The organism is Niabella yanshanensis, assembly GCF_034424215.1.
GTDB lineage: Bacteria > Bacteroidota > Bacteroidia > Chitinophagales > Chitinophagaceae > Niabella > Niabella yanshanensis.
The window spans coordinates 2,825,897-3,748,642 of sequence record NZ_CP139960.1; the positions used below are offsets into that span (position 1 = coordinate 2,825,897).

The following is a 922,746-nucleotide window of genomic DNA, read 5'->3' on the forward strand; positions in this document are numbered from 1 at the left end:
ATTCTTTGCCCCTTGTATTTAAACCTGGTGAAAAGTTCCAGTATTGTAACCTCGGTTACTTTATGCTGGCAGAAATTATAACAAGGGCAAGCGGAATGCCCTGGCAGGATTACATCCACAAGGCATTATTTGTACCCGCAGGAATGCTCAATAGTTACGTTACTGATTTTTATCAAATCATTCCCCGGCGAGCTAACGGATATATGCACTATAAAGACAGCCTTATCAATGCTACAGCTATGTACGCCATACGACCTAGCGGCGGATTTCTGTCTACATCATCCGATATGATTAAATGGGAGCAGGCCATGCGTGATAAAAAAATCATTCTCAAAAAAGCCAGCTGGGAAAAACTATGGCAGCCCCATATCAAAACCTCAGATAAAGCGGACTCAAAAGAATACTATGGGTTGGGCTGGTTTGTAGAAGAATATAAAGGACACCCATTAGTGCAGCACGGTGGCGCTAATATAGGTTTCAGATCGGTCTTCGCCCATTTCGTGAACGATGGCCTCTCGATTATTATTCTTACGAACACCGATGAAGCCAATCCCCGTACCATCGCCAATAAGCTGGCTGATTATTATTTCAGCAAATAAAATATTTTAAAAGATAAGGCCTACCAACTATCGGATAGTATACCTATTGCGAAAATGTCGTCGAAGCGCTTAATAAGGCGGGTGCGGTCGAAGCCGAAAGGCCACATGCTATCCCGAATACGAGTGCTTAAACTGGTGTTGCTTACAGAGTAGAATTTAAGAAGGCATTGTACTTCCGTAAGTTCGTATGGAGCTGTAAAAATAAATCACATTTCTTTGGTGGCGCGAACCACCTCCTTTTTGACGTAAACTTACTTATTTATTCCCTGTTTAAGCAGTAGGTTTGAGTATTAAAAATACTAAATGATTATTTATGGCACTCATTAATCCACATATCAACTTCAACGGAAATGCAGAAGAAGCATTTACCTTTTACCAATCGGTATTTGGCGGCGAATTCACAAGGATCGTACGTATGAAAGATATAGCAGGCGCGGACGTTCCGGTAGCCACGGAAGACGAAAATAAGATCATGCATATTGCCTTACCCATTGGCAAGAACAATACGCTGATGGGAAATGATGTTCCCTCGTTTTTGGGAAAAGTAAACGAAAACGAAAATAGGAGTAAGATCTCCATTAGCGCCGACAGTAAAGAAGAGGCGGACCTGTTATTTAACGGGCTTTCGGCAGGCGGACAAGTGGAGTTTCCTATTGGCGACAGTCCATGGGGCTCTTATTTTGGCATGTTTAGGGATAAATATGGCATTGAGTGGATGGTAGACTTTGCTGCACAATAAAAGTAAATTGCAGTTACCGGCCGGGATGATAGTTTGATCTACATTTACTGTCGCCCGGTCGTTGTATCTTAGAGGTATATATAACCCACTTAAAAAAATGGAAGCTGGTATAAACCTAAAACTCAGGCCCACCACCGTTGCCGACTTGGAGCATTTGTTTTTGTTTCAAACAGATCCCGAGGCTATTTACTTAGCTGCCTTTACGCCTAAAGATCCAACGGATAAAGCTGCCTATATAACCAAATATAAAAAGATATTAGCCGACCCCACTACCAATAATCATACAGTTTTATTGGATAGTAACATTATAGGGAGTGTTGCTAAATTTGTGATGGAAGGCCATGCAGAAATCACTTATTGGTTAGACCAGCAATTTTGGGCGCAGGGCATTGCGACCCAGGCACTGAAAAAGTTTTTGGAAGAAGAGTTAACAAGGCCCATTTATGGACGGGTAGCGTTTGACAATTTTGGTTCTCAAAAGGTTTTAGAAAAATGTGGGTTTGTTAAAGTGGGCTCTGATAAAGGTTTTGCAAACGCCCGTCAAACAGAAATAGAAGAGTATATTTATAAGCTATCCTGATATTGGGTCGATCTTCTTTTTATTTGCTAAAAATGACTATATTAGTAAATTCTTTGGGGAACTAAAATCTCAAAACCCAATTAATATTTAGCTATGAAACTGCGATCCGAATTAGAACCTTATAAGAAGCTGCCAAAGAAATATTTCCAAGACCTTTAGAGGTAGTTTCGCGCTATGACGAGGCCTATTGATTAAATTGACAACGAAAGAGATTGCCAACTAAATACTATCACACAAATCAATTGAACCAGAGCTTTAACCAAGCATACAATGCCGTTTCCACTAGACGTCAAATATATTGTTGAAACAGAAGAGGAACTGGAGGTCTTTTTCCCCGAACATTTTAAAGCCAAAATGATCAAAGAAAACGGCGGACCATTAGCCACCCAATACGATTACTGGCACCTTTATCCATTCTTCGACCAATCCAATCATAAAAGAATCAGCAGAACCTGTAATCATATTGGTTTGGAAACCAGGCTGGCCAGAAACTGGCGCAATTTCCCGGCTGACGCAATAGCGATTGCATCCAACGGAAGCGGCGATCATTTGGTATTGTTACCCATAAGTAAACTTAATAAACAACTAAGTGATGCCATTTTTACCTGGTATCACGAGACGGGCAAAACGGAAAAAGTGGCTGAAAGAATTGATGAATTGTTGGATAAATAATCATCAAAAATGGCTGATATCGTAAAAGTATATTATTTACGACATCATGAAAGATGTCGTAAAATTGAACCATGAAAAATATCGACCTCTTCAGAAAAGATTTTTTAAACGCCAATACCTGGGCACAAAGAAAGGATGGCGTTCCCATCGATGTATTGGATAAACTAACAAAAGAAGAGCTGAAAATAGCGGAAGCAGAGCTGATAAATATCGTAAGCCTCAAAGATCACTGGCCCGTCATCGGGCTGGGATATATCAAATCCAAATCCGCACTGTCGAAATTGTATGACTTGTTAAACAGCGCCGAAGGGCCCATGAAGGTAACCATTGCGCATTCCATTTTTCAAATATGTCGGGATACAAAAATGGCCGACATTGTTTTGAACACGATGCCGACCATTACCAATCCATTTGAGCTGATTGATATCTTGTATTTTCTTCCGGATTTTAAAGACGAAAATATTACTGAACTACATCACAATTATCGTAACCATACCGACTATTTGGTGGCTTATAATGCTACACAGTCTTTGGGGTTGTCAACCGATGAAGTAGTTAAAAAGTTTCGCGACAAAGAATAATAGGAATTAGACCAGTGTCTACTGCTGTAAATACTAACTGTTGCGCTATAGTTCTGCCTTCATTATACTCAGGCATGCACGCCTTCACTAATCTCCTCCACCATCTTCTTATTAAAGGCAGGCAGGTCTTCCGGTGTGCGGCTGGTGACTAATCCTTCATCTACAATTACTTCTTCATCTACCCAATCGGCGCCGGCATTAATTAAATCGAGGCTAATGGCTTTTACCGAGGTCATGCGGCGGCCTTCTACCACGCCCGCGTTGATCAATACCTGCGGACCATGGCAAATAGCTGCTACGGGCTTACCTTGTCCGAAGAAGGCTTGTACAAAACTAACAGCCGCATCGTTTACCCTTAACTTATCGGGGTTTAGCACACCGCCGGGTATTACCAAAGCATCATAATCATCGGCTGATACCTGGTCGACAATTACATCTACAATATATTCCTGCCCCCAGTCTTTATCGGCCCAGGCTTTGATAGTACCTGGTTCCAGGCTTACAATATGAGTGATCCAGCCCTGTTGTTCCAAATGTTCTTTGGGCGATTTCAATTCACTTTCTTCAAATCCATGGGTGGCTAAAATAGCTATTTTCTTGCTCATGATTTCAGTTTTTGAGGGTTCAAGATTATAATTATCGGGGTAAGAAATCCAAAAACCACACCTGAAAAAACAAATGCACCAGCTATTCTGTTAAATAAATTCAAAAGCGGGAAACCGTAGCGGTTTTGCTATCGCAATACTTATTTTCGTAGACAGCATATATTATTCAGAATGGAAATGATTATTTACACATCGATTGGCGTTATTGCAGGATTACTGATTGGATGGCTTTTGGGTAAAAGCCGCGCTACATCTGGCATTCAGTCCGTTAAAGATGAAGCGCAAATAAAATATAACGAGCTGGATAGGGAGCTGATAGCCCTGAAGGCAACATCGGCTTCAGAACTGGCCGCGGCACAACAGCAACTAGCTGATCGTCAGCAGGAATATCATATTATTAAGGCCGATCTGCTTGCTTTGAGTACCGAACTGGATAATAGTCGTCAGCAATACGCTGCCGTTAAAGCAGCTTATGATACGAACCGGCAAACCCTTATTGAAAAAAATAATGAATACCTGAGAACCCGCTCTTTAAGCGAAAACTTGCAGGCTGAGCAGGGAGCATTGCATCAGCAATTAGCTACTTCATTGGCTACCAATAAAGCGCTAACCGAAAAGCTGCATACACAGAAAGAAGAAATGGAGGCCATGAGCAAAAAGTTCAACACCGAATTTGAGAATATTGCCAACCGGATACTGGAAACTAAAACCAGCACTTTTACCGAGCTCAATAAGAACAATATGAAAAACTTACTGGAGCCGCTGGGACAGAACATCCGCGAGTTTAAGCAGCAGGTGCAGGATGCCTATGGTAAAGAAAGCAATGAACGCTTCTCCTTGCAGAACGAAGTAAAGAACCTGCTGTTGCTGAACCAGCAGTTAAGTAAGGAAGCGCAAAATTTAACCAGGGCTTTAAAAAGCGAATCAAAAACGCAGGGCCGTTGGGGTGAGTTAATACTGGAAAAGATACTGGACAAATCGGGGCTCCGTAAGAACGAAGAGTTTTTTATGGAGTACCAGCTGTTTGGCCCCGATGGCAAAGCCTTGCTAAGTGCAGTCAGCGGCAAAAAAATGCGCCCGGATGCTTTGATTGTTTACCCCGATAGCCGGCATGTGATTGTAGATGCCAAGGTATCATTGAATGCATTTATAAGATATGCAGAGGCAGAAGATGAAGTTACACAGGAAGCTGAGCTTTTAGCGCATGCGCGTGCGGTAAAGAATCATATAGACCAGCTTCATGTGAAGGCCTATGACGATTATGATAAGTCGATGGATTTCGTAATGATGTTTGTGCCAAATGAAGCCGCGTATTTTGCAGCATTAAAGGGTGATGCCAATCTTTGGGAATATGCGTATGACCGGCGTATCCTTTTGATCAGTCCGACCAATCTTATTGCAGCCCTAAAGCTATTGGCCGATTTATGGAAGCGGGAAAGAAACGACCGAAACAGTATGGAAATCGCCAGTCGCGCCGTGAAAATGTATGATAAGCTGGTGAGCTTTGTAGAGAACCTGGATGCAGTGGGCAAACACCTGGAAAATGCACGTGGCAAATATGATGATGCGGTAAAGCAACTGCATACCGGTAAAGACAATTTCTTTTCACAGGCGGGTAAGATGAAGTCTCTGTTGAATTATAATAAGCCCAAAGATTTTCAGCAGGCCAAGCTAGACCTGGGAGAAGACAATGATTTGGGAGAAGATTGATTGTTAGTGAAAGCATAAAGGCAAAAGATCGTCATTCCGGGCAGAATCCCATGGGGATGAAGTAGAGGAATTTCCTGCTACTGAGCGGGATTCGACTTATTGCACAGATTTCTCAGCTCATTTCGCTCTGGCAAAATTTATTCACCCTGCTCCAACACAACTCTTCCCAAAACCCTTTCCATCTCCACCCCATACTCCTTAAACTCTGCCAGGTTATTATGTGCGCCCGCATTAATAGTGATCAATGCCTTGTTTGTACCGGCTGCCTGCTCAAACAATTGCCGGCCTAAGCGGTAAGGTACCACCTTATCTGCCGTACCGTGAAAGATGGTTAAAGGGCAACTGAGCTTTTCAATACATTGGCTGCTGTTAAAAGGAAATTTTAGAAAATACTTTACGGGTAGAATGGGAAAGCGGGCCTGTGCAACATCCATTATACTGGTAAAAGGCGACTCCAATATCAGCCGCTGTGGCTTGTTTTCAGATGCGACCAACGCTGCGAAATGAGTACCCAAAGAACGGCCATATACGATGATCTGATCCTCCGGAAATTGTTGCTGTAATTCCTTATAAAAAAACCGCGCATCGTTTTGCAGACTGAGTTCAGACATATCACCGGTACTTTTACCATATCCACGGTAATCCATCACCAGCACATTGTAACCATATTTAGTAAATGCGGAAGCGATGACTCCCCACCTTCTTAAACTGCCTTTATTGCCGTGAAAATAGAGGATGGCCCCCTTAGGGTCAGGTACGGTAAAGTAGAGTGCATTCAACAACGCGCCATCGGAACTTTTAAAATTAAGCTCTTTAAAAGGTTGATCAAAAGAAAAGCGATAAGCCGCATCCAGCTTCTCCGGCCTGAAAATTAACTTTTGCTGAAACATAACTAATCCCATCATGACAATTATATAAATACCCGGAAGTCCGTATATTATCTTCTTCACATTTGGTTTCATTGTTTGTGATCTTTTTGATAACTACTGCCTTCAAGGTTAATGGGCGCCTCCTTATAATGAATAATCTCCTCGAGCATTTTATGATAAGGCGGAAAATTATTGAGGTTCTTATGTCCGCCTCCAATTACTGTATACAAGCGTGTTCTGTCCGGGTTAATCTGCGAAAGCTTTACCGATGATGCCAGCGGGATCAGCCTATCGTTGGTCCCATGTATAATAAAGATGGGGCATTTCACATACCGGATCCACTTATATGTAGGAAGCGGAAAACGCAAAGCCAACGACAAAGGCATAAAAGGTACAAACTGAGCTGCTACCTTTTTAAGGCTGTAATAAGGCGACTCCAATATCAACATACGTGGATTATTGACAGAAGCCAGCTTGGTGGCAAAGCCCGAGCCCAGGGACCTCCCGTATAAAATGATATATTTCTCCTCTACCTTTTTCTTTACTTCGTTATAAATCATCTGCAAATCCTGCTGAATGCCTTTCTGAGAACGCCTGCCGGTGCTTTTGCCAAATCCCCGGTAGTCAAACATAATCACGTCATATCCATGCCGGGTAAAATCCACCGCAAACTTGCCCCAGCCCTTAATACTTTTGGAATTACCCTTTAGATACAGTACCACGCCTTTGGGTTGGCTGGTTTTAAAGTGCAGGCCGTTTACAACAGCGTCATCATGAGTTTCTAAATTGTATTCATCTACCTGCTGGTTCTCGTAAAAGAATTGAAAATCCCTGGGTAGCTTTTCGGGCTTGAACAAAAAATACTCCTGCAGGTAATAAATAGCAATGCTAATGCCGGCATAAACAGCCAATACAATCAATATGGTTATTCCCCAGGCAGGCATGTTAATATTTGTACTTACAGATACTAATGTTTATGGCAAATAGCCTCCCTTTAAAAAACCATTAAGGGGTTAAGAATATTAAGACCTAATGTGCCTGAATTTCTTAATGGCTTAAAAAATATTTCCAAAAACAATTTCCCAATTGCTAAAAATTAATACCTTAACATAACTATAAAAACTATTGCGTTTTTTTAAGCGTCAATCATTTATCATTAAATTTGACTTAAGAATCAATTTGCTATGTTAGAACATTTGATAGAAAAAGAGGAGATCAGCAGCTATACCATCCTTCCTGCGGAGGAGGACAAGTCTGCGTTCTGGAAAGAGAAATTAGAGTACGCCGTACGACTGGGAAACGAGTTTAAAAGCAAAACAAGCATCACTTTCAATACCAGCGAAGGCCCCCGCACGGTGCATACCACCGTTTGGTCGCTTACAGAAAATTACATTGCGTTAAAGGCAGGAACTTTAATTCCGCTGAAAAGCCTGATCGACGTACATTTTTAAATGCATAAAAAAAGCTGGTTAAAACCAGCTTTTTCTTTTCCTGCTTCCGCCGCTGAGCCCGATAGCCCCCAGCAGGGATCGCACAATAGTATTACCGGCAGTACGTGCTACGCTTTTTACAATAGGATTATCGAAGAAACCCTTCTCATCCTTTTGCGCTTTGGCTTCTTCTTTCTGCTGCGCAATTTCTTCTTTCTGGCTGGCCGCAGCTTCCAGCTTTTGGGTTAATATCTCGTACGCACTATTGGAGTCAATCACTTCATTATAATGCCGGGCTATTTTAGAGCTATCTGCAATGGCATTTAATTCAGCATCTGTTAATACATCCATGCGACTTTGCGGCGCCCGCAGCATACAGTGCACCAACGGCGTGGGCACCCCTTTTTCATTGAGCATGGTGATCAAAGCCTCACCAATACCCACTTGTGTGAGTAATTCATCTGTTTTGTAAAATGCGGTCTCGGGATAGTTCTCCGCTGTTTGCTTAATTACCTTCCTGTCTGCCGCTGTAAAAGCACGTAAAGCATGTTGCACTTTCAATCCCAGCTGTGACAATACCGAAGCGGGCACATCCATAGGGTTTTGGGTGCAGAAATAAATACCAATACCCTTTGAACGAATAAGCTTTACTATGGTTTCAATCTGCCTTAACAAAGCCTCGCTGGCTTCATTGAAAATCAAATGGGCTTCATCGATAAACAGTACCAGCTTGGGCTGATCCATATCTCCTTCTTCCGGACTGGACGCATATAATTCTGCCAATAGTTGTAGCATAAACGTAGAAAATAACTTGGGACGATCCTGTAAATCTGTTACCCGTACTATAGAGATCATGCCCCGTCCATCGTTACTCACGCGCATCAGGTCTTCAACATCAAAACTTCTTTCGCCAAAAAAAAGATCTGCCCCCTGTTGCTGCAGTTCAATTACCTTTCTTAATATCGTTCCGGTAGATGTGGTGGATACTTTACCATAGTCTTTTTCCAGTTCAGTCTTACCCTCATCACTTACAAACTGCAGCACTTTAATAAAGTCTTTCAGGTCGAGCAAAGGCAGCTTATTATCATCGCAATATTTAAAGATCATAGCCACTAACCCGCTTTGCGTATCATTCAGATCGAGAATTTTCGAAAGCAGTATGGGGCCAAACTCACTTACTGTGGCGCGCAGCCGGGTACCCTTTTCATTGCTCAAGGTGAGAAACTCTAAAGGGTAAGCCGCGGGTCTAAATTCCACACCCAATTGCTGGCAGCGGCTTTCTATTTTCTCATTGCTGGTGCCCGCAGCTCCAATACCGCTCAGGTCACCTTTAATATCCATTAACACCACAGGTATGCTCGCATCACTTAATCCCTCAGCCAGTACCTGCAGGGTTTTGGTTTTACCGGTTCCTGTAGCCCCCGCAATTAAACCATGCCGGTTTAAGGTCTTAAAAGGGATGAATACATCGGCACCTTCCACTACCTGGCCGTCCAGCATAGCGCGGCCTATTTTAAATTTTTCTCCTTTAAAGGCATAGCCATTATTTACTGCTTCAAGAAACGCGGATGTATTAGACATAGCTGTGTTTTGAAAATAGTTTTGTTCAAAAGTAAATATTCCACTCATATGATTGTGAGTGTTTTTTAAATGGCATGATTTTTCCATCTTTAACAAAACATTCATGCCCGTATTGTTTATGTATTAAAACCATTAACTTTATTTGTTGTTAGAAATCATTAAAAACGAATACAATGGAAGCAAATAAACCACATATTTTATTATGCGAAGATGATCCTAATCTTGGCAACGTCTTGAAAAATTATTTGGAGCTGAACGATTATGATGTAACGCTCGAAAGAGACGGAAGGCTGGGTTTGGCTGCATTCCAGAGGGAGAAATTTGATCTTTGCCTGCTGGACGTAATGATGCCACATATGGATGGCTTTACGCTGGCAGAAGAAATACGCGATATTGATGCAGATGTGCCCTTGTTCTTTTTGAGTGCAAAAACCATGAAAGAAGATATCATACAAGGTTACAAACTGGGAGCTGATGATTACATCACCAAGCCTTTTGACAGCGAAGTTTTATTATTGAAGATCAAAGCGATCTTAAAACGTAATGAAGAGCTGAACAAAGAAAGTGAGAACAAAGAATACAATCTCTCCAGCTATCATTTTAACCCGAAGCTGCGCCAGTTGATTCATGGCGATAATACGCAAACGCTTTCTCCCAAAGAAAACGAATTGCTGAAAATGCTGGCTGAGCATTTAAACGACCTGCTGCCACGCGAACAGGCATTGAAGAAAATATGGGGCAGCGATACTTATTTTAACGGTCGTAGCATGGACGTATATATCGCCAAGCTGCGTAAATACCTAAAAGAAGATGATAAGATCGAGATCGTGAATATTCATGGTAACGGTTTCAGGTTGGTGGTGCAGCCTTAAGATACATCAGGAGTCATATTAAACAATTAGGCCGCGGTTTAACCGTGGCCTAATTGTTTTGGGGATCTATTTAAAAATTCAACTCCAAACTATTCCCTCCTCTATTGGGTTTCTTTCCTAAATGTTCATAAGCTTTATGTGTAACCTCACGGCCGCGGGGTGTACGCTGCATAAAGCCCTCCTGTATCAGAAATGGCTCATATACTTCCTCGAGCGTGCCTGCTTCTTCTCCCACTGCAGTAGCAATGGTAGTAATACCTACCGGACCGCCTTTAAATTTATCAATAATTGCCACCAGTATGCGGTTGTCCATATCATCTAAACCGTACTCATCTACATTCAATGCTTTTAACGCATGTTGTGTAATACCCAGGTCAATTTCCCCGTCGTTGAGCACCTGTGCAAAATCGCGCACACGGCGCAACAGGCCATTGGCAATACGGGGTGTGGCACGGCTGCGCTTGGCTATCTCTTTGGCGGCAGCGTTAGATATCGTAGTCCCTAAAATCTTCGCGGCACGCAACACAATTTTAGTCAATGTTTCGGCAGAATAATATTCCAACCTAGATTTGATGGCAAACCTCGAAAGAAGGGGAGCAGTTAACAAGCCACTACGGGTGGTAGCCCCAATTAGAGTAAAGGGATTCAACGACAACTGTATACTACGGGCATTAGGACCACTATCAATTAATATATCCAGGCGGTAGTCTTCCATAGCGGCATAGAGATACTCTTCTACAACGGTGCTTAGCCGGTGTATCTCATCAATAAACAATACATCATTAGGCTCGAGGGAAGTGAGTAGACCTGCCAGGTCGCCCGGCTTTTCAATTACAGGGCCACTGGTTTCCTTAATGTTTACCCCCAACTCGTTAGCCACGATGCGCGACAGCGTAGTTTTACCAAGGCCGGGTGGTCCGTGAAATAACACATGATCCAACGCTTCGCCCCTGATCTTAGCAGCTCTTATGAATATGGTAAGATTCTCAATAAGCTGTGGCTGCCCGGCAAATTCTTTAATTTGCCCGGGTCTGATAGTATTTTCAAACTCACGTTCAGCGGCATTCATCCCCTGCTTTTCTCTGTTTAAATTCGGATTGCTCATTGTTCGTCAAAGATAATTATGTGTTCCGTGATTTATAGGATTAAATGATTGTGGAATGAGTATCATAGTTTGTTGGCTCTAATTTATAGAAGACCTTCTTGCCCTACAAAAAAACCGCCTCTTCGCAGAGACGGTTCCATTTATGGGTTAGTAGTATAGCCTTTTATTTCACAGCCACTTTCAGGTCTACCCTCCTGTTTTGTGCTTTACACTCAGGAGTATCGTTCGCTTCACAAACAGGGAACTCAGGACCATAGCCCTCTGCTTCCACTACCTGTTTCGCATCAGCACCCGCTTTTATCATTTCCTGCGAAACAATTTTAGCGCGCTCTGCCGATACTTTTTTATTGATGGCAGCGTCGCCTGTATTGTCAGTATAACCACCCAGTTTAATTGCTGCCTTAGGGAAATTTTTAAGAATAGAAGCAATATTCAATATCTGCGCTGCAGACTCGGCAGTTAAAACCGATTTACCCGTTTCAAAATACACACGGTCCAACACCACCCAGTTTGCCGACTTATTTACTGTATCTACTGTAAACGCAGCATCGTTAAGCATATGGTACAACCGGGCTTCTGTACTGTTTTCTCCCACTGTTAATGTGGTACCATCTGCCAGTTTGATTTCTTTATTGGCGCCTACATCATAAATATAGTTACCGGTTGCTGTATCCAGGGCGCCAGTTGTTGTAACAGGAGCTAATGTAGCAGCAGTATCCATTGGGGCTGTTACTACCGTATCAGAACCGGTAGTGCCCTCTCCCTTATTACAGCCTTTACCCATTAACCACCAGAGCAAAAACGCAAGTGCTGCCAACAACAAAAGCGGGAGCAACCATTTCATGCCGCCGCCGGCTTTTTCTGCCTGTTGCTCTGCATAGTTATACGTTGCGGTAGATGCTGCTTCGGCATTTTCAAGCGTTTCCCGGGCAGTGCTCCCTAAAGCCCCCAGGCCAAGCATAGAGGCCAGCGAACCTAAACCAGAAGGCAATGCACTTAAAATATTCGATTTCTGCGTATTTAAAAACCGGGAGAAGCCATTGGCATCCATGTTATTTTCAGTTGCCTGCTTTCCCAGTAACCCCATAATTAATGGAGTAACCATGCTTATTAACGAACCGGAGGATGATGATTTTATACCCGCAAAATTAGATATAGTATCAATAATTATATTCGACTGCCCATCAAAGATCTTATTAAACCAACCGGTACCCTGCGACTGTAAATCAGCGTTACCAAAAAAAGAGCTGAGATTGCCCAATAGACCCGAATTGTTAGCTTCTTTTGCCTCATGCAACAATTGTCCGGCATCTGCTTCCGACTGTGTTCCCTTCGCTACTACGCCTCCCAGAATGGAAGGTATCAACCCCGAAAGCGCCTTTGAAATACCATCCTCCCCTTCGCCAAGCGATGTGCTTACCCTTGTTATCAGGTCTGGAGATATATAGTTCTTCACAAGATCTACAATGTTGATTGACATAATTGTATTTTTAAATTTTGAATTTTGGTTTGATTTTATCTGGTACGAAATTATAAGCCAGTCATTTACAGAACTTAAAAGCTAGCCGTAATAACCCATTTCTCGCCCAAGGTGGCAATTATATCGCCCAATAACCCTAACTCAAGAACTGTAAACATTCAAATGGAGAAAAATCACATGGCAGTAAGGGACCTTTGAACTTAACAGCAAATCTTTCATACACAAAAAGCATTCCTAAATTACAAACTATTTTTAAAACTAAAACATCTATCTGTTTTTAGAGCTATTTTACGCTAACGCCATAATCAGGCCACTTGTAACTGCAGCAGAATATCTGTATATTCAGGTATCGTTAAATTAATGATATGAGAAAAACCATAATTGAAACGGCAAGAAGTATGGCCCTGGTTCTTACCTCCTTTTTTCTTTCGGCCTTCGTCGCAGACCCTCAGCCCAAAACAAAAAATCTGGCGGGTATCTGGGAAATGCAGATCAACAACCGGCCTACCGGCTTTTTAAAGATATTGGGCACGGGTGGTGAGGTTACCAATGTAAGACTCACACCACTCGGATTTGTAAAAACGCTTAGCGATTCCTACGAAATACAATCTGATTCTACCTATATTGAAAAAGTGACAGAGCATGAGACCAATACATTGAACCAAACAAATGTTGTATTGAGGTATCAAATGGACAATCCCAATACACTTACCATAAGCTATACCATCAAAAACTTTCATGGTAAAGAAACTTACCGGCGTGTACCGTTTACCATAGTTGTGAATTGAGGGTACACATAAAAAAATCTCCGTCTGTAACGGAGATTTGTAATAAGGCTTATCGATGATAAACACAGTTAAATAACGATATTCACCATTTTATTTTTGATGTAGATGATCTTTTTAGGCGTTTTACCTTCTACCCATTTTTGAACCACCTCGTTACCCAATACCAATTGCTCTACTTCTGCCTGTTCTGCAGTTAAGGCAATTACCATCGTAGTACGCATTTTACCATTAATGGAAACAGGATATTCTTTGCTGGTTTCTACCAGGTATTTTTCTTCCAGTTTAGGGTAGGCTGCATCGATCACCGATTTGGTATTTCCTAACGCATGCCATAACTCTTCTGCAATATGCGGCGCATAAGGCGCCAGCATGATCAGCATCGATTGTAATATTTCCTGTTTATGGCACTTTAGATCAGTTAACTCATTCACCAATATCATAAAGCCGCTCACACCGGTATTAAAGCTAAAGCGCTCAGTATCGTCTTCAATTTTCTTAATAGCGCGGTGCAATACCTTTTGCTCAGCATCTGATGCTGCATCGGCGGTTACCTGCCAGATCGATTCGCCGGTATTGGTTTCTTTATAGAATAAACGCCATAATTTTTTAAGGAAACGATGCACCCCTTCAATACCCTTGGTATCCCAGGGCTTGCTCATTTCTACAGGCCCTAAAAACATTTCATACATGCGAAATGTGTCTGCACCATATTTATTTACCAGGTCATCCGGGTTAACGGTATTAAACTTAGACTTGGACATTTTCTCTACTTCTGCGCCACAGATGTATTTGCCATTTTCCAAAATAAATTCAGCATTGGCATATTCTCCATTACGCCATTGCTTAAATTTTTCTATATCCAACTCAAAACCATCAACGAGGTTTACATCAACATGTAACTTCACAATCGGCGAGAAATGAATGATGTAGTCTTTGTCCTGTAGCTTTTCATGAACTAATTTATTCATAGCTGCGTGATGCTTGAAATCCGAATCAGCTTCCTGGAGCTCATTAGTTAGCTTTGTAGCATAATCACTGCTTAAGATCAACTGATACTCTGCTTTTTCTCCCGTATTTTCTTTGGTTGCAATTGCCTGCATCCTGTATACAAACCGGCTGCTACCCTGTATCATGCCCTGGTTGACCAGTCTTTTAAAAGGTTCGTCAAAACCAATATGGCCCAGGTCGTACAAGGCTTTTGTCCACAGGCGGCTATACAATAAATGGCCTACCGCATGCTCGGTACCACCAATGTATAAGTCCACCTGGTTCCAGTAGTCGGTAGCTTTTCGCCCTGCAAATTCCTGGTTGTTTTGCGGATCCATATAACGCAGGAAATACCAGGACGAACCAGCATAGCCCGGCATCGTATTCGTCTCCAGGTGTTGTGATGTCCATTCCGGAATATTAGCCAAAGGACCTTCTCCTTCAGGCCCCGGACTATAAGAATCTACTTCCGGCAGGGTTAAAGGCAACTCGCTTTCATCCAAAGGATACGCTACCCCGTTGATCCACTTTACCGGGAATGGTTCCCCCCAATAGCGCTGGCGGCTAAATGCAGCATCGCGCATCCTGTAATTTACCTTTCGTTTACCAATGCCGCGTTTCTCAATTTCATTGATCACCAGTTCCATCGCTTCCCGCATGGGCACCCCATCCAGGAAGCCTGAATTGCTCAGCACCGCATCTTTGGTAGCATTGGCATCTTCACCGTTAAAATGCTCACCGATAATATTCGTAACAGGTATATTAAACTGCTGTGCAAATCTATAGTCACGCTCATCTCCGCATGGTACCGCCATAATTGCGCCGGTTCCATATCCGGCTAAAACATATTCGCTGATCCAGATCGGAATATGTTTGGTTTCATCAAAAGGATTCACCGCATAAGCACCCGTAAAAGCACCTGTGATACGCTTCTCCGCCATACGCTCGCGTTCGCTTCGGCTATTCACATAATCAATATACTCATCTACTTCCTTCTGCTGTGCTTCGGTAGTAATTTGTCTTACCAGTTCATGTTCAGGAGCAATTACCATAAAGTCTACACCCATAATAGTGTCGGGACGGGTAGTGTATACCACCAGGTTGGCTTTATGATTGGCGATCTGGAATTCAATTTCAGCGCCGGAGCTCTTACCGATCCAGTTGGTTTGCATTTCTTTCATGGCTTCGCTGAAGTCCACCGTTTGCAAGCCCTGCAACAAGCGATCTGCATACTCGGTAATACGCAGGTACCATTGACGTAATTTCTTTTTCACCACAGGGTGCCCCCCGCGCTCGCTTACACCGTTCACCACTTCATCGTTAGCTAAAACAGTTCCCAATGCTTCACACCAGTTCACCTCACCATAACCACAATAAGCCAGGCGATATTCCATCAGAACATGTTGGCGGGTAGCTTCATCAAACGACTTCCAGTCCGCCGCATTAAATACATACAGCCCGAAATTGGCCACCTGGTATTTTTCGTTAGGAAAAGGGTGATATCGGTTCCCCTCTGCTTCAAATATTTTCACCAGCTCATCAATGCTTTCCGCCTTTTGTGTTTTCCGATTGAACCAGCTTTTAAATAGTTGTAAAAAGATCCACTGGGTCCATTTATAATATTGCGCATCGCTGGTGCGCACTTCACGGCTCCAATCGTAGCAAAAACCAATATTATCCAGTTGCTGGCGGAAAGTAGCTATATTTTTATCGGTTGATACCGCAGGATGTACGCCATGCTCGATCGCGTATTGCTCGGCAGGTAAGCCAAAAGCATCGTAACCCATGGGGTGCAGTACATTAAACCCTTTCAGGCGTTTGTAACGTGCGTAAATATCGCTGGCAATATAACCGAGTGGATGGCCGACGTGTAAGCCCGCACCGCTAGGATAAGGAAACATATCCAGTACATAATATTTAGGCTTTTCGCTGTCATTGCTTACCTTATAAGCCTGGCTGTCCTTCCACTGCTGTTGCCACTTTTTCTCTATCGAGTTAAAATTATAGTCCATGTAGTACTATTGTTTTGATGATGCCGCATGCACAAGCTCAGAAATACGGTTACCCCTTGTCTTTCCAGGGTAGCCATTATAGGCCCATGCATTAAAAGGCGCAAATTTAAGCATTGTAGACCGGATACACTAAATTTGCGAGGCGGGAAAATCTAAGGTTAAAAGCCCGCCTGACCGGACGGGCAGGTTTGATGTTTCTAGGTTCGCTTCACGGGCGTTCTATTAACATTTGAACATTAAACATTCGAATATTGAACTATAAATAATTTATGGCGGGCAAAACAAGGGTAGTTAAAAGAGGAAAAGCTTCTTATTTTATGAGCATACTGGGGGTTACCCTGGTGCTCTTTTTACTGGGCGTCATCGGCTGGCTGGTGATCAATACCCGCACTTTAGGACAGCATTTTAAGGAAGAAGTGGAAGTAAACGTCTACCTGCGCGATCCTTTAGCTCCCGCAGACAGTACCGCTTTGGTTCAATATATAGCCTCCAAATCTTATATTAAAGAATATGTATTTACGACCAAGGAGATGGCTAAAGCCAAGTACCTGGCGGATGGCAACGAGAGCTGGGAAGGTATTTTGACGGAAAACCCGCTGCCACAAAGCATTGATTTTAAGCTGAAATCAGAATTTTTAACCGCTGATACGCTTAAAAATATCCGGCTCGACCTGGAAAAGCAAACCTATGTAACGGAAGTAAAATATCCGGAATTACTGGTTGGAGGGCTCGACAGCAAGATTAAAATAGTAAACTGGGTACTGTTAGGTGTGTCATTATTGTTACTGCTTGCAGCTATTGTATTGATCGATAATACCATCAGGCTGGCTATGTTCAGCAACCGTTTTACCATTAAAACCATGCAAATGGTGGGCGCTACCCGCTGGTTTATTGCTAAACCGCTTGACCTGAGAGCTATATTGAATGGGGCTATCAGCGGTGGGATTGCCATTATTGCGGTGCTGCTGATTATCCGCAGCGCTAAAAGAATGTTGCCGGAGCTGGAAGCTATTCAGGACAATACTCAATTAGGCCTCCTGTTTGCCAGTATGATGCTCCTGGGCATCTTGATTACCCTGGTGAGTACGCATACCAGTGTTTTAAAGTACCTGAAGAAAAAGCTGGATGACCTTTATTAACGGTTATTTTGAAAAAACAATACTAATATTGCAGTTCTAAATTTTTTATATGGCTGAAAATACGGTTACTACATCTGCAAGCAGTCCTGCCCTTTTTGGCAAAAGCAATTATATGTGGATGTTGCTGGGTGTAGTGGTTATTGCTTTGGGTATGTTTTTAATGGCAGGCGGCAGAAGCGAAAATCCTGCTGAATTTAAACCCGAAGAAGTCTACAGTACAACACGTATCACTGTAGCGCCTATATTGATCTTTATAGGCCTGGCTATAGAATGCTATGCTATTTTCAAAAAATCAAAATAGAATCTGAATTTAAAGATACTTCAGGCGATGCAGCAGTATCGCCTTTTTTTATATAGTACGAACCCCTGATTATGAACCTTATTGAAGCTATTATTATCGCCATCGTAGAAGGAATTACTGAATATCTGCCTGTTTCATCTACCGGGCATATGATCATTGCCAGCTCATTTATGGGCATTGAAAAAGAAGAATTTACCAAACTGTTTGAGGTAGCGATTCAGCTGGGTGCGATACTGGCTGTAGTAGTGTTATACTGGAACAAGTTTATCGATCCCATTAAAACCGGGAAGCTGAAGTTTTACTTTAAACTTTTGGTAGGTGTTATACCTGCCTTGTTGCTTGGGTTTTTATTTTCTGATAAGATAGATGAGTTGCTGGAAAGTCCAACTACAGTAGCTATATCCTTATTGGTGGGGGGTGTAATATTATTATTTATTGATAAGGCTTTTCAGCGTCCCAAGATTCATTCGGAGCGGGAAATTACCTATGGAAAATCTTTTTTAACAGGTCTCTGGCAGTGTATTGCGATGATACCTGGTGTAAGCCGCAGTGCTGCTTCTATCATTGGAGGTATGCAGCAAGGCTTAAGCAGAAGTGCCGCTGCTGAGTTCTCTTTTTTCCTGGCGGTACCCACTATGGCTGCAGCAACGCTTTACTCGCTGTTTCTGAAAAAATGGGATATAGCAGGTGTTGAACATAAAGGATATGAGCTGATCACCCAGTCGTCGGATAATATGATTGCCTTTGCCGTGGGCAATATTGTAGCCTTTATAGTAGCGATCCTGGCGATTAAGTTTTTCATCAATTACCTGAAAAAATATGGATTTAAGATCTTCGGGTGGTACCGTATTATCGTAGGCATTATTTTGCTTATACTGTTATCGCAGGGAGTTATCGGGTAAACGATTCGCCTCCAAACCATTACGCAAGCCGTTATAGCACTCTATTTATGAAGATCCTATTAGCTCCTGTTTTCGTAGCTGTAATTCTTGGCTGTAACTCGCGCCCCAAAGAACCGCAAACCCTTACTACAGACAGTTTATCAGCTACTGTAAGCACGCAGGCTTCAGACACTGCCGCAATTATTCAGCATATTAAAGAAGTATATACTAATATAAATAAAGAGCAGCTTACCCAAAAATCATTTGAATGGGAAGCCGATACCACCTGCGAAGCCCCTCCTATGGGTGGTACGCTTACTTATTTTTACCGGGGTAATGAACTGGTAAAAATGTGGAATGCCGGCGGAGAAGACCACGGATCCTGGAAAGAGGAGTATTATTTTGATGAGGACCAGCTGGTATTTATTTACCAGAACAATACTTACGGCGGAGCGGCGAATCCTGATGAGGTAAGCTATCAAAACCGCTACTATTTTTACAATAATCAACTCATTAAAAAAATAGAAGGCGAATCCGGAGCACAATTAAGCACCAGTTCCGTCCACGATCTTTCAAAAACAATCTATCGTTTAAAACAAGCTGGTAACAGCGCCGCCATTTCGCGCATATTATCTTGTAACACGGAAGAATAAATTATACAGATCAACGTCCAAAACGGTGGGTCTCTTCCTTAGAATGATCGTGTACTGACCGTAAAAACAATAGACGTTCCAGTCATTTTTAAAATTAATATAAAACGGAGATTCTATCTTTGAAACAATTAAATTTTATATGACGCAACAAACTGCTTCAAAAAAAGTAATCAATGGTTGGGCCATGTACGACTGGGCCAATAGCGTATACAACCTGGTAATTACGACCACCTTCTTCCCCATCTACTTCCTGGCAGTAACCAGCAACCGATCCGACCACAAAGTAAACTTCCTGGGCAGGGAATTCGTCAACTCCTCACTATACGACTACGTACTGGCAGTAGCCTATTTGCTTATAGCTTTACTATATCCTATACTTACTTCCATTGCCGACACCAGGGGCAATAAGAAAAACTTCATGCGTTTCTTTTGTTATATGGGCGCATTGGGCTGCAGTGCCTTATTCTTTTTTAAAGCCGATACCCTTGGCCTTGGTGTATTTGCTTTTATGCTGGCAGCCATGGGCTATGTAGGCAGCCTGGTATTCTACAACGCCTATTTACCGGAGATTGCTGCGCCACAGGACCGGGACCGGGTGAGTGCCCGCGGCTACTCTTTTGGCTATATAGGAAGCGTAATTATGCAAATCGTTGGCTTTGCGCTGATATTGGTCATGTCCGATCAGGGCATGGCAACCAGGCTTACCTTTTTGCTGGTAGGTATCTGGTGGTTTTTGTTTGCACAGATCAGCTTCTCCCGCTTACCTGAGTCTGATTCAAAGCCGGAGAAAAAAGGAAATGTTATAAGGGAAGGATTTGGTGAAATACAAAAAGTGTACGCGGAAATAAAAAAAATGCCTGTTTTAAAACGGTTTTTACGCGGTTTCTTTTTTTACAGTATGGGTGTACAAACCGTTATGCTGGCCGCTACTATATTTGGCAGCAAATTGCTCAAGCTCCCCGATACCAATCTCATCATAACCGTGGTGATCATTCAGGTAGTAGCGATATTGGGCGCCTGGGGCATGTCAAAATTATCAGCACTGTTTGGCAACCTGAAAGTGTTGCTGGCTGTGATCGTCTTCTGGATTGCCATATGCATACTGGCTTATTACACGGCTGTAATGGCTGAAGGAGGCATAAATGCCGAGTACCTGTTTTACGGACTGGCAGTATTGGTAGGATTGGTAATGGGCGGGATACAGGCACTAAGCCGGAGCACTTATGCCAAACTAATGCCTCCAACAAAGGACACTGCTTCTTTTTTCAGCTATTACGATTTTACAGAAAAACTGGCTATTGTTATCGGTATTTTCACATTCGGGCGTATAGAAGAAGTTACCGGGAGCATGAAAAACTCGGTACTGTCATTGATCGTATTTTTTGCTATTGGTTTCTTTTGGCTATACTCCGCCCTGCATAAAGAAAAACAAAATCATTTAGCGTTATGAATCTTTATTCTGTCAACCACGGGCATTTCAAATTAGACGGCGGCGCTATGTTTGGTGTAGTGCCTAAAAGCATCTGGAACGGGCTTAATCCGGCTGACGAAAACAATATGTGCAGCTGGGCTTTGCGCTCTTTATTGATTGAAGATGACAACCGCCTGATATTGGTAGATACCGGTATGGGCGATAAGCAGAGTGAGAAATTTTTCGGCTATTATTACCTGCATGGCAATGACAGTCTGGATAAAAACCTGGCTGCACTGGGTTTTCACCGGGATGATATTACCGATGTATTTTTAACGCACCTTCATTTCGATCATTGTGGCGGCGCCATTATTAAGTCGGGCGAGCAGTTAGTACCCGCTTTTAAGAATGCGGTATACTGGAGCAATGCCGATCACTGGAAATGGGCAACCGAGCCTAACCCAAGGGAAAAAGCATCTTTTTTAAAAGAGAATATTGTGCCGATACAGCAAAGCGGTCAATTACAAATGATCAGTAACCGCGCCAGTAACGAGGTTGCGCTGGACACCGCGGCTTTTTCTGCGTATATGCAGATACGTTTCGCTGACGGACATACTGATGCTATGATGCTGCCACAGCTGCGCTATAAGGGAAAAACCATCGTTTATATGGCCGATCTGCTGCCTTCCCTGGGGCACCTGCCCCTGCCTTATGTAATGGCTTATGATACCCGCCCGCTAATCACCATGACAGAGAAAGAGAACTTCCTGAAGGAGGCGCTTGAAAATGAATACATCCTGTTTTTTGAGCATGATCCCGTAAACGAATGCTGCACTTTACAACATACCGAAAGAGGCATAAGAGTCAATGAAATTTTCAAATTATCAGATCTGTAATAAACAAATAGCCCACGGTTGAAACCATGGGCTATTTGTTTATTCAATATTAAATTTCTTACTTAACAGTAAAGCTCACCTTGTTGTCACCCCATAAAAGCGTAACGACACCATCTTTTCCCGCAGTAATATTTAATTGCTCAGAGAAAGCAGGAGCTTTCTCCGATTTAACAGTGATTCTTAATGCATCGTCAGCTTCTTTATATTTAAAAGCGCCAAACTGATCCCATTTCTTACTAAAGATAACGGTCCAGTAGTCTCCGTCTACCAAAGTAAATAGCGCATACTTTCCGGCTGCCAAGGGCTTACCATCAACCGTTACATCCTTACTCACTTCGAACACGGTAGCTTTGTTAGCCCCGGTACGCCACACCTGACCAGGTAATGGTTCCAGGTCTTTACCAATTGTCCTTCCTTTTACAGAAGGTTGGCTGTAATTAATGGTAACCACTGTTCCGGTGCTTAATTCGGCTTTAACCGTAGCAGGCGGACTCTTAGGAGCCGGCTTATCCTGCGCATTCACCAGCACAACAGTAATTAAACTTAATGTTAACAGTAAAAACTTCTTCATTGTATAAATTTTATAAATAACGCTTACAATTTTGCAAATAACCTGCCAATTACAAACGCAAAAAGCTGCCGTTTAGTATAAGGCTGTAATGCATTATTTATTAGCGGTAATAGAAAAGCTAATATTTACCTCGGGCCTGATGAATTTATCGCCCAAAGACTGATCGTTTCCGTAAACCAATCCCCAGTCTGTACGATTTACGTTGAAATTAGCTCTCGCCGTAACTGTAGCCGGTGTTACTGTGATAGCAGCAGGGAAAGTTACATTTTTGGTAACACCTTTCAGAGTAAGGTTTCCTTTTACCGTGTTGGTAGCTCCATCTAAAACGATTGTATTAGTGCTATCCGGTGTATAGGGTTCAACACTGGTGATTTCAAATGTAGCTGTACCATTGGTACCCGCATCAAAAAAATCAGGAGATAACAGGTGTCCTTTTAATTTATAAGCCCCGGACGTGTCCTGGTCGGTAACCTGCAGACTATTGATATCAAATACCAATTTACCACCCGTTACAAGCGCATCATTTTTTACAAAAAATTCGCCTTCTTTGATATTAAAAGTACCTTGGTGCTGACCAACAGGTTTGGTACCAATAAATTGCACGGTTTGTGTACTGTCTACTTTATAAGAGGTGCCTTCAGCAGCTGCCACTTCCTGCTGATCTTCGGTCTTTGCTTCATCAGCTTTGGGAGCAGAATTACAGGACAAAAAGGCAATAGAAGCCGCTACAAATGATAAGGACAGTATTTTCTTCATAATTTGATTTTAAGTAGTTTAAGATTTAGTTTACAACAAAGGGGTCCCTAAAAGGTTTAAAAACCGCAGCAAATTTTGCGCCGGTATTTTATTGGAACATGTTTTAGTATTTTTATAGCTATTTCTACACCAATGCAAGGAAATTCGCATTAAGTGGTTTCACAGAATATTAAAATCACTCCATAACTGTTAATCGATGAGAAAAAATATTGTCTTTAAGCCAAAGTTGGTTACGCTTTTACTTCTTACTATTCATTTCAGTGCTCACGCCCAAAACAGAATTTATACCTATTATTTAAATGAGCGAATGGAGAGCGTGGCCAAACAGAAGGCTGTGGTGATTGCGAAGGGCAGAAAACTGGATACCGTATACCTGATGCAATACTATCAATTGCCGGACAACGGCTTATTGGGTATGGAACAGTACAAAGACGCTACCTTAAGCGTGCTGCACGGCGAGCGCATATTATATTATCCTGACGGGCAGGTAAAAGAAAAAACATATTATCTAAACAATAGCCTTAGCGGCCTGATGATGAAATGGGACAGTACCGGGAACCTCACTGATTCGGGGTATTATAAAGATGATCACTTGGTTTTCGGGGTAAAAAAGAGGTATGTTAACTACCGGTGGCTCTACAATAAGGTGGAGACGGATAGCATCAATAATACATTAAGAGATATTGATTATGATTCAACCGGTCATAAATTAAGAGAAATTGCTTTTACTGGTAGTAACGGCACCTGGACGGAATACCACAAAGACGGATCGGTTGAGTCGGTAGACAGTGTTTTTACAAGGGAGGACCGGGAAGCGAAGTTCCCACCTGAAAACGGCGGCTGGCGCGCCTTCCTTCAAAGAAACCTGGATGGAATGGTTCCCATTCGCAATGGCGCCGCAGGAGGCCAGGGTACTGTTATGATACAATTCATTGTTGAAAAGGATGGAACCGTTTCTAACTTAAAACCGCTCACCAAAATTGGGTTTGGCGCCGAAGAGGAGGTATTGCGCATCCTAAAAAAATCTCCTAAATGGATCCCTGCCAACAGGTATGGCAAAGCGGTTAAAGCTTACCGCAGGCAGCCCGTTACGTTTCAAATACGCGGATAGATCTCCATTCCAAAGCGAACCCGATTTTAGACAACAATGTGGTTACAGCTCCATACAATATCGGATCATTGCATATAAAAGCCTCGCAAAACTTCTGTGAGGCTTTTATTCTGGGGTTATTATGCAGTGCGCTTACACTTTCTCCATCTCCTCTTTTACAAATTCCATCAGGCCCTTTATATGTGCAGGCGACAGATCAAATTGTAAACCGGCCGCCTCAAACAACTGGGGTAAAGTGCGGGTACCGCCCAGGCTTAATGCATGGGTGTAATTTTTCAAAGCCTGCTCTTTATTCTTTTGAAACTGCTGCCAGAGGCCGATAGCGCCTAATTGAGCAATACCATATTCGATATAATAAAAAGGTACTTCAAATAAATGCAACTGGCGTTGCCAGTTATAGTTGCGATAAGCTTCCAAACCGGTTACATCTAAAGATGCAGGAGTAAACTCGGTCAGTATCCTTTGCCAGTTTTGCAAACGCTCTTCATGCGTATGATTAGGATTTTCATATACCCAGTGCTGAAACTTATCGATAGTAGCAATCCAGGGGAAAATAGTCAACACTCTTTCCAACTGCAGCTCCTTCGCCCTTCTCAGCTCTTCTTCATTTTCAAAAAACACACCCCACTCGCTCATGCTGAACAGCTCCATACTCATACTGGCCACTTCAGCAAACTCAGTAGGATATTCTTTAAAGCCCGTCAGCTCCAAAGGATGTGACAAAAATGAATGGATTGCATGTCCTCCTTCGTGTACCATGGTAATTACATCGTTCAACGTACCTGCGGCATTCATAAAAATGAAGGGAGCTCCCGTTTCCGCCAGCGGGCAATTATAGCCCCCCGGCGCCTTGCCTTTGCGGCTCTCCAGGTCGAAGCGTTTCATCTGGCTCATTTTTTCCAGGCAGGCTGCAAAAAAAGGATCGAGTTTTTCAAAGCAACCTACCGTTTTCTGCAGTAATTCACCGCCGGTTTTAAAAGGCTTCAATGGCGATACGCCTGCAGGTTCTGCATCTGTATCCCAGGGACGCAGGCTCTCTAAGCCAAGCTTTGCCTGTTTCTTTTTATAGATCCCGTCAACAATAGGTAACACATATTGCTTAACCGCATCCTGAAACTGGAAAGCATCTTCTTTAGTATAATCAAACCGGCCCAGTTCAGTAAACCGGTAATCCCGGTAATTTTCAAACCCGGCGTTTAATGCCACCTGGTTTCTCTTCCTTAAAAGGCTATCATACAACTCATTCAAAGCATCTTTATCCTGTAAGCGTCTTTCTGCAATTTTCCGATATACTTCTTCCCTTACACTACGATCCGGATCTTCTAAAAATTTAGCGGCCTGTTGTAACGTGTATTCTTTTCCTCCTACTTCAATAGCCATTTTTCCGCTGATCACACCAAACTGCTGCGCCTCAACTGCCAGCTCCGACTGCAGGGGAATATTTTCTTCCCTGAAGAGGTCTATGTTCTTCTTTACATTTCTTAAATAGGTAAAATAGGCCGGCTCCTTTAATTCCTTTGTAAAAGGGTTCTCAACTAATTTCCTGTTCAACAAATCGGAGTAGGGTTGAATCTTTGGTTGGATCTCCATCATAAAATAGTTGAACGATTCAGCCAACTGCGGGTTCTCCGTATCACAGGTCATCTTTATTTGCCGCCAGCAGGCATCTTCGCTGATCACCGCTTCCAGCTCGCTCAGGTCTTTTAGCCACTGCTCCAGCTCCTGCAACGAGCTGATAGTACGTCCCGACAATTCTTTAAAATAGGGTTCCAGCGTTGGCCAATCCGTTACCTGGAAATCTGCAGGTAATAATTGCCTCGGGGTAGGTTGAATATCTGCGGTCATACGTTTTCGATGGTTAAGTCTGTAAGTCGGAAAGTCCGCGAGACCGGAAGATCAATGGCGTAAACGCATTAACCTGCCGACTTCCGGACTTTCCTGAAATTATTTCTTTATTAAATTACTCTTCTGCTTTTTTCTTAGCAGGTGCTTTCTTTTTTGCCGCTGCCCCGCCTGCCGGACGGGCAGGCTTTTTAGGAGCTGCTTTTGGAGCCTCTCCATCAGCACCATCTTCTGTTGTCTTTTCTGCTGCTTTCTTTTTGGCAGCTGCCTTTTTAGGCTTTTCCTCTGCTACCACTTCTTCTTTTGGCGCTTCGGGTTCAGCGGCAGCTTCGGCTGTTTCTGTTGTCGCTTCCGGCTCTGCCTCAGATAATTTCAGCTCTATTTCATTCTTCTTCAATATGTCGAACCATTTCACAATTTTCTTCATATCGCTATTGTAAACACGGTCAAAATCCATAACGGGAAACACCTCGCCGAAGTATGCCTTTACTGCTTTATCATCTTTAGCGTCGGGTAAAACTGCAGTACCTTTCTCCATTGCCTGAAATACCTCTACAAGGTTTACATTTTCTCCGGTAGTGTAAATTTCAATACTTTCCAAATGCGAAAACTGGTGAATACGTGTTGACGCAAATTTGGTTGATTTATCCTGTAAAGAACGCACAATCGCACCATCCTTTTTGCTGCTTACCAATTCATACAGGCCAGGTAATCCTGTAACTGCAACTAATTTATAATATTCCATAACAAAAATATTGAGTGGCGCAAGATAAATATTCTAAGCCATTTAATTGGTAATTTTTGATTTTTTATAATGAAAAGGGATGCGGGATACCCGATGCCGGATGATCGGTCCGTCGTCTACGATCTATCATCTAAAGTCTAATTCTTACCAATACCGAAGGATTACCCTGTTTTAAGCGTCAAAAGGGCTAATAAAATTTTTTATGAAGTTAGCCGGTTTTTTGTCATTTTTCTTAGTGTTAAGTGTTGTGGGGCAGGCCCAAACGATTAAAGGTACTCTGATGGACCCTGTGGAAGGTATTGTAGTAAAGGGAGCCACCGTACAGTTACTCAACCCAACTGACAGCAGCAATATCCGGTCTACTACCTCAGACTCTTCAGGAACTTTTCTTTTTGCCAACATAAACAAAGGCAATTACGTATTAAAAGCAACTTCTATTGGTTTTGAAACTTTTTTCCGTTTGATCGCTTTGAATGACTCTACTCCTTCCCTTGACCTGGACGATGTATATATTCCGAAAAAAACCACCACCCTTGAAGGTGTAGTCATTGTAGCCAGTGCGCCGGCGGTAAGCCAAAAAGGTGATACCACGCAGTTTAGTGCCGGCCAATACAAGGTAAACCCTGATGCTACCGTAGAAGATCTGATTAAAAAAATGCCTGGTATTACTGTTGACAGAAGTGGTAATGTAACCGCCCAGGGTGAGCAGGTAAGAAAGGTAACCGTAGATGGTAAAGACTTTTTTGGAGACGACGCTACCATGGCATTAAAAAACCTGCCTTCAGAGGTGGTTGACAAAATACAGGTATTCGACCGGTTGAGCGACCAGGCTCAACTAACGGGGTTTGATGACGGGAATGCGGTAAAAGCTATTAATATTGTTACCAAAAGCCAGGTAACCAATGGCCAGTTTGGTCGCATTTACGCCGGTTACGGAACAGACAGCCGCTATCAGGGCGGAGGTAATATTAGTTTTTTTAATGGCGACAGAAGGCTCTCTTTTGTAGGTAATTTTAACAATGTGAACCAACAAAACTTTGCTTCGCAGGATTTATTGGGTGTAACCGGCAGTGGTGGTGGAGGCGGCCGCGGCGGCGGAGGTTTCGGAGGCGGTGGCTTTGGCGGCGGCAATAACTTCACGGTTGGCATGCAGCCGGGTATCAGCAAAACCAATGCCTTGGGCATTAATTTTAGTGATAAATGGGGCAAAAAGAAAAACCTGGATATAGCTGCCAGCTATTTCTTTAATAACTCCAACAACACCAATGAATCTGAAACCTTTAGAGAAACGACGCTCCGCATGGACTCTATTTTATACTCGGGCAATAAGTACCTGAGTAATTCTAACAATAACAATCATCGTTTTAACTTAAGGCTGGAGTACAAGCTGGACTCTAACAACAGCATCTTTATCATCCCGTCGGTTAACTTCCAGAACAATAATACTTACTCCAATAACTCCAGTTATTCTTACTACAACCAGTTTGACTCTGTAAACAACGCAGCAGGTAATTCCAGTTCCCACAGGGATGGTTATAACATCAGCAACAATATTATGTATCGTCACTCTTTTGCAAAAAAAGGGCGTACACTTTCTTTAGGGCTTCAAACTTCATGGAATAAAAACGATGGTCATTCCTATAATTTTAATCAATTAAGGTATTACCAGCCCGTAGAATCAGATTCTTTATTGAACCAATACCGTTATAACAACACCAACGGCTCAAGATATTCGGGCCGTATAACCTATTCCGAACCGGTAGGCAAGCAGGGCCAGTTTGAAATAGAATACGAGCACGAAGTACAAAAAAACAAGGCCGATCAGCGTACATTTGATCATGACGGAAATGCTTACTCCATTTTCCAGCCCGAATTTTCCAATGAGTTTGACAATACGATTACTACCAATACCGCCGAGCTGGATTACCGCCTGGGACGTACCAGGGATAATCAATTATCAGTAGGTGTTGATCTGCAGAATTCAAAACTGGAGAGCGAAAGGATATTCCCCACCAATACGCAGGTGCGACAGAATTTCAATGCGATCCTACCCAATTTAAGATGGACAAAAAAGATCGGTTTGAATAGCAATTTGCGGATTTTTTACCGGGCCAGAACCGACTTCCCTTCCATATCCCAATTGCAGGATGTGGTATCTATTTCTACCAATACTTTAAATGTAAGCAGCGGCAACCCTGCCCTGAAACAGTCTTATACCAATTTCGGATCTGCCCGATACTCTTTTGTGAACCGAAAAAGCGGGAATAGCTTCTTTGCCAACATTTTTGGGCAGTTTACCAATAATTATATTACAACAGCCACTTATATACCCGGCGCTGACTCTACCATACAGGATGGCATAGTTGTAAAACGAGGCTCACAGTTCTCAAAACCTATCAACCTTAACGGGTATAAACAACTGAATTCTTACTTTGTGTATAGTTTCCCTTTAAAAGCTGTTAAGTCGAACCTTAACCTGAATGCCGGGTTTAATTTTACTGAAAGGCCGGGGCTTATCAACTACCTGGAAACCAAAACCACTTCTACAACATTATCCGGGGGTATCGTTTGGGGTAGCAACATCAGTGAATATGTTGATTTCAATCTTTCTTACAGCGCTAATTTCAATAACTCAGTTAGTACTGCCAATAATCTTAATAATAAATACATCAATCAACAGGCCGGTGTATTTGTAAACCTGCTTAGCAAGAATGGCTGGTTCCTCCAAAATGATGTGAGCAACCAGAACTATAGCGGGCTTTCACAGGGTCTTAACCAATCATATTGGTTATGGAATGCAGCCGTAGGTAAAAAATTCCTTAAGAATAAAGCCGGCGAACTTAAGTTATCTGTTTTTGACCTGCTGAAACAAAATCAAAGCATTTCAAGAACTATTGATGCCAACTATATTGAGGATTCCAGGAGCATGGTACTACAGCAATATTTTATGCTGACATTTACGTATAGCTTAAGAAATTTTGGTAAAGGAAAAACCGCGTCCTCCGATAGTAATGAGGACCGCAGGGACTGGCGTGGTGGTGCTCCCGGTGGCGGAATGCCCGGCGGTGGCGGCCGACCCGGCGGAGGACGAATGTTTTAAAGGCTTTCACAAATCGTATAGGAAAAATGTAGTAATATCGCTGCCTGAATTTTGTATCAAACTAAAACTTTTGGTTAGCGAGGAAATACTGGTAGAACAATTAAAAAAGGGAGAAGAATCCGCCTTTAAACAGGTTGTAGACAGTTATCAGAACATGGTCTACAATACCTGCCTCAGTATTGTGAAAAGTGAAGAAGATGCAGAAGACCTGGCCCAGGAGGTATTTGTGCAGGTATATCAGTCCATTGGCTCTTTTAAAGGAGAATCCAAACTCTCTACCTGGCTGTATCGTATTGCTACCACCAAATCGTTGGATCACGAGCGGAAAAAGAAAAGAAAAAAGCGTTTTGGTTTTGTAAAAAGCATCTTTGGTGACGACGCTCAGGTTGAAGTAAATCCACCTGATTTTAACCATCCGGGAGTGGTACTGGATAAAAAGGAAAATGCGGCCATTTTGATGAAGGCTGTAGACAAACTTCCTGAAAATCAGAAAATTGCATTTATTTTAAATAAAATAGAGGGATTGAGTTACCTGGAAATCAGCGAGATCATGCAAACAACCGTGTCGGCTATTGAGTCGCTGCTGCACAGGGCAAAAAATAATTTAAGGAAAATATTAGAAACATAAAAAGCGTTATTTTACAAGGAAAATGAAAAAATAGCGTCAAAAAGATATGAAACAGACATGGGAAGACCTGGCAACGGGCAGGTGACTCCCGGCGAACTATAAAAACCCGTCTGCGGTATGCAGACCAAAAACATTACGGATGAAGAGATCCAACCTGGAAATAGATGAAATTTTAAACAGCCTGGATGGTATAGGGCGCGCTGAGGCAAGGCCTTATATGCACACCCGAATCATGGCCAGAATCCGGGAAGAAAATAATTTCTGGACAAAAGCCGTTGGCTTTATTGCGAGGCCCGCTGTAGCCATCGGATGTGTGTTGGTCGTATTGGCGGCTAATGCTTACACGGTAATGAATTCAGATTATTCGGAGCCCGAAGTTTCCTCTATAACTTCCACAGTAGTATCGGATGGTTTACAGAATGAAAACTATATACTGGCCGTTAACGATGTTAATCCCTAATAAATGACGCAAAGCCGATCTAATAACAAAGTCCTAGTATTTATTGTCTTTCTTCTTTTACTGACCAATATAGCTGTATTGGCCTATTTTCTTTTTTTATGTAAGAAGCCTGCAAAAAAACCAGATAACAAAGATGGATTTGCAGCAGTATTACGAAAAGAAGTTGGTTTTAACGACGAGCAGGTGGCAAAATTTAACGAATTGAAAAAAAGCCACTGGTCTGATGCCAAAGCAAAAATGGACCAGATCATACATATAAAGAATATGTTGTTTGATCTGACCAAGACGCAGGATACGGTAGATGCTACTGTGATTAAATGGGCCGATTCCATCGCCAGTTTGCAAGAACAGGTGGAAATCAACTCCTTCAGACATGTGGTGCAAACCCGGAAAATTTGCACGGCTGAACAGCAGGTGGCGTATGATTCGCTGATGAAAAGGATCATCAATAAAGGAAAGAGCCGTAAACCCGGTGAAGCTCCCCTCCCGGCGACCGATAGAAAATAGGCTCTTTGCAACTTTTGCCGGATTTTGTCCTCTTATAGGTATGGAATCTTTCAAAATGAAACCAGGCATGACCGATTTTAAGCACAGGATCAAGCGCGTTACTGCTGTATACGCCAGCCCAGAAATGCCTGTCCGGGAATTTAAAACTTTAAAAAGTTTACGGATGAAAACCAGAACAGCGTTCGTGATGCTGCTTTCACTTCTTTTAGGTTATACGCCTTTAAGCGCTCAAAACAATTCCGCTAACGATGATATCAAGGCCAAAATAAGCCTTGCTGTGGATGCTTTGGAAGAAGCTTTCAAGTTGGAAAAATCCAAAAAACAAAATTTAGAGGAGATTTTCAGCGAGTTTTACCAGGATCAGCAAAAACTTAAGAATAATATACAGAGGCCCGTCTCAGGCCTGGCCCAGGGATTGTCCAGCCAGGATTTTCAGAGTGTAAGAAAGAAAAATGAAGCTTTGATTGCCGAACGTGATAATAAATTAAAAAAAGAATTAACAGAGGATCAGTACAAAAAATGGAAAGGCGATATTGAGCCTTCTCTTCATAAAAGAAAGAAATAAACTACTGTTCAGTTACCGGAGTGTAAATATAAGCAGCTTATCCGTTCCAGCCAGGCTTTCATGATCCTGCACCAGTCCAAGTTTATTGCCATCGGCGCTCCATACCACTGCATGCAGATCTTTTTTAGAAATGGCCATTTCAATCTGGCTCAGGTCTTTTGTATTGACCAAGAAGGCGCCCATATCCTGTGTAAGATAAAACAACCATCGCCCGTCGGGGCTTAAATATCCCCTGAAATAATCAGGGTTCAACGGCCTTTTTCCCAAGAGATGCTCCTTTTTATACTTCACTAAATAATTGGTATCCTCGGCCATAAAATGTTCATCATCCAAAAACAACAGTTCCTGGCTGGCATTTACAGCAAACTTGTAATTCAGGTTAGTGAATTTACGGATGCCAAAATCGTGTAAAGTATCTTTTTCTGATAATAATAGGTGCCGGTACTCGCTGGCCATTCCACTTCCCGAATCGGCGGGGCTATAAACGATATAAGCGAGTTGATTGCGAACCAGGTAAGGCTCCCCCATCAGTTCGTACAAGCGGTATTTAATACCCGGTTGGCGAACCAGTCTTGTTCTTTTGCTGGCTAAATCTACTTCGCTAAAAGACACTGCTCCGCCATAAGGACCATTAACCCGGTCTCCCGTTTTATACACCAATTTCAAGGAATCCACAAAAAAAGGATCCAGCAAATAATTACTGGTGGGTTTGGCTACCTCTTCAATTTTCCGGGTAGATTTGTTGAATATCTTGATGGTATTACCCTTGTATGTTTCGGCATACAGTCTATCCGGCCTTTGCAAAGGGGCCAGCTGAAATGCATAAGCCAAACGGTTGTCATTGGTTGAAAACGCAGGTCCCCAGCCATAATCAACCAGCGTAAACTGCCTGTTTTTGTAATTGAGTATGCTGATTACAGGATCCAATAGCCGCGAATCAGTGCTGTTTTTAGGTAGGTAATTTGCTGTAGCGCCCACTGCAAAGGTTTTTTGCGGATTCATACTACTATCCTTGCCACTCAGGCGCCGTGCGAACGCTATTTCGGTGGTGGTTCTGCTAAAAACCGGGTTTAAGATATAATATCCTTGTTGAAACCATTCAGCAGTTGGCTCCGCCTTGGGAGGCTGTCCATGCAAAAGTTTTCCGGCAAGCAGTAACAAAGAAAAAGTCAATACACACACATGCTTCATCATTCTGATATCTGTCAATTTGTAAGTAAAACGAATTTTTGAGAATTTTATTATATCCCTAAGACAGCAGAAAGCAGCAACAGTTTGATGACTGTGCTTTTTTTAACAAATGCTTGATAGTAATAACAGTGCCCCCGGGAATTATTTCCTTTTCAGGTAATTTTCATACTCTACTGATGCCATAATGAATGTGCCAATAGCTTTTCCCTCATTTTGGGTGATCGTAACATCTTTGCCCGCCAGGTAATAATTGATAGTGCCTGTTCTTGAAGGGTCTTTTGCAGGACCCAAGCCTGCAGAAGCGCATATCTGGATAATATCGGTTTTATTCTCTTTTTCCCTGATGAAAGTTTTTAACAATCCATCATAGGCCTTTGCAGCCACCGGCAGGTATTTTTTCGAATCAAGCAATCCCAGGCGGATCCCTTTTAAATAGGCATAGGTAAATATCGCCGAGCAGGAAGCCTCCAGGTAATTAGGCTGTGTACCCACGTTGAAGGTTTTACCAGCCACTTTATCTCCTTTCCCATCGGCCCTCGTTGCAGCATTGTAAGCCAGCAACTGGTACCAGACACCGGAAGCTTTATCCTGCCTTTTGCTTAGGCCCTCAGCAACCTGGTGATATATTTTCAAAACAGCAGCATAGTCTTTATGCGTTTTGGGTAGATACTCCAGCACATCGGCCAGGGCAGCAAAGTACCAGCCCATGCCCCTCCCCCAGAATTCTTTGCTGGCGCCTAAAAAGGGAGCATTTCGGTTCGCCCAGAAAGAGTTGGCATCGGTAGGGTTAGCCGACCATGCATGATAATTTAATTGCGCTTCTGCATTATAGGTGTACTGATGAATTGTTTTAAACTGGCAGGTAATGTCATCCCAGCTTTGCTGTTGATTGGCAGCTGATGTAGTATCGCTGAAATAGTGTTGCCATTCGGCATAAATGGGAGAGCCCATATATAAACCATCCAGCCACATCTGATCGGGATAAATGGCCTTATGAAAAAATCCGCCACTACCCGGCAAACCGGGTGCTATACGCGAATGATGATATTTGAGTGTGTTGCGTATCAACGTAGCTGCAGTTCTGTAACGGTTGGCGTCTTTGGTATTACCCTTTCTCAGCTCTTCTTTGTATAAAGTGAAATAAATTCTGCCGGCAGGGTAATCATCAATATTACTGGGCCTGAGCGCCGACTTGCCTTCCGGATCCTTGATAAAAGAACCGTCTTCATCCAGGCTAAAGTCTGCAAAATCTTTCACCGCCTGGTAATAGGCGGTCTTTTCAGGATATGCCTCCCAGGCTTTTAATACGGCATTGGCTACCAGCCCCGATACATAATCCCAGCCGGTAGTGCCCAACATGTCCTGGTGATGCGTGTTGCAATAAAAATCAACCAGTCCGTGAGACTCCACCATTTTATTAGACCATGGCGTTCTATTTTGCTGGGCCTGTATACAAACAGACAGTAACAGCGACACCAACAAACAAGCAATCTTCATGACGTGAATTATTATAAATGTTTACTAAATACTTAAGAGGCTGAAACTGCAATAAGGTTGCTTCATGCTCGCCTCTCTTTTTTAACGGCCGGCCCTGTAAACGGCAACAATAAATGTACACATTACAATTTAATTATGAACTGATAACTTATGCGCCCAACCCCCTTCGTTTAACCACCGTATGTTAAATTTTCAACAGAAAGTAAAATTTAATATTAAATAATTGTTATGTTTTGTAACTTTAGAATAGTTGCTCATGAAACATTTGCTGATCATATTATCGTTTGCTTTGCTGCCTTTTTGCCTATGGGCTGGTGAGCGGAATGTTTCTTTTGATTTTTATGGAGACAGGCTTTCGTTTGTATTTAACGACCGCCAGTTTGTAAATTTTAACGAAAAGGGGTTTACAGATGCATCTATACAGGAGTTTTACGACCAGTCATTAAGAGCAGATTATAACAATGTATTTACCATGCTGGCCAATTACCGGCAGAACCAGAAAGCTGACGATTGGTTATTTTACCAGTTAGTTAGAAAAACAGCCGAACAAATAAGTCCTAAAGCAGAAAACTATTTGCGGTACACTTTATATAAGTGGTATTTTATGGTACACTCGGGATATGGTACTATGCTGAGTCAAAACAACGGCCGGCTATTGTTTTACATTCAATGTGATGAAAACATTTACAATATTCCCTATCGCTTAAAAGGTGGCAAACAGTATGTTTGTCTTAACTATCATGACTATGGAAGTAATATAGATTTCGATAAAGAACCCTTTCATCCTGTAGCACTTAATTTGCCTGCATATACAAGAATATTTTCTTACAAAATTGCGCGTTTGCCCAACTTCAGTGAAAGCGATTATGTTGATAAAAAACTGCAGTTTACCTACAATGCCAGTGAATATAATTTCAAAATAAAAATCAATCCACAGATAAAAAACCTGTTTAATAATTATCCTGCAGTTGAGTATAAGGATTTCATCAACATCCCGGTAAGTAACGCAACTTATCAATCGTTGATTCAACTTATTAAAAAGCAATTAAGAGGCTTAAATACAAAAGCCGGCATTGACTATATAATGCATTTTACCCGCTATGCATTTGCGTTTGACGCTGACACACAGAGCTATGGCAGTGAAAAACGATTATCGCCAGAACAGACGCTATTGTCGCCTTACAGCGACTGCGAAGACCGGGTTGGACTTTTCTTTTTCCTTGTGAAGGAAATTTATAACCTGCCAATGATTGTATTGGCTTACCCAAAACATGTAACCATTGCGGTAAAGTTCGACAAACCGGTGGGTAACACCATTGAATACAACGGCGCGAAATACTCTGTTTGCGAACCTACGCCGCAGCGCATGGAATTGCGTATAGGAGAACTCCTTCCTGAATTAAAAAATGCTCACTTTAAAGTTGCCTATGCCTACTCCCCCAATTAACCCCATCAACTCGCACCTGTTTTCGAGGTTTCAGGCTATAAACAAATCCACTAAGTATTACCAGCCCTATCAAATAATCGCTAATTGCTGCAATTGATCAACGCGGGCGAAGTCCTTCCAAAAATAAGGCTCGTTCGTTTGCTATTCAGGTGATGACCCTTTTTACTATAAATTATTAAGACGCGGTAACACCTGACACAACAGTTGAATGTTGTAAATATTGAACAAACCGGCAGTACCATCAATAAATCAGGTAAATGGTCCAGCAGATAAAAAAATAGCGCCTCCGGTTGAAGGCGCTATCCCATGAAACTGTCTAAGAGTTGTTCATTAAAACTTATAGCTCACACCCAGGCCAAATGCAGTGCCAGGCGTGTAAGTTTCAAAAGGCTGATCAGCAGCTTCATAAGACTTAAACACTTTTTGCATTTTGGCATTTAAAATGTTGGAAGCCTTAACATCTATAGCAAAATGATCACCTAATGTTTTGGCAAACGTAAGGTTGAGACTATTAAACGGCTTTTGATATACATCAGGAAAAAGGCTACCACCCACAATCCAAAGTACTGGTCCTTTTACATTGTAAAACAAACCAGCATCTATGCCTTTGTCGGGGTTGTTATACCCAATACCGGCATTAATTACATAAGGCGCTTGCCCGGCCATTGGACGGTAGCTTTTTAACGCTTCGCCATCTTTTTTATAGCGCTCTCTTGCCTCATATTCCACATCTGTCATATCAATCCTCGACATCACATAAGTAAAGTTTCCATTGATACTGAAGGAGCGCAGGTTTTCGGCAATAAAGTCCAGTGTTTTGCGAAACTCCACTTCACCTCCCACCAGCAAACCATCTCCCACGTTACGTGCCTGATACTCCGCACTGGTTTGTTGCTCATAAATTCTCACCATTTCTATAGGGTTGGCAAAAGTTTTGGCAAAAGCGCTTACCGAGAATATTTGTGCAGATGGCATAAATTTCTCCCAGCGAATGTCAAAGTTGTTGATATCTGTTTCAACTAATTTACCATTCCAGGTTACTTCGCCGGTAGTAGGATCATTGTAGGGCAACATACTACCGTTAAAAAATCTGTTGGTAATTGGATCGAGTATTTGCGCAAAAGACATTTCTTTAAAAGATGGTCTTGCTATAGTGCGTGCATAAGATACACGCAGGTTCTGGTTAGACCGGATGGCATAAATCAGGTTCACCGTAGGAAAAAAGTTCAGTGTATTTAATACCTTCTCGTTATCAAGGCTAATGGTGCCTTGGTTGTTTCTACCGGTATGTCTTTGCGTGTACTGCTCGGCTCTGATCCCTACAATCGTTTTAAGCTTATCAGTAACCGACATTTCGTTAGAAATATACGCTGCAGTATTCATGGCGTTTGATTGGTACTCATTGGGATTAGGCGTTCTGTTTCCTGATATCAGATAAGCACCATTTGGACTGTTTGGATACAGGTTTTCGGGATTCATTACCTGGTTAGGATCGTAGCTGATGCCACTCCAGTCTTGCGGGCTGAAAAACTGCAGATTGTACGCCAGAATTTCATACTCCCTGTTTTTATATAAGTGACCAAGGCCAAATTTCAATTTTGCCGCCTGGTTATTGAACTCATACTTTTTGGTAAGGTCAACCCTTGAAGCAATATTTACCTCGTTCAGATAACGCCAGATACGTGAGGGGTTACCACCTGCCCCTGCCGAAAACCAGGTTCTGCCCGGGTCGTAAGTAAACGCAGTTCTCCTGATATCAGGATCATTGGAAATAGAATAAGTAGGGGATATGCGCCAGTCTAATTCCCAGTCCCGGTTTTTGAACTGATGATCGCCATGCAGCAGTACATTGGTAAGCGATCGTTGGCTATATTCCAGGTTATCTGACTTGGCAATGTATCCAGACTGGCCGACTGCCTGTCCGTCATTCTGGATATCGAATTTAGCTGCTTTACTGATTCCGTTTTGTAAATGCGTAGCAGTAAGACGTATTTTACTTAGGTTGGTTTTGTAGGCAACCCCAGCCAGCAAGCCAAGCAAACTGTTACGCTCACCCAGCTGTCCCTCCTGCAAAGTTGCGTAACGCAATTCGTTTTGAGATGGTTCGAGATATTTTTGATACTCCCCGTAAATAAGGTCTCTATAGTAGGTGTAACTGTTTTTATAAGAGACTGAAAACACGTAACCCAGTTTGGGGTTCTTTTTGCCTTTTAACGAAAACTGGTTACCGGCAGAAAGTGAGAAATCATAATCAAACAGGCTGGTTGAGCGCGTACCTGCAAGAGTAGGATCAAATTGTTTTAAGAAAGCATTTACCTGGTTAGGTGCATGGCCGCTTGTAGGAGACGGTATTCTGGCCAGGCGGGCAGCATCCGGCAAGGCACGGGTACCGTCATCAAAGCCCAGGAAATCGGTACTTCCTCCTTTGTATTTAAGATAATCTGGGTTGAAATGCATTCTAGGATTTACTGAAATACCCAAAGAAGCATTTAATGTTTTACGTTGTGGAAAATCTTTGATTTCAATATTCATCGCACCACCGGTAAAGTCGGCGGGCAACTCCGCAATAAAGTTCTTGCTGATCATCATATTATCAATCAGACCAGAAGGAAAAATATCCAGTTGCAGGCTGTTTCTATCGGGGTCGAGCCCGGGAATATCCATGCCATTTAATGTGGTTTTGGAGTAACGGTCGCCAAGGCCGCGGATATATACATATTTGCCGTCTTCAACCGATACACCGGTAACCCTTTTTACAGCAGCGCCGGCGGTAGCATCACCGGCAAGGCGAATTTTGTCGGCGGAGATACCGTCCATCATAGCAGGAGAACGGCGCTTAGCCGTGTGTATAGCCGCTTCGGAGGTACGCACCTGTCTTGCAGTAACCACCACCGCTTCAAGCTGGCTGGCAGCCCTTGAAAGGCGAAGGTTATTAAGGATTGTAACATCTTTACTGCTAACCTGAACATCTTCCACAGTAAGGTTTTGGTAGGAAACATAGGAAAGCTCCAGTGTAACTTTTCCTGTATCAGCAGTTATAGAAAAACTGCCGTCGAGATCAGTAGTTGTGGTTAGTGACGTGCCGGTTATAGCAACCGTTACGCCTCTTAAAGATTCGCCGGAAACATCGTCTATAACAGTACCGCGGATAATACCTTTTTGAGCGTTAACAAAAAAGGCAGATAAAAGTAAGCATACTAAAAAAAATTGCTTGCGCATTATTGTGAAAATTTAAGTAAAAGAGGCCCGCATATTCTGTTATACGAGCCTCTGATCTATACATAAAATGAATTGGGTACTGACTTTTGGCCGGAGGCTATTAATTTAAAGCACCTGCTTTAGAAGCCCAGGTCCAGCTTAATGGTGCCGCGTTGAAAGTGTTAGCGGTACCTTTAACAATACCAGCTACAGCTACTGCTGCGCCTGCATTATTTTTTATATAATCGGTAACTACACCAGAAGGAATATCAAGGTTGATTCCTGTGTAAGTAACCACGCCGGTACCAGGAGCATTATGTCTTACCACTTGTCCTGCTTTAATGCCTGTAATAAAGATGTTTTGCAGGTTCACATAGGTGTTAGCATCTGTATTAATTAAATCTCCTGCATTTTCAGCGTTAACATAACCATTTTTAATCGTGTGAGGGTTAGTATTTGCCGGACCTTCTGGACCGTCCAGTTCAAAACAATGACCACCAGGAGTGATTACTGCAAAGTTATCTACAGTACCAGTCCATGCCTGGTCAGTATCCAGACCGTCATCGCCTGCATTCCACACCATTATATTTTTTACATTTACTGTACCGCCAAACCACTCAATTCCGTCGTCTTGGTTACCTACCACTTCAATATTTTCTATTACAGTACCAGAACCTACACCACCCAGGGTAAGGCCGTTGATTTCGTTTCCGGCACCGATTTCAGTACCACCATGACGAATAGAAATATATTTCAGCACTCCTGAGTTATCAGCAGCAACTGTACCACCATACAAACCATTTTGATCTGAGGTAGGAATCCCCTCAATTTGTACTGCTTCAGCAGAAGCAGATATAGGCGCTTTGCCCAAAATTAAAACACCACCCCACAAACCGTTTACAGTAGGAGCCAGATTAGGGCTCGCAAAGTTTCCTGCTGCTACGTCAGCAGGCTCTATTTCGTCGGCAACTGATGTAAATATAATAGGAGCGCTAGCAGTACCTTCCGCCATAATTTTGGCGCCTCTTGCAATTAACAAAGCAGTAGAGCTGGCACCCGCACCAGCCTGGCCTTTAATAATAGTACCTGGCTCGATAGTAAGGGTTGCACCACTTAACACAGTAACGCGGCCGTCCAGTTCATATACTTTATTCTTCGTCCATGTAGTATTTGTAGAAATGTTGCCTGAAACTATCGTGTTGCCTGACTCTTCCGGCTCAGGAAGTGGATCATCATCCTTGTCACAAGCAGTTAACCATACCGATAATGGTAGCAAAAAAGCGGCAATAATGCTCTTTGAAGTTTTCATTGTTACTAATTTTTAATTTTTAAAAATTTAATTGTGTTTTGGCTGTTAACCGTATTACGAGAACTTATAATAATTTCTGCAAAGGTGAATCTGCTATGTTAACAGACGATTACCGTCATGTTAACAAATCATGAATCTAATGTTACGTCAATATTAATTATGCCTATTTTTGTGAAGAACGCTCTGTTTGAGGAGGATTTGAAACAGGAAGCCCCGGGAAATATTCAAATTCAATATTAAGGAATTATTAAATCCTCTATTTTTAAGTAATAGAAACATCTAACAAGTACTTTTGCCATCAATTTAAAACAATTTGTTATGGGTCTTAACTCAATACTTAAAATTTTCACACCTGCCAGCACTGTATTTTTTGAACTTTTTGAAAAGATTTCTGAAAATGTTGCCAAATCAGGCGCTTTATTAAAACAGGTGGTTACTGAACCAGATTATGATAAACGTAATACCCTGGTTAAAGCACTGGAAGATGTGGAGCATGACAGCGATGAACTGACTCATAATGTATTTACCGAACTCAGCCGCAACTTTATCACTCCCTTCGACCGGGAGGATATTCACGCGCTGGCTGCAGCCCTTGACGATATTGTTGACTTTACTTACTCTGCCGCTAAAAAGATCAACTTTTACCGTGTTAATCCCAATGATACGGGTATACAAAAAATGGCAGAGCTGATCGAACAAGGCTCCCAACACGTTAAAACAACCGTGGGTGAGCTGAGGGATATGAAAAAGATCAGGCTGATTACAGAAGCCCTTGTAAAAATAAACAGTATCGAAAACCAGGCTGACGATGTTTTTGATATGAGCATTGAAAAACTGTTTGACAGCGATATTGACGCTAAAGAGCTGATTAAAAGAAGAGACATTTACCAGGTAATGGAATTGGTTACAGATAAATGCGAAGACGCAGGCAATGTAATTGAGTCTATTATTATTAAATACGCTTAGTTGGTTGATGGTTCATGGCCGATAGTTCATAGCTACTACAATATGAACTCAATAGGATATTATTACCATGAACCATGATCTATTAACCATGAACTAAAAATCTATGTTTACTTATCTCGTTGTCATCATAGGCCTGGCGCTTGTTTTTGATTATATTAACGGATTTCATGATGCAGCCAACTCTATCGCTACGGTTGTATCTACCAAAGTACTAACCCCGCTGCAGGCGGTTGTCTGGGCGGCGTTTTTTAATTTCCTGGCTTATTTCATTTTCGATCATGGGGTGGCCGAAACGGTGAGCCAGATTGTTTATCCCGAATTTGTTACTCTAAATGTATTATTTGCGGGTATTTTAGCAGCCATTCTCTGGAACCTGCTCACCTGGTGGCTCGGCATTCCTTCTTCTTCTTCGCATACCCTTATCGGGGGCTTCAGTGGCGCAGCCATCGCACATGCCTATCTGTCGCATACCGGCGATGGACTGGGTATCTGGGAAATAGTTAACAAAAGCAAGATTCTGCCTACCGTGGCTTTTATTATACTGGCTCCGTTACTGGGTATGATCGTTGCCTTTTTTATCTCGATTTTCTTTCTTCATTCTTTTAAAAAGAGCATTCCCATAAAGGTATTATCGGTGGCTATTATTATAGGATCTATTTACCTGTTTACAGCAGTAACGCATAGTCCTTCACACGAAATACCCAAACTGCAGACCGAAGCACTAAAGGCGGCTACCAAATATGAAGAAACAGCCTTGGTAATCAGCCCTTCCGAAACTGATATTCTAAAGAAAAGAGAGCTGGACGCTTCGAAGGGAAAGATGATGAAGAGCAAAAAAACACTGGAAAATGCGGAGAAGCTGATCAACAGTAAAAAGCCTTATTTCCTGAAATATATTTTATTCGGCCACAATATGAAATGGTTCCTGCTTACATTTATCCTGGTAAGCATCGCCACCTTCTCATTATTCCTGAGCTCGCTGAACTTTTCGAAGGCAGAGCGTTGGTTTAAAAGAATGCAGCTGTTATCATCGGCCGCATTCAGTATCGGGCACGGTGGTAACGATAGCCAAAAGGTAATGGGTATTATTATGGCGGCTTTTGTTGCCTACGACTCTTCTACCTACAGCCTTGATATAATGGTGTACTGGGTTCCTTTGGCCTGTTACACGATGATCGCTTTGGGTACCTTAAGCGGGGGCTGGAAGATCATTAAAACCATGGGCACCCGTATCACTAAAGTAACGCCTTTTGAAGGAGTTGCAGCCGAAACGGCCGGGGCCATTACCCTGTTTGCTACAGAAATGCTTAAAATCCCCGTTAGTACCACCCATACTATTACCGGTTCTATTATTGGAGTGGGCGCTACCAAGCGTTTATCTGCTGTAAGATGGGGCGTAACGGTAAACCTGATCTGGGCGTGGGTGTTAACCATTCCTATCAGCGCTATACTGGCCGGGCTGGTTTATTTTATTGTACGGATGTTTTAGCAATTAAACTTCTCATTGATTATTCAATAAAAAACGCTCACCTTTGCGCCGGCTCAAGCGCAAAGGTGTTTTTGTTTTCAGCTGGTTGCCGCCATTAGCAGGATACCACCCCACTCAGGAAAGGTTCGGGCTAATTTCAGACTTCAGCTGCACTACATTAATACCGCGAGGCTTGCCGCTACTATTATCTACATAAAACATACATCCATATGGCAAAAATTTTAGTGACCGGAGGTTGCGGTTACATTGGCTCCCACACCGTAGTAGATCTTATTCAAAATGGCTACGAGGTTATTACAATCGACAATAACAGCCGCTCGAACCCCGAGGTCTTAAAAGGAGTGGAAACCATCACGGGTAAGGCGGTAAAAAATTACAAGGTAGATCTGTGCAGCTATGATGATACCTATGCCGTTTTCCAGGAAAACACCGATATCGCAGGCATTATACATTTTGCAGCTTACAAGGCGGTAGGTGAATCTGTAGAGCAGCCATTGATGTATTATGAAAACAATCTCAATTCCCTTCTGAATATTTTGAAATGTGTGCGGGAATTTAAAGTTCCTCACCTGGTTTTTTCTTCTTCCTGTACGGTTTATGGCAACCCGGACACGATACCCGTTACGGAGCAAACTCCCGGTAAACCGGCAGAGAGCCCTTACGGCGCCACCAAGCAAATGGGTGAGCAAATACTGGTGGATTTTGCCAAAGTGGTGGCCAATACCACCATTATCTCACTAAGATATTTCAACCCGGTAGGCGCTCATCCGTCTAATGAAATCGGCGAGCTGCCTATTGGCCGTCCGCAGAATTTATTCCCGGCCATTACGCAAACTGCCATTGGTAAATTGCCTAAAATGACGGTTCACGGGGCTGATTATGATACCCGCGATGGCAGCTGCCTGCGCGATTTTATACATGTAAGCGATATTGCTCATGCCCACACGCTGGCCATTCAGTTTGCAGAACATAAGAAGAATGCGTCTAACTACGAAATATTCAACCTGGGTACCGGAAACGGTGTAACTGTATTAGAGGCTATTAATGCTTTTGAAAGGGTGAGTGGGGAAAAGCTGAATTACGAGATAGGCCCGCGTCGTGCAGGCGATGTTATTGCGATTTACGCTAATAACGACCATGCGGTGAAAAGCCTTGGCTGGGATATACAATACGGACTGAATGATATGATGTCTACTGCATGGGCCTGGGAGAAAAAGCTCCATGCCCGGGACAGTGTTTCTCAGAATTAGCAGATAACTATAATAGCCGAAAATAAAAGCCATGTAATTAAGATGTATCTTTTACATGGCTTTTGAGTTGTGGAAAGAGCGATATTATTAATTTTCACAAAAGTTTTATTAAACTTGACCGAGTTTTAACGATTTTGTGTTCTTCCACTCCACAATATGGAGGTTCAAACAAATAGAATGGCAATTATTGCTCCACTCTATTACAAACACAACAAACTGAATGAAAGTATTATTGATAGAAGATGAGCCAAGCGTAGCCAGTGTCATTAACAAAAGCCTTAGTGAAAGTGGGTACAGCCTTTCAATTGCGCCAGACGGAAATACAGGGCTCGACTTTGCGCTAACGAACGATTTTGATGTAATTGTCCTGGATATAATGCTACCGGGGATTAACGGAATGCAGCTTTGCAAAACAATCAGAGACCATAAAATTGACACCCCTATTCTCTTTCTGACGGCATTAGGCACTACTGAAAATATTGTAGCGGGTCTTAATGCCGGCGCTGACGATTACCTGGTAAAGCCATTTAAGTTTGTGGAACTGGAAGCGCGTATAAGAACCCTGGCCAGGAGAAGAGGCGCCCCTATTGATCAGGAGGAAACCTTCAGAGCCGGTGATCTTTATGTAAACCGCTCTTCTAAAATTGTTAAGTTGAAAGATGAACCGGTTAGCCTTACGGCTACCGAGTTCAGGCTACTGGAGTTTTTGGTAAGAAACACCAATAAAGTGGTATCGCGTATTGAGATACTGGAGCACGTATGGGGTATCAACTTTAATATGGGCACTAATGTGGTTGATGTTTATATTAACTACCTGCGCAAGAAAATAGATACAGATCCGGCCAATAAACTCATTCAAACCGTAATTGGTATGGGTTATATGTTTAAAGTGTAGCAATATGACGATACAGTCAAAAACTACCATATTATTTACTTTATTAACGGCAACGGTTTTTACCATCCTGTCAATCGTTGTTTATTATTTCTCGAACAAATTTGCCTATGCCGATTTTTATAAAAGGCTGGAGCTAAGGGTACATATTGCCTCCAAATTCAGGTTCGAGCAAGACCATAACACCACCGAATCTTTTAAAGTAATACAGCGGCAGTTTTTAGAGCGGTTACCGGAAGAAAAGTCGTATATCGTTCCGTTATCCGCTGCAGGTGTTCCCCAACCTCCTTTCCCTCCTAATGTCCCGGAGTCGTATTTGTCTAATATTAAAAAAGCCAAAGGCGAAACGATATTCTATCAGCACCGTCTGGACCACTATGCCGGGATTTTTTACAAGGACGAAACCGGCGATTTCCTGGTCATTGAATCGGCAGAAAATATTTATGGTGGAGAGATCATCAGGCAGCTCGGCTATATTTTATTAATTACCCTGATTGCTTCTGTTATTATCATATACAGCGTAGGTCTTTATTTCTCCAAAAGAGCATTCCGACCTTTTCGTTATATAACAGAAAGGGTTAAATCCATTAGTGAGGGCAACCTTCATTTGCGGTTAAAGCAGCAACCAGGCAATGACGAAATTGCGGCCCTGGTAGACACTTTTAACAACATGCTGGATAGACTGTCTACGGCTTTCGAGGCCCAAAACAATTTTGTAAGCCATGCATCGCACGAGTTTCGTACGCCGCTCACTACCATTATAGCTGAAGCTGATTATGCGCTGTCGCGCGAGCGCAATCCGGAAGACTATCAGCAAAGCCTTTCGAACATTGTACAGCAATCGGAGAAGCTGCAACGACTGACCAAAGGGTTGCTGGCGCTTGCGCAATCGGGCTTTGACGGCAAAACGCAGCGATGGGAAAAGATAAGGCTGGACGAGCTTATCTTCCGCATTAAAGAAAACGTAACAGATGTAGAACCTGAAAACAAAGTGCGGATCAAGCTGCCAGACCTCCCCGAACACGAAGACGATATTAGTGTTTATGGCAACGAAGAGCTGCTCAAAGTAGCGCTGGATAATATTGTGTTGAATGGTTGCAAATACTCGGGTAATGCGCCTGTAACGGTTGAGCTACAGCTGGATAAAACGCAAGCCATCATTATTGTAACGGATAAGGGAATCGGTATCCCCACCAACGAGGTTAAATATATCTATGACCCGTTTTTTAGGGCTTCCAATACTTCCCGATTTGAAGGATATGGAATCGGCATGCCTTTAACGCGTAATATTATGCGCATGCACAGGGGTAGCATAGAAGTAATATCAGCTGAAAACCAGGGCACTACAATAAAGGTTTTTTTACCATTGGCTTCACGCAGGGGGCTTTCATTAAAACAGGATTAGAATTGTTGACCTTTTTTAATCCCACTCTAATTTAATTCTAACTGCAATCTAACTTCAATCTTAAGACCTTTTAATACCGAGACCGCAGTTTTGCTATAACAAAAAACAGCAAACTATGGTTAATATTTTAGTTCCAACCGATTTTTCCCAGGCATCTTTTCGCCTGGCAGAACAAGCCGTTAAGTCTTTAAAGAAAGAAGTAAATATTATTTTATTCCATATTTATGAAATGCCTTCCGGCATTAATGACCTCATACGCCCTGAGCCTCCTTATGCACAAATGATCAATGATACATTCAGGCAAAACTGCAAGTACCTGAAGTATAAATATCCTGATCTGATCAATAAAATCTGCTTTAAATATCTTACCGGAAACACACAATCTGTGTTCAATCATTTTACCGATGCCAACGATATAGATATGATCGTTTGTCCTGAAGATTATGTATTTACAAAGACAAACAGAGCCAGCCTGGACCCTGTCCCGTTTTTCAAAAAGAGCAAAATAGCATTACTGAAAGACTTTGCTAAAAGTAAAGTGGCAGAACCCCTGGAAGCAACAGAAGGTGTACAACTGGAAACGGCACAAGTAGCCTTGGCAAGTGCCTGATACTACCGGTTCAAATGGGGGAAGTAAATCATACAGGATAAAAATATCGCGATGTTATTGAAGAAAAATATACCGTTTAAATACGTGTTCGGGAAGATCAAGTATGAAATTATTGCGATAGCTGTTTATGCTACTATCATCGCAATACTTTACAATTACTCCCATATAACAAGAATCACTATCCCTTTAGCCATACCGGCAATACTGGGAACTGTAATTTCTTTATTACTGGGTTTCAGAAGCAACCAGGCTTATGACCGCTGGTGGGAAGCCCGCCATATATGGGGGGCTATTGTGAACGACTCCCGTAGCCTCTCGCGCCAGGTGATGAGTTTTACTTATAATAATTACCACAGTGAAGACGTAGAAACTTTCAGGCAGCGTGTAATTCGTCGCCAGATTGGATGGTGTTATGCTTTGGGACGTCATTTAAGAAAACAGGATGCGCTCAAAGGGCTCGATAAGTATATCAGCCCTGATGAATTGGACGCTCTTCAAGATATCGAAAATATACCCAGCGCTTTGCTCGATAATATGGGATCAGATCTTCACCTGGCATTGGACAAGGGTTGGATCAACAGCTACCAGCAGGTAGAGCTGGACCGTACTTTATCAAAACTCACCGATTCGATGGGAAAATGTGAGCGTATTAAAAATACCGTATTCCCACACACCTACAGCCTTTACATACATATTGCCCTGATGCTTTTTATAGCATTGCTGCCCTTTGGAGTGATAGAATATTTTGGTTATGTAGAAGTGCCATTGGTGGTAGCTATTTCAGCCAGCTTTCTGCTGATTGAAAAAATGGCGATACACCTGCAGGATCCGTTTGAGAATAAACCTACTGATACGCCGATGACCACTATTGCCGGGAGTATTGAAAAGAACCTGATGCAGCTATATGCTAAAAGTACAGCTGATAAAAAATATAAAAAGAAATTGCCTGTTGCAGATGCCGTTGTTAGCCCTCTGATTAACCCTAAACCCGCGGAAGAGCCTGAGTATGCTGAAGTAGCTTCTGCGAACAAAGCCTATTTTATATTGTAGCCGGATAGCGTTAACACAACGCAAAAAGCGGGGCGCTAGCCTCGCTTTTCTTTTAAAATATACTCCATCTCCCTGTACTATACAAAAAAAGCATCGTGTTTGTAGCTTCAGAGTCAGTTTCCCAAGTCTTTCCGCTTTAAACCCGATGCTTTAAATAGCTTTAGCACTGTCATGTAGAGTAGATATCGATTGATTTAAGTAAGCATATCGCTATGCGAAGTTAAAACACCATCAACCCACAGAACAATTGGCAAGGCTTCCGCTAAATGTTTGCTTCGGCATTTACTGAATTTCGTATTTCTTCATCGAAACACATGGTATTGCTACCTTTTGTTGTTCCACTGTTGATATACGCTCCCGGTACAGCTTTAGCATTTACAGCTTCATACATCTACTTTTGTATGCCTGACGACAACCGCATATAAAGACAAAATTTGTGTTTACATCCAAATTGAAGTTTTGCGATACATTTGTCAAAGAATCTGCTGCAATCACAATTGTAACTTAGTGTTTCTTTGAAATAGTAATTTATCAACTGTGCATTATGAAGATACGACGCGCACAATACGGTTTCAAAATTTTTGTCCCCTTATATACGCACCTGTTGTAAACAGGTTTATGCACATTTGTCAAGCACACAATGCACATTACCCGCGGCTTTATAAAGGAAAATGTCTTTGAGTGAATAGTTTTTAACATCAATAGCGTCTAAAAATCAAAATCAGTTTAAAAAAAACTCAAAATATGTATTTATACCTTGTGAAAAGAAGTCTGCTCCTGGCTGTTTTAGGGGCAGCAACTGTAGCCGCCAGCGCACAGCTGGGGCAAAAGGGTTTTATCGACAGGGCCAATATGGACCTGTCGGTACATCCCGGTGATGACTTTTCTACTTATGCCAATGGGAACTGGGTCAGGAATAATCCCATTCCGCCAAAGGAAACGCGCTGGGGAAGCTTCAATCAGCTACGTGACTTTAACATCAATGCTATTAAAACGATCCTGGAAAAAGCGGCTGCAGACAAGGATGCCGCTGCCGGCTCCATTACCAGACGGGTAGGCGATTTTTATGCAGCGGGTATGGACAGCGCCGCCATTGAAAAGCTGGGTTACGCTCCCATACAAAAAGACCTGGCACGTATTGCTGCCATTAAGGACCTGGCAGGCGTATTGAAAGAAATGAACTACCTGCGCTCCAATGGCATTGCGTCACCTTTGTACGGCTTTTTTATAGGCCAGGATCGCAAGAATGTTGAAAATATGATCCCTCAACTTTCACAGGGGGGTATTGGGCTCTCCGACAGGGATTACTACCTGAAAGAGGATACCCGCTCCCGGGACATAAGGGCGGCCTATTCGAGATTTATCGTGCAGCTATTTACCTTAACCGGTACATCGGCAACAAAAGCGGAGGAAAATGCGAAGGCGATCTTTAGTATAGAGAAACAGTTGGCAAACGCACAACTGGGCCGCGTAGAAATGCGTGACGCCTATCGTACCTATAATAAATTCAGCCTGGCCGATCTCAGCCGCAAAACACCACTGCTTCAATGGCAGCAAATATTGCCCGCACTAAAAGTTACAGGACAGGATTCTATACTGGTTAACAACCCTGCATTTTTTATTACTGCAGATTCTTTACTACAAACGGTTCCGATAGCTGACTGGAAGACCTACCTGCAGTGGTATGTGCTGCGTGGAGCCGCTCCCTATCTGAGCAGCACGTTCGTAAACGCTAATTTCGCTTTTAACCAGGTTATTACGGGACAAAAAGCGCCTACACCGAGGTGGCAACGCATATCCTCCTTAACGGACGGGAATATTGGGGAACTGCTGGGACAATTATATGTGAAAGATTATTTCAAACCTGCTGCAAAAGCAAGGATGGAGGAGCTCGTAAGCAATCTTAGAAAAGCTTATGCCCATCGAATACAACAACTGGACTGGATGAGCGCTGCGACCAAACAAAAGGCATTGGCGAAACTGGCGGCGTTCCGGCCGAAGATAGCCTATCCCGACAAATGGCAAACCTACGATGGCCTGGCTATTAACCGCACTAGCTTTTTTGAAAATATAAGAAACGCTGGCGCGTGGGGATATAATTACATGGTTAACCGGCTGGGCAAACCAGTGGATAGAGAAAGGTGGGGAATGACACCGGCCACCGTTAACGCTTATTATAGTGCTACATTAAATGAGATTGTTTTCCCGGCGGGTATTTTGCAGTTTCCATTCTTTGACCCGAATGCGGATGATGCGATTAACTACGGAGGTATCGGTGCCGTAATCGGTCACGAAATGTCGCACGGATTTGATGACAATGGTAGCAAATATGATGCAGATGGTACTCTTAGAAACTGGTGGACAGATGAGGACCGTAAGAAATTTGATAGGAAGGCAGATGCTCTTGCCAGGCAATTTGATGCCTATACGGTATTAGATACGTTGCATGTAAATGGTAAGCTGACCTTAGGAGAAAACATCGGGGACCTGGGAGGATTAAACGTGGCCTACGAAGCTTTTAAGATGACGAAGCAAGGCCAAAGCAATGAAAAGATTGGCGGGTTTACTCCTGATCAGCGCTTTTTTCTTTCCTGGGCACAGGTTTGGCGCACCAATACCCTGCCGCAAACAGCGGCTCAGTTACTTAAAACAGATACCCATTCTCCCGGGCAATACCGGGCCATTGGCCCGCTGGTGAATATGGATGCCTGGTATAAAGCTTTTAATGTGAAAGAAAATAACCAGTTATACAAAAAGCCTGAGGAACGTATCCGTATCTGGTAATGCATTATTCTTATCAGCAAAACGAAGAAAGCCGCGGAATGCGGCTTTCTATTATAAACATCTATCGATTTAATCAGCCCTGTAGGCGGTTATCACCTTCGAGGTGGATTTCTTTCCATCTTTATCTACCTGCACGATCCTTACAAACAACTTACTGTCTCCGCTTACATCAACCTGGTCGCCGCTTTTGCTACAGGAGGCAAAAGCCAGTCCGGCACCTACTATCATTACTACGGACAATAACGCTTTATTTCTCTTTTTTGCCAGCAATAGCCCAAAAGCCAGGGAAAATAAGGAGATCCCCATTGCAGCTACCGGCATATCAACCGATTTCGAGAAATGGTAATCGATGGTTCTGTCAGAATTACCGTTAACCGCCTTAGAGTTAACCGTTCCAATGCTTGTAAAACTTTCGCCATCTGCCGAAACCTCAATTTCGAAACGAGCATTGTTGGTTTCTGATAAAGTGCTCCAGTTCAACATTAAAGAGCCGTTTGCAACTTTTGCAGCAATACTGCCATACACTACAGGCAGGATCGTGGACGCAGGAAAATAGCCGGTTGCCAGGTCTGCAATATCCCTTGCATTCGCATCGCTGACAGGTATTCCGGATACTACAAACTCGTCATTTGAGCGCGTTAATAAATAAACGCCGCCCTGGCTTGGATCGGCATCATCCTGTACAGCGATATAAAAATTACCGGTTGAGCTCACTGCCAGTCCTACAACATACTCACGGAAATTCCCCCCCTCAGGACTTACTACCGCGTATTTTGTTACAAGATTAGTTTCACCATCGGATGTTGAAGATATAGCACTTTGCGGCGCAAAATAAATAACCGCATCGCTTCCCACCTCATCTTCGTTTATCAAAACGTAAAGGTTTCCGCTGCCGTCAAAAGCGATGTCGCCATTACGCAGATTGGTGCCGGCGGGAGAAGTATTATTTAAAGTAAAGGTACCACGCAATTCAAAATTTTCTACTGTACCCTGCCCTGACTCAGTATCTATACCAGGTTGAAACCTGGCTAAGGATATATTACCGCTTTCATCAGAATAAGTCAGGTATATCCAGCCGTCGGGAGCGGCTGCCATCGTTCTGCATATTGCAGTGGCAGTTGTCGTGCCATTAATATCATCATTGAACACCTCCTGTGATGAAGGCGCGGAACTTGGATTGGCCGCAATTGAATATATCTGAATCACTCCCCCGTTATTTACGTTGCTCTCCGTGTAAGGAATGTAATACAAATAACCGTTGTTGGCTAAAGCCATTGCAGCACTTAGGGTTGTGCCATCGCCCGTGGCATAAGATGTGGCGGTGCCCCCGGTACCATTGTCAGGGTCAACACCTGTAATTTGCCTGATACCGGGCGAGGTGTAGTTACTTACCGTATAGATTATATCTTGCCCACTACCTACGTAAGTACATAAGATAAAACTAAAAAAAGCTAAATATTTTTTCATAAGACGAAAATTTTAAAATGAAGGAATAGATTAGAATTTTTATTTATTTAAAAGTATAAAGAGACATGCGGCGCCAATACCGCTCCAGCGGGCCATAGCGGTTTTGGGCGAGCCAGTATTTTGAAAATAGAATTTGTACAACGGTAACGATCATGAACAGCAACACTATCGAGCTATTTGACAAATAGGCTGCCCCGTTGAGCGCAAAGGGCGCAAATATAACGCCCCCAATTATTGATTGGGAAATGTAATGGGTGAGGCTCATACGCCCATAAAGCGACAAGGGCGCAAAATAGCGGGAAGGTACCCGGTTATAAATAAATATAATTAATATAATATAAATAAACGCAAAAGACAAGCCTCTCCATTTATCAATAATCAGTACCAGTTCTTTAGGAACTTGGGCTCCTGCTGCAAATTTTTCGAATGTCCTGATGGCTATAATTACCAAAACCGGGATAAGCAGGTAGCGCAAAGGCCGTTTTGTTTTATCTATAAACTGCGCAAACCGGTTTGTTTGGGCCAGGTAATACCCCAGCAATATCAGCCCGATTGTCTGGCACACCCTACCCACTTCAAGCGCCCATAATAAATTCCCAAACTGTCCCTTGGTTAGGTTGACCCATATAATGCTCAGCAGGTTTCCATTGGCGATGGTTTCATATACCTCCCTTATAAGTGCCGGATAATTTGAACCGGTAATTTGAACCGGACCACCGATAAGATTAATGAATACCTGCATCCAGAGTAAGGGCTGCAGCAGGAAAAAAACCACCAGGTAAGGCACCCATTTCAGAGGAAGCTTCACCAGCAATAATACAAGCATGCCAACCATCACATATAGCCCAAGAATATCGCCGCAGGGGAAAAAAATCGCGTTCAGGCATGCAAACGGGATAAGTCCCAGCAGCCTTTTGTACGAGCGCAGGGGTGACTGCCCCCTACTTGACTGGCTCACCAGGAACATGGAAAAACCAAAAAGCAAGGCAAAAATAGGATATGTTTTATCGATCAGAAAATGATAGTCCACGTATTCAACGAATCTGTCAAATCCTGATAAAAAAAAGTCGTTCGAACGGGTTCCGTTGCTATAATCAAATCTTGAGATAAAATGCCTGAGGCAAATTCCCAGCAAGGCAAAACCGCGTAGTACATCTATGACTTCAATCCTATTGGCTATATTTGTTTCAGAATGTTGCATTTAAATAGAGGGGCTATAGATAAGTTGCTAACCAGACTGCTAATGTAGGTCATTTAAAAAGAGCGTTTTGGTGTTTTTTAGATGAAATAGCTGATTTTATCGATGAATACCCTCATTTTTTAGTTAAATCAAATAAAAAAAATGATTAATATTATAGCAATCGACCTGGATGGGTCTTTATTAGATGATAACAAAAATTTACCGGATGATTTTTGGGAAATAGCTGAACAGGTTTTTAAAAAGGGGATCCATATGGTTATTGCCAGCGGACGTCCTTTCCATAATATAGCTTCCGTTTTCGAGCCGATAAAAGACAAATTATATTTTGCCTGCGATAATGGAGCTTATGTGGTCCACAGTAGCGAAGAGATCCTGGTGAATCAGTTGGGCGCAGATCCTATCAAAAATTTTGTGGAAATATCGAGGCCCATCGAAAACGTTTACCCTGTTTTATGCGGTAAACATCTGGCTTATATCGAAAATACAGATAAGGCTTTTACCGATCAGGCATTAAAATACTACCAGGAGTACAAAATAGTTGACGATCTTACAAAAGTTGACGACATCATCCTTAAAATTTCCCTTTGCGACCTGGCCGGATCGGAAACCAACAGCTATCCCTTTTACAAACAATTTGAAAATAATTTCAAGGTTGCTGTTGCGGGGCAAATATGGCTGGATATTACCAATGTCGATGGCAGCAAGGGCACGGCTATTAAAACGATACAGGAAAGATTGGGTATTTCACCCGACGAAACGCTGGTTTTTGGTGATTACCTGAACGACCTGGACATGATACAGGAAGCGGGCTTTAGCTATGCAATGAAAAATGCTCACCCTCAAATTATTGAAGCAGCAAAGTATATTACCGAGTTCGATAACAATCACGGGGGTGTAACCCATACTATTAAAAAGTTGTTGAACCTTTAAGCAAACAACTTTTCCATACTTTGAGGTATACTTTTGCTGTAATCTATTTGCAGGGGTTGATAGTCGTTAACCCATTTTTCAAAATCACTGGCAAAGTCACCGTTGATCTTATCTAATGTCATCACTCCCATATCCTTAAGGGCGGCAGCGTTGCAACATTGCTCGTACTGTCCCCTGATGGGGATGGCCATTACTTTTTTCCCCAAATGAATAGCTTCTGAAGGTGTTTCAAACCCCCCACCGGTAATGATGGCGCCACAATGGATAAGGCTGTGGTTAAACAGGTTTTTGTCAACGGGCTTAAATGTTATGTTGCCGATGGTACGATCCTGCCGGCTTTGACGGCTGAAAATTTGAAATTGGTGTTCTTTAAAAGGAGCGAAGATTTTAATCAATTCCGGCTCACAATACGAAGGCAGGTAAACGGTTATATATCCGCCATTGGTAGGTATCGCTTCCCGGATCTCTTTCTTTATAACAGGTGTGATGATAAAATCATCGTAATTCTTAAAATGTAGTCCAATGTAACGATCTGCTTTTGCATATCGTTTTAACAGCCATTCTCCGGTTTTACTTCTTTGGGATGGCCGGGGTACTTTCATCGATTGGAAACTAGCCTGGTGCCCAAAATTCACGGAAGGAATTTTTTTTGCAGCACAGGCAGATGCCGTGATGTAGTCGTAATCATTTATCACGAGATCGTATTTCTCCACCGGTAGCTCCCTGATTTCTTTTTTGAGCGCAACAGGGTTGATCGCTTTGGCAATACGCCAGTAATCAAGAGCCCCGTTACAGGTATAATAAAGGCTTAATCCTTTACTGCGATAGGTGATCGGTGCGTCCAGTTTCAGGTTGCTGTTATCGCCGCTTAAAAAAATGTCTACTTCTCCATATTGCTGTAAGTAAGGAAGCAGTTCCATACTGCGGCTGATATGTCCGTTACCTGTTGCCTGCACGGCGTAGAAGATCTTCATATTTATTTTGCTAAAGAATGTAAGTAAAAAGCTATTTCACTGGTTAATACTTCAGTTTGCGGTACCTGCCTTGTTGGCTTTTCTACAATAATCTCCTTTTCGTTATAGGTATACAAATTCCACTCTCCGTCGTAGTATTCCAGGGAAGACATGTTTTCTACCCAATCGCCGGAGTTGAGGTAACAAACCGATCCCGTCTCGTTGGTAATGATCCTTTTTTTAGGTTGATGTATATGTCCACAAATAACATTATCGAAACCTTTTTCTATTGCGATTTCGGCTATTTTTTGTTCATACTCATCAATCTTAATAAATCGTTTATTGAACTGCTGCATGACCGTTTTGGCCAGAGAGAGCTTTTCTTTTCCAAAAAGCTGCATAATAAAATTAGCAACCTTATTAAAACCCAAAAGCACCGCATAGCCATTGCTACCCAATTTCCCGAGGAATTTAGCCTGCTTTGAAGTTGTGTGATCGAATACATCTCCATGAAATATCCAGGTTTTTTTACCGTTTACTTCAATAGCCACTTTGTCGGCCAGCAAAAAATTGCCTAGTTCCAGGTCAGAATATTTGCGAAAAGCATCATCGTGGTTACCCGTGATATATACGACTCTTGTGCCGTTGGAAAGCTTACTGAAAATTTCTTTTATGGCAAGTATATGGGCGGGAGGAAAATATCTTTTGCTGAATTGCCATCCATCTATGATATCGCCATTGAGTACCAACAGCCGCGGCTCGATACTTTTCAAATAGGCAGCAAACTCCTTTGCCCGGGATGCATAGGTTCCAAGGTGCAGGTCCGATATCACCACCACTTCCACCGGTCTTTTATTCATGGTTTTTAGAGTTTACCAAAACTCCGCCATTTCCATAAACTAATTGTTACGATAGTGTTACATCATTGTTATTAGTGATACGCAGGCTCCGCCATTTATCATAAAAAAACTCCCGGTTATTAAGCCCGGGAGCATCATTTCATTTACTTCAATTGACTTGTTTTAGCGAGGCATTATTTGGTTATTCTAAACCAATCTACATCTATAAAACCGGCGTCGTTGATCTTTACATCGCTGGTAATAAACAGCCCTACTTTAGAACCAATCCATTTTCCCGGAGTTGCTTTTACAGTTCCGGCTTCCACAAATTGCTGACCGTCCAGGCTATAGCTAAAAACGCAGGTAGAGTCCTGCCTGAATTGCATGCGGAAGTACACTTCGTCCTGCGATAGCTTCGCTAATTCCTTTTCTGTTTCTTTACCGCCGCGGTCTGCTTTTTCGCAGGTAGTAAATACAATACAAACGCCATCCGTTTTATGTTTAATTGCAATATTGCCATAGCTCATAGCCATAGTGGTAAGGCCGGCTTTTTCGCCCGTAAACTTTTCGCTGGCGCGAAAATTGATTTTGGTGGTAGCCGTAAATGCATCATGCGGAAATTTCTGTAATAAAACATGAGGCGTATTCCACAAAGACTGATCCTTTTCTACCGGGTGCGCAAACATTCTCAAACTTCCTTTCTGTGTATTCATAAAACTCCAGGTGGCTTGCGGGTTGGCCTGCCATTGCCATTGTAGACCCAAACTCAGATTGTTAAACTCATCGGACTCAACAGGATTTTCTTTAGCATAGGTTTTCCCCACATTCGGTTTCTTATACCGCAACACCGGGTTACCATTGCCATCATTGTCTTTATCTTCGCCAATCACCGGCCAATCATTCACCCATTTCATCGGCTGCAGGTGCACCACTCTTCCTATTGCTTCTTTATCCTGGAAATGGAGGAACCAATTTTCCCCGGTTTGTGTATCTACCCAGGCGCCCTGGTGCGGACCATTCACCGGTGTTTTACCCTGCTCCATTACTACTTTACGCTCATAAGGACCATATATATTTTTGCTGCGTAAAACCAGCTGCCAGCCTGTAGCAACACCGCCCGCCGGTGCAAATAAATAGTAATAACCATTACGCTTATATACCTTGGGCCCTTCAATAGTTGGATCCAGCTCATGTCCATCGTAAACCATTACTCCGCTGGTTATTGTTTTAGTGCCTTCCGCATTCATTTCTTTTATCACTAAAACACTTTTTATCCCGGCACGGCTTCCTGCATAAGCATGCGAAAGGTATACCTTGCCCTCCTCATCCCAGAAAGGGCATGGATCAATTAAACCAGACCCGCCTTCTACCAAAACGGGATCACTCCAGGGTCCCGTAATATTTTTTGCCTTGGTAACATAAATACCAAAATCCGGATCGGGATAGTAAATGTAAAATTCGTTTTTATGAAAGCGAATCGCAGGCGCCCAAACACCATTGCCGTGCTGCACTTTATTAAATACTTCCAGAGGCACCTGCCGCTGTAGGGCATGGCCGATCAATTTCCAGTTTACCAGATCCTTCGAGTGAAGGATGGGCAACCCAGGCACCTGGTCGAAGCTCGAAGCGATCATATAAAAATCATCCCCTACCCGTATGGCATCCGGATCAGAATAGTCTGCATTCACTACCGGGTTGCTATAAGTGCCGTCTCCATTATCAGGGCTCCAAACCGGCGATACATAAGGCTTTTGTGCCTGCAGGCTGCAACTTAAAATTATCAGCCCTACCACCAAAAATTTTCTTTTCATTTTTATCAATTTATTTCAGATCAATCTCTTTCAAATATTTATTTGGTTAACCAGACGAATTTATTTGCCGATATTCCAACCATTAAAAATATGCTTCGCAGTATATTGCTTTGCATCTTCCTTAGTTAGCTGTTTAGACCAGCCGACTCTTTTACCTGTTGCAGCACCGGCTCCCGAGTTATTGAATTCGGCGTAATGCACCGTTTGCTCGGCGGATGGCCTGCCCCAGTTATGCCAGCCTTCCGGCCTAATAAAAGCGGGTAACTTGGATTGTATAAAAACGGTTTTTGCAAAATCTCCCCATGGACGGCCTAAATAATAAGACACGCCGTTTTCACCGGTAATGGCACATTTAATGAACACCATGCCATACGCTGCGTCTTTAGGTGTATTGGCCGCGGTAATGTAGCTCCCCCCTTTTTTGCAATAAATCCTGCAATTTTCAAACAATACGGTAGCTGCGCCGAAAATAAAGTCGGTAGTTCCCTCTATATAACAGTTTTTATAATATTGCCTGCTTTTAGCGCCGGCGCCATGCACATATAAGGTATCCTGGAAACCCAGGAACCGGCAATTCTTAAACTGTATACGATCGGCTGAAACACGCACTGCTACAGCTTGTCCAACCGGACCTGCACTATTTTCGAAAGTGATATTCTCTGCAGTAAAGCCATCCCCATAAATAAAAAAAGAAGAGCTCCCTGTAGTACCGATATTCACTCCTTTTTCATTCTGCTTACTGGCATAATCGTCGTAAGTAAGTATTACTTTGTTGACGTCTTCTCCTACGAAGCTCACATTGATCTTTGTGGCAGGCAGGGTCAGTTTCTCTTTATAAGTTCCGTTTTTAATGAAGATGACTGTTCTTTTATTATTTGAGGCGGGAACTGCATCAATAGCTTCCTGAACCGTCGTAAAGTTTCCGGTTCCATCTTTTGCTACTATGAAATCAGGCTTAACAGCAAATGCAGTATTAGCTATGCATACTGCAAAAAGATACAATAAAAATATTCTGATCATGTTTCTATTTAAAGGGTATGGGTTTTAAAAAATTCATTTCTTTCAGCCAGGATTGCAACAAGGGTAACCACAGTTCCGTTGAACCCGGGTTTTCGGTAACCCGTATGCCATGGCCACCTTGCGGAAATGTGTGCAGGCTGGCGTTTACATGATGATCAATTAATGCATTGTAGTATAACAGGCTATTGTGCACATTTACGGTTTTATCATTTACCGCATGAACCAGGAATGAGGGCGGGGTAGCAGCAGTAACCTGTTTCTCCATCGAATATTGTTCTAATCGTGTGGCGCTGGTATCGCTACCCAAAAGATTGCCCCTGCTTCCTTTATGCGACCATACACCCATTGTAATTACAGGAGATAGCAATACTGAAAAATCAGGATGATGATCAGTCATATCCAATCCATCATTCACTTTAGATACATCGCTGGTTTGCGTAGCTAACATTGCGGCCAAATGCCCGCCGGCGCTAATGCCCATAACGCCCAGCCTGCCGGTGTCAATCTTCCATGCCGTAGCATTCGCTCTTATATACTTAACAGCGCGCTGCGCGTCCTGCAAAGGCGCAATAGCGGGCTCTTTGAGATTGGCCTGGTGAGGCAGACGATATACCAATACAAACACATTAATGCCAAGCGTATTGAACCATCGGGCAAAGTTAAATCCATTATATACATACGATGCACGCTGATAGCCGCCTCCCGGGCAAATTAGTATACTGGTTCCCGTATTCTCGGCTTTATTGGCAGGAAATGCATAAACACCCGGTACACCTACCTTCCAGGCACGTTCATCAGCAACGCTATCCGGTATCGTGAATTTCTGGTTGGGTATCTTTCCTTTTTCCCAGATGGGCAGGAACTCCTGTGCTGTAACCTTAATATAAAAAAAAAGCACACAAAAAATTGCAAACACCCGAACACCTACTTTTTTAGAAGCCTCTATTCTTTTTATCCCGCTCAAACACTTAGATAGCGGCGTAATGGTGGGCTTAACGAATCTTGGGCCTTCGGCAAGCTCAGGATGAGAGTTCGCTACGGTTCGGGGATATATTATTTCTTTAACGGCCATGCAAAAGGTTTTAAAGAGGTTTGTTTAAACCAGTCCTTCTCACCCGGCAGGTCGGGATTGCTGCCCGAAGCAAAAATATTTTCGATCGTATAAGCTGCCGCTTCTTTGTCAGTAAGTTGCTTCGACCATCCTACTCTTGCTGCCGGGTTAGCGCCTGCTCCCTTGCTTTTATACTCGGCGTATAAAACAGATTTTTCGATTTCTGGATTGCCCCAGTTATTCCAACCTTCTGGTACTATTTGTGCTGGCATCTCGCAACGTATAAAAACAGTTTTGGCATGAGCGCGCCAGGGGCGTCCCAGAAAAATTTTAGTTGCTTCATCGGCTGCGGTTATTGTACAATCTAAAAAGACATAGCCAAACTTTTTGCCGGGTGTGGTACTCGCTGCAGTGATATAGGAGTTGGTTTTTTCTTTGATCGTACAATTCTGGAACACTGCGGTAGATGGTCCAAAAATAAAATCGGTGGTCCCTTCTATATGGCAATCCACAAACAACTGCCGGGACGTTTCCCCCGCACTGAATATAGTATCCTGGTCGCCGATGAATTTACAATTCTTAAACACGGCTTTATCGGCATCCACATATAAAGCCACCGCCTGCCCTACACGTCCCGCATTATTAACAAAAGTGATATTCTGTGCAATGAACCGGTTACCTGAAATTTTAGCGGTATAGGAAGTAAACGTAGTTAGTTTTCCCCTTCCCGAATAGTCGTTAAAAGTGATAATCGTCTTATCCACATCTTCGCCGATAAAAGTCACATCCGTATTATTGGCAGGCAACTCTATTTTTTCATTGTATACGCCATTTTTAATATACAGCGTAATTGGAGCCAACGGGTATACGCGCATAGCGTCTATAGCTTCCTGTATATACTTATAATCGCCGCTGCCATCTTTAGCAACAGTAAAAGTATACTTATACTTATCTACATTGCCGGTTTGTGACTTAATGGTCGTTACTGCCAACAACATCATCACGCACATCAAAAAGGTCCTGCCGGTTGTCCTATACATCATCATCCATTGCAGCCTCATTGAAATAGTACCTGCATTGGCAGCTGTTGCTTCTTCACGCTTATACATAATCATAATGAAAAATTTATCTTTAAAAAATTATCGATATAACTTACCGTTGGTGTAAACCAGGGCTCAAACAGGCAAAAAGAATGAGGGCTATTGTCAAAAGTATGCACCTGGCTCAGCACTTTCCTATCTTTTAGTATCTTTATATAATCATCGCGGCCCGCATGCATACGTTCCACGGAGCTGTTTAAAAACAGTATGGGCGGACTAAACGCAGCATAGCTTAACGGCGATGCAGTTGCCCATAGCAGCGGATTTTCTCTGGGTGTATAACCCAGCCAGTAAGCTGACGCTCCTGCTGCTGAAGGATTTTTTTGCTCACTGCTTTCGGCATGTACAAATGAGGTAGTGCCATCTATATCGATGATGGCTTTTACTTTAGTGCTGATTCCGCTCTTCTGATCATAGTTTTCGAAAGTAGGCATATCGCCTGTGCAGCCCACCAATGCGGCCATTTGTCCACCAGCCGAAAAACCCGCCACTACGAGCCTGGCTGAATCAACATTAAAATCTTTAGCATGTACCTTGATCCATTTAATAGCTTCCTTAATATCAAAAATGGCAGCGGGAAAATAAGCTTCAGTAGACAAACGATACTCGGGTGTAAAACAAGCATAACCCTTACTCGCTAATGCCTTCGCAAGGTCATGATGCTGGCTTCTGTTACCGGAACGCCAGCCACCACCATGTATTATAATGACTGCTATTCTATTTGCGTTTTGCTTCGGATAAAAAGCATCCATCTTTAATTTCCGCCGACCTGTTTGATAATAAGTCAGTTCTTTCTTTTGTATAATGCCTGAGATATCCACTACCGGCATTTTAATTTCAGGATGATACTTCTTTTCTTTCAGGAAAGCAGCAGGATTGTTAAAAGAAGTGTCCCTGATACCCGTAAGGCCAGTTGTTATTTGCGCAAAGCAACAGCCAAAACTTATCATCATTGTAAAAAAAAAGAAGCAACTCCGTTTCATCATAAACAACTTATTTAACCGCAGGATTTCTAATTCTCGCAGCCAGTTCGGGCAGGAGCGTTCGAATCTCTTTCAAAGCTATTTGCGCGATCTTCCTGGCGCCTAATTCGCTGAAATGCGTATCATCTGCCTTACCTGTTGGATAGTTAGGGTGCTCACCTGGCTCCAGGTGAACAAATAAAAGCTTAGATGCTTCCACACCCATTTGCTGATATAAATGCTGTGCCTGTATATCTAAATCGATTAAAGGTGTTTTTTCCAATGATGCCACGTCCCTTACGATCTGCGCATATACATCATGCGTGCCAACCACTTTGCCGGTACTATCGAATTTTCTACGGGCGACGGGAGTGATCAAAACCGGAGTACCACCTTTTAAACGGGTTTCTTTAACATACTGCACCAGGTTGCTTTTAAATGCTGTTTCAGTTGTGGCCGATTTCTTTGTAGGTACTTCATCGTTGTGCCCGAATTGGATAAAGACATAATCACCCTTTGTACATTCCTCCATGATCCTACCCCATAAACCTTCCCTCCTGAACGAAGAAGTACTACGGCCGTTTTTTGCCAGGTTAATTACCTGCACCGTACTATCCCAGAAATACACAAAAGGCATACCCCACCCGTTTTCAGGATAAGCTTTTATATCTTTTATGGACATAGTAGAATCGCCTGCCAGGAAAATTTTTACTTTTTTAGGAGGTAAGATAAATGCAGCTGCTGAGATCAATATCAGCGGAAGGATCATTTTCAATTTCATTCGTTTATTCATTTTACTTGAGTGCTGTGCTGTTTGCAGTTAATTGCTTTTGCCATTTTGCATAGGCATCTAATGCTTTTTGCGGAGCATAGGTATACCAGGCATAGCCATCACGGCGCTCGCGATCTACTTCAGCGAGGGAGTACACCACTTTGCTATCGCGATTGCAAAATAATGGCCGGTGTGTTTTTAATTCGTAGAAGCGTGTCCAGATAGGCGCTGCGGTGCTGTCTGTTTCTACTACCCGGTCACTCTTCGACACACGAAAAGGCGTATCCATTTTTTCGGCCTTTACCGTCTTTACAACCGTATTATGGATTTTGGAAACCTCAAACCATTTCAGGGCAGCATTAACCGCTTTGATCACGCGTTCGTCCGGATGTTTGATGCTCATTAAGAAAAATACAATTCCCACGCTTTCGCCATTACAAATGCTGGGCGGTTCGAACTTCCTGGCCCATGCCGGTTGCAGCGTCACTTCATCATATTGCTGGCACCAGGCCGTTAACATACCGTTGTCAACTATCTGCGTATTCAAAATACAATCAATGCCTTTTTGATACGCTGTTTGCAATTTACTTCGAAGCGTCGCATCAATAAAATCATACAGAGGCTCCTTCTCATGGATATCTGTAAGCAGGTCAACGATACCCGTCATGCCGCCATCATTAAAGGTAATGTAGCGGCTGTAATTCTTTTCGATAGGATAATATTGCGGCCATCCTCCATTGGCATATTGTGCCTCCAGTATATAATTCAATCCTTTTAAGGCAGCATCTTTATAGCGTTCATCTTTTACAGAGGCATATGCTATCGCCAGCGCCCGTATCTGTGTATAGCAGGTACCGTTATCAAAAGTGGTGTTCAACGTATTTCTTTGCGCTTTCACCGCCTCCTTTTGCTCAGGAGTGAGCACGGCAAACATATCGTAATTTTTGGGCCAGCCTCCGTTGGCTTTTTGAAAAAGCAGGATATTATCTGCCACCTGCTTCAGATCGGCAGATGTATACCGGGGCCTGTCCGGACTGGCATTGATCATATTTTTGCTGTCGTAGATACTATACCAGTGGCCTGCGTTATCGGCAAAAGGTTTCCTATCTATTTCAACCGGTATAGATTTTTGTGCTTTTGCCATTGAAAAAAGCAAAACAAGCAATGGGAGACAAGCTATACGTTTTATCATCGGATCATTTTTTATTTACTGGGATGGACGGGCGCTTACTTCCCAAACCATTTATATATACTTCAATACTGGTATATTCTTTACTTAATTGATATTCATTGCTATCTATCCTTTCAGGATTCAATCCATTTTTTAGCTCCCATTCATCCGGCATACCATCTTTGTCTGTGTCTACAGGAGCGTTTATATATTGATATACGGGCCAGCCACCGGCATCCGAAGCATCATTGATAATGCCTTTTTCACCCCACGATGCTTTTTGTGATTTTGCCTCTGCTATTAACCGTTGATCAACCGAATCATATTTGGGTAAAGATGCGCCTACCTGACTTAACACCAATTGATAGGCTTCACGGGCAGATTGTAAGACTATGGGTATCGCAATAGGGAATGGTGCTGTAACAAGTGCCTGTTTTTTATATTGTTCCGGAAATTCTGAAAGATCAATGCCTGAACTATTATTAGCCGAAAGTTTTTTATGCCCTTCCATCACATTACCCTTCAGATACCATTGGCCAAAACCTTTAGCTTTTGCCGGGTTGTAATTAGCTTTTACAAACTTCAGTTCCTTTTCCGTAGCCGGACCAGGAATATAATAATTATTAACCAGGTTAATGGCGGACTTACCTCCGGGTATATCTACTTCACCACCATAACAGGCATTGGCGCTCTTCCAGTTAAAGATAACGTTGTTACTATAGTCAACTACAGCTAATGTGTCGTGCGCCCTGGCCCCGTTAAACCTTACCGTACGGCTGTTCTGGTTAGATATAAGATTGTGATGATAAGAAGCATTTTGCCCGCCCCATACCCCTCCATAAGCTCTCAGTCCCTTATGATGATTGGCGTTGTATAAGCCTTCACTGATAATGCTCCATTGTACCGTCACATTTTTGATATCATACATAGCGGCACACTCTTCATTGGCCCAGGTAAAGGAGCAATGGTCAATGATGATGTTCTGGCTATTTTCCATATTAAAGCCATATACACCATTAGCTATTTTTGCACCGGGCCTCGAGCGGAGATACCTTATAATAATATTCCCTCTCACGCCGGTTTTATCGCCCGCACCATTAATAATAAATGAATTCCCTTTCAGGCAAATACCGTTTCCCGGCGCTGTTTGCCCGGCTATTGTAATATTAGAGCGGCTGATCTTTAAGGGTGATTGTAATTCTATAATTCCGGCCACAGAAAAAACAACGGTAATAGGCTCACCGGGATACTCTTTGAAAGCCGCGCGAAAGCTTCCCGGGCCATCGTCATTTAAATTAGAGACGGTTACCACCTTACCCCCCCGGCCACCGGTTGCATACTTACCGAATCCCTCCGCTCCGGGGAATGCTATGGTTTGAGCACTGATCCCCTTCGTTATCAGAATTCCCAGCAGTATATATAAGATTCTTTTCATTGAACAAGGCTGTTGATATAAACTTCAATATTAGTATAAGATCGATGAAGGCTGTAAAGGGCTGCATCGCCGGGATTATTTATATTGAGTTGGTTCTTTATTTCCCAGTTGTCCGGCATACCATCCTGATCCGTATCTGTAAGCGATAGCTCCTGTTTTAAGAAAGGCCAGGCATTAATTGTTTTTTCATACGTGGTTCCATGCGGATAGCCACCCTGCACATCAATAAACCTTCCGGTTCTGCTAGCTACCTCTTTGATCACCCGCTGATCCAGCGTATCCCTTTGAGGCAATACGGCACCTGCATATTGCAGTACCGCTTTATAAGCTTCCCGGGCCGGTTGTTCGCTGACAGGCATAGCCGGAAAAGCCTGGCCCGCTATTGCCATTTGTTTCTCCCGCTCGGTTGTTGCTTTATCTGCATGTATGCCCAGGTAATTGTTAGCAGTGGTTTTATTGTCGCCATCTACATAGTTACCGGCAACATAGAAACTCCCATAAGGGCTGTATGTATTGGTGCCCTTTGTAGGATTGACAATCCGGCTTTGCACATTTTTCTTTGTTTCCGGACCGTACTTATAGTAGTTATTAACGATATTATACTTGCCATTTTCTCCACCGTATACATTGTTATGGCCCCAGTTGTAGATGACATTATTTCTGAAATCAGCCAGCTCATCCGTTTCTCCTAACCGCACCCCGTTAAACCGGGGCGTACGGCTAACACAATGTGCTATTAAATTATGATGGGCGCTGAAATGTGCTCCGCCCCAGATACCTCCATAACCATGATGCTCAAAGTCTTTATCACCTGTTTCAAAATGGTAGGAATAATTTAAAGGCTCGGTAATAAGGTTCCACTGCAGCGTAGTGCTATCGCCTTTGTATATAGAACATACTTCATCAGTGCTCCAGCTCATACTGCAATGGTCAATCATAATATTTTTCCTTCCCGATGCGCTGAAAGCATCATCAGCACCGGCCCCGTCAACCCTGCCTTTATTCTGGTACCTGTCACCCATTCGAAACCTGAGAAAACGAATGATCACATTGTCACCCGTAATGGATACCGGATAATCGGCGATACAGATGCCACCTCCCGGAGCTGTTTGGCCCGCTATCGTTATCTCTCCTTTTATATTTAATTTCGATCGTAAACGAATGGTTCCCGAAACATTAAAAACTACCACACGGGGTCCTTTGGCAGCTACTGCTTTTCGCAGGCTGCCGTCTCCGTCGTCATTTAAATTTGTCACAATCAAAACGCGGCCGCCACGGCCGCCGGTAGTGTACTTGCCAAATCCTTCAGCGCCGGGAAATGCAACAGGCCTTTCTTCAATGACAGGCCTGATGGCCAATGCGGCCTGTGGCTTACAGGAAATTAAAAATGCCGGCCCGACTAATATGCTTAATATCCACTTCAGGTTCATGTTTTAGCTTTTACTTATTCAATCAGCAAGAAGGAACACTGTATTAAATATTATAATTTTTGTTTGTCGATAATACCTTTTACCAGGCTATTGATATACACTTCTATATTGTCATAATCTTTGTTCAAATCTCTGCCGGCTGCATTTGCCTTCTCTGGATCCAGTTTATTCGCTATTTCCCAGACATCAGGCATACCATCGCCATCTGTATCTTTTGGAGCGGGTAATGATTTCAACTCCGGCCATCCACCCACATCGTTTTGTGAATCGATGATGCCGTTTTTACTCCCCGCAGAACCATTGGCAGTGAAGGATTGTTTTTCCACGTCGTTGATAATTCGTTGGTCTACTGCATCTCTTACCAGCGACGCACCGCTAAATTGTAAGACCTGGTCATAAGCTTTTTGAGCTGTGTAAGTGCGTAAGTTATCATTAAAAGGATGTGGTGTTTCTTTTTTTAAGCCTGCCTTTTCTGCCGCTGTAATGGATGCGTAGTTGTGGTGAAGCTGATTGTAAACCCCATAGGTCCAATTGTCTGCCGTGCTCTGCTTGCTATCTTTAACGAAGTTCCCATCAATATAAAACCTGCCCCATATATTGTATACCCTGGTTCCTTCTTTCCGGTTTTTATCGGGTGAATAAATCCTGTCTTTTTTTACGGTTGCCGGGCCTGGCTTGAAATAGTTGTTCACTATATTGATGTTCATCCCCTCCCCGCCATAGGCATTGTTGTTACCCCAGTTATAAAAAACATTATTACGCACATCAACCAGGTCGGTTAATGCAAACTCATGGTTGGCATGTTCGCCGTAGCGTGGAACCCGGCTATCGTGGTGGGCCATCAGGTTATGATGAAAAGTAGCGAAACGGCCGCCCCAGATGCCTCCATATCCATGGGCACCTTTCTGGTGGGCCGAATTACGCAGGCTCTCCGAAATAATGCACCATTGTAATGTAGTGTATTCGTTATTATAGATAGAAACACATTCGTCGGTGCTCCAGCTCATAGAGCAATGGTCGACTATAATATTCTTCCGCCACTTGCCTCCAATAGCGTCGCCCTCCTGCTTAGCCTCATCACCCATACGGAATCGAATAAAACGGATAATGATATTATCTGCCGCAAGGTCTACCGGGTAATTTTTCAGCGTAATGCCATCACCAGGCGCGGTTTGGCCTGCGATAGTAATATCACTGTTGTTGATGCGTAAATTAGAGCGAAGTTCAATGGTTCCCGAAACATCAAATACAATAATACGGGGCCCTTTGGTTTCTATGGCTGCGCGCAGGCTACCTATTCCATTATCATTGAGGTTGGTTACTTTTATAACCTGGCCTCCGCGTCCGCCGGTAGTGAATCGCCCAAAACCTTCTGCGCCGGGAAAGGCTATAAGAGCACTTTGAGGTACCTGCGGCAAAGCGGGCGGCTGCGCCACACCGCTCCCCGAGACTAAGACTAACGGTGTAAGAAATTTTAAAAACATTCACTAATGATTATAATTTTTGATTGGTTGTAATTGCACCAACCAGGCTATTAATATACACTTCTATATTATCATAAACAGTGCTTAAATCTTTACCATTAGCGTTCGCCGCCTGCGGGTTAAGTTTATTTGCAACCTCCCATGTATCCGGCATTCCGTCGCCATCTGTGTCTGGACGTGCCGTTAACAAATTAAGAACGGGCCATCCACCAGCATCTGCTTGTGTATCTATGATACCATTGGTGCTTCCGTTAGAACCCTGTGCTGTAGCGGTTTTGTTAGTTACATCGCTAATAATTGTAGCGTCGAGCGCGTCTCTTTTTAAACTCGCTCCCACATAGGCCAGTACCTGGGCATATGCTTTAGACGGCGTATAGGTAACCACATTATTTTGTACGGGGTGTTCGGCAGCCATGCGCATAGCAGCTTTGTCAGCATCAGAAACAGTACCGTAACTGCTATGAAACTGGTTGTAGACACCATAGGTCCAGTTATCATCGGAGGTTCGTATACTACCCTCCACAAAATTACCTGTGATATAAAATTTACCCCATTTATTATAAATAGGCGACTCTGTATTTTTCATATACTTATCGGGAGAGTAAATACGCTCGGCATTTTTTGTGGCAGGGCCAGCCTTGTAGTAGTTGTTCACAATATTGATATTCATTGCTTCGCCGCCATAAGCACTGTTACCGCCCCAATTATAAAAAACATTATTGCGTACATCAGTAAGATCGGTTAACGCATAAGCCTGGCCTTCTCTTTCGCCAAAGCGCGGGTTACGGCTGTCGTGGTGGGCCATCAGGTTATGATGGAAGCTGGCATTTTTCCCGCCCCATATACCTCCATAACCATGCGCCCCCTTTCCGTGCACCGAATTGCGCAGGCTTTGGGAAATAAGGCACCATTGCATGGTGAAATTATCGTTTTGATAAAAGGAGGCACACTCATCGGTGCTCCAGCTAATACTGCAATGGTCGATGATCATATTTTTATTTTCAAAAGAGCCTAATGCATCGCCTTCCTGTTGGGCCGCGTCGCCCATCCTGAAACGCATGAACCGGATGATAACATTTTCCCCGCTTATAGAAACGGGATAATCCCTGATGCAAATACCATCGCCGGGAGCGGTTTGACCGGCAATCGTGATATCTTTATTCCTGACGTTAAGAAGAGACTTTAACTGTATTGTTCCGGAAACCTCAAAAACAATAATTCTTGGCCCACTGGCATTTACCGCGTCTCTCAAACTTCCGGCTCCCGCATCGTTTAAATTCGTGACTTTTATTACCCTGCCGCCACGCCCCCCTGTTACCATTTTCCCAAATCCTTCGGCACCGGGAAAAGCCAACGCTTCCTCTGGCACTTCAGCTTCGGTGGTTGTAAACTGTTGCAGCAAACCTTTTGAGGTAAGGGATGGGTTGTCTTTATGAATGGCTTTTATTCTGGCCACATAGCCTGTTTTCGCTTCCAGACCAGTTATTTCAGTTTTAATAGCAAAAAGCGTATCGCTTTTATAAAAAGGATTGGTGAAACTAGCACCTTTAGCTACTTCTACCAAATAGCCATAAGCTCCTTCCACCGCCGACCAGCTTAGTTGAGCCGAAGTAGAAAGCGTTTCTATTTGTACCTGCTGAGGTGCTTGTAATTCAAGCCCATCCTTAGTTGCAGAATTTTCTTTTTTGGTGCAGGCGCACATAAAAACCAGTATTGTACCAGCAACGATCAAGTTGCGCCTGCGACTTAGTTTATACATTTTATTGTAAATATTTAATGTTATTTAACTACTATCCGAACATTTCCGGCCAGGAAACCCGGATCCCAATTGCCAAACATTTTTTCAAATGTGTACTTCGATGCTTCTGTATCTGGCAGCTGGTGTGACCAACTTACCCGACCTATAGCGTTGGCACCCGGACCGGTTGATTTATACTCGGCATAGTAAGCCGTCTTTTCATTATCGGGGTTGTTCCAGTTATGCCACCCTTCGGCCCGGATATGACTACCCAGCTGGCAAGCCATAAGCACCACCTGGGCCTCTGGGCGCCAGGGTCTTCCTAAATACACAGCCGATACCCCCGCATTTGCAGTAAAGTTGCAATTCAAGTAAACATAGCCATAGTCCTGCCCTGTTGGCGTAGACGCTGCGGTTACATATCCTCCGGTGCGATTGCTATGTATCTGACAATTATCGAACAGCGTTTTCGCTCCCCCAAACATAAAGTCGACCGATCCTTCTATGTAACAGTTCTTGATATACTGATGGGTGGCATTGTGAGCATACCAGGTGTCCTGATATCCCAAAAAGCGACAATTGATAAATGCTGAAGCGACTGCATCAATATAAATGGCAACCGCCTGGCCAGCGTTCATTCCGGCTGTATTGGCAAATGTGATATTGTCGGCTACAAAATGATTGCCTTTAACATAGAAAGACCTCGAATCAGCAGTACCAAAAGTTCCTCCCCCTGGTTTGGGTTTGCCGCTATGGTTATCGTATGTAAGTATTGTTTGTGCGCTGTCTTCCCCCACAAGATATATATAAGGCTTATCCTGGTTGATAGATATCACTTCTTTGTATTCGCCTTTCTTCACATATATATAATAATAAGAAGTTCTGTTGGTTGGCGCAGCATCAATGGCAGCCTGTACCTTGGTATAATTTCCCGAGCCGTCTTTGGCAACCACCACATCCGGAACCTTTTCAATTATAGGCGGTGCGACAGTTGTAAACTGCTGTAGCAAACCTTTTGAAGTAATAGAAGGGTTATCTTTATGAAGTGCTTTTAGTCGAATAGTATAATTGCTCAAAGCTTCCAGGCCGGTTACTTCGGTTTGGGTAACAAAAAGCGTATCGCTTTTATAAAAGGGATTGGTAAATGTAGTGCCTTTAGCTATTTCTACTAAATAGCCATAAGCTCCAGCCACCTCTAACCAGCTTAGTTTAACGGATGTAGATTGCGCCTCTGCGTGTACTTCCCCAGGTGTGGGAAATTCCAGCCCATCTTTAGTAACCGGGCTTTCTTTTTTAGAGCAGGAGCACATCAGCAGTATATAAACGGCTACTAAACCCAATAAGCCCGAACCCGCTTTGTATACCATAATAAATGTTTTAAAAACGGTTTAAATAATCATCAAAGTTTTTGTCCATCGGTTATAGCCTTTACCAGGCTATTTATATACACTTCAATATTATCATACACATTGCTTAAATTTCTACCATTAGCATTAGCTGTTTTAGGATCAAGATCGTTGGCTGTTTCCCAGGCATCGGGCATACCATCGGCATCCACATCAGCCGGTGCGGGTAATGAATTAAGCACAGGCCATCCACCCACATCTTTTTGCGTGTCAATAATACCGGAAACACCAGAGATCGAGCCCTTATAGGTAGCGGTACCATTTCTAACTTCATTCATAATCCTGGTATCAACCGCATCTCTTTTATAAGAGGCACCTCCATATTTTAACACAGCTTCGAAAGCCTGCTCGGCAGTTGGCGGAATCACTTCGCCAAAAGCAAAAGGCTCTGTCTTTTTTGCCATGGCTTCGGTTACGCCCCCGTCATACACTATGCCCGCCCAGTTATTGGCAGTTACATTGCCATTACCTGCCATATAGTTCCCAGACAAATAATAAGTTCCATAACTTACGCCAAAAACGGTTGGATCGGGGGCTCCGGTAGCATTATCCTTTGACACCTGCATAAACCTGTACCTCGAATTTGCAGGAGTAGCGGGCCCCGACTTGTAATAATTATTTACGAAATTATATTGACCATTTTCGCCCCCGTAAGTGCTGTTGCCGCTCCAGTTATAAATAACATTATTTCTGTAATCAATTTTATCGGGGCCAAACTGCCCAACCTGCGTTCCGCTGCCGCTACTGTAACGTAACCCGCCGTCGAAACGTGGATTACGGTTGGTATGATGTGCAATTAAATTATGATGAAAAGTTGCCGGTGAACCACCCCAAATGCCGCCGTAGCCGTGAGATCCTTTTGAATGACCCGAGTTGGTCAGGCTCTCGGTAATCATGCACCACTGCATCGTAAAATTTTTATTATGATAGAAAGAGGCTGTTTCGTCGATCGACCAACTCGTGCTGCAATGATCTAATATAATATCCTGCAGATCTCTTCCCCACAAAGCATCGGCCTCAATAGTGGCTACATAAGTATCACCCAGTCGGAACCGCATATAACGAATGATTACATTATTAGCGGCAATGTTTACTTCCTGGTCCTGTATGCAAATACCATCGCCCGGTGCCGTTTGTCCGGCAATAGTAACATCACCATTTTTTATTTGCAATCTTGATTTAAGTTTAATATTACCTGATACTTCAAAAACAATAATCCGTTTACCGGCTTGGTTAATGGCGTCTCTTAAGCTTCCCGCACCGGCGTCGTTTAAATTAGTAACCTTTATTACCTTACCGCCCCGGCCACCGGTCGTTAATTTCCCGGCGCCTTCTGCGCCCGGAAAAGCAAAGGCCTCTTCAGGAGCTGCAAGCGCTGCAGTTTTAAAGGTTTCATACAACCCTTTTGAAGTAGCTGACGGGTTGTCCTTATGAAGTGCCTTTAGCCGGATGGTATAGTCTGTTTTTGCTTCAAGATTGGCTACTTCGAAAGTTGTCATAAAAAGGGTATCACTTTTATAAAAAGCACCGGAAAAATTTGTTCCCTTCCCTATTTCCACGAGATAACCGTATGAGCCGGCAACCGGCGACCAGGTAAATTTAGCCGAAGTTGCGGCTGCCTGAATATGTAGTCCCCTAGGTGTCGCCAATTCCATACTATCTTTTGTCGGTTCATTTGAGTTTTTATTACAGGAGTTTGTAAAGAAAGTAAAGGCAATAAAAAGCACCTTTAAGCTGTAAATGCAACTTATTCTAACCATGGCTTGTTTTTGTATTCGGATATCAGTACTTCAATCAGAAATTTTAAGAATCAAGGGGGTATTGGCAATACCCTCTTGATCAAACACGGTACTATAATTTCGTTCTCCAAACCGGTGCGCCGGAATCATATTTCCCTGCAAAAGTGGGATCCAATATGCTAAATATCCCGTTATAAGGATCACCCCATAGCTTGCTCGCCGTATTATTATAAGTCATTCCTGGTAAACCTGGAATTTCAGAGCCCGCTGCTATTTTCAAATCGGATGTCCCCCACACATTGGTTATAGTAAATGTAGTTGAGGGCAAGCCGCTCTTCATGGTTACAGTTGTGTTTTGCGTTCCGGTTTCATCCCAGCCGTGACCGAAGATGGAATTTTTAATACTGATGCCATTAGTCACATTATTAAACCCCGCCGGGCCTCTGAAACGCGCAAACTGGGCGCCTCCTGAAGTAAATTCATTAAATGTGCAACTTTCTATTTCAAAGCTTTGAAGGTTTTGTCGTGTCTGAATTACCGAATTGATTTTATAAAAAGTTGAATTTAAAAATTTCACATTACCAAAAGCTGCTTTATCAGCTCCATCTGTATCGGCAGTAAGTACACTATATCCTCCAATATGATGTACAATAGAGTTAGAGATAATATAATTTCTTATAAAGACATTGTCCCTGATGCGTATGATACCACGCATATGGTGAATATTACAATTTTCGAATCTCAGTTCCTGTACCTGTGTAAGGGCTCCTGTTGGATTAAACACATAACTTCCGGAAATATTTTGCCCATCTATTTCAAGATCGTCAAATACAATATGTGCAATATTTGAGCCGGTAGCGATTGTCATATTACCAGAAGTATTTACCAGTGCCGCTTTTGTTTCTGAAAAACCATAAGCCCCTTTAAATGTAACCGACTTACTAATTGCAGCTGTAGGCAAATTGAACCTGAATCCCTTTTTCAACAAAATAATACCGCCCTCAGGCACAGCAGCCAGTGCCGCCGTAAGGGCCGTGGGGTCTTCCGATTCACTTAAATCAATAACATTTGGGGCGTTTACATCCACGCCGGGTACCAGCGTAGTATAATTTACCCATCCCCTTAATGTAGTGCCGCTGTATATAGCTACCTGATATTCCGTACTTGGTGTAAGGCCAGTTATAATAGTTTCTCCAGCAGCCTGGTCAGAAGCAGAAACATTAAATTCCTTAAGTGGCGTAGTAAGTCTGACGTCTGTAGGACTAAATATTTTAACACCGGTAACTGCAGCTCCTGATACGGCCCAGGTAATTTTAGCCCTGGTGTCTGTAACATCAAAACTCCGGGGCGTATTTAACACCGACGGGAAACGCATAGTACGAATGGTCCCCAAATCGGAAGACTTGCTGTTGAATTGCGGGTCAGCTGCGTTGGCGGTAGCGCGAAGCTGGTAAGACGTGTTATACAAAAGCCCTTCTCCCAGCAAAGCCTCGTCTAAAACAACATAATTGGTATCTATCGTTACCGTGTAGTCTACCAGTTTAAATGAGTCACGACTTATTTCAATCGTATATGAAGTTGCTTCTTTCATCCTCCCTAAATTGAGGGTAATGACATTATTCTCAACTGTCATACCTAGTCCATTTAAAACGGGCCTGAACAACCTGGTTTGTTCATAATTGTCGTCGTCTTTTTTACAAGCTGTAAAAAACAGCACTCCCATCACAATAGCAAAAAGCAGGTGGGGGGCTGAAAATATGGTGTGCATCTTTTTCATCTTAAAATTTTTATTGATGGCAAGATCTAAATGATATACGCTGATTCAATTTTAAACTTAGTTACCGAACATGTATCCGTCGTTCGTCATATTCCCTTTGCTCGCCGCAACGGCTTCTTCAGGAATCGGGAATATATACCTTGCCACTCCCGGCTTCGGACCATTATAATAATTTGCCCAGTCTTTGGTTACCCATTCCTTATAAGTAGCTTTGGTACCATCCCAAAGATCAAGAAGGAAATTCACACGTGTCCATGTTTCATCTGGTGCAGCCACTGCTTTTCGGTTAGGATTTAATACCATAAAATGGCCGGCATTATCACGTTTCCAATACATATAGTTGGGATAGTTCGCATATTTTCCAGCTCCGGTAACTGCTGAGTTAGCCATATCCTGCAGGGTTTCAACTGTTTCCTGCATTTTTTGAGCGTATAGATTCCATCGAATCAATTCATACTTACGAATCATTTCTCCGCCAAATTCCCAGGCACGCTCATCTACTATAGCCTTAAAAAAATCCTCTTTACTCGAAGATGCAGCGCCAACATAGTTATCCACTTTTACCGGCCACAAGGTTTCGGCAAAAGCACGTCTTCTTACCCTTGTTAAAGATTCCTGAGCAGCAGCCGTAGGCCCTTCTAATTCATTTACTGCTTCGGCATGCATTAGCAATACGTCTGCGTAGCGCATCATGGGCCAATTGATCCCTGTTCCCTTAGCTGAATTCTGGCCAGGCGGGTTAGGTAAAAAATAACGGCTCCACTTTCCTTGTGCGATATTGGTCGGACCGTTTACAAACACTTCCTGAAAGTCGGTATTAACTTTATACAGTGCGCAGGTCACATCTCTTCTTACATCAAGTGTGTCAAAGGAAAAGTAGTAGCTGGGCGGAATAGCCATATAATTACTGCCCGATCCGTACTGATGCGTTGCTGTTGCGCCACCATCTACTGTAATACCGATATTCCATGCTACGTCGCCATTACCCAGCGCAAACGGCACTTCAAACAATATCTCACTGTTTACCGTAGTAATGAATTTGTTTTGGTTCATAAATATCTGGCGGTAATCTGTTGGCAGTGGCCTGTCCTTTAACGTTATCAGCTTCTCAGTATAGGTTTTTGCAATCTGGTAATACTCCAGATAATCGCTTTCGCGCTCCATGTTCATTTCAGGTGTTAGGAAGTATCCTCCGCGCTGCAGCGCCAGCCTGGCTATCATCCCTATAGTATACTCCCGGTTTACCTGCTCTGTGGTAAAAGGGCACTGATCCGCCCACATCATTTTATCTTCGATCTTGATCAGGTCTTCTATTACCTGCGAAAGAATTACATTCCTGTCTTCCCTAGGCAGGAAGAAGTTAGCTCCGGCCTTTGGGTACTCGCGCACATTGGGAACATCTCCAAAATAGTAAATAAGCATGCTATACCAAAATGCGCGGATGGTATAAGCTTCGCCCAGCATATGGTACATCAGATTCTTTGTTGCTACATCCGGCGACTGTAAAGCGGCGCTGGCTTCAATACCCTCTATGGCAATATTTGAATTTCGGATTGAGGTATAGGCCGCGTTCCAGAACTGGCGCAGATCGCCATTAGTAGAAAGTGCATTCAAATCCCATATTTGATAACGGTCACTTTGACTGCCCCAACCGGTGGCATGCTCAATATCTGTGTTACCGGTCATGTTATTGGAAAGACGCGAACGGAAACCATCTGTTCCAAATGCTTCATAGGCAGCATTTACACCTTTACGGGCATCATCCACATTGGAGTACACGTATTCAATGTCAAAAGTGGATAAAGAGTCTGGTTCTAAAAATTTCTTACATGAACCGAGCAATACAGGCAATGCGAGAATCGCTATATATTTAAGTTTCATTGGTATCATTTTTAAGTTTTTTAATAATGGATACATTAAAAAGTAACGTTCACTCCGAAAGTAAATGAGCGGCTCCTGGGAAACCCTGAATTATCCACTCCCGGTGTAAGTCCGTTACCTCTTGTACTTACCTCAGGATCATAACCAGAGTATTTGGTCCAAAGCTTAAGATTATTCCCGGTAAAGTATACCCTGAACTGGTTCATTCCAATTTTAGAGATCCATTTTTTCGGTAATGAGTATCCCACATTCAAATTGTTAAGGCGTATAAAAGAACCGTCTTCGATAGCCCACGAATGAATTACCGCCTGAGCAACACCATGGCTGGCATGCGACCATATATTTTTATTGGCATTCATTTCCGCCAATTGAGTGAGGTCTGTAACGATACCTCCCGGTGTTCCGGTGTATGATCCGTCTACATCAAGATAAGAAAAGCGATTTTCCAGGCTCATGGCATCCAACAGATTTCCATACGTTACACGCCTGAACTGGCTATATTGTATCTTACCGGCATTATACACGTCGTTGCCATAGGTCCAGTCGAAAAATATAGAAAGATCAAAGCTTTTGTAGGTAACATCGAATCCAAAACCGCCCTGTGCTTTAGGCAACGTGTTTCCGATAACCTGCCGATCCTCACTGTTAATCACTCCGTCTCCGTTAAGGTCTTTTAATTTCAGGAAACCAGGGCGCACGTTACCATTTCCTACTGTACCGCCTGAATTAGGAACCCCTTCTTTCAAAATATACCGGCGGCTTACCTCATCGTAACTTTCAAAATCGGAAGTTTGGTAATATCCATCGGTTACATACCCATACACATTTCCAATTCTGCCGCCAACTTCAAAATAAAAATCATCCCTGTCTCTCAAATCGGTACTGGCCCAATTGGATTGCTGAAAACGCGAGTTGGTTCCGTCCAATTCTACAATTTTGCCAACGTTTCGGCCAATATTAAAATTAGCGCTCACCAGCAAATCTTTTCTCTTAATAATGTCTGCATTTAATCCTAGTTCTATGCCTTCGTTAGAATTGCTTCCTATATTAGCCCATTGAGCGCCAAAGCCTGTGTTAGTTGGAATTGCTGTTTGAAAAAGCAGATCCTTTACTGTGTTTTTATAAAAATCCAGAGAACCTGTAATAGTTGAGCGAAACAGAGTAAAATCCAAACCGATATTGCGGTTGATGGTAGTTTCCCATTTCAGGTTGGGATTGAAAAGTACGGAACCTTCCGGTGTGTAATATACATTATCTACATTCCCGAAGCCAGGGCCGCGGTTAGTGGTACCTGTAAAAAGGAATTGAGAGGCCGTGGTCGGAATTTTATCGTTTCCGGTAGCACCATAGCTGGCCCGTAACTTTAATTCCTTTATCCATGATACCCCAGAAAGGAATTTCTCGTTTGAGATTTTCCAACCCACAGCTGCAGCGGGAAAAAATGCCAATCGATTTTCTTTAGAGAAACGGCTCGAAGCATCACCGCGAAAAGTGAATGTGGCCATATATTTATTGAGCAACTGATAATCAATACGACCAAACCCAGAAACCCTATTTCCATTAGTTGCATTTCCGGTTTGCAGCCTGTCTGTTCTGCCAAAAGCCATGTTGGCGAAAAGTTCTTCGGGCGTTATAGAGAGGCGAAAATCTTCAGATCGGATAAAAGTACTTTTACCACCACTAGAACTTGTCTCATGCCCTAAAAGTACATCGAGAGTTTGATTTTTAAGATTGCGGAATCGATAGTTTAACGTGTTAAACCAACGGTAGGAAAAGTTTTCTTGATCGGTTTTTTCACCCAACGGCATATTGCCTCCGTTATTAAATGACTCGCCGGTTAACGGACCGTAAAAACGAAGATTTTCATCAAAAGTTTTTGCATAACTATAGTTAGACTTAAAGGTAAGGTTAGATAAGATTTTATATTCCAGTGTAGGGTTTAAAACATAATCCTGTGTGGTACGCTTTCTCCAGTCCTGCTTAACAAGTTCTGACGGACTTACCAGGCTTTGAATAAATTGTGCAAAATCATCATTAGGATCAATATTACCAGGAGCAATTACCATCTCATCAGCTAATCCATTCGTAGGCCTTGTCTGCACCGCGTCTTTTATAGACAACTGGGCGCTGGAAGTTCCGGCACCATCTACAACACTTTTAGTAATACGCGTAGCCAGTCCCACTGACAGCTTTTCATTGATTTTCTGATCCAGCTTAAAATTAAGCGCATTTCTTTTAAACCCGTTATTGATTAACAGACCTTCATCTTTATTATTGGTAAGACTTAAAAATACCTTGGTCATAGCGGTACCGCCCGATAAGGTAAGATTATGGTATTGAGAAGCGCGTGGCGATCCAAACAAAATATCCTGCCAATCGTTGGCGGGCTTATTCTTATACAACTCTAAATCATCGTACGCCCCGAAGAAAGTTTCAAAGCTCCTTACTGCGGCATCAGACTGTAGCCGGTTGTGTTCGTAATTTGCCAAAACAAATTCATACGGGCTTAGAACTTTTAACTTCCGGTCCTCAGGTAATTTTTTCATTTGGTAAAATCCATTGTAAGAGACAGACACTCTACCAGCTCTGGGTTGTTTTGTAGTAACTACGATAACACCATTGGCCGCTGCTGCTCCATAAATTGCCGTAGCCGATGCATCTTTTAATACATTGACGCTTTCGATATCTGTAGGAGGGATATCACGAATACTCGAAACTATTAATCCGTCCACCACAAAAAGAGGAGAGTTATCCTGAGTAATTGATCCTCCTCCCCGAACTCTGATGCTTACGTCAGCGTCTGGAGCACCATCAGTGGTAAGAACCCGTACGCCTGGCAACCGGCCGGTCAAAGCAGAAGCGGCACTGGCCATAGGAATCTTGGCTAAATCCTTGCCAGACAAAGTTGCTACGGAACCGGTGAGATCAGACTTTTTGATTTTGCCATAACCATAATCAACCACTACCACCACATCTTCTTCCGAAACAACATTTTTAACCATGGTAATGGTCATACCATCCAAACCAGCAGCTGTTTGACTTTTGTAGCCAGTAGAAGTAAAAGTTAGCAGAATGTTCTCTTCCGCAGGTATTGTAATTGTAAATTTACCCTGTGCGTTCGTTTGGGCAGTTTTTTTACTATCCTGTGTACTAATGTTCACACCCGATATAGGAGCTTCATCTTCGTCTAATACCGTACCGGTAATAATCTTGGTCTGCGCCTTTAATACATGGCAAAAAAAGACCGTCAATAACACAAGCAATAATCTGTTCATGTGGCTTTTAATTTTAGTTTATGGGTTAAAAAGGCTAATGACGCAATCGGTTTCATTTTTAACCCCGTAATATTTCAATCGTTAGACAATGCTACTTCTTTTTTTTAAAAAGCAGGCAAGTGCAGGACGGTTTATTTACGCAAACGTTTTCGATAGATCATTTTGTACCGGTTTCTGCGCTATAAAAAGAAATAATGACTTTTAAAGTGCTGACGAAAAGAGACAGTTCAGGATATTAAGCACCTGTAAATACTGGGTTACAACGCATGCGTGAAAATAAAATACCATTCAAAAGTAGTATACTCCACCAGCGCTTATACACCACAAAATAACTGTGACTTGCAAATAAAAGCTATCGATTCCCGCGGGCAAACTCGTATCACTTTATTTTATTATCAGGTAGACCTTAGATGGAAAAAGATCATTTTTTATCTAAAAATGTATTTTTTATAAAAACGGTTACAAAACTTATTATTAAGCCCTAATTTTAAACCTTACTAAAAAACGATCGCCTAAATTTGATTTACCCCCTCTTTTTTTATTATTCTTATGCATCATTCGAAATACTATCTGCTACTGCTATTATTGGTGGCGCAATTATTTTTTTCGCCGGCGCAGGCTCAGTCACCTGTTGACGGCAGATCTACACTATGGTACAACCAGCCGGCTTTTAACTGGAATGAAGCGCTGCCTATTGGTAACGGTCCCCTGGCGGCTATGATATTTGGCGATCCGCTAAATGAGAGGGTACAGTTAAATGAAGAAACGATCTGGGCAGGAGAACCGGGCAATAATTTACTACCCGATGTGGCAGCCCCTATTCAGGATATACGCAAGCTTTTGTTTAACGGAGAATATAAGGCAGCTCAAGACCTGTCGAACCAGGCTTTCCCTCGCCAGGCTCCAGCCCACGCGAATTACGGTATGCAATACCAAACGGCCGGCGACCTGCTGATGCAGTTTCCGGACAAAGGGACTGTTACTAATTTTCGCCGTACCCTCGACCTTAAAAATGCGGCTGCAACCGTTACCTATACCAGCAATGGCGTCAATTACAAAAGAGAATATATAGCTTCTTTAAAAGACCGCGTAATCATGGTACACGTAACTGCCGATCGCCCCGGCAGCATTGACTGCAACCTTCAACTAAACAGCCCTTTTAAACAATACAGGAGGTCAGTAAAGAACAGGCAGCTAAGTCTATCAGGTCTGACTTCATCGGTAGACAACAAAACGGGGAAACTCCATTACGAAGTAAGGGCATTGCCCGTTGCTGAAGGAGGTAAGATCAACGCTAATGACAGCGCGCTGTCTATTTCAAAAGCGAATTCCCTGACGGTATTTATTTCCATTAGCACCAACTTCATTAACTATCAAAAACTGGGCAATGACCCGGTATCATTGAACGATCAAAGGCTGAATGCCATTGGCGGCAAAACTTTTGCCAACCTGAAACAACGGCATATTGGTCTTTATAAAAAATACTTTGATCGCGTGCGCCTGGACCTGGGCAGCAACGAAGCAGCCAATCAACCTACGGACGAAAGAATCAAAGCATTTGCGCAAACCAACGATCCGGCACTGGTATCCTTATACTTCCAGTTCGGTCGCTATCTCCTCATCAGCAGCTCCATGCCGGGTAGCCAGCCAGCCAACCTGCAGGGGAAATGGAATCATTTGCTGAGCCCGCCATGGGATAGTAAATACACCGTGAACATCAATACCGAAATGAACTATTGGCCAGCTGAAGTAACTGCTTTGCCTGAGATGCACGAACCTCTTTTCAAAATGCTGGAGGAACTATCTATAACAGGTAAGGAGAGCGCCAGCCAGATGTATGGCGCACGTGGCTGGAACCTGCATCACAATACCGACCTGTGGCGCATTACAGGCCCCGTAGATGGCGGTTTTTATGGTATGTGGCCCATGGGGGGCGCCTGGTTGAGCCAGCATTTGTGGCAGCATTATCTGTTTACCGGCGATAAAAATTTCCTGAAAAAATACTATCCTGTTCTAAAAGGAGCTGCCCTGTTTTATGTAGATGTATTGCAGGAGGAGCCCAAAAATAAATGGCTGGTGGTAGCGCCTTCCATGTCGCCGGAAAATACCTATCAAAGTAGTGTAGGTGTGAGCGCGGGTACCACTATGGACAACCAGCTGGTATTTGATGTGTTCAACAACTTTGTACAATCAGCGAAAATACTGGCCAGCGATCTATCGCTGTCAGATACCGTGAGCAGTATGTTACAACGCCTTCCACCCATGCAGATAGGCCAGCACGGCCAGTTACAGGAGTGGCTCGAAGACTGGGACAGACCTACTGATAAACATCGTCACGTATCGCATCTGTATGGCTTGTATCCGGCTGCGCAGGTATCTCCTTACAGTAACCCCCAATTATTTGAAGCGGCCAGGAACAGCCTGGTGTATAGGGGTGATAAATCCACCGGATGGTCGATGGGATGGAAGGTGAATTTATGGGCGAGGTTGCTGGACGGCAACAGAGCTTATAAACTAATTGCGGATCAGTTATCGCCCGCACCCGTTGAAACAAAGGGGCAGAACGGTGGTACCTATCCAAATCTTTTTGATGCACATCCTCCTTTTCAGATCGATGGCAATTTTGGCTGCACCTCAGGCATCGCTGAAATGTTGTTACAATCGCATGATGGCGCTTTACATATTTTGCCCGCCATGCCTTCTAACTGGAAAGATGGTTCGATACAGGGGTTGATTGCCCGGGGAGGTTTTGTCGTAGACATTAAATGGGCCGATGGAAAAGTCACCTATCTTAAAATACAATCACGTTTAGGCGGCAATTGCAGACTGAGATTGTCCCAGCCGCTTAAAACAGTTCATGCATCCGGCGGGCTCATTCCGGCTTCCGGGAAAAATACGAATCCTTTTTATTTTGTGCCTGAGATCAGGAAGCCTTTGGTATCAGAAAAGGCACCATTAAAGGGCAACACCATTACCGAAACCAACCTGTTTGACATTAAAACGATGAAGGGAAAAACATATGAATTTGTAAGCAGGTAAACTAACATAAAGTAACCGGCCCCGATACACAAACACCGGGCTCATTTGTTAAAACCGGCTGGCATTACAGCCCGGATCACGGTATGCTGTGCATAATTCTTTATCTTCGCAGCAAAGGTGTGATGCCTGTATGAAGTTTGAAGCTGCTACTATAAAGGATATTGCCAAGGCTTTGGGACTGTCTACTTCGACTGTGTCGCGTGCATTGCGGGACAGCCACGAAATTAGCGAGGCTACCAAAAAGAAGATCAGGGATTATGCTGTTGAAATTAATTATCGCCCTAACCCTGTTGCTTTAAGTTTAAAGGAGAAAAGGACATTATCTATTGGCGTGGTAGTATCCGAAATTGCCAATACTTTTTTCAGCCAGGTGATTAACGGTATTGAATCCATTGCCTATAAAAACGGGTATAATGTGATCATCACCCAAAGCAGGGAATCGCTGGAACGGGAACAGATGATCCTGGACTATCTCACATCCCGGTCGATTGATGGTTTGATCATTTCCATTTCATCAGAAACCAATGATTTCACCAGCTTAAAGCAACTCCATGAAAAAAGATTGCCTATTGTCTTTTTTGACCGGGTAGTAGAAGAAATCAATACCCACAAGGTTATTACAGATAATTTACAGGGGGTGTACCAGGCCACGCAGCATCTTATTCAAAATAAATTCAAGCGGATTGCTATTATTGCCAGCAATCCCAACCTGGCAATTACCAGGGAACGCCTTGCGGGCTACCTCCAGGCTTTGGCAGATCATAAAATCACAGTGGACCATTCGCTGATCCGTTATTGTTCGCATGGGGGATCGGATGTGGAAGAAGTGGAAATTGCGGTGAAAGACTTATTAAAACTGAAAAAAAAGCCGGATGCCCTGGTTTTATTGGCAGATAAGATCACTACAGAGACTTTCAGCATTTTGAAAAGAGAAAAGATCAAGGTGCCGGGGGAAATGGGTGTGATCGGGTTTAATAATTCCAAGTATACCTCACTTTTCGCCCCTGCGCTTTCCGTAATCCGGCAGCCGGCATTTGAAATGGGAGAAAAAGCCGCTACTTTATTGCTGAACCTCATTGAAAGCAAGCGTGCCGTGACCGATTTCAAACTGGAAAGCCTGGCCCCGGAGATCATCATCAGGGAGAGTAGCCAAAATAGCCGTTAGATACCCAAATCTTTATTATATTTGCAGCCCTTTCTGCGCCAATGCAGAAAATGGCCCGGTAGTTCAATGGATAGAATAGGAGTTTCCTAAACTCTAGATACAAGTTCGATTCTTGTCCGGGCTACAAAAGGAGTGATCGTCAGGTCATTCCTTTTTTTTGTTTTTGGGCGCTTTCATTCCTATTGATTTGGATATCCGTCAGCGTATCTGGTCAATCACCCCATCGGCACCTGGGAAACCATTGATGACTACACGGGAAAACAGAAATCACATGTACGCATATACAAAACAAAAAGCAATAAGCTGCAGGGAGAAGTAGTGAAAATATTGGATCCCGCCGGGGAAAACGCTGCTTGCACCGCCTGCACCGGCACCAGGAAGACCAGCCGGTAAACGGTATGATCGGTTTATGGGGTTTAAAAAAGATGGAGACGATGGTCAGGCAGACAAATACCGGATCCCGAAAAAGGCAGACAACACAAATACTATATTAAACCGAAGGGAACAAATGAGCTGGAAGTAAGAGGGTATGTAGGCTTTTCGCTAATCGGCAGAACACAGACCTGGCGACGTGTTCAGTAGTTACCCTGTTTGGTTTTAACCATACTTATTAATCTAAATGCAGGATTGGCCCTGTTTATGCTATATTAATATTATTTATTCAGATAAATTTTTACTGTATGATCATTCAAATTAACGCAGACAATAACTTAACCGTAAGTACCGAATACCGGGAGAAAATAGAAGGTTTGGTATTAGCAGAAGTGGATCGTTTTATAGAACATTTAACCCGTATTGAAGTTTATCTTTCCGATCAGAATTCGCATAAAGATAACGGCGCAGATAAACGTTGTAATATCGAAGCAAGATTAAAAGGAAAACAACCTATTGCTGTTTCAGATGATGGCGAAACCTACGATCTTGCCATTAATGGCGCTGCAGGCAAGTTGTCCACTTCACTGGAGACCATCGTAGGAAAAATGAAGACTCATTAAAATCAGGAACTACTACTGAAGTTTAAATAATCAGGTTGGCGTGGGCCAACCTGATTATTTAATATTTATCTCCAACCGCCCCCTAAATCCTTGTATATATTTACCACCGCACCCAGCTGGTTTTTCTTTGTCTCTGCCAGCTCTAACCGGGCTTCCAATACATCACGCTGTGTAGTCAGCACTTCCAAATAATCAGCTCTTGCTGCTTTATACAATGCATTGGATACCTCAACCGATTTATTTAACATCTTTACCTGTTCTTGTTTTTGATCGAATGTTTGCTGCAGGTTGCTGATATTCGACAGCTGATTGGCTACCTCTATATACCCACTCAAAATGGAACGCTCGTAATTATATACCGCCTGCAGCTGTTTTGCATTGGCGGTAAGATACTGCGCTTTGATAGCATTCTTATTAATTAAAGGGCCTGCCAGGTCGCCGACCAGGGAGGTGATCAATGACTCGGGGAATTTAACCAGGTAGCTGGGATTAAAAGCGTTGAACCCGATCATTGCCGATATATCAAAGGATGGATAGAATTGTGCCCTTGCTACTTTTACGTCCAGTTTGGAAGCCGCCAGTTCCAGCTCGGCCTGCCGGATATCAGGGCGGTTCGCCAGCAACTGCGATGGCACGCCCGAACTGACAGCAGCCAATGGCAAATCCATAAAACCAGCTTCCTTCCTGGCTATAGGTTGCGGATATCTTGCCAGCAAAAAGTTGATCCGGTTCTCTGTTTCCTTAATACCCTGTCGTATCTCGAACTCCCTGCTTTGGGTACTTTTTACTTCCGCTTCAAATTTTTGTACCGCCAACTCCGTTGCCCTTGCAGCCTGCTTCTGTACTTTTACAATCTCCAGGGCATTTTTTTGCAAGGCAATATTCTGTTTTACAATATCCAGCTGATAGTCGAGCGATACTAATTCGTAATACGAATTAGCTATTTCTGCTATAAGGTTGGATAGCACAAAATTCTTCCCTTCAATAGTAGACAGGTAACGGCCTACTTCCGCATCTTTCGCATTATGTAATTTATTCCAGATATCTACCTCCCAATTGGCGTTGATACCTACGATAAAATCACCAAGGTAATCAGGCACTTTTTTACCGGGTGTCATTTCGGTAGATGCATCGCCCGCGCCCTGACTGGTATATCGCCCGGCCTTGTCTATACCAATACCCGCCCGATACCCAACACTTGGCAACAATTCTCCTTTTTTGGCCCGAACCTCATTACGCGCTATTTCTATTTCCTGCAACGTAATATTCAGCTCCTGGTTATTTTTTAAGGCGGTATCTATTAAAACCGCCAGGTTAGGATCAGTAAAAAAGTCGCGCCATTTTACTAACCCTGTATTAGATGTATCCTGGCTAACCGCATAAGTTTCCGGCACTTCTTTATTTTCCTGCTTTTGAGCCACCTGTGGAATATGGCAGCCTGCATACATTATGCAGGCGCCAATCATTCCTAATGTAGCAAATATGTTACGAATTTTCATCTTCTTGTATTTTACTAGTGAGTCAGGTCTTCCGATAAGGGATTTTCGTCTTCGATTTTGATCAGCTTTCTTTTGGCGGCAATAGTCCCGAAAATGTAATACAATCCGGGTATAACAATTACCCCGAACACAGTTCCGAAAAGCATACCTCCGGCTGCTGCTGACCCGATAGTCCGGTTACCGATCTTACCCGGACCACTTGCAAACACGAGCGGGATCAACCCGGCAATAAAGGCAAAGGAGGTCATTAAAATAGGGCGGAACCTTACTTTGGCGCCCTGCATGGCCGATTTTAAAACCGTCATACCGGTGCTATGCTGCTGGGCGGCAAATTCTACTATCAGCACCGCATTTTTACCCAACAATCCTATCAGCATTACCATGGATATTTGCGCATAAATATTATTCTCCAACCCAAATAGTTTCAGGAAAAGAAAAGCGCCAAAGATACCGGCCGGCAAAGAAAGGATCACCGAAAGCGGCAAAATGAAACTTTCGTACTGGGCAGAAAGTATGAGATACACAAAACCCAAACATATCAGGAAGATATATATAGCTTCATTGCCCCGGGAAACCTCGTCCTTGGAGATACCCGCCCAGTCAATGCCATAGCCCCTTGGCAATGTTTTTTTAGCCACTTCGTTGATAACGTTGATCGCTTCTCCACTACTATAGCCCGGTGCAGCGGAGCCACTGATCTCTGAAGCATTATACATGTTATGACGCGTGATTTCTGAAAGGCCATATACTTTTTCCATTTTCATAAAAGCCGAGAAAGGAACCATTTCATCGTGGTCATTTTTTACATAGAGCTTCAATATATCATCGGGTAATGCGCGATATTGCGGCAAGGCTTGCACAATCACTTTATACTGCCTGTCGAACTTAATAAAACTGGTTTCATAATTACTTCCTATCAGTGTAGACAAAGTGCTCATGGCATTATCGATCGTCACTCCTTTCTGTTGTGCCAGGTCATTATCTACCCGCAACATATATTGCGGGAAGCTGGCACTATAGAAAGTAAATACCGATGCCAGCTCCTTGCGCTTATTAAGCTCTTTTACAAAATCATGGCTAACCATCTCCATCTTCTTGTAATCACCGCTACCTGCCTTGTCCAGCAAGCGCAATTCAAAACCGCCTGCAGCACCGTAACCCGGCACAGCCGGTGGCTGGAAAAATTCGATAGCCGCACCCGGAATGCTTTTAGCTTTTTCTTCCAACTGCTCAATAATTTCCTGGGCAGATTCCTTCCTGTCCGTCCAGTCTTTCAAATTGATCAAACAGGTACCCGAATTAGCGCCTGTACCTTCTGTCAATATTTCGTACCCCGCGAGGGCCGAAACTGATTTCACACCTTCCACCTCTTCAGCAATGCGTTCCAGCCGCTCGGATATTTCATTAGTCCGTTCCAGTGAAGAGCCAGGTGGCGTTTGTATAATCGCATAGATCATCCCCTGGTCTTCATTGGGTATAAAGCCGGAAGGAACACTTCCACTTAATAACCAGGTACCTGCACAAAAAGCGATCAGCAAGCCAAAAGTGATCATGCGCCTGCCCACTACACGATTGAGCAATCTCATGTAGCGGTTCGATAAAAGATCGAAGCGTTTATTAAAGGCATCAATAAACTGATCTACCCGTGATTTCTTTTTGAGCTTGCCATGATGGTTTTTCAACATAATGGCACATAACGCCGGTGTTAAGGTTAAGGCTACAATACCTGACAGGATAATACCTGTAGCCATAGTAATAGAAAACTGCCGGTAGAAGATGCCTACCGGACCCGACATAAATGCCACAGGTATAAACACAGAAGCCATTAAGAAGGTGATGGCGACGATAGCGCCGCTTATCTCTTTCATCGCCTGCTGTGTAGCTTTTAATGGAGAAATATTGCTTTTCTCCACTTTGGCGTGCACCGCTTCAATTACTACAATGGCATCATCTACCACTACCCCAATAGCCAGCACCAGAGCAAACAAGGTGATGAGGTTTAAAGTGATGCCAAAGAACTGCATAAATACAAATGTTCCTACCAGCGATACCGGTACTGCAATAATCGGAATGAGAGTAGACCGCCAATCTCCCAGGAAAATAAACACCACGATGCCTACCAGGATAAAAGCCTCGACGAGAGTATGAATAACTTTTTCAATGGAAGCATCTAAAAATTTAGACACATCGTAGCTGATCTCATAATCCATGCCTTTGGGAAAATTCTCTTTCAATTCCTTCATCTTTTCCTTTACATCCGCTATTACCTGGCTTGCATTACTGCCATAAGACTGCTTTAATACAATAGCTGCCGAAGGTTTACCATTCAGGTAGGAGTAGAGGTCATACATGGAGCTTCCAAATTCAATATCCGCCACATCTTTTAACCGCAGCAATTCACCATCAGAACTTGCTCTTACGACTATGTTTTCGTAACCATCCTTTGTACTATAGCGGCCCGGGTACTTTAACACATATTCAAACGATTGAGATCTTTTACCGGAACTCTCACCCGTTTTACCCGGAGAAGCTTCCAGGCTCTGCTCGTTTAATGACTTCATAATTTCTTCGGCAGATATTTTATAGGCAAGCATCCTGTCTGGCTTCAGCCAAATACGCATTGCGTATTCACGGTTACCCAATATATCTGCATAACCTACGCCATCTACGCGTTTTAACTCCGACAGCACATTGATATCGGCATAGTTGAACAGGAAATTCTCTCCCATGGAAGTATCCTTTGTATACAGGTTGATATACATCAGCATGTTCGACTCTTCCCGGCTGATCTTTACACCTTCACGTATTACCAGTGGCGGCAGCTTGTTGGTTACAGCGGCAACCCGATTCTGAACGTTTAGGGAAGCCTGGTTAGGATCGGTACCCAGGTTAAATATCACCTGTATTACGGCCTCTCCGTCGTTACCGGCGTCCGACGCTATATATTTCATACCCGGCACACCATTAAGTGCACGCTCCAGCGGAATGACTACTGATTTAATTAAAAGTTCGTTATTAGCCCCTGGATACTCCGCCGTGATATTTACCTTGGGAGGAGATACCGAAGGAAACTGTGTTACCGGCAGATGTGTTAATGCCAGCACCCCCAGGAATACGATAATGAGGGATATGACGATCGATAAAACCGGTCGTTTTATAAATTTACCAAACATAAAATTCTCTTTAAATAATTACTCTGCTTTAAGATGAAGGCCATTCATTACCTGGCGGGGCTGCTCATAACGGTATTCTATTTTCTGGTCTTCTTTTACGGTTTGAACACCTTCCAGCAATATTTTGTCATCTGGAGCAAGACCATTGCTCACGATGTACAGATCGGGTAATTCGGCACCTACATTGATCATGCGGGCTCTTACCATGTGTTTATTATCTACCACAAAAACATATTTCCGGTCCTGCAACTCATAGGTGGCTTTTTGAGGAATGACCACTGCGTTTTTAAGCGGTACGGTCATCCTTACTTTTCCGGTCTCCCCATTTCTGAGCAGTCCGTCAGGGTTGGCAAACCGGGCCCTGAAAGCGATATTACCTGTTTCACTATCGAACTCACTTTCGATGGTTTCTACTTTTCCCGGAACGCCAAAAGCATCACCATTAGCCAGTACAAGGTCAACATTTTGTTGTGCATTTTTCTGCAGGTTCTTCCGGTAATTCAGGTACTCGGGCTCGCCTACATTGAAATAAGCAAATACCTGGCTGTTATCAGATAAGCTGGTGAGTAAGGCTCCCTCGTCGATCAAACTTCCCTGCTTCAAAGGGATACGATCTATTATACCGCTGAAGGGTGCGCGTATTTCTGTAAATGATAAATGAGCCTGGGCCAGCCTGGTTTCAGCACGGGCCTGCTCCAGCTTGGCCTGGGCCAGCGCCTGCTCGCTTTTGGAAACAATATTCTGATTGGCCAGTGTTTTAGCATTCTGCAGCTCGATGGTGGCCGCACTGGCTTCCGCCCTGGCCTTCATCAACTCAGCTTCATACACCTGTGGCATAATCTTAAATAATAGTTGTCCGGCCTTCACATATTGTCCTTCATCTACGTATATCTTTTGCAGGAAGCCCCTGCTCTGTGCTCTTACTTCAATATTGCGTACCGAACGTATCTGTGAAACATAATCTTTATTAAGAGCGGTATCTATTTGTAAAGGGTTGGTAACAATGTATTGAATATCTGCCGTCTTTTCTTCGGCATGTGATTTACAGCTTGTTTGGTATATCAATGCGCATAACGCATAAATGATTACTATCCGTTTCATTTTTTGGAAATTATGGGTAAAGCAGGATTAAAGATCTATGCCCTTTGCTTTACAACAGGAAAGAATTATTGAACGATTGAATTTTCAATTGCAGGAGGATACAGCAGTTGTTCATGTATGATTACATGAATAATCGACCCTGGCCATAGCGGCAGGTTTAATATGAGTTGCAACTACTGCTGATAAAAGAAAAAAAGGTATCAGATCCGGAAAACACAGAGTTGTGCATGGTCGAAAGCCTGCACAGGGAAGTTTTCTGCCAGATACCACCCGCCGGGAAGAGGGTCATTTCCGGGCAATAAATAGGCTGAAAGAAAATATGCAAGAATATTTTGTATTGGCCTGCGGGCAGGGCCAGACACTGGAATATCGTCTTCTTCGTCGGCAGTATAAATTAGTTTTTCGCGTAATTCCTGGTCAATAGCATTACTGAAATGAGCGACTCTTTTTTCTGCCAGCTGTGCTAATTGATAAATTTGGGACCCGCTGTTCCGGGTATTATCGGCCAGGTTGCGGCTTTTGGCAAAAGCAGATGCTCCTGTACCGAACAGAAGCATAAAAAAAGAAACATAAAAAATTGCCCACCGCATGATTCCAATAATTGCTAAACAAAAGTAGCTAAAGATGCAAAGGCCCTTCACCAACTTTATAGCAAAAAAAGGTTAAATTTTAAATATTACAAAACCGATTCTCATTATTCAGGATTTATTAATAGTTTGCATAAACACTACACCCAGCCTTTCACTACGTTTTTCGGGGCTGAATTTTATATTTCAGCCCGTTAAGAAAAAACGCTGTATCTAAACAAAAAATTCCTTTACCTTAAAAACATTCATCTTATGTCCTCTGACACTCAAAAAGTAAGTCCCGAAGAACTGGAAAAAATTGACGCCTACTGGCGCGCTGCCAACTATCTTTCGGTGGGCCAGATCTACCTGAGAGATAACCCCCTGCTGCGGGATCCACTCAAACTCGAACATGTAAAACAGGTATTATTGGGACATTGGGGAACTACTCCCGGGCAAAATTTTATCTATGCCCACCTCAACCGTATCATCAACCAGTACGACCTGGACATGATCTACATCTCCGGGCCGGGCCATGGCGGTCCAGCGCTGGTTGGAAATACTTATCTTGAGGGCACTTACAGTGAGATCTATCCCGAAATTACACTGGATGCCGAAGGACTTAAAAGACTTTTCAAACAATTCTCGTTCCCCGGTGGCATACCCAGCCACGTATCGCCCGAATGCCCGGGCTCCATGCATGAGGGAGGCGAATTGGGTTATTCGCTAAGCCACGCTTTTGGCGCTGCATTTGACAACCCCGATTTAATGGTGGCTTGCATAATAGGGGATGGTGAGGCTGAAACAGGTCCGCTTGCTACGGCATGGCATTCCAATAAATTTTTGCATCCCGCAAAAGATGGCGTGGTTTTGCCTATCCTTCATTTAAACGGCTATAAAATTGCCAATCCCACCATTTTTGCGAGGATAGGAAAAGAAGAAATGGATAACCTGATGAAAGGTTATGGCTGGAAACCATTTTGGGTGGATGGCGAAGACCCTGCATATATGCACCAGCGCATGGCAACCGTGCTGGATGAAGTGATCGCTGAAATTAAAACCATCAAAGAAGCCGCCGTTAATAATGAACAGTTCGGTCGTCCCACCTGGCCCATGATCATTCTTAAATCACCCAAAGGCTGGACGGGGCCTAAAGAAGTGGACGGGCTAAAAGTAGAAGGCAGCTTCAGGGCGCACCAGGTACCGCTTTCAGATCCTGCTCATAATCCTGAACATCTGGCACAGCTGGAGAAATGGCTGCAGAGCTATAAACCGGAAGAGCTGTTTGATGAAAAAGGGAAACTGCTTGCCGAATGGCAGGAGCTTGCTCCTAAAGGCGACAGGCGGATGGGCGCCAACCCGCATACCAATGGCGGTGCATTAATGCGGGACCTGCGTATGCCTGACTTCAGAACCTATGCCTTGGATATAAATATGCGCAGCATGCCGGGCCCGGGAGATACAAAAGTATTAGGAGGTTTTATAAGAGATATCATTAAGCTGAACATGCATAATTTCAGGGTATTCGGTCCTGATGAAACATTATCTAACCGGCTGAATAAAGTATTCGAAGCAACAGGGAGGCAATGGATAGCTGATACTTTTGAAGAGGATGAGTTTCTGAAGAAGGAAGGCCGCGTATTAGAAGTTTTAAGCGAGCACCAGTGCGAAGGATGGCTGGAAGGCTATGTACTTACGGGAAGGCATGGACTGTTTAATTGTTACGAAGCATTTATACACATTATTGACAGCATGTTTAACCAGCATGCCAAATGGTTAAAGATGACTTCTGAAATCAGCTGGAGAAAAAAGCTACCGTCACTCAACATTCTTTTAGCCTCGCATGTATGGAGGCAGGATCATAATGGTTTTACTCACCAGGATCCGGGCTTTATCGATCATGTGGTTAATAAAAAAGCTTCTGTAGTAAGAGTATACCTGCCACCCGATGCCAACTGCCTATTATCAACAATGGATCATTGCCTGAAGAGCAGGCACTATGTAAACGTGGTTATTGCGGGGAAACATACATCGCCGCAATGGCTAAATATGAACGAGGCCATTACACATTGCACCAAGGGTATTGGCATATGGCCATGGGCCAGTAATGACGAAGGCATAGAGCCGGATGTAGTCATGGCCTGTGCCGGCGATGTACCCACTTTGGAAACCCTTGCCGCGGTATCTATCCTGAGAAACAAATTACCGGATCTGAAAATACGCGTGATCAACATAGTAGACCTGATGCGCCTGCAGCCTGCATCTGAACACCCGCATGGATTAAGTGATATTGACTTCGATGTACTCTTCACTAAAAACAAGCCGGTTATCTTCGCCTTTCACGGTTATCCCTGGCTCATACACAGGCTTACTTACAGGCGCACCAATCATCATAATATACATGTAAGAGGATATAAGGAAGAAGGTACTATCACCACTCCTTTTGATATGACCGTGCTGAATCAAATGGATCGTTTCAGCCTGGTACAGGATGTGTTGAACCGGTTACCACAACTGGGAGAAAGAACCGCCTATATAAAAGAAGATATGAAAAATAAACATATCGAACATAAAAACTACATCAGAAAACATGGTATAGATATGGAGGAAGTACGCAACTGGAAATGGGAACTTTCTTAATTAAAAAGAAGCGACATCTAAATAATCAAATCCCGCCGAAAAATCAGCGGGATTTTTTGGATCCTCAACCGTGCCCTTACCAGGCTGGGATCCAGGTGAAGGTATATAACAGCCATTCTTAAAAGCTAACCTTTGTCAGCTACTGCAATGACATAAATCAATCCGGATCAACACTCCCGTCAGCCTATTCTTTTTCACTTTGTTACAGCTTTGTTAACACAAAACAGAAAAACAATGCAAATGAAAAAGATAAAATTAGCAGCACTGTTTCTATTAGGTTTAGGTATAAATGTCTTTGCACAGGACAGTTACAAACTGGTAGAAAGCAAAACCAAAAACATGGTAACCGGCACCTCTACACTGCACGACTGGCGATGCATAGCAGAAAAACAATCCGGTACTGCTGTCATCAAAACCGGTGATGTTCTTGAAATAAAATCATTAACAGCCCGTATAGCAGCCAGGTCTTTGAAGAGTATAAAAGAGAATGGCAAATACTATGACGATGCCATGGATAAGAATGCCTATAAAGCATTGGAAGCTGATAAACATCCCGAGATCGTTTATATATTAACGGGGGTATCCAATATTAAAACGACGGGCGCTACTTCTACCTTTTCTGCTACAGGCACCTTAACCATAGCCGGCAAAACGAACAAGGTAACCTTCCCGGTGAAAGCGGTAGTGAATGGTAATAATATAACATTTACAGCCACTGTCAAATTTAAATTGACTGCTTTCGGCATTACCCCTCCCAAAGCGCTGATGGGTACTATCAAGACAGGTGATGATGTAGCCGTAGTGTTGAACTCAACCTTTGCCAAATAACCTCAAACCAATTCTTCATCATTAAAAAAAAGTTTATGAAACGCTTATCATTAGCGATAGCCCTGATCGGATGCGTTACCCTGGTACATGCACAAGACGATAAATCTATCATATCCAAACTGCACCCGGACGTACAGTTTACCAGGCCCGGAGACAAAACAGGTTTAAATATGTTTGAAACAGGTAAGGAAGAAATTATTCCTTACGATGGCCTGAAAGTAAGATTTGGAGCGGGTTTTTCCCAACAATTCCAGAGCCTTACGCATAGCAACTCCGGTGCCGTTGCACTTTATCCGAGATTAGCACCCGGATTTGGGATAGCGCAGGCCAACCTTACTATGGATGTGCAGTTGTATGACGGTATTAAATTAAATCTTACCAGTTACCTGGCGGCAAGACACCATAACGAAACATGGGTAAAAGGCGGTTACATTCAATTTGACAAGCTTCCCTTTAAAGGCGCAGGCTGGGACAAACTGATGCAGTACGCAACCATTAAAGTGGGGCACATGGAAATAAACTATGGCGACCAGCACTTCCGCCGCTCAGACGGTGGTAATACCATTCACAACCCGTTTATGGAGAACTACATCATGGATGCCTTTGCTACAGAAATCGGCGGAGAATTCTATCTTCAAAAAGATGGCGTCCTGGGAATGGTTGGTATATCTAACGGCCTTATTAATGGCACCCAGCAGTCTCCGATATTGGCCGCAGGTACCGATACCACAGGTTACCACCGTAACCCCTCTTTCTATGCCAAAGGCGCAATAGATAAGAAACTGGGAGACCTGAGAGTGAGAGGAGCAGCATCTGTATACTATAACAACAGCTCCGGCCGCAGCACTTTATATGCAGGCGACCGCACGGGTAGCAACTACTTCTTTGTAATGGAAGGCGCTACCGCTACATCTAAAGACAACTTCACTTCCGGACGTTTCGACCCCGCGCTTACGAACCAGATCCTGGCCTTTCAATTAAATGGTTTTATAAAAGCCAAAGGTCTTGAGCTGTTTGGCACCTACGAAAATGCCAAAGGCCGCAGCATTAATGAGAAAGTGGCCAACTTCGATAAACGCAGTGTAAACCAGTTCGCCGCAGATATCATTTACAGGATCGGGGCCAAAGAAAAAGTATTCATCGGAGGTCGCTACAATACAGTAAGGGGACAATTATTAGCCAGCAATAAGGATAAACAAAGCATTAACAGAATGGCAATTGGAGGCGGATGGTTCCTCACCAATAACATCTTAATGAAAGGGGAATATGTAGATCAAAAATATAACGATTTCCCGGCTGCAAACCGGATGGCAGATGGAAGGTTTAAGGGTTTTGTAATGCAGGCGGTAGTTGGTTTCTAACAAAGCAGGAGGGGGGAGCTACCTGTTGTAGCTCCGCTCTCTTCACAAAACACGACATCATGTTACTGGCAAAATATATATGGTTCGGTTTCTTTTATTGGCTGATGCCCGTTCTGCCTGCTCAAACCTATCAAACCACCTTAGTGGAGGGCAGTTCCTTCACCCTGAAGGGTTCTTCCAATATCAATAAATTTGAACTGGTTTATACAGGAGACCTGGGAAAGACGAATAAAGTACAGGTAGAAAGAGAAGATAGTAAGATGAATATGAAATCCGGATCCGGGGTCAATTTAAAAGTTGGGGACTTTAAAAGTTCCAATGCCTACATCACTAAAGATTTCAGAAAAATGCTTCGGGCTGACACCTACCCTAACCTGGTGATTGAACCCGTAAGTGTGTGGAAACCGAAAGCACAGGCAACAATAGTGTGCGTATTGGTTAACTTAACAATAGCAGGCTGTACACGCCAGGAAACAATCAGCCTGGATCTCACAAAGCAGGATGCTACAGCATTACAGTGTAAAGGCAGTCATAAAATATCACTTAAAAGATATGCCCTTGCAGCGCCGAAAAAAGCCCTGGGAGCGGTACAGGTACATGATGAAGTAGCTATTGATATGTTGCTCAAACTGCAGTACCGAAAAATAAAATAACCCTAACACGGCTCATTATTATCTAACGAAAAAAAATTACGATCATGATCATTCAATTGCATGCAGACAGAAGCCTGAGTATACACGAGGGGTATGCCTCTAAATTAAGCAGTGTGATTTCGAGGGAGCTGGACCGCTTCGCTGAACTGCTGACCAGGGTAGAATTGCATCTTGCCGATGAAAACGCACAACGAAAAACAAAGGAAGATAAAAAGTGCACTATCGAAGCGAAGCTGAAAAGCAAACACCCGGTTGCTGTTACCAGTCATGGCGACACTTACGACAATGCAGTAACCGGCGCCATTCTCAAACTTAAGGCATCTTTAAATACAATAACAGGAAAAATGCACAATCATTGATAGTTCACGCTCCGGTAAAGGCGGTTCGCAAGAGCTGCCTTTTTTGTGGCCTGTTATTTTTTTGTAGCCTTGGGTTTTATCCCCATTGCATATTGTATACCACCCAGCACATGTTTCAAAAACAACGGCTCACTAAAAGATTCGTCGGTGTGCCCTAAACCGGTATAAAAAGCACGTCCGCCTTCAAAGTTGTGACACCAGGCCATGGGGTGAAAATCACCATTCTTTCCTCCTTCATAACTTTTCTCGTCGATAGTGATCAGTGTTTTTACGTCCGGGTTGATATTTTTAAAATTGTACCACTCGTCTTTACGTTCCCATATGCCGGGTAAATGTTGGGTCGAAAGGTGTTTTCTATCTTTTACTACCAGTTGGGCAACCTGTTGTTTGGGGTGACTGGCAAACCAGGCGCCTACCAGCTTGTTATACCAGGGCCAGCCATACTCTGTATCTGCAGCGGCATGAATACCAACAAAACCACCACCACCACGTATATATTTTTGTACGGCTGCTTTCTGATCGTCATTAAACAAGGTACCGGTAGTGCTCAGGAAAATGATCGCAGCATATTTTTTCAGGTTTTGATCTGTGAATAGGCTGGAGTCTTTTGTTACGTCTACATCAAAGCCGTTTTCAGCTCCCAGCTTTTGAATGGCTTCAACACCCTTTGGAATAGAAGCATGATAAAACCCGGCGGTTTTGGTCATTACCAAGACCCTGGGTTTAGCCGATGTGCAAAAGGAAAAGGCAGCAAATACAAAAATAAGAAGGGTGAATGCGGTAAGTTTTTTAGCCATGATACATATTGTTTAAATAGATATATATATCGACTAAAGTAATGTAAATTATTATTACTATCCACATTTTTTAAACCATAAATCTCACGAAACCGAATACTAGCAAGACTTTAGCTATATTTGCAGCGCAAAACGCACCTATATTATTAAATATAAAGATGAAACGCCCCACCAGAATATTTGGCGCATGAGAATTAAAAAAAGGCGTTACATCCTTTAAAAATGTAAAAATTAAAAACATACGGATGAAAAAGATCACTTTTACACTTCCCGCAGAGGCACTGGGTAATGCAACCGGAGCCGTTTTACTTGGAGACTTTAATGATTGGAACTTTGATAAAGGCATTAGCCTTAGTGTACAACCCGACGGAACTTTAGCGGCCTCTGTTGAGCTGGAGGCGGGCAAAAGCTATCAATACCGTTTTTTATTGAGTGACGGCACATGGGTAAATGACTGGGCGGCACAACAATATGTACATGATGCAGCGTTTGGTGTAGAGAACTCCCTGATTATAGTTCCTGCAGAAACAATAGTAGAAAAAGTGGCTACCATTGCTAAAAAAGTAAAAGCGGCAGTAACTCCTAAGGAAGCAACCGCTAAACCTAAAAAAGAAGCGAAGGCAGCGGCACCTAAAGTAAAAAAAGAAAAAGAGGCTACTGTTACTAAAAAAGTGAAAGCTGAAGCAGCAGCGCCCAAGGAAGAGTCGGCAAAACCACAAAAAGAAGCTAAAACAGTGGCACCTGCAACAAAAAGGAAAAAATTGAAATAACGATAAAGTAATTTTAGAAGCCGTTGGCGCTCATTTCAACTCTGTGATCCTCATGGCCGAAGCGTGCTAAGCTGGCTGTAGCTGCAAAATGGATGAATCAGCAGCATTACAGCGAAAGCGATCAGAGGAAAATAATAATGTCATTTTATTGAAGTAAAAAGTAAGCCAGATTATTTGTCGTTTACTTTTTACTTCCTCTTTATTTATCGATTTTTAGCACTGTAGAAATAAACTACCTGGAGGCTTATCAGCAAAAGTATGCCCACCAATTGGTGGGAGATGGCCAGCGCTAACTTATCCGGAGTGAGGTAATTGATTAACGTTAGTATGCCTAATGTTACCTGAACCAGGGTAATCAACAGAGGCATATTACGCAGCTTATATACAACGGTCCCCTTAGACTGCCTGTAGAGCATCAGGGTGTATATAATTATTAATAATGTAAGAATATAAGCTAAACCGCGATGTACAAACTGTATTGCTAGCAGGTTGTGCAGTAAGCCTCCTTCGCCCATTTCAGGAATAAATTGTCCATTAATGCTGGGCCAGGTGATGGATGATTTTGCTGCGTGCGTACCCGCCATAAAGGCGCCATATATCAGCTGTACTGTTAATAGTGCTAACAACAGCCAGGTAAAATTGCGGATGGATGGAATATGTGTCTTTTTAAATTCCGGCACCGATAATTTCATCGCAAACCAAATAACATATACCAATAAAACCAGGGCTGCTATAAAATGAGCGGCCAGCCTGATATGACTTACATAAACCAGGTCTGTTCCTACGCCACTGGCCACCATGATCCAGCCAATGGCCCCCTGTAATGCGCCCAGCACAAATAAAATAACCATCGGCCACAGCATGCTGCGATCTATTTTCTTTTTGTATATAAAGTACACAAAAGGAATAATAAATACCACCCCCATGAACCGGGCCCAGTTACGGTGCAACCATTCCCAGAAATAAATCATTTTAAAATCGTGGAGCGAAAAATAATTGTGGATGTATTTGTATTGAGCGATCTGCTTATACTTTTCAAAAGCCAGATTCCAGTCATGCTCATTCATTGGCGGTAATGCGCCAAGTATGGGTTTCCACTCGGTTATCGATAAGCCGCTGCCGGTCAATCTTGTTATTCCACCCAGTAATACCTGTATAACGATCATGCCCGCTCCTATGAAAAGCCATATAGCTACGGGTCTGTGCTTTTTCAAATCCATAATTGGTCGCAAAATTATAAAAACAAGTGCTATTTGTACTGTAATAAGTTAACAACTAACATCTGTTCTTGTTGGGCCTGGCTCCAAAATAGTTAACCGGTCTTTCCTGCGCAGGCATTACCCCCGAATTGAAAAATATTCCATTCGCCATAACCCTTTATCTTTGCGCCCTGAATTTAAGCGCCGCCTGCGCGTATAAAATGGCAAGTGAACAGAAATAAATAAAAACAGAAAATGAAAGCATATACTTTTTTAATCAGATACAGGCTGCCGATCTCTATTATTGTTTTACTGGCAGGCATATTCACCAATTATGCAGCGGGTTTCTGGCCGGCGTTTCCCCTGTACCTGATCGCGGCTATTTTGATCTTCAGCCATTTCTTTTTTGGTCCGTTAAGATTGATACAGGAGTATATGGAGAGCGGTGATATGGATGGCGCTGAAAAAGTGTTGAATTCAATTAAGTTTCCCAACCTTTTATATAAGCCGATCCGTTCTGTTTATTATACCCTGAAAGGTAATATTGCCATGAGCAAGCAGGATTTTGACGGCGCTGAAACGATGATGAAAAAGGGATTGGACTTAGGTATGCCCATGAAAGAAGCTGAAGGCGCAAGCATGTTGCAAATGGGTATGCTGGCTATGCAAAAAGGTAATATCAAGCAGGGCGAAAGCTATATTCGCCAGGCTATACGGAAAGGCTTGCCTGATAAGGAAAATGAAGCAGCGGCCTACCTCCAAATGTGTAGTATTATGATGAATAAGCGTGAGTTTCGCGCTGCAAAGGACTTTTACCGCAAAGCAAAAGCCTGCAACCCGACTACGCCTCAAATAGTAGATCAATTAAAAGAAATTGGCAAGTATATTACCCGGATGCCGGGCTAGTTGATGCGCAAATACATTATTGATTAAAAGAGGCCGCTCAATATAAATTCGAGCGGCCTCTTTCTTTATCTGGCCTTGCAGCTCTCCATTCATTTTAACTACCGGAAAATACCGTCGCGCCCTACTTTCAATTCAAAGTCGGTTTCCCACTGGTTGGGTTTTACATTGAGCTTTCGCTCTACATCTACAATCAATTCCGGCTGCTTTCGCTCTCCAAAAAACTGGCCGGCGTCCCATTTAACATTTTTATTCGTATCGTACAATACTTTCATGTCGTAATCGCCGGGGTTATACAGCTTCAGTTCGATAATTCTGTTAGCCGGTATGGGAAAGGAATTAATAGTAACATCGCCCTGGTTGATCAATAAAACCGGGTTACGGGATAAGTCAACATCCACAAAATTGATCTTTACCTGGCCATAATCGTCTAACGACTTTGTCCTGAACTTTACGGTATCCTTCCTGACGATCTGCCGGTCAATACTGTCTGATGCGAAGTCTTTCTCCAAAACCAGGTAATAAGTAGTGTCCGGTGTCCAGGCCATATTCATAGTAACAACACGCGCGGTACTGTCCAGGGTGAATTTATATCCCTTGGCCCGTGTTAAAGTACTATCCATACCCAGCAGCATTTTAGTGGTATCGAAAGTTTTCAACGGGTTTTCAAAGGTCATTGTAAAAGCAGAAAGCAGATCCTGCTTACCGGCATCCAGGCTGTTTTTATACTTTAGCCTTTTCTCTTTCCGGTCTATTTCATTTTCTTCGGGTTCTGTCTCTTCTTTAGGCTTTTCTGCCTGGTAAGCCCACATGATAACAGGGGTGGGAGGCTCAGGCGCAATGGTTACGATAGAATCGGCAAATGCAAAAACCTGTTCTCCACTGTATAAATAGGACCCGCTTTCATCTTTCATAGCAAATAACCGGTATTTACCAGGAGCCAGAAAGCGAAAAAAGAAAATACCGGTGCTGTCTACCGTTGTTACATACCTGGGCCGTTCTTTTACCACTGCGCTGTCATCCAGATTGCTGTACAACATTACCGATAATGTAGAGTCCGCCTTCCCTGTTCTGGCCATTTTAACCCTGCCACTTAGCTCCATGGAATCTATATAATTTCCGGTTGACACTACGTACAACAGGTCTTTGCCCTTATTTCCCTCGTTCAGGTCCTTAATCGCATTCGCAAAGTTGTATACATAAGTAGTATTGGGCTGCAAAGTATCTTTGATTTTAACCGTTACGGTTCTCAGCTTGCGGGTAACCTCCGGCATTATTTTAGGTAAGGGAGAAACGATCAGGTTTTTAAAAATATCATTTAACTCCACGTACTCGTCAAAAGCAATCCTGATCTCTTTCTGATTGAAGTTGAGCGTTTTATTTTCAGGGCTAACCCCAACAATCACCGGGGGTAAAGAGTCCCTGGGCCCTCCCGATGGCGGCACCACGCTGGCACAACCCGTTTCTGTTATTAAAAAAGCAAAGGCCGAAACCACTACTAAAACAATAGCCAATAAATTTGTAGCGCGCATATAAAGCAAACATAAAGCGTTTTTAGACAACCTGATTCCCAATTTTCAATTTTTAATTTTCCATTAGCAAGCTCATTTTATCTTTGCAGGATGCAATTTTCGTCTGCGCTGTTAGAATCCGCTGTTAATGAATTTTCACGCCTCCCCGGTATTGGTAAAAAAACGGCCCTTCGCCTGGTATTACATTTGTTAAAGCAGGAGGAAAGCCAGGTAACCCAGTTTAGTGAAACCATCGCCCGCATGCGGAGCGAAATTCGCTTTTGTAAAAGATGCTGTAATGTAGCCGACGGAGAACTGTGCACTATTTGCAGCAATAGCTATCGCCAGAAGCAGCTTATTTGCGTGGTTGAAAATATACGTGATGTAATTGCTATAGAAAGCACCCAGCAGTTTAATGGTACCTACCATGTGTTAGGAGGCGTTATCTCGCCCCTTGATGGTGTTGGCCCCGATCAGCTGAATATTGATGCCCTGGTAGAACGCATCGATCAGGAACAAACCGAGGAGCTGATATTTGCCCTGAGCCCTAATATCCAGGGAGACACTACTATTTATTATGTACAGAAAAAGTTAAGTGGTAAAAATGTGCGCATTACCACTATTGCCAGGGGAATTGCTTTTGGGGGAGAGCTGGAATATGCAGATGAGCTCACCTTAGGCCGCAGCCTGCAAAACCGGCTACCCGTTGAAAAGTATATGAACCGGTAACTTAGTTAATTTCTGCTCCATCCTTCATTTTTTGTAGCAGCGGCTCCCATTTGGAAGCAATACTCAGCTGCTTGTCCTTCGCGTTTTTTATTGCGAGGCGCTCCATTTCGATTGCCTGCTCCTTGTTTCCAGACCTATAAAGTAATAAGGCATAGGTATGCCGGTTCATGTAGTCGGGGTATAAAGCCACACTTAGGGCCGCCCAGTTAACAGCCTTTTGCAGATACCGCTTTTCCCGGTCTATCCTGTAAAAGTAGTTGGCTGCACTGTTTAGATAAATCGCCTGGGGGCTTCTTCCAGCTACTCTCACAGCCGTGGGAGTATTCAACTGCCGAAGTCTTTCAGGTATCTCCGGGTCTGCTGCATCGGTACTATCAGTGGCAGTAATAATACCAGCCTGCCTGGATGCCGCGGCGTAATCATCATTAAACATAGCAGCTATTTCCATATACCGGATCGTATCTCCCGTATGCATATAGTAGTTCATTAAAACAGTTCGTTCCGCGTATAATTTATCTTTTTCAGTGTTGCAGGTAAATCTTGCGAATTGAACAACGCTTTTAACATAATTCATGTCCCGGTTAGTAATCGCAATATTAGTAGATTTTTTGATGATTCGCTGGTTGATTTCAATCCGTTCCTGCAAGGCCATAGGCCACCATGCTTCTGAAAAATTCGCGCTATTCACCGCCCTCTGGTACGCATTACTTCCAAATGCGGGACTTTGTCTCATCAGGAAACGGACAGATCCGGTATTAAAAGAGTCCCGGGGAAGAAGGTTAATGAACTCCGTAAGTAATAATTTGGTATCCAGACCGAGATCGGTTTTTGCCTGTATTAACTTTTTCAGATCCTCAATATTTTTATTACCCTTATCAAAATAAGTTTTTTCAATTTGTTGCACTAATGCCCGGTTCTGATAGGTTTTAAGTGCATACTTTATTACAGAATCCATTGAAACCGGCATCGCCGACTTCAAAAACGGAAGCAAACTACCCTCTTCATCTAAAAAATAAAGACTAAAAGGAACCTTTTGGTTTACAAGATCCTGAACAATTATGCGGTCTTTACTCTCCAGCGAAACCTTTATGCTGATAAAGTAATCGTTAATCAACCGGGCTATATCAGGTTTTGAAAGTGCTTTAGGTATTACTTCATTCCATTTCTCATTATCATCCATCTCGTAAAACAAAAGAACAGGCTTCTTGAATGCTGCTGATTTTTTAAGCGCTTGCTTGTAGCTTAATTCCTCAAACAAGTTTTCCTGGGCTTTGGTTATTGAAGAAAAAAAGCAAACGAGTAATAGTAAAACGAGCTTAGGTGTTTTCATACAAGTCAACGTTTATGGATTTGAGCAAATGTAACAGGTTGCCTGCGATATGCTTTTACTTTTCGATTGTGCTTATCCGTTGCCGGATTCCATTTGGGGCTGTTACTGATAATGCTTAAAGCAATTTGATCAAACGCAGGATGAAAAGGCACACTGATGTTTGCCTCTTGTATATTACCTCCGGTATCCACTATAAATTCTATTACGACCGTTGCCCTGTCCGAATGCTCTATTTTATATCCTTCGGGCAACTTTAAGTTTTGCACCAGATATTTTTTCCATGCTTCTGCACCACCGGGAAAAGAAGCACCCTGCTGTGCGTTCGTTGTATCGGTAAGCGCTAACCCGTTTTCGTCAAAATACTTCCTGTTAATAAATTTTCCGTTTTTATAGCGCTCCGCAGAACTTTTGTTGCCATTGGCATGGTAGTAGATCCAGGTACCATTTTCTTTTTTTCCTTCACTATAGGCTCCCATAGCCGACAACTTTCTATCCGGATACCAGAATACTGCAGTACCCGCTCCTTTCTTATCTAATACGGTAGAATCAATCAAAACCCCGGCATCGTTCCAGGCGAGCTTTGTACCATAAATTAAATCATTTTTAAAAACAGCAGAATCTGCCAGGCGACCATTTTTATGATACCCCATCCAAAGCCCGTCTTTTTTATGGTGAATAAACCGACCGGTTTTCTGGAGTCTCCCGTTTGAATGGTAATAGGCAAAGTACCCGTTTTCTGATTTACTTCCGGTATCGGCATACAGTCCCTTTCTGTATAGCTTTTTTTCCTGTACATAATAGTCCGTCCTGCTCCAGCCAGAATCTGTTTTCACCATAGAACTATAATAGCGGGACTGTACAGGTTCACACTCTTTCCAATTTATATCATAAAACTTTTCTAATTGCTGAGCAGTTAATGATTGACTCATTAATAAGGTGAGCAGTGGTAAAATATATTTCATGTGTTAGAATTGGATTGTGTAATTCAGATACAAAGTAAACGATTTACTGCCTCACAATTACAAAAGCTGCCTTCCGGCAAAAAATTAACACCATTTCTTATACCGGCTAAATGTTTTGCCCCCTATTTTTGCTAAACCCATTTTTAACAATAATGGTTCTTTAAGCATGCGGTATCAGCTTCCGAATTTTCTTTCTGCTTTTTTCCTTTTGCTTTTTACTGCCGCATCTGCCCAAACCAGGCATCAGTTTACCATAATCACAGAAAACGACAGCTATCTGTCGGTGAACAATGATGGTTATTATACCAACGGTATCAAACTGGCTTATCAATGGCGCTCAACCACTTCAAATAAAAAACATAACGAGCGCATTAATAGTATATCTGCCGGTCAGAACATTTATACTTCCAGGTTTTCCGGCGAAGTCAGGGCCGACCGCCTCGACCGGCCTATTGCAGGTTCCCTCTATGGCAGTTATCATCAGTCGCTCTATAATGACAAAGAAAGATTATTAAAATGGGGCGTCACTGCAGGTGTTATCGGTCCTGCTTCGCTTGGAGAAGATATGCAAAAACTGGCGCATCGCATTATGCAGATCTATAAACCTACCTACTGGGAGCGCCAGCTCCCCAACTCGTTTGGTGTAAATGCAGAGCTGGCGTGGTCGCCACAATTGGGCCAGGGTGAAAAGTCATCTAAATGGGATTTTAAACCGCTGCTCTCTGCCACAGCAGGAAGTATTTTCACTAACGCCGGAGTGGGTGGAGCCTTGTTGTTCGGGAAGTATAATAAAAACAGCGCTTCAGCATTCTGGAACAATCATAAAGGCCAAACCAAAGCCGAAAGAGAATTTTTTGCCTACTTGTTCCCTATGATTTACCTGAAAGGATACGATGCTACCATACAGGGCAGCTTATTGAACGATGAACCGAACCTGATACCCGGAAAGTTAAATCCTGTTTTTCTACAGTCTAAACTAGGCCTGACCTATGCAACCAATAAAGTATCTTTCGGCATTGCCGCAGTGTACGAGAGTAAACAATCCCTCACGCAACGATCGTCCCATTTATACGGCAGTTTACAGGCAAGCCTTATGTGGTAGCTCATCAGCTTCCCTGGAAAATATTTGTAGAATTAAAAACAAATGCTATTTTTACAGTGTACCACATAATTAGTACACTAATCAAACTGAGCTGCTTGTCCCACTATAACTTTTTTTACATTGCACCTATGCTAATTCAAGATCAAACATGCTTTTTACAAATTATAACGTATTCATTACAAACCTTTAGAAATAGTTAACACTGACACTGCTTATCTTCAAACTCCAAAAACTAAAAATATTTTGAATAAAAAAGTATTGCTGCTTATTTTTCAGCTAGCCTGCGTAGCAGCCTATTGCCAACCTAAAAAAATTTATCTAAGTCCTAAGGCTGCAGGTGGAGCCAATCAGTCGGTTTTTATTGATTCTCTCCGATTCTATCCCCTGGAAAAGAGCCAATCGGCTTCATTGGGAACCTATAATAACCTGTATGTTTCAGAAGATTACTTCATCCTCGGCAATTATACGGACAAGGTTCTTAACTTTTATTCTAAACAAGGCAAATTCGTTCATCGTATTTCCTACAAAAACCTCGGGGGAGACGGTTATCCTAAATATGACAAAAACAAACAACAGATATCCTTTTTTATGCGTAACAAAAATTATGTTCTTACACAAAGAGACATGATAAAGGTTAAGGCTGATTTTGCCAATAAAAAGAATAAAAAATATTTTAAAAAGTATGTTATAGATCTGAAAGATAGCAGCCTTACCATACAAAGAACAGAAGTATCGAACTTTGACATTCTCGATGCTTATAACCTGACAGGCGATTATTACTGTACCTACCAGATACATGTAAGCAAAGACTACAAAGACACTCTCGATTATGAAGTAAAAATCTACCAGAATGAGAAACTGGTGAAAGCTTACTTTCCTTACAATAAACAAAATGAGCCCCGATATCTTCACTCCAGGGGGTCGGCAGCTATAACATTCGAGAGCGGGAAACCTGATACTTTTTATATTACGAGGCCTTTTACCGATACAGTATATGCCCTGTCCAATGATATCGTTACACCTATGTACCAGGTAGTACTACCTATGGAAAACGGGCTACCCAAATCGTTCTTTGAAACACGTTTTAAAAATACAACAGAGCGGGATAATTTTGAACGGAACAATGGCTGGATGCTGAACCAGATATATAGTATGTATGAAGCTAACCGTTATACTATCGTAACGATCGGATTTTTTAGTAACTATGGAGTTTACCTCTATGATAAAAAGACCAGCACTTCTTATAACACCAGTAAAATAAAAGCCGATAGCACTACCTATAATTTACCCCTTATCGGCGACTTCAGTGGAGAGCGGGTTGGCTCCAGATTTTATCGCATTGTTACTGCAGAACAATTAAAGAAAGTGTATGAGTTAAAGGATAAATCGGCACCGTTTCCTAAAGAATTACAAGACTGCTTTAAAGACCCTAAAAATCCCACTCCTCTCATTGTAGAATACACGATCAAAAACTAACTCATGAAAAAGTTCTTATTATTTTTCCTGCTTTTTGTATCTATGAAAAGCTTTTCACAAACAGGTGTCATTAAAGGTACTGTTAAAGACTCCTTAACCGGGGTTGCACTGGAATCAGCAACCGTAACTATTTTGAAAAAAGATTCTTCGCTGGTAAATTACCAGCTTTCAGATGAGTATGGATCTTTTCAACTTACAAAGCTGCCGGTTAAAACAGATCTTATCTTAAATATTACCTATGCAGGATTCAAAAGCTTTTATAAAAACCTCCAGCTGGATTCAGCAGAACATAATATGACCGCTCTGTTAACACCTGCTTTTGACGATTCGCTGAATGTTACGGTTACAGCCCAGGTTCCCATTCGCATGAACGGGGATACGCTGGAAATCAACCCTGCAGCCTTTAAAATGGGACCCAATGCTGTGGTCGAAGATCTTTTAACGGCAGTACCGGGTATTACAGTCTGGTCAGACGGCAGCATCACTCTTAATGGTAAAAAAATACCCAGCGTGCTTGTAGATGGTAAGCCTTTCATGGGATCAGACGATGCGAGGATCGCCACCCAAAACCTGCCCAAAGATGCTATTGATAAAATACAGGTATACCAGGAGGTGGACAGAACCTTAAAGCCTGAAGAACGGCGACAAAAGGACTCACTGCTAACCATGAATATAAAGCTGAAAGAAAATAAGCAAACCGGGTATTTTGGTAAAGCGGCAATTGGCTATGGTACTACTGACCGGTTTGAAAGTGACTTGTCCTTCCAGATGTACAATAAGAAAACTTCTTTTGGCATTGGTGGCGGTTACAATAATATCAATAAGAATATTGAGAACCTTAAAGAAATGTTTCAGAACAATACTTATAGAAACTATAACCCTAACCTGAGAAATGTGGGCAACTTCAATACGGAAGGGATTAACCGGTATCATTCGATAGGTGGTGCCTTCACGCATAATTTTATTGAAACTTCCAATAGCCGGCAAAATGACCGGATTACCGTAAACTATACCAAATCAGGTAATAACCGGTATTTAACCAACCTGTCCTTACAGAACCGGACGACTGTTGATAACCCGCAGCTTATAGAAGATCGCGTTATTACAAATGGTATTAATAACAACCACAATGTGGGTATCAATTATATTAAAACGAATAGTTACTCGGACAACTTTACCATAAATGCTTCTGCCAATAACTCTGATAACAGCAATAACACAATCAGAAACACCGATATCAGAGATACAACCAATAGTATGATCAGCAGAAATAATGTAGATAGCAGGGAAGATCGCAGATCCAATGGTCAATCTTTGTCGCTTAATTATTCGAAGTATAGTAATGATAACCCACTCGCTCAGTTTAATGTCAACCTGAATGTAAACAACAACAATAATGAATCGGAGCGATATGTAAAAAGCATTTTTCAATCCCTTATAAACAGAGATGATGATACTTCCTACAATCGCAGATACAGCAACAATTCTTCCAACCTTAGCATTGGTGGTAATGTAGGATATAATGGCCTTAAAAGGCTGTTGTTTGGAAGATTTAATTTTTTCGGTATCGACCTGGGCCTGGATCAACGTTTCGGTTATAATAAGTCAAAAAGAAATGATCGTGTATTTGACTATGATAGCATTACAGGAAACTATGTAACTAATAACCGGCTTACCAATAATAATATCAGCGAAAAAATAGAGTATACTCCTTCATTACGGTTAAGCAAATCGGCTTTTAAATGGGCCGATACCTACTACCACAACTTTAATGTGAATTTTACGCTTCAGGAAGATTTTAAACAGGACAATAACAGTTCTTCGTTTGCTATACGAAATCTATCCCGCTCCTTTGCATTCTTCAGGTATGGCGGCGGATTGTCTTATAATTATAATCGCAGAGAGCATTTTTACTATTACCTGAGTGCCGGCTATAATAAGGACTTTGAGTATGCCCAGGTAGACCAGTTATATACCATTACTGACGATGTTGATGTATTTAATGTACGGATCGGGAACCCTAATCTTAAAAACAAGGTGAATCACTCTTATAACTTTTACAGTAACTTCAACAGCCAGAATCCAAAATCTTTATACTCGTTTAACGGTGGACTGAACGGCAACTACGTGAAATCAATAAATCCGGTAACAGACAGTTTAATCAATGAGTCATCGGGCAAACGTACGTACTATTATATCAATGCACAGCAAAGTGAATCATATAATATCAGTTACAATTTCAACATCTCCAGGCGTATCAAAAAAAGCAATCTGCAGCTGATGTATAATGGTTCATATAACAGCAACCGTAATCCTAACTATATCGACAACATTTTTTCGGAAACCAATACATCAGGTTTTAATAATAACATTAATCTCCAGTTCTCTCTGCGATCAATGATCATCTTTAATCTCGGGAAAATGATAGGCTATAACAGAACAACTCAATCGGGTGCTGGGTTAACATCGTTTAGAAACCGGTCAGATATCTCCAGGATCGGGCTTACCGTAAACCTCCCCAAAAACTACACGATCAGCTCAACACTGGACCATACTAAAAACACGGGCCTGGAAAAACCAATTGTGTTATGGAATGCTTTTGCCAGCTGCCGCGTATTAAAAAACCAACAGGGAGAACTGAAGTTTTCTGCGATGGATATCTTAAAGCAGTTTCAAAATGTGAGCAATACTGCTGACCGGTTTGGTACAACAACCCGTATCACCAATGGCTTACAACAATATTTCATGCTCACGTTTGCTTATTACCCCAGAAAGTTTGGTAAAACAGAGGTAAAAAGAAGAGAAGTTAAAGAAGAGTGGTAATCAGTGATCAGTGTCTGATATCTAACATTGAATAGCCATCATTCATTACTCATCACTCACTGACCGCTGCTTAGTTATCCTGTTTAGCCAGCTTTTCAGAGTTTTCGGCAAACTGCAGGTTATCAATAAATTCCTGTATTTCGCCGTTTACCACGGCATCCAGGTTATAAGAAGTAAAATTGATCCGGTGATCCGTAACGCGCCCCTGTGGATAGTTATAAGTCCTGATCTTGGCGCTACGGTCACCCGAACTTACAAGGCTCTTTCTATGTCGGGATATTTCTTCTTCCTGTTTGCGTACTTCCTCTTCATATAATTTGGTGCGCATCATTTGCATCGCTTTTTCCCTGTTACCCAGCTGGGTACGTTCTGTTTGACAGATAACTACAGTTCCCGTCGGTATGTGGGTTAACATCACCTTGGTTTCTACCTTGTTTACGTTCTGTCCACCGGCACCACCACTTCTGGAGGTTTCCATTTTCACGTCTGCTTCGCGTAAATCAAAGTCAATTTCCTCTGCTTCGGGCATTACCGCCACCGTAGCAGCAGAGGTATGCACCCTGCCCTGGGTTTCGGTATCAGGCACACGTTGAACGCGGTGCACCCCACTTTCAAATTTTAAGGTTCCGTATACATCATCACCACGTACTTCCAGCTGCACCTCTTTATAGCCTCCAACAGTTCCTTCGCTTTCGCTTAATACCGCTGTTTTAAAGCCTCTTTTCTCACAATATTTTATATACATCCTTAACAGATCGCCTGCAAAAATGCTGGCCTCATCACCACCCGTTCCGGCCCTGATCTCCATGATAACATCCTTGCCGTCCTGCGGATCTTTTGGAATCAGCAGCTGGCGGATATGCGCTTCCAATGCTTCCTTACGCTCCTGGAGGTCAGCAGTTTCCAGCTTCGCTAACTCACGCAACTCCTCATCATCCCCGTTCAACGCCTCCTTATTAAAATCTATATCATCCAGCAATCTTAGATAATCTTTATAAGCATCTACAATTTTTTCCAGCCCCCGGTACTCCTTACTGGTGGCGGCAAATCTTTTATTGTCGCTCACAATTTCGGGGTTAGTCAATGCCACACCCAGTTGATCGTATTTTGCCTTTATCGCTTCCAGTTTATCTAACATATAAATTCTCTTACTTTTACACGGGCTACCTGCCCATACCAGCCAATCCCGTCCGGATGAGTTCCTTCGGGGGTGCAAAGTTAAATCATTTTACAAGATGCCTTTTAAGAAGTTACAAGCAGATTTATTATTTGATGGCTACCGTTTCCGGGAGCGCCAGGTTTTAGTGCTGTCGGAAGATGGGAAGGTGGAAAATATCATTGAACCCGATGCCGCCGGAGGGGACACTGAAGCAATTGCAGGCATTTTGACACCGGGATTCATCAATTGTCATTGTCACCTGGAATTAAGCCACCTGAAAGGCCATATTGAAGAACATACAGGTTTGCCGGCCTTTGTAAGACAGGTGGTACAAAAACGGAACTTTTCGGAAGCAAATATTCTTGCCGCTATTGAAACAGGCGAAGCCAACATGTTACAAAATGGTATAGTAGCAGTGGGCGATATCAGCAATACGCTGCACACACTGGCGCAAAAGCAAAAAAAGACTATTTACTACCATAATTTTATTGAGGCTATGGGCTTTAATCCCCAGGTAGCTGAATCAAATTTTAATGCCTATCAACAGGTTTATCATCAATTTGCAGCACAGTTCGGTCCTCAACAGGTTTCTATTACACCGCATGCGCCCTACTCGGTGTCGGAACCTTTATGGCAAAAACTGATTGCTCACGATAATAATGGATTATTATCTATCCACAACCAGGAAACCGAAGAAGAAACATTATGGTTTCAGCAAAAAACCGGTGGATTTGCAGATATGTTCAGGGCTATGGGATTCAATACAGACAGCTTTACCGCATCAGGAAAAACCAGCCTGCAGACCTATTTTCATCAGTTTCGGTCACAGCAACAGGTGTTGCTGGTGCATAATGTTTATACAACCGAAGCAGATCTTGCTTTTATCCGCCAAACCGGTAACGAAGTATTCTGGTGTTTATGTCCCAACGCCAATCAGTATATCAGCAGTACGTTGCCAGACGTAGCTATGTTTGTAAAAAATAAAGCCACTGTGGTACTCGGAACCGATAGCCTCGCATCTAACTACCAGTTAAGTATCTGGGAAGAAATCCAAACCCTGCGTAAAGCTCACTCAGACATCCCATTAGAACTCATGCTGCAATGGGCCACGAGCAATGGCGCCAAAGCCTTAAAGATAGAAGATCAATATGGTAGTTTTGAAAAAGGCAAACGGCCGGGAGTTGTGCAAATAACCAACAATGAGGCGCGCAGGCTCTGTTAGGTATGGTTGCCGGTAGCTACATAACTTATATCAAAAACAGATTCCAGTTGCCTTATATTCATGGTAGCAGGGATCTTTTTCATAATCCGGTTCCGGATGGCAATGCCCGCTGTATTTTTCCAGTGAGATACCTGGCCTATTGCACGGCTGCGTTTCACTACCTGATGTGCCTTTTTGATTCTTAGCCGTTCATATCCCCTGAATGCGGAAGCCATATCCTGTTCGCCCAGCAAACTGCCTAATGTGTAAGCATCTTCAATAGCCTGGCAGGCGCCCTGGCCCATATTGGGGGTGGTAGCATGGGCCGCATCTCCTATTAAACAGGCTTTGCCTGAGCACCAGCCCTTAAAAGGTTTCAGATCGGCCAGCGGACCAAAAATAATCGTCTTTTCCGGGGTCATCTTAATCATCTCCTGTATATCAGGATGAAAGTCCTGATAAAGCGTAGTGAGCTGATGTAGATGTTCGGCTGCTATTTTTTCGTCTGCCACCGCATACCAGTACAAGGTGCTGGCATTTAAATATACAAATCCGAACCGGCGACCTTTACCCCAGGCTTCTATGGCCTGGTGCGCATAGCGGTCATCCAGTTTGGACGCACACAGGCCCCGCCAGCAAACCTGACCGGCCGGCCTGACTACCGTTTTCCCAAACAACTGCTGACGTACTACCGACTTAATGCCATCGGCGCCAATTAAACCTTCGGCTTCAAAACAACTGCCATCAGTAAAACGGAGCTGATACCCGTCCTTTTCCTGTATCGCTGCCAACCTTTTGCCCAGCAATATATTTGTTTCACCCAGGTTGTGGGCGAGAATATGTTGTAAACCAGCCCGATGAATAGCTATGTTGTATACCCCGTATTTCTGTTCAAAATAACGCAGGTTAATGAGAGACAGGTTGCGGAACTTTTCGTCGGTAATGCGCATATAATTCACTTTATGACCAGCCGCTTCTATTTCCTTGCCAATGCCTAATAAGTGAAAAATCTGCATGGCATTATTGCCTAACCCGATACCGGCGCCTACCGGTTCTATACCGGGTGCAGCCTCAAACACCTGGTGTGCTATTCCTTTGCTTTTCAAAAACAAAGCGGTTGTTAATCCCCCAATGCCCGCTCCAATAATGGATATTTTATTCATATAACCAACCAGACGCAGCAAAGATATTCATTGGAGCAGCTACAACTTCCTGAATTAAAGCATTTCATTTCATTAATGGCCAATATTTGGTCAAACTGTTTTGAAACAGGAACTTTGCCACCCTGAAAATGAATAATTAAACCGATGAACGGTTCCGTAAGATGATCTGAACGAAACGTAGAAGATGAGCGGCTGATAGAACACGAATCATCGAAGAATGAATATACAGCGTGAAAGCAAAAATTAAAAGAGGATATAGAATTGCCCGTTACGTGGCGTATAAGGAAACATTAATTGACCGGAGAGAACATTTCTGGTCTTTTTTAGGGGCTTTTTTCGGAATTGGCCTCATTGCCCTGCTGCAAACCCAACTTTCGGAAAGCGATAACCTGTTCCTGATCGGCTCTTTTGGCGCCTCGTCGGTTTTAATTTATGGCAGTATTCAAAGTCCATTGGCGCAGCCCAGGAACCTGATTGGTGGCCATGTTATATCTGCTTTGGTGGGCGTAACTATTGCCAAATTATGTCCACCGGTTATTTGGCTGACAGCTCCGCTGGCCGTGGCTTTTTCGATCATAGCCATGCAAATAAGCAAAACCCTGCACCCTCCCGGCGGCGCTACTGCCTTGATTGCAGTGATCGGGTCGGAAAAAGTAAAGGCGCTAGGTTACTGGTACGTATTATCGCCGGTCTTAACAGGCGGGCTGATATTGTTATTAGTCGCACTCATTTTTAATAACCTTACCCCCAACAGGAAGTATCCTACAGACGGCCGCTTCTCCCGTACCTTTAAATGGGTAACTCAACCAACCCGGCATGTTATATCCAAAATAAACCCAAAACGCAGAAAAAGATAATACCTTACCTCATAATCTCTTTTAAAACAGGCAAGGTTCTCATATTGCCAAAGTCCTGCACATGCAGGCTGTAGTACACTTCCATCAGATCCAGTATCTTGCGCCGGGCTTCAGCATTGGCATTAATTTCTGATAACTCACCGGGTTGACGCACCTGTAAAAGCTCAGCCAGTATGGACGCATATTTTTTCTCAAGACTTAAGTGGTGAAAAAGCGGTGCATCAGTAAAAATGCCTTCCTGTACGTCAAATACCCATTCGCCCGACTGATCGATGTCCGGATGAATGCCCTGCGGTAAAAAACCTAAAAAATGGGTAAGCTGTACGGCAAAAAAAACAGGAAAATTGGCCATTACCTTATCGTTGCACCTGTCCAGGGCTATAAAACAGTCTTCAGCAAAATCAAATAATCCAGAATTATCTTCCGGCTGCTTTAAACACTTACCTAACAGTTCTACCATGTAGGAAGCAACACCGTTCTTAAGCACATCAGTAAAAATTTGTTGATACACCGTTGCAAACCTGTACTCTTTTATACGATTGAGTTGTTTGAATTCATTGTGGTATACTTCCATATCCAATATAGCTGCCGGCTGAAAAAAGCCAATCCTGGAACCTACCTTCTTTGAAGCACTGCGTATGCCGTTCAATAAATAGGATTGTAGTCCGAATAGTTGGGTGTACACCGACGCAATAATGCTGGTTTCTCCGTATTTAACCGTACGAAGCACGATGCCTTTCGTTTTATGAATTTTATCCGTCAATTATAAAAAATGTACTGCAAGGTAAATTTTAATCATTGGGTTAGCAAAGAATTACGGGTAGGCTTATCGACACATCTCTCAAAAAAACTATGTGTTGGCATTGTTTTTTCTCTTTCTTTGCCAATATCGCAACAGAAGTTGTTTACAACAACAGTTTGAAAACTAAACATCGTCTAAAAAGCACAATAAATATATTTTATGTGGGAAAAGCTGGGTAAAGCCATTATTAAATACAGATTCGTTCTTTTAATACTACTAACTGCCGTTACCGCGCTCTTTGCTTATTGGGGAAGTAAAGCAGAATTGGGATATGAATTCACCAGGGCAATTCCTACCAATCACCCGGTTAATATCACTTACCAGGAATTCAAAAAGAAATATGGGCAGGATGGGAACCTGATGGTTGTGGGCATTCAGACTGACCAGTTTTTTACAGAAAAAGTTTTCAACCCCTATGTGTCACTTCAAAACAACCTTAAAAAAATACCAGGAGTTATTGATATTATTGCAATTCCCGGTGCGGTAAACCTGGTAAAAGATTCCGCCAGCGAAAAGCTACAGGCCAGGAAGATATTTACTGCCACACCACTCAACCAGGCGCAAATTGACGAAGGCGCCGCCAGCTTCCTCAATTTACCGTTTTACAAAGGTTTGCTGTACAACCCCGAATCTAAGGCTTACCTGATGGGGTTAACCATGGACCCTGAAGTTATTAACTCGAAAAAAAGAGATGCTACCATTAATGAAGTAACGGCACAAATAGCCAGTTTCGAAAAAGCAACTCATGTGGAAGTAAAACTAAGCGGACTTCCCTATATACGAACGGTGCTGGCTACCCGTATCGCCAATGAAATGCGCTACTTCCTCACGGCGTCCATCCTGCTTTCTGCCGTTATATTATTACTCTTCTTCCGGTCAGTCAGTTCCATGTTGCTGTCTTTAGGTGTAGTGATCATTGGGGTTCTTTTCAGTTTAGGCACCATACATATCCTGGGTTACAAAATCACCTTGTTAACCGCTTTAATACCTCCATTAATTGTGGTAATCGGTATTCCTAATTGTATTTACTTTTTAAATAAATACCACACGAGCTGGAAAAAGCAGGCGCATACTGGAGCCGGGGTTCCGGTTCAGCAGAAGAAAAGAAACGCCATTGTGGATATGGTGAGCCGCATGGGTATTGTAACGTTGTTTTGCAACCTGGCCGCGGCTATCGGGTTTGCAGTTTTTGCATTGACCAAGAGCGCTATTCTAAAAGAATTTGGGGCGGTGGCAGGTATTAATATTATGCTGTTGTTCTTTATATCGCTGGTATTGATCCCTATTGTGCTTTTCTTTTTACCTCCTCCAAAAGAAAAGCATACCAGGTACCTGAATAACCAAAGGCTGAACCGCTGGCTGGATCGTTTAGAAAAATGGTCTCTCGCGCACCGAAAACTCATTTACATTGTTACGGGAGTGCTGGTGGTAATAGCAACTGCCGGTACCTTCAGGCTGCAAAGCAATGCTTATATGGTAGATGATGTACCTAAAACGGATAAAATATATACCGACCTGAAATTTTTTGAAAAGAATTTTAAAGGTGTGATGCCTTTGGAGATCGTGATAGATACCAAAAAGAAATTTGGCGTAACCCGGAACTTTAAAAACCTGGTGAAGATCGATTCGTTTACCCAATACCTGTCATCAAGACCAGAGATAGCGCGCCCGCTAAGTCTTGTGGAAGGTTTAAAATTTGCTAAACAGGCTTTTTATGAAGGTGACAGCAGCAATTATTCGATGCCATCGGAATTTGATTTACCCGGCCTGGCCCAATACCTCAATATGAAAACAAGTAGTCCTGGCGACAGTACCGGAAACGATGATTCATTTACCAAACTGGTGTCCCGGTTTATGGATAGTGCGAAACAGGAGGCCCGGTTGAGTGTAAACATGGCCGATGTAGGCACCCATGCATTGCCGGGCCTTTTAGCAGGTATTGAAAAAAGAGCCCATGAAATATTTCCGAAAGATCAATACAATGTTTCACTTACCGGTAGCAGCATTGCCTTTTTAGAAGGAGGTCGCTTTATCATTAACGGATTGAAGGAAAGTATTTTCTGGGCTTTCCTGCTGATAGCCCTTTGCATGTTGTATCTTTTCAAGTCGTTTCGTATTCTTTTATGCTCTTTGATCCCCAATATTATTCCATTGGTTATTACCGCAGGGATTATGGGTTGGGCAGGCGTACCATTGAAACCCAGTACTGTACTTATTTTTAGTGTAGCCCTGGGTATCGCGATAGATATTACTATCCGGTTTTTAGTTAATTATAAGCAGGAGTTGACCCACCACGATAATGATGTACAGGACACAGTGATACAAACCATACATAGTACTGGTATCAGTATTATTTATACCTCCATGGTATTAATTGCAGGTTTCGTGATTTTTTGCTTCAGCGGGTTTGGAGGTACGAAGGCTTTGGGCTGGCTTACGTCCGTAACATTAGTAACCGCTACTGTTACCAACCTGATCTTATTACCAGCTTTGCTAATTAGTTTTTCTAAAAAAAAGGATAAAAAGTAAGCTTATATCATGTATTAACGGTTTATAATATAAAAACCATTAAGGGGTTAGGGTTAGTTAAGCTCTGAACCTGCACAACCTTAATTCTTAATACCCCAATTCCTTACTGGTTTAAAAAAGAATTATATTGGCTGTACTACTTAGCACAAACCTAAAATGAACAGACGACCAACCGGCTGGTTGTTGAGCCCTTTAAGAAATTATGCCAGTTTCACTTCATAGTTTCTAATGGAAGATAGAATACCGCGATATTTGAGTTTGCCTTCTTTGATCAATTGCAGCAAACGCCAATTGAGAAAGGCATCACTAATACCTTCGCAAATACTTTTTTCATTCATATCCCCCAATGTTTTCCCAACAATCCTAATAGCAGTTTGATAACGTTTTGTACAATGCGTTATTATATTGCTATCATAAAAGTCAATTTCGATCCCTGAAATGGGAGTTTCCCCAATTGCGATTCTCAAACAAGCATCGTCATTACTTAACTTTTCCCAAAGCGATTGCATTTGAGAAACCTCCTGTTGTTCTATCAACCTGAAATCAGTATATAATTTTGCAACTTGATCCAGGTTTGCCTCGTTCAACGACTTCGGATATATACCTGCTCCAAGACGGCGGGTTACAGAAGTATTTAAGAAATCGATAGTAAAAAACCGGGAGTAATCTGGTATCTGTAAGAAATACAGCAATCTTGATGCAGAAAGCATTTCCCTCACATCCGACCCGGTCCATAAATAAATTCCAGGGTAACCATCAATATGACTTTTCACTGCATGGAGCTTATCAATGTCAGATTGTACCATATGGGTAATAATGTCCCCCGAAAATCCTTGCGAAATCTCCACCAGCCAATTAATTCTGCGCTGCTTTCCGTTTACAGTATCTAAATCAGAAATGGGGCCGATGGACAAATAATCCTGCAAAACAACCAGATCAATTTTACTGGCATCATAAATTTCGCTTTGCTGAATTGTTGCCCTGGCCTGCACGCTAAATACAATATGCAAATCCTTTTCGGTCATAAAACAGGTGCTCTGTGATTGATTAAAAGAAAACAGGTTGATGAGACTTTCCCATCAACCTGTACCTATTCGTCTAATATTTTATTAAAATCCTTTGCCGCCCGTTGTCTGGTATTTCTGCAAATTAGAGCATTGATCTGCGGCCTCCTGGTCTACCAAAACATAGAAAGTCGGTACTTTCTTGGTTAACCAATCATCCAGCGCTTTTTGTTTTTTAGTTTCCAAAGCCATGCTGGCGATTTTATTGTAATCGTCGTTCAGGTTCATTTTGTGTGGTTCCGTTTTCGACTTCAGGTACAAAATTCTTACACCCTGCTTGCCTTGTTCATTGGTAAAAGTCAGCGGCTGGGAATAATCACCTGCTTTTAAATTCGCTAAAGCCTGTACCATATCTTTATCGGGCAACTGATCTATATGCACATAGGTAGATCCGTCGGGGGTTAAAACAAACGGACCGTAGCTTTTGGTGGCTTCATCTTCACTGTACTTGTAGGCAGCATCTTTAAAGGATATCTTCCCGGAAACAATCTCGGTTCTTACTGAATCTAATTTAACCTTAGCAGCGTCCAATTCTGTTTTCGTTACCGGCGGTATTCTCAATATCATCCGCACTTTGGCGTTGTCACCGCGCCTGCTTTCGGATTGTATTAAAAAGTACCCGAATTTATTTGATTTAACCGGCATTGATAACTCACCTGCTTTCAGCCTGAACGCAGTAGAAAGAAAAACCGGGTCCAGCTGATCTTTATCATTTCTGTTCACTTCGTAAGCGCCACCCCTTTCGCGGCTACCCGGATCTTCTGAATATTTTTTCGCGGCTGCCTCGAAACTCAGGGTACCTGCTTCAATCTGCCGGCGATAGTTCATCATTTCGTTATAAATATACTCTTCCACCTCTTTGGCAGCTTTAGGATATACATTGATCTGACCTATTTCCAGTTCAGATTCTAAAAAAGGTATGCTGTCCGAAGGCACCCTGTCAAAGAATGCCTTTACCTCGGTGGGAGTAATATGCACATTTTCTACTATTTTCTGTTTCATTCTCTGCGAAAGCATTTGCTCTTTGATCATGTGGCGTGAGTCGTCTTTTAGCTGGAAAATAGTTTTTCCCGCAACATCCTCTACTGCCTGTTCACTACCAAACTGCATTACCCATCCACGCACACGCATATCCAGGTTCGCTTCTACCTCATCATCACTTACAGGTAAAGAGTCACGTTCTGCCTGCAAAGCCAGAATTTTTGATATCAGCGATTGCTCCAGAATAGAACAGGCAGCTCCTTCGGGAAGCTGATCACCATTACGAGATGCATCCAATATTGCATTTTGTATATCCGATTGTAAAATGATCCTGTCCCCTACCGCGCCTAAAATTTTATCAACCACCAATTTTTGTGATTTCCCCTGCGAAAAAGCAGTTAAACTAAGGGTTGCAGCAAATAAACCCGCAAGAAAATATTTGATCATAACTCAAAATTAATCAGCACTCATACAATAATGACGCTGAACAGTGCATTTAACAAAAGTTTGATTAAGAAAAAGGAAATGGGGAACAGCTAGTAGCCAGTAGGTGGTGCTATATTCTATTTTCCTACTTACTACTCACTACTCCCCACTTGTTTATTACAATGTTCTCTTTATTTCTTCCAGTTCGTAAGACTCTACGATGTCACCCACCTTAAGATCAGTGTAATTTTTGATCGTCAGACCGCACTCCATACCTGTCAGCACTTCCTTCGCATCATCTTTGAAACGTTTTAAGGATCCCAGCTCTGCCACTGCATTTTCACCAATCGGGTAAATCACAATACCATCACGTATCAATCTCACTTTATTGTCACGCTTGATCTTTCCATCTAACACAACGCAACCGGCCACTGTAGCTTTATCGAACTTAAATACCTCTCTTACTTCAACATTCGCAGTGATCTTCTCTTTCACCGTTGGCTCCATCATACCTTCCATCGCACTCTTCACCTCATCGATTGCCTGGTAAATAACCGAGTACATCTTAATCTCAATACCCGCATTATCAGCTAACCTTGAAGCCTGGGAAGAAGGTCTTACATTAAACGCAATCACAATTGCATCAGATGCCTCTGCCAACACAATATCACTTTCATTGATCTGGCCTACGCCTTTATGTATCACGTTAACCAGGATCTCTTCAGTAGAAAGTTTCTGTAATGAGTCGCTCAGGGCCTCTACCGAACCATCCACGTCACCTTTTATGATAATGTTCAGCTCTTTAAAGTTGCCCAATGCCAGACGACGTCCGATTTCATCCAGCGTAATGTGTTTTTTGGTACGCATACCCTGCTCACGTAAGATCTGCGCCCTGCGGTTGGCTATGTCTTTAGCTTCAGACTCGTCTTCGTACACTTTGAACTTCTCACCTGCCTGAGGGGCACCATTTAAGCCTAAGATCACAGCAGGCGCAGACGGTCCTGCAGCATCCTGTCTTTTGTTACGCTCGTTGAACATGGCTTTTACGCGCCCGAAGTACTGACCACTCACCACCAGGTCTCCCTGCTTTAAAGTACCGTTCTCAACCAGGAGGGTAGCTACGAATCCTCTGCCTTTATCCAATGATGCTTCGATAATCGTACCCGTTGCTTCTCTTTCCGGATTGGCTTTCAACTCCAGCAGCTCTGCCTCCAGTAATATTTTCTCCAGTAATTTATCGATGTTCAGCCCTTGTTTGGCCGAAAGCTCCTGGCTTTGGAATTTACCACCCCATTCTTCTACCAAAATATTCATTTGAGATAGCTGCTCGTAGATCTTAGTTGGGTTGGCGCCGTCTTTATCAATTTTGTTTACTGCAAAAATCATTGGTACACCTGCCGCCTGCGCGTGGCTGATAGCCTCTTTGGTCTGAGGCATCACCGCATCATCAGCTGCAACCACAATTACTGCGATATCGGTAACCTTGGCACCACGTGCACGCATGGCGGTAAATGCTTCGTGACCCGGAGTATCCAGGAAAGTGATTTCCCTTCCCTCTCCTACCTGCACACGATAAGCTCCAATGTGCTGCGTAATACCGCCGGCCTCACCCGCAACCACATTGGCATTACGGATATAGTCAAGCAATGATGTTTTACCGTGATCTACGTGACCCATAATGGTTACGATAGGACTACGGGGCCTCAGGTCTTCTGCATCATCCTCATCATCCTCATCATCCTCCATCTCCATTTGTTTTTCCATGTCGATGAACTCTACATCGTATCCAAATTCGCTCGCCACCAGCTCAATCACTTCCGCATCCAGTCTCTGATTTATAGATACCATGATGCCCAGGCCCATACATTTGCTGATCACATCTGCAAAGCTTACATCCATCAGGCTGGCTAATTCGCTTACACTAATAAACTCAGTTACCTGTAATTTATTATCGCCCGCGTCAATGTTCATCGCATCTTCCGCCTCATTTCTCTTATCTCTACGCGCTTTGGCCCGCATCGATTTCTGCTTATTGCCGCCGCCGCTCAATTTAGCCTGTGTTTCGCGTATTTTATCCTGGATCGCTTTTTCGTCAATCTGCTTCTCTTCTCTCGGGTGTTGATGATGTCTTCTGTCTCCACCTCTGAAGCCGCCGCCTCCGGAATTATTATTGTTACGTTGATCACGGTTACCACCCCCACCGCCTTGCTGGAATGGCTTTTTAGCCGCCGGATCGGGTTTCACCTCTTTCTTCTCAATAGGAATGCGCTTGCGCTTCCTTTTCTCATCACGCTTAGGTCTGGTATCGTTATCTACGGGCAGTTCAATCTTGCCTAAAATTTTAGGGCCTTCAATTCTTTCAGCCTTTATTTTAGTGATTTCGGGCTCCGGTTCAGCAACCGGTGTTGGCGTGGGCACTACCGGTGTAACAGGAGCAGGCTCTTCCTGCTTCTTTTCTGGTACAGGTGCCTGTACCGGCGCTTCTTTTTCCACCACGGGTTTTTCCTCCACTACAGGCGGTGTTGAAGGTTTTTTAGGCCTTGTTGATTTTTCAAGAGCAGAAAGATCAATTTTATCCAAAATTTTCGGGCCTTCAATTTCAGGCGCGCCAATTTTAATGACATTAGTTTCCTTTTCAGGCTCCTGCGGCACTTCAACCTCAGGAGCAGGCTCTACAACCGGATGTGTTTCTACTATTGGCTCTGGTACAGGTGCTGGCTCTGGCTGAGGTGCCGGTTCTGGCTGAGGCTCCGGTTCCGCGGGCGCCACTTCTACCTCTGGCACAGCTTCTACCACCGGTGGCGCTTCAACAACAGGCTCTGCTTTAGCCGGTTCTTTCTTTTGTACCAGTTCTTCTTCTTCCTTGCGTTTTTTTGCCTCGTTACCTACTCCCTTCGGAAGGTCAACCTGGCTACTTTTTAGCTTGGCAGCTTTATCGCTCTGAAATCCCTGTTGCAGCGACGCATACATAGCTTCGCTTAGCTTCGAAGACGGCTTTAGATCGTCTTTCGGAAAGCCTTTGCCAACAAGAAAATCAACGAGCGTATCCTGCCCAATGTTAAATTCTTTTGCTGCTTGTAATAATCTTGGAAGTTTGATTTCTGACATATAAAATTTTCTCTCCAATTGCCCTCCCGGGACAATTTTTAATTTACCATTCTCACAAAATATTGTTACCCTTCAGGGTTATTCTCTTTCTAACTCTTCCTGCAATATTTTTCTGATATCCTCTACGGTCTCTTTCTCCAGGTCGGCCCTTTTTTCCAGTTCGTACGGCGACATTCTCATTACACTGCGGGCTGTATCACAACCAATTTTTTTCAGTGCATCTATTACCCATCCGTCTATTTCATCGCTAAACTCTTCCAGGTCCACATCAAACTCTTCTTCATCATCTTCCGTATCCCTGTATACATCCAGTTCAAAACCTGTCAGCTCAGAAGCCAGTTTAATATTAGCCCCACGCTTTCCTATCGCCAGAGATACCTGGTCAGGCTTTAAATAGATGCTGGCATGTTTCCCTTCAGTGTCTAAACTCATGCTGGTTATTTTAGCCGGCGTCAATGACCTTTGAATCAATAACTGGATATTGCTGGTCCAGTTAATTACATCTATATTTTCATTTTTCAATTCTCTTACGATACCATGGATACGACTACCTTTCATACCCACACAGGCGCCTACCGGGTCAATCCTGTCATCATAAGATTCTACTGCTACTTTAGCTCTTTCTCCTGGTTCACGCACAATTTTTTTAATGATGATCAACCCGTCAAATATCTCCGGCACCTCAATTTCCAATAATTTGGCAAGAAAATCAGGGGAAGTTCTCGACAAAATGATTACGGGATTATTATTTTTGAGATCAACACGGGTTACAACTGCTCTTATATTTTCACCTTTTTTAAAATAGTCCTGCGGGATTTGCTCGCTTTTGGGAAGAATCAGCTCATTTCCCTCTTCGTCTAATAATAAGATCTCTTTCTTCCAAACCTGGTAAACTTCTGCACTTATGATCTCACCGATTCTGTCTTCATACTTTTTAGCCAGTACATTCTTTTTCAGATCGCTGATACGGCCTGCCAGGGTTTGTTTGGCAGCCAGGATCGCACGGCGGCCAAAGTCTATCAAATCAATCTCCTCGTATAAATCTTCTCCTACCTCATAATCCGGTTCCAGTTTTATCGCCTCAGAGTAAGCCACCTGTGCCAGCGGATCTTCTACTTCTCCGTCTTCAACAATAGTACGGTGACGTACAATTTCAAGGTCCCCCTTCTCTGCATTTACGATCACATCAAAATTGTCATCGCTACCATACTTTTTGCGAAGCAGTGTTTTAAAAACGTCTTCCACTACTTTCATCATCGTGGGCCTGTCAATATTTTCCGCGTCTTTAAAGTCCTGAAACGCTTCTATAAGATTAATACTTGCCATAGCAATTCATAATTTAAGTATTGCGTTTTACCTGGTTCGGTAAAACCTATTTAAAATTTAATTTGAATTTGAGTTGATTTTATATCGCTGAAAGCAATAGTATGTTTTACTACCTCCGCTTTCTTACCCTTACCAACGGTTTCTTCTACCACGATACCTGTTTCATCTACTGCGGTAAGCTGTCCCTCTGTTTTCTGGCCCTCCAGCTGGGTAACTTCTACAAACCGGTTTAAATTTTTTACATACTGCCGGTGCATTTTTAACGGCTCGCCCAGACCGGCAGATGATACTTCCAGAGAAAAGTCGCCTTCCGGAAACAATGCAGCTTCTTCAAGTTCCTTATACAAAGCACGGTTATATTTAACCAGGTCGTCTATACCAATCCCATTATCGCCATCAATAAAAACTTTGATATTATTGGTGGGTTTCACTTTTATTTCAACCAAAAAATGCTCAGGATTAGCGGCCAGAATATCCTGAATTTGCTTCTCAACTCTTTGAATTACAGCTTCCATGTTGTGTATGCAGTAAAATAAAATAAGGGAACGCCACCGTTCCCTTTTCTCAAAATCTTGCGCAAAGTTAAGAATTTTTTATTAAAAATGTTACGTTAACTTTAAATTAATTATTGACGGGCCTGCGGTAAAACATTTTAGCCAAATGACCGTTTACCATAGTAAACAAAGTTTTTATAATGAGCGCGATAGGTTTTATTTTTTTAGGAGTTTTTTTGTGGATCCTTTACAATCTGTTTGTAAGGGTTATCTGGCCCGTTTATAAAACCACCCGGCAGTTAAAAAAACAGTTCAGGCATATGGCCGAACAACGCGAGGCCCAAAACGATCCGCCCCCTCCGCAGCGTACTGAAATGCCCAAGGAAAAAGTGGGCGAATACATTGAATTTGAGGAGGTCAAATAGTTGGGCTTAGCTGGAATGATCCTGAACGATTAGCCATTTCCCGCTTATTTTCCTAATAAGAAGGGTGTAATGCCCCTGTAAATTGCCGATTGTACGCGTAAGTTGCCATTTCCCGATCACATTATAAACCTGGTTGGATAAGTACTCAATCCTGATAATGGTGAACCGTAGCTGCCCCATGGCTGTTTTATCGGGATAGCCTTTTTTATAATTATCAAGCGTGTTCTGCCAGCCATAAGTAACACCATTTTTTCCAACAAAAACCAGGGAGTCGCTTTTCCAGTAGGTTTGCATAAAAGCATTGAGATCGCCCTTGTTCCAGGACGCCGTTTGTTGGTCAAGAATCTGTTTGATCACAGATTCCTGCCCGGATTGCGCGAACCCAGCAATACTTAATGCTCCCCACAGCAATACCAGCAGTAAACGCTTCATAACTTGTTTTTATGAAAGATACGCCGTTTGGCCTAATAGTGATCATGATTACAATCTGTATCGTGTGCATGGTTGTGCACCCTGCAATACCTGTAATTAATCAGGTGCGCTGCAACGATAAAAATAACCGCGGGGATCAGCAAAATAGTGTGATAGGCCAGAAATACCTGTTTGAGCACCAGGAAGGCAATGCCAACTGAAAAAAGGAACAGGGGTGTTTTACTGTGGTGATGCCATTTATAACCATGCCATAACGCATAGCAGCCGATTACAAATGCCAAAATAATCATCCCTATTTCAAAGGCCAGGTTTTCAATAATGTTTACCCCAAACATAGGTAATGCTGCCAAAAATAAAGGAAGCACCGCACAATGGATAGCACATAATATAGAGGTTGTAATACCTAATGCGTCCCAATTAATTCTATTCTTCATTCGGCTGCAAAGATAAAAAAAAGCAACAGTGTTGCAAATATTAATTTATAGCCCTTTTCGGGGGACAAAGGCTTTTTCTGCTATTTATAAATTTTTGCAACAAGCGCTTTCAGCTCTTCTATCCTGAGCGGCTTTTTAAGGAGTTTTACCACATTCTTATCTGAATCTGCCCGAACGATATCCCGTAAATCATCGGTCGAGGAAATCATGATGACATGGCTCTTTTCTTTAAAATCACCGGGAAAAGTATCATATCGTTCTAAAAACTCGAATCCATCCATTTCGGGCATTTGGATATCAAGAAAAATGATATGCGGGAATATCTCGGGATTGCTTATGTTTTCGGCCAGAAAATCAAGGGCAGCTTCGGCCGAAGAAAAGCAGACGATCTGTTTGAAAAGTTTGGTATGGCTGGCAATACCCGAATTGATCCGTAAATCGAACGAGCTATCGTCGATAATAATGAGCAAATTGGGCGTTTGTGTTGCTGCGGCCATTATAAGATTGAGCGGTATTAGAGGTTGAATCTATAATTCGTTGGGTATGCGCAAAGTAAACTTTGTTCCTGAATTCACCACAGATTCTACAGAAATCTTTCCACCCAGCTTAGCCAGGGCCTCCCTTACAATAAAAAGTCCCAGTCCGGTTCCTTTCTGGTTATGCACCCTGAAGAATTGATTGAATATTTTGTTCAGGTGGTCGTTAAGTATACCGAGGCCATTGTCGATAATGGTAATGATGGCGTCCAGGCGGTTTACTTTTACGTCTATCTTGATCAACTTGTTCTTTTCGTCAGGGTTCTGGTATTTTATCGCGTTTGATATCAGATTACCTATGATAATTTCGACCCGGAAAACATCTCCTACAAACCTTTCCGACTGATCAATATTTACATCGAATTTTATTTTATCTTCTACATTATTAGCCAGCTTATGCACCACAATCAGCTCATTAACAAGCTTCTGAAAATCTACTTCTTCTTTTATGGTGCTATACCTGCTGTTTTTATAATATTGTAAGGTACTAGTAATATTATAGTCGAGGCGGCCGCAACAATCTTCTATCAGTCCCCAGTACTCGTGGCCCTTTTCGGATTCGCTATAAACATTATCCAGTTTAGCCAGGTTGATTACGCCAAGGGCAGAAGCCAGAGGAGCCCTGAGCTCATGAGATATACTATAAATAAAACGGTTGAGCTCATCATTCGTTTTTTCCAGCTCTACAATTTTTTCCCTGAGCTCCCGCCTGGTCCTGAAAACATCATAGGCATTTTGGATACCGTTGTTCAGCTCAATTTCGTTCCAGGGTTTGGTGATATAGCGATAAATATCGCCCTCATTGATGGCTTCGGCCAGGGCTTCAATATCTGTGTAGCCTGTAAGTAATATCCTTATCGGTTCGGGGTATAATTTTTTAACTCTCTTAAATAATTCAACGCCCGTCATTTCAGGCATTCGCTGATCAGATATCACAACATGAACTTCAGTTTGAGACAAAATGTCGAGAGCGCCAGCTCCTGAGGTAGCTGTATATATTTCATACAACCGTCTAAAATTTGCTTTAAAAGAGCTTAGATTATTCTCTTCATCGTCAACATATAAAACTTTTATAACGGTCATAAAAAGATATTGAAAGCACTCAGGCTAAATATTTTACAGGTAAAGTTATGATAAATTCGGCACCATCTCCAAAATTTGATATCACTTCTATAGTGCCGTTGTGACTATCTATAATACCCTTAACAATCGACATTCCAAGCCCCGTTCCCTGGCCCACGGGCTTGGTTGTGTAGAAAGGTTCGAAAATTTTCTCACGCACACTATCTTTTATTCCCGTGCCGTTGTCCCTGATAGACACTTTTACATGCCCGTCTTCGGAAGAGGTTCGAATAGTTAAAACTCCGGTACCCGGCACGGTAGACTGCCGTTCTATAATAGATTGGAGCCCGTTCGTGATAATGTTCATAAATACCTGGTTGATCTTACCCGGTGTACATTCGATGTCGGGAATATTACCAAACTCTTTGTTCAGTACAAAATCGGTAGGGAAGGAGTTCTTAACGAGCATCAATGTTGACTGCAGACCATCGTTTAAATTGGCATACTTAATATTAGCCTCATCAATCCGCGCAAAGTTCTTAAGATTACTTACGATCTCTGCCGTGCGGTGAGCACCATCTTTTATACCCGTCAGTAAGGTTTTTATCTCTTCATTAATATAATCAATGTCGATTTGCTTCTTGTAGGAGTCAATTTCCCTGAACTGGTCTTCCACATTCTTTGAAACGTCTATTTCCTCATACTTTTTAATCACGCTCAACAGGTCAGATACATCCAGCTCAAGCGGCTTTATGTTGGAAGTAACAAAATTAATCGGGTTATTGATCTCGTGGGCTATACCGGCCGTCAATTGTCCTAACGATACCATTTTTTCTGACTCTACAAGCTGGCTTTGTGCATTTTTTAATTGCGACAACGTATGATTCAGATTATCATTCGCGTCTTCCAGTTCCTGTGTACGCTCATGTACCTGCTGTTCCAGAATAATATTCTGGTCTTTAACCAGTCTTTCATTCTCCAGAGAAACTCTTAATGCCTCTTTTCTTGCCAGCTCCTGGTTACGGCGGTAGGTATTAATCCGGTCGGCCAGGGCTAAGGAAAGCAGCACGGCCTCTACAGCAGATCCTATTTGCAGGGCGTAAAAAGTAAGATAATTATAAGGCAGAACGCCAACATTTCTCAATACAAAAACAATCACACTGCACAGGAAAATAGACCAGGCGATCAACAAAGTTTTGGCGCCATGAATTTGTTTTACAGCTAAAAACGAACAAATGCCCAGAACGTAAAAAGCGGCACAAAATGCAGTTAATTGAACAGCAATCTGGGCGCCCCTGAACATTCCCAATAACCCCAGCACCAATGAAATACAATAAAACCCTTCGAACAGGAAAATCCCCCTGTTAAAGCGCCTGGATACACTTCTCAGGTTCAGGAAATTCCGGATAAATTCCAGCGCAGCGATACCATTAAAAAAAGGCACCAGGAAGGCTGCATAATTATTCATGGCCGGCGTATCAGGCCAGAGAAAACGGAATGTGTACCCCTGAAGCTGGGCCTGTGTGACACCTACAAATACCATGTACAATACATAGTAGAAGTAGCTGTTCTCCCTTGTCGAAAAATACAGGAACAGGTTGTATAGCACCATAACCAATATGAGGCCGATATAAAGCCCAAAGATGAGGTCATTGGTCGCGATTTTTTCAAAAGTTCTCTCCACATGTGATACTGTAATAGGTATCAGTAGTTGCTCAGAAGCTCTTACTTTAATGAAAAAGGTCTTTTGTTCTCCTTTCTTCACCTGTGCATCAAACATATAAGTTTGATAATTATACTTTCGGTTACTAAATGGCTGAGCTTCTGAAAGCATTATTGAATCAAACCTTCCGGGCGCTTCGCTCTGATAATACAAAACTGCATCATCTATCGTTGCATGTTCCAGGTTAATCACCAGGTGCGGATCTTCTGTATTGTTTTGTACAATGAATTTCACCCAAAAAGAAGAGGAAGAAACAAAAAAGCCCGGTACATCAGAAGGGCTTTTTAAAAAAGGGCTTACAGCCACTTCATTTATCGACAGTCTACCTGTTTTATCTTCGATGTATTGGATATGATCTTTAACCACGCTATACAGCGCTCCTTCGTCGTTAATTTTTACAGGAGTTTGTGCATACAAACTTATACCTGCATGCAAAAAATAAATAAGAAGAAGATAAATACGCATCGGAGCCTTATACTTTTAATAAATAATCCACCAGCAGTTCCCCCTTCGGCCCTGTTTCCGTTATGCGGCTTTGTTCGGGATTTTCGAACAATTCAAAGATTTTTTTCCGCTCTTTTTCGTCAGCGCTAACCAGTGTTTTGCTATCATTAATGACCATAGCTGTAGCTACGAAATCATCCTTCGGATAAAAGAAGTTACCCTTATCGCCCAGCGAAGTTTCAACAAGACCTCCGATCCGCTTTCCAATACGTACTGTTACCGGGGCACAAAGAAAAAATATTTTCTCTACATTCAGCTGCATGGCTACTACTACTCCTACACGGGCCATGAAGATACTTCCTATACCCAGTCCCGCCACCTCCATTGAATTCCACAGCCCGCATATTTCCGAGGTTCCGGGTGAAGCCTGCTGATGGATAGCGGGGTCATACTGCCCTATAGCCGATTCTATTGGTAGTGGGAATTGCCCATCGGCCACCTGTACGCGGGCTCCGCCGTATATTTTTTCGCGATCCAGGCTTTCTGCTACAATTACATAAGTATTTTCATGATGCATCCAGCTCGTATTGCTCGAGGTAATTTTTGCAACTCCGAAATGGGCTTCCAAAAGACGCCTGTGCCCCTCTATAAATTTGAGGCAGGTTTCGGGATCCGTTGTGGCTTTAAAGGCTCTGATAGCTACTTCCACTCAGCATTTTATTTAATTAATTCCTTAAAATCGATATAGTATCTTCCGGAACTAGTTGTTTCTGACAACAAAATCCTTCTGCAGGTGTCAGTAACCATTGCACCACCCAATACCACAGAAGAGGCTAACTGTGGCCAGGTATTAATAGTTTTTCCCATTTCACTTAGCGAGTATTTCATCCTGTCGGAGAGGGCCGACAGGTTTACCATTGCATCCAGCATTGGTAATTTTTCCTGGCTTGTGAGGTCTTTTAATTTTGTCAAATCAATCCCTTCTTCATTCAGATTTCCATGAAAAAGTGGCCTTTCGGGCTCCAGGTCAAAACGCTCTACATCTAACATTCCCCGATCATTGGTATCCATCACCACCGGAATCCCTTTTGCACGGGCCTTAACCCGGCTTAAGATTTTTACATCAATACTGTCGCACTCTTCTATCAATATATTGAGCTGCGAACTGCCGGTTCCCAAAAAGGTATCAATATTATCTGCGGTAATCCCGTCTGTAAAACAGGTTACTTTAAGAAACGGATCCAGTTCTGCAATTTTTTGAGCTGTTATAACCGCTTTAGAGGCGCCCAGGTTATATACATTACAATTGCTTAACCGGTTCATATTGCATAATTCAACCGTATCAAAATCGGCCAGGTACAATTCCCCGCAAATACGTTCGGTAGCAATCGTCATGGCAATCGATTGACCTACTGACAAACCTATAATGCCGAGTTTTTTAGTTTTCAGTGTTTCAAGCTCTTCCGGCTTGATCTTATACAGGTTTCTGCTCGTTCTCACCTGTACAAACTCTTCCTCATCAAGCAAATGAACCAGTTTTTGCGACCAGGGATAGTATACCCACACTCCATATTCATCAGGGTCTTTACCATCCAGGTAACGGGCAACCTCCACTTTATATTCTTCCGGTGTCAGTTGCCTTTGAGGATTATTTATTTTTGCTAATTCTGATAATTGACTTTCAATAGTGTCGTATATTTGTATAGAGGGAGTTTGCGACAAAAGCTCTCTGAGCCTCTCTTGCCCACCGCTCTCTGCCAATCTGTAATATACTGGTTTGTAATAACTATTGTATTGTTCAGAAGCCCGATAGCCTAAAAGCATGGTTTTGTTTTGATGATTTAGCAGGATATAAATATAGAACAGAATTTTAACAATATATAGTTTTTATATGGCCGAAAACAATATTTATAAGAATATCTTGTATGTTGATGATGAAATACATAACCTTAACTCTTTTCGTGCAGTATTCAGAAGATCATATAATGTATTTACCGCTCTTTCTGCAAAGGAAGGTAAAACAATATTGGCTGAGAATACGATTCACCTGATAATAACTGACCAAAGAATGCCGGAAACAACCGGGATTGAATTCCTCGAATCCATTATTAAAGATCATCCTGCAATTCCAAGAATTTTGCTGACGGGCTATACAGATATTAATGCCGTTATCGATGCCATTAACAAAGGGTCTGTTTACAAGTATGTTCAAAAACCCTGGTCTGAGGACGAGCTTCGCGAAACTATAGAAAATGCTTTAAAAATATATACTAATAGTAAGAATAAAGAGCAGCTTACTGAAAAATTGATCACTACCAACGAGCAGTTAGAGTTTCTGCTACGCCAGAACCTGCTCTCCTGAGTTATTTCCCAGTCATCTTTTCTTTTTTCAGAATCTTTAAAAGTACGGCTTCAAGGGGGGCCGGATCGTTGTCGCCCCTGGTTAAAGCGGGGGATTGGATATAACTTAGCAGCCGGGAGTCTTCGTACATAGCTAATACCAGGGGGTGTATGTAATGACTTTTACAAACAGATCTCGTATTACCCAGGTTAGCCGCCACACAATCTATTGCGGCTACCATATTTCTCTTCATTTCGGTCTGTGTTTCAAAACTACCTATTTTAGCAAACTGACCTATACAATCTACTGTGCCGGTCCAGGTTCTGAAATCTTTACTGGTAAATTCACCACCGGAAATTTCTTTGATGTAGTCGTTAACATCACCGCTACTGATACTATGCCGGTTGCCTGAATCATCGAGATACTGAAACAGCTCTTTACCCGGAATTTCTTTGCACTGACGTATAATTTTTGCCAGGCGTGCGCTTTTCAGGGAAATATTCTGGTAAACGCCCTTCTTACCCCGGAAACTAAACTGAACCTTATTGCCGCTTATTTTTATATGTTTATTTTTTAAAGTGGACAGGCCAAACGATCCGTAGAGTTTTTCATATATATTATTACCCACACGGATACCGGTTTTATCCATTACGCTAACAACTGCTGCCAATACCTTTTGTCTATTAAGATCGCGACCAGACAAATGACGGGAAAGTGTTTTCCGGATGCTCTTTAAGGCTTGCCCAAACTGAAGCAGGCGGTAAAATTTTGTTTCCTTTCGAAGCGCATTCCAAAGCGGGTGGTACCGGTATTGCTTCCTGCCCATCAGGTCTACGCCTGTGCATTGCAAATGCCCGTTTTCCAGGCTGCAGATCCAAACATTTTGCCAGGCCGGTGGAATCACCAGGCTCCGGATGCGGGAAAGCGTATCCTGGTCTGCCACTGTTTTGCCTCCTTTTTTATAAGTAAACGACTGGCCCCGTTTCATTCGTACAATACCGGCGTCAGCATCGCTTACATAGGTGAGCTTTACAATGCGGGCACTCTTTTTCGCATCATTAATGGCATCTACCAGTTTTTGGGGAGATATATTGACTACTATATCAGCGGCTTCTATCTGCATCAAACTAGCTATAGAAAAAAGAATGCCAATTCAATGTTTGTTGTTTGTCAGGCAACTGCCAGCTTATTGTATTTATTTTTGTATTCGATAGGAGTAAGGCCGGTGATCTTTTTAAAAGTGGTTCTAAAAGCTTTGGTGTCGGTATAACCTACATCATACATTACTTCGTTGATATTTTTGCGGCTGCTTTCAAAGCTCTTCTTGGCTGCTTCAACTTTTACCCTTTGAATGTATTCTAAAACCGAATTGTTAGTGGCCTGTTTAAAGCGGCGTTCCAGGCTTCGGCGGCCGAGCGCCACAAATGCTGCGATATCATCAATCGTTAGTCGCTCCTCTATATTTTTTTCAATATAATCCTGTGCCTTTTTCACTTCTTCGTCATTATGATTTTTTTGAGCGGTAAACATGGCAAACGCGGACTGGCTGCTCCGGTTAATATCGATCGCAAAGTACTTGGATACGAGTATAGCTGTTGGGCGGTCGGTATACTTTTCTACCAAGTGCAGTAAAAGGTTCCAGTAGGAGGTAGCGCCTCCGCTGGTGTAAAGCCGGTTCTGCTCGGTAACAATTGATCCGTCCTGCACAAGGACCTCGGGAAACATTTCCCTGAATGCATTCATGTAGCCCCAGTGGGTGCTGCATTTTTTACCATTAAGCAAACCAGTAGACGCCAGCAGAAAAGCGCCTACACATAAAGAGGCGATTTCTGCACCTTCCTGATATTGCCAGTTCAGCCATTTGATCATTTTGGTGTTAGCATTCACTGCTTGCTCCATATCGCCAAAAAGTGCCGGAGCTATAACCAGGTCGGCAACACCCGTTTCTTCCAGTAACAAATCAGGTGTTACGGAAAACTGGTTTCCGCTAAACTGCACCTGCCGTTGCGCGCCTACCAGCTGAACCTTAAAAAGTGGTCCTTTACCGCTTACCTGCAAAAATTCGTTTACGGTATTAAAACAATACTGGGGATCTGCTACAGCCTGTAAAACAGCATGTTCGGGCACTAAAATATAGATCGTTTTCATACGTGAATGGTTTGTCAATCGCCTTGTTCGTCTTGCAGATTGAAATAGAATACTGAAAATTAGCACTATTTGGCGATTCCCGAAAAGGCTATTTTAAAAACTTTCCTATGACAGGTAATTGGGCGAATTCGCGTTTTTCAACACGAAGAATAAAGAGGAAATAAAGCACAAACAAAATTGTCGCCACTCCATAGTTCACCCAAGAGGTTGGAAACTGCTCCTTTACCAAATAGTGGATCGTATAAAATATTACGGCAATAATAATATAAGCAATCAGTTTATTCTTCGCATAAGGAATACGATAGTTTTTTTGTCCCCACACATACGATACCACCATCATGATACCATAACAGGCAAACGTAGCCCAGGCACAGGCAACATAGCTATAAGCCGGGATAAATAAATAGTTGATTAATAATGTAACCCCGGCTCCAATAAGGGTAATATAGGCGCCCGCGACAGTTTTATTCCCTAACTTGTACCAGATACTTAAATTATAGTAGATACCTAAAAACATATTCGCCAGCAGTAAGATAGGAACTACTTTCAGGCCCACCCACATGGAATGGTCGGTTATGAAATATTTCCATAAATCAACATAAAGCATAACGAAAAGAAACATCAGGCACAACGTTATTACAAAAAATTTCATCACGCGTGCGTAGGTTCGCGGGGCATTTTCACTGGTAGATTGTTTGAAGAAAAACGGCTCTGCCCCCATTCGAAAAGCCTGAACAGATAAGCTTATTAGCAAAGAAAGCTTGTAGCAGGCAGCGTATATTCCCACTTCAGCTTTTGCCGCGTCTTCTGAACTAACCGGCGCCCACCAACCTAACATAATACGGTCAAAGGTTTCGTTGATCATACCGGCAAAACCTGCAACCATTATAGGAAGACCATATAATACCAATTGTCGCCAAACAATCTTATCAAACTTCAGGTTAAAGCTAAAGAACTCTCTAGAGAGCAACAGCAAAGTAACAATGCTTTGAATGAGATTAGCCACAAAAACATAACCCACTAACCACTCCTTATCAAATAAAAAAGCTATAAGGCTATCGGGTTTCTCTTTGGCAATTTGCGGACAGACACTTAAAAAGAAATAAAGAGCTCCCATATTTACTAGGATTCCGAATATCTTCACAAAAGCAAATTTCCTGGGTTTGCCATCGAGCCTGAGCTTTGCAAACGGAATGGCGCTCAAAGCATCAAAGAATATAATGCCCGACGCCAGGAGCACATATTCAGGGTGAGCTTCTACCATTAAAATTTTAGAAATAGGCACATGAAACCCTATCAGCAACATACATAGCAGCAGGGAAGAAGATATAAGAGAGATGCTGGAAGTATTAAAAACCGTTTTTTTATCCTGGATTTGTGTAAACCTGAAAAAGGCGGTCTCCATCCCATACGTAAATATTACGTTCATAAATGGAATATAGGAGTAAAGAAGGGATTGCTCTCCATACCAAACCTTGCCTAACCACAAAATGAGGAAAGGGGTCAGCAGGTAATTAATAAACCTTGCTGCTATCGAACTTGCTCCATACCAAATAGTTTGTCCTGCCAGTTTCTTAATGCCGCTCAAACGATAAAAAATTATTCATGCAAATTTAAAGTACTTAAAATAAAACAACGAGTTAATATACCTTTGCCGGGATCGTTTATCTAACTCAAACACATTTTATGTTGAAGCAACTGGCAATATTAGCAGGATTAGGTATGTGGGCTACCCATATTTCGGCTCAGGCTTTTGAAGGAAAAGTAAAAAATGGCAGAACTGAGGAACCGGCTCTTGTAATGGTGTATGATTACCCCGAGACGATTGTAGAAAATGCTTTGCTTGCAAAACTGGCAGACAAGCAATTATCAGGAACCGTTACCAAAGAGTCGTTCAGACTGTACGCTAATGCGGTGCTGGACGAAGTGAGCAAAAGCAAACTGGATTATTATTTTAAGCTGGAGGGGAATGGTAAAAAAACAGAGCCCAGGACAACCCTATACTTAGTGATGCATGGATCGGGCGATATCGAAGGAGCATCGGAACTTTCTACCCGGGGTAAAACTTTCCTGGAAAAAATGGCTGTCAATGTAAAACGCAGCAGCGATATCATGGAGATCAGAAGGCAGGAAGCCATACTGGTGGACGAAGAAAATGCGCTTTCCGACCTTCAAAAAACACAGAAAGATCTTGAAGAGCAATTACAGGCCAATAAGACCAAGCAAGAGACGCAGCAAAAAATAATTGCCTCCCAAAAAATGCTGCTGGACGACCTTAAAGCTAAAACGAATTAGTAAACCGCCTTTAATGTACCGTTGAGGTATTTCAGATAATACAATTTCTTGTTTTCGTAATGGCTTATTTTACCATTCTGGTAATCGGGTTGTATGTCCATATCAAAGAAAGTCCTGTATTCTGATCCGGACAGTTTTTTACTGATATCTTTTCCATAACGGTTCAACAGGTGGCCAAAACGGTAGGTAAGCCCATAGCCCCTGAACACCAGGTCGCTGGGAGCCGCGTACATTTTTTTAGTATAATAGGTAGTAATGGAGCGGCTGGTAGCATCTGTTTTGGGGTTGAAAAATGGTGTGCTGTAAATAATTTCCACTCCTTTGTATTCGGGCTTGGCCAGGCTGATATTTTCCCAGGTAGGCATACCAATTACAGTTACTGATGCAAAGTTTTTGGCATTGGTGGCTAACTGCTTAATAATTTTACTTCCAAACTCGGTATCCAGTGACCCTACCACATACAGACCTGCCTGTGTGGGCTGGGTAGTGGCGCCTAATGCTTTCAATGCTATATCGTCATTTATCTCCTGGAAGCGGATTTTCACTGAATCTTTATAATACTTATTTAATGTTTCCAATACCGAACGGATATATGGATCAGAACTCGTTTTACGGGTAATTACTGTTACCTGCCGCCCGGCATAATTCTTTTTCATGTAGTTATACAACCCTTCTAGTTGGGTTTGTATGGTTGGGTTCAATACCACGAAATAAGGATTATTGGTTGCGTTGGCATCATTAGGTACTGTGGCATTCAACACGGTTATTTTTTTATCAGCACCCAGCCTGGCCAATGTTGTTAACTCTGCCAGGCTACAGTTGGCTATAATCAGCTCTACGCCGTCGGCGGCACATTTGCTAAATTGCTGTTCCAGCGTTTCTCTTTTAGACTTGGAGTCATACACATACACATCCAGCGGAATATTCAATGTATTCAGTGAGTCGATAGCCAGCGCGGCACCGTGATAAAACTCCAGGCCGTTGATAGAAGCCTTTGGAAAGGTTTTGCCTGAATATTTGTAACTGCCGGCATTATCAAACGCCTCATCAATATAAAGAGGTGTAAATATCGCCAGCTTATGGCGTGCTCCGTTTGTAACCGGCTGCGCGAAAACCGAAACAACAGCAATAACAGCTAAAAAACTTAGAAGCGTTTTCTTCATGGTAAGGTTTATTTGTTTAGTTGCCTTTTACATGATCCGTTTTACGCTGCTTGCAGGTATAACGGATCATCCAACCGGTTATAGCCGGTTCGGGCTCATGTACTTTGTTTTTGGGCAGCAAATAGATGCATCCCGCAACATCAACAAGAACATCAATTGCTATTCCCACTCAATAGTAGCGGGAGGTTTGCTGCTTATATCGTACACTACGCGATTTATGCCACGTACGTTATTAATGATTTCGTTGCTTACATCAGCCAGGAAATCGTAAGGTAAATGTGCCCAATCTGCCGTCATACCATCCACACTGGTCACTGCACGCAAAGCCACCGTAAATTCATACGTACGCTCATCACCCATTACGCCTACACTTTTTACCGGTAGTAAGATCGTTCCTGCCTGCCAAACCGTTGCATATAATCCCGTTTCTTTTAAGGCATTCGTATAAATATGATCTGCTTCCTGCAATAATCGCACCTTTTCTTCGGTTACTTCTCCCAGGATCCTGATTGCTAAGCCCGGACCCGGGAAGGGATGACGATCAATCAGGTTAGCAGGGATGCCCAGTTCACGACCTACTTTTCTGACCTCATCTTTGAAAAGATAACGCAGCGGCTCTACCAGTTCCATCCTCATGGTAGCCGGCAAACCACCTACGTTATGGTGCGATTTGATGGTTACCGAAGGACCGTGTACAGAAACGCTTTCTATCACATCGGGATAAATGGTGCCCTGCCCTAATAATTCAATATTCTCCAGTTTAGCCGCTTCCTGTTGAAATACTTCGATAAATAAGCGACCAATAATTTTTCTTTTTGACTCCGGATCCGCATTGTCTTTCAACTCATTGTAAAACATCTGGCTGGCATTTACACCGGTAACGTTCAGACCCAGCTGCTTATAGGTTTCCAATACATCCTCAAATTCATTCTTACGTAATACGCCATTGTCTACAAATATACCGTGCAGGTTGTCGCCAATAGCTTTATGAATTAAAGTGGCCGCTACGGTACTATCCACACCACCGCTTAGCGCCATAATAACCTGGCGGTCACCAATTTGTTGCTTTAATGCCGCCACCGTATCTGTAATAAAGTGGGCCGGTGTCCAGTCCTGGGCACAGCCGCATATATTTACCAGGAAGTTTTTTAAGATCTGCTTTCCTTCAGTGCTGTGATATACTTCGGGATGAAACTGAAGGCCATATAAAGGATTGGTATCCTGCTTATTTCTAAAAGCCGCAACAGGGATGCTCTCGGTAGTAGCTAACACCTTGAATCCTTCAGGAAGTTCGAGGATACTGTCTCCATGACTCATCCACACCTGGCTTTTAGTGCTTACACCCTGCATCAGCACATCTGTATCGTCATTTACCGACATGGAGGCGCGGCCGTATTCGCGTTTACTACTCTTCTCTACACGTCCGCCATAGGTTTTGGCAGTCAGTTGCGCGCCATAGCAAATGCCTAATACCGGCAGCTGTTTTACGATATCTTTTATACCGATAACAGGCGCATTTAGGTCGTTTACCGAAAACGGAGAGCCTGAAAGGATAATTCCCTTTAAATTGCTATCGATTTCAAATGGTTTTGAATAGGGTATAATTTCGCAGTAAACATTGGCTTCACGTACTGCCCTTGCAATAAGCTGGGTATATTGGGAACCAAAATCGAGAATAAGTATCCTTTCCGTCATAGTGCGGCGAAGGTAATATTAATTTGAGATTCCAACCCGATCAACCAGGGCAAGTTTTTCAATTTCGATTTGATTTTATAAATAATAAATATCTTAACAATTTTAGATAACTCTTAAACAGATAATATGAAACACTTAGGCTTAATATTAATAGCTGCTTTTGCAATCAGCTCCTGCAATATTATTGACAGCGAACGCGTTAAAGGCAATGGCAAGCTTACCACCAAAACCTATGATCTTAAAAACTTTTCTAACCTCGACCTGGGCTCCAGCATGGAGGTCCATATAACCCAGTCTGATACCTACAGTGTAAAAATTGAAACCGATGAAAATCTTTTTAACTACCTCTATGTTAGGGTGAACGATGGCAATACTTTGGAAGTTGATGTAAAGGACAATATTAATTTAGATGCCAGTGGGGAGGTTAAAGTGTACATTTCTGCACCCTCATTGGATAAGATTGACCTTTCAGGGGCGGCACAATTGCAAACAGAGGGCAAATTTGTACAGGAGAAAAAAATAGAGTTTGATCTTTCGGGAGCCTCCAGCGGCAATATTTCGGTTAGAGCGCCCCAGGTGGATCTGGAAGCATCCGGCGCCAGCACGTTAACAGTAGATGGAGAATGCAGGGATGTAAAAGCCAGCGCTTCAGGCGCTTCTACGATCAACTCATTTGATTTGAAATCGGAAAATGCCGACATCGAAGCATCTGGTGCCAGTACCGTACATGTATTTAGCAGCCTGAAGTTGAATGCCAGGTCGCATGGAGCCAGCTCGGTTAAATACCGCGGAACCCCCCAGGTGACGCAGGATGTTAGCGGGGCCAGCAGCGTGGGAAAGGACTAAAGGAGATCACAGTTGATAGGTGACAGTTAACAGCTGTATTAATGTAAAATTATTTTTTATCAGAATGACCCAGGCTCATGCCTGGGTTTATTTTATCCCGCAGGAGCTGCTTCAACTCTTTAATCTCCATAAATCCTCCATTGGCTTTACGATCAAATACCGCCTGATCGTCTACATAAATAACAAATATGCCACTTGTAGTTCCTGGTTTGAGGGTCACGGCTTCAATAAAGTCCCCGAAAGTAGTTAAAAACTCCTGTGCCATATAAGCAGCCCGCAGCATCCAGCCGCATTTGGGACAATATTCTATGATAATGGTTGGTTTCATTTTATGTGTAATTTCTCAAATTCTATATAAAACTAAAGATTTCCTAATTCAATTATCGCTATTACTAAATGTTGCGCGTAACACAAGTTTCAACTGATTAGGTTTGCAGAAAGCAAATTATATGAAAGAGCTTACGTTAAGTAAGATGCTCACTTTTCTTTTTACACTGGGAGCATTAAACCTATCCTATGGTCAGAATATACAAGATTATCAGGGTGGAATTACCGGAGGAACAATTAGTTTTAGCAGTAAGACAAATACTCGCCAGTATGCTTTTGGACTAAGCGTACACCCGGTCCCCTATAGTGGCCTCAAAGGAAAGTTTTATATTAACTACCCAAAGAATGAAAACCGCAAGCAAACCAATCTCCATTATTTTCCAGGTGTAGAAAAAATCAGGATTAGCCTTCATATTGATACTGCAGTTTATAATATTGACGATATGCGTTATTTTATAATGGACGGTGACTCCACTATCCGGGTCGACTGGAGCAAACCGCCTCGAAAAGGGCGCTGGCAAGCTCAGGAAAATGGAGAAAGCACTACCACTGTTTTTTTAGATAATATAGAATGCAATAACAAAGTACTAACCATCAAATTATACAGTATTAAAAATCCTGAGAGCATTCTCACAACGATTGTGAGCACAAAAATTTTAGAGAACCCTTTATTATATAGTGTGACTGCTCTTAGCAATTTAGATGGTTTTTCTAAAAGAGAAAAAAGAGGCAAGCCCTCGCTTAGCAGGCGAACCCCACTTAATCTGAAAAATGCCTCCATTAATAACGATATTAATATAAGTGGTGTAACCTTGGTTTTGCGACCTAATAACTCTATTTATTTTTTCAGAAGCTATCTCATTCGAGAAGAAAAAGGCAACGCTGACACAATAAATCTTCATTTGAACTGGAGTTTAAAAGAGTATAAAAGCTTCGAGGGGTACCCTCCGGGAGTTTACTCCGCCAGCCTAACTGGATTTACGACAAAGCCGGGCAAATACAAAATATTGATCACCACAGCAGACTACGGAATTGAATCAGCTCAATATGGTATAAGAGAAGAAGGATCTCCAGCGAATACCTTTCCGCCTGCTTATACTGAGATGGAATTTGAAGTACTTCAGCCCTATACATTCAGTTTAGTTTCTGTTTTTCTGATCATAGGTGCACTCATGGTTTGTGTTTGCCTATGGGTTCTTTACTCAAAAAAAAGACAGCAAAAGAAAATATTAAAAGAGCAGTTAGCCAACAAAGAAGTCCAACTTAATCTGCAATCTATCCGGTCTCAGCTCAATCCCCATTTTATTTTCAATGCACTTTCGGGAATTCAAACGCTAATGAACAAAAATGAAACGGATACAGCCAACGAATACCTCGCTAAGTTCGCCAGATTAACACGGCGGGTTCTGGACGATGCCGGTAAAGAGCAGGTGAGCCTGGCTGATGAAGCAGCGCTTTTAGATGACTACCTGAAGATGGAACAATTGAGATTTGGCTTTCAATACAACATCACTATAGATGATAAGCTCAGTGAGGATATACAAATCCCGGTGATGTTGCTGCAACCCCTGGTAGAAAATGCGGTAAAACATGGTATGGTTGAAAAGAAAAAAAATGGCGTTATTGAGGTTGGCTTTTCAAAAAATGGTGATAACCTGGTTTTAAAAGTAACAGATAACGGTGAAGGATTCGACAAAGAAAGCCTCGTTAGCGGTAAGGGATTGGAACTCACGAAAAACCGGGTATCTTTATCCAATACCATTTATAAAAATACACCTTTGAGCTTTGACATTGAACCTACAACAGCCGGTACTGCAGCCACCATTATTCTTAAAAACTGGTTATCATGAACGCGATCATTGTAGACGATGAACCCCACAATATTGACAACCTGCAAATCCTGTTGCAAAGACATTGCCCCGGTATCGGGGTTATTGGCAAGGCAGATAACATTGACGAAGCATTTAACCTTATCAGTACCCAAAAGCCGGATGTGGTTTTCCTGGATATCATTTTGGGAAAGCAAACGGGGTTTGACCTGCTCGCTCAGTTACCGGTGAAGGACTTTGAAGTGATTTTTGTTACTGCGTTTGATCAATATGGGGTTCGTGCTGTAAAATCGGCCGCACTGGATTATTTGCTGAAACCCCTGGATATAACCGAGCTAAAAGCAGCCGTTGACAAAGCATCTGAAAAAATAAAACTAAGGAAGAAGAACACCCAGCTCGATTTCCTGATGGACTATATTACCCAGCGGGGAAAAGCTCCGGCCAAAGTTGCGCTGCCTTTAAGAAATGAAGTACGTTACATCGAAATCAGTCATATCGTTCGTTGTGAAGCTACCAATTCATATACCTGGTTTTACCTGACCAACAAGGAAAAGATACTGGTATCGAAATCATTGAAAGAGTATGACGACCTGTTTAATACACAGGGTTTCATCAGGTGTCATCAAAGTCACCTGGTGAATATATTTTTCGTCAGAAGCCTGCTAAGAGAGGATAGCGGGGTTTTATTGATGCAGGACGGCGAAAAAATCCCCATTTCAAAAGCAAAAAAAGAGATGGTAAAGCTGGCGCTTTTAAAAAGCAATCAATAAACAGTTCTGTACGTGCGCATACACTACATGGTTGAAATGTTGAAAAGGGGAATCCTCGTCAACATTTCAACCTGTTAACTAATCAACTATCTCCTGCTATAATTAGGCGCTTCTCTAGTTACAACCACATCGTGTGGATGACTTTCGTTCATACCTGCATTAGTAATGCGTACAAACTGTGCTTTCTTCAGATCTGCAATACTTTTGGCACCGCAATATCCCATACCCGCACGCAAACCACCTACATATTGATAGATCACTTCTTTTAGAGAGCCTTTAAAAGCCACGCGGCCTTCAATGCCTTCCGGTACAAATTTCTTTACATCATCTTCGGGATCCTGGAAATAACGGTCACTGCTACCGGTTGCCATAGCGCCCAGGGAACCCATGCCTCGGTAAGCTTTAAACTTACGGCCTTCGAAAATGATCGTCTCGCCAGGGCTTTCTTCGGTGCCCGCAAATACGCTTCCCATCATCACACAATCCGCTCCCGCTGCTAATGCCTTAACCATATCGCCGGTATATCGAATACCGCCATCAGCAATCAAAGGAATGCCTTTTTTGGAAAGCGTTTTGGCCGCTTCCATAATGGCGCTTAATTGTGGCATACCGGCACCGGCTACAATACGTGTAGTACAAATAGAACCAGGGCCAATACCAACCTTTACGGCATCGGCGCCCGCTTCTGCCAAAGCCAGCGCGCCGGCGGCTGTACCTACGTTTCCGGCTACCACGTTCAGCTTTTTAAAATTCTTTTTTACCTTCTTCAAAGCATCGATCACGCCCTTTGTATGGCCATGTGCACTGTCCAATACCACCAGGTCAACACCTACCGCCTGCAATGCACTGATCCGATCCAATACATCTGCCGTAATACCGATTCCCGCACCTACCAGCAATCTTCCAAAAGAATCTTTGATGGCATTAGGGAAACTGGTTACCTGTAAAATATCGCGATAAGTAATTAACCCTACCAGTTTGCCTTGCTTATCTACAACAGGTAATTTTTCTATTTTATGTCTGCGCAGGATGGTTTCCGCTTTTTTAAGATCGGTGCCTGCCGGCGCTGTTACCAGGTTTTCGCTGGTCATTACTTCTTTTACCTTCCTGGCCGGATCCTGTTCAAAACGCAGATCCCGGTTGGTTAGAATACCTTTTAATTTATGGTTGCCATCAATAATAGGTATACCTCCGATCTTATTTTCTTTCATCAGCCTCAAGGCATCACCAATCGTTTCATCTTCTAAAAGCGTCAACGGATCTAAGATCAAACCACTCTCACTTCTTTTTACTTTACGCACATGGGCAGCCTGCTGCTCAATGCTCATATTTTTATGCAGTATGCCCAGGCCACCTTCGCGCGCCATGGCTATTGCCAGCGCTGCTTCGGTTACGGTATCCATTGCTGCGGATAAGATGGGGGTATTTAAAGTAATGTCTTTGGTAAGACGGGTCCGTATGTCAACATCTCTTGGTAACACTTCGCTGTAAGCCGGTACCAATAGTACATCGTCAAACGTTAAACCTTCTAATGCTATTTTGGGGGAATTTGCAGTTGCTGCAGGATTATTTCTTGTTGCCATGTGCAAAATTAAGGGAATGACAATGAACTGGAAAATCGAAAATGAAGATTACGCATAATTCAGCCAGCCAACAACCTTCTGCCCGCAGTTTTTGTTATGAGTCAGTCGCTTGTAAAGCACCGGCATTTGTCAGGCATTTGTCCATCTTTTAGATAGGCTTTATATTCTCGAACATCTAACCTACATTTGCCGGATAACAACGTGTTGATACACTCTTTTAAGAGTAAAACCTTTAGCATGCAAAGAGATTTAGAAAACAGAAAGCCCCAGGCTACCATACTATTCATTTTTGGTGGCAGCGGCGACCTTAACCAACGCAAACTAACTCCTGCCCTGTTCAATTTAAGTATAGATGGACTGATGCCGGAAGAATTTGCCATTATTGGTACCGGTAGAACAGATTATAGCAATGAGAAATTCAGGAACCATTTATTCGGTGGTATTAAAGAGTTCTCCCGTCGTAAAGAAAATCCTCCCGGTAGCTGGGAAGCTTTTTCTGAACATATTTCTTATTTAAGAATGGATGTGGACCAGCCAGCATCTTATGAGCCTATCAAAGAGATTATTGAAAAATATGAAGCAGATTGGGGCACTTCTGCAGAAGTGATCTTTTACCTGGCGGTAGCACCACAGCTGGTACCTGAAATCACCACTAATCTTCATGGTCTGCAATTAGACAAATCGAAAGATTGCATGCGCATTGTGGTAGAAAAGCCATTTGGGCATGACCTGAAGAGTTCGAAGGAATTAAATAAACTCCTGACCGATATGTTTGACGAAAGCCAGATATATCGTATTGACCATTATTTAGGAAAAGATACGGTGCAGAATATCCTGGCACTTCGTTTTGCCAATGCTTTATTTGAGCCTTTATGGAACAGCAATTATATTGATCACGTACAGATCACAGCTTCAGAAACAGTAGGTGTGGAAGATCGTGGCGGTTATTACGAACGCTCGGGCGCATTGCGTGATATGGTGCAGAACCATATTTTACAGTTATTGTGCATGGTAGCCATGGAAGCTCCCGTATCGTTCAATGCCGATGAGATCCGTAATAAGAAATCGGATGTTTTGAATGCGATCCGCAAGATCAAAAAGGAAGATGTACAGAAATACGCCGTTCGCGGCCAGTACTCGCAGGGATGGATGCAGGGTAAGGAAGAAAAGGCATACCGCGATGAGAAAGGAGTCAATCCGAACTCGGGTGTTGAAACATTTGCGGCAGTAAAGTTTTATGTGGATAACTGGCGCTGGCAGGGTGTGCCTTTTTATGTACGTACCGGTAAATTCTTAAAAGAAAAAACCACGCTGATCACGATACAGTTTAAAGAAGGGCCAAAATATGCGTTTCCTCCGGAAGCATCTGAAACCTGGCGTTCCAACCGGCTTACCATCAGCATACAGCCTGAAATGGATATCCGCCTGCGGTTCCAGGCTAAACGCCCCGGACAAACCATGTCCTTGAACCCGGTAAACATGGTGTTCAGCTATAATGAAACCTTCCAGGAGCCTCAACCCGAAGCTTACGAAACCCTGCTACTGGATGCGATGATGGGTAACCCTACCCAGTTTATGCGTGGCGACCAGGTAGAAATTGCCTGGGAAGTAATTGAGCCTATACTGGATACCTGGGAAAAACGCCCGCCGGTAGACTTCCCTAATTATGCCCCGGGAAGCTGGGGGCCTGAAGACGCCGAAGCGTTGATTGCGAAAGACGGCAGAAACTGGATCACTTTGCCTCCGGGAAAAAAGGAGCACTAAATATTATTTAGCATCATCTAAATGGCGGCAACATTGCAGTTGCTGCCATTTTTGTTTTATTGCTGTCTTGTGGTTACCCCCAACCCCCTCCAGATATATTTTAACAAAATAGCATTATCAATCCTTTGTAACTTAGTTATCTAAACTACTACCAATGAGACATTTTGCTTTCCTTTTTGTAATGATATCCACATCACTATGCATTAATGCACAAACCAGCCAGCAACAAAAAAACATGATCGCTTTCGCGAAGCTGTATGGCTATGTGAAATATTTTCACCCTTCAGACGAAGCAGCAGCTTTAGACTGGGACCGGTTTGCTATTTATGGAGCGGGTAAAGTTCTTCACGCAAAATCTGATGCTGAGCTCTCCTCCACCTTACAAAACCTCTTTCGGCCATTTGCACCCTCCGTTCAAATCGGGAAAAACCCCGTATTCAAAAAAAGCCTGATTATCCCGGCTGATAAAAATTACTACAAACCGGCATTCTGGTTTCACACCGGGGTGGGTTTTTCCGACAATCCCATTTATTCCAGCGTACGGTTAAACCGGCCACAGACGGCTAAAAAAGGCAGGCCTTCAGGCTTCGCGCCCTTTACCCAGGCAATAGAAGCGCTAGCGCTACGGGGAAAAGAAATAAAAATGTCAGGACGCATGAAAGTAGATGTATCAGAAAGTGGCACGGGGCATTTCTGGCTCAGGGTAGACAGGGCGGATAATAAAATGGGATTCTTCTATAATATGGATGATAAGCCCGCCATTAAAAATGAGTGGCAATCTTACGAATTTACCGGTAAGGTAGATTCCGATGCCCAACAAATATACTTTGGCGGATTTTTGCAAGGTGAGGGTACTATATGGGCAGATGATGTAAAACTTTTTGAAAGAGACAAGGAAGGAGATGCCTGGCGCCCGGTAGACATAAAAAATGGAGGGTTTGAAACAGCCGGTCAGAGCAGCCATGCCGAAGGATGGTTTACCGGTCCGGTAGAAGGGTACAAATACGCTGTCAATCCTTCCGACAATAATAAAATTCTTGAAATCACTAATGACAACTCAGCAGCTCAGCCAGACCCTTCTTCAGTAACCATCACAACGGCTGTAGATTATAAAGCTTCCCCTAAACCCGGCGAAGTAATAACCGCAGCACTTGGCCCCAACATTGAAGCTGTTGTGCCCATCGTGCTATATTGCACCACAGAACATACTTTTCCGGCAGGTAATGCTGGCAACTTAGCAATGTTGAAAAAAGAAATGGATGCGTTCTTTAACGAAAACAGAAACGCCACCAGCCTGGCACTCAGGTTGGGCGATGTGGTCATTGCCTGGAACATATTCAAACATTTCTTTCCTTACTGGAACAATGCTTCACAAAGCTCCGATGCAATATTGGAAAAGGCTGTAGCCAAATCTTTCACCGACCCAACACCTCTTGCTTTCAAAGAAACGCTGCTTCAGATGACCGAGCCATTGAACGATGGGCATGTATGGGTAGGCTTAAATAATGACGCGTCTAACGCCTATACCTTACCTATTCAATTTGATTGGGTGGAAAACAAAGTGATTGTTGACAAGGTTTTTGATAAAAATGCAGGAGACGTTCAGCCCGGCGATATCGTAGATAAAATAGATGGCCAAAGCGCCGCTGCTGTTTATAAAGATAAAATGAGCTTGATTTCCGGCTCACCCCAATGGAAATCTTACAGGGCAATGAGCAACTTTGCGGCCGGTTCTCAAAACAGCCCGGTTAAACTAACGCTATTGCGTGGCGATAAAACTATCGAACTGCCATTAAACAGAGACTTACCAGTTGGGCAATATGGAACAGCCGTAAATAATCTCCGAAAAAAAAGCGGGAAAGTGACAGACGGTATTTATTACCTGGACCTCAATACGCTATCTAAAGACACTATCGATAGTTGGATCCATGATCTGGCCGGGGCAAAAGGTATTATTTGTGACCTTCGTGGATATCCCAACAGCAACCACAACCTCATTAATCACCTGCTGAAAACGGGTGAAGATACCAAGTGGATGTTTGTTGCCAAGACAGCTCACCCCGATCAGCAGAAAATTGAGTTTAAAGATTTTGGATGGAATATGCAACCTCAGCAACCTGCTATTAAGGGCAAAGTAATCTTCATAACAGACGGCAGGGCGATCAGCTATGCCGAAAGCTATATGGGTTTTGTTAAAGACTTCAAACTGGCTACCATCATAGGCCAACCTACGGCAGGCACCAATGGCAATGTCAATCCTTTTACGCTACCGGGCGGGTACACTATATCGTGGACCGGTATGCTGGTTAAAAACCACGATGGCAGCGCCCATCACATAAAAGGCATTATACCAGACATTCCGTTGCAGAGAACCTTAAAAGGTGTTGCGGAAGGAAGAGACGAATTTTATGAAAAAGCAGTTCAGCTTATACAGGCAGAATAGCTTGGGTTGTCCGTTTCATAACAGCCTTTTCAAAGTTTAACCCAATGGGGGATATGTATAGGTTTTGACGGTTTTGGGGTGCCAGTTTTAAAATTGATTAATAAAAAACGGGGGCTGGAACCATCCAACCCCGCTTTGAAAACACTTGTTTCTTCTGTATTAATCTCTTCTGCCTCCCAAATAGATCATAATGTACTGAACCAACGTAACCACTGCTGCCAGCGCAGCAACCACATAGGTTGTAGCAGCCCATTTTAAGGCGTCCTTGGCTTGAGGATACTCATTATTATTGGTGACATTGGTAGTTTGCAGCCACGCTAATGCCCTTTTGCTGGCATCAAATTCTACCGGCAAGGTAATTAAGCTAAAAACAACAGTAATAGCCATTAATATGATACCTATTAATAAAAGTGTAGTACTTCCTGAATATGCCATTACAACTCCTGCCAGTAACACCCAATTCACGATAGTAGAGCTGAATTGTACTGCAGGCACAAGTTTACTACGCATTTCCAGGGGGCCATATGCCGTAGCGTGCTGCACTGCATGGCCGCACTCATGAGCTGCCACTGCTGCGGCCGAAATGCTTCTGCCTTCGTAAACGTCAGGGCTTAAATTCACTGTTTTTTTAGTCGGATCGTAGTGATCAGATAAAAAACCGGGAGTAGATATCACCCGCACATCATAAATACCATTTTCCCTGAGCATTTTTTCGGCTACTTCTTTGCCACTCATTCCATTAGCTAAAGGGATCTGGGCATATTTCTTAAACTTACTTTTCAGCACCATCGACACCAGCATACTGATGCCCACAAAAATCATCGAAACTAAAAAAATGGATGAAGTCATTTATAAATATAATTTGTTTATGAAAATCAATCAAATCCGGAACCAAAGGCAAATTAGTCTAAAAAACCGACTTTTTGTCATGTAGAAAAATATTTGAGGGTTTTTTAACCATGGCATGAATTTTATTATATACTTATTATCAAGTAGTTATAAAAAAACCTCTTAATCTGCCAGCCGGATTTTATAATTTGTTAACCTGCCGCGTCAATAATTTCATTTTTTAATGTTAATCTCAATTTGTACCTTAGTACCAGAATTTAATGGGTTAGTAAGTAAAAGGGCCGAGCGTAAGCAAGGCCTTTTTGCTTTATATACCTGTTTACTCCCGCTGTACAATGAAACATTTGCAGCGGGTGGTTTATCTTATCTGATTGCTTTAAATCTATCTCAATTCAGGGCCCGTCGTTAATTGTTTTTCTTTTGTATTAAACATTGCCCCTTAACCGGTAACCCTGTAAATTTCATTACTTAACTTTACCCAATGAGTAAAGTGAAAAAGTCTTTTTTCTGCCAGAACTGTGGTTATGAAAGTGTAAAATGGATCGGACAATGTCCATCTTGCAGCCAGTGGAACAGTTTTGTAGAAGAAGTGATTGAGAAAGACAATGGCAAACAAAACTGGAATGATTATACCACCAACGACAAGAGAATATCGAAAGCGGTGGCGCTATCTCAGGTAAAAAGTGGGGAAGAGAAAAGAATAACGACCACAGACGCAGAACTCAACAGGGTTTTAGGAGGCGGTATTGTTAGTGGAAGCATCATATTAGTTGCCGGCGAGCCAGGTATTGGCAAAAGCACTTTATTTCTTCAAAGCGGCTTACAGTTGCAGGATCAGCGGGTTTTGTATATCAGTGGAGAAGAAAGCGAGCAACAAATTAAAATGCGCGCTGACAGATTATACAACAACGGTGCGTCGATCAATAATGATAATTTCTTCCTGCTAACAGAAACCTCTACTCAAACTATTTTCCAGGAAATAAAGAAACTAAAGCCGGATGTAGTGATTGTAGACTCTGTTCAGACATTACAGTCCAACCTGATAGATGCCTCCCAGGGAAGTATTTCACAGATCAAAGAATGTGCAGGGGAGTTTCAGCGTTACGCCAAAGAAACCAATACCCCCGTATTCCTCATCGGACACATTACCAAAGAAGGAGGTATTGCGGGCCCTAAGATACTGGAACACATGGTAGATGTGGTACTGCAGTTTGAGGGTGACCGGCATTATGCATATCGCATATTACGCACGCTAAAGAACCGCTTTGGCAGCACCAGCGAGCTGGGTATTTATGAAATGACCGATAAAGGCATGCGTGGTGTAGCCAATCCCAGCGAAATACTCATTACTCAAAAAGAAGAGCAGCTTAGTGGTATTGCCATTGCAGCTACACTCGAAGGTGTACGCCCCTTATTGATAGAGGTACAATCGCTGGTAACACAATCCGTGTATGGCACACCTCAAAGAACGGTAAGCGGATTCGATCTGAGACGTTTGCAGCTATTGCTCGCTGTGCTGGAAAAAAGAGGCGGATTTCATTTTGGTGTAAAAGATGTGTTCCTGAATATCGCCGGGGGTATTAAAGTAGAAGACCCTTCTATTGACCTGGCCGTTCTTTGCGCCCTGCTCTCATCGTATGAAGATGTGCCTTTGCCCCAAAGTATTTGTTTTGCCGGTGAGATTGGTTTAAGTGGTGAAATACGCGCTGTCAATAAAATTGATCAACGTATAGCCGAAGCCGAGAAACTGGGCTTTGAAAAGATAATCGTATCAAAATACAATCAATCGGTAAAGCAGAGCCGGCAAAAGTTTAATATAGAAGTGATCACCATGGCCCGGGTTGAAGAAGTATATCAATATTTATTTTAACTTTATAGGAAAGGCGGGTAAGAATTAGCACTTGCCTGTTGATCAGATCAGTATACGCCCCTGCAAATGGCCCGGGTTATTTGCCAGGTACAACCTATTATTAAACGCAAACATCTAACCATGAGCACCCTTACGTTAATTAAAGAGTCTCTTTTGCAGCTCTTTTACCCGCATTTATGCGCGGGTTGTGGCTCAGATACCCTACCCGTCAGTAGTCAGCTCTGCATAAAATGCATTCATGGTTTGCCTTTAAGCCACTTTGAAAAGCAGGCTGATAACCCAGTAGAAAAAATATTAGCAGGTAGAATTGAATTTGAAAAAGCAACTGCCCAGTTATATTTCACCAAGCATTCTGCCTTACAACATATCATGCACGCATTTAAATATAAGGACAATAAGGACCTGGGGCATCAATTGGGTTTGATCATGGGTAACCAACTGTTGGAAAGCCACCGCTTTAAAGACATAAATGCTTTGATACCTCTGCCATTGCACGAAAGTAAGCAACAAAAAAGGGGATACAACCAGGCAGAAATCTTGTGCAATGGTATCGCCGAAATCATGAAAATTCCAGTTATCACAGGAGCTGTTATAAGACCGGATGCCACTGAAACCCAAACAAAGAAAAACCGTACCGAGCGCTGGAAAAATATGGAAGGCAAGTTTGCCTTAACCAACGAAAACCTAATTGAAAACAAACACGTACTTTTAGTGGACGATGTAATTACTACGGGAGCAACACTGGAAGCCTGCGGACAAGAACTTTTACAGGCTCCGGGGGTTAAGCTAAGTATAGCAACATTGTGTTACGCGTCTAAAATTTAATTTATTAAACAGTTAATCATTCTACAATGAAAACTTTATTTCTTACCTTATTATTATCATCGACATTATTCTTCGCCGGCAATATTTACCAGTTTAAAGTAAATGGGCTAAGTGGCGGCAGCATCAACTTCAACGACTTTAAAGGTAAAAAAATACTGGTGGTGAACACGGCCAGCAAATGCGGACTGACGCCTCAATATGAAGGACTGGAAGCTCTCTACAAAAAATATAAGGGCAAACTGGTGATCGTAGGATTTCCTGCCAACAACTTTAAAGGCCAGGAACCCGGAAGTAATGAAGAAATATCCGAGTTCTGCCAAAAAAATTATGGCGTAACATTCCCAATGGCTTCAAAAGTTTCTGTATCCGGAGATGATGTGGCGCCTATTTACAAATACCTCTCTGAGGAAGCGCAAAAGAAAGGCTTAGAAAATCCATTAACCTGGAATTTTGGAAAATTCCTGATTAATGAGAAAGGAGAACTGATTGCAACTTTCTCTCCGAAGACTCAACCAATGAGCGATGATATTCTGAAGTATTTGAATTAATAGTAAGCATTTAAAATAAATGCCGTTCACCCGAGATGAACGGCATTTATTTTTTATAAGAAACTTACATATTATCTACACATCATAAGTAGTTGATGCAGTATCACCGCCGCGGCCCGTCCAGTTAGTATGGAAGAACCTGCCTCTTGGCTCATCTATCTTTTCATAAGTATGGGCACCGAAGTAATCACGTTGCGCCTGAAGCAGGTTGGCCGGTAATCTTTCGGTACGATAACCATCATAATAATTAATAGCCGCACTCAAACAAGGCGCCGGTATGCCGTTTAAAATAGCGGTTGCTGTTACCTTTCTTAAGCCTTCCTGGCAAGCCTGTATCTTTTCTGCAAAAAAAGGATCCAATAACAGATTTACCAGTTCGGGGTTGGTATCAAACGCCTCTTTGATATTACCCAGGAAGCGCGAACGGATGATACAACCACCTCTCCACATTAAAGCAATATTGCCATAGTTCAATTCCCAGCCATACTCTTTGGCAGCGGCGCGCATCATCTGGTAACCTTGTGCATAAGAGATCACTTTGGCCGCATATAATGCATCTCTTAACTGGTCTATAAACTGTTTTTTATCACCATTGAAAGAAATTGCCGGAGCTGCAGTTAATACTTTAGAGGCGGCCACGCGCTCATCCTTAACCGCGGATAGACATCTTGAGAAAACCGACTCTGTAATTAATGTAAGCGGGATACCCAACTCCAGCGCAACCGTACCAGTCCACTTGCCTGTACCTTTTTGACCAGCAGTATCCAGGATCTTGTCTATAGTAGGCACCCCATCTTCTTTATGTGCCAGTATATCCCTCGTAATTTCAATCAGGTAGCTATCCAGCTCGCCTTCATTCCACTCTTTAAATACTTCGTGCATTTCATCTGCAGACATACCTAATACATCTTTCATGATCTGGTATACTTCGCAAATCAATTGCATATCGCCATATTCAATACCGTTGTGCACCATTTTTACAAAATGACCAGCGCCACCGTCGCCTACCCAATCACAACAGGGAGACCCGTCGGCAACTTTAGCAGCAATGCCCTGGAAAATAGGTTTCACTTCAGGCCATGCAGACTTAGAACCGCCCGGCATAATAGAGGGGCCCAGTAATGCGCCTTCTTCACCACCCGACACTCCGGTACCAATATAACGGAGGCCTTTACTTTCCACGTATTTTACTCTTCTTTCCGTATCAGGAAAATGAGAGTTGCCTCCATCTATAATAATATCTCCTTCCTGCAGGTGGGGCAATAATGTTTCAATAAAATCGTCTACAGGCTTTCCTGCCTTCACCATCAACATCACTTTACGTGGCGACTTAAGTGAACCCACCAACTCTTCTATCGAATGGGCTCCTGTTATATTTTTTCCTTTAGCCCGTCCGTTGATAAAGTTGTCCACCTTATCTACCGTGCGGTTATAAGCCGTTACGCGAAAGCCTTTGCTTTCCATATTTAGAATAAGATTTTCGCCCATTACGGCCAGGCCTATAACACCTATATCTGATAATTCTGCCATTTTATTTTATTGGTTTAATCGTTAGAAAATGTTTGATTTAAAAACAGAGTGCCAAATTTAAACCGCTTCTGCTTTACAACCAATTAAATCTGTAGACTATAATAAAGCGGCAGGAACCAGGGCTATTTTTTATATTCGTTTCAAATTGATTTTATGCGTACGCCGCTGCTCTTCTTGGTCTTTGCTATTCTCACCGCCAGTTGTCAATCAAAGAAAACCGCAGACCTGCTCATTTACAATGCCACTATTTACACCGTGGATTCGCAATTCAGCAAAGCGGAGGCAATGGCTATCCAGGACGGGAAGATACTTGCTACCGGAACAAAGGCTGAACTTACCAATACCTACAGCTTTAAAGATAGCCTTAATGCCGAAGGCAAATATATTTACCCGGGCTTCATTGATGCACATGCCCATTTTGCGGGTTATGCTCAATCCCTTACGGAAATCAACCTTTTTAATACAAGCAGCTGGGATAGCATTATAGAGCGTGTTGTACAACATCAATCCCCTACTGGAGATACCAGCGGCTGGATTGTAGGCCGGGGCTGGGATCAAAATGACTGGCCTGTAAAAGCTTTTCCCACTAATGAGCGGCTTAATGCCCGTTTTCCGGATCGACCTGTGTACCTGGTTCGTATCGACGGGCACGCGGCTATTGCCAATAACAAGGCATTGGAACTGGCTGGTATTAAAGCCGGCGACACTATTAGCGGCGGCGAATTTGTAATACAAAACGGCAGGTTAACCGGAGTTTTGGTGGATAATGCGATGGACAGAGTAGCAGCCCGCATACCATTCCCCACAGACCAGGAATTTGAAAAATCGCTGCAACTGGCCCAGCAAAACTGTTTTGCAACCGGGCTCACCACCATTCATGATTGCGGGTTAAATTATGAGCTGGTTGAAAAGATACAATTCTTCCAGGAGAAAGGCTCCCTGAAAATGCGGTTGTTTGTTTTACTAAGCGATGCTAAAAAGAACTACGACTATCTAACTAAAAGAGGATCTATTAAAACGGATCGGTTGAAGGTCAGCGGCTTTAAATTATATGGTGATGGTGCATTGGGCTCCAGGGGCGCCTGCCTATTAAAAGACTACTCCGATAAGCCCGGCTGGAAAGGATTTTTACTAAGTGATGCGGCCCATTTCGACTCTATGGCAGCCCTTATTATAAAAAACAAATGGCAGATGTGTACCCATGCCATCGGGGATAGCGGCAACCGTGTAGTACTCAATATCTACGCTAAATATTTAAACGGCAAAAACGATCTTCGCTGGCGTATAGAGCATGCGCAGGTGGTAAACGAAAGCGATTTTCATTACTTCAAAGATCACAGCATCCTACCTTCGGTACAGCCTACGCATGCCACTTCTGATATGCATTGGGCGGGAGACCGGTTAGGAAATGACCGCCTGAAGGGAGCTTATGCGTACCAACAGCTGCTGCAGCAAAATGGCTGGATATCCCTGGGCACCGACTTCCCCGTTGAAGACATTTCTCCTTTTAAAACCTTTTATGCGGCGGTAATCCGTAAAGATGAAAAGGGATTTCCTGCCGGCGGCTTTCAAATGGAAAATGCATTAACCCGTGAGCAGGCTTTACGGGGCATGACGATATGGGCTGCCCGTTCGGCTTTCGAAGAGTTAGAGAAAGGAAGCCTGGAAGCAGGAAAACTGGCAGACTTTATTGTGCTGGACCAGGATATTATGACGGCACCTGAGCAAGCTCTATTGAAAACAAAGGTAATAAAGACCTTTCTCAACGGGGAAATGGTGTATAAAAATTAATACGGTACCTGTGTTACTGTGTTAACTCTTTTAATAAGGTTGTAGCCCGTACCGGTTTAAAAGGAACATACTTTTTCGTTTTCTGTTCTTCCATCCTGTCGGTAAATAAAGTACCAAACAAATGATCGGTTTCATGTTGGAAGATAATCGCTGAAAAATCTTCCAGCACTTCCAAGTGTTGGAGCCCCTGGATGTCTGTATAGGATACCATGATCGAAAAATTACGTACAACCTCTCCCCGGCCGTCGAAGGAGAGGTCCCCTTCAGGTCCCTGGCAAAGGATGGACGAACGCCATACTATTTTGGGGTTGATATAAAATTCAAAAGGCTGACCCGGCTTATCAAACCGTTGTACCCAAATGAGATTACGGTTAATTCCTACCTGCGGGGCGGCGATACCTACACCCCGGCGACTGCTATCCAGTACCGACTTCAGCATCCTGTTTTTTAATAAGGGCAGTAACGGATCATTATATGCAATGTCCTTCGACAGCGCTTTTAAAGCTTTGGCTCCTGCTGGTTCGGTAAGCGGTGTTACCCTCAGCATGGAGCTGGTATCCCCGCCGAGAATAACTTTTCTTTCCGTTTCGGTAAAATTTTGGGCACTGCTGCTTAGTAGCACCATCTGAAAAAATCCACCCAAAATAATTCGCAGCTTGTCTACCATTCTTACATTTATATTTATCACTCATTAATGCGCTTCCAGCCAGTTTTCTCCCTGGCCGCACTCTGCAATCACCGGCACGCCAAAAGGCAGTGGCAGCGCGGCTTCCATGTTCTCCAGTATTAATGGTTTTAATTCGTTTACCTCTTCGCGCAAAGTGTCAAATATTAATTCATCGTGCACCTGCAGAATCATTTTACTCTTCATACCGGCTTTTTTCATAGCTGCATGCACTTTTTGCATGGCCAGTTTGATCATGTCGGCAGCAGTACCTTGAATGGGAGAATTAATGGCGTTTCGCTCAGCAAATCCCCTTACGGTAAAGTTTCCCGAATTGATATCTTTTAACCAACGCTTGCGGCCCATCAATGTCTGCACATAGCCATGCTCGCGCGCAAAATTGATGGTATCATCCATATAGCGCTGTATACCTGAAAACTCTTTTTTATAACTATCAATGATCGCTTTGGCCTCTGTTCGTGAAATGCCCAGGTTATCGGCCAGCCCGAAAGCCCCCTGTCCATAAATGATACCGAAGTTGACGCTCTTGGCTTTATAGCGCATTTCTTTGGTTACGTCTTCCACGGCTACATTAAACACCTGCGCCGCCGTTGCTGTATGAATGTCCACGCCGCTTTTAAATGCGTTCACCATATTTTCATCGCCGCTGATACCGGCCACAATTCTTAGTTCGATCTGCGAATAATCCGCCGATAATAATATATGATTGGCATCGCGAGGTACAAAGGCCTTTCTTATTTCTTTACCCCGATCGGTTCTTACAGGTATATTCTGGAGGTTGGGATTATTACTAGCCAGCCTGCCCGTAACAGCTACCGCCTGTCCGTATGTGGTATGCACCCTGCCGGTTCTAGGGTTGATCAGCTGGGGTAATGCATCTACATAAGTAGATTTTAACTTGGTCAGTTCCCTGAAAGTAATGATCGCATCTGCAATGGCATGACCTTTGGCGGCCAGTTTCAATAAAACATCTTCCCCTGTCTGGTATTGACCCGTCTTTGTTTTGCGGGCCGAAGCATCGAGTTTTAGTTTATCAAACAAAACCTCGCCCAGCTGTTTTGGTGAAGCCAGGTTAAAACGAACGCCGGCAATCTCAAACACTTTTTTTTCCGCTTCTATTGCGTCCTTTTCCAGCTCCTGTGAATAGGCCTTCAGAAAACCCTCATCTATTCGCACGCCTTCAAACTCCATATCAGTAAGTACACGCAGTAAAGGATTTTCTACTTCATCAAAAACACGCTGCACTTCTTTCTTCGCTAAAAGAGGCGTAAAAGCTTCTTTGAGCTGCAGGGTAATATCAGCATCTTCAGCTGCATAATCGGTGATCTTTTCAAGCGCCACATCACGCATGGTTCCCTGGCTTTTTCCCTTCTTACCAATCAGCTCGTCGATAGGGATAGGCTCATAACCCAGGTATTTGGCGCTTAGCTGGTCCATGCTGCGTTTACCATCAGGCTCTATCACATAGTGCGCCAGCATTGTGTCAAACAGCTTGCCTCTAAATTCAACGCCATACCATTTCATCACCAATAAATCATACTTGAGGTTTTGCCCGATCCATGTTTTAGAGGGATCATCAAACAGCCGGCGAAAAGCCGCCAGTATGGTATCTGTTTCTGCACGCTCGGCCGGACAGGGAACCCAATAAGCTTCACCCGGTTTTACCGAAAAGCTCATGCCTACCAGCTCTGCCAGGTTGGCGTCGATATTAGTGGTTTCTGTATCAAAACAAATTTCATCAAATGAAGACAGCTGCTGCACCAGGTTGTTAACAGCATCTGCACCTGTAATGGCAGAGTACTCGTGGGGTACATCGCTTAACTTTTTCAAGGTTGAAAAAGAAGGAGCATCATCTTCCGCTTCAATCACGGGAGTGGGTTGCGCTTCTTCTTCACCTCCTATTACATTACCAAAAAGATCAATCTGCAAGGTTTTACCAGCAGCAGCCTTCTTATCAGCCGGAGACGCGGCGCCTGCAACTGCTTCCACGTCCTCGCCCAGCAACCTTTTAGCAAGGGTTCTGAATTCCAGTTCGCCGAATATCTCTTTTAATGCTTCTTTGTTCCAGTCTTTTACCTTAAAATCTTCTTCATGAAATTCCACCGGCACATCAGTGATGATGGTTGCCAGCTTTTTGGAAAGAATGGCCAGGTCTCTGCCTTCCACGACCTTTTTTCCTAATGCACCTTTAATATTTTCAGCATTAGCTACCACGTTTTCCAGGGTCTCATACTCCGCTAATAATTTGGCCGCCGTTTTTTCGCCCACTCCGGCAATGCCCGGGATATTGTCCACTGCATCACCCATGAGCCCGAGCACATCAATTACCTGTGAAACATTTTTAATATTCCACTTGTCACATACTTCTTCGGGTCCCATTATTTCTACATCGCCACCCTGGTAACCCGGTTTGTAGATCTTTATTTTCTCGGATACCAATTGGCCATAATCTTTATCCGGCGTAACCATATATACTTCATACCCTTCTGCGGCAGCTTTTTTAGCGAGTGTGCCGATCACATCATCCGCTTCATAACCATCAGTTTCTACACAGGGAATATTAAAGCCCTTGATGATGCGCTTGATATCAGGCACAGCAATTAATATATCTTCAGGCGTCTCCTGGCGATTAGCCTTATACTCAGCATAATCGGTATGGCGCTCAGTAGGTTCATGCGTATCGAAGCAAACGGCCATATGGGTTGGCTTTTGTTTGTTCAGTAAATCCACCAGGGTATTGGTAAATCCGAACTGGGCATTGGTATTTTTGTTTTTACTGGTAATACGCGGACTACGAATTAATGCATAGTACGCACGAAAAACCAGGGCATAAGCATCTAACAGAAACAACTTCTTTTCCATAAATGCTAAGGTAGGAGATTTACGATTGATGATTTCGGATTTATGATTTAAGATTTATGAATAGGCCGCTTATTTCCAACAGGCTACCATAGTCTCCCGCTACATTATGTGCTATATTTTACAAACTGGTTTTTGCTTATTTTTATGGAGGACAATTGCAAAACCGAGTGAAATATGACCTTTATCAAGAACTTCTCCGTCAACACCACAAAAACGCATCCCTTTCCTTATAATATACCTGCCGTTCGCAATGCGAGGCAATTAAGTTTAAATCAGCCGGTGACTATACTGGTAGGCGACAACGGATGCGGTAAATCGACCTTGCTGGAAACTATAGGGCTTTATATGAATCTGCCATTAATCGGAGGATATAGCAAAAATTCCAGTTCTTTTGAAGCAGCACAGATACTGCTCCCTTATATTGACATTGAATGGCGAAGAAGTACTCAAATGGGTTTCTTTTTCAGGGCTGAGGATTTCAGCGATTTTTTAAAATCTGCCGAGAGGGACCGGAACCGTATACACAACGATATATCAGACCTTGAAGGTCGTGTAAGTGAACAAACGATCAGGGAAATGAGTAACGGGAGCATGAATTATAGCCTGAACAATATGTATCGCGAATATGGTACCGATATGGAGGGGTTTTCACACGGAGAAGCTTATCTGAAAATACTGGAGACCCGTATTGGCGATAAAGGAGTATTTTTACTGGACGAGCCTGAAGCTGCTTTGTCGCCCCTTAAACAGCTATCCCTGATCTTCCTGATCATGCAAAAGCTCGAAAAACCCAATGCACAATTTATTATTTCCACGCATTCGCCTATATTAATGGGTATCCCTAATGCTGTGCTATACGAAATAGATGACCATGCAATCACGAAAACGCCTTATGATGATACGGAACATTACCGGATCACCAGGCAATTCCTACAAAATCCGCAGTATTATTTAAGATTGTATGAAGAATAGTCGGTCAACCGGCTAATAGCGTAATCGCCACCGGCAATCCATAAAAATTACCGCCGTACCGGCCCGAGTGTTTATTTTTGCGCAAAACTGATTCATAATGTTACCAATAAATGTGATTAGGCAAAATGTGCAGGAAGTGAAAGAACGCCTGGCCGTAAAAAACTTTAAAAATCCCGAGCTGGTGGATTCGGTGATCGAATTGGACGATCGGCGTAAAAAGCTACAACTGGAATTTGATACAACCCAGGCTTCAGTAAACAGCGCTTCGAAAGAAATTGGTGGCCTGATGGCAAAGGGAGAAAAGGAGGCCGCAGAAGCCAAGAAAAAAGAAGTGGCAGAACTGAAGAATAAATTACAGCCCATCCAGGAGCAGCTCTCTTCAACCGAAGAAGAACTACAGCAAACACTGGTGCAGTTGCCCAATCTTCCGTCCACTTTGGTACCGAAAGGAACGAGCCCGGAAGACAATGAAGTGGTACGTGAAGGCGGGGTAAGGCCAACCTTACATGCTGGAGCAAAGCCTCATTGGGATTTGATTAAAGAGTATGATATCGTAGATTTTGAAACGGGAGCTAAGCTTACCGGTAGCGGGTTTCCTTTGTACAAAGGACGCGGTGCCAAACTGCAGCGAGCACTGGTACAATATTTCCTGGATTACAATATTGAAGCCGGTTATACCGAATACCTGCCTCCGTTTATGGTTAATGAAGCCTCTGCCTATGGTACGGGGCAATTACCCGATAAAGAAGGTCAGATGTACCATATGCAGGCAGATAACTTTTACATGATTCCAACATCCGAAGTGCCGGTGACCAATATCTACCGTGATGAAATTGTAAAAGCGGAGCAGCTACCGGTCAAAATGACGGCTTATTCTCCTTGTTTCAGAAGAGAGGCGGGCAGCTTTGGTAAAGATGTGCGGGGTTTAAACCGGGTGCACCAATTCGAAAAAGTAGAGATCGTTCAGCTGGTGCATCCTACCAAAAGTTATGAGGCATTGGAAGAAATGGTAGCCCATGTAGAAAGGCTACTGACATCGCTGGAGCTGCCTTATCGGATTTTAAGACTTTGCGGAGGAGACATGAGCTTTACATCAGCATTAACCTACGATTTCGAAGTATACAGCGCTGCCCAGGAACGCTGGCTGGAGGTTAGCTCTGTTTCCAATTTTGAAGGTTATCAAACCAATCGTATGAAGATCCGCTTTAAGGATGAAACTGGTAAAACCCAGCTGGTGCACTCCCTCAACGGCAGCTCGCTGGCTTTACCCCGTATAGTGGCCTGCCTGCTGGAAAATAATCAGACAGATACAGGCATTCAATTACCAAAAGCGTTACATTCATATTTCGGAAAAGAAACTATTATAAAATAACTCATTTTCAATATGAAGAAAACTATTCTCGCAATGGCCATCCTGGCTTCTGTAGTAGTGGCTTGTACGCCAAAAGCATCTAAAACACCGGCACCTCCGGCAACGCCGCCCACACCTGAAGTGGCCGCGGCGATTACAGGTTCTGTAGAGGCGGGTGGTGTGATTATGGCCTCTGCCAAGTGTACCAAATGCCATGGCGATGAAACCGGGCATGTACCGAAGCATACATTTGCAGAGCAGGACAAGCTGATGCAGGCAATGGCTAAAAAAGCTAAGCTTTCGGAGCAGGAAACTGCCGACCTGATGGCTTATGTAAAAGCGAAAGCGAAGCAATAGTTACTATACAACTTCGTTATATAGGGCCTGCTATACGCGGCCCTTTTTTAATGCAGGTATTCCTATAAACCTCTGTTAATAAATAAAAGCTCCATGTTTTTTGTACGATTATTGAACCACTTGTTAAACCTTCTGTAACTGTTAAGGTCCTATAAAAAACTGTTGGTATGGAAATTTCTAACCAGTTAAAAAATCAGCATTTGCTATGGCGTGCGGGCTTCGGGCCTGCAGTTGAACAATTGAATGAGCTTTCAAAATATTCTCCCGACAGGTATTACAAGGCTTTGGTAAAGGCTTCCGCTAAAGAGCCACAATATATCAATGTGGCCAATTCGCAATTGATAGACCTTTATGAACAACAACAGGATGCCGGGAAGCGCAAAAATATGGACGAAATGCAGCGGAGGGAGATCAACCGTATGCAGCAGGCGGCCGTTCGCAACCTGAGCCTCTACTGGTTAAAAGAAATGGTTGCTACTTCGGCACAGCTGCGTGAAAAGATGGCTTTTTTCTGGCATGGCCATTTCGCCAGCAGAAATGGTAATATATTTTACAACCAGCTTTTGCTGAATGTATTCAGGAAGCATGGCCTGAGTGATTTTGGCACCTTATTGAAAGAAGTGTCCCAGTCTGCCTCTATGCTCTATTTTTTAAACAACCAGCAAAACAGAAAGGGCAGGCCTAATGAAAATTTCGCCCGCGAGGTGATGGAGCTTTTTACATTAGGCCGCGGCAATTACACTGAAAAAGATATAAAAGAAGCGGCCCGCGCTTTTACAGGCTGGACGGCTACCGGCAAAGGGGAGTTCGTATTTCGTGAGAACAATCATGATACCGGTGAAAAAACCATACTCGGTAAAACGGGTAATTTTAATGGCGATGATGTGCTGAATATTATTTTAGAGAATAAGCAGACGGCACTATTCATTACACAAAAAGTATATGCTTTTTTTGTAAACGAAAAAATCGACAAAGCAACGGTCGCTAAGCTGGCCGATCAGTTCTATAACAGCAAGTATGATATTGCAGCGCTGATGGAAACTATTTTTACCAGCGACTGGTTTTATCAACCTCAAAATATCGGGGCAAGAATTAAATCACCCATAGAATTGTTGGTAGGCATTCAGCGTATGCTACCTATGAAACTGGATAACGACTATGCACTGTTTAATATGCAAAAAATACTAGGGCAGCAGTTACTTTATCCTCCAAATGTTGCGGGCTGGGCCGGTGGTCGCGCCTGGATTGACAGCAGCACCCTGATGATGCGTCTGCGTATTCCACAGATGTTTTATGATCGTGATGAACTCAATGTAACGCCCAAGCAGGATGACGATGTGATGATGGGACGTAAAACGGATGGGACGGCTGCCGTGCCCGTTAAATCTGCTCCGCAAAAAAAGCCATACGGCGCAGTGGACGCCCGGATTGACTGGTCGCAGTACATCAACAAATATGAAAAAACGAAGCGGGAACAACTTTTAGCTACCATAAAAAACAACCTGCTACAGATCCACTCACCCAGGGTACAGGAAGTAATTAATAAGAATATCGATGAATCATCCCGGGAAGCATTTATACGATCGGCTACTGTGCAGCTGATGAGCACACCGGAGTATCAGTTGTGTTAATAAAGTGAATGGGAAATAGTAAGTAGCTAGTAGGGCAGAGAATAATTATCACTGCGAATTACCGGTGTCAACAAATAAGTATAACCATTAGCACTCCCTATTTTCTACTTGCTATTCACTACTCGCAAAAAATATTATTATGTTAATCAAGCGTAAAGAGTTTTTACAGATCGGATCATTAGCCACCGCATCTATGATGATGCCTAAATTTCTCAAGGCTTTTGAGTCGCAGGCCCTGGTGCCACCGGGCAACAAGGTGGTGGTGGTTTTACAGCTGAGTGGCGGCAACGACGGATTGAATACGGTCATTCCCGTTCGTAATGATATTTATTACAAATTAAGGCCCGGACTTGGAATAAAAATGGACAAAGCGGCAACGCTTACCGATGAAGTAAGCCTGCACCCCGCTCTTACGGCTTTTAAAGGTTTGTACGACGAAGGGAATATGGCCATTCTTAATAATGTAGGCTACCCTAATCCTGACCGCTCCCATTTCAGGAGTATGGACATCTGGCACTCGGCCAGTAAAAGCAACGAATACTGGAACACCGGTTGGATCGGCCGCTACCTGGACGCACAATGTGCAGGCTGCGATAAACCAACCCAGGCATTGGAGGTGGATGACGTATTAAGCCTGGCCCTTAAAGGAGACCAGGCCAATGCGATTGCAGTTAAAGATCCGAAAAGACTGTTTGGCACTTCCAACGAAAAGTTTTTTAAAGAGGTGATGAAGCACCATGCCAGCGATCATCACGACGAAGAGCCGGTGGAATATTTATACAAAACCATGGCACAAACCCTTTCATCGGCTGATTATATTTTTAAACAAAGCCGCCTGCATCCTACGGGGGCCACCTATCCAAACACAGACCTGGGAAACGGATTTAAAACTATTGCATCATTGATCTATTCAGAGATCAACACCAAAGTATACTATATCTCCCTGGGAAGTTTTGATACCCATGTGGGACAGGAAGCCCAGCAATCCCGTTTATTTACCCAGATGAACGATGCGGTAAAGGCATTTACCGACGACTTAAAGAGGAACGGACGCATGAACGATGTGCTGCTTTTTACTTTTTCAGAATTTGGCCGCCGGGTAGCACAAAATGCCAGTAATGGAACCGATCATGGAACCGCTAATAATATGTTTTTGATCAGTGGAGGATTAAAACAAAAAGGCATGCTTAATGCTATGCCCGATCTGGCAAACCTGAATGAAGGAGACTTAAAATACAATGTAGATTTTAAGGATGTGTATGCGACTGTTTTAAAGAACTGGTTAAGTGCCGATGCCGGTAAAATTTTGGGAGGTCAGTACAATGCCTTGGGGTTTGTATAAACCGGAATTTGAATATCCCGCACTTTATGCAATAATAAACCCACTGCTTCATCAACAGTGGGTTTTAGGTTTAAGGACTCAATGGTTGGTCTTAGGGATATTACTCCCCGTTAACACGAACAATTTTTGAGTAAGTTTTGGTTCCGTCTTTATCGATCTGTGCAATACGTATATAATAATTTTCAGCGTTAGTAATACTATCCTTGTCTTTGTTACAGCTTATTTGTACAAACGCAACAAAGCTAATAGCAACAGTGGTCCGCAATATTGTCTTTTTACGGCGCACTAAAAGGAGTAAGATCAAAACTAAGGCAAAGTAGGGTAGCACAGACAAACTAATGCCCGCTTTGCCCGTCCACTCATAGCTTAGGGCAACATCACTATTACCATTCTCTGCTTTTGATTTTAGAGTGCCAATAGTAACAAATTGTTCCCCATCGGTAGACGCTTCAATTTCGAAATGACCATTATTCACCTCTTTTTCGGTGGTCCAGTTTACATGTAAGTTATTCCCCTTTATATACGCATCAATGCTGCCGAAGATTACCCAGAGGGCTACATCACCGGTAACGCTTAAAGGAGCCGGGGAAGCGCAGGGCGCGGTCTCCTCTGTTTGCCAGGAAAATACAGTGCTGGCAGTACCGGGAGGTTGGATAGTATTTGCAGTGCTTGAAAAGAGGGTGAATCCTCCATTAAGAGTAAGAAGCCAGAGGTTCTGTTCACTATCCCAGGCTATGGCTATCGGAATATCTGGATTTCCGGCTACCGTCCCAACTCCTTCGTAATAAGGTTTGCCGTCCCCCACTTCGGGGTCGGTGCCTAGCGTTAATGTTACCGGACCGGCAATACAAGCCCCGTTTACAGTAATCGTTTGAGCGTAGATAGCTCCATAAAACAGTAGCGCTATAATGAGGGTGAAAAGACTTTTCATATTGTGGTTCTTTAGGGTTTAGTGTGTTTTATCATTTATTTACCTTAAATGCTCCTGCATTTGATCCCCAGCTGGTTTTCGGCATAAATTATTTCTTTCTGCTTTAATGCTTCATTGGGTTTGCAGAAAAAGGCTTCCAGTGTATCCGCATGTGCCTCGGTCAGGCCCTCCAGCGAGGCAATTAAATTATTGTTGACATACACTTCTTTCAAACGGGTCAGCTGTTGAAGGGGCTTTAAAGAACTGATCTTGTTGGACTGAACATATAGTTGCTCAAGCTCAGCGAGCTCTTCAATTCCCTCCAGGCTTTCTATTTCATTATTAAAAAGAAAAAGTGACTTTATATTCTTAAGCGCTCTTAATGGCGTTATATTTTTGATTTGGTGATGGGTTACCACCAGGATTTCTAAATCGTGAAAATATTGCAACCCTGAAAGATTGGTCAACTCGAAAGTCATGTTTGGGTAGGGTGCACGCGGTCCAGCCATCCTTAAAACCTTTGACGAAAAAAGTTGCCTGACTTCCGTGTCACTGGGAGGGTTTAAATGACCCAATACAGTAATACCCAACGCATCTTTCCATTGTTGCTCTAATTCGTTCCACCGGTTTATTTCTGGCATAGTTTGATGTCTTATCTTAATTCGTCGAAGGGAATATTCCATATAGCGAAATACAAAAATTGATCGCGAGTATAGGCTGAACAATTGAGAAAGGCGAAGGCGTACCACCCGCAAGAGCCACTGTTGCAGCATTCATCTGCACCGTTTCTGATGCGGTTAATGTGACCTTATATTCTTTATCCAAACCGCTGGTATGGGCCAGGTAAGTCCCTGCCGGTGCGCTGGTATCTCCTTCATCTGACACCGCTATTACAGAATGGTTATGTACAGGCAACTGTGACGTTATTAACGTAACGGCTTCAGTACCCGCCTTCTCTCCAAGAGTGCGTGGGGAAAGTCCTGGACCAGTACCCTGGTGTATAGGTACTCTCCCGCGTAAATCAGGTACCGCAAATGTTGATTGTCCATCGCCGCCATAGGTAGTGCCTATTAATGTAAAAAGCGCTTCATACTCCGCAATAGACAGCAGCTGGCCATTACATAGCGCCCATCCTACAGGTATCCTGTTAAAAGCAAACATGGCAATCATTCCTAATAAAGGGTTCATCGGTTATTTTTTAAGTTTATATATCCTTTGGTACCTCCCACGCAAGTGTATCTTCACTAATCAAATTGAGGGAAAACACCCTCCATTGCTATACAATAATTAAGGGCCAGGGAAGGTTGCATGATAGAAAAAGCCGTGTTAGAACCGGTATAGCTCACCATTGATGCATTCATTTGCACGGTAGCGGGAGCTGTTACAGTGGTTTTATACTCTTTATCAAAAACCCCGGTGTTAGCCCTAAAAGCGCCCGCAGGAACGGCTGTATCACCTGCCGCAGATGATGCATTGACCAAATGATTATGCGCCGGGAGGTTTGACAATAACAAAGTGCCGTTTGGCACTCCCTCTTGCATACCCACCGCGCCAGAGGCATTTTCCTGCGAAACCGGTGCTCTTCCCCTCAGGTCCGGAAGAGCAAATGTAGTTTGTCCGTCCCCGCCATATTGCGTTCCTATCAACGCAAACAACTGTGTATTTTGTTGCAAACTTAAGATCTGACCATTGCAATAAGCCCATCCGCGGGGAGGAAAATTAAAGCCAAATATGCAAATCATTCCTACAAAAGGCACAAGCATAATATATTGATTTAAATCTTCTTTGAAAATTAGTTTTAAACGCTGTAGTCTAGTTGCGTGAAGGAAAAGTTCCCACCAGTGCTATACAATAGTTCACAACCAAATAGGGTTGCATAAGCGAAACTGCCGAACCGCTACCCGCATTGGCTATCATTGCAGCATTCATTGCTACCTGGGCACCCGAGGTTTTATACTCTCCATCTTTTAGGCCGGTGTTGGCAAAAAATGCTCCGGCCGGACTGGCCGCATCACCTGCCTCGGATGAAGCATTAATAAGATGCCGGTGTTGCGGCATATTGGCTATGGTCAGGTTCACAGATTCTTTCCCAGCGATCTCTCCAAGAGTATAGTCAGGAAGGCCTAAACCCTGTCCAAAACCAATAGCAGTCCTTCCTCTGAGATCGGGCAGGGCAAAAGTGGTCGTCCCATTGCCCCCGTAACTGGTTCCTAACAGCGCAAACAATGCCTGATTTTGGGCGATAGACATTATCTGGCCGCTGCATGTTGCCCAGCCCTTAGGGGCAAAGCCGAACGCAAACTGTATTATAGTAGCAAGGTAGGTTTCCATAAAAATATACTTAATGATTAATTATACCAGCATACTTGCCGATTTCAAAACTTTAAATTGAGTAGTAATGTGATTGTGAGTACCGATAGTGGTTTGGGCAGAATATAACCGGGCTCCGTCATTATTTACCTGAAAAAAGGCAGCTAAGCAATTAGACAACTCTTTTGTTTCACAGAGAGCCTTCATTTCAAATTGATTCAGCGTACCCATCGCAACACCTTCTTTGTACAAGTTTATAATTACGTCTGAAGGTTTGTTTTTGTTAGCAGCCCAATAGATCCATATCGGTTCTGCAACTATATTATCTTCGGGAAAGTATACTAATTGCCCTTCACGAGGCTGATGCCCCTGACAGGCTACAATTTCCTTTTTTGCTTTTAACATACCCGGGTAGGCTTTGGCGGATCGGCGCCGGCAGAAGTCCTCCCAGTGCCTTTTTAAATCTGAGACAAAGCTATTATCGGTAAACAGACCGGCAGCATTACTCCCGAGGGCTACCCCTGCTGTTAGAATGGCCAGGTTACCTAAAAAACCTCTCCGGCTTGCTTGCAGTGCACTCACGTTTATTGTGGTTTAGTCATTATAAAGTCATCAATGGAAGTAAGAATGGTTTGGGCTTTTTCCTTTGAGGGCATTTTCGCCATGAAGGTAGAACTATTTTAACTAAAAATTAAACCTTGAGTAAACTTTTTCGAGCGAGGCTTGTTTTGCTTTTAACCATTTGTAATTATGAGCGCAGCACTAAAGGATCTTAAGATCTTCATGAAAATTGCTTTCCTGGAAGGCATTTCTTATCTGTTATTATTGTTAATAGCCATGCCTTTGAAATACCTGGCTGATATTCCGGAAGGTGTAAAATATATAGGCTGGGCGCATGGTGTTCTGTTTGTTCTTTTTTGCATCTACCTGCTGAAAGTATGGATTGGCTTAAAATGGAGCTTTGGTAAAGCTTTCTTAGCCTTCGTAGCATCGCTGCTTCCTTTCGGCACTTTTATTTTAGATGCCCGTTTAAAAAAGGAGTACCCACAGGTAAACGCGCAATAAGGCCGGTCTATACTTGATGTAGTAACCGGTTTGCCTCATTTAACAGACCCTGCCGGTCGGTATCGGTTCCTCCTCCGCTGTAAATATTCATATCTATAGTTGCCAGTAGTTGTAGCAACTCTGTTTGAAAGGTGGCAGGAAGATTATTGTTAACCATCGCCTCTTGCAAATACCCACTGCTATACCCGTTTTCCGGTAAGTTCCACCGCGCCTGCAGGTATCGTATTATACCCCGCTTCAATGATTCGCTAAAGCCACTTCCCGTTTCCCTCATTTTTTCGGTAGCTGGTTGCAGCGCTTCTTCTATTGAAATAGAGCTGTTAATAGCCGGCCTGTATTCAATGGCCGGCCCGGGCTTATCCGGGGCAGATTGAACCGGTTTTCTTTTATTCTTTGACCGACTACTCCATATAACGACAAAAACAACCAATACCAATAACGGTATACCTATCCAAAGGTATAAGGGGCGGCCATGCTCACTGGAAACGTCTACAATATTGCCTGTAGTGTTTCCCTCGCTCACCACACTCAGCTCGATTGGTATATTGGTAATCGTTTTATAACGGCCACCCTGTGCATCAAAAAATGAAAAACGGATAGAAGGGATGGTATATTTACCCGGCGCATTTATTGTAAAAGGGATAACAAATGATTTATAGCCGCTTCCATCCTGCTTCTGCGTTTTATCCTCATCCACTTTAGCCGCCAACACATCAGCCGCATCGGGCCACTTGATTTCGGGTTGTTCTATGTTGCTGAAATCTCCCCTGCCGGTAAGCATAATGGTTAATTGCGCCTGCTCTCCCGGCGCTAATAATTTTTTAGAAAGCTGTACATCCAATTTAAAGTCTCCTACCAAACCATTGGGCTGAGATGATGTACGGGGTTTCGCAGTTCCCGGCAAAGCGGTTACCAGCACTGTAATAGGCACTGACGATACGGGCAATGTAAAATAGCCATTATTCAGGGTATATCCTTCTTCTACACCATCCAGTATAGGATCTTCGTTGCCACGGCTATCTATCAGTTTCACCCGGTTTCTTACAGTCAGCGCACCCAGGGTCAATTTGCCGGCTCTTCTTGGCGTTAATTGAAGCTTCAGTAAAGTATGTACATCAAATCGTACGCCATCTACTGTTTCCCTGGACGCAATATGATCTGAGCTGCCTTTGAGATCTCTCACATCAAACCCATCAAAGTAAGGGTTCTTAATGATGTTCGATTCCGTCGCCAATGCGCTGTAGAGCTTATAGATTACAATGATCGGCTCTCCTACAAAGCAATCCGTATTGCTGGCCTCCACCTTTAAAAAGATATTACTCTTTAACCGGTCCTGTAGCGATACATATTCCTCATCCTGCGCATGGGCAACAGAAAAAAACAAGATCCATATAAAGAAAATAAGGTACTTCATCACCAAAATATTTTAATATTGAATGCGCTACAGGTCTCCCAGCTGAGGTCGTAACATAATATCTTCCACGCAGGCAGCAAACGAAAGTTTAGATGCTGCCCATATCATTTCTGCAACATCGGTGACTTCCATAATGCGCCTGGCGCTATTGTCAAATCCCTCCCAGGAGTCTGTTAATACAGCGCCGGGAAATACCGATGTTACTTTAATGCCTTCAGTCTTTAACTCTTCCCGGAGATTAGTGCTAAAACCATGCAGCGCATATTTACTAATGCTGTAAGCGCCTCCGTTAGGATAGGCTTTCAAAGATGCAATCGAACAGATATTAAAGATATGTCCTCTTTTTTCTTCTTTCATGGCTGGTAATAATGCCCGGGTTACATGGTAGGCGCTATACAGATTGGTGGCTATCTGTCTCTCCAATGCCCCATCTGCTTCATCGCCAATATTGCCGGGCTCAAAATTGCCGGTATTGTTTACTAATATTTGGGGAGTTGCATGTTGCAGGCACCAGGCTCCAAAAGCGGAGGCCTGTTCTTTTACAGATAAATCAAACGCTTTCGCCCTGATCTCGATGGTATCATATTTTGTCTGCAACTTTTCCATTGCCTTATATAAATTCATATCACTGCGCGAAGTAAGCAGGAGGTTGTATCCGTTTTGGGCAAATATTTCAGCAATGGCAAAGCCTATTCCCCTTGATGCTCCGGTAATTACTACAGTCTTCATAATATTATCTTTTCTTTATTTGCAATAAACATACCGCATAAAGTTCTGTATTTAAGTTTTAGTATTTTATTTTTACAGCTTATCGGGCCAAATACGATACACAATGAAGTATAAGCATTTATTTTTTGATCTGGATCATACACTTTGGGATTTTGACGCTAACGCTAAACTTACTTTGCTGGATCTTTATGAAACCCTTGAGCTGAAACGCAGGGGGGTAGACGATTTTGAATTGTTTTACCGCAATTACCTCGCGCACAATTTGAAGCTTTGGGCCCGGTACCGGAGCGGATTCATCAAACAGGCAGAACTGCGTGTAAAAAGAATGCGGTTAGCATTACTGGACTTCAAAATTGCCGATGAAGTACTTGCAGAGACCATGAGCGTGCGGTTTCTGGACATGCTGCCTACCCGCAACGTGTTATTTCCCTATGCAGCAGAAGTACTGGAATACCTGCATAATAAAAACTATAAGCTACACCTCATCACCAACGGTTTTGAAGAAGTGCAGCATCATAAGATCAATAACTCTAAGATCAATCATTACTTCGACCAGGTCATTACCTCAGAAGGCAGCAATAGCCTTAAACCCAATAAAGCAATATTTGATTACGCATTAAACGTATCCAAAGCCAGGCTTGAAGAAAGTATTATGCTGGGAGACGACCTGGAGGCGGATATTTTAGGTGCACATAAGGCAGGCATGGACCAGGTGTTTATCAACCATATTGATGCAGTGCATGAATTTAAGCCTACTTATATGGTGCGATCGCTAAAGGAGCTGGAGGCGATATTTTAAATTATAGTTTTAAACCAACTCTTAATCCCAGCATCATACTAATTGAAGCCATGCCTTTTGCAGGCTTTCTCCCCAGGAGATTGTCAATGCTGGCATCATGCGGAGTACTGGCTTTATATCCTTCAGGTATGAAGCTCTCCTTTTCGTATTCTTTTAAAGAAAATACACCACCGCCTAGCCCCGCCATACAGGTCGTAGAAGACCTTCCCCTTTTTAAAGCGCCCCTGGTAGCCGGCAAGCGCATTGGCACTTGCAAAGCTTCTGCGTACGCCGTAAGTATCGGTATAGCTATCACTATAATTATCGGTATGGCGGTAAAGCATCTCATCGCTGTATTGATATCGCCTGGCGTTAATACTAATCGCGGTATATAACCCTGTAAGCGGCTCTCGTTCTTCTCCCTGTTCTGTGCAGAAAATATCTTCGCAATACTATATTCGCTCTTAATCCCTTAGGCTGTATTACAGTCACAGTAGACCTTTTTAACAAATCGAAGGCCTGTATTCCTGCTTCCGCTGTGATACTGTAATGAGTTGAAATACTTCTTTCCACCGCAAATTGTAACGCAGGGAATGACGAAACTTCTATGGCCGACGTAACATTCCATTTCAATAAAGCATTGGATATATTGTTTTGAGCTTTAACCATACCGGTTAATATCACCATCGATGATATAAAAAGAGTTCTACGCATTTCTTATTCCGGTTAAATACAATACCCTACCCTGAGGTTAACAACCAAACTCGGTCTGAATCCGGAGTTTTCGGATAATCCTGATCCTGGATAAGCATCGTAAATATTGGGATGGCGGGGCCTATTCCTTTCAAACAGGTCGTTGTTAAATTCTCTATTTTCATTTACTACATTACGGTAAAAAAACCAAGTCCTAAAGAGCCATCTATAAAAACACGGGGGAAAACCTTTTTAGGCTTTGCGGAATTTAGAGGAATTTTCAGATTGAATTGTTTGCCGGCTATAAGGTGAAGTCGTGAAATAGATTTTATCACAATAAAATCGTCCCCGGCCATTTCTGCACAGCCTGTTTTGGCTTTACTCCTAAAAACGTGCAGACGGAGGCGTTCGCAACAATATGCGTGCACTGAAAGTAAACAAATAAAGTCAGAACAACTTCCCCTGTCCTTTACCCTTATCATTATCCGGCATCTGAGGAATGTGCAGGTTCAGATCCAGGATCTTATTCAGCTTTTCAATAAAATAGGCAGATAGCAGGGGAGAGGAGAGCTCTACATTCTGGTGTACGAAAAAGTATAGTTTTTTTAACCCTTCTTCCTGCCATTTTTTAATCCGCTTCAGCCAGTCGTCCAAACGCTTTTTATCAATGGCATCATCATTACAGCCTACAAAGCGAATGAAGGCCTCGGGGCTGGTTAGCCTCATATGTACCATATCTCTTCGTCCTGCTGTATCTACAATAATATTGGCCATTTTCTTTTTCTGCAGCAGATCGCAAAAGGCTGACCAGTGCAGGGGATCGGCAAACCAGTTCTCATTCCTGACTTCGACAGCCAATGGAATACCCTTTGGGAAGTGTTCAATGAAGTTAGTGAGCTTTTCAAACTCTTTAGGCGAAAATTTATCATGTAGCTGCAGGAAAGCCATCCCTAATTTTTCTTCGAAGTTGGCGATGGCATTACAAAAGGTTTCGGCAACCGGCAGGCTGTCAGGAGTGAGCCTTTTAACGTGACTGATTGAGTTGGTAAGCTTGGGGAAAAACTTAAACCCTTTAGGAGTTTTCTCCTTCCATTTGATAACCTGGTCTGCCGTAGGCATATTGTAAAAAGTAGCATTCAGCTCAATAGAGTTGAACTGTCCCGCATAATATTCCAGTTCATCCTTTACTCCTTTGGGATAAAAGCCTTTTAGATCTGTCTTGTTCCATTTGGCACACCCCACAGACACTTCAAAACCTTTGCCTTTGGCTTTAGATAATAGTTCAGTAGTAGCTGCTGGGTCTTTAGGCAGCTTGAAATTAATACCGCCGGGGTCGGCTACCTGTCCGAATTTCATACAACGTTTTATTTAATGTTTTTCACCTTCTCCCAAATTTCGGGAATACGTTTGATCCAGGCTACTTCTTTTAATTTTTCACGCGCCTCACCCACAGGGTATCCAAAGTATATTTTACCCCCGGCCAGAGATGACGGCACCCCGCTTTGGGCATTGACTACTGCACCTCGTCCAATAGTGAGTGTTTTACTAATGCCGACCTGACCCCAGAGAATTACTTCATCTTCAATCACCGCAGCGCCTGCAATACCTACCTGAGCAGCGAACAGGCAATTTTTACCGATTACCGTATCATGGCCTATATGCACCTGGTTGTCCATCTTGGTGCCTTCACCAATAATCGTATCACCGGTTACACCCCGGTCAACCGTACAACCGGCACCTATTTCAACACCATCTTTAATGACCACCCGCCCGCAACTCGTCATCTTTTTGTAGTGAATATCTCTATTGGTTTTCTTATTATAATAAAATGCATCACTACCAATAACAGTGCCGCTTTGTATTACCACATTATCTCCTATAACACAATGATCTAAAATGGTTACGTTGGGGAAGATCGTACAGTTCTTACCCACTGTTACATTGTTACCCAAATAAGCATTAGGCATTATAACCGAGCCTTCACCTACCACTGCCGATGCCGCCACTACATCCATGGAAGGCTGAAAAGGCCGGTAACGGGCTACTATTTTCAAATATGCTTCAAAAGGCTCGTCTGTAACCAATAAAGCTTTGCCTTTGGGAAAATCAGTTTCCTTATTTATAATAATAAAACTGGCGGACGAGTTAATGCATTTATCATAATACTTGGGATGGTCTACAAATACCAGGTCGCCTTCTTCTACTACATGGATTTCATTAATGCCTGTAGCACTGGCACCCTTATTACCTAAAAGTTTTGCATCAATAAGCGTGGCGATTTCCGTGAGAAGAACGGGATGATCAAACTTCATAAAAACATTTTATCAAACGTACATGAAATTATTGATCTGTAAGCATAGTTGTATCGCGACTGATTAGAACATACGAGCACAATACAACAGTAACAAGCATTCTCATCATGTATCTTCTTTATAAAACCAGATATTTTTTTGATTATAAAAGTATGTTACAGCCAACTGGACAAAGAGTATACGTATCACTCCTTACTCATGTATTGAAAGCATTCTTATCTAAAATGAATTGCCTGAAACCCTTTATTCATCATTGTTTGAGCGAATAGCTTCAGGCCGGATAAAAAAAGCAATTGCGGCTATGTCATTGATAAACGGCTTATAAATATTGTAATAGCCTATGGATATCCACAAGCAAAATTATTATTTGTTAATAAAATTTTTTGTAAATAATTTTTGTATCGTTGAAATAATATTTAATATTGTGTCAGGAAATTTATTTCCTGTACTTACTAACCCATCTATATAAAATATCCCTTCTTCATTTGAAGGGATTTTTTGTTTCAAGAACCTCAATCTCTTCCTCTTTACTTTTCTTATTTCATTAATGATAGTAACGCTTTTAAGATCAACCCTGGTTGGCTTAAAGGTTGGATGCCTGTGTTAGAGATGCCCGGGTTGCACCATTAAAAGCATGTGCCTCTTAATTTGTGATAACCCGTTGCAAACACAAAAAAATAAGCAAGTATAAAAATATACCCGGCAGCGGTTTGCAAATATTATCTTTACACAAAACAGGTATATGCTCAAATCAATGACAGGCTTTGGCAGGGCGGAAAAAATCATCGGCCGTAAAACTTTTTTGATTGATATAAAATCATTGAACGGAAAGCAGTTTGACTTATCGTTAAGACTGCCTGCTATAGTTAAGCCCTTTGAGTTTGATATACGCAAAGTGTTAGCTGAAGGACTGAACAGGGGTAGCGTAGATTGTACCATTAGCCTGAAAGATACAGGAGATGCCAAGCCTGTTGTTATCAATACCGATCTTGCCAAAGCTTATTACCATTCTTTGGTGAATCTTTCAAATGAACTGGGCATTGATACTTCCAATATCCTGAATGCTTTGATCAAACTACCGGAAGTTATTACCCCCAGCAGTGAATCATTGTCGGATGAAGACTGGGCACAGTTAAAACTGCTCATCGGAGAAGCCATTACTGATTTAAATAAGCACAGGGCCAATGAAGGCAATATCTTAAGAGAGGAATTAGAAAAACGTATTGACAATATTGCCCGCCTGCAAACAGAAATCAACCCTCTTGACACTTTAAGGCAGGAAACCATGCGTGAAGGCCTGGTTAAACTGCTGGAAGAAAAAGTAGGAAAAGATAATTATGATGTAAACCGCCTGGAGCAGGAGCTGATCTATTACATAGAGAAAATAGATATTACTGAAGAAATGGTAAGATTAGATAACCACTGCAATTACTTTAAGGAGATTCTCAACGAAGATGGAGACAGCAAAGGCAAAAAGCTTTCTTTCATTTTACAGGAAGTAGGTCGCGAGATAAACACTACCGGGTCCAAGGCTTATGATGCTGCTATACAAAAAATTGTGGTGATGATGAAAGATGAGCTGGAAAAAGCAAAGGAGCAGGTATTAAACGTATTGTAACTTACTTTTGCAGCAAAGATGTAAGAGTGCGTTACTTTGTAATTTTTATTTTCGTTATCTCGGTCGCGGTTTCCTGTAAACATATCGATGTATATGAGAAACACGTAGACCTGCCCCGGCATGAATGGAAAAAAAACCAGAATGCCGTAATCAGGTTTGATATTAAAGACAGTTCCAGCCATCAGCTATACCTTGTAGTAAGACATACGCAGGAATATCCTTTTAATAAACTTTTAGTGCGATTGCTCATACAGGACAGTGCGAAAAAAACTATTGGTTCCATGCACCTTAATGCGCCTTTAACCAATAGCAGCGGCAACTGGGCAGGCGCTTCAATGGATGATATTTACTATAGCAGGATTAAGATCAATCCCCCTGTTTTTCTGCGCCCGGGATCCTACCGATTTGTCTTGCAACATGCCATGAAAGAAGAAACGATTCCTTATATCTTAAATGTGGGTATAGCATTGAACCAATAGCTTCAAAGTATAATCGGCAGTTATGGAAGAAAAATTAAAAGCCCGTTTAAAAAGAACTACTGTAAAGTTCTGGATATTGCTGTTTTACATCGTAGCTGCATTAGTATGGTGGTTCATTTCTTTAGAAAGGCAAAGTAAAGAAATGTATAACTACCAGATCAACCACTTAAACACGACCATCGATAAAGAAAAAGACCCAGTCCAATACCAGGCCGAATTGAAAAAAACCAAGGAAGACTATCATAGCAACGCCATTAAATACGGAGGTGAGGGGATTGTGTTTTTAGGCCTGATTATTTTGGGAGCCACTTTTGTATACCGCTCTATGCGCCAGCAAAAGCAGATACAGGAGCAGCAACAGAATTTCATGATGGCGGTTACTCATGAACTGAAAACGCCCATTGCTATCGCCAAACTGAACCTTGAAACACTGATCAGGCATCAAAAGCTGGACGAGCAGAGGCAGAAGAAACTCATTCATGCTTCGCTGGAAGAAACCAAAAGACTCGATTTTTTAACCAACAATATATTAATGTCCTCTCAATTAGAGGGAAAATGGTATAAAATGAACAAGGAGGAGCTCGACTTCTCCAACCTGCTGGAAGCCCGGGTAGCTGAATTCACACAGCGATTTCCAGACCGAATGATATACAGCGACATTAAAGAAGGTATCGATATTGAAGGCGACCCGCTTTTACTGGAAATACTGGTCAATAACCTCCTGGAGAATGCGCTGAAATACTCTGAGAAAGACGAGTCCGTGAAAGTAACTTTAGTTAGAAACGAGGAGGATATTACCTTACAGGTAATTGACGAAGGACCCGGAATTGCAGCTGAAGAGCGGAAAAAGATTTTTTCGAAGTTTTACCGGATTGGCAACGAAGCCACCCGAAAAAAGAAAGGCACGGGCCTGGGTCTCTACCTCTGCCGTAAGATTGCAAAAGATCATAATGCAGACATTTTAATGACAAATAACAATGTAAAGGGAAGTATTTTTGCCGTTAGATTTTTTCTTTGATACGTTATAACTTGATGAACCTGTATTAGAATGGAAGAAAGAGCTGTAAATATACTATTGGTTGAAGATGAAGAGAGCCTTCATGAAACATTAAAGTTAAATCTTGAATTAGAGAACTACCAGGTTACATCGGCCTATGATGGCAATGAAGCAATAAAAGCCGTTAAAAACGAATATTTTGATCTGATCATACTGGATGTAATGCTACCGGAGGTAGATGGCATTGCAGTAGCCGAAACCATTCGCATCAGTAATAACGAAGTACCCATTTTAATGCTCAGCGCTAAAAATACCAGCGCCGACAAAGTATTAGGGTTAAAAAAAGGCGCTGATGATTATTTGACCAAGCCCTTTAACCTTGAAGAGCTTTTGATAAGGGTTCATAAGCTGATTGAAAAGAATTTAAAGCTACAGGATAAAAGTACCCTCGGCAACTCTTATACATTTGGGGGCAACGTGATCGATTTTAAGGCCCAGGAAGCCAGCACTAAATACGCAGGTAAAGTGCAGCTGAGTAAAAAAGAAGCGATGCTCCTGAAGCTGCTGATTGAAAATAAAAACGAAGTAGTTACCCGCGAGAAGATTCTTCAATATGTTTGGGGCTACAACGTTTACCCTACAACGAGAACCATTGACAACTTTATCCTGAACTTCAGGAAATATTTCGAAAAAGACAGCCGTAACCCTAAGTTCTTTCACTCGGTAAGAGGTGTTGGGTACAAGTATGCCGAATAAGAATCCGCTTAACTATACGACTTGCATCCCTAATTATATTTTCCTGGAGAATTCTGAAAAATGCTTCCTGTTTCGCGGTTGCATTTCGCTTTGTTTGTTCTTTTCATCGAGCATTTCAGGGTTGCTCGGGTATCCCCACGCAATCATACAAACTGGCTTTTCATCATCCGGTAAGGATAATGCCTCCTGCACTTTATCAGGGAAAAAGCCGCCCATTGGGTGTGGGTAAATATCCATAGATACCGCTTGTAAAAACATGCTGGCATTACTCATGCCCAGATCATGTTCTGCATGAACATTATCCTTACCATTTCTTGTAAACTTCTTGCGGGCAATCGCCACCATTAAGACTGCTGCATGTTTGGTCCAGCCCTGGTTGCCTTCCATCAGGCAGTTCCATAAAGTTTCAAAACCTGGTGTACCTTTCATCGCATATACATACTTCCACGGCTGTTCATTGCTTGAACTGGCAGCCCAGGATCCGGCCTCCAATATCGTATGTATGTCCGTTTCACTTACAGGCTGATCAGCGAAAGCACGGGGACTCCAACGCTGCTGTATGAGTTCCAGCACCGGGAATTCGGTTTGAGCTGTTTTTATATGATTTTTCATCTTGCTAATTTTCAACAATAATAGCAGCAAAAATTTCACCGTAATCAATTTTTTGTCATCCAACCATCATATGATCTTTTTATTGCAATTATTGATTAAATTGTATACAGTTTGCTTTGCTATCCGATCAGGATCATAACCTGAAACCGGATTTTTTTATTTAAACCAATTTATAATCACTCAAGTATCAGTTATGAAAAAACTTAACCTTGCTGTATTAACAGCGTTCGCCGTGCTATGCTTTACCGCCTGCCAGAAAAGTGACGGGATAGATTCAACACCTTTGGAAGAGCCAGAAGCTGAAGTTATGGCGATCTCACCGCGCTTCGCCAACCTGCATGTTTGCACAGAATTATATCCTGAGGGTACTGTTGCGCGAGGAGCTACCATAAAAACCAAGCAATGGCCCAATGGCACTACACTCACTGTTAGCCTTAACGGAGGTACCGCCTTTGTACGTAACAAGGTAATTGCCTTTGCCAAACAATGGGAGTCTTACGCAAATATTAAATTCAACTTTGTCACCAACGACCGGAAAGCAACGATCAGGGTTAGCTTCTCACCCGGAGGATCCTGGTCCTACATTGGCAACGATGCCAACTCCATAAAAGGAGGCAAAGCCACTATGAACTTTGGCTGGTTTGATAACACCACCCCCGACGAAGAGTTCAGCCGTACTACCATTCACGAATTTGGACATGCATTGGGAATGATTCACGAACACCAACATCCTTTGGCAGATATCCCCTGGGATAAACCTGCCGTATATGACTATTACAGGCAAACGCAGGGATGGACGACGCAACAGGTGGATGTTAATTTGTTTCAAAAATACTCCACATCTCAAACCAACTTCAGTGCTTACGACCAGGCGTCCATTATGCACTACCCGGTCGAAGAGCAATTAACTATTGGTAATTTTTCAGTGGGATGGAATACAGTACTATCGTCAACGGATAAATCTTTTATCGGTACGGTTTATCCAAAATAAAAATTAAAATAAATAGCACCTGGTCTAATTTCCCAGGTGCTATTTACTGTCCTGTATTTTTTTAATCCGGTTTTCAATATGATCTTTTTCTCCAACAGTTGCTATTTCAAGCGTTAAAGCCCTTTGATAATAAGGCAAAGCCTTTTTATACTCCTTCTTTTTGAAGTAATAGTCCCCTGCGGCTACATAGCTATTATAGTAATTAGGATTTTCAGCAACCAGGCTATCTGGTATGATCGTAGCGCCATCCATTGCCAGCTGCTTATTCGCCCTGAATTGCTCAAACCGCTTAAACGCGGGCGTATAAATAAAGCTATCTGCTTGTATGTTGAGATCCGCCTCATATACTTCGCGGTTATTCTTCATTCCTTTAAGGGCAAATACTTTATTCAGGTCGTAACATACAAACTGGCCCATTTGCCAGGGAGAAGTAGAGACCCACACCTTTAATTTCTGCGGTTCAAATACAATAGCATGATGGGCGATAAACTGGTTAACCGCTTTTTCATTGCCCAAACCTATGTCGGTATTGTTAACGCCCCTGTAATCACGTAGTATATTGACGGTCTTCTGCACTGTGTTGGGCCCATTTTGTTGAAGCAGCTGGGTTAGCCGCTGATAGCGATATACAGAAGCGCTGTTTGCTCTCTGCTCCACATTAGGTTCGCTGTTCCAGAAATCATTGCTTTGAAAATGATTGGTACAAAGGATCTCATTCTTATTAGGATCGTATACAGAAAGAGAGTCGGGTGTTTTTTCAATAACCACCGCTTTATTATCGAGTGCAGAGCCCACTAAAAAAGATTCACTTACAAACATCTTCCGTTTCTGCGCAATAGCAATCGCTTCTTTTATATTTTTTGCATACTGAACAATCTCACGGGCTACCAGGCTTACCGGGGTTGCAGAACCGCCGGGAATACTGCTTTTAGCCGCATTAATAGTAACCGTCAACCCTTTTTCGTTCATACCCGATACCACACCAACAAAGCCGCCCCAGGTAACACTCATGAATTTATACCCTGCTGAAGGGTTAACAAATTCGACTATTTTGTTCTTAGCAAAATTATCCCCCACCCAAAAGTCGAAATTGCGCCCGATGATCATAGTGCTATCCTGAGAAGCGCTACCCCAGGTACCAAAAGAAGTGCAGCCCACCAGCATCATGTTCTGCAAAGCATGGCCAATATCATGTGCTGAATGATAATTTAAAATACGCGAGTATTTAGTACCAATGTAAGTATACCCTTCTGACGCCGATTGCGAAACGCCGTAGATTTCCTGCTTATATTCGTCCGTTACATTTTTAGGCAGATCGCGGTTAAACCAACCAATAAAGTATTTTAAAAAATGCAGGTAAGATCTGGACGGTATCATTTTATTGATCTGCTCACTGAAATAATCCTCCTGCTTTTTAACCAGCTCTTCGCTTAGTTTGCCATTTACAGTACCCAGCTCATACGGGGTTCCTTCTACATACATTTCATACAAACCGGAATTGCTTTTCCGGAACCAGCTGTTTTTAATGACATATAAACCCTTGTCCGGCTCTTCCCGTTGCAGTTGAAAAGCAGATAAATCGCTGACCTTAGGCGGGTTGATCTTTGAAACCCAGGCCAGGTAGGCAAATAATAATCCAAAGAGCAATACCATCACTCCTATCACCCGTAAAAATCTTCTCCAGAATCTTTTGCTCATTTATTGCGTATAATGCTCTTTAAAATATCTAACAGTTAACATTCGCAGATCGTACATTCCATCATGCTTCCCTGATCCTGTCCACCAGTCCCTCATCTCCTGTCAACATAACACAGGTTAGTACAGCGCTTAACGAAGTACCTAAAATGCCATGCAAATTTAAATTTTGCCCTGTTAAAAACAGGTTAGGAATTTTTGTTCTCGGGCTGATCATTGTTTGTAATGGATCATGATAGTCTTTTTGAATACCATACATGCTGCCTTCTGCGTCGCCGATATAATCCCTGTTGGAGAGTGGTGTAGAAATATAAAAACTTTTAATATTATCTGTCACTAAAGGGAACCGCTTTGCTATTAACCCCAACAGCGTCCGGGCTTTATCTTCTTTAAACTGTTCATAAGCCCTCCCCCTGCTACTTTCCCTGCCCACCCTGTTATAGGTATTGGCCCACTCGCTCACTTCTTCGTATCGCATCGGCGTCAATACAGAAACCGTAGCCGAGAAACCCGGATGCAGTTTATCCTCCGTAAAATACAGGCCATAACCCAGCGGCCAGTTTTCTTTGGTGTAATGGTTTATTTGCCACACTTGTCCCTCTTTGTGGAAATAGTAATTACAATTTTCGAAGGGAACCGTCTCTTTTTCCAAAACGATGTGAAGAGAAAAAGATGAGACCGTTTGCGGAAGGCCATTTATTCTTTTTCTGTAAAGCCCCTTTAATAAAGACGATTGGGTTAACCCAATTGTTGTTGCCGGGTGAACATTGGAGATGAAATAATCGGCGGCTACCTGCTGACCATCTTCTGTAAGCACATGGGTTATTTTACCCTCGTCTTCCTTAATGGCTGTTACCGCATTATTCCTGAAAATCTCCCCACCATTTTTCCGGATAGCGGCCACCAGTATTTTCGCGATCTGCGATCCGCCACCAATACATTTCCAGCTACTTTCTATGTAGCTATTAACAATTAATGCATGAACATGAAAAGGAGTTGTATCGATATCACCTGCATATAACAGGTTATTACCTGCCAGTACCGCCTGCAACTTTTCATTTTGCGTATAAAAAGCAATTACCGATGCGGCACTCTCGTTATTACCTTTATACAATTCGTCGGTTTGAGGCTTTAAATAAAGGTTGTATAAAGGGAAAGAGCTACATATGTCTTTAATTTTCAGGCAATAGGAGATAATACCATCCTTCTCTTCTGGAAACGCTTTAATGAGGTGGTTTTGAAAAGCTTCATATCCCTGTGACTGGCAATAAACTTTATCATCATCTTCAATAAGAACTTTATCAAAGCATTCGTCCATTTTTTCGACCTTCAGGTGGCCCATCAACCCTACATATTTAAATAGCTGATAAAGTGTCTGCCCCTTTTCAAGCCCGCCGATATAATGTACCCCCGTATCAAAGATCTGTTTATCGCGGGAAAAAGTTTGCAGGTTACCACCAAATTGCCTGTTTTTTTCCAGTAAACAAACCTTCATTCCACGCATTGCCAGCAAGTTAGCACACAGCAAACCACCCAGGCCACTGCCTATTATCACTACATCATATTTTTTGCTACCTGCCATGGAACATGCAAAATTCGTAGAAAACAAATGGTTTTTTAACAAAAACAGAAAAGGAATGTTACTAACTTTGCTGTGCGGATGAAGAAAATCACATTGTTCATATTGATTTCCTGCTATATGCTGATGACCACGGGAGTGGTTGCAGTATCGCATTACTGTATGGACCGTTTGGCATCGGTTAGCCTTTTTGCTGCCAAAGAAAAACAATGCGGTAAGTGTGGAATGGAGAAAGAGCAGCATAGCTGCTGCAACGACGAGGAAACCTTGGTAAAAGGAGATACGGACCACAATAAAACCCCTTTATACGTATATAATCTCCCGGCACTGGATGAAATGCCGGTAATTATAACCGACTTTTTGCTGACCACCCTTTTAAATGGCAACAATCATTTAGACAATCAAAGACATTCACCTCCCCTGCCGGATAATGATCTTTATCTGGCTAATAATGTTTTCAGAATATAGAATAATAAGTCCCACACACTTAAAGTGTATCCGGATTATTGTGTTTGGTCATTACCAGCCAGGTAATAATGACTCTTATTATTCTACTTAAAATCAAAATTTTTATACAATGAAAACATTACAATTATTTCTTTTAGCATGTCTTTTCACCATCGTTTCCAATAACGAAGCACTGGCTCAATCTAAAAAAACTGAAACTTTTGATGTTGCGGGTAACTGCGGTATGTGCAAATCAAACATAGAGAAAGCTGCGAAATCTGCAGGTGCGTCTTATGCCGCATGGGATGTAGACTCAAAAAAGCTGACTATTAAATTTGCAAACAATACAAGCGCCGCCAAAATTCAGGAAAAAATTGCCGAAGCCGGTTACGATAATGCAGGCGCTAAGGCTTCTGATGAATCTTATAATAAATTACACGGATGTTGTCAATATGAAAGAAAGGCTGTAAGTGCCAACAAAAAAATGGACTGCTGCAGCAACCCTGCAGAACAGGCTTGTTGCAAAGAGTCTCAGGCTAAAGATTGCTGCAAAAAATCATAACGTATAACAATTCCATGTCATTAATTTAAGGGAGCCTTGTTTTGTGTACCCTGGGTTTAAGCTCAAAAAGAGAAAACGAAAGCGGCTTTCTTAAGTTAATGACATTAAAATTATTCACTATCGTTATTCAGTAAGCAGGCGAATATCCTCCGGGAGCAGTTGCTTCTTTCCCGGATTGATGCCTTTTACCGAATAACGATTACTAAAATATTGAACAATGAAAAAACTCATCTTTTTTCTGATTATTGCCGTAAGCATGATACAGGCAAATGCACAATTTTCAAAAGCTACGTTACAGGCCAACGGGCTTACCTGCGCCTTATGTAGCAACGCCATTAATAAATCGCTTCAGAAAGTAGGCTTTGTTGAATCGGTAAAGTCGGATATTAAGAATACCGCTTTTAATATTCAATTCAAACAGGGCAGCGAAGTAAACGTAGACCAGATCCGGAAGGCAGTGGAAGAAGCAGGGTTTTCGGTAGGCAGCTTAAAGCTGACCGGCGATTTTAATAACCTGAAGGTGGAAAATGACCAACATCACAAAATAGGTAACGCTAATTTCCACTTTGTGAAGGTTAAAGACCAGGTGTTGAATGGCGAGCAAACTATCACCATTGTTGATAAAAACTTTGTGAGCGACAAAACATTTAAAGCCATGAAAGCCGCTACCCAAAAAGATTGCATCAACACTGGGAAAGCGTCTCATTGCTGCAGCGATGTAGCTCAAGGCGCGCGGATTTATCATACCACCATTTAACGGAGACAGATCTTTAAATGCCGGTTTCACTACGACCCGGATAGCACTCTTATTATAACAAACAAAGTACTTTATATAATGCCTGTGGTAGTGTCTTCACTACCCAGGGGTTATTGATGTGTCTTTTTATGGCTGGTAGCCAACCAGGATCTAAAAACTTTAAATTGAACAAGTGAAATATTTTCTTTTATGCATGTTGCTACTACCTGTTATGAGGTCAGAAGCGCAGGAGTTATACATTTATACCGAACCCGCATCTAATATACCTGCGAAATCCATCAGTGCAAAGTTGAGTGCCAATTATGCAGAAGGCATGCGCGGGGAAAGTAAGGGGCTTGTGCAACGTTACCGGCCTGAAATGTATATGGGGCTCTCCAAAAACTTTATGCTAAGGGCGTCAGGAACATTTGCCAATATGCATACCAGTGCCTTTAAATTTGAATCCGCGTCTTTATACGGCAAGTACAGGTTCTTATCGAAAGATGAGGCACATCGTCATTTCAGAATGGCAGCTTTTGCTGATGCTTCTGTCAGCAAAGCGCCCTTTAGATATGATGAAATTGCCTTAATGGGCAATAAAACAGGCGCCGAAGCAGGAGTAATAGCTACGCAGCTGATCAATAAACTAGCCATAAGCGGCACCGTGAGCCATGTACAGGTTTTAGACAAATCAAGATTTGAAGATGCCCCGCTAAACCTGCCTTACCAGGCAATGAACTATTTTTTATCTGCCGGCTACCTGTTGTTTCCCCGGAAATATGAAGATTACCGGCAGACCAATTTCAATATCTATACCGAAATACTGGCGCAACAAACACTGGACACAAAAAGGTATTATGTTGATATGGCTCCGGGCGTTCAGTTTATTTTTAACAGCAATTCCAAACTCAACCTCGGCTACCGTTTCCAGTTAGGCAGCGACATGAACAGAATGGCGCGCAGCAGCGTACAGCTTAGTTTTGAACGGACATTTTTTGGAGCACTTTAAGCTATTTCCTGATAACCCAGATAACATTAGAAGTGTACTTTGTATGATCTATTCTCTGCAAAGTCACTTCTTTTTTTATGGCGAGCGCTTCAATCATTTTACCCGAAAGAAAATGAAGCTGATTAGTGGTCTTATTGAACGAGAATATTTTCGTAGACAGTAGCTCAGTGAATTTTGTGCCTTTATGCTTTTCTTTCAGGTCGGCATCTCCATCCCGGATAATGAGTATACCTCGCGGAAGCAGGCTATCGATCGCCTGCGCTATTACCTGCTCCTGGGCTATAGGTTGTAAATAATGCAGTACGTCGCTGATGATAATACCATTATATTTTTCTAAGGGGTGGGTTGCGATATCTCCCCGTACAAATTGGAGGGCTTCTGTCCTGCTAAAACAATGCTGTGCGGTGGCTATTTTATCTTCATCATAGTCCACCCCTGTAAATAATCGCCTTCCCTGGCTGGCCCAATGCAGGGTATAGCACATAAAGCCATAACCACAGCCGAGGTCTAAAAACCGGCCTTCGTTTGGTAGCAACTCATGAAAGGGCTGGTAGTAGTTTTCCAGCTTCAGCTTTATTTTTAAATACCATTCCAGTACGGGCCCTTTATAGATATAATTAAAAAACAGATGTTCTTTAAAATAAGCCGGCTGCTCCAGCTCTTTTGTTAACGCTTCATGCTGCTCTTTAAAATACCTGGAAATATTTTTCGTCCTTTCCTGGTAGGTAGTTCCCCAGCTTGCATCATCCGCTTTTATCCTCGGCAAATATTTTGCAGTAACCGGTCCGTTCTTCAGTAAGAAATCACCCTTCGTCATCGTATATCCTAACCCATGAAATAGCACCGGTACCATATCCAGCTTTAATTGTTCGGCCAAATAGAATGCGCCTTTATGAAAGCGCTTCATAGGGGGTTGAGAAGTCCGGGTACCTTCAGGGAAAACCGATATGGAATATCCCTGTTGTACCTGTGTATTCAATAAGTCCACGCTGTTTTCAACTCCATTGGCAACAGGATAAAAGTCCGCCATCTTAATGGCCCAACCAAAAACGGGGGAGTTCCAAACCCAACGATTGGTTAATAAGATCAGGCGTGGATTTAACATGGCCATTTGCAATATGTCCAGGAAGGATTGGTGATTGGCAATTACCACAGCCGGCTTGTCGAAATTTTCGCCTTGCAAATTGATCTGCCGCTTTTTAAAATTGCCCATAATGTATAATACGGACATGCAAAATTTGGACAAGAGGTAATGGTAAATAAACTTACCTTTTTTATATCCGACAACTTTAAGCTTTATCAGGAACAAACCTAAAATGGTGAGCAATACACTTACAAAGCCAAAGTAGAAGAAAGAGAATACAGACCGGCTCCAGCTCCAGAGTGTCCAGGGATGAAAGCCTTTGTCTATTCTTTTCTTAATCACCATGGAAAAGAAGAATGGGATCAGGATCTGCGACATGATCACCACACAAAGAATACCGGTAACCGATATAAATGCAATAGATCTAAGGGCCGGATGTTTAGCAAAGATCAATACTCCTAAACCGGCTACAGTAGTAATAGCGGACAGCAGAATAGAAGATTTGTAGGATGCCAGGTTCTTCTTTCCTGTTTTGTATTCGTTCAGCAATCCGTCCATTACAAACAAACTATAGTCATCTCCCAAACCAAAGATCAAAGCCGAAATAATGATATTAACGATATTGAACTGGATACCACAAACTGACATGATACCCAATATCCAGATCCAGCTGATGGCCATTGGTATAAAAGACATCAACATCAGCTCAATTCGCCCATAGGTCAACAGCAGCATCGTAGCTACTATAATGGAGATGATCCAGGCAATCCTATTGAAATCATCATTAACCATTTGGGTAAGCCGGGAGGTAAGGTATTGCCGGTCCAGCACTATTGCATCTGGTCGGCGCTCCAATTCAGCTAACACCCGGGGTTTATGTTGCTCGGGCACTTTGATCAATGTTACAACCGAAGCCTTGTTATTTTGCTCCGTGAGGTAGTCATCCAGGAAGCTACTACGTAGCGGCTGTAGCTTTTGCGTAGTAACCGGCTCGTAGGGCCGGTTCAATAATGCCCTGAAATTTTCGAGGCCATCTACGGTGAATCCCGAAGCGGGGGCTAATAGGGTAGCAAGAGAGAGTACCTGTTGCTTTTTCTCTGGTGTCCAGTAGGCATTCCACCTGTTAATTCTCAACCGCTGCAAACTATCAGACATAAAAAGATCGGACACGCCAGAACTGGTATTGATTAACCCTTTTGCTTTAAGGCCGGCTACCTGGCTTTGCAATGATTCATTTTTCTCTAAAGCATCGTCAAGGTTGTTACCCTCACTTACAATGTATACCGATTTTAAGGCCGCTCCGCTGATGCTGTTCATTGTAGCTTCTGCCTGCTTCAGCTTGGGCGACATATAATTCAACTGCATCATATCGGGCTCAAAACCTACCTTTTTTGCAAAAGGATAGAGCACGATAGTAATGACAATAATGCCGGCTACCAACCATTTATTAGACTCCAGCCTGATAGAAGAGATTTGATCCAGCCAGGATGTTTTTACGATACGGGTTTTGTCGGAACGGATAAAATGAGGTAAGAACACCAGCGAACACACCGCCGCGCCTATCAGACTGAAACCTGCAAACAGGCCCAGGTCTTTCAACATATCGGATGCTGCATATTGCAAGCTGAGAAAGCCCAATATAGTAGTGATGCTTCCAATAGTAAGCGGAAAGGAGAGGTCCCTGATCACTTCTTTAATGTCGGGATGATGACGGCTATGGTTGAATACATGTAAGGAATAATTAACCGCAATACCCAGTACAATAGATCCCGTACCCAATGCAATCACAGAAATACTTCCTTTAATAAAATAAATAGCAGCTAATGAAAAAGCAGCACCGTAAATTACAGGCATTAATATGAGTAATGGTGCGCGCTTCTTTCTAAAGTAAATGCCCAGGAATACTATTAAAAAAAGTACGGTTACACCCTGTGTTAGTAAAGTATCTTTTCGCAGCTGAGCGGCATTACTTTGCGACACCACTGCTCCTCCAAAGTACTGGGTTTGGATATCAGCAAAGCCCGCCTTATTCAAGCTATCAACAGTATGATCTATAATACGGAAGAATTGCTGGTTCTTACCCGTATTACCAGCCGCAAAAGAAGGCGCCAGGAAAAGAAGCAGTGTCTTTTTATCTTTTGTTACAAAATGATTGTTGTGTAATGTAAAATTATCCTCATATTGTAATTGCTGTAGCTTTTTTAAAGCCAGGAATGAAATGCCCGAAGGATCATTCAACACGATATTCTTAATAGGATTGGAAGCAGGAATACCCAGAATAGAGCTGCTGCGGCTCATGGATTTACTTAACTCAGCCGGCTGCAACAGCGTATCTATTTTCTTATAATCAGCTTCCGTTAAAAATACCGGTAAGTGTTGTTGTATGCTTTCAAAAAGTGAGTAGGTAAATGCTTCATCAATTTTGTACCGTATATTTTTGATAAACGGTTCTGCCCTTTGCCTGAGCGCTTCAGCAAATACATCTGCATACTTTACTAATTGATCGGGCTTTGCTGTACTGCTGTCTTTCAACGACACCATTACTACCAGTTTGTCGGCAAATTTTGAATTGCCAAATACCTCGGTGAGCTTTTCTGTTTTCGCATCTTTCGGAATGATCGCGTAAACATCTTCTTCAAACTTTACCCGCAAAGCAAAAAATGCAAACAACGCCAATGTACTAACGAATACAATATACAGGGCGGCTTTGTTCCTGCAGAAGAAGTTGTATATGGATAAAAAGATATTTTGCATGCTCAAAACAGCGGCAAAAATATTGAATGTAGTTGGTTTAAGCGCAAGGTTAACTTATTGATTACAGGTACCCAAAATACCGTTCTTAACCGGAGGGGAAAATACCGGGAATTGTTACTGCTGTATTGTAGCACCCTTTCATATTGCACCCACATACTTTTACTGCAGGTCCGGTGGCATATGGTGGTGATGCATCGCTTTCTATGAGTTTTTGGCGCTTCGGTACACCTTCAATAAAATAAAAGTAAGCAGCCAGAAAACCACTGCAACAATTATAGCAAGCAACAAACTACCATAGATATATTGCTCCAGGTTTTGGCCAATTTTAGAAAGTGTAAGCTGTTTGTTCAGCGATATATCCACCGCCCGGCTACCCATAAAAGGCTTACCCATTTTGTAGCTTAAAAAAACTATTACCGGGATCATAGGCGCAAAACTGATGTGCGCAGCCAGCACAAAAAGCGCTTTGTTCAATTTAAACAAGTGGGCTAAGAAAACTCCTACGAGCAACTGAAACCCCCAAATTGGAATAATGCCCATAAAGCCCCCGAACGCGATGGCATTCGCCTTTTTAATATCGGTTTCCCCGGGTTTTAGCAGTATTTGCCTTAGCTCCCGTTTCCAGTTCTTGTTTTTATAAAACTTCCTGATAAAATCCCGTGGCCAGATATAAAAAAAACAGATGGTCACCAACACAGTATTAACGATGCTGATCCGGGTAAAATCTTTAAACGGTCTGAAATGGCTGATTCGTTCTTCTTTGGGCGGATAATAAACCGTTATGGGAATTGAGCTCACCTTTACGCCTGCCCATGCCAGTCTTACAATTACTTCTATTTCAAACTCGTACTTACGGGTAAAAAACTTCATTTTACTGATAGGACTCAAAGGGTACAGCCGGTAGCCGGTTTGTGTATCAGGTAATTCAATACCAGTTTCAACCTTATACCAGAAATTACTGAATTGATTGCCAAAACTGCTTTTCCCCGGTACGTTATCCGCCGTATCCATGTTGCGGGCGCCCATAACCAGGGCCGGGCCCTCTGTTTTTAGTTTTTCAATAAAAAGAGGCAGGTCTTTGGCGAAGTGCTGCCCATCGGAGTCAATAGTAATAGCGTGCTCATAACCAAGTTCTACAGCTTTTTTAAACCCGGTTCTTAGCGCCATCCCCTTCCCCTGGTTAGGCAGGTAGGACACAACGGTAATAGCCTCAAACCCTTCGACAATATTTGCGGTATCGTCGGTGGAGCCATCATTTACCACAATTATATGATTCGTATACTGTAAAGTATCTGAAATAACTGTGGCAATTGTAGCCGCATTATTATAGGTTGGTATGACTACACACACCCTAAGGTCTGTAAAAGCCCGGGATACCTCATCCGTTGCTATTTTTGATTCATTGCCCACAAGGCATCAAAAATAAACTATGCCGCGAAATAAACTAAAAAGTATACCTTACAGCCAAACCCAACGTACCGATCTGGATAGGTAAAAATGCTGAAGGAGCAGAAATATAAACAGTCGGTCTCCAATCTGCCGTTACATTTATAGGAGATGTTTTAAATTTATAATCAATGCCCGCCGTACCAAATATGCCGGTTCCAAACCCATTATAACCGTTATTTTTTGAAGATATATTGAAGAAATTAAGACCGCCGCCTGCAAACCAGTGCAAATTTTCATTGGTAGCAGTTTCAATTAATTCATGGTATTGGTAAGATCCTGACACACTATAACCAGGAGAGTAACTGGTTGTTCCCCCGGTATTGGGAACTATATAGCTTTTTCCCCCGTAACCGAGGTTCAATTCCAATGCACTATGGTCAGAAACAAATGATTTGTAAGACAGGGCCACCACATCAAATGTGGTATGTGAAGTAAACCTAAGTCCAATTGCCTGTTTATAACCACTTTGCGCGTTAACTAAAAATTGGCAATACAATAAAGCAACCACCAAAACGATTTTTTTCATCTTGATCATGATAAAGTCTTTTAAAGTAGAAGAATATCTAAAGACTTCATTGCAAATGAGAGTATTTAGAGGGCATTTATGTTATTAACGGTTGGACAAAAATAGTACCGAAGTAAACATAAAATGTATTGTTTCACTTTATTCAGTATAAAAAGGGTATATTCTATAAATTTGCAGACTTCTATATGAGGGTATCAATGAAATTAATAATCGGTTGTCTTATTGCTTTTGCAATAATGTCTTTTGCAGCGCATGCTCAAACGGGATCTGGCAAGCAGGCTTTTTATCAGGCAATGGCATCTAACAGTGCTTCCGTTTGGAATAAGCAGCTGGAGGCTGTCAATACATTAGCAGGAAATGACAGGAGTGCCTTCCACGGAGCATTACTAATGCGGAAATCGGGAGCTCAGAAAACACCCGGACAAAAACTTTCGATGTTTAAGCAGGGACATAAACTGCTGGAAGGGGCTATTAACCAGGAAGTAAAGAACCCTGAATATAGGTTTCTGCGACTGATGATACAGGAGAATGCCCCAAAAATTGTTGGTTATAATAATAATATTACCGACGATGCCCGGTTAGTAAAAGCTTCCTATAAATCCTTCCCGGACGCTGTGCAGAAAGCCGTTCTATCATATAGCAAAACGTCCAAAGCGCTTAAGGGACTGCAATAGTAATATTTATGGGAAAGAAAATTTTAGCTGTATACTTTTCACAATCAGGGCAAACCAGGGCCATTGTAGAGAGCTTTTTGCGACCAGTTGTTGCAGACGGTAATGAGGTAGAATACCTGCAAATAAAAACGGTTCATGAGTTTCCCTTTCCCTGGTCGATACCTGTTTTCTTTGATACAGTTCCTGAATCGGTAAATATTATCCCTACAGCGTTGGAACCCTGGCAAACAAAGCTTGAGAGGTACGACCTGGTGATAATGGGCTGGCAGCCCTGGAATCTTTCGCCGAGCATTCCCTTTAGTTCGATTCTGCAGGATGAAAAATTCAAATCGCTAATTAAAGGCACACCGGTAATTACGATCAGCGGGTGCCGGAACATGTGGATTAATGCACAGGAAAAGAACAAAAAACTGTTGCAGGCTGCAGGAGCACGACTGGTTGGCAATATTGCCTTAGTGGACCGGCATTTAAATCATTTAAGCTATTTTACCATTTTTCATTGGCTGGGAACTGGCCGGAAGGATAGAAAATGGGGTATATTCCCCAAACCAGGCGTATCTGAAAAAGATATCTCGGGGGCATCCCGGTTCGGGAATGTGGTGAAGGATTATTTACGTTTAAATAACTGGGAAGGTCTGCAACAGGACCTAAGCCAAATAGGTGCGACTCCGGTAAAGTATTCGTTGATGTTTATTGAAAGAAAAGCGGGAAAGATATTCCAGAAATGGGTGGATCTGATTAACAAGTTCCCTCAAAAAAGGAAAAATATACTTATTGTATATAAATATTATCTTGCCGTCGCACTGCTGGTAGCCTCCCCCCTGATTTTAGCAGTAGATTTAGTATTTTTCCGCCCCTTCTCGCAGAAGAAGATCAGGAGGCAAATACAGTATTACAGGGGAGTGGAGTACAAAGAACGTATCTGATAAGTTGGTTGGAAACAGGAAACGCCAATTAGCCGGAACGATAAAAACAGGCGTGGCAAACTGGTGAGTCAAATTCATCAGCCAGGCTCATAAAAAGGATCAAAAAATTATGTCATTGAACGAAGTTTATATTAACCGTACCTCACATTATTTTCCCAATAATCCGGTGAGTAACGATGAGATGGAGGAATACCTTGGCTATATTAATGGCAAGCCATCTAAGTCGCGCAGAATTGTGTTAAGAAACAATGGTATTACCAATCGCTATTATGCATTGGAAAAAGGTGGTAAAACAACACATACCAATGCACAATTAACAGCGGAGGCCATCAAAGAATTATTTAAAAATGATCCTGAAGGGATCAGGAATGTAGATGTGCTTTCCTGCGGTACGTCTTCACCCGACCAGATTATGCCCTCGCATGGTGTAATGACGCATGGCTGGTTGCCTGAATTAGGCAAGTTAGAGGTGGTGTCTCCCAGCGGCGTTTGCTGCGCCGGTATGCACGCGTTTAAATATGCGTATATGGCTGTTAAAACCGGGGATGCAGATATTGCCGTGGCTACAGGATCTGAAAGATTTTCTGCTTCGCTGGTAGCCAACCAGTTTGAAGATGAAGTACATAAACTGGAGGAGCTGGAACAAAACCCTTATATCAGCTTTGATAAAGAATTTTTGCGCTGGATGTTATCGGATGGCGCGTCTGCTTTTTTGCTGAGTAACCAACCCAATACTGAAGGGTTGAGCCTCAAAGTAGAATGGGTGGAAGGCATTTCTTATGCTGATGATATGGAAAGCTGCATGTACTGCGGTGCGGAAAAACTGGAAGATGGTACATTGAAGAGCTACCTGGAATTTAGCCATGAAGAGCTAAATGAAAAATCCATCATGAGCATCAAGCAGGATGTTAAGCTGTTAAGTCCCAATATTGTTCCGTTAGGGGGTAAACCACTGCCTGAGCTTTTTGAAAGAAGAGGCTTAAACCCTGATGATATTACCTGGTACTGCCCGCATATGAGCAGCAACTTCTTTAAAGATAAAATCTATGAAGAGCATATAAAGCTGGGGCACACCATTCCTTATGAAAAATGGTTTGTAAACCTCAGCTATGTAGGTAATGTAGGGGCGGCTTCGGTTTACTTTATGGTAGATGAGTTACTGAACAGCGGAAAGCTGAAAAAAGGCGACAAGGTATTTTTGTTGGTGCCTGAAAGCTCCCGGTTTAGCTATATGTACGCTTTATTGACAGCTGTATAGGATTATCGGGTAAAAAATCATATTGAAAGGCGGAGGAAGTAATTCCTTCGCCTTTTTGTTTGCTTTATGGTGCTGACATAAAGAAAAATCCTCCTTGCCCAAATGGTAAGGAGGATTTTTGAATCAATAACAATTGATATTAATACCCGAACAGCTCTTCCAGATTCAGTACTTTTAACGCACCGTATTTGGAGAGATCTTCCTGTTTGATATTTTTTTCGTTCCCGATAATAGTATAGCTATACTTTTTTCCTGAAAGCTCCTGGTTGTGTAAAGCCTGGATATCTTTAAAGCTCATCGCCTTTACCTGGTCATATTTTGCTTTCCGCGGATCGCCGGTTAAGCCCTTTTTCTGATTCGCAATATAGCTGTATATAATGCCCATTTTTTCAACCCGGTCTGTTTCCAGGTCTTTCAACAAGCTGCCCCTGGCCTGCTCAAACGCATTGGCCCTGTCAGGCAATATATTGATCAACTCGTTCATTGCTGTTACAGCTTCGGGCAATTTATCTGCCTGGCTGCCTACATAGCCAATAAAGGAGAAGGGGTCTGTCTTTTTGGCTGGTGTACCTACAAATGCGTAAGTGGAGTAAGCCAGTGCTTTTGATTCCCGTATGGTTTGAAAAACCAGGGAGCCCATGCCGCCGCCAAAGTAATTATTAAACACATCTACCACTGCCTCTTTTTTAAAGTCATAGGGCGCCAGGTTCCTGGCCCAGCTCATTTCTGCCTGCACCATATCATAATGGCTAAAGAATACTTTGTTCTCATCCTGCACGACTCTTGTAAACTTCTGTGCGGCCGATATTGCCGCCCAGCTTGCCGGTGTTTTGTGTACTTTTTTAACAGCTGCACTCAAAGCTGCAGGACTCAAAGGACCATAGTAAAGAACCTGGTGCTTAAACGAAGGCATGGCGTGAATGATCGCTACCAACTCCTCTGCACTTATTGCATTTAATTCTGCATCACTCAGATTATAGTTAAATGGATTTTGGGGGCCATAAGTAGCCTGGTTAACCAGCCCCTGCATAATTGCACCTTTATTGGCTTTGGCATTAGCACGCGCTTTCTGCATCCGGTTCTTCAATCCTTCCAGCGCGGCGGCATCGGGTTTGCAGTTGCGTAATAAATGCTCTAACAATTCCAACGCCTGCGAAAAATTCTCGTTCAATCCGTTTAATGAAATACTGCTCTCCTCGTTACCTGCACTGGCAGAAAAGCTGGCCGCCAGTTGATAAAATGCTTTACTGATCTCTTCTGAAGTATACTTATCAGTTCCCAGGTATTGCAGGTATTCAAGCGCAAATGGCAGCTTTTTATCATTCCATTTGCCCATTTCATACCTGAAATTCAAATTGAACAGGCCATTTTGTTTGTTGGCTACCTGCATCACTTCAGCATTATCTATTTTGCCCTTCTGAATAGCCGTATTGTAATCCAGCCAAACCGGCTTAATAGCCGCCAATGGCATTGCATTAATGTTTTTTACAAAAGGCGACTCCTTGCCCGCGTTGGTTTCAACCGGTGTGATAGCCGGCTTTTCAACTTTTGTAATGCTTTTATCTTCTCCCTTTCTTTTATAAACAACCGTGTAGTTATTGTCTTTAAAGAACTGGTTGGCGAACGCCAATACTTCGGCCTTCGTTACATTACCCATAGCATCCAGGAAAGCTACGTCCTCCTGCCAGGTTGCCGCCTTTGTTTTTATGAAATTGTCTACCATGGTATTTACACGCACGGTATTATTATCCTGGGAGCTCAGCTTGGATAATTTATAATTAGCGGCAATGGCCTTGATGAGCTTATCATCAAAATTGCCTTTCTTTAATTCTTCAATCTGGCCTAATAAGAGCGCTTTTACGTCATCAAGGGTTTGCCCCTGCTTGGGAGAAGCTTTTAACTCAAAAATACCATAGTCCTTATATTGAGAAAGCGTTGAACCCGCCGAAAGCACTTTTTGCTGTTTATTCAGGTTCAGGTCTAATAAACCGGCTTTCCCATTGGCAAAAATACCATCTATTACATTGAGCATCAGCTTGTCTTTCGATGTCTCGGCACCGCTTCTGAATGCAATGGTAATATTTTCTGCACTGGGCCCGTATACCTCGGATATAACCGGGCTGGTGATGGGCTGTTCCGGAGCCGGATTATATTCTGCTACGGTTTTCGGCTGCATATAACTGAAGGCTGCATCAATTTTTTTCACCAGTACATCCGGATCAAAATCACCCGCCATGATCACAGCCATATTATTAGGCACATAATACTTGTGGTAGTAATCCCTGATTGCCGTAAGAGATGGATTTTTTAAATGCTCGATAGTACCGATTGTTGTTTGCTGACCATAATTATGCGTAGGAAACAGGTTGCGGTAGGTGGTTTCCAACACTTTCCAGCCGTCGTTATCCATAGAACGGTTCTTCTCCTCATAAACGGCTTCCAGCTCGGTATGAAAAATACGCAAAATAGGGTTGCGGAATCTTTCTGCCTGCACGGCCAGGAATTTGTCAACGGCATTGGAAGGAATATCTTCTTCATACACCGTTTCTTCCACCCAAGTATGGGCGTTGGTTGATTGTGCTCCCATTGCCGTCATCATTTTATCGTATTCATTGGCAATAGAATATTGAGAGGCACGCCCCGAAACGGCATCGATCTGCTTATAGATTTCTTTTCTTTTTTCAGGGTCGGTAGTTTTACCATACACTTCATAAAGTGCATCGATGGAATCAAGCTTGGGTTTTTCTTTTTCCCAGTCAAGACTGCCATACTTATCAGTTCCTTTAAAAAGCAGGTGCTCCAGGTAATGGGCTAAACCGGTGTGATCTTTAGGATCGGTATTGCTGCCCGCCCTTACGGCCAGGCGATAAGCAATGCGCGGTTCTTTCTTGTTGGGACTTAACATAACGGTAAGCCCGTTTGAAAGCGTATAAATACGAACCCCCATCGGGTCGTTGGACACATATTTATAAGTGTAGCCGTTCGCTGATTGGGTTTCTTCCCACTGGTAGTTGTTTTGGAGCTTTGCTGTCTGGCATAATACACCTCCCAGCAAAAGCGTTAAAAATAGTTTCTTCATTAAAATGAATATTGATTAGAATAAATATGATGTTAAATTTAATGATTATAGTTTTCTGTGAGCCTATTAATAGGATGAAAAGACAAAACAATAGATGGATGGCATTTTAAACAGGTTTTTTTACTTTCGTGGCAGCATGGATGCAGTACTTATAGAAAATCTTTCTTTCAAATACAAAGACCAGTCATCGTTGATTGAGGCGTTGAACCTGCAAATTGAGCCTGGTGAGCGGTTTGGCATTTTTGGTCCCAACGGCGCAGGGAAAACTACATTAATGAGCCTCATCACTGGCTTGCTTCCCTACAAAGAAGGAAGCATTAAAATATGGGGAAAGGAAATAGGTTCCCAAAAAGAAGAAGTAAAAAAAATGATCGGCCTGGTACCCCAGGATTTTTCTTTTTATGAAGACCTGAGCCCGGAAGAAAATATGGAATTTTTTGGCGCCTGGTATGGTCTGGATAAAGCCACTACCCGCCGGAAAAGTAAAGAGCTGTTGCAGGTGATGGGCTTAACTTCGGTAGCCCATAAACCGGTTAAAACTTTTTCGGGGGGAATGAAAAGAAGGGTGAACCTGGCTATAGGCGTCATGCACAGCCCCAAAATATTGTTTTTAGACGAACCAACAGTTGGGGTAGACGTACAATCAAGAAATGCTATTATCGATTTTTTGAAGGGAATCAATAAAGACGGCACTACCTTAGTGTACACTTCGCACCAGCTAAATGAGGCCGAAGATCTGTGTAATACGGTGGCCCTCTATGACCAGGGCGCTATTATTGTAAAAGACAGCTTGACGAACTTACTGCAAACACATCGCCAGGATGGGCTTGAGGGACTATTCCTGGAGCTGACGGGCCGTTCTTACCGGGATTAATTTTTTAAATAAATTTTAATAATAGGGGTTTTGGCAAAAAATTTGTTGTAACTATATTTGAATTTTAATCACTGAAAAATAACATTTTATGAATAAACTACTTACAGGTTTTGCCCTTGGATTGATAGTGGGCGTTTTATATGCTCCGGATAAAGGAACTTACACACGCAGAAGAATTAGCGATAAAGGCAACGACCTGAAAAACCAATTTGCAGATTTTATTGATAGTGTGGCGGGCAAATTTGAGCATACTGCAGATGAAATTGAAGACTACGCAAATATGAAAGCCGAGAATATTCGCTCTGAAGCTATTTAAGCAAGAACTTAACTATTAAACCTTATATAAGTTAATGATAGCCGCCCCTTCAGGGCGGCTATTCTTTTAGTACAACCTGTACATCTTACCCGGCATACTTTGAATTACATTTTTCATTTCCAGGTTTAAGATGCTTACTGCAACCATACTGCTATTTAGGCCACATAGCAAGTTAATATCATCGATGCTAACCATTCCTTTTTCATTGAGTAATCCAACAATTACTTTTTCTTCCGGCGTAAGACTTATAAATAACTCCTTTGCAGCAGGCGGGTTTGGCTTCCTGGTACTGACCCAGCCCATCGTTTCTAATAATTGTGAGGCATCGGTCAATAATATTGCTTTGTTGTTTTTGATAAGATGATTAGAACCGCTGCTTTTTTTGTCTGTTAGCTTACCAGGTATCGCAAATACATCTTTATTATAGCCATTGGCCAGCTCAGCGGTGATCATACTACCGCCCTTGATATCTGTTTCTATTACGATAGTCGCATCAGCCATGCCAGCTACAATACGGTTACGACTGGGAAAATTATGCCGGTCTGGCAATGACGTATGCCTGAACTCTGTAAGCAATCCTCCTTTCTGTATCATCTCCTTTGCCATCTCCTTATGGCTGTTGGGATAGATTTTGTTTAACCCATGTGCCAGCACACCTACTGTTGCCATATCATTTTTCAAACATGCTTTATGAGCAATCGAATCGATGCCATAGGCCAGGCCACTCACCACCAGCACATTTTCGTTGGAAAGGGATGTTACCAGCGTTTCAGTAATAGATTTCCCATAATCGGTATGTGTGCGGCTGCCCACAATAGAAATGATTTTTGATTGATTCAGGTTGGCATTGCCCCGGTAATACAGCAATATGGGTGCGTCGTAGCAATTCAATAATCTTTTGGGATAAGCTTCATCCTCTATAAAAAGCGGCTGTATTTTATATTTTTCAACAAAGGCCAGTTCAGCTTCTGCGTCGGTAAAATTATTGAAGCTCTTAATACTCCTGACCCTTATTTCTCCCAGGCCGTCTATTTTTTCAAGTAATCGCTTAGGTGCCCTGAAGATTTCTTCAGCTTCAAAATGCTCGAGGAGGGCCCGGCTTTGCACGCAGCCAATATTGGGAACAAGCGTAAGTGCTATTTGGTATAATAGTGCGTTGTTCATAGTGATTTAGCATACTAAACTTACGTAAAATATTTCATATATCAGCGCTAAACCAGGTTGCCGGCCCGTTTCGCTAACCGTAAAACGCTTTGATAAACAACCAAACAGCGGGAGCTGCAAATAATACAGAATCAAATCTGTCCAGGAAACCGCCATGTCCCGGCATAATGCGACCGCTGTCTTTTACACCTGCCATCCGCTTTAATTTTGATTCAAACAGGTCTCCAAATGTCCCGGAAATAGCAGTAATAGTGCTTATGATAATGCCAGGCACTGCCAGTTCCCATTCGATGTATTTTAAAAAAATAAGTGAAAACAGCAGCCATGTCAAACCAGCGCTTAATATAATACCGCTGACAGTTCCTTCCCAGGTTTTTTTGGGTGATATTTTACTCAGGGGTGTTTTGCCAATAGCAGAACCTGCGAGGTAGGCCATAGTGTCGTTGATCCACACACTGCCGATAATAAACACCACCATATAATTGCCGAGGTGTACGTGTTGGGCTGCCTGTTGCGGTGCCGACAAATTGAGTAAAAGGCCCAGGGGTAAAGCGGTATACAGCAAGCCCCCCGATAGCCATCCCATCACCTTCTTTGAAATGATCTTTGTTTTAAAAATACCCCAGACCAGCAAAATAAAACCGGCAATTAGAACAGGTAAACTAAAATTTTGCCTTATTTCATAGATGCCTAATTGAAGCGAGCCTGAGCCCAACAGCAGAATGATGTGATAACCTATCAGGCTGATCCCTGACTTCAGATGAGCATGGATAGACTTCCCCGTTATTTTTTCGACCAGGCAACTATATTCCAGGGAACAACCAAAGTAGATCAGGGAAATCAGCAGGAACAGGCTCCATTGGTTAAACAATAGCCCAAACATCATTACCGCTACAAATATCAATGCGGTAAAAGCACGTGTCCAAAAGGTTGACCAGTTAAACGCCATCAGTCGCAGTTAGTGAGTTTTTGGTATTCTTCCTGTATTGTATAAAAAGAAAAATAATAACGGGAATAGATAGAAAACCCAGGTAACTCCCTTCTTTATCGCTTAGTACCGCCTGCATTGATTTTCCGTCCAACCTGGCTACATACATTACCAACACCGCCGTTGCATTATTAATAAAATGGGCTAAAATACTGAGCCACAATCTACCACTATACTGGTACAGTAAACCCAGGATAATACCCAATGCCAGCCTCGACAAAAAGCCATACGCTGAAAAATGTACAGCGCTGAAAATCACGCTTACCACAATTACACTTACCCAAAGTCTTCCTGTATTGCGGTATAAATAATTCTGTAAACCACCTCTGAAGAAAGCCTCTTCGCAAACGGCAGGTACCAGCGCCAGCACAACAATAGAAATAAGCAATTCGGGGACAGAATCCAGGTTAATAATACCCGCTGCAGTTTCAGCATACCCCTTTTCCATTTTGTCAAAAGCGATACGCCAATCCACCGGGAAAGGAAGTTTATACGTAAAATAGCCCAAGGCACCACTTAAGGCAAGGGCTGCTACAGTAATAAAAACGGTTAGAAGCAGGTCCCTTCCGGCTATAACACCTTTAAATCCAGTCAGTTTCATCGGGCTCCAGCTCAGGCGGGACGCCGTGAACCAAGTAGGCAGCAAAAAGCCAAAAACCGCCGAAAAGGTCTGAATTACCTGCATTTCTCTCAAATAAGTCCTGTCACCCGCCAGCGTCGAGATGTTTTCGGTAATAAATGCTATGCTTTTGCCACTTATGGCTGCAGCAACCGGAATGCCCAGCAATCCTCCGATAAACATACCTCCTACACCAAAGGCAATCAGCATAAAAAAGCCCGCTAAATAAGATATTCCTTTTTCGCCCATTCCCCTTCCTTGTGTATCATTCAACAAGGCGTTCCTGTTTTCGTCTGTCATTTTTAAAAAAGTGTGTATTTTTGCCCGCCCGAACGTTTCCGACATACTACCGGCAGGCGCAAAAATAAGATTAAAAGTTTTCACGGGTTTTGATTAATTATTGTATGAGTGTAGGTTACAATTCCGGATGTCACAGGTCAAATTGGTCTTGGCACTCTCGCACGCAATATATGTGTCAACATATTGAAGCAAGTAAATTTAAAATATGGTAACTATAGGCGATAAAATTTCTCTTCCTGATTTTCCACTACTGCTGGCCCCAATGGAAGATGTAAGCGATCCTCCTTTTCGCGCTGTGTGTAAAGACAATGGTGCAGACCTGATGTATACAGAGTTTATCAGTAGTGAAGGCCTGATTCGTGATGCCATTAAGAGCCGCCGTAAGCTGGACATTTTCGACTACGAACGTCCTATTGGTATACAAATATTTGGAGGAGATGAGGAAAGCCTGGCGCTTGCTGCTAAAATTGTAGATGTTACCCAGCCCGATCTCCTGGATATCAATTTTGGTTGCCCGGTAAAAAAAGTGGCGCTGAAAGGTGCTGGAGCCGGCGTATTGAAAGACGTGGACCTGATGGTAAAGTTGACTGAAGCGGTGGTGAAAAGCACATCGTTACCGGTTACCGTAAAAACTCGGCTGGGCTGGGATGAAGGCCTGTTGAATATCGAAGAAGTAGCTGAACGCCTGCAGGATGTAGGCATCAAAGCCCTGGCCATTCATGGACGCACCCGCGCCCAGATGTACAAAGGAGAAGCTGACTGGACGCTGATTGGCAAAGTGAAAAATAATCCGCGTATTCATATCCCTATTTTTGGAAACGGCGACATCGACAGTCCTCAAAAAGCCGTTGAATATAAAAATCGTTATGGTGTAGATGGCATTATGATTGGCCGCGCTGCTATTGGCTACCCATGGATCTTCAGGGAAATAAAACATTTTGTTCAAACCGGCGAACTGCTGGCTCCGCCTACTGTAGAGGAGCGGGTGAACGTGGTGCGCAAGCATTTACGCAAAAGCCTGGAATGGAAAGGACCTGTTGTTGGCATTAATGAAATGCGCCGCCATTATGCTAATTACCTCAAAGGGCTACCGAATATCAAGGAATATCGCAGTAAACTGGTGACCTTAAATAACGGCGATGACATTGAGGCCATACTGGATGAGATTATTGTTCGTTACTCCAATTATGAAATTGAAGCCTCACCCATTGAGCTGATCAATTACCACGAAAAATGCCCGGTGAACTAAGGTCTGCCCACTTTTTTGAACAACTTTTCATCTTTTGTCTTATGAGTGTAACCTGAGGTCCCTGCATCTAAAGCCGGTAATCACTCAGGAGCCAGTGCGAAATACCGGTTATTGCCGCCTTAACCGTATTACCCTTAGTTTGTGCAGTACTAATACAATAGGATAAGTAGGATCAAATTCAAACCATTTTTTGGCAAAATTTACACTATTGGGGCTCTTGTGGTGATTATTTTGAAAAAGCTCGCCCATCAGTAAAAAGTCGAGGGGCAATGAGTTTTTACTATGGTCATGGTTATCATAATTCGAATAACCATACTTATGCCCGCACCAGTTCACAATAGCCCCGTGTATAGGGCCCATAAAAAAATGAATCGGCAATAATAAAAACATCCACCATTGGGTCGCGAAAAAAATGTAGAATAACAAATACCCGATTCCGAACAAGATTCTTACACTCCACATATTGCTGATTCTATCCATCAAAGGCCACTCAGGATAGTTTCCCTGGAATGGCTTTTCCGGTTCGACCTTATACTTTGCATAATTCAAATAAATGTCCTTTGTACGCATGGTCATCTGCCAAACATCTTTGAAAAAATGAGGGGAATGGGGATCTCTTTCGGTATCACTGTAGGCATGATGCATCCGGTGCATAATAGCATAAGCCCTGGGATTTAAAAAAGAAGAACCCTGCAATAAAATGGTAAATCCATAAAAAAAGCGTTCCCAAAAATGACTCATGGTAAACATTTTATGAGAAGCATACCGGTGTAGAAAAAACGTCTGGCAGAAAAGAGATAAGAACCAGTGAGCCAAAAAGAAAATTAAAACAGCCATTAAATTTGTTTAAACCTCCAGTAATCACGCGTTGATTTTAAACCGTCGGCTGGCCCTGATATATTCAAAGGCCGGTTATTGCACCTTTTACCGGATCTTAAGAAAACGAACACGCTACTTTAAGCAAATTAAAAAAGTAAATAAAAAAACATACGCAGGGCTTTTAACGCCCGGTCTTATACGCGGGGCCGAATATACAAACATTCTTACCTTTATTCCTTTTATATCCGCGATTATTCACCGATAATGGGTGCATAATATTTAAAACCGCATACACAACATTTAACAGGCATAAAAGGTTTGATTGAGTAGCAGAAAAAGACGTTGAGTAAGCCTCCACTTCAGTAGGAATGGTGTTACTGAAAACCGGAGTTGCCCCTATCAATCAAAACACCGACAATCTTTCATTACTTTTACTAAAAAAGATGGAGCACAGTTCAAAAGACCCTTTGCACGGGAAAAGGCTGGACACTATTCTTGAAGAGTTGATAGCTTATTACCAGGGTTTTGAAAAGTTAGGAGAACAAATACGTATCAAATGCTTTACTGATAATCCGAGCATCAGCTCTTCTTTAAAATTCCTGCGAAAAACGCCCTGGGCAAGAACCAAAGTTGAAAGCCTGTACCTCTATGTATTAAGACAACAAAAGAAAGCGGAGAAGGGGCTTCGATAAGCATTTTTACAACGCTTGTCCGTATTCACCCCCGTCCTGAGTCAGCTCCAAATCTGGTAAATGACTGGTTCTTATACTTGCCCTGTTTATTCTTACGTGCATTCTTTATTTTTACGGTATATGAGTCCGACTATTTACCAGGAGAAAGCTGCCCTATTTCACAAAAAGTTTAATGATCTCAAACAAAAGCTGGGTTGGTTAAGCTTTGTCCGATTGTTGAGTTTTCTATTATTTGTATACCTGATCTACTTGTTTGCTCAAACAGGTTCGGGTTTTACAGTAATAGGTGCCTTATTATTTTTCGCTGCTTTTTTATTGCTGGTAAGGCAATATGGGCGCGTGGAGCAGGAGAAGCAATTTTACCTGGCATTGGCTCAATGGAACGAACGGGAAGATGCATTTTTAAAAACCAATAGCCCGGGCTATGATACAGGTAATGAGTATGAAGACCCACATCATCCTTACTCTTACGACCTGGATCTTTTTAGTGAAGGAGGGTTGTTCTCTTACCTGAACCGTTGCAGCACTTCGTTTGGCAAGGAAGCCCTGGCCAGTGATTTGCTGGATCCGGATACTAAAGCTATTGGAGAAAAACAGGAAGCGATCAAAGAGCTGTCGGGGAAAATAGATTTCAGGCAGCAGCTGTATGCACACGGAAGCTTGCACGAGACTAAAAAGAAAGAACTGGAGCGGCTGATGCAATGGATCGACTCCGATACCCGGCTGATCAGTACGCCCTGGTATTACGGATTAATGATCTTTCCACTGGCCACCATGGGTAGCCTGTTTTATTATATAGCCACAGAAAATGAATCCGCCTTCTCTCTTTTTTCGAAGCTTTTTGTAGTTAACCTGATCATTGCTTTCTCCTTTTCAAGGAAAATAACGGCTCAATTATCTGTTTCAACCTCGGTGACCAAAATATTACAGAACTATAGTAACCAGCTAAAGCTAATTGAAAAGGAACATTTTCAATCTGCTCTGTTGCAACAATATCAGCAGCAATTAGCTAAAAACGGGTTAACGGCGTCAAAGCTTATTGGTCAGCTGGCTTCCTTATTCAATTACCTTGAAACGGTAGTAAACCTGGTCGTTAGCCTGCTGCTGAATGGACTTTTTCTTTTCCATGTGCATATTTTATACCGGCTGGGCATCTGGAAAAAACAGCACGCACACCATATTAAAGGCTGGCTACAGTTAATAGGAAAATTTGAAGCCCTGGGCAGTTTTGGCAACCTGTCCTATAATAATCCTGGATTTTGTACACCTCAATTGAGTGATACAACAGCGTTCAGTGCGTCTGCCCTGGGTCATATTCTCGTTAAACCGCACAAAAGAGTTTGTAATGATGTGTTGTTTAACGATCAGAAGTTTGTTATTCTCACGGGGTCTAATATGAGTGGTAAAAGTACCTTTTTAAGAACCCTGGGTACCAACCTCGTCCTGGCCAAAGCGGGATCTGCTGTTTGTGCCACCCGGTTTGAATTTTATCCTTTCGACGTTTTTGTAAGCATGCGTATCACCGACTCTTTGCAGGATAGTGAATCTTTATTTTATGCTGAATTGAAGCGGCTGCAATCCATTATTAAGAGCCTGGAGAGCGGGCGGCGCCATTTTATAATACTTGACGAAATTTTAAGGGGCACCAATAGCAATGACAAACGCAACGGCACCATCGGGCTTATTCGCAAAATGGCCGGCTTTGATACTTTCGGCATTATAGCCACTCATGATATTGTGGTAGCCGACCTGATAAAAGAATATCCCGGTTTCATTGCCAATAAAGCTTTTGAATCGGCCATCATTAACGATGAATTATTATTTGATTATCAACTGAAAGATGGCGTTTGTAATACTTTAAGTGCCAGTTACCTGATGAAGAAGATGGAAATAATTTAGAGGTCCCATTACAATTGGATATCTTAGCATATATAATTATTGTACTATGAGGCCCCTGCTGCTCATCTGTTTTCTTGTATCAGGTATGTTACCGTCTGCTGCGCAGGAGGGAAATGCCTATTCAGGAAAAAACAGCCTGGTTAAACTAAATCTCACATCCCCGTTTCTAAAGAACTATTCCATACAGTATGAAAGGATCCTTAACAAGCGGGTATCTGTTGCCCTTTCGGGAAGGCTGATGCCGGCTTCTACGTTACCGTTTAAAAATGCCATCCGGAAAGAAGTCATCAAAGAAGAAGATGCCCTTATTACCGACGCTTTCAACCAGGCCAAATTCAGTAACTATGCGATTACGCCTGAAGTAAGGTTTTATTTAGGTAAGAAAGGGTACGGGCAAGGGTTTTATATAGCGCCTTACTATCGGTTTGCAAAGTATAATGTAGAAGAACTACATTACACTTATGAAGACTTTGATCAGGATATTTCGATTAAGCTTACCGGAAATTTGAAATCGCATACCGGTGGTTTTTTAATTGGTGCGCAATGGATGTTGAGTAATGCCATTGGCCTGGACTGGTGGATACTCGGTCCTAATATTGGCGGCGGCAGAGGCCATATAACCGGGATTTCCAATCAACCTATCGATCCCGATGTTCAACAGGATATACGGGAGTCTCTGGAGAATGACCTGGATATACCTTTTACCAAAACAACCGTTGATGTAAATGCCAACGGGGCTAATTTAAAACTGAGCGGGCCATGGGCAGGGGTAAGAGCCGGGCTTTTATTAACGTTTAGATTTTAAAATTAATCGGCACTTGCTTTTGCCCCGGGCAGTCTGCTTTTTAGCCAGGCAATTTGCCCCCGGTGATTGGATTCGTGTTCGCATACATGAAACCATTTCCAATAAGTATTAATGGATCTTTTTTCATTGGACCATTTTTTATCTATTTCCATTAACCATTTATCGTCTTTGTTCTTCAGCTCGCGCAATGTTTTCTCTCTCACTTCTGTTATCCGGTCGATATAATATTTCAGCTCATGCCCTTTAATATTTTTACGGCCGGCATCACCCAGGTTCATGGCGTCATCCCATAATTTTTTTTCAGCCTCATTAAAATCATCCCTACCCTCAAAAGTATTGGCCTGGTAAAAAACTTCTGTTGCCCCCAGGTGCATAATCAGCGAGCCAATAGTATTTGCTTTGGCATCATGTAAGTAATCGAGCTGCCCTATATCAAGTCCTTTTGTGATACCGACAATAGTGGAACGATTATAATTAAGCATGGAGACCAGCGTGCCCACCTGGGGAGAATAGCCTTCTTTGGGCCCTATCATCATGATTTCATCGGGAACGGTGAGTGAAGATGCCGTATGAGCAAAGAAAGGGAACGCGCTCAAACCACCAGCTGCCAGAGCCGTTTTTACCAGGAAGTTTCTGCGATGCATAAAAAGGTGCTTTAATACTACTAATATACTAAAAATACAACCATTCAGAGCTGTTAGTTTTCCCGGCACACACCCTTTTAATCCAGTACGGAGGGCTTAACCCCCAGGACACTATGACGCATAGAAAAACGAACATTACCCGAAAAAACATCGCGCCCTTGCGCCGTGGCGGTTAAATAAAAATTTTCTGTATTCTTAGTTCTCCTTTATTGCCTTTAAAATATATTCATTAAAGTTCTCTTTGCTAAGGCCGATCAACTCGTGGGTAACTTTTAGAAAACCATCAACTGAATGCCCTGAACAAAGCAATTTTTTTATGCCCTCCATTCCAAATTTGTCTTTTACTTTTTTACAAATGAGCGCCCCGATAAAATATTTCATAGACAGTTTGCCATCTATTTGTGTATCATTCAATAAAGCCTCCAGGATATTTATACCGGGCTTTTCGGACAGATATTTCGCTATCATTTTTACACCGCTGGCATAAGAGATATTTCCACTTCCGCCAAACAACGTAGCGATCCCCTCGTTAGCAAATGAATTAACATTATTGCAAATCTTATCAGTGTATAAATGCACTATTTCATGGGTATACACTTCCGAATCATTACCACAATAAACAGCCTCCGTCGCATTGCTTCTCATACCTCCTGTGGTGTCTAAATACATGTTATAAATGTAATCGAAACCCAAACCGTTAAACAACTCTTTTGCATTTTTAAATTTGTAGTAAACAAATTTTACAGGTTCCATTTTGAACCGGGCCGCCAGCTGGTTATTAATGGCATTCATTTCCTTACACCGGGCAATATTGAGGTTGCCTTTGTACCTGTACCTGATATTTCCTTCTGTATGCGTTTTCATTTGTAAGGTATTATAGTACAATCCCGGATAAAAAAAGAACAACCCGTTTTCTTTTTTAGCATATAGGTTGTAGATGAATTGCATTTTCATTCCTGCGGAGTCATTCCTTATATAGGCCAGCTTTATTAAATAGTTTCCTGTTCCCGCCTTCTCCGCTATAAGCAGCAATGGCTTATAGTAATCATTGCGACCAGCACCATAAAAAAAACTAAAGTCGTAGCCATCATGCGCCGGATCGTACCTGATTACAGCCGAACGTGAAATGTCCCGCTTCATATCCAGCACAAAAGTGTCAAGCCGCTCTAAAAGCATTTTTCCGGTGGTTTGTTCAATACCGTACAATGCCATAGGATTAATCTCAAAACTATACTTTTTAACGGGTTGAGAACAACCAATTTTGTACAGAAGTAATAGGAGAACAAAGACAGGTGTTTTCATGTATTCACTTCTATTTAAAGATCTTTTTGAGTAAGCCTAACCGTCCTTTAAAAGAAGGGTAGGCCATTGGCAGATCGGGCCAGGTAGCAGCTTTTAAAACAGCTTTGGGATGGCTAAAAGTTTCCATTGAAAATTTGCCATGATAACGACCAATTCCACTATTACCCCGTCCGCCAAACGGCAGGCTTTTATTCAGGTAATGCATGGCCACCGCATTAATACAGGCGCCGCCGCCGGGTACTTTTCGCAGCCACCAATCCGCTTCTTTACTATCGTCTGTAAAAACATAAAAAGCCAAGGGATTAGGATTATGATGGATCACATCCAACGCAAAAGCATCGTCTGTGTAGGTAAGAACAGGTAATAAGGGGCCAAAAATCTCTTCCTGCATAATAGGGTCATCCATCTTTGGTGAGTCGATCAACGTAGGAGCTATATAAAGCAGTTCTTCGTTATGGGTACCGCCTGCCAGTACAATATTGCTTTGCAGGTAACCCATCAGCCGATCAAACTGCTTTTTGTTGATGATGCGCCCGTAATCATAGCTTTCAACGGGATGATCACCATAAAATTGGGTAATAGTTTGTTTTAATATTTCAACAAACGCTTCTTTAACCGATTGATGCACTAACAAATAGTCCGGTGTAATACACATCTGGCCTGCGTTAGAGAACTTTGCCATAGCAATCCTTTTGGCGGCCAGTTTAAGGTTGGCTTTTGCAGAGACAATACAGGGGCTTTTCCCTCCCAGTTCTAATGTTACGGGTACCAGCTGTTCTGCAGCCAGTTTATAAACCGCCCTGCCTACCGCAGTACTACCGGTATAAAAAATATGATCGAACCGGAAACGCTGCACCATATCCGGCACCACTACCGCTCCATCGCCCGAGGCGAAGCTGATATACTGGGGGGCAAATGTTTCAGCGAGTATTTTTCGAATAATGGCTTCGGTGGCCATCGCTGCTTCGCTGGGTTTTAGCACTGCGCAGTTGCCGGCGGCTATGGCGCCTATCAGAGGAATTAGCGACAATTGGAAGGGATAATTCCAGGGTGCTATGATCAATACCACACCCAATGGTTCATACATGATATAACTTTTGCCTGGCAGGTTTAATAAATTGGTGGCTGTTCTTTGTGGTTCGGCCAGCTCATCAATATTTTTTAAAAAATAACTGATCTCCGAAAGCACTAATCCTGTTTCAGTAATCCACACTTCCTCTTTATTTTTCCTCAGATCTTTATATAGCGCTTCATTCAGCTCCTGTTCATATTTGATAATCGTTTCCTTAAGCTTTTTTAACTGTTCTTTTCTAAAACTCAATTCCTGCGTAGCGCCGCTGTTAAAGAAATGGCGTAAAGAATCCAGTTTGGGTATATAGCTCATGGCAATGAATTAAGATGATAAAATTAAAGCGAATAGGTACGCTTTAATCTATTTTTGTTTGAAGATAAAAAACAAGCGATAAATGACGGACGAATACTTTATGCAGCTGGCATTAAATGAAGCAGCCCTGGCTTTTGAGGAAGACGAAATACCCATTGGAGCAGTAGTAGTTCAAAATAACAGCATATTGGCAAGAGGCCGCAATATGACGGAAAAGCTGACCGATACAACAGCACATGCGGAAATCATTGCGCTCACATCGGCTTTTAGTGAGATCGGCGCCAAATATTTGCCGGAGGCTACCTTATATGTAACAGTTGAGCCCTGCGTAATGTGCTCCGGCGCTTTATACTGGAGCAAAATAAAAAGAGTGGTGTGGGGTGCTTCCGACCCTAAAAACGGTTACACCCGCATTCAACCAGCGATATCTCCTTTTCATCCAAAAACCGAAATTACCACGGGTATTATGGCCGATGAGTGCGCTGCCTTGATGAAGGCGTTTTTTAAGGGTAAAAGATAAAGGCAGCCTTTTCGACTGCCTTTGAATATTAGTATCCCGGATTTTGTTGCTTTTCTATCCCGGGGTTGGCATTTATTTCGCCTATAGGGATGGGTAATATCGCTTTTTCAAAACTCCTGTCTATTGTTTTAGGACGAGTGGGAATGGTCAATCCTAAAATCTCATCATTAAAAGTAATGGGCCTGTTTAAGCGAAGCATATCAAAATAGCGCTGTCCTTCTGAAAATAGTTCTTTACTCCTTTCATCCAGTATCATATCAAGTGTAACAGTAGCCGCAGTAGCAGGGGCAAGTGCGGGAGCACGGCTACGAATGGCATTTAAATAAGTAGCCGCTTTGGTTTTATCCGTTGGAAAAGCGGCTTCGGCTGCGATCAGGTACATTTCAGAAGACCGGATTACTTTGATGTTTACTGCCGTGGTAGATGCCGATTTGCCATCTCCGGATAGTGTAGTGGTACCACTGTATTTATAAGATGCTCCTAACCTCGGATTAGCAGTGGTAGATATTTCATCGGCCAGCATAATGCCCCATCTTACATCTGTAGCATCTTGTTTTAGGCGGTTTAAAAAATAATCGCTGGCCCCAAAAAAGCCCAATGCCGCCGAATTTCCATGTGCCCTTCTTCTTAAATAAAAGCTTAAAGAAGCAGTAGTCAAATCGCCTTCATTGGGAAAAATTCCTAATTCAAAAATGGATTCTGATCCAAATTGTGTAGCCCAGGAGCTAACCCAATTGGTACGGTTATACAACGTGTAACCCCCATTATTGATTACATCTTCTGCTGCTGTAAGAGCGGCAGGCAAGTCGCCCATGGTTAAATACACTCTTGCCTGAATCGCTCTGTTACCGTAGTAGTTTAGGTAACCATTGGATTTTGTTTTAGGCAGTAGCGGTGCTGCATCTGTTAGATCTTTTAAAATTTGCATATAGTTATCATTCACCGTAGATCGAAGCGGCTGAGCCGATTCCGGCAATGGCTCCAGGGGTTGGGGTACTCCCCAGGCAGACTTATCATCGGTGTAGGATTTTCCATAAATACGCACCAAATCAAAATACATGAGCGCGCGGGCAGTTAATGCCTGCCCTAAAAAGCTGTCGAAATTTTCGATAGAGCCTTCGGCTTTTAATTTATTAATATTAAAAATAAGGTTATTGGCCTGTAGAATATTATTGTAAATAGTGGACCAAAAACCACTAAAATTGTTGGCGCTCACCGTATGGTTGAAAGTGTACAAAGCATCCAAACCCCTACCCTGCGAGTAAAGAGTCATATCGCCACCTCTTACATCTCCATACAAAATAAAATTACGGCCATAGTAATTGGAATTAGTCATATTCCGCATGATTCCGTTGACAGCTACCCGTGCATCGGCCACTGTTTTTATGGCAGTTGCAGCAGGAACTGAATTCGTTGGCTTTACATCTAAAAAACCTTTTCCACAGGCGGAAAGCAAGAGCATGGCGACTATAATGGATAATATTTTTATATTACTGTAGTTCATATTAATTCAATTTTAGGGGATCAGAAACTTACTTCAATACCAAAAGTGTAGGTTTTTGCAAATGGAATTTCCCATCCACGTGTAGCAAACTGGTTTACCTCAGGGTCGGCCAATTTGTATTTGGCTGCGGTGAATAAATTAGTTCCATTCACAAAAACTCTTGCATTGCGAACACCTATGCCGCCCAGCAAGTTACCAGGTAGTCGATAAGCAAGAGTTGCGTTTTTCAATCTTAGGAAGGAGGCGTCATGAAGCTGGCGTGTGCTATATTGCATGGGGTCTGTGAGATCATTGCCACTTAGCTTGGGTAAGGTTCCTGAAGTATTATTGTCCGTCCACATGTTATCATAATAGTCCTGCGAGCGTATTCTTTCCCAATAATATCCATCATCGGCCACATCTTTGTAAGCGCCATCGTATAAGTCCCCTCCCAGTTTGTAAATAAAGTTTAAATTCAGCGATATGCCTTTATACTCCAGGTCTGATGTAAAACCACCAAACATTTTTGGAGTACCATTTCCGATGATAATGCGATTGGCCTTGCTATAAGTATAGGTTGCTCCCCGTCCATTAAATTCAAAATCTCCGGTTGTGGGGCTATTGGGATCGTTGATGTACCAAACATTTTTACCGTTTGTTGGATCAACACCCGCCCACTCAAATCCATAAAAAGCCAACATAGACTGCCCCTCGCGGTAAATAAACTGCGCTCTGGCGTCATTGCCCGTGGGGTCGTTCCAAATAATGTCCTGACCAACCGACGCACCTTCTTGCCTGTTTAATTTTGTAACCTTCGAATTCATGATGGTTCCATTTAGTCCCACACTCCATTTAAGATGTTCTTTTCTTACAATATCCACACCCAGGTTCCACTCTATACCTCTGTTATTGATCTCGCCAACATTTTTTAATGTACTGGGAAGACCCGTTACCATGGAAATAGGTACATCCATTAAGAGGTTTCTGGAATCTCTGTTAAAATACTCAATGGATCCTGTTACCCTTCTTTCCAGTAAACCAAACTCAATAGCAAGGTTTGTATTATAGTTGGTTTCCCACGCAAGACCTGAATCGGCTATGGAAACGATACTGCCACCGGGCTGTTCCATATACTTGTCTGTAAAAGAAAGTAAAGTTCTCCAGCCGTAGTTCGCAGATGGTGTTGTAGCGTTGGTACCGTAAGAGCCTCTGATTCTAAGCTCATTCAATAGCTCGTTTTCCTTTAAAAAATCTTCTTTAAAAATATTCCATGCGCCACCTACAGACCAAAAGTTCGCCCATCTGTTTACCGGGCCGAAGCGCGAGTTTCCATCACGGCGATAGGACGCAGAGAAGAAGTATTTTTCTGAAAAATTATATTCGGCACGTGACAGAAATGACTGCATATTATAACCCCAGTTATAAGCACTGGCATTGGTAGTACCCGCTGTTACTACGGTTGGCAAAGAACTGGATGGTAAATTATTACCACTGGAACGCATAAAATCGGTTAGATTTTTCTCGGCCTCGTAACCTGCCAGCACACCAATACTATGTTGATGAATTGCTTTGTTGTAGTTTAATGTGGTAGAGCTCACCATCTTGTTAATGTTGGTACTTAACTCATGTACCTGGCCGTTAACAGGAGCAACACCGCTAAAATGCAACGCGCTGTAGTAGAGATGTTCTTTAATCTGCGAATTATTGTAGGAGAAAATAGATTTGGCGGTAAGTCCGGAAAGTATATTTACGGTTAAAGCCTCAACCGCGGAAATATTTAAGGTTCCTGCCGTATTATCCCACTCGTTGTCGTAGTAAACATTGTTTTGAGCAAGGCTGCCAAAGCGGGCAGTAAAAGGTAAGCCTGTTTTATAATCAGTGGGCCAATAAACAGGCCATAACAGATTGCGCGATTGTAGCATGTAGTTAGAACCGGTACTTCTACTGTCGTTAAAGCCCGATTTATCATTTTTTGAAATACCTATATTGCTTTCCAGTTCTAACCGGCTTCCTATTTTTTGAGTTAAATTCAGCCGGCCTGCAATACGCTGAAATTCATTAACTGCCACCCTGCTTTTATCCTGTGTATATGACAATGAGGAGTAATACTTTGTTTTATCTGTTCCTCCACTAACAGAAAGATCATTGGTAGTAAAAAAGCCTGTTCTGAACAATACGTCATCCCAGTTAAAATAACGGCCTTCCCGATTTTCTATACCATCAGTCATTCCCAAAATCGCCACGTTCTGATATCTGTCTGTACCAGATGTTTCAAACCGGTAGCCATGTCGGTTAAATCGGCTATTCAGCCTTGACAAAGCATCGGTATTGGCTGCTTCAGGTGTTTTGCCGCCCGTGATATTCAGATCATAAAACACCTGGTACAGCATATTTATTTGTTCCTGAACACCGGCAGCTTCATAATTGTCCGTAGCCCAGGTGGGAGTAATACCTAAAGAAGTTTTAAAGCTGATAACAGGAGCGCCTATTTTTCCTTTTTTAGTGTTGATAATAACCACTCCATTTGCCGCCCTGGATCCATACAAAGAGGAGGCTGCAGCGTCTTTCAAAACAGTGATTGATTCGATATCATCAGGGTTGATATTGGCCATTATATTATTGGTAGTATTCAAATAGCTACCCATTTGGCCTACCGACTCCGAAACGATCGGCACGCCATCTAACACGTACAGCGGATCGTTCGACGCATTCATGGACCCAATACCCCGGATACGCAACGCGGGTGCCGAGCCCGCCTGCCCCGAGGTTTGGGTAATTTGTAGCCCAGCTACCCGACCGTTGAGCGCGTTTTCAAAAGAAGTAGTCGGCACATCCTTTATTTTGGATGCATTTATTACCGTAGCCGCCCCTGTGTAAGTACTCTTTTTAGCCGTACCATAAGCCACTACAAATACTTCGTCCATTTTGGTTCCTGTACTTTCCAAAAGCGTTACCTCAAAAGCAGACTGAGTGCCGGCATTAATTTCTGTATTCTGATAATTAACTGCAGATAGGGTAAGTATAACATTTACACCAGTGACTGTAAGTGTGAACCGCCCGTCTTCACCGGCGACAGTAGAATTATTGGATCCTTTTTGACTCACCGTTGCATTAACAACCGGTTCCCCGGCGCTGTTTCTTACAGTTCCCGTTACCTGCCGTGTTTGCGCCGGCAGAACAAGAGGATAACAACAAAACACCACGAAAAAAAAAGACAGAATTTTTCCCTTCATAGACGCAGATTTTTAGGTTTAAGGATATGTTAAATATAACTTATTAAAATGATAAAACCTGTCGATCCATTTTGGAATAGTATTTGCGCCTTTTCACACAATAAATTTCAACTATCTCGTTCTAAATTTGTTATATTGCCAGGCAATCATTTATTTTTTTAATCATAATATAAAATTGAACAATCATGGCTTTTACCTTACCAGCCCTTCCGTATGCAAAAGAAGCATTGGAACCACATATCGACGCGCAAACAATGGAAATACATCACGATAAGCATCACCAGGCTTATGTAGATAATTTAAATAAAGCAATTGACGGGACAGAACATGCTGACAAGTCGTTGGAAGACTTGGTTAAAAGTGCAGGCAGCATTTCCCCGGCCGTAAGAAATAATGGTGGCGGACATTGGAACCATACTTTTTTCTGGGAGATATTAACTCCGGGAGGTGCTACAGAACCAACAGGTGCATTAGCTGATGCTATTAACGAGGCGTTTGGTTCGCTGGATGCTTTAAAAGAAAAAGTAAGCACAGCAGGCGCTACACGTTTTGGTAGTGGCTGGGCCTGGATTATTGTAAAAGATGGCAAACTGGAAGTAACTTCTACGCCTAACCAGGATAACCCTTTGATGGACGTTGCCGAGGTAAAAGGCACGCCAATTTTGGGTATTGACGTATGGGAACATGCTTACTACCTGAAATACCAGAACAAACGCCCGGCCTATCTTCAGGCAATCTGGAGCGTTGTAAACTGGGATAAAGTGGCTGAAAAGTTTGAAGCCGCTAAATAAGTTCCTGCTTAATATATTAAAAGAGCCCGTAATTTAAAACTACGGGCTCTTTTCATGTAAAACAACGGATCTACAAAATCTCAAAACGGCACATTACGGTAGCTTCCACTTTCAGGTTTTCGAAATTCAGATCGGCCGCTCCGCCCACAGCGTCTGCCTGTTTCATCATCACGTTTGCCATGGCATAAGGACGTTCAAAAATTTGCTGCTCCTGTATGTATAAGGCCTTACCGGCTTTCTGACCAATGCTTTCGCAAAGCAGGGCCGCCTTGTCTTTCGCCGCTTTAATCGCTTTTATTTTTACCTGCTGGCGGTACTCTTCTATTTTACTGCTTTCCAGTTTTTCAATGCTGGCATTGGAAATGCCTATTTCTTCCAGCGCCAAAAATACCTGGCCGGCCGTTTTCCCGTCGTGCACAATAACCTGGTATTGCTTGCTTAATAATACGTCTTTCGACAGGAACCCGGTTTTCAGGTTACTGGCCAGATCTTTAATCATAACATCTTTTTTGATATCAATACCTAAGGACTGCAGCTTTTGCAACATTTGTTTCTCCTGCTCAAGTATTGCATTTTTATTTTTACTGTCCTTTTCAGTAAGCAGCACCTGGATAAATATTTTATCAGGTGTAAACTCCATTTCTGCCTTACCGGTTACCTCAATATAGTTTTTGTCAATAAAGTTTTTTTCGCCCATTTGTGCAAAAGCGGTTAATGAGAAGAAAAACGCCAGTGCGGTTAAAATTTGTTTCATGTGATAAGATTTTAAAATGATCAATAATTTGCTATTAAGATGAAAAGAAAGACCTGGTTACACAGCTCTTTGCAAAACTTTAGGCTTTAAGGCTTTAATTCATAATTCTTTATAAAATCGAAAACAGCATGCAACCTTTTTGGTATGATCTACAATGTTCGATGTATGTATATCATACTCGTAAATCGTACACCATATATCGCATACCGTACATTGTACACCGTGTATCGCACATCATACGTCGAATATCGTACATCATACATTACTTTTGTATTTATGAACAGAGTGGTAATCACAGGTATGGGTATTTATTCCTGCATTGGCAAAAACCTGCAGGAAGTAACGGAATCGCTGAAAACCGGCCGATCGGGTATTATTTTCGACCCGGTACGAAAAGAGTTTGGGTATCGTTCGGCCCTGACAGGCTGGGTGGACCGGCCTTCGTTAAAAGGTTTGCTCGACCGGCGTTCGCGTATTATGTTGCCGGAAGAGGGAGAATATGCCTATATGGCCACTATAGAAGCTTTGAAGAATGCCGGCATCGGTGAATCGTACATCGCTGAAGTACAACCCGGTATTTTATATGGCAACGATAGCTCAGCTAAGGCTGTAATAGAATCAACCGACCTCATCCGGGAGAAGAAAGATACCATGCTGGTAGGTTCGGCAGCGGTATTCCAGACCCTGAACTCTACCGTAACCATGAACCTTTCTACTATTTTTAAATTGAAAGGGATCAATTTAACAGTAAGCGCTGCCTGTGCCAGCGGCTCGCACGCTATAGGATTAGCGTATGTGTTGATAAAAATGGGTTTACAAAATTGCATTATTGCCGGTGGCGCACAGGAAATTAACCATCTTTCTATGGGTACTTTTGACGCGTTGGGTGCATTTTCTGTAAAAGAGGCGGATCCGGAACGTGCCAGCCGGCCCTTTGATAAAAATCGTGATGGATTGATTCCCAGTGGTGGTGCAGCTACGGTGGTAATCGAAAGCCTGGAAAGTGCTCAAAAACGCGGGGCTCCTATTATCGGTGAAATCATAGGTTACGGTTTCTCATCTAACGGAGAACATATCAGCAATCCCACCGTGGCGGGTCCGGCGAAATCATTGAAAATGGCGCTGAATGATGCAGGGTTGGAGCCGGAAGCAATAGACTACATCAATGCGCATGCTACCAGTACTCCAGCCGGTGATGCCAGCGAAGCCCAGGCCATACACCAGGTGTTTGGGACTGCTCACACCCCCGTAAGTTCCACTAAATCAATGACTGGCCACGAATGCTGGATGGCAGGCGCCAGCGAGATCATTTACTCCTCTCTGATGATGCAAAATAATTTCATTGCCCCTAATATCAATTTTGAGAATCCTGACGAGGACACGCAGCACCTCAATATCATAAAAAATACCACAGACAAAAATATAAATGTATTTTTGTCGAATTCTTTTGGGTTTGGGGGAACTAACTCTACCCTAATCGTCAAAAAGTGGTAAATATGGAAATGCAGGAAATAATTGAGAGAACTAACGCGTTTTTGGTTGAAGAATTTGAGGCGGACGCTTCATTAATAACCCCCGAAGCCAGCCTTAAAGAGGTATTGGACCTGGACAGCCTGGATTATATCGACCTGGTGGTAGCCCTTGAAAACAATTTTCACTTCAAAGTACAGCCCGGAGACTTTTTACCCCTGGTTACCTTCGAGGATTTTTACAACTATATACAAGCCCAGATAAAGAAGAAAGAAACCGTTTCTTAATTTTTTCTTTACGTTTTAAACATTCTACCTTACCGGATCACGCCTTGCAAGCGCAGGAACCGTGCTGCGTTTTATAATCCCGTCCATTTTTGTCTTCTTATTAAATTTCTCAATAGGTTAAAACTATAGAAAAATAGATTTAATCGATTTTAATTATACTTGTGTTGTCATAAGTTTGTCTGGCTGAAAATCAGCATGCTGCTTACCAATTTATTCAATCGCGAAAACTTATAAAATGGAACATTCTAACGACATCAGCAAATGCCCGTTTCACAACGGCACTTTAAAACAAAACACAGGCGGTGGAGGAACCAAAAACAGGGATTGGTGGCCCAACCAGTTAAAACTGAACATACTCAGGCAGCATTCTTCCTTGTCGAACCCAATGGACGGTGAATTTAATTATGCCGAAGCTTTTAAAAGCCTGGACCTTGAGGCGGTAAAAAAAGATCTTCACGCCTTAATGACCGACTCGCAGGATTGGTGGCCGGCAGATTTCGGCCACTACGGCCCCTTATTTATACGTATGGCCTGGCATAGCGCCGGTACCTACCGGGTTTTCGACGGACGTGGTGGCGCAGGCTCCGGTCAGCAACGTTTTGCACCGTTAAATAGCTGGCCCGACAATGTGAGCCTGGATAAAGCACGCCGGCTGCTCTGGCCTGTTAAACAGAAATATGGCAATAAAATATCATGGGCCGATCTGCTGATACTTACGGGTAATGTGGCACTTGAGTCGATGGGCTTTAAAACCTTTGGCTTTGCCGGTGGCCGGGCTGATGTTTGGGAGCCCGATGAAGATGTATACTGGGGAGCGGAAAGCACCTGGCTGGGCAATGAAGAGCGGTATGCATCAGGCGTTGAAGGGCCAGAGAAAGACCACGGCGTCGTATCTTCTGATGAAAATCCCTCGGGAGCTGTTCATTCCCGTCACCTGGAAGAACCGCTTGCAGCAGCCCACATGGGTTTGATTTATGTAAATCCTGAAGGCCCGGATGGCAATCCCGACCCTATTGCTGCAGCAAAAGATATACGTGATACTTTTGGTCGCATGGCTATGAATGATGAAGAAACCGTAGCCCTGATTGCCGGAGGTCATAGTTTTGGAAAAACACATGGAGCAGCTCCTTCCTCCAACGTAGGCAAAGAACCCGAAGCCGCGGGACTGGAGCAACAGGGCCTGGGCTGGAGCAATAGCTTCGGCAGCGGTAAAGGTGCTGATACTATTACCAGCGGACTGGAAGTAACCTGGACCACCACCCCTACACAATGGAGCAACAACTTTTTTGAGAACCTGTTTGGCTTTGAATGGGAATTAACCAAAAGCCCGGGTGGCGCCCACCAATGGGTAGCAAAAGATGCAGACGATATCATTCCGCATGCGTTTGATTCAGGTAAAAAGCAAAAGCCAACCATGCTGACTACAGATCTGTCTTTAAGATTTGACCCGGTTTACGAAAAAATATCCAGGAAGTTTTTGGCTGATCCAGACGCTTTCTCAGATGCCTTTGCAAGAGCCTGGTTTAAGTTAACCCATCGTGATATGGGGCCGCGTGCCCGCTACCTGGGTGCAGATGTACCTGCGGAAGTATTGCTTTGGCAGGATCCTATACCGGAAGTTGACCATGCTTTGGTTGATGACAACGACATCGCTTCGTTGAAAACTAAAATACTGGAGTCGGGATTAACCGTATCTGAGCTGGTTGCCACGGCATGGGCATCGGCTTCTACATTCCGCGGGTCTGATAAAAGAGGGGGCGCTAACGGGGCGCGTATTCGCCTGGCGCCGCAACGGTACTGGCAGGCCAATAATCCTGCTCAATTGCAAAAAGTATTAGGGGTACTGGAAGGCATTCAAAAAGAGTTCAACAGCCTGGCCGCAGCCGGCAAAAAAGTATCCATTGCCGATCTTATCGTTTTAGCAGGAGCTGCTGCAATAGAAAAAGCAGCTAAAGATGCAGGACATGATATACAGGTTCCGTTTACAGGGGGTCGAGCAGACGCCACCCAGGAACAAACGGACGTAGAATCAGTAGCTTACCTGGAGCCTTTGGCAGACGGATTCCGCAATTACCGCAAATACAAATCAGGGGCAACCACCGAATCTTTACTGATAGACAAGGCACAGCTCCTGACATTAACAGCGCCCGAGCTTACTGTATTAATAGGAGGCCTGCGCGTATTAAATACCAACTTCGACGGATCAGCGCATGGTGTATTTACCGATAAGCCAGGGCAACTCTCCAATGATTTCTTTGTGAACCTGCTGGATATGAACACAGCATGGAAAGCAGCATCACAGGATCGTGAGTTATATGAAGGAACAGACCGGGTAACCGGCGCTGCTAAATGGACTGCCACACGTGCCGACCTGGTATTAGGTTCTAACGCCGAATTGCGAGCTATTGCAGAAGTATATGGAAGTTCCGACGGAAAAGATAAATTTGTAAAGGATTTTGTGGCCGCCTGGAACAAGGTGATGAACCTTGACAGGTTTGACCTCAAATAAAAATTACTCTCGATGTTTATGATAGGCCGTAGCAGGTTACTGCTGCGGCTTTTTTGGGCTATAAGTCCGATTAACACGCAATCCACTTCTTACCACTATTCTCCTATCAACACAAAGGCAATTAAAAATCAAATAAATCACCAAAAAAAGAATCTTTTTTCTTTTTTTGCGGGTAGCTATTCCTGTTTTGATCGTATTTTTTGTCGTGGTAATAATTACCCGACTGTCCGCCTGAGCTACTTTGAGATGAGCGATCGATGATCTTATCAAGCTCTCCGCGATCCAGCCATACACCACGACATTCAGGGCAATAATCAATTTCAACGCCGCTTCTATCGGCCATCACAAGATTTATGTTACAATTCGGACATCTCATATCTGGCTATTTATCTGTAATTCAACTAAATTAAAAAGTAATATTGCTGTATTGTAATAATACAGTGCTTATTAAAATAATTCCAACCACCTGCTACTAAGGTATACCGTAAGTATGCAACAACCTCCGGTCATTATTGTTTGCTGCAGCGTCTTAAAGTTTTGATGAATTCGTTTATACAACTTAAAACAAGCTCCTGTAGTTACGTCAACACCCGATTACTCATTGCTTTCGGTCGAATCATTTTGCTTCTTTCAAAGCGTATATGAACGAACAGCTAACGCATATACCGCAAAAGAAGCCAGCCAATGCTCACCGCCATAACCACCGCTGAATATTTTAGGCAGGGATTCATTTAAGAAATGCTGCGCTGTGTTTTTAAACAGATTCTTATAACGATGTTGAGCAGGTAATTTTTGCGCAATGCCCTTCATGCACCAGGCACGGCTAAAGCTAAGTCCATCCAGGTGCACGATCTGGTAATCGTTACGGTCGCTGATGGTGGGCGCTTTACAAATCCGTTGAATGCCGGCTGTAGTGAAGTAAGCATCCAACCATTTTACAAATGCAGTTTGTGATAAAATCCGTTGCATCAGATCTGCAGCCATCAGGCTGGGGGAGAAAAAATCAGCCCCATCCGGCTCCAGGTGTGCGGGTATGGCTTTATTGGTTAAATAAAAGTCTTTTGAACGTTGAATGATCAGCCGCTCAAAAGCCGTGTCTTTTTTAGCCCGGGCCCAATCCAACGCAAAACAAAGCCCGAATGCGGTGTTACCATGTACACCGGTTCTGTTAGGATAGGTTTGCTTGGGTAAAAATTCCTTCCACAACGATTCTATTTTTTGCGTAAGGGGCTGCATCGCTTCATGCCATTTTCTACCCAGCGGATCACTCCAGGTGAATAACTCTTCATCGAGCTTCAATAACCAGGCCCAGCCATAGGTTCTTTCATAACCTTTAGACGCAGTGTATTTACCGAAATAAGCCGCTTCCTGCTCCATTTTATCTTTTTGAAACGATTGCTCCAATACCTGTATAATGCTGTCTCTGCCTGTCAATTGCGGAAACTGCTTCAGCAACCTGATGAGCATCCAGTGGCCGTGCACACTACTGTGCCAGTCCAGGCAGCCATAAAATACCGGGTGCAGCTCATGGGGTAGTAGCCCGGCATCTTCAGGACCATCGCTTAAGTGGGAAGTTTTATTAGGAAATTCCGTAGGAATACAATGTAACGGCAATTGGCTTAACCGGGCAGCCACTGCTTCCGTAAGCTTATTTTGAGAAAAGCCATTTATGGTAGTTAAGAGGAGGATCAGTGTTAAAATCTTTTTCATTGATCAATGATTCAATTATTATTGTACTGTATGGGATCGGTTCAATCCACTAAAAATAATAAATTGTGCCCTCTTTGAGCAGTCAATACCATTATGATTAAACATAAGCTTCTCGCTACCCTCTTCCTGTTGATTACCATCAGCGGTTTTAGTCAATATACTATTGAAACCATTCCCGATCCTAAAAAGCAAGGACAGCACTCATTTGTAAGTGACCCCAACGGCATTCTGGGACTAACCACCGTAGATACCCTTAACCAGATTTGTACAGACATTGAGCGTCAGAGCTCGGCTGAAGTAGCTATTGTTGCCATTGATGATTTTGAAGGAGACAGTGATTTTGATTTTGCTTACGACCTGTTTAACCACTGGGGCATCGGCAAAGCGGGTAATAATAACGGCTTGTTGGTATTTATAGCCAGGGACCGGCGCAAGTACCAGTTTATTACAGGCTATGGCATGGAAGGATCGCTGCCCGACGTGACATTAGGTATTATTGGTGACCGCTACCTGGTACCAAAATTTAAGGAAGGTGATTATGGCGGTGGGATTATTGACGCTATGAACGCTATCAAAAACGTTTTAGAAAATCCTGAAATCATAAAGGAGTTAAAAGCGGAAGCACAAAAAAATTCATTCTTATATAAGAATGGAGATCATCTCCTGTCTGCCGCCATTATCATACTGGTATTTGTGGCCATATTTTACTGGCTATCTTCTTTCAAACATATTCCCCCATTAGCCGGGAAGAATAATTACAGGGATTTCGTTGGCGGGTGCGCCGTAGTATTTATTATTGTTTTTTTTGGCATTTTCATAGTAGCTTTTTTCGGTGTTAACATGAAAAAGCTATTTAGCTTTCAGGCTTTACCCTGGATTGCGTTTCTGTTAGGCACGATCTTCCTGCTTTCAAAATACATCAGCCAGCGGCAGCATATTCTCAATTCCTATAAAGATGAAGCAAATATTGTTGCCGCTTTAGGACGTTACGAAAAACGGTATTGGCTGCTGATGCTGATCTGCCCTTTATTGCTTGTCTTTTTGATCGGGTATCTCAGAAGAAAAAGCCGGTTACAACTCAGGCTACAGCCACCCGATGATTCAGGCAAATGGGTACGACTTAACCGGGATGAAATCAAGGGCATAACGGCCTATCTCAGCGAGGGACAAATACAGGAAGAAAAAATAAAATCGGTTAGCTATGAAATATGGCAACAACCGGACGATGCATCCATACAGCTGGTAAAATGGAATGGCAGAAAATACAGAAGATATGAAGACTGCCCGCGGTGTGAAAACCGCACGCTCAATAAGGTGCATACTAAAACGATCAGGGCCGCAACTTACAGCTCAACCGGACTGGGAGAAAAAATACAGGATTGTACCTTTTGCAATTATAAACAGTCATTCGGCACCGTTGTACTTCCGAAGTTGCAAAAAAGCTCTTCATCAGGTTCGGGCGGCTCCCGCAGCGGCTCTTCCGGAAGCAGTGGTAGCTGGGGTGGCGGTCGCAGCGGCGGGGGTGGGGCTGGAGGAAGCTGGTAACAGCACACATTATTAAGCATATAAGCGCCCACACCTGAATCAGTTGCGGGCGCTTTATATAGTGATACACTCCATTTTTATTTCGCTTTTTTAATGGCTTCCTTTAAACTTTTGAAGGCCATTTTTTCTAACTCAGATATCTCAATCAACCGGTCGCCCATATTATCATAATCTGCCTGAGTGCCCAGCCTGCCTTTGTATATACCGGAGGCCTGGATCGCCGCATCGCGCCACTTGTCTCCGGTAGCCGTAATCTGTTGGGATATTTGCAGCAGTTCATCAATGGGCAGATAAGCATGTGCCTGTTGTAGAAAAGCCCCGTAAATAAAGCGGAAGCCGCCGCCACCGGTGCCAATCTCTTCCTGCATACGCACCAGCTGCGCCAGGTAACCGCGGGCTTTTTCATCACCCAGCTTGTTCTTCCACCCTTTAATTTGCCTTCCGGTGTAAGCAATTCCCTTGGCTCCTCCAAAAGAACCAGGAATCATCAACATATCCCGGCAATTGCGTTTAATACCTGAAATGATACCCCTGCGTATTTGCTCATCCGTAGCCTCTTTAAGATCATCGCCGGGATAATACATTTGCCCCCTCGGCGCAAATGCACCTTTTGCAAAACGCACCCTTTGCAATTCATAGCTGTTCATAGAAACCAGGGTTTCCATAATAGGGTCACTGATAATATACTCATCGCCTTGTTTGTCTACCACAATTAAATTGTGTGCGTTAAAATGAAAGCGATATTCTTTGGGAAAATAGGTGAGGTAAAAAACCCCTACCTGGCAGGCAGTGGGTTTACCAGCTATAAGTCGTTCGTCCAGTTCCTGCATCGCTTTTTGAGGAGATACATATTTCCTGCGCGTTACTGGTATGTCCAACGCCTTACAGGTACGTTTAAAAATGAGACCCGGCATAGTTCTGAAAGAAATAGCCGGTCCTCCATTTACTTTCATAAAAGGTAGCTGGATATAAAAAAGGCCGGAGCCGATACCAAATGCCATGGGCTCGGTGAGTTTATGAACACCGTAATGTTTTAATAAAGCAGTAGTTACCCCGTTTTCGCAGTGAGCTGCCTGCAAATGATGAAAACCATTTGCTACGGTTGATTGATTAATGGAGTCCAAAATATTTTGATTTCTTGTTTTTAATTTAAAGGCCGGCTGATGAATAATAAATGATCAACCAAATGGTTTCTTCAACTCTTCCACGCTTACTTCAAAAAGCGCTGCATATTTTTTCAGTTTTTCCTCCGGAAGTTTATTAAACACAGAAGGTTTCAAATGTTTTTTGATGGTCCATTTCCAAAAACCGGTATAGGCCGATAATATGGAAAGGTCCATGATCTTTTTTTCCATGAAGTACAATACAGGACTGGCTTCACCACGCAGCACTTTTTGACGGGCAGCCTCAATCTTACTGTTTACCTCATCCCAGGCCACATTTAAAGCATCCGTCTTTACATCCCAGCCTGAACTTTGGGCGGTTTCATATTTTCCATCTGCACCCACCACGTAAGTCACTTCTTTCGCTATGCGGCCCAAAGCGCCGTCATCCTGAGGAATTTCGTCTTTTTTCATGGAGAGATTTTTACCGGGGCAAGCTAATAAAATTTGGTGAAATGAAGATAGCTGAAATAGGGGATGCCCGTTGTGGTTGTACAAGACCTACGTATAACTAAATATGCCGCCACTATGCGGCTTACTGATATTCTTACCTAAAGATCTATCATATGTGTTGTTATTCAGCAGCTTTGGGGCTGATAGCCAGCCTATTCGTAAGAAACCGGCCTACACCGGAACCTAAAGTTCTGTTCGAAATTTTGGACGGAAGAGGCAATTGATCTTTCTTTGAACTATATACCTTATGACTAAAAAAAATCATATATATCCTATCAGGAATAACTGCTTTGTTACTCATTGCGTTGGGGCTGCAGCACTTAAAAGAGGCAGGGGCTGATACTAAAACAATATATCAGTTAGACAAAAACTGGATAACGGCCGCCTCCTTAAGAGCTGGGTGGCAATCTGTTTATAATGCCTCATGGCCTGACGGTAGACCATGATAACAATATCTGGATGACAGATGTGAGCTTACATCAGGTATTTAAGTTTAACAATGCAGGCCGGCTTTTGCTACAGCTGGGTGAAACCGGCGTTGCAGGTACTGACAGTAATCATTTTAATATGCCTACGGGTGTTGCAATTGCCGATGATGGAACGTTTTATGTAAGTGATGGTTACGGAAACCGCGGGATAATGAGGTTTACTGCTAATGGTAAGTATTTACTGGAATGGGGCAAAAAAGGGTACAAAGCCGGTGAGTTTAACATTCCTCATGGGATTGCCCCTGATCGTAATGGATTGATTTATATGGCAGACCGGGAAAATAGCAGGATACAGGTATTTAGCGCTACCGGAAGATTTATAAAGCAATTATCAGGCAACCGGGGAGCGGTCAATTCGGTTGATTTTGATCCGCAGCGATCGCAGCTACTGGCATCTGATGATATTGCTTTTTTAAACTTTAAACACCAGGGATCTGATCTTTTAATTTTAGATACGACACAGGCAAGGTACAAACAAGGATTGGCCGGAGTGGGCTTTATAATGGTAGTACCACCTGGTATCATGATCTGACATCAGATAGGGAAGGCAATATTTATGTTGGCGACATGCTGGGCAATAGCACCAAAAATTTTAAAAGATAGAAGAATAAATAAAATTGTATCATGGCGAAAAAAGTTATACTGGACCTGGCTGTAAGCCTGGATGGGTTTATTGAAGGACCTAACGGAGAAATTGATTGGTGTATTATGGATGATGACATGGATTTTGATGGGTTTTTAGCAGGCATAGATACCATCTTTTATGGCAGGGTGAGTTATGATGCCTGGGGAAATTACCAACCTGCTGCCGATGCATCGGAGGCAGAACAAAGTCTGTGGAAGGCGGTGCATGAAAAGAAAAAATATGTATTCTCCGGTCAAAACAGGGAAGATGAGAAAGCCACATTTATTCAGTCAGACATAGCGGCTGCGGTATCATCCGTTAAAAATGGAGAAGGAAAAGACATCTGGCTATACGGCGGCGCCAGCCTTATAAAAACTTTTATCCGGGAAGGGTTGATCGACAGGTACCGCATATCCGTTCACCCCGTTGTGCTGGGAGCCGGCAAACCTTTGTTTGAAGATTTAAAAGACAGGATTGCCTTAAAACTGATCCAAACCAATGTGTTTAAATCGGGTGTGGTACAATTGATCTATGAACCGCAGTAGTTGTGTATTAAACCGGCCGGTAACATTTCTTGGTGCGTTCTCTCATCACCGCTATTGCCTGCTCCCGGGTATCAAACATCCCGTTGATATTTACCAGGTTGTCTGCCAGCTTATGATACTGCTTGGTCATCAGGTATATAAAAATGTGCAGGTAATGAATGCCATCGAATACGATCGCTTTTTTACTGGCAAACTCATCTTTTCGTTTTAAAAACTCTGCAGGCATTTCGGTATAATGCAAGCCCGGCCTGATGTGGTGGATAATATGGTATCCATCGTTCCAGCAGGTATGGTTATATACCGTATTAATGCAATTGATAGAATTAGTATATAAGTTGTCCGGATCCTGGGCGTCTATAAACGAATGCTGGGTCCAATTACCCAACATCATGACGAGCCTTGCAAACAATAAAGGAACAATAAATACAACCATTGTAGCTTTTAAATTTACAAAGCACATAGCAATGCAAAAAACCATATACACATATTCTCCTAATGTAAGGCGGGTATATAATTTTTTTCTTTTGCGATTGAACAAATACTGGATAGTATTAATAACACCTAGGAAAATAAAGTTGAGAAAATATTTAATGAAATCAACTACACTATCCCGCTGATAATGCATCGTGCTGCTGGTATCTTCTTCATTATTATTTTCTACGTGGTGCATACCCATATGATGACTAAAATAACCTTCAGGTGCATGGCCAAAAAGCGGGCATACAATCCAGGTGATATAGGAATGAAATTTACTTTGATAAGCCGGTTTAAAGGTTTTGCGATGACAAAGGCAATGAAACATCAGGCCGAAACGCCCTTTAAAATAAAACTGGGCAACATAAAAATAAACTACTGCAACCAACCACCAAACCCATCCGTTGAACAGGTTGGTAAACAACAAAATAGCAGTAGGTACTACCGTAACATGAATAAGGGTCAATAAGTGTATAAAAGGCAGATCCCGTTTATCATTCATTAACCTTAACCAGAACCGGTCATAAGCTGTGGGCTGATAATCAGCATTATAAACAGGATCCGTAAGATTTTGCAAAGACTTCATTCTATTCATTTAAAAGTAAAACAGGAGCAATACGCCCTTTTGAAGAAAAGTTTTGGCGGCGGTGTAATGTACGGTTAAATATCCGTACGTGTACTCCCTATATGTTAAAAATACGTCATTAAACAAACCCGGTTAGTAAAAAAAGAGGGTATCTGGCTTTAAAATCGTATCTTTACAGGGTTAATTTGAGTTACTGCACGTTGTAAACACCTGTGTTCCCTCCCTTTGTTTTACAAGTTTGTCATTTCCTCGAATCTTTTACAATTATATTAAATTATTACAAATGAACATTTTCGTGTCCAATCTTGGGTACAGTTTCAGCACTGAAGACCTTAATGAATTATTCTCTTCTTATGGAGCCGTAGATTCCGCAAGAGTTATAACAGACAAATTCACTCAACAGAGCCGTGGCTTTGGTTTTGTAGAAATGTCTGATGAAGACTCAGCCTTAAAAGCCATTAAAGACTTAAATGGTACTATGCAGGACGGCCGCTCTATTAAAGTAGCAGAAGCACGTCCGAAAGAAGAAAAAACCGGTTATTCTAACCGTTGGTAAAAAATTGCCGGTTATGGCAGAAAATAAATAAATTGCATGGATAGCGTATCAATCGAAAAATTCCTGGAAACAAAATCAAGTGCCCGGGTGGTAAATGTACATTTTAAAGACAGGTCTACCGTAACCGGCCTTTTTGTTAACCTCAGGGATTACGATGAATTAAAAGCCAAGAACTTTTGGCGTGTTGTAAATGTTAAACATATTGAGCAATGGGAACAAACGGGAAATATGGAACTGTCCCGCCTGTTCAACGGAGCTTCATTTACAAAACTTACCGCATCGGGTAAGCAATAACTGGTTATATTTTTTAATCATTTTTAAACAATAAAACATTTTAATGGGAGAAACCTGGAATAAAAGGGAAAGAGAACAAAAAAAGAGGAATGCTAAAAAGCAGAAGGACGAAAGAAAACAGGAGCGCAAAGAAAATACATCCAAAGGCAAAAGCCTGGACGAAATGATGGCTTATGTTGATGAATTCGGGAATTTATCGGATACGCCTCCACCTAAAGATAAACGCCCGTCATCGCTGCCCATACCACCTACGGTTGCCAACAGCAGGGAACTTAACGAAGAGGTAATTACTCAAAGGAATGGTGTTGTAACATTTTTCGACGGTAGCAAGGGGTACGGTTTTATAAAAGACACCCGTACACAGGAAAGTATTTTTGTACATATCAATTCTTCGCAGGTTGAGCTGCAGCAAAATCTGAAAGTAGTATTTGAAGTGCAGCAGGGACCCAAAGGGTTGGTTGCTGTTAATGTTTCTGCTGCTTAGAGACGCGCACCTACCACATTATATTAAAATAAAAGGCTGCAACTGTTGTTGCAACCTTTGTTTGCTATGGAGTAGTAGTTCGAATTATTCCATAGCATCCATGTTAATTCCACCCTTAGCTAACTCTGTAAGTAAGGCATCACAATTCTTTTCCTGCTCCAATATGGTGAGCAAATGGTCCAAAGCGGTGTTTTCACCCAATGCCTTGGCATAAGTAGCCAAAGTGCCATAAGTAGCAATTTCATAATGCTCTACTTTTTGTGCTGCACCAATGATACCCGCGTCACGTACCGGTCCCGGAGAGGTTTCTTTAATAATGCTGTCCGCTTCTTCCACCAGCCCCTGCATAGCATCACATTTTTCAGTCTGGGCTTTTTTGCCAATTGATTCAAAAACGGCCTCTACAAGAGACACGTGCTCCCTGGTTTCTTCCAGGTGGGTAGCTATCGCATTCTGTAAATCGGGAGATGTTGCATTCTTATGCATTTTGGGAAGCGCTTTTGTCAGCGCCTTTTCGGCCCAGTAAATATCTTTCAGGCCATGTTCAAACAGCTCTCTTAATTCTGTAGCCGCATCTTTTTTAGGCGCTGCCTTTTTCGCTGCTGTTTTTTTTGCGGGAGATTTTTTTGCAGCGGCCCTGCCTGCCGGACGGGCGGACTTTTTAGGTGCTGCCTGCTTTGCCTTTGCCATAATGATAAGGTTTTAAAGATTAATGGATTAGGATAATTGGTAGTTTTAAAAAGAGTAGTTCCTGAAGGACTGTTCTTAAAAAGTACCTAGAGGATATATTTCAAAATCATCATGCAATTTATCGGTAACAATACGGGTGCGTCGCCCGTCAATTACTTCTTCATGCCATTGCCATTCGGAAAGGTTGATAGAAGTATTGATATTGGTTAAATAGGCAATAGAACTCCCTGTAAACAAAACCGGGATGATGGGAGTATTTTCGGAGTCGTTATTAGTGTTATTATGAAAAATACGCATGGATAAAAAATTGAAATTGTTAAAAGAGATAAGGGTGGCGGGGATCCGCCCCGTTTATATGGAGTTTGCCTAGTGTACTGCTGCATCACGCAAGCTCCTGATTTGATCATGAGAAGCCTTTAGCGCTGATTTTTGCTGACGGATCAACTCCTTGGTGCGGGGCATTACCGCTTCATCATCCAGAGCCATCTGGTAGGCCTTTTGTGCCGCATCTTCACCGGCCTCACAATTATTCAAAACTGTTTCCCTGTCTCCACCTGTAAAAACCGCTTTTACATCCATCCAGGCACGATATAATTTACCAGAAACCGTTGTACCGTCTGTAGGAGATCCGCCATATTCTACTACCAGGTCTTCAAGGTCTTTCTTATAGGATGTACTTTCGCTGATCATACTGCCAAATAGGGATTTCAGATCTGCATCCTGGCCGTCTTTCAACTCATCTATTCCTTTTTGATATCCGACAATGCGGTCATTATTGATTTGTATAAGATCATTTAATGCATCGATACAAGCTTTGTGTTCCATTTTTTATTCGTTTTTAGAGGTTATATATTTTTGATAGGTACCTATTTGTCTAAACGATCTAATCCAATTAGCGTACCAAATTCTTACAAAACCATCCTGGTTCATTCGGCTGAAATACAGTATGGCAAAGGGTTTCACAAAAAAAATTTGTAGAAATTATTCTACAAATTTTAAAACACCACCGGCCCATAGTTGGTAACAGCGGGCTGTGCTGAATTCTATTATCAAAGTTTTATCAGGTAGTGTGTAAAATATACCTCATCAATATTTTCTGTTGTAAGCGTTACCGCAGAAAATGGTACAAATTTTTCTTTATTTTTTTGCCCGTTTTCAATAATGGATGATTTATTAGATGATATTATAGCTTTCACTGACAGGGCTCACGGAACACAGACAAGAAAGTATACACCTGACCGGTATATAGTCCATCCCGTTAGAGTGATGCAACTATGCAGCGTTTATACCAATGATCTGACTGTTCTGGCGGCGGCAATACTTCATGATGTTCTGGAAGATACTGCTACAGGTGAAACAGAAATACGGGCGTTCCTTCTCACACGGATGCGCGTAAACAGCGTGGATAAAACCCTGCTACTGGTAAAAGAACTTACAGATATATACACAAAGGAGCGTTATCCACTCTGGAACCGTCGTAAGCGGCGAACGATGGAAGCTGAACGGCTGGCTGAGATAAGTGGTGACGCTCAAACTATTAAGTACGCTGATATAATAGATAACAGCAAAGAGATCATTCCTAACGACCCTGGTTTCGCCCATAGTTTTTTAACAGAATGTAAGGCGATATTACTCTTAGCAACAAAAGGAAATGCGGTATTAAGGCAAATGGCTTTGGAGCATGTAAACGATGGATTGGATGAGCTGGCTAAAAATAAAAGAATTAGATCAGGGCATACTTAACTTATATATTTCCAGTCCCTCTTTCCCCAGCGCATACAATTTCCCCTCTTTTAGCAAAAGCTGCCTGTAATTAAGCATTGTTTCGGGAATAGGCCATTCGTCATACTTTAAAGAGGATACATTGTACCGGTATAATTTACCATTGGCAACGCCAGTGATTAATTGATCGGCTACCCGCAAATGGTTCCAGTGGGTAATATCTATTTTATTCTTGTAGGCCCCATAATAATCAAAAACAAAAATGCCCTGTAGCGAATCGTAGAGATAAACCAACCGGTTTTGATCAAAAACCTTTACCGGTGCAAGAGCTTTATCAAACACCTGCCTGAAATCAGCCGTTTTGAATATAACTTTCCCCTCATCGTCCAGTTTCTTCAACACATTGTCCATATCATCGTACATCCAAACCTTTCCATCGTATGAAAGACCTACAGCTGTTGCATTAAAAATATTTTGCCTGCGCAGATCGATCGTATTTTTCAGGTTGAGCATGCCGTCCAATATAGCAATGGTTGAAAATCCTTTATAATACAGTAGGATCTTTACCGGGTTGGAGACATCAACCAGGCTCGCTTCACCAAATTTTTTAATATCATTGAAAACAGAAACCGAATCGCCATTGGCGTTCAGTTTTTTAAGTTGATTGGAAGCCCCCAGCAGGTAAATATTGTCGAGATTATCTACCGAAAAATAAATGTAATTACCAGGGACAGTTTTCAATTTGGAGCCCGGAGTCACAGGCTGACCTGCCAGGCTCAAACCAGTCACCAGAATAGCAAATACTGTAATTAGACGCCTCAATGATTTCGTATTATTTTATGATCGTTGTGCTGGTACGATAACAGCTGCATATCATTCCCGTCAAATACCGCGTAAGTATAAAAACTGATCCAGTCCCCCAGGTTGATATAGCGGCTGTTTGAAGTTAGACGAAAATCGATCGGCAAATGTCTATGTCCGAAAATAAAAAAGTCGAAATGTTTTTCCTGTAACCTTTCTTTACAGTATTGCACCAGCCATTCATTGTCTTCTCCTAAAAAAATTTCTTCCGAACTACCGGTTTTAGCGCGGCTTCTGCGGCTCATATAGTTAGCTACACCCATACCCAGCTGCGGCGGTAAAATCCCAAATGCCCACTGGCATAGGGGATTCCTGAATATCTTTTTCAATCTTTTATAGCCTTTATCTCCGGGTCCTAGCCCGTCACCATGACCAATTAAAAACTGTTTGCTATTCCAGCTAAATTCTTTCGGCTCAAAATACACAGGCATATTTAGCTCCTGCTGCAGGTAGTCAGTCATCCACATATCGTGATTGCCTACAAAAAAGTGAAGCTGTATTCCTTTATCAGAAAGTTGTGCCAGCTTACCCAGCAATCGTACGTATCCCTTGGGCACCACATATTTATATTCATACCAGAAATCGAACATATCGCCTACGATAAATATCTCCGCTGCCTTGTCTTCAATTTCATTTAAAAACTGAACGATCAGTTTTTCCCGCACCAGGCTCTCCGCATGCGAAGGCGTACCCAGGTGAAAGTCGGATAAAAAGTATATGTTTTTCTGCTGTTCCAAATTAACCGGATGTAGTTGGTAAAATTAGGGAGATGTTTTCATTTTAGCTTGGCACCTTATTCCATAGGTGTACTTAGTTTTTTATCATAGTGGCTGATAGCCAATCCGGCCAATACCATCGCTAAGCCGCCAACAGTAAAAAGGCTGATAGGGTCGTCCATTAAAACAGCCGCTATAATGATCCCGAATATAGGACATAAGAACAACCACAGACCTGCCTTTACCGCATCCTGTTTAATTAGTTTTAACCATAATAAAACTGCCGCAATAGAAACGGGCAGTGCCAGCCAAAGCGTGCCCGCCCAGAAACCAGCCGAAAAAAGGTTAGCGTCTGACTTATACGTCAATAGCGTAAATGGAAGCAGAAAAATGCCTCCCAACAGGGTTTGCCAGCCATTAATGGTAAGCAAATGCAGGCTCTCCCATTGGCGTGAGGTAAAATAAATGGTACCTAATGCATAAGAAAACATGCTTACCAGCAATAAAGCCAAACCACGTGCGGTAACCGATGCATCGGCGAATAAAGGCCAGGCCACTACTACAAAACCGCTGATACAAACCAATAAAGCCAGCAAAATGCGTGGGCTCATAGGTTTCTTTAAAAAGATTAATGATAAAAAGCTAATAAAAACCGGGCTGGCTGCTACAGTCAGCGCACCTACACTGGCCGTTACTTCTTTCATGGCAACAACATACATGCCGAGGTAAACGGAAATATTGAGTAAGCCGTAAATAGCCAGCTGCCGCCACTCTTTACGTTGAGGCAACTTGTTTTCCAAAATAACATGCGAAACAAAAAGCATGATGGTGGCTGCGATTCCAAATCTGAATACGGCTACAACCAGGGGTTGCGCATCTTTCAGCGCCACTTTAGTTGCCGTGGCTGCTGAAGGCCAAAGAATGGCGAAAATAAAACCGGTGATCAGCCAGGACTGCCTGCTCTGTATGTTTTGATTAGTCATACTTCTTTACACATTGCCCGGTTGCTATACTCCAGATACTATATTTTTTTCGCGCAAAGCCGCGGAGTTTCGCAAAGAACGCAGAACTAAGTATCACTCATAAGAACTGCTGGAGAATTTAATACAACCTTTTATAAGTGTGCAAAGGTACCATTTATCTATGCAAATTTGTTGCACCCAATGACAGCAATACCCGGGTTATCGCACCACGCCTTCTATCTTTACATTATCGATGCTGAATGTTCCACCCCTGGCTTCTGCATTAAACCCGTACCACCTGATGCTGATAGCAGCGCTAATATTGGTAAAACCGGCTCCCGGCAGCACTACACATCCATCCTGCGCAGCGGTGGTAGCATCGCTTACCTGGAATACATTGTTCCCTATGACCGATAAATGATCATTCAGGGGCGAGATAGAGGCTGCCAGGTTTGCATCATAGTCATCTATACCTGAGCGCAGTACAACCTGCCTGATACCGGTTCCCGAGCGTTGAAGCGTGAATGATATTTTACTGATATCAAATTTTTTACCATTATCCGGGGTTACCGTTATCTCATAATACTTGTTTGGATCAGGTACGCCTTTTAAAATGTCAGATCCTGTAGCAGTGTCCAGTGGCCAGTTAGTAAAAGAAAACCTGCCGCCCGCTGAAGGATTGGCTCCTACACCTACCGCGGAAAATGAGCTAAAGCTCACCCCCTCAACAGCCGGTGGGTCTCCGGGGTCGGTTGTACCCGATTTCTCAGTAACATGGCGGAAATCGTATAGGGCCGTAAAGAAGCCGCCGGTACCCCCTGTAAAATCACTTTGAGCCCGGAGCGTGATTTGAGTTTCAAGCGGAGCGACCGCGCTGCCAGACTGGAATAGGGAAACATAGCCGGTGATACTGGTTGCAGCGGATGGCATCGTAATGCCTGCAGTGTTGCGAACAAAAGTAGAAAGCTGTCCCGTTGCATCCGATATAGTGAAATTGGCACCGATATCGTTGGAGATGCCAGCCGTTATACTAATATCATTAATCGTTACCAATGTAGATTCCCATGCCCTTTGATTAGCCTTTATATCCGCAATAGTTACCGGCCTTGGTGTAACAATACCTGTTCCTGATTTTATGACTACATTTACCTCGTTGACCTGCAAGCCTCCGCTATAGGTAGATAGGGAGAGACCGCCAACAGTTACCGTTAATGAATCTCCTGCTATAGCAGCAGGATTGGCATCCTGAGTAAAACGCAGTTGAATGCCGCCACTGGCATCCTGCAGGCGATAATTTCCGGCTGCTTCGTTTTTCGTATTAGATATAACAACCCCTTTAATAGAAACGCCTAAAGGAATAGATGAATCTCCCGTAGCATACATCTTCAGATCGGCAATGCTTTTTATAACGGGTATGGGCACTTGTCCATTGCAACGGATGCCTGTAAACTGTACATCTGTTGTGTCGCGAATTGTCAACTGCATGGTACCGTTAAAAATACCGGGGATACCGGTTATCATACCATTCCCATCGGGAACAGTAAAGGCTGCAAAACGTGCATAACTGCTGTTTCTCAATATGATACTTTGCTTCTCGCAGGTAGTAAGGGTGAAGTTCACCGCACTTACATTGATAGATGGATCGGCATAGGTTTTACTGACATCAGCACTTCTGAATTCAGTATTGCCGATTTGTACCAATGTGCTTAATAAAGGGTCGTTAATCGTTCGGGTAAAATCTGAAGGCGTTACCATTTTGGGCGTTACAATATTATTAAACGAGCCTTTTACAATATACTGATCAAATAAGGTTTGGGGTATCCCCTCCAGGTTCAGAAAGCGACCGTCGTCCGACCGGGAAGAATCTATTCCGATCTGTATAGTACCTCCATAGTCTCCCAACATCATTCCTTTGAGTAAAATAAACACCCTGCGACCAACCGGATATTGGGTATAGACATTGTTCGCATCCAGTAACACCGGTATACCCCCTGTTTCGTCCTGTATAATGATTTGCTTATAAAAATTACCGGAGCGATCGTCGGCAATAACGATGCCCGAAATAATATGTTCCTCTTCTATGCGTTGAAAATCCCCGATGGCAGTATACCGGGTTTTAAGTTCCATGATGGATAGATTAGCGTCAATCTCGGGATCTGCATTGGCGGGAGGTATATCAAAATTTCGGTTACAAGAAGCTGCCAATACGATTATGATCAAAGCAGCTGTCCACTTGTTCAATAATTTTTTTTTCATAGCAGAGCATTTATTTTAAAACCTTAAGCCAATGCTGGCGAAAAAATTGAGACCAAAAGCATAATAGTATTTCGGAGGAAACTTACCGGGCTCTTTTCCTTCAAAGTCAAAGCGCAGTTGCTCAAAGCCTCCCGAACGCATGTTTTTATTATTTAGCAGGTTACCTACCCCGAGGTTTAAGAGGAAGTAAGTTCTCCTGTTGTTAATATAGCAGCTTCTGGGTAGCAGCTTGCTCCATCCTCCAAAAAAATCAAGGGTAAACTGGTTATCGAATTTTTCCTGCCGGAGGATGGCCTCCTTAGTCTCCGCAACTGACGGGTTTTCCGGATCTGCATCCGCAATAGCATCAGCTGTTCTTCTCAACGGATTGGGGCTTAGCCACATATTGCTGAAATAATTGCCGGTGATGCTGGCATACCAGAATTTGGGGGAACGATAGAACCAGCCTGCACTACATGCATTTTGAGGTGTTGAAGGAATGCGGTAATTTTTCAGGTAGATCGTTTGTTTCGCCAGCGTTTTAGCGCTATTATCAACAGTAACTATAGCTCGTTGCCGGCTATCAAAATAATATCGCCCTGCAGAAGCAGCTCCATTAAAACTTAAAGTTGAATTGAGCCTGAGCTCCAGGCCAAATTCTGCACCAAAGAAGACTTTGTTGATGCCGCTTAACGCGTAGTTAACGAAGTTTTGATATTGGTCATGGTAAAAGGTCAGCACATCGACACTATTGGTGAATTTTGTATAATATCCGGTGATACCCAATCTTACTTCGGGAGCATTCAATTTATAACCCATTTCACCAGACATAATGGTTTCGCTTTTAAGATTTTCCTGTACGGTATTGCGGGTACGCTGAGAGATATAGGCATTTTCAAAGAAAGGAGCAGCCGTTTTGTAAGTTCCATTCACAAAAAAGTAATTTCTCCCATTCATTTTATAGGTAACACCGGCCTTAATAGCAGGATTATTAAAACGTTGCCGGGGAGACGCGCCATAAGAAAGTTCGGGGAATAAGCCGTTGCGATTCAGTCCTGTACGATAAAAAGAAGTGGCGGAGATTTCGGCGGCGGCAAAGAAATCAAAGGATCGAAGCTGAAATAGCAGCTGCGCCCAGGCAGCCACCTGCAGCATGGTGATTTTATAGTTATACCCATATGGTTCTCCTGCTGTGATGATCCGGTTGGGTTGACTTAAATCGTGCTGTACCGCATCGGGGTCAGTTGGAAAATCCCTTTCAGCGAATTGGTTAATATTGACCCAAAAATCGCCACCCAGCAAGTCCTTCGCTTCCTGGTAATAATGGTTCACCTGTTGCCGGTAATTGGCTCCTGCAGTTACAGTAAGTGCATCAGTCAGTTTACCATTATAAGCAGTATTGCCCATTAGTCTTCTAACATCATTGACCCGGTTGGATAAAATGTACACAGATCGCCGACCCGTAATATTGTTTCCTGCTATTCCATCGGCATTATTAATAGTTCTTGTATTGGCGCTGTTGGCTTCATATAGTTTTTCCCATTTTATTTGCAAATCTTCAGGATGTTGCTGGTAATGCGTTATCAGGGATTGGTAGGTAGCCCGATTCGTAGCTTCATAATAGCTGGGTAAATACCGGTAATAGTCGGGTCTTGGGTCTGGCGCATTGTACCAGTCCAGTCCCGAGTTTTTTCTCTTTCCAGACGTATACGCAACAGTCGTGAAAAGGCGGCTTTTTTCATTGGGCCTGTAATCATGGGCAATCATCCCTACCGGCTGAAAAGTTTGCAGCACATTGGCATTACGTTTATTCCCATTTTGATATCCCCAGGATGGGTTATAATAATGAGTACCCGCCAGGTTCATGGCCTCCTGTACAGATGGCCCTTGCCTCCCGCTTTCAGTCGGTGCGCCAAAAGTGATAAAAGAAAAAGTATGGCGTTCTCCTATTTTCTTATCAATCGCCGCATAATAGCTTGCTCCCTGGTAATAAGTGCCCGGCACATATCCCTCTTTAGCGTATCGCCCGGTAAGCGCCATACTATAAGCCCAACCGTTTTTATTAAAACCCGAACTATGCTGGAGTACGATCCTGTGATTATAATTCCTGTTGGAAAAAGCATACCCGACCTGCGTTTGAACTCTTTGCGCGCTGGCACGCATATCTACATAAGTATTCAAAGCAAGCGATCCAATAGAAAAGTCATTAGGCTGCAAGCCATAGCTGTTTTGCTGGGACCGCATTGCATTGTTTAACCCGCTCCATAAACCGAAAGGGGTGAAGCCGTTATCGAGGCCGCTAAAATCAATGCCATTAATAAAGACTGCGTTGCCCCGGGTTTCATATCCCCGCAACCGGAAACGCACCGGGCTGAAATTAAACTCCGCTGCCGAAAGAAAGGGATCACGCCCGGCTGTTAATATTGAAGACACCACAGTGGTCCCCCCATCATCCGGGTCTTCCTCGTTAATGACTATAGTCGGCAGGTTGTCCCGAACCTCGCTTTTGATGTCTACAATAGTAGACTCGTTTTTAGGTACACTGTCTTTGATAGGCCACGCTTGTGCATAGGTATCACAGGCTGCCAGCAAAGCAGATGCGGTGATAATGTGCTTTATCATATGGTTATTATGCGTTATAAAATTACATAATTTGTGCGATAAAAAATACAATCATGCCTATTAAATCTTAATTTTATTTTCAGTTTTTAACTAACCGGGCAACCATATGAAACACTTCTATTTACTATTGCTCCTGCTGGTTGCGGGGGCGATCACCCACGCGCAAACCACTTACCGTTCTGCTATCATCGGCTTTTACAACCTGGAGAATTGGTATGACACCATTTTTCATGGCAGTCATGATGATGTAGCCTTTACACCGAATGGGTCCAAAGCATATACCCGTAAAGTCTTTAATGATAAGCTGGCCAAACTGGCGAGGGTATTATCGCAGATCGGCACCCCTGTCAATCCTGATGGCCCTGCGATTTTAGGCGTAGCGGAAATTGAAAACAAAGCGGTGCTGGACACATTACTGCGGCACCCGCTTATTGTGGCGCGTGGCTACCGGTATATACATTACGATTCGAGAGATTTCAGGGGGTTAGACGTGGCTTTGATCTATAACCCCAGATATTTTAAAGTAGAAAAGAGCCGCCCGGTTTTTGTAAAAATTCCGGCCGGGACAAAAGATGCTGTTTACACAAGAGATATATTATGGGTAAAGGGATCGCTGGACGGTGAGCCCGTCCAGTTATTCGTCAATCACTGGCCCAGCCGGTCGGGCGGACAAAAGCGTTCGGAGCCAGCAAGAATGGCGGCAGCCAGAACTGTAAGAAACTGGATCGATTCACTGGATATTATTGATCCGGGTGTGAAGACCATAGTGATGGGGGACCTGAATGATGGCCCTGTGGACAATAGCGTCACCAAAGGTTTAAGGGCCCGGGGAGATGTGAAAAATCTGAAGCCCGATGAGCTCTATAATCCCTGGATCGCAATGTACAAAAATGGTATGGGTACACTGGCCTACCAGGATGCCTGGAGTTTATTTGACCAGGTATTATTATCTGCTTCGTTCCTGGACACTTCTCAGCCTGGCTTCTTCTATTATAAGCGCTATATTTTCAGAGCTGACTATATGATTGAAAATACAGGGCGCTACAAAGGGTATCCCATGCGAAGCTATACTGGCGATATATACCGCGGTGGTTACAGCGATCATTTCCCGGTATATGTGGTATTGCTGAAAAAGTGAGCTACTGGTACACTCTTACATAGTCGATCTCCATCTTTAGCGGAAATATTGAATCGTCCACGCCTTTTTGCCCGCCCCAGTTGCCGCCTACGGCAATATTCAGGATTAAAGACATTTTATTATCAAAGGGCCAGTATTCATATCCCTTTTGCTCGTTGGTAAAGCTAAAAAAAGGCCTGCCATCGATCAATACAGTGAGGTGTTTTTGATCCCACTCTACCGAGTAAACATGAAAAGTTTTGGAGAAGTCGGCCACAAATGTTTTCGCTGTTTTCTGCGTACTGATAACATGATTATATCTTTTACTATGTATTGATCCGTGCACCCAACCCGGGTCGTAGCCCACATGCTCCATAATATCTATTTCGCCATCATCAGGCCATTGTTTCATATTTTCTGCCAGCATCCATATAGCAGGCCAGGAGCCACGGCCAGCGGGCAGTTTGGCCCTCACTTCTATTCGCCCCTGCGACCAGGAGGCTTTTCCTTTCGTAACCAGTCTTGCTGAAGTGTAGTTTAAATTTTCAATTTTCTCTTTACGGGCTTCAATAATCAGGTGCCCTTTTTCAACACGCGCATTCTTTTTATCCTTTGTATAATATTGGAGTTCGTTATTACCCCAGCCATTTTTGCTGCCCAGGTCATAGTCCCATTTAGTACTATCCGGTAAGCCTTTATAATTAAATTCATCACTCCAAACCAGTTTTCGTGGAGCTTGTTGTGCTATCGAAGTAATAGCCAGTAGTGATAAGGCGCTTAGTGTGAGCAATCGTTTCATGGATGTAATTTTTGATGGCATTGTGGCAAAAAAGAAAAGGTCGATCATATGGTAACCTCCTGCTAATTTACTAAAGTGTTACCATACATCAGGCGAGGATCATACACGACCAGAAGTTCATAGCCTTTGAGAAAATACCCGCATACAGCAATTGACGCCACTTTATATTTATAATAATAATCTTAAAACTGCATTGCTTTTATCATTTCATTCTACCTTCGCTCCTCATGATAAAAAACATACTTTTCGACTTTGGCGGGGTTTTTTACGATCTTGATTTCAGTAAAACTTCGGATGCATTCAAAGCTTTGGGCTTTAGCGATTTTGACAGCATGTTCACTCAATACCAGGCAGATGCATTGTTTCAACAATTAGAAACCGGCGCTATCAGCCCGGAACTGTTTTTTGCTAAAGTTCAAACTTTATTGCCTGGGCCGGTAACTAATGAACAAATACGCGATGCCTGGAATGCGCTATTACTGGGTTACCGGCAAAATAGCCTGGCCTACCTGGCTGAACTGAAAAAGGATTATCAGCTATTCCTGTTGAGCAATACCAACCAGATCCATTATGACTATTTCAGTGCTCAGCTTTTAGAGCAAACCACCTACCCTTCACTGGAATCTTTTTTTACCAAAGCCTACTACTCGCAGCAGGTGGGCCTTCGGAAACCGGACATTGAAGTGTTTGAATTTATTTTAAAAGATGCCGGAATAAAGGCCGACGAAACTTTGTTTATCGACGATTCTTACACTAATTTTCCCAATGCCGAAAAATTGGGCATGAAAATTTATTTGCTGAAACCAGGAATGCTGATAGAAGACATCGATTATAAAAGCTTCCATTAAAAAACTATATCATAAAACCTTATCGCCATGGCAGATGTGCTGATCCCGCTCCTAACCCTTATTGCGCTGGAAGTAATTTTGGGTATTGATAATATCATCTTTATTTCTATCCTGGCTGATAAGCTGCCCGAAAACCAACGGGCGAAATTGAGGTTATGGGGTATTGGCCTGGCTATGGTGATGCGGCTTATACTGCTGGCAGTTATTTCATGGATCCTTAAGCTGGATCAAAACCTGTTCACCATCTTTGGCATGTCCTTTACAGGTAAAGAGCTGATCCTTATTGCCGGCGGTTTATTCCTTTTGTATAAAAGCACTAAAGAAATTTATCATAAAACCGAAGAGCCGAATCCAAACGACCCGGTTAATGTAAAAACAAGCAGCTTTCGCAAACTGCTTTCTGAGATCATCGTGCTTGACCTGGTATTCTCTATTGACTCCATTATTACCGCTGTAGGTATGGTGCAGGAATTATGGATCATGTACACTGCCGTAGTGGTTACCGTAATTATTATGCTCATTGCCGCCAAACCGATCAGCGAATTTATCAGCCGCCACCCATCCTTTAAAGTGCTGGCGCTCTGCTTCCTGATGCTGATTGGCGTTGCTTTACTGGCCGAAGGATTTGAAGTGAAGATTCCTAAAGGCTATATTTATTTCGCTATGGGATTCTCCTTCCTGGTTGATCTGATACAAATGAAAACCGTTGGAAAATCTAAACCCCAGGATCCGTAAATAATCTTACTATTAATCCACCAAGCATAAGAACCGAACATATCGCTGATATAAGAAGACAGGCGGAAGCCTGCCTGGTTGATATCATATAGGCGAGGGAATAGCCCAAAATAAACAATGGCATCATTAAAGCAGGTATCGTAACCATCTCTGCAACGGCCCGCCCCAAAATGCCCAATGGGAATGTTATATTTCTCCGCCAGTTGCATTGCTATAAAATAAGCCGGAGAAAAAACGGCTGCTGCCAATATTAGTTTCTCGTTGATCAGGGGTTTTGATTTCATACACTGTGCTTTACAGCACTAAATTATACCGGCTGCGTCTTTCAAATTTTGATAATAATCAAAAAAAGCAGGCTATTTACCCCGATAAACTGAAGTTCATATAACAGGAGCTGCGTTGAAACTAAAAATCCCGGAGCATGCATGCTCCGGGATTCCAAAATATATTCTTTGCGGAAAACTAATGACCTTCACCCTTAGCAGGTTCAGCTGTTGCAGCACCTGAGTGAGACTTAGGCATCGTAGTTTCTTCAAAATGTTTATCATATTTGTTACGCAGGTTCTTATAAGACTGGCCATCAGCAAGAAAAGCGATAATGAACCAGATAAATAAAGCTAATGGAACAACGATCGTCATAATAAAATTACGGATCTCATCACCCAGGTGCATAAACACCGAAACAATATAATATGCTTTCGCCAGGGTTAAGATACAAACGATTCCTTTCAATAATAATATAAAGAAATAAGGTGGCTCCCCTTTATGCAGGAAATAAATCAGAAAGCCAATAGCCAGCTCAATGATCGTAATAACAGACAATATCATTGTTGTCTTCCACACCTTCTTTTTAAACGTTGCATCGTCAGAATGATGATGAGACACGGTTACCTCGGGATAAGCCGCTGAAGGAGAAATATCTTTTGTAGGATCGTAATGATTACTCATAACTTATTTTATTCTAAAACTCTTAATACTCTTAATACTATAAACTACTGTCTAAACCCTTATATCAGATAGAAACACAGGAACACGAATACCCAAACCAGGTCTACAAAGTGCCAGTACAAACCAGCCTTCTCGATCATCAGGTAATGCCCTTTGTTTTCAAACACGTTTCCTCTGGTCATTAACAACATTACAATATTAATTATCACACCACTAAATACGTGGAAACCGTGGAAACCAGTAATGCCATAAAAGAAACCACCGAATGCTACAGGACCTTTTTCACGGATATGAACCGCGTCACTGTTACTGATCAATTGTACCAGCTGATCTTTAGGCGTGGTCAATAATTCTGCATGGGATGCCGGGGATAAATGATGCTCACCTACCAAAGTGGCTAAAGTTTCAATAGAAGAATTTTGTAACGCTGCCGTAACTTCAGGGCCATGCACCAGGTTTCCCCATGGATTGTGACGGGTAGTCTGGCTGATCAATTCAATTTTACCATCAACTAATGTAGCGTGCTCGGCAGTCAACAGGTGATGCCACTCTAAAGCCTGGCAACCTAAAAACGCCAAACCACCTACAATGGTCCACAACAACCACTTTTGTACATCAGCTTTGTTGCGGTTATGTCCCGCGTGCACCGCTAACACCATGGTAACGGAGCTGATAATCAGGATAAAGGTCATGATACTTACGAACACCAATGGCAGGTTGGCATGGCCGGCACCTGGCAGGGCGTTAAATACCACATTCGGATCGGGCCAGAAGTTCTGGCTAAACCGGGTGGTACCATAAGAAATAAGGAACGCGCCGAACGTAAAGGCATCGCTCATTAAAAAATACCACATCATCACTTTTCCGTACTCGATATTAAAAGGGCTTTTTCCCCCGCTCCACCATTTGGTACGATGTGTGTTTACTGTTGCTTCGTGTGCCATTCCTTAGAAAAAATTTTATCCAACAATTATAAAAAATATTAATAAATACAACCACAAAAGGTCTACAAAGTGCCAGTACATGCCCATTACTTCTGCAGGAACAGCACTATACAATTTGGTTTTTCCTATTAAAGACCTTACCACCATCACAATCAATGCTACAACCCCTCCCAATACGTGCAAACCGTGTAAACCTGCAATCGCATAAAAGAACTGGCCGGCACCCGATGATCCTTTAAACCGGATATTCTGATCCCATAGTTCACCAAATCCAATAACCTGGCAAACTACAAAAGCCAGCCCCAAAATTACGGTCACTCCCATCAGGGACCGATAACGCTGCATTTCCCTGGCTTTAAATGCTTTAATCGCCATTTGCATGGTTACGCTACTGGCCAGGATAACAACCGTAGAAATCCAAAAAATATTGGGTAGTTCAATCGTTCTCCAACCAGTAAGATTGCTTTTTACAATGAAAGCACTTGTAAGACCCGCAAACATCATAATGATACTTGCTATGGCTACCCATAAAGTAAATTTATGAGGATGCACTCGCTTATGTTGCTCGTTGCTCACTATATCCACATTCATTTTTTTAATACAATTTATATATACTAAACCTTTGCCAATAATAAGGCCAGTAACACCACCGGTAAATACATATAGCTTCCAAACATTACGTTTCTGGCGCTCTTCACATCCATCTTGCTATACAAAGTCACGCATCTCATAATCATAAAAAGATTGGCAATAATAATCAGCGCCAATGCTATTATTCCTTTCACACCTGCCGTGCTGCTGATACCTGTAAAGAAAGGAGCCACTGTGATGGGTACCAATAACAGGGAATAAACCAATGTTTGCAACGCTGTAAACTTGGTAGGTCCTTTATCACTGGGTAGTAATTTAAACCCAGCCTCACTGTAATCTTTGTGGGCAACCCAGGCAATAGCCCAGAAATGAGGAAACTGCCACAAAAACTGGATACCAAACATCACCGCGCCACCAACCCAATCTATATCCTGGCCCGGTACAAACCCGGCTACCCATCCTATTAGGCAGGGAAGCGCCCCCGGCACGGCACCAACCAATACTGCAATGGAATTTACCTTTTTTAAAGGCGTATAAACAAAGGCGTATAAAAACAAACTGAATGCCGCCAATGCTGCCGCCGTCCAGTTAAAATAATAACCTAAGATAAATACTCCTAAAGCTCCGGTCAGTACAGCAAATCCCCAACCCTGTTCGGGCGTTATACGTCCGCTGGCAATGGGTCTTTTAGCCGTACGTTTCATTAACGCGTCGGTATCCCTCTCAACCACCATATTGATGGTGTTGGCACTACCCGTAACCAACATCCCACCTGCAAAGAGCAAAACGATCCGCCACCAGTCTATCAACACACCGGGTACGAGCAGGTAACTGATTACACTGCTAAATACCACCATTATACTTAAAGAGGGCTTTACAAGCTGTATATAATCTTTAAAGCCGGCTCCTTCCTGTTTCAAATTGTTCATGGTTCATTGTTAATGGCCATTAGGCTAAAGTCCATCGACCATTGACTATTGACCATTGACTAGCTCTATTCTAATGCGAACTCTCTTTTTCTCCTATAGGCTCAGTCTGAGGAATGAAATCTCTTCCATCTTTACCGTAGTCATACGCCCAACGGTGAACTTCAGGAATCTCACCATCCCAGTTACCGTGCCCCGGACGGATAGGTGTAGTCCACTCTAATGTAGTTGCACCCCATGGATTCAGAGATCTTACTCTTCTTCCTTTATAGATAGAATAAAAATAGTTGAATACGAACATCAGCTGAACGGCGAATACTAAAACGGTAACAACAGTGATCATCGCATCCAAACCGTGAAACTGACTAAAGCTAACCCAGCTGCTTTTATCCAGATACCTTCTTGGCATACCGGCAAAACCCTGGTAGTGCATAGGCCAGAAGATCAGGTAGGCGCCTATCAGCGTTACCCAGAAGTGAATATAACCTAAAGTATTGTTCATGTAGCGGCCAAACATCTTTGGAAACCAGTGATAAATACCACAGAACATACCAAAGAATGCAGACACACCCATTACAATGTGGAAGTGGGCAATTACAAACATGGTATCATGCAAGTGAATATCGATGGTAGAGTTACCCAGGAAAATACCGGTTAAACCACCTGAAATAAACAAGCTAACAAAACCAATTGCGAAAAGCATCGCAGGTGTAAACCTGATATTACCGCGCCACAAAGTAGTTAACCAGTTAAATACTTTGATAGCTGAAGGAACAGCAATTAAAAGCGTCAGTAATACGAATACCGACCCCAGGAAAGGATTCAGACCCGTGACGAACATGTGGTGCGCCCATACGAGGAAGGCCAGTACGCAAATTGCAAACATAGAGAACACCATCGCCATATAACCAAAGATAGGTTTGCGGGCATTTACTGACATTACCTCCGATACGATACCCATGGTAGGCAAGATGATGATATATACCTCGGGGTGTCCTAAGAACCAGAATAAGTGCTGGAACAGAATGGCACTACCACCTTCGTTAGCCAAAGCTTGTCCGGCAATATAAATATCGCTGAGGTAGAAGCTGGTACCCAGGTGACGATCAAAGATCAATAATACCACACCCGATAATAATACAGGGAATGACAGTACGCCCAGAACAGCAGTAAACAGAAGCGCCCATATTGTTAGAGGCACCCTTGTCATACTCATACCTTTGGTGCGCATGTTCAATATAGTTGCGATATAGTTCAAACCACCCAAAAGCTGGGAGATAATAAACAATGCCATACCAATAATCCAGTAGTCCATACCGGCTTTAGAACCTTCTGAAGCCTGGCCTAGTGCGCTCAACGGAGGATAGATTGTCCAGCCACCTGAAGCAGGTCCTGTTTGAATGAACAAAGAAGCGAGCATTACAATACTACCACCGAAGAAGAACCAGTAAGACAGCATGTTCATCATTGGAGATGCCATATCTCTTGCACCTACCTGCAATGGAATCAGCAGGTTGGCAAAGGTTCCACTCAAACCAGCCGTTAATACGAAGAATACGAGTACGGTACCATGCATCGTAGTTAACGCATAATAAAACTCAGGTCTTAATCTTCCACCCTCAGCCCACTTTCCAAAAAAAGTTTCCAGGATAGGGAAGCTTTCTTCAGGAAAACCTAATTGTAACCTGAACAATACCGAAAACAAACCACCGATGATCGCCCAAACAATACCTGTAATAAGGAACTGTTTAGCAATCATTTTATGATCCATGCTAAAAATATACTTTGAAATAAAAGTCTCTTTGTGATGCGCATGCACATGATGATGATCATCTGCATGGTGACCGTGGCTTGCTGTTTCCTGGTGGGTATGTAAAATATCGCTCATAAAAAATTTCGTCTTTAATATCGATCTAAAGGTATATCAAATTATTTTGTAGTCGCTGAATCTGGTTTTGCAGCTGCGGCGGTACTATCTGCCGGTTTCGCTGCGGAAGAATCTTTGGGAGCAGCAGCTGGAGCGGCAGGAGCTTCTTTTTCTACCACTGCAGTCTGGTATTGTGCTTTCTGGCTTGCCATCCACTGATCGTATTCTTCCTGGGTTTCTACAATAATTTCTCCACGCATACCTGTATGTCCGGCACCACACATCTGGTCGCAGGCAATTTCAAATACAAAATTTTCCTGGCCTGTTTCTTTGATCATCTCTTTGGTGGTTTTAATGGGAGTAAACCACAAGGTAGTAGGCGTTCCTGGTACCGCATCCATCTTCAGGCGGAAATGTGGCAAACCTACGCTGTGAATCACATCCTTAGCGCCAATTACCAATCTTACAGGCTTGTTTACTACCAGGTGTAAAGGACCACCCGACACAATATCATCGTGGGTAGCTGCGTCATCCCAGATCAAACCTAAAGAGTTGTCATTGCTCTCGTCAATAAATTTATAGTTCTTTTTACCTAAAACACCATCTTTACCGGGGTAACGGAACTCCCATTTAAACTGGCTGCCGGTAATTTCTACTGTAGCTGCATTTTCAGGAGCGGCACCGGTAATCTGGAACCAATACACTAAACCAAATGAGATTAATACTGTTAAAACAATAGCAGGAACCACCGTCCAGATCATCTCCAACTTATTGTTATGCGGGAAATAGTATGCTTTCTGATTTTCTCTCTCCTGGTATTTAAAAGAATACCAGAACAATAATACCTGCGTTAATACAAATACAATACCTGTAGCAATAAGGGTGTATTTCAACATCCTGTCTACCTTGATACCGTGGTCAGAAGCAGAGCTGTCAAACCCTAAGGTTTTATCAGCCAGGGTATGATGCGCCCAATACACACCAAAAAGACCCACGATCAGAAACACTAACAACAAAAATGCATTGATCCTGTTAGACTGCTTTCTGGTTCTCTCCTCCCCTTGTACTATTGATACAAATTCAGTCGCCCTTGCAATCTGAAAGGTGATAATGAATCCCAATAATAAAATCGTTATTAGTAAAAAAGTATGCATACGATGTATTGTTCTGTTATGTTATATCTTATTTTTTGTGATCAGCTTTAGTGCTTCTTTCAACCTGGTTGCGTCTCCGAAAGAGTCCTTAGGACGCACTACTGATGAATATATCTCAACTATTCTTTTAACCGCTCTACGTTTATTAAGTATGGTGAATAACACTCTCTTTCGCAAAAGGGTGATTTTTTACTGTCAACGGATATTTACTCAATGTACGTGCCACCAGCAACATAATCAATCCTACAAAGAACATGGCAATACCCATATCGAAAATAATAGACGGAACCTTATCGGGCGATACTGCCGGGAATACCATTTGGTAAAAATCCAGCCAGTGGCCAAAGATGATAATGATTGCCACAAATGTTACAATAGTATAGTTACGCTTGGAGTCGCGGCTCATGAAAATAAGTATCGGAGCAACAAAGTTGATAATCAGCATAAACCAGAAGATACCGGAATAAGGACTTTGTCTGGCGCTGTTACCAATCCTGTTTACAAAATAAATAGTTTCCTCAGGCTGGTTACTATACCAGATCAACATGAACTGTGAAAACCACAGGTAAGTCCAGAAGATAGAAAACGCGAACATAAACTTACCCAAGTCGTGTAAATGCTCTTGGTTTACGGCGGGCAATAAGCCGTTATTTTTAAGAAATACTACATAAAGAGCGATCAGGGCGATACCGGCAACAAAAGTGCTTGCAAAAGTATACCAGCTATACATGGTACTGAACCAATGCGCATCGATGCTCATTAACCATAACCATGGTAAGGATGACATAATAGTTAAGGCAAATACAACTAAGTATAAAGCGGCCATCACGGTATTGTCCCAGATGAATTTCTTTTTTGATTCTACTGTTGCGGGTGGGTTAGTATCTAAACTGCGGGAACGTTGTCTCATTTTCCAACCCAGGAAAGACCAGAACACAATGGTTAAAACAGTTACTGTCACATAAAAACCCTTGTTCAGGAATCCCTTTTTAAAGTTCAGGATCTTGTCGTGCTTCACATGCTCTGTATCCGTCCAGTGATAAATGGTATGGTTATCACCAAAAACAATAGATAGCAAAATAATGCCGGCGATAACACCAATTACAGGTACTGCTGAAGAAACAGCTTCTGTAACCCTTGAAAAGCCAATTTGCCATCCACCCCATGCTAATGTAGTGGCGCACATAAAGAACATGGCAGCATTCACCACCAGCAAAAAGTAAACGCTATTCTGTAACAGGCTTGCCCAGAAGCGAGCGTGGCTTCTGTGTACTTCTTCCTCACTGCCGGTTGCGCCATGCGTTGAAATATACAGCGCAATAGTCGCTACCAAACCTACGGCCATTAACACATAAGCGATAGTGTTATACTTTTTTGTAGGTAAAAATTTTTCTACTGTTGACATTCCTGATCTTTATTAAATAAGTTCAAATAAATTATTTCTTTGCCGTTGCTGTGCTATCTACAGGTGCAGCTGCAGCAGGGGCCGCTGCCGGCGCCGCTTTCTTCTGCTTCGATTTGATATAGGCTACCACTTCCCAGCGCTCCTTAGGCGTAAGCTGAGACGCATAGCTACCCATTTGCCCCTTGCCATAAGTAATAGAGTAAAACATAGTACCGGGTGCCATTGCCTCGTAAACCGCATCGCCTACTAAAGTGGCTGGCTTTGCAGAGTAAGGACCTTCGCCTCCTTTGAAAAGAGGACCATTACCATCCAATGCAGCACCATGACAAATACCGCAATTTACCAGATACAATCTTTCCGCTTCTTTCAGGTTTACGGTAGCGCCACTATCCAGGGGATTCTTCAGGCTGGCAGATTGTGCATACCCTGTAGAATCATGCTTCAGATTAAAATGAAACGCCAGGTCTTCATCTGTCGAAACGGTTCCTGCAACAGGAAGCCTGTTGTAGTATATACCAGAATCTTTCAGCTCCTTGGTGGAAGCATACGTTTCGTAAGCCTTACTGTAATACATATCCGGCATATAAGCAATACCAGGCTCTTTACCTGCACCACAACCGGCGGCTACTGCACTAAGCACCACAACTGCTATATAAAAATATTTGTTCATCTGTTTCTTTTCCTTGAGTTGATATTAATTAAACCTGGGGTACTTTCTTTCCAAATCTCACCGTTTCCCTGTCGTAGCGGCCAATCCACCAATCTGCTTCACGGTGTTGAATCTCAACACCCTGCGCGCCAACACTTTGTAGAAAAGCGATCGCTTCTTCTTCGTTAGTTTTATCGGTGCATTCGATAGCCATGGTAAAGGTATCGTCTGTACTACGCAGGTTAAAGTGATCCTTTTTTACGAACGGCGCCAGTTGGCACAACCAGCAAAAAGTAAGCACCATGCCCACTGCCGCAAATAATACCGTAAGCTCAAACATAATAGGTATCCACGCCGGCAGGGAAAAGAACGGCTTTCCACCAAAGTTGATCTTCCAGTCGAACGCCAGCATAAAGGTGATAAAACCTATGGCAGTAGAAGTACCTGTAATACCGTAAATGAAACCGGCAATATGAAGATCAGTATCCTTTAAACCCATCACTTTATCCAAACCATGAATAGGAAAAGGCGTATACACATCGTGTATTTTGTACCCGGCACGGCGAACCTTGGTTACCGCCGGAAACAAAACCGTTTCTTCGTAAAAATTACCTACAACAAATTTTTTAACGTTCATATATTTTTTGTTACTGGATTCTGGTTACCGGATTCTGGTAAATACCGACCCAAAAACCTTGTCAACTTATAAACCCTGTCTGCCGCCAGGCAGGTTTTCAACTTACCTATTAATGATGATGGTTTTGCTCGTGCTCAAACGCATCATAGCTTTCCTGCTCTTCTTTATTATAACCAGCTTTGTAGCTGTCACCGTTTTTCTTCAGGATATGTTTGATCTCAGCGATCGCAATTACCGGGAAGAACTTAGAGAACAGGAAGTAGCAGGTAAAGAACAAACCAAACGTACCCATATAAAAACCAATCTCCCAAATGGTTGGAGTATAGTAAGTACTCCATGAACTTGGTAAATAGTCGCGATAGATAGAAGTAACGATGATCACAAAACGCTCAAACCACATACCGATATTTACAAGGATACTCATAAAGAAAGTAACCAGGATATTGCGCCTCATTTTACGGAACCAGAAGATCTGCGGAGATATTACGTTACAACCCATCATCAGCCAGTAGCTCCATCCATAAGGGCTGTTCAGGTTCAAACGGTTTTCTTTAAAAGCAAACCACTCATAAGGAGAAGCACTATACCAGGACATGAATAACTCCGTCAGGTATGCTATACCCACGATAGAACCGGTAAGAACAATAACCTTGTTCATTACATCAATATGCTCCATGGTGATATATTGCTCTAAGCCCAATACTTTACGGGTGATCAATAACAGGGTTTGTACCATGGCAAAACCACTAAATACCGCACCCGCTACGAAGTAAGGAGGGAAGATGGTAGTGTGCCAGCCGGGAATAACCGAAGTGGCAAAGTCAAAAGATACGATCGTGTGTACCGAAAGTACAAGGGGAGTAGAAAGACCGGCTAATACCAGCGATAAAGCCTCGTGTCTTTGCCAGTGCTTGGTACTACCAGTCCAGCCAAATGCCGCCAAACCGTAGAAAAACTTGCTCCATTTTAATTTAGCACGATCACGTAAGGTTGCCAGGTCAGGTAATAAACCTGAATACCAGAACAAAAGAGATACTGTAAAGTAAGTAGAGATGGCAAATACGTCCCAAAGAAGTGGTGAGTTAAAATTCACCCACAACGGACCGCGGGTATTAGGGTAAGGCATTACAAAGAAACCGTTCCATACACGACCCATGTGCCAGATCGGGAACTGGCCCGCACACATTACCGCGAAGATGGTCATCGCTTCAGCCGCACGGTTTACGCCGGTACGCCAGCCCTGACGGAAGAGTAACAGGATCGCAGAGATCAGCGTACCCGCGTGACCAATACCTACCCACCATACGAAGTTGGTAATATCCCAACCCCAACCAATCGTTTTATTCAGGTTCCACTGGCCCGTACCATACACAATATCCATATATATGGACACTACACCAAAACCTAATAAGCCCAGCGATATAATGAAACCTACCCACCATAATTTGCTGGGTTTAGCCTCCACCGGACGACAAATGTCTTCCGTTACATCGTGGTAGGTTTTATTTCCCTCTACCAATGGCGCCCTGGCCTGCGATTCGTATCTGATTAATGACATAATTATCTATAAAAATTCTAATAATCTAAATTGTTCATTGTTAATAGTTGATAGTTCTTTGCCTACGCTCCTTGTCAACTTATCAACCCCGTCTGCCGCCGGGCAGGCTGTTAACTTTTTAACTAGTCCTAATGATGCGCCCCCTCGGCTGCAGGTTTTGCTTCATGCCCTGCCGCCTCGTGTCCTTCTGCTTCATGATGCTCATCCCCCGCAAGAATCTCATCGGTATTTCTAACCTTAGCCAGGTAGCTAACGCTGGGCAATACGTGCAGCTGCTCTAATGAGTAGAACAAACGCTGCGGGTTATTTTGCCTGTCCTGGCTTACGCGGCTGGCTTTGTCGTTAACATTACCAAACACAATCGCATCAGCATTACATGCCTGCATACAAGCTGTTTTTGCTTCTCCGTCACGTAAAGGCCTGTTTTCTTTTTTGGCCTCGAGTTTAGCATGCTGTGTGCGCTGGATACAGAAAGAGCATTTCTCCATTACACCACGTGAACGTACCGTAACATCCGGGTTTAACACCATGCGTGTCAACGGGTCATTCATCTGGAATACCACCGGATCTAATTTACCAACGATGGTCTGATCCTGGTTATTAGGGAAGCTATCTGCTCCTGTATAATCTAACCAGTTAAAGCGACGAACTTTAAACGGACAGTTATTAGCGCAATACCTGGTACCGATACAACGGTTATAAGCCATTTGGTTAATACCTTCTTCACTGTGGTTGGTAGCCGCTACCGGACAAACGTTCTCACAAGGAGCGTTATCGCAATGCTGACACATCATAGGCTGGAATACCACACCTTTCAGTTCATCTGCATTGTTCTCATCGCTGATGAAATAGCGGTCAATACGAAGCCAGTGCATATCGTGGTAACGCAATACTTCACTTTTACCAACAATAGGCACGTTGTTCTCAATATGACAGGCCACTACGCAGGCACCACAACCAAAGCACGCATTCATGTCCACGTTCATACCCCATTTCAGTCCCGGAGTTTCATGCACACCGTATAAAGTAGCTTCTTTTCTGAAATCGCCGGTTGTTGCAGCAAAAGTTTCTACAAGGTGATCTCTCCACTCTTTGATTTCGTTAGGTCTCTTCTTGAAAGTACCGAAAGTGGTCTCTCTCAATACTTCAACACGACCTTCATAAGAGTTATGTATCTGGGTTTGTGCTACTTTTTCTTTTCTTCCTGCATCAGTTACGGTAACATTCGGGTTAACATAGCTTACAGTGGTTCCGTTAAATGAAGTAAAAGGGAAAGCATTGGCACCTACGCCAGCCGCTGTACGACCTGTGAATTCTGCACGACCGTATCCCATTGGAATAGCAATCGTATTGGCATTCATGCCAGGCATTACCAGTATCGGTAATTCAATGCTGGCTTTACCGCTTTGTATTTTAATTACCGGCTTTTCAGGGTAATATTCATAATCATTGTCTAACTCGATGCCCAATTCTTTTGCCTTGGCAACAGAAATAAGCGCGTAGTTACCCCATGTAACGCGGGTTACAGGATCTGGTAACTCTTGTAACCAGGGGTTTGTTGCTCCAACACCGGTACCCACACCCACATTTCTGTATACCACTAACTCATCCTTACCACCGGCAGGGGTAGCAGATACTGCAGCAGAAGCCGCGGCTACAGCAGCACCAGAGTAAGAACCACCTGTAGCAGCTGCATTTTCAATAACGCCTGCTTTTAAGGCATTCAGGAACGCTATTTCACCACCCAGTTTTGCAGTCCAGAATTCTTTATGATAATCATGGTATTCTGTAGCATTACCACTCAACTTCAACAAGGTATCCTGGTAAGCCCTGGTTTTGAATAACGGGTTAATGGTTGGTTGAATAAAGCTAACGATGCCGCCTTTAGGCTCTGCATCTCCCCAGCTCTCCAGGTAATGGTGAGTAGGTAATATATATTTAACCAGCTGTGTGGTTTCGTCCATTCTTTCGCTGAACGACACAGAAGTTTTTACTTTTTTAAGTGCGTTGGCAAAACGGGCGCCATCGAAATAATCGTAAACAGGATTAGCTCCGTGAATCAGGATTGCCGTTACCTGGCCGCCTTCCATTTGAGTCAGCAGGTCAGCGAAATCTTTATCAATTGCTTTTGAAGTATTCGATGGTCTGGAGAAATCAATGGTAGAACCATAAGCACCAATAGCGCCGTTGATAGCATTCACGAGTGTTTGTACATTCACATCATTGCTGCCCGATACTACCAGCCCACGTGCACCCGCCGCTTTCAGATCCGCTGCTGCTTTAGCAATGCCCGCGCTTAATTTGGCATCCAGGGCAGGGGCTGTAGCGCTGCCGCCTACTGCCGCTAATAAAGCTAAAGCAACCGCACCGGTTTGTGAAGGACGATGCGCAAAACGCTCATCTGCATTAGAACCGGTCATACTTAAGAAGCCCTCAAAATGATAATGCTTGTTCATTTTAGGATTCTTCTCATCTATTTTACGGCCTTTGGAATATCCTGAAGCCTGCTCAATAGGGTTTAACCAGGTTCCCAGGAAGTCTGCGCCCAGGCTCACAATTACATCCGCATTTTCAAACCGGTAAGTAGGTAAATTTCTTCCAAATCCTGATGCTTCGTTAGCCAGCAACATACCACTGTAGTTAGCTGGGTCGTATTGTACCAAACGGATCTTTGGATTTTTCGCAATAATATCTAAAGTAGAGGGAGACGTGATCGTGTTGGAAAGTAAAACAATCTGGCCGGCGCTGGCTAACTCGGCAGCAATTGTTTTATCTAAATGTTCGTAAGTACTTTCTTCAAATTTATCGCCCACTTTTCTCTGGGGAAAACGAAGACGGTGGGTATCGTACAGATCTAAAACCGATGCCTGAACCGCTGCAGATGTACCTCCGTTGGTAAAAGAGGCTTTATCATTTCCTTCGATCTTAATAGGACGACCATCTCTCACTTTCGCCAGTACCGGAACTACTTCTCCACCCTGCACATATGTAGTAGCATAAAATTTTGCTTCGCCAGGTACAATGCTCTCTGGTTTGAAGGCGTAAGGTATGGCTTCGCGAACCTTTGTTTTACAGCTGGCTGCTAAGGTTGCAGCCGCAGTGCTAAAACCAAGGTATTTCAAAAAGTCCCTGCGCGGGGCTTTTGCGTCTAATAAGCCCTTGCTGTCAAAATCTTCAAAAGGCAGCTCTTCGCGAAACTCGTCGCTCACCTTCTTCTGAAAATTTTCAGGATCATTTATTTCTCCGAAACCTTGCCAGTACTTTTTACTCATATCTTTATCTATTCTGATAACCTGCCAGCCGGCAGGCGGGTTTGCTAATGTGATAATTGCTCTTCGCTTCAGCGCTGGTACTGATGGAGTACACCGGCACCATTACTGACTATTATTAATAGTGACATTTTTGACATTCCAGGCCTCCGATATCTTTCACCGTCACACTGTCCATTTTGCCCGATTTGATGTCATTATGAAACTTCTCGTAAATGCTGTAAAACTGATTTCCGTTAGTAGAATCTACATTGAAATTCACTTTGGTCTGCCTGTGACAGTTCACGCACCATCCCATGCTCAACTCAGAAAACTGGTATACTTCGTCCATGCCGGTGATTTCACCGTGGCAGGTCTGGCATTGAACATTCCCCACTCTGATATGCTGGCTGTGGTTGAAATAAACGTGGTCAGGCAGGTTATGAATTTTAACCCACTCGATGGGCTTGGCTTTTGAAGGATCCCATGCATCAGGTTGAGCCGGGTCGAAGCCTGCATATTCATATAATTTCTGGATCTCACGGGTTCCGTCAACCAGGTTACCATTTCTGTCTTTCAATTCAGGACCACCGTATTTCTGGATGGTTTTATGACAGTTCATACACACATTCACCGAAGGAATGGCGGCTGTTTTGCTTTCCCATGCGTTACCATGACAGTATAAACAGTTGATCTGATTTACACCGGCGTGTACTTTGTGAGAGTAAAAGATAGGTTGTGTAGGCTCGTAATTGATCTGCCTGTTTACGTTAACCAGTCCTTTGGTAGTGAAATAACCGCCTATTATAAAAAACACGATCGCGAAAATGGCGATATAGGTTTTATTACGGTAAATAGGTAAAGAAGGAGCCGATTTTACGTTTTCCGCATCACGGGCAGCTTTTTGTAAGTTGAAGTTTACATAAATTAACACCAGGGCAACCAGGGCAAGGATTAACGAAACCACACCATACATCAGGTTGTTTTGGCTGGAGCCTCCGCCGGCAGCTGCGGCGCCCGCTGCTCCGTCTTTAGGAGTATCTAATTTACCTGAAGCCTTTGCATCTATATAAGAAAGAATTGCATCTATCTGAGGATCAGTCAAATCGGGGAAGGTTGTCATCGCCGAAGCAGATATTTTTGATACTTCCACCGCTTTAGGATATCCTGAAGCAATCAGCTTTTGGTTATTACGTATCCACTCATGCAGTTTTCCCGCATCTTCCCAACGCCCCTGAACACCGCCTAGTGCAGGTCCTGTGCTGTTCGACTTCATGTCGCCGGCATGACAGCTCTGACACTTACCGATAAATAAAGTCTTTCCCTCCTGAACGGCGGCACCATCCTGCGCAAAAACGGGGGCAACGGAAACAAGCAGCGCTATTATAAGTAAGGTTAGTTGGTTAAATAAATACTTATGATTGTTCATAAAACGCATAAAATCTAAAATGTGGATAAAAACCTCTGAACGACTGCAAAAATAAGGCGCGGCGTTAACATAACAGCAACAATTTACAAATTTTTTAAACCCGCGCCCGGCTTGAGTTTCAGCCGATTTTTTGGCTTTTTTTTGAGGAAGCAAAATTTGTTTGTCATTAAAAAGTCATCCGGACTTACCCCGTTTTGATGTGCATATCTGGGGTTTCAGGGGGTATTATCCTTCATTCTAGCTTATTTGGAAATTGTGGATTATTTTGCAGGATCAATCATGCTCAACAGGCTCAAACAAAAATGGAAGGTTGGTCCGCTACAGCTATTTTTAATACTGTGCACATTTGCCATAGGTGGCAGCCTCAGCGGTTATTTGGGTAGGCAGCTGATGTCGACACTCCGGATCGGCAATACCCTGTTATATACTATTATATATATTGTACTGGTAACTTTAATCTGGCCATTAATGGTTTTAGGAGTAAGCATTATTTTTGGCCAGTATGCTTTTTTTAAAAAGTATTTAAGCGAATTACTCAGGAAACTAACAAAGAAACGGACCAATAATCAATAAAAAGGTCGGTTACGGATTAATAATAAATGATGAAACAAAAAATAGCTGTTTTTGCCAGTGGCGCCGGCAGTAATGCCCAGAAAATTATCGATCATTTTAAGGCAAGTGAAATCGCCGAAGTAAGCCTGGTTGCCTGTAACAAGGCCGGGGCAGGAGTGCTGGCAATTGCCGGACGTGAGCAAATTGAACAGGTGCTTATTGAAAAAGAACAGTATAAAAAAGACGGATATGCGGCTTTTTTACAGGAAAAAGGGATTGATTTTGTTGTTTTAGCCGGTTTTTTATTGAAAATCCCGCAACCGCTAATCGATGCCTATCCCCGGAAAATCGTAAATATTCACCCCGCCCTATTGCCCAACTATGGAGGAAAAGGCATGTATGGCGCATTTGTTCACCAGGCAGTAATCGCCAACCAGGAAAAACAAAGTGGCATTACTATTCATTATGTGGATGAGCATTACGATCACGGCGATATTATCTTCCAGGCTACCTGCAATATTGAACCCGGCGATACCCCCGAACAGTTGGCCGAAAAAATACACCTGCTGGAACACGCACACTTCCCTGCTGTGATAGAGGAGGTGATACGGAAACAGTAAAAGATCACAGGCGCAACTACTATTTATTCAGTTGCGGTTTTCTTTATAAATAAATATATTTGTCATTTATACTATTATAAATTGCCACTGCCATGAAACAATTGACTGCCCTGTTCCTGCTATGTTTTTTTACGATAACAGGTAAAAGCCAGCGGGCTGCCAACCGTCCCGATTCGGCCTATCTTTTTGCCTACTCCCCCGAACGGGGAAATGCCCGCACCGGCCTGGCGTTTGCATGGAGCAACGATGGCATTAGCTGGAATGCGATCGGACCGGAACATTATTTTGTATACAGTGATTACGGTACCTGGGGGGCTCAAAAGAAAATGCTAAAACCATTTCTTTTCGCCGGTGACGACGGAACCTGGCACCTGGTATGGAGCCTGAATGCTAATGAAAATGTATTGGCTCATGCAGCTTCACCCGATTTGGTGTACTGGGGACGCCAGAGTTATCCTCAAACTTCAATGGGCAGTAATGTAGCTGATCCTGTTATTTCATCTTCTTCAATTGGCAAATATGTAGTAAGCTGGCGGAGCAATGCTAATAATGCCAACCAGGCATTTTCCCTGGCAACAGACTTTAAAACATTTGCTTCGCCCCAAAAAATCAATGCAGGAGAGTATATCAATAAACGTGTTGAAGCAATGGTTTCAGGCCACAAACAAACCGGCACAGTGCACAAAGTAGCGTTTAACCGGGTAGAAGGGCTTTTAAACGCACAAAAAAATGCACAATATCAATCGACCCTTTTAGCTGAGTCGGCCGCTACAGACCACCAGCGGTTTGCTGGTCTGAAGCCTGTAGACATTACGCTCACTCCCATTCGGGCAAAAAGCAAAAAGATCAGCGACCTGCTGGTGGGCGCTTTTTTTGAAGATATTAATTATGCTGCCGACGGAGGCTTATATGCTGAGCTGGTACAAAACCGCGATTTTGAATACCATCCTGCTGACAAAAAATACCGCGATAAAAACTGGAACCACCAAACAGCCTGGCGCCCGGGTCTTGGAACTCTGGCAATTGATTCTGTCTCGCCCGTACATCCCAATAACCCGCATTATGCCGTTTTAAGTTACGATCTTGGAAAACCTGTACTAGTCAATGAAGGTTTTGGTGGTATTGCAGTTAAGGCCGGAGAAAAATACGACTGCAGCGCTTTTGTCAGGATCCCTTCTGCAAAAGCCGGCCAGCTTACCTGGAGATTATCAGACAAAAACGGAAATATACTGGGAACTGCCTCCATGAAAATTCCGGCAGGAACCAACTGGAAAAAATTGTCGGCAGTTATAACGGCAAATGCAACGGTTGCTGATGCTTCGCTTGAGTTAATTTTCGAACAACAGGGCAGTATCCATTTAGATATGGTGTCGCTCTTCCCCCAAAAAACATTTAAAAATCGTAAAAACGGGCTAAGGGCGGACCTCGCACAGGCATTAGCAGATATGAAACCCAAATTCTTACGTTTCCCGGGCGGGTGTGTGGCGCACGGAGACGGCATTGCCAATATTTACCGGTGGAAGACGACGATTGGTCCGCTCGAAGCCCGTAAACCCATGCGCAATATGTGGAACTACCACCAGACAACCGGTTTGGGTTATTATGAATATTTCCAGTTTTGTGAGGATATGGGAGCAGAGCCTTTGCCCGTTTTAGCAGCCGGTGTGCCCTGCCAGAACTCTTCCGATGGCGGTGCCGGCCAGCAATGTGGTATCCCTATGGCCGATATGGATGAATATGTACAGGATATCCTCGACCTGATCGAATGGGCGAACGGTGATGCCAAAACCACGCATTGGGGCAGACTTCGTGCCGCATCGGGCCATCCTAAATCCTTTAATTTAAAATACATAGGTATTGGTAACGAGGACCTGATCACCGATATTTTTGAAGAACGGTTCACCATGATCTTTAATGCCATCAAAAAGAAATACCCTGAAATAAAGGTAGTAGGAACCTCCGGGCCGTTTTACGAGGGTACTGATTACGTAGAAGGCTGGGGCATCGCGCGCAAACTGGGTGTGGACATGATTGACGAACATTATTATGTACCCCCGGGTTGGTTTATTCACAACCAGGATTATTATGATAAATACGACCGGAATGGCAGCAAAGTGTACCTGGGCGAATATGCCAGTCATTTACCCGGCAGGCCTAACAACCTGGAAACGGCTCTTTCCGAGGCGCTGCATTTGAACAATCTTGAGCGCAACGGAGATGTAGTTGCCATGTCTTCTTACGCACCTCTTTTTGCAAAAGAAGGTTTCACCCAATGGAATCCGGATCTTATTTATTTTACTAACACCGAAGTAAAACTTACGCCCGGCTACTATGTGCAGCATTTATACGGCAATACACCGGGTGATGAATACATACCCGCTGACCTGCAATATTCCGGTAACGACGCAGGCGTGATCAAACGGATATCCACTTCAATCGTAAAAAATACAAAAACCAATGAGTTAATAATACGCGCAGTTAACCTGTTACCGGTTACTACCCATATCAGGCTCAATTTGGATGATTTTTCAGGCAATAGCAAGGTCCAAAAAACTATATTAACCGGCAACCCGGCAGATCGAAAAGCGAAACCATTAACGAGTGAAATACAATTGCAGGCAAACACGCCCGAAATTTTACCCCCGTATTCACTCACTGTATGGCGTATTAGACTTTGATTACCCAATATCTACTATTTTTATCAAAGCATTTGCAAATAGTTTGCTTGTTTTGCCGTCCTATTAACTGATTTGAAGCGTTTCTTTTTCATACTACTTATTTTAACAGCTGCGGGGCTGGCAGGCGTGCAGGCGCAGATTACTGTAAAAGGTACTGTGTTTGATAGTTCAGGCACTTACCCTGTTCAGGGAGTTTCGGTTTTATCTACTAACGGAGCAGGTACATTTACTGATGCTATGGGTGACTACAGTATCAGGGTAAGCGAAACAGACTCCATCTGGTTTAGCTATCTTAATAAGCCTACCCGTAAATTCCTGGTACGCAGTATTAAAACTCCCTATGCTTTTAATATTTCGCTGCAAACATTTATTACCTTGTTGCCCGGGGTAAAAGCACGGGTAAAAGATTACAAGCGCGACTCTATTCAAAACCGGCAGGATTATGCCAAATATTTCGATTATCAAAAGCCTGGTTTAAAAGTAAGCTCGTTAAGTGACGGCTCTGTCGGTTTCGATCTGAATGAGATCATTAATTCCTTTCGGTTTGGCCGCAATAAACGTTTATCGATGTTTCAAAACAGGCTGATCAGCCAGGAACAGGAGGCATTTATTAAGCATCGCTTCAGCAAGGCATTGATCAGGCGCATTACCGGGGCCGATAACGACAGTACCATCAGCGAATTTATTATTTATTATCAACCTTCCTTTCTTTTTACTTCTACAGCTACTGACTATACCTTTCATAAATATATTAAAGACTCTTATGAGCGCTTTACAGCTGGTTTGATGCCCACCCCACTCTGGTTGGAAGGGGCTACCGAAGACGATGATGCCGTTATTTACCGGAGGTTTAACAGCAGGCCCTGAAAGCAGGATTATGCTTAAATTGCAGTATGCACCATATCAAACTTCTTCTTTTCATACTGCTTTCATCTTCGCTTCTTTGCCGGGCACAATCCCATTGTGATATCCTTATCAAAAACGGGAAGATTATTGACGGTACGGGTAACAACTGGTATTACGGGGATATTGCTATAAAAGATGGCAAAATAGAGCGTATAGGTAAATCACTGCCCTATACAGCCAGCCAAACCATGGATGCAAAAGGATTGATTGTCGCTCCCGGCTTTATAGATGTGCATACTCATATTGAAGGAGATGAGGCTAAAAATCCGACCGCTGATAATTTTATTTATGATGGTGTAACCAGCGTTGTTGCCGGTAACTGTGGCGCTTCTAATATAGATATAGGAAAATACCTGAAGTGGATTGACTCTCTCAAACTGTCTGTAAATGTAGCTTCGCTGATCGGGCATAATGATGTACGCAAAGCGGTAATGGGAAGAGCGAACCGCGATGCTTCCCCCGAAGAGCTGATGCAAATGAAGGCGCTGGTGGAAAAAGCGATGAAAGATGGCGCTGTAGGCATTTCTACCGGACTTATTTATATTCCCGGCACTTACTCCAAAACACCCGAAATTGTAGCGCTCGCCAAAATAGCCTCCCGTTACAATGGCGTTTATGCCTCACACATGAGAGACGAGGGAGATAAGGTAACCGATGCCATCAATGAAGCCATTACCGTTGGCAGGGAGGCTGATATACCGGTAGAAATATCTCATTTCAAATTGAGCGGACAGCAGAACTGGGGACGAAGTAAAGAAACCATTGCTATGGTAGCTGATGCCAGGGAACAGGGGCTGGATGTAACCATTGATCAATACCCTTATACTGCCAGCAGCACTTCCATCAGTACTTTATTACCCGATGATATATTAGCGGACGGGCAGGACAGTATTGTGGCCAGGCTTAAAAACCCCGCTATTAAAAAACGGGTGATTGATGAAATGCTGGCCAGATTAAAAAAGAGAAAGCTTAAGCACTTTAGCTATGCGGTGGTGGCCAGCTACCGGCCGGATAGTAATTATAATGGTAAAAGTATAGAAGAGATCAACCTGATGATGGGCCGTAAGCACAAGGTGAAAGAAGAAGCAGAAACGATTATTGATATCATGATCAACGGAGGAGCCAGCGCTGTATTTCACGGGATGGGAGAGGAGGATGTAAAACGCATTATGCAGTACCCTTTTAACATGTTTGCCAGCGACGCCTCTATACGCGTTTTCAACCAGGGCGTACCGCATCCCCGCGGCTATGGCACCAATGCGCGGGTATTAGGTAAATATGTAAGAGAAGAAAAAGTGCTCCCCCTCGAAGAGGCCATCCGGAAAATGACTTCTCTGCCGGCCCAAAAATTCCAGCTAAGAGACCGGGGGCTTTTAAAAGAAGGCATGGCTGCCGATATTGTGATCTTTGATGAAAAACAGGTAGCAGATCAATCCACCTATAAAAACCCGCATGCCTACTCGAAAGGTTTTCATTATGTTTTGGTAAACGGCCAACTAACTGTTAACCGGGAGAAGCATATGGGAACCAGGGCAGGTAAAGCATTGTATCATTAATAAATACGGCGGAGGACGTTCAATCATTCTATTCAATCGAAATGAGCTCTTGTGTGCCCCATTTGGAACTACTTTTTACCACACCAAAATCAGGTACAAACCATTCGGTCATTTGCATTTTCACAGGAATAGCAATGCCCATATTCATGATCATTTTAGAGTCGTAGGTAATTTTATAAGCATCCCAGCTTCCTGCGGGCGTTGTGATCTTTTCCTTTGCCTCCACTTTACGGTTAGTAATATCAATGCTAATATTAGCCATCAAACCCGACTCGGCTTTCATATCCATATTAAAACTGGCATCGCTTAAAGTCTCGCCTACATGTAACGAGGAGGGATACTCCATAAAGGCACCCTTTCCATCCACTTCGGCATTTTTAAACTGCTGCGTTTGCTGCGGGTTCATCATCATCTTCATATCAATCAGCAGCTGGCCACTTTTGCACTGCATCGTGCCGGCGCCGCCTCCCAACAATTTTCCTTTTTTATCAAATACTTCAGATTTTACATTAGCGCTGGTCGTTCCTCCTGTTTTGGCTACACCCGATACTTTATAAACATATTTCCCATCCTGGTTACCCTTTCTGTCGTACATAGCCATGGTAACCGTTTTATTATTTTGTAAATAATAGTAATTACACTGCGCATAAATACCCGAACTGACCGCTAACAGCAATATAAAAATAAGGACCCGCATAATGAATAGTTTTATACTGCAAATTACTTTGCTTCACATCGCCCGGCAATCACTTAAATAGGTGAGTTTCCCGGCGAACTGTTGGCTTGCCGAATCTTTAAAACAAGAACGGCCGCCCGGGGCGACCGTTGTCTTGTAACCATAAACCCAAAACAAAAAACACTAATTCAACACACCATACTTTCCATTTTGAAATTCTTCCATCGCTTCATAAATTTCTGCCTGCGTATTCATTACAAAGGGACCATAACTGGCAATCGGCTCCTGGATAGGTTCCCCGCTTAATATTAATATAGTGCTATCTTTTGTTGCAGATATTTCCACCTCTTCTCCATCATTTTTAAACAATACAAAGCTATGCTCCTCAATTTCTTTACCGTTTACCGTAATACCTCCTTCTACTACCAGCAGTGCTGAATTATGACTGGCAGGAATACCCGTTGTTAAGCTGGCGCCGCTATTCAGCTTTACATTAAAAAGATTGACATCCGTGTAGGTTTCAGCAGCACCTGCATTACCATTAAAATTACCGGCAATAACATTTACTTCCCCGCCATTGCCGGGCAACACCACTTTACCTATATTTTCTTTGGTCAGGGATTGATAATGGGGCTGAGCAGATTTATCCTTTTTAGGCAAATTCACCCACAATTGTACCATTTCAAAAACACCTCCTTCGGCAGCGAAAGTCTCTTCATGATATTCTTTGTGCAAAATACCGGCCCCGGCTGTCATCCATTGTACATCGCCGGGATGAATAACACCACTGTTACCGGCACTATCATGATGGGCCACACTGCCTTTGTAGGCAACTGTAACTGTTTCAAAACCTTTGTGTGGGTGTACGTCAACACCACGGGGTTTATCAGTGGGTGAAAAATTAAAGGCTGCCGCAAAATCAAGCATTAAAAAAGGACTTAACCTTTGCTGGGTAACACCGCGGGGTATGAAATTAAAAACCCTGAATCCATCGCCAACCATACCGGCTTGTGTGGGACGGGTAATCACTCTTTCAATTGACTTTTTCATTTTTTTGATCTCCTTTAAAGGCAAAGCTAGATCAAAGAAAGGCAGTGTAAAATAACAAGGATTAAGTAAAAGAGTTAATCCAGGTTAAGTGCCAAGAACAGAAAATAGTATAACTTCCGGATTGCCATGTTTCGCGCAGAGAAGCAAAGGCCCAGAGGTTAATGTATATTGGTTATTGAACATTGAATCTTGAATATTCCCTCCATTCGCCCGTACTCGCTACTGCCATCCCTCCACTGGCTTACAATGTTTCTCGCAGAGTACGCAGAGGAGCAAAGGCACAAAGGTCAATGTATATTGGTTGCGAATATTTCTCTGTTGACCCCCACTTGCCACTTGCCGATCTCCACTAGCTGATAGTTTCACACAGAGCACGCAGAGGAGCAAAGGCACAAAGGTCAATGTATATTGGTTGCGAATACTTCTCTGTTGACCCCCACTTGCCACTTGCCGATCTCCACTAGCTGATAGTTTCACACAGAGCACGCAGAGGAGCAAAGGCACAAAGGTCAATGTATATTGGGTGCGAATATTTCTCTGTTGAACCCCCACTTGCCACTTGCTGATCTCCACTAGCTGATAGTTTCATACAGAGCACGCAGAGGAGCAAAGGCTCAGAGGTTAATGTATATTGGGTGTTGAACATTGAATCTTGAATATTTATTTCCGTTCATTCCTAATCCCATTTGCTACTCCCTACTAGCCTGTTTCACGCAGAGGGCGCAGAGACTAACGCATATTGTACGACATAAGATGTAAGATATACGGGCTACATTGAATATTTACCTATGGCAATCCCCAATCCCCTCTAGTTATCACCCATTAGCTTGCATATTTCTCGGAGGCGCAGAGCTTATTGGATCGTTGTATGTTACATATTCCTTCGATGCTGACCCTACCAGCTACTCACCATTCCCCTGCTCACTGTTTCCTAACCCTTCTTCATCGGCTGACTCAGCATCTTACTCATGAACTCCGGCGTGATACCAATATAAGAGGCAACATACTTCTGGGGAATACTTTGTATAAGAGACGGATATCTTTGGCAAAAGTTATTGTAGCGCTCCACAGCGGTGAGGCTTAAAGCATCTATCAATCTTTGCTGGGAGGTAGCGAGGGACCGCTCTGCCAGTATCCTGAAATAGCGTTCCAGTTGTGGCAGGGCCTGGTACATATCTTCTATATCCGATTGCTTTATCAAAAACACTTCGCTGTCTTCTATGGCATCAATACTCAGGTTCGACGGCGCATTATTGAGGAGGCTTTGCATATCCGCAATCCACCAACCGGCAGGAGCAAACTGCAAAATATGCTCCGTTCCGTTTTTATCAATAGAATAACTTCGTAAACAACCGGAATTAATAAACGCAATATGTTGCTGTATATCTCCTTCCTGGTATAAAAAGGTTTTTTTCTTCAGTTTCCGGGGCCTGAAGAAGGAAGTGAATACTTTTTGCTCTTCTTCATTCAGTGTTACCCGTTTTGAAATGCTCTGTAATAATAATTCGAAAGACATTGTTTAGCTGATGGTTTATAGTTGAGCCGGCAAATACCGTATTTAAAAATTCAGTAAATTACGAATACATGTTTCCAACCTGGCATGGGCCATAAAATTCGCTTCCAGGTCTTTATTAAAAGGTACCGGTGTATCCAGGGATGCACACCTCGTTACCGGGGCATCCAGCCGGTTAAAGCAATGCTCACCAATCCAGGCCGCTATTTCTGCACCAATGCCACCCGTCAACGTGTCTTCATGCAATACCAGCACTTTGCCGGTGCTTTCTGCGGCTTCTTTGATTGCCTCATAATCCAGCGGCAAAAGGGTTCTCAGGTCCAGGATTGCGATGGATACCTCGGGATGCGATGCTGCATATTCCTCGGCCCAAATAACACCCATTCCATAAGTGATAATAGCGATATCATCCCCTTGCTGTACCCACCTGGCTTTACCAATGGACACTTCAAAACTTTTATCGGGCACAGGAGCGGAGAGACTGCGGTATAAAGCTTTATGCTCAAAAAATAATACCGGGTTGGGATCATTGATAGCCGCGATCAACAGGCCTTTTGCATCGGCAGGGGTAGCCGGATACACAACCTTCAAACCAGGCACATGTGTAAACCAGGCCTCATTGCTTTGGCTATGAAAAGGCCCTGCACCAACACCACCACCCGTAGGCATGCGTATGACCACATCGGCCTGCTGTCCCCAACGGTAATATAATTTCGCCAGGTTATTAACGATCTGGTTAAAAGCCATGGTGGCAAAATCTGCAAACTGCATTTCTACTACTGATTTATAACCTTCCAAACTCAGTCCCAATGCAGCCCCCACCACTACGCTCTCACAAATCGGAGTATTGCGGATCCTGTCTTTTCCAAATTCCTCCAATAAGCCTTCGGTCACCTTAAAGGCGCCGCCATATTCCGCAATGTCCTGTCCCATTATCAACAGGTTATCATGTAACCTCAACGATTGCTGAAGACCTTCTTTAACGGCTTCTATAAAACGCTTCTCCGAAACATTACTATCAGCTGTGTAGAACAAGTCAACCTGCTCATGAGGAGCATATACATCGCTCACCTCAACCGCTGTGTCGACAACAAGAGGAAGCGCCTTTGCATCTGCCAGCTTCAGCTCTTCTTCAATTGCGGCTTTAAAACTATCCCTGACTGAGCCTATTTCCTCTTCCGTTAACACGCTCTCCCCGATAAGATATTGTTCAAAGTTGGCGACAGGATCTTTCTTTTCCCAAAGCTCAAATAGCGCTGAGGGTACATATTTGGTGCCGCTCGCTTCTTCATGTCCACGCATACGGAAAGTGGCGCACTCAATTAAATAAGGTTTTTGATTTTTGAGGCAATAATCCCGTACCCCTCTAACCGTATCGTAAACAGTTAAAAGATTATTGCCGTCGATTGTGATACCTTCTATACCATAGCCTTTGGCTTTCTCTGCCAGGTTAATGCACCGATACTGTTCATTAGTGGGTGTGCTCAGCGCATACCCATTATTTTCTATTAAAAAAATCACAGGCAAATCCCAAACGGCTGCCAAATTTAAAGCTTCATGAAAATCGCCCTCACTGGTACCTCCTTCGCCTGTAAAAGCCAGGGATACTTTTTCTTTTTGACCCAGCTTATTAGCCAATGCAATACCATCGGCAATAGCCAGCTGTGGACCCAAATGTGAGATCATACCGCAAATATGGTGCGCCCTGCTTCCGAAATGAAAGCTTCTTTCGCGGCCCTTACTATAGCCGTTCTGGTTACCCTGCCACTGGTTGAATAACTGGTGTAAGGGCATTTGCCGGGTGGTAAACACACCCAGGTTTCTATGCAGGGGCATGATCCACTCGTTCTGTTGAAGCGCCAGCGTTGCCCCTACTGCTATCGCCTCCTGGCCAATCCCGCTAAACCACTTGCTCACTTTTCCCTGGCGCAGTAATACCAGCATTTTTTCCTCGATAAGCCGCGGATATACCAGGCTCCGGTACATTTGGATGAGCTGCGCATTAGAAAGATTTTTCCTGTCGAAAAGCATACTACAAACGTAGGCTTTTTTGGTGTACGAAATATGAAGTGCCGGTTAATGCAGGTATCCGGAGACCTCTTATGTTAATAGTTAAAAGCCACAGCCGTAAAATATTTGGCATATAGCTTGTTTAATTATTGTATTTTGTAATACCATCATATGCGAAAAGCCATACTGTTTAGTTTTTTTATTGTAGCAGCTCTAAGCCTGCATGCCCAGTACAGATCTGAACGGTATGATACCAGTTACTATATTTCGTATCGCCATAAATTAACGTTAGGCGCCATTGCTGCCAAAAAGAACACGGTTTTTAAAACGGATGCTTCCAGTGCCGAAAACTCTTTAAAGTATTTATCCAACAGTCCCGGCCGGCTGGGTATTTCGGGCTCTCACGACTTTGTGGGCCTGGCCGCTACTTTTGGTGTTGGCCGCCTGGATCCGTCTTATAAACCCGAAAGAGGTAAAACCAAGCAAACCAACCTGCAGCTGAGTATTACGGGCCGGAAAGTGTTGGCCGATATTTATTTTCAAAATTATAAAGGTCTTTATGTAAACAGCGGGTACAATATTGCACCGGTGGGTTTGCCTAATTATACCCGGCCCGATATTGAAACCCGTCTTTACGGAACTACGGTGAACCTGATCCAAAACAGCCGGAAATTTAGTGCACAGGCGGCCTTTTTACTCGATGCCTGGCAAAGACGATCTGCCGGTTCTTTATTGTATGGCGGCGAGTTCTTTTATGGTTCGGCTAAAGGAGACAGTGCTTTTATTCCTTTTCAGCTTAAAGATGAGTTTCCTCATGCAAATGTTTCGAAGCTGGATTTTATTACGTTCGGTCCCGGGGTGGGATACGGTTATACGCTGGTAGTTAAAAAGCACTTTTTCGCTACCGCTATTGCTTCCTTCAATGCGGATGTCAGCTATATTAAAGAGCAGGATGACAACCATACGCAGCATTCGTTCTGGAAATTCAACCCAAACCTGAAGGCAAAGGGGGCCATTGGCTATAATAGCGAAAACTGGGGTATTGCTTTTTCTTATGTCTCCAACCGGTTGTTTTTTAAGGGCCTGGAGGGCGACTCCCGCTACCTGAACTATAATGACAACTACAAATTAATGTACGCCCGGCGTATCAATGCCGGTAAATCCATTCCGAAACTCACCAGGTTTGCAGGTAAGATTATTAATAAGGTGGGATTGGGATTCCTGATTAATTAAAACTACACCACCACCAGCTCATAAAAATCTTCAGGCAACAAATATTTGTTAGCGGTTTCCTGTAATTCCCCCGCGGTAATATTTTTAATATTAGAAATATAGCGGTTGAAAAACTCATTGTCCAGATCGTTTAGAATAACGTTCTTCCAGCGGGCAATCATCTGGAAGGGTCCATCCAGGTCGCCCAATATAGAGCCCATCATAAAGTTTTTCACCAGCATTAATTCCTCTTCATCCACCGCTTCATCCCGAAGAATTTCCATTTCCCTATACACTTCGCTAATGGTGGCTTCACTTACATCACGTCCGGCTTCGGTAGTAATCATCCATCCATTCTCCCGTTTATTACCCATCAGGTAACTATGTATACCATAGGTATAACCTTTCTCTTCACGGATATTGGCCATCAGTCGACTACCAAAGAATCCACCCAATACCACGTTCAATACCTGCGCCTTCAAAAAGTCGGGATGATGACGGTTTTCAAAATGCCTCGCCAACCGGATGGAACCCTGTGCACTTTTCTCATCATTGATCACCCGGTGCTTTTTTTGAAGATCGGGCGCAACAATATGTTGTTTGTCGGCAGGAGCCAGGTTATCAAAATCGCCAAAATAGTGATCCAGCAGTGTTTTGATGTTGGCAGGCAGTTTACCCGCCACGAACAACTTAAACTGTCCTTTTTTATAGTACTGTTGATAAAAATGGAGCAGACCTTCCCTCGTCAGTGCATCAAAATCTTCGTGCCTGCTGAATTGACCATAGGGATGGTGTTCTCCAAACAGATAAGTATCTATCAATCTCCCCGCCACAAAGCTGCTTTTCTTCAGGTTTACATCCAGTTTTTGTTTCATGTTCTGGATGGCTATATCCATTTCGCTCTGCAGCAGGGTAGACTCCGAGAAAATATCTCTCACTACCGGCAGCAATTTTTCAATATGTTTTGACAGGCAGTGAAGGGTTACAGACGAGTATTCCGACCCGCTGTTGCGGTTTAAGTATGCGCCATAATATTCAAAGTGCTCATTGATTTCGAATGCGGTTTTAGAAGTAGTGCCATTCTTCAACAAAAAATTGGTAACCCCCGCTTCCAGGTTTTTCTCTTCAAACCAGTTGCCGGCACTAAATACCCATTCTATTTGTAATACTTCCTCCGAGCCTGCATCTATGGCATAGACCTCTACGCCGTTTCGTAAAACATATTTTTGATAGGGTTGTAACTGTAGATTAAAATTTACCGCGTCAACAATAGCCGGCGCTATAGTTCTGTTAAGCATGAAATGAAAATTAAGGCGACAAACGTACATTAAATTTTTCTCCGGAAAAGTTCTTTTTTCAATAGGCCTAACTATCTGACGGAAATAATTCATCACATTTTTATGCTGTTTCGTCACATCTATCCTCTAATTCAGAAGGTAGCGGTGTAATCTTGCATAACAAATCAATAAAAATGAAAGCAAAAGAAATATATAACAAAGTCGAATTCTGGCTGGTAAGCATTTTGGCCGCAATATTCGTTTTCACCTTATTGGTTATGAGTAAAGATGCCAATGATGGCAGCCATAGCTATTGGAGATTTCATGAATATAATATCCGTTTCAATTTTTATAAACATCTTTTTGTCCCCTACCTGGCGCAGATCATTATTTATTACTCAGCTTTTGTTTTTCTAACAAGGTATGCCAGCGAAATAAAGGACGAATGGACCAAAACCGGTTCGGTATTCGGGTCCTTCTTAATTGCTGCCACGCTGATATCCATTACCAATACTTATATAGATGGATGGAAGTTTGCTCAATTTGACACCAAAGACGAAGTGTATAACGACGTATTCACCGACGGCTTTACAACTGTTGCTATTATTTACATTTTATTTATTGCCTACTATTCGCTTAAAGAGGTACTGTTTACGGTTCTAAAAGGCAGAAAACTAAACGCACAGGGGAAAAAGGGATTTTTGTTTACATTTTTAGCCCTGGCTTGCTGGCTTTCCATTTTCGCAATACTAATGGCCAATAGTGCTCACGAGGTAGCTGCCTTCTGGATGGTGGGCGTTCCTTATGCAGCACTGCTTATATTTTTGCATTCCCGCTTTTTAATCCCCCTGGCTGGTGAAAGAAAATATAAAAGCCGCTCCTACTGGCTGCGTATCATTCCTATTATTTTCCTGCTAAACCTGCTGGCTGCGGGAATCGCTTATGGCATCGCCGGTCATGGTGAATATGGCGCTTACCTTGCAGTTTTCCTGGTTCTCGGATTTTTCTTTGTCATTCCATTAAGCTGGTACATTGCCAGAAACCAGGTTGAAAAAGAAGTGTTGCAAACAGCGCTGGGCTCATCGCAGGCCAACCTGAGTTTTTTACGCTCGCAGATCAATCCTCATTTCTTGTTTAATGCATTAAATACGCTGTACGGTACCGCCTTACAGGAAAATGCAGACCGCACCGGAGAAGGCATTCAAAAACTGGGCGATATGATGCGGTTTATGTTACATGAAAACATGCAGGAAAAAATATCACTGGCGCGTGAGATAGACTACCTGAATAATTATATCGATCTGCAAAAGCTTCGTACTGTTACAAGCCCCAATATTATGATACAAACCAATATTGAAGAACAGCTCAACCGGTTGGATATTTCTCCCATGCTGCTGATACCTTTTGTGGAAAATGCATTTAAACACGGAATCAGTTTGCAACAACCATCGTTTATCAATATTTCATTGCATACCAAAGATCATATGTTGTATTTCGATGTAAACAACAGTGTGCATGTAAAGAACGAGTATGATCCTGAAAGAATGAAAAGCGGCATCGGATTGCAAAATGTAAAACAAAGACTGGCACTGCTGTATCCTAAAAGACATGAGTTGATTATCAGGGAAAGCGCAAAAGAGTTTTTTATACACTTAACGATTAATCTATAACTCACTCTTAAAAATCTCTTTATGAAATATCTTCCTTTTATACTGTTGTTATTGATTGCATTTAGTTGTTCTATCAACAGCGACTATGTAACACAAACTGAAACAAAAACGGTGAATAACAATGGAGTCAAATCTAGTGTACGCATCACTAAAAAATTGCGAAAAACAGATAAACTACCCGTGTCCATTCTGGTTGAATCAAAAAGCAGGGATGTGTCTTTTGAAGGTTTGGACAGCATTTATTATGATGCCAGCGGCAATACTATACGTACCCGGTCATTTGAGAAGAAGAACGGGCAATGGGTATTGATAAGAAGCCAGGGCCGGGATGCAGTAAAGGCTCTTTAAATAACTTACCTTTAATATAAAAAGTTTTGATCGCCATAGCTATAGATGATGAGCCGATTGCCCTGGAAGTAATTAAAAGTCATGCCGCTAAAGTTCCTTTTGTTGATTTAAAGGCTACTTTCACCAATGCTTTTGAAGCCATCGGCTTCCTACAAAAAAATAAAACGGATCTGTTATTCCTGGATATTAAAATGCCGGACATCAGCGGCATCGAGTTTTTCAAATCACTAACCAACCCGCCGATGGTTATTTTTACTACGGCTTACAGTGAGCATGCGGTGGAAGGATTTGAGGTAAGTGCTATAGATTATTTATTAAAACCCTTCTCGCTGTCAAGATTCCTGAAAGCCTGTACCAAGGCCAATGAGCTACTGTCCTTCAAGTCAGGAGTCAGCCGGCACACAGATCATATTTTTTTGAAAGATGGTTACGAGCAGGTAAAAATTATGTTTGATGATATTTTATACATCGAAGCATCCGGCAACTACCTGAATATCTTTTTAAAAGATCAGCCAAAGATAATGACGCGGTCTACTATTAACGACCTGGCTATGCAATTACCTGAAAATGACTTTACCCGGGTACACAGAAGCTATATAGTAAACAACAGGCATATAGAAAAGTACAACAAGCAGGCTGTTTTTATCGGCTTTACAGAAATTCCTATAGGCAACACTTACCAGTTTCCTGCAAAATAACAACCGGTTTTAAAAGTCGCCCGGTTTTTTACAGCCTTTTATTTCGTTTTGGATAAATAATATAAGGTACTGCTGTTTTCCTCTGTCAGGATTTGTTTTGCAGCTTTGTTAATGGCGGCCACACTTACTGCTGCATATTTCTGTAACTCGGTATTCATCAAATTTGCGTCGCCCAGTAACTCGTAGAAAGCCAGGCTGGTGGCGCGGTTAAGCACGCTCATGTCTTCAAAAGCCATTATGCTTTCGGTTTTGTTCTTCACTTTTTCCAGCTCTTCATTCGTTATTAAATTATCTTTAATCTCCTGTAAAATAGCTTCAACAGCGGCTTCTGCTGCTTTGATATCTACCCCTTTTACCAGCTTACCTTCAATAGTTAATAACCCCGGGTCGATGCTGCCAAAATGATAACATTGAATGCTGACAAATAACTGCAGCTCTTTCACCAGCTTCTGGTATAACCTGGAAGATTCTCCGCCGCCTAAAATGTCTGTCAACAGATCCATAGCATGGTACTGATCGCTCAAACGTCCTTCAATATGCCAGGCTTTATAAAACCCATCCAGGGGAACATCGGCTTTCACTTCTTCTGTTCTTGCTTCATTTTGAGTAGCCTCAACTGGCAGGTTGCGATCTCTTTTCTCTCCCGCCTCTATATCACCAAACCATTTTTCAGCCAATGCTTTTACCTGGCTGGTTTCTACATTTCCGGCTACCACCATTACCGCATTATTAGGGCGGTAATGCTTAAAGAAGAAATCTTTTACATCCTGAAGCCGGGCCTCTTCAATATGAGAAAGCTGCTTGCCAATGGTCATCCATTTATAGGGATGATTTTTATATGCGAGCTCCCGCATTTTAAACCAGGCATCCCCGTATGGTTTATCGATATAATGTTCTTTAAACTCTTCGCAAACCACTTTACGTTGTACTTCGAGGCTTTTTTCGCTAAACGCCAATGATAACATGCGATCGCTTTCCAGCCAAAAAGCGGTTTCCAGGTTTTCGGAAGGCAGCTGGATATAGTAATTAGTCAGATCGTTGGTAGTGTAAGCATTGTTCTCTCCCCCGGCCATTTGTAAAGGCTCATCATACTCTGGTATGTTTACCGAGCCGCCAAACATCAGGTGTTCGAATAAATGCGCAAAGCCGGTTTGAGACGGATCTTCGTCGCGGGCTCCCACATCGTATAAAATATTCATTACCGCCAGTGGTGTCGATTGATCCTGGTGCACAATCACCTTTAACCCATTCTCTAATACAAACTTTTCAAACTGAACCATGCAGCGAAAGTAAGGGGATTTACAATTTTTACAATGCAGACCAGAAAACGAATTGCCGGCACTCAGTAAAAAAACCTAAGTGCCGGTATTTATCAACCAAATGTACTTTAGAATTTAAAGGTCATACCTGCTGCGAACCGGCGCGGCATCTGTTTTTCGATAGTGGTCCAGCCACCAAAGTATTCTTTGTTGGCAATATTATCGGCTTTTATAGTCAGGCGGTATTTTTTGGTGTCGTAAAAAACACTGGCATTCAGCACTGTATACTCCGGCAAATAAAAATCACCGGTGGGAAGTGAGCTGGTAATCAGGTTTTTACCCGAATAGTTGCCTCCAAAGCCAGCACCCAGTCCCTGTAGCTTACCAGTAGCTGTCGTATAGCTGATCCATAAATTAGCCAAGTTGGCTGGCCCAGCGCTGGTGGGTCTTCTACCATCGGTGGCGGGAGCTGCCTTTTGTATACGACTATCATTATAACTGTAACCCGCAATAACATTAAGACCTAATGCCGGGTTGGCTACCAGGTCAAACTCAAGGCCTTTACTTCTTTGCTGGCCGTCCTGAATGGTTACATTGATCGGTGTTCCGCTTCCATTATCCACCGTAATACTGCGTGTAATATTCTTCACAAGGATGTCATAATAGCTGGCAGCGAATAATAATTTATGATTAAACAGGTCCAGCTTAACTCCTCCTTCTTTTTGGTCCGCCTGTTGGGGCTCCAGGTTTACCGGGTAGCCTGCCTGTTCGTTAGAAGGAATCGGCGCAACATTGCGGAAACCATTCATATAGTTGGCAAAAAGACTCACTTTATCTTCAACCACCTGGTAGACCAATCCAAATTTAGGTGACACGGCGTTTTGGTTATACTTTCCAGATCTGACACCCGTATTAAAATTGATGGTGGGCTTATTATCAAAATGATCGAAGCGAAGACTCAGCATCGCCATCAATTGAGGTGTAATATTAAATACATCGGAAACGTAAGCACTGTACGTATAATTATCTGCTCTGTTGTGTATCGGCGCTCCGCCTGCAGCAGATTTTGCATCTACTGCTGCGCGGTTTAACTGGCCATAACGGGGATCATTTTCCCTGGTCACATTTACAAAATCAAATAAAGTGGTGGCCGGACTTTGATTGACTGCCTGTATATGCATTACATCTATACCAGCGATAACCCTGTTCCTGAATTTTCCAATATTGAAATCGCCGATAAAATTTTGCTGGAAATCTGTTGTGTAATTAGTTGTATTCTGGTAATATACATATCTTGAAATCAGTGTATCATTAGCGGCAATAGTACCCGCAGCACTACCATCCAAAAACATAATATAAGAATAATAACCATCACTCTTACGAACACTACGGGCTATATTAGTTTGGGAAGTCCATTTGTCGGACAGCTTGTAACTTACCTGTCCAAATACATTAAAAGTGGGTGTTTTATAAGTGATATCATTGCTGGTATAGGATTTATCAAAATCCATATTCAGCTCCTGCACCGTTTTCGCAATTAATGGTCGCGATCTGTTTAAAAAGATCATGGTAGCATTGGTGGCTTCCGCATTCAGTATCTCTGCATTAATCAGGAAGGAAAGCCTGTTGTTAACTTTGTAAGAAAAAGAAGGCGCAATAAACAAAGACTTTTTAAAGCCCGCATCCTGGAAGCTCCCTTCACTATGATAAGCTGCGTTTAGCCTGAACAGCGCAGACTTGTCTTCATTTACAGGAGTATTAATATCAGCGGTGATACGGCTCAGACCAAACCCGCCAACAGTATAATTAAGCTCACCTCCAAAGCTATGGTAAGGTTTTTTAGTTACAATATTCAGCAATCCGCCAAATGAAATAAGACTGCTCCCAAATAAGGTACCCGAAGGACCTTTAATTGCTTCTATTCTTTCGATGTTAGCGGGGTCTACACCACCATTGGTAAGTCCCGGAACACCATTGATCATGGTAGGCTGCACACTAAAGCCGCGCATTGAAAAGTAACCCGCACCATCTCCCGGACGGCCTGTAGAACTCCAAAGCCGGCTAACACCAGGTGCATTTTTAAGCGCATCGTCAAGACTAACCACCACCTGCTCTTTCATCAGATCCTTGGATATTACATTGTATACCTGGGGGTTCTCCAGGTTCAGCAGCGGCATTTTAGAAACATGTGTACTGGTACGATTAGCAAAACGGTTTTTAGCGCTGGTTACCACAATTTCGGTAAGCTCCTCATATGATAATTCCAGCCGGATCTGAACACGGGCTGTTTTTCCATTTTCTACTGTAACATTTTCCTGCCTGGTTTCATAACCCACCAGACTAATTTCCAACTGGTAATCGCCGGGTTGAATGCCATTAATCAAAAAACTTCCTTCTTCGTCAGTAAATGTGCTCCTTTTGGTATTCTTTAAAGTAACATTTACGCCAACGGCCGGCTGCCCGTCACTGGTAGTTACTTTTCCTCTTATAGCTCCTCCGGCCTCTTCATTAATATTGCCGGCAAAAGTTGTGGATGCTGCTAAAATTAATATAATGGTTGCCAGCCAGTTAAGAACTGCTTTTGTTTTTTGTTGATCAATCATTGCGTGCTACTCTTTGTTTAAGATGCGTAAAATTGTTGCGGGTAGCACGAAAGAGGCTTACGAATTACGGAAAAATATTCACTAAATGACAGTTCAATTACAATTACCTGCTATGGCCGCGCTCTGAAAGTATCATCCCCCATTCCTCCTACGCGTATCTTAAATCCTTCCCGAAACTCATTAGATATGGTTTGATTAGGTATTGCCTTGCCATTAAGGATATTAATTACATTCATCTTCTTCACCAATAGTGAGTCATTTCTTTTAATAATCACTTCCACACGGCCATAAACCGACTGGAGGGCATGCTTTAATTCATTCAGTGTCATGCCAAATTTTTTATTAACAGCCAACACTGCATCACCAGGCAGCAAGCCGGCGTTATCTGCAGGCGAACCTTTGGGAATATCGCCTATAACTACGCTTCCTTCCAGCAGGTAAAGCTCAAGTCCCGAATAAGCGTAATCAAAAGGATCTCTGAAAAACTTATTAGGTACAATATGTATCTGGCGGTTTCTATAGTTCAGGATACAGTTAAACCGCCTGAAAACGTCATTACCGATCAAACCTCCATAGGTGGGGTAGGAGGTAATATTATAAATATCGTCGAAAATATTGATGGGCACATTTCTGAATTTATACGGCCCTATTTTCAGTTCTTTCATGACACTTAAGTCAAACGATACTTTTCCCCCTAAACCCTCACCTTGTTTTAAATATCTTTTTCGCTTGCTTTTCAAAAATCCTTTTTCTTCCATATAATCTTCCGAAAAAAGAACAGTCAGGCCGGCGCCTATATCGAATAAATAATTAAAGTCCTGTTTAGATGCATCTTTTACTTCCGACTGTAAATAAGGGATGGTCGATATCCGGGGCCGCATGGTATACCCCCCTCTGGGATATTTCATAGTACCATTGCTCCAAAACGACAGCTCCTGGTTTTCATAATCAATTTTTACTATATATCGGCTTAATAATGAATATCCGACAATCCCATCTATTTTTTCCCCATATAACGCAGATAAAACCTCGTAGTCTACGACATGAAAATTGAGGCTATCCACCACCAGGTTGTTGAGTTTTAACTGCCGGTCTTTTAAAAAACCAACTTTCCGTGTACCGCCAATACCCCTGATCATGCGTTCAGGCTCGGAGGGTTGTAATCCCAGTGATATCACCGTAGCTGAGTCGAGCGAAATGCCTCCGCTTCCCGTGTCCAGCACAAATGCCAGAGAGTCTTTAAAATGATCCAGTAAAGCCTTAAAAACAATAACGCCGCCCGTAAATTGTGTAAAATTAATTTTGGTAAGCTCCCGGCTGGGGGGATCAACAAACTCTTCCTGCCCACATATAACATGTGTTGTAAATAAGGTAATGAGCAGCAAAAGCAGTATCTTTTTCATTATAGAAGCCAGTTCTCCTAAAGTTACAATATTTTAAAGCTGTTTTTGCTGCTTTTAGTACAAACGGCATCGGGCAGGTCATTCTTTCGGGTTTTTCAGAGCAGGGAGTTCGCAAATGCACCTTACCTTATTCTTAAACCAGCTTTTCGTACCTTTGTATATAATTTCGTTCCAACTATGGATTTAAGTGATCTCTATAAAAAAGCAGCCGCTTTTGAATTTTTAAGTGTAGAAGAAGGCGTTTTCCTGTATCATCATGCTCCCCTCAGCGAACTGATGTTTATTGCTGATGAATTGCGTAAGCAGCAGGTGCCACATGGTAAGGTTACCTGGCAGATAGACCGTAACGTCAATACAACCAATGTATGTATAGCTAATTGCAAGTTTTGTAACTTCTTCCGGATTCCGGGGCATGCCGATGCCTATATAACTGATATGCCGACCTATCGCAAGAAAATTGAAGAAACGATTCAATATGGTGGCGATCAGCTTTTATTACAAGGGGGTCATCATCCTCAGTTAGGCTTGCAGTTTTATGTAGATACTTTTAAAGCAATTAAAGCCGAGTTTCCTGATATCAGGCTTCATGCACTGGGACCACCGGAAGTGGCGCATATCACCAAGCTGGAAAAGAGTACCCATCATGAAGTGTTAAAGGCTTTGAAAGAAGCGGGGCTGGACTCCTTACCAGGCGCCGGCGCAGAAATACTCATCGACCGGGTTCGCCGCCTGATCAGTAAAGGAAAATGCGGCGCACAGGAATGGCTGGATGTGATGCATGAAGCGCATAAGCTGGATATTACCACTTCTGCCACCATGATGTTCGGGCATGTGGAAACCATCGAAGAAAGATTTGAACACCTGGTAAAAATCAGGGAAGTTCAAAGCCGTAAACCGGAAGGAACCAACGGGTTCCTGGCATTTATTGCATGGACTTTCCAGGACGTTGATACATTATTAACCCGTATCCGCGGCGTTCATAACCTTACTACGGCTGATGAATACGTGCGCATGGTGGCTTTAAGCCGGATTATGTTGCCCAACATCCTTAACATACAGGCCAGCTGGTTAACGGTTGGCCGGCCAACGGCGCAGCTCTGCCTTCACGCCGGAGCCAATGATTTTGGAAGTATTATGATTGAAGAAAATGTGGTAAGCGCCGCGGGCGCTCCACACCGTTTTACTTACCGTTCGATGCAGGATGCTATCAAAGAAGCAGGTTTTGAACCTCAGTTACGAAACCAGCTATACCAATGGCGGGAAATACCCAAAGCTATTGTAGAGCAGGTAGTAGATTATTAAATAATGCCCATGAGTTGTAACCGGAACTTCTTTTTTCTTTTGCCCACTGTATTTCTATCTGTGGTCCTGGTTTTTACCTCATGCCAATCATCGCCCAAAACCGGCGACAGACAACAGGCTGACCCGGATAATTCCAATACGGTGCAGTTAGATCCCACAGATGCGGCCTACCAGCGTCAATTAAAAAATGTAAAAGATAGCATTGGCTATTTCATTACACTTTTAAAGGCGAAAAATGAAAATCATTTTGACTTTTTCGCCAAAGCAGAATTTGTTGATGGTGATAAAGCTGAACACATGTGGTTTTCGGCGGACAGCCTGGTTGGCAATAAAATTGCAGGTCTTTTAGATAATGAACCTGTAGAATTAAAAAATGTTATTTATAAAGACCGGGTGACAATAGATCTGAAGGAGATTGAGGATTGGGCGATCTATGATAAAGATTCCCTCGTTGCGGGAAATTTTATTGCCTACGAATAATAATAATACGGTAAATCGTATACATAGTGACAATTAACGACGGCAGGCCTTACAGTATTTAATTAAAACCAATGATATGAATGCATCGGCTGTAAAAAAAGTGGTGGTAGTTGGAGGTGGATTTGCCGGAGTTAATTTTGTAAAAAGGTTAGCTCAACACAAAGAGTTTGAAATTACCCTGGTAGATCTTAATAATTACAATTTCTTTCCTCCTTTGTTATACCAGGTGGCTACGGGCTTTCTGGAACCTTCCAGCATCAGTTATCCCTTCCGGAAGTTTTTAAGGAACAAGCCTAATGTGCGCTTTCGAATGGCAGCCCTTAAGCAAGTGGTGCCCGCTGAAAATAAGGTGATTCTTTCCAATGGAGAACTGGAATACGATTTACTGGTAATGGCTACAGGCGCCACCACCAATTACTTTGGAATGGAAAATGTAAAGCAACATTCCATTCCCATGAAAACACTGAGCGATGCCCTGGCGATGCGTAACCTGCTTTTGAACCGCTTAGAGGAAGCGTCACGAACCACTGACAGGGAGGCGAAACGAAAGTTGCTGACCATTGTAGTAGCAGGAGCCGGACCCACCGGTGTGGAGGTTTCGGGGATGTTCGCTGAAATGAGGCAAAGCATCATACGTAAGGACTATCCCGAATTGGGCAAAGGACTCAGCGAAATTATACTGGTAGACGGGGGAGATGCTGTCTTAGGGCCCATGTCTGTTGCGTCACAAAAATATTCAAAGGAGTCGCTGGAGAAACTTGGTGTAAAAGTGATGCTGAATAACCGCGTAAAGGATTTCGACGGGGAAACGGTGGAGCTGATCGACGGTAATTCCATCACCACTAAAAACCTGATCTGGGCGGCCGGTGTATCGGCAATAGCATTTGAAGGTTTTCCCATCGAAAGTTTCGGGCCGGGCAAACGTATGCTGGTAGATGCATTTAATAAAGTACAGGGCACTGAAAATATTTATGCCCTGGGTGATACCTGCCTGCAAACCACTGATGAGAAGTTTCCTAAAGGACACCCGCAAGTAGCACAGGTGGCCATACAGCAGGGTCAGTTATTAGCTAAAAACCTGCCCAAAGATTTTTCGTTGTGGAAGCCTTTTTTGTATAATGATAAAGGCTCCATGGCTATCATTGGTCGTAACAAAGCAGTTGCAGATATTCCCAAACCTAAATTTCATTTTAACGGCTTTCTGGCCTGGGCGGTTTGGTTATTTATACACGTGATGTCCTTGCTTACTGTTAAAAACCGTATCCGCACATTGGTGAACTGGATTATTGCTTATTTCAGCAGGGACCAATCATTCCGTATGATTATCCGCCCGCAGGATAAGGATAAGAATGTGACTGCATAGCGGGTAGGGCCGGGACGGCGGTTTACCAACATTTTCTTAAATTAGAACATGCTTGAGAAAAACCTGCTATTGGTTATTTCCCTCTTGTTTATTATCACCCTGCTTACTATGCTGGGTAATAAACTGAAAGTGGCGTACCCTATCTTCCTGGTTATAGGCGGTTTGCTCATTAGCTTTGTTCCCGGTGTTCCCGATCTGCGCATCAGCCCGGATATTGTTTTTTTCATTTTTTTACCACCGGTACTGTTTGCAGCTGCCTGGCAAATACCCTGGGCAGATTTCTGGAAGTTCAGGCGACCTATTGCCAGATTTGGCTTCGGCCTGGTGTTCTTCACTTCTACCATTATTGCTTTTTTGACGCATGCATTGATCCCCGGCTTCACGCTCGCATTGGGTTTTGTTTTAGGTGGCATTATTTCCCCGCCCGATGCGGTTGCTGCTACCTCTGTTTTAAGAAAATTAAATGTTCCCCGCAATATTGTTACCCTGCTCGAAGGCGAAAGCCTGGTTAACGATGCGTCAAGTCTTATCGTGTTCCGCTTTGCACTACTGGCGGTTACCACCGGACAATTCAGTTTTTTAGATGCCTCGCAAAGCTTTGTATTAATGGCCCTGGGAGGAACCGGGGTAGGCCTGGGTATCGGCGGAATCCTCTACCTCATTCACCGTTTCTTTCCTACCACCACTGCCATTGATACCGCCCTTACATTGATCTCGCCTTTTGTGATGTACCTCGTTGCAGAGCACCTGGGCTTTTCGGGTGTATTAGCGGTTGTTTCAGGCGGATTGTTCATTAGTTATCATTCGCACCGGATATTAACTTACAGCTCGCGATTGAATATTAATGGCGTTTGGGATACATTAACCTTTTTACTGAATGGATTTATATTTATATTGATCGGACTGCAGCTGCCTTATCTATCCCGGCACTTTACAAATAACACTATCAAGGACGCGCTATTTTACGGAGTGATCATTAGCCTGGCCGTTATTGCCATTCGCGTGGTATGGGTGTATAGCATTAATTATTTCAGAATAATGCTGCACAGGAGAAAGCCGCTTAAAGATGAGCTGCTCACCAACAAGGAAGCTTTCCTTATTTCCTGGTGCGGCATGCGTGGGGTAGTATCGTTGGCTGCAGCATTATCCATTCCCTTTTTTGTTCAGGAAGAAGAAATGTTTCCCTACCGGTTCCTGATTCTCTTTATCACCTTTGTGGTCATACTCATTACATTAGTTATTCCTGGTCTCACTATAGGTCCATTGCTAAAGTGGCTTAAAATAGAGGATAAGCAGGCCGGCGAAAAAAAGCGAAGCGAACAAATGATAAAATTAAGCCTGGCGCAGGCTACACTCACCTATTTAGACAATCATTTTACCGAGGACCTGGCAAACGATGAGCATTTTAAAGCCGTGCATCACCGGTACGAGCGTATGATTCAGCTAAGTAAGCAAAAGCTGGAAACTATTGAAACCGGCGGCGCAAAGAGTAGTCAAAAATCTACACCCCGGCTAAAAAAAATGTTGCTGGAGCTAATTCAATTAAAGAGAACAGAACTGGCTAAGTACCTGGCTAACCGTACTTTTGATGAAGAGCTCATACGCGAAAAAGAACGGGAATTAGACCTGGAAGAAGCCCGCCTTAGAAGCAAAGAGGGCTGATTTTTTTGCTTTTATTTCCCGACTTTTGCGCCCTTAATCCCCGTTTAAATGGAAAAGTATTTTATAGACGCCACTTATGAAAATGTTGATTATACCGAATTACTGCTGCCGTTAGGGGAATATGAAGGCTGCACTTTTCATAACTGTAATTTCTCTGCCAGTAACCTCAGCAAGTTGTCTTTTATTGATTGTACATTCGACCAATGTAATATCAGCAATGCACAGTTAGCAGAAGCCATTATCAGAGATGTGCAGTTCAATCATTGTAAAATGATGGGCTTACATTTTGAAACCTGCAGCGATTTTCTTTTTTCTGCATCATTTACCCAATGTACCCTCAATCTGTCTTCTTTTTATAAATTGAAAATTAAAAATACGGTATTTAACGATTGCGTTTTACACGAAGTTGATTTTACCGATACCGATCTGACCGGAGCTTCTTTTACCAACTGCGACCTGAAAGGAGCCACATTTGATAACACTTTATTGGAAAAGGCAGACCTGAGTACAGCTTACAATTATCTAATAGACCCGGATAGAAACAAGATCAAAAAGGCCAGATTTTCTAAGGATGGGCTATTAGGGCTATTAATGAAATATAATATTGTAGTCCGCTAGCCTACTTTTTCCCTTCTTAGTAAGAAAGTTTTCCGCATTTAGTAAATACCCAAGATCGCTCCCGCAATATTTTCGCGAAAATTTATTCTGATGAGAAAAGTATTATTGTCTTTAGTAACACTACTATTATGCCAGCTAACATGGGCGCATGCTATCTGGATTGAAACATTCCCAACCGGCAGTAAAAACAAAACCCAGGAAATAAAAGTATTCTTTGGCGAATATGCTGATAACGATATTACAGCCGCAGAAAAATGGTTTTCTGATTTAAAAGACTTCAAGATCATTGCCATTGCACCCGATGGATCAATAGAAACACTCTCAACTGTAATTGGTACCGACCACTATAAGAGTAGCTTTACGCCTAAACAGGAAGGTGTTTATACTATAAGCCTGCACCACCCCGTAAAAGACCTTTATCATGGTACCAAGATCAATTATTTCAGCAGTGCAACTGTTAAAGTAGGCAAGGCTGATACAGGAAATGAGCCCAACATTAACAAGAATTTTATCAGCCTGCTGGCAAAGGATGCGGCCATCGCTACAGCCAACAAAGAAGTTAAAGTAGTGGCCTTGTTTGAGGGCAAACCGGCAGCCAAAAAAGAAGTGCAGGTTTTTGCACCCAATGGATGGAGCAAAACTTTCTATACCAATGAAGCAGGTGAGATCAGTTTTACGCCGTTATGGGCTGGCAAATACCAGGTTGAATTTTCTCATACCGATAATACCGAGCGCGAAGAAAACGGTAATAAAATCACCAAAACTTTTAACGGGGCTACTTATATGCTATTTATAAAATAAATTTACAGGTTGCAAGACTGTGAAAAATAACAGAAATCCCACTTATAGTCTTCGGCAATGCCCTTAAAGTAAATCTCTGTTATGGCCGTCTTCGTTTAAAATAAGCATATTTACAAAATAGCTTAGCGCGAATCAACCATAATGAAGATTTCTTTAAAAAAAAAATTGCGTAAAATAATGTGGGTGCTGCTATCGGCCATTGTCATCATCATTGCTGCGGTAATGATCTTTATTAACCAGAAAAGTTTCGGAAAAGCGCCCTCTGGTGAACGGCTCGAACGGATCAAAAAGTCTCCAAATTACCGGGACGGGACCTTTCAAAATCAAAATCCTACCCCTAATTTTTCTTCAGACAAAGGGTTTACCGGAGTTTTGTATGATTTCTTTTTTAAAAAGGTAAAAGACCTGCGGCCTTCTAAAGATATTCCCACTATAAAGACCAACTTAAATGGTTTAGGTACTGAAGATGCCCTGGTGTGGATGGGACATTCTTCTTTGTATATGCAGGTAGCCGGTAAAAAATTCCTGGTTGACCCCGTATTGGTTTCGGCCTCGCCCTTGTCCGCTTTTAATAAGGCCTTTAATGGCGCTGCTGCCTACCAACCCCGAGATCTTCCTGATGCAGACATATTGATTCTGACGCATGACCACTGGGATCATCTGGACTATGAAACCATGATCAGCTTGAAGGACAGGGTAGGCCAAGTAATTTGTCCGTTGGGCGTGGGAGAGCACCTGGAATATTGGGGCTTTGACAAAAAGAAAATAGTAGAACTGGACTGGGATGAACAAACTTCGGTAGATGGGTTTACCATTACCGCTCTACCTGCCCGGCATTTTTCCGGTCGCGGCCTTACCCGCAACAAATCTTTATGGGCTTCCTTTATGATACAATCTCCCACAGGCGGTAATATTTATCTGGGTGGCGACTCTGGTTACGACAGCCACTACACGGCCATTAAACAACGCTTCGGAGCCATCGACCTAGCCATTTTGGAAAACGGTCAGTATAACGATGCCTGGAAATATATTCACCTGGTGCCTGAAGACCTGGTAAAAGCTGTGAAAGAACTGAACCCGAAAAGACTTTTTACCGTTCACAACTCTAAATACGCTTTGGCAATGCACGCCTGGAGCGAGCCACTTGAAAATATTTCCAAAGCGGCCGAAAAAGATAGCATCCACCTTATGACGCCCATGATAGGGGAAGTAGTACATTTAAAAGATACTTTACAAACCTTTAAAAAATGGTGGCAGTAACGGAACTCCTCTTTTAAAATTCACACCAAAAGAAAATACCAATTAAATTTTTGCAACGTCGTAGCTTTTATTTGTAAGATTACCGTCAACTTTGTTAGCACCCACTTGTTAGTTAAATTTATTATTTATAGCCAATTGCTATTAACTATTAACAACAAACCGATATCCACATGAGTACGAATGTAAAAGCTTTCGGCACCGAAGCTGCTGATGCCCATCTTCAGCCAATGAATATTGATCGCCGCGATGTTACCCCACAAGACGTGGAAATTGAAATATTATACTGCGGCGTTTGTCACTCTGACCTGCACACCGCCCGTAACGACTGGGGGGCTCCAAATACCCCTCTGTGCCCGGACATGAAATTGTGGGAAGAGTAACCAAAGTAGGCAGCGAGGTTACCAAATTTAAAGCCGGAGACCTGGCAGCAGTAGGCTGCATGGTGGATAGCTGTAAAACCTGCGACAATTGTAAGCAAGACCTGGAACAATTTTGCCTGAATGGTTTTACCGGAACTTATAACGGAAAAGACAGGCATTCCGGCGGACATACTTTTGGCGGATACTCTGAAAAAGTAGTGGTAGACGAGCATTTCGTTTTAAAAGTACCTGAAAACCTTGACCTGGCAGCTGTAGCGCCAATCCTTTGCGCAGGTATTACTACCTGGTCGCCGTTAAGGCACTGGAAAGTAAAAGAAGGCAGCAAGGTGGCGGTGGTGGGTTTGGGTGGACTAGGTCATATGGCTTTGAAGCTGGCGCATGCCCTGGGGGCTGAGGTTACCTTGTTTTCAAGAAGTGCGGGGAAAACAGAAGAAGCAAAATCTCTGGGTGCAGATGCCGTAATTATATCTACAGATCCTGTGCAAATGGACTCTGTAAAAAGCAAGTTTGACCTGATCATCGATACCGTGCCCTATGTACATGATCTGAATCCTTACGTACAGACGCTGCATACCAGCGGCACTTTAGTTCTAGTTGGCTTCCTGGGCAACCTTGAACCGATGCTGAATACAGCGCCATTGGTATTAGGTAGAAAATCCATTGCAGGATCTCTGATCGGCGGTATTGCAGAAACACAGGAATTACTTGATTTCTGTGGGCAGCACAATATCGTGTCAGAAATAGAACTCATCAAAATGCAGGATATCAACCTGGCTTACGAAAGAATGCTGAAAAGTGATGTGCGTTACCGGTTTGTAATTGATATGCAAAGCCTGAAAAATTAATAATATAACATTTAGTAAAGAGGTGATCCCATTCGTGATCATCTCTTTTCGTTTGTAGCAACCTGGCTGCGGTTTCGAATTATTCAGGCAGGCTTCTTATCTATGCTGGTCAATCAAAATAGGATTACCATCCGGATCGGTAAGCGTAATGTAAGCGGAACCTGTTGTTGTTTCATCAGCCTCGGCAGTCAATTCAACACCCTGCTTTTTCAGGTGTTGCTGAACTGCACGCACATCGTCAAATGCTGCCAGGTGTTTGGCTTCCTGGTCCCAACCGGGATTAAATGTGAGCATGTTTTTATCAAACATACCCTGGAAAAGCCCGATAACAGATGTTCCGTTCTTCAGCACAATCCAGTTTTGATTAATATCTCCTCCTTTGTAAGTGAACCCCAGCTTTTCATAAAATGCTTTTGAAGCATGAATGTCTTTAACTGTAAGGCTTACCGAAAATGCACCCAGTTTAATATTATCCATCTGAACTGATTTTATATATAATAAATGTATCGAAAATTTATTTCCGTGAAAAAAATCGCCGCAGGTACCCGGAATTTCAGCGTGCCTTGTAAGATTGATTTGCTGGTACAACTAAATATTATTTAACCCCGCCTGAATCGGGCAGGCGCCAGGACGGGACAACGCTAAGAAAAATTTCCATAAAACATTCACAGCAGAGAAGCGGAGATAACGCAGAGTGGTGCATTACATATTCCAGGTTTACTTTAGCTGGATAGTACTATAACCTGTGGGTATCCTTTGCGTCCCCGTTTCTTCGCGCCTGTCCGACTGCAGCAGGCGGGTTAAGAGATATAAGCAGCTTTTTAGTTATATTTATTGTATCGAAAACTTTAAGGGCTCTCAGGGCCTTTATGTAATATCTGCGCAAATGAAAAGTTCACGCCGTTCGTTCATCAAAATTTCGGGAGCGCTGACAGCGCTGGCTACCTTGCCAGGCTCCGTCAAAGCATTCTACCAGGATGTAAAAAAATTTTTTGTTCCTCCCAAACAAACCATACCGCTCACTATCAACATTAATAAAAAACCGTATAAGGTAACTGCCGATACCCGCACTACTTTACTGGACCTTTTAAGGGAGGAGTTGCAACTAACCGGCACTAAAAAAGGTTGCGACCATGGTCAATGCGGCGCCTGTACCGTACATATCAATGGCGAACGGGTACTTAGTTGTCTTACCCTATCGGCACAAACTGTTGGAAAGGAGGTTACCACCATTGAAGGCTTAGCCGATGGCGACCAGTTACACCCCATGCAACAGGCATTTATAGAATGCGATGGCTTCCAGTGCGGATATTGCACGCCCGGCCAGATCATGTCTGCCGTTGCCTGCGTAAAAGAGGGACATACAAAGTCCGTTGCAGAGATAAAAGAATTTATGAGTGGTAACCTCTGCCGTTGCGGGGCTTACAACGGTATTGTTGAATCTATACAAAAAGTGGCAGCTATATGAGACCCTTTAGTTTTAGTAAAACGGAAAATACGGCGAAGGCTGTAGCATCCAAAAATGACCAGGCCCGGTTTATCGCGGGTGGCACTAACCTGGTAGACCTGATGAAAAAGCATATTGCCCAACCTGAGGCTGTGATCGATATAACCAGCTCACTTTCGGCTAAAATAGAAAACACTACCAAGGGCCTGCGTATCGGTGCGATGGTTCGGAACAGTGCTTTGACTACTGATAGTAAAATACTTTCGCAGCACCCGCTAATAGCAAAAGCTGTGTTGGCCGGCGCTTCTCCCCAGATCCGGAATATGGCCAGTACCGGCGGCAACCTGTTGCAACGCACCCGTTGCCCTTATTTTTACGATACAACAAGTCCTTGTAATAAAAGAAAACCGGGATCGGGTTGTAGTGCCCTTAAAGGCGAAAACCGGATGAGCGCCGTAGTAGGTTATAGTGATCAATGTGTAGCGGTTCATCCTTCAGATCTATGTGTAGCACTTGCTGCTTTGGATGCATCGGTAAATATTATAAACAAACAGCAGCAAAAAACAACCATTGCCTTTAAAGACTTTCACCGGCTGCCTGGCGATCAACCTCAAACAGATAACCAGTTGCCTGCGAATGCTTTGATCACTTCTATCGATATCGCATCCCATCCGTTTCATAAAAATAGCGCTTATGTGAAGTTGCGCGACCGCGACTCCTATGCATTTGCTTTGGTGTCTGTTGCTGCCGCGCTTCATTTGCTGGGTAATAAAATTAAAGATGCCCGTTTAGCCTCCGGAGGAGTAGCTCATAAGCCATGGCGCTGGTACGCTGCCGAAGCTTATTTAAAAGGAAAAGAAGCGAACGTTGAAAACTTTAAAAAAGCGGCCGATATCGCCATAAGTGGGCTGAAACCCTTGTCCGGCAATGCTTTTAAAATACCCATGTTGAGAGGGGCTATAGAAACAGCATTGCAGAATTGCCTGGCAGGTTAAATGCTTCATTTTATAAAGATCAATCACGATAAATATTATTCAACAAAAGCACCGGCTGATAGATAAACTTTGATTATGGCATTTTTTGATGAATCTTTTGATAGCGTGGCTCCTGCCGAAGGACGCGTAGAGGGTGTAGCAAAAGTTACGGGAAAAGGAAAGTATGCGGCGGAATACGAAGTGCGGGGTGTATGCTATGCGGTACTGGTAGACAGCTCCATTGCCTCGGGTACGATCAAAAATATTAACCTGCAAAACGCGAAGCAGGTTGCAGGTGTGATCGATATTGTAACCCATCAACATAAACCGCAGGTTCCGGGCCTGGCCGATGAAGCTAAAATAAAGGAATCCAGGTTTGGGCTTCCTGTCTTTCATACCGATAAAATATACTTCAAAGGCCAACCCATTGCCATCGTCATTGCCGACACCCTCGAAAACGCTACTTATGCCGCCTCACTGGTTACGGCAGATTACGATACCACTCCCTTTAAAGTTGATTTTGAAAAAGAACATCCCTTAAATCCACTGGCCCATGCGGGTAAGGAAAGAGGCTCTTTAGACAGCTGGAATAACCTGCCACATATAGTAGAAGCTTCTTACAACATAAAAGCGGAAGTGCATAATCCCATGGAGATGCATGCCACTATTGCGCACTGGATTAGTAACGATCGGTTAAAACTATTCGATAAAAACCAGGGAGTAAACAACGTACAACGCAGCTTTGCCAGGCTTTTCAATATTCCCGAAAAGAACATTGAAGTGTTCAGCGAATTCGTTGGCGGCGGGTTTGGTTCGGGCTTAAGAGTATGGCCCGGCGCTCTGGCAGCTGTAATGGCGGCGAAGCAGGTGAACCGCCCCGTGAAATTGATGTTGACGCGCCCGCAGATGTTTCATTCGGTAGGTTATCGTCCGGCATCCTGGCAAAAAGTAAAAATGGGTGCAGATAACGAAGGCAATATTGCCGGTGTATGGCACCAGGCTAAAAATGGCACTTCTGTTTATGAAAGTTTTGGAGAAGGTATTACACGTGTAACCCGTCTTATTTACAAATTTCCCAACCTCAAAGCCGAATCGGCCATTGTACCTCTGAATCTCTCCACACCTACCTGGATGCGGGGACCGGGCGATTGCACCGGCGATTTTGCCATCGAAAGCGCCATTGACGAATTAAGCTACCAAATAGGAATGGACCCTGTACAGCTACGGCTTAAAAACCTGGCCTTGGATAAAAACCCCGACTCAGGCTTACCCTGGTCCACCAACTTTATCGACGAATGTATCAAAAAAGGGGCGGCGATGATCGACTGGACACAGCGCAAAAATAAACCGGGGCAAACCCGGGATGGAGACTGGAGCACCGGTTACGGCATGGCAGTGGGCATGTGGAACGCGGGTCGCGGCAATGCCAGTGCCGGCATCGAAATGCGCAAGGACGGCAGCATTACGGTACAAACAGCCATGACCGATATTGGTACCGGGACAGGAACGGGTATGTACAATATAGCACACGAGGTTACCGGTATTCCTAAAAGTAAAATAAAAATAGAGCTCGGCAATTCCACTTTGCCACCGGCGCCCAGCCAGGGCGGCAGTACCGGCTTATCTTCTGTAAGTGGCGCGGTAGTGGCTGTTTGCAGCGCCCTGAAGTTGAAGCTGGCCGAATATGCAGCGACTATTAACGAAAAATATAAAGGGGTTACCGCCGCAGATGTACTACTCTCAGAAAATGGGATTTCTTTAAAATCAGCTAATACCGAGTTGGTTTCTTATAGCCAGATCTGGTCAAAAAACAACCTGACCGTTATTGACCTGGAAGCCAGCTCAGGCCCCGGCGAAGAACGTAAACAATATGCTTTCTGCTCTTCTGCAGCTCATTTTTGCAAAGTGCGGGTCAATACCAAAACAGGTAAATTGAAAGTAGAAAAGCTGGTTTGCGTGGCAGACGGCGGTAAGATAGTGAACGAAAAAGCTGCCGCCAACCAGATGTCGGGTGCAGCCGTAGGGGGTATCGGTATGGCTTTGATGGAAGAGCAGGTGGCAGATGGTCACCTGGGTGGACTGGTTGGCAACGACCTGGCCGGCTATCATTTTGCGGTTAATGCCGATGCACCCATTATTGACGTGGCTTTTATCGGCAAGCCGGATGTTAACATCAATCCCACAGGAGCAAAAGGTTTGGGAGAAGTGGGTATCATTGGCGTTGCGGCTGCTATTTCTAACGCCATTTATAATGCAACCGGCAAACGTTTGAGAGATTTGCCGATTACACCTGACAAAATATTAGATAAGTCTTAAAAGAAGTTAAATGCTTACAGCTATTCATCCTAAATTACCCATGCGCAATAAGTTGGCTACAAAAGCTTATTATATAGACCGGCTGGGTTTTAAAGATTGCGGCGCTGTTGACTACGATGGCTACCTCATGGTTGAAAAAGAAGGCATAGAAATTCATTTTTTTGAGTTCAAAGAGTTGAATCCCGCTGAGAATTATGGGCAGGTCTATATCCGTACCAACAATATCGAAGAGCTGTATCAATCTTTAATAAACAGCAATGTTGCTATTCATCCTAATGGGCATTTGGAAACCAAGCCCTGGGGACAGAAAGAGTTTTCTTTACTGGACCCTGATAATAACCTGCTGACATTTGGGCAACACTCTTCCTAGTGCGGAGATTAAAACCATTTAGGTATTAAGGTTATTAAGCCAGCAGCAATCTGATATTCTTCTACTTGATTCATTTTATTTTTTCCAAATGATATCGGGCAGATGTTATATTATCCTTATATCATTCATATAGTATTAAATGAATTAAAACAATTCGGGCATTTCGTTTTATCCTGTCGATTGCCCTGTTTCTGTCTTCCTTTTGCCAATATAAAGTTCACTACATTTGGTTCTCAAAACCAACCAACCATGGCGATCAGGATTTTTATTACAGGCGGCACTTTTGATAAGGAATATAATATGTTAAATGGTCAGCTCTATTTCAAAGACACCCACCTGCATGAACTGTTAGAAAAAGGGCGTAACCTGGTACCCGTTGAAATAAGAACACTGATGATGATTGACAGCCTGGAAATGACCGAGGAAGACCGCGAGTTAATTGCTTACCAATGCGAACAGTGCGAGGAAGAGCAGATCGTAATTACGCATGGCACGGACACCATGGATAAAACCGCTCAGGTTCTGGCGGAAAAAGTAAAGAATAAAACGATCGTTATTACCGGCGCTATGATTCCTATTAAATTTGGCAGCTCCGATGGCTTATTCAACCTGGGTAGTGCTTTGGCATTTGCCCAAACGCTTCCCCCCGGCGTTTATGTAGCGATGAATGGCCGTTATTTCAACTGGAACAATGTTCGCAAGAACAGGCAATCAGGCATTTTTGAAGAAATTAAATAAAAGCAACACCGGCAATCGCTTTTCTACTTATAGTTTCCCCATCTTTGCAGGCTCAATAAACGAAATGGAGAAGTCGCTCCCCGAATTCCGGTAACCGGATAATCGGATGGTGGTTTTTCCGATTCAAAATAAAAACCAATCGGATGAAAACTTCGAAAAGCGCTGCCATCGGCTTTATTTTTATAACCCTTACTATCGATGTTATCGGCTGGGGATTGATCATCCCGGTGATGCCCAAGCTCCTTTCTGAATTAAAGCATATTCCGATCAATGAAACGAGTACCTGGGGAGGCATACTGGTATCTGTTTTTGCGGCCATGCAATTTATTTTTGCGCCATTGATGGGAAATCTTAGCGATCGCTTTGGACGAAGACCCATCATTTTGCTATCCCTTCTCGGATTCTGTGTAGATTATATCATCCTCGCCCTGGCTCATAATTATGCTTTGCTTTTTGTTGGCCGCGTGCTCGCAGGTATCACCGGGGCAAGTTTTACAGCAGCAAGTGCTTATATAGCAGACATTAGTACGAACGAAAACCGAGCTAAAAATTTTGGATTGATCGGTGCAGCCTTCGGATTGGGATTTGTACTGGGCCCTGCACTGGGTGGTTTGCTGGCCGGCTGGGGCTTAAGGGCTCCTTTTTATGCAGCCGCGATTCTTTGCTTTATTAATTTCTTATATGGTTATTTTGTACTCCCCGAATCGCTAAAGCCGGAAAACCGCAGACCTTTTAGCTGGCTAAAGGCTAATCCTGTCGGGTCTCTTTTGTTCTTCATAAAACATAAGGAAATAACCGGCCTCGTTGCAGGTTTTATTTTTATATACCTGGCAGCTCACGCGGTGCAAAGCAACTGGAGTTATTTTACCATGTTTGTGTTTGACTGGACTGAAAAGCAGGTCGGTATTTCTCTGGCAATTGTGGGCGTATTGGTTGGGCTGGTACAAGGCGGTCTGATACGCATTATTAACCCAAGGCTCGGGGATGAAAAAAGTACTTACCTGGGACTTTTGCTATATGCAGTAGGTTTAACGCTGTTTGCTTTTGCTTCTCAAAGCTGGATGATGTATGTATTCCTGATCCCTTATTGTTTGGGTGGCATTGCTGGTCCCGCGCTACAGTCTATTATAACCAAACATATTCCTAATAACGAGCAGGGAGAGCTGCAAGGCGGTTTAACCAGCCTGATGAGCCTTACTTCTATATTTGGTCCGCTAATTATGACGGGGTTATTTAACTATACCACACATAAAGAGTCTGCCATTCACTTCCCGGGGGCACCGTTCTTACTAGGTGCTGTTTTTATGCTGATCAGCATCTGGATATCCCGCATAGTGTTACAGAAAGAGCGCAAAGAAAATCCTGAATTGGCTAAACGCCTGGATGAGCCCGCAACAGAGCCAACGATTACGCAAGCCTAAACATAAAATACTAAAACATCCGTTTAGTACCATTTTTGGTCCGAAAAACGACATAAGGATACGGCGATTGCGGTGTAATTTTGTATAGTATTAAACGTGCTATGACAAAGTTCCCGGTATACAATATTTGCAATATCAGTGCTTCATCCACACCGCCGGATGAGGATATTCTTGTGGAAGACTTTGCTCAATACATTAGCCGTCATTATGCAAAACTGAATTATCCACACCGGCACGCTTTTTATCATGTTGTATTGTTTACCGCGGGCAAAGGAACACATACTATCGATTTTAAAACCTTTCCCGTAGTGGCTGGTCAGGCGTATTTTATGATTCCCGGGCAGGTGCATGGGTGGCAATTTGAAGGAAAAGTAGAGGGTTATATTATTAACTTTTCCGAGACTTTTTTCAAGTCGTTTTTATTGAATTCTTCCTACCTGGACCAGTTTTCTTTTTTCAGCGGCAATTGTGATGAAGGCGTCATTCAATTAAAAGGTCCTTTGCATAAGGAAGGAGAACTATTAATGAATGAAATGTTGAAAGCTGCTGAAGGCAGACCCGTTCATGAAGACCTGATCAGGGTATTGTTACTGCGTTTCCTGATACTCGCCGATGAAGCTTCCGGAAAAAAAGTGGCCAATTCCATACCCAATCAAAAAGTATTGACGTTAAAAACATTCCGGAACCTGATCGAAAAAAATTACCGGCTGTTAAAGTTGCCAAACGAGTATGCAGCGCTCATGTACATTACGCCGCATCATTTGAACGCCTTATGCCAGGACCTAACCGGTCAAACAGCCGGCGAGCTGATACGCGACCGGGTAATACTGGAAGCCAAACGGCTTTTAGTGAATGAAGAAATGACGGCTGCAGAAATAGCCTGGAACCTCAATTTTAAAGACGCTTCTTATTTTAACCGCTTCTTTAAAAAGGCAACCGGACTTACGCCTTTCGAATTTAGAAAACAGATTAAATAAATAATGGATCATGCATACACAAACAATTCCCTCCGTTCAAACATCAGACGAAAGCAAACCTGGTTTTTTAAAAGTGCTGCAATGCAAATGTCCCCGTTGCCGCAAGGGCAATCTGTTTGTTGAACGGAATCCATATAAGTTATCCAGCATTATGAAAATGAATGAGCCCTGCCCGGTTTGCGGACAACCTTTTGAGCTGGAAGTAGGCTTTTATTATGGCAGCGGCTATATCAGCTATGCTTTATCCATTGCGTTAAGTGTTGCTTCTCTTATTGCCTGGTGGGTGTTTGTTGGCCTGAGCGTTAATGATAACAGGATTTTTTACTGGTTGATTTTTAATGCTGTTTTACTGCTTGCCTTACAGCCGTTAATCATGCGGTTAGCACGGGCAATATGGCTCTCCTTTTTTGTGAGATATGATAAAAACTGGCGAACCAATCCGCCTAAACAATCAGAAAGACTGAACAAAGACCAGGGAAATAACTGGTAGTAATTATTTCAAAGCATCTTTTAAAGCGGCTACATTTTTCTTTTCACTGCCAATAAATATCTTGTCACCCAGGATAACTACCGGGCGCTTGAGAAAAGTATCGTGCTCTAATATATAGTTTTTATAATCTTGCTCTGTCAGGGCCTTATCTTTTAAACCCAGCTCTTTATACTTAAGCGCCCGGCGACTAAACAGCGATTCAAAAGATCCTGCCAGTTTTTTCATCTCATCCAATTGGGTCGATGTTATGGGCTGGGTTCTGATATCCTGCAGCTTAAATCCCGTTTGTTCGCTGATATTCGCCTCTTTCATTATTTCGGTACAGGTGCTGCAGGTGGACAGGTAGTAAATCTTCTTCATCAACCAAAGATAGTAGTTGAGCGCATAACATTCACAAGTCAGTCATATAGTGTTTTACCGCAATACGCAATGACGCGGGGGTGATTACAATAATGGTTTCTATAAAAAAAGACCATTTCAAAGCTTGAAATGGTCTAAGGAGAAGGGCAGAAGGAATATTTAATCTTTACTTTTTGTTGGGGAGTTATTTTCGTTACAAATATTTTGTATCTGGCTAATGATATCACGGGATATATTATTAAAAGTAGGTGCTACAACCGAAGAGCCTCCTGTATTATTAGCAATAAGTTGTATTTGATAATTAGCAGGATATAATGTATTGCCGCTGAAAGTAGTCAGCAATACACACTGCACCCCCATACTATTAGCCGCTGTTGCCAGGCCTTGTAAAAAGCTATCGTCTGTTGCATTGGCATTATCATCATCACCGCTGGCCGGGGCATCGGTGATAATAATAGCAAGTTTCGTAATGTTACCCCCGCGCCATGCGCCTGCAAAGCTGTTGTTCAAAATTTCGTGCAATAGCAAATCTCCAGGCTCTGGTCCTCCAATACCCCAACCCATGGGCATGTTAGGGTTATTATTCAGGAAAGAAAGCTGTGTGCTGAAGCTGGCGGCATTAGCGGGAGCAAACATTTGCATCATAGTAAGATGCTGATCAGTACCGCTGCCGGTTGTTATTATTTTCTTTTGTGCAGCAGGCAGAGCCGTATAGGCCGGGCTGGTAATATAGGAAGGCCCGCTTCTTTTCGGATATTCGTCGAAAATACCCAGCGCGAGCCTGTAATCACCACCAGATTCAGCTAGAATAGTATTAACAATCGTATTGACTTCGCTTTTTATGGAGTCAATTGCGCTACCCATACTCCCCGTATAATCTATTAAAAAGGCAACATCCATCCCGGCAGCACAACCAGTGGGTACTTCGTCGTAGTCGCACAAGGCAGCATTCTTGTCGCAGGAGGTAGCAATAAAAGTGATAATTCCTATTATTAAAATGGCAATTGACTTTGTATAAAACTTTTTCATAACAAACTTTTTAAAGGGTTGAAAATGGGAGGCCAACGGAACAACCTCCCTGGTTGGTTAGGGTTAGCGGCTATCAGGACAGATTACCTTGATTTCGGTACGGCGATTGAGTTGATGATCAGCTTCGCTGCAATCCACTCCGTCTTTACAGCGGTTCAGTAACTTTCTTTCTCCATAACCCATCGGGATCAACCTTTCTTTTTGTATGCCCTGCAGCACCAGGTATTCTACTGCTGCGTCTGCACGTTTTTGTGAAAGATTCATATTATAGGTATCCGAGGCCCTGGAGTCTGTATGTGACGACAGCTCTACTTTTACGCCGGGATTATCTTTCATAAACTGGGCAAGCTTACGTAGCTCAGGTTTTGCATCTTCCCTTATAAAATATTTGTCGAGATCGTAATAGATATTTTTAAGAATAATTGCTTTGCCACAGTCGGTTTTTTCCATACATACTTCCAGCTTGATAAACAGTGTTTTATTCCGGTCGAAATTTTGAGTGGAGATCATTTCTGTCTGTGAGAAATAATCATTCTTTTTAGCATATACTGAATAAGCAGCATTTTGTAAAGCCTGGAAAATAAAAGCGCCCTTATCGTTAGTATTGGTTGTTTTTTGTTCTGCTTTTACAGTATTCGTCAGCACCACAGAAGCTCCGCTCAATGGATTGGCCACATTACATTCTACTACCTGTCCGCGAAGTATAAAACGATCGTCGGCATATAATATTTCTTTTTGGAGCGTTTGGTTAGGTTCGAATTCATTTTTATTGGCTAGAGCACCCTTAAGATCAATATCAAATAGTTTTCCGGCTATTGAATAATTATCAGGACGGATATTATTAAATACGATCACGCCATAATTATTGGTAGCACCGCTTTGAATAATTTCGCCGTATACATTTTTGATCACAACATCTGTATTCGGCAATATTTCGCCGGTGTACTGGTCTTTGGCTGTAATTGCCAAAGCATAATTATCGCAGGTGTTACACTCTTCTTTGGGTGCCGGCTGCTTTTTCTTTTTGGGTAGTTGAATGCTCACCCCTGCGAAAGCGCCTAAAGAGCTGATATCACAATTGCAGGCATTGTTACGCTGCACCAGGGATGGTTGTGATCCGGTATTCTCACCCGTAAACGGCAAATAGGCTGCAGAAAATCCTAGTTTGGCATTCGTAAGTTCAGGCGTTTGAAAATGCCTCAGGTAATACACGCCGGCATGCAGACCAACCGAACGGGTAAAATAATAGCTGAACTGCGCCTGGACCTTTGCGGATAATACATTTTTGGCATCATATCCTGCATGATGGTTCAATAACTGAGCGGGCGCAACAACAGACAGGTTGGTGTACCCGCCTTTTATATGGGTCAGTCCTCCGCGTAAAAATAGTTCAGCGGCAAATTTTTCGTCCCGCTGGTATTTAAAAGAGGGTCCGATGCCGTAGAACATACGGGTGACCTTGTCTTCCTTCAGATCCAGTACTGAGCTATTGTAAGCGCTGGTGGGATAATTGCTTTTCGGGCTATTTTGGATATAATCAAAATCTCCGCCCAGGCCTAACCAACTCCAATAGTAATTGAAGCTGGCTCCCGCTGCGAAACCACCTTTGTAATTAATATACGGTGTATTGTTATTGTAAAATGGCAGCAGATCGTAACCGCCCCTGAAGGAAGCTCCCAGACCGTTCCGGGCTGGGCCGTAAGGGTTGGTTTGCGCGGTTACAGCAAACATTAGTGTTTGTAAAACACACAGTAAAATAAATATCTTTTTCATAATATACCTGTTTAAGTGAAGCCTACTCTGGCAGTTTTCGGCATCCCTGGTTGAGTTATTTGCAGGTATATCAGGTATCAGGAGCAATTGTTACCCCTTAATGGGATTTCTTTTGTTGAAGACGTGAACGCTGACCCTTACCGGTACTTTATTGTCAAATATGCGTTCATTTTGTACCATGAGCGCCACTGCCAGCTATCATCCGCCAGCTGTCAACATCCTATTCAAAATCCCAACCTTTCCTCAAAAGATTTGTTATCTTTGCATACTAATTTTCAGAATTATGATTAAAACAGGAAGTCCCGTTATCAGCATATATACAGAAATGACACCGAACCCGGAAACCATGAAGTTTGTTGCCAACAAGCTTTTGTATCCTGGTAAGAGTATCGATTTCCCGGATGCGGAAAGTGCCAAACCTTCACCGTTAGCTACAGAATTATTTGGTTTTCCATTTATTAAAGCTGTTTTTATTGCCAGCAATTTTGTCACCCTCACCAAAACACCGGATGCGGAGTGGATGGACGTGACACCTTCTATCCGCCAGTTTTTAAAAGATTACCTCGAAGAAGGAAAAGAAGTGATTAACGAAGATGAGATTGTTGAAGTAAAAAAGGAAAGCAGCAACGAAGTATTGGCTGACGACGATGATGTAGTAAAACGTATTAAAGAATTACTGGAGAACTATGTAAAGCCTGCTGTTGAAATGGACGGTGGAGCTATCCAGTTTAAAAGCTATAACGATGGGGTGGTTAACCTGATGATGCAGGGTAGCTGCAGCGGATGCCCCTCATCAATGATCACTTTGAAATCGGGTATTGAAGGCATGATGAAGCGTATGATCCCTGAAGTAAAAGAGGTTGTAGCAGAAGCAGAATAATTTTTTCAATTTTTGTTTTTTTTGAAAAGCTGTGCATTCAACCGCACAGCTTTTTGTTTAAGCTTACTTTTGAAAAAATCTACGTTTGCAGGAATTTTTTAACCAGTTGATCAGCGGTCTCAAAGCCACCACCATTCCAGAGTACATAGCCGTGCTGGCTGGTATTGCCAGTGTTTGGTATAGCCGTAAAGAAAATATCCTGGTTTATCCTACCGGATTACTTAATACCATTATTTACATCTGGTTGAGCTTTAAATATCATTTGCTGGGTGAAGCTTCGGTAAATTTTTACTACACCCTTATGAATATGTATGGCTGGTACTTATGGACCCGCAAAGATAAACAGCAGCAAGCCATTATTCAGGTTCGTTTTTCGTCGGCAAAAGAATGGCTGGGGCAATTATCCTTTTTTGCCTTTTTCTACCTCAGCATTTTTTTTGCATTGAGCTATTTGAAGAAGGCCTTTGCACCGGGTGCTATTCCCTGGGCCGATGCGCTGGCTTCAGCAAGTGCCTTTACCGGTATGTGGCTGATGGCTAAGAAAAAAGTAGAAAGCTGGTACTGGTGGGTTATTACTAATATTTGCGGTATGCCTTTATATTTTGTAAAAGGGTTGGTATTTACATCCGTTTATTATTTTGTTTTGCTGATTTTAGCAATAGGAGGGCTGATGGAGTGGCGAAGAAGAGCTTATCTAAATAGGAGTAATGATTAAAAAAATTGTAATTATAGGACCGGAGAGCACGGGGAAAAGCACACTTTGCGAACAGCTGGCGGCTCATTATAACTCCGTTTGGTGCCCCGAATATGCCCGGGAGTACCTGTTGCAAAACGGCACCAATTATACATTTGATGATCTGGCTACCATAGCAAAGGGACAGGTGGCTTTGGAAGATGAGTATGTGGAACGGGTAAGAAGTCAAAAGCTATCTAACATCCGGCATCCGGCATCGAAGTTCCAGCCTCTTTTTATCGACACCGATATGTATGTAATGAAAGTATGGTGTGAATTTGTTTTTGGACAATGTCACCGGTTTATACTAGATGAAATTGTGGCACGTAAATATGATCTGTACCTGCTTTGTAACACCGATCTGCCCTGGACCAGGGACGAACTACGGGAATACCCCGACCTGGAAACCCGTGAAACCTTGTTTAAGATGTATAAAGACCTGCTCGTTAACCAGTCAACACCCTGGGTGGAGATTAAGGGCAGTAATGATGATCGCCTCAAAGCAGCCATTGACGCCACTGAAAAATTGCTATATGAAAATCAGCATTAAAAAATATTCGGGTATCTACGTTTTACAGGCGACACAGCAACTGAACACAACCCTGGCTGACGCCTGGAGTTATTTTGCCACACCTGCCAATCTTCAAAGCATAACGCCTGAAAATATTGGTTTTGAGATCACTTCGGGCAACAATGGCGATATGTATCCTGGTAAATTAATTACTTACCAGATCTCTATTTTCCCCCTGATAAAAAATAAATGGGTTACTGAAATTACGCATATCGCTCATCAAAAATATTTTATCGACGAACAGCGAAAGGGACCTTATGCTATGTGGCACCATGAGCACCATTTCGAAGAAAATGTGAAGGGTGTATTGATGACAGACCTGGTTAGTTACAAGCTACCGATGGGGTTTGCTGGTCGTATGGTTGCGGGCAGGCTGGTAGCTAAAAAGCTACACGATATTTTTTCTTTCCGCTATAAAACCCTGCAACAATATTTTGGCTAATGTGCCGCGTTAGATGTAAGCACACTTTCTAATTCTGCCAGGGGACGTACACCCGACTGCCGCCAAACCGGTTTCCCGTTTTTAAAAACAATCAATGTGGGCACTCCCTGTACCTGGTAAGCGCTGGCTGCCTGCGGACTTTTATCTACATCAATTTTAATGATCGTAGCAGCATCGCCCATACGCTCTTTTAACTGCTCCAGCACGGGCGCCATCATTTTACAGGGACCACACCACTCTGCAAAAAAGTCTACCAATACCGGCTTATCCTGGTTGATGATTTCTTTAAAAGTCATATTTGTTCTTTTTGTCTATAATAATAACACAAAAAGCAGACCACCAGTTCAATTAAATAAGTGTGGCGTTCAATGGAGTAAAATTTTGCCTATTTGCCACCGATAATTGCCTGTATATCTCTGTCAGGTCTTAAAAAATTCATCTGCTGCACAATCTTCTTGCTACGTGCGGATACGTAGGCGCTCATGGGCTTTACCGAGTACTTTTTAGGATTGGGCAACGCTGCGGCTATGGCTGCTGCCTGGCTTTGCGAAAGATCTTTTGCTGATTTTCCAAAATAGGTTTGAGCTGCTTTTTCTATCCCAAAAATACCTTTCCCGGTTTCTGCTACGTTCAGGTACACTTCTAAAATCCGCTTTTTCCCCCATATTTTTTCGATCATAAAAGTAAAGTAAGTCTCCAGGCCTTTTCGGATCCAGCTACGTCCCTGCCATAGAAAAACATTCTTTGCTGTTTGCTGGCTGATAGTGCTGCCGCCGCGAACACGCCCTGGCTTTCTTTGGTTGTAATCCAATGCCTTTTGAATACTCTTCCAGTCAAAACCGTTATGATCGGGAAAGAGCTGGTCTTCAGCAGCAATAACAGCCAGTCCTGCATTTACCGACATCTGGCCCAGGGAAACATACTCCTTTTCTAAACCATGCTCCTCTATCAAACTAACGAGTTGCGTGATGGTTATGGGCGGATTTATCCATTTTAAAGCAACGATATAAAGTAGTTGAGCAATGAAAAGAACAATGAATGTCCTCTTAATCCGTCTCCATATTCTTTTAATCCGCTTCATGCCCTTGCAATATATAGAAAAGTTTAATCGTTTATATGTCGAACCCGATGAACCTTGTCATAAAAGATAGTGAAATAGTCCCCGGCCGGGGTGGGTACTTAATCATCTGTTAACCAATAAATGCTCCGGGTTGTATTTTGCCGAGGGGTTAGTGCGGTTTATAAAGCAGCAGACCCACCACCAGGGCAATGGAAAAGCCAATTAATATGATACCATTGATACGATTAATGAGCTGAATATTGTGCGGGGTAAGCCGATTACGAATTTTACCGGCCAGCATTACTTTGGTGATATCTGCTGCCAGCACGATTAACAAACAGGTAGCAAAAATAACTACCCGCTCCTGTATGGTGTGGTTGATGACAGATGATGAGGCCATTAGCCAATATAAAAATACAGAAGGATTCAGGGTGTTCATTAAGAACCCGGAAAGAAACATTTTAGCATAATCTCTTTTACGGAAATTGATCTGAATGGCCTTACCCTGCTCATTAATCCTTACTTTTTTAAAGAAAAGAAAATAAATGCCCAACGCGAATAAAAATAAACTCCCCGTAATGCCAATGCCTTGTTTGTATTCGCTGATCTCCAGAAATAAAGCAGAGAATACATTGCTGACAAAAGCAAAAGTAAAGTCGCTTGCAGAGACTCCGGCAACAAATGCGATCCCGCCTTTATGGCCCACATTGATGCTATGCTTTATGATAGAAAAAAGTACGGGACCAACCGCTATGCTTAACAATAATCCTAAGGTTAATCCTTTAATTAAGCCTTCAATCATAGTGCCGGCAAGATTAATGAAGTTTTTTTAAGGAGCGAAGTTAAATTTTACCTGTGGCCAGGAACTTATCCCAGTTTTCGAGCATATTGCCTTTCATTACCCGGGGAAACTTATTTTGGCTACCCAGCTTACCTCTTAGTTCCATGAATTTAAGAAATTTTTCTTCGGGTAAAATTTCGATAAAAATATCACTCAGGGCGCTGGTTCTTTCTGTTGCATAGTCATCATTGATGGCTTTCAGCGTATCATCAATGAATTTCAGCAATTCAGCTGAATCTACATTGTCATCGGTAGCTATATACCATTTGTGAGCAAAGTAATTCTTGTAAGGGAAACCGGTTACAGTATACTCGGGAATACTGATATTGAAGTGATTGTTGGCCTTTTCTATGGCACAATTCATATTATCCACACTTAAATGCTCTCCTACCAGGCTTAAAAAATGCTTGGTGCGACCCGTTATTACCACTTCACATTTTTCTACATTCAAAAACCGGATAGTGTCTCCTATAAGGTATCTCCATGAGCCGGCGTTGGTATTGAGCAGAATCGCGTAATCTTTACCATATTCTACCTCATCAATAAGTAGCGCCTCTGCATCTGGTTTTACATTTCCATCGGCGTCAAAATTGTTACTGTCGAAAGGAACAAATTCAAAAAAGATATTATTATTGGTAATGAGTTGCATACCCAGCGCATGCTCCTTCATTTTGTAGCCGATAAACCCTTCGCTTGATAAATAATTTTCGATGTACACTATTGGCTTACCCAATAGCTTTTCAAACGACTTCTTGTAGGGTTGAAAAGAAACACCGCCATGTACGAAGACTCCGAAATTGGGCCAAATCTCATGGATATTATTGACTTTGTACTTCTCAATGATCATTTCCATACACATCTGGCACCAGGCAGGAACGCCAACTATATAGCCGATATCCCATTCCCTTGCATGCTCTACTATTTCTTTGAGTTTTTCATTCCAGTCTTTTAGCGCGGCGATACGTCCGCCCGGCTTATAAAAGGTTTGGAACCAGAAGGGTCGCTTTTTAGCCAGGATACCGCTTAGGTCGCCCGCGTACCAGCCGATATCGCTTTTTTGAAGATCAGTTGTGCCTCCAATCATTAGGAAACTTTTCCTCAGTGCTTTTTTATTGGCTTCCTGGTAAGAAAATACGCTAATCAGTTGCCTGATATAATTAATGGTATTACTGCGTAACAGATCTTTGGTAACCGGTATATATTTGCTGGCCGCCTCGGACGTTCCTGAGCTTAGCGCAAAGTATTCAATTTTTCCCGGCCAGGTTATATCCGGAACACCATCCAACGTTCTCGCCCACCAGTCGTTGTAAATCTTATTGTAGTCGTGAATAGGAACTGATTGTTGAAAGGACTTTTCAACATTTTTGCTTAACAAAACCTGGTCAAAATTATATTTTTGGCCAAATTCTGTAAATCTTGCCTTTTTCAGCAGCTTTTTAAGCACTTTACGCTGTTGCTTCCGGGCGTCGGAGGTAGGAAGCCCCAGGGCCCTGGCAATCGCTTTCGGTATTTTAAAATCAATTATTGAAGCCATAAAACTACTACCTTGTGGGTGCAGCAAAGTTGCAAGATACGATTTTGTGAAAAATGGGTTTTTCTGGTCGTTTTTATGCGATCCGGAACTCCCCTGAAGGAGATGGCAGCTTAGGTTTATACAAACAACCTTACAATCTCCTCCTTTCAACATTGCGTTGCAAACAAATATAATGATTGCACCCTAAAAGCGGGGATATACTTTGCTTAGGGCTAGGTTCTGTTGGCTGTATAATGGTTTTTAAGCAGGGTAGATAAAATGAAGCTGGGGAATTGACAAGGTCTGTTAGCGGAGACAGGCGCATTTAAATAAATATATGCTTTCTGGCTAACTGCCTCCCTTTTCAATAAAGAATCAACATAGAGAGCACCAGTAACACAAAGAGAACAAATATACCGGTTAAAAAAGAGACACCCAGAACAACCAAAAGCCTATCCTTTTTAGCTTCGGTTGCTTTTCCTTTGTTCTGCTTCAGGCTTTTTAATGCCTCCTGCAATTTCTTAGGTGTTTGCTCATTGGTAAGAAAACTGATCATTGTGCGGTTCATTGCTTTGGATTTAGACGAAAGCTGATATTAATCCCAAAGAAAGCAAAAAACCAAAGGCAGGGAAAGGGGATTTTTCCCGTATTTTAATAACCCTCCCGTAGCGCTTTCCTATCTTTGCTGTATGTTAAAAACCGTTTTACACGAAGCCATTATGGCCGGAGGCGAGCAGGTATCCAGGTATTTTAATCAGACCTTCGAAATAAAGTACAAGGAAGGACGCAATAATCTGGTTACAGCCGCGGACCACGCATCAGAAAAAGCCATCCTTGAAGTGATACAAAAGGCTTACCCCGACCACTATATCCTTACAGAGGAAACAGGAGAACTTCCGCAAAACTCAGACTACAAGTGGATCATCGACCCTATTGATGGCACGATCAATTTTGCGCATGGCATTCCGCTTAACTGCATATCGATTGGGGTAGAGTTTAAAGGCGAAATGATCCTGGGCATGGTTTACAATCCCCATATGAACGAATTATTTTTTGCGGAAAAGGGCGAGGGCGCTACCCTGAACGGGCAGGCCATTAAAGTTAGCGCCGAAACGGATGTAATGAAAAGCTGTTTGGTTACAGGCTTTCCTTATACATATATACAGCAAAACAATGGGCCAATTGAAGTGTTTGAACGATTTGTGAGAGAAGGAGTTCCGGTTCGCCGGCTGGGTGCTGCCGCTATTGACCTCTGTTGGGTGGCTGCCGGGCGCCTGGATGGTTTTTATGAGCATAAATTACAACCCTGGGATAGCGCCGCCGGCTTTTTGATTGTTGAAGAAGCGGGAGGAAAAGTTACTGATTTTGAGGGCAACCGATATAGCCCTTATGAGCAGCGTATTGTATCTACCAATGGACTGATACATGAGCAATTGCTGGACGTGATTCATGGAGTGAAGTAAGTGTACGATGTACGGGGTGTACGGTGTACAAAATGTCCTGTGCGACGATAGGTGATATACACAAGATCATACATGTCTACTTTTTGCTAATGAAAAACACAGTATATGGATGCTGAAGAGCTGAAGCTGAGAACCAAACAGTTTGCAATAGATGTTGCAAGGTTAAACCAATCCCTGACGGAAAACAGGGTAAACAATGCCTATTGTAATCAAATAGTTCGGTCAGCAAGCTCCACAGGAGCCAACTACAGAGCAGCCCGAAGGGCTAAAATCAAAGGCAGATCATATCAATAAATTAAAAATTGTAGAAGAGGAGCCGGATGAAAGCTTGTTTTTTCTCGAATTGCTTTTATCATTTAATCCGGGATTTTGAAGAAAAAATAAATAATCTATATAAAGAGAGAGAAACTTTATTAAGAATCATTGTGGCAACACTCATTACATTAAGAAACAATTAAAAAATAAACGGACCGCGTCTATCGTACTCCGTACATTAAACATTAAAATGTCAGAACGCACAGAAATATCCGATTTGGGAGAGTTTGGTTTGATAGAACATCTTACCAGGAATGTTGAACTTCAAAATGCATCATCTCTCCTGGGTGTGGGCGATGATGCGGCCGTAATAGATCATTTTGGCAAGCAAACCGTGGTTACCACCGATCTGCTGCTGGAAGGAGTGCATTTTGATTTAATGTATACGCCCCTGAAACACCTGGGCTATAAAAGCGTCATTGTAAATCTTAGCGATGTATACGCCATGAATGCTACGCCTACTCAAATAACCATAAGCCTGGGATTAAGCAACCGCATCAGCCTCGAAGCGCTGGATGAGTTTTATGAAGGCGTTTATGCCGCCTGTAGTCATTATGGGGTAGACCTGGTAGGAGGCGATACCACCACCTCCCAGAAAGGTTTTGTTATTTCAGTAACAGCCATCGGAGAAGTAATCCCCGATCGATTTGTAAAACGTAGTACTGCTCAAAAAGGCGACCTGCTTTGCGTAAGCGGAGACCTGGGTGCGGCCTACATCGGTTTACTTTTCCTGGAAAGAGAAAAGAAGATCTTCTTGGAAAGCCCGGGCGTACAGCCCGACCTGGAGGGAGAGACCTATGTTGTGGGCCGTTTACTGAAGCCGGAAGCAAGGAAAGATATTATTGATTTTTTTGCAGAGCAGGAAATACAACCTACATCCATGATGGACGTCAGCGATGGACTGAGTTCTGAAATCCTGCACATCTGTAAGCAAAGCAACCTTGGCTGTGTATTATATGAAGACAAAATACCGGTAGCTGAAGAGTCGCGGCTGGCCGCATTTAAATTTGAGATTGATCCCACCACCTGTGCATTAAGCGGCGGTGAAGATTATGAGCTGCTGTTTACGGTATCTCAAAATGATTATGAAAAAATTTCGGCCAATGCCAATATCAGCGTCATTGGTTACATGACAGAAGTGGGAGAGGGAAGCACCATCATCACCAAAGGAGGCGGCAGGCATGCTATTACTGCGCAGGGATGGAACCCATTGAAGTAAGCTATAATGATGTTTCCGGCAGTAGTGCATAACCCATCAGTTTTGCGTCGCACACTTGTGCTACGGAATATACCTCTTCTTTGCTTTTCAGTAACCATCCTGTTAATAATATCATCCTGCAGCGGTACGCGCAAAGCATTTAATCCCAATAAAAAGTTCCCTGCACAGCAGTTGCAAGAGGACTATCAGCTATTTCAAACAATACTGGAGCAAAAACATCCCAGCCTGTACTGGTACAGCACGCAACATCAAATGGACAGCGCTTTTAATGCAGGTGGCCTTTTATTAAAAGATAGCATGACGGAATACGAATTCAGAAGGGTGCTCGCTTTGGTTGTCAGCAATATTCAGTGCGGTCATACATCTGTCAGAGCCTCCAGAAGCTACCAGAAATATTTTGATACGTTATCCATCAAACGCAGCTTCCCACTTCATATTAAAACCTGGAGCGACAGTATTGTGTTAACGGCTCCTGTTAAAAATACACCATTGGTACGTGGTGATATTATTGATGCTATCAACGGCGTATCAACCAAACAGGTTCTTGATACTTTGCTCCGCTTTATTCCCGCAGACGGTAATAATATGGTTGCAAAGAGCCAGCTGCTGAGTGGTACCAGCTATTTCGCCTCATTATATACCGGTGTTTTTGGCTGGCCCAAAACATTTCATATTGCCTACAAGGACAGCCTGAACAGGGAACAGAGCACGGTTATACAGCCGGTTGTTGTCCCCAAAGACAGCACCTCTAAAGGAAGGAAGAAGCCTGCAGCCAAAGACAAGAAGTCAAAAACCAACAAGCTGAAAGAGCAGCGCCATCTGTGGCTTTCTGCTAGGGAGGGGTATGCAGTTATGGAGTTAAATACCTTTTCAGGCAGCCCTGGCTTAAAGCGGTTTTTCAGGAACTCATTCAGAATGCTGGCGGATTCGGGGATCAACAACCTGGTCATAGACCTGAGATTAAATGGTGGCGGAAGGATTACGAACTCAACTTCATTAACACGCTACCTGGCAAACCAGCCCTTCAAAACCGGCGACTCCATTTATGCCAAAAAGCCCTCCTTTAAGTATGGCCGGTTTATCAAAAACAATTTCATTGAAACCGTTTTTACGCTGGTCTCTACGAGAAAAAAAAACGACCAATATCATTTTAACCATTTTGAAAAAAGGTACTACAACCCCAATAGAAGAAATCATTACAATGGTCATATTTATATTTTAACCGGCGGCTATACTTACTCAGCCAGTGTTTTGGTTGTAAATGCCCTTCGCCAACAGCCCAATGTAACCATTGTTGGTGAGCCATCGGGGGGAGCGGCCTACGGTAATACGGCAATGGTCATTCCGGACGTTACATTACCCCATACTAAAGTTCGCTTCAGGTTACCTTTATTCAGGCTGGTAATTGATAAAGAGCTACCCAAAAACGGGAAGGGAGTTAAGCCGGATGTATATGTAAGCGCAACACCCGAAAGCATACGAAAAGGTGTTGATACGAAGATGGCCAAAGTATTAGAGTTGATACGATAATCATTCAATCAGCCTTCTACACTTAATATCAGAAAATTTTAAACTCGTCCGCATCTTCCCAGAAGGGAAAACGGTTGCGAACTTCATTGAGGTGATTTTTATCAAGTGTAATGGTAAAGACGTCCTCCTCATCTTTTTTATGATACAATACTTCGCCCAACGGATCAACCACCATGCTGTCTCCGCTATGATAAATATCATTGCCATCGGTTCCTACGCGATTAACCCCTACCACGTAGCATTGGTTCTCGATAGCGCGGGCCTGTAATAATGTCTTCCAGGCATTACTTCTCCTCTCAGGCCAGTTGGCTACATAAATCAATACATCATATAAGCCACGCCAGTTTTCGCCGGCAGTGGGCGGTACCTGCCTGGCCCATACAGGAAAACGCAGGTCATAACATACCTGTAAATTGATCTTCCAGTCTTTCACCGAAGCAATAAGGCGCTTTTCTCCCGCGGTATAATGATCATGCTCATGGGCATAGGCAAATAAATGGCGTTTATTATAAACACCAAACTGGCCATTAGGCAGCATCCACACCAAACGGTTAAAATAGGTCTCGTCCCCATTATTGCCAACCTCTTTGATAATAAGGCTACCTGTAATTATTTTACGTTGTTCAGCAGATACACGCTTCATCCATTCTATTGAAGGTCCTTCCATGGTCTCAGCGAGCAGTTCCGGCTTCATGCTAAAACCTGTGGAGAACATTTCAGGCAACACCACGATCTCTGTTTTACCAGGAATACTTTTTATTTTTTCTTCCAGTAATTGAAGATTAACGGCTTTATCTTCCCAAACCAACTGCGTTTGTACCAGTGTGATCGTTAGGGCGTCTTTCATCTTAATCGTTTGAAGCTTTAAATAATGGTTGGATCAAATGAGATTCGAACCCTTTCTGCAAAAGGTAGTCCGTTGCTTTTTTCATTTTAGCAAAACGGTTGGAAGTGCCTTTCAGGCTCTCCCATTTCCGGCTAAACAGCTTTTGGAGCGTCTGTTCATAATCATCTTCATCAATTTCCTTCAAACCAGCTTTGATACAATACGGGCTTACACCTTTCTGTTTCAGGGCTTGTATAATTTTGTTCTTACCCCACTGTTTGGTTCTGAAATGCCCGCCGGCAAATGATTTGGCAAAGCGCTCTTCGTTTAAATAGTTCTCTTCAATAAGTGTAGCAATAATTTCATCATGCTCTTTTCTCCAAACACCCAAGTCATACAATTTATTGACCACATCGCTATGGCAACGTTCGGCATAAGCACAATAATGCCTCAGCTTTTGTAAAGCCTGGTCTTTCGTCAAATGCTGCTTTGATATTGGTGGCTTTTCGTCCATCACCCCATCTTAAACCTCTTCCAGCCTGGCGATACAGCCAAACTCATCTTTTAAATAGTCATCATAATGGTCTGCCTGTTCAAACAGATTTTTGAACTCAGCTACGCCTGTTTCCTTAGTCATATCCAGGTCGTAAATCAACCGGCTCAATACGATATTATTTTTAACACAACTCAAAACAAGACCACTTGGCTTGTTATTTTCCTGCAGCAAAAACTGGTACAGGGGTTTTATCTTCTGTGCATCCAAGGGCATCTGGCACAGGTAGGCGTCGCCCGCCACAAAATAGTTTTCGGGGTTATAGCTGATTTTAACCTTGGCTGATCCTGCTTTCACACTCCACATATTAGCTCCGTCCCTGGCCAGCCGCACATCTTTTCCTAACTCTTTCAAAATATCTTCAATCAGTTTGGCCACGCCCATTAACTCTACCTCTTTTTCAGGAAGCTGCGGCAATTTTACCTCCGATCCGCAACTCGGGCAGTATTTATTATTGTCGATCGTTTCGGCCGTTACCAGGTAATCGCAGTTAGAGCATCTTGTTGCTGCGTTACCCACATGCGGCAGGTACAGATCCAGCGCCTCTTTTAACGTGCTCACCGGTAATGCAAAGCCCAGGTTATCACCACCTTTAATAATAAAGGAGTTCACGCCAATTACTTCGCCGGCATAGTTCACCAAAGGTCCACCGCTGTTGCCCGGGTTGATAGCCGCATCGATTTGTATGTATTTCTCTCCATCACGAATGCGGTCTACCTTTGATATGACCCCCTGTGTAGCAGAATAATTCAAACCATAGGGATGGCCTATAGCGATGACATGATCCCCATCCTTCATTGCCTCGTAATCACCTAAAACAATTTCGGGTAAATCGGCTGCCGAAGGCGGCTCCAGGAAGGCCAGATCATGCTGGCTGTCGGTATACCATACTCTCGACAAAGCCTTCTCAAAGGTTTTACCGGCAATGGTTACTTCGGGATTGTTCGCTACCACATGGTTGTTAGTAACAATCAGTCCATAATTCTTTAAATAAAAACCGGTACCGGTACCCGATTGGGTGGCTATTTGTATAATAGCGTTTTGATAGGTGTTTATAATTTCTTTTGAATTCATTGTCCATTCCAGGTTTAATATTCGGCCTTTGCCCTCATTCGACATTCACTATTTCACTACTCCTATTCATTATTTATCACTCATTATTCAGGTTTAACAGCTCTATCTGGTTGGTAAAGCTTTGATTGAACCTAAGCAAACTGTTATAAGCAATTTGATCGGTATTAAAATTCATCAATGGGTATTTCTGTCTCCACTGATTTTGAATCTGCCTGATCCTGCCCGCGATCACATCCTGTTCAAATTTATTGGCCACCGGCATATAAAGCGGTTGCGTGTATCCCAGGGCCTTAAAGTACTCGGGATAATTCACCTGCATCAATATTTCGATCAACTGGCTAATTGGCTTGGGTAGGCTATAAGAATACTGGCAATAAGTCAGTCCGTATTCTATGATCTTATTGGCAAAGTACTCGTGACTATTATCCCTGTACCATAGCATGTTTTGATTTGCCTCGTTGATAGCATCGGCTATCGTTTTATGAGGCTGAGGGGTTACAATTGAAAAAGTATACCTTGAACGGAACAGGTTTTTGAAAACTTCTTCCTTTGGTTTATCCCGCAACTTTTTAAACTCTTCGATCATATCCCGGTTCTTTTCCACCATTTGCCGGTCATCTTTTTTAAAGTAGATGCCTGATATTTTTTCCAGATCGTTCAATAACTGGCCTTCGGGGGCAATCAAAAAATCGATGCGATATACCAACGCCAGCAGCAAATAGCAGATACCGCCTGAAAATTTGTCGGCGTCAACCGTTGCGATCTTATCCAGCGTTTCGGTGATCCATGTTTGCATGGCTTCATGCTTAACCTGCTTTTCGGAATCCGGAATTTCATAAATATGCTCCTGGTCTAGTCTTTCCAAAAACGAAAAATCCTGTACCAGCAAATCGTCCTGTTTATCACTTTTGATAGCGAGCTCTTTCAGCCCGTAATACAGTTTACTCGGATTAGCCGTTTCCATATTTGTATCGAACCGCATACACAGCTCATTTTCACGGAGTGCATAGCGACTATAATAGAGCGCGAAATTCATTTCCAGCAGGCGGCGCATTACCGGTACCGAGGGCTGGGCCATTTTAGCCAGTTTTACTTCAGCAGATAACAATCCATTTTCAATACGCCCTCTTACCACCTTCGATCCCTGGTAAAACTCGAAGCTAAACCGCTCATTATCACCTGAAAAGTTTACATTTTTTTGCTCATCGTCTTTTAAATAATCAAAAAAAGCATTAATGGACTCCATATATTTCTTGTCCTTAAACAGGTTATCGGCTTCCGTCCACCGGCTTCCTTTTGCTACGGTTTTGTTATTATCAGAATAGCGCCCAAAAGGAATACGCACCGCTTCAGCGGCCGGATCACTTTTTCCTTTTATAAGGCTGATTAGCTTGTTAAACATGCTGTCCTTTTTTAATAGAGTGGGGGAAGATACAAAACCTTTTGAGAACGGATTCATATACAAAAATCTTAAATCCGGGTTGGGGTAAACCCATCTTTACCGGCGATAAGCTGTTGAGGCCTCCCACCCTGTGCAACAATATGAGTGGGATCTAAAGTCAAAAAAAAGTCTCAAATCCGGGTAGCGGCAGGAGGCAAACAGCTTCCTTCCTAAATAATAAGAGGTAAAATGTGGTATTATTATAAATAAATTATATTGCGTTCATTCATTTTTATAGTAGCTTCGCTGCACCCAAAAAACGGATAGAACAATAAAATTTTTAAACGGATGAAATGAGCTGTAAAAATTCCTCTTTTTTAGAGGGATGATTATTGGCGAATTCGATCTGGCCACTAAAAAAGATATAAAAACAGACAGATGAAATTTATAGCATCATCGAACGCTTTGCTTAAACAACTGCAGAACCTTTCGGGCGTTATTAACGCCAATACCGTATTGCCTATATTGGAGGACTTTCTTTTTGAAATTGAAGCGAACAAGCTGACTATTGTAGCAACGGATCTGGAAACGGTGATGAGAACGGAGATGGAGATTGAAGCAAAGGATAACGGTCGTGTTTGTATCCCGGGTAAAATCCTGATCGATTCATTAAAAAATATACCAGATCAGCCACTTACTTTTAATATCGATAAAAATTTCAGTGTTGAAATTACCAGCGATAGCGGTAAGTATAAAGTAATGGGCGAAAACCCTGATAATTTCCCCAAAGAGCCGGCAGCAGATGACACTACATCATTTACGATGACCTCTTCGGCCCTGGTAACCGCTATTAATAAAACCCTGTTTGCAACCAGTACAGATGACCTGCGCCCGGCTATGACAGGTGTTTTCTTTGAATTGGATAAGAATGGTATTCAGTTTGTTGCTACTGACGCACACCGATTGGTACGTTACAAGCGTAAGGATGCCCAGGCAACGGGGGGTGATAATTTTATTGTTCCCCGTAAACCGCTGAACCTGTTAAAGTCTGCATTGCCTGATAATGATGATATTATCACTTTAAATTATAATACCAACCACTTTTTCGTAACGCATGGCACCACGCGCTTAAGCTGTCGTTTAATTGATGCCCGCTTCCCCGATTATAAAGTGGTGATTCCTACTGAAAACCCATATCGGCTTACTGTAATCCGCACAGAATTTTTAGGAGCGCTCCGTCGTGTAAGTGTATTTAGTAATAAGAGCACTTACCAGGTGGCATTAACCATCAGCGGCAGCGAATTACAATTAGCGGCGCAGGATGTGGATTTCAGCTTTGAGGGTAATGAGCGTATGAAATGCCAGTATAATGGCGAAGACCTGCAAATTGCCTTTAATGCTAAGTTTTTAATTGAAATGCTGAACAGCACGCATAGCGAAGAAGTATACCTCGAACTGAGCACACCAACCAAGGCAGGACTGATTAAACCAGTTGAGCAGGATGAAAGTGAAGAGCTGTTGATGTTGGTAATGCCTTTGATGCTGAATCAATAGATTTTATCTATAATGGCATCGATTTTGCCTATAAGGGGTTTCCGGGTATAAAACGGCGTAATCGTTCCATTATTATGACAGCAACTTTTCAAAAATTCCGTGCAAGTAAACTCCTTTCTTTAAAAGGTAAGGAATGTTATATATTATATAACAAATGGTATTTGTTAGCGGGCCTTGTTATATGTTTATCAGCATGTAATTCTTCGGGCAAAGTCAATAGTACCGCTGCAAAACCTAAAACGGAAGCTAAAGTGATCCTTCCAACGCAGCAGGTTGCAACGCCGGCTGATATTAATCATGTGTACGATTACGAGAACATATTCGCACCCGGCGAAGAGAAAAAGCTGGACTCTCTGGCCAGGGTATTCGAGAAAAGCAACCTGATCCCAATCAGGATTACCACCGTAAACGATCCGGGAATAACAACCGATAACTTTGACCAACGTAATAAGCTGCTGCTGGATGAGTGGTCGGGCATGCATGGCAAAAGCGACCGGTGTATGTCTGTAAGCATCAGCAGGCAATTACGACGTATCAGGATTGATTACGGTCCATTTGTATTGCGGCTGCTTAGTGACGATGAAACCAAAACTATAGTGGAAAATCAGTTTAAACCTTCTTTTAAGCAGGACCAGTTTTACCTGGGCACATGGAACGGCTTAAATGCCCTTATGGATACCATCCGCAAGAACATTAAGTTTTAGAATATCTTGGGTTTAAGTAATTAAGAGCTGTGGAACGGCTCAATATTTGCATTGGAGCATTGCTGATAGTTTTTAACCCTCTAAACTATTTTATGACCCAACGCGCCCTCAACACCCGCTTGTCCTTTTGGGCATACTTCCTTTTTACGCTTCAGGCTTTTTCACAAACTCCCGACATTGGCTACCAGGCAGTAATTTCAGGCAATGGCCTGGCAGCACCCATTGACATTGTAAATGCCGGTGATGGTACCAACCGGCTATTTGTTGTACAGCGCAGCGGTACGATCCGCGTATATGATGATAATCTCGCTTATATCCAGGACTTCCTTACGGTTAGTGATGTTGGTACCGCAGGGGAGGGTGGCTTGCTCAGCCTGGCATTCCATCCTGATTATGCAACCAATGGCTTCCTGTTTGTTTACTATACCCGTCCCGACTTCAGCCTGGAAGTGGCCCGTTACACCGTAAATAGCGGCAATGGTAACGGCGCTAACCCCGCTTCAAAGCAAATTGTTATCAATATCCCTCATCCCGGTGAGGATAATCATAACGGAGGAAAGATACTTTTTGGTCCTGATGGATACCTGTACCTGGCTACCGGAGATGGTGGTGGCGGCGGCGACCCGTCCAATAATGCCCAGAATGGAAATAGCCTGCTCGGTAAAATGCTTCGCATCAATGTCAATACGCTTCCCTATACCCTTCCCCCTGATAATCCTTATGTAGCAGACGCCAATGTAAGAGATGAGATCTGGGCCCTAGGCCTTAGAAACCCTTTCAGATGGAGTTTTGACCGGGCTAACGGAGATATGTGGATTGCCGATGTAGGGCAGGGCGCCCAGGAAGAGATCAATTACGTGCCTGGCCCTAATACAGGAAGTGTTAATTACGGGTGGAGATGCTATGAAGGTTCATTACCTTATAATACTTCAGGGTGTTTGCCGCAGTCAAGTTATGTAAGCCCCATTTACACTTACGGCCGCGATAATACCACAGGGGGTCAATCCGTAACCGGAGGTTTTGTATACCGGGGCTCGGAATTCTCCTCCCTAACGGGGTATTATATTTTTGCTGATTTCCTGTCTGGTAACCAGTGGGTGATCACGCCCGACAGAACGCAGATGCTTCAATTACCGGATGCCGGCTTTCCAACGGGTATTGTAGCTTTCGGCGAAGCCGAGAACGGAACGCTTTATGCCGCCTCATTGTCTGGTAATGCGATTTATAAGGTGTTGGATAATGCTGCATTGCCGGTGACATTTGGAACGATTAAAGCCACCCGAAGAAAAGCCAACTTATATATCAACTGGACAACTGAAGCGGAAAACAATAATAGCCATTTTGATATTGAAGGATCGGTTGATGGTAAAACCTTTGCAGCAATTAAAACGGTGGAGACCAAAGCCATCGACGGGTATAGCAGCAGCACTATAAATTATGAACTAACGATCGGTAGAGACAACCTGGGTATGATGCTGGGTATTTCCTTATTAGCGGTATTGACTTTTGGCGGGTTCAGGTCTGCTAAAAAGCGGGAACAGGCATCGCTGATAGTATTAGCCATTCTGATTATTGTCAGCGCCTGCAATAAAAGTGATGTAGCAAAAGATCCTGAAGATGAGACCTTATTTATACGCATCGCCCAGGTTGATAAGGATGGGGCCAAACGGTATTCGCAAACCGTGCAGGTTGTAAATGAAAAGTAATGTTCTAAGTCTGATAAACCTATACGCATTTTTTTCAAAAGCTGTAATCCCTTAGGGCATTGCAGCTTTTTCCTTTTTCCTTTTCCTTTATAATTCATACCCCTTCTTTAAAAAATACACCTACCTTCGCGCCGCATTGGTTTAATACGCCTTCCGGGCGCTATTGATTAAAAGGGAATCAGGTGCAAATCCTGAACAGTCCCGCTACTGTAAGTTCTAAAAAGACATTTTGACAAATCTTAGCCACTGTTCTGAAAACCGTTCGGAACGGGAAGGCTGCTCAAAATGAGAACAAGTCAGGAGACCTGCCAAAGCAGACAGATGTTAAGCTTTCGTGGACTGAAGCTTGAACGCAAATGCTTTTATAGCAACATATTTGTTTTCAGTTGTTCGCAAAGCTGTTTGATTCATTTAATCAAATAGTTAATGCAGTATGTTTTAAAAGCCCTGGCAGGCTTATGTTTATTGCTGTTTATGATACTAAGCCCTCACCCCGTTGGCGCACAATGGCGTGATACCATTATTACCCGGGAGTTAGAGGAAGTGCAGGTGAGCGGCAGCAAAAAGAGGTCTTTGGTCGCATCGGTCTCGCCAGTTCAGGTACTATCAGGCAATGCATTGCAGCGGTTAAACAGTTTTTCTATCGCAGATGCGATCCGCTACTTTTCGGGTGTGCAATTAAAGGACTATGGCGGCATTGGCGGATTAAAGACCGTAAATGTGCGAGGCATGGGAACACAACATGTGGGTGTATTTTATGATGGAATGCAACTGGGCAACGCGCAAAACGGCATCGTCGATCTTGGGAAGTTTTCCCTTGACAATATTGAGGAAGTATCGTTACACAATAGTCAAAACCCGGACATCTTTCAATCTGCCAAAAGCTTTGGCGCTGCATCATCCATTTATATAAAAGCCCTGCCACCCACCTTTAAGGACAGCCAATCATACCAGGTAAAGGCTGCGTTTAAAACGGGTTCATTCGGGCTTATCAATCCTTCTATACACTGGCAACAAAAACTGGCCGACAATATAGCAACGACAATCAGTGCAGAGCTTATCAATGCACATGGCCGGTATAAAACCCGCTATAAAAAATGGGCTTACGACACCACCATTGTTCGGCAAAATGCCGGCGTTGCCTCTCAAAGAGTAGAGTTGGCGGTTCAGGATATTAATAAAGACAGCGCCACTCACTGGAAAATACAAGGGTACTTTTATAACTCAGAGCGAGGCTTACCCGGAGCCATTGTGGCAGAACGTTTTTACAATTCGCAACGGCTATGGGATCGAAACTTCTTCACACAGGGCTCTTTGCAGCACCGGTTTTCGCCGCGCTACAGGCTGCTGCTTCAATTTAAATATGCAAATGATCTTACCCGCTATTTAGATACTACCATCAAAAAGATAGGCGGCGCCCCATTACATAATACTTACAAACAACAGGAATATTACACTTCTTTGGTAAATGAATTTGAACTCAAAAAATGGTGGACGTTTTCATTGGCGGCAGACTGGACCCTACACCAGATGCAATCCAATTTAGATGATTTCGCTTATCCTACGCGTCAAACAAAATTAGTGGCTGTTGCAACAGAACTATCCTGGGAACCTGTGACTATATCCGGAAATTTACTAGGCAGCTTTATCAATGAAAAAGTAAAGCAAGGCAAAGCCGCTGACGACAAACAGGAATTGACGCCGGCAATCAACCTTTCCTGGATGCCCTGGGAAGCCATTCCCCTTAATTTTCGCTCCTTTTATAAACGCATTTTCAGAATGCCCACATTCAATGATTTATACTACACCATTGTTGGCTCCGCTACGTTAAAACCCGAGTACTCAAACCAGTATAATATTGGCGCCCAGTACAACAAATACTTCTCACCAATAAAGCTGGACTTCAACGTGCAGGCAGATGTTTACATCAATAAAGTCCAGGATAAAATTATTGCTATCCCTGCTAATAATTTATTCCGGTGGAGCATGATCAACCTGGGTGCTGTCGAAATAAAAGGGTTAGATGTTCATGCATCCTATTTCCTTACACTAAAGGAAAAAATTGTATTAAATGGCACGCTCAATTATTCCTACCAGGAGGCGGTTAATAAAACCACAGGGCAGCGATCTTACGGCAACCTGATCCCTTATGCTCCTAGACATAGTGGCTCGGCAACCTTGCAAGTGTTTTACCGGAACTGGGGTGTCAATTATAGTTTTATTTATACAGGCGAGCGATATATGCTACCCGAAAATGATCCGCAAAACTATCTGATGCCCTGGTACACACATGACCTGTCACTTACAAAAAAACTGGTTCTAGGAAAAACAGCTCTTGTTGTAGCTGCAGAGGTTAACAATCTTTTTAATCAATACTATGATGTGGTTATCAACTATCCCATGCCGGGCCGCAATTACTTAATAAAGCTTTCTTTCAATTTATAAACATCCCTGATGAATCAAAAACAAATCTATGTTCTGTTTTTCTTTTCTGCTGTACTGATCCTGCTTGGATCATGCAGGAAAGATCATGAGTATACGCCACCGCCACAGTCGACCGAAGCCGACTCCACCAGTACCGGTTTCTATCTTTTGAACGAGGGAGGTTGGGGTTACAACAATTCAACACTCGATTATTTCGATGTACATAACGGCGTTTATACACGCGATGTTTTTACCAAGGACAATCCTGATGCGGTACTGGGCCTGGGCGACACCGGTAACGATATTGCCGTGTATGGAAGCAAGCTATATGTGGTTATGAACTGGTCGAAAAAGGTAGAGATCCTGGATGCCTCAACCGGCAAACGGGTTAAGATCCTGACCGATAATACCCATAAGGCCATTGAGAACGCACGCTACATAACCTTTGCGAACGGCTTTGCTTACCTGAGCTCTTACACCACATCCGAAAAAGGAATGGTACTGGAAATAGATACCGCAACCCTGAGTATCAAAAGAGCGGTTGAAGTGGGCCGCCAGCCGGATGAGCTGGAGGTAGTAGGTAATAAGCTATACGTAGCTAACAGCGGGGGGTACAGCCAATCAAACCTCGAGAATTATGTTTCAGTTGTAGACCTCAATTCCTTTACGGTTACAAAAGCAATAACCGTAGCACCCAATTTAAGAAGGATAAAAAAAGACAGTAAAGGCAATTTGTATATATGCCCCTGGGGCACTACCAATAAACTGTATGTAGTAGATACGAAAACGGATCAGCTGTCAGATTCCATAAATGTGAAAGTGGATGACTTTGCCATCAAGAACGATACGGCTTATGTATATGGAGCTGATTATGGAACAAAGAACCACTCATATTCTAAAATTGATCTTAAAACAAAAACGGTGTTACCCGGCTCCTTCATTACTGATGGAACTAAAATAGAAATCCCCTATGGCATTGCTGTTGATCCCAACAATGGTAACATTTATATAGCTGATGCAAGAGACTATGTAGAAGCCGGCGACCTGTTTTGCTTTGATGCGAAGGGGCGATTAAAAAACACGATTAAGAAGACCGGTATTATACCAGGACATATGGGCTTCTTTAACAGGCTGAAATAATTACAATATTTAAACACAAAAAAATACACGAATGAAACATTTGAAACTATTGTCGGGCCTTTCATTTTTTGTACTGCTTTTAAACAGTTGTGCTAAAGATGATGAGATTCCGGCACCCATTATTGAGCTGTCTGTAACAGAAAAAACCATACAAACAAAAATAAAAGAGGCCGTTACCATTACATCCCGGATTGCTGTTGGTACAGCAGTAAAAGAAGAGTGGCATGTAGGCACGCAGTTGATATCTACCAGCAATACATTCAATCATGTTTTCGAAGTGGCCGGCAACTATAGGATCTATTACCAGGCCAGTAATAAATATGGTACCTATAAAGACAGTTTTGATGTAAAGGTGGAAGCGTTGGTTAGAGAAGGTGGGGCCAACCAGTATGTTACATCATTGTTTGAGTTTATGCCCGCGCCGGGACAGTTCATCAACAAAGCACCCGGCAACCAGGTAAGTGCGGAAGGTCTTATTGGAAAAACAGGAATGGTAAGCCTGGGTGCCTGGGGAGGCTATGTAGTTTATGGTTTCGACCATAGTGTGCCCAATAAAGAAGGTAATGATATTGATGTGACCGGCAATGCGCTGGCCGAATGGAGTGAGCCCGGCATTATTTACGTAATGGTGGATGATAATGGTAATGGAAAACCGGATGATACCTGGTATGAGCTGGCTGGCAGCGAATTCGGCAAAACGGATGGTACGTATCTGCGCGACTATGAAGTAACTTATTTCCGCCCCGAATCTATAGATAAAGATATTGCATGGACAGACAATAAAGGCAATACCGGCTTTGTAAAGAAAAATACATTTCACCGCCAGGCTTATTACCCTGAATGGATCACGGCCAACAGCTACACATTAAAAGGATCCTGGCTGAAAACAAAAGTAGACCCGTCAAGGCCTACTTACGTAGTGTCTCTTCCCTACGACTGGGGCTACTCTGATAACAAAACAGAAACTGCAGGTGGTGGTAAAGTAGATATCAGCAATGCGGTAGATGCCAGTGGGAATAAAGTACATCTGAATACGATCGACTTTATTAAAATACAAACCGGTGTACTGGGTGATGGTGGCTGGTTAGGCGAAGCATCTACCGAAATAACCGGAATCAAAGACATGCATTTCTCTGCAGGCAGCACCACTAAATAAAACAAAATTTAAATGATGACTCTTCTACAAAACAAATACCTGTACCATTTATCTTTAATAGCCGTAACAGCGTTTCTTTTAACGGCCTGTTCCAAAAATGACGACCTGCTGATCGGCGGTCCTGATCCGGTTGAAACAGCACCCTATGCCAATGGTTTCTTTATTATAACGGAGGGATCCTATGGACAAACCGCCGGAACCGTACACTTTTATAACTATGACGCAGACACCGTTACTACCAGGGTTTATGAAAAAGAAAATCCGGGTAAACTAACATCGAACGCCGCTAAAACCAGCACGCTGCAATTTGCTACGGTGTACAGTGGTAAGCTTTTCCTGATGAGTAAAATAAATGGTCCGCTTATACGGCTGGATGCGGCAACGCTAAAAGAAGAAGTAAGATTTAACCAGGAAACCAGTAACTGGAGAAGCCTGGTGGGCATAAAGGGCGCTGAAGGATTAGTCAGCGCCAACGATGGGGTTTATGTCATCAATTTGAACACCTTGATGCCACAGTATAAGCTAACATCAGTATCGGCGGTTAATAGCGGCGATATGCTGGTTTCGGATAACTATGTTTTTTTGCTTCAGAGCAATGGCGCTAAAATTATCTCTGGCAGTAACTATTCTTTTGTAAAAGGGTTCAGCAATATCAACCGGGGTTTTGCCAAAACGCCTAATGGGAAAGTTTGGGCGGCTACAGGTAGCAGGCTGATCGCTATTGATAAAAACCTGGATACTGCAGGTATAGCGCTACCTGTTACAATTGGCTCTTTTGGCTTGGATGCGCCCACCAGGCTTACAGCATCCACCAAAGAAAATGCTGTGTTTTATCACTCCGGAGCCAACATCTATAAATATGTTGATGGCAATGCAGCGTCTTTAAGTCAACCCTTTATTACAATTGATATAGCACCTTTCATGGTTTATGGTTCTATTCGCTACGACCGTAATAAAGATTATATCGTAGTAAATGGTATACAAGGCTACGGAGGTTCCTCTGGTGTCAACTACCTGTTGATCTATAATGCGAGTACCGGCACTTTGGTAAAAAATATTAAGTATGGTAATGATGGCTCGGTGGTAGATTTCAATCATATTTACTTTCCCGGCCTTGCTGTATTTCGTTAATTATCTTTTTAAAGTTTTTTAAAAATGTCGCATTACGCGGCATTTTTTTATGTCTGTAATTACGCTAACTTTAATAGATGAATTTTGTAATTGCCGCCGTGTTTGATAATTATATTAATGCGCATGTAACGTTGGGTCGCCTGCAGGAAGAACATATCAACTGCTGGCTGAAAGACGAAAACACCGTTACGATCGATCCCATACTGACCAACGCCGTGGGAGGTATCAAACTCATGGTGGCTGAACCCCAGATCGAACGGGCGCTGGCATTGATAGCCACCGACAGGCAGGAGTACCAGCAACAGCATCCCTGTCCGCAATGTGGTTCCGAAAACATAGATCTGGTGAGCACTCCGCGTAAACCCAGTAACTGGCTAGGCACGATTACCAGCGCCGTACTGGGTGTGGGCTCTGCAACTCCTATCGATAAAGTATATCATTGCTTTGATTGCGGCAATGAGTACGAAATGGAATAACCAATAGCAAGCAATTTATTTATTGCCATTTGGCAAGTGGGGTTGCTGTTTAGCTAACTAATTTTGAGTATTAGTTTTCTTAATAAACCAAATTTGCTTAAAATGAAAATCTTAAAACGCATCCTTTTTGTTATACTCGGATTAATCGCCCTGTTATTGATTGTGGCCATTTTTGTCCCTAAAGATTATGCTATTACTAAAGAAGTGGTGATCAATAAACCGGTAGCAGCCGTTTTTAACTATGTGAAATACCTTAAAAACCAGGATAACTATAGTAAGTGGAATCAAATTGATCCGGGAATGAAAAAAAGTTACACGGGTACTGATGGAACCGTAGGTTTTATTTATGCCTGGGATAGTGAGAATGATAAGGCGGGAAAAGGCGCCCAGGAAATTAAGGCTATTGACGAAAACAAAAGGGTAGATGTGGAGATCAGGTTTGAAAAGCCGATGGAGGGAACTAATACTGCATCGGTAATTACCTCGCCGCTGGATAGCACAAAAACAAAAGTGGAGTGGGGCTTTTATGGTACCAGCTCTTACCCTTTTAACCTGATGAACTTATGCATGAATGCCCTGGTGGGCGGTGACTTACAAACCAACCTGGACAATCTTAAAAAGGTATTAGAAAAGTAAGCGTCTGAAAGCTATTGTTAAACCCGGTCCGTCGTTGATGGGCCGGGTTTCTTTTTGGTGTAACTTTAAGAAAGATTCTGCAGCGCCGCGCTGCTGCCTATAAACGATCGCCGATGGAAAAAGTTATTGCCTATTTTTCTACACTGGAACAGCGTCCTTTGGAACGCATGGCCCTGTTGGTGGGCGGCCTCCTTTTTTTCTGGATCATAGAAGGCGCCATTCCTTTAGTAAAACTACAATACCGGCGCAATAAGATCAGGCATGCCCTGGTGAATTTTGGCTTTACAGTAATGCATCTTATTATACATACTGGTTTGGCGGTATTTATAGTGTTGTTAAGCGACTGGTGCCGGAGTGCCGGTTTCGGCATGGTTTACTGGTTCAATGCCAATATAGGCGGGGCTATTTTAATTGGCGTGCTGGCGTTGGATTTCAGCAGCTGGCTGGTACATTGGATCATGCATAAAAATCCTTATTTATGGCGTTATCATCTTATTCATCATAGCGATAACAAAGTAGATGTGACCACCGGCCTGCGGCATCACCCCGGGGATAGCCTGCTAAGAGGTATTTTCTTTTTGTTGTTAATATTTTTTAGCGGAGCCCCCATGTACAGTGTAATGATCTATCAAACCCTGGTAGTGATTACCACCGCTTTTACACATGCGAATATTAGTTTACCTCCATTGCTGGATAAAACCCTGAGTTATGTGCTGGTTTCTCCCAATATGCATAAAGTGCATCACCATTGGATGCAACCTTACACTGATAGCAACTACGGGGCGGTATTTTCCATATGGGACCGGCTGTTTCAAACATTCTCAACCCTGCATCCTTCCAAAATAAAATATGGCCTGGACCGGTATTATCCCAATGAAAAAGACGAGGATTTCCTGGATCTGTTGAAGGATCCGTTTCTACATAAAAAGAAATTGTGAATTGTCAGTGGCGAATATTGAATCGATTAGCCATCGCCGCATGGACTAACTATTCCCTATTATCTATTCACCATTCACTATTTTTGGTGCATGAGTAAAGTAATTGCCATGATACCGGCCCGCTATGCGGCTACACGCTTCCCCGCTAAATTGATGAAAATATTAGGAGATAAGCCGGTTATTGCGCACACTTATGATGCAGCCATGCAAAGTGGCTTATTTGCTGATGTATATGTAATTACTGACAGTAACGTGATTTATGAAGAGATCACCAGCCGCGGTGGTAAATGTATTATGAGCCTTACCGAACATGAAAGTGGTACCGATCGTATTGCGGAAGCAGCGCGCAGCCTGGATGCAGATGTAATTGTAAATGTACAGGGCGATGAACCTTTCATACAGAAAGAACCTTTAGAGAAACTTGTTCGGTTATTTGATAACGAACAGGTACAAGTGGCTTCTTTAATGCGAAAAATGGAAACCGCTGCCGACGCGGCTAACCCAAACATGGTTAAAGTAGTCACCAATAAAAATAATAAAGCGCTTTATTTCAGCCGCAGTATAATTCCTTTTCAGCGTGATGCTGATATTGCGGCCGACTACTTTTTGCACATCGGCGTATATGCTTTTCGAAAAAACGCTTTGCTCTATTTTACGTCGTTACCGCAGGCTCCATTAGAACAAATCGAAAAGCTGGAACAGCTACGCTTCCTTTATAATGATATTGATATTTACATGGCAGAAACCAATTATAAAAATATTGCTATTGATACACCCGAAGACCTGGAAAAAGCTATAGAGCAGATTAGTAAGCAATAACGCGGTGGTCAAAAGACCCAAACAATGCGATTCATTAAATTCAGGCCGTTCTGTTATCATCCACATCAAAATCCTTTATCTGCTGATTCAGCTTTTTAATCCACCGCGACCAGAGCTTAGAAGACAGGATGATCAGTTGACAAACAATAACGGTACTAAACAGGAGCACCAGCCACTTTTCTTTTGTAAAAACTATAGTAGATGTAAAGAATATAACGATTGAACTGCTGTATAATAACGTTACCAACAAGGAAAAAAAGGAGAGCCGCTTTACCCGCATTAGGTAATCCAAAACAGACTGCCTGAGATTTGATTCCCCTACTGGTTTCATCAGAGATAGATAGCCTACAACATCATTCAGTACATATAATACCAATCCGGTAACAAGGGCCAGGTTTGCGTACAGGGGTTTTTGGTCTCCATCGAACCAATCGTAATAAACCAATAAAAATAATAGCAATACCACTATTTGGATGGCCAGCCTTGTTTTTATGCGTTTTATCACCGGGTGATTTACCAGTTTTGTCATTTTTTCCAGGTCTTCTTGACTCTTTATGCGGTTGCCTGCATTTCTCCAGCCCGATTTGAATTCGTCCAGTTCCATAGTTTTATTTTATTATTTCTTTCAATTTGTTTTTGATCCGGTTGAGCCTGACTCCGATATTCGTTTCACTAAATCCTGTTATTGCGGCCATTTCTTTGTAACTAAATTCATCTAAATAAAGAGCAACAATCGCCTTCTCTGCATCACTCAATTTTCCAAGCGCCTCAAACAACCGGTCTTCATTTTCAGAAATGGATTCTTCTCTTAAAGAATGGAGCTTAGGTGGCAACTCCGGGTAATGATCAATTTTCAACCGGGGCTTACGATAAATGGCAAGTGCTGTGTTTAAAGCAATACGGTACATCCATGTGCTCACTTTTGATGCACCCCTGAAACCGGGATATGATTTCCAAAGCTGGTATACAATCTCCTGGAACAGGTCTTCCCGGTCCTCCTTACTATCCCGATACAACGCGCTTATTTTATAAATAATTTCCTGATGGTCGTGAATGAGTTGTAGAAATTGTTTTTCCATGCTCCTTCAGTTTTTATATCCGCCTGGTTTGTTTTGCATGATACATAAGTAGCACAATTAGTATAAAATCTTACAACTTCTAAAAAATAATTATCTTTCTTGCATGAAGATGCGTCCTGAAAAATATTTACGCTACCTGTTTTTGCCTAACCTGTTGGAACTCTTCGGTACAGAGCGTACTAAAGAGATTCTCACAGTAAACCCTACCATTATTCCTATAAGGGAGGAGGCTGCTACCGTGATCATTAATGCCTATGTTTATAATAAAGCCGAAGTAAAAGAATATAAAAATATTTCAATAGAAGAGGCGCTATCCCTGAAATGCAACGACCATATTATCTGGATCAATATAGACGGGTTGCGAAAAGACGATGTTGACCAACTGGGAGATCAATACGGTATACATCCTTTATTACGGGAAGATATTCTCAGTATTAACCAGCGGCCCAAGGTCGATGAAATCGATGAGATCCTTTTCTCGCTTATGAATATTCTTTATTATAATGAAGAAAAAAACGCTATCGGGCAGGAGCAGATCAGTCTCGTATTGGGTAAAAACTTTGTTATTACTTTCCAGGATGATCCCTCAAGGGATTTGTTTAATGCATTGAGAGAACGGCTAAAGCTTACTACCAGCAAAACAAGAGGTAAAGAAGCCGACTATCTTTATTATACACTTATAGACACAATAGTAGACCATTATTTTATAGTAATGGATAAATTACGCGATCGTATTGAAGACGTAGAAGAGGAGATCGTTCGCGGCACCAATAAAAGATCCCTGGCATTGATAAATGTACTGCGTAAAGAACTGATCGTTTTAAAACGCAGTATTTACCCGGTACGTGATGTGCTTAGTGGTCTTATTAAAAGTGACAGCGAACTGCTTACCGAGTTTAATGAACGTTTTTATAAGGATGTATACGACCACGTGGTACAGGCCATCGACCTCGTAGAGAACTATCGCGATATGATCATGGGCATGCAGGATCTTTATATCAGCAATGTCAACCTCAAAATGAATGAAGTCATGAAGGTAATGGCCATTGTAACCTGTGTGCTGGCCCCGGCTACGGTTATTGGCGGTATTTTCGGCATGAACTTCCAGGTTATTCCTTTAAGCGGTCAACATTGGGGATTCTGGATTGCAGTGGGAGCCATGTTGATCATCCCGGCCTGGATGTTGATCTTATTTAGAAAAAGAGGTTGGTTTTAACTGGTCAGCTACGTTAACCATCAGATAAAATATAAGTACATTCTGGTAAAAAGCAGCCAGCCTCTGATTGGGTTGTTTACTATTTTAGAGCCCCTGTTCTGAATAATAAACTACTCATAATGAAGAAATTTGCAGCCCTGCTTTTCAGCATTTTTATTTCTACCGTTTCTTTTGCCCAATCCATTACTATAGAAGATTACAACAGGGCAGTCAGCTATTTTAGAAATAACCTGGCTAAGCATACGATATGGAATATCAGCACTACACCAACCTGGTTAAGAGATAATAGCGGATTCACTTACTATGTTCAGGATACCGGCGGCACCCACCGCAAAAAATACGATTTTAAAACAGGTACTATATCCGATGCTCCCGCTGAACCAACAAACCAGCGCCCATGGGAGGGTGGCAACCGGCGCCGCAACCAGGAGGCTGCCTCGCCCGATAAAAGCATGGTAGCTTTTGTAAAAGATTATAACCTCCACCTTAAAAATGCGAAAAGCAATAGCGAAAAACAGCTAAGCAAAGACGGGGTAAAAAATTATGAATACGCTAGCTATTATGGCTGGGGCGAGCTCATAGAAGGAGAGAACGGCGAAAGGCCTTCCCACTTTTCGGTAAACTGGTCTCCCGATTCGAAATGGCTGCAGGCCTATATATGTGACCTGCGTAATGGCAAAAAAATGTACCTGCTGGACTGGAGTATCGACAGTCTCTATAAGCCCAAATTACTGTCTTATTACCGGGGCTCGCCGGGTGATACCGATATGGTGTATATGACGCCGGTTGTGTTTAATGCGGCAACGGGGGCAGCGCACCGGCTGGATGAGTTCAGGAATGTAAATACGGTCGGGTTTGAATGGATCGCCGGATCTTCCCAGGCTATTATCTATGAAAGAGAGCGCGGCTATCAGAAAATCAACCTTTACTTATATGATCCTTCCACCCAAACAAAAGACCTGCTGTACACCGAAAGTAGTGCAACCAATATCGACAACTTCAGCTACCGGCTGGTAAATGAATGGAACCAGGTTATTTTTACTTCAGAAAAGGACGGCTGGAAGCAGCTATATGCTTTGAACCTGAAGGATAAAAAAGCTAGCAGGTTAACGCAGGGAGATTATTATATCAATGATATCAACCTGATCAACGATAAGAGCGGTGATATCTATTTTACTGCCAAAGGAAAGGAAGCAACCAACCCTTACCATGATTTCGCTTATAAGGTGAATATTAAAACCAGGAAAACCATACTGCTTACCCCCGGGAAAGAAAATCATGAAGTCAGCTTTTCGCCCGATGGCAAATACCTGGTAGATAATATTTCGACCATGTCTACGCCCAATCGTGCAGTACTGCGCGATGGCGCTACCGGCACCATCCTGAAAGAACTGTCACGCACCCAAATAAACCTTCCTGAAGGTAAGACGCATCCGCTACCCGAGGAGTTTACCACGCTGGGGCGGGATGGCAAAACAACTATTTATGCAGCCATCTGGAAACCCTCCCATTTTGATCCTGCTAAAAAATACCCGGTTATTGACCAAACTTATACAGGTCCGCATACTTATATGTTCCCTAACGGCTTTGCCAAAGCCCTCGGCCGGGGTAACCAGGCTTTAGCCGAATTAGGATTTGTTGTTGTAGCTATCGACGGGTTGGGAACAGCCGGGCGGTCTAAAGCCTTTCATAATGTGTCGTATAAAAATATGGGGCAAAACCTGCTGGACCATGTCATTGCGATCAAAGCAATGGGAAAACAGTTTTCCTGGGTAGATACGACCAGGGTTGGCATTTTTGGCCATTCTGCGGGAGGTTATGATGCCGGCCATGCGGTTTTAGAATTTTCCGATTTTTACAAAGTAGCGGTAGCCAGCTCTGCCGATCATGATTTCAGGATGGAGAAAGACTGGTGGCCCGAAATGTATATGGGTTGGCCGGTGGACAGCAGCTATCATAAAGTTTCCAATATTACTATGGCGGGCAACCTGAAAGGAAAACTGCTGATTGTACATGGCGGTATTGATGAAAATGTAAATCCTTCTGCCACTTTCAAGCTGGCTGAGGCGCTGGTAAATGCAGACAAACAGTTTGATATGTTGATCCTGCCCAGTCAACATCACGGCTATGTGGGAAAGGCTTCAGACTATTTCCAGAAAAAACTCTGGAACTATTTTGTTGAACACCTGAAGGGAGCAACGCCTATCTGGGATTTTAAATTGCGATAACTATAAAAAAAGAGGCGGAAACAGTTGATGCCGTTTCCGCCTTCATTGTTATGAAGTATTGTTCCTTATTCTGAAACCACCGAAACCACGCGGCTGAATTTAACAGAGCCGTCTTTATCTACCTGCACAATTCTTACATTTTTAATATTATTGTCGTCGCTGTTCACTCCCGCCGGATCCCCTTTCTGGCAGGCGATGAAAATACCGGTAGCTATCAGCATTGTAAGCACCCATTTTCTGTTGCTCCTAAAGCTAAACAGTGAGAAAATCGCCACCAGTGTTGCGCCCAAAGAAACAACCGCGCCTGTATTGTCAACGGAAATAGTGTAGTTGAGTGAAGAAAAGGAAGTACCGTTCGTCGCTTTGCTATCTAGTTTTGCGATTCGGGCAAAGTTTTCGCCATCCAAAGAGGCTTCAACAAAGAAGTGATCGTTATTAGTTTCTGTTTTCCAGTCTACAAAATATTATCATTTTTTATTTTAGCTACAACTCTGTCAAACACCACCGGTGTTCCCAAGTTGCAGGAGTTTTCTCGTAATATGGCAAATTATCATTACCGTAGCCGTAAGATTGGTAGGTTAGGTTGCTGAGCGTAACATTCCAGGGACCGATATCAGTCAGAATGTTAAATGTATTGGTTACCGGTATTTGAGTTGTATTGATTTTAACCGCTGTTACAGGGAGTGGCGTACAAGCCACAGAGGTCATTAGCCTCCGCGTGCTATATTTAACGCGGCCATCATTCTTGTGCTTTGCCTGCCGTAAACCGGTCCAGACAGCCGCTATAACCCATAATATTCTCTGGTATACCATTGTAGGGTTGTTATTGTAGCAGGGATTAGGATCAGTGTTGAGTATAGGGCAGGCCCTCCATGCAAGAGGTTCTTTACCGGATCGGTATCGCAAACCTTATCGCCAATTGTTGTGCAGTTCGTCCCATCTGTCATAGGCGGGCAATTGGTTTGATCACCACCTTCAAAAGTGTGATAAAGCCCAAAAGCATGTTCCAGCTCATGTGTAAGAGTTGTGGAGGTAGAAGATACCATCTGAGAAGCAATGATCATCATTCCCTCCATCCGGTGTGCAGGCATATTTTGAAAGCCGGGATTCTCTAAGGGTAAATTAGCATCCCACACTACGGTTACTGGTTGCCGCAAATCGGCACTCAGGCGATCGATGGCATCTATGGTCTGCTGATCGGTAGGTTTTACCCAACCTGTCGGGCTGTTGGATGGAGCAATTGCATGCACTACAACCGGTATTTCATAAGCTGGTCCCCGTAACACATTCAGGTTTTGAAACTGCGCACGGGTCCTCATGATCCGGCCCCACATCCTGCTGGATTTTATACTCGGTCGCTGTTAATTTTCGAACATATTTCGGATTTTTCCGCAAGTGTTGGTTTACAAAATTTAACCCGCAAACAGCTTGTTGAGAATAGGATATAATACTGATGCATACGCTGCTGATAAGCAGTAAGAAGCGGAGAGCTCTCATGGCCTATACTGATTTGGTTTATGGACTAGAATTGATTTAGATAGCCAATGCTAAGCTAGTTCTTTCCATTCTTACTCCATACAGCAGGCGGATTTTTATGCCACTACTCCAAGCCATTCGATTCTAACAGGTAATACACACCCATAATGCCGTAATTAAATGATAAGGGGGCTTTCGGGTCAGTATCTACCTCCTTTTAAATACTGGAACCGTGCTGCAGGGTTCTCCATACATCAGACTTTTTACAACAGGTAAAAGAACGCGGGTAATGTCCGCATAGGCTTCTTCTCCAATACCCATATCTCCACAGCCTTTAATAACTACCCGTTTATCCTGGTAGTCAGCTGTATTAATTGCGTTGATATTGTTCAGTAATATCCTCTTCCTAAGCTCTTCAGCATTACCGGCTGCTACAAAACGTACTACCGGCTGCAGGTAGGTTACAATGAGCATATAAGCCCAAAGGGGAACAATAGCATCGGCGGTGCAGGTAATGCCCACCGTTTTACCGGCATATTGCTGCCAATCGTGCTGCTTCAATGCTTCGCGGAAGTCTTTTTCCTTTAAGATCATTTCCATAAATAAATAATCTTTAATATCAAAAATGACTACCTCCTCCCGTGGGTAAAAATCCTCGAGATTCAGTGTAATAATTCCGCTTTCAGCTACTTTGTTCCTTATAATTTCTTCCATACTTTAAAATAACACATTAATTTCTCGCGTTGTTCAATTATCTAAAAAACAAAAATCCCGGCCTGGGCCGGGATTTGATATATCTTATAAATAAACTATTAATAAAACTTACTGCGGAAGTCTTTAATGGTAGCGTCTTCTCTTAATGCCTGCAGCGACTGGAACTGGGCCTGTTGTTTAGCCTGCATAAAACGCATTTTTCTTGCTTCATCCACATTAGCCGCCTGAACAGGAGTGTTGCTCAGGTTATCAACTCTTACTACATACACACCCTGCGTACCTGCTATTGGTTCGCTGATCACTTTACCTACATTCGCTTTGTTGAAAGAAGCACCGATTACTTTTGGCTCGAACCCTAAAGTCATCGAAGGCTGTCCGGCAAAACGAAGGCTGTCTGCTACTTCAACAGTTTTTTTCAAAGCAGTTGCTGCAGCTTCCAAAGTGGTTACTTTTCCTATTTTATTAGTAATGATCTCGGCTTTCTTTTGGTTCACCAATAATGGCTCTACCATCATTCTTGCTTTTGCAGGGCTCATCGTGCCTTCTTTATTGATCTCGGTTACCAAAGCTACCGCGTAAAAATCACCCACACGCTCAGAAACCACATCGCCCAGGTCAGCATTATAAATAGCTTTTACCAAAGCGCGGGAAGCTCCCAGGCCCTGGATACTGGAACCGGTTGGTGGTAAATCCTGCGCTACTGATTTAAAGATGCCTTTTTCTTTTTGCAGTTTAGCTGCTGCCGCGTCGAAAGATTTTTGATTGGTGGCTTCAGCTGCAAATTTTGTTGCCGCTTCATTTGCTACGCGATCTGTTTCTTCGCTGGCTTCAATGGGTTTGTTGATGTACGCTATTTTGTACCCTGTTGCGCTACCTTTTTGAGAAAGAATTTCTATATAATGGTATCCAAAGTCTGTTTTAACTACCCCTTTTGAACCTACAGGGTTTCCAAAAATGAAATCGTTGAATGCCGGTACCATTTCGCCCGAAGGAACATTTTCATACACGCCGCCGGTATTTACACTTCCCGGGTCGTTAGAAAACTTAACTACCAAAGAATCAAAATTAGCTCCATTGCGAATAGCCAGGGCTACACTGTCCACCAGCTTCCTGGCAGTAGCAGTATCCCTGATTGGAATTTGCTGACCACTCTGAGGATCCTGTTGAGAAGTGCCGATCAATATATGCCTGATCTTTACCGTGTCAGGAATAGACCTGGTAGCTACAATTTTAGCCAGTGTATAGTTTCCGCCATCCAGGTAAGGGCCGTAAATGTTACCAACACCTACTTTAAAGATGGAATCCTTCATGGGTACCTGGATACGGTTACCGCTGATGAAACCATCATAATAATTATTAACGCCCTGAGTCATCAGGTAGTCTTTCATGTTTTTGGCACTGTCAAAAGCAGGCTTTAAGGCCAGGATATTTTCTCTTGCCTGTAAGCTGTCTGCACCATTAGGCTGCGCATTAAAGGCAACATAAGAAATGCTGCGACTCTCCAACTGCTTAAAGTCTTTTTTATGTTTGTCGATATAGCTTTGAATATCGCCATCGGAAACTTTTACGGCAGAGTCAGAAATGCTGGTATAAGGCTCTCTTACAAAAGAAACCTTGGAGATCAGGCTGCTTTGCGCATTTTCTTTTTCAATCATCCATTTAGGATAGTTGATGCTGTTGGTTAACAGGCCATCATATTTTTGCGCCAGGCGTTGAAATATCATCTGGTCTAAAAAGGCGTTCAACTGGGCTTTTTGCTCTGCAGTACCTTTTGTTTTAACCTGGTTAATCTGTTGCTGGGCCATAGCAGGATTATATACGCCGGTCTGAGGGTCTGTAAACGCCTGTTTTAACTCCTGTGGAGGATTAGCACCAAATAACAGATCGTTCAGTTCTTTTTTACCAATTTCGATACCCGCTTTTGCCGCTTCCTGGGATAATAACACCCTGGCAATTTCCGTGTTCCACGCGCTCTCGTTAGCCTGTTGAGAAAGCATTTCGCCGCTGGCGCCCATACCTCTCTGTTGCATCATTTGGGACTGCTGTTCCACTTGTGCGTTAAACCGGGCAAAATCTATTGTTTCGCCATTTATTGTACCGATGGTAGTTGAGTCACCTCTAAAAAGGCTGCCTCCGTTCTCAAAAGCAAGCATTATTACAAACACCACCAATGCCAAAGCAATAATTACGGCCATAACTTTGCCGTATTTGTCCTGGATTTTTTGAATAACCGACATAATATATTAATACATTAAATAAAAGGACGGCAAAAATAGGGTATTTGAAAGTATCAACAAATTGTGGAAAAATCAGAGCGCTGATACCCGAACTTTTTTGTTTAGCCGAAATGATGCAGAAGCCCCATACTTCCTGGCCGTTTTTCCCCGGGTACAGCTTCCTGAAAATCAGTTGGCCTCATATAATTAAAAACAGTATGTCTGCCATACGCAAATTGCAACCCAGACCGCCTTTGATGCATAATACAAAGTAAAGCAGGCGATCTGCACCCTATTTCAGGAGACCGTCAATTTTTTTAGACAGTTGATGGTCTTTTTCGGTTACTATATCACCTGCATCATGCGTGCTCAGCCACACTTCTACGGTGTTATATACGTTTTTCCATTCGGGATGATGATCCATTTTTTCTGCTGCGAGCGCCACCCGGGTCATGAAGGCAAAAGCCTCGCTAAAGTTTTTGAATTCAAACTTCCGGTACAGCTTATTTTGTTCTTCCTGCCACATAGTGTTGATTTTAAAAGATAAGGTACTCCTTGTTTTTAATTTTTTCATTAGTAAGCTCTGTTACCAATTGTACCCCGGGAATGTTCCGCAACATCGCCTTGATCTGGTTAAGATATTCTTCGGTAACGGTATCGTTTTTCATCAGCCATAGAAAATCGAGGTTTTTAAACTCCGGTAAAAGATACTCTCCGTCGTATAAATTATTATACAAGTAATGGCAGAGCGCACTGTTTGGCTCATGATATTCATATACACTGAAAAAATAATGCCTTTTTTTACGCTTCAGGTTAATTTCAATATCATGGTTGATCCTGAAATTTAGTCCCAGCAAATTATTAAGGTTCCAGCAAAAACGGTAGTCTTTCACTGTTGTTACAATACCCAATAGTTTGGTATCGTCAAAAAAATTATCAATAATTTCCTGGGTATCCAGTTCTAATTTCAGAACGGCCATTATTTTTCCTTTACTGTTCGCAAATGGGGTATGTTTGGGGGTAAAGGTAGATAAAAGATAACAGGGGGAATATTTAAAGTTGCCATAAATCTCCGCATTTCGTAAACATATTTAGGCCATTGGCGGTTAAATTTGCGGTTTTACATATTGAAAAATTCAATGTTACATATTGCATTAGCAGGAAATCCTAATAGCGGAAAGACCTCTTTATTTAATACGCTTACCGGATTAAATCAAAAAGTTGGAAACTTCCCCGGGGTTACTGTTGATAAAAAAACAGGCACTACTTCATTAAGCCATGGTACCGCAGAGGTGATTGATTTGCCGGGAACTTATAGCTTATATCCCCGCCGGTTGGATGAAGAAGTAGCTTACAAAGTTTTATTAAACCAGGATGCGCATGTGGTGGCTGATGTTATTGTAGCCGTAGCTGATGCAAGCAGCCTGAAGCGTAACCTGCTTTTTTGCACACAGATCATAGACCTGAAACGTCCTGTAGTAGTTGCCCTTACCATGATGGATATTGCACGGAAAAAGGGCATTCAGATAGACGTTCACGAAATGGAGCGGGAGCTTGGTGTACCAGTGGTAGCGGTAAACCCGAGGAAGAACAAAGGCATAGCAGAATTAAAAAAGGCTATAGAGCTGGTATCCGGTAACTTGTATAAACCCGCCGCCCGGAACTTTATTGATGTAACGGCTTTAGCACCGGGGGCAATAAAACAGACGCAACAGGCCGTTCCTCATGTAGGAGACTATGAAGCCGTTCATTACCTGATTAATCACGAAACTTTTGCCCTGCCAGATGATGTACAGGAGAAAATAGAGCAGGCTGAAGTTGACAACCAGTTTAACCCGGCCCGTACGCAAGCCGAAGAAATTTTACAGCGCTATACACGCATCAATCATATTCTCAGCCAGGCTGTAACTTTTCCTGATCCCCAGAAAAGATCCAGAATAACAGAAAGACTTGACAATGTTTTCCTGCACCCTTTTTGGGGCTACGCCATTTTGCTAACGGTACTGTTCCTGTTGTTTCAATGTGTTTTCCTGCTGGCTTCTTACCCAATGGATTGGATAGATGGGGGAACCGCAGCATTCAGCGGCTGGCTGGGCGATATACTACCTGAAAATCATTTTACAGACCTCCTTATTAACGGGCTGGTTGCCGGACTGGGCGGTATCGTTATTTTCATTCCGCAGATCATGATCCTGTTTGGATTGATTACCCTTTTGGAAGATACCGGCTACATGGCACGCATTAGTTTTTTAACCGACCGGGTAATGCGTACCGTTGGGCTGAACGGTAAAAGCGTTATGCCGATGATCAGTGGGTTTGCCTGTGCCGTACCAGCAATTATGAGCGCCAGGAATATTGAAAACCGGAAAGAACGCCTCCTTACCATACTTGTAACGCCGCTAATGAGTTGCTCAGCGCGCCTACCTGTTTATATTATATTAACCGCTATCGTGATTCCCAAAACCTATGTAGCTGGTTTTATCAGTGTACAAGGTTTAGTAATGATGGGACTTTATTTGATTGGAGTTGTTTTTGCTATGGCTGTATCATGGGTAGCGAAATGGTTTATTAAGATAAAAGAAAAAAGCTTCTTCATTCTGGAACTACCTGTTTACCGGGCACCGCGCTGGAAAAACGCAGTACAAACAATGATCGAAAAGGCAAAGATATTTGTGTTACAGGCCGGTAAGATCATTTTGATCATTAGCCTGGTGCTTTGGTTTTTAAGCTCTTTTGGCCCCTCTGGCCGCATGGAGCAGGCACAGGCACAATACGAACAGCAGTTGGCACAGCCTAATGCAGATACTGCTCTTATAGAAGAACAATACGGTACCGCCAAACTGGAAAATTCTTACGCGGGCATTATGGGTAAAGCCATTGAGCCTGCCATAAGGCCGCTAGGATATGATTGGAAGATTGGCATTGCATTGATTACCTCATTTGCCGCCAGGGAAGTATTTGTAGGCACGATGGCTACCTTATACAGTGTTGAAGACGACGGGGAAGAGAACCTGGCATTACAGGAAAAAATGCAGCGCGCCACCTTCTCCGATGGCTCGAAGGTATTCACCCTGGCTACAGGCGTTTCATTAATGTTATTTTATGTTTTTGCCATGCAGTGTATGAGCACCCTGGCTATTGTAAAAAGGGAAACACGCAGCTGGAAATGGCCCATGATACAACTAGGCTACATGACTTTTTTGGCCTATATAGTAAGCCTGGTTGCCTACCAGCTTTTAAAATAACCTATTGGTTCTTTGTTTATCCTTCGGGTAATGCTTTCCATCTTTTTACAACAGATGTATACAAAAGCATAAACAAAAAACCGGCAACTAAAAGGTAGGTACTTAAATCCATACCCAACTGTTCAATCAGCACGGGCGGTGATGTTTGCGCATAATAGAGTGAGCCCAGCTTTGTCCTGTAATAATTTTTCTGGTGCATGGAAATGATGCCAATGATCAACAAAACATAAGGTACAAAGCCCACTATTGAAATATTGATAAATACGGCCAGGATATTCTTTCTTATTCTTTTGAGCAATAGTAATGGTATTAACAGGATCGTAGTTCCTATTATTAGTGCCAGGTAAGAAATAACCAGTTCGTCATGTATATTCAATCCCACTACCGCAAGGCTCAAAGCTATGGCCACTACAATGCCCGCTATTATAGAAAATAAAAGCGAAGAGAGCCCCGAGGTTCTGAAAATAAAAAGCACCAGCGACAACCCGAAGGCCAGCCAGCATTGCATTTGAAAAAGTATTTCCCAATGATTGTACTTTTTAATCGCGTCTATATTTCCAAATACATTTTTGAGCGCATTGGCGTCCAAATAGAGTTGGGTTCTCCCTTTTTCATAATACTCCTGCTTCTGGCTTCTAACTGCTTCATCCGTGGAGTCGGTAGAAGCTGTTGCAGCAGCCACAGCTTCTACAGCAGTGGACACCTGTTCATCATATTCCCAATCATTCGGCCTATAATCCCCGTTGTACACGAACTTTTTAACGATAAAACTGTCCCGGTCGATTAACGGTAGCCAGCTTTCAACCGTTAGGTTGGTTCTTATCCGGAATTCTTTTGCAGTTGCCAGGAAGGAAGAAAATAATTGACGGATCTCCTGTTCCTTATTGCGTTTCAGGAGCTGGTAAAGCTGCTGACTCAGCGCCTGTGATTTTTGCTGGTTTTCATCAAAACGGGGAGTACCCTTTACATATATAGCAGGCCCCTCATCATAGTAGCCCTCTGTAAACAGCACCCGCGAATAATTGAAATAACTAAGATCCGGGGTTGCAAGGGCCGATACATCAACCACTTTATCTTTGTCCCAAACCGTCCATGTAGTATCATCGAGCGCTTCAGAATACAAATGCCCCGGCAGCTCGCCTCCTGCCGCGGCATCTCTGGTTACTTTTTTAATTGACTTCTTTAAAGTATAGAACTGGTATTCGTCGGTAAAACGGCTGATATAGGGTTTTGAAAAATCAATAAAGGCTTCGTTTACTTCACAATACAATGCATTAAAGGGAGCGGGATATCTTCTCCTGTCAATCGTATAGTCTTCCTGGTTGAAGGATAAAAATGCCGCAGCGAGATTGGCCTGATCCAGCTTTTTATTATAAACAGCATCAGTATATTTTCCACCAATATATCCTTTGTATCCCATCTGATAAGAAGAATAAAAGGTGGTTGAAAAAAATAAGATAATGAAATAGATAACAAAGGAAGAAAAAAGTTGCCACCGGCTGGTAGGGTAGTAGTTCTTAAACGCGTTATGTCTGAACAGTACAATTAGCCATACTACTATAATAAGCACCGAACAAATAATACTAAACAATAATACCCCGTTTCGCACATAAATATCATCGGCATTATAATCCTGTAACAGCAAGGAGTTCTTAAATACATTCCATCCTAAGGCAAAGAAAACCAGGTGCAAAAGCAATGTAACCAATAATACCCAGGGGGCCCTGGTTATCCATAACAAGGGAAAACGCCCGAGCAGTTGTTTATCTATTTTATTGATCCAATTTTTCATTTCGGTTTTTTAAGAGTATTATGCTACAAAGAACTGGCGCGTTGAATGCGAAATATTGCGGATATAAGTTATTTCCGTTTTTTGCCGGCCCAAAGCCGAAAGCACTTCGTCAAACTTTACGGAAGCATCGAAATGAACAATATACACACCGCCGTTATAAGCAATTTTTTGAGGAGAAAGGCCTTCAAATGCCTGGTTCAATTGTTCGCGGCTGGCGGTTGTTTCTATTTCTGCAATAAGATGATTCGACTGTTTTTCGGCCAGCATTTCATTGTCGGAGTATTGCCCGTTTTTAAGATAGATCACTTTGTCTGATATTTTTTCAACTTCATAGAGCTGCTGAGAACTTAGGATCAATGCAATGGGATTATTAACTGAGTTTGCGATCGACTTCAGGTCTTCGAGAATGATCTGCTGTGCCAGCACATCCAGGTTGGCTAGCGGCTCATCCAGCAAAAGTAATTCCGGCTTTCTGAGTAAGGTACGGGCCAGTTCAAACCGCATTTTATAACCCGAAGAAAGCTGGTGCCACTTCAAATGTTTATAGTTCCACAAACCCAGGCGTGCAATCATTAGCAATACCCGCGGTTCATTCTCCTGGGGTGGATAATGATAGCTGGACAACACCAGCTTTAAATTATCTTTTAAGCTGCCATACCATTTTTTAGTGCGTTGTGGAATATATACCAGTTTGGCTCTAAGTTCAAACTCGTCTTCAACAGTGGTTCCAAAATCATATTGGAGGGTACCGCCATCGGGATGAAGTTCTTTAGCCAACAGCCTTAATAAAGTGGTTTTACCATTTCCATTTTCCCCCACCAGCCCATACACCTGTCCCTTCTTTATGCTTACTGATATCGGACCTAACGAGAATCCACCGGCTCTGTATTGTTTGCGAATATCATCGGCCACAACCACCGGCCTGTCCACATCCCACTCCTGTAAACTTATTGCACCCGTTTGGTGTAACAGCTCTTTTGCTTTTTCAATAAATGCTGCCTGTTCTTGTGGGTGCTGTTCTTTCCAATCGGTTAATGCAATGGCCTGTTGGTACAATTCCATATCCTGGGTATCTGCCACACAGTCCAGCAAGCGCCTGAAGCCCAGGTTAATGTCATTACTCTCCAAAAAACCCAGCGTTTCGGCAACACGAAGCTCCTGTTTCCTCATAGCTTATCTGTTTTACCAAATATACACTCGTCATTTATTATCTTACCATACATAGCTAACATTTAACAATTAAAATAACCGGGAACTTAAACCCTGCATAAATCTTCGATTGCCCCACAAATTATACTGTCCGGATTCAAAACACATTTTTACATCAAATGTAATGGCTTCGTGCAGCCGGAAAGCTACTAGCTCATTGATAAGGTTGTTAAATACTATTACGAAAAGAATATGGCCAAACTATATATATTACTTTTGCTAAAAATTTGATTATGCGTTTTTATAGTATTGCTTTTATTGCTCTTTTAGCTACGTCCTGTAATAGTGGTGGCTCTGCCGATGCGGAACCACAAAAATCTTTATCGGACAGCTTGCTACAACAGGTGTTGGATGGCCATGACGTAGCAATGCCTAAAATGATGAAGTTGCAACGCCTGCAAAAAGATGCTCAGGCGGAAATAGATTCACTAAAGAAAACCCCAGGCAATACCAGCCGCATCGCATTGCTGGATAGTACTATCAAAAATTTAAGCTACGCAGATGTGGCCATGCACGAGTGGATGGAAGGGTTTAAATATGACTCTTTAAAGGATAACGAGCCGGCAAGGGTAGATTATTTGAAAATACAATTGGCGTCGGTAAACGAAATGAAAGAAGTGGTGCTTTCGAGCATTGCAAAAGCTGATTCGGTATTGGCTAAATAGTATAAATGGAAAGAGCCTGGTAATTACCGGGCTCTTTTTAAAAATATATCAATAAGAAGTTATGCTTCTTTATTGTACTCGTCTATAGCGTTGCTAAGGTTTGCAAAAATCTCGTCTACCGAACCCTCACCTGAAATGGCTTTAAACTTCTCGCCTTCTTTATAATGTTGTGCTACCGGCTCAGTTTCGTTAGTATAAACCTGGAATCTTTTACGGATCACTTCTTCGCTCGTATCATCAGAACGGCCTGAAGTTTTACCACGCTCTAAAAGTCTTCTTACCAACTCTTCTTCATTCACCTGTAAAGCCAGTACTAAATTGATCTGGTTCTTTTTCAGCTCCAGTAATTTGTCGAGCGCTTTTGCCTGGGTGATTGTTCTTGGAAAACCGTCAAATAAAAAGCCGTTAGCTCCGGCATTTTTGTCGAGGCAATTATCAATGATACCGATCACCACTTCATCAGGCACCAGTTGTCCCGCATCCATTATTTTTTTGGCTTCAACACCCAGCGGTGTTTTATTGGCTATTTCGCTTCTTAATAAATCTCCTGTGGAAAGATGAACCAGTTTATATTTTTCAATAAGATTGGTAGCTTGGGTACCCTTGCCGCTACCGGGAGGGCCAAATAAAACTAAATTAAACATTTATGTATTTGTTTTGATGTAACTCAACAAATATACGTATCAAAACTAATTTACTGTTATTGGAGGGGTTTTTATTGAAAATGTGAAAATTGCCTTCCCGCGCAATTCCTGGGCAACTTTTTATACGTATTATTTGTTTAAATTACCAGTTATGAAGTATTTTTTACTAATATTAGTAAGCGTTTGCTGTATATTTCAGCAGTGCCAATCGCAAACCAAATCATCCAACCCTAAAGACACAATAAAAATGAATAAAGAAAACAACCCTGTTTACTCCCGTACTGACACTTCAAAAGTGAGCATTAGTAATGAAGAATGGCAAAAAGTACTGCCTGAAGATATTTACTATATCGCGCGCCAAAAAGGAACCGAAAGACCCTGGACCAGCAAGTATGAAAAGTCGAAAGAAATAGGTACTTATTATTGCGCGGCCTGCGGTAATGCGCTTTTTAAAAGCGATACCAAATTTGACAGTGGCTGCGGCTGGCCCAGCTTTTATGAGCCGATCAGCAAAACCAGTGTGATCTATTTAGAAGATAAAAGCCATGGTATGGTACGTACCGAAGTAGAGTGCGGCCGCTGCGAAGCGCACTTGGGTCACGTTTTTGACGATGGACCTCCACCTACAGGTTTGCGCTACTGCATCAACGGTGTGGTGCTTGATTTTGAGAAAGCCAAAGAAGCTGAGAAAAAGTATAATGAAGAAAATAAAAAGTAAATAGTACTCATAAAGTAAAATGCCCGGAGATCCCGGGCATTTTACTTTTATACCTGTTTTCTAAAACTCGATATCATCTGCCACGTTACCGCCTTGCTCTTTTGCAAATTTCTGCGCATATTCTTTTCTTTTTTGCTCTTGATAGTCTGAGTAGTGCATCACTTGGGATGACTCGAAACTTTTATTTTGTTGTGTCATCCAATCCATTGCTACCGCCTGGAAATCGCCCAGGTTAATACCATAATTATCTACGATCCACTGCGCTCCATCTAATCCATATTCGTAAGCAGCCGTTCTGGCACCACAGAGTTCCTCGTAAAAATATCGGTCGGTTTTGAGTTTCTCTAAGTTGCTGTTGGTTGAGCCGGAACCAATGCCAGGTGTAAGACCCGCCAGTTTAGGGTGCTGTCCTGCGGTAGCAAAATACTCTCCATACTTCGACATAATGCCATAGGTAGGGTCTTCTTTCATACGTTCCGGCCAAAGCACATTTACTTCACCCCAAACAGCGCCATCAATACCAAAGGCTTTCAACAGGTCTGTCTCAGCAATTCCTTGCGTCATGCCATGTGCAATAGCGGCATAATCATATAAAGAAATGCCATGGATCGGCTCATACAAAGCATTACCCTCTTCTTTAACCTGGTCAAAGCCAGATGTAACATATCCGGTCAACTCCAGGGAGTTGGCCATTTCAAATTTAGCCAACTGGTCAAAGTCATGCCCGTTCCAGTCCATATATACTTTGCGGTAGGCTTCCCGTTTTAAATTGTTTTTGTCCTGCTGGCTCAACGGCTCGTCTTCCCCGTCCAGGTATTGCTGGTAAAGGTTATTGGCGGCGGCATCAAAGTCCTCCTTGCTATAGTGCGTTCCGTGATGGGTAACGGGATCAAACTGGTATTGTACTTCGTCATCCCCATCTTCGTCGTCATCAATTTCGTCACCTGCGTTTTGGTTTACTGGTGTACCGGCACTGTAAGGCGCCGACTCCTTCTTTTTATTTTCTTCTTCGTTGCCTAACAAATTGTTCAAAAATTTTTTAAACATAGGATCTTGTTTTTATTGATTAAAAATTTATGCGATGGTATTATTAAAATCGCCCAATAACCGCTGATAAAATTTTTCGTTGGAGCTGGTCATGTCCGGCACAATCCGGTTCCATTCATCAAACATAGCGCGCAGGTATTGGCGATAGATTTCAGGACGGGGGTTAATATTATACTCCTCCAGCAAGTGCATCGTTCGTTCTTCTGCCAGGCTCCGGGCAAGATGCGGCAGCGTTTGTGCGAGCGAGCTGGGTTGAAAAGTATTTTGCGTACTGCAGGCAGGACATTGCAGGTAAGCAGGTGTAAAGTATATTTTATCTACACTGATTGCCGCCCCGCACTGCTGGCACCTGAATTTATTTTTTACCTGCTCATGTTCTTCCAATATACGCCTGTAAGCTGCTTCATTATCTGGTTTTACGCTTTCGTCTAACTGTTTTCGCCATTTATCACGTGTGGCCTCAAACTGGTCTTGTCTTCCCCCACAGGCGTCCCTGAAATCATAAGCCAAAGCGCTCGGCAACCCAGCATCATCCAGTTGATCTAATAGGTGCTTATAAAACGGGTACAACTGCTGCTCATACACATCCCTCACTTTGTTATCCATTTGAGATAACTGGCCAGCAATACCACTTTGCACCTGGCAGATATCGCGATCAAACAAATCGCCCGATCGATCTCTCATCGCCTTCAGCTCCGTTACTGCGACGGAGCACAACTCTTCCATCCGGTCTTCCAGTTTTTGAAGAAAGAAGAACCAGCGTTCCTGCATTTGCGTAGTTTGCTGTACCCATTCGGCTGGTATTGTATTGTCTGAGTTCTTCTTTCCAAAAAGGTTTAACATGTTATCGTTGCTCAAAAATGTTTATAGGTTCTCTCTTGAATTATCTTCCTTTTTAATGTTCAGCCCATCGGTCAGCTTTACCTGCATAAAAGCATGACCGCAATAGGCGCAATGGGTTACCCCATCCTCTTTAGCCCTGCCGGCACCGCAGTTAGGGCAGGTATTGGCACCCATATTGGCCGCCTGCGTCTTTAGTTCGCCTCCATACTTCTCCTGGGCCCGGGCTTTTGCCTTTAGCTTTTCTAAAAAAGAAAGTCCTTTTTTTTCGTCCATCACAATTGGCTTATTAGTTCGGCTTTTTTGTTCTTATACTCCTGCTCATCAATCAGCGCGTTATCAAACAATGTTTTTAGTTTTTGCAGTTTGGTAGTGAGCTCATCTACCGGAGCTGCCTGGGCGGGTCGAGAATTGTTGGCCTGTTGCATCTGGGTCATCATAGCACCCATGGCTAATGCTGTTTGGGTAGCATCGTTCAACGCTGTTCCCGGCTGACCAATAGCATTCGCCGTATTAAAGCGGGTAAACTTGTCCATATCCGTTACCATATTCATGTTGGTCACCTTGTCGTAAAAAGCCGTTACTTCATCGGGCAGCGTAACAGATGTAACAATGAACTGTGTTAACTCTAAACCGAATTGTTCAAAATAGGGTCTCAGCAGAGGCTCTATCTTTTTACCCAGCTCCGATATATTACCCGCAACATCGGTGATCGTAATGTTTTCATTCGATAATACTTCGCCAAACTTAGGCGCGATATAATCTCTAAGCTCATGCTGCAATTCAAAAATGGTAAACTGCTGAAACGAGCCCGCATATTTGCGAAAGAAGGTTGCCACATCATTAATGCGTATATCAAAGCTTCCGAATGCCCGAACGCGCACCTGTCCGAACTTTGGATCGCTCATTAAAATAGGCGCAGGCGTTCCCCATTTATTATTCACAAAATGCCGGGTATTAAAGAAATAAACATCTGCCTTAAGCGGACTCTCAAATCCATATTTCCATCCTTTTAGTCTTGACAATACAGGAATATTTCCAGTACTGAGCTGATACCGCCCGGCGGTAAACACATCTGCTAGCTGCCCCTCATTCAGGAACATGGCTGCCTGGCTTTCCCTAACGGTAAGCTGTGCGCCGTTTTTTATTTCCTTATCTGCATCGGCAAATTTCCACATCAGCAAATTCGGATCCGGTGTAACCTCTTCTATGATCTCAATAAATGGTAAACCCATCGCTTTATTTTTTTATAGGAATCAACCTGCGATGCATGCATGTTCACAGGTTTAGTTTTAAATGACAACAGGAATGAAAATACAATCTTTTGATAACGGATTCGCTTATTTCACTTTTTGTTGACAAAAATTTTACATCGAATTTGCGTACCGTTTTCGGAAATACATATATACATCGTCTTATCACTGCAATAAGGAACATAGCTTTACAATAGGTTCCTGTTTTGTCGACCTCGTCCGAACATATCCCTCTCCCAATTATTTCCCGGCAGCATTAATAATTGTTGTTTTTACATTTTTTCTTGCTAACTTTCCTTCTCATAAATTATTGAATAAAACAGATTGCTCATGTCATCCAGAAGAAAGTTTCTTGCCAATAGTTCGATGCTGGCCCTAGGTGGGCTGGCACTACAGTCTTTCAATACACAAAATTTTTCCGGCATTATCACCGGTGCGGCTGATCAGATCAACATTGGTGTGATTGGCATCAAGGGGATGGGTTGGGCTAATACGATGTCGATACTCAAAATTGCCGGTGTTAACCTGATAGCGCTTTGTGATGTTGACCAGTCGGTGTTGGATGACCGCCTCAAAGAATTGAAAGGGAAAAATATCGATACCGGTAAAATCAAAACCTATAAAGATTACCGCGGCCTGCTGGATAATAAAGATGTAGATGCCGTTATTATTGGTACGCCCGATCACTGGCATGCTTTGATCATGATAGATGCGGTACGGGCCGGTAAAGATGTATATGTTGAAAAGCCGGTAGGTAATTCGATAGAAGAATGTCGCGCGATGGTAGCGGCCCAGGAAAAATATAATAAAGTGGTGCAGGCCGGGCAATGGCAGCGCAGCCAGCAGCATTTCAGGGATGCGATTGCTTTGGTGCATAGCGGGCAGTTAGGTAACATCAGAACGGTAAAAGTAAATTGCTACCAGGGCTGGATGAAACCCGCGCCGGTTGTGGCAGACAGCGCACCGCCTCCCGGTGTAGATTATAAAATGTGGCTGGGGCCTGCTAAAACAAGGCCTTTTAACAGCAGCCGCTTTCATTTTAATTTCCGCTGGTTTTGGGACTATGCCGGTGGCTTGATGACGGACTGGGGTGTGCACCTGATGGACTATGCCATTTTCGGTATGAACGCACCAGTACCTAAAACGGTTTCCGCTTTGGGTGGCCGGTTTGCCTACCCCGATCTGTACCAGGAAACACCCGACACCTTAACAGCGCTTTACGAGTTTGACGGCTTTAATATAGTTTGGGACCATGCCATGGGTATTGATAATGGCAATTATGGAAAAGATCATAGCATTGCCTTTATTGGTAACAACGGTACGCTGGAGCTGGATCGTGGCGGCTGGCAGGTAATTGAGGAAAAGCGCAGCGAAAAAAAAGTGTCTGTACCGCGTAAAACGCCCACTGATAACGGGCTGGATAAGCATATGGAAAATTTTGTGCAGGTGATCCGTTCGCGTAAAATGGCCGACCTGAATTGCTCTATACAAACCGGCGCTCATATTGCCACGGTTTGCCAAATGGGTAATATTGCTTTCCGCAGCCAGGAAAAAGTAACCTGGGATAAAGCAGGAGGCAAGTTCACCAATAGCCAACTCAATAAACAGTATATGATGGCGCCTTACCATAACGGGTATAAGCTGCCTAAGCTGTAGGTTTAAATTGATCCCTGTTTAATCTTTCTTAATATGTCGCCCCTACAGGGCTAACTTCTTGGAGTGTGTATTTTTACCAATTCTAAGTCCCGTACGGGACGATGAACATAGGGAGGAAAAACGTATCGGCGCATGAGTTCCCCAGCGTCCATTTCAATTCCCGCAATCGTCATTTCGACCATAGGTAGAAATCTTCTTGTTAAAGAACGAGGTTTCTCGCTTCGCTTTTAAATGCCGACTAGAAAAGCGCTTACCAAGCGAAAATTTGAAATAGACCCGTTCCTACGAGGCAGTATATAGTTATTGGTTAAGAAAATCAAACAAATTCGTTCGAATGATCACAGAAAAAGAAGCGGTAAGGATCAGCAGGTTTTTAAGCCTGGTTCTGCGACACCAGCCGGAAACGATTGGCCTGATGCTGGATGAAAATGGCTGGGCAGATGTAAACCTGTTAATTGAAAAATGCAATCAACAAGGAGTCGCCTTAAACCGGGAGTTGATCGAACATGTTGTGGCTACCAATACCAAAAAGCGATTTAGCTTTAATGAGCAAAAAGATCTGATCCGCGCCAACCAGGGACATTCTATTGAGGTAGACCTGGCCTTATCGTCACAAGTACCGCCGGAAATTCTTTTTCATGGTACGGCTGAACGATTTGTTTCACCCATAAAAGAGCACGGCTTAATCAAACAGCAACGCCAGCATGTGCACCTGAGTGCTGAAGAGTCTACTGCAGTACAGGTAGGGCAGAGACATGGAAAACCGTTTGTGTTTTCGGTATTAACAGGACAAATGCATCAAGATGGTTTTGTTTTTTATTTATCCGATAATGGCGTATGGTTAACAGATCATGTGCCCGCAAAATATTTGTCTTTTTAACCTCCTTCAGTTCGTCATTTCGAATTAGTCCTGCAAAGCGGGACGAAGAGAAATCTCGATGGAACTCGTTTTTAGGACAAAGCCTTCCCACGTTTTTATCTGAATACGAACTCACGGGTTTTTTCTGCCAGGCTGATATTAACCAACATTGATGATGGGCGCAGATTTACAGTAAAACGTATGGAGCGTACCGTAAAATTGATGTTTTTAAAGTAAATAACCCGTGCGTCTTATTCCGTTATCAACTGGTAAACCGTTGCCGACTCAAACTTTTCGCCCGGTTTTAAAACCGTTGTGGGGAAATTGGGATGATTGGGCGAATCGGGAAAATGCTGGGTTTCGAAACAAAAGGCTTCACGGGCATTAATGGGTTGCCCGTTGCGATCTTTATCTGCGCCCTTTAATGTATTGGCAGTAAAGAACTGTATACCCGGTTCGGTAGTAAACACTTTCATGGTGATACCCGACTTTGGACTCACTGCCATAGCAGCGAATTCAGGACGCTTAGAACCTTTCTTTTTATTCAATGCAAAATTATGATCGAAGCCGCCACCGTATTGTAATTGCTGGTTGGGTTGGTCTACTACCGCGCTGACAACGATAGGCCTTCTTAAGTCAAACGGCGTATTGGCAACAGGAGCTATTTCTCCGGTGGGCAGCATCATTTCATTAACAGGTGTATACCGGTCGGCATTTACAGACACGTTGTATCCCGTTACATTGCCACCACCTTCGAGGTTAAAATAACTATGGTTGGTAAGGTTGAGCACGGTCTTTTTATCGGTTGTGGCGGTATAGGCTATCTTCAACTCGTTTTTGTTACTTAAAGAAAACGTGATCGTTACTTTTAAATTACCGGGGAAGCCATTTTCTCCATCCTTAGACAAATAGGCGAGGGTTACCGATTGATCAGCAACTTTTACCCAATCCCAAACCTGCTCGTTAAAACCCATGGGCCCGCCATGCAGGTTATTGCCATTATTATTGAGTGGTAACTGATAGGTGGTTCCATCCAAAGTAAATTGTCCCTTAGCCATACGATTGGCATAGCGGCCTACTGTTGCACCGTAATTACGGCCGGTTGCCTTAATATATTCATCAATAGAGTTAAAGCCTACCACAATATCTACCGGTTTGCCCTTTTTATCGGGTATCACCGCACTTACCAGCCTGGCGCCATAATTGGTGATGGCTACCTGCATGCCTTTTTTATTACTTAAAAAAGCAATACCGGTTTTTTTACCATTCAGCTCCTTTTCAAATTTTGCAGGATCAAGGTAGGCGGGTCGCAGTTTTTGAGCGGCTATTACCAGCGTCAATAACACTCCAACAAGGAGACCAGCTAAACGCATGATAGCTTTTGTATAGTTTACAGGGGGCAAAGCAATTTTCATCAGTAAATTTTTATTATATCTTTGACAGATGGAATTCGCACAAAAAATTATCATCGCTTTGGTTATAATATAGCACGATAATTTTTGTTCTCATTTCATCCTGCCAATATACATCATCAGGCGCATAACTAATTTTTACAACGTTTGAATAGATTTATTGCCGCCCCTCCAAAGCCGCTACCGGATTGATTCGTCGGTTAACACAATAAAATATGCCGTTTACCGACCTTGTATTTACTTCCGCTTGTTTGCTGGCTAGGTTTGCAGCATGGCAAAAAACCTTACTATACACAGCGCCCCGTTGCTGATACTGCTTACTTGTTTTTCTACTGCTTTTGCACAAGATGGCCAGCCCGTTACGGTAAAAGGTAAAGTAGTTGATTCCTTACAGCAGCCCGTAGCATGGGCTACTATTAAGCTGATGAAAAAAGATTCTGTTATTGCCACAAGTGCGGCCAATGAGCAGGGTGTTTTTCAGCTAACTGCTAAAAAGGCCATCACCGATGTTCAAATTACCAGCACGGCCTATGCGCCTTTTACTAAAGCTATCAACATGGATAAAGAGCCAGGTGCAGTAATGGACCTGGGAACGCTTACCCTTTCAAAAAACAGCGGTGAGCTAAAGGGCGTAACAGTTACGGCCTCAAGACCACTCATTACGCGGGAAATAGATAAGCTGGTATATAGCACCGAAGCAGACCCTGAAAGTAAGTTCAGCAGCGTGCTGGAGATTATGCGTAAAGTGCCTTTCCTGGCAGTTGATGGCCAGGAAAATCTTACCATGAAAGGCAGCAGCAGCTATCGTATATTGATCAATGGTAAGCCATCAGGTATGGTAGATAATGATCCTAAAAGCTTTTTAAGATCCCTGCCTGCATCGAGCATACAAAGTATTGAAGTGTATACTACACCGCCGGCTAAGTATGATGCAGAAGGCCTGGGCGGTGTGATCAATATTGTTACCACTAAAAGAGTGGGGGAGGGCTATAAAGGCAATATCAATTTGAATGGCGCTTACCCCAATGGCGGACCAGGAGCAGGTTTGTCTTTTACTGCCACTCATAAAAAATTGGGAGTGGAGCTTTTTGGCGGGAGTAATCTTTACTATACCCCCTCGTTTGAAGGTACGACTTACAGAGCTACTACCGGTACCAACCCATCTACATTGAACGTTACTGAAAATACCAAAAGAAATGGTCATGGCCGGTATGTTGGCACCCAGTTTAGCTATGATATCGACTCGCTGCAGTTATTAACCGCACAGCTCAATTTCAATGGGTCGGATAATAAAAGCAACTACGGGCGCTTCTCTCAATTACTATCGGATGATGGCACCCAACGGTTTAGCCAGCTCACCCATAGCAAGGGAAGTGGCAATGGTTTTGATGGCGGATTAAATTACCAATTGGGATTTAAGAAAGATAAAGCAAGACTACTAACGGTGTCTTACCGCTACATGCAATATAAAAGCGGCAGCGATGTGGAGAATATGTTTTACGATACCCTGAATTATACAGAACCCGACTTCAATCAAAAAAACAATACCGATTTTATAGAGCAAACCGGCCAGGTGGACTATGTACAGAATATTAAGAAGGTGAAAATGGAAGCGGGCATTAAAGCGATCTTCAGGGAGAATAACAGCCATTTTAATACGTTTGAGCTGGATCCCGTATTACAACAGGATGTTGCCGACGGCGACCGCCAGAACGAATTTGAAAACAAGCAGTCTATTCTCTCTGCTTACAATACTTATTCGTTTGCTTTAAAAAGCTGGGGCTTTAAATTCGGCGCGAGGCTGGAGCAAACCTATACCGATGTTGATTTCAGCTCTACCCAAACCAAAATAAAAAACAATTACTTTAACCTGGTACCGTCTATCGTTATTAATAAAAACAACAAGAACGGTAGTTATTTCAACATCGGGTACAATCAACGCTTAAAACGCCCGGGCATTAACCGTTTAAATCCTTTTGTAGATCGCTCTGATCCCAACTTTATAGAATCGGGTAACCCCAACCTGCAGCCCTCGCTCATGCATAGCTTTGACCTGGGTTATGGCATCAATAAAAAACAATCGGTAAATATCGGGCTGATGTATGCCTTTGCTGACAACCTGGATCTTAAAACATCGCGGTATGATTCTATATCCCAAATTACCTATACCACTTTTGAGAACTCGGGTAAGATAGATGCGCTGATGCTGAATGCCAATTTCAACCTTGCTATCACCAAACAATTGAGAACGGTGATCAACGGAAGCATTTCGCATTTCTGGATTGAAAGCGCAGTGGATGTACGCGATATTAAAACGAAAAGAACCTTGTACAATGCGGCTGTATCTAACACTTACACTTTTCAAAAAGACTGGTTAGCTACTGTCTCAGTTAATCTCTACAGCAATAACCTGGCACCCGCCCAAATACAGGGAATGGTGAATGGCTATGTGGCTACTAATTTTAGTGTAAGCAAAAACCTGTTGAATAAGAAGCTTTCGCTATCTGCCTATGTCAACAACCCTTTTACGCAATACCGGAACAACCGTACGGAAGTGACTTCCTATAATTTTATAGAAATAAATACCAACCGCGACTATTTCAGGAGGTTTGGCATGAGTGTTAATTACAAATTCGGGAAACTAAAGGACGATGTTAAAAAGAGCAGGAGAGGTATTAATAATAATGATGTGTCGAATTAAAACCTGGAACAGCTGCTTTTTTATTTGCAAATATTTCTTTTTTGCAAACGATAAATGATACTGATAAAAAGGAAACATTATCAGAAACAAAACCTTGTTATTTTGACAATAACAACGAAATTGAAAAGTGACTGAAAGACAATCATGTGCCGACATTGGGTCTTGGGATTATTGAAAATGGTGGATATTGAGATGAAATAAACACTAAGCATTCTTTAGAAAGGGCTGGTAGTAAAGCGCGCGCTCGAGGCTTAGTCAAGCAACTAATAACACTCACTGAATTATTGAAAACTAATGTCGCCCTGAGCCTGACGAAGGGTTTTACGCGTAACGCCCCGCACAGTGGTTCGTCAAGCTCACCACGACAACGCACTTACTTCCGTCATGCCCTTCAAACAACTTATCTATTATTTTATGGCCACTTTCTTCATACCCTCTCTGCCATAAAATACGGGAAAGTACATCATCTCTGCCTTAGCCGGGTTAAGGTTATATATACCTGAATAGCGGGGCATTAATTCTATATCAAATGTATATTTACCCTGGCCAAGCTTTGTACAGAAAATAGCAGTTTTGTTTTTAAAATACTCTCGATGGGTTTCTACACCCCAGAAGCTTTGTCGCTTGTTTTCATAGCTACAACCTGCAGGTATCGGCACCTCTATCATCACATACTCCGCATCGGCGCGGGCTATTACTTCTACACGTAGTATCGTTGTTTTACCGCCTTTCAATTCTTTTACTTCAAAATCATTTTGCATGAAGTACGACTTTACTTCGAAATCTTTGGAAAACTTTTCGGGCTGCCTGTTTTGAAATTGCTGGTAGGTAGTCAAATATAGCGGCATATTGCCTTGCTTGCTGATCACCACTTTTTCCCCGGCGGGGTATTGTTGCTCAAAAGGGAATTGATGGATCAATGCTCCGTTTACCTGTGCCGATGCTGATTTGGGCTTTTCACCTTCTTTTAATAGATCGGGTAATATGGTCTCCAATATTAAAGAAGATTCATAAGTATTACGCCACTGGCCATTTCTCCGTTGCTCTAAAAAGTACTGTCTTATCCCGGCTAATTCTTTTTCATGACCACCTCCTGCCTTGAAGATCCTGTAGGCCATTAATGTGTTTTGTATACTGTTATTCCAGAAATGGTATCGCTCTTCACCCCAGTATAGCCCGCCAAACAAGGTGGCTTTTTTATACTTTATTAAAGAATCCATTGTTACGGGTATACCTGCCATTTGTTTGATCTGTGCTATCTGCATCCATTCGTATAAACTCTTCTGCCGTTTTTTATAGAGCGAATCTGCCTCTTTCAGTATTATCCAATCTTTAATGCTATGATTGCGATCCACCACCTGCAATAACCGGATCATATTGATATCTGCCCTGGCTCCGGCATCTGCTATTTTACCCAGCAGGTATCTATACAAAATATCTTTATTCAACTGTATTTTGTAGCCTTGCTCCTGGGCCATTAACAGCGATTCTACTACATGCAGACTGATCCAGGATTCTTCAGCGGTTCCCTGCCACCAACCCCACAGGTTTTGTATGCTCTTATTTGCATTCAGTCTTTTTATAACATCCAGGATATGCTTTTCATATTTGAACGGCTCCTTTAGGTAGTTCCGTAGTTTCTTTTCCAGCAGTAAAGATTTTAGCTTGGATGCCAGCTGCTCATTACAGAGGTATTCATAGTCGCGCAAATGACGCATTTCATCCAACAGTACAGGGAAGACGGATGCCTCCGCCCTCACAATACCCGGACCTTTGGTTTTATCAAATGTGTACTGTACCGTCGTATCCCTTTCCAGGTAGAAAAAGCGCCCTTCTGTTTCTTTTACCCCCGTTGCATAAACAGGCACTTTTCTCTGCTCTCCGTCGAAATATCCATTCGATTGTTGTAAAGTATATTCAAAATTGAGACTATCGGTTCCATTCACCTTCACCATCAACGTATCAATATGGGCATTAGTGACATTGATGCTATCATTACGTAATTCCGTGCCACTAAATCTAAATACCCGGTTTACGCGCTCCGGTATCGGTGTATAATTCATCAGTTTACCGATCACGTTCATGCTATCACCGTCTATGGCAAACAAGGGCGATGTAAAATTAGCGCTTAAGGTTTTAAAGGATTTAATGGTCGTTTCCAGGTAGCCGCTTTGCTGGTTGCCATTAATGGCAATAACTCTTGTTTTCCAGCTGGTAATATCATCAGGAAAAGTAACTGCAAAAGAAGCTTCTCCCTTTTCGTCAGTTACCAACCTGGGCTGCCAGAATCCTTCATCAGAGAAGCGGGTACGCATTCTTTGTGCTCCGGGTTCCGGCGCGCCTGCCTCGTTTACGATGGTGCTTCCTTTTTTTGTTTTGATGATCACTACCCCATTAGCCGCACGGGCGCCGTAAATAGCCGTAGCATCTGCCGATTTTATCACATTCATTGTTTCGATATCATTGGGTTTTAAACTATTAATATCACCATCAAAAGGGATTCCGTCTACAATCAATAAAGGCTTTTGGTTTCCATTGATACTGCCGGAGCCCCGTATCATAACACCGGCTACTTTTCCCTGCATCAAGTCTGCAACATCGGCTATGGGTGTGTCTGAAAGTTCGTTGCTGCTAACAGAAGCAACCGAGCCTGTCAGCATTTTCTTTTTTGTTGTACCATAACCTATCACAACCACTTCTTCCAGTTGGCTTTGGTCTACGGAAAGTTCTATGTCTCCCATATTACCATTAATGGTCTTAATAGTTATACGGGAATACCCTACCATCGAGATTTCAAGCCTTCCTTTTTGTGGAACATTTATTTTAAACAATCCTTTTTCATTGGTGAATGCTCCGGCTGCGAAGCCGTCAATAATAACACTGGCGTTCGCAATTGGCAATTTTGTCGATGCATCTATCACACGGCCTGTCATGGTGTTTCTAAACTGTGAAAAATCAAAATCCTTACTGTTAAATAAGCTGATGGTTTCTTTAGGCACTTGCACTGCATAGTTCCTGAGATGTTTTTCCGACTTGATATTTGCATCCAGTTGCATACTGAATTTATCAGCGCTATTAATGGTAAGAGACTTCCAGCTATAGTAATTAATCCCTCCGGGTCGTACTTCTATCGCTGTTGCTTTCATATAACGATTATCCTGTAAAAGAAACATTATATCATATTTTCCTGCAGGCAGGTTTTGAATTGCATTATTGTTACCATTTAATATCAAAAGCTGGTGCGGTTTTGCCGGGTTGCTGATCAGTATATTTTTTACATATGGGAATCGATTGGTGAATGCGGTGTCGATAGCGTATTGCAGGCGCCCGGCGATGGTATCAAAGTCGATCTTTCCTTGATATAATTGCGTGGTGCGGCTTCGCAGATTCAAAAACTCATTCCAGATGCTATCATAGTCTTTATTTCGCAACACCTGCTGTTGATAGTTTTCTGCTAAAGCATGTTTGCTGCTTAATGAAGTATCAAAAGCATACAGGTCTCTATATGATTTTTGCTTGATAAGTCCCGGCAAAAATGTGTATGTGTAACCAGCCTCTTTGAAAAAAGCCATGTTAACAACAGGTGATTCAAAATAAAGCAGGCTGCTTCTTAACGGCCCAACAAGCCTGTCATGTCCTCCCGATCCTAATAGGGGAGGTGGATTCAACCATAGCTTAACACTATCGTCGTGCACAAAGGACTTGGCGCCTTCGAAATTATCCATCACTTTAATCATATACCGGTTTAACCTGGCCGCCTCCAAATCATCTAAAACAGGCTTTCTTTTTACCACATGCACTTGCCGGTTAGCTATATCAGCCTCTACGCTAAATGTAGTCTTTACACCCTCTCTAAAGAACATTTCTTTTATCCATACTTCGTAATCAGGGGTTCGCAAACGAATACTATGCACACCCGGCTTAATAGCAAATGCATAATGCTGCAGCTGTTGCGCATTGTAGTAAAAAACCGGCACCTCGTCTACATAGATAATATTAACGGCTTCAAAATTTCCATCCCTCATTACGAAGGGAGCAAACTGTGTAATGCTGTCCCTGGCGGACTCCATTGTAATGTATAATTGATTGGGATGGGTAAACCTGTAATAAGCTATAGTGTCCAAAGCCAGCTGCCTTGCCCATTTTTGCCAGTTTAGCGCGATGCTGCTATTGGCATACAATTCATCGCTTTTAAACCCGAAAGGCTTTGTCTTTCTCTGGTAAAATAATTTTCCAAACCGCGGGATATGTGGTGCGGCGCTGTTGAATTTGGAAGTATGCGCGTAAGCCGTTACGTCTACATCGGGAAGGGGGCTTTCCTTTGCATCAAGCACCCTTACTTTCATGTTTACCTTTTGCCCGGGATATACCATGTCTGGCGCCAGTAACTTTATGTCCAGCTTATTGGCGTTATAAAATGCGCTTACTTCTTCGCTCTGTTCTTCATCATCCCAGAAATAGTTAATGCGAAAATGAGCCGCCTGTTCGCCTGATTGTTTTACAATAGTGTCCAGGCGGCTTGTATATCCCTTCAATAACACTTTATCACCAGAAAATGCCGTGTACCAGAAAGAAAGTTTATGCGGGTTAACAACGGCCAAATGCAGTTGATTTTCCTTTTGTACAGCAACGGGGTGTATATCGGGTGTAAAGTTGCCAAGCGCTATAGTGGTATCCATTCCATTATTCAGCAGCAGGTGATAATCATAAGCCCTGTAATCAACAGGTATAACCAATGGGAGCTGCACCTGCTGAGAGTCGATGATGGCGCCACTGGCTGCATTTTTATACAGCCACCCTGTTTGCTTTTGCGCTTCATCTAAATCCATAAAGCTAAAACTCAGGCTGTCTTTGACAAGTTTCGCAGTAATTTCTTTTGTCACTTTAATCTTCCGGGCATCAAAGTCGAGGTATTGATTATTGACCCTGGTATCGTTATTGCTGTTGAGCATTCGCAGGTTTAACGAAAAGGATAATGCCGCATCGGCGAAAATACTGTCAGGCAAAACCAGCTTGGTTTCTCCAACGGGATCGAGTATCATATTGTGTGTCCATAAGCTGTCTTTTACAAAAACAGTGTCTCCATAAAATGCTTTAACATACTGCAACCGGGCTACGATCGCCACACGGGCATCGGGTACTGCCAGTTCATTTTCATCTGTTGCTTTCATAAAGAGCGTTATGGGTTCGCCCGGATAGTGAGTGTTTTTATCGGTGCGCACATTAAAGCTCAGGGACTTCAGCTCATAATCTTCGTACCTGAACGATCCTGACGTCAACAACTCTTCCCGGTTACCGATCGAGTCGGTAAGGCGGATAAAATAATCAGCATCCAATCTTAAACCCAGGCTGTCCGATAAAATGAACTGGTGTTCGTAACCACCGGGCCGGTAGGAGTCAAGTAACGCAATGCGCCTGGGTCCCCGGGGACCATCCAATACAATATTTACTTTTGGGGTTGATATATTCTCTCCGTTGGCATCTAAAATATAGGCTTTAAATTTTACCGTGTCATACGGTTTATAAAGCGGCTTGCTGAATACCATGAAGCTGCGATAGCTATTAATGGACGGTTTTGATAGAGGGCTCTTCTTCGACAACCTCTTTTTTATCTGTTTAATAGAAAATATATGTGTTATCCGTTTTGTAATGGCAGGCCTGAAACGTTTATCATCATTATCATCCACGTCATAAGTAAAATAATTACTGATGCCGTTGTAAGCGACCTTTATGTAGCTCCCGCTTTCCGGGTAATGACCTTTATACAGCCCATTATGTGAATCGAATTTTATCTTTTTTCCCCTTGCATCAGTAACTGTCGCCTGGGTTATGGGGTTTCCTAAGTCGTCAGTTAATGTAAACTGGAAATTCCTGAGGTCGTTTACAAATTTCAGGCTCACATTATTTCTTATAATCAGCTGATACTCCAGCTTGTTTTTAATGGCCCGAACCTGCAGGTAATTACCGAAGGGGAGCTTCCTGCTTTGCTCAATATGGGTGTAGCTATCTGCCAGCTCATGAAAAAAGGCGTCAGTTACAGCTTGGGGATCCTTTATCAGCATCTCCGTTTCTTTATCGGTAATACGGTATACCTGGTTGACTGATCCGGAAGTAGCACTATTGCTCAATACTGTTTGCGAGCGGGCACAACAAACAACTAAAAGCAAAAAAATAAGGCAGCATGTTATTCTCATATCAACAATTGTATTAACAGGATGCCTCTTTTGAAGCTATTACACAACAATGTTTCTTTTTTTTGTGAATTGGCTGATTATTTACGTTTTTCAAAATCTCAAATCTTCAAATCAGGTTATCTTTGCACCTCCCGAAGGGGTCCTTCGGACATTTTTGAAATATTGATCAATGAGTGTACAACAATTATCAGAGCAGGAACAGATCAGAAGAGAAAAACTGCAAAAACTTAGAGAAGCCGGTGTAAACCCTTACCCGCCGGAGCTATTTCCCGTATCGCACTATTCGGCTGATATAAAGAATAGCTTTACCGAAGAAACCAAGGAACAGTTTGCGCAGGTGCATGTAGCTGGCCGTATCATGAGTATCAATGATAAGGGTAAGGTTTTCTTTATAAAAATACAGGACAACCAGGGCATCTTTCAATTATATGTAAAACGTGATGAGTTATACCCCGGGGAAGATAAAAGCCTTTGGGATGTGTTGGTAAAACATGGACTGGACCTGGGAGATTTCATTGGCGCCACCGGTTATGTGTTTATTACTAAAACAGGCGAAACCTCACTGCATACCCAGTCCCTGACCCTTTTAGCTAAATCATTAAAGCCTTTACCGGTTGTAAAGCGTGATGAGGAAGGGAATGTATTTGACGAAGTAACCGACCCGGAATTTAAATACCGACAGCGCTATGCGGACCTGGTGATCAACCCGTCGGTAAGAGATACTTTTGTAAAGCGTACCAAACTGATGAACTCCATCCGTGAGTTTTTAAACCAGCAGGGAGCATTAGAGGTAGATACACCCGTATTGCAAGCGATCCCTGGCGGTGCAGCAGCAAGGCCATTTGTAACCCATCATAATGCTTTAGATGTTCCTTTTTACCTGCGTATTGCTAATGAGCTCTACCTGAAAAGGCTGGTTGTCGGTGGATTTGACTGGGTATATGAGTTCAGCCGCAATTTCCGTAATGAAGGAATGGACCGTACGCATAACCCGGAATTTACCGTGCTTGAGTTCTACGTGGCTTATAAAGATTATTTCTGGATGATGGAAACAACGGAGCAGTTGCTGGAAAAAGCAGCACTGGACGTAAACGGCACTACTGATGCCACAATAGGGGATGAAACGATCTCATTCAAAGCGCCTTTTGCAAGGGTATCCATCTATGATGCCATAAAAGAGCATACCGGTTTTGATGTAAGCGAAATGGATGAGGATGGGTTGAAAGAAGTTTGTGGTAAACTGGGCATTCATGTAGATAAAACGATGGGTAAGGGCAAACTTATTGATGAGATCTTTGGAGAGAAATGTGAGCATCATTATGTACAGCCGACCTTTATTATCGATTATCCTATCGAGATGAGCCCGCTTACTAAAAAGCATCGCAGCAAAGAAGGGTTGGTAGAGCGTTTTGAGCTGATGGTGAACGGTAAAGAAGTTGCCAACGCTTACAGTGAGCTAAATGATCCTATTGAGCAGCGCGAACGTTTTGAGGAACAGGCTAAGCTGATGGAGCGTGGTGATGAAGAAGCCATGTATATCGATTATGACTTTTTACGTGCTCTGGAATATGGTATGCCTCCTACATCAGGTATCGGTTTTGGTATCGATCGCCTGGTGATGATGTTGACCAATTCTCCATCCATACAGGATGTGTTATTCTTCCCGCAAATGCGACCTGAGAAATTCGATTAATAAAACAAATCCATTTTGTATACGGCACTCCACAATGGAGTGCCTTTTTATTTCTTATTTTTCCCGTAAACTATGGATAAAAACTGCTTTTTATAAGCGTCTCCTATTGGAAGCTCCCTTTGGGCAATAACAATACTCGTTGGCTCCACTTTCTCTACCCGTTTCATATTAACAATAAAAGAACGATGCGTTCTTATAAATTCCCCTTCAGGCAATTGCTTCAAAAAAGCTCCAAGACTGTTTAAAACCATAAAGGTTCTGTCCGCTGTATAAATTTTTATATAATCTCTCAAGCCTTCTACATATTGAATGTTTTCTATCAATAATTTATAACTGATGCCGCTTTCTCTAATGAATATATAGCGCTGGTTAAAACGGGGGTACGATTTTATGGCCTTAAACTTTTGAATTGCCTGTAAAAACCTTTTGTAGGATATCGGCTTTAATAGAAAGTCAACCACGTTATACTCATATCCTTCCAACGCGTAGTCAGAATAGGCTGTTGTAAGTATAAATGAATTATTGTAATTGAATCTTTTAATAATATCCATTCCATTTTCCTCGGGCATTTGAATATCTAAAAAAATAAGATCCGATTTATTTTCTTTTATAGCCATTTCAATATCTGCAAAAGAAGTTGACGCCTTTAATAAAATCAAATCCTCCGTTTGCTTTACATAACTTTCTAATAACTGCACCGCCCGGGGTTCATCGTCCAGTATAGTACATTTTATTTTTATCATGCAAACAATTTTACGTTTAACAATATCTTATGGCTGCCATTCCCCTGCTCTACAACTAATTTATGTCTGCCGGGATAATAAATAGCCAGGCGTTTACGAACATTCTCCAGGCCAAACCCGCCTAAGCTGTCCTTTTTCCCGGTGCTTATTTTATTTTCGACTGAAAACAATATTTCCTCACTGGTGGTATTAAGATTAATAGTCACGGGGTTCTTTATATCGTCTACCACACCATGTTTAAACGCGTTTTCGATAAAGGGGGACAATATAAAAGGCGACATCCGTTGATCGTTATTCAAAATGTGAACATTAAAAACAACAGCCAATTCCTTTCCATACCGCAGTTTCTCCAATAACATAAAATCCTTTATATATTCTACTTCTACACGCAAGGGAATACATTCTTTTTCCGACTCATATGTGGTAAACCGCATCATACCGGCCAGGGACTCTATCGCCTGTAAAGATTCCTGTTGCTTCTGATGATATACCAAGGAATAAATGTTATTCAAAGAGTTAAATATAAAATGGGGATTTACCCGTGCCTTCAAAAATTTTAATTCTGCCTCTGACCGTTGAATTTTTATCGCGGCATTTTCCTTCAACAATCGCATATTGTTGGTAATGGACCAGATTGTTGTGCTAAAGACGATTGAAGGTGCACTAAAATATAGATTGTCCTTCAAATAAAACAATAACGATGGTGTTCCATAATAATTCTTAAATCCCCAGATTGCCAGAACTATCTTTTCCTCGAATAAAAAGCGTATCAGAACAAATAACAAATAGCTTAGCATAATAGAAAGGACATATCCGGTCAATGAGCTCTTGTTAGTAAATCTGGGCAGTAGCACCAAGTAGTTGATATAAAAAACTACTGCGGATACAGAAAGGTATGAAATATCCCAAAAGGAGAGGCTCCCCCATTGAATCCGTATCGCTCCGCCATAAGAAACGATCAAAATTTTAGTAACCACAAATAAAGACCAGAATACTAAATGTAGGATCCCCTCCAATCTGTTTGGCCGCATGTTTTTGAGGTGAAGTACGTATGATTTTTCTATTTACACAACCGGTTTGCAGAAAAAAAAAGCCGGTTTGCAGATTCTTTTTTTTACAGAAGCCCCGGTTACCCAATTTTGGAAAAAAACTATGCTCAAACTTACTTTTTCCTGCGTGCTCTGCCTCTTTATTTATCTTAATGCTTCATCCCAAATTCAGAAGTTTGATGATAAGTTTGACGATGCTATTGCCGTATTAAATTTTGGCACCTTTCATTTCGGTTACACTCCCGATGCTACAAAAGTTGAATTTGACGAACATAATAAGAAAAACCAAAGCGATGCCCGCGCCATTGCCAAATTGATTGCCGCTTTCAACCCTACCGTAATTATCGTGGAACGGGTGCCCGAACTAAATGAACAACTGATGACAGACTATATGGCGTACATAGCAAACCCCGAAATGGAGTTTAAAAATCCGAATGAAATACAATTGCTTGCTTATGAAGTGGGGCGGTTAAGCAAAGCCAGGAGAATTTATGGCATCGATTTCCACGAGGGATATAATTATAATGTTTATAATAGCATAAAGCCTCTTGTAGATTCTTTGACCTATTTAAAGTATTCTCGCCTTATTGCAAACCATATAAGAAAATCAAGAGAGGACACTTTGTCCCTGAAAGAACGACTAAAACTCACCAATCATCCACAGGTTTTAGATTACCTGATAAACGTAAATGCGGACATGCTTACATATGTTTCTACAAAAGGAAATGCAGAAGGAGCCAATGAGGCTGCAAAATTTTATCACCGCAATCTTGTGATGTATTCCAACCTAAACCAAATACCGCTAACAAAAAACGACCGGGTTTTCATTTTAATGGGCGCTGCACATACGGCGTTCTTCAGAGATTTGATGAAAAGAAGCCCAAAGTATCGGCTGGTAGATGTGTTTCATTATCTCAAATAGTTTTACCACTTCGCCCTGAATGTTTTTTAGTATAAAAAGATGCGAAAAAAAATAAGCGAAAAACTAATGTCCTTTATACGGCACTCCACAATGGAGTGCCTTTTATTTTAAGAAGTTAGTACAACTATTGATTTTTTAGATTGTTTTAAATTGATACATTCGTCATATAAATGTTTTATATATGAGGCGCATCTTTATTATTGTAGCCCTGCTATCGCTTGTCGTTACTTTTCTATTGGGCTATTATTTCAGCATTAACTGGTATGTGCTGTTTGCTGCTGTATTAGTAGTTTCCTTCATGGGATTCTATGATATGGTACAGACCAAACATAGCATCCGTCGTATTTACCCGGTGTTTGGCCGCTTACGCTATGTAATGGAAGAGCTGCGTCCCAAGATCTACCAGTACTTTGTGGAGTCGGATATTGACGGGCGCCCTTTAAACCGTATAGACCGCTCTACAATATACCAACGCGCCAAGCAGGATAATGATACCATGCCCTTCGGTACGCAACTGGATGTGTATGCGCCCGGCTATGAATGGATCTGTCACTCCATTGCACCCAAAGGTTTTAATACGCTGGAGCATAATCCTCGTGTGTTGTTTGGCAATAAAGATTGTAAGCAACCCTACGATGGGAGTATCCTCAATATATCTGCAATGAGCTACGGTTCCTTAAGTTCGAATGCAGTAGAAGCCATGAACGGCGGTGCTAAAATTGGCGGATTTGCTCATAATACAGGAGAAGGCGGATTAAGCGATTTTCATTTGAAACAAGGAGGCGACCTGATATGGCAAATTGGTACCGGTTATTTCGGTTGCCGCGATGAACAGGGCAATTTCTCCCCCGGGCTCTTTGCAAAAAAGGCGCAGATACCGAATGTCAAAATGATCGAAATAAAAATTTCACAGGGGGCAAAACCTGGTCATGGAGGTATTTTACCTGCTGCAAAGAATACACCGGAAGTCGCCAAGATCCGGCATATTACACCGGGTATAACAGTAGAGTCGCCTCCTTATCATACAGCTTTCAGTTCGCCACGGGAGCTGGTTCAATTCATTAAACATCTGAGAGATCTGTCCGGAGGTAAGCCAATTGGGTTTAAATTATGTATCGGACATAAAAGTGAATTTATTGCCATTTGCAAGGCCATGATCAGCCAGGATACTTATCCCGACTTTATTACCGTTGATGGTGGAGAAGGTGGTACCGGGGCGGCACCACAGGAGTTCTCTAACTATGTGGGGGCTCCATTGTTAGACGGTCTGGCTTTTGTTGAAGATGTGCTCTGTGGTTTAAATATCCGTCATCATATCAAGATCATTGCTTCGGGAAAGATTATGACCGGCTTCCATATTGCAAGAGCGGCCGCATTGGGCGCAGACGCCTGCAACTGTGCCCGGGCTATGATGCTGGCAGTGGGTTGTATACAGGCCTTGATCTGCAATACCAATCGCTGCCCAACCGGCGTAGCTACACAGGATCCAAAACTTACCAAAGGATTAGTGGTGGAAGACAAACGCGAAAGGGTAGCCAACTTTCATAAAAATACGGTGAAGACTTTTGTGGAGTTGATGGGTGCTGCGGGGCTTAGCGGTATGCAGGACATTACCCGCTCTCATGTGTACAGGCGCGTTTCATTAACAGCGATGTTTACTTTTGAAGAAATATTCCCCTCCGTAAAACGTGGCGCTTTCTTAGATGGCAAAGTGCCACAAAAATATAATGCTGATTTTTCATTTGCCAGCGAGGACCGGTGGGGTATACATACAGTGGGCAGCTGGAGCGATGACAATACCAAAGAAAAAGTAGAAATAGCACAAACAGCATCCGATGGTATCATTTAACCAATCATCTTGCTATCATATCCAAATAAACCAATACCATGTTTAAAAAGCTTTCAATTGCAGCCATATGCTCTTTGTTCTCTTTAGTAACTATCAGCCAGGTTAAGGATATCCGTATGCCGCTGAAAAATACTTATGAAATTTTAAGTACCGATACTAAAGAGGATATTATCAGTAAGGCTGTGCATGTGGTACCCACCGCGAATCAATACGCCGCTCTGCGAAACGAATACATAGCCTTTATACATTTTGGTCCCAACACTTTTACCCGTATGGAGTGGGGTAGTGGCAAAGAAGATCCTAAAGTTTTCGACCTGAAAACCCTGGATACGGACCAATGGTGCCGGGTAATGAAAGAGGCCGGGATGAAGATGGTTATTATTACTGCCAAACATCATGACGGTTTCGTTTTATGGCAAAGCCGGTATACGAAACATGGTATCATGTCAACTGGCTTTCAAAACGGTAAGGGCGATATTGTAAAAGAGTTGTCGACCTCATGTAAAAAATACGGTTTGAGGCTGGGTATTTATTTATCGCCCGCAGACCTGTTCCAGATAGAAAATGCTGAAGGTTTATACGGCAACCTGAGTACATACACCGAAAGGATTATCCCCCGCAATATACCGGGGCGGCCTTTTGCCAATAAAACCACTTTTACATTTAAGGTAGATGATTATAATGAATACTTCCTTAACCAACTTTTTGAACTGCTGACAGAATACGGACCTATTAGTGAAGTGTGGTTTGATGGCGCCCACCCTAAAACAAAAGGTGGACAGACCTATAACTACCTGGCCTGGAAAAAGCTCATACAAACATTAGCTCCTAATGCCGTTATTTTTGGCAAGCAGGACATTCGCTGGTGTGGCAATGAGGCGGGTGGCACCAGGGCTACCGAGTGGAATACGATTGCTTATCCATTTAACCCCGACACAGCCAATTACTTTCCTGATTTGACGAAAGCTTCGCTGGGTCAACGGGATGATTTGTACAAGGCTAAATATATTCACTACCAGCAGGCAGAAACCAATACCTCTATAAGAGAGGGCTGGTTTTATCGCGATAATACGGAACAGAAAGTAAGAAGCGCTGATGATGTATTCGATATATATGAACGTTCTGTTGGAGGAAATTCTACCTTTCTTTTGAATATCCCACCCAACAGGGAAGGCCGTTTCTCTGATAGAGATGTAAAAGCGCTGCTGGATGCGGGCCGTCGTATTAAGGATACTTACGGAATTAACCTGTTTAAAAATGCGATGGGCGACGCAAAAATTTTAGATAACAACCCGGCGACGTTTTCTCTACTAAAAGATAATGCGGCAGAATTAATTATTACGATGCCGTCAGCTATTACTATCAATCGCATTTTATTACAGGAGTCGGTTACTACACATGGCGAAAGAGTAGAAGCACATGCAGTGGATGCCTGGACGGGCAATGAATGGAAAAAGATTGCAGTAGCTACCAATATCGGTTACAAGCGCATCCTTCGTTTTCCCGAAGTAACTGCATCTAAATTCAGGATACGCTTTACACAATTGAGAGCTGCTCCTGCTATCAACAGGGTAGCTGCTTTCTATTATAAAACAAGACCACCCCAGTTACAAATTTCTTCGGATGTCAATGGCCGTATAACCATCGCCCCTCAACAACACAATTTCAACTGGAATCATAACGGCGAAAATGCAGCAGCCAATATTAATTCGGGTATTGAGATCCGCTACACAACCGATGGCAGCGTTCCCACTAAGAATTCACGACTTTATACTCAGCCTTTTGAAATGAGCAAAGGCGAAGTGAAAGCTGTGGCATTCAGTAAAACCGAAACAGGTAGCGTAGCAGTCGAAGCAATAAGCATTGCTAAAAAAGACTGGAAGGTTATTGACTTAAGCAGCGAATCGGTACGCCATAAAGCAGCCGTTGCATTGGATGCTAACAGCAAAACCTACTGGCTTTCTGAAGCGACAGGTCCAGCACAATACATTACAATCGACCTGGGTAAAACCTACGTATTAAAAGGGTTTGCTTACACCCCGCAAAGCGTCAATGATAAAGGCATGATGGAAAAAGGAGCTGTGCATGCAAGCGCTGATGGTAAAACCTGGACGACCATCAGCAATTTTGAATTCGGAAATCTAATTAACGACCCTACCAAACGCAGGCATAATTTTTCTACACCGGTCTCCGCTAAGTATATAAAGATCGAATCAAAAGAAATTGCCGGTAAAGGCAATGTACTGGCAATAGCGGAGCTGGATCTTTTTGAGTAATAATTTTTTTTAAAAATGGAAAGGGTCCGCTCCAAAAAGAACGAACCCTTATATTTACTCTAAACCCTCATGAAAAAAAACTACTTAGTCAACAAAACGGGTGCAGCCAAGGTTCCCACATCGGTAACCTGGCCATAAACAACGTTTACGTTATTAATAGTAGAATCTCTATAGCCTGATGCGGTACTGGCGTCGAAAGACAATGAATAACCGCCCGCAGGAAGACCTACAAACTGGTAAAAACCATCCAAAGCAGGTATAGCACTTCCCAGGGTGTCGGCACCATTTAAAGCATAAACCAGCGCTTCCGATGCTGCAGGTTTTACGTAACCACGTATTTGTCCGTTGGCTTGATCTACAAATGCCTTAATAACGGGCCTTAATATATATTTACCGCTTCCTGTGCCATGTACTTTTACCGAACGGGCTGCATCAAAATCAACCCAGATCTTATAAACACCATTGGGCAAAAGCTCCTGGTGAAGGTTTACTTTTACTACTCCCGATGGGACCGTGAGCTTTTCAGTTTGCCCGTGTACCACGATCGTATTATTATCTCCCAAAACCAACCGGATCTGTTCAATTTTACCTGCAGGCAAAGAAATCGGATCGCCCACAGCAATAGTTTTCCCGTTCCGGTAATCTAAAATATTAATGGGCTGTGCAAACACAGATCCCACAGGATATGGAACCCAGCCTTCGTCGGTAGTACTGTTGTTAATGCTTACTTCCTTTATGTCGAGATAAAGGGCTTCATAATTAAGGCCAGGCGCATCGGTCAACACCATTTGTACCTTAGCCTGGCCTTCAGTATTACTGTTGTTATCATTTTTTGAGCAGGCCGCCGTCAGCAATACTGTAAAGATAGATACGGAATAAAAAATTCGTTTCATGGATATTTTGTTTAATGGTGATACAAACATATCCCGGCAACATGAAAAATTCATGAAGACTTTTACAAATGCTTTTCCTGGAAAGTGACAGTGAAGCAACTGCCTTTATTCTTTTGTGATTGTACATCGAGGAGTAAGCCCTCATGCCTGGCAATAGCGTCAACAATAGACAATCCCAGCCCGTATCCTTCGGCCCGGGTAGCTCCCTTTTTGAACCGGTAAAAAACCTCCTTAAGCAGCTGTTCATCAATGCCTGTTCCTGAATCTTCTATTAAAACCGCATAGGCCGAGCCACTTAGCTGCCGGTCTGTTATATTTATTGAGCCCCCTGTTTTGTTAAATTTAATGGCGTTATTGATTATATTGTAAAATAGCTGGAACAACAGGTCCCTGTTTATATTTTTCAGGGTAATACGGGAAAGCCGTATATCTAAGACAATATCTTTTTGTGCTATACGGTGCTGCAGCTCTTCTACCACCTGCTCAACCATTTCGTTGATAACCAGCACATCCTGGTTGTCAAACTGGTTGTTATCCACCCTTGATATTAGTAAAAGCGCATTTACTATTTTTTTCAGCCGCCGGATAATATGAGTAATAGATTCCAGTTTTTTATACTGATCGTCGCTTAAACTTTCATCTTCCGCCAGGTTCTCTATCTTGCTTTGCAAAATGCTGATCGGCGTCATTAATTCATGAGAGGCGTTGGAGGTAAATTCTCTTTCTTTTTCAAATGCATAATTGATTTGCTGCATCAACTGTGAAATGCTTTCGTCCAGATACAGGAAGTCGTAGGTTGAACTTTTTAGCTTATCTGCCTGCCGGTTAAACGGAAAGCTGGCCTTCAACAGCCTTGACCGGATGATATATCCCAGCGGCTTTAGCAGGTACCGGTTGTAAACGATCTGTATTAATAATATAACCAGCGCCAGGGGTAGTAAAATATAAAGGGCGGTTTGCTGCAAAGCCCTTGCATCAGCACTTATGGATGCCGTTTTTTTACCAATTTCTAAAAGATACGCCTGATCTCCCGATCTGAAACTGTGCATGAGTATACGATAGTTGATCGTATCCCTGTCTACCAGTCGCTGCTCTGTTATTAACGTGTCGGTTAAGGCAGTTGCATCCACATGCTCCAGCGATATATACTCATCTTTTAGCATAGAATAACTACCATAAGTAGAATCTCCCTCAAGATAATAATCAATACCGGTAACGTTGATCTGTTGCAGCACTTTTTGCTTTTGCTGTAAAAGTGCCTGGTTGGTATTAGAGAACGCAACCTCTTGCATTATTTGCGGTAGTAACACTACAAATACTATTAATACGGTCAGCGTGCTGATCGTTGTAAATAAGGCAAGCTTGGTATGCAGTCGCATTATTCCATTTTTATTTTGTAACCGATGCCCCTTATAGTTTCCAGCCAGTCTACCGGAGCATAAGCGCCTAATTTCTTCCTGATATTTTTGATATGCACATCTATATAGTTAGAGTCGTTGCCTTCGTCGGAAAAATCACCCCACAAATGTTCGCTTAACTGCAGGCGGCTTAAAGGCCGGTTTTTATGCAACACCAGGTAACTGAACAGATCAAACTCTTTTTTTGAAAGATCCACTTCCTGGTCTTCATACCTGATCAACCGGTTGCGGATATCCAGTTCAAATGCGCCTACAGCAGTAAGGGTATCGTTAAGATTATATTTCCTCCTGGTTATTGCCATTATACGAGATTGAAGTTCGAGTAACGAAAAGGGTTTGGACAAATAATCGTCGGCCCCCATATCCAGCCCCTTAATCCGGTCTTCTACCCGCCCTCTGGCCGTAAGTATAATAATGGCTGTTTCCGGATGATCTTTCCTGATCTCTTTTAATAAATAGAAGCCGTCTTTGTCAGGTAAACCAATATCTAATAATATAAACTCATAATGGCCCAAATCGGTTTTATTAAGCGCTTCAGCAGCCGATGAAGCCCAATCACATTGAAATTGCCTGCCCCCCAGAGATACAGCTATCTCCTCTGCCAGCAGCGCTTCATCTTCTACAATTAAAACTTTCATAGCACATTATTAAAATTGGTAATAAACTCCAAGTGTAAAAAAAGAATTGGTCTTACCTGTTCTCTCCGCTGCATTGTTTCCTAATAGTGATAACTGATAAGCCGCCTCCACCAGGTAAGAAGCCCTGTTGTAAGATAATGGTAGTTTGAAGTTGTATGACAATATACCAAACTGATCATAACTGCGGCTTTCTTCCCGGGGAGGCGGATTGCCTTTACCCTTACCGTTGTTTTTTCGTTCTACAAGATAAGTTTCATAAAACTGCTGCGTTCCTGCAACAATAGTCACCTGGGGGGTCGTAGCGAAAATATGCCGGTCGCGATCCGTATTCAGCACAAACTCTTTTGCGTTAGCGAGACTTACAAAAAAATCCTGTTGCCGGCCGAAAGAATAGTCGGCACTGATACCGGTATTGAATAGGTGCCCGTAGTTAAATGCTATACTGGCCATGTGAGGACTTGATGCCTGTAAAAAAGGCGATTGCTTTGGGAAAACCGTATAGACATAACTGAGATCGCCGGTAAGTTGGGGAGCAATTGTAAACTGGTAACCTGCAGTCAATCCCGTAGCAGACACCACCGCGCTATCTGAAAAAAGATGAAAACCCGTAACGGATGCATAAATACCCGATTTAAGACGGAGGGTTCCATTGAGTGCGATATAAGGAAGCTTCCGCTCAGTGGTCTGACCAAAATAGTCGATACCGCTGCTAAAAAGCGAGGCCAGGGTAAATGTCGCAGGGGAAGAGGCTGTCTCCGATGAATCAACAGGTGCGATATCCTTGTTTTGCTGTGCAGCTACAGGCATGGCAGCCGAAGAAAACAGGAAGAAGAAAAAAACATTGAATGCTTGCTTTATCGGCCTCATAATATAGTCTACTTTCCAAATCCCTTTCCGTTTATCTTTGGCCTTATTACTTTCACCGGCTTCACTTTAACCGGTTTTACTCCAATTACCTTTGGCCTGGCCTGATTTTTTGCCTTGGGTACCGCTTTAACGGTTTTCGCCGGAGCCGTTCCTTTTTCTCTTGGAGTTTTTTGATCTGCCTGTTTTTTCGCCGGAAGGGTATCTGTTACCATTACAGGTAGGATAATACCAGAAGCATTGCAAATTCCGGACCATCCGGCAGCCAATAATAAAAGCATCAAGAATTTTATCATACCAGCTTAAAGTTGGGAAATAGGTGAGGCCAAAAAGAGATCCTGCAGTTATGCACTTTCTTACAACAAAAATAAAACGCTAAGATGAAATTTCGATGAAAACGGTAGCGGGTTACCAGGCTATACCCCAATTTTTAAACAAGCGCCCCACTATTGAGGAGGAAGAAGAGAACTAAAGCACTTTGTGCAGGAATCATATAAAGATATCGGGCGCCTCGTGTTAAAGCGCCCGATCATCGTAAACCTATTTGATATCTGTTGTCTGTTAGATCTTATAATACTGTTCCCAGCCTTTCCTTGGCGGCGGACCCACCAAAAGCTCGTTGGCTTTTTTATTGTTGGTGATGATCTTTTTTTCGCGGTCGAATTTGATCTTATCGCCCGTCCACTGCGCAATAACACCCAGGCAAAACACCTGGCTGAGCGGGCCCGCTACAGCAAATGGGGAACGTGTTTTTTCCTGTCCTTTACATGAAAGCAAAAAGTTTTTAAAATGGTTGGACGGGCTTTTGGGAACCTGCGGTAGTTGAGCTGCCATAGCTTTTGCTTTTTCTTCAGGAATAATAGAAAGCGTGCTGCCATGAGAGCCTCCTTTAAATATAAGATCTTTGGAGTAAATGATCTTACCGGGGTTTAGCTTGGGTCCTTTAATATCGCCAGTACTGGGCGGGGGGATATTGGGGTCCAGCCCCTGCACACCATACCCTTTAGGAATAGGAGGTAAGTTATCTACCCCATCATACCACAGTACTTCTACCTTTGGCTTTTTGCCTCTTTTGGGGAATTTATAGGAAAGAGTAGTAGAGGTAGGATAGAAGAAATCATTATGACCAGTCAATTTCAGCGGCTTTACCTCCGTGGGCAAACCCAGGTCTAAAAACTCGTGCGCGGTATCCAGTATGTGCGCGCCCCAATCTCCTAAGGCTCCCATACCGAAATCGTACCAGCAACGCCACTGCCCGTTTACAAAATCCTTATTGTAATCATGTCCAAAAGTCTGCATCTGCCATATGTCCCAGTCGAGGGTAGACGGTGTTGACTCCGCGGCAGGAAATGCTTTTATATTTGTATCCCAGCCATGCCAGCGGCGGGCTGAATTCATATGCGCTACGATCTTATTGACATCTTTGATGATGCCGGCTTCAGTCCAGGCCTTAAACTGGAAGTAGTTGCCTTCGGAGTGACCCTGGTTACCCATTTGTGTAACCACCTTATTATATTTTTCTGCGGCCTTTATCATCAGCTCCACTTCGTTGAAAGTGCGGGCCATTGGTTTTTCTACATACACATGTTTACCAAGGGCCATTGCCATCATGGTAATAGGGAAATGTGAAAAATCGGGGGTGCCGATGCAAACGGCTTCTATTTCATTACCCATTTTATCAAACATCTGCCTGAAATCCTGGAAGCGTTTGGCCTGCGGAAACTGCCCCATTATTTTTTGTGTCTGGGGCGCCCCCATATCCACATCACATAAGGCAACAATATTAGCCAGCCCGGTCTTTGCAAACTCTTCAATAATTTGCTGGCCCCGGTTACCAATACCAATGCAGGCAAGGTTTACTTTTTCGGAGGGCGCTGTTGCAGCTGATTGTAAAAAACTATTTTTGGCAAAAAGCAAATCTGGCAGCAATGCTGTAGCAGCAGTAGCTATCGTTGTATTTTTCAAGAACTTTCTTCTTGATGTGTTTTTTGAACTCATGATGATTCGAAGATATTAGTTAAATGTTCATTACGTCTTATTTTGCTATTCAATCTTTTTCATTGCCGTGCCGATTGATATCTGCCGGTGCCTGAAAAGCCCCGAAATCTGTAAAAGTGTAACCGGTTCTTTGAATAGGGGCTTGATAAATCAGGACAGGCAAAGAATCCATCGCATCTCCAAATATATTCTAAAATGTGCATCAGGCCATACGACCTAATTAGAAGAAAACAATATTTCTTCTTTTTGTAATTGATGATATCGCAACAAAGCCTCGATATAATAATAGTCAGCATATACTAACGGCACGTCTATTTCAGAGTTATGCGGAATGCTGCCCACACAATGTTTAATAATAAAGCTACCGTTAGTACCTGCCTGGGCTGTATAGTTATCGCTACTCAGGGACTTCAGCATTTTTACAGCCGCTTCTCTATATTTTTTCGATTGTCCCTCGTTTACATACGTACTCAGTTCCAACAAGGCAGAAGCCGTTATAGCAGCAGCAGAAGCATCGCGATATAATGTATTTGTTTTATTGGCATTGGACTTTATACCTGGCGTATAGCCGGTTTCATTGGCATTAAAATCCCAGTAAGGAACACAGTCCTCCGGCAATCTTTTATTATTGATAAAATAATCAGACAAACCGATAGCCATGTTTAAAAAGCGTGGATCTTTAGTTTCCCTGTATGTCATGGTGTAACCATAAATAGCCCATGCCTGTCCGCGACTCCAGGTAGAATTATTGGCGTACCCCTGAGCAGTTTCCCGGGCAAGTACCTTTCCATTTGCAGAGTCATAACAAACCACATGATAGGAACTATAATCTGGCCGGAAATGGTTTTTCATGGTGGTTAATGCGTGCGTAGTTGCGATATGCCTGAAGCTGGTATCTCCTGACATTTTTGATGCAAAGAATAACAGCTCCAGGTTCATCATATTATCGATGATCACGGGAAAATGGTAGGTAGTATTGTCCTGCCATGACTTAAAGCTATTCCACGATTTAATAACACCGGCTGTTGGATTGAAGCGCGTACTTAAAGCCCTTGCTGCATTGATAAGTATTTTTTTGTAAGACTCGTTACCCGTAAGCCGGTATGCATTTCCATAGCTGCAATACATCATAAATCCCAGGTCATGATGCTCCGTAAAGGTTTGCAGCGGCTCCAGCTTCTCCGTCCACTTGATAGCTTCTGCCTTCAGGTCTGCCTTCTTCGAATACTCATATGCATACCACAGGCTGCCCGGAAAAAATCCCGGAGTCCAGTCATACATGGATGTGGTTACCAGCTTCTCATTTTTTATCGTGCGTGGATAGGCCCCTGTAACCGATGAAAATTTTTCGTTTGCTGCCGGCAACATATGTTGAAGCATTTCTTCTGAGTGGGTTAAACCGCTCTTTGCCAAACTATCTTCCTGCCAACCTGCCGTCTTTTTCGCCGAACCGCATGAAAATAAAACCGGGATCATCATAGGCCCTAAAAGCGTTTTTGTCCAATGCATCTTTTCAATAGTGTTATATGTTTATAGCAATGCTGTTACTCTATAGCTTAGTTCGCAATCAATCGTTGTTGCAGTATTGTCAAAGTTACCAATTTGCATGTTGTATCCGCATATTTTTAATCCCCCTGTTATACTGAAGATCGTCTGTTAAATATTCTTACCGCACCGGGATCCTTCATCCTATCCAATAATAGCTATACGTCCTTGTTTATGGTTCAGAATACCTTTGCTATAGTATAATTATATTTTCCTTTTAGTTGTGGCTTTTCCGCAATCAGTCTAATACGATATATTTCGCTTCCCCAAACATCAGAAAGCCTTTTGTCATTTAGCGATAGCGTGTCCACTTCAACATTAAAAAGACGCTTTGTATACCGGAACTCGACTTTGCGGCTATTCTTTTCTAACAGTACCACACCCGCCTTATTGATAACCGGCTTTGCGGATACCAGGAAATGAATAGAAGTGGGCTCCTTTAGCGATGTAAGATCAAATGCCTCTTCTATTACTAAGCCTTTATCTGATAAATCATAACTGCGTTGCCAGTTTTTCACTGAAGCTTCGTTGTTATAGGCCTTGCTTATATCCAGGCTGAACTTTTTTGAAGCAACATTAAAACTAACATCGCTCGACTTATATGCTGCTCCAAATTGTTGTGCGGCACCGTTGATCAGGGGCAGGTTATGGTAATTACTTTGCATGGTCCATATGGTGTAACGTTCGCGGCCAAAAGTTTGCCTCGTATAAGTGCCTACTCCCGCATCGATGAAAAAAGGAATGGTGTCTACATATAAAGCGAACGTTCCTACATCGTTGTGGTTATGGCTCTCATTATTAAAACCTCCCTTTGCAGCAAAGAAGTAAGTTCTATTCTTTATATAACAGAATTCTGTTTGCGGATACCAGGTATAAGGCGCTGATGGCAGTGCTGGAGTTACAGTACCCATCTCTTTATTATAAGTGGCGCTTTGTAAGGTCCTGAATATATCACGATTACCCCTGATCTTCAGGTGACCGTTTTGTTGCCGGATAAGATATGCTGCGAAAGATTTCATTTCTTCGCTTTTCACGGCTTTTCCAAAACGGTAAATTAAGGCTGGGTCACCTCCACCTATCGCTGATGCATCCGAAAAATTCACCACCCAGCCATTGCCCACGTAGCTCCGCGAAATATACTCGCCCATATTTTTAATGATAGGCTCATCGAAAATGGAGATTTTACCTCCGGTAATATCAGATAGAATTTGCAGATAGTCATACAGTTTGCCCGCCGCATGCCCCCAGTAAGAGGGTCCTTCTTCACAAGCACCGTCTCCTTTATTATAGTTGATAAAAAGATCAACCGACTGCATCGTTTTATACACCGCCTTAGCCAGCTTATCCGGATCTTCCTCTATTAAAGCAAAAGACTGCAAAACATTGCTGTTACACCATACGTTCCAGTTATTCACCACCCGCGTTGGCCGAATTTCGAAGCCCATCCACCAAAAATGGTTCACATTCATGTAAGGCTCGAATATCCTTCTTTTTATTTCGTACTTCATGCGTTGAGCAATCAACGGGTCAGCCTTGTCAAATTCTTTATTAAGAAAAAAATAGATCCAGGAAAACAGTGCCCCCACATCTCCTCCAAGCAGATCAATCACCTGTTGGTTGTGATCGGGAAAACGTTTATTTTTTAATTGCAGAGACAAGTGAGCCGATAAGGACCAGGAAGTCATTTCGCATGCAGCAAATACCCCATTGATCAACTGATCTATAAACCGTCCTTTTCCTTCTGCCATTTCAGCCAGGAATAAAGATGAAATGGCATTTAAATTTTGATTGTAAGGCTCCTCCATGATCACACGGGAACCGCTACGCGAAAACTCCAGGTAATCAGTTGCCTTTATAACCTGCCATTCATATTTCAGGTAGCTTTCGCCACTTGTTACAATTCCGTCTTTGCTGGTTCCTAAAAATTGATCCCAACCAGACCGGTCAGCATAGAGTGGATAGTTAATCCATTTTTCCCTGGGTACCAGCGCTTCCTTCACAGCCTGTTCATTGGCTCTCTTTTGTAACAGGTTGCGGGGTGTAGATCCCTGCACACTATCATTAAAAAATATAAAACCACTTAGAACAAAAAATAGTTTAAGGCTAAAGGCAATTGTATTCACCGCGTAAATTTTACGGGTAAGTTATTAAAAATAATAAGACAGATTTGGACAAACGTTTGCTCATTATACCTCAGCCTTATAGTTCACTAACGAAAATCAAATAGCGCCGGCCTGAATAAATCTCCGGCATTTTAACTAAATACGATAAATTTATAGTCCCTAAAACTCATCCTATGTCTATAAAAAAAGAAGATGTTCAACAAGCCGTTTTTGACCTTTATGACGACTATGCCCACAACCGAATTAACCGCCGCGACTTTGTACAGAAGCTTTCCATTTATGCTGTAGGAGGGTTAACGGTTTCCTCACTCATGAGCTTTTTAATGCCCGATTATAAAGGGCAGGTACAGATTGCCCCGGAAGATCCGCGTGTGAAGGCTGAGTATATTGAATATAAGTCGCCTAAAGGAGGAGGCACCATAAAAGGTTTGCTGTGCATGCCTGCCGATAACAAAAGAAAACTAGGTGGGGTGGTGGTGGTCCATGAAAACAGGGGTCTTAATCCACATATTGAAGATGTAGCCAGGCGCGCCGCACTGGCTGGTTTCATTGCATTAGCACCCGATGCGCTTACTCCCCTGGGTGGCTACCCCGGTACAGATGATGCAGGACGTGAGCTGCAAGCCAAACGCGACAGAAATGAAATGCTGGAAGATTTTATAGCTGCCTATGACTACCTGAAAAACTACAAGTATTGTAACGGAAAAGTAGGTGTGGTAGGCTTTTGCTTTGGTGGTTGGATCGCCAATATGATGGCGGTAAAAATTAATACACTAAATGCGGCCGTTCCTTTCTACGGAGGACAACCACCGGCAGAAGATGTTTCAAAGATTAAAGCCCCCTTATTAATTCAGTATGCCGAATTGGATACCCGCGTTAACGAGGGCTGGCCGGCGTATGAAGCTGCATTAAAAGAAAATAATAAAACGTATACCATGTATATGTACCCCAGGGTAAATCATGGCTTTCATAACGATACTACGCCGCGGTACGACAAAGCTGCTGCAGAGCTGGCCTGGAAAAGAACTGTTGATTTTTTTAAGGAAAAATTGAAATAGTCCATGGTCAGTTCGCCATGGACTATCAACCTATTTAAAATTCAGCACTCTTTGGTGTTCTGGGAAATGCAATGACGTCGCGGATATTGCTCATACCGGTTACAAACTGAATCATCCTTTCAAAACCTAACCCAAACCCTGCATGAGGTACCGTACCAAAGCGACGGGTATCCACATACCACCACATTTCTTCCATGGGTATGTGCATGGCTTTCATTTTTTCCAGCAACACATCCAGCCTTTCTTCCCTTTGCGACCCACCTACGATCTCGCCAATTCCGGGCGCCAGTATATCCATTGCCGCCACGGTTTTGCCATCCTCGTTTAATCTCATATAAAAGGACTTGATCCCGGCGGGATAGTCCGTCAGTATCACCGGCTTTTTAAAGTGCTTTTCTACCAGGTACCGCTCATGCTCACTTTGCAGGTCCATTCCCCATCCCGTAATGGGATATTGGAATTTCTTCTTTTTATTGTGGTTGCTGTTAGCCAATATATCTATCGCCTCCGTATAGGTCAATCGTTGAAACTCGTTATTGATCACAAATTCGAGTTTCTCGATCAGGCCCATCTCGCTACGCTTATCCTGGGGTAATTGTTTTTCCTCCTCAGCCAGTCTCGACGCTAAAAAGTCAAGATCTTCACGGTTGTTCTCTAATACATAACGGATGATGTACTTAATAAACTCTTCAGCCAGGTTGGCATTGTCTTCCAGGTCGTAAAAAGCCATTTCCGGTTCGATCATCCAGAATTCGGCCAGGTGGCGCGCTGTATTACTGTTTTCTGCCCTGAAAGTAGGACCAAAGGTATAGATCTCGCCAAAAGCCGTTGCGCCTAATTCACCTTCTAACTGACCACTTACTGTTAAATTAGTCGATCTGCCAAAGAAATCTTCCTTAAAATTGATAGACCCGTCTTCATTTTTGGGCGTGTCTTCGAAGGGAAGGGTGGTTACCCTGAACATTTCGCCGGCGCCTTCGGCATCGCTTGCGGTAATGATCGGTGTATGCAGGTACACGAATCCTTTATCGTTAAAAAATTTATGAACCGCAAATGCCAGCGCGTGCCGGATGCGGAAAACAGAAGCAAAAGTGTTGGTTCTGAAACGCAGATGCGCTTTTTCTCTTAAGAACTCAAGAGAGTGTTTTTTAGGCTGCAGCGGGTAAACTTCCGCATCACTATCTCCCAGTATCTCTATCGAAGCCGCTTTCAGCTCCATCGTTTGGCCCTTCCCCAAGGATGGAACAATAGCTCCTGTAACTTTTAAAGAAGCAGACGTAGTGATCCTTTTCAAAAGAGATTCATCAAACTTTCCGAGCTCGGCCACAACCTGCAAATTGGTATTCGTGCTTCCGTCATTTAAAGCTATAAACTGGTTGTTACGAAAAGTACGTACCCAACCCATTACCGTTACCTCCTGCTCCCGATAGCTTTCGGGATCTTGCGCCAAAAGCGTTTTAATTTTGATCCTTTTGTTAAACATCTCACTTTATTTAGGGTTGCAAAGATAAGATGAGCAAGCCGTATCCCTGTTTCCGGGATAAAATGCCAAAAAATTTTCAATTTCTTTAAGTAGAAAATATAGGGAGATACACTTCTGTTGTAATTTTGCACTGCTGTTATGAGAAACGCTGCTTTTTTAATATCCTTGTTTTTGTGGTGCTCCTGCTCGCAGTACCCAAAAGCTCCCATTGCGGGCGCCGCAAAACCCAGCCAGGATAAAGATTCCCTGATTAGTATTATTGCTGTAGGAGATATGATGTTAGGCAGCAACTATCCCGATTCCAACAGGTTACCTGGACGCAATATTCTCGAGAAGCTGAAAGATACTCTCCGTGATGCTGATATTACCATCGGTAACCTGGAAGGTGTTATTGCCGATGCTACTACGGTTTCCAAAAAGTGTAAAACCGGTAACAACTGCCATGCCTTCAGGATGCCTCCTCATTTTGCCGCCTATTTTAACGATGCCGGTTTTGATTTTTTGAGCATTGCTAACAATCATAGCGGTGATTTTGGAGACGAAGGCATTGTGCAAACCAAAAAAGCGCTGGAAGAACAGGGTATTGCATTTTCAGGCCTTAAAAATGATTGTGAAATAGCCTTGTTGCGAAAAGGCAGTTTAACCCTGGCTTTTATTGGTGTGGGACACGGCGGGCGGCATGTTTATATAAACGACTACAGGAAAATAAGTTCCGTTATTAAAGAAGCCAAAGAATTGGCAGACATCATAGTTATATTTTTTCACGGCGGTGCAGAAGGCGTTCATGCGGAAGCTGTGCTAAGAAAGCAGGAAACCAGCTTCAATGAAAACCGGGGCAATGTGTACGAAATGGCACACCATTGTATTGACGAGGGAGCCGACCTGGTGATAGGTAGTGGTCCGCATGTAACCCGTGGAATGGAAATTTATAAGGAGAAACTGATTGCTTATAGTCTCGGAAATTTTGCAACCTATGGTAATATGTCTTTACACGGGCCAATGGGATATGCGCCTTTGCTAAAGGTTTACCTTAATAAAAAGGGACATTTTGTAAAAGGGTCTGTGCTTCCTGTTATTCAAAAACCGGGAAAGACATCTCATCCGGCCGCCGATTCGGGCAGGCAGGCAATAACCAAACTACAGTTTCTAAGTAAGCGGGACTTTCCTTCCAGTGTGTTAAACATCAATAACGACGGATTTTTAACAATTAAAAATTTTTGAAGGTTGTCGATTTCTCCCTAATTTCGCAGAAGAAATGACCCGAAGGCTTGTGATCATCTCTGCTAATTATTGATTTTCATTTCAATAAGAGTTCACCAAAAAACAATTTCAATTATTTTTTTTGTTAATCAGCATGCTAAAGCCGGTATTTGATTAATTAAGATTACCCTTATGTATGATATTTTACAATTGAACGACATGCTCGTTCCGGAACTGTTGGATATTGCCGAGCAGTTAAATATTCCTGATGCGAAGAAATTAGATAAGCAAACCCTTATTTACCAGATTTTAGATAACCAGGCTATAGCGGGCTCTAAAACCACCTCTACGGAAGCTAAACCTAAAAGAAAACGTATTGTAAAAGCCACCACCTCTATCGGAACGGAAGAAGCTTTTGTTGAAGATGATGGAACGGAAGAGAAAGAGGAGAAAGCTAAAGCAACTTCTTCTGAGAAAGCCAAGGCTCCGGCTAAGAAAGCCAAAGCTCCGGCAAAAAAGAAAAAACCTGTCCGCCAGGCAGGCGGGGCTGCAGCTAAAAAAGAAGAATCAGCTGAAACCGGCGATCTTTTTGACGTCGACAAAGGTGTTGAAGAATTCACTGAAGAACCTGCGGGCGATAAAGACGAATTCAGCCTTGACCCGGCTACTGCTTCTTTCATTGAGCAGGCATTCAAAGCCACGGAAAAATTTGCCAACCCGGCACCTGTGGTAATAGAAGAACCTGTGGTTAAAAGCTTTAGCCCAAGAAAAGAAAAAGAAGCCACTTTTAATGTAGAGTTTGATGGCGTTATTTTAAGCGAAGGTGTATTGGAAATGATGCCCGATGGTTATGGCTTTTTAAGGTCGTCAGACTACAATTATCTTTCCAGCCCGGATGATGTTTATGTATCTCCATCGCAGATTAAACTATTTGGTTTAAAAACCGGCGATACCGTACATGGGGCTGTACGTCCGCCCCGCGAAGGTGAAAAATATTTTGCGCTGTTAAAAGTAGATACGATCAATGGTAAGAGCCCAGAAGAAGTGCGTGATCGCGTACCTTTTGACTACTTAACCCCTTTATTCCCATACGAAAAACTGAACCTGTTTACTCGTCCGTCAGACCTGTCAACACGTATTATCGACTTATTTACGCCGATCGGTAAAGGCCAGCGTGGTTTAATTGTAGCGCAGCCTAAAACAGGTAAAACGATGTTGTTGAAAGCAGTAGCCAATGCCATTGCAGAAAATCATCCTGAGTGTTACCTGATGGTAGTGCTGGTAGACGAACGTCCGGAAGAGGTTACCGATATGGAAAGAAGCGTAAAAGCAGAAGTAATTGCTTCTACTTTTGATGAGCCTGCAGAAAAGCACGTTAAAGTATCTACAGTGGCCCTGCAGAAGGCAAAAAGGCTGGTAGAGTGCGGACATGATGTAATTATTCTTTTAGACTCTATTACACGTTTGGCCCGTGCGCACAATACGGTATCGCCAGCTTCCGGTAAAGTATTAAGCGGCGGTGTGGAAGCCAATGCGATGCAGAAGCCTAAACAGTTTTTCGGTGCCGCCCGTAAAATTGAAAATGGCGGTTCATTAACCATACTGGCTACTGCTTTGATTGATACCGGAAGTAAAATGGACGAGGTGATCTTTGAAGAATTTAAAGGTACCGGTAACATGGAGCTTCAGTTAGACAGGAGATTAGCTAATAAGCGTATCTATCCTGCAATTGATCTGACCGCTTCGTCTACACGCCGTGATGACCTGTTATTAGACAGAGAGGTACTGCAAAGAATGAATTTACTGCGCGTTTACCTGGCTGAGATGAAAACAGAAGAGGCGATGTCGGAATTATTGAAGCGTATGAAAGGAACCAAGAGCAACGAAGAATTTTTGGCGAGTATGAACTCTTAATTATAAAAACATTATAGTTAAAGCCCGGTACCGTCAACGTACCGGGCTTTTTTAATGCTATAAAAAGAACCGCAATGAAACCGACATGATTAAAATTTTCATTTTTATCACACTCCGAAGGAGTCTCCAACGGAGTTATTTGAACCTTTGGACAGGGTAATTAAAATTTAATCATCAAAGGCACCCCGTCCGAACGGGTCATCCGGGCGGATATTCGACTAAAATCAATAACCATGTACGAATGAAAACAAGGAAATTTTTTAACTTATATGTAGACTCTTACCGGGGTTTATCAACACCTGCCTGGATGCTGGCACTGGTAATGCTGATCAACAGAACAGGCGCCATGGTGCTTCCCTTTATGGCTATTTATATGCGTGATCACCTGCATTTTTCTTTGGAAGAAGCAGGTATCGTTTTGAGCTTTTTTGGACTAGGCTCACTGCTAGGCAATATTGCCGGCGGATGGCTCACCGATAAATTCGGTAGTTTCAAAGTACAATGCCTGAGTCTCTTCCTGGCAGCGCCACTGTATATTTTAATCGGAAAATTTCATACAGTAGAGGCGCTCTCCGCTGGTATTTTTACCCTGTCGTTTATTGCCGATCTCTTCAGGCCGGCTAACTCTGCCGCAATTACCAGCTATGCCAAACCTGAGAATTTAACGCGCGCTTTTTCATTAAACAGGATGGCCATTAACCTGGGGTTTTCTTTCGGCCCTTTTTTGGGTGGCTTGCTGGCTGCTATCTCTTACGATTTATTATTCTGGGGTAATGCTATTGGTTGCTTTATAGCAGCCATACTTTTCTATAGCTATTTTAATAATCGAAAAGCACAAAAGGCTAAAGCCGCTGTTCGTATAGTAACTGCTGAAAATAGCAAACAACAAGCTTCGGCCTACCGGGACAGGCCTTACCTGTTGTTTGCATTTATATGTATGTTGTACTTTATTCCTTTTTGCCAGCTTCTTAATGCCATGCCTTTATTTTTTGATGAAAAAGCAGGTATGAGTAAAGAGGCTATTGGTACATTGATGGGCTACAGCGGGTTTATCATTGTACTTACAGAAATGGTTATAGTGAGTATCGTTCAAAACCGTTTTTCTATTTATAACAGTATTATACTGGGAACCCTGTTTATTATTCCGGGTTTTGTTATTTATCTTCTTACTACAGAATTGTGGGCTTTGTATCTCGCCATTTCATTGATCAGTTTATCTGAAATATTGGTACTTCCCTTTACTTCTACGGTAGGCGCTTTGCGTGCGGGCGCCAATAATAAAGGTTCTTATATGGCGCTGAATTCACTGGGTTTTTCAATGGCTTTTATTATCACACCATTCCTGTCAACTAAAATAATTGAGTCGTATGGATATTACTATTTGTGGCTGACTGATGTATTATTTATCGCAGCCGCGCTCGCCGGCTTTATCATGATCAAAAAGATGATGCCTTTAAAAGAATATCGTATCAGTAAAGAATCTAATAAAGAACCGGTACTTGAAGAAGCTTGTTAGACGCTAAAACCCGCTTTTAAAGCGGGTTTTAGCTTTTTTTGAGGATTACTTACTTATTAAGAGTATTTTATCCGGATCACATTAAAAGAATATCCCTTTACTGCTATCGGCTGTTTTTTACCCGATACTTTAATGTTTTTAGTTTTTGGAGCAACTGCATCCGGCTCGGCAATAGTATTGATTTTGTCTAAATTATCATTTTGTAAAACGGTATGAACTGCTGTACCGCCCAGCTTTTTTATCCCTTCAAAATTCAAGCAGATCTTTTGTTCATGAGGTTGTGCATTCACAATTTTTACAATGATCTCTTTTGATTCGGCATCAATAGCTGCTGTGGCATATAAGCTGTCTTTACCATCTATTATTTTATTGTCCCTCTGAATGGGTATTACCGTTGTGCCCTTGTTTACAGAATACAATTTTTGCACATGATAGCTGGGTGAACCCACTATTTTAAGATTATTCATCCATATCAGATCGGGCGCCCATTGCCAGCCATCGTAGTGTGCAAACAATGGTGCATAAGAGGCCATTTGCACCACTTCGGCATTACGTTCGAGGCCGGTTAAAAAAGCGGCTTCGGAAAGCGCCGCCAGCCAATTGCTTTTTACTGCGCCATTGGTGTTGGGTACATGCGAGGCATACTCACCGGCAAAAACCTTCGAACCGTTTCTTGGATAATTATCATAGCGATTGATATTGCTGAAAAAGAATTGGGGAGGTCGATAGTAATGCTCATCTATAAAATCAGTATCCAGCGCTCGCAGTTCTGTATTCAGTAAATTAAACCGTTCGCCTACAGGGTCCGTACCCGAACTGGCGATCAATTTAATTTCAGGATGCTTTTCCTTCAACGCTTTTTGAAAAACTTTGAAACGTTCCAGATATTGTGGTCCCCAGTTTTCATTACCTACACCCAGCATTTTTAAATGAAACGGTTCGGGATGTCCCATTTGGGCACGCAGTTTTCCCCATTTAGTAGTTATAGCGCCGTTTGCAAATTCTATCAAATCCAATGCATCATCTATATAAGGCTGTATCTGATCCAATGGTACCACTTCACCTGAATTGAACTGGCAGGCCATACCGCAATTTAAAATAGGTAGAGGCTCTGCCCCTATATCAGCGCATAGCTGGAAATATTCAAAAAAGCCTAAACCAAAGGTCTGGAAATAATCAGGCGCCGGGCGGTGCGCAAATTCCGTATTCCAGCGGTTGATAATTAACTGCCTTTCCTCCAGCGGACCTACCGTTTTTTTCCATTGGTATCTTTGTGCCAAATCATATCCTTCTACTATACAACCTCCCGGAAACCGTATAAAACCAGGCTTCATATCTGCAAGCATCTGCACCATATCTGCTCTCATACCACCCGGACGGTTTTTCCAGGTGTCTCCGGGGAAAAGAGAAATCATATCCAAATCGATAATACCATTGCCCTCGAATACCAGGCGCATGGAGCCCTTCTCTTCTGTGGCGCTGGATGTAAAATCCGCCTTTAGCTTTAACCAGGTTTTAGTTTCAGAAGGCCTTAGCTCTGTTGTGCCAATAACTTCTTTGTTCGCATTCAGCAATTCTACATACAATTTCACTTTTCCGGATACAGATCTATACAATGTAGAAAAGTCGTAGCGCAAGCCCTTCTTGATGCCCATGCCGCGAAATCCTTCATTTGTGATAGATAAACTACCACGTTTCCGGTTATTAACAGTAACTCTTGCAAATCGTGGGTTGGCTGTATGAGCCACACCCCTGTTCTGAATTAATACAGATCCTTCTTCAACCGGCTGCTGATCTACTTTCCAGCCCATCAATGGTTTAGTGAACTCAAAAGAGCGGTTTTTAACCAGCTCGGCATAAATACCTCCGTCGGCTCCAAAATTGATGTCTTCGAAAAAAACACCCCACATCGTGGGCTGAATAGGAGCTATAGGCTTATTCACCGAAACCACAAATGTCTTATCCTGGGCCGGCACGTAGATTCCAATCGCTAATGCCAGTAACAGAAAAATATTTCTCCGCATAGTGTCGTTTTGTTTATGTAAATAATGCAAATCTTTATTTTAGCATGACGCAATTCGTTAAAACAAGTGAATCAAATTTAATTGTTTTTTTGACAAATAAAATCTTTTATTTTTGTGTTTTCTTTTTACTTTCATAATTCTTTATAACCTTTAATCCATTCGAGCTTTGACTAAGGACAAAAGATATCAGCACATTACTAAGTTTACCGTGGCAGTAGACTGTATTGTTTTTGGCTTTGATGGAACAAGACTGAAAATATTGTTGGTAAAGCGCGGGCTGGAACCCGAAAAAGGCAAGTGGAGTTTAATGGGCGGTTTTGTAAACGACAACGAAAGCGCTGAAACCGCTGCTAACCGTATCCTAAAAAGTCTTACGGGTTTGGAAGGGATTTACCTGGAGCAATATCAAACCTTCTCTTCCCCCGACAGAGACCCGGTACAAAGAACCATCTCTGTTGCTTATTTTGCATTGATAGATATCAATAAATATCAAGAATCGATTAACACTGATTTTGAAGCGCAATGGTTTAACATCAAAGAATTCCCTCAGCTGATATTTGACCATGGCGATATGGTACACCTGGCGCAGAAAAAATTACAATACAAAGCAGCTTCGCATACTATCTTATTTGAATTGTTGCCGGAGAAGTTTACGCTTCCCTTATTGCAAAGCCTTTTCGAAGATGTTTTCGATACTAGTTTTGATAAAGGAAATTTCAGTCGTAAAATGTTATCTACAAAACTACTGATCAAACAAAAAGAAAAAGATAAAAGTAATTCTAAAAAAGGAGCTTTTTACTATAAGCTCGATAAAAAGCATTACCAGGAAAACCTGCACAAAATTTTAAAGCTGATCCCGAATCCGAACCAGCTTTTGTAAGTTGTTAAATAAAAAAGGAAGCTGATTAGCTTCCTTTTTTATATAGTTGTTCTACGATCAACTCTTCGGTTGTTCTGTTTCAGTATCAGTTGCCGCTGTTGTAGATTCTTTATTACCAAAAATATCATTCATCCATTTTTCAGCTCCTGGAAAATGCTCTTTTATAGCATCGGTTCCTTTGGTAGTCAGTTCCGAAAAATAGTCTTTTGCCTGGCCCGCAGTTTTTACTGCATCCTCTTTTAAGTTATTGGCTTTCTCTTTAAGATTAGCCATTAATTTTTCCTTTTCTTCATCGCTCATGCTGGCATATTTACCAGCAGCTAAACCGGCCAGGGCACCCAGGATAAAAGTGGCAATGTGTTTATTGTTTACCATAGTTGTACTTTTTATTTCTTTAAAGTTAACTAAAATTCGTTGGTTTATTTTTTGAACGATTTAATAAGCTCAGAAGTCCTGCGGACTGGTCATTAACGCCTTTCAGGCGGTTTTAAGTTATTAATACGTTTTTTTTGGATACACCAACTTCATTTCATTAACCAAATGACCGGCTCCGGCAAACTTATCTACGATAAACAATATATACCTGATATCTACCATAATATTCCGGCAAATAGAAGGATCGTAATTCACATCACTCATAGTGCCTTCCCAAACCCGGTCAAAATTTAAACCTACCAGGTTTCCATGGGCATCCAGTGCCGGGCTGCCACTGTTACCTCCTGTAGTATGATTGGATGCAATAAAACAAACCGGCATCTTACCATTCGACCCATATTTTCCATAATCCTTTTTCTTGTATAATTCCCGCAGTTTTTCCGGCACATCAAATTCATAGTCTCCCGGTTTATATTTTTCCATGAGCCCATCCATGTAAGTATAGTATTCATATTTTTTTCCGGTAGGAGAGGAGTAGCCACTAACATTTCCAAAAGCGACCCGCAATGTGCTGTTAGCATCCGGGTAAAATATCTTGTCGGTAAACACGTCCATCTGTGCTTTCATATAGAGCCGTTGTAACTGGTTAATCGAGGTCTGGATTTTATTGAGCTCTGGTGCCACCTCATTATCATATAAATTAGAAATCGATAGAACCAATTGAGCGCCCTGATCAGTAGTCAGTGCTTCAAATAATTTCCCGGGATCCTTACTTAGTAAATCCTTTAGTTTTTGCTGATCAGCGAAGATGGTTTTACTATATAAATCATTGGCCCAGGTTTTATAATCTTTAAATTTTGCATACTCCTCCTTTGCGCGGGAAGCTATATAACCCGACGGCTGCTCCAGGTACAATTGCATCATGGCAGCGAATATGTCCTTATCCACTGTTAAATTCATTTCCTTTAAATAATTATCCATCCATTTTATTTCTGCTATCAATGCTTCAGCATATTCGGGTTTATTCTTTTTAGAACCTAAAGCCCGAATCCTTTGTACCACCTGGAACAATTCTATTTTGCTGGTCGTTTCCAGATAATAATCGCGCGTTAGCGCGAAATTTTTTATTTTTTTATAGGCCTCGTTGAGCTGCCCAAGCACAGTACCATAATTAGCTTTCAGGGCAGGATTATTATTTAATAACCGGCTATACTCGGCTTCATATTTTTGTTTTTTACCCACTGCATTGGTATTCGTTAATCCTAAAACCTCTCCCTGCCATTTTTTCCATGCATTGCTGATACCGGCGTACTTGGAAGCATATTGAATTTTAATAGCTTCATCCGAACGCATGTATTTATCAATAGCGGCAAGCGCCTTATCTCTTATCGCAATTTTTGCCGGATCATTTACCGTCATGATCTGGTTTACGGCTTCACTGGGTAAATATTCTGTAGTTCGCCCGGGAAAACCAAAAATCATCGTAAAGTCTCCTTCCTTCATACCATTCATGGCAATAGATAATGACTTCTTTGGTCGATAAGGCACATTATCCGGTGAATAGGAGGCGGGCTTATTGTCTTTTCCTGCATAAATCCTGAACATACTAAAATCACCGGTATGCCGGGGCCACATCCAGTTGTCCGTATCTTTTCCAAAATTTCCTATTGATGATGGCGGCGCCCCTACCAGGCGTACATCATTATATGTTTCAGTTATAAACAGGTAATATTTATTACCCTCAAAAAAAGGACGGATAAATGCTCCCTGGTAAGTTTCTTTTGTTACTTCATTCAATCTTTGTTTGGCATTTCTGTCTACCAGCGACTGGCGCATATTTTCCGCCAGGGAATTGTTCACATTTTTTAACACCGCATCCGTTACATCTTCTATTCTTACAATAAAAGTTACAAACAAACCAGCGTTGGGTAATTCTTCAGCATTAGACTTTGCCCAGAATCCATCTCTTATAAAATTATGATCGAGCGTAGAGTGATTTTGAATGGCGTCGAATCCGCAATGATGATTGGTTAAAACCAAACCCTGATCAGAAATGACTTCGCCGGTACAAAAACCACCAAAACTTACGATAGCATCTTTAAGGCTTTCTTTATTCACATTATATATATCACTGGCATCCATTTTCATACCCAGCGATTTCATTCGCTTTTCATTTAACGCTTCCAGCAGCTGGGGTAACCACATTCCTTCATCAGCCCTTACAGCAATTGAAAACAATAGAACCAAAAAAATAATGGATAACTTCTTCATACTAACTTTTTTGAAACATTTACCCTGTTTATTAACAGGAAGGCTGTTTATACAACCAGGTTATGGATTAAAATAAAAGATGCGTTCATACAAGCAACATATACAAACCAGCACTTTTTTGAAACAATCAACATTGCAAAGTCGCATTTGTAAGACTATTTCTCCCCAAAGATATGTGAATAGGCTTTCAAAAATGTGGATATCCCCCTGTGAAACGTTTATATGAAATGTGATTATTAGGTCGTAAAAAGTGATCCGGCTAATGAGGTTGATGAAAAAGTTAGTTTCCTTAAAATTATACCTCAGATATTAACACAATGTAAAATTAAAATGAACTATAATTTTGTTAAGAATGCATAATCCACAGTTTTGTGTATAACAAGCCTGAAATGAAGGCAGGTAACAAATGCTGATGTGAATTACTATTGATTTCCTGTGGAAAACAATAAACTTCTAATTTTGTAATAAATGTGAATTATGAGTTATCCACTAATTCACAATGCTAATAATAATAAGTTTTCTTTTTAAAATAATATATATAATTATTATTAGAACAAAAGAGGGGACAACAAAAATTCTTTCAAAAAATTTCAAGTTGCAACGTATCATTGCACCGGATTTAAAACTTTTACACCATGGAAGCAGGAGTATTGGAAAGCGCAAAACTGGAATTGGAAGCCAAAGGTTTTTTGGATGTTGATGTGGATCCTACTTTGGATCTTTTCGAAGAGATCAACAAGTTGAAGAAAGAAAAGAATGCGGTGATCCTGGCGCACTATTACCAGGAGCCGGATATCCAGGATATAGCAGATTATATCGGGGATAGTTTGGGTTTGGCGCAGGAAGCTGAGAAGACCGACGCGGACATGATCGTTTTTGCCGGTGTTCATTTCATGGCAGAAACCGCTAAGATTTTGAATCCAACCAAAAAAGTGGTGATCCCCGATTTTAAAGCGGGATGTTCATTAAGCGACAGCTGTCCGCCACCCTTATTCCAAAAGTTCAAAGAGCAGCATCCGGATCATGTGGTGGTGAGCTATATTAACTGCAGCGCGGGTATTAAAGCATTGAGCGATGTGATTGTAACCAGCAGCAATGCGCGCATTATTGTGGATAGCTTTCCAAAAGATCAGAAGATCATTTTTGCACCAGACAAAAACCTGGGCGCCTATATCAACAAGGTAACCGGACGTGATATGTTATTGTGGAACGGCGCCTGTATGGTACACGAAATTTTTAGCCTGGAGCATATCACCAAGCTGAAACAACAGCACCCCAATGCGAAGTTCATAGCGCATCCCGAGTGCGAAGAACATATATTGAAAATGGCAGACTTTGTAGGTTCTACTACCGGATTGCTGAAGTATACTATTGAGAATGAAGCTACCGAATTTATCGTAGCTACTGAAACAGGTATTTTGCACCAGATGGAGAAATCGAGCCCCGATAAGAAATTTATACCGGCTCCTCCAGATAATGGTTGTGCCTGTAACGATTGTCCGCATATGAAGCGTAATACACTGGAGAAGATCTACCTGTGTATGAAGTATGAGACACCTGATATAATTATGGATGAAACATTGAGGCTGGCGGCTAAAAAGCCTATTGATCGTATGCTGGAGATCAGCAAGCAGGCTGGGTTATAAACTTACAGTTATATAATATATAAAGAAGAGGGTGTATAGCTATTATACATCCTCTTTTTTTGGCGGTGGGGGAGGTAGCGGCTCAAATGGATCATTTGCCACCTCAATTGAACTAATGGTTTCTTCTACCAGTTCGGCCTCTGTGATGTAAATATTATCTTTCGGCTCATACAGGTTTACTGCTACTTCCAGGCATTTTTTTCTTTTTGAATTTATTTTTTCCTGTAGAAAGTATATGGTCCAGATGAGTATTTTTTTATCATGACTATATTTTAAAAGACTGGTTTCTATATCTATATTATAGCCATTTTTGACAACGTAATCTAAAGCTATTTTAATGGCTTCCTGTTCACCATAAAGTGCTTTAAATGGACGGTCTGAATTTACCGGCAAATTATAATGGAGTATTTGAAAGTGTTCATCTATACCTATATAAATTTGATAGTCCTTTATGTTGGTATCGGAAAAAGTGAATAATACTTCGTACTTGTAAACAGGAGGTAGTATAGGCAGATCTGGCAGATGCCTGAGATGTTGTTTATACTGCAGGATACGTTTGGGCACATCGTTTATATAAGCAAAATTCAATTTTACTTTATTAATTTTTTCGCCCAATGATTTTTGCAGTAAGGTTTGCACCTGTGCGGATACTTCGTAGGGAAGATCAGTTAATTGATGCACCCGCTCAAGGTGTTTTAGCTGCATTCAATTTGATTTATAAATTTACTACTCTTTTTTCTTTACTACTCAGCAATGCGGCATCAATAACACGCATGGTTAGTACAGCATCAGCAGCCGGTACCGGGTTAGGTTTACCATTGGCCACTGCCTGGTATACATCTTCATAATACTGCATATAGTTGCCCATTTCAGATCGGGTTTCTTTACGTACGGTTTCCCCGTTAATAGTAGTATGCAACAAACCGTCAAATCCTTCTGGTGTAGGTATCCAGGGTTCAAGAGAAGGTATGGTATCTTCTAGTAGTTTTACCTCTTGCAGGTCTGAGCGTTGCTGCATATATGTTCCGTTTGCTCCGTTGATGATATAAGCATAAACAGATTCTCTCGCGAAAACAGTACCTTTTATTCTTACGCGGAAGGGGCGTGGATAGTATAATAATACTTCAAAGTAGTCATTGGCGATCATATTGTCGCGCATGGCAAATACATCGGCAAATACCGCTTCAGGAAATCCAAATAATTGGATAGCCTGGTCGATGATGTGCGCACCCAGGTCGTGCAGGTTACCGGCACCTGGTTTGTCACCTTCTTTATGATCCTTACCGCTATGGCCCGTACGGTAGCGGTCAAATCTCATTTCTGCTTCCTTTAATTCTCCCAACAGGTTTTGCTGCACAACATTTTTTATGGCACGGTAATCACCATCGTAGCGCCGGTTCTGGTAAACGATCAGTAACAAATTTTTTGCCTTAGCCAATTCATCCAGTTCTTTGGCTTCTGCTGCGTTTACAGTAAAGGGCTTTTCCACTACAATATGCTTCCCCGCATTTAAAGCAGCTTTTGCATATTCGAAATGAGTTTGTACGGGCGTATTTACAACAATCAACTCTAAGGTTTCGTCCGCTATCAATTCTTCAAAAGATCTGTATAGCTTAGAATCAGGATATTTGATTCTGGATTCTTCTTTATGTCTTTCTACAATGGCGGTGAGTTCCAGGTAGGGATGTGCCTGTATAAACGGGGCATGGAACAATTTTCCACTCATGCCATAAGATGCAATACCTGTTTTAATAATACGTGACATAATTAATTGAGTTGATTTAAGGGATGAAGTTGTATGTTATCGTTGTTGCGCCCTGAACCATCTTTCAGGTATTTCGTTGCTGCCGGCTGCCAGGTAATCTTTGTAGCTGCAGGGTATATACGTTTTATCGGGCAATTGCATCCACCAGCGCCGTGTCTTTTTACTTTGAAGGAAGGTAGATTCAATTTCTGCGAAAGCCATTTGATATTCATTAAAATGTTCCAGCTGATCAAAAGAAGCTTCTTTTAGCCTTCGGTAACGGCCATCAATAGTATACCAGATCATATGGCTGATTTGTTTGGCAGTCAACTCATCACGGTCTTGCTGTGGATTATAGCCATAGATACCTATAGACTGCATATTGGTGCTCATACCGGCATATTGCATTAGTATACATGCTTCTTCTCCGTTAAAGCCATTAGGTGTAAGTTGATTCGAAGGAGCGTAGGCGTTGGCAATGGCATTAATGTCAAATGTAAAAAGATGACTGTTGCGAATGGCGGGCTCTACTTCTTCTATATCTTCTTTTACATGGCCTACTCTGAAGAAATCAAATTTTAATTTGTCTAAAGTCTGTAGCATGCCCGGGTGCACCAGATAGCTTTGAAAACCCAGGTGGTTGTAATGTTTAACATAGTTTGGTTCGCCCGTAAATATTTCCATCAGGAAATTATCGTTTCTGAACGGCGATTCCATATCCAGGTCTATAATAGAATCAACACCGGTTATTTCAACCAGTTGCTTGTTATTTCTGGAAGCGTTGTATTGCGCCAGCGTTAGATCATGTGAGCCGCCGATAATAATAACCGTTTTATGAAGTAATTGTAATTCTTCGAGCACCGTTTGTAAAGCCGCCTGTGTGTCATTATAAGTAGCACCCTGTTTGATATTACCAATGTCGGCTATTTTTATATTTTCATGCCAGTAAAAAAGATTGTATAAATTTTTCCTTACCAGTTCAGGAGCATTGCTGGCTGGCCCCAGGTATCCACGGCCTCTTTGTTCACCACATCCCACCAGAATAATATCAGCGTTATCTATATCAGGAAAGGTTTCTGTATAAATGTCAATTGCATTCCCTAATTGACCGGGTTTGTAAGAATCATCACCAATGATATCGGTGATATTTATTTCGTTTAAAAAATCAATTATAGACATGGGCGCAATATAGTTTATTTTGATAGTGTTCATGATGCAGGTAATTAAAAGGAAATGCAAAAGAATAATTACTTTACTTTGCAGGCATACTAAACATTGTACATGATGAAACTTCTTGAGAATAAAGTTGCGATTGTAACCGGGGCAGCCAGAGGAATTGGCGAAGCTATAGCTATTAAGTTTGCAGAGCAGGGTGCGCATGTAGCTTTTACTTATGTAAGCGATAGCAGTGCAGAAAAAGCAAAGCTGCTCGAAGAGAAGTTAATTGCGTTAGGGGTAAAAGCTAAAGCTTATAAAAGTAACGCCGGCGATTTTGAACAATGCGAAGTGTTTGTAAACGATGTGTTGAAAGAATTTGGCGCCATTGATATTTGCGTGAATAACGCGGGTATTTCAAAGGACAATCTGTTGCTTCGTATGACACAGGATCAGTGGAATGATGTTCTAAATATCAACCTGAACAGTGTTTTTTATATGACCAAACAGGTGATCAAACCCATGATGAAAGCAAAGAGCGGCAGCATTATTAATATGACTTCTGTAATAGGCATGATGGGTAATGCAGGCCAGGCCAGCTATGCTGCCAGTAAGGCGGGCATTATAGGTTTTACTAAAAGTGTAGCTAAGGAATTGGGCAGCCGTAATATCCGTTGTAATGCTATAGCCCCGGGTTTTGTGGAAACCGATATGACCAGCTACCTGAATGATAATGCAGGTGCAGAAAAATATTTAGCTGATATTCCTCTGAATCGTTTTGCTAAAGCTGAAGACATTGCCAACGTTACGCTGTTTCTTGCGTCTGATATGAGTAATTACATCACAGGACAAACGATCAGTGCCTGTGGAGGTCTCAACATTTAAAACAGAAGTCGTTTCCGGATTTCAATAACCCTGCCCGATTTGAACAGGTTGTTTAAATATTTTATTTTTTTATTATATGTTATTGCTGGTTCATCTGGGGCCTTCGCTCAAACTCAATATGATTATCATCTTGAGGCAGCAAGGGCAACCGGTATTCCACCGATAAAGAATCAGACCCATGTAAGCTCTTTGGTCAGTAAAAAAAAGCTGGTGCTTATTTTTGCGGGCAGGGGATATACAATTGCGAAGCTTACGCATAGCCGTCCTTATTTAAATCCCCGGTCTTATAAAGCGTTAAAGGAAATTGGTGCTGCTTTCTATATCAGGAGCAAAAAGAAAACTTTCACAGTCACTTCAGTTACCAGAACCTTATATGACCAAAAGCGCCTGGCTCGGGTGAACAGTAATGCGGTTACCAGCAAGTTGAGTTCTCATAATTACGGCTGCTCTTTCGATATTTCCTACATCCGGTTCAACCGAAAAAAGGCGCCTAACGCAAGATTAGAAAAAGCTTTGCAGGATATACTTACTCAAATGCAACGTCAGGGTAAGATCTATTTCATTAAAGAATACCGGGAGAAATGCTTCCATGTAACGGTACGGTAAGTCGTTGAATTAATTGCTACCTTTTTACTGATAATCTTTACCTTTAAGAAGATTTTTTATTTATCATTTCAGCTTCATGCTGCTCCGACATCTTCATTTTTTAAAGCTGGTTTTTCTGCATAGCCTTACTGCCTTCGGTGGTCCGCAGGCGCATTTAGCTATGATGATGAAAACTTTTGTAAAGAAGACACCCTATGTCACCGAGCAGGAGTTGATGGAATATAATGCCTTTTGCCAGCTTCTTCCGGGTGCATCTTCCACGCAAACATTAACGCTGATTGGCTACAAGAGAGGCGGGCCTGTTTTAGCGGCGCTCACTTTACTGGTTTGGATTTTTCCAGCCTGCGCTATTATGTGTGGCTTGTCTTTTTTTGTTGAATACGTAGAAGGCACAGCCAGGCATTTCGATATTTTTAAGTACATAGTACCGATGGCAACGGGTTTTTTGATATTTGCCTGCATTAGTTCTCTGCCCTACTCGGTAAAGAACCTGGTTACTTCGCTGATAGCAATCGGCTGTGGAGCGGCTACCTTTTTCTTCTTCGGAAAGCCTTTTTTTGTACCTATCCTTATTTTATTGGGTGGGTTTATTACTAATCTTAGCAACAAAAGAATACCACAGGTAGAGATAAAACCTGGTAAAATAAGGTGGTGGAATATCTGGTTGTTCGCTATTATTTTTATTGTTGCAGGGGTAGTCAGCGAGATAGCGAGGAAGAATGACTGGGCGAATAGAAAGCCTGTGAACTTATTTGAGAATTCTTACCGTATGGGAAGCCTGGTTTTTGGAGGCGGAAACGTATTAATGCCCATTATGTATGAGCAATACAGTGTTCGCCCGGATGCGGTAAAGACGAGAAATCCGAATGCTATTCATATCGACAAGAAGGATATGCTAACGGGAATCGGGATTGTTAGAGCTGTGCCGGGACCTGTGTTTTCCATTGCATCTTATAGCGGGGGGTTAGCTTTGAAGGATATGGGACCTGCTATGCAGCTTTTAGGAGGCTTAATTGGTATGGTGGGCATATTCCTGCCCAGTGCTTTACTGGTGCTTTTCTTCTTTCCTATATGGAACAGACTGAAGAAGTATTCTGTTATTTATCGGTCTTTAGAAGGTATTAATGCTTCCGTATTGGGAATAATGGTGGGTTCTACCTTTTATATATTGAAGGACATCACCCTTTTTGATGGCACCAGCCGGGGTTTTGTTAATATAGGAGTAGTAGCAGGTACTGCTGTAATACTGATATTTACGAGAATACCGGCACCTTTTATAGTGGCGATTTGCGTGGCATTAGGTTATTTTCTATAATAACCGCCCTTCTCAATCTCTGTGATTACCTTTTCCGGCAGCAGATATTTCAAGCTTTTTTTCTCTTTAATGAGCTTCCGGATAGCGGTGGCAGACAATTCAAGTAAGGGAGCATTGAGTACAGTAACATGGTCAGATAAGCTATTATCTATTTCAAATCCTGGACGGTTGTATACAAGAATAGGGTAATGCTGCAGGATAAACTCGTAATTCTTCCATTTTCTTATATTTTGAAAGCTATCTCCTCCCATGATGACCTTAAATTGGTATTGAGGATATCGTTCTGTAAGGTGTGTAAGTGTTACAACGGTATAAGAGGGGCGGGGAAGTGTAAATTCAATGTCACTGGCTTTCATCCTGGAATCGTCTTCTATAGCTGTTCTAACCAGGTGTAGCCGGTGATTTTCTTCTAAAAGCGAGCTGGTTTCCTTCAGGGGATTATGGGGGGATACTACAAACCATACTTTATCAGCCAGTTTTTCGTTTAGAATATGGTTAGCTATGATTAAATGAGCGTGATGAATGGGATTAAAAGAACCAAAATACAGGCCAATGGTCATCTTGTATATTATATATTAACCACTATTTGTTTAGCTTCATCAGTTCTCAGGCTTAATAAATAGCCTGCAACTGATATAGACATAGGATCATTGAACAAAGCTTTCTGTATAACTTCTATTTTCTCGCCGGGAAGACAACCCATTTCCATTAATTTAAGGAAGATTTCTTCGGTTGTGAACTTAACAATGGTAGCTATTTGTCCAGGCTGCAGATCGGATAATAATAATTCGTTTACCATGGGGCAAAGCTAAGCATTGTTATTTGTGTTTTGTTTGCGAATTTTGGAATATGAATATAAATGAGTTTATTGTACAATTCCACTTTCAGAAAGCTATTGTGCTAAGAGAACGTAGGAAGCTAAAGCAGTTTATAGCTGACAGGCTTTCCAAAGAGGGGGGAAAAGAAGGTTCTGAGATCAATTTTATCTTTTGTTCTGATGATGAACTGCTGGAAATCAATCGTAACCACCTTGATCATGACTATTACACTGATATTATTACGTTTGATTTATCGGAAAAGGGTTCAAAAATACTGGTTTCTGACATTTATATTAGTGTAGATAGGGTAAGAGATAACGCTACAACAGAGGGTGTAGCAACTGCTACGGAATTGCAGCGGGTTATTTTTCACGGATTGTTGCATTTGATAGGCTATAAAGATAAGTCTGCCGCACAGGAAAAAGAAATGAGATCGATGGAGGAGAAATGGATGGCGGATTTTACGGCGTTTCACAGCTAGAGTTGTTTCACGTGAAACGACAAGAGTTATGTAAAAACATCGTTTGTTTGTTGATATTTCCACATTAATCTGAATGTTCCACGTGAAACGAGTGAATATTTGTTGATTGTGACAGATAGAAAAACACATCCTTCCAATAATTCGTACCTTTGCAAACTTATGTTTCCTGAATATGATGTAATAGTAGTTGGTGCAGGTCATGCTGGTTGCGAAGCAGCTGCTGCAGCGGCCAACATGGGTTCAAAAACTCTTTTAGTAACCATGAATATGCAGACAATTGCTCAAATGAGCTGCAATCCTGCTATGGGTGGCATTGCTAAGGGTCAGATCGTACGTGAGATTGATGCCATGGGCGGCTACTCAGGCATTGTAACTGATCTTTCTATGATCCAGTTCAGGATGCTGAACCGTTCTAAAGGCCCGGCCATGTGGAGCCCAAGGGCGCAGAGCGATCGAATGGTGTTTGCTGCCAAATGGAGGGAAATGCTGGAACACACACTTAACCTGGATTTTTATCAGGATATGGTGAAAGGACTATTAGTGAAAGACAAGCGTGTTTCGGGCGTTATTACCGGTCTTGGACATGAAATAAAAGCAAAAGCGGTTGTATTAACCAATGGCACTTTCCTTAATGGTATCATTCATATAGGAGAAAAACAATTTGGTGGTGGAAGGGTTGCTGAGAAAGCAGCCAGTGGTATTACAGAGCAATTGGTATCACTGGGTTTTGAAAGCGACCGTTTAAAAACAGGAACGCCACCCAGAGTAGATGGAAGAAGTCTGGATTACACCAAAATGGAAGTTCAGGAAGGGGATGAAGATATTGTAGGTTTTTCTTTTACAGATACAGAAAAGATCAGCGCAAAAAATCAACGCTGTTGCTGGATTACCTACACCAGCCCCGAAGTTCATGAAATATTAAAAACCGGTTTCGATAGAAGCCCCATGTTCGCTGGCCGGATAGATGGGGTTGGACCCAGGTATTGCCCCAGCATTGAAGATAAGATCAACCGTTTTGCAGACAGAGACCGTCACCAGCTTTTTGTTGAACCCGAGGGCTGGAACACCGTGGAAATTTATGTGAACGGGTTTTCTACTTCATTACCTGAAGACGTTCAATACAAAGCATTGAGAACGGTACCCGGATTTGAAAACGCACGCTTGTTCAGGCCCGGGTATGCCATTGAATACGATTATTTTCCACCTACACAGTTAACCAATACATTAGAGACCAAGTTAATTGGCGGTTTATTTTTTGCCGGACAAATTAATGGTACTACTGGTTATGAAGAAGCAGCCTGCCAGGGATTGATGGCCGGAATTAATGCCCACCTGAATGTGCACGAACAGGATGCGTTGATATTAAAACGAAGCGAAGCTTATATCGGTGTGTTAATTGATGATCTGATCAATAAAGGAACAGAAGAGCCTTACCGCATGTTTACTTCCCGCGCCGAGTATCGGACACTGCTGAGGCAGGATAACGCTGATGCCCGTTTAACGCCATTAAGCTATCAATTGGGTCTGGCTAAAGAAGAAAGAATGGAAAAGATCCGGCAAAAAAATGAAAATGTAGCCGGGATTAAAAATATACTTAAAAACACCGTTGTAACTCCCGATCAGATCAATGGATTCCTTGAATCCGTCAACTCTTCTAAAATAACAGAAAAACAAAGAGCAGAGAAAATATTGCTAAGACCAAATATAGAACTATCAGACCTTTCGGGAGCCTTGCCTTTTCTTGATGAATCGTTGAAGAACTATTCAAAAGAAGAGATGGAACAGGCCGCTATACAGGTGAAATATGATACTTATATTGAGAAAGAAAGGGAGATCGTTACCCGGATGAGTGAAATGGAAAGCCTGACTATTCCGGACAGTTTTGATTATGGAAAACTTTCGTCGCTGGGAAACGAAGCCAAAGAAAAGTTGAATAGGATTCGCCCGAAAACATTGGGACAGGCCAGCAGGATCTCTGGAATTAATCCAAGTGATGTTCAAATACTAATGGTTTATATGGGCAGATAAATTAAATATTTATTTAATGTGTTTAATTGTCCTGAAAATTCCGTCTATCGTTAATCCCATTTTAGCCAGGTTAAGTGTGAACAACTGATCAGTGACCCGGTGATAATTACCATTACGGAAGAATGCGGTATTAGTTACCATAAGAGCGCTGTATCCAAATTTCCAGTAATTCCTGTGATCTGAAAGATCGACCCCGCCTATAAACCCCGGAACCTTGAAAGATTTGGCACTAATAGAATTATTTTCAAAGTATAACCGTTTAAACTGATTGGCAAAACTTCCGCTAAAGGAGTTCAGCGCCAAAGTAATGTAGTCGCCCCGATCCCCGTAAATCCATTTCATCAATCCAACAGGATAAGATTGAGAGGCTGGTGCATCAGAATAGTATCCAATCATTTCCAGGGAAACCATTCCTTTAACCGCATGGTTTTTGTCAAACAATGATCGGGCGTGCACATAGCTGCCCATATGCTCTGTTCTAAAATAGGGTGGCTCTTCCAGGGTATAAGCCACGAGATCAATCCTGTATGGCAACATTTGATTTTTTAGAAGCCTGGCCAGCTCCAGGAGGCCTACCACACCGCTGGCATTATCATCGGCGCCATCCTGTTCACCACACACATCATAGTGAGCGCCTATTATCAGTATTTCAGCGTCTTCAGGCCCAAAAGAGGCAATAACGTTTTTGTAAGTATTGCCTTCTACGTTATACGCCTGCATTCCAGTTCGGATTGTATATTTTGAAAATTCATTGCGGATTCTCTCGGATACGGTATCTAATACAGCTACATTTTTATAATGGCGTGGCTTTTCAGTATTCAGTATCAGATCAAAATTCCTTTTCAAATTAAGGGTATCCGCCAAACGGGGTAAATCTTTTGGTGCAGATGCAACCGGATAACTTTGAATAATAAAAAAGGCAATCAAAATCATGACGATCGCGACAAAGTATTTAAGAATCGTCTTCACAGGACTGTGTTTGGTTATCATATGGTTAAATGTTACCCGCTAAAATATTGAAAGATCAAATGATTCAAACAAGATAACCGTATTTATTTATTGAACAGAATCGCTCAATCGTAATACGGATCCCGGAGAATATCTGTCACCTGATTTGGGTATTATTTTGACAGCTTCAATTTTATAATTTAGTAGCAGACGAGCGAAAGTTTCATCCGCCGAAAAAATACTGGTGGAGGAAATCATAATCCCGGTGATTGTCTTTGCTTATTTAAACAAAGGAAGCATGACCAGATATAAAACGCCTGGTATATATATAGAAGAAGGGCCTGTCTTACTGCCTTCTGTTACGCAGGTTGCAACGGCTATTCCGGCTTTTATAGGATATACGCAAAAGGCCCTTGACAGCAATAATGTGAGTCTTCTTAACCAACCAACACGTATCACATCTCTAAAAGAGTATGAAACTTTTTTTGGTAAAGCAGCTAATGAGGATAACCTGGAGGTGATATGGGTACAACAGCAGGCCGCAGGTGTAAGTACAAAGGAAACCATATCTGTAAAGTTTAACGGACCATCGTCAAAACATGTTATGTACTATGCGCTTCAATCTTACTTTGCTAACGGGGGAGGCCATTGCTTAATCGTTTCAGTTGGGCCTTTTAAGGAAATATCGGGACAAAGATTATCATTGGAGGAAATGAGTGCCGGGCTATATGCCTTGGCCAGAGAGGAAGATCCGACATTAATTGTTTTTCCTGAAGGACAAAATATGGTTGAATCGGATTACTATCGTTTGCAAAATGATGCGTTGACTCAATGCAATCTTTCAGGTGATCGGTTTAGTATCCTGGATCTGCATACGGGAAATAACTTACTCACGTCTGGCGATGTTTCTGCATCAGTAGCTTCATTCCGAAAGAGTATTACGCATCATTTAAAATATGGCGCTGCTTATTTCCCTAATATCAAAACTATTTTTCCCTATCAATATCATGACGCTGCTGTTGACATTGTGCATATGGTAAACAAAAAGCCAGGAAGTTTTAATGGTGCTGCTTTGGCGAATCTCAAAAACAGGGAAAATGCGGCTTACAATAGATCAGCTTATACAAAGATAAAACAGGCCATTGAGGCATTTGGAGTAGTAATTCCGCCATCTGCTGCTATAGCAGGTGTATATGTAGCAGTGGATACGGCCAGAGGGGTATGGAAAGTTCCGGCCAATATAGAATTGAAAGGGGTTCTCGGCCTGACTTATCATGTAACTCCTACCGAGCAATCCTCGCTTAATGTAGATGCTGTAAGCGGCAAATCTATTAATTGTATAAGATCATTCAATAGTAAGGGAACCCGGGTTTGGGGTGCGCGTACCCTGGCTGGCAACGACAATGAATGGCGTTATATACCGGTTCGCCGGCTCTTCAACATGGTGGAGGAAAGTTGCAGGAAAGCTTCTGGTCAGTTTGTTTTTGAACCCAATGATGCCCACACCTGGGTAAAGGCAAAAGCTATGATTGAAAATTACCTGACGATTCTATGGAAGCGAGGCGCATTAACCGGGACCAAACCCGCCGATGCTTTCTATGTGGCCTGTGGATTGAACCAGACAATGACGGCACAAGATGTTTTGAATGGCAATTTAATCGTGGAAATAGGTATGGCGGCCATTCGTCCGGCAGAATTTATCATACTGCGCTTTTCTGTAAAAATGCGACAGTAACCGGCAAGCGAAATTCTGAAACCTAGATAGTTCAGCAATTATAAACCGGTTACGCTAAAGACAAACGACACCCGGTTTTTTACCTTGGGCATAAAACAAATAATATAGACAAATAATTGATTATAAACATAATACAAGTTAAAAAACACATTGAATATCCGTAAAACCAATTATAGTTGCTTTTATATTTGTCGATTTAGCAATTAATTTTGTGTAACAATAACACGATGGGGTTATTACAGAGGGAAGGAAAAGTGAGATAAAATAGATTATTCGAAGATTTTTCATATGGCAAGCAATCGTTAGAGGTCAGTCCGTTTCTACGGAAGGACCTTTTTTTATTTTTACAACTTTGCGAAGCCGCTGCACTATGTAATCGCTTCAAGTCCATTTTCTGGGATCATTAAAAGAGTCGTACTGAATAAAGACTAATTCTTTGCGTTGGCTCCGGAGTTTCCGAAGAGCCGGGCCGGGTAGAGGAGGAGCAATAATTAATATAAAAGCAAAAATCCACTCCTCAAAGAGTGGATTTTCGTGGTGTGGGCCGGCTCCGAAACTTCGGAGGAACCGGCGATGGTTCTAACCACTAATTTCAATATCGAATCGTTGCTTTACAATGATTTTAAAATTTGCAAAGAAAACCGGATCGTTGATGAGTTGTTCTATAAACTTTCTGGATTTCATGGATTTGATATACCGCTCTATCTTGAGTGCATCAGCTCTGCTTTTGCATTGAATTAGTTTTCTTATAACCCAATCACCGGCAACCCTGGTACTGGCTGCAGCATATTTTGCGGTATTGTGTTCAGCTAACCTGTTTTCGGGAAATGCAGATTCGCCAACATAATATCGTTGTGTAACCTGTGAAAATAGGATGTATACGTAGTGCATCATAAGGGTATAAAAGCAAAAATCCACTCTCAAAGAGTGGATTTTCGTGGTGTGGGCCGGGATCGAACCGGCGACACAAGGATTTTCAGTCCTTTGCTCTACCGACTGAGCTACCGCACCATCCGTAATCGGGTTGCAAAAATAGTGGTTTTTTTATAACAACGCATATTATTGTCAAAAAAATGTTAGTTACATCCCATATTCAGCCAGAAACTTAATTCGCATGATCTTAAGTTGCTCCCAGTTAAAATCAAACTCAGACAGCTCCTGCTGTGCAACATCCAGCGATGAAGTTTCGCAGGTTTTGAAATACTCGATGATCTCTTCCTGATCCGCTTCATCAAGCATTTCGTCAATGGCGTAACCCAGGTTGAGTTTGGTTCCGCTGGCGGCAATAGTTTCCATTTCTTCCAAAAGCTCCGATATCTTCCATCCCTTATTTTTCGCAATAGTTTCTAGCGGTATCTTTTTATCCGTTTGCTGGATAATATAAACTTTATTGCCGCTTTTGTTAACCACGCTTTTCATTACGAAATCATCCGGCTTCACAATATTGTTTTCCTCTACGTAACGGGCAATCAGCTCAATAAAGGGCTTTCCGTAACGCCTTGCCTTTGCGCCGCTTACACCCTGGCATTTTTCAAGCTCCTGCAATGTAGTTGGGTAGAGCGTAGCCATATCCTGAAGCGAAGTTTCCAGGAAAATTACCCAGGGAACCAGGTTTACTTTCTTAGCCTGCTTGTGGCGCAGCTCTTTCAGCATTTCAAATAACTTGTCATCTGTAGTGGCGGCCTCTCCGTTTCCATCTCCGCCCTCTTCATCGTCACCCACCGCATCTTCAAACTTATTATTCAATACAATAGTGAAGCTTTTAGGCTTCTTCGTAAAATCGTTGCCTTTGTCGGTGACCTTCAAAACGCCATATTCTTCAATATCTTTCCTGATGAGTCCTTCCAGGATCATTTGACGAATCAAGGAGTTCCAGAAATGAGCATCATGTTCCTTACCTGCACCAAAACTACTCAAACCCTCATGCCGGAACATTTTTACCTGCGGTGTGAGCTTACCGCTAACAATATTAACCAGGTAATCCGTAGCAAATCTCTCATCCAGTTCTTTAAGTGCTTTTAAAGTCACCAGAACTTCGGCTTTAGCTTCAATTTTTTCTTTAGGATTTTTACAGTTATCACAATTGCCGCAATTGTCTTCCAGGTAATGTTCGCCAAAATAACTCAGGATCACTTTCCTACGACATACACCACTTTCGGCGTAGGCCACCGTTTCATTGATCAGCTGTGCGCCTACTTCGCGTTCGCTAAGTGGCTTATCACGCATTAAATGCTCCAGTTTGCTCACATCTTTATGAGAATAATACAGCACGCATTTACCTTCCAGGCCATCCCGCCCGGCACGGCCTGTTTCCTGGTAATAATTCTCAATCGATTTGGGTATATTATAATGAATAACAAACCGGATATCGGGTTTGTCAATCCCCATTCCAAAAGCGATAGTGGCTACAATAACCTGCACATCTTCGTTCAGAAAGTCATCCTGGCGTTTGGCACGCAGTTTTGCATCAAGACCGGCGTGGTAGGCAACCGCCTTAATACCATTCGCTTCTAAAATGCTTGCCAGCTCCTCGGTGGTTTTACGGTTGAGCGTATAAATGATCCCGCTCTTATTCTTCATTCCCTTGATAAAACGCACGATGCTCTCATCCGTTTGATTCTTTTTTATCTTGGGAAGAATTTCATAATAAAGATTTTCCCGGTTGAAAGAAGAAATAAAAATGTTGGGATTACGCAGGTCCAGGTTTTTTACAATATCGCTCTGAACTTTTGGCGTAGCCGTAGCTGTCAAAGCAATAACCGGAACCTGGTCATTGATCTGGTCCATCATCTCCCGAAGTCTCCTGTATTCAGGCCGGAAGTCATGACCCCATTCACTGATACAGTGTGCTTCATCCACCGCGAAGAAAGAAATATCCAGATCGCTGAAGAAAGCCAGATTTTCCTGTTTGGTCAGGGTCTCCGGTGCCACATAAAGCAATTTTGTTTTGCCGGACAACAGGTCGTCATGAACCTCTTTTATTTCTTTTTTATTGAGTGTTGAATTTAGAAAATGGGCTACTTCGTCGTTACTGTTATACCCTCTTACCAGGTCCACCTGGTTTTTCATCAGGGCAATAAGTGGAGAAACAATAATTGCAACCCCTTTTAGCATCACTGCCGGCAGCTGGTAGCATAAACTCTTTCCGCCGCCGGTTGGCATTATTACAAATGTATCATTGCCGGCAAGTAAAGACTCGATAATAGCTTCCTGCTTGCCTTTAAATTGTTTGAATCCGAAATGCTTCTGCAACTCTTTTTGCAGGTCTATTTTAGCCTTAGGCTTTTGCTCAGGTTCTTTTTTGGCTTTTTTTGGAGCCGCTTTTGCTGATTTAACTCCCATTATAACAAATCCATAATATTTAAAAAAATCAAGTGTAAAAAGATACACCAGTTATCCTTAATAAAAAAATATTCTTTAGAAAGGCGTGCTAAGTTAGTCTAACTAATGAAACGATTAAAAGCAAAAAAGGTTAAAAGTTTCTTTGTGAGATGGAACCCTCTGTCTGCATAGTTATCGTCATACCCATAAAAAATGTGCTTACTTGTTGATCATCAAAGCGCCATGTTTTCTTTTTCTTTGTTTGAAGTGATTACCGAAAGCTTTTTCTTTTTTAAAAGTATAAACCAATATTTTTGCCTTTTGCTGTAAATCATGCCACAATCACCCAAAAATATCGCCCTTCGTGTTATAGCAATGGAAGCTGCAGCTATAAGGGACCTGGGGGGCCTGATTAACGATCATTTCGACGAGGCCATTGAATTGTTACAAAATTGCAAAGGACGTGTGGTTCTGAGTGGCATTGGCAAAAGTTCGCTGATTGCGCAGAAAATAGTAGCAACATTTAACTCTACAGGGACGCCCTCTATTTTTATGCATGCGGCAGACGCATTACATGGCGATCTGGGAATTGTGCAGGAAAATGATGTGGTTATTATGGTAAGTAAAAGCGGCAACAGCCCGGAAATAAAAGCGTTGATCCCACTTATTAAGAACTTTGGCAACAGGCTGATTGCTATCTCAGGCAACAACCAGTCTTTATTGGCCTTGCAGGCTGATGTATTTTTAGACACCACCGTACAGCAGGAAGCGTGTCCGAACAACCTGGCGCCCACTACCAGTACCACTGCACAATTGGTAATGGGCGACGCTTTGGCTGTTTGCTTAATGGAGCTAAAGGGTTTCAGAGACGGGGACTTCGCAAAATTTCATCCGGGCGGAACATTGGGTAAAAAATTGTACCTGCGTGTAGCAGATGTTTGTGCGCATAATGAGAAGCCCTCCGTTTTTGCAGATCAGACATTAAAAGAAGTTATTGTGGAAATAACAAAAAGGCGACTGGGCGTTACGGCAGTGGTTGATGAACAGCACAACCTGACCGGGATCATTACAGATGGAGACCTGAGACGGATGCTGGAGAAGAATACGGACATCGACCATATTGCAGCAAAAGATATCATGACACGTGCGCCCAAAAGTATTGTAGCGGAAGAGCTGGCTGTAACAGCTCTGGATATGATGCGTAAACATTCCATAACCCAATTAGCGGTTACCAATGGAACAAAATATTCCGGCATCATACATATTCACGATTTATTAAAAGAAGGGTTAATTTAATTTATGAATAAGAACCATTATGTAGCAATTATGGCTGGTGGCATTGGAAGCCGTTTCTGGCCAAAGAGCCGGACCAGTTTTCCGAAGCAGTTTTTAGATATATTAGGCACCGGTAAAACGCTGATACAGGCTACATTTGCACGTTATAGTAAAATTGTGCCCGTAGAGAATATTTTTGTAGTCACGTCAGAAGATTACGCCAATATTGTACACGAACAGTTACCCGACCTGCCCCAGGGTAATATTGTTGCCGAACCGTTCAGAAAAAATACGGCGCCCTGCATTGCTTATATTGCTTTCAAAATTCATGAGCTGAATCCGGATGCTGTGATGATTGCCGCACCTGCCGACAATCATATTCTGGACGAAGAGAATTTTGGAGGAGTAATGCATAAAGCCCTGGATTTTGTTTCACATGTAAGCGCTTTAACCACTGTTGGCATCATGCCTACTCATCCTAACACAGGCTATGGATATATACAGCATGAGGGACCCGAAGCAGCCCCGGGAATTTATAAAGTCAAAACCTTTACCGAAAAGCCCAACCTGGAGCTGGCTAAAACCTTTATCGAAAGCGGGGATTTTCTGTGGAACAGCGGTATTTTTACCTGGAAATGTAAAACAATTATCAGTGCTTTTGAGCAGCATCTGCCCGAGGTGTTTGAGCTATTTGACGGAGAAAAAGAGCAGCTCAACACGCCTGCTGAAAAAAAGACCATTGAGTCTGTTTACTCTCAATGTCCCAGTATCTCTATCGATTTCGGGATTATGGAGAAGGCAAACAATGTATACATCATTCCCGCCTCTTTTTCATGGAGTGACCTGGGCACCTGGAACAGCGCTCATGCCAATATGGAAAAAGATTACTTTGATAATGCTGTTGTTGGCGATAATGTAATGGTTTTTGATACCCATCATTGCATGATCCACACTTCCAATAAGAAAATGATTCTTGTGCAGGGTTTGGAAGATTATATAGTGGTGGACACAGATGATGTTTTGATGATCTGTAAAAAGGAAAAAGAACAGGATATCAAAGACTATGTTTCGGAGATTAAAAGAACAAAGGGAGATAAATATTTATAATTACCGCATAATAGGCGTAATTTTAAGTAACTATGTTAAGCAGCTACCCGGTACAAAACATCCTGTTTTTAGATATTGAAACAGTGCCGCAGGAGTCGGACTACAGCCAGTTAGCCGATGATTGGAAAGTGCTCTGGAACGGTAAAGCCAATATACTTTTACGAAACAAGGAGGAGGAAACTCCTGAAACCATTTATGAGCGGGCGGGTATTTACGCGGAGTTTGGCAAAATCATCTGCATTAGCTGCGGTGTGATACAGGGGCCGGAAGGTAACCGCAAGCTGGTTATCAAGTCTTTTGCAGGAAGCGACGAAAAAGAGCTGCTTCGCAATTTTAGCGAAATGCTGGCTAAATGGAGCCCGTCTGCCGGGCGGCCAGGCAGCAATGAGCCCAAATACCTATGTGCCCATAATGGTAAAGAATTCGATTTTCCTTATATCTGCCGACGCCTTATAATCAACTATTTGCCCATTCCTATATTGCTTAACATCGCAGGCAAAAAGCCCTGGGAAGTACATCACCTTGATACAATGGAGCTGTGGAAGTTTGGAGATTATAAAAGTTATACGACCCTCAACCTCCTGGCCCATAGCCTTGGCATACCAACACCTAAAGACGATATCGATGGCAGCATGGTAGCTAAAGTATATTACGAAGAGAAAAATATCGACCGAATTGTAACCTACTGTCAGAAAGACGTGATAACGCTGGCACACATATTCCTTCGATTCATGGGAGAAAGACCGCTACCTGCTGAAGCGGTTGAGATAAAGTAGCGATCAGTTTTTTCAGCCGAAATCTACTTATTCCGGCCCTGAACAGGCGCCAAACTTCTGAGGCCTGTAAAAATGTTATAGGCCGTAAGCCTGCATTAACCTATTTTTAACCGAAATAAAAATATATTTGCGCCAATCTAAAATATTTATGAAGAAAATTCTATTTGCTGCTTGCGCTTTATTATTTGCAGGAAGTGTTTTTGCTCAGGTTGATACCACAACAAGACCTGAACTGGTGGTAAGCGAGCCAGCTAAAAAACCAAAGAAAAAATATAATCTGACCAACCGTGCTAATGACCATTTCTTAGTACAGCTGGGTTATACCAATTGGATGGATGCACCGGACAGCATTTCAACCAAAGGCTTATCAAGAAGTATTAATGCCTATTTCATGTTCGATTTTCCATTTAAGAGCTCTCCCAAACTAAGTGCAGCAATTGGCGCCGGTGTAGGTTCTGATCACGTGTTTCTTGATGGAAGCTTCGCTGATGTTAAGGGAAGAACGAATACTATGCGCTTTTACGGGGGAGATACAGCGAATGTAGACGTGAAAAAAACAAAAGTAGTTACAACTTACCTTGAAGCTCCTATTGAGTTGCGCTTTACGGCAAACCCTGAACAAAGCGATAAAAGCTTCAAAGTGGCCATAGGAGTAAAAGTGGGAACGATGTTAAAAGGAGGTACACGTAGCCGGATTACAGAACCTAATTCGACACCAAACTACCTGCTGAAAGAGTCGAGCAAAACATATTTTAATACAACGCGCATTGTAGGTACCGCCCGCATAGGTCTTGGGCATTTTACACTGTTTGGAACTTACCAGTTTACCAGTTTGCTAAAAGCCGGTGCAGGTCCGCAGCTAAAGCCGTATACAATCGGTCTGAGCTTTGGCGGTCTTTAAAAATAAGCACAACAATATTCAGGAGGCGACGGATACGTCGCTTTTTTTGTAGACAATATTAACCCTGAATCATTTTGGATTGGAAACATTCCCGCAGGATAGGGCTGATTTTGCACGTAGCAGCTTTAATGGCGGATGGAATGAACTGATCGGGAAACTTTTACCCGGGCATTTGTCTGGCAATTAAGAAAGCGCTTTAATAGTTTATATAGGGTGGAAGAGCCGCCCGTTTATTTTGATCAAATATTTAATACTACATTCGGCACTGTATATAAAACGCAGACCCAATCATATGCTGTTTCAGGATATCAGCTATTTACAAAACGGAACGATCCGGCAGCAGGAAGCTTTTACTGTTCTGCACCAGAATATGATGCTGGAAAAATTAAGCGCATTCGATCCGGTTTTGGTTGGAACTATACCCATTAATATAGACATCGAAACCAGTGACCTGGATATTATTTGCTGCTTCGAAAATAAAAACATTTACAGGGATACAATCGTGAAGCTGTTTAAAGACTTCGAACTTTTTTCGATCCGGGAAAGGGAAGATAAAGAGGAGACCGTTATCGCCGGCTTTTTCACAGGTGGTTTTAGGGTTGAGATATTTGGACAGAATATTCCCTGCAGGCAGCAATTCGGCTACCGGCACCTGTTGATAGAGCAAGAGCTCCTGAAAAAATACGGGGAAATTTTCCGTCAACAGATTATAGCGCTGAAAAAAAAGGGTTATAAAACAGAACCGGCTTTTGCTCAGGTTCTTAAGCTTGAAGGCGACCCGTACCAGGCGCTTCTTCAGTTAGAAATAGGATAGATGAATAATCAAAACATAATTTGAATGGAAGTTGATTGGATACTCGACACTATTTATCCGCTCCCTGCAATATCAAAAGCGGCGCTTGTTGCAACCCTGCAAGAAGTGAGTTATCCGAAAGGGCATATATTGCTCAGGGCTCAAAAAGTGGAAACATCTGTCTATTTTATTAAAACCGGAATGGTGAGAGCATATCATAGTACTGCAGAAACCGAAGTCACTTTCTGGTTCGGGCAGGAGGGAGATCCGGTGATTTCTATGAAAAGTTATATAGAAAACAAAAAGGGATATGAAGATGTAGAGCTGCTGGAAAACACAGTACTGTACCAGATTTCATCCCAAAAATTGCACGCACTTTTCAACGAAGACCTGCATATAGCAAACTGGGGAAGAAAACTGGCAGAACAGGAATTAATCAAAACCGAAGAGCGGCTGATTGCAATGCAATTTAAGACGGCAACGCAGCGATATAAAGACCTCCTGGAGCAGCAACCCAGGTTACTCAACCGTGTTTCACTGGGCCATATTGCATCTTACCTGGGCATAACCCAGGTAAGCCTCAGCCGGATCAGAGCAGAAATACGATAGGCGGTTTTTATCATTTGTAAAAAGAATCCCGCAGTTAATAACGGAACTTTGCGGCAAATTAAAAATATGAACTGGATTATTTTGATTATCGCCGGCTTATTTGAAGTAGCCTTTGCCTCCTGCCTGGGAAAGGCCAAAGAAACATCGGGAACGGAAATGTATGCCTGGTATGTCGGGTTTTTAGTTGCACTGACTATCAGTATGCTGTTGTTAATGAAAGCAACGCAAACATTGCCTATTGGTACAGCTTATGCAGTTTGGACAGGAATAGGTGCTGTAGGCACGGCATTAATGGGAATGATCTTTTTTAAAGATCCGGCCAGTTTTTGGAGGGTATTTTTTATTATCACGCTGATCGGGTCTATTATAGGGTTAAAAGCCGTATCTCATTAATCAGGCTTTGCCACATTTGCTGCATACTTACTGCAGGCTTTTTGAATCGTCTCTTCCAGCGGCGTATAAGAAAAATCAGGCAAAGCTTTCAGTAATTTGGCGTTGTCAAACCTGGTAAAACTGTTGGCAACCTTAGCGCTTTCCTTTGTGAGGAGCGGCTTTTTTCCTGAGAATACTGATTTTAATTTTTCTAATCTCCAGGCCACACCGGAAAGAAAAGGTGTGGCTTCCTTATAGGGGCGTTTTTTACCAAAGTGATCAGCCATGGTGTTAAACAATTTACGGAAAGACCAGTTGTCGTTGCAAACAATATAGCGCTCTTCGGTAACAGGGCTTTTAAGTAGCAAAACAGCTGCCCGCGCCACATCCTCTACATCTGCAAAACCATTAACACCGTTGGTATACCATTTAAACTGGTTATAAGCGCTTTTAAAGATGCCGCTGCTGCTTTGGTTCCAGTTGCCGTAACCTAAAACGGTGGCCGGGTTTAATATCACGCCTTCCAATCCTTCGGCAAATCCCCTCCATACCTCCAGCTCGGCTTTAAACTTACTAATCGCATAGTGGGTATTGGCATTGGAATCTTCCCACTGGGCTTTCTCATTCACGGTTCCACCAGCTAGCTTTCTGCCAATTGCGGCAACAGAGCTGATATAAACGATACGGGGAACACTATTTTCAAGCGCTGTATTGACCACATTTTTGGTGCCCTCAATATTTACATGGTACATCTTGCTTCTTTCCTTCTTGCTAAAAGAAACAATTGCCGCGCTGTGAATAACAGCATCTATGCCCTGCATGGCATCTTCGAGTGCAATAACATCTAATATATCTCCTTCCACCCATTCTACTTTATCAAAAACAGCCGGCTCAATAAACTCAGGAAATTTTGCAGAACTGCGTTTAATAGCTCTTACATTAAGCCCTTGCTGTACCAGTTCTTTAATGATATAGGCGCCAACAAAGCCGGTGCCGCCGGTTATAAGAATATTTGAGATTTGAGGTTTGATATTAAATATTTTGCGCAAAAGTAACACAATTCCAACCGATAGAGGGGTGTTCATGCCATAAAGCGAAACAAAAAAATGGCGCCGGAGCGCCATTGAAAATGTATTTATTTTTTACCGATCCGGTAGAGCTTTCCATGAGCCCCATCGCATACGGCATATAGCGCGCCGTCCTTGCCCTGCTGCACATCTCTGAAACGGTCCTGCCGGTCGGTTAACAAGCGCTCTTCACCTATCACTTTGTTATTCTTTATTTCAAGCCTCAAAATATGTGATCCGCTCAAACAACCAATGAAAAGGTTATTCTTCCATTCAGGAATAAGGTCGCCGGAATAAAAGGTCATACCACTGGGCGATACAACCGGGTCCCAGTAATAAGCCGGCTGCTCCATGCCTTCTTTTTGTGTAAGGCCGTCTCCAATTTTTCCGCCGCTGTATTCTAAACCGTAACTGATGGCAGGCCAGCCATAATTTTTGCCGGCTTCAATACGGTTTACTTCGTCACCACCACGGGGTCCAAATTCATTTTCCCACAAATCGCCCGTTTCCGGGTGAATAGCCAAACCTTGTACATTTCTGTGACCATAGGTATAGTTTTCCGGCATGGCGCCCGCTGTATTTATAAACGGATTGCCTGCGGCAGGCTTGCCCTCTTTTGTAATGCGGACGATTTTACCCAAACCAGTAGCTAGGTCCTGCGATTTAGGCCTGGTTTCAAGGTCGGAACGCTCGCCGGTACTTACAAAAAGATTTCCGTTTTTGTCGAAAAGGATACGGCCTCCGTAGTGCAGCGTGCCCGCAAAAGCAGGAGTAGCACGGTAAATAACCACCGGGCCTTCAATCTTTTTTTCATCATCTGCCAGGCGGCCTTTGGCAACCGCAGTTAGGTTTCCGCCTCCTGTTTTCTCCGAGAATACCCAATATACCATACGGTTATTGCCAAAATCCGGATCCAGTGTTAAACCAAGCAATCCACCCTGGCCTTCGGAGCTGACAGCAGGCAATCCTAAAATCGGTGTGGACAATTCCCCGCCGGTAGTAGCAATACGCAGGGTGCCGCCCTTTTCTGTTATTAATAACCGGCCATCAGGTAACACTGCTATTCCCCAGGGATTTACAAGGCCTTCCGAAATCACTTTGATATCCAGTTCTGTAGCCGTTTTCATACCAGCTATCCGGGTTTGTCCCTCAAACGCAGGCTTGTATTTAGTGTTGGCCTCTTTGGTTTCAACCGGGGGTAAATTATGGAGGGTAGAGTCTTTATCTGCTGCTGCGTCGGGCTTGGATTCGTGGCTGTTACCACTGCAACTGATCAGTACAGCGGAACTAATTACCGCGAAAATTTTAGGGATCATTGGCGTCATTTTTAATCTAAAAATAAGTGTAAAGAGGTATTATTAATGCAACCTGCGTAAATAAAAAGAAGAAATCCTGCCGGGCTATCGCTTTATTTTACGAATTTCGCGAAAATTTTTTTACCGGAGCTTTTACCGGTTTCCCGAATAAAGATCCGTTCACTAAATACATCATTTACCTTGAGTAAAAAAGGTTTATATGCTGTTTTGATGGCATTACTACTGCCACTGGCCTGTTATTTAATTATTCGCCATTACAGCAATGAAGCAACTTCGATGCCGAGGCGTTATATGCCCGACAGTGTGAGCACACGCCTGGAAAATGGCAAGCAGGTAACAGATACCATATGGCATAAAGTGCCCGATTTTTCGCTGATCAATCAACTGGGAGATTCTGTTCGGTTAAGTGACTATGAAGGAAAGATCATTATTGCCGATTTCTTCTTTACGCATTGCCCCACTATCTGTCCCGCGTTAACGACCAACATGCGCACGCTTGAAAAAGCAATTACCAATGCGCAACGGGTTGGAGATAAAACCAATACTAATATACACTACCTGTCTTTTTCGGTTGACCCTGAAAGAGACTCTGTAGCACAGCTGAAAAAATGGGCAGACCGTTTCCAGATCAATCCCGAACAATGGGACCTGCTCACCGGGGACAAAAAAACCATCTATGATCTGGCTATCAACGACCTGAAGCTGGGTTTGGTTGACGGAAAGGGAATAGATACGTCATTTATACATACCGATCATTTTGTATTGATCGACGGCAAGCGCCATATCAGGGGTTATTATCACGGGCTCGATTCTGCCGATCTGAAAAAACTTTCAAGAGACGCCGTTTTACTAACGTTGGAAAAAGACCGCAGTAGGAAAAGTGGTTTGCCTGTAAAGGTGCTGGCTATTGCTTTTTTAGTAGCAGCGGTGGCGGTGGGCTTGTTTATGATATTATTTAAAAAGAAAAAGAATGCTGAAGACTAGTTGGAAAAAGAACGATAAAAGGGCAAACTGGCTGATTATATCGTTTTCAGTGGTGGTGTTTTTAATTATAGCTGCGTTAGGGCGTGTGCACCTGCAGGTAGATCTTGGTTTTGATGTGCACGTATTTGCGTTGACTAACGCAGTGATTAATTCAATAGTAGCTGTTTTGCTGGTAGCTGCATTAGTGGTGGTGAAAAAGGGACACTATGAACTTCATAAAAAGATCATGCTTTTTGCAATGGTTTTATCCATTCTTTTCCTGGTAAGCTATATCTGTCACCACTTGTTTGCCGGCGACACCAAATTTGGGGGTACCGGCGGATTAAAAACTTTTTACTACATCATTCTTCTAACGCATATTCCTTTGGCTGGTATTATTCTTCCTTTTATATTGTTTACAGCCTACCGCGGTTTAGTGGGAGAGTATCCACGGCACAAAAAAATTGCAAGAATAACCTGGCCGCTCTGGTTATATGTTGCTGTTACCGGCCCGGTTATCTATATACTTATCAGCCCGTATTATTAAAAACAAATTTTTAAATAGATTTAAAATGGCCATCCTTACCCGATGGCCATTTTTGTGTCAACACATAAACTATGGAAATAAGTTTCCACCTATCTTCGTTTTAATATAAATAAGAAATCAATGAACGTATTTGAAGTACGCGGAGGAAAGAAGCTACAGGGAGAAATTGTACCACAGGGTGCCAAAAATGAGGCATTACAAATAATAAGTGCAGTCTTGCTAACGCCTGAAGAGGTCACTATTAACAATATTCCGGATATACTGGATGTAAACCTTTTGATAGAACTGCTTTCAGAAATGAATGTAAAGGTGAACAGAACCAGTCGCAGTACCTGCATTTTTAAAGCCGATGATGTAAACATTGATTATTTACACAGCCCTGAGTTCAAAAAGAAAAGTGGCAGGCTTCGTGGAAGTGTGATGCTGGCCGGAGCGATGCTGGCACGCTATAAAAAAGCATTTATTCCCAAACCGGGAGGAGACAAGATTGGAAGACGGAGGCTGGATACACATGTGATCGGCTTCCAGAAGTTGGGAACGCAATTGGACTACAACCAGGAAGATGGGTTTTTTCATCTTACGGCTGAAGAATTGAAGGGTACCTATATGTTGTTAGATGAACCTTCGGTAACAGGAACCGCAAATATCGTAATGGCCGCTACAATGGCTACGGGAACCACAACCATTTACAATGCTGCCTGCGAACCTTATTTACAGCAATTATGTAAAATGCTTAACCGTATGGGAGCAAAGATCAGCGGCATTGGCAGTAACTTATTGGTAATTGAAGGGGTGGATTACCTGGGAGGTACTACACATGCTATGTTACCCGATATGATAGAAGTAGGCTCTTTTATTGGGTTAGCCGCTATGACAAAAGGCGATATTACCATTAAAAATGCCGGAATTAATGACCTCGGGATTATACCTGAGAAATTCAGGCAACTGGGCATTGCCATGGACTTTAAAGGCGATGACATACATATTCCCTCACAGGATAGCTATACCATACAAAAATACCTCGATGGGGGGGTATTGACTATTTACGATCATCCCTGGCCCGGCTTTACACCCGACTTGTTGAGCATTGTACTTGTAACGGCAATACAGGCGCACGGAAGTGTTTTGATACACCAGAAAATGTTTGAAAGCCGCCTGTTTTTTGTAGATAAACTGATCGAAATGGGTGCGCAGATCATCCTTTGTGATCCGCACCGGGCGGTAGTTATTGGTCTCGAAAGAGAACATCAATTAAGAGGAATTACTATGAGTAGCCCCGATATACGGGCAGGAGTAGCTTTGCTGATCGCTGCGCTGAGTGCTGAGGGAAAAAGCACCATACAGAATATAGAGCAAATAGATCGCGGCTATCAAAACATAGACACACGTTTGCAGGCCCTGGGCGCAGATATTAAACGCGTGGCAATTTAACCCCCGTGAGAGAGGATAGATGACGGTTGACAGATTAAAAGCTGAATGCCTCTAAAATTGCTGTTCCCTGCCAGCAGTCATCTATCAACAGTCAACTAAAAACATGAAATACTACAATACAAAAGACTGGCTGGGCATTCTTTTTAAAGTTACCAAAGCCGATGTATTAAGAAAGCTTTGGTGGATCTTATTGATTATTGCCGCCTACTCGGGTTTTATCGCCTACCTGGAGCTGGGTTACTGGAAACTCTCGGACAAAAGCGTTATTAAAAATCTGCCGATACTTCATTCGCTTTTAGGTTTTGCCATTTCGCTGGTGCTGGTATTCAGAACCAATACAGCTTATGACAGATGGTGGGAGGGGCGTAAGCTTTGGGGCGCATTGATGAACAATTCGCGTAACCTGGCCTTAAAGCTATCTGTGGTATTAAGAGAAGATCAAAAAGAGGAGCGGGAGTTTTTCAGAAACATCATACCCGGTTATGCACAGGCCCTGCATCAGCACTTGTTGAAAGAGCGTACCCGGATCATGTTATTTGATGAAAACGACCAGACCCAAAAAATCATTTCAACAATAGACACGGAGAAACATGTTCCCAACCAGGTAGCAGGCCTCATTTATGAGCATGTAAAAAAGTTATATAGAGATGGATCCATTAGCGGCGAGGTGTTGCTTTTTTTAAATGGCGAGCTGCAGTCTTTTACAGATATATGTGGCGCTTGCGAGCGTATTAAAAACACACCGATCCCCTCGTCCTATGGTATTTTTATAAAAAGATTCGTGCTCATTTACCTCCTAACTTTACCCTGGGGCTATGTATTTCAACTGGGTTACTGGGTGGTGCCGGTTGTTGTTTTTATTGCTTACGTACTTGCCAGCCTGGAGTTAATTGCAGAAGAAATAGAAGATCCATTTGGCGGAGATGAAAATGACCTGCCTACGTATAAAATGGCGGATAATATCAGGAGAAGTGTAGAGGAGATATTGTAGAAAACAGTTGCGCTAAAACGATCCCTGGTTTAAACTACGGCCTGTTTTAATAATAGTCAATATCAACCCTTAACAGCGGCCATAGCTTGTATAATTCAACTAGGTCTCATAAACTTAATCGTTCAAAATTTTTACTCCCGGCACAAATACCGTAATTTCCCTTGTATATTAAATTATTCTTTCTGGTTAAGGGGAACACCATTAAATTTTTCATCCACTCCCTCGCGTAATTTGCGGATGAAAAAATTTAATGTACGTTTGTGTATGGCTTCCCACAACAAAAAAATAATCATCATTACAGCTCCTTCAGGCGCCGGTAAAACATCCATCACCCATTTTTTACTGGAGAAATATCCGCAGCTGGCATTCTCTATTTCTGCAGCTACCCGTTCTCCGCGCGGCAATGAGGTTGATGGAAAGGATTATTATTTTATGAAAGTGGAAGACTTTCAGCAAAAAATACAAAAAGGAGAATTTGTTGAATGGGAAATGGTGTATGAAGGGAAGTATTATGGAACACTTAAGAAAGAACTGGACAGGCTCTGGAAAGAAAATAAGTGTCCCTTGCTGGATATCGATGTAAAAGGCGCCATACATGTACAAACACAATATCCTCAAAGTGTGTTATCTATCTTCATCGAGCCGCCATCAGTCAGAGAACTGGCCAGAAGACTGGCCAGCCGCGGTACCGAAACAGAAGAGTCGTTACAAACAAGGGTTAATAAGGCAGAATATGAAATGTCCTTCAGCCATCACTTTCACCACGTTATTGTAAACGATGATCTGGGGGAAGCTTGTGAAGAGGCTGAAAAACTGATCACTGCATTCTTGGCGAAATAGCCGGGTTTGATTATAAATAAGTTGTTTATGGAAGGCCTGTACCCCGAAAATTTTACCATTAATATTTAGTTTTTTACATTCATTATTCAAACGGGCCTTTGTATCTTTAGAATATGGACGTAACTCTTATTTCCTGGTGCGCCGCATTGTTGTTTATGATGTTTTTTGCGGGCATAGAAATGGCTTTTTATAGCGCTAGCCGGCTAAACATAGAACTAAAAAGAAAACAGGACACCGCCACGGGCAACCGGCTGGGTCGCTTTATTGATGCACCCGCTGTTTTTCTGGGGGTAGCCATCACAGGCTATATCATTGCATTAACCATTTTTGTATTGCTTACTGCGGAAGTTGCACAGCCGCTTTGGCAAAAGCTACCCGTAAATGCCCGTTGGGTTCAAATTATACTGGAAGTTCTTTTTAACGTTTTGGTAGCGTTGATTTTTGCCGAGTTCATTCCGAGAGCGCTGTTCAGGGCCAAAAGCAATGCTTTGCTGAGTGGATTCTCTCTTTTTTTCAGTTTCTTTTTCTGGTTGTTTGCTCCCTTTGTTCGGGGTATGTTCCTGCTTACCAACTGGATCCTTAAATACGTTTTTAATGTTCGCTTAGATAAAAGCAAGTCTCCGCTAAGCAAAAATGAATTACGTTTTGTTTTTTCAGACGGCATTAAAGAAAGTTCCAAGGCCGAAACCAGCACCCAGCTACTCGAAAATGCCCAGGAGCTGCCACATATCAAGATCAGGCAGTCCATGGTGCCCCGTAAAGAAGTGATTGGTGTGGATGTGAAAACCTCCATAGAAGAGTTGCATCAACGGTTTATCGACACCAAAAGAACACGGATCATTGTTTATGAAGACTCTATCGATAATATCCTGGGTTATGTACACCAGTTAGATTTGTTTAAAAAGCCATCAGACATCAGGAGCATTCTTATTAATATACTGGCGGTGCCTCAGAGTATGAACGCGGTAGATCTTATTTATAAATTCAGCCATGAGGCCAAAAGCATCGCCTGGGTGGTAGATGAATTTGGCGGTACCGCAGGTATTATCACTATGGAAGATGTACTGGAAGAACTGTTTGGCGAGATCTGGGATGAGTACGATACCGAAAAATTTGTAGAAAAGCAAATTGCAGAAGGGGAGTATATATTTTCGGGCCGGCTGGAGCTTGATTATATCGAAAAAAAGTATGAGCTGAACTTTGAGGGCCATGATACCGAAACCCTCTCAGGCTATATCATTAACCATCATGAAACCATACCGGCACAAAAAGAGCGCATTATCATTGGCGACTATGAGTTTGACGTGCTGGGTGTCACCCATACCCGTATTGAAATGGTAAAGCTCAAAAAGCTGAAATAGTTCATTGTCAATAGTTCGTGGAAGACGGCAGATTGGTGGTGCCAGTTCTTTCTAAAAGAAACGGAGATGGAATCTATGAACAATCAACCATAAACTATTAACTATAAAGTCGCATCTTTGCGTACTTATTTTACGTACATGGCTATAATGGATTTTTTTAAGAAGAGAAATCAGGGTAATGAAGATGAAATGTCATTCATTGACCACCTCGAGGTGCTCCGGTGGCATTTAATACGTTCGATTTTAGCTGTTGCCATCGGTGCGATCATCGTTTTTATTTTTACCGACTTTTTTGTAGATGATATCGTTTTTGGTCCTACCAGAACCGATTTTATTTCCGCTCAGTGGATGTGTAGAATGGGCGAGGCCGTTGGGGTAGGAGAATCGCTTTGTTTTAAAGGTGGCGATACCCCCCAGTTTATTGAAACAACCATGACGGGTCAGTTTATAGCCAACTTTACAGTAGCGTTTATTGGCGGGTTTGTTTTAGCCTTTCCTTACATTTTCTGGGAAATATGGAAATTTGTAAAGCCGGCTCTTTCTGAAAAAGAAAACCGCCAGGCTTCGGGAATTATCTTCTGGGTCTCCATATTGTTCTTCATCGGCGTTGCTTTCGGCTACTTTATATTGATGCCGCTGATGGTGCAATTTTACTTTAACTATAAGCTGAGTGACAAGATCACGATTATGCCCACATTTTCTGACTACCTGGAAAACATGACCTATACAACTGTTGGAGTAGGATTACTCTTCCAGCTTCCATTGCTGATATTGTTACTGGCAAAGGCGGGGATCGTAACCGCCAAAATTCTTCGCAGATTCAGACGTCATGCTTTTGTTGTAATTTTGATAGCAGCGGCGATTATCACTCCTACAACGGACCCGTTCAGCCTGGCGGTAGTAGCAGCACCATTATACCTGTTATTTGAAATAAGCGTTGCGCTGGCGGCCAGGGGTGAAAAAAAGAATGCCGAAAATGCCACAGAAGAGTGGAGCTAAATAAAAACGATCATTATGGAAACAACATTTGATCTTAGCAAGCCGATAGCCATAGCCTCCGACCATGCCGGTTTTGAAATGAAAGAATTTGTTATCTCATTTATCGAAGGAAAAGACCTTCTCTTTAAAGATTTTGGTCCCGCCACCGATGATGCCGTAGACTACCCTGATTTTGCACATCCTGTTGCGCAGGCTGTTGAGTCGGGCTATTACGCTTTCGGTATCCTGCTTTGCGGTAGTGGAAACGGTGTTGCTATCACAGCAAATAAACACCCGGGTATTCGTGCTGCACTTTGCTGGGACGACGAGATAGCGGCCCTGGCACGTAAGCATAACAACGCCAATATTCTTTGCATTCCCGCACGCTTTGTTTCAGAAAGCACCGCCGAAGAAATGGTAGCGGTATTTTTAAACACAGCCTTTGAAGGAGGCCGCCATGCCAGCCGGGTCGATAAGATCTCCGGAAGCTGATAGAAAAAATACGCTTTGCATAAGTGCTTCTCAATGCGCCTTAATGTCTTAATGGTTTATACACGATCGTTAACTATCCTCTAGAGACCGTGTTTATATTTTGATAAACGGTAGGTATTTATTTACCGTTGTGGGTTACATTTACAACTCAACAAGCAATTTTATATGGGAAAGAATTTACTATTAGCGGTATGCACGCTGGCTAGTGTTAGTGTTCATGCACAGAAAACGGCAGATCCTCAACCCTTTGCCAAAACAATTACCACAACCGATCTGAAGAAACATCTCAGCATCATAGCCAGTGCAGAAATGGAAGGTAGAGACACCCCTTCGCCAGGCCTGGAAAAAGCTGCAGCATATATCGAAACACAGTTCAAAGCCTTTGGTGTACAGCCTGGGAATAAGGACAGCTATCGCCAGTTTTTTGACCTGGAAAAAGATAGTGCATCCACACTTTCCCTAAATATGGGAGGAATGGCATTTACTGCATGGTCTGACTTTGCACCCTGGATACAAATGCCACAAACAGCAGACCTTAAGTTTAACGAGTACGTTTTTGTAGGATATGGAATTGTGGATGAAAAAAGAGATGATTATAAAAACGCAGATGTAAAAGGTAAGCTGGTGATCTTCTTAGCAGGTCAGCCAGATGGTTTCAAAACGGATAAGCCCCGCAGGCAATCGCCCGTTTTTACGGCCAACAAAATAGCCAATGCAAAAAATAAAGGAGCTGCAGCGGTATTAATCATTTCAGACCAGCTGCCTTCACAACAAATGCTGAACAATTCTTACAGGCCTAAGCCCGCGGTTGCTGCACAGGAAGAAAATAATTCCATACCAGCTTTTTTTATTAATGATAATGTTATTAAAAAGGATGGCCATAGCATCAGTGAAATCAAATCCTCAATAGGAAGGGAAACGATCGATCCGGTTACCCGCCAGTTGCCCGTAGCTATACAGTATGTCTCTGGCAAAAAAACAGCTACGGTTAGCAACGTTGTAGGACTGGTAGAGGGTTCTGATAAAAAAAATGAATACCTGTTTGTTACAGCGCATTATGATCATGTAGGAATGGATGAAAAGGGAAATATTTATTACGGTGCTGACGATGATGGATCGGGTACTGTTAGTGTGATGAAGATGGCAGAGGCTTTTGCCAAAGCAAAAAAAGAAGGAAAGGGTCCTCGCCGTACGGTAGTGTTTATGCTGGTAGCGGGAGAGGAGAAAGGCTTATGGGGTTCTGAATATTATTCAGAAAACCCGATCTTTCCACTGGATAAAACCACCGCAGATCTGAATATTGATATGATCGGGCGTATCGATACAGAAAGAATGACCGCCGATACACAGAACTATGTGTACGTAGTAGGGCATAACAAGCTGAGCACAGACCTGCCTAGAATAAACGAGGGCGCCAACAATAAATACACAAAGCTGGTGCTTGATTATAAGTTTGATGATCCTAATGATCCTAACAGGATTTATTATAGAAGCGACCACTACAACTTCGCAAGAAAAGGGGTGCCGGTCTTGTTTTTTTATGATGGCATGTTGAAGGCCGACTACCATCAGCCAACAGATACTGTTGATAAGATTAATTTTTCTTTGATGGCTAAAAGAGCTCAAATGATATTCTATACGGCCTGGGAAATGGCCAATAGAAACGATATGTTGAAGCGCGATTTAAAATTGACACAATAAGAAATAAAACGTAACTTACGGTTGGTCTTCTAACAGAGATCAAAGAAACCGAAACCCATCATAACAACAAAGGGACGCGATAAGCGTCCCTTTTTGGTAACCGGTTCAGCATTAAGCCCCGGTTTAAACTTACCTCTTATATACCTGTAGCCAATGTGTTGATTCGTGTCTGTAGGCTTTAGCGTTAACAGGGTTCCTGCATTTCCATTTACACTGAAATTTTCCTGTGGCCTGGAGCAATTGGCGAGGTCACTAAAATTAAGCACCACTGTATAATATCCTGATTCTGTATTGGTATATGATATCTCAACAGATTTGTCTGCCTTAAGTTCTGAGTTCATTTCCAGTTTTCTTTACTGTGCATAGCGGGTATAAGGAAGCAGCATAGTCCTAAAAGAATAGTTAGCTTTTTCATAGCAGTACTCTGAAATTGGTGATGGTAAAAAAAGTATATAATAGGCGAAATATATAGTGAAAAGTATGATGGGGTCTTATAAAATTGATAAAGGCCTTACCAATATCCGGGAGATATTGGCAAGGCCTTCTACATTATAATTTAGAGGTAATTAAAATTACCAGCCCAGTATCCAGGCAAACATTAATGGAGCTACGATGGTAGCATCGCTTTCCACAATGAACTTCGGCGTATGAATATCCAATTTACCCCAGGTGATTTTTTCATTAGGTACGGCGCCGCTATACGAGCCATAAGAAGTAGTGCTGTCGCTGATCTGGCAGAAATAGCTCCAGAAAGGAACATCATGCCATTCCAGATCCTGGTACATCATCGGAACTACGCAAATAGGGAAGTCGCCGGCGATACCGCCACCAATCTGGAAGAAGCCAACACCTTTGCCTGATGAATTACTACGGTACCATTCGGTCAGCCAAACCATATATTCAATACCACTTTTTACAGTAGATGCCTGCAGCTCACCTTTAACCACATAGCTGGCAAAAATATTACCGGTAGTACTGTCTTCCCAGCCCGGGCAAACGATTGGCAGGTTTTTTTCTGCAGCAGCAACAATCCAGCTGTCTTTCGGATCAATTTCATAATATTGCTCCAGCTCTCCGCTTAAAACGGTTTTATATAAAAATTCATGCGGGAAATAACGTTCACCTTTTGCTTCGGCATCCTTCCATTGTTTCACCAGGTGCTTCTGTAAACGGCGGAAAGCCTCCTCTTCAGGAATACAGGTATCTGTAACGCGGTTATAGTGATTTTCCAATAAGTCCCACTCTTCCTGCGGCGTCAGGTCGCGGTAGTTAGGAACTCTTTTATAATGGCTATGCGCCACCAGGTTCATTACATCTTCTTCCAGGTTGGCTCCGGTACAGCTTATGATATGTACTTTATCCTGGCGGATCATTTCTGCAAGCGAAATACCCAACTCTGCAGTACTCATGGCGCCGGCCAATGTCACCATCATTTTACCTCCTTCCAACAAATGGGTTTCATAACCTTTTGCGGCATCCATTAATGCAGCAGCGTTAAAATGGCGGTAATGATGCTGGATAAAATTAGAAACGGGTCCTTTGTTCATGATTCAAAACTTTTGATTCGCCTTCAGATCACAAAAGCGTGAGACATTGCGGACCGCAAAAATATCTAATTTTAATATTGAAGAAAGGTTATTCTTTTCTTAACTTACCTCCATAATAAAATCCTATGTATAGACTGTTGGTGCTTTTGTCTTTTGTTTTTTTTAATCAGGGATTACCGGCACAAAATGAAGAACCGGTAATACTGCACACCGCAACCGGAGATCTTTATGGAAGTTTAATCTTGCCTGCAAATCGAAACAAGTTCGATCTGGTTATATTGCAGGCAGGGTCTGGTCCTACTGACAGAAAGGGCAATAACCCCTTGGGTGTTAACGCAGACAGCTACTGGATGCTGGCCCATGAACTGGTTAAAAATAATATAGCTACCCTGCTTTTTGACAAACGGGGGATTGCAGCGAGCAAAGAAGCAGGAAGGGATGAATCCAAATTAGTTTTTGATGATTACATAAAAGACCTGGAAGACTGGGTAGCACTATTTAAAAAGGATAAGAGAATTGAGAATATAATTTTAGCCGGACATAGTGAAGGCTCACTGATAGCAATGGTGGCAGCGCAAAAAATCAAAGTAGCCAGGTATATATCTATTGCAGGTCCAGCAAAACCGATTGATGAGATCATTTCCTGGCAGCTAAAACAACAGGCGCCCGTTTTAGCTGCTCCCGCAGATTCACTTTTTAATCGGCTCAGGAAGGGAGAAAAAATAGATTCTATTCCGCCGTTATTATTTTCACTTTTTCGTCCAAGCATCCAGCCTTATATGATTTCCTGGATGAAGTATAGCCCCTGCGCAGAGATAAAGAAATTGACTGTGCCGGTGCTTATTATACAGGGCTCGCAGGACTACCAGGTGCAGCAAAGCGAGGGAGAAGCGCTACGGGCGTGCGATCCACAGGCCCGCTTTTCACTTATTCCTGAAATGAACCATGTATTGAAACGATCTCCCGGAAATTTTGCGGAAGACAGGGCTACTTATACACAACCGGCCTTACCCATTGTGCAACAACTGGTAACAGAAATAGTGTCATTCATTAAGAAGTAATATGAATTATTTAGCTCATGCATATTTATCATTTGGCAACCAAGAGATTTTGCTGGGTAACATGATCAGTGATTTTGTAAAAGGAAAAAGGCAATACCTGTACCCGCCGGTTGTTCACAAAGGCATTTTGTTGCACAGGGCTATAGACGATTTTACGGATACACATCCCATAACACAAAAAGCTAAATCGGTTTTTAAAGCAGAATACAGGCTATATAGCGGTGCATTTATTGATGTTGTATATGATCACTTCCTGGCTAAAGAACAAACAGCTTTTCCTGATGAAAAGGATTTGTACGATTTTTCCCAGGCAACCTATCGGGCATTAGAAAAACAAAAACAGGTAATGCCTTCGGGATTTGATCGCATGTTTGTATATATGCAATCGCAAAACTGGTTATATGGGTATAGAACATTACCCGGTATTTATCAAAGTTTTGGCGGTTTGGTACGAAGGGCCGCATATTTGCAGGATAGCATCCCGGCCATAAAGATATTCGATGAGCATTATCATTTTCTGCAAGGTTGCTTTGATGAGTTTTGGAAGGATATCCGGTTTTTTGCTGTCAATAAAATGAACCTGCTATTGTCAGATAACCGAACTTTGCCGTAGTAAATCGCAAAGCCGGGCGCTTAGTGGTATATTGAACTTAAAATCGCCAAATAAAAAAGAAGATGAAAAAATGGATGTTTCTGGTAGCCGGCATCATCGCTGGTTCGCAGTTTGCGGCGGCCCAACAATGGGCTCCCGTAGATAAATCTCCTTTGGATCAGATTTATTTTCCGATTGATTATCCATCGCAGAAAGTAAAAGGGACAAAAGAACCACTGAGGCTGCGGGTTATTTACAGCCGGCCCAATAGAGGTAACCGCCAGATTTTTGGTTCTGAAATTGTACCTTACGGAAAAGTATGGCGGTTAGGCGCTAATGAAGCCACAGAGCTAGATCTTTTTACCGAAGCCAGGGTCGGGGGTAAAAAAATACCTCCCGGACGTTATACTTTATACGCTTTAGTTGACGAAAAGAACTGGACATTTATTATCAATAAAGAAACCGACACCTGGGGCGCATTTAAATACGATCCTGCCAAAGATGTGTGCCGGGTAACCGCCCTCGTTGAAAAAGTAGACAAACCTATTGAGTCGTTAACCATCGACCTGGAAAAATCGGGTACCGGTGTAAACCTGGTTGCCGGTTGGGATACTGTTTCTGCGACCTTACCTATTTCATTTTAATTTATTATTTAATTACATGTCTCTATTTTGTAAGTGTTTAGTCGCCTCCTCATTTGTATTAAGCGTATTCGTTGGCTGCAAGGAAAAATCGCCTGCTTCCGCTACAACAGCCTCAACCCAACATGCCGGCGACACCAGCGATATCTTAGCTCAGGCAACCCCGGTTATTGAGGATAACAATATTTATGCAGATGTAGATATTTCTCCAATGGATATGAGTTATTTCCCTTCGAAATATCCGCAACAAAAAATTGCAGATCCAACGGCGCCTCCGCCTGTAATGAGAGTTATTTACAGTCGCCCCCATTTGCAGGGGCGTAAACTATTTGAAGAGATCCTGAAGTATGGTCAGACCTGGAGGCTGGGAGCAAACGAAGCAACTGAATTAGATTTATTCCAGCCGGTTACTATAGGGGATAAAAAATTACCGGTGGGCAGATATACTTTGTATGCTATTCCTAAGGCCGGCTATTGGACGATTGCTATCAACAACGATCTGGACCTGTGGGGCTTAAAGCAGGACACATCAAAAGATCTGGTAAGAGTTGAAGTTCCGGTTAGCTATTACAATCCAATAATGGAATATTTTACTATGGTTTTTGAAAAATCTGACACAGGGGCCAATCTTATTATCGCCTGGGACGATGCTTTAGTAAAAGTTCCGGTTAAAATATAATACCCATTTAAAATAAAAAGGGAGAAGATAAGAATACCCCCTCCGTTGTTTTACATGAGAAAAATTTAAATCAGCTTATTGTCAGGCTGTCCAAAGGAGTTCTTCAAACCTGCGGAGAGCCTGTCGAAGCCTACTTATCGCCTCTTTTATATTTTGATACTACTTCTGTTTCACCAATGCTATTGGCATTCACATGTGTGTAGTTTTTGTCGTCTCTTAAAACGATCCTGTAGTTTACGCCGTTTTTGTTGGATACCTCTGTTACTCCCCAGATGTCTTTATCCCTGAATTCTCTTTTAATGGCATATAGTACATTTGAAGGCAGGTCTTCTTCCTTATAGTAGCGGATCGTTTGTACTAAATTTCCTTTTGCATCCAGTAAGGCGCGGGTTTTTACGTTGTTGTCACCTACAAAATAGGCTTCAAAATGATTTCCCGTATTCGTCCAGCTAACATTAATAGCTTCTTTAAAGATCTGGTTAAATGTTTTGAGCACATATTCATTGGCGGGCTCTGCAGAACCTGCAAAAGCACTTCCTGTTATGGCCAGGATAAAAGCGGTGGAAAGAATTAAGTTTTTCATTTTATTAATTTTTAATTGTTTAGAGTTATTGCCTACCCGACGCAGGCGGGTTTTTGTAACTGTTTCACAAACATACGCCTGGTTACTGCCTCGTATCTAGCGGTGATGGGTAAACGGCGCCTAAAACTCCGGTGAATGACAGATTTTCTACCGTGAACCGCACCACTATCATGCAACCCCTCCTCTCTCATAATCCGCGCCTCAACAAGGTAAAGGTATCTGCAGGTGCTGCGTTTTAGCAAGTGAATATTGATCAACGGTGAGGCATTTTGTGTTAAATAATTTTAACGAATCGGCTCAATGATTGAAAATTATCAATGAAAGGCTTAAAATTCGTTTAAACGGTAAGCTGATTGTCAATAGCTTGGCGACTATAGGGTTTCGTTTTAGGACGAGCGGCAAACAACTACGAAGATTTTCATACATTGATTGCAATCAAGCCTGTGTTTTTGCTGGTCATCAGTGACCATAATTATTCCGGCCTCTGGCAAAAGCGATTTAATTGCTGCAAACAGTTCATCATTTTATTTTTACCTTGCAATAATTGGTTCTCCCGTTCCATTCTAATTAAAAAGAAATAAATGAAGCTAAATACCAAGATCATCCACGCAGGTGTAGATCCGGATCCGTCGACCGGCGCTATTATGACACCGATTTTCCAGACCTCGACCTATGTACAAACAGGGCCCAATGAACATAAAGGTTACGATTATTCCCGTGCCGGTAATCCTACGCGCACAGCGCTGGAAACTGCTTTTGCAGCACTCGAAAACGCAAAGCACGGTTTAGCGTTCAGCAGTGGGGTGGCTGCCACAGATGCGGTAATCCGTTTATTAAAGCCGGGAGATGAAGTAATCGCAGCAAATGATATGTATGGAGGCACATACCGACTATTTTCAAAATTATGGGCCGATTTTGGTATAAAATTTATCTATATCGACACCACAAAAACGGAGCATATCAGCGCAGCCATCACAGGGCAAACAAAAATGATATGGCTAGAAACTCCAACAAATCCGTTGATGAATATTACCGATATTGAAGCCACCGCTGCCATTGCCAAAAAGGCAAAGGCGCTATTAGTGGTCGACAATACATTTGCTTCGCCCTATCTCCAGAATCCTTTAGACCTGGGCGCTGATATTGTAATGCATTCGGCAACCAAGTACCTGGGTGGGCACAGCGATGTGATTATGGGCGCTTTAATGATGAATGATGACAGCCTGAGGGAGAAGCTGTTCTTTATTCAAAAGAGCAGTGGTGCGGTGCCTGGTCCCATGGACTGTTTTTTGGTATTGAGAGGCGTTAAAACCCTGCACATTCGCATGCAGCGCCATTGTGAAAATGGCAGAAAAGTGGCCGAATTCCTGGCCGGGCACCCTAAAGTGAAAAAAGTGTACTGGTGTGGATTTGAAAATAGCAATGGCTATGCTGTTGCACGAAAACAAATGCGTGACTTTGGAGGTATGATGAGCTTTGAACTGGCCGATGAGTCCGTCGATGCCGCGATAAAAGTTTTAAAAGGTACCCGGATCATAGCGCTGGCGGAAAGTCTGGGAGGCGTGGAGTCGCTGATTAATCACCCCGCAACCATGACCCACGCATCGGTACCGCGCGAAGAAAGAATAAAAAACGGACTTAGCGACTCGCTGATCCGGCTGAGTATCGGGATTGAAGATGCCGATGACCTGATAGACGACCTGAAGCTGGCAATAGGATAGCCATTTAAATATCTAAAAAGACGTAAAACCTGGCAGAATCAAAATTTGTCAGGTTTTATTGTAAAATGTCCAGATTTTAACGAAATTAGCCGATTATTTCCAATAAGAGAGATATGATGCAACCACTAAACGACGATCCTGCAAGAAAACTGGTTTCCAATCTTAATAACAATTATGTTCATTGGGATAAGTTTAAAGACATGCAGATTCCTGAGCCGGATTACCGGATGGCCATCTGGGCAAAAGCGCTTGCTGAAAGAGATCAGGGCTTTTACCGTCGCTTATCTTTTCCTGATCTTGAAATTAAATGGTGGATAAGCAACGGCTTGGAAGCCCAGTTACATCAACTGGATATTGGATTGGCCGGCGGGCGCGATTTACAGGTATTGCTGGAACCGAAGCATGTCCACCGGCATAAAACAAATGCGCTCCTCGACGAAAGCATCACCTCGGCCCAACTGGCCGGCGTAACGGTCTCTAAAAAAGCAGCTAAAGAAATGTTGCTTAAAAAACGTACGCCCCAGGACGTAAATGAGCAGGTTTGTGTAAATATTTACAAGGCGTTGCAATTAGCCTACGCCAGGAAAGAGGAAAACCTGTCTGTGAACCTTCTGCTTCAGTTACATCAAACACTTACCAGGGAAACCATAAAACTGAAAGGGGTTGGTCAGTATCGGACCAATAATAAAGTAGATCTTTCTGCGGTGGATGTATCGGCTGGATATAAGCCGGCTGATACCCTCAATATTCCTTCCATAGTTGAACATTTAATGGAGCTTTACAATAATGACACGGAACCCTGTTTTATACATCCGCTGGTAAAAGCCGGCCTCCTGCATTATGTTATTACAACCGCCCGGCCCTTCAAAGATGGCAACGGCCGTATCGCAAGGTTGCTTGCACAAATGTATTTATGGAGAAAAGGATATTGGGTTGCAGAATTTATATCGGTATCTAATATTATTTCGAAGTTCAGACCGCAATATCACAAAACTTTTTCTCAGGCACAGACAGATGAGAACAACTCAGGATATTTTATCCAGTTTTATATACAGTCTGTACAAATGGCCTTTAAATCGCTGCGGGACTTTGCTTCGCGTATTTCCAGAGAAAAGATAGAAAAGCCGGGACAAAAAATTCCCGGGTACAATGAAAGGCAAACGACCGTGTTACAATGGCTGAAAGAAGACGGTGGAAAAGTGATAACCATACGCGAACTGCGCTCGGTTTATGGGGTATCAAAAGAAACCGCCCGTACCGATCTTACAGCGCTGGTTGAGAACGGATGGCTTAAATACTATAACATTAATAAAAAAACCTATGCCTTTGTAAAGGCCGAAGGGTTTGATGAGCTCATGCGACAATGCTAACCATTTATGTTAAAAGTAAAACAGCTATGAAAAGCCTTTTCGTTTTTACGTTGGTTCTTTTGAGTTTAGCTGCAAATGCGCAGCAAGCCGGAGAACCGATAGACTGCTTTATAAAAAAGACCGCAGACAGTTTGATGACAGCGGCCCGGTTGCCGGGAATAGCAATTGGTATATTTAAAAATGGCAAAGAACATTATTACGAGGTTGGTTTTGCCGATACTGCCAGGAAAACTCATTTTGACAAAACAACTATTTTTGAAGCAGGAAGCATCACCAAAACGCTGACCGCATATATTGTGGAGGCTGTTTTAAAAGAACAGGGAATTGCAGATACGTCACTGATCTACGCATATTTACCGGATAGTATTCAGGCTAACAAAGCGCTGAAAACAATAACGTTCAAAAGCCTGCTTAATCATACGTCGGGGCTGAGCCGGTTGGCTTCAAATGTACCGTCAAATAGTACTCAACCCTATGATAATTACACCATTGATAGTCTTTATAAGTATTTAAAAACAGCTGAAGTTAAAGCAGATAGCAAAAGCAACTACTCCAATACGGGTGTCTGCCTCGCCGGAGTACTGGCGCAAAGGATAAGCGGCAAAGCCTTTCAACACCTATTGGAGCATTACATTTGGGGGTCTTTTAAAATATCTGATGCAGAAAAAGAACAAGGATATAAAAAAAGCCAGGGCTACTTTACCACTGGTGAAGTGCCTTACTGGAACATGGATATTTACTACCCTGCAGGAGGATTAAAAACCAATTGTGAGCAAATGCTGGGCTACCTGGCGGCCATGGCAACACCGAGCACCACCATGCAGAAAGATGTGGTAGAAAAGGTGCTCACGCCTACTTTGGATGTCAGCGAAAACTTAAGCATTGCCTTAGGGTGGCATGTGCTAAAGCTTCAGGGGGTTCCTGCAATTTACCTGCACAATGGCGGTACCTACGGGTTTTCTACATTTGCAGCGTTTACTAAAGAAAAACCAGCGGGTGTTATAATAGCTATTAATAAGTTTAATGAAAATCAATATGCCGATTGGTTGGGTATTGAAATAATGAAAAGATTAGCAACAGATAATAATGACCAACGCAGGATTAAAGCAATTCCTTGATAAAAAGGTGGCGCAATACGAAAAGCCGGATTTTATAGAAGATGATCCCATTTGTATACCGCATCGTTTTTCTAAAAAACAGGATATTGAGATAGCCGCCTTTTTCGCAGCCATCCTGGCCTGGGGCAACCGTAAAAGCATTATCAGCTCCTGCAACCGGCTTTTAGCGGGTATGGATAATGCGCCCTATGATTTTGTTTTAAACTTTGAAGAGCAGGACCTGAAGCCTTTTATGGGCTTTGCTCACCGCACTTTTAACGCAACCGACCTGTTTCATTTTCTCGACTTCCTCCGATATCATTACAAAACCATGGGTTCATCATCGCTTGAAACAGCTTTTTCAAAATACCTAAAAAAAAACGACTTAGATACAGAGCCTGCCCTGGTCAGCTTCTACAATTCTTTTTTTGATGAAGATATTTTTCCGGACTATCCCCGCAGAACAAGAAAACACATTGCGACCCCCTTTAAAAAATCGGCTTGTAAACGGCTTAACATGTTTTTGCGGTGGATGGTAAGAAGCAATACCAAAGGAGTAGATTTTGGTATTTGGAAGGTAGTAAAGTCCTCACAACTGGTATGTCCTTTAGATGTTCATGTAGCCAGGGTGGCAAAGCATTTTAATTTATTACAGCGTACGGGCAACGACTGGCTGGCGGCAAAAGAGCTTACCCAAAATCTGAAGCTGCTGGATGCTAAAGACCCGGTTAAATATGATTTTGCGTTATTCGGGCTGGGAGTGGTGGAGCGGTTTTAGGAAATACACAAAAAATCCCGGCCAAAAACCGGGATTAAATACTTTGCTAAGATGAATCTATTTCTTTCCAAACATCAGCTCCTGTACTTTTTCTTTATCGTCTTTTTCTTTTTTAAGATCGAACATAGTACCAAATACATGATCCCAAATGGTACTGCTTACGCCAAAGCCTTTATGCTCGTCTTTATAATGATGTAAATGGTGATTGCGCCAAAGCCCTTTCATCCATTTAAACGGCGGGTTCCAGGCATGAATAGCGTAATGCATGGTACCATACATCAGGTAGCCTAACATAAATCCGGGGAAAAACATAAATCCGTGACGGCCCAGGATCAGATAAAAAAGGCTGAACAAAACGGAGGCAATAATAATACTGGGAACGGGAGGCATAAATAAGCGCTGCCTGTCTCGCGGGTAATGATGGTGATTGCCATGCATTACATAGGCTATTTTCTTTGCCGTGGGGTTATCGCTCACCCAATGAAAAATAAAACGGTGCGCTATATATTCGAAAAAGGACCAAAAGAAAATACCACAGAAGAAGATAAGAAATACATACCCCACCGAGAAATTAAGAGTGGTTGCACTATAGTACAATAAATAAGAAATGACGGGAATATAAATGCCCCAAATCACCAGGGGATGTGTTTTAGTCAGCATCTCCAGGTAATCGTTCTTAAAAAGTCTTGCCTGTCCTTTATTATGGATCTTTTCAAACTTCATGCGGTAAAAATAAACTAAAATTGAAAAATGCTCAAAACGCCCCGCGTTTCAGATCATGATATACACCGCTATTGCTAACAAAAATGATGCAAATCAATGAAGTTCAGAACAAATGATCGATTAAAAAGGTTTAAAAAACATCATTGAAAACTAATTAATCATACATTAGTTTCCATTTGTTAAGATCGGGCACTACTTTTCTTTTTCTATTTAATTCATATTCGTAAATTTTTTTTCCCACCTCCCTGAAAAAGGGATAACCCGTTTCTATATACTCATACTTATTATCGTTGAGCACCTGGTCTTCGTTTACGTAAATGCAGGCGCTTAGCATAAATTCCAGGTTGTTTTTAAAATCGACGATATAGCAAACATCTGTCAGGAAGCCGTGACTCCAGCCCGTCTTATTGAAGCTTCGTATGTGATCCGGTATCTTTTGCTTTCCATCCCTAAAGAAAAAAAACTTGGTGTAGCTGTCAAAAAATGCTGTTGTGTCGTATGATGGAAACCGGCTTTCAGAAGGCTTTTCCGACATGTACTGGTATAAGTTCTTATAATCATCTGCAGTAAGATTAAACTGCCGGCTTTCGGGAACCGAACCTGGAAATAAAACCGACTGCATCATTTGCTGTAAGTCGGTTAAGGTGGCTTTGTTATGGGTTGTAAAATCATAAGGTGCATTGACCAGTTGATCATCCTGGTCCAGGTGCGCTTTACCGATCAATATTTCCCTGCTAAAATCAAAAGTTGCGTTACTGGTAGCGGGCTCTTGCGTATAAACGGTCTTACCTTCCTTTTGGAAACGTATCGCATTGGTATGACGGTTTTCTTCTGCGGTCATTTTCACAAACCGCCGGGTAATGCGCATGTTCTTATAACCTTTTTTCCAAAGCGTTTCATTTAAATATTGCTGGCCGCAAAACTCGTACAAGCGGTTATAGGCGTCATTATCGCTCACCACAAATATTTTCTTTATATAGTGGTCGATAGAGGGTAGCCTCGTAGCAGATGTTGCATCGGCGTTAACCGCGGTTTGAACAGTGTAACTGCTATCGGTAAGCATTGCCGTGTATTTGTCAATCCCTTTATCTTTTAATGCGCTTATCTTTTCCAAAGCGGCTAACGCTGTGGGTAGCTTTACCATGGATGCAGGGTAGAAATAGGAATCCTCATTAACGTTTAGATAAAAATTAGCGAATTTGGGCGAATTTTTTCTATCCCGGTCAATTTTGGTGTAAATGATTTGGTATCTAAATGTATCAGGTTGATTCAAAACCTTAGTTAATAACGGAGAAGCATTAGATCTGAGTTGGTGCTTCAGCCATGAGCTATTTTTTGTTTGTGCCTGCACCATTGTAAAAAAGATGAAGAATAAACCAGTGAGTTCAAGCTTTTTCATCAGCAAAAGTTAAATCAGAATTTTTAAACGAACAGGAAATGTTTGTATAATTATGTAAAGCGGATTCAGTTGAGCGCAAATAAAAAGTTACAGGAGAAATTTCAAATCGCAAATAGCCATTACCTTTGGCGCGCAAAAGTTATATGAAGGGTACATTAAACTATTAGGTTGGTTTAATGCGGGCTCCTTTACCGTTCGTCCGGTGTCAGACGTATTAAAATAAACAAATGAAACAGACTCCGTTTACACAGAAACACATTGACCTGGGTGCAAAAATGGCCGAATTTGCCGGCTACAATATGCCGATCAGCTATAGCAGTATTAATGAAGAGCATCACACCGTAAGAAAAAATGCAGGTGTTTTTGATGTGAGTCATATGGGCGAGTTTATTTTAAAAGGAGAAAATGCCTTAGACCTGATACAAAAAGTAACAACCAACGATGCGGCTAAACTAAAGAACGGCCAGGCTCAATATAGTACGCTCACCAATGAGCAGGGAGGAATTGTTGATGATCTGATCGTCTATTGTATTGAAGAAAATAACCCGCCTGCCGGACGGGCAGGAGTTTATATGCTGGTGGTGAATGCTGCCAACATCGATAAAGACTGGAACTGGGTGTCTCAGCATAATACAGATGATGTGGAAATGCACAATATTTCTGAAAAAACAGCATTACTGGCCATCCAGGGTCCGCAGGCAACCGCTATTTTGCAACCGCTTACAGACATAGACATCCTAAACCTTAAATATTACACTTTTGCAAAAGGAAATTTTGCCGGCGTACCCAATGTATTGATAAGTGCTACCGGGTATACCGGGGCAGGAGGTGTAGAGATCTATTTTGAGGATAAAGACGGCGCCGCTGAAAAGATCTGGAACGCTATTTTTGAAGCAGGTACTCCCAAAGGTTTAAAACCCATTGGTTTGGCTGCACGTGATACTTTAAGATTGGAAATGGGCTACAGCTTATATGGGAACGATCTGGATGATACCACGAGTCCTTTAGAAGCCGGCCTGGGCTGGGTGACCAAATTCACCAAAAACTTTACAGCAAAAGAATTATTACAGCAGCAAAAAGCAGAAGGCGTTAAACGTCGACTGGTGGGGTTTGAGCTGGCAGATAAAGGCATTCCCCGTCAGGGTTACGAGATTGTAGATGGGGCCGGCAACACCATTGGTGTGGTTACATCAGGCACCCAATCGCCCACTTTAGGAAAAGCAATTGGCCTGGGATATGTACAAACGGGCAATACTGCCATTGGTTCCGGTATTTTCATAAAAGTTCGCGACAAACAGCTGGCAGCTACAATAGTTAAAATGCCATTTGTTTAAAACCTTTGCCAATAGTACGGGATAAGATACTATAGTATCTAAACTCGTGTATTCGTGGCAAAACAATTTCTGACTAATGTCTCAAAAACCTACACTTTATACGTCCCTGTCTCCTGCGCTTTTACATTTATACGATGTGAAAGATACGGTGGTGGTGGTGATCGATGTTTTTCGTGCTACGTCTACCATTGCGGCCGCCTTATATAATGGGGCACAATATATCATACCGGTAGATGCTGTACCCAGGGCAGTAGAGATCAGCAGGGAAGTGGGCGGTATTGCAGCGGGAGAGCGTGATGGAAAACTGGCTGAAGGCTTAAGCCATGGTAACTCCCCGTTAGAGTACACCAAAGATTTTATTGAGAACAAAATTCTCGTGCTCACTACCACCAATGGCACCAGGCTATTGCATATGGCGCTGGCCAACGGTGCTGATGATATTGTTACCGGTTCGTTTCCTAACCTAAGCTCTATTTGTAATTACCTGGTAAAACAAGGCAAGAACGTTATCCTGGCCTGTGCCGGATGGAAAGACCGTTTTAATATAGAAGATACGCTGTTTGCCGGGGCGGTTATTGATAAGGTAAAAGAGCACTTTACCATTCACTGCGACAGTTCGTTAATGGCCCACAACCTTTATACACAAAACCAATCTGATCTTTTAAAGTTTGCTGAAAATCTTACGCATTACCATCGCCTGGTAAACCGTTTCGGCTATATTGATGATATTGAGTTTTGTCTGACGGCTGATGTGGCGGATGTATTGCCCCTGTATAAAGAAGAAAAGCTAATAAGAGGATAAAAATGGTGATCAACCCGGCCTGTAAATACAATGCTGGTAAATGATACCGGATCAAAAAAGCATAGGCAAACCTACAAAGATACGGCTTTCTTTTCACCTCTTTTCGGGAAATAAAATATTCATCAAAACCTATGGAAAAGCGGAAATCTTTCTTTTATTTTTGCCGATTGTCCCATTTGCACGGCGTTGCCGGATGGATCGTTTTTAGATGATCCGGGCTATTCAAAGTACAGATAAGAACTGGTACAATACAATTAAAGACGACCCTATAAATTAAAAGAACAAGTTTTGGCATTACCCCATATTTTAAAGCACGTTTATACCAACGGAACGGATGAAGTGATCAGGCGCGGAAAGAAAACCCATGCATTGGGTTTTGTGGAGCTGGTGGAATTTGACAAACTAACCGGAAATATTGTTTTTCGTGTAAAAGATGACACTTACAGTAGTTTCTATAAAGTGTATATTCAAAAGTACAGCGACCCCAAACAGATATCCTTACGCTGCACCTGCCCGTACAACCTGGGAGATATTTGCAAACACGAAGTAGCGTCTCTCTTCCAACTGCAGGAGCTTTTAGATAAAGGTCAGTTAGGCGATGAGGAAGTGTATTACGATCAGCGTCACACGGTAGTAAAGCTACGTAATTTCGATCTTCGCTCTTTAAGAGCCCTTTGCAGCAGCGAAAGCTTTAATGATGCAGAGAAGTTTTTGCAGAAAAAGAAAGTAAAAATTATTTCGGCCAAGGACGAAACCGTAAAGGCCAACGTGGTATTGCCCGATAAGGACTATACAGTGGTTATCCGCAAGAACGACGAGAGAAATTTTGATACCAGTTGCGAATATGAAGATACGGAGTTCCCGCTTTGTTTACCCAAGGTGATGGTCTTTATGCAATTGATCAAGCAGCATGGCGCCGACTATTTCGATACTATTCGCAATCGTGATGTTGAAAAGAACAAACTGCTCGAAGCCTATGGTTACTCATTGGCCGACGACCTGAAAGGTAAATTCGAGTTTGTATTTAAAGATGGCAAACCCTTTTTGCGGGTTTTGGATGTGAAGATCAAAAGAGTGAATACTCCGGGAGCCCTGGTTCCAAAACCAGTGGTGGCTCAGCAAACAGCCGAAAAAACACCGGAAGCAGATATCGTCGTAGAATCTGTTCAACAGCCGGCAACCAGGCTTGGGTTTGTATTGAATTTTAATAAAAAAACCTACCCCTATTTTTTGATTGATACCGTGATCGGGGAACCTAACGAAGAGCAAAATGGTTTTGCAGGAAAAGTAGAGTTGCTTGACATTGCCAAGTATATTGATACCGCCAATTACGACCCTGCAGACGTAGCGCTTTTAAACAACGTACGAAAACTTCAGGATGCCGAGCTTAAAAAATATATTATTCGCAATACACCGTTTACTGATTCGTTGGAAGAGCCTGCTCTTAACGGAGAACTGGACGAAGAGCAGCAAAAATTAGCTGCGGAGTATTTATTACCGCGTATCAAAAAGTTACTGGCAGATGGTGGTGAGAATCCATTGGCTTTTATATTACCTGCCGGTAAAAAGTTCATCACGCAAAATCTTCAAAGCGTTGATGCAATGGACACACCCGCCTCCATTGAGTTTTTTATAGATAAGAATGGCGATGAGTTCACCTGCGAATGCCTGGTGCGCACCCGTGGTATGGTGCATGGTATTGAAGAGAATGAAGCGCCAACATCTTTAGTGTATGTATACAACCACCAGTTGTTTGCTATGCCTGATGCGGATACCGTTGCACTGGTGCAGCCGTTTACACGGGATGGAAAAATTACCATGTCATTGGAAGAATGGCCGTTCAGATTGCATGAGTTTATTCTGCCATTATCAAAAGATTATAAGACCGATTTCGATCCTTCGCTTTTACAAACCATCAAAGGCGCAGAGCCGGAAGTAAAGCTGTTTTTAACCGAAAGAGGCGACTACCTTGTTTTCAAGCCGGTCTTTTCCTATAAAGGCCATGAAACCAGCGCTGCAGGCAAACAGGTGATGTTAATTCCTGAAGGAGGAAAAGTGCTGGCCATCCATCGTAATAAAGAGAAGGAAGAGGCATTTGTACAAAGACTGCAAAACCTGCACTCCAATTTTGTCGTTAACGAAGACGATGGCACCCTGGCACTAAAAGGTGTAGAAATATTAAAAGAGAACTGGTTCTTTTTGTTTGTAGATGCGATGAAGGAAATGCAGGTGCCTGTATTTGGACACGAAGCACTGCGTAACTTCCGCTTTAACACTGCTAAACCCCAAACCAAGATCTTCATCAGCAGCAATACCGATTGGTTTGATGCCAAAGTGGATATCATGTTTGGCGAGCAAAAAGTATCTATTGCTGAAGTAAAAAGGGCCCTTGCCGCCAAACAGCAATACGTGCAGTTAAACGATGGAACCCTGGGTATTTTACCCGACGAGTGGCTGAAAAAATATGCCTTGCTGTTCAGGGTAGGAGAGGGCTCCAATAATAAATTAAAACTTTCGCAGTATCATAAAAATGTAATAGACGAGCTTTTTGAATTAAAAAATGAAGAAGAGCTGCAGTTTGAGCTGGAAGAAAAATATAACCGTCTTAAAGATTTTGAAAAGATCTACGAGGTAGATGCGCCTGAGCACCTGCAACCCATTTTAAGACCTTACCAGTTAGCGGGCTTTCAATGGCTGAACTACCTGCAACATATTAATTGGGGCGGTATCCTGGCCGATGATATGGGTTTGGGTAAAACCATCCAGGCTTTGTCCTTCCTGCAACATTACAAGAACAATCACCCGGATATGAAAGCGCTGGTGGTTTGTCCTACTACGCTTATTTATAACTGGGAGAATGAGATCAAGAAATTTGCGCCATCTATAACTTATTGTATCCATCATGGCAGCACCAGAACCCGGAGCTCTGATGAGATCATGAAGCATGATATTACCATCACTACCTACGGTACCTTAAGAAGTGATATCAAGCTGTTCCTCAATGTTAAGTTCGATTACCTGGTATTGGATGAAAGCCAGGCGATAAAGAACCCATCGAGTAAGGTAACCCGGGCGGCATCCCTGCTCAATTCCAAGCACCGCTTATGCATGAGTGGTACGCCGTTACAAAATAATACATTCGATATTTATGCCCAGATGAATTTCTTAAACCCGGGAATGCTGGGTAGCATGGAGTTCTTCAGACAGGAATTTGCCATCCCGATCGATAAATTAGGAGAGCAGGAAAGAAAGGAGCACCTGAGAAAGATTTTGTATCCGTTTATCCTACGCCGTACCAAAGAGCAGGTGGCTAAAGATCTGCCGGAAAAGCAGGAGATGATCCTCTGGTGCGAAATGGGAGATGAGCAGCGCCGTATTTACGATGCCTACCGCAACGATTACCGCGATAAGATCTTAGGCACCATCGATAACCAGGGGCTGGGTAAATCACAGTTAACTATTTTGCAGGGCTTAATGAAGCTGCGCCAGATATGCGATTCTCCGGCAATCTTAAATGAGGAAGATGTTTTTGAGAATCATTCTATAAAGATCGAAGAGCTGGCGAGAGAGATCACCGAAGATATGAGCGATCATAAAGCGCTGGTGTTTTCACAGTTCCTGGGCATGCTCGGACTGATTCGTCAGAAGCTGGATGAGCTGGGCGTAAAATATGAATACTTTGACGGTAGCACTTCAGCGCCTGACCGGGAAAAGGCGATACAGAATTTCCAGAAGAATGATGAAGTGCGGGTATTCCTGATTTCATTGAAAGCAGGGGGTGTCGGCTTGAATCTTACAGCCGCAGACTATGTATATATCGTAGATCCGTGGTGGAACCCGGCGGTAGAGCAACAGGCCATTGACCGAACGCACCGTATCGGGCAAACCAAGAATATTTTCGCTTACCGGATGATCTGTAAAGACACGATCGAGGATAAGATACTGAAGCTGCAGGAGAAGAAGAAAGCATTAGCAAAAGACCTGATCTCTGATGAATCAGGATTTGTGAAGTCATTGACCAAAGAAGATGTAGAGTATTTGTTTAGTTAGATCGTTAACGATAGTGGAAATGCTACAAAGTGAGAATGAAGGAATAAGCGACCTGTTTAACGATAGGCATAAACCTTCAAAGAAACTTTCGACAAAGCGAAATATTATTACGCTGCTTTTAGTATGCATGGGTGCCGGGATATTGCTTTATTGGATTATGTCTAAACGAGGAGGTGCCAGAGATATCTTCGGAGAAATATTAAGCGAAGACGAATTTCGACAGAACCTTATAATTGGAATTGCTTTTTCTTATCCTGTTATTGCATGTCTCATTGGACTCTTAAAAAGTCTTTTGCCCTATAAGAAAACAGCTTATAAAGACAAGTATATTCCGTTTTCTCTGGTAGCGCTTTTTGTTTTGTATTTATCAGTAATTATTTGGTTGTTAGTGTCTTTATTAATTTATAAAATATAGTATGAAGTTTCGCCGTCTTATCTCTTTGCTCATCATAGCCGCTATTTTGATTGCTTTCTTTACGAATCCCAGGGAGGCCGATTTCAGTAAATTCATCCAGCCCACTGCCGGTAGGGTAAGTTCGCCTCCACTAATTGAGTATGAAAGTAAACTGATTTACGCTAACGCTTCAGTAACCTATTTCAGCCCGGTATCCGAACAGGGAAAATTGATGGCAGCGGCGAGTAAAGAAAAATATATAGGTGTATTCGGACGGTTTTGGCGCATCAATAACTAACGGCACTTTTTAATGATCTTTTGAGAAGGCCGGTAATAAACGCTGCGCTCCGTTACTTTTTCAGCAAATGCTAATGCGTCGGATTTCCGGTTGAGTTGATAAGCAGATAAAGCGGCAAAAAATGCAGCATCTTCTTTATAAGCCGATTCTCCTTTCGAAAGCGGCTTTAATACAACCAGAGCATCCTCAAATTTTTTGACCTTCACCAGGCTAACGGCATAAAAGAAATGCGTTGTAGCATCCTGAGGGTCGGATGAAGCCTGTGCTTTCAGCAATGGTAATGCTTCTTCATATTTTCCTTCATTAAATAACAGAGCGCCTTTATTAGATAACTCTTCTGAGCCTCTTACTACTGCCTGCGGCATATTGGGGACCGTGTAATTGTCTAGTCCGCCTGGTAAAGAAAGATAAAGAATAAATATTGCTGCGGCAGCAATAGCAGCCATCACATATTTTTTGATAGAAACTACTTTTGATTTAGGTGCGTTCCCTGTTTTAAAATGTTGTTGTGTAAGCGGATTTAGAATTTGTTTTAGACCCGCAATATTTGACTCGTTACCGATATGGCGTTTTAAAATATCATCCGCCTCTAACCAGTCGTCATAGTCCCGCTTCAATTGAGCATCGGTTTGCAACTCCAATTCAAAAGCAGCACGCTCCGGTTCACTCATCCACCCTTCTGTGTAGGCTTCTATTTTTTCAAAATTGGTCATGCTGCATGATTTTTATTATTTCGTACCAATGATATCAATTCTGCCATGCATAAAGATTTCTTCTTCCGCAGGTAGGCGTAACTTACACCCAGCTCATCGGCCAGTTGCTGCTGAGACTTATCTGCATAACTGGCAATGATAATTTCACGGCACCGGTCACTTATTTGCTGAAGCATTGCAACTACTATTTCTTCCTTTTCTAAGGTGGCTGCGTGAAAGGCAGCCACCTCATCATCTTTGCTGGCCACCCAGGTATATCCATCATCCACCGGTTTTGTTACCCCCTGTCTTTTATTTTTTTCTACCTGGTTGATCCATTTTCTTTTACAGATCAGCAACAGGAACGCTTCCAGCGGACAGGTGAGGATAAAATTTTTATTTTGAGCCAGCCTGTACACATCAATAATAGCTTCCTGGAAGATATCACCCGCTTCCTCCGGGCTGGCTCCTTTTGACACTAAAAAGCTTTTAATACCAGGCGCAAAATTCCTGTAGATCTCCTCTATTTGTTGGGAGCTATGTAGCCTGAGGGCGTTGATATATTGCTGATCGGCGTGCAAGCGGCTGGTTTATAACCAGCTAATGTAGTAAAATTCTTTTCTCTGGTAATAATTAAATAAATTTAGGCAGCCATTAAAACCGGGGTAACAAAATCTACTCCTCATTGATATACTGGAAAAACTGCCGCGTGAAATATTTTTATACTTTTTTATTACTGATTCATTCTTTTACAACGATAGCCCAACAGGCTGACAGTACCATTATTGCCACCACCGACAGCAGTAACCGGGTCTCTTTTTCTATAAAGCTCCCCGCGCTTACCCAGATACCCGGCGCGCCGGCACCTTTTTATACCTACCTCTGGGATTTTGGCGATGGTCATTTCAGCACTGCCGAAAACCCTCAGCATATATATGCAAAAGCAGATACTTATAATGTATTATTATATGCGGTTAACAACTATGATGATGGACGGAAGCCTCAGCGAAAAACGCAAAAAATAAAGGTCAACAGATCATCACCCATAAAAGATAATATGGCATCCGTTGCAGAAAAGGATTTTTTTAAGGCTAATGGTATGTTTGAGTTAAAATATAATTGCATGGCCAGGCCTAACGATACGATGGTGCTGATTGTTGGATGGAGAAATACTGAAGTTCAACAACAAAAGGGCCGCCTCTACCTGATGCTCAATGAAAAGCAGTTCGACCAGACCTGCTTCGATACTTCTGATTTTAGATCCTATAATAGTGCGGCGCCCTTAATGACTTTTACCAAAACCACCGGGATCCCTATGCTGCAATCTGATCTGCTGGTTACCGAAAGTGGCAGCCCCGCTTCTAATTTTCCTGTAACAGTGAAAGCTGCGGCTACAGGCGCTTTATTCGCCAATACTACGGCATTGTACAAAAATGTATACAGTGCGGATATTGAGAATACGCCCGCGGGTGACGCCCGGTTTTCTTTTTTGCAATTGCGTGTTACTCCCGAAATGATTAAGGACACAAATGCAACGCTTACTATAACGGGTGTATACGTTCCGGAAAAAGGCAAGCCCGTTATGCATAAACTTAGCGTTCCGGTGGTCAACTCACACGATCCTAATAAAATGAATATTAAAGGCGGGCGAATCAGCTATCGTTTTTTGAAAAAGTACAAACCCTTAAATTATAAAGTCCGTTTTCAAAACAACGGGAAGGGCCCGGCGAGAAAAATCGCATTGGACATGACAATGGCCGGTGTTTTAAATCCGGAAACGATACAGGTTACGGACATGTCGCCTTTTTGTCAGCCCTGCGATAGTTTGACAAAAGAAAAGCGGGGATGCTGGGAAATCGTGAAAAATGAAAAAGGGGCGATCTTCACATTTCATGGCATATACCTGGCGGGTACCAATCAGAAAGGAGTGGAGGACAAAGACAGTACTAAGGGATTCCTGGAGTTCAGTATCGTTACACACAAAAAACTGGAGAACAAACCTTTTAGATCCCGCACTGCTATTTACTTTGATAAGAACGAGCCGGTAATCACTAATTATGCAACAGGCCGGTTTAAAAAAAGTCCTTCTCCCGTTTTTATGGCTGGGTACGAGCAGGCATTCGGCTCGGGCGCTGCAACCAGCAATGGTATTGTCACTGGCGTGGGTGTGGCGCCATTGGCGCCTTATCTTCCTTACCTGCAATTGGAGCTGTATTATAAGCAGGGATTAAAAACTATGGGAGCCCATATTACCGGCATAGAGCGCCCTGGAGTTATTAGAATAAACGACCGGCAGGAATATGGGTATAAAACCTTCGATTCTTCCCGTACACATACCATAAGCCAGCTTAGGCTGGTGCCGTTGCAGCTGCGACACAATATCGGCGATTATTTTTCCATCGGTGCCGGTGCTGCGGTAACTGCAGATATGGGCGGAAAGATAGAATCGGAAAATGCCTACCATATTACGGGAGCTAACGGGGTGGCTGTGGAGCCGTATAAAATAGCACAGACGGGAAATATTAAACCCTTTAGCAACTGGCGTTTCCAGCCCTTTGTTGATTTGCAGGCAGGAAAGGTGAAGCTGGGACCTCACCTCGGGATACGGTATTATTATAATGGTAACAATAATAGTTTCGGATATATATATGCAGGATGGCGTTTTTAATTCAATTCACTCCATATTGTAAGACCGCCCCGTTGATTCTCTTAGCGGCGCTAACCATACTATTGTCGGGTAATACCGGTGTGCAGCATTCCCCGCCGGCCGCTTTTTACACTGAGCTGAAAGCAAAAGACTCTTTACTGGGTTATATCAATTACGCTTTTGATGCACTCGATGAAAGTCCGGCTTTGGTTAATAAAGCAGATTCCATATTCAGTAATATCTGGCGAAAACCGGCTTCCTACGATGAAAAGCTGGGATATTACCACCTGCTTATTAATATGGGTTATCATTTGCTGCAAAGCAGGCAGGTAAGAGCATCAACCAGCTGGTATGAAAAAGCACTGTTGTTTTATGAGAAAAGTAAAACGGATAGCCGGCTCGCTGCCGAAATGGAACCTGAAGAATACATTGGCAAGCCGCTGGGAAATAACTATACCAGAATAGGAGATTTTAGCAAGGCAATTGCGGTACAGCATCAGGTCATAAAATCAGCAATTGAAAAGAACAGGCAGGAGATGCTTCCCGGTTTATATGCCAATCTTGCGACTACCTATTTTTATATGAGAGATTATCCCGAAGTTCATAACATTATTAATCTTGGCATTGGTAGCCTGCAAAACAACCCACAAGGCATTGCAGCTTTGTTATACAATTTAAAAACGGAAGTATATCTCGAAACAGGTCGAATAGATAGTGCGGCCTATTGGAACCGGAAGGCCTTATCAGCACCACCATCTGATAATACCGCATGGCGCCAGGCCGCATTAACCAATAACGCCCGTATTCTAAATAAGCAGCATAAATATTCAGAAGCATTGGTGGCGTTACAATCAGCCTGGGATATTGCAGGAGCGTCCTCAGTAACAGATAAAGCAGGACTGTCTAACGAAATAGCAGTTAACCTTTTCAAATTGAACCAGCCCATTTTAAGCAAAGCCTGGTTTGAACAAACCCTGGCATTTTTTAAAACCGATTCGCTGAATCTATATCCCGACTATAATGTAACGACGGCTATGTTTGGCCTGGCATTGTGTTATGAGGTACAGCAGCAAACAGATAGCAGCTCGTATTGGAGCACACAAGCGGTTCTAAACGACTATTATACCCAGCAATTAATTGATCCGTGGCTATATAGTAAAAGCAACATATACTTGAACGAACAACAGACCAACGATGCGATTGCCCTGCACCATTACTGGTTCGAAACAACGCATAACGATGATTTCCTATGGAAAGCGTTATGGATGACGGAGCTATCCAAGGGTCGTAAGTTGATGTATGAACAACAACGTGCCAGCAACTGGAAGGCTGATGCTACTTTAAATAATGAAGATCTCAGCGAGCTGCGCAACGACTATCTGTTACTGGCACAAGCCATATCTCCCCGGGAAAAAGAAATAATAAAAGAACGAATTACAAGGCAGGAGTATCAGCTTAGCCTGAAAGGAAACCGCTTTTCACAATCATTGTCTGCGCCATCATTCGCTAATTTTCAAAACCAGGTAAATGAAAGCCGTAGTACTAACCATATAATCAGCTATCATTATACGAATAAAGGTTTGTACATCATTAAAGCAAACAGAAGCGGTCTTTCCAGCTTTGTTGATTCATCGACCGGGAATTTACAGGACATTACAGACTTTACTAAAAAGTATTTTTATTCCGGGCCCCAGGCTTTTGGTAATAACCCCGGAACTTATTTTAAAACAGCTTATGCGATTTTTAGAAAATACCTGCCTGGTGAAACAGGCAAAGATGGCGACTATATTATTTCTCCGTCGGGTCGTTTACACGAACTCCCCTTTGAGGCGCTTTCTACAGACGAGAAGGGGAGCGCATATTTCGGCGTAGCGCATGCGGTTAGTTACCAGTTCTCCCTGATACAACTTACAGATCCGGTTAAAGCGCAGCCGGCAGCTATTCATGTGTTTAGTTTTGAGAACGGGCACCTGGGCTTTCCGGCCCTGCCATCTACAAAAAAGGAGGCCAACTATTTGCAGGGTCGGTTTAACTGTACTTACAGCAGTGCTGCAACTACAACTGATAGCGCATTTTATGGAGAATTAGCAAAGCGTAACATTATCCACCTGGCTTCTCATGCGGTGGCGGGTGATAGCTCACAGCAGCCTTTCATCGTGCTTCAAAAAAAGCTTTACCTCGGGCAACTTCAATATAATATTGCTAACAGCCCATTGGTCGTGCTATCTGCCTGCGAAACCGGGAAGGGAGCCAGCCAGCACAATGAGGGCATTATCAGCCTGGGGCGAGCTTTTATTAGCGGTGGGGTAGACGGTGCTTTGTCTACCCGCTGGGAAGTGGATGATGCTGCTACCGGCGAATTAACCCGGCTTTTTTACGAGGAGCTCAACGCCGTTAGTCTACCTGCAAAAGCATTGCAAAGGGCCCGGGCAGCCTACCTCGAGAAAAACACGGCAATAGCTGCACAGAATCCCTGGTTTTGGGCGGCCTTATTATACCAGGGAAAAAATCATCCGGTGCTGCTTCAAAACAAAGGGTGGGGAGTCACTAAATATTGGGTTGTCGGAGCAGTGATGGCCGCCGGCGCATTCATCTTCTTTCTATTGAGGAAAAAATAAAAATATTTCCAGCTATGGGGTAACAATTGTTGGGGGTGGTTGATATACCCTAAACAAGATTATAAACATAAAACCCCATAGTTATGAAAAAGACATTTTTACCCCTGGCATTGGTTACTATAATCCTTTTAGTTTTGGGCTCCTGTAAAAAAAATGAAAGTCCCGTCTTTCCGGGACCAGACGATCAGGCTTCAGCCGGTATGATGCAGGCTTTTTTTGACAAGTATGCACCTAAAACAGAGACCTTCAGCTTGGACGCTTCTGCTGGCGGCACCATTACTTTGAAAAGCGGCACCAAAATTACATTCCCGGCTAATGCCTTTGTAAAGCCCGATGGATCGCCGGTTGCCGGATCTGTAAGGGTTAGTGCAAAAGATATTTTGAAGGCCAGCGATATGATATTGGCGAACAAACCAACTGTTACCTCTTCAGGTGAAATGCTGGAGTCCTTCGGAGAAATAATAGTAAATGCCAGCCGGAATGATACAGCATTGCGTATCAATCCGGCAGTGTTGCAGCGACCGCCAACCGTAATGGTGCCGGTTGGTACCGCGATGGGAGCAAAAAGAGAAGCGCCCATGTGGGAAGGCGACACAACCGTTTCTTATACCAATAATGGCTTTGACCACGAAAATCAGCCTACATCTGTTACGGTTCAATATTCCGTATCCAAAGGAATAGATTGGAACCAGATCCCTGGTTGGGGGGCCGTAAGCGGGGGTACCACTGTCTTTCCTCTGGATGCTTTAGGACAATGGAGAAATTGCGACGCACTGTATAACGATCCCAATCCCAAAACAACTGTGCTGGGGTATTTTGGAGATAAGTTCAATGGACAAACAGGTACGGGGGGACAAACGCCCAGTATGTTGTTCTTTAAAAAAGCAGGAACCAATACTTTAATCAATTATTCTGTGATGATCCTAAACCCTGCCGCCGGTAAAGAAGGCTTTTTGAGCTATCAAAATTCAATGCCAATCGGCACTTCAGGAACTTTTTTAGCCATGAGCGCCAAGAACGGTAAGTTTTATGCCGAATTGAAAGATGTGACATTTGGGGCTCCTGTATCCGGCAAGGATTTTATCTCGTATAGCTTCTCACTCAGCGAAGTTTCCGAAACACAGCTTTTAAACCTGATTAACCTGGTTAATACCAAATAGAACCTAATCTTAAAGACTCCGGAAAAAGAAGGGTTGCTTAAACGGCAGCCCTTTGTTGTAAAAGCGGGCTAAAATAAAAAAAGGTCCTTCCGTAGAAACGGACTGACCTCTAACGATTGCTTGCCATATGAAAAATCTTCGAATAATCTATTTTATGTCACGCTGCACTTTTCTTTCTCTCAGTAATAACCCTTTGCGTTATTGTTATACAAAATTAATTGCTAAACCGACAAATACAAACGCAAATAAAGTGCCATTTACTCTTCTTCAAAGGGCGTATTTTTTAGTAAATCCGCTATAGTAAAGGATTTCATGTGTTTATTATAAATATGCCCAAGGCTAAAAAGCGTTCCAAAAGCCCTAAAAAAGTAGGATCATGTTGAATGCCCGGGGGATGAAACACATAGGTACCGTTAATGCGGCAGTTTTAAAAGGCTATAAAAAGAAAAAAGGTCCTTCCGTAGAAACGGACTGACCTCTAACGATTGCTTGCCATATGAAAAAAACTTAAAATCTAATTTCTTTGAAGCTTTCGCTTCTAATTACAAAGATATATTACAAACAGAATGCCGAATAATAAGTTAATGTTAATATTTTCACCCCAAAACGCTCTAAATTAGTAGAAAATGCGGTCTGGCACTGAATTACAGCCTGTTTGTGTTATTACCCCCAAACACCTGTAAATCATCAGCATAATTGATTTAAAACAAGTATTTTTCGACTTTTTATCAACATCTTTTAAAAAAAGTTTAAAAAAAAGTTAATCGGTACATAAATTAATTATACCTTAGCGAACCTTATATCGGGAAAACGAGCCGGATATAAAGATAAACTCCTCCTAAGCGTAGCAGGTGTTTTTAAAGAAGACCTCTAATTGATTGCCTCTAACGATTGCCGGCCATGTGCTGATTTAAAATGTTGATCCGGGTTTTTTTTCCCGGATTTTTTATTGCCTTTATTGACAAGAACCTTAATTAAAAAAGGTCCTTCCGTAGAAACGGACTGACCTCTAACGATTGCTTGCCATATGAAAAATCTTCGAATAATCTTTTTGAAGTCCTTCTGCACTGAATCTTTCCGCACTTTCTGAATAACCCGTTTGTGTTATTGTTACACAAAGCTAAGCAATGCAGGAGCCTTTATAAAACCAAGTTGCAACATCTTTTTTCTTTTTCAAACACATATATTTTCCTATATCCCGCATCTGTACTGAGTTTCAGAGCGTATGGCCTATTATATCCAAGCTATAAAAAAGTATTGAAAAGTATAAGCCTGAACACTTTTATTTGGTTCTGACAGCAATAAAAGAGGGATTTTAAAATATTGGTATAGAAGATGGGTTTTTTGGATGGTTACCCTTGCAGGAGCCGGAATAAGTAAGGTTACTTAACATTTTCTTGTAAATTCAAATTCTTCTAATATCAGTAGATTTGTAATTATGGCGAAGACTACTTCACAATCTCAGGGTTCGTTTTCTTTTTTTGATGACTTAGATAAGGCCAATCCGGCTCCTGAGCCAAAAAAGCATGTGCTGAAACCTCCGGCGCAAATTGAAGCTGTTGACGAAGAGCTTATACAGACTGAAAAAGCGGAAGAGACACCTGTTGTGGCAGCGCCCGAAGCGGACTTTGTGGAGGATGTTGTATCGGCTGACGATAATGATGATGCAACAGGTGTAGAAGCTGAAAAGGATTTGGAAGAAGGGCCTGCTGATGATTTTCACGAAACCACTGTGGAAGAAGAGGAAATTGTGGAAGAAATGCCTGCGAATGGGTATGCCGGTGAAATTATGCAGGAGAAAAGAAGCTCCCGCGGACGAAAGTCTGTGAAGGAGCATAGCCTGGCGGCTGAAATGATCGAAATGCCGGGAGATGAGGTGCTCTACGCTAAACAGTACTATAGCATGGGAGAAGTGACCTCTATGTTTAAAGAAAATCATTCGTTAATCCGCTATTGGGAAAGTGAATTTGATATTCTCAGACCCAAAAAAAACGGTAAAGGAGATCGCTTCTTCAGGCCGGTAGATGTAAAGAATCTTTATTTGATCTATGATCTGCTGCGTAGAAGAAAATTTACTATTGAGGGTGCCCGTGATTACCTGAAAAACAATAAGAAGGCAGATGAAAAATTTGCAGCCGTGCAGTCGCTTGAAAAGATAAAGGCATTTTTCCTGGAGTTGAAGGCGTCCCTCTGACTTACCGTTGGCCATTAATTATTGGGTTTTGTACCTTGAGCAGATACTTGCTATTATATATAATACCGGATTAACTAAACCATTCTTTTTTAATACTGTTACATAATGCTGCGGAAGCATGGTGCTGTTCGGCGATTTTTTTAATGTAATCTGATGAAGAAATTAATAATATTATGCTCTTTTCTTATGGTATTGAATCAAACTGAAGCTCAAACTTATGAAACAGTAAAAGATCGTACCGGTAAAAAACTGCTTAAGGGGTTTGTCACTGACAGTCTGCTGAAAGCTGATCCTGCCGAGTTTAAATGGTTTGCAGAAAATGAAAGTGTATACAACCCCGCCGAAACAGTGCTCAATAGTTTTGTAGCGCAAAAAGACAGTGTGAGTTTTATGGTTTTCTTTGGAACCTGGTGCCCCGATTCTCATTATGTCGTTCCCAGGTTTTATAAAATTCTGGAACAGGCAGGTATCGATAAAAAAAAGGTAACACTTTTTGGGCTGGACAGAACCAAGAAAGATGCTGCCCACCTTGCTACAAATTTTAATATACAACACGTACCTACTATCATTATTTTGAAAGCGGGCAAAGAGATAGGCCGCGTGGTAGAATATGGAGTTACCGGCAAATTTGATGAAGAGCTCGCCAAAGTGCTGACGTCTAATTAAATTATTCAGCCCGTTTTGTAATAGTGATACTGGTCGATTTGCCTGCAGCATCTACACCTATGGTCTCCATTAACTGCAGCACAGCCAGGTTTACCTCCTGCTTTACCTGGTTGTATTTAGCAATATTTTTAGGCTCAGTATAATAGTCTCCCACAATTACCAGGGCGTTGGTCGTTATATCCGTCAGGAACAGGTTGAAGTTCTGGATTTCCGGCCTGGCGAGAATTTTTCTGATGCCATCCAGCAGCTCATCCACTTTTGCGGGAAGGGTGTCAACGCCTATTTCTAATCTTAGATCTGCGCGACGCTGGGTACGATTACTCAGGTTATCCAGCACGCTGTCAACCATTTGTTTATTGGGAACAGTAATATAGGTTTTGGCATCGGTGCGGATGCGGGTACTTCGCAATCCTATTTTTTCAACAACCCCACTAAAGTTGTTAACCTTTACGGCATCTCCCATTTGAAAAGGCTTATCGAAAAATATTATGAACGAAGCGATGAGGTTTTCGAGGCTTTCCTTTAGCGCCAGTGCTATGGCGGCTCCTACAATGCTCAATCCCGTAACGAGGCCCTTTACATCATAATTAAATGTATATTTTAAAACAAGCAATCCACCAATAAGTCCAATCACCACCTTGATAAAATCTTTAAAGAAGAATACCAGCTGGTGATTGCCCTGGTCCCCGTTTTGCATGTAACGGTTTTTGATGAGCAATACCACAAAGTCCATTGACTTAATTAAAAAACGGAAAAAGGTGACGATTAGCAGGGTAGTGCCAATCATACGCAGCAGCTCCTTGATCCCGATCTTGTAAACCTTGAAGTCAAGAACCGACGGAAATGTAAGGCGGTCAAGCGCCACCAATGTGATCAGCACCGCAATAAATAAGCCTAATGGTTTAGCGATAAGGCTTTTAAATATAGAGGGGTCGATACTTTTGTAACGGCTTTTGATAAGAAACGCAAAGAAAGAAGCGATATAGTGGGCTATAAACCGCTTGAATAAGAATCCCAGAAAAATGATAACAGCAACTACCAGGTAGCTCTGCAGCGTGTTGTCCAGGTATACCTGTTGTAAAAAATCCTTCATTCAATTAATATAAAAGTTCATTCAAAAGTAAAAAGGTATTGCCTCAGGTAATCTTAAATATCTGCTTACAGGCATACCTTTGCGTTCAAAATTAAAGACATTAATGGCAGAATGGGAAGGGAAATCCAGGGGGAATAAAACCGGCTATGGGATTTTCATAGCGGTTTTGAAAAAAATGGGCGTACTTCCTGCTTATATTTTGCTGCTGTTTGTGGCGGCCTATTACTTCCTGTTTAGCTGGAAATCTTCCCGTTCTATCTGGTATTATCTTCGAAAACGTCTTGGTTTTCCCGTTCTTAAATCCTTGCTTAGTCTCTATCAAAACTACTACTGGTTTGGTCAGGCGCTGATCGACCGTATTGTAATGATGGCAGGCATTCCTAACCGCTTCACTTTTAATTTCGATGGAGAGCAGCATCTCCACGAAATGGTGGCGGCGGGCAAAGGCGGTTTACTTTTAAGCGCACATATTGGTAACTGGGAAATTGCAGGTCATTTGCTCAGGAGACTGAATACCCGGATCAATATTGTCATGTTTGACGGTGAGCATCAGCAGTTGAAACAATACCTGGAAAATACCACGGGTAAGCGCAATGCTAATATTATCGTTATTAAGGATAACATCTCTCATATTTATGAAATAATGGAAGCGCTTAATAACAATGAGCTGGTATGTATGCATTCTGATCGTTTTTTACCAGGCAACAAAACTCTAAAGGCTGATTTCCTGGGAAAGCGGGCTTATTTTCCACAAGGTCCTTTTGCCCTGGCTACCAAACTAAACGTTCCGGTCACCTTTGTATTTGCAATGAAGGAATCTTTTTTTCATTATCATTTTTTTGCTGCTCCGCCTGTTGTTTATCGAACCCAACCCGGTATTTCTTCAGAAAAGGTATTGGAAGCTTTTGTGGATGCGATGACGGAGAAAGTAAAGTCCTACCCTGCACAATGGTACAACTACTATGATTTCTGGAAATAGTATACCCGTGCATAGTCGGTAAGTTTCCTTACTTTTAACGCCGTTAAAAAAGCGCTGTGAGCATTTCAAAAAGCATATTACCCTATATCCCGCAAAGAGCGCCCTTTGTGATGATCGATACCCTGGAGTCTTGCGGAGAAACTGAAGCCTCTACAACATTTGAAGTAAAAGCTGATAATCTCTTCATAGAAAACGGGCGGCTGAGAGAACCGGCATTGATCGAAAACATAGCGCAGACAGCTGCGGCACGCATGGGTTATATCTGCCAGCAGGAGCAGCAACCAGTGCCCGTAGGTTTTATTGGTGCGGTACAAAACCTAAAAATAAGCAACCTCCCTAAAATTGGGGATGTACTCACCACCGCAATTACCATAAAGAACCAGATATTTAACGCCACAATTATAGAGGGGGCAATATCTGTTAAAGGTGAGTATATTGTTTCCTGTGAAATGAAAATATTTATATCCTGAATACCTTAAAAAACAAAAAATGAAATCGCAATTATTATTGTTATTGATGGTTGTAACCTTTGGCATTACCGTGAAAGCTCAAACCTTGTCGGAGGTATTGAATAACACCGAAACACCTATTTTTTATTATGGAATTGACTTTACCAAAGCAAGGCTGATGGGAGATCCCAATGCCAACCCAAGGGATATTGTGGAGCGGCAGTTTGCTGGAATTAATGCGTTGATCATTAACGAGTATAAAAAGTACGACGTAGCAAAAGCATTCAGAAGAGCCGAATTGGCCAATGATTTAAGTTACACTGATAAAAGAAATGAAAAAGCCGATCCGAATCAATTGTTATCAACCAATTCTGACGATTTCAACAGGCTCAGTGAAAAAGATATCCAAACCCTGATCAGCAGCTTTAACGGAGGCTCTAAAACAGGAACAGGCCTCGTGTTTGTAGTGGAAGGAATGAGTAAAACAAAAAAAGCATTATCTCTTTGGGTAACGCTGTTTGATATCAAAACGCGCAAGGTATTAATGACCAAACGCATGGAAGGTGCTTTAGGATCAGGTTTTAGCTTTAGAAACTATTGGGCTACCGGTTTCAAGAAAATAATTGATCAGATCGAAAAATCTGAGTACAAGAAATGGAAGTCTAATTAATGAAAACACTCAGTCATACCGTTGAGGTTTTAATTCGTTTTAACGAAGCCGACCCTTTGGGTATTGTGTGGCACGGCCACTATGTTCGCTATTTTGAAGATGGACGTGAAGCCTTTGGCGAGCGATACGGCATTGGATATATGCATTTTTTCAAAGAAAATGTAGTAGTACCGATCGTTCATGCAGAATGCAATTATAAGAAATCGCTCAAATTCGGCGATTCAGTAATTGTAGAGTCTACCTATCATCCCTGTGAGGCTGCAAAAATAATCTTCAGCTATAAATTATATAAGAAGTCGGATGGCAGCCTGGTGGCTACCGGAACCACAACGCAGGTTTTTTTAGACAAAGACACACAAACCCTATTATTAAATAACCCGCCATTTTTCCTCGAGTGGAAAAAACAACAATTGTTGTAGTGCAGAAATAAGGAATTATGAAGCCGGTTTTCCTGATTGCAGATAGTATCGTGTCGCCATTTGGATGGTCTTCAGCGGGTAATTTCTCAGAAATAACAAAAGGACATACCAATGTGAGGCTGCATGAGGCGGGAACCAGAAGTCCGAAAGCGTTTTATAGCGCCTTGTTTACAGATGAATTTTGGCAGCAAAACACCATCCCGTCTTTTACCAGATTCGAAACCCTGCTTGCCTTATCCATAAAAGACGCGTTGAGCCATACGGGTATTCGTCCGGCAGATAGGAAAACGGGTTTGATCATTTCTTCTACAAAAGGAAATATCAGTTTACTTGAGGACAATGCGATCAGCCCTTCTTTGAAAAAGGAGATCAGTCTCGGCTCTTCAGCACAAAAAGTTGCCCGGCATTTTGGCTTTATCGCAAAGCCGTTAATCGTTTCTCATGCCTGCATTTCCGGCTTGGTTGCGCTGATCACTGCTAAACGGATGCTGCAGGCAGGACTTTATGAAAATATTATAGTGGCCGGTGCCGATTTAATTACCCGGTTTGTATTATCTGGATTTCAATCGTTCCAGGCGGTAAGCGATGAGCCTTGCCGTCCATTTGATGCAGCGAGGAAGGGGATCAACCTGGGCGAGGCCGCGGCTACGATGATTCTTTCAACAAATCAGCCATCTCAGAACGCTGTTGAACTAAAAGGCGGGGGTATTAGTAACGACGCCAATCATATATCAGGTCCGTCAAGAACCGGCCAGGAATTGTTTATGGCCATAGACCAGGCGATGAAAGAGGCCAAAAGCGAACCGGGACAAATAGACTTTGTATCGTTACACGGTACTGCAACACTGTACAATGACGATATGGAGAGTAAGGCAATTAACCTGGCAGGACTTCAATCGGTTCCTGTAAACAGTTTGAAGGGATACTATGGTCATACCCTGGGCGCCGCCGGGCTTGTAGAAAGCGTGATCAGTGTACATGCATTAAGAGAAAATGTAATTGTTCCTACTAAAGGTTTTGAAACCCCGGGTACTGCTGAAAATATAAACGTTTGTAGTACTTTGCAATACAGTGAGTTGAAGACCTGTCTGAAAACAGCATCTGGTTTCGGCGGGTGTAATGCAGCGGTAGTGTGGGAGAAGAATTGAGAGCTATATTAACCGATATCTTGAAGAACAATTATGGAAATATCATTGATACAAAATAAAATTCATGAAATACGGGGCTTACGGATAATGCTCGATTTTGATCTGGCGGAGTTGTATCAAATAGAGAACAAGCGTCTTAAGGAATCTGTTCGAAGAAATATTAAACGGTTTCCTCCCGACTTTATGTTTGTACTTTCGAAAGAAGAATATGATTCTTTAAGGTCGCAATTTGCGGCCTTAAAGACTGGAAGGGGACAACATTCTAAATATACGCCATTTGCTTTTACGGAACATGGAGTGGCAATGCTGGCCGCTGTGTTAAACTCAGACAAAGCTATTGATATGAATATAAATATCATTAGAGCTTTTATAGCATTAAAACAACTGGTGTTAGAGCAAAAGGATCTAATGGAGCAGTTAAAAGAATGGAGAACAGAATTACATCAGCGAATTGATGTACATGACGCGCAATTGAGTCAGATATACGAAGCCATTGAAAATATGCTGGACGATCAGGTAGAGAAAAAGGAAAAAGAAGAAGCATGGAAGCACCGAAACAGGATTGGATTTAAAAACGAAAAGAAATAACAAACCAATAAATGACGAATTTTTACGCCAAAGACAAGAGATCTGCTATAGACGCTAAACACCATGCACAGGTTATTGCACATGGTCCGATCGTATTCCAGGTGGCCAGGTTATTAAGAGATAAAGGCATTTTAAAAGTAATAGAAAACCATAAAACAGGTATTAATCTTGCCGGAATCGTAGAACAAACAAAAGTGCCTGAATACGGAACCCGGGTATTATTGGAAGCAGGACTTGGAATGGAAATGGTAACGGTAGATGAAGATGGAAAATACTACCTGGCGAAAACCGGATATTTTATTTTACACGACCCGCTTACCAACGTAAATATGAATTTTGTGCAGGACATCTGTTATAAAGGTTTATTTCACCTTGAGGAGGCCATTGATACCGGTAAGCCGGCAGGATTGAAAGAGCTGGGTAGCTGGAACACTGTGTACGAAGGACTTTCTCAGTTACAGCCACAACAGCAAAAAAGCTGGTTCGAGTATGATCATTTCTTTTCAGATATTGCTTTTCCCCTAGTGCTGAAACATATTTACAAGCCGGAGAACCATATTAAAAAATTACTTGAAATTGGCGGAAATACAGGAAAATGGGCGTTAGCTTCCACAAAATTTGATCAGGATGTGCGCATTACCATTGTTGACCTGCCGGGGCAGGCTGCAATGGCCAGGAAGAATATTGAAAACCTGGGGCTTACTGAACGTGTAGATTTTTACCCGGCAAACGTATTGGATGAGTCGGTACAGTTTCCTCCCGGCTATGATGCAGTTTGGATGAGCCAGTTCCTGGATTGTTTCTCAGAAGATGAAATTATTTCTATCATGGAACGTTGCGGACAGGCATTAAACGGGGAAGGCGCTATTTATATTTTAGAAGCGTTCTGGGATAATCAGCGTTTTGAAACAGCCGCTTTTTGTATTCAGCAGTTATCCATCTATTTTACTGCTATAGCAAATGGTAATAGCCAGATGTACGACAGCCGTGTTTTCAAAAAAGCAATCGACCGGGCAGGCTTTGACATTGTTGAGGAGATAAGTGGTATCGGGTTAAGCCACACTTTACTGAAATGTAAAAAACGTAAATAACCAATTGACGACAGAAATGCAGATGTTGATAATAATTTTAAAAGCCGCTTAAATCCATCTGCTTCGAATGCTAAAAATATCGAACTTTAAATTTTAATACCAAACGCATTTTATGCAACCCGAAAAAGTAGATGTCCTTGTAATTGGTGCCGGTCCTGCAGGTACCGTGGCCGCTTCCATTGTAAACCAGGCCGGTTATAAAGTTAAGATCGTGGAGAAACAGGAGTTTCCGCGATTCGTGATTGGAGAAAGCCTGTTACCGCGATGTATGGAAGCGCTGGAGGAAGCAAAATTCCTGGATGCCGTGAAGGCAAGGGGCTACCAGCAAAAGAACGGCGCCAAGTTCGAAAAACAGGGAAAAATATGCAACTACTTTTTTAACGACCAGTTTACTGACGGATGGGGCTGGACCTGGCAGGTGCCTCGCGCAGACTTCGACCATACGCTGGCGAAAACAGTGGAGAGCCAGGGTGTTCCTGTTGAATACCAAACAGGTGTTACAGCCATACAATTCCATCCGGATGGCACTTCAACCACAACGGTTGAAGATAAGGACGGCAACACAAGGGAAATATTTGCCCGTTTTATAATTGACGGAAGTGGTTACGGTCGCGTCATACCCAAATTATTTGGAATGGAACGTCCTTCTAACCTGCCGCCGCGTAAAGCGGTGTTTACACACCTGGTTGATACCAAACGTTCTATGGATGACGAGCCCGATCGTATTACGATTATCGTGCACGACAAAGCCGTATGGATATGGGTGATCCCGTTCTCTACCGGCATTACGTCTGTCGGTTATGTGGCCGATCCCGGATTCTTTGAACAATTCACAGGGACTCAGGAAGAGATTATGCGTGGGCTCATTGCGTCGCAGCCTTATATCGCAGAGCGGATGAAAGACGCCGAATTGGTGTTTGAACCAAGGGTATTGCAATCATGGTCTTCAACTACCGATAAGTTTTATGGCGACGGATTTGTATTAACCGGTAATGTAACCGAGTTCCTCGACCCTGTATTTTCATCCGGCGTAACATTAGCAACGGTATCCAGCCAGATTGCCGGCAAACTGGTAGTGAAAAAGTTAAAAGGCGAAGCTGTAGATTGGAATAAGGAATACATGGATATTATGATGCAGGGCGTAAATACCTTCCGTAGCTATGTAATGGCCTGGTATGAGGGAACATTGGATACCATCTTTTTCGCAGATGACCAGGATCCTGAAATCAAACGTAAAATATGTTCAGTACTGGCGGGTTATGTTTGGGACCTGGAGAATGATTATGTAAAGAATCACGATACGGCTTTAAAGAAACTGGCAAAAACCATTCATTTAAGAGACAGCATCACTTACATTAATAATGGGTTTAAAGATCCGGAGTAGTATTGAGTTTGAAGCATCAGGAGACATATATTTCAGGCGGTGTTTGCATTCGCAATAGAACCATTCAATCGGGTGATCATGTAGTCTTTATGTCTGACGGTTCCTCCGATCTCTTTTCATCCCTTTACGAAAAGCTGGAGATCGATTACCCCAGGTTTTTTAAAATGGATGCGCTTTGTAAGCTGGGTATTGCCGCTACACATATTTTATTAAAGGATTTTGATACAACAGCTTATCAGCCGGGTGAACTGGGTATTGTTTTATCCAACCGAAGTGGCAGCATCGAAGCAGATATCAACTATTTTGAATCTTCTAAATCCTTTCCCAGTCCTTCCCTTTTTGTTTACACCCTGCCGAATATTGTTATCGGAGAAATAAGTATCCGGTATGGATTTAAGGGCGAGAACGCCTTTTTTATCAGTGAACAGTTTGATGCAGATTGGATGGTGTTTTATGTGAATAACCTGATGCAATACCAGGGCATTAAAGCCTGTATCTGCGGATGGGTGGATGTAGAAAACGACGAATACGATGCCCGGTTCTTTTTAATAGAGCGGGGAAAAGAGAATGGTCTTAACTTTACAGCCGATAATTTACATGTAGGATGTCAGGCGTAATGAGGTGTATAGGTCGGAATTGTGTAAATAAAAATTATATTAAAGAAGAATTTCTGATGGATAAGAAAGAACTGATTTACCAGTTAAAGCAACAAATTATAAAGCAGCTCAACCTGGGTGGCAAAACACCGGAAGATATCGGAGACGATGACCCGCTTTTTGTAGAAGGTTTAGGCCTGGACTCAATTGATGCATTGGAGTTGATTGTATTGCTGCAACAGGAATATAATATCAAGCTAAAAAATGCAGAAGAAGGACAAACGATCTTTCGTTCTGTAACTACGATGGCTGATTATATACTGGAACAACAAGCCGGCGCTGCGAATTAATGCCAGCTCCTGTTTACATATCTGGCGCAGGTGTTATCTCTGCTATTGGAAACAATGTTGCGGAGAATATAGAGTCCCTCACTTCCGGCAAAGCCGGGATGCAGGCGATGCAGCGTTTGCAATCCATTCACAAAGACAGTTTACCGGTAGCAGAAGTAAAGCTCGGCAATGAGGATCTGGCTGCCCTTGCCGGGTTGCCTGCGCATACCAGCCGGACGGCGCTGTTGAGTACTGTAGCGGCAAGGGAGGCGTTGACAAGTTCTGGTATTGATATTGCCAACTGGCGTACCGGTTTTATTTCTGCCAACTCGGTGGGTGGAATGGATAAAACCGAAGATTTTTTTGAGCGCTTTCTAAAAGATAATGGCAGCGGGCACTTGCGGGAAGTGGTCAGCCATGAATGTGGTGCCGTAACAGAGATCACGGCTGACGCGCTGGGTATAAAAGATTTTGTTACCACTATCAGCACGGCTTGCTCGTCATCTGCTAACAGCATTTTTTTGGGAGCCAGGTTAATCAGACAAAATAAGCTGGACGTGGTGGTCGCAGGGGGTACTGATGCACTGACCCGTTTTACCTTGAATGGGTTTAATACACTAATGATACTGGATGGTGAGTATTGCCAGCCGTTCGATGACAACCGCCGGGGACTTAACCTGGGGGAGGGTGCGGGCTACGTAGTATTGGTATCTGAGAAGGTGGCACAAGCCCTGCAAACGCGCCCAACTGTAACTATTACAGGCTGGGCAAATGCCAACGATGCACATCATCAAACAGCATCATCACCTGATGGAAAGGGCAATTTATTGGCCATGAGCGGTGCGCTGCAAAAGGCGGGTCTCAGCCCGGGCGATATTGATTATATCAACCTGCATGGCACGGGAACCAATAATAACGATATTGCTGAAGGAACGGCCATTAAAACCTTATTTGAAAGTGCTTACCCGGACATGAGCTCTACGAAATCCTTTACAGGTCATACATTAGGCGCCAGCGGCGGAATAGAGGCGGTATACGCTACTATAGCCATCCAACGGGGTATTGTATTTCCCAATCTACGCTTTGAAACCCAAATGAAGGAACTTCCGTTTGCGCCGGTAGTGAAATTGAAAAAAAAGACAATTAAGCATGTGATGTCTAATTCCTTTGGCTTCGGGGGAAACTGTTCCTCCCTTGTATTCAGCAAAACTTAAACCTCCAATTTCCAGATTCAGAAGTGTTCTTTGCTGCTGTGTGTTACAGCAGCTGTTTCTTTTTTAAGAATGCCGATTGCTCCTGCTCAACCGGAACCTCAAAATATTATTTAAAAACTTTTGGTTGAGACTTAGAAAAATCGTTTTTTTGCTTAAACGAATAAGCAGCCATACCGCCCCTAACGATTTTGCAACTTCTTATTTCACGGTATTGGAATTAAAAATACAACACTATTTTTTTGCTTGTTTTGCTTAAACGATTAAGTATTGCAATAAAGTAAAAACCATGGTCAACCAAACATTGTATTGTCTTAGAAAGAGATGGCTTTTAGTTCTGATTTTAGCCATTATTTGGTTACCGGCATCATTACGGGCGCAGGTTACTGATTCTTCATTTGTTCAGAAACAACCCCAGAAAATAACAGGACGTATATCCAGTCAAAAAGGAGAATTACTGGCCCGGGTTACGGTACAGGAAATGGGTACCGATAATGCTACCTTCAGCGATGAACAGGGCACCTATACCATCACCGTCTCCGGAGAAAATTCCCAGCTGCAATTTAGCTCGGTGGGATACCTGCCTAAAACCTTACCGGTACCTAAAACGGGTGTATTGGACGTTGCTTTGGAAGAAGTCATTGCAGCGGGTGATGAGGTTGTAGTGGTGGGTTTTGGAACGCAAAAGAAAGCCTCTGTTGTAGGCGCTATCAGTACCGTTACTCCCCGTCAACTGCAGCTAACACCCAGCAGATCCATCAGTAACAACCTGGCTGGTATGGTTTCGGGCGTATTAGCAGTTCAACGCAGCGGCGACCCTTGGGCTAACAATTCCGATTTCTGGATAAGAGGTATCAGCACTTTCGGAAATGCCAGCAACCGCCCTCTGGTGTTGATAGACGGCGTAGAGCGCAATCTGAATAATATTGACCCCGAAGAGATTGAGTCGTTTTCTGTTTTGAAAGATGCCGCTGCCAGTGCGGTGTATGGGGTAAGAGGCGCCAACGGCGTTATCATCATTAACACCAAAAGGGGAAAAATAGGAGCGCCTAAAGTTACTGCTCGTTTTGAGCGTGCACAAACTTCTCCTACAAAGCTGCCCGAATATGTAGGCTCAGTCAAATACCTCGAGATTATGAACGAGTACAAAAAAAACTCGGGCGACCCGGTATTTCGCAGCGAAGAGATCATTAATAACTATCGCAATAAGATCGACCCCGAGTTATATCCGGATATCAACTGGTAGGATCTGATAGCTAAGAGTCATGCCAGCAATATGCGTGCAAATGCGAACGTAAGCGGGGGTAATAATTTCCTGAGGTATGCGCTGGAAATGGCCTATTTTGATGAAGAGGGCATCATTAAAAGAGATCCTGAGCAGGAATGGAATTCGGCATTACAGGTAAAGCGGTATAATGTGCGTAGCAATGTAGATGTGAACCTGAGTCCCACCACTTTGCTGACATTCAGGCTGGGCGGATATTTGCAAACTAAAAATGGTCCCGCCTCGCCACCGCCACCCTCGCTTGCCGATGCGCCACGTTCGGCAACAGATGTAGATATTTTCTACCAGGCCAGTATGACGCCTCCCTATGTGCACCCCGCTATTTATGAGGGTGGCCAAATTCCACGGATACCATTCAGGGAAAACCCCTGGGCTTTTGCAACACAAAGGGGCTATGAAAACTGGTATCACCAGGGGATAGAATCAAGCACCACATTAGAGCAGGACCTTAAATTTATTCTGAAAGGTTTAAAAGCCCGCTTATTGTTTGCTTTTGATAAATTTTCCGCAAACTCTGTGATCCGGTTTAAAAATCCCGACTATTATGCGCCTGCATCCGGTAGAGATGCGAATGGTAACCTGATACTGAATCTTACCACCAATGGAGAACAATTTCTCGGCTCCTGGCGAGGTGCTGAATGGGGAACCCAAAGCGTTTATACGGAAGGGCAGATCTCTTACGGGCGTGTTTTTGGAAGCGTGCATGATGTAAACGCAATGGTATTATATAACCAGCGCAACTTTAATAACGGACAACCCTTGCCATTTCGTTACCAGGGTATGTCGGGCCGCTTCTCGTATGCGTATGACCGCCGCTATGTAGCCGAGTTCAACTTTGGTTACAACGGTTCAGAAAACTTTGCAAAAGGAAATCGTTTTGGCTTCTTTCCCTCGGTGGCGGCTGGCTGGGTTATCTCTGAAGAAAAATTTATGCAGGAATGGAGCAATGCGATCTCCAAGCTGAAAATACGGGGTTCCTGGGGTAAAGCAGGCAATAGTGAAATTGGCGGAAACCGGCGATTTGCCTATCTCTCCACCATAGAAAATACCGGCAGCTACTGGTATGGGCCGGATGGTACCTTGTTCCGCCTGGGAAGAACGGAAGGCGAAGTAGGGGTGAACAATCTGACCTGGGAGACAGTCACGAAGTCTAATCTGGGCTTTGAGCTGGGTCTCTGGAAAGGGGCTATCGACTTCCAGATCGACATCTTTAAAGACAAGCGGGAAGACATCTTTATGCAAAGGTTGAATATACCCGGCTCATCGGGTTTTGCCAAGCCTATCTGGGCAAATTTTGGAAAGGTAAACAACCAGGGGGTTGATCTTTCATTGAATGGGAACAAAGCCGTTACAAAGGACTTCTCCTTTTCGGTGCTTGTAAACTATACTTACGCTAAAAATAAAATTATAGAAAGAGACGAGCCCGCCGGCATCATTGGAACTACAAGATCTCTTACAGGAAAGCCTGTAAACCAGTTAGTGGGTTATGTAGCGGAGGGACTATTCACCCAGGATGACTTTAATCCTGACGGATCTTTAAAAACAGGTATTCCTGCACAGAAATTTGTGCATAAGATAGTGCCGGGCGATATACGTTACAAAGACCTTGATGGCGACGGAGAGATCACTCCGTTGGATCAAACGTCCATAGGCGGAACAGTTGATCCGCAACAGGTGTATGGCTTTGGGGTGAACCTGAGATTCAGGGCCATCGATTTTGGGGTTTTCTTCCAGGGTGCGGGTAATACTTACCGCATACTGGGCGGCGATAACTGGCTGCCGGGTTCTTCAGGCGGAGCAGCTGGAAATATACTAACCAATGTAGACAGCCGGTGGACCACAGAAAACCCCGCTCAGGATGTATTCTGGCCAAGATTGTCATCGAGCGTAGCTAACAACGCCTTGCCTTCTACCTGGTGGTTGAGAGATATGAGCTACCTGCGATTAAGGAATATAGAATTGGGCTACAGCCTATCCAAAACCTGGATTAACAAAATCGGGATGACCAATTTCAGGCTTTTCGCACGGGGCTCTAACGTACTTACCTTTTCCAAATTTGATCTGTGGGACCCGGAAGTCGGATCGATTGACGGGCTGCGTTACCCGATCATGAAGAGCTGGTCGGCGGGGTTCAATATCAACTTTAAATAATTGCTGTATAAAACTTCCGAAATGAAAACAAGAAAATATATCATCATAATAATAGTAGTCACTTCGATATTTTTCCCCGGCTGTTCTAAATACCTCGACCGGATGCCGGATGACCAGTTGACGCTGGACATGATTTTTTCAGATAAGATACGGATGGAGGATTGGCTGGCCGGTGTATATCAAGGCATACCCAGCCCCATGTGGGGTTACATGAAAGACCAGGGTTTTAGCATTATGGGTGATGACATGTGCATCCCCGAAGAGTGGAGGCCATTCGGATGGCAGAACGTGCATGAGTTTACTATCGGCAACTGGCATCGCGAGTCTCCCTGGAATCCCAATTACTGGGTAGAGTTACCCAAGCGCATACGCTCGGGCCTGATTTTTATTGAGAACGCTAAGCCACAGCCGGAGAAAGGCTTAACGCAGGAAATTGTAGATCGGATGAAAAATGAAGCCCGCTTTTTGAATGCGTATTATTACTGGTTAATGGTAGAGGTATATGGACCTATTCCATTTAAACCAGGCGTGATTACGCCCAATGATGCACCGTCGGCTGAGCTAATGATTGCTCAAAGTCCCGTTGATTCGGTTGTTAACTGGATTGATACTGAGCTAAAGGATGTATCCACAAAATTGCCTGCCACTTACAGTGGTCCTCTTCTGGGAGAAAACTATGGGCGGGCTACCTCTATAATGGCATTAGCAGTACGGGCCAGGATGCTATTACATGCGGCCAGTCCTTTGTTAAATGGTAACCCCGATTATACTGGCGTGGTAAATAAGAACGGAACAGCATTGTTTGGCGGCTCTTATGATGCCGGTAAATGGACCCGGGCGGCCCAGGCCCATAAAGAGCTGATAGATGCAGCTACGGCTGCGGGTCATCATCTCTATATAGAAAGAAATAATGACGGAAGTGTAGATCCTTTTATGTCTTACTATAATATGTCTTTAAAACGCTACTCGGAAGGTAATACCGAAATCTTATTTGACCGGCCTAATAACTGGGATTTGAATATCTGGCAGTACCATCATTTACCTATTGGAATAGGAGGAAATGGAGCATTAGGGGTTACGCAGGAGCTGGTAGATGCATTTTTTACGAAAAATGGACTGCCGATATCCGATCCTGCATCCGGCTATTCTGAGTCCGGCTTTTCCACAGCAGGAGAAGTTAGAAATACCAAATGGAGAGGAGCAGAAGGACCCAACAGAATTGCGGGACAGGTAACGATGCCCGGCACTTATAATATGTATTGTAATCGCGAACCACGCTTCTATGTTTCAGTACTTTACAACGAAGCCTGGTTGGGTGTTGACAACAGAAGAGCTGAATTCTTCTACGGAAGCAGAGATAATAACAAGACATTCGACTCGCCTCAAAATGGTTACGAGGTGAGGAAACGGGTCGGCCTGGAAATTTTCCCACGTAACAATGTGAGCACCTACCAGCCAGGCATTTTATATCGCCTGGCGGAAGCCTATCTTGGTTATGCTGAAGCTTTGAACGAGTCAAATCCTGGGAACCCGGATATTTTAAAGTATATTAACCTGGTAAGGGAACGCGCAGGCATTCCGGGTTTAACCGGAGGTTCGCAACAGGAAATCAGAGAAGCTATTCAGCGCGAAAGAAGGGTGGAGTTCAATTGTGAGGGAGTTAGAATACACGATCTGCGTCGCTGGAAATTAGCTGAAAGAGATCTGAACAAAGATATGATGGGTATGAATTTCTTTGGTACCAAAAAAAGCAGCGATGCAGCTAATCCCAATGCATTTTATAAAAGAACATTCAATATGCGTCGTAGCTTCAGTAAAAAAATGTACCTGTGGCCGGTGCCGCAAACTGAAATAGACAAAAACCCCAATCTGACGCAAATGCCGGGATATTAAAAAGTTATTATGAAGTTTATTATTACAGTTTTTCTTTTTATCGGAAGCCTGATTGTAAATGCACAAAAGGTGGTGAATTTTCAAAGTGAACTCAGGCGTTTATCTGATATCAGCCTGCTACCCCAATATCTTGACGGAACCGTAGTGAAACAAGTATCATCTTACGATCGTACCGGTGGCAACGACGATGGCTTTAGCGGTAAATATTCGTTTATCAGGAAAGAGAAAGAAGGGCTGGTTATATTGGATGCACAGGGAAGTGGTGTCATTGAACGTATATGGACTCCAACGCCCACGAACGACACCCTGGACTTTTATTTCGATGGTAGCAGTAAGCCTGGGTTAAGTATAAGGTTCAATGATCTTTTTTCAGGAAAAGTAGCGCCATTCCTGAAGCCTTTGGTAGATGCTTATAGGGTGGGTGGATACTACTGCTATGTTCCTATTCCCTATGCCAAAAGTTGTAAAATAATTTTCAGGGGTGAAAAGATCATGTTTCACCAGGTGCAGTACCGCGAGTATAACCCATCCTACAAGGTAGAAACATTTAACCTTGCAGGAGTGTTAGCTCAAAAAAACTTGTTGCGGAAAGTAGCCAACCTGTGGAGCGATGAAAACAGAACTATCAGCAATTTTAAATACCCGGGAATTAAAACAATAGCAAAAGAAATGGAATTGATGCCGGGCGAATCAACTACAATTGCACGTATATCCTCCGGTGGCCGGATCACGGGTATAGAGCTGGATCCTCCGGCTATTTTCAATGGCCTCTATAAGCAGGCTGATATAAAAATAACATGGGATGATGAAACCGCTCCGGCAGTTTATGTTCCGGTAGCAGATTTTTTCGGCTACGCTTTTGGCCAACGGGCCATGGAGAGTTTATTAGTAGGTGCAACTAAGGGTAAGCTGTATTCCTATATTCCCATGCCTTTTGAAAAAAGTGCAACCATAGCATTGGAGTACAGGAAACTGAGTGAGATACAGCAGGAGCCATTGCGGCTAAGAACGCTGGTTCATTACACAGCGCAGAAGAAAACCGCCAGCGAAGGCCGGTTTTATGCCAAATGGGCCCACGACGAACCGGCTAACGGGCAGTCTTATGTTTTCCTGGAGGGCAAGGGTAAAGGCCATTACATAGGTACCATCCTGCAGGCACAGGGAAGAGATTATAATAATTTCACTGAATTTTTTGAGGGTGATGATCAAACCTATATCGACGGCGAGCTGAGGCTGCATGGAACGGGAAGCGAAGACTACTTCAACGGGGGCTGGTATGCTCAGCCGGGAGGATGGACGGAAAGGGCTGGTGCCGCATTAAGTGGCTGCACCGACTATTCGATTCCTCTGAGCCGCACAGGCGGGTACCGGTTTTTCCTTAGCGATAAAATGCCGTTCAGCAAGGAAATTAAGCATACGATTGAGCATGGTCCGGTCAACAACCGGCCCGTAACTTATTCTTCGGTGGCTATGTACTATGCCAATAAAGCCATTGCGGTTAGCGAAGCACCTTCCAACACCTTTACAAAGGTATCGGTGCCGGATACATTGACTTTTTATACCAATTTTTTAAAGCACATTACCTACAATGGAGGCATCGATTTTAAAGATGGCCATGCCATTGTGAAAGATAAAGACAACAACAGCATAACCATCAATGTTAATGAGGTTCCTGATGGCAGGTATGCCTTGTACCTGAATAAGGTGGATGCAGGTATTAATAAAATAAGCGTTCGGATCGCGGATGTAACAAAAATATACGACTGGCGCACTGTTGATTTACAGGCAGGCAAAAAAGACACCGAAATTTATCTCGGGGATGTGGATATTAAACACAATACAGTACCGGTAGTTCCGGTAAACATTATGTTTCGTTCGGATGCAGCGCCGGAACTTATTTTTAACCGGATGGTACTGCGAAAAAAATGAGCGGTTTTCTTAAAACAGGTGCCGGCAGGAGTATGTATCAGGAAGTACATTTAAAGCTTACGATCAGTCAGGAGGTCTCAATCTTGTACGATGCCAGGTTATTAACCCGTATTTTTGACAGGATAATCAGAGTTCAGAGATAATAGCAGCGAAACAGGATAAGAGATATGAAAAAAAGAGTTTCCATAAAAGATATTGCCGAAAAAGTGGGTGTTTCAACCGCATTGGTTTCCTACGTGCTGAATGGTAAGGAAAGAGAGGCCAGGGTAGGGGAAGAAATAGCCGGCAAAGTGAGAAAAGTTGCTGCTGAAATGAATTATCAGCCCAACCTGATTGCCAGGGGGTTAAAGTTTGGACGAACCAATACCATCGGGCTGATTGTGGCCGATATTTCCAATCCTTTTTTTGCTACACTGGCGCGCAGTATCGAACTGGAAGCGCAAAAAAATGGCTATACCGTTCTTTTCGGTAGCAGCGATGAGCAGCTGGACAAATCTCAAAACCTGATCAATACCTTTTTAAACCGCCAGGTAGACGGCTTGATTATTACACCGGTAGCGGGCTCCCAATCACAAATTGAAGAACTGAAAAAGAAGGGCGTAAAGTTTGTGTTGATGGACCGTGGATTTAAAGACGTGGAAACGAATGTGGTGGTAACCGATAACCATGAAGCCATGTACAGCGCCGTTAAATTATTAACTGAAAAAGGGTACCGGAAAATCGGAATGATTGCTTACGATACGCCGCTAACCCATATGCAGGACCGGATCCAGGGGTATAAGGATGCTTTAAGAAATGCCGGTACCCGGTTCAAATCAGAGTGGCTAAAAAAAGTACCCTACCTTGATTACAAAGAGCATGTGGCGGATGCCATTGCACAAATGCTGAAAAAGGGAGATGAACTGGATGCGCTTGTATTTGCTACCAACAGCATCTCGGTGCAGGCATTGAAAGTCATTCATGCCAGGGGTATTAAAGTACCCGATGACCTTAGAATTATCAGCTTTGATGAGAGCGATACTTTTGAATTCTTTTACGCTACGATTACCTATATCAAGCAAAACCTGAATGAAATCAGTGAGAAGGCGGTTCAACTGCTGATAAAAAATATAAATGCCACAGCACCCAAAACGGCGAAGGTAATAGTACCCTCGTCTATTGTTTTAGGCCAAAGCAGCAAATAAAAAATGCAACAAAAATTGGTGAATTAATATTAATCATGTACGTTTGCTTAAACGTATAAGCAAGCCAAAAATCCATTTTCAAAAACAAGCCACATGAAGAAGATTTTATTATTATTAGCGATTGTAATGACTGCAGGTACTGTAAGTGCGCAGCAGGGAAAATTTAATGGTCTGGATATGAGCCTGGGAAACCTTTCCCGCTTATCTGATGCCCAAACCCGTTCTATAAGCCCAGAGAATTTTACAGGTGAAAAAGGGAAAGGGGCAATGGCCGACCCCGTTAAAGACAAAGGCAAACGTAATGTAGCCAATGCCGCCAGCGAAGCAAGAGACCTGGGTAAGGGATGGAAGGTGAATCCTTTCATTATTATTGAACCGGGAGAAACTTTTACCATGGCTGATATTGCAGGCCCTGGTGCTGTGCAGCATATCTGGATGACGCCTACCGGTAATTTCAACCTTTCTATTTTCAGGGTTTACTATGATGGAGAATCTGAAGCATCTATCGAAAGCCCGGTGGGCCCGTTTTTTGGAATTGGGTGGAATGAGTTTTCTCCGCTTAATTCGCTGGCGATGACGGTAAACCCGGGTAGCGCTTTTAACAGCTACTGGAAGATGCCATTCCGTAAAAATATTAAGATCACCATGCAAAATACGGATAGTCAACCCATGCGTTTGTATTACCAGGTAGATTATGCACTTACCGAAGTAGGTAGCGACGAGGCTTATCTGCATGCGCAATACAGGAGGAGCAAGCCTAATTTAACTTCGCTGCATACCATAGTAGACGGCATCAAAGGAAAGGGTCATTATGTGGGTACTTATATGGGCGTGGGCGTAACCAATAACGGCTGGTGGGGAGAAGGAGAAATCAAATTCTTTATGGACGGGGATAAAGAAAATGCAACCATTGTAGGCACCGGTACGGAAGATTATTTCTGCGGCTCCTATAATTTTGAAAACAAACGTACCCGTCAGTACCAGGAGTATTCCACTGCCTACGCCGGTTTACACCAGGTGTTAAAGCCCGATGGGCTGTATGGTTCGCAAATGCGCTTTGGTATGTATCGTTGGCATATTATGGACCCGATTCGCTTTGATAAAGATCTTAAGGTAACCATACAAGACCTGGGCTGGAAATCCGGGGGGCGTTACCTGCCGCAGCACTCCGATATCATAACCGTGGCATATTGGTACCAAACCGAGCCACACCAGAAGTTCCCTAAACTTCCTGATGCGGGTGTACTGGAAGTGAACTAGTAATAAGGAGCCAATGGCGGCTGCTATTTTACAATAATGAAAAAAAAGTAAAGAATGATACAACGTGTCTTTATCTCCCTGTTAGCCGGAGCCTGTCTATTATCCTGCAACAGCGAAACAAAACCGAAGGACGCTTCAACAGACAGCATTACAGAAAATAATACCATGAAGGAAATGGCTAAAGGCAGCTTTGGATACGATGTTAATTTTCTGCAACAAAAGGACAGTTCCCTGATCGTTCTCAAAAGCGAAGACGGACAAAGCCAGGTCATTATTTCACCTAAGTACCAGGCCAAAGTATTCACCTCCTCTTCTGACGGAGTGAACGGGAAAAGCTTTGGATGGGTAAACTACAAAGCATTTGATGGTCCGGTTGATGCGCACATGAATGCATACGGAGGAGAAGATCGCTTATGGCTGGGCCCTGAAGGCGGTGTGTTCTCCCTCTACTTCAAACCTGCCGCCAAAATGGAGTTTGCAAACTGGAAAACGCCGGCAGCAATTGACACCGAGACCTGGTCGCTGAAGTCTGCTGATGCCGCTACAGTTGTGTTGAACAAAAACATGACCCTTACCAATTATGCAGGAACCTCGTTGGAGATACAGGCGGATCGTGCCATATCACTTATTACCCCCAAAGATATCAATACAGACCTGGGTATCAATTTGCCACAGGATATTAAGTCAGTTGCGTTTCGCACCAGTAACAGTCTTACCAATAAGGGACAAAATGTATGGGATGAAAAAACGGGAGCGCCCTGCATGTGGAGCCTGGATATGTTTACCCCTTCAGAAGCCTGTACCATTGTGATTCCCTACAATAATACAGCAAGCGGAAAAGTAGCAACGACCGATTATTTTGGAGAGATTGCTAAAGACCGGATCAATTATAACAACGGTGTTTTATATTTTAAAGCCGATGGCAAATCAAGAGGCAAATTGGGCATTCCTCCGGCAAGAGTAAAAAACATTGCGGGAAGCTATGACGGGATCGACAATGTGCTTACTATTGTAAAATATGATATCAACCCTTCAGGCAAATACCTGAACCAGGAGTGGCGCACCGACAGAGCGCCTTTCAGCGGAGACGCTATGAATGCTTACAATGATGGCCCCCTGGAAGACGGAACGCAAATGGGTCCGTTTTATGAGATCGAAAGTGTGTCTCCCGCTGCCTTTTTGAAACCAGGAGAGAAATTAACACACAACCATAATGTATATCACTTTACCGGGAATAAGCAAGCCTTGAGTGAAATAGCAAAACAGGTATTAGGGGTATCAGTTGAAGAAATTGAAAAAGTATTTAAAAAATAGTCATGGCAGTAAAAACGAAAAAGAAGAGCAATAACTATCCTAAAATTGGCATTCGTCCGATCATCGACGGAAGGTTAGGTGGTATAAGAGAGTCATTGGAAGAAACCACTATGAATATGGCCAGGGCCGTGGCCGCCTTATATACGAAGGAATTGAAATACCCTGATGGTTCACCGGTGCAATGTGTGATCGCAGATACAACCATTGGCGGTGTTAAAGAAGCTGCGGCCTGTGCTGAAAAGTTCGCGGCCAGCAATGTGGGCGTTTCCTTATCTGTAACACCCTGCTGGTGCTACGGATCGGAGACAATGGATATGAACCCGCTCGTGCCAAAAGCAATCTGGGGATTTAATGGAACCGAGCGCCCCGGCGCGGTATACCTGGCGGCTACTTTAGCGGCGCATAACCAGAAGGGCTTGCCCTGCTTCGGCATTTATGGGAAAGATGTGCAGGATATGGGTGATACAACGATCCCTGGTGATGTAAGAGATAAACTGCTCAATTTTGCCCGCGCGGGTATGGCAGTGGCCATTATGAAGGGCCACTCTTATCTTGCTATCGGATCAGTATCGATGGGTATTGCAGGCTCTATCGTCGACCCGCAGTTCTTCCAGGAATACCTGGGCATGCGTAATGAGTATGTAGATTCTTCTGAAATACTAAGAAGAATACAGCTGAATATTTTCGACCCTGAAGAATACAAAAAAGCTATAGCCTGGGTTAAGCAAAATTGTAAAGAAGGCAAGGATTATAACCGCAAGGAAAAAATAAAATCCAGAAAAGAAAAAGACAGGGACTGGGAGTTTGTGACCAAGATGACCATGATCATCCGCGACCTGATGGAAGGTAATCCGAAGCTGGCTGAGATGGGTTATGCAGAAGAAGGGCAGGGGCATAACGCAATTGTATCCGGTTTCCAGGGGCAGCGTCAATGGACGGACTTCTTACCGGACGGCGATTTTTCAGAAGCCATGCTGAACTCTTCTTTTGATTGGAACGGTATCCGGAACCCTTACATGGTAGCAACAGAAAATGATTGTTATAATGGTGTGTCCATGTTATTCAACTACCTGCTCACCAATACGGCACAGATCTTTGCCGATGTGCGCACCTATTGGAGCCCGGATGCAACCGAGCGCGTATCGGGATGGAAGCCTGACGGAAGAGCAGCAGACGGTTTTATCCACCTCATCAATTCAGGCTCCGCTACATTAGACGGAACCGGGCAGCAAACGAAAGATGGGAAACCTGCGATGAAGCCCTTCTGGGAGATTAAGCAAAAAGAAGCGGATGCCTGCCTGGCAGCTACCACCTGGAGCCCCTCCAACAGGGACTATATGCGTGGCGGGGGATATTCTTCTACCTTCCTCACAAAGGGTGAAATGCCGGTTACCATGTGCCGTTTGAATTTAGTAAAAGGCCAGGGACCCGTTCTGCAGATAGCAGAAGGTTATACGATCGACTTACCGGATGAAGTACATAATACGCTGAATGAGCGCACCGACCGCATCTGGCCCACTACCTGGTTTGTTCCTAACCTGACAGGTCTGGGTCCGTTTAAAGATGTATATTCTGTGATGGCAAACTGGGGGGCCAACCATGGTGCCATCAGTTACGGGCATATAGGCGACCAACTGATTACATTGGCGTCTATGTTACGTATACCGGTGGCTATGCATAATGTAAACCCTGATGTCATATTCCGTCCGTCCGCATGGGGCGCTTTTGGCATGGATGGAGAAGGCGCTGATTACAGGGCTTGCCAGGTTTACGGTCCTTTGTATAAATAGAGGCTGTTATAGAAACAACTATTTCGTTGTAACTAAACTTAGGTATTAAAGCAGAATACTGGCTAAACGACCAGGAAGGAAATATCGGGCTGGAGCTGTAAACGGTGGCAAAAGCTGCCTTTACAGCTCCTCCAATAAAGCGTTTTGCTCTTTCGATGCATAAGATAAGGCACAGACTTTACAAACTGGTCTTCAAATGGCGTAACATATTGTCAATGCGCCTATCTTTGAGAGGCCTAAAAATATAAATAGATTCTTGTCATGAAAAAATGTAGCCATCTTTATGCCATACCTGGTTTTTGTTCTATTCAATCAAAACAACAATAGGTATCATTTATCTTGTCAGCCAATAAAACGTTCATACAATCTTACGTAATTCAATATGAGTACTAAAAAATCGCTTTTTGTCAAAGACGGTGTTAACTATGCTGCTCCCTTTGCGGCTATCAGTGCGTTGTTTTTTCTTTGGGGTATAGCGCACGGGTTGCTTGATGCATTGGATAAGAACTTCCAGGATATGCTGCATTTAAAAAAATGGCAATCAAGCTTAATACAGTTTCATTTATATGGCGCTTATGCAGCTATGGCCATACCGGCTGGCTTATTCATGAAAAAGTATGGGTATAAGAAGGGCGTTATATTTGGGCTGCTTCTTTTTGCCTGCGGAGCTTTGATAGCGGCGGCTACCGCTCCGGCGCAGTCTTTCGTATTGTTTTTGCTTTGCCTGCTCATCATCGGCTGTGGTCTCGCTACGCTTGAAACAGCAGCTAATCCTTATACAACAAAACTGGGACCACCCGAAACCGCTGAACGTAGGATCAATTTTTCCCAGTCTTTTAATGGTCTTGCCTGGACGATTGGACCATTGATTGCTATCTATATTTACGGCAACCGAAGCCATGTAGAAGGCGAAAAAATGATGTCTATTGTGTTGCCTTTTGCGCTGATTGGCCTGGCGGTATTGTTGGTGGCATTTATCTTTAAACGTCTGAAGCTTCCTGAAATTACCGAAGAAGATGAAAATGCTGCCCACGGTGTTCATGATGCTTCAACAGCTCCGGGGGAGGCAATAGAGGTGTCAGACCCTTCCGATTCGAGATATATCACCAAGAAACCGTTATGGCAAAATCGTCATTTTAAATTAGGAGTTATGGCGCAGGCCTGCTATGTTGGAGCACAAACAGGTGTTTTCAGCTACCTTATTAATTTTCTCACAGATGATAAGGATATGCATATGGAGCCTCGTTTTGACGTAGCAGACGGTCCTTATTTCTTATCAATTGGCTTTGCATTGTTTATGATCGGGAGGATATCGGGCAGTGCCATGATGAAATATTTTAAACCCGCCAAACTGTTGGCATTTTATTCCCTGGCTGTATGTCTCTTATTGCCCGTAATAGGAGCTGAAATTGGATGGCCGTCCGTTATAGCCCTTTATGGCGTATTCTTTTTTATGTCCATCATGTTTCCCACGATCTTTGCCTTGGCCATTAGGGGCCTTGGTCCGCAAACCAAGCGGGGAGCAGCTTTTCTTGTTATGTCGGTTGCAGGCGGTGCAGTATTCCCACTGCTGATGGGCGCGATAGCCGATACTTACGGAATGGCTACAGGCTTTTTGGTACCCATTCCTCTGTTTATCTTTATTTTACACTACGCCGTTAACGGGCATAAAGTAAGAGCGTAATTCCCGCAAGATCGGGAAGCTCTGTGACGAAATAATAAAAGTGTTGCTTCAGGGTTAGCATAAATGATTGGTCCACCCAATCGTTTATATGAACGAGCAAAGGCCACTAAAAACGCATTGCTTAATCGATTAAGCTTTGTTGAGCAAATGTGTATCCGATGGGTTCAACGATTCTGTTGTGCTGCAGGTGCTACCGGTGTAATAAAACGATCAGATCACTTGCCCGGTATTATTTGAACACAGGTATTTAAAAATCTTGCTGATGATTAACCGGCTTCTCCTTGTATGGATAGTATCGCTGTTCACTCAAACAGTGCGCGCCAACAATGTAAATAACGTACCCAAAGAGCTGCAATCCTTTATAAAAAACATAGATGTCAGCACAGTTCATGGCGCTAAACCAAAAATTTCGTTTAAAACCGTCTCAAAAAACCTGGTATATGTTTCTGTAATATGGCAATTGAAGGGTGTGGTGGCGCAGGATAGCGTAGCCATAAAGATCAGGCCGGCATTTGTTCCGGGCTTTCACTGGGCACCCCATCTTACCCCAAAAGAAAACAGCATCATAGCCCAACATGTTTTCAGGGCGCCAGCCATGCTGGTATCGAATGCTAATAAGGTTCTCGTTGTTGTTCCGGACCTGGATTTATTGAAAAAAACAAATGCTGTTCCGTGGTACATGGATATGAACGCTCCGAAAAATTACCTGGAACTGGGCATGTCGAAAAGCAGGGTAGAAGAACATGTTTTGTATGTACGGGATAAAGGGGCTGTTTTTCCGGCGGGCGAGGCAAAGCTTGGGTTTTATTTAATGGTTTCGGATAAAAGTGAAGATATTCAAAATCCCTGGCGGCGTCCGTTGCAGCTGATGTGGAGTAAATGGGGCGCACCGCTCTACCAAACCGGGGAGCCGCTGCATAGAGCCGATCTCGAGCCTTACGTGAAACAGACCTATAACTGGGCCTTTAACAGTTGGAAGCCGGCTGTCTGGCAGGAATTTGAGCTAAACGGAAAACAGGTGGGCGCACCCGTATTTATCGTAAACGTTACGCAAAGTCCCAATTATAAGGCGCCGGTTGATGAACGGGAGTTCCGCTCTGTCTGGAACCAGGCCTGGTTCAACTCTTTACGATCGGCACAGGGCTTATACCGGTATGCGAAGCGAACCCATAATGACACGTTGCAAAACCTTGCTTTAAAAACAAAGGAGCTGGCTCTTTCTTTTCCGCAGCACAGGGGACTTTTTAAAAGTGTGATTGCAACAGAAATGGAAGAGGTAATTATAAGCGGGAAAAAGTATCGCCGTTCCAAAGGATGGGACACAAAATATTTTGGAAACTCTAACCGTAACCCTTTTACCTGGGACGCAAAGCAATCGCCTTACCATATTGCTGATATGAGCTATACGGCTTACTGGATGATGGTCTGGTATGAAGAGTTGGAAAAGGATGAACGGCTAATAAAATATGCGCGGGACTATGCAGATGCGTTGGTAGCGCTGCAGGACAATAAAGGATTCTTTCCTGCCTGGCTGAGCCTGGATACCTACCAGCCCATGGGCTATTTGGACCAGTCGCCCGAAACCAGTCTCTCGGTTACCTTTTTGCTAAAGATGTTTAAGCATACCGGTAAAAAAGAATACCTGGCGAGCGCGGGGAAGGCGTTGGACGCAGTTGTTAAACAGATTGTTCCGGTAGGTCAGTGGGAAGATTTTGAAACTTATTGGTCCTGTAGCAGGGTAGGAAGCCAGGACTGGGTGGGTAAGAAGATACCACGCAACAATATGTTTAAGCAAAATAATTTTTGCATTTACTGGACTGCTGAAGCGCTATTAGAAATGTACAAGACAACCGGCAACAGATCGTATCTGCAAAAAGGCCGGCGTACACTCGATGAATTGCTGATGTACCAGGCCACCTGGCAACCGCCTTATATGGCCATACGTACGCTGGGTGGCTTTGGGGTAATGAATGCCGATGGTGAGTGGAACGATTCGCGTCAGTGTCTTTTTGCAGGATTGATAATCGATTACGGAAAATTGTTGAAGAGCGCTGAATATGTACAAAGAGGACTTTCGGCATTGCGCGCTTCTTTTACCATGATGTATACGCCACTCAACCTTCAAACCATGAAACAGTGGCAGGCAAAATGGCCTTTCTTTGGTCCGCAGGACTATGGTTTCATGATGGAAAATTATGGTCATGGGGGAGAAACCAACGACTCAGGGTTAGGTATCGGGGAGTTCACTATTTATGATTGGGGTAACGGAGCCGCAGCAGAAGCTTACAACAGATTACTTGATAAATATGGACCTGGTATTTTCATCGATAAGTAGCGGGGCGGGAGCAGGCAGGATCTGATTATTCACCAACGCCAAAAATCAACAACATGGCAAACAGGAGATCTTTTTTAAAAAAAATGGGCGCCGGTAGTATTGCGGCATTGGCAACCCCGGTATTGCAACCACTGCCGGAAAATCCGGGGTCATCCGGTAAAAAAAAGCAGAACCTTGTAACGGGTACGGGCGACAGGGTTTACCACGGAGATCGATTGAGTAGAATAGCATTTCCGTTGGGAGGAACAGGCGCAGGTATGTTCTGTATAGAAGGAACAGGTGCTATATCGCATATGTCCGTAAGAAACAACCCCGAGATGTTTTTTGAGCCCGCCATGTTTGCGGCATTGAATATAAAAAATATAGCTAACGGCACCAGGGTTTTGGAAGGTCCGGTTCCTTCCTGGAAGAAGTTTGGCCAGAGAGATGCGGGTTTGGGTGGTACAGGCGGCGCTACCTGGGGCCTGGCGAGGTTTAAGGATGTTGCGTTCGAAGCCCAGTTTCCCTTTGCTACCGTTTCGCTGCGTGATGACAGCCTGCCTGTAAAAGCCGCTATTAAAGCCTGGAGCCCGTTTATTCCTGGTGACGAGGATCAATCGGGTATGCCAATAGCGGGGTTGGAATATAGTTTTGAAAATACAAGCAAAATGGCAGTTGAGGGAACCTTCTCCTATAACAGCAGGAACTTTATGCACCAGGGAGAAGTAATCAATTCGATAAAGCCAATAAAGAACGGGTTCATACTTTCATCATCTGGTTCTGAAAAATTTCCGGAAAGGCAGGGCGACTTCGCCATATTTACGGATGCCGCTGATACAACAGTAGATCATTGCTGGTTCAGGGGTGGCTGGTTTGACGGACTTACCATGATATGGAATCAACTGGAAAGCGGCGCTGTTGCAGGCAACCCTGCCGCAGAAAGGGATGCGCCGGGCGCATCCCTGTTTGTGCCGTTTAGTTTAAAGCCGGGTGAAAAGAAAGTTATTAAGCTGCTGATGTGCTGGTATGTACCCAATACGAAACTTCAATTCGGAGAGATGGATCCTCAGTTTAAAGAGAAAATCGGAAAAGACCCCCTTCTGCAGTTTCATAAACCCTGGTATAGCAGCCGGTTTTCCAATATTAATGAAGTAGCTGATTTTTGGAAATCGAATTATGAAAAACTGTATAAAAAGACTCAATTATTTACAAAAGCTTTTTACAATAGCACGCTTCCCGCAGAAGTAATAGAAGCGGTGGCCGCCAATCTTACCATTCTGAAATCTCCAACGGTACTCAGGCAATACGATGGCAGATTCTGGACCTGGGAAGGATGCGGCGATAACTGGGGGAGCTGTCACGGATCGTGTACCCATGTGTGGAATTATGCGCAGGCCGTTCCGCATTTGTTTCCGGCATTGGAACGGTCGCTGCGGGAAACAGAGTTTAATGAGAACCAGAATGCCGATGGGCACCAGGTGTTCCGCTCCAATTTGCCCATCTCTCCAACCACCCATCATTTCCATTCGGCGGTAGACGGCCAGTTAGGAGGTATTATGAAAATATACCGGGACTGGAGAATTTCAGGAGACGATCAGTGGATGCGCAATCTGTATCCTAAAGTAAAAAAGAGCTTAGATTATTGTATCAAAACATGGGATCCGGATAGAAAAGGCGTTATTGAAGAGCCGCATCATAATACCTATGATATAGAATTTTGGGGACCTACCGGCTTTGCTACTACCTTTTACCTGGGCGCATTAAATGCCATAATAACTACTGGTAAATACCTGAAGGAAGAGGTAGCGACCTACGAAAAATTATTACAGAAAGGGAAAAGCTATCTCGAAACCAAACTGTTCAACGGGGAATACTTTATCCAGGATATCCAATATGAACATTTAAAAGCGGCTAACCCCGCCACTGCTCAGTCTTTCGGAGGGGAATATTCACAGGAGGCCGTAGCCTTACTAAAGAAAGAAGGTCCTAAATACCAATATGGAAAGGGGTGCTTGTCTGACGGTGTGCTGGGCTCCTGGCTGGCGGTGATGTGTGGATTGGAGGATGTGGTAGATGCTTCGATGATAGTAAGCCACCTGCGCTCTGTTCATCGATATAACCTGAAAAAAAGTTTGACAGATCATAGTAACCCACAACGGCCCAGCTTTGCCCTTGGTAACGACGGCGGCTTATTGCTTTGCACCTGGCCAAAGGAAGGAAAACTCTCTTTGCCCTTTGTTTACAGTAACGAAGTGTGGACGGGGATCGAGTACCAGGCGGCGTCACATTTAATGAGAATGGGAGAAGTACAAAAAGGATTGGATATCGTGAGGGCCTGCAGAGCACGCTACAACGGCTCCGTTCGTAATCCCTTTAATGAATACGAATGCGGGCATTGGTATGCCAGGGCGTTATCCAGTTATGGGCTGCTACAAGGGTTGACCGGAGTACGATATGATGCGGTTACCAAAACACTCACTATTGATTCGAAAGTTGGCGACTTTGTTTCCTTTATTGCCACAGCCACCGGATTTGGTAATGTGGTATATAAAAATAAAAAGGCAGTTGTAAATGTAGCGCAGGGCCGGATTGTTGTTGATAATTTGGTGGTGAAGAACAGTTGATGATAATTGGCTGGTTACGCAGGATGGCGATTAAAACAGAACATGAAATGATTGGGAATTACAGTATCGGGCTATTATTGTTGCTAACAGCAAACGAAGCTTTTACACAGCCGCTACTATTTGACACGGCTACCTGTATTGCCAGGGTAACAGGCGCTTCACCTTCCCATGAGACATTTAAAAATCCTAATTCCACGCATACAGCCTATAATGTAGGAGGCACCGATCTGGGTATTATCTGGGAGATTGATAAAAGCAGGTATGGAATTTTTTTTGGAGACACGTATGGGCGACATCACTTTGAACCGCCTATAGTAAAAGAAAGCGATTGGAGATGTAATGTGCTGGCTTTTTCAAAAGATCTGTATCTGGAGGACGGGCTTACCATTGACGGTATGGCCGTGGATTCAATAGGAAATGCAAAAGAGATAGTGCCTGGCCGCAAAGATAAATCGGGCAATGGAGACTGGACCTCTATACCCACAGGAGCAATACAGGCCAAGGGAGCGGCCTATGTGCATTATATGAACGTGCGGCATTGGAACAGCTCTAACTGGGGTACCAATTATTCTGCACTCTACCGCTCCAAAGACAAGGGTATGAGCTGGAAGCCTGTGTCGGGCGTGAAGTTTGATGCGAACAGCAATTTTGGCCAGGTGGGATATTTTAAAAAAGACGGGTACGTATATATGATCGGCACCGAATCCGGCAGACAATCGGCTCCAAGACTGGCACGGTTTAAGGAAAAGGATATCGAAAACCAGCAGGCTTATGAGTTCTGGAATGGTGCAGCGCATATATGGGTCAAAGGCCGGGAGACCAGTGCTACCAATTTATTTGATGATGCTACAGGAGAGCTTTCTTTTATTTATCATAAAAAAAGCCGAAAATGGATACTACTCTATTTTAATGAAAAAAGATATGAGATCTGTGCCCGCTATACAAGCGATCTTACCGGTGAGTGGAGCGCTCCCCGGCGCATCGCCCATGGAAGAAAATACCCCAAACTATATGGGTCCTATATTCATCCGCTGTCAGCGGATCAGGATGCCATTTATTTTTTAATGTCGGTATGGGACCCTTATAATGTTTTCCTGATGCGGTCACCCATCAAATACTAAAGACGCCTGACCATTAAACGAAGCCTTCTGAATCTTGTCAGAAGGCTTTTTAATCAATTGTAACAGGCCGTAATTATGCGATAACAGGCGTATCCAGCTCTTTCAATGAATTCTGGATATCAGCATCTGTCAGTTCATGCCGTACAATTTTTCCTTCGAAATAATCCTGGTAGGCCTTCATGTCGAAGTTGCCGTGACCACATAGATTAAACAGGATGGTTTCGCTTTTGCCTTCACGTTTGCAACGCTCCGCTTCTTTTATAGCAGTGGCAATACCGTGAGTCGCTTCCGGAGCGGGTATAATACCTTCGGCTTTTGCGAATTTGATACCGGCTTCAAATACTTCCAGATTGTCATGGGCGCAGGCTTCTATCAGTCCGTCTTTCAAAAGCTGGCTAACAATAGCGCCTGCACCATGATAGCGAAGTCCGCCTGCATGAATAGGAGCCGGCACAAAGTTGTGACCCAGCGTGTACATCGGCAGAAGGGGTGTCATACCCACGGTGTCACCGAAATCATAGCGAAATACGCCCCGGGTTAATTTAGGACAGGACGTAGGTTCGCTGGCAATGCAGCGGATCTTTTTACCTTCTTCCAGGTTGAGTCTTAAAAAAGGGAATGATAAGCCTGCAAAGTTTGACCCGCCACCAAAAGGAGCGATCACTACGTCAGGCAGGTCCCCGGCTTTTTCCAGTTGTTTGTGTGCTTCCAGGCCAATAATTGTTTGATGTAATAGCACATGATTCAGCACACTGCCTAAAGCATACTTGGTATCTTCGCGCTGAGCCGCCATTTCCACTGCTTCAGAAATAGCAATACCCAGCGAGCCCGGGCTATTAGGATCCTGGGCCAATATCTTACGCCCGGCTTCTGTAAGGTTGCTGGGCGAGGGAATCACATTCGCACCCCAGGTATTCATCATAATTTTTCGGTAGGGCTTATGCTCAAAAGAGAGCTTTACCATGTACACTTCACATTCGATATTAAAAATATTACAGGCGAAGCTCAGGGCGCTTCCCCACTGGCCGGCGCCGGTTTCAGTAGTGATACGCTTTACGCCTTCTTTCATATTATAATAAGCCTGGGGAATAGCTGTATTGGGTTTGTGAGAACCTGCCGGACTTACTCCCTCATACTTATAGTAGATCTTTGCCGGGGTATCCAATGCTTTTTCCAGTTCGTAAGCCCTGTACAAGGGTGTTGGACGCCACAGGCTGTAAATATTTCTAACCTCATCAGGAATGGTGATCCATTTTTCAGTGGAGACTTCCTGTTTTATTAACTCCTGGGGAAAGAGGGGCGCCAGCGCTTCTGGTCCGATTGGTTCCTTTGTTCCCGGATGTAAAGGCGGCAGCGGTTTGTTGGGCATGTCAGCAACGATATTATACCATTGCTCGGGGATTTCCTGTTCTGAAAGCGTAAATTTTCTTGTTTTCATTTGAGAAGTCGTTTTATTTGGTATGTCTCTCAAAGTACATGAAATTTTTCATTCATAATAGAATACAAAGCATTCAAAACTTATATAAGATCGTTAAATACGGCATTACATGCTTCCCGTTTTTTGAAAGCAGGAAAAACGGGAAAAAGTTATTGACTTTGAACGCTCCCGGGAGCTATTGGCCAATGGTCCGGTGAGAGAGTTGATACCATTTTTTGATATACATTCGCAGATATCAATATTTCATGGCCAATAGTACTATCATACAACAAGTAACCGACCCTGTATATATACTTTCAGCAGAAGTAGTATCGCCCCAGGTCTCTTTTGAGCAGATGTCAGAGGCTCCGCTAAATTACACAGGCGATCAGTTAAGTTGTGTTGAGCCCGATTATATGCAATATGTAGATGCGAAGTTGATCCGACGCATGAGCCGGATCATTAAAATGGGTGTTGCTGCGGCTTCTGAGGCTTTGGCTCATGCTGGTGTACAATCGCCCGATGCTATAATAACCGGTACCGCATATGGATGCCTGGCTGATACTGACCAGTTTTTAACAAGGCTGGTAGAATTTAAAGAAACCCTGCTTTCACCAACAGCTTTTATACAATCTACCCATAATACCGTTGCTGCGCAAATAGCGCTGATGTTGAAGTGCCATAATTATAATAACACCTACGTGCATAAAGGCGCTTCTTTTGAAGCGGCTTTAACCGATGCTATCTCCTTATTGGAAGAAGGCGATGCTCAGAACGTATTGGTGGGCGCTGCGGATGAAATTACTGAAAAGAGTCATGCTATTTTAAAGCGCTTTGGACTATACAAGCGGGCTGGAGAAAGCTTACAATTACCCCAAGGTAATAGCAAAGGTACGATGGCGGGAGACGGCGCTTCTTTTTTCGTGGTGAGTAAAGATCCCCAAAACGCGCAGGCTCAGCTAACAGGATTTACCAATCATTATAAATCGGTTGAGCCGCCCGTTACCATTATCGATACTTTTTTGAGAGAGAAGGGTATTGCCCTGGCCGACATTGACCTGGTGATCACCGGGAATAACGGGGACCTTACAGAAGGGAAACATTACAGGGAGTTAGAGCAACTTTTCGAGAAGGACAAGTTAACCACTTTTAAACAGTATTGTGGCGAGTATCCAACCGCATCGGCATTTGCTTTATGGATGGCAACACACATTATAGGTCAAGGTCATTTTAACAACAAGCGGGTAAAGCAACTTTTAGTATATAACAACTACCTGTTGAGTTACCCAACGCTTTATTTGTTGAAGGCATGCTAACTTTCAGAAATACGAATATCGTTTTTGGAGTATTACTTTCGGCGTTTGTTGTGTCGGACCTGCTGCAACATAATGTTCCGGTTATAATGTATTCCCTACTCGCTATTTCCTACTCACTACTACTTTTTTATGGCAGCTACTTTGTGCATTCGCAATTTTATATGAAAACCATTTGCAGTGCCGATACTTCAGAAAAAAAAATAGCATTAACCTTCGACGACGGACCTTTAAACAATCACACGCCTCAGATCCTGTCCATACTGGAAACCTGTAAAGTAAAGGCCACTTTCTTTTGTATTGGTAAAAATGCAGCAACGCATGCTGATTTATTAAAGCAGGCGCATCAGCAGGGACATATTATCGGGTCGCACAGTTATAACCACAGTTTTTGGTTTGATCTGCTCTCATCAAAAAAAATGGAAGCAGACCTGCAGCAGGCGCATAACCTGTTTGAAAAAGAATTAGGATTGAACGTAAAATGGTTCCGGCCGCCTTATGGCGTTACCAACCCCAATCTTAAAAAAGCCGTTGAGCGCATGGGCTATACGGCAATAGGCTGGAATGTACGATCGATGGATACCGTAGCAAAAGATCACCAGGGCTTACTTAACAAACTAAAACAGTCACTGAAGCCGGGCGCTATCTATTTATTTCATGACACCATGTTCATAACCGTAAAGGTTTTGCCGGATTTTATCATTTACGCACAGCAACAAGGTTATGAGATTACCCCACTCGATAAACTACTAAATTTGCAACCTTATGCTGATTGAAAATCTTTATAAACTGGATTCTTTTGATAATGATGCACAAAAAGCCGTAGCGTCGGTGACCTTAAATGCACAGCACAAAATATTCGAAGGACATTTTCCGGGGCAACCCGTATTGCCGGGGGTATGCCAGTTGCAAATGGTAAAAGAACTGCTCGAAAGGGCTACGGGGCAAAACCTCTTTCTTTCAGAAGCGGGGAATTGCAAGTTTTTACAAATGATCGATCCTACCCAAACCAATGTATTGGTAATTACGATTGATTATAAAGCAGAAGGAGAAACGGTCGCCTGTAATGCGGTTATTAAAAGCGGGGATGCTGTTTACTTGAAGATGAATGGCAAATTTATAAATGCCGGATAGAAGACTCAACTATTTTTTGATCCCGCCAATCAGGTGGATCACCATATTGTCTTCCATTTCCTGTGCGGTATGCGTTTTAGCGCTTCTTTGCCAGAACTCTAATCCGCGAACAGAAGAAAGAATATTTAATACTACCACATAGGGCATTAAAGACTTCAGCTCTCCTTTCTGAATTCCGGCTTCCACAATGGCTTCCATTCTTTTTACATAATCGCGGCGGTTGGTAGCAAAATGTACCAATTTATCGCCATCAAGATGCATCCACTGGCTTACCATTACCGAGTATTCTTCAAAACGATTCATCATCATCTTGGTATGAAAGCGAATCAGCGATTCGATCTTCTCGAGTGAAGTGCTGTTTGATTTTTCCAGGTTATCGAGATGAATCTTACATTCTTCAGACACACCATCTACAATCTCTTCCAGTATCTGTGCCTTTGACTGAATATGATTATACAAACTGGCGGCCTCTATGCCAATCTTCTCCGCCAAATCACGCATGGAACTGGCAGCAAAGCCTCTTTCGCGGAACATTGCGGCTGCCGTCGTTAGAATAAGCTCCTTCTTTGCAGATTTTTTTCTTGCCATCATACCCATGATCCAAAGCTAGGTTATTTTATTGTAATCTTCTTCAACTACTCCACCGGGGAGCCTGTCTCCACGCCTCTCTGGGGGACAATAGTGTGTCGCCTTTTACAGGTGAACCATTGCTTTAATAACGCCTGTTTTAGGATCAAGCCATGATTCGAAGTTGTCCTTTACTTCGTCAAAAGACACAGTATGTGTTATATAAGTCTTTGGATTCACTAAGCCGGCCTTCATACTTTTGATCACATGTTCAAAGTCCTCACGTGTTGCATTACGGCTACTCATCAATGTGGTTTCTCTTTTATGAAACTCAGGGTGACTAAAAGAAAAAGGCTCCTTTTGTAATCCGATCAATACATAATTGCCGCCATGTGCCAGGTAATTAATACCATTATTAATAGCACGGAGGTTACCGGTGGCATCGATTACCGCTGTGGGCATATCACCTCCGGTAATTTCTTTTAGCTGGTCGGCTACATTACTGTCCATCGCATTCACCGTAGCATGTACATTGAGGTGCTTCCGGCAGAAATCCAGGCGAACTTCATTTACATCCAGGGCAATTACTTTAGCGCCAGCTATGCGTGCAAACTCCATCGTTCCCAAACCAATCGGACCGGCGCCTATAACCAATACATAATCGCCGGATTGAACATCGGCACGTCTTACCCCATGTGCTCCAATGGCTAAGGGTTCTACCAGGGCCAGTTCATCAAAGCTGAGGCCTTCTCCATGTAAGAGATACCGGGAGGGTACAGAAATATATTCTTTCATACCACCGTCAATATGCACGCCAAATACTTTTATATCAGTACAGCAGTTGGGTTTGCCGCGGCGGCAGGCGATGCAGGTACCGCAGCTGAAATAAGGAACTATTGAAACCGCTTCTCCCTTTTCAAAGCCGGGAGCGTTATCAAAATCAACCAATTCGCCGGAAAGCTCATGACCCAGGATGCGCGGATAGTTAAAAAAGGGCTGCGTGCCTTCGTAAGCATGAAGGTCGGTGCCGCAGATACCAATTCTTTTTATTTTGATCAATGCATGATTGGCCTGTAATTCCGGTTGGGGGATATCTCCATACTCAAATTGTCCGGGTGATATGCATACTAATGTTTTCATCTTCTATAAATGCGGGTAATTATTGTCTATTAGGTTCTCTTCTTTCATTTGCTGCCAGAAAGCAGCCGGGATTTCGGCGTTCGCCATCTGTATGTTATGTTGAACTCTCTTAGGATTACTGCTGTTTAAGGCAATACTTTTTACACCCGGAACATGCAATCCAAAATAAATGGCTGCCGCGGGAGGCTCAATATTGTATTCAGCACATAAGTGGTTGAACCGGTCACGCCAGAGGTAGTAATGCTGATGCTCAGGGTTGTTACGATCTAGCTGTATATAATTAAAATAGTCGCTGCCCATTAAAAAGCCGCCATGAAAAACGGCAGAGTTGATCACCGATATATTTTGCTGGTGCAGGCTGGCCACAAAATCAACCAGCTCTTTGGGATGATGGTAGATCGTGTAACTGTTAGCAATCATCACCCAATCTAACTGCACGTCTTTGGCTATTTTTTCAATCGACCGCCAGTCTTTGGCGCCAATACCCACTCCGGCAACAACACCTTTATTTTTCAAATCGGTTAAAGCCCTGTAGGCTTCCAGTATATCGTCATATCTTTTTTGGTAATCACGCTCGTCGGCAGCAGCAGCCAGGTACTCATCCGGATCGTGAACAGATACCAGTTGAGCGCCATAATTCCCCAGTAACTCATTTCCTTCTTCAAAGCATCTTAGTATGCCATTGTAGCTGATCTGCTGTTCCGCATCATGCTTTAAATTATGCCATATCCCTTTTTCAAAAGTAGGCTCAGGGGTAACAAGCGGCTTTCTTACCCAGGCCAGTTTATTACTGATCAATACCTTATTCTGAGGCACCCCCAACTCCTTCAAACATTGTCCCAGAGATTCCAGGGCCAACCCCGCACCGTATTTACCCGCGCTATCGAAAAGGGGGGTCCCGGTAGAAGCCTGTATATAAGCATTTACAATTTCCCGCTTGTCCTCATGCGCCATTTCTTTGTAAAGATTTCCCAATAAGCTGGTTCCGGAAATTACTTTGGGTAGTTGTAGTTGCATATTATTAATGAAATAAGAATTTTATTAGGCGAGTAGTGTATTAATAAAGGGGCATAAAGATAAATGCATTCGGGTATTGAACATAACATTCACTAAATAAAAGCGTTTTTATAACAAATCCCGCTTAATTTGCCATAGGGTTATTATTCAAAAATCATCAGTTCAGTCAGGCGATGAGTCAAAAATAAAACATATGAAAACAAGTTTATCGTTGATGCTGGTAATTGGTTTATCATTCCTGCATATAAAAGAGTTGCGCGCTCAGCGTTTTGAGTCTTACGAAAAACACCGGTACATCCAAAATAAGGATACTTTGCCTTACAGGCTCTTATTACCGGAAGGATACGAAAAGGATAAAAAATACCCGCTGGTAATTTTTTTACATGGAGCGGGAGAAAGAGGTAATGACAATGAGAAACAGCTGGCGCATGGGGGAGCGTTATTTATAAAAGAAGAAAACAGGCTGAAGTATCCGGCAATCGTGGTCTTTCCGCAATGCAGCCAGCAATCATTTTGGAGCAATGTAAAGATAGCCGGCAATGGAACTAACCGGGTATTTGAGTTCACCAATGGCGGCACACCTACTGTTCCGATGCAATTGGTAATGGAGTTGGTAAAAGAGCTTAACTCAAAGTATGGCATCAAACAGCGGCAGGTTTATGTAATGGGATTAAGCATGGGTGGCATGGGTACTTTTGAATTGGTAAATCGTATGCCCAAAACCTTTGCGGCTGCTATTCCCATTTGTGGCGGAGCCGACACAGCCACTGCGGCCAATCTTAAAAAAACAAAATGGTGGGTCTTTCATGGAAGCAAAGATGATATAGTATTACCCAGGTACTCGGAAGAAATGGTAGCCGCTATGAAAAAGAATAAAGTGAGTGTTAAGTTTACATTATTTCCTGAAGCTAATCATAACAGCTGGGACCCTGCGTTTGCCCAGCCAGGGTTAATGAACTGGTTGTTTAGCCAAAAGGGAAGCAGGTAAGAGGGACCATCCCGTTTATTAATTTTAAGAAATGGTCAACACAAAAGCATTAAAAACATGTTATTTTAGTTAGGAGGTAAAAACTTTTTTAAGTAAATTTGTTATAATGCTAAGCCGGTATATAATTTGCTATAAATCAATACCCGTTGCCTATAAAAACGAATTGCGTTACGGCCCGTTTTGAAATATTTATATTGGAAAAATTTTATTGGAATGAAGAAGTCTACATATAGCTTGATTGGATTAGTGATATTAGGTGTTGCTGCAACTACTGTAACCGGAGTAATGTGTAAAGTGCGCAATAAGCGGCTGCAGCGTCGCCTGATGGATGCGGCTAATGAGGGTTACGAGACGGCTCATGATATTATCTATCCTGATAATTATTCCCGTAATGAGAAAAAGCTGCGTTACGGCCCGGTATTTTAGTAGCGTGTTCAAAGGCTTTCGTTTCCTTAGTAAATTCGTTTCTGCTAACATCACCGTTTCCTCCGTAAAAATATAGTGGCCTGTTATTACATTTGCTTTCATGCGCAAATTCTTCCAATACTTATTAAGAAAACCCATATTGTGGCTATCCGATAAGTTTTCGTCGCGACCCGATAAGGAAAGAATTTACAATGCACTGAGCAAATTGTACGAGGATATTATCAGCGAGCCGGGTAAAAAAGGACCTGTTATTCCATTGGCCGATTTTGACGGTCGCTTCATTATATTCTCCGATCAGCATAAAGGCAACCGTAATGGTGCCGATGATTTTGCGGTGGCCGAGGCCAGCTACCTTTCTGCCCTTGAATACTATGAAAAGAATAATTTTTGCCTCGTCAACCTGGGCGACTGCGAAGAGCTTTGGGAGAATCTTTTCTGGCAGGTGAAGAAAGCGTATAAAAAATCTTTTGAGCTCGAAGGAAAGTTTCTTTCAAAAAAAGCGTTTGTCAAAATTTTTGGCAACCATGATCTTTATTGGGCTAACGATCCTTTGGCGTCTTTTGAGTTGGAAAATATCTATAATCAAAAGGTAAAGGTTTACGAAGGTGTTATTCTAACAACGGAGGTAAATGGTAGCCCGGTACATATCTTATGCACCCATGGTCATCAGGGCGATGCCAATAGCGATGGTAACTGGTTTACAAAGTTTTTTATTGCCAGGATCTGGGCGCCCTTGCAGGCTTACCTGCGCATCAATCCTAATGAACCCTCCAATAATGTGTATAAGAAAACGCTGCATAATGAAATAATGTACGAGTGGAGCGCCACTCAAAAAAATATGATGCTGATAACCGGCCATACCCATCAGCCGGTTTTTGAATCGCTCACTCATATTGAGCGGTTACACAGACAAATGCGGTTTGCAGAGGCGCATAAAGATGAAGCCCTGGTAGCCAAGATCAATGAAGAAGTAAAAACCTATCAAAAAAGGTTTGATACTTTGGAAGCAGACTATACTGCCATAAAGCCCACCTATTTCAACACAGGCTGCTGCTGTTTTTCGGACGGTGATATCACGGGCATAGAAATAGAAAACGGTTTTATTCGCCTCATTAAATGGCAGAATAAAACCGCTGGCCCATCAAGAATTATATTGGAAGAAAAAGCTTTGACTGAATTGGTTTCCAATACAACTGACGAAAAGCTTTCTGTTAAAAGATGAAATTGGCTAAAGATTTACCCGCTTTGGCGTAAGCTTCAGAAATACGCCAGGCAGTATCAAAATCAACGCCCATTGCATCGCGGCCGGGTGCGTTTTCCACATTGATTACGGCAACAACATTGTCACGGTTGGCGGTTTCAACAATAGTAACGGTACCGTTAATATATGCATTCTTTCTCCAGGCGCCTACGTTAAACCCTGGTTCGATAAAAGTCGTTTGAAAGATCAGTGTATACTTGGCATTTTTTTCATTTTTTAAACCGCTTTTTTCTCCAAACTGTTCCAGGAACTGGGGCTCGTAAGCTCTTGAGCGGTCTCCTTTCCAGTCTGTAGCCCACTTATCGCCTTTGCCGGCTTCTTTTTTATTGTACTCTTCTGTTTTTTTGGCTACGTAGTCCTCCTCATTCTTAAACTTGCCAACAGCAAGACCATCGTATTTAAATTCGATGTTGATGCTTTTTTCTGATTGTAGGGGTGTAAAGTCCCCTTTTGTCTTTTTGATTTTTTGGGCAGAGCCAGCCATGCTAATGAGTAGCGCGGCCGCCAGCAACAGTTGTTTTGCTTGCATTGAATTTTTTGTTTAGGTGTTAAAAAAGATAACAAGCAAAATTAAATCAAGAGGGGTATCTAAAATGCAAAGCAAATATTAAAATATAGTTACCTGGAAACCAATATAAAACTATGCTGTTTTCCCTGGTATTGATTGTAAAGGATCGCCCGGTCAATTTGTGTTAGGTTATGTTCATTTTTATAAAAATGAGCGGGCAGCCCTTGCTCATGGAATGCATGGCAGGCCAGCCATAAAGCAAAAGAGGAAGAGGTAGGATACTCTCCTGTAAGATGTTTGAAACGGGCTACCGGAATAGAAGATCCAATTGCAAACTCGCAGGTAGCATAAGCAGGCAAAAACCGGCTGTCTCCATTCTCTCCACTAATCAACAATGTATGATTGGTATCGGGGATATAACTGTCTAAAAAATTTTTAAACCGGGCTTCCACCTGCTCTTTATCCGTGCTTTGGAAAGCGTCGATGGCTTCTATCTTTCCAAAGGCGTTATCAGCAATATCATTAATTATAAACATTGCTGCACCTTCTCCAGCAATGGTACCCGGCGTATGCGTGCTGTAAAGGTCGTCGTTGGATTTAGTTTTATCGTACCAGCCGGCCAGGTAATCTATATTATAGTTATAGGAAGATATTTCATCTACACCCCCTACCAGGTATTGAGTACCCGGTTTTTCCAAAAGGCTCATTCGGGCATCTGTTAATGCATTTTCAAAGGCCAGGCCGTTATGAACATGCGTAGCATTGTAGGTCCGGTTCTTTGTAATCAGGCTAAGCTGCCCCGCAATGGCATTGGGCGTGCTTTGAACAAAATTAGCGGGAGTTAACAGTCCTTCATCATAATCAATGATCTGGTTTAAAAACCGGATACAATCTTCCATACCGCCATTAGCGGTGCCAATAATAATTCCATCAATGTTTTTTTCATTTATTAAGGGTAAACCTGCGCCCATGCCCATACGCACGGCCTTGCTCATGCGACGTAGCATAGATGGAGGAACGCCCTGCAGCTGGGGCTCAATAGCCAGCAGCTTTCCATCCTGAGAAGAGTTTATTATTTCCAAATCAACAACACCGTTGGTTTGCTGTGGCGAAATACAAATGTGTTGATGGATGTACATGATTCAGTTATTTGAGTTAACAGGTTTTAATTTGACAGAAGTGACGATGAACCGGCAATAGGTGATCACCTGCAGCATTACATTTTTGAAAAAATAAGCGAAGTGCAGTTGCCTCCGAAACCGAATGAGTTAGACATTACATGGTTTAAGTCCCGCTTTTCATATTGAGTTACGGGCTTAAGGCCGGTACTGTCGATAGCATCTTTAAAATGCAGGGACGAATACACTTCCTGATGTTGCAGGCTTAAAATACTGTACACCGCTTCAACCGCACCTGCCGCACCCAGGGTATGACCTGTATAGGATTTGGTACTGGCAAAGGCCGGGGCCTGATCAAATAAGCGAAGCATGGCAGCGCTCTCTGTTTCGTCATTATTTTCCGTAGCAGTGCCATGTGCGTTGATAAAATCAATAGCTGCCGGCGATAAACCTGCGATGTCGAGGGCTCTCTTCATACTTAAGTAGGGGCCTTCTCCTTCGGCAGAAGTGGAGGATGGGTGAAAAGCATCATTGCTGTTGCCATAACCCTTTACTTCTGCATAAATTTTTTTGCCGGAAGCATCTTCTTCTCTTTCCAGTATGAGAAAAGCGGCTCCCTCGCCCAGGTTCAGCCCCTTTCGTTCCCTATCAAAGGGTTTGCAGGGCTCACCGGATAAAATCATCAAAGCGTTAAAGCCGTTTACAGTGTACTTGGACAAGCTGTCTACGCCCCCGGCGATCACCCTTTTTGCCACCCCGTTTTTTAACAACCGGGCGCCATACATAATAGCATTGGCCGATGACGAGCAGGCCGTATTGAATGTATTAATAAGGCCCCCTATATTAAAATAAAGTTGTAAAAAACTGGTATTAGCGCTATTGGAGTAGGAGGTGAGATAAGGGGAATTGCTGATACCGGTAGCATTGGCATCTGCATACATTTCATCCGTAAGGCACATGCCACCAACGGTACTGCCTCCAATAAGAGCGGTATCACTACCAGACAAATCTTCTTTTGACAGGTTCGCATCAGTGATAGCCTGCTTTGCAGCGTGCAATGCCAAAAGATCTGTCCTGGTGGCTGTATTATTTTCAATACCTAACCTTTCGGCCAGCTGTTCTGTTGCCTGGTTGATCTCTCCAAACGGTAAATGTGCTGTGTACCTGCTATTAAAAAACCGGGCTTTTCCAATACCGGTTTTTGCATGTACAAGAGAATCACGATTTTCATCAGCTGTTGTGCCAATGGCAGTAATAATACCAATTCCGGTTACTACTATTCGGCTCACGAGGGAATTTTTTTATTTAGTACGATGCTGTTCTATGTAATCCACCATCGTATTTACACTGGTCAATATTTTTCTGCCTTCTTTAGGATCCTGGATATTGATGCCATATTCGCGGGAAAGCATAACAATCAGTTCAATCGAATCGATAGAGTCTAGCCCTAGTCCTTCTCCAAACAATGCCTCATCGTCCTTAATATCTGCCGGGTTCACGGTGTTAAGGTTCAAAAACTTAACAATTTGCTCCTTCACCTGTTGTTTCAACGCTTCTTTTTCCATATTACTTTTTTAAAAGTATTAAGCTTCAAAAATAACGACTTCAGTACAAATTTGTCAATTTATTAATGGCCGAGCGAATCCGGGCAGCAGCACTAAATATCGCTTTCCACATGCAAACAAGGCAGTCTGGGTTGATCCCGCTCTGCGTTTTACATTTGTTTGCCATGCTTCAACAACTATGAAGTAATTTTGTTTCTTTTTAAAAGAAGTCGCCGTGCGTAAAAAGACCATTTATTATATCGTTTTCTTTGTAGCCCTGTCTGTGGTGTTTTATGGTATTGTTTCCTGGTTTATACCGGGTTATAACGACAGGAAGCTGGAACCCATCAGCAAGGTTGCCCGGTTCCAGTTCACCAACCAGGATGGCAGGGCGGTTACCAATAAGGATGTGGATGGAAAGGTGTATGTGGCTGAATTTTTCTTCACCACCTGTCCCGGAATTTGCCCGATGATGAACGATAATATGAAACAGGTGTATGAAAAGTTTAAAAATGAACCTGATTTTCGTATTTTATCTTATACCTGCGACCCTCAAACAGACTCGGCAGCACGGTTGAAAGTGTATGCCGACTCTTTGAAAGTAGATACCCGGAAATGGATATTTCTTACGGGTAGAAAAGATAGCCTGTACAAAATGGCTCGTTTCAGCTATTCTATCGACGATCCTAAAAATAACCTGGCTAATATTGAGGATGATTTTTTACATAGCCAGTTTTGGGCACTGGTAAACCGTAAAGGGGAGGTAATGGCTGTTTATGACGGATTGGAAAAGAGGGAAATAAATGGTTTGATGAAAGACATTGAAAAAGAGCTCAAAAACTTGTAAGCGGAATGAGGTCAATAGAAAATATACTGAAGGCAAACAAACTAAGTGTGACCGCTGGCCGGCAAAAGATTTTGCAACTTTTCTTAAATAGTGGCGGAGCCCTGGCCCATGCCGATATTGAGAAGAACGCGGGCGAGCATTTTGACCGGGTAACCATTTACAGAACCCTGCAGGCTTTTGTAGAAAAGGGTCTGATCCACACCATCCCCACCTCTGATAATTCGATCAAATATGCGCTTTGCAAAGACGATTGCGGCGAAGGCCACCACCACGATCACCACGTGCATTTTGTTTGTAATGTTTGTAACAATACCTTTTGCCTGGACAGCGTAGTAACACCAAAAGTAGATCTGCCTGAAGGGTATCAATCGGCTGAGCTGGAAGTAGTGGCAAAGGGAGTTTGTAAAAACTGCGGAAAGAATACCAAAAAAAAGCCCTGATGTAGAAACATCAGGACTTTTGATTAATGTTTTGATTAGGGATCTAAATTAGAAGCTTTTTACAAAAAATCCAAAAAAAATCCTTTTTTATTGACACGAAGCAATAACTATTCTTTCTTACCGCCTACCAGCGAATAGAGTATAGATGATCCGAGTGATAATAAGATACTGAAAGCCAAAGCCCACCAAAATCCGTCCACTCTTGCACCTTGAAAAAAACTTTCTGCAAGTAAAACCATAAATGCATTGATGACTAATAAAAATAGTCCCAAAGTAAAAACTGTAACGGGTATGGTTAAAATTACAAGAATGGGTTTAACAATGGCATTCAGCAATGCTAATACTAAAGCGAAGAGTGCTGCGGTTTTCATGTCTGCGAAATGTACGCCGCTTAGAATATTCTGTAAAAGGTAAGCAATGAGACCCGTAATCAGCACTTTTAATATAAAATTCATTTGAGCTCCCGATTTTTGTAGAATATAAAGATAAACACTAAAACGCTATTAATTAAACCCTTTGTTAAATACTCAGGGCTTTTTGTCAAAAACGGAGCAAGCATTTCAACATAAGACCTATTACAAATACATTTGCATATGCGGCGTAAAATCATCTACATCGTCAACCCAGTTTCGGGAACCAGCTCAAAAGATGGCGTTCAAAATACAATTGCTGCAGAAACCCTGAAATCGGGTATACCCTTCCAGTTTTTTCCATCGGTGGCCAATGGAGATTACGCCTTCCTCGAAGAAACGATCCTGACAGAAAAGATAACGGACATTGTAATTGCAGGCGGGGATGGTACGGTAAGCCAGGTGGTTGACAGTCTGATGCAGATGCCGGTGCAATTCGGAATCGTGCCCTGTGGTTCGGGAAACGGGCTGGCTTTTGGGGCCGGTATTCCTAAAACCATAAAGAAAGCGCTTGAGGTAATATTTAACAATCATTCCCAGTGGGTGGATGGTTTCAGGGTCAATAACCGGTTTGCCTGTATGCTTTGTGGCATTGGTTTCGATGGCCAGGTGGCACACGATTTTGCCAAAGCGAACCAGCGGGGATTGGCAACTTATGTAAAAAAAGTGTTCAGCAATTTTTTTACAGCCACACCTTATTCTTTCAAGATAAAGCTGAATAATAGAACTTTTACTACCGATGCCTATTTTATCAGCATTGCCAACAGCAACCAGTTTGGCAACAACTTTACGATAGCTCCTAAAGCCAGCCTTGCCGATGGGAAGGTAGATGTAGTGATTGTTACGGACCAATCGAAGCTCACACTGTTATATAATACCTTTATGCAGGTGGGAGGCTTGAACGGCTTGCAGAAAAAAGAGAACATTAACGAAAATAAAAGCGTTATCTATTTTCAGACAAGTGAGATACGCATCAGTAATTATGGTGAAGCGCCCATGCATATTGATGGAGAACCGGTTGAGGCAGAGAAAAAAATTCATGTGGAAGTACAGCCCAACTGTTTTAAATTGCTGACCAGTAAAGGTGGTTTATAATGGAAGAATTAGTAAGACTGGAAAACTGTTTAAGACCCGAATTGGCGGACGCAGGCTGCGATGAGGCGGGGCGGGGTTGTTATGCCGGGCCTGTTTTTGCTGCTGCGGTTATTTTGCCTGCGGGCTTTTATCATCCATTGCTCAATGATAGCAAGCAGGTAAAAGCCGTTGACCGGGAGGTTTTAAGAGACTACATTGAAAAACAGGCTTTGGCATTTAGTGTGGCCAGTGTGGATGTGGAAGAGATCGATACTATTAATATTCTGAAAGCGTCCCAAAAAGCGATGCACCTGGCCCTGGACAATCTGTCTGTTACGCCCGAATTTGTATCGGTAGACGGTAATTACTTTATACCTTACAGAAAGCTGCCACACCAGTGTATTATCAAAGGCGATGGCAAGTATGCACATATTGCCGCTGCCAGTATTTTAGCTAAAACTTACAGGGACCAGTATATGCGCAATTTGCACGAAAGCTTTCCGCATTACAATTGGTTCTCCAATAAGGGATATGGCACCCTGGAACACCGGCTTGCCATTGACTGTCACGGGTTAACCATTCATCATCGTAAGAGTTTTAAGATCAATTCTCCACAGCTGGAGATTTTTGAACAAGAGGGTAATCCCTAATTCTTGGGATAGCGTGGTAAAAAGCGAAATAATTTTTAATTTTAGAGTTGATTTTATCCTATCAAAACCTAAAAACTATTCGGATGAAAAAATTTTTTTTATTAATTGGAGTAGTTCTGGCACTGGGGCTGCAACCCTATGCGCAAAGCAGCACTACCAAGTCTGCAAAAAAAACAGAGAGCGACGACAAATCAGAAAAGTCGAAAACGTCTTCAGATAAAAAAGAAACTGCTGAAGAGCGCGATGAAAGGAGAAAAGAGGACATGCGCAGGTTTGGCCGCTCCCAGGCAGATTTCTGGAAGAAAGAGCATGAAAAGCAGGTAGCAAAAAAAGAAGCCAGAGAGGGTAGTAGCACTGGAAAAGCTAAAGCGAAAGAAGACAGTGGCGATAAATCGGAAGCAAGATCTGAGGGTCCGAGAAAACCACCCCCACCCCCCAATCCCTTCAAAAAGAAAAAGAATACAGAAGACGAAGGTGAAAAATCAACCAATGTGAAAGAAGAAAAAAAAGATGAGGATGGTCCCCGAAAACCTCCTAATCCTTTCAAAAAGAAAAAGAAAGAATCAGCAGAAGAGGAGTAAATAAAATTTAGAAGCCCTTGCATTGCAGGGGTTTTTTGTTGCATGAAACTTTTTAAATTACTATAAAAAAGTAAAATCGGGAGCTTGATGCAACTACTTGTTGCTGTACAAAGTCAAATAATTAACAAATGGACCATGCGCATGGCACAGCATTTGAAAATTAGAAGATTGTTGAATCAAAAATCAATTTTATGAAGAAGATCCTTGTAATCTTATCCGTGGTTTTGTTTACATTAATTAATAGCGATGCCTTTTCACAGCGGCTACCCCCAAGGCCACCGCATCCGCACAAGCCACCTCACTACCGGGGACATGTGGTTAAAAAGAAGTATGTTAAACATCCCCGGAAGTCAAAGCATTATTATGCAAAGCACAGCCGGTATCGTAAAGCGCCTGCAAGAAGGCATTACAGTGTAGCAAAGCATCGTCCTCCATTGCCTCCACGTCCGCCACTGCCACCGCGCCCACCGTTACCACCGCGCCCGTAAGCACGAAAAATATATTGATGACACCGGCAAGCAATGCCGGTGTTTTGCTTTTATTGAGGAAAAATCTTTTAAGAATTAATCTCCAGTTTATATCCTTTGCCACGTATAACAGCAATTTTAATACGGGCGTCGGATTCCAGTTTTTTTCTAAGCTTAGATATAAACATATCCAGGCTACGCCCCACGATGACTCCTTCGTCTTCCCATATTTCCTTCTGCAGCCGGCTTCTTTCAATGATTTCATTAGGAGATAAGGCGAAAATGGACATTAGCCGGGTTTCTGTTCCGGTCAGATCAATGGTGCTTTCATTAATGATAAGGCTCCGGTTCTTCGCATCGAATAACACCGAACCTAATGATATGGTATCCGCATCCTTACTGCCGGGTAATACTTTTCTCCGCTTCACAGATCTCAGAAAAATAAAGCCAACAAAGGCTAAAACCGGCAGTCCGCCTAAAATGGATACTTTCTTAACGGTATCTATGTTGGTTGGTTTATATTGGATGTCCATCATATAACGCGCAGTTGGTTGCTTTCTTCCTGCACATGCTATCACCTCGTCTTTTTTATCGGAGGATATAGCAAATCCATAAGCTACGCTAGCATTGCCAGCGTTCAGAATGGTAACAATATAGTCGCCGGCAAGCGGATCTTTGGCCAGCAATTGCCGGGTAGTATTTACGAGGGACTCTGGTTGGAAAGTAAAAGCATTCTCAAAACTGATCCGGTATTTGTTCGCTCCGATCTTTTGCACCGGGAGCACTCTCGACACACTATCGCCCGACTGTAAAAGTATTTCATGTCCGACCCGGCGCAACAGAACTTCTCTTCTGGCTATATCAAAATTGTTGCTGCCGGCCATTGTAAAAGCCAGACAGATTACAGCGATCAATGAAACGAATATCGATCCAAACAGGTACTTGCGTTTCCGGGGAAGGAGGTTTCGGCTATATAACATAGCATTTACAATTTATTTACAAAGGTTACATTTTTATTTACAATCCTGATTCAGAAGCAGAAAAACAGGAAGTTAATTTCGTCGAAATCAATTTTATAAGACATGAAAAATAAAAAAAGAGCCTTAAGCAGATCTGGTAATTGTACACTATTATTCATCAATATAATTTCTGTTATATGAACAAGATGCGATCAATAGCCGGCCTGGTTTTAATGATTACTCCCTGGGTTTTGGGTTGCAGGGGACCTGTAAAAGAGGAGAATAAACATACTATACTGAACCCTGTATTTACGGGGCAGGAATACACTATAGATACAAGCGAGAGCGTGGTGACATGGAAGGGGTCAATGCTGGGTGGCGCAAATAGCCACACAGGATTTATCTATATATCAAAAGGAGCGCTGATGATCCGGGATGGTCAACTGAATGGAGGACGCGCTGAAGTTGATATGAATACAATCGAAGATGAAAACCATGGACGTAATAACGGATTGGTTGACCACCTGAAGCATCCTGATTTTTTTGATGTTAAGCGGTTCCCTGTTTCTTCAATCGAAATTACCAGGGCAGCGCCTGGAATGGGCAGGGATGTAAAAATTACAGGAAACCTGACTATTAAAGGAGTCACCAATACAGTTACTTTCCCGGCCAGGGTGGAAGTGAAGGACGGTATTGTTAAAGCCAATAGCAAGCTGGTTATTGATCGGACCCGGTGGAATGTGTTGTACAAATCAGGAAAGTTCTATGATCTTTTGGCAGATCAAATCATGGCTGATTCCATCGAATTCCACATTAAGATAGTAGCAAAAGGTAAATAGTGAATCCTCTTTATAATTGGTACAGGATACGCCGTCAGTGATTTCAAAAAATCCCGTTTTAATTATTCCTCCTGTCCAGTCCCCAGATCAATTTGGTTTGAATGGTATGGAGGAAGTTATTTTCGCTTAATCGCAAGAGGTTAATAGAGAATTTTTCCTTGCGTACCGCCAGGGATACGTTTTTGGAAATGATCTCTTTTCGGGAGTCGAGGGCGCAAATGATCTCATCGGAGCGGCTTTCTATTTCAAATGAAATGATGCTGTTATCATTCACTACCAGAGATCTTACATTGAGGTGATGTGGCGCCACCGGCGTAATGGTAAAGTTTTCTGAATCGGGGAAAACAATCGGACCGCCACAGCTTAAGGAGTAGCCGGTTGATCCTGTAGGGGTGGAAACAATCAGCCCGTCGGCCCAGTAAGTATTTAAAAGTTCGCCGTTAATGAAAGTATGGATCTTTAGCATCGAAGCGGTATCCCTTTTATGGATCGCAAATTCGTTGAGACCAAAGGGCATGTCGCCAAATAAAGGCATATCTGCATCTACATGAACCAGCGAGCGTTTTTCGCTGATATACGTTCTTAATGCCAATGCCTTGATAGCAAGGGTTAGATTCTCACGGCCAATACTCGATAAAAATCCCAGCCTGCCAAAGTTGATGCCCATAATGGAAATGGGCTTGTCTTTGATCAGCGTTATAGTATCTAATAAAGTACCATCTCCCCCCAATCCAATTATGAATTCCACATCCTTATCTAATTCCTCGGCGCTGTTAAATACGGGTGTATGATCAGAGAGGTTTAAATGAGGCCTCAGGCTGTTAAAAAGCGGTCCGTAAACCACGTATTTGAGCCGGTAGTTTTTTAACTCCTCAAAAAAGGTTTTTACGTCTGCATAAGATTCTGCATCAATTCCACGGCTGTATACGGCTACCTTCATGTTGCTTAGTATAATGTCTTCTTGTGTAAATATAGACCGTTTTCTCCTAACTGGTTAAAGGAGAACTCCAGCTTCAGCGTAAAATCGTAGTCTGTAAAAATATCAAGGCCAAAACCTCCGCCGTAAAGCATGCGGTTGGGCAGGCTATTGCCCCAACGTTGCGGATTATGTACATAGCCGGTATTGCCGTATACTTTACCATAAATCTTCAGGGGGATCAATGTAGATGTATACTTCTTAAGTATGGGCAGATTGATACTGAAATTGGCTAATTGTTTGGAAAGGGTTGCGTTTAAAATAACGCCTGCAACACCATCGATCACATAATTTTCATACCCCCGTAAGGTCATGTCTCCGTATCCCAGCAACTGCGAATTGATATAGGGTTGCTTAAATGGTAGTTTTACCGAGCCCAGTGCAGAAACGCTGTAAAACATTTTATCATTAATGTGCCAGCTGCCCTGTCCCTTGGCGCTCAGCTGCCAAACATTCATTTTGCTGTTAAAGCCATCTTTGGAGATCATTACCTCACCTGCATAGCCCTGTGTAGGATAGGGAATATAATCCAGGTTCTGGTAAACCATTTTATAGTAGATCCGCGGATATTTAACACTGGACGCGCCATGGTTCATGAAGTTGGGATTCTTGATAATGACTGAATCTGATACCCTTAGCGTATTGTACCCTAAACCAAAATAATGGCGTGTAAAGAAGGCAGGCCTGTAGGAAAACTCAGCGGTTCCTTCGAAAAAGTTTTTAGGATAATCATCACGTTCGTTATGAAATTCCTGCCGGTTATTGAGGGTGATGTGGTTTATTTCATGAGTTTTACCCAGCGCAAGGCTCATGTTGAGACCCCATTTCATGCTTTTGTCAATATAGGGGCGGTTGTAACTTAATAGAAGTTGTTTGGTATAGCCGGTAACAAAGTAAAATCTCAACTTGTCATTATTGCCACTTGCATTATCATACATAAGCTTAACGCCATAATCAACGCGCGAAACACTGGCTCCTCTTTTAAACAACCACTCATTCAGATTGCGGTCTACCGGTTTTAAATGGGGTAATGGCAATAAATACCATCTTTCCTTTACTTTTATTTTAACATCCAGATAAGGCCCCTCCACAGTAACAACCCCGATACTGAAATCTTTGATAAGAAAAAGCGAGAGATTGAGTAGTTGTGTTTTCCCGCGCGAAAAAAGATCTGGTAAATCTTTTATTTTAACAATATCTTCTTCTTTAAAGGGCAATTCCCTTAGCATAATCGCCCTGCGGGTTATTTTATTGCCTTCAATATATATATGCCGTATTATGAATGTGCTTTCTTCCGGCGGAACAGGAATTGAATCGGGCCAGTAATCACCAGGTGCAACAGGCGAGGGAGATTTTTTCGTGGAGTCTACCTTTAAAGTGGCGCTGTCTATCTGTGCGATTGCAGCCAGGCTATTGCCTAGCAGAAGAAGTAGCCACAATACATATTTTTTTAACCAAGGCATGCTTGCATCACAAAGGGTTCGGGTTGTATTTAGGCGGCGTACTAGACATTAAGGTAGCTCATCAGGTTTTCATAGTTGCTCTTAAGCTCATTGGTGTATAATTCTTCACCAAAGTAATGCTTAACATGATACTCATACCGTTGAAAAGTGGCAACAATATCTGAAATTTCCAGCTTGTTTATTTTCAGGGTAATGAGCATCTTACCTGTCTCCGGATCTCTTGAGGTATTCAACTGCGTGATTTGAGCGTCGTTGCTTTCAACCAGCCTGCAAATTTCAGAGAAGGAGTATTGCTGAGGATCTACTTCCAGCACCACCAACGCGCCGGGTTCATTTATTTGCAGAAAATCTGCTATATCCTGCAGCAAATGGCTGGTTTCTATCGTTCCGGTCAGTTTGCCGGTATTGTCTACAACCGGTAAAATACTTAAATGAGATGCTACAGCCAGAGAAACGGCTTTTAGCAAATGGTCGCCTGTATTAACCGACACTTTCAACAGGTAGTGTTGTATTTCTTTTATTGCCAGGCTCTCATCAGTGTTCAACAAAGTTTCTTCTTTAATGATGCCAATGAACTCATCCCCTTCGGTCACAGCCAGTTCCTGCACCTGGTATTGGTACATGAGCCGTAACACAGAATAAACCTTGTCAGATAATTTGATCTGAGGAAGGTTTTCAAAGGGTAAATTGGTAACTAACATTTTGCCTCGTTTATACTAAGACTCCCATTTTCAGGCTTCTGTTGCAATGGAGGAATGTTTTTTTAAGAAATTAAATAAAATTTCGTTGAACTCTTCGGGAACTTCCATCATAGGAGCATGACCACATTTATCAATAAAGTACAATTCACTATTGGGCAGCAGTTTGTGAAATTCTTCTGCTACAAATGGTGGCGTAATATTGTCATTCTTTCCCCAAATCAGCAATGCGGGAATTTTAATTTGCTGTAATTCTTTTTCCAGGTTATTCCGGATAGCGCTTTTTGCCAGGGCTATAATCTTGATGACTTTCAAACGGTTGTTGGTGATCGAAAATACTTCTTCTACCAATTCGTCGGTTGCCATAGCCGGATCATAAAAAGTATATTCCGTTTTTTTACGGATATACTCCCTGTCGCCGCGTTTAGGATAACTATCGCCCATAGCGCTTTCAAAAAGCCCTGAGCTACCGGTTAAGGTAACTGTTTTAACGCGGTCACTTTCATTTTTCAACAGATATACCAATCCAACATGGCCACCCAGTGAGTTACCTAAAAGGTGAATATGATTATAATCTCTTGCTTCAATAAAACGATGTACATATTTGGCCAGGCCGCTTACGCTGGTATGTAAGATGTCCATATCCAGTAAAGGCAACATGGGGACCACCACTTTATTATATTGTTTAAAGTGGTCGATCAGCGGTTTAAAGTTACTCAGCGCTCCAAACAGGCCATGCAACAACACGAGCGGTTCTCCTTCGCCCTCTTCTATGTAGCTGAATTTATCGTGTTGCTTTATCTCGTACTGCATTATTAATTCTTATGTTATCGCCGCTAATATATTGATTTTACCAAATCGATATCATTATTAGCAGTTATATTTTAATATAATTAGGAAAACCTGCAATTAAAACCTGTTTTTGAATTAAATAGAATACAAAATCAGCGATTGCATTGAATATTTCCCGGCTAATAAATATAGAGCATTCAGAAGATATTTACAAATCACTTTCCAAACATCCGCTCAATCTGCTCTTGTTTAAACTCCAGGTAGGTTGGATTGCCATCCGGTGCAATGTTAAAAGGTGTGCATTCAAACAGGTCTGTTAGCAGCTGCCTCATTTCTCTTTCCGTCAACCGCGTACCGGTTTTGATGGCTCTTTGCCTGGCCAGTGATCGAACCAGTTTTTCGCGGTTAGATATCTTAATTTCTGTATTAAAGTGTTTGTATTGCTCAATAGTGAAGTCTACAATCTGCTTTTCATTACCTGTTTCCAGGTCGGCAGGCGTACCCTGTATCACAAATGTATTATTTCCGAAGGGCTCAATCAAAAAGCCCAGGATCTTAAAATAGGGCAACAGTTCGTTTAATATAACTGCGTCGGAAGGCGACATTTCCAATGTAGGCGGAAACATACTGCTTTGAGTAGCAATCGGACTCCCTTCTACAGCTCCCGACATTTGCTGGTAGAGTACTCTTTCGTGGGCCGCCTGCTGGTTGATCAGCAAAAAGCTGTTTTCTGTGGGATACAGGATATAGGTGTTTAGCACCTGTGCCAGGTCGGTATGTTCATCTACTATAAAGCCAGATTTGCTTTTCGGTGATGAAAATATCTGTGGCGTCGTTTTTTCATACTCGAATAAAGCTTCCTCTTTTTTTACCGGTTCGTAAAACTCTTTCCAATGTTTGAGTTCTGAAGAAGAGGGGCGCTCTATAAAATGTGCCTGGTGCTGTTGGGTAAATCCTTTATAAATGGGAGAAGCAGCAGCTGTTTCCTGCTGGTCCGACGTGAAGGGTTTGGATACTGAAGACAGGTTCTGGATCGATGCGTCCAGGTTGAAATCCAGTGTAGGCGTAATGCTGAACTGCGCCAGGGCGTGTTTTACTGCTGCCTGTACAAAGGCATAAACGATCTTTTCGTCCTCAAACTTTATTTCCTGCTTGGTAGGGTGCACATTCACATCCACCTGTTCAGGGTCTATTTCGATAAACAGCACATACATCGGGAAACTATCCGAAGGGATCATTTCCTGGTAGGCATTCATTACCGCATGATTGAGGTAAGCGCTTTTGATGAACCGGTTATTTACAAAAAAGTACTGATCACCCCGCGTTTTTTTGGCAGTTTCGGGTTTACCGGTGAAACCATAAATATTCAGGTAGTCGGTGTCATCCTTTACGGTTACCATTTTGGCGTTGTAATGGTTACCTAAAAGCTGTACAACCCTTTGCTTCAAAGTGCCTATTTCAAGATGAAACAGCTGTTGCCCGTTAGAGGTGAGTGTAAATAAAATATGCGGGAAAGACATGGCAACCCGCGTAAATTCATCCACTATATGGCGCATTTCTGCAGCATTGCTTTTTAAAAAATTGCGCCGGGCGGGAATATTGAAAAACAGGTTTTTCATGGCAATGCTGGTGCCATTGGGCACTGCTACCGGTTCCTGTCGCATCACGGTACTGTTCTCGATTTCCAGCAAAGTACCGGCATCATCTTCTGCCCGCTTCGATTTTAGCTCTACCTGGGCCACCGCAGCAATGGAGGCCAGGGCCTCACCTCTGAACCCCATGGTTTTAATATGGAACAGGTCTTCAATACTTTTTATTTTGGAGGTTGCGTGGCGCTCAAAACACATACGGGCATCCGTTTCGCTCATGCCGCTGCCATTATCCACCACCTGCAGAAGCGTTTTCCCGGCATCAACAATAATCAATTTGATTTCGGTAGCACCCGCATCCACCGCGTTTTCTAACAGCTCTTTTACCGCACTGGCAGGGCGCTGAATCACCTCGCCGGCAGCGATCTGGTTAGCAATATTGTCGGGTAATAAAACTATTTTATCAGGCACGCTTCACAAAATTTTTAAGCGTGTAAAGGTACAATAATCGATGGTTAATGGCCTCCTAAATCTGCAATGGTTAAAGAGCGGTGGTTCATGGACGATATAAAACCTGCATCGTTACATTTTTATTTCCTGAATCACTAATTCAGCTGCATAATGGTTCCCGGCATCATTAAATGACAGCCGGTAGTTATTGCCATATTCATTTTGTAAGCGTGAAATGGTATTTTCAAGGCCAATTCCATGGCCTCTCTCTTTGGGTCCTGATGTTTTTTTGTTTTTTACGTAGAATTTTAAACATTGTTCCGCACGGTTAAGTTCTAAGGCTATTTTTACCGGATGTTCGGGCTCATGCAACTCGCCATGTTTGAAGGCATTTTCAACTAAAGTGATCAAAACCAGAGGTACCACTTTGATAGTTCCCACTTTATCGTCTGCGGGAGCCACATACTCAATGGATAATTTATTTTCGAACCGCATCTGGTTGAGTTCAATATACGCCTGGATAAAGCGCATCTCATCTCTAAGCAAAACCAGTTTGTCGCTGCTTTCTGTTAAAGCAAAGCGCATAATATCTGAAAGCTTCAATATGCCCGCAGCAAGTTCCCTGCTTTTGCCCAAAGCAGCGCTGGCATAAAAAAAGTTAAGTGTATTGAGCAGGAAATGTGGGTTGATCTGCGCTCTTAAAAAGGCTGTTTCTGCTGCGTGTATTTTGTTTTCGGCCAGCTTAGCCTCTTCCCGTTTTTGAACCAGGTCTTCAAAAAAGTAAAACATCAGGCCAAACAGAAAAAAGTATAGATAGTTGGCAGCGAAAGAGGCAACCAACATTTTCACTGTAAGGTTGATTTGTGACATTTCCGGCGTACCGGATGCCAGTTCCGTGAAATAGAGCCAATGGGCTCCAAAGCTTAAAGCCATACCCGACAACAACAATACAATGCGAAGCCAGTAATTTACCCTATCTCCTTGTTTCGACAATTTTAACGCCACATAAACGCTGTAAAACGGGCAGATGTTCACCAGAAGATTTCTCAATACAAATAAGCCGGGAGTAAAATATTCCTTGACGCTAAAATTCAATACTGCTGAAAATGCCAGCCAAAATACCCAAAAAGCAATATGTACTTTTCTAAAATCTTTTGTGCTTTCTACTTTTAATACAGATCTCATAGCGGGCTTTGATTAGGCTGCAAAGTAGTAATATTAAAAAAAATAAAAGAAGTTTAATATAATAGCCGGGAGCAATGATCATCTGGCATGCATTTTCGAAATAAGCCGTTTTATTTCTCTTAACATTTATTATTATCTTTTGTCAGGAGGAACGCTCATAAAATTTTTCATTCATCCTTTGTGTAACCCGCCTGCCGGACGCCCGCCCGTTCCGGTACGGACGGGGGCAGGTTTATGAATAAAAAAATTTCGTGTACGTTTGTAAGAACCGTATTTATTCTGAAAATAACTCATCAATGAAAAATCGAAGGTTAATCGTTGCCGCTATAGCTATAATGTCGTCTTTGTCAGCAAAAGCGCAATCTACCCCGGCTCAGCAGTGGGTGGATCAAACTTATAAAACGCTGAGTGATGATGAAAAGATTGCACAGCTGGTGATTATACGAGCCTATTCTAATAAGGGCATAGAAGCCAATGTGGTAAATGATATCAAAAGATTTAATGTTGGGTCTATTTGCTTTTTCCAGGGCGGGCCTGTAAGACAGGCTCAGCTGACCAATTATTACCAGGGAATTGCTAAAACGCCTATATTAATTACGATTGATGGTGAATATGGTTTGGGTATGCGCCTGGATAGCGTTACCAAATACCCATATGCCATGACATTGGGAGCGGTTACTGATGCCTCTCTGGTTTACCAGACAGGTAAAGCTATTGGCGCACAGCACAAGCGCCTGGGTGTTCATGTAGACTATGCACCGGTGGTAGATATTAATAATAACCCCAATAACCCCGTAATCGGGTTCCGTTCTTTCGGGGAAGATAAATACCGTGTAGCCCGAAATGGCATCGCTTTTATGAAAGGAATGCAGGACGCAGGCATTATGGCCACTGCCAAACATTTTCCGGGTCATGGTGATGTGGATGTAGACTCTCACCTCGATCTGCCGGTAATTAATAAAACCCGGGCACAGCTCGAAGAGCTTGAGTTATATCCTTTCCGCGAGATGATCAAAGCTGGTGTGCAGAGCGTTATGGTGGGTCATCTTTCGGTGCCTTCTATTGATAACGGGAAAAACAGGGCTACTTCTATTTCCAAAAATGCAGTGAATGGCTTATTGAGAAAAGAGCTGGGTTTTGGCGGACTTACGTTTACCGATGCCCTGGAAATGAAGGGCGTAGCGAAGTACTTTCCTGGTGGTACCATTGCTGCGGAGGCATTGATAGCCGGCAATGATATGCTTTGTTTACCCGAAAGTGTTGAGGGAACAATTAAGGCCGTAAAGGATGCCATCAAACAAAAAAGACTGACCTGGCAGGACCTGGAACAAAAAGTAAAAAAAGTATTGCTGGCCAAATATAACCTCGGTGTAACCAATGAGCCGGTAGCACTGGGTAATTTGCTGAACGACCTTAATGCTGAAACAGATGCCATCAGGAAAAAAGTGGCAGAAAAAGCGATAACATTGCTGAGCCTGGCTAACCCTAATACTTTTAGGAATGAATTTTTTAGCTGGCCTTTAAAAAAGAATCGTAAGGTCGCTTATGTTGCTTTTGGTAATGGAAGCAGAAAAGCATTGGGTGATCGTTTAAAAGCAGATTATAATGCAGATGTGTTTTATATCAATTACGCGGATGCTGTTGGTAAGGGCGGAACTGTGGTTAAAAAAATAGTAGAAGGGAAGTACGACGATGTGGTGATCGGATTTCATGATATTGCTACCCGTAAGGGCAAGACTAATTACGGGATATCGCAAAGCGCCATACAAAACTGGTATGCACTCAATAAAACCAATGCCATAACGCTGGTGTTTGGTAACCCACTGGCTGCTGCAAGCTTTTGCACTGCAAAATCGCTGGCTGTGTGTTATGAAGATGATGTTGTTTTTCAAAATACAGCGGCTGACTGGCTGCGTGGCGATTTTGTAGCGGCTGGTACTTTGCCGGTAGGTGTTTGTACTTTTAAACAAGGCGATGGCAAGCTGGTATCACCCGGCGATCTTACCTACCTGGAGCCCATCAGTGATGAGCGCTTTGCTGCCGTAGACTCGATTGCTATTGATGGTATTAAAAAAAAAGCCTACCCCGGTTGTGTTATTCTGGCCGCTAAAGACGGAAAAATTGTTTACCACAAAGCCTTTGGCAGCTTCGACTATGATAGCCTGGACGCAACCCGGCTGAACAGTATTTTCGACCTGGCTTCTGTTACCAAAACTTCGGCGGTTACGGTTTCCATCATGAAGATGGCAGAACAAGGAAAGATCGATCTAAAAAAAAAATTAAGTGATTACCTGCCGTTTACCAAAAAGACCACAAAAGCTAATCTTACGTTAGAAAATATATTGTTGCACCAGGCCGGGATGGTGCCGTTTATTGGCTTTTACAGAGAAACGATCGATGCGGATGGAAACCCCCGTCCTGAATTATACAAATCATCGCCTGAGGAGGGCTTCACTACCCAGGTTGCCCGGAATCTTTACCTGAGAAACGACTGGAAGGATACCATCTGGAAAAGAATACTTGAAAGCCCGGTTGTACCCCAGGGCAGAAAGTATGAGTACAGCGATAATGATTTCTGGTTTTTGGGTAAGATCGTGGAAACCGTATCCGGGAAGCCCCTGGAGCAATATGTACAGGACAGTTTTTATATCCCTCTTTACATGAAAACCACCGGTTACCGGCCTTTGGAGCGTTTTCCATTATACGAGATTGTTCCGTCAGAAAAAGAAACCGGTTTTCGCAACCAGCTGATACAGGGTACCGTGCACGATGAGGGCGCGGCTTTGGGCGGTGGCGTAGCCGGGCATGCCGGTTTATTTTCTACTGCCTACGACCTGGGAAAATTATACCAGATGTTAATGAATGGCGGAGAATTGAACGGGCACCGTTATTTTAAATGGGAAACGGTACAGGAATTTACTGCATACAAAAGTTCGATCAGTCGCAGGGCTTATGGTTTTGATAAACCCGAAAAGAGTCCGCGAGGAAGTGCACAAACCTATCCCAGTAGTTTAGCATCTTCCCAAACCTTTGGGCACACCGGTTTTACGGGTACCTGCGTATGGGTAGATCCTAAATACAATATCGTTTATGTGTTCCTGTCAAATCGCGTTACGCCTACACGCAACAATCCACGCCTGGGCTCCTACAATGTTCGTGGCAGTATCCAGGACGCCATTTACAGAGGGTTGGGGGTAGCCAATTAAGGTGTAGCGTATATTCGCCCCATGAAGTGGTGTTTGTTTTTAATAGTATTTGCGTTATTGCTGTCCTGCAAACAAAACAGCCGTCAGATAGAACCGGCCGTTTATTACTGGAAAAGCCAGTTTAATCCCGGGAGCTTTGAAAAGAGTAAGTTAGACAGTCTTCAGATACAAACACTCTATATCAAATTTTTCGATATAGCCTGGAACGGGGCTACCAGCCAGGCGCTTCCGGTAGCTAAACTATATGCCAGGGATACGGCTTATCTGCGCAGCAAAAAAATTATTCCCACCGTTTTTATAACTAATGAAGTATTTTATAAACTGGATAGTGCTGGTGTAAAAACACTGGCAAAAAACACCGGCACATTGATACAAAAGTATATTGCATTGTACCGGTTAAACAAAGTGCCAGAAGTTCAAATGGATTGTGACTGGACGGCTTCAACCCGCCATAAATATTTCTATTTTTTAAAGGAAATCAAAGCTCAGTTAAAGGCTCCTGTTTTATCTGCCACCATCAGGCTGCACCAGGTAAAATATACGACTTCATCGGGTGTGCCTCCGGTGGACCGGGGGCTGCTGATGTGCTATAATATGGGTAACCTGCAAAAGGAACAAACGGCTAATTCTATCATTGATCCCGAAGAGTTTGGTAAATATCAATCCTCTATACAAAGCTACCCGCTATCGTTGGATGTGGGTTTACCACTTTTCGACTGGTATGTATTGTTTCGCGATCATCATTACGCGGGATTATTGTCTGCTGTACCGGCAGAAGTGCTCCAAACCTTTCGAAAAGAAGGAGCGCAGGTGTATAAACTGCTTCGGGACACGCTGGTTAGCGACCGGGCTTTAAAAGCCGGGGATATTTTGCGATATGAAAACAGCGACGTTGAATCCCTCAACAAAATGGTAATGCAGCTAAACAAAAAGCTCACAACAAAAAATCTGCGCGTAGCTTTGTATCATTGCGATTCAACAATTTTAAGTAAATACAATTTACATGACCTGGAAAACTTTTACAGCGGTTTGCGGCGTTATTAGCGCAGGGCTCGTGTCCTTCCCTCAAAACATTATTGGCTGTGGGGGAGGCATTGACCCTTATGATTATTATCTCAGTTTTTTTAATCAATATGCGGCCTCTCAAATACAGTATAAGCCCTTCTTTTATACCAATGAGCAGTTTTTGTTTGATTACGAAGAACCGGTAAGCGCTGCTGAAGTATTGGCAAAAGAATGGGTAGACTTTACGGGCAAGGCGGTTTCGGAGAAAGATGCTGATGCCTTTGTAATGAAATTCCCGGCAAAGGACATTAATACCCTGTATTATCATATAGAAAAAAAGACGCCCGCCACCTTACCCGATTCTATTAGCCGGAATGGCATGTCTCAATATTTCCTGAAAAACAAAAACCTGGAGGCGTTAGGCTATATCCTCTACGCTAAAAAAGTAGAGCCGCATGTAACAGAGATCAGCCAATGGGAGCCGGAGAAGCGTGATAGCCTGGTGATGGACCGGTTGCTGAAGAATGGTTTGCAATTGTATGCGGCCGCAAAATCAGACCTGTTTAAACTAAAATATGCCTACCAGGTAGTAAGGCTGGCGCATTATAATAACCGGGGCAACGATGCCATTAAGTATTATGATGAAATGGTAAGTGGTAATACTACGCCCAGTGTATTGCAGTCCATGAGCCTGGCGCTCAAGGCGGGTGCGTTGTTTCGCACCGGAAAGAACAAGGAGGCAGCCTATCTTTTTTCTAAAGCATTTCATCAGAGCCAGGCCAAAAAAATCTCTAATTATTATGGGTTCGATTGGTCGGTAGTTAAAACGGATAACCCCAAAAGCTATTTGGCTCTTTGTAAGAACAATGATGAAAAGGCGGATATGCTTTCGCTATTTGCATTAAAGAACCCGGATAACGGGTTGGCTTTTTTGAAGCAGATATATCAGTTAAAGCCCTCTTCAGATTTAATACCCACACTGGTGGTAAGGGAAATCAACAAGTATGAAGAACGTTATTTAACACCGCTTATTGGTAAAGAATATAACACCGGTATATTGGGTATCAGCTATTATTATCAATACAGCGGCAAAGAAACCGACAGCCTGTTAAGAAAGGAAAAGCCCGAACTTAATGCTTTTATTGAATTTGTTAGCAATTTGAGCAAGGAATCCAAAGTAAAAGACCCTGCATTGATGCAGTTGTCAGCAGCGTATGGAGCTTATATTTTGAGGGATTATAATAAGGCCGACAGCTTTCTCGCTCCTTTAAAGACAGCGAAGTTGAACGATCGTTTGCGGGATCAATTAATGTTGACCAACCTGTTGGTACAAATAAGCGCCCGGGAAAAGATTGACGCAGCTTTTGAAGAAAAGATTTTACCCTCCTTAAAATGGTTATATAGCAAGGCGGTTAAAAACGAAAAGGAAAAAGGAGAGGAAAATGTTTACTATTACGGCAATGGCGAGCAGAGCCAGTGGTATAAATTTTACAGGAACGTTTTAGTGGATATTTTGTCCAAGCGTTATAAAGCGCAGGGCCAGTTAGATAAAGCGGTATTGGCTATCGGGTCACCGGAGTCTTTAATGCCTGATTATTATGATCAGTCGACCGAATTTTTAAGAGACCAGTTAAACGGCAGGCAGGCCGAAGGATTATATCATTTCTTAGCGGCGAAAAAATTCACTCCTTTCGAGCAGTTTTTAGTAACGAATAACCGGCTGAAAATAAAAATAGTGGCCGATTTTGCGGGCACTGCTTACCTGCGGGATTATAATTATGATAAAGCCATTGAATGGTTGCAAAAAGTGCCGGGCCAGAATAAAGTTATCGAGAAAGATCCTTTTAAAGAGCTGCTGTATGACCAGGAAGAACGGTTGCCCGGCGATAATGTAACCACCAATAAACTGGCATATGCTAAAGAAATGAAGCGTTTGCAAGGGCTGGCAAAAACAGATGCAAAGAATGCGGCCCAACACCTGTATAAACTGGCCTTGGGTTATTATAATGTAACTTACTACGGCTATGCCTGGAACCTGGTGGAATACTGGCGCAGCGGGGCAGATGGGTATTATATACCCAAAAATGCTACAGCTTTTCAAAAGGATTATTATACGGCTTCAACCGCGGAATCTTATTTTAGAAAGGCTATGGACGCCAGCAGTAATGCCGAATTTAAAGCCAAATGCCTGTTTATGATGGCTAAATGCAGCCAAAAGCAGTTACAAAAACCGCAATACGGCGACTTCGGCAGCTATGATGAGTACAGTCGTAAAACCGACATGTATTTGCTAAAGTTTGCTGAAAACAAATACTATGCGCAGTTAAAGGCTCAGTATGGTAATACACAGTTTTATGAAGATGCATTAACGAGGTGTTCTTACCTGGCGGATTTTGCCGGGAAATAATGAGTGGAGAAATTCAGGATTTCTGGCAATAGTTTTGTTTTTTTTCTATACTTTTGCTCTCCCTTAAAAACAATAGTTCTTTTTTCAAATATTTTGTCGTTTTACGACGCCGGTCCTATAGCTCAGTCGGTTAGAGCATCTGACTCATAATCAGAGGGTCCCTGGTTCGAGCCCAGGTGGGACCACGTTTTTAAACTCCTGTATATTTACAGGAGTTTTTTTATGCTAAAACACCTCACCATGCCGGCATACTATATTTTGTATTATCTCTTTGTCTATCATAAAAGTACCTCCATGTTAAATTATGGCGCCTGATATTTTAAAATCTGAGATGTCCTTTTCATTGCCAAGCAATTATATAAGTCTGAAATTTTCTACGATGATGGAAGGTATGCGTCAATGAAAGGCTTGCTATAAATGTAATGCTATTACATTGTTTAATATACTGGGGTAGCCATTTTTTCATCTCCCTTACAATCTCAATTTTCATCGTGTTTTATCCTCCTCTCGTCAAAAAATAGACTGTTCAATACCCAGAAGGTTCTTAACCTATCCTCGTGTATATTTATAATAAATGTAATGAAGGTGAAATTTTGAAATAAAATTTAGTTCTGGTGCTTTGGACTCTTCGATTAATTTGTTCCTTTTGTCTTTCTTAAATTTTTATGATTTCTATTTACCCGGGCGGTCAATTTATCAAAAACAAAAGAATCCTTTTGGATGATATTAATAATTAGGTTGGGATCAATATCAATGATATATGAAAGTCTGAGAATTTCAGAGACAGAGAATGTTTCCGGGCGGGATAGCTTAAGCGCATAGCGACTTTTATTTATTCCGAGTATATCAGCAATCCTTGATGGCTGAATCTCCTTAATATCATATAATTTCTCTACTGCCCCGGCCTCAAACATTCGTTTCAATGTTTTAAATACTGCTACATCGCTTTCAAATTTTTCTTTCCAGTCAGACATCTCGTAACCTTTATTCTGAAATTCAAGAATTAATGTATAATTGGTCTCAAAAAGTTACGTTTCGTATAAAATAATTACTAATTGTATCTATATAGTTGTATATTTGTACCGCAGAGCTAGCTGCCCCATAGCACCGGGGACGTGTAAAAGGAAAATAAGGCAAACAAGTCTCTCGTTCTGTATCGCCAAATATGATCACGAGTTGATAAATAAGTGTTATACCCATTCTTGACAGCATTATATGTCTTTGGATATATTTGCTTTGGGATGGGCTTCGCTTAAGTATTTTGTGATCACCTGACTTTAAAAAGTTAGGCCAGTTCCTGGCGGTACCGAGCAAAAGCTGTGGAGCTCATCCCATTTTCTTGTCAGGCACATTGAGTACACCGCTTTACTGAGGCTTACATTTTTAAAATGTAAGTTCGATTGTATAAACATCATTCGATATGGTCCTCATCATGTAGTGCGCTGGCAAATGCGCCGGGACAGTCTTACGTACAAGAAAGCCATAGAAATAAATTCGATTATTTACAAGGTTGTCCCCGTGCTTTAAGCAACTTCCGGTACGCCTGCAAGCCCAAACAGCCTGTTTAGCAACGGCGGCCGTGGTTTAAAACGGCAGCGGTTTTTCTCATGGTTGCTGCCGTCCCGGCTGCCGGGGCGCTAAAAAGAAATATCTTACCGTGCCATCATTGTATCGCTCCCCTATTGCATCCGGGTTAATATTCATGAGGGTTATTTAGTAACTCTTAAGTACAATGCAATGCAAAAAACAACGCTGCTATGCGTAATGGCTGTGCTATGTATATGCGTGAAAGCTCAGCAGCCAACTATAAAACCCTTAACTATCGGAGATGCCGTACCTAATATTACCTTTAATAAGGTAATAAACTATCCTAAAACTACAGCCAGGCTTTCAGATTTTAAAGGTAAGCTGGTGATACTGGATTTTTGGGCAACTACTTGCCCTAGCTGTATTGCAGGGTTTAAAAAGGTAAATCAATTACAACGCCAATATTCTGACAAAGTAGCCTTTATATTCCCCAACCCCTTCAATGCCGGTGATAGTTTGAAAAAAATAAAGGAGGTAATTGATAAAAAGGTGTGGCAAAATATCCTTGACAAAGACAAAATCCCTGTGGTGGCGGAAGATAAGATAGTAAGCCGCTTATTTCCCTATAGCAGTTTGCCACATGTTGTATGGATTAAAGATCAAAAAGTGCTGGCTATAACGTCTGCCGATGAACTTACCGCTGAAAATGTTGCCAAAGTTTTGAAAAATCCTTCGGCTGCATACGCACTTACGCCCAAAGAAGACAAAGTATCGTTTGATCCATCTAAAACTCTGTTTTCGGAAAACTACATACCTGCAACCGACCAGCCCGTGTTGCGCTCGACCGTTATGGGTAGGGTATATGGTTTAAATTCCTCCGCTAGTATAGAATACGGCAAGGATAAAAAACAAATTCTCGGGATTGCGCTGATCAACAATAATCCACTGGATGCTCTTGGCCGGGCTTATCCTGAGATAAAAAAAATGGTTCCTGCTCAAATAATAATAGACAAATCCGCACCAGGTCTGATCAAACGATCGTATGCTGATACTTCAGATAAAATCAATAATGAAGTCATTAGCTATGAGTTGATCCTGGCACCAACAGAGGCTGGAGCTGTTTTGAAGATGATGCAGCATGACCTTTGCCGATACTTTAATATAAAGGTTCTATTTGAAAAAAGAAAAGTGACTTCTTATATATTGACGCGCCGCAATGCAAATGATCTTTCTACATCTGAAGGCGTAAAACCTGATGACAATCTTTACGATGATGATGATAAACCTAAATACCTACATAATAAACCGCTGATCGGCCTTATAAGAAAATTAAACGCCACGCTAAGTGCCATAGTTATCGATGAAACTGGCATTTCCAGAACACCAGTTACCATTACAGGCATGCCCAACGATCTAAGAGATGTTGGCGAACTGGCAAAGGTGCTGAGCAAACAGGGTTTTGATTTGAGGCTTGAAGAAAAGGAGATGATTTGTGCCGTTATCAAAGGCAACCAATAATGGCTTAACTATTTACAACTTACAACATGCTTAAATTTTTGAAAAAAAATAGGCGGCTCATCCGTTACTGTATATCTGCAATGTTTTTGCTCATCAGTAAATGGAACTGGGGACAGCAACCAACCGAAATGATTATTAAAGGGCAGGTGACAAACGAACAGCATATACCCCTTGCTGGGGTGTCGGTCGTTACACCAAATGGAACCGGCGGCATTACCAATGCTAAAGGAGCATTTGAGCTGTATCATTCTTTTGAAGACTCCCTAATGCTCACACTTACTGCGATCGGTTACGAAAAAACGATCGTGTATATTAAAAGGCAGGAAACCCATATCAGAGTTATACTGCCGCTGGCAGCCAAGGGCCTCGACCAGGTTATTGTAACAGGGTATGGTAAATCTAGTCAACGCCTGTCGACGGGCTCCATCACTAAAATTTCAAGTGATGTTATAAGCCTGCAACCTGTAGCCAATCCGCTGGCAGCACTGCAAGGCAGAGTACCCGGCTTAATCATTAATGCCTCCAGTGGCCTTCCCGGAGCGTCTATGTCTGTACAAATCAGGGGGCAAAATACAATAACGCCTAATCCCAATGTTACTGGCATGCCTATGGATAATCCATACTTCATTATAGACGGAGTTCCCTTTGCATCTCAAAACAGCAATATCAATCAAATAAATTCTATGGTGTCCCCTGGCAACTCAAATACCTGGGGTAATGCCACTGGGGGCTTAAGTCCCTTCTCTATGATCAATCCTTCGGATATCGAAAGTATTGAAGTGCTCCGGGATGCGGATGCTACCTCCATTTATGGTTCCAGGGGAGCCAATGGTGTAATACTCATTACCACCAAAAAAGGAATCTCAGGAAAAACCAACGTGCAATTAAATATACAAAGAGGTTACAGTAGTATTACACGGATGATGCCCATGCTAAATACATCTCAATATCTTCAATTGCGGAGGGAAGCGATTCTCAATGATGGCTACACCCTCACCAATGTAGTCGGCCGCAATGGCTATGCACCGGAGATCCTTATCTTTGACACAACAAAATATACGAACTGGACACAATATTTTTTCGGAGGTACGGCGAAATCGACCAACGCTAACTTAAGTATTTCTGGCGGATCGATCAATACCAACTTTTCTGTAAATGTGGGCTATAGAAAGGATGGCAATGTGTTTCCAGGCGATTTTAGTGCTGAGCGAGGATCTGCGGCTGTAAACCTGCATCACAACTCCAATAATAGAAGATTTTTTGTAGATTTTTCCTCTTTACAATCTATCGCGTCCAATAATACACCAGGTACACCCAGTTTACTACAAGCATTTACATTACCACCTAACTATCCTGACTTATTGGATCCTGAGGGCAACCTGGTATGGCAGTATAAAGGAGTGAATCTAACCAACCCGTTGTCGTACCTGGAAAGAATATATCAATCCAAAAATTTCAGTATAAACGGGCAATTGCAACTCGGATATGAAATCGCCAGAGGATTACATATTAAAAGTTCCATGGGTTACAGCAGGATGCAAGGTAGTGAACGTTCGCTTACGCCGCGTGCATCTTATGCGCCTAACTCTACTACATTGGGCGCTGCCTCATTTACCAATAACCTTTCTGAGTCAGTTATATGGGAGCCACAATTGGATTATAACCGCTTAATAGGTAAGGGGCGTCTCAATGTTTTGCTTGGGGGCTCCTATCAGGATGCTCGCAATACCGGCGCTCTATTGTCTGGCAGCAACTATGCCAACGATAATTTGTTAGGTACTATAGCCGGGGCAGGTAATATTACTGCTACTGACAAGTTTAACCAATATAAGTATGCAGCCATTTTTAGTCGCCTTAACTACCAATACGCGGGAAAATATATTGTCAACCTTACGGCCAGGCGTGATGGGTCCAGCAAATTCGGTCCGGGTAAAAGGTTTGGCAACTTCGGCGCCATAGGTGCTAGCTGGATTTTTACGGAAGAATCGGTTTTGAAAAACAATAAAATCTTAAGTTTTGAAAAATTGAGGGGCAGTTTAGGTACCACTGGAAGCGACAATATCGATAGTTATCTTTATCTCAGCTTATGGTCACCAACGGTGCCTTACCTTGGAACAATTGGATACATCCCGCAGAATCTATTTAATGAGACGCTGCATTGGTCTGTGAATAAAAAAGCTGAAGCCTCTATTGAGCTCGGATTTGTTCAGAACTCATTGATGTTGAATGCCACCTGGTACAAAAACAGAAGCGGTAATCAGTTGGTTACTTACGTATTGCCCGCTATAACTGGTTTCAGAGGTATAACATCAAATTTTCCGGCCTTGGTAGAGAATAATGGTTGGGAGCTAATGCTTACTTATACAACGCCTAAAACAAGCCGCGTTGTCTGGAACTCTTCTGTCAATTTCACTATTCCCAAAAATAAGCTTGTAGCGTTCCCTGACCTTCACAGCTCGTCCTATAATAATGTTTACTTTATTGGAGAGCCGGTCAGTTCAATAATGGCCTATCAAAGTCTGGGAGTAGATCCCGCTACAGGGCTGTATACCTTTACGACTGCCGACGGGCCTAGCAGCACTCCGGCTTTTAGCCAAAGATCGATGTATAACCAACTGGATCCTTACTTCTATGGTGGTTGGAGCAATACGGTCAGCTATAAGGGCATACAGCTGGATATCTTCCTGGAATTTAAAAAGCAAAATGGGTTTAATTACCTAAGATATATTACTGCCCCCGGGTCAGTCAATATTAATCTACCGGCCGTGTATATGAACCGATGGCACCAGGAGGGCGAGCAAGCAGAGATTCAAAAGTTAAGTAGTGCAGTACGTAGTCCTGCAGTAACCGCTCTAAATAATTTCAAGAACAGTAATGGCATATATAGCGATGCTTCTTTCATACGAGGCAGAAACCTTTCACTTTCCTACACCATTAACAACAAGATTCTAAAACAGCTTTCACTCACTCATGCAAAGCTATTCCTATTAACACAGAACTTATTTACCAATACCAGCTATAAGGGTAATGACCCCGAAACCCGCAGTTTGTATTCTATTCCACCGATGAAAAATATCACCTTCGGATTTCAAGTAGCTTTATAATATAATAAACTCATGAAACTACAACTACTTCTGTCACGCATTCTGGCAAAGATTACAATAACTTTGATGCCCTTTGTAATATCCTGTATTGCTTTAGCAGCAATCATGCTTCCTGCGTCCTGCTCCAAGTTAATTGAAATTGACTTGCCACAAGACCGGCTCGAAAGCAAAGCGGTTTTTGAGGATAGCATTGATGCGACCTCCGCCGTAACCGGGCTCTATTCAAGAATAATGACTTATTCTACTGGCGTCAATTTTGGCAGCGGTCTATTAACCGTGTACACCGGGCTGCTATGTGATGAATTAGAACCTTTAACCACAGCGGCAGTTGATTTACAATTTTTTCAAAATGCTGTTACTCCAGATAATATTACTAAAAGCGATTGGTGGGATATTCCTTTTGAATACATCTATCATGCCAATGCCTGCATCGAAGGGCTCAACAATAGCCGGACGCTGAGTACACCGCTCAAAAATAGACTATCGGGCGAAATGTACTATATGCGTGCCTGGCTATTTTTTAATCTCACCAACTTATACGGTTCTATACCACTGCCGCTGTCAACGGATTACAGAATGAACAGCCAGTTAGCAAGAAGCAGCCAACAGATTGTTTACGAACAAGTCCTTTCTGATTTAACTATAGCCGAATCACTTTTAGATAACATGCCGGTAGAAAGCAACCGGTCGAGACCCAATAAATACGCAGTAATGGGCCTGATGTCAAGAGTATATCTTTATACAAAACAATGGCAGCAAGCTGCCGATAAAGCGCTCCAGGTAATCAACTCAGGTATTTTCAAATTAGAGGATAACCTTGATAGCGTTTTTTTGAGCGCCGGTAAAGAAGCTCTTTTTCAAATGCCTGTTTTGCAAGCCGGTTTTGGAGTACCGGAAGCTTATTTATTTGTACCGGGGCAAGCCAATAGCCAACCGAAATATAAAATTTCGTCACTGTTGATGTCCAGTTTAGAGCCGGGCGACAAAAGAGAACAATCATGGATAAAAAGTACAAATATTAACGGAATCAATTATCGAAGTCCATTTAAATACAAAGCGGCATCCCTTTCCACCGGTTTACCTTTGGAATACTACGCGGTAATGAGGCTGGGAGAACTGTATTTGAATTTGAGTGAAGCCAAAGCACATCTAAGTGAGTTCCCATTAAGCCTGCAATATCTCAATGCGATTAGACAAAGAGCAGGCCTAATGGAATTGTCCTTTACAACCTCAGGGGGATTACTTCAAAGTATTTACGAGGAGAGACGAAGGGAATTTTTTTGCGAATGGGGCCATCGATGGTTCGATCTGAAAAGAACCGGGTTCGTTCAACAGGTACTACAACCTATTAAGCCTTCCTGGTCCGCTTACCAGCAGCTACTTCCTATTCCACGTAGGGAACTGGAAACAAATACTCATATGGATCAGAACCAAGGATATTAAATTCAAGAAGCCGTCTCAAAAATAATTGAGTCGGCTTTCATTTTTCGGCAGAGAGTCGAGGAGGTACCCAAGACTTATTAAAACTAACACAACATCAAATAGTACACTAACAACCTTCATTTAGGTATGAATAACTACAAAAAAAGAGGATGTCTTTTTTGTGAGACACCCTCTTCTTAAAAAAATGACTGGTTTTAGGGATTGGTACGTTCGTCACCCACTTGTGCCAACTCCTGAGTTGGATTCTCTGAATCAATTTTTAATTGATAATCAGAGCCACTTGCCGACTCTACCTGGTCCTGTGTAAAACCAACAATACAATTGTTGCCAGCTCCATCACAGCTACCAGCTGGTGCTGTAGGACCATACCCCAGATAATCTGAAAGTTCGGAATTAATATAGTCATCATGATTACCTTCACCAGGTGCCACCTCGAACCAGTGATAATCTACAAGCTTTTTATTTGAGCTAATATGATCTGCCGGTGTAAAAGCTATGAGTGTTCCGAGTACAAAGATCACAGCTATTACTGGCATGATAAACTTTACAGTCCGCAGACTTTTATTTGTGTTCATCTTAGTAAATTTGAAATGAATAATTATATGGGCATTTTAAACGATGCCTTAGGTTTAGAAAGGGCATGCGATAGTTTGATACCGTATGCCCTTGCTTCGTTTAAAGCCAGCCCTGCCGGTATGAGCCATATATTGCTGGCAGACCTGGTAAAGTTGTTTATAACGTACATACGGCTTCATATAGAGATTTCTTTTTTTGTTCATCAATATATTTTTTTGTTCCCAAAGGCCACCAGTTCCAACTGGTGAGATGGTAGCCTTCACAATACTCACAATAATAGGAACGCAACGATTTAGGTTTCTTTACGCCCCGTTTTATATGTATGCCGCGCTCGCTTTTTATCTTTAGTCTGGCACGAAAACCCAGCACAATATCCAGTGCCTCGCTTCTGGATCTATAAATCACTTTATTAGTATGGTTACAAATCATTTTCATTGATTCCGTGATTGAATAAGCTGGTTATTACAGACCTATATTTGACGTGATCCGCTATGGGCAAAGGTTTCCTGCTATCTGTCAAAATTTTTTTTTTGAAGATTTCTCTAAATAAAATTACAACGGCCGTTAGAATGGCGTAACTTAGGATTATCTCATTTCCCCGTCTTAAGAAAGCCCTCTACATAGGATATCGTAGCAAAACCGAAAAAGGACTACAAATAGGATAGATTTTTTTTCGATTCTCAAAAAGCAGTATGCAGGGTTATATAAATTCTTAAGAGCGCATGTTTAAGCTTTTACTAACGGCAGATCAAAGGGCACTGACCAGCATCATTGAGCTATATGGTGCCAGGCTAAGGCGATACATTAGGAAATGGATCCCTGACGCTTCCTGGACCGATGAGATCATGCAGGATGTTTTTTGCAGCTTTGGCGGGACAGGGAAGCTGTGGCCAGGTTAGCTTATCCTGAAAAATGGCTATTTAAAGTTGCCTATTACAAATCCATTGATTGTTTGCGGAGGGAGAAAAAGCACAAGCTTTCATCGCTGTCCGATGACATACAGGCATCTGAAAATGAAAGCGAAGCCGGGATCCAAAATGCTAATCTAAGACATTTGTTGGTTCAGGCATTAGAAGGTTTATCCGAACACCAACGGCAGGCACTATTGCATGTCGCCGCTGGAAATGCCTCACTGGAGCAGGTAGCCCGTCATATGAATATTTCTGTTTATACGCTTAAAACGCACCTGGCCAGGGCCAGGCAAAAAGTGCGGGAATACTTAAAGCAACATTGGGCTGCATTAGCTTTCATAATTCTCTTACATCTTTAAAATAACAAAAAATGAACCCGGATGTAAAACTTAAAGAATTAGTTGACAAATGGAGAAAGGGCTGTATCACTCCAGAAGAGCAAGTGGAGTTGATGTTATTATGTGATCTATATAGCGATGATGAGTTGTATGAGCTATCAATGCCTGATTCCACAGACCTGGACAGTTCCGTTTTTGAAGTAGATACATTAGCTTATACTGAAGCACAGGCTATGGCAGCAGGAGTTATAAAGCAATACAATAAAGAGCGGGCTACCCGGATGATGCGGCAGGCCAGGAATAGGAAAAAATGGTTGGGCGTTGCTGCATCCCTTATACTAATTGCTATCTCAGGCGTAATACTGTCAGAATACTTCAAAGAAAAAAGATACAATGCCTATTGCGGCATTATTAATGAAAATACAGAAATACCAACGGATAATTTTTCAGCAACACTGCAAGCCGGTGGCCAGTCCTTTAAGCTAAGTGCTAAAGACACCGGGGTATTAAAACGGTATCGCAATATGCAATTGTATAATCAACCCGGAAAAATCACCTACAGACCAATCGCCAAGGCAGGAAGAAACGATCGATCGCAGGAAACACAAGAAATAAGTACCGGAGCACAGCAACAGTACCTTGTACAGTTACCTAACTTAGTTTTATTGCGCATGAACGCTCAAACCAAAATACAGTTGCAGCCTGATACAATCCCGGGAGCCTTTCGGGCTAAGTTATTACAAGGTTCGCTGTATGTGAAAGTTCCTGCTCAGGAAAAGGAGTTTATTATTGAAACGGTTTTAAATAGTACAAAAACAAAGAATAGTGACTTTGTTCTGCATCATAGTGGCAATAGCGTTCAAATAGCTGTTGTTCGAGGAGCCGTACAAACCCAATACTCTTCACAAAAAGGTATCAATCTTGTGGCGGAGGATATTTCAGCTCTTTATAAAGTAAAGAGTGTTTTTTCGACAAAAGATACCATTATGACCCAACATAATATGGACATTAACCTCTTGCTAGCCTGGACGAAAATAAGCAGAGAATACAAAGAAGTTCCCTTGCGTTATTTTATTGAAGAAATAGGTATTTGGTATGGCTTAAAGTTCGAAAAAACAGAATGTTTGCCTAACAAAAACATTGATGCCAAGATTTGTTATAAAGCTCCACTGGCGGAGTTTTTATCCATACTTGAGCGCAATGACATAAAAGTATATCACACACCTCAAGGCAGTTACGCATTCTGCGAACCTGAGCCATTGAAACTAAAAGCAGAAACAAGACTTCCGGTGATTGCTATGAACAATATTAAAAAAAGATGAGAAGGATGACTGCTGAAATTTGGATGTCGTGAAGCTGGGAACAGCTGGACAACAAACAAATGTACTAAAGCTGAAAATGACATCATTACAATTACATCAGCAAGTGAAACTCCAGCCACTGATGGGCCATGTGACAGAAAAAAGAATTGTCCTTAAATTCTACTGGCCAAAGCAGTGAATATTAAGTATCGATTATTAAAATAATAAAAACAAATGTGATGAAACAAAATTCTAAAAAGAGCTTTTTACTACCTACATGACGTATAAATTCTACAGTTACTCCATTTATTAGAAGTATAGTAGAGAACGAATGACGTGGAACATAGGTAATGGCGGGAGTGTTTATTCTAAGAGTTGATGCGATTTTTTTCATCCATTTATTGGTAATCTTAATAAGTTGTGTGGCTTTAGCCTTTGCACAGAAAGTATTGCCGATAGCTATCGGAACTGGTTTGATCTCACCTGGGACCACAATTTTTAAACTCCGGTATTGCAGGCGTTTTCTTTGCTAAATGAGTCCTGGTAATGCCTCCTGTTATTGGTGAATCCGCCATTATATTTAACCACTTCAACTTTAGTTGTAGTTTTGCTCCTGCATGTATAACTAATTAATAAAGCAGGCAGCAGGCAATATGAATACAATCTTTATTAAAAATATGGTTTGCAACCGTTGTATTATGGTGGTGCAAAGCGAACTCGAAAAGCTGGGTTTGGAAGTTGTTGACATTAAACTTGGAGAAGCCAGCGTTCAAAAGGAGCTCACCGCTGAAGAAAAGAGCCAATTGGAAAAAGCGTTGTTTTCGTTTGGCTTTGAGATGATTGACGATAAAAAAGCGCGGACTATTGAAAAGATCAAGAATGTGATCATTAACCTGGTTCACTACCAGGATAATGATATTAAAACCAATCTTTCGGAAGTGCTGAGTAAGGAACTGCACCAGGACTATAACTATTTGTCGCACCTTTTTTCGGAGGTAGAAGGGACAACTATTGAGAAATACTTTATTGCACAAAAAATAGAAAAAGTAAAGGAACTGCTGGTGTACGATGAACTGTCTTTAAGTGAAATAGCTTTCCGCCTCAATTATTCAAGCGTAGCTTATTTAAGCAACCAGTTCAAAAAAATAACAGGACTAACCCCCAGCTATTTTAAGCAAATCAGGGAAAAAAAGAGAAAACCCTTAGACCAGGTATAAATCTTACAAATCAAACACATAATTACACAATAGCTATGAGGGCTTCTCTCGCGACCTTTATTTTATCAAATAAAGCAAGAGATATGACTGCAAATACTATTCAGGAGCCTGTTTACATCCCGTTGGAAGATGTTGAAAGCGAGCACTGTGCGCTTATTGTAGAAAAGGGGTTGGCCCAGGTAAAAGGCGTGGAAAGCCATAAGGTAGAGCTCAATAACCGGAGAGCTGTTATTACAGTGAAGGATAACGAAGTGGTAGGGGATGCTGTTAGAGCCATTAAGGACCTCGGTTACGGGGTTTCTACGGTTAAGAAAACATTCCCCGTGCTGGGTATGACCTGCGCCTCCTGCGCGGGCAGCGCCGAAAGTATCGTAAAATACCAGGAGGGTGTGGTTAGCGCCTCTGTAAACTTTGCTACCGGCAATCTTGCAGTTGAATATTTACCCAATATAACCGATGCTTCCACATTGCAGAAAGCGGTTCAATCTATTGGCTACGATTTGTTGGTAGAAGACGAAGCCCGGCAACAGGAAACACTGGAAGCCATCCACGCCCAAAAATTCAGCAAGCTAAAAAACAAAACGATCTGGGCGATATTGTTGTCGCTGCCGGTAGTAGTAATTGGGATGTTTTTTATGAACCCGCCTGCCGGACGGGCAGGTATACCTTATGCTAACGAAATAATGTGGCTATTTGCCACCCCGGTAGTATTATGGCTGGGCAAAGATTTTTTTGTTAATGCATGGAAACAGGCTAAACACCGGTCGGCTAATATGGATACACTGGTGGCGTTGAGCACAGGTATTGCTTACCTGTTTAGTGTATTTAATGTATTGTTCCCCGGCTTCTGGCATCAGAGGGGCCTGCACGCGCATGTATATTTTGAAGCGGCAGCTGTGGTAATAGCGTTCATTCTTTTAGGAAAACTGCTCGAAGAAAAAGCCAAGGGTAACACTTCTTCAGCTATTAAAAAATTAATGGGCCTGCAACCCAAAACAGTACTGGTAATACAGGCCGATGGTACGGAACAACAGGTAGCTATTGAGGACGTGCAGGTGGGTGATATGATACTGGTTAAACCAGGGGAGAAAATTGCGGTGGACGGAACGGTAATTTCCGGCAATTCTTATGTAGATGAAAGCATGCTGAGCGGTGAACCTGTTGCCGTGTTAAAAAAGGAAAACGAAAAAGTTTTTGCAGGAACCATTAACCAAAAAGGAAGCTTTAAGTTTAAGGCGGTAAGCGTGGGTAAAGAAACCATGTTGGCCCATATTATTAAAATGGTGCAGGAAGCCCAGGGTAGTAAAGCGCCTGTACAAAAACTGGTAGATAAAATTGCCGGTATTTTCGTTCCGGTTGTAATCGGAATTGCGATCCTGACATTTGTACTGTGGCTGATTTTGGGTGGAGAAAACGGAGTCGTACAAGGATTGCTGGCAGCGGTTACGGTACTGGTTATAGCCTGCCCCTGTGCATTAGGACTGGCTACTCCCACAGCTATTATGGTTGGTGTAGGTAAGGGCGCCGAAAAGGGCATCCTGATAAAAGATGCGGAAAGCCTGGAGTTAGCCAAAAAAATAAATGCCATTGTTTTGGATAAAACCGGTACGATAACAGAAGGTCGCCCCGTGGTTACCGATATCCAATGGAGCAATAATAATGATACAACCCGGAGTATTCTGCTAAGCCTTGAAAAGCAGTCGGAGCATCCGTTGGCAGAAGCGGTAGTGAAACAGCTGGAAGGGGTTGAAGGCGTATCGCTCTCTTCCTTCGATAGTATTACCGGAAAAGGGGTTAGGGCTGTTTATAATAATGAAACCTATGTGGTAGGTAATAAAAAACTGTTGGTCGAAAGTAGTATAGCTATTGGTAATGAGCTTTTGAACTATGCAGAGGAGTGGGGTAAGCAATCTAAAACGATTATCTGGTTTGCCGATAGCAGACAGGCTTTGGCGGTTATTGCTATTGCTGATACCATCAAAGAAACATCGGTGGAAGCGGTTCGCCAACTGAAGGATATGGGCATAGAGCTATACATGCTTACCGGTGATAATGAGACCACCGCAAAAGCCATTGCACAACAAACAGGAATCCAGCATTACAAAGCAGAGGTTTTACCGCAACATAAGGCCGACTTTATAAAAGAGCTGCAACAGCAGGGCAAGACAGTTGCAATGGTGGGGGACGGGATCAATGACAGCACCGCACTTGCTACGGCAGATGTAAGCATTGCCATGGGCAAGGGCAGCGACATTGCAATGGATGTAGCTAAAATGACGATTATTTCGTCCGATCTTACCAAAATCCCGCAGGCCATTCGCTTATCCAAACAAACGGTAAGCACTATTAAGCAAAACCTTTTCTGGGCGTTTATTTATAATTTAATAGGTATACCGGTAGCGGCAGGCGTTCTTTATCCCATCAATGGGTTTCTGTTAAATCCCATGATCGCAGGTGCGGCAATGGCGCTGAGTAGCGTAAGCGTAGTAGGTAACAGCCTTCGGTTGAAATGGAAAAAGTAACAGGCAGGAATAGGCCATCCCTAAATCTTATAAATCAAACAGGAAATAATATAATAGCGGTTACTGAAAAGCCCGCCAATTTTGTAATACTAAAATAATAGAGATGAAAGACATAACTATTCAGGTACCCGACATGCAGAGCGCACATTGCCAGGCAAGAGTGAATGATGCGGTGAAAGAAGTCGCAGGCGTAAAGGTGCAAAACCTGCAGGCAGGGCAAATAACGGTTTCCCTGTCTTCTGACAGCAATAAAGAAGCAGTAGTAGCGGCAATTGAAGAAGCGGGCTATAGCGTTCCCTTAAAACATGAGTTATAACCAACTAAAAAATATACAATGGAAAATAAAGAGTTTCAGTTTAAAACAAATATCAATTGCGGAGGTTGTGTAGCATCCGTAAAACCTCATTTGGATAATGCGGAAGGTGTTTGCCACTGGACGGTAGATACGACTGATAAAGACAAGGTATTAACGGTGAAATCTACAGGTATTAACGAGCAGGAAGTAATAGAAACCGTACAGAAAGCCGGATTTAAAATAGAGCCGGTGGCACAATAGAATTAATAAAAATGTTCTTATTGCAATTAAACCTATTAGAGCTGCGTTTATAGTAATGAGGACATTTTTTAGTTTTAGCTTAATATTAATTATTATTATAAATACTTTTGCGGAGTTGAACAATTTGAAAAAACATATAGGCTTGTTGCTTTTATTAGCCCTGGGGTTATTTTTAGCGCCCAACCCGTCTTATGCCTGTTCAAAAACATCAACTAAAACCGAAAAAGCCACCTGCTCCAAAAAGAAAGCAAAAAAAGATAGCTCCAAAACGGAGGCCTGCAAAAAGAACAAGCATCATAATGATTGCGGGGGTAAATGTAAAAATGCCTCCTGCTATTGCAGCACATCAGCATCCTTGTTTAGTTGGCTCCCGTTGACTAAGGAGAAGGAGAAAGATTGTTTTGTTACAGTTAAAAAGCAAAAATGCTCCTTTGAGGAAGCCTGCTATTCTTCAGGCTATTTTTCTATCTGGCTACCGCCTAAAATAAGCTGAAACCAGGGCGTGGCAGCCATAAGTGTGTCCATACCTGATGTTTTCCAACTGTAAACAGCGTTCAGGCTTTGTTCTTTAAGCATAATAATTGGTCGGAGTATGTTGCCGGTAAGTTTTCTAAAGCATGAAGATTTTCCGCTCTGCCCCAATTAAAATATCGGGGTAGAGCGAAAAGTGGAACTACGCCGCATTTATTTACAATTTTTTTCAACTAAACTTTCAAGATAAGCCGGGGCTTCTTACTCCGTCTTTTTAAAATAATATAATTATGAGCAATCCAGTATTAAAAATATGGATGATCGTTTGCGTATTGCTATTATCAGTAAGCAGCTTTGCGCAGATCTCAAATTTGCAAACAGAAACTGTAAAAATTTACGGTAACTGCGATATGTGCAAATCAACTATCGAAAAGGCCGGCAATATTAAAAAAGTGGCCGCAGTAGCGTGGACTGAAAACACAAAAATGGCCGAAATTGCTTACGATAGTAAGAAAACAAACCCCGACGAAATATTGAAACGCATTGCGTTGGCGGGTTACGATAACGAAAAATTTCTGGCCCCCGACGACGTTTATGCGAAATTACCGGAATGCTGCCGGTACAAAAGGGCATTAAAACCTGTTGTAAAATCTCACGGCAGTAATACCCCTGCTCAAAATGATCATAGTGCGCATAACCATGCAGAAATGGGGCGCACCAAAGAAATGGCTAAGCAGAACGTTACAGAGCTGAAAGCGGTTTTTGATAATTACTTTTTGCTAAAAGATGCTTTGGTAAAAACGGACGCAGGGGCTGCATCATCCAATGCTGCGCAACTTGCCAAAGCAATAAAAGCAGTAGAGATGACAAAACTGTCTACCGGTGAGCATACGGTGTGGATGAGCGTAATGAAAGATTTGATCTCGAATGCGGAAAAAGTAGCTACTGCCAAAGGTATCTCTACGCAGAGAGGGCTGTTTGCTTTGCTCTCAAAAAACATGTATGAGCTGGCCAGGGTGTCAAAACAGGATGCCTCTGTTTATTACCAGTATTGTCCCATGTATAATAATGGTAAAGGGGCTAATTGGTTAAGCAAAGAAAACGCTGTAAAAAATCCTTATTATGGTGCTCAAATGATGACTTGTGGCAGTACCGTTGAAACCATATCCAATTAAATAAATGGTTTGTTATGAAAATACTCCAGGTATGCAACTGGGCCCGGCACAAGCGGGATGATACTCTGGCAATCATGGCCAAAGAAATAGAATCTAAATAACCTCCAATAAAAAATTACATGGAGACTAAAGAAATGCCCCTGCCTTCCTACACACTGATGCACAGAAATGCGAGGCTGAGTGAGGCGCAGGCTAAAATATGGATCGATTGGATAGAACGCCAGGATTAGTTTCTGATAAATAATTCTCAAGCAATGAATAAATATAAAAATACGGGTAACCGGGTGTTGATGGCTGTTTTGCTGTTGTTAGCCGGCCAATTGCTGTTTGCGCAGAAAGTAGTACGTTACGAACTGTATGTGAAAGACTCGCTTGTAACTTATGCAGGTAAAGAAAAAAGAGCTATTGCGGTAAACGGACAGATACCTATGCCAGCACTTACATTTACCGAAGGTGATACCGCGGAAATTGTGGTGCATAACCAGCTCAAAGAAAGTACTTCATTACACTGGCATGGCGTGTTTTTACCCAATAAGGAAGACGGTGTGCCCTGGCTTACACAAAGACCTATTGAACCGGGTGCTACCTATACCTATCGCTTTCCAATTATCCAGCATGGTACCCATTGGTATCATTCTCATTCAGGCTTACAGGAGCAGATAGGAATGTACGGGAGCTTTATAATGAATAAAAGGGAAGATGATAAAACCGTCAGGAAAGGAATAGACGATTTACCCACGGTGCCACTTATTTTAAGTGAGTGGACCAACCTGAACCCGGATAATATTAACCGCATGCTGCATAATGCCAACGATTGGGCTGCCATCAAAAAAAATGCAACCCAGTCCTATGCCGAAGCCATTCGCGCCGGGCATTTTAAAACCAAGCTCACCAATGAGTGGAAAAGAATGCTGGCTATGGATGTAAGCGATGTGTATTATGATAAGATACTGATCAACGGCAGCAACGCTTCCGACTTGAAATCGGTGAATGGAAAGGCGTTGAAGGCAGGCGATAAAGTAAGATTACGGGTTTCCAACGGGGGCGCCTCCTCTTATTTTTGGCTTCGTTATGCCGGGGGCAAGATTACAGTAGTGGCCAACGACGGTAATGATGTAGAACCGGTAGAAGTAGATCGTTTGATTATAGCCGTATCAGAAACTTATGATGTAGTAGTTACTATTCCTGAAGATGGGGTGGCTTATGAGTTTCTGGCAACTACCGAGGACAGAACGCAGTCTGCCAGCTATTTTGTTGGTAATGGTATCAAACAATTAATTTCCCCGTTGCCTCGCCTTAAATATTTTGAAGGAATGAAGATGATGAATGACATGATGAAGATGAATGGCGACCTGGATGATATGGGTATGAAAATGAGCCTGAACCAAATGGATATGAATGTGGTAATGTACCCAGAGATAACCGGTGCCGAAAAGAAAAAAGGGAAAGAACCGGAACAACCTCATCATATGGATCATATGAAGCAGGATAAAGATGCTGGCGGACATCAAATGCATGGCGATGCAAGCACTAACCGGTATAATGCAAACGCTTTGGGTGACATTGTTACCTTAAACTACGCCATGCTGCAATCACCCCATAATACTACGCTCCCATCCAACGCCCCGGTAAAAGAATTAAGGTTCACCCTTACGGGGAATATGAACCGTTATGTGTGGAGTATGGATAATAAAATCCTGTCAGAAACAGACAAGATACCCGTAAAAAAAGGAGAGATCTTACGTATCACTATTTACAATAACTCTATGATGCGGCACCCCATGCATTTGCATGGCTTCGACTTCAGGGTGATCAATGGGAAGGGCGAAAAGTCGCCATTAAAGAATGTATTGGATATTATGCCGATGGAAACAGATACTATAGAGTTCCTGGCCAATGAAGAGGGCGACTGGTTTTTTCATTGTCATATACTGTATCATATGATGGCAGGCATGAACCGCGTGTTTGCGGTGGATGATTACAAAAATCCATATCTCCCGGATAAGGCCAAAGCCTATAAGATGCTGCAGCGCGAAAGCAATATGCCTCACTTTATGATACAGAACGATTTTGCCACCAATGGTAACGACGGTGAATTGATGTTCCAGAATGCAAGATGGTCGCTGGGTACAGAATGGCGTTTAGGATATAGTAATATGCATGGTTACGAAGTGGAAACCCACCTGGGACGCTACCTTGGAAAAATGCAATGGCTGATGCCGTTTATAGGCTTTGACTGGCGTTACCGCAAAATGGGTAAGGATGAGCATGAGAAAAACATATTTGGGCAGGTAAATAAAAAAGACAACCGGGCGGCGGTGAGCCTGGGTGTAATGTATACCCTGCCTATGCTGGTAAACGTGCAGGCAGAAGTATATCACGACGGTATATTCCGGCTATCGCTGATGCGGGAAGACATACCTATTTCAAAAAGATTAAGAGCCGGGTTTATGGTGAATTCTGACCTGGAGTATATGGCCGATCTGCGCTATATCATTACAAAAAATATCGGCATCCGCACGCATTACGATAGCGACATGGGTTTTGGAGCCGGTGTTTCGGTCAATTATTAACTACAACATACAAACCAACTTTAAAGCCGGGTATCTAGGGGTACCCCGCTTTTCCATTTGGTATATTTTATTGCAGCTATTAGCATTTGTATTCACGTGTCTCTATAGATACAACATTCAACAGAAGTGCCCCATTATTTGCCAAACCTTTTCGATCCCGCCACACAAGTTATTACGCCAATAGTAACCAGCAGCATCCCCCAGCTTACCCGTTCGTGCAATATAAAAGCAGCGAGTGCCAGTCCAAAGAAAGGTTGCAATAATTGTAATTGACCTACCGCTGCCACGCCGCCCTGTGCCAGCCCTTTATACCAGAATACAAAGCCTATAAACATGCTGAATAAAGATACATAAGCCAGGCTGATCCACGCACCAGCGTTTACATTCTCAAAACCAGGTGGCATATAAATGAAAGACAAGGGCAACATAACAGGCAACGAAATTAATAGTGCCCAGGATATTACCTGCCAGCCACCCAGGGTTTTTGAAAGGCGGGCGCCTTCAGCATATCCTAATCCACATACAATAATAGCCGCCAGCATTAACAGGTCCCCGTTAAGTGAAGCAGTAAGTCCCTGTGCAACCGCATATCCAACAACGAGCAGACTACCCAGAATGGAAAATAGCCAGAACAAAGGCTTTGGCCGTTCGCCACCTCTCCATACGCCAAACAGGGCAGTAGCAAGCGGCAGCAGTCCAACAAATACAATGGAATGAGCAGAGGTAATATGCTGTAAGGCCAACGCACTCAACAAAGGATACCCCAACACCACACCCAACGCAACAATGATCAATGGAACGATCTGGTTCCTGTTGGGCCGCTTTTGCTTAAAAATGGTTAAGGCCGCCAGGGCCAGTAGTCCGGCAATAGTGGCACGTGCAGACGTAAGAAACAAAGGGCTAAAACCCAGTATAGCAAGTTTAGTAGCGGGCAACGATCCGCTAAACAATAAAACGCCGATAAAACCATTTAGCCAACCATTGGCATTTAATTGTTTTGCCGGGACAATGCTTATTTCATTCATGGTATAGATTTAAAAACAAAGCTCGGTAAAGGACATAAATGAACACAGTCACAGTTTTTGATATATAGATGGACACAGTTAGCTTTGCAATGTGAAGAAGGAATTTTTATACAACGAAATAGCGGGTAATATTGCACACCAGATCAGGAACGGCGTTTTAAAAACGGGAGACCGCCTGCCTTCGGTGAGGATGTTAAGCGCACAGCATGGCATTGGCATTAATACCGCTAAAAGAATATTTCTGGAGTTAGAATCCCAATCGCTGATAGAGCCCAGGTCTAAGTCGGGGTATTTTGTAAGCATGCCCCGTTATATGAGGCTGCCGCTGCCTGAAGCCAGCAAACCTTTGGCTGTGGCCAGAAATACAGAGCCGAACGAGCTGATCGATAGCGTGTATTCCAATATGGCCCGTAAGGACCTTACGCTTTTTTCTATTGGCGTGCCCTCCGGCGATCTGTTGCCCCTGGCCAAATTAAAAAAGGAAATTGTTTTAGCTACACGCGGGTTGAAAGATGGCGGAACTGAATACGAACCATTACAGGGCAATGAAAAACTGAGAAGAATGATCGCTGCCCGGTCGCTCAACTGGGGCGGCCGTTTAAAGGACGGCGATATTATTACTACGAATGGCTGTATGAATGCATTGGTCTTATGCCTGATGGCGGTAACCAAACCCGGCCATACTATTGCTATAGAAAGTCCCTGTTATCCGGGCATACTGCAACTGGCGGTTAGCTTCGGCTTAAAGGTTTTAGAGTTGCCCACTCATCCTGTTACCGGTATTGTGATGGATGCATTTAAAAAACTGCTGCCGAAAATAGATGCCTGCCTTTTAGTGCCCAATTTTAATACGCCGCTGGGTTATTGTATGCCTGATGGGCATAAGAAAGAAGTAGTAACTCTTTTGGCGCAAAAGGGTATACCGCTGATTGAGGATGATACTTATGGCGACCTCCATTTTGGAGCAGAGCGGCCTAAATGTTGTAAATCTTTTGATAAAGAAGGCAATGTACTATGGTGTGGCGCGGTATCAAAAACACTGGCACCCGGTTACCGGGTGGGCTGGGTGGCGCCCGGGAAATATAAGGACCAGATATTAAGGATGAAGCTCATTCAATCCTTGTCATCTACTACCATCATCCACGAGGCGGTAGGCAATTTCCTGTTAACCGGCAGGTATGATAACCATCTTCGGCAGCTACGTAAAACCCTGCAGGAGAATTACAATCGATATGCACAGGTGATTGCTAACCATTTTCCGCAGGGCACTAAGATCAGCCAGCCGCAGGGTGGCCTGGCCTTATGGATGGAATTCCCGGAAAATATAGATACAGCAGAGTTATATAACGATGCATTAAAAAAACAGATCAGTATTGCCCCTGGAAGAATGTTTACCCTGCAGGACCAGTTTCAAAATTGTATGCGGCTATGCATTGGTTTGCCGTGGACGGATAGCCTGGGTCTAAAGCTGCAACAGCTGGGTAAGCTGGCCTGTAACTTATAAGGTGTTGTGGGTGCATTGTTTTTGTCTTCGTGAATAGGGTTGTATTAAACAATTCGTCAGAAATTTATGGCAATGGTTTTTAGAGAAGCCTGCTTAACTTTGATGCAACAAGCTGTTTCATATGAATCACTCACAAAGGATATACAAATTGATTTTTGCCGGGGTGTATCCCATGTACATTCAAAAGGCAGAGAAGAAAGGACGAACTAAGGAAGAAGTAGATGCAATCATCTACTGGCTCACGGGCTATAATGCTAAAACCCTGCAGCAACAAATCGATAAAAAGTCCACCTTCGAGGCATTCTTCAATGAAGCGCCACAGATCAATCCCAATGCATCTAAAATAACCGGGGTTATTTGTGGTTACCGGGTAGAAGAGCTGGAAGACCCCATTGTTCAAAAAGCCCGTTACCTGGATAAGTTAATCGACGAGCTGGCCAAGGGAAAGAAGATGGAAAAGATATTGAGAGCCTGACAATTTCCGTTGGCTATCAATGCTATGGATAAGTCCGTCCGGATATTTTTTCAGGATGGGGACCAATACCTATGTTACTATCATTAATCAAACACCGATCACATAAACAGCATAATACAGCATTATTGATGCAGTCTTTTGACAAGCGGCATTAATAAAACAAGAGAGGTAAGCTAACCAAATTACTCAAAATCTTATGGGTTTGTAGAAGAAACTGCGCAATCGATAGCACAGAAATTAGGCTGGTTTAAGGGGCAGTTGTGTTAGGAATTAATATAACTTCAAAGTAAATCAGTGCCTGAATATGGATAAAGCCCAGCTTTTATACTTGCAGAATCGTGTCGCATATGCCCGTGACCAGGCTGCCTATAAAAAGCTGTACCTGTATTTTCATCCCTCCATTTATAAGATTGCGGCCATTATCGTTCGTCAAAAATCTCTGATCGAAGAAATTGTTTCAGATGTGATGATTCGCATTTGGACAATGGAAAACAAGCTGGCGTATATTGATCACTTGAAATCCTACTTGCTGGTAGCCACAAGAAATACAGCCCTTACCTATCTTAAAAAGTATAAGGAAGATAATCATCTTGACATAGAAGAAACATGTGATGCACCTGTTTTGTATGAAATGCCCGATCAGCAGGTGATGGCCACAGAGCTTTCGCAGATTATCGAAGGTACGGTGGCTGCCCTGCCTCCAAAAAGCCAGATGGTGTACCGGCTTATTAAAGAAGAAGGGCTTTCGTATAAAGAAGCATGCGGCATCCTTGAGATATCGCAAAAAACCTTAGAGGCACATATGTCCACGGCTTTAAAAAAGCTCCGGCGCGTACTGGATGGGTATCTGCTGAAAAAAAATTGCTGACCGGCTAAGGGTAAATGGTATTTCTGTAGTCTTATAGAAATATACAGGGGAAAGACAAATGCAGGAGGATCGCTTTTTTATATTATTTACCAGGAAATTGTCGGGCAGTGCGTCGCCGGCGGAGCTGGAAGAATTGGAAGGCATTCTCTGTAAGCGTTCTGACTTGCGGTTCTTTTTTGATGAACTGATTAAGCCTGCATCTCGAAATGATAAAGACCTGGAACAGGCCGAGATTTCTTACACATCTGACGTAATGAACATGCAGTTACGGGGATTATGGGATACAAATGTGTACCAACCTGATAAGGCTATAATTAATAAAAGGGCAAGGAAGAAATATCTCATTCCCCTGGCTGCCGTTCTCCTTATAGCTGCCGGAATTGGTTTTACCCTGCTACTAAAACAAAAAGATGCTGTTTTACCTGTCAGCAACGAAACGGCTACAACCAGAGGCTCTAAATCAACAGTAAAGCTTCCTGATGGTACTATTGTAATGCTCAATGCCAACAGCAGTTTGAAGTACGATGAGAATTTTAAAACAGATAAACGGGAGGTAACCCTGCAGGGAGAAGCCTATTTCGATGTAGCCCATGATTCCAGGCGTCCTTTTATTATTCATACCCCAGCTGCCGATATAAAAGTGCTGGGTACTGTTTTCAATGTACGATCATTTAAAAACGGAGATTTTGAAACGGCGCTTATTAAAGGAAAGGTATGTGTTTTTTTAAAGAACCAGGCGGAGGGAAACTTTGTGCTTAGCCCCGGGCAAAAATTAATGGTTCAGGCCGGCACTGATAAACCTGGCACGCGCGCCAACGCAAGCTTGGTAAAAATTGATTCTATTACGGTAGTAGATAGCCTGGTGGCCGAAACCTCCTGGACCCGCGATCAGTTGGTTTTTGCAGATAAACCGTTGGTTGAAATTGCCGCCGAACTGGAAAATATTTTTGATGTGAAGATTATTTTCAAATCCAATAAGAACAAGCAAATACGCTATAATGGCTCTTATAATGATACGAACCTGGACGAAATACTGGAAATCATTAACATGTCTAAACCCATAAAGTATTACAGGGAAAAGGATACCATTTTCATAGAGTAGTTTATTAAACCAAAAAAATAAAAAGGAATATTATGAGTAAAAAACAAGGGTAGAAAAAAAATATTTTAAAAAGGAGAATGCGAGCACATTCTCCCTAAGTAATTGTCCACTAAAGCGCCAACTTCAGTGGCATTGATTCATTAACTCAAAACAAATATATGCAAAATTGCACTTGCTATGAAGCGAGGGCTGTACGCCTGTGCTTTAGGAAAATCCTCTTTTTCATGAAATTATCTCTTCTGTTTCTTGGCCTGGCATTGCAGGTCTCTGCTACAAACTACGGGCAGTCCATTAGCCTCAGGGAAGAGCATGTGTCATTAAACGAGATATTTAAAAAGATTGAAAAAAAATCTCCTTACCGCTTTTATTTCTCCAGCGATGTATTGCCTCAAAAACATTTTACTTCGGTTTATGCCGACAAGGCCAGCCTGGAAGATGTAATGAACAAAATCTTAACGGGTGTAAATCTTTCGTGGAAACAGCTTTCGGGCAATAGGGTGGTTATTACTGAAAACTTGCCTTTATCAGCGGCAGCAACCACGGCTAAAACAATAACCGGACTGGTAACCGATAATACCGGTGCAGCACTTGAAGGTGTTTCGGTTGTTATTAAAGGAACAAGTACCGGCGTTGTTACGTCTGCAACGGGCAGGTTTTCTATTAATGCGAACGAAGGTGATGTGCTGGTGTTTTCACGTGTTGGATACCAGGAGCAGGAAATAGCGGTAGGCGCGCAGGACATTATAGATCTTATACTACAGGCCACCCAGGGAAGTTTGTCGGAAGTAATAGTAGTAGGCTATGGTGTACAGAAAAAAGGGAGTTTAACTGGTGCCTTGCAAACAGTTACCGGAAATCAGCTGCGGGATATTACCACGCCTTCGGTTGAGAATATGTTGAATGGTAAAGTTTCGGGCGCATTTGTAGCACCTGGCTCCGGCAGGCCCGGGTCAAGAGGGGCAGTGGTGATAAGAGGCCAGGCAACTTTAAGCGGCACTACAAGTCCTTTATGGGTGATTGACGGGGTGATTGTGGGTTCGGGTGCGGGTGATTTAAACCCCGATGATATTGAAACGATGACCATCCTTAAAGATGCCGCGTCTACAGCCATTTATGGTTCGCAGGGAGCGAACGGCGTGGTGGTGGTAACTACAAAAAAAGCAAGGGCTGGCAAAACAAGCTTAAACTATTCTACCCGCATGGGTGTAAGCACACTTACTAATGGTAACCTGAAGATGATGAACGGAGCGGAGCTGTACGATTATTACGCATCGTTCGCAAATGCAGGTACCATCTCCTTCCCGCGCTGGAATGCTAATTTGCGCAACAGCAATTTCGACTGGTGGGACCTGGCGGTACAAAATGGGTTCACCCAAAATCACAATGTTTCCATCGCAAGCGGAACCGAGAAGCTGCAGTCGTACCTTTCTGTTGGTTATTACGATGAAAAAGGAGCAGTAAAAGGTTACGACTACACAAGGTATAATGCCCGGCTTACACAGGTATACAAGCCGCTGAAATGGTTACAGGTGAAGCCAGCGATTGTAGGTTCTTACCGGCATGTGAAAAACCGCGAGTATTCTACAACAGCCATGTACTCTAACTTCCCATGGGATAGTCCTTACGATTCTGCGGGCAACCTGGTGGGACATCGTTCCAGCCTTTGGGTAAATAGCGCTGGAACCAATTACCTCTACGATTTGCAGTGGGATCATTCCGAAAACAAAAACTACGAATTAATGGGTAACCTCGACTTTGAGGTAAAGCTTACCAACTGGCTTACGTTTTCCTCGGTAAACAGCTACAGGTATAACACTTATTCAGCAAGTGGTTACAGCGATCCGCGCTCCAACTCAGGGTTAAATGTAAAAGGACGCTTAACAGATTATAGAGATGAATATGCCAGACGGTATACCAACCAGATGTTCACGGTAAACAAAACATGGGACCGTCATGTTTTATATGCCGTTGCCGGTTATGAATTTAACGACTATTATGCCAAAACGCTTGACGTATATGGTACCGGCTTTATTCCTGGTTTTGAGGTGCTGGATGTGGTGGCAAAGCCTGAGCGTACAAAAGGAAATATTAATGAATGGGCTGTTCAATCTTACTTATCCAAAGCAAACTATACCTATGATAACAGGTACCTGTTGGAAGCGTCTTTACGCAGGGATGGCGCTTCTAACTTTGGAGACAATGCCAAGTATGGCAACTTCTTTTCAGTTAGTGCAGGCTGGAACATTAATAAGGAGCGCTGGTTTAATGCCGACTGGGTAAATGTTTTAAAACTCCGTGCTTCTTACGGCTCCGCAGGCAATCGCCCCAATACCCTATATCCGCAGTATAGTCTTTATTCTGTATCAACAGCCGCCAGCTATAACGAAGATCCGGGTGCGCTTATCAGCCAGATCGGCAATAAAGATCTTACCTGGGAGCGAACCTACACAACAGGTGTAGGCGTAGATGGGGCCTTTTTCAGCAACCGGTTAAGATTGACACTGGATTATTACAATAAGAATACCGATAACATATTATACATGGTGCCCATAAGCGGGTTAACCGGCGTAACCAGCATTTGGCGAAACATAGGCGAGATGAATAACAAAGGGATAGAAGTTTCCCTGGGGGGAGATATCATTCGCAATGAAGACTGGTTATGGAGTCTCGATGTAAACCTGGGCCACAATACCAATCAGCTTACCAAATTGTATCCTACAAAAAATGCAGATGGTACTTATTCGGTAAAACCTGTAATCATTGGAGACGGTTTAGGCATAGCAGGCTCTGCACAACGTGTATTAGAACCCGGTCGCCCGGTTGACACTTATTACCTGAAGGAGTGGGCTGGGGTAAACCCGGAGAATGGTTCGCCTCTTTGGTATAAGGTACAGCGGGATGCCAACGGCAACGAAACGGCACGCGACACTACCTCAAGATATGCACAGGCTACTTTTGAAAAGCTCTACAGGGCTTCTCCCAGTTTCTTCGGCGGATTTTCTACCGCGCTGCAATACAAACAATTTGATCTGAACGCAGTATTTGGTTACGCGGTAGGCGGTAAAATTTATAACTATTCAAGACAGGAGTATGATGCCGACGGAACTTATACCGACCGTAACCAGATGAAGCTGATGCCCGAATGGAGCCGTTGGCAGAAACCAGGCGATATAGCGACTCATCCTGTAGCCCGGTATAACAATAACAGCCAGGCCAATCAAATGTCGTCTCGCTATCTTGAAGACAGGGATTTCCTGCGGTTACGCTCACTTACCGTTGGTTACAACGTTAAACTCAGCCGGTTTCACGTTAATAACCTGCGTGTGTTCTTTGCTGGTGAAAACCTGTTTGTTATTACTAATTATTCAGGGGTGGATCCTGAGATCCCGGCCAACGACGGTGCTGTTTTAAGCTCTACCGGTCCATCGGTATATCCTGCAACCCGCAGGTATATGTTTGGGTTAAATGTGTCATTCTAAACTGATCCGGCATCCATCTTTACCAATGACATAGCTAAAAAGATAGCAGTCGAAAACAATCAATATAAACAGATATACGAATGAAAAAGATATTTATCATATTACTTATATCGGCGCTGTTCACCTCTTGTGATATAGACCGGTATCCTTACGGGTCGATGGATACAGACAGAATCGTTACCGATCCCGAGGCCTCCCTGAAGTCTTTATTAAATGGTACTTATGCACAATTAAAGGCTTGGTCCGATCCCATGCATCGATGTGGTGAGTACGCGGGAGACAATATTATGATCAGGGGTTCCTCTACTGATGCATTTTATGAGTTTATATCATTCTCCCGCTCCCCCAATAACGGCCGCTTAAACCAGTTTTGGAACTCGGGTTATAAAGCCATCGCGCAGGCCTCCAATGTTATTAGTATGATCCAGGAAGGGAAAAGTGCAGATATCGATAATAACCTGGGAGAATGCTATTATATACGGGGCATGTTATATTTTTATTTTGTACGCGCTTACGGGCGACCCTACTATCAAAATCCTGAAACCAATTTGGGAGTGCCTATTGTTAACGGAACGCCTCCCGATGTAATCAATTTGGAGCTGCCCGACCGAGCCACCGTAAAAGCTACTTATGAGCAGGTGATCAGCGACCTGAAGAAAGCTGAAACATTACTGACCAAAAAGAGCGGCCCCGTGTATGCTTCAAAGGGTGCAGCCCAGGCCATGTTATCACGCGTTTACCTGTATATGAGCGGCACCTACCAGGCGCCCAACAGAGAGTATGCTCAATTGGCTGTTGATTATGCGAATAAAGTAATCAGCTCAGGCGACTATTCTTTACTGCCGCGCGAGCAGTTTATGAAATATAATACGCTGAAGCCAGAGAATAATGCCGAAACCATATTCGCGGTAAAACGGGTGGCTTCAGAATTTTCTGGGTTCGACCACTACTATGGAGTAGGTGGCATGTATGCCAACATTGGCGGAATGGGTTGGGGTGAGATGTATGCCAGTGCAAAGCATATTGCTTTACTGAATGAAACCGGGCGTAACGACTGGCGTTCCACCAAATACAAAATTGTAGATGCCCGGGCAGCTTTTATTGAGCCTACCTATGCGGCTGGTGGCGCTGAAGTGTTCAGGTTTATTAAAGAAGACGGTCCTACCGTGCTCAATTATGTACAGGCAACTATTACACGCAATGGAGGCAATATAACCTGTAAAGAAGGCGATGTTACCTACACGCTCACCCCGGTTGATGCGGCGCAGGAAATTTATTCCATATTGTATAAAGACGGGAAAACGTATACCGGTGTTATTGATAATTTCATTTCTCTTAATCGTGTTTACCCGCAGTTTTATATTGTAAAATGTTCGCGCGAAGGCGAGGATTCGCATCTTCACTCCCCGCTGATCAGCAGGTTGGGAGAAGTATATCTAAACAGGGCCGAAGCTTATGCCAAACTGGGTAATTATGCTATGGCATTAACCGATTTGAATACCATTCGTACACGATCCATTGTTGGTGGCGGCTATGCCTCGCTTGATGCTTCTAACGCAAGCGAGCGGATAGATAAGGAACGCCAGCTGGAGCTTGCGTTCCAGGCAGAGCGCAGCTATGATGTGTTTCGCAATGGCGGCTCTCTAACCCGGCGCTACCCTGGCCCTCATCAGCAGTTTGAAGCTATAGCGCCTACAGATTACCGGGTGGTTTATTATATCCCGCAAGATGCCATTAATTCTTATCCGGGAACATTAACACAGAATCCTACCCAGTAACGGGTTAGCGCATTTAGTCTTAAAATGTAAAAAAGCTTTGCAAATGCGCAAAGCTTTTTTTATGCATTGATTCGTTTCCAGGTATGGAGCATCTGCAGCCTGTGCTGCTAAGGGGTATTGTATTTTTTGATTAAGAAGGCAAAATAATATCCTGAAGGCTATCCTATTATAATATGCATATCATAGCTGGCCGACTGCCGCGCCAGGTTGCCCAATAGCTGGGGTGCTACCGATTTTTCAAATGCATTCTCTTCTTTTGCATCAATGCCAAATTTTTCAAAAAGAGACATAAAGCCTTTGGGGCTATGCACATTCATAAAGCGGCAGTTTTCAGTGCCCGAATTTTTAAAGGTATGGAGTGTATTAGCTGGTATATCGATGCTTGAACCTGCCTTAACGGTGACAGCCTTGTCGCCAATCAGGAATTCCATTTCACCTTCGATTACCATAAAAAGTTCATGATAACCCTGATGATAATGTGGAGGAGGACCAGGTACGCCCGGTGCACTGATGCCTTCCATTAAATCATAATCACCTGAGGTTTCGTGTAGAATAATTTGGTGCCCCATGCAAACCAGCTCTTTGTTCGGTTTCATTTTTTTGTTTATTTTATTAGACGTTTGTCTCACGAAAGTATAACTTAGTTTTCGTAATCAAAAATTTTTATAAGATATTTGTCTCATGAGTAATGATAACATATCGAGTGGCCGCATCAACCAGAAATTGAAAACGCAGCAACGTATATTGGAAACAGCAAAAAAAATGCTTCTTTCGAAGAAGGACTTTTCTTTGGAAGATGTTGCGGTGAAAATGCAGATCTCCAGGGCCACCATTTACAGGTATTATCCCAATATCGATATTCTTTGCCTGGATGTAGCGATTGCCATGACTAATAAGGACCCGGAAGATTTTTCTTTTTATGTAAAAGATATGGACCTGAAACAGTCTCTCTTGTATGTACAGGATTACTTCAATACTCTTATACAAAAGCACGAAACGCCGTTTAGAAAATACCTGAGCCTGGTGCTCGATAAATCGGTTAAAGGCGAAAAGGCCAGCGCGCACCGGGGCGGCCGGCGTCCTAAAACGCTTGAGGTAGTCATGCGGCCTTTTCATGATGAGATTGGAGGCAAGAACTATGAGAACTTAAAAAATATTGTGACTGTGCTTTGCGGTGTTGAGCCGTTGATTGTTAATAAAGATGTGAACCAGCTTAATAACAAGCAATCTAATGACCTATTAAAATGGGCACTTGAAATGATTTTAAAAGGGATGGCTGCCGATAAGAAAAGTAAATGATATCGGTTACCGGATCATTCCTTGTTATAACGCTGTATTTGCTTAAGCTAACTCATGCTTAGCCATAAGTGATGTATCTTTAGAAGATAATGGATGTGGCAGTACTACTTTTTGATGATTTTGAAACCCTGGATGTTTTTGGGCCGGTAGAAGTATTCGGCAGGCTTACTGACTTATATACCGTACAATTTTATTCGTTGCAGGGAGGACAAATAAGCAACAGGCATGGCGTATCTCTTTCAACGGTAATGCTTGAATCCATTACCTACCCGGTAGATATCTTTTTAGTTCCCGGCGGGTTAGGCACGCGCAAAGAAGTCGGTTATTCTTCGTTGATAGAAAAAATAAAGGTAGTATGCGATCAAAGTAAATATGTGTTAACGGTGTGTACAGGCAGTGCACTACTAGCCCGAACAGGCTTGCTTGATCATAAAAAAGCTACTTCCAATAAAAGGGCTTTCGATTGGGTAGCCAGTAACGGACCACATGTGCGATGGGATAAGACCGCCCGCTGGGTAGTGGATGGTAAATTCTACACCTCATCCGGTGTAAGCGCCGGAATCGACATGTCTTTAGGTTTTTTGAGTGACCGGTATGGAATTGAATTTGCCAGAAAAGTAGCCAACGAAATTGAATACAACTGGATGGAAGATAGCGCCAACGATAGCTTTAAGGCGGTTTGATCTATACTTCAAGCTTGCTGGTGAAAAACACCAGCAAGGGCTAAAAAATGAACTACCAGACTATTAGAAACTTTGATTTATGAAGACAGCCGATGAGCGAAAACTGGAAACAGAAGCATTATTGGGAGAGTTGAATATTCCCTATATAGACCATTTGCCTCTCATTGAAGAGGAAACGGAAGCCCGGCTGAGAACAGCACCGGAGATCGCAGAACGGATTCTGATTTTAACCTATTTGAATTATGTATCAGAAGTTCCTGCAGATGGTTCTAAGGTGATCGCATTTTTGAAAGCGAATGCTCTTTGGAACAAAGTGTCGCCTGCTGAAAAAGAACTGTTCCAAAAAGAGAGGCTAACGAGGCAGGAAGAGGTTAATATTTCCTGGCGTACAGAAGCCATTTGGTTATTGCTTTGGGCTATCCATAAAGTTGAAGATCTGGCACTTCCTACTGAGGAAATTGAGCCTAACGATATTTTCGAAAGACTTCCTGAGTTTTTAGCTGATCCGACAGATTTCATTAATGAAGTAACGTTGCGACCCACTTCAGCAATTCTTGATATGTCTGATCTCGTGTACCGACTACATTGGGCAACAAGAAATGCTGGCCTGAAAGATGAACCTATACCAGCTTCATTAAATTTAAGTGTGATCATGGAGCGTCACTATGCCATTAACTGGCTTACTTATTATGCTGATGAATGGGATGATGTAACATTAGACACATAGACGTATTTTCGAATAAGAATGGGCAATGAAAACCGAACTAAAATATATTGAGCTTAAAACAGGTTTTTCCGATGATGGCCCGGCATGGATAGGCTATGTATCTTTTTCAAAAACCGGGAAGATGCTGTATTTTAATGGAAAGGCTTTTCATGGAAACGGGCATGGTAACTGTTATGACGTTGAAAATGGGGAACTGTATTGGATAACAGGTATAAAGAACAATGGTGATAACCGGCATCCAGTGGGTAAAGGTGTGATTCATATTGATGAAGCTGCTATTGAAGAATATGAATTAATTACCGGGGTAAAAATTGAGAATAATAAAAGCTATAAAATCATAACAGTTCAGCCTACCGATAAAGAATGTTTTCATCAGTTGCTAAATGAGAAGCTATAATTTTGTTTTAATTTCTAATTGCGATTGGGTATGATGTCAACATACAATATCAACTGGCTAACTGATAAATTTGAGAACGGTGAGGATTTAACCTATCTCTATTTCTGGGGACATAACAATAAAGACCAGCAACCGGCTGGAAAATTTTGCCTGAGCCAGTGGTACGAGTTTCCCTTTACTGTAGGCGGCATCATTTATAAAACAGCCGAGCATTGAATGATGGCACAAAAGACTGTATTGTTTGCCAATGGCGATCTGTTTAATAAGATCATCGATAGCCATACGCCAGCGGAAGCTAAAGCGTTAGGTCGCCAGATCATCGGGTTTGATGAGCTAATCTGGAACGACCATAAATATAATATTGTGACGACGGGTAACATCCATAAGTTTAACCAGCATCCTCAACTGGCGGCGTATCTTGCAAATACGGGAGATAGTATATTGGTAGAAGCCAGCCCGGTAGATCGTATCTGGGGAATTGGCCTGGCACAGGATGATCCCTATATTGATAATATTTATGCCTGGCAGGGCCAGAACCTACTAGGTTTTGCCTTAATGGAAGTAAGAGATTTCCTGAAAGATTTCGGAACTTTTCAACCACTCGAAAATGCATCAGAACCACCTTGAGTAAAATATCCCGGTATAGAAGCAGCCGATATGTTCTGGCGCATGGGCGCTGGCGAAGATTGTATTACTAATTGGACCAACTATTTTCAAAATCTATCTTCCAGGGACCAGACGATTTACCAGCTCACCTATCCGCAACCGCAACAATGGAAGGATTTTTATGATTGAATACAAGTGGCGTAGATGATATTCATCATAAGTATACAGTTGATAACTGTAACATTTTATGTTATTTCACGTATTATTATCAGATGAAATGCGTCACGGTTCTTCTGGTAAACGTTCTGGCTCTATATGGTATTGCTATGGCACAAAGCCATAGTGTTACTATTATGGGCAATGTGCATTATCCATCAAAGCAGTTTAACGCAGATACCCTGGAGACTGCTCTAGAAAGAATCAAGCCTGATATTATATTGCTGGAGTTAGATAGCAGCTTGTTTAACAAAACCTTTGATGACCAATACCGGCTTAAGTATGCATCTAGGGAAAATGAACCGGTTGCTGTGGCCAGGTATATACAAACGCATCCCGCAACTACAGCGGTACCTTTTGATTTTGAAAACAGGGATGCATATAGAAAAGAGAAAGGAATAAAACAGGGCCAAAATAAAATTGAAAAACTGCTAGACAGCCTGTATAACAATAAATTGTTAAGTAAAGATCAGTCTGAAACTGTTGAAAACTATTATGCACTTACGAAAACATTAAATGCTTATGCAGAAAAACCGATTGCAGAATTTAATAGTTTATATACCGATAGTATTGCAAAACTCAGGCAATATTATCAGCATCACGAAATAAAAAAATTAATCGATCAGCGTAAGGAGTTTATACAGCGATTTGTAACCACCAGTTCCGGTGTTACCATTAGTTGGAGAGATGCGTATAAAAATTTATCGGACTTCTGGGATTTACGCAACAAAACAATGGCTCAAAATATCATTAGGGTAGCTGATAAATATCCGGCGAAAAGGATAGTGGTACTGACGGGCTTTTTTCACCGTTATTACCTGTTAGCTGAAATAAAACGACAAGCTCCACATATTCAACTAGAAGATTTTTTTAATCTACCGGATAGTTGCTTGACTGGCAAAACGGAAATGCTGGTGAGGCATAGTAATGTTGTCCATATTGAAAGGTCAAAGCCAAAATACAGCAAAAAATTTTTCGACGGGGTTGGTGTTTTTCATCAACCTGCCAACTCATTTCATTGCATTGTCAACCACCCTGCTTTTATTGGTTAAAACACCATCAGGCATTTATTCTTCGATCTCTTTTTAATCTATCTTTGCCCTCTTTTTAAGCTACCGGTCCCAAAGGCATAAACCTTTTACAGGCAATGCCCGCAAGCTGCGGCAAAAGATCCATACCCTTACGAACAACTAAACATACATGAGCAACTGTAAAAACTGCAACGAGCCGCTCAGCGGTAAGTATTGTGCCGCCTGTGGTCAGCCCGCCCAACTCAAACGCGTCGATTCTCATTATATCATCCACGAAATAGAGCATATCCTGCATTTCGAAAAAGGCATTTTATACACTATCCGTGAACTCATCCTGCGGCCCGGGCAAAACGTGCGGCATTTCCTTTCAGAAAACCGCAGCCGGCTGGTAAAGCCCATTATTTTTTTAATTGTTGCTTCGCTCATCTATTCGCTCATCAATCATTTCTTTCATATCGAAGAAGAGTACATGAGCTTCGACGGAAACGAGGCTTCCGCCACCGCCGCTATATTCGCCTGGGTGCAGGCGCATTATGGCTATGCCAATATCATCATGGGGGTATTTATTGCCTGGTGGACAAAGATCTTCTTCCGTAAATACGGCTATAATATTTTCGAAATACTCATACTGCTTTGTTTTGTAATGGCCATTGGTATGTTGCTTTTTGCGGTATTTGCGCTGCTACAGGGTGTTACCCGTTTCAACCTTATGCAGTATGGGGGTATTGCCGCTCTTATTTATTCTGCCTGGGCCATAGGCCAGTTTTTCAATCCCAAAAAAGCCGCCAGCTACATCAAGGCTTTAATTGCCTACCTGTTGGGCAGCCTTAGCTTTGTTATAGTAGCGGTGGCTATTGGAATTATTATAGATTTGATATTTAAAAAGTAACGGGAACATAGGTCTCCTGATCGGGTAATAAGAACAGTTAATTCCTTGACTCAGACTGTTTAAAAGAAATAAAAAACACAATAGAAGGGGTACTTCCCGGCTAGGCCTAAACACCTCAAGGCCAGGTCCGTCTGGTTCACAACACCGTTCGGCCATCAAAAAGCTGAGTTCGCCATGCTTATGGATTTGCCATCGCAGTCCGGGGCTTTGCTGTTGCGGTAGTAAGATAGCCCCACCTGTGTTCGAGCTAAGTTAACCCGGTAAATACCTGAGCTGATGCATTGTAAAGCAGAGTGCCAGGGGTGTTTACCCAAGTTCGCCCGATGGTTTTATGATTTGGCGAAGCTCCTGTACGCACGCGCGAAGCTTTCTGGTTGGATCTACTAATTTTGGAGCTTCGAACGCGAAGCCTTTCATTGCGCCAGCGAAGGTCTGCATCAGGAAGCCAAAGGTTTTATTCCCGCCGGCGAAGGTCGGCGTCCCGCAGCCGAAGCAAAAAACTTCATTGGTGAAGGAAAAATGTTTGTGAACTCGCGGTAGGGGTGGGTAAGGTATGAGAAATACAGTTTACTGTCGGTATACGCTAAAAATCAATCAATTACTATTACATAGTGCTCAACACGGGGAAATTAGTTGAGAAGACATCAACTCAAAGAAGCGAAGTGTATGCAAAACCCACTAGGTTGCTAATACTGAAGCAGCCGCGGAATCATTGCCGTTTCGTTTATTTCGTTTAATTTTGTGTTGTAAACAAAATGACAAATCATGGAGACAATAGAAAAAGTAAGTAAGGCCGAACAGAAAGTAGCTATTGAATCCTACGATGCTTTAGCCGCTGTTATCGAACAATTAAAATCAAGCACCCCCGAAATAGAAATAGAAGAAACAGGCGAGAAAATTAAGATTCCTCTTAAAGCCCTGAAGTTTTTAGGACAAATGCTGAAAGCAATGAGTACAGGAAAAATGATTTCCCTCGTGCCTGTCGCTACTGAAGTAACTACACAACGGGCGGCAGAACTGTTAGGATGTTCCCGGCCACATATCGTTAAGCTTTTAGAAAAAGGAGATCTAGATTTTACTAAGGTTGGGAAGCATCGGCGCATTAAATTTGAAGATGTTGTTCAGTATAAACAGAAAATGAAAGAAGAGCAAAAGAAACACATTACAGACATCATGAGCTTTGACGAAGAAAGCGGTTTGTATGATTCATAGCGTACGATTTATAGCAGTACTTGATACCAATGTAATTTATCCTGTTGAGATAAGAGACCTGCTATTTTGGTTTGCACACTATGATCTCTATACTCCTAAATGGAGTACCCATGTATTTGATGAGTGGAAAGAAGTGATGATACGTAAAGGCGTTAGCCTGGAAGAAACAGAGCGACGCGTATCCAGGGCTAACCTAGCTTTTCCGGATGCGCTGGTAACTAAATATAACGGTTTGATACAAGGCCTTAAATTACCCGATCCCAAAGACTGTCATGTTTTGGCCGCTGCAATAAAATGCAATGCCAATGTGATAGTAACCAATAATCTCAAAGATTTCCCGGTTGGATACCTGGCATCATTTGGTGTTGATGTAAAATCGGCCGATGACTTTCTTACCGATATTATAGATTTAAACCAGGCGCTGGCTATTGAGGCTTTCAGAGAATTGGTTTTAAACAGGAAAAACCCAGACCTGGATGAATACGAAGTATTAGACCGACTTAGAAAAGCGGGTTTAATTGATACGGCCAATTATATACATGCACTCATATAATGGTCGCCTTTTTCATAGCAATAAGAATATAAATAATGTAATAGTAATGCCTGACGAAACACCGCTCACAACCAATTGCTCAATGAAAAGCTAAGGAAGAAAATATGAACTTTCAGCTCAACCATAACTTAGGTAACTGGCTGGCTGGCTTGAACGGCAAAACCGTGAGCAATATATACCAGGTAAATTATAACGAAAACCGGAAAGAAGACCATTGTTTACCCTGGCTTTGCATGATCACTTTTACCGACCATGACCAATTTTTACAGATTGAAGGAGACTTTGATGGGGACCATATTAAAATAGACCTGTTTGAAATGGGCGTATTAGAAAACAGGCTGCGTGAATATAACCTGACAAATGTTTAATAGCGCATTGAAATTTTAATGCAACAGTTGATAGGGAGAGAATAGTTTCGCATATTTTTGAATTAACCGTGTACAAATAAACCATAATGCAAACAGACTTTTACGGAACGGCAGCCGACAAAAAACTAATACTTGACTTTATATTTGATGAAACAAATTACCAGGTTTTTGATCATTATTCTGAACCAGGACAAGAGCTGAAACAGTATTTTTCAACTAATGAAATTATCGAAAAATTTGATTTGGAAAATGGAAGACAGTACGCCGTTTGCCTTAGCTTATGGAATTCATTAGACGGGTCAAAGAATATCATTAGAAAAGTCGACCTAAATCCCGAAAAATGTGAGGGACAAACTTTTAGGTTTTCCAGCAATGGTTGGGGAGTACAACAGCTGTACTTTGGTGGAATACAAAACGGATATCTTAACCAGTCAACATTTACGGGGTTTAACGAAAAGGGGGCATTGGCTAAAGATTTGTTTAATCCTGAAATTGAAAGAGAGGCTCATAAATTAGACTGGACACTCATCCGTTTCGATCAAAGAAAACTCAAAAGCTTTATTGACAAAGAAATTGCAACGACCAATAAAATTCGAAGAGGCATAATACTGATGAATGCAAACCAGGAAATTGAAAATGGAAAATTAAAAATTAGGTAGTCAAGTAACCAGCTACAACTAAGTATTAAATGCCCCAAAGATTGCTATAACCTGCAACTGGAAATACCAAAAATGGTGAAAGTAGTATAATAAGAAACTGTTCTTTTTTACAACCAGACTTACAGTTGGACTGTGAGGGATAGAAAGCCTTATGCTGCCGGCGACCCGTCGAGCCTTCTCAAAATCAGCTCCCGCAACCGTGCTTCATTTTCATCGCCCCAGGTTCCCAGCATGGCAATTACAGGAACCAGTGTTTTACCAAACTCCGTTAAACTGTATTCTACTTTTGGCGGTACTACGGCGTAAATTTTCTTCTGAATCAATTCATGATCTTCCAGTTCCTTCAGCTGCATATTGAGCACACGCCGGGTGGCATCAGGAATTTTTCGCTGCAGCTCACTCGGGCGTTGATGTCCCTGGTGGATAAACCACAGCAAACGGATCTTCCATTTACCATACAGCACTTCACCTATTAAATCCAAACCGCAATTCAGGTTCGGTAAGATCTTTCTTTCATACATACAACAAATGTAAACCTATGTTCCAAATGGCGCAATAGAGGATAAATTTATCCCTATGTGAATCGTATTTCCGTACTTGTAAGAACTAGGCATAAGTCTCATTTTTGCCCTAAATACATAAACAATGACACAGGATTTTAATTTCAACAATGAGCTTTCCGGCAAAATAGCTTTAGTAACAGGCGGAACCAAAGGCGCGGGGAAAGCCATAGCAGAACGGCTGCTGCAAGCCGGAGCCAAGGTGATCATCACTGCCAGAAATGCACCGGAACAGGAAAACAGCAACATGCACTTTATAGCCGCCGATTTAAGTAAAGCAGAGGGAAGCGCCAAGGTAGTTAGCGAAGTGCTGTCCACTTACGGCAGGCTCGACATTCTTGTTAACAACCTTGGTGGATCATCAACCCCTGCGGGTGGCTTTGCCGCGCTGTCGGACGAAGATTGGGAAAACACCCTGCAGGCTAATTTGCTCGCGCCGGTTCGGCTGGACAGGGGCTTTCTGCCGCAAATGATCGCGCGTAAAGCCGGTGTTATCATTCACATCGCTTCCATCCAGGGCATATTGCCGTTGTATGATTCCACGTTACCTTATGCCGCATCCAAAGCCGCATTAATTAATTACAGTAAAAGTTTATCCAACGAAGTAACGCCCAAAGGTGTTCGTGTGCTTACGGTTTCACCGGGGTGGATTAATACGACAGCATCGAAAGCCTGGCTGGGCGAGATTGCCAGAAATGCCAACAGCACGGTAGCAGAAGCGCAACAAAGTGTTATGAATGCTTTGGGCGGCATACCCTTTGGCAGACCAGCCGAGCCAGGGGAAGTAGCAGAGTTGGTTGGCTTTTTGGTATCGTCAAGAGCGCAATATTTAACAGGGACCAATTTTGTAATCGACGGTGGCACGGTGCCCACTATTTAATAAACCTTAAAATTTGAAATCATGAATTTACCAAACCCAATAGCCCGGTTAGTAGCCACACAAAACAGCTTCGACAGCGTTGCCTATGCCCAATGTTTTTCTGAAACCGCCGTGGTTTTTGATGAAGGGAAAACGCATCAGGGAAGAGCAGCCGTACAAGATTGGATTGCAGAAGCCAACGAAAAGTACAAGGCCACCATGAAACCTGTTGGCTTTGAAGAAAAAGGGGCGGAAAGTGTTTTAAAAGCAGAGGTTTCGGGTGATTTTCCCGGCAGCCCTCTTGTGCTGTCGTATCATTTAGTGATTGCAGACGATCTGATACAATCATTGAAAATTACCGGCTAATATCAATGGCAGTAACCGTCTTTGTTATAAACAAAAGCAGGGCTGAAGTGCATACTTCAGCTTTGTGCTGCTGTTAAGTTTTGGAGATTATTACCCTGGAATTCTATATCTAAAATTTTAGGGCAATACGTAACAGGATTGTTTCGCTTATATTTGAGGTAACCTTTTGAAAATAAGGAGATCTAGATTATTTCCATTCTGCTTTAGCTAATATATAAGAGTAAATGCTCAACAAAACACCACTTACAACAATCCATCAATTAGAAGCTCTGATTGCCATTGACCCTGCAACGCATCCGATAAAGCAAATGGCATCTTTATTCGTTAGTTGCTATGAACGACTGGGATACTGAGGGTCAGATAAACATTGCTGAATTCATCAAGGAAACAAAAGATTTTTTTGGTACGCCACTCACACCAAATAAAATCAACAGCAAGCCCGTTAACCTTTCTGACGGTAGCGCCTGGAAATATGAGGCAGGGAGCTCCCTCGTTGAAATGATCAGGCTTTCTCAACAAGTGTATCAGCAATCGGATTTTGATCAGATCATCGAAAACATTATTGGCTATTATCAAGTGCAATTAGAAAAAATAGACTTCCTGGCAGATCTTAAATATTTAGATACATCAGAAGGCGGACGCAAAACTCCCGCATTTTCAAAATACCGGCCACAAATTAAGTTCGGCTTCGACGATATGCAAACCTCCGGCGAGCAGACTTTTATTAATAAAACTGTTGTAAATCCGGGAGAAGAAGTGGAGGCATCTATTCGTATTATTGCAGTAGATCATTTTAAAAACCGGTTACAGGAAGGAATGGCCTTTGAGTTTCGGGAAGGTCCAAGAATAATTGGAACAGGCGCAATTGTACAATTGCTAAATGAAAAGTTAAGGAAGCCTGCAGATGATTGATGAAAGAAGCCCGCAGCTCAACGTTAGTAGTAAGCTTTCTGCCTAATTTCGTCGAATGTGTTGACTATTTTTGAATACATTAAACTAAACATATGGGACTAGACATGCTGCCAATGGGAAAACCCCAACCCGGATTTGAAAAACGTTTTGTGGAGATTTTTGAAATGCTGAAACAGAACAAAATACCGCAGCCTTCATTTTGGGACAAATTAAAAGGCAAAAAAGTTCCAACCCGGGAGGAGCTATTAGATGAATGGCAGGCCAACCAAATTCCCTCTTACGAAACTATTAAAGCGCCAAGAGTAGGGAGAGATGAAGAAGCAAATTTGTGGATCATGGCTAAATACAATCAGGCAGAACAGGAGATGACGCAGGAACAGTTCATCAAACAATACGATGGATACTATGTAATTGAACTGGCAAAGGAAAAAGATGGTGTGCCCATGTACATTGCTGTAGAGCAGGATGAAAATGTATTCCGAGGTCAGTTTCTTCAGGATTGTGTTGACATTATTGGCGACGACCTTGTAAACGAAGCCTGGGAAACTAAGTTTGCGAACGATGCATTAGACTATGGCAACCGGCTGATGGCAGTGGCTGATAAACTGGCGTTAACGCATAACCTCGCATACCTAAAAACGCAAAGACTACCGCCTGATGTGGATGAAGACACTATAGAAAGCAAGTTGCATATTGTATTTTCTTTAGCCAAGTGGCTCATATTTTACGGTAAGAACGGGCATGGATATGAGGCTGACTTTTAGAATAGAGGCAGACCTAAATAATTTCGACCTGATTAATACTCCTTCACTAGCCAGCTACAGAGAAGTATTAAACACTTTAAAGATGGCTATATCTTACTACCGAAAAATGGCAATGGCAAAACCTTCGATCGCCAGTTTGTATCAGAATTGCTTCGGTCATCTTTGAGTTATAAGCCATTTTAATCCACCCCACCCCCCAACCGAAACCGTAAATTTGACCCATGAACGACAATGATACCAAGTGACTTTCACGACTAACAGCCATCCGGACACAGTTGCAAACAAAGCGACTTTTCTCCTTCGCTAAAACCTCCTTTGCCCTGGTTGGTGTTTTTCACCAAACAGGGGACGCTTCATCAATCTATTGATATCCCTGCCGCCCCTCCTGATAGTATTGATTCCTTGCCCCGTTTGGTGTTTTTCACCAAACGGTTTATCCTTCGTAATGCTTCGTTAAGAAGTCAATAGCACTGATTCCTTGCCCTGTTTTGTGTTTTTCACCAAACAGTTTCACCTCACGGGGACGCTTCATCAATCTACTTATAACTCTAACCGCCCCCTTAATAGTGTTGATTTACAATCAATTTACATTCTTTACAAATCATTTTACAATCTTTTGCGGGCAATTCGTATGCACCGTATTTATGTTTGTGGAGGTATTGATTTAAAAAATAACCAACAAACAAAAATCATGAAAAAAGTTACTTATGCACTGATGGTATCGCTGGTGGTAATAAGCGGGCTGGTATTTGCCAATCGCGAAAAGAATAATGAAACACCTAAAAAGATGGCGCCGCAACCACTTACTGATGCCGAAAGGAGGGCGGCAGTGAAGCAATGGGAGGCTACGCCCGAAGGGATAAAGTACAAAGCATGGGAAGCGTCTCCTGCCGGTAAAAAGGTATATGCCGCTGAAGCCAAAATACGCAAACACATTAAAGGTTATACCAATATGGAGGCCGTGGTAACGGCTCTTTCTCTTCCGCCCGGGTCAAGGCTGGGTTTCGGGGTGATGGTCAGGATTGACGGTGCCGACTATATTCTCAGGTTTGACGATAAGCCCCAGCAGCTAACCACGCTGAAGGTGAACGACAAAATAATAATAAAGAGCCATGCCGTATCACACGCACCCAAATATGCCTACCCGATCATATCGGGAGAGTATGCAGAACGGGATGGTAAAGTACTTTATCAACATCTTCCCCGAGGAGGTGGTTGCTAAGAGTATACAACCAGGTGCTTTGTTTCCAATTCCTGTTTTAGCGCTCTTCCGGGGCGCTTTTTTGATTCGTTTAAATTGTCATTTCTTGGTAGACGCATGGCTTTGAAACGATGAAGTAGCAATCCTAAAAATTTGTCTAACCGCCCTAAGTATAATATATTTTTTGTATATTTAAAGTGGCGAAAATAATTGGAAACACCACCATGCCAGGAGTGCACCTACGAAAGGTAGTGACAACGGAAAATTAATTGCAACCAGCGGAATATTCCGAAATAGCGCTTAATCTGAAAGTAGGGCTAACTTGAAAATTTAAGCCATGAAAAATTTAAACCATTTTTTACAACCTGTAAAAAAGTTTGCGAAAGGATTGTTCGTGCTTTTTACACTAAATCTGTTTCTTGTTTTTTGCATGTTTATTTTTGATTCCTGCCAAAAAGCTAACTATGAAAGTAGCCGAAGTGGGCAGGCAAAGGATAAATTTATATATGCATTGAAGTCGAATAAAGATGTCATTGGTGCTGTAACCTTTAAAAATGCACATACGACAGCAGCTCGTGGTGCTGCGCCTGCGAACGAACAGCCTACAGAATACGAATCTGTTTATTTAGATTTTCCTACCAATGTTTCACCAGAAACAAACGTAATGTATCAGAATACAAATTCTATTCAATCGCTGTCAGATTTGATAAATTTATCTGAAGCTGACTTAGCGTACGAACCTAGCGAAACAAATACCTCGTATCAAATAGACATCCCGGTAGAATCGGTTATGAATAGTCTTAACCCGTTAATAATGGAGGCGAAACAGTATCTGTATGCCAAAGGCTTCACTGATTCAGAAATTCAGAATATGATTATTACAGAAGGCGGCACGGAGCAGGACCTGATCCCCTTTGTAATGACTTTATCGCAAATTGAAAACGGTCAGCAAGTTGCTTACATTTATCCAAATATATTTGTTAGCTCTGCAAATGCTATGAATACCTATGTAAAATGCGCAATGGTTGCTATAGGAGCAGATGCCTTGTGGGCTTTAGGAGGATCTGCTGCTGCATCCTGGTCGAAAGCAGCGATGGCCAGAGCTTTTGGTGCTGTTGCAAAAAGGTTTCTAGGTCCCATTGGTGTGGCTATTGCAGTTGTAAGTTTTGGAGTTTGTCTTGCAGAATCTTAACTTTAAAAAAAAGAATCATGAGTTTACTATACTTATTATTAGCTCCGTTAGTATTCTTTGTTTTACATAAAAGAATTTCATGGGTTGTGCTCGACGTTAAAACACGAAACCAATCCAGGCTGAAGGCAGACATCCTGTTTCTGGCACTTTGCCTGGTGGTAATCGCTCTCCTGGTTTATGTAATTGAGCTTGGCTAAGTATCACACAGTAAAATTTGGAATATTACCTTTTCAATACGGTTGGTTTTTTGCCAACCGTTTATATTTATACACGCGGGAACCATTTTATGACCCCAATCCTTTCGACTATACTTGAGCAATAAGCCATTTTTAATCCTACCCATGCGACAACCGAAGCCGTAAATTTGGCGAATGAACGACAATGATACCAAACGACTTTCACGACTAACGGCCATCCTCACACAGTTGCAAACAAAACGACTGTTAACAGCCACAAAACTGGCAGATAAATTTTCGGTTAGTATCAGAACCATTTACAGAGACATCAGGGCGCTGGAGCAGGCAGGTGTTCCCATCATTACCGATGAGGGAAAAGGCTATTCGCTAATGGAAGGTTACCGGGTTCCGCCCGTAATGTTTACAGAAGCGCAAGCCAATGCATTAATTACTGCAGAACAATTAGTGCTTAAAAATAAGGATGCTTCATTCGTTAAAGATTATACGGGAGCCATTGAAAAAATAAAATCGGTTTTGAAATACAATATACAAGACAAAGCCAACTTACTTGCTGAAAGAACACGGTTTGACCAAAATAACTACCTCGAAAGAAACAGCAGTAATTTATCTGACTTACAATTTTCCCTTACAAACTTTCGTATCGCAAAAATTGAATACACTAACGAGCAAAACAAAACCACCATCCGGCACATTGAACCATTTGCGTTATTAAGCACCGAAAATTGGTTGCTGGTTGCCTATTGTAGGTTAAGAAAAGAATTCCGTTTTTTCCGTTTGGACCGGATCAATAAATTAGAAATATTGACCGACAAATTTGAACCTCACCAAATGACCTTGCAAGAGTATTTTGAGAGGTATCATTAATTTAGTGTTGACCCCTGACATAAGGCTGTCATTGGGCAGGTATAAGTTTGCCTCATTAATAAATCTTTTAAAGAATAAAAATGACAAACGAAACCAACTCAATGTTTAACTCAGCCAATTTTCCCCAACCTATTCTTATTTCAGTAAACGGTGTAACACTTGAAGTGTTTGAAGCAGGTAAGCAGAATGCTGGTAAACCTGTGGTACTCTGTCATGGATTTCCGGAGCATGCTTTTTCCTGGCGCCACCAGGTGCCGGCATTGGTTGCGGCCGGTTATCATGTCATCATTCCCAACCAGAGAGGGTATGGCAATTCATCGCGCCCGGCCGAAGTAACGGAGTATGACATTGAACACCTGACAGGCGACCTCGTTGCGCTGCTCGATCACTACGGATATAAAGATGCCACTTTTGTAGGTCACGACTGGGGTGCAAATGTGGTTTGGAACCTGGCGCTATTGCATCCTGAGAGGGTAAATAAAATAATCAACCTGGCTTTGCCTTACCAGGAGCGTGGAGAACAACCATGGATTGAATTGATGGAAGCGATCTTTGGAGGTGACTTTTATTTTGTTCACTTCAACCGGCAACCGGGAATAGCAGATGCAATCATGAATGAAAATGCATCCCGGTTCCTCCGCAACATATTCCGTAAAAACCTGCCTCCTGCGCCACCAGAGCCCGGAATGTTAATGATCAATCTGGCAAGAGCAGAAAAGCCATTGGGGGAGCCCCTAATGGAAGACAACGAGCTGTCTGTGTTTATTACTGCCTTCGAATCATCAGGGTTTACAGGAAGTATCAACTGGTACAGAAACCTGGATCAAAACTGGCACTTAATGGCGAGCATAACCCCCATCATCCACAAGCCCACCCTTATGATATATGGAGAACAAGACACGATTCCAAAATCTGACAACCTGAAAAATATTGTTCCTAATCTGGATATTGCCAGTTTGGATTGTGGTCACTGGATTCAGCAGGAAAAGCCGGAGGAAACTACCCGGTTAATTTTAAAATGGTTAGAACAATAAAATGCTTGATAAGGAAGCAGAAAGATATTGTTAGTAAGGCCGAGTAGTTGCTGGTAAGAAGCGAATGCAATGGCAAAATGAGAAGAGCATTGTTTCGTATATATTTGAGTTAGCGACAAGGGTAACAGACAATACAAAGGCAAATGAGCATTGACTTTGACAACATATTTCAACATGTAATTCCGATGGAGAACTTTCGGTTGAAATGGCGTTTTACAAACGAGCGCTACGATAAGCTGCCAGATGAGCATCTCGATCAATTAAAACCGCTGGATGATGAAGCCGCGAAATTTTTGTGGGATTATATTGCAAAGTCAAATTTACACAACGACACACCATTCAAAAAAGACTTCTTTCAGACAATTGACAAGGCCAAAATTTTAAACGGAAATGAGAAAGAAATAAAAAAATGGCTTTACCATCGCGGACTTACATTAGATAAGCTCGTTTTCCTTTCGTGGGATGATACAGATGCAATGATTGTTCCCTGGAAACTTTTGATAAAATACTTCGACAGCTTTTATTACGGCTCTTCCGACGACTTAACCGTGATTGACCAAAGCTTAAATTGGGTATTACTATTTCATCACGAAGACGAAATTTATTTTGGAACTAATCATAAGACAGAACCAATATGACTAAAGAAGCATTTCAACAATTATGGGCTTTACACTATCGGGATACGGTACCAATTTCGCATTTGTTTAAACATAGCTATGCGGACAGATGGTTTAGAATTCATAGCCTGCCAGAGTCAAAACGCTATGCGGAGAATGAAGAAGAATGGGAGATACTTCTTTCGAGACAGAATGAAATTATAACAGACCTATTCGGGCCCGATACGCCCATTTTAATTGTAACCGGAGAATATTGTTGGGATGAAAGCAAATCCATTCACATAACGGAAGAGGAAGAAATATTTAAACCTTTCTCATTTATACTACTTGACAATATCGAGTTAAATAAAGTTGGCAAGGAACAATACAACGAACACAACTTTTACAGGCCTGCTTTTGCTTCAGCAATTTGGAAACGCAATTATCATGACGGACTTTTAAGAGAAATTGCAAATGACAATACACGAGCATTTTTCGTTTCGTTTGACAAAAACGTAATTGTTGCGCCTTATGATGGTGGCATTGACTTTATACTTAAAGACATTTTGACAAAAGAAAAATATAAAAACAAATTTGTGAAGTGGTTGTCAGAACATGAAAGCGGACTTTAAAAGTGAAATGAGCCAGCTACAGCCCAATATTAAATACTTCAAAGATTGCTATATCTTGCTGCTGCAACACCGGCAATGGTGAAAGTGAACGCATTTCCATATGTACCAACAATTAGAAACCGACCGGCTTTTCATAAGGCCCATAACAACGGCAGACAGCCCATTTATCCTTAAGTTGGTAAACACGCCCGGCTGGTTACAATTTATTGGCGACCGGCATATCCATAATAGCCATGATGCTGAAAAATATATTCAGAAGATCCTCGACAACCCAAATTTCTTTTACAGCGTTTTTGAAACCAAAGCAACCCAACAGCCCATTGGCATCGTTACTTTTTTATACCGGGATAACCAGGAGTTTCCCGACATTGGCTTTGCCCTCTTACCTCAATTTGAAAAACAAGGCTATGCGTTAGAGGCCAGCCAAAAATACCTGGATGAATTGGTACAACAGAAAGTAAGTCCTACCATTATTGGTATTACCCTCCCGGAAAATAAAAGCTCTATTCAACTACTGGAGCGGTTGGGGTTGAAATTTCAGCGCTATGTTGATAAAGACAATGAGCGGCTGGCTGTGTATGCTATCAACATTCAGTAATTCGGACGGGAGTAAATCAACATTTTTATGGCTATGTTAATCCGCTCATGATTTATTCTGGTGGTGAGCTTTAAAGTCGGCTATAGTTAGTATTAATTATTTTATTGATGGCTCTGTGTTTGCTGGTGAGAAACAATAGTTTCTCATTTTTTTTACATTAAGAATAGGTATTACGGTTTTCCGTAAAAAATTCATATTACTGCTTAATAGGTTTGTTAAATGGAAAATGGTAGCAAAACGAGTAGCCCGAGAAATTTTTCTAAGCTTGCTCATCTTTTTGTCCTTTTATTGATTGTCATGGCTTCGTGTGAAAACAAGAAGTCTTACAGTTATGTAGAAATTGTCGATGAAGAGAGCCTATTTGGAGGATATAACAGGAAAGAGAAGGATGCCGAAATTATCAAAGCATCAAGCGATACTTCTGCTTATTTAGAGGCTTATCAGAAGTTTTGTATTTCTCTAAAGGTTAATAAAGACATGCAAACATCTTTAGGGAAAACCTATTCAATACCTAAAAGCTTTAAACTGTACGATGGAAATAACAATGAGATATCAGGTATCATTTTCCTGAACAAAGAGGTGAGAGAGAATGAAATACAGGAAAGGATTTTTGCGCTTAAAAATTCTGTGCAAGAGTCAGTAGACAGAAATAAAAAAGAGCAACAGGAATCATTTGTAAAGACTGCTACTGTAGACTCCGCAAAGGTTACACAATTGGAAAAATCGTTTCGAATAAAAAAAGATGAGTTTTCCAATAATAATAAAAAATGGTACAGACATAAATCTGCGCCTATTTATTCCAACGCTAATGGATTGTACTGTTATTTCATGACGGAAAATGGGGTGCCGGATAATTTTAGATTAAGACTTCAATATTATAGTGACGACTGGTTATTTTTTAGCAGAGTACAATTTTCAATTGATGGTAAAGCCTATGAATACATTCCTACGAATGTAGAAACGGACTCAGGCGACGGAGGCTACATTTGGGAGTGGTTCGACGAAGCCGTTTCAGCATCTGACAAGGAGTTAATAAATGCCCTTGCAAATGCAAAATCCGCCAAAATGAAGTTAATCGGAAGGCAGTATTACGACACTAAAACAATCAGCGAGGGACAAATAAATGGTGTTAAGCAAACATTGGAATTATATAAGGCAATGGGAGGGCAATTTTAAACTTGCTAGGGATTAAAACAAATACGGGAAAAATACCCTCTTTTACGTTTGCCGATGTTTATTTATTTTTATAGCGGGACCAAAACGGACTAAACATGAACGATTCTTAGCGAGCAACAAAAGCGCATTTCTAAATTGTTTATAAGTGTTTTGAATACTTATAGGCGATTAACATTAAGAAGTAAATTAAGATTTTGAAAGTCAATAAATGACAAAACTATTTCGCATATATTAGAGTTAGTGGTAATTTTAGAACAATAAGTATGACAACGAACATTTGGATAGAAAAAGGTTGGAGTGACTCCGTTGAGAACGCCACATTTGACGACATTATAACCGCCATAGAAGAAACAATCCGAATGGACGAAGAACATGGGGCTTTTTGGGTTGGACATATGGAAAATGACTATGTTCTTGAAGTTCACAAAATCTTAACTTGTTTTTTGTTTATGGAGCAAATCAAGACGAACAAATACAAACTAAACTTGACAATTGGGAAGACGTAAAACACTTCTTTAAACTGTATTTTGACTGTGAGTTTGGAAAACTAAAAATCGAAATTGAATTGCGTCCATTTACTTATAAAAAATTGACAAATGGATAGCGAGTATTTACCAAAGACAGAATTTGAACTCGAAAACTGGATGACAGAAAATTGTTTCAATTTCAATAGCTACTCAATAAACGGAAACAGTATCTATGAAGGTTTTGGAATTGACAAATCAGGCGGACTTTATATTTGGTATTATACCGAACGTGGACAAAAAGACAATTTGAAATATTTCAAGACGGAAAATGAAATTGTCGAATATGCTTTTAATCAAATTAAATCTGACGAATGGGCAAAGACACATTGCATTGGTTTTTCGACAGACATAAATAAAATCAATGACTTGAAAAACAAATTACAGAGGATGGAAACAGAGTTTTTCGAAGACAAAGTACCATATTACGGAATAAACAGACCTGTTTACAGAGTATTTGTATTAGGTTGCGACATTAAAAAGACTGAATATTTAAAAGAAAAATATTGGACAGAAAATATAAACTGCCACTAACAAGGTATTGCCAAAAGCGGGGCTGAACGGCTTCGATTGAGCATTTGTGCAAGGTTCAACGATAGTAATTCTATTGAAATTTTGTGCTAAAAATCCCCGCCTACTATTATGGGTATTACGCTTCCTGAAAATAAAAACTCCATTCAACTACTGGAGCGGTTGGGGTTGAAGTTTCAGCGCTACGTTGATAAAGACAATGAACAGCTTGCTGTGTACGCTATCAATATTCAGTAATTGTTGAGGGAAGCAGATCTGTATTTGTGCGCCTTTACGGTTTCCCGTAGGAGCAACTCCATAAATACGGGAAAAACACCCTCTTTTGTTTTTTCGGCGCCTACTATCTTTATTCTGATAAGTCCCTTATTACCACCAAAAACAAACTGAGTATGAAATTTATTTTGCTGATGATAGCTGCAATTTGCAGTGTTAAATCATTAAAAAGCCAGGAGACGAATGCGATAATTGTAAATGGAAATTACTATTTTAATTATGCTTCTGTGGAAGCTGTCAATGCGATTGATGGGTCATCATATAAAAATAAGAACTTTAGGATAGATGCTATTAGAAGTGAAATTGAAGGTTCAAAATACAAATTAACAGTTAGTAGAATTGAAGGCGATTTAGTTTATTTCACCTTCTCGAAATTTAGCACTGCCGCTATAAATAAATTGATAAATAATTCGGAGTCGGATAAAAAAGTGGAGTATAGTATACCCAAGGATGTTTTCTTACGTAATATTAAACCTTTGTACAACCGTATAGATTGGAGAGTAGGAGCATTTACTGTTCCTTTTAAACTTCGATTTGATGATTTTAATTTCGACGCTAACGTAAACATAGGTACCAATGTTGGAGCAAGAATAAGATTCAATAGGGAAATTGAAGATGGTTTCGCATTAGAGCCGATTTTTGGTGTGGGTTTAGCCAGTATTAAACTGGATGATGCAAACAGTATTGTGGCGGCAGCAACTAATGTAAGTGCATTTAGTGTAAACACTGGAGTATTAATACATATTTCTAATGGCATAAATATCGGGATAACATACGGGCTTGATCAATTAATTACTTACGATCAAAAAAAATATGGCTGGAAACACAATGGTAATGCGTGGCTAGGTGTAGGAATAAACGTAAATTTTTCCAGCAGCGCTAAAAACACAGGAAACGCTTCTTCTAACTAAAAGCACAGAACGTAATGGAAGGTGTTGAACCTTATTATTTGAGCACTACGGTTTCCCGTAAAAAAGGCATGTAGCCCCACCATAAATTTGAAGCCGTATAAACTATAATATGGCACAGCGCAAACAATACAACCTCAATACGAAATACGGCCGGCGCAAAGCCCGCGAGCAGGCTCAGTATAATTACGATAACGGCACCCGGGAGTACCGCGATGATATTGACCGTATGAAAACCATTGCCTGGCTGGTGATCATAGTGATTGCGATTATAGTAGGAGCGATCATTTACTCTGTTTCGGGTACAGCTGGATTAGTGAAATGGCTGAAATAGGAAATACGGGAAAAATACCCCCTTTATCATTTGATGATGTTTGTTTATTTTTATGGCTGTGCCAAAACGGACTGAACATGAATGATTCTTAGCGAGCAACAAACGCACATTTTTTCTAAATTGTTTGTAAGTGCTTAAAATACTAACAAACGGGTAATAGTAAAAAAAGATTTTGACAATCAATAGACAACAAAACAATTTGGCACATATTCGAGTTGCCTACAAGCCTATTGACACCTTCAATTTTAAAAGCATCATTCATAATGCAAGACCTTATACATGGAGCAAAATGGTGGAAGTTCGATTTTCACAATCACACTCCAAAGTCAAACGACTTTGGAAAAGGTGACGCTGGTCACATGGCAATCACACCAGAGAACTGGTTGCTTATGTATATGAACGCAGGCATTGACTGTGTTGCAATTACAGACCATAATTCAGGAGAATGGATTGACACTTTGAAATCAGCCTTGGCAGAAATGGAAAATGCAGACCCTAAACCAACAGGTTACAGAAAATTATTTCTATTCCCTGGAGTTGAAATTTCTGCATCGGGAAACATTCACATTTTAACATTGTTTGATCCAAGTGCAGGAACGGCAAATGTGCAAGCCCTTTTAGGTGCCGTAAGATTTCCAGCAGCACACATCGGAACAACAGATGCAGTTTCTCCAGACAGCGTTGAGGATGTAATCAATGCAATTCATGCCGCAGGTGCAATCGCAATACCTGCCCATGTGGATAAAGCAAGTGGAGTATTCACACTGACAGGTCATACATTCACACAGGCAATAAAGACTGAAGGACTACTTGCTATCGAAGTTATTGATAAAACGATAGACAAACCCGAACTCTACATACAAGCCAAGTTACACTTAGCGGAAATAATTGGAACAGACAGCCACATTGCAGCACAAGTTGGAACAAATTACACTTGGGTCAAAATGGGAGAACCTTCTTTAGATGCTCTCAAACTTGCATTGCATGACAAAGAGGACGGAATAATTCGTAAGGATGAAATTGCCATTGACCCGAACACAATTTCAAATCGTTACTTCATAAAATCAATTACCGTTTCAAGTGGGTTCAAAGCAGGAAATGGCACACCACTTAAAACAGAGTTGAGCCCTTGGCTGACTTCCATAATTGGTGGAAGGGGATCAGGTAAATCAACCGTTATTAATTATTTGCGAATTGCATTAGCAAGGATTGAAGAAATGCCTGTTGAAGTTCAAGCGGAGTTTGATAAGTTCAATCAAATCGGCAGAAAGAATGGAACTGGAATGCTAAGAAATGAAACATCAATTGAAGTAGAAGTTTTTAAAGATGGGAAACTCCACCTGATAAAATGGAACAGTTCAATTCACACACTACAAGAGTGGAATACTACATCAGGAAATTGGGATGCAGCAACAACAGTTTCAAACATTCAAGAGCTTTTTCCGATTCAGATTTTCAGTCAGAAAGAACTTTATGCTTTAACGGGCAATCCATCTAAACTAATTGAGTTGATTGATTCGCAGTTTGACAAACCCACTTGGACTGAGGTAAAAGATAATTTAGTAAACAGGTGGATAGCAGAAAGAGCAACAAGACGACAACTTCGCTTTGCCATTTCAGAAGAATCAAATATAAGAGCACAACTTGGTTCCGTAAATAATAAAATTTCATTGTATGAAAGTTCTGCTTACAGAGACACTTTAAATAACTTCAATAAACTAACTGCAACCAATAAATTTTTTACAGACACCAGTGAGACTGTTTCGCAGTTCATTTCTCAATTAGAAGAACTGGAACGAGCAGTTCCAAACATTGAAGCCCCTGAAGGCATAAATGATGTTGTGGTTGATAATTCATTGCAATTTATTGAAGCGATGAATATTGCTTTGGCAGCAGTAAAAGCAAAACTTGCAGAAGCAATTTTACTTATTACACCGTACAAAGAAAATCTATCTGAACAGTTCAACACCCTTCCTTGGTTTGGACAATTTGAAGCAGCCAAACAAGCGTATGCTAGCATAGCAGGCAGCATTCAGGAGTTAGGAACGGAATCGTATGAAACGTTAATTCAAAGAAGAGCAACACTGAATGATAAACTTTCTTTAATTGAAAATCAGAAATTGGAGCTTGCTACTTTGAATGCAAGCCTTGAATTTCTTTACACTTCAATCATTGAAAAGGAAAAAGAATTAAGAATAAAACGAAAAGAAGTAATTGACCGATGGAAAGCAATTGACGATACAAACAATCCTTTTCTTATTATTGAACTGCAGCCAATGGCTGATACAGAAAATGCAGACGAAACATTCAGAGAACTGCTAAGAAAATCCGGCGGAGAATTTTCAAATGACATTTACGGGTATAGTGAAGATGACGGAAACAGTTGGGGAGTAATTTCAAGAATTATTAGCGAAGAAGAAACAACAAGATGGGAAAAAAGGAAAAGGGAATTGGAAGAATTTCTTTCGGCGACTGAATCGGATAAGAAAACTCTTGATTTGCGTTTAGCAAGGCATCTTGATTATCTCAAACAAAATACTCCTGAGGATATCGACCGACTGCTTGTGTGGGTTCCAGAGGACAAACTTGTTCTAAAATTCAGGAAACAAGGTAGGGAAGAAGATATTCAAGCAGGTTCAGCGGGGGAGAGAACAGCAGGAATGTTAGGGCTACTATTGGCCCTAAATGACATTCCGTTAATTATTGACCAGCCAGAAGATGATTTAGACACAAAGCTCATTTCAAATTTTGTTGTTGAAGGGTTCAAAAAATTGAAACAAAAAAGACAGTTAGTTATTGTAACGCACAATCCTAACCTTGCTGTCAATGCAAATTCCGACAATGTTGTTCATATGGATTTTGTTTCGGGTCAGGTAGTCAAAGCAGGTAACAATGCTTTACAAGACAAGCAAATTAGAAATGCAGTGTGTGAAGTTATGGAAGGTGGTAGAGATGCGTTAGATAAAAGATATTATAGAATTTCAAAAGCGCTAAAGTAGTAAATGCTGGACGACACGGCAGCAAGCTATGCAGGCAACATGGTGTTTGCTGCTATACTGGCTAACTAGTAGATCCTCGTATTTTTGTTCGCTATCAGCGGTTCGTTATACTGTACTGTTAACGGAGAACGGCTAAACGAATCTCTCTGGATGAGAGAACTAAATCCCCGCCTGATCGATAACCCTCAACCTGAAGTAGTGGCTAAAAGACTTCATGCGTATTTGTTGACGGACAGCGTACCCAGAACAAAGAATGCCGTTAATCATATTATTCATAATTTGTTTGAAGTGTGATAGTGGTTTTTCTGTAAGTAATTCCACTTTGAAATTTCCAAAATTGCAGAAGATTCCATGGCCTCGTTACGGCTTTCCGTAAAAACTTTTCCTGTAAGTATAAGATGTTTGCGATCTAAAATTTTTTTTATGCAAAGCTTATCCGGACAAGTATCAAGAGAAGAGGTAATTAAAGACGTCAAATTATACCTGGCAAACGACTGGAATTTAAAGGAAGAAACACCAGAGTATTTTTTATTAGCAAGAAACGAAGCATCAACTGCAGTACATATTTTGCTGGCTTTATTTTTTTGGTGGTTGGCCTTTGTGCCTAACATCGTTTACCACTTTGCAAAAAAGAAGACAAAGAAAATCTTGAAGTAAACTCAACCAAGTTAGCTGGTTATTTCCTCTTCCTTTTTAACCTCTGAACTTCCAGTTCTACCTTCTTCATAAACTCAGAGAGTGAAATATTATAATAGTCGCACAAGAGGCTAAGGCTGCCGATAGAAATATTGGTCTTGATTTTTATCTCGGTCATTACCTCTTCCTGACTTGGAGCGGGGCTACGCGCTTCTCTCAGTTGCTTGGCAACAACAGCTATTCCGGTTAATAAATCGCTATTTCTATATTGTGACATTCGTAGGCTAGCTAATGCTTCTATTATTCAGTAGTCAATATCTTAAACCCCAAAATACTTTTCGAAGACAACTTATAGGTTTTAGCAATTTCAATTAAAGTACTGAATTGAATATCCACTTCGCCCTTTTCAATTTTACCCAGCTTGCTGTTATCCAATTCCGAGTTGTAGGAAAAGGCCAAAAGGTTTTTTTCCTTCAATACTTCTTCACGGTGCTTTTTTAAGTAAGCACCAAACTCTTTTCTGATCTTTAGTATTTCATCATCCGCCATTATAAATTAAAGGTGGCAACAAGTCAAAAAAATATTTGGTCGAATTAGACCAATGTTGTAATTAGTAGTTATAAAAATAATAGCTAAGCTATTCACTGAGTCTTACTAGCGAAACGTAGGAAATTTCAAATTATTACAGGACGGTAAGTGATAGGCTCGTACATTTATGGTGCGGGCCCTCTTATCTGTACTATGGTCTCCTACGACCTCGCTAGTTGGTAAGTTGGGTTCGCACTTTTTTATGCATCCATCTCACCAGCGAGACTCATCCACCACAAACCAGGATGAGTATGAAAACACCCAATAATACCGTTGCTAATACAAGCACTCACAGCCGGGCGCCTCCTGTAAAGTATTGATAGCATTAGTTCTTTGACAGGATTGTTTTTTGGGGCGATAGCGGCATGGCATTGCGAATGAATGCCCTTCGTCAAGCTCTCCAAAGGAGTCCCTCGGACAGGGTGACATTTGGGGAATGTACGGCAGCGTTGTCAGGCTGAGCTTGACGAAGCCTTGCGCGTTGACGGACAGACATGATAAAGGAATAAGGAAGTTAAGCATCTCGACCTTTAATGGGAGATCTCTCCGCGCGCTCCTCCGTCGCTTGGTCTCCAAAGGAGTCCTTTGGACGAAATAACGATTGGGAGAGGGATGCAGGACCGGCCTTGATGCACGAGCGTTAAGAAAATGGATGGAGCGAAACGGCAAAAATGCCCACTGTTCGAGCCCGCGGTATCACTGTAAATATTACGGTCTACGTAGCGAGTTTGGGCATTTTAGTGAAGTGTAGTCCATCTTTAGCAAGGGCATCACAGCCTTGACTTTTTGCTCCACTTTTGTGTTAAGACAAAAGTGGAAAAAGCAGTTTGCGAAGCAGATGACGAAATGAAAAGTTAGGCTGAACGAGCATACGACTTCTAACAGGAGATTTCTCCACGCGCTCCACTACGTTGCGCTTGGTCGAAACGACGATAGGGAAGGGGCTACGGTCTCCGAAAAGGCCTCAAGGCGGACTAGTACGAAACTTCGGGATTGGTTCTTTTGCCTGCCCGGACGATACGGACGGGTGGCAATGGCAAAAGAACGGAAAAAGAAACGGGGAGAGGGTTTGTCTTCGTAACAGGGGATTTCTCCACGCGCTCCACTACGTTGCGCTTGGTCGAAACGACGATAGAAACAGGCAATGGCCTCCGTAAAAAATTTCCTTGAAGTGTATTTGAACCTTTGGACGAGACGCTCCGTGCTGTCAGGCTGAGCTCGACGAAGTTTGGATGCCCTTCGTCAAGCTCTCCAAAGGAGTCCCTTGGACAGGGCGACATTTCGTTTAATGAAGCTTAGTTTCCTCCAAAAATAAATGGAATAAAATAGCGAAGCAGCAAACACTATTTACGTTTCTTCTTTTTCTTTTCTGTTTCGTAAGGCGTTTCCTCATCCGCAGCAAGGGATAACTGCTCGGCAGGGTTCAGGTCGGCACAAACATACTCCAGCAAATTGCCGGGATCAACACCAATAGCCAATGCTATCAAATACAATTCCTCCGCCCGTAAATGACTGCGATCATTCAGCGTTAGTTCGTTCATGCGGGCCTTGGATAACCCGGCTTTGCGTGCTGCTTCCGACTTGTTTACAGAACGCTGCGACAAAAACAATCCTAATTTAGTCATTGACCTTAAGCGTTTTAGATGTCAAAATTCACACTATAAAGTTAATTTAAAAAAATACCCACTTCATAGGTTGAAAATAAAAAATAATTCTATACCTTAGTGTAGAATTTCTATACGAATATTCGTTTAACCTATGCTAAAAACACAGTTATGTTAACACCATTACATCAACAGGCCGTGGCACCGCCACCCCTATGCCCTGTTTTCGATGAGGCCAAATGGCTTCGCGTGCTATTTACCATTAGTGATACCGAGCAATGGCTGCAGGAGCAGCAGGTACAGCATCTCTACCACCTGCCGCTTAAACATCATAAAAAGCTGCTGCGCAAAAGCTGGTACCTGGGCGCTTCCACCCTGGCCCATATTGTAGAAAGGCATTACTACAAAATCTCCCGGCACCCGGCCACGGGTAAGTTTACCATCGATATCCCGTATATCATTGCCCATATCCGCGATGCATTTCAACAACAGCCGGAGCCAATACCACAAAGCAGCAACCTGCAAAGGGTTTGGGATACCGGCGAGCCTATCGGTTATGATGATAAAGGCAATACCGTGTCTGTACTCACCGTAGTGTCTGATGCCGCAGGTAGCATTATTACGGCGTTTCCGGGCTATATCCATCAATCTTTAACCTAAATCTATGAAGTGCGTATAAAAATCAGCTAGCTACAATATAAACCAGGCAATGATGATTTTTATGCGACTTCCCTGTCTGCTGACAGGCAGACATCTGACCATTTTAAAATAAAAAAATAACAGATGAAAAAGCACCATTTATACCCCGGTTATCTGCTAAACCGCATTGCGGCCAACCATAGCGGCAACCCGGCCAAGGCCGATCCCATACAAGTGCTGAAAGTATTTTTTGATTATGCCGGACGCGCCGAACAAATAAAGGCTTTCGATGATTTTGCCGCGCTGCATTAAAAGACAGCTATAGCTGGCAACACGGTAGCCCGGCCAATGCCCTGCACTATGGCGAGCAGCTGGAGCTGTTGGTAGAAGCCTGTTACCTGTTGCATCAACAGGCGGGGCAGTATGCATCAAAGCCTCACAACCTGGTTGCAGTGCCGGTAACCGAATTCCCCATGTTGCTTACTTCAAAGGAGTTTGGCAACCCTATGGCTTTCCTGGCTGATTTTTTTGAAAAGCGGTCTTTACGCCGCTGGAAGCAATGGCTGCACCTGTTTACTACAGCCGCCTTATCAAACGGGTCGGTGGCCGAGGAAATGGATGCCACACATATTTTTATATTCATCCAGTACCTGAAGAAGCTGGTGTATGCCGCATCGCGGCTGCTGGCGCTGCAGGAAGGGTAGTAACAACATTATTGCCGGATCGATTACCGAAAGGCGGCCTGTGTTGGGTGTTGTATCAACCCCTTGTAAACAGGTCGCTCATGGTAACCTCGGCCTGCACACGCCCGGTAAAATGTTCGTTTTTCTTTACGCCAAACGTAGTGATCAGCGTAGGGAAAATGGTTTTGCGGGTTTGGGTTTGTCCGGTAAATACGGCCACTTTTTGCTGCACTTGTGGATGGTTTTTACATTATTTATATTTGTCCATAAAGGCATAAAAAACTTAGTTGCGGACAGATATAAAAACTTATAATTGTCCATAACTCCCTTTTTGCAATGGCATTTCCTGGTGTTTTTGATCGTATGGCTATTGCTGTAACCATTTGAATTGTAGTATATTTATTGCTTTCATCACCCTCTAGTTTATGAAAATAATAGATATGCGATTGATAAAACCAGCCCTGCTATTGGCGTTTACCGTTTGCTACAGTATGGTGCTGGCTCAAAAAAGGCCGGCTGTGCTTCGTCATGATATTCCGCTGGATTCTATTCGCTTAAGCGATCCCTTCATACTGGCCGATAAAAAAACCGCCACTTATTATATGACCGGTACCGGCGGCGGTTTATGGAAAAGTAAAGATCTGAAAACCTGGACCGGCCCGTACCGGGTAGTGCAGGTGGATACCAATTCATGGATGGGTCCGAGACCGATGATATGGGCTGCTGAATTGCATGAGTATAAAGGGAGGTATTATAATTTCGCTACGTTTACCAACCAAAAGGTAATGATTGATACCGTAAAGGGAAACCCGATTGAACGCAGGGCCAGCCATGTGCTGGTGAGCGACCAGCCCGATGGTCCGTATGTGCCCATGAAGGATAGCACTTATTTACCTGCTAATATGCCGACCCTGGACGGGACGTTTTGGGTAGATAAAGATCAGAAGCCTTATATGGTATATTGTTACGAGTGGCTGCAGAACTGGGATGGCACTATTGAAAAAATAGAGCTGAAGCCCGACCTGAGCGGTAGCGTGGGCAAGGGGCATTTGTTGTTTAAAGCCAGTGCATCGCCGTGGAGTAAGGAGCGTGATGAAAAAGGCAATATTATTTTTAATAAAGTAACGGATGGTCCTTTTTTATTTAATACACAAACTGGCCGCCTCGGCATGCTATGGACCAGCTGGATCTTTAATGTATACACACAAGGTGTAGCTTACTCTGAAAGCGGTACCCTCGATGGCCCCTGGGTGCACGAAAAAGAACCCATAACGCCACCCAATTTCGGCCATGGCATGTTGTTTAAAACTTTCGAAGGCAAACTGCTGATGTCCGTACATAGCCATAGGGAAGACAAGCCCGGCCAAACCATTCGCATTCCCCATTTATTTGAAGTAGACGACTCCGGCGACCGGTTGGTAGTAGGTAAAGAATATCGCCCCGGCCGGTGATTTCAATAGCAGGTTTAAATGTGGTTAAAAGAGGTTAATTACCATACAGAGAAATTTAATGCAGTAAGGTACTTTAGTAGCGAATAAAGAAATGGGTGAATGATGAATGACGGTTATTGAAGTGATATGAAGCGTTGTCAGGCTGTCCGAGGGACTCCTTTGGAGAGCATGTCGAAGCCATCGGGTCTTAAGCGATGTCTGTCAGTACCCTTCGTCTTCCGATAGCTATCGGAACAGGGTGACATTATGGTTAATTGGCCCATTCAACTACTAAAGCCCTTTCTCCTAAATACCATATATGCGAATAACTCTTCTTGTTATATCTCTCTTATTTGTTGGTGTATTATCATTTGCCCAATCCCACTGGGAGCGATTAGCCAAAGCCCCATCCACACTACAGATAGAGCAAGGCATCGACACCTATCGTACCCCGGAGTTTATTATAAAGCTGGTGCGCGCTTCGCAAACTGTAGCAGCCCTGCATCCCAATAGCCACCCGGCTTTCGACTTTACTCCCGGCGATAGCCTGAAAGTGCGCAGCAGCAATGGCCTGTACCACCTGGGTGATCTGAACCTCAGACTAAAACAACCCGGCGATACTGCCTGGAAAAGCTTTTCAACAGCGACTGCACGTAAACCGGTAGCTGCTATTAAGGCTACTAATAGTGTTCTTGCCGGAGCTGATCTTACTCCAACTTTTGCTGCAGATATGCCTTTACAGGTGCAACGTTTTTGGGAGCTAAAGAATAATAAACTGGTGTTGCGTTTTGTATTGCATAATGCCACAAAGCAGCCTGTCGAAATAGGCGCATTAGGTATGCCCATGATCTTTAATAACCTTATTGAAAGAAGAACATTGGAGCAGGCACATGTACAGAATGTTTTTTACGATCCGTATATAGGGGGTAAGGCCGGTTATTTACAGGTAACCCGCTTGAACGGACATGCTCCATCGCTGTTGGTGTTGCCAGAAGCCAATACTTCTTTTGAGGCCTATAATCCTTTGCTGGACGATCCTACGCCGCGCGGCATTGTGTTTGAAGGTTTTTACGAATGGATGGCTTTGAGTAAGGCTTATGCCGAAAAGGAATGGAAACAGGCGGATCCCTGGAATAAACCTACGTCAATCATTTTACAACCAGGCGAAACAACAACTTATGGTGTGCAACTCATATTGTCCGGCACGCCCCGTGATATTGAAACAACGTTGAGGAAAAACAATCGCCCGGTAGCCATTGGTATCCCCGGTTATGTAGTACCCACCAATGTAAAAGCTAAACTCTTCCTGGAATATAAAAGCCCGGTACAGCAAATTGAAGTGGCACCTAAAGAAGCCTTAGCGCTTACTAAGATAACTGCTACTGATAAAAGCATACAGGCTTATGCTGTAGCTGCAAAGCTATTTGGCCGGGCCAGGGTAACCATTACTTATAAAGATGGTATGCAACAAGTAGTTCATTACAAAGTGATCAATCCCGAACGTAAAACCATTGAGGCATTCGGAAATTTTTCGACCACTCAACAATGGTATGATAATAAAAACGATCCCTTTCACCGGTCGCCGGGTATTATTACTTACGATTATGAAAAACAACAGCAGGTAGACCAGGACAACCGTGCCTGGATAGCAGGCCTGAGCGATGAAGGTGGTGCCGGTGGCTGGTTGGGCGCCATGATGAAACAACTGGTATTGCCCAATAAAACAGAGATCGAAAAACTGGAACGCTTTGTAGATGAAACCTTATTAGGCCGGATACAGGTAAAAGAAGGGCCACAACAATACGGGGTAAGAAAAAGCCTTTTTTATTACGAGCCGGATTCGATGCCGAAAGGCACTTACAGCAGTGCGATCAATTTTAAAACCTGGTCGGCATGGCCTTTAAAAGAAGCTAATAATTTAGGGCGTGCGTACAATTACCCGCATGTGGCAGCAGCTTATTGGGTGTTGTACCGGATGGCCAGGAATCATAAAGGCTTAACCACGCACCATAACTGGGACTGGTACCTGGAGCATGCTTATCATACCATTACCGGCATGATGGAACATGCGCCTTACTATACCCAGTTTGGTTTAATGGAAGGCTCTGTTTTTTATTTTATACTCAAAGACCTGAGAGCTGAAGGCAAAAAGGAATTTGCTGACAAGCTGGAAGCCATTATGAAGAAAAGGGCGATTCATTGGAATAAACTGGAGTTTCCATTTGGCAGCGAAATGCCCTGGGATTCTACCGGCCAGGAAGAAGTATATATCTGGTGCCTGTTCTTTGGATATGAAGATAAAGCCACCGTTACGCTGAATGCCATATTAGGTTATATGCCTACATTGCCGTCCTGGGCTTATAATGGCAATGCGCGCCGCTACTGGGACTTTTTATATGGCGGCAAAACACAACGCATCGAACGAATGATCCATCATTACGGATCTGAGCTGAATGCCATACCGGTGCTTACCGAATACAGGAGAAAGCCTGAAGACCTGTATTTGCTGCGCGTAGGTTATGGCGGTGTATTGGGTGGTATTGCTAATATTACGGAAGATGGTTTTGCGCCCTGCGCCTTTCATGCATTTCCCGCGACTTTAAAAAATGATGGTATCAACGGCGATTATGGATCGGGCTTTTATGGCTATGCTATTAACACAGCAACGTATATTATGCAGGATAAAAAATTAGGCTGGCTGGCTTTTGGAGGTAACTTAAGCGAAAAGGCCGCTTGGGTAAATGTGGACATCACCACTGCAGCACAAAGAAATATTTTTATCGCTCCGGCTGGTTTATGGATCACGTTGGATGCAGGCCAGGTAAATGCTGTAGCCTATAATAAGCTCACCAAAGAGATCAGGTTGACATTGGCCCCGGCTGATGCGCATACGCCAACTGCCTATTTTAGGTTAGAAGGAACAACAGCAGCAGCTTTAACCTATAAACCTGAAGGGAGTCTTTCATTAGAGCAGGGGCGCTTTTCGCTGCCATTGGCTGATGCAATAACAACCGTAGTATTGAAGCCACAATAAACATGGCGTTAGTAAGTGCCACCGATGCTATTTGTTATGCAACTAAACATTTAACCGCCAAGACACGAAGGCGCAAGGAAAAAACTAGAACCAGTTGGTGTTCCGAAATGCAACTATTCATTTGAATATTTGACCATCACAAATATTGAAATTCTTTTGTGATAAGTGCTGCGTCTAAAAAATATTCGTGCATTCTGTACAACAGATTTACTCAAGCGGCAACTTCCCTGCATCTTCGACCTCGCAGTTAAGAGATTCACCGGGGAGAAAATGAGAAACAGAGTTAACGCGGAGGAGTTTGAATTATGTACTGCAGGTTTTACTTTATCAGAACTGGACACATCCTCTGCGCATCCTTTGTGTACTCCTTTCTTCGCGGTTAAGAGATTCCCCAATGTGCGGATATATTTTATTCATTTGTATTCTGTACAACAGATTTACCCAAGCGGCAACTTCCTGGCGTCTTCGCGCCATCGCGGTTAAGTGTAATTAATTACCAACAAATCAATCCTAAAAGGAACGTAGGAATTCGTGGCATTTTTATATCTGCTACTTTTATTTGCGGATGGTCCTTACGCCAAATACACGCCCGGCAGTTCTGCCATTGGTAGATTGTACCTTCACCCTGATGGAGCTTTTATCTTTGATCAACTCAGCGGGGATTGTATACTCTTCATCAAAGAACTTACCCGGCTTTCCGCCTTTTAGTTCTACCGATGCTACTTTCACCTCATCTACCAGTATGTCGAAGCTACGACCTTTGTCGTCGCCGATATAGCTGAACAACAAGGCCGTTGGTTTGCCAGCTTCTACTTTCATGTTAAAAGAAAAGAAGCCGTCTCTTCTTACTTCACGTCCGCTGCGACCATAAGCCGCATCAACATAAGATTGTTCGCTGGCTTTCAGATCATGATCACGCTCCGGCTGCATTTCGCCGATACGGAAATTATCGATGGTTTGTGTTTCTATCAGCTGCTGGCGCTTTTTCTCTGCTTCGTATTCCGCTTGTTTAGCCAGCCAGTCCGCATTGGTAAAATAGTCCCAGTAAACGCTGTAATGATTATCTATGTTTTTATAGAAAGGTGTCAGCTTCACATCAAAAGGTTTACCCGTATTTTTAGTTTGAAAGGTTAAGGGTGCTGAAGCGTCTTTAACGATCCAGTCGGTCACATTGCGGTTATCCGTCAACAGTACCGGTATGCCATACACCGGGTCGGGTGTTTTTTCACCCAGGTCCCCCGCCAACACCAGCGGCCCGTACATCAGGGCTACACGATTGGCATTGTCGGGCATGGCTTCGGCATATAAATTCATTTCGAAAGACACCTGCACTTTGTCGTTATTGCGCCATTTATTGGGAACAACAATATAACCCTCATCGTTAACGGTTGTGTTAACCGTTTTGCCATTGATGGTTACAACGGGTATACCCTTGTTCCACCAGGGCTGACGAATTTTAAAAGAGAAACTTGAGGGCTTTTGAGTGGTAACCGTAAAGCTGGTAGTATTGGCTTCGGGATAAGTAGTGTTTTGTGTAATACTTACTCCTTTGCTTCTCCAGTTGAGCTGTGAAGAAATAAAGAGATTGACGTAGAGGCTGCCATCAGCCCCTTCAAAATAAATGCTTTCGGTGTATTTGGTATGATTTTCCATGCCACTGCCTACACAACAGGTAAAACTATGCAGCGAGTCACTGAAATGCTTTTTAGCGCCCATGCGCAGCGGCTCAAAATACAGCATCATGGCAGTGTTGGGGTTTTGTGAGGCCAGTATATCGTTGTACAGCGCTCTTTCAAAATAGTTCATCAAAGTAGCCGATGGTTTCCAGGCAAAAAGCTGACCGGTAAGCTTGAGCATATTATAAATACAGCAGCTTTCGGCGGTATTATCGCTGAGCGCATCGCTGAGCTTACCGGGTTGGCCCAGGTATTCGTAGTTGCCGTTACCGCCCGTTACATAGCTATGATGGTTCACCAGTATGTCCCAGGTTCTTTCAGCAATGGTGGCATCGCTTTTATTGGAAGTAAGGGTGTACTGCCTGGCGGAGCCAATAGCTTTGGGAATATTGGTATTAGAGTGTTTGCCTGCAAGCGGGTCGGGCTTTCCTTCTGCCAACGGCTTCATAACAAAGTCGTCATAAAACTTATAAGAAAGGTCCAGGTATTTTTTATTACCTGTAATGGCATAAATATTCGCCAGTATGTCATTCATACCACCAAACTCACAACGCAACATTTTGAGTCTTTGCTCCTCGTTTAAAGGATTAACAATAGTGCCCACCCAATCGGCCATTTTAACGGCTACGCCTAAAGCCTTGCTGCTATTGCAATACAGGTAAGCGTCCACCAGTCCGGCCATTACTTTATGCACGGTGTACCAGGGCGCCCATCCGCCATTCAGGTCAAAACCGCCGCTTTTGATCTCGCCGCGTTGTACCCCGTAAAAAATAGAATCTTCTTTAGGTATAGCGCCTACATAACCCGTCTTCCGCGCATCCTGGCATTTGATCAGCTCGTCTACGATATACTCAATCTTCTGCTTAAAGCGCGGATCTTTTTCAGATGCGTACATCATAGAGCAGGCCGACAAGTAATGTCCCAGGGTATGGCCGGATAAACCTTCGCTTTCCCATCCGCCATAGGCGCTGTCTTTAGGTGGCAGGCCGGAGTTCTTATAAAACCGGTTCAGCAACCGGTCTGCTTTCAGCGAAAGCATATAGTCGCCATTGATCTTCATAGCATGCCTGAAGGGGCTTTGGCCGGTCAGCCGCACATCTTTTAAACTAAAAGCATAGGCCCCGGCTTTTATAGCAGGCTGTACTTTAAACAGCTTGTTGTTTTTTTCGGGGATATAGGATTGTCCCGAAACATTGGCCGAGAAAAGCAGGGTAGTAAACGCGGTGATATATATGGATCGCATAGAAAGAACATTAATGAACAGATGAGCTGTAAAATAAAAACTGTTTTAAAAAGAGGATACGCGCATTTTAACAAAGAGTGGGCAGATGTTAACAGCTGCAAAACTCCTGCCTTAGTTTTGCACAAATCATGTAATTTGGGCGCTAACTAAGTGCTTTTTATTACCTTGTGAGAGCCGATATGTTTCGCAATACCATTCTTTCAGCCATTTGTCTATCTCTTCTTGTGGTGTCTCTGCAAGCACAGGATGCCTATAAGGTAAAATACCTGGGCAGTAACCAGGGCTTATCCAACAACTCCGTAAAATGCATTTTCCAGGATAGCAAGGGCTTTGTATGGTTTGGTACTTATGATGGGCTGGATCGCTATGATGGGTACGAGTTTAAGATATTGCGCAACCGTATTAACGACAGCACTTCACTGCCTCATAATTATATTTCTGCGTTGAATGAGGATAATGACCATAATTTATGGATCGGCATGGGACAGGGTGCTGTAACCTACAATAGTTTTACCAATGTAGTGTCACCTGTTTATTATTATCCGCATCAATCTTCGCAAAAACATAAGGTAGGTATTTACATTAATAGCATAGAGAAAGATAGCGAAGGAAATATTTTTTTAGGCACCAGCGGTTTGAGTGTATTAGTGCGGTTTAAGGATCAAAAAGAAGCGGTGCAGATACCACTTTATAATGCGGATGGCAGCTCCAATATTTACGCGTTCGTTCAGGCTATGTATGTTGACCCGCAAAAGCGTACCTGGATCTTTATAGCGGGGTCCGGCTTATACCGCTTTAATTATAAAACCCGGAAGCTGGATTTGGTCAATGCCGATATCCGTAATTTTTACGTAAACAAAATCGTAGCGGATAACGCCGGTAATTTATGGCTGGGTACTTCAACAGGCTTGCTGAAATACATAACGGCTGCCAACCAGGTTGGCGCTCATTATAATACAACCAACGGCAGGTTAAGCGCCAATTATATAACAGCACTTAGTATGGAAGGCAATGACCGGCTCTGGATTGGTACAGACGGGGGAGGGGTGGATATATTGAATACAAAATCCGGACAGATTAACGTGGCCAATAGTGCCAATAAGCCGGGCGGTTTGACGAGTGAGTCGGTGCTAACGATATTTATTGATAAAGAGTCGCGCAAATGGGTAGGGACGAATAAGGGTGGTGTGAATGTATTTGATGTGATAGGGAACGAGTTTCGTACCGTACAACGCAATGCTACTTACCCGGGACTTAGCAGCAACTTTGTCACTTCTTTTTTTGAAGATCAGCAAAATAATCTTTGGGTAGGCACTGAAGGCGGTGGCGTAAGCGTTTGGAACGCCGAACGCACCCGGTTTTCAACTTACAAAGAGCCACAACTCTCCAGCAATACGGTAAGCAGTATGACGCAGGATGAGGAGGGCAGTATCTGGATGGCTACCTTTGGCGGGGGTGTTACCCGTTTGGGCCCTGGAGGGAAGGCCGACCATTTCAGACTGATTAACCAGGGGGATGGGTTTGAAAATAAGATTGCCATTCGTATTTACTACGATTCAAAAAAGAACTTATGGGTGACCACCTATGAAACCGGGCACCTGTATTTATATAATAAGCAGCTGAACCGCTTTGAAACTTTTGATGAATCGCTGGGAGACCTGATGTCGATCAAGGAGGATCAGGCAGGTGTGTTATGGGCCGGTAATGCGCAATCACTGATCCGCATTGATCAGGTAAATAAGCAACACCAATATTATGAAATAGGGAAAACCGTAAGGGCTATTTATGAAGACCAGCACGGCCGCTTCTGGGTGGGCTCTGAAGGCGGGGGCCTGGTATTATTCGACCGGAAGGCGGGTAAGATTGCCAAAAGATATACCGAAGATGAAGGCCTTTCGAGCAATACGGTAATGAATATACTGGAAGACGGCACCGGCAACTTATGGATCAGCACTGCAAATGGGCTCAACAAATTCAACCCTCAATCTGGTAAGTTTAACCGGTTTTATGAATCGGATGGATTGCAAAGCAGCCAGTTTTCTTACCGTGCAGCCATTCAATTAAGATCAGGGGAGCTGGCTTTTGGCGGTAACGACGGGTTTAATATCTTTTACCCGCAACGAATAAAGCCCCGTACCTTTTTCCCGGGGTTGGTTATTACCTCGTTGCGGGTGAACAATAAAGACCTTTCTCCCGACCTGGACTATGAAATGAACGGGAGCGGGGATATTACCCGGCTGACGGTTCCTTACAATGAGGCCCTATTATCGCTGCAATTTGCGGCACTGGAATATTCGGCGCCCAATAAAATTCAATACGCCTATTACCTGGAAGGCTGGGATAAGGATTGGAACATGACCGGTAATACCCGTACGGTTACTTATAATAATATACGGGAGGGAACTTATACTTTACGGATCAAATCAACCAATGCCGAAGGCACCTGGAATACAGTAGAAAAAGTGATGACCATAAAAGTATTGCCACCCTGGTTTCGTACCTGGTGGGCTTACCTGCTTTATTTATCAGCAACAGCAGCCCTGGCTATTCTGTATATCAGGTATAAAACCAGGCAGGCTAAGATGAAGTACGAGCTGCAGCTCTCACGGGTGAATGCTGAAATGCGGAAGGCAGAACTGGAGAGTGAGCGAATGGAAAAAGAAGTGCAGAAAGCAGAACTGCAAAAAGCACATGCGGAGTATGAAAAGGAAAAGGCGGAAAGGGAAACAGAGCGGGTGATCAACGCGCAGGAAAAAGAAATAAACCAAAAACGGCTATCGTTCTTTACCAATATCTCGCATGAGTTTAGAACGCCGCTTACGCTGATCCTCAACCCGGTTAAAGATTTGATTAAACAGTACCAGGGACAGGATAAGGAGGAACTGCGGATCATTGGTTTGAATGCTACGAGACTACTAAGCCTCACCGATCAGTTATTACTATTCAGAAAAATAGAAGAAGGTGCAGAAGGCCTGCAGGTGAGCCGGTTCGACTTTAGCAAATTAGGTAATACCATCTTTTACTATTTTAAGCATGAGGCTAAAACAAAGGATATAGCCTACACGATTACTGGCATTGAAGAACCCATCGAAATGTATGGCGATAAAAATAAGATCGAGATCATTTTATACAACCTGATCTCCAATGCCTTTAAATATACACCCAAAGAGGGACAGATCAATATTGATGTTGTTGGGTATGAAGATCATTTGCAAATCGCCATCAGGGACACCGGGGCCGGTATACCGGAAGGAGCAGGCAATGCCATATTTGACCGGTTTTACCAGGCCGAAGGACATGTAAAGCTGGGCTTTGGTATTGGCCTTTACATGGTGAAGCAGTTTACTGAAATGCACCAGGGTACTATTGCCTTCCAGAGTGAGGTGGGCACGGGTACGGTGTTCAATCTTCGGCTGCCATTAGGGCGTGATCATTTTGGTGAAACTCCGGTAACAGAGATAGCAGATGATGAAGAAGAATCAGCTATTATCGCCACTGATAATTTTGAGGTTTCGGACGAGGAAACGCCCATGCTGGTGCCTGAAATTCCTTTATTGACTGCCAAAAAGGCCATCATTGTGGTAGACGACGATGAGGAAATGCGTAATTATGTGGCTTCCGTATTCGATGAGGCGTTTGTGGTATATAAAGCGTCAAATGGTAAAGAAGCACTGAAATGGGTGGCATCAAAAAAACCCGACCTGGTTATTTCAGATATTTCGATGCCTGAGATGGACGGTATTTCCCTTTGTAGCACAATAAAAGCAAATATCAGCACCAGTCATATACCAGTAATATTGCTAACCGCTCACACTTCGCAGGAGATAGAGTTAAAAGGAACCGAGGAAGGTGCTGACCAGTATGTTACCAAGCCTTTTAATAAGGAACTGCTCCTGGCTAAAGTAAATGGTCTTTTTAAAAGCCGTGCCAGCCTGCAACAGTATTTTTATAACCAGGTCACCCTTAAAAAAGATGTAGCCGAGCAGCCCAATGTTCCGGCTGAATACCAGGAGCTGTTGGATAAATGTATTGCCATTGTAGAAAAGCATCTCGACGATAATGACTTTAATATTGAAACCCTGGCCCGTGAAATGGGTATGAGCCATTCCTATTTATACAAAAGGATCAAGTTGATATCAGGGCAATCGGTAAACGGTTTCATCCGCTTTTTGAGGTTGAGGAAGGCCGCTGAATTCCTGATCACCACCAATGATACCGTGAGCGAAGTGGCTTATTCGGTGGGTTTCAGCGATGTAAAATACTTCCGCGAACAGTTCACCAAACTGTTTAAAATGAAGCCGACCGATTACATCAAGCAATACCGGGGTAAAATAAGCGGCAATTTAAGAATTGGCAATTCTGATGAAAACTAGCCGGTTTGTGATTGGGAATATTCATTTTACTTATAAATAAACTGATTTACCCCGTTTTTTATACGAATTTCTCCACGATTAAGGCCACCGATTTTTAGCAACTTTACAGGACTTGCCGATAGCTTGTTATAAAGCGGCCTGATAGTGCATTCTTAATTTAACGACAGTGTAACAGCATATGATCAAAAAAAATTACTGGTGGGTTGGGTTCCTTTTATTGTTTCCGGCTTTGGTGAAAGCCCAGGCAAAAACAGCGGCTTCAAAATATACCGGCTACCTTTTTACCTATTTTACAGGCAACAGTAAAGAGGAAGAAGCCATCCGTTTTGCGATCAGTACCGATGGCTACCATTTCCAGGCCTTAAATAATAACCAGCCGGTAATAGCATCTTCAGCTATCAGCGCTACGGGAGGCGTACGTGATCCGCATATTTTGAGAGGTGCCGATGGTAAGACCTTTTACATGGTGGCAACGGATATGGTGTCGGCCAACGGTTGGGATTCGAACCGGGCAATGGTATTGCTTAAATCAACCGACCTGGTAAACTGGACCTCAGCAATAATTAATATTCCGCAGACCTTCAAGGCTTTTGAAAAAGTAAACAGGGTCTGGGCGCCTCAAACTATTTACGATGCTAAAAAGGGTAAATACATGGTTTATTGGTCGATGCGGGCTGGTAATGATCCTGATGTGATTTACTACGCGTATACTAATAAAGAATTTACAGCATTAGAAACAGAACCTAAACAGTTATTTTTTAGTCCGAACAACGGCGCCTGCATTGACGGAGATATTGTAGAGAAAAACGGCAGGTTCCACCTGTTCTTTAAAACTGAAGGCCAGGGCGCTGGTATAAAAGTGGCCGTTTCGGACAAACTAACGGAAGGATATACGCTGCGCGACTCCTATGTACAGCAAACCAAAGACCCGGTTGAAGGGGCTGGTGTGTTTAAGCTCAATGATGGCAGCGGGTATATTTTAATGTATGATGTGTATACCAAAGGGCGTTACCAGTTTACCAAAACTACCGACCTTGAACATTTTAAAGTGGTGGATGAACAGGTATCGATGAACTTTCATCCGCGGCACGGAACAGTGTTGCCCATTACCCGGCAGGAAATGGAGCGTTTAACGGCGAAATGGCTGAGTGTTGCAGATGTATTGGGTACGGCACAATCCAAACAAATTAAAAAGAACAACATCGTGCTGGATACGGCGGCTAAGAAATTATGGTTGCCTGTTTTAGACAATACGGCACTCAACAAATTCGATCCGCAATTTAAAAGCTTCCCGGGTGTAAAGATCTCGGCATCCGGTGCTGATTTTTCCAAAAAGCCGGTGGCTTACACTGTTTCAATAACAGGCCGTAAGCCCGAGACCTGGCAGGTACAGGTATTACAAAACGGGAATCCTGTCTTAGCCGGTTACTATGCGGACCCCGAGATCCTGTATTCCGAAAAAACAAAGCGATATTATATCTATCCAACCAGTGATGGTTTTACCGGCTGGGCGGGTAACTACTTCAAAGTGTTTTCATCAGCCGATCTTACCAACTGGAAGGACGAGGGTGTAATGCTCGATCTGCCCAAACAGGTAGGCTGGGCCAACCGCAATGCCTGGGCGCCCTGTATTATTGAAAAAAAGATCAACGGCCAGTACAAATACTTCTATTATTTCACAGCAGCCCAGAAAATAGGTGTTGCCGTGGCAGATGAGCCAACGGGACCATTTGTTGATTCAGGCAAGCCACTGGTGGCAGCCAAGCCCGCCGGAATAAAAGGGGGGCAGGAAATTGACCCGGATGTTTTTACAGACCCTCAAACCGGCAAAAGCTACCTCTACTGGGGGAATGGCTATATGGCGGTAGCGGAGCTGAATGAGGATATGACCTCATTTAAAACGGACGCCCCTCAAATTATTAAGGTAGATAAAACCTACCGCGAAGGAACTTATGTTTTCTACAGGAAGGGAACTTATTACTTCATGTGGAGCGAAGATGATACCCGTAGCCCTAATTACCGGGTACGATACGGCACGGCTACCTCACCAACCGGCCCGCTGACGATACCTGCTGATAATATCGTGATACAAAAAAATGAAGCGGAGGGTATTTATGGAGCCGGTCATAACTCGGTAATACAAATTCCAGGAACGGACGACTGGTATATCGTCTATCATCGCTTTACTTATCCTAACGGTATAAAAATGGGCAGTGCTGCCGGTTATAACCGCGAGGTATGCATCGACAAGCTGGTATTTAATGCAGATGGCTCTATACGGCAAACGATTCCTACACATAAAGGAGTGCCTGCCATAAAATAAAAAATCAACAATTAGATCATTTATTCAATCAAAACCTTACAATGGCCCGCTTTCTTTTTCTCTTTACGCTCATCATTGCAACAAACTGCTTCGCTCAACCCGGATTTGGCGATGCTCATAAGATCAACAACGGTTGGCAATTTACTTTGAATAGCACCGACTCTGTAGCTGAAAAGCCCGCTCAGTCTGCGTCCTGGCAAACAGTAGACCTGCCTCATGACTGGAGCGTACGGCAGAAGCTGGACCCAAAAAATGCCAGCAGCATGGGCTACCTGCCCGGAGGCATCGGCTGGTATAAAAAAGACGTAGTAATACCCACATCGGATAAAAAGGTATACCTCTATTTCGAAGGAGTGTATAATCGCAGCGAGGTTTTGGTGAACGGGCAATCGGTAGGTAAACGGCCTAATGGCTATATCTCTTTTATGTATGATATTACTCCGTTTATAAAAGCAGGCAAGACTAATGAAATATTGGTGAAAGCCGATCATCATCGCGATGCGGATTCGCGCTGGTATACGGGATCCGGTATTTACCGGGATGTGTGGCTGGTATATGCCAACCCGGTACATATAGCGCAGTGGGGCGTTTACGCTTACCCGCAGGTAGCAGATGCGTCCGCTGTGTTGAATATTGAAACGGCTATTGAAAATAAAGATGCTAAAGAACAACAACTAACAGTAGTGCAGGAACTGGTAGGGCCTGATAAAAAAGTGGTTGGCCAAAGCAGTACTTCTGTTACAGTGGCGGCTAATAGTTTGGGCAAAGCTGTTGCGGCAATAAAAGTGACAAATCCCCAACTTTGGAGTTTAAACAACCCCACATTATATACACTGCGCACCAAAGTGCTGCAAGCCGGTAAACAAATAGATGCATCGGTAACTACTACAGGTTTCAGAAAGCTCAGCTTTGATGCCAATAAAGGGTTTGCCTTGAACGATAAATGGATGAAAGTAAAGGGTGTTTGCCTGCATCACGATGCCGGTGTTTTGGGCGCGGCTATGTACAAAGAGGTTTGGCGCCGCCGGTTATTAAATTTAAAAGAAGTAGGGGTGAATGCCATCAGAACCAGCCATAACCCACAGGCAACTGCCTTATACGAGCTTTGCGACGAGCTGGGCTTATTGGTAATGGACGAAGCATTTGACGAATGGGAGTTTCCGAAACGTAAATGGCTGGAGGGCTGGAACGCGGGTACACCGGGCTACCAGGGTAATTATGATTTTTTCCCGGAGTGGGGCGAAAAAGACCTGGCGGATATGGTGCGCAGGGACAGGAACCATATTTCCATATTTGCCTGGAGCATTGGTAATGAGGTAGACTATCCCAACGATCCTTATTCTCACCCCGTTTTGGATGGCGGTGCGCAAACGGGGTTCACACAAAAAATATTCGGCGGCTATAAGAAAGATGCACCGGACGCGATGCGCCTGGGTGTGATTGCCAAAAAGCTGGCAGCTGTGGTAAAACAGTACGACCGGTCCCGCCCGGTAACTGCAGGCCTGGCCGGTGTTGCTATGTCCAACGAAACGGAATACCCGTCGGCATTGGATATAGCGGGTTATAACTATACGGAAAACCGTTATACCAGCGATCATAAAAAATACCCCAACCGCGTCATATTTGGTAGCGAAAACCGGCACGACCTGAGCGCCTGGAAAGCCGTTACAGATAACGAACACATATTCGGACAATTTTTATGGACAGGCATCGACTACCTTGGTGAATCGGGTAGATGGCCCTCGCGCGGCTTTTATTCAGGTCTGTTAGACTTTGGCGGATTTATTAAGCCAAGAGGCTTTTTCAGACAATCGCTCTGGGCCGAAAACCCGATGGCTTATATAGGTACTTACCTGGTAAAGGGTGGCAACAGTTCGCAGGATGTGCTCTCACAATCGGAGGGAAAGAAAGATGAGTATTTGTCGATGGACGCCTGGGCATCATGGAACTATAAAGAAGGACAAACTGTAAGAGTAGTATGCTATACGAATACAGCGAAAGCAAGATTGCTGCTGGATAATAAAGAGGTAGGAGCTATAAAAGAGTACGATGGTAAAACCGGTATTATTTATTGGGATATCCCGTTCAAGCCGGGAAACCTTAAAGTAGAAGGTTTGAATGCTGCGGGTAAGGAAGTGACTGCTTATGCCGTTGCAACTGCCGGTGAGCCAGCTGCTTTACAAATCATAAATGAGAGTAAGAAAGATGACCAGATAAAGCAGGTAGCTGTGCAGATGGTGGATGCCAAAGGAAACCCGGTTTACACAACTAATGTCGATGTTACCTGCTCCGTATCCGGCGGCACCTTACTCGGCCTTGAAGCGGGCGATAACAGCGATATGGGCGACTATACTGATAATGTGCAAAAGACATTCAGGGGCAGATTATTGGCTTACGTGAAGAAAAATCAAAAACCGGGTCCGGTTAAAATAGTATTCACCGCACCCGGATTAAAGAGTGTAACCGTAACGCTTTAGCGAGTTCAGAACAGTTATTAAAAAAGATATTACAATGATTTCCATACTTATTGGTTCGCTGCTAACTATCGGCAACCCGGGTGATTCCGGCCACGTAAAGAAAACGGGTGATGATTACAAGCTCGTATGGTCAGAAGAATTTAATAAAAATGGTGCCGTAGATACAACGGTTTGGCAATTCGAAAAAGGCTTTGTGCGCAATAACGAGCTGCAATGGTACCAGCCACAAAATGCCTGGTGCGAAAACGGTAAGCTCATTATTGAGGCGCGCAGGGAAACCAAAACCAATCCCAGGTACAAAGAAGGAAGTAGCGATTGGCGGGAAAAAAGAAAGGAGATTGAATACACTTCTGCCAGCATCAATACACGTCATTCTAAAACATGGCAGTATGGCCGTTTTGAGATTCGTGCTAAAATTATTGCACAACCAGGTCTCTGGCCCGCGATATGGACATTGGGCGTAAACGGGGAGTGGCCCTGGAATGGTGAGATCGATATCATGGAATATTATAAGGGTGATATCCTGGCTAACGTGGCAACAGGCACCAATAAACGGTGGAATGCCAAATGGTTCAGCACCCATAAAGCGGTAAGCTCGTTCAAACCCAACTGGGACCAGGACTTTCACGTATGGCGCATGGATTGGGATGAGCATTCCATCAAATTTTTTGTAGATGACCTGTTGCTGAACGAGGTAAAGCTAACCGATGCGAATAATCCTGATGGAAGCAATCCCTTTAAACAACCCCATTATTTATTGCTCAACCTGGCAATAGGCGGAGATAACGGGGGCGATCCTTCTAAAACTAAATTTCCAAGTCGCTACGAAGTGGATTATGTAAGGGTGTACCAGAAATAAATGGCAATTTAGTTATTGATAACTAATTGGTTGTCGATCGGGGTGTTTTTTGATCATATTAAAATGTCCCTCCTTTTATATGAATTTAACCCTTCAATTCCCTTACCTCTCCAATAATTTTAACATAGTTATCAGAGCATAAAGCCTATTACTGCTTATGTAATAATAAGCCATTAGTAAACATTTAAACGATTGATTTTATGAGTGCCACAAACAAGTCGCAGCGAATTTTGCTGCGGGCGAACCTCTTTTTGGTTATTTTGATGATGCTGTCTACGGTCGTGCTGGCCCAGGACGCAGTTGTTATAAAAGGAACTGTTACCGACGCTGGTGGAGCAGCTATTCCGGGTATTTCTGTTACCGTCACGGCAACGGGAACAGGAACCACAACCAACAATAAAGGCTTTTATTCCATTAGTGCACGTAAGGGAGATAAGCTGCAATTCTCTGGCGTTGGATTTACCTCCAAAGAAGTAGAAGTAGGAGATAATTCGCAAATTAATATTGTATTGGAAGCGGCCACCACGCAGGCGATGGATGAGGTAGTAGTAATTGGATATGGTACTCAAAAACGTACCGATGTTACCGGATCTGTTGCGTCAGTGCCTAAGGAACGGCTTTCCAAATTGCCGGTAAACAACGTAATGCAGGCCATACAGGGGGCTGTAGCCAATGTTACGGTCTCGCAGGCTTCATCAATACCTGGCGATGCACCTTCTGCGCAGATACGGGGAAGAAATTCTATTAATGCGTCATCGGAGCCCTATGTAGTAGTGGACGGTATTCCGTTATCAAGAACCGACGGATCTATCAACGATATCAATCCTAACGATATTGAGTCAGTAGAAATACTAAAAGACCCTTCGGCCGTAGCCATCTATGGTGTAAACGGATCGAACGGCGTTATTCTTATCACAACGAAAAGGGGTGTATCGGGAAAGCCTTCTATTAAATACAGTGGATATGCAGGACCGGAAAAAGCGGCTCATATATTAGAGCCTGCGACACCTGAGCAGATGCTGGAACGCTACGCCGAATACGCACGTATCACAAAAACGTCACTTTACAATGGTGGACCTATAAGAAATCAATACGAATCGGACAATTATCAAAATGGGATAACTACTGATTGGCTGGATGCCGTAATGCAGCCTGGCCGTGTTCAGAATCACAATGTAAGCGTATCTGGTGGGAGCGAATCTGCAAAATACTTTGTTTCAGGCGATTACATGGATCAAAAAGGGATCTTGTTGGGCTACAACTACAAACGCTATTCGTTTCGTGTAAATACCGATGTGAAAGCCACAAAATATCTTACTGTAGGTACTTCAATATTTATTGTAGGGCATAACAGGGATGGCGGAAGAGCCAGTCTCATGCAGGCCGCAGCCATGACGCCATGGGCAAGAATGTACAATGATGACGGAACACTTACGCAGTTTCCCATGTATTCGGAACAACTTTGGGCTAACCCTTTGCTGCCTACTACGGTAAACCCCGAACGGCGTCAATTTAATTTATCGCTGAATGGGTATGCTGAAGTAAATTTTGGAGACTTATGGAGTCCGCTAAAGGGCTTAAAATACCGTTTTAATGGCGGATTTTCTTATGTGCCTACGCGCACCAATGAATATGAAGGCAAATCCATGTACAATCAAACGGGCTGGGGTCAAATTACCAACAGCGAATCCCAGGCAAAAACATTTGAAAATATTCTTACGTACACAAAAGACATCGGTGTACATCATTTTGATCTGACCGGCTTATACGCATCTAAAGAAAAATACTGGCAACAGGCAATAGCTACCGGAAGAGTATTTCCCAATGATGATTTGGAGTGGGGCAACCTGGAGTCTGCTTCTACACAGTCCGTATCTTCTCAGGCAGACCTGTACCGGTCAATTTCACAAATGGGGCGTCTGAACTATGGTTACGATAGACGCTATTTATTCACTTTTACAGTGCGTCGCGATGGAGCATCTGTATTTGGTAAAAACAATAAATACGGAACTTTCCCTTCAGCCGCTTTAGCATGGAATATACATAACGAATCATTTATGGCTTCTGCCAGAGACCTGTTCTCCAATCTTAAATTACGTGCATCTTATGGTATTTCAGGAAATGAAGCCATAGGTATTTATCAAACTTTGGCTTTAATGAGTTCAAGCTCTTTAGCTATGGGCGGCAAATCTCTAACGGCTTTAAAAGTACAAACCCGCATGGGTAACGATGATCTGAAATGGGAACGAACTTCAGGGTTTAACACGGGTCTTGACTTTGGCCTGTTCAACAGCAGGATCAGTGGTTCTGTTGATTTTTATAAGACCAATACTTTTGATATGCTGCTGCTGCAGCGTATACCAAGGATTACAGGGTACGCAGACGTTTGGACTAATATAGGGAAGGTAGCTAACACCGGAATAGAGTTCACTATTAATTCAAAAAACATCGCTTCCAAAAACTTTACATGGAACACAACAGTAGTATTTGCAAGTAATAAAAACAAGATTGTGGATGTTTACGGAGATGGGAAAGATGATATAGGCAATCGCTGGTTTGTTGGTCAACCTGTGGGAGTTATTTATGATTATACCAAAGTAGGAATATGGCAGGAGGAAGAGATAGCATCGGGCGCTCATAAGGGTTGGGATGATGTTGCGCTTGCCGGAGATTTAAAACTGGCTGATATTAGCGGACCAGATGGTGTTCCGGACGGTAAGGTAGATGATAACGACCGCAGTATTTTAGGGCAAACATCGCCTAAGTGGACCGGCGGCCTTACCAATACATTTACTTACAAAGATTTTTCTTTAAGCGTATTCATTAACACCGTCCAGGGCGCTTTACGTAACAACCCGCAAATTGGCGGAGCTTCCGATGAGATGGGACGGCGCAGTACTCCTGCTGATCTTGGCTTTTGGACACCTGAAAACAAAAGTAACGAATGGAGGTCTTTGGGTAACCACTCCAATTCGCATGGTTATGGATTCCCTTCAAATGCAAGCTTTACGCGATTAAAAGATATAACATTAAGCTACAATTTGCCCAAAACGCTGACAAGCAGGATAGGTATTGGCGGACTATTGCTTTATGCCAGTGGTCGTAATTTATATACCTGGACGAAGTGGTTTGGTTGGGATCCGGAGGCCAGGGATATTACACGTGGGTCGACTAATGATATGATCAACTACCCGGTGGTAAGAACCTATGTCTTTGGAGTAAATGTAACTTTCTAATGTATTAAATATTATAAAAGAATAATCATGAAATACTATAATAATATTTTTTTTATACTGCTTCTTGTTGTATTCACGGGAGCTTCCTGTAGCAAAAATTTCCTGGATGAAGACCCCTATTCGAGCTATAGAACCGGTGCCACCGATGCCCAGAGTATTGAAGCGCAGGTAATAGGCCTTCACCTTACTTATGCAGAGCTTTGGGGTATGAGTGGTCAACAGGGCTTCTTATCCTGCTGGCAAATTGGTACTGATGTGACCAGCGCGGGTGCTACACAGGGAGTAGAAAACCCGTTTTACCAATATGCTAATTTGAATTCAGAGAACGCAGGGGTAAGTTATCTCTGGCAGAAGTGTTATGATTTTATCAATCATGCTAATGTCATAATAGCTGCTGTGGGTGAAACAAATGCAAAAGCAGCTGCCGAAGCCAGGTTTTTCCGGGCGTATGCCTATAATATCTTAGTCACTTTATGGGGAGATGTTCCTTTATTGAAAGATCCGGTAGCTTCTCCGGCGTTTAATTATACCAGGCAACCCGTGACAGCAATCGATCTGCTTATTGAAGAAGATCTCACTTTTGCAATTGCCAATCTTCCCGATTTAGGCCAGGCCGCCAGCGAAAGCCGGATTAATAAAGATATAGCGCGACAATTGGCCGCGGAGACCTATCTGAGAATAGGAATACGTGATAATAGCTACTTCGCAAAGGCTGAACAGGCCGCAACCGATATTATTAACAATACCAGTTATAAATTGATAGAGGGTCGTTACGGCAAGTTTTTAAGTGAAAGCGGTGATTTTTATCGCGATATGTTCCGCTATGGTAATCAACGCAGGTCTCAGGGAAACACTGAAGCTATATGGACTTTTGAAATGGAATACAACCGTACCGTAAACGGCGGAACTATCGACAATCCTCAGCATCGTCGAGTATGGCAGCCTGCGTATCACAAATGGGATGGAATGGTAAATGCAGACTCGCTAGGAGGGCGTGGAAACGGGAGGATGCGATTGAGCAACTTTATGAAATATACAGTTTGGAGCGGGTTAAATGGAGACATACGCAACAGTAATTTTAACATCAGGCGTACAACTAATTATAACCGCCCGGGATTCAGCGCTACAATAGGTCTTACTGCTGCCGGCTATCGTGTTGCCAGTAACAGCTCTTCTGCAGTAACTACAAAAACGATCAAAACCGGGGATAAAGTGATACCATTTGAAGCAGACAGCTTAGAGGTTTGGTATCCTTATCCTACAAAATGGGGAGGATATGATGCTACAGACGACTTTGGATATGCGGTAGTGAAAGATTGGCCGGTGATGCGCCTGGGAGAAACTTATTTATTGAGGGCTGAAGCTCGTTTGCGTCAGAATAATGCAGCAGGAGCCGCTGCCGATATTAATGTTCTTAGAAACAGGGCGTTTAAAAATGCAAGAACAGAAACCGGTGACCCGGATCTTGGAAAAGTAAGTGCTGCAGATATGACAATCGACTTTATTTTAGATGAACGTGCCCGTGAACTTATCGCAGAGGAAAATCGTCGAATGACACTCGTGCGCATGGGGAAACTTAAAGAGCGCATAGCCAGAAACGGAGATGTATCGCCGACAGATAAGGTTACTACCGGTTTTCAGGATTTCAATGCACTGCTTCCGGTTCCATTAAGCGAAATTCAACTTAACAAAGGATCGGAGTTAAAACAAAATCCCGGATATAATTAGTTCCTTCAGGCGTCCACGTATAGTTCCATTTAAAGTCAGCGTATTATACCAGGGGTCTTATTTGTATTGTAAGAAACAACACACGAAGGAAGTATTGAAAGTGATAAAAGATAAACGAGTATAATGAATTTAAAACTATCATTAATGGTCATGCTTTTGCTGCTCACCTATTGTGGAACAACACAAAACAGCACATCCTATAAACAGTATGACGGGGTAACGCAAAAACAAGTATTATCATTAGTTCAAAAAGTAAATGATTATTGGCAAAGAACGCACGCTAAACCCGGCTGGGCTTTCTGGGATGTGGCCGCTTATCATACCGGGAACATGGCGGCGTATAAACTTACAAATAATCAAAGCTATAAATCGTATTCCCAAAAATGGGCGGAAAAAAATAAGTGGATGGGCGCCACTTCCAACAACAAAGCCGAATGGAAGTATAACTATGGTGAAACTAATAGGCATGTATTGTTCGGCGACTGGCAGGTGTGTTTTCAAACCTATATAGACCTGTACAACCTGGATAAAGTAAAGAATCCAAAGAAAATTGCCAGGGCGCGGGAAGTAATGGAATACCAGATGAGCACACCGCAAAATGATTACTGGTGGTGGGCAGATGGCTTATACATGGTCATGCCGGTGATGACCAAAATGTACCATATTACGGGTAACTCCTTATATCTTGATAAAATGGGCCAATACTTTGAGTATGCTAACAGCATTATGTACGACTCTGTGGAAAAAATATACTACCGGGATGCGAAGTATATTTATCCCAAACATAAAAGTATAAACGGTAATAAAGATTTCTGGGCGAGGGGTAATGGTTGGGTCATTGCAGCACTGGCAAAAGTGTTGGAAGATCTGCCAGCGACGGATAAGAACCGGAAAGAATATGAAGAGAAATTTTTAGGCCTTGCCGCAACTGTCAAAAAATTGCAGCAGCAGGAGGGGTACTGGACCCGCAGCATGATGGATCCGCAACATGCCCCCGGACCGGAAACCAGTGGTACCGCATTTTTTACTTATGGCTTGTTATGGGGAATCAACAATGGATACCTGGATAAAGAAGAATACTGGTCGTGTGTACAAAAAGCATGGAATTTTCTTACAAAAACGGCGCTGCAGCCCGATGGAAAAATAGGTTATGTGCAACCGATAGGAGAACGGGCTATACCCGGCCAGGTGGTTAATAAAGACTCTACTGCAGGTTTCGGCGTAGGAGCTTTTTTATTGGCCGCAACAGAGATGTACAAATTTGTTAAGTGAGCATTATGAATAAGTTTGAACTGAAATACAGGCTGTCTTTTTTTATAGGTTGTGTTCTTATCCTTCTAAGCGCGGGAGTACAGGCACAGCAAAAGTTACAGCAATTTAAACCGGGCGCATTGTGGATGGATGATAAAGGCAATCATATTAATGCGCATGGTGGTGGTATCTTATTTTACAACGGCATGTATTATTGGTTTGGCGAGCACAAGGGCGAAGGATCTAACAATGCTTATGTAGGAGTAACGGTGTATGCTTCTAAGGATCTGTATAACTGGAAAAATGAAGGCGTTGCATTTAATGTTAATGATGATAAAGCAAGTCTCACACAGCGGGGATCGATAATAGAAAGGCCGAAGGTTATTCATAATAAGCATACAAAACAGTTCGTAATGTATTTCCACCTGGAGCTGGCGGGGCAGGGTTATGGCGCAGCCTACGCCGCTGTGGCTGTCAGCGATAAAGTAACAGGTCCATACAAGTTTTTGCGTGCTTCAAGAGTAAACCCTGGTCACTGGCCATTGAATATACCGGGTGGTGACCGTAGACAAAGAATCAATCCTGATGATTACAAAACCTGGTGGACCGACAAATGGAGAGAAGGTGTGGAGAAAGGCTTGTTTGTGCAGGAACATTTATATAGCGGCCAGATGTCGAGAGACATGACCTTATTTGTAGATGATGATAGCAAAGCCTATCATATTTACTCTTCAGAAGAAAACCTTACGTTGCATATTGCCGAGCTTTCTGATGATTACACACAGCACACAGGCAAATACATTCGCATTGCACCTGCAGGTCATAACGAGGCGCCGGCCATCTTTAAAAGAAACGGAAAATACTATATGATCACTTCTGGCTGTACGGGTTGGGACCCCAATGCCGCTAGATTGTTGGTAGCAGATCAAATTATGGGTGAATGGAAATTACTCCCTAATCCTTGCGTGGGGGATGGGGCCGACAAAACATTTCAGTCACAGGGAACTTATATCTTACCTGTAGCCGGAAAGAAAGATGCTTTCATTTTTATGGCTGATCGCTGGCGACCTAAAAATCCCATAGACGGACGCTACGTTTGGCTGCCTGTACAATTTAAAAATGAGTTGCCGGTTTTGAGCTGGCTGGACGAATGGGACTTAAAAGTATTTGATTAAATAGAAAGTGCTTGTATATGAAAAGTTTTTTTATTTTAATTGCGGTAAGTGTCTGTTATAGCCAGTTGTTATATGGGCAGGGTGGCTCCCTGAGTTGGGACACGGTATTGCAGCAGAAGAGAGTTGCAAATCAACCTGCTTTTAAGATAACCAATCCCGACTATAAGACAAGCCCGAAAACCGGTATGACCCGGGAACACTGGAAACAAATGGCTTTGTATTTATTAAGGGGGGCGTTTAGTTATGTTGACAATATCGACGATCCGATGCAGTTTCCCAGGGAGCCAGGCAAGAGCTATCCCAGGCAGGCTTCGCAGGTTCCTACTGAAAAACTCGAAGGATTAAGCCGCACTTTATTTATTGCTGCACCTTTGTTAAAAGAAGATTCCAACCTCGTATTGAATAAGGTTCGCGTGGCTGATTATTATCGCCACCAGATATTGAACCTTTTAAACCCGCAGAGCGAATCCTATATTAAGCCACAGGAAAAAAATGGTGGTCCCAGCCAGATACTGGTTGAGTTTGGCGCTTTAGCGGTATCCTTATTTTATGCGCCCGAAGTATTGTTTGATCCTTTAACCAAAGAGCAACGGGACCTGTTAGCGCATACCATGCTCAGTTATGGTGATGGTACAACCGTTCCTTCCAATTGGAAATTCTTCAACATATTTGTATTGAGCTTTTTCAAAAGCAAAGGCTATGCGGTTAATGAAAAACTATTAGTAGACTACCTGGATAAATCCCTGGATCACTACCGTGGCAATGGCTGGTATAATGATAACCCGGCTTACGACTATTACAGTATGTGGGCCTTCCAGATGTATGGACCATTATGGGCTGAATATTTTGGAAAGAAATACTATCCCGAATACGCGCAGAAATTTCTAAAAAACTTTGATGACCTCAAGCAGGAGTACCCTTATATGTTTGGAAGAGATGGGAAGATGATCGTTTGGGGCCGGAGCATGACTTACAGGATCGGCGCCATTGTACCGTTTGCGCTGATGGGTTTGCAAAACGATCCTGCTGTTAATTATGGCTGGATGCGCCGGATTGCTTCGGGTGTAATGAAGCAGTTTTTAACACATCCTGATTTTATGAAGAACAATGTGCCCACACTAGGTGTGTATGGTTCCTTTGAACCTGCGGTTCAGCCCTACAGCTGTCGCGGAAGTGTGTATTGGATGGGCAAGGCCTTTTTTGCATTGATGTTACCAAAGGATAGTCCGTTCTGGACTGCTACAGAAAATGATGGCGCCTGGGAAACAAAGATGAAAAAAGACGAAGTGTATCACCACTTTGCGGATAGTTCAAATATATTGATAACTGACTATCCTAATATCGGCGCTTCGGAGATCAGGGCCTGGTGCAAGGTAAAGTTGATAGGTGCCTGGGAAACATTCCGTGCCAGTGAAAATTATAACCGGCTTTCTTATAACAGCGCATTCCCCTGGCAGGCCGATAGTGTAGACGGCGTGGTATCTATGAACTACCTCGTCAAAAATCAACAGAAGGAATGGGAACCGCTAAGGCTTTATGATTTTAAGAAGTTTGAGGATGGCATTTACTATCGCGATGCGGCACTGGAAACCCATCCGGGTATTAAGCTGCAATTAGCAGATATACCACTTGCCAATGGTATCCTTAGGGTTGATAAAGTCAGTTCACCCGTTGCAACGGAGATAAGACTCGGGCATTACGCGTTGCCAAGGTTAGGCAAAGACATTATTACTACACGCAAAAACGTAAAAGGCAGAGAAGTGGTAATTATTGATAACGGTGTTTACCAGTTAGCAATGGTTAACTGGCTGGGATGGGAAAAGATCTATGATGTAAATACTGAACTGGTGCATCCTGAGAGCAGGTATAGCCGGGTTATCAATACTGCCGTCAACGTGGATGCAGACAAGGAGCAAACTTTTATCACATTGATGCTTTGGAAGAGATCGGGGGAGCGTTGGACGGACGAAGAATTACTGCCCATAAAAAAGACGGAGGTGCGTGGTTCCGCAATAGAAATTCAATTGTATAACAAACCAACCCAACTGATTAAATAAAAACGGTAGCGATTGTTCATATAAAAGACAAAAATAAAAGTAACTGCCGCTTTTAGAGGCGGGCAATGGTTAGTGCACAACCGTTCCGTCGCCTTGCCGGATTACGGCCAAAGCGCCGTGAGTTCTGCATTTCGGTAAAATGAGATGAAATTGATACATCAGTTAAATTTTGGTTAACAACGGTTAAAATCTAACAATGATCAGTAAAAAAATAAAGATACTTTTATAAAAGTAAAACTGACAAATATTGTACTGAAGCTTGCGACATATATCACTAAAAAATTGACGAATAATTATATTAATAGACCAAACTTTTCGATGATGCAGGGAACGTTGGAGTTGAATTACCAATAAATACTAACCTTTTCCCTCTGCTGTAGCAGATAAGAGAACGTGTTTTTTCCATGCCATAAAAACCGGCCCTAAAGGCTGGCAGGGAGAGGTATGCGCTTCAATGATCATCCCGGAGCTAAACTTTATTTTTCACTAAAACCTTACAATCAGGTATGCTTATTCGATTTTACTTTAGATGCCTGCTTGCAGTTAGCCTTGCCTTTATCATACAAGGTGATACAATTGCACAGCAGCAAAACATTGTAGTAAAGGGTACTGTTACTACAGATGCAGGGGCGGCGCTTGCCAATTCTACCGTATTCCTGAAAAGCGATTCCACGCGTGCTAGCCTTACTGGGGTGGATGGAGAATACCAGATCTCTGTACCGGCAAATGGAACGCTGGTGTTTTCCGCCGTAGGCTATGCACGTGTAGAGCGGAATGTACAGGGCGAGCCTGTTGTTAATGTTGTACTTACTGCTCAAACTACGACTATTGACGAAGTGGTTGTAACAGCTTTTGGTAACAAGCAGAAGCGTTCCAGCATGGTAAGTGCTATTTCAACTATTAACCCGGAGGAGTTAAAAGGACCGACCAGTAACCTTACCACCATGATGGCGGGTAGGGTTGGTGGTATGATCGCCTACCAGCGGAGCGGTGAGCCAGGTGCCGACAATGCCCAGTTCTTTATACGGGGTCTGGGAACATTTGGTACCGGTAAACAAGACCCGTTAATATTAATTGATGGGGTAGAGTCCAGCAATACGGATATGGCTCGTTTGCAGCCTGATGATATCGCTTCATTCAGTGTGCTTAGGGATGCAACAGCGTCGGCCGTATATGGGGCCCGTGGTGCGAATGGTGTGGTATTGATCACTACCAAAGGGGGTAAGGCGGGTAAAACCAATTTTACATTACGCTCAGAAGTTACGGCATCTTCCAATACAAAGAACTTCGAGTTTGCCGATAATATTACTTACATGACATTGGCTAACGAGGCGGCATTAACCCGTAATCCTCTGGCGCCGTTACCCTATCTGCAAACAAAAATTGACGCTACCGCAAAACCTGATGCCGATCCGCTTCTTTACCCCAGTAATAACTGGATAGAGCAACTGATCAAACCCTACACTATTAATACACGTAATAACCTAAGCGTGTCTGGTGGGGCAGAAAAGGCGCGTTACTATATTGCCGGTACCTTCAACGTTGACAATGGGGTCCTAAAAACAGAGCAGCTTAACAACTTTAACAGCAATGTAAAGCTGATCAATTATAGTGTTCGCTCTAACGTAGATATTAAGCTTACTTCAACAACGGATGCTGCAGTAAGAGTGTATGCTCAGTTTGATGATTATAAAGGCCCGCTGCTGGGAAGTAATGGCGAAAGCGGTGGTGCGCGTATCTTCCGGCAAGCTATCTGGTCCAATCCGGTAATGTTCCCTGCTATCTACCCCCAGTCCATGTCTGAATTTGCAACACACCCTTTATTTGGTAATGCTATTGCACCTAATGAAGGGTTATATGTCAATCCTTATGCAGAAATGGTGAGGGGCTACTCAGAGTACAATCGTTCTAACCTGCAGGCGCAGATCGAGCTAAAGCAAAACCTGAATGCCATAACCAAGGGCCTGAATGCAAGGTTAATGTCTTTCGTAAGAAGAGAATCTTATACCAGTGTATCAAGGGCTTACAATCCTTATTATTACACAACGCAGGTTACGCCCGAGGGGGAAGTGAGTTTGCTGCGTTTAAATGGCGGGGGGCAGGGCTCTATAGGCACTACCGGGACCGAGTATCTTAACTTCGTGCCGGGCGGCAGGGATGTTACAGCAACCTTTTATACCGAGGGAGCCTTAAATTACGATCGCAGTTTTGGTAAACATGCCTTAACGGGAATGTTGATCACTACTCTGCGTAATTACGTGTCGGGCAATATGGGAAGTTTGCAATTGTCCTTGCCTGCCAGGAACCAGGGGCTTTCGGGACGATTTTCATATGGATATGATACGCGTTACCTGGCAGAATTTAATTTTGGTTATAATGGGTCTGAACGTTTTGCTGACAACAGCCGCTTTGGTTTCTTCCCCTCTTTTGGTTTAGGATATGTAGTGTCAAACGAAAAGTTCTTCGAGCCTTTAACCGGTGTTATTAACAGTTTAAAATTCAGGGCTACCTATGGTTTTGTGGGTAACGATCAGATCGGGAACCCGGCAGATCGTTTCTTTTACCTCTCTGAAGTGCAGATGGATAATGGCAACTATGGCGCCACTTTTGGAGAATTATATGGCTACACCCGCCCAGGTGTATTGGTAAGCCGCTATGCCAACCCTAACATTACCTGGGAAAAATCAGAACAGATCAACCTGGGTATGGATCTCCGTTTATTTAAATCGTGGGATTTAAACATTGACGTGTACCGTAACACCCGTACGAATATCCTCAGCGGTCGTACCTATATCCCCACCACGATGGGATTACAGGCGGCCATCATTGCTAATACGAACGAAGGGATGAGCCAGGGCTTGGATGTAATGACTACCTATAATAAAGACTTTGGCGGCGGATGGAGTGCGCAAATGCGCGGCAACTTTACCTATGCTACCAGTAAGATGTTGAAATATGATGAGCCGTCTTACCCGGGTAATGAATGGTACCGTACAAGGGTTGGTAATTCAATGGCACAGAGTTACGGTTATATTGCAGAGCGCTTGTTTGTAGATGACAATGAAGCGATCAACTCGCCTGTTCAGTTTGGCGGCACACCCGGTATCGCCAATGGCGGAACCTATGGTGGCGGTGATATTAAATACCGCGATGTAAATGGCGATGGCGTTATCAATAGCCAGGACATGGTTCCGATCGGCTTGCCTACATCTCCCGAGATCATTTATGGATTTGGAGGTACTATTGCTTATAAAAGCTTTGACTTTAGCTTTTTCTTCCAGGGGTCAGCCCGCTCCTCTTTCTTTATCAACTCAGAAAATATAGCTCCGTTTGTATTTAACAGTGGTAGCCAGAATGCCTTATTGAAAGTAGTGGCAGATAGTTACTGGAGCGAAGAAAACCGCAACCTGTATGCCATGTGGCCAAGGTTGAGTCAAAACTTCGTAGCGAATAATAGCCGCGAAACCGTTGCCGGAGAAACCTCTACCTGGTGGATGCGTAATGGTAGCTTCCTGCGATTTAAAAATGTTGAACTAGGTTTTAACCCTCAACAACATCTTATTAAAAAGTTTGGACTTAGCACCATGAGAGTGTATGTAAATGCAACCAACCTGGCTGTATGGAGCAATTTTAAAATGTGGGATCCTGAAATGGGCGGATCGGGCTTAGGATATCCCATTCAAAGTGTGTACAATTTTGGTTTGCAAATTGGTTTTTAATCTTCCCCTATTTTAATAGTATATCAACATGAAAATAGAACAGCTCATTAAAAGTACCTGGAACAGCTGCAAAAAGCAGCTAACCTTATTAGGAGGTATACTGCTGATCGCAGGAACTTCCTGTAACAAATACCTCGATATTGTTCCTGATAACATTGCTGTAATAGACAATGCTTTTACCATGCGTACTGAAGCAGAAAAGTACCTGTTTACCTGCTACTCATTTTTACCACGTAATGGCGATCCGGCATATAATATCGGCTTATTAGGCGGCGATGAAATTTGGCTGCCCCGTAATCCCCGTGATCTTACCGCGTATGCCTGGGGTACATTAAATACTTCCGGTATTGCTACCGGTGGCCAAAACGCAGCCGAACCTAAGCTTGATGCCTGGAGGGGTTGGTGGCAGGGCGGAGGCCCTGATGACCGGTATGGCCTTTGGAAGGCGATCCGGAATTGCAATATCTTCCTTGAAAATGTAAGCAATACCTCCAAAGTACGCGACCTGCGGCTGGATGAGCGTACCCGCTGGCTTGCCGAGGTAAAATTTTTAAAAGCTTACTATCATTATTACCTGCTAAGAATGTACGGGCCAATACCGCTGGTAGATCAGAACATAGATATCAGTGCGCCTGAGAGCGAAGTGCGTATCAAACGTAAGCCTTTTGACGAGTGTGTAGCCTACATCACAGGATTATTGGATGAAGCCGCACCTAATTTACCTTTATTGATATCTGACAGAACAACAGAATTAGGCAGGATAACCCGGCCTATTGCGCTGGCAATAAAAGCTAAACTCTGGTTGCTGGCAGCAAGCCCCTTATTTAATGGTAATCCGGATTATGCCAGCTTTAAAGATCATGATGGTGTTGCATTATTTCCGGCTACGTATGACGCAACCAAATGGGATAAAGCAGCCCAATATACCAAGACAGCGATTGATGTGGCTGAAGAAGCCGGGCATAAGTTGCATCAGTTCCTGGGAACATCCTTTCAATTGTCCGAAACTACCTTGCAGCAATTGCGTATAAGAACTGCTATGACAGAACGCTGGAGCCTGGAGCATGTATGGGCTAACCCTAACAGCCGCGCCGGATTTGATATGCAAGCCCGGGCTATGCCCAGGCTGGCCGGATCCGAATCGAGCGGGCAGGCAAGGATGCAGTTTGCAGCACCTCTTAAAATTGTTGAAATGTTTTATTCCAAAAACGGGGTGCCTATTAATGAAGATAAATTGATTGACTTTAGTAACCGTTATACTACCCGGCTTGCGGTTAGTTCAGAACGGTTTAACATTAAGCCGGGTTATGAAACTGCCCGTATGAACTTTGACCGTGAACCCCGGTTTTATGCGTTCCTGAGTTTTGATGGTGGCATATATTATAAGTATGATAGTCCCGGCAATTCGGATGAAAATTCATGGGTTGTGGAAGGCAAGTATACGCAGGCTTCCGGTGCAACGGATGCCCTCGGCTTCTTAAATGAAACAGGCTACTTTGTAAAGAAACTGGTAGACTGGAATGCTACTCATACCAACAGCAACCAGGGTATCAATTACCGCGATTATCCATGGCCGGAGATCCGCCTGCCCGATCTGTACCTGATGTACGCAGAAGCTTTAAACGAAAGTCAGGGGCCCATCGGTGACGTTTTAATTTATGTGGATAAAGTCAGAAGCCGTGCAGGCCTGGAAGGTGTTGTGGCATCATGGTCTAAGTACTCGAGCAATCCCTCTAAGTACACCACTAAAGACGGTATGCGCGAGATCATTCACCAGGAAAGAGGTATTGAATTATCTTTTGAAGGACAGCGTTTCTGGGATCTGCGCCGCTGGAAAAAAGCTGCTGAATCGCTCAATCAGGCCATCACAGGCTGGAGCGTTTACCAGGACAAAACCGCCGACTACTATCGCGTACGGACCATTTTCACACAAAATTTTGTAGCGCCTCGTGATTACTTGTGGCCCATACGAACCGACGATATCAGAATCAACCCTAATTTGGTACAAAACCCGGGTTGGTAGATAAACGATCACCATTAAAAATGTTATGATGAAACTAAAAATATTTTTATTCAGCCTGTTAGTGTTAGCAGGATTAGGCTGTGCGAAGGAAACCACCTTGTCTCCTTTGGAGAGTAACGGCACGCCCCCGGGCAAGGTAACCAATGTGCAATGGGCCGCGGGCCCCGGCAGTGCTACCATTACTTATGCCTTACCTTCTGATAAAGATTTGCTTTATGTTAAAGCAGTATATAACCTGGCCTCTGGCAGAGAGATGGAAGTAAAGGCTTCCTACTATGGACGGTCGCTGATGGTAGAAGGTTTTGGTGATACCGAAGAGCACGAGGTGAAGCTATATGCTGTAAATCGTAGTGAGGTAGCATCTGATCCGGTAACGATCAAAGTAAAGCCGCTGGAGAACCCGATATGGGGTGTTTTCAGAAGCCTGTCTATGGCTCCCGATTTCAGTGGTATCCGGATCACTGCTAAAAATACATCCAAGGCAGATCTGGCTTTCGAGGTTTTTGCCGAAGATAGCACCGGTAAGCTTAAGCCCGCTACTAATAATATCTATTCCTCTGCCGAAGATGTTGCGCGTACGATCAGGGGGTACGACTCTATACCCAGAAGATTTGCCGTTACAGTCAGAGATCGCTGGCTGAACTATAGCGATACGCTTTTTGCCCATTTAACACCTTACTACGAAACCGAGATTCCGCGATCCGGATTTCGTGCGGTTACATTGCCAGGTGACGTTGGATTACATAAAGACACACCGATGCCGGGTATGTGGGATGGTATTGCAGACTGGTGGCCGGCTGTAACTATGACCAGTTCGGCTGTGCTTACCCCCCAATGGATCACATTTGATATTGGTAAATTGGCAACACTTAGTCGAGTACTGATATATGATTATGGTGAGTACATCAATGGACGTACTTATTTCTATGCGGGTAATTTATTTGACTTTGAAATATGGGGAAGTAACAATCCTCCTGCCGATGGAAGCTTTGACAACTGGATAAAACTGGGCACTTTTAAATCAGTAAAACCTTCAGGTACACCCTATGGTGTAAATACCGCCGAAGACCTGGAAGTGGCAAGGGCAGGGTTGAGCTATACGTTTGATCCGGGTATGCCCAAAGTAAAATACCTGCGTATTAAAAGCATCAAGAACTGGCAGGGCACTACCTATTTTGCGATAGCAGAAATACGGGTATTTGGTGATCCTCGCTAATCCATAGTACTATCAATATAAAAACTCATGCAGATGAACAGAATAAAAATACCTTACATAAGCATCTTTTTAGCATCCATGGTTTGCGCACTGACAGTGCTGTTTCCCTCGTGTATTAAGGAGGATGATTATAAAAAATTTACTGAGGGAGGTGAAATTTCTTACACCGGAAAATTGGATTCCATTAAAATATTTTCTGGAAGAAACAGGGTTGTTATACAAGGCTTGCTTATTGCAGATCCGAAGGTGACCAGGTGTGTAATATACTGGAATAACAGGGCAGACTCCGTGACAATACCCGTAACCCGTACCGAAAATATAGATACTTTAAAAGTTGAGCTGAAGAATATGATAGAGGGGGTGCACAACTTTACTATTTATACTTATGATAACCTGGGCAATCAGTCTGTTCCTACCTATAAATCGGGCCGGGCATACGGCGACAGATACGTGAGCTCATTATCCAACAGGCCTATTAATAATGCGTATACCGATGAGGCAGGCCTTACCAGTATAGAATGGGGCGTAATGGACCGGTTGAGCGGTATATTCGCTACCGATGTAACGTACACTAACGCATCTGACCAACAACAGGTCCTGAGAATTCCTGTCGACTCTTCGTTAACATATCTGGATAACTTTAAAGAAAAAACAGATATCCGGTTCAGGACGATGTTTATTCCTGACTCGATGTCAATCGATACTTTTTATACCACTGTTACCACAAAGTATATACCCAAGTTTAGCCAGGCAGATATAACCGGCACTTATCTTAAGAATGCGGGTCCTAATGTTAACTATAGTTCAATCGCGGGCAACAACAGGTGGGGTATATTAAGTGACTGGACGTCTAATGCAGCCATAAAAAATGCCAGCGGTTTCGGAGGATATGAAAGAAGAAGCACCATAGGCTTTATTTCTCTTGAAGCAGGCTGGGGACTTCCCAACGTAACAGATGGAAAAATATTCCAGACAGTAACACTACCTGCAGGTAGCTATAGGTTTTCGGTTGTAATGAATGAATTTAATAGCGGAGGTTCCAGGTACTTAAGTGTTGCTGTGGGTAACGACCTGCCCAATGCTTCTGATGTAACAGGAAGCAGCATCGCTTTTTCAAACCTCGAAAGTAAGGTGTTGAATTTCACGCTGACAGCGCCAACGACAGTATCCATTGGATTTGTCTGTAGCCTAACCGGCACTTCGGGCACCGGTATGTATTCGAAAATAGCATCGGTTAAACTATACTCTATACAATATCTTTAAGGGCATGCCAGGCAATGCAAAAGAAGGCGCGGCGGTGGTTTTATAACCCTTAGGATCTACCATTCAGGAATTTGGATGTATTATAATATTGAATAAAATAAAGAGTCTTTTGAATGAACACGTTCTTCAAAAGGCTCTTTTTAATTAGACCTGTATCAGCATTATTCATCAAAAAAATAACCATGAAATGAGAAGATATCTCTTATTCATAGTAACGCTCTATTCATCGCTATATCTTTATTCCTGTTCCAAAGGTGATGGAGGAGCTACAACTCCCGAAGAACCCGTAGCCCTGGCAGTAAGCCTGGCCACTATTACAACTGCCGACATACACACTATCACTACTGTTGAAGCGCAAGCGGGTGGTCGTGTAATCAATAGTGGCGGGTCAACGGTTACAGAGAGAGGCATGGTACTGAGCACGGTGCCACTGCCCACTATCAACCACACGAAATTTGCGACAGCAACTGTCTCCGGCGACGGCTCTTTCACCAGCAGGTTAACGGGGCTTTCTGCATCCACCAAATACTATGTACGGGCATTTGCCATTAATGCTGCCGGCATCGCCTACGGAAATGAATTATCATTTACCACGGCTTCTATCGGATCAGCCACCTTTAACCTGGCGCCGCTTTTCATCATTGGTAGTTCTTTGGCGCATTGGGAAGTGGAGTTGACAGCTGATGGCGGTGACCCAGTAACCGAGCGCGGCCTTTGCTGGTCGCTTACAGAGAATCCTACAATAGCAGATAATAAAAGCATTGACGCCGGTAAAGGAATCGGCAGATATGCTGGGGCGATGACCGGTTTGCAACCTCAAACAGAGTATTATGTACGGGCTTACGCGAAGAACGCAGGCGGCGTCAGTTATAGTACGAACAGGAAGTTTAAAACGATTCGTAAAGGCAACCTTACTTACACATTCAATAAATCGGCTACCCCTTCAGCTACAGAGCAGGCTGCCTATAGCCGTTTGCAAATAGCCATTGACAGCGCCGTATGGTACGTTAACAACTATACATCGGCAGTAAAGCATGTATGGGTCAACTATGTTCCCGGAGTGGCTACAGCAGATGCGAACAATGAAGGCTGGATGCGCTTTGGAAGCGGAGAAGGGTATCAAAACCTGCGTACCATGCTCCATGAACTAAACCATACTTTTGGCACCGGGACCACCAGCTGGTGGACGGGTAAAATTGTGGGAGGCAAGTACCAGGGCAATTTTGCCAACGAGCTGTTGAATAAAATACAAAAATCCACCGGCGTTCAGATCAGCGGCGATACCCAGCACTGGTGGCCATACGGACTGAATCAAAATTCGGAAGTTACCTCCAGCTGGGACTATGTGTTTAATTGTCTCCTCATCGAGCAAATGAGAAAGGACGGTTTGTCTGCAGCAGGTACATGGACGGAATAAAGTGGCGTGTTTAAATATGCGTTAACAACGGTTTGCCGATAATGAAAAGACCTTTATATCATAAAAATAATTGAAGATGAAAAAAGCAATGTCATTACTGTTAGCTTGCTTAAGTATAGCAGGAGTGTACGCACAAACAAAGCCTGATTGGGAGAACCCCGAAGTATTTGCAATTAACAAAGAAAATACAAGGGCCACATCGCTGCCCTATGCAACAGAAGCGCAGGCGCTGCAGAATGAATATACAACTTCGCCCTACTATAAATCTTTAAACGGCAACTGGGAGTTTTACTGGGTAGCAAAAGTAGCGGATGTACCGGTGAACTTTTTTGAAGAAAATAATTATAGTCCCGTTACTACAGTGCCCTGGAAAAAAGGACAACCGAATCTCATCGATGGAAAGTCAGGCTGGACGCTGATGCCCGTTCCCGGTAACTGGGAATTTAACGGATTTGGTATACCAATGTATGTTAATACGGGCTTCGGCTTCCCTAAAAACCCGCCCCTTATCAATAAAGAAGATTCCCCTACCGGGGCTTATCGGTACCAGTTTGATATACCTCAAAACTGGGATGGTCGCAAAGTATTCCTGCATTTTGAAGGAGGTACCAACTCCATGTATGTATGGATCAATGGTAAGAAGGTAGGGTATACTGAAAATGCAAAAAGCCCCGCTGAATTTGATATTACGCCTTACATACGCGCAGGAAAGAACCTGCTGGCTTGCGAAGTGCATAAGTTTAGCGACGGCACTTACCTGGAAGACCAGGATATGTGGAGACTGGGAGGTATTAACCGCAACGTGTATTTGTATAGCACAGCGCAAACCCGTATACAGGACTTTTTTTCGCATGCCGACCTGGATGCGGCTTACAAAAACGGCTTATTTAGTACGGACGTGAAAATTAAGAATTATGGTAATAACGCTGCTGCTCAAACAGTGGAAATATCCATCTATGATAAAGCCGGCAAGAAAGTGTTTGTTCAAAATAAAAAAATAACCGTACCTGCCGGCGCGCTTGACTCTTTATGGTTTGAAGGCACCATTAAAACGCCATTGCAGTGGACGGCCGAGACGCCTAACCTGTATAACATGCTCATCACGTTAAAAGATGAACGCAATGCCATAATAGAAGCCACGTCTCATAAAATTGGTTTTAGAAAAATAGAATTAAAAGATGGACAGGTGTTGGTGAACGGCAAAAAGGTATTGTTTAAAGGCGTAAACCTGCATGAGTTCAATACCCATACCGGCCAGGTGGTGGACTCTGCTGTGATGCTGCGTAACATACAGTTGTTTAAAGAGCTTAATATTAATGCAGTTCGTACTTCGCATTATCCTCAGCAGCCTTTATGGTACAAGCTTTGCGATGAGTACGGCATTTACCTGGTTGATGAAACCAATCTCGAATCGCATGGACTGGGTTATGGCCCGGATAATGTTTCTAATTTCCCCGAGTGGCAGGAAGCGCATCTTGACAGGGTGAAACGTTTGATAGAAAGAGATAAGAACCATGCATCTGTGATCTTCTGGTCTCTGGGTAATGAAGCCAGTAACGGTAAAGCATTTTTTACCATGTATGATTGGGCTAAAGCCCGCGATAAAAGCCGCCCGGTACAATATGAGCAAGCCTACCAAAGGGACCGCAATACCGATATCATCTGTCACATGTACCCTTCCTGGGAAAGTATGAAACGCGATGCTGCAAAAGACCTCAAGCGTCCTTACATCATGTGTGAGTATGCACATGCCATGGGGAATAGCATGGGTAATTTCCAGGATTACTGGGACCTGATGCGCACCAGCAAAAACATGCAGGGTGGTTTTATCTGGGAATGGTATAATCATGGTTATAAAACAACCGACGAACAGGGCCGTGAGTACTGGGCCTATGGAGGGGACCTCAGGGGATACAACAAACTGAATGAAGGGAACTTTTGTATGGATGGTATCATCACACCTGACCAGCAATACCTGCCGCACACCCATATCGTAAAAAAGGTATACCAGAATATACTTTTCGAAGCAAAGGACCTGAACAAAGGCCTGGTTACCGTGATCAACGATTTTAAATTTATTTCCATCACCCCCAAAGATTATACTTACAAATGGGTGCTGTTGAAAAATGGAGATACGGCAACTACCGGAAGCTTTGACGTAACAATAGCGGCCGATTCGAAGAAGGAGGTGAAACTGAACCTCTCTGAAATAAATACAGAGCCAGGCCAGGAGTACTACCTGCATGTATATGCCTTAACCCGCACTGCTTCCCGGTTTTTACCTGCAGGTTTTGAAGCGGCTAAGGGAGAGTTGGCGCTAACCGGCAATAATTACTTTACAGGCAAACAGGCCAAAAAAAATAAGGCATGGGAGAAGAAGGAAGAAGGGGAAAAGGTTATCATAACAGCCCAAGATGTTAGTTACGAATTTCAGAAGAACTGGCGGGGATTAAGCTCTTTCAATCCATCCTCTTTAGGATGGTTGTTTGGCAAGCATCCCAAACTGAATTTCTGGAGAGCGCCAACTGACAATGATTTTGGAGAGCAGGCCCAGTATAATCTTCGCTTATGGGAGGCAGCTTCACAGAATCAAAAAACCAGTTTTAAAGGTATAGAGGAAACTGATGGTGCTATAAGTTTTATCTATGAGGTTAAGCCTGTAGGTATTGAAGCGGTAACTACTATAACTTACACAGTTAACGCCAACGGGTCTTTAACCATAACTGCAAAGTATAAAGCGCTATCCGCTGACTTACCCGAGTTAATGCGCTTCGGAATGAACATGGAGTTATCGGACAGGTTCAATGAATTTACCTGGTATGGTCGTGGCCCCTGGGAAAATTATGTTGATAGAAAAGACGATGCCTTCATGAGTATTTGGAAAGGAAATGTAGCAGATCAGGCATTTTCTTATTACCGCCCCCAGGAAGCGGGTAATAAAACAGATGTACGGTGGTTGATGCTTACCGATAAAAATGGCAAGGGTATACGTATCGATGGCGCGCAGCCGCTTTCGGTTAGTGCTACCAATTACCGGACGGAAGATTGGGACCCGGGCACTACCAAGAAACAGCAGCATGCATCTGACGTACTGCCTGTTGATCGCGTGATATTGAATGTAGACCTGTTTCAGAGAGGAGTGGGTGGTTTAAACTCATGGGGAGCAAAGCCGCTGGATCCCTATCGTTTCAGGGAAAAAGAGTATAGCTATCAATATACGATTAGCGTTATCCAGTAGTATCGCAAACTTATAAAAAGAATATCCGGCAGGCTTACCGTTTAAACGGTAAGCCTGTCTTTATTAAAGAATGGATAAGGATACATTGAAGCAATAGGCTTTATTCAAATAGTCTATTCTTCAAGAATTGGCTGATAAACAGCATGATTTTCCTCATCAAAGCAAACAAAAATGACCCTTTGAATGATGGCTTGTTTAGTGATAAACTCTCGAACGGTTTGAATGGCAATAGAAGCTGCCTGGCCCTTAGGAAATCCATAAATGCCGGTGCTGATATTGGGAAATGAAATACTCAACACATTATTCTTTGCCGCCAGTTTCAGGCTATTGTAATACGCCTGACGCAATAATTCTTTTTCTCCCTGTTGTCCGTTTTGCCAAACGGGACCCACCGTATGTATTACATATTGCGCAGGCAAATTGCCTGCAGTGGTGATCACAGCTTCTCCGGTTTTACACCCACCCTGCCGGGCTCTTATTTTCCGGCAGTCTTCGAGTATAGCAGGGCCGCCATCCCTGTGAATCGCGCCATCCACACCTCCGCCTCCCAGCAGCGAAGAGTTGGCTGCGTTTACAATAGCGTCTACTGCTATTTTAGTGATATCTCCCTTTATCAGTTCGATCATGTTGGCTATTTGCAAGCTGAAGTTAACGCATTTGTGTGGAGTGAAGCGTCGATAAAAAAGTATTAAGTACATTTAAGTTTCCTAAACCCTGTTATATGTTTACACGGTATTTATCTTTTTTTGCTTTGATAGCGGTCGTTTCAATGAGTTCCTGCTCATCGCATAAGCCTTTGACACATCATGCTTCTCAAGCAGGTATACAACCAACAACCGTTCCGGATGCCGTAAGAGAGTTCAGGGCTGCATGGGGAGCCACCGTTGCCAATATTAACTGGCCCAGTAAACCCGGCCTGCCTGCGGGTGAGCAACAAAAGGAAGCTATTGCATTACTCGATTTTTTAAAGGAGCACCATTTTAATGCCGTGATTTTCCAGGTGAGGCCACAGGCAGATGCGCTTTACAAAAGTGCTTTAGAACCCTGGTCTTATTATCTTACCGGGCAGCAGGGAAAAGCCCCCGAACCCTTTTATGATCCGCTTGAATTTTGGGTTAAAGCTGCACATGAGCGGGGCCTGGAGCTTCATGTATGGCTAAATCCTTATCGCGCCCACCATGTAGCCGGAGGTCCGGTTAGTGATCAGTCATTGGTTAAAACGCAACCTGGCCTGGTCGTTTCTTTGAAGGAAGGTTATTGGTGGTTTGATCCTTCGCTGAAGGAAACACAGGATCATGGTGTGAACGTAGTAATGGATATTGTAAAGAGATATGATATAGACGGTGTGCATTTCGATGATTATTTTTATCCCTATCCTTCTTATAATAAAAATGAAGACTTCCCCGATACAGTCAGCTGGAAAAAATACCAACTGGCGGGTGGAACCTTATCGCGTGGCGATTGGCGCAGGAAAAGCGTCAACGATTTTATTGAGCGTTTATATAGCGAGATAAAGAAGGAGAAGAAACATGTAAAATTCGGACTGAGTCCGTTTGGCATATGGCGTCCCGGCTATCCGGCTTCAGTAGAAGGATTTGATCAGTACGAAGAATTGTATGCGGATGCTAAATTGTGGTTGAACAAGGGTTGGATAGATTATTTCTCTCCCCAATTATACTGGCCTGCCAGCAGGCTGGCACAAAGCTATCCGGTTTTGCTAGGCTGGTGGTCAGGAGAAAATACCATGAACCGCCATTTATGGCCGGGAATAAGCGTAGGCCGCGATACCAGTTCTATCAATACTACGGAGGTTATAAACGAAATCATGATCAGCAGGGGCGTTACGCCCCAAAGCAGTGGGGTGGTGCATTGGAGCATGTCATCACTTACAAAAAACACCAAACTTGCTCAGGCATTGCTGGACGGACCTTATAAAAAACAGGCTTTGGTGCCGCCCAGTAGCTGGTTAGATCCTATAGCGCCTGTGGCGCCAATAGTTAGACTCAAAAAAGAACAGGATATTGTTACTGTTAATTGGTCGCACCTGGGCAAAAATGATGTATCACAATGGGTAATTTATTACCAGTATGGTAAAAGTTGGAATTATCAAATATTGAACAGCGAAGCGGAGTCGCTCACTTTAAAAAATGGCGAAGGAAAAAATACTTTGAACAGTATTGCAGTAAGCGCCGTCGACCGCTCGGGAAATGAAAGCGTAAAAACAACGGTCTTCCCCGATATTGTACACATCGAATCACGCAAAGCCTGGAATGCCAGCGAACCGCGCCCGTACAAGCAACAGGTACCTGTACGCATTACCGTGCATCATGAGGGCGGTAAAGTATTACCGGATACGGCAAGCGCTGCTACCCGCCTGAAAAATATCCAGACCTGGTGCATGGGACCCGACCGGAAATGGACGGACATTCCTTATCACTACCTTATTGCGCCGGACGGAACCGTATATGAAGGGCGTAATCCGCTTACGGTTGGCGAAACCAATACAGAATATGATCCTTCCGGTCATTTGCTGATCTGTTTTTTAGGAAATTACGGTCAGCAAAAAATGAATCAGCACCTGTTGGACGTTCTTTCCAGGCTAATCGCTCATTTTTGTATTCAATACAATATTTCACCTGAAGCCATCTCAACCCACCGCGATCACAGTAAAATGACCACCTGCCCTGGAGAAAACATCTATCCTTATTTTAAAAATAATTACGTAAAACAGCGGGTGAAAGAGCTGTTGCAACAAACCGGCGGTACTAAAGGGTGATATTTTAAACCGGGTTACTTAATCAATATGGGAATCTAAAGCTGCTTTCCTATAATTTTGGCATTGCAAAATTTCAGGTATGGCAATGAACTGGGTCAATTGTTTTTCTTCAAAGAGGTACGGTATTGAATATACAACGGAAGATGAAAGAAGCGATTTTGAAAGAGATTGGGACCGCATTATATTTTCAAGTCCCTTCAGGCGCTTGCAAAATAAAACCCAGGTATTCCCATTGCCCGAGGAAATTTTTGTTCACAACCGTTTAACGCATTCGCTCGAGGTGGCCAGTGTCGGACGCTCTTTAGGAGGTTTAATAGGCGAGCGGCTGGCGCAGTTGCCCCAAGTGGCAGCCGATAGCCGGGCTGCAGACTTTTATACCAATAACCTTAAATACGTAATTGCCGCTGCCTGCCTGGCGCACGATATGGGTAACCCCGCTTTTGGTCATTCGGGAGAAGATGCTATTTCCAAATATTTCAGAAAGAGAGATACTGAAAAACCCGATGATATGGCGTTTAAGCAGTTATTTACGCCTGCACAGTGGAAAGATCTCACCACCTTCGAGGGAAACGCGAATGCCCTGCGTATTTTAACCATGTACCAGAATGGAAGGGCCAAGGGCGGTTTCCGCCTTACTTACAGCACATTGGGCTCCATCATCAAATATCCGTGCGAGTCACTGGCATCAGGCAATAAGAAGAGGGTGCATCAAAAAAAATACGGCTATTTTAACATTGATGAGCCTGTTTTCCTGGCCATAGCAAAGGAGCTGAATATGGTGATTGATGAAGGGAAGGAACTGATGGTGTACAAGCGTCATCCCTTTGTTTTTATTGTAGAAGCGGCAGATGACATCTGTTATAATATCATTGATTTTGAAGATGCACATCGTTTGGGACTGTTGGATTATGAAGAAGTGCGCGATAGCTTTATCAACATTATACAACATCACACCAGCAATATTGAGCGGGTGAAACAAATAGCAGAAGACCTGCGCGCTGATCCAAATGAATCGATTGCCTACCTGCGTGCAAAAGCAATTAATGTGCTGATCAATAAATGTACTGAGGTGTTCTGGCAGCACAAAGACGAAATTCTGGAAGGCAGCTTTAACCAAAGTCTGTTGGATGCCATACCTGGGATGCAGGATGCGCTGTCCCACATCAATCAAGTTTCAGTAGCAAGGATTTATAATGCTAAAAAAGTAATAGAACTGGAGATCGCCGGTTTCCGTATTATGTCAGGCCTGGTTGAAGATTTCGTTACCGCTGCACTAACTCCAAAAGAAGTAAGAGACAAAGAGCACAAAAAAATTTTGGAGTTATTGCCTCAGCAGTTCCGGTTTGATGAAGCGGGCTCACCTTATGAAAAGGTGATGCGGATGCTCGATTTTATCTCTGGTATGACCGATGTATACGCCTTAAAGCTATATAGAAAGCTAAGGGGTATTGAGATATAGTATTCAAAAATTGGGTAACCGGCTTACTTTATATTAGTAAGGTGCGCAACCGATTGATCGTTTCCGATCATCATTCTGCACGTATCTTTGATACGCATTTGAGGGCCATTTCATGAAAATTATAGACAACTGGTATTGCAATCACAGGGGGCGACTTTTGGCAATTGCTTGTCAAAAGGGCTACAGTTATGAGGAAGCGAAGGACATTGTGCAACAATTTTTTTTAGACATCTTACAAAAAGAACTGGGCGACATCAAAAACCCCGGGGCTTTTCTGCTAACTGCATTTAAAAACCGGTTGATAGACCTGTACCGCGCTGACAGAGCTAAACCTGCATTTGAGGTAACCCCCGATGTGCCGTCTACACAGGATATTATCGAAGATTTGGAGTCAGACGCAGCATTGGTAGAAAAAATTGCCAATGCTTATAAAAACCTGCCCGCACGTTACAGACGTGTCATTTATATGAAATACTACCAGGGTTTGACCACAGAGCAAATTGTGGACGAAACCGGTTTTACCTACCAGACCGTTTATAATAATCTTTCCAAAGGAATTCAGCTGTTACGGCGGAACCTGGCGGATCATTCCGGCAAGACAGCCAACCTGAAATTAGCGGCATTACTGGGAATTTTATTTTCTCAGAATTTTTTTGAATAAAACCGGTTAGATTTTTACCGGCTATCCGTCTATTTAATTAAACGGAGCGCTGCTATTATGCTTTATTCTGTAGAAGACCTGGTTATCAACGACTCATTTATTGCTTACTGCATGCAACAGGATGCGGATGACAGGTCATTCTGGGATGAATACCTGGAACAGCATCCGGATGCGCTCCCGGTTGTAGAAGAAGCGCGGCTGCTGGTGCTGGGGCTGAAATATATGCTGCAGAAAAAGCAAAATGAGCTGTCTGCCGGCGATGAAAAAAGCGGGCATGCACTTTATGTGCCGGAAGCTACAGTTCAACAATTAAACCCGGTTCCTGATACAGAGCGCAACAATTCTTTTAAAAGAAAACGGGCCTGGGCTGTAGCGATGATTGTCTTAGGGGTAATGGCCTTGGGTATTTTTTACCAGACCAGCCGGTCTGTTAATAGCAATGAAAAACCGATAGAAAAAATTGTTTCAACAAAAATACCTGTTGAGTCGAAACCGGGTGAGCTCAAAACATTGGTATTGCCGGACAACTCCGCCGTTACCCTGAATATGGGCTCAACTTTAAAAATTGATGAAGGGTTCGGTACTGGTAACCGGGACGTTTACCTGGATGGAGAAGCCTTTTTTGAAGTAACACATAATAAAAACCTGCCTTTTGTAGTACATGTAAAAGACTATAAAGTAAAAGTGCTTGGAACAAGGTTTAATGTAAAAGCATATAAAAATGACAGACTAAGCGAAACCTCTTTGATAGAGGGAAGTGTGCAAATCATCGTGAATAAAAACGGGAAAGATGAAGTGTATAAAACATTAGAAGTAAATCAAAAATTTACAACCGAAGCCGATTCTTCTACTTTGACTGCAATTGCCAAAGATATGGGGGGAGAGGTAGTTCCTTTGTCTTACTATAATGAGAAACAGGCTGTGGAAACAGCATGGACAAAAGAATTGCTCATTTTTGAGGGGCAATCTTTGGATGAGATTAAAAATATACTGGAGCGAAAATTCGGTGTTACAATCACTATCCCAGACCAAAAGGTTCAGCAGTATATGTATTCTGCTAATTTTACTAACGAGTCCATTGACGAAATATTAAAAGCTTTGCAGTTGTCCTACCCCTTTTCCTACAAAAAAGAAGGAAACACAATCATTATAAATAAATAAGCCATGTAAAAAAAAGATCGCCAACAGAAAGGGAGAAACGGATTGCGGCCATTCCTCCCCGGTAATGAAAAATGGAAGGGAAAAGCCTTCCACCTTTTAATTAAAACCAAAATAAAAGTATGAAAAAAAATGCTTACTTGAATAGGCGGCTCCCTGGGCTGCTTAAAAAACTGTTGTTTATGAAATTATGTATTGCCTTGCTATGCCTGACGGCTACGCAGGTTGCAGCAACAACACTTCGATCGCAGGAAACAGTTTCTCTCAATTTGAACAAGGCCAAACTGTCCTCCGTTCTTAAAACGATAGAGAAGGAGTCGGATTACCGTTTTGCTTTTAGCAACAAAGTTGTTGACAGAATTGCCATTACACTGAAAATAGAGAATGTACCGGTACTCAACCTGCTTCCTACATTACTGGATGGCACTGGGCTTGAATTTCAAAAGCTGAATGACAAACTTATTGTGGTGCGGGAAAAAACCATAGCAACTATTATTGTAAAAGGAATGGTGGCAAATGATAAAGGAGAACCTGTAGCCGGAGTAACGATTACCTCTGATAAAGGGATAACTACAGTCACCAATATAAAGGGAGAATACAGTATAGAAGTGAACGAAGATGCGACGCTGACTTTTACACATGTCAGCTATAAATCGCAAACGGTGAAAGTGAACGGTCAGACCTCAGTTAATGTGGTACTGCAGGATGCGGAAAGATCGCTGGACGAGGTTGTTGTTACGGCGCTGGGTATTAAGCGCCAGGAAAAAGCCCTGGGCTATGCAACACAGAAAGTAGGAGGCCAAAGCCTGCAAACCGTAAAAGGAGTGGATCTGGGTACTTCACTTACCGGAAAAGTAGCAGGGTTGGTAGTAAAAAACTCAACAGAGTTTAATGGCAAACCCAACCTTGAAATGCGTGGAGAAACGCCATTGATTATTATCGACGGTGTTCAATACTCCAATGTTACATTACGGGATATACCAACAGATGATATTGAAAGCATCGACTTTTTGAAAGGCCCGACAGCCGCGGCATTGTATGGTGCCGATGGTAAAAATGGTGCGGTGATGATCAGTACCAAAAAAGGAAAAGGCAAGGGATTGTCGGTTGATTTTAACAGCAATAATATGTTTACACTGGGCTACCTTACTATTCCCAAAGTGCAAACCTCTTATGGACATGGAGAAAATGGTAAAATAACGGACGATTATGTTTGGGGACCTAAACTGAATATTGGCGACAGTGCTCTTCAGTGGAATCCTGTTACCAAAAAAGAAGAAATGATGCCCCTGATTACCCGGGGGAAAGATAACCTGAAGAACTTTATGCAAACGGGATTTGTTACCAATAACAATGTCAGCGTTACGCAAACAGGCGATAATGGCTATTTCCGCGCGGGCATCAACCACATTTATAATAAAGGGCAGTTCCCCAATCAAACATTAAAGATCACGAACTTTACGATGAGCGGAGAAATGCGTGCCGGCAACAAGTTTAGCCTGGAAACGCATATGGGCTATACCCGTAAGGAAGCGCCAAACGTATGGGGATCAGGCTATGGTGATCAGGGGTACCTGTACCAAATATTGATGTGGACCGGGCCCGAATACGATCTTTCTCAATACAAGGATTATTGGGCCGTTAAAGATCAAAAACAAAACTGGTTGTACAAGAACTGGTATGATAATCCTTACTACATGGCTTACGAAAAGTTATGGGGCCTGAACCAGAATTTATTCAATGCCAGCCTAACGGCTAATTACAAATTTACACCAGACCTGAAATTGATGCTTCGTAGCGGGTATGATTATTTTAAAGATGAAGATATTGTCAGGAACGCCATAGGTGCTATTTCTACGAGAGGGCAGAATATTAACTTTCGCCTGGACCCTGATCGTCGGGGTGCTATGAGCTGGAGCTGGAATGCAAAAGGTCTTTACGGACAGCATCAAAGCTGGGGCTTTACCTCTACCACTGATGCGATATTAAGTTATCAAAAAACTCTTGGCAAATTTGGTATAGATGTATTGGGTGGTGGATCTATGCGCTACCTGGAGTTCCGTCAGCAGGGCTCGCGTACCCGTAACGGTTTAAATGTACCGGGCTGGTATTCCTTAGCGAATGCTATTCCTTCTACGGTATTAGGCGAGGATGCAATTGTAACCAACTTTGGCTTTGAGCGCTCACAGGTAAACAGCGTTTACGGGAAAGCAACCCTCTCCTGGAATAATGCAATTTTTGTTGACGTAACGGGCAGGAACGATTGGTTCTCTACACAGCCTAAAACAGAACGTTCTTACTTCTATCCTTCAGTTGCCGGTAGCTTTATTCTTTCAGAATACTTAAACCTGCCGCAATGGGTGAATATGTGGAAATTGAGAGGTTCATGGACCGTTTCCAAATATCCCGCAAATATCTATGAGATCAACAGGGCATATACGCCGGGATCTGTATTAGGCAATGTTGCAGCTTCTTATCCCAATAACTTATACCCACTTGATCTGCTGCCAACTACCGAAAGAACCTGGGAGATAGGAACAGCGGCTTATATGTTTAAACAGCGGCTTCGTTTGGATGTTGCTTATTTCAATAAACTATATTTCGACAGGAAGATAACACCGGCTATCTCTTCTGCATCCGGTTTTGGTACCACACTAATCAATACTGCCGAGCAACTGGTTCGCCGCGGTATGGAGATCACCCTGGATGGAACCGTTATAAAAAACCAAAACCTTACCTGGAACTCTTTGATCAACTGGTCGTTCCAGCATCGCTATTATAAAACCTTAGACCCTGTTTATTCTACCGATGATGCGTTTACTAAAATAGGAGGCCGGTACGATGCGTATAAAAGAGAGATTTTGCTTAAAGACCTCAATGGTAATATCATTCACCAGAACGGTTACCCGGTAGAAAGCGATTACCAATACCAGATCGGTTATGGCGATCCCGACTTCTCATTCGGTTTTTCAAACACCGTTAACTGGAAGAACATCATTTTTGGCATTTCTATCGACGGCCGCATTGGTGGTCTGATGTACAATTATATCTGGGATAAAATGTTTGATACGGGTGTACATCCAGACACTGATAACGAGTTTCGTTATGACGAAGTGGTAAACGGATTAAAAAACTATGTGGGAAGCGGAGTAAAAGTAGTTTCGGGTGAAGTAAAGTATGATAAGTATGGCAATATTACCAGCGATACGCGCCAGTATGCGCCCAACGATGTAGCGGTAGGTTACCAGAGTTACATGCAGGACATTTCCGGGAAAGGCGAGCATGGCGTAATGAGCGAAAGCTTTGCCAAATTAAGGGAGATCTCCATCGGTTACCAGTTACCTAAATCTTTCCTGGGCAATTCTAAAATTAAAAATGCTTCTATTTCGCTAACCGCTCAGAATGTACTATTGGTAACGAAGTTTAAGTTTTCCGATCCGGACAGGGATACAGAGGACCTGAATGCACCTTCCCAAAGGATGGTTGGTTTCAATATTAAGTTAGGTCTATAATCAAGTTACAGAAAATTAAAACAATACTATGAACCGTTCTATATACAAATATATGTTGCTATGCTGCATTATCAGTGCAACATGTATAAGCTGCAGCAAGTTTGATCAGATTAATACGAACCCGGACACCACCACTACTGCCCGGTCGGAATGGCTGGCTACCAGCATGCTGGGATCTGTCACCGTAAGCGATATCAGCACACAAAAGGCATTTGCACAACCGTTCATGTTGAGCAAATACACTATCTGGAAAGAAGGCGGTCCTGAATCCATGCAGTACAACCGGTTTGGACGCATAGATTTTAACAGGTTGACGGTATTACGTAATGTAGATCCCATGATTGCCAATGCTCCGTCTGAAGCCTTAAAGAATTCATATACTGCCCTGGGTCATTTTATAAGGGCATGGCAGTTTTTTCAAACAACCATGCGTGTAGGCGATATACCTTATTCAGAAGCCATAAAGGGAGAGTCTGATAAAAATATCAAGCCAAAGTACGACAGTCAAAAAGAGGTTTTTAAGGGCATTTTAAATGAGCTGGACCAGGCTGATGAGCTCTTTAAAACCGGTGCTGATTTTTCGGGAGATATTATCTATGGAGGGAAAACTGCCAAGTGGAGAAAACTGGTCAACTCTTTCCAGCTCCATGTTTTGATGAACCTGCATAAAAAAACAGCTGATGCCGATTTGAATGTAATAGGTCGTTTTCAGAAAATTGTAGCGGAGCGGCCATTGATGGAAGATTATACAGATAATTTTGCGGTAGAATATAAGAATTCTGCAGGAAGTTGTTATCCCTGGTCCAATACTCCTGTTCAAACCAACCCTTTTATTATTTATTCCGCATTAACCACAACATTTGTTAACCCTTTAAAAGCCAACCAGGACCGGCGCTTGTTTTATGTAGCCGAACCAGCTAAAGCAAAAATTGCTGCAGGAGGCCTTGCATCAAGCTATGACTCTTACCTGGGCCTTGAACCTTCCAATACAATGGCGGATATCGTGGCGACCTATAATGCGGGTAATTTCTCAGATTTTAATAAACGATATGTGGAGTTGTTTAATGCAGAACCCGTAGGCTTGCTTTGTGTATGGGACGTAAAGTTCCTGATGGCAGAAGCTACCATAAGAGGCTGGGTATCGGGCACAACAGCGCAGGCTTACTATGCAGCGGGTATACAGCAGTCTATGAAGTTCCTGGTAAACTACACGCCGGTGGCATACAGGCACGGTGTGACAATGGACGATGCTTATATAAGCGGATATCCATTGACCGCAGGTGTTGCATTAACAGGTAGTATTGAAAACCGGATCAAGCAGATCATTACACAAAAATACCTGGCGGGATTTTTACAGAACTGTGATTATAATGCATGGTACGAAAACAGGAGAACAGGTTACCCTGAATTTGTTTTAAACCCGGCTACCAATCTTAATACGCCGTCTACAAAGTTCCCGCTTCGCTGGCTGTATCCTTCCACAGAACTAACGAATAACAGCGAAAACCTGGATGCTGCCATTAAAAGCCAGTACAGTGGTAATGATAATGTAAACGAAACAATGTGGCTACTTAAGTAAGGGATTAATAGTATAATTTTAGTGTATCATGGCAATAGACTTTTCGAGGAGAGATTTCTTAAAAAAAACAGGACTATTGGCGGGCGGCGCGGGTGTTTTCTCCGCGCTCCCCGGCTCTATTCAAAAGGCAATGGCCATTAACCCGGCAAAGGGTTCCACCTTTGAAGATGCGGAACATATTGTATTGTTGATGCAGGAAAATCGCTCCTTTGATCATTGTTTTGGTGCGCTTCGGGGTGTGCGGGGGTTTAATGATCCCCGGGCGCTCAGGCTGGCAAATGGCAACCCTGTATGGCTGCAAACCAACAAGGACAATAACTCTTACCTGCCTTTCCGGCTGGATATGCAGAACACAAAAGTAACCTGGATGGGCGGATTGCCCCACTCCTGGGAAGACCAGGTAGATGCTCGAAACCAGGGCCAGTATGATCAGTGGCTGATTGCCAAAAAAACGGGCTACAAAGGTTTTGAGGATAAGCCTATGACACTGGGCTATTATACCCGCGAAGACCTGCCATTTAACTATGCCCTGGCAGATTCCTTTACTATTTGTGATCAGCATTTCTGTTCTTCTTTAACCGGAACTACGCCTAACCGGCTTTACTTTTGGTCGGGTGCGCTTCGGAAAGATGGCTTGGCTGAAAACCCGGCCCTGGTGCGAAATAATGAAGCCGATCATAATGCAGAAGTAAGCTGGGCCACATTGCCCGAACTGTTGCAGGAAAATGGCATATCATGGAAAGTGTACCAGAATGAACTAAGCATTCCATCCGGCCTCAGCGATGAGGAAGATGCATGGCTAGGCAATTTTACAGATAACGACCTGGAGTGGTTTTCCCAATATCATGTACGCCGGTCGAAAAAATATGAGAATTATCTTAGCGGTAAACTTGCCGGGTACGATAAAAGCCTGGCAGAATTAAAAGAGCGCCTCGACAAAAATCCAGAGGATGAAAAAACACAGCGTGTATGGAAGGGCTTAGAAGAAAGAAAAAAATACTACATCAAAGAATTAGATCGTTGCCGCGAAGAACTTCAAAAGAACCTAAGCGATCATGAACAAGCTTTACACAACAATGCTTTTGTAACCAATGAGGCCGACCCCGACTATCACAGCCTGGAAGAAATAGAATATGAGCATAAAGGAACCCGAAGAAAAATGCGTGTTCCCAAATCAGACGTATTGGCCAATTTTAGGAGCGATGTAAAAAACGGTCAGCTTCCCGCAGTAAGCTGGTTAGTAGCGCCGCAATATTTCTCCGATCATCCTTCGGCTCCCTGGTTTGGCGCCTGGTATGTATCGGAGGTATTGAATATTCTTACCCATAATGAAGAGGTTTGGAAGAAAACGATTTTCATTTTAACCTACGATGAGAACGATGGGTATTTTGATCATGTATTACCCTTTGTTGCTCCCGATTATAGAAATCCTGATACCGGAGCAGTTTCTGCTGGTATCCGTAATATCGCCAATGAGTTTGTAACCATGGATGATGAAATTCATCAAAAAAAAGTGTCTCAAAAAAATGCACGCGAACATGCTATTGGCCTCGGATACCGGGTGCCGTTTGTGGTAGCCAGCCCCTGGTCGAGAGGGGGCTACGTAAACTCGCAGGTTTTTGACCATACCTCTGTTGTACAGTTCATAGAAAAATTTGCTTCGCGTAAAACCGGTAAAAAGCTGGAGCTAAATAATGTTTCGGATTTCAGGCGGGCGGTATGCGGAGATCTGTCTTCCATTTTCCGGCCTTATGACGGTGAAAAAATGCAGCAGCCCGATTTCCTGGAAAGAGATATATACCTGCAACAGGTAGATGAAGCCCGTTACACGCCAGCCCCCGAAGGCATACATCCCGTAGATAAAAAAGCAGAGGAGGAATTAAAGCAAAATCCTGCTGCTACAAAAAAATATTTCAGGCAGGAAGCAGGCACCAAGCCATCTTCAGCTCTGCCTTATGAGATGTACGCAGAGGGCACCATTCAAAATAACCGGATGCAGTTTGAGTTGGGAGCAGGAAAGACATTATTTAAAGAACGGTCTGCCGGGTTTCCATCAGTGTTGTATGCTTATGAACCTTATCTGAGTACGAATGGGGCCGAAAAGATAATAAACCGCAACTGGTCATTTGCTGTAGCGCCGGGCGAGCAATTGAAATATGAAGTTCCATTAGATGGATTTGCAGCAGCAGCTTATCATTTCGCTTTGTTTGGACCCAATGGCTTTTTTCGTGAGCTAAAGGGAGGGAGCAATACACCTGCAATTAGCACCAGGTGCGATTACGAGCTGATCACTGTTAAAAAGAAAAGACAGGTTAGGCTAACCATCAATAATTCATCAGGCAAGGCAATAGCCGTGCAGGTAAAAGACAATAGTTATGGTCAGCCAACTATTAAACGAACGGTATCGGCAAAATCAACAGTTGTATTGATTTTGCCGGTTGATAAGGCCGGGGGTTGGTACGACTTTTCAGTTGTGCAGGATAACGATAAGGTTTTCGAAAGAAGATATGCCGGACGGGTGGAGAATGGGAAAGATTCTATCAGCGACCCGGCGATGGGTTAATTATTTGCGCCTTGCTTTGGGCATAAAACGCTGATCATTCTCCTCCGAGTCTTTGTAATGCCTTCTTGTTGCTGTCAGCTTTTTGTGCATCGTCTTTTTTACATCGGTATAGGTTGGGTCATTGTATACATTATTCAATTCTTCGGGGTCTTTTTCCAGGTCGTACAATTCCCATTCATCTACGTCGTAGTAAAAATGGATGAGTTTATAACGATCGGTACGGATACCATAATGCCTTTTAACCATATGGATGGAGGGATACTCATAATAAGTATAATAGATTACATCCCTCCATTTCTTTTCTTTACCCCCCGCCAGTTTTCTAAAAGACGCTCCTTGCATGTCTTTAGGAACGGTTATGCCGGCATAATCAAGCAGGGTAGGAGCAAAGTCGAGGTTCTGCACTAATGCATCCGAACGGGTTCCTGCAGGTATCTCAGCCGGGTAGCGCACCAATAAAGGTGTTCTTAAAGACTCTTCATACATAAAGCGTTTATCAAACCAGCCATGTTCTCCCAGGTAAAAGCCCTGGTCAGACGTATAGACAATAATAGTATTCTCATCCAGCCCGTTTTCCTTTAAGAAATCAAGCATGCGACCCACACCATCGTCTACTGCTGCAACGGTACCCAGGTAATCCTGCATATAACGCTGGTAACGCCAACGCGTCAGTTCCTGGTCGTTCATTGAAGGGTATTTCTTTTTAAAAGCAGCCATAATGGGATTGTACACACTATCCCAGGTTGCCCGTTCTGCAGGCGTCATGCGACCCAGGTTGTTATTAAAAGCGGCTTTATCCCAGTTCAGGTATTCTTTAATACCTAGTTCATCCATAAGGGCTGGCGGGATCTTATTGTCACCGGCCCAGTTCATGTGTTTCAAAATATTCATCTCCGCAGTACGGGCTGCAGAACCCCTGTTGGCATAGTTATCAAAAAGAGTTTTAGGCTCAGGCACGGTCATACTGGTATAGGCAGACAAATGCCTGAGTGCCGGTAACCATTCGCGATGAGGGGCTTTTTGGTGGTATAGTAAACAAAAAGGTTTTTCCTTGTCCCGGTTTTTGATCCAGTCGATAGCCATGTCGGTAGTGAGGTCGGTAACATAACCCTGTAGCTGTTTCTTTGTGCCGTCAACAATAAAGTTTGGGTTATAATACTCACCCTGGTCAATCAAAACCGCGGAATGATCAAAGCCCTGGGGCAAGCCATCCATATGTATTTTACCAATCAATGCGGTTTGATAGCCGTGCTGCTGTAATTGCTTGGCGAAGTTGTCCTGGTTCCAGTTAAACCGGGCTTCGTTATCTACCTTGCCATTAACAAAACTATGTTTGCCTGTAAGCAGCACAGCTCTGCTGGGGGCGCAAAGCGAGTTGGTAACCGTGGCCCTGGTAAATAAAATACCTTCTTTTGCCAGCCGGTCAATATTAGGGGTTTTATTCAGTCCATAACCATAAGCGCTGATGGCCTGGTAGCCATGGTCGTCGCTCATGATGTAAACGATATTGGGTCTTTGCTTTTTTGAAAGATTGGACTGGCCTTTCACACTTTGGCAGGTACAGATAACTATCAGGCCCCAGAGCATTTGTTTTAAATCCGGCTTCATGTGATGTGTTTTATCAATAAAAGTACAAAACAAATATAAGTGGCAGGGATGCTCTGTTTATGACACACGTAAGTTTTAAAAGTTAATACCGGGGTAACCTATAAAATAAAAAGGGAGAAGATAAGAATACCCCCTCCGTTGTTTTACATGAGAAAAATTTAAATCAGCCTATTGTCAGGCTGTCCAAAGGAGTTCTTCAAACCTTCGGAGATCGTGTCGAAGCCTATTTATCGCCTCTTTTATATTTTGCTACTAACTCAGTATCGCCAATGCTGTTAGCATTGATATGAGTGTATGATTTGTCGTCTTTTAAAACGATGCGATAATTAACGCCGTTTTTATTAGCCACTTCAGTTACACCAAACACCTCTTTACCTTTGTATTCCTTTTTAATGGCATAAAGCACATTAGAAGGAAGGTTGCTCTCGCCATAGTAGCGAATCGTTTGGATCAGGTTGCCTTTAGCGTCGATAGTTGCGCGGGACTTAATGCCGTCACTGGTGAAAAAAGCCTCATAAGTATTTCCTGTATTGGTCCATTTTACATTATCAGCGTCTTTAAAAAGCTGGTTGAATGTTTTTTCAGCTTTCTCTGTTACCGGTTCAACAGCAGCAGCATTAAAAGCCAATGTCAGTATCATGGCGGCAGAAAGAATTAAAGTTTTCATTTTATTAAGTTTAATTATTTTTTAATTGTTTCACAAACATACGCCTGGTGCAGGGCCTGGGTCAACAGCTAAATGGTAAACAGTACTTAAATTACCGGTAAACAGCGGTTTTGCCCGGGTGAAATTCCTGATGGTATGCAACCATGGTTTGTTTCTTTGTTTATAATTTAGAGGACTAATGCATTATTTCCGTCTTGCTATATATAATTCGCAGAAATTCAAATAATGTTACAGTGAAAGCAAAAGATTTTTAAAAAAAGAATGAAATGCTTGAAAATTCATTTAAGCTGTTGCTCATAAATTATACTGATAACAGCAGAATAACAGATCGATACTGGGACGAGATCAACACCTGTTATGCAGAGCCACACCGGCATTATCACACCATTTTGCATCTTAATAATTTCCTGAAAGAGCTTACCGCTATTAGAACGCGATTAGAGAATTGGCCGGCTGTGCTTTTTGCTCTTTATTACCATGATATAATTTACGACCCCCTTCGATCCGACAACGAAGAGCAAAGCGCTATTTTGGCCAGGGAAAGAATGGAGCAAATCTCAGTTCCTGGTTTCATTATCGGGGCTGTAGCGAGCTGTATCATGGCTACCCGGTCGCACGAGGTAAATGATAGCCCTGATGTTAATTATTTTACTGATGCAGACCTGTCTGTTTTGGGACAGGCTCCGGATATTTATAAAGCATATAATAATAATATCAGGAAGGAATACCGGGGATATCCTGATGCCATTTATTACCGGGGCCGCAAAAAAGTGTTATCGGACTTTTTGCAAATGACGCACATTTTTAAAACTGATTTCTTTTACGACAAATATGAAGAACAGGCAAGGATAAATATAAAAGCTGAAATTGCATGGTTAGACAATAGTAAGCTGTTATAGTATTTCACCTATAGACAACCTCAACGTATCTTTGAGAATTAATACAATGAGTATGGATGTAAGAAATGCCTACAATGTATGGGCGCATCAATATGACACTAATAAAAACCGGACCAGAGACCTGGAGGCCATATCATTAAGAGAAACCCTGAGTGATAGGACCTTTGACCGGTGTTTGGAGATAGGTTGTGGTACCGGTAAAAATACACAATGGTTGCTGACTAAAACGCGCCATATAACAGCAGTTGATCTTTCAGAAGAAATGCTGTTAAAGGCAAAGCAAAAGATAGACGCATCGCATGTAAGCTTTAGGCAAGCCGATATAACAGAAGACTGGACCTTTGCCGAAGGTTTATATGATCTGGCTACCTTCAGCCTGGTGCTGGAACATATAGAAAACCTGGATGATATTTTTGAAAAGCTTTCACATGTATTATCATCTAAGGGTTATGTTTATATAGGAGAGTTGCATCCTTTTAAACAGTATGCAGGAACTAAGGCAAGATTTGAAACCGAAGAGGGGACTGCCATCGTCAACTGCTTCAACCATCATATTTCTGATTTTACCCGCGCCGCTGCCGGTAATGGGTTCCGGGTAGCAAGCATATCAGAGTATTTTGATGATAATGACAAAGCGACTGTACCCCGCATTCTTACATTACTCCTTCAAAAGAATTAACCCGGCGGATTGGTAATGCATCTTAAAGATCAGGATGATCTTCTTTTACCCTTCTTTTGCTTTTGAGGTACTTGTTATAAACAATCTCCTGCATAGGTCTGCCGGCCACCTTGCTTTCCAGCCATGAAATGATATCCAGGTAAGCTAATGAACGGGTTTCAAAACGGTTACCTTCCAGGTGCTGCACTTTATCCAGGAAGTGCTCAAACTCGGGCTTCAGCTGGCGGCTGGTAAACTTGAAGGAATTACGCAAAAAGCGGAACATTTCCTGCTCAATGATCGTCAGATTTTTCATGCGCGACATATAGCGGAATACCGAACGGGTTAAAGAGTCCATCAGTTCGAGGTTGCCCAGCTCATAATGCGCCAGTAAATGCATCAAACGGGCGTAGCATTGCAGATCGGTTCTTAATTCAGACGAATCGTTGATAATCTTTTGCAGGTAGTCGATGCAGGTGCTGTAATCCCCGGATAGATAGTAGAGCAGGGCGATCTTGTAAGTGATCACCATTACCCTGTGTTTATCCAGGAAGAGATCATATTCCGCCATTTTTTCTTCGATTTGCGGAATGGCTTTTAACCCTTCATCGCATAAACCGGTGATGTTGTAGAAATTGATCTTGGCGCCGGCTATATAAACAAAAGACTGGACGGTAAAGTTTTCGTTATCCTGCACCCGTTTGGTCTGCGAAAATTCTTCAAACTCCTTTAGTACGGCCCTTAACTCCGCATAATTGCGTAAATCAAAGTGGGCATTAAGGAGACTATGGTAACCTTTAACCAGGTGACCTGTTTCTACGCGCATCATATTCGGCATCTCCTTAAACAGGTCTACCCATTTCTGTGCGTAGCGATAATACATTAAAAAGTCCTGCCTGATAAATGCATACCAGGTATAACATTGATAATAGTAAAGTCTCTCATAAAAACCTTCCTGCTGTCCCGAGCCTGAGGGCAGCGATTGCCTGAAGAATTTCTTTACCTTTTCTTCCTCATCTTCATTGCGGGCATGGCCGTTGGCGATAAAAAACCCGTACATCTGCAAGGAAAGGTTCGAAAGCCGGGTGATCATATCCAGCTTCCGGTTGGCTTCATTGGCCTCTTCCGATAACTCGTCGATACGTGTTTTAAACGTGTCTGTTACATTCAATGCCTCGATTCTTTTCTCCAGGGATAGTAAAAGCGGTAAAAAGAAGAATTTTTGGTTCACTTGCGCCACTTCCTTTGCTTTGTCTATTGCACGCAGGCTTTGAAAGAATAATCCCTTTTTGTAAAGAATATGTGCAGAATCGAATAACTCGTTTAATTGCAGGTCAAGGCTGTCGTTGCTTTTTAATAAGCGTAAACTTGCCAGCAACTCTTTATACAAGTGAGATTTTAAATTGGATAGCTGGGGCTTGGTAACGCCCTTCATCTTTTTAATGAGCACTTTTTCATCATAAGCGTCCATTTTATCCAATACATCAAATAGCTTGATGATCTTTAGATCTTCATTACCCGAACTACGGGTAATATACAATTTAAAGTGCCTTTTCTCAGCTTTCTCTAAAGAAAGAATCAATTGAAACAATATATCGCTCGGCTTCTTCGGCATTTAAACAAAAATAACTTTAATAGTAAAAAAAACAATAAATATTGTTGAACATAACTGAAAAATAACTCCGAATTAGTTGTTTAGTAAGGTTTTTTGATAGACGGTTACCTATTTGACATGCAGTAATACCGAATAATTGGTATATGTAAACAAATAGGTATATATTATCTTTGTATGGTGAGGGGGTGATAATGAGGTAAAGGCGCAAAATAGATTTTATTACAATTTTTCATATGGCAAGCAATCGTTAGAGGTCAGTCCGTTTCTACGGAAGGACCTTTTTTCTTTTCAGGGCCTGCATGAAAAAAGCGATGGAATAAATCCATCGCCTTAAAATATAGCAAAGCGGCTATATATTATTTAGGCTCCAGAGCCTGTTTGATCCTGTCCTGTAAATCCAGTAAATGATTCTTTGAAGCAGCATCGCCATAGCTGTTTGCTGCGGTACGCAATTCAGCAGATATAGAACGGAGCTGTCCTTTTACCACCGACATAATATCGCTGGTGGCAAAATTGATCTCGCCGCCTCTGGATAACGAAGCCTGTTCCTGTTTTGAAGGGTTGGCTAGTGTGATCAGCTTCTCCACGTAAGATTTTTGTAACTGCCTGCGATAAACGTCAATCGCTTTACGCGAAGCTAACTCCGTAAACACCGATTTCTTTACATCGTTAAGCATTTCTGTGGGCGCGTAGGCTTTTGCACCTACCCGGGCTTCCGCGCTGATCAGTCTGCCCAATGTAGAAGGGTTGACGAGAATATTTAAAGCCCTGTCCTGAACACGGGATATCACGCTTAAAGGCTCCTGCCCGGTCAAAGCTGCATAATCTTTCTGTATGATCCATGTTGGGGTTGCAAATACATTGCTCTGTAACCATGCCATGGCTTCTTTTTGTGTTGACCTGTCAGTAAACTGGTATACCGAACCGGTTTGTTCAACGCGTTTGGGTGTGCGTTCAACACCACCGATATTGTTGGTAACATGGCCGATATATCTTCCAAACTGGCCTACGATCTCGTTATAGATGGTGCCCAGGTTGGTGTAGTCTTTAGTAGACTGGTAAGTGTATTGCGGTAAGTTTACAATAATGCGTTTCAGGTTTTTAATGCCGTAGGTACTTGCCTTCATGGCGTTATCACTCAAATCTTCGGTCTGGCTTCTTGGGTCACCACTGTTACCTTCACCATCACCCCACCAAAGGCGCGGATTTTTTAATCTGTCGATAGTGATCTTGTTCAGCAGCGCCACTTCCTGGTCTGCATTTTTTGCCTCGGGATGCCAGCGATAGCCCCACTCAATAGCCCAGGTATCGTAGTCGCCGATGCGCGGGAATAAGCCTTTTTGCGCAATATTGTCCTCTGGCTGCGCAATGTAGTTAAAGCGGGCATAATCCATAATAGATGGGGTATGTCCGTTGGCTTCAACCCAGGCCTTATCTCTCAACTTTTCGGTTGGTACTGTAGAAGAAGAGCCAAAATTGTGTCTTAATCCTAAAGTATGACCTACTTCATGACTGCTTACAAAACGGATCAGTTGACCCATTAGCTCATCGTCAAACTCCATTTTACGTGCTTTCGGATCAACTGCGGCAGTCTGGATCATATACCAGTTGCGCACCAGGCTCATTACATTATGATACCAGTTAATATGACTTTCCATGATCTCCCCGCTGCGTGGATCGTGTACGTTAGGTCCGCTTGCGTTAGGAATATCAGATGGTTTATAAATAATGGCACTGTGACGGGCATCTTCCAGGTTAAAAGTGCTGTCTTCAGCGTAGGTGGGGGCCAACCTGGCAACGATCGCATTTTTAAAGCCTGCTTTCTCGAAAGCTATCTGCCAGTCATTAACGCCTTGTATCAGGTAAGGCACCCATTTTTTAGGAGTGGTAGGATCAATATAATAAACAATCTGTTTTTTAGGTTCCACCAGCTCACCACGTTTGTATTTTTCAATGTCCTCAGTTTTAGGCTCTAACCTGTAACGCGCAATATAGCGGTAGCGGTCAACGCCTTGCGGATTTACATCAAAGTCGGTAATATTCTGCGTGGTAAAGTACCCAACCCTGTCGTCAAAATAGCGGGGCTGCATCGGTACTTTGGGCAGTAATACCATGGACGTGTTCAGCTCAAAAGTTAAAGGAGACGCCACTGCGTAAGGGTTAGGAGGCGTACCCGGCTGGGAAACCGGCATAAACATATAAGTTTTTACCGTCTTCACTTCTATATTGGTAGGGTAAGCTCTTATGGTTGAAGTATAAGACCTGTCTGACTGCAACATGCCCAATCCCAATATTTTTTTAATAACCGGCGAGAAGAAGAAATAATCGTTATCGCCATTCATATAGTCGGTCACATCAATTACGGCGCCCGAATTATCAGGTGACAATGCTTTTACATCAAAGGAAGCGCCAATCGGTTGAATATTGCTATTCATTACGTTACGGTACATGCCTTCGGTACTGTCGCGTCCGATTTCCTGGAAGGAAGTACGCTTCAGGTAAATCCTGTTATTGGGCCCTTTTTCAAAACGCACAGTACTGGAGTTGATCTGGTCTCCGGCATAGCTGGCTCCGGTTCTAAAACCCGCGGCGGCCTTGGAAAGACGCGATACCACCAGGATGTCACGCTCCATCATGTCATTGGGGATCTCAAAAAAGTACTTATCCTCTATTTTGTGCAACGTAAACATTCCTTTTGTGGAAATGGCTTTGCCGGTAATTACTTCTTTATAGGGTTTAGGCTGGCCGGGCGGACCTACTACTGGCCGTTTGGTAGAGTCAGCCTTGGCTGCAGCAGGTGCTGGCTGATTCTTCTTGGTCCTTCTTTGCGCATGGCTGGCCGTAGTGTGCAGGCCCAACAATGCTAACAAGGAAATAGTCAAAATTCTTTGCATGTGTTATAAATTGGTGATTTAGTGTTCGAATGAAGCGAATTTACTAATTGAAGATCAAAGGAAAATCGATTTTTGATGAACGGCAGTCTTCTGTGAGATTTGTTGATATATTATTATACCTTAAATAAAATTCTTGATGAATCTTTAATATCCGGTAGCTAAAACTTACAATCTCTTCTAGCCGTATCTTTGCGACCCTTAAAATAATAAGATGACCAGCAGCGAAATACGTGAACAGTTTCTTGAGTTTTTTAAAACGAAAGGACACCATATAGTGCCTTCGGCTCCCATTGTAGTAAAAAATGATCCAACCCTCATGTTTACCAATGCAGGAATGAACCAGTTTAAAGACTTCTTCCTGGGTAACCAAAAAAGTCCCAATCCACGGGTAGCCGATACACAGAAATGTTTACGGGTGAGTGGTAAACACAACGACCTCGAGGAAGTAGGGGTAGATACTTACCACCATACCATGTTTGAAATGCTGGGCAACTGGAGCTTTGGTGATTCTGCCCCCGTCCGTACCGGAACGGGCGGGCGTCCGGCAGGCGGGTACTTTAAAAAGGAAGCGATAGCCTGGAGCTGGGAGTTACTGACCGAAGTGTATAAGATTGATAAAGATAAATTATATGTAACCGTTTTTGAAGGTGACGAAAAAGAAGGGCTGCCTTTCGACCAGGAAGCTTATGATGAATGGGCCCGTTGGATTAACCCGGAGCGCATCTTAAAAGGAAATAAAAAGGACAATTTCTGGGAAATGGGCGATACAGGTCCCTGCGGTCCCTGCAGCGAAATACATGTAGATTGTCGCCCGAATGATGAGCGGGAAGTAGTTGACGGTAAAACCCTTGTAAATGCAGACCACCCGCAGGTAATAGAGATCTGGAACAATGTATTCATCCAGTTCAACCGTAAAAAAGATGGCAGCCTTGAAAGTTTGCCGGCCAGGCACGTGGATACCGGTATGGGCTTTGAGCGCCTGGTTCGCGTACTGCAAGGCAAAACCAGCAACTACGATACAGACGTATTTACCGGAACTATTGCTGAAATAGAAAAAATTACCGGGAAACAATATGATTTTAGCGACAGCAAGCAGGCAGTTGCTTTCCGGGTGCTGGCCGATCATATCCGTGCCATCAGTTTCACTGTTGCCGATGGGCAATTGCCATCCAATACCGGGGCCGGTTATGTAATACGCCGCATCCTGCGCAGGGCCGTTCGTTATTATTACTCTTATTTAGATTATAAACAGCCCTTATTACACCAACTGATCCCGGTTATAGCAGCGCAATTTGCAACTGTGTTTCCGGAGCTGCAACAACAGGGGGCGTTTGTAACTAAAGTAATAAGAGAAGAAGAAGACTCATTTTTAAGAACACTGGAGAAAGGACTGAAAAGAATTGATGATATTGTTCAGGCTTCAACCGGTGGTGAAATCAATGGTAAAGATGCTTTTGAACTATACGATACCTATGGCTTCCCGGCAGATCTGACGCGACTGATCGCCTCAGAAAATAACCTGCAGGTGGATGAAGCAGGGTTTAAAGCCGAAATGGAGCAGCAGAAAAATCGTTCAAGAGCTGCCACGGCCGTCGATACGGAGGATTGGATACTGGTAACCGAAGAAACGCCTTCCACTTTTATCGGGTATGAGCAGCTGCAGGCGGTGACACATGTGGTAAAGTATCGTAAGGTAAAAGCCAAAGGAAAGGAACAATACCAGCTGGTATTGCAAACCACTCCTTTTTATGCCGAAAGTGGTGGCCAGGTTGGGGATAAAGGAAGTTTACAGTTTGGTGAGGAGAAAGTGTTGGTTACCGATACCAAAAAAGAAAATGATCTCATTATTCATTTTACAGATAAACTACCTGGTCAGATTGAATTAGAGCTATTGGCATCAGTAAATGCCGAAGAGCGTGCCCGTATTACCTATAATCACACCGCAACCCATCTATTGCATGCAGCTTTAAAACAGGTATTGGGTACGCACGTGAACCAGAAGGGTTCAATGGTGTCGCCGGAAGTGTTACGCTTCGACGTTTCCCACTTTTCGAAAATTACCGATGAGGAAATTAAACAGGTAGAGCAGATCGTTAACCGGAAAGTGCGGGAGAATCACCCGGTAGTGATCAAAGAGATGCCGAAAGATGAAGCCATGAAGCTCGGCGCGATGGCATTATTTGGTGAAAAATATGGTGATACCGTACGGGTGGTGACAGCCGATCCGGCTTTCTCTGTTGAGCTTTGCGGTGGAACCCATGTGCAGCAAACCGGTAGTATTGGCTTGTTTATCATTACTTCCGAAGGCGCTGTAGCAGCGGGTGTACGTCGTATTGAAGCCCTGACCGGTCAGGCAGCTTTTGATTTTGTGACGCAGAAACTGGACGAATACAAGCAGGTAACCGAAGTGCTGAAAAGCAAAGAGCCACTGAAAGCGATCGAAAAACTTTCTACAGAAAAAACAACTTTGGATAAAAGGGTGGAACGACTGGAAGCAAAGGAACTGGTTGGTATTCGTAATGAGTTATTGCAAAAAGATGAGATCGTCAACCAGGTAAACTTCATCGGCGATATTGTAGAAGTAAGCAATGCCGACGCACTGAAAAAACTTTGCGCCGATTTGAAAAATCATCTGAAAGATTTTGTGATCGTGCTTTGCGCCAACATCGGCGGCAAGCCATTTGTAGCGGTAAGCGTTGCCGACAATGTAGTCGCTGCAAGAGGCCTGGATGCGGGACAGATCATTAAACAACATATTGCGCCCCTGATCAAAGGCGGTGGTGGCGGCCAGAAAACCCTGGCAACAGCCGGCGGGCAGGACGCAGGACAATTGCCCCAGGTAATTGAAGCAGTAAAAAGCATGTTATAGACCAACGGAAATATTGATCTTATAAGCCTCACGAACCTACGGTCGTGAGGTTTTCTTTTAGGCGTAAAAATTGCTTCACTCTACAAAAACATTGTATGCCCGAAGGTCCTTCCATTCTACTATTAAAAAAGCAATTACAGCCTTTTGTAGGCAAAACGGTAAAGCGCGCCGGCGGATATGGGCCAATGCCCACTGATTGGATCAATGGCCGAAAGCTAAAGGAGGTACAAACCCATGGCAAGCACCTGTATTTTATTTTTACGAATGGCGTGGTGCAGCTCCACCTGGGACTTTTTGGCGACGTATTGATCAATGAACGCAAAAAGGTAAACCGGAAGTTTTTCCTGGAATTTGCCAAAGGAGAAATCAACGGCTATGTGGTGAGTGTCAAAAAAATAGAAAGCAAAGAGGATCTTTTTGATCCGCGCACCGATATTTTGAGTAGTGGTTTTGATGCGGCCTATGTTAAATCCCTGATCGGTAAAAAACCGGAAAAAGAGATAGCCGCGTTATTAATGGATCAACAGATCTTTTCGGGCGCAGGTAATAAGATAAGGGTGGAGGCTTTGTACCGGGCAGGTATACATCCGTTGAGCAAAGCGGGCAAAATTCCTCCAAAGGCATTGAGTAAATTAATAACCGCAGTGCGTAACTATGCAAAAACCTTCTACCATAACCTGGAAAGAGCCGGGACTAACAAGGATTTTAAGGCCTATCAGCAGGAGCATGATCAGCAGGGCAATGAAATCACCATGAAATATTTAGCTAAAGAGAAACGGAAAGTATACTTTAGTGAGCGCGTACAAAAATTATATAGCTGACTCTTAAGTATCTTACTATTATGTCTCTCTTTAGATTAATACCCGACAAGCATGATGTGTTGCAGGACCAGAACGCACCGGAAGAAAAAAATACCTTCAGGCACTGGCTTTATGTAACTATTTTCCAGAGCAGCACTCCTGCCGGTAAAACCTTTGATATTGGGCTCTTTATTTTAATATTGGCCAATATAATCCTGCTTATCCTCGAAAGTGTAGAGTCAATTGCTATTGCATACGATAAGATCTTTAATATACTGGACTACTTTTTTATGTTGGTGTTTAGCGTAGAATACCTGCTTCGGCTGTATTGCGTGCGCGAGGCAAAACGCTATGCCAAAAGTTTTTATGGAGTGGTAGACCTGCTCGCGATCCTGCCATCTTACCTCGAGTTTGTGTTGCCCAACTGGCATATGCTAATGATCATCCGTTCTTTCCGTTTGCTAAGGGTATTCAGGATTTTCCGGATGGTGCGGTTCCTGGATGAAAGCCGGTATATGATGTTTGCGCTGATAAGAAGTTTCAATAAGATCATGGTATTCCTGTTTTTTATTGTTTTACTTACTGTTTTCCTCGGATCAGTAATGTATGTATTGGAATATGACCATAACCCTGGTTTCCATAGCATCCCCCAGAGTATTTACTGGGCTATCGTAACCATTACCACTGTTGGTTATGGCGATGTGGCGCCCGTAACAGCTATTGGAAAAATCATCGCATCCTTTATTATGATACTGGGTTACGCCATCATTGCGGTTCCTACAGGCATTATGTCGGCATCACTGGTTTCTCAGTACCGGGATATGGATAACGACGACAGGGTATGCAGCAAATGCCAAAATAGAAATCATGCTGCGGACGCCCGGTTTTGTAAGAAATGTGGCGCCGAACTTTCAAAACCAGAAAGCTAGTACACCCATATGATGTTATGAATCTTTAACACTTCCGAAACACTTCGTATTTGGAATTTTATTTTATCTTTGAAATACGAAGATCGACGTAGATCTTTTAAATTTATAAAAGGGAAAAAAATAGGCATGAAAAAAATTTTATTGTTTACTGCAGTGGCTTTGCCGGGCATCCTACTGGCTCAGAAGGAGAATGCCGAACCTAAAGAGCAGGAGCGTATTATTATCACTAAAAAGGGTAATGCAGGTGAAAAATTGAATATTGTGGTGGACGGAGAAAATATTACCGTAAATGGAAAGCCGGTAGATAAAAATGACAACGGTGATATCACAGTAAAGCGGCTAAAAATTAAAGACGCTAACACTTTTAGCTGGTCGCCGGAGATAGGCTTTGATGACGAAACCGGCGATATGAATCGGCAGATCCGGGTTTTTCGTGCGCCTAATAAGGCTATGTTAGGCGTTACCACCGAAAAAAGCGATGAAGGGGTTAAAGTAATGAGTGTGAATGATGAAACAGGTGCCAAGAAGGCTGGTTTACAGAAGGGGGACATTATTACAAAAGTGGATGATAAAATAATAGAAGCGCCCGATCAGCTATCAGAAAGCCTGAAAGATAAAAAGCCTGGTGATAAGGTTACCATTTATTATAAAAGAGATGGAAAATCAGCTACAGCAGTAGCAGAATTAACTAAATGGAATGCTCCACAGGTAATGGCTTTCAATGGAAATGGTGCGAATTTTTCAGGTCCCGATATTAATTTTGATGAATTGATGGCGCGTATCCCCAGGAACGATGACAGTGGAAGCTGGAACAACCGGAACGGCAATTTCAGGATTTACGGAGCACCTGCGTTCGGTATCAATCCTTCAGGACCCAAATTAGGTGTTAAAATCCAGGATGTCGAAAAAGGAACCGGTGTGAAAATTATTGAACTGGAAAAAGGATCTGATGCAGATAAGGCTGGTTTAAAAGAGGGGGATGTGATTACAGAAGCTAACGGAGATATTGTGGAAGGAACAGAGGACCTGTTGGTGCAAACCCGTAGAAGCAAAGCAGGTTCTACATTAAAGTTAAAGGTAGACCGTAGCGGGAAATCGCAGCAAATAGACGTTGTTTTTAGCAAAAAGCTAAAAACAGCCGATCTCTAAGCAAACAAAAAGAGTTTTCTGATTGTTGTTTAAATATAGTTTTTGAAGGTAAAGTGCCTGAATTTTCAGGCATTTTTAAAAAAGTTTGTGATTTAGGGTTTCGAAAGCCGGTAGTAAGATATACTGCCGGCTTTTTCTTAATACCGGGGTTAAACCGGCTTTTTCAAATTTCAAACCCCAAATAAGAAATCCGTCTTATTTTTACAACCTTCCATGAGTACAGTGAACGAACAATACGAAATAGTGATAGGGCTTGAAGTTCATGCCCAGTTGCTGACGCAAAGCAAATTGTTTTGCGGGGATAGCATTGCGTTTGGAGCAGAGCCTAACACACATGTCAGCCCCATTACCCTGGCGCACCCGGGTACTTTGCCCAAAATGAACCGCCAGGCTATCGGCCATGCCATTAAAATGGGACTGGCCTGTAACTGCGAAATAGAAAAGAAAAACTATTTTGCCCGTAAAAATTACTTCTATCCTGATTTGCCTAAGGGTTACCAGATATCCCAGCATACAACCCCCATTTGTAAAGAGGGCTTTGTACCTATTAAAACGGAAGCCGGAGAAAAAAATATCCGGTTGAATCGTATCCATATGGAGGAAGATGCTGGTAAAAGCCTGCACGATGTGAATGAGTTTAACACCGCTGTAGATTATAACCGGGCAGGTACGCCCCTGATAGAAATCGTAACAGAACCTGATCTGCGTAGCAGCGATGAGGCATTTGCCTATGTAAGCGAGCTGAGAAAACTGGTCCGCTACCTGGGCGTTTGTGATGGTAATATGGAAGAGGGCAGCATGCGCTGCGACGCCAATGTATCTGTAAGAAAGAAAGGGGATGAGCAGCTGGGCACTAAAGTAGAGGTAAAGAACCTGAATTCTATCAGGAATGTAAAACGCGCGATTGATTTCGAAGCGCAACGCCTGATCGATATGCTGGAGGCCGGTGAAACTATTAAACAGCAAACAAGAAGCTTTGATGCCGGCAACGGCACTACTTTCGCTATAAGGGATAAAGAGGATGCGGAAGATTATCGCTATTTTCCTGATCCGGACCTGACTCCTTTCGATCTGAAAGATGACTTTATTAAGGAGATCAGGGCATCCATTCCTGCTTTACCAGCCGAGCGCGTGGCAATTTATTGTTCGGAATACAAATTGCCCGAATACGATGCGTTGGTGCTTACCGAGGAAAAGGAAACAGCCGATTATTTTGAGGCAGCTATTCAGCATACAAAAAATTATAAGGCAGCAGCCAACTGGTTATTAGGGCCGGTAAAAAACTGGATGAACGAGCATTCAAAATCTATCAACGATTTTGAGTTAAAGCCTGAGCAGATTGCGGCCCTGGTTCAATGTGTGGACGATGGGAAACTGAGCTTTTCAACTGCATCCACCAAATTGTTCCATTTATTATTGCAAAATCCAACGGTAGCGCCTGCCATACTTGCCGAGCAAAATAACCTGATCCAACAGTCGGATTCTTCTGAACTGGAACCCGTAATAGATGCTGTATTAGAGCAGTTGGCAGATAAGGTCGCTGCGTATAAAAAAGGCAAAAAAGGACTGCTGGCTTTATTTGTAGGCGAAGTGATGAAACGTACAAAAGGTAAAGCCGATCCTAAAAAGACCAACGAAATCATATTAGAAAAATTAAAGTAGCATCAGTTCCCGGTCAGTGGTTCATGCGATTGGATGAGCTAGGAGCCGTCAACTTTCAAACAACATGAAAAAAATACTTTTTGTAGCATCGGCCCTTCTGGCATTGGTTGCCTGTAAGGAAGATAATGAAAACAGCTTTACCGTTTCTGGGAAAATTACCAACGGTAGCGGTAAAATAGTTTACCTCGAAGAAGTGCCTATTGGTACCATGAGGCCGGTTATTGTGGATTCTGCCGCGCTCAACAGCGACGGTACATTTAAAATTGAAACGGAAACAGGGGAGTCGGCTATCTATAATGTACGGCTGGACCAGGGTATGTATCCGGTTGCATCGGTTATTAATGATCAGCCGGCTGTGGAACTGGATGTAGTGATGAACAAGGAAAACAACCAGTTTTCGGAAAAATATGAAGTAAAAGGTTCTCCCGCCAGCGAAAAAATGAAGACATTCATGTTCGCTTTTAACGAAAAACTGCAAAACGTGTACGCCCAGGCGACTAAAATCGACAGTCTGCATCAATTGAACAAGCCCGATAGCGTAATTGCTCCATTACTGCAGGCAAGGGCAGAAGGCAGTTCTTACCTAAGAGATCTTACATTAAGTGAAATAAAAAAATCGGATAACGCGGCGTTAACCATGTTTATACTGGGATATTACCAGTCTTCAGCCAGTAACCCTGCCGTAGGACTGGAACCTTTGAGTAACGATGAAGTGAATGCGACTGTTGCTGATATCGTCAAAAAAAATCCATCGCATTCCGGCCTCGCAAACTTGCAAAAAGACCTCAAGGCGCAAATGGATAATGCCGGTAAAGGAAATCTGGTGGGCAAGCCGGCCCCCGAGTTTACCATGCCTGATGTGAATGGCCGTCCCGTGGCATTGAGTTCCTTCAAAGGAAAATATGTATTGGTTGACTTTTGGGCCAGCTGGTGTAAGCCTTGCCGCATGGAGAACCCTAATGTAGTAGCAGCTTACAATAAATTTAAGGATAAGAATTTTACTGTATTGGGTGTTTCGCTGGATCAGTCGAAAGAGCCCTGGTTGAAAGCCATTAAAACCGATAAGCTGGACTGGCCTCAACTGAGTGATCTGAAATTCTGGGAATCTCCTGTGGTAGCTTTATATGGATTTGAAGGTATTCCTTTTAATGTATTGCTTGATCCCGAAGGCAAGATCATAGCACAGGGTTTAAGAGGTGCGGATCTCGAAGGCAAGCTGACTGAATTGCTGAAATAGCTTTCGCTTATTTACATTACTGATAACCAAAGTGCGAGGATTTAGAACCCCTTATACTTTGGTTTTTTTATTTATAAGAAATTGCAACCTTTGGAACAACCTGAAAACCGTAATATAAGCAGTCGTAAATATTCATCGACTTAAGGTATATTAATGCATCATTAAGAACTATTCTCGTAAATTTGCGTTTCTTTTCCAGTATATGAGTGATGCAATTAAACACGAATGCGGCTTAGCCTTCATCAGGCTTCGCAAAAGTTTCTCCCATTATTTAAAAGAGTACGGAACCGTTATGTGGGGGCTGAATAAGCTATACCTGCTGATGGAAAAACAGCATAACCGCGGACAGGACGGGGCAGGCATTGCAGCTATTAAGCTCAATGTGGAGCCTGGTCATCCCTTTATGCACCGTATCAGGAGCGCGCAGCCCCAGGCCATTGGTGCCTTGTTCCAGAATATTGCCGAAGAAGTCAATGAGCTTACGAAGTATAATCCTGAGATCATTAACCACCCGGGCTTAATGAAAGGGCATGTGAAGTTCTTAGGCGAATTATTGCTGGGTCATTTGCGTTATGGAACCCAGGGGAAAAATAATGCAGAGTTTTGCCATCCGTTTCTAAAAAGACACACAATAACTACCCGTAACCTTGCGTTGGCGGGTAATTTTAATTTAGTGAATACCGAAGAGCTTTTTAACAAGCTGGGTATTGAACCCGGGCCCTTTCAAAAGCAAAGCGACCTGGCAGCTATGATGGAGATAGTGCATAAGCACCTGGTAGATGCGGACGAAGCGTCTCCGGCAAAGCCCGATATCAAAAACGTATTGAAAGAAGTTATTCCCCAGTTTGATGGTGGATTTACGGTAGGCGGCGTTACCGGCGATGGTGTTGGATTCGTTTTCAGGGATCCGCATGGCATCAGGCCTTGTTATTATTATATCGATGATGATGTGATAGTGGCTGCTTCAGAGCGCGCTGCAATTCGAACTACTTTTAATGTAGGCGAAAACGAAGTAAAAGAGCTGATGCCGGGCAATGCTTTGATCGTTCATGAAGATGGTAGCTACGAAATTGAAAGCGTAGTAGCGGCCAAAGAGCGCAAAGCCTGTAGTTTTGAGCGTATTTATTTCTCACGCGGAAGCGATGAGAAGATTTATAAAGAGCGTAAAGCCCTGGGTTTCAATCTGAGCGAGCAGGTATTGAACGCGATCGATTTCGATTTAAAGAATACGATTTTCTCCTATATTCCGAATACAGCAGAAGTAGCCTTCCTGGGGTTACAGAAGGGAATGCAGATGTACCTCAATAAAATTAAAATTGAGCGCATCTTAAGCTGGGGAAAGGACTATGACGAAGAGAAGCTGGAAGAAATGATCAACCGCCGCATCCGGGTGGGCAAAATCGCCATTAAGGATGTAAAAATGCGTACGTTCATTACCGAAGACGCCAGCCGTAACGAAATGGTGCAGCACGTGTACGACATCACTTATGGCACCGTAAGGCCGGGAATCGATACCATTGTCATTATCGACGACTCCATTGTACGCGGAACTACATTAAAGCAGAGCATTATTAAAATGCTGGCCCGTTTACAACCTAAAAAAATTCTCATCTTATCATCGGCTCCCCAGATCCGTTACCCGGATTGCTACGGAATTGACATGAGTAAAATGGGTGATTTTATAGCTTTCAATGCTGCTGTAGAAATTTTGAAAGACCGCGGTCAGGAGCAATTGCTTCATGATCTCTGGCAGCAATGCAAAGATCTGAAAGCTCAGAACCTGCTGCATACCGAAAACCTGGTTCAAAAAATTTATAAAAGCAGCACCAGCACAGAAATTTCCAATAAGATCGCCGAAATGATCACACCCAAAGACCTGGGTCTGCCGGTACAAGTGATCTTCCAGAGCATTGAAGACCTCCATAAAGCGTGTCCTAATAACCTGGGCGACTGGTATTTTACCGGTAACTATCCCACCCCGGGTGGTAACCGCGTGGTAAACCAGGCATTTATGAACTATATGGAAGGCAAGAACGAAAGAGGGTACTAGCAAAACCTTATTCGACCATGTATGAATGAAGCCGGAGCAATCGCGATGGGTTAATACCAGATATAGATATAGTGGCGTTTTGCCAGGTACTGCTTTGTGGATGAAATTCGTATAAACGCTAATACCCATCTCATGCAAAGCTTGCTTAATTGTGGAAATAAGATGATCATTTTCGTGGTCGCTCTATTGCTGTGTTATGGTTCGCTATTTTCACAAATAGCCGTTTCTCCCTCAAAAACTTACCTGACAAAAAATAACCAGCCTTTTTTCTGGCTGGCAGATACCGGCTGGGAGCTCTTCCATCGCCTGAGCCGGGAAGAAGCCATATACTATTTAAACGTACGGCAACAACAGGGTTTTAATGTAATTATGGCGGTTGCTCTCGCTGAGCTCGACGGTATTCGCACACCTAATTACTATGGAGATCTGCCTTTCTCCGATCTGAAAACCCTAACTTGGGCCGAAACTCGGGGAAATAACCCAAAGGACAGTATTGCTTATGATTACTGGGATCACGTAGATTTTGTAATTCGGGAAGCCGCTAAAAGAAATATTTTTATTGGCTTGCTGCCCACATGGGGAGATAAAGTAGTGCCTGGCGCGGCCGGGCCGGTTATTTTTACTGATTCCCTAAGTTCCTGCAATTATGCCCGTAAACTGGCCAACCGTTACAAAAATCAAAAGAATATCATCTGGATATTGGGCGGGGACCGGCCTGCGGTTGATAACCGAAATGGAAAAGAAATAAGGGATTACCGGCCCATCTGGAGGGCCATGGCAAAAGCTATACAGGATGTTTACGGAAAAAGGGTATTTATTGCCTATCACCCCAACTGGTTTAGCGGTGAGTATTTTGGCAAAGACGACGATTGGCTGAGCATAACTGCGATGCAAAGCGGTCATGGCTCAAGAGAGATTAAAGTATGGGATTGGGTGAGATGGGGTTTGAAAATGACGCCAAAGCGCCCTTTTATGGATATGGAACCCTGCTATGAGGACCATCCGGTTTCGCCCTGGGACGGAAAATGGACCAGGAGCAGCAGAGGCTATTTTACCGATTACGATGTACGTGCAAGAATATACCGAGGCATCTTTGCAGGCGGCTGCGGCGCTGTGTATGGCCATCACCAGATATGGCAATTTGTAGATACGAACCGGAACAAACCGGTTTTTACAGGCGATACCCTGATAGGCTGGAAACAGGCAATGGTGGCAAAAGGTGCGGTTCAAATGGGACATCTTAAAAAACTGGTATCACTCCACGCTGATTTTGAAAGAGAGGAAGATAGTTTGCTCATTGCATCTGACAGGGGGCATGATTATAAAGATATCATTATTGCAACCCGTAGTAAAAACAGGTCGTATGCGATGGTTTATCTCCCCAGGGCAGAAAGTATCAAAATAAACCTCGATCGCCTGAACGAAGGGCCCAAAAAGATAACATGGTTTAATCCTGTCAACGGAAGCAAGTCTATATTGCCCGGGCGATATCAAAACGGGATTGCAACCTTAAGGCCACCTGATGCTACGCAAAAAGACTGGGTTCTGATAGTAGATACATACAAGTGATCATTTTTAAATTTTTTTGAAGAACCCAAATGAAAATAAATACATTTGATGCCAAAAAACGGGGTTAAAGGAATTAATTGTATGAAAACATTGATCATTATCAGGCATGCAAAAGCAGAGCAGGGTTACGGTGTAGATAGCAAACGGAAGTTAGAAGAAAGAGGCCACCGCGATGCTGCCTTCACGGCTCAGCGTTTGCTGGACAAAGGCTACAAGATCGATAAGATCTTTAGCAGTCCTTCAGAAAGAACGAAGGAAACGCTGACTTATTTTGCACAGGTTCACCATGTTGAAAGTAAGGATATCAAATACTTCGATGAGTTATACCTGGGCGACACACTTCAGATCACAGAGGCCATTAACTGGCTGCAGGAGAATATAGATACCCTGGCGGTTATCGGTCATAATCCGGGTGTTACCAATTTTACAAACGATATTACCGGCTCAGATATTGAATCATTACCAACTTCGGGTATTGCCATTATAAAAGTAGATTGCGACGACTGGCAGGATTTTAACGAAGCAACGAAAACACTGGTTGAGGTAGATGGCCCCAAAGGAGCTTAAATTGTGTACGGTGTAAGATGTTTGATGTACGTGTATCGTATACCGTTTATCGAACGTTACCTATCATCTGTCAACTGTAATCAGTCATCTAATAATATCATGGGACAAAAAAAACTGATCCGCTTTGCGGAATTACTTACTTTCTCCAATGTGCTGCAGTACCCCGAAAATATGGCGGGTAACTGGCATCAGCATTTCAATAATAACCATCCCCTGGTTTTAGAACTGGCTTGCGGAAAAGGCGAGTATGCTTTGGGCCTGGCACAAATTCACCCCGGTAAAAACGCAATAGGTGTTGATATAAAAGGAAACCGCCTTTGGGTGGGTGCTAAAAAAGCCATCCAAAATAATATATCGAATGTGGCCTTTTTGCGTGCACAGATTGAACAGCTAACACAATATTTTGCAAAAGATGAGGTGGAGGAGATCTGGATTACCTTTCCAGATCCGCAATTAAGATTTTCGAAAGCAAAAAAGAGGCTGACCCATCCCAGGTTTTTAAGAACCTATCAACAGGTATTAAAGCCCGGAGGAAAAATACATTTAAAAACAGACAGCCCTGATTTGTACCGGTTTACCAAAGAAGTGTTGACCATGTATAATTGCCCTGTTATTGCAGATACAGACGATTTATATGCACAGGAAGACCGGTCAGAAGAGTTGAAGCTGAAAACACACTACGAAGCGCTTGACATTGCGCAAAGCAGCCGCATTCATTATTTGTGCTTTACTTTGCCTCAACCCTTAGCTGGTCCTGAAAAGGATGAGCAGTTAAAAGAAGCCATCAGGTATGAGCTGGATAGAGGGTGAAGATTATTACCAGAATGAAGAAGGGCTGGTAACACTAACCGCAAAATATTTACGGGAACGTGGATTTTGTTGTGGCAAAGGCTGTTTGCATTGTCCATACGATTATATCCGGGTTCCTGAACCGCTTAGAACCGAATTGCTCAATGAAAGAGCAGAAAACCCCGATAGTACTACTTCCTCATAGATCTGTAATTATTTAGAGCTATAACCATGTAGTCATTATTGTGCAGGCACAGATTTTTTTATCAGTACTTTTAGCTTGCAAAAATTAATGGTTATGCCTGCTAAAAAGAAAATAACAACAGACAATACCTCATTAAAAAGCGTTGTTCCTTCTGGTCAACGGGATCTTGATTTCTCTGAACAGGTATACCAGATAGCCCGGCAAATACCTAAAGGCAGAGTAACCTCTTATGGTGCTATCGCCAAATGTATCGGAACCGGAAAGTCTGCGCGCCTGGTGGGCTGGGCTATGAGTGCCTGTAGTAAAGTAAAACCAAAAGTTCCGGCGCATAGGGTAGTGAATAGTGCGGGTGTGTTAAGCGGGAAACTAGCCTTTAAAACGCCCACTTATATGGAAGAGCTTTTAGCCAAAGAAGGCGTTGCCGTAAAAAATGATAAAATAGTCGACTTTAAAAAACGCTTTTGGGACCCGCTAAACGAACTGTCGCTTTAAATGCGTTGCGCCGTAATAGCATTATGAAGCGTTTGAAGTGCAGCAATACTCTCCGCTTCGTTGAAAGCGGCAAATCCCAATCTTATTGCCGTCAGGTCCCTGGTTTGAAACAGCAATGTTGCGGGAAGATGCAAGCCACCGGCCCTACAGGTTTTGGCAACCGCTGAAAGATTGAGCCGGGTTCGAAATGGAAGCCATACAGCCAGCCCACCCTGAGGCAATTTAAAGTCAATTGTTGAGTGAAGGATTTTATTCAAATGATTGCAAAAATGATCGCGTCGATCGCGATATATCTGGTGCGTTTTTTTCAGATGTCTCAATATTTCTCCTTCAGCAATCATCTCACCCAGCACTTGTTCCATCATCAGGTCTCCGTTGGCATCTACAACTGCCTTTAATTTATTGATCTCTTTAACCAGGTTTTCGGGGGCAACAATAAAGCCGGTTCGGAAACCGGGAGCCAGGGTTTTGCAGAAAGAGCCTACAGATACAACCATGCCTTTATTATCTATGCTGCCTAAAGGCAGTTCTGCATTGCTGTTAAAACTGAAGTCATAATCATAATCATCTTCCAGTATAATGAAGCCAAAACGATAGGAAAGCTCTAATAATTGCAAACGTCTTTCTGTGCTTAAGGATACGGTAGTGGGATAATGATAATGTGGTGTGATGTACACCATTTTAACGGATTGCCGCTTACATATTCTTTTGATGGCATCTACATCAATTCCATTGTGATCAACGGGAACCGGTTTCAATATAGCGCCAGCCTGCTGAAACACCATATTGGCTTTATGATAGCTGGGGTTACCCACAATTACCCAGTCGTTTGCAGACAGTAGTGTCTGGGCTGCGAGGTACAGGTTCATTTCGGTACCACGGGTGCTGACTATGTTTTTGGGAGCAGCCCTCAGTCCCCTGGTGCTATTCAGGAAATTGGTAAGCTGGTTTTTAAAGAAAATATTTTCTCCGCCAGGTTGGTAGCCCCATAACCTGCGGTTTATTTTTCGGCTAAGGGCTGCAGAGTACCTGGCTGCCAGCTGCTCAGCGTAAGCCAGCCGGATATCCGGTTGTCCGTCGTCAAAAGAAATCCTGGAAGAGACAGGATCTGGCGTGCTTTCAAGCAGGGTATTGGTAGCAATGGAAAAACCGGTAACCGCGGGAAAGGAAACCAGCTGGCCTGTAACCGCTTCCGCTCTTTTGTTTTTTATAAAACAACCTTTATTGGGTAGCACGATGATCCAACCCTGCATTTCCAGCTCATTAAAAGCTGCCACCACTGTTTTTCTATGCACACCCAGTAATTCACTCAATGTTCGGGTGCCTGGTAATTTATGGTTGGCGGGCAAGTGACCATTCCTTATTAAATGGCTCATCCTTTGTGCTATCTGGAGGTAAACAGGAGCATCCTCCTCCGGATCAATACTGATCAGTTTTTTATAGGGGAAAATAACCGGACTACTCATTTTATTGAAACCGGACTACCTCCGGGCATCTGCAAGGTAATAGTTTTGCGCAGATTTTATTAAAACTGAAACCAATAAGTGAATGAAGAAGTTGAACCGTTTATCAGCAGTTGTTATTTTAATGATTATTAGCGTAGGGCTGATGGCCCAGGAGCAAACCCTTGATCCTATAACGATTACTTCGTCGCTATCAGAAAAAAGAAGCTCAGAAACCGGCCGGAACATTACGATCGTTAGGGGAGAAGATATTGCTAAATTACCCGTGCACTCCCTGGATGAGCTGCTAAAGTATATACCTGGCGTCGAAGTGCAGTCCCGCGGTCCGCAAGGCGCACAAAGCGATATCAGTATGCGCGGGGGAACTTACCAGCAGGTACTGGTCATATTAGATGGTTTAAGGCTAAACGACCCCAACACCGGCCATTTTTCCGCATACATTCCTGTAACTCCTGCTCAAATAGACCGGATTGAAGTACTGAAAGGCGCTTCTGCCGCTATATACGGCTCAGACGCTGTGGGTGGGGTAATCAATATTATTACCCGGTCTTTTAATGCCGGTGCACAAAAAAGCAACACCGTTGTTCAGGCACAGGTGGCTGCTGGGGAATATAACCTGGTAAATACGAATATAGGAGGCTATCTCAGCCGGGGAAAGCTAAGCGCAGATGCGGGTTTTTTATCTAATCATTCCACAGGTGTACAACAGCGGGGTATCAGGGGTTATTTTCATAATACTGCAGCATCAGTAGGGTTGAATTATAAGTTGAATGATTATTGGAATATATCTGCCCGAACCACTTATGACAACCGCGACTTTGCTGCCCAGAACTTTTATACCACATCTGCTTTTGATACTGCTTCAGAAGTTGTAAGCAGCTGGTGGCATCAGCTTCAGGTGAGTTTCGAAAAAAATAAGTCTAGCCTAAGTCTCAACGCAGGATATAAAACCCTGGACGACGAGTATTCTTTTAGTCGGTCGTCAATTGCCAACCAAAATACTTCGAAGCTTTTTCAATCCTTATTGTTGTATCAGCAAGAGCTCAGTAATACCACCTCATTAATCAGCGGGCTTAATTACCAGCACCGGGTTATACAATCTAACGACAGGGGTAATCATTCACTCAATATTGCAGCGCCGTTTGTAAGCCTGTCGCAACAACTGGGTGCCTATTTTAACCTGCTGCCTTCGGTAAGGGTAGAGTTTATCGGTAATAATCATCCGGAGCTGTTGCCACAACTCAATGCCTCTTTACATATCAATAGCTGGCAGCTGAGAGCCAGTGGTGGTAGAACCATACGCGATGCCGATTTTACAGAACGTTATAACAATTATGGAAAGAAAATGGTGCCCAAAGGGCAAAGTGTAGGCAATCCGGGCCTGGTACCTGAAGTTTCGTGGAGCTATGAGGCCGGGTTCGACTGGTTTTATCAATCTGCTTTACGGGTGTCGTCTACTTTCTTCCAACGCTTTCATTCCAGGTTGATCGACTGGGTGAGCACGCCTTATGCGAACATGCCAAGGCAGGAAAACCTGGATGCTACCGGCTCTTATGCTCTCGCAAAAAACATAGCAGAAGTAAACACCACCGGCCTGGAAACTGACCTGCAATACATAGGTATAATAGGCGACCAACAAAAGCTGGTGGTTAATACAGGCCTGGTTTGGTTGTATAGTAAGAGCAGCGAAGCCAATCCGTCGTTTTACATTTCTTCTCACGCCCGGTTTTTAAGCAATTTTAATATACAGTACGAACTGGGCAATGCTGCATTAAGCTTTACGGGTATTTATAAGTCCCGCCGGCCACAGCAGGCTCCAGGTATTAATGCCTTTGTCAGCAAAGATTATTTCCTGTTAAATGGCAGGGCTTCTTACGGCTTTGTAAAGCAAAGGCTTTCCGTATTTGCGCAGGTAGATAATATTTTTGACAGAAGCTACAGCGATTTGCTGGGGGCAATAATGCCAGGCAGATGGCTGCAGGGCGGGGTCAGCTTTCGTCTAAGCAAGTAAAAAAAGAACGAGCCCGCAGTTTAAACCGCGGGCTCGTTCTTTATCATTGAAGGGGGGCATTTAAAACCGCTTCTTTTTAAAGTTGCTGTTGTTATTGCCGTTGCCGTTGCGGCGGTTGCCGTTATTATTGTTGTTGTTATTGTTATTGCGTTGCTGCTGGAACTTATTCCGTTTCCCAAAATTATTATTCTTGGACAGCGCCAGGTCCTGCTTCATACTATACGCTTTAACATAAGGAGTATTGGTAAACTCCAACTGCCCGTTGGTGATCGAATTAAGTTCGCTCTGTATCGCATCATCATGCACCACTTCCTTATGCCAGTTATTATACGCCAGCTTCATATAATAAGCTATTGCATTGGCAAATCCCTGTTTTTTCTCAGGGTCCTGTTCCACCAAAGCCTTATCAATTACATCTTCCAGGTTTTTACCTAAATGAGAAAACCTGGAAGAGCGTTTAGGGTAGGGTATTGGCTGCGGCTTTGCTTTATAGGTTTCCTTGGTTGGGATGGGATAGGGAGAGTCCACTTGCAGGCTAAAATCGGAAATTAAAAATAAATGATCCCAAAGCTTGTGTTTGAAATCTTCCACGTTTTTAAGATGGGGATTTAAAAAGCCCATTAATTCAATCACCGCTTCTGCATTACGTTGTCTTCTTTCAGGATCTTCGATAGCCTGTATATGTTCCACCATTTTCTGTACATGTCGCCCATACTCGCGCATTGCCAGGTGGTTTCTAGTAGTATTATATTCCATAAAAACTTTTGGTAAAAAATGTATCTGCAAGCAAACTTTTGTGTGGTGTTATACCTTTGCAGCTATTTAGCAAAGATATAGGAAAAACGGTTATTTATAATAATGGCAATAATTTTAGATACGGAAGGGATTTCAGCGGCAACCTACCGGGGTTATTTAGCAAGATCCTTGTTCGACGGTATAGCTGCTCAATTGCCGGATCAACGGTTGGTAGTGACTGCACCTACTGATATTCAGGGATTAGCGTATGATAAAGACGCCGGAGATTTACCCCCGCAAAAGGGACTGTTTCATCAAAAAAAAACAGCTAAATGGCTTCAACTGCACCAGGTCAGGGCCTTCATCAGCTTCAAAAGAATGTTAAAAACAGATCATTTGATCAGGCAGGTATTAATAATTGCCGGCGAAGAACAACTGGATGATGAAAAATTGATCCGCTCAGCGCCGCATATCTGCATTGTTTCGGAGGGACTCAATCAGCTTTTTAATGAAAAATATCCGGGCTTTAGATCCAGGATCATCCTGATCGATAGCATTATGGACCAGGACGCCCCGGATTACGTCACAGCTGATGATACCAGGGAAACCATTGCTTCCGGGCGCGAGTATTTTGTTCTCGCAGATTTTAATTTGACGCAGGAAAGCCTGACTGTTCTTCTGAAGGGTTTTTCTGCCTTTAAAAGGATGTTACACAGCAGCTGGAAATTCATGGTAGTACTGCGTTCGGAAGAAACGATCAGGAGGGCAGGTATAGATCAGCTTTTATCCAATTATAAATATCGCGACGATGTTATCGTAACGAACGGAGAACTATTAAATGAAAAGCTACGGGATGCTTATGCCTTAGTGAGTATGGATGATTCTGAAAGGCTTCCCATACCAGTTATCGAAGCTGCACGGGTACATACGCCGGCCATTGTCCAGGATACGCGGTCAGCCAGGGCTCTTCTAGGAACCTCAGTTATTTATACTTCGGAAAAAACCAGTGAAGCCATTGGCGAGATGCTGATGAAAATGTATAAGGATGAAAATTTCAGGCAAACACTGATCAAAGAGTTGAAAGGCCTTTCATTGCCAACTGGTTCGGAGACTGCGATGCGCACATTATCAAGCTTGCTTACATAGCAGCAGAGCTATAAATGCTTACTTTTGCGGCTTAATATTTGGAAAATGAAGCAGCATTTTATAAAACTTTATGATAGGCAATCGTAAAGAAGCATGCTTTATGGGACTATAAAATCTAAAAGACTGATGAAGAAATCTACAATTACTATTGATGTGCAGATGGATGAGAGCCGTGTGCCCGATTCGATCCAATGGAGTGCTACAGAAAGCTCGGCAGATAATGCGCAAAAAGCCAAAGCCATGATGATATCTTTTTGGGATAGCGCTGATAAGGCGGCTTTACGGATTGACCTGTGGACAAAAGATATGATGGTAGATGAAATGGCCGATTTTTTCTACCAGACGCTGATGACTATGGCAGATACCTATGGCAGGGCCACCAAATACCAGGACCAGGTGGCGGATATGAAAAACTTTGCGAAGGACTTTTATAAAAAATTCCAGACCAAACAGGTAGAGGAGAATAAAGCCGGGTAGGTTGGTTGAATCCATAATTGGTTGAAAAGTTGAAAGGTCAATAGTCGATGGTACAACATCCAGCATCCAACATCTAACACACAATCCATTGAAACTAAAAGAACTCATCATTTTCGAAAACGACAGCATTATTGCGTTGAATAAGCCGTCGGGCATGCTTTCCATTCCCGACAGGGAAGCTTCGGAGCCCAGTTTAAAGGATTTGCTGCAGCAGCAGTACCCGGACATCTTTACAGTGCACCGGCTGGATAAAGACACCAGCGGCCTGATCATTTTTGCTAAAACAGCTGCTGCCCATAAACATTTCAGCCGCCAGTTTGAAGAAAGGAAGACGGTAAAGATCTATGTGGGACTGCTGATTGGATCTGTTTTACCAGCAGAAGGCACTATTGATCAGCCCATTGCTGAAAGTACTACTAAACGGGGTACCATGCTCATCCACAAACGTGGAAAGGCGGCCATTACGGATTACCAGGTACTGAAGGATTTTAAACTATACAGCTGGGTGCAGTTTCGCATTCATACCGGCCGAACGCACCAGATCCGTGTGCATGCCAAATTTTTGGGCAATCCTTTGGTAGGAGATCCTGTTTATGGGGATGGCCGAACTATATTACTGTCTTCGTTCAAAAATAAATTTAAGCTGAATAAGGATACGCTGGAGGAAAGACCTTTATTAAATAGATTAGCATTGCATGCTTTTCAGTTAAGTATAACCGATGAAAATGGAAAGCTGCTGGAGCTGGAAGCGCCACTGTACAAGGACATGAAAGTGACATTGATGCAGATGGAGAAGTTTTTGAAGAAATAGTTGGCGAGCAACCTTTGGATCGTTAGTTTTGCGAGGAATTTAATCTATGAATAACTTTAAACAAAAGCTGAATTAGCTACCCAATTCAGGAGTCAGTGTTTTTAAAAGAACGTCTTCTGAAATTTTAAATAAACATCCAAAAATATCCCATTTGAAAAAGCTTTTATAGTTTGAAAACACCTTTTGACTCAGATTAATCTCCAACTAATATTAAATATCTAAATATTTAAATCACCAAATAAATCACCATGAAAAAGCAGTTAATTTATGTTTTAATGGGGCTAATACTAACTATTAGCGCCTGTAAGAAATCAGAAACCCTTTCCGACCAAAATCCTCAACTCCAAAAATCAACAGAAAGCGAGCTCGTAACGCTTAAATCGGGTGTTGTTGTTGAAAAGCGGGGGAATAACTATATTTTTCTTGGGGATATATTATTATCTGAAAGTCAATACAAATTACTGGGCGAAACTGGAACTATTTTTACTACAAATAATTATGATACGTCAAATAGAATGTCCTTAAACAGCATTCCGGTGAGCTCAAGAAGCGGCATTCATTATTTTCAGACTACAAGCCCAAGATCCGTCGGTTGGAACCCAGCTCAAAACATGTTTTGGAGTATGGTGAGGTATATTCGCAATAATAATTTAAGCTATACATCACGTTATTATATCGACGAAGCAATTGCTCATTGGGAAGCGACCACTAACGTCCGTTTTTATGATGCAACAGGAGAACCGACCGTGGATCCAACGTATGGATTTGCTTATCCTTATGTGGAATTTGTGGAGGTTGTTGGGAACGTTAGTTCTTCTCAAGTTGGAAGACTGGGAGGGAAACAAATTTTAGAAGTAGGACAAATAAGTTCTATAGGTACAGTTATTCACGAAATTGGACATGCTATAGGGCTTTTTCACGAACAAAATAAGCCAGGTCGAAATAATTACATTAATGTGGATTTAAATAATGTTATCGATAGCTTTAAGCATAATTTTCAAGAAATATCGGATAATTATTATGCAATAGGAGCTGGCATTGATTTTGGCTCTATTATGATGTATCATCCTAAGGCGTTCGCAATAAATACTAGTACAGAAGTAATTACTAAAAAGGATGGTAGTAGCTATTTGCCTCAGTATCAAAGGGATGGATTGTCTTCTTTAGACAGGGCCTTTGCTAACACATTTTATTTGCCCTTTAAGCCCAGATTTGACACTTACCGAGAGTTGGATAATGTAGTATATAAACCTGATAATACAATAATGACATCGCAAGAGCGACTGAATTTACAAGCATCATTAAACAATGGTAATCCGAATCCTCCACCTAACCATCTTTTTAAGCAAACTGGCATTGTTAACATGAATGTATTGGGATTGCCGATAAGGGAAATTGTAACATGGTGGGATGTTGCTAGCTCGGTTGTAATATCTCCCTCGAACAGTCCGTTCTTAACAAAAGGCCAGTTTATTAATACAGTTAATGGGTTATATAGGCTCGAATTTCAACACGATGGTAACCTAGTAATCTATAATAATTCAAATAGCCAGGCGCTTTGGTCAATTTTATCCGTTGGCACGAACCGCGCTGGGGTTTGGTTCCAACCAGATGCTAATTTAGTTGTATATTCTAATTTAGATGGAACTGGTCCAATATGGGCATCACATAAACAATCTAGTAATTTGGGCAGTTATTATGGACTCAAAGTTTCGGATGTGCGATTAGTATTCCAGCATGATGGAAATTTAGTTCTGGTGCTTCCGGAGCCGGCTTCTGGTCTGATGGGAGTAATAGCAGCAACAAGAAATCACAATGGAGTTCCAAGCTCTAATTTTGGATCCCTTCAATAACTGCGACGATTGTTGCTCGCTGGCGCAGTTTCTTGCTTTCAATGGGTAGTAATAAATTGTATTAAATTTTAAGGATTTGCCGGCAAATTTATATTACTATTTATAAAAAGGCCGAGCATCTACCATACTCAACACAGACAAGGGACTATCTCATAAAGTGTGTAAACTTTTAATCGGGGTTGTCTTTTTACAACGTTATTCTCTTATCAAAAATAGTTAAAAACTGATTTAGGATCATGCCCAATTTCTAATGGGCATGGTCCATTTTTTTGATGCTTCACGTAATGCCAGGTAAACAGACTTGATTACAGCATCATCATTAGGGAAAGAAAGTTTGTTTTTAGTATACTTCCTTATTTTCCCATTCAAATTTTCAATTAGGTTGGTCGTATAAATAATTTGCCTGATCTCTATAGGGAAGTCAAAAAATACGGTCAATTCATCCCAGTTTTCCCGCCAGCTTTTGATAGCATATGAGTATTTATTGTTCCATTTAAGTTCCATAGCATCCAGAGCCGCAAGTGCAGCTTGCCGTGTGGGAGCAGCATAAATATCTTTCATATCGCGGCTAAACTCCTTTTTATCCTTCCAAACTACATACCGGCAGCTGTTCCTTATCTGATGAACTACACAGATCTGAGTGGCTGATTCAGGGAATACAGTGCGGATTGTTTGGGTAAAGCCGTTGAGATTGTCGGTGGCAGTGATCAGTATATCCTGCAGGCCACGGGCATTCATATCTGTGAGAACACTCATCCAATATGCTGCTGATTCATTCTTACCCAGCCACATCCCTAATACTTCTTTGTAACCGTCTCTTCTGAGCCCTACAGCGATATAAACCGTTTTATTAACTACTTTACTATTCTCTCTTACTTTAAAAACGATACCGTCCAGCCAAACGATGAGGTACACCGGCTCAAGCGGTCGGTTCTGCCAGGCAATGATATCCTCAGCTATCCGGGAGGTAATACGGCTGATAGTAGAAGGTGATACTTCAAAGCTATAAACATCTTTGATCTGCTCTTCGATATCTGCTACACTCATCCCTTTTGCATATAGGGATACGATAACTTCTTCAATACCATCCACCATATTTTCCCGTTTCGGTACAATCATGGGGTTGAAGCTGGCATCGCGGTCGCGTGGTACATGGATCTCAGACTCTCCAAAGCTTGTCCTGATTTTTTTCCTTCCATAACCATTCCGGGCATTACTATTAGCCGATTGGCCATGCTTCTCATAGCCAAGATGACCGTCCAGTTCTCCTTCCAACATCTTTTCAATGCCCCGCTTTTGAAGCTGGCCAAGAAAACTATTGAGCTCGTCGCGGCTCTTGAATTGTTTTAAAAAATCCTCTGTTAAAAAATCTTCTGGTCGCATAAAACTGTATGTATTTAAAAATAAAAAAATCGGAGTACTAATCCCCGATTTTTATCACTTACACAGTTTTTGAAATGGTGTCAGACAAAAAATGATAACGCCTCACTTTTAGCTAAATGCCGTTAAGTGGGGCTTATTATTTTCCTCGCTTACAATACTTCATAGGGCATCGTAAATTTCCGATAGCATAATTTAAAGTTTTTCATAACGCCTTTTTACCAATTCCTCAAATTGAGGCTGATAGCAAAACTCGAACCCGGTGTCTCCTTCGATAATCACATTAGGACAATCGAAATAAGTTTCCAGCAACCGGTTAACTTTTAAGCCTTCGGCCATTGCAAACGGAGCAGATTGGTTGCCGATAAATAATTTAGCGCCGGCAATAATTGAAGCCATCTGGAGAAAATCTTTTACAGGTAAATAGGTTAGGTTAGGAATGGATTGTTTTAATAGTCGGTATTCGTTTTCTACACCTAAAAAGTATACCTCCGGGTACTTTTTCAGAAAAGAGTAATCAATACCCGGTGCATTATAACGCTGACTACGGCAAATAACTATGCCATTTTTTGCTGTTGGGTCAATAGCAGGAACGTACAGCCACTGCTTACTCAAATCACTTCCTCCGGGATAATATAAGAAATGCCAACGTGATATATGACCTTTATGATGGTTCCACGGAAGCTTTCTAAAGATGTCAAGATCTATGTCAATATGTTGTTGTTGATAAGTATCGCAAGAATGAATAATCGGCTGTACGGTTAACAGTGGCTCAGCCATTTTATATATGCTGCTGTTAAGCATCACATTTCCTAACGGATGGGACCAATAAGATTCCTGCGTTATAGGCTGATCTAATGGTAAATAAAGACGTATTCCCTGCTCTCCGGATAAAGCTTTCATTGCTGGAATCGAATAGATCAGATCGCCGAGTTGACCGCTATGTTTTACATTAACAATTTTGCTAACGGGAAATTCCAAAAGCGGAGGAAGAACCTCTTTCGATCTTTTTACAAACTCTTCCCGACGATGATCATAGTCTTTAATAGCTCTATAGTTCCTGATAAATTGTTGTTTTTTTTGCTCGAATTCATTTCTTAATTCTTCATGGTATGCCAGTAACTCCTTATACTCTTTTTTCAGCTCTTTGTATTGTGCTTTTGACTTTGCCTTAAGTCTTAACTGTAGCTTTTTAAAAACATTCATAAATAGCAGTTAAAATATTAATGTTTTCTAAGAAGCTCTTCTTTAAACACCTCAAGATATTGCTTTCCATATTTTAAGTCTGGCTCTATGTAATTGCCTTCAGCCCATTCATTCCAGGATTTTATAAAGACAATTCTATGCCCGGGGCTTTTGTGTAATACCGAGTCAAAGACACTCCTGACATGTGTTCTGAAAAGCTCAGGGGTAGAGTTATGAAGTATCAGCCGCTTATTACCTGTACGTGGTGAATGATCCCAGTTTGGAATAAGAGATGGAAATACGTTCTCCTTTCGATCTTCTTCACCCGAAAAATATCTGGCTGCTTCAGCATAATCGTAAACATTTTTAAGCTTTAAACCTAATTTAACAGGAAGCTTTTTTAAAAAACTTCTTTTCATTTGTTGTAATGCAAACAAGCGAAGAATATTAACGCTATCATATCCTTTATTAAGTACATCCTGGATCTCTGGTGGATAAGCAGAGTGTGCAACAAAATGAAGCCCTTTAAGTCCGTTTTTGACCGCCATGTTTTGCCAAATATCTATAAACATAGCTGGATCTGGAATAGCCAACGGCTGAAAGATAAATACCAGGGGTTTACCATCTATCAAAATATAGCGTGGATCTTGAAAAGCTTCTAATAAAGTGTGAAAATGTTGTTCATAGTCCTGCACCCCCGGGTATGTTTGTTCCATTAAGGTGCCTTGCACGCCATGCCACACTCCGCTCCATGAGTCATTAGCCCATGCAAGGCAAAAAGGGAAATCAGGCTTTTTTGATTTCAATACACTGTTGAAGACGCCCTCCAGTAATTGTTTACCATTGCCAAACCAGTAATGCCAATAACAAAACCCTTCTATTCCATATTCACGAGCCATATCAGCTTGTGCCTCACGCGCTTCTGGTAGCCGTAGGTCATAATATCCTAAATCTGAAGGCACCCTGGGTTGGTAATGTCCGCGAAATAATGGTTTAGCTTTACCCACGTTGGTCCATTCTGTAAATCCGGTTCCCCACCATTTATTATTTTCCGGAATCGGATGAAATTGAGGAAGATAGTGTGCTATTGCGCGGATTGGTCTTATCATAATTAAAATAAACTGTAATAAATGCAAAGATATTTGCTGATTACAAATACAATAGTAAGTAATTGAAAATAATAGGAAAATAAGCTGTATCGAAGGCTTATTGGAGAATAATACTCCCTCATAGTACCTGTTAGGAAAAAATGGACCGGAGGTTTTTCTGATAACCTTTCTTTCTTAGACCTGGCAGATTCTGCCTAACCTTATTTAAGCCGTTATTGCTAGTGCTTTTTTTTCAACAACATGGTCCTTCCCATTTAAAGCAGTATTGAGGTCAAATATATGGTCCAACTGTTTGTAAACTTTCTTTTTTTCAAAATATGTTGTAAATGTTTTTCTGGATAATGTTCTAATACTGTCATAGTAACTGGGATTACTAAGAAGTTTCTTGATATGAATGGAGAATTCCTCAGGGGTGTCGCTTCTTAAACACCCGTTATCTGTTTTTATCGGTAATCCATCCAAGCCTCGCAAATTGCAAACAATGGGCAATCCATAAGACATAGCTTCTACCACTTTTACTTTTACTCCGGTACCCTCCAGCATTGGGCAGATAGATATTCTCGACCTCAGATAGTATTCCGACAAATCATTAATAAAAAGATGCTTTTCTACATTGGGAAACGAAGGGAAATGATTACAGATTAAGCCAACAACGCATATGGTAATAGCATCAGGAAGTAGTGGATATACATATTCAAAAAACCAAGAAATGGATTTTTTATTATTTTCGTTATCACTTCCAACATAAATGATATCGTATTTACTATCATTAAATTGATGCGAAAACTCGGTCATATTATCCTCATACAAAATGGGCACAAATTGATGGTTGCCTGGGACAAACTGACTAAAAAGATATTGCTCATCTGCAGATTGAGACCAAACTTCGTCAAAAAGAGACAAAAGCTCTATCTCTTTTTCAAATGTTTTTCCCAGTAAAAAATTCTTTCGGCTTTTATATTGGGCTGTCATAAAATCATGTGTATCATTTATGAGTTTTGCACCGTTTAAATGAGGGTTATTATCTATCAACCTTGCCCAAATAACATAACTGATAATAACAATGTCATATTTTTTACGTTGCAACTGATTATTAAAATCTCTTTCAATCTGTATTGTTGTGTAATCGGTTATAAGGTTTTTGCGATATTTTTTCTTAAATGATCGTAATTTGTTCGGCAATTTATAGCGTAAAAGATACTTCAGTTTGTTGCTTTTTGACATTTTTTTGTGCGCTAGCACCAAGCCGATATCTGGAAAATTAATCTTGAACTCCCTTGTATCCTGTTCATTCCAGGCTGCCCATTCTTTTACTGCCATGTAATCTACTTCCATAAAATGAGACCTGCTCTGAAAGTATTCTAGCATTTGATTTACATGTATTCTATTGCCCTGATCTTTTCTTGTTGGAGGGTCAGGCATGAAATAAAGAATTCGTTTTTTTACTGTCATTCGTCTAATTTTTTTATAGGTCAATTGGTTTTCAGACTTCTTGAAAAAGGTAACGGATGTTCGAACCTTTTATAAAACGCATAAATATTCCATTTCGCAACTTATCCCTGGAATAATTTTGTTAAAATTTATCTAGGGGCTGAGTTAATACGGAATTATGAGGAAGTAAACAGAATTTCCCCGGTTTAAGTCTGATTCTCACAAAACTGCATTGAGTTGTGTTCAATGAAGTGTTGCATTTGATAAAGTTTTTACGTTCAAAAAATACGTTTGTATGCAGACTTCAAAAAGCATGGAGAACGGCAATATTATCCTCTATTAATTTATTAATTGTGTATGTGGCAAAAAATTTGATTAGTAAAGGCTTAACTTTATGGTATTAAACTAAAACAAGGATTTTTGCATGATGACTGGCAAAAGAAGGAAAACTCGCGTATCTCTCATTATCTCTACTTACAATTGGCCGGACGCACTGATGCTTTGCCTGCAAAGTGTTCTTAGTCAATCTGTGTTGCCCGATGAGGTGATCATTGCTGATGATGGTTCAGGTATGTCTACTAGTTCGGTTATAAAAGCATTTGAGCAGGATTTCGAAAGAACTGTTAAGCATGTATGGCAGGAAGATAAGGGCTTCAGAAAATCACTTATTTTAAATAAAGCCATAAAGGAAGCAACTGGCGAATATATTGTACAAATAGATGGTGACGTGATATTGGATAGAAATTTTATAGCAGACCATCTGTTTGTGGCCGAAGAGGGCTGTTTCGTAAGAGGATCAAGAGGAATGTTGACGCCGGAAAAGACAAGGCAAATCCTCTTGGCAAAAAGCATTGATATTCATTGTTGGTCGCCTGGTATTCGTAATCGCAATAATGTTTTGCGTAGTCAGTTTTTTGCTAGGCTTATTGCTCGTAAAAGTCTTTCCTCGAAATCTGTTAGAGGAAGTAATCTGGCTTTTAGAAAAAAGGATTTTGAACTAGTGAACGGATATGATAATGATTTAACGGGTTGGGGCCACGAGGACGAAGAGCTTGCTACCCGCTTTGTTAACAGCGGAATTTATAAAAAGGTAGTTAAACTGGCGGCAGTACAATATCACCTACATCATAAGGAGGCCTCTAAGAATAACGAGCCGATACATGCAGATGCGGTACTGAAAAAAAGAATGGAATGTGCTGTGTTTTGTATTAATGGGTTTCAGCAAATTTAACGGCTTACAAATGACTTCAAAGAAAAAAAAAATAGATATATCGCTTGTTGTATCTACCTATAATTGGCCTTCAGCGCTGCGATTGTGTTTAATGAGTATTCTTGAGCAAACAATGATGCCTCGTGAGGTTATTATAGCTGATGATGGTTCAGAGCTCGAAACTACAGTCCTGCTTGAAGAATTTAAAAATAAATTTCCTATTCCTTTAGTGCATGTTTGGCAGAAGGATAATGGTTTTCAACTAGCTCGCATACGTAACAAAGCTATGGCAAAAGCAAAAGGAGAGTACATCGTACAGATTGATGGGGACCTTATTCTTCACAAAAGCTTTGTTAGGGATCATTTTAAATTTAGAAAAGAAAAAAGTTTTGTTACGGGTAGCAGAGTAATGCTTTCCAAGGAGTTGTCGGAGCGCTTACTTGCAAATCAAATCATAAAAGTGTCATTGTTTTCAAAAGGAGTATCAAATTTTTTTAATGGAGTGAGGATGCCTTTTATAGCCAGGCGAATGGAGCGATATAGAAACAGAGATGTAATGTATGTGAGGGGATGTAACATGGCATTCTGGAAAAGGGATATTTTTGCTGTAAATGGATACAACGAATCCTTCGTAGGATGGGGACGAGAAGACAATGATATTGCTGTGAGATTGAATAATGCCGGGTTGAAAAAAAGGGCTATGAAGCACGCCGGTATAGTTTTTCATATTTTTCATACGATAAAATCCAGGGCCGATTTAGAAGAGAACGATATTTTGTTAAAGCAAGCAATTGAAAATGGTATTATCCTCTCTCCAAAAGGTTTAGATCAATATCTTTAATCGATATGGCTCTTGGCGAAAATTGCATCTAGTTTTTTATAGGCAGATTTTGTACTGAAAAACAAGTCAAAACTTGATTCTGCTTGTTTGCTCTGCCGGGAATAGAGTTCTCTGTCCGTCAGGAGGGCGGTAATAGCGATAGCAAATTGCATTCCGTTTTCAACCACTGTACAGCCGTTGTTTACTTTGTTTAAAAGGCCGTCTACTCCTCTCGGATTGCAAACAACAGGTAATCCAAACGATAAAGCCTCCACTACTTTTACTTTGATTCCCGTGCCCGAAAGCATTGGACAAATCGCTATTCTAGTCTTTGCATAAAAAGCGCCCAAATCATCAACAAAACGTATTTTATGCACATTGGGGTATTCCGATAAATGGTCGGTTATTTTACCAATAACACATATTTTTAAGCTTGAGGGTAATGAAGGGTATACTTCACTGAAAAACCAGCTTGCAGAAACCTTGTTATGGATGATGTCACTCGCCACATAGATGATATCGTACTCTTTCTCGTCAAAAGGCACCATCGAATCGAGAGATGGCTTGTCAAGCATAGTTTGTACAAGACTTACCTTTTTATCACAAAACTGGCTGAATATATAATGTTCTTCTACAGAAACTGTCCAAATGTTATCGAATAAAGAAAGACGCTTTATTTCCTCCCTGAAGGCTTTTCCTATATCAAAATTCTTTTTTCTTTGAAATTGTGATGTAAAAAAGTCATGTGTGTCTATAATTTTTATAGCACTTCCAAGGTAGGGGTTGTTTTTTATAAGGCTGTAGCAGGTAACATAATTGATGTAAATAAAATCATACTCGTTATTCTTTAAAATTTTGTCGAACTGTCTTTGATAAAAGAGAGTAATATGATCGCTTATGGCTGGGGCATAAAAGCCCGCTTTTCTTTTTATAAAGAAATGTGGAAGTTTGTGTTGAAAAAAATAACGAAGGATATTTTTTTTTGAAGGTTTACGATCAAGAATATGAACTGATTTGACCAGGCCTGTTTTGTGTATTGCTTCTACATCAGCAGCAGACCACATGCCCCATTCCTTGTCGCTAATAAAGTCAACTTCAAATCCCCGAATTTTAAAATATTTCAATAACTGCAAACTCCAAGTCTTATTACCATGATTTTTCCCCAGCGGATTATCAAGCATTTGATATAAAATCCTTTTACCAATCATTATTCAAAAATAAATTATTCTAGGGAGTTCGTCGGTTGAAAAACAGCAAACCATATCAACCTTTACCTTACAGGCCTGGAAATAACCTTCGGAATGAGAAAAAACGCAAACTAGCGGCATTGCGCTGGGTATTATAAATACTGGCTTAATCCCTTTTCCACAAAAGTTAGCTTTTGTGAAATTGCCTGTGTCATTTTTTTTATGTTCTCCGCATCAAGATCACGACTAAAAATTGGATGATGAAAGTGGTAACAGACGGCGCCAAATTTTAGAAACCTCTTTTTTATACCACTATTAATAAGCCTAATTGCTATATCATTGTCTTCGCGTCCCCAGCCTATAAAAGATTCATCATAGCCGTTCACCAAAAGCAGATCTTTCTTCCAGAATGCCATATTGCAGCCTTTGACATAATATTGATATCTTCCCCGGTTTTTGTAAAAACCCGCAAACATTTCTTGTAAAAATGGCAATCTTATTTCATTTAGCTTATTTCTGCTTTTGAATAAAAGACTCCCATTTAAATGCAATCCGCTTATCAAAAGCTGGTCTGTTACTCTTTTTGAAAATAATACTCTGCTTCCTGTTGCAAAATATTTGTGCTTTGCAAACCGGATATGATCTCTTACAAAATCTCTTTGAAGAATAATGTCGCCGTCAATCTGAATGATGTAATCCCCCTTGGCAGCTGCAATACCTTTATTTCTTATCTGTGCTACCCGAAATCCCTGGTCCTCCTGCCATATATGGATGATTGGAATGGGGCTTGATTTAGCCAAATCGTTTACTACCAGCCTTGTTGAATCGGCCGATCCATCGTCACATATTACAATTTCCATTGGCAGAATGCTTTGAAGTAAAACGCTCTGTATACTCAGCGTTAATGCCTCCGGCCAATTATAGGTAGTTATTAATACGGATACAGTAAACATAGCTTCGGAGATGCAATTTAATGATTTTTAGGTAGTAATTTCATTGGATTTACAAAGATGGCCGCAAAATTATCAAAATACCAAAGCACCGGAATAAGTATCGTTACCTGCGTTTATTAAAAAAAGAAGCGATTATGGCATTGTAAAGTTGTATTGGCATCTTTTTCGCAAATTTGCACCTATGACCAATTTTATTCCCATATTTCCGCTCCAGGTAGTCGTATTCCCGGGAGAAGATCTGAATCTGCATATTTTTGAACCGCGGTATAAACAATTGATAAGCGAATGTTTTGAACAAAAAAAGCCATTTGGCATACCAGCTGTAATTGGGAGTGAGCTAAAAGATTATGGCTCGTTGATCTACATCGAAGAAATTGCGGCAACCTACGCCAATGGTGAAATGGATATTAAGACCAAAGGAGATAAGGTTTTCAGGATACTCGAAGTAATCAAAACGATTCCCGATAAGTTGTATTCAGGGGCTATTGTTAACTATCCCAATAACGAGTTGGAGGGGGATCAGCAGGTAATGAAGATGCTGGTGACAAAAATGAAAGACCTGCATGCCGGTTTACAGGTTAAAAAGAATTTTCATAAAGAAGATCATGAATTGAATTCCTACGACATCGCTCACCATTCGGGCCTTACCCTGGAGCAGGAATATGAGTTTTTGCAATTAACCATGGAGCGCCAGCGGCAGGAGTACTTAAAAAGACATTTCGAGGCTGCCCTGCCTGCTTTTGACGAAATGAAACAATTAAGAGAAAAAATACAGATGAACGGTCATTTTAAAAACCTGTCTGGATTTGATCTGAAGTAGCCATACCCGGCCAACTTATCAACTACTTAACCAGTCAACCAAATTTTTACCTACTTTCACATCCATGTCCACTACTCTTTGTTTTGACTTTGGTAATACCAGGAAGAAAGTCGCCGTGTTTACAAATGGCGAAATTGCGAAAGTGCTGACGTTGGAAGATGACGCCACAGCTACCATTAATTCAATAATAAGTACTTACCGGCCTAACAGGTCAATACTTTCTTCCGTTATTAATCACAACCCGGAGCTGGAGGATGTGCTGAAAAAGAATACCCGCTTCCATTTGTTGAATCATGCGTCAAAGTTGCCTGTAACAACGCCGGTAGGCAAGCCTGAAACAATTGGTGCAGACCGGTTAGCGATAGCTGCGGGAGGAGTTCATCTTTTTCCCGGGAAAAACCTGTTACTTATAGGCCTGGGTACCTGCATTACTATCAATTTTGTAAATAAGTATAAAGAGTTCCTGGGCGGATCTATTTCCCCCGGCCTGGAAATGAGGTTAAAATCCCTGCAATACTACACGGCAAAACTCCCATATACCCCTGCGAAGGCCGATGTTCCTTTAATTGGATATGATACTGATACGAACATATTATCAGGCGTTATTTTGGGAATGTCCTATGAATTAGATGGATTTATAGATGCATATAGTGCTAAATTTGACAACTTTAACGTGGTATTAACCGGCGGTGATACACAACATTTGGCATCACACGTTAAAAACAGGATATTTGCCGACCCTGATTTAATATTTAAAGGTCTTTATGCGATTAGTGAAATTAACAATGCTTAGGAAATTCGAACTGAGGGCACCCCTGGCATTAACGATACCTTCAATTTTTTTATTTATTGGAGCTTCAGCGCAGGATAATTCTCCCTACTCCAGGTATGGTTTGGGAAATCAGGCGCCCACTACTAATGTGGCCAACAGGGGAATGGGGGGAGTCGCCGCTGCATACAACGACCCTTACACAGTTAACTACGCTAACCCCGCCTCTTACTCATTTTTTCAGTCTTTACAGGAGCCTAATTCGAAAAAGCTGAACTCAGGGCGAATTGTTTTTAATATAGGTGCAGATGGACAGGGACGTACTATTAGTGATCAGTCGGAAACCAACAAATTTACTTCTCCTAACTTGTTGTTCAGCCATGTAATGATTGGTTTACCGGTGCGAAAAAATTGGGGTATTGCTTTTGGCGTGCGGCCGATAACCAATATCAACTATAAAATTCAGAGCAATGGCAATCTTTACAATCCCAATAGTGGTGCGTTAATCGACACAGCCTCCACTCTTTATGAAGGACAGGGAGGCGCTTACCTGGGCTCATTGGGAACCGCCGTTAAATTCAAGACAGGCAAATCGCAGTATTTAAGTTTAGGCGCCACTGCCGGATATATGTTTGGAAGCCGCGATTATAACAGCCGCTTGTCATTGGGTGATCCCAACTCTACAGCAACTCAATATGCAAGAGCACACTATGAGAATAAAACCAACATCGGAGACTTTTATTTTGATGCCGGTTTACAATACCATTTTAAAGCCAGCGAAAAAATATATATGAGCCTGGGCGCTTTTGGAAACTGGAAGCAGGATATCAGGACGAATAATAGCACCGTGGTGCAAACCTTTAACTATAGCACGGAAACGGGTTATATACCTATTGACACCGTTACATTTACGAAGGACAATCCCGGTAGCTTCATATATCCTTCCAGTATTACCGGAGGGTTTATTATTCAAAAAATAGGAGGCGGACAGGAGAGAGAAGCGGGTTGGTTAATTGGAGCCGACTTCACCAGCAATAACTGGAATCAATATCGTGTAAACGGAATACCTGACCCGGAAGTAAAAAGCAACTGGCAAGCCAAAGTGGGTGCAGAGTTTCATCCCGCTCCTAAAAATAATTTGTTTAGCAGAACTTCGTACAGGATAGGCGCCTTTACCGGCCCGGATTATATTTATACCCGGCAAACAAAAATACCTGTATTGGGTATTACAGCCGGGTTGGGATTGCCTATTTTAAATTATAGCCAAATGAGTCGCCAGGCCAGCATGATCAACCTGAGCTTCGAGTATATCAAGCGGGGTAATAGTAGTAACATTCTCCGTGAAAATCTCTACCGGCTTTCTGTTGGATTCTCGCTTACCGACCTCTGGTTTGGTGGAAAAACCAAGTACTACGAAGATTAATAAGCATCTTGCCCTATCTTAGTTTTATTCAAGCATCCATTTTGAAAAGGTTTTTGATCTTTATAGCAGCTCTGGGTTGGTTCTCCTGCGAGAACAGCGAGAGCGATATCAAAGCCCTGTCCGGCAAAAAGATTCAAAAAGATGAGTCCATTAAGGTGGAAAGTTTTCTCTCCCAGGGTGGTGTTGTAAAAGCCCGGCTAACAGCCCCCGTAATGCTGCGCGTAATGGCGCAAATGGGAGTGGATACCCCTTACGTGGAATTTCCTAAAAAATTGCATGTAGACTTTTACAATGAGCAGAAAATGGTAGAGAGCCGCCTGGATAGCAAGTACGGGCGCTATTTTGAATCTCTAAACAAAGTATACCTGCGGGACAGTGTAAAAGTGATTAGCATTAAAGGAGATACGCTCACCTGTGATGATCTTTGGTGGGACCAGAGTCAGCAAAAATTTTATACCGATAAACCTGCCAAGCTCAGGTCGCCCGATAACTTTATTGACGCGAAATTTGGCCTGGAAGCTACTCAGGATTTTAAAGATATTAAGTTTAAAGAGGTAAAAGATAGCCGTATTCTTACCGAAGAAGGCGCTGTTCCCAGCGGCCAGTAAATTGCAATCTCAAATTTTGAAGGTTTAATTTAACAGTAAGCTGAATACTGCGGCTTTTTAGTATCTTAACCTGAGCAAACACTTTAATCTTCCACGTTAACCCGCCAAACATGTCATTAAGAAATAAAACCGCATTTATTACAGGAGCCAGCCGCGGCATCGGTAAAGCTATCGCGTTGCGCCTGGCTAAAGAAGGTGTCAATATCGTTGTTGCTGCGAAATCTGTAAGGGAAAATGAGAAGCTCGGCGGCACTATATTTACAGCTGCCGCAGAAATAGAGGGCGCAGGAGGAAGGGCGCTTGCCGTACCCTGTGATATAAGAGACGAGGCTATGATACAGGATGCCGTGGCTAAAACAGCAGCAGCGTTTGGGGGTATTGATATAGTGATTAATAATGCTTCTGCTATTGCCCTTACTAAAACGGGGGAAACGAAAACCAACCGGTTCGACCTGATGCACGATATCAATGTAAGGGGCACTTTCCTGGTAGTAAAAAACTGTCTTCCTTATTTAACCCGATCTCCGCATGCACATATTCTTACTTTATCACCCCCCGTTAACCTGAACCCAAAATGGCTGGGCAACCATATTGCTTATACGATGAGCAAGTACAACATGACCATGATGGCCCAGGGTTGGGCGGAAGAGTTGAAGCAGGTTCCGGTGGCTTCTAACGCTTTGTGGCCTAAAACCACAATCGACACCGCAGCAGTGAGAAACCTCCTGGGCGGTGAGACTTTGGCAAACATGAGCCGTACCACTGATATAGTGGCCGACGCTGCTTATTATATCCTGAAGGAATCTCCGGCTGAATGTACCGGCCATAGCTTTATTGATGAAGATGTTTTAAGAAAAAATGGCATCACCAACTTTGATCATTATGCTGTAAAAAAGGACGTATCATTATATACCGACTTGTTTCTGGACTAGATCTTTGCAGTTTTTTAAGAATAAACCAGCTATTTTCTCAACAAATAGCTAAAACAGTTGACTGTTTACCTGATTTGTACAGTATTTGATTTTAGATGGATGAGCGCACTGCTCTATTAATCTTTAACCAAATTGAATATTATGGACAAAATGGAAAAACTGGAAGCAATGAATAAGGTATTACGTGAGCTGGAAGACGTAAAGAATAGTGAAACATCCGTTCTGAAAAAAGTAGCGCAAATAGAAGCAGAAAATATTAATTTGGGTATAAATCTGTTAGATAAAACATTGCCCGATATTCACGAGTACTCGGACAAATCAATAGAAACGATAGAAAGCCTGCTCAATGAATTTACAGCGTATCGCGACAAATTTGTAAAAGATAATAACCTGGCTCCAAACGAAGAAGTTATTTCATAATTGGTTTTTTACTAGGGGTTTAGCAAACTGCCCGCAATTTTTGGTTGCGGGCAGTTTTTATTCTGTAGGTTCAACAGGCGCCGATTGCTGATTTTCAGAACTCCTGATCGCTTCCTCCAGTATATAATCTTTCCGTTTGAGCTCAAAGTTCCGGCCCAGGTATAACTTACGTACCTGCTCATTAGCCGCCAATGCTTCTGCTGTCCCCTGTTCAAAGATCTTCCCGTCGATCAGCAAATAAGCGCGATCGCAAATGGAAAGGGTTTCGTTTACGTTGTGGTCGGTAATAAGAATACCGATATTTTTAAACTTCAGCTTTGCAACGATGCTTTGGATGTCTTCTACTGCTATCGGGTCGATACCGGCAAAGGGCTCATCCAGCAATATGAATTTGGGGTTTACCGCCAGTGCACGGGCAATTTCGGTTCTGCGGCGTTCACCTCCACTCAATACATCACCATTGCTTTTACGTACATGGCCTAGCCTGAATTCTGCCAGCAGTGATTCCAGCTTCTCTTTTTGTTCTGTTTTGCTGAGCTTGGTCATTTCCAGCACCGCCGAAATATTGTCTTCCACACTTAGCTTTCTGAATACAGAAGCCTCCTGTGGCAGGTAGCCGATGCCCATCTGTGCCCGCTTATACATGGGCAGTTTGGTAATGTTCTCATCGTTCAGGAAAACATTGCCTTCATCTGGTTTGATCAAACCCACCACCTGGTAAAACGAGGTCGTTTTACCGGCTCCGTTGGGTCCCAGCAGCCCCACAATTTCGCCCTGGTTTACTTCAAAAGAAACATTATTTACAACGGTACGTTGGCCGTAACGCTTCACCAGGTTTTTTGTACGTATGGTCATCTCCATAAGGCACAAAAGTAACATGGTAATTTGATAATAACAGAATCTTGAACTGTTAAAAGTGAACTTGAGGCATACACGGATTAATTTAATGACTTTTTTATGGGAGGTTTGTGTTTATAGGGTCTTATCAGAAATGAAACGAATTATTCTGGCAACTTTTTGGTTTTGTTTTGGTGTGAATGGATTAGCGCAGAACCCGGATCCAGAAACAGCTATATTTCCCCTGAGGCTTCGTTTCGGGGAGGGCATAGGTCATTTGTTGATTTTGTCAAAAGAAAAAGTGTTATCCTGGCAGTGCAAAAAAGGACGGGGTCGAAGGCGTGGTTATAGTAAAGTTTCTTGTAGATACAAGTGGTATATTGTCTCAAATTGTAAAATCTTAAAAACTGTCAGACGTGATATTGATGCTGAGGCGATCCGTATTTTTTTATTCAGTAAGTGGATACCTAAAATGATAGGAGAACGTAAAGTAGACGCTTACAGGAGGACTCCTGTGTATTTAGCTTACAGTAGCATTTGCCGCTAAAATCTCTTCCACATATTTTCTCTCATTACAAAGCCGGGGTACTTTATGTTGACCGCCCAATTTGCCCTTCAATTGCAGCCATTTATTGAAGCTCCCTTTGGACATATTGTGTACTTTGGGCAAGCTCAGCGCAATATTCTTGTACCGTTTGGCTTCGTAGTCGCTGTTGATGCTTTGCAGGGCAGTATCCAGTTCGGTAATAAAAATTTCCAGGCTGGCTGGTTCTTTCTCAAATTCTATCAGCCATTCATGTGCGCCATTGCTGTTATCAGAGAAATAAACGGGCGCAGCTGTGTAATCATTTACAACGGCGCCGGTTTTCTTACAGGCGATATCAATAGCCTGGTCGCTGTTGTCTACAATTACTTCTTCCCCGAAAGCATTGATATAATGTTTTACCCGGCCGCTGACAATTATTTTGTAGGGGTCTTTAGAAACAAATTTAATGGTGTCGCCCAGTAAGTACCGCCACAGGCCTCCGTTAGTGCTGATCACCAGGGCATAGTTGGTGTTGAGTTCCACATCTTTTAAACCAATTGTTTGAGGATTGACCGTGCCATACTCTCCCATAGGCATAAATTCCAGGAAAATGCCATGGTCGGTAAATAACACCATACCATTGTCGCCAGGCAGTGCGTTGGCCGCGAAAAAGCCCTCACTGGCATTATAAGTCTCCAGGTAGTGAATAGGTTTACCAATAATGCTTTTAAACTGCTCGCGGTAGGGCGTAAACGAAACGCCGCCATGCATGTATAATTCCAGGTCGGGCCATATTTCTGAAATTGTTTGTTTGCCCGTCATTTCCAGTAACCGTTTAAACAGTATTAATGTCCAGGTAGGAACACCGCTGATCGAGGTTACATTTTCATTGACTGTCTGAAGCGCCATTTTTTCCAGCTTATCCTCCCATTTATCCATCAACGCAATTTCGAGATCGGGTGTACGAAGCCAGTGACCCCAGAACGGGCTGTTTTGTAAGAGTACGGCACTCAGGTCGCCATATTGGGCTTCGTTATTCACGGGATTAATGGTGTGACTACCTCCTAATACCAGCCCTTTGCCGGTAAGCATGGCGCTATCGGGGTTGTAGCTGTAGTACATCGTCAGTACATCTTTGGCGGCTTTAAAATGACAATCTTCCAGGCTTTCTTCACTAATCGGGATAAACTTGCTTTTATCACTGGTGGTGCCGCTGCTTTTGGCAAACCAAAATATAGGACTGTTCCAAAGCAGGTTTTGCTCTCCTTTCATCATTCTTTCTATATACGGCTTCAGGTCATCGTACCCGCAAATAGGAACAGCTTTCTTAAAATCCCTGATATTATAAATATCGTGGAAGTTGTGTTTGCGGCCGAACTCGGTGTATTGAGCCGAGGTGACGAGATTCTGAATCACTTCCCGCTGCGAATCCACAGGATGGCTACGCCATGCATCAATGCGCCATTGACGCATGCGGGCAAGAGATGATATGGCAGGACTTAACAGAGCCATAGTGACTTGCGCAATATTAACACAAAAGCTTAATAAATGAGCAGGTCAAGGATGGGAATCATTCGAAACCTTAAATCCGATTATGAAAGTTAATAAAAGTAAAGCAACCCGGAAGGGAACCATATTTGAATAAAAAGAATTAATAAAAATAAAACATAATAATATGAAGTTTTTTAAAAATTATATTTTGTTTTGATTTTTGAAAACTTTCATTATATTTGGTTTCATTGATTTTCGTTTTAAATAAATCGAAACTTTTTATGCAGCATATTTTTAACCGCGATTACGTCTTGCAGCAACTGGGTTCCAGGGAAATCTGGGATGTAGTAGTTATTGGCGGTGGTGCTACAGGCTTAGGTGTAGCTTTAGATGCTGTATCCCGCGGTTATACCACCCTTTTAGTGGAGCAGGCTGATTTTGCCAAAGGCACTTCCAGCAGAAGCACGAAACTGGTTCACGGCGGAGTCCGTTACCTGGCCCAGGGTGATGTAAAGCTGGTACGGGAAGCCTGCATAGAAAGAGGACTGCTTCAGAAAAATGCGCCTCACCTGGTAAAGAACCAAACTTTTATAATTCCTGTTTACAATGTATGGGACAGAATAAAATATACCCTGGGTTTGAAGGTTTATGACTGGATTGCGGGGAAGTTGTCTTTAGGAAAATCTGTGTTTGTACCCAGAAGCGAAACCTTGAAGCAATTACCCGGCATTAAAGAAAAGGGGTTGCTGGGTGGTGTTTTATACCACGACGGACAATTTGATGATTCGAGGTTAGCCCTCAACCTGGCACAAAGCATTGCAGAGAACGGGGGATTGGTGCTGAATTATGCTGAAGTCACCGGACTCCTGAAAAATAAAGACGGTAAGCTCAATGGAGCAACTATTGTTGATACAGAAAAATCCAGATCTTACCAGGTAAAAGCCAAAGCCATTGTAAATGCAACAGGTGTTTTTGTAGATGATATCTTGAAAATGGATGATGCTGAGGCAGGCCAGACAGTAGTGGCCAGCCAGGGCATTCACCTGGTGGTTGATAAGAAGTTTTATCCCTCGGCTCATGCACTGATGATTCCCGAAACGAGTGACGGCCGTGTATTGTTTGCCGTTCCCTGGCATAATGAAGTAGTGCTGGGCACCACCGATACACCTGTAGGCCAGCCCAGCATAGAGCCCCGGGCATTAGAAAAGGAAATCAACTTCATATTGCAGACCGCATCGGCTTACCTGGATCAGCCCCCCACACGTAAGGATGTTTTAAGTGTATTTGCCGGTTTACGTCCGCTGGCAGCTCCTCAGAGTGGTTCCCAAAAAACCAAGGAAATTTCAAGGAGTCACAAGATCATCACCTCGTCATCTGATCTGTTTACGATCATTGGCGGCAAATGGACCACTTTCAGGAAAATGGGTGAGGACATGATTGATACCATTGAAAATCAGCTGCAATGGCCTTCCCAAAAAACTACTACCGAAACTAAAAGGATTCATGGCTTTAGTGAAACGGTGAACTGGAATGATCCTTTTTACTTTTATGGCGCAGACGCTGTGGCCTTAAAGAAAAATATCAATGGAGCCCATAACACCTGGTTGAGTGAAAGCCTTAAAATACACGCCGAGCAGGTGCGCTGGGCCGTGCAGCATGAAATGGCCCGGACCGTAGAAGATTTTTTAGCTCGAAGGACCAGGGCCCTCTTACTGGATGCAAAAGAGAGCATTAGAATATGTACTAATGTGGCGCATATTATGGCTATTGAATTAGGTCGTGATAACGATTGGATTCAGGCACAAATTGAAGGTTATACAAAGCTTGCAACACAGTATCAATTGGCGTAAAACCCGCTACAGTACTGTATTTGAAATGATGTGCCCGAGATGGTATTATTTAATTATTATCAATATTTAAAAAAATTGTTACCATTTTTTTTCGTGTGATTTGGAACGGTTATTCACACTTCTTTTGCAAACCAAAAAATAAGCTTCATATGTTTCCAGGAACAAAAATTTATCAACAACTGACGCAAAGTAAGTTGCTTTTAGTTGCGCTGTTTTCCTTTCTTGGGTTTACTGCCCTGGGCCAGCGAATCATAACAGGAACTGTTAGAAACGCTAAAGACAAACAGCCGCTCGCGCAGATAAGTGTGCTCGTGGAAAGAAGTTCAAGGGGTACTACTACCAATGAAAATGGTGGATTCTCCATTCAGGCAAATACTGGAGAGACCATTACTTTTTCGGGAGTAGGATATATTACAAAACAGTTGATAATAGACGCTAAAACCAACCTTGATATTGAGCTAGAGCCGGGCGAGGGTCAACTGGAAAACGTGGTGGTAACTACGGCTTTAGGTATTAAGAGAGAATCTAAATCCCTGGGTTATTCTGCTACGGTACTGGATAACCAGGATTTAACAGACGCGGTTTCAGGAAACTGGACGGACGCTTTGTCGGGGAAGGTTGCGGGATTGAACCTGATCCGTTCCGGCGCGGGGCCTACCGGGTCTAACAAAATTATTTTGCGTGGCGAAAACAACCTTACCGGCGAAAATGAAGCGTTGATAGTGGTAGATGGCGTGGTCATTAATAACGGTAGCGCGCGCCGTACCGCTAATGGCAGCGAAGCTATTTATGGTACCGGCGCCGACAATATGCCTGCCGATTATGGCAGCGGGCTTAACGACCTGAACCCTGAGGATATTGAAAGCGTAACCGTGCTGAAAGGCCCCGGTGCAGCAGCTCTATACGGGCAGCGCGGCGCCAACGGAGCCATTATCATCACCACCAAAACCTCGAAAGCCAAGAAGAAGCAATGGGCGTTCTCTTTTAACTCCAATTACGGCGTTGAAGAGATTAACCGCTGGCCCGATATGCAGTTCGAATATGGACAGGGCCTGGGTGGCGCCGCACATTACTCGTTTGATGCAGGGCCTGATGGAGGCAGCACGTCAGGTACCAGCTCGGCTTATGGCCCCCGCTTCAACGGGCAGATGTTTTATCAGTTTAACCCGGTTACAATGACGCAGGACTCAGTGCGTACGCCCTGGGTACCCTATACCAATAAGATCAGGAAATATTTTGATAAAGGCCGTACATTCACCAACAGCATTACTGCCGATAAAAATTTTGGCAATACCAATCTAAGGCTTTCCTATACCAATGTGAACAATAAATGGATCATGCCCAACACGGGTTACCAGCGCAACTCTGCGGCGCTTTCGGTTAATACCAAACTGTTTGAAAAACTTCAGCTGTCAGCAAGGTTAAACTATACCAACAAGCAAAGCGATAACCTGCCCGGCGCCGGCTATGGCAACCAGTCCGTAATGTACTGGTTCATTTTCTGGCAGCCCAATGCCGACCTGGACTGGCTCAAAAACTATTGGCATATACGCGACGGAGATGGAAACCCTATACCGCCGGGCCGGAGAATCATGTACCCTTACAGCTCTTTTCCCGAGAACCCTTATGCCGTTGCTTATGAATTCCTGAACGGGTCGAACAGGAATACTGTAGTAGGGAATGTTTCAGCTACCTATAATTTTACAAAGGACCTGAGCCTGATGGTGCGTACCGCAGGCGACTGGGGACAGGAGGACCGCTCACAGAAAAGGCCTTATGATGCCGGCACAAAATTCCCTAAAGGAAGCTATCGTACACAGGATATCGCTTCCAAAGAATGGACTACGGACTTTCTTTTAAAATACAATAAAGATTTTTCGGAGGACTTTAAAGTAACTTTCACCGGCGGCGGAAGTACCCTGAGAAATTATTATGACAGGATCGAAATGAGGGCAGATTCTCTCAAAACGCCTTTTGCTTATTCGCTTGAAGGAGCCGCCGGCCGGCCGGTATACATTCCCTATAAAAGCAAGTATGCTATTAATAGTTTTTATGGTTTAATAGCCGCATCGTTTAAAGACTATTTGTTTGTAGACCTTTCGGGAAGACAGGACTGGAACAGCGTGCTGGCAACACCTACCCGTACCACGAACAGCGGGTTCTTCTACCCCGCGCTTAATATGAGCTATATTGTTTCGGATGCGCATAAGGTGCCTCAAGCAATCAATTTTGCAAAACTCCGCTTCTCGTTATCCAGCGTGGGCAGCGGGACCACTATTCCTTACCGCACTTCTTATAATTATGTTCCCGATTTTTTGTTTGACAGCGCTTATTATCAAAACCCTAAGGTACTTGCCAATCCTGACCTGAAACCATTGCGCACCATTACAGCAGAGCTAGGCGCCAATGTAAGATTGTTTGACAACCGCCTTACTATTGATGTAGCAGGATATGTAGGCAATACAAAAAACCAGATACTTGAAAGGATCATCGATTATTCCAGCGGGTATCAAAGGGAAGTGATCAATGCAGGTAAGGTGCGCAACACCGGCTTCGAGCTGGCAGTCAACGTTAATACTATAAAATCAAAAACAAGAGAGGGTTTTAACTGGAACACCAATATTATATTTTCTACCAACAAAAACGAGATCATTAGTATGCCCGACTCAAGCCTAGTGCTCGCAAGGGGCCCAATCGGCGGCGGACAGGTTGTTGCAAAAGTAGGGGGAAGTATGGGCGATTTGTATGGCCGGGGTTATGTACGTGCCCCGGACGGGCAGATCGTATACGACGCACAAACCGGGTATGCCCTGATATCGGAAGAGGTGGTTTATGTTGGGAACACCATTCCGAAAGGTAAACTGGCTGTAGGCAATGAGTTTAGCTACAAACGGTTTCGCTTAAACCTTCTGTTCGATGGCCAATGGGGGGCAAAAGCTCACTCCCTGATGAATCATAAAATGTCAGAACAGGGTAAGCTAACTACAACCCTGCCGGGCAGGTACCAGGGCATCATTGGCAACGGCGTAATAAAGAATGCAGATGGGAGTTACCGCCCTAATGATGTGTTGGCAACTAATATAGACAACTATTACCGTTCGCATTTCGGGATTGATAACGCGGAGGGCAACACTTTCAGCACAGACTTTATTAAGTTCAGGGAAGCAAGGTTAGATTACAGTCTGCCCGAACCGCTGCTTCGTAAAATCGGATTGAGTCGCGTATCGCTGGGCGTTTACGGAAGGGACCTTTTTATATGGTCGCCCTGGCCTATGTTCGATCCGGAATTTGGGACCCTTACGGGAACCGACATTGTACGGGGCTTTGAAGTGGCGCAGTTCCCTTCCACACGAACAATTGGAGCTAATTTAGTAATAGGGTTATAAGAAAACCAAAAGATAAAATAGATATAATGAAAACAAATTTTTTTATACCTGCTATGATCTTCAGTATCATTTTGTTGATGCTCTCCTGCACAAAAGATTTTGAAAAAATAAATACGGATCCTAATAATGTGCTTTCAGTAGCGCCTCAGCAGTTATTGGCTCCGGCCTTGCGCGCTTCGCTCAATTATAACATGATACGAAATCGCAATTTCAACAACGAGTTAATGCAGGTAACGGTTGACATGAGCGATGGCGACAGCCGTGTATTCAGGTATGATTACCGTTCTACCTGGTCTGATTATTTATGGAACGGCATTTATATCGAGCTTACCAATTTTAAGGATATGTATCATATAGCCAAAGGAGATTCTACTCAGCCGCAGACAAGCTATATGGGCATTTCGCTCATTCTTCAATCCTGGCTGTACTCCATACTTACCGATACTTATGGTGATGTGCCTTTTTTACAGGCCAATAGCGCCAGAAAAGAGTACGGGGATGTAAAAGAACCGGCTTTCGATAGTCAAAAAGATATTTATCTGGGTTTATTTCACAACCTTGAGCAGGCCAACCAGCTTTTAAAGGCAGGCCAGCCTGTAGATACAAAATCAGATCCCATTTACCATGGAGACGTAGCTAAATGGCGCAGGTTTGGTAATTCGCTTTATTTACGGTTACTGCTTCGTGTATCCGCTAAAGCAGAACTGGCTTCTGCAATAACCGGTAAAATAAAGGAAATAGTGGAGACCAGTTCTTCCGAATACCCAGTGTTTACGAATAATAATGAATCAGCCATTTTAAAATGGACAGGAACGGGCGCTTATATTTCTCCTTATGTGAACGGGGTACGCGCCCAGGACTTCCGGTCGCCGGGTATAGCAGAATTTTTTATTGACAACCTGAAATATTGGAATGATCCCAGGCTAGACGGAGATAATTATGGAATTGATGGAATCAGCCGCTGGGGCATCGCAAAATCGGGAGGCGAATATGCAGGAACGGAAAGCGGTTACCCTGTTGGTGCTGATATAACCAGAGGCTCTTACTTTTATGCAACAGATCAGGCTGCAGCTATAACCATGCAAAGCGAGCCGCTTTCGGGGATGATGATGAATTATGCAGAATTGCAGTTTATCCTGGCCGAGGCGGCTGTAAAAGGCTGGATCAGTGGCCAGGCCGAATCTTATTATAAAGAAGGCGTAAAAAACAGTATCACACTTTGGCTGCCGGAATGGAATGTGGATATTGACACTTACCTCGCTACGCCGGCGTCTTCGGGAAAGCAATGGACAGAGACCGCCTCGGTGAATGATAAAATGGAAAAAATACATGTGCAAAAATACTACGCCTTATTTTTTGCCGACCTGCAGCAGTGGTTTGAACACCGGCGTACGGGGCACCCCGTTTTACCTAAAGGCAGCGGACTCGAAAACAATGGCGTAATGCCCGCCCGCATGGTTTACCCTGTTTACGTGCAATCTACCAACCCTACCAACTATAAGCGGGCGGTACAGCAGCAGGGCCCCGATCAGATATACACTCAGGTATGGTGGCAGAAACCTTAATACGACTATTTAAAAACTATAGAGTAAAATGAAAAAAGCTTTATCATACTGCATCTTATTTTTTGCCGCAGTTTTAATCGCGGGATGCAAAAAAGATGGTTATGGCAATTACCCGGGCGGCACTGTAAACCCGCTGATCTCTGTTTACGACCTGAAGTCCATATTCAAAGAAAGCCCGGTAAAATTATCGCAGTCTACCATGTTTGGCTCTTCTAAAATCACGGGTATTGTTATTTCCGATCACTCGGAGAATAACCTTCCCGAGGGACTACTGATATTACAGAATGCCGGCCGCCTCAATCAGAACAGGGGCATCGCCATTAATATCGGGGCTGCAGCGGCAGGTTATGTGCCGGGCGACTCCGTAGTAGTTACTATTGAAGGAGGGACAATGGAAAGGGTAGACGGGATCCTGCAAATAACCGGCCTTGCCAGCACTACTGTTGAAAAAAAGGGCTCTGGAAAAAATATCTATACACCTGTAGTTGGCGATGTAACTGCCATAGCGCAAAACCCTGATGTGTATGAAAATACCCTTGTCGCTATCACCAATTCGGAGTTTAATCCACCGGCAACTACAGGAGAAACTTTTGCCGGCGACAAATCTATAGATAACGGTTCGGGTAGCTTTTCTGTACACACAGAAAACGATGCTGCGTTTGCTTCAAAGACCCTGCCGTTCCTCGCTTCTTATATTGGGGTGGTCCTGAGGCAGCAGGACGTTTTCAAGCTCTGGCCCAGGAAAGGAAGTGATATCATAGTGCTCTCCGATAAGCCGCCGGTAATAGCCCCGGTTGTCATTACGGGCTTTTTGAACAATGCCATCGGGGGAGATGCCAACTATGAGTATATACAATTGATGGCTACAAAGGACATTGATTTTTCTGTTACCAATATGTCTGTTGTAACCTGTAATAATGCAGGAAGCACAGGCGCCCCTGTAATGGGCTGGGCTATTGGTGGTGTAAGGTCTTATAAGTTTAACCTTACTTCCGGAACGGTAACCAAAGGTTCTTATTTTTATGTTGGCGGCAACAAAGTAATTAATGGAGCAGCATCTACTGATATTAGTGTCGGCAACTGGATCGTGAGCAGGACCTACTCAACCGTTGAAGGCGACGGTTTTGGAAGGACTATTACCAATTTGTTGGCCAATAGCGGCAACCCAGCAGGTATCGCCGTATTCAATACGATTGATGTTGATTCTTCCACCGTTCCGGTTGATGTCATCTTTTTCGGTGGAACATCGACTAGCAACACTTTCGCGCCCGGAGATCCTCCCGCTGGTTACAAGATCACTAATACGGAATATTATGAAGCGCAAAATACAGCTGTACCTACTTTAGACGCTCAGCCATTATTCCTGATGGGAACGAATACCTTTATGTTTCCTTTGATAAATGATGAGGCCTTTAGAAAGCTGGGAGGCGTTTACAATATCCGGTCGGGAAAATGGCAGACCAAAAGAACGATGACAAACCTGGAGCTTCCTGCTACTTCGGTGCTGTCTGATATTGAAACCGGCGGCACAACGTTAAGTGAGGATAGGTAGACTATGGGACAGAAAAATAGATTTAAATATAAGTATGACCTTATTTTTAAGAGTTAATAGTGTAAGAATATAAGATTGGCCAGAACGGGAATAGCAATGAAAAGCGCTATTCCCTTAATATTGTATATATTTTGCCAGTTGTTATGGCATTTTAAAACGATTGTATATGTCAAAATACATCCTGTCATTTGATGCGGGTACTACGAGTTCGCGCGCTATTGTTTTCGACAAAAAAGGCAGCATTATCGCGGTTGCCCAGAAAGAGTTTCAACAGATATTTCCGAAGCCGGGTTGGGTAGAGCACGATGCTAATGAGATCTGGAGCACCCAGATAGGCGTAGCTGCGGAAGCCATTGTAAAAGCCGGGATTACGGCTGCTGACATTGCTGCAATAGGTATCACCAATCAACGGGAAACCGCTGTTGTATGGGATCGTGCTACTTCGCAGCCCGTTTACAACGCCATTGTATGGCAGGATCGCCGCACCAGTGATTATTGTGATGAATTAAAGAAAGACGGTACCGCTCAAATAATCAAAGAAAAAACGGGCCTGGTAACCGATGCTTATTTTTCAGGAACCAAACTGAAGTGGATATTAGATAATGTAGCGGGGGCCAGGGAGAAGGCGCAGAAGGGTGAATTATGCTTTGGTACAGTGGATACCTGGTTGCTCTGGAAGCTAACCAACGGCAAATCCTATGTAACAGATGTAAGCAATGCTTCGCGTACCATGATCTTTAATATCCATACCCTGCAATGGGATGAGGAATTGCTGCAGAAAATGGATATACCGGAAGCTATTTTACCTGAAGTACGCTCCAGCAGCGAAGTGTATGGCTATACGCAGCATCTGCTTACTTCAGCAGAAATACCGGTTGCGGGCATTGCAGGCGATCAGCAGGCTGCTTTGTTTGGGCAGATGTGTACCCAGGAGGGGATGGTAAAAAATACATACGGAACGGGTTGCTTTATGCTGATGAATACCGGTACGCAACCGGTTGCTTCAAAGAACAACCTGTTAACCACTATTGCCTGGAAGATCAATGGTAAAGTGCACTATGCTTTGGAAGGCAGTGTGTTTATAGCCGGTGCCGTAGTACAATGGCTGCGGGATGGATTAAAAGTAATTAACAAGTCATCAGATGTAGAAGCATTGACAGCAACCGAACCGGATAATGGCGGCGTGTATATGGTGCCTGCATTTACAGGTTTGGGTGCACCTTACTGGAACCAGCATGCAAGGGGAATTATTGTGGGCCTTACCAGGGGATCCAGCGATGGCCATATTGCAAGGGCTGCTGTAGAAAGCATTGCTTATCAAACAATGGATGTGCTGAAAGCTATGGAGGCCGATGCCGGCATCACTATTAAAGAAGTACGGGTAGATGGAGGTGCTACCATCAATGACTACCTGATGCAATTCCAGGCCAATCTGCTCAACACTGCGGTAGTAAGGCCCACCATTACCGAAACCACTGCACTCGGCGCCGCTTATTTAGCAGGACTGGCAGTAGGTTTCTGGGAAAGCATCGAGGACGTGCAGGCTTACTGGAAAAAAGAAAAGTTTTTCGAACCTTATATGAAGGAAGACGTTCGGGGCATGCTTCAAAAAGAATGGAAACGGGCGATAAAAGCAGCGCAGGTATGGTCGGAGGAATGATTCGATCTTGACAGTTCAATTGTTGATGCATGCATAGAACCTTGAACTATAACCTTAAACTTTAAACAAATTTCAATGAACATATTTACAAGTGAGCTCGTTGGTACCGCCATTCTCATTTTGCTGGGTAATGGTGTAGTGGCAAATGTAGTGCTCAATAAAACCAAGGGTAATAATAGCGGCTGGATTGTCATCACATTTGGCTGGGCCATGGCTGTTTTTATTGGCGTATTTATCTCCTCCAAAACCAGCGGCGGACATATTAACCCGGCCATAACAATAGCGTTAGCCTACCTGGGTAAGGTAGACCTTTCTTTAGTCCCTGCTTACATAGGAGGACAATTGTCGGGAGCTATGCTGGGATCTTTATTAGTATGGCTTGCGTACAAACAACACTATACAGCCACTGATGATACAGCCGCCAAGCTTGCTACGTTTAGTACCGGCCCTGCAATAAGAAATACATTTCATAATTTAATTACTGAGGCAATAGGGACTTTCGTACTTGTATTTGCAGTTTTATTTATTATAGCGCCAGCCAGTAGTTTAGGAGCCCTTGACGCGCTGCCCGCAGCTTTCATTGTGTTGGCTATCGGCTTGAGTTTAGGCGGAGCCACAGGGTATGCGATTAATCCCGCCCGGGACCTGGGACCCCGCATCATGCACGCCTTATTACCCATCGGTAAAAAAGGCCATAGCGACTGGGCCTATAGCTGGATACCCGTTGTGGGTCCTATCATAGGTGCATTATTAGCTGCAATTATTTTCAAATATTATATGATATAGTGAGATCCTGGTCAATTTATTACCTCATTTTGTCAATGATGATTTTAAACCATGGAGTGTAGTTTTCAGGATGCTTTGTCATGTCTATTTGAAGTGCTTCCCGTGATAGGTACTTCCAGTCGGCCACTTCATGTAAATTAATAACCGGCGCTCCCGAAAACGTCCCGGTGAATACATGATCATACTCATGTTCGGTGAGTCCGTTATCAAACTCTGCTCTATAGATAAATTCAAAGGATTTTTTCAGGTCGCATTCAATGCCCATTTCTTCCCTCAGGCGTCGCAGCGCTGCATCTTTTACGTCTTCCCCCGGGTGAGGGTGACTGCAGCAGGTGTTCGTCCACAGGCCGCCGCAGTGATACTTATCAAATGCTCTTTGCTGTAAAAGCAATTCCTTTTGATTGTTGAACAGGAGTACCGAAAAGGCACGGTGAAGCAGGCCTTTTTCATGCGCTTCCAATTTCTCCATTAATCCAATACGGTTGTCATTTCTATCAACGAGTACTACCTGTTCATTTAATGAATTCATACGGCGAAGATAATGCTTAGTTGATGGGCTACGCGGTATCAATCAAAAAGAAAAGTCCCTGCGTTTGCAAGGACTTTGGAATAAGTAGCATGATGATTATTTACTCAGGAACATGCTCCTGTCTTTATAAAGCTGTCTGAAATAAGGATCTTTCAGATCTTTAATAAAGCGGATGGCTTCACCCGTACTTTTCATTTCAGGGCCTAACTCTTTATTCACGCCGGGGAATTTGTTAAAGCTGAATACAGGTTCTTTGATCGCAAACCCGTTCAATTTCTTTTCAAATTTGAAGTCGGTCAGTTTATTGGCGCCCAGCATTACTTTAGTGGCAATGTTCAAATAAGGAATCTGGTAGGCTTTGGCAATAAATGGTGTGGTACGTGAAGCACGTGGATTCGCCTCGATCACGTAAACATTACCATCTTTAATTGCAAACTGTATATTGATCAGACCTTTAATGTTCAAGGCCCTTGCAATCTTTTCCGCGTAGTGCTCCATGGTGGTTACTTCCATCGGGGAAAGGTTGAAGGCCGGTAACATGGCGTGGCTGTCGCCACTATGGATACCTGCGGGCTCAATATGCTCCATTACGCCCATTACGTGGAAGTTTTCACCATCGAAAATGGCATCTACTTCTGCCTCCTGGCAACGATCCAGGAAATGGTCGATCAGGATCTTATTGCCCGGAATATGTTTCAGCAGGCTGATTACTGCTTTCTCAACTTCTTCATCATTAATTACGATCCGCATGCGCTGACCACCCAGTACGTACGAAGGGCGGACCAATACAGGGTAGCCCACACGGTTGGCTACTTCCACTGCTTCATCTACGGTCCATGCAGTTCCATAATCCGGGTAAGGTATTTTAAGCTCTTTCAGCATATCGCTAAAACGGCCACGATCTTCAGCAATATCCATGTTATCAAAAGAAGTACCGATGATCTCCACGCCCATTTCTTTGATCTTTTCAGCCAGCTTCAGGGCGGTTTGTCCACCCAGCTGAACAATAACACCAGCTGGTTTTTCATATTCGATCAGTTCTCGGACATGCTCCCAGTATACCGGCTCGAAGTATAGTTTATCGGCCATATCGAAGTCTGTACTTACTGTTTCAGGGTTACAGTTCATCATGATCGCTTCGTATCCGGCTTCTTTAATTGCCAGCAAACCGTGTACACAGCAGTAGTCAAATTCAATACCCTGCCCGATGCGGTTGGGACCGCTACCCAATACAATGACCTTTTTCTTATCAGTAAGTTTTGATTCGTTATGTGTTAATCCATCGGTGCCAAAAGATATGCTGGGACTGTCAAAAGTACTGTAGAAATAAGGTGTCTTTGCCTCAAACTCGGCGCTACAGGTGTCCACCATTTTATATACACGATTGATACCTAGGGTTTTGCGTTTTGCATATACGTCGTCCTCTTCAGCACCTACTAAAGCCGCAATTTGCGCATCACTAAAGCCATTTACTTTCGCTTCGCGGATGATATCGGTATTCAGATCGTCTAACCCTAATTCAGTTAGTTTTTTCTCAATTACGCACAATTTCTGTATTTCAGACAAGAACCAGCGATCAATACCATTGGTAGCTTTAGAAATAGTACCTACAGATACACCCGCCATCAGGGCGTCTTTGATCCGGAAGATCCGGTCCCATTTCGGAGTCTTGATATATTCCAGTAACTCCTCGCCATGCATGAGACTTTTACCATAATAGCCTAAGCCAATCGCGTTATTCTCCAGGCTCTGGCAGGCTTTCTGTACGGCTTCATTAAAGCTGCGGCCGATAGCCATCACCTCACCCACACTTTTCATTTGAAGGCCTAAAGTATCATTAGCGCCTTTAAACTTATCAAAGTTCCAGCGGGGAATCTTTACAATTACATAGTCGAGTGCGGGTTCAAAATAAGCCGAAGTGGTTTTGGTGATCTGGTTTTCCAGCTCATCCAGGTTATAACCAATAGCTAGTTTTGCAGCAATTTTTGCAATGGGATAACCGGTAGCTTTAGATGCCAGAGCCGACGAACGGCTTACGCGAGGGTTAATCTCAATCGCAATGATTTCCTCAGTAGTCGGGCTCATGGAGAACTGTACGTTACAACCACCCGCAAAGTTACCCAGGTCGCGCATCATCATGATGGCAGTATTACGCATCAGCTGCATACCGGTATCACTTAAGGTCATGGCCGGCGCTACCGTGATGGAGTCCCCTGTATGAACACCCATCGGGTCAAAGTTCTCTACCGTACATATAATACATACATTATCCGCATTATCACGTAATAGCTCTAATTCAAATTCTTTCCATCCTAATACTGCCTGCTCCACTAATACTTCGTGGATGGGTGATGCCTGTAAACCCCGGTTGAGGGCTTCGTCCAGCTCGTCTTTGTCGTGTACAAATCCACCACCGGTACCACCCAGGGTAAATGAAGGACGAATGACCAGCGGGAACCCTATTTCCTGCGCAAATTCTTTTCCTTCCAGGAAAGAGTTGGCCGTTTTGGCAGTTGCTACCGGCACTCCTAATTGAATCATCCACTGGCGGAACTTTTCGCGATCTTCTGCTTTATCAATAGCTTTAATATCCACACCAATCAGGCGTACATTGTATTGCTGCCAGATGCCCAGCTCCTCGGCTTCTTTAGCCAGGTTTAACGCTGTTTGCCCGCCCATGGTCGGCAATACGGCGTCGATGTCATTTTCCTGAAGTATCTGCTCAATGCTTTCAACGGTAAGCGGTAACAGGTATACTTTATCCGCCATCATAGGGTCTGTCATGATGGTGGCGGGGTTACTGTTGATCAGTATTACTTTAATACCTTCTTCGCGTAAACTGCGGGCGGCTTGTGTACCAGAGTAGTCAAATTCACAAGCTTGTCCGATAATAATGGGGCCGGAGCCGATAATCAAAACTGATTTTATGGATGTATCCTTGGGCATTTTTTTATTTTCCTTTTTACCTAAAAAAACAAATTGCGCAAAAGTACGGGTTTGGTAGGAAAGAGGGGATAAAAAATGACTGAAATGACCAATTTTTTAGAAATTTAATACCAGCGCCAAGCAAGTGGCGTCAATATTGCGTCGCAAGCACTTTCACTGCGGTACAGGTGGCAGCAGGCCCGCTACCTTATTAATTCTCTATTGCCAGCTTTACCGCATTCGCCGCATTCACAATTTTTCCGGTTGAGCAGAGCTCGCTAAGTGCGACCAGCTTCTTATCATCGCCCGGCATCAATACTTTTTCAGAGGGAATGGTTCCCGACTCTTTTATAATATTTACCACCTCTGTGGCGGTTAAATGGGGGAAATAGGATCGCAGTAAAGCCGCTATTCCCGCTACAATGGGACTTGATAAGCTGGTACCGCTCGAAATTTCGGTGCCCTTGCCTGCAATAGCACAGCGAATTTGCACACCGGGTGCAAATACATCTACCGTTTTTTTACCATAATTACTAAATGAAGCTACAAGCCGGCCCAGGCTTTCGTCGCCGCTGGCGCCTACCTGTATTACATTGGGCAGCAGTTTGCCTCCAATAGTATACGAACTGGGATAGTTAGCAGTTACATCGTTATCCGATGCATCGTTCCCCGACCCGTGTACTAACACCACATCCTTTGATAATGCATATGCAATGGCCTCGTCTACCCAGCGCTTGTCCGGGGAAATGTATTTTCCGAAACTCATATTAATCACCTTAGCGCCATGGTCAACTGCATATCTAATTGACAAAGCTACATCCTTATCAAATTCGTCTTTACCAAGGATTCCCCGTATCATCATAATTTTTACGTTATCGGCAATGCCGTCTATGCCTTCCTTATTATTACGTACCGCGCCAATAATGCTGCTAACGCTGGTACCATGATAACCGCTATGGGTAGTTAAATTATGATTGCCATAATGAATAGCGTTGATATCATAGCCGTTGTCTTTTAATAAATTATTTCGGGCTTCGTCCGGTGGTGTGGTCAATTTGATCAAATCGTCTTCCAAACTCTGTTTATAATTACCAAAATCCTTCATTAGCGCCTGGTTATTGCCAGATGGTTGCTCGCTCAAAAGATTCCGCCACAAGCTGACAAGATCTTTGACTGAAGGATTGGATTCCAGGCTATCCAGGTCTTTTATAAAAAAAACTTCTTTTCCGGTAACCTGCTGCATGGCGGTATTGGCATCGGATATCAGGCTGAAATTCTTGCGGACGGCGCCAATTACCTTTTGAGCATCATTAAAACCCTCCTCCAGCCTCGCTTTGGCGCTTATCCATTGTTGGTATTGCCAGCTTAGCGAATCGGGGATCTGTTTTTGCGTTTTGTTTTCAAATACAGCCTTAAACCGGTAAAAAGTGCGGTATTCATCACTAATACTCATGGCCAGGTTTTCACCATCCGGTGCGCCTAAAAAATTCCAGCCATAATAATCATCTACCAGGCCATTGCCGTCATCATCTGATTTATTATTAGGAATTTCTTTCGGGTTGGTCCAGAGGACAGGTTTTAGGTCGGGTTGTAAAGTATCTATGCCGCTATCTATAACGGCAACAATTACGGGTGTGCTTTTTTTGTTTTTGAGTAAATCATAAGCTTGTTGCAGGCTAATGCCCAGGTACCCGTCGGTTTTATAATCCAGGTAATGCCAGTCTGGTGTTACCGGTTTGACCGATTGGCCATTAACCCCCAAAGCACATAACACCAACAGGCCGAGAACGAAACAACGCATAGTACCGGAATTTTAGTTTGGCAAAACTATTCGTAAAGATGTAAACATAAAGTTATTACACAGTGACACCAGGAAGCTATTTAAACGGTTTCGTTATTTTTGGCGCATGTCGAAGAAAAATTTCATGCTGTTAGGGATTTTATTGACCGGATTTGCATCTTTTGGCCAATTATACAAGAAGCCTGTGTACCCACAGGGATACTTCAGGTGGGTAACCAATTTGAAGCCTGATATCGTAGCTAATATGGGTGAACTAAGATCCAATCACTGGCATATGGGGCTGGATGTGCGTACCAACCAGGTGGTGAATCAGAATGTTTATGCAGCGGCAGATGGTTATATCTCCTTTGTTGGAATTGAGCCGCTGAGCTGGGGCCGGTGGATTATCATCACACATCCCAACGGTACTTCAACTTTGTATGGCCATCTCAATGATTTCAGAGACGATCTTGAAAGATATGTTACGGAGCATCAATATAAAACCGAGTCCTGGCCAACGGCTTTGACGATTCCGCCGGGCCAATTCCCGGTAAAGAAGGGTGATTTTATTTCTTTCAGCGGTACAACCGGAGGCTCTGGCGGGCCGCATGTGCACTGGGAAGTAATAGATACCCGCTCGGCACGGAGGTTGAATCCCACTTTATTCGGCACTCCTATTGTTGATAATATTGCACCAACTGTTATTAAGCTGGCCATGTACGACCGCAATAATTCAGTATATGATCAAACGCCGTCCCAGTATAAATTAACAAAAACAGGCGGCGCATATTCAGTAGCCGGAGGCGTCATCAACACCAGTTTAAATAAATTGAGCTTTTCCATACAGGCTTATGATACCCGTAATGGTACCGGCAACCAGGATGGCATTTACAGCGCGAGGCTTTTTGTAGATGGTGTAGAAAAAAGCAGTTTTTATATTGATAGCATCGATTATCCGGATAGCCGTTATATGAACTGCCAGGTAGATTATAAAATGGTGAGCACCGGCGGCAGCTGGATGCAGCATACCTCTAAATTACCGGGCGATTTAAGTGGCGTATATTATGACCTGGGGCCGAACAACCTGGTATCTCTCAATGATACCCTAACGCATACCGTACAAATAGATGTGGCCGACGCTAATGGCAATCAATCAACAATTCATTTCAACATCAGGAATAATGGTGCTGCTGCTCCGCCGGTAAAGCCGTACGAGTGGCAGGCCGGAAGACCTAATCGCTTGAGCCGGGCTTCATTTGAAGCCAATATGCCATTGAATGCTATTTACGATAAAATGAATACGGGGTATTCAAGCGCACCCTCTGCCGCCTTAAACAGCGTATCGGCGAGGCACAAATTAGGCGAGACCTATATTCCGGTTCATAGTAACTATGAAGTAAGAATAAAGCCAGATAAATACATTAGCCCCGAAAATAGAAACAAGATTGTTATTAAGCGGGTAGGTAAAAACACAACAGTGCGCAAAGCCGTATGGAATGGCGAGTGGCTGACAGCGCAATTCCGGGATTTCGGAACTTTTGAGGCTTTTATTGATAACGCACCCCCGTCTGTTAATGCATTAGGGAGCGGTGAGGTAGTCAATCTGAATAAGGCAACCAGAATTACTTTTACTCCAACCGATAATTATGGCATTGCAGATTTCAGGGCAGAAGTGGATGGCAAGTGGCTGCGATTCACCAACGATAAAGGCCGTACCTGGATCTATCATTTTTCTGATGGACGAATTACAGCAGGTCAGCATGAGTTGACGGTAATAGTAACCGATGTTGCCGGAAATGTAACACGCAGGAGTTGGCAGTTTGTGAGGGGCATCAATCCTCCGGCCGCAACAAAGGCTTCTAACTCTAATCTTTTAGAAGAAAAGCCTGAACCGGTTGTTAACAGAACGGCTGTAACCGCTAAAAAGACAAGTGCAAAAACTACAGCTGCAAAGAAAACAGATTCGAAAAAGCTTGCAACGTCGGCTTATAAAACATCGAAAACAACGGCCAAAACATCTGGAAAGTCTTCGGCCAAAAAAACATCAACAGCTACCAAAAGCAGTTCGGCAAAAAAAGAAAGCACGACTAAGCAGGTAACAACGAAAAAGACAGCTACTGCTTCTAAAACAACTGTCAGGAAGGCTGCAACAAAAAGCAGTGCCTCTAAAACCAGCAGCACAACGAAGAAGAAATAAAATCGTCAATCAGCAATAAACAAATCAGCAATCGCTTCATGGCTACACATTTAAAAGAAGGGCAGAAGGCACCGGCATTTACAGGCAAAGATCAGGATGGCAACAAAATATCTTTATCAGAATACAAAGGAAGAAAGCTTGCCTTATACTTTTACCCCCAGGATCTGACCCCAACCTGTACTATACAGGCCTGTAATCTTAGGGATAATTTTGCATTGCTCCGGCAACATGGTATTGAAATAGTTGGGGTTAGTCCTGACGATGCGGCCAAACACAAACGATTTGAACAACGTAATTCACTGCCATTTCCATTGATTGCGGATACTGGTCATAAAATATTAGAGAAATATGGTGTGTGGGGGGAGAAGCAAATGTTTGGTCATAAGTATATGGGTGTATATCGCACTACTTTTTTAATTGATGAAAAAAGTGTTATCAAAAAAATCATCCTGAAGCCTAAAAGCAAGCAGCACGCAGAAGAGATCATTGCTGGGTTCAATGATTGAGGTAATCATTTATAAAATTTTTAAGCAGGCATCTGGGTGCCGTTATAAATATCCCTGATGTTGATAGACACGTTTAGTGATTCAATCGTTAACGTGTTCTCAGGTGTTTTGTACTCTTCCAGTTCCCAATGCCCGCCGGCATTCAACCTGAAGCATTCTATATTTATTGATTCACTATCTATAAGTATATATTCTTTTAATGTTGGAATATCCCTGTATAATTTAAATTTTCCGCCGCGGTCGTAGTTTTTTGTGGATGGAGACAGGATCTCAATAAGAACTGTAGGAAGCACTGCGGTGTCTTCATCTTCTTTCGAAGCAGTAATCTCTCCACAGATAACCGAGATATCGGGATAAGTAAATAATGTATTTTCCGGGATATGGATACGCAGATCGCTGCCATAAGGTTGGCAGGACTTGCCTTTCAGCGCTGTATATAACTCGCCAGACATATTCTTAGAAATCACATTGTGCCGTCTTCCGGCTCCGGCCAAAGCAAACACTCCTCCCTGGAAAAACTCATGCTTGGTATCAGAAGCCTTTTCCATTTCCAGGTATTCGGACATTGTATAAAAGGCTTTTTGATAGGCTGGCGCTGGTTCATTTAAAATGTTGTCCATATATGCAATTTACTTCATTTTTAGGATGCGCTTAACCTTAAAAAGTTAAATCCATATTATAAGGGTTCGTTATCGCCTGAGAAAATAAAAGCCGGCGGTTGATAACCTCCGGCTTTTATAAGACTGTTATAAATAAAACTTATATCAGGTTGTTAGCTACCAGGTACTCAGCTACCTGAACGGCATTAGTAGCCGCACCCTTACGCAGGTTGTCACTCACGATCCACATATTTAATGTTTTAGGCTGTGTTTCATCGCGGCGGATGCGGCCTACAAAAACCTCGTCTTTTTCATGTGCGTCCTTTGGCATCGGGTATTGCTGGTTGGGCAGGTCGTCTACTACTACTACACCAGGAGCTGATTCTAACAGGTTTCTTACTTCTGCCAGTTCAAATTCATTTTCAAATTCAACATTCACGCTTTCGCTATGACCCCCCATTACAGGTATCCGAACAGTAGTCGCTGTCACTTTAATATTATCGTCGCGCATGATCTTTTTGGTTTCATTCACCATTTTCATTTCTTCTTTGGTATACCCATTGTCGGTGAACACATCAATTTGCGGAATAACATTTAAATCGATAGGGTATTTATAAGCCATCGGATATTCGCTGGCATTGTTTCTTTCACCCATCAGTTGATCTACCGCTTTAACACCGGTACCCGTTACGCTCTGGTAGGTGGAAACTACCACGCGTTTAATTTTGTACGCTTTGTGTAAAGGCTGCAGTGCAACGACCATCTGGATCGTAGAGCAGTTGGGGTTGGCGATAATTTTGTCATTGGTGGTCAGGATATCTGCATTGATCTCAGGTACGATCAATGGTTTAGACGGATCCATTCTCCAGGCAGATGAGTTATCAACCACGGTAATACCCGCAGCAGCAAATTGGGGCGCCCATTCTGTAGAAGTACCTCCACCGGCAGAAAATAATGCCACAGCAGGTTTTGCTGCGATACCGTCCGCCATGCTCACTATTTTATATTTTTTTCCTTTAAACTCTACTTCTTTACCTACGCTTCTTTCAGACGCTACCGGAACGAGTTCCGTAACCGGAAAGTTTCTTTCGGCCAATACCTGCAACATTTTGGTGCCCACAAGGCCGGTGGCGCCCACTACTGCAACTTTCATTTTTTTATTTTTTGGTTTTAGATATAAAAAAAGCCTTCCGTATTTACGGAAGGCCTGTTAAAAAATTTATGTTACACACACAAAAACTACAACCTTCCATTACGGATGTTTCTTAATCTTTGTATGTTTCTTTATTGTCATTGGGTTGCAAAGGTAGATCGATGACTGAAATCAACAAAATATTTTTTAAAAACCTCGTTTCTTTAACGTTGATTTAGCGAATGCTTTTAATACCAGGTTATTAAATACAGGTAACCTGTTACAACAGGCATATAATTACGGTGGAGATTAAAGAATGCAACGATTGGGAATCGGGAATAAAACCGGGTTATATTATCTCCCCAGGCTAATGACTGACGAAGTGGGTATGCGCATAAAATTTAAAAATGCGCATCTTTGATGTGTGAAAACACGCTTAAACATCACGATTGAGGAAGGCATTCTGGAAGAAATAAAGAAGTATTCCAACCGGAACAATATTTCGATCTCTGAACTAGTAGAAAAATATTTTAAGAGAATTGTCGATAAGCCTAAAAAGAAAAGTCTTTTGGATAAAATCAAGACTTTACCAGAGCCTTCTATTTCACTTGATATCGAGTACAAAAAGGGATACTACGAAGAAAAATACAAGTAATGGCCAGCAAAGTTTTTCTGGACGCTAACGTGATACTTGACCTGCTTCTGAAAAGAAATAATCATAATGATTGCGAAGCAATTTTTAAAATGGTTCTTGATTAGAAAATTACAGGATATATAACCCCTTCTGTTTTCCAGGTCGTTGCACACTGGCTTATTAAAGCATACGGGGCGAAAGTTGCTAAAGAACTACTTCCGGATATTCTGGAAGAGCTGGAGATTATTGAGGTGATACGGCCGATACTGATAAAGGCGCTTAAAATGTCTTACGATGATTTGGAGGACAATATTCAATATTGTACAGTACAGTATCATCATTTAGACTATTTTGTTACAAGCGATTTGGGAATGTTCAACCATAAATGGGAAGGAATAGCCGTTATTTCTCCCCGTAAGCTACTTGAAACATTGGCTTAAGCAAACACCAAAACTCCCGCATGTATTGCTGCTGCCTGGAGTTGGTGGTACCCATCAACGACCCTTTATTTTGCCTTTACGGGTATAATTTCAGACCTTTTGTTAGCGCCTGCTTTGTTGGTTAAAAACCACATAATTGTAAACGATGGAATAATGTCCATGCCGGGCATGATCTCTTCAATAAAGTTGAACATACCGCCAAATACGCCTTTGGCTCCGCCGAATGTTTTTGCAAAAATGATGGCCGAAATGGGCGCCCAGATCACATCCAAAAATTCCCCCACACCTGGAATGGCAAAAGACAGGTAGCCAATAGCGTCCATAATAATGCAAAACAGCAGGGACGGCGATTTTTGAATATTTGTCATTTTTTAAAGTTTGTTTTAAATAAGATATCAAATATGGGGCAAAGGTTGTATCGTTTGTCGTCACTCGCCGACCGTTCGGGTGTATATACCGACAATAAAAAAGCGAGCCCTGAGCCCGCTTGTAAAATAGGATTGTATGTGATATCAGGATAATTCTGCCTGGTAGTTGGTTAACTCCCTGAATTGCTGAACTCTTTGATGAATATCTTCTTTGCTAATCTCTTTGAGGCGTGTAGTACCGAATTTTTCCACGCAGAAGCTGGCTAAAGCGCTTCCCACAATAATTGCCGTTTTCATGCTTTCAAAAGAAATATCACCGGTTTTGGCCAGGTGACCAATAAACCCGCCGGCAAAAGTATCTCCTGCGCCGGTAGGGTCAAATACTTCTTCTAATGGAAGCGCCGGTGCAACAAATACCTGGTTTTCATGGAACAATAAAGCGCCGTGCTCTCCTTTTTTAATGATCAGGTATTTAGGGCCCATGGTAAGGATCTTTTTAGCCGCTTTTACCAGCGAGAATTCTGCAGTCAACTGGCGTGCTTCGCTGTCATTTACCAGTAAAACATCGATCTTGCTGATCACATCTTCCAGTTCCGGCAATGCTATATCCATCCAGAAGTTCATAGTGTCCAGTACGATCAGCTTAGGTCTTTTAGTCAATTGATTAATAACACTCAATTGAACGGAAGGTGCCAGGTTGCCCAGCATGAGAAAATCTGCACCCTGGTAACTTTCAGGAATAACGGGTTTAAAATCGCCTAATACATTCAGTTCAGTAACCAGCGTATCACGGGTATTCATATCCAGGTGGTATTTACCCGCCCAAAAAAAAGATTTTCTATCCGGCACTATTTCAACTGCTTCTGTTTCAACCCCACGGCGGCGTAATTCTTCCAATTCTTCCGCAGGAAAATCGTAACCCACTACAGAAACCTGCTGTACCGGTTGTACGAAATTGGCGGCGGCATAAGCAATATAAGTGCCGGCGCCACCAATTATTTTATTTGATTTCCCAAAAGGCGTTTCAATATCATCAAAGGCCATAGAGCCTACTACTATAACAGACATGTTTAATTTATGATTTGTGACCTGTCTCCGACAGGCAGGTTTACGATTGTAATAACGGCCGCAAAAGTAAGATTAATGTATAATGTTTAAGGTTTAAAGTTCTGATGTTCAATATTACAGGGTATCTTAAATATTTTGACCTCAAACCTCAAACTTTAAACCTCAAACCTTGAATGATGGATTACACCAATTCCTTCCTCAATCTTGCAACAGGAATATTCAGCTGTTCCCTGTATTTAGCCACTGTTCTGCGGGCAATATTATAGCCTTTATCCTGGAGCAGCTCGGTCAGCTTTTCATCGCTTAAGGGGTGCTTTTTGCTTTCAGATTCGATCATATCACTCAGGATTTTCTTAACCTCGCGTGTAGAAACCTCTTCTCCGCTGTCGGTGCTTAATGATTCGCTAAAGAAGAATTTTAACCGGTACGTACCAAATTCGGTTTGTACAAACTTACTGTTGGCAACACGGCTTACGGTTGAGATATCGAGGTGCGTTTTCTCTGCAATATCTTTTAATATCATTGGCCTGAGCGAAGTTTCATCACCGGTAAGAAAAAAGTCTTCCTGGTGATTCATGATCGCACCCATCGTATCGAGTAAAGTATGCTGGCGCTGTTTGATGGCGTCGATAAACCACTTGGCCGCATCTATTTTTTGTTTGATAAAGAGTACCGCTTCTTTTTGCTGCTTATCTTTTTTAGTGCCGCGGCTGTACTCCTTCATCATGTCCCTGTAGCCTTCGCTGATACGCAGTTCAGGTGCATTGCGGCTATTCAGCGTCAGCTCCAGTTTCCCGTTGTTGTTAAGAATAAAGAAGTCGGGTACCACATAGCTTTCTGCTTTGTTTACAGAACCGATATTACCTCCCGGTTTGGGATTTAAGCGAATGATCTGCTGCATTACCTCCTTCAGTTCGCCGTCTTCCAGGCCCAGGCCGCGCTGTATTTTTTCGTAATGCTTCTTGGTAAATTCGTCGAAATATTTTTCAATAGCAGTAATGGCAATATCAACGTCTTTTCCTTCGGCTTTTTGCCTTTTTAATTGCAATAACAGGCACTCGGGCAGGTCTCTTGCTCCTACGCCCGGGGGGTCAAACTGTTGAATTTTAGCAATAATATCATCCACTTCTTCAACGCTTGTCTCAATATTTTGCCTGAATGCGAGATCATCCACCAGGGCAGGCGTATCTCTCCTCAGGTACCCGTCTTCATCAATACTACCTATAATATGTTCTGCAATTCTTTTTTGCTGGTCGGTTAATGCAAGAAGTCCTAACTGACTTACCATGAGGTCGTAAAAAGAGGCTTCATTTTTAATGGGCAGCTGGCGGTTGTCATCATCGTCTGAATAGTTGTCTTCGCGGGTTTTGTATTCTGCTATTTCGCCATCGTCATCGTGCAGGTATTCCGTTACATCTATATTGTCATAGTCATCCACACTTCCGTCCTGCTCTTCGTAATTATCTGCTTCTTCTGTATTGTCGCTAAATTCATCTGCGTAGGGGTCTTCATCCTTATGTGCGTCCTCATCTACTTCCAGGGCAGGGTTTGCTTCCAGTTCTTCTTTGATTCTTTCTTCCAGGTTGGCAGTGGGTACCTGCAATAACTTCATTAATTGAATTTGCTGGGGAGAAAGTTTTTGTAAGAGTTTTTGTTGTAGGGATTGTCCTAGAGCCACCGTTCAAAAATTTTGTTATCAAAAATCGAGCCTAACTTTACAAAGATAGTTATCCGAACCACCTAAAATATTTTTTATTCTGATTTTATTGGTGTATATTTTTGGATCCCTGTCAATTATAAGTACGGGCGGAAGGCTCGGTTTTTCTTTTCAAAGATTTATAAGCCAGGTGCTGTTCCTGTTTAGTGGTGCTAATATACCTGGTCTCTTCTATCGATTGATGGAATAAAAGTCGCTTCAGGAGCGGGTTCTATCGTTTTAGTGTCTGAAGCATAATTTCTGTTATCCGGATGATTAACTTCAAAATTGTTATTCAAAATTCTTAGAGCATGCCTTTTTCGGCGATAAATAGGCATTACAGGACGATGAAAAATATTTTAACGTTATTTTTAATAATGTACTCAAAACACATTAGCTTTGTGTTAACTAACGGTCGTTGGCATTGTTGCTTTGCAATAACCGTATTTGTGAAAACTGATTCTTTATTAATTAAACCATCTTAAATGAAAGGCTTGCAAATCATGAGGGAAGAACCTCGGCGCATCCGTACCCGTAACTGGGCCGGGATGTTTTTGTTTTTTTTAGCAATCTTTTTTAGCAGCACCGGTTTTTCTCAAACTATTACGGTAAAGGGTAATGTTATAAGTGATGCCGGCTCGGCCTTGCCCAATGTTTCGGTGCAGGTGAAAGGCGCTACCATTGGTACTGCAACCGACTCTTCAGGAAATTTTTCAATCACAGTGCCGGGTGCCAATTCAGTTCTTGTTTTTAGTTCGATAGGTTATACCGAAAAAGAAGAGGCAGTTAACGGGCGTACCGAATTGGCAGTTGTGCTGACAGCATCATCACAAAGCCTGGAGCAGGTGGTGGTGATTGGGTATGGTACGGCCGCTAAAAGGGATTTGACGGGATCTATCGTTAAAATAAGTGGTGCCGAGGTTGCTGATAAACCGAACTCAAATCCTGTTGCTTCTTTACAAGGTAAAGTAGCTGGCCTGAGTGTGGTGAATAATGGAACTCCCGGTAGCGCTCCTGATATCAGAATAAGAGGTACTGGAAGTATTGGACAGGTGAAACCTCTTTATGTGGTTGATGGAATATTTCAGGATAACATTGATTATCTGAATCCCAATGATATTGAGTCTTTAGAAATTTTAAAAGACCCTTCGTCATTGGCCATTTTTGGAGTTAAGGGTGCTACAGGTGTAATTGCTATCACTACTAAGAAAGCGAAGTCTGGGCAGGTGGTTGTAAATTTTAATACCTCTTTGGGTTTTAAAAATCTGGTAGACAAAATTCAAATGGCCAATGCGTCGCAGTTTGCAGAAATGTATACAGAAGAAATGATTGCTGCAGGTAATGCAGCTCCCACTATAAACGGCAATAGTAATACGGATTGGATTGATGCAGTAACGCGCGTAGGAAAGGTAAGCATTAATAATCTAAGTATATCCAGCGCTACTGAGAGAAATAAAGTGAATTTTGGCATTGGTTATTTGTATGATGAAGGCATTATCAAACATCAACAATTAAGCCGGTTCAATATTAATTTTAGCGATGAGTTTAAAGTAAGCAAGAATATTAAAGCCGGCGTTAATTTAATTGCCTCCAGGCAAAATAATCCATATGATGTAGGAAGTGTTTTGGACGATGCAAGAAAAGTAGTGCCACAGATATCAGACGGTACCAAACGATTTCGTGTAAGAGATTTATATGGGAACCCTACTGACTCAATAGATGTAGATTTATATTCTGGTTTGGATGTAGGACTGCAAAACTCAGGTGTAGTTAACCCTTTGGTTAGGTTAGAAAACGAGTGGGACAGAGTCAAAAATATTGAGTTCCGAACAGTAGGTAGTGTTTTTTTAGACATTAACCTAAGTAAGAGCCTGAATTGGCGTTCGACAGTTTACGCAGATATTAGCAATGTAAATAAGCGCCAGTATACCCCAACCTATTATGCTTACGATCCTGTAACCAATACTCCTTATGTATATAGCCTTACAACCAAAATAAAAGAAAATGACGACTCCTATAAAAAGTACCAGCAGGATCATATTTTAACTTATAAAAAGAAGCTTGGTGATCACAACCTAACTGCAACAGCAGGCTTCACTACCTATTACTTTGGATATTTTGGAAGAGAGGGCAATGCCAGTCAGAGTATAGCCGTTGGGGGCAAACCTATTCCAAACGATGAAAGGTTTTGGTATATCAACAATGGTTTTCAAGATCCACTAAGCACAACGGCTACGTCAACCCAAAACGAGTATACTACGGTTTCTGGTTTGGCCAGGGCTTTGTATAACTATAAAAATCGTTATTTTTTGAACGGATCATTTAGAAGAGATGCATCTTCCAGGTTATACCGTTCGGTACCAGCGCAAAGTTTTTGGGCTTTGGGAGCTGCATGGGATATTTCCAAAGAATCATTTTTTAACCAGCTAAGTAAAACCGTAAGCTCTTTAAGGTTGAAAGGGTCGATAGGTGTATTGGGTAATCAAAGTGCCTATAACCAAAACACAGGAACTCCCTTGGATTATCCTTTGTATCCTTTGTTGTCATCTGGTCAGTCGGCTGTATTTGGGACCAATGTTTACACTGCTGCCGACGAAACCTATTTGAGAAATGCCAATTTGAAGTGGGAGCAGGTACATTCTCATGAAATAGGCATTGAAGGTGTCGCTTTTAATAATAGATTGAATTTTGAGGTAAACTATTTTAGCAAAACCACCAAAGACCTCATGACTTTTATTGACAACAGCTCATTGGGCTTAAAAAGTGCCTTATTGAACGCAGGTGAACTGAAAAACACAGGTACAGAAATTAGTGCTGGTTGGAATCAGGATATTACACCAGATTTTGGAATCAGCGTATCAGGAAACATTACCTTTTTAAATAATAAGGTGTTGGATTTAAGTGCTGATTTGCCGGCGGGGAAAGTAATCAGAGGTCATACCAATAACAATGCGGCACAGGCCATTACCCAAATAGGTTTCCCTATCGGTTATTTTTATGGCTATGTAGTTGAAGGTTTGTACCAAAGTTATGCCGATGTATTGAGTTCCCCTGATGCCAGTGGTGTCGGTGGTACTTACGGCCCCGGCGATTTTAAGTTTAAAGATGTAAATGGTGATGGTGTTATAACGCCGGAAGACAGAACCATAATAGGAAACCCTACACCTGATTTTGCTTATGGAGGAAGCATTTCTTTCAATTATAAAGGGTTGAGCCTTGGAGTAGACATTAATGGTGTTTACGGTAATGAGGTATTCAGAACCTGGGCTTCTTTAGAGTCTCCTTTTCAAAGAGTAAACTATGCAGCTTTACAGGAAGGCAGATGGAATGGTGAGGGAACCTCTAATTGGGTACCCATATTAGGGCAAGCACATCGATTTAACTATAATGGATCTAGTTACAATATTGAGGACGGAAGTTATATACGTATCAGAAACCTGCAATTAGGCTATAATATTCCGCAAAAAATCATTTCTAAAGTGGGTATCAAAAATCTGAAAGTTTTTGCCAATGTACAAAACTTAAAAACCTGGAAACGTAATAGTGGCTATTCGCCTGAATATGGTGGAGATGCAACTTCGTTCGGTTTTGACTTTGGCGGTAACGCGATTCCAAGGGTAACATCTTTTGGCCTTAATGTAACGTTCTAATTTTTAAAAAGATAATATATTATGAAACAGTTGAAAAATGGTTGGTTTATATATGCACTGGCCTTTTCACTTTTAGGTGCAGTCGGGTGCAAAAAATTTTTGGATAGAGAGCCTCTAACAGCCACACTGCCCGATTTAAAGCAAGGCGCTTTAGAGTCGCAATCATATAATATGTACCGGTTAATGCGCACTAATTCCGGACTTACCGAACTGGTATGGCTGGATTTTCATAGCATCAGGGATGATGATGCCCAAAAGGGGAGTGATGCAGGAGATGGCACAGAAGTGGTAGGTATGTATGATAAATTCGGTTACGCAAAGAGTGGGTGGGCGCCGGATACTTACTGGAACGATCATTATGCATTAATTACTGCGGCCAATACATCTATTCATCTAGCCAAAACAAATAACCTCACGGATGCAGCTTCTTTAAGGAACGTGGGGGAAGCGTGTTTCTTTATGGCGCATAGTTATTTTGAGCTGGTAAAAGCTTACGGTGAAGTACCAATCGTGAATTTTTTTGTATCAAAACCGAGTGATGCCATTCGTCCAAAATCAAGTGTCGAAGATGTATACAAGTTTATCGATTCAAACTTGCTGGTTGCAGAAAGGTTATTGCCACTTACATCAGCAGAGTACGGTGCGGGCTTTGATGGCCGGCTCACCAGGGCAGCTGCCCACACTTTAGCTGCACAAACATTCTTGTTTAGAAAACAGTGGGATTCAGTATTAAATAGAGTCAATAAGGTAATAGACATGAATAAATACTCCTTGCCGAAGTTTACCGATGTGTGGAAGGATGGTAAAAGTGGTGCAGGCAAAAACGGACCCGAATCTATTTGGGAAATGCAATCTACAGTAGGTGAAAATGGAGCAAACATATCGGCAAAGGATCAGGGCTCTAACTGGGCAGTTTCTCAAAATGTTCGTAGAAACGGAGCTCCGGTATTTTGGAATTTCGGCTGGGGCTGGAATACGCCAACAGACAAACTTGAATCAGAATGGCCTTCTACTGATCCGCGAAAAAAGGCTACCATTTTATATTCGGGTCAATACGACGGAGGACCAGAGCAAGGTGGCTATGGTCTTACTTTGCCAGCTTACACTAACCCGGAAGGAGCTGGGGGGCTAGCTCAGAAATTCTGGAATAAGAAGGTTTATGCTGATCCTGAGATGAGAACTTTTACTGGTTTTATTGATGGAGGTGCCGGTCGCTGGATCAACCGCCGTATACTGCGCTATGCTGACGTGATATTAATGAAAGCAGAGGCGGCTAATGAAAAAGGAGATGGTGCAACCGCAGAAGCTATGCTGGAATTGGTTAGAAACCGCGCCAGTGGCTTTTTGGGTACGGGAAGAGCCATCGTGCCTAAAATAGCATTCACAGGGCAGGCACAAATGCGCCAGGCCATAAAAGATGAGCGCCGTTGGGAGTTTGCTATGGAAGGATATCGGTTTTACGATTTAGTGCGTTGGGGTGATGCAGTAACGATTTTAGGTCCGTTGGGCTTTACTCCTCGTTGCCAATATCATCCTATACCACAGGCTGCTATAGATTTGTCTGGTGGTGTTTTGAAACAAAATCCAAACTGGAATTAATTAAATTATTACGTAATGAAAAATATAATAAAGAGTTTTTTATTGATTGGTGGAGGAATAATGATACTCACTTCATGTCAAAAATTTGAACGTCCCGGATTAGGAGAGTATCCAAGCGATAAGCCAGTTACTCCCAGCACTCCTTTGCGTTTTTATGTACCATTCGATTCTACAAAACTGGAGGCAAAGCAAATTAATATAAGATTTGGGGATGAAATTTCCGGACGTCCTTCATTTTTTGTTGATAAGGCTATCTCATATGATCAGGGTGTCAGCGGAACTGCCTATAAAGGCGCAGATGGTGTTGCCGTGCGATATCTGGATGCAAATGATATGAAAAGTGCTACCAGTTTTACAGTAGCTTTTTGGATGAAGCAATCAGTTGCAGAGGCTGCCGGAAGGACTCAGTTTGTGTTTTCTTTTGTAGATGAAACTTATAGCTGGGCCAAGAGTGCGATGTTCATGATGGTAGAACATGCTACGGCTACTGATGCAACAGTGAAGGTTACTATTATGGACCAGTGGTTAGAGTTCGCCGGAGACAATAAGCTGAAAAAGCCGATGTTTGACGGTAACTGGCACCATTGGGCAATGACCTACGATCAGGCAACTTCTAAACTGAGCTACTACTTCGATGGCGTTAATGTATCCGCTCCGGCAGCTGCTACCGATGTAAAAAAATCTGGCGCGCCGAGAGGAGCATTAGACTTTTCTAAAGCATCCAGTCTGGTAATTGGAGGATATAACAGGCAGGGCGGAGCCCCGGCTGCCTCTGACGATTGGATGAAATCCTTTGCGGGCAGTATAGATCAATTCCGGATGTATAATAAGGTATTGACCATTGCCGAAATTAAGGAGTTATTTGAAGGGAAGAAATAGCTTGATCCTTTAATAAGTACATTAAAAATACCTACTTAAAGACTGACATTATGTTGGTCTTTTAAGGTTTAAAAAAATTGTTATTCTTTATATTTTTAAACATAATAAGAAGTGGCTAGTAATTGTTCTTATGGTAGCAATAGTTTTTTTATTGTGGCAATGTAGAAATGGAGAGGGTACTGTCGAAAAGTTAAGCAAAGTTGATGGTTCGCAATATGTGGGCTCAAAAGCATGCGAGTCGTGTCATAAAGAAATTGTACAGCAACATTTAAAAACAGCTCATTACAATACCACAAAATCTGCTACCAATGATCAGGATATTATCGGAGGATTTACAAGTGCCAAGAATTTGTATGACTTTGGTAACGGCAATCAAGTAAGAGTTGAAAAAAGAGGCGATTCCGTGTATCAGGTGGCTTATGTTCAGGGTGATGAAATGAAAATACAAAGCATCTGTGTGTTATTTGGTGCCGGCAAGCATGCTCAGTCCTATGCATCCTGGGTGGGCGATAAATTAGTGCAATTACCACTTACCTATTTTGTGGAGCATCAGGCTTTGAGCAATAGCCCGGGCTATCCCAATAAAATAGTATACAATAGGGTTATTACCTCCCGTTGTATGGAATGCCATACTACTTTTGCTGAAGTAATTAAAACGAACGGCAACCTGGAGGAGTTTAGTAAAAAGTCGGTAATGTATGGAATATCTTGCGAAAAATGCCATGGACCTGCCGCCGATCATGTAGCTTTTCATACAAAAAATCCTAAAGATACAATTGGTAAAAACATCATCAGTACCAAAGGATTTACCCGCCAGCAGCAAATAGATATGTGTGCGGTGTGTCATTCGGGAACTATGAATGAATTACAACCCCCTTTCAGTTTTAAGTCCGGAGATCAACTATCAGATTTTTATGCGTACAATATTGTAGCACCGGATATAGAAAGTTTAGATGTACACGGCAACCAGTACGGCATGCTTTCTTTGAGTGAATGTTTCGTAAAAAGTGAAATGACATGTAATAGTTGCCATAATTCACATGAAAGGGAAGATGGACATAAGAACGTTTTCTCACAAAAATGCATGAACTGTCATAGCCGGCGTTTGCACAATTTTTGTAGTAATAAAGCGGTTACAATGAATCGTTTAGAAGAGAATTGTATAGATTGTCACATGCCTGCCAGGCCATCCAATGCAATCATGTTTACTGATCAAGGTACGAAAAAGAAAACAGGTGTGCAAATGCGTACGCATTACATTAAAATATATCCGGAAGAAACAAAAACTATCGTAGCGTATATTAATAAGAAATAAAATATTTTTTTCAATCATGCACCCTAAAAAATCTTTATTAGCCTTATATCTGCTGGCGTTGGTCTCTATTTGTGCTCAATGCAATAAAAATAGCAGCGGAGAGAAAACACCAACTCCCCCCAACCCGTCTGGCCTCATTAACGAAGTAGACGTATGGCTGACAAAAGGAGATAAGACTGTATTGTTGCAAAAACAAAGCAAAGTCATCAGTTTTTCCGGTACTGTTAATGGCAACTCTACTATCGAAGTTGATGATAGCAAGCAATATCAAACCATGGACGGTTTTGGATATACACTCACAGGCGGCAGCGCTGCTTTAATTAACCAGATGGAGTCTACGAAAAAGGCTGCATTGATTGCTGAGCTTTTTGGAACCGGGATTAATGATATCGGGATCAGTTACATACGCGTAAGCATGGGCGCGTCCGACCTGGATGCAACTGTGTTTAGTTATAACGATTTACCAGCCGGAGAAACGGATGGTCCTCAAAACAAATTCAGTATAGCCGCAGATAAAGTGCATCTGATACCTATACTAAAAATGGTGTTGGCTATTAATCCTAGTATCAAAATTATTGCTACTCCCTGGAGTCCTCCTGCATGGATGAAGGATAACAATAACAGTGTTGGGGGTAGCCTTAAGTCCGAATACTATGCGTCTTATGCGACTTATTTTATAAAATATATTATGGCAATGAAAGCTGAGGGCATTACGATTAATGCCGTTACGCCGCAAAATGAACCATTGCACCCGGGGAATAATCCCAGCATGTATATGACAGCAGAACAGCAAAGAGACTTTATAAAGAATAATCTGGGACCGGCATTCGTGGCACAGGGAATACAAACAAAGATTATCCTGTATGATCATAATCTTGATAAACCAGAGTATCCGCTCACTATATTAAATGATGCCACTGCCAGGCAATATGTGGATGGAACTGCCTTCCATTTTTATGCCGGAGATATTTCGGCCATGTCACAGATATATAATGCTTATCCCGATAAGAATGTATATTTTACAGAGCAATGGACAGACTCGGAAGGCCAGTTTGCAGGAGATCTAAAATGGCATATCAAAAATATTATCATAGCCACATCAAGGAATTGGAGTAAAATAGCATTGGCCTGGAATCTGGCTAATGATCCATACATGGGACCTCACACGCCTGGCGGTTGTACCCGATGCCTCGGGGCTCTAACAATCAACGGTTCTGCAGTTACCAAAAATGTAGCCTACTACAATATTGCGCATGCTTCTAAATTTGTGCCTGCAGGCTCTAAGCGCATAGAAAGCAGCAATAGTGCACAGGTTTCTAACGTAGCATTTCTTACGCCGCAGGGTAAAAAAGTAATGATCGTTGTAAATGACAATAATAATACGGCTTCTTTCAATATTAAATACAAAGGCAAACTGGCCCCGGTAAGCCTGGAGGGTAATTCGGTTGCTACATTTGTATGGTAATTGCAACTATTAACGTTGCTATTCAAAAAAATCTATTGCCACACTTGTTTTGTAGAACAATATGAAAGTGAAATATTCAGATACCATTATTTTTACAGGGCTTCTACTATCAATGGCGTGTAGTAAGAAGGGCAACAATGGTACAGATCAATCTGTTGCGCCGCCGTTGGTATTAAAAAGTATCACGATCCAGGATCAACCGTTTGGCGCTGTCGCAATCAATCAGCCGGTTCAACCAGTTATTCAATTAATATTGTCAGAACCTGTAAAACCAGGAACTGTAGCCGGGGCTATCACTTTGAAAGATCCGTCGGGCAATACGGTACCGCTTCAGGCTGTGGCCAGTAATGGGGGAATTACAGTAAAACCCAATAGTAGTTTATCATATCTTACAAAATATAGTATTATTGTCAATAGCTCATTGCAATCTTTATCCGGCGGTAATTTACAAGCCGCAGTTAATAATAGTTTTGTCACTCATCTTGACTCTTCCCGAAAATTTCCCGCACTTACCAATGAGCAGCTTTTGGATAAAGTACAGCAGCAAACCTTAAAATATTTCTGGGATTTTGCGCATCCCACAAGCGGCATGATCAGGGAGGGTAGTAAACATGCGCCGGATATTGTCACCAGCGGTGGTACTGGCTTTGGAGTAATGGCGCTGATCGCAGGGATGGAAAGAGGTTTCATCGACAAAGCGCAGGGATTGGAGCGGATAAAAACGATGGTATCATTTTTAAAAGATAAAGCACAACGTTTCCACGGAGCTTTTCCTCACTGGATGAACGGCGCTTCGGGGGCCGTTATTCCGTTTAGCGCTAATGATAATGGCGCCGACCTGGTTGAGACTTCGCTCCTGATGATGGGGTTAATAACAGCCCGCCAATACTTTACCGGGGCTGATGCTTCGGAAGCTAACCTGCGAAATGATATCAATAACTTATGGAAAGCCGTGGAGTGGGACTGGTTCAGGCAGAACAGCCAAAACGCTTTATACTGGCATTGGAGTCCCTCTTCAGCCTGGACAATGAACCTGAAAGTGCAGGGTTGGAATGAATGCCTGATCACCTATGTACTGGCTGCATCTTCTGCTACGCATACCATCACAAAGGATGTGTATGATAATGGCTGGGCCAGAAATGGCGCATTCAAAAACGGGAATACTTATTATACATACCCTCTGCCATTAGGTGAAAATATGGGCGGTCCGCTGTTTTTGGCGCATTACTCCTTTATGGGCATTAATCCTAACGGATTGAGTGATGCCTATGCTAATTATCAAACGCAAACAAAAAATCATACGCTTATCAATCACGAGTATTGCAAGGCTAACCCCAAAGGATATTATGGATACAGTGATTCGGTATGGGGTCTGACGGCCAGCAATATTAAAGACGGCTATACAGCGTCATCACCCACTAATGACCAGGGCTTTATTGCACCCACCGCGGCTATTGCTTCTATGCCTTACACACCGGCCGAATCGATGGCGGCATTGAAGTTCTTTTATTATGTATTAGGAGACAAATTGTTTAAGGAGTATGGATTTGTGGATGCTTTTTCTTTAGATGTGGTGAAGAATAATGGCGCCTGGTTTGCCGATGCTCATTTAGCTATTGACCAGGGACCTATTGTAGTAATGATCGAAAACTACAGATCGGGTTTGCTATGGAATTTATTTATGAGTGCGCCGGAAGTAAAAGCCGGAATGAAAAAACTGGGCTTTAGCGGACCTGACTTATAGAGTTGCGATTCGTCATTCAACCCTATCTTCAGAAGTTTTATTCGGGGCAGAAGGTTTGGACGCATCACTTGTCAGGTACTTCATATTTTTATTGACAAAACGTAATTATGAAAATCAGAAAGTACTTTTTACCCATTTTTATTTTTTTAACTGCGGCGTCCACAATAGCAACTGCACAAAAACCAGTTGCTCTTAAACCCGCGGGTATTCCTTACACGGTTAAAGTAGATAAAAACATTTCTGATTCTGCGCTTATTGACCTGGTGCAAAAACAAACCATCCGTTATTTCTGGGATTTTGCCCACCCGGTAAGCGGATTGGCGCGTGAACGTAGTAATGTATCTTTTAACTATGGGCCTGAAGTAACTACTACAGGGGGAACAGGTTTTGGCATTATGGCCCTGATCGTGGGTGTCAATCGGGGATGGATCGAAAGAGACACCGCAGCCCGCTTTATGTTGAAAATGGTGAAGTTTCTTTCCAAAGCAGATGCCTACCACGGCGTGTTCCCGCACTGGCTGGATGGGGCAACGGGCAGGACCATTCCTTTTAGCAGGAAGGATGATGGGGCTGATTTAGTTGAATCATCCTTTTTGTTCCAGGGCTTACTAACGGCCAGGCAGTATTTCAACGGTACCAATGATGTAGAGCGTGATTTGCGCAATCGCATTAACTGGTTGTGGAATGATATAGAATGGAACTGGTTTACCAATGGTGGCCAAAATGTATTGTACTGGCACTGGAGCCCCAATAACGGCTGGGCAATGGACTTCCCGGTGCGCGGCTTTAATGAATGTTTGATCATGTATGTGCTTGCGGCATCCACTCCCAACGAAAAATACCAGGTACCGGCCTCTATATATCACCGGGGGTGGGCACAAAGCGATTTCTTTATCAATAAACGCAAATTCTATAATTATACATTGCCCTTAGGTTTTGATTACGGCGGGCCCTTATTCTTTTCGCATTATTCCTTCCTCGGACTTTCTCCCAGGGGTTTAAAAGACCGTTATGCTGATTACTGGGAGCAGAACCAGAGTCATTCTTTGATCAATTATAGCTACTGTGTAGACAATCCTAAAGCTTTTAAAGGATATGGAGAAAATTGCTGGGGACTCACGGCAAGCGATACCTATAACGGGTACGATGCTCATTCTCCTACCAATGATCATGGAACCATAACTCCCACGGCAGCGCTCTCGGCATTTCCCTATGCCCCGGCGCAGTCGATGAAAGCATTAAGACATTTTTATGTAGATCTGGGAGACAAAATATGGAGCCCTTATGGCTTTACCGACGCCTTCAATAAAACACAAAACTGGTATGCAACATCACACCTGGCTATCGATCAGGGCCCGATTGTTGTAATGATAGAAAATTACAGAACAGGCTTGCTGTGGAATCTTTTTATGAGTTGTCCTGAAATAAAAAATGGTTTAAAAAAGCTGGGCTTTACAAGTGGGTATCATCAGTAAAAATAAAATTCAAAAAAGTAACCAGGAACGATTGAGCGATGAGGCTTTGCTGGAGCTCGTGCAGCAACGCACGTTCCGGTATTTCCGGGATTTTGCCGAGCCGAACTCTGGTATGGCGCGCGAGCGTAACCGCGACACATTTCAAAACGTAGTCACCACGGGTGGTTCTGGGTTTGGCGTGATGGCAGTTATTGTGGCAACGGAACGAAAATGGATCACCAGAAATGAAGCTGTTATCCGTATAAAGCAAATATTATCCTTTTTGTCGGGGGCAGACCGGTACCATGGCGCTTTTGCCCACTGGATCGATGGTAACACCGGCAAAACGGTTCCCTTTAGCAAAAAAGATAATGGAGCAGATCTGGTTGAGACCTCTTTTTTATTCCAGGGACTTTTAACCGCACGCCAGTATTTTACCAAAAGAAACAAAGATGAAAAATGGATACGGGAAACCATAACTAGCCTGTGGGAGCAGGTAGAGTGGCAATGGTTTACGAGAGGCCGCGATGTTTTATACTGGCATTGGAGCCCGGAGCATCAATGGAAAATGAACCTGAAGATTGAAGGATATAACGAAGCGCTGATTACCTATATACTGGCGGCAGCATCTCCGCAACACGCAATATCCAGAGATGTATATGACAGCGGTTGGGCCCGAAATGATTCCATGAAAAATGGGCGAACCTTTTATGATGTGCAACTTCCTTTAGGACCAGATTTCGGCGGTCCGCTCTTCTTTGCACATTTTGGTTTTGCAGGATTAGATCCCCGTGGGTTAAAAGACCGCTTTGCCGATTACGGTAAACAGAACCTGGCACATGTAAAAATCAACTACAGGTATTGCATTGACAATCCATCCGGTTTTAAAGGATACGGGAAAGAAAGCTGGGGTCTGTCTGCCTGCGATTATAAGAAACGATACCATGAACAATCGCCGTTAAAAGATAATGGAACAATCTGCTGCTCAGCGGCATTGGCCAGTATGCCTTATACGCCCAAAGAATCAATGGCAGCTTTACGTTATTTTTATGAAGAATTGAGCAGCAAAATTTTCGGGGAATACGGCTTTACGGACAGCTTCAATCAAACCCATAACTGGCATGCCGATTCTTACCTGGCCATTAACCAGGGAATTACTATTTTAATGATTGAAAATTATCGCACCGGTTTGCTTTGGAATCTTTTTATGAGCGATCCAGATATAAAGAGCGGCTTATCCCGTTTGGGATTTAGAAGTCCCTGGCTAACAAAATAATTTTTTATGATACCAGCTTTAAGAATATATAGCAGCAGATTTGCGACGTCCATCTGCCCATTGTGCAGGCTCCGTTTAACAGTGCTGCTGCTATCATCTTTTTTGTGCTCAGCACTTAGGGCGCAGATGGGAAATGCAAATAAAGCCGATACTTATTGTAATCCTATAAATATTGATTATGGCTATACGCCCATTCCTAATTTCAGTACCTGGGGGCGTCATCGTGCAACGGCTGACCCGGTGATTGTTAATTATAAAGGGGATTATTATCTGTTCAGCACCAATCAGTGGGGCTATTGGTGGAGCAACAATATGTTGAACTGGAAGTTTATATCTAAAAAGTTCCTGCGCCCATGGAACGCAGGTGTATATGATGAGTTGTGTGCGCCTGCTGTAGGCATTATCGGAGATACCATGCTTGTGTTTGGTTCCACCTATTCCCGCAACTTTACGATCTGGATGAGCACCAATCCAAAGGCCAACGAATGGAAGCCGCTGGTTGACTCTTTTGATATCGGCGGATGGGACCCTTCTTTCTTCACGGATGAGGATCAGGGGCTATACATGTACAATGGCAGCAGCAATAAGTTTCCTATGTATGGAGTAGAGTTGGATAGAAAAACGATGGTGCCGCAAGGCGCCCGGAAAGAAATGTATTTATTGGAGCCCTGGCGTTTTGGCTGGCAGCGCTTTGGCGAACATATGGACAATACTTTTTTAGATCCGTTTATAGAAGGCAGCCATATGACCAAACATAAAGGGAAATACTATTTGCAGTATGGCGCGCCCGGTACCGAGTTCAGCGGTTATGCTGACGGCTTATTGGTAGGAACGGGCCCGCTTGGTCCTTTTGAAGCGCAGTCCGATCCTTTAAGTATAAAACTGGGAGGCTATGTACGTGGTGCAGGTCATGGCGCTACTTTCAAAGATAACTATAATCGCTTCTGGCATGTATCCACTACCGTACTTTCGGTAAAAAATACATTTGAACGCCGCCTGGGTATCTGGCCTACAGGTTTTGACGCCGACGGTACGATGTGGTGCAATACCACTTTTGGCGACTATCCACATTATATTCCATCGGGAACCATAAAGGATGGCTATGGAGAAAATGGACTGTCACCTTATTTTACGGGGTGGATGCTGCTTAACTACAACAAGCCGGTACAGTCGTCTTCAACATTAGGAAGCTATGGTCCCAATAACGCCGTAGATGAGTTGATGAAAACTTACTGGAGCGCGAAAACAGGTGATAAGGGTGAATGGTTTCAAACAGATTTGGGCAATATTTCTACAGTACACGCCGTTCAGATCAATTATGCGGACCAGGATGTGGCTGACGACAGGTTAGGCAAGTTTAACGATCAATATCATCAGTATAAGTTGTATTACTCATTGGACGGAAAAAAGTGGACCCTGTTAGTTGATAAGAGTGCTAATAAAACGGACATCCCGCATGAGTATATACAGTTAAACCAACCGGTACAGGCGCGCTTTATTAAACTGGAAAATATACACATGCCAACCGGGAAATTTGCACTAAGCGGTTTCAGGGTGTTTGGTAATGGAAATGGCTCAACGCCCGGTATAGTAAGAGATTTTGTTGTACTGAGAACTGAAAAGGATAAACGCAGCGCCTTTATAAAATGGAACCCGGTAGATAATGCATTTGCTTATAATATTTTTTATGGTACGCATCCTGATAAATTGTATACCAGCATCATGGTACATAATAACAATGAATACTGGATGAAGGCGATGGATTCTCAAAAGCCCTATTATTACTGTATCCAGTCGGTTAATGAAAACGGGGTGAGTGAGAGAAGTAAGGTTATAAAGGTAGACTGATGTATATATCAGCTTATAATTATAAATTAAAATTTGCTATATGGTAAAGAACGCGTTATTGTCAGTTGTTTTTCTTTTTGTTTTGGTAAGCATAGCTGGCGCCCAGGGGGGTGATGCCGCTATGAACAGCTATATCAGCAATCTGATGAGCAGGATGACGCTGGACGAAAAAATTGGTCAGCTGAATTTACCCAGCGCCGGTGAATTCACTACGGGAACGGCTACCAATTCTGATATCGGGGTAAATGTAAAAAAAGGGCTGGTGGGCGGACTCTTCAATATCAAGGGCGTAGAAAAGATCAAAGCCATTCAAAAAGTAGCGGTAGAGGAAAGCCGCATGAAAATCCCTATGCTTTTTGGTATGGATGTGATACACGGTTACGAAACGACTTTCCCCGTTCCATTGGGCTTATCCTGTACCTGGGACATGAAAGCTGTAGAACAATCGGCCCGCATTGCGGCCATGGAGGCCAGCGCCGACGGTATCGGCTGGACCTTTAGTCCTATGGTGGATGTGTCCCGCGATCCGCGCTGGGGACGGGTTTCGGAAGGCAATGGCGAAGACCCCTATTTAGGGTCACAAATTGCCAGGGCGATGGTTAAAGGCTACCAGGGCGATTTAAAGTCAAATAGTAATATACTGGCTTGTGTAAAACACTATGCCTTATATGGTGCAGGGGAAGCTGGTCGGGATTATAATACGGTAGATATGAGCCGCATCCGGATGTACAATGAATATTTCCCCCCTTACAAAGCTGCTGTTGACGCAGGAGTCGGAAGTGTAATGGCTTCATTTAATGAAATAGATGGTATTCCTGCCACAGGTAATAAATGGTTGTTGACCGATGTGTTACGTAAGCAGTGGGGCTTTAAAGGCTTTGTAGTAACGGATTATACAGGTATCAACGAAATGGTGGATCATGGAATGGGTGATCTGCAGGCAGTATCAGCGCTTGCTTTAAAAGCAGGTGTGGATATGGATATGGTGGGCGAAGGATTCTTAAAGACGCTGAAAAAATCTTTAACAGATAAAAAGGTGACAGCGGCAGAAATTGACCTGGCTTGTCGCCGCATGCTGGAAGCAAAGTATAAACTGGGACTGTTTAAAGATCCTTACAAATACTGCGATGAAACTCGTGCTAAAAATGAAATTTTTACAGATGCTAACCGGAAAATAGCCCGGCAGATCGCTGCAGAAAGTTTTGTGTTATTGAAGAACCAGGACAATGTACTGCCTTTAAAAAAAGCAGGAAAGATTGCTTTGATAGGCCCACTGGCCGATGCCGCCAATAATATGGCCGGTACATGGAGCGTAGCTACCAAACAGGATAAGTCTATATCCGTTTTAGCCGGATTAAAACAAGTATTAGGAAATAGTGCCGAAGTGCTTTATGCAAAAGGAAGTAATCTTACCGCAGACGCCGTGTTGGAAGAGCGGGCTACCATGTTTGGCAAGGGCTTAAACCGGGATCAACGCAGCGAGGAGGAGCTGGCTAAAGAAGCGCTGAAGATGGCAGCCCAAGCGGATGTGATTGTTGCGGCCATGGGTGAATCAGCCGAGTTTAGCGGGGAAGCCAGCAGCCGTTCCAATATTGATATCCCTGAAACACAGCAAAAACTCCTGAAACAATTACTGGCCACCGGCAAGCCCTTGGTATTAGTATTATTTGCTGGTCGTCCGTTAACATTGAGCTGGGAAGAGAAAAATGTACCGGCCATCCTGAATGTTTGGTTTGGGGGAAGTGAAGCGGGTACCGCTATTGCTGATGTATTATTCGGCGATGTAAACCCCTCGGGTAAATTAACTATGAGCTTCCCGCAGAACCTGGGACAGATCCCTATCTACTATGCTCATAAAAATACCGGTCGCCCGTTAGCAGAGGGCAAGTGGTTTCAGAAATTCAGAAGTAATTATATTGATGTAAGTAACGATCCCCTGTACCCTTTTGGATATGGCTTAGGCTATAGCTCTTTTACGTACAGTGATGTAAAGTTGAGCAGTGCATCTCTAAAAGGCAATCAAACTTTAAAAGCCAGCATTACGCTGACAAACTCCGGTAAGTATGACGGAAAAGAAGTAGTGCAACTGTATATAAGGGATGTGGTGGGTAGTGTAACCAGGCCCATGAAGGAGCTGAAAGGGTTTCAGAAGGTAGCCGTTAAAGCTGGTGAATCTAAAACTATCATCTTCAATATTACGCCCGAAGATTTAAAATTCTATAACAGCAACCTGAAGTACGATTGGGAGCCGGGTGAATTTGAAATAATGGTGGGTAGCAACTCCAGGGATGTTAAAATGCAAAAAGTCAACTGGGTGAAATAAATCGTCCCTATTAAATAGGCCAGGGTTTAAACCCCGGCCTGTTTATTGGGATAATATATCGTCCTAACCTTTCTTTACGTATTTGGTAAGAATAACAATAGTCTGATCGTTGATCTTTCCTTCAATCTGCTCTACATTATCCGGTACCAGTCTTATTCTTTTCACCACCGTTCCTTTAGCTGCAGTAAAGCTGGTTCCTTTTACATTCAAACCCTGGGTAAGTGTTACAGTGTCGCCACTTTCAAGGGTGTTGCCAAATGCATCTTTATGTACCTCGGCTACTTCAAATGCGCTAAGCGCCCATTGAATTACAGGTTCTTCCAACTCAACAGACTGTATAACGTCATTAGCCCAATCGTTATCCCTGCAGGTATACAACAGCCGGTAGCTTAATGCCTGTACAACCGGTTCTGTATTCCAGATACTTCCTTCCAGGCATCTCCAGTACTCGCTTTTATCTTCATTTTTAATAGCCTCGAAGCAGCTGTCGCAAAGGGCTGCCTGGTGTTCAGCTGAAGCATCATCCTTAGGACTTAGTGTATACTCATGTACTGCGGGTAAGGCTGAGCAAAGTTCGCAGGTTCCGCCACTTCGCTCTGTTAGTTTTGTGTTGATTGACATAATACTTCTTTTAAAATGCCGCAAAAGTAATATTAATGTAGTTGCCGCGTTAAATAAATGATGGTAACTTACCTACATAATATAAATTAATCAGGATCAATTTTTTTAATCAACTACTATGACAAATAATGTGATCATTGAAACCCAAATGCTGGTACGCAAGCCGGTGCAAATTGTTTTTAATGCCTTTATTGATCCGTTAATCACAACAAAATTCTGGTTTACCAAGTCCAGCGGCCCCTTACAGGAAGGGACCACCGTAACCTGGGAATGGGAGATGTATCAGGTTTCGAGTAATGTCACAACTAAAAAAATTATACCTGGACAATTCATTTCAACAGAATGGGGAGACCCCGCTACTACTGTTGATTATGAATTCAATGCATTAACGGAAGACACCACTTATGTGGTAATAAAAAATTACGGCTTTAATCTTTCCGGTGAGGCATTGATTGCTGCAGTGATGAACAATACCGGTGGGTTTACCACTGTATTAGATGGTTTGAAAGCTTACCTGGAGTATGGCATAGAGCTCCACCTGGTAGGTGATAAGTTTATAAAAAAGTAACGCCATGGCGCCTGGCCTTCGGGTCTTGCAATAAATGAGTAACTGGCATAGTGTATGCTTGTAGAATGGAATTACTTATATTTGTTTTGACGCTTGCTTGCATGATGCACGAAGATAGATTGCCCGATAACGTTTTTACTGAGAAGTGGAAGCACCTGATTGCCGCTGGTAATGAAGATGCTTTCAGGGAGATGTTCAATGCCTATGCCGGCCGTTTAACGGCATTTGCTTTTTCCATTACCAAGAACAAAGAAGCGTCAATTGAAATAATGGACGAAGTGTTCATTAAGATATGGAAACATAAAGAACAGCTGACCCGGATTACCAATATAACTACCTACCTATATACGGCTACTAAAAATACGGCACTCAATTTCTTATCTCATAAAAGCAGGGAAACTCATTTGCAGGCGTTCGACTTTATTAATATTGAGCTTATGGAAGAAGAGCGTCCTGACCAGCGATTGATATCGTCCGAAATTTTATCAAAAATTAAAAAAGCGGTAGAAGGACTTCCTCCCAGGTGTAAAATAATTTTTAAGCTGGTTCGCGAAGATGGCTTAAAATATAAGGAAGCTGCAGAAGTACTGGGCGTTTCGGAGAAGACCATAGATGCCCAGATGGTGATTGCGGTAAAGCGTATAGGAGACGCTGTCGGCAGTTATTTTGATTGTTTTCCCGCCAGGTTTCAAAAAAAATAAAAATTCTTTAGGGTCATCTTTCCTTTTGGTTGTCTATTATAATAGAACAGCTATATGAAGGAAGAACTGGCCATACTACTATCCCGTAAATTATCAGGGGAGGCTACGCCCGCGGAATTAAAGAAACTCGGGGAATGGATCAGGGACAACCCTCAGGATCATTATGTTATTGAGTCGGTTCAGCTGTATTGGCACAGTATGCCTGGACAGGACTTTTTTAATATTTCGGATAATGCGCATTTTGAGCGGATACTGAATAAAGCTGAAACATCCGCTGTTCCACTGTATGGTTTACAAAAGGCGGAGAAAAAAGACCGGCCATTGTGGTTGAAATGGATCGCTGCGGCTGCCTTTATTGGCTTTGCAATTGTAGCCGCGATCATGTTCCAGCAACAGTTGCAAAAAGGCGATGGCGCGAAGAACGATATTGTAACCAGCCGGGGAATAAGGTCAAAGATCATTTTACCCGATGGTACCAAAGTTTGGCTGAACGCCGATACGAGGCTGAATTTTGATAAAAAGTTTAATGGCGCGTTAAGGGAGGTTTATCTGGATGGAGAAGCTTTTTTCGATGTTGTCCAAAATAAGGAACGGCCCTTTATTGTGCATACTTCGGATATTGACATACGGGTACTGGGTACCGCATTCAATGTGAAGTCGTATAAAGAGGAGGCTACAATTGAGGCAACCCTGATCCATGGCTCCATACAGGTGTAACTAAGCAGAAGGAGTGTATACCCAAAATTATACTCAGTCCCAATGAAAAGCTGGTATTTAATAAGTTAATCGGAAAAGTTGTGGAGTCGCCTGATCACCTGCCCATGGTTCAACAAAAAGAACCTCAATACCTGGTGTCAAAAATTGCGGTAAACGAAAGCAATGACTCATCGATTGTAGAAACTGCCTGGGTCCACAACCGGTTATTGTTTGACGGAGATTCATTTAGAGAACTGGCGATAAAGATGGAACGCTGGTTTGATGTACAAATAAAGTTTGAGAGCACAGAAGTAGCCAATTACCGTTTGCGCGGAGCATTCGAAGATGAAACGATTGGGGAAGCCTTAAAAGCCCTGCAACAAATCGCCAATTTTAAATTTACTGTAAGAGATAAAACTGTAACGATAGCTAAATAAAAAACCGGAGAATGCTGCAACATTCACCGGTGATAAGATAAACGGAATGCCACTTTACCGGAGCAATTCCTATTGTTTAACTCTAAAATCAAAAGTATGAAAAAAAACGTACTGAAGGGTTTTCTATTCCCTTCAGGGGCGCTGCTCAAAACCTTGCTTGTTATGAAGCTTGCTATTGCAATTGTGTTGTTTACTGCTTTTCAGGTACAGGCCGGCAATGCCTCGGGCCAGGGTATTTCTCTTAACCTAAAAAACACTGATGTTAAAACCGTGCTTGCTGCTATAGAAAAGAGCACGCGTTACCGGTTTATTTACAATTATGAGTTAAGCGGTTTAAAAGCCCAGCTGGATTTTAAAGCCAGGGAAGCTTCTTTAACAGAAGTGTTAAACAAGCTTCTGGAAGGGAACAACCTTGCCTACAAAAAGCTCAATAGAAATCTTATAGCAATTGTTTCCACGATTGATGAGGAGAAAAGACAGGTTGAAATCACAGGTAGGGTAGCCGATACGAAGGGCGATCCGATACCAGGTGCGTCAGTTACCGAAAAGGGAACAAGCAATGGTGTTGTTACCAACAATAACGGGGAGTATAGAATTACTGTGGGTGATGGCGCTGTATTGGTGGTGAGCGCTGTTGGCTTCCAGCAACAGGAGATAATTGTTGGCACACAAACAGAGATAAACGTAGCGCTGGAAACTTCGGTATCGAGTTTAAATGAAGTGATCGTGATCGGATATGGAACGCAACGTAAAAAGGATCTTACCGGTTCGGTGGCAGTGGTAGATATGAAGGAGTTGAAAGCACAGCCTGCTGCAAGCCCGTTAGAAGCATTACAAGGTAAAGCTGCCGGGGTGCAAATTGTAAATGACGGATCACCAGGCGCTACACCGCAAATTCGCATTCGTGGTTTTAGTACGATTAACAATAATGATCCTTTGTTTATCATAGATGGAATGCCTTACCAGGGTAAGCTAAGCTGGTTGAGTTCTAATGATATAGAAAGCATGCAGGTGTTGAAGGATGCGTCAGCGGCCTCTATATACGGATCAAGAGCAAACAACGGTGTGGTGATCATTACTACCAAAAAAGGCAGGTCGGGTAAACCGCAGGTTAACCTGGATATCTACTACGGCAGCCAAAATCCTAACCGTAGCAGATTCCCAACTTATTTAAATCCACAACAATTCGCCGATTATTTGTTTACGGGTTACAGAAATGCAGGACTGGATCCGACTCAGACCGATTATTACGGAACCAACGCCAATCAACCTACCTTACCAGAGTATTTATTGGCAGGCGCTGTTAACGGGCAAAAGATCACCGCTGCAATGGTCGATCCGTCGCTTTATAAATACACAACCAGCCAGAGTACTTTTTACCAGATAACCAAAGCCAACCAGCAGGGTACAGACTGGTTTAGAACCATTACTCAAAATGCACCCATGCAGAACTACCAGCTCACAGTGAGTGGCGGTACAGAAAAGTCCAACTATGCAGTAAGCGGTGGCTACCTCAACCAGGAGGGTATTGTAAAGCATACGGGGTTTAAGCGTTATACCATAAGAGCCAATACCAATTTTACTTTGTTAAATGACCGGTTACAGTTAGGTGAGAATATCCAGTATTCAAGAACCCAGGGCGTTGGATTTGCAACGAATGTAAATACACCTGGCAGTTATATGGGCGAAGGCTCCCCTATAGGTTGGGCTTACCGTGTTCAAACCATTATTCCTGTATATGATATCATGGGCAACTTTGCAGGTAGCCGGGGTAATTTGTTGGGAAATGCAGAAAACCCCCTGGCAGTGCTGGTGCGCGGAAAAGATAATTTAAACACCAGTAACCAGTTTTTTGGAAGCGCTTTTGCCGATCTTAAAATCCTGGAAGGCCTTCATTTAAGAACGACCTACGGTGTCAGATATGAAACATGGAACGGTGTCTCCGTAACCTATCCTAATCCTGAACGTGCAGAAGGTAGTTATGATAACCACTCCTTTAGCGAAAATATGGGTTGGGGTACCGACTGGACATGGTCGAATACATTGACCTATAAAAAGCAGTTCAACGAAAATCATGAGCTCACTATTCTGGCAGGTACTGAAGCCATCAAGGCAAATGGCCGGATACTAAGAGGTTCCGCTAATGGTTTTTACCTAATGGGCGATATGAACTATTATTATATGAATACGGCTAACTCCTCGCCCGTAGCAGCCAATGATATTATACAACCCAGTTCGCTATACTCTATATTGGGTAGGGTGGATTATAGCCTGATGGATAAATACCTGATTTCTGCTACACTACGCCGGGATGGTTCTTCCAGGTTTGGCTCCACCAACCAGTACGGAAATTTTCCTGCCGCCAGCGTGGCATGGCGTCTTTCCAATGAAGACTTTTTCAAAAGAGTTACCTGGATCAATGATCTGAAACTTCGTGCGGGCTATGGTGTTACGGGTAACCAGTCCATTCGCGATTTTGAATATCTGAAAAGATTACAGGCTTCTCTTAACAATTCATTCTATCCCATTAACGGCAGCTTATCCAGCGGTGTGTGGATCGCCAATTACGATAATAAAGATGTAAAATGGGAACAGGCCCAATCTTTAAATCTTGGGATAGATTTTACTTTATTTAATAATAAGTTAGGGGGATCCTTCGATGTGTATAATAAAAAGACGAAGGACCTGTTATATGTATTGGACCTGCCGGCGCAGGCAATCGGAGGCGGACAATCGCCGTTTGTGAACCTCGGCAATATGAGTAATAAGGGATTTGAAATAGCATTGAATTATAACTATACAAGTCTTTCTCCAACCAATCCTTTTTCATTAGATCTCGGAGTAAATTTTTCGAGGAATATCAATGAGTTAACCAAGCTGGCCGACGGCGTAAAAAGAACCTTCCTGTTAAGTAACCGTTCCGTACAGCCATCGGTGCTACAGGCTGGACTTCCATTTGGTGCCTTTTACGGGTATAAGGTAGAAGGATTATTTAACTCTGCAGAAGAAATTGCAGGTGCAGCTACACAGCCAGGGGCGCATCTGGGCGGTTTCAGGTATGCTGATGTATCGGGGCCCGACGGTACACCTGATGGAGTGATTAATGATGATGACCGTACTTTTATCGGAAATCCGCACCCCGATTTTATTTATGGGTTCAACGTGAATGCCCGCTATCATAATTTCGATGTTGCCTTATTTTTCAACGGCTCTCAGGGCAACGACCTGTTTGATATGACAAGGCTGTACACAGACCTGAGTTTGTTTGATGGGTCGGTAAGCGACAGAATGCTGGATGCCTGGAGCCCCACCAATACCAATAGTAATATACCGGCTCCTTACAGGGACCGGCCCGCCATCGAGATGCTCTCCAATAGTTATTTTGTACAGGATGGAAGTTATCTCAAATTGAAACTGTTACAGATAGGCTACAACTTTAAGTTTAAAGGTACACTGCAGGATAAGGTTAAAAACTGCAGGCTATATGTAAGTGGCACTAATTTATTCACGGTTACCAACTACACTGGTTTAGATCCTGAAGTTACGTCCTCACCCGGAACCTGGGCGGCGCCGGGGGTAGATATGGGAATGTATCCCATGTCGCGTCAGTTCCTGATAGGCTTAAATGTTACATTCTAAACCTTGACCTAAAAATATACAACGATGAAAAATTTACATAAATCTATTATTGTCCTCTGCCTGCTATTCATTGTTTACTCCTGTGGAAAGGGCTTTTTGGAACAGAAGCCACAGGCCATTCTTTCGGAAGAACAATTGAAAGGAGCCAAGGGAGTAGAATCTGCATTGATAGGAGCCTATGGTATCATGAACGGAAATATCAGCGGAACCTGGGGCAACTATTCAAGCTCGCCCAGCCAATGGCTATTTGGAGAAGTGGGTTCTGACAATGCACACAAAGGAAGCAACTCGCTCGATCAATCTCCCATGAACGATATCGAACTGCATCGTGTTAATCCCTCGAATGATAACTTACCTACCATGTGGCGGGTTTACTACGAAGGCATTGGCCGCTGCAATTTGACACTTAGCCTGTTAAAAGCAGTACAGGAAGGAAGCGGTGAAAAATTAAGCGATCAGCGGGCTAAGGAAATTACAGGGGAAGCAAGGTTGTTACGGGGACACTATTACTTTTTCCTGGCCAGGGTGTTTCGGGACATTCCTTATGTAGATGAAACCATGAGCACCCAGGAGGCTGCCAAAGTTAAAAATGATAAGGATGTATTCCCCATGATAGAGGCCGACTTTAAGGCTGCCATTGATAACCTGCCTGCCGACAAACCATTGGGCGATGTGGGCCGGGTAGACAAACGCGCGGCACAGGCTTATTTGGGAAAGCTTTATCTCTATCAAAAAAAATATGCAGAAGCCTTACCCTTGTTCCAGGAGGTGATCAACAATAAACCGGCCCTAAGTACGCTTGCTTTTGATGCGAATTTTAATATCAAAACAAAGAACGGACCTGAAGGTGTGCTGGTATCCCAAAGCATTATAAACCCTGATGGTAGCGGTGATAATGGAAATGTGGGTGATATGTTAGGCGGTCTTTATGGCGGGCCTATTAACTGTTGCGGATTTTTTCAGCCTACGGTAGACCTGGTTAATTCCTTCAAAGTCAATGCCAGTGGTCTGCCGCTGCTGGATGGAAGTTATCGCGACAATCCCTACGTATCGGACCAGGGCTTAACAGGCGCTGCAAAAGACAATTATAAAGTAAATACGGCCATTGCCTTCGATCCCCGCCTGGACTATACAGTGGGCAGACGGGATGTAAATTATCGCGACTGGGGTGTGTTGCAGGGTTCATGGATACGTGACCAGGCTTTTAGCGGTCCTTTTGTGGGCGTTAAACAAATGATCAATGTTGCAGATATGGATGGAAATGTATCTCCCGGTGCCAGTAATATCACCGCACAGAATGTAAACATTATCCGCCTTTCTGATGTATACCTGATGGCTGCCGAATGCGCAGTTGAAACCAATGCGCTTCCGTTGGCACTGACCATGGTCAATGCGGTAAGGCAGCGCGCAGCCAGCTTGCCCGCCGTGAAGGCCGGCTCTGGTAGTGCTGCTGCACAATATAATGTAAAACCCTATGCTTCTTTTCCCAACCAGGCTTATGCCCGTAATGCCGTTCGGTTCGAAAGAAGGTTGGAACTGGCGCTGGAAGGCCACCGGTTTTTCGACCTGGTACGCTGGGGAACTGCCAAGTCGGTGTTGGAGCCATTTATGGAGTTTGAAAAAAAATATGTGGCCGCTTCACGTACTATTACTTATACGGATAAAAACAATTATTTGCCACTGCCACAGGAACAAATAGATCGTGCACAGGGCGCCTTAATCCAAAATCAATAACCATTCTGCCCTCAAAAGAAAATTCCCATCCGAACGGATGGGAATTTTTATATCACTATTGTGCACTTAGTATTATTTAATAACTAAACCAGCGCTAAGTGGCGCTTGTAAACTGCTTTAAAAACCGAACATCATTCTCGCTAAACAGGCGGATATCATTAATGCCATATTTCAACATGGCCGGACGTTCTACGCCCATACCAAATGCGAAGCCGGTATATTTCTCAGGATTGATACCGCAGTTCTGTAATACATTGGGATGTATCATACCACAGCCTAAGATTTCTACCCAGCCCGTTTTTTTGCAAATGTTACAACCGGTGCCACCGCAAATAAAACAGCTTACATCCATTTCCGCGCTCGGCTCTGTAAAAGGAAAATAAGATGGACGGAAACGTACCCGAACATCCTGGCCGTACATTTCTTTCACAAAGAAGTAAAGCGTTTGCTTTAAATCGGCAAAGGATACATGCTCGTCGATATATAATCCTTCAACCTGGTGGAAAAAGCAATGGCTCCTGGCACTGATGGTTTCATTACGGTAAACGCGGCCCGGGCAAATCACACGGATCGGTAACTTTCCCTTCTCCATTTCGCGTATTTGTGTGTTACTGGTATGGGTACGCAATAACCAATCTACAGCGCTGTTTTCACCTGCATCCACATAGAAGGTATCCTGCATATCGCGGGCCGGGTGATGTTCCGGCATATTCAAAGCTGTAAAGTTGTGCCAGTCATCTTCAACCTCCGGACCTTCGGCAACCGCAAAGCCTAATCTCTGGAAAATAGAGATGATCCGGTTGCGCATCAGGGAGATCGGATGGCGGCTTCCCAATGGCGTTTCATCACCTGGAAGACTCAGATCCATCGAATCCGACAGGCTTTCGGTCCCGGAATGGGCTTCTTTTAAAGCCTCGAACTTTGCTTCGGCAAATTGTTTAAATTCATTCAGGATCTGTCCTGCCTCACGTTTTTGTTCATTGGGCACGTGCTTCATCTCACCCATGGTTCCCTTTACAAGTCCCTTGGTTCCCAGCCACTTAATACGAAACTCTTCAACCCGTTTATCGTCTGCAGCAGTAAAAGCATCAATCTCGCTTTTATATGCGGCTATCTTTTGTAACAAATCCTGCATAGGCTGCAAAGATAAAGCAATGTAGAATGGAAAATATTGAATGTAAACGAAAAATGAGTACTGGTGTAAGACTTTCTGAGAAGGGAATAGGCATCTCATAAAGTTACGAATATTTAATTTATCCTTGTTTTATGAAGCTAACCGTAATTTTGCACCCTAGAAAAAAACAGGAATGAAGGTAATTGATCACATTAACAGGGCAAAAGAGAAGAATGAAACCCTGATCTCTTTCGAAATACTTCCGCCGCTCAAGGGAAAAGGAATTGAAGGATTGTATGAACATTTAGACCCGCTAATGGAATTTAAACCTGCCTATATCAATGTTACCTACCACCGCAGTGAGCACGAGTTTAAAAAAAATCCCGACGGGAGCTTTAAGAAAGTTACCATTCGTAAACGTCCCGGTACCGAAAGCATTTGCGCTGCTATCATGAATAAATATAATGTTGATACGGTTCCCCACCTGATCTGCGGCGGATTTAGTGTGACAGAAACGGAGGATGCTTTGATCAATCTGAATTACCTGGGTATTGATAATGTACTGGTATTAAGAGGTGATGCGGCTAAAAATGAAACAGCGTTCATTCCCCAGCCGGATGGTCATTTTTATGCAGTTGACCTGCTAAAGCAGGTAATCAATCTCAATAACGGTGTTTATTTAGAAGAAGAACTGCTGAATAGTCGCAAAACTTCTTTCTGTATTGGTGTGGCCGGCTATCCCGAAAAGCATTTTGAAGCGCCGAATATGCAAACAGACCTGGCTTACCTGAAAGCAAAAGTAGATGCAGGCGCCGATTATATTGTAACACAAATGTTTTTTGATAACGCAAAATATTATGCATTTGTGGAAGCCTGCAGGGCCAATGGCATCAATGTTCCCATTGTACCCGGATTAAAACCTATCTACAATAAAAAGCAACTAACGATGTTGCCGAAAATATTTTCTATTGATCTCCCACAGGAGCTTTCGAAAGAAATTGAAGCCTGTAAGAACAATGCAGAAGTGGAGAAAGTGGGTGAAGACTGGTTGCTGGCGCAGAGCCGGGATCTAAAGAAGAATGGGGTGCCGGGTTTACACTATTATACTTTAGGTAAACCTGGTATTGTAGCGAATGTTATACGAAGACTCTGATGCTGCATCCGGCAATGCGTTGGAGTTCATCTTTCAAAATATAAATAATTTTATGTACGATGTTTATTGTACAATGTACGTGCAGCAAATAAGAATACTATATCGTACAACAACATCGTAAATCACACATAAATAATAAATCGCACAAATATTGGCTCGTAAAAAGAAAAATATAACGCTCGAGAACGTATTAATTGAGGATTATGCGGCAGAAGGAAAATCACTGGCTCGCTTAGACGGAAAAGTGATTTTTGTAGAACAGGTGGTACCTGGCGACGTGGTAGACATATGCCTTACCAAAAACAAAAAAGACTGGGGCGAGGGCTGGCCTTTACGCTTTCATTCCTACTCCGACAAAAGGGTCGATCCGTTTTGTGCCCATTTCGGAACCTGTGGTGGTTGTCAGTGGCAGATGCTGCCGTATGACCTGCAATTACAGTATAAGCAAAAACAGGTACAGGATAATTTAAAACGTATCGGGAAGGTACAGCTACCCGAAATCTGGCCGATTATTGGCGCAAAAAGTATTACGCGCTATCGCAACAAAATTGAATATACTTTCGGTACGGAAGAATTTCTTACCAAGGAAGAATTTAATCGCCGTAAGGCGGAAGCACAGGTCTCACCGTTAGAAGCCGGGGATAGGAAAAGCCCCGGGGCTGCAGGTTTTCATGCCAAAGGATCCTGGAGCAAAGTGGTAGATGTACAAACCTGCCATTTGCAGGCAGAGCCTACCAACGATCTCAGGTTGGCGATCAAAAAATACGCATTCCAAAACGGCCTTAGTTTTTATAATCTGCGGGAGCAGCATGGTTTTTTACGCACCATGCAGGTACGCCTTTGCGAAACAGGAGAGTGGATGGCCAATATCATGGTAGGGGAGGATGATCCTGAAAAGATCGAGAAACTCATGCAGTTTGTATTGCTGCAATTCCCGGGTATTACTTCATTGCTGTACACGGTTAATACTAAAAGAAATGATAGCCTGCACGACCTGGAGCCTGTGGTATACCATGGTAAGGGTTATGTAATTGAGCAACTGGAAAACTTTCAGTTTAAAATAGGACCTAAATCTTTTTTTCAGACCAATACCCGCCAAGGGGAAGAATTATACCGGATCACGCGCGATTTTGCTGAATTGACAGGTAAAGAGACCTTATATGATCTGTACTGCGGCACAGGAAGCATCGGTATATTTTGTAGTCAGAATGCAGGAAAAATCATAGGAGTAGAAATGATCGACGCGGCTATTGAAGATGCCAAAGAAAATGCGGCGCTTAACAACCTGGACAAAACCCATTTCTATGCCGGCGACGTGATTAAGGTTTGCGATGATGATTTCTTTGCCAAACATGGCCGGGCAGATGTGATTATTACCGATCCGCCGCGGGCAGGTATGCACGAAAAACTGGTGCAGAAGATAAATGAAATGGCAGCGCCTACAGTAGTGTATGTAAGCTGTAATCCTGCTACCCAGGCGCGTGACCTTGCTTTGCTGGATGAAAAATACGCGGTGACTAAAATTCAGCCGGTGGATATGTTCCCGCATACCTTGCATATTGAGAACGTAGTGCAACTGAAGTTGAGATAGTATATAACAAGGTTTAGTATACCTTTCAATAAAATAGCCCGGAGCAAATGTTCGATACATAACATCTGTTCCGGGCTTTGCTTGTAATGATGCTGTCCTAAAAAGCGCCCATATCGGCGAGTTCTGCTTTCATGAGGAAAACATTGTAAGGCATCCACATCGACATCAGGAAATACAGGTTATCGCCTGTTGCAGACAGGGGGTGCAGGTAAGAGCCATATAACTGCGGATAGGCAGTACCTGCAGCCAGCTCGTATGGTTGGCTCCAGGGCCCGGTGATATTTTCTGCTGTTCGCATGGTAATGTTGTACCGGTCTTCACTAAAGTAGGTAAGTATCCATTTTTTATGGGTGGTATTGTAAACAAAAGAAAGCTCGCCAACTTTTTCGTTGATGAGGATACCGGCGGCCGACTCGTTACCAGTTACCCATTGATTGCCCGAACTGTTCCAGTATTCATACCGGCTTTGGTTTTCAATATCAGCTTCTTTAAACCGGGCTAAGTAGGCCGGGTTAATTCGCCCTGCGTGGGTACCCATCATGTACACATATCCATCCTTTTTAAAATACCCTGCCATACCAAAATTGCTGTTGGCAGCAAACAACACCGTTTCACATTTTTTCCAGGTTCGCCCATTGTCTGTCGATTTAAACAGCCCCGAATGATTGGTGATCCAACCTGTCCAGTTCCTGATATTGAAATAATGAACATAATCCGCTCCGTTAACCCTGATAGCCGCAGATGGTATAGACGTCAGGTTGCCATTGCCCGACTGATCTTTTCCTCCCGGAACCAGTTCACGGGCCGTGCCTGCATTATCTGATACCATACTGCTAAAGGTAAGACCATCCTCTAACTGATTATCCTTGGAAAATGCCAGCACATTAGAGCGCCAGCTACCGCCGTTTGGACCGGGATTGGCAGTATTGGGAACAAAGTCTTGCCCAAAAGTGTCGCCAAAAAATATCCCATAATTGTTGGGTTCCATCTCCCACACAATGCCCAGGTCGGTGCCTCCCACATTCCATTTGGTAGCAGTATTATTTGGATTGGGAAAGGATTCGTTTCCTATGGACTTACCGGTTACCCTGGCTACGCGCTTCATACTTCGTATAAAAAATCCCCAGCGATTGTCCACCTCCAAGGCCAGTGTGTTGGATACATTCCCATCTTTATAATGTGCCTTTAACAACAGTTTGAATGATTGGGGGTCTGTAGCCTGGATCGGATAACTAAAGGTGTAAGACGACGACAGCTCACCCCGGTTTATTTTATTATTGTAACTGTTACCCCCACTTTTGGTAACTGAGATGTATTCTATAGCATCCAGGTTTTTAAAGCTTAAAGCAGCAGAAACTTTTTTCGTTTGCTTATCGGGGACAAGGATGGTTTGAGTTGCCATCAACTCGTCGGTGGGTACAAACACATCCTTCTCACCATCCTTTTTACAAGCCAGTAGCAGGCAAAGAAAGTACACCCATATAGTGCGGGCTATAGGTGTACTTTCCTGATCCGCCATTAGGTATTTTCTAAACATTAGTATCCGGGGTTTTGTGTGTAGTTACCTTTAGCCCAGTTGATCTGGGGCTGTGGTATGGGGAAAAATTCATCGCGCCCTGATGTGAATTTCGCAATGTTCATCCAGGCAAACCTGGTTTTTTCAATAGCGAAGTAGTCATTCATCGTTTTCTCTAAAATTCCCCAACGTTGTAAGTCAAAGAAACGGCGTCCTTCTCCTGCCATCTCCAACCGGTTTTCCCATTGCATGGCTTTCAGGGCAAAATCTTTGGTCCAGGCACAATTAACACCGGGTTTATAAGTTTCAATACGGTAATTCAACACAGGCTGGCCGTTACTTTTTACCAGTCGTCTGGTACTGTTAGCAGCTCTCTGGCGAATCTTATTAATAGGCTCCAGGGCCTCCATATGCCTGTCCAGCTGAATAAGAAGCTCGGCTTTCCACAATAGCACTTCATCATACCGGATCATTCGTTTGTTCATCGAATTAAATTGCCAGCCATCATATAATAAGCATCCGCAATTAGGACGCGGCAATTCTTTAATCGATTTAAAATAGCCATATTCTGCGGCGTTACGAACGCCTTTACTTTCAAAGATCAGGTTAGGGTCGTATTTCCAGGGCAGGCCAGGCGCAGCAATAGTGTGGCTAAACCGGGGATCAAAACTATTGCTGGTAAAGTAAGTAGCAGGGTTATCCATATAGCTGCCGTTGTTATAGGTATCGAACAGGGGTAAACCGTCAGCGCCGGTTTTAAATGCATTACCCATGGCATAGCTGATATGATGAAAACCGCAACAGGTAAATCCGCCCCATTGAAAGGGATGATTCAATCCCTCCCCCCGGTTTATTTTTCCACCCGTGGAGCTGCCGTCGTTAATCGAATATTGAATTTCCCAGATAGACTCTTTGGTTTTATTATCAAACTCCACTTCGAAGTTGTCAGAGAAATCAGCCTGTAAGCCTACTTTAGCGCCTTCCTGGCCGGTGATCTTATTGATGTATGTTAGTGCTTCAGTCAATCTGTCTTTATTAATGTTAACTACTTTATGCATGTCGTCCTGCTCGTAGGCCATAAACATCAGTGTTCTTGCAACCATTGCAGTGGCAGCATTTTTATCAACCCTTCCTTTGTCCTCCTGCGTATCAGGTAAACGGCTTTCTGCATCTTTAAAGTCGTTCAAAATTTTTTCCCATAGATATTGATCATTAGGGTGGGTTTTATCCCTGTTGGGAACCGCCTCAAATTCTGCCGTTGAACCCACTACATTCTCATCGATATAAGGGATATATTTAAAGAACTGTTTGAGCCTGAAATGTACAAATGCGCGAATGAACTTCACTTCACCAATGCGGGCGTCCCGGGATGGATAGGCTTCAGCGCTGATCAGTTGCAATTTCTGTATGGCTGTATTACAGCGTTGAATAATCTGGTAAGATACATACCAGGGATAGTCCAGAGGCCATCCGTTTGGATTTAAACCAACAAAGGTTTCCATGTTATGCCAGCCATCGCCATCCCAGGTTCCGCCACCTCCTTTATACGAATCGTCAGCGCGCATAGAGCCCGACCACCAGGGAGAAAACGGAGAATCAAAAGATGGAATATCGGTCATTCTCGCATAAGCTGCAGTCACAAAACCATCCATGTCTTCAGGCTTTGTCAATAGTCCTTCATCCAGCACCTGCTTAGGTGCAACATCCAGGTACCTGTCACAGCCTGTAAAGAATAGGGTTAAAAAGGCGGATAATAAAAAGTAGGTATACTTATTCATTGTAAAATAATTTAGAATGTAACATTAAGTCCCAGGGTATAAAAAGCGGGTGTCAGGTAACCGTAGCCCGGCATCTCCGGATCAAAACTGGTGAATTGGCTGTTTTTAATGGTCAGGATATTCCTCGCTGATGCATATACTCTCAGGTGCTGCATCCGGGCGCGCCCCGATACTTTTTTAGGCAGTGTATAACCCAATTCAATATTCCTCAGTTTCAGGTAAGAGCCGTCTTCTACAAAGTAGCTCGACATACGCAACTCCGCATTTTGATTGGAGTTAGAGATCGCAGGAATATCGGAGTTTTGATTGTCGAAATACCAGCCCCCTAAAATGCGGGTAGGATGATTTTTATGCGCCGGCACACTTATATTCCACAAGTCCGATTCATATTTCCAGGAATTCAACACTTTGTTGCCGAAAACCCCCTGGAAGAATACGTTCAGGTCAAAATTATGATAGCCTAAATCAAAAGTAATACCACCAAAAAATTTAGGATCTAATACACCAATGTAGGTTCTGTCGTTTAGTTCTTCTATTTTACCGTTACCATCTAAGTCTTTATACCGGATGCGCCCGATGGCTTTCCCTGTTTGCTCCGCATGGTTATCCACTTCTTCCTGGGTTTTAAAAATACCATCAGCTACTAAGCCATATAAGATATTGGGACTTTTACCTACCACATTATCTTCCTTTCCATTGCCGGGGTATTTGTTAATTACATTTTCCGGTATACTAAGAATTTTCGTTTTGTAAGTTCCGATATTCGCCGAAACCCCGTATTGAAGGCCGTATTTGGTTTTGTCTTTATAACCTAATTCCAATTCAATACCCTTGTTATTCATAGCAGCACCATTGATCCAGGGCTCGCCACCTTCGCCCATCGCAGCGATATAAGGCGTTTGAACCAGAATATCGGTGGTCTTTTTGAAGTAATAGTCAAACGAACCATTCAGGCGATAATTAAAAAGACTGAAGTCGATGCCCAGGTCGGTCTGTTTAGTAGTTTCCCATCTCAGGTCAGGATTTCCCAGCCAGGTTCTCCTGTATCCGGAAAGCAGGGAACCTGTTTCATTACCCATTATGGGATAGGATGTGCCAAAATAGTCTGTAGTAAACGGTGTGGAAGTATAGCCTCTTGGCAGGCCCTGCACACTACCATTCGCACCCCAGCTGGCTCTTATTTTCAGGTCTGATATAAACCCGATATCTTCCATGAATTTTTCCTGGCTGATTCTCCATCCGGCAGAGAACGCAGGGAAAACAGCGTAACGGTGGTTCACGCCGAAAAGCGATGAGCCGTCTCTTCTTAATGTGGCAGATAAAAGATATTTCTGATCGAATGTATAGTTGGCTTTTGCAAAAAGCGAATAATACACATATTCATCTGCCGAACTGCCTAACGAGTATTTGTCACCTGTGGTAATTCCCAAATGTGCAAAGTCCCTGTCTTCCAGGTAAACACCCTCTCTTCTGGCACTAAATCCTTCCTGTACAAAGCGGGTGTATTCAATACCTCCCACTGCGTTAAAACTATGTTTACCCTTATTCAGGTTATATCCTAAAGTGTTGGTCCATACATAGCTTAGCGCATGGGATTGTCCGTTACCCACATAATTCTCGCCGTTGCTGCTGCGGCCACCTGTTTCCGACCACTCTTTATCCAAAGCACGGTTGTAGGAGTTGCCGTAGTCAATTCCGAACTGCGTACGGGCAGATATGCCCTTCCATATGTTCAGGTCCGCAAAAACATTACCGATAATTTTAACGAAATGATTGGTATTATCCTTACTGTCGGTAAGCACGCGAACAGGATTGGTAAAGTCGTCGAAGCCGGCTGCCCCTGCCCAACCCCCGTTGATATCACGAACGGGAACTGCCGGAGGATTAATTAAAGCCCAGCGCATCATAGGGCTAAACCCCGGATTATTGGGATCGTTCATATCTCTATATTGCAAATAAGATATAGCCAGGTTTTCACCAATTTTCAGCCGGTCATTAATCAGGCTGTATTCGGTATTAGATCTTATTGAATATTTTCTAAAGAAGGTATGTATTTGTGTTCCTTCATTACCAAAATACCCCAGCGAAAAAAGGCTTTTCGATCTGTCCGATCCTTTAGAAACCGTTACCTGGTGCTCTGTCATAGTGGCCGGTTGCAAAATTTCATCGAGCCAGTTGGTATTGGATCCTCTTACGGTTTTGTCTGCATTCAACCATTCTGCCGGTTTTACCGCATCCAGCACTGCTCTGCCGTCGGCATCCCTATGCCAGGTGAAATCGTAGGTGGCCGGTAAGTTCAAAGGAGTGCCGTATACCTGCTCATCATAGGCATAAGCACGAAACATAGCAGTGCCGTACTGCTCTGCATTCATCAGCTTGGGTTTTTGGATAACCTTACTCAGCGCCAGGCTGCCTGAATACTCTACTTTTGTCTGGCCACTTTTAGCCTTTTTAGTTTGAACCAATATAACACCACCTGATGCCCTGGCTCCGTAAATACTGGCCGAAGCCGCGTCTTTTAAGACCTGCATAGATTCAATATCGGCTGCATTGATATCGCGGAGATTTAAGTTTTCGGTAGGCATACCGTCCAATACGATCAGGGGGCGCACACTTCCTGATAGGGACGAGAGACCCCTGATCTGCACAGTTACGTTTTCTGCAGGGTTGCCACCATTGGTATTAATGTGTACACCTGCCAGCTTACCCTGTAAAGATTTCATAGCGTTAGCGGATGGATTTTTGGCGATATCGTTATTGGTGGCCATAGATATAGCGCCGGTAAGATCTTTTTTCTTCTGTACCATATAACCCACGTACACTTCCTCCATCAGGGCCACTTCATTTTCCAGGGTTACATCAATTACGGGGGCGCCAGCAACCGTCTTTTCCTGCCGCAGCTTCCCGGCATAGCTAAATACCAGTACGGCATCATTTGAAGGCACCGCAATTTCATATTGCCCGGCGCCATTGGTAACTGTTCCCCCGGCAGCTCCCTTTACACTAACGCTTACCCCACTCAGAGGCGTTCCAGTTTCCTTTTCAGTAACAGTACCTTTTACTACTCTGTCCTGATACAGATTTGCCGCATTAGCGGATACCTGCAAATAAATAGCCTGGCAAAAAAGTAAACAGGCTAAGATCATTTTGCATTTTACATGTATTGTTTTCTTCTTCATAATGTTTAAGAATTGGTTTCCAGTTCTTTTAAATTAAGTTTCTGTTTTCCTGCTGCTACTTTACTTAGTGGCAGCTATCCCGTTAGGTATAGGGCTTTGGGGGTGCAAATGCCGGTAGGGCGATTGATGGGTTTCCGTCTTCTCATTTTCTCTTATTTTTTATATTTTTTACAAATTTGTCTGCGGCCAGGGGGCTAACGCCAAAAACATAGGTGTTGCCCTGAGCGAACGGCGCTTTTAATTCAAAGTTTTCATAGGCAATGCCTTCCGGTATGGGTGATTGGCTGGCCCAATAAGTATAGCGGCCATTTACCAGGCCTTCCATTTTTTCGCTGTAATGGCTGCTATACCAGTATTGTGTTGCCTTTTGCCCGTAGTATTTCCAATGATCGTTAGTGCCGTTTGCATAGATCGCTTCCGATGGGTTTTTCTCATCCGGAGCCGCAATAAAATAGGCGCGGCCATTCCTGTCCTTTATAAAGCTGCTTTGGGAGAAATGTGCGTGAGGTGTAAAACCATCCTCCCGGTAATCGGGCCAAAGCTTTTGCGGGGAAACGGTTCCCGGTTGCAGGTAGAGATTCCGAAGACGTGCATAATTTCCCATAGTTGCTGTAACAATAAAATGCTCAAGAGCCCTGGAGCCCGGTGCTGCATAAGTGGTGATTTCTACCTCGTAGGGCTGATGTTCATAGAACCGAAGCCTTGTATAAACAGTTGCCCCGTTATCGAACGGCTCAGAGAATATATAAACTGTCAGCGTTTCTGTTCCGCCTGTTTTTTCAATGATGCCCGTTGCGGGAGCATTTTCCGGGACAGGGGTGGTGCTGAGGGAATCGTTAGCGCTCCAGAATCTTTTACCTCTTTGATTGTCGAGTTTACTCATTTCGAGTTCAGAAAGTCCGCGATGGGAATCGCCCTTTACTATAGGTTCGAATGCAATGAAGTTCATTACTTCTGCTTCCTTGTGACCTAAATACGGTGTATAGATGCGCAACAATCCTCTTGGGCCGGGGAAGGGCGATAATCCTACCTGTAACCCTTTGGAATGGCCCCAAACCGGTTGTGCAGGTGTACCCTGAGAAGGGCGTACCCATTTTGTTCCTTTTTGGGGCGTTGCCAGCTCTTTCCAGTTCTGTGCACCCGCCGCTGCATAAACGAGTAAAAAACAGATGCAGGAGATCAATACCGTATACAATTTCTTCATATGGGCTATCAAACTTTTTTATTATAGATGCAATCCACGGCCTATTCAAACCTGGCGAAAGGTTTTACTCCAACACAATCGCTTAACGCCGTTTGCCGGTTGTTGGGCAACAGCTTTGAAGCTGTGCCTTATGCGTGTCCAGACCAGGAAGAAAGATTCAATAACTTGTTATGCGGCTGGATTCTATTTTCACACCAATCGTTTCAAACACATTGCAAATGGCTTAATCGTTTAAGCAATTCTTAAAAAAAATATGTTTCAAGCAAAACGCGATACAAAAATAGTGCTTAAACGTTTAAATAGCCAAATTTTTAGGCTTAAAAATTAAAATTGGCCCGGGATGCCTTGGGTAAGTACTATATCGGACTTGTAACAGGCGGGTGATATTAACGATGCCCCTGTTGATAGCCGGGCTGATGGAACGACTGCAATTGCTCACTGAAGGAGCCGCCGTAAATTCTTACGCTGTTTGTAAAAGAAGCGTCTTTAGGATAACCCGGCCTTTGGTGACGAATACCTGTACAATAGGAAAAGGCTACCGTAAATAACTGACGGATAAATTTGATGAATCAGGCGGAGCAATGACGTACTTAAATGCCATGTGAGATCGTAAGGTGTTATGATGTATACACACAGGTACGCCCCCAAAGTACCTGATAACATCAGTACGATTCCTGATGTCAGCTGGCGTGGACAAACCACCAGTATGGCAAAAGACAGTATCATTAATAATGGGGAACTGATCGTATTTTCATTATACGACAACTTGGCGTTATGATGCTCATACAAAAGATGCCATGAAAATTATTGAGACTACAACAAAAGATGCAGCGCAACAGTATATGATCAGTAACGACTGGCTGCTGGAGCCCGCTATCAATTATTATAGAAGAACCCGGGGTCTAAAGCTGGCCCCAGCCGACAGGAGTGATGTAAAAGCTGATTCTCACTTTATCTAAAAGCTGAATACGGAGCGTTCTGTGAATTTTACATTATTGAAGTCATATGATGACATTCAAAGCAGCTTGTGGATTCATAAAGAGACCCTGTAGCGGAAAATTTCCGGTTTAGGTACCCCGGTTATTTGTTTTATGAAGATCGTTGCAATAACAACCGTTTTGAAAGGCCTTCCATACTATCTTTGTCACATGAGTTTTAATTACAGGCCTGCAGAAAAATTTCCGCCGGCAGTTAAGAACCTGATCCTGATTAATGTGTTGGTTTGGGTGGCCCAGTTACTTTACGACCCTAAATATGGCCTTACTGCCAAAATTGGTCTGTGGCCGGTAAGTGACGAACGTTTTCGCCCCTGGCAGTTGATTACCCATATGTTTGCGCACGCCTCCTATAATACCAATATAATTGGAGAAACCACAGGCATTGTTTTCTATCATATCCTTTTTAATATGTTTGCCTTGTGGATGTTTGGGCGCATTTTAGAAAATGTATGGGGGGCCAGGCGATTTTTAATTTTTTACATGATATGCGGCCTGGGAGCAGGGTTGGCCCATTTGCTGACAGATTCCAGCATGGCGGTAGGCGCTTCGGGAGCGGTATTTGGTATTCTGGTGGCATTCGGGATGACTTTTCCCAATACTGAACTGTATATTATGTTTATCCCCATACCCATAAAAGCCAAATGGGCTGTTATCGGACTCATAGCAATCGATCTTTTTGGTGGCATCTACCAGGTGCCCGGTGATAATATTGCGCATTTTGCCCACCTGGGTGGCGCTGCAACCGGCTTTATTTTGCTGAAAATATGGAACAAAAACAACCGGAGAACGTTATATTAGCAAATGCAGGCAGATTGGCTGCAAATTGTAAAAAGAAGATTATCTATGGCGATTTCAGATAGAGATTATGATTCACGACTTTCTTTCGGAACCAAAATAAACCCGTTAATAGTTCTGATAGGTATTGCCATGATCATTTTTGTGGTGCTCACTTTTTTCAGGGGGCTCACTTATTTAAGACTACCCGAGGGAGGAGATGTAACCGGGGTTTTTAATGAAAAAGTATTATGCTGGTTTGCACTGTCTGGCGATATTTCGAAGGCAATGCTAAAACCCTGGACCATTATAACCTATTCTTTCGCGCACACCAATATCTGGCAATTATTTGCCAGCATGATATGGCTTTGGAGCTTCGGATATATATTCGTAGACCTCACAGGTTTCAAAAAGATTGTTCCGGTTTTTTTATATGGAACGATAGCGGGTGCAGTGGCTTTCCTGGTAGCCAAGAGTTTTCTTCCTGTTGCTCCGCTGGGCACCGGGTATTTTATGGGTGGAGGCCCGGCTGTATTGGCCATTTGTGCAGCAGCAACTACTATCAGTCCTAATTATAAGATCTTCCCTATGTTAGGCGGAGGCATTTCGTTGTGGATCCTGGCCATTGTTTACTTAGCTATTGATATGGCAACCCTTCCGGTTGACAGCCCGGAGACTTATATAGCCCATTTGGCCGGGGCTTTAATGGGGTTCCTATTTATCCTTTTACTAAGAAAGGGTTGGGATGGCAGCGAGTGGATGAATAATTTATATGATTGGGTATTCAACCTGTTCAACCCCGAAAAGCCGCAGCATCGCAGAAACCAGATTAAATCGACTCTTTTTTATAAGGCTGCCAAGGCGCCATATTCGAAAACATCCAAACTTACGCAACAAAAACTCGATGAGATCTTAGATAAGATCCATCAACAAGGGTATGATCAATTATCTGAAGATGAAAAGGAACTTTTAAAAAGAGCCAGTAATGAAGATTTAAAAGGAAAGTAAAATTTATAGATTCCGCGGGGAATTCTTCTTTTACTTTTCTATCTTCCGGTTGCAAACTACATCATGGGACTTTTTGCAAGAATAAGCAATCGGGTACTGTTAGTAATAAATAGTATAGTCGTCATGGCCTTTTTATTGGCTTGCCTCAACCCGTATATTAATCCAGGGGAGGCTCCGTTGTTGTCGCTGATCAGTCTCGCTTTTCCCTTTTTACTGTTATTGGTTATCGTTTTTCTCATCTGGTGGCTTCTGGTAAGAAAAAAATGGGCGCTGTTATCCGGTATCGCGTTATTACTGGGTGGTGGCGAGATCACCAGCTTTTTTGCCGTCAACATTTTTAACTCCTTTGACGAAAAAAAGGAGAAAGACCATGTACGGGTGGCAACCTGGAATGTTGCCCGGTTCATAGAAATGGTTAAAAACAATAATATGGGTAGCCAAACCCGGTATAAGATGCTGAAGCAGATTGGCCAGGTAAATGCTGATATTTTATGTTTCCAGGAATTTTCATCGTCTGTTAGGCATGACTGGTATAACAATATTGTTGCAGTTGGAAAGGGATTGAACTATCCTTACCATTATTTTTCTCACGAGAAGGATGGCGACAGCCTGTTTAATGGCAGCGTCATATTTAGCCGTTTCCCGATCGTTGATACGGGAATGGTGCGTTTCCCACGGCCGACTTTACCCGAGGCCCTCGTATTTACGGATATCAAACTGGGTAAAAAGATGATTCGGGTGTATACTACTCATTTACAGTCTAACCAGTTCAGAAAGGAAGATCTTTCAAAAATCCAGGAGTTAAAAGGCGTTAAAGGCAATGTTTTGGGGAATGCCCGCTATATATTATCCAAGCTGAGTGTGGCCATAACGCACCGCAGCATACAGGCAGATATGATTAGCAGCATCATCAGCAACAGTCCGCACCCGGTTATTTTTTGCGGCGATCTGAATGATGTTCCCAACTCCTACACCTATAAAACGATCAAGGGCGATATGCAGGATGCCTTTTTGCGGAAAAGCTTTGGGGTGGGGCGTACCTATTCCTCTTTGTCTCCCACGCTTCGTATCGATTATATTCTTAGTGACAGAAACTTTGGGATAGCGCAGTGCAAGCGAATCACCACTAAGTCATCTGATCACTACATGGTGGTGGCCGATCTTAAACTTAAATAGTTTTAAAAACGCCCTGTTCGTCGAAAAAAAGCTTAACTGATCGAAAATCACTGATTTATGAAGAAGGTCCTGTTTAATTTTGGCGTGCACCAGGCGATTTGAGGTAATAAAAGCAATACATCCCTGGAAAACGTACCAATATCTAATCTACGTACCGGGACTTCAATCCCGGTTTTTTATTGCCTTAGATATCCGTTATTTTTGCAATCTTTAGAAATGTCAGAAGCAATGAGTGCGTTAAAAGTATATAATTCTTTATCAAGGGAAAAAGAGGTTTTTGAACCGGTTACTCCGGGATATGTGGGTATGTATGTGTGCGGGCCTACCGTGAGTGGAGAAAGTCACCTGGGACATGCAAGGCCTTATGTTACATTTGACGTGCTATATCGTTACTTAACTCATTTGGGGTACAAGGTTCGTTATGTTCGTAATATTACCGACGCGGGTCATTTTGAAGAAGAGGGGCGCCAGGCGGAGGATAAGATATCCAGTAAGGCTGTTCTTGAAAAATTAGAGCCGATGGAGCTGGTACAGAAATATACCAACCTGTTTCATTGGGCGATGCTGCAGTTCAATAATATTCCACCATCGATTGAGCCTACTGCAACAGGGCATATTGTAGAGCAGATTGAAATGATCAAAAAGCTGATCGCCGAAGGATACGCTTACGAAAAAAATGGTTCTGTATATTTTGATGTAAAGAAATATGCCGCCAATTACGATTATGGGAAGTTAAGCGGCCGAAAAATAGAGGATCTGCTGGAGAACACACGTGAACTGGAAGGTCAGGGTGAGAAAAATAATCAGGCTGATTTCGCCCTTTGGAAGGCTGCGCCGCCACAGCATATCATGCGCTGGCAAAGTCCATGGGGGGAAGGTTTCCCAGGCTGGCATATAGAGTGCTCGGCTATGGCCACCAAGTATCTGGGGAAGGAGTTTGATATACATGGAGGAGGAATGGACCTGCAGTTTCCTCACCACGAAAGTGAGATTGCACAAAGTACTATTTGCAATAACACGGCGCCGGTTAAGTATTGGATGCACAACAATATGATTACCATCAATGGCCGCAAAATGGGAAAAAGCTACAACAATGTAATTAAACTTACTGAATTGTTTAGCGGCGATCATCCTTTGCTAACCCAGGCATTTCACCCGATGGTGGTAAGGTTCTTTATTTTGCAAAGCCAGTATCGTAGTACGCTCGATTTCAGCAACGAAGCATTACATGCCTCTGAAAAAGGGCTGAAAAGATTATGGGAAGCATATGAAAACCTGATCAGGCTCCAATCACGAAGCAATGAATTGGCTGCAGATGCAGGCGACAAAGAATTGGATCAGAAGGTGAGTAAACTTGTGGACGAGTTTGATGAGTTTATGAATGACGACATCAACACGGCTAAAGTGCTGGCGAATATGTTTGAACTGGCTCCTGTTATCAATGGTATCAAAGACAAGGTAGTAAATATAACAGCTTTATCGATCAATACTTTTAATAAGTTGCAAGCTCAGTTGAAGGTTTACCTGGAAGATATCTTCGGGCTGAAAGGAGTGTCGGCTGCTGATAACGAAAAGCTTAAAGATGTAATGCAGGTTCTTATTGATATACGCCGGGAAGCCCGTAGCCGGAAGGACTTTGTAACCTCGGACTCGATACGCAATCAACTGGCGCGGATTGGCATTACGCTTAAAGACGAAAAAGACGGAACCGTTAACTGGAATGTTGAATAGCTCTATAGTTAATGGACCATGGACTATAGACTTTGATAATGTACAAACTCTGGGTAACTATAAAAAAGGACTGGCGTATTCTTACGCGTGATAAGGTAGGGCTTACCCTGATGTTTGTAATGCCCATTGTTTTAGCTATTGTAATTACAACCGTACAAAACAGCACGTTTGAACTGGTAAATGATAAAAAAGTACCGCTACTGCTGCTAAACAAAGATGAGGGCGTTGCGGGTAAAGAACTGGAGACTACGCTGGAGAAAGGTGGTATGTTTACCATTAAGAAGCTATCTGCCGGGCAGGATGAGGCGGCGCTGAAACAAAGATTACAGGACAAGGATGCTTTGCTGGGACTGGTGATTCCATCTAAATATACTACCGATGTGATGGCGAAATCGGAAGATGTGGCGGGGCGGGCTTTACAGTCGGTAGCGGTTAGCACAGATAGTACTTCGGGTGCAAACTTGCCTTCATCAGCGTCTGTTGTCTTGTTTTATCACCCTGTGTTGCAGGCTTCCTTCAGGCAGGGAATAGATGGGGCTTTGAATAGTGTATTGCAGATTGTACAAAGCAAATATATTGTCAGGCAGTTGTACAGCGCCATCAACGATTCGGCAGCTATACCCACCGATCTGGAACAGCAGATATTGACCAATCAGACGCCCATACAACAATTGTCTGTATCAAAGGATGGAGGTCATGTTATTGTAAATGCCACCCAGCATAATATTCCCGCATGGACTGTATTTGCTATGTTCTTTATTGTAATATCATTAGGTGCCAGTATTGTAAGGGAAAAGAACAGTGGTAGCTTTATGCGGCTGAAAACCATGCCTACCTCTATCACGTTGGCAATGATATCCAAGCAGATAGCTTACGTGGTGATCACTATTATACAAGCCCTGGTTATTTTCTCTATAGGTAAATGGATCTTCCCGATGATTGGATTACCGGGCCTGGATTTCCCTCACGATAAAGCAAGCCTTTTGCTGGTCATTATTTTATGTGGATGGTGTGCAGCCAGCTTTGCCATTATGATTGGCGTATTTGCCAAAACCCAGGAGCAGAGCAACGGAATTGGGGCTGTAACTATTGTTTTGTTTGCCGCAGTAGGAGGTTTATTGGTACCTTCATTTGCCATGCCGCAATCTATGCAGGGATTGATGCGTATTTCTCCTCTGCACTGGTGCCTGGAAGCTTTTTATGGCTTGTTCCTCGAAGGAGGAGCGCTAAAAGACATCTTTACCATATTGATCCCCACACTCGTTATGATTGTTTTATTTCAGTTGATTGCACATTGGGGAATGAAGAGACAGGGATTGGTATAGGTTGAGCTATTGTTGACAGTTGGCAGATGACAGATTAGTAGTTAGCGACTAATTGCAACATTAGGAGTTGAAAATTTATCTTTTACTTATTATCCCCTGTTTTATTTGTTGAGTATTTTTTATCTGTCATCTGCCCTCCGTCCTCTGTACGCTATATCGTCCATTGGTCGTGCACTACACCCACCAGGTAATATTTCCCACCTACTTCTTTAAATACCAGCCTCACTGATTTCCAGTCGATTCCTCCGTTCTTTTTGGAACCCGAAAAATGACTTTCTGTAAAATCGCTTCCTTCGTACTTCGACTTAAGGTTGTTTACCGAGTTGCCCGTTTCGATGAAATTATTGATATCAAACTTTTCAGGAGCAACGAAATTGGCATCATATACAAATTTTTTGAAATATTCTGCCGCTGTAAGGATGATCGGGTCGCCGCTGCCATCAAAGCTCCCCCAGGTTATCTTTTTATTTTTATTAGAGGTCACCAGTGTTTTGAATTCCTCACGAGAAAACTTTTTATCATCTGCGGATATCGTCGCATACGGAGAAAAACGAACGCCTTCTTCAGGATGTATCAATGAATCCAGTTTGGTGTATTGCTTATCTTTAAATATAGTCAACACTTCTTTGGTAAGACTGGTCAAAACAGAATCCTTGCTGAGCCTGAGCCGGGCTGAATCAGCTTGTAAATTGGCTGTCAACGTATCAGCGCGCTCCCCTTTGTTATAAGTGGTCGAATCTTCTCCGGGCTGATCACCGTCTTTTTTGCCGCAGCCATTTTTGCAGCCGGTTATCAATATGCCGCCCAACACCAGAAGCACAAAAAATTTCTTCATTGCAATAAGGTTTTTCTTTGGATAAAGGTAAAGTGCATTGAACTACTATAGTTATAATAAAGGCTTAAAACTAAAACGGAAGATCATCCTTTGAATCATCGTAGTTGATATCCGGAGGCATTTCGTCTGCATAGCTGCTGTTACCGCCACCTGCTGCACTGCCTGCTGCTTCTACCTTCCAGGCTTTCACATCTGTATACCATCTGCCATTATACTCCCTGCTTTCCACATCAAAAGATATGTTAAGGGTATTGCCAATCTGCAAGGCTTTTTCATTGATCTTATCGCCCCAGATAGATATACATACTTTTTTAGGGTACTGTCCGCCTGTTTCAACAATAATGTCCTGTTTTTTCCATTCTCCATTCTTACCCTGGCCTTTTTGCAGGGGTAACATCTGTACTAATTTCGCTGTTAAATCCATAAAATATTTATTGGCACAAAGATAAAGGCATTACCAATAGCTGGCAGGTTTCGCCGACTATTTCATTTCCCTTCATACTATTTTTGTAAAAATTGATTATGGTTATGCGTATTTCATTCATCGCAGCTTTAGCCTGCTTTTTATTTGTTGAGCCTTTAAAAGCCCAGGAAGACCTGGCTTATCAGAAACCATCAGCGTCTATTCTGGCCCTGACAGATTATGAGCCCGCTCCGTCGGTAGCTATGGACACCAAAAAAAATTATATGCTATTGTCTTACAGAGCTGTATATAAGACCCTGGATGACCTGAACCAGGAGGAAATGCGGCTGGCAGGTCTCCGTATCAACCCGGTTACCAATATAGCTTCAACGGTAACGTATAGCAATAATTTAAAGATCAGGAAAATAAAAGATGTAAAAACCGGACCCACCCAGGTAGCCGGCTTACCAGCCAATCCAAAAATTACCTATATATCCTGGAGCCCTGATGATTCAAAAATAGCGTTTACCAATACTACTTCCACCGGGGTGGAACTTTGGGTGATAGATGTGGCTACTGCAACTGCAACAAAGCTCACCGGGGCCAATCTCAATGCGAATATGGGCATACCTTATACCTGGTATAAAGACAATAAAACGTTGCTGGTAAGGATGATACCGGCCAATAGGGTTCCCCTGATCGATTCAAAAAAGGATTTGCCTAAAGGTCCGATTGTCTCGGTAGCCGAAGGCAAGGTTTCACAGAACCGGACCTACCAGGATCTTTTAAAGAGTAAAACCGATGAGCAGAATTTTGAAACACTGGTTAGCGCTGAATTGCACAATGTAAGTATTACTGGTGATAAGAAATTATATAAAGGCGCAGATATATACGATAACCAATCGATTTCTCCCGACGGAAATTATGTGATGTTAACCACCATTAAAAAACCATTTTCTTATATCGTTCCGTTAAGCCGGTTTCCGCAAGCGACAGTGGTTTATGACCTGCAGGGAAAGGAAGTAAAAAAAGTTAATGAAAAGCCGTTGGTGGAGATTATGCCTAAGGGTTTTGGTGCGGTGGGTACAGGTAAGAGAAGTATGGGCTGGCGTGCCGATCAACCTGCGTCTTTGTATTATGTGGAAGCATTGGATAAGGGAGATCCTGCCAATAAAGTGGATTACCGGGATGAGCTTTTCACCTGGGAAGCGCCTTTTACTGCCGCCCCCATCTCTGTTGCTAAAACCAGGCAGCGTTATGGAGGCGTAGTTTGGGGCAATGCTTCAACCGCAGTTTTGTTGGATAGCTGGTACGATACCCGCAATCAAAAAACTTACCTGATCAATCCTTCTGCGCCTGGCAGTCAACCACAATTGGTTTTTGACCGCAACTACCAGGATATTTACAGCGACCCCGGCAGTTTTGAAACAAAAGAAAACGAATACGGAAGAAGCGTGCTGGCAATAGAAGGAGATAACCTGTTTTTAATAGGAAAAGGATTCACCAAAGAAGGACAATTTCCCTTTATCGACGAATTTAGCCTGAAGACTTTGAAAACAAAACGGCTATACCAGAGCGCTGCTAAAGATAAAATGGAAACCATCTATTCTATAGAAGACTTTAAAAACGGGGTAGCTTTGGTACAGTTACAGTCTTCCAACGAATATCCCAACTATTATTTCCGCAACTACAAAAACAAGATAGCGCCCATACAGGTCACTTTTAATAAAAACCCGTTTGAAGCCATTGCCAATGTGCACAAAGAAGTCATCCATTACAAACGTGCCGATGGCGTTGATCTTTCGGGGACTTTATACCTGCCGGCAGGATACGATCAAACAAAAAAGGAAAAGTTGCCCTTGTTGATATGGGCCTATCCCCAGGAGTTTAAAGATAAAAACAGTGCGGGTCAGAGTGATAAGAATCCGAATGAATTTACGTTTCCTTATTATGGGTCGTTTGTGTATTGGGTAACAAAAGGGTATGCCGTTTTAGATGACGCATCATTTCCTATAATTGGTGAAGGAACCAAAGAGCCCAATGATAGTTTTATTGAGCAATTGGTAGCAAATGGCCGAGCGGCTATTGATGCGGTAGATAAACTGGGGTATATTGATCGGAGCAAAGTGGCCGTGGGAGGTCATTCGTATGGCGCATTCATGACTGCCAATTTGCTGACCCACTCCAACGACTATGCCTGTGGTATTGCGCGTAGCGGTGCCTACAACAGAACCCTTACCCCGTTTGGTTTCCAGGGCGAGCAGCGTAATTACTGGGATGTACCGGAGATCTACAATACGATGTCGCCGTTTATGAATGCACAGAAAATCAAAAAGCCCATTTTGCTCATTCATGGTGAAGCCGATAATAATCCAGGCACATTTACCCTGCAAACAGAGCGTTATTTCCAGGCGATTAAAGGCTTGGGTGGCCAGGCCAGGATGGTGATATTGCCTAAGGAAAGCCATGGGTATGCAGCTAAAGAAAATATATTACACACCCTTTGGGAGCAGGAACAGTTTTTGGATAAATACCTGAAGAGTGAATAAATAAGAATTAATAAGTTATGTAAAGCGCCAACCGGGAGATATGGGTTGGTGCTTTGTTTACTGGTTGACGACGGTAATAGTTTTACTATATTCTTTCTTACCATCCTTGTCTACCTGGGCGATTCTTAAATAAAGCTTTAACTCGTTCTCCGTTACAGAAGTATGGCTTTTTGAGCAACTCAAAACACCGGCCGCCCCAATGATCAATATCAGCCCAGCGATCCTTTTCCTTCTCAGGGGAGCCGTCAGCGCTAATGATAGCAGGGAAAATAATCCCATTTGGAAAGCCTGCCAGCCGGAAAAACTGCTGTCAAAAGTATAATTGATAGGTGTTGCTGAATTGCCATTTACCGCTTTTGACTTAACCGAGGCAATCGGGTTGAACTGCTTGCCATCTGCTGAAATTTCTATTTCGAAATGATCATTGTTCGTTTCTGATTCGGTTGACCAATTAATAAGAATCTGGTTATGTTTGAGAGCAGCTGATAGCGCTCCAAAGCGTACGGGCAATGCAGAAGAGTTGGCCTCGTACGCCCCTATGTCAATAGTAGTTTGTGTTATGCGCTGGTTATTGGCGAGATCTCCGTTGCCATTGGCAGTATTGGTGTAAAGTGTGTTATTCCCGTTATTAATGGCCGGGCTTCCTGGTTGCAGACTAAAGTCGCCTGAGGCAGGATTGGCAAACGCCGGGTTGGTTGTTAATATATTAGATCCTGTTATTGTACCCTGGTACGTGGCATTGAGGAGAGAATTTTCGATGTTTATGGTTGGACTACCATTGCTTACAGCTATTATATTGGCTGCGCTGTTGTCTGTCCATAATATCGAGTTGTAAATATTGTTGGCTACAGGATTGTTGACATCCAGCGCACTGCTCCCGGGGTTGTATACCGTAGTATTAACAAGTGTAAGGGTTGACTGGATATTATAAAACGGGGTATAGTTGTTATTGGCATAGGCAAGGCTGTTGATAACGGTTGTATTGCCTCCGTTTCTAACTGATACTGCTGTACCTTTGTAAGCCCCTGCAAAACTGGTAGCCGGTCCTATGGTATTATTGATAAATGTGGTGTTATTTACTTTAAGTGTGCCCTGGCCAAAACTATTAATGCCTGCACCCACTCCTCCGTTGGCGCCCCCCTGGGAATAATTATCGATCGAGTTATTTAAGAACGAGCATTTTTCAACAGCAACTGAAAATACACCCGGAACACCATATCCGGCTGCATCAAGCTGCATTATATCTATTGCAGCTCCCGAATACCCGGCATAGTTGTTTTGAAAGATACATTGTTCCACCGTAAAAACGTTGCTACCCGCAGATATACCATAGTAAGTCAACGCTCCGCTAGAAAAGGCGCGATTGTCAGTAAAAATACAGTTGCGGATCAGCGGTGTAATATTGATGGAGCTGAAGTTGCAGGAAACAAAAATAGAGGCGCCTGTATACCTCGGATATAATGAATTCAACACTCCGCCTGAATTGGCATTTCCTTCTGAAAACGTGAAGCCATCGATGACGAGCGAGTTGTCAATGGGTTGTGGGTTGGCCGGATTTAGCTCAATTACCATAATGTGGTAACTATTATCGCTATTAGAGGCCGCGTTGCCGATATTACCACTTAAAATAGTGGGGTTGATTGCCGCATTGCGTTGCGTTAAGCTGGTTTCCGAGCCCGTAAACCCGCCGTACACCTGCAGATTATTTCTCCTGATATTAAAGAAATCATCGCGGTTATTGGTTTGAGAGGGATAATAAGTACCCGATGCTACCCATATTTGTGTAACAGCGGCATTGGTATGGGCTGCGGCTAACGCCGTTGTAAGGCTTTGATAAGCATTTTGCCAGGAACTTCCGTCGTTACTACCGGTAGCGGCATGGTTTACAAAAATGGTTTGAGCGAACAGGAGCGGGGGAAAAAAGCTCAATACAAGTAGAGTAGATAAAAATTTTTTCATCATTGGGCCGGTTTTGATGGGCTAAAAAAATAGTAGAGAGTAAGTTGTTCTGCCAACGCTGGTTTATTTCGCAGAGGTTAAAGGTGCAGCTTTGCAGGAACGCCTCCAAAACGGCAGAGGGATGAAATGCGGACAGGGGGCGGACAAAATCCGGACAAACCCTATGGATTGTCGATCAGGCATTTAGGGCCCGGATAGGACATGGCGTTGAACGGTGTTATAAGCCTGTTTGCACCTGTCCCCGTTTCTGATGGGGGGTGATATGCGGGCTCAAACTGGTTAGTTGTAGAAAGGCAGTTAGTTGGTATGGATCCTGTACTCGAAATAATACCATACTGCTACCAGCAATAGCAAGCCGGTGAAAAGGATGATGAGCATGTTTATAATATGTTTGCGGCGATTCATTCCTTGCAAATATGGTCTTCAGGGAAGCCTGCTCCAAAATCGGGGGCGGACAATTTCAGGACATTCAGAAATTGGGGGTTGAGTGGTTTAGCATCTGGTGGTTAAAGTTTTAACATGATCTTCCAGACTTTCATCAGCAGTCAATTCTAAAATAGTTCTCAGGCGTCGTTTACTACGGGCTACACTTTCTTTACTAATGCCCAAAGCGCTGGCAATTTGATAATTATTAAGCTGCAGGAAAATGAGTGCGGAAAGCCGCTCCATCGCAGGAGTGAGCCCTTCATATCGCGCTCTGAGTTGTTGAAAAAATAAAGGATACGCCTTTGAAAATTCCTGCCGGAAGTTTTCCCAATCGTCTTCTGTCAGCAATGGCGCTTCCAGTAGCTTTTCTGTCACTTCATGGGTCAGGTCCTTCGATTGGTCGAGTTGTATCTGAAGCGCATCAATGAGATTATTTTTCTCTATCAGGTGGCGGGTAAAAACATCAATTCTGTCCCGTGCATCTGCTACCTGTTGCGCTGCCCGGGCGTGTTTTTCCCTTGCTTCCTTAAGCCTGGCTTGATCGCGGGCTCTTTTCTTATTATACAAAAGCAACACAATGATGGTAAGCAGCAGAATACTCACCAGGATAGCATTGCGAAGACTTTTTTCGCGATTAACTGAAGCCTGTGCGAGCATTAAGAAATGTTGCAAGTTGTCAAAAGCAATTTGTGCGTTAGCAACACTCAGCTCGCTTTTTTTCAATTCTTCCTTCTCCCGTTGCTTATACTGGTTTTCCAGTTCATAATAATAAAAAGCACTGTCGATATTTCTTTGAATGCGGTAGATACCGGCGAGCAGTGCTGCTGAGCTGATTAATTCGGCGTTTAGTTGATGCTCTTTAGCCACGGCCAGCGCTTCGGCGGCAAAAGAGGCTGCCCTGTTGTATTTTTTTTGTTTGTAATAGAATGTAGATAGTGCATTTTGTGCAATGGCAATATTGAGCCAATCGCCGCATTCCCGGCTGACTTGCAGATAGGTGTTTAATAAAGGGGCCGCCGCATCGAAGTTGCCCTCGCTGGTATAAGTGCGACCTATATTACCCTTTGCTATTCCAGTCCATAATTTGATAAACCAGGGGTCTGTATCGTTCGACACCGATGCTATAATATGATTATAGTACCAGCGGGCGCTGTCTGGTTTATTTAAATTGCGATAGGAGGCGCCAATTATATCAAGCTGAAAAATATATACCCTTGGGTCGCGGTGAACGCTGTCTAAATTCCAGGCATTAAGTCCTTCCTTGCCATATGCAATACATTGGGCATAATTGCTTTGGCCGAATAAAACAGCGCTGATACCAAAAAAACGATTATGTACATAGGGGAAATGCGAAAACCCGATGCTGCGTTGTATCTCAACAGCTTTCAGGTTGTAAAGCAAATGTGTTTCACCCGATGGCGGTATGTCGGCCCTTATACTATAGAGCTCGGCATTTAATTGTGGATCGTTAAGCGGATAGGCGATTTTGATAATGCTGTCAATAACAGAATAGTATCGGGATGCCAGTCCGTGCTCCCTTGCTGCCATTATTTCGAACATCAGTAACCGAACTCCCAGCCTGCGGTCCGGATGACGGTCCAGGTAATGATGCAGCTGGCTGATATCATCCCAGTAACGCTTTTTAGCAGCGAGGTCGTATTTGGTAATGCGAAGAGAGTCGAAAAATACCTGAGCGGCATAGCTTTGATCTTTTCCTGTCTTTTTCCAGGCATCAATATAGGAGCTGATAGCTTTGGGTTGCGCCCAAACAACCAGGTGGCAGAGAAGCAATATCGCGCATACAGTCAATTTTAATCGCATAACATATACTGTAAAAATAATCGTTTAGCAGTAGATGCGCTTCTTGTTGCTCGGGTTATTTATGGTAAAGGGGGGGCTGTGACATCAAACGGCCGGCAGCAAACAGGTATTACAGGATGCTAAAATGTTTTATTTAGGCCAGGTATCTTCAAAAGTCTGCGAGGCACCAACGGTTGTACTACTTCACTCTGAAAATTAAATACATTACTTTTGCGGCTGATACAATATGTCTACACAGCTTTTTATAACACCCGAAGGGTTGCAGCAGGATGAAAAACCTCCTTATAGCCCCAATCCCGTATTAGGCGCAATCGCTAATTTTTTATCTTACCTGTTTCATCCGGTGTTTGTTCCGCTGTACGTAATAGCTTTCCTTTTATTTGTGGAGCCTTTTTTATTTGTAGGGGCTTCAGGTGCGGAAAAGGTATTAACCCTGGGCCGGGCCTTTATCAACTACACTTTTTTCCCTTTGATAAGTGTGTTGCTTTTAAAAGGGCTTAACCTGATCGGTTCTATCAAATTAAAAGAGCGAAAGGACCGGATCGTGCCGTTTATCATTTGTAATATCTGGTATTTCTGGATCTGGTATGTGTGGAGGGGGCTGCCAGGCGCACCTCATTACCTGGTGGTATTCGCGCTGGGCGTATTCCTGGCTTCTTCAATGGGGCTTTTGTCTAACATCTATTTAAAGATCAGCATGCATGGTATTGGCCTGGGTACTGCAACAGCTTTTCTATGCCTGCTGAGCTTTGATCCGGCTTCATCTAATATTACTATTTACCTGGCGCTGGCCATGCTCATTACCGGGTTGGTAGGTACATCGCGTTTGCTGCTATCGGCTCATACACCCCGCGAGTATTATCTGGGTCTCGGCGTAGGTGCACTTGGTATTATTATCGCCAACTGGGTGGCCTGATTAATTTTTTTAATATATTTTGAAAAGATCTATTTTGGTGCTTATATTTATTATACAGGCGGTAGCGTACTGATGATTTTAAATATTATATGAGTGGTAATCTATGGCACACTGTTTTTTATTAGTTTCGTCTAACTAACAGGCAACCTGGTCTTTATATTTTTATTTTAATTCTTTAACAAAATCAGATGAAGAAAATCAACATTGGCTTTTTGCTGCTGGCAGGCGCATTGCCCGCTATGGCGCAAAAGGTAAAGTTTACAGAATTCGATTTGAGTAACGGCATGCGCGTAGTGTTGCATGAGGATCATACGGCGCCGGTGGTAGTGACTTCGGTAATGTACCACGTAGGTAGTAAAGACGAAGTGCCCGGGCATACCGGGATGGCGCATTTTTTTGAGCACCTGCTGTTTGAAGGTTCTAAGAACATTAAGAAGGGCCAGTTTATGAAGATCGTTTCACAGAACGGGGGACAAAACAATGCCAATACCAGCCAGGACCGTACTTATTACTTTGAAGCATTTCCGAGCAACCAGCTCGAAACCGGCTTATGGCTGGAAAGTGAAAGACTAATGCATCCCGTGATCAATGAGGATGGGGTTAAAACGCAGAACGAGGTAGTGAAAGAAGAAAAAAGATTGCGCATTGATAACCAACCCTACGGAAACCTGATCGCTTCTGTATTTAATAAACTGTTTACCAAACATCCCTATCATTGGCCGATTATCGGTAGCATGGAGGACCTGGACAATACCAAACTGCCCGACTTTTTAGCGTTCAACAAAAAATATTATGCGCCTAATAATGCAGTGCTGGTAGTGGCGGGAGATATCGATCCTGTTAAAACCAAAAAACTGGTAGAAGCGTATTTTGGTCCTATTCCCAAAGGCCCTGCCATTGAAAGAGTAAATATCAAAGAGGATCCTATTACGCAACAAATTGTAGATACGGCTTACGATGCCAATATCCAGATACCTGCGATAGTAGCGGCTTACCGTACAGTGGGTATGAAAGAGCGCGATGCTATTGTGCTGGATATGGCTTCCCAGATCTTAAGCGGCGGAGCCAGCAGCCGTATGTATAAAAAAATGGTGGACCAAAAGAAAAATGCAGTGGCAGTACAGGCATTTAATTATACGCTGGAAGATTATGGGGCTTACCTGACTTTTGCCATACCCAATGGCAGCCAGAGCCTGGATCAATTGCTCGCTGATATGGACGAAGAAGTAGCCAAACTGCAAACTTCCCTGATCTCAGAGGCCGAGTTTACCAAGTTGCAAAACCAGGCAGAAAATGACTTCGTAAGCGGCAACAACACCATGATGGGGATCGCGGAAAGCCTGGCAAGCGGGTATACTTTCCATGGTAATACCAATTACCTGAACACAGAGCTTGACCTGATTAAATCTATAACCCGCCAGGATATCCAGGAGGTTGCTAAAAAATACCTTAATAAAGATCAGCGCGTGGTGCTTTATTATTTGCCTTCAAAAAAAGATGAAGCTGCTAAATAATAGATCCCATTATCTAAATGTATTTTAAAAAACTTGCGCAAGCAATAAATAATCAATTATGAAGAGAGTTTTTATAGCATCTGCTGCTTTGTTCTTTTGTACAGCGGTATTTGCACAAACTATAGACAGAAGCAAAAAGCCAAAAGAAGGGCCGGCTCCTGTCATTAAAATTGCTGATCCTGCAAAATTTGTTTTACCTAACGGGATGACCGTGCTCGTGGTGGAGAATCATAAATTACCTAAAATAACGGCAAGCCTTTCTACCAACCGGGGTGATATTGTAGAAGGAGATAAGGCGGGAGTGATTGGTTTAATGGGTGATATGCTAAACGAAGGCACTAAAAGTCTTTCTAAAGAAGCATTTGATGAAAAGGTAGAAGTGATGGGTGCCTCTGTTTCATTAAATTCGGGCGGTGGCTATGTATCAGCCCTAAACCGGTATTTTGAGCCCAGCCTGATGCTGATGGCGGACGCTTTAAGAAACCCGGCTTTTGAAAAGGAAAATTTTGATAAGCTGAAATCACAGGCGGTAACTAATCTGAAATCGCAGGAAAAAAATGCCAAGTCTATTTCTGCAAGAGTAGTGAATGCTATTTCTTACGGAAAAAATACAGCCAGGGGCGAGTTTCAAACCATTCAGAGTACAGAGGCCGTTACGCTTGACGATATTAAAAGCGCTTATCAAAAATACCTGAGCCCGGCCAGCAGCATTTTGACTTTTGTAGGTGATATCACACCGGCGCAGGCGAAGGAATATGCCACCAGGGCTTTTGGCAGCTGGAGTGGTAAGAAAATTGAGATCGCGAAAAACACCACGGTGGCTAATCCTGCGAAAACGGAGATCGACCTGATTGATGTACCTTCCGCAGTGCAAAGCGAAATATCTGTAGCCAACCTGATCAATAATCCGTACAGCAATCCCGATCACCATGCTTTAGTATTGGCGAATCATATTTTGGGTGGCGGCGCTGAGAGTAAATTATTCATGAACCTTCGTGAAAAACATGGTTTTACTTATGGCAGCTACAGTAACCTGCCCTCAGATCGTTACCAGACGATGTTCAAAGCCGGTGCTTCGGTACGTAATGATAAAGTAGACAGTGCGGTTACCGAGATCATCAGGGAGATCAACAATATGAGAGAGGGGAAGATCACGGCAGAAGAGCTGGCTACTGCCAAAGCGGTATACAATGGTGTGTTTGCTATGCGTATGGAAAATCCGCAGACCACTGCCAACTACGCCACTACCATTTTGATCAACGGGCTGCCTAATGACTTTTACAGAACCTATCTCCAAAAGATCAACGCAGTAACTGTGGCAGATATTAAGCGTGTAGCACAAAAATACCTGAACAGCGCCGATACCCGTATCGTAGTAGTTGGCAAAGCATCAGTAGTAAAAGATGGTTTGAGTAAGCTGGGCTACCCGGTTAAGTTGTATGATATTTATGCAACTCCTGTAACAGAAGCTGCAGCAGCCCCATCAGCTGATGTAGATAAAAACATTTCGGCGCAGGCGGTTATAGACAAGTATGTCGCAGCAATCGGCGGTAAAGACGCATTATCTAAAGTGACTTCTATGAGCGCCGATATTACTATGAATGTAAGCGGTCAGGCGCTAGGTGGTGTGATGAAGAATGCGGCGCCTAATAAATCATTGATGCAATTGTCAATGGGCGGTATGACGGTGATGAAAAGAGTGTTCGATGGCAAAAAGGGCTACCAGGAGCAAATGGGACAAAAGAAAGAATTAGGTGCAGATGAGGTTGCTGCTGCAGGCGATACAAAAGGACTTTTCCCTCAACTGTATTACAATACCGATGGATTTAAATTAAGCGCCCCTGCTTTTGAAAAGGTAAACGGCGAGGATGCTTACAAAATTGTGGTAACCAAACCGAGTGGTAAGACCGAAACAGAGTACTATTCGGCAAAAACAGGATTTCTCCTGAAACAGGAAGGTAAAGTAAAGGCAGCAGGCCAGGAATTAGAACAAACGATGGAGTTTAGTAATTATACACCGGTAGGAGGCATTCAATTACCGGCTTCTATGACCCAGTCGATCATGGGGCAGAGTTTTGAAATAACCATGAAAGGCTACAAGTTGAATGAAGGTGTTGCGGATACGGACTTTGAATAGTTTGGCCTGGAAAATGTAACCTTCAAATAGGGTAAAAGCGCATCAGCAATGGTGCGCTTTGCTGTTATATGAAAAAGTCTTAATTTGTTTTAAGTAGATAGGCATCGGGGATGCGCATCATTTTTATTTTGTGTCATGCATAAAAAATATTTTTTTATAGATGAAAGTGGAGATCCGATGTTCTATGCCGGTCGAAAAAAGCTTTTAGTAGGAACTGATGGTTTCCAGCCATACCTCATCATTGGAATGATTGAAACCGAAAACAGAAGATTATTGCGAAAAGCAGTGCTTGAATTTATGGAGGATGTAAAAATGATAAACTCTATAATACGATTCCGTCCATCGCTACTGATAAAGGCTGGTACGTTCATGCACGGGGAGACCATCCCGAAATAAGAGTAAAGTTTTTTGAGATGTTAAGAAGATTGGGTGGCTACAAAGCAGATATTGTGATAGCAAAGAAAGATTTAAGCATATTTAATAGAAAACATAATAACAGCCCAACTGAGTTTTATTTTGATGTGTTATATCATTTAATAGACAGGAAATTGTCTGACTCAAACTGCGAGTATATGCTTTACCTTTCTCAAAGGGGAAACAACTCTTTAAGTGATTTTCAAAAGGCAGTTGACAAAACCTTAATAGCTAGCCATACATTGGAAAATCCAATAAGCTATAGACTTGAAGTTGTACCAGGATCAGAAATGCCAGAACTAAGCATAATTGACTACTTGATATGGGCTGTTCAGCGTAAATTATTAAAAAAGGAAGCCAGATACTTTGAGGCGTTGGAAAATAAGTATAGAGTCATACTTAACTTATATGACAATATATAAAAAAGCTAAAAAATCTTTTTGCCCCCGTGCCAATACTGGCAGCACCCATCATGGGATGAGATGTGTTGACTCAAAACTTTTTAGCTCTGCAAAGATACAAAATATTCCCAAGGGATGTTAACCCTTTTGTTGGCTGAAATTTAGCGTAGGAGCAACTAAGCTAATTTACTTTAACAGTTGCTGCCTTTTTTTTGCGTCATTGCGCCTAGCGGTTAAGAATTTGATATTGATGAAAAATAAATCCAAATAAATTAGCATTATTGTGCTAAATATATTAGTTTTGTTGTTGATAATTATTTTAGACAGGAGATAGCTAAATTGTAATTTTGGATTATGGCAAAGACAGATAAATCACCCGAAATAGACGTTAATAACGAGAAGTTTAAAGCACTAAAGCTTACCATGGAAAAAATCGATAAAGATTATGGTAAGGGCAGTGTAATGTTGATGAATGAGAAAGCCGTAGAGTCGCATGCAGTGGTTTCTACGGGCTCTATTGGACTTGATACTGCGCTGGGCATCGGAGGCTTACCTAAAGGCCGTGTGATCGAAATATATGGTCCGGAGTCATCTGGTAAAACAACTATTGCTACACATGTTATAGCAGAAGCGCAGAAAAAAGGCGGCATGTGTGCCATTATTGATGCAGAACACGCTTTTGATAGCGTGTACGCCCAAAAGCTGGGAGTAAATGTAGATAACCTTTTGATCAGTCAGCCGGATTATGGAGAACAGGCATTAGAAATTGCTGACCGGTTGATACTCTCTGGAGCCCTGGATGTTGTGGTGATAGATTCTGTTGCTGCACTGGTACCTAAGAGTGAGCTGGAGGGGGAAATGGGCGATAGTAAAATGGGGCTGCACGCCCGTTTAATGAGCCAGGCCTTAAGAAAGCTAACGGCTACTATTTCCAAAACCAATACCATTTGTATATTCATTAACCAGCTAAGGGAAAAAATTGGTGTTATGTTCGGTAATCCCGAAACAACCACCGGTGGTAACGCCCTGAAGTTCTATGCTTCAGTAAGGTTAGACATTCGCCGCTCCGCTCAAATTAAAGATGGCGATGAAGCAATAGGGAACCGTGTAAAAGTAAAAGTAGTAAAAAACAAAGTTGCCCCTCCATTCCGTGCTGCTGAATTTGATATCATTTTTGGAGAAGGAATTTCCAAAACGGGTGAGATTATAGACATGGGCGTTGAGTTGAATATCATTCAAAAAAGCGGATCCTGGTATAGCTACAACAGCGATAAACTGGGACAAGGCCGTGATGCGGTGAAAAGCTTATTAATTGATAATCCTGAATTAGCGGGTGAAATTGAAGCAAAAATCAGGGAGAAGATAGTAGAAATGAAAAGTGCTTAACAGGTATATTTTATTTGACGGGTTAGTAGAACCGCCTCTTTCGGGGCGGTTATTTTTTTGTTTATCCCATAGTTGAATACTTTTATCCGCTTAACGGCCCGCCGGTGTGGCTGCGGGAACCATGCGGATTTTTAAGTCAAAATGGTTATCTTCATCGGATATAGCTTTTATGCATGGGGCGTTTTGTAACTATTAAGGATATAGCTAAAAAATTAAATATTTCTGTCTCTACCGTGTCACGTGCGTTAAGAGATACTTACGACGTAAACCAGGAAACCCGCGAAAAGGTATTGGCATTAGCGAGTGAACTCAATTACCGGCCCAATTTTAATGCAATGGGCCTGGTGAACCGTAACTCCCATAATATTGCAGTGATCCTGCCTTTTATCACTAACTATTATTTCTCTACCGTTATTACCGGTATACAGGAAGTTGCGTATAAGCATGATTATAATATTATCCTCCATATTACCAACGACTCGCCCGAACGTGAGCTGTCGATTATAAAAAATCTGGCAGTTTCCAATCTGGATGGATTGCTGGTTTCTGTTTCAACAAATTCTGATGCAGGAACTCACTTTCAACAGGTGATCGACACGGGTATTCCTATTGTATTCTTTGACCGGGTATCGGATGGGATTCTTACCTCAAAAGTAATGCAGGACGACTATAATGGCGCATTTGAAGCGGTTGAGCATTTAATCGAACGGGGATATAAAAAGATCGCCCATATAGCAGGTCCCGAAGGATTAAGCTTTACACAAAAACGTAAAAAGGGCTACCTGGATGCTTTGAAGAAACATGGCCTTCCTGTAAAAGAGGGATGGATCGTTTCCTCAGGCTTTTCCCAGGAAGACGGACAGCAGGATGCCGCCAAACTGTTTAGCCGCAAAGACCACCCCGATGCTGTTTTTGCAGCGAATGACCGCAAGGCAATAGGCGCCATGGTTACATTGAAGGAAAAAGGGCTGCAGATTGGAAAGCAGGTTGGCGTAATAGGGTTTACTAATGATCCTGTTTCAACAGTTGTGACACCCACCTTATCTACTATCGCAGAGCCGGCATTCGAAATAGGTAAAAAAAGTTGTGAGCTGCTGCTAAAGCATATTAACAAACGCAATTTTATAGCCGAAGATGTGACACTACCCGGAACATTAATAGCAAGGGAGTCCACGCATCGCTAGCGGTTGTCGCTGCTGTAAACGATATTCCCTTTTACGATCGTTTTGCGGATCTGTATATCCTCATCAAACAATACCAGGTCGGCGTCCTTACCAACGGCTATCGATCCTTTATGTGAATCAATACCCATAATTCGGGCCGGGGTAAGACTGATCATTTTGACAGCATCGGTTAAAGATACTTCGGCAAGGTTAATTATGTTCCTAACCAGTCGATCTGCTGTAGCCACGCTTCCTGCAAATGAGCTCCGGTCCGGCAACCAGGCTACGCCTTTATCCACTACTACTTTTAACCCGGTTTCCATTCCTCCTAAAATACTGTCACCTTCCGGCATGCCCGCAGCACGCATGGCATCAGTAATTAATGCAATATGGTCTGCTCCTTTTATTTTATAGATCAGCTTTAATAAAGGCGCCGGTAAATGAACGCCATCTGCAATAACTTCTACATCCATTTCATTGATCAGGTAGCCGCTTTCAATTACACCGGCATAACGGTAGCCATTACGGCGCATGACGCCCGACATACCCGAGTAAAAATGGGTGGCCAATGTATATCCATTTTCGAAGGCTTCGGCTACTTCTTCATAAATAGCATCAGTATGGGCTATGGCCGGTAAAATACCACGGCTACGCAGAAACCTGCCCATTTCCACAGCACCCTCCAGCTCCGGGGCGGAGCTCCAGCGTTTTATTGAAGCAGAGGCCGCCACTACTTCCTTATATTCGGCAGGATCAGGATTCCGGATATACCTCGGATCTTGCGCCCCCCGCTGGCTCATAGAAAAATAAGGCCCTTCCAGGTGCATGCCCATTAATTGGGCGCCATTGTCGTTCCTTTTGTTGGCGCGTTCAAATACCTGCAGCGTTTCGAGCAGGTCCTTTTTTTCACTGGTTAGCGTAGTAGGGTACATCGCGGTAGTGCCATAACGGGCATGGGTTTGAGCAATGGTCAGAAAAGCTTCTGCTGTTCCATCCATAAAATCGGCTCCCCCTCCTCCATGTATGTGTAAATCGATAAAGCCTGGCGAAAGGTATAAACCAGCTGCATCAATTTCCACAGCGCCTTCTATGTCAATATTTTTATTGCCAACACTTTCAATGAGTCCATTCTTTACAGTAACTACCCCCTCGTTGACAATACCTTGGGAGGTGATGACTTTTGCGTTAACTATTTTAAGAAATCTGTCCATGTTTACAATTTTAAAGACCATTTTTTTACCTTATGCCCATAAAAGGCGTAATAGATCAGGTAAAGGTAGCAAGGTATTAATATCCAGTAAGCCTCTTTCACCCCCTGTAGATCTGCAAGGTAACCATATACCAGCGGCAGTAGTCCATTTCCGCAAAGTCCCATGATCATAATAGAGGCACCCAGCTTCGTAAACCTCCCCAGTCCCTTCATCGCCAGTGGCCATATGCCGGCCCAGATCAGCGAATTGGCAAATCCCAATAATACCAAAAACCAAATGGACAGATCCGTATCATGTCCCAGGAATAGTACCCTTGTTTTTACCAGTACAATCAACAAGGAGAATACACAGCCCAGTATAGTGAAGAGTTGAAAGGCTTTCTTCTGGCTGATGAGTTTAGGTATGGCAATAACCCCGAGCATATAACCACAAATGGTGGCAAATAAAGTATAGGACGGGAATACTTTGGCCTCCAGCAGTGGTATGTGCATAGAAGTAGCATATCCGATAATGGTATCAATAGAAATAACCTGTGTGCCTACATGCAGGAAGATGGCAATAGCGCCTAAAATCAGGAATGGGAAATCGAAGATGCTTTTTTTACCGGCGTTGGCTTTAGATAGTTCGGCATCTTCCTCTTCTGTATTGATCTCGGGCAGCGGTGATTTCAATATCAATAACCCTAATAACAATAATACAACGCCAACAACCAGGTAAGGAACCATTACCCTTTGTATCAATTCATCCAGAACTACCGATCTCTCCGCCGGGTTCATCAAGGGGATCCGGTTAAAAAGCTCCGTATCTGTTTTACGTAGTATCACTGCAGCAAAAATCAGTGGCGCCAATATACCCGCGCCCTTATTACAAACGCCCAGGATACTGATGCGTTGTGCTGCCCGCTCTATAGGACCAAGAATGGTAATGTAGGGATTGGCTGCAGTCTGTAAAACCGATAATCCCGTTCCTAATGCAAATAATCCGGTTAAAAACATACCGTAAGTACGGGTGGCTGCTGCCGGTATGAAAATAAAAGCTCCTACAGACATTACTGCAAATCCAATAGCCATCCCCTTTTTAAAGCCTGTTTTTTTTAACATGTAAGAAGAAGGCACTGATATCACCAGGTAAGAAATGTAGAAGGCAAAGGTGACAAAATAAGATTCGAAAGTAGTAAGCTCGCAGGCAATTTTAAAATAGGGTATTAAGATGGCATTGACCCAGGAAATAAAACCGATCACAAAAAATACAACAGCAATAATGCTGATAGATACAATGATCCTTTTAGGGTCAGGGGCCTGAGTGGGTATAGTAGTAGTTTGCTCTTTCATGATAATCGTTAGACATAAGGCCCGGGGGCATTATAATGTTTTAGCTAAAATATCGATAAATGCCACTTTCCTGATGCTAATGGCCAGATAAATGATTGGCAACGTTACCGGTATCATTGCCGATAACGTTACCGTTGTTTTATTAGCCCTTTGGGGTTCGTTCCTATTGCTTAATTGATACTTTTGGTTACAACGATGCTTTAATCGCCCAAACTTTAAAAACAGATATCAATGGAAATGATGGTACTAAAAGATAAGTACGAATTAGGAATTGCTGCCGGGAAAAAAACCGGCGAGCTGATCCGCAATACGATCAATGAAGCAGGACAAGCCAATGTTATACTGGCTACCGGCACCAGCCAGTTCCAGACCCTGGAACAGTTAATAAAAGAAGAAGGAATTGACTGGAGCAAAGTGGTGATGTTTCACTTAGATGAATATATTGGGCTGCCGGTTACACATCCCGCCAGTTTCAGGAAATACCTGAAAGAACGTTTTTTAGAAAAAGTACCACCATTGAAAGCCTATTATCTTATTAATGGTGAAGCAGATGCGGAAGCGGAGCGCCTGCGTTTGAATGCCATTATTCAGCAGCACCCGATTGATGTAGCATTGGTGGGCGTTGGTGAAAACGGGCACCTTGCTTTTAATGATCCGCCCGCAGATTTTGACACCGAAGATCCTTACCTGGTAGTAAACCTGGATGAGCAATGTCGCATGCAGCAAATGGGTGAAGGCTGGTTTGCCTCGCTGGAAGAAGTGCCTGCACAAGCCATCAGCATGTCGGTAAAGCAGATCATGAAATCTACCCATATCATCTGTTCGGTACCCGATGGCAGAAAAGCTCAGGCGGTAAAAGACAGCATTGAACAACCTGTTAATCCTGTGTATCCTGCCAGCATCCTGCAATTACATGCATCCTGCAGTTATTACCTGGATCAGTCTTCGGCGGCATTACTGAGTGTAGCCTCTCGATAAAAACGGATATAAAGAGATTTTTAAATTAGATCCATATGAAATTATTAGATATAGGGCTTTTGTCAGCCAGCTTGCTGCTAACCTGCTTCACGGGTATCGCTCAAAAAGATGAGCAACCGCTCCGGCTGCAGCATATACCTTCGGATGGTGTACCCTATGCGCAAATATTCGACAGCAGGGTGAAGGATGCTTCGGTATATCAAAAGCGGGGCAACAAATTTTTTTTTATCTGGGGTGCCACAAAACCTGATCCTATTGAGGGGGTAACGATCAGCAAATATTTCCCTTCGTATCGTAATCCGGAACGGCAATTCGATATTGAATGGTATAAAAAGAACCACCCCGATTGGATCATATATAAAGAAGATAAGGTGACACCCGCCTATGGCTATATATATGATTATGGTGGACTGGTGCCGCTGGATGTGTCCAATCCGGAAGTGCGTGAATTTTATTTAAAAGAATTTATGCTACCGGCCGTTAAGCAAGGTTATAAAGTGGTAGCGATGGATAACGTGGATTTGGGTAACTGGCCCGGGGCAGCAGGTAAATATGACAAGGGAAAATGGGTACAGTTATACACCGGTAAGAAAAATGATAAGGCCTTCCAGGAAAATATGATCGGCTGGATGCGCTATTTATCGGAGAACCTGAATCCATTGGGCGTTCAGGTAGCAGCCAATATCAAGGCTAACAGCGCTCCGAATGATGTGGTGTTGCGCATGATGCATTCAGTAAATATATGGCTGGATGAAAATGGCTTTACCCATACCGGAAAAAATATTACGGGCAGCAACTGGCAAAGGCAGTTTGACTATTTAAAAGAGATCGCTCTCATCAAAGGCTATATTTCTATTAACCAGGTAGAAGGCGCCGTAGAACAAGCTGATCCGGCGCAGATAGAATGGGTGATTGCTAACTTTTTACTCACACGTGGCCCCCAGAGTCTGCTGGCCATTACCCCCTTTATAGATAAGAAGGCTATTTACCAGGAGTTTCATTACCGTCCGGAAATGAATGTAAATATTGGATCGCCCGTAGATAAAGCGGTTCGGCAAAAAGCTGCCTGGACCAGGAAGTTTACCAAAGGAATGGTAGTGGTCAATCCTTCGGCCACAGAAACGGTAAGCATCAACTTACCAAAAGGCAAGTGGAAAACAATAGGCGGGCAGATAAAACAAAAGACAATACAGGTAGCACCCGCTTCTGGTTTCGTATTAACCAGGCTCTAAATAATTCTCTAAATTTTAAACTGATTGACAGATGAATAATAAATTCCTTCTGGGATGTTTTGTGCTGGTGATTGTAAGTGCTTTATTTGCCACCGGTCTTCGCGCACAGTCTGGTACTGCTAAAGCCGCACCCAAATGGGTGGAGGGCTTCCCGGTAGTAATGATCGGTAACTGGGATATCAAGCCCACTTTCAGGCGAAGGGTGGGCGCTAACCCGGTATGGATTGACGAGATATTTAAAAAAGAATCAACCGAAGAACAGGTAAAAAAATACAAAGACATGGGCGCCACCATGGTAATGGCATTCTTTTATAAAGGTTTTGGTTTGAATGCAGAGAAGGAAGAAATTGATGCTACCCGTAAGCTGGTAGATAATTGTAAAAAGTATGGGCTTAAAACCGGTGCTTATATAGGCTCTACGCTTCCTTTTGAAACTTTTTTTGCCGAAGTGCCCGAGGCCAAAGAATGGGTGGCGCCGGATTACCAGGGACAACCCGTTACTTACGGAAGCCAAACCTTTCGCAAGCTGGTGTACTTTCAGCACGAGGGTTACAAAGCCTATATTAAACGCGTGTTAAAGATAGCTGTAGAAGATATTAAGGTAGATTTGATTCATTTTGATAACTCCTCCGTACAGGCAATTGCTCCCGTATTCTATCATCCTTTAGCGGTTCAGCATTTCAGGGAGTTCTTGACTAAAAAATATACACCCGAACAATTAAAGCAAAGGTTGGGCTTCAGCGATGTTCGCTTTGTTGAGCCGCCCACTTATAGCAAAAGCATTGGCATACTGCATGATCCTTTATCCCAGGAGTGGACCGACTTCCGTTGCCGGCAGCTGGCTGATTATTACGGGGAGATGGCGCAGTACATCAGGAGCCTCAATCCGGAAGTAGCAGTAGAATGTAATCCGCATGGCTTGGATGGCCGCAATTCGATGTGGAATGAAAGCGTAGACTTTGCAAGAATATTACCACATACCAATTATTTCTGGACAGAAGGCGAGCAAACAGGTTTGACCGAAAACGGCGCATTACTTTCCAAAATACGTACGTTTAAAATAGCACGGACCTTTGATAACCGTGTTTTTATCAAAACCAATGATATTCAGCTGAAGATGGCTGAAGCCCTGGCTTATAATCGCGAAGGCATAGGACTCATTGGCGGGATGGAAGAAATGGACGGAGGCAATTATCATACACCACTACCACTAACACAGGAGCAACAGGACTATATCCGGTTTTTTAAAGATCATTTTGACTACTATAAAGGAACAACAAATATCGCTGATGTGGCGGTCTTGCATACATTTAACAGTATGGCTTATAACAGCGACCGGCCCTATCAAAGCACTTTTCTTTTTGAGCAAAGTTTGATACAGGGAAAAGTTCCTTTTGATGTGATCTTCGACGAGCAGCTTAAAAACCTGGATCGTTATAAAGTGTTGGTGCTGGCCAACCAGGAATGCCTTACCGATGAGCAACAGGAGCTCGTACGCTCCTTTGTGCACAAGGGCGGCGGCCTTGTTATAACAGAGCATACCTCATTGTATAATGCCTGGCATCAGCGAAAAGATAATTTTGGCCTGGCCGACCTGATACAGCTGAAAGCCCCGGATTGGCATAACCGCCGCACACCGGAAGCTATCCTGCCTATAGTAGAACAGCGTAATGCAATAGGGAAAGGACGTGTTATTTATTTACCGGAAGTGATTCCATCGGTGCCCAAGCCAACGATGGTGCCTATGGCGGGACCTTATTTTAAACTCGCTAAGAATCATCAGCAACTGATCGAAGCTGTGCAATGGGCTTCGGGCAATGATCTGTCACTGCAGGTAGAAGGTCCGGAAACGGTAACAATGGAGCTGTTAAAACAGGAAAGTAAAGAACGGCTGCTGTTGCACCTGGTGAACTTTAACTACGAGAAAGCTCCTGCGGAAAATATAAAAGTAAGTCTTAAAATTCCAACGGGAAAAAAAGTACAAAAACTGACGCTTTTAAGCCCCGATCGTAAAACAATAACCAGCAGCCTGGCATTTACACAGGAAAAAGGAATGCTGCAATTTACCATTCCACAGGTGAAGTTATATGGACTTGCGGCTGTAGAATTAAAGTAAGTATGCTTACAGCTTTATCTCAAATATAGTTTGAGTCATATGAGCATAACGGAAGGTTCTCTGTTTAGGGAACCTTCTTTTGTTTCAATGAACTGCTATTTTGAATAAGGGTTTTCTGGCAAATTAGTGGTAGCAAAAAAGAATCGCCGCCCGGATGACCTGGCCGGACAGGCACGGCTAGCATGAAGCATGGATGCATTCGTGGCTTTGCAACGGCCGCGCCAGCTCTATGTTTGAGGATGACACTTTCATAACGTCGTTTCGACTGCTGAGTTTTTCTGTATATCCTTCAGGTGTGCGCATCGTGAATTTTTAAACCGGAATGACGGAATATAAGTCTATCATTTAAACAAATGAAGCTTGTATAAAAGTGTTGTTGAGGTATAGCCGGTTTACAAACTATTTCACCAGGTACTGGGCCAAAGGCGATTTCATTTCTCTTAAACCTTCGCCTGCCAACTTAGCGATGGCTGTAGCTCCGGCTTCAGATAAATGAGTATCATCCTTTTTGCCTTTAGGGAGTTTGGTGAATTTACCCGGCTCTATATAAACATACAATTGTTTAGATGCTTCCGGTCCTAATTGTTGAACGAGTCCGCGTGACTTAAGATTAAGATCTATCAGCGGTACTTTCATCTCTTTTGACAGCTTTCTAACCTCTTCTACATACGCTTCAAAGCTATTAGGAAGCAGTGTTCCGCTTTTATCAAATTTTCTCCGGGTTATAGAAGTAAACAGCACAGGGATGGCTTTTTTTTCCCTCGTTTCGGATATATAGTTGATCAGGTTTTGGCGGTAAGTACCGTGTGGATCCGTATGCCGCAGGCTATCATCTTTTTCGTCATTAGGTCCGAACATAATGAACACATAATCGCCGGGCATTACCTGGTCGATTGTTTTCTGCCAGTAGCCTTCCTCCCTGAAACTTTTAGAGCTTCTACCGCTCCTGGCCATATTTTTAATAATAACCTGGCCGTTAAAAAATTGAGGCATCATCTGCATCCATCCGCGTATCGGGTAATTGTCTCCGCCAAAGCCGTTCAGGTATCGCTGATCATAATCGCACATAGTGGAGTCGCCAATAGAATAAATAGTTACTTTCTTTGTTTTTGTAAAGCTGTACAAAAAAAACAGGCAACCCAGGGCAATAAACAATCTTTTCATATCAATGATTTTAAACGATTCATTCAAAGTTGATGTGTTGCTAATGTAGTTTTTTTTAAGCCAGAGACCATTGTAGCATCCGCAAATATCACCGGCATCGTTACCGATAACGATACCGGTAATTTTTACTGCAGGCTTTCGCCGAAGCGGGCTAAAAATATATATCTTGGTTTTCATTAACGAAAATGTTTGCCCAATTGCTTTTGTGAGAGATGGTGCAGAATGAGGCCCGGTATCAGTAAACGGCAGGTACTTTAATGAGATAGCTGATGCCGGAGACCATTTAAAATAGAGTAAGCGCGATGAAATGATCCTTGTTGAAATTTTCATTCTTAATGAAGCATCGAAAGGGTTTAAGAATATTTTCGATTGTGCTTTATCTACAGCGTGAAGATTTAGGGAAAGTATCTGACCGTAAAACAATAAAAATATACGGATGAAATTAATTGCAGTATTGCTGTTATCAGCTTTTAGTTTTTCTTTTTGTTTGGCGCAAAGTAACCGGCGTATCAGTGGCGAGGTAACAGACTCTGCAACCGGCGCGCCTCTTGCAGGGGTAAGCTTACTGATGAAAGGCAAGTCAGGAGGAACCATCACCAATGCCGAAGGGAGGTTTGTATTGCCGGTTTCCGCAGCAGATACGTTAATTACAATATTGGTGGAACATGTGGGATACCAGGCACAGGAGGTTACGGCTGGTAGCGGGAAGGCGCTGCATATTGTTCTTGCAGCAAGTGTGTCGCAGATGGAAGAAGTGGTAACGATTGGTTATGCAACCGTGAAGAAAAAAGATCTTACCGGTTCCGTGGTATCGCTTAGCAGTAAGCAGTTGAAAGATATCCCCGTCAATTCCCTGGCAGAAGCCCTTACCGGCCGGATGGCAGGTGTACAGGTAACTACCTCAGAAGGGGCGCCGGGTGCGGAGGTCCAGATAAAGATCCGGGGTAATGGTTCTGTTACACAGGATATAGCACCGCTTTATATAATTGATGGAGTACAGGTGGAAGGAGGGCTGGCCGGTCTTTCGCCACAGGATATAGAATCGGTAGATGTGTTGAAAGATGCGTCCGCTACTTCTATCTACGGAGCAAGAGGCGCTAATGGTGTGGTAATTATTACTACCAAAGGTGGCAAGGAAGCCAAGCCTGTTATCAGCTATAATGGTTTTGTGGGCTTAAAACAACTGGCGAATCGACTGGATGTGTTAAGCCCTTATGAATTTGTTATATCGCAATATGAGAGAAGCCGGGGCACTACAGAAGCGCAGACTTCCTTTGCACGTATATATGGAAACTGGGATAGTTTGAGTGTATACCGAGACATACCTGCCATCGACTGGCAAAAGGAAACCTTTGGTAATGATGCCTGGATGCAGACACATAACGTGGGTGTTGCTGGAGGCAATAAAACTACACAGTATAATTTAAGCCTTACCAGTAACAATGAAGATGGGGTAATGCTCAACTCGGGTTATGACAGGAAACTGATAAACTTTAGAATGGATACCAGAGTGAGCAATGCATTAAAAGTAGGATTTAATGTACGTTATGCCAACCAGGCCATTACCGGTGCCGGTACTTCAGATGGAGGCGCTTCTACTTACAATATGCTTCGTCATACCATTAAATACAGGCCTTTTACATTAAATATTTTATCACCCAACGACCTGGATGAGGCTTATTATGATGAAACCAATGCGGGCAACGCCTTGGGTATTATTAATCCTATCCAGCTTAGCAATGCCCAATACAGTAAAAAGATGAGCTCGCTCACCAACCTGAACGGTTATGCCAATTATACATTTAGTCCGAAGTTCTCATTCAGATCTACGGCCGGTGTCAACTTCAATAATCAAACCTATCATACTTTTTTCGACTACATCACATCCAAAGCGCGTACACAGGGAGCCAGTATGCCTATGGCGGGGGTATTAACCAACAATGTATACAACCTGTCCAGCTCCAACGTATTGACCTACACCAATTCAAGAAAAAGCGATCATCGTGTAGATGTATTATTGGGTAATGAGCTGTATAATGTAAAAGCTAAAAGCACGGATATACAACTAAAGAACTTTCCTATAGGCATTACTCCGGATAAGGCGCTGAATCAGTTAAACATTGGTACTGTCATTCCAACTTATCCGAAGTCGGGTAGCTATGAAAGCCGTATTGTATCGTTTTTTACAAGAGCCAACTATTCGTATAAAGATAAGTTCTTGGCGAACTTCAGTTTGCGGGCTGATGGTTCTTCTAAATTTGCGCCCGGCAATCAGTGGGGTTATTTTCCTGCCGGTGCGGTGTCCTGGCGTATCTCTAAAGAATCGTTTTTGGAGGACAGCAAAGTGATATCGGACCTGAAGATCAGGGCCAGCTACGGTGCTACAGGCAATAACCGGATAGATGATTACCTGTACATGAACATTTTCAGCCCTACGGCCAAGTATGCGCTTAACGAGCTGGTGGTGCCCGCTTATATGGTAGGAAGCCTGCCTAATAAAGACCTGAAATGGGAAACCACGATCTCGCGGAATATCGGGGTAGACGTATCGCTGTTGAAAAACAGGTTATCGCTTACCGCAGATGTTTACCTGAATACAGTAAATAATTTATTGATCGATGTGCCCATACCGCCTACTTCAGGCTATAGCACCCAGCTGCAAAATGTAGGAAGCCTGTCGAACCGGGGCCTTGAAATACAGCTAAGCGCTACCCCCGTTCAAAAAACAGATTTCACCTGGGTTACAGAATTTAATATTTCCTTCAACCGTAATAAAATTGAACGGCTAGCGAATGGCTTAGACCAGTATTTTGCTTATTCCGGATTTGGAATTTCCGGTCAGCCGGCGGACTATATCGTAAAAGCAGGGCAGCCATTGGGTACCATGTATGGCTATGTTTCTGATGGTTTTTACAGAACCGGTGATTTTAATTACGATGCGGCCACCAGTACCTATACATTGAAAGAAGGCGTGGTAGACGTAGCGCAGGCAATCGGGATAGCACAACCTGGCTGGATGAAACTAAAAGATCTGGATGGAAATAACATCATCGACGAGAATGATAAAACCATCATTGGTAATGCCAACCCTAAATTTTCAGGAGGCATTAATCAACGGTTTACTTACAAAAATTTTGACTTAAGTGTATTCCTGAATTTTGTTTATGGCAACCAGGTATATAATGCTAATAAAATTGAATTTACCAATGGGTATGGCTCTCATACCAACTCTCTTGCTTTTGTGAAAGATCGCTGGCGCACCGTTGACGACAATGGCAATATATTGCAGCAGGTGGCTACCATGTCGGGTAAGCAGGTAGTGACTGGCGTAGCGCCTGAGCAATTGGAAGCCATTAACAAAGATGCACAATATTGGATTCCCATCAGTGGCGCAGGCGCCTGGTATCCTACTTCATGGGCCATGGAAGACGGATCCTTCTTGAGAATCAATAATATTACGATGGGATATACATTACCCCGGAATATACTCAACAGGATCAAATTTATAAATGTGAGAGTATACGGCACGGTTAATAACCTGGCGGTGCTTACGGGTTATTCCGGCTATGATCCGGAAGTGAATACCAGGAGGGCCACCCCGGTTACACCGGGCGTTGATTACTCTGCCTATCCCCGGAGCCAGGTATATATTGTCGGATTAAATATTTCATTATAATAACACAGGCTATGATATATAAAAGATTTGGAATATCGATGCTGGTTGCTGTAACACTATTGTTTACTGCATGCGAAAAATACCTAACCCTGGAGCCGCAGTCTGCTTTTGGTGAAGATTATATGTTTAGCAGTACTATTAATGCAAGAAGCGCTGTACTGGGAGTGTATGATCAATTAGCGGGCGATCAGGGTTATGGTAGCCGTTTTAGCCTGATCTATCCCTATGATAATGATGAAATGATCGGGGTAACCAATGCATCAGCTCCCGATAACAGTTCCCGCGATATGGCGCGTTATAATGTGCAGCCGACCAATGCACAGCTACTGGCTCCGTTTAACCAGTTATATGTCGGGATAGAGCGTGCTAATATCTGCATCAGGAATATACCGGCTATGAGTTTGTATAAAGACGGAGCTGAAGCTGATAAAAAAGAACTGCGAAGATTGTATGGTGAAGCACTGACTTTAAGAGCCCAATTTTATTTTGAGCTGATCCGAAACTGGGGCGATGTTCCCGCTTCATTTATACCCTCTATTGATCAACCCAATCTTTTCCTGGAAAAAACCGATCGGGACGTGATTTATGACAGCCTGATTGCTGATTTGAAAAGGGCTGAAGAGCTGGTGCCCTGGCGTACAGAAGTCAGCTCAGATGAACGTATAACAAAAGGTGCCGTAAAAGCATTGCGAGCAAGACTGGCATTATTTAACGGGGGCTATTCACTTCGTAAGTCAGGCAGTATGGAGCGACGGACCGATTATACAGAATACTATAAGATCGCCCGTGATGAATGTTATGAAATAATGCAGAGAAGGGACCAGCATACGTTAAATCCCAGTTTTCAATCGGTGTTTAAGGACGCGCTGGATGCGTATAAAATAGACAAGTATGGTGAAGTGATTTTTGAAGTGGCTATGGCCAGGGAGGTGGACAGCAAGCTCGGGTATTACGATGGTCCGCGATTTTATGTGCCCGGAAATACGGCATTGTTAGGAAACGGCTCCATCCGCGTGATACCTGTGTACTTTTATTCCTTCGATTCGATAGACACGCGCCGCGATGTAACCTGTGCTCCCTATTATAATAATGCGGACAATTCTAAAACGCTTCAAACGCTGGTGAATATGACGAGCGGTAAATTCAGGTCAGACTGGATAACGCCTGCGTTAACCTCCGCGATCCAGGCCACGGGTATCAACTGGCCGGTTATCCGCTTCTCTGATGTCTTGCTGATGTTTGCAGAAGCCGATAATGAGTTAAACAACGGTCCTACAGCAGATGCAATAATGGCTTATGAAGAAGTACGGAAAAGAGGTTTTAAGGGTAATGAATCAAAAATAGGTACAACACCGGGGGATAAGGACAGCTTTTTTAAAGCCCTTGTGAACGAGCGTTCTTTTGAGCTGGGAGGAGAGGGTGTCCGCAAGTATGATTTGATCCGCTGGAACCTGCTTGCTGAAAAAATAACTTCGGTACGCAGCAATTATACCAAAATGATGGGGCGGCAGGCTCCTTATAATAACCTGCCACAGTACCTGTTCTTTTTGCCGGGAGCGCAACAATTAACGCTCGCCAATTCTTTGTATAAACCCTCGCCAACGGCTATAACAGGCTATACCCGTGTTAACTGGACGCGGGCAATTACTGAAGCCTGGATCACTAATGTGGCCCAGCTTTACAAGCCAAATCGCAGTGAACTGCTGCCCATACCACAGGCCGTGATTGATGCCAACCCGAAAATTACCCAGGATTATGGATATTGATAAACGGTAATAGATGTTATGAGTTAAACCGCCTTTCGGGGCGGTTATTTTTTTGCAAAACCTTAAGGACTTGAGCACAACGTTAATGAACAAAGCGCTGTCTAATAAACGTAAACCATTAAGAAAAATAAAACCGAGTATATGAGTAAGCAATTGAAATGGATGGCGCCGCTATTGGTAATTGTTACACTGCTGGTAAGCTGTGGCAGTCCTCAGTATGTGCAAAATGACCGGGATTATGGCCGGGGTCGTAATGATAGCTGGACCTTATTGGGTGAACGCCGTGCAGATTCCAGAGGCAACGGAGAAGATATTTACCCCAGGGGAAGATATAACAATTTTTCACAGTTGCGATTTACAACTACGGGTCGTGATATCAATTTATATGGCGCAACGATAGTATATGATAATGGCAGACGTGAATCGTATAAACTGAACGGAAACAACCGAACCGTTAGGCTAAGAAACCGGAACAGTAATATCCGCCAGATCCATTTGGACTACAATACATCCAGGTACGACAGGCGGTCCAATCAGGGTTCTATTTTAGTATACGGAAGATAATGTTGTCTCAATATCAAACGCCGCTAATGCCATTAGCGGTTTTTTTGCAGCTATATTCTAATGTGTTTTAAGTACACATTAAGTAAAAAAATCCTATTTTCGTTGCTACTTTTAAAAATGCACACATGAAAAAATGGATTGCTATTGCTTTAACGATGTTTACTGTTACAACAAATGCTCAAAAAATAGAGTCGCCTGATGGTGTGGTACAACTTACATTCGAAGTAAAGGACAGTATTCCGGTTTATAGCGTGAGTTATAAAAATCAGCCGGTGCTGTTGAAGAGCAAATTGGGATTGGAGGTCGATAACGGGCCTTCTTTTACTGAAGGATTTGGTATTAAGGATTTTAAAGTTAACCATGCAGACGAAGCCTGGCAGCCGGTTCTGGGTGAGGTGAAACAGATCAGGAATCATTATACTGAATTGATTGTTTACCTGGCACAACCGGCTTACCAACGGGAAATTGCTATACGCTTTCGCTTGTTCAACGATGGCCTGGGCCTGCGTTATGAATTCCCTGAACAGGCCAACCTGAACTACTTTGTAGTGAAGGAAGAAGCTACGGAGTTTGCACTTCCCGGAGACGCTAAAGCCTGGTGGATACCGGGCGATTACGATACGCAGGAATATAATTATACCACATCGAAACTATCGGAGGTGCCGAGGCTATTTGATAAGAGTTATGATGGCAATGCTTCGCAAACCATTGCACCGGGAACCCTGCAAACGCCACTGATGATGAAGACTGATAATGGCTTTTATCTTAACTTTCATGAAGCTGCATTGATTGATTATCCTGCTTTACACCTAAGCCTGGATGCAGATAGATTTGTATTAACCTCTCATTTAACACCCGATGGACAGGGAAAGAAGGGGTATATCCAAACCCCTTTTCATACACCCTGGAGAACCATTATCATTAGCAAAAAAGCAGAGGATATTTTAGCTTCGAGGTTAGTACTTAACCTGAACGAACCCACAAAATATGAAAATACAGACTGGATCAAACCGGTAAAGTATGTAGGTGTGTGGTGGGAGATGATCATGGGTAAATCTACCTGGAGCTATGCCAATATCAATAATGTGCACCTGGGCAAAACGGATTATTCCAAATTGCAAACCAATGGCACGCATGCGGCCAATACCAATTATGTAAAGAAGTACATTGACTTTGCAGCAAAACATGGTCTGGATGGTGTTTTGGTAGAGGGCTGGAACGAGGGATGGGAGGATTGGTTTGGCAAATCAAAAGAATATGTATTTGACTTTGTAACGCCTTACCCCGATTTTGATGTAAAAACATTAACCAATTATGCAAAGGCCAAAAATGTGCAGCTGATCATGCACCATGAAACCTCTTCTGCAGCAACCAATTACGAGCGGCATTTCGATACGGCTTTTGCTTTTATGGATAAATATGGGTATAAAGCCGTAAAAACCGGCTATGTAGGCAATATTATACCAAGAGGCGAACATCATTACAGCCAGTGGATGGTACAGCATTACCAACGTGTAATAGATAAGGCGTTACAGCATAAAGTAATGGTAAATTCCCATGAGTCGGTGCATCTTACCGGTTTACATCGAACTTATCCTAACTGGATCGCTGCAGAAGCGGCAAGAGGTACGGAATATGAAGCTTTCGGCGGTAATAACCCCGAACATACGACCATATTACCTTTCACCAGGTTGATAGGTGGTCCGATGGATTACACGCCAGGCATTTTTCAAACCCAACTGGATTATTATTTTCCCGGCGACAAACGTTTTGTGCAAACCACGTTAACCAAACAGCTGGCTTTATATGTGACCATGTATAGTCCGCTGCAAATGGCAGCAGATATAATTGATAATTATGAAAGATTTCCGGATGCCTTCCAGTTTATAAAAGATGTGGCGGTTGATTGGGACGATACGAAAATATTAAGCGCAGAGCCGGGCGATCATGTATTAATCGCACGGAAGGCCAAAGGCAAAGATGAATGGTTTGTAGGTGGTATTACAGACGAACAGGCAAGAACTTTGAACATCGATTTTAGCTTTCTGCCAGCCGGCGGAAATTATGAAGCAACTATTTATGAAGATGGTAAAAATGCTGACTATATAACCAATCCGCAAAGCTATCATATTTATAAAAAGAAGGTAACCAGCAAAACAAAGCTGGTCGCCAGGCTTGGCCGCAGTGGTGGTGTTGCCATCAGCATTCGAAAAATCTAACTCAGTACAAAAATTAGTTAATCCGCAAGCCGCCTCCATTTGGGGCGGCTATTTTATTGATTAATAGCAGGGTTACTTAATCTCGGCTTGAAAATTGTAATTGTGTAAACCGTAAAAATATGCAGTGGAATTGCTGGTTGTGTAAAAAATTCCACAGTATCAACTATTAAGAACTTTTTTAAAATAATAGCCGGATGAAAATTACAAGGCCCGTTGATGATTTTGTGACGAGGATGAGGGAGTATTTTACCTCCGAAGGAACCTATCCTTTTAAAAATGAAGACCCTTTTCGGTTAGACCTTTTGAGCAACGCGCAAATGGAATCCCACGGTATTCGGGTAGCTGCGCAACACGAAGTGCTAACGACCAGGCAGCCCGACAAAGTATTAAAGCGCCTGAATGATAACGAAGACGTGATCGTGAAAGTGCAGGAAATGCTTGCCGAAACCATAAAAGAAAAGCAGGCCATTGCACCTGCAAGTGAATGGTTTTTGGATAACCTTTATCTTATTAAGGAACAGATCAATATTTCACGGAAACACCTGCCGAAAGGTTATAGTCAGACGCTGCCGATTCTGGCCAAAGGAAAATCGGCCGGTATGCCCCGGGTGTATGATATCGCGCTTGAAATCATTTCTCATAGTGATGGACGTATTGACGTCGCTAACCTCACCGCCTTTATCAATGGCTATCAAACTAAAAATGTGCTCACCCTCGGTGAGCTATGGGCGATTCCTATTATGCTGCGGTTTGCTATTATAGAAAATATAAGGCGTATAGCTTCAAGAATTGCCATCGACCGCCTGGATAAGAACGATGCTATTTACTGGTCGGAAGAATTTATAAAAATTGCACAGACTGAGCCGCGCAGTATTATCATCGCTACTGCTGAAATGGCCAAGAGCGATGTGTCGTTGAACAGCGCTTTTGTGGCGGAATTCACGAGGAGGATGCAGGGGAAAGGCCAGGGATTGGCCATACCCCTATCCTGGATCGAGCAGCAACTTTCAGACACCGGTCATTCTGTAGCCGAACTGGTGAACATACACAACCAGAGCCAGGCGGCAGACCAGGTGTCAATGCGAAATAGTATAGAGAGTATCAGGCTTTTGAAAACAACCGAATGGAAAGAGTTTGTAGAAAGTGTAAGTGTGGTGGAGCAGGAACTGCAAAAAGATATTACAGGTACTTATCCGCTGATGGATTTTGAAACCCGGGATCGTTACCGGCACGTAGTGGAATGGATCGGTAAAAAATCAAAAGCACCCGAGCATGAAGTGGCTGCTTTGGCTATCGGTCTGGCCACGAAAAGAAAAGAAACAGGAGCTCCTGAACGGCAACATCATGTGGGTTACTTTTTAGTAGATAAAGGACGGGATGAGCTGCTAAAGAAAGCCCGCACGCAATTAGACTTTAAGGATCAGCTAAAATATTTTTTAAGAAAGAACCGGCTGTCCATCTATGCGGGTTCAACCTTCCTGTTTGCATTTGTCCTGAGTGTTTTATTGGCGCGAAATGTTTACTATGAAACAAGGTTGATCTGGACAAGTATCGTGACAGGCGTTTTGCTATTTGTGATATTGGGTCATTTCGCTACAGTGGTGATCAACTGGTTATCTACCATGATGGTAAAGCCCAGGCCATTGCCCAAGCTGGACTTTTCCGGCAGGATTCCCGATGTATATAGTTCTGTAGTAGCAGTGCCCTGCCTGATCGGCAGTAAGGCGGGTATCGACGAATTGGTAAGCGACCTGGAGGTAAGGTACCTTTCCAATCCTCAAAAAAACTTATATTATTGCCTGTTGACCGACTTTGCGGATGCGCCGCAGGAAAAAATGCCCCTGGATGATGAGTTGCTGGCTCATGTAAAAGAAGAGATTCACCTGCTGAATAAAAAATATGCCGGGGAAAATGAGACCGACCGCTTCTTCCTGATGCACCGTTCGCGTAAATGGAATAAGAAAGAAAAGGTTTGGATGAGCTATGAGCGTAAAAGAGGAAAGCTTGGTGAATTAAACAGCCTGCTCCGGAATACAGGTCATGATGATTTTTCGGTAATTGTGGGGGACGTAGCAGCATTGGCCAATGTAAAGTATGTGATCACTTTGGACGCTGATACTTTACTGCCTCGGGAGTCGGCCTGGAAAATGATCGCCACTATGGCTCACCCGCTCAACCAGCCTGTGATCAATCAGAAGAAGAGAAGGGTAGTGGAAGGCTATGGTATTTTACAACCCAGGACAGCCATTAACCTGCCCGCCAAAACCAGCTCGGTTTATGCACGAATGCATAGTAATGACTCAGGTCTTGATCCTTATACGCAATTGGTATCAGATGTATACCAGGATCTTTTTGAAGAAGGTTCTTTTATAGGTAAGGGTATTTACGATATAGATGTGTTTGAGCAGGTATTAGGAAAAGCGTTTCCCGAAAATCGTATCCTGAGCCATGACCTTTTAGAAGGGTCTTATGTTCGTTCGGGTTTGTTAACAGATGTACAGTTATTTGAAGACTATCCCGAAACCTACTGGACGGATGTAAGTCGCAGGCACCGATGGATCAGGGGGGACTGGCAAATAGCTACCTGGGGTTTGCCCTTCGCGCCCGATGAAAAGAACAAGCTGAAGCGGAACTATATTTCTTCTTTATCTAAATGGAAAATATGGGATAATATTAAACGAAGTTTGCTTACGCCTGCCATGCTGGCTTTATTAGTACTGATCTGGCTGCTATTCCCTAACCCAACGATTTGGATAATGGGTTTTATAGTGTTTTGGTTTTTTATGCCCGTAGTTACGGGAGCTATACAGCTTTTCAGAAAACCTGATGACCTGGATGCCCGGTCGCATATAACGGAAGTAGGAGACGCCTTTAAAAAGAGTGTAGCGCAAGTGTTGTACAATATAGTAGTGTTACCATTTGAAGCTTATAAAAATGCAGATGCGATTTTTTTAGCCAATTGGCGTTTATTGTTTTCCAGGAAGAGATTATTACAATGGACTCCTTATGCTGCTCAAAAGGCAGGTGGTAAAAAAACAATTGCTGATGCATACAGCTATATGTGGCAGGCTATTTTGCTGGTAATAGTCATTACTGCATTGGTAGTGATCTTTCAACCTTCTTCAGTTTATATTGCAGCCCCTTTTTTACTGGCCTGGCTTTTTTCGCCGGTTGTAGCCTGGAGTGTGAGCCGCCAGAGAACCCGGGAAGATTTTGCACTATCTGATTCTGAAGCTGGTTTTCTGCAGGTGATCAGCCGTAAAACATGGGCCTTTTTTGAAGACTTTGTAGTTGCAGAAGACAACTACCTGCCACCCGATAATTACCAGGAAAAGCCAATCGAGGTAACAGCGCATCGAACCTCTCCTACTAATATAGGCCTGTCCACTCTGGTTAATGTATCAGCTTACGACTTCGGATATATTTCCTTATGCAGGCTGGTAGAGCGGACGCAGCAAACCTTTAGTGCGCTAAGCGATATGGAACGCTATAAAGGTCACTTTTATAACTGGTATGATACGACCAACCTACAGCCGCTTTATCCGCGTTATATATCGGCAGTGGACAGCGGTAACTTTGTGGCGAACATGATTGTATTGCGGCAGGCTTTGCTGGAGCTGCCTCATCATAAAATACTCAATCAAAAATTTTATGAGGGACTACATCATACCTGGAAAGCTGCTATACATGCGGCTCCGGAGTCTGCCACTATTTTTAAAGAAGGAGATGCTTACCTGGATCGCCTGTCCCAATCGCCTGTGGAAACGATTCATATCCAGAAAACCTATTTCGATAAATTATTACAGCAGGCTGGGTTGGTAAAAGCTGCGGCAGTTGTAGCATCTAATAAAGAAGTGCAAAGCTGGCTATTGAAGTTTGAAGCACAGGTCAGCGATGCCCAATTCTCGTTATCACTTTTAACGCCATGGGCAGATTTGCTACCGGTTCCTGCTGGGCTTGAAGCATTGAGCGTTTTAGATAATATTCCTTCCTTAACAGAGATAAGGAATCTGGAGCATACCATATTACCATTGATCAGCCAATTACGGGAAGAGCGAACTGAGTATAAGGAATGGCTTCAGCAGCTGGAAGAAGCCATTCAATCGGCATATAGCCATGCACTGGAAAAGCTAAGCAAAATTGAGAAGCTGGTGAATGAGTGTGCGGGTTTTGCAGCGGTAGAGTACGACTTCTTATATGATAAAGATAAGCACCTGTTTCATATTGGTTATAATGTAAGTGAAGATGTAAAAGATAAGAGTTATTATGATATACTGGCTTCGGAAGCCCGGTTAGGTATTTTCACAGCCATTGCACAGGGCAAAGTGCCACAGGATAGCTGGTTTGTATTGGGCCGCCTGATTACGAATGACGGTGCAGCCCCGGTATTGCTATCCTGGAGCGGATCAATGTTTGAATACCTGATGCCCGAGTTAGTAATGCCTTCTTATGAAAATACTTTACTCGAACGCACTACCAGGGGTATCATACAAAACCAAATAGATTACGGACGTAAAAAAGATATTCCCTGGGGCATATCGGAGTCTGGCTTTAACCTGGTGGATGCTCATTTAAATTACCAGTACCAGGCTTTTGGTGTTCCGGGCACCGGCCTGAAACGCGGACTGGGGCAGGACCTGGTAATTGCTCCCTATGCCACCCTGTTGGCGCTGATGGTAGAACCGCAGCTAGCTTTGAAAAACCTGTTGGTGTTGTCAAAGAACGGGTTTGAAGGACGATACGGGTTTTATGAAGCGGTGGATTATACGCCTTCCCGTATGCCGCGTGGCAAAACGAATGTTATTATACGCTCCTTTATGGCTCACCACCAGGGTATGGGCTTTTTATCTATTGCACGTTTGCTGCTGGGAGAGAAAATGCAGCAGAGGTTCGAGCGCGATCCGCAGTTTCAATCTGCCTTATTGCTACTAAAGGAAAAAGCGCCTAAGGCTACCAATTATTATACACAGGATGATAGCGCTACCAGTAAGACGGTGGCCAGCCACGAAGCACATATACGGGTGATCAGAACGCCCAACACAACAGTTCCCGAAGTGCAGCTATTATCGAACGGGCGTTACCATATGGCGATCAGCAACTCTGGCGGAAGTTATAGCCGCTGGAAGAATCTGGCTGTGTCGCGCTGGCGTGAAGATGTAACAGAAGATAACTGGGGTACTTTCTGCTATATCAAAGAGGTGTCCAGCCAGGAGCTCTGGTCCAATACTTATCAGCCTACCCGCAAAAAGCTGGATGTAGACGAAACCATTTTCTCGCAGGGGCATGTGGAGTTCAGGCGTGTGAATAAAGACTTCGAGACAAAGACTGATATTGTTGTGTCTCCGGAAGATGATGTTTCCATCAGGCGTATTAAGATAACTAATAAAAGCAATGGTGTTAAAACGCTTGAAGTGACTGGGTATACCGAAATTGTGATAGCGCCCCAGGCAGCAGATGAGGCGCATCCGGCTTTTAGTAATTTGTTCGTTCAAACAAAAATAAGTGAGGATAGTAAAGCTATTCTTTGTACCAGGCGGGCAAGGTCTAAAAATGAGCAGCCGCCATGGATGTTTTTTATGATGAACGTAACCGGCGTTGAGCAGGAGGAAATTTCTTTTGAGAGTGACCGGATGCGTTTTATTGGGCGAACCCGCTCATTGGCTTCACCGCTATCGGTGGCTAATAATGGACCGATGTCGGGTACTGACGGGTCTGTATTGGATCCTGTGGCTGCAATAAAATATAAGATCACGCTAAAACCCAGGCAAACAGCTACGTTCGAAATTGTTATTGGTATCACAGAAACACAGGATACCTGCCAGCACCTGATCGGTAAGTACGATGACGTGTATCTGAAAAACCGTGCTTTTGAATTATCATGGACACATAGCCAGGTATTGCTAAGGCAGATCAATGCCAGTGAGGCAGAAGCACAGCTATTTAACTCTATGGCCGGGCATATACTGTATGCCAATGGTACCCATCGCGCCGAAGCCAATATTATAGCTGGCAATAAAAAGGGACAGTCGGGCCTTTGGGGTTACTCTATCTCCGGCGATCTTCCCATCGTGTTGGTAAGGGTACAGGATAGCGATAATACGGCATTGGTAAGACAGCTGATCAAAGCGCATTCTTACTGGCGGATGAAAGGATTAGCTGTTGACCTTATTATATGGAATGATGATTTCGGTACCTACCGCCAGTTGTTGCACGACCAGATCATGGGCTTTGTAACGGCCATGGGGGGCGCTACGGTAGATCAGCCGGGCGGTATCTTTATCCGCCAGGGTGACCAGCTCTCCACGGAAGACAGGATCTTATTTCAAACCGTAGCCCGCCTGATTTTTTATGATAATGCAGGTAGCCTGCAGGAGCAGATGACCCGGCAAAAACAAGCGAAAGCGCTTCCTCCTGCATTGAAGGTTACGGGGCACAACCTGTTCGAATCGGATGAGCAGCTAAGCCTGCCCGATAACCTGGTGTTTAATAACGGCACAGGAGGCTTTACTGCAGATGGTAAAGAGTATTTCATCTTAACTAAACCGGGCCAGACTTCTCCGGCGCCCTGGGTAAATATTATAGCTAACCCGGAGTTTGGTACCATGATATCGGAGAGCGGATCAGGCTACACCTGGGCAGAAAATGCACATTCCTACCGGCTTTCACCCTGGAAGAATGATCCGGTTTCTGATAAAACAGGAGAAGCTTTTTATATCAGGGATGATATCAGCGGCAAGTACTGGTCGCCTTCTCCGCTGCCTGCAACAAGCGGTAAACCTTACATAACCCGCAATGGTTTTGGTTATACGGTTTACGAACATATTGCCTTTGGTGTTAAATCCGAGATGTGGGTTTTTGTGGATGTGGAAGATGCGGTGAAGTTTACCGTTATAAGAGTAAAAAATATATCAGCCAAGCCCAGAAAGCTCTCCGTTACAGGTTACGTGGAATGGGTGTTGGGAGACACCGCCACCAGCACCCGCATGCACGTGGTTACGGAGAAGGACCTGGAAACAGGGGTGCTTTTTGCACGTAATCATTACAACAGCACATTTGCTGAAAGAATTTCTTTTTTTGATGCAGATGGCACCAGCAGGTCTTATACCTGTGACCGGACAGAGTTTATTGGCAGAAACGGATCGCTGGCTAATCCGGAAGGTTTGTTCAGGGAGAAGTTGTCTAACAGGTATGGCTCAGCTTTAGATCCCTGCACGGCCATTCAAATAGGCGTAGAGCTATTACCGGATGAAGAAAAAGAGGTGGTGTTCAGGTTGGGTAGCGGCAAATCGGAACATGATACAAGGATACTGGCTACAAAATATAAAAATACAGATACGGTTCATGAGGCACAATCCAAGATACATGATGCCTGGAACCAGGTATTAGGCAACGTGTATATTAAAACGCCAGATGATGCATTTAATGTGATCACTAATGGTTGGCTGGTTTATCAAACACTCGCCTGTCGAATCTGGGGCCGAAGCGGATTCTATCAGTCTGGTGGCGCTTTTGGGTTCAGAGACCAGTTACAGGATACTTTAGCATTGATGCACACCCGCCCGGATGTTACAAGAGGACAAATATTACTGGCTGCATCCCGGCAATTTAAGGAAGGGGATGTGCAGCATTGGTGGCATCCGCCAACCGGGCGTGGTGTACGCACTACCTGCTCTGATGATTACCTGTGGCTGCCTTATGTAACCGCCCGCTATATTGAAGCAACTAACGATAAAGAGGTGTTAGACGAATATGTGTCTTACATAGAGGGCCGCCCCCTACGCCCGGATGAAGAAAGTTATTATGATCTGCCCGTGTTCTTGAACGAATGGGAAACGGTGTACAATCACTGTAAAAGAGCGATCGATTTTGGATTGAAGTTCGGTGAGCATGGCTTGCCCCTGATCGGCTCGGGGGACTGGAATGACGGAATGGATAAAGTAGGCGAACATGGTAAAGGAGAGAGTGTATGGCTGGGCTTTTTCCTATATGATGTGCTGATGAAGTTTTCGGTAATCGCCAGTGATTACGGTGATCAGGAGTTTCATATCAAATGTATCAGCCAGGCTGAAAAATTGAAAGATAATATCAACCGCAATGCATGGGATGGCGAATGGTATCGTCGTGCTTACTTTGATGATGGCACACCTTTAGGGTCATCTCAAAACGAGGAATGCCGTATCGATTCCATTTCACAAAGCTGGTCGGTGATATCGGGTGCGGGTGAGCCTGAAAGAATAGAGCAGGCAATGGCATCCTTAAACGAGCACCTGGTAGATCGTGAGAACGGTATCATCAAATTGTTAACACCGGCCTTTGATAAGTCTGATCTGTACCCGGGATATATTAAAGGCTATGTACCGGGTGTCAGAGAGAATGGCGGACAGTATACGCATGCTGCTATCTGGACGATGATGGCTTTTGCGATCAAGAAAGACAGGGAGCGGGTTTGGGAGCTTTTCTCCATGGTCAACCCGGTTAACCATGCGATGAATAATGCAGAATCTCAAAAATATAAGGTAGAGCCTTATGTTATGGCGGCGGATGTTTATGGAGTAGCTCCGCATGAAGGCCGGGGCGGCTGGACCTGGTATACCGGTTCCGCAGGCTGGACTTACCAGTTGGCACTGGAACATATACTGGGATTGAAGAAAAAAGGCAATGAGCTTTATATTGACCCCTGTGTACCCGATAGCTGGCCTGAGTTTGAAGTAAATTACAATTACGGCGCTACGCTTTATAAGATCAAGGTAGTAAATGAACTTAAAAACGGCAGCATCCGGATAACCATCAATGGAAACGGGACCGGCGATTCATTTATATTGCTGAGTGATGAAGGTGGTGAACATGAGGTACTGGTAACTATCTGATAAGCTGTCCTGGTTTTCTCCTGGATTAAAAAAACAAAAGAGGCGATGATCCGCCTCTTTTTCTTAGTTATGATTGGTAGTAAAACACTTTTTAGAACCTGTAAGTAATACCTATTCGCATATTTCTGCGGGCTTCAACGATATATGAGTAATAGGGCACTGCTCCTTTGGAAGCTGCCAATGCAGCAGTGGGAGTAGTCATGGAACCTGCGGTCATCAATCGCTGATTATTTAACAGGTTGTTTACCAGCATAGAAATAGCATAGCGCCCCTTTTGATAACTGATACCCCCATCTGCCCTGAAGTAGTCGGGGAAATTGGTGGCTTTTGAATTGCCTACTACACGGCCGGTTTGAGACTGGATGCCGCCTGATAGACCAAAGCCTTCTAAGAAGCCTTGCTGCACCCTGTACTGTAACCAAAGATTAGTAACATTGTAAGGAACATAAGCAGTTCTGTTGCCAACGGTTGCAGCCGAGCTGGCGGTAGTGGATGCCTTGGTTATCCTTGAATCGGTGTAAGCATAATTGGCCGTAAGATTCAAGCCTGGTAAGATTTCCCCCACAATATCTACTTCAATACCTTTCGAAGTAGTTTCACCTGCCTGTATATTGAATGTCTGGTTACCTACTACATGCGAGGCATCCGGGTCAGGTACAAGGGCATTTTTTCTTTTAATATTATAAACGGATATGGTTGACATCCATCGGCCGGCAAACCATTCTTTTTTGATTCCACCCTCAATATCATTACCACGTACGGGTTTAAAGGTGTTGCCAAAGAAATCAGTCCCGGCAACAGGTACAAAAGTTTGATCAAACAATGCATAAACTGAAGTAGATTTATTGATGGAATAGCTCAAACCTACTCTAGGCGAAAAAACTTCATCCTTTTGATCTGCAGCACCTGTTTTCCCAACCGTTGTCATATCAGTAAATCTTAATCCTAATGAAAGACGTACCTTTTCTTTAAAGAATGACATCTCATCATGTACGAATGCCGATGAATATGTGGTTACGGTCATATAGTTGCCCGCTGCAGCTCTTGTGTAAATACTTTTAGACCGATCCACTACCGGGATCTGGCTGGCTGGTAAACCATATCTTGGATTGTATACATTAAACAAAATGCTGTCTGCAAAATATAAATCTGATTTAAGCGTTGGAAAGTCGCCCCAGAATTTTTTATTTCCGAAATCAGCACCCATCAAAATAGTATGTTTAACCGGGCCGGTATGTTCTACACCAGAGAAGGAGAATTGCCCGAACCGGTTTTCACCTGCCTCGTCAGACATACTGTAGTAGCGACTCATTCCTCCGTCAGCTGTTAAATAGTTTGCCCAGGTACTGGTCGCTTTCATTCTAAAATTGAAGTAAGCAATTTGTGCGTGTGCTTCCCAACGGTCATTGATCTTATGATCGAAATAAACATAAGCGCTGTGATCTCGGAGCTTGCCAGGCTCCATCGAGGGATCGCCATAAAAGAAATTGTTTCTGATATCCGGATCTGCATATTTTTTGGGAGAGAATGTATAGTTGCCGTTCGATAGGTATTTAGATCCCTGGAAGTTATATTCTAATGTGACTGATGTGTTGTCATTAATAAGATACTTCAAAGAGGGCGCAACCACTATACGGTTGCTGTAGTTATACTTCGTGAAAAAGTCTTTTTGCTGAGCTGATGCTGCAACTCTATACAATAATTTGCCATCTTTACTAAGTTTGCCATCGAAGTCTAAGCCGCCCCTGTAAGTGCTATAACTACCCATGGAAAAATTAACCAGGCCTTTGGTTTGTCCGGTTGGCTTTTTCGTTACGACATTATAAAAACCTCCCGGTTCTCCACTGGCTAACATAAAACTTCCCGGCCCTTTTACAAATTCAATCCGGTCAATCATAATAGCATCTTCAGCTGTTGGTCCCCATGATGCTTCGATGTTCATGCCATTTCTGAAAGAAGGAAGTTTAGAGCCCCGCATTCTTATATTGGCATATTGATTATCCCAATGCCCTTGGCGAATTACCCCACTAGCATTACGGGTAATGCCGTCTACAATATCAAATACCTGTTGATCAATCAAAGCATCTGATGTAACCACTTGTATATTTTGTGGAAGGTTCAGGATCGGAGTTTTCAACCTCATAGAGCCGCTTAACTCATCTACCTTGTAGCGGTTACGCGCACTTTTAATAATAATTTCTTCCAGCTCCTGTAAGCTGCTATTGATCGTAATAGATACATCCGTTGTTTCGTTATTGCCTACTTCCACTATTTGCTCTACTGGTTCGCTACCAACAAAAGATACCACAATGGTGTAAGTACCTACCTCTAGTTTTCGGAAATAAAATACTCCGTTTTTGTCGGTAACGGTAGCGCGATCGGTATTCTTTACCTGAACCGTAGCATTAGCTACCGGCTTATTGTCTGAACTGCGAACAGTGCCCTTAATAACAGAAAGAGGCTCATTGACTGCTGATGCTTTTACAACGCATGCCAGCAGCAAAAAGAGGGATAGTACATACTTCATAATAAAATCACAATTTGCGCGCGAAATTAGAAGGAGATCAGCGTTTGTTATTTACGATATGCGGAAATAGATTACTGTAAGCAGGAAAAATAAGTGAGTGTATTAATGACAAAGGGTCGATAATACATATCAACCCTTCTGTTACAATATATTATGTGAGTTTATAAAGTTGCCGGTTCTGACGTAGCCACTTTAATACTTTTTACCTGCGATTGGGCGGCTTTCTGCGCCATAGGTTTCTTCTTCTTTTTACGCTTCCCCCACCATACCAGGAAACCGGTTATGGGGAGGCTGGCTCCTATAAGAGCGCCGAAGAACGCCAGTATTTTTCCGGGTAAGCCTAATATCGATCCCACATGCAGGTCGTAGTTCATTCTTCGCAGTTTAGCAGCCCCTGAAACCTCATCATAATTTTTATCATATACTGGGTTGTTACCTGCAATTGGCTGGCCGGTATACTGGTCGAATACAAAACTGTAACGGTTGTAGTATTTACCCGCGGTAGGATATACACTGATATTGATAGCGCTTTTGGGTTTGGCAGTATCAGCAAAATTGTAATAGAAGCCTTCTGCTTCAGGATGCGCCGCCGCTACTTCATTCCAGGTTTTATCCATTATAGCAGCGGGCGTATAAAATTTACCGGCTTGCAGGGAGTCAGAACCGGCAGCTTTAAATTCGGGCAATTGGGCGCCTCCAGAAGTTACCCAATACAAGCCGTTGCTGTACCACTTAATACCATACACCATGCCTGTAAGTGCCATGATTGCCAGCACAATCAATGAATAAAACCCTAATACATTATGCAGGTCATAATTCACTCTTTTAAAAGAAGCTTTAGTTTTGATGGTAAAAGCCTGCTGCTTAGCGGCTTTGGTCCAGCGGCGGGGCCACCAAAGCACCATGCCGCTGATTAGTATGATTACAAATATCAGGGTACTGTAATTAACGATGGGCCGGCCTATTTCGTAAGGCAGCCATAAAAAGCGGTGACCATTCAATATAAACCGGAAGAAATCGGTTTCGCCCTCTTTATGTTCTTTGCTGCTGATGACCTGACCTGTATAGGGGTTGATTCTTAAAACGGTATTTCCTTTTCGGCCCTCACCCAAAGAAAGGTAAATAGCATTGCCCTGCTTATAGGTGGCATAACCGGTTTTCTTACCCGGGTATAAAGAGTCTGCGATTGCCATCAGGCGCGAAGGCGGTATAACTTTTTGGTTGCGATACGCCACTTTTGTTTCGGGTTCCAGCAAACCGGTAATTTCTTCATTAAATACCCAAATACAGGCACATAGGCAAACCACCACCATAATGGCGCCTGTTATTAATCCGAGCCAAAGATGTAACCAGGCCGCAATGCTATAAAATAAACTGCGTTGTTTCTTCTTTTTTGGAGCTTTGCCGTTTGTAATCATCACTGGTTATTAAATATGGAACGGCGAAATTATACGCATGAACGGGTGAGCCATTTACGAAAAACGGAAAATCTTCCACAAAAAAAAGCGGTCGAAGCCGCTTATATACTCATTTATCTGGTAACCAGGTTATTGATTGATCGTAAACCCGTTGTCTGCCGCAAACTTTGCCTGAGCCGATTGCAGGTTGGCCATTACCCCAGCCTGGCCATTAATGATATGGGTCATTTCATCAGCGCCTTTCATTCTTTCTTCCTCTGTTTTAGCCTCGCCTATTTTTTTGTAAGCCGTATAAATACTTTTGATATACTCGAAGTAACGGGTAGCCACTATTTTAAAATCCGCGCCACCTTTTCCAACAGGGTCTATTTTTTTTAATGCATTAATCCTTAGATCCACGCTATCTTCCATAGCCCTGGCTGCCTGGGCAATACCCGCAAAATCTTTTTTATCGCCTCTTGCTTTGATGGCGGCCTCGGTTGTTAACAGCGGCTCTGACATGGTTTCTTCCAATTCTGCAACCTTCTCATAATACTGGCTGGCGGTGGCCGGCGCTTCTCCGGTTTCAGTAGTTTTAGATTTGCAGGCAGTGAAAGCAAATGCAGCAATGGCCGCAATTATAAATAATTGTTTCATTTTTTATTTTTTAAGACAATAAGAATTTCAAAAAGTATGCCCGAAAGATAAGGATATTCAGAATCAATCAGGTATAACGGTGAGCTTATTTAGGTGGCAGGATAAACGCGTGTATGGGATAAGTATTCCAACCGGTTATATACCTGTTACTTTTTGGTGATAGCAGAATAATTCTTTTCGCAATCGATTGCGTTTTTTTGTAGTAGCTATAGCCTGCGAATCGTTTATTTTTGAGACAATTCCGGTTGGTTGCCATAGCTATCATCGATGAAATCGATTCCGGTTTTTCTTAACAAATAAAGTAAAATGATTAAAAACATTTTTGCAGCCGTCACTCTTGCTGCTTTTTCCACAATGGTTCATGCGCAGTTTAGCTGGAATAAGCTGCCTGATGTGAAAAAGACCTCTTTTAAAAAAGACAGTTTTAATATCGTAAAATATGGAGCGGTAGCTAACGGAACCGTATTAAATACGGAAAGTATCACTAAAACTATTAAAGCCTGTAATGCTAACGGAGGCGGTGTAGTGGTAATTCCATTTGGGATATGGCTTACCGGCCCACTGGAGCTGAAAAGCAATGTAAACCTGTATGTGCAAAAAGGCGCGATGCTGCTGTTTACAGACGATAAAACAAAGTATGAAATAGTAGCCGGTAGTTATGAGGGTAGAAGCTCAGCACGCAACCAGTCGCCGATATGGGCCAGGAATGCAGAAAATATAGCGATTACAGGCGGCGGTGTGATTGATGGAAACGGCGATATATGGAGAGGCCTGACCAAATCTGCCGTTACCGAATCTTTCTGGAAGGCCAGGGTTAAATCAGGTGGTGTTATTAGTACCGACGGTAAAAGATGGTATCCCTCAGAACAGTTTAAAGTAGCCAGCGAAACCAAACGCAGTATGCTGCTGGAGCCTGGCAAACCTTTGAGTGATTATGCCGATATGAAGGACTTTTTAAGACCCAACCTGCTGGTGCTCACACAGTGCAAACGGATTTTGCTGGAAGGGGTGACTTTTCAGAATTCGGGCGCCTGGAACCTGCATCCTTTAATGAGCGAAGATCTGATCATCAAGAATGTAACCGTAAAAAACCCCGAATACTCACATAACGGGGATGGCCTGGATATTGAGTCCTGCAAAAATTTCATTGTGGAAGATTGTGTATTTGACGTGGGGGATGATGCTATCTGTATAAAGTCGGGGAAAGACGAAGAGGGGCGCAAACGCGGCATGCCTACCCAGAATGGAATTATCAGGAACAACCTGGTGTATAAAGGCCACGGCGGGGTAGTGGTAGGTAGCGAAATGAGCGGCGGTACCAAAAATATCTTTATTGAGAACTGCCTCTTTATCGGAACTGACAAGGGGCTACGATTCAAATCGGCTCGTGGCCGTGGCGGTGTGGTAGAAAAAATTTACGCCCGCAATATCCAGATGCGCAATATAGACCAGGAAGCTATTTTCTTTGACATGCATTATGCCGTAACATTCGCCACAGATGGTGTAAGAAAAGTAGATACCACTTTTGGAGAGGGCACACCGGTTTTCAGGGACATGGAATTCGAGAATATTGTTTGCGATGGTGCGAAGAAAGGCATTTTTGTGCGCGGACTGCCCGAAGCAGCGATACAAAATATACGCATCAGAAACACGTCGTTAATTACTGATATTGGCGCCGAGCTGATATTAGCCGATGGGATTGTTCTGGACCATGTGAAATTTGAGAGCCGGCAAAAAGACCCGGTGGTATTAGTAAATAACAGCAGCAATATTGAAATTAACAAGCCGGTCTATCCGAAAGACACAAAGTTATTCCTCAAAGTATTGGGAAGTACGAATATTAAAGTAGATAAAACGGTAGTAAACGAAACGACCGTTACAAAACGGTAGTGAACAACAGGCGTATCTGAAATAATATAAAACCCGGAACGGATTAGCTTCCGGGGTTTTATTTTACATCCTGCTAAAACTGGATCCGGTAATTGAAATTCGGCCAGAAGCCCAGCTGGTTTTGAGTACGGATCTTACCCGAGCGGCTATCGTACCATTGATTAAATATATTTTTGTGATTGGTTACATTCTGAAAGTCCACAAAAAATTCCTGCATAAATCCTTTGTTATTCATCCGATACGTAAGCTTAAAGTCCAGGCGGAAATAGGCCCTGGTTTTTTCTTCAAATGAACGGGACTCGTAATAAATAACCCTGCCGGCAGTTTTGGAAGCAGCCTCGTCGATAGCGGTGAATCTTCTGCCCCCTGCGGTCACCACTTTCAGATCTGCTCCCATGGTGTGCATGCCGGCAATGTGCCATTCTTTCCCTGCCAGGGCGTTGGCAACATAGTTCCCGTTAAATACGGTATTATGCGCTATGCCATTGCTTCCTTTATATTTTGAATCAAATACCGACACAGTTGCCAGGGCATAATAGCCCTCAGCAAAAGGCTTTTCTATTGTAAGTTCCAGGCCATAATTGGTACCGGTACCCTTATTTACAAGGCTATCTTCCAGTCCGGATCCGTATCCGGCTCCAATATTAAGGGCCGACCAGTCTGATGATCTTTTTTCCACCGGTACTTTACGCAACAGTTGTGTGTAGGCTTCCAGCTTGTATTTCCAGTTATTTTTTAAGGCTTTTTCCCAGCCTGCCACCAAATGATGGCTTTGGGTAAAATCCAGGTCGCGGTTGGTTTGTATATAAGTATCGCCCACCCTGGTTTCGTGGAAATAGCTCATGAGTGATTGCATCTGGCTGTGTTTGCCATAAGCCAGTGTAAGGGCGCCAGCCGCCGGAAGCGCATACCGGAGACCCAACCGACCTTCTACCGAGGTGTTACTGTTGAGCGCCAGGTATTGGCTGTACACACCGGTATTAAGCGTTAACCGCGGATTAAAACGGTGCTGCCATTGAGCAAAGCCGCGTAGTAACTGTGTCTGGTTTTTCTCCACGGCGAAAGGAATGAAGCCGTAATCAGCATTCCTGCTGCTGTCATTATAACTGTAATGTAATTGGTCGACTGTAATACCAGCAGTGAGCCGGTCGGTGGCCGAAAACTTCTTATTGACTACTAAACTGGCCAGATATCTCCACTCATTGCCATTTTGCCTGAAATTTTTATGGGCTATCCGTTCTGCATCAAGCGAATCCTGTCTTGTTGTTACATTCGTTCCGGTAGCTGCAACCGTTAAAGTGTAGGAAGTAGTATTATTAAAGAAGTAGGTATGTTTCATACCGGCAACACCCATCTTTGTGCCGTTGTATAAATTGCTATAGGGGTCATTATAAAAATTGGCAGTGTCTTTCAAATCTCCTTTAAAATTGATATTGCTGGTACCACCCATTCCAAACAGCGTGAATTGTCCTGCTTTTTTTGTAGGCAGGTCCACTTTAAAACTAATATCCTGGTAGGCCGGAACAGCTGCACCGGTGCCCACATCCACCCCTAATGAGCTGATCAGTCCGGGGATGCTGTACCGGTAATAAACGAGGTAAGAAGCTTTACTTTTTTTACTGAATGGTCCTTCGGCGCCCAGTTCGAGGCCATTAAAGCCGATCTGGCCTGTAAATTCTCTTTTGCTATTGTTACCGCTTCTCAGGCTCAGGTCAAAAGCGCCGGCCGTAGCATTACCAAATTGGGCGGGGAAGGCCCCTGTATAAAAGGCAGACTGGCCAATAACATTATTATTCAGCATGCCTACGGGCCCGCCGGTGGCGCCCAGGCTGCCAAAGTGGTTGGGATTAGGAATGTCCACACCTTCCAACCGCCATAACAAACCCAGCGGCGAGTTACCACGGATAATAATATCGTTGCTGCCGTCATTCAGGCTATTAACTCCCGCAAAATTGGACGCCATGCGGGCCACATCATTCCGGCTGCCGGCAAACCGGCGGGTATCTTCTGCATTAAATTCCATAGAGCTTACTGTAGCCATTTGCCGGGCAGCCAGCTTTTCACGCCTGCCGGTAACCAGCACGGTTTCTTCCGATATGCCTATTTTTTCGAGTAATTCAATGTTAACGATCGCTTCCTTTCCCGACTCCACCACTATGTTAAAAAGACGGGAAGGTTCATAACCAATGTGACTGGCTTCCAGGCTTACCCGGCCAACAGATACCTGTTGTATCAAAAAATTACCGAGGCTATCGGTGGTAGCGCCAAGATTAGTGCCTGTGATCTGAACCGATACCTGTGCCAGACCTCTCCTGGACTGCTGATCAATGACGCTGCCTCTGAGGGTCTGGTATTGCTCCTGGCCATGGCTAACCAGCGCGGTCAATACAAATAGAAGCAATAGAAAATAGGTTCTTCTTTTTAGCTTTTCGGGGTACATAACTGTTTTTTAATGTAATATTTTGATTTCCGCAAAACTAGTTTTCCGATAACCGGTCAGCCTTTTTTTGGGGCAGATAGCAAATACTAAGGGGTGAACGACATTTTGGGATGAATGGTACGGTCAAATCCCTCATAATTAATAGCTTTGTTAGCGCTGTATAGAAAATTGTTGTCCCAATAACCCTCGAAAATATCATGCATTGGAAAATATTAAATGAGCCTTTCCCGATTAATACCTGGAAGTGGTACCGGCTGCGGGGACTCGGATTCGGCCTGTTCGTGTTCCTGTTTCTCTTCCTCTTTCAACCCTTTAGCCTGAACCTGTTTGATACTAAAAAATTACTATATGTAACCCTGGTATACGGTGCGGCAACTGGTGCGGTTATTTTATGTGGTGGCTGGATATTTAGTAAATGGATAACACCAAAATTGGATGACGAGAAATGGACACTGGGTAAGCAAATTATGTGGAATGTGCTGCTCATGGTTTTTATCACACTGCTGAATGTATATGTTACCCAGTTGATGCACCAAACTGTTTTGCCTTTGTGGTGGTGGTTGGTAATGTTAAAATGGGTGCTGATGCTGGGGGTGCTCCCTGTAGCTGTGGCTGAACTTATTGCCTATAATCAACATTTACGGCATCACTTAAAAACGGCCACTCAATTATCGCGATTGGTACGACAACCACCTGCGGTTGCACCAGGAAGCTCTACCCATGTTTCTGCTTCGGGAACCTTAACACATCAGAATGTTGTAGCTCCTTCTAACGAAGATAACGGGCCGCTGATATTAACAGGAGATAACCAGGGAGAAAAGCTCGAACTATTACACGACAATTTACTGGCGGTTCAGGCGCTGGATAATTATGTAAATGTTTTCTGGGAGGCAGACGATCAGCTGCGAAGTACCCTGTTGCGTAATACGCTTACCAATATTGCCGAACAGGTAAGTGATGCGGCCCATATGTACCGCAGCCATCGAAGCTGGCTGGTAAATGTACAAAGGGTGGCACGGGTAGATGGCAATGCCCAGGGATTAAAGCTTTCTGTTGAGTTGATGGATCAGCAGGTGCCTGTGTCGAGAAGTAATATACCCGGTTACCGGCAACTGACCGAGTTGCAGCATCAGGCGAATTAGCGGCGTAATTTTTCGATCTTAAAGCCCCGGCTGGCAACATATTTACCGGTATCGGTAATCATAAAAGCCTTATACAGGGGAAACTGCTTCAACAGTTTCAATCCTGCTTCTTTACCCAATACCATAATGGAAGTACTGAAGGCATTGGCCATTTCTGTACTGGGACCTGTAATGGTTACACTGGTCAGGCCTGTTGCCGGATACCCGGTTGCAGGGTTGATGATATGTGTATAACGTTTGCCATCAATCAAGGCATATTTTTCATAACTGCCCGAGGTAGTGATAGCTCCGTTGATGGCTATAACACCCACCAGGTCGTTGCTTTTGAAAGGATCGTTAATGCCAATGCGCCAGGGTTTCCCGTTGGGCTGTGTACCCCAGGCCTGTATGTCGCCGGTAGCATTGACCAGGCCGGCTGTAATACCTCTAGCCATCATCATCTCCCTGCATTTATCTGCCGCATAGCCTTCGCCTAATGCGCCAAAGCCAATTTTCATACCCGGCAATTTTAAGAAGATGGTTGAACTGTCTTTATTAATTATGATATTTTTATAACCTACTTTCTGCCGGGCTTTTTGAACGGCCTCCGGCGATGGCATAGTGGTCATCGTTCCGTCGAACTTCCAGATTTTTTCCATGGCCGCGAAGCTGATGTCGAAAGCGCCATGAGTCAATTCAGAGATTTTCAAAGCACGTTCGGTGAGTTCCAGCACTTCCCGATCTACTTTAACTGGTCGTATACCCGCGTTCTGGTTTACCCTTGATACCTGGGTTTCAGGTTTCCAGTCGGAGATCAGGTATTCAATCCTTGATATTTCTGCGATGACCGTATCGATATTTTGCTCAGCAGTGATTGAGTCTTTAGCTACTATTGTAATATCAAAATTTCCACCCATTAAAAAAGCACCACGGGTACGCTTCACCTGAGAAAAGCTGACATTCGCGATCAGCAAAAGAAGGGGTAATATTAAATATTGTGCTCGCATATTTTTTATAAGCCTGAAAGGTCGGTAAGATATCCCAATCTTTCATTCCTTAATAACAATCAGTAAGTATCTTACCCTGTGCTACCAATTCAGGAAGACGCATTGGGTCTTCAACGGAGCAAATATCTTCCAATACTTTCATAACATCGTTCTGCATCGACAAAGATCCGCAAAGCATAATGACGCCTCCATTTTTTAAACATTGTAAAATCGCATCACTATTTTTTAATAAACGATGGCTTACATATTCTTTTTCCTCCTCGCGCGATAATACCAGGCTGAGGCTGGCCAGGTTTCCCTTGCTCAACTGTTTGTTTAAAAAAGGTTCATACAAAGTAAAGGAAGACCGGTTACGAAACCCGCAGTAAAGTTCAATGGGAATCTTCCTGCGGTTTTCGGTGATCATACCTAAGAAGGGTGCAATGCCCGTTCCGTTGGATACCATGATAACTTTTTTAGTCTTTTTAGGGAAACGGAAATGCTGGTTTTTAACCAGTTTGGCTTTGATGATGTCACCTTGTTGCAAATGGTTAAGGAAAGAAGATCCTAATCCGTGTTCATGAAGTTTCACGCTTAGCTGAATATTTTTATCAACCTTCCCGATTGAATAGAGCCGTTCCCGGTGGTCATTCCTGGGATAAATAGCCAGCAGATCGCCGGACACAGCGTGCCTTAGTTGGGAAGATTTGAATTGAATGATAAAACTGGCTTCTTCATCCGGGTTAGTGCGGCTGGTTACTGAAAGTTTTTTCAAATCAGCGGTATCGGGTTCCAGTAATTCCCGGGGCATCAGCATACTAAAGCCCGTTTTATGGGTCCATTCTGTCATCCAACCGCTAAAATCCTGTGGCGATTTATCATTTACCGTGTAAACCGGCAGTACCGGGTTTGCCCAGCTTGTTTTTTGCAATAGCTTTTCAATATCAAAAGCAAACTGGCAAAACCGGCTATAGCTTCTCGAACCAAAGCCCACAATGGAGTACTGAATAGTTTGACCCTGGGGGTACTGCCGGATGCGATCCGCGAGTCTTTTGGCGTTGGAGGGGGCGTCGCCCTGGCCATAGGTACTGGTCATAATAACCAGCTGTTCAGCATTGGGAAATGCAGTGAAATTAGAAAGGTCGGTTATAAATACCTTTTCGCCATGCCTGATCAACTGTGTGTAAATGGCATCTGCAAACTTAAAAGTGCCCCCGTTTTCAGAGCCAACCAGTATTAGGATACGGGCATCTTTGGCTTTAAACTTATTTTTAGACCGTCCCCGCCTGCGTTTTAAAGTAATGGCAAAGCCTGAGTAGATAAAGAAGAGAATATAAGCCGATGCCAGGGCCATGAGCAGCGCCCATATAGTTCCCCATCTGCCGGTATGCCAGCGCAGGCTGAAATTAGCCAGCTGGTAGGTCTTTGTATAATTTTGTTGTGCCAGTATATCACCGGTGAACTGGTTGATGCACAGTTCCCGGCCTTTGAGCTGAACATTGTAATAGTCTTCCGGGAAATCTGAAAACGGGTATTGAAGTTTTTGAAGGCTGGAGAGTGGGGTTTGTTGTAAAACAGTGAATTCAGAAAGCTCTTTCAGGGGTTCTTCTTTGATCTGGCTTTCGTCGATCAGCGCACTGGCTTTACCGGGCGTTGGCATAAACCGGTATACCGCCATGTAAGTTCCGGTGAGTGCAATAGCTAAAATAAAAAAGAGTGAGATTCGGCCGAATACCACATGGTAATATTGGGCGAAGCCGGTTTTCTCTACGTTGGAGAAGAAGTTCTTCCAGCCGTTTTGCCTTTGCACCACCAGGAATATACCCGACACCGCAATCAGGATCAGGAGAAACGCGGTAATGCCCATCAATATCCTTCCTGTTTCGTGTATAAACAGCGACCGGTGTAAAGTCGTCATCCACTGGAACAGGGGTAGTTTTTCAGTGGGTATACCTAATACTTTACCGGTTGCAGGATCTACATATACCTGTTGATCACCGCCTTCTTCGGCCGCGTATTTAACTAAAACAAATTGGTGATCATCTACAGATACCTCCTGTATACCAGGAAATTTTTCTTTTAATAAGGGTACGGTTTGGGCTAAAGTGAGCGTATCAAAGCTTGCTGCTTTATAATCACGCGATTTTTCAATAACCGGCTCAAATGCTAAAAAGATACCTGTTACAGAGGCTATTGTCAATAATAAAAAAGAAGATATAGCCAGTGTTAAATGGCTATATCTCCAGACTGAAATGATCATCGTTATTTTTATGATGTAGACAGGCTTCCGTCTTGTCAACTTATAAACCTGTCAACTAGCTACCACTAAACCTTACATACCTGATATAGCCTTTACCATCCGTTTTAGCTGCAAGACCAGCCGTAGTTAATGGTACTTCTGCATCCTTTGTGTGATACAGTTTTTCTTCCACAGCACTTTCAAAACGCAGGGTATAGCCGGCGTTCAGTTTTTTGCTGTCAATTGCCAGCGTTACTACCGCTCGATCACCGCCTCCTATGGAAGCGCCTGTTACAGCGCTGATCTTTTCTTTACTTTTTGTCTGGAATTTGTACCACTCTTTTAAAGTATTGAACCATTGCTTGTCCGGGCCCAATACCCTCAAAGTTTTTTCGTACTCCCCTTTACGATTGATCAGTGATATGATGACGTAAGCCTTTTCGCCCTGGTAGCTGTTCATCTGTATCATGCATTTGTAAGAGCTGGTTTGCGCCATACCCGCACTGCTAATGAAAAACAGGCTAAAAGCTATCAGGCTTTTTATAATTAATTTCATGTTATTTTTTATTGTAAGAAAGTAATAGAGACATTATTGTTTTTCAAAAACTCATTCTCTTTAGCCAGGTCATAAGCGGTTTCTTCAAATCCTGTTTTCAGGTCCTTTTTCACGCCCAGTGCAATTAATGATTTCAGTATCTGGTCGTCTTTGGCCGTTAATGCCGCTTTGTGTAAAGCACTTGCACCTTCTTTATCCTGTGCATTGATGTTAGCGCCCAACTCAACGGCTTTTTTGATCAGGGCTGGGTTTTCTTTAGCCACTGCCAGGTGCAGCAGCGAGCTGCCATCGCCTTGTGGCGCGGTAACATCTAAACCTTTGCTTTTTAAAACGGCTAGTTTTTCTGCAAAATCATCTCCCTGAGGTTGTGCGGGGCCTCCGCCCATCGAACCACCGGGTCTGCCTTCTCTAAAAGAATTAAACCAATGATAAGCCAGGTTATGCCCGTCCTTATCTGATACTTTAACATCTGCACCTTTTTGGAGTAGCAAATTCACTACTTCGGCGGAGCCATTGGCTACCGCTTTGGTTAACGCAGATTCCCCTTTTTCATTTACCGCATTAACATTAGTAGTTTTAGCGAGCAGGGTAGTGATCAGCGCTGCGTCTCTGCCTCCTGCTGCATTGATCAGTACGGTATTACCTTCGTTATCTTTTTTATTGATGTCAACGCCTTTGGCCAGGAAATAATCAATCACCTCTTTATTCGGACGACGCACCAGGTTGTGTAAAATGGTAGCACCATCTTTTGGATTGATGGCTTTGGGATCCAGTTTTAATTGTTCTACCAGGTACTGGTAAACCTCGATACCGTTTTGCGACATTCTTGAGCCTTGTGTAGCAAAGAAAAGTGCACGGTTAGTAGGCTTAAGGCCCTTCGCCATCAGCTTTTGCATGATATCGCGGTTGCCCAGCTTTGCGGCATAATCCACTGCAGTGCTGCCATATTCATCTTTATCGTTAAAGGAGAGTCCCTTTGTTACCAGGTAATCAGACAGGCTCAGGTCTTTATCATTAGCAACGCCCATCAATAGTAAAGTAGCGCCGTCATCATATCTTTTTTTAGGGTCAACTCCTGCTTTAAATAAAGCCTCCAATACCGGGATGTTTTTACTGCCGCCGGTAAGCGCATTAGCAACAACAGAAGTGCCGTGACTATCATTAAGGTGAACATCTGAACCTTTTTCTATCAGGTAGGTGATCAGTTCTATATTGCCCCTTGATGCAGCCCAATGTAAATAAGATGCGCTGTGGTGCGTTTTTTTCTTTACACCATTACCTTCCTGCTCCACCATAAATTTGATTGTTTCCAGGGGCGCTTCATTTAAGATCGCTCTTGCGGTGGGGTCCCATGAAGCCGCATCGGGTTGTGAGGGACTATTGCCTTTAGCAATCTCTGCTTTCACCTGCTCAACAGTAGGTTGCGTCTTCCAGAAATCCGGGCTCATTAAAGTATTGGTATACTGAACTGCTGAAGGCCCGCCTGTACGTCCGCCACCCGGCTGCGCGTAGGAAATAATAGTGAGGAGCGTGAAGGCGCTCAAAAATATTTGCTTCATAATTGTTTATTTCTTTTTTCGGATTTCCTGCGAAGGAAAAACTGAGCGCGAAGGTAAAAACAGTTGCCGGCGGGCAGGTTACGAAATACGGAAAACTTAGAACGCAAGCCGGAAAAATTAGGACGAAGCATCGGGCGTCAGGGGTGATGATAGGGATTAAGCCAATACATTTAATATGCCTTAAATTTTTATGATTTGGTGTTGCAGATTACCGGAGTTTAACCATTAAGAAGTTAAGAATAGTTAAGTTCTTTGTCTTAATAACCTTAATCCCTTAATGGTTTATGATTAATGCAGATAACGGGAATCATGGCTTAATCATTAAGAGGTTAAGAAAAGTTAAGTTTTTTGTCTTAATAAGCTTAATTCCTTAATGGTTATAACAACACGGCCGTTAAATAAAATATGATTGCCCCTCTTATAAAAAGAGCCGGATGGTTACTCAACTAATTTAAGCTTTGGGCAAGCGTATAGGCTTTCTGCATGTCAGGAAATCCATAGCCATAGGGTAATGTGGGACTGGCATAACGGTCTGCCGACTGCCTGATGATATCTCTTACCTGCTGGTTGGTCAGGTTAGGAAATGCCTGCCATAGGCAAGCAGCCATACCTGTCATAGCTGGCGCCGCATAGGAGGTACCGGTACCCGTAACTACGTTAGCCGCACTGTTGATGCGGTAAGCTCCGGCTCCCATCGCAATGACATCGGGTTTGATCCGGCCGTCAACCGTCATACCACGGGAACTGGCCGTGATAACACTACCTGCTGCATTGGCCATTCCTACTGCCAGGGCCCCGGGCGAATCTGCCGGGCTGCCCACAAAGCTGCCATCATTACCCGCTGACACCACCACTAATATACCTTTTGAAAAAGCCATAGATACTCCGCGCGAAGCATGGGCGGTAGTCCCGTTCAATATTTCAAAGGTGTTGGTCATGCCAGGCAATGGAAATTCTTTATAGCCTAACGAAGTGTTGACTACATCTACTCCGGCGCTGTCGGCATATTCCAGGGCATTCACATAGTAATCTTCTTCAATGGGGTATTCGTCCGTATTGTCTTCTGAGGTGAGCAATAAATAGCTGGCTTCGGGGGCTGCGCCAATATATTGGGCAGGTTTAGCCCCGCCGATAATGGACAGCACACTGCCGCCATGTTCATCCATGAAAAACGGATCAGGCTGCTCATAAATAAAGGACTTAGCTCCCACAACGTGCAGGTTGTTCAGCATCGTGTTTTTATTGGCATCTTTAAAGCCTGCATCAATAACGGCGATAAGCATATTACGCCCTTTAAAGCCCAGCTGGTGTAATGCATTGCCTTTATTTTGCCGGATATTTTCAAAAGCCCGGCCGTAAACATTATTGTCTGAACCTATTGTGATATGGGGCGCTGCGGTATTACCTCCGGGAAAACTCCAGCTGCCGGCAGGACCCTGGTAAGCATTTTTTCTTTTAGCCCATACTATTTTGGCATCGGCTATAAAAGAAAGCGCTTTATACTTTTGAAGCAGGGTAGGATCATTGACATGTACGCTCACGGTTTTGAGCCATTTGCTTTTAGCAACAATAGTTCCGCCAATTTTGGCTATCTCCTGCAGGTATTCGTCTGCAATGGGCAGGTCATTTTCATCTACAGCTATTGATTGTTTTTGCCTGCGTTGTATAGCTCTGCCAGAAAGAAACCCAGAGGGATTATTTACTGATAGGGTAGCATGCTTGTCCTTATCTTTTAAAATCAGGCGCAGTTTATAAATATTGGAGTCGGTGACCGTTACCACACAGCGGGCCAGTTCTTTGCCATCTTTTCCCTGGGCTATTACATTCGTTTGTCCGGCCCATTTGGCCTCTATAACACCTGGCGAATAGAAAGCCACGATCTGTTCGTTCTCCGATTCCCAAACCACTTCTGAAGCAGGAAGCGTGTCTTTATCTTTCAGTACATACAGCGGTATTGAATAAGAGTCATTTAAACTAAGCGTAATGCTGGAAGGGCTTACCGAGAAATTTGCAGCAGGCGGTTCGGTTTCCGGTAATTTTTCTTTTTTACAGGCAGTCATACACAGCAGTAGGAACAGGCAGGAGATGATCCATAAACCCAACTTGGCTGATACGCCTGTAGCAGATGTTTTTACGATATTATTGTCTGGGAATCTATTCTTCAATTTGTGGAGGGTATTTATAACAAATTTACGACAAATTTCAGGCCTTTTCTAAATGCCTGAAATTCAAAAACCTGACGGGCAGAAAAAAGCCCGCTATGTAATGGAAAAACACAACGGGCTTTTTAAAAGATATTTGGATTAATAAGCGCCTAAGTAGAAGCTGTTGGATCGGTTTTTCAATTTAGCGCCTTTGGTAATGGTTTTTGTTTTGTAATTAATAATGTAAAGATGTCCATCTACGCCATTAGGTGTCATCGGTACATAGAAATTATCTCCGGCTACACCAATGTTTTGAAACTGGCTAAAGGTACCGGTTAACGCAGTCCCTCCGTTTTGAGCGGCAGTAAGCCCGGAGAAACCCACATCCGATTGATTATCGGTGGCTAATTTGGTAGCAGTTTTTGCATTTAAATCTATTAAGGCAAGATAACCACCATTAACACCAGTTTCAGTATACATAACAAGTCCTATGCCCTCTTTAATATACCTCCAGGCCCTTATCGCAACATTGTTTGCGGACCCTAACGCGGTTTTCAAATTGAATAGATAACTGTTATCGTAAGTATTTGTATTTCTGTCTATGCGTAGGATATGAGGTTGACCGGTAGTATTTACACCTGTTCCCTGATAGATATGACCATCGTCTCCAAGGTGTTGAATCATGGTGCGATATCCATTATTACCGAAGCTACTTTGTGTTGAGTAGATTAAAGTCGGATTTGCTAAAGAGGGGTAATCTACAACCAGGGTAGCTGTTCCGAGCTGGTTGGTTGCAGAACTCCAGCTTTGTGTACCATTGTTGCTTACTGTTGATAGCTTCGTAACATCCGTTCTTATCAAATTACAACCTATAAAAATTTTTGTTTTTGCCGCGTTTAAAATAGGCATATCTATACGTCCAATTTGATAGCCGTCTTTGGTTTGTGCGGCAGTGAACGGAATCGTGAACTCTGTTTGTCGGGTTACCTGAGGATCATTTAAGTTGATCACAGCAATTTTAGCAATGCTTTTTACATCTATAAAAGTAGCACCGGCGCCTTCGCCAGAAGCTTGAATAGCGGCAGAAGCAAAAACACCAACACCAACGCCCTCGGCAGCAACTACCCAACGGGGAGAACTTCCAAGAATGGGTTCGGTGTTCACCTCTTCACGTGTATCTTCAAAATTTTTCTCGCCTTTAACCCGGTATTTATTGAAAATGCCGCCATCTGTTCCTGTGTACTGAATATTATACAGGAAGTTCCCGTTAACAGAGCCTTGTACACGAGCCGTTCTTTGAGATCTTAATCCGTAACCATTCGCATAAACATCTACTTCAAAATTTGGATCAGCCGCCTGTGCAGGGGTAATAGCATAGGCCATCGTACCACCATTCCCGGCAGTACCCTCTGTATCGGGATACGCAAGAGTAAGTGTTATAAACTTCCTTTCGTCGGTATCCGGACCTGATGCGCCTTCAACATTTACATCGTCATTGCTTTTGTTACATGCATTTAAAATACCGGCTGCAAATACGGCACCTAATATCAGTTTTTTTGATGAGTACATATTCTTATTTATTAAAATTGTTGATAGTATAATTTAGTTTTATGAAGAAAGCTCTTCCTGGTTTTTGAACGCCGAAATTGTCATATACTTCTGCGTTGAAAATATTTTTACAATCCAGGCTCACCACCAGCTTTCCGGTGGGGAAGCGATAGCTGGCACCCAGGTCATTGGGAAACTGTGCAGGCGTGGTAAACCATTCTGATTCTATCCAGATAGTACTAAAAGGCGCTACATAGCCCACATTGTAATAAAGATTTAGTACAGAGCGTTTCTGAAAAATATTGTTCAGGCGGTACTGCAGATTACCGTTTACAGTAAAAAATGGTTCATTAGGAACCTGTCTGTCATACAGGGAATGAGGATTCCCTCTTTCGTCGGTCGCTACCTTAAACAGCGAGTTGAACTTAGATAAGTTCAACATGGTGTTGAGCCTGTTGTTGAAAATGTAATTCACTTCCGCTTCGAAGCCTACCGATTGAGTTTTGGATAAGTTGACAAACTGTGTTACCTGAATATCTTCTATCTGGTTTTCGCGTCCTTCTATTACGGGATCTACGCGGGTTTGCTGTATAATTTTATCGTACCCGTTTCTCCAGAAAGCATTAGCATATAAAGACCATTTGTGTTTAGTGGATCGAGATATATTATAACGGGCCCCGAGGTTATAGTTGATAGCCATTTCGGGCAGGATGTCCGGGTTAGGCAACAGGTTGTTTTCCGGCTCGCCATAAATATGGCGGTCAGTAGGCATAATAAAGGATTTCTCAGCAGATACGATTAGAAAACCGTTTATAATAGGCTGATAAGAAAGTGTACCGCCAAAACCCCTGTTATCTCTTTTGGTTGTATTGTTTTCATAAATCAGCACGCCCTCTGTTTCTCTCAACGGTATAGTTTGATCCGTAACATAAACAGCGTATTTACCAAAAATATTTGTTCTGAGTTTTCCTTTCAATAACTCTGACTCGTAGTTCAACGCCCATATATTAGTGGTTAGCTCATTCTGTGTGATCCACCTGCTTCTTGCCGGGTTAAGTAAATCTTTATCGTTCCGGTTGGAGTTCTCAAATTTGTGATTGAGTGACACACGATGACCTGAAACGATGGTATAAGCCAGGTTAGAGCGTACATTGGATATCGTTCGATCTATATCGCTTATCACCGCCTCGCCCTGTTGGCCTCTTCCTGGTTCGTATCCATAGGTTTCAGGCGGGCCTTCCGAATTTTTAACGAGTAAAGTCCCATCCCAATTATACCTTAAACTAACGGTATCCTGCAAATAAGTATTTCGCATGCTATGTACAGCATTCACGGTCAATGCAAGCCCGTCTACAAAAAGGTTCCTTTTGGTATAGTTTAAGCTGAAAACATGCGCCTGGTACTCGTTAAAGCGGCCAAAATAAGGTTTGGTCATAGTGATACCATGCGGGATCTCTTTATAGGAGTCTGAAATATTGTAGCCTACAAAGAACTGGTCGGCCCATTTTACATCCGTAAAACCCAGTTCGAAACGTCCGCCAATGGTTTCAAACTCATCATTGGGCCTTCTTGTACGGTAATTACGAATAATACGTCCTCCCGGTAAAGTATACTTGGAGAATTTGCCCCACATTTCGTAATTGTTATCCGAATGACTGAAGAATCCCGATGCGCGACCTGTTAAACCGTTTTTGGGATTGCGGTACAAGGTGCTCACATCAGCCCGGTAGGTATTAAAGGAGCCATAAGAAACCGCAGCAGTAATATTGTTTGCTGAGGCATCTTTCTTCATTACCACGTTAATTGCTCCTCCAATATAATTGCCACTCAAATGAGCGGGTAATACTCCTTTGTACACTTCTATCCGCTCAATCATAGCAGGCGGAATATTATTCAGGTTGAAGGAAGAGCCATAGGTAGATATTTCTATACCATCGAGAAATAAGCCAATCGTACTTCCCGACATGCCATTTAAATTGTACTCGATCGGCGAACCCTCGCCACCATTTTGCCGGACACGTACCCCTACAGCTCTGTCCAGCAGCTCATTAGTGGTTAGGTTTCTCAATGACGCCTCTTTGGTTTCAATCACTGTTACCGCGAAACCCTGCGTTTCTAAGGCTCTTTTTTTAGTAACACCTCCTACTGTTACTGTTTCCAGGTCTTCCTGCTTCGATTTTTTAAGCCGGATATTTAAAATGACTGTTTTACCTTCTGCAATAGTTATTTCGGCATCCTGTGATTCGTATCCTACCATAGTAGCAGTTACGGTATGTTTACCGGCGGGAAGAGATAAAAGATAAGCACCTTTGTTGTCGGTGGTAGTAAAATTGCTATTCTGTGTTACACCAATGGTTACTTTTTCTGCAGGCTGCCCTTTTTCATTGGTTACCGTTCCTTTTACCACACCGGTTTGTTGCGCCAGCAGGTTCGGACAAAAAAAGATTGCCATGCTGCAACATATTACCCACACAATTGTTTTGTTATATCCCATCTGCTTATGCTATTTATTTCAGTGGAGGGGAGAGGAGCCTGCCGGCGTTTAAAAACGGCTGCTGGTTCTTACAGGATCGACCGCCACTTTTCAGGGTGCAAAGGTGAAATGGTTCATTTACTGGAAACGGAAAAGCAGTAACGCAATCGGGAATTTTGAAAAAAATTCCGCATTCCGTAAGCGTTTGGGGGAAAAATAGAGGATTTTTGTAATGAGATCAAAACTTTAAGGCAGGATCAATAATGGCAAGCGTACAACCTATGCTGAATGATGAAGTATTGAAGGAGGCGGTTATTCCCTATTCAGACCTGTTCCGGATGGAAGAGCATGAAGTAGTGGAATCGCATAACAGCGACCTTTTCGATGCTGTTAATTGCGATTTCTACGAGTTCCTCACCAAAGACATTCATTTTATACGCGTACTGGGCAATTCGGCACAAACCCAGTCTTTTTCCTTTAAAAGCTATAAACCTTATGTAAGCCTGGTATTTTGCTTTAAAAGCCGGGGCGTTTTTAATAACCGGCTTACGGGTAAAACCTTTGCCGATGTACAACACAACCAAAGCAGCCTGATCTTTATCAATACACAGGTAGTCGATAACTCCTGGACCCGGGAGGCCGACTCGGAACTGTATATCATCAATATCGAGGTAGATTATTTTAAACGGTTCCTGTCGTCAGACAACCCGATGCACGAAACGTTTTTCAGTAGCCTCAATGAAAATAACCCCGTACTGCTCAACGAAAGAAGTATTGAAGTTACTTCCCGCATGAAGTCTTTGTTGTACGATATGTTTTTGTTTGAACATAAGAGCTACTACAAAACCCTTTACCTGAAATCCAAGTTTATTGAGTTGTTGATGCTGCAGTTCCAGGAATATGAAGCGCTCTATAAAACAATGCCTGAAATTTATACCAGCGACAGCAACCTGGAGAAAATGTATGATGTAAAAGATATTATTGATGCCGATATCAGCCGATCCTGTACCTTACTCGACCTGGCGCAGCAGGTAGGTACCAATGAATGCTACCTGAAAAAACATTTTAAGCAGGTATTTGGCACCACCGTTTTTGGGTATGTGCATACCCAGCGCATGAACCGTTCGAAAGAGCTGCTGATCAATGAAGATATGAAGATTGCTGAAGTAGCGAAATTGTCCGGCTACAAACATGCTTCACATTTTACGACTGCCTTCAAAAAATACTTCGGCTACCTGCCTCACCAGATCAAATTGTTACTGGTAACGTTATTGCATGAATCTGAGCTGATGTTTGGTTTGGAAAGCTTATCCGTGCTTCCTCTTTAAAAAGGCTACCCGCCCGTTTTCGAGGAATCGGGCTGCTGCTTAGTCGCTGCTTCAGGTTCTACATCCGGCTCATCGCCTTCTTCAGGGTCTCCCCCTAATTCTTCTTTAGTGTACTGATGATAAGGTTCAAATGTTTTTAGCTGGCTGTTGTATACCAGGGCGTTCCTACTGTACTTAAATTGTATAATGATGCCGTCCAGTGGCGATGGCTCCAGGTTGGGTGTATCTATAAATATTTTGCTGCCTTTTTTGAATGCGTTGACAATAGGCAGGTCTGAACTATACTCTTTCCAGTATAAAATATCTCCCAGGCTTGAAATAATAAAGAGGGCGCTGCTCTGGAAATCCTGCTTCTCCAGCAGGAAGGCCATATCTGGCTTGCCCTCCTGGCTGGTGCCGGTAAAATTGCCAAAGGCATAGATCTTCGGCGCACGGTCTTTAATAGAAGTAAGATGGTATGGTTCGTCGTTATCATAATATTTATTGTCCATAAATATTTTTACAATAGCTCGTTTATAGTTTGCAGGAATATTGTCGTATTCACTCACACGGAATGTTGCATTCTTCCAGTGCTCATAATCTCCCATAGTAGCCAGACCATGTTCATCTGCAGTTGCATCAGTAGCATACCCCACATCGTTAGCGAGTGCCTGAGTAAATCCATCTTTAATCCCGGCGGCAATAATTACCAATACAACCAGAATGGTAATCCATACCTTTTTTTTGCGATTACCCCGTTTTTACTTGCTCTTCCATGTTTAGCGGAATCAGGCGGCAAAATAAGTAAGTTTTAAATATTATGAGTTTAGTGATGCTTTTTTCGATGATCCGTTGGATTACTTCCATAAGATATTTTCCAAAACCTGCTTCATGCCGTTGCATTGATCTGCATTGGTAAAGAATACATAGCCAAATTTTTTCTCCGGATTGATCATGAAAGAGGCGGTATAGCCCAGGTTGTTGCCGCCATGCCAGTAGTTTATGGTGTTGTTAACCGGAATAACAGCCAGTCCCATAGACCATGCATCAACGCCAAAAAGCTTGCGAATGATATGATCTTTTTCCAATTCAATTACCGGTTTCATCATTTCGTTTAAAACAGGCTGTTGCTTCATCAGGTGGCATAAAAACTTTGCGTATTCGCCGGCATTGGCATATAAGCCTCCGGCCGGGTCAAACAGGTGGCGATTGCGGTCATCAGACATTTTTTTATTGTCCTGGTAAGGAGTAGCCAGCTTGTTTTTGATAGCAGGTGTCATCACGAAATGAAAATCCTTCAACCCTGCCTGCCGCGCCACTTCTTTCTGATACAAGGCGTCCAGTGTTTCTAAAGTCAGGCCTTTTAAATGAGCAATCACTTTGGCCAGGTACACATAGGCTTCTCCCGAGTATGAAAATCGGGCTCCCGGCTCTGCTTCCAATTGCATAGGCGCACCTTCGCTCCAGTTGGGCAGGCCTGTAGTGTGGGCCAACACCATGCGGGCAGTGATCTTTTTATATCGTTCGTCGGCAATATGGGTTGCCGGCAGGTATTCGAATAAAGGCTTATCCAGGTCGATGACGCCTTTATGAGCCAGAGTTAATACAAAAAAAGCAAACGCCGGTTTGGATAAGGAAGCGGCTTCGAAGAAAGTGGCTGGAGTTACAGGTTTCTTCTGTTCAATGTCTGCCCATCCCAATCCTTTTGTAAAAACGATCTTGCCTTTATTAATCACTGCTACCGACATGCCCGGTACTTTCAGGGAGTCCATGGCTGCAATTATTTGTTGAGTGAAAGCAACGGCACTGATTTTTTTCCCTGAATAGGTTTGTATTTGTGCCTGTGCTGCCTGTGTGAATAAGATGAGTAGCGGCAGGAAACATTTTTTCATGTCTGATATTTGTGATAGTGTCATTTGATACCATCAAAGTAACCGAAAATGGCCTTATCCTGTATTGCCAGGGCGGAAATTTATATCTTCATATATCGCCGCGATGCGGCTCTGTATAGCTGGGCCAGTTCATCATTATTAATATTTCGCCCGCAGCTGGGGGCTTGCAGGTTTTTATAGAAAATGGTTGGTATTATAATTCTTTTTTAAAGCGCAGGTGGGTTGATTTAAAAATATTCATTACAGGCTTCTGGTTCGCATAAATGCTGCGCAGCATATAATATTAAAAGATTTTTTACGAAGACATTCTATAAGAGGACATCCTAAGCGTGTAGTGGCTGCATATTGACTACGGGTCAAAGCGATATCATCTTCCTTTACAGATGGCCCTAATCCTCCAAAAACCGCTCCACCAGCGGCACTATAAAATCGTTGCTTTTGTAATCGGGTTTCAAAGTGGTAATTTCTCCCATATAAGCGCCATGTCCGCCGGGTATAATGGCCAGCCGGCTACCAGGTATCATTTTCGAAATGGCTACTACGTGTTCTGATGTGGCTACATCCTGGTCGCCATTTACCAGTAAAACCGGAGCCTGTATAGATTGTATTTCAACATCGCTGAATTCTTTAAAATAGATCATACGGTTCGCGCATTTCCGGTACATCGTCATCAGTTTGGCACTATCGGGTGTAACGGCTAAAAACGCATCTTTATATGCCTGGGGCATTTGATCAAACGTGCCTTGTTTCATAAATTCCCAAAACTGCGGAAAGGTTCCGTTTTTCTTGAGCAAAGGAGAGCCTGCAATGATTTTATTACAAAGCTGTGGATGCCTGACTGCTATTTGTAAGGCGGTATTGGCGCCATTGCTGAAACCGAAAATATCGGCTTTGGTGATACCTAAATTTTTGCACAACGCAGCCACATCATCGGCATCCTGCTCAAAAGACAGCTCACTGTTGCGATCGCTGGTGCGCCCGTGCGCCTGTAGTTCCACCGCAATAACCTGCTGGTTAAATGCCAGCAAAGGAATGATCCTGCCAAAGCTGGTTTGAATGGTTGAGCCCCCACCATGAATTAATACCAATGGCCTGCCCTCGCCATATATTTCATAATACATATTAATGCCGTTTACATTGGCATGACCCGATTTCATCGTAAGGGTATCGTTAGTCGTCATATTATTTGTTGCGTTTATGGCAGGTGGATTGTCACAGGCTGTTATCAATAGAACTGTAATTAGGAAGATAATGATTTTATGGATCATAATGGGGGTGATGTGCTCACAAGGTATGGGATTTTGCAATTCTGTTAATTATTTAACCGCAGAGAGCCGGAGAAATAGAGATAACGCAGAGTATTGTCGATTACAGATTAAATTTTACTTCATCAGAATTGAGCGACATCTCCGCCTATTCTTTGCGTCCTTTTTTCTTTGCAGTTAACTTCTTTCGTCTAATCGGATATCACCCCTTAATTGTCGCAGATACACTCCCTGAATATTCTTTTTACATACCATCTTTGTGTTGTCAACAAGTGGAGCAGCAACCACACAAACGGGCGCAACCGAAAAGCCATACGAGTAGGATAAAACTAATATTATGTCTGACAACAACGTAACACTACACAGGGTTTTGAAAGCCTCGCCCGAAAAGGTATTCCGTGCCTTTACCAATAGCCTGGCTATCGCCAGCTGGCTGCCTCCCTACGGGTTTCTTTGCACCGTTCATGAAATGAATCCTGAAACCGGCGGATCCTTTCGCATGTCATTTACCAATTTTACAACAGGCAACGGCCACTCTTTTGGCGGAAAATACCTGGAGATAAAACCCAACGAATTTTTACAATATACCGATCAGTTTGACGATCCCAACCTGCCGGGCGAAATGGTTACTTCGGTATGGTTGACAAAAACCGTTGCCGGAACCGATATCAGGATCACCCAGGAAAATATTCCGGAAGTAATTCCCGCCGCTATGTGCTACCTCGGCTGGCAGGAGTCGCTCGAAAAGCTGGCGAAACTGGTAGAGCCTGAGATACCTGATGCCTAATGCTTTGGCGATTTAATAGAAGTTTGTGAAAAGATCAGCCGGGAGGCCGGTCTTTTTGTTTTGATAAATCAGGATAGTGAAAGTGCAATAAAAAAGGCCAACTTTTAGTTGACCTTTTTTGCTCCCCCTGCTGGACTTGAACCAGCGACCCTCTGATTAACAGTCAGATGCTCTAACCAACTGAGCTAAGGAGGAATACCTGTTTCCCTTTCGGGGTTGCAAAAATAGGGATAATTTTATTTTAAACAATAATTTTTGAAAAATTTTTAATCAACATTTTTCATAATATCCAGCTGCTTCACAGGCATTTTTACATACCACCCTTGTCGTTTCCCGGTAAAAATAAACCGTTGGCTGATGCGCTTTATTGTATACTACCGGTGCTCCCGGTATTGGCTGGCGGGAACAGATCTTTCTAACTCGTCGAACCAGGCGGCATCCGGTTGGGGGCGGGGTGCTATGGCTTCCAGTAACTGCTCCATAGTGCTGATGCCGGTTACGACGCTACTTACTGCCGGGTTGTTGAGTACGTATTGCGTAGCCCACGCAGAAGGTGTAGTGCCTGATGCTGTCGCTTGCTTCTTTACCTGGCCGGCAGCAGATTGAACGGTAGATACAGGATGGCCGAGGTACTCTTTCGGTGCCTTGCCTGCTAAAAGACCCTGTGCCAAAGCGCCTCTCACCATAACACCCATACCATTGGTCTTCAGGAGATCCAATACAGTTTCTTCCGGTCTTCTGTCTAAAAGACTATACTGTAGCATTACCGAGATAATATTTGATTCTTCTGTATAAGCCCTGATCACATTAGGCCGGATGCTGCTGATGCCGTAATGCCGGATTTTTCCCTGTTGCACTAATTGCTCAAAAGCTTCAATGGTTTCGTCGATCGGATCATCCATAGTGCCCCCATGCAGCTGATACAGATCGATATAATCCGTCTGCAGGCGCCGAAGACTTTCATCCACTGCTTTCAATATATAATCTTTAGTAGGATTCCAATCCCATCCGCTTCCATCATCCTTCCACCGGTTACCCACTTTGGTGGCCAGCACAATTTTGCTTCGCACCGGCTTCAGCAGTTTTCCTATCAATTCTTCGTTGGCGCCTTTGTCATATAAATCCGCCGTATCAAAATAATTAATACCTGCATCCACAGCGGTGTGTACAATTGCTGTAGCTTCAGCATCCGGAGCTTTTGCCAGAGACATACAACCGAAGCCGGTTTCTGAAACACTCAATCCTGATTTTCCAACTGGCCTGTAATTCATATAGGGTGATTTGATGCTGTTTTTTACCGGCAAAATGCCTGCCGTAATATATACCTAATATGATGATGAAGACGTTAAAATTGATTATATTTAGTAGGAGTTATATATATTTACTACGATTCTAATTATTTAATGCTCATCCTATGACCATTGAGGAAGAAATTAAACAGAGCAAATTTGTAAGTTCCTACCAGAAGCTGGCGTTCAACATTATTCATAGTAGCCGCTGGCTGGAGAACTTTTTAAAAAAGCGCTTTAGCGAGCATGATCTCACCATGCAGCAATATAATATATTAAGGATACTGCGTGGCAGCCAGCCCAACCCGCTTTCTACTTTGCAGATACGGGAAAGGATGATCGATAAAATGAGCGACACCAGCCGGATCGTAGATCGTTTGATCCTTAAGAAGCTGGTTACCAAAAAAATCAGTAAAACAGACAGCCGCCTCGTAGAAGTACGTATTACCGAAAAAGGACTGGAACTGCTAACCCAACTGGACGATACCGATGATAAACTGGCCTCTTATTTATCTAATCTGACCGAGGAGGAAGCGGCACTCGTGAGTAACCTGTTAGATAAAATGCATTCAAAGCCCGGCCATTAGTGCAACTTGGCTATTTTTGCGACTATGCAAAAGTTGAAAGCCCTGTTATTGGTTGTTTTATGTGTTGCTATAGTTGAGTCTGCATGGACACAGCAATATGAGTTTCGTGGTGTATGGATCGCTACTGTTATGAATATAGACTGGCCGCCGCAAAAGACCAGTGTGGAAGCTCAGAAAGCAGATTTTATACGGCAGCTGGATATGCATCAGCGTAATGGCATGAATGCCGTGATCGTACAGGTGCGACCTGCAGGCGATGCTTTTTACCCCTCTCCTTACGAGCCCTGGAGCCAGTGGCTAACCGGTACCCAGGGAAAAGCACCGGTTCCTTTTTATGATCCTATGGCCTTTATGATACAGGAAGCGCATAAAAGAGGTATGGAATTTCATGCCTGGCTCAATCCTTACCGCGCAGAATTTACAGTAGGAAGATCATCTATCGCGCCGGATCATATCATGCGCAAGCATCCCGATTGGTTCCTTACTTATGGTACTACCAAATATTTTAATCCGGCCAATGTACAGGTACAGAATTTTGTAATAGATGTAATTAAGGATATTGTAAGACGTTATGATGTAGATGCCATCCACATGGACGATTATTTTTACCCTTACCCCGTTGGAGGTAAACCTTTCCCCGATGATTATGCCTACCAGCGCTCGGGTACCAGCCTGAGTAAAAACGACTGGCGCAGAAGTAATGTAGATTCTATTATTAAAAACATCAATATTGCTATAAAAGCTACCAAGCCCTATGTAAAATTTGGTATCAGTCCTTTTAGCGTCTGGCGCAATTTATCGGATGATACACAGGGAAGCGATAGCAAAGGCGGTTTAACGAACTATGATCACTTATATGCCGATATCCTGTTGTGGATGCGTAAAGGCTGGATCGATTATGTAACGCCGCAATTGTACCGGGAGATCAATGACCGCCTGATCCCGTATGAAAAAATGGTGAATTGGTGGGCAGCGCATAGCTTTGGCCGGCACGTGTATATAGGTCATGGTATTTACAGGGCCACCGAGGCGAATACTACAGCGGCCTGGAGAAACCCTAACCAGTTACCTGACCAGATCAAAATTGCCCGTTACACAAAAGGCATTGAAGGCAGTGTTTTTTACAGCAGCAAGATCTTTAAAAGTAATCCGTTGGGTTGGAACGATTCACTCAGGAATAATTATTACCGGGTTCCGGCTAAAGTGCCGGTGATGCCCTGGCTGCCCAGGCGACCAGCCTGGCAATAAACTGCTGCGTTTTATATATAAAAGCCTGTTCAGAGATGCAATGTTAATAGTGGGATGCTGTTCCCTGATGCCATTATTCGTGTTTTGCTCTTATGCACCAGGGAGTTCCAGAACCCATATCGATAGGGGACCATAATCAGCAGGTCGGCCTTTTGCGCTATTATTTCTTCTTTTATAGCACTTATTACATCATCTGAAGCAACATCGTGATAATAATAAGGGATGCCCGCCATTGATTCGTCAATATCCTTTCGGTGGTGATTCCCGGACGTTTTAACAACATTCCCGACATTGAAAACTTCAACTTTGGCGCCGATTTTCCCGGCAATATCGTGTACTTTTTTTAATACTTGCTTGTGTACGCCTCTTAACAGGTCACAGGCAAAAATAATATGCCTGATTCCGTTGTAAGAAGCGCCGGCCGGAACTGCAAGAACCGGCACCCGGATCTGGCGCAGGGCCGCGGTTGTCGTATTGCCCATTACATCCTGTTCAATCGAATAGGGAGCCATTCCCATGACCACCAGATCAGCGCCTGTATGAGCAATACACTGCTTTAGTTCATCGAAAAAAACGCCGGTAGCAAAATAGGGCAAAGCATTAATTCCGAATTTTTGATGTACCGCTTTCGCTTTTTCTTCCAGGTATTCTTTTTGGGCGGTTATATGTGCATTTAAACTGTTGGCCGGGAGCCTGGCATTCAATACATGTATAGACACATTTTGCAGGGAAAAAAGAACGAGTTCGCACCCCATTGTTGCCGCAACCCCGGCTGCATATTGCAACGCATTCTCTGCTTCGGGAGAGTAATCTGTTGCCACAATTATTTTTTTCATATACGCTGAATTTAATTCGTGTTAAAATTGATCCTTCATACCGTTAGCTTCATGTTCTGATTGAAAACAAATATTCCGGCCTGGTAGTTTAAAAGTAATAGCATTCCTGTTTGGATCTTCTGATTACCATCACCTGTATGCAGGATATTGATCACCAACCGTTGGCTTGCCGTGGTATTATTTATTGGGGACTAATTTGGTGCCTTTGCCAGCGGGCTCTATATTCGTGATAAATTAAAACCTTTTGAAATGAGAAACCTGGCCTATCCCTTACAATTTACTTTTAAGGTTACGACCATTGCCAACGATTTCCAGGCAGTAGATGCGCATGGCAATACGATAGCATATGTGCGGGAAAAGATCTTTAAGCTGAAAGATAATGTGGACGTGTATGCTGACGATACCAAGTCACAGCGGCTTTTTAATATCAAAGCCAATCAATGGATCGACTGGAGCACCAGCTATAAGATGACTACGGATGATGGGCAACCGTTGGGCCGTATTGGCCGTAAAGGCTGGCGCAGCATGTGGAAGGCCACTTATGAAATCTTTGATGGCCAGGATCAGAAAGAATTTCATGTATCAGAAGATAATGGCTGGGTAAAAGTGGCTGATGGTTTTTTAAGCGAGATCCCTCTTTTGGGAATGTTCTCCGGCTACCTCTTTAACCCAAGTTATTCGGTTTATGATAACCATGGCACTAAGGTAGCGCAGATCAAAAAACAAAAATCTTTCTGGGGCCGCCGCTTCACAGTAGATCAGCTCATGCCTATGAACCCCGCTCAGGAAGAACGCGTGGCCCTGGGCTTGATGATGATGATCTTATTGGAAAGAAGAAGAGGTTAATAAAGCTTAAAGTTCATGGTTGCGAAAGTTAAGGTTCAATATATAGCCAGTCAACTTCACTCAACCCGTCAACTCCTTCATCAGCTTACCGAAGTCAGCTTTTAAAGTAGCCAGTTCCTGTTCCACTATGCTCAGGCGTTCTTCGAGATTCGTTTGAGTTGGAGAAGCCGCCGCCGGAGTAGTTTCTGTAGTATAACTGTCCAGGATATTGGTGTCACCGAACAAATGCATATAACGTGCTTCTTTCTGGCCCGGCTGCCGCTCCAGTTGTTTCATGTAGGGCTGGTCGCCTGATGATAATTTTTCGATAACCGCCTGCACTTCGGCCAGGTCGTCAAATTCATATAACCTGCCGGAGTTGCTGTTGATCTCTCCCGGTGTAAGCGGTCCCCTTAGAAATAATAAACACAATACGGCCAGCTCATCCGGCGTAAACTCGTAATTCAAGGCAATGGTATGACGGTATTTAATCACACGGCTGCCACCACCGGTTACTGTAGCCGCCAGTCCTTTCCGTTTCAGGCGATCCAGTACCAGGGTCACTATCTGCTCATCGTAATTTACTACCGGGTTTCGCGAGGTTTTTTGGTTACAGGCGGCTGTAAGCCCGTTTAAGGTCATAGGATAATACTCAGGCGTTGTTTTGGATTTTTCCATTAATGCGCCCAGCACCCGAAGCTCTTCACTATCTAAAACCGGCAAGGGTTTTGGTTCTGTCAGTTCTGTACTCATAGCCGTAAAAATACATTATTGATCATAAACATCGGGGTTTACTATGGTAGGTAAGGGTTCACCCTTTAATCCGGCAATCGCATTCTTAGCAGCCATAACTGCCATACCATTACGGGCTTCCTGTGTGGCTGATCCGATATGAGGTAATATGCAAACATTGGGCATGGTCAGCAGCGGATTATCCTTATCCATCGGCTCTGGATTGGTAACATCCAGTCCCGCTCCCCAGATAGTACCGTTGTCTAAGGCTTCTTTCAGGTCCGTTTCGTTATGTAAGCCGCCACGACCTGTATTAACGAATATCGCGTTGGACTTCATTTGGGCGAAAGCCTCTTTATCAAAAATACCCTTGGTTGCATCCGATAAATTTGCATGTAGTGTTAATACATCGCTTTGTGCTAATAATTCTTTAAAGCTTACATAAGTAGCTTCCAGTTTCTGCTCTGCTTTAACATTGGGTTTGCGGTTATGGTAGATGATCTTCATACCGAATGCAGCTTTACATTTTATAGCCATTTCATAGCCAATATTACCCAGTCCGAACACGCCCAGTGTTTTGCCATAAAGTTCCTGGCCCAGATGGGCTATGGGCTCAAATTCCTGCCATTTGCCATCCAGTACTTTTTTATAATTAAAGAATGCTTTGCGGCTCACAGCCAGCATTAAAAGAAAAGCGATATCGGCAGTTGCCCTGCTCAATACATCTGGTGTATTACCAACCGGTATTTTTAAACGGGTAGCTGCGTCAATATCTACACTGTCATACCCGACCGAAAATAAGGAAACAACTTTCAGGTGTTTACAGGTTTCAAGAAAATGCGCATCAATCTTATTAAAGCCGGCGCTGATCAAAGCGTCATGTTGCAGGCATTGCGCTATCAGCTCTTCCTGGGGCAGGGGCCGGCTCTCATCATGTATGGTTACTTCGTGCCCTGCGTCTCTTATTAATTGGATGCCGGTCTCAGGTATTTGTTTGGTGATAAATACTTTCATTTGTAATTTTTTGAAGGCTACGGATGCTCCGATCCTGTATGGGTGGCCTGCTATTTATAGACGCTAATATCGTCTTTAATTCCTTTACATACATGGACGCGTTTAAATAATACTTAAAAAATCGTACCTTTGCATTCTGCAAATTATAGCTGTAGCATGTAATACCAATTTCTTTTTTGATTGAGACAGGGTTCTAGCGTTAATCACGCTGATCCATTTTTAATTTTTAAAAGAAAGAAGTATGCTTACACTTCACCACATTTCCTATTTACATCCTGATAAAGAACTGCTTTTTGACCAGCTTGGCTTTTCAATACAAAATGGCCAGAAAGTGGCATTGATCGGGAACAATGGGTCTGGCAAATCTACCCTGCTTAAAATAATTGCCGGACAATTAACGCCGGCTGCGGGTGCAATCAAATCGGATTCGGTACCTTACTATATACCGCAGGTCTTCGGTCAATACAATCATTTAACCATTGCACAGGCGCTTGGGGTTCAAGATCGCTTACAGGCTTTGCATTCTATATTAGCGGGTGATGTGTCGGAAGCTAATATGGATGCTCTGAATGACGACTGGACAATAGAAGAACGTTGTGCCGAAGCATTGGCGCAATGGGGGCTGAGTGATTTCAATATGAACCAGGGTATGGATACCTTAAGTGGTGGCCAGAAAATGAAAGTGTTCCTGGCTGGCATCCACATTCATCAACCCGAATTGGTATTGATGGATGAACCAGGCAACCATTTGGATATTGCAGGTAGAGACCAACTATATGATTTTATCTGCCAGACCTCCAAAACCCTAATCATAGTAAGCCATGACAGGAAGCTGTTGAACCTGTTAAACATCATGCTGGAATTAAATGCCGGCGGCATCACCACTTATGGCGGCAATTATGATTTCTATAAGAGGCAGAAACAAATAGCAGATCAGGCGTTGCAGGACCATTTGCAGAGCAGGGAGAAAGCCTTACGAAAAGCTAAAGAAAAAGAACGGGAGACTATAGAACGGCAGCAAAAGCTGGATGCCCGTGGTAAAGGCAAGCAGGAAAAAGCGGGAGTAGCCCGTATCATGATGAATACCCTGCGCAACCAGGCGGAGAGCAGCACTTCCAAATTAAAAGCGGCGCATACCGACAAGATCAACGGTATCTCGCAGGAGCTGCAGCAATTGCGGTCTGCAATGCCGGATATGGATCAAATGAAACTGGGCTTTGATGATTCCGACCTTCATAAAGGCAAGCTATTGTTCAAGGCAGAAGGTCCCAATTTCAGTTATGGCAGAGGAGCTGTGTTGAATCAGCATCTCAACCTTAGCCTGTTAAGTGGCGAGCGGGTGGCTTTAAACGGACCGAACGGCTCGGGCAAAACAACACTGATCAGGATTATTCTTGGTGATCTGAAGCCGGATCAGGAAGTGTACAGCGCTATCCGTCATGCAGTATACATTGACCAGGAGTATTCCTTAATTGATAACAGCTTGAAAGTATATGAGCAGGCCCAACAATTTAATACAGGAGCGCTGCAGGAACATGAGATCAAAATAAGGCTGAACTGGTTTTTGTTTGGCAAAGATGATTGGAATAAATCCTGTACTGCCCTGAGTGGTGGTGAAAGAATGCGTTTGCTGCTTTGTTGTTTAACTATTTCAGATCAATCGCCTGACCTTATTGTACTCGACGAACCTACCAATAACCTGGATATTCAGAATATTGAGATACTGACGCATGCCGTGAACCAGTATAATGGAACGCTGCTGGTGGTATCGCACGATGCCTATTTTCTGGAAGAAATTGGTATTACCCGAAGGATTGAATTAGGCCGTAATGCTATAGATGATTGACAGTACGGGATATTATTGTAAAAGCAGGATGCATAATTGCAATCCTGCTTTTTATGAGTTAACCTGTAATCCAATTAAAACTTCCAGGCAATACCCGCCAGGAAGTTGCCTGGTTTTTGAGGCCGTGCATAAAACCCGTCACTTACCCAGTAATTGGTGCCGGTAAGGTTGTTCGCTTTTAAGCTAATGCGGTATTGCCCCGCGTTATAAAAAACAGTAGCATCCAATATAGTATAGGCCGGCAGGGTAAAAGTGTTGATATTGTTGAGATATGTTTCCGAAACATAAAGGAAGCCGGCACCTATTCCCATACCTTTCAAATCTCCCTTTAATAAACTATAACTTAGCCAGAGGTTAGCCGTTTCCCTGGGAGCGCCTACGGCACGCTTCCCTACCAGATTGGCCGCCGATTTAATGTATTTATTATCGTTATAGCTATAGCCCGACACAAAATTAAAGCCGGGAAATGGGTTGCCGGTTACTTCGGCTTCAATACCCTTACTGCGCTGGGTACCATCCTGAACAGTAAATGTTTGATTATTGATGATTTCGGGACGCAGTGTTTTACTCACTAAAATGTTATAATAACTTACTGAACTGCTGAGTTTATTGCGAAGTATATCCAGCTTTACACCAGCCTCCCATTGATTGGCCTGCTGCGGATCAAAAGAGGACACACTACCATCGGGTTGGGTGGCATTAGCTACATTTCTGAATCCGTTCATATAGTTACCAAACAAAGCTACCTTGTCTTTTATAGGTTGAAAAACGACACCTAACTTTGGCGATAAGGCTGTTTGATTATAATTGCCCGTAGTTTTTTGTGTAAGATTGTTGAGCGTACCCTTATTAATAAATCTATCCACCCTTAAGCTGGCCATCACGAGCAGGTAATCTGTAATATTCAATACATCAGAAATGTAGGCGCCATATACTCGCTGCCTGCTAAGGCTAAGCGGAGATGACATACTCCCCATTCTTATTTCTAATTGTTCCAATCTTACGTCTTTGGCGGTGCCCAGGGTATTCACAGTATCCAGGTTTACAGTACTGTACTTCAGATTCCTGTACTGATCCATAAAGTCCAGCCCTACAAGCAATCTGTTACGCATACCGCCGATAGTGAAATCACCGGTAAAATTTTGTTGAACCTGGTTGCGGCCGAGTTTGTCTGGTGCAAACGCCCCGACAGACCGGGCCACAGTAGTATCAGTGAGGAAAGTATTGGTAAACATGTAAAAATTGTTATACTCGCCGGTAGCCCAGGTGTAATTGGTGGTTGCGGTCCATTGGTCAGATATCTTATACTCGGCCTGCGCAAAAACATTGGCAGAAGTCTGATGGCCCGCAAACGAATTGTCGATCAATGACCGTTTATAATTCAACTGTAGTTGATCATAGGAAGATACATTGATCGCGGTTCCCGTCTGCCATGCTGTACTGGCGGTTCCCCTGGTTTGATGGATGTCAGCATCCAGCCGAAGAGTCAAACGATCATTAGCCCGGAGGGAAAAGCTGGGCGCTATCACAAATGTAGAAGCCTGTCCCTGATCCTGAAATGAATTTTCCTTTTGAGCGGCCATATTAATACGGAACAGGGCTTTCTGATCTTTACTTAACGGCGCGTTAAAATCGGCTGTCAGCCTGTTTAAATCAAAGCTGCCATGAGTATAAGATACTTCGCCTCCAAAATGGTCATAAGGCTTTTTGGTAATATAATTTACCAGGCCGCCAAAAGAAGTCATTACACCGCCAAAGAGTGTGGAGGCGGGGCCTTTTATAGTTTCAACTTTTTCAACAGTGCTAAGATCGATGGAAGAACGGAAATAAGTAGCCATGCCGTTGCGCATATTGTCGCTGGTTGTAAAGCCGCGGGAGAAAAAAGCCGGTATGCCTGCACCGGTTTTAGCAGGTGCGGCGCCGGGTACATTCCGGAAGGCCTCATCAAGGTGAATGGCCATCTGTTCTTTAATCAGCTCCTTGTCTATTACATTATATACCTGGGGATTCTCTAAATTCTTAAGTGACATACGTGCTACCGAGCTACTTTGTTTTTTTGCAGTAATGGAATACTTATTACCTACAATAAGAACCTCACTAAGCAACAGGGATGAAATGCCCAGTTTAACGGATACCGGTGTTGCTTCTCCGGCTTTTACAGAAACCGTTTTTTTTAGCGTTTCCTGACCTATAAAACTGATCTCCAGTATATAATCGCCTGGAGGAACACTCCTGTACTCAAAACTGCCTGAAGCATCAACTGTGCGGGTGCCCACACCGGTCAACAATATTGTTGCACCGCTGGCTGGCTGGTCGTCGCTCGAAAGGATCATACCTTTAATGCTTCCGAAGCTTTCTTTGTTTTGACTGAACACTTTCAATGTCAGAACTGCCAGCAGGCATAATAGCGCTACTTTTCTCATTTTTAAATTTTGCGCGAAGGTATTTTCGTGCATTGCTATGCCGTTTACGCAATCGGGAATATTTTAAGGTGTACTGTTGCTTGCCGGGTAAAATCTACCATTTACCGACTTTCTCATATCATACACAGTACTTTGTATTGCCTACTACTGCTAATTGCCAATATCTTTGTATCACATTAGTTAAGCAATGAATATTGAAAATACACAGAGCCAGATGCGAAAAGGAATACTCGAATTTTGTATTCTTTCCGTCATCAAGCGCGGAGAGGCTTATCCCAGTGATATTGCGGAGGAAATGAAGGAGGCAGGCTTACATATATTGGAAGGAACTTTATATCCACTCTTAACCCGGCTAAAGAATTCAGAAATGGTAACTTACCGCTGGGAAGAAAGCTCGGGAGGACCGCCGCGTAAATATTTTTCTCTAACCGAAAAGGGACAAAGTTTTTACCAGGAATTGCAGCAAACATGGGACGAGCTTTCGGGGGCCGTCAATACATTAACACAAACATCATCTATATAAACTACTTACTACTACCAACAAACGAGATAACATGAAACAGATAATCAACATAACATTAGGCGGCAGAAGCATTGCAATTGAAGATGCTGCTTACGAAAAAGTACAGGCTTACACCAATAGCCTTCGCGAGTACTTTAAAAATGAAGAGGGTAGGGATGAGATTGTAGCGGATATAGAAGCCCGTTTTGGTGAACTGATGAATGACAAAATACGCAAAGGCGCTCCTCATATTACAGATGCGGATGTGGAAGAGATGATCGCAGCTATGGGCCGCCCCGAAGATTTCGATGCCGCCGCGCAAGGCGCCGACCAGGAATATACCCCCAACTTCACGGTGAATGAAAAGCGTCGCCTTTACCGGGACTCAAATAACAAAGTATTAGGTGGTGTTTGCAGTGGTATCGCCAACTGGTTAAATATCGATCCCACGGTGGTAAGGGTATTGTTTGCTATTGTGTCGTTTGGAGGTTTTGGTACCGGTATTCTGATTTATATTGGTTTATGGATTTTCTTACCAGCCCGCAGCATCGATACCTACAAAGGGAAGCGTATGTTTCGTGATCCGGATAATAAATGGTTTGGAGGTGTAGCCGGTGGTATGAGCGCTTATTTTAATATCAATCCCAATACTATCCGAGGTATATTGGCACTGCCACTAATCATCAGTATTTTAAAAGGTGTGAATGTGTTTGGCTGGAACAATGATTTTGACTTTTTTCCTAACCTCGTATTTAGCGGGCTTACCGGTACTTTTATTTTCATCTATATCGTTTTATGGATCGTTTTACCGGAAGCGCTGACTCCCTATCAGAAAATGGAAATGCGCGGGCAAAACATTGATGTAAACACCATCAAACAAAATGTACAAAACACCATGGGTGATATTGGAGAGCGCATGAAGAACTGGGGGAAAGAGGTGCAGGATTCTGCCGAAAAGTTAGGCAAACGGGCCGAAACGTTTGGCCAGGCAAGGGGAAAACAATTTGGAAGGGAATTTACCTATGTGGCGCAGAAAAGCGGGCGGGGCATTGGTTACATAATTGCTATGATCTTTAAAGCGATCTTTATTGTTATCGGCGGTATCATTGCAGTATCCCTGCTGGCCGTATTCCTTACTTTCCTGTTTAGCGGCTTTGCATGGGCGCCGGTAAATAATTTCTTATGGACCAGCGAAACACAACAAATGCTGGGTTGGGGTACCCTGATCCTTTTCATAGGAGCACCGATAGTGGGTTTGGTGATATGGCTGATAAGAAGAGTGATCAGTATTCGCACACCGGGTAATTATCTAAACTGGACATTCGGCGGTTTATGGGCTATTGGTTGGGTATGTCTGATGTTTTTTCTGGCGAGTATGTCCACCGATTTTAAAAGATACGAGTCAATAGAAGAGACAGCGATTATTCAACAGCCGTCTAATGGGAAATTAATATTTAAAGTAAGTGAACCCGAATTGGTGTATGAAGGCAATTTCGGCTGGTTGAATGATAATGGTAACGAATTGGAAGGTTTTAATATCACAACAGACACTTTGAACTTATCGACTATTAACCTGGATTTTCAAAAAAGCGAGGATAGTTTGTATCACGTGACTATTGTTAAACAAGCGATGGGTAAATCAGACGAGGAAGCTTTAGCCCGGGCAAAAAAAATAAAATATACGGTGAGCTCGACTGACAGTATATTGGACCTGCCGGCAGGTTTCTCCGTAGACAAGAGCAGCAAATACAGGGCGCAAAATGTATTGGTAGTTGTGCAGGTGCCGGTAGGTAAAAAAATAAATATAGAAAACACCGTGTTCTCGAAATTGAGTAATGTTAATATAGAGTTCAATAATGGCAGAAGAAGAGTTAGAAGTTCGAGGTATGTCACCAACAATATCAGGAGGTACCGTTCGAATACTGATTACACGATGCAAAGCGATGGAAGCCTGAAGAGTGATGATGATACTGACGTAGTGAAAAGCAGTAGTAAAGAAGGTGACGACAATTATCGCTGGGACGGCAATGGTGGATCTGCTGATTCAATGAAAGTAGTTCCGCCTGTTGCACCACCACCACCGCCTCCTCCGGGCGCTGATACAGCAGAAGTATATCATTATAATCAGAGCCCTTCGCAAAATAAAAGCAAAGAAGAAATGGCCAGGGAACTGGAGCAAAAGCAAAAAGAAATAGAAGCTTTAAAAAAGAAACTGGCTGAGTAATGGTTTTTTTGTAAACTACAATAAAATGATCAGGACGTTACTGTTGTTGAGTATTGTTATGTTAGCCAACCTGGCCAGGGGACAGGAAAGCAGGGCATCGGAACTTTACAAAACTTTAAAGAACAGGGATAGCCTGATTTTTGAAGTTGGGTTCAACCAGTGCAATCTTTCTCCCTATGATACATTGGTTAGTGAAGACCTGGAGTTTTATCACGATAAGGGAGGCCCTTCGTATGGCAAGGCCGCGTTTATAGCAACGGTTCAAAAGAATATATGTAACGGTAATTTTAAACCAAAGCGTGAACTGGCGGACAGCAGCCTTAAGGTTTTTCCCATGTACAATAACAATGTATTGTATGGGGCTATCCAGGAAGGCGTTCATCTTTTTTATATAAAAGAAGCTAACGGCTGGAAGCATACCAGTACAGCGGCATTTATTCATCTCTGGCTACTACACGGCGGGCGCTGGAAGCTGAAGCGGGTTTTAAGCTATGATCATCGCTAATTAAAAAAAGCCCATGGTTTAAATCATGGGCTTTTTTATATTAAAACTTGTAGGCCAGTCCCAGCCCGTTTTTGGTAGGCTGAATAGACATTTGTCCGCCACCATATTTTTTCATTTTATTATTGCCAATCACCCACATAGTAATACCACCACCTACAGAAAGAGCGCCGAATGCAATTCCTACAGCGCCTGCAACTATTTTGCCATCTCCATCGGTAAGGTCGCCATCATAATAATTACCACTGAAATTATATCCGTCATTCTGGTTATTACCATCAATGATCAATGCGGTACCACCAATGATCAGCCCGGCTCCCACACTGGTTAATATAATACCTCCGGTACGCAGCTTTTTGAACTTGCGGTATTTTTCCTCATTATAATTAAAGTTGTTTTCTGCGTTGTTGACAAAAATGCTTTTATTCGGATGCTCGATAGCAAGCTTCGCAAAATCCCGTTGAAATGCTGTATGGCCGGCGCTGTTACTAGTTTGAGCCTGCGCAGTGTAAAGACATAGGCTTGCAATGGTTGCTGTCAGCAGCTGTTTTGTTTTCATGTTGATTACTGTTTAGTTGAGCTACTAAAATACAATTTATTTGTTTTGTCCGGTGTCAGGGTATAGCTAATCTGCATTTGCGCATACGATTGTGCAGATTGATCAATCCCCTGTACCATTAATTACTTTTGCTATTTGCATTTCAATCATTTCGATCTGTCATATTATGTTCCGGAAATTTTTTTACACCCTGTCGCTTTTATGCCTCTTATCTCTTGGTTTTGTCTCTTTTACTTCAGCGCAAACTAATAATACGGTTATTACTTCGGCTAAAACGGTTAACCCCACCACGGTAGAGCTGCAGCTTAACAATGGCCGGCATATAATCATAGATTTTTATGCTGATCATATTTTCAGGCTGTTTATAGACAGCACTGCTAAACAATTGCGCGCACCCGAAGCTAAACCTGAAGCGCAGATATTGGTGGATCAGCCGCGTAAACCGGTTACAAAAATGTCGCTTACCGATCGCGGAATGTCTTTCGAAATATCTACTGGCAGCATTACTGTCAGGTTAGACAAGGCGTCATCGCAGTTTTCAATATTGACGAGTGGTGGAGAAACGATAGTACAGTCTGTAGAGCCGGTTAGCTTTGAAGCAGCCCAAACAACTGTTAAGCTAAAAGAGTCTGCTAATGAGTATTTTTATGGAGGAGGTGTACAGAACGGTCGGTTTTCTCATAAGGGCAGGGCAATCGCCATTGAGAATCAAAACAGCTGGACGGATGGCGGTGTGGCATCGCCCAATCCTTTTTACTGGAGTACGAATGGATATGGAGTAATGGGACACACGTTTAGAAAGGGAAAATATGATTTTGGTTTAAAAGAAAAAGGAGTAGTAACGCTGTACCATGAAACCAATTATCTCGACCTGTTCTTTATGGTGAATAATGGTGCTGTTGCGCTGTTGAATGATTTTTACCAGCTAACCGGCCACCCGGTATTGTTGCCCAAATTTGCCTTTTACCAGGGACATTTAAATGCTTACAACCGCGACTACTGGAAGGAAGATACCACGGGCATTTTGTTTGAAGATGGGAAGAAGTATAAGGAAAGCCAGAAAGATAATGGTGGTATCAAAGAATCGTTAAACGGGGAGCTCGCCAATAACTATCGATTTTCAGCAAGAGCCGTGATCGACCGTTACAAACGAAATGATATGCCACTGGGTTGGGTGCTGCCCAATGACGGATATGGCGCAGGCTATGGCCAAACGGGTACCTTAGATAGCAATGTGTTGAACCTTAAAAATTTTGGAGACTATGCCCGTAAAAATGGCGTGGAGATAGGGCTGTGGACCCAAAGTGACCTTCATCCAAAAGCTGGTGTCAGCGCATTGTTACAGCGTGATATTGTAAAAGAAGTCAGAGACGCGGGTGTACGTGTTTTGAAAACAGATGTGGCATGGGTGGGAGCGGGGTATTCTTTTGGTTTAAATGGTGTGGCAGATGTGGCCAGGATCACCTCTCAATATGGAAAGAATGCACGTCCCTTTATTATTTCCTTAGATGGCTGGGCCGGTACACAACGCTATGCAGGCATCTGGAGTGGTGACCAAACCGGGGGACAATGGGAGTATATCCGTTTTCATATTCCTACTTATATCGGATCAGGATTGTCGGGTAATCCGAATATCAGCTCCGATATGGACGGTATATTCGGCGGCAAAAATATACCGGTTAATGTACGGGATTTTCAATGGAAGACTTTTACACCTATGCAACTTAATATGGATGGATGGGGATCGAACCCCAAATATCCTGAAGCATTGGGTGAACCCGCCACTTCCATCAACCGCAATTATTTGAAGTGGAAGTCGGAGCTGATGCCTTATACCTACTCTATTGCCAGGGAAGCTATAAGCGGATGGCCGATGATCAGGGCTATGTTTTTAGACGAAGCAACTCCCTATACCTTAAGTGCCGCAACCCGCTACCAGTTTATGTATGGCCCATCGTTCCTTATAGCACCTATATACAAAGATACCAGATCTGATAAGGAGGGCAATGATATCAGGCATGGGATATACCTGCCTAAGGGAACCTGGATAGATTATTTCACAGGTGAGCAGTATGAAGGGGGCCGTGTGATCAATTATTTTAATGCGCCGCTTTGGAAGCTGCCGGTATTAGTGAAGCCGGGCGCTATTATTCCGTTGGCTAATGCAAATAATAATGTGCATGAGATTAATAAAGAGCTACGTATCTACGAGCTATACCCCGCAGGTGTTTCCGCATTTACAGAGTATGATGATGATGGCGTAACCGAAGCTTATCGTGGCAGTAAAGGGACTACAACTGAGATCAGCATGAATGCTATTAAAGATAAGGTCTCGGTTGTTGTTAATACGGCAAAAGGAAATTTTGACGGCTTTGTAAAAGATAAAGAAACAGTGCTGAAGTTTAATGTATCTCAGCCGGCTAAAAAAATAACTGCCCGTGTAGGTGGTAAGAAAGTGAAATTGAAGCAGGTGGCATCAGCCGATGAATTCAACAAGCAGTCCAATGTATATTTTTACAATGCAGCTCCGGAGTTTAACCGTTTTGCCACCGCCGGGAGTGATTTTTCAAAACAACATATTGCCAGGAACCCACAGGTATGGGTAAAACTGGCGACTACCGATATCAGCAAAAGCAAGGTAGAAGTGACTTTAAGCGGATTTCTCTTTCATATCGACAATCAGTTCAGGAAAGCAACCGGAGTATTGAGCCCTGTTGCAGGCCTTACAGTGATCGATAGTAATGCGAAGGCATTTAGTTTGCAACCATCCTGGAAAAAGACGGATAATGCGGATTTTTATGAAGTGCAGTTCAATGATATGTTGTATTCACACATCCTTGATACGTCCTTTTTACTCGAAGAACTGCAGCCCGAATCCGGCTACAGTTTCCAGGTAAGGGCGGTGAATAAAACCGGCCCATCTGCATGGGCTGCTGCAACAGGCAAAACCAAAATGAACCCTTTGCAATTTGCTATTAAGGGTATTGCAGGTTATAGCACCGCTGCATCTCAGGGTGGCGAAGGCCTTAATAAGTTGTTTGATTTTGATGAGGATAATAACTGGCATACCCAATACGGAAAGAATGCCATACCCCTCGACCTGGTGCTGGATCTGAAGAGTGTTAACCAGCTGGATAAGCTGCAATACCTGCCCCGCAGCAGTGGCTTTAACGGCGTGATCCTGAAGGGAAAGATCTATTATAGTATGGACCGGAAGTCCTGGACAGAAGCCGGTATGATTGCATGGAAACGCAGCAACGAGATCAAGGAATTTACTTTTACAACAAAACCAACCGCACGGTATGTTAAACTAGAGGTTACAGAAGGTGTCGGCAACTTCGGATCGGGCAGGGAGATCTATGTATTCAAAGTGCCGGGCAGCGCAAGCTATATCCCCGGTGATATTAATAATGATGGCAAAATCGACCACAATGACCTTACTTCCTATACCAACTATACCGGTTTGCGTAAAGGAGACGGAGACTTTGAAGGTTATATCAGTAATGGTGATATTAACAAAAATAACCTGATAGACGCTTTTGATATTTCCAATGTGACAACACAGCTGGATGGAGGCGTGTCGCGTGACTCAGCGGGAAAACTGAGCGGGAAATTGGTCCTGGCCTCTAATAAGGCTTACTATAAGAAAGGGGATAATATTGAAATAACGATAAAAGGGCACAATCTGGATGGTGTAAATGCTTTGAGTTTTGCATTGCCTTATGATGCCTCGAAATATGAATACATAGGTACACAAACTACCGGCACCGGGGCAATGGAGAACCTTACTTACGACCGGTTGCATACGAATGGTACCAAAGCCCTGTATCCCGCTTTCGTTAATGTGGGTAAAAAAGAGCTGTTAAACGGCAGTGCCGAATTATTCATCATTAAGATGAAGGCTAAGCAGGATCTGACATTTGATTTGAAAGCCACAGATGGCATACTCGTGGGTAAAGACCTGGATACAGTTACGTTTTAAGTTCATTATATGACAACAAAAGGCGATATGCGTTCTGATGCATATCGCCTTTTGTTTAAATGAACCGCGTTATTGCTTTACAGCAAAGGAATATTTACCTGAACCGGTTTCTACTACTATATAACCATCTTCCCGGCCTGTAACTTTAATGTCTTTTGAAGAAGATAAGGGCGCGTTGCTCTCTGTTATCTTGCTTATGTCAGTTCCGGGAATATAGATAGTGGCCCTGGTATTAGCAGGAATTTCTACCTGCATGCTGATTTGGGCACTATCCTTTTTCCAGGCATTACTTAATGTGCCATAGTAAGTTTGTAAAGATGCACTGGCATGTGTGAATTTGCCACCGATATGTGGTTTTACCTGTATGTGTTTATAACCTACTCCATCTTCATAAGTGTCTAAGCCGACCATCTTCCTGTACATCCAGTCGCCGATGGCGCCATAAGCATAGTGGTTGAAGGAGTTCATCGTGGGTGTTTGAAAAGAACCGTCTGTTTTAATACCGTCCCATCTTTCCCAAATGGTAGTAGCGCCCATCTTCACCGGGTAAAGCCAGGATGGATAAGTGTCCTGCATTAACAAAGTATAAGCCAGATCGCTATGCCCAAACCGGGTCAATACATGGCACAAATAAGGCGTGCCTAAAAAACCTGTTGTAAGGTGGTTATGATATCGTTTAATATTTTCTACCAGTCGATCGGCTGCTTGTTGGCGGCTGTTTTCGGGCAGCATATCAAACTGTAATGCTAATACATAGGCTGTTTGCGTTCCTGAAACCAGCCGGCCGGTTGCGGTAACATATTCTTTATTAAAAGCCGCTTTTATTCTCTGCAGCAGGTTTGTATAAGTGGTAACATCTGCAGTATTTTCCAATACCTTAGCCGTATTGATCAGTAGCTGTGTGGAGTGCGCATAAAAACATTGGGCAATCAGGTGCTTATCTGTAACGGCACTGCTGCCGTCATTATCATCAAAGGGGCGATAAAATAACCAGTCTCCGAAATGCCAGGTAGTGTTCCAGAGATCGTCTTTTGTAGTGCGACGTACACTTTCTACAAAGGCTTTCATGCTATTGTATTGGGTGGCAAGGATGCGTTTGTCACCGTAAGCGATGTACATATCCCAGGGCACAATAGTCGCCACATCGGCCCAGCCCGCGCTGTTGCCATCTTTACCTAATGCATTAGGGATTACATGTGGTACCAGTCCATCTATCTGGTCTGCTTCCACATCGCGCATCCATTTGGCAAAGAAATTATTGACGTTCATATTGAAGGACGCTGTCCTTGAAAATGCCTGTGCGTCCCCGGTCCAGCCCAGGCGTTCGTCGCGCTGGGGACAATCAGTAGGCACATCCAGGAAATTACCCTTTTGTCCCCATTGAATATTATGTTGCAGCTGATTGATCAGCGAATCAGAACTATTGAAAATACCGGTTGGTTTCATGTCAGAATACAGGGCATAGGCCGTAAAGTGCTCCGGTTTCAATTCGCCGGGGTAACCTTCTACTTTCACGTACCTGAATCCCTGCCAGGTAAAGTAGGGGTGAAAGGTTTCTGAACTTCCCCCTTTTAAGATATACTTATTCTGTGCTTTTGCAGCACGCAGGTTTTCGGTATAAAAGTTTCCTTTTTTGTCCAATACTTCTGCATGAGATAATAATACTGAATCTCCTGCTTTACCGGTCACCTTCATCTCTACCCACCCAACCAGGTTCTGGCCAAAGTCGATTACTTTTTCACCAGCGGGTGTAGTAATTATTTTGAGGGCTTTAAATGATTCCTGCTTTTTTACCGCTTCGTTTACCGTGGTAACGATGTTGGTAAGCGGGTAATTTTTTACCTGTACAGCAGCCCAGCTCTTGTCGTCATGGTTATTCGTGTTCCAATTCAATTTTTCTTTACGGGCGTCGATGGTTTCACCGTTGTAGATCTCCGAATAGGTAACGGAGCCTGTTTCCGATTTCCAGCTGCCGTCGGTGGCCACTATATCTTTACTGCCATCAGCATATTCAATATTAATCTGCATCAGCAGTCCCAGGGTCTTTCCGTAAATATTGCCATTGTTGTTCCATCCCAATACACTTCGGTACCAGCCGTTGCCCAACATTGCGCCAACGGTGTTAGCGCCCTGTTGTAGCAGATGGGTTACGTCATAAGACTGATACTGCAGCCTCTTATTGTAAGAAGTCCAACCCGGAGTCAGCCAGGCATCGCCGATGCGCTTGCCATTCAGGTAGGCTTCATACATGCCGTGAGAAGTGATATAGGCTGTGGCTGATTTAATTTTCTTGCCGGTGGAAAAACTTTTGCGAAAAAGTTGTGAAGGTCTTGAGGGCGCTTCTGTTATGCCGGATTCAATCCATTGGGCTTTCCAGTCGCCCGGGCTCATTAATCCCATCTGGAAAGAAGCAGGAGCGCTCCAGGCAGCGCTTTTACCGTTTTGGTCCCACACTTTTACCTGCCATTGATATTTTTCATTGGCCACCAGTGGGCTTCCTTTGTAAGCTACATGAACAGAAGAGTCCGTGTTAACCTTGCCTGAACTCCATACGATATTCTTGCCACTGCTTACTTTTATCTCGTAAGCACTTTGTAAGGTATTTCTTTGCTTGCTTTGGATTTGCCAGCTAAAGCGGGGTTGACCTTCCATGATGCCTGCCGGATTATCGAGGTTCTCCAGCAATAATTTTCCGGCAGAAGTTTGTGCGTGCCCTACTGTAAAAAATGCACAGGTCAAAATTGAAGCAATCGTTTTTTTCATAAAAGAGGGTATTAAACTTTGCCCTCTTCAAACATTATCCGAAATGAAGAGGTTCTGAAGCTTTTTTGTTATATGCTGAAAGATAATTCTTTATTGCATATTCTAATTTAGAAGATGTAAGATTTAAATTCCGGATCTTAAAAATTATTTCTTTTGATAATAGCGGCTGTTTTTTTGTAAAACAGAGAAACGCTGTTAAGGCGGCATCTTGATCGAGCTCGTCTTTTATATAAATTCTCGATATCTCTTCCCACTTAACATGACCTGTTTTAGGAAGCCAGATGCCTTTTGCTGATAATTTAAGTTTGAGACCGGGAAATATTGTTTTGTATAAAAAAAAGATAATGGCAATTAATTCTACAGGGAGTACCAGGTATAATTGATACTTGTCAGTTATTCTGCTATAAGAAATAAACGGCATGGCGAGCAGGCAAAGTGCAAAAGCACCATATTGAATTCTTGATCCATATACGGCTATTTCATCAGGCAAAGTGTAATCATAAGATATAGCCGGCCGATAAAGAGGTGTTCTGGATGATCGCTCCTCCCATAATTCCTGAACCAGTAGTTTCCGGGATTTGCTTCCTATCTTCCATTTGGCAGGAAAGCCCATGCTAAATGGACGATTTTCTACTCTGGTTTTAAGGGCTTTTATATCATCTACGTGTTGTAAAGCCCAAATTTCCCATTTGAGCGTGAAGTAAAGGCCGGCCAGAATCATGAGTACAAAGCAGCTAACGATAACGATAAGCCCCCAAACGGCTGATACTTTATAATGATCAAATAACCATATCAGGGGCAGTATGGGCGCTAAACACAGCAAAACAGGCACTACAACTATCCTATTCGACTTTTTTATTGCTTCTGAAACAGTAACGGTCAACATCGATCAACCATATTTCTAAAAGAAATTATTCTTCCTCTTTGGTATTCAGCGCCTTCCACAAAGCGTCCTTTAATTCAATCAGTCCCTTTTGTGCTACGGATGAAATAAAGAAATGCGGGATATTATCAGGCATCTCGGCGCTGATAGCTTGTTTCAGCTCATCATCCAGCATATCACTTTTACTAATGGCGATCAGCATCTCTTTATGCAACAGCTCTTCATTATATTGTTCGAGCTCGTTCAGCAGAATTTCAAATTCTTTCCGGTGGTCATTGCTGTCTGCCGGGATCAGGAATAATAATACAGGGTTACGTTCAATATGGCGCAAAAACCGGTGTCCCAATCCGCGACCTTCGGCCGCTCCTTCAATAATACCCGGTAAATCGGCAATACAGAAGCTACGCCCGTCGCGGTATTCTACGATACCCAGGTTGGGTGTGATCGTAGTAAACGCATAATCAGCGATCTTAGGCTTCGCTGCAGTGATCACTGATAAAAGCGTTGACTTACCGGCATTGGGGAAGCCTACTAAGCCTACATCAGCCAGTACCTTTAGTTCCAGTACTTTCCAGCCCTCAACGCCTGGCATACCTGGTTGCGCATGTTCCGGCGCCTGGTTAGTGGGTGTTGCAAAATTATGATTGCCCAGGCCCCCCTTTCCGCCAGGTAACCAAATTACCTGCTGACCGTCTTCCAATACTTCCGCCTCTTTTTCGCCGGTTTCCTCATCTATAACAATGGTACCCAATGGCACTTCCAGGATAATATCTTTACCACTCCGGCCGGTACATTTGTTATGCCCGCCGCTTTCACCGTCTTCCGCCAATACATTTTTATGATAACGCAAATGCAATAATGTCCAAAGGTTCCGGTTCCCTTTTAAAATAATATGGGCGCCACGACCGCCATCACCACCGTCTGGTCCGCCTTTGGCAGTGAATTTATCTCTTAAAAAATGTTTAATACCAGCTCCACCATGCCCGCTGCGACAATAAACACGTATCTGGTCTACAAAGTTGCTTTTCTCCACGTTCTAATAAATTAATAGGCGGCAAAGATACGCCGAACCTTGAAAGTGGGAATAAAAGCCTTGCTTTCGTTTGACCACCGGTAGGATCAAACGTTTATAATTGTTGAAGGAGGAGTTTGCCGGGATGGTTGGTTACCGGGCTTTTTTCTTTGCTGCTGTATCCAGTTTGATGTTTTCCCTCACCTGGTTCCAGTAGTCCTTTCCGTAAGAAACAAATATTTCGCTTCCCGCAGGTATTGCAGTTGTGGCTTTTATATAAACCCGGTTGTCTTCTTCGTAATATTCCGCGTTGTTCTTCAGTCCGGGTACCCGGGTAAGGCCCGTTGCGTCATTAGCATACCGTCCCAGGGATTTTAGATCCTTCGAGGCATCAATTACATTTTGTTCGTCTATAAAATAAATGTAGGGGTTGTCCGCATCGTCTTCCACATCAGCCCAGGTGGCACGGCGACCAACATACTCAGTGATAACGGCTCCTTTAGGAACATCAATCGCTGCAAATAATCCTTTACCGGATTGAGGGATCGTCGAAACTTTTACTTTTAAATGCTTTGCGGGTAGGCTCATGCAGTACCAATATTTGCTTGCGAATATATTACAATGTTGTGCACAAAAGCACTACGGGGCTAATAAGTTTTTCCGATGGCGTCGCAGGCAACTTTCAACAAGGCATTATCATCGCCAGTGTTATGGCTCATTTCCCAAACCATAAATCCCCCGCTGTTGGTTTGAGCCGATAAAGCTTTTTGTTTGGCACTTTCATGACCGGGAAAGTGGTAAAGATCGTGCCGCCTGTAAGGGTAATGGTGGGCCGATTATGGAAGCCGCCGACAAAAAATTAAATATTTTCTTATTCATATGGCTAAGGGTTGGCAGCACTATAAAAATAGATCATTTTAGTTGAAATAAATGCAGTAAACAGCCTGGATTGTGAGATTGTATTTAAACCCGGTTATTTGATGAACGGTTGGGGTAAAGCCAATCATTTTGTTTTCTTTGTAAGTTTGATGCGCTGTTTTGAAGTATGCAGGCGTTTACTATTCAAATCAAATTATATGATAATGTTTAAAAGATCTCTGGTAGTGATGCTGTTGCTGGTGGCAACGGTATTTAAATCCTTTGCAGATGAAGGTATGTGGCTGCCCCACTTATTAGGGCAGCAGGTATATAGTGATATGGTTAAAAAAGGCCTTAAGCTAACTAAGGAACAGTTATATAGTGTTAATAAAAGTTCCCTGAAAGACGCGATCATTATTTTTGGCGGAGGTTGTACGGGTGAAATCGTAAGTGCAGAAGGTTTGATCTTCACCAACCACCATTGTGGGTATGGGGCTATTGCCGGAGCAAGCACTGTTGATCACAATTACCTGCGCGACGGTTTCTATGCGAAGAATAAAGCAGAAGAAATAAAAACAGCGCTTACTGTTCAGTTTTTGTTGCGTATCGAAGATGTGACCAAAGAAGTAACGGCCGCTTTAGGTAATTTATCAGGCGCGGAACGTGCAAACAAACAACAGGAAGTGATTATGGCCATCAATAAAAGGTTGAGCGATGCAAACAATAGCATAGATTGCCGCGTTAGTCCCATGTTCAAAGGTAATCAGTACCTGGCTTTTGTATACGAAATCTACAAAGATATCCGACTGGTAGGCACACCACCCGAGAGTGTAGGTAAATTTGGAGGAGATACCGATAACTGGGAGTGGCCCCGGCATACAGGAGACTACTCTATTTTCCGTGTATATGCGAATAAAGAAAATAAACCCGCTACTTATGATGCGGCGAATGTACCTCTGAAACCAAAATGGTTTTTACCGGTATCATTAAAGGGAGTGAAAGAAAATGACTTTGCGATGATCTGGGGCTACCCCGGTGGTACCAATCGGTATGAGTCTTCTTATGGTATTCAACTGGCTACCGAGGTAAATAATCCAACATTGGTTAAGGCGCGTGACATGCGTTTGAAGTACATGTTTGAAGAAATGAAAAAGGATCCTGCAACCAAGCTGAAACTGGCATCCAGCTATGCTGGTATCGCCAATTACTGGAAGTTTTTCGACGGGGAGACTAAACAGTTATTGAAATATGACATATATGGCCAGAAAAAGGCTGCAGAAAATAAATTTATCACCTGGGCAAAAGGCAAGCCGGAGTACCAGAATCTTTTTGCAGACTGGGGCAAAGCTTATGAGGAGTGGAAGCCTTTTGCTGAAGAAAGAGTGTACCTGAACGAGGGTATTTTGGGATCTCCTTTAGTTGCATTTGCAGCAAGCGTAAGGATGGCTGCCACCGCAAAAAATGCAGGTACAGAGGAAGCAAAAAAGCAACTCAACACCAGGAGGGCTGCTTTCCTGGAAGCTGAGGACCGGCCTTCCGATGAAAATATACTGGCAGCATCAACTAAAATGTTTTATGAGAATGTAGAAAAAGACCAGCAGCCCAAAGGCTTTTTTGAAGCTTTACAGCAGAAGTATGGTTCTTTGGATGATTTGGCTACCTATAAAAAATATGCAGCTGATGTATTTAAAAACACCGCCCTATTCGATGATGCAAAATGGTCTGCTTTAATCAGCAGCGGCGATGCGGTACAAGTTGGTAATGACCCCGCAGTGAAACACGCTGCCGCGTTTATAGACAATTACCGGTCAAGATTCGATCCGGCGTATCAGCAGTTCACTATTAAAAATAATGACTACGGAAGGATATACCTGAAAGGTGTATTGGAAATGGATGCTGCTAAGGCTAAGATGATGTATCCAGATGCAACATTTACGATGCGCGTAAGCTATGGGCAGGTGAAACCTTACCAACCTAAGGATGCAGTTTCCTATGATTATGTAACGACATCAAAAGGTTTACTGGAAAAATATGTGGCTGGGGATTATGAGTTTGACCTTCCTGCAAAACAGATCGAATTAATTAAGAAGAAAGATTTTGGTCAGTATGCAGACCCGGTTCGTAAAGACCTGGTGATCGGCTTTATTTCTTCCAATGATATTACAGGGGGCAACTCCGGTTCACCGGTAATCAATGCAAATGGAGAGCTGATCGGTTTGGCATTTGATGGTAATTATGAAGCGTTGAGCCATAAGCTGGCGTTTGATAAAGATCTGAACCGTACCATTAATGTGGATATACGCTATGTACTATGGTGTATTGATAAACTGGGCGGGGCATCTAATATCATTAAAGAATTGAAACTCGTTAAATAGTTTAATTTTTCGTACTCTTTGGAGAAAGGACAGGCCTCGGCCTGTTTTTTTGTTTTATAGAATACCGGGGTTTTTGTATGTAGGTTATACCGCAGAGGCAAGGAGAAGCGGAGATAATGCAGCGTCAAACTCCAACTATACCAGAAACAGTGATACCTCTGCGTCATCTTTGCGTGCTTATTTCTCTGCGGTGAAAAATGACGATAAGTGTGTTGCAGAGGGCTCGTTATTCCGAATAAAAAATTTCATGTAAGTTTAGCGTATGGATAAAGCACTGATCACAAGAATAGAACTGCACAAACTATCTGTTCCTTTAAAAGAACCTTTTATTATTTCATTAGGACCGATTTACAGCGCAGATAATGTGGTGGTAGTCGTTCATACCGAAATTGGTATTGCCGGCTGGGGAGAATGCAGCCCGTTTATGAGCATCAATGGCGAAAGCGCGAATACCGCCCTGGTGGTAGCGAAATATTTTGAAAAGATATGGCTGGGAAAAGATGCACTGCAGATTGAAGAGCGCATCAATGAGCTGGATAGCTTGATATACGGCAATAATAGCATCAAAAGCGCTTTTGATATGACCTTGTATGATATTGCTGCGCAAATGGCCGGTCAGCCGCTATATCAATACCTGGGCGGATCAAAAAGTAAAAGAATAGAAACTGATTATACGGTAAGCGTGGGCGATGCAACAAAGATGGCCGCTGATGCGTTAAAAATAAAGCAGGCCGGTTTCCCGGTGATCAAGGTAAAAATAGGAAAGGGTGGTGCCAGTGATGTAGAGCGGATCAGGACTATACGTGAAGCGGTGGGGTACGAAATACCGTTAAGGGTCGATGCTAACCAGGGTTGGGGATTTGAAGAAGCTATTACTACTTTAAAAGCGTTGGAACCCTTTAATATACAGCATTGCGAAGAGCCTTTACCCCGTTGGGCTTTTATGCAGTTGCCCGAAATAAGGAGGCAAAGCCCCGTTCGCATTATGAGCGACGAAACCTGCGGTGATCACCATGATGTGCAAAGGTTGATTGACTTAAAGGCATGTGATCTGATCAATATTAAATTGGGTAAAAGCGGGGGCATTTTTAAAGCCTTAAAGATGATCAGGCTGGCCGAAACGCATGATGTTAAGATTCAGATTGGCGCTTTCCTGGAATCAAGGATTGGCATGACCGCTTTTGCACACCTGGCTTTATGCAGCGAACAGATCATCTATTTTGATTTTGATACAGCGCTGATGTTTAGTGAAGACCCTGTTGAAGGCGGAATGATATATAAAGAAAACGGGGTAATTGAAGTGCCGGAAGAGCCTGGTATCGGGGCCCGGTTAAAAAGCAAATGATAATGTACCAGCCTTTCTAAACTACCGGTAATTTTGTGTTGTGGATTATATAAAGGAATATAAACAATTTGTAAGCAGCTACTACTTCAATGAAGCCATTCGTATCACCATTGGTATTACGTTGCCGGCAATCGTATTCAGCTATTTTGGTAAGCTTGAAATAGGTTTGATACTTTCTTTAGGCGCCATGGCAGTTAGCGCTTCGGATATACCCGGTCCCATACACCAGCGACGCAATGGCATGCTGGCTACGATAGCGCTTATTTTTTTCTCATCCGTAATAACCGGTTATATCAATCATCACCCTCTTTTACTGGGGGTAGGGATCACTATATTTTGCTTTTCCCTGAGTTTTATCGGCGCTTACGGCGCTCGGGTTAACTCCATTGGTTTCGCAGGGATCCTGATCATGATCTTAACCCTCGATATGCGTGCCGAGGGAGTAGACGTGCTGATTCATGGACTATTCCTGGTTGCAGGAGGTCTTTGGTATACCATGCTCAGCCTGGCTTTATTCGGTGTAAGACCTTATAAGATCATCCAGCAGGCTTTAGGTGATAATATTATCGCCATTGGCGACTACTTCGGCACCCGGGCTCTTTTTTATGATAAGAACGCTGATTACGATAAGGTCTATAAAATGCTGATGGAAGAGCAGCAGCAGATACAGGATAAGCAAACCCTGTTGCGGGAAATGCTTTTTAAAAGCCGCAACATTGTAAAGGAATCAACGGTAACAGGCCGTACGCTGCTGATCATTTTTACGGAGTCCATAGATCTGTTTGAAAAATCATCGGCCACCTTTTACAATTACGAGGCGATGCATAAACGCTTCGATGACAGTGGCATTTTAAGCCATTTTCAGCAAATGATCTATGTGATCGTAGATGAGTTACACCAGATCGGCCTGGCCGTGCAAAGCGGCCGTCCGCCGCGGGCTACCCGGAAATTGAATAATGAGCTGAAGCTTTTACAAACCAGGTTTGAAGAATTTGCCAATAAATACCGAAATCCCGAAACCTTCGACTCACTGGTAAATATGCGTAAACTGCTTCAATCCGTTGAGGAGATTACACTGCGTATTTACACCCTGCACCATTATACCCGTTACGATCGTAAGAAAATAAAGGAATACAAACTGTCAGGGAACTATGAGTATTTTGTAACTAAAACAGACCTGGATATTGAAATACTTAAAGAAAACTTTTCCTTGAAATCCAATAGCTTCAGGCATGCCATCCGGGTAACGCTGGCCTGTATACTGGGTTACGGGGTAGCCAATTTGTTGGAGCTGCAGTACAGTTACTGGGTATTGCTGACGATCATTGTTATACTAAAGCCGACTTATAGTGTTACCCGCCAGCGAAATTACCAAAGGCTGTTAGGAACCTTTGTGGGCGCATTAGGAGGATTGGCATTATTATATTTGATCCCAACGCAAAATGGCAAGTTTGCGGCCATGATCTTTTTAATGATCATCACTTATAGTTTTATGCGTACCAAGTACCTGGTGAGTGTAATTTTCATGACGGCGTTTATCATGATCTTCTTTTACCTGCTCAATAGCCATAATTTTTACGAGATATTTAAAAGCAGGCTAATTGATACGACTGTCGGTTCGATCATTGCATTTATAGCTGCCTATATTCTGGTGCCTTCCTGGGAAAAAACGCAGTTGAATACTTATATCAGCAGTGCGTTGAAAACATCGAAGAAATATTTTGAAACAGTGGCTGCAACTTTTGCTACAGGAGCCATGAACGACCTGGATTACAAGCTGAGCAGGAAGGAAGCATTTATTGAGCAGGCCAATTTGTCGGGCGGCTTTACCCGTATGATGAACGAACCCAAAAGCAAGCAAGGCGATCTGAAGAAGATCCACCAAATGGTGGTATTGATCTACACCTTAAACTCACATATTGTATCGCTGGCCAGCTTTGCCAGGGGTTTTAAGAATAAGTATGGCGACGAAGATTTTCATGCCATTAAAGATGATATTACAGCGGAGCTTAATGAAGCATTATTGCACATAGCGCACAAAGAAGTTACTGAAGCGCAGCATCATGCCCCCATCGAATTAAAAGAGGAATTAGACGAACTGGTCTCTAAAAGAAGACTGGAACTGCAGCAGGGCCTGGTGGAGACCGAGACCCGCAAAGTACTGGTAGAATTTAAACCCGTTGTTGACCAGTTTTTGTTTATCAGCCGTATTGCGGGAGACATTAAAAAACTGGCCAAAAGCTTTTAACGTTTAAAAGTAAGCAATCCGTGTTGGCTGCCTGTAAAGATATCCCTGAACACCCTGTTGATATCGGAAGAAGGGTTGGTTGCTGCGAGCCCGCAGTATGGGTAAATGGCTGTTACTGCAGTTCTGCAATGATTCACCAGGTCCCGGCTTTTACCTGATATCCTGGCGATACTTTTCCCGGAAAGCTTCCCTTTGGAAATGAGCTCGTCCCAGGATATTTGCACCCATTGGTAAAGCTCACCAGCCAATTGAGTTATTTTTTGTTGTTCTTTGGTAATCTGCCCCGCAGCAAAATCGTAAGCCGCATCACCAATTTTGTGTTGTCTCTTTTTAACGATTTCAAGAGCCAGTTCCATAAACCTCCGTGTCATCCCTAATGTATTAACAGCAATGGTAGATTCGGCCAAGGGCATAAAAGGATATTGGTAAATGCGGTCCTTTAAACTTGCGTGAGCAGCATCAATAATAAAACTTTGGTCTAAGGACACTTTCAGATCCTTCACGCTAAAGCTATGACCAGCTGTGGCGATCAGCCCCATGGTGTTCCAGTCTTCGTGGATGATGACATCTTTTTTATTAAAGAAGAATGATCTTACCACCGGACTGTTGTCTTTATTTAACAGTGGCTGACCGTTTTCTTCAATAGTGCAGTTTGCGGTAAAATGAGTAAGATGTGGTGCGCCGGTAGCATAACGCCAGAAGCCGTTCACTATATATCCACCCTTTACTTTAGCAGCTACTCCGCTTACGGCGCCACTTCCACCAAAACATACTTTGGATGAAGAGAAAATGGAGGCAGCTTTCCTGCTGTGTATATAACCTGCAAAAAGATTCGCACCTGCGCACAGTGTTATGGTCCAACCCAGGCTGCCGTCAATATAAGCCAGCTGCTCTTCATACCGTAAGGCTTCGGGCAGATCTAGCTCCAACCCGCCATAGGCCTTAGGTAGAAAAAGCTTAAACCATTTTTCCTCGAAGATGATCTTTAAAACAGCATGGGATAATGATCCTTTCTTTTCGGCTTCTTTGCACAATCTTCTTAATTCGTCAATTCGCTCTTTATTCAAAGCTAAAGGCTGTTTTTTGTTCATTTTTTTTAATGGTTTTGTTCCAGTCGATATAACCTAATACCGCAATAATGAAAAGGAAAAGGGTTAAGAGGGCGTAGAGGGGCAATCCTTTATAAAATAATAGCGGGATCGCAAATGCATTGCTGATATTGAGCAGTATCCAGTTCTCTATTTTCCTTTTTGCCAACAGCCACATCCCCGCCCAGGCGGTTGCGCTCACCCAGGAGTCAAATACCGGTACGGTTGAATCGGTAAATTTTGTTAATACGGTGTATAAGATCACAAACGCGCTTACCACAATGCCAATCGTTTTCAACCACTCGGTTTTTGTAGCGCGGGTAACGGGAGGCGTATCATGGTCCTTTCTTCTTTGCCACCACCACCAGCCATAAATACTCATCACCAGGTAGTACATATTCAGGGCACTCTCGGCATACAATCCCGAATGAAAAAAGATATAGGTTGAGACCATAACCGATACTATGCCACAGGGGTATAGCCATATTTTATTGGCGCGGGCCAGCAGTACTTCAGCCACACCAAAACTGACCCCTATCCATTCCAGAAGCGGTACTGCTTTTAGCTGCTGTAAAAAAAGTTGAAACCATTCACTCGGGTTCATAATGATATATTAATAAAAACCCACGGAAATGTAATAGAAACGGTAAAAGTCTATTCCCTACGCCGGCATTACCCGGATCAGGTTATTGGGTATGATCTCAGCCCGTAATATTAAGGCACCCCATGAGTGAAGCAAAGATAAGTGATGATTGTTGAAAATAAGAATGCTGATTATGTTATAGCTTTCTGCTGGATGGATCTCGCCTATTGGAGAAAAAGGATAAAATTTCGACTGTTTCAGTATTTATTCTGAAGTAGAGCGTATTTAGTTTTAAGATGTTTACTCTTCTGACGCCTTTGAATTCTGATTCTGAAAATAAGTAAGGATTATGCCGAAGGAGCGTTACTACTGATTCAATTTTATGAGCTAGTTGACGTAACTCATTTACGCCGAATTGAGATTCCAGATATTCTACTGTATTTTGTAATTCGTCGAGGGCATTGTCAGTCCACAATATTTTATAGCCACTTTTCATACAGCTTGCGCACAAAAGAATGGTCGGTTAGCTTCCCCTGATCTGCGTCTTCTATTCCTTTGCTTATTGATTCTTTCTCAATATCTGCAATTTGGTTCCATAGCAAAGCCGTCTCGTCATTTTTAAACTCGATGAGTTTATTTAGGGTGGCATCATCTTCTAATGTTGAGAGCCATTGAATTAACTCTAATTTTTTGTCTGCAACTTGCCCTTTCATACTTTAAAGTTACATTTTTCTATTTATAAAGGAAAATGCCTCGGGAATATTTTGATATTGAAGAAGCTATAAAACTATCGAATAGTTCGGCTGTTCAATACTTTTATTGCCGAGCCTTCAGCCAAAAGAGCTGATTGCGGTTCCATATTGTTCAGAAACGAAAATACAGGTCCGTATGATAATTCAAAGTCGACGTTGATGCTATAATCAGTTACTTCGTAGGTTTGCCAGCGTGGATGCTGTACTTCATACTCCCCGGTTTTTGACTGCCCCCTTTGTGTGTAGCCCCAATAATGTTCGGTTATAAATTCAGCTTTACTGCCTGCTGCAATATCTTCTGGAGCTGAGCTGGCATTAAGGATCATCTCATGCCATTGCTGCTTTTTCCATCCGTAGCTGATTACCTGTTTGTTTTTGCCGATCTGCCAGTCATGGCGCATGGGTAGCGCTTCATAGTTTTCGCCATATACGTTGTTAGCCACCCAGGCGATCATGGCTTTGGGAACTATTTCTTTGACAAATACTACGCCCCGCTTCCATTCAACACCATCTTTATACCTGACATAGAAACGCAGGTTTACTTCCTCAAAATTTACATGCCCCGGTATCTTTATTCCCAGCAGTTGGGTTTGTAAAAACATAAAACCCACCAGGCTTACATAGCAGGCGCCGTTCCAGTCATCCAGCTCGGTCTTGTAAGGAATAAACGGTTTTAGAATAGCCGGATCAATCGCATAATTGGCCATTGCCAGTTTGCGCCATTCGGCTGATAGGAAGGTGGACATTGTAAACTTTAGTTATTATAAGCGCTTACTATTGTAAAACGCTAAAGGATTGACTAAATAATTCAAACAGAATGCAATTCATACTTCTAACTCTTTTGTAGCCTGAACCAACCCGCTACGCATTCGCCCGCCCGTGCCGGTACGGTCGGGGGTAGTTATGATCATTACTTCATTCCCTCCAACTCTTTCTGCAACCTGAACATTTCATCTCTTAACTTGGCGGCTTCCATAAAGTCAAGATCACGCGCCGCTTTTTCCATATCTTTTTTGGTTTTGGCAATAGCCTTTTCCATCTGCGGAATGGTTTTATACACTACTTCATCTTCCGCAGCCACCGTCACCAGGTCTTCATCAAAACCAATGGCCAAAGGCTCTTTTTCGTCGAAGCCTTTGATGTCTAAAACACTGGTCTGTTTGAATACATCTTCTTTCGACTTAACTACGGTACGTGGTGTGATATTATGTTCGATATTATAAGCAATCTGCTTTTCGCGGCGTCGGTTGGTTTCATCAATAGTTCGCTGCATGCTGCCAGTCATGGTATCTGCATAAAAAATCACCTTGCCATCAACGTTTCTTGCCGCACGGCCGGCTGTCTGTGTCAATGATTTTTCATTACGTAGAAAGCCTTCCTTATCCGCATCCAGTATCGCTACTAGGCTTACTTCCGGCAGATCCAGGCCTTCTCTTAAAAGGTTTACACCTACCAGTACATCGATCTCACCTAAACGCAACTGGCGTAATATTTCCACCCGCTCCAGGGTATCTACCTCGCTATGAATATATTTTGATTTGATATTGATGCGATGCAGGTATTTATCCATTTCCTCTGCCATACGCTTGGTCAAAGTAGTCACCAGCACACGGTCGCCTTTTTTTACTGTTTTATCGATTTCATCCAGTAAATCATCAATCTGGTTAATACTGGGCCTTACCTCAATAGGGGGATCAAGCAAACCTGTAGGACGTACCACCTGCTCGGCGATTACGCCGCCTGTTTTTTCCAGCTCATAAGTATCGGGGGTGGCAGATACATAAATCACCTGGTTCTGCAGACTTTCAAATTCATGGAAATTAAGCGGGCGGTTATCCAGGGCTGATGGGATGCGGAATCCATAATCAACCAGGATGAGTTTCCGGCTACGGTCACCGCCGTACATACCACTGATCTGCGGCATGGTCTGGTGGCTTTCATCCACGATCATCAGGTAATCTTTCGGAAAATAATCCAGCAGGCAGAACGGACGGGTGCCTGGCTGCCGCCGGTCAAAAAAACGGGAATAGTTTTCAATACCATTACAGTAGCCCAGCTCTTTGATCATTTCAATATCATACTCCACGCGCTCCTTAATACGCTGGGCTTCTATCAGCTTACCGGTGCTGGTAAAATATTCAACCTGCGCCGTCATTTCATCCTGGATCTCATAGATCACCTGCTGTATCATGTCTTTAGGAGCCACATAAAGGTTGGCAGGGAAAATCGCAGCATTCCCTATCGTCGAAATCCTTTTATTCGTTGCTACCTCAATGGTCTCGATCTCTTCAATTTCATCGCCAAAAAAAGTGACCCGGTAACCATAATCCACGTAGGGAAGATTGATATCCACTGTATCACCTTTTACCCGGAAAGTACCGCGATTAAATTCAATAGTGGTGCGGGTATATAAGGAATTCACCAGGCCATGTAAAAAAGCCTGGCGCGAAATGGTCTGCCCCCGTTCAATGCGGATAATGCTGTTTTCGTAATCAGCCGGGTTTCCTGCACCATAGATACAGCTTACAGACGCCACCACTATAATATCTCTTCGTCCACTTAATAAACTGGTGATGGTACGAAGTCTGAGTTTGTCGAGCTCTTCATTAATGGCCAGGTCCTTTTCTATATAAGTATCGCTTACCGGTAAGTAGGCTTCTGGTTGATAATAATCATAGTAGGATACAAAATACTCCACTGCGTTTTCGGGGAAAAACTGCCGAAACTCGCCATATAGCTGTGCTACAAGCGTTTTGTTATGGGTGATAATCAGTGTGGGCCGCTGTGTATTTTGTATCACATTGGCCATCGTATAGGTTTTCCCACTACCTGTTACACCAAGCAGGGTCTGATATTTTTCGCCGTCAAAAACACCTTCTGTTAATTGGGCAATAGCTGTTGGCTGATCACCGGCGGGCTGAAATGGGGTATGTAATTTAAATGGCACGGATAAAAAATTGTATTTGGATAACAAACCTACACTAAATTTTTTGTCCATGAATTTTACAAAGGATGATGAAAAATTTAATGTGGATTTCTCATGTCTCAGCAATATGTAATAAATATACAAGGGGCAATTAAGGAAAATAAAATCAGGCGCCTCAACCTCTTCATTTTACAAAAAAATGCCAACTGGTTGCTGCTAAAGTTCTAAAGGTTGCATTGTTAAGATTTCTTTAAGAAAAAAATGACAACCAGTTGATTATATATGCTTTTTTTAATGTGGTTCTAATGTAAACCTTCTTTTTTCTAATTGAATTCTAATTTGAGCTTTATATGGTTCTAATACTGCTGCAATAGTTTTGTTCAGAGTTGAACCGGGTAAATAATAAAGATTTCAACCCGTAAAAAAGAGACAATGAAGAAAACATTTATAATAATAGCGGCGGTTTTTGCAGCACTTGCTTGCTTATCATTTACTATCAAAGCTTATCATGATCCCGAAACGGTTATTCTCGGATCCTGGAAAGAAGTGCATTGGGAATATGACAGAGTATACCACAGTGCTCATATAGACAGGGCTATTAGCTCAGATGCGAGGGAGGTTAAAGAAATGTCTGCTACAGACCTTGGCATTATTGACGCAGAGAGCTGGGTATTTAATCCGGATGGCAGCCTTATTTTAAGTAGCCATCATATAAAAAAGCAGGCCAGCTGGAAGATAAAAGGACGGGGGAATATATTAATGATCACCTATGATAATAACAGGGTTGAGCGATACAATATAGCCAGGCTGACAAAAGGTAAGTTGGAGTTAAACTTTGATACAGATGCGAACATTCGTGGTATCGCGAAGGTTAGTTGTGTGAAAATCTAAAAAATGATGTTACGTAAATATAGTAATAGCAGAACATTGGGAGATAATGTAAGATTAGGTGTATTGACTGCGCTCGTAGCAGGTATGGTCAATGTGGCTTCACTATTGCTGTTCCTGTCATTTTCATCTAATGTTACCGGTTATTTTGCCATTTTCGCATCAGAGTTGGTAAATGGCAATATTTACCAGATTGCATTAGTGGGTTCCTGGATATTTCTATTCTTTTTCGGCAGCTTTGTATCCAATTTCCTGGTTATAAATCTATCGGATAGAAACAAATACCTCGCGCATGCGCTTCCGTTGCTGCTGGAATTGGCTTGCATCCTGGTCGTAGGGATTTATGGCACTTATGGGTATAAGGGATCGTTACATGAGTCAGAACTAATGTTATCTCTGATGTTATTTGCTATGGGCCTGCAGAACGGGCTTACAGCCAGCATTTCAAATTTTGCGGTAAAAACCACACATCTTACCGGTGCAACAACCGATCTGGGCGTGCTGGCCTCTATGTTTACCAATAAAAAATTCAGGAACAAAAGAGAGCTGCGGGATAAAGCTACATTGATCTTCTCTATCGCTATATCGTACGTAGCGGGGGGCGTTCTTTTCGCCCTATTCTATAAAACACTGCAGTTTAAGATGTTCTTTATCATCGCTGCGTTTTTACTGGTCGTAATTTTATACGATTCTTACAAGGTGTGGGTACTGAAATTAAAACGCTTTCGTATTAACCGGAGGCAGAAAAATACAGCGCTGGTTCCATCTTATAGTGATCGACAATCTTAAACAGGCGTTGTTGTAACAATGTGGGAAAAATTTTGCTACATCAATTGAGATTGTGGTACCTGCATTGTACAGTCATTTTTAGCCTTGAACAAAAGCTAAGCTTTATTTTTGTCAAAAGCTATACATGCGAACACTGCTCTACGTTGCCATCCTTTTGCTATTATTTTTCGATGTTGCCGGACAAGCAAAGTTTTCCCAAAAGGAATTGTTACATGATCTGTCTGTTTTAAAACGCATAGTCACCAATACAAATCCGCTATTGACCAATGACAGCAGAGTACAAATGGAAAGAATGTTCGCGGATGCCGAGCGTACTTTCCCTTTGGAACAGGCAACGGGCCTGGAATTTATTAAGTATGTGACCAGGCTTCAAATAAACGCAGGATACGATGAACATGCTTCCTTTGACCTTAACGAGCAGTTGTTTCCTGTTTCATCTGTATTCTTCCCGGTGCCTATTTACCTTTTAGGAGATCGTTTTGTTGTAAATAGTGAAAAAGCAATGTTGCCTTATGGGAGTCTTATTAGGTCAATCAATGGAATTAGTGCGGATAGTATACTTCATAAATTTTTGCGCGGCGATCGGGAGGTTAACCATTTTAAGCATAGGTTAGGTAGTATTTTTCACGCTATGTATTTTCTTGAGTACGGTGGGGCTGATGAATTTATAATCACTTACAACGAAAACCTTAAAAGTAAAGAGTTAAAAACCGTTACCTGCAAAGCAGTTAGTTTAAGAAATGCGTTTGCACTGCAAAATGATGCAGTTTTCCCACTGACCAAAGTAACGGAACAAAATCTTAACCAAACGTACGTGGAATTTAATGAAATTACGAAGGGTTATTATCTTCAATTGAAATCATTTACAGGGCTATCTGGCGATTCTTCTATGCCATATACCCAAATGTTTGATAGCCTGTTTAAACACGTTCAGAGCAAAAGTCCCCGTTCGATGATCCTCGACATTCGTGGTAATAGCGGGGGGCTGTTGTTGGTGCCGGGTCTCCTGCTTTCCTACCTTGCAGGCACCCCGTTTGATGAGGTACACCATTTAAAAATGATGCCGGTAAAGGATATTCCGCTCGATTACCTGAAGCGTATCGATCAGCGACCAGTAGCCACCAAAAGCGACGGGCGCAAAATGCTGTACCGGCTCTATGATGGCTCAGTGACCCAAAATGGCAGTACTTATAAGGATATCCATTTTAAGCGAGAACCCAGTCCTTACCGGTTTTCCGGACCGGTAGCATTGCTTACCGATGGAGGTACTTTTTCGGCTGCCGCCTATTTTGCCAACCTTTTTCAGCGCTCAAAACGAGGTAGTATTATGGGATTACCTACCGGTGGCGCTGCACGACAAATAACAGCGGGGCATATGCTGGAGTATGAGCTGCCCAACACTAAAATAGTTGTTAGTCTGCCACTAATGTATATTACGTTCGGCGATGCCGCCTCTATCAATTCTACTTGGGATTATGTAGTGCCCGATGCAGTACTTCCATTTGAAAAGGAATACCAGTATTTTTGTTTAAAACAGGATTGGGGCGTCCAGATTAAGTTAAATGCGCAATAGCGGTTACTATGCCCAGGAAATAGCATCGCCTGGTATTTGTGAATGAATGTACAAGGATTGGTATGCTTAATATTCAGTACACAATTCCGTAATAATTATATAACCTGCTTACATGGTATTGTTTTTACTGCAAAGCTCACCTTTGCGGCCAAATAAAAACTACCATGCGAAAAGGCTTACTACTGCTTTTATTTTTATCAGGTATTATCTATACGAAAGCCCAGAATATTGTTGTTACCGGCCTTATAAAAGATAAGGATAACCTGGCGCTACCTGGCGCAACAGTCAGGTTACTTCCGCAGGGCAATTATACTTACACTGATGCCAAAGGACATTTTGAGTTTCTGAATATCAAAGAAGCGGATAGTGTTGTGCTGGAAGTGTCTTATATCGGGTACCAAAAGCTGGTTAAAACTTTTTTTGCGAATCGTAAAAACCTGGATGTAACTATTACATTGGATGACAGTGGTATGCTGGATGCGGTAGTGGTGATAGGGGACCGGCTTCGCGGACAAATGAAGGCGCTGAATCAACAGAAGAATGGCGGTAATATCACCAATATTGTTTCGGCCGACCAGGTGGGCCGTTTCCCGGATGCGAATATTGGAGATGCCCTGAAGCGCATACCTGGCATTACGATGCAAAATGACCAGGGCGAAGCGCGAAATATTATTATACGCGGCTTGGCACCTGAGTTAAACTCTGTAACTATTAACGGAGATCGTATCCCTTCAGCCGAGGGAGATAACCGTAACGTGCAAATGGACCTGATCCCTTCGGATATGGTGCAAACGATTGAAGTAAATAAAACCCTGACGCCTGATATGGATGCAGATGCGATCGGGGGATCCGTAAACCTCATCACACGGGCCCCGTCTAATGGTGAGCGTATTTCAGCAACATTGTCCGGCGGGCTTAATCCTATCCGCAATGGCGGGCTTTTTTCGGGTGGACTGGTGTATGGGAACCGGTTCTTTAATGATCAATTCGGGATGGTGCTGAGTGGATCTTATAATACGAATAGGTATGGTTCTGATAACGTAGAAGGCGTGTGGAAGGAAGATGAATTTGGAAATATTTACCTGGAAGAACATGATATACGTAAATATGATATTACGAGGACACGCCGCAGTGCTGCCGGGTCTTTTGATTATAAGTTTAATGGCAGGCACCGGCTTTCTTTGAATGCCATGTATAACTGGAGGGATGACTGGGAAAACAGGTATCGTCTTGCGACGGTAGATATAGAGCCTATATATGATGCCAATGATGAACAGCAAATTATTGGCTTTACCGGCGAGCAAAGAAGACAGACCAAGGGGGGGATTGACAATAACCGTATTAAGTCTGCAAGGTTAGAACAGCAAACCGTTCAAAACTATTCTTTACGTGGCGATCATTTATTTGGAAGCTTGCTGGATATGGACTGGTCTGCCAGCTATTCAACGGCCCGCGAATACCGGCCTAATGAAAGATATATCCGTTATGAAACTTCGGGTGTAGAGTTGAGCCGGGATTTTGGATCGATGAAGTACCCTTTACCGGGTGTCGTTACTGCTCCGGCATTGGGCGATTATGAGTTGGGCGAATTGACGGAAAATACAGATAACACTACTGAAGATGAATTTGGCGCCCGTATTAATTTCCGCTTGCCAGTGAGTATTGTTAATGGCGAAAAAGGCAGGTTGCGTTTTGGTGGCAGGTTGCGTCTTAAAAATAAGGACAGGTATAACCAGTTTACCAAATACGAGCCCTTGAATGGAGAGATGGCTACTTTGGCTGATGTAGATACCGTGTTATGGGATGGAAAAAAATGGAGCCCCAACAGTAAATATATTCCCGGAACTTTTACTTCAAAAGATTTCCTGGGCGGCTTAAATTTCAATGATGCTTCACGCTTTGAAGCTGAAGATGCACCAGATGAATACCTGGCCGTAAACTATCATGCGAAAGAACGTATTGTAGGAGGGTATGTACGTTGGGACCAGGACTTTTCGAGTCAGCTAAGTATGATCGCCGGAGTAAGATTAGAGAATACCAGCCTTACTTATGTGGGTAATGTGATACAGGATGAAGAAGACCTGGTGGGCGAACGTTCGATAAAAAATAGCTACCTGAATGTTTTGCCGGGCCTGACCTTCAAGTACGTTCCAATGGAAAACTTTGTACTGCGGGCGGCGGCAACCACTGCCCTGGCCAGACCTAACTATTATACCCTTTCTCCCTTTGTAAGTACCGTACTGGATGATAACGAGATCAGCGCCGGAAACCCTGCTTTAAAAGCATCTTACTCCTGGAACTTTGATCTGATGGCCGAGTATTATTTTAAATCATTAGGCCTTATTTCCGGGGGAGTGTTCTATAAGAATATCGATAATTTTATTTATACTTTCAGAGATGAGTTTTATACGCGCGACAAATATGCTGCGGAATTTCCGGATTTACAAAACCCGATACAGGGCGATGATAACTGGACGCTGATCCAATCGCGCAATGGCGAGCAGGTAAAAGTATACGGCCTTGAAGTGGCTTTACAGCGCCAGCTGGATTTTCTACCCGGTAAGTTTTTAAAAGGATTCGGTATTTATACCAACTATACGTATACAAAGTCGTCGGCTAAAGGCATTTATAGCCTGGATGGCGATCTGCGTACAGGAATTATGTTGCCGGGTACCGCACCGCATATGTTTAATGCTTCTTTATCCTGGGAGAACAAACGTTTTTCGGCAAGAGCTTCGCTGAACTATACAGCGGCTTACCTGGATGAGCTGGGCGGTGATAATTTTAATGACCGTTTTTATGATAAACAGCTCTTTCTTGATGCGAATGCATCCTATAAAGTTACTAATAATTTAAGACTTTTTGCGGAAGCCAATAACCTGACCAATCAGCCATTGCGATATTACCAGGGTGTAAGCGATAGAACGATGCAAATGGAGTACTATCGCCAGCGATACAATTTTGGATTGAAATTCGATGTAACAAAATAAAGTAACAGCTTCTTTTTTATTGAAAAAAGGGAAACTTCTAAAAAATACGATGAAATATTTTTATAAACCGTTATACAGCTATCTGGCAGCTGCAGCTCTGGTTTTCGGCATAGCAGGGCTACATTCCTGTTCTTCCACCCCAAAAAGCGGTGGCAATGATCATACTGTGCTTAAGCCATTATATACTACCGATACCACGGGGTTTGATACCGATGATCCGGCAATATGGATCAACCCGAAGGATAAAATGCAATCCCTGATCGTAGGTACTGACAAAGAAGAAGGCGGCGGTATTTATGCTTTTGATCTGAAAGGAAAGACCGTTAAAAAAGTTACCGGTTTAAAGAGACCCAACAATGTAGATGTTGCTTATAATTTGAAGTATAAAAATGGCACGGTGGATGCAGTCATTTTTACCGAACGAAAAGCTAATAGGGTCAGAGTGTTTTCTTTACCTGATCTGCAACCTGTTGATAACGGCGGCATTCCCGTGTTTGAAGCGGATACCTGTGCCGGCTGTCGCGACGGTATGGGCATTGCCATTTATACAGCTCCCGATGGAAAAATATATGCCATGGTTGGGCGGAAGACGGGGCCCACCGGATCTTACATATGGCAATATGAATTAAAGCAGTCGAAAGAAGGTTTCATAACCGGTGAAGTAGTACGGAAGTTTGGTACTTATAGCGGTAAAAAGGAAATAGAATCCATTGCGATGGATAATGAGCTAGGATATGTTTATTATTCGGATGAACAGGTGGGTGTAAGAAAGTACTATGCCGATCCGGCTAAAGGCAACCAGGAGCTGGCGCTTTTTGCAACAACCGGTTTTACAGATGATCATGAAGGGATTTCCATTTATAAGAAAACGGCTTCAACGGGTTATATACTCGTCTCCAATCAACAGGACAATTCTTTTATGATCTATCCCCGCGAAGGAATGTCAGGGAAAATGAACGAACACCCGCTGATCACCAAAGTAAAAACAAGCACATTGGAAAGTGATGGTTCAGATGTTACCAATCTTTCTTTTGGCAACCTGTATCCCGAAGGTTTTTTTGTGGCCATGAGTAACGGCAAGGTTTTCCAGATATATGATTGGCGGGATATACAGAAAAAAATAGATGCGGCTAAGAAACGCTGAATTAGGCGCTGATTTTATAAGCCGATATACCAGCCATCTTCTCTTTCCTCAATTGGATAGGTTCTTAAGTAATAGCCTTCGCCCGAAACATTCCGGCCATTTTCCAGGCTAAACTTGTACCGGTGCAAAGGGCATACGATCTGTTGCTGCACATTTACGTATCCGCCAACCAAAGGCGCGGCAGCGTGGGGGCATTGAGCCGCACAGGCAAAAGCTTTATCTGCCATACGTGCAATGCAGATCTTTTTCCCGGCTACTTTTATTTCGGCCAGGTTTTCATGATTAAAGGGTATTTCGTTTAAATGCAGGGCAAATAAATGCCAGGTATATTCTTTATTCATTTTAAGAAAGCGCCAAAACTAGGTTCCCAAACAAAAGATTGCTTTTTAAAGTTCCCACAGAAAGCAGAAGCGCAGGGCATTGGCTTATTGAAAATTGAGTATTGAATATTTCCCTATTCACTACATCTCATTAATAATTCGCGATGTGTTTTTTGTTTCACGCAGAGCGCGCAGAGAAGTGGAGGCGCAGAGGGAATTGTATTCCTTTTTAAGTCACAAAGCTCATAAAGCTATAGAGTTTTAAAACCCTCATTATTCACTACTGACTATTCACAACATCTCAATTTTGCTCAGGCTATTAATCCCTACTCGCCACTCGCTATACCCTATTTCCTAATAAAACATCGTCTTGTAAGGATATCGTATCGCATATAACTCCTTCACCTTATTCAATATCGTTTCCCTCAGACCTTCTACATTACGTCTTTCCGTTGCAGACACAAACACTACATTGCCCTGCAATTCATTGCTCCACCGCTCATACAGATCACGCAATATTTCTTCTTTTGTCTCGTCTCCCAGCCACTCGTCAAAAGTCTGCGTTTCGTAAAGGTCCATCTTATTAAAGATGGTAACGGTAGGTTTGTCAAATGCCTTCAGTTCCTGCAGGGTTTTGTTTACTACGGCCAGCTGGTCTTCGTAATTGGGATGGGAAATATCCACCACATGCATCAGGATATCTGCCTCACGTACCTCATCCAATGTGCTTTTAAAGCTTTCAACCAGGTGGTGAGGCAATTTTCTTATAAATCCAACGGTATCGCTTAAAAGAAAGGGTGTATTTTCAAAAACGACCTTACTGGTGGTGGTATCCAAAGTCGCAAACAGCTTGTTCTCTGCAAAAACATCACGTTTGCTCAACAGGTTCATGATAGTGCTCTTACCTACATTGGTGTAGCCAACCAACGCAACACGTATAAATTCGCCCCGATCCTTACGTTGAGTGAAGGCTTGTTTATCTATTTCCGCCAGTTTTTTACGGAGTAAGGTGATCTTGTCACGCACAATACGACGATCGGTTTCAATCTCCGTTTCACCCGGACCACGTGAGCCAATACCGCCTCCCTGTCTTTCCAGGTGACTCCACATACCCCGCAACCGGGGTAATATATATTGATATTGAGCCAGCTCTACCTGGGTACGCGCCTGCGCCGTTTTGGCACGACGTGCGAAAATATCCAGGATCAGATCCGATCGATCGATCACTTTTATTTTTAATTCCTTCTGTATATTATTGATCTGGGCGCCACTCAGCTCATCATCAAAAATAACCAGGTCGATACCATTGAATGAGATGTACTGACGGATTTCTTCCAGCTTGCCCTTTCCCACAAAAGTGCGGGAATCCGGGTGCTGCAGCTTCTGAATAAACCGCTTACGGGTTAAAGCGCCAGCGGTCTCTGCCAGGAACTCCAACTCGTCCAGGTAATCTTTTACCTGTTGTTCGGTTTGATCTTTTTGTACCACGCCTACAATAACGGCTGTTTGTTGGTCTTGTATAATATTCTTCTTTTCTAACATATTTCACTTCAAAGTTAACAAAAATGCTGCCGGTTAAAGGTTTATGACAAACTGTACGTTTTCAGGTCTTGTATGCGGTGACAAGGGCTGAATTATTTCTATATTACAAACGAAATATGCCAAATACCTGTTAACTCATAAGCTTTACTAGTTCTTTATTACCACGCAATGGGTAAATGGTTACCTTTGTGGGCTTTAAAAATTTAAATCAGTTGAAAAAATTCAGGAGAATATTTAAATATATCGGCCTATATAAGGGCAAAATTGCATTATATATTTCTTTGACAATATTAGGTTCCTCTTTATCAGTCGTTTCTTTAGGGATGCTCGCGCCATTGATGTCGATCATTTTTAACGAACCGGGTATTGGCGGGCAAAATATTTTGAAGAAGCTTCCGGGGGGGGATTTTCTGGGACAGGAGTTGGTTAGATTAGTAAACGAAGGGCATCAAATGCAGGCGGTATTAATATGTTGTATTCTGGTAATTGTTTCTATATTCTTAAAAAATCTACTCCTATATCTTTCTTCACTCCTGTCTGTGCCTGTCAGAAGCTCGATTACCATTCATTTAAAAAATGATATGTATGCTAAAGTTTTGTCGCTGCCGGTAGGCTATTTTTCGGAGCAGAAAAAGGGTGACATTATGAGTCGCATGACGAACGATGCAGCGTTGGTTGAAAGCTCGATTATCAATACCATGGAAGGTCTGATCAAAGATCCGGTATCGGTCATCAGTTACCTGGTGGCGATGGTTGCCATTAGTCCCAGTCTTGCCATGTTTTTATTGATTCTTTTGCCGGCAACTGCTTTCATCATCGGAAGAATCAGCCGTACTTTAAAAAAGCAAAGTAATGCGGCTTCTTTAAGAGTGGGCGATACATTATCTATTTTAGACGAAACACTCAGTGGTATTCGTATCATTAAAGCTTTTTGTGCCGAAAAGATCATGAATAATCGTTTTGTGACCTTAAATAATACGTTACTGGGTATTAATAAAAAAATGGCTGCCAGAAGAGATCTGGCATCGCCACTAACGGAGTTGCTCGGAGTAGCCGTTTTGTGTATTATTATTTATTTCGGAGCCAACCTGATATTAACCGGCGATTCGCTGACAGCGGGAGACCTGATTGCGTTTATTGCCATTTTCGCCATGATGATCAATCCGGCCAAATCTTTGTCCACGTCTTTCTTTAATGTACAGGCTGGTTCTGCAGCCGTTGAACGCATAGAAGATTTATTGAACACTCCAGTTCATGTAGAAGATAATGGCAGGGAGCAACTGACTTCATTCGAGCAGGCTATTGAGTTTAGAAACGTATCATTTTCTTACAATGAAACCCCGATCCTAAAAAATATCAACCTGACAATTCCCAAAGGTAAAACGGTTGCCCTGGTGGGAAGCAGTGGGGCTGGTAAAAGTACCCTGGCGGACCTGGTACCCCGTTTCCATGATGTAACAGATGGTGAAATACTGGTAGATGGCGTAAATATCAAAAACTATAGCATTCAAAGTATACGTGAGCATATAGGGATCGTAAGCCAGGAGCCGATCCTGTTTAATGACACTATCGGTAATAATATTACGCTGGCACATCCGGATGCGCCGCAGGTGGATATAGAGAATGCAGCCAAAGTGGCTAACGCCTTTCGGTTTATTGAGGCGAAACCCGAAAAGTTTGATACCAATATCGGGGACAGGGGTGCAAAGCTAAGCGGAGGGGAAAGGCAACGTGTAACTATCGCGCGTGCCGTTTTGAAGAATCCTCCGATCCTGATTTTAGATGAAGCAACCTCTTCCCTGGATACGGAAAGTGAAAGGCTGGTACAGGATGCCATTAATAACATGATGCAAAACAGAACCTCCCTGGTTATAGCCCACCGGTTGAGTACTGTTCGAAATGCAGACGAAATTATTGTTTTGAATAAGGGCGAGATCGCAGAGCGGGGTAAGCATCATGAGCTGATGCAAATTGAAGGGGGTATTTACCGCAAGCTGGTGGATATGCAGGAAATGGGCAAAAAGCTTGCATAGCAGATTAGATATAAGCTTATAACATTGTTTTATTAAAAGAAAGAATGAAGTCCTTAAGGGAAAAAATAGAAGGTGCGGAAACGGGGTTATTGTTTTATAGTTTCACACCGCCCAAAATTACCACTGAGCAGGATAGGCTGGCCGTTATTGCAGCGAAACAACTGGAACGGATGAAAAACCTGGATGTGGATGGTATTATACTGTACGATATCCAGGATGAAAGTGACCGGACCAGTGAGGAAAGGACCTACCCTTTTATACATACAGTTGCTCCTGAAACTTACTACAGGGACTATCTGGGCGCTGTAAAACAGCCGGTTATTGTTTACAAAAGTATTGCCAACCAAACCCATGACAGTTTTAATAGCTGGTTGAGCACTAATAAGGAATTAGAGAACTTTGTATTTGTAGGCGCCTCGTCAAAAGCACAGGTAGACAAAACCAATTTTAGCCTGGCAGATGCATACGACCTGAAAAGGGCGCATCATAATCATTTGCTGTTAGGTGGTGTTACGATTCCTGAACGACATTCAAAAAAGGGAGACGAGAACAAGCGGATCTTCGGCAAAATACAAAACGGCTGTAGCTTTTTTGTATCTCAATGCGTTTACAATGTGTTCGACTCCAAAAACCTCCTGTCTGATTACTATTACGACGCTCTTGAGAATGCCTATGAAATGAAACCCATCTTCTTTACACTGAGCCCCTGTGGTTCTATCAAAACCCTGGAGTTTATGAAATGGCTGGGTATTGAAGTGCCGAAATGGTTATACAATGATCTCAAACACTCCAAGGATATACTGGAAACTTCGGTTCGTACGTCGGTAATGATCGCCAACGAACTGGTTGATTTTGCGGCATCCAAACAAATTCCTATCGGATTTAATGTTGAAAGTATTTCCAATAAAAAAGATGAGATAGATGCAGCTACCGAGATATTAAAACGAATTTCGGCGCGTTTGGGGAGGTGAGTTGCTTTTGTTTCCCGCAAAGTGCGTTAAGAAACAGAGGCGCAAAGAGTTTGATTATTTGCTCTTGAGAATTGAACATTGAGTATTTCTCCTTTCTCGCCACTTGCTGTACCCTACTTGCTTTTTGTTTCACGCAGAGTGCGCAGAGAGACGGAGGCGCAGAGAAGCAATGATTATTGATTGTTGCAAATTGTCTGTTGAAAATTGAGTATTTCTCCTTTCTCGCCACTTGCTGTACCCTACTTGCTTTTTGTTTCACGCAAAGCGCGCAGAGAGACGGAGGCGCAGAGAAGCAATGAATATTGATTATTGAGAATTGAACATTGAGTGTTCTTCCAATTTACCACTTGCTAATCCCTACTAGCCTTCTCCTAACAATCCTTACAAAATCTCCTGTAAATGGCTTCATATTGCGGAATAATGGCGTCCATGTTATATTGCTGGGCATGATCAAAAGCACCCTGGCGGAATTGTTGTAAAGTGGCGTCATCTCTCAAAATCTCGATAGCCCGTTCGCTCATGGTTTGCACATCGCCCACATTGGCAGTATAGCCGGTAACGCCATCAATGTTTACTTCTTTTAAGCCTCCCGCGTTGCTCGAAATAACAGGTACTTTGGACGCCATAGCCTCCAGTGCAGCCAATCCGAAGCTTTCATATTCCGAGGGTAATAAAAATAAATCTGCAATAGCAAACACATCTTCTATCTGCTCCTGCTTTCCTACAAAAATCATTTTTTCGAAAATACCCAGCTTACGACCCAGGTCTTCTGCCGGCAGTCTTTCCGGCCCATCACCTACAAATAATAGTTTGGAGGGTATTTCTTTTTGCACTTCGTAAAAGATCTCCACTACATCAGGAACCCTTTTTACCTGTCTGAAATTGGAAGCATGTAGCAGGACTTTTTCGCCATTGGGAGCCAGCACTTTCTTAAATGCATCAAATGGCTTCCGGTTAAATCTTTTTACATCGATAAAATTATATACAACCTCAATTTCTTTTTTGATATCAAAAGTGCTATGGGTTTCCTCGCGCAGGTTTTGCGACACCGCCGTGATCACATCGCTTTTATTGATGGAAAAAGCCACCACGGGAGAGTACATTTTGTCCTTGCCTACTAGCGTTATATCGGTACCGTGCAAGGTGGTAATTACCGGTATATCATACCCTTCATCATGCAGAATCTTCTTAGCCATATACGCTGCAGAAGCATGGGGGATGGCGTAATGCACATGTAGCAGATCAAGATTGTAGTTCTTGATCACGTTAACCATTGTGCTGGCCAGCGCTGTTTCATAGGGAGGAAAATCGAAAAGCGGGTAAGTGGGTACCTGCACTTCATGGTAATAAATATTGGGATTAAAAGCGCTCAGCCGCACGGGCTGCTGATATGTTATAAAATGTACCTGGTGGCCTTTTTGGGCTAAAGCCTTACCCAATTCTGTGGCTAATACGCCACTGCCACCAAATGTTGGATAGCAAACAATACCTATTCGCATGTGTTAAAGATAGCCGTTTCTGTAATTATTAGTCTTTTCTGCATTGTAGCAGTGTATTATTTTTATGCCTGAGGCAAATTGAAAATCGGGTAGTCAATGCCTCTGGAAACCAGGCATACTTCACCCCGTACATTTGACAATCTGCTTTTGGCGATCTCTGGTAAATGAATCTGTTCCTGTAAATCAGGTCCAGACTTTTTATCTTTACTCAAAACACATACCATAACAGCATGAAACATAAATTGTTTGTAGCCGCATCTTTATTTTTTGGCATGAGCCTGGCAGCCCAGAACGCTGATGAGCAATTTATCAGGAAAATAGCCGATGAAGTGCTCATCAATAGCCAGGCCTACGACAACCTGCGTACGCTTACTAAAACCATTGGCGCGAGATTGGCCGGATCGCCGCAAATGTATAAGGCCGAAGACTGGGGGTACCGGTTACTGGAAAAATCCGGAAGCGATAAGGTCTTAAAGCAACGGGTAATGGTACCTCACTGGGTGCGCGGGGGAAAAGATGAGGCTACCGCTATATTGATTGGTAATAAAAAGAAAGCGCTTCAGGTTATTGCATTGGGCAATTCAATAGGTACGGGCTCCAAGCTGCTTACAGCACCTGTGGTGCTGATTAATAATTTTGATGAATTGGAAGAGAAAAAGGATCAGCTAAGGGGAAAGATCGTCTTTTATAACTATCAATTCAATTCGCGGTTTATCCGCACTTTCGAGGCTTATGGTGATGCGGCTAAGTATCGCTCGCAGGGACCTTCCCGGGCTGCAAAATATGGTGCAATAGGTGTGGTGGTGCGTAGCATGAGCCATAGCGTAGATAATGTGCCACATACCGGCGGAACGCGCTACGATTCTATGTATGCCAAAATCCCGGCGGTAGCAGTGGGCCTGCGCGACGCGGACTGGCTGGCGGCTGAGCTGGAAAAGAAAGCTCCTGTCAAAATCTCGATGAAAACAAACGGCCATTTTCTGCCGGATGCCGAGGGCAATAATATTATTGGTGAATTAAAAGGAACTGAATTCCCTGATCAGTACATCACCATTGGTGGCCACCTGGATAGCTGGGATAATTGCGAAGGGGCGCATGACGACGGCGCCGGTATTACCCAGACCATTGAAGTATTAAGGACTTTAAAAGCTTTAGGATATCAACCCCGGCATACCATCAGGTTTGTGCTGTTTGCCAATGAGGAAAACGGTGTGCGCGGTGGCGATAAGTATGCAGAACTGGCAAAGGCCCGTAACGAAAAGCATATTCTGGCTATAGAAAGTGATGCCGGAGGTTTTACACCCAGAGCGTTCAGTATTAATAGCAATGACGCTGTTTTCGAAAAGGTTAAAAGCTGGTTGCCACTGATTGGCCCTTACGGCTGTAACGAGCTGGTACGTGGCGGTGGCGGCACCGATATAGCACCCTTAAAAGAGCAGCTGGGTACGCCTTTATGCGGCTTTTTACCCGACTCCCAGCGTTACTTCGATATTCACCATGCCAGCACCGATACCTTTGAATCGGTTAACAAAAGGGAACTGGAACTAGGTGCGGTAAATATGGCAGCTCTGGTTTACCTGGTCGATAAATATGGGCTATAGGCAGGCTTAACGAAAAATTTTTTCAACGTATTTTTTTACTTTGGCTGTTTTGATTTTCTTTTTAATGGTCGTCGTTTCAAATCTCTCCAGTGTACCCCGCCCTCTCGGGCGGTTGTCTCTTTTCATCACCGCCAATTACAATATCGTCTACAATAGCATTTTTATAATTTGTTATTGCAGCGCCGTTCCAACCACCAAAAGTACCAGATCGGCGGGCTATTGGAGTAGAAGCGTTGAAGTCTAAAGGAAATTGCCAGATAATACTCATATGCGGGTAGCGAAAATCTTCAGCTTGGACCGAACTAAAACATGAAAATAGTCAAGGCTCTTTTAACACATCATTGGGTATGGACATTATCCAACCAAAAGCAACTATTCCTACCTTGAGTTCACGCAATAAATTTGAAAAAGGCTGCCCGATAAACTCAGCTTTACGTGCTTCAATATGCTTTAAATAACTCAAGGTGTTGGATACGATTTTTTTGTGCCTCGGCCCGCATAAGTGCACTAGCGTAGCATAAAACAAGAGATACTAAAAATCTCATGAATGCCTTTGGGTTTTCAATCAATAACAAACGCCTGAATATTACGATCGAACCATCGTTAAAAGTGCAGTGTCTGATAGCTTTTACTGAAGTAATGATATTAAACGTTTTCTTCATAAAAAAAGAGGTGTATGAAGCTCATTATCACACACCCTCTTTTTGACGATCGCATGAAAACTTATTCTTAAGGCGCCGGAACCCTTACCGCATCCGGCAACTGGTATTCTATAATAAAAGTGCCTTCCATTTTAATGGTGAAGGCAAATCTTAAATTGGCGTTTAATGTTCCTAAAGAAGATCCGTCAAAAATGATGTTTTTTTCCGGGATACGATAGTAGATCAGGTGCCCCCAATCGGTTCCACCGGCTATATATTTTGCCAGTGGGAAAGGCGCTACCTCGAAATCGCAAACCAATGCAGTATCCGTAAAAATAACAGGGTTAAATTTGGCATAGCTTAAAAAAGTAGGGCGATCGCCCCTTGCAATTACCTCTCCCTTGCTGGGATTAAACGGTGAACCATTTTTATCTGAGATCTTTAGAATGATCCTTGCACCATCTGCCGATACCCTTGAGAACTTTAGTATGGGATTTCTTTTGGCGAAAGTAGTACCGGCCAGGTCAAATGCATTGTTGACATTATCTTCTATTAAAAACATATCTTCTTGTGTAGGATCAACCACATGAATCCTTCCAAACGAAGGGTAAACCCTAGACCCTGCACTGTTGGTAGCTTTAATATCAAAATTGTAAATGCCCAAAGGAATGTTCAATGCAGCTTTATTGAAGGAAAGTTGCCCGCTAGACGTATTAAAATCCATAGGAAGAACCGAGACGGTTTCTCTTTTAGCATTCAACAAAGCAACAGTGGTATCCGTTTCTGCATTAAAAGACATACCAGGCTTAAAAACGGTCACATCATACTTAGTATTAAATGCTTCGGATAAAGGCTTTCCCGAGCTATCTCTCAGGTTAAGCAATTCGAAAGTAATGGGAGGAGTGGAGCCATCAGCAAATATTTTTGCCGACTGAACGAGAGCAAGCCCTCTTTGCGCGTAAAGATCGGGCGAAGTATACCTTAGCGTTTCGCTTAAAAAACCTTGTTGTATTTTTTTACAATTGATAGCACCCAAAACAAGCAAGGTAAAAGCGGGTATTAAAAATTTTCTCATTATTTACCTGTTTAAAATTTGAATTGAAAATGAATGCACCTAATTCGCATTATTGGTATTGAAAAATAGCCGGTGAAAACCGTCTAAAACATGTACTACCCCATTTGTAGTAATGATACCTGATGATTGCACCCAAACCACTTTATCTACTTCAGGAGCAGGAATGGTGGAAGGGTCAAGCACTTCGCTGTCATCTCCAGCAATCACCTTTGTGTAGGTTATGTAGTCCACATAATCCACATAAGCACCATAACTATAGGTTCTGGCGAGGCCCAGCTTAATACGGGTATTGGTCATACTCCCAAAATTGGATTGGTAGAACGTGCCCTTGGTAGTCAATACGTTTCTGCCCAGTTTCTCCGGGAATATATAGGTCTTTAAAGAGTCGAGCCGCCATAAAGGAATACTATCCAGGGTGTAAATAATATTCTCATCGCCCAGTTCTATGGCCCTGATATTCTTCATGGCTTTTAAATATTCATCCACTCCATAATTAGTGGTAGCAAAAAAAGTGGCTTGCTGGTTTACCGCATCTTTTAAACCGGCACGGTCAATGAGGTGCACCAACGACGAAAAGATGGGCTTTGACTTCAGGTAGTCGTAGGTGGTCATATTTACATTTTCGTCAGACTTACCGCCATCTACCGCGTAATCTTTTTTACAGGAGGCTGTTAGAAGAATAACCCCCGCGACAATGACTGTTAAAATTTTATTTTTCATTATTACAGTTTTTAGGTGAATGAACAATGATTATACTTTACCGCGCCAGTATAATGTTTGAGTAAGAAATTTGTTGTCATTGAATAAGAGCGGGTAAATAGGCCAGTAAAATCCTTCTCCCTTAAACCTGGTGGTACTCATCCAGCTAATAAATTCAGCATACATTCGGGTGCGCAGCAGATCGAAGTAAACATGGCCCTCCATATATAACTCTTTACCTCTTTCGAGCATATACTCCCTGGTAAGGTTGAACTTACTGTCGGTTGCACTCACTCTTGCCGAGGAAGAATTGTTTCGGTCCCTGAAAAAGTTGATGATCTGCGCCGCAGTGCTGAGATCATTTTTGTATAAGGCCACTTCGGCTTGCAATAAGCGCATATCACTTAATCTGAAAACAGGAATATTATTACTCAGGTAGCCATTTGTTCTGTTGCCTGGGTTTCGATAAATAATGTTCCTGTATTTAATAAGGTTGGTTCCCTGCGTGCCTGATTTAGCAAAATTGTTTCGGTATCTTACTTCCCCCAAGTCAGGGCCGTTGCCACCTACCTGTACCAAATCATCACCAACGTAGGCAAAACCAGGAGGCATACTTCCATCTACATAATCAGTTACTTCTGTTTCTACACCATCTATAGTAACATAGTAACGGGTTCCTGTAACTCTCATGGTGTATACCTTCCAGTCAGTTGGCCAATATACCCATCCTTCTCCGTACCCTGTTTTTTCCACGCCATAATGATTGTCGATGTATTGGTCTGGCACCCAGAATCTTGGTGTAGAGCTATAACCTTGCACATAGGTGCCTGTAAGGAAACCAAGGCCAATATGGTAATAGGCTCCTTCCTGGTAGTTCTCGCTCATAGCTACTTCAAAAATGCTTTCAGTGGAAGGGGTGATAAACTGATCACCATACTTAGCTGTGTCTGCCAGTGAATATCCGCCACGCGCTATCAACGTATTGAGTGTCGTGTCGGCGCTATTGACATCGCTCATGATGGGGGTATCGTTATTAACATTACTCATTGTAGCCCGCCATAAGTACAAGTGGGCCAGCAGTGCATAAACAGAACCCCTGTTCGCGATTACCCCTTTCTCCTGTATGGCTTCATTACCCCAGTTGAGCATATTTATTGCTGCATGGCAATCGTTTTCAATTTGTTTCATTACCTCTGCTTTGGGCGAGCGAGGCAATTGCGGGGCATTCAACACATCGTCATAAGCCTCGGTTACAATAGGAACATCTCCCCAAACCTTAACCAGCTGGAAGTAACTTAAGGCCCTGATAAAAAGCGCTTGTCCCATTATTTTGTTTTTAAAGGTTACCACATTAACCACATCTTTTGCCAGTTTATCATCAGCTATCAATGGAATCTTTTTAAGGATGATATTACTGTAAGCAATGGTTTTGTAAAAAACGGTCCAGTCGCCCAATGTTTGTAAATTATACTGGAATGTAAAATCTCCTCCCTGTATTCCTTCCAGGCCATCACCATTGTAATTAATGGTGAGATAGCTGGTAGATGAGGTTTGGGCGTCGCCATACATATTGTAGCGGAAGGCATTTTCTTCGTAAGACGAAGTTGCCGTAAAGGATGCTCTCAGCAAGGAGTAGTTACCTGCAATAGCAAACTCACAATCCCTGGCGGTTTGCCAGAATACCTCGTCATAGGTGGAGTTCTGGGGTTGTTGTTCTAATATTTTTTTGCAGGAGCTCATACTGACAATCCAGCATAGCGTTAGAAGCATTAACAGATATCGGTATTTATTATTGTATTGCATTTTTTTAATTATTTAGAATTAAAAAATTTGATTGAAAATGCCTATGCTAAAACAGAACCTGCAGACCCAGGGTATACTTTTTAGGAATGGGGTATCCATCTCCCGCATACTCTCCATAGGAGTTTACGTTTTCTGCATCGGGTAACAATTTTGAAGCCTGCCAGCGGGCGGCATTGTCAAGCGTTCCGAATATTTTAAAACTACCCAGTCCCCATTTTTTTATTATAGGTGCCGGTATATTATATTGGAGGTTAATATTTTTAAGTCTTACAAAATCACCCTTGGTTAAGAAAAAGCTTTGAGCCGACGTATAATAATATAGGTAAGTGCCCAGATCGTATTTAGCGTAAGTTGCATTATCTCCCGGCTGTCGCCAGATATTAATTGCATCCAGATTAGGTGTCGAGAATTGCGCAAAATTGTTTTGAGGGTCTCCAGAGGTAGAATTACTGAATTGATCAGCCAGGAAGAGGTTCAGGATATCACGCTTAAACACAAAATTAAAAAATAGTCCAACTGTGAAATTCTTCCAGGTGAAATTATTTGTCCACCCCCCTGTGATCCTTGGGTTGGGGTCGCCCATCGGGATTTTATCGGGGTTAATGCCGCTGTTAAATACATCGGTAAAATAATCGCCGTCAACATCCTGGATGTAAAAAGAGCCAGCCGTAAAGGTTCCGTTGGAGTTCCTGTATTTGGCACCTGTGAAGGGGTTAACAGGTATATCATCTTCTGTAGCAAAAACACCCAATGTACGATACAGGTAGAATGAATTGATAGGACTACCTACTGAAAGAATATGCGATTTATCAAAACGATCTCCATCCATTACAAGATCCCTATTGCCATTGGGCAGGTTCATGATCGCATTTTTATTATAGCTGATGTTCAGCCGGCTAAACCATTTAACCGGACTGCTTTGTGGTAAGGGATTTGCTGCCAGCGTTAATTCTACCCCTGCGTTTCTTACACCAATCGCATTGGTTAAAGCTTTAGAGTAACCGGTCGTTACCGGCAGGTTTACCGAGAAGAGTTGTAAAGAGCTTTCTTTATTATAAACATCAATGGAACCTGAGTATTTTCCTTTTTCTACTTCAAAGTCCAACCCAATATTCCATTGTTTTGATTTCTCCCAGGATAAGCTCGATTGTGCTGCACCGTCTCTCAGATTGGGGGTAATGGCGATTACGCCATTGTAGGAGCTGGAGCCTATGTTGCCAGGGTAAGCGCCTGCATTAACTGTGTAAAGATTGTATTGCAGGTAGTTTCTCGAAGGCAAGCTTCCGGAAGTGCCCAGCGAACCTCTTATTTTAAAAAGGTTGATTGCAGAAGAAAAGTCCTGGAAGAACTTTTCTTCTGATAAGATCCAGGCCGCAGAGGCTGAAGGAAAGAAGCCCCATTTATTACCCGCTCCAAACCTGGACGAGCCGTCCCATCTTCCGGCAAAGGAGAACAGGTAACGATCTTTAAAATCATAAGATAAGCGGCTGTAATACGACAATAATCCGTAGGCCTGATAGTCGGAGTAGGCTCCCAGATTTTTAAGCAAAACACCCTGTACTACTTTTATATTGTCCGATGCGCCAAAGCCTCCCGACGCGGAAGTGTTTTCAAAAACATTAAACTGGATATCCTGACCTATTACACCGCTAAAATTATGATCTCCCCATGTATTAACATATGATAAGTAATTAGATGTAAGAATGTCCTCTGTCTGGTCGCTGTAGGTATAAGAGTAATTGCCCAGGAAACTTTCCATAGCGCTGGTACGGTTATAATTTCTCCTTGATGTAGAATATTTATAGGAACTAAGCGAATTGAGTTTCAAATGCTCATTAAAGGCATAAGAAAGGTTCAGGTTCATGTTAAAGATATTGGACAGGTTCTTATCGAGACTTTCATCATAGGATGCCAATATAGATTCCTTTTTGGCATCGCTTAAATTAAAAAGAGAGGAGGGCATATTGCCTGCGCCTAAACTAAACGGGTTGATATTCAGGTTTTCTAATCTTGGATCAGCGCCTAATCCCCGGCTCCTTGTAGTACGGGTAAAAAACAGAATCGGATTGATTTCCAGTTTTCCTTTCAACGCTTTGGTCAACATATTTAATCGGGCTGAATACCTTTTAAATCCTGTGGCTTTAATAATACCTTGCTCATCATAATATCCGGTACTAAAACGGTAAGTGGACCCGTTTTCACTGCCACCTGAAATACCAAGGTCTACATTGGTAATAGCACCAGATTGATAAAAGAGGTCTTGCCAGTCTGTATTGCCGTTAAAAGCCGGATTTAGACTGTCTGTTAACAGGTAGGGTAACTGTTGCTGCTGTATATAGGTAAGCTGCTCCTGGAGTACGGTCAGCTTTTGTCGTCTTTCTGTAGTTCCCAGTGTTACCTCGCGAAGCTTTGGCCGTTCGGTGTACCCGGTAAATCCTGACAAGGTGACCCTGGGAGCGCCGCTTCTACCTTTCCTGGTAGTAATTAGTATAACGCCATTGGCAGCTCTCGATCCGTAGATGGCGGCGGCGGATGCATCTTTTAGTACATCTATGGACTCAATGTCATTGGGGTTGATGCCTGCGAGGTAGTTTATGCCTGTGCCCGATCCGGGAGTTACATATTCTTCATTGGATTGTGGCACACCATCCACAACATATAGAGGAGAACTTATCACGTTATTCTGATCCCACTGCGAACTGACGAGCGAGCTACCGCGAACGCTTACAGCCGCTCTTGCGCCCGGATCGCCACTAAAGTTCTGAACATTTACGCCAGACAGACGTCCCTGCATTAATTGGTCAAAACTCGACATAGGCAGGTTTTCTATTTCCTTGCCTGAAATACTTGCAATGGAAGCGGTAGATTTTTTGCGGGTTACTTTTTGATAACCGATCAATACTACTTCCTCAAGGTTTCCCAGGTCTGCATCTAAACCGATATCAATCTCGGTTTTTCCATCGATGGGAACGATCTTCCTGGCAAAGCCTACCGCAGTTACTTCCAATGTGGGCTTGGTACCCGTGACATTCATCGAAAATGAACCATCTTCGCCAGTGGGTATGCCCTGGCTGGTTCCCTGTTGTATAACTGTAGCGCCGGGAATAGGATTTCCTTTGCCATCATGTACCTTGCCGGTAATGGGCGTGGTTTGCGCTAAAACCGCGTGCATGCTCGCAAAAAAGCACAGCATACACAGAAAAAATTGCTTTTTTTTCATTCGCAGCTTTTTTGTGTTTAGTAAATAAATGTTACAAGTGTGGGCAGATCTCTCTATGTAAAACTTTTCTCTCCCCACCAAAATATTAACATTACTTTAATAAAAGAGCAATCATTTTAATTATTTTAAAAAGTGGGTAAGATCGTACCAGTGGCGGTTAAAATGCGGTTATCATTTCTTCCGGAGGCGGGAAACTCGAAACATTGGAGTGAAAATGCCGTGATCGGCAAGCTAAAATAGTATCGGTTGCAGGCATTTCGTTTCGAAAAGATCCTAGTTTAATTTCTGGATAGGGCCTATTCGAAAGCCTAAAGGCACTAATCCCCAGCTGGGCGAGGTTAGTGAAAGGGTTTTCTCAGAAGGCATTTTATAACTGGTCAGCCATTTCAAAAGATAAAGATGTGCTAAAACGCAATCAGGCTTTACGCAAGCAACTGCATAAAGCCTGAACAATAATATAATTATGCAGGATCCCGGCACAGCGGCCTATAAACTGCTACATTCTTACATCTACCGATCCGCCCGATGTAGAAGCTTCAACCAACAGGTTTCCATTGCCCAGGGACCCTTTTACCCGGTCTTTTTTAACCGTACCACTAAAGTTGTGGAGCTCAGAGATATGCACTTTATCTCCTTTTAAATCCAACTGCGCATTTTTTGTTTCAGGCATTTTCAAGCGAATGCTGCCGCCTGAGGTATGTAGCTTCACAAAATCGTGTGTTGCCTTTAGATCTGCCGTAATTTGTCCGCCACTGGTTCTGGCATTCAGGTTGCCATCGATCTCTTTAAGATGAATGCTGCCTCCTGATGTTTCTGTATTAAAGTCGCCATTAATGTTGGTAGCAGAAATGGAGCCACCGCTGGTGCGGGCACTTACCGTACCTGACAGGTTCAATAAACTTAGTGAACCACCCGATGTATTTAGCTTCACCAAGCCATCGAGGTCTTCTGCTGTGATCTGGCCGCCACTGGTAGTTAGGTCAATATTTTTTGAAAGATTTTTGACGGTGATGCTGCCGCCGCTGGTTCTGCCCGTCACCGTCCCGGCAATATCCTGCAGGTTGAGACTGCCACCACTTGTTCGAACATCGGCATCCACCTGGCTGCTGCTATAAACAATAAATGAAATATTCAGTGATGTTTTATTCGACCATTTTATATTTTTCCTTCTGGCAGTGGCGGTTAAGGTACCTCCCTGCGAACGGATATCTACGTCATAATATTCATCCAGTATCTGCTGAATCTCGGCTTGAGTCTTCCTGTCACCCCAACTATTAGCAGTAACATACATTTCTACTGCGCTCCTGGACTGACCACCTTTAACCTGTATGGCACCTCCGCTGGTTTCAACTTTCAGATTTTTAATGGCGTTGCTACTGAAAGATTCGGTACGATAGGGCGATTCGCCGTTACGTTTCTGGGCTATAACAACAATCCCAAAACAGAGAAATACTGTAAGGAGGATGCTTCTCTTCATAAAACAAGTCTTTTGAGTTTATAAGATTAATAATCGATCAGCTAACCGATGACCGATACCTATTAATCGTTGAAACCCTCAAAATGTTACAGTTGTTTTATCTGACTAAGGATTATTCGTCTTCATCTTCAGGAATCTCATCCAGCTTCACATATAAGTAATTGTCTTTTACAAAATTACACCAGTGACAATCAGCCTTTCCGCAACCCTTGTAGAAGTCTTTTGCCTGTATTTTATCCCAAACGGTTTTGATCTGGTTTTTCACCGTAGTTACGTCGTTCGGTTCAATAACCACCTTCAGCTTCTGGAAGTTATTATTACTATCAGGTTCAATAAAATCAAATTCAGTGCTCACTACCCGCCAGTCTTTCAACTCATAGTTGTCCAATAATATTTTATAAAATACGGCCTGCCTCCAATAATCTCCGCCATCAGGATTTTTGTCCCCCGGTGCTTTTAGCTTCGGTAAAGCATTGTCTACGTTGCCGGTTTTGTAATCCACCACATTCACTTCTTTCCCGTTAAATTCTAATTTGTCCAGTTTCCCTTTTAGCGGTACTCCGTCCACCACCACTCCTTTAATGTTGGTTTCTACCGATACCACTTTGTTCCAGCTATTGATGTATTTTTTATAGTAGGCGGGGATGATAATAGAACCTTGTTCCATGCGCCGGGCATAGGCTTCCCTGGTAAAATTCTGGCGGTGCCGCATCATATACCAGCTAAAATCATCGATCATGGTTTCAACCGGAGGAAAGCTTTCCGTTTCTCTCAGCTTACGGAACAATCTTTCCAACGCGAAGTGGATGGCGCTCCCGAATTCGGTTGCTTCGTTTTTTCCGGAAGGAATACGTAACAGGTTCTGGTAGTAAAATCTTAAGGGGCAATTGAGATAAGCGCTTAAGGCTGTCACGTTCATTACAAACCTGGATAACAGTCCGTCAATAAAATCATCTTCCAGGCTATCAATAACCGGTTGTTGCCCCGTAAACAGCAGGTGTTGAAACTCAATCATCTGCTCGGTACTGATCTGTGGTTTTTGGACAGTTAGGGCATGTTGCTCCATGATCTCAGCAATAAACATCGATGGTTCCAGCTCCTTGCCGTCGGCATTTAACCTTGCATAAGAGATATACAGGTACTTTTCCGCACGTGTAAGCGCCACATAAAATACCCGGCGTAGCTCTTCTTCATCACTTGATGTAGCTTGCGAAGAAAAGATCGTTGACGGCAGCTTATAACCCCGGTTCATTTTTCTTTTTTTCTCCCAGAAAGAGGCATTACAGCCTGCCAGGAAAACATATTCAAATTCCAATCCTTTACTGCCATGAGCGGTTAACAGGTTCACACCTTTGTCATTACCTGTAGTTTTAACCAGCGGCAGTGGAATATTTTCATGCTCCATCAGCTGTAATAACTGCACAAGGCTCGTCAGGTTCATGGAAGGTTTGCGCCGATGTTCCTCTTTTATAAAATCATAAAAGGCCGATAGGGACTGCATCAATTCAACCTTCAAAGGACTGTTCATGACATAAGTCAGCACACCGCCATTGCGGATAATATTATCCAGCAGCTGTTGAATAGTAAGATTGGGAACATCTGCTATCAGTTGCTCGATTACAGTTGAGCTGCGTTTCAGACTGGCATTCAAACCTTCATCGAAAAGATCTTTTGCAGGAGCATTGGCTTTTTCAGATAAAAGCTGCCTTAGCGAACTGCTTTCTCCCTTAAATCTCTTCTGGTTGACTTCTACATTAATTTTTGCAATCTCTATGGGTGGATTTTTATAAAAATCAAAATGAAGTATTTCAAATAACAGTTCATCTCCGCCAAAAGGAATATCATGTTCTGCTTCCAGGTAATACAATAAGGTGATGATTTTCTTAATGAACGGACTTTGTAATAGGTTCGTACTACGCTTGCTGTAAAAGGGAATGCCTTTTTGTCTCAGGTAGTCGGAAAGCTCTTCCCCGTATTTATTTTCTTTATAAATAATGGCGATACGGCCCGGCTGAATGCCTTGTGTGATCAGGGCCTCTATGTTGAATACGATGCCTGCCATTTCATCAGCCATGGTGTTGTACTCAAAAATCTCAGGCGCATGCCGCAATTCGTTAATAGCAACATTGGCAGCGATCAGCTCTTTGCTGAGTCCGGGTATTTGTTTGATGAGCCGTTCTTCGTTCCGATTGATCAGTGTTTTCGAAACATCCAGGATGGGCTGGATACTACGGTAATTACTGGTCAGTACGATCTTTTTAATATCGTTTTCATACTGCTTTGCAAAATCCAGCATGTTCTGCATGTTCGCCCCCTGGAAGCGATAGATACTTTGGTCGTCGTCACCTACCACAAAGACATTGGGTTGTTGCCAGTAATTGATCAGTAACTGTACAATCTTATTTTGGGTACCGCTGGTGTCCTGGAACTCGTCCACCAATATGTAGTGATATTTCTCCTGGTAATCCAGTAGCAGGTTTTCGTTTTCTTCAAATGCTTTAATCACCCAGTTGATCATGTCATCAAAATCGTATCGTTTGTTCACCCGCATGATCTCCTGGTAGTTCTCAAACTCACCAATGGCTGCACGTAATTTATCCATACGCTTCAGCTCATCGAAGTAAGCCGGCTTGCGATCTCCCTTATTCCATTTTCCGGCACGCGATGTTTTATATACATAGGCTTCATCTTCAGCCAGTTCCTGTATGTAGGCGTCGATACGGTCGCTGATATACGCGGGTGTCCAGCCTTCCCGCTTCATAGCAGAAAATAGGTTGCTTAAAGGATCAGCTTCAAAATATACATCACCCCTGTATCTTTTAAGCGGGTGTTCTTTGGCGAATTTATCGATGAGCTGTTTAAAGTATTCTACCTTCTCCAGGTCGGAAACCGGGTCCAGTGAAGTCTTTTCAAACAGCGAAAGATTGTCCTGTATCACATCATTACAAAAAGCGTGGAAAGTGTAGATATTCACCTTATAAGCGTCGGCGCCTATAAATTGCTGCAGTCTTTTACGCATGGCTACCACACCCGCATCGGTATAGGTCAAACAAAGAATATTTTCTGGTAAAGCATCTGAATCCAATAGTATTTTACCAATACGTGCAGCCAGTATCTGTGTTTTGCCGGTACCTGGCCCGGCAATTACCATTACAGGGCCTTCGAGTGTATCCACCGCTGTTTTTTGTTCTGCATTCAGGTTCTTGTAGACTTCGTTAAACTGTTTTTCCAGTCTTTCTTTAATGATAGGCATGCGGCAATTTAGTGGAAAAGCCGGAGAATTTAGGGGTGTTTTCCCCAGCTGGAGAAATCCGGTTCGCGATAACAGGCAATAGGTAAGGTGAGTGCTTTACAAGAAAACGCTTCTTATCCGGTATTGCAGATAAGAAGCACTTCGCTTTGGATTTTTTTTAATATTGAGGTGCTTTATCAGTAAGCGTATGAATAAACGCGATCAATAACTGTTTTTCTTTAGGTGTCAGGTTCAGCCGCTCGTCAGACAGGGTCTGGTTATATACCTGTAAGCCAAGTCCAATGCCGCCTCCCTTGTCATAAAAATCAACCACTTCCTCCAGCGTTTTATAAACACCGCTATGCATGTAAGGTGCGGTCATGCCCGTATTCCTTACAGTAGTCGTTTTAAATGCATGCAGGTAAGGCGCTACATTAATAATCTTATACCTGCCGCTATCGGTGTCCATCTTTTGACCATCAGCGGCTAAGGGCACACCCAATACTTCACTTTCTGTTTTGGTAAAGGCCGGTGGCACAACACCATTAAACAGCGGGATGAAATGGCAGCTGGCGCATTTGGCTTTACCGGCAAACAGGTTGAAGCCTTCAATTTCTTCCTTATTCATGGCTTGGTTATTACCTCTCATATATTCATCAAACCGGCTGTTCAATCCTATCAGGCTTTTAACATAGCTGGCTATAGCAGCCAGGATATTTTCTTTTGTAATGACATGGGCCTTGTAGGCATTGCCGAATAATTGAGTATATGATGTATCCGTTGATAACAGTTGTACGGCTTGCTCTAAGTCGCCATGCATCTCATCCTTATTACTGATCACATCACTAGCCTGGTGCTCTAAAGAGGGCGAACGGAGATCATAAAACATAGCGGTTTGTAAGGCTGCGTTTAACAGGGTAGGCGTATTTCTCAGCAATGCTTTATTGGCGTCCAACGCAGCGTTTTTAGCCAATCTGTCTGTGAAATAAAGTTCCGGCTTATGACAGGTGGCGCAACTTCTTTTTTTAGACACTGATAATGTATTGTCGTAAAATAGTTTTTTGCCAAGTATAATTTTTTCACTCAGTTTTGGATCTGCAGCGTCTGATTCCTGGAAATACGGATCAAAGATGTTTTCATCAAACAAAGTAGCTGCATTGGTTTTTAAAAGCCCTTGCAAGCGTATAGGGGTTATTCCGGCCTGTTTTTGTTGAAGGGCCAATGTACGGGTTATAGGATTGGCGTAATCTTTTATAAAAATCATTCTGTTGAAGCTGTCAAAATCGGGGTTGGCATTGAGATAGCCAACTGCCGCATTTATTTTGTTGTTCAAATCGCTTTGGCCTTCTAAGAAAGGTGTTATAGCTGTTAATTCGCTGAGCGATACAGCTGCCTCTGCAAGACCCGTTTTTACTGCCGGAGCATCAAAGCCTGTAATGCCCAGTGTAATAATTCTGAACACCTGTTTTTTAATAGCATCATATAATTGTTCCTGTGTGAAGCCTCCTGCTTCTATATTGTCTATTATGGAAATACAGTAGCTTTTCAGCAATACTGTTTCATGCTTTAAAGCAGGGTAGTCAATCGTGTCGTCCAGTATTAATTCTTCCATCACCTGTAAGCCATGTGGTTCCTGCACTGCTACTTCCGGCTGTTCGATCTCCGGTAAGGGAGCGCCGTTTACAAAACGGGCGATCGAGGGCATATAATATTCAACCGCCCATTCGAATTTTTTGTAGTGAGCTCTAAGCGCTTTAAAGGCAGCGACCAGCTTTTGCTGTTCCGGCGGGCGATTTAGTAAAGGTTGCACACTATCCGTTACATATCTTTCAAAATAATCAACCTGGTCGGTCAGTTGTTGTCGCAGCTCGGCTACCGAACGTTCTTTTTTACCGCAGCTTAAAAATTGTATGGATACAAGCGCTGTGATTCCTGCTAATACGAGAAAAATTGTCTTCATTATATAAATACATAAACCTTGCTCTGCGAAGAGCAAGGTTTTTCTATTGGTTCAATAAATTTATCTGGGGACGTTGGTTAAGATAACTGTTTGGCCACCTTCTTTATTGGTGCTTCCGCCACCATCAGGATTCACAAATTCGTTATTCTGCCAGGTGTGCGGGTGAATATTCAGTATAAAGGTATTCGAAACACCTATTTCGTTAGAGATATCTACCATGGCTCCAAACTCCCAGCATCCCAGTCTTCTTTCTGTATTTTGATAAAAACGGCTTACCCATGCTGCATCATCTCTTTTGTGATCCATATTCAGGAATGGCTTGTAAGTTTTATTAGCGATGCTATACTGCCAGATATAGGAATCGTGCTTGGCTGCCGTATAATAAGAATCTCCATCTTCCTGTATGTAAACATAGTTCTCAGTTACACAAAGGTTATCCGGATTAATAAGGTCGTTGCCCGGGTTAGAATCACCTTCGGCAATTACTTCTATTTTACCTTTAGTAGGGTCGGCGCTGTCTAAAACAATTTTGTAAACTCTTCCCCACATGGTATAACCAGCCTGCGGGTTTATTTTATCAGGGGACTGTCCCGTTGCTGTAAAATAAACTTCGCGATTGTTTTGAGCATTCCCTTTCCTGTAATCGATGTCCTCCACTCTTGAAAACCTGATAGCTTTCAAATCATTGGCGAGTGTATTGATCTTAGCACCGGTTTCATTTTTTGCATTGGGTATTTCTACAAATTCAACATCGTAGCTCTGGCCTTTTAAAATATCCATTTCTACCTGGTTATTGTCTTTTCTTTTAACAGCGTACAATTTGCCGTTTTGCAGATCGCCAACAGTATTAGACACATACATAACCAGTTGTCCTGCACTCATATGACCAGTAGCCCAGCTCTGATCTTCTCCCATGAAAACAACCGTTTTGCCCGGATACGCCGCTTTAGGAAGTGGCACCGCGTTTTCCATCGATGCTTTTCCAAGGGCGGGTAAAGTTCTGTCCGTTCTTCCTTTGTCAGCAGCAGCAGCTAAAGGATTGATGCCAATAATCATACTTTCTTCGCCAGACTCCTGAGCCGTTAAGAACATCGGCCCAAAGCCATGTTCTTCGGTGGTCGCCAGCGTTGCCGAGCAAAGTCTTTTAGCGCCACCCGTATAGTCAATAATATAATCGCCTTTAACAGGTTTTAAATTTCTATCCAGGTAAACTCTTGATACCGATTGGTTGATTTCGTGGTTATTCAGCATAATATAACCTTCGCCATCAGGATTTCTCATAAAGCCGGCACCGTCGGGCTGTGCTCCATAGATAAAATCAGGACTTTGTGCCAGTACATCTTCACTGCTGATCAATGGGAATATATTCACCCCGGTAAAACCATTCATCATGTAAATCAGGGAAGGTGTTACTGATTGTGCTTTGATGGTTTCAGGCGGAGCAATAACAGGAGTATCATTTTTGTCTTTTTTACAGGCAACAAAAGCCGTGATACCTGCAGCTATAATAGTAGCAGGTATAATAAGTTTTTTCATTTTCGAGTTGTTTCGACAAAAAAATGACATTAAAAACCGAAAGGGGTTAAGCCAGTTTGAACAAAAAGTTAGCTAATTGTTAAGGCGATCCGGCACGCCCGGCCTTATATGTAATTCCTTTTCTTTAACTCCAGGTACTTATTAATGGTATTTACTGTGAGTTGCTCTGGTGTGGTTAAAATACTGAGTATCCCATTCTGTTGCAATTCTTTTACCATCTGCTTTTTTTCAAAAGCAAATTTTTCAGCAATAGTTTTTACATATACCTGTTCCAGGTCTTCTGCATTGGAATGGATCAATCCTTTGATAGCTGTGTTTTCAAAAAATACGACCAGCAGTAAATGATAATGGGAGATTTTTTTAAATGCGGGCATTTCACGTTTGAGTCCCTCGAGGGATTCAAAATTGGTGAACAGCACCACCAGGCCGCGGTTGGTGACCCTGTTACGTACCGTGGCGTATAGCTTTTCATAGTCAGCTTCCAGGAACTGCGTTTGCTGTTTGTACAGCGATTCCAGGATCAGGTTCATTTGCCCCGGTTTTTTATCGGCAGGTATAAAGCTGTCCATTTTTTCAGCAAAAGTGACCAAACCGGCTTTATCCTGTTTAACCATTGCTATGTTTGATAGTACCAGCGAAGCATTGATCGCGTAATCCAAAAGCGTCATGCCATCAAAAGGCATTTTCATTACCCGTCCTTTATTAATTACACAATAAATCTGCTGGCTTTTCTCATCTGTATAATTATTGATCATCAGTCCGCCCTTTCGGCTGGTAGCTTTCCAGTTAATGGTACGATAATCATCACCGCGTACATATTCTTTTATTTGCTCAAATTCCGAACTATGTCCAAGGCGCCTTACTTTTTTGATACCGGCTTCCTCCAGGCGATTGCTGATTGCCAGCAACTGAAACCGGCGCATTTGTACAAAGGATGGATAAACTTTCACCGTATGTTGGGCGCCGATCGCATAACGTCTTCTTGTAAGCCTTAGCGGACCGGTTACTATTACATTAATATTGTCAAATGTATATGCCCCGCGGGTTAAGGGTTTTACCTGGTAAGAAATAGTTTCAGACATTAAAGCCGGTATCTGGATGATGCGTTTCCAGTCCCTTATTTGCAGCTGAACCGGTAATTCATCAATAATTAAAGCATTCACCGGGAAATTGTACCGGTTGGAAATAAACAACGAAACGGGGTTTTCATCGCTGATGCTTAATCTTTCGGGAAGTTGCCGGGTAGCCACAATGCCGCTTTTTTTAGAATACAATAATGCCAGGTCGGCAAGCACCGCAATCAACAGCAGCAATAAAAGCAGGGACGCAATACTATAAAACGGGTGAAAGAAATAGCCCGCCATATAGAGCACCGAGCAGACCCCGCCGATGTAGTATACAATTTTATTTAGATAGAAAGATTTCAAATCAGTGAATAGTGAGTAGGAGATAGATTCTGCTTTTTTCTCTAAACTACCTCGGGATTTCCAGCCCGTTGATGATCTGTTTAATAATTTCGTTTTCATTCACGCCTTCCATTTCTTTTTCGGGTGAAAGAATGATACGATGACGAAGTACCGGGGCTGCCACCCTGATAATGTCTTCAGGTGTTACAAAGTCCCGGCCCTGTATGGCTGCCGTTGCCTTCGATGCGTTCATGATCGCCAGCGAAGCCCGGGGAGAAGCGCCGAGGTAAATGGCTTTATTATTACGAGTCTGGTGCACCAGTTTAGCAATAAAAGCCAGCAGTTTATCTTCAATCAGTATCTCTTTGACCTGTTGCCTGAGCTGGTTGATCTGTGTGCCGTTTAATGCGGCTTTTACACCTTCCAATGGATTGTTATTTCCCATCTTGTGAAACAAAGAAAGTATTTTTAATTCCTCCTCTTCCTGGGGGTAGGGCACTTCTATCTTGAATAAAAAGCGATCCAGCTGAGCCTCGGGCAAACGATAAGTGCCTTCCTGCTCTACCGGGTTTTGGGTAGCCAGCACCATGAAGGGCGCGTCCATTTTGTAAGTCACACCATCTATCGATATTTGCCGCTCTTCCATCACTTCCAGCAGTGCCGCCTGTGTTTTAGCGGGGGCGCGGTTGATCTCATCTACCAAAACAATATTGCCAAACACGGGACCTTTTTTAAACTCAAACCGTGCATCCGACGGATTGAATACCGGCGTTCCGATTACATCCGAAGGCATGAGATCCGGTGTAAACTGTATACGCGCAAATGCAGCATCCACTGCCCTGGCTACCAGCTTGGCTGTTTGTGTTTTAGCCACCCCTGGTACTCCTTCAATCAGCACATGACCATCTGCCAGCAATGCAGTGATGATCAACTGAACCATCTCATCCTGGCCCACAATTACTTTGCGTATTTCATCGGTAATATTTAAAACCGCCTGGTTCAGCGTAGTTAAATCAATGCGGTTCTCAAAAATCGGTTCTGCCATAATTCAATTTTTATTCGTTGTTATGAAACGATTCAATATTTTTTTGTAAGGCGATCAGCTCGGTATCGCTATATACCTCTGCATTGGTGATGCGGCCAATCTGGAGGACAATATCTTTAATCAATGATTCAGATACACCTGATTTATAGCTCAGCTCTTTCACAAAATCCTGGTCAGGAGTTTGAGCAAAGATCTTGTAGCGGCTCCTGACATGCTCCATGAAATAAGCGCTCATTTTCTGCGCCAGGTTGCCGTGGTCTCCCCGTTCATAATATAATAGTCCCATTGTTTTTACAAATTCAAGGGTATCGTTAGTAGGACTGTTGATAACGGGTATAACCCTTTGCCTGCGGCGAAATTCGGTTAAGGTGTAAATAAGGAGTAGCGCTAATGCTGTTAAAACACCCGCCCTGAAATAATTGTTCTTCATGATAAAGCTGAACCATTGTTTTTTATTGTTATTTTTTGCATGAGGCCGTTTAAAGTATTCATCCCATATTACAGCAGGTGTGGCTGCGGAAAGCAAAGAGAAGATTTTTTCGAAATACTGGATATTATTATCGTATAAAAGGAAATAATTGCTAAAAGCGATCGGCGATGTGTGAACATATAAGTGACCGTTTCCTTTTTGTAAGTGTATAAGGTTCGGCTCACCATTGGTTCCATGCCCCAATACCTCAGAAATACTGCTATCCGACCGGTTTAAAAAGCTTTCGACTCTAGATCCCGGATAGCTGAACTGCCGTTGCCCGTTGAAAGGAGGTGTGCTTATGGTGGCCTGCATCGAATCGTTATAGTACTCAATTATATCGTCATCCAGGTAATTGATTTTTTCTACATTTGCTCTTATAAAGCGGGACAGCTGGGTATTAAAGCTTAAGGTACTTATAAATACACTATTGCCTCTTTGAATGTAGTTGATCAGGTCGTCTATCTCATAGTCTTGTGGAAAAAATTCCTGCTGAACGATGACGTATAACTGGTTCTGGGGATGATACCCGAAAATTTTACTGTCTCCGGGATAGTTATAATTTATTTTAAACTCCGCGCCCGAAAAGAACTTTTTTAAGCTTTCATGCAATACAAAAGCACCATAGGGGTTTTTATCTCTTTTATCGAGGCTTACTTTCAGGCTTGGCTTCCTGCTTCTGGGCGACGAACGCAATGCAACCAGGTAAATGATCACCGATGATATCAGCAGCGCAGTTAATATATAAGGCAATGCTTTCTTCACTATGCGCCGATTTTTTTATGAAAATTAGCAAATAGTTGCTCTACATGGTCGTATTGAGCCTGATTAATGGGGAAGAGTCCATACCAGCTATACTCATACTGCCGGGTGAGGCTTGAAAAATCTGCGTGATGGGGCGTTGACCTGATCTGTAACAGGTAATCAAAATTGGTTTTATCTGGCTGATATTGAATCATTCCTTTTTCCGATAAAGTCTTTAATAGTTGAAGGTAATGAAGCCTTATAGCCAACCTGTAATTATTATTGCTCAAAGCTTCTTTTATAGCCGACTCATATTCAATAGTAAAAATATCTTTCAATAACTCTTCCTGTGGAGCTGATTGAACAGCAGCGGATTTTTTTCTAAAGAATAACAGATTGTGCTCCTTCAGATACCAGGCCAGAAGTAAAAGGAACAGGATAATAGCTACGTATATCCAGATTTCACCAATCGGGAAGCTCATTTCAGGAGCGTTCCGTTTTTCAGGTTCCGGGATGCCATTCTTTACATAGTCAAAATTGTCTTCCCTTTTTAAATTGTCGATATAACCGGCCGGAAGCTTACGCCCTGAAACGGATGCCGCCCCGCGGCTCAAAGTGTCGAAGGCATTGGTCTCAGCCCTGTGTATAGAGTCCTCATAAGACTCCTGGCCTTCGTAATCATTGTCATCGTATTCCTCTTCTGTTTGAAGAATGGTATCTGCAGCAGGAGGCTCAACAAATGAAAGGGAATCCATAGCATCAGTTTGTGCCTGCCCGGAACTACCTATTAAGATACCGGCCAGCAGTAAAACCAATAACAAGTGATACCTTTTAAAATTCATAGGGTTTGCCTGGTCAACAGTGCTTTCGCTGTGTTTTTTTTATGAAGCTGTATCGGGTAAATAATAAAATACCATATTACAAAAACGGTGGAAGCTGCGGTTATAAAAGAGGTCAGCCACGATGCATCATTGTAGAGCCTTGTAATAAGGCCTTCAAAAAAAGCTGCAATAACAAAAACAGGCACAATCCCTATCATAATTTTTACCCCGTCTTTGGCACCTTCTCTAAAAGCCTCTATGCGCTTTTTCGTTCCGGGAAACAAAAAGCTCTTTCCAAGCACGAATCCAGCCATGCCTGATACTATAATAGCCGTGATCTCCAGCATGCCATGAACAAAAACTACCAGCCAGAATTGAATTCCATATCCATGTGATGCAAATAGCTGGTCAAAAATACCTACCATTGCCCCGGTTTCTGCCAGCTTGTACATCGTGGGTATGCCGCAGAAAATGCCCGACACAAAAAATATAAAAGCCACTTTAATATTGTTGATCATAATGCCCAGCCAGCTCAATAACGGGTTGCCCCCTTCATAGATACCAAAAGGGTTACCTTTTTCAATGTTTTCTATGGTTTGATTGACATAACTATCTCCGAAGAAATTACGTGCTACCTCCACATCCTGACGGGAGACAAAAAAGCCGAGTAAAAAGAAAACGGTAAAAAGTACAAAGGAGAATAATAGGGTTCTGTGATGTTTTTGGATGGTAAGTGGTAATTCGTACTTCCAGAAAGTTTTCAGGCGACTGCTTTCTTCCTTCCGGTTGCGGTAAATATTCAGGTACATCCGGGCCGCCAGCTTATTCAGGTAGTTAGTCGTTTTGCTATGAGCATAAAAAGTTTTGGCGTAGGCAAGGTCATCTACCGTTTGGGTAAAAGCACTGGCCATTTCATCAGGTGATACAGGGGGAGCCGCTTCATCCTTTAGCCAACGGTCTTTGTTTTTTTTGATAAATAACGCCTCTCTCAAAATCAATGCGGTTAAAAATCTAAAATACAAAATTTATGAAGGCCGCAATGGTTTTTATGTGGAGATATTGTTACAATCGCTCTAAAAGGGCTTAACCAGGAAAATGCTTTTCAAAATAAGTCACACTTTCTGCAATCGCCGCTTTAATATCCTGGTACTGCATACCTAATTCTTTAACAGAGGTTTTATTGCTGTAATAATTCTTTACGTTTAAGATCCGCATATTATTAGTGCATAAACTGGTTTTTATACTAAACTGTCTAAGCAAATCTCCAATACAACCTGCCACTTGAAGCAGGAAGGATGGGATAGGTATCATCCGCTGCTTTTGACCGGTGTGCTCTTTTAGCAGTTTAAAAAAATCCCGGTAACTAAGATTGTCGTTTCCTGCCAGCAGGTAGCGCCTGCCGTTTTCACCCTGATGGATCATTTTTTCTATACCCGAAGCAACATCTTTTACCGCCACGAAATTTTTGCCACCAGGCGGATAAAAAAGCAGGCGTTTGTGCATGCCCATCAGGATAATGGCTCCGCTGCTGGGTTTGCTGTCGTAGGGGCCGATCATAAAAGTGGGATTTGCAATATGCACTTTGATTCTATGGGTTTGCTGTAACAGGTAAGCTTCCGCTGCCGCCTTACTCCGGGCGTAGAAGGAATGGTCAAACGGCTTTCGCATGGGTTGATCTTCCGGATCCTTTAGGCCATCTTGTTGAATTCCATAGCCAATGGTGTTGGCGGTACTCACGTAAATAAACTGGCGCACACCCGCAGCAATAGCCCCCTCCGCGAGCAGCGCAGTGGCTGTATGGTTAACGCGGTAGTATTCATCATAATGAATGATATTTTGTTGTGTAAGTGCGGCTACATGTATCACACAGTCTGTGTCTTTTAAATGCGCAGACAAATCAGCGGTAAGCTCGCTTTGGATCAGTATTAACCTGGGGTGCTTCCCGAAAGGCAGGCTACTGATATTGCGGGCAACACCTTTTACCTGATAGCCTTTTTCCAGTAAGAGCAATACCAGGTTTGTGCCAAGTAGTCCGCTGATACCCGTAACCAGAACTGTCATAAAATCTCCCTTTTTATATTATTGGTCAGTAAAGGTAGCTTTATCCAGATGGGTAATAAAGCCATGGCCAGCCAGCTCCAGGGGTTTACCATAATTACACGGTCTTTTTTAAACAGTTGCCGGATGCAACGACCTGCCACTTTCTCTGGTTTCAGAAGGGTCAGCCTCCCAACAAAACCTAGCTTTTTAATACGGCTGGTTACTTCGGCATTGGTAGCCATCGCCCCGGGGTTCACTACGCTTACTACCACACCTGTATTTTTCAGTTCTTCGCTCAATCCCCTTGAAAATGAGTGAATAAAAGTTTTAGAAGCGGGGTATACTGTTTTATATCCAATGGGAGAGAAGGCCGCCATGCTGGATACATTTAAAATATAAGCTTCCTTTTGCTGTAACAGGTTGGGAAGCAACTGATGAGTAAGTAGTGATGTAGCTACTACATTTACCTGCATAATCGTATCGATGTATTGCATCGATGCTTCGGTGAATTTTTTAGTGCCACCCAGCCCGGCATTATTGATCAGCACCTGCACTTCAAAGTTCTGGTTGATCCAGTCACAAAGCATCAGCACATTTTCCTTAACCGAGAGGTCAGTTTCATAATAATGAACCTGGACCTGGTAGGTATTACTGATGAACTTGGCAAATGCCGCAAGGTTTTGCTGCGGCAGGCTTACCAGTATCAGGTTCAATTGCTGAGCCGCCAGCTCTTTTGCAAACGCGCTGCCCAGGCCCTGGCTGGCGCCGGTTATAACAGCGTACTTTTCTTTTCTATTTGACATGGATACTAGAGCTAAGTGAAAGAATAGGGCTCGTTTACCAATTATTAAACAGGCAAGCCTGCAACTGCAGTGTTGGGTTTTCTTTTCTTATACTTTCTGATAAAGTACAAAATAATACTTGCAATGAGCATACCATACATTTTAAAAGTGTTATAATTTTCGCACTTTACCCGAGCCGGAAATACTGGTGTTTATGGATGGGCTACCGGAGTACCATACATCGCCACTGCCCGAGATTTGTACATCCAGTTTCTTATCGGCCCACAGCCTGGCTTCGCCTGATCCACTCACCTTTACTTTAGCTTGCTCGCTGCGCATTTGCTGGGTATGGTAGTCGCCATTGCCGGTGATACGGATGTCTTGTGTGTTGATGGTGCCGCCTTCGATAGTGATGTCGCCGCTGCCGGTGATCTCTGCTTCCAGGTTGGTCGCCGTTAGTTTAGACGCATAAATATTACCGCTGCCGCTTACCCTAAGGTCGAGTGAGGTGGTATTGATATCGGATTTAAGACTAAAATTGCCTGAGCCCGAAATGGTAGCACCGTTCATAGATGGATTAGATACATAGATGGTAACACTACCTCCCTTAATACTGATATTGGGTTTTGTTTTGAGTACTAACGTGTTGCCTTTTACTTCGGTGATAATATAGCCTTGTAAATTGTCAGCAGCTTTTACGGTTACAGATTTAGAAGCACTTTGAACAAATTCAACATTGCCGCTGAAAGCTGCTTCTACTTTGCTGAAGTCTCCTACAGCCCGGTTTTCCTCCACAGCCGGACCATCAGGGAAAACCTTTTTACATCCTGTTGTGAAAGTGAATAATGCAATAACTACTAATGATAATAACTGTTTCATTGGTTCTTGTTTTACTTTGTTTGATATGTTTGGGTTATAAGTTGAAATGTACGCCGGCAGTTGCGCCAAGCGTGAGGGCAAAAGAATATTCATCGTCCCGGTACTTCCAGATATAGTTGTCGGAAAAAAGTTTGGAGTCCGAGTATTTGTAAGTGTTGATGGAAGGGCCTAGTGTTACTTCTATGGCAGGCGTTAGTTTGTAGCCTAATAAGGCTCGCAGCGATTCTGTATGTTTATAAAAGGTGAAGTCTGTTTTAGCGATACTCACCGCTTCTGCATTAATCCTTAGTTTTTGAGAAAGTGGAATGCGGTATCCGATTCCGGCTTCCATTTGAAGTACCGTCTTTTTTAGTTCTGATCCGGCTCCCAGACCCAGGATACCATAGGTCTTACGACCGCCGGTACGCAAAACAATATTGGCCGAAGCGTCGTCATAAACCTGTATTCCGATTTGTTGTTCCCCGTTCTTTATAATGTTTAAAAAACCAATAGGATAGTCCGAGCTGTCTGCGATATTGATCAGTCCTGCTATTTGTACTCCTTTCACTGACCTGGCTACATTCATCAATCCTGCTATTTGTACATCGGCATTTTTTGCAACGTTAACCAAACCGGCTATTTGCAATAATTCATAGCTGCTGCAATTGCTCAAGCCGCTGATCTGTATAAAACCGTTGCCCTGTTTCTGGTTATGTAATCCTGCTATTTGAATACCCCGGCCATTCTCAGCGCCATTATACAAACCGGCAATGGATACACCTTTATTCGATTCACGAACCTGGTTGGCCAGCCCACTGATCAGCACGCCTTTATTGCTGCCGTATAGTTTGGTGTAAAGGCCGGCAATAGCAGCACCTTTATTATTGTAGTTCACACCCTGTAAGGCTTGCAGGGCAAAAGAAGGACTAATGTCGCCGGCCTGCCTGCCTTGCGTACTTATGGGTGTTACGATGCCCAGATGAACATGGTTGGCAACGGGCTCCTGGGCAAAGCAGTAAGTAGTAGTAAGAGAAAGAAACGCGAGTAGGCATTTGTTTTTTAAAAGCATAGTTAATGTATATACTGCTAATACACATTAATGAAAGCTTACCCCTATGCTTTCTTAAAAAATATTTACGCCTAGTGAAAAGCCCAGGTGAAGTGCATCTTTTTTACCTTCAATCAAGGGGAGCATGTTCCTGCTAAAGTTACTGTAGTAAGCTTTGTTTCCCATTTTAACAGGCTGTTGGTATTGCAGCCTCGGACCGGCAAATAACTGGATATTTTTATGCAGCTGGTAGATAAAGAGCGGTTGAAGAATGATATTGCTGTAATCTGTATCAAAGTTATCGGTAACTGTATAATGCAGGTTGATCAGCTCGGTAGCCATTTTAAGCTTTCCTTTCAATTTCCATTCGCTTCCCAACCCGTAACCAAATAAATAATGGCCGCCTGCCACATCACTGTTGAGCCAGCCTACCTGTATAATATTATATAATTTATAGCTGCCCGATTTATAGGCTATATTTACCTGCTGATTTTCCTGCACAGATACCGATAAAGAATGCTTACCATTACGGCTATAATTGAATGGCCCGATGGATACACCGTTTAATGTGTCGGCCAGGTTCAGGACGCCTAACTGGAACCCGTTGATCTTTTTGGCGTAATTCACCAATCCGCTTACCTGTGCGCCCTTATCCAACTGTGTCGTAATATTAGCCAGACCGGAAAGCTGCATTCCTTTTTTAAATTGCCTGGTATGATTGACCAGTCCGGCCAGTTGCATGCCGCCGTTTATATTTTGGGTATAATTCGCCAGCCCGCCAATTTGCAGTCCGTTGAATAGCTGTGTTTGGTTGTACAAGCCACTAATCTGTAATCCGGTAGTATTGCTTTTATTAATATTTGCCAATCCTCCAATTTGCAACGCGTTGACGTCTCCGGCAACGTAGTTATTCAGGCCACCAATCTGAACGCCGTTTACCGTACCTCCCACCACGTTAAATAACCCGCCTATTTGCAGAGATCGTACATGTTTTTGTACAATGTTAAACAATCCTCCAAGTTCGAATGCATCTACCTGTGCCGCATACCCGCCAAAAACATTGAAAGATATTTTATTTTCCTGTTGCCCTTTTAAAGCACTTTTGGTACCAATGCCCGGCCAGAACCCTAATTGGAATTTGCGTTCATAGAAATAATTTTTCAGGTTAAGGCTGTTGAATTTTTGTTTGGTGCTGATAACGCTTCTTGCCAGCCAATGCCGTTCGATAGAATGAACCGTAAACGTTTCTTCAGTAGTGATATTGGGTGTCAGGCCAATCTTTAGCGCTGTATTGCTTTTGCCCTCCACCGTGAAACTGGTGTCGTAATAAGACACCCGGTTAGCTATAATTTTGATATTGCTGTTTAGAGGTACTTTAAGCGAGAAATGCCCCTGGTCGTTAGACATGGTTCCGATCTTCAGGTTTGGCTCATAAACCGTTACATACTCTACCGGCTTCTGATCGGTATTGTCAAAAAAGGAACCCTGTACCGTAATGTATTCTGTTTCTTTTTTACGGATAACTATTTTGTTATTATTAATGATGTAGTAATATTCCTTATCCAGTAACCGGTCTAACACCTCCTTGACAGGCGCATCCGTCGCAGTAAAAGATATTTTTTTCTGGTTTTTAATAAACTGGTTGTCGTAAGAAAAATAAAAGCCCCCCTTACGCTCTATCTGCATCAGGGCATCATACATAGTAATGTTTCTGAAGTCAACCGATACTTTTTGTTGCAGTATTTTTTCCTGGGCAAAAAGGGCATGGCTAAAAAGCAACAGTAAGAAGAAGGCGCAATATTTTCTCAAAAGGGCTTATTTAGAAATGAGGTATTGATTATGATCTTTTTTAATCCAGCTGGCATTGATCATTAAGGCAATATTTTCAACGATCTGATCAGGCGTTTCCGAGTGGATCAGATAAGTACTCGTAACCTTTTTGCTTTCAATACCCGGGGCTAACTGTAGCTCTATGTTGTAAAGACCTTCCAGCATTTGCGCCAGGCTGTCTACCCGCATATCTTTAATTTTAATAAGTTGTGTATGCAATGCCTCATTAATGGTATTATTAAATGGTAATACGCGCAGTTGGTTATTGCGGTTGTCTTTTACAATTTTTTGATTAGCAGTAGCTATTACACTTTTGTCTGCCAGCGTTGCTTTTACTTTTCCGCTATGTACGAAAACCGTGTTAAAACCAACTCCCTGTTGTATGGTAAACGAAGTACCCAATACTTCCACATCCATATCATTATTATGGATGATAAACGGCTTGGCCGCATTTTTTGCAATATCGAAATAAGCATTGCCTTTTAAGGTAACGGTTCTTGTTTTTTTATTGAACGCTTTAGCTACCATTAGTGAAGCTTCTTCATAAAGGGTTACTTTGCTTTCATCTTTCAAAATGATAGTACGTTGTTCCTTTTGAGCGGTAAATTGCTCGGGCCTGGGATTATTGATGAATAAAAACAATACCACCAAAGCTGTGATAGATGCGGCTACAGCCCACCCTTTACGCCAGTTAAGGCTGATGACTTTTGCTTTTTTCGTGTTTACTAACGGGTTTTCTTCCAGCTGCTGCTGTAATTTTTGCCAGGCCAGTTCTTTATTAAAGAGTTTGTATGCAGGGTTGATCCGGGAGTTTTCCCAGATCCTGATCGTATCCTCGTATGTTTTTTTATGTTCGGCGCTTTCTGCAATCCATTGCTCCACCTCTTGTTGCTCCGGAGCGTCCAGCGTTTGCTCATAGTAAGCTATCAATTTATGCTCCATATATTATAAATTGATGAGTTGAAGAATGAATAATGGCAAGATAGATACCAGGTACTCTGTTAAGCCGCCTCGTAAAAATTTTAAAGCTTTCGACATTTGATTTTCTACCGTCTTAACAGAAATGCCTAATGCTTCAGCTACCTCCCGGTAGCTCAACCCTAGTTGCCGGCACATATAAAAAACGGTTGCACATTTTTCGGGAAGCTGGTTGACCAAATCCTGTATCTTCTCATGTAATTCTTTTTGTTCTGTATGAATATGATTGTCCGTGGCAACGCCCCCGGCCATCTGATGCTGCATGTAACCCGCTTTGACCACTTTATGCTTTAAATGATTCAGGCATTCATTGCGAACCGATGTATACAGGTAGGCCTTTACCGTCTCCGGGTTTACTGTTTCCCTGTGTTGCCAAAGCTTTATAAAAATATTTTGCAATATGTCCTCCGTATAGGTTTCTTCCCTTAAAATAGAGAAGGCATACCCATATAACGCTTCATAATGAAGGTCAAAAACATTTTTATATTGAACACTGTCCAAAGCCATCAGCGCTACAAAAATAGCATCCCTATATATACTACAACCGGATATTCATTTACCCCTACGAAAAAGTTAAATTTTTTTGCTTTTTTAACGGGCGGGCTGTTACCAGGGAAATATCGCGTCAACAAGCTTAAAAGATAGTAGTGATCGTCTGTGTTAGAGAGGTTCCGATCCTTTTTAACCGGATCCTATCAGGCTGTTCCAGGTTATTGGGTCAGGCAAGATGCTAAATATTATCATAAAAACCGAAGGGGTCGCTATTATAAATTAGGGCAGGTGGGAAAACATCCGCCATCAAACCAAAGGGAGCCAATAGAAAATTTAAACCGGAAGGCAATCAACCCTGAAAGGGTGATATTAAGATGAACACAGATGCCATTGCAGGTATATTTAGCAAAATCGTATTCCTCTTTTCATCAAGGTTTTTTTGCAGGAAGAACCTATTTTTACACTAAAGCAGCTATATGCCTATTGTGAGTGTACCCACAAGTTTTAATATCAGCCTGGAGTTTGATGCACCAGGCCTGGGACGGCGTTGGGTAGCATTATTGATTGATATGGTGGTACAGGTTCTGTACGTGATATTGGCCAGTTACCTGCTTGGCAAAATCTCAATTGGTTTTGGCTCAGATGCCGGCTTTAATCAATGGGCTATCGGGCTCCTGGCCATGTCTCCCATTTTTTTATACCATATTCTTTTTGAATCGCTTACCAACGGACAAAGCATTGGCAAAAAAATAATGAACCTGAGAATAGTAAGCATCAACGGCGGACGTCCTTCTATCAGCCAGTTGTTGATACGGTGGCTATTGCGCGTTTCTGATTTGTGGATCGTCATTCTTTTGCTCATGCTGTTTTCTTTCCGTGCAGGAGGAGATACGGAAGGAATGATTGCTTTTACATTTGGGATGGCTTTTTTACTGACTGATATTATACTGGTCGCCAACTCTAAAAAGGCCCAGCGCATTGGTGATATCCTGGCCCAGACGATTGTTATTAAAACATCAGCCGGGGAAAGCCTGCACAATACTATTTTCAGGGAAGTGGAAGAGGGATATGTACCGGCATTCCCGCAGGTGATGCGTATCAGCGACAAGGATCTGAATATTATTAAAAACATTTTAGGCAATGCTAAAAACTCCCGGCATCATGATGAATTGGCCATAGCCGCCACAAAAGTGAAGAACTACCTGCAGATCGAAACGGATATGTATCCATATGAGTTCCTGGAAAGATTGCTGAAAGACTACAATTACCTTTCGGTAAAATAAGGCTTACTATCCGCCAAAGGCAGTGCCCAGCATGCCTCCAATAAGAGACAGCACAAACAGGGCAATGATCAGGAACATAATAATACCCCATATTTTAAAATAATGTCCCAGGCTTTGTAACCCGGTAGTCAGTTTCACCGGGCTATTATTGGTAATTCCTGTTTTAGCAAGCGTAGAAAAGCGAAAGAGGAAATAGAAGGCCAGTACACTTATGGCCAGGGAAATAAATGCTGATATATAAGTACTGCTCTGCATCAGCTGTTGCATGTCATCCTTGCTAAAACCCTCCTGGGCAGCAGGGGCTGCGGGTAGAGGGCGGGTGAGTGTTGCGAGTATTCCTGCCAACGAGCCGGACAGGGATACAAAAGCAGCTATAGCGGCTATTTTTGCGGCTGATAGTATATGCTGATGTAAGAAAGGTATTTCGTTGGAAACTTGTTGATCCTGCTGCATGAGTTAGAAAAGATTTGATAGATTTATGATGAGTTGCAAACCCGTAAAGGCAATAACAGCAATGAAAAAATTTTTCAGGTATACAAATGCCTGGGATAACAGGGCGTTGTTTTGCTGATGAATACCTTGTAATAATAACCTTGACGCCTTATAAAGGAAATATAGAACCATGGCTGCAATAAAGAAGACAACAAAAAAGCCGGCTACCAAAACAGGATACATCCCCTTCATAGAAGGTATTGATGTTGCCATAGTTTGTAAGATCTGTGCTCCGCTAAAGAGCATAATAACGACTACAAACGATCCAATGGCAAATCCTATTACCGAGATCAGCCGGGTCCATTTGCTGATTTCCAGCAGGGTTGTTTTATCTGTATCCGGGATGTCGTCGTTAAAAATCTCTTCTTGTTGTTCCTCTTCCTGTATCATCCGGCAAAGATACTGGGTTTATGCCTGTTTGTTTCACGCGGAGCGCGGCAAAGAAGCGGAGACGCAGATATGTACAGGGATTGTTGAAAATTAAGAATTGTCTATTTATCTCACCTACTCGCCATTAGCCTTTCTTTCACTAAGGCAATCCTAATGTCCTGAATTTTAAACCTCAAATCTTGAATTTCAAACACCTACTTGCTACTCGCTATTCCCTACTAGCTTTTATTTCACGCAGAGTTCGCAGAGAAGCGAAGGCGCAGAGATAGCTGTGTATTAAAAATCGAGCATTGCTTATTGAATATTTTCTCTCACCTACTCGCTACTCGCTATTCCGCACTTGCTTTTATTTCACGCAGAGGTCGCAGAGAGTAAGAGGCGCAGAGATAGCTGTGTATTAAAAATCGAGCATTGCTTATTGAATGTTTTCTCCCACCTACTTGCTACTAGCCATTCCCCACTTGCTTTTATTTCACGCAGAGTTAGCCGAGAAGCGAAGGCGCAGAGATGGTTGAGTATTGAAAATTGAAAATTGCTTATTGAATGTTTTCTCTCACCTACTTGCTACTCGCTACTTGCTTTTATTTCACGCAGAGTTCGCAGAGAAGCAGAGGCGCAGAGATTGTTGAGTATTGAAAATTGCTTATTGAATATTTTCTCTCACCTACTCGCTACTCGCTATTCCCCACTTGCTTTTATTTCACGCAGAGGTCGCAGAGAGTAAGAGGCGCAGAGATGGTTGTGTATCGAAAATTGCTTATTGAATGTTTTCTCCCACCTACTTGCTACTAGCCATTCCCCACTTGCTTTTTGTTTAACGCAGCGTTCGCAGAGAGGCAGAGGCGCAGAGATTGTTGAGTATTGAAAATTGCTTATTGAATTTTCTCTCACCTACTTGCTATTCCCTACTAGCTTCTCCATCAACCTTTCTACCAATGGAATGATCTTACCTTCTTCTGCATCCACCCAATGCATTTTCGCCTGCCTTTTAAACCAGGTCATTTGCCGTTTGGCATAGCGGCGGGTATTTTGTTTGATCTGTTCTATGGCTTCTTCGCGGGAAATTGTACCATCGAAATAATCAAACAGCTCCCGGTAACCAACGGTTTGCAGAGCATTAAGATGCCGATAGGGCAATAACGACCGGGCTTCCTCTTCCTGTCCGGCTTGCATCATCCCGTCTACCCGTAAATTGATCCTTTCATATAGCGTCTCGCGAGATAGTTCGAGCCCTATCAGGATGGTTTCAAACGGGCGGGGCTGCTTGGCCGAATTGCGGAAGCTGGTAATGGACTGCCCAGTTCCCAATATCACTTCCAGAGCCCGCATCATCCGTTGGGGATTTTGCATTTCACCGGTTTTGGAAAAAAAAGGGTCATGCTGTCGAAGTTGCTCCTGCAGCCAGCTGATGCCTTTTGCTTCATACGCACTAACCACCTGCGTTCTTATGTGTGTGGCAACTTCGGGTATCGCGTCCAAACCTTCGGTCAATGCCTTGATATACAGGCCGGTGCCGCCGGTAACCACAACAGTATCATACTTTAAAAAAAGCCCGTTTAACAGGTTCAGCGCATAGCGCTCATACCATGCCGCGTTAATATCTTCCCCTATAGAATGGGAGGCAATAAAATAATGAGCTACCTGGCTCAGCTCTTCTACCGAAGGGCGGGCCACGCCAATATTCATTTCTTTGAAACACTGGCGGCTATCAGCCGAGAGAATAACTGTATTGAAATGCCGGGCTACTTCAATGGCATGCGCAGTTTTGCCCACTGCCGTTGGTCCTGCGATAACAATAATCGATTTGATAATTGAAATTTATAATTGGAGTAGGATATTAATCTTCTTCGTCCTGGTATCCTTCCGCCGATTCCTCAATGCCCATATCCTCGCCTTCTTCATTCTTTACGTTAAATCCTTCTGCACCGCGGGTGAGGTCATATTTCTCTTCAATATCGGCAAATTTATCGCCTAATAGCCCTTTTGTGCCATATTGTTTGGGTCCGATGCCTTCGCTACGTACTACCGCCGGATACTCCTGGCGACTATCAGCCTCTTTCGATACGTTGATCAGCTCGATCAGAAAGTTCCAAACCTTATGAAAGTCGTAGGTATAAGTAAAGCGCTGGTTCGTATTTTTTACTTCAGATCCGATGGTGGTTTCGGCCATGATCAGCGGATCTACTTTGTATTTTTTATCGTATTTCTCCAGCGAAATTTCACGGCCTTGCTGCCAGTTGTCATTGCTGCGATAAAATGTAGCCTGGTGCTTGTTATCAAACTCATAGGCTTTCAAAATTGTTTCATGCAGTTGCAAGAAGTTTTGCGTATGCTTGATCACTACATCACGGTAAATGCTGTCGTCCTCCTCAAAATATACTCTGAATTTTAGAATTGCCATACGGCGAATTTACGGAAATGTGTGGAGATGGGCCGATCTGCCGATTTCAAATTTGGTTATATGATTTATTTTTTGTATATTAGTATATTGGGGTATCGGGAAAGCTAACCGGCGACCTTAACTTCTGGCAGTTCCGGGGCGTAAGGAACTTAATATTTATGATCTGCGAAGAGCAGTAAGCCTCTGTTAATTCATACTTTTAAATTTCAAACCCGGCTGCTGGTATTTAAAAAGTATATAAATTACTCATCCGTATCGACATCATTTCATAAAACAAGTAGAACGCTGTACTATGATCAATAGTAATACCATTCAATTGCATAAAGAGATTTTTCCATTTTTGAATATTTCACTTTACCTGAATAACATTCCATTGATACGGGAGTTAACGATCAGCAATAAGGGGGCAGGGGATTATTTCGGTTTAGAGCTGGAATTAAAATCTGATATACCCTGTATAGAAACGTTTCGTTATCTCATAGCCCAGGCACCTGCAGGCAAAGAGATCCGGATACCGGTGGATGCGCTGAAGATAAACCGGGACTATATAAGTCAATTGTCGGAAACAGAGAAGGCGGTTCTTACAATAAATGTTAAACAACAGGACGAGATATTGATCAGTGACACGCTAACAATAGATGTTCATCCACTCGAATACTTTGGCGGGTTCCAGGTTTTGCCGGAGTTGATTGCGGCCTACGTCACACCCAATCACCCTTATGTATATCATATCAAGCGGAAGGCGGTAGAAGTATTGGACCGGCTACGCCTGAAAGCAGCATTCGACGGATACCAGCAAAATAGCCCCGAGACTGTCATGCAAACCATGTCAGCCATTTACACTGCCATTCAAAGCGAAGAAATTGTGTATAGCTCGCTACCACCCGGGTATGAAGCTACGGGGCAAAGACTGCGTTTATTAAATACGCTTCAGCAGGAAAAATTCGGTAATTGCATCGACATCAGTTTACTGTTCGCCGCCTGCCTGGAAGCAGCTGATCTCAATCCCCTGCTGATTATTACACATGGACATGCATTTGTAGGTTGCTGGCTGCACGATGATAAGTTTGCAGAAGTGATCAATGATGATAAGGCTGCCATTACTAAACGGTTGAGTAAAGGGATACGGGAATTGGCGGCTGTTGAAGCTACCTCAGTATGTAAAGGCAATAAGACCAGTTTTCTCGAAGCCTTAAATATGGGAGAGGCGCAATTGGTAGAGAAGGAAGATTTTATATTGTCAGTAGATATCAGGCGTGCCCGTACCGCTCGTATTCGTCCCCTGCCTTTGTTGCACCAGGGTACAACCACAAAACTGGATGAAGCCGCAATGGAACAGGAGCGGGCTGTTAGTTTACAGCATAGCTTTGACCTGGGAGCTATTTACCAGGATGAGCTGGTGAGTGGGGCTAAGGCAACCACCAAACAAAAGCTTTGGGAACGCAAACTGCTGGACCTCTCTTTACGCAACAACCTGCTCAACCTGCGCATGACGCGCAATATGCTACAGCTGGTGGATATTGACATCAGTCACCTGGAAGATACGCTGAGTGATGGCAAAAGCTTTTCCATTCTACCCCATGCTACAGCCGAGCCTCTGCGACGATACAATCTGTTTACGCAACCACTTCATCATTCTTCTCCGCTCTACCAGATGGCGAATGAAGAGCTTAAATATAATCGCCTGCTCACACATTATCACCAGCAGGACCTGGAAAACATATTGGCTTACATGCATAAAAGCGCAAAGCAAGCCATTGAAGAAAATGGCTCCAGTACTTTGTTTTTAGCAGTCGGACTTTTAAAATGGTATGACGGTAAAACGCCTGAGCACCCCAGGTTTGCACCCATATTATTATTGCCGGTAGAGTTGAGCCGCCGTTCGGTTAACAGCCGGTTTAATCTAAAGAGCAGGGAAGAGGATACCATGATCAATATGACCCTGCTGGAATTTTTGAGACAGGAGTACCAGCTCAATTTAAGCGGGCTGGAACAGCTGCCCTACGATGAGAAGGGGGTGGACGTTGCAAAAGTGATGGGCATTTTACGCCGGGCCATTATGCAACTGAAAGGCTGGGATGTAGAAGAGCAGCTGGTGCTGGGTAATTTCTCTTTCAGCAAGCTGATATTATGGAAAGATATCGTGCAGCACCAGGAAGCTTTATTGAAAAGTGATATGGTTCGAAGCCTGGTAGAAGGCCGGCTGGTTTCGGGTGATATGGAGGCCAATATCGGGAACGCAGACTTTGATGCTGTAGCATCCGCATCGTTGGCGCTACCTATTGCTACCGATGTATCGCAAATGGAAGCAGTGATCACCGCGCAAAAGGGACAGAGCTATATTTTACATGGACCTCCCGGAACCGGTAAGTCGCAAACCATTACCAATATTATTGCCGATGCTTTGTACCGCGGTAAGCGGGTTTTGTTTGTAGCAGCCAAAAAAGCGGCACTGGATGTAGTGCATAAACGACTGGAACAAATAGGACTGGCGCCTTTTTCACTAGAGCTGCACTCTAATAAGTCAAAAAAATCGGACGTACTGGCACAGCTGGCTGCTACATTGGAAACTACCCGTAATGGCGTTGTGGCTGATTTCGAGCAGGAAGCTAAAAGGTTAGACCAGGTAAAAGAGCAGATCAGTCAATACGTAAACCTTTTGCATCAGAAACAACCATGGGGCTGGAGCCTGTATGAAGGCATTACCGCGCTGGAAGCTTATCGCGATCGACCAACGCAGCCCAAACCGCTGCCCGAACAGGTGTTGCAGGAGCTGGATACCCAACGCTGGCAACAATGGCAGGACTGGTTGCCCGGTTTTCAATCCATTGCGCAAATGATCATACACCCGGCTGAAAATCCACTGGCGGCATTGCAGCTTCAGGGTTACACTGCTGCATTACAAGACGAAATTGAAGCATCCATTAAAAAAATCACTGGTCTGCTGCCTGCTTATCAGCAGTCGGTTCAGTCGGTTGCATCGGCACTACAATTTCCTTTCACATTATCCAATAAAAATACGCAGCAGCAATTTGTAACTGCAGTAGAGGGGCTGAGTCGCCTGCCCGATATGCCACTGCCATTAGCTGTCTACCTGGCAGACCGGGAAAACTACAATACTTACGAAGATTGGAAGCGGCATTTTCAACAACATCAGGCACTATTAAAAGCCATTACAGCTAACTATAACCTTAATGTTTTATCAGCAGATGTAGCAGGTATTGAAATGGCCTGGAAACAGGCAGAACAGTCCTGGTTCCTGCCTAAATGGTGGAACAAGAGAAAGCTTAAGAAACAGTTATCTCTTTATAAGCACCAGGCTATTGAAAATAATGATGAGATCGTTCAGTTGTTTCAGCAACACCGGCAGCTGAAAGAAGAAGAGACGATTTTGCAGCAGCAACGCTACCAGGCTGTTCAGCAGGCTTTAAAGAATTTATACAAAGACGAACAAACCAATATTACGGATATTGATGATAAGGCATCGAAAATACAGCAGCTAAGTGTACTCCTTCAGCCATTCGGAAGAGCAGCTTTTTTACAATGGCTGAGTCAGCTGCAACAACAGTCCCTGGTATATACCGATGATATCAAAGGCATACAACCTGCTTTGCAGCGGGAGCTACAGCCAAAGGCAATGCAAACATCTGAAGCCATCGGGCAGTTCGAAGCGCTCACGGGAATCGTTCTTCCTACAGGTGATGGTTGGACACAGGCAGGGCTGGAACAAGTAGGGGTATTGCAATCTCACCTGCCACATTTAAAAAACTGGATGAATTACGTGCAGCAGTCCAATATGGGTAAACGGCTGCAGCTGGATTGGCTGATCACCGCTTTTGAAAGCAAGGACTGTACAGCCGCTGATATTACCACTTATTGCCATTACGCGGTGCACCGGGCTACGGTGCAAAAAGTGATTGGGCAACATGAAGCATTGAGCTTGTTTAATGCAGGCATGTTTGAAACTAAAATTGAGCAGTATAAAAAAATAGCTAAAGAGTTTCAACAGTTAACCATACAAACCTTGAGGAACAAGCTTGCGGCTCAATTGCCCAATGCGGGTGTGGAAGCCCTGCAAAGCTCCGAACCTGGCATCCTGCAAAGGGCTATCCGAAGCAGGGGCAGGGGAATAAGCATCCGTCGCCTTTTTGATCAGCTACCCACCTTATTACCCCGCATGGCGCCCTGCATGTTGATGAGTCCCATTTCAGCAGCACAATATTTTGATGTGGATGCCAATCATTTCGACCTGGTGATCTTCGATGAGGCCTCTCAGTTGCCTACCTGTGAGGCCGTCAGCGCCTTGGCCAGAGCAAAGCAGGCGGTTATTGTGGGTGATCCCAAGCAAATGCCACCAACGGCGTTTTTTACCAGCCAGAAAACAGACGAGGAAGATGTGGAAATAGAAGACCTGGAAAGCATATTGGATGATTGCCTGTCTTTATCGGTTCCTTCCAAATATTTATTGCGGCATTATCGCAGCAAGCACGAAAGTTTGATTGCTTTTAGTAATGCGAATTATTACGAAAACAAGCTGTTGACATTCCCTTCAGCAGATGATCTTAACCGTAAAGTGCAATACCATCATGTGCCGGGTTTTTATGATAAAGGAAAGACCCGCACCAATAGTTTTGAAGCTGATGCTATTGTACAATATATTCAACAACACTATACCGATCCAAAGAGAAGCATACGCAGCCTGGGCGTAGTCACATTCAGCCAAACCCAGCAAAGCCTGGTAGAAGATAAGCTGCAGGCGCTGTTTATGAAAGATGCGGCGCTGGAACAGTTAGCCAATGAAGCAGCAGAGCCTTTGTTCACCAAAAACCTGGAAAATGTACAGGGGGATGAAAGGGATATCATATTGTTTTCGGTAGGCTATGCACCCGACGAGCAGGGAAAGATGTTTATGAATTTTGGTCCGTTGAACCGCAATGGCGGCTGGCGCAGGTTGAACGTAGCCGTGACCAGGGCCCGTTATGAAATGCATGTGTTTGCTACTTTAAGCGCCGACCAGGTTGATCTGAGCCGTACTTCGGCCGAAGGTGTAGCAGGCCTGAAAGCCTTTCTGCAATTTGCGCAACACGGTCAGTTGGCTTTGCGGGCGCAGGATGTACAGAGGGAGCAGGCTGGTTTGGCCAGGACGATTGCCCAACGCCTGCAAGAAAAAGGCTTACAGGTACGGTGTGATATTGGTACATCAGGGTTTAAAGTAGATATCGGTATTGTACATCCTGGTAAAACACAGCAGTATCTTTTGGGTATTCTGATCGATGGGGACTACTATTACAATGCCCGTACGGCCAATGATCGCGAGCGCGTCATGCCATCGGTATTGCAAGCTTTGGGCTGGAACCTGCACCGGGTATGGACCATGGACTGGTATGAGAACAGCGACAAAGTGATTGATGCCATTGTTCAAAAATCGGAGCTGATTTTACAACAACCTGGTATAGTTGAAGAACAGCTTGAAAAAAAGATAACAGCAGCGACTCCCATAGTGCAGCAGGTAGAGGCAGCATCATCCAAAACGCTTCCAGATACAGCAAGTAAACGGAGAGCTTACCAGCCGCAGTCATTACCGCAAGAGCCTCATGCCAGCAGTGAAACTATTTATAAGCCAGATAACCGTTCCCGCGTTCAGCAGCAAATTAAAATATTGCTGGATGCCGAAGCGCCCATCAGTAAAAGCCTGTTGTATAAGAAGATACTGCAGGCATGGAACACCACCCGTGCCGGAGCCAGGCTGGAAGCTTATTTGCAGGAGCTCATCAGTGAAATGGCCATAACTGCTACCCTGCATCATCAGCCCTTTTACTGGAGCCATACTGATCGTACTATTGACTATTACCGCGATAATAGTATAGAAAAACGTTCCATCGAAGATATTGCACCGGAAGAAATAGTAGTCGCCATACAGGAAGCCGTGGTGCACAATCTCAGCATTGAAGAAGAGGAGCTGATCCGTTATCTCTGCCGCGTTTTTGGATTCGCCAAAGTAGGAAAGCAAATAGACAGCTTATTGCGCTATGCCATTGATGAGGCCGAGCGGGGAGGGGTGGTAAAGAGAGAAGGCGGCAGGGTGAAGATAGGGTAGGGGTTGGAAGCTGTGAACTACCCAAGAGAGTAATAGGCATATAAAAATGCTAAAATGCATTTCTGGATGTGCAAAATATTGATGAAAGTGCACTTTTGATTGAGCAAAAATGTCATTAAACCGGTTTAGAAGCCTTGTAAATTACTGCTTTTATGCGCGTATTTTACGTAACTTTATACAGTAACTTGTATGATCATAACACTTAAATTTGCCTATGAACTCCACTGCACCCACCCAGAAAATACACGAAGGTAGAAACGTAAAACGCTTCCGCGAAATGCTCGGCATAAAGCAGGATGCGTTAGCGGCCGACCTCGGCGATGATTGGAACCAGCAAAAGATATCTTTATTAGAACAGAAAGAAACCATAGATGCAGCAGTATTAAAAGACCTAGCTGCTATACTTAAAATACCCATGGAAGCTATACAAAATTTTGATGAGGAGAAGGCGGTTAGTATTATCTCTAATACATTTACCAGTAATGATAGTTCAACATTGAATGCTGTTAACCCCTACTGCACTTTTAATCCGTTGGATAAGTTAGTAGAGGCTTTTGAGGAAGTGAGGCGTTTAAATGCTGAAGTCATAAAGCTAAAAGATGAGCAGATCAGCTTATTGCAAAGCTTGTTGGAGAAGAAATAAATAAGCCTTCCCAGGATTTGAAAACCATAACTTGTTGGCCTTATGTTACAACGACAGCGCGGTCTATGTTGAAGGGTAAAATAAAATTTCTCTAAAAAAGATTGCTAATCTTGTAAATTAACTTATAAGTGAATACCTTTGCCTTGGAATTGTGGGATGATGAAGGGACAAAATGTACCTTTTATACAGTGCGTAAGGATGGTGCGCATCAAAACGAGACGGATCTGTTTTTCGATAAATACCATCAGTTGCCAGAGTATAAGCAGTCGGTTCAGCAATTATTAAGCTTTGTGCTTGATGCGATAGGTGACGATCACGGTGCTTTGGATGTTTTATTCAACCGTTTTGAAAATGAAGTAGTGGGTTTACCGAATAGAAAGAGGGTGCAGTTAGGTGAAATTGTATTTTGTTATCCGGATTTTCCACTTCGCCTTTATGCCTTAAGAATTAAAAATAGAAAAGATCTGGTAGTGTTGTTCAACGGAGGTGTAAAGTCAGCGCAAACCAATCAGCAAAGTAGCGGTTTGAACCTTAAGTGGAGAGAAGCCTGTCAATATGCTTTGCGAATAGAAGAAGCGATAAGAGAAGGCGAGGTAATTGTTGATACAAAAGAACGGAAATTAACATCATCTGATAAAAGCGATGAAATTATTTTATAAATTGATATAAAATGAGAAGCAAGGTTGCAAAGAAAATTCAGGAAGAAACCCCTGAAGAGGAGCGCATTTTTGTGCGTCAGTACACAGATATTGTTATACGTATTAATGAACTGCTGCAGCAAAATGGCTACACGCAAAAAGAGCTTGCCGGGCGTATGAACAAGCGACCTTCCGAAATCAGTAAATGGTTGAAGGGCAATCATAACCTTACACTAAAAACTATTGCCAAATTGGAAGCGGAGCTTGGCGCACCAATTATTGAAGTAAAAAAAGCCTCTTAGCATATCAAATTTACAGAACAGCTTCCCCGATAGTATCCCGGGACAGACGCTCCGGGGACGGGGCGTTTTGTGTTATTACAGGGCACAAAAAAAGGCGAGTTGCCCCACCTTGAATGTTTTCACAACGGAATAATCCTTATTGTGAATTGCTTTCATTGAAAACAAAGATAAAGCGATTTATGCATTGTTGGATACGGAAATCCGTAATAAAAATCTTTTTTATTCTTTATTTTAGAAGCTAATTAATTGAAAATTATGGGCAAAACGATTCTTGGACTTGATTTAGGGACTAATTCGATTGGATGGGCGCTGATTCAACAAGATTTTGATAGTAAAGCGGGAGCTATTCTTGGAATGGGCGTAAGGGTTATTCCGATGTCTCAAGATATTTTAGGGGAGTTCGGGAAGGGGAACTCTGTTTCGCAGACTGCGGAGCGAACCGGTTATAGAAGTGTAAGAAGATTAAGGGAGCGGTTTTTATTACGCAGGGAAAGGCTGCACAGGGTGTTGAATGTTTTAAATTTCTTACCTCAGCACTATGCGGCACAGATAGATTTTAACAAGCGCCTGGGTAAATTTTTAGAGGAAACTGAGCCGAAACTGCCTTATAATAACGAGAGATTTGTTTTTAAAAGTTCTTTCAATGAAATGTTGGAGGATTTCAGAAAACATCAACCGCAGATTTTAAAAAACGACAAAGGGGAGGAAAAATTAGTACCCTACGATTGGACTATTTACTACCTCCGTAAAAAGGCGTTAAGAGAAAGAATAGAAAAGGAAGAACTGGCCTGGATACTTTTGAATTTTAATCAGAAGCGTGGCTATTATCAATTACGTGGAGAAGAGGAGGAAGAGCAACTCAATAAATTGGTAGAATTTTACTCGTTAAAAATCGTAGATGTATTGGCTGATGAACCTCAAAAGGGTAAACCTGATATCTGGCATTCCCTGGTTTTGGAAAATGGATGGATTTACAGACGATCAAGCAAAACACCTTTATTTGATTGGAAGGACAAGACAAGAGATTTTATTGTAACAACAGATTTGAATGATGATGGTTCTGTAAAAAAGGATAAGGAAGGAAATGAGAAACGCAGTTTCCGCGCTCCAGCTGAAACCGACTGGACGCTGATAAAAAAGAAGACTGAACAGGAAATCGACAATTCCCATAAAACAGTGGGTGCTTACATTTACGATACCTTACTTCAAAATCCTAGGCAAAAAATTAAAGGTAAACTGGTTCGCACTATCGAACGTAAATTTTATAAGCAGGAGCTCAAACAAATCCTGGACAGGCAAAGAGGTTTTCATCCTGAATTACAAAACGAAGATCTATATAATGATTGCGTTCGGGAGTTATATCGAAATAATGAAGCGCATCAACTCATGCTGAGTAAAAAGGACTTCGTTCATCTTTTTATCGATGATATCATTTTTTATCAAAGGCCTTTGCGTAGCCAAAAGTCGTCTATATCTAACTGTACGCTGGAGTTTAGAAAATATAAAGATGAAAAGGGTGCAGAACATGTGCAGTACCTTAAAGCGGTTCCTAAGTCTAATCCTTATTACCAGGAGTTCAGGATTTGGCAATGGTTATATAATTTAAACATCTATAAAAAAGACGACGATACCAATGTTACGAGCGACTTTATCCATTCAATAGAAGATATTGAAACCCTGTTTGATTTCTTAAATACCAGGAAAGAAATAGAACAAAAACCGTTGTTTAAATTTTTATTGGAGCAAGAAGGGTATAAAGGAAAACTGCTGAATGCAGAAGTTGAAAAGTATCGATGGAATTATGTGGAGGATAAAAAATACCCCTGTAATGAAACCCGGACGATGATTGCAACGAGGCTTGAAAAAATTGAGAATGTTTCAAATGATTTTTTGACCAGGGAAATCGAACAGAAAATCTGGCATATTATCTACTCAGTAAATGATAAAACTGAGTATGAAAAAGCTTTGAAGTCATTTGCCAGAAAAAATGATCTTGATGAAAATGCTTTCCTGCAAGCATTTAAAAAATTTCCGCCATTTAGAAGTGAGTACGGCTCGTTTTCGGAAAAGGCCATAAAGAAATTATTGCCTTTGATGAGAATAGGTAGACACTGGAATTATGACAACATTGAAGGAAAATCGAAAGAGCGCATAGATAAGATTATCACGGGTGAGTATGATGAAAATATTAAAGATAAGGTAAGGGAAAAGGCGATGCACCTTGTTGAAGAAACAGATTTTCAAGGTTTGCAATTATGGTTGGCTCAATATATTGTTTATGGCAGGCATTCAGAAGCTACCGCGTTGGGTAAATGGAATGCTGCTGATGATTTAGAACAGTTTTTACAAGATTTTAAACAGCATTCGCTTCGCAATCCGATAGTGGAACAGGTAATTACAGAAACGCTTCGTGTTGTAAAGGATATTTGGATTAAATATGGTAGCGGTGAGAAAGATTTCTTTAGTGAAATTCATATTGAGTTGGGGCGGGAAATGAAAAACACCGCCGAAGATCGAAAGAAAATAACCAATATGGTTTCAGAAAATGAAAACACCAATCTTCGTATAAAAGCTTTGCTTGCCGAAATGATGAGCGATGTTGCCGTAGAAAATGTAAGGCCTTTCTCACCAATGCAACAGGAGATTTTAAAAGTATATGAAGATGGGGTGTTAAATTCCGATATAGAGATCGAAGATGATATCTTGAAAATCAGCAAAACGGCGCAGCCTTCCTCGTCTGATTTGAGGCGTTATAAACTTTGGCTGGAACAGAAGTATCGGTCGCCATATACAGGAGAAATTATTCCGCTGAATAGATTATTTACGCCCGAATACGAGATAGAGCACATCATACCGCAGAGCCGTTATTTTGACGATAGTTTTAACAATAAAGTTATTTGTGAAACGGCAGTAAATAAACTTAAAGACAATTACATCGGTCTTGGGTTTATTAAAAAATTTGGAGGCACTATTGTAGAATGTGGGATGGGGAAATCTGTAAAGGTATTTAAACAGGAAGCTTATGAAGATTTTGTAAAGCAACATTATGCTAAAAACCGTGGCAAGCGTAGTAAACTGATGCTTGAAGAAATTCCGGAAAAAATGATTGAAAGGCAGATGAATGATACCCGTCACATCAGTAAATATATTTCAGGTGTATTGTCAAATATAGTGCGTGTAGAAGATGGATCTGACGAGGGGATAAATTCTAAATATATTGTTCCGGGAAACGGAAAAATAACTGCTCAGTTAAAACAAGACTGGGGTTTGAACGATGTGTGGAATGATTTGATTTTACCAAGATTTGAGCGATTGAATCAACTTACCAATGCAGCACATTTTACTGCCTGGAACGAAAACCACCAGAAGTTTTTACCTACGGTCCCAATTGAATTATCGAAAGGGTTTTCTAAAAAAAGGATAGATCATCGCCATCACGCTTTAGATGCCCTGGTAATTGCCTGCGCAACCAGGGATCATGTTAATTTACTCAATAATCAATCTGCTAAATCGGATACGAAACGTTATGATCTGAAGCGAAAACTGATGCAGTTTGAAAGGGAAGTGTATAATCATCCACATACGGGCGAGAGAATTGAGCGGGATATAGCTAAACAGTTTTTGAAGCCCTGGAATAGTTTTACAGTAGATGCAAAAAGCAACCTCGAAAAAATTGTAGTGAGCTTTAAGCAGAATCTTAGGGTGATTAACAAGGCTACAAATTACTATGAGAAGTGGGTAGAAAAAGATGGTATGAAATCCAAAGAAAAGGTAGAGCAAACAGGAACTAATTGGGCAATAAGGAAGGCGATGCATAAAGATACTGTCTCGGGGAAGGTTGATTTGCCCTGGTATAAAGTTCCGAAAGGAAAAATTTTGACTGCTACCAGGAAAAGCGTGGATGTGAGTTTTGATATAAAAACTATTGGAAGCATTACAGATACAGGTATCCAGAAAATCTTGAAGAATTATCTGACCTCAAAAGATAATAATCCGGAAATGGCTTTTTCACCTGAGGGCCTGGAGGACATGAATAAAAATATTGAAAAATACAATGGTGGTAAGTCACATCAACCTATTGTTAAGGTTCGGGTCTTTGAACTAGGAAGCAAATTTCAAATTGGGCAAGCCGGTAATAAAAAGCATAAATATGTGGAAGCTGCCAAAGGAACCAATTTGTTTTTTGCAGTCTATAAAGATGAAAAGGGAAAAAAAAGCTATGTTTCTGTACCTTTTAACGAAGTGGTCGAAAGGCAAAAACAAGGACTGTCCGCTGTAGAGTTAAAGGGCAAAGAAGATTTTTATTTATGTCCCAATGATCTGGTTTATATTCCATCGGAAGATGAACTAGATAATGTTGAGGGAATTGATTTCGAAAGCCTCTCTGCTGAAAAGAACAATAGTATTTATAAGGTGGTGAGTTTTACAGGTAATAGACTGTATTGTATTCCTTCAAATGTCTCTACCGTAATACTTAACAAAATTGAGTTTTCACAGTTAAATAAAATTGAATTCACAAAGGAAAAGGAAAACTGTGTTAAGCTAAAAGTAGATCGTTTGGGTAATATTTCAAAAGCATAAAGATGCTTCAATTAGAAACATATTATCATATCTATAATCACGCCAATGGCGATGATAACCTGTTTCGCGAAGAAAAAAACTATCATTTCTTTTTAAAAAAATATCATCAGCACATCGATGTAATAGCTGATACCTTAGCCTGGTGCCTGATGCCCAATCATTTTCATCTGCTGGTTAAAATTAAAAGCGCGGAAGCGATAGCAGCAACTGATCCAAAGTTTCAAACTTTGGATCAGTTGGAAGCCCGGACCGCGTTTTTAAGTAAACAATTTTCAAACTTCTTCAGTAGCTATACGCAGGCATTTAATAAAGTATATAAACGGCGGGGTTCTTTATTTATAAAAAATTTTAAGCGAAAGGAAGCTGTAGATGACGATTATCTGCGCAACCTGGTTATGTACATACATCTCAATCCTGTTAAGCATGGATTTGTAAAAGAAATAGACCATTGGCCCTGGACCTCCTGGAAATTGTTTCCGGATACCTGGCCTGAAATAACGGACCGGTTGTTTAGGAGTTCCGAACAATACTTGTTATTACATGGCGATAAGCAAGCCTGCTTTGATGAGTACATGAGGTTGGAGAACGATCTAATTTAATTAATATGATCAAACGAACCCTCTATTTCGGCAATCCAGCCTACCTGAAAACCCAAAACGAACAGTTGGTGGTGGAATTGCCTGAAACCAGCGAGCAAAGAACGGCGGCGATTGAGGATATCGGGCTAGTGGTGCTCGATCACCAGCAGATCACCATTACCCAGTCTGTTTTAGCCAAACTTTTAGAAAACAATACCGCGGTGGTTACCTGCAATCATACGCACCATCCGACCGGCCTTTTGCTTAATCTGGATGGTCATACCCTGCAGAGTCAGCGTTTTAAATATCAGGTAGCTGCTACGGTACCTTTGCAAAAGCAGCTCTGGCAGCAAACCGTTATGGCTAAGATCACCAACCAGGCCCATTTACTAGGGCAAAAGCAGATCGCCAATAAAACACTCTTCAACCTAGCGGCTAAAGTAAAAAGTGGGGATAGTGACAACTGCGAGGCACAGGCCGCGGCTTATTATTGGAAAAATCTTTTTCCTGAGTTCCTGAATTTTAAACGATTTCGAGAGGGAGAGCCGCCCAATAATTTGTTGAACTATGGCTATGCTATTTTAAGGGCAGTGATGGCGCGTTCGTTGGTAGGTAGCGGCTTGTTGCCCACTCTGGGCATTTTTCATCGAAACCAATATAATGCTTATTGCCTGGCCGATGATATTATGGAGCCTTATCGCCCCTACGTGGATAAAATAGTAGGTGATATTGTGCGGATGAATGGCCGGTTTTTAGAAATGACGCCATCCATGAAGCAGCAGCTGCTAGCCATACCGGCTATGGACGTTATGATCAACGGAGAGAAAAGTCCGCTGATGAATGCGATACAGCGTACTACGGCCAGTCTGGCCAAATGTTTTGAAGGCAGTTCAAGAAAACTGCTTTACCCTGTTCTGCCAACAGATATTGCCTGATATGGATTTTGAACGTTTAAATGCCTACCGTATTATGTGGGTAATTGTTATGTTCGACCTGCCAACGGAGACAAAAGCCCAGCGAAAGATCTATGCGAAATTCCGCAAGCAGATACTCGATGATGGGTTTTCTATGTTCCAGTTCAGTTTGTATATCCGGCATTGCAGCAGCCGGGAAAATGCCGAAGTGCATATACAAAGGGTAAAAAAGATCCTGCCTGCTAAAGGGCATATCGGGATACTTAATATTACTGATAAACAGTTCGGGATGATGGAAATTTTCAGGGGAAAAGAATTGATTGAGGCCCCGCTCGCCCCCCAGCAGCTTGAATTATTCTGATAATTAGGAAAATGGAATTTTGAAGGATAGTAATAAAAAAATGGGCAAAATGCCCATTTTTTTATCCTGTTGACAACGGGAAATCCTCTGCTGTGGCGGCTTTGAGCAAATCGTGTTGTCAAAGACCAAGATAAATCAAAATGATGAAAGCAATTCACAACTGTTGCCATTGTATTTAATTTTTACTTTAAGTTGTCAAAGACCAAGATAAATCAAAATGATGAAAGCAATTCACAACGCTTACCAACTTCATCCGCATACTTTTTAAGTTGTCAAAGACCAAGATAAATCAAAATGATGAAAGCAATTCACAACTAGACCAGCGGCGAGGTTTTAACATTTTAAGTTGTCAAAGACCAAGATAAATCAAAATGATGAAAGCAATTCACAACATATTATTTATATCTTTATGATATGTTTCGGTTGTCAAAGACCAAGATAAATCAAAATGATGAAAGCAATTCACAACACAGGAGGATCGTTATATCTATGAAGTATCGTTGTCAAAGACCAAGATAAATCAAAATGATGAAAGCAATTCACAACCCTCTCTACAGTGGTCAGCAATAAACTTTAGTTGTCAAAGACCAAGATAAATCAAAATGATGAAAGCAATTCACAACTTACAAATACAACGACTGTTTTGCTCACGGGTTGTCAAAGACCAAGATAAATCAAAATGATGAAAGCAATTCACAACTACCGTGCCTTTGTCCGGGTTATCAGTTGAGTTGTCAAAGACCATGATAAATCAAAATGATGAAAGCAATTCACAACGGGTTTAACCCAAAATTATTAAATAATCTTGTTGTCAAAGACCAAGATAAATCAAAATGATGAAAGCAATTCACAACCGTCACCGGTATACAACTCACAATCTTTCAGTTGTCAAAGACCAAGATAAATCAAAATGATGAAAGCAATTCACAACTAAAAGAATAGTCGTTTCTTTCCTCCTTCTGTTGTCAAAGACCAAGATAAATCAAAATGATGAAAGCAATTCACAACACTTTCCCATTCAACTCCTTCAGAACCTCGGTTGTCAAAGACCAAGATAAATCAAAATGATGAAAGCAATTCACAACAGGCAAAGTACCTGGGAACTGAAGCTCGAGGTTGTCAAAGACCAAGATAAATCAAAATGATGAAAGCAATTCACAACCGATACCGAGCAGGGTGAATGGTACGCCCAGTTGTCAAAGACCAAGATAAATCAAAATGATGAAAGCAATTCACAACATAAATCAAGAAGAGATAATGGTGTTGATGGTTGTCAAAGACCAAGATAAATCAAAATGATGAAAGCAATTCACAACATAAAATTTCCCGGTTCCTTTTGTAAACAGGTTGTCAAAGACCAAGATAAATCAAAATGATGAAAGCAATTCACAACACAAATGACCTGGTTACGTTGTCAATAAGGTTGTCAAAGACCAAGATAAATCAAAATGATGAAAGCAATTCACAACAATCGAATACACCTCTCATTAGTAACACATGTTGTCAAAGACCAAGATAAATCAAAATGATGAAAGCAATTCACAACTTATGCAAGATGGCGTTAGGGTTCCACTAAGTTGTCAAAGACCAAGATAAATCAAAATGATGAAAGCAATTCACAACATTAGAGCCTGTTCCTGAATAACGAGCAGAGTTGTCAAAGACCAAGATAAATCAAAATGATGAAAGCAATTCACAACCGTCATCGGCAGGCAGTCCCTTTGGAACGAGTTGTCAAAGACCAAGATAAATCAAAATGATGAAAGCAATTCACAACTATAAGGTAAAAAACTCCATAACTTACTTGTTGTCAAAGACCAAGATAAATCAAAATGATGAAAGCAATTCACAACACACAGTTCATTAATGAATCAGGTTTGCAGGTTGTCAAAGACCAAGATAAATCAAAATGATGAAAGCAATTCACAACGGAGTTGGAATTGTTGCGGGCGGATTACAAGTTGTCAAAGACCAAGATAAATCAAAATGATGAAAGCAATTCACAACATAAATCAAGAAGAGATAATGGTGTTGATGGTTGTCAAAGACCAAGATAAATCAAAATGATGAAAGCAATTCACAACATAAAATTTCCCGGTTCCTTTTGTAAACAGGTTGTCAAAGACCAAGATAAATCAAAATGATGAAAGCAATTCACAACACAAATGACCTGGTTACGTTGTCAATAAGGTTGTCAAAGACCAAGATAAATCAAAATGATGAAAGCAATTCACAACAATCGAATACACCTCTCATTAGTAACACATGTTGTCAAAGACCAAGATAAATCAAAATGATGAAAGCAATTCACAACTTATGCAAGATGGCGTTAGGGTTCCACTAAGTTGTCAAAGACCAAGATAAATCAAAATGATGAAAGCAATTCACAACATTAGAGCCTGTTCCTGAATAACGAGCAGAGTTGTCAAAGACCAAGATAAATCAAAATGATGAAAGCAATTCACAACCGTCATCGGCAGGCAGTCCCTTTGGAACGAGTTGTCAAAGACCAAGATAAATCAAAATGATGAAAGCAATTCACAACTATAAGGTAAAAAACTCCATAACTTACTTGTTGTCAAAGACCAAGATAAATCAAAATGATGAAAGCAATTCACAACACACAGTTCATTAATGAATCAGGTTTGCAGGTTGTCAAAGACCAAGATAAATCAAAATGATGAAAGCAATTCACAACGGAGTTGGAATTGTTGCGGGCGGATTACAAGTTGTCAAAGACCAAGATAAATCAAAATGATGAAAGCAATTCACAACAAAACCTGACCGTAGCCTAAGGTTACTCCAGTTGTCAAAGACCAAGATAAATCAAAATGATGAAAGCAATTCACAACTTTACTTTCTTTACATATCTAAAACTCATAGTTGTCAAAGACCAAGATAAATCAAAATGATGAAAGCAATTCACAACTGCAACTTGCGAAGTATAACAATTTTCTGAGTTGTCAAAGACCAAGATAAATCAAAATGATGAAAGCAATTCACAACTAGCTCCGCGCCAAAACTCAGGAGTAATTAGTTGTCAAAGACCAAGATAAATCAAAATGATGAAAGCAATTCACAACAATTATGATGTAAATATACGGTGTAATTGTGTTGTCAAAGACCAAGATAAATCAAAATGATGAAAGCAATTCACAACGAAAAAAGGCTTGCTGATTCAGGTATACGCGTTGTCAAAGACCAAGATAAATCAAAATGAGGAATCGTCGTAGTCGAGATCATTTATAGCCGGCTAAGCCCACAAGTGGAAGAATCCCAAAGCCGATTGTTCTATCGGCGTTTTGGTTCTCTTTTCAATATAGATTGAATTGCTTTCCTGTAGTCCCGGTCATAACTGCTGTCATTGGCTTGATTGTCGTAAATTACAATATCAAAATCCTTAATAGTATCGCCTTGTATTTTATAGAAGCTGGTCCATGTTTTCCCTGACATCACATAATTGGATATGAGGTCGTACTGAGGTAAATAAACTGGATTTTTGATGGCTTCGAAGCCCTCGATCTTTTTTATCCGGTTATTGATCGTGTCAACTAAGTATAAATAATAAGTCGAGTTGCTTCTTACATCTGAGATATTTTGCACTAGAATATCCGGTATACGGTCATTATTAAAATCGGCAAATTCAACGTTCCCGGTTTTGCTGAAAAGGGAATCGGAGAAGATCTGCAGATATTGTTTTCCTGATAATCTGCTTACAGAAAACAGAGTGTTAGGCGTACTATCGTCTTCGTTGGTTGAATCAAGAGTCGCTAGCGTTACATGGTAGTTCTTGTTGAGGTATATTGAGTCACAAGCTACATGATATGATAGAATGGCCGGTGTATCTTGCGCTTTGCTACTCCACGCTATTAACGTTACTACGATTGATAATATAATGCGACTGTACATTAGTATCATTCTTTCATCTTTTTTACAAAGCCATCTCAATTAAAAATGGGCAGTTTATTTAACAGTTATTACATACAAAATCTCCCAATAATAATTATAATATCCTTTATCGTTATAGAATAGCCTCAGTCTCAGACACTGGAAAGTTAAATGCATTTTGGTAAAAAGCCCTGGACTTTTTGCATATCGGTTACGGCTACATTTATAAAATTGATTTTAGGATACATTGACTTTTTGTTTTAATGCTTTCCAGGTTTGTATGGCCAGTTCATATCCTCGTCATCATCAAAATATAATGCTAACATAACCATTTGATGGTCGATGACGGAAAGCCATAAGTAAACGATTCTTCAGGCTTCTACCTGACCTGTCTTCACTTCCCCCGATCGCAAATAACGGGCAATGATCACGCCGGTTGAAGTAATGACAGTGTCTGAAAGTTTGTAGACAGCGGGGAGCGCGTTCGTATCAAAAAGCCTTTTGCCTTTACCCAATAGTATAGGATGTATTTTAAGTCTTAACTCATCTACCAGGTCGTTGCTTAGTAAGAGGTGCACCAATTCGCTGCTGCCCCATACCTGTACGTCTGGTCCTTTTGACTGCTTGAGTTGCTGAATATCCGCCAGTGTTGTCAAGAAATGAGTATTATACCAGTCAGAATCTTTCCTGGTTGCAGATAATACATATTTTTCACCCTCGTTAATGCCTGGCCAGTAGTCCCTGTGGTTTGGCCAGTACCGCTCCCATATCTCAAAAGTTTTTCTTCCTAAAAGATAGGAGGCAGGTCGCAATTCTTCCTGAACCACTTTGCCGTATACCTCATCACCATAAGGCTCTGTCCAGCCTCCATACTTAAATCCGTCAGATTCGTCTTCTTTCGGGCCGCCCGGCGCCTGGATAACGCCATCAAGTGTAATCATGGACAATACAATGATCTTGCGCATAGCTGTTGATTTTATCGAGACCTAAAGATCGTCAATAAAACCAGAGCCCACCGGGGCAGGATATGACAATATGGGGTGAGATCGCGACAAGCACAGGAGCTACCATTAACGCTGATGAGTCTTTATCCACTCAGCGTATGAAATAACACCCAAATCGGGTTTTGCTTCACCCTCCAACACTG

At 42.8% G+C, this 922,746-nt stretch carries 750 protein-coding genes, 4 tRNA genes, 2 pseudogenes, 1 CRISPR repeat array and 2 riboswitches (2 of these 759 only partly in view); of the genes and pseudogenes, 434 read left to right on the top strand and 322 right to left on the bottom strand.

Features of this window, described 5'->3' with window-relative positions; translation table 11 throughout:
• The 5 genes from U0035_RS11730 to U0035_RS11750 form a co-directional block, all read left to right on the top strand.
• On the top strand, nt 1-599 hold the 3' portion of the coding sequence (locus U0035_RS11730) for a serine hydrolase domain-containing protein (RefSeq protein ID WP_114789983.1). 442 nt of this gene lie to the left of the window's left edge; the window shows 599 of its 1,041 coding nt (coding positions 443-1,041); its start codon lies off the left edge, out of view; its stop codon occupies nt 597-599.
• 313 nt (nt 600-912) lie between these two features.
• Nucleotides 913-1,338, top strand: a complete 426-nt coding sequence (locus U0035_RS11735; protein WP_114789984.1) for a VOC family protein — start codon at nt 913-915, stop codon at nt 1,336-1,338.
• Nucleotides 1,339-1,435: 97 nt separating this feature from the next.
• Nucleotides 1,436-1,918: a GNAT family N-acetyltransferase gene (locus tag U0035_RS11740; protein ID WP_114789985.1), complete on the top strand. Its 483-nt coding sequence runs from the start codon at nt 1,436-1,438 to the stop codon at nt 1,916-1,918.
• Nucleotides 1,919-2,188: 270 nt separating this feature from the next.
• Nucleotides 2,189-2,590: an SMI1/KNR4 family protein gene (locus U0035_RS11745; protein WP_114789986.1), complete on the top strand. Its 402-nt coding sequence runs from the start codon at nt 2,189-2,191 to the stop codon at nt 2,588-2,590.
• A gap of 71 nt (nt 2,591-2,661) precedes the next feature.
• Nucleotides 2,662-3,171, top strand: a complete 510-nt coding sequence (locus U0035_RS11750) for a hypothetical protein (protein WP_114789987.1) — start codon at nt 2,662-2,664, stop codon at nt 3,169-3,171.
• Between the two features lie 68 nt (nt 3,172-3,239).
• Here U0035_RS11750 and U0035_RS11755 read toward each other — a convergent pair whose 3' ends face one another.
• Complete coding sequence (locus U0035_RS11755; RefSeq protein ID WP_114789988.1) at nt 3,240-3,776, bottom strand: type 1 glutamine amidotransferase domain-containing protein; 537 nt, start codon at nt 3,774-3,776, stop codon at nt 3,240-3,242.
• Nucleotides 3,777-3,947: 171 nt separating this feature from the next.
• On the opposite strand from U0035_RS11755, the gene U0035_RS11760 reads away from it, so the two are divergent.
• Nucleotides 3,948-5,486 carry a DNA recombination protein RmuC gene (locus U0035_RS11760; protein ID WP_114789989.1) on the top strand — a complete coding sequence of 513 codons (1,539 nt, stop codon included), beginning with the start codon at nt 3,948-3,950 and terminating at the stop codon, nt 5,484-5,486.
• Nucleotides 5,487-5,623: 137 nt separating this feature from the next.
• Here the strand turns inward: U0035_RS11760 and U0035_RS11765 are convergent, their stop codons facing one another.
• The gene (locus tag U0035_RS11765) at nt 5,624-6,436 is read right to left on the bottom strand and encodes an alpha/beta hydrolase (protein WP_211316365.1); all 813 of its coding nucleotides are present in this window, start codon (nt 6,434-6,436) and stop codon (nt 5,624-5,626) included.
• Between the two features lie 8 nt (nt 6,437-6,444).
• On the bottom strand, nt 6,445-7,299 hold the full coding sequence (locus tag U0035_RS11770; RefSeq protein ID WP_114789991.1) for an alpha/beta hydrolase: 855 nt from the start codon (nt 7,297-7,299) through the stop codon (nt 6,445-6,447).
• Between the two features lie 240 nt (nt 7,300-7,539).
• On the opposite strand from U0035_RS11770, the gene U0035_RS11775 reads away from it, so the two are divergent.
• Entirely contained in the window at nt 7,540-7,806 is a 267-nt protein-coding gene (locus U0035_RS11775) for a hypothetical protein (RefSeq protein ID WP_114789992.1), read from the top strand.
• An 18-nt stretch (nt 7,807-7,824) separates the two neighbouring features.
• On the opposite strand, the gene U0035_RS11780 is transcribed toward U0035_RS11775, so the two are convergent.
• Entirely contained in the window at nt 7,825-9,414 is a 1,590-nt protein-coding gene (locus U0035_RS11780) for a helicase HerA-like domain-containing protein (protein WP_245957651.1), read from the bottom strand.
• Between the two features lie 125 nt (nt 9,415-9,539).
• Here U0035_RS11780 and U0035_RS11785 point away from each other — a divergent pair, with 125 nt between their 5' ends.
• Nucleotides 9,540-10,238 (top strand): response regulator transcription factor, encoded by a 699-nt coding sequence (locus U0035_RS11785; protein ID WP_114789993.1) that lies wholly within the window; start codon nt 9,540-9,542, stop codon nt 10,236-10,238.
• A gap of 70 nt (nt 10,239-10,308) precedes the next feature.
• On the opposite strand, the gene ruvB is transcribed toward U0035_RS11785, so the two are convergent.
• Both ruvB and U0035_RS11795 read right to left on the bottom strand, forming a co-directional pair.
• A complete protein-coding gene (ruvB, locus tag U0035_RS11790) occupies nt 10,309-11,343 on the bottom strand; it encodes a Holliday junction branch migration DNA helicase RuvB (RefSeq protein WP_114789994.1) in 1,035 nt (344 codons plus the stop codon).
• Between the two features lie 163 nt (nt 11,344-11,506).
• Nucleotides 11,507-12,823 (bottom strand): OmpA family protein, encoded by a 1,317-nt coding sequence (locus U0035_RS11795; RefSeq protein ID WP_114789995.1) that lies wholly within the window; start codon nt 12,821-12,823, stop codon nt 11,507-11,509.
• Nucleotides 12,824-13,188: 365 nt separating this feature from the next.
• Here U0035_RS11795 and U0035_RS11800 point away from each other — a divergent pair, with 365 nt between their 5' ends.
• Nucleotides 13,189-13,611, top strand: coding sequence for a DUF4488 domain-containing protein (locus tag U0035_RS11800; RefSeq protein WP_114789996.1), 423 nt, complete (start codon nt 13,189-13,191; stop codon nt 13,609-13,611).
• Between the two features lie 68 nt (nt 13,612-13,679).
• Here the strand turns inward: U0035_RS11800 and U0035_RS11805 are convergent, their stop codons facing one another.
• Nucleotides 13,680-16,610 carry a leucine--tRNA ligase gene (locus tag U0035_RS11805; RefSeq protein WP_114789997.1) on the bottom strand — a complete coding sequence of 977 codons (2,931 nt, stop codon included), beginning with the start codon at nt 16,608-16,610 and terminating at the stop codon, nt 13,680-13,682.
• Nucleotides 16,611-16,879: 269 nt separating this feature from the next.
• On the opposite strand from U0035_RS11805, the gene U0035_RS11810 reads away from it, so the two are divergent.
• The 6 genes from U0035_RS11810 (at nt 16,880) to U0035_RS11835 (ending at nt 21,891) form a co-directional block, all read left to right on the top strand.
• Entirely contained in the window at nt 16,880-17,749 is an 870-nt protein-coding gene (locus U0035_RS11810) for a cell division protein FtsX (protein ID WP_114789998.1), read from the top strand.
• Between the two features lie 49 nt (nt 17,750-17,798).
• Nucleotides 17,799-18,050 (top strand): DUF3098 domain-containing protein, encoded by a 252-nt coding sequence (locus U0035_RS11815; RefSeq protein WP_114789999.1) that lies wholly within the window; start codon nt 17,799-17,801, stop codon nt 18,048-18,050.
• A gap of 71 nt (nt 18,051-18,121) precedes the next feature.
• Nucleotides 18,122-18,952, top strand: a complete 831-nt coding sequence (locus U0035_RS11820) for an undecaprenyl-diphosphate phosphatase (RefSeq protein ID WP_114790000.1) — start codon at nt 18,122-18,124, stop codon at nt 18,950-18,952.
• A 47-nt stretch (nt 18,953-18,999) separates the two neighbouring features.
• On the top strand, nt 19,000-19,584 hold the full coding sequence (locus tag U0035_RS11825; RefSeq protein WP_114790001.1) for a hypothetical protein: 585 nt from the start codon (nt 19,000-19,002) through the stop codon (nt 19,582-19,584).
• A 139-nt stretch (nt 19,585-19,723) separates the two neighbouring features.
• Entirely contained in the window at nt 19,724-21,034 is a 1,311-nt protein-coding gene (locus U0035_RS11830) for an MFS transporter (protein WP_114790002.1), read from the top strand.
• A complete protein-coding gene (locus U0035_RS11835) occupies nt 21,031-21,891 on the top strand; it encodes an MBL fold metallo-hydrolase (protein ID WP_114790003.1) in 861 nt (286 codons plus the stop codon). Before U0035_RS11830 ends, U0035_RS11835 begins: the two co-directional genes overlap by 4 nt.
• A 58-nt stretch (nt 21,892-21,949) precedes the next feature.
• Here U0035_RS11835 and U0035_RS11840 read toward each other — a convergent pair whose 3' ends face one another.
• Entirely contained in the window at nt 21,950-22,462 is a 513-nt protein-coding gene (locus U0035_RS11840) for a DUF2911 domain-containing protein (RefSeq protein WP_114790004.1), read from the bottom strand.
• Nucleotides 22,463-22,555: 93 nt separating this feature from the next.
• A complete protein-coding gene (locus U0035_RS11845) occupies nt 22,556-23,218 on the bottom strand; it encodes a YceI family protein (protein WP_114790005.1) in 663 nt (220 codons plus the stop codon).
• A gap of 196 nt (nt 23,219-23,414) precedes the next feature.
• Here U0035_RS11845 and U0035_RS11850 point away from each other — a divergent pair, with 196 nt between their 5' ends.
• Nucleotides 23,415-24,329, top strand: a complete 915-nt coding sequence (locus U0035_RS11850; RefSeq protein ID WP_114790006.1) for an energy transducer TonB — start codon at nt 23,415-23,417, stop codon at nt 24,327-24,329.
• 132 nt (nt 24,330-24,461) lie between these two features.
• Here U0035_RS11850 and U0035_RS11855 read toward each other — a convergent pair whose 3' ends face one another.
• Complete coding sequence (locus tag U0035_RS11855) at nt 24,462-26,174, bottom strand: M3 family oligoendopeptidase (RefSeq protein WP_114790007.1); 1,713 nt, start codon at nt 26,172-26,174, stop codon at nt 24,462-24,464.
• 115 nt (nt 26,175-26,289) lie between these two features.
• Nucleotides 26,290-26,916 carry a DUF5606 family protein gene (locus tag U0035_RS11860; protein ID WP_114790008.1) on the bottom strand — a complete coding sequence of 209 codons (627 nt, stop codon included), beginning with the start codon at nt 26,914-26,916 and terminating at the stop codon, nt 26,290-26,292.
• A gap of 202 nt (nt 26,917-27,118) precedes the next feature.
• On the opposite strand from U0035_RS11860, the gene U0035_RS11865 reads away from it, so the two are divergent.
• The 5 genes from U0035_RS11865 (at nt 27,119) to U0035_RS11885 (ending at nt 32,176) form a co-directional block, all read left to right on the top strand.
• Complete coding sequence (locus tag U0035_RS11865; RefSeq protein ID WP_114790009.1) at nt 27,119-30,016, top strand: TonB-dependent receptor; 2,898 nt, start codon at nt 27,119-27,121, stop codon at nt 30,014-30,016.
• 70 nt (nt 30,017-30,086) lie between these two features.
• Nucleotides 30,087-30,644 carry an RNA polymerase sigma factor gene (locus U0035_RS11870; protein WP_114790010.1) on the top strand — a complete coding sequence of 186 codons (558 nt, stop codon included), beginning with the start codon at nt 30,087-30,089 and terminating at the stop codon, nt 30,642-30,644.
• A 139-nt stretch (nt 30,645-30,783) separates the two neighbouring features.
• A complete protein-coding gene (locus U0035_RS11875) occupies nt 30,784-31,104 on the top strand; it encodes a hypothetical protein (RefSeq protein WP_114790011.1) in 321 nt (106 codons plus the stop codon).
• Nucleotides 31,105-31,107: 3 nt separating this feature from the next.
• On the top strand, nt 31,108-31,611 hold the full coding sequence (locus U0035_RS11880) for a Spy/CpxP family protein refolding chaperone (protein WP_114790012.1): 504 nt from the start codon (nt 31,108-31,110) through the stop codon (nt 31,609-31,611).
• A 163-nt stretch (nt 31,612-31,774) separates the two neighbouring features.
• Complete coding sequence (locus U0035_RS11885; protein ID WP_114790466.1) at nt 31,775-32,176, top strand: hypothetical protein; 402 nt, start codon at nt 31,775-31,777, stop codon at nt 32,174-32,176.
• 12 nt (nt 32,177-32,188) lie between these two features.
• Here the strand turns inward: U0035_RS11885 and U0035_RS11890 are convergent, their stop codons facing one another.
• Both U0035_RS11890 and U0035_RS11895 read right to left on the bottom strand, forming a co-directional pair.
• Nucleotides 32,189-33,370: a hypothetical protein gene (locus tag U0035_RS11890; protein WP_114790013.1), complete on the bottom strand. Its 1,182-nt coding sequence runs from the start codon at nt 33,368-33,370 to the stop codon at nt 32,189-32,191.
• Nucleotides 33,371-33,508: 138 nt separating this feature from the next.
• Nucleotides 33,509-34,864 carry a glycoside hydrolase family 88/105 protein gene (locus tag U0035_RS11895; protein WP_211316366.1) on the bottom strand — a complete coding sequence of 452 codons (1,356 nt, stop codon included), beginning with the start codon at nt 34,862-34,864 and terminating at the stop codon, nt 33,509-33,511.
• Nucleotides 34,865-35,120: 256 nt separating this feature from the next.
• Between U0035_RS11895 and U0035_RS11900 the strand changes: the two genes are divergently transcribed.
• The gene (locus U0035_RS11900) at nt 35,121-36,311 is read left to right on the top strand and encodes a hypothetical protein (RefSeq protein ID WP_245957652.1); all 1,191 of its coding nucleotides are present in this window, start codon (nt 35,121-35,123) and stop codon (nt 36,309-36,311) included.
• Nucleotides 36,312-36,641: 330 nt separating this feature from the next.
• Here the strand turns inward: U0035_RS11900 and U0035_RS11905 are convergent, their stop codons facing one another.
• Both U0035_RS11905 and U0035_RS11910 read right to left on the bottom strand, forming a co-directional pair.
• Nucleotides 36,642-39,530, bottom strand: coding sequence for a TonB-dependent receptor domain-containing protein (locus U0035_RS11905; protein ID WP_114790015.1), 2,889 nt, complete (start codon nt 39,528-39,530; stop codon nt 36,642-36,644).
• Between the two features lie 100 nt (nt 39,531-39,630).
• Complete coding sequence (locus U0035_RS11910; RefSeq protein ID WP_211316367.1) at nt 39,631-40,818, bottom strand: beta-helix domain-containing protein; 1,188 nt, start codon at nt 40,816-40,818, stop codon at nt 39,631-39,633.
• A gap of 318 nt (nt 40,819-41,136) precedes the next feature.
• On the opposite strand from U0035_RS11910, the gene U0035_RS11915 reads away from it, so the two are divergent.
• The 8 genes from U0035_RS11915 to U0035_RS11950 all read left to right on the top strand — a co-directional run bounded on the left by U0035_RS11915 (nt 41,137) and on the right by U0035_RS11950 (nt 51,264).
• The gene (locus tag U0035_RS11915; RefSeq protein WP_114790016.1) at nt 41,137-41,784 is read left to right on the top strand and encodes a DUF47 domain-containing protein; all 648 of its coding nucleotides are present in this window, start codon (nt 41,137-41,139) and stop codon (nt 41,782-41,784) included.
• A 103-nt stretch (nt 41,785-41,887) separates the two neighbouring features.
• Nucleotides 41,888-43,273: an inorganic phosphate transporter gene (locus U0035_RS11920; protein ID WP_114790017.1), complete on the top strand. Its 1,386-nt coding sequence runs from the start codon at nt 41,888-41,890 to the stop codon at nt 43,271-43,273.
• A gap of 209 nt (nt 43,274-43,482) precedes the next feature.
• The gene (galE, locus tag U0035_RS11925; protein WP_114790018.1) at nt 43,483-44,523 is read left to right on the top strand and encodes a UDP-glucose 4-epimerase GalE; all 1,041 of its coding nucleotides are present in this window, start codon (nt 43,483-43,485) and stop codon (nt 44,521-44,523) included.
• A 220-nt stretch (nt 44,524-44,743) separates the two neighbouring features.
• The gene (locus U0035_RS11930; RefSeq protein ID WP_114790019.1) at nt 44,744-45,418 is read left to right on the top strand and encodes a response regulator transcription factor; all 675 of its coding nucleotides are present in this window, start codon (nt 44,744-44,746) and stop codon (nt 45,416-45,418) included.
• A gap of 4 nt (nt 45,419-45,422) precedes the next feature.
• Nucleotides 45,423-46,820 carry a HAMP domain-containing sensor histidine kinase gene (locus U0035_RS11935; RefSeq protein WP_114790020.1) on the top strand — a complete coding sequence of 466 codons (1,398 nt, stop codon included), beginning with the start codon at nt 45,423-45,425 and terminating at the stop codon, nt 46,818-46,820.
• Nucleotides 46,821-46,935: 115 nt separating this feature from the next.
• On the top strand, nt 46,936-47,430 hold the full coding sequence (locus U0035_RS11940) for a universal stress protein (protein WP_114790021.1): 495 nt from the start codon (nt 46,936-46,938) through the stop codon (nt 47,428-47,430).
• Between the two features lie 51 nt (nt 47,431-47,481).
• A complete protein-coding gene (locus U0035_RS11945; protein WP_114790022.1) occupies nt 47,482-48,480 on the top strand; it encodes a bestrophin family protein in 999 nt (332 codons plus the stop codon).
• Between the two features lie 744 nt (nt 48,481-49,224).
• Nucleotides 49,225-51,264 (top strand): M13 family metallopeptidase, encoded by a 2,040-nt coding sequence (locus tag U0035_RS11950; protein WP_211316368.1) that lies wholly within the window; start codon nt 49,225-49,227, stop codon nt 51,262-51,264.
• Between the two features lie 69 nt (nt 51,265-51,333).
• Here U0035_RS11950 and U0035_RS11955 read toward each other — a convergent pair whose 3' ends face one another.
• Together U0035_RS11955 and U0035_RS11960 are read right to left on the bottom strand one after the other, a co-directional pair.
• Nucleotides 51,334-52,731 carry a hypothetical protein gene (locus U0035_RS11955; RefSeq protein ID WP_114790023.1) on the bottom strand — a complete coding sequence of 466 codons (1,398 nt, stop codon included), beginning with the start codon at nt 52,729-52,731 and terminating at the stop codon, nt 51,334-51,336.
• Nucleotides 52,732-52,774: 43 nt separating this feature from the next.
• Nucleotides 52,775-53,932, bottom strand: coding sequence for a DUF418 domain-containing protein (locus U0035_RS11960; RefSeq protein ID WP_114790024.1), 1,158 nt, complete (start codon nt 53,930-53,932; stop codon nt 52,775-52,777).
• A 141-nt stretch (nt 53,933-54,073) separates the two neighbouring features.
• Here U0035_RS11960 and U0035_RS11965 point away from each other — a divergent pair, with 141 nt between their 5' ends.
• Nucleotides 54,074-54,862, top strand: coding sequence for an HAD family hydrolase (locus U0035_RS11965; RefSeq protein WP_114790025.1), 789 nt, complete (start codon nt 54,074-54,076; stop codon nt 54,860-54,862).
• On the opposite strand, the gene U0035_RS11970 is transcribed toward U0035_RS11965, so the two are convergent.
• The 18 genes from U0035_RS11970 to U0035_RS12055 all read right to left on the bottom strand — a co-directional run bounded on the left by U0035_RS11970 (nt 54,859) and on the right by U0035_RS12055 (nt 80,706).
• The gene (locus U0035_RS11970; RefSeq protein ID WP_114790026.1) at nt 54,859-55,836 is read right to left on the bottom strand and encodes a glycosyltransferase family protein; all 978 of its coding nucleotides are present in this window, start codon (nt 55,834-55,836) and stop codon (nt 54,859-54,861) included. The genes U0035_RS11965 and U0035_RS11970 overlap by 4 nt on opposite strands.
• Nucleotides 55,837-55,838: 2 nt before the next feature.
• Nucleotides 55,839-56,675: a UDP-2,3-diacylglucosamine diphosphatase gene (locus U0035_RS11975; protein WP_114790027.1), complete on the bottom strand. Its 837-nt coding sequence runs from the start codon at nt 56,673-56,675 to the stop codon at nt 55,839-55,841.
• A 173-nt stretch (nt 56,676-56,848) separates the two neighbouring features.
• On the bottom strand, nt 56,849-58,465 hold the full coding sequence (locus U0035_RS11980) for a glycoside hydrolase family 43 protein (RefSeq protein WP_114790028.1): 1,617 nt from the start codon (nt 58,463-58,465) through the stop codon (nt 56,849-56,851).
• Nucleotides 58,466-58,525: 60 nt separating this feature from the next.
• Nucleotides 58,526-59,485, bottom strand: coding sequence for a pectinesterase family protein (locus U0035_RS11985; RefSeq protein WP_114790029.1), 960 nt, complete (start codon nt 59,483-59,485; stop codon nt 58,526-58,528).
• A 4-nt stretch (nt 59,486-59,489) separates the two neighbouring features.
• On the bottom strand, nt 59,490-60,557 hold the full coding sequence (locus tag U0035_RS11990; RefSeq protein WP_114790030.1) for an alpha/beta hydrolase: 1,068 nt from the start codon (nt 60,555-60,557) through the stop codon (nt 59,490-59,492).
• On the bottom strand, nt 60,539-61,651 hold the full coding sequence (locus U0035_RS11995) for a pectinesterase family protein (protein WP_211316369.1): 1,113 nt from the start codon (nt 61,649-61,651) through the stop codon (nt 60,539-60,541). Before U0035_RS11995 ends, U0035_RS11990 begins: the two co-directional genes overlap by 19 nt.
• Nucleotides 61,648-62,622, bottom strand: a complete 975-nt coding sequence (locus U0035_RS12000) for an alpha/beta hydrolase (protein ID WP_211316370.1) — start codon at nt 62,620-62,622, stop codon at nt 61,648-61,650. The genes U0035_RS11995 and U0035_RS12000 overlap by 4 nt, the downstream gene beginning before the upstream one ends.
• 7 nt (nt 62,623-62,629) lie before the next feature.
• A complete protein-coding gene (locus U0035_RS12005) occupies nt 62,630-63,379 on the bottom strand; it encodes a rhamnogalacturonan acetylesterase (RefSeq protein WP_170138299.1) in 750 nt (249 codons plus the stop codon).
• A gap of 13 nt (nt 63,380-63,392) precedes the next feature.
• Entirely contained in the window at nt 63,393-64,562 is a 1,170-nt protein-coding gene (gene pelA / locus U0035_RS12010) for a pectate lyase (protein WP_114790032.1), read from the bottom strand.
• Between the two features lie 4 nt (nt 64,563-64,566).
• Nucleotides 64,567-65,976, bottom strand: a complete 1,410-nt coding sequence (locus U0035_RS12015) for a pectate lyase family protein (protein WP_114790033.1) — start codon at nt 65,974-65,976, stop codon at nt 64,567-64,569.
• Nucleotides 65,973-67,406, bottom strand: coding sequence for a pectate lyase family protein (locus tag U0035_RS12020; protein ID WP_114790034.1), 1,434 nt, complete (start codon nt 67,404-67,406; stop codon nt 65,973-65,975). The genes U0035_RS12015 and U0035_RS12020 overlap by 4 nt, the downstream gene beginning before the upstream one ends.
• Before the next feature lie 50 nt (nt 67,407-67,456).
• Nucleotides 67,457-68,890, bottom strand: a complete 1,434-nt coding sequence (locus tag U0035_RS12025) for a pectate lyase family protein (RefSeq protein ID WP_211316371.1) — start codon at nt 68,888-68,890, stop codon at nt 67,457-67,459.
• 10 nt (nt 68,891-68,900) lie between these two features.
• On the bottom strand, nt 68,901-70,649 hold the full coding sequence (locus U0035_RS12030) for a pectate lyase (RefSeq protein WP_114790035.1): 1,749 nt from the start codon (nt 70,647-70,649) through the stop codon (nt 68,901-68,903).
• 20 nt (nt 70,650-70,669) lie between these two features.
• Nucleotides 70,670-71,995, bottom strand: coding sequence for a pectinesterase family protein (locus tag U0035_RS12035; protein ID WP_211316372.1), 1,326 nt, complete (start codon nt 71,993-71,995; stop codon nt 70,670-70,672).
• 32 nt (nt 71,996-72,027) lie between these two features.
• Nucleotides 72,028-73,794, bottom strand: coding sequence for a fibronectin type III domain-containing protein (locus tag U0035_RS12040; RefSeq protein ID WP_211316373.1), 1,767 nt, complete (start codon nt 73,792-73,794; stop codon nt 72,028-72,030).
• A 91-nt stretch (nt 73,795-73,885) separates the two neighbouring features.
• A complete protein-coding gene (locus tag U0035_RS12045; RefSeq protein WP_114790036.1) occupies nt 73,886-75,550 on the bottom strand; it encodes a DUF4957 domain-containing protein in 1,665 nt (554 codons plus the stop codon).
• A 57-nt stretch (nt 75,551-75,607) separates the two neighbouring features.
• Nucleotides 75,608-77,431: a RagB/SusD family nutrient uptake outer membrane protein gene (locus U0035_RS12050; RefSeq protein ID WP_170138300.1), complete on the bottom strand. Its 1,824-nt coding sequence runs from the start codon at nt 77,429-77,431 to the stop codon at nt 75,608-75,610.
• Between the two features lie 35 nt (nt 77,432-77,466).
• Complete coding sequence (locus U0035_RS12055; protein WP_114790038.1) at nt 77,467-80,706, bottom strand: SusC/RagA family TonB-linked outer membrane protein; 3,240 nt, start codon at nt 80,704-80,706, stop codon at nt 77,467-77,469.
• Nucleotides 80,707-81,255: 549 nt separating this feature from the next.
• Here U0035_RS12055 and U0035_RS12060 point away from each other — a divergent pair.
• From U0035_RS12060 to U0035_RS12075, 5 genes and pseudogenes are all read left to right on the top strand, one after another.
• Entirely contained in the window at nt 81,256-83,745 is a 2,490-nt protein-coding gene (locus U0035_RS12060) for a glycoside hydrolase family 95 protein (protein WP_114790039.1), read from the top strand.
• 130 nt (nt 83,746-83,875) lie between these two features.
• Nucleotides 83,876-84,910: a LacI family DNA-binding transcriptional regulator gene (locus tag U0035_RS12065; protein WP_114790473.1), complete on the top strand. Its 1,035-nt coding sequence runs from the start codon at nt 83,876-83,878 to the stop codon at nt 84,908-84,910.
• A 52-nt stretch (nt 84,911-84,962) separates the two neighbouring features.
• A tRNA-Arg gene (locus U0035_RS12070) sits at nt 84,963-85,034 on the top strand.
• A 320-nt stretch (nt 85,035-85,354) separates the two neighbouring features.
• Nucleotides 85,355-85,492: pseudogene (locus tag U0035_RS22960) on the top strand (DUF2147 domain-containing protein); the annotation flags it as partial.
• A gap of 98 nt (nt 85,493-85,590) precedes the next feature.
• On the top strand, nt 85,591-85,905 hold the full coding sequence (locus U0035_RS12075) for an HPF/RaiA family ribosome-associated protein (protein ID WP_114790040.1): 315 nt from the start codon (nt 85,591-85,593) through the stop codon (nt 85,903-85,905).
• Nucleotides 85,906-85,970: 65 nt separating this feature from the next.
• On the opposite strand, the gene U0035_RS12080 is transcribed toward U0035_RS12075, so the two are convergent.
• From U0035_RS12080 to U0035_RS12095, 4 genes are all read right to left on the bottom strand, one after another.
• Nucleotides 85,971-87,404, bottom strand: a complete 1,434-nt coding sequence (locus U0035_RS12080) for a TolC family protein (protein ID WP_114790041.1) — start codon at nt 87,402-87,404, stop codon at nt 85,971-85,973.
• Between the two features lie 14 nt (nt 87,405-87,418).
• Nucleotides 87,419-90,577 carry an efflux RND transporter permease subunit gene (locus U0035_RS12085; RefSeq protein WP_114790042.1) on the bottom strand — a complete coding sequence of 1,053 codons (3,159 nt, stop codon included), beginning with the start codon at nt 90,575-90,577 and terminating at the stop codon, nt 87,419-87,421.
• An 18-nt stretch (nt 90,578-90,595) separates the two neighbouring features.
• Nucleotides 90,596-91,678, bottom strand: a complete 1,083-nt coding sequence (locus tag U0035_RS12090) for an efflux RND transporter periplasmic adaptor subunit (protein WP_114790043.1) — start codon at nt 91,676-91,678, stop codon at nt 90,596-90,598.
• A gap of 200 nt (nt 91,679-91,878) precedes the next feature.
• Nucleotides 91,879-92,268, bottom strand: coding sequence for a hypothetical protein (locus tag U0035_RS12095; RefSeq protein ID WP_114790044.1), 390 nt, complete (start codon nt 92,266-92,268; stop codon nt 91,879-91,881).
• Nucleotides 92,269-92,517: 249 nt separating this feature from the next.
• On the opposite strand from U0035_RS12095, the gene U0035_RS12100 reads away from it, so the two are divergent.
• The 5 genes from U0035_RS12100 (at nt 92,518) to U0035_RS12120 (ending at nt 98,085) form a co-directional block, all read left to right on the top strand.
• Nucleotides 92,518-94,884, top strand: a complete 2,367-nt coding sequence (locus U0035_RS12100) for a phosphoketolase family protein (RefSeq protein WP_114790045.1) — start codon at nt 92,518-92,520, stop codon at nt 94,882-94,884.
• A gap of 240 nt (nt 94,885-95,124) precedes the next feature.
• Nucleotides 95,125-95,712 carry a YceI family protein gene (locus tag U0035_RS12105; protein WP_162817790.1) on the top strand — a complete coding sequence of 196 codons (588 nt, stop codon included), beginning with the start codon at nt 95,125-95,127 and terminating at the stop codon, nt 95,710-95,712.
• Between the two features lie 35 nt (nt 95,713-95,747).
• Nucleotides 95,748-97,073 carry a hypothetical protein gene (locus U0035_RS12110; protein ID WP_114790047.1) on the top strand — a complete coding sequence of 442 codons (1,326 nt, stop codon included), beginning with the start codon at nt 95,748-95,750 and terminating at the stop codon, nt 97,071-97,073.
• Between the two features lie 59 nt (nt 97,074-97,132).
• Nucleotides 97,133-97,726 carry a YceI family protein gene (locus U0035_RS12115; RefSeq protein ID WP_114790048.1) on the top strand — a complete coding sequence of 198 codons (594 nt, stop codon included), beginning with the start codon at nt 97,133-97,135 and terminating at the stop codon, nt 97,724-97,726.
• 44 nt (nt 97,727-97,770) lie between these two features.
• The gene (locus U0035_RS12120; protein WP_114790049.1) at nt 97,771-98,085 is read left to right on the top strand and encodes an HPF/RaiA family ribosome-associated protein; all 315 of its coding nucleotides are present in this window, start codon (nt 97,771-97,773) and stop codon (nt 98,083-98,085) included.
• Between the two features lie 53 nt (nt 98,086-98,138).
• Here the strand turns inward: U0035_RS12120 and U0035_RS12125 are convergent, their stop codons facing one another.
• Nucleotides 98,139-98,882, bottom strand: coding sequence for a ThuA domain-containing protein (locus U0035_RS12125; protein WP_114790050.1), 744 nt, complete (start codon nt 98,880-98,882; stop codon nt 98,139-98,141).
• A gap of 245 nt (nt 98,883-99,127) precedes the next feature.
• On the opposite strand from U0035_RS12125, the gene U0035_RS12130 reads away from it, so the two are divergent.
• Entirely contained in the window at nt 99,128-99,652 is a 525-nt protein-coding gene (locus tag U0035_RS12130) for an isoamylase early set domain-containing protein (protein WP_114790051.1), read from the top strand.
• 203 nt (nt 99,653-99,855) lie between these two features.
• Here the strand turns inward: U0035_RS12130 and U0035_RS12135 are convergent, their stop codons facing one another.
• Nucleotides 99,856-100,872, bottom strand: coding sequence for a COX15/CtaA family protein (locus U0035_RS12135; protein WP_114790052.1), 1,017 nt, complete (start codon nt 100,870-100,872; stop codon nt 99,856-99,858).
• Between the two features lie 234 nt (nt 100,873-101,106).
• Between U0035_RS12135 and U0035_RS12140 the strand changes: the two genes are divergently transcribed.
• Nucleotides 101,107-101,757, top strand: a complete 651-nt coding sequence (locus U0035_RS12140) for a tetratricopeptide repeat protein (RefSeq protein ID WP_114790053.1) — start codon at nt 101,107-101,109, stop codon at nt 101,755-101,757.
• 98 nt (nt 101,758-101,855) lie between these two features.
• Here the strand turns inward: U0035_RS12140 and U0035_RS12145 are convergent, their stop codons facing one another.
• Nucleotides 101,856-103,286, bottom strand: a complete 1,431-nt coding sequence (locus U0035_RS12145; protein ID WP_114790475.1) for an Ig-like domain-containing domain — start codon at nt 103,284-103,286, stop codon at nt 101,856-101,858.
• 90 nt (nt 103,287-103,376) lie between these two features.
• On the opposite strand from U0035_RS12145, the gene recR reads away from it, so the two are divergent.
• Nucleotides 103,377-103,994: a recombination mediator RecR gene (gene recR / locus U0035_RS12150; protein ID WP_114790054.1), complete on the top strand. Its 618-nt coding sequence runs from the start codon at nt 103,377-103,379 to the stop codon at nt 103,992-103,994.
• Between the two features lies 1 nt (nt 103,995).
• On the opposite strand, the gene U0035_RS12155 is transcribed toward recR, so the two are convergent.
• Both U0035_RS12155 and U0035_RS12160 read right to left on the bottom strand, forming a co-directional pair.
• Nucleotides 103,996-105,324 carry a hypothetical protein gene (locus tag U0035_RS12155; protein WP_114790055.1) on the bottom strand — a complete coding sequence of 443 codons (1,329 nt, stop codon included), beginning with the start codon at nt 105,322-105,324 and terminating at the stop codon, nt 103,996-103,998.
• Between the two features lie 5 nt (nt 105,325-105,329).
• Nucleotides 105,330-106,286: an energy transducer TonB gene (locus tag U0035_RS12160; RefSeq protein ID WP_114790056.1), complete on the bottom strand. Its 957-nt coding sequence runs from the start codon at nt 106,284-106,286 to the stop codon at nt 105,330-105,332.
• Between the two features lie 115 nt (nt 106,287-106,401).
• Between U0035_RS12160 and U0035_RS12165 the strand changes: the two genes are divergently transcribed.
• The 3 genes from U0035_RS12165 to U0035_RS12175 all read left to right on the top strand — a co-directional run bounded on the left by U0035_RS12165 (nt 106,402) and on the right by U0035_RS12175 (nt 111,687).
• Complete coding sequence (locus U0035_RS12165) at nt 106,402-107,388, top strand: lipid A deacylase LpxR family protein (RefSeq protein ID WP_114790057.1); 987 nt, start codon at nt 106,402-106,404, stop codon at nt 107,386-107,388.
• Nucleotides 107,389-107,631: 243 nt separating this feature from the next.
• On the top strand, nt 107,632-108,864 hold the full coding sequence (locus U0035_RS12170; protein ID WP_162817792.1) for a 6-bladed beta-propeller: 1,233 nt from the start codon (nt 107,632-107,634) through the stop codon (nt 108,862-108,864).
• Nucleotides 108,865-108,867: 3 nt separating this feature from the next.
• The gene (locus U0035_RS12175) at nt 108,868-111,687 is read left to right on the top strand and encodes a carboxypeptidase regulatory-like domain-containing protein (protein ID WP_114790059.1); all 2,820 of its coding nucleotides are present in this window, start codon (nt 108,868-108,870) and stop codon (nt 111,685-111,687) included.
• A 70-nt stretch (nt 111,688-111,757) separates the two neighbouring features.
• Here U0035_RS12175 and prfA read toward each other — a convergent pair whose 3' ends face one another.
• A complete protein-coding gene (gene prfA, locus U0035_RS12180; RefSeq protein WP_114790060.1) occupies nt 111,758-112,825 on the bottom strand; it encodes a peptide chain release factor 1 in 1,068 nt (355 codons plus the stop codon).
• 97 nt (nt 112,826-112,922) lie between these two features.
• On the opposite strand from prfA, the gene U0035_RS12185 reads away from it, so the two are divergent.
• A complete protein-coding gene (locus U0035_RS12185) occupies nt 112,923-114,068 on the top strand; it encodes an amidohydrolase family protein (protein WP_114790061.1) in 1,146 nt (381 codons plus the stop codon).
• Here U0035_RS12185 and U0035_RS12190 read toward each other — a convergent pair.
• Nucleotides 114,065-115,231, bottom strand: coding sequence for an FAD-dependent monooxygenase (locus tag U0035_RS12190; protein ID WP_327138689.1), 1,167 nt, complete (start codon nt 115,229-115,231; stop codon nt 114,065-114,067). The genes U0035_RS12185 and U0035_RS12190 overlap by 4 nt on opposite strands.
• Before the next feature lie 209 nt (nt 115,232-115,440).
• On the opposite strand from U0035_RS12190, the gene U0035_RS12195 reads away from it, so the two are divergent.
• Nucleotides 115,441-116,067: an HPP family protein gene (locus U0035_RS12195; protein WP_114790062.1), complete on the top strand. Its 627-nt coding sequence runs from the start codon at nt 115,441-115,443 to the stop codon at nt 116,065-116,067.
• 4 nt (nt 116,068-116,071) lie between these two features.
• Here the strand turns inward: U0035_RS12195 and recO are convergent, their stop codons facing one another.
• Nucleotides 116,072-116,830: a DNA repair protein RecO gene (recO, locus tag U0035_RS12200; RefSeq protein WP_114790063.1), complete on the bottom strand. Its 759-nt coding sequence runs from the start codon at nt 116,828-116,830 to the stop codon at nt 116,072-116,074.
• A gap of 198 nt (nt 116,831-117,028) precedes the next feature.
• On the opposite strand from recO, the gene U0035_RS12205 reads away from it, so the two are divergent.
• Nucleotides 117,029-119,398, top strand: coding sequence for an efflux RND transporter permease subunit (locus tag U0035_RS12205; protein WP_114790064.1), 2,370 nt, complete (start codon nt 117,029-117,031; stop codon nt 119,396-119,398).
• 200 nt (nt 119,399-119,598) lie between these two features.
• On the opposite strand, the gene U0035_RS12210 is transcribed toward U0035_RS12205, so the two are convergent.
• The 5 genes from U0035_RS12210 to rimP all read right to left on the bottom strand — a co-directional run bounded on the left by U0035_RS12210 (nt 119,599) and on the right by rimP (nt 126,818).
• On the bottom strand, nt 119,599-120,423 hold the full coding sequence (locus U0035_RS12210; protein ID WP_114790065.1) for a DUF3658 domain-containing protein: 825 nt from the start codon (nt 120,421-120,423) through the stop codon (nt 119,599-119,601).
• Nucleotides 120,424-120,507: 84 nt separating this feature from the next.
• Nucleotides 120,508-121,890, bottom strand: coding sequence for a peptidylprolyl isomerase (locus U0035_RS12215; RefSeq protein WP_114790066.1), 1,383 nt, complete (start codon nt 121,888-121,890; stop codon nt 120,508-120,510).
• Between the two features lie 156 nt (nt 121,891-122,046).
• Nucleotides 122,047-124,977, bottom strand: a complete 2,931-nt coding sequence (gene infB / locus U0035_RS12220; protein WP_114790477.1) for a translation initiation factor IF-2 — start codon at nt 124,975-124,977, stop codon at nt 122,047-122,049.
• Nucleotides 124,978-125,055: 78 nt separating this feature from the next.
• A complete protein-coding gene (nusA, locus tag U0035_RS12225; RefSeq protein WP_114790067.1) occupies nt 125,056-126,303 on the bottom strand; it encodes a transcription termination factor NusA in 1,248 nt (415 codons plus the stop codon).
• Nucleotides 126,304-126,353: 50 nt separating this feature from the next.
• Entirely contained in the window at nt 126,354-126,818 is a 465-nt protein-coding gene (gene rimP, locus U0035_RS12230; RefSeq protein WP_114790068.1) for a ribosome assembly cofactor RimP, read from the bottom strand.
• 179 nt (nt 126,819-126,997) lie between these two features.
• On the opposite strand from rimP, the gene U0035_RS12235 reads away from it, so the two are divergent.
• Nucleotides 126,998-127,222 (top strand): hypothetical protein, encoded by a 225-nt coding sequence (locus tag U0035_RS12235; protein WP_114790069.1) that lies wholly within the window; start codon nt 126,998-127,000, stop codon nt 127,220-127,222.
• Nucleotides 127,223-127,228: 6 nt separating this feature from the next.
• On the opposite strand, the gene U0035_RS12240 is transcribed toward U0035_RS12235, so the two are convergent.
• The 7 genes from U0035_RS12240 to U0035_RS12270 all read right to left on the bottom strand — a co-directional run bounded on the left by U0035_RS12240 (nt 127,229) and on the right by U0035_RS12270 (nt 133,677).
• Entirely contained in the window at nt 127,229-127,654 is a 426-nt protein-coding gene (locus U0035_RS12240; RefSeq protein ID WP_114790070.1) for a YybH family protein, read from the bottom strand.
• Nucleotides 127,655-127,686: 32 nt separating this feature from the next.
• Nucleotides 127,687-128,088 (bottom strand): MerC domain-containing protein, encoded by a 402-nt coding sequence (locus U0035_RS12245; RefSeq protein WP_114790071.1) that lies wholly within the window; start codon nt 128,086-128,088, stop codon nt 127,687-127,689.
• A gap of 80 nt (nt 128,089-128,168) precedes the next feature.
• The gene (locus U0035_RS12250; protein ID WP_114790072.1) at nt 128,169-128,585 is read right to left on the bottom strand and encodes a response regulator; all 417 of its coding nucleotides are present in this window, start codon (nt 128,583-128,585) and stop codon (nt 128,169-128,171) included.
• A gap of 30 nt (nt 128,586-128,615) precedes the next feature.
• Nucleotides 128,616-129,707: a hybrid sensor histidine kinase/response regulator gene (locus U0035_RS12255; RefSeq protein WP_114790073.1), complete on the bottom strand. Its 1,092-nt coding sequence runs from the start codon at nt 129,705-129,707 to the stop codon at nt 128,616-128,618.
• A 19-nt stretch (nt 129,708-129,726) separates the two neighbouring features.
• On the bottom strand, nt 129,727-131,874 hold the full coding sequence (locus tag U0035_RS12260; protein ID WP_114790074.1) for a sensor histidine kinase: 2,148 nt from the start codon (nt 131,872-131,874) through the stop codon (nt 129,727-129,729).
• Nucleotides 131,875-131,881: 7 nt separating this feature from the next.
• Complete coding sequence (locus tag U0035_RS12265) at nt 131,882-132,562, bottom strand: hypothetical protein (RefSeq protein ID WP_114790075.1); 681 nt, start codon at nt 132,560-132,562, stop codon at nt 131,882-131,884.
• 8 nt (nt 132,563-132,570) lie between these two features.
• Nucleotides 132,571-133,677: a ThiF family adenylyltransferase gene (locus U0035_RS12270; protein WP_114790076.1), complete on the bottom strand. Its 1,107-nt coding sequence runs from the start codon at nt 133,675-133,677 to the stop codon at nt 132,571-132,573.
• Nucleotides 133,678-133,744: 67 nt separating this feature from the next.
• On the opposite strand from U0035_RS12270, the gene U0035_RS12275 reads away from it, so the two are divergent.
• A complete protein-coding gene (locus tag U0035_RS12275) occupies nt 133,745-134,215 on the top strand; it encodes a response regulator (RefSeq protein WP_114790077.1) in 471 nt (156 codons plus the stop codon).
• 1 nt (nt 134,216) lies between these two features.
• On the opposite strand, the gene U0035_RS12280 is transcribed toward U0035_RS12275, so the two are convergent.
• The 3 genes from U0035_RS12280 to U0035_RS12290 form a co-directional block, all read right to left on the bottom strand.
• Nucleotides 134,217-135,317: a DNA topoisomerase IB gene (locus tag U0035_RS12280; RefSeq protein WP_114790078.1), complete on the bottom strand. Its 1,101-nt coding sequence runs from the start codon at nt 135,315-135,317 to the stop codon at nt 134,217-134,219.
• 47 nt (nt 135,318-135,364) lie between these two features.
• Nucleotides 135,365-136,342, bottom strand: coding sequence for a GlxA family transcriptional regulator (locus tag U0035_RS12285; RefSeq protein ID WP_114790079.1), 978 nt, complete (start codon nt 136,340-136,342; stop codon nt 135,365-135,367).
• A gap of 88 nt (nt 136,343-136,430) precedes the next feature.
• Nucleotides 136,431-137,771 (bottom strand): oligosaccharide flippase family protein, encoded by a 1,341-nt coding sequence (locus tag U0035_RS12290; protein ID WP_245957657.1) that lies wholly within the window; start codon nt 137,769-137,771, stop codon nt 136,431-136,433.
• A gap of 257 nt (nt 137,772-138,028) precedes the next feature.
• On the opposite strand from U0035_RS12290, the gene U0035_RS12295 reads away from it, so the two are divergent.
• Nucleotides 138,029-138,637: a hypothetical protein gene (locus tag U0035_RS12295; protein WP_114790080.1), complete on the top strand. Its 609-nt coding sequence runs from the start codon at nt 138,029-138,031 to the stop codon at nt 138,635-138,637.
• On the opposite strand, the gene U0035_RS12300 is transcribed toward U0035_RS12295, so the two are convergent.
• Nucleotides 138,634-139,800: an ABC transporter substrate-binding protein gene (locus U0035_RS12300; protein ID WP_114790081.1), complete on the bottom strand. Its 1,167-nt coding sequence runs from the start codon at nt 139,798-139,800 to the stop codon at nt 138,634-138,636. The genes U0035_RS12295 and U0035_RS12300 overlap by 4 nt on opposite strands.
• Before the next feature lie 159 nt (nt 139,801-139,959).
• On the bottom strand, nt 139,960-141,495 hold the full coding sequence (guaA, locus tag U0035_RS12305) for a glutamine-hydrolyzing GMP synthase (RefSeq protein ID WP_114790082.1): 1,536 nt from the start codon (nt 141,493-141,495) through the stop codon (nt 139,960-139,962).
• Nucleotides 141,496-141,621: 126 nt separating this feature from the next.
• On the opposite strand from guaA, the gene U0035_RS12310 reads away from it, so the two are divergent.
• Nucleotides 141,622-142,341, top strand: a complete 720-nt coding sequence (locus tag U0035_RS12310) for a head GIN domain-containing protein (protein ID WP_114790083.1) — start codon at nt 141,622-141,624, stop codon at nt 142,339-142,341.
• A gap of 49 nt (nt 142,342-142,390) precedes the next feature.
• Here U0035_RS12310 and U0035_RS12315 read toward each other — a convergent pair whose 3' ends face one another.
• Nucleotides 142,391-142,669, bottom strand: coding sequence for an Rdx family protein (locus U0035_RS12315; protein WP_114790084.1), 279 nt, complete (start codon nt 142,667-142,669; stop codon nt 142,391-142,393).
• 103 nt (nt 142,670-142,772) lie between these two features.
• Here U0035_RS12315 and U0035_RS12320 point away from each other — a divergent pair, with 103 nt between their 5' ends.
• Both U0035_RS12320 and U0035_RS12325 read left to right on the top strand, forming a co-directional pair.
• Nucleotides 142,773-144,518, top strand: coding sequence for a sensor histidine kinase (locus tag U0035_RS12320; RefSeq protein ID WP_327138690.1), 1,746 nt, complete (start codon nt 142,773-142,775; stop codon nt 144,516-144,518).
• Nucleotides 144,515-145,267 (top strand): LytR/AlgR family response regulator transcription factor, encoded by a 753-nt coding sequence (locus tag U0035_RS12325; RefSeq protein WP_114790086.1) that lies wholly within the window; start codon nt 144,515-144,517, stop codon nt 145,265-145,267. Before U0035_RS12320 ends, U0035_RS12325 begins: the two co-directional genes overlap by 4 nt.
• Nucleotides 145,268-145,353: 86 nt before the next feature.
• Here U0035_RS12325 and guaB read toward each other — a convergent pair whose 3' ends face one another.
• Nucleotides 145,354-146,850 (bottom strand): IMP dehydrogenase, encoded by a 1,497-nt coding sequence (gene guaB, locus U0035_RS12330; protein ID WP_114790087.1) that lies wholly within the window; start codon nt 146,848-146,850, stop codon nt 145,354-145,356.
• Nucleotides 146,851-147,087: 237 nt separating this feature from the next.
• Here guaB and zwf point away from each other — a divergent pair, with 237 nt between their 5' ends.
• Nucleotides 147,088-148,614, top strand: coding sequence for a glucose-6-phosphate dehydrogenase (gene zwf, locus U0035_RS12335; RefSeq protein WP_114790088.1), 1,527 nt, complete (start codon nt 147,088-147,090; stop codon nt 148,612-148,614).
• Between the two features lie 154 nt (nt 148,615-148,768).
• Nucleotides 148,769-151,057 (top strand): S41 family peptidase, encoded by a 2,289-nt coding sequence (locus tag U0035_RS12340; RefSeq protein WP_114790089.1) that lies wholly within the window; start codon nt 148,769-148,771, stop codon nt 151,055-151,057.
• 159 nt (nt 151,058-151,216) lie between these two features.
• Here U0035_RS12340 and U0035_RS12345 read toward each other — a convergent pair whose 3' ends face one another.
• Nucleotides 151,217-151,906 (bottom strand): zinc metallopeptidase, encoded by a 690-nt coding sequence (locus U0035_RS12345; protein ID WP_114790090.1) that lies wholly within the window; start codon nt 151,904-151,906, stop codon nt 151,217-151,219.
• A gap of 481 nt (nt 151,907-152,387) precedes the next feature.
• Here U0035_RS12345 and radA point away from each other — a divergent pair, with 481 nt between their 5' ends.
• The 3 genes from radA to U0035_RS12360 all read left to right on the top strand — a co-directional run bounded on the left by radA (nt 152,388) and on the right by U0035_RS12360 (nt 155,149).
• Nucleotides 152,388-153,776 (top strand): DNA repair protein RadA, encoded by a 1,389-nt coding sequence (gene radA / locus U0035_RS12350; RefSeq protein WP_114790092.1) that lies wholly within the window; start codon nt 152,388-152,390, stop codon nt 153,774-153,776.
• A gap of 120 nt (nt 153,777-153,896) precedes the next feature.
• A complete protein-coding gene (locus U0035_RS12355) occupies nt 153,897-154,601 on the top strand; it encodes a ComF family protein (RefSeq protein WP_114790093.1) in 705 nt (234 codons plus the stop codon).
• Nucleotides 154,602-154,627: 26 nt separating this feature from the next.
• On the top strand, nt 154,628-155,149 hold the full coding sequence (locus U0035_RS12360) for a glutathione peroxidase (RefSeq protein WP_114790094.1): 522 nt from the start codon (nt 154,628-154,630) through the stop codon (nt 155,147-155,149).
• Between the two features lie 75 nt (nt 155,150-155,224).
• On the opposite strand, the gene gnd is transcribed toward U0035_RS12360, so the two are convergent.
• Entirely contained in the window at nt 155,225-156,679 is a 1,455-nt protein-coding gene (gene gnd / locus U0035_RS12365; RefSeq protein ID WP_114790095.1) for a decarboxylating NADP(+)-dependent phosphogluconate dehydrogenase, read from the bottom strand.
• A 153-nt stretch (nt 156,680-156,832) separates the two neighbouring features.
• Here gnd and U0035_RS12370 point away from each other — a divergent pair, with 153 nt between their 5' ends.
• Nucleotides 156,833-158,470 (top strand): amidohydrolase, encoded by a 1,638-nt coding sequence (locus U0035_RS12370; RefSeq protein ID WP_114790096.1) that lies wholly within the window; start codon nt 156,833-156,835, stop codon nt 158,468-158,470.
• Nucleotides 158,471-158,483: 13 nt separating this feature from the next.
• Here the strand turns inward: U0035_RS12370 and U0035_RS12375 are convergent, their stop codons facing one another.
• Nucleotides 158,484-159,137, bottom strand: a complete 654-nt coding sequence (locus U0035_RS12375; protein WP_114790097.1) for a peptide deformylase — start codon at nt 159,135-159,137, stop codon at nt 158,484-158,486.
• 24 nt (nt 159,138-159,161) lie between these two features.
• Nucleotides 159,162-162,017 (bottom strand): DNA polymerase I, encoded by a 2,856-nt coding sequence (gene polA, locus U0035_RS12380; protein ID WP_114790098.1) that lies wholly within the window; start codon nt 162,015-162,017, stop codon nt 159,162-159,164.
• A gap of 174 nt (nt 162,018-162,191) precedes the next feature.
• On the opposite strand from polA, the gene U0035_RS12385 reads away from it, so the two are divergent.
• From U0035_RS12385 to U0035_RS12405, 5 genes are all read left to right on the top strand, one after another.
• Complete coding sequence (locus U0035_RS12385; protein WP_114790099.1) at nt 162,192-162,989, top strand: AAA family ATPase; 798 nt, start codon at nt 162,192-162,194, stop codon at nt 162,987-162,989.
• A gap of 97 nt (nt 162,990-163,086) precedes the next feature.
• Nucleotides 163,087-164,361, top strand: a complete 1,275-nt coding sequence (gene serS, locus U0035_RS12390) for a serine--tRNA ligase (protein WP_114790100.1) — start codon at nt 163,087-163,089, stop codon at nt 164,359-164,361.
• A gap of 12 nt (nt 164,362-164,373) precedes the next feature.
• Nucleotides 164,374-164,697: a hypothetical protein gene (locus tag U0035_RS12395; protein WP_114790101.1), complete on the top strand. Its 324-nt coding sequence runs from the start codon at nt 164,374-164,376 to the stop codon at nt 164,695-164,697.
• Between the two features lie 167 nt (nt 164,698-164,864).
• Nucleotides 164,865-166,328: a DUF1800 domain-containing protein gene (locus tag U0035_RS12400; RefSeq protein WP_114790102.1), complete on the top strand. Its 1,464-nt coding sequence runs from the start codon at nt 164,865-164,867 to the stop codon at nt 166,326-166,328.
• Nucleotides 166,329-166,467: 139 nt separating this feature from the next.
• Nucleotides 166,468-167,670 carry a DUF1501 domain-containing protein gene (locus tag U0035_RS12405; RefSeq protein WP_114790103.1) on the top strand — a complete coding sequence of 401 codons (1,203 nt, stop codon included), beginning with the start codon at nt 166,468-166,470 and terminating at the stop codon, nt 167,668-167,670.
• Between the two features lie 100 nt (nt 167,671-167,770).
• Here U0035_RS12405 and U0035_RS12410 read toward each other — a convergent pair whose 3' ends face one another.
• Genes U0035_RS12410 through U0035_RS12435 form a run of 6 tightly spaced genes read right to left on the bottom strand, consistent with a single transcriptional unit; the run spans nt 167,771 to nt 171,472 of the window.
• Nucleotides 167,771-168,601, bottom strand: coding sequence for a hypothetical protein (locus U0035_RS12410; protein WP_114790104.1), 831 nt, complete (start codon nt 168,599-168,601; stop codon nt 167,771-167,773).
• Between the two features lie 44 nt (nt 168,602-168,645).
• Nucleotides 168,646-169,221 (bottom strand): leucine-rich repeat domain-containing protein, encoded by a 576-nt coding sequence (locus U0035_RS12415; RefSeq protein ID WP_162817793.1) that lies wholly within the window; start codon nt 169,219-169,221, stop codon nt 168,646-168,648.
• Nucleotides 169,222-169,237: 16 nt separating this feature from the next.
• Complete coding sequence (locus U0035_RS12420; RefSeq protein WP_114790106.1) at nt 169,238-169,768, bottom strand: phage tail protein; 531 nt, start codon at nt 169,766-169,768, stop codon at nt 169,238-169,240.
• A gap of 56 nt (nt 169,769-169,824) precedes the next feature.
• Entirely contained in the window at nt 169,825-170,343 is a 519-nt protein-coding gene (locus tag U0035_RS12425) for a phage tail protein (RefSeq protein WP_114790107.1), read from the bottom strand.
• Nucleotides 170,344-170,392: 49 nt separating this feature from the next.
• Complete coding sequence (locus U0035_RS12430; protein WP_114790108.1) at nt 170,393-170,911, bottom strand: phage tail protein; 519 nt, start codon at nt 170,909-170,911, stop codon at nt 170,393-170,395.
• A gap of 21 nt (nt 170,912-170,932) precedes the next feature.
• Nucleotides 170,933-171,472, bottom strand: coding sequence for a twin-arginine translocation signal domain-containing protein (locus U0035_RS12435; RefSeq protein ID WP_162817794.1), 540 nt, complete (start codon nt 171,470-171,472; stop codon nt 170,933-170,935).
• Between the two features lie 168 nt (nt 171,473-171,640).
• On the opposite strand from U0035_RS12435, the gene U0035_RS12440 reads away from it, so the two are divergent.
• Nucleotides 171,641-171,955, top strand: coding sequence for a DUF3817 domain-containing protein (locus tag U0035_RS12440; RefSeq protein WP_114790110.1), 315 nt, complete (start codon nt 171,641-171,643; stop codon nt 171,953-171,955).
• 7 nt (nt 171,956-171,962) lie between these two features.
• Here the strand turns inward: U0035_RS12440 and U0035_RS12445 are convergent, their stop codons facing one another.
• Nucleotides 171,963-173,369, bottom strand: coding sequence for a BatD family protein (locus tag U0035_RS12445; protein WP_114790111.1), 1,407 nt, complete (start codon nt 173,367-173,369; stop codon nt 171,963-171,965).
• 27 nt (nt 173,370-173,396) lie between these two features.
• The gene (locus U0035_RS12450) at nt 173,397-174,098 is read right to left on the bottom strand and encodes an SDR family oxidoreductase (protein WP_114790112.1); all 702 of its coding nucleotides are present in this window, start codon (nt 174,096-174,098) and stop codon (nt 173,397-173,399) included.
• A 103-nt stretch (nt 174,099-174,201) separates the two neighbouring features.
• Here U0035_RS12450 and U0035_RS12455 point away from each other — a divergent pair, with 103 nt between their 5' ends.
• On the top strand, nt 174,202-174,897 hold the full coding sequence (locus U0035_RS12455; protein ID WP_114790113.1) for a YjjG family noncanonical pyrimidine nucleotidase: 696 nt from the start codon (nt 174,202-174,204) through the stop codon (nt 174,895-174,897).
• A 1-nt stretch (nt 174,898) separates the two neighbouring features.
• Here U0035_RS12455 and U0035_RS12460 read toward each other — a convergent pair whose 3' ends face one another.
• The 4 genes from U0035_RS12460 to U0035_RS12475 all read right to left on the bottom strand — a co-directional run bounded on the left by U0035_RS12460 (nt 174,899) and on the right by U0035_RS12475 (nt 177,881).
• Entirely contained in the window at nt 174,899-175,225 is a 327-nt protein-coding gene (locus U0035_RS12460; protein ID WP_114790114.1) for a hypothetical protein, read from the bottom strand.
• A gap of 29 nt (nt 175,226-175,254) precedes the next feature.
• Nucleotides 175,255-175,590, bottom strand: a complete 336-nt coding sequence (locus tag U0035_RS12465) for a hypothetical protein (protein ID WP_162817795.1) — start codon at nt 175,588-175,590, stop codon at nt 175,255-175,257.
• A 426-nt stretch (nt 175,591-176,016) separates the two neighbouring features.
• Entirely contained in the window at nt 176,017-176,925 is a 909-nt protein-coding gene (locus tag U0035_RS12470; protein ID WP_114790116.1) for a DUF72 domain-containing protein, read from the bottom strand.
• An 8-nt stretch (nt 176,926-176,933) separates the two neighbouring features.
• On the bottom strand, nt 176,934-177,881 hold the full coding sequence (locus tag U0035_RS12475) for a UDP-3-O-(3-hydroxymyristoyl)glucosamine N-acyltransferase (RefSeq protein WP_114790117.1): 948 nt from the start codon (nt 177,879-177,881) through the stop codon (nt 176,934-176,936).
• Between the two features lie 742 nt (nt 177,882-178,623).
• Here U0035_RS12475 and U0035_RS12480 point away from each other — a divergent pair.
• Genes U0035_RS12480 through U0035_RS12495 form a run of 4 tightly spaced genes read left to right on the top strand, consistent with a single transcriptional unit; the run spans nt 178,624 to nt 181,731 of the window.
• Complete coding sequence (locus U0035_RS12480) at nt 178,624-179,499, top strand: YicC/YloC family endoribonuclease (protein WP_114790118.1); 876 nt, start codon at nt 178,624-178,626, stop codon at nt 179,497-179,499.
• 26 nt (nt 179,500-179,525) lie between these two features.
• Nucleotides 179,526-179,978, top strand: a complete 453-nt coding sequence (locus U0035_RS12485) for a gliding motility lipoprotein GldH (RefSeq protein WP_162817796.1) — start codon at nt 179,526-179,528, stop codon at nt 179,976-179,978.
• Nucleotides 179,979-180,000: 22 nt separating this feature from the next.
• Nucleotides 180,001-180,996: a sensor histidine kinase gene (locus U0035_RS12490; RefSeq protein WP_114790120.1), complete on the top strand. Its 996-nt coding sequence runs from the start codon at nt 180,001-180,003 to the stop codon at nt 180,994-180,996.
• A 30-nt stretch (nt 180,997-181,026) separates the two neighbouring features.
• Nucleotides 181,027-181,731 (top strand): response regulator transcription factor, encoded by a 705-nt coding sequence (locus U0035_RS12495; RefSeq protein ID WP_114790121.1) that lies wholly within the window; start codon nt 181,027-181,029, stop codon nt 181,729-181,731.
• Between the two features lie 33 nt (nt 181,732-181,764).
• Here the strand turns inward: U0035_RS12495 and U0035_RS12500 are convergent, their stop codons facing one another.
• Nucleotides 181,765-182,343 (bottom strand): nitroreductase family protein, encoded by a 579-nt coding sequence (locus tag U0035_RS12500; protein WP_162817797.1) that lies wholly within the window; start codon nt 182,341-182,343, stop codon nt 181,765-181,767.
• Nucleotides 182,344-182,536: 193 nt separating this feature from the next.
• Between U0035_RS12500 and U0035_RS12505 the strand changes: the two genes are divergently transcribed.
• A complete protein-coding gene (locus U0035_RS12505) occupies nt 182,537-183,334 on the top strand; it encodes a M12 family metallopeptidase (protein ID WP_114790123.1) in 798 nt (265 codons plus the stop codon).
• A gap of 39 nt (nt 183,335-183,373) precedes the next feature.
• On the opposite strand, the gene U0035_RS12510 is transcribed toward U0035_RS12505, so the two are convergent.
• Both U0035_RS12510 and U0035_RS12515 read right to left on the bottom strand, forming a co-directional pair.
• Nucleotides 183,374-185,032 carry a C45 family autoproteolytic acyltransferase/hydrolase gene (locus U0035_RS12510; protein WP_114790124.1) on the bottom strand — a complete coding sequence of 553 codons (1,659 nt, stop codon included), beginning with the start codon at nt 185,030-185,032 and terminating at the stop codon, nt 183,374-183,376.
• A gap of 61 nt (nt 185,033-185,093) precedes the next feature.
• The gene (locus U0035_RS12515; protein ID WP_114790125.1) at nt 185,094-186,611 is read right to left on the bottom strand and encodes a phytoene desaturase family protein; all 1,518 of its coding nucleotides are present in this window, start codon (nt 186,609-186,611) and stop codon (nt 185,094-185,096) included.
• A gap of 78 nt (nt 186,612-186,689) precedes the next feature.
• On the opposite strand from U0035_RS12515, the gene U0035_RS12520 reads away from it, so the two are divergent.
• The 4 genes from U0035_RS12520 (at nt 186,690) to U0035_RS12535 (ending at nt 189,362) form a co-directional block, all read left to right on the top strand.
• On the top strand, nt 186,690-187,076 hold the full coding sequence (locus U0035_RS12520) for an HYC_CC_PP family protein (protein ID WP_114790126.1): 387 nt from the start codon (nt 186,690-186,692) through the stop codon (nt 187,074-187,076).
• Between the two features lie 109 nt (nt 187,077-187,185).
• Nucleotides 187,186-187,617 carry a heavy-metal-associated domain-containing protein gene (locus tag U0035_RS12525; protein ID WP_211316374.1) on the top strand — a complete coding sequence of 144 codons (432 nt, stop codon included), beginning with the start codon at nt 187,186-187,188 and terminating at the stop codon, nt 187,615-187,617.
• 217 nt (nt 187,618-187,834) lie between these two features.
• Complete coding sequence (locus U0035_RS12530) at nt 187,835-188,374, top strand: heavy-metal-associated domain-containing protein (protein WP_114790127.1); 540 nt, start codon at nt 187,835-187,837, stop codon at nt 188,372-188,374.
• Between the two features lie 172 nt (nt 188,375-188,546).
• Nucleotides 188,547-189,362, top strand: a complete 816-nt coding sequence (locus tag U0035_RS12535) for a hypothetical protein (RefSeq protein ID WP_162817798.1) — start codon at nt 188,547-188,549, stop codon at nt 189,360-189,362.
• A 1-nt stretch (nt 189,363) separates the two neighbouring features.
• Here U0035_RS12535 and U0035_RS12540 read toward each other — a convergent pair whose 3' ends face one another.
• The 3 genes from U0035_RS12540 to U0035_RS12550 form a co-directional block, all read right to left on the bottom strand.
• Nucleotides 189,364-193,200, bottom strand: a complete 3,837-nt coding sequence (locus U0035_RS12540) for a trifunctional MMPL family transporter/lysophospholipid acyltransferase/class I SAM-dependent methyltransferase (protein WP_114790129.1) — start codon at nt 193,198-193,200, stop codon at nt 189,364-189,366.
• A 201-nt stretch (nt 193,201-193,401) separates the two neighbouring features.
• A complete protein-coding gene (locus U0035_RS12545; RefSeq protein WP_245957659.1) occupies nt 193,402-194,610 on the bottom strand; it encodes a DUF2062 domain-containing protein in 1,209 nt (402 codons plus the stop codon).
• A 34-nt stretch (nt 194,611-194,644) separates the two neighbouring features.
• The gene (locus tag U0035_RS12550; protein WP_114790130.1) at nt 194,645-195,184 is read right to left on the bottom strand and encodes a hypothetical protein; all 540 of its coding nucleotides are present in this window, start codon (nt 195,182-195,184) and stop codon (nt 194,645-194,647) included.
• Nucleotides 195,185-195,372: 188 nt separating this feature from the next.
• On the opposite strand from U0035_RS12550, the gene U0035_RS12555 reads away from it, so the two are divergent.
• The 3 genes from U0035_RS12555 (at nt 195,373) to darB (ending at nt 198,033) form a co-directional block, all read left to right on the top strand.
• Nucleotides 195,373-195,849, top strand: coding sequence for a hypothetical protein (locus U0035_RS12555; RefSeq protein WP_162817800.1), 477 nt, complete (start codon nt 195,373-195,375; stop codon nt 195,847-195,849).
• 8 nt (nt 195,850-195,857) lie between these two features.
• The gene (locus U0035_RS12560; protein ID WP_114790132.1) at nt 195,858-196,775 is read left to right on the top strand and encodes a hypothetical protein; all 918 of its coding nucleotides are present in this window, start codon (nt 195,858-195,860) and stop codon (nt 196,773-196,775) included.
• Nucleotides 196,776-196,884: 109 nt separating this feature from the next.
• Nucleotides 196,885-198,033 carry a dialkylresorcinol biosynthesis protein DarB gene (gene darB, locus U0035_RS12565; protein ID WP_211316375.1) on the top strand — a complete coding sequence of 383 codons (1,149 nt, stop codon included), beginning with the start codon at nt 196,885-196,887 and terminating at the stop codon, nt 198,031-198,033.
• 139 nt (nt 198,034-198,172) lie between these two features.
• On the opposite strand, the gene U0035_RS12570 is transcribed toward darB, so the two are convergent.
• The gene (locus U0035_RS12570; RefSeq protein WP_114790133.1) at nt 198,173-201,112 is read right to left on the bottom strand and encodes a M16 family metallopeptidase; all 2,940 of its coding nucleotides are present in this window, start codon (nt 201,110-201,112) and stop codon (nt 198,173-198,175) included.
• 136 nt (nt 201,113-201,248) lie between these two features.
• Between U0035_RS12570 and U0035_RS12575 the strand changes: the two genes are divergently transcribed.
• A complete protein-coding gene (locus tag U0035_RS12575; RefSeq protein WP_114790481.1) occupies nt 201,249-201,986 on the top strand; it encodes an ABC transporter ATP-binding protein in 738 nt (245 codons plus the stop codon).
• Nucleotides 201,987-202,074: 88 nt separating this feature from the next.
• Nucleotides 202,075-202,302: a YtxH domain-containing protein gene (locus U0035_RS12580; protein WP_114790134.1), complete on the top strand. Its 228-nt coding sequence runs from the start codon at nt 202,075-202,077 to the stop codon at nt 202,300-202,302.
• A 66-nt stretch (nt 202,303-202,368) separates the two neighbouring features.
• Here U0035_RS12580 and dprA read toward each other — a convergent pair whose 3' ends face one another.
• The 3 genes from dprA to U0035_RS12595 form a co-directional block, all read right to left on the bottom strand.
• On the bottom strand, nt 202,369-203,466 hold the full coding sequence (gene dprA, locus U0035_RS12585; RefSeq protein WP_114790135.1) for a DNA-processing protein DprA: 1,098 nt from the start codon (nt 203,464-203,466) through the stop codon (nt 202,369-202,371).
• 73 nt (nt 203,467-203,539) lie between these two features.
• Nucleotides 203,540-204,415: a phosphatidate cytidylyltransferase gene (locus tag U0035_RS12590; protein ID WP_114790136.1), complete on the bottom strand. Its 876-nt coding sequence runs from the start codon at nt 204,413-204,415 to the stop codon at nt 203,540-203,542.
• The gene (locus U0035_RS12595; RefSeq protein WP_245957661.1) at nt 204,405-205,457 is read right to left on the bottom strand and encodes a CPBP family intramembrane glutamic endopeptidase; all 1,053 of its coding nucleotides are present in this window, start codon (nt 205,455-205,457) and stop codon (nt 204,405-204,407) included. Before U0035_RS12595 ends, U0035_RS12590 begins: the two co-directional genes overlap by 11 nt.
• A gap of 121 nt (nt 205,458-205,578) precedes the next feature.
• On the opposite strand from U0035_RS12595, the gene dusB reads away from it, so the two are divergent.
• Nucleotides 205,579-206,622 carry a tRNA dihydrouridine synthase DusB gene (gene dusB, locus U0035_RS12600; RefSeq protein ID WP_114790137.1) on the top strand — a complete coding sequence of 348 codons (1,044 nt, stop codon included), beginning with the start codon at nt 205,579-205,581 and terminating at the stop codon, nt 206,620-206,622.
• A gap of 108 nt (nt 206,623-206,730) precedes the next feature.
• Here the strand turns inward: dusB and U0035_RS12605 are convergent, their stop codons facing one another.
• Complete coding sequence (locus U0035_RS12605; RefSeq protein WP_114790138.1) at nt 206,731-207,459, bottom strand: acyl-CoA desaturase; 729 nt, start codon at nt 207,457-207,459, stop codon at nt 206,731-206,733.
• Nucleotides 207,460-207,884: 425 nt separating this feature from the next.
• Here U0035_RS12605 and U0035_RS12610 point away from each other — a divergent pair, with 425 nt between their 5' ends.
• The 3 genes from U0035_RS12610 (at nt 207,885) to U0035_RS12620 (ending at nt 210,837) form a co-directional block, all read left to right on the top strand.
• Nucleotides 207,885-208,133 (top strand): VF530 family protein, encoded by a 249-nt coding sequence (locus U0035_RS12610; RefSeq protein WP_114790483.1) that lies wholly within the window; start codon nt 207,885-207,887, stop codon nt 208,131-208,133.
• A 120-nt stretch (nt 208,134-208,253) separates the two neighbouring features.
• A complete protein-coding gene (locus U0035_RS12615; RefSeq protein WP_114790484.1) occupies nt 208,254-210,032 on the top strand; it encodes a MutS-related protein in 1,779 nt (592 codons plus the stop codon).
• A gap of 46 nt (nt 210,033-210,078) precedes the next feature.
• Nucleotides 210,079-210,837 carry a DUF3575 domain-containing protein gene (locus U0035_RS12620; RefSeq protein WP_114790140.1) on the top strand — a complete coding sequence of 253 codons (759 nt, stop codon included), beginning with the start codon at nt 210,079-210,081 and terminating at the stop codon, nt 210,835-210,837.
• 2 nt (nt 210,838-210,839) lie between these two features.
• On the opposite strand, the gene U0035_RS12625 is transcribed toward U0035_RS12620, so the two are convergent.
• The 3 genes from U0035_RS12625 to U0035_RS12635 all read right to left on the bottom strand — a co-directional run bounded on the left by U0035_RS12625 (nt 210,840) and on the right by U0035_RS12635 (nt 214,167).
• Nucleotides 210,840-211,481 (bottom strand): DinB family protein, encoded by a 642-nt coding sequence (locus U0035_RS12625; protein ID WP_211316377.1) that lies wholly within the window; start codon nt 211,479-211,481, stop codon nt 210,840-210,842.
• Nucleotides 211,482-211,676: 195 nt separating this feature from the next.
• Nucleotides 211,677-212,783 (bottom strand): hypothetical protein, encoded by a 1,107-nt coding sequence (locus tag U0035_RS12630; protein ID WP_162817801.1) that lies wholly within the window; start codon nt 212,781-212,783, stop codon nt 211,677-211,679.
• Nucleotides 212,784-212,793: 10 nt separating this feature from the next.
• Nucleotides 212,794-214,167 carry an aldehyde dehydrogenase gene (locus U0035_RS12635; RefSeq protein ID WP_114790142.1) on the bottom strand — a complete coding sequence of 458 codons (1,374 nt, stop codon included), beginning with the start codon at nt 214,165-214,167 and terminating at the stop codon, nt 212,794-212,796.
• 82 nt (nt 214,168-214,249) lie between these two features.
• Here U0035_RS12635 and U0035_RS12640 point away from each other — a divergent pair, with 82 nt between their 5' ends.
• Nucleotides 214,250-214,687, top strand: coding sequence for a nucleoside deaminase (locus U0035_RS12640; protein WP_114790143.1), 438 nt, complete (start codon nt 214,250-214,252; stop codon nt 214,685-214,687).
• A 28-nt stretch (nt 214,688-214,715) separates the two neighbouring features.
• Here the strand turns inward: U0035_RS12640 and U0035_RS12645 are convergent, their stop codons facing one another.
• The gene (locus tag U0035_RS12645) at nt 214,716-216,191 is read right to left on the bottom strand and encodes a RagB/SusD family nutrient uptake outer membrane protein (protein WP_114790144.1); all 1,476 of its coding nucleotides are present in this window, start codon (nt 216,189-216,191) and stop codon (nt 214,716-214,718) included.
• A 20-nt stretch (nt 216,192-216,211) separates the two neighbouring features.
• Nucleotides 216,212-219,403, bottom strand: coding sequence for a SusC/RagA family TonB-linked outer membrane protein (locus tag U0035_RS12650; RefSeq protein ID WP_114790145.1), 3,192 nt, complete (start codon nt 219,401-219,403; stop codon nt 216,212-216,214).
• Nucleotides 219,404-219,588: 185 nt separating this feature from the next.
• Between U0035_RS12650 and U0035_RS12655 the strand changes: the two genes are divergently transcribed.
• The gene (locus U0035_RS12655) at nt 219,589-220,194 is read left to right on the top strand and encodes a superoxide dismutase (protein ID WP_114790146.1); all 606 of its coding nucleotides are present in this window, start codon (nt 219,589-219,591) and stop codon (nt 220,192-220,194) included.
• A gap of 70 nt (nt 220,195-220,264) precedes the next feature.
• Here the strand turns inward: U0035_RS12655 and U0035_RS12660 are convergent, their stop codons facing one another.
• Nucleotides 220,265-220,948, bottom strand: coding sequence for an SIMPL domain-containing protein (locus tag U0035_RS12660; RefSeq protein WP_114790147.1), 684 nt, complete (start codon nt 220,946-220,948; stop codon nt 220,265-220,267).
• A 276-nt stretch (nt 220,949-221,224) separates the two neighbouring features.
• Here U0035_RS12660 and U0035_RS12665 point away from each other — a divergent pair, with 276 nt between their 5' ends.
• The 3 genes from U0035_RS12665 (at nt 221,225) to katG (ending at nt 225,214) form a co-directional block, all read left to right on the top strand.
• Nucleotides 221,225-222,442 (top strand): beta-ketoacyl-[acyl-carrier-protein] synthase family protein, encoded by a 1,218-nt coding sequence (locus U0035_RS12665; RefSeq protein WP_114790148.1) that lies wholly within the window; start codon nt 221,225-221,227, stop codon nt 222,440-222,442.
• Nucleotides 222,443-222,444: 2 nt separating this feature from the next.
• Nucleotides 222,445-222,705, top strand: coding sequence for a phosphopantetheine-binding protein (locus tag U0035_RS12670; protein ID WP_114790149.1), 261 nt, complete (start codon nt 222,445-222,447; stop codon nt 222,703-222,705).
• A 235-nt stretch (nt 222,706-222,940) separates the two neighbouring features.
• Nucleotides 222,941-225,214, top strand: coding sequence for a catalase/peroxidase HPI (gene katG, locus U0035_RS12675; RefSeq protein ID WP_114790150.1), 2,274 nt, complete (start codon nt 222,941-222,943; stop codon nt 225,212-225,214).
• Nucleotides 225,215-225,335: 121 nt separating this feature from the next.
• On the opposite strand, the gene U0035_RS12680 is transcribed toward katG, so the two are convergent.
• Complete coding sequence (locus U0035_RS12680; protein WP_245957663.1) at nt 225,336-225,557, bottom strand: TFIIB-type zinc ribbon-containing protein; 222 nt, start codon at nt 225,555-225,557, stop codon at nt 225,336-225,338.
• Nucleotides 225,558-225,844: 287 nt separating this feature from the next.
• Nucleotides 225,845-226,924: a DUF2891 domain-containing protein gene (locus U0035_RS12685; protein WP_114790152.1), complete on the bottom strand. Its 1,080-nt coding sequence runs from the start codon at nt 226,922-226,924 to the stop codon at nt 225,845-225,847.
• Between the two features lie 93 nt (nt 226,925-227,017).
• Here U0035_RS12685 and U0035_RS12690 point away from each other — a divergent pair, with 93 nt between their 5' ends.
• A complete protein-coding gene (locus tag U0035_RS12690; protein WP_114790153.1) occupies nt 227,018-228,469 on the top strand; it encodes a TPM domain-containing protein in 1,452 nt (483 codons plus the stop codon).
• 77 nt (nt 228,470-228,546) lie between these two features.
• Here U0035_RS12690 and darH read toward each other — a convergent pair whose 3' ends face one another.
• Complete coding sequence (gene darH / locus U0035_RS12695) at nt 228,547-229,593, bottom strand: BtrH-related acyltransferase DarH (protein WP_245957665.1); 1,047 nt, start codon at nt 229,591-229,593, stop codon at nt 228,547-228,549.
• Between the two features lie 54 nt (nt 229,594-229,647).
• Complete coding sequence (gene DarG / locus U0035_RS12700; protein WP_114790154.1) at nt 229,648-230,046, bottom strand: flexirubin biosynthesis protein DarG; 399 nt, start codon at nt 230,044-230,046, stop codon at nt 229,648-229,650.
• A 456-nt stretch (nt 230,047-230,502) separates the two neighbouring features.
• On the opposite strand from DarG, the gene U0035_RS12705 reads away from it, so the two are divergent.
• From U0035_RS12705 to U0035_RS12710, 3 genes are read left to right on the top strand one after another with little or no spacing between them, the layout of a single operon-like run.
• Complete coding sequence (locus tag U0035_RS12705; protein ID WP_114790155.1) at nt 230,503-231,105, top strand: NHL repeat-containing protein; 603 nt, start codon at nt 230,503-230,505, stop codon at nt 231,103-231,105.
• Nucleotides 231,054-231,176: an SBBP repeat-containing protein gene (locus tag U0035_RS22965; protein WP_114790487.1), complete on the top strand. Its 123-nt coding sequence runs from the start codon at nt 231,054-231,056 to the stop codon at nt 231,174-231,176. The genes U0035_RS12705 and U0035_RS22965 overlap by 52 nt, the downstream gene beginning before the upstream one ends.
• A 21-nt stretch (nt 231,177-231,197) precedes the next feature.
• Complete coding sequence (locus U0035_RS12710) at nt 231,198-231,743, top strand: dihydrofolate reductase family protein (RefSeq protein WP_114790156.1); 546 nt, start codon at nt 231,198-231,200, stop codon at nt 231,741-231,743.
• Between the two features lie 7 nt (nt 231,744-231,750).
• Here the strand turns inward: U0035_RS12710 and U0035_RS12715 are convergent, their stop codons facing one another.
• Nucleotides 231,751-232,803, bottom strand: a complete 1,053-nt coding sequence (locus U0035_RS12715) for a fatty acid desaturase family protein (RefSeq protein WP_114790157.1) — start codon at nt 232,801-232,803, stop codon at nt 231,751-231,753.
• A gap of 283 nt (nt 232,804-233,086) precedes the next feature.
• On the opposite strand from U0035_RS12715, the gene rbp reads away from it, so the two are divergent.
• The 3 genes from rbp to U0035_RS12730 are packed head-to-tail and all read left to right on the top strand — an operon-like array spanning nt 233,087 to nt 234,137.
• Nucleotides 233,087-233,359 (top strand): RNA-binding regulator, encoded by a 273-nt coding sequence (rbp, locus tag U0035_RS12720; protein WP_114790158.1) that lies wholly within the window; start codon nt 233,087-233,089, stop codon nt 233,357-233,359.
• 36 nt (nt 233,360-233,395) lie between these two features.
• Nucleotides 233,396-233,653: a short-chain dehydrogenase gene (locus U0035_RS12725; RefSeq protein ID WP_114790159.1), complete on the top strand. Its 258-nt coding sequence runs from the start codon at nt 233,396-233,398 to the stop codon at nt 233,651-233,653.
• Nucleotides 233,654-233,696: 43 nt separating this feature from the next.
• Nucleotides 233,697-234,137, top strand: coding sequence for a cold-shock protein (locus tag U0035_RS12730; protein WP_114790160.1), 441 nt, complete (start codon nt 233,697-233,699; stop codon nt 234,135-234,137).
• Between the two features lie 84 nt (nt 234,138-234,221).
• Here the strand turns inward: U0035_RS12730 and U0035_RS12735 are convergent, their stop codons facing one another.
• The 3 genes from U0035_RS12735 to U0035_RS12745 all read right to left on the bottom strand — a co-directional run bounded on the left by U0035_RS12735 (nt 234,222) and on the right by U0035_RS12745 (nt 235,652).
• Nucleotides 234,222-234,827 carry a YciE/YciF ferroxidase family protein gene (locus U0035_RS12735; protein WP_114790161.1) on the bottom strand — a complete coding sequence of 202 codons (606 nt, stop codon included), beginning with the start codon at nt 234,825-234,827 and terminating at the stop codon, nt 234,222-234,224.
• Between the two features lie 75 nt (nt 234,828-234,902).
• The gene (locus U0035_RS12740) at nt 234,903-235,124 is read right to left on the bottom strand and encodes a hypothetical protein (RefSeq protein ID WP_114790162.1); all 222 of its coding nucleotides are present in this window, start codon (nt 235,122-235,124) and stop codon (nt 234,903-234,905) included.
• 69 nt (nt 235,125-235,193) lie between these two features.
• Nucleotides 235,194-235,652: a ferritin-like domain-containing protein gene (locus U0035_RS12745; RefSeq protein ID WP_114790163.1), complete on the bottom strand. Its 459-nt coding sequence runs from the start codon at nt 235,650-235,652 to the stop codon at nt 235,194-235,196.
• 336 nt (nt 235,653-235,988) lie between these two features.
• Here U0035_RS12745 and U0035_RS12750 point away from each other — a divergent pair, with 336 nt between their 5' ends.
• Nucleotides 235,989-236,570, top strand: a complete 582-nt coding sequence (locus tag U0035_RS12750) for an HD domain-containing protein (RefSeq protein ID WP_114790164.1) — start codon at nt 235,989-235,991, stop codon at nt 236,568-236,570.
• On the opposite strand, the gene U0035_RS12755 is transcribed toward U0035_RS12750, so the two are convergent.
• From U0035_RS12755 to U0035_RS12775, 5 genes are all read right to left on the bottom strand, one after another.
• Nucleotides 236,556-237,371 (bottom strand): hypothetical protein, encoded by an 816-nt coding sequence (locus tag U0035_RS12755; protein WP_114790165.1) that lies wholly within the window; start codon nt 237,369-237,371, stop codon nt 236,556-236,558. The two genes, U0035_RS12750 and U0035_RS12755, sit on opposite strands and share 15 nt — an antisense overlap.
• Nucleotides 237,368-238,147 carry a UDP-2,3-diacylglucosamine diphosphatase gene (locus U0035_RS12760; protein WP_114790166.1) on the bottom strand — a complete coding sequence of 260 codons (780 nt, stop codon included), beginning with the start codon at nt 238,145-238,147 and terminating at the stop codon, nt 237,368-237,370. Before U0035_RS12760 ends, U0035_RS12755 begins: the two co-directional genes overlap by 4 nt.
• 56 nt (nt 238,148-238,203) lie before the next feature.
• Nucleotides 238,204-239,109, bottom strand: a complete 906-nt coding sequence (locus U0035_RS12765) for a DMT family transporter (RefSeq protein ID WP_114790167.1) — start codon at nt 239,107-239,109, stop codon at nt 238,204-238,206.
• Between the two features lie 198 nt (nt 239,110-239,307).
• The gene (locus tag U0035_RS12770) at nt 239,308-241,344 is read right to left on the bottom strand and encodes a DUF5689 domain-containing protein (protein ID WP_114790168.1); all 2,037 of its coding nucleotides are present in this window, start codon (nt 241,342-241,344) and stop codon (nt 239,308-239,310) included.
• Between the two features lie 15 nt (nt 241,345-241,359).
• Nucleotides 241,360-243,945 (bottom strand): TonB-dependent receptor, encoded by a 2,586-nt coding sequence (locus U0035_RS12775; RefSeq protein ID WP_114790488.1) that lies wholly within the window; start codon nt 243,943-243,945, stop codon nt 241,360-241,362.
• Between the two features lie 106 nt (nt 243,946-244,051).
• Between U0035_RS12775 and U0035_RS12780 the strand changes: the two genes are divergently transcribed.
• Nucleotides 244,052-245,083: an endonuclease/exonuclease/phosphatase family protein gene (locus tag U0035_RS12780; protein WP_114790169.1), complete on the top strand. Its 1,032-nt coding sequence runs from the start codon at nt 244,052-244,054 to the stop codon at nt 245,081-245,083.
• Between the two features lies 1 nt (nt 245,084).
• Here U0035_RS12780 and U0035_RS12785 read toward each other — a convergent pair whose 3' ends face one another.
• Complete coding sequence (locus U0035_RS12785) at nt 245,085-245,861, bottom strand: glycoside hydrolase family 16 protein (RefSeq protein ID WP_114790170.1); 777 nt, start codon at nt 245,859-245,861, stop codon at nt 245,085-245,087.
• A 227-nt stretch (nt 245,862-246,088) separates the two neighbouring features.
• On the opposite strand from U0035_RS12785, the gene U0035_RS12790 reads away from it, so the two are divergent.
• Complete coding sequence (locus tag U0035_RS12790; protein ID WP_114790171.1) at nt 246,089-246,709, top strand: HAD family hydrolase; 621 nt, start codon at nt 246,089-246,091, stop codon at nt 246,707-246,709.
• A 27-nt stretch (nt 246,710-246,736) separates the two neighbouring features.
• On the top strand, nt 246,737-247,444 hold the full coding sequence (locus U0035_RS12795) for a TerC family protein (RefSeq protein WP_114790172.1): 708 nt from the start codon (nt 246,737-246,739) through the stop codon (nt 247,442-247,444).
• A 462-nt stretch (nt 247,445-247,906) separates the two neighbouring features.
• Here the strand turns inward: U0035_RS12795 and U0035_RS12800 are convergent, their stop codons facing one another.
• The 12 genes from U0035_RS12800 to U0035_RS12855 form a co-directional block, all read right to left on the bottom strand.
• Nucleotides 247,907-248,392, bottom strand: coding sequence for a cytochrome C oxidase subunit IV family protein (locus U0035_RS12800; RefSeq protein WP_114790173.1), 486 nt, complete (start codon nt 248,390-248,392; stop codon nt 247,907-247,909).
• Between the two features lie 59 nt (nt 248,393-248,451).
• A complete protein-coding gene (locus U0035_RS12805) occupies nt 248,452-249,336 on the bottom strand; it encodes a cytochrome c oxidase subunit 3 (RefSeq protein WP_114790174.1) in 885 nt (294 codons plus the stop codon).
• A 15-nt stretch (nt 249,337-249,351) separates the two neighbouring features.
• A complete protein-coding gene (locus U0035_RS12810; RefSeq protein ID WP_245957667.1) occupies nt 249,352-249,927 on the bottom strand; it encodes a cytochrome c oxidase subunit 3 in 576 nt (191 codons plus the stop codon).
• Nucleotides 249,928-249,950: 23 nt separating this feature from the next.
• Nucleotides 249,951-250,856 carry a heme o synthase gene (gene cyoE / locus U0035_RS12815; RefSeq protein ID WP_114790175.1) on the bottom strand — a complete coding sequence of 302 codons (906 nt, stop codon included), beginning with the start codon at nt 250,854-250,856 and terminating at the stop codon, nt 249,951-249,953.
• Nucleotides 250,857-250,926: 70 nt separating this feature from the next.
• Nucleotides 250,927-252,741, bottom strand: a complete 1,815-nt coding sequence (locus U0035_RS12820; protein ID WP_114790176.1) for a cytochrome c oxidase subunit I — start codon at nt 252,739-252,741, stop codon at nt 250,927-250,929.
• Between the two features lie 41 nt (nt 252,742-252,782).
• A complete protein-coding gene (locus tag U0035_RS12825) occupies nt 252,783-253,874 on the bottom strand; it encodes a cytochrome c oxidase subunit II (protein ID WP_114790177.1) in 1,092 nt (363 codons plus the stop codon).
• Between the two features lie 145 nt (nt 253,875-254,019).
• On the bottom strand, nt 254,020-255,279 hold the full coding sequence (locus tag U0035_RS12830) for a quinol:cytochrome C oxidoreductase (RefSeq protein ID WP_114790178.1): 1,260 nt from the start codon (nt 255,277-255,279) through the stop codon (nt 254,020-254,022).
• A gap of 31 nt (nt 255,280-255,310) precedes the next feature.
• Nucleotides 255,311-255,949 carry a c-type cytochrome gene (locus U0035_RS12835; protein WP_114790179.1) on the bottom strand — a complete coding sequence of 213 codons (639 nt, stop codon included), beginning with the start codon at nt 255,947-255,949 and terminating at the stop codon, nt 255,311-255,313.
• A gap of 28 nt (nt 255,950-255,977) precedes the next feature.
• The gene (locus tag U0035_RS12840; protein WP_114790180.1) at nt 255,978-256,565 is read right to left on the bottom strand and encodes a DUF3341 domain-containing protein; all 588 of its coding nucleotides are present in this window, start codon (nt 256,563-256,565) and stop codon (nt 255,978-255,980) included.
• Nucleotides 256,566-256,674: 109 nt separating this feature from the next.
• A complete protein-coding gene (gene nrfD, locus U0035_RS12845; RefSeq protein WP_114790181.1) occupies nt 256,675-258,123 on the bottom strand; it encodes an NrfD/PsrC family molybdoenzyme membrane anchor subunit in 1,449 nt (482 codons plus the stop codon).
• Nucleotides 258,124-258,251: 128 nt separating this feature from the next.
• Nucleotides 258,252-261,395, bottom strand: a complete 3,144-nt coding sequence (locus tag U0035_RS12850; protein WP_114790182.1) for a TAT-variant-translocated molybdopterin oxidoreductase — start codon at nt 261,393-261,395, stop codon at nt 258,252-258,254.
• Nucleotides 261,396-261,510: 115 nt separating this feature from the next.
• Entirely contained in the window at nt 261,511-262,800 is a 1,290-nt protein-coding gene (locus U0035_RS12855; RefSeq protein ID WP_114790490.1) for a c-type cytochrome, read from the bottom strand.
• A 279-nt stretch (nt 262,801-263,079) separates the two neighbouring features.
• Between U0035_RS12855 and U0035_RS22970 the strand changes: the two genes are divergently transcribed.
• The 5 genes from U0035_RS22970 (at nt 263,080) to U0035_RS12875 (ending at nt 269,112) form a co-directional block, all read left to right on the top strand.
• Nucleotides 263,080-263,373, top strand: coding sequence for a DUF6787 family protein (locus U0035_RS22970; protein ID WP_114790183.1), 294 nt, complete (start codon nt 263,080-263,082; stop codon nt 263,371-263,373).
• A 26-nt stretch (nt 263,374-263,399) separates the two neighbouring features.
• Nucleotides 263,400-263,972 (top strand): phosphoribosylglycinamide formyltransferase, encoded by a 573-nt coding sequence (gene purN / locus U0035_RS12860; protein WP_114790184.1) that lies wholly within the window; start codon nt 263,400-263,402, stop codon nt 263,970-263,972.
• 92 nt (nt 263,973-264,064) lie between these two features.
• Nucleotides 264,065-266,650 (top strand): alpha-L-arabinofuranosidase C-terminal domain-containing protein, encoded by a 2,586-nt coding sequence (locus U0035_RS12865; RefSeq protein WP_114790185.1) that lies wholly within the window; start codon nt 264,065-264,067, stop codon nt 266,648-266,650.
• A 72-nt stretch (nt 266,651-266,722) separates the two neighbouring features.
• Nucleotides 266,723-267,517, top strand: a complete 795-nt coding sequence (locus tag U0035_RS12870; protein WP_245957671.1) for a carboxypeptidase-like regulatory domain-containing protein — start codon at nt 266,723-266,725, stop codon at nt 267,515-267,517.
• Nucleotides 267,518-267,543: 26 nt separating this feature from the next.
• Nucleotides 267,544-269,112 (top strand): N-acyl-D-amino-acid deacylase family protein, encoded by a 1,569-nt coding sequence (locus U0035_RS12875; RefSeq protein ID WP_114790186.1) that lies wholly within the window; start codon nt 267,544-267,546, stop codon nt 269,110-269,112.
• A gap of 28 nt (nt 269,113-269,140) precedes the next feature.
• Here U0035_RS12875 and U0035_RS12880 read toward each other — a convergent pair whose 3' ends face one another.
• From U0035_RS12880 to U0035_RS12895, 4 genes are all read right to left on the bottom strand, one after another.
• On the bottom strand, nt 269,141-269,809 hold the full coding sequence (locus U0035_RS12880) for a TapB family protein (protein ID WP_114790187.1): 669 nt from the start codon (nt 269,807-269,809) through the stop codon (nt 269,141-269,143).
• Between the two features lie 162 nt (nt 269,810-269,971).
• The gene (locus U0035_RS12885) at nt 269,972-270,838 is read right to left on the bottom strand and encodes a pirin family protein (RefSeq protein ID WP_114790188.1); all 867 of its coding nucleotides are present in this window, start codon (nt 270,836-270,838) and stop codon (nt 269,972-269,974) included.
• 931 nt (nt 270,839-271,769) lie between these two features.
• Nucleotides 271,770-272,354 (bottom strand): Crp/Fnr family transcriptional regulator, encoded by a 585-nt coding sequence (locus U0035_RS12890; RefSeq protein WP_114790189.1) that lies wholly within the window; start codon nt 272,352-272,354, stop codon nt 271,770-271,772.
• A gap of 42 nt (nt 272,355-272,396) precedes the next feature.
• The gene (locus tag U0035_RS12895; protein ID WP_114790190.1) at nt 272,397-274,382 is read right to left on the bottom strand and encodes an alpha-ketoacid dehydrogenase subunit alpha/beta; all 1,986 of its coding nucleotides are present in this window, start codon (nt 274,380-274,382) and stop codon (nt 272,397-272,399) included.
• A 150-nt stretch (nt 274,383-274,532) separates the two neighbouring features.
• On the opposite strand from U0035_RS12895, the gene U0035_RS12900 reads away from it, so the two are divergent.
• The gene (locus tag U0035_RS12900; protein WP_114790191.1) at nt 274,533-275,594 is read left to right on the top strand and encodes a DUF4421 family protein; all 1,062 of its coding nucleotides are present in this window, start codon (nt 274,533-274,535) and stop codon (nt 275,592-275,594) included.
• A gap of 2 nt (nt 275,595-275,596) precedes the next feature.
• Here U0035_RS12900 and U0035_RS12905 read toward each other — a convergent pair whose 3' ends face one another.
• Nucleotides 275,597-276,871, bottom strand: a complete 1,275-nt coding sequence (locus tag U0035_RS12905; RefSeq protein WP_114790492.1) for a M16 family metallopeptidase — start codon at nt 276,869-276,871, stop codon at nt 275,597-275,599.
• Between the two features lie 173 nt (nt 276,872-277,044).
• Between U0035_RS12905 and U0035_RS12910 the strand changes: the two genes are divergently transcribed.
• The 3 genes from U0035_RS12910 to U0035_RS12920 are packed head-to-tail and all read left to right on the top strand — an operon-like array spanning nt 277,045 to nt 279,566.
• Nucleotides 277,045-278,520 carry a sensor histidine kinase gene (locus U0035_RS12910; RefSeq protein WP_114790192.1) on the top strand — a complete coding sequence of 492 codons (1,476 nt, stop codon included), beginning with the start codon at nt 277,045-277,047 and terminating at the stop codon, nt 278,518-278,520.
• A gap of 21 nt (nt 278,521-278,541) precedes the next feature.
• Nucleotides 278,542-278,868, top strand: a complete 327-nt coding sequence (locus U0035_RS12915) for a hypothetical protein (RefSeq protein ID WP_114790193.1) — start codon at nt 278,542-278,544, stop codon at nt 278,866-278,868.
• A gap of 26 nt (nt 278,869-278,894) precedes the next feature.
• A complete protein-coding gene (locus U0035_RS12920; RefSeq protein ID WP_114790194.1) occupies nt 278,895-279,566 on the top strand; it encodes a LytR/AlgR family response regulator transcription factor in 672 nt (223 codons plus the stop codon).
• Between the two features lie 38 nt (nt 279,567-279,604).
• Here the strand turns inward: U0035_RS12920 and U0035_RS12925 are convergent, their stop codons facing one another.
• The 3 genes from U0035_RS12925 to U0035_RS12935 form a co-directional block, all read right to left on the bottom strand.
• Nucleotides 279,605-280,846, bottom strand: coding sequence for a M16 family metallopeptidase (locus tag U0035_RS12925; protein WP_114790195.1), 1,242 nt, complete (start codon nt 280,844-280,846; stop codon nt 279,605-279,607).
• A gap of 107 nt (nt 280,847-280,953) precedes the next feature.
• Nucleotides 280,954-283,428: a TonB-dependent receptor gene (locus tag U0035_RS12930; protein ID WP_114790196.1), complete on the bottom strand. Its 2,475-nt coding sequence runs from the start codon at nt 283,426-283,428 to the stop codon at nt 280,954-280,956.
• A 110-nt stretch (nt 283,429-283,538) separates the two neighbouring features.
• Nucleotides 283,539-284,831: an aspartyl protease family protein gene (locus U0035_RS12935; protein ID WP_114790197.1), complete on the bottom strand. Its 1,293-nt coding sequence runs from the start codon at nt 284,829-284,831 to the stop codon at nt 283,539-283,541.
• Nucleotides 284,832-285,008: 177 nt separating this feature from the next.
• Between U0035_RS12935 and mqnC the strand changes: the two genes are divergently transcribed.
• The 9 genes from mqnC to U0035_RS22980 all read left to right on the top strand — a co-directional run bounded on the left by mqnC (nt 285,009) and on the right by U0035_RS22980 (nt 293,542).
• Nucleotides 285,009-286,133 (top strand): cyclic dehypoxanthinyl futalosine synthase, encoded by a 1,125-nt coding sequence (gene mqnC / locus U0035_RS12940; RefSeq protein ID WP_114790493.1) that lies wholly within the window; start codon nt 285,009-285,011, stop codon nt 286,131-286,133.
• Nucleotides 286,134-286,142: 9 nt separating this feature from the next.
• Nucleotides 286,143-286,613: a DUF2314 domain-containing protein gene (locus tag U0035_RS12945; RefSeq protein WP_162817802.1), complete on the top strand. Its 471-nt coding sequence runs from the start codon at nt 286,143-286,145 to the stop codon at nt 286,611-286,613.
• 76 nt (nt 286,614-286,689) lie between these two features.
• Nucleotides 286,690-287,976, top strand: coding sequence for an NAD(P)/FAD-dependent oxidoreductase (locus U0035_RS12950; protein ID WP_114790199.1), 1,287 nt, complete (start codon nt 286,690-286,692; stop codon nt 287,974-287,976).
• A 48-nt stretch (nt 287,977-288,024) separates the two neighbouring features.
• The gene (locus U0035_RS12955) at nt 288,025-289,638 is read left to right on the top strand and encodes a Na+/H+ antiporter (protein WP_114790200.1); all 1,614 of its coding nucleotides are present in this window, start codon (nt 288,025-288,027) and stop codon (nt 289,636-289,638) included.
• Between the two features lie 48 nt (nt 289,639-289,686).
• The gene (locus U0035_RS12960) at nt 289,687-290,256 is read left to right on the top strand and encodes a pentapeptide repeat-containing protein (RefSeq protein WP_114790201.1); all 570 of its coding nucleotides are present in this window, start codon (nt 289,687-289,689) and stop codon (nt 290,254-290,256) included.
• Nucleotides 290,257-290,346: 90 nt separating this feature from the next.
• On the top strand, nt 290,347-291,057 hold the full coding sequence (locus tag U0035_RS12965) for a DUF4198 domain-containing protein (RefSeq protein WP_114790202.1): 711 nt from the start codon (nt 290,347-290,349) through the stop codon (nt 291,055-291,057).
• A 141-nt stretch (nt 291,058-291,198) separates the two neighbouring features.
• Entirely contained in the window at nt 291,199-292,317 is a 1,119-nt protein-coding gene (locus U0035_RS12970) for an MBL fold metallo-hydrolase (RefSeq protein WP_114790203.1), read from the top strand.
• Nucleotides 292,318-292,487: 170 nt separating this feature from the next.
• Nucleotides 292,488-292,697 (top strand): hypothetical protein, encoded by a 210-nt coding sequence (locus U0035_RS22975; protein WP_394365420.1) that lies wholly within the window; start codon nt 292,488-292,490, stop codon nt 292,695-292,697.
• On the top strand, nt 292,667-293,542 hold the full coding sequence (locus U0035_RS22980) for an NAD(P)-dependent alcohol dehydrogenase (RefSeq protein ID WP_394365421.1): 876 nt from the start codon (nt 292,667-292,669) through the stop codon (nt 293,540-293,542). The genes U0035_RS22975 and U0035_RS22980 overlap by 31 nt, the downstream gene beginning before the upstream one ends.
• Before the next feature lie 96 nt (nt 293,543-293,638).
• On the opposite strand, the gene U0035_RS12985 is transcribed toward U0035_RS22980, so the two are convergent.
• Complete coding sequence (locus tag U0035_RS12985; RefSeq protein WP_211316379.1) at nt 293,639-294,019, bottom strand: VOC family protein; 381 nt, start codon at nt 294,017-294,019, stop codon at nt 293,639-293,641.
• Nucleotides 294,020-294,428: 409 nt separating this feature from the next.
• Here U0035_RS12985 and U0035_RS12990 point away from each other — a divergent pair, with 409 nt between their 5' ends.
• The 8 genes from U0035_RS12990 to U0035_RS13025 all read left to right on the top strand — a co-directional run bounded on the left by U0035_RS12990 (nt 294,429) and on the right by U0035_RS13025 (nt 302,275).
• Complete coding sequence (locus U0035_RS12990) at nt 294,429-295,010, top strand: (2Fe-2S)-binding protein (RefSeq protein WP_114790204.1); 582 nt, start codon at nt 294,429-294,431, stop codon at nt 295,008-295,010.
• The gene (locus U0035_RS12995) at nt 295,007-295,984 is read left to right on the top strand and encodes an FAD binding domain-containing protein (protein ID WP_114790205.1); all 978 of its coding nucleotides are present in this window, start codon (nt 295,007-295,009) and stop codon (nt 295,982-295,984) included. Before U0035_RS12990 ends, U0035_RS12995 begins: the two co-directional genes overlap by 4 nt.
• Before the next feature lie 75 nt (nt 295,985-296,059).
• Nucleotides 296,060-298,279 (top strand): xanthine dehydrogenase family protein molybdopterin-binding subunit, encoded by a 2,220-nt coding sequence (locus tag U0035_RS13000; RefSeq protein WP_114790206.1) that lies wholly within the window; start codon nt 296,060-296,062, stop codon nt 298,277-298,279.
• A 10-nt stretch (nt 298,280-298,289) separates the two neighbouring features.
• A complete protein-coding gene (locus U0035_RS13005; RefSeq protein WP_114790207.1) occupies nt 298,290-298,649 on the top strand; it encodes a bleomycin resistance protein in 360 nt (119 codons plus the stop codon).
• 249 nt (nt 298,650-298,898) lie between these two features.
• A complete protein-coding gene (locus tag U0035_RS13010) occupies nt 298,899-299,387 on the top strand; it encodes an asparaginase domain-containing protein (protein WP_114790208.1) in 489 nt (162 codons plus the stop codon).
• 143 nt (nt 299,388-299,530) lie between these two features.
• The gene (locus tag U0035_RS13015; protein ID WP_114790209.1) at nt 299,531-300,808 is read left to right on the top strand and encodes a TCR/Tet family MFS transporter; all 1,278 of its coding nucleotides are present in this window, start codon (nt 299,531-299,533) and stop codon (nt 300,806-300,808) included.
• 101 nt (nt 300,809-300,909) lie between these two features.
• The gene (locus tag U0035_RS13020; protein ID WP_114790210.1) at nt 300,910-301,785 is read left to right on the top strand and encodes a helix-turn-helix domain-containing protein; all 876 of its coding nucleotides are present in this window, start codon (nt 300,910-300,912) and stop codon (nt 301,783-301,785) included.
• 10 nt (nt 301,786-301,795) lie between these two features.
• The gene (locus U0035_RS13025) at nt 301,796-302,275 is read left to right on the top strand and encodes a DUF983 domain-containing protein (protein WP_114790211.1); all 480 of its coding nucleotides are present in this window, start codon (nt 301,796-301,798) and stop codon (nt 302,273-302,275) included.
• Between the two features lie 3 nt (nt 302,276-302,278).
• On the opposite strand, the gene U0035_RS13030 is transcribed toward U0035_RS13025, so the two are convergent.
• The 3 genes from U0035_RS13030 to U0035_RS13040 form a co-directional block, all read right to left on the bottom strand.
• The gene (locus U0035_RS13030) at nt 302,279-302,635 is read right to left on the bottom strand and encodes an arsenate reductase family protein (RefSeq protein WP_114790212.1); all 357 of its coding nucleotides are present in this window, start codon (nt 302,633-302,635) and stop codon (nt 302,279-302,281) included.
• Between the two features lie 159 nt (nt 302,636-302,794).
• Nucleotides 302,795-303,664 carry a vWA domain-containing protein gene (locus U0035_RS13035; protein ID WP_114790213.1) on the bottom strand — a complete coding sequence of 290 codons (870 nt, stop codon included), beginning with the start codon at nt 303,662-303,664 and terminating at the stop codon, nt 302,795-302,797.
• Nucleotides 303,665-303,727: 63 nt separating this feature from the next.
• Nucleotides 303,728-305,437, bottom strand: coding sequence for an OmpA family protein (locus tag U0035_RS13040; protein ID WP_114790214.1), 1,710 nt, complete (start codon nt 305,435-305,437; stop codon nt 303,728-303,730).
• A gap of 283 nt (nt 305,438-305,720) precedes the next feature.
• Between U0035_RS13040 and U0035_RS13045 the strand changes: the two genes are divergently transcribed.
• The 4 genes from U0035_RS13045 (at nt 305,721) to U0035_RS13060 (ending at nt 308,063) form a co-directional block, all read left to right on the top strand.
• Complete coding sequence (locus U0035_RS13045; protein ID WP_114790215.1) at nt 305,721-306,317, top strand: NifU family protein; 597 nt, start codon at nt 305,721-305,723, stop codon at nt 306,315-306,317.
• An 85-nt stretch (nt 306,318-306,402) separates the two neighbouring features.
• Nucleotides 306,403-307,032 carry a nicotinamide riboside transporter PnuC gene (gene pnuC / locus U0035_RS13050; protein WP_114790216.1) on the top strand — a complete coding sequence of 210 codons (630 nt, stop codon included), beginning with the start codon at nt 306,403-306,405 and terminating at the stop codon, nt 307,030-307,032.
• Nucleotides 307,025-307,600 carry an AAA family ATPase gene (locus U0035_RS13055; RefSeq protein WP_114790217.1) on the top strand — a complete coding sequence of 192 codons (576 nt, stop codon included), beginning with the start codon at nt 307,025-307,027 and terminating at the stop codon, nt 307,598-307,600. The genes pnuC (U0035_RS13050) and U0035_RS13055 overlap by 8 nt, the downstream gene beginning before the upstream one ends.
• Nucleotides 307,584-308,063, top strand: coding sequence for an SRPBCC family protein (locus U0035_RS13060; RefSeq protein ID WP_114790218.1), 480 nt, complete (start codon nt 307,584-307,586; stop codon nt 308,061-308,063). Before U0035_RS13055 ends, U0035_RS13060 begins: the two co-directional genes overlap by 17 nt.
• Here U0035_RS13060 and trxA read toward each other — a convergent pair.
• The 5 genes from trxA to U0035_RS13085 form a co-directional block, all read right to left on the bottom strand.
• Nucleotides 308,060-308,359 (bottom strand): thioredoxin, encoded by a 300-nt coding sequence (gene trxA, locus U0035_RS13065; RefSeq protein WP_114790219.1) that lies wholly within the window; start codon nt 308,357-308,359, stop codon nt 308,060-308,062. The genes U0035_RS13060 and trxA overlap by 4 nt on opposite strands.
• A gap of 89 nt (nt 308,360-308,448) precedes the next feature.
• Entirely contained in the window at nt 308,449-309,144 is a 696-nt protein-coding gene (mtgA, locus tag U0035_RS13070) for a monofunctional biosynthetic peptidoglycan transglycosylase (RefSeq protein WP_211316380.1), read from the bottom strand.
• Between the two features lie 148 nt (nt 309,145-309,292).
• Entirely contained in the window at nt 309,293-309,925 is a 633-nt protein-coding gene (locus U0035_RS13075; protein WP_114790220.1) for a LysE family translocator, read from the bottom strand.
• Nucleotides 309,926-309,965: 40 nt separating this feature from the next.
• On the bottom strand, nt 309,966-311,498 hold the full coding sequence (locus tag U0035_RS13080) for a GH3 family acyl-acid amido synthetase (protein WP_114790496.1): 1,533 nt from the start codon (nt 311,496-311,498) through the stop codon (nt 309,966-309,968).
• A 343-nt stretch (nt 311,499-311,841) separates the two neighbouring features.
• Complete coding sequence (locus tag U0035_RS13085; RefSeq protein WP_114790221.1) at nt 311,842-312,045, bottom strand: hypothetical protein; 204 nt, start codon at nt 312,043-312,045, stop codon at nt 311,842-311,844.
• Nucleotides 312,046-312,166: 121 nt separating this feature from the next.
• Between U0035_RS13085 and U0035_RS13090 the strand changes: the two genes are divergently transcribed.
• From U0035_RS13090 to U0035_RS13100, 4 genes are all read left to right on the top strand, one after another.
• Nucleotides 312,167-312,940 (top strand): inositol monophosphatase family protein, encoded by a 774-nt coding sequence (locus tag U0035_RS13090; RefSeq protein ID WP_114790222.1) that lies wholly within the window; start codon nt 312,167-312,169, stop codon nt 312,938-312,940.
• A gap of 105 nt (nt 312,941-313,045) precedes the next feature.
• Nucleotides 313,046-313,234 (top strand): four helix bundle protein, encoded by a 189-nt coding sequence (locus U0035_RS22985; RefSeq protein WP_211316381.1) that lies wholly within the window; start codon nt 313,046-313,048, stop codon nt 313,232-313,234.
• Nucleotides 313,235-313,445: 211 nt separating this feature from the next.
• Nucleotides 313,446-314,474 (top strand): thiamine-phosphate kinase, encoded by a 1,029-nt coding sequence (thiL, locus tag U0035_RS13095; protein ID WP_114790223.1) that lies wholly within the window; start codon nt 313,446-313,448, stop codon nt 314,472-314,474.
• A 42-nt stretch (nt 314,475-314,516) separates the two neighbouring features.
• Nucleotides 314,517-316,004 (top strand): S41 family peptidase, encoded by a 1,488-nt coding sequence (locus tag U0035_RS13100; protein WP_327138691.1) that lies wholly within the window; start codon nt 314,517-314,519, stop codon nt 316,002-316,004.
• Nucleotides 316,005-316,032: 28 nt separating this feature from the next.
• Here the strand turns inward: U0035_RS13100 and U0035_RS13105 are convergent, their stop codons facing one another.
• From U0035_RS13105 to U0035_RS13120, 4 genes are all read right to left on the bottom strand, one after another.
• The gene (locus U0035_RS13105; protein ID WP_114790225.1) at nt 316,033-316,851 is read right to left on the bottom strand and encodes a nitrilase family protein; all 819 of its coding nucleotides are present in this window, start codon (nt 316,849-316,851) and stop codon (nt 316,033-316,035) included.
• 1 nt (nt 316,852) lies between these two features.
• Complete coding sequence (locus U0035_RS13110; protein ID WP_114790226.1) at nt 316,853-317,344, bottom strand: regulatory protein RecX; 492 nt, start codon at nt 317,342-317,344, stop codon at nt 316,853-316,855.
• Between the two features lie 9 nt (nt 317,345-317,353).
• Entirely contained in the window at nt 317,354-318,457 is a 1,104-nt protein-coding gene (locus tag U0035_RS13115; RefSeq protein ID WP_114790497.1) for a trypsin-like peptidase domain-containing protein, read from the bottom strand.
• Nucleotides 318,458-318,533: 76 nt separating this feature from the next.
• Nucleotides 318,534-319,859, bottom strand: coding sequence for a type III secretion system chaperone family protein (locus U0035_RS13120; protein ID WP_114790227.1), 1,326 nt, complete (start codon nt 319,857-319,859; stop codon nt 318,534-318,536).
• Between the two features lie 417 nt (nt 319,860-320,276).
• On the opposite strand from U0035_RS13120, the gene dnaN reads away from it, so the two are divergent.
• The 11 genes from dnaN to kdsB all read left to right on the top strand — a co-directional run bounded on the left by dnaN (nt 320,277) and on the right by kdsB (nt 332,522).
• Nucleotides 320,277-321,392, top strand: coding sequence for a DNA polymerase III subunit beta (dnaN, locus tag U0035_RS13125; protein WP_114790228.1), 1,116 nt, complete (start codon nt 320,277-320,279; stop codon nt 321,390-321,392).
• A 251-nt stretch (nt 321,393-321,643) separates the two neighbouring features.
• On the top strand, nt 321,644-322,096 hold the full coding sequence (locus U0035_RS13130) for a TPM domain-containing protein (protein ID WP_162817803.1): 453 nt from the start codon (nt 321,644-321,646) through the stop codon (nt 322,094-322,096).
• Between the two features lie 92 nt (nt 322,097-322,188).
• Nucleotides 322,189-323,802, top strand: coding sequence for a PQQ-dependent sugar dehydrogenase (locus tag U0035_RS13135; protein WP_114790230.1), 1,614 nt, complete (start codon nt 322,189-322,191; stop codon nt 323,800-323,802).
• A 120-nt stretch (nt 323,803-323,922) separates the two neighbouring features.
• A riboswitch (cobalamin riboswitch) is annotated at nt 323,923-324,129 on the top strand.
• 99 nt (nt 324,130-324,228) lie between these two features.
• On the top strand, nt 324,229-326,247 hold the full coding sequence (locus U0035_RS13140; RefSeq protein ID WP_114790231.1) for a TonB-dependent receptor plug domain-containing protein: 2,019 nt from the start codon (nt 324,229-324,231) through the stop codon (nt 326,245-326,247).
• A gap of 9 nt (nt 326,248-326,256) precedes the next feature.
• The gene (locus U0035_RS13145; RefSeq protein ID WP_114790232.1) at nt 326,257-327,366 is read left to right on the top strand and encodes a YncE family protein; all 1,110 of its coding nucleotides are present in this window, start codon (nt 326,257-326,259) and stop codon (nt 327,364-327,366) included.
• A 31-nt stretch (nt 327,367-327,397) separates the two neighbouring features.
• Complete coding sequence (locus tag U0035_RS13150) at nt 327,398-328,522, top strand: cell surface protein (RefSeq protein ID WP_114790233.1); 1,125 nt, start codon at nt 327,398-327,400, stop codon at nt 328,520-328,522.
• A gap of 12 nt (nt 328,523-328,534) precedes the next feature.
• Nucleotides 328,535-329,653: a DUF5074 domain-containing protein gene (locus U0035_RS13155; protein WP_114790234.1), complete on the top strand. Its 1,119-nt coding sequence runs from the start codon at nt 328,535-328,537 to the stop codon at nt 329,651-329,653.
• Between the two features lie 77 nt (nt 329,654-329,730).
• Nucleotides 329,731-330,129: a putative signal transducing protein gene (locus tag U0035_RS13160; RefSeq protein WP_114790235.1), complete on the top strand. Its 399-nt coding sequence runs from the start codon at nt 329,731-329,733 to the stop codon at nt 330,127-330,129.
• 102 nt (nt 330,130-330,231) lie between these two features.
• Entirely contained in the window at nt 330,232-330,765 is a 534-nt protein-coding gene (locus U0035_RS13165) for an SRPBCC family protein (RefSeq protein WP_114790236.1), read from the top strand.
• 113 nt (nt 330,766-330,878) lie between these two features.
• Nucleotides 330,879-331,703, top strand: a complete 825-nt coding sequence (locus U0035_RS13170; protein ID WP_114790237.1) for a sterol desaturase family protein — start codon at nt 330,879-330,881, stop codon at nt 331,701-331,703.
• Nucleotides 331,704-331,793: 90 nt separating this feature from the next.
• A complete protein-coding gene (gene kdsB, locus U0035_RS13175) occupies nt 331,794-332,522 on the top strand; it encodes a 3-deoxy-manno-octulosonate cytidylyltransferase (protein WP_114790238.1) in 729 nt (242 codons plus the stop codon).
• Nucleotides 332,523-332,562: 40 nt separating this feature from the next.
• Here kdsB and U0035_RS13180 read toward each other — a convergent pair whose 3' ends face one another.
• Both U0035_RS13180 and U0035_RS13185 read right to left on the bottom strand, forming a co-directional pair.
• Entirely contained in the window at nt 332,563-333,126 is a 564-nt protein-coding gene (locus U0035_RS13180) for a hypothetical protein (RefSeq protein WP_114790239.1), read from the bottom strand.
• A 4-nt stretch (nt 333,127-333,130) separates the two neighbouring features.
• Nucleotides 333,131-333,601 carry an RNA polymerase sigma factor gene (locus U0035_RS13185; RefSeq protein ID WP_114790240.1) on the bottom strand — a complete coding sequence of 157 codons (471 nt, stop codon included), beginning with the start codon at nt 333,599-333,601 and terminating at the stop codon, nt 333,131-333,133.
• 103 nt (nt 333,602-333,704) lie between these two features.
• Here U0035_RS13185 and corA point away from each other — a divergent pair, with 103 nt between their 5' ends.
• Both corA and U0035_RS13195 read left to right on the top strand, forming a co-directional pair.
• Nucleotides 333,705-334,817 (top strand): magnesium/cobalt transporter CorA, encoded by a 1,113-nt coding sequence (gene corA, locus U0035_RS13190; RefSeq protein WP_114790241.1) that lies wholly within the window; start codon nt 333,705-333,707, stop codon nt 334,815-334,817.
• A 119-nt stretch (nt 334,818-334,936) separates the two neighbouring features.
• Nucleotides 334,937-337,045, top strand: coding sequence for a S9 family peptidase (locus U0035_RS13195; RefSeq protein ID WP_114790242.1), 2,109 nt, complete (start codon nt 334,937-334,939; stop codon nt 337,043-337,045).
• 65 nt (nt 337,046-337,110) lie between these two features.
• On the opposite strand, the gene U0035_RS13200 is transcribed toward U0035_RS13195, so the two are convergent.
• The 6 genes from U0035_RS13200 to U0035_RS13225 all read right to left on the bottom strand — a co-directional run bounded on the left by U0035_RS13200 (nt 337,111) and on the right by U0035_RS13225 (nt 342,431).
• Nucleotides 337,111-337,452, bottom strand: coding sequence for a hypothetical protein (locus tag U0035_RS13200; RefSeq protein ID WP_114790243.1), 342 nt, complete (start codon nt 337,450-337,452; stop codon nt 337,111-337,113).
• Between the two features lie 375 nt (nt 337,453-337,827).
• Nucleotides 337,828-338,379, bottom strand: coding sequence for a M43 family zinc metalloprotease (locus U0035_RS13205; protein WP_114790245.1), 552 nt, complete (start codon nt 338,377-338,379; stop codon nt 337,828-337,830).
• Between the two features lie 349 nt (nt 338,380-338,728).
• Nucleotides 338,729-339,235: a DUF2480 family protein gene (locus tag U0035_RS13210; protein WP_114790246.1), complete on the bottom strand. Its 507-nt coding sequence runs from the start codon at nt 339,233-339,235 to the stop codon at nt 338,729-338,731.
• A gap of 98 nt (nt 339,236-339,333) precedes the next feature.
• Nucleotides 339,334-341,472, bottom strand: a complete 2,139-nt coding sequence (locus U0035_RS13215; RefSeq protein ID WP_114790247.1) for a peptidylprolyl isomerase — start codon at nt 341,470-341,472, stop codon at nt 339,334-339,336.
• Nucleotides 341,473-341,743: 271 nt separating this feature from the next.
• Nucleotides 341,744-341,977 (bottom strand): 4a-hydroxytetrahydrobiopterin dehydratase, encoded by a 234-nt coding sequence (locus tag U0035_RS13220; protein ID WP_114790249.1) that lies wholly within the window; start codon nt 341,975-341,977, stop codon nt 341,744-341,746.
• 10 nt (nt 341,978-341,987) lie between these two features.
• Nucleotides 341,988-342,431 (bottom strand): IPExxxVDY family protein, encoded by a 444-nt coding sequence (locus tag U0035_RS13225; protein WP_114790250.1) that lies wholly within the window; start codon nt 342,429-342,431, stop codon nt 341,988-341,990.
• 159 nt (nt 342,432-342,590) lie between these two features.
• Between U0035_RS13225 and feoB the strand changes: the two genes are divergently transcribed.
• The gene (feoB, locus tag U0035_RS13230; protein WP_114790251.1) at nt 342,591-344,696 is read left to right on the top strand and encodes a ferrous iron transport protein B; all 2,106 of its coding nucleotides are present in this window, start codon (nt 342,591-342,593) and stop codon (nt 344,694-344,696) included.
• 16 nt (nt 344,697-344,712) lie between these two features.
• On the opposite strand, the gene U0035_RS13235 is transcribed toward feoB, so the two are convergent.
• Nucleotides 344,713-346,488, bottom strand: coding sequence for a hypothetical protein (locus U0035_RS13235; RefSeq protein WP_114790252.1), 1,776 nt, complete (start codon nt 346,486-346,488; stop codon nt 344,713-344,715).
• Between the two features lie 18 nt (nt 346,489-346,506).
• Complete coding sequence (locus tag U0035_RS13240; protein ID WP_114790253.1) at nt 346,507-347,658, bottom strand: ATP-binding cassette domain-containing protein; 1,152 nt, start codon at nt 347,656-347,658, stop codon at nt 346,507-346,509.
• Between the two features lie 272 nt (nt 347,659-347,930).
• Between U0035_RS13240 and U0035_RS13245 the strand changes: the two genes are divergently transcribed.
• Nucleotides 347,931-348,362: a viral A-type inclusion protein gene (locus tag U0035_RS13245; protein ID WP_114790254.1), complete on the top strand. Its 432-nt coding sequence runs from the start codon at nt 347,931-347,933 to the stop codon at nt 348,360-348,362.
• Between the two features lie 59 nt (nt 348,363-348,421).
• On the opposite strand, the gene U0035_RS13250 is transcribed toward U0035_RS13245, so the two are convergent.
• Nucleotides 348,422-349,006, bottom strand: coding sequence for an adenylate kinase (locus U0035_RS13250; protein ID WP_114790255.1), 585 nt, complete (start codon nt 349,004-349,006; stop codon nt 348,422-348,424).
• A gap of 151 nt (nt 349,007-349,157) precedes the next feature.
• Here U0035_RS13250 and msrB point away from each other — a divergent pair, with 151 nt between their 5' ends.
• Nucleotides 349,158-349,724, top strand: a complete 567-nt coding sequence (gene msrB, locus U0035_RS13255; protein WP_114790256.1) for a peptide-methionine (R)-S-oxide reductase MsrB — start codon at nt 349,158-349,160, stop codon at nt 349,722-349,724.
• A 60-nt stretch (nt 349,725-349,784) separates the two neighbouring features.
• On the opposite strand, the gene U0035_RS13260 is transcribed toward msrB, so the two are convergent.
• The 4 genes from U0035_RS13260 to U0035_RS13275 are packed head-to-tail and all read right to left on the bottom strand — an operon-like array spanning nt 349,785 to nt 352,846.
• Nucleotides 349,785-350,771 carry a DUF6620 family protein gene (locus tag U0035_RS13260; protein WP_170138301.1) on the bottom strand — a complete coding sequence of 329 codons (987 nt, stop codon included), beginning with the start codon at nt 350,769-350,771 and terminating at the stop codon, nt 349,785-349,787.
• Nucleotides 350,772-350,798: 27 nt separating this feature from the next.
• Nucleotides 350,799-351,629, bottom strand: a complete 831-nt coding sequence (locus U0035_RS13265; RefSeq protein WP_162817804.1) for a hypothetical protein — start codon at nt 351,627-351,629, stop codon at nt 350,799-350,801.
• 6 nt (nt 351,630-351,635) lie between these two features.
• Entirely contained in the window at nt 351,636-351,887 is a 252-nt protein-coding gene (locus tag U0035_RS13270; RefSeq protein WP_114790258.1) for a hypothetical protein, read from the bottom strand.
• Nucleotides 351,887-352,846: an SPFH domain-containing protein gene (locus tag U0035_RS13275; RefSeq protein ID WP_114790259.1), complete on the bottom strand. Its 960-nt coding sequence runs from the start codon at nt 352,844-352,846 to the stop codon at nt 351,887-351,889. The genes U0035_RS13270 and U0035_RS13275 overlap by 1 nt, the downstream gene beginning before the upstream one ends.
• A 348-nt stretch (nt 352,847-353,194) precedes the next feature.
• Between U0035_RS13275 and U0035_RS13280 the strand changes: the two genes are divergently transcribed.
• Nucleotides 353,195-354,520: a Gfo/Idh/MocA family protein gene (locus tag U0035_RS13280; protein ID WP_114790260.1), complete on the top strand. Its 1,326-nt coding sequence runs from the start codon at nt 353,195-353,197 to the stop codon at nt 354,518-354,520.
• Between the two features lie 334 nt (nt 354,521-354,854).
• Nucleotides 354,855-355,400: an RNA 2'-phosphotransferase gene (locus tag U0035_RS13285; protein WP_114790261.1), complete on the top strand. Its 546-nt coding sequence runs from the start codon at nt 354,855-354,857 to the stop codon at nt 355,398-355,400.
• A 230-nt stretch (nt 355,401-355,630) separates the two neighbouring features.
• Here U0035_RS13285 and U0035_RS13290 read toward each other — a convergent pair whose 3' ends face one another.
• Entirely contained in the window at nt 355,631-356,794 is a 1,164-nt protein-coding gene (locus tag U0035_RS13290) for an aldose epimerase family protein (RefSeq protein WP_211316383.1), read from the bottom strand.
• A 268-nt stretch (nt 356,795-357,062) separates the two neighbouring features.
• Between U0035_RS13290 and U0035_RS13295 the strand changes: the two genes are divergently transcribed.
• Nucleotides 357,063-359,492 carry an outer membrane beta-barrel family protein gene (locus U0035_RS13295; protein ID WP_114790262.1) on the top strand — a complete coding sequence of 810 codons (2,430 nt, stop codon included), beginning with the start codon at nt 357,063-357,065 and terminating at the stop codon, nt 359,490-359,492.
• Between the two features lie 407 nt (nt 359,493-359,899).
• Here the strand turns inward: U0035_RS13295 and U0035_RS13300 are convergent, their stop codons facing one another.
• Nucleotides 359,900-365,659: a carboxypeptidase-like regulatory domain-containing protein gene (locus U0035_RS13300; protein WP_211316384.1), complete on the bottom strand. Its 5,760-nt coding sequence runs from the start codon at nt 365,657-365,659 to the stop codon at nt 359,900-359,902.
• Nucleotides 365,660-365,855: 196 nt separating this feature from the next.
• On the opposite strand from U0035_RS13300, the gene lysS reads away from it, so the two are divergent.
• Nucleotides 365,856-367,379, top strand: coding sequence for a lysine--tRNA ligase (gene lysS / locus U0035_RS13305; protein ID WP_114790264.1), 1,524 nt, complete (start codon nt 365,856-365,858; stop codon nt 367,377-367,379).
• Between the two features lie 47 nt (nt 367,380-367,426).
• Here the strand turns inward: lysS and U0035_RS13310 are convergent, their stop codons facing one another.
• The gene (locus U0035_RS13310) at nt 367,427-368,122 is read right to left on the bottom strand and encodes a LytR/AlgR family response regulator transcription factor (protein ID WP_114790265.1); all 696 of its coding nucleotides are present in this window, start codon (nt 368,120-368,122) and stop codon (nt 367,427-367,429) included.
• Entirely contained in the window at nt 368,119-369,153 is a 1,035-nt protein-coding gene (locus U0035_RS13315) for a sensor histidine kinase (RefSeq protein WP_114790266.1), read from the bottom strand. The genes U0035_RS13310 and U0035_RS13315 overlap by 4 nt, the downstream gene beginning before the upstream one ends.
• Nucleotides 369,154-369,274: 121 nt before the next feature.
• On the opposite strand from U0035_RS13315, the gene U0035_RS13320 reads away from it, so the two are divergent.
• From U0035_RS13320 to U0035_RS13330, 3 genes are all read left to right on the top strand, one after another.
• Nucleotides 369,275-370,093, top strand: a complete 819-nt coding sequence (locus U0035_RS13320) for a DUF5694 domain-containing protein (RefSeq protein WP_114790500.1) — start codon at nt 369,275-369,277, stop codon at nt 370,091-370,093.
• A 181-nt stretch (nt 370,094-370,274) separates the two neighbouring features.
• Nucleotides 370,275-371,942, top strand: coding sequence for an FMN-binding glutamate synthase family protein (locus tag U0035_RS13325; protein ID WP_114790267.1), 1,668 nt, complete (start codon nt 370,275-370,277; stop codon nt 371,940-371,942).
• Between the two features lie 38 nt (nt 371,943-371,980).
• Nucleotides 371,981-374,218, top strand: a complete 2,238-nt coding sequence (locus tag U0035_RS13330) for an alpha-L-fucosidase (RefSeq protein WP_114790268.1) — start codon at nt 371,981-371,983, stop codon at nt 374,216-374,218.
• A gap of 80 nt (nt 374,219-374,298) precedes the next feature.
• On the opposite strand, the gene U0035_RS13335 is transcribed toward U0035_RS13330, so the two are convergent.
• The 8 genes from U0035_RS13335 to U0035_RS13370 all read right to left on the bottom strand — a co-directional run bounded on the left by U0035_RS13335 (nt 374,299) and on the right by U0035_RS13370 (nt 383,697).
• Entirely contained in the window at nt 374,299-375,111 is an 813-nt protein-coding gene (locus tag U0035_RS13335; protein WP_162817806.1) for a DUF4382 domain-containing protein, read from the bottom strand.
• A gap of 62 nt (nt 375,112-375,173) precedes the next feature.
• Entirely contained in the window at nt 375,174-376,490 is a 1,317-nt protein-coding gene (locus U0035_RS13340) for a sensor histidine kinase (protein WP_114790270.1), read from the bottom strand.
• Nucleotides 376,490-377,167, bottom strand: a complete 678-nt coding sequence (locus U0035_RS13345) for a response regulator transcription factor (protein ID WP_114790271.1) — start codon at nt 377,165-377,167, stop codon at nt 376,490-376,492. Before U0035_RS13345 ends, U0035_RS13340 begins: the two co-directional genes overlap by 1 nt.
• Before the next feature lie 9 nt (nt 377,168-377,176).
• Entirely contained in the window at nt 377,177-378,034 is an 858-nt protein-coding gene (locus U0035_RS13350) for a hypothetical protein (protein WP_114790272.1), read from the bottom strand.
• An 8-nt stretch (nt 378,035-378,042) separates the two neighbouring features.
• On the bottom strand, nt 378,043-378,327 hold the full coding sequence (locus tag U0035_RS13355; protein WP_162817807.1) for a hypothetical protein: 285 nt from the start codon (nt 378,325-378,327) through the stop codon (nt 378,043-378,045).
• Nucleotides 378,328-378,592: 265 nt separating this feature from the next.
• Complete coding sequence (locus tag U0035_RS13360; protein ID WP_114790274.1) at nt 378,593-380,029, bottom strand: Gfo/Idh/MocA family oxidoreductase; 1,437 nt, start codon at nt 380,027-380,029, stop codon at nt 378,593-378,595.
• A gap of 216 nt (nt 380,030-380,245) precedes the next feature.
• Nucleotides 380,246-381,538, bottom strand: coding sequence for a glycoside hydrolase family 88 protein (locus U0035_RS13365; protein WP_245957676.1), 1,293 nt, complete (start codon nt 381,536-381,538; stop codon nt 380,246-380,248).
• A 215-nt stretch (nt 381,539-381,753) separates the two neighbouring features.
• Nucleotides 381,754-383,697 (bottom strand): heparinase II/III domain-containing protein, encoded by a 1,944-nt coding sequence (locus U0035_RS13370; RefSeq protein ID WP_211316385.1) that lies wholly within the window; start codon nt 383,695-383,697, stop codon nt 381,754-381,756.
• Between the two features lie 173 nt (nt 383,698-383,870).
• On the opposite strand from U0035_RS13370, the gene U0035_RS13375 reads away from it, so the two are divergent.
• On the top strand, nt 383,871-384,755 hold the full coding sequence (locus tag U0035_RS13375) for a dienelactone hydrolase family protein (protein ID WP_114790275.1): 885 nt from the start codon (nt 383,871-383,873) through the stop codon (nt 384,753-384,755).
• A 34-nt stretch (nt 384,756-384,789) separates the two neighbouring features.
• Here the strand turns inward: U0035_RS13375 and asnS are convergent, their stop codons facing one another.
• Nucleotides 384,790-386,238, bottom strand: coding sequence for an asparagine--tRNA ligase (gene asnS / locus U0035_RS13380; protein WP_114790276.1), 1,449 nt, complete (start codon nt 386,236-386,238; stop codon nt 384,790-384,792).
• A 138-nt stretch (nt 386,239-386,376) separates the two neighbouring features.
• Here asnS and U0035_RS13385 point away from each other — a divergent pair, with 138 nt between their 5' ends.
• From U0035_RS13385 to U0035_RS13395, 3 genes are all read left to right on the top strand, one after another.
• On the top strand, nt 386,377-387,459 hold the full coding sequence (locus U0035_RS13385) for a CapA family protein (protein WP_114790277.1): 1,083 nt from the start codon (nt 386,377-386,379) through the stop codon (nt 387,457-387,459).
• Nucleotides 387,460-387,630: 171 nt separating this feature from the next.
• Nucleotides 387,631-389,352: a transcription termination factor Rho gene (gene rho / locus U0035_RS13390; protein WP_114790278.1), complete on the top strand. Its 1,722-nt coding sequence runs from the start codon at nt 387,631-387,633 to the stop codon at nt 389,350-389,352.
• A 241-nt stretch (nt 389,353-389,593) separates the two neighbouring features.
• A complete protein-coding gene (locus U0035_RS13395) occupies nt 389,594-390,868 on the top strand; it encodes an MFS transporter (RefSeq protein WP_114790279.1) in 1,275 nt (424 codons plus the stop codon).
• 56 nt (nt 390,869-390,924) lie between these two features.
• On the opposite strand, the gene U0035_RS13400 is transcribed toward U0035_RS13395, so the two are convergent.
• Nucleotides 390,925-392,892: an alpha-L-arabinofuranosidase C-terminal domain-containing protein gene (locus tag U0035_RS13400; protein ID WP_114790280.1), complete on the bottom strand. Its 1,968-nt coding sequence runs from the start codon at nt 392,890-392,892 to the stop codon at nt 390,925-390,927.
• Between the two features lie 166 nt (nt 392,893-393,058).
• On the opposite strand from U0035_RS13400, the gene U0035_RS13405 reads away from it, so the two are divergent.
• The gene (locus U0035_RS13405) at nt 393,059-393,772 is read left to right on the top strand and encodes an NUDIX hydrolase (protein WP_114790281.1); all 714 of its coding nucleotides are present in this window, start codon (nt 393,059-393,061) and stop codon (nt 393,770-393,772) included.
• 57 nt (nt 393,773-393,829) lie between these two features.
• Here the strand turns inward: U0035_RS13405 and U0035_RS13410 are convergent, their stop codons facing one another.
• Both U0035_RS13410 and U0035_RS13415 read right to left on the bottom strand, forming a co-directional pair.
• Nucleotides 393,830-394,147 (bottom strand): hypothetical protein, encoded by a 318-nt coding sequence (locus U0035_RS13410; protein ID WP_114790282.1) that lies wholly within the window; start codon nt 394,145-394,147, stop codon nt 393,830-393,832.
• A 120-nt stretch (nt 394,148-394,267) separates the two neighbouring features.
• On the bottom strand, nt 394,268-396,418 hold the full coding sequence (locus U0035_RS13415; RefSeq protein ID WP_114790283.1) for a S46 family peptidase: 2,151 nt from the start codon (nt 396,416-396,418) through the stop codon (nt 394,268-394,270).
• 635 nt (nt 396,419-397,053) lie between these two features.
• On the opposite strand from U0035_RS13415, the gene nadA reads away from it, so the two are divergent.
• Complete coding sequence (gene nadA, locus U0035_RS13420) at nt 397,054-398,064, top strand: quinolinate synthase NadA (RefSeq protein WP_114790284.1); 1,011 nt, start codon at nt 397,054-397,056, stop codon at nt 398,062-398,064.
• A gap of 42 nt (nt 398,065-398,106) precedes the next feature.
• Here nadA and U0035_RS13425 read toward each other — a convergent pair whose 3' ends face one another.
• Genes U0035_RS13425 through U0035_RS13435 form a run of 3 tightly spaced genes read right to left on the bottom strand, consistent with a single transcriptional unit; the run spans nt 398,107 to nt 401,020 of the window.
• Nucleotides 398,107-398,769, bottom strand: coding sequence for a hypothetical protein (locus tag U0035_RS13425; protein WP_114790285.1), 663 nt, complete (start codon nt 398,767-398,769; stop codon nt 398,107-398,109).
• Nucleotides 398,770-398,779: 10 nt separating this feature from the next.
• Entirely contained in the window at nt 398,780-399,829 is a 1,050-nt protein-coding gene (locus U0035_RS13430) for a Gfo/Idh/MocA family oxidoreductase (protein ID WP_114790286.1), read from the bottom strand.
• Nucleotides 399,830-399,865: 36 nt separating this feature from the next.
• Nucleotides 399,866-401,020: a formimidoylglutamase gene (locus tag U0035_RS13435; protein WP_245957677.1), complete on the bottom strand. Its 1,155-nt coding sequence runs from the start codon at nt 401,018-401,020 to the stop codon at nt 399,866-399,868.
• 69 nt (nt 401,021-401,089) lie between these two features.
• Here U0035_RS13435 and fabG point away from each other — a divergent pair, with 69 nt between their 5' ends.
• The 3 genes from fabG (at nt 401,090) to U0035_RS13450 (ending at nt 403,769) form a co-directional block, all read left to right on the top strand.
• Nucleotides 401,090-401,848, top strand: a complete 759-nt coding sequence (gene fabG, locus U0035_RS13440; RefSeq protein WP_245957678.1) for a 3-oxoacyl-[acyl-carrier-protein] reductase — start codon at nt 401,090-401,092, stop codon at nt 401,846-401,848.
• 81 nt (nt 401,849-401,929) lie between these two features.
• A complete protein-coding gene (locus U0035_RS13445; protein WP_114790505.1) occupies nt 401,930-402,454 on the top strand; it encodes a DUF5715 family protein in 525 nt (174 codons plus the stop codon).
• Between the two features lie 76 nt (nt 402,455-402,530).
• Nucleotides 402,531-403,769: a chromate transporter gene (locus U0035_RS13450; protein ID WP_114790287.1), complete on the top strand. Its 1,239-nt coding sequence runs from the start codon at nt 402,531-402,533 to the stop codon at nt 403,767-403,769.
• On the opposite strand, the gene nadD is transcribed toward U0035_RS13450, so the two are convergent.
• Both nadD and U0035_RS13460 read right to left on the bottom strand, forming a co-directional pair.
• Nucleotides 403,757-404,329 carry a nicotinate (nicotinamide) nucleotide adenylyltransferase gene (gene nadD / locus U0035_RS13455; protein ID WP_114790288.1) on the bottom strand — a complete coding sequence of 191 codons (573 nt, stop codon included), beginning with the start codon at nt 404,327-404,329 and terminating at the stop codon, nt 403,757-403,759. The genes U0035_RS13450 and nadD overlap by 13 nt on opposite strands.
• An 8-nt stretch (nt 404,330-404,337) precedes the next feature.
• On the bottom strand, nt 404,338-404,568 hold the full coding sequence (locus tag U0035_RS13460; protein WP_114790289.1) for a FeoA family protein: 231 nt from the start codon (nt 404,566-404,568) through the stop codon (nt 404,338-404,340).
• 50 nt (nt 404,569-404,618) lie between these two features.
• On the opposite strand from U0035_RS13460, the gene ybeY reads away from it, so the two are divergent.
• Both ybeY and mnmG read left to right on the top strand, forming a co-directional pair.
• A complete protein-coding gene (gene ybeY / locus U0035_RS13465) occupies nt 404,619-405,068 on the top strand; it encodes an rRNA maturation RNase YbeY (RefSeq protein ID WP_114790290.1) in 450 nt (149 codons plus the stop codon).
• Between the two features lie 159 nt (nt 405,069-405,227).
• Nucleotides 405,228-407,096 (top strand): tRNA uridine-5-carboxymethylaminomethyl(34) synthesis enzyme MnmG, encoded by a 1,869-nt coding sequence (mnmG, locus tag U0035_RS13470; protein ID WP_114790291.1) that lies wholly within the window; start codon nt 405,228-405,230, stop codon nt 407,094-407,096.
• Nucleotides 407,097-407,105: 9 nt separating this feature from the next.
• Here the strand turns inward: mnmG and U0035_RS13475 are convergent, their stop codons facing one another.
• Nucleotides 407,106-407,816, bottom strand: a complete 711-nt coding sequence (locus U0035_RS13475) for a M28 family peptidase (RefSeq protein ID WP_211316386.1) — start codon at nt 407,814-407,816, stop codon at nt 407,106-407,108.
• 526 nt (nt 407,817-408,342) lie between these two features.
• Between U0035_RS13475 and U0035_RS13480 the strand changes: the two genes are divergently transcribed.
• Nucleotides 408,343-409,779: a phage tail sheath family protein gene (locus U0035_RS13480; protein ID WP_114790293.1), complete on the top strand. Its 1,437-nt coding sequence runs from the start codon at nt 408,343-408,345 to the stop codon at nt 409,777-409,779.
• A gap of 579 nt (nt 409,780-410,358) precedes the next feature.
• Here U0035_RS13480 and U0035_RS22990 read toward each other — a convergent pair.
• The 3 genes from U0035_RS22990 to recQ all read right to left on the bottom strand — a co-directional run bounded on the left by U0035_RS22990 (nt 410,359) and on the right by recQ (nt 413,121).
• A complete protein-coding gene (locus tag U0035_RS22990; protein ID WP_114790294.1) occupies nt 410,359-410,673 on the bottom strand; it encodes a GIY-YIG nuclease family protein in 315 nt (104 codons plus the stop codon).
• A gap of 44 nt (nt 410,674-410,717) precedes the next feature.
• A tRNA-Phe gene (locus tag U0035_RS13485) sits at nt 410,718-410,790 on the bottom strand.
• A 69-nt stretch (nt 410,791-410,859) separates the two neighbouring features.
• On the bottom strand, nt 410,860-413,121 hold the full coding sequence (gene recQ / locus U0035_RS13490; RefSeq protein ID WP_114790295.1) for a DNA helicase RecQ: 2,262 nt from the start codon (nt 413,119-413,121) through the stop codon (nt 410,860-410,862).
• 312 nt (nt 413,122-413,433) lie between these two features.
• Between recQ and U0035_RS13495 the strand changes: the two genes are divergently transcribed.
• From U0035_RS13495 to U0035_RS13525, 7 genes are all read left to right on the top strand, one after another.
• Nucleotides 413,434-414,396 (top strand): KpsF/GutQ family sugar-phosphate isomerase, encoded by a 963-nt coding sequence (locus U0035_RS13495; protein WP_211316387.1) that lies wholly within the window; start codon nt 413,434-413,436, stop codon nt 414,394-414,396.
• A gap of 3 nt (nt 414,397-414,399) precedes the next feature.
• Nucleotides 414,400-415,482: a mannose-1-phosphate guanylyltransferase gene (locus U0035_RS13500; protein ID WP_114790296.1), complete on the top strand. Its 1,083-nt coding sequence runs from the start codon at nt 414,400-414,402 to the stop codon at nt 415,480-415,482.
• A 32-nt stretch (nt 415,483-415,514) separates the two neighbouring features.
• On the top strand, nt 415,515-416,258 hold the full coding sequence (locus U0035_RS13505; RefSeq protein ID WP_114790297.1) for a 3'-5' exonuclease: 744 nt from the start codon (nt 415,515-415,517) through the stop codon (nt 416,256-416,258).
• A 148-nt stretch (nt 416,259-416,406) separates the two neighbouring features.
• Nucleotides 416,407-417,159: an outer membrane beta-barrel protein gene (locus U0035_RS13510; RefSeq protein ID WP_114790298.1), complete on the top strand. Its 753-nt coding sequence runs from the start codon at nt 416,407-416,409 to the stop codon at nt 417,157-417,159.
• A 292-nt stretch (nt 417,160-417,451) separates the two neighbouring features.
• Entirely contained in the window at nt 417,452-417,973 is a 522-nt protein-coding gene (locus tag U0035_RS13515) for a DUF4269 domain-containing protein (RefSeq protein ID WP_114790299.1), read from the top strand.
• A 24-nt stretch (nt 417,974-417,997) separates the two neighbouring features.
• Nucleotides 417,998-418,561, top strand: a complete 564-nt coding sequence (locus U0035_RS13520; protein ID WP_114790300.1) for a Crp/Fnr family transcriptional regulator — start codon at nt 417,998-418,000, stop codon at nt 418,559-418,561.
• Between the two features lie 66 nt (nt 418,562-418,627).
• A complete protein-coding gene (locus U0035_RS13525) occupies nt 418,628-418,954 on the top strand; it encodes a DMT family transporter (protein ID WP_114790301.1) in 327 nt (108 codons plus the stop codon).
• On the opposite strand, the gene U0035_RS13530 is transcribed toward U0035_RS13525, so the two are convergent.
• Nucleotides 418,951-420,057: an SDR family NAD(P)-dependent oxidoreductase gene (locus U0035_RS13530; protein WP_245957679.1), complete on the bottom strand. Its 1,107-nt coding sequence runs from the start codon at nt 420,055-420,057 to the stop codon at nt 418,951-418,953. The genes U0035_RS13525 and U0035_RS13530 overlap by 4 nt on opposite strands.
• An 11-nt stretch (nt 420,058-420,068) precedes the next feature.
• On the bottom strand, nt 420,069-421,316 hold the full coding sequence (locus U0035_RS13535; RefSeq protein ID WP_114790302.1) for a PQQ-dependent sugar dehydrogenase: 1,248 nt from the start codon (nt 421,314-421,316) through the stop codon (nt 420,069-420,071).
• Nucleotides 421,317-421,526: 210 nt separating this feature from the next.
• Between U0035_RS13535 and U0035_RS13540 the strand changes: the two genes are divergently transcribed.
• From U0035_RS13540 to U0035_RS13580, 9 genes are all read left to right on the top strand, one after another.
• Nucleotides 421,527-422,300 carry an SCO family protein gene (locus U0035_RS13540; protein WP_245957680.1) on the top strand — a complete coding sequence of 258 codons (774 nt, stop codon included), beginning with the start codon at nt 421,527-421,529 and terminating at the stop codon, nt 422,298-422,300.
• Nucleotides 422,287-422,826: a DUF420 domain-containing protein gene (locus U0035_RS13545; protein WP_114790304.1), complete on the top strand. Its 540-nt coding sequence runs from the start codon at nt 422,287-422,289 to the stop codon at nt 422,824-422,826. Before U0035_RS13540 ends, U0035_RS13545 begins: the two co-directional genes overlap by 14 nt.
• Nucleotides 422,827-422,946: 120 nt before the next feature.
• Nucleotides 422,947-424,257 carry a UDP-N-acetylglucosamine 1-carboxyvinyltransferase gene (gene murA / locus U0035_RS13550; RefSeq protein WP_114790305.1) on the top strand — a complete coding sequence of 437 codons (1,311 nt, stop codon included), beginning with the start codon at nt 422,947-422,949 and terminating at the stop codon, nt 424,255-424,257.
• Between the two features lie 103 nt (nt 424,258-424,360).
• The gene (locus tag U0035_RS13555) at nt 424,361-425,248 is read left to right on the top strand and encodes a bestrophin family protein (RefSeq protein WP_114790306.1); all 888 of its coding nucleotides are present in this window, start codon (nt 424,361-424,363) and stop codon (nt 425,246-425,248) included.
• Nucleotides 425,249-425,512: 264 nt separating this feature from the next.
• Entirely contained in the window at nt 425,513-426,088 is a 576-nt protein-coding gene (gene gmk, locus U0035_RS13560) for a guanylate kinase (protein WP_114790508.1), read from the top strand.
• A gap of 113 nt (nt 426,089-426,201) precedes the next feature.
• Nucleotides 426,202-427,449, top strand: coding sequence for a hemolysin family protein (locus U0035_RS13565; protein ID WP_114790307.1), 1,248 nt, complete (start codon nt 426,202-426,204; stop codon nt 427,447-427,449).
• Nucleotides 427,450-427,587: 138 nt separating this feature from the next.
• Nucleotides 427,588-428,448 carry a twin-arginine translocase subunit TatC gene (gene tatC, locus U0035_RS13570; RefSeq protein WP_114790308.1) on the top strand — a complete coding sequence of 287 codons (861 nt, stop codon included), beginning with the start codon at nt 427,588-427,590 and terminating at the stop codon, nt 428,446-428,448.
• A 15-nt stretch (nt 428,449-428,463) separates the two neighbouring features.
• Complete coding sequence (gene rpiB, locus U0035_RS13575) at nt 428,464-428,919, top strand: ribose 5-phosphate isomerase B (RefSeq protein WP_114790309.1); 456 nt, start codon at nt 428,464-428,466, stop codon at nt 428,917-428,919.
• Between the two features lie 165 nt (nt 428,920-429,084).
• Nucleotides 429,085-430,620 (top strand): M28 family peptidase, encoded by a 1,536-nt coding sequence (locus U0035_RS13580; protein WP_114790310.1) that lies wholly within the window; start codon nt 429,085-429,087, stop codon nt 430,618-430,620.
• A gap of 29 nt (nt 430,621-430,649) precedes the next feature.
• On the opposite strand, the gene U0035_RS13585 is transcribed toward U0035_RS13580, so the two are convergent.
• Both U0035_RS13585 and U0035_RS13590 read right to left on the bottom strand, forming a co-directional pair.
• On the bottom strand, nt 430,650-430,961 hold the full coding sequence (locus U0035_RS13585; RefSeq protein WP_114790311.1) for a hypothetical protein: 312 nt from the start codon (nt 430,959-430,961) through the stop codon (nt 430,650-430,652).
• A 231-nt stretch (nt 430,962-431,192) separates the two neighbouring features.
• Complete coding sequence (locus U0035_RS13590) at nt 431,193-432,167, bottom strand: deoxyhypusine synthase family protein (RefSeq protein WP_114790312.1); 975 nt, start codon at nt 432,165-432,167, stop codon at nt 431,193-431,195.
• Between the two features lie 125 nt (nt 432,168-432,292).
• On the opposite strand from U0035_RS13590, the gene U0035_RS13595 reads away from it, so the two are divergent.
• From U0035_RS13595 to U0035_RS13610, 4 genes are all read left to right on the top strand, one after another.
• The gene (locus U0035_RS13595) at nt 432,293-433,228 is read left to right on the top strand and encodes an alpha/beta hydrolase family protein (protein WP_114790313.1); all 936 of its coding nucleotides are present in this window, start codon (nt 432,293-432,295) and stop codon (nt 433,226-433,228) included.
• A 1-nt stretch (nt 433,229) separates the two neighbouring features.
• A complete protein-coding gene (locus tag U0035_RS13600) occupies nt 433,230-433,841 on the top strand; it encodes an acyl carrier protein phosphodiesterase (RefSeq protein ID WP_114790314.1) in 612 nt (203 codons plus the stop codon).
• 62 nt (nt 433,842-433,903) lie between these two features.
• On the top strand, nt 433,904-434,464 hold the full coding sequence (locus tag U0035_RS13605) for a DUF2911 domain-containing protein (RefSeq protein WP_114790315.1): 561 nt from the start codon (nt 433,904-433,906) through the stop codon (nt 434,462-434,464).
• A 16-nt stretch (nt 434,465-434,480) separates the two neighbouring features.
• Entirely contained in the window at nt 434,481-435,140 is a 660-nt protein-coding gene (locus U0035_RS13610; RefSeq protein ID WP_114790316.1) for a DUF2911 domain-containing protein, read from the top strand.
• A gap of 130 nt (nt 435,141-435,270) precedes the next feature.
• On the opposite strand, the gene U0035_RS13615 is transcribed toward U0035_RS13610, so the two are convergent.
• A complete protein-coding gene (locus U0035_RS13615; protein ID WP_114790317.1) occupies nt 435,271-435,723 on the bottom strand; it encodes a hypothetical protein in 453 nt (150 codons plus the stop codon).
• Between the two features lie 581 nt (nt 435,724-436,304).
• Between U0035_RS13615 and U0035_RS13620 the strand changes: the two genes are divergently transcribed.
• The 4 genes from U0035_RS13620 to U0035_RS13635 all read left to right on the top strand — a co-directional run bounded on the left by U0035_RS13620 (nt 436,305) and on the right by U0035_RS13635 (nt 440,689).
• A complete protein-coding gene (locus U0035_RS13620; RefSeq protein WP_114790318.1) occupies nt 436,305-437,444 on the top strand; it encodes a cystathionine gamma-synthase in 1,140 nt (379 codons plus the stop codon).
• 113 nt (nt 437,445-437,557) lie between these two features.
• Nucleotides 437,558-438,814 (top strand): Fic family protein, encoded by a 1,257-nt coding sequence (locus tag U0035_RS13625; protein ID WP_114790319.1) that lies wholly within the window; start codon nt 437,558-437,560, stop codon nt 438,812-438,814.
• A 26-nt stretch (nt 438,815-438,840) separates the two neighbouring features.
• Entirely contained in the window at nt 438,841-439,932 is a 1,092-nt protein-coding gene (locus U0035_RS13630; RefSeq protein ID WP_162817809.1) for a serine hydrolase domain-containing protein, read from the top strand.
• A complete protein-coding gene (locus U0035_RS13635) occupies nt 439,901-440,689 on the top strand; it encodes a TIGR02757 family protein (RefSeq protein ID WP_114790321.1) in 789 nt (262 codons plus the stop codon). Before U0035_RS13630 ends, U0035_RS13635 begins: the two co-directional genes overlap by 32 nt.
• 57 nt (nt 440,690-440,746) lie before the next feature.
• Here U0035_RS13635 and U0035_RS13640 read toward each other — a convergent pair whose 3' ends face one another.
• A complete protein-coding gene (locus U0035_RS13640; protein WP_114790322.1) occupies nt 440,747-441,412 on the bottom strand; it encodes a sterol desaturase family protein in 666 nt (221 codons plus the stop codon).
• Between the two features lie 154 nt (nt 441,413-441,566).
• Nucleotides 441,567-442,811 carry a serine hydrolase gene (locus U0035_RS13645; protein ID WP_114790323.1) on the bottom strand — a complete coding sequence of 415 codons (1,245 nt, stop codon included), beginning with the start codon at nt 442,809-442,811 and terminating at the stop codon, nt 441,567-441,569.
• A 227-nt stretch (nt 442,812-443,038) separates the two neighbouring features.
• Between U0035_RS13645 and gcvT the strand changes: the two genes are divergently transcribed.
• The 4 genes from gcvT (at nt 443,039) to U0035_RS13665 (ending at nt 449,689) form a co-directional block, all read left to right on the top strand.
• The gene (gene gcvT, locus U0035_RS13650; RefSeq protein WP_114790324.1) at nt 443,039-444,145 is read left to right on the top strand and encodes a glycine cleavage system aminomethyltransferase GcvT; all 1,107 of its coding nucleotides are present in this window, start codon (nt 443,039-443,041) and stop codon (nt 444,143-444,145) included.
• Between the two features lie 76 nt (nt 444,146-444,221).
• The gene (locus tag U0035_RS13655; protein WP_114790325.1) at nt 444,222-444,947 is read left to right on the top strand and encodes a 2-phosphosulfolactate phosphatase; all 726 of its coding nucleotides are present in this window, start codon (nt 444,222-444,224) and stop codon (nt 444,945-444,947) included.
• 288 nt (nt 444,948-445,235) lie between these two features.
• Nucleotides 445,236-448,997, top strand: a complete 3,762-nt coding sequence (locus U0035_RS13660; protein WP_114790326.1) for a DEAD/DEAH box helicase — start codon at nt 445,236-445,238, stop codon at nt 448,995-448,997.
• 416 nt (nt 448,998-449,413) lie between these two features.
• A complete protein-coding gene (locus U0035_RS13665; protein ID WP_114790328.1) occupies nt 449,414-449,689 on the top strand; it encodes a hypothetical protein in 276 nt (91 codons plus the stop codon).
• Here the strand turns inward: U0035_RS13665 and U0035_RS13670 are convergent.
• Both U0035_RS13670 and U0035_RS13675 read right to left on the bottom strand, forming a co-directional pair.
• A complete protein-coding gene (locus U0035_RS13670; RefSeq protein ID WP_114790329.1) occupies nt 449,686-450,402 on the bottom strand; it encodes a tetratricopeptide repeat protein in 717 nt (238 codons plus the stop codon). The two genes, U0035_RS13665 and U0035_RS13670, sit on opposite strands and share 4 nt — an antisense overlap.
• Nucleotides 450,399-450,962, bottom strand: coding sequence for an RNA polymerase sigma factor (locus U0035_RS13675; protein WP_114790330.1), 564 nt, complete (start codon nt 450,960-450,962; stop codon nt 450,399-450,401). Before U0035_RS13675 ends, U0035_RS13670 begins: the two co-directional genes overlap by 4 nt.
• Before the next feature lie 128 nt (nt 450,963-451,090).
• Here U0035_RS13675 and U0035_RS13680 point away from each other — a divergent pair, with 128 nt between their 5' ends.
• From U0035_RS13680 to U0035_RS13700, 5 genes are all read left to right on the top strand, one after another.
• Complete coding sequence (locus U0035_RS13680) at nt 451,091-453,049, top strand: PKD domain-containing protein (protein ID WP_162817810.1); 1,959 nt, start codon at nt 451,091-451,093, stop codon at nt 453,047-453,049.
• Nucleotides 453,037-455,646, top strand: coding sequence for a CHAT domain-containing protein (locus U0035_RS13685; protein ID WP_114790332.1), 2,610 nt, complete (start codon nt 453,037-453,039; stop codon nt 455,644-455,646). The genes U0035_RS13680 and U0035_RS13685 overlap by 13 nt, the downstream gene beginning before the upstream one ends.
• Before the next feature lie 83 nt (nt 455,647-455,729).
• A complete protein-coding gene (locus tag U0035_RS13690; RefSeq protein ID WP_114790333.1) occupies nt 455,730-456,806 on the top strand; it encodes a hypothetical protein in 1,077 nt (358 codons plus the stop codon).
• A 1,438-nt stretch (nt 456,807-458,244) separates the two neighbouring features.
• Complete coding sequence (locus U0035_RS13695) at nt 458,245-459,000, top strand: MerR family transcriptional regulator (RefSeq protein ID WP_114790335.1); 756 nt, start codon at nt 458,245-458,247, stop codon at nt 458,998-459,000.
• Between the two features lie 153 nt (nt 459,001-459,153).
• Nucleotides 459,154-459,666 carry a thioredoxin family protein gene (locus U0035_RS13700; RefSeq protein WP_114790336.1) on the top strand — a complete coding sequence of 171 codons (513 nt, stop codon included), beginning with the start codon at nt 459,154-459,156 and terminating at the stop codon, nt 459,664-459,666.
• 1 nt (nt 459,667) lies between these two features.
• Here U0035_RS13700 and U0035_RS13705 read toward each other — a convergent pair whose 3' ends face one another.
• Nucleotides 459,668-460,759: a mechanosensitive ion channel family protein gene (locus tag U0035_RS13705; protein WP_114790337.1), complete on the bottom strand. Its 1,092-nt coding sequence runs from the start codon at nt 460,757-460,759 to the stop codon at nt 459,668-459,670.
• A gap of 103 nt (nt 460,760-460,862) precedes the next feature.
• Between U0035_RS13705 and U0035_RS13710 the strand changes: the two genes are divergently transcribed.
• The 23 genes from U0035_RS13710 to U0035_RS13820 all read left to right on the top strand — a co-directional run bounded on the left by U0035_RS13710 (nt 460,863) and on the right by U0035_RS13820 (nt 490,172).
• Entirely contained in the window at nt 460,863-461,738 is an 876-nt protein-coding gene (locus U0035_RS13710; RefSeq protein ID WP_114790338.1) for a lysophospholipid acyltransferase family protein, read from the top strand.
• A 56-nt stretch (nt 461,739-461,794) separates the two neighbouring features.
• Entirely contained in the window at nt 461,795-462,208 is a 414-nt protein-coding gene (locus U0035_RS13715; protein WP_245957682.1) for a hotdog family protein, read from the top strand.
• A gap of 19 nt (nt 462,209-462,227) precedes the next feature.
• Complete coding sequence (locus U0035_RS13720; protein ID WP_114790339.1) at nt 462,228-462,857, top strand: hypothetical protein; 630 nt, start codon at nt 462,228-462,230, stop codon at nt 462,855-462,857.
• Nucleotides 462,857-463,276, top strand: coding sequence for an acyl-CoA thioesterase (locus U0035_RS13725; protein WP_114790340.1), 420 nt, complete (start codon nt 462,857-462,859; stop codon nt 463,274-463,276). The genes U0035_RS13720 and U0035_RS13725 overlap by 1 nt, the downstream gene beginning before the upstream one ends.
• A gap of 17 nt (nt 463,277-463,293) precedes the next feature.
• Nucleotides 463,294-464,424: a beta-ketoacyl synthase N-terminal-like domain-containing protein gene (locus U0035_RS13730; RefSeq protein WP_114790341.1), complete on the top strand. Its 1,131-nt coding sequence runs from the start codon at nt 463,294-463,296 to the stop codon at nt 464,422-464,424.
• A 33-nt stretch (nt 464,425-464,457) separates the two neighbouring features.
• Nucleotides 464,458-465,012 (top strand): ORF6N domain-containing protein, encoded by a 555-nt coding sequence (locus U0035_RS13735; RefSeq protein WP_114790342.1) that lies wholly within the window; start codon nt 464,458-464,460, stop codon nt 465,010-465,012.
• An 11-nt stretch (nt 465,013-465,023) separates the two neighbouring features.
• On the top strand, nt 465,024-466,103 hold the full coding sequence (locus tag U0035_RS13740; protein WP_114790343.1) for a methyltransferase: 1,080 nt from the start codon (nt 465,024-465,026) through the stop codon (nt 466,101-466,103).
• A gap of 112 nt (nt 466,104-466,215) precedes the next feature.
• A complete protein-coding gene (locus U0035_RS13745; RefSeq protein ID WP_114790344.1) occupies nt 466,216-467,487 on the top strand; it encodes an NAD(P)/FAD-dependent oxidoreductase in 1,272 nt (423 codons plus the stop codon).
• A 2-nt stretch (nt 467,488-467,489) separates the two neighbouring features.
• A complete protein-coding gene (locus tag U0035_RS13750; protein WP_162817811.1) occupies nt 467,490-468,104 on the top strand; it encodes a beta-ketoacyl-[acyl-carrier-protein] synthase family protein in 615 nt (204 codons plus the stop codon).
• A gap of 56 nt (nt 468,105-468,160) precedes the next feature.
• Nucleotides 468,161-468,433, top strand: coding sequence for a phosphopantetheine-binding protein (locus U0035_RS13755; protein ID WP_162817812.1), 273 nt, complete (start codon nt 468,161-468,163; stop codon nt 468,431-468,433).
• Complete coding sequence (locus U0035_RS13760) at nt 468,433-469,626, top strand: beta-ketoacyl-[acyl-carrier-protein] synthase family protein (protein WP_114790346.1); 1,194 nt, start codon at nt 468,433-468,435, stop codon at nt 469,624-469,626. Before U0035_RS13755 ends, U0035_RS13760 begins: the two co-directional genes overlap by 1 nt.
• Before the next feature lie 286 nt (nt 469,627-469,912).
• Nucleotides 469,913-470,869, top strand: coding sequence for a TonB-dependent receptor plug domain-containing protein (locus U0035_RS13765; RefSeq protein WP_211316388.1), 957 nt, complete (start codon nt 469,913-469,915; stop codon nt 470,867-470,869).
• Between the two features lie 6 nt (nt 470,870-470,875).
• The gene (locus U0035_RS13770) at nt 470,876-473,059 is read left to right on the top strand and encodes a SusC/RagA family TonB-linked outer membrane protein (RefSeq protein ID WP_262510827.1); all 2,184 of its coding nucleotides are present in this window, start codon (nt 470,876-470,878) and stop codon (nt 473,057-473,059) included.
• A 21-nt stretch (nt 473,060-473,080) separates the two neighbouring features.
• Nucleotides 473,081-474,952, top strand: a complete 1,872-nt coding sequence (locus U0035_RS13775; protein WP_114790347.1) for a RagB/SusD family nutrient uptake outer membrane protein — start codon at nt 473,081-473,083, stop codon at nt 474,950-474,952.
• Nucleotides 474,953-474,961: 9 nt separating this feature from the next.
• Nucleotides 474,962-476,881, top strand: coding sequence for a glycoside hydrolase family 172 protein (locus U0035_RS13780; RefSeq protein ID WP_114790348.1), 1,920 nt, complete (start codon nt 474,962-474,964; stop codon nt 476,879-476,881).
• 167 nt (nt 476,882-477,048) lie between these two features.
• A complete protein-coding gene (locus tag U0035_RS13785; protein WP_114790349.1) occupies nt 477,049-478,065 on the top strand; it encodes a LacI family DNA-binding transcriptional regulator in 1,017 nt (338 codons plus the stop codon).
• 93 nt (nt 478,066-478,158) lie between these two features.
• Nucleotides 478,159-479,325: a glycoside hydrolase family 172 protein gene (locus tag U0035_RS13790; RefSeq protein WP_114790350.1), complete on the top strand. Its 1,167-nt coding sequence runs from the start codon at nt 478,159-478,161 to the stop codon at nt 479,323-479,325.
• 54 nt (nt 479,326-479,379) lie between these two features.
• Nucleotides 479,380-480,639, top strand: coding sequence for a DUF6786 family protein (locus U0035_RS13795; protein WP_114790351.1), 1,260 nt, complete (start codon nt 479,380-479,382; stop codon nt 480,637-480,639).
• 2 nt (nt 480,640-480,641) lie between these two features.
• A complete protein-coding gene (locus U0035_RS13800; protein ID WP_114790352.1) occupies nt 480,642-482,429 on the top strand; it encodes an L-fucose isomerase in 1,788 nt (595 codons plus the stop codon).
• Between the two features lie 382 nt (nt 482,430-482,811).
• Entirely contained in the window at nt 482,812-484,113 is a 1,302-nt protein-coding gene (locus tag U0035_RS13805; RefSeq protein ID WP_114790353.1) for a sugar MFS transporter, read from the top strand.
• 262 nt (nt 484,114-484,375) lie between these two features.
• Nucleotides 484,376-486,448, top strand: coding sequence for a glycoside hydrolase family protein (locus U0035_RS13810; protein WP_114790354.1), 2,073 nt, complete (start codon nt 484,376-484,378; stop codon nt 486,446-486,448).
• A gap of 53 nt (nt 486,449-486,501) precedes the next feature.
• Nucleotides 486,502-489,051 carry a GH116 family glycosyl hydrolase gene (locus U0035_RS13815; protein WP_245957683.1) on the top strand — a complete coding sequence of 850 codons (2,550 nt, stop codon included), beginning with the start codon at nt 486,502-486,504 and terminating at the stop codon, nt 489,049-489,051.
• Between the two features lie 47 nt (nt 489,052-489,098).
• The gene (locus U0035_RS13820; protein WP_162817813.1) at nt 489,099-490,172 is read left to right on the top strand and encodes a glycoside hydrolase family 183 protein; all 1,074 of its coding nucleotides are present in this window, start codon (nt 489,099-489,101) and stop codon (nt 490,170-490,172) included.
• A 73-nt stretch (nt 490,173-490,245) separates the two neighbouring features.
• Here U0035_RS13820 and U0035_RS13825 read toward each other — a convergent pair whose 3' ends face one another.
• A complete protein-coding gene (locus U0035_RS13825) occupies nt 490,246-491,610 on the bottom strand; it encodes a TrpB-like pyridoxal phosphate-dependent enzyme (protein WP_114790356.1) in 1,365 nt (454 codons plus the stop codon).
• 245 nt (nt 491,611-491,855) lie between these two features.
• On the opposite strand from U0035_RS13825, the gene U0035_RS13830 reads away from it, so the two are divergent.
• Genes U0035_RS13830 through U0035_RS13840 form a run of 3 tightly spaced genes read left to right on the top strand, consistent with a single transcriptional unit; the run spans nt 491,856 to nt 494,036 of the window.
• Entirely contained in the window at nt 491,856-492,905 is a 1,050-nt protein-coding gene (locus U0035_RS13830) for a beta-ketoacyl synthase N-terminal-like domain-containing protein (RefSeq protein ID WP_114790357.1), read from the top strand.
• On the top strand, nt 492,899-493,678 hold the full coding sequence (locus U0035_RS13835) for a polysaccharide deacetylase family protein (RefSeq protein WP_114790358.1): 780 nt from the start codon (nt 492,899-492,901) through the stop codon (nt 493,676-493,678). The genes U0035_RS13830 and U0035_RS13835 overlap by 7 nt, the downstream gene beginning before the upstream one ends.
• Complete coding sequence (locus U0035_RS13840) at nt 493,668-494,036, top strand: ApeI family dehydratase (RefSeq protein WP_114790359.1); 369 nt, start codon at nt 493,668-493,670, stop codon at nt 494,034-494,036. Before U0035_RS13835 ends, U0035_RS13840 begins: the two co-directional genes overlap by 11 nt.
• Before the next feature lie 9 nt (nt 494,037-494,045).
• Here U0035_RS13840 and U0035_RS13845 read toward each other — a convergent pair whose 3' ends face one another.
• The 3 genes from U0035_RS13845 to U0035_RS13855 form a co-directional block, all read right to left on the bottom strand.
• Nucleotides 494,046-494,627, bottom strand: coding sequence for a TetR/AcrR family transcriptional regulator (locus tag U0035_RS13845; RefSeq protein WP_245957684.1), 582 nt, complete (start codon nt 494,625-494,627; stop codon nt 494,046-494,048).
• Between the two features lie 102 nt (nt 494,628-494,729).
• Entirely contained in the window at nt 494,730-495,743 is a 1,014-nt protein-coding gene (locus U0035_RS13850) for a zinc-binding alcohol dehydrogenase family protein (protein ID WP_114790361.1), read from the bottom strand.
• A gap of 3 nt (nt 495,744-495,746) precedes the next feature.
• Complete coding sequence (locus U0035_RS13855) at nt 495,747-496,760, bottom strand: aldo/keto reductase (protein ID WP_114790362.1); 1,014 nt, start codon at nt 496,758-496,760, stop codon at nt 495,747-495,749.
• A gap of 193 nt (nt 496,761-496,953) precedes the next feature.
• On the opposite strand from U0035_RS13855, the gene U0035_RS13860 reads away from it, so the two are divergent.
• The 3 genes from U0035_RS13860 to U0035_RS13870 all read left to right on the top strand — a co-directional run bounded on the left by U0035_RS13860 (nt 496,954) and on the right by U0035_RS13870 (nt 499,396).
• Nucleotides 496,954-497,748, top strand: a complete 795-nt coding sequence (locus U0035_RS13860; RefSeq protein ID WP_114790363.1) for a carboxylesterase family protein — start codon at nt 496,954-496,956, stop codon at nt 497,746-497,748.
• Nucleotides 497,749-497,961: 213 nt separating this feature from the next.
• The gene (locus tag U0035_RS13865; protein WP_114790364.1) at nt 497,962-498,174 is read left to right on the top strand and encodes a hypothetical protein; all 213 of its coding nucleotides are present in this window, start codon (nt 497,962-497,964) and stop codon (nt 498,172-498,174) included.
• Nucleotides 498,175-498,274: 100 nt separating this feature from the next.
• Entirely contained in the window at nt 498,275-499,396 is a 1,122-nt protein-coding gene (locus tag U0035_RS13870) for a metallophosphoesterase (RefSeq protein ID WP_114790365.1), read from the top strand.
• On the opposite strand, the gene U0035_RS13875 is transcribed toward U0035_RS13870, so the two are convergent.
• From U0035_RS13875 to U0035_RS13890, 4 genes are all read right to left on the bottom strand, one after another.
• Nucleotides 499,386-499,964 (bottom strand): hypothetical protein, encoded by a 579-nt coding sequence (locus U0035_RS13875; RefSeq protein WP_245957685.1) that lies wholly within the window; start codon nt 499,962-499,964, stop codon nt 499,386-499,388. The two genes, U0035_RS13870 and U0035_RS13875, sit on opposite strands and share 11 nt — an antisense overlap.
• A gap of 89 nt (nt 499,965-500,053) precedes the next feature.
• Nucleotides 500,054-501,082 (bottom strand): beta-ketoacyl synthase chain length factor, encoded by a 1,029-nt coding sequence (locus U0035_RS13880; RefSeq protein ID WP_114790366.1) that lies wholly within the window; start codon nt 501,080-501,082, stop codon nt 500,054-500,056.
• A 77-nt stretch (nt 501,083-501,159) separates the two neighbouring features.
• Nucleotides 501,160-502,350: a beta-ketoacyl-[acyl-carrier-protein] synthase family protein gene (locus U0035_RS13885; protein ID WP_114790367.1), complete on the bottom strand. Its 1,191-nt coding sequence runs from the start codon at nt 502,348-502,350 to the stop codon at nt 501,160-501,162.
• A 12-nt stretch (nt 502,351-502,362) separates the two neighbouring features.
• On the bottom strand, nt 502,363-502,626 hold the full coding sequence (locus U0035_RS13890) for a phosphopantetheine-binding protein (protein ID WP_114790368.1): 264 nt from the start codon (nt 502,624-502,626) through the stop codon (nt 502,363-502,365).
• A gap of 214 nt (nt 502,627-502,840) precedes the next feature.
• Here U0035_RS13890 and U0035_RS13895 point away from each other — a divergent pair, with 214 nt between their 5' ends.
• Complete coding sequence (locus U0035_RS13895; protein ID WP_114790369.1) at nt 502,841-503,452, top strand: SCO family protein; 612 nt, start codon at nt 502,841-502,843, stop codon at nt 503,450-503,452.
• 5 nt (nt 503,453-503,457) lie between these two features.
• Nucleotides 503,458-503,892 carry a Fur family transcriptional regulator gene (locus tag U0035_RS13900; RefSeq protein ID WP_114790370.1) on the top strand — a complete coding sequence of 145 codons (435 nt, stop codon included), beginning with the start codon at nt 503,458-503,460 and terminating at the stop codon, nt 503,890-503,892.
• 107 nt (nt 503,893-503,999) lie between these two features.
• Here the strand turns inward: U0035_RS13900 and U0035_RS13905 are convergent, their stop codons facing one another.
• Nucleotides 504,000-504,347, bottom strand: coding sequence for a phage holin family protein (locus tag U0035_RS13905; RefSeq protein WP_114790371.1), 348 nt, complete (start codon nt 504,345-504,347; stop codon nt 504,000-504,002).
• Nucleotides 504,348-504,485: 138 nt separating this feature from the next.
• Between U0035_RS13905 and U0035_RS13910 the strand changes: the two genes are divergently transcribed.
• From U0035_RS13910 to U0035_RS13920, 3 genes are all read left to right on the top strand, one after another.
• Complete coding sequence (locus tag U0035_RS13910) at nt 504,486-505,397, top strand: diacylglycerol/lipid kinase family protein (RefSeq protein WP_114790372.1); 912 nt, start codon at nt 504,486-504,488, stop codon at nt 505,395-505,397.
• Nucleotides 505,397-506,026: a ribonuclease HII gene (gene rnhB / locus U0035_RS13915; protein WP_114790373.1), complete on the top strand. Its 630-nt coding sequence runs from the start codon at nt 505,397-505,399 to the stop codon at nt 506,024-506,026. Before U0035_RS13910 ends, rnhB begins: the two co-directional genes overlap by 1 nt.
• Before the next feature lie 83 nt (nt 506,027-506,109).
• Nucleotides 506,110-506,607 (top strand): hypothetical protein, encoded by a 498-nt coding sequence (locus tag U0035_RS13920; RefSeq protein ID WP_114790374.1) that lies wholly within the window; start codon nt 506,110-506,112, stop codon nt 506,605-506,607.
• Nucleotides 506,608-506,940: 333 nt separating this feature from the next.
• Here the strand turns inward: U0035_RS13920 and U0035_RS13925 are convergent, their stop codons facing one another.
• Together U0035_RS13925 and U0035_RS13930 are read right to left on the bottom strand one after the other, a co-directional pair.
• Complete coding sequence (locus U0035_RS13925; protein WP_114790375.1) at nt 506,941-507,198, bottom strand: hypothetical protein; 258 nt, start codon at nt 507,196-507,198, stop codon at nt 506,941-506,943.
• Nucleotides 507,164-508,054: a winged helix-turn-helix domain-containing protein gene (locus tag U0035_RS13930; RefSeq protein ID WP_114790376.1), complete on the bottom strand. Its 891-nt coding sequence runs from the start codon at nt 508,052-508,054 to the stop codon at nt 507,164-507,166. The genes U0035_RS13925 and U0035_RS13930 overlap by 35 nt, the downstream gene beginning before the upstream one ends.
• A 176-nt stretch (nt 508,055-508,230) precedes the next feature.
• Here U0035_RS13930 and U0035_RS13935 point away from each other — a divergent pair, with 176 nt between their 5' ends.
• Entirely contained in the window at nt 508,231-508,872 is a 642-nt protein-coding gene (locus tag U0035_RS13935; protein WP_114790377.1) for a YceI family protein, read from the top strand.
• Between the two features lie 58 nt (nt 508,873-508,930).
• Here U0035_RS13935 and U0035_RS13940 read toward each other — a convergent pair whose 3' ends face one another.
• The 6 genes from U0035_RS13940 to U0035_RS13965 all read right to left on the bottom strand — a co-directional run bounded on the left by U0035_RS13940 (nt 508,931) and on the right by U0035_RS13965 (nt 516,025).
• Nucleotides 508,931-509,812, bottom strand: coding sequence for an NAD kinase (locus tag U0035_RS13940; protein WP_114790378.1), 882 nt, complete (start codon nt 509,810-509,812; stop codon nt 508,931-508,933).
• Nucleotides 509,813-509,817: 5 nt separating this feature from the next.
• A complete protein-coding gene (locus U0035_RS13945) occupies nt 509,818-511,287 on the bottom strand; it encodes a BamA/TamA family outer membrane protein (RefSeq protein ID WP_245957686.1) in 1,470 nt (489 codons plus the stop codon).
• 65 nt (nt 511,288-511,352) lie between these two features.
• Nucleotides 511,353-512,012 carry a CBS domain-containing protein gene (locus U0035_RS13950; RefSeq protein WP_114790380.1) on the bottom strand — a complete coding sequence of 220 codons (660 nt, stop codon included), beginning with the start codon at nt 512,010-512,012 and terminating at the stop codon, nt 511,353-511,355.
• Between the two features lie 30 nt (nt 512,013-512,042).
• Nucleotides 512,043-512,822 (bottom strand): alpha/beta fold hydrolase, encoded by a 780-nt coding sequence (locus U0035_RS13955; RefSeq protein ID WP_114790381.1) that lies wholly within the window; start codon nt 512,820-512,822, stop codon nt 512,043-512,045.
• Between the two features lie 194 nt (nt 512,823-513,016).
• Entirely contained in the window at nt 513,017-514,861 is a 1,845-nt protein-coding gene (gene mutL, locus U0035_RS13960) for a DNA mismatch repair endonuclease MutL (protein ID WP_114790382.1), read from the bottom strand.
• A 111-nt stretch (nt 514,862-514,972) separates the two neighbouring features.
• Nucleotides 514,973-516,025 carry a sensor histidine kinase gene (locus U0035_RS13965; RefSeq protein ID WP_114790383.1) on the bottom strand — a complete coding sequence of 351 codons (1,053 nt, stop codon included), beginning with the start codon at nt 516,023-516,025 and terminating at the stop codon, nt 514,973-514,975.
• Between the two features lie 296 nt (nt 516,026-516,321).
• On the opposite strand from U0035_RS13965, the gene U0035_RS13970 reads away from it, so the two are divergent.
• The 4 genes from U0035_RS13970 to U0035_RS13985 all read left to right on the top strand — a co-directional run bounded on the left by U0035_RS13970 (nt 516,322) and on the right by U0035_RS13985 (nt 522,828).
• Nucleotides 516,322-519,231: a serine hydrolase domain-containing protein gene (locus tag U0035_RS13970; protein ID WP_114790384.1), complete on the top strand. Its 2,910-nt coding sequence runs from the start codon at nt 516,322-516,324 to the stop codon at nt 519,229-519,231.
• 21 nt (nt 519,232-519,252) lie between these two features.
• Nucleotides 519,253-520,275 (top strand): hypothetical protein, encoded by a 1,023-nt coding sequence (locus U0035_RS13975; RefSeq protein WP_162817814.1) that lies wholly within the window; start codon nt 519,253-519,255, stop codon nt 520,273-520,275.
• On the top strand, nt 520,235-522,643 hold the full coding sequence (locus U0035_RS13980) for a hypothetical protein (protein WP_114790386.1): 2,409 nt from the start codon (nt 520,235-520,237) through the stop codon (nt 522,641-522,643). Before U0035_RS13975 ends, U0035_RS13980 begins: the two co-directional genes overlap by 41 nt.
• 111 nt (nt 522,644-522,754) lie before the next feature.
• Nucleotides 522,755-522,828: transfer RNA gene (locus tag U0035_RS13985), tRNA-Ile, on the top strand.
• Nucleotides 522,829-523,275: 447 nt separating this feature from the next.
• Here the strand turns inward: U0035_RS13985 and U0035_RS13990 are convergent.
• Nucleotides 523,276-523,617 (bottom strand): hypothetical protein, encoded by a 342-nt coding sequence (locus U0035_RS13990; protein WP_114790387.1) that lies wholly within the window; start codon nt 523,615-523,617, stop codon nt 523,276-523,278.
• A 763-nt stretch (nt 523,618-524,380) separates the two neighbouring features.
• Between U0035_RS13990 and U0035_RS13995 the strand changes: the two genes are divergently transcribed.
• From U0035_RS13995 to U0035_RS14005, 3 genes are read left to right on the top strand one after another with little or no spacing between them, the layout of a single operon-like run.
• A complete protein-coding gene (locus U0035_RS13995; RefSeq protein ID WP_114790388.1) occupies nt 524,381-525,688 on the top strand; it encodes a TlpA family protein disulfide reductase in 1,308 nt (435 codons plus the stop codon).
• A gap of 38 nt (nt 525,689-525,726) precedes the next feature.
• Nucleotides 525,727-528,792: a SusC/RagA family TonB-linked outer membrane protein gene (locus tag U0035_RS14000; protein WP_162817815.1), complete on the top strand. Its 3,066-nt coding sequence runs from the start codon at nt 525,727-525,729 to the stop codon at nt 528,790-528,792.
• Between the two features lie 12 nt (nt 528,793-528,804).
• Nucleotides 528,805-530,235, top strand: coding sequence for a RagB/SusD family nutrient uptake outer membrane protein (locus U0035_RS14005; protein WP_114790390.1), 1,431 nt, complete (start codon nt 528,805-528,807; stop codon nt 530,233-530,235).
• A gap of 194 nt (nt 530,236-530,429) precedes the next feature.
• Here U0035_RS14005 and U0035_RS14010 read toward each other — a convergent pair whose 3' ends face one another.
• Entirely contained in the window at nt 530,430-530,771 is a 342-nt protein-coding gene (locus U0035_RS14010; protein ID WP_162817816.1) for a hypothetical protein, read from the bottom strand.
• Nucleotides 530,772-530,967: 196 nt separating this feature from the next.
• Nucleotides 530,968-531,246, bottom strand: coding sequence for a hypothetical protein (locus tag U0035_RS14015; RefSeq protein WP_162817817.1), 279 nt, complete (start codon nt 531,244-531,246; stop codon nt 530,968-530,970).
• A 287-nt stretch (nt 531,247-531,533) separates the two neighbouring features.
• Here U0035_RS14015 and U0035_RS14020 point away from each other — a divergent pair, with 287 nt between their 5' ends.
• The 11 genes from U0035_RS14020 to U0035_RS14070 all read left to right on the top strand — a co-directional run bounded on the left by U0035_RS14020 (nt 531,534) and on the right by U0035_RS14070 (nt 541,875).
• Nucleotides 531,534-531,710 (top strand): RNA polymerase sigma factor, encoded by a 177-nt coding sequence (locus tag U0035_RS14020; protein ID WP_162817818.1) that lies wholly within the window; start codon nt 531,534-531,536, stop codon nt 531,708-531,710.
• Nucleotides 531,698-532,081 (top strand): RNA polymerase sigma factor, encoded by a 384-nt coding sequence (locus U0035_RS14025; protein WP_162817819.1) that lies wholly within the window; start codon nt 531,698-531,700, stop codon nt 532,079-532,081. Before U0035_RS14020 ends, U0035_RS14025 begins: the two co-directional genes overlap by 13 nt.
• 11 nt (nt 532,082-532,092) lie before the next feature.
• Nucleotides 532,093-533,382: a FecR domain-containing protein gene (locus U0035_RS14030; RefSeq protein WP_114790394.1), complete on the top strand. Its 1,290-nt coding sequence runs from the start codon at nt 532,093-532,095 to the stop codon at nt 533,380-533,382.
• A gap of 632 nt (nt 533,383-534,014) precedes the next feature.
• Nucleotides 534,015-534,578, top strand: coding sequence for a helix-turn-helix domain-containing protein (locus U0035_RS14035; RefSeq protein ID WP_114790396.1), 564 nt, complete (start codon nt 534,015-534,017; stop codon nt 534,576-534,578).
• Between the two features lie 83 nt (nt 534,579-534,661).
• Nucleotides 534,662-537,100 carry a heavy metal translocating P-type ATPase gene (locus U0035_RS14040; RefSeq protein WP_114790397.1) on the top strand — a complete coding sequence of 813 codons (2,439 nt, stop codon included), beginning with the start codon at nt 534,662-534,664 and terminating at the stop codon, nt 537,098-537,100.
• 103 nt (nt 537,101-537,203) lie between these two features.
• Nucleotides 537,204-537,416: a heavy-metal-associated domain-containing protein gene (locus U0035_RS14045; RefSeq protein WP_114790398.1), complete on the top strand. Its 213-nt coding sequence runs from the start codon at nt 537,204-537,206 to the stop codon at nt 537,414-537,416.
• An 18-nt stretch (nt 537,417-537,434) separates the two neighbouring features.
• Entirely contained in the window at nt 537,435-537,656 is a 222-nt protein-coding gene (locus U0035_RS14050; RefSeq protein ID WP_114790399.1) for a heavy-metal-associated domain-containing protein, read from the top strand.
• A gap of 124 nt (nt 537,657-537,780) precedes the next feature.
• Nucleotides 537,781-538,149: a hypothetical protein gene (locus U0035_RS14055; protein ID WP_162817820.1), complete on the top strand. Its 369-nt coding sequence runs from the start codon at nt 537,781-537,783 to the stop codon at nt 538,147-538,149.
• Nucleotides 538,150-538,417: 268 nt separating this feature from the next.
• Nucleotides 538,418-539,302 carry a DUF3347 domain-containing protein gene (locus tag U0035_RS14060; protein ID WP_211316390.1) on the top strand — a complete coding sequence of 295 codons (885 nt, stop codon included), beginning with the start codon at nt 538,418-538,420 and terminating at the stop codon, nt 539,300-539,302.
• 119 nt (nt 539,303-539,421) lie between these two features.
• Entirely contained in the window at nt 539,422-539,532 is a 111-nt protein-coding gene (locus U0035_RS14065) for a heme-binding domain-containing protein (protein WP_114790401.1), read from the top strand.
• 24 nt (nt 539,533-539,556) lie between these two features.
• The gene (locus U0035_RS14070) at nt 539,557-541,875 is read left to right on the top strand and encodes a multicopper oxidase family protein (protein ID WP_114790402.1); all 2,319 of its coding nucleotides are present in this window, start codon (nt 539,557-539,559) and stop codon (nt 541,873-541,875) included.
• 134 nt (nt 541,876-542,009) lie between these two features.
• On the opposite strand, the gene U0035_RS14075 is transcribed toward U0035_RS14070, so the two are convergent.
• Nucleotides 542,010-542,900, bottom strand: coding sequence for a DMT family transporter (locus U0035_RS14075; RefSeq protein WP_114790403.1), 891 nt, complete (start codon nt 542,898-542,900; stop codon nt 542,010-542,012).
• 91 nt (nt 542,901-542,991) lie between these two features.
• Between U0035_RS14075 and U0035_RS14080 the strand changes: the two genes are divergently transcribed.
• From U0035_RS14080 to U0035_RS14105, 6 genes are all read left to right on the top strand, one after another.
• Entirely contained in the window at nt 542,992-544,404 is a 1,413-nt protein-coding gene (locus U0035_RS14080) for an aminotransferase-like domain-containing protein (RefSeq protein WP_114790404.1), read from the top strand.
• Nucleotides 544,405-544,525: 121 nt separating this feature from the next.
• Nucleotides 544,526-544,879 (top strand): DUF2200 domain-containing protein, encoded by a 354-nt coding sequence (locus U0035_RS14085; protein ID WP_114790405.1) that lies wholly within the window; start codon nt 544,526-544,528, stop codon nt 544,877-544,879.
• A 304-nt stretch (nt 544,880-545,183) separates the two neighbouring features.
• The gene (locus tag U0035_RS14090; RefSeq protein WP_114790406.1) at nt 545,184-545,747 is read left to right on the top strand and encodes an RNA polymerase sigma factor; all 564 of its coding nucleotides are present in this window, start codon (nt 545,184-545,186) and stop codon (nt 545,745-545,747) included.
• Between the two features lie 58 nt (nt 545,748-545,805).
• Nucleotides 545,806-546,849, top strand: coding sequence for a FecR family protein (locus U0035_RS14095; RefSeq protein ID WP_114790407.1), 1,044 nt, complete (start codon nt 545,806-545,808; stop codon nt 546,847-546,849).
• A 224-nt stretch (nt 546,850-547,073) separates the two neighbouring features.
• Nucleotides 547,074-550,328, top strand: a complete 3,255-nt coding sequence (locus U0035_RS14100) for a SusC/RagA family TonB-linked outer membrane protein (protein ID WP_114790408.1) — start codon at nt 547,074-547,076, stop codon at nt 550,326-550,328.
• An 80-nt stretch (nt 550,329-550,408) separates the two neighbouring features.
• Nucleotides 550,409-552,106: a RagB/SusD family nutrient uptake outer membrane protein gene (locus tag U0035_RS14105; RefSeq protein WP_114790409.1), complete on the top strand. Its 1,698-nt coding sequence runs from the start codon at nt 550,409-550,411 to the stop codon at nt 552,104-552,106.
• 158 nt (nt 552,107-552,264) lie between these two features.
• On the opposite strand, the gene U0035_RS14110 is transcribed toward U0035_RS14105, so the two are convergent.
• Nucleotides 552,265-552,702 carry a cupin domain-containing protein gene (locus tag U0035_RS14110; protein WP_114790410.1) on the bottom strand — a complete coding sequence of 146 codons (438 nt, stop codon included), beginning with the start codon at nt 552,700-552,702 and terminating at the stop codon, nt 552,265-552,267.
• A gap of 85 nt (nt 552,703-552,787) precedes the next feature.
• On the opposite strand from U0035_RS14110, the gene U0035_RS14115 reads away from it, so the two are divergent.
• The 12 genes from U0035_RS14115 to U0035_RS14170 all read left to right on the top strand — a co-directional run bounded on the left by U0035_RS14115 (nt 552,788) and on the right by U0035_RS14170 (nt 560,746).
• On the top strand, nt 552,788-553,405 hold the full coding sequence (locus U0035_RS14115; protein WP_114790411.1) for a TetR/AcrR family transcriptional regulator: 618 nt from the start codon (nt 552,788-552,790) through the stop codon (nt 553,403-553,405).
• A gap of 95 nt (nt 553,406-553,500) precedes the next feature.
• Nucleotides 553,501-554,088, top strand: a complete 588-nt coding sequence (locus U0035_RS14120; protein ID WP_211316391.1) for a DJ-1/PfpI family protein — start codon at nt 553,501-553,503, stop codon at nt 554,086-554,088.
• Between the two features lie 79 nt (nt 554,089-554,167).
• Nucleotides 554,168-554,815 (top strand): DUF4272 domain-containing protein, encoded by a 648-nt coding sequence (locus U0035_RS14125; protein ID WP_114790413.1) that lies wholly within the window; start codon nt 554,168-554,170, stop codon nt 554,813-554,815.
• Between the two features lie 25 nt (nt 554,816-554,840).
• Nucleotides 554,841-555,212, top strand: coding sequence for a hypothetical protein (locus tag U0035_RS14130; protein ID WP_114790414.1), 372 nt, complete (start codon nt 554,841-554,843; stop codon nt 555,210-555,212).
• Nucleotides 555,213-555,242: 30 nt separating this feature from the next.
• Nucleotides 555,243-555,428, top strand: a complete 186-nt coding sequence (locus U0035_RS14135; protein ID WP_211316392.1) for an NADAR family protein — start codon at nt 555,243-555,245, stop codon at nt 555,426-555,428.
• On the top strand, nt 555,429-555,839 hold the full coding sequence (ybiA, locus tag U0035_RS14140) for a riboflavin biosynthesis intermediates N-glycosidase (RefSeq protein ID WP_211316393.1): 411 nt from the start codon (nt 555,429-555,431) through the stop codon (nt 555,837-555,839).
• 305 nt (nt 555,840-556,144) lie between these two features.
• Nucleotides 556,145-557,086, top strand: a complete 942-nt coding sequence (locus tag U0035_RS14145) for a hypothetical protein (RefSeq protein WP_114790415.1) — start codon at nt 556,145-556,147, stop codon at nt 557,084-557,086.
• A gap of 148 nt (nt 557,087-557,234) precedes the next feature.
• Nucleotides 557,235-557,954 carry a DUF3667 domain-containing protein gene (locus tag U0035_RS14150; RefSeq protein WP_114790416.1) on the top strand — a complete coding sequence of 240 codons (720 nt, stop codon included), beginning with the start codon at nt 557,235-557,237 and terminating at the stop codon, nt 557,952-557,954.
• Nucleotides 557,955-558,719: 765 nt separating this feature from the next.
• A complete protein-coding gene (locus tag U0035_RS14155) occupies nt 558,720-559,166 on the top strand; it encodes a helix-turn-helix domain-containing protein (protein ID WP_114790417.1) in 447 nt (148 codons plus the stop codon).
• Nucleotides 559,156-559,719 (top strand): PIN domain-containing protein, encoded by a 564-nt coding sequence (locus U0035_RS14160; RefSeq protein WP_114790418.1) that lies wholly within the window; start codon nt 559,156-559,158, stop codon nt 559,717-559,719. Before U0035_RS14155 ends, U0035_RS14160 begins: the two co-directional genes overlap by 11 nt.
• Nucleotides 559,720-559,823: 104 nt before the next feature.
• Nucleotides 559,824-560,087 (top strand): hypothetical protein, encoded by a 264-nt coding sequence (locus U0035_RS14165; RefSeq protein WP_114790419.1) that lies wholly within the window; start codon nt 559,824-559,826, stop codon nt 560,085-560,087.
• 86 nt (nt 560,088-560,173) lie between these two features.
• The gene (locus U0035_RS14170; RefSeq protein ID WP_114790420.1) at nt 560,174-560,746 is read left to right on the top strand and encodes a hypothetical protein; all 573 of its coding nucleotides are present in this window, start codon (nt 560,174-560,176) and stop codon (nt 560,744-560,746) included.
• A gap of 149 nt (nt 560,747-560,895) precedes the next feature.
• On the opposite strand, the gene U0035_RS14175 is transcribed toward U0035_RS14170, so the two are convergent.
• Nucleotides 560,896-561,267, bottom strand: a complete 372-nt coding sequence (locus U0035_RS14175; RefSeq protein ID WP_114790421.1) for a winged helix-turn-helix transcriptional regulator — start codon at nt 561,265-561,267, stop codon at nt 560,896-560,898.
• A gap of 124 nt (nt 561,268-561,391) precedes the next feature.
• On the opposite strand from U0035_RS14175, the gene U0035_RS14180 reads away from it, so the two are divergent.
• The 20 genes from U0035_RS14180 (at nt 561,392) to U0035_RS14275 (ending at nt 577,923) form a co-directional block, all read left to right on the top strand.
• The gene (locus U0035_RS14180) at nt 561,392-562,186 is read left to right on the top strand and encodes an SDR family oxidoreductase (RefSeq protein WP_114790422.1); all 795 of its coding nucleotides are present in this window, start codon (nt 561,392-561,394) and stop codon (nt 562,184-562,186) included.
• Nucleotides 562,187-562,207: 21 nt separating this feature from the next.
• Nucleotides 562,208-562,531 carry a nuclear transport factor 2 family protein gene (locus tag U0035_RS14185; protein ID WP_114790423.1) on the top strand — a complete coding sequence of 108 codons (324 nt, stop codon included), beginning with the start codon at nt 562,208-562,210 and terminating at the stop codon, nt 562,529-562,531.
• A gap of 333 nt (nt 562,532-562,864) precedes the next feature.
• Entirely contained in the window at nt 562,865-563,443 is a 579-nt protein-coding gene (locus U0035_RS14190) for an EF-Tu C-terminal domain-related protein (RefSeq protein ID WP_114790424.1), read from the top strand.
• A 92-nt stretch (nt 563,444-563,535) separates the two neighbouring features.
• The gene (locus U0035_RS14195; protein ID WP_114790425.1) at nt 563,536-564,207 is read left to right on the top strand and encodes a hypothetical protein; all 672 of its coding nucleotides are present in this window, start codon (nt 563,536-563,538) and stop codon (nt 564,205-564,207) included.
• 691 nt (nt 564,208-564,898) lie between these two features.
• A complete protein-coding gene (locus tag U0035_RS14200) occupies nt 564,899-565,429 on the top strand; it encodes a hypothetical protein (RefSeq protein WP_114790514.1) in 531 nt (176 codons plus the stop codon).
• A gap of 316 nt (nt 565,430-565,745) precedes the next feature.
• Nucleotides 565,746-566,600 carry a hypothetical protein gene (locus U0035_RS14205; protein WP_114790426.1) on the top strand — a complete coding sequence of 285 codons (855 nt, stop codon included), beginning with the start codon at nt 565,746-565,748 and terminating at the stop codon, nt 566,598-566,600.
• 17 nt (nt 566,601-566,617) lie between these two features.
• A complete protein-coding gene (locus U0035_RS14210) occupies nt 566,618-566,797 on the top strand; it encodes a hypothetical protein (RefSeq protein ID WP_114790427.1) in 180 nt (59 codons plus the stop codon).
• A gap of 174 nt (nt 566,798-566,971) precedes the next feature.
• Nucleotides 566,972-567,661, top strand: coding sequence for a helix-turn-helix transcriptional regulator (locus tag U0035_RS14215; RefSeq protein ID WP_114790428.1), 690 nt, complete (start codon nt 566,972-566,974; stop codon nt 567,659-567,661).
• 80 nt (nt 567,662-567,741) lie between these two features.
• Nucleotides 567,742-568,695: an alpha/beta fold hydrolase gene (locus tag U0035_RS14220; protein ID WP_114790429.1), complete on the top strand. Its 954-nt coding sequence runs from the start codon at nt 567,742-567,744 to the stop codon at nt 568,693-568,695.
• Between the two features lie 143 nt (nt 568,696-568,838).
• Nucleotides 568,839-569,333: a DUF2947 family protein gene (locus tag U0035_RS14225; RefSeq protein WP_114790430.1), complete on the top strand. Its 495-nt coding sequence runs from the start codon at nt 568,839-568,841 to the stop codon at nt 569,331-569,333.
• Nucleotides 569,330-569,923, top strand: coding sequence for a DUF3885 domain-containing protein (locus tag U0035_RS14230; protein ID WP_114790431.1), 594 nt, complete (start codon nt 569,330-569,332; stop codon nt 569,921-569,923). Before U0035_RS14225 ends, U0035_RS14230 begins: the two co-directional genes overlap by 4 nt.
• Before the next feature lie 100 nt (nt 569,924-570,023).
• Entirely contained in the window at nt 570,024-570,521 is a 498-nt protein-coding gene (locus U0035_RS14235) for a GNAT family N-acetyltransferase (RefSeq protein WP_114790432.1), read from the top strand.
• 219 nt (nt 570,522-570,740) lie between these two features.
• Nucleotides 570,741-571,697 (top strand): hypothetical protein, encoded by a 957-nt coding sequence (locus tag U0035_RS14240; protein ID WP_114790433.1) that lies wholly within the window; start codon nt 570,741-570,743, stop codon nt 571,695-571,697.
• Nucleotides 571,698-572,293: 596 nt separating this feature from the next.
• A complete protein-coding gene (locus U0035_RS14245) occupies nt 572,294-572,755 on the top strand; it encodes a hypothetical protein (RefSeq protein ID WP_114790435.1) in 462 nt (153 codons plus the stop codon).
• A 108-nt stretch (nt 572,756-572,863) separates the two neighbouring features.
• Nucleotides 572,864-572,989: a hypothetical protein gene (locus U0035_RS14250; RefSeq protein WP_262510823.1), complete on the top strand. Its 126-nt coding sequence runs from the start codon at nt 572,864-572,866 to the stop codon at nt 572,987-572,989.
• Between the two features lie 152 nt (nt 572,990-573,141).
• A complete protein-coding gene (locus U0035_RS14255; protein ID WP_114790436.1) occupies nt 573,142-573,936 on the top strand; it encodes a hypothetical protein in 795 nt (264 codons plus the stop codon).
• A gap of 109 nt (nt 573,937-574,045) precedes the next feature.
• Nucleotides 574,046-574,267, top strand: a complete 222-nt coding sequence (locus tag U0035_RS14260) for a hypothetical protein (protein ID WP_114790437.1) — start codon at nt 574,046-574,048, stop codon at nt 574,265-574,267.
• Nucleotides 574,268-574,530: 263 nt separating this feature from the next.
• On the top strand, nt 574,531-577,266 hold the full coding sequence (locus U0035_RS14265; protein ID WP_114790438.1) for a TrlF family AAA-like ATPase: 2,736 nt from the start codon (nt 574,531-574,533) through the stop codon (nt 577,264-577,266).
• A 150-nt stretch (nt 577,267-577,416) separates the two neighbouring features.
• A complete protein-coding gene (locus U0035_RS14270; protein ID WP_162817821.1) occupies nt 577,417-577,560 on the top strand; it encodes a hypothetical protein in 144 nt (47 codons plus the stop codon).
• Nucleotides 577,561-577,689: 129 nt separating this feature from the next.
• Nucleotides 577,690-577,923, top strand: coding sequence for a DUF8108 domain-containing protein (locus U0035_RS14275; RefSeq protein ID WP_114790439.1), 234 nt, complete (start codon nt 577,690-577,692; stop codon nt 577,921-577,923).
• Between the two features lie 19 nt (nt 577,924-577,942).
• On the opposite strand, the gene U0035_RS14280 is transcribed toward U0035_RS14275, so the two are convergent.
• From U0035_RS14280 to U0035_RS14290, 3 genes are all read right to left on the bottom strand, one after another.
• Complete coding sequence (locus tag U0035_RS14280) at nt 577,943-578,179, bottom strand: XRE family transcriptional regulator (protein ID WP_114790440.1); 237 nt, start codon at nt 578,177-578,179, stop codon at nt 577,943-577,945.
• Between the two features lie 23 nt (nt 578,180-578,202).
• The gene (locus U0035_RS14285; protein WP_114790441.1) at nt 578,203-578,451 is read right to left on the bottom strand and encodes a hypothetical protein; all 249 of its coding nucleotides are present in this window, start codon (nt 578,449-578,451) and stop codon (nt 578,203-578,205) included.
• A gap of 1,382 nt (nt 578,452-579,833) precedes the next feature.
• A complete protein-coding gene (locus tag U0035_RS14290; RefSeq protein WP_114790442.1) occupies nt 579,834-580,115 on the bottom strand; it encodes a helix-turn-helix domain-containing protein in 282 nt (93 codons plus the stop codon).
• A 150-nt stretch (nt 580,116-580,265) separates the two neighbouring features.
• Between U0035_RS14290 and U0035_RS14295 the strand changes: the two genes are divergently transcribed.
• From U0035_RS14295 to U0035_RS14305, 3 genes are all read left to right on the top strand, one after another.
• On the top strand, nt 580,266-580,754 hold the full coding sequence (locus tag U0035_RS14295; protein ID WP_114790443.1) for a hypothetical protein: 489 nt from the start codon (nt 580,266-580,268) through the stop codon (nt 580,752-580,754).
• A gap of 123 nt (nt 580,755-580,877) precedes the next feature.
• Nucleotides 580,878-581,045, top strand: coding sequence for a hypothetical protein (locus U0035_RS14300; protein ID WP_162817822.1), 168 nt, complete (start codon nt 580,878-580,880; stop codon nt 581,043-581,045).
• A gap of 89 nt (nt 581,046-581,134) precedes the next feature.
• A complete protein-coding gene (locus U0035_RS14305; protein WP_327138692.1) occupies nt 581,135-581,437 on the top strand; it encodes a hypothetical protein in 303 nt (100 codons plus the stop codon).
• 55 nt (nt 581,438-581,492) lie between these two features.
• Here the strand turns inward: U0035_RS14305 and U0035_RS14310 are convergent, their stop codons facing one another.
• Nucleotides 581,493-581,648, bottom strand: a complete 156-nt coding sequence (locus U0035_RS14310) for a hypothetical protein (protein ID WP_162817823.1) — start codon at nt 581,646-581,648, stop codon at nt 581,493-581,495.
• A 208-nt stretch (nt 581,649-581,856) separates the two neighbouring features.
• Between U0035_RS14310 and U0035_RS14315 the strand changes: the two genes are divergently transcribed.
• Complete coding sequence (locus U0035_RS14315; RefSeq protein ID WP_114790445.1) at nt 581,857-582,867, top strand: glycoside hydrolase family 43 protein; 1,011 nt, start codon at nt 581,857-581,859, stop codon at nt 582,865-582,867.
• A gap of 298 nt (nt 582,868-583,165) precedes the next feature.
• A complete protein-coding gene (locus U0035_RS14320) occupies nt 583,166-585,880 on the top strand; it encodes a DUF5695 domain-containing protein (protein WP_114790446.1) in 2,715 nt (904 codons plus the stop codon).
• Between the two features lie 555 nt (nt 585,881-586,435).
• Here U0035_RS14320 and U0035_RS14325 read toward each other — a convergent pair.
• Nucleotides 586,436-588,799 carry a glycoside hydrolase family 127 protein gene (locus U0035_RS14325; protein ID WP_114790447.1) on the bottom strand — a complete coding sequence of 788 codons (2,364 nt, stop codon included), beginning with the start codon at nt 588,797-588,799 and terminating at the stop codon, nt 586,436-586,438.
• Nucleotides 588,800-588,978: 179 nt separating this feature from the next.
• Here U0035_RS14325 and U0035_RS14330 point away from each other — a divergent pair, with 179 nt between their 5' ends.
• The 15 genes from U0035_RS14330 to U0035_RS14400 all read left to right on the top strand — a co-directional run bounded on the left by U0035_RS14330 (nt 588,979) and on the right by U0035_RS14400 (nt 621,154).
• Nucleotides 588,979-593,172, top strand: coding sequence for a hybrid sensor histidine kinase/response regulator transcription factor (locus U0035_RS14330; protein ID WP_114790448.1), 4,194 nt, complete (start codon nt 588,979-588,981; stop codon nt 593,170-593,172).
• Between the two features lie 178 nt (nt 593,173-593,350).
• Nucleotides 593,351-595,495, top strand: coding sequence for a glycoside hydrolase family 43 protein (locus U0035_RS14335; RefSeq protein WP_327138693.1), 2,145 nt, complete (start codon nt 593,351-593,353; stop codon nt 595,493-595,495).
• Nucleotides 595,496-595,536: 41 nt separating this feature from the next.
• On the top strand, nt 595,537-597,972 hold the full coding sequence (locus tag U0035_RS14340) for a glycoside hydrolase family 2 TIM barrel-domain containing protein (protein WP_327138694.1): 2,436 nt from the start codon (nt 595,537-595,539) through the stop codon (nt 597,970-597,972).
• Nucleotides 597,973-598,000: 28 nt separating this feature from the next.
• Nucleotides 598,001-598,831: a glycoside hydrolase family 16 protein gene (locus U0035_RS14345; protein ID WP_262510960.1), complete on the top strand. Its 831-nt coding sequence runs from the start codon at nt 598,001-598,003 to the stop codon at nt 598,829-598,831.
• A gap of 200 nt (nt 598,832-599,031) precedes the next feature.
• Nucleotides 599,032-602,067 carry a SusC/RagA family TonB-linked outer membrane protein gene (locus U0035_RS14350; RefSeq protein ID WP_114793223.1) on the top strand — a complete coding sequence of 1,012 codons (3,036 nt, stop codon included), beginning with the start codon at nt 599,032-599,034 and terminating at the stop codon, nt 602,065-602,067.
• A 27-nt stretch (nt 602,068-602,094) separates the two neighbouring features.
• Nucleotides 602,095-603,795, top strand: coding sequence for a RagB/SusD family nutrient uptake outer membrane protein (locus tag U0035_RS14355; protein WP_114793222.1), 1,701 nt, complete (start codon nt 602,095-602,097; stop codon nt 603,793-603,795).
• A 123-nt stretch (nt 603,796-603,918) separates the two neighbouring features.
• Entirely contained in the window at nt 603,919-605,067 is a 1,149-nt protein-coding gene (locus tag U0035_RS14360) for a glycoside hydrolase family 88/105 protein (protein ID WP_114793221.1), read from the top strand.
• Nucleotides 605,068-605,072: 5 nt separating this feature from the next.
• Nucleotides 605,073-606,221 (top strand): glycoside hydrolase family 43 protein, encoded by a 1,149-nt coding sequence (locus U0035_RS14365; protein WP_114793220.1) that lies wholly within the window; start codon nt 605,073-605,075, stop codon nt 606,219-606,221.
• Between the two features lie 17 nt (nt 606,222-606,238).
• Nucleotides 606,239-608,278 carry a DUF2264 domain-containing protein gene (locus U0035_RS14370; RefSeq protein WP_114793219.1) on the top strand — a complete coding sequence of 680 codons (2,040 nt, stop codon included), beginning with the start codon at nt 606,239-606,241 and terminating at the stop codon, nt 608,276-608,278.
• A gap of 506 nt (nt 608,279-608,784) precedes the next feature.
• Nucleotides 608,785-611,997, top strand: coding sequence for a SusC/RagA family TonB-linked outer membrane protein (locus tag U0035_RS14375; RefSeq protein ID WP_114793218.1), 3,213 nt, complete (start codon nt 608,785-608,787; stop codon nt 611,995-611,997).
• Between the two features lie 28 nt (nt 611,998-612,025).
• Complete coding sequence (locus tag U0035_RS14380) at nt 612,026-614,020, top strand: RagB/SusD family nutrient uptake outer membrane protein (protein WP_114793217.1); 1,995 nt, start codon at nt 612,026-612,028, stop codon at nt 614,018-614,020.
• A 25-nt stretch (nt 614,021-614,045) separates the two neighbouring features.
• Nucleotides 614,046-615,236 (top strand): DUF5000 domain-containing lipoprotein, encoded by a 1,191-nt coding sequence (locus U0035_RS14385; RefSeq protein WP_114793216.1) that lies wholly within the window; start codon nt 614,046-614,048, stop codon nt 615,234-615,236.
• A gap of 33 nt (nt 615,237-615,269) precedes the next feature.
• Nucleotides 615,270-616,499, top strand: a complete 1,230-nt coding sequence (locus U0035_RS14390; RefSeq protein ID WP_162818019.1) for a DUF4998 domain-containing protein — start codon at nt 615,270-615,272, stop codon at nt 616,497-616,499.
• Between the two features lie 187 nt (nt 616,500-616,686).
• Entirely contained in the window at nt 616,687-617,916 is a 1,230-nt protein-coding gene (locus U0035_RS14395) for a hypothetical protein (RefSeq protein ID WP_114793214.1), read from the top strand.
• A gap of 76 nt (nt 617,917-617,992) precedes the next feature.
• Nucleotides 617,993-621,154 (top strand): glycoside hydrolase family 2 TIM barrel-domain containing protein, encoded by a 3,162-nt coding sequence (locus U0035_RS14400; protein WP_114793213.1) that lies wholly within the window; start codon nt 617,993-617,995, stop codon nt 621,152-621,154.
• Nucleotides 621,155-621,267: 113 nt separating this feature from the next.
• Here the strand turns inward: U0035_RS14400 and U0035_RS14405 are convergent, their stop codons facing one another.
• On the bottom strand, nt 621,268-621,780 hold the full coding sequence (locus tag U0035_RS14405) for an O-acetyl-ADP-ribose deacetylase (protein WP_114793212.1): 513 nt from the start codon (nt 621,778-621,780) through the stop codon (nt 621,268-621,270).
• 95 nt (nt 621,781-621,875) lie between these two features.
• Between U0035_RS14405 and U0035_RS14410 the strand changes: the two genes are divergently transcribed.
• From U0035_RS14410 to U0035_RS14440, 7 genes are all read left to right on the top strand, one after another.
• Entirely contained in the window at nt 621,876-623,930 is a 2,055-nt protein-coding gene (locus tag U0035_RS14410; protein ID WP_114793211.1) for a family 10 glycosylhydrolase, read from the top strand.
• A gap of 79 nt (nt 623,931-624,009) precedes the next feature.
• The gene (locus tag U0035_RS14415) at nt 624,010-625,389 is read left to right on the top strand and encodes a deoxyguanosinetriphosphate triphosphohydrolase (protein WP_114793210.1); all 1,380 of its coding nucleotides are present in this window, start codon (nt 624,010-624,012) and stop codon (nt 625,387-625,389) included.
• Nucleotides 625,390-625,501: 112 nt separating this feature from the next.
• Nucleotides 625,502-626,050: an RNA polymerase sigma factor gene (locus tag U0035_RS14420; protein WP_114793209.1), complete on the top strand. Its 549-nt coding sequence runs from the start codon at nt 625,502-625,504 to the stop codon at nt 626,048-626,050.
• 57 nt (nt 626,051-626,107) lie between these two features.
• On the top strand, nt 626,108-627,211 hold the full coding sequence (locus U0035_RS14425; protein WP_114793208.1) for a FecR family protein: 1,104 nt from the start codon (nt 626,108-626,110) through the stop codon (nt 627,209-627,211).
• Nucleotides 627,212-627,390: 179 nt separating this feature from the next.
• Nucleotides 627,391-630,720, top strand: a complete 3,330-nt coding sequence (locus U0035_RS14430) for a SusC/RagA family TonB-linked outer membrane protein (protein WP_245957850.1) — start codon at nt 627,391-627,393, stop codon at nt 630,718-630,720.
• 28 nt (nt 630,721-630,748) lie between these two features.
• On the top strand, nt 630,749-632,299 hold the full coding sequence (locus U0035_RS14435; protein ID WP_245957849.1) for a SusD/RagB family nutrient-binding outer membrane lipoprotein: 1,551 nt from the start codon (nt 630,749-630,751) through the stop codon (nt 632,297-632,299).
• A 28-nt stretch (nt 632,300-632,327) separates the two neighbouring features.
• Complete coding sequence (locus U0035_RS14440) at nt 632,328-634,862, top strand: phosphocholine-specific phospholipase C (protein WP_114793206.1); 2,535 nt, start codon at nt 632,328-632,330, stop codon at nt 634,860-634,862.
• Here U0035_RS14440 and U0035_RS14445 read toward each other — a convergent pair whose 3' ends face one another.
• Together U0035_RS14445 and U0035_RS14450 are read right to left on the bottom strand one after the other, a co-directional pair.
• Nucleotides 634,863-636,470, bottom strand: a complete 1,608-nt coding sequence (locus U0035_RS14445; RefSeq protein WP_245957848.1) for a sulfatase family protein — start codon at nt 636,468-636,470, stop codon at nt 634,863-634,865. It abuts the gene before it with no gap.
• Between the two features lie 223 nt (nt 636,471-636,693).
• Nucleotides 636,694-637,137 (bottom strand): hypothetical protein, encoded by a 444-nt coding sequence (locus tag U0035_RS14450; protein WP_114793205.1) that lies wholly within the window; start codon nt 637,135-637,137, stop codon nt 636,694-636,696.
• A gap of 266 nt (nt 637,138-637,403) precedes the next feature.
• On the opposite strand from U0035_RS14450, the gene U0035_RS14455 reads away from it, so the two are divergent.
• Both U0035_RS14455 and U0035_RS14460 read left to right on the top strand, forming a co-directional pair.
• Nucleotides 637,404-638,036 carry an HD domain-containing protein gene (locus tag U0035_RS14455; RefSeq protein WP_114793204.1) on the top strand — a complete coding sequence of 211 codons (633 nt, stop codon included), beginning with the start codon at nt 637,404-637,406 and terminating at the stop codon, nt 638,034-638,036.
• Nucleotides 638,037-638,088: 52 nt separating this feature from the next.
• Entirely contained in the window at nt 638,089-638,715 is a 627-nt protein-coding gene (locus U0035_RS14460; protein ID WP_114793203.1) for a class I SAM-dependent methyltransferase, read from the top strand.
• Nucleotides 638,716-638,737: 22 nt separating this feature from the next.
• On the opposite strand, the gene U0035_RS14465 is transcribed toward U0035_RS14460, so the two are convergent.
• Together U0035_RS14465 and U0035_RS14470 are read right to left on the bottom strand one after the other, a co-directional pair.
• Nucleotides 638,738-640,309: a hypothetical protein gene (locus U0035_RS14465; RefSeq protein WP_114793202.1), complete on the bottom strand. Its 1,572-nt coding sequence runs from the start codon at nt 640,307-640,309 to the stop codon at nt 638,738-638,740.
• A gap of 356 nt (nt 640,310-640,665) precedes the next feature.
• On the bottom strand, nt 640,666-643,203 hold the full coding sequence (locus tag U0035_RS14470) for a zinc-dependent metalloprotease (RefSeq protein WP_114793201.1): 2,538 nt from the start codon (nt 643,201-643,203) through the stop codon (nt 640,666-640,668).
• A gap of 211 nt (nt 643,204-643,414) precedes the next feature.
• Between U0035_RS14470 and alaS the strand changes: the two genes are divergently transcribed.
• The 12 genes from alaS to U0035_RS14530 all read left to right on the top strand — a co-directional run bounded on the left by alaS (nt 643,415) and on the right by U0035_RS14530 (nt 657,521).
• Complete coding sequence (alaS, locus tag U0035_RS14475) at nt 643,415-646,072, top strand: alanine--tRNA ligase (protein ID WP_114793200.1); 2,658 nt, start codon at nt 643,415-643,417, stop codon at nt 646,070-646,072.
• A gap of 95 nt (nt 646,073-646,167) precedes the next feature.
• On the top strand, nt 646,168-646,893 hold the full coding sequence (locus U0035_RS14480) for a DNA-formamidopyrimidine glycosylase family protein (protein ID WP_114793199.1): 726 nt from the start codon (nt 646,168-646,170) through the stop codon (nt 646,891-646,893).
• 20 nt (nt 646,894-646,913) lie between these two features.
• Nucleotides 646,914-647,801: an ion transporter gene (locus U0035_RS14485; RefSeq protein ID WP_114793198.1), complete on the top strand. Its 888-nt coding sequence runs from the start codon at nt 646,914-646,916 to the stop codon at nt 647,799-647,801.
• A gap of 126 nt (nt 647,802-647,927) precedes the next feature.
• The gene (locus U0035_RS14490) at nt 647,928-648,950 is read left to right on the top strand and encodes a PDZ domain-containing protein (protein WP_114793197.1); all 1,023 of its coding nucleotides are present in this window, start codon (nt 647,928-647,930) and stop codon (nt 648,948-648,950) included.
• Nucleotides 648,951-649,163: 213 nt separating this feature from the next.
• Nucleotides 649,164-650,612, top strand: a complete 1,449-nt coding sequence (gene gatB / locus U0035_RS14495) for an Asp-tRNA(Asn)/Glu-tRNA(Gln) amidotransferase subunit GatB (protein ID WP_114793196.1) — start codon at nt 649,164-649,166, stop codon at nt 650,610-650,612.
• Between the two features lie 64 nt (nt 650,613-650,676).
• Complete coding sequence (locus U0035_RS14500; RefSeq protein ID WP_114793195.1) at nt 650,677-651,849, top strand: TlpA disulfide reductase family protein; 1,173 nt, start codon at nt 650,677-650,679, stop codon at nt 651,847-651,849.
• A gap of 202 nt (nt 651,850-652,051) precedes the next feature.
• Nucleotides 652,052-653,899 (top strand): amidophosphoribosyltransferase, encoded by a 1,848-nt coding sequence (locus U0035_RS14505; protein WP_114793194.1) that lies wholly within the window; start codon nt 652,052-652,054, stop codon nt 653,897-653,899.
• A 132-nt stretch (nt 653,900-654,031) separates the two neighbouring features.
• Nucleotides 654,032-655,468 carry a glycoside hydrolase family 140 protein gene (locus U0035_RS14510; RefSeq protein ID WP_245957847.1) on the top strand — a complete coding sequence of 479 codons (1,437 nt, stop codon included), beginning with the start codon at nt 654,032-654,034 and terminating at the stop codon, nt 655,466-655,468.
• Between the two features lie 81 nt (nt 655,469-655,549).
• Complete coding sequence (locus tag U0035_RS14515) at nt 655,550-656,035, top strand: SixA phosphatase family protein (RefSeq protein ID WP_114793230.1); 486 nt, start codon at nt 655,550-655,552, stop codon at nt 656,033-656,035.
• A gap of 99 nt (nt 656,036-656,134) precedes the next feature.
• Nucleotides 656,135-656,845, top strand: a complete 711-nt coding sequence (gene trmB, locus U0035_RS14520; protein WP_114793193.1) for a tRNA (guanosine(46)-N7)-methyltransferase TrmB — start codon at nt 656,135-656,137, stop codon at nt 656,843-656,845.
• A complete protein-coding gene (locus U0035_RS14525; protein ID WP_114793192.1) occupies nt 656,826-657,029 on the top strand; it encodes a DUF5522 domain-containing protein in 204 nt (67 codons plus the stop codon). The genes trmB and U0035_RS14525 overlap by 20 nt, the downstream gene beginning before the upstream one ends.
• 93 nt (nt 657,030-657,122) lie before the next feature.
• Nucleotides 657,123-657,521, top strand: a complete 399-nt coding sequence (locus tag U0035_RS14530) for an MGMT family protein (RefSeq protein ID WP_114793191.1) — start codon at nt 657,123-657,125, stop codon at nt 657,519-657,521.
• Here the strand turns inward: U0035_RS14530 and U0035_RS14535 are convergent.
• On the bottom strand, nt 657,518-658,987 hold the full coding sequence (locus U0035_RS14535; RefSeq protein ID WP_114793190.1) for an aminotransferase-like domain-containing protein: 1,470 nt from the start codon (nt 658,985-658,987) through the stop codon (nt 657,518-657,520). The genes U0035_RS14530 and U0035_RS14535 overlap by 4 nt on opposite strands.
• A gap of 82 nt (nt 658,988-659,069) precedes the next feature.
• On the opposite strand from U0035_RS14535, the gene U0035_RS14540 reads away from it, so the two are divergent.
• Nucleotides 659,070-660,995 (top strand): TonB-dependent receptor plug domain-containing protein, encoded by a 1,926-nt coding sequence (locus U0035_RS14540; protein ID WP_114793189.1) that lies wholly within the window; start codon nt 659,070-659,072, stop codon nt 660,993-660,995.
• Nucleotides 660,996-661,055: 60 nt separating this feature from the next.
• Here U0035_RS14540 and U0035_RS14545 read toward each other — a convergent pair whose 3' ends face one another.
• On the bottom strand, nt 661,056-661,751 hold the full coding sequence (locus tag U0035_RS14545) for a DUF4290 domain-containing protein (RefSeq protein WP_114793229.1): 696 nt from the start codon (nt 661,749-661,751) through the stop codon (nt 661,056-661,058).
• A 102-nt stretch (nt 661,752-661,853) separates the two neighbouring features.
• Here U0035_RS14545 and U0035_RS14550 point away from each other — a divergent pair, with 102 nt between their 5' ends.
• The 4 genes from U0035_RS14550 to U0035_RS14565 all read left to right on the top strand — a co-directional run bounded on the left by U0035_RS14550 (nt 661,854) and on the right by U0035_RS14565 (nt 666,017).
• A complete protein-coding gene (locus U0035_RS14550) occupies nt 661,854-662,876 on the top strand; it encodes a glycosyltransferase (RefSeq protein ID WP_114793188.1) in 1,023 nt (340 codons plus the stop codon).
• Nucleotides 662,877-663,002: 126 nt separating this feature from the next.
• Complete coding sequence (gldC, locus tag U0035_RS14555; protein WP_114793187.1) at nt 663,003-663,353, top strand: gliding motility protein GldC; 351 nt, start codon at nt 663,003-663,005, stop codon at nt 663,351-663,353.
• 88 nt (nt 663,354-663,441) lie between these two features.
• The gene (locus tag U0035_RS14560) at nt 663,442-664,164 is read left to right on the top strand and encodes an RluA family pseudouridine synthase (RefSeq protein WP_114793186.1); all 723 of its coding nucleotides are present in this window, start codon (nt 663,442-663,444) and stop codon (nt 664,162-664,164) included.
• 248 nt (nt 664,165-664,412) lie between these two features.
• A complete protein-coding gene (locus U0035_RS14565) occupies nt 664,413-666,017 on the top strand; it encodes a M12 family metallopeptidase (protein ID WP_114793185.1) in 1,605 nt (534 codons plus the stop codon).
• 234 nt (nt 666,018-666,251) lie between these two features.
• On the opposite strand, the gene U0035_RS14570 is transcribed toward U0035_RS14565, so the two are convergent.
• The 4 genes from U0035_RS14570 to U0035_RS14585 all read right to left on the bottom strand — a co-directional run bounded on the left by U0035_RS14570 (nt 666,252) and on the right by U0035_RS14585 (nt 671,143).
• Nucleotides 666,252-667,400: an IS256 family transposase gene (locus U0035_RS14570; RefSeq protein WP_245957846.1), complete on the bottom strand. Its 1,149-nt coding sequence runs from the start codon at nt 667,398-667,400 to the stop codon at nt 666,252-666,254.
• A 192-nt stretch (nt 667,401-667,592) separates the two neighbouring features.
• Complete coding sequence (locus U0035_RS14575) at nt 667,593-668,603, bottom strand: OmpH family outer membrane protein (RefSeq protein WP_114793184.1); 1,011 nt, start codon at nt 668,601-668,603, stop codon at nt 667,593-667,595.
• A gap of 17 nt (nt 668,604-668,620) precedes the next feature.
• Nucleotides 668,621-669,691 (bottom strand): glycosyltransferase WbsX family protein, encoded by a 1,071-nt coding sequence (locus tag U0035_RS14580; RefSeq protein WP_114793183.1) that lies wholly within the window; start codon nt 669,689-669,691, stop codon nt 668,621-668,623.
• Nucleotides 669,692-669,895: 204 nt separating this feature from the next.
• Nucleotides 669,896-671,143 (bottom strand): glycosyltransferase, encoded by a 1,248-nt coding sequence (locus U0035_RS14585; RefSeq protein ID WP_114793182.1) that lies wholly within the window; start codon nt 671,141-671,143, stop codon nt 669,896-669,898.
• 403 nt (nt 671,144-671,546) lie between these two features.
• On the opposite strand from U0035_RS14585, the gene U0035_RS14590 reads away from it, so the two are divergent.
• Nucleotides 671,547-672,353 (top strand): glycosyltransferase family 2 protein, encoded by an 807-nt coding sequence (locus U0035_RS14590; RefSeq protein ID WP_211316560.1) that lies wholly within the window; start codon nt 671,547-671,549, stop codon nt 672,351-672,353.
• 10 nt (nt 672,354-672,363) lie between these two features.
• The gene (locus U0035_RS14595; protein WP_114793227.1) at nt 672,364-673,173 is read left to right on the top strand and encodes a glycosyltransferase family 2 protein; all 810 of its coding nucleotides are present in this window, start codon (nt 672,364-672,366) and stop codon (nt 673,171-673,173) included.
• On the opposite strand, the gene U0035_RS14600 is transcribed toward U0035_RS14595, so the two are convergent.
• Together U0035_RS14600 and U0035_RS14605 are read right to left on the bottom strand one after the other, a co-directional pair.
• On the bottom strand, nt 673,170-674,360 hold the full coding sequence (locus U0035_RS14600) for a glycosyltransferase (RefSeq protein WP_114793181.1): 1,191 nt from the start codon (nt 674,358-674,360) through the stop codon (nt 673,170-673,172). The two genes, U0035_RS14595 and U0035_RS14600, sit on opposite strands and share 4 nt — an antisense overlap.
• 131 nt (nt 674,361-674,491) lie before the next feature.
• Nucleotides 674,492-675,292, bottom strand: coding sequence for a glycosyltransferase family 2 protein (locus tag U0035_RS14605; protein WP_114793180.1), 801 nt, complete (start codon nt 675,290-675,292; stop codon nt 674,492-674,494).
• Nucleotides 675,293-675,473: 181 nt separating this feature from the next.
• Between U0035_RS14605 and U0035_RS14610 the strand changes: the two genes are divergently transcribed.
• The 6 genes from U0035_RS14610 (at nt 675,474) to U0035_RS14635 (ending at nt 680,264) form a co-directional block, all read left to right on the top strand.
• Nucleotides 675,474-676,112 carry an LON peptidase substrate-binding domain-containing protein gene (locus U0035_RS14610; RefSeq protein ID WP_114793179.1) on the top strand — a complete coding sequence of 213 codons (639 nt, stop codon included), beginning with the start codon at nt 675,474-675,476 and terminating at the stop codon, nt 676,110-676,112.
• Nucleotides 676,113-676,176: 64 nt separating this feature from the next.
• The gene (locus U0035_RS14615; RefSeq protein ID WP_114793178.1) at nt 676,177-676,905 is read left to right on the top strand and encodes a type III pantothenate kinase; all 729 of its coding nucleotides are present in this window, start codon (nt 676,177-676,179) and stop codon (nt 676,903-676,905) included.
• A complete protein-coding gene (locus U0035_RS14620) occupies nt 676,898-678,304 on the top strand; it encodes a hypothetical protein (RefSeq protein WP_245957845.1) in 1,407 nt (468 codons plus the stop codon). Before U0035_RS14615 ends, U0035_RS14620 begins: the two co-directional genes overlap by 8 nt.
• A gap of 41 nt (nt 678,305-678,345) precedes the next feature.
• Nucleotides 678,346-678,912 carry an LPS export ABC transporter periplasmic protein LptC gene (lptC, locus tag U0035_RS14625; protein WP_245957844.1) on the top strand — a complete coding sequence of 189 codons (567 nt, stop codon included), beginning with the start codon at nt 678,346-678,348 and terminating at the stop codon, nt 678,910-678,912.
• A gap of 110 nt (nt 678,913-679,022) precedes the next feature.
• On the top strand, nt 679,023-679,844 hold the full coding sequence (locus tag U0035_RS14630; RefSeq protein WP_114793176.1) for an SDR family oxidoreductase: 822 nt from the start codon (nt 679,023-679,025) through the stop codon (nt 679,842-679,844).
• A 141-nt stretch (nt 679,845-679,985) separates the two neighbouring features.
• Nucleotides 679,986-680,264, top strand: coding sequence for a hypothetical protein (locus U0035_RS14635; RefSeq protein ID WP_114793175.1), 279 nt, complete (start codon nt 679,986-679,988; stop codon nt 680,262-680,264).
• Between the two features lie 57 nt (nt 680,265-680,321).
• On the opposite strand, the gene lptB is transcribed toward U0035_RS14635, so the two are convergent.
• Nucleotides 680,322-681,119: an LPS export ABC transporter ATP-binding protein gene (gene lptB / locus U0035_RS14640; protein WP_114793174.1), complete on the bottom strand. Its 798-nt coding sequence runs from the start codon at nt 681,117-681,119 to the stop codon at nt 680,322-680,324.
• Nucleotides 681,120-681,412: 293 nt separating this feature from the next.
• Here lptB and U0035_RS22995 point away from each other — a divergent pair.
• Nucleotides 681,413-681,505: pseudogene (locus tag U0035_RS22995) on the top strand (energy transducer TonB); the annotation flags it as partial.
• Nucleotides 681,506-681,621: 116 nt separating this feature from the next.
• Here the strand turns inward: U0035_RS22995 and U0035_RS14645 are convergent.
• A complete protein-coding gene (locus U0035_RS14645; RefSeq protein WP_170138322.1) occupies nt 681,622-683,139 on the bottom strand; it encodes a GH3 auxin-responsive promoter family protein in 1,518 nt (505 codons plus the stop codon).
• Nucleotides 683,140-683,399: 260 nt separating this feature from the next.
• Here U0035_RS14645 and U0035_RS14650 point away from each other — a divergent pair, with 260 nt between their 5' ends.
• The 6 genes from U0035_RS14650 (at nt 683,400) to U0035_RS14675 (ending at nt 693,917) form a co-directional block, all read left to right on the top strand.
• Nucleotides 683,400-684,968, top strand: a complete 1,569-nt coding sequence (locus tag U0035_RS14650; RefSeq protein ID WP_114793173.1) for a glycerol-3-phosphate dehydrogenase/oxidase — start codon at nt 683,400-683,402, stop codon at nt 684,966-684,968.
• A 149-nt stretch (nt 684,969-685,117) separates the two neighbouring features.
• The gene (locus U0035_RS14655) at nt 685,118-688,354 is read left to right on the top strand and encodes a SusC/RagA family TonB-linked outer membrane protein (RefSeq protein ID WP_327138695.1); all 3,237 of its coding nucleotides are present in this window, start codon (nt 685,118-685,120) and stop codon (nt 688,352-688,354) included.
• Nucleotides 688,355-688,380: 26 nt separating this feature from the next.
• Nucleotides 688,381-689,919 carry a SusD/RagB family nutrient-binding outer membrane lipoprotein gene (locus tag U0035_RS14660; RefSeq protein ID WP_114793336.1) on the top strand — a complete coding sequence of 513 codons (1,539 nt, stop codon included), beginning with the start codon at nt 688,381-688,383 and terminating at the stop codon, nt 689,917-689,919.
• 28 nt (nt 689,920-689,947) lie between these two features.
• Nucleotides 689,948-691,471 (top strand): DUF5689 domain-containing protein, encoded by a 1,524-nt coding sequence (locus U0035_RS14665; RefSeq protein ID WP_114793335.1) that lies wholly within the window; start codon nt 689,948-689,950, stop codon nt 691,469-691,471.
• Nucleotides 691,472-691,637: 166 nt separating this feature from the next.
• Nucleotides 691,638-693,131 carry a glycerol kinase GlpK gene (gene glpK, locus U0035_RS14670; protein ID WP_114793334.1) on the top strand — a complete coding sequence of 498 codons (1,494 nt, stop codon included), beginning with the start codon at nt 691,638-691,640 and terminating at the stop codon, nt 693,129-693,131.
• 75 nt (nt 693,132-693,206) lie between these two features.
• Entirely contained in the window at nt 693,207-693,917 is a 711-nt protein-coding gene (locus tag U0035_RS14675; protein WP_114793333.1) for an MIP/aquaporin family protein, read from the top strand.
• A 19-nt stretch (nt 693,918-693,936) separates the two neighbouring features.
• On the opposite strand, the gene idi is transcribed toward U0035_RS14675, so the two are convergent.
• The 3 genes from idi to U0035_RS14690 all read right to left on the bottom strand — a co-directional run bounded on the left by idi (nt 693,937) and on the right by U0035_RS14690 (nt 699,172).
• Complete coding sequence (idi, locus tag U0035_RS14680) at nt 693,937-694,446, bottom strand: isopentenyl-diphosphate Delta-isomerase (protein WP_114793332.1); 510 nt, start codon at nt 694,444-694,446, stop codon at nt 693,937-693,939.
• Between the two features lie 96 nt (nt 694,447-694,542).
• Nucleotides 694,543-697,392, bottom strand: coding sequence for a carbamoyl-phosphate synthase large subunit (gene carB / locus U0035_RS14685; RefSeq protein WP_114793331.1), 2,850 nt, complete (start codon nt 697,390-697,392; stop codon nt 694,543-694,545).
• 190 nt (nt 697,393-697,582) lie between these two features.
• Nucleotides 697,583-699,172, bottom strand: coding sequence for a S8 family serine peptidase (locus U0035_RS14690; RefSeq protein WP_114793330.1), 1,590 nt, complete (start codon nt 699,170-699,172; stop codon nt 697,583-697,585).
• Between the two features lie 106 nt (nt 699,173-699,278).
• On the opposite strand from U0035_RS14690, the gene U0035_RS14695 reads away from it, so the two are divergent.
• Nucleotides 699,279-701,348 (top strand): peptidoglycan DD-metalloendopeptidase family protein, encoded by a 2,070-nt coding sequence (locus tag U0035_RS14695; RefSeq protein WP_327138696.1) that lies wholly within the window; start codon nt 699,279-699,281, stop codon nt 701,346-701,348.
• A 38-nt stretch (nt 701,349-701,386) separates the two neighbouring features.
• Nucleotides 701,387-701,854, top strand: a complete 468-nt coding sequence (gene bcp, locus U0035_RS14700; protein WP_114791971.1) for a thioredoxin-dependent thiol peroxidase — start codon at nt 701,387-701,389, stop codon at nt 701,852-701,854.
• 20 nt (nt 701,855-701,874) lie between these two features.
• Here bcp and U0035_RS14705 read toward each other — a convergent pair whose 3' ends face one another.
• The gene (locus U0035_RS14705; RefSeq protein ID WP_114791970.1) at nt 701,875-702,474 is read right to left on the bottom strand and encodes a Uma2 family endonuclease; all 600 of its coding nucleotides are present in this window, start codon (nt 702,472-702,474) and stop codon (nt 701,875-701,877) included.
• A 139-nt stretch (nt 702,475-702,613) separates the two neighbouring features.
• On the bottom strand, nt 702,614-703,606 hold the full coding sequence (locus U0035_RS14710; protein ID WP_114791969.1) for an aspartate-semialdehyde dehydrogenase: 993 nt from the start codon (nt 703,604-703,606) through the stop codon (nt 702,614-702,616).
• A 403-nt stretch (nt 703,607-704,009) separates the two neighbouring features.
• Between U0035_RS14710 and U0035_RS14715 the strand changes: the two genes are divergently transcribed.
• The gene (locus tag U0035_RS14715; RefSeq protein ID WP_114791968.1) at nt 704,010-704,240 is read left to right on the top strand and encodes a DUF6364 family protein; all 231 of its coding nucleotides are present in this window, start codon (nt 704,010-704,012) and stop codon (nt 704,238-704,240) included.
• A gap of 263 nt (nt 704,241-704,503) precedes the next feature.
• The gene (locus U0035_RS14720; protein WP_162817944.1) at nt 704,504-704,659 is read left to right on the top strand and encodes a hypothetical protein; all 156 of its coding nucleotides are present in this window, start codon (nt 704,504-704,506) and stop codon (nt 704,657-704,659) included.
• A 65-nt stretch (nt 704,660-704,724) separates the two neighbouring features.
• On the opposite strand, the gene U0035_RS14725 is transcribed toward U0035_RS14720, so the two are convergent.
• The 3 genes from U0035_RS14725 to rpoN form a co-directional block, all read right to left on the bottom strand.
• The gene (locus U0035_RS14725; RefSeq protein WP_114791967.1) at nt 704,725-705,027 is read right to left on the bottom strand and encodes a hypothetical protein; all 303 of its coding nucleotides are present in this window, start codon (nt 705,025-705,027) and stop codon (nt 704,725-704,727) included.
• 144 nt (nt 705,028-705,171) lie between these two features.
• Nucleotides 705,172-706,095 (bottom strand): PfkB family carbohydrate kinase, encoded by a 924-nt coding sequence (locus U0035_RS14730; protein ID WP_114791966.1) that lies wholly within the window; start codon nt 706,093-706,095, stop codon nt 705,172-705,174.
• Between the two features lie 181 nt (nt 706,096-706,276).
• Nucleotides 706,277-707,773 (bottom strand): RNA polymerase factor sigma-54, encoded by a 1,497-nt coding sequence (gene rpoN, locus U0035_RS14735; RefSeq protein WP_114791965.1) that lies wholly within the window; start codon nt 707,771-707,773, stop codon nt 706,277-706,279.
• A gap of 503 nt (nt 707,774-708,276) precedes the next feature.
• On the opposite strand from rpoN, the gene U0035_RS14740 reads away from it, so the two are divergent.
• From U0035_RS14740 to bglX, 10 genes are all read left to right on the top strand, one after another.
• Nucleotides 708,277-711,441, top strand: coding sequence for a SusC/RagA family TonB-linked outer membrane protein (locus U0035_RS14740; RefSeq protein WP_114791964.1), 3,165 nt, complete (start codon nt 708,277-708,279; stop codon nt 711,439-711,441).
• A gap of 21 nt (nt 711,442-711,462) precedes the next feature.
• Complete coding sequence (locus U0035_RS14745) at nt 711,463-713,040, top strand: RagB/SusD family nutrient uptake outer membrane protein (protein WP_114791963.1); 1,578 nt, start codon at nt 711,463-711,465, stop codon at nt 713,038-713,040.
• A gap of 15 nt (nt 713,041-713,055) precedes the next feature.
• Complete coding sequence (locus tag U0035_RS14750) at nt 713,056-713,919, top strand: LamG domain-containing protein (RefSeq protein ID WP_114791962.1); 864 nt, start codon at nt 713,056-713,058, stop codon at nt 713,917-713,919.
• 130 nt (nt 713,920-714,049) lie between these two features.
• Nucleotides 714,050-715,234, top strand: a complete 1,185-nt coding sequence (locus U0035_RS14755) for a multiheme c-type cytochrome (protein WP_114791961.1) — start codon at nt 714,050-714,052, stop codon at nt 715,232-715,234.
• A 16-nt stretch (nt 715,235-715,250) separates the two neighbouring features.
• Nucleotides 715,251-716,699, top strand: a complete 1,449-nt coding sequence (locus tag U0035_RS14760; protein WP_114791960.1) for a glycoside hydrolase family 30 protein — start codon at nt 715,251-715,253, stop codon at nt 716,697-716,699.
• A 67-nt stretch (nt 716,700-716,766) separates the two neighbouring features.
• Complete coding sequence (locus tag U0035_RS14765) at nt 716,767-718,443, top strand: glucoamylase family protein (protein ID WP_245957773.1); 1,677 nt, start codon at nt 716,767-716,769, stop codon at nt 718,441-718,443.
• A gap of 107 nt (nt 718,444-718,550) precedes the next feature.
• A complete protein-coding gene (locus U0035_RS14770) occupies nt 718,551-719,918 on the top strand; it encodes a glucoamylase family protein (RefSeq protein ID WP_114791958.1) in 1,368 nt (455 codons plus the stop codon).
• On the top strand, nt 719,902-721,173 hold the full coding sequence (locus U0035_RS14775; protein ID WP_245957772.1) for a glucoamylase family protein: 1,272 nt from the start codon (nt 719,902-719,904) through the stop codon (nt 721,171-721,173). Before U0035_RS14770 ends, U0035_RS14775 begins: the two co-directional genes overlap by 17 nt.
• A gap of 126 nt (nt 721,174-721,299) precedes the next feature.
• Nucleotides 721,300-723,021 (top strand): family 43 glycosylhydrolase, encoded by a 1,722-nt coding sequence (locus U0035_RS14780; RefSeq protein ID WP_114791957.1) that lies wholly within the window; start codon nt 721,300-721,302, stop codon nt 723,019-723,021.
• A 40-nt stretch (nt 723,022-723,061) separates the two neighbouring features.
• A complete protein-coding gene (bglX, locus tag U0035_RS14785) occupies nt 723,062-725,344 on the top strand; it encodes a beta-glucosidase BglX (RefSeq protein WP_114791956.1) in 2,283 nt (760 codons plus the stop codon).
• A gap of 63 nt (nt 725,345-725,407) precedes the next feature.
• Here bglX and U0035_RS14790 read toward each other — a convergent pair whose 3' ends face one another.
• Nucleotides 725,408-725,965 (bottom strand): PhnA domain-containing protein, encoded by a 558-nt coding sequence (locus U0035_RS14790; protein WP_114791955.1) that lies wholly within the window; start codon nt 725,963-725,965, stop codon nt 725,408-725,410.
• Nucleotides 725,966-726,083: 118 nt separating this feature from the next.
• Between U0035_RS14790 and U0035_RS14795 the strand changes: the two genes are divergently transcribed.
• The 6 genes from U0035_RS14795 to U0035_RS14820 all read left to right on the top strand — a co-directional run bounded on the left by U0035_RS14795 (nt 726,084) and on the right by U0035_RS14820 (nt 733,740).
• Nucleotides 726,084-726,533, top strand: coding sequence for an SRPBCC family protein (locus tag U0035_RS14795; protein ID WP_114791954.1), 450 nt, complete (start codon nt 726,084-726,086; stop codon nt 726,531-726,533).
• 101 nt (nt 726,534-726,634) lie between these two features.
• Nucleotides 726,635-727,234, top strand: a complete 600-nt coding sequence (locus tag U0035_RS14800; protein WP_211316487.1) for an RNA polymerase sigma-70 factor — start codon at nt 726,635-726,637, stop codon at nt 727,232-727,234.
• Between the two features lie 54 nt (nt 727,235-727,288).
• Nucleotides 727,289-727,951 carry a FecR family protein gene (locus U0035_RS14805; protein ID WP_114791952.1) on the top strand — a complete coding sequence of 221 codons (663 nt, stop codon included), beginning with the start codon at nt 727,289-727,291 and terminating at the stop codon, nt 727,949-727,951.
• Nucleotides 727,952-728,031: 80 nt separating this feature from the next.
• Nucleotides 728,032-728,367, top strand: coding sequence for a FecR domain-containing protein (locus U0035_RS14810; RefSeq protein ID WP_162817943.1), 336 nt, complete (start codon nt 728,032-728,034; stop codon nt 728,365-728,367).
• Between the two features lie 96 nt (nt 728,368-728,463).
• The gene (locus U0035_RS14815) at nt 728,464-732,006 is read left to right on the top strand and encodes a SusC/RagA family TonB-linked outer membrane protein (RefSeq protein WP_245957771.1); all 3,543 of its coding nucleotides are present in this window, start codon (nt 728,464-728,466) and stop codon (nt 732,004-732,006) included.
• A gap of 24 nt (nt 732,007-732,030) precedes the next feature.
• A complete protein-coding gene (locus tag U0035_RS14820; protein WP_114791950.1) occupies nt 732,031-733,740 on the top strand; it encodes a RagB/SusD family nutrient uptake outer membrane protein in 1,710 nt (569 codons plus the stop codon).
• 94 nt (nt 733,741-733,834) lie between these two features.
• Here U0035_RS14820 and pheS read toward each other — a convergent pair whose 3' ends face one another.
• Entirely contained in the window at nt 733,835-734,875 is a 1,041-nt protein-coding gene (gene pheS / locus U0035_RS14825; protein WP_211316486.1) for a phenylalanine--tRNA ligase subunit alpha, read from the bottom strand.
• A 172-nt stretch (nt 734,876-735,047) separates the two neighbouring features.
• On the opposite strand from pheS, the gene metF reads away from it, so the two are divergent.
• Together metF and rlmD are read left to right on the top strand one after the other, a co-directional pair.
• Nucleotides 735,048-736,007 carry a methylenetetrahydrofolate reductase [NAD(P)H] gene (metF, locus tag U0035_RS14830; protein ID WP_114791949.1) on the top strand — a complete coding sequence of 320 codons (960 nt, stop codon included), beginning with the start codon at nt 735,048-735,050 and terminating at the stop codon, nt 736,005-736,007.
• 151 nt (nt 736,008-736,158) lie between these two features.
• Nucleotides 736,159-737,598 (top strand): 23S rRNA (uracil(1939)-C(5))-methyltransferase RlmD, encoded by a 1,440-nt coding sequence (gene rlmD, locus U0035_RS14835; RefSeq protein ID WP_114791948.1) that lies wholly within the window; start codon nt 736,159-736,161, stop codon nt 737,596-737,598.
• A gap of 97 nt (nt 737,599-737,695) precedes the next feature.
• Here rlmD and U0035_RS14840 read toward each other — a convergent pair whose 3' ends face one another.
• From U0035_RS14840 to U0035_RS14855, 4 genes are all read right to left on the bottom strand, one after another.
• Complete coding sequence (locus U0035_RS14840) at nt 737,696-739,135, bottom strand: glycoside hydrolase family 183 protein (RefSeq protein WP_211316485.1); 1,440 nt, start codon at nt 739,133-739,135, stop codon at nt 737,696-737,698.
• A complete protein-coding gene (locus U0035_RS14845; protein WP_114791947.1) occupies nt 739,135-740,892 on the bottom strand; it encodes a RagB/SusD family nutrient uptake outer membrane protein in 1,758 nt (585 codons plus the stop codon). Before U0035_RS14845 ends, U0035_RS14840 begins: the two co-directional genes overlap by 1 nt.
• A gap of 11 nt (nt 740,893-740,903) precedes the next feature.
• Nucleotides 740,904-744,071, bottom strand: coding sequence for a SusC/RagA family TonB-linked outer membrane protein (locus U0035_RS14850; RefSeq protein WP_114791946.1), 3,168 nt, complete (start codon nt 744,069-744,071; stop codon nt 740,904-740,906).
• Nucleotides 744,072-744,213: 142 nt separating this feature from the next.
• Nucleotides 744,214-745,275, bottom strand: a complete 1,062-nt coding sequence (locus U0035_RS14855) for a hypothetical protein (RefSeq protein WP_114791945.1) — start codon at nt 745,273-745,275, stop codon at nt 744,214-744,216.
• Between the two features lie 619 nt (nt 745,276-745,894).
• Here U0035_RS14855 and U0035_RS14860 point away from each other — a divergent pair.
• The 7 genes from U0035_RS14860 (at nt 745,895) to U0035_RS14890 (ending at nt 752,287) form a co-directional block, all read left to right on the top strand.
• Nucleotides 745,895-746,053, top strand: a complete 159-nt coding sequence (locus U0035_RS14860) for a hypothetical protein (protein ID WP_162817942.1) — start codon at nt 745,895-745,897, stop codon at nt 746,051-746,053.
• Between the two features lie 19 nt (nt 746,054-746,072).
• Nucleotides 746,073-746,234, top strand: a complete 162-nt coding sequence (locus tag U0035_RS14865) for a hypothetical protein (protein WP_162817941.1) — start codon at nt 746,073-746,075, stop codon at nt 746,232-746,234.
• Between the two features lie 189 nt (nt 746,235-746,423).
• Nucleotides 746,424-747,071: a rhomboid family intramembrane serine protease gene (locus U0035_RS14870; protein WP_114791944.1), complete on the top strand. Its 648-nt coding sequence runs from the start codon at nt 746,424-746,426 to the stop codon at nt 747,069-747,071.
• A 45-nt stretch (nt 747,072-747,116) separates the two neighbouring features.
• Nucleotides 747,117-748,055, top strand: a complete 939-nt coding sequence (locus U0035_RS14875; protein ID WP_114791989.1) for a rhomboid family intramembrane serine protease — start codon at nt 747,117-747,119, stop codon at nt 748,053-748,055.
• Between the two features lie 63 nt (nt 748,056-748,118).
• Nucleotides 748,119-749,231 carry an endonuclease/exonuclease/phosphatase family protein gene (locus U0035_RS14880; RefSeq protein WP_114791943.1) on the top strand — a complete coding sequence of 371 codons (1,113 nt, stop codon included), beginning with the start codon at nt 748,119-748,121 and terminating at the stop codon, nt 749,229-749,231.
• Between the two features lie 216 nt (nt 749,232-749,447).
• Nucleotides 749,448-750,962, top strand: a complete 1,515-nt coding sequence (gene cysS, locus U0035_RS14885) for a cysteine--tRNA ligase (protein ID WP_245957769.1) — start codon at nt 749,448-749,450, stop codon at nt 750,960-750,962.
• A gap of 38 nt (nt 750,963-751,000) precedes the next feature.
• Nucleotides 751,001-752,287 (top strand): ABC transporter permease, encoded by a 1,287-nt coding sequence (locus tag U0035_RS14890; protein ID WP_114791942.1) that lies wholly within the window; start codon nt 751,001-751,003, stop codon nt 752,285-752,287.
• A 151-nt stretch (nt 752,288-752,438) separates the two neighbouring features.
• Here U0035_RS14890 and U0035_RS14895 read toward each other — a convergent pair whose 3' ends face one another.
• Nucleotides 752,439-753,122: a hypothetical protein gene (locus U0035_RS14895; protein WP_114791941.1), complete on the bottom strand. Its 684-nt coding sequence runs from the start codon at nt 753,120-753,122 to the stop codon at nt 752,439-752,441.
• A gap of 70 nt (nt 753,123-753,192) precedes the next feature.
• Nucleotides 753,193-753,546, bottom strand: coding sequence for a DUF3127 domain-containing protein (locus U0035_RS14900; RefSeq protein ID WP_114791940.1), 354 nt, complete (start codon nt 753,544-753,546; stop codon nt 753,193-753,195).
• A 104-nt stretch (nt 753,547-753,650) separates the two neighbouring features.
• On the opposite strand from U0035_RS14900, the gene U0035_RS14905 reads away from it, so the two are divergent.
• Nucleotides 753,651-756,074: a S9 family peptidase gene (locus U0035_RS14905; RefSeq protein ID WP_114791987.1), complete on the top strand. Its 2,424-nt coding sequence runs from the start codon at nt 753,651-753,653 to the stop codon at nt 756,072-756,074.
• A 57-nt stretch (nt 756,075-756,131) separates the two neighbouring features.
• Here U0035_RS14905 and U0035_RS14910 read toward each other — a convergent pair whose 3' ends face one another.
• Complete coding sequence (locus U0035_RS14910) at nt 756,132-758,036, bottom strand: choice-of-anchor Q domain-containing protein (RefSeq protein WP_114791939.1); 1,905 nt, start codon at nt 758,034-758,036, stop codon at nt 756,132-756,134.
• Nucleotides 758,037-758,525: 489 nt separating this feature from the next.
• Nucleotides 758,526-760,280, bottom strand: coding sequence for a helix-turn-helix transcriptional regulator (locus U0035_RS14915; protein WP_114791938.1), 1,755 nt, complete (start codon nt 760,278-760,280; stop codon nt 758,526-758,528).
• 226 nt (nt 760,281-760,506) lie between these two features.
• Between U0035_RS14915 and U0035_RS14920 the strand changes: the two genes are divergently transcribed.
• The 7 genes from U0035_RS14920 (at nt 760,507) to U0035_RS14950 (ending at nt 768,232) form a co-directional block, all read left to right on the top strand.
• Nucleotides 760,507-761,196: a hypothetical protein gene (locus U0035_RS14920; RefSeq protein WP_114791937.1), complete on the top strand. Its 690-nt coding sequence runs from the start codon at nt 760,507-760,509 to the stop codon at nt 761,194-761,196.
• A gap of 188 nt (nt 761,197-761,384) precedes the next feature.
• A complete protein-coding gene (locus U0035_RS14925; RefSeq protein ID WP_114791936.1) occupies nt 761,385-762,710 on the top strand; it encodes a M16 family metallopeptidase in 1,326 nt (441 codons plus the stop codon).
• Between the two features lie 58 nt (nt 762,711-762,768).
• Nucleotides 762,769-764,847 (top strand): insulinase family protein, encoded by a 2,079-nt coding sequence (locus U0035_RS14930; RefSeq protein WP_114791935.1) that lies wholly within the window; start codon nt 762,769-762,771, stop codon nt 764,845-764,847.
• 135 nt (nt 764,848-764,982) lie between these two features.
• Nucleotides 764,983-765,243, top strand: a complete 261-nt coding sequence (locus U0035_RS14935; RefSeq protein ID WP_162817940.1) for a hypothetical protein — start codon at nt 764,983-764,985, stop codon at nt 765,241-765,243.
• A gap of 17 nt (nt 765,244-765,260) precedes the next feature.
• Nucleotides 765,261-765,683, top strand: coding sequence for a hypothetical protein (locus U0035_RS14940; protein ID WP_114791933.1), 423 nt, complete (start codon nt 765,261-765,263; stop codon nt 765,681-765,683).
• Nucleotides 765,684-766,016: 333 nt separating this feature from the next.
• The gene (recA, locus tag U0035_RS14945) at nt 766,017-767,048 is read left to right on the top strand and encodes a recombinase RecA (protein ID WP_114791932.1); all 1,032 of its coding nucleotides are present in this window, start codon (nt 766,017-766,019) and stop codon (nt 767,046-767,048) included.
• Between the two features lie 173 nt (nt 767,049-767,221).
• A complete protein-coding gene (locus U0035_RS14950; RefSeq protein ID WP_114791931.1) occupies nt 767,222-768,232 on the top strand; it encodes a LacI family DNA-binding transcriptional regulator in 1,011 nt (336 codons plus the stop codon).
• Here the strand turns inward: U0035_RS14950 and nagA are convergent.
• Together nagA and U0035_RS14960 are read right to left on the bottom strand one after the other, a co-directional pair.
• Nucleotides 768,229-769,422, bottom strand: a complete 1,194-nt coding sequence (nagA, locus tag U0035_RS14955; RefSeq protein ID WP_114791930.1) for an N-acetylglucosamine-6-phosphate deacetylase — start codon at nt 769,420-769,422, stop codon at nt 768,229-768,231. The genes U0035_RS14950 and nagA overlap by 4 nt on opposite strands.
• A gap of 2 nt (nt 769,423-769,424) precedes the next feature.
• Nucleotides 769,425-770,753, bottom strand: a complete 1,329-nt coding sequence (locus U0035_RS14960; RefSeq protein WP_114791929.1) for a sugar MFS transporter — start codon at nt 770,751-770,753, stop codon at nt 769,425-769,427.
• Between the two features lie 231 nt (nt 770,754-770,984).
• On the opposite strand from U0035_RS14960, the gene U0035_RS14965 reads away from it, so the two are divergent.
• The 3 genes from U0035_RS14965 to U0035_RS14975 are packed head-to-tail and all read left to right on the top strand — an operon-like array spanning nt 770,985 to nt 775,079.
• Nucleotides 770,985-771,731, top strand: coding sequence for a glucosamine-6-phosphate deaminase (locus U0035_RS14965; RefSeq protein ID WP_114791928.1), 747 nt, complete (start codon nt 770,985-770,987; stop codon nt 771,729-771,731).
• 35 nt (nt 771,732-771,766) lie between these two features.
• Entirely contained in the window at nt 771,767-772,963 is a 1,197-nt protein-coding gene (locus U0035_RS14970; RefSeq protein WP_114791927.1) for a putative glycoside hydrolase, read from the top strand.
• A gap of 31 nt (nt 772,964-772,994) precedes the next feature.
• Nucleotides 772,995-775,079, top strand: coding sequence for a beta-galactosidase (locus U0035_RS14975; protein ID WP_114791926.1), 2,085 nt, complete (start codon nt 772,995-772,997; stop codon nt 775,077-775,079).
• 399 nt (nt 775,080-775,478) lie between these two features.
• On the opposite strand, the gene U0035_RS14980 is transcribed toward U0035_RS14975, so the two are convergent.
• Nucleotides 775,479-776,420, bottom strand: a complete 942-nt coding sequence (locus U0035_RS14980) for a rhamnogalacturonan acetylesterase (protein ID WP_327138698.1) — start codon at nt 776,418-776,420, stop codon at nt 775,479-775,481.
• A gap of 259 nt (nt 776,421-776,679) precedes the next feature.
• Between U0035_RS14980 and U0035_RS14985 the strand changes: the two genes are divergently transcribed.
• The 5 genes from U0035_RS14985 (at nt 776,680) to U0035_RS15005 (ending at nt 793,335) form a co-directional block, all read left to right on the top strand.
• Nucleotides 776,680-779,919, top strand: a complete 3,240-nt coding sequence (locus U0035_RS14985; protein ID WP_114791925.1) for a SusC/RagA family TonB-linked outer membrane protein — start codon at nt 776,680-776,682, stop codon at nt 779,917-779,919.
• Nucleotides 779,920-779,930: 11 nt separating this feature from the next.
• On the top strand, nt 779,931-781,685 hold the full coding sequence (locus tag U0035_RS14990; RefSeq protein ID WP_114791924.1) for a RagB/SusD family nutrient uptake outer membrane protein: 1,755 nt from the start codon (nt 779,931-779,933) through the stop codon (nt 781,683-781,685).
• A 141-nt stretch (nt 781,686-781,826) separates the two neighbouring features.
• Nucleotides 781,827-782,249, top strand: coding sequence for a DUF2541 family protein (locus U0035_RS14995; protein WP_114791923.1), 423 nt, complete (start codon nt 781,827-781,829; stop codon nt 782,247-782,249).
• 125 nt (nt 782,250-782,374) lie between these two features.
• Nucleotides 782,375-784,468 carry a glycoside hydrolase family 97 protein gene (locus tag U0035_RS15000; protein ID WP_114791922.1) on the top strand — a complete coding sequence of 698 codons (2,094 nt, stop codon included), beginning with the start codon at nt 782,375-782,377 and terminating at the stop codon, nt 784,466-784,468.
• 194 nt (nt 784,469-784,662) lie between these two features.
• Nucleotides 784,663-793,335, top strand: coding sequence for a glycoside hydrolase family 94 protein (locus U0035_RS15005; protein ID WP_245957768.1), 8,673 nt, complete (start codon nt 784,663-784,665; stop codon nt 793,333-793,335).
• 91 nt (nt 793,336-793,426) lie between these two features.
• On the opposite strand, the gene U0035_RS15010 is transcribed toward U0035_RS15005, so the two are convergent.
• From U0035_RS15010 to U0035_RS15020, 3 genes are all read right to left on the bottom strand, one after another.
• Nucleotides 793,427-795,862 (bottom strand): TonB-dependent receptor domain-containing protein, encoded by a 2,436-nt coding sequence (locus tag U0035_RS15010; protein WP_114791921.1) that lies wholly within the window; start codon nt 795,860-795,862, stop codon nt 793,427-793,429.
• Between the two features lie 161 nt (nt 795,863-796,023).
• Complete coding sequence (locus U0035_RS15015) at nt 796,024-797,280, bottom strand: PepSY-associated TM helix domain-containing protein (RefSeq protein ID WP_114791920.1); 1,257 nt, start codon at nt 797,278-797,280, stop codon at nt 796,024-796,026.
• 129 nt (nt 797,281-797,409) lie between these two features.
• A complete protein-coding gene (locus tag U0035_RS15020) occupies nt 797,410-797,916 on the bottom strand; it encodes a hypothetical protein (RefSeq protein WP_114791919.1) in 507 nt (168 codons plus the stop codon).
• 306 nt (nt 797,917-798,222) lie between these two features.
• Between U0035_RS15020 and U0035_RS15025 the strand changes: the two genes are divergently transcribed.
• On the top strand, nt 798,223-799,806 hold the full coding sequence (locus tag U0035_RS15025; RefSeq protein ID WP_114791918.1) for a glycoside hydrolase family 28 protein: 1,584 nt from the start codon (nt 798,223-798,225) through the stop codon (nt 799,804-799,806).
• A 73-nt stretch (nt 799,807-799,879) separates the two neighbouring features.
• On the opposite strand, the gene U0035_RS15030 is transcribed toward U0035_RS15025, so the two are convergent.
• Nucleotides 799,880-802,246: a TonB-dependent receptor gene (locus tag U0035_RS15030; protein ID WP_114791917.1), complete on the bottom strand. Its 2,367-nt coding sequence runs from the start codon at nt 802,244-802,246 to the stop codon at nt 799,880-799,882.
• 197 nt (nt 802,247-802,443) lie between these two features.
• Here U0035_RS15030 and U0035_RS15035 point away from each other — a divergent pair, with 197 nt between their 5' ends.
• On the top strand, nt 802,444-803,388 hold the full coding sequence (locus U0035_RS15035) for a LytTR family DNA-binding domain-containing protein (protein WP_114791916.1): 945 nt from the start codon (nt 802,444-802,446) through the stop codon (nt 803,386-803,388).
• On the opposite strand, the gene U0035_RS15040 is transcribed toward U0035_RS15035, so the two are convergent.
• From U0035_RS15040 to U0035_RS15070, 7 genes are all read right to left on the bottom strand, one after another.
• Entirely contained in the window at nt 803,385-804,374 is a 990-nt protein-coding gene (locus tag U0035_RS15040; RefSeq protein WP_211316483.1) for an FAD:protein FMN transferase, read from the bottom strand. The two genes, U0035_RS15035 and U0035_RS15040, sit on opposite strands and share 4 nt — an antisense overlap.
• 49 nt (nt 804,375-804,423) lie before the next feature.
• On the bottom strand, nt 804,424-806,613 hold the full coding sequence (locus U0035_RS15045) for a PepSY domain-containing protein (RefSeq protein ID WP_114791915.1): 2,190 nt from the start codon (nt 806,611-806,613) through the stop codon (nt 804,424-804,426).
• A gap of 55 nt (nt 806,614-806,668) precedes the next feature.
• Nucleotides 806,669-807,148, bottom strand: a complete 480-nt coding sequence (locus tag U0035_RS15050) for a DUF2271 domain-containing protein (protein ID WP_114791914.1) — start codon at nt 807,146-807,148, stop codon at nt 806,669-806,671.
• An 8-nt stretch (nt 807,149-807,156) separates the two neighbouring features.
• Nucleotides 807,157-808,707 (bottom strand): ankyrin repeat domain-containing protein, encoded by a 1,551-nt coding sequence (locus U0035_RS15055; protein WP_114791913.1) that lies wholly within the window; start codon nt 808,705-808,707, stop codon nt 807,157-807,159.
• A 446-nt stretch (nt 808,708-809,153) separates the two neighbouring features.
• Nucleotides 809,154-810,872 (bottom strand): S8 family serine peptidase, encoded by a 1,719-nt coding sequence (locus U0035_RS15060; RefSeq protein WP_114791911.1) that lies wholly within the window; start codon nt 810,870-810,872, stop codon nt 809,154-809,156.
• Between the two features lie 138 nt (nt 810,873-811,010).
• A complete protein-coding gene (locus U0035_RS15065; protein ID WP_211316482.1) occupies nt 811,011-812,420 on the bottom strand; it encodes a DUF4374 domain-containing protein in 1,410 nt (469 codons plus the stop codon).
• A 4-nt stretch (nt 812,421-812,424) separates the two neighbouring features.
• Nucleotides 812,425-814,851, bottom strand: a complete 2,427-nt coding sequence (locus U0035_RS15070) for a TonB-dependent receptor (protein ID WP_114791909.1) — start codon at nt 814,849-814,851, stop codon at nt 812,425-812,427.
• 284 nt (nt 814,852-815,135) lie between these two features.
• On the opposite strand from U0035_RS15070, the gene U0035_RS15075 reads away from it, so the two are divergent.
• A complete protein-coding gene (locus U0035_RS15075; protein ID WP_114791908.1) occupies nt 815,136-816,200 on the top strand; it encodes an AraC family transcriptional regulator in 1,065 nt (354 codons plus the stop codon).
• 5 nt (nt 816,201-816,205) lie between these two features.
• On the opposite strand, the gene U0035_RS15080 is transcribed toward U0035_RS15075, so the two are convergent.
• The 3 genes from U0035_RS15080 to U0035_RS15090 form a co-directional block, all read right to left on the bottom strand.
• The gene (locus U0035_RS15080) at nt 816,206-816,892 is read right to left on the bottom strand and encodes a hypothetical protein (protein WP_114791907.1); all 687 of its coding nucleotides are present in this window, start codon (nt 816,890-816,892) and stop codon (nt 816,206-816,208) included.
• Between the two features lie 144 nt (nt 816,893-817,036).
• A complete protein-coding gene (locus tag U0035_RS15085) occupies nt 817,037-818,071 on the bottom strand; it encodes a serine hydrolase domain-containing protein (RefSeq protein WP_162817939.1) in 1,035 nt (344 codons plus the stop codon).
• A gap of 389 nt (nt 818,072-818,460) precedes the next feature.
• Nucleotides 818,461-819,252 (bottom strand): alpha/beta fold hydrolase, encoded by a 792-nt coding sequence (locus U0035_RS15090; protein WP_114791983.1) that lies wholly within the window; start codon nt 819,250-819,252, stop codon nt 818,461-818,463.
• A gap of 421 nt (nt 819,253-819,673) precedes the next feature.
• On the opposite strand from U0035_RS15090, the gene U0035_RS15095 reads away from it, so the two are divergent.
• Complete coding sequence (locus tag U0035_RS15095) at nt 819,674-820,123, top strand: SRPBCC family protein (protein WP_114791905.1); 450 nt, start codon at nt 819,674-819,676, stop codon at nt 820,121-820,123.
• 121 nt (nt 820,124-820,244) lie between these two features.
• On the opposite strand, the gene U0035_RS15100 is transcribed toward U0035_RS15095, so the two are convergent.
• Nucleotides 820,245-820,318 (bottom strand) — tRNA-Asn (locus tag U0035_RS15100).
• Between the two features lie 179 nt (nt 820,319-820,497).
• Nucleotides 820,498-821,394: an aldo/keto reductase gene (locus tag U0035_RS15105; RefSeq protein WP_114791904.1), complete on the bottom strand. Its 897-nt coding sequence runs from the start codon at nt 821,392-821,394 to the stop codon at nt 820,498-820,500.
• 143 nt (nt 821,395-821,537) lie between these two features.
• On the opposite strand from U0035_RS15105, the gene U0035_RS15110 reads away from it, so the two are divergent.
• Complete coding sequence (locus U0035_RS15110; RefSeq protein ID WP_114791903.1) at nt 821,538-821,999, top strand: MarR family winged helix-turn-helix transcriptional regulator; 462 nt, start codon at nt 821,538-821,540, stop codon at nt 821,997-821,999.
• Between the two features lie 24 nt (nt 822,000-822,023).
• Complete coding sequence (locus U0035_RS15115; protein WP_114791982.1) at nt 822,024-823,247, top strand: glycoside hydrolase family 10-like protein; 1,224 nt, start codon at nt 822,024-822,026, stop codon at nt 823,245-823,247.
• Between the two features lie 29 nt (nt 823,248-823,276).
• Here U0035_RS15115 and U0035_RS15120 read toward each other — a convergent pair whose 3' ends face one another.
• Complete coding sequence (locus U0035_RS15120) at nt 823,277-824,083, bottom strand: universal stress protein (RefSeq protein WP_114791902.1); 807 nt, start codon at nt 824,081-824,083, stop codon at nt 823,277-823,279.
• A 249-nt stretch (nt 824,084-824,332) separates the two neighbouring features.
• Between U0035_RS15120 and U0035_RS15125 the strand changes: the two genes are divergently transcribed.
• Nucleotides 824,333-824,929, top strand: a complete 597-nt coding sequence (locus U0035_RS15125) for an LURP-one-related family protein (RefSeq protein ID WP_114791901.1) — start codon at nt 824,333-824,335, stop codon at nt 824,927-824,929.
• Between the two features lie 60 nt (nt 824,930-824,989).
• On the opposite strand, the gene U0035_RS15130 is transcribed toward U0035_RS15125, so the two are convergent.
• Nucleotides 824,990-825,661 (bottom strand): YceH family protein, encoded by a 672-nt coding sequence (locus U0035_RS15130; RefSeq protein WP_114791900.1) that lies wholly within the window; start codon nt 825,659-825,661, stop codon nt 824,990-824,992.
• A gap of 15 nt (nt 825,662-825,676) precedes the next feature.
• Nucleotides 825,677-826,654 carry a 2-hydroxyacid dehydrogenase gene (locus U0035_RS15135; RefSeq protein ID WP_114791899.1) on the bottom strand — a complete coding sequence of 326 codons (978 nt, stop codon included), beginning with the start codon at nt 826,652-826,654 and terminating at the stop codon, nt 825,677-825,679.
• A 241-nt stretch (nt 826,655-826,895) separates the two neighbouring features.
• Here U0035_RS15135 and U0035_RS15140 point away from each other — a divergent pair, with 241 nt between their 5' ends.
• Nucleotides 826,896-828,500, top strand: a complete 1,605-nt coding sequence (locus U0035_RS15140) for an ABC-F family ATP-binding cassette domain-containing protein (RefSeq protein WP_114791898.1) — start codon at nt 826,896-826,898, stop codon at nt 828,498-828,500.
• Nucleotides 828,501-828,574: 74 nt separating this feature from the next.
• Here the strand turns inward: U0035_RS15140 and U0035_RS15145 are convergent, their stop codons facing one another.
• On the bottom strand, nt 828,575-830,923 hold the full coding sequence (locus U0035_RS15145) for a TonB-dependent receptor (RefSeq protein WP_162817938.1): 2,349 nt from the start codon (nt 830,921-830,923) through the stop codon (nt 828,575-828,577).
• A 214-nt stretch (nt 830,924-831,137) separates the two neighbouring features.
• On the opposite strand from U0035_RS15145, the gene U0035_RS15150 reads away from it, so the two are divergent.
• Genes U0035_RS15150 through U0035_RS15160 form a run of 3 tightly spaced genes read left to right on the top strand, consistent with a single transcriptional unit; the run spans nt 831,138 to nt 834,154 of the window.
• Entirely contained in the window at nt 831,138-831,446 is a 309-nt protein-coding gene (locus tag U0035_RS15150; RefSeq protein WP_245957767.1) for a PadR family transcriptional regulator, read from the top strand.
• Between the two features lie 31 nt (nt 831,447-831,477).
• The gene (locus tag U0035_RS15155; RefSeq protein ID WP_114791895.1) at nt 831,478-833,649 is read left to right on the top strand and encodes a PspC domain-containing protein; all 2,172 of its coding nucleotides are present in this window, start codon (nt 831,478-831,480) and stop codon (nt 833,647-833,649) included.
• A gap of 25 nt (nt 833,650-833,674) precedes the next feature.
• Nucleotides 833,675-834,154, top strand: a complete 480-nt coding sequence (locus U0035_RS15160) for a nuclear transport factor 2 family protein (protein ID WP_114791894.1) — start codon at nt 833,675-833,677, stop codon at nt 834,152-834,154.
• Nucleotides 834,155-834,194: 40 nt separating this feature from the next.
• On the opposite strand, the gene U0035_RS15165 is transcribed toward U0035_RS15160, so the two are convergent.
• Nucleotides 834,195-834,710, bottom strand: coding sequence for a hypothetical protein (locus tag U0035_RS15165; protein ID WP_114791893.1), 516 nt, complete (start codon nt 834,708-834,710; stop codon nt 834,195-834,197).
• A gap of 166 nt (nt 834,711-834,876) precedes the next feature.
• Between U0035_RS15165 and U0035_RS15170 the strand changes: the two genes are divergently transcribed.
• Nucleotides 834,877-838,692, top strand: coding sequence for a TIM-barrel domain-containing protein (locus U0035_RS15170; protein WP_114791892.1), 3,816 nt, complete (start codon nt 834,877-834,879; stop codon nt 838,690-838,692).
• A 69-nt stretch (nt 838,693-838,761) separates the two neighbouring features.
• On the opposite strand, the gene U0035_RS15175 is transcribed toward U0035_RS15170, so the two are convergent.
• The 4 genes from U0035_RS15175 to U0035_RS15190 all read right to left on the bottom strand — a co-directional run bounded on the left by U0035_RS15175 (nt 838,762) and on the right by U0035_RS15190 (nt 843,938).
• Nucleotides 838,762-841,455 carry an alpha-L-rhamnosidase gene (locus U0035_RS15175; RefSeq protein WP_114791891.1) on the bottom strand — a complete coding sequence of 898 codons (2,694 nt, stop codon included), beginning with the start codon at nt 841,453-841,455 and terminating at the stop codon, nt 838,762-838,764.
• A 34-nt stretch (nt 841,456-841,489) separates the two neighbouring features.
• Nucleotides 841,490-842,341, bottom strand: coding sequence for a hypothetical protein (locus tag U0035_RS15180; RefSeq protein ID WP_114791890.1), 852 nt, complete (start codon nt 842,339-842,341; stop codon nt 841,490-841,492).
• A gap of 25 nt (nt 842,342-842,366) precedes the next feature.
• Nucleotides 842,367-843,371, bottom strand: a complete 1,005-nt coding sequence (gene obgE, locus U0035_RS15185; RefSeq protein ID WP_114791889.1) for a GTPase ObgE — start codon at nt 843,369-843,371, stop codon at nt 842,367-842,369.
• Between the two features lie 132 nt (nt 843,372-843,503).
• Nucleotides 843,504-843,938 (bottom strand): SET domain-containing protein, encoded by a 435-nt coding sequence (locus tag U0035_RS15190; protein WP_114791888.1) that lies wholly within the window; start codon nt 843,936-843,938, stop codon nt 843,504-843,506.
• 494 nt (nt 843,939-844,432) lie between these two features.
• Here U0035_RS15190 and U0035_RS15195 point away from each other — a divergent pair, with 494 nt between their 5' ends.
• The 3 genes from U0035_RS15195 to U0035_RS15205 all read left to right on the top strand — a co-directional run bounded on the left by U0035_RS15195 (nt 844,433) and on the right by U0035_RS15205 (nt 850,176).
• The gene (locus U0035_RS15195; protein ID WP_114791981.1) at nt 844,433-846,583 is read left to right on the top strand and encodes a S46 family peptidase; all 2,151 of its coding nucleotides are present in this window, start codon (nt 844,433-844,435) and stop codon (nt 846,581-846,583) included.
• A gap of 262 nt (nt 846,584-846,845) precedes the next feature.
• Nucleotides 846,846-847,928 carry a mandelate racemase/muconate lactonizing enzyme family protein gene (locus U0035_RS15200; protein ID WP_114791887.1) on the top strand — a complete coding sequence of 361 codons (1,083 nt, stop codon included), beginning with the start codon at nt 846,846-846,848 and terminating at the stop codon, nt 847,926-847,928.
• Between the two features lie 40 nt (nt 847,929-847,968).
• Nucleotides 847,969-850,176 carry an FUSC family membrane protein gene (locus U0035_RS15205; protein WP_114791886.1) on the top strand — a complete coding sequence of 736 codons (2,208 nt, stop codon included), beginning with the start codon at nt 847,969-847,971 and terminating at the stop codon, nt 850,174-850,176.
• On the opposite strand, the gene U0035_RS15210 is transcribed toward U0035_RS15205, so the two are convergent.
• From U0035_RS15210 to uvrB, 6 genes are all read right to left on the bottom strand, one after another.
• Complete coding sequence (locus U0035_RS15210; protein ID WP_114791885.1) at nt 850,173-851,267, bottom strand: acyl-CoA dehydrogenase family protein; 1,095 nt, start codon at nt 851,265-851,267, stop codon at nt 850,173-850,175. The two genes, U0035_RS15205 and U0035_RS15210, sit on opposite strands and share 4 nt — an antisense overlap.
• Nucleotides 851,236-851,868, bottom strand: a complete 633-nt coding sequence (pnuC, locus tag U0035_RS15215) for a nicotinamide riboside transporter PnuC (RefSeq protein ID WP_114791884.1) — start codon at nt 851,866-851,868, stop codon at nt 851,236-851,238. Before pnuC (U0035_RS15215) ends, U0035_RS15210 begins: the two co-directional genes overlap by 32 nt.
• 37 nt (nt 851,869-851,905) lie before the next feature.
• Nucleotides 851,906-852,001: riboswitch (TPP riboswitch) on the bottom strand.
• Nucleotides 852,002-852,043: 42 nt separating this feature from the next.
• A complete protein-coding gene (locus U0035_RS23000) occupies nt 852,044-852,343 on the bottom strand; it encodes a type II toxin-antitoxin system RelE/ParE family toxin (RefSeq protein WP_114791883.1) in 300 nt (99 codons plus the stop codon).
• The gene (locus U0035_RS15220; RefSeq protein ID WP_114791882.1) at nt 852,327-852,560 is read right to left on the bottom strand and encodes a hypothetical protein; all 234 of its coding nucleotides are present in this window, start codon (nt 852,558-852,560) and stop codon (nt 852,327-852,329) included. The genes U0035_RS23000 and U0035_RS15220 overlap by 17 nt, the downstream gene beginning before the upstream one ends.
• 74 nt (nt 852,561-852,634) lie before the next feature.
• Nucleotides 852,635-853,345, bottom strand: coding sequence for a YqjF family protein (locus U0035_RS15225; protein ID WP_114791881.1), 711 nt, complete (start codon nt 853,343-853,345; stop codon nt 852,635-852,637).
• Nucleotides 853,346-853,509: 164 nt separating this feature from the next.
• A complete protein-coding gene (gene uvrB / locus U0035_RS15230; RefSeq protein ID WP_211316481.1) occupies nt 853,510-855,597 on the bottom strand; it encodes an excinuclease ABC subunit UvrB in 2,088 nt (695 codons plus the stop codon).
• A 360-nt stretch (nt 855,598-855,957) separates the two neighbouring features.
• Between uvrB and U0035_RS15235 the strand changes: the two genes are divergently transcribed.
• From U0035_RS15235 to U0035_RS15255, 5 genes are all read left to right on the top strand, one after another.
• Entirely contained in the window at nt 855,958-856,416 is a 459-nt protein-coding gene (locus U0035_RS15235; protein ID WP_114791880.1) for a hypothetical protein, read from the top strand.
• A 3-nt stretch (nt 856,417-856,419) separates the two neighbouring features.
• Entirely contained in the window at nt 856,420-857,202 is a 783-nt protein-coding gene (locus U0035_RS15240) for a YoaK family protein (RefSeq protein ID WP_211316480.1), read from the top strand.
• A 124-nt stretch (nt 857,203-857,326) separates the two neighbouring features.
• Nucleotides 857,327-858,775, top strand: coding sequence for a S41 family peptidase (locus U0035_RS15245; RefSeq protein ID WP_114791879.1), 1,449 nt, complete (start codon nt 857,327-857,329; stop codon nt 858,773-858,775).
• Nucleotides 858,776-858,939: 164 nt separating this feature from the next.
• The gene (locus U0035_RS15250; RefSeq protein ID WP_114791878.1) at nt 858,940-861,765 is read left to right on the top strand and encodes a TonB-dependent receptor; all 2,826 of its coding nucleotides are present in this window, start codon (nt 858,940-858,942) and stop codon (nt 861,763-861,765) included.
• A 49-nt stretch (nt 861,766-861,814) separates the two neighbouring features.
• Complete coding sequence (locus U0035_RS15255; RefSeq protein ID WP_114791877.1) at nt 861,815-862,909, top strand: phytase; 1,095 nt, start codon at nt 861,815-861,817, stop codon at nt 862,907-862,909.
• A gap of 14 nt (nt 862,910-862,923) precedes the next feature.
• Here the strand turns inward: U0035_RS15255 and U0035_RS15260 are convergent, their stop codons facing one another.
• Nucleotides 862,924-863,250: a Rieske (2Fe-2S) protein gene (locus U0035_RS15260; RefSeq protein ID WP_114791876.1), complete on the bottom strand. Its 327-nt coding sequence runs from the start codon at nt 863,248-863,250 to the stop codon at nt 862,924-862,926.
• A 333-nt stretch (nt 863,251-863,583) separates the two neighbouring features.
• Nucleotides 863,584-864,771 carry a GTPase HflX gene (gene hflX, locus U0035_RS15265; protein WP_114791875.1) on the bottom strand — a complete coding sequence of 396 codons (1,188 nt, stop codon included), beginning with the start codon at nt 864,769-864,771 and terminating at the stop codon, nt 863,584-863,586.
• 281 nt (nt 864,772-865,052) lie between these two features.
• On the opposite strand from hflX, the gene U0035_RS15270 reads away from it, so the two are divergent.
• Complete coding sequence (locus U0035_RS15270) at nt 865,053-866,804, top strand: ABC transporter ATP-binding protein (protein ID WP_317048838.1); 1,752 nt, start codon at nt 865,053-865,055, stop codon at nt 866,802-866,804.
• Nucleotides 866,805-866,848: 44 nt separating this feature from the next.
• Entirely contained in the window at nt 866,849-867,775 is a 927-nt protein-coding gene (locus U0035_RS15275; protein ID WP_114791873.1) for a methylenetetrahydrofolate reductase, read from the top strand.
• Nucleotides 867,776-868,146: 371 nt separating this feature from the next.
• On the opposite strand, the gene bshA is transcribed toward U0035_RS15275, so the two are convergent.
• A complete protein-coding gene (gene bshA, locus U0035_RS15280; protein ID WP_114791872.1) occupies nt 868,147-869,274 on the bottom strand; it encodes an N-acetyl-alpha-D-glucosaminyl L-malate synthase BshA in 1,128 nt (375 codons plus the stop codon).
• 230 nt (nt 869,275-869,504) lie between these two features.
• On the opposite strand from bshA, the gene U0035_RS15285 reads away from it, so the two are divergent.
• On the top strand, nt 869,505-870,875 hold the full coding sequence (locus U0035_RS15285; protein ID WP_114791871.1) for a M20/M25/M40 family metallo-hydrolase: 1,371 nt from the start codon (nt 869,505-869,507) through the stop codon (nt 870,873-870,875).
• A gap of 76 nt (nt 870,876-870,951) precedes the next feature.
• On the opposite strand, the gene U0035_RS15290 is transcribed toward U0035_RS15285, so the two are convergent.
• The 21 genes from U0035_RS15290 to U0035_RS15390 form a co-directional block, all read right to left on the bottom strand.
• Nucleotides 870,952-871,143 carry a hypothetical protein gene (locus tag U0035_RS15290; protein WP_162817937.1) on the bottom strand — a complete coding sequence of 64 codons (192 nt, stop codon included), beginning with the start codon at nt 871,141-871,143 and terminating at the stop codon, nt 870,952-870,954.
• A 461-nt stretch (nt 871,144-871,604) separates the two neighbouring features.
• On the bottom strand, nt 871,605-872,591 hold the full coding sequence (locus U0035_RS15295) for a DUF5007 domain-containing protein (protein WP_114791870.1): 987 nt from the start codon (nt 872,589-872,591) through the stop codon (nt 871,605-871,607).
• Nucleotides 872,592-872,630: 39 nt separating this feature from the next.
• Entirely contained in the window at nt 872,631-873,311 is a 681-nt protein-coding gene (locus U0035_RS15300) for a hypothetical protein (protein WP_114791869.1), read from the bottom strand.
• 30 nt (nt 873,312-873,341) lie between these two features.
• A complete protein-coding gene (locus U0035_RS15305) occupies nt 873,342-875,060 on the bottom strand; it encodes a RagB/SusD family nutrient uptake outer membrane protein (RefSeq protein ID WP_162817936.1) in 1,719 nt (572 codons plus the stop codon).
• Between the two features lie 79 nt (nt 875,061-875,139).
• A complete protein-coding gene (locus U0035_RS15310) occupies nt 875,140-878,313 on the bottom strand; it encodes a SusC/RagA family TonB-linked outer membrane protein (RefSeq protein ID WP_114791867.1) in 3,174 nt (1,057 codons plus the stop codon).
• A gap of 496 nt (nt 878,314-878,809) precedes the next feature.
• Nucleotides 878,810-879,790 carry a DUF4097 family beta strand repeat-containing protein gene (locus U0035_RS15315; RefSeq protein WP_114791866.1) on the bottom strand — a complete coding sequence of 327 codons (981 nt, stop codon included), beginning with the start codon at nt 879,788-879,790 and terminating at the stop codon, nt 878,810-878,812.
• Nucleotides 879,791-879,902: 112 nt separating this feature from the next.
• Nucleotides 879,903-883,043: an ATP-dependent helicase gene (locus tag U0035_RS15320; protein ID WP_114791865.1), complete on the bottom strand. Its 3,141-nt coding sequence runs from the start codon at nt 883,041-883,043 to the stop codon at nt 879,903-879,905.
• Between the two features lie 157 nt (nt 883,044-883,200).
• Nucleotides 883,201-884,982, bottom strand: coding sequence for a cytochrome-c peroxidase (locus tag U0035_RS15325; protein ID WP_114791864.1), 1,782 nt, complete (start codon nt 884,980-884,982; stop codon nt 883,201-883,203).
• A gap of 60 nt (nt 884,983-885,042) precedes the next feature.
• Nucleotides 885,043-886,518, bottom strand: coding sequence for an alkaline phosphatase PhoX (locus U0035_RS15330; RefSeq protein WP_114791863.1), 1,476 nt, complete (start codon nt 886,516-886,518; stop codon nt 885,043-885,045).
• Between the two features lie 104 nt (nt 886,519-886,622).
• Nucleotides 886,623-888,044 (bottom strand): DUF58 domain-containing protein, encoded by a 1,422-nt coding sequence (locus tag U0035_RS15335; RefSeq protein ID WP_170138315.1) that lies wholly within the window; start codon nt 888,042-888,044, stop codon nt 886,623-886,625.
• The gene (locus tag U0035_RS15340) at nt 887,992-888,969 is read right to left on the bottom strand and encodes an AAA family ATPase (protein WP_114791862.1); all 978 of its coding nucleotides are present in this window, start codon (nt 888,967-888,969) and stop codon (nt 887,992-887,994) included. The genes U0035_RS15335 and U0035_RS15340 overlap by 53 nt, the downstream gene beginning before the upstream one ends.
• Before the next feature lie 10 nt (nt 888,970-888,979).
• The gene (locus U0035_RS15345; RefSeq protein ID WP_114791861.1) at nt 888,980-890,203 is read right to left on the bottom strand and encodes a DUF4350 domain-containing protein; all 1,224 of its coding nucleotides are present in this window, start codon (nt 890,201-890,203) and stop codon (nt 888,980-888,982) included.
• On the bottom strand, nt 890,203-891,003 hold the full coding sequence (locus tag U0035_RS15350) for a DUF4129 domain-containing protein (protein WP_327138699.1): 801 nt from the start codon (nt 891,001-891,003) through the stop codon (nt 890,203-890,205). Before U0035_RS15350 ends, U0035_RS15345 begins: the two co-directional genes overlap by 1 nt.
• 17 nt (nt 891,004-891,020) lie before the next feature.
• Nucleotides 891,021-892,025 carry a stage II sporulation protein M gene (locus U0035_RS15355; protein ID WP_245957766.1) on the bottom strand — a complete coding sequence of 335 codons (1,005 nt, stop codon included), beginning with the start codon at nt 892,023-892,025 and terminating at the stop codon, nt 891,021-891,023.
• Nucleotides 892,026-892,086: 61 nt separating this feature from the next.
• Nucleotides 892,087-893,064 carry an NAD-dependent epimerase/dehydratase family protein gene (locus U0035_RS15360; protein WP_114791859.1) on the bottom strand — a complete coding sequence of 326 codons (978 nt, stop codon included), beginning with the start codon at nt 893,062-893,064 and terminating at the stop codon, nt 892,087-892,089.
• Nucleotides 893,061-893,846: an SDR family NAD(P)-dependent oxidoreductase gene (locus U0035_RS15365; RefSeq protein WP_114791858.1), complete on the bottom strand. Its 786-nt coding sequence runs from the start codon at nt 893,844-893,846 to the stop codon at nt 893,061-893,063. Before U0035_RS15365 ends, U0035_RS15360 begins: the two co-directional genes overlap by 4 nt.
• Before the next feature lie 150 nt (nt 893,847-893,996).
• Nucleotides 893,997-894,704: a head GIN domain-containing protein gene (locus U0035_RS15370; RefSeq protein ID WP_162817935.1), complete on the bottom strand. Its 708-nt coding sequence runs from the start codon at nt 894,702-894,704 to the stop codon at nt 893,997-893,999.
• Nucleotides 894,705-894,738: 34 nt separating this feature from the next.
• Complete coding sequence (locus tag U0035_RS15375; protein WP_114791856.1) at nt 894,739-895,752, bottom strand: hypothetical protein; 1,014 nt, start codon at nt 895,750-895,752, stop codon at nt 894,739-894,741.
• 54 nt (nt 895,753-895,806) lie between these two features.
• Complete coding sequence (locus U0035_RS15380; protein WP_114791855.1) at nt 895,807-897,540, bottom strand: STN and carboxypeptidase regulatory-like domain-containing protein; 1,734 nt, start codon at nt 897,538-897,540, stop codon at nt 895,807-895,809.
• Nucleotides 897,541-897,546: 6 nt separating this feature from the next.
• Entirely contained in the window at nt 897,547-898,503 is a 957-nt protein-coding gene (locus U0035_RS15385) for a FecR family protein (protein WP_114791854.1), read from the bottom strand.
• Between the two features lie 3 nt (nt 898,504-898,506).
• Nucleotides 898,507-899,046: an RNA polymerase sigma-70 factor gene (locus U0035_RS15390; protein ID WP_114791853.1), complete on the bottom strand. Its 540-nt coding sequence runs from the start codon at nt 899,044-899,046 to the stop codon at nt 898,507-898,509.
• 470 nt (nt 899,047-899,516) lie between these two features.
• Between U0035_RS15390 and U0035_RS15395 the strand changes: the two genes are divergently transcribed.
• On the top strand, nt 899,517-900,314 hold the full coding sequence (locus tag U0035_RS15395; RefSeq protein ID WP_162817934.1) for an RDD family protein: 798 nt from the start codon (nt 899,517-899,519) through the stop codon (nt 900,312-900,314).
• A 6-nt stretch (nt 900,315-900,320) separates the two neighbouring features.
• Here the strand turns inward: U0035_RS15395 and U0035_RS15400 are convergent, their stop codons facing one another.
• The 4 genes from U0035_RS15400 to U0035_RS15415 all read right to left on the bottom strand — a co-directional run bounded on the left by U0035_RS15400 (nt 900,321) and on the right by U0035_RS15415 (nt 903,597).
• Nucleotides 900,321-900,767, bottom strand: coding sequence for a cytochrome c oxidase subunit II (locus U0035_RS15400; protein WP_114791850.1), 447 nt, complete (start codon nt 900,765-900,767; stop codon nt 900,321-900,323).
• A 3-nt stretch (nt 900,768-900,770) separates the two neighbouring features.
• On the bottom strand, nt 900,771-901,196 hold the full coding sequence (locus U0035_RS15405) for a hypothetical protein (RefSeq protein ID WP_114791849.1): 426 nt from the start codon (nt 901,194-901,196) through the stop codon (nt 900,771-900,773).
• 891 nt (nt 901,197-902,087) lie between these two features.
• Complete coding sequence (gene miaA / locus U0035_RS15410; RefSeq protein WP_114791848.1) at nt 902,088-903,014, bottom strand: tRNA (adenosine(37)-N6)-dimethylallyltransferase MiaA; 927 nt, start codon at nt 903,012-903,014, stop codon at nt 902,088-902,090.
• Nucleotides 903,015-903,033: 19 nt separating this feature from the next.
• Nucleotides 903,034-903,597, bottom strand: coding sequence for an IS1096 element passenger TnpR family protein (locus U0035_RS15415; RefSeq protein WP_114791847.1), 564 nt, complete (start codon nt 903,595-903,597; stop codon nt 903,034-903,036).
• A gap of 292 nt (nt 903,598-903,889) precedes the next feature.
• Here U0035_RS15415 and proA point away from each other — a divergent pair, with 292 nt between their 5' ends.
• The 8 genes from proA (at nt 903,890) to cas2 (ending at nt 917,711) form a co-directional block, all read left to right on the top strand.
• Nucleotides 903,890-909,694 (top strand): anti-phage protein ProA, encoded by a 5,805-nt coding sequence (proA, locus tag U0035_RS15420; protein WP_114791846.1) that lies wholly within the window; start codon nt 903,890-903,892, stop codon nt 909,692-909,694.
• 214 nt (nt 909,695-909,908) lie between these two features.
• Nucleotides 909,909-910,337, top strand: a complete 429-nt coding sequence (locus tag U0035_RS15425; RefSeq protein ID WP_114791845.1) for a helix-turn-helix domain-containing protein — start codon at nt 909,909-909,911, stop codon at nt 910,335-910,337.
• A gap of 128 nt (nt 910,338-910,465) precedes the next feature.
• Nucleotides 910,466-910,996, top strand: coding sequence for a hypothetical protein (locus U0035_RS15430; protein WP_114791844.1), 531 nt, complete (start codon nt 910,466-910,468; stop codon nt 910,994-910,996).
• Between the two features lie 11 nt (nt 910,997-911,007).
• On the top strand, nt 911,008-911,277 hold the full coding sequence (locus tag U0035_RS15435; RefSeq protein ID WP_114791843.1) for a helix-turn-helix domain-containing protein: 270 nt from the start codon (nt 911,008-911,010) through the stop codon (nt 911,275-911,277).
• Between the two features lie 255 nt (nt 911,278-911,532).
• Nucleotides 911,533-915,858, top strand: coding sequence for a type II CRISPR RNA-guided endonuclease Cas9 (cas9, locus tag U0035_RS15440; RefSeq protein WP_114791842.1), 4,326 nt, complete (start codon nt 911,533-911,535; stop codon nt 915,856-915,858).
• Between the two features lie 2 nt (nt 915,859-915,860).
• Nucleotides 915,861-916,457, top strand: coding sequence for a transposase (locus tag U0035_RS15445; RefSeq protein ID WP_114791841.1), 597 nt, complete (start codon nt 915,861-915,863; stop codon nt 916,455-916,457).
• Nucleotides 916,458-916,462: 5 nt separating this feature from the next.
• Nucleotides 916,463-917,371 carry a type II CRISPR-associated endonuclease Cas1 gene (gene cas1 / locus U0035_RS15450; RefSeq protein WP_114791840.1) on the top strand — a complete coding sequence of 303 codons (909 nt, stop codon included), beginning with the start codon at nt 916,463-916,465 and terminating at the stop codon, nt 917,369-917,371.
• A gap of 1 nt (nt 917,372) precedes the next feature.
• On the top strand, nt 917,373-917,711 hold the full coding sequence (gene cas2 / locus U0035_RS15455; RefSeq protein ID WP_114791839.1) for a CRISPR-associated endonuclease Cas2: 339 nt from the start codon (nt 917,373-917,375) through the stop codon (nt 917,709-917,711).
• A gap of 114 nt (nt 917,712-917,825) precedes the next feature.
• Nucleotides 917,826-920,871: a CRISPR direct-repeat array (repeat unit 47 nt; unit sequence GTTGTCAAAGACCAAGATAAATCAAAATGATGAAAGCAATTCACAAC).
• Nucleotides 920,872-921,002: 131 nt separating this feature from the next.
• On the opposite strand, the gene U0035_RS15460 is transcribed toward cas2, so the two are convergent.
• The 3 genes from U0035_RS15460 to U0035_RS15470 form a co-directional block, all read right to left on the bottom strand.
• Nucleotides 921,003-921,629 carry an XAC2610-related protein gene (locus U0035_RS15460; protein WP_162817933.1) on the bottom strand — a complete coding sequence of 209 codons (627 nt, stop codon included), beginning with the start codon at nt 921,627-921,629 and terminating at the stop codon, nt 921,003-921,005.
• Nucleotides 921,630-921,970: 341 nt separating this feature from the next.
• Entirely contained in the window at nt 921,971-922,564 is a 594-nt protein-coding gene (locus U0035_RS15465) for a dihydrofolate reductase family protein (protein WP_114791837.1), read from the bottom strand.
• A 105-nt stretch (nt 922,565-922,669) separates the two neighbouring features.
• Nucleotides 922,670-922,746: the 3' end of a VOC family protein gene (locus tag U0035_RS15470; protein WP_211316479.1), read on the bottom strand. 394 nt of this gene lie beyond the right edge of the window; the window shows 77 of its 471 coding nt (coding positions 395-471); the start codon falls outside the window, past its right edge — the gene reads right to left on this strand; its stop codon occupies nt 922,670-922,672.

Bases quoted from the DNA above. Each gene is read 5' to 3' on its own strand.
- U0035_RS14145 (WP_114790415.1), top strand. From the start codon at position 556,145: ATGGCACAAAGCCATAGTGTTACTATTATGGGCAATGTGCATTATCCA.
- U0035_RS15195 (WP_114791981.1), top strand. From the start codon at position 844,433: ATGTTTAAAAGATCTCTGGTAGTGATGCTGTTGCTGGTGGCAACGGTA.
- U0035_RS12125 (WP_114790050.1), bottom strand. From the start codon at position 98,882: ATGGCTAAAAAACTTACCGCATTCACCCTTCTTATTTTTGTATTTGCT.
- tatC (WP_114790308.1), top strand. From the start codon at position 427,588: ATGGCTATAATGGATTTTTTTAAGAAGAGAAATCAGGGTAATGAAGAT.
- U0035_RS15045 (WP_114791915.1), bottom strand. From the start codon at position 806,613: ATGATCATTTCAGTCTGGAGATATAGCCATTTAACACTGGCTATATCT.
- U0035_RS14215 (WP_114790428.1), top strand. From the start codon at position 566,972: ATGAACGACAATGATACCAAACGACTTTCACGACTAACGGCCATCCTC.
- U0035_RS12670 (WP_114790149.1), top strand. From the start codon at position 222,445: ATGGAAATGCAGGAAATAATTGAGAGAACTAACGCGTTTTTGGTTGAA.
- U0035_RS12510 (WP_114790124.1), bottom strand. From the start codon at position 185,032: ATGAGCAAAAGATTCTGGAGAAGATTTTTACGGGTGATAGGAGTGATG.
- U0035_RS13010 (WP_114790208.1), top strand. From the start codon at position 298,899: ATGGCGATCAGGATTTTTATTACAGGCGGCACTTTTGATAAGGAATAT.
- trxA (WP_114790219.1), bottom strand. From the start codon at position 308,359: ATGACTTTTAAAGAAATCATCAACCAGGATAAGCCGGTATTGGTAGAC.
- U0035_RS12025 (WP_211316371.1), bottom strand. From the start codon at position 68,890: ATGTTTTTAAAATTTCTTACACCGTTAGTCTTAGTCTCGGGGAGCGGT.
- U0035_RS13160 (WP_114790235.1), top strand. From the start codon at position 329,731: ATGAATTTTGTAATTGCCGCCGTGTTTGATAATTATATTAATGCGCAT.
- U0035_RS14195 (WP_114790425.1), top strand. From the start codon at position 563,536: ATGGGACTAGACATGCTGCCAATGGGAAAACCCCAACCCGGATTTGAA.
- U0035_RS13555 (WP_114790306.1), top strand. From the start codon at position 424,361: ATGAAATACTACAATACAAAAGACTGGCTGGGCATTCTTTTTAAAGTT.
- U0035_RS14985 (WP_114791925.1), top strand. From the start codon at position 776,680: ATGAAATTAATTGCAGTATTGCTGTTATCAGCTTTTAGTTTTTCTTTT.
- U0035_RS13290 (WP_211316383.1), bottom strand. From the start codon at position 356,794: ATGAAAATTGCTTTGCCCCCTGTAAACTATACAAAAGCTATCATGCGT.
- U0035_RS12480 (WP_114790118.1), top strand. From the start codon at position 178,624: ATGCTCAAATCAATGACAGGCTTTGGCAGGGCGGAAAAAATCATCGGC.
- U0035_RS12240 (WP_114790070.1), bottom strand. From the start codon at position 127,654: ATGAAGCGTTTACTGCTGGTATTGCTGTGGGGAGCATTAAGTATTGCT.
- polA (WP_114790098.1), bottom strand. From the start codon at position 162,017: ATGGAAAAGAAGTTGTTTCTGTTAGATGCTTATGCCCTGGTTTTTCGT.
- U0035_RS14315 (WP_114790445.1), top strand. From the start codon at position 581,857: ATGCGATTGATAAAACCAGCCCTGCTATTGGCGTTTACCGTTTGCTAC.
- rnhB (WP_114790373.1), top strand. From the start codon at position 505,397: ATGGAAGAATTAGTAAGACTGGAAAACTGTTTAAGACCCGAATTGGCG.
- U0035_RS15120 (WP_114791902.1), bottom strand. From the start codon at position 824,083: ATGAAAAAAATAATTGTGGCAACAGATTACTCTCCCGAAGCAGAGAAT.
- U0035_RS14165 (WP_114790419.1), top strand. From the start codon at position 559,824: ATGAACTTTCAGCTCAACCATAACTTAGGTAACTGGCTGGCTGGCTTG.
- U0035_RS12855 (WP_114790490.1), bottom strand. From the start codon at position 262,800: ATGAACAATCATAAGTATTTATTTAACCAACTAACCTTACTTATAATA.
- U0035_RS14070 (WP_114790402.1), top strand. From the start codon at position 539,557: ATGAATAAATATAAAAATACGGGTAACCGGGTGTTGATGGCTGTTTTG.
- U0035_RS12570 (WP_114790133.1), bottom strand. From the start codon at position 201,112: ATGAAGAAACTATTTTTAACGCTTTTGCTGGGAGGTGTATTATGCCAG.
- U0035_RS14340 (WP_327138694.1), top strand. From the start codon at position 595,537: ATGGCCCGCTTTCTTTTTCTCTTTACGCTCATCATTGCAACAAACTGC.
- U0035_RS14595 (WP_114793227.1), top strand. From the start codon at position 672,364: ATGACTTCAAAGAAAAAAAAAATAGATATATCGCTTGTTGTATCTACC.
- U0035_RS12750 (WP_114790164.1), top strand. From the start codon at position 235,989: ATGGATGATTTATTAGATGATATTATAGCTTTCACTGACAGGGCTCAC.
- U0035_RS14720 (WP_162817944.1), top strand. From the start codon at position 704,504: ATGTCTTACGATGATTTGGAGGACAATATTCAATATTGTACAGTACAG.
- U0035_RS13285 (WP_114790261.1), top strand. From the start codon at position 354,855: ATGATCACAGAAAAAGAAGCGGTAAGGATCAGCAGGTTTTTAAGCCTG.
- U0035_RS13330 (WP_114790268.1), top strand. From the start codon at position 371,981: ATGTTTAAAAAGCTTTCAATTGCAGCCATATGCTCTTTGTTCTCTTTA.
- U0035_RS11810 (WP_114789998.1), top strand. From the start codon at position 16,880: ATGGCGGGCAAAACAAGGGTAGTTAAAAGAGGAAAAGCTTCTTATTTT.
- U0035_RS13195 (WP_114790242.1), top strand. From the start codon at position 334,937: ATGAAGAAATTTGCAGCCCTGCTTTTCAGCATTTTTATTTCTACCGTT.
- U0035_RS14580 (WP_114793183.1), bottom strand. From the start codon at position 669,691: ATGATAAGACCAATCCGCGCAATAGCACACTATCTTCCTCAATTTCAT.
- U0035_RS14935 (WP_162817940.1), top strand. From the start codon at position 764,983: ATGCATAAAAAATATTTTTTTATAGATGAAAGTGGAGATCCGATGTTC.
- U0035_RS11735 (WP_114789984.1), top strand. From the start codon at position 913: ATGGCACTCATTAATCCACATATCAACTTCAACGGAAATGCAGAAGAA.
- U0035_RS15105 (WP_114791904.1), bottom strand. From the start codon at position 821,394: ATGAATTACAGGCCAGTTGGAAAATCAGGATTGAGTGTTTCAGAAACC.
- U0035_RS13315 (WP_114790266.1), bottom strand. From the start codon at position 369,153: ATGCGGCCAAACAGATTGGAGGGGATCCTACATTTAGTATTCTGGTCT.
- U0035_RS12055 (WP_114790038.1), bottom strand. From the start codon at position 80,706: ATGAACAGATTATTGCTTGTGTTATTGACGGTCTTTTTTTGCCATGTA.
- rimP (WP_114790068.1), bottom strand. From the start codon at position 126,818: ATGGAAGCTGTAATTCAAAGAGTTGAGAAGCAAATTCAGGATATTCTG.
- U0035_RS14250 (WP_262510823.1), top strand. From the start codon at position 572,864: ATGGGTATTACGCTTCCTGAAAATAAAAACTCCATTCAACTACTGGAG.
- U0035_RS13920 (WP_114790374.1), top strand. From the start codon at position 506,110: ATGAAAAAATTTTTTTTATTAATTGGAGTAGTTCTGGCACTGGGGCTG.
- U0035_RS14155 (WP_114790417.1), top strand. From the start codon at position 558,720: ATGGAGACAATAGAAAAAGTAAGTAAGGCCGAACAGAAAGTAGCTATT.
- U0035_RS12625 (WP_211316377.1), bottom strand. From the start codon at position 211,481: ATGCATCGCAGAAACTTCCTGGTAAAAACGGCTCTGGCAGCTGGTGGT.
- U0035_RS13140 (WP_114790231.1), top strand. From the start codon at position 324,229: ATGCAGTATGTTTTAAAAGCCCTGGCAGGCTTATGTTTATTGCTGTTT.
- U0035_RS13530 (WP_245957679.1), bottom strand. From the start codon at position 420,057: ATGGCGCTCCGGCGCCATTTTTTTGTTTCGCTTTATGGCATGAACACC.
- nrfD (WP_114790181.1), bottom strand. From the start codon at position 258,123: ATGTCATTAATCAGATACGAATCGCAGGCCAGGGCGCCATTGGTAGAG.
- U0035_RS13780 (WP_114790348.1), top strand. From the start codon at position 474,962: ATGAAGTTTATTATTACAGTTTTTCTTTTTATCGGAAGCCTGATTGTA.
- U0035_RS13055 (WP_114790217.1), top strand. From the start codon at position 307,025: ATGATTAAAAAAATTGTAATTATAGGACCGGAGAGCACGGGGAAAAGC.
- U0035_RS14610 (WP_114793179.1), top strand. From the start codon at position 675,474: ATGACCAATTTTATTCCCATATTTCCGCTCCAGGTAGTCGTATTCCCG.
- U0035_RS13855 (WP_114790362.1), bottom strand. From the start codon at position 496,760: ATGCAACTACAACTACCCAAAGTAATTTCCGGAACCAGCTTATTGGGA.
- U0035_RS12905 (WP_114790492.1), bottom strand. From the start codon at position 276,871: ATGCTTAACAGAACTATAGCGCCGGCTATTGTTGACGCGGTAAATTTT.
- U0035_RS12290 (WP_245957657.1), bottom strand. From the start codon at position 137,771: ATGAACGTAATATTTACGTATGGGATGGAGACCGCCTTTTTCAGGTTT.
- galE (WP_114790018.1), top strand. From the start codon at position 43,483: ATGGCAAAAATTTTAGTGACCGGAGGTTGCGGTTACATTGGCTCCCAC.
- U0035_RS14930 (WP_114791935.1), top strand. From the start codon at position 762,769: ATGAAGAGAGTTTTTATAGCATCTGCTGCTTTGTTCTTTTGTACAGCG.
- U0035_RS13115 (WP_114790497.1), bottom strand. From the start codon at position 318,457: ATGAATTCAAAAGAAATTATAAACACCTATCAAAACGCTATTATACAA.
- U0035_RS13870 (WP_114790365.1), top strand. From the start codon at position 498,275: ATGCGCAAATTCTTCCAATACTTATTAAGAAAACCCATATTGTGGCTA.
- U0035_RS14575 (WP_114793184.1), bottom strand. From the start codon at position 668,603: ATGAATGTTTTTAAAAAGCTACAGTTAAGACTTAAGGCAAAGTCAAAA.
- U0035_RS12910 (WP_114790192.1), top strand. From the start codon at position 277,045: ATGAAAGCAAAAGAAATATATAACAAAGTCGAATTCTGGCTGGTAAGC.
- U0035_RS12955 (WP_114790200.1), top strand. From the start codon at position 288,025: ATGCTTGAGAAAAACCTGCTATTGGTTATTTCCCTCTTGTTTATTATC.
- U0035_RS14060 (WP_211316390.1), top strand. From the start codon at position 538,418: ATGAGCAATCCAGTATTAAAAATATGGATGATCGTTTGCGTATTGCTA.
- U0035_RS13940 (WP_114790378.1), bottom strand. From the start codon at position 509,812: ATGAAGGTAGCCGTATACAGCCGTGGAATTGATGCAGAATCTTATGCA.
- U0035_RS14105 (WP_114790409.1), top strand. From the start codon at position 550,409: ATGAAAAAGATATTTATCATATTACTTATATCGGCGCTGTTCACCTCT.
- U0035_RS14020 (WP_162817818.1), top strand. From the start codon at position 531,534: ATGTTTAAGCTTTTACTAACGGCAGATCAAAGGGCACTGACCAGCATC.
- U0035_RS15310 (WP_114791867.1), bottom strand. From the start codon at position 878,313: ATGAAAAAAAAGCAATTTTTTCTGTGTATGCTGTGCTTTTTTGCGAGC.
- U0035_RS12800 (WP_114790173.1), bottom strand. From the start codon at position 248,392: ATGAGTAATCATTACGATCCTACAAAAGATATTTCTCCTTCAGCGGCT.
- U0035_RS15235 (WP_114791880.1), top strand. From the start codon at position 855,958: ATGAAGAAAACATTTATAATAATAGCGGCGGTTTTTGCAGCACTTGCT.
- U0035_RS11945 (WP_114790022.1), top strand. From the start codon at position 47,482: ATGTTATTGAAGAAAAATATACCGTTTAAATACGTGTTCGGGAAGATC.
- U0035_RS14115 (WP_114790411.1), top strand. From the start codon at position 552,788: ATGAGTAATGATAACATATCGAGTGGCCGCATCAACCAGAAATTGAAA.
- U0035_RS14485 (WP_114793198.1), top strand. From the start codon at position 646,914: ATGTCTCTCTTTAGATTAATACCCGACAAGCATGATGTGTTGCAGGAC.
- rbp (WP_114790158.1), top strand. From the start codon at position 233,087: ATGAACATTTTCGTGTCCAATCTTGGGTACAGTTTCAGCACTGAAGAC.
- U0035_RS14470 (WP_114793201.1), bottom strand. From the start codon at position 643,203: ATGCAAAGAATTTTGACTATTTCCTTGTTAGCATTGTTGGGCCTGCAC.
- U0035_RS11935 (WP_114790020.1), top strand. From the start codon at position 45,423: ATGACGATACAGTCAAAAACTACCATATTATTTACTTTATTAACGGCA.
- U0035_RS12100 (WP_114790045.1), top strand. From the start codon at position 92,518: ATGTCCTCTGACACTCAAAAAGTAAGTCCCGAAGAACTGGAAAAAATT.
- murA (WP_114790305.1), top strand. From the start codon at position 422,947: ATGAACGTATTTGAAGTACGCGGAGGAAAGAAGCTACAGGGAGAAATT.
- U0035_RS12635 (WP_114790142.1), bottom strand. From the start codon at position 214,167: ATGAGCTATATACCCAAACTGGATTCTTTACGCCATTTCTTTAACAGC.
- U0035_RS15155 (WP_114791895.1), top strand. From the start codon at position 831,478: ATGAAACAGATAATCAACATAACATTAGGCGGCAGAAGCATTGCAATT.
- recQ (WP_114790295.1), bottom strand. From the start codon at position 413,121: ATGGGAGTTAAATCAGCAAAAGCGGCTCCAAAAAAAGCCAAAAAAGAA.
- U0035_RS14545 (WP_114793229.1), bottom strand. From the start codon at position 661,751: ATGGAATATAATACTACTAGAAACCACCTGGCAATGCGCGAGTATGGG.
- hflX (WP_114791875.1), bottom strand. From the start codon at position 864,771: ATGTTAGAAAAGAAGAATATTATACAAGACCAACAAACAGCCGTTATT.
- U0035_RS14740 (WP_114791964.1), top strand. From the start codon at position 708,277: ATGAAAGGCTTGCAAATCATGAGGGAAGAACCTCGGCGCATCCGTACC.
- U0035_RS13105 (WP_114790225.1), bottom strand. From the start codon at position 316,851: ATGAAAGACGCCCTAACGATCACACTGGTACAAACGCAGTTGGTTTGG.
- U0035_RS13580 (WP_114790310.1), top strand. From the start codon at position 429,085: ATGGGAAAGAATTTACTATTAGCGGTATGCACGCTGGCTAGTGTTAGT.
- U0035_RS13015 (WP_114790209.1), top strand. From the start codon at position 299,531: ATGAAAACTTCGAAAAGCGCTGCCATCGGCTTTATTTTTATAACCCTT.
- U0035_RS13060 (WP_114790218.1), top strand. From the start codon at position 307,584: ATGAAAATCAGCATTAAAAAATATTCGGGTATCTACGTTTTACAGGCG.
- U0035_RS13260 (WP_170138301.1), bottom strand. From the start codon at position 350,771: ATGTTTAAAAAATTTTTGAACAATTTGTTAGGCAACGAAGAAGAAAAT.
- U0035_RS13245 (WP_114790254.1), top strand. From the start codon at position 347,931: ATGCGTTTTTATAGTATTGCTTTTATTGCTCTTTTAGCTACGTCCTGT.
- gmk (WP_114790508.1), top strand. From the start codon at position 425,513: ATGGCTTCCCACAACAAAAAAATAATCATCATTACAGCTCCTTCAGGC.
- U0035_RS12740 (WP_114790162.1), bottom strand. From the start codon at position 235,124: ATGCGTATTTTTCATAATAACACTAATAACGACTCCGAAAATACTCCC.
- U0035_RS12610 (WP_114790483.1), top strand. From the start codon at position 207,885: ATGGAGCACAGTTCAAAAGACCCTTTGCACGGGAAAAGGCTGGACACT.
- U0035_RS14965 (WP_114791928.1), top strand. From the start codon at position 770,985: ATGGAAATGATGGTACTAAAAGATAAGTACGAATTAGGAATTGCTGCC.
- U0035_RS15315 (WP_114791866.1), bottom strand. From the start codon at position 879,790: ATGAAGAGAAGCATCCTCCTTACAGTATTTCTCTGTTTTGGGATTGTT.
- U0035_RS13630 (WP_162817809.1), top strand. From the start codon at position 438,841: ATGAAAAGCCTTTTCGTTTTTACGTTGGTTCTTTTGAGTTTAGCTGCA.
- U0035_RS13605 (WP_114790315.1), top strand. From the start codon at position 433,904: ATGAAAAAATGGATGTTTCTGGTAGCCGGCATCATCGCTGGTTCGCAG.
- U0035_RS11895 (WP_211316366.1), bottom strand. From the start codon at position 34,864: ATGAAGATTGCTTGTTTGTTGGTGTCGCTGTTACTGTCTGTTTGTATA.
- U0035_RS14995 (WP_114791923.1), top strand. From the start codon at position 781,827: ATGAGTAAGCAATTGAAATGGATGGCGCCGCTATTGGTAATTGTTACA.
- U0035_RS12445 (WP_114790111.1), bottom strand. From the start codon at position 173,369: ATGAAGTACCTTATTTTCTTTATATGGATCTTGTTTTTTTCTGTTGCC.
- U0035_RS14320 (WP_114790446.1), top strand. From the start codon at position 583,166: ATGCGAATAACTCTTCTTGTTATATCTCTCTTATTTGTTGGTGTATTA.
- msrB (WP_114790256.1), top strand. From the start codon at position 349,158: ATGAAGTATTTTTTACTAATATTAGTAAGCGTTTGCTGTATATTTCAG.
- U0035_RS12495 (WP_114790121.1), top strand. From the start codon at position 181,027: ATGGAAGAAAGAGCTGTAAATATACTATTGGTTGAAGATGAAGAGAGC.
- U0035_RS14235 (WP_114790432.1), top strand. From the start codon at position 570,024: ATGTACCAACAATTAGAAACCGACCGGCTTTTCATAAGGCCCATAACA.
- U0035_RS13665 (WP_114790328.1), top strand. From the start codon at position 449,414: ATGAAGTTTCGCCGTCTTATCTCTTTGCTCATCATAGCCGCTATTTTG.
- U0035_RS13815 (WP_245957683.1), top strand. From the start codon at position 486,502: ATGGCAAACAGGAGATCTTTTTTAAAAAAAATGGGCGCCGGTAGTATT.
- U0035_RS14385 (WP_114793216.1), top strand. From the start codon at position 614,046: ATGATGAAACTAAAAATATTTTTATTCAGCCTGTTAGTGTTAGCAGGA.
- U0035_RS12410 (WP_114790104.1), bottom strand. From the start codon at position 168,601: ATGAAAAGTCTTTTCACCCTCATTATAGCGCTACTGTTTTATGGAGCT.
- U0035_RS14940 (WP_114791933.1), top strand. From the start codon at position 765,261: ATGTTAAGAAGATTGGGTGGCTACAAAGCAGATATTGTGATAGCAAAG.
- U0035_RS11845 (WP_114790005.1), bottom strand. From the start codon at position 23,218: ATGAAGAAAATACTGTCCTTATCATTTGTAGCGGCTTCTATTGCCTTT.
- U0035_RS15385 (WP_114791854.1), bottom strand. From the start codon at position 898,503: ATGGAGCATAAATTGATAGCTTACTATGAGCAAACGCTGGACGCTCCG.
- U0035_RS14040 (WP_114790397.1), top strand. From the start codon at position 534,662: ATGACTGCAAATACTATTCAGGAGCCTGTTTACATCCCGTTGGAAGAT.
- U0035_RS14565 (WP_114793185.1), top strand. From the start codon at position 664,413: ATGAAAAAGCAGTTAATTTATGTTTTAATGGGGCTAATACTAACTATT.
- U0035_RS14435 (WP_245957849.1), top strand. From the start codon at position 630,749: ATGAACCGTTCTATATACAAATATATGTTGCTATGCTGCATTATCAGT.
- U0035_RS15115 (WP_114791982.1), top strand. From the start codon at position 822,024: ATGCAAAAGTTGAAAGCCCTGTTATTGGTTGTTTTATGTGTTGCTATA.
- U0035_RS12895 (WP_114790190.1), bottom strand. From the start codon at position 274,382: ATGCTTTTCGACAGGAAAAATCTTTCTAATGCGCAGCTCATCCAAATG.
- radA (WP_114790092.1), top strand. From the start codon at position 152,388: ATGAGTAAAGTGAAAAAGTCTTTTTTCTGCCAGAACTGTGGTTATGAA.
- U0035_RS15240 (WP_211316480.1), top strand. From the start codon at position 856,420: ATGATGTTACGTAAATATAGTAATAGCAGAACATTGGGAGATAATGTA.
- U0035_RS14480 (WP_114793199.1), top strand. From the start codon at position 646,168: ATGCCCGAAGGTCCTTCCATTCTACTATTAAAAAAGCAATTACAGCCT.
- U0035_RS12810 (WP_245957667.1), bottom strand. From the start codon at position 249,927: ATGAATGTGGATATAGTGAGCAACGAGCAACATAAGCGAGTGCATCCT.
- U0035_RS13615 (WP_114790317.1), bottom strand. From the start codon at position 435,723: ATGAAAAACTTAATTCTTTCCACCGCTTTTATCCTGGCCATAACAGGA.
- U0035_RS15095 (WP_114791905.1), top strand. From the start codon at position 819,674: ATGTCTGACAACAACGTAACACTACACAGGGTTTTGAAAGCCTCGCCC.
- U0035_RS14875 (WP_114791989.1), top strand. From the start codon at position 747,117: ATGGCGATTTCAGATAGAGATTATGATTCACGACTTTCTTTCGGAACC.
- U0035_RS13790 (WP_114790350.1), top strand. From the start codon at position 478,159: ATGAAGAAGATTTTATTATTATTAGCGATTGTAATGACTGCAGGTACT.
- U0035_RS14960 (WP_114791929.1), bottom strand. From the start codon at position 770,753: ATGAAAGAGCAAACTACTACTATACCCACTCAGGCCCCTGACCCTAAA.
- U0035_RS14525 (WP_114793192.1), top strand. From the start codon at position 656,826: ATGAGCTGGATAGAGGGTGAAGATTATTACCAGAATGAAGAAGGGCTG.
- U0035_RS14270 (WP_162817821.1), top strand. From the start codon at position 577,417: ATGAGAGAACTAAATCCCCGCCTGATCGATAACCCTCAACCTGAAGTA.
- U0035_RS13460 (WP_114790289.1), bottom strand. From the start codon at position 404,568: ATGGTAAACGAATTATTATTATCCGATCTGCAGCCTGGACAAATAGCT.
- U0035_RS15035 (WP_114791916.1), top strand. From the start codon at position 802,444: ATGCATTGGAAAATATTAAATGAGCCTTTCCCGATTAATACCTGGAAG.
- U0035_RS12400 (WP_114790102.1), top strand. From the start codon at position 164,865: ATGGAAATTTCTAACCAGTTAAAAAATCAGCATTTGCTATGGCGTGCG.
- recR (WP_114790054.1), top strand. From the start codon at position 103,377: ATGCAATTTTCGTCTGCGCTGTTAGAATCCGCTGTTAATGAATTTTCA.
- alaS (WP_114793200.1), top strand. From the start codon at position 643,415: ATGACCAGCAGCGAAATACGTGAACAGTTTCTTGAGTTTTTTAAAACG.
- U0035_RS12300 (WP_114790081.1), bottom strand. From the start codon at position 139,800: ATGAAGAAAACGCTTCTAAGTTTTTTAGCTGTTATTGCTGTTGTTTCG.
- U0035_RS13415 (WP_114790283.1), bottom strand. From the start codon at position 396,418: ATGAAGAAGTTATCCATTATTTTTTTGGTTCTATTGTTTTCAATTGCT.
- U0035_RS11960 (WP_114790024.1), bottom strand. From the start codon at position 53,932: ATGCAACATTCTGAAACAAATATAGCCAATAGGATTGAAGTCATAGAT.
- U0035_RS11740 (WP_114789985.1), top strand. From the start codon at position 1,436: ATGGAAGCTGGTATAAACCTAAAACTCAGGCCCACCACCGTTGCCGAC.
- U0035_RS13005 (WP_114790207.1), top strand. From the start codon at position 298,290: ATGCTTACAGCTATTCATCCTAAATTACCCATGCGCAATAAGTTGGCT.
- mnmG (WP_114790291.1), top strand. From the start codon at position 405,228: ATGTTTCCTGAATATGATGTAATAGTAGTTGGTGCAGGTCATGCTGGT.
- U0035_RS12060 (WP_114790039.1), top strand. From the start codon at position 81,256: ATGCATCATTCGAAATACTATCTGCTACTGCTATTATTGGTGGCGCAA.
- gcvT (WP_114790324.1), top strand. From the start codon at position 443,039: ATGAAACAGACTCCGTTTACACAGAAACACATTGACCTGGGTGCAAAA.
- U0035_RS12345 (WP_114790090.1), bottom strand. From the start codon at position 151,906: ATGACTTCATCCATTTTTTTAGTTTCGATGATTTTTGTGGGCATCAGT.
- U0035_RS14925 (WP_114791936.1), top strand. From the start codon at position 761,385: ATGAAGAAAATCAACATTGGCTTTTTGCTGCTGGCAGGCGCATTGCCC.
- U0035_RS15135 (WP_114791899.1), bottom strand. From the start codon at position 826,654: ATGAAAGTATTTATCACCAAACAAATACCTGAGACCGGCATCCAATTA.
- U0035_RS12105 (WP_162817790.1), top strand. From the start codon at position 95,125: ATGAAAAAGATAAAATTAGCAGCACTGTTTCTATTAGGTTTAGGTATA.
- bcp (WP_114791971.1), top strand. From the start codon at position 701,387: ATGGCTACACATTTAAAAGAAGGGCAGAAGGCACCGGCATTTACAGGC.
- U0035_RS14895 (WP_114791941.1), bottom strand. From the start codon at position 753,122: ATGAAGAAATTTTTTGTGCTTCTGGTGTTGGGCGGCATATTGATAACC.
- cas2 (WP_114791839.1), top strand. From the start codon at position 917,373: ATGGATTTTGAACGTTTAAATGCCTACCGTATTATGTGGGTAATTGTT.
- U0035_RS15300 (WP_114791869.1), bottom strand. From the start codon at position 873,311: ATGAAAAATAAAATTTTAACAGTCATTGTCGCGGGGGTTATTCTTCTA.
- U0035_RS12430 (WP_114790108.1), bottom strand. From the start codon at position 170,911: ATGGAAACCTACCTTGCTACTATAATACAGTTTGCGTTCGGCTTTGCC.
- cysS (WP_245957769.1), top strand. From the start codon at position 749,448: ATGTCAGAAGCAATGAGTGCGTTAAAAGTATATAATTCTTTATCAAGG.
- U0035_RS13340 (WP_114790270.1), bottom strand. From the start codon at position 376,490: ATGCGACTGCATACCAAGCTTGCCTTATTTACAACGATCAGCACGCTG.
- U0035_RS13240 (WP_114790253.1), bottom strand. From the start codon at position 347,658: ATGAGGAAACAGGAGCTTCGTGTTGCCGAAACGCTGGGTTTTTTGGAG.
- U0035_RS14900 (WP_114791940.1), bottom strand. From the start codon at position 753,546: ATGGATTTAACAGCGAAATTAGTACAGATGTTACCCCTGCAAAAAGGC.
- U0035_RS13510 (WP_114790298.1), top strand. From the start codon at position 416,407: ATGAAGAAAATTCTATTTGCTGCTTGCGCTTTATTATTTGCAGGAAGT.
- U0035_RS14135 (WP_211316392.1), top strand. From the start codon at position 555,243: ATGATGTCAACATACAATATCAACTGGCTAACTGATAAATTTGAGAAC.
- U0035_RS12730 (WP_114790160.1), top strand. From the start codon at position 233,697: ATGGGAGAAACCTGGAATAAAAGGGAAAGAGAACAAAAAAAGAGGAAT.
- uvrB (WP_211316481.1), bottom strand. From the start codon at position 855,597: ATGGACAAAAAATTTAGTGTAGGTTTGTTATCCAAATACAATTTTTTA.
- U0035_RS14230 (WP_114790431.1), top strand. From the start codon at position 569,330: ATGACTAAAGAAGCATTTCAACAATTATGGGCTTTACACTATCGGGAT.
- U0035_RS14630 (WP_114793176.1), top strand. From the start codon at position 679,023: ATGTCATTAAGAAATAAAACCGCATTTATTACAGGAGCCAGCCGCGGC.
- U0035_RS13085 (WP_114790221.1), bottom strand. From the start codon at position 312,045: ATGAACCGCACAATGATCAGTTTTCTTACCAATGAGCAAACACCTAAG.
- U0035_RS14790 (WP_114791955.1), bottom strand. From the start codon at position 725,965: ATGTCAATCAACACAAAACTAACAGAGCGAAGTGGCGGAACCTGCGAA.
- U0035_RS13880 (WP_114790366.1), bottom strand. From the start codon at position 501,082: ATGTACATCCATCAACACATTTGTATTTCGCCACAGCAAACCAACGGT.
- U0035_RS13740 (WP_114790343.1), top strand. From the start codon at position 465,024: ATGACGAATTTTTACGCCAAAGACAAGAGATCTGCTATAGACGCTAAA.
- U0035_RS14185 (WP_114790423.1), top strand. From the start codon at position 562,208: ATGAATTTACCAAACCCAATAGCCCGGTTAGTAGCCACACAAAACAGC.
- dusB (WP_114790137.1), top strand. From the start codon at position 205,579: ATGGTAACTATAGGCGATAAAATTTCTCTTCCTGATTTTCCACTACTG.
- U0035_RS12665 (WP_114790148.1), top strand. From the start codon at position 221,225: ATGAACAGAGTGGTAATCACAGGTATGGGTATTTATTCCTGCATTGGC.
- U0035_RS15055 (WP_114791913.1), bottom strand. From the start codon at position 808,707: ATGAAGCAAATATTTTTGAGCGCCTTCACGCTCCTCACTATTATTTCC.
- U0035_RS14870 (WP_114791944.1), top strand. From the start codon at position 746,424: ATGAGTTTTAATTACAGGCCTGCAGAAAAATTTCCGCCGGCAGTTAAG.
- U0035_RS12040 (WP_211316373.1), bottom strand. From the start codon at position 73,794: ATGGTTAGAATAAGTTGCATTTACAGCTTAAAGGTGCTTTTTATTGCC.
- U0035_RS12865 (WP_114790185.1), top strand. From the start codon at position 264,065: ATGAAACAATTGACTGCCCTGTTCCTGCTATGTTTTTTTACGATAACA.
- U0035_RS15460 (WP_162817933.1), bottom strand. From the start codon at position 921,629: ATGATACTAATGTACAGTCGCATTATATTATCAATCGTAGTAACGTTA.
- U0035_RS14510 (WP_245957847.1), top strand. From the start codon at position 654,032: ATGCAAAGCTTGCTTAATTGTGGAAATAAGATGATCATTTTCGTGGTC.
- U0035_RS13755 (WP_162817812.1), top strand. From the start codon at position 468,161: ATGGATAAGAAAGAACTGATTTACCAGTTAAAGCAACAAATTATAAAG.
- U0035_RS12965 (WP_114790202.1), top strand. From the start codon at position 290,347: ATGAGAAAAGTATTATTGTCTTTAGTAACACTACTATTATGCCAGCTA.
- U0035_RS14980 (WP_327138698.1), bottom strand. From the start codon at position 776,420: ATGAAAACCAAGATATATATTTTTAGCCCGCTTCGGCGAAAGCCTGCA.
- U0035_RS12735 (WP_114790161.1), bottom strand. From the start codon at position 234,827: ATGGCAAAGGCAAAGCAGGCAGCACCTAAAAAGTCCGCCCGTCCGGCA.
- U0035_RS12120 (WP_114790049.1), top strand. From the start codon at position 97,771: ATGATCATTCAATTGCATGCAGACAGAAGCCTGAGTATACACGAGGGG.
- U0035_RS12885 (WP_114790188.1), bottom strand. From the start codon at position 270,838: ATGAAAAAGTCAATTGAAAGAGTGATTACCCGTCCCACACAAGCCGGT.
- U0035_RS13825 (WP_114790356.1), bottom strand. From the start codon at position 491,610: ATGAAAACAAGAAAATTTACGCTTTCAGAACAGGAAATCCCCGAGCAA.
- U0035_RS13590 (WP_114790312.1), bottom strand. From the start codon at position 432,167: ATGAACAAAGGACCCGTTTCTAATTTTATCCAGCATCATTACCGCCAT.
- purN (WP_114790184.1), top strand. From the start codon at position 263,400: ATGATGAAACAAAAAATAGCTGTTTTTGCCAGTGGCGCCGGCAGTAAT.
- dprA (WP_114790135.1), bottom strand. From the start codon at position 203,466: ATGAACAACGCACTATTATACCAAATAGCACTTACGCTTGTTCCCAAT.
- U0035_RS15145 (WP_162817938.1), bottom strand. From the start codon at position 830,923: ATGAGAAAAGTAGCGCTATTATGCCTGCTGGCAGTTCTGACATTGAAA.
- metF (WP_114791949.1), top strand. From the start codon at position 735,048: ATGAAGGTAATTGATCACATTAACAGGGCAAAAGAGAAGAATGAAACC.
- U0035_RS13565 (WP_114790307.1), top strand. From the start codon at position 426,202: ATGGACGTAACTCTTATTTCCTGGTGCGCCGCATTGTTGTTTATGATG.
- U0035_RS14240 (WP_114790433.1), top strand. From the start codon at position 570,741: ATGGAAAATGGTAGCAAAACGAGTAGCCCGAGAAATTTTTCTAAGCTT.
- U0035_RS14890 (WP_114791942.1), top strand. From the start codon at position 751,001: ATGTACAAACTCTGGGTAACTATAAAAAAGGACTGGCGTATTCTTACG.
- U0035_RS14975 (WP_114791926.1), top strand. From the start codon at position 772,995: ATGAATAATAAATTCCTTCTGGGATGTTTTGTGCTGGTGATTGTAAGT.
- U0035_RS12650 (WP_114790145.1), bottom strand. From the start codon at position 219,403: ATGAAGGGAAAAATTCTGTCTTTTTTTTTCGTGGTGTTTTGTTGTTAT.
- U0035_RS13865 (WP_114790364.1), top strand. From the start codon at position 497,962: ATGAAGAAGTCTACATATAGCTTGATTGGATTAGTGATATTAGGTGTT.
- U0035_RS15260 (WP_114791876.1), bottom strand. From the start codon at position 863,250: ATGAATAAAGAATATACCTGGCATTTATTTGCCCTGCATTTAAACGAA.
- U0035_RS12780 (WP_114790169.1), top strand. From the start codon at position 244,052: ATGAAACACTTCTATTTACTATTGCTCCTGCTGGTTGCGGGGGCGATC.
- U0035_RS14180 (WP_114790422.1), top strand. From the start codon at position 561,392: ATGACACAGGATTTTAATTTCAACAATGAGCTTTCCGGCAAAATAGCT.
- U0035_RS11995 (WP_211316369.1), bottom strand. From the start codon at position 61,651: ATGATTATGTATAAGCGTGAAGAAGCAACAGCTGCCAATGCAGGTACT.
- U0035_RS14880 (WP_114791943.1), top strand. From the start codon at position 748,119: ATGGGACTTTTTGCAAGAATAAGCAATCGGGTACTGTTAGTAATAAAT.
- U0035_RS13475 (WP_211316386.1), bottom strand. From the start codon at position 407,816: ATGCAGGCGTATAACGTAGAAGGCAATACTTACAAAAACGTTATTGCC.
- U0035_RS12185 (WP_114790061.1), top strand. From the start codon at position 112,923: ATGCCTTTTAAGAAGTTACAAGCAGATTTATTATTTGATGGCTACCGT.
- U0035_RS12370 (WP_114790096.1), top strand. From the start codon at position 156,833: ATGCGTACGCCGCTGCTCTTCTTGGTCTTTGCTATTCTCACCGCCAGT.
- U0035_RS13850 (WP_114790361.1), bottom strand. From the start codon at position 495,743: ATGAAAACATTAGTATGCATATCACCCGGACAATTTGAGTATGGAGAT.
- idi (WP_114793332.1), bottom strand. From the start codon at position 694,446: ATGAATTCATTAAATGAACAGGTAGTACTCGTTGATAGAAATGACAAC.
- U0035_RS14225 (WP_114790430.1), top strand. From the start codon at position 568,839: ATGAGCATTGACTTTGACAACATATTTCAACATGTAATTCCGATGGAG.
- U0035_RS12470 (WP_114790116.1), bottom strand. From the start codon at position 176,925: ATGAAATTCGGACAGGTAGCCGACCCCGGCGGTATTAATTTCAAGCTG.
- U0035_RS13030 (WP_114790212.1), bottom strand. From the start codon at position 302,635: ATGAAGAAGATTTACTACCTGTCCACCTGCAGCACCTGTACCGAAATA.
- U0035_RS13955 (WP_114790381.1), bottom strand. From the start codon at position 512,822: ATGCAGTACGAGATAAAGCAACACGATAAATTCAGCTACATAGAAGAG.
- U0035_RS12315 (WP_114790084.1), bottom strand. From the start codon at position 142,669: ATGAAACCAACCATTATCATAGAATATTGTCCCAAATGCGGCTGGATG.
- U0035_RS12005 (WP_170138299.1), bottom strand. From the start codon at position 63,379: ATGAAATTGAAAATGATCCTTCCGCTGATATTGATCTCAGCAGCTGCA.
- U0035_RS11820 (WP_114790000.1), top strand. From the start codon at position 18,122: ATGAACCTTATTGAAGCTATTATTATCGCCATCGTAGAAGGAATTACT.
- U0035_RS11940 (WP_114790021.1), top strand. From the start codon at position 46,936: ATGGTTAATATTTTAGTTCCAACCGATTTTTCCCAGGCATCTTTTCGC.
- U0035_RS12490 (WP_114790120.1), top strand. From the start codon at position 180,001: ATGGAAGAAAAATTAAAAGCCCGTTTAAAAAGAACTACTGTAAAGTTC.
- cyoE (WP_114790175.1), bottom strand. From the start codon at position 250,856: ATGAACAATTTGAAACAGGAAGGAGCCGGCTTTAAAGATTATATACAG.
- U0035_RS14425 (WP_114793208.1), top strand. From the start codon at position 626,108: ATGCTTTATTCTGTAGAAGACCTGGTTATCAACGACTCATTTATTGCT.
- U0035_RS12295 (WP_114790080.1), top strand. From the start codon at position 138,029: ATGTTGAAGCAACTGGCAATATTAGCAGGATTAGGTATGTGGGCTACC.
- nusA (WP_114790067.1), bottom strand. From the start codon at position 126,303: ATGGCAAGTATTAATCTTATAGAAGCGTTTCAGGACTTTAAAGACGCG.
- U0035_RS12655 (WP_114790146.1), top strand. From the start codon at position 219,589: ATGGCTTTTACCTTACCAGCCCTTCCGTATGCAAAAGAAGCATTGGAA.
- U0035_RS14085 (WP_114790405.1), top strand. From the start codon at position 544,526: ATGAATCACTCACAAAGGATATACAAATTGATTTTTGCCGGGGTGTAT.
- U0035_RS15285 (WP_114791871.1), top strand. From the start codon at position 869,505: ATGAAACATAAATTGTTTGTAGCCGCATCTTTATTTTTTGGCATGAGC.
- U0035_RS13025 (WP_114790211.1), top strand. From the start codon at position 301,796: ATGCATACACAAACAATTCCCTCCGTTCAAACATCAGACGAAAGCAAA.
- guaA (WP_114790082.1), bottom strand. From the start codon at position 141,495: ATGACGGAAAGGATACTTATTCTCGATTTTGGTTCCCAATATACCCAG.
- U0035_RS13110 (WP_114790226.1), bottom strand. From the start codon at position 317,344: ATGGACGAAAAGCCACCAATATCAAAGCAGCATTTGACGAAAGACCAG.
- U0035_RS11915 (WP_114790016.1), top strand. From the start codon at position 41,137: ATGGGTCTTAACTCAATACTTAAAATTTTCACACCTGCCAGCACTGTA.
- bshA (WP_114791872.1), bottom strand. From the start codon at position 869,274: ATGCGAATAGGTATTGTTTGCTATCCAACATTTGGTGGCAGTGGCGTA.
- U0035_RS14915 (WP_114791938.1), bottom strand. From the start codon at position 760,280: ATGCGATTAAAATTGACTGTATGCGCGATATTGCTTCTCTGCCACCTG.
- U0035_RS12850 (WP_114790182.1), bottom strand. From the start codon at position 261,395: ATGAGTAAAAAGTACTGGCAAGGTTTCGGAGAAATAAATGATCCTGAA.
- U0035_RS13820 (WP_162817813.1), top strand. From the start codon at position 489,099: ATGATTGGGAATTACAGTATCGGGCTATTATTGTTGCTAACAGCAAAC.
- U0035_RS15465 (WP_114791837.1), bottom strand. From the start codon at position 922,564: ATGCGCAAGATCATTGTATTGTCCATGATTACACTTGATGGCGTTATC.
- U0035_RS13785 (WP_114790349.1), top strand. From the start codon at position 477,049: ATGAAAAAAAGAGTTTCCATAAAAGATATTGCCGAAAAAGTGGGTGTT.
- U0035_RS14660 (WP_114793336.1), top strand. From the start codon at position 688,381: ATGAAAACAAATTTTTTTATACCTGCTATGATCTTCAGTATCATTTTG.
- U0035_RS11890 (WP_114790013.1), bottom strand. From the start codon at position 33,370: ATGATGAAGCATGTGTGTGTATTGACTTTTTCTTTGTTACTGCTTGCC.
- U0035_RS14855 (WP_114791945.1), bottom strand. From the start codon at position 745,275: ATGAAGAAATTGTATACGGTATTGATCTCCTGCATCTGTTTTTTACTC.
- U0035_RS14540 (WP_114793189.1), top strand. From the start codon at position 659,070: ATGAAGAAGTTGAACCGTTTATCAGCAGTTGTTATTTTAATGATTATT.
- U0035_RS12945 (WP_162817802.1), top strand. From the start codon at position 286,143: ATGAGTTGTAACCGGAACTTCTTTTTTCTTTTGCCCACTGTATTTCTA.
- U0035_RS15180 (WP_114791890.1), bottom strand. From the start codon at position 842,341: ATGTTGACCGTTACTGTTTCAGAAGCAATAAAAAAGTCGAATAGGATA.
- U0035_RS14255 (WP_114790436.1), top strand. From the start codon at position 573,142: ATGAAATTTATTTTGCTGATGATAGCTGCAATTTGCAGTGTTAAATCA.
- U0035_RS14395 (WP_114793214.1), top strand. From the start codon at position 616,687: ATGAGAAGATATCTCTTATTCATAGTAACGCTCTATTCATCGCTATAT.
- nagA (WP_114791930.1), bottom strand. From the start codon at position 769,422: ATGGACAGATTTCTTAAAATAGTTAACGCAAAAGTCATCACCTCCCAA.
- U0035_RS14465 (WP_114793202.1), bottom strand. From the start codon at position 640,309: ATGCCGAAGAAGCCGAGCGATATATTGTTTCAATTGATTCTTTCTTTA.
- U0035_RS14655 (WP_327138695.1), top strand. From the start codon at position 685,118: ATGTTTCCAGGAACAAAAATTTATCAACAACTGACGCAAAGTAAGTTG.
- U0035_RS12640 (WP_114790143.1), top strand. From the start codon at position 214,250: ATGACGGACGAATACTTTATGCAGCTGGCATTAAATGAAGCAGCCCTG.
- U0035_RS11950 (WP_211316368.1), top strand. From the start codon at position 49,225: ATGTATTTATACCTTGTGAAAAGAAGTCTGCTCCTGGCTGTTTTAGGG.
- nadD (WP_114790288.1), bottom strand. From the start codon at position 404,329: ATGACCATTGGCCTGTATTTTGGTTCTTTTAATCCCATTCATCACGCT.
- U0035_RS14550 (WP_114793188.1), top strand. From the start codon at position 661,854: ATGGCAATAATTTTAGATACGGAAGGGATTTCAGCGGCAACCTACCGG.
- U0035_RS12135 (WP_114790052.1), bottom strand. From the start codon at position 100,872: ATGGATTTGAAAAAGCACAGACCCGTAGCTATATGGCTTTTCATAGGA.
- U0035_RS12505 (WP_114790123.1), top strand. From the start codon at position 182,537: ATGAAAAAACTTAACCTTGCTGTATTAACAGCGTTCGCCGTGCTATGC.
- U0035_RS15125 (WP_114791901.1), top strand. From the start codon at position 824,333: ATGAGAAACCTGGCCTATCCCTTACAATTTACTTTTAAGGTTACGACC.
- U0035_RS12630 (WP_162817801.1), bottom strand. From the start codon at position 212,783: ATGAAAACACCTGTCTTTGTTCTCCTATTACTTCTGTACAAAATTGGT.
- U0035_RS12115 (WP_114790048.1), top strand. From the start codon at position 97,133: ATGTTACTGGCAAAATATATATGGTTCGGTTTCTTTTATTGGCTGATG.
- U0035_RS13080 (WP_114790496.1), bottom strand. From the start codon at position 311,498: ATGGCTTCAATAATTGATTTTAAAATACCGAAAGCGATTGCCAGGGCC.
- U0035_RS13690 (WP_114790333.1), top strand. From the start codon at position 455,730: ATGAAAAAGACATTTTTACCCCTGGCATTGGTTACTATAATCCTTTTA.
- U0035_RS11775 (WP_114789992.1), top strand. From the start codon at position 7,540: ATGTTAGAACATTTGATAGAAAAAGAGGAGATCAGCAGCTATACCATC.
- U0035_RS11980 (WP_114790028.1), bottom strand. From the start codon at position 58,465: ATGAAAAGAAAATTTTTGGTGGTAGGGCTGATAATTTTAAGTTGCAGC.
- U0035_RS15050 (WP_114791914.1), bottom strand. From the start codon at position 807,148: ATGAAATTAATTATAAAAAGCCTGATAGCTTTTAGCCTGTTTTTCATT.
- U0035_RS11770 (WP_114789991.1), bottom strand. From the start codon at position 7,299: ATGCCTGCCTGGGGAATAACCATATTGATTGTATTGGCTGTTTATGCC.
- U0035_RS15245 (WP_114791879.1), top strand. From the start codon at position 857,327: ATGCGAACACTGCTCTACGTTGCCATCCTTTTGCTATTATTTTTCGAT.
- U0035_RS13365 (WP_245957676.1), bottom strand. From the start codon at position 381,538: ATGCATTGGACAAAAACGCTTTTAGGGCCTATGATGATCCCGGTTTTA.
- U0035_RS13990 (WP_114790387.1), bottom strand. From the start codon at position 523,617: ATGTCTGACTGGAAAGAAAAATTTGAAAGCGATGTAGCAGTATTTAAA.
- U0035_RS14730 (WP_114791966.1), bottom strand. From the start codon at position 706,095: ATGTCTGTTATAGTAGTAGGCTCTATGGCCTTTGATGATATTGAAACG.
- U0035_RS14210 (WP_114790427.1), top strand. From the start codon at position 566,618: ATGAGTTTACTATACTTATTATTAGCTCCGTTAGTATTCTTTGTTTTA.
- U0035_RS14770 (WP_114791958.1), top strand. From the start codon at position 718,551: ATGAAAATCAGAAAGTACTTTTTACCCATTTTTATTTTTTTAACTGCG.
- U0035_RS12075 (WP_114790040.1), top strand. From the start codon at position 85,591: ATGATCATTCAAATTAACGCAGACAATAACTTAACCGTAAGTACCGAA.
- U0035_RS12995 (WP_114790205.1), top strand. From the start codon at position 295,007: ATGAGACCCTTTAGTTTTAGTAAAACGGAAAATACGGCGAAGGCTGTA.
- U0035_RS14865 (WP_162817941.1), top strand. From the start codon at position 746,073: ATGAAAATTATTGAGACTACAACAAAAGATGCAGCGCAACAGTATATG.
- U0035_RS14410 (WP_114793211.1), top strand. From the start codon at position 621,876: ATGTTTACACGGTATTTATCTTTTTTTGCTTTGATAGCGGTCGTTTCA.
- U0035_RS13965 (WP_114790383.1), bottom strand. From the start codon at position 516,025: ATGAGATCTGTATTAAAAGTAGAAAGCACAAAAGATTTTAGAAAAGTA.
- U0035_RS14045 (WP_114790398.1), top strand. From the start codon at position 537,204: ATGAAAGACATAACTATTCAGGTACCCGACATGCAGAGCGCACATTGC.
- U0035_RS14445 (WP_245957848.1), bottom strand. From the start codon at position 636,470: ATGAAGCCGGATTTAAAACAAATGCTCTGGGGCCTGATAGTTATCTGT.
- U0035_RS15415 (WP_114791847.1), bottom strand. From the start codon at position 903,597: ATGGCAATTCTAAAATTCAGAGTATATTTTGAGGAGGACGACAGCATT.
- U0035_RS14220 (WP_114790429.1), top strand. From the start codon at position 567,742: ATGACAAACGAAACCAACTCAATGTTTAACTCAGCCAATTTTCCCCAA.
- U0035_RS13450 (WP_114790287.1), top strand. From the start codon at position 402,531: ATGCTGCTCCGACATCTTCATTTTTTAAAGCTGGTTTTTCTGCATAGC.
- U0035_RS12890 (WP_114790189.1), bottom strand. From the start codon at position 272,354: ATGTCTTTCGAATTATTATTACAGAGCATTTCAAAACGGGTAACACTG.
- U0035_RS12660 (WP_114790147.1), bottom strand. From the start codon at position 220,948: ATGAAACAAATTTTAACCGCACTGGCGTTTTTCTTCTCATTAACCGCT.
- U0035_RS14160 (WP_114790418.1), top strand. From the start codon at position 559,156: ATGATTCATAGCGTACGATTTATAGCAGTACTTGATACCAATGTAATT.
- U0035_RS12095 (WP_114790044.1), bottom strand. From the start codon at position 92,268: ATGCGGTGGGCAATTTTTTATGTTTCTTTTTTTATGCTTCTGTTCGGT.
- U0035_RS15295 (WP_114791870.1), bottom strand. From the start codon at position 872,591: ATGAGAAAATTTTTAATACCCGCTTTTACCTTGCTTGTTTTGGGTGCT.
- U0035_RS14850 (WP_114791946.1), bottom strand. From the start codon at position 744,071: ATGAAGAAGAAAACAATACATGTAAAATGCAAAATGATCTTAGCCTGT.
- U0035_RS14050 (WP_114790399.1), top strand. From the start codon at position 537,435: ATGGAAAATAAAGAGTTTCAGTTTAAAACAAATATCAATTGCGGAGGT.
- U0035_RS13295 (WP_114790262.1), top strand. From the start codon at position 357,063: ATGGCAAAAAACCTTACTATACACAGCGCCCCGTTGCTGATACTGCTT.
- U0035_RS14405 (WP_114793212.1), bottom strand. From the start codon at position 621,780: ATGATCGAACTGATAAAGGGAGATATCACTAAAATAGCAGTAGACGCT.
- U0035_RS12775 (WP_114790488.1), bottom strand. From the start codon at position 243,945: ATGATAAAGCACATTATCACCGCATCTGCTTTGCTGGCAGCCTGTGAT.
- U0035_RS13610 (WP_114790316.1), top strand. From the start codon at position 434,481: ATGTCTCTATTTTGTAAGTGTTTAGTCGCCTCCTCATTTGTATTAAGC.
- U0035_RS12680 (WP_245957663.1), bottom strand. From the start codon at position 225,557: ATGGCCGATAGAAGCGGCGTTGAAATTGATTATTGCCCTGAATGTCGT.
- U0035_RS12425 (WP_114790107.1), bottom strand. From the start codon at position 170,343: ATGCTTGTGCCTTTTGTAGGAATGATTTGCATATTTGGCTTTAATTTT.
- U0035_RS12045 (WP_114790036.1), bottom strand. From the start codon at position 75,550: ATGAAAAAGATGCACACCATATTTTCAGCCCCCCACCTGCTTTTTGCT.
- U0035_RS14355 (WP_114793222.1), top strand. From the start codon at position 602,095: ATGAAATACTATAATAATATTTTTTTTATACTGCTTCTTGTTGTATTC.
- U0035_RS15130 (WP_114791900.1), bottom strand. From the start codon at position 825,661: ATGAGTACAGAACTGACAGAACCAAAACCCTTGCCGGTTTTAGATAGT.
- U0035_RS14845 (WP_114791947.1), bottom strand. From the start codon at position 740,892: ATGAATAAGTATACCTACTTTTTATTATCCGCCTTTTTAACCCTATTC.
- U0035_RS12710 (WP_114790156.1), top strand. From the start codon at position 231,198: ATGGCGAAAAAAGTTATACTGGACCTGGCTGTAAGCCTGGATGGGTTT.
- U0035_RS13425 (WP_114790285.1), bottom strand. From the start codon at position 398,769: ATGCAGCTAAAACACCTTGAGCGGGTGCATCAATTAACTGATCTTCCC.
- U0035_RS12065 (WP_114790473.1), top strand. From the start codon at position 83,876: ATGAAGTTTGAAGCTGCTACTATAAAGGATATTGCCAAGGCTTTGGGA.
- U0035_RS11780 (WP_245957651.1), bottom strand. From the start codon at position 9,414: ATGAGTGGAATATTTACTTTTGAACAAAACTATTTTCAAAACACAGCT.
- U0035_RS14600 (WP_114793181.1), bottom strand. From the start codon at position 674,360: ATGATTGGTAAAAGGATTTTATATCAAATGCTTGATAATCCGCTGGGG.
- U0035_RS12580 (WP_114790134.1), top strand. From the start codon at position 202,075: ATGAATAAACTACTTACAGGTTTTGCCCTTGGATTGATAGTGGGCGTT.
- U0035_RS12880 (WP_114790187.1), bottom strand. From the start codon at position 269,809: ATGCGGGTCCTTATTTTTATATTGCTGTTAGCGGTCAGTTCGGGTATT.
- U0035_RS13730 (WP_114790341.1), top strand. From the start codon at position 463,294: ATGAAGCCGGTTTTCCTGATTGCAGATAGTATCGTGTCGCCATTTGGA.
- U0035_RS14455 (WP_114793204.1), top strand. From the start codon at position 637,404: ATGCTTGAAAATTCATTTAAGCTGTTGCTCATAAATTATACTGATAAC.
- U0035_RS15370 (WP_162817935.1), bottom strand. From the start codon at position 894,704: ATGAAACAGTTATTATCATTAGTAGTTATTGCATTATTCACTTTCACA.
- DarG (WP_114790154.1), bottom strand. From the start codon at position 230,046: ATGAAAAAAGACGAAATTCCTCAGGATGACGGCGCTTTGGGCCGCATA.
- U0035_RS13905 (WP_114790371.1), bottom strand. From the start codon at position 504,347: ATGAATTTTATATTAAAAGTGCTGATTACGGGTCTCATTGCTTACCTT.
- U0035_RS15255 (WP_114791877.1), top strand. From the start codon at position 861,815: ATGAAATATTTTTATAAACCGTTATACAGCTATCTGGCAGCTGCAGCT.
- U0035_RS13495 (WP_211316387.1), top strand. From the start codon at position 413,434: ATGCCACAATCACCCAAAAATATCGCCCTTCGTGTTATAGCAATGGAA.
- U0035_RS12970 (WP_114790203.1), top strand. From the start codon at position 291,199: ATGAAGATTTCTTTAAAAAAAAAATTGCGTAAAATAATGTGGGTGCTG.
- U0035_RS15340 (WP_114791862.1), bottom strand. From the start codon at position 888,969: ATGGCAGAACCGATTTTTGAGAACCGCATTGATTTAACTACGCTGAAC.
- gnd (WP_114790095.1), bottom strand. From the start codon at position 156,679: ATGGCAGAATTATCAGATATAGGTGTTATAGGCCTGGCCGTAATGGGC.
- U0035_RS12450 (WP_114790112.1), bottom strand. From the start codon at position 174,098: ATGAAGACTGTAGTAATTACCGGAGCATCAAGGGGAATAGGCTTTGCC.
- U0035_RS11750 (WP_114789987.1), top strand. From the start codon at position 2,662: ATGAAAAATATCGACCTCTTCAGAAAAGATTTTTTAAACGCCAATACC.
- prfA (WP_114790060.1), bottom strand. From the start codon at position 112,825: ATGTTAGATAAACTGGAAGCGATAAAGGCAAAATACGATCAACTGGGT.
- U0035_RS12325 (WP_114790086.1), top strand. From the start codon at position 144,515: ATGAACGCGATCATTGTAGACGATGAACCCCACAATATTGACAACCTG.
- U0035_RS11785 (WP_114789993.1), top strand. From the start codon at position 9,540: ATGGAAGCAAATAAACCACATATTTTATTATGCGAAGATGATCCTAAT.
- U0035_RS12080 (WP_114790041.1), bottom strand. From the start codon at position 87,404: ATGAAAATTCGTAACATATTTGCTACATTAGGAATGATTGGCGCCTGC.
- recA (WP_114791932.1), top strand. From the start codon at position 766,017: ATGGCAAAGACAGATAAATCACCCGAAATAGACGTTAATAACGAGAAG.
- infB (WP_114790477.1), bottom strand. From the start codon at position 124,977: ATGTCAGAAATCAAACTTCCAAGATTATTACAAGCAGCAAAAGAATTT.
- zwf (WP_114790088.1), top strand. From the start codon at position 147,088: ATGCAAAGAGATTTAGAAAACAGAAAGCCCCAGGCTACCATACTATTC.
- U0035_RS15360 (WP_114791859.1), bottom strand. From the start codon at position 893,064: ATGACAGTTCTGGTTACGGGTATCAGCGGACTACTTGGCACAAACCTG.
- U0035_RS22985 (WP_211316381.1), top strand. From the start codon at position 313,046: ATGGATGCTGAAGAGCTGAAGCTGAGAACCAAACAGTTTGCAATAGAT.
- U0035_RS13835 (WP_114790358.1), top strand. From the start codon at position 492,899: ATGCTAACTTTCAGAAATACGAATATCGTTTTTGGAGTATTACTTTCG.
- cas1 (WP_114791840.1), top strand. From the start codon at position 916,463: ATGATCAAACGAACCCTCTATTTCGGCAATCCAGCCTACCTGAAAACC.
- U0035_RS12275 (WP_114790077.1), top strand. From the start codon at position 133,745: ATGGCCGAAAACAATATTTATAAGAATATCTTGTATGTTGATGATGAA.
- U0035_RS12745 (WP_114790163.1), bottom strand. From the start codon at position 235,652: ATGGAACACAAAGCTTGTATCGATGCATTAAATGATCTTATACAAATC.
- U0035_RS14095 (WP_114790407.1), top strand. From the start codon at position 545,806: ATGCAGGAGGATCGCTTTTTTATATTATTTACCAGGAAATTGTCGGGC.
- U0035_RS12035 (WP_211316372.1), bottom strand. From the start codon at position 71,995: ATGGTATACAAAGCGGGTTCGGGCTTATTGGGTTTAGTAGCCGTTTAT.
- U0035_RS15225 (WP_114791881.1), bottom strand. From the start codon at position 853,345: ATGTCCACCTTCCTATCAGCCGAATGGCGCAAACTGGCAATGGCCAAT.
- U0035_RS12835 (WP_114790179.1), bottom strand. From the start codon at position 255,949: ATGAACAAATATTTTTATATAGCAGTTGTGGTGCTTAGTGCAGTAGCC.
- U0035_RS11955 (WP_114790023.1), bottom strand. From the start codon at position 52,731: ATGAAAAAATATTTAGCTTTTTTTAGTTTTATCTTATGTACTTACGTA.
- U0035_RS12930 (WP_114790196.1), bottom strand. From the start codon at position 283,428: ATGATTGATCAACAAAAAACAAAAGCAGTTCTTAACTGGCTGGCAACC.
- U0035_RS13020 (WP_114790210.1), top strand. From the start codon at position 300,910: ATGACAAAGTTCCCGGTATACAATATTTGCAATATCAGTGCTTCATCC.
- U0035_RS14325 (WP_114790447.1), bottom strand. From the start codon at position 588,799: ATGCGATCCATATATATCACCGCGTTTACTACCCTGCTTTTCTCGGCC.
- U0035_RS14460 (WP_114793203.1), top strand. From the start codon at position 638,089: ATGGATGTAAGAAATGCCTACAATGTATGGGCGCATCAATATGACACT.
- U0035_RS13275 (WP_114790259.1), bottom strand. From the start codon at position 352,846: ATGGGTTTACCATTTATTGAGATCATAGAAGAGGTTACACCGGATCCG.
- U0035_RS14245 (WP_114790435.1), top strand. From the start codon at position 572,294: ATGGATAGCGAGTATTTACCAAAGACAGAATTTGAACTCGAAAACTGG.
- U0035_RS12590 (WP_114790136.1), bottom strand. From the start codon at position 204,415: ATGGCGTTTAACTGGTCAACCTTTTGGACACGTGCTTTTACCGCATTG.
- U0035_RS11755 (WP_114789988.1), bottom strand. From the start codon at position 3,776: ATGAGCAAGAAAATAGCTATTTTAGCCACCCATGGATTTGAAGAAAGT.
- U0035_RS15140 (WP_114791898.1), top strand. From the start codon at position 826,896: ATGCTTACACTTCACCACATTTCCTATTTACATCCTGATAAAGAACTG.
- U0035_RS14635 (WP_114793175.1), top strand. From the start codon at position 679,986: ATGGACAAAATGGAAAAACTGGAAGCAATGAATAAGGTATTACGTGAG.
- U0035_RS12210 (WP_114790065.1), bottom strand. From the start codon at position 120,423: ATGACCGAAAAGGATTTGCATATTGTATTTAGCGTGCAGGCCAGGGCA.
- U0035_RS14710 (WP_114791969.1), bottom strand. From the start codon at position 703,606: ATGAAAGTTGCAGTAGTGGGCGCCACCGGCCTTGTGGGCACCAAAATG.
- fabG (WP_245957678.1), top strand. From the start codon at position 401,090: ATGATGAAACTTCTTGAGAATAAAGTTGCGATTGTAACCGGGGCAGCC.
- U0035_RS13595 (WP_114790313.1), top strand. From the start codon at position 432,293: ATGTATAGACTGTTGGTGCTTTTGTCTTTTGTTTTTTTTAATCAGGGA.
- glpK (WP_114793334.1), top strand. From the start codon at position 691,638: ATGTCAAAATACATCCTGTCATTTGATGCGGGTACTACGAGTTCGCGC.
- U0035_RS12205 (WP_114790064.1), top strand. From the start codon at position 117,029: ATGTGGGAAAAGCTGGGTAAAGCCATTATTAAATACAGATTCGTTCTT.
- U0035_RS15335 (WP_170138315.1), bottom strand. From the start codon at position 888,044: ATGAAAACGAAATTATTAAACAGATCATCAACGGGCTGGAAATCCCGA.
- U0035_RS14015 (WP_162817817.1), bottom strand. From the start codon at position 531,246: ATGAAAATGATTTGTAACCATACTAATAAAGTGATTTATAGATCCAGA.
- U0035_RS12155 (WP_114790055.1), bottom strand. From the start codon at position 105,324: ATGAAAACACCTAAGCTCGTTTTACTATTACTCGTTTGCTTTTTTTCT.
- U0035_RS12925 (WP_114790195.1), bottom strand. From the start codon at position 280,846: ATGGTTCAGTTTGAAAAGTTTGTATTAGAGAATGGGTTAAAGGTGATT.
- U0035_RS11900 (WP_245957652.1), top strand. From the start codon at position 35,121: ATGAAACATTTGCTGATCATATTATCGTTTGCTTTGCTGCCTTTTTGC.
- U0035_RS11965 (WP_114790025.1), top strand. From the start codon at position 54,074: ATGATTAATATTATAGCAATCGACCTGGATGGGTCTTTATTAGATGAT.
- U0035_RS14645 (WP_170138322.1), bottom strand. From the start codon at position 683,139: ATGGCTCTGTTAAGTCCTGCCATATCATCTCTTGCCCGCATGCGTCAA.
- U0035_RS13035 (WP_114790213.1), bottom strand. From the start codon at position 303,664: ATGAAAAAGTTTTATACAAAGTCAATTGCCATTTTAATAATAGGAATT.
- U0035_RS13040 (WP_114790214.1), bottom strand. From the start codon at position 305,437: ATGAAAAAGATATTTATTTTACTGTGTGTTTTACAAACACTAATGTTT.
- U0035_RS15425 (WP_114791845.1), top strand. From the start codon at position 909,909: ATGAACTCCACTGCACCCACCCAGAAAATACACGAAGGTAGAAACGTA.
- U0035_RS12790 (WP_114790171.1), top strand. From the start codon at position 246,089: ATGATAAAAAACATACTTTTCGACTTTGGCGGGGTTTTTTACGATCTT.
- U0035_RS14530 (WP_114793191.1), top strand. From the start codon at position 657,123: ATGCCTGCTAAAAAGAAAATAACAACAGACAATACCTCATTAAAAAGC.
- pheS (WP_211316486.1), bottom strand. From the start codon at position 734,875: ATGCAGGATTTGTTACAAAAGATAGCCGCATATAAAAGCGAGATTGAT.
- U0035_RS11880 (WP_114790012.1), top strand. From the start codon at position 31,108: ATGACGCAAAGCCGATCTAATAACAAAGTCCTAGTATTTATTGTCTTT.
- U0035_RS14910 (WP_114791939.1), bottom strand. From the start codon at position 758,036: ATGATGAAAAAATTTTTATCTACTCTACTTGTATTGAGCTTTTTTCCC.
- U0035_RS14260 (WP_114790437.1), top strand. From the start codon at position 574,046: ATGGCACAGCGCAAACAATACAACCTCAATACGAAATACGGCCGGCGC.
- U0035_RS12015 (WP_114790033.1), bottom strand. From the start codon at position 65,976: ATGAAAAGAATCTTATATATACTGCTGGGAATTCTGATAACGAAGGGG.
- guaB (WP_114790087.1), bottom strand. From the start codon at position 146,850: ATGGCAACAAGAAATAATCCTGCAGCAACTGCAAATTCCCCCAAAATA.
- U0035_RS23000 (WP_114791883.1), bottom strand. From the start codon at position 852,343: ATGAAAAGTGGCTATAAAATATTGTGGACTGACAATGCCCTCGACGAA.
- U0035_RS12260 (WP_114790074.1), bottom strand. From the start codon at position 131,874: ATGCGTATTTATCTTCTTCTTATTTATTTTTTGCATGCAGGTATAAGT.
- U0035_RS12385 (WP_114790099.1), top strand. From the start codon at position 162,192: ATGACCTTTATCAAGAACTTCTCCGTCAACACCACAAAAACGCATCCC.
- U0035_RS11795 (WP_114789995.1), bottom strand. From the start codon at position 12,823: ATGTCAATCAACATTGTAGATCTTGTGAAGAACTATATATCTCCAGAC.
- U0035_RS13725 (WP_114790340.1), top strand. From the start codon at position 462,857: ATGAAAACACTCAGTCATACCGTTGAGGTTTTAATTCGTTTTAACGAA.
- U0035_RS15025 (WP_114791918.1), top strand. From the start codon at position 798,223: ATGATTAAAAACATTTTTGCAGCCGTCACTCTTGCTGCTTTTTCCACA.
- U0035_RS12520 (WP_114790126.1), top strand. From the start codon at position 186,690: ATGAAGAAAATCACATTGTTCATATTGATTTCCTGCTATATGCTGATG.
- U0035_RS12250 (WP_114790072.1), bottom strand. From the start codon at position 128,585: ATGGCCGCAGCAACACAAACGCCCAATTTGCTCATTATTATCGACGAT.
- U0035_RS12990 (WP_114790204.1), top strand. From the start codon at position 294,429: ATGAAAAGTTCACGCCGTTCGTTCATCAAAATTTCGGGAGCGCTGACA.
- U0035_RS12375 (WP_114790097.1), bottom strand. From the start codon at position 159,137: ATGGTAGACAAGCTGCGAATTATTTTGGGTGGATTTTTTCAGATGGTG.
- U0035_RS12830 (WP_114790178.1), bottom strand. From the start codon at position 255,279: ATGTCAACAGTAGAAAAATTTTTACCTACAAAAAAGTATAACACTATC.
- U0035_RS14615 (WP_114793178.1), top strand. From the start codon at position 676,177: ATGTCCACTACTCTTTGTTTTGACTTTGGTAATACCAGGAAGAAAGTC.
- U0035_RS13645 (WP_114790323.1), bottom strand. From the start codon at position 442,811: ATGAAAAAGCTTGAACTCACTGGTTTATTCTTCATCTTTTTTACAATG.
- U0035_RS12175 (WP_114790059.1), top strand. From the start codon at position 108,868: ATGAAAAAGTTCTTATTATTTTTCCTGCTTTTTGTATCTATGAAAAGC.
- U0035_RS11860 (WP_114790008.1), bottom strand. From the start codon at position 26,916: ATGGAATATTATAAATTAGTTGCAGTTACAGGATTACCTGGCCTGTAT.
- U0035_RS14190 (WP_114790424.1), top strand. From the start codon at position 562,865: ATGAACGACTGGGATACTGAGGGTCAGATAAACATTGCTGAATTCATC.
- U0035_RS14515 (WP_114793230.1), top strand. From the start codon at position 655,550: ATGAAAACATTGATCATTATCAGGCATGCAAAAGCAGAGCAGGGTTAC.
- U0035_RS14335 (WP_327138693.1), top strand. From the start codon at position 593,351: ATGATCAAAAAAAATTACTGGTGGGTTGGGTTCCTTTTATTGTTTCCG.
- corA (WP_114790241.1), top strand. From the start codon at position 333,705: ATGAAGATGCGTCCTGAAAAATATTTACGCTACCTGTTTTTGCCTAAC.
- U0035_RS14125 (WP_114790413.1), top strand. From the start codon at position 554,168: ATGAAGACAGCCGATGAGCGAAAACTGGAAACAGAAGCATTATTGGGA.
- U0035_RS14585 (WP_114793182.1), bottom strand. From the start codon at position 671,143: ATGACAGTAAAAAAACGAATTCTTTATTTCATGCCTGACCCTCCAACA.
- U0035_RS14905 (WP_114791987.1), top strand. From the start codon at position 753,651: ATGCGTATTTCATTCATCGCAGCTTTAGCCTGCTTTTTATTTGTTGAG.
- U0035_RS12840 (WP_114790180.1), bottom strand. From the start codon at position 256,565: ATGAACGTTAAAAAATTTGTTGTAGGTAATTTTTACGAAGAAACGGTT.
- U0035_RS12690 (WP_114790153.1), top strand. From the start codon at position 227,018: ATGATTAAACATAAGCTTCTCGCTACCCTCTTCCTGTTGATTACCATC.
- U0035_RS14350 (WP_114793223.1), top strand. From the start codon at position 599,032: ATGAGTGCCACAAACAAGTCGCAGCGAATTTTGCTGCGGGCGAACCTC.
- U0035_RS13345 (WP_114790271.1), bottom strand. From the start codon at position 377,167: ATGAAAGTTTTAATTGTAGAAGATGAAGCGCTGCTGGCAGAGGAGATA.
- U0035_RS13170 (WP_114790237.1), top strand. From the start codon at position 330,879: ATGGAAAAAGTTATTGCCTATTTTTCTACACTGGAACAGCGTCCTTTG.
- U0035_RS15005 (WP_245957768.1), top strand. From the start codon at position 784,663: ATGAAAATTACAAGGCCCGTTGATGATTTTGTGACGAGGATGAGGGAG.
- U0035_RS14535 (WP_114793190.1), bottom strand. From the start codon at position 658,987: ATGAGTAGTCCGGTTATTTTCCCCTATAAAAAACTGATCAGTATTGAT.
- U0035_RS15175 (WP_114791891.1), bottom strand. From the start codon at position 841,455: ATGAAAAAAACGATTGCTTCAATTTTGACCTGTGCATTTTTTACAGTA.
- U0035_RS11910 (WP_211316367.1), bottom strand. From the start codon at position 40,818: ATGAAAACTTCAAAGAGCATTATTGCCGCTTTTTTGCTACCATTATCG.
- U0035_RS12705 (WP_114790155.1), top strand. From the start codon at position 230,503: ATGCCTCATGGCCTGACGGTAGACCATGATAACAATATCTGGATGACA.
- U0035_RS12140 (WP_114790053.1), top strand. From the start codon at position 101,107: ATGAAAGCATATACTTTTTTAATCAGATACAGGCTGCCGATCTCTATT.
- U0035_RS13735 (WP_114790342.1), top strand. From the start codon at position 464,458: ATGGAAATATCATTGATACAAAATAAAATTCATGAAATACGGGGCTTA.
- U0035_RS12500 (WP_162817797.1), bottom strand. From the start codon at position 182,343: ATGAAAAATCATATAAAAACAGCTCAAACCGAATTCCCGGTGCTGGAA.
- U0035_RS13155 (WP_114790234.1), top strand. From the start codon at position 328,535: ATGATGACTCTTCTACAAAACAAATACCTGTACCATTTATCTTTAATA.
- U0035_RS11875 (WP_114790011.1), top strand. From the start codon at position 30,784: ATGAAGAGATCCAACCTGGAAATAGATGAAATTTTAAACAGCCTGGAT.
- U0035_RS14990 (WP_114791924.1), top strand. From the start codon at position 779,931: ATGATATATAAAAGATTTGGAATATCGATGCTGGTTGCTGTAACACTA.
- feoB (WP_114790251.1), top strand. From the start codon at position 342,591: ATGTTACATATTGCATTAGCAGGAAATCCTAATAGCGGAAAGACCTCT.
- U0035_RS14030 (WP_114790394.1), top strand. From the start codon at position 532,093: ATGAACCCGGATGTAAAACTTAAAGAATTAGTTGACAAATGGAGAAAG.
- U0035_RS13585 (WP_114790311.1), bottom strand. From the start codon at position 430,961: ATGAACTCAGAACTTAAGGCAGACAAATCTGTTGAGATATCATATACC.
- U0035_RS12475 (WP_114790117.1), bottom strand. From the start codon at position 177,881: ATGAAGTTTGATCATCCCGTTCTTCTCACGGAAATCGCCACGCTTATT.
- U0035_RS12405 (WP_114790103.1), top strand. From the start codon at position 166,468: ATGTTAATCAAGCGTAAAGAGTTTTTACAGATCGGATCATTAGCCACC.
- U0035_RS13930 (WP_114790376.1), bottom strand. From the start codon at position 508,054: ATGTTATATAGCCGAAACCTCCTTCCCCGGAAACGCAAGTACCTGTTT.
- U0035_RS15275 (WP_114791873.1), top strand. From the start codon at position 866,849: ATGAAGTCCTTAAGGGAAAAAATAGAAGGTGCGGAAACGGGGTTATTG.
- U0035_RS14110 (WP_114790410.1), bottom strand. From the start codon at position 552,702: ATGAAACCGAACAAAGAGCTGGTTTGCATGGGGCACCAAATTATTCTA.
- U0035_RS12915 (WP_114790193.1), top strand. From the start codon at position 278,542: ATGAAATATCTTCCTTTTATACTGTTGTTATTGATTGCATTTAGTTGT.
- U0035_RS15030 (WP_114791917.1), bottom strand. From the start codon at position 802,246: ATGTACCCCGAAAAGCTAAAAAGAAGAACCTATTTTCTATTGCTTCTA.
- U0035_RS13410 (WP_114790282.1), bottom strand. From the start codon at position 394,147: ATGGTAAACAATAAACACATTGCCACTTTTATCCTGGGTGCCCTGGCC.
- U0035_RS13400 (WP_114790280.1), bottom strand. From the start codon at position 392,892: ATGCGGAGAAATATTTTTCTGTTACTGGCATTAGCGATTGGAATCTAC.
- U0035_RS15405 (WP_114791849.1), bottom strand. From the start codon at position 901,196: ATGATACAGGAAGAGGAACAACAAGAAGAGATTTTTAACGACGACATC.
- U0035_RS13705 (WP_114790337.1), bottom strand. From the start codon at position 460,759: ATGAAGGATTTTTTACAACAGGTATACCTGGACAACACGCTGCAGAGC.
- U0035_RS14290 (WP_114790442.1), bottom strand. From the start codon at position 580,115: ATGACTAAATTAGGATTGTTTTTGTCGCAGCGTTCTGTAAACAAGTCG.
- U0035_RS14400 (WP_114793213.1), top strand. From the start codon at position 617,993: ATGAAAAAAGCAATGTCATTACTGTTAGCTTGCTTAAGTATAGCAGGA.
- U0035_RS13375 (WP_114790275.1), top strand. From the start codon at position 383,871: ATGTCTATAAAAAAAGAAGATGTTCAACAAGCCGTTTTTGACCTTTAT.
- U0035_RS14490 (WP_114793197.1), top strand. From the start codon at position 647,928: ATGAAAAAAATTTTATTGTTTACTGCAGTGGCTTTGCCGGGCATCCTA.
- U0035_RS15190 (WP_114791888.1), bottom strand. From the start codon at position 843,938: ATGAGCCTACCCGCAAAGCATTTAAAAGTAAAAGTTTCGACGATCCCT.
- U0035_RS13640 (WP_114790322.1), bottom strand. From the start codon at position 441,412: ATGAAGTTTGAAAAGATCCATAATAAAGGACAGGCAAGACTTTTTAAG.
- U0035_RS12645 (WP_114790144.1), bottom strand. From the start codon at position 216,191: ATGAACTACAGTAATATAAAAATATTATCCATTATAGTCGCCATGCTC.
- U0035_RS13385 (WP_114790277.1), top strand. From the start codon at position 386,377: ATGAGAAACGCTGCTTTTTTAATATCCTTGTTTTTGTGGTGCTCCTGC.
- U0035_RS15070 (WP_114791909.1), bottom strand. From the start codon at position 814,851: ATGGCAATCTTTTTTTGTCCGAACCTGCTGGCGCAACAAACCGGTGTG.
- U0035_RS12795 (WP_114790172.1), top strand. From the start codon at position 246,737: ATGGCAGATGTGCTGATCCCGCTCCTAACCCTTATTGCGCTGGAAGTA.
- U0035_RS12515 (WP_114790125.1), bottom strand. From the start codon at position 186,611: ATGGCAGGTAGCAAAAAATATGATGTAGTGATAATAGGCAGTGGCCTG.
- U0035_RS11970 (WP_114790026.1), bottom strand. From the start codon at position 55,836: ATGAAGATCTTCTACGCCGTGCAGGCAACAGGTAACGGACATATCAGC.
- U0035_RS12960 (WP_114790201.1), top strand. From the start codon at position 289,687: ATGGAAAAGTATTTTATAGACGCCACTTATGAAAATGTTGATTATACC.
- U0035_RS13045 (WP_114790215.1), top strand. From the start codon at position 305,721: ATGATTAAAACAGGAAGTCCCGTTATCAGCATATATACAGAAATGACA.
- U0035_RS14430 (WP_245957850.1), top strand. From the start codon at position 627,391: ATGAAATTATGTATTGCCTTGCTATGCCTGACGGCTACGCAGGTTGCA.
- U0035_RS13655 (WP_114790325.1), top strand. From the start codon at position 444,222: ATGTCTCAAAAACCTACACTTTATACGTCCCTGTCTCCTGCGCTTTTA.
- U0035_RS12160 (WP_114790056.1), bottom strand. From the start codon at position 106,286: ATGAAATATATTTTACCACTGCTCACCTTATTAATGAGTCAATCATTA.
- U0035_RS13220 (WP_114790249.1), bottom strand. From the start codon at position 341,977: ATGTGGCAGGAAGAACAAAATAAGCTGTACCGGAAGTTTGAATTCAAA.
- U0035_RS13670 (WP_114790329.1), bottom strand. From the start codon at position 450,402: ATGACCAATTTTGAAAAAATAGAAGCCTACACAGAAGGGTGGATGAGT.
- U0035_RS12935 (WP_114790197.1), bottom strand. From the start codon at position 284,831: ATGAAAAAGATACTGCTTTTGCTGCTCATTACCTTATTTACAACACAT.
- U0035_RS12245 (WP_114790071.1), bottom strand. From the start codon at position 128,088: ATGAAGAATAGAATTAATTGGGACGCATTAGGTATTACAACCTCTATA.
- U0035_RS14690 (WP_114793330.1), bottom strand. From the start codon at position 699,172: ATGCGTTGTTTCGTTCTCGGCCTGTTGGTGTTATGTGCTTTGGGGGTT.
- U0035_RS14100 (WP_114790408.1), top strand. From the start codon at position 547,074: ATGAAATTATCTCTTCTGTTTCTTGGCCTGGCATTGCAGGTCTCTGCT.
- U0035_RS12805 (WP_114790174.1), bottom strand. From the start codon at position 249,336: ATGGCACACGAAGCAACAGTAAACACACATCGTACCAAATGGTGGAGC.
- U0035_RS14590 (WP_211316560.1), top strand. From the start codon at position 671,547: ATGATGACTGGCAAAAGAAGGAAAACTCGCGTATCTCTCATTATCTCT.
- thiL (WP_114790223.1), top strand. From the start codon at position 313,446: ATGTCAGAACGCACAGAAATATCCGATTTGGGAGAGTTTGGTTTGATA.
- U0035_RS13185 (WP_114790240.1), bottom strand. From the start codon at position 333,601: ATGGAAAAACAATTTCTACAACTCATTCACGACCATCAGGAAATTATT.
- U0035_RS14450 (WP_114793205.1), bottom strand. From the start codon at position 637,137: ATGAAAACTTTAATTCTTTCTGCCGCCATGATACTGACATTGGCTTTT.
- U0035_RS13810 (WP_114790354.1), top strand. From the start codon at position 484,376: ATGATTAACCGGCTTCTCCTTGTATGGATAGTATCGCTGTTCACTCAA.
- U0035_RS14675 (WP_114793333.1), top strand. From the start codon at position 693,207: ATGAACATATTTACAAGTGAGCTCGTTGGTACCGCCATTCTCATTTTG.
- U0035_RS15320 (WP_114791865.1), bottom strand. From the start codon at position 883,043: ATGCCTATCATTAAAGAAAGACTGGAAAAACAGTTTAACGAAGTCTAC.
- trmB (WP_114793193.1), top strand. From the start codon at position 656,135: ATGGGACAAAAAAAACTGATCCGCTTTGCGGAATTACTTACTTTCTCC.
- U0035_RS11990 (WP_114790030.1), bottom strand. From the start codon at position 60,557: ATGGCCGTTAAAGAAATAATATATCCCCGAACCGTAGCGAACTCTCAT.
- U0035_RS12900 (WP_114790191.1), top strand. From the start codon at position 274,533: ATGCGAAAAGCCATACTGTTTAGTTTTTTTATTGTAGCAGCTCTAAGC.
- U0035_RS15325 (WP_114791864.1), bottom strand. From the start codon at position 884,982: ATGAAGACAATTTTTCTCGTATTAGCAGGAATCACAGCGCTTGTATCC.
- U0035_RS12280 (WP_114790078.1), bottom strand. From the start codon at position 135,317: ATGCAGATAGAAGCCGCTGATATAGTAGTCAATATATCTCCCCAAAAA.
- U0035_RS13520 (WP_114790300.1), top strand. From the start codon at position 417,998: ATGGAAGTTGATTGGATACTCGACACTATTTATCCGCTCCCTGCAATA.
- U0035_RS12725 (WP_114790159.1), top strand. From the start codon at position 233,396: ATGGATAGCGTATCAATCGAAAAATTCCTGGAAACAAAATCAAGTGCC.
- U0035_RS13760 (WP_114790346.1), top strand. From the start codon at position 468,433: ATGCCAGCTCCTGTTTACATATCTGGCGCAGGTGTTATCTCTGCTATT.
- U0035_RS12235 (WP_114790069.1), top strand. From the start codon at position 126,998: ATGAGCGCGATAGGTTTTATTTTTTTAGGAGTTTTTTTGTGGATCCTT.
- U0035_RS13935 (WP_114790377.1), top strand. From the start codon at position 508,231: ATGAACAAGATGCGATCAATAGCCGGCCTGGTTTTAATGATTACTCCC.
- U0035_RS11815 (WP_114789999.1), top strand. From the start codon at position 17,799: ATGGCTGAAAATACGGTTACTACATCTGCAAGCAGTCCTGCCCTTTTT.
- serS (WP_114790100.1), top strand. From the start codon at position 163,087: ATGTTACCAATAAATGTGATTAGGCAAAATGTGCAGGAAGTGAAAGAA.
- U0035_RS12000 (WP_211316370.1), bottom strand. From the start codon at position 62,622: ATGATGAAACGGAGTTGCTTCTTTTTTTTTACAATGATGATAAGTTTT.
- U0035_RS13120 (WP_114790227.1), bottom strand. From the start codon at position 319,859: ATGTTTAACAAGCTAATCAGCCTTATAAAAGGAAAAAGTGATCCGGCC.
- U0035_RS15110 (WP_114791903.1), top strand. From the start codon at position 821,538: ATGACCATTGAGGAAGAAATTAAACAGAGCAAATTTGTAAGTTCCTAC.
- U0035_RS12550 (WP_114790130.1), bottom strand. From the start codon at position 195,184: ATGATCAAGATGAAAAAAATCGTTTTGGTGGTTGCTTTATTGTATTGC.
- U0035_RS12415 (WP_162817793.1), bottom strand. From the start codon at position 169,221: ATGCCAGAAATAAACCGGTGGAACGAATTAGAGCAACAATGGAAAGAT.
- U0035_RS15150 (WP_245957767.1), top strand. From the start codon at position 831,138: ATGCGAAAAGGAATACTCGAATTTTGTATTCTTTCCGTCATCAAGCGC.
- katG (WP_114790150.1), top strand. From the start codon at position 222,941: ATGGAACATTCTAACGACATCAGCAAATGCCCGTTTCACAACGGCACT.
- U0035_RS13360 (WP_114790274.1), bottom strand. From the start codon at position 380,029: ATGAGTTCAAAAAACACATCAAGAAGAAAGTTCTTGAAAAATACAACG.
- ybiA (WP_211316393.1), top strand. From the start codon at position 555,429: ATGATGGCACAAAAGACTGTATTGTTTGCCAATGGCGATCTGTTTAAT.
- U0035_RS14750 (WP_114791962.1), top strand. From the start codon at position 713,056: ATGAAAAATATAATAAAGAGTTTTTTATTGATTGGTGGAGGAATAATG.
- U0035_RS14745 (WP_114791963.1), top strand. From the start codon at position 711,463: ATGAAACAGTTGAAAAATGGTTGGTTTATATATGCACTGGCCTTTTCA.
- U0035_RS14420 (WP_114793209.1), top strand. From the start codon at position 625,502: ATGAAAATTATAGACAACTGGTATTGCAATCACAGGGGGCGACTTTTG.
- U0035_RS13890 (WP_114790368.1), bottom strand. From the start codon at position 502,626: ATGGAAAAAGAAGCGTTGAAACAACAGGTGAAGGAGCAAATTGTTAAG.
- U0035_RS12440 (WP_114790110.1), top strand. From the start codon at position 171,641: ATGAGCGCAGCACTAAAGGATCTTAAGATCTTCATGAAAATTGCTTTC.
- U0035_RS12555 (WP_162817800.1), top strand. From the start codon at position 195,373: ATGAAATTAATAATCGGTTGTCTTATTGCTTTTGCAATAATGTCTTTT.
- U0035_RS13635 (WP_114790321.1), top strand. From the start codon at position 439,901: ATGACCAACGCAGGATTAAAGCAATTCCTTGATAAAAAGGTGGCGCAA.
- U0035_RS14300 (WP_162817822.1), top strand. From the start codon at position 580,878: ATGAAAAAGCACCATTTATACCCCGGTTATCTGCTAAACCGCATTGCG.
- U0035_RS13845 (WP_245957684.1), bottom strand. From the start codon at position 494,627: ATGATGGCAAGAAAAAAATCTGCAAAGAAGGAGCTTATTCTAACGACG.
- U0035_RS14570 (WP_245957846.1), bottom strand. From the start codon at position 667,400: ATGCGACCAGAAGATTTTTTAACAGAGGATTTTTTAAAACAATTCAAG.
- U0035_RS13135 (WP_114790230.1), top strand. From the start codon at position 322,189: ATGACCCAACGCGCCCTCAACACCCGCTTGTCCTTTTGGGCATACTTC.
- rpiB (WP_114790309.1), top strand. From the start codon at position 428,464: ATGGAAACAACATTTGATCTTAGCAAGCCGATAGCCATAGCCTCCGAC.
- U0035_RS15200 (WP_114791887.1), top strand. From the start codon at position 846,846: ATGGATAAAGCACTGATCACAAGAATAGAACTGCACAAACTATCTGTT.
- U0035_RS13090 (WP_114790222.1), top strand. From the start codon at position 312,167: ATGTTAAAAACCGTTTTACACGAAGCCATTATGGCCGGAGGCGAGCAG.
- U0035_RS14805 (WP_114791952.1), top strand. From the start codon at position 727,289: ATGAAGGAAGAACTGGCCATACTACTATCCCGTAAATTATCAGGGGAG.
- U0035_RS13225 (WP_114790250.1), bottom strand. From the start codon at position 342,431: ATGGCCGTTCTGAAATTAGAACTGGATACCCAGGAAATTATTGATAAT.
- U0035_RS12530 (WP_114790127.1), top strand. From the start codon at position 187,835: ATGAAAAAACTCATCTTTTTTCTGATTATTGCCGTAAGCATGATACAG.
- U0035_RS12770 (WP_114790168.1), bottom strand. From the start codon at position 241,344: ATGAAAAAAAAATTATTGAACAAGTGGACAGCTGCTTTGATCATAATC.
- U0035_RS15075 (WP_114791908.1), top strand. From the start codon at position 815,136: ATGGCAAGCGTACAACCTATGCTGAATGATGAAGTATTGAAGGAGGCG.
- U0035_RS13500 (WP_114790296.1), top strand. From the start codon at position 414,400: ATGAATAAGAACCATTATGTAGCAATTATGGCTGGTGGCATTGGAAGC.
- U0035_RS14295 (WP_114790443.1), top strand. From the start codon at position 580,266: ATGTTAACACCATTACATCAACAGGCCGTGGCACCGCCACCCCTATGC.
- U0035_RS13860 (WP_114790363.1), top strand. From the start codon at position 496,954: ATGAAAACAAGTTTATCGTTGATGCTGGTAATTGGTTTATCATTCCTG.
- U0035_RS15375 (WP_114791856.1), bottom strand. From the start codon at position 895,752: ATGCTTTTAAAAAACAAATGCCTACTCGCGTTTCTTTCTCTTACTACT.
- U0035_RS12460 (WP_114790114.1), bottom strand. From the start codon at position 175,225: ATGAGATGCTTTACCGCCATACCGATAATTATAGTGATAGCTATACCG.
- lysS (WP_114790264.1), top strand. From the start codon at position 365,856: ATGAGTGTACAACAATTATCAGAGCAGGAACAGATCAGAAGAGAAAAA.
- U0035_RS13210 (WP_114790246.1), bottom strand. From the start codon at position 339,235: ATGGAAGAAATTATAAGGAACAAAGTAGCTGAAAGCGGAATTATTACA.
- U0035_RS14440 (WP_114793206.1), top strand. From the start codon at position 632,328: ATGGCAATAGACTTTTCGAGGAGAGATTTCTTAAAAAAAACAGGACTA.
- U0035_RS14415 (WP_114793210.1), top strand. From the start codon at position 624,010: ATGGCAATGAACTGGGTCAATTGTTTTTCTTCAAAGAGGTACGGTATT.
- U0035_RS12145 (WP_114790475.1), bottom strand. From the start codon at position 103,286: ATGCGCGCTACAAATTTATTGGCTATTGTTTTAGTAGTGGTTTCGGCC.
- U0035_RS12560 (WP_114790132.1), top strand. From the start codon at position 195,858: ATGGGAAAGAAAATTTTAGCTGTATACTTTTCACAATCAGGGCAAACC.
- U0035_RS11905 (WP_114790015.1), bottom strand. From the start codon at position 39,530: ATGCGCAAGCAATTTTTTTTAGTATGCTTACTTTTATCTGCCTTTTTT.
- U0035_RS11975 (WP_114790027.1), bottom strand. From the start codon at position 56,675: ATGAATAAAAGACCGGTGGAAGTGGTGGTGATATCGGACCTGCACCTT.
- U0035_RS14605 (WP_114793180.1), bottom strand. From the start codon at position 675,292: ATGTTTACTGTATCCGTATTAATAACTACCTATAATTGGCCGGAGGCA.
- gldC (WP_114793187.1), top strand. From the start codon at position 663,003: ATGAAGAAATCTACAATTACTATTGATGTGCAGATGGATGAGAGCCGT.
- U0035_RS13745 (WP_114790344.1), top strand. From the start codon at position 466,216: ATGCAACCCGAAAAAGTAGATGTCCTTGTAATTGGTGCCGGTCCTGCA.
- U0035_RS13435 (WP_245957677.1), bottom strand. From the start codon at position 401,020: ATGAACACTATCAAAATAAACTATATTGCGCCCATGTCTATAATTGAT.
- U0035_RS14265 (WP_114790438.1), top strand. From the start codon at position 574,531: ATGCAAGACCTTATACATGGAGCAAAATGGTGGAAGTTCGATTTTCAC.
- U0035_RS13335 (WP_162817806.1), bottom strand. From the start codon at position 375,111: ATGAAACGAATTTTTTATTCCGTATCTATCTTTACAGTATTGCTGACG.
- U0035_RS13795 (WP_114790351.1), top strand. From the start codon at position 479,380: ATGATACAACGTGTCTTTATCTCCCTGTTAGCCGGAGCCTGTCTATTA.
- U0035_RS14380 (WP_114793217.1), top strand. From the start codon at position 612,026: ATGAAAATAGAACAGCTCATTAAAAGTACCTGGAACAGCTGCAAAAAG.
- U0035_RS12255 (WP_114790073.1), bottom strand. From the start codon at position 129,707: ATGACCGTTATAAAAGTTTTATATGTTGACGATGAAGAGAATAATCTA.
- U0035_RS14370 (WP_114793219.1), top strand. From the start codon at position 606,239: ATGAAAAGTTTTTTTATTTTAATTGCGGTAAGTGTCTGTTATAGCCAG.
- U0035_RS12820 (WP_114790176.1), bottom strand. From the start codon at position 252,741: ATGAGCGATATTTTACATACCCACCAGGAAACAGCAAGCCACGGTCAC.
- U0035_RS11760 (WP_114789989.1), top strand. From the start codon at position 3,948: ATGGAAATGATTATTTACACATCGATTGGCGTTATTGCAGGATTACTG.
- U0035_RS12875 (WP_114790186.1), top strand. From the start codon at position 267,544: ATGCACCATATCAAACTTCTTCTTTTCATACTGCTTTCATCTTCGCTT.
- U0035_RS15305 (WP_162817936.1), bottom strand. From the start codon at position 875,060: ATGCTTCTAACGCTATGCTGGATTGTCAGTATGAGCTCCTGCAAAAAA.
- U0035_RS13620 (WP_114790318.1), top strand. From the start codon at position 436,305: ATGAAGCTAAATACCAAGATCATCCACGCAGGTGTAGATCCGGATCCG.
- U0035_RS14840 (WP_211316485.1), bottom strand. From the start codon at position 739,135: ATGTTTAGAAAATACCTAATGGCGGATCAGGAAAGTACACCTATAGCC.
- U0035_RS14090 (WP_114790406.1), top strand. From the start codon at position 545,184: ATGGATAAAGCCCAGCTTTTATACTTGCAGAATCGTGTCGCATATGCC.
- U0035_RS13000 (WP_114790206.1), top strand. From the start codon at position 296,060: ATGGCATTTTTTGATGAATCTTTTGATAGCGTGGCTCCTGCCGAAGGA.
- U0035_RS12215 (WP_114790066.1), bottom strand. From the start codon at position 121,890: ATGATCAAATATTTTCTTGCGGGTTTATTTGCTGCAACCCTTAGTTTA.
- U0035_RS15010 (WP_114791921.1), bottom strand. From the start codon at position 795,862: ATGAAGTATGTACTATCCCTCTTTTTGCTGCTGGCATGCGTTGTAAAA.
- U0035_RS12395 (WP_114790101.1), top strand. From the start codon at position 164,374: ATGAAGAAAACTATTCTCGCAATGGCCATCCTGGCTTCTGTAGTAGTG.
- U0035_RS14620 (WP_245957845.1), top strand. From the start codon at position 676,898: ATGCTTAGGAAATTCGAACTGAGGGCACCCCTGGCATTAACGATACCT.
- U0035_RS11800 (WP_114789996.1), top strand. From the start codon at position 13,189: ATGAGAAAAACCATAATTGAAACGGCAAGAAGTATGGCCCTGGTTCTT.
- U0035_RS15165 (WP_114791893.1), bottom strand. From the start codon at position 834,710: ATGAAAACAAAACAGCTGCTGACAGCAACCATTGCAAGCCTATGTCTT.
- U0035_RS22975 (WP_394365420.1), top strand. From the start codon at position 292,488: ATGAGTACGAATGTAAAAGCTTTCGGCACCGAAGCTGCTGATGCCCAT.
- U0035_RS13180 (WP_114790239.1), bottom strand. From the start codon at position 333,126: ATGGAACTGGACGAATTCAAATCGGGCTGGAGAAATGCAGGCAACCGC.
- U0035_RS13205 (WP_114790245.1), bottom strand. From the start codon at position 338,379: ATGTGGGGCCGGATCATGAGGACCCGTGCGCAGTTTCAAAACCTGAAT.
- U0035_RS14130 (WP_114790414.1), top strand. From the start codon at position 554,841: ATGAAAACCGAACTAAAATATATTGAGCTTAAAACAGGTTTTTCCGAT.
- U0035_RS14360 (WP_114793221.1), top strand. From the start codon at position 603,919: ATGAATTTAAAACTATCATTAATGGTCATGCTTTTGCTGCTCACCTAT.
- U0035_RS15400 (WP_114791850.1), bottom strand. From the start codon at position 900,767: ATGCAGCAGGATCAACAAGTTTCCAACGAAATACCTTTCTTACATCAG.
- U0035_RS13270 (WP_114790258.1), bottom strand. From the start codon at position 351,887: ATGGACGAAAAAAAAGGACTTTCTTTTTTAGAAAAGCTAAAGGCAAAA.
- U0035_RS14795 (WP_114791954.1), top strand. From the start codon at position 726,084: ATGACAAATAATGTGATCATTGAAACCCAAATGCTGGTACGCAAGCCG.
- U0035_RS13145 (WP_114790232.1), top strand. From the start codon at position 326,257: ATGAATCAAAAACAAATCTATGTTCTGTTTTTCTTTTCTGCTGTACTG.
- U0035_RS13995 (WP_114790388.1), top strand. From the start codon at position 524,381: ATGCAAAAAACAACGCTGCTATGCGTAATGGCTGTGCTATGTATATGC.
- U0035_RS13875 (WP_245957685.1), bottom strand. From the start codon at position 499,964: ATGCAAGCAAAACAACTGTTGCTGGCGGCCGCGCTACTCATTAGCATG.
- U0035_RS11865 (WP_114790009.1), top strand. From the start codon at position 27,119: ATGAAGTTAGCCGGTTTTTTGTCATTTTTCTTAGTGTTAAGTGTTGTG.
- U0035_RS12575 (WP_114790481.1), top strand. From the start codon at position 201,249: ATGGATGCAGTACTTATAGAAAATCTTTCTTTCAAATACAAAGACCAG.
- U0035_RS13695 (WP_114790335.1), top strand. From the start codon at position 458,245: ATGGCGAAGACTACTTCACAATCTCAGGGTTCGTTTTCTTTTTTTGAT.
- U0035_RS15445 (WP_114791841.1), top strand. From the start codon at position 915,861: ATGCTTCAATTAGAAACATATTATCATATCTATAATCACGCCAATGGC.
- U0035_RS13350 (WP_114790272.1), bottom strand. From the start codon at position 378,034: ATGAGGCCGATAAAGCAAGCATTCAATGTTTTTTTCTTCTTCCTGTTT.
- U0035_RS12340 (WP_114790089.1), top strand. From the start codon at position 148,769: ATGAGACATTTTGCTTTCCTTTTTGTAATGATATCCACATCACTATGC.
- U0035_RS14065 (WP_114790401.1), top strand. From the start codon at position 539,422: ATGGAGACTAAAGAAATGCCCCTGCCTTCCTACACACTGATGCACAGA.
- U0035_RS14285 (WP_114790441.1), bottom strand. From the start codon at position 578,451: ATGGCGGATGATGAAATACTAAAGATCAGAAAAGAGTTTGGTGCTTAC.
- U0035_RS13840 (WP_114790359.1), top strand. From the start codon at position 493,668: ATGCTGATTGAAAATCTTTATAAACTGGATTCTTTTGATAATGATGCA.
- U0035_RS11835 (WP_114790003.1), top strand. From the start codon at position 21,031: ATGAATCTTTATTCTGTCAACCACGGGCATTTCAAATTAGACGGCGGC.
- U0035_RS12525 (WP_211316374.1), top strand. From the start codon at position 187,186: ATGAAAACATTACAATTATTTCTTTTAGCATGTCTTTTCACCATCGTT.
- U0035_RS13970 (WP_114790384.1), top strand. From the start codon at position 516,322: ATGAAAAATCGAAGGTTAATCGTTGCCGCTATAGCTATAATGTCGTCT.
- U0035_RS14375 (WP_114793218.1), top strand. From the start codon at position 608,785: ATGCTTATTCGATTTTACTTTAGATGCCTGCTTGCAGTTAGCCTTGCC.
- U0035_RS12420 (WP_114790106.1), bottom strand. From the start codon at position 169,768: ATGAACCCTTTATTAGGAATGATTGCCATGTTTGCTTTTAACAGGATA.
- U0035_RS13535 (WP_114790302.1), bottom strand. From the start codon at position 421,316: ATGATCCCTAAAATTTTCGCGGTAATTAGTTCCGCTGTACTGATCAGT.
- U0035_RS15220 (WP_114791882.1), bottom strand. From the start codon at position 852,560: ATGAAAGGGCAAGTTGCAGACAAAAAATTAGAGTTAATTCAATGGCTC.
- U0035_RS14725 (WP_114791967.1), bottom strand. From the start codon at position 705,027: ATGACAAATATTCAAAAATCGCCGTCCCTGCTGTTTTGCATTATTATG.
- U0035_RS13150 (WP_114790233.1), top strand. From the start codon at position 327,398: ATGAAACATTTGAAACTATTGTCGGGCCTTTCATTTTTTGTACTGCTT.
- U0035_RS13800 (WP_114790352.1), top strand. From the start codon at position 480,642: ATGGCAGTAAAAACGAAAAAGAAGAGCAATAACTATCCTAAAATTGGC.
- U0035_RS13700 (WP_114790336.1), top strand. From the start codon at position 459,154: ATGAAGAAATTAATAATATTATGCTCTTTTCTTATGGTATTGAATCAA.
- U0035_RS12620 (WP_114790140.1), top strand. From the start codon at position 210,079: ATGAGGCCCCTGCTGCTCATCTGTTTTCTTGTATCAGGTATGTTACCG.
- U0035_RS13910 (WP_114790372.1), top strand. From the start codon at position 504,486: ATGCGGCGTAAAATCATCTACATCGTCAACCCAGTTTCGGGAACCAGC.
- rho (WP_114790278.1), top strand. From the start codon at position 387,631: ATGTATGATATTTTACAATTGAACGACATGCTCGTTCCGGAACTGTTG.
- U0035_RS13310 (WP_114790265.1), bottom strand. From the start codon at position 368,122: ATGATAAAAATAAAATGTACTATACTGGACGATGAACCCCGGGCGGTG.
- U0035_RS14650 (WP_114793173.1), top strand. From the start codon at position 683,400: ATGCAGCATATTTTTAACCGCGATTACGTCTTGCAGCAACTGGGTTCC.
- U0035_RS12355 (WP_114790093.1), top strand. From the start codon at position 153,897: ATGAGCACCCTTACGTTAATTAAAGAGTCTCTTTTGCAGCTCTTTTAC.
- U0035_RS14010 (WP_162817816.1), bottom strand. From the start codon at position 530,771: ATGCCAGTAATAGCTGTGATCTTTGTACTCGGAACACTCATAGCTTTT.
- U0035_RS12085 (WP_114790042.1), bottom strand. From the start codon at position 90,577: ATGTTTGGTAAATTTATAAAACGACCGGTTTTATCGATCGTCATATCC.
- U0035_RS15020 (WP_114791919.1), bottom strand. From the start codon at position 797,916: ATGAAACAATTATTTATAATTGCGGCCATTGCTGCATTTGCTTTCACT.
- U0035_RS14705 (WP_114791970.1), bottom strand. From the start codon at position 702,474: ATGGACAACATTTTAAATGAACCAGCGCCAGCCTATCAAAAAGCCTTT.
- U0035_RS12455 (WP_114790113.1), top strand. From the start codon at position 174,202: ATGAAGTATAAGCATTTATTTTTTGATCTGGATCATACACTTTGGGAT.
- U0035_RS14665 (WP_114793335.1), top strand. From the start codon at position 689,948: ATGAAAAAAGCTTTATCATACTGCATCTTATTTTTTGCCGCAGTTTTA.
- bglX (WP_114791956.1), top strand. From the start codon at position 723,062: ATGGTAAAGAACGCGTTATTGTCAGTTGTTTTTCTTTTTGTTTTGGTA.
- U0035_RS15160 (WP_114791894.1), top strand. From the start codon at position 833,675: ATGATCAGGACGTTACTGTTGTTGAGTATTGTTATGTTAGCCAACCTG.
- U0035_RS14505 (WP_114793194.1), top strand. From the start codon at position 652,052: ATGAGTGATGCAATTAAACACGAATGCGGCTTAGCCTTCATCAGGCTT.
- U0035_RS14780 (WP_114791957.1), top strand. From the start codon at position 721,300: ATGGGAAATGCAAATAAAGCCGATACTTATTGTAATCCTATAAATATT.
- U0035_RS11745 (WP_114789986.1), top strand. From the start codon at position 2,189: ATGCCGTTTCCACTAGACGTCAAATATATTGTTGAAACAGAAGAGGAA.
- U0035_RS11830 (WP_114790002.1), top strand. From the start codon at position 19,724: ATGACGCAACAAACTGCTTCAAAAAAAGTAATCAATGGTTGGGCCATG.
- U0035_RS15435 (WP_114791843.1), top strand. From the start codon at position 911,008: ATGAGAAGCAAGGTTGCAAAGAAAATTCAGGAAGAAACCCCTGAAGAG.
- U0035_RS13505 (WP_114790297.1), top strand. From the start codon at position 415,515: ATGTTAAGCAGCTACCCGGTACAAAACATCCTGTTTTTAGATATTGAA.
- U0035_RS14920 (WP_114791937.1), top strand. From the start codon at position 760,507: ATGTCTACACAGCTTTTTATAACACCCGAAGGGTTGCAGCAGGATGAA.
- darB (WP_211316375.1), top strand. From the start codon at position 196,885: ATGTCATTGAACGAAGTTTATATTAACCGTACCTCACATTATTTTCCC.
- ruvB (WP_114789994.1), bottom strand. From the start codon at position 11,343: ATGAGCAATCCGAATTTAAACAGAGAAAAGCAGGGGATGAATGCCGCT.
- lptB (WP_114793174.1), bottom strand. From the start codon at position 681,119: ATGACCATACGTACAAAAAACCTGGTGAAGCGTTACGGCCAACGTACC.
- U0035_RS12020 (WP_114790034.1), bottom strand. From the start codon at position 67,406: ATGAACCTGAAGTGGATATTAAGCATATTAGTCGGGCCGGCATTTTTA.
- U0035_RS13320 (WP_114790500.1), top strand. From the start codon at position 369,275: ATGCTCAAACTTACTTTTTCCTGCGTGCTCTGCCTCTTTATTTATCTT.
- U0035_RS12130 (WP_114790051.1), top strand. From the start codon at position 99,128: ATGAAAAAGATCACTTTTACACTTCCCGCAGAGGCACTGGGTAATGCA.
- U0035_RS14755 (WP_114791961.1), top strand. From the start codon at position 714,050: ATGGTAGCAATAGTTTTTTTATTGTGGCAATGTAGAAATGGAGAGGGT.
- U0035_RS13480 (WP_114790293.1), top strand. From the start codon at position 408,343: ATGACCAGATATAAAACGCCTGGTATATATATAGAAGAAGGGCCTGTC.
- U0035_RS13805 (WP_114790353.1), top strand. From the start codon at position 482,812: ATGAGTACTAAAAAATCGCTTTTTGTCAAAGACGGTGTTAACTATGCT.
- U0035_RS11930 (WP_114790019.1), top strand. From the start codon at position 44,744: ATGAAAGTATTATTGATAGAAGATGAGCCAAGCGTAGCCAGTGTCATT.
- U0035_RS14815 (WP_245957771.1), top strand. From the start codon at position 728,464: ATGAAAAAAAACGTACTGAAGGGTTTTCTATTCCCTTCAGGGGCGCTG.
- U0035_RS13600 (WP_114790314.1), top strand. From the start codon at position 433,230: ATGAATTATTTAGCTCATGCATATTTATCATTTGGCAACCAAGAGATT.
- U0035_RS13685 (WP_114790332.1), top strand. From the start codon at position 453,037: ATGGCGTTTTTAATTCAATTCACTCCATATTGTAAGACCGCCCCGTTG.
- U0035_RS14280 (WP_114790440.1), bottom strand. From the start codon at position 578,179: ATGTCACAATATAGAAATAGCGATTTATTAACCGGAATAGCTGTTGTT.
- U0035_RS14205 (WP_114790426.1), top strand. From the start codon at position 565,746: ATGAAAAATTTAAACCATTTTTTACAACCTGTAAAAAAGTTTGCGAAA.
- U0035_RS13355 (WP_162817807.1), bottom strand. From the start codon at position 378,327: ATGATAAAATTCTTGATGCTTTTATTATTGGCTGCCGGATGGTCCGGA.
- U0035_RS14005 (WP_114790390.1), top strand. From the start codon at position 528,805: ATGAAACTACAACTACTTCTGTCACGCATTCTGGCAAAGATTACAATA.
- U0035_RS11920 (WP_114790017.1), top strand. From the start codon at position 41,888: ATGTTTACTTATCTCGTTGTCATCATAGGCCTGGCGCTTGTTTTTGAT.
- U0035_RS11985 (WP_114790029.1), bottom strand. From the start codon at position 59,485: ATGATCAGAATATTTTTATTGTATCTTTTTGCAGTATGCATAGCTAAT.
- U0035_RS15290 (WP_162817937.1), bottom strand. From the start codon at position 871,143: ATGAGTATTATCTGGCAATTTCCTTTAGACTTCAACGCTTCTACTCCA.
- U0035_RS13215 (WP_114790247.1), bottom strand. From the start codon at position 341,472: ATGTCGGTTATTCAAAAAATCCAGGACAAATACGGCAAAGTTATGGCC.
- U0035_RS15390 (WP_114791853.1), bottom strand. From the start codon at position 899,046: ATGGCTTTGGACAGTGTTCAATATAAAAATGTTTTTGACCTTCATTAT.
- U0035_RS13430 (WP_114790286.1), bottom strand. From the start codon at position 399,829: ATGTCACGTATTATTAAAACAGGTATTGCATCTTATGGCATGAGTGGA.
- U0035_RS11805 (WP_114789997.1), bottom strand. From the start codon at position 16,610: ATGGACTATAATTTTAACTCGATAGAGAAAAAGTGGCAACAGCAGTGG.
- U0035_RS14820 (WP_114791950.1), top strand. From the start codon at position 732,031: ATGAAAAATTTACATAAATCTATTATTGTCCTCTGCCTGCTATTCATT.
- U0035_RS15040 (WP_211316483.1), bottom strand. From the start codon at position 804,374: ATGCGAGCACAATATTTAATATTACCCCTTCTTTTGCTGATCGCGAAT.
- U0035_RS14170 (WP_114790420.1), top strand. From the start codon at position 560,174: ATGCAAACAGACTTTTACGGAACGGCAGCCGACAAAAAACTAATACTT.
- U0035_RS12825 (WP_114790177.1), bottom strand. From the start codon at position 253,874: ATGCATACTTTTTTACTAATAACGATTTTATTATTGGGATTCATTATC.
- U0035_RS15015 (WP_114791920.1), bottom strand. From the start codon at position 797,280: ATGATTACAAACGGCAAAGCTCCAAAAAAGAAGAAACAACGCAGTTTA.
- U0035_RS13515 (WP_114790299.1), top strand. From the start codon at position 417,452: ATGCTGTTTCAGGATATCAGCTATTTACAAAACGGAACGATCCGGCAG.
- pelA (WP_114790032.1), bottom strand. From the start codon at position 64,562: ATGATAAAACGTATAGCTTGTCTCCCATTGCTTGTTTTGCTTTTTTCA.
- U0035_RS14365 (WP_114793220.1), top strand. From the start codon at position 605,073: ATGAATAAGTTTGAACTGAAATACAGGCTGTCTTTTTTTATAGGTTGT.
- U0035_RS14860 (WP_162817942.1), top strand. From the start codon at position 745,895: ATGATGTATACACACAGGTACGCCCCCAAAGTACCTGATAACATCAGT.
- U0035_RS14390 (WP_162818019.1), top strand. From the start codon at position 615,270: ATGAACAGAATAAAAATACCTTACATAAGCATCTTTTTAGCATCCATG.
- U0035_RS12090 (WP_114790043.1), bottom strand. From the start codon at position 91,678: ATGAAACGGATAGTAATCATTTATGCGTTATGCGCATTGATATACCAA.
- U0035_RS14275 (WP_114790439.1), top strand. From the start codon at position 577,690: ATGCAAAGCTTATCCGGACAAGTATCAAGAGAAGAGGTAATTAAAGAC.
- U0035_RS13950 (WP_114790380.1), bottom strand. From the start codon at position 512,012: ATGTTAGTTACCAATTTACCCTTTGAAAACCTTCCTCAGATCAAATTA.
- U0035_RS11825 (WP_114790001.1), top strand. From the start codon at position 19,000: ATGAAGATCCTATTAGCTCCTGTTTTCGTAGCTGTAATTCTTGGCTGT.
- nadA (WP_114790284.1), top strand. From the start codon at position 397,054: ATGGAAGCAGGAGTATTGGAAAGCGCAAAACTGGAATTGGAAGCCAAA.
- U0035_RS11850 (WP_114790006.1), top strand. From the start codon at position 23,415: ATGAGAAAAAATATTGTCTTTAAGCCAAAGTTGGTTACGCTTTTACTT.
- U0035_RS13540 (WP_245957680.1), top strand. From the start codon at position 421,527: ATGGCATTACTACTGCCACTGGCCTGTTATTTAATTATTCGCCATTAC.
- U0035_RS13830 (WP_114790357.1), top strand. From the start codon at position 491,856: ATGGCCAATAGTACTATCATACAACAAGTAACCGACCCTGTATATATA.
- U0035_RS14035 (WP_114790396.1), top strand. From the start codon at position 534,015: ATGAATACAATCTTTATTAAAAATATGGTTTGCAACCGTTGTATTATG.
- U0035_RS11855 (WP_114790007.1), bottom strand. From the start codon at position 26,174: ATGACCGCAGATATTCAACCTACCCCGAGGCAATTATTACCTGCAGAT.
- U0035_RS12765 (WP_114790167.1), bottom strand. From the start codon at position 239,109: ATGACTAATCAAAACATACAGAGCAGGCAGTCCTGGCTGATCACCGGT.
- U0035_RS12715 (WP_114790157.1), bottom strand. From the start codon at position 232,803: ATGAAGTCTTTGCAAAATCTTACGGATCCTGTTTATAATGCTGATTAT.
- U0035_RS14950 (WP_114791931.1), top strand. From the start codon at position 767,222: ATGGGGCGTTTTGTAACTATTAAGGATATAGCTAAAAAATTAAATATT.
- U0035_RS15365 (WP_114791858.1), bottom strand. From the start codon at position 893,846: ATGTCAAATAGAAAAGAAAAGTACGCTGTTATAACCGGCGCCAGCCAG.
- U0035_RS15000 (WP_114791922.1), top strand. From the start codon at position 782,375: ATGAAAAAATGGATTGCTATTGCTTTAACGATGTTTACTGTTACAACA.
- U0035_RS22970 (WP_114790183.1), top strand. From the start codon at position 263,080: ATGCTCAACAGGCTCAAACAAAAATGGAAGGTTGGTCCGCTACAGCTA.
- U0035_RS12605 (WP_114790138.1), bottom strand. From the start codon at position 207,459: ATGGCTGTTTTAATTTTCTTTTTGGCTCACTGGTTCTTATCTCTTTTC.
- gatB (WP_114793196.1), top strand. From the start codon at position 649,164: ATGAGTACAGTGAACGAACAATACGAAATAGTGATAGGGCTTGAAGTT.
- U0035_RS13720 (WP_114790339.1), top strand. From the start codon at position 462,228: ATGAAATCGCAATTATTATTGTTATTGATGGTTGTAACCTTTGGCATT.
- U0035_RS13235 (WP_114790252.1), bottom strand. From the start codon at position 346,488: ATGAAAAATTGGATCAATAAAATAGATAAACAACTGCTCGGGCGTTTT.
- U0035_RS22990 (WP_114790294.1), bottom strand. From the start codon at position 410,673: ATGATGCACTACGTATACATCCTATTTTCACAGGTTACACAACGATAT.
- U0035_RS15210 (WP_114791885.1), bottom strand. From the start codon at position 851,267: ATGAACAAAAAACAGCCTTTAGCTTTGAATAAAGAGCGAATTGACGAA.
- U0035_RS12030 (WP_114790035.1), bottom strand. From the start codon at position 70,649: ATGTATAAACTAAGTCGCAGGCGCAACTTGATCGTTGCTGGTACAATA.
- U0035_RS15065 (WP_211316482.1), bottom strand. From the start codon at position 812,420: ATGTACTCATCAAAAAAACTGATATTAGGTGCCGTATTTGCAGCCGGT.
- U0035_RS13165 (WP_114790236.1), top strand. From the start codon at position 330,232: ATGAAAATCTTAAAACGCATCCTTTTTGTTATACTCGGATTAATCGCC.
- pnuC (WP_114791884.1), bottom strand. From the start codon at position 851,868: ATGAACCCGAGTGAATGGTTTCAACTTTTTTTACAGCAGCTAAAAGCA.
- carB (WP_114793331.1), bottom strand. From the start codon at position 697,392: ATGCCCAAGGATACATCCATAAAATCAGTTTTGATTATCGGCTCCGGC.
- mtgA (WP_211316380.1), bottom strand. From the start codon at position 309,144: ATGAAGCGGATTAAAAGAATATGGAGACGGATTAAGAGGACATTCATT.
- dnaN (WP_114790228.1), top strand. From the start codon at position 320,277: ATGAAATTTATAGCATCATCGAACGCTTTGCTTAAACAACTGCAGAAC.
- U0035_RS14150 (WP_114790416.1), top strand. From the start codon at position 557,235: ATGAGCAACTGTAAAAACTGCAACGAGCCGCTCAGCGGTAAGTATTGT.
- U0035_RS14075 (WP_114790403.1), bottom strand. From the start codon at position 542,900: ATGAATGAAATAAGCATTGTCCCGGCAAAACAATTAAATGCCAATGGT.
- U0035_RS12465 (WP_162817795.1), bottom strand. From the start codon at position 175,590: ATGCGTAGAACTCTTTTTATATCATCGATGGTGATATTAACCGGTATG.
- ybeY (WP_114790290.1), top strand. From the start codon at position 404,619: ATGAATATAAATGAGTTTATTGTACAATTCCACTTTCAGAAAGCTATT.
- U0035_RS11885 (WP_114790466.1), top strand. From the start codon at position 31,775: ATGAAAACCAGAACAGCGTTCGTGATGCTGCTTTCACTTCTTTTAGGT.
- U0035_RS15090 (WP_114791983.1), bottom strand. From the start codon at position 819,252: ATGACGACTAACGATACCCTTACGATGAAATCGGGTCATGCCAATGTA.
- U0035_RS15170 (WP_114791892.1), top strand. From the start codon at position 834,877: ATGTTCCGGAAATTTTTTTACACCCTGTCGCTTTTATGCCTCTTATCT.
- U0035_RS12540 (WP_114790129.1), bottom strand. From the start codon at position 193,200: ATGCAAAATATCTTTTTATCCATATACAACTTCTTCTGCAGGAACAAA.
- U0035_RS15250 (WP_114791878.1), top strand. From the start codon at position 858,940: ATGCGAAAAGGCTTACTACTGCTTTTATTTTTATCAGGTATTATCTAT.
- asnS (WP_114790276.1), bottom strand. From the start codon at position 386,238: ATGTTTAACAAAAGGATCAAAATTAAAACGCTTTTGGCGCAAGATCCC.
- U0035_RS14500 (WP_114793195.1), top strand. From the start codon at position 650,677: ATGAAAAAAATACTTTTTGTAGCATCGGCCCTTCTGGCATTGGTTGCC.
- U0035_RS12615 (WP_114790484.1), top strand. From the start codon at position 208,254: ATGAGTCCGACTATTTACCAGGAGAAAGCTGCCCTATTTCACAAAAAG.
- U0035_RS13900 (WP_114790370.1), top strand. From the start codon at position 503,458: ATGAGGTCAATAGAAAATATACTGAAGGCAAACAAACTAAGTGTGACC.
- U0035_RS13975 (WP_162817814.1), top strand. From the start codon at position 519,253: ATGAAGTGGTGTTTGTTTTTAATAGTATTTGCGTTATTGCTGTCCTGC.
- U0035_RS15085 (WP_162817939.1), bottom strand. From the start codon at position 818,071: ATGAAAAAATGTTTCCTGCCGCTACTCATCTTATTCACACAGGCAGCA.
- U0035_RS12050 (WP_170138300.1), bottom strand. From the start codon at position 77,431: ATGAAACTTAAATATATAGCGATTCTCGCATTGCCTGTATTGCTCGGT.
- U0035_RS14760 (WP_114791960.1), top strand. From the start codon at position 715,251: ATGCACCCTAAAAAATCTTTATTAGCCTTATATCTGCTGGCGTTGGTC.
- U0035_RS12360 (WP_114790094.1), top strand. From the start codon at position 154,628: ATGAAAACTTTATTTCTTACCTTATTATTATCATCGACATTATTCTTC.
- U0035_RS13325 (WP_114790267.1), top strand. From the start codon at position 370,275: ATGAGGCGCATCTTTATTATTGTAGCCCTGCTATCGCTTGTCGTTACT.
- mqnC (WP_114790493.1), top strand. From the start codon at position 285,009: ATGGATTTAAGTGATCTCTATAAAAAAGCAGCCGCTTTTGAATTTTTA.
- U0035_RS13280 (WP_114790260.1), top strand. From the start codon at position 353,195: ATGTCATCCAGAAGAAAGTTTCTTGCCAATAGTTCGATGCTGGCCCTA.
- cas9 (WP_114791842.1), top strand. From the start codon at position 911,533: ATGGGCAAAACGATTCTTGGACTTGATTTAGGGACTAATTCGATTGGA.
- proA (WP_114791846.1), top strand. From the start codon at position 903,890: ATGATCAATAGTAATACCATTCAATTGCATAAAGAGATTTTTCCATTT.
- kdsB (WP_114790238.1), top strand. From the start codon at position 331,794: ATGAGTAAAGTAATTGCCATGATACCGGCCCGCTATGCGGCTACACGC.
- U0035_RS13395 (WP_114790279.1), top strand. From the start codon at position 389,594: ATGAAAACAAGGAAATTTTTTAACTTATATGTAGACTCTTACCGGGGT.
- U0035_RS13545 (WP_114790304.1), top strand. From the start codon at position 422,287: ATGCTGAAGACTAGTTGGAAAAAGAACGATAAAAGGGCAAACTGGCTG.
- U0035_RS13775 (WP_114790347.1), top strand. From the start codon at position 473,081: ATGAAAACAAGAAAATATATCATCATAATAATAGTAGTCACTTCGATA.
- U0035_RS14970 (WP_114791927.1), top strand. From the start codon at position 771,767: ATGAAATTATTAGATATAGGGCTTTTGTCAGCCAGCTTGCTGCTAACC.
- U0035_RS13250 (WP_114790255.1), bottom strand. From the start codon at position 349,006: ATGTTTAATTTAGTTTTATTTGGCCCTCCCGGTAGCGGCAAGGGTACC.
- U0035_RS12270 (WP_114790076.1), bottom strand. From the start codon at position 133,677: ATGCTTTTAGGCTATCGGGCTTCTGAACAATACAATAGTTATTACAAA.
- U0035_RS12685 (WP_114790152.1), bottom strand. From the start codon at position 226,924: ATGAAAAAGATTTTAACACTGATCCTCCTCTTAACTACCATAAATGGC.
- U0035_RS14695 (WP_327138696.1), top strand. From the start codon at position 699,279: ATGTCGAAGAAAAATTTCATGCTGTTAGGGATTTTATTGACCGGATTT.
- U0035_RS13625 (WP_114790319.1), top strand. From the start codon at position 437,558: ATGATGCAACCACTAAACGACGATCCTGCAAGAAAACTGGTTTCCAAT.
- U0035_RS12985 (WP_211316379.1), bottom strand. From the start codon at position 294,019: ATGGATAATATTAAACTGGGTGCATTTTCGGTAAGCCTTACAGTTAAA.
- U0035_RS12785 (WP_114790170.1), bottom strand. From the start codon at position 245,861: ATGAAACGATTGCTCACACTAAGCGCCTTATCACTACTGGCTATTACT.
- U0035_RS12310 (WP_114790083.1), top strand. From the start codon at position 141,622: ATGAAACACTTAGGCTTAATATTAATAGCTGCTTTTGCAATCAGCTCC.
- U0035_RS11840 (WP_114790004.1), bottom strand. From the start codon at position 22,462: ATGAAGAAGTTTTTACTGTTAACATTAAGTTTAATTACTGTTGTGCTG.
- U0035_RS13075 (WP_114790220.1), bottom strand. From the start codon at position 309,925: ATGATTGAAGGCTTAATTAAAGGATTAACCTTAGGATTATTGTTAAGC.
- U0035_RS15330 (WP_114791863.1), bottom strand. From the start codon at position 886,518: ATGAAAAAACTTATTATACCTGCTACTATTATAGCTGCAGGTATCACG.
- U0035_RS13710 (WP_114790338.1), top strand. From the start codon at position 460,863: ATGGCAGAATGGGAAGGGAAATCCAGGGGGAATAAAACCGGCTATGGG.
- U0035_RS14330 (WP_114790448.1), top strand. From the start codon at position 588,979: ATGTTTCGCAATACCATTCTTTCAGCCATTTGTCTATCTCTTCTTGTG.
- U0035_RS13525 (WP_114790301.1), top strand. From the start codon at position 418,628: ATGAACTGGATTATTTTGATTATCGCCGGCTTATTTGAAGTAGCCTTT.
- U0035_RS13765 (WP_211316388.1), top strand. From the start codon at position 469,913: ATGGTCAACCAAACATTGTATTGTCTTAGAAAGAGATGGCTTTTAGTT.
- U0035_RS14200 (WP_114790514.1), top strand. From the start codon at position 564,899: ATGAAAAAAGTTACTTATGCACTGATGGTATCGCTGGTGGTAATAAGC.
- U0035_RS14800 (WP_211316487.1), top strand. From the start codon at position 726,635: ATGATGCACGAAGATAGATTGCCCGATAACGTTTTTACTGAGAAGTGG.
- U0035_RS12110 (WP_114790047.1), top strand. From the start codon at position 95,748: ATGAAACGCTTATCATTAGCGATAGCCCTGATCGGATGCGTTACCCTG.
- U0035_RS12950 (WP_114790199.1), top strand. From the start codon at position 286,690: ATGAATGCATCGGCTGTAAAAAAAGTGGTGGTAGTTGGAGGTGGATTT.
- U0035_RS13980 (WP_114790386.1), top strand. From the start codon at position 520,235: ATGACCTGGAAAACTTTTACAGCGGTTTGCGGCGTTATTAGCGCAGGG.
- U0035_RS14175 (WP_114790421.1), bottom strand. From the start codon at position 561,267: ATGTATGAAAGAAAGATCTTACCGAACCTGAATTGCGGTTTGGATTTA.
- U0035_RS12285 (WP_114790079.1), bottom strand. From the start codon at position 136,342: ATGAAAACGATCTATATTTTAGTGCCCGAACATGCTGTTTTACAGGCT.